Consider the following 689,935-nt stretch of genomic DNA (forward strand, 5'->3'; position numbering starts at 1 on the left):
GCCATCGCTGAGGGTCAGCAGTTCTTCGCCGGTGACCATCGACACCGGGCAGCCGTTGGTGCAGGTCAGTGGCGCGCAATCGGCGCTGGCGCCGTTGGGGTTTTTCGCTTGATCGGGGGAGTCGTCGCGAGGTTCGTGCCGCTCCATCCGGGTCGTGCCACGGGACTTGTCCCGCGCCATGGGCGCCGGATTCGGTACCGTCAACACCACTGAATCCGCCTGGCGAATATTCAGCGGGACCGCCGGCGTCGGCTTCAGCGGCACGTCGCGCGCATTGAACGTCAACGGCTTCAACGCGCTCGCGTGTTGGTTCAGGTCGGCAGTGGAGGGCAGTTCGCTCAGGCGCAAGGCCGCTGCTGCCAGCCATTGCCGCGCCCGAGGCGACTTGATCTTGCTCAGCACCTTGCTGCTCAATTTCACGGGTACGCCAACGCCACCGGCGACCCGCATCAGCAGAAAGCTGGTCAACAATTCGACCCGAACCTCGGCCACCACCTCCGCCAGGTATTGCGGCGGCAGCATCTTCAGCCAACTGGTGAACGCCGCCAGATGAATAAACAGCAACGGCTCGTCACTGAGTATCAGCAGGCCATTGGCGATGGCCTCAGTGGAGGCATTGAGCAGCGCTTGCAGTTCAACCTCGGTCAGGTACTGCAACAGTTTTTCACTGTTGGCCTGCAGGTCGGCGAGCAGGGCGAACAGCTGTTTAACGTCGTCCCAGATGGCGTTTAACGCCTTCTCGAACCCGCGCCAGTCGGCCTGTTGCAACTGGCGGTAACGATCGCCGAAACCGGCGCTGGAAAACGCCGTCCATAGCGGCTGAAAGCCGGCCCACTCGTCGCGCAGCCAGCCTTCCAGCCCGTCGAGGATCCCCTCGTAGGAGGCATAAAGCGCTTTGACATGATCGGTGGAAACATCGGGAAAGAAGGTGATGCGATAACGCTGGCCCCGGTCGCAGTCGCTGACTTCCAGAATGCCGCTCGGGCCGATGGTGTGGCGCAGCGGTGCACCAAAGCTCAGAACCCCGTCGACATCGGCGATCACCGGTTCCAGCACCACCGGGGTATTGCCGATCGGTACGAAGCGCGCCGCTTCGAACATGTGCACCAGAGTCAACGGACCGCTCGCGGGACACATGACCACCGATGTCTGAATCGGCTGGCGGGATTTGGCGGGCGCGCTGAGCTGCAGGTCGTTGCCGACCTTGAACACCTGTTCGACATCCAGCGCCGTCCCGGTCCAGAACTGCTGGGCCCAGGCCTCGTAGTGGTTCAGGCTCAGGCGGAACTCGCGGATCAGTGTTTCGAAGTCCGGGTGATCCGGGTTCAGGGCGGCAACCACCAGCAGGCCGATGCTGTTGTTCAGGGCCAGAAGCCGATCGGTTTGGAACATTCGCAGGCACTCGCGCACATGAAAGAGGTGCGCGGACTTTGCGGGGGATCACCCAGGAAAGAAGTCGGGCAAGTAGGCATTAGCTGTAGGGCATTTCGCTAAATATCAGCGTGCCATTCAACGCCTCGCGGACATTGGTCGTTGCTGAATGTCCATTGGCCTCGCTATGCTGCTGAACCCATTAATCAGATCCGAGCAGCGGCATCGACTGTGCCGCCCGGGATGTTTTTGATAACGGATCCGATGATGAATGCACCGATGAAGGCGTTTGGCCCGATCAAGGCCGTGATTTTCGACATGGACGGTTTGTTGCTGGACACCGAAGGCATCTACACCGAGGTCACGTCGCTCATTGCCGAGCGTTACGGGCGGACCTTCGATTGGAGCGTTAAACAGAACATCATCGGACGTGGCGCCAATGACCTGGCCAACTACGTGGTGCAGGCGCTGGACCTGCCGATCAGCGCCGAAGAGTTCCTGGTGATCCGCGAGCCGCTGATGCGCGAGCGCTTCCCCAAGGCGCAGGCGATGCCAGGCGCTGAGGAGCTGATTCGCCATCTCAAGGCGCACAACATTCCGATTGCCGTGGGCACCAGTTCATCGCGCCAGTCGTTCGGCCAGAAAACCACCCTGCACCGCGACTGGTTTGCCCTGTTCGATTTCATCGTCACCGCAGACGATCCGGAAGTCGGTGCTGCAAAGCCTGCGCCGGACATTTTTCTCACCGCCGCCCGGCGTCTGGGGGTCGCGCCTGAAGATTGTCTGGTGTTCGAGGATTCACCGTTTGGCGTCACCGCCGCGAAAGCGGCGGGGATGACCGCCATTGCGATTCCCGACGCGGCCATGGCCGATGAAAAATATGCTCATGCCGACGGGATTCTGCGCACGCTCAAGGCGTTCACCCCGAGTGCCTGCGGGCTGCCGGCGCTGGAATGGGCCTGATCACCCAATAAACACCCATGAAAAAACGCCGCCCTCTGAACCGAGGTGCGGCGTTTTTTTGTGCCGGGGATTCAGCGCAATCAGGCGCCGAAGCCGCCGTCGATGGTCAGGCTGGCACCGGTGATGTAACCGGCCTCAGGGCCGACCAGGTAGGCGACGAAACCGGCGATTTCGTCGGCAGTGCCGTAACGACCGACTGCCATCAGCGGGATCAGGCTTTCGGCGAAATCGCCATCGGCCGGGTTCATGTCGGTGTCGACCGGGCCGGGCTGCACGTTGTTGATGGTGATGCCGCGTGGGCCGAGGTCGCGGGCCAGGCCTTTGGTCAGGCCGACCAGCGCCGATTTGCTCATCGCGTACACACCGCCACCGCCGAAGGGCATGCGGTCGGCGTTGGTGCTGCCGATGTTGACGATGCGCGAGCCTTCGCCCATGTGTTTGGCGGCTTCCTGAGAGGCAATGAATACGCTGCGCACGTTGATCGCCAGGGTCTGGTCGAAGTCTTCCAGTTTGAAGTCTTCCAGTGGCGCAATCGCCAGTACCCCGGCGTTGTTCACCAGAATATCGAGGCGGCCAAAGGCTTCAACGGTGGCGCTGACGGCGTTGCGGATGGCTGTTTCATCGGCGCTGTCGGCCTTGATCGCCAGGGCTTTGCCGCCGTTGGCGGTGATGCTGTTTTGCAGTTCTTCGGCCTTGGCGGTGGAGCTGACGTAGGTGAAGGCGACAGCGGCGCCTTCGGCAGCCAGACGTTTGACGATGGCGGCGCCGATGCCACGGGAACCGCCTTGAATCAGTGCGACTTTACCGCTGAGGTGTTGAGTGGTCATGTTCGATCTCCAGTAAGTTGAAGGCGGGGTGCCTTGGTGTTGGAGCCGAGTATCGGCCTGACATCGACAACCGTGTAGCCCATGATTGCTATAGTCTGTGTAAACCAAAAGTTTATAGTGGCGACCATGGAAACCTTCAGCAGTATCGAATGCTTCGTGCGCAGTGCCGAGGTCGGCAGCTTTGCCGAAGCCGCCCGGCGCTTGAGCCTGACCCCCGCCGCCGTCGGCAAGAGCGTGGCGAAGCTTGAAGTGCGGCTCGGTGTACGGCTGTTCCAGCGTAGTACACGCAGCTTGACCCTGACCGAGGCCGGTCAGCTGTTCTTGAGTCAGGTCAGTGGCAGCCTGACGACGATTCAGAATGCCGTGGCCAATCTGTCCAGCGTCCAGGGGCTGCCGGCGGGCACCTTGAAAGTCAGCATGGGTACGGTGTTCGGGCGGTTGTATATCGTGCCGTTGCTGGAAGAGTTTTTACGTCGATTCCCGGCGATCAACCCTGACTGGCATTTCGATAACCGGCAGGTCGATTTGATTGGCCAGGGTTTCGATGCGGCGATTGGTGGCGGATTTGAACTGCCCCAAGGCGTCGTCGCCCGCAAATTGGCGCCCGCGCATCGAGTCTTGGTGGCGTCTGCTGACTATCTGCAAAAGCACGCGGCGATCGCCGAGCCGGATGAACTGCAACACCACGATGGCATTCTGATTCGTTCGCCGCAAACCGGTCGAGTACGCTCCTGGCAGTTGATCAGAGGTGGTGGTCAACTCTGCCGGCCACTGACTCTCAGGACGCGAATGACCATGAGCGACTCCGAAGCCGCCTGCGCGACGGCCGCGCAGGGGCTGGGGATCGCGCTGGTCAGCATGCCGTTTGCCGTGGGTTACCTTGAAGCGGGCACATTGCAACGCGTGCTGCCGGACTGGTACATCGATGACGGCAACATTTCGATCTACTACGCCGAGCACAAATTGCTGCCGGGCAAGACGCGGGCGTTTGTCGATTTTGTGATTGAACAGTTCGCGCAGCAAGGGTTGGCTCAGCGGTTCAGTGCTATCTGATTTAGGCTAGGGACCCAGGCGCGGCCATCGCGGGCAAGCCACGCTCCCACAGGTCTCGCGTCGCACACAAAATGTGCGAGAAACTCATAACCTGTGGGAGCGTGGCTTGCCCGCGATAAACGATAACGCGGTCTACCGGGCAAACCGCTCCGCCCAACCAATGATCTGTTTCGGCCGTGGCGTCGCATACGTGCGCACCTTGGACGTCGACAACCCCAGCCGCACCAGCGATTCGGCAATGGTCACCGCCGCCGTCACCCCGTCCACCACCGGCACCCCGGTGCGTCGGCGAATCTGTTCATCCAGCCCGGCCATGCCGCCGCAGCCGAGGCAAATCACCTCGGCCTTGTCCTGCGTCACCGCCAGTTCCGCCTGATGCACGATGGCTTCCAGCGCACGTTGCGGCTCGTGTTCCAGTTCCAGCACCGCCAGACCGCTGGCCCGCACCGAGGCACAGCGATCCCACAGGCCCGAGAGTTTCAGCCGATCCTCGATCAGCGGCACGGTGCGGTCCAGCGTGGTCACCACCGAATAGGCGTGGCCGAGAAACATCGCGGTGCTCGCCGCCGCGTCGGTGATGTCCACCACCGGCACGTTGAGCAGCTCCTGCAAACCTTCGCGGCCGTGCTCGCCATAGCCGGCCTGAATCACCGCGTCGAACGGTTGCTCGTAGGACATCACCCGGTCCATCACGGCGATGGCTGCCAGATAACTTTCGAAATTGCCTTCCACCGAGTCGGCGCCAAAAAACGGCGTCAGACCGACGATTTCCGTGCCGGGGGAAGCGACGGCCTGCGCCGAGCGGGCGATGGCCTGGGTGATGGATTCGGTGGTGTTGACGTTGACCACAAGAATACGCATGGGAAGTCCTTATTGCGGGCAGTTCAGCGGCCCGAAGCGCGGGCCGCGAGGAAGTTAATGGCTGACGTTGTCGACGGCGATGGATTCGCCGCTGACGTCGGCGTAGTGCGACTGACGCCGGGCGATGATCAGGTAAAGCATCGCGGCAATGCCGGCGCCCACCAGCCACGAGAATGGCGAGATGCTGTGGAAACCTGGCACCAGCGCCAGGACGATGGCGATCAGCGCTGCAGGAATGAACGCCGCCACGGCGCGGAAATTCACCCCGCGGCTGTAGTAATAAGCGCCGTTGGGATCTTCGCTGTACAACTGCGGGACGTTGATCCGGCCTCTGCGGATCAGCCAGTAGTCGACCATGATCACCCCGTACAGCGGGCCGAGCAGGGCGCCGAGGCCGGAGAGGAAATACACGATCACCAGCGGACTGTTGTAGAGGTTCCACGGCAGGATCAGCACGGCGATGGTTGCGCTGATCAGCCCGGCGCGGCGGAACGTCAGGTATTTCGGTGCCAGGTTGCTGAGCACGAACGCCGGCGCGACGAAGTTGGCCATGATGTTCACCGCCACGGTGACGATCAGGAACGCCAGACAGCCGAGGACCAGAAAGAACGTGTTGGGAATCGACGCAATGATTTCGGTCGGGCTTTCGATGATCCGCCCGTTGATCTGAAATTGCGCGCCGCACAACAGGACGGTGATGGCGGCGAACACCAGAATGTTCACCGGCAGGCCCCAGAAATTGCCGACCTTGATGGTTTTACGGCACGGCGAAGAACGGGCGAAATCGCAGAAGTTGAGAATCAGCGTGCCGTAGATCGCCAGCCACAGGGCGCCGCCGGCAAAGATGTTGCGCCACATTTCGCCCCCGGTCAGCGGTTCGCGGATCGACCAGGCAATGGTCGCGTTGGCCTGGGTGTACATCCACGCGGCGAGGGCGGCGACGGTCAGCAGAATCACCGGCCCGGCAAAGGCTTCGTAACGGCGGACCATCTCCATGCCGTAGGCGAGGATCGCCAGTTGCACGAACCAGATCGCCACGAAACACACCCAGCCCAGAGACGACAGGCCGAGGATCGAGTTGTGGTCGTAGTCGGCGAAGCCGGGGTGAATCGCTGTCAACAGCACGCGAAACACCACCGACGCCAGGTACGTCTGAATGCCGAACCAGGCGATGGCGATCACCGCCCGGATCAACGCTGGAATCTGCGCCCCGTGGATCCCGAAACTGATCCGGCTGATCACCGGAAACGGCACCCCGGTTTTTTGCCCCATGTAGCCGGACAGGTTCATGAAGAAGTACACCAGCGCCGCGCCGATCCCCAGTGACAGCAGAATCTGCCAGCCTCCCAGGCCTAACGCATACAAGCCGATGGCGAACGAGTAGTTGGCGATGTTGTGCACATCGTTGGTCCACAGGGCGAAGATGCTGTATTTGCCCCAGCGCCGACCTTCGGCCCGGGTCGGTGCCAGGTCGCTGTTGTGCAAACGGGGGCTCAGTTGTAACGGTTCGGCCAGGCCATCGGCGGGCAATGGCTGGTCGAGGGCAGAGGCGGGCAGATTCAGCGCGATGTTGTTGGAGAGACTTGTACGCATTCCGGCAGGCTCCTGATGGGCGGGCCGCGATGACTGTGCATGAGCCCGGGGCTCGACAAATCTTCGTCGCGGCCAGCAGACATCACTGGTTACGGGGCATCTGCAGCCTGTACGGGATAGGGCGCTTCAGGCTTGCGGATCGAAAGTGTTTGGTCATGTTTTGCAGTTTTGTATACAAAACATGCATGCACCAAAGCCAGATCTGTGCCAGTTACCGTTCTATGCGCAGCCATCCTCATTTCGAAAAGTTATCGAGGAGCGCTAAGTGGTTGAAAATGGTTGGTTATAAATTGACCGATTGAACAGGTATTTATTTTTTGCGGGGGATTTTTCGGAGGTGGCAAAACGGACGGGCGTTCAGGAGGGATGTAACTTTTCAGGGCGTGAAAAGAAAAAGTGCACACATAAATGGCACCGATGGTGACATTCGTGTGTACACATTCTGGAGGTTTCACAAAACACTGTAGGAGTGAGCCTGCTCGCGATAGCGGTGTATCAGTCCAGGATTTTCTTGGCTGATAAACCGCTATCGCGAGGCTCACTCCTACAGGGGGGACATCATTGGGGCTGAGATTTATGCCTTGCTGATGATATTCCCCGCATGCAACCCGCATTCTTTCTGCGTCGCTTCTTCCCACCACCAGCGGCCTTCGCGCTCGTGCTGGTTCGGCAGGACCGGGCGGGTGCACGGTTCGCAACCGATGCTGATGAAGCCGCGTTCATGCAGGCTGTTGTACGGCAGCTCGAGCATGCGGATGTAGCCCCAGATCTCTTCGCTGGTCATCTGTGCCAGCGGGTTGAACTTGTACAGGGTGCGCTCCGGGGTGGAGAACGCGGTGTCGATTTCCAGCACCGCCACGGCGCTGCGGGTGCCCGGGCTCTGGTCACGACGCTGGCCGGTGGCCCATGCTTTGACCCCGGACAGTTTGCGCCGCAGCGGTTCGATCTTGCGGATGCCGCAGCATTCGCCATGGCCGTTCTTGTAGAAGCTGAACAGGCCTTTTTCCTTCACGAACGGTTCGAGTTTCGTGTAGTCCGGCGACACCAGTTCGATATCGATCTTGTAGTGCTCGCGCACCTGATCGATGAAGCGATAGGTCTCCGGGTGCAGGCGGCCGGTGTCGAGGCTGAACACCTTGACGTTCTTGTTCAGCTTCCAGGCCATGTCCACCAGCACCACATCCTCGGCGCCACTGAAAGAGATCCACAGCTCATCACCGAACTCGGCAAACGCGAGTTTCAGGATGTCCTGAGCGGATTTATTGGCATAGGTCGTGGCGAGTTCCACGACATCGAACGTTGGGCTCATCAGGGCGGCTTCCTACAGGTCGGTGGCGCTGGGCGCTCTATATGGCGGCGATGTTAACAAAAAGCAGCGGGGTACGGGGTGCCCGCTGCGTTGCGCCGTGGCGGGGGAGTCGCTAGAGTTCGGGCTCGCTCGACTCAATAATCAATACAAACGGGAGTGTCTTGTGGAAATTGCTTGCCTGGATCTTGAAGGGGTACTGGTACCGGAAATCTGGATCGCCTTCGCCGAAAAAACCGGAATCGAATCCCTCAAGGCCACCACCCGGGACATTCCCGATTACGACGTGCTGATGCAGCAGCGCCTGCGCATCCTCGACGAGCACGGCCTGAAGCTCTCGGACATTCAGGAAGTGATCGCGACCCTCAAGCCGCTGGACGGCGCGGTGGAGTTCGTCGACTGGCTGCGCGAGCGCTTCCAGGTGGTGATTCTCTCGGACACCTTCTACGAGTTTTCCCAGCCGCTGATGCGGCAACTGGGCTTCCCTACCTTGCTGTGCCATCGGCTGATCACTGACGACAGCGAGCGGGTGACCGGCTATCAATTGCGTCAGAAAGATCCCAAGCGCCAGTCGGTCCTGTCGTTCAAGAGCCTGTATTACCGGGTGATTGCGGCGGGGGATTCGTATAACGACACCAGCATGCTGGGCGAGGCGGATGCGGGGATTCTGTTCCACGCGCCGGAGAATGTGATTCGTGAATTCCCGCAGTTTCCGGCGGTGCATACGTTTGCCGAGTTGAAGCAGGAATTCATCAAGGCTTCGAACCGCGACCTGAGCCTGTAAACCCGATCCCTGTAGGAGCTGCCGCAGGCTGCGATCTTTTGATCTTGATCTGAAAAAAACAAGATCAAAAGATCGCAGCCTTCGGCAGCTCCTACAAGGGATTGTTGTGGTCTAGAGGTTCTGCAGGGTTTCCAGTAGAACCTTCACTTTGGTGATCGACTCCTGATACTCCGCCTGCCAGTCCGAATCGGCCACAATCCCGCCACCGCCCCAGCAACACACCTGCCCATCCTTGACCAGCAGACTGCGAATTGCGATGGAGCTGTCCATCTCGCCGCGCACGTCCAGATACAACAACGACCCGCAATACAAACCGCGCCGCGTCGGCTCCAGTTCGTCGATGATTTGCATGGCACGGATCTTCGGCGCGCCGGTGATCGAACCGCCGGGGAAACTGCCGGCGATCAGGTCGAGGGCGTCGCGCTCCTGCGCCAGTTCACCGGTCACGCTGCTGACCAAGTGATGCACGTTGGGATAGCTTTCCAGGCTGAACAACTCCGGCACCCGCACCGAGCCGATGCGGCAGGTGCGGCCGAGGTCGTTGCGCAGCAGGTCGACGATCATCAGGTTCTCGGCGCGATCCTTGGGGCTGGCCAGCAGTTCGGCGGCGTTGGCGGCGTCTTCGGCGGGCGTCAGGCCACGCGGGCGGGTGCCTTTGATCGGGCGGGTTTCCACCTGGCGCTCGCTGACTCTGACGAAACGCTCCGGTGACAGACTCAACACCGCGCCGCCGTCGGGCAGGCTCTGGAAACCGGAAAACGGTGTCGGGCAGGCCTCGCGCAACGCGCAATAGGCCAGCCATGGATCGCCCTGACACGGCGCGCGGAACCGTTGGGCGAAGTTGACCTGATAGCAGTCACCGGCCTGGATGTATTGATGAATGCGTTCCAGCGCCTGGCGATAATCATCGGCCGACAGGTCGGCGGTCATTGGCGTGTTCAGCTTGAACGGCGTCAGTGTCGCTGTGGCTGGTTGGCTGAACAGGGCGATCAGCCGTTGCTGCTCGCTCTCGGCCAGTGACGGGTGAAACACCAGTTGGCTGGTGGCCGCCTGGTGATCGCTGATCAGTGCCCAGTCGTACAGGCCGAAGCGTGCGTCGGGCAGTTGCAGATCGTCGTGGGCCTGGCTCGGCAGGTGTTCCAGATGCCGGCCGAAGTCGTAACTCAGATAGCCGATCAGGCCGCCGGCGAAGGGCAGTTGATAGTCCGCAGGCAGCTGCGCTTCGCCCAGACGGGTCAGATTGTCGCGCAGGCGCTGCAGGAAAACGCTGCCGCTTTCGTCGGGCAACACCGCCAGTTGTTCCAGCGGCCAGGCACTGAGCAGGTCATAACGACCACGATCGGCACTCGGCCGGCCGCTGTCGAGCAGCACGGCGCCGGGCGCATGGCGAATGGCCGCGAAATAGTCGGCGGGGTTGGCGCGGTAGGGCAGCGGGTGTACGGAACAGGTCAACATGGGCGGGGCAGATCGGCCATTGAGGCGGGGTGGGGATTGTAGTCCTCTGCGGGAGTTGCTCCTAGAGGGGATGTCGGGGATGAGCAGATTGGGGGCAGGGTTGAGTCTTGTGGTGGCGGTAAGTCCGCTATCGCGAGCAGGCTCACTCCTACAATTTGGAATGCGTTCCCCTGTAGGAGTGAGCCTGCTCGCGATGACCGCGCCTCGGTGCTAAATCAGCCTTCGACGGCTGGAATATGCCCAAACATTTCCTGAGTAAACGCCACCCGCTCTTCAACCGACTCAGTCACGCCACGCGCCTTCAACTCTTCCAGCCGCGCTTCAACGGCATGGGTACGCAACGTCAGCCCGCAATCGTTGGCAATCTGGATATTCAGCCCCGGTCGCGCATTCAGTTCCAGAATCAGCGGGCCTTTCTCCTGATCCAGCACCATGTCCACACCGATGTAACCCAGCCCGCACAGCTCATAACAGCCAGCGGCGAGTTTCATGAAACCGTCCCAGTAGGGCAGTTGCACGCCGTCCACCGCGTTGGTGGTGTCGGGGTGTTTGTTGATGATGTTGTTCAGCCAGGTGCCGCGCAGGGTCAGGCCGGTGGCGAGGTCGACACCGACGCCAATCGCGCCCTGGTGCAGGTTGGCCTTGCCGCCGGACTGGCGGGTTGGCAGGCGCAGCATGGCCATCACCGGGTAACCCATCAGCACGATGATGCGGATGTCCGGCACGCCTTCGTAACTGATGCTCTTGAAGATCTGGTCCGGGGTCACCCGGTATTCGATCAGCGCGCGGTCGCGGTGGCCGCCCAGCGAATACAGGCCGGTGAGGATGCTCGAGATATGGTGTTCCAGCTCCTCGTGGGCGAGGATCTTGCCCGACACCGTGCGATAGCGGCCTTCGAAGCGGTCGGCGATGACGATGATGCCGTCACCGCCGGCACCCTGGGCCGGTTTGATCACGAAATCGTTGCGCCCGCCGATGATCGCGTCGAGCTTGTCGATTTCCTTCTCCGTGGAAATCACGCCATACAGCTCCGGCACATGAATGCCGGCGGCGATCGCGCGTTCCTTGGTGATGATCTTGTCATCGACGATCGGGTACAGGCTGCGCTTGTTGTACTTGAGCACGTAGTCGGCGTTACGCCGATTGATGCCCATGATGCCCCGCGCCTCCAGAGCCTTCCAGGTCTTCCAGAAACCGAACATCAGGCGTCAGCCTTCTTCAGGAAAGCCTTGAAACGCACCAGTTCGGTCAGGCGGTAGCCGCGATAGCGACCCATCGCCAGCATGAAGCCGACCAGAATCAGCAGGATCGCCGGGAAGGTGAACACGAAGTACACCAGCTCCGGCACGGTCATGATCAGGTGCGCCAGCGAGGCGGCGAACAGCGTGCCGATCGCCACTTTCATGGCATGGCTGGCACCGCGTTCTTCCCAGGTGATCGACAGGCGTTCGATGGTCATGGTCAGAATCACCATCGGGAACAGCGCCACCGACAGGCCGCGCTCCAGACCGAGCTTGTGGCTGAACAGGCTGATCGCCGCAATCAGCACCACCACGAAGGTCAGCACCACCGAGAGGCGCGGCAGCATTTGCAGCTTCAGGTGTTCCAGGTACGAGCGTAATGACAGACCCAGCGCGGTGATCACGGTAAACAGCAGGATGCCGAAGCCCAACTGCGTTTCGCGGAAGGCCAGGGCGATCAGTACCGGGGTGAACGTGCCGAGGGTCTGCAGGCCGATCAGGTTGCGCAGGATCAGGATCACCAGCACGCCGATCGGGATCATCACCATGATCATGAAGGTCTGCTGGGTCTGCAGCGGCAGGCCGTACAGCGAGTATTCAAGGAAGTTGGCGTCGGTGTTTTCGTCGGTCAGCTTGGCCAGACGAATCGCGTTCATCTCGCTGTTGTTCAGGCTGAAGGTCACGTTGGCTTTCTTCGCGCCGTCGACGGTGATCAGGTTTTCATCGCCGGTCCACCACAGCAGGCGGTCGGTCGGCAGACCTTGCTCACCGGTTTCCGGGTTGAAGTACAGCCAGTCGTTGCCGTTGAAGCTGCGCAGCCACAGTTCCGGGGTTTGCGGTTGATCGGCGACGAGACGGATGGTGTGGACTTTTTCCACCGGCACGTGGGCGATGGACAGCAGCAGTTCGACGATCTTCGCCTTGTGCGGCGTCGACGGGTCGCCGGCCAGCAGCAGTTTGACGTTGTCGTCGTTGGCGTTGTTGACGCGTTTGATCGCCTCGCCGATGAAGGTTTCGACGTCGGCCGAGTGCTGGCGGATCGGCGCGAGCAGGGCTTCGGCGGCGATTTTTTCCGGGCCTTCAATGGCGATGCTGTCGCGGAAGGTCGGGCCTTTGATCTTGGATTTTTCTGCGGTGTAGCGTTTGGTCAGCACCAGACGGTAATAAAGGGTCTGGTTGCCCTTGGCCCGGCGCGCCGACCAGGTGACCTTGCGGTTGCCGTCGACGCGGTTCACGGCAACGCCGTAGTTATTGGAGATGAAGCTTTCGTTGAGGCTGACGTAGTCGCGGCTCAGGGGCGGCACGAACATCTGGATCTTCACCGGATCCTTGGTGCTGGCGACGAACTCGACCTTGGCGTCGATATTCCACAGGTCGTCGGTGGCGTCCTCGGTCACCGGGATGCCGAGCACGAAAATCTGATAGGCCGTAACCGAAACGCCCAGGAGCACCAGAATGGTGATCAGGATTTTCAGGTGGAAGGTTAGAGAACGCATGGAAATTACTCGGCGGTATGAGCGGCGATGGTGCAGGCGGGTTTGCCGGCAGCGTATTTAAGACTGGGGTCGACCAGCGCGTCGAAGCGTTTCAGGGCTTCGGAGCCGATCAAAAGCGGATATTGGAACGCACTACGGTCGGTCAGGTTCACTTCGATGCTGCGCAGCGCCGAACCCATGCAGATGTCCAGCTCGATCACCGGCCGGGCCGTGTACTTCTTGCCTTCTTCCGGGTCGTAGTCGCCGGCGCGGCGCTTGATCTTGCTGACCCGGGCCAGCGGGCGCTCGATCGGGTGCGAGTGCGCGGCGTCGATCGCCAGATAGAAGCGCACCCACGACTCGCCATTGCGTTTGAAGCGTTTGATGTCGCGGGCACTCAGCGAGGCGGTTTTGGCGCCGGTGTCGAGTTTGGCCGCGACTTCCAGATTGATGCCATCAAGCGATGCATATTCGTTGAGGCCGTACACGGTTTTTTCCCCCGCGGCAGCCAGGCCGGGCAGGCAAAACAGAGCAAAAAATGTGGGGAAGGGCTTGAGTCTCATAAATCCTGTTGCGCAGCGTTCCGTTCTCGGTTCAGGTTCCTGGCAATGACTGCGCAATCCCCTTCGTGTGCCTATCAGCTTTTTATGACAAGCCGTACAAAAGGCCAGCAAATGCGGGCGGCATTCTAGCACGGTGGGTTTATGGCGCCAGCGCTTGGGCGGGTCTATAACCCTTGGGGATTCCTGTGGGAGCGAGCCTGCTCGCGAAAGCGTAGTGTCAGTCAGCATCTGCTTGGGATGACGCACCGCCTTCGCGAGCAGGCTCGCTCCCACAGGGATTAATCGACCAATGGAAGATTGCCTGCGGTTATTAGACGATTGTCGACAATACCCATTTACCCTTTGACTGATGCGGTCTAATTGGCTAGGTTTTGCCGCATTGGATTTAAAGGTGTCGACAATATGCTGGATCAACTCGATCCCCCGGTCATCAGCGGCGACGATTCCGAAACACTCTCGGAAAACGTCTTCCGGCGCATCCAGGCGGCCATCGTCAAAGGCGAGATCGCCCCGGGCAGCAAGATCTCCGAGCCGGAACTGGCGCGCACCTACGGCATCAGTCGCGGGCCGCTGCGCGAAGCCATTCATCGGCTCGAAGGCCAGCGTCTGCTGGTGCGCGTACCGCATGTCGGCGCGCGGGTGGTATCGCTCAGCCATGCCGAATTGCTCGAACTCTACGAAATCCGCGAATCCCTCGAAGGCATGGCCTGCCGTCTGGCGGCCGAACGCATGAGCGTCGAAGAAATCGACGAACTGCGCCGGGTGCTGGAAACCCATGAGCGCGACGCGGCGTTTCAGGCCGGCGTCGGCTATTACCAGCAGGAAGGCGATTTCGACTTTCACTACCGGATCATCCAGGGCAGCGGCAACCGCACCCTGACCCAGATGCTCTGCGGCGAGCTCTATCAACTGGTGCGCATGTACCGCATCCAGTTTTCCACCACGCCGAACCGGCCGCGCCAGGCCTTCGCCGAACACCACCGGATTCTCGACGCCATCGCCGACCGTGACGGTGAACTCGCGGAATTGTTGATGCGCCGCCACATCGGCGCCTCGAAACGCAACATCGCCCGTCATTACCAGGACGGCGCCGACAATAAGACAGCCACTGAACGAGGTGAGTCATGAGTTCCAAGCAGAACACTCCAGGCCAGCGTTTCCGCGATGCGGTCGCCAGCGAGCATCCATTGCAGGTGGTCGGCGCGATCAACGCCAACCACGCGCTGTTGGCCAAGCGTGCCGGTTTCAAGGCGATCTACCTGTCCGGTGGCGGGGTGGCCGCAGGTTCGCTCGGTGTGCCGGACCTGGGCATCACCGGCCTGGATGACGTGCTGACCGACGTGCGCCGCATCACCGACGTCTGCGACCTGCCGCTGCTGGTGGACGTGGACACCGGTTTCGGTTCGTCGGCGTTCAACGTGGCGCGCACCGTGAAGTCGATGATCAAGTTCGGCGCGGCGGCGATCCACATCGAGGACCAGGTGGGCGCCAAGCGTTGCGGCCACCGTCCGAACAAGGAAATCGTCAGCCAGCAGGAAATGGTCGACCGCATCAAAGCCGCCGTCGATGCCCGCACCGATGACAGCTTCGTGATCATGGCGCGCACCGATGCCCTGGCCGTCGAAGGTCTGGAATCGGCCCTGGATCGCGCCGCCGCGTGCATCGAGGCCGGCGCCGACATGATCTTCCCGGAAGCCATCACCGAGCTGGAGATGTACAAGCTGTTCGCCAACCGCGTGAAAGCGCCGATTCTGGCCAACATCACCGAGTTCGGCTCGACGCCGCTGTACACCACCGAGCAACTGGCCGGCGCCGACGTGTCGCTGGTGCTATACCCGCTGTCGGCGTTCCGCGCGATGAACAAGGCTGCGGAAAACGTTTACACCGCGATCCGCCGCGACGGCACGCAACAGAACGTCATCGACACCATGCAGACGCGCATGGAGCTTTACGACCGCATCGATTACCACACCTTCGAGCAGAAGCTCGATGCGTTGTTTGCCGCTAAAAAATGAAGATCAAAAGATCGCAGCCTTCGGCAGCTCCTACAGGAACGCGGTCGATGCAGGAGCTGCCGAAGGCTGCGATCTTTTGCCAACAACACCGTAATTGCAGATTCCCTAACAAATTCAAGATTGGAGACAGCAATGGCCGAAGCAAAAGTACTCAGTGGCGCCGGGCTCCGGGGCCAGGTTGCCGGGCAAACCGCACTGTCCACCGTGGGCCAGGCCGGTGCCGGGCTGACCTATCGCGGCTACGACGTGCGTGAACTGGCGGCAGACGCGCAGTTCGAAGAAGTCGCTTACCTGCTGTTGTACGGTGAGTTGCCGACCCAGGCGCAACTCGACGCCTACCAGCAAAAGCTGAGCAAGCTGCGCGATTTGCCGCAAGCGCTGAAAGAAGTGCTCGAACGCATCCCTGCCGATGCGCACCCGATGGACGTGATGCGCACCGGTTGCTCGTTCCTCGGCAACCTTGAGCCGGAGAAAGACTTCTCCGAACAGCGCGACAAGACCGACCGCCTGCTGGCCGCGTTCCCGGCGATCATGTGCTACTGGTATCGCTTCAGCCACGACGGCAAACGCATCAACTGCGTCAGCGACGAGCCGAGCATCGGCGGCCACTTCCTGCACCTGCTGCACGACAAGAAGCCGAGCGAACTGCATGTCAAAGTGATGAACGTCTCGCTGATCCTCTACGCCGAGCACGAATTCAATGCCTCGACCTTCACCGCTCGCGTTTGCGCGTCGACCCTGTCCGACCTGTATTCCTGCGTCACGGCGGCCATCGGTTCGCTGCGTGGCCCGCTGCACGGCGGTGCCAACGAAGCGGCGATGGAAATGATCGAGCGCTTCTCGTCGCCGGAAGAGGCGATCGAGGGCACCCTCGGCATGCTTGAGCGCAAGGACAAGATCATGGGCTTCGGCCACGCGATCTATAAGGACAGCGATCCGCGCAACGAGGTGATCAAGGGCTGGTCGAAAAAACTCGCTGACGAAGTCGGGGACAAGGTGTTGTTCGCGGTCTCCGAAGCCATCGACAAGACCATGTGGGAGCAGAAGAAACTGTTCCCCAACGCCGACTTCTACCATGCCTCGGCGTACCACTTCATGGGCATCCCGACCAAGCTGTTCACGCCGATCTTTGTCTGCTCGCGCCTGACCGGTTGGGCCGCGCACGTGTTCGAACAGCGCGCCAACAACCGCATCATCCGTCCGAGCGCCGAGTACATCGGCGTTGAACAGCGCAAGTTCGTGCCAATCGAACGTCGCTGAATGGTGACCTGACCCCGACCTTGAGCCACACCGAAAACCCTGTAGGAGCTGCCGAAGGCTGCGATCTTTTGATTTTGAGTTTTAGAAGCAAGATCAAAGGATCGCAGCCTTCGGCAGCTCCTACAGGGGATCGGGGTCGGTTCAGGGTTGGTGTCAGCCCCCACCCTTTGAAACTACCGTGACCCGAGTCCTGACCCGATGAACACAGCATTCCGCAAAAACCTGCCCGGCAGTTCCCTGGATTACTTCGACGTCCGTGCGGCGGTCGAGGCGATTCAGCCCGGCAGCTACGACACCCTGCCGTACACCTCCCGCGTGCTGGCGGAAAACCTCGTGCGTCGCTGCGACCCGGCCACGCTCACCGATTCGCTGAAACAACTGATCGAGCGCAAACGCGACCTCGACTTCCCGTGGTTCCCGGCGCGCGTGGTGTGCCACGATATTCTCGGCCAGACCGCACTGGTCGACCTCGCCGGCCTGCGTGATGCGATTGCCTTGCAGGGCGGCGACCCGGCGCAGGTCAACCCGGTGGTGCCGACGCAACTGATCGTCGATCACTCGCTGGCGGTGGAGGCGGGCGGTTTCGACAAGCAGGCGTTCGAGAAGAACCGTGCCATCGAAGACCGTCGCAACGAAGACCGTTTCCACTTCATCAACTGGACCAAAAAAGCCTTCAAAAACGTTGATGTGATCCCGCCGGGCAACGGCATCATGCACCAGATCAACCTGGAGAAAATGTCCCCGGTGATCCAGGTGCGTGACGGCGTGGCATTCCCCGACACCTGCGTCGGCACCGACAGCCACACCCCGCACGTCGATGCGCTGGGGGTGATCGCCATCGGCGTTGGCGGCCTCGAAGCCGAGAGCGTGATGCTCGGCCGCGCCTCGTGGATGCGCCTGCCGGAAAGCGTCGGCGTCGAACTGACCGGCAAGCTGCAACCGGGCATCACCGCCACCGACATGGTGCTGGCGCTGACCGAATACCTGCGCAAACAGAAAGTCGTCGGTGCCTGGCTGGAGTTCTTCGGTGAAGGCGCCTCGGCGCTGACCCTCGGCGACCGCGCGACCATCTCCAACATGGCCCCGGAATACGGCGCCACGGCGGCGATGTTCTACATCGACCAGCAGACCATCGACTACCTGAAACTCACCGGTCGCGAAGACCAGCAAGTGCAGCTCGTCGAGCAGTACGCCAGGCTCAACGGTCTGTGGGCCGACAGCCTGAAAGGCGCGCAATACGAGCGCGGCCTGACGTTCGACTTGTCGTCGGTGGTGCGCAACATGGCCGGCCCGAGCAACCCGCACGCTCGCGTAGCGGTGTCAGACCTGGCCGCCAAAGGCATCTCCGGACAGTGGGATGACGTGCCGGGGCAAATGCCCGACGGCGCGGTGATCATCGCGGCCATCACCAGTTGCACCAACACCAGCAACCCGCGCAACGTGATCGCCGCCGGCCTGTTGGCGCGCAATGCCAACAAACTCGGCCTGACCCGCAAACCGTGGGTGAAATCCTCGCTGGCGCCGGGCTCGAAAACCGTTGCGCTGTACCTCGATGAAGCCGGGCTCACCACTGAACTGGAACAACTCGGTTTCGGCGTCGTCGCGTTCGCCTGCACCACCTGCAACGGCATGTCCGGGGCACTCGATCCGGTGATCCAGCAAGAGATCATCGACCGCGATCTGTATGCCACCGCCGTGCTCTCCGGTAACCGCAACTTCGACGGCCGGATTCACCCGTACGCCAAGCAGGCGTTCCTCGCTTCGCCGCCGCTGGTGGTCGCGTACGCCATCGCCGGCACCATCCGTTTCGACATCGAAAAAGATGTGCTGGGTGTGGTCGACGGCAAGGAAATCCGCCTGAAAGACATCTGGCCGAGCGACGAAGAAATCGACGCCGTGGTGAAGTCGTCGGTCAAGCCGGAGCAGTTCCGTCAGGTCTACATTCCGATGTTCGCCATCCATGAAGACACCGGCCCGAAAGTCACGCCGCTGTACGACTGGCGCGAGATGAGCACCTACATCCGCCGTCCGCCGTACTGGGAAGGCGCGCTGGCCGGCGCTCGTCCGCTCAAGGGCATGCGCCCGCTGGCGGTACTGCCGGACAACATCACCACCGATCACCTGTCGCCCTCCAACGCGATCATGCTCGACAGCGCCGCCGGCGAATACCTGGCGAAAATGGGCCTGCCGGAAGAGGACTTCAACTCCTACGCGACCCACCGTGGCGACCACTTGACCGCGCAGCGTGCAACCTTCGCCAACCCGAAACTGTTCAACGAAATGGTTCAGGAAAACGGCAAGGTCAAGCAAGGCTCGCTGGCCCGCGTTGAGCCGGAAGGCAAGGTGATGCGCATGTGGGAAGCCATCGAAACCTACATGGAGCGCAAGCAGCCGCTGATCATCATCGCCGGCGCCGACTACGGTCAGGGTTCGTCCCGCGACTGGGCGGCCAAGGGCGTGCGTCTGGCGGGTGTCGAAGCGATCGTCGCCGAAGGTTTCGAGCGCATCCACCGCACCAACCTGGTGGGCATGGGCGTGTTGCCGCTGGAGTTCAAACCGGGCACCGACCGTCACACCCTGGCCATCGACGGCAGCGAGACCTACGACGTGATCGGCGCCCGCACACCGCGCGCCGACCTGACGCTGGTGATCCATCGCAAGAATGGCGAGCGCGTTGAAGTGCCGGTGACCTGCCGTCTGGATACCGCTGAAGAAGTGTCGATCTACGAGGCTGGTGGCGTGTTGCAGCGCTTTGCCCAGGACTTCCTCGAAGAGTCGGCGGTGGCCGTTTAAATCAACTGATGTGGGCATGGAGTTTCAAGCCCCATGCCTTCGGTAAGGAGCATCATGGCTCACGCACCACAAATAAAGATCCCCGCCACCTACATGCGCGGCGGCACCAGCAAAGGCGTGTTCTTCAGCCTCAAGGATCTGCCCGAAGCCGCGCAGGTTCCCGGCCCCGCCCGCGATGCCTTGCTGCTGCGGGTGATCGGCAGCCCCGACCCGTACGACAAGCAGATCGACGGCATGGGCGGCGCCACCTCGAGCACCAGCAAAACCGTGATCCTGTCGAAAAGCATCAAGGCCGATCACGACGTCGATTACCTGTTCGGTCAGGTGTCGATCGACAAGCCGTTCGTGGACTGGAGCGGCAACTGCGGCAACCTCTCGGCGGCGGTCGGCTCGTTCGCCATCAGCAACGGTCTGGTCGATGCCAGCCGCATTCCGCACAACGGTGTGGCGGTGGTGCGCGTGTGGCAAGCCAACATCGGCAAGACCATCATCGCCCACGTCCCCATCACCAACGGTGAGGTGCAGGAAACCGGTGACTTCGAACTCGACGGCGTGACCTTTCCGGCGGCCGAAGTGCAAGTCGAATTCATGGACCCGGCGGCGGAAGAAGAGGGCGGCGGTGGCTCGATGTTCCCCACCGGCAAGCTGATCGATCAGCTTGAGGTGCCGGGTGTCGGCACGTTCCAGGCGACCATGATCAATGCCGGGATCCCGACGATTTTCGTCAACGCCGAAGACATCGGCTACACCGGCACCGAGCTGCAAAGCGCGATCAACAGCGATCCGAAAGCGCTGCAGATGTTCGAAACCATCCGCGCCTACGGTGCGCTGCGCATGGGCCTGATCAGCCATCTGGATGAAGCGGCCAAGCGGCAGCACACACCGAAAGTCGCGTTCGTGGCCAAGCCTGCGGATTACGTTGCGTCCAGCGGCAAGGCGATTGCCGCCGGTGACGTCGACCTGCTGGTGCGTGCGCTGTCGATGGGCAAATTGCACCACGCGATGATGGGCACGGCAGCGGTGGCGATCGGCACGGCGGCGGCGATTTCCGGGACCTTGGTCAACCTTGCGGCGGGTGGTGTCGAGCGCAATGCCGTGCGCTTCGGTCATCCGTCCGGGACCCTGCGCGTCGGCGCCGAGGCCAGTCTGGAAAACGGTGAGTGGGTGGTGAAAAAAGCCATCATGAGCCGCAGTGCACGGGTGCTGATGGAAGGCTACGTGCGCGTGCCCGGCGACTCCTTCTGACCCAACACATAACCCCTCGTAGGAGCTGCCGAAGGCTGCGATCTTTTGATTTTGAAGATCAGGATCAAAAGATCGCAGCCTTCGGCAGCTCCTACAGGGAGTGCATTCAATAATAAAAAATTGCCAGCCTGAACCGAGGTCCCATCAACGAACCACTGCCAGAGTGAATCGAACATGAGCGCCAACGTCGACCTGAACAACCGCCCCGACTACGACCGTGTCCTGCAGGACATCGCCGATTACGTCCTCACTTTCAAAATCCAGTCTGCCGAAGCCCTCGATACCGCCCGCAACTGCCTGATGGATACGTTGGGCTGTGGCCTGCTGGCGTTGCGCTTTCCCGAATGCACCAAACACCTGGGCCCGCTCGTCGAAGGCACCGTGGTGCCGTTTGGCGCGCGGGTGCCCGGCACGTCGTATCGCCTCGACCCGGTAAAAGCCGCGTGGGACATCGGCTGCATCGTGCGCTGGCTCGATTACAACGACACCTGGCTCGCCGCCGAGTGGGGGCATCCGTCGGACAACCTTGGCGGGATTCTCGCGGTAGCCGATCACCTGTCGCAAAAGCGCCTGGCCAATGGTGAAGCGCCGCTGACGGTGCGCGATGTGCTCGAAGCGATGATCATGGCCCACGAGATTCAAGGCGTGATCGCGCTGGAAAACGCCTTCAATCGCGTCGGCCTCGATCATGTCCTGCTGGTGAAGGTGGCTTCGACTGCGGTCACCGCGAAACTGATGGGCGCCAGCCGCGAGCAACTGTTGTCGGCGTTGTCGCATGCTTTCGCCGACGGGCAGGCGCTGCGCACCTATCGCCATGCGCCGAATGCCGGGTCGCGCAAATCCTGGGCGGCGGGAGATGCGACCAGTCGTGGCGTGCGTCTGGCCGACATCGCCCTGCGCGGCGAAATGGGTATTCCCGGCGTGCTGACGGCCAGGCAATGGGGCTTCTACGATGTGTCGTTCAGCCACACCAACAACGATCTGGCGCTCAAGCCAGAGGGCAAGCGTGCCTTCAGTTTTTCGCGGCCCTACGGCAGTTATGTGATGGAAAACGTGCTGTTCAAGATCAGTTTCCCCGCCGAGTTCCACGCGCAAACCGCCTGCGAAGCGGCGGTCATCCTGCACCCGTTGGTGCGCAATCGGCTGCACGAGATTGACCGCATCGTCATCACCACCCACGAGTCGGCGATTCGCATCATTTCCAAGGTCGGGCCGCTGGCCAACGCCGCTGACCGCGACCACTGCATTCAGTACATGACCGCCGTACCGCTGGCGTTCGGTAATCTGGTGGCGGAGCAGTACGAGGATGATTTCCACGCCGCGCACCCGATCATCGATGTGCTGCGCGAGAAAATGGTCATCGTCGAAGACCCGCGTTTCACCCGCGAATACCTGGAGGCCGACAAACGCTCGATTGCCAACGCCGTGCAGGTGTTTTTCAAGGACGGTTCCAGCACCGAGAATGTGGTGGTCGAATACCCGATCGGCCATCGTCGGCGTCGTGCCGAAGGCATTCCTTTGCTCGAAGACAAGTTCAAGGCCAACCTGGCGACGCGCTTCACCGGCCAGCGCAGCCAGCAGATCTTCACCTTGTGCAAGGATCAGGCGCAGCTTGAAGCCACGCCGGTCCATCGCTTCGTCGACCTGTTGGTGATTTAGGCGCAGCGCCAGAGATGCCGAGGGCTACAGGCTGCCCTCGACATCCTCCAGGCTGAACGTTTCGGTGTGGTCGTCGTAGGAGAAAATCTCCGCGTAACGGCCCCAGGCGATCACCACTTCCAGGGTTTTCTCGACGAAGGCTTCGGTCAACGAGTCCTGCAGTTCCTGCTCGAAACGCACTCGCGGCGCACGGTGACCATTGCGCTCCAGCAGCACCTGACGGATGCGCGCCGCCAGCGGCACATGGCGAATCAGGTGCTCGGCGAACAGGGTTTTGCGTTCCTGGGTGCCGTAGTCAGCGAACAGTTTGCCGGCCTCGGTCAGGGTGATGTCGGCACCCTTGAGTTCGGCGAAACCTAGGTGCTCGATCATCTCGGCCACCGGAAACAGGTCATCGACTTCCAGCAAGCGCCGCTCGGCCACAGTGGGCAGACCGGCGTGGCCGTTGTAGGGTTCGGCGGCGATCGTTTCAATCAGGCCGGCCATCAGGTTGGTCGACACTTCCGGCAGCGGGCTGCTCATTTTCAGCTCGGGCTTGCCGGCACTGGCATCGGCGCTGCGGCGGTCGGTCATCTGCGCGTAAATGTCATCGACCATCTGCCGGAAAGTCGGATCCAGCCGATTGCGTGGGTGGGCGAACGGCACTTTGATTTCCGCCACCACCCGCCCGGGGTTGGACGACAACACCAGAATGCGGTCGCACATCAGCACCGCTTCTTCGATGTTGTGGGTGACGATCAGGATCGATTTGATCGGCAGTTGCTTGCCGCTCCACAGATCCAGCAGATCCGTGCGCAAGGTTTCAGCGGTCAGCACATCCAGCGCCGAGAACGGTTCGTCCATCAACAACAGAGTCGGGTTGACCACCAGTGCGCGGGCGAAGCCCACACGTTGGCGCATGCCCCCGGACAGCTCGCGCGGGTAGGCGTTTTCGAAGCCGTCGAGGCCGATCAGGTCGATCGCCGCCAAGGCGCGTTTGCGCGCGGCCTTGCGCTCGACCTGCAACGCTTGCAGGCCGGCCTCGACGTTTTCCAGCACCGTCAGCCACGGGAACAGCGCAAAAGTCTGGAACACCATCGCCACACCTTCGGCCGGGCCGTCGAGCGGTTTGCCGTTGTACAGGACTTCGCCCGACGAAGGTTCGATCAGCCCGGCGATGATCCGCAGCAAGGTCGACTTGCCCGAGCCGGAGCGGCCGAGCATGCCGACGATCTCGCCCTCGCGCAGGGTCAGATCGACGCCGCTGAGCACCTGCAGTTCTTCCTTGCCTTTGCCAAACACCCGGTTCACATCGCTGAGCGAATAGATTTCAGGGCTGGCGGCGGTTGGTTCGGTATAGGTATTCATCACAGCGAATCCCATCAATTGAGGCGGAGTTTGTTTTCGGCCACGGCGTACATCGGCCGCCAGACCAGGCGATTGAAGGCCACGACGAAGATCGCCATCACCACCACGCCCAAGGTGATTTTCGGAAAGTCCCCGGCGGCGGTGGTCTGGGCGATGTACGCCCCGAGGCCGTGGGCGACGACTTTGTCCTGCCCCCAGGAGACGAATTCGGAAACGATGCTGGCGTTCCACGCGCCGCCCGAAGCGGTAATGGCGCCGGTCACGTAGTAAGGGAAAATCCCCGGCAGCATGACCTTGCGCCACCACAACCAGCCGCGAATGCGGAAGTTGATCGCGGCTTCCTTGTAGTCATTGGGGAAGGCGCTGGCCCCGGCGATCACGTTGAACAGGATGTACCACTGCGTACCGAGCACGATCAGCGGGCTGAGCCAGATGTCCGGGTTCAACTGGTAGCGCAGGATGACGATGACGAACACCGGGAACAGCAGGTTCGCCGGGAATGCCGCAAGGAATTGCGCCAGTGGCTGGATCTTTTCCGCCAGCGCCGGGCGCAGGCCGATCATCACCCCCAGCGGCACCCAGATCAGCGAGGCGATGAAGATCAGCCCGGCCACCCGCAGCAGGGTGAAGCACCCCAGCAGCAATACGTGGCCAACCTCGCCGAGGGTCACTTCGGTGCCGACATACAGCACGATGTGGTACAGCGCGTAAGCGGTGAGCAGTGCGATCAGCGTGCCCCAGACCCCGTCGATCAGCTTCGACGTCGCCGGGTTGTCCGAGGCGATGGCCTGGCGCGCCGCACGCGGCAGGTTCAAGCGCATGTTGCCGAGCCGGCTGATGACGCGGCTGAACGGGCGCAGCAGGCGCTGGATCAAGCGGGTGCGCTGGATCAGGTTCAGCACCCACGACTCTGGCGCGGCGGTCTGCGAAGCCGTGTTCTCCATGCGGAACTTGTCGGCCCAGGCCACCAGCGGGCGGAACAGAAACTGGTCGTAGATCAGGATGACCACGATCATGGTCAGGATCACGTAACCCACCGCGTGCAGGTTCTGCTGCGCAATGGCCAAGGCCAGGTATGAACCGATTCCCGGCAGGGTGATGGTCTGGTCGCCGACGGTGATCGCTTCCGACGCCACCACGAAGAACCAGCCGCCGGACATGCTCATCATCATGTTCCAGATCAATCCGGGCATGGCGAACGGCACGTCGAGCTTCCAGAACTTCTGCCAGCCGGACAGTTGCAGGTTGGTCGACACCTCCACCAAGTCGCGCGGCAGCATGCGCAGCGACTGGTAGAAGCTGAAGGTCATGTTCCACGCCTGACTGGTGAAAATGGCAAAGATCGCGGCGAACTCGGCGCCCAGTACCCGGCCGGGAAACAGCAGCAGAAAGAACGTCACGGTGAACGAGATGTAACCCAGCACCGGCACCGATTGCAGGATGTCCAGCACCGGCACCAGCAGCTTTTCCGCGCGGCGGCTTTTGGCCGCCAATGTGCCGTAGAGCAGGGTGAAGATCAGTGCCGCGACCATCGCCGCGAGCATGCGCAAGGTGGTGCGCATCGCATACTCAGGCAGGTTGCCCGGGTCGAGGGAAATCACCTCGCTCTGCAAGGTGGTGATCGGCGCCCAGGTTTCCCGGGCGGTAATCGAGAAAAACAGCAGGAAGCCGACCACCAGCGGCAGGGCGATCAAATCCCAGCGATTGGGCAGCAGGCGTCTGGCCGTGGCCGGGATGTAGTGACGGAACACTTTCTTCATAAGCTGTGATTCCAGCGGTTTCCGAGTGGGGCGCGGCAGTCTGAGCGTAGCTTTTGTCTGCACGACCCACCGAGAATGAGCGGACGCTCGTTCTTCAGGTTCAAGTGGGAAGTGAATGTTGCAGGCCTGTTGAATTCGACAGGCCGGGAGGGCAGGCGCATCCGGGTGTTAACCCGGATGCGCTGCTTGCGCGGATTGTATTGTTTGAGATGTTACAAAGACGTAAAGAACGCGTCGGTTTTGGGTGAAGAAATTTTCATCCACGCAAGCTCGACCGTTCAGGCGAAACGCAGGATCACCCGACGATTGTGCTGGCTTTTCTTCTCGATTTTTTCGCAATAGACCTGGCCGATTTCCCGGGTGTTGAGCACGTGGGTGCCGCCACAGGGCTGCAGGTCGATGCCTGCCACCTCAATCACGCGCAGATCGCCCTGGATTGCCGGTGGCCGGTTGGTCTTGCTGCCGATCCGTTCCAGCGGCGCGGGGTATTGCGCGGCTGGCATGCTCAGGACGTTGACCGCGCACGCGCGCTCGATCAGCGCATTGAGGTCGCGGGTGATGCGGTCTTTGTCGAGGGTCATTTGCGGCAGATCGAAATCCAGCCGCCCCTTGTCGGCGCTGATGCTGCAACCGGTCACGGGTGCATCGATGAGCGCGCCCAGCAGGTGCAGGCAGGTGTGCATCTTCATATGCTGGTAACGCCGCTGCCAGTCGAGGCTGGCGTTGAGCAGCGTGCCGACGCCAAGGTGCGGCGGGCACTGCGCCACCTGGTGCCAGATGATCGACGGCAGCGCCGGGTCGCGCACGGTGCCGGTGACGTCGATCCGGGTACCGTCGGCCAGCGTGAAGTGCCCGCTGTCCCCCGGCTGCCCGCCGCCAGTGGGGTAGAACAGCGTGTGTTCGAGTACGACGGCCTGATCGACCACGCCGATCACTCGCGCGCTGAAATTGCGCCGGTAGGGTTCTGCGTTAAACAGGCTGAGGGTTTCCATGGTGTGTACCGACATTTGAACCTCCGATGTTCAAAGTTGAGTGTTGTGGGGGATTTCAACGCTTGAGTGGCAGCTTGGTGATCGCGAAACCGGCGAGCAGGATCGCTGAATACAGCATCAGCTCCCGTGATACCGGCGTGCCTTCGTACCAGGCGCCGATGAGCAGGGCGAATACCGGAAAAATGATGAACACGAACGACAGCAATACCGGGCTCAGGCGTTTGAGCAGGATGAAATACACGATGAAGCCGCCCACCGACGCCACCAGTCCGAGGTAGAGCAGGGCGCCCCAGGAGCGTGCGGTGATGTCCTTGAAGACCGGTGCTTCTACATTCAACCCGACAATAAATAACATCAGCCCGGCGATGCCGATCGGCAGGGTGTTGTAGGTGATCACGCTGATCGCGCTGCCGTGTTTCTTGGTCACCACGTAGCACAGCGCATGCAGGATCGCCGCACACAGAATCGCCAGCACACCGAGCCATTCGGCCTGATCCAGATGCAGGCCCTGGCTGCGAATGATCATGAACAGGCTGGCGAAACCGATGGCGATGCCGAGCAACTGTGTCGGGAGGATTTTCTCGCGCAGAAACAGCGCGGAAAAAATCAGGATGAACACCGGCATGCAACTGAACAGCAGCGCGGTCAGACCGGACGAAACATGCAGTTCGCCGTAGTTGAGCAAGTAGTACGGCAGGCTGAAATACGACAGCGTGACGAACACGAAAAACCAGTGACTCTGCCGCGGGAACAGCAGCGGCGCCTTGCGCAACACGGCGAAGCTGAGGAACAGCGGGAAGGCAATCAGAAAGCGCAGCCCCGCAGCCGTCAGCGGCGGCACGCTTTCCACGGCAATCTTGATCCCCAGCCAGGTGGTGCCCCAACTCAGACAGACGATCAGAAACAGCGTGCAGGTGAGCAAACCGGCGAGCCAGGGCTTGCTGGCGCTTAACGGGGCGCTGATGGCAGTCGACATGCTTGTACTCCGCAGCAGAGGAATTGACCTCGTCAGTGAAAAGGACTATCCCTGATTGCACCTGTTTTCAGCACGCTATTCGGGGCGACAATGACTGTCAAAGTAAGTATTGCCATGGTGTCAATCCTGCGTGACGGCCTCGCCAATGGCGTCGGCGTGAAGTACAAACGCCTGGCGGATGCGGTGGAAAAAGCGATTGCCGAAGGGGTGATCGCTGCCGGCGCGAAGTTGCCGCCGCACCGGTTATTGGCCGACAGCCTCGGCGTTACCATCGGCACCGTCAGTCGTGCCTATGGCGAATTGGAACGGGTCGGTCTGGTCGTCGCGCGTGTAGGAGACGGCACTTTCGTGCGTCAGCGCGGGATGGAACGAACGCGGGACAAGGGCTTTCGCAATGTCAGCGAAGAGCCGCGGGCTTGCTTCGACATGAGTCGGAATCAGCCGATTCCCGGGCAGGAAAGCGCTTTCATGAGTCTGACCCTACAGACCCTGGCCCACGATTCGCACAGCCTGCAGCAGTTGACCGGCTACACCGCCGAAACCGGCTTGCCCCGGCACCGACAGGCGGGCGCTTACTGGCTGAGCCATGGGGCATTTCAGGCGGATGCCGATCAGGTGTTGTGCGTCAACGGTGGTCAGCACGGGCTGCTGTGCGCATTGATGGGCTTGCTCAAGGCGGGTGACACGGTGGTCACCGAGCATCTTTCCTACCCGGGTTTGATCAGCGTCGCCCGCCAACTCGGGATCAAACTGATCGGTGTCGCAATGGATGCCGAAGGCCTGTTGCCGTCGGCACTGGAGGAGGTCTGCCGGCAGCATCGGGTGTCGGCATTGTATTGCACACCCACGATCCAGAATCCTACGGCGGCGGTGATGTCGGTACCACGGCGCGAAGCCATTGCCGACATCTGCCGGCAACACAATCTGCTGATCTTCGAGGACGAGGCGCATGCGCTGCTGGATCGCCAGCGACCGCTGCCCCTGAGCGCGTTTGCGCCGGAGCGGGCGGTGCTGATCGGCAGTTTGAGCAAAGCGGTGTCAGCCGGGCTGCGTGTCGGTTACCTGCACGCGCCGCACGCGTTACTCGGGCGTTTGAGTTCAGCCATTCGCGGGACGTGCTGGATGGCCAATCCGTTGGCAATGGAGGTGGCGTGCCGCTGGATCGAAAGCGGCATTGCCACACAACTGCTCAACGAGCAAATCAGTGAAATTGGCCGGCGCAAGGCCCTGGTCAGCGCGACGTTGCAAGACCTGGCGTACAGGACGCACGTCAACAGCCCGCATTTCTGGATCGAAGTACCCGAGCTATGGCGCGCGTCGCAGATTGCTGCGGAACTGAAGGAGAACAACTACCTGGTGTCCACCGCCGAAGCCTTTGCGGTCGGGCATGCGGCGGTGCCGCAGTTCATTCGGGCGAGTGTGTGCAACTCGGTGGGGGATGACCGGTTATTGCTGGGCGGGTTTGAAGCGTTGGCCAGGGCATTAACAGAGACCGTGTGATCGTTCATCGCGGGCACACCCGCGATGGCGCCAGATCAGCCTCCACAAATCTACTTGAACCGCCGCTCCACACCTTTCTCCACCAGAATCTTCGCCGAAATCTCTTCCACCGAAAAATGCGTGGAGTTGATGTGAGGAATGTTCTCGCGGCGGAACAGGTTTTCCACTTCGCGCACTTCGAATTCGCACTGGGCGTAGCTCGAGTAGCGGCTGTTGGGCTTGCGCTCGTTGCGGATCGCGGTGAGGCGGTCCGGGTCGATGGTCAGGCCGAACAGTTTGTGCTGATGGGCGCGCAGGGCGGTCGGCAGGGTCAGGCGCTCCATGTCGTCTTCGGTCAGCGGGTAGTTGGCCGCGCGGATGCCGAATTGCATCGCCATGTACAGACACGTCGGCGTCTTACCACAACGCGACACGCCCACTAGTATCAGGTCGGCCTTGTCGTAATAGTGGGTGCGCGCGCCGTCGTCGTTGTCGAGGGCGAAGTTCACCGCCTCGATGCGCTCCATGTAATTGGAGTTGTGCCCGATCGAATGCGACTTGCCGACGGTGTAGGAAGAATGCTCGGTCAGTTCTTGTTCGAGCGGCGCCAGGAAGGTCGAGAAAATGTCGATCATGAAACCATTGGAGGTCGCGAGAATCTCACGGATGTCCTGATTGACGATGGTGTCGAAGATGATCGGGCGCAAGCCGTCGGTTTCAGCGGCTTTGTTGATTTGTTGTACCATGGCCCGCGCTTTGTCCACGTTGTCGATATACGGCCGCGTGAGCTTGGTGAAGGTAATGTTTTCGAACTGCGCCAGAAGGCTTTGACCCAGGGTTTCGGCGGTAATGCCGGTGCCATCGGAGATAAAGAAAGCAGATCGTTTCATTTGCACCTTGGGCCTTAAGCTAATGAGCATTCTTGGATATGATAGGCGCGATTTGCCGGCCGCCATTGGCCCGCATTCTCACTTATTTTCCAGGTCCAGGCCATACAGCCGGCCAACGCTCCCCCGAGCTGCCGGTTTCTGAGCTTTTCCAACACAGTTAGTGGAGAGATCACCTTGGTAGAGTACGTAGTTTCCCTCGATAAGCTCGGCAAACACGATGTTGAGCATGTGGGGGGCAAGAACGCATCCCTGGGCGAGATGATCAGCAACCTGGCGGGTGCCGGTGTGTCGGTCCCCGGCGGCTTTGCCACCACCGCGCAGGCCTATCGCGACTTTCTCGAACTGAGCGGCCTCAACGATCAGATCCACAAGGCTCTCGACGCCCTGGACGTCGACGACGTCAATGCGCTGGCCAAGACTGGCGCGCAGATCCGTCAATGGATCATGGACGCCGAATTCCCTGAAAAACTCAATGCCGAGATCCGCACCGCGTTCGCCGCGTTGTCGGCCGGTAATCCTGACGTGGCCGTGGCCGTGCGTTCCTCGGCAACCGCCGAAGACTTGCCGGACGCATCGTTTGCCGGCCAGCAGGAAACCTTCCTGAACATCCGTGGTGTGGAAAACGTTATCCGCGCCGCCAAAGAGGTGTTCGCCTCGCTGTTCAACGACCGTGCGATTTCCTACCGCGTGCACCAGGGCTTCGACCACAAACTGGTCGCCCTGTCGGCAGGCGTGCAGCGCATGGTGCGTTCGGAAACCGGCACCGCCGGCGTGATGTTCACCCTCGATACCGAATCCGGTTTCCGTGACGTGGTGTTCATCACCGGCGCCTACGGCCTGGGCGAAACCGTCGTACAAGGCGCGGTGAACCCCGACGAATTCTACGTACACAAAGGCACCCTGGAGGCTGGTCGCCCGGCGATCCTGCGGCGCAACCTCGGCAGCAAAGCGATCAAGATGATCTACGGCGACGAGGCCAAGGCCGGTCGTTCCGTGAAGACTGTCGATGTCGACAAGGCTGAACGCGCGCGCTTCTGCCTGACCGACGCCGAAGTCAGCGAACTGGCCAAGCAGGCGATGATCATCGAGAAGCACTATGGCTGCCCGATGGACATTGAATGGGCCAAGGACGGTGACGACGGCAAGCTGTACATCGTGCAAGCGCGTCCGGAAACCGTGAAAAGCCGTACCCAGGTCAACGTCATGGAACGTTACCTGTTGAAAGAAACCGGCACTGTGCTGGTGGAAGGTCGTGCCATTGGCCAGCGCATCGGCGCCGGTAAAGTGCGGATCATCAAGGACGTCTCGGAAATGGACAAAGTCCAGGCCGGCGACGTATTGGTCTCCGACATGACCGACCCGGACTGGGAACCGGTCATGAAGCGCGCCAGCGCCATCGTCACCAACCGTGGCGGCCGTACCTGCCACGCGGCGATCATCGCCCGTGAACTGGGGATTCCGGCGGTGGTGGGTTGCGGCAACGCCACTCAGCTGCTGAAGGATGGCCAGGGTGTGACCGTGTCCTGCGCCGAAGGCGATACCGGTTACATTTTCGAAGGCGAGCTGGGCTTCGACGTCAAGAAAAACTCCGTGGACGCCATGCCGGAGCTGCCGTTCAAGATCATGATGAACGTCGGCAACCCGGACCGTGCCTTCGACTTCGCACAGCTGCCAAACGCCGGTGTGGGCCTGGCCCGTCTGGAGTTCATCATCAACCGCATGATCGGCGTGCACCCCAAGGCACTGCTGAACTACGACGGCCTGCCGCAGGAAATCAAGGACAGCGTCGACAAGCGCATCGCCGGTTACGACGATCCGGTCGGCTTCTACGTCGAAAAACTGGTTGAAGGCATCAGCACCCTCGCTGCTGCGTTCTGGCCGAAGAAGGTCATCGTGCGGCTGTCGGACTTCAAGTCCAACGAGTACGCCAACCTGATCGGCGGCAAGCTGTACGAGCCGGAAGAAGAAAACCCGATGCTGGGCTTCCGTGGCGCTTCGCGTTACATCAGCGAATCGTTCCGTGACTGCTTCGAACTCGAATGCCGCGCGCTGAAGCGCGTACGCAACGAGATGGGCCTGACCAACGTCGAAATCATGGTGCCGTTCGTCCGTACCCTCGGCGAAGCCAGCCAAGTGGTCGACCTGCTCGCCGAAAACGGCCTGGCCCGTGGCGACAACGGTCTGCGCGTGATCATGATGTGCGAGCTGCCGTCCAACGCGATTCTCGCTGAAGAGTTCCTCGAATTCTTCGACGGCTTCTCGATCGGTTCCAACGACCTGACCCAGCTGACACTGGGCCTGGACCGTGACTCCGGGATCATCGCGCACCTGTTCGACGAGCGTAATCCGGCGGTGAAGAAGCTGCTGGCGAACGCGATTGCCGCGTGCAACAAGGCCGGCAAGTACATCGGCATCTGCGGTCAGGGCCCTTCGGACCACCCGGACCTGGCCAAATGGCTGATGGAGCAGGGCATCGAAAGCGTGTCGCTGAACCCCGACTCCGTATTGGAAACCTGGTTCTTCCTCGCGGAAGGTCAGGCACCGGCCTGATAAGTATGTGAACGGCCCGCTCCCGCAGGGGAGCGGGGCCTTGAGATTGAGTAGGGCGGGCTCCTGTAGATGCCGCCCTTTTTTGTGCAAGAGCATTATGCAAAGCAGCAGCAACCTATTTCCTGTCGCCCTGATCAGCGCCGAACGACGCGGTGATCTGAGCGAAGACGTCTATCGTTTGAAACCCGGCAACAGCCCGGACTGGTCCGTGGAGATCGCCGTGACCCGCTTGGGCATGGCCGACGAGCCAGCCTCCCGTGGCGTGCCGGTGATTCTGCTGCACGGCAGTTTTTCCAATCGACGCTTCTGGTTTTCCCCCAAAGGCCTGGGTTTGGGCGCCTACCTGACGCGCCTGGGCTTCGATGTGTGGATCCCGGAAATGCGCGGCCACGGCCTGTCGCAGCGCAACGAAGACTATCGGCGCAATCGCGTGGCCGACTACGCCCGTTACGATCTGCCGGCGATTGCCGCGTTCGTGCGCGAGCAGAGCGGGCAGGTGCCGCACTGGATCGGCCATTCGCTGGGCGGCATCACCCTGGCGGCGGCGCTGGGCGGCGAATACCTCGGCGAGCCGGCGGTGGCCTCGGCGGCGTTTTTCGGCACCCAGGTCAGTCGCACGTATTGGCCGCTGAAGATCCCGCCGGTGGAGTGGAGCGGGCGCTTCATTCTCAAGCGTTTCGCGCAATTGTCCGGCTCACGCCTCAAGCGCGGTCCGGAAGACGAGCCGATCGGGCTGGCGCTGGAAAGCATGCGCTGGTACGGCCTGTTCGGGCGTTTTGGCGACAAGGACAAGGATTGGTGGGCCGGTCTCGCCGAGGTGCAGGTGCCGGTTCTGGCCGTAACGGCGGTGGGGGATCATCAGGATCCGGCGTGGGCCTGTCGCAAACTGTTCGAACAGATCGGTTCCGAGCACAAACAGTTCGTCAATCTGGGGCGCGAACAGGGCTTCAGCGACAACTTCGGGCATGTCGAGATGCTGGTGAGCAAGGCAGCGCAAGCCGAGGTCTGGCCGCTGGTGGCGCGCTGGCTGCAGGATCAGCACACACCATTGCTGGGCGAAAAGCCGGATCTGGCCGCCGCGGTCTGAGTCGAAGGCTCTGAAAAGGGCATTTCGTTCGGATCGGCTTGCGGCTAAGATATGACGCATTGTGCAATTCTGGTCATATTTGGTGGCTGTTTAGCTATTACGTTTCAGCGTTTGTTCAGGTTCGTTCAGCGACCATTGCATGAACTAAGGTAAACAGCGACCGCCGGGACTCGTTACAAAAGAGTGCGACATCCTTGATCGTCTTCCTTGTTACAGGAGTTTTTCGATGAACCATTACCTCACGCCTGACCTGTGCGACGCCTATCCGGAGCTGGTGCAGGTGCTGGAACCGATGTTCAGCAATTTCGGCGGCCGTGATTCCTTCGGCGGCGAAATCGTGACCGTCAAATGCTTCGAAGACAACTCGCTGGTCAAGGAACAGGCCGAGCTCAAGGGCAACGGCAAGGTGCTGGTGGTCGATGGCGGCGGTTCGCTGCGTCGCGCGCTGCTGGGCGACATGATCGCCGAGAAAGCCGCGAAAAACGGCTGGGAAGGGATGGTCATCTACGGTTGCATCCGTGATGTCGACGTCATTGCCCAGACCGATCTCGGCGTGCAGGCGCTGGCCAGCCATCCGATGAAGACCGAAAAGCGCGGCATCGGCGACCTCAACGTGCCAGTGACTTTCGCCGGTGTGACGTTCCACCCGGGCCACTACATTTATGCGGACAACAACGGCGTGATCGTTTCGCCAAGTCCGCTGCAGATGCCTGAATAAGTTTTCGATAAAGGGATGCGGATGTTCGAGGAAGAAAACGCGCAGTGGGGGCTGGTGCACGCCCTGGTACTGGACGGTAAAGGCGGTGCGCGTTCGATAGCCCGGACTGAGCTCGACGATCTGCAGCTGCAGGCGCATGAGAGCCTGTGGCTGCACTGGGATCGCAGTCACCCGCAAACCCAGACCTGGCTGCGCAAATCCAGCGGCCTGAATGAATTCGCCTGCGACCTGCTGCTCGAAGAAAATACCCGGCCGCGCCTGTTGCCATTGCCGGATGCCGAGCTCCTGCTGTTTCTGCGCGGGGTCAACCTCAATCCAGGTGCCGAGCCGGAAGACATGGTCTCGGTGCGGATTTTCGCCTCCGCCCAGCGCGTCATCTCGTTGCGTTTGCGTCCGCTGCGCGCCACCGATGAACTGTTGGCGCTGTTGAGTGAGGGCCAAGGCCCGAAAACTTCCTCGGAATTGATCCTCTATCTGGCGCAATTGCTCACCCACAAGGTGCAGGATCTGGTCACGTGCCTGTCGGAACTGGTCGATGAAGAGGAAGAAAAACTGGATGCCGACGAACGGTATACCCCCGAGCATGGCTCGATTTTGCACATCCGTCGCCGGGCGGCCGGACTGAAGCGTTTTCTGGCACCGCAGCGGGATATTTTCGGACAACTGACGCGGATAAAACTGCCGTGGTTTGTCGACGATGACGCCGACTACTGGAACGAATTGAACAACAGCCTGACCCGCTATCTCGAAGAGCTCGAATTGACCCGAGAGCGCATGGGGCTTGTGCTGGAGGCCGAAGACCGGCGTTTGAACGTGCGCATGAATCGCACGATGTACCGCTTCGGCATCATCACCTGCATCTTCCTGCCGATGAGTTTTCTCACCGGTCTGCTGGGTATCAACGTCGGCGGAATTCCGTTCTCGAGCAGCCCTTATGGTTTCCTGATTGCCTGCCTGACCGTGCTGGCGATGGCCTTCGGTCAGTGGTGGTTATTCCGCCGTTTGCGCTGGGTATGAAAATGCAACATGTGACCCGACCAAATCTGCCCGCGTCTTTCACAGACATCACGAGAGGTGCGTATGCACGATCCGTTTGAACAGTCTCTGCGCGACATGCTCAACGCCTCGCCGTCCAGCCGCGACGACGACGCTTGCTTGGGTCGCGTACTCAAAACCGCCAACCGCCAGGTCGGCGCCGGTGATCTGTTCAGCCTGCTGGGCCGCTGGCTGCCCGCGCTGATGATCGCCCTGAATAACGGATCGGCACACGTCTCGCCGGTTTCCCGTCTTCGTAAAACTACTGCACGCACTGCTGATAAGGCTGATTGAATATGGAACTTGATCTCTGGACTCAGAGCCTCGTCACTGCAATGACTGCGTTGTGGACCAAAGTCGCCAATTTCATCCCGAACCTGTTCGGCGCACTGGTCGTGCTGCTGTTGGGCTTCGTGGTGGCCAAGCTGCTCGATACCTTGCTCTCCAAGTTGCTCGCCAAGCTGGGCCTCGATCGCCTGATGGGCGGCACCGGGCTGACCAAGTTGATGTCGCGGGCCGGGCTGCAAGTGCCGATTTCGACTCTGATCGGCAAGATCGTCTATTGGTTCGTTCTGCTGATTTTCCTGGTTTCTGCAGCAGAGTCGCTTGGACTTGAGCGAGTTTCAGCTACGCTGGACATGCTGGCGCTGTATTTGCCGAAAGTTTTCGGTGCCGCGCTGGTGCTGCTGGTCGGTGTTTTGCTCGCACAACTGGCCAACGGCCTGGTGCGCGGGGCGGCGGAAGGCGTAGGACTGGACTACGCTTCGGGTTTGGGTCGCATTGCCCAGGGGCTGGTGATCATCATCAGCATCTCGGTCGCGATCAGCCAGCTTGAGGTCAAGACTGACCTGCTGAACCATGTGATTGTCATTGTATTGATTACCGTTGGTCTGGCGGTTGCGCTGGCAATGGGGTTGGGAAGCCGGGAAATTGCCGGTCAGATTCTTGCGGGAATCTATGTGCGTGAGTTGTATCAGGTTGGGCAACAAGTGCGTGTTGGTGAGGTCGAAGGCCAGATCGAGGAAATCGGCACGGTTAAAACCACATTGCTGACCGATGACGGTGAGCTAGTCTCACTCTCCAATCGGATCCTGCTGGAACAGCATGTGAGTAGCCGCTAACCCGGCAAACCCTGCTAATGTATGCCGCCGCGAAATGCCCTGAGAGGGTAGCGGCGGACATTGACCTGACTGTCGGCACGACTTGTTTTGAATAAAGCCCAAACGCTATCCACGCGCTATGACCCCCGTGAGCTCTCTGATGAGGAGCTGGTCGCGCGCTCGCATACCGAGCTGTTTCACGTAACGCGCGCCTATGAAGAGCTGATGCGCCGGTACCAGCGAACATTATTTAACGTTTGTGCGAGATATCTTGGGAACGATCGCGACGCAGACGATGTCTGTCAGGAAGTGATGCTGAAGGTGCTGTACGGCCTGAAGAACTTCGAGGGGAAATCGAAGTTCAAGACCTGGCTGTACAGCATCACTTACAACGAATGCATCACGCAGTATCGGAAGGAACGGCGAAAGCGTCGCTTGATGGACGCTTTGAGTCTGGACCCCCTGGAAGAAGCGTCGGAAGAAAAGGCGCCGAAACCCGAGGAAAAGGGCGGACTTGATCGCTGGCTGGTGTATGTGAACCCGATTGACCGTGAAATTCTGGTGCTACGATTTGTCGCAGAACTTGAGTTTCAGGAGATCGCAGACATCATGCACATGGGTTTGAGTGCGACAAAAATGCGGTACAAACGTGCTCTAGACAAATTACGTGAGAAATTTGCAGGCATTGCTGAAACTTAGTTCAGCGCAAATATCTCTTACGTGTAGGCAAGTTCTGATAGACTTGCCGCCGAGTTGTCCCCCGGTTTGCGGGACTGCTTCACAATCACCAGATGGGGATTTAACGGATGAAACTGAAAAACACCTTGGGCTTGGCCATTGGTTCTCTTATTGCCGCTACTTCGTTCGGCGCACTGGCACAAGGCCAAGGCGCAGTTGAAGGCGAGATCAACTACAAGAAGCAGTACAACGACAGCATTGATCATGTCGAAGACGGCTTCAACCCAGGCGCCAAAATCGGTTACTTCCTGACCGACGACGTCTCCGTCAACTTCGGCTGGGATCGTAACAACCACACCCGTTCGAACGACGGTACCGGTAGCCAAAAACTGCGCGGTGACAACTTCGGTCTGACCGCTCAATACCACTTCAACAACGCTGGCGACGCTCTGCGTCCATACGTTGAAGGTGGCGTTAAGCACGGCAACCTGACCAACGTAGCTGCTGACGGCCACACCGGTCGCGACCAGTCGACTTTCCTGACTGCTGGCGCTGGCGTTAAGTACTACTTCGCCGAAAACTTCTTCGCCCGTGCTGGCGTAGAAGCTGACTACAAACTGGACAACGGCCGTTGGGACTACGCTCCATCGGTTGGTCTGGGTGTGAACTTCGGTGGCGGCGGCAAGCCAGCTGCTGCTCCAGTTCCAGCACCAGCTGAAGTCTGCTCCGACAGCGACAACGATGGCGTTTGCGACAACGTTGACAAGTGCCCGGACACCCCAGCCAACGTAACTGTTGACGCTGATGGCTGCCCAGCAGTTGCTGAAGTTGTTCGTGTAGAGCTGGACGTGAAGTTCGACTTCGACAAGTCGGTCGTCAAGCCAAACAGCTACGCTGACATCAAGAACCTGGCTGACTTCATGAAGCAGTACCCAGCCACTCACACCACTGTTGAAGGTCACACTGACTCCGTCGGTCCTGACGCTTACAACCAGAAACTGTCTGAGCGTCGTGCAAACGCCGTTAAGCAAGTTCTGACCCAGCAGTACGGTGTTGAGTCGTCCCGCGTTCAGTCGATCGGCTACGGCGAATCCCGCCCAGTTGCTGACAACAAAACTGAAGCTGGTCGCGCTGTTAACCGTCGCGTAGAAGCGCAGGTTGAAGCTCAAGCTAAGTAATTAGCTCGCCGCTTTGAGAAAAGCCCGGCTCAGGCCGGGCTTTTCTTTGCCTGCGATTTGGTGAAACCGGGATTGTCAGGCCAATCGGTTGGCTGGCCAGTGAATCGAATCGACTTGGGTTGCAGCCGCTGCGACGGCGCCTATGACCAGAATCGCAGGGCTCTTGAGCTGGAAACCAAGGGCATCGTCTTCCATCGCTGTCAGATTGCTGCGGCATTCGCGCTGCTCCGGCAACGAGGCGTTCTCGATCATCGCCACCGGCGTATCCGCCGCCATGCCGCCCGCCAGCAGTTGCTCGCGAATCTCACCGAGCTTCGCCACCCCCATGTAAATCACCAGCGTCGTCCCGCCTTGCGCTAGCGCCCGCCAGTTCAACTGGCTGTCGTCCTGTGTGTGGGCCGTGACCAGCGTCACGCCCCGGGCCACGCCGCGCAAAGTCAGCGGAATATCACACTGGGTCGCGCCGGCCAGTCCGGCGGTGATGCCATTGACTAGCTCCACCTCGACCCCGCGCTCGCGCAACCACTGAGCTTCCTCACCCCCACGCCCGAAAATGCACGGATCGCCGCCCTTGAGCCGCACTACGCATTTGCCCTGACGGGCATAACGCAGCATCAGCCGATGGATGAACGCCTGGGGCGTCGAGCGGCAGCCGCCGCGTTTGCCGACCGCGATAATCCGCGCAGCAGGGCAGTGCTCAAGTACCGCCTCATTGACCAGATCGTCGATCAGCACCACCTCGGCCTCGCGCAAGGCACGCGCCGCTTTGAGCGTCAGCAATTCAGGATCACCGGGGCCCGCGCCCACCAGCCAGACTTTCGCGTTCATGGTGTTTTCCTCTTCAGATGACGGCGACCGGACGCACTTCGGCGGTCAGCAAACGCTTGATTTCCGGGACGCAGGAACCGCATTGCGTGCCGCACCCCAACTTGTTTTTCAAACCCTGCAGATCCAGACCTTCACGGATACCGGCGCAGACCGCGCTGTGGCTGACGTTCTTGCAGTTGCACAAGGTTTTGTCCGCCACAACCTGCGCGCTGGCATTGCCCGGCGGTGCACTCATCGGTGCCAGCAGCCAGCGCCGCAGTTGTTCGTCGGCACGACCCTCCAGCCACAGGCCTTGCAACCAGTGCTGAGCGAGGGTTTCGCCGGCCAGGCGGATCGCGGTGATTCGCCCGTTTTCGATGCGCACCCGTTTACCGATGGCGCGGCGAGGATCGTCATAAGCCAGCACCGGCCCGTCGATCAGGGCCAGGCACTGGTCGATTTCACGCAGTAATTGCGGTTCTGGTGCCACTGCGCTGGCTGCGCGTATCAGCAGCGCAGGCCGTTCACGTCCGACAAGGCTGAGACTTGCGTAGGAAAACGCCTCACAGAGCGGTCGAAGCGCCTCGAAATGCCGTTGAACATCGCCCTCGATCAGTGCGAACAGTTGCCATGGCAAATTCACCGGCTCCAGCCGCACACCGCTATGCTTGAGTTCCGGCTGTTTCGACAAAGGATCGAAGGCGGGCAGGGTCAGGCTGTTCACACCGCCCTTGAGGAAACGATCACCCCAGTGCATCGGCAGGAACGCCTGGCCCGGACGCACGCTGTCATCGCTGGCGACCGCCACAATCACCGCGCCCCGACGACTTTTCAGATTCACCAGATCCCCCGGCTGCAAGCGGTGACGGCGCAATTCGTCCGGATGCAGGCTCAACACGGCTTCGCTGACATGACCGAATAACTGCGCCGCCGTGCCGGTGCGGCTCATGCCGTGCCATTGATCACGCAGGCGGCCGGTGATCAGGGTCAGGGGAAAACGTGCGTCGCGTTGTTCCTTGGCGGCGCGATAGGGATCGGCAACGAACTGCGCGCGCCCGTTCGCTGTAGGAAAGATCCCGTCGCCATACAGTCGGGCTGTGCCTTGGCGAGCGCCAGCGGGGAAGGGCCATTGCTGTGGTCCCAGCTCATCAATCAACCCATGGCTGACCCCGGACAAATCCAGATCGCGTCCTCGGGTCAGTTGTTTGTACTCGTCAAAAAGCTGCGCCGGTTGTTCGAACGCAAACAGCCCCGGCTGCTGCGGGCGCAGACGCTTCTCCAGGCGTTGTGCGAAATCTACGGTGATCGCCCAGTCCGGTCGTGCCTCACCCGGTGCGGCAATGGCCTGGCGGACGTGGGAAATCCGCCGTTCGGAGTTGGTCACCGAACCTTCCTTCTCGCCCCAACTGGCCGCCGGCAACAGCAGATCGGCAAACGCTGCGGTTTCGGTGGTGCGAAACGCCTCCTGCAACACCACGAACGGACAAGTCTCCAGCGCGGCGCGCACGGCGTTCTGATCCGGCATCGATTGTGCGGGGTTGGTGCAGGCAATCCACAACGCCTTGATCTTGCCGCTGCGCACCTGTTCAAACAGTTCGATGGCGCTGAGACCGGTATTCTCCGGCAGCTTATCCACACCCCAATACGCCGCTACTTCGGCGCGGTGCTCCGGATTGGCGACTTCACGGTGACCTGGCAACAAGTTGGAAAGGCTGCCGGTTTCCCGTCCGCCCATGGCATTCGGCTGACCGGTCAGGGAGAAAGGTCCTGCACCCGGACGGCCGATTTGCCCGGTGGCCAAGTGCAGATTGATCAGCGCGCTGTTCTTCGCGCTACCAGCGGTGGATTGGTTCAGGCCCATGCACCACAGCGACAGAAAACTCGGCGCGGTGCCGATCCATTCGGCGCATTGCTGCAACTGCTCGACACTGATCCCGCACAGTTGCGACACCATCGCCGGCGTGTAGTCGCGCACCAGGCTTTTCAGCTCGGCGAGACCATCGGTGTGAGCCTGGATGAAGTCGCGGTCGATCCAGTCTTCCCACAACAGCAGATGCAAAATTCCATGGAACAACGCGACATCGGTGCCCGGCAGAATCGCCAGATGCAGGTCCGCCAGATCGCAGGTGTCGGTGCGCCGTGGATCAATAACGACGACTTTCATCTGCGGGCGGTGGGATTTGGCTTCTTCGAGGCGGCGAAAAAGTACCGGGTGGGCGTAGGCCATGTTACTGCCGACGATCACCACGCAATCGCTCAACTCCAGGTCTTCGTAGCTGCACGGCGGTGCGTCGGCGCCGAGGCTGCGCTTGTAGCCGACCACCGCCGAAGACATGCACAACCGCGAATTGCTGTCGATGTTATTGGTGCCGACCAGCGCCCGCGCCAGTTTGTTGAAGGCGTAGTAATCCTCGGTCAGCAACTGCCCGGAGATGTAGAACGCCACGCTGTCCGGGCCGTGTTCGGCGATGGTGTCAGTGAACACGTTGGTGGCGTGATCCAGCGCGGTGTCCCAGTCGCAACGACTGCGCGCCAAGCCTTTGCCCAGGCGCAATTCCGGGTACAACGCCCGTGCTGCCAAATCACCGGTCAGGTGCAGGGTCGAGCCTTTGCTGCACAGTTTGCCGAAGTTGGCCGGATGCGCCGGATCGCCGCTGACGCCGAGAATGCGCTCGCCGTCATGCTCGATCAGCACGCCGCAGCCGACTCCGCAATAACAGCAGGTCGAGGCGGTCGTCTGGCGGTTCATCAGACGGCGTCCCGCAGGGCCAGTTGCACGCGGCCGTTTTCGACCCGGGCCTGATGATGGTGCGCGCAGCCGATATCCGGGGCCTGGGCTTCGCCGGACTGCAGGTCGATCTGCCAGTTGTGCAACGGGCAGGCCACGCGCTTGCCGTAGATCAGGCCTTGGGACAGCGGTCCGCCCTTGTGCGGGCAGCGGTCATCGAGTGCGAAAACTTCGTCGTCGCTTGTGCGAAAGATCGCGATGTCACCTTTGGGCCCGGCGATGATCCGCGAACCGAGGGCGTTGATCTCTTCCAGGGCACAGATATCGAGCCAGTTCATGCCGGCACCTCCAGGTTTCTCACGGGGATCACGTCGAATTCTTTTTTCAGTTGCGGCTGGGCGAGGCGCTCTTTCCACGGATCCTGTTCGAACGACAGGGAGAACTGCAGGCGCTCGTTCAGGGCCTTGCGACGCTCGGGATCTTCCAGCACGGCTTTCTTGATGTGCTCCATGCCGACCCGTTGCAGATAGTGCACGGTGCGCTCGAGGTAGAACGCTTCTTCGCGGTACAGCTGCAGGAACGCGCCGTTGTATTCGCGCACTTCCTCGGCGGTCTTGAGCTTGACGAAGAACTCGGCGACTTCGGTCTTGATCCCGCCGTTGCCACCGATGTACATCTCCCAGCCGGAATCGACGCCGATGATTCCTACGTCCTTGATCCCCGCTTCCGAACAGTTGCGTGGGCATCCGGAGACCGCCAGCTTCACTTTGTGCGGCGACCACATGTTGAACAGATCGTGTTCGAGGTCGATGCCCAATTGGGTCGAATTCTGCGTGCCGAAGCGGCAGAACTCGCTGCCGACGCAGGTTTTCACGGTGCGGATCGATTTGCCGTAGGCGTGGCCGGACGGCATGTCGAGGTCCTTCCACACACCGGGCAAGTCCTGTTTTTTGATCCCCAGCAAGTCGATGCGCTGGCCGCCGGTGACCTTGACCATCGGCACCTGATATTTGTCCGCCACGTCGGCGATCCGCCGCAGTTCCGACGGGTTGGTCACGCCGCCCCACATCCGTGGCACCACCGAATAGGTGCCGTCCTTCTGGATGTTGGCGTGGGCCCGCTCGTTGATCAGGCGCGACTGCGGATCGTCCTTGGCCTCGCCGGGCCAAGTGGAAATTAGGTAGTAGTTGAGGGCCGGGCGGCAGGTAGCGCAGCCGTTGGGGGTGCGCCAGTTGAGGTAGCTCATGGTGCCGGCGATGGTCAGCAGATGCTGTTCGCGAATCGCCTGGCGGATCTGGCCATGGTTGAGGTCGCTGCAACCGCAGATGGCTTTTTCGCTTTTCGGTTTGACGTCCGCCGCACCGCCGACGGTGTTGATCAGGATCTGCTCGACCAGCCCGGCGCAGGAGCCGCAGGAGCTAGCGGCCTTAGTGTGTTTCTTCACTTCGTCGACGCTGAACAGGCCGTGTTCCTGAATCGCCTTGACGATGGTGCCCTTGCACACGCCGTTGCAGCCGCAGACTTCGGCGTTGTCGGCCATGCTCATAGCCTTGTCTTGGCCCTGATGTCCTACATCGCCAAGTGCGTTTTCTCCGAACATGAGGTGATCGCGGATCTCGCCGATGGCGTGATTCTCACGAATCTGCCGGAAATACCAACCGCCATCTGCCGTATCGCCGTACAGACAAGCGCCGACCAGCACGTCATCCTTGATCACCAGTTTTTTGTACACCCCGCCGATCGGGTCGGAGAGGGTGATGGTCTCGGTGCCTTCGCCGCCCATGAAGTCGCCAGCGGAAAACAGGTCGATGCCGGTGACTTTCAATTTGGTCGACGTCACCGAGCCCTGATAACGGGCGAAACCCAATTGGGCCAGGTGGTTGGCGCAGACCTTGGCCTGTTCGAACAACGGCGCCACCAGGCCGTAGGCGATGCCACGGTGGCTGGCGCACTCGCCGATGGCATAGATGCGCGGGTCGTAGGTTTGCAGGGTGTCGTTGACCAGAATCCCGCGATTGCACGGAATGCCGGCCTTTTCCGCGAGTTCGGTGTTGGGGCGAATGCCGGCGGCCATGACCACCAGATCGGCAGGAATGATGTCGCCATTCTTGAACTGCACCGAGCCCACGCGACCGTTGCCGGCGTCGTGCAGGGCCTGGGTCTGTTCGCACAGGCGAAAGTGCAGGCCACGGGATTCGAGGGCGGTTTGCAGGAGCTGGCCACTGGTCTTGTCCAGTTGCCGCTCCAGCAGCCACTCACCGAGGTGCACCACGGTGACGTGCATGCCGCGCAGCATCAGGCCGTTGGCCGCTTCGAGGCCGAGCAGGCCGCCGCCGATCACCACGGCGTGCTTGTGGGTTTTGGCGGTGTCGATCATCGCCTGGGTGTCGGCAATGTCCCGGTAGCCGATCACGCCCTGCAAGGTGTTGCCGGGGATCGGCAGGATGAACGGGGTCGAGCCGGTGGCGATCAGCAGGCGATCGTATTCGGCCTCGGTGCCATCCTCGGCGATCACCCGGCGTTTAACCCGGTCGATCTCCACCACTTTGCGGTTGAGCAGCAGTTTGATGTTGTTTTCCAGATACCAGTCGAGGTCGTTGAGCACAATCTCTTCGAAGGTCTGTTCGCCGGCCAGCACCGGCGACAGCAGGATGCGGTTGTAGTTGGTGTGCGGTTCGGCGCCGAAGACCGTGATGTCGTACAGCTCGTTGCTCAGCTTGAGCAGTTCTTCCAGGGTGCGAACCCCGGCCATGCCATTGCCGATCATCACCAGTTTGAGTTTTTTCATCAGGTTCTCCGGGAGCATCGGGCTTGCCTCTTGTGGGCAGTCAGGCCTTGCTCGACAAAAATGGCGCAAACAAAAAAGGCGTCCCGCCAGTTACCTAGCGAGGACGCCTTTGTCCTTGTCCCGTTCTCTCGGGAAGCCTGGCCTTCGTCGTTGAAGGTCGGGCTTTATGTCAGCTGCAAACGTTAATGCAGTGGTTGTGCCAAGTCGTGATGAGCCGCCAATTCACTGGGGTAATGCTGGAATTGGCCAGATGTTCATTGTGGTTTTTGCACTGAACGGAAGCAGCACGCTCGTTAATGGAGCGCCGCATCAGCCATGAAACAACAGAAACAGCAGCACCAGATTGCCCAGCAGTGCCAGTAACGCCAGTGTCCGCCAGACCTTCAGCGGCTCACGTTCCAGCAAGGGACGATGGCGCACACTCAGGCTGCGGCGCTCACCTTGCTCCAGAATCAGCAACCATTCCTCGGCGGTTTCATAGCGTTGCAAAGGATCGGTCGCCACACCGCGCTCCAGACACTGCGCCAGCCACTCCGGCAGATCCGGGCGATAGCGTCCGGCACTCACCGGCACCCCGAAACGCGGGCGTTGGAAGGCTTCGATCTCGCCGTAGGGAAAATGCCCGGTGAGCAAAAAATACAAGGTCACGCCCACCGCATACAGATCCTGTTGTGCGCTGGGTGCTGCACTTTGAAAGGCCTCCGGCGCGATGAAGCTCGGGGTTCCGGGCAGGGCTGACGGTGCGTCCTGCGACAGACCGGGGCAATACGCCAGACCGAAATCCAGCAGACGCAACTCGCCGTCGTCCCCTAGGTGCAGGTTTTCCGGTTTGATGTCGCGGTGCAGGATCTGCCGTCGATGCAACAGGCCGACGGCCCGCGATAGGCGTTCGGCCAGATCCTGCCACTGAGCCAGTGGCAGCGGGCCGTTTTGTTCGAACAGCTGCGCCAGGGTTGTCCCTGAATATTCACGCATCACGTAGTACAAATGCTGACGCTGGCCGGCGCTATGAACTTCGGGAAAGTGCCGCCCTGCGACGCGTTTGAGAAACCATTCCTCCGCCAGCAAGGCCTGACCAGCCTGGGCATCGTCTGCCAGTTGTGCAGGCAAAGTCTTCAACAGCCAGGCCTGGCCCTGACCATCGAGCACGCGATACAGCAACGATTGCTGGCTGCGACTTTTAACCTCTTGAACCTGCCAGCCTTCAAAGACCTGACCCGCTTTCAGCGGCGGGGGCAGCGGCCACTGCTGCAAATGAATCAGTGCATCGCCAAGGCTAGCCTCGCCGACGGCATCCACTCGCACCAACAGCGCGCTGGCGTTGTCCTGACTGCCGGCCAGATGCGCGGCGTTGACAAGCGTTTGCGCGGCACTGTGCAGGTCCGGTTGATCGCGCAGGATTCCGGCGATGGCGGTATCGCCGAGCGCCGCCCACACGCCATCGCTGAGTAGCACGAAACATTCGCCGTCACGCAATTCGCCATCGAGAAAGTCCAGCACCAGATGCTGATCCAGTCCCAGTGCGCGCTTGAGCACATGCTGCATACCGGGTCGATCCCAGACGTGATCTTCGCTGATCCGTTGCAAGGTCTCGGCATGCCAGCGATAGACCCGGCAATCACCGACGTGCGCCAGGGTAAACCGCCGGCCGCGCAGGACCAGCGCGCTGACCGTGGTGAGCAGCGGCTGGCCGCCACCGTTGGCCTGCAACCAGCGGTTTTGTGCGAGCAACAGACGATCGAGGGCCTGGGCCACGCTCCAGGTTTCCGGTGTGGCGTAGTAGTCCAGCGCCAGCGCCTGCAAGGTCGAACGCGCGGCCAGCCCGCCATCGGCGCACTGGCTGACGCCGTCGGCGATGGCGAACAGAAACCCTTTGCTGGCCGCCAGCGCCGGGGCCGGGGTCACCAGGCGCAAGGCGTCCTGATTTTCCGCGCGGGGGCCGGTGACGCTGGCTTCGGCAAAGCTCAGTTGCAGGGCCATTCGGGCCTCAGACCCGGGCAGCGGTCACGGCCGCCGAACCCCAGGTGGTTCTCCAGCGACGTTTGACCCCGTGCAGACCGAACCACGCCAACACGCCAAGGCTGGCGAACAGCCACAGCGCCAGTTGATAGCTGCCGGTGCTCTGTTTGATCGCGCCCATGCCCGCCGCCAGGGCAAACCCGCCGATGCCGCCGGCCATGCCGATCAGCCCGGTCATCACGCCGATTTCGCGACGGAAACGTTGCGGCACCAGTTGGAACACCGCGCCATTGCCCGCTCCGAGACCGAGCATGGTGCAGACGAAAAGCACCAGTGCCGCGTAGGAGCTCGGCAGGTTGAAGCCGACCGCTGCGATACAAACTGCGGCCACCGTATACATCGCCAGCAGCGTGCGAATACCACCGAAACGGTCAGCCAGCGCGCCACCCAGTGGACGCATCAGGCTGCCACCGAACACGCAGGCAGCGGTGTAATAACCGGCGGTCACCGGGCTCAGGCCGTATTGATCGTTGAAGTAGCCGGGCAGGGCGCTGGCCAGGCCGATGAAGCCGCCGAAGGTGACGCTGTAGAAAAACATGAACCACCAGCTGTCGCGATCGCCCAGGGCCTTGAAGTAGTCGGCCATGGATTTGGCTTTCGGCCGCTCCGGCGCGTTTTTCGCCAGCCAGGCGAACAGCACCAGGGTCAGGATCAGCGGGATCAGGGCGAAACCGAACACATTGCTCCAGCCAAACGCCGCCGCCAGCACCGGAGCGATCAGCGCCGCGAACACAGTCCCGGAATTGCCGGCTCCAGCGATGCCCATCGCCTTGCCCTGATGCTCCGGCGGATACCACTGCGAGGCCAGGGGCAGGGCCACGGCGAACGAGGCGCCGGCCATGCCGAGGAACAGGCCGAGCAGCAGGGCCTGTTCGTAACTGTGGATGCCGAGTTTCCAGGCACCGAACAGCGCACAGATCACGATCACCTGACCGATCAGGCCGGCGGTTTTCGGCGACAGGCGATCGGCGAGCATGCCCATCGCAAAGCGCAATACCGCGCCGGCCAGAATCGGCGTGGCCACCACGAGGCCACGCTGTTGGGTGGTCAGGTGCAGGTCGGCGGCAATCTGCACCGCCAGCGGGCCGAGCAGGTACCAGACCATGAAGCTCAGGTCGAAATACAGGAAGGCTGCGAACAGGGTCGGGGTGTGGCCGGATTTCCAGAAGCTTTTATTCATCGCGCACCTCAGCTGTAGAGAATCTCGAGAAGGAGTCAGAACCAGCACAGTGGGGCGCCGCCACGGCCGCACCACCGGCCCCGGGCAGTGGGGCCAAAACGCAAAAACGCCGCTACCCGGATCGCCGAAAGGGGCGAAGAAGGTGAGCGACGTCTTTGTCGTAGGTGGGGCAACCGCCGTTGGTTACCTGTAGGGATTGCTTAGCGAGATTTGTGCCAAGTCAAAATCAACAGCAGCGCAAGGCTTCAGCCAAGCAACTCGCTCATGGCAATGATCTGTTCCGCCACCTGAATCAGTTTCTGCTGGCGGCTCATGGCCTGGCGGCGCATCAGGGTGTAGGCCTCTTCTTCATTGCAGTCCTTCATTTTCATCAGCAGGCCCTTAGCCAATTCGATGCGTTTGCGCTCGGCCAGTTGCTGATCGCGGGCCTGAAGCTGAGCGCGCAAGGCCTGATCGCTCTCAAAGCGGGCCATGGCCACGTCGAGAATCGGCTGCAAGCGTTGTGCGTGTATGCCCTCGACGATATAGGCACTGACCCCGGACTTGATCGCCTGACGCATCACGCCGGGGTCATGTTCGTCGGTGAACATCACGATCGGCCGTGGCTGGTCGTGGCTGACCAGCACCACTTGCTCCATCACATCGCGGCTCGGTGACTCGGTATCGATCAGGATCACGTCCGGGCGCACCGTTTCGACGCGCGCCGGCAGGTCAATGGTCAGGCCCGACTCGTCGATCACCTCGAAACCGGCCTCGGTCAAAGCAGCTTTCAGGCGTCCGACTTTTTTCGCGGTGTCGTTGATCAGCAGAATGCGCAGCATGTTCGCGGTCTCCTGTCAGCGGTGGGCGAGAAGGGGTGCGCTGTCGTTCAGCGCGTGGAGCTTGAAGCTCCGGGCGTAGGCGGCCGGGTCGCTGCCGTCCCAGATTTTGCCGTCGATCAACTGGCTGCTGCGCATGTCCTTGCCCCAGGCCGCGACGCCTACAGCAGTCGCCGCGTCGCGATAGATCTCCAGTTGTTGTACCTGACGGGCGACGGCGAGGTAATCCGGGTCATCGCGCAGCAAACCCCAACGGCGGAACTGGGTCATGAACCACATGCCGTCCGACAGATACGGCAGATTCACCGCCCCATCGCCGTGAAAGCGCAAGGCGTGTGGGTCCTGCCAGCGATTGCCCAGGCCATCGTCGTAGTCGCCGAGAAAGCGCGGCTCGATGCAGGACACCGGGGCGTCGAGGTATTCCGCAGCGCTCAGCAACTGCGCGGTGCTGCGGCGGTTTTCCGGGCTTTCTTCGATGAAACGGCTGGCTTCGAGGATCGCCATCACCAGCGCCCGGGCGGTGTTGGGATTCTGCTCGACGAAGGCGCGGGTACAGCCGAGGACTTTTTCCGGGTGATCGGGCCAGATGGTCTGGCTGGTGGCCAGCGTGAAACCGAGATCCTGCTGCACGGCGCTAGCCGCCCACGGCTCGCCGACGCAGAGGCCATCAATGCGTCCGGCCTGCAAGTGCGCGACCATTTGCGGCGGCGGCACCACCACGCTGTCGACATCCTGCAACGGATGAATGCCCTGGCTCGCCAGCCAGTAATACAGCCACATGGCATGGGTGCCGGTCGGGAAGGTCTGGGCGAAAGTCAGTTTTGCGCGGGTTTGGTGCACATGGTGGTGCAGCGCTTCAGGACCGGTCACGCCCAGGCCCTGCAAACCGTGGGACAGGTTCAGGCTCTGACCGTTCTGGTTCAGGCCCATCAGCACTGCCATGTTGGTCGGCGCGACACCGCCAATCCCCAGGTGCACCGCGTAGATCAGGCCGTAGAGGCTGTGGGCGGCATCGAGTTCGCCGCTGACCAGATTGTCCCGCAGGTTGGCCCAGGAACTCTGGCGCTTGAGGTTCAGGGTCAGCCCATAAGGCTGGGCGAAGCCCTGAGTGGCCGCGACCACCAGCGAGGCGCAGTCGCTCAGGGCCATGAAGCCCAGGTTGATCACGCTCTTTTCCGGAGCATCGCTGCCGTTGACCCAGGCCAGCGGCCCGGCGGAGGTTTGAGTCATGAAAGCCACCCTTAAAAAAAACGTCGTCCCAGGCTTTGCCCGCGCAAAACCGAGAGACGACGCCATTGTCCTTGCCTGCACGCCACCATTGGCCTGCGGGCTGATGCCGAGGAAGGTGCAAGGCATATGCCATGCGCACGGATTTACCCGTGCGCCTCGCGCGGCGGGGCGTTGCCCGGCTATAATCGCCGCCTCTTTTCGCCGCCCGAGTCATCGCCGCCCATGTACACCCTGGCCCGTCAGCTGTTGTTCAAACTTTCCCCGGAAACCTCCCACGATCTGTCGCTGGATCTGATCGGCGCGGGTGGGCGTTTGGGCCTCAATGGCATGCTGTGCAAGAAACCGGCGAACGTGCCGGTGACGGTCATGGGGCTGGACTTCCCGAACCCGGTGGGGCTCGCGGCCGGTCTGGACAAGAACGGCGCGGCCATCGACGGCTTTTCGCAACTGGGTTTCGGTTTTGTCGAAATCGGCACCGTGACTCCGCGTCCGCAGCCGGGCAACCCGAAACCCCGGATCTTCCGCCTGCCGGAAGCCGAAGCGATCATTAACCGCATGGGCTTCAACAACCTCGGTGTCGATAACTTGCTGGCGCGGGTTGCGGCGGCCAAGTACAAGGGCGTGCTGGGGATCAACATCGGCAAGAATTTCGATACCCCGGTCGAGCGTGCAGTGGATGACTACCTGATCTGCCTGGACAAGGTATATGCCCACGCCAGCTATGTGACGGTCAACGTCAGCTCGCCGAACACCCCGGGCCTGCGTAGCCTGCAGTTCGGTGATTCGCTCAAGCAGTTGCTGGCGGACCTGGCGACGCGCCGCGCCGAACTGGCCCTGCGTCACGGCAAGCACGTGCCGCTGGCGATCAAGATCGCCCCGGACATGACCGACGAAGAAACCGCGCAGGTTGCTCAGGCGTTGATCGAAACCGGGATGGACGCGGTGATCGCCACCAACACCACCCTGAGCCGTGTTGGCGTCGAAGGCATGGAGCATGGTGACGAGGCGGGCGGTCTGTCCGGCGCCCCGGTACGCGACAAGAGCACCCACACCGTCAAGGTGCTGGCGGCAGAGCTGGGTGGTCGGTTGCCGATCATTGCGGCTGGCGGCATCACCGAGGGCAAGCACGCGGCCGAGAAGATCACCGCCGGTGCGAGCCTGGTGCAGATTTACTCCGGGTTCATCTACAAAGGTCCGGCGCTGATTCGTGAATCGGTCGACGCGATCGCCGCCCTTCGTAAGTAACCCAAGACCGACCCGGTCAATGTAGGAGCTGCCGCAGGCTGCGATCTTTTGATCTTGATTTTGAATTAAAAAACAGGATCAAAAGATCGCAGCCTGCGGCAGCTCCTACATGAGATGTGCGTCAGTCTGGCAGGCAATAAAAAGGGCTCCTCGAAGGAGCCCCTGGGCCGCAGCCCGCCGTCCGGGAAGGACGTGCATGGTAAGTCGCTAGAAATTCAGATTGTCGTGTTGCAATAAGTGCCCTGTGTCAGCCGACGGCGTGAAGTTCGTTGAGTCTGTGGATCCCCGCAGTGCCGGTCATACCGTCCCAGTTGTCGCCGCGTCCTTCTCGCCAGCCGTTGATCCAGGCTTGACGTACCGACGGTAGAGTAAATGGGCAAAGCTCGCGGGATTTGCCACCAACGCCATATTGATATCCGCGCAAAAATGCTCTTTCCAACGGATCACGCTTAAGTCTTCTCATAGGGTGTTTCCCTCACTTGTTGACTGTTTGTGTCGCGTTGACCTCAACCGAGGTCTGGCAGAAAAACTCTGCCGTGGTGCGGCTCGCTGCCGGCGTGGCGAGCCAAGGTGTTGACGCCGTTGCGACGTCAACCTGTGGTCAGTTCTAACCAATGAGTCACACAGAGGGAATGATCGTTTTGTCATAAGGACGTAACGAAAATAGTGCTACAGCCATAAGTAACGACGGGTTTCATGAATGTTTTTTCAGCAAACCCCGGTATGATCGGGCCCGCGCTGGATGATGGGGTTAATCCTTTAGTGAGAATGACCCACGTTTACGCTCGGTTAATAAGCGACGAAGGGTCGCTTTACGACTTTTTGTTTCATCAACTTTTTTATCTGTCCCGGCATCTAAGCTCCTTTAACCCGAGCAGCGGGGATGGAACGGCACACCTTCGTGCCACGCGGGCGCTCTTTTAGAAAAGCGCCTGATTGAAAACCGGATCGGCAATGCGTTGCCGGTTCACTAGCCAAAGGCTCTGGAAATACCATGTCCGATCGTTTCGAACTCTTCCTCACTTGCCCCAAAGGCCTTGAAGGCCTGCTCATCGAGGAAGCCGTCGGGCTTGGCCTTGAAGACGCCCGCGAGCACACCTCCGCCGTGCGTGGCATGGCGACCATGGAAACCGCTTATCGCCTGTGCCTCTGGTCGCGTCTGGCCAACCGCGTGCTGCTGGTGCTCAAGCGTTTCCCGATGAAGGACGCCGAAGACCTGTACCACGGCGTGCTGGATGTCGAGTGGCAGGACCACATGCTCAGCGACGGCACGCTGGCTGTTGAATTCAGCGGTCACGGCTCGGGCATTGACAACACCCATTTCGGCGCCTTGAAGGTCAAGGACGCCATCGTCGACAAACTGCGCACCCCGCAGGGCGACCGTCCGTCCATCGACAAGCTCAACCCGGACCTGCGCATTCACCTGCGCCTGGATCGCGGCGAAGCGATCCTGTCCCTCGATCTCTCCGGCCACAGCCTGCATCAGCGCGGTTACCGCCTGCAGCAGGGCGCTGCACCGCTGAAGGAAAACCTCGCAGCGGCGATCCTGATCCGCTCCGGCTGGCCGCGCATTGCGGCCGAAGGCGGCGCGCTGGCTGACCCGATGTGCGGTGTCGGTACGTTCCTGGTCGAAGCCGGCATGATCGCCGCCGACATGGCGCCGAACCTGCGTCGCGAGCAGTGGGGCTTCACCGCGTGGCTGGGGCACGTCCCGGCGCTGTGGAAAAAACTCCATGAAGAAGCCGTCGAGCGTGCCGCTGCCGGTCTGGCCAAGCCACCGCTGTGGATTCGCGGTTACGAAGCCGACCCGCGCCTGATTCAACCAGGCCGCAACAACGTCGAGCGTGCCGGCCTGAGCGAGTGGATCAAGATCTATCAGGGCGAAGTCGCGACCTTCGAGCCGCGCCCGGACCAGAACCAGAAAGGTCTGGTGATCTGCAACCCGCCGTACGGCGAGCGCCTGGGTGACGAAGCCAGCCTGCTTTATCTCTACCAGAACCTCGGTGAGCGTCTGCGTCAGGCCTGCCTGAACTGGGAAGCGGCGGTGTTCACCGGTGCGCCGGAGCTGGGCAAGCGCATGGGCATCCGCAGCCACAAACAGTATTCGTTCTGGAACGGCGCGCTGCCGTGCAAGCTGCTGTTGATCAAGGTTCTGCCGGATCAGTTCGTCACCGGCGAGCGGCGCACACCGGAACAGCGTCAGGCCGAGCGTGAGCAAGCGGCTTACGATCAGACCCCGAACGAGCCGCAAGAGCGCAAGTTCAACAAGAACGGCAACCCGATCAAGCCAACGCCAGCCCCGGCGCCGGTGATCGAACAGCCGCGCCTGAGCGAAGGCGGGCAGATGTTTGCCAACCGCCTGCAGAAAAACCTCAAGGCGATGAGCAAGTGGGTCAAGCGCGAAGGCATTGATTGCTACCGCGTCTACGATGCCGACATGCCGGAATACGCCATGGCCATCGACCTGTACCACGACTGGGTGCACGTGCAGGAATACGCCGCGCCGAAGTCGATCGACCCGGAAAAGGCCTCGGCGCGCATGTTCGACGCCCTCGCGGCGATCCCGCAGGCGTTGAACGTCGACAAGAGCCGCGTGGTGGTCAAACGCCGCGAGCGCCAGAGCGGCACCAAGCAGTACGAGCGTCAGGCCGCGCAGGGCAAGTTCAATGAGGTCAGTGAAGGCGGCGTCAAGCTGCTGGTGAACCTCACCGACTACCTCGACACCGGGCTGTTCCTCGACCACCGCCCGATGCGCATGCGCATTCAGAAAGAGGCCGCCGGCAAACGCTTCCTCAATCTGTTCTGCTACACCGCGACCGCCAGCGTGCACGCTGCCAAGGGCGGCGCGCGCAGCACCACCAGCGTCGACCTGTCGAAAACCTACCTCGACTGGGCGCGCCGCAACCTGTCGTTGAACGGCTTCTCCGACAAGAACCGTCTGGAGCAGGGCGATGTGATGGCGTGGCTGGAAAGCAGCCGCGACGAGTACGACCTGATCTTCATCGACCCGCCGACCTTCTCCAACTCCAAGCGCATGGAAGGCATCTTCGACGTGCAGCGTGATCAGGTGCAGTTGATCGACCTGGCGATGGCGCGTCTGGCGCCGGGGGGTGTGCTGTATTTCTCCAACAACTTCCGCAAGTTCCAGTTGGAGGAGAACCTGGCCGAGCGTTACGCGGTCGAGGAAATCAGCGCGCAGACCATCGATCCGGATTTTGCCCGCAACACCAAGATCCACCGCGCCTGGAAAATCACGGCGCGTTGACACCCTGCTGAGTTGGATCCACAGAGCCTTGATTTTTAAAGGCTCTTGGATCCGTTCAGTGCTAGCCAAATTAATGGCTAATAGCTATAACTCACTCATGGCCAATGGGGTTTTCCCGGAACACTGGCGTAGTGAGTTGCCCTTATGTCGTTGCACCCCGTGCGCCCGAAGATTCTGGGTTTTATCAGCGAAGACGTCTCGGCCTGGCTGGTCGCGCTGCTGGTATTGCTCGCCGGCTGGATTCTCACGGGGCTGCTCGCCTGGGCCACCCTCAATCAGTTTCACCATCAATTGCTGCAGCGTTTCCAACTGCTCGCCAATGAGCGCTACAGCCGCATCGAAGAGCGCTTTCAGGACCAAGAGCAACGCCTCGACGGCCTGCGCCGTTTCTTCGCCAACTCCGAATCGGTGTCCCGTGCCGAGTTCGACGGCTACACCCAACCGTTATTGCTGCGTACCCAGGCCTATTCGTTTGCGCCAAGGATCAGTGCGGCCGAGCGCCCGGCGTTCGAGCAGCGTGTACGCGATGAAGGCCTGAGCACCTTTACCATTCGAGAACTCAACGCACAGGGCGAACTGCAACTGGCGGCCGTGCGTGACGAATACGTGCCGGTGTTGTACAGCCAGACCCAAAGCCGCCTCGGTTCGCCACTGGGTTACGACTTGCTCGCGCAGCCACTGCGCCGCGACACCCTGCAGCGCGCCGAAAAACTCGGCAATCTGGCGGTGTCGCAACCGTTGCACCTGGTGAGTATCGAGCCGTCCTATGCGCGCGGTGTGCTGCTGGTGGCACCGGTGAGCCGTGGGGCCGGGCAGCGGCCGTTCGGCTACGTAATGGCGGTGATCAGCATGCGCCAGTTGCTCGCCGATGGCTTGCCGGACGTGCTCCATGATTACCTCGCGGTGCGCATTCTCGATCTGTCGACCAACGATCAGCACGAGGTGTTGTTCGAGTCGAGCAATCAGCCGGCTGCCAGTGATTTGTCGGCAACGCGCCTTGTGCGCATGGCCGATCACGACTATCAGGTCGATATCCTGCCAAGCGAAGCGTTTATGCAGGCCAACCATTCGTCAGTCGGCAGTGTGGTGATTCTCGGCGGATTATTGAGCGTATTGCTCAGCGCCTTGCTCTACGTCCTGGTCAGCCAACGCCAGCGCGCCTTGCGCATGGTCGAGCTGCGCACCCAGGAACTGCACGAGCGTGAACAGGAATTGCGCGGTACCCACGGCCAGTTGCGCGGCGTGCTGAACGCGGCGACGCAAGTGGCGATTATCGCCACTGATCTGCGCGGGGTGATCAACACCTTCAACCCCGGCGCGGAACAGATGCTCGGCTACAGCAGTGCCGATGTCGTCGGCCATATGACGCTGGAAAACCTGCACCTGCCGCGGGAGCTGGCAGCGCGATCAGCGGAATTGAGCGCGCGTTACGGCAAGGTCATTCCGACCTGCCATGCGATGCTGGTCGAGGGCGGCGAGGTTGGCGGCCATGAAGCGCGCGAATGGACGCTGGTGCGCAGCGACGGCAGTCACCTGCCGGTGAACATGCTCGCCACGCCGGTCCTGGACGAGCAAGGGTTGTGGGTCGGGCATCTGGCGATCTGCATCGACATCACCGAACGCAAGCGCGTGCACGAGGCGCTGGCGGCGCGGGATGTGCTGCTGAAAAAGCTCAGCGCCCACGTGCCCGGTGGCATCTACCAGTTCAAGATGGAATTCGACGGGCGCTTCAGCGTGATCTACGCCAGCGACGGCATTCGCGAAATCTACGAGCTGGAGCCGGACGTGTTGCTGCTTGATGCCGAGGCGATTTTTTCCCGTATCCACCCGCAGGACATCACCCGCGTGCGCAGCTCGATCCGCGCCTCGGCGGACAACCTCAGCCCCTGGCGCGAGGAATACCGCGTGCAATTGCCCGCGCGCGGCCTGCGCTGGGTCCGCGGTGAGGCGACGCCGGAAGAACTGCCAGGCGGTGGGGTGCTGTGGCACGGCTACATCTCGGACATTTCCGACCTGAAGCGGGTGGAAGAAGAGTTGCGGGCGCTGTCGGTGACCGACTCACTGACCGGCATCCACAACCGCCGCTATTTCCAGGAGCGCCTGACCACCGAAATGGCCCGGGTCGAGCGCGGTGGTGGCGAACTGTCGGTGATCATGCTCGACATCGACCACTTCAAACGGATCAACGACCAGTTCGGCCATGCCGTGGGCGACCGCGTATTGCAGGCCGTGTGCGAGCGCATCGGCCATCGTTTGCGGCGCACCGATGTGTTCTGTCGTCTGGGCGGCGAGGAATTCATGGTGCTGTGCCCGGACATCGACGGCGAGCATGCGTACATGCTGGCGGTGGAGTTGTGGCAGGGCTTGCGCAGTGCGCCGGTGGATGTGGTCGGGGTAGTGACGGCCAGTTTCGGCATCGCCAGCTGGCGGCCGGGGGAGGGCGCGGATGCGCTGTTGTTGCGGGCGGATTCGGGGGTGTATGCGGCGAAGCAGGGTGGGCGCGATCGGGTTGAGCAGATGAGTTAGGCCGTTACGCCACTCCCTTAGAAGATCAAAAGATCGCAGCCTGCGGCAGCTCCTACATGGGAATGGTGTACGCCCTGTAGGAGCTGCCGCAGGCTGCGATCTTTTGCTTTGGGCGGCTTAGAGGGCTGAAGCCGTCTGCGGCAAGCGCGGTTGCTTGTACAGGTCCAGCAGCACCTGATCCAGTACCGACGACGCGCCGAACGGCGCCTTGTCGTTGAGGATCGCCACCACCGCCCAGGTATTGCCGTTGACGTCGCGGCTGAAACCGGCGATGGCGCGCACGGTGTTCAAGGTTCCGGTCTTGACGTGGGCTTCACCGCGCATCGCGGTGGTCTTCAGGCGTTTGCGCATGGTGCCGTCGGTACCGGCAATCGGCAGCGAGCTGATGTACTCGGCGGCGTACGGGCTGTGCCAGGCGGCTTGCAGCATGTTGGCCATCTCGCGGGCGCTGACGCGTTCGGCGCGCGACAGCCCGGAGCCGTTTTCCATCACCAGGTGCGGCGCGGTGATGCCTTTCTTCGCCAGCCACTGGCGGACCACGCGTTGTGCGGCCTTGGCATCGTCACCGTCGGCTTCGTTGCGGTATTTCTGGCCCAGACTCAGGAACAGCTGCTGAGCCATGGTGTTGTTACTGTATTTGTTGATGTCGCGGATGATTTCCGCCAGATCCGGCGAATAGGCGCGGGCCAGCAGCTTGGCACTGCTCGGGGTCGCGGCGAGGCGATCCTTGCCCTGGATGCTGCCGCCCAGTTCTTTCCAGATCGCGCGCACGGCGCCGGCGGTGTAGGTCGCGTGGTCGAGCAGCGACAGGTAAGTCTGCGAGCTGCAGCCATCGCCCAGTTGGCCGGCGACGGTCACGGTCACGCTGCCGTCAGGCTGGGTCACCGGGTTGTAGCGTACGCCGCCGGTGCACTGCTTGGAGTTGAGCGCCTTGACCGTGTTTTCGATGCGCACGCTGGCGATCGGCGGTTCTACCGAGATCAGCACCCGGCCACCGTCATTGCGCGCGACGAAGCGCAGGGCCTTGAGGTTGACCAGCAGCGAGTCGGGTTTGACCAGGAACGGCTTGTTCTCGTCGTTGCCGTCGTCGTTGAATTCCGGCAGTTGCGGCTGGATGAAGAAGCTGCGGTCGAGAATCAGGTCGCCGGTGACTTGGGTCACGCCGTTGGCGCGCAGGTCGCGCATCAGCAGCCAGAGTTTTTCCATGTTCAGCTTCGGGTCACCGCCACCCTTGAGGTACAGGTTGCCGTTGAGGATACCGCCGCTCAGATCGCCGTCGGTGTAGAACTCGGTTTTCCACTGATGGTTGGGACCGAGCATTTCCAGCGAGGCATAGGTGGTGACCAGCTTCATGGTCGAGGCCGGGTTGACCGAGACGTCCGCGTTGTACACGGTCGGGTTGCCGGGGCCGTCCAGCGGGATTATCACCAGCGACAGCGCAGTGGGCTGCAGTTTGCTGGCCTTGAGGGCTTTTTCGACGTTAGGGGTGAGTGCGGTGTTGATGGTGGCTGCAGAAACCGGCAGGGCCAGGGGCAGAAGAAGGCCGGCGAGAAACAGTGGACGCAACGATTTGATCATATGGAATAAAACCCTGCAGAAGAGGGGAAAATAACGAGGGCATGGATGAAAAAGCCCTCAGTGGTCATGAAAGTGTCGGCATTATGCCCCAAGGTGTAACAGCTTGTGCCTTGCCCGAGGCGGCCATTTCGTTATTTTTTTTACAGGCGGTCGGCCTCAGCGCCCAGAGAGTCGGGCAATTGACCGCTTAAACTGGTAAAGTGCCGGCCGTTATTACTTAAGAGGATTGTTCCAATGGCGACTAACCGTTCCCAGCGTCTGCGCAAAAAACTGTGCGTGGATGAATTTCAAGAGCTGGGTTTCGAACTGAACCTGGACTTCAAAGAAGACTTGTCCGAAGAAGCCATTGACGCTTTCCTCGAAGCATTCATCAAAGAAGCCATGGAAGCCAACGGTCTGGGTTATGTTGGCGGCGACGACTTCGGTCTGGTGTGCCTGCAGAAGCGTGGCTCGGTCAACGAAGAGCAACGCGCTGCCGTTGAAGCCTGGCTGAAAAACCGTAGCGAACTGACCGGCATGACCGTCAGCCCGCTGCTGGACGTCTGGTATCCGGAAAAGCCGATCAACGCGGCTAAGTGATACTGAAAAAAACGGCGACCTTCGGGTCGCCGTTTTTTTTTGCTTTCAAGCTTTACGCCAGTTGAGGATCAGCAAGGTCAGCACCCCCGCGACAATCCCCCAGAACGCCGACCCGATGGAAAACAGCGTCAGCCCCGACGCCGTGACCATGAAGGTAATCAGCGCCGCTTCACGTTCCTTCACCTCGCTCATGGCAATGCTCAGACCGTTGATGATCGAACCGAACAACGCCAGCGCGGCAATCGACAGCACCAGTTCTTTCGGCAGCGCGGCAAACAGCGCCGCCAATGTGGCGCCGAACACCCCGGCAATCCCGTAGAAAATCCCGCACCAGACGGCAGCGGTGTAACGTTTGTTGCGATCCTCGTGAGCGTGCGGCCCGGTGCAGATCGCCGCGCTGATCGCGGCAAGGTTGATGCCGTGGGAACCGAACGGCGCCAGCAGCAGCGAGGCGATGCCGGTGGTGGTGATCAGTGGCGAGGCCGGCACGTTGTAGCCGTCGGCGCGCAGCACGGCGATGCCGGGCATGTTCTGCGAGGTCATGGCCACCACGAACAGCGGGATGCCGATGCTGATGGTCGCGGCCAGCGAGAAGTGCGGAGTGGTCCACACCGGCGTCGCCACTTCCAGGTGAAAACCGCTGAAATCCAGCAGGCCCATGAAGCCCGACAGCGCCGTGCCGATCAACAATGCCGCCAGTACGGCGTAACGTGGCGACAGGCGTTTGACCACCAGATAGGTGAAGAACATGCCCAAGACCAGCCCGGTGCGGTGCTGCGCCGCGACGAAGATTTCGCTGCCGATCTTGAACAGAATCCCCGCCAGCAACGCCGCCGCCAGCGACGCCGGGATCTTTCTCACCAGGCGTTCGAAGCTGCCGGTCAGGCCGCAGATCGTTACCAGCAGCGCGCAAGTGATGTAGGCGCCGATGGCCTCGCCATAGCTAACGCCGCCCAGGCTGGTAATCAGCAGGGCCGCGCCCGGGGTCGACCAGGCAATGGTGATCGGCGTGCGATAACGCAGCGACAGGCCGATCGAGCACACCGCCATGCCGATCGAGATCGCCCAGATCCACGAGGAAATCTGCCCGCTGCTCAGGCCCGACGCTTGCCCGGCCTGAAACATCAGCACCAGGGAGCTGGTGTAGCCGGTCATCATCGCGATGAACCCGGCAACGATGGCCGAAGGCGAAGTGTCGGCGAGAGGGCGCAGTCGGGTGTAAGTGGCGTCGTTCATGACGGCGGTGTTCCTTTTTTATAGAAGCGATGAATCCAACGAAATATTTGTGTCTGTCACATACCTGTGGCGAGGGAGCTTGCTCCCGCTGGGTTGCGAAGCGGCCCCAATGCAGGCACCTCGGTGCGCCAGACAGACCATGTCGGCTGCTTTACGACTGCTGCGCAGCCGAGCGGGAGCAAGCTCCCTCGCCACAATGTTCGGTAGGCGGCGGTTTTGGGGTTTAAGCCTAAACTCAATCGTAACGGATCGTTGCAATACAGCCGTGGTCACAAACAGCCATACAGTCGTGTTGCCACCATCCATTGTGTACAATCGCGCTGTTTTTTACGCGATACTTGCCAGCGACCTACTGTGCCGTATTACAGTCACGGTCTATTCGCCGCAGTTCTCCCGACTCGAGTGCCCATGAACGAACAGTTGCAACCCCTCAAGAAACAACCGCGAGCAGGCAAAGCCGGCCGCAGCGGAACCCAGGACGATATTGTCTACGCGCATATCTTCGAGGCCATCCTCGAACAGCGTCTGGCGCCCGGCACCAAGTTGAGCGAAGAAGCGCTGGGGGAAATCTTCGGGGTCAGCCGCACCATCATTCGCCGCGCACTCTCGCGTCTGGCCCATGAAGGCGTAGTGCTGTTGCGGCCGAACCGGGGCGCCGTGGTTGCCAGCCCGAGCGTTGAAGAAGCGCGTCAGGTGTTCATGGCCCGCCGTCTGGTGGAGCGCGCGATCACTGAGCTGGCCGTGCAGCACGCTACCGCCGAGCAGATCGCCGAACTGCGGCAGATGGTCAACGACGAGCGCGACAGCTTCTCCCGTGGCGATCGCGGTGCCGGCATCCGTCTGTCGGGCGAATTCCACCTGAAACTGGCGGAAGCGGCGAAAAACGCACCCCTGATCAGCTTCCAGCGCAGCCTGGTCTCGCAGACCTCGCTGATCATCGCCCAGTACGAAAGCGGCAACCGCTCGCATTGCTCCTACGACGAACACACCCAGTTGATCGACGCCATCGAAGCGCGCAACGGTGAGCTGGCGGTGGACCTGATGATGCATCACATGGACCACATCGACAGCAAGCTCAACCTCGACGAGGAAAGTGCGTCGGATGATCTGCATGCGGTGTTCTCGCATTTGTTGCAGACCAAGAAGCCTGGGCGTCCAAGCGCCAAGCTCTGAGCTGGCACCGAGTCGCGCCCTTCGCGAGCAGGCTCGCTCCCACATTCAACCGCATTCTGGCAGAGGAAATGAGGTCAACTGTGGGAGCGAGCCTGCTCGCGAAGGCGATCTGACAGGCAACAAAAATCCCCCGGGGCTGAACGCCACCGGGGGATTTTTTATGCCCCGGGGAAACTCAGCGCTGATGCACCAGCGCACCCGCCGCATACGTCTGTTGCACCGTGCGGTCATCCCCCAGCGTCATTAACACGAACAACGTCTCGGCAATGTTGTTGGCCTGCTTCAAGCGGTAGCTCAGCAGTGGCGTGGCGTTGTAGTCCAGCACCAGGAAGTCGGCATCGGAACCCGGCTGCAGGTTGCCGATCTTGTCTTCCAGACGCAGCGCCCGCGCGCCCCCCAGAGTCGCCAGGTACAGCGACTTGAACGGGCTCAGGCGCGCACCCTGCAACTGCATCACTTTGTAGGCTTCGTTCAGAGTCTGCAGCAGCGAGAAACTGGTGCCGCCACCGATGTCCGTGCCCAGGCCGACATTCAGTTTGTGCTTCTCGGCCATCGGCAGGTTGAACAGGCCGCTGCCGAGGAAGAAGTTCGAGGTCGGGCAGAACGAGATCGCCGAGCCGGTTTCCGCCAGACGCGCACATTCGTCATCGCACAGGTGCACGCCGTGGGCGAATACCGAGCGTTCGCCGAGCAACTGGTAGTGGTCGTAGACGTCGAGGTAGCCCTTGCGCTCCGGGAACAGCTCCTTGACCCACTCGATTTCCTTGAGGTTTTCGCTGATGTGGGTCTGCATGTACAGATCCGGGTATTCGCTCAGCAACTGGCCGGCGAGGGTCAGTTGTTCCGGGGTGCTGGTCGGCGCGAAACGTGGGGTGACCGCGTAGTGCAGGCGGCCCTTGCCGTGCCAGCGTTCGATTAGCGCCTTGCTCTCGACGTAGCTCGATTCGGCGGTGTCGGTCAGGTAGTCCGGGGCGTTGCGGTCCATCATTACCTTGCCGGCGATCATCCGCAGATCAAGTTTCTCGGCGGCCTCGAAGAACGAATTCACCGACTGCGGGTGCACGCTGCCGAACACCAGCGCGGTGGTGGTGCCGTTGCGCAGCAGTTCCTTGATGAAAATGTCCGCGACTTCATCCGCGTGGTTCTTGTCGCCGAACTGGCTTTCGCACGGGAAGGTGTAGGTGTTGAGCCAGTCCAGCAGTTGCTCGCCGTAGGCACCGACCATGCCGGTTTGCGGCAGGTGGATGTGGGTGTCGATGAAGCCCGGGGTGATCAGCGCGTCCTTGTAGTGCTCGATTTCGATGTCCGCCGGCAAGGTCGGCAGCAAGTCGCTGGCGTGGCCGAGGGCGCTGATCTTGCCGCCATCGACCACCAGCAGGCCGTCCTCGAAATATTCGTAGGAGGCTTCGATCCCGACTTCGGCGGGGTCGGCGATGCTGTGCAGGATGGCGGCGCGGTAGGCTTTGCGAGTCAGAGGCATGAGGGTTCTCTAATCAGTTTGAGGCTTTGAGTTTGGCGGCCTGACTGCGGCGGGAAACCGGCAGCAGTTTGGCAATCGGTTCGGCGCTGGCGCTGGCGCTGTGCTGGCCGAAATTGGCGTTATAAGTGGCGATGATTTCGCCGGCGATGGAGATGGCGATTTCCACAGGCAGTTTGCCTTTGACTTCGCCGATGCCCATCGGGCAGCGCATGCGTTGCACGACGCTGGGGTCGAAACCGCGATCACGCAGGCGATGTTCGAACTTGGCCCGTTTGGTTTTCGAGCCGATCAGGCCGAACCAGGTGAAGTCGTTGCGCTTGAGGATCGCGGCAGTGAGCTCCAGGTCCAGTTGATGGTTGTGGGTCATGACGATGCAGTAGCTGCCGACGGGCAGGTCGTCGATTTCATCCACAGGCTCTTCGGCGACGATTTTACGGACACCGTGGGGAATCTGTCGGGGAAATTCTTCTTCCCGCGAATCGATCCAGCGCACCCGGCACGGCAGGCTGGCGAGCAACGGCACCAGCGCGCGACCAACGTGGCCGGCGCCGAACACCGCGATCTGCGCCTGCACCTGGCCCATCGGTTCGAACAGCAACACCGTCGCGCCGCCGCAGCACTGGCCAAGGCTGGCGCCGAGGCTGAAGCGCTCCAGATGGGTGTCCTGCTTGCCGCTGGCGAGCATCTCGTGGGCGATCTGCATGGCTTTGTATTCCAGATGCCCGCCACCGATGGTGTCGAAGGTCTGTTTCGCGCTGACGACCATTTTCGAGCCGGCATTACGCGGGGTCGAGCCGAGTTCTTCGATGATCGTCACCAGAACACAGGGTTCGCCCTGGTTCTGCAGGTCGGCGAGGGCGTCGATCCAGTTGTACATATGTCACCCCTACAACATCGTTGTCTGTTCGGGCCTCATCGCTGGCAAGCCAGCTCCCACAGGATTTGCGGTGTAACGCATATCGGTTAAACACCACAAAAACCTGTGGGAGCTGGCTTGCCAGCGATTGGCCGCGCCTCGGTCGTTAGAGCGGAGCCAATTCGGTTTCAGCCTCGACCGCTTTCACAGTCTTGAGCTGACGCATCTGCTCGCAACCCCACAACACCCGTTCCGGGGTCGCCGGTGCGTCGATCTGCGGCTGGTGCCGGTAGTCGCCGAGGCTCGCCACCGCATCCTTGATCGCACACCACGCGGCAATCCCGAGCATGAACGGCGGCTCACCGACAGCCTTGGAATGGAACACCGTGTCTTCCGGGTTCTTGCGGTTTTCCACCAGCTTCACCCGCAAATCCAGCGGCATGTCCGCCACGGCCGGGATCTTGTAGCTGGCCGGGCCGTTGGTCATCAGCTTGCCCTTGTTGTTCCAGACCAGCTCTTCCATGGTCAGCCAGCCCATGCCCTGGACGAAACCGCCCTCGACCTGACCGATGTCGATCGCCGGGTTCAGCGAGGCGCCGACGTCGTGGAGGATGTCGGTGCGCAGCATCTTGTACTCGCCGGTGAGGGTGTCGACGATCACTTCACAGCACGCCGCGCCGAAGGCGAAGTAGTAGAACGGCCGACCACGGGCCTGGCTGCGGTCGTAGTAGATTTTCGGGGTCTTGTAGAATCCGGTGCTCGACAGCGAGACCTGATTGAAATACGCCAGCTGGATCAGCGCTTCGAAGGTCATGATGTGGTCACGCACGCGCACGTGGCCGTTGTGGAATTCCACGTCTTCTTCGCTGACCTTGTAGTGCCGCGCGGCGAACTCCACCAGACGCTGCTTGATGATTTCGGCGGCGTTCTGCGCGGCCTTGCCGTTGAGGTCGGCACCGCTGGACGCCGCAGTCGGCGAGGTGTTTGGCACCTTGTCGGTGTTGGTCGCAGTGATCTGCACCCGGTCCATTTCCACCTGGAATACTTCGGCCACCACCTGCGCGACCTTGGTGTTCAGGCCTTGGCCCATTTCCGTGCCACCATGGTTCAGGTGGATGCTGCCGTCGGTGTAGACGTGGATCAGCGCGCCGGCCTGGTTGAGGAAACTGGCGGTAAAGGAAATGCCGAATTTCACCGGAGTCAGCGCCAGGCCTTTTTTCAGGATCGGGCTGTTGGCGTTGTAGCGACGGATCGCTTCGCGGCGCTCGGCGTACTGGCTGCTTTCTTCCAGTTCGGCGGTCATTTCCTCGAGCATGTTGTGCTCGACGGTCTGGTAGTAGTGGGTGACGTTGCGCTCGGTCTTGCCGTAGTAGTTGGCCTTGCGCACGGCCAGTGGATCGAGATTGAGGTGACGGGCAATCGCGTCCATCACCTCTTCGATCGCGACCATCCCTTGCGGGCCGCCGAAACCCCGGTAGGCGGTGTTCGACGCGGTGTTGGTCTTGCAGCGGTGACCATTGATCGTCGCGTCGCCGAGGTAGTACGAGTTGTCCGAGTGGAACATCGCCCGGTCAACGATCGACGCCGACAGGTCCGGCGAGCAACCGCAGTTGCCGGCCAGGTCCATGTTGATCCCGTGCAGGCGTCCGGTGCTGTCGAAGCCGACGTCGTATTCGACGTAAAACGGGTGACGCTTGCCGGTCATCAGCATGTCTTCGACCCGTGGCAGGCGCATCTTGGTCGGCTGCCCGGTGAGGTGCGCGATCACCGCGCACAGGCACGCCGGGCTGGCGGCCTGGGTTTCCTTGCCGCCGAAACCACCGCCCATGCGGCGCATGTCAACGACGATCTTGTTCATCGACACGTCGAGCACTTCGGCCACCAGTTTCTGCACTTCGGTGGGGTTCTGCGTCGAGCAGTAGACGATCATGCCGCCGTCTTCGGTGGGCATCACCGAGGAGATCTGCGTCTCCAGATAAAAGTGTTCCTGGCCGCCGATGTGCAGCGTGCCTTGAATACGGTGTTCGGCGGTCGCCAGCGCGGAAACCGAGTCGCCGCGCTGATGGGTGTGGCTGTCGAGCACGAAGTGGCGTTTGCGCAGGGCTTCGACCACATCCAGCACCGGCTCCAGATCTTCGTATTCGATGATCGCGGCCATCGCCGCTTTGCGTGCGGTTTCCAGGTCCTTGGCCGCCACGGCCAGTACCGGTTGGCCGACGAACTGCACGTCGTCGATGGCCAGCAGTGGATCGCCCGGCAGCAGCGGGCCAATGTCTTTCAGGCCCGGCACGTCTTCGTGGGTGATGGCAATGCGCACGCCTTCGAAGGCGTAGCAGGGCTTGGTGTCGATGCTGATGATTTTCGCGTGGGCGCGGTCCGACAGCCGTGCGTAAACGTGCAGCTGATTGGGGAATTCCAGGCGATCATCGATGTACTGCGCTTCACCGGACACATGCTTGGCGGCGCTGTCGTGCTTGACGCTGCGGCCGACACCGGTGGTCAGGTCCTTGGCGAACAGTTCAGCCAGTTCGGCCTGGGTCTTCTCTACGGCGTGATGATTAGACATAAGCGGTCACCCGAGTCTCGATGTGCGGTGTTTGCAGTTCGATGAAGTATTTGCGCAGCAGGTTCTGCGCACTGAGCAGGCGATATTCCTTGCTGGCGCGGAAGTCCGAGAGCGGCGTGAAGTCGTCGGCCAGTGCGGCGCAGGCGCGTTCGATCACGGCGTTGTTGAACGGCTGACCGAGCAGCACGGCTTCGCAATGGGCGGCGCGTTTCGGGATCGCGGCCATGCCGCCGAAAGCCATGCGGGCGTCGGTGATCACACCGTTTTCCACACGCAGATTGAACGCGGCGCAGACGGCGGAGATGTCGTCGTCCAGGCGCTTGGAGACCTTGTAGGCGCGGAAACGCTGTTCGGCCGTGGCACGCGGAACGATGATCTTCTCGATGAACTCGCTTTCCTGACGCGCAGTGACCTTGTAATCGATGAAGTAATCTTCCAGGTTCAGCGTGCGCCGGGTTTCACCCTTGCACAACACCACCTGCGCGCCGAGGGCGATCAGCAGCGGTGGCGAGTCACCGATTGGCGAGGCGTTGCCAATGTTGCCGCCGAGGGTGCCCTGGTTGCGGATCTGCAGCGAGGCGAAGCGGTGCAGCAGCTCGCCGAAGTCCGGGTACTCGGCGGTGAGCGCTTCGTAGCAGTCGGAGAGGGCGGTGGCGGCGCCGATTTCGAGGCGGTCTTCGAAGGTTTCGATGCGCTTCATTTCGGCGACGTTGCCGACGTAGATCATCACCGGCAGGGTGCGGTGGAACTGGGTGACTTCCAGCGCCAGGTCGGTGCCGCCGGCCAGCAGCCGGGCTTGTGGGTAAGCGTCGTAGAGATCGGCCAGGTCGGCCACGGTCAGCGGCACCAGGCAGCGTTTATCGCCACTGTTGAGTTCGCCGATATCGGTCGGGGCAATGGCTTTGAGGCGGGCGATGGTCTCGGCTTCGCGGGCATCGAACTGATCCGGCTGCCTGGCGCAGCAGGATTGCTCGGCGGCGGCGAGGATCGGCCGGTAGCCGGTGCAACGGCAGAGGTTGCCGGCCAGCGCTTCGTGGGCCTTGGCCTGATCCGGTGCATCGCTGTTCTTTTGCAGGGCGAACAGCGACATGACGAAGCCGGGGGTGCAGAAGCCGCACTGCGAGCCGTGGCACTCGACCATGGCTTTCTGCACGCTGTGCAGTTCACCCTGGTGCTTGAGGTCTTCGACGCTGATCAGTTGTTTGCCGTGCAGCGACGAAACAAAGGTCAGGCACGAGTTGAGGCTGCGATAGCGAATGTGTTCGCGGCCGTCGGCATCCGTCTGCAACTCGCCGACCACCACGGTGCAGGCACCACAGTCGCCGCTGGCGCAGCCTTCTTTGGTGCCGGATTTGCCCACATGTTCGCGCAGGTAATTGAGCACGGTCAGATTCGGGTCCAGGGCGTGCTCGCTACGGAGTTCCTGGTTAAGTAAAAACTGGATCACGGAAGGCCTCGCAGACTCATTATTGTTGTTAACCGACTTCAACCGAATTTAGCAGGTCTGACTTTTCGGTCAATGGTTTTCTGACTTAAAGGTCAGGAAAAACGGTTTTGTCGATTAACGCGTGCTCTATTGAGTATTGACCCTGAGCGGATCCACTGCTTTTTTGCTTGAATCGTGCCAAAAACCGCCGTGCGGGCACTCCGCCATGACCCCGCATTTGCGCTACACTGCGCCGCTTGTGCAGATCGAAGAGTTTGAAGGACAACCATGACGTTCAAGGCGCCGGACAGCCTCGCCGAGCAAATTGCTCACCACCTCGCCGAACGCATCATTCGCGGCGAAATGAAGCCGGGAGAGCGCATTCAGGAACAGAAGGTCACGCTGGCCCTCAATGTCAGCCGCGGATCGGTCCGCGAAGCCCTGCTGATCCTCGAACGCCGCCACCTGATCGCGATCCTGCCGCGACGTGGCGCCCATGTCACCGAACTCACCGCGCACAAGGTGCAGAGCCTGTGCACGCTGATGAGCGAGCTGTACATCCTGCTCGGCAATGCGGTCGCCAATGGCTGGCAGACCCAGGCCGATATGGCGCCGTTCGTGCAGATCCAGCAGCGCCTGAGCGCCAGCTACGAGCGCCAGGACATCCGCACCTTCGTCGACGACAGCTTCGCCGTGATGCGCGCCGCGTACCCGTTCGCCAACAACCCGTACCTGCAAGAGACCGTCGAGAACCTGCAGCCGGCCATGAGCCGCGCCTACTTCCTCGCCCTCGAACAGCGCAAGGCCGAAATGAGCGAGTTCCTCGAACTGTTCGAACGCCTGCTGGCCGCTGTGCTTGCCCGTGATTTGCCGCAGATCCGCATCGTGCTGACGGCTTACGCCCAGCGCAGCTGCGATCTGGTGGTCTCCGCCCTGACGGTTGCCTGAGCGTGCGGCTAAAGTGCATCAAACTGGCGGGGTTCAAATCCTTCGTCGATCCGACCACGGTGAACTTCCCCAGTAACATGGCGGCGGTCGTCGGGCCGAACGGTTGCGGCAAGTCGAACATCATCGACGCCGTACGCTGGGTGATGGGCGAAAGTTCGGCGAAGAACCTCCGTGGCGAGTCGATGACCGACGTCATCTTCAACGGCTCGACCAGCCGCAAACCGGTGAGCCAGGCGAGCATCGAGCTGGTGTTCGACAACTCCGACGGCACCCTGGTCGGCGAATACGCGGCGTATGCCGAAATTTCCATTCGGCGCAAAGTCACCCGCGACAGCCAGAACAGCTATTTCCTCAACGGCGCCAAATGCCGCCGTCGCGACATCACCGATATCTTCCTCGGCACCGGCCTCGGCCCGCGCAGCTACTCGATCATCGAGCAGGGGATGATCTCCAAGCTGATCGAAGCCAAGCCCGAAGACCTGCGCAACTTCATCGAAGAAGCGGCGGGCATCTCCAAGTACAAGGAGCGTCGGCGCGAGACCGAAAACCGCATTCGCCGGACCCACGAAAACCTCGCGCGTCTGACCGACTTGCGTGAAGAGCTCGAACGCCAGCTCGAGCGCCTGCACCGGCAAGCCGAATCCGCGAAGAAGTATCAGGAATACAAAGCCGAAGAGCGTCAGCTCAAGGCGCAACTGTCGGCCCTGCGTTGGCAGGATCTGAACGATCAGGTCGGCCAGCGCGAGTCGATCATCGGCAACCAGGAAGTCAGTTTCGAGGCGCTGGTCGCCGAGCAGCGCAATGCCGACGCGGCCATCGAGCGCCTGCGTGACGGGCACCATGAACTGTCGGAACGCTTCAATCTGGTGCAAGGGCGCTTCTATTCGGTCGGCGGCGACATCGCCCGGGTCGAGCAGAGCATCCAGCACGGCCAGCAACGCTTGCGTCAGTTGCAGGATGACCTGAAAGAAGCCGAACGCGCGCGCCTGGAAACCGAATCGCACCTGGGCCACGACCGCACGCTGCTGCTGACCCTTGGCGAAGAGCTGGATATGCTCACCCCCGAGCAGGAAGTCACCAGCGCCGCCGCCGAAGAAGCTGCCGCTGCGCTGGAAGATTCCGAAAGCGTCATGCACGGCTGGCAGGAGCAGTGGGACGCCTTCAACCTGACCGCCGCCGAACCACGGCGTCAGGCCGAAGTGCAGCAGTCGCGCATCCAGCAACTGGAAACCAGCATGGAGCGTCTGGCCGATCGGCAAAAGCGTCTCGCCGAAGAGCGTGATTTGCTCTCCGCCGACCCGGAAGACGCCGCGATCATGGCGCTCAACGAGCAGCTCGCCGAGTCCGAAGCGACCCTTGAAGATTTGCAGACCAGCGAAGAAGCGCAGGTCGAAAAGCTCGAGCAACTGCGTCAGGAATTGCAGCAGGCGCTGACCGCGCAACAACAGGCGCAGGGCGATTTGCAGCGGCTCAACGGTCGTCTGGCGTCGCTGGAAGCCTTGCAGCAAGCCGCGCTCGATCCGGGCACCGGCACCGCTGAATGGCTGAAAGAACACAACCTCGCCGAACGTCCGCGACTGGCCGAAGGCCTGAAGGTCGAGGCGGGTTGGGAGCTGGCGGTGGAAACCGTGCTCGGCGCCGATCTGCAAGCGGTGCTGGTCGACGATTTCAGCGGCTTCGATCTGTCCGGATTCACTCAAGGTGATCTGCGCCTGCTCAGCCCCGCCGGCGATGGCGTGCGGGTGGCGGGCAGTCTGCTGGATAAAGTCGAGGCGCAGATCGATCTGTCGCCGTGGCTCGGCCAGGTCAAGCCGGTCGACAGCCTGGAGCAGGCGCTGTCCCTGCGCGGCCAGTTGAGCGCCGGGCAGAGCCTGATCAGCCGCGATGGTTACTGGGTCGGTCGGCACTTTCTGCGAGTGCGTCGCGCCAGTGAAGCCGAGAGCGGCATGCTCGCCCGGGGCCAGGAAATCGAGACGCTGCAGGCTGAACGCGAAGAGCGCGAAGCCACCGTCGAAGCCATGGAAACCCGTTTGCAGACCTTGCGTGCGCAACAGCGTCAGCAGGAAAACGGCCGTGAGCATTTGCGTCGCTTGCTGCAAGACGAAGCGCGTGCGCAAGGCGAATTGAAAGCCCAGTTGTCCGCCGGCAAAGCCAAGGCTGAACAACTGACGCTGCGCCGCACGCGTCTTGACGAAGAGCTGGTCGAACTCGGCGAACAACGCGAGCTCGAGCACGAACAGGTCGGCGAAGCGCGCATGCAATTGCAGGAAGCGCTCGACGCCATGGCGCTGGACACCGAGCAGCGCGAGTTGCTGCTGGCGCAGCGCGACAGCCTGCGCGAACGCCTCGACCGCGTGCGTCAGGAAGCCCGTCAGCACAAGGATCACGCTCATCAACTGGCCGTGCGTCTTGGCTCGTTGCGCGCGCAGCATGACTCCACGCGTCAGGCGCTGGAACGTCTGGAAATGCAGGCCGAGCGCCTCACCGAAAAACGCGAACAGTTGAGTCTTAATCTGGAGGAGGGCGAGGCGCCGCTGGAAGAGCTGCGCCTGAAACTCGAAGAGCTGCTCGACAAACGCATGACGGTCGACGAAGAACTGAAGACCGCGCAAATCGCGCTGGAAGACGCTGACCGCGAATTGCGCGAGGCGGAAAAACGCCGGACCCAGGCCGAGCAGCAATCGCAACTGATCCGTGGCCAGCTCGAACAGCAGCGCATGGAATGGCAAGCGCTGACCGTGCGGCGCAAGGCGTTGCAGGATCAACTGCTCGAAGACGGCTACGATCTCAATGGCGTGCTCGCGACCCTGACCCCCGAGGCCAGTGAACGCGCCGCCGAAGAAGAACTCGAACGCATCAATGCGCGGATTCAACGCCTGGGCGCGATCAACCTCGCGGCCATCGATGAGTACACGCAACAATCCGAGCGTAAACGTTATCTGGATGCGCAGGACGCCGATCTGGTCGAAGCCTTGGAGACCCTGGAAAACGTCATTCGCAAGATCGACAAGGAAACCCGTAACCGCTTCAAAGATACCTTTGATCAGATCAATGGCGGATTACAGGCACTTTTCCCGAAAGTTTTCGGTGGAGGCAGCGCCTATTTGGAACTGACGGGCGAAGATCTACTCGATACAGGGGTGACGATCATGGCGCGGCCGCCAGGAAAGAAGAACAGCACCATCCATTTGCTCTCTGGCGGCGAAAAAGCCCTGACCGCGCTGGCACTGGTGTTTGCGATCTTCAAATTGAATCCGGCGCCGTTCTGCATGCTCGATGAAGTTGACGCGCCACTGGATGACGCTAACGTTGGACGCTACGCACGATTGGTTAAAGAGATGTCGCAGACCGTGCAGTTCATCTATATCACCCACAACAAGATCGCCATGGAAATGGCCGATCAACTGATGGGTGTGACGATGCACGAGCCGGGTTGTTCGCGACTGGTTGCAGTGGATGTCGAGGAGGCGATGGCGATGGTGGACGCCTGAGCCTGCGTGGTGTCGGAAGGGTATTAATGGTCTGTAGGACTTTTTTACCGACTTCGACTTGCTGGCCAATCGACATATTCGCGCGAGCTAATGTGACAGACGGTGTAAAGTTGTCTTTGGTCGTGCTAGTTTAATGTCAATTTTTCGTATACGTGGGCAAAACGCCTGTCAGAACATAGAGTTGGCGCCACGTTTTAAAGCGGTTTGCACAATGTAAACCCCTTATTTTTCAGCATTTTTTATAGAGGCACGGGATTACATGGAAATCGGTCTGCGCGAGTGGCTGATCGTCATCGGCATCATTGTGATAGCCGGTATTCTTTTCGATGGCTGGCGCCGTATGCGCGGCGGCAAGGGAAAACTGAAATTCCGCCTTGACCGAAGTCTGTCCAACCTGCCGGACGAGGACACCAGCGCTGAGCTGTTGGGCCCGGCCCGTGTGCTGGACACACATAAAGAGCCGCAACTGGACGAACACGATCTGCCGTCGGTGAGCATGCCGGCCCGCGAAGCACGCGAGCCTCGCGAATCCGGCTCGAAACGTGGCAAGCGTGGGAACACTGGTCCGGCGCAGGGCGACCTGAACCTCGACCTGGATCTGGACAGCGGCCCGAGCTTCAGCAGCCGAGACGACGATTTCGTTGAAGACAGCAAGCCTTCGCCGGCTGTGGCCGACAAGGATCAGCCGCAAGCCGAAGAAGTTCTGGTGATCAGCGTGATCTGCCGCGACGCCGCCGGCTTCAAAGGCCCGGCACTGCTGCAGAACATTCTGGAAAGCGGTCTGCGTTTTGGCGAGATGGATATTTTCCACCGCCACGAAAGCATGGCCGGCAACGGTGAAGTGCTGTTCTCCATGGCCAACGCGGTCAAGCCGGGCATTTTCGATCTGGACGACATCGACCATTTCAGCACCCCGGCGGTGAGCTTCTTCCTCGGCCTGCCAGGCCCGCGTCATCCGAAGCAGGCCTTCGACGTGATGGTGGCGGCAGCGCGCAAGCTGTCCCAGGAACTGAACGGCGAGCTGAAAGACGACCAGCGCAGCGTGCTGACCGCGCAGACCATCGAGCACTACCGTCAGCGCATCGTCGAATTCGAACGCCGCGCCCTGACCCAGAAGCGCTAAAGGCCAGAGCGCAGTTGTGGCGAGGGAGCAAGTTCCCTCGCCACAATGTCCATAGCCTTGAGCTATCGTGATTTAGAAGATTGAGCAGCCTCGGCTGCTCTTTTGCTTTATGAGAGAACACCCATGACCGCCGCCAAAAACCGCATTCTAGAGCTGCGCGCTGAACTCGATCAGCACAACTACCGTTATCACGTCCTCGACGAGCCGAGCATTCCGGACGCCGAGTACGACCGGTTGTTCCACGAGCTCAAGGCACTGGAAGCGGCCAACCCGGAACTGATCACCAGCGACTCACCGACCCAGCGTGTCGGCAGCGTAGCGCTGACCGCGTTCACTCAGGTGCGTCACGAAGTGCCGATGCTCAGCCTCGGCAATGCCTTCGAAGAAACCGACATGCGCGAGTTCGACCGCCGGGTGACCGAAGGGCTGGATCTGCCGGCCGGTGATCTGTTCGGCGGCGGCGCAGCGGTGGAATACAGCTGCGAGCCGAAGCTCGATGGCCTGGCGGTCAGTCTGTTGTATCAGGACGGCGTGCTGGTGCGCGGAGCCACCCGTGGCGACGGCACCACCGGCGAAGACATCAGCGTCAACGTGCGCACCGTGCGCAACATTCCGCTGAAGCTGCACGGCACCGGATGGCCAGCGACCCTGGAAGTGCGCGGTGAAGTGTTCATGTCCAAGGCCGGTTTCGAACGCCTCAATGCCTCGCAACTGGAAGTCGGCGGCAAGACCTTCGCTAACCCGCGCAACGCCGCGGCGGGCAGCCTGCGTCAGCTGGATTCGAAGATCACCGCCAATCGCCCGCTGGAATTCTGCTGCTACGGCATCGGCCAGGTTTCTCACGATATTTCCGACACCCACATCGGCAACCTCAAGCAGTTGCAGAAGTGGGGCATGCCGATCAGCCATGAGCTGAAACTGGCCAAAGGCATTGGCGAGTGCCTGGATTACTACCGCGACATCGGCGAGCGGCGTAACTCGCTGGCCTACGAAATCGACGGCGTGGTGTTCAAGGTCAACAGCATCGCCGATCAGCGCGAGCTGGGCTTCCGCGCCCGCGAACCGCGCTGGGCCATCGCGCACAAATTCCCGGCCATGGAAGAACTCACCGAGCTGCTCGACGTGGAATTCCAGGTCGGTCGTACCGGTGCCGTCACACCAGTGGCGCGCTTGAAGCCGGTCAAAGTCGCTGGCGTCACTGTGGCCAACGCCACCCTGCACAACATGGATGAAGTCGCGCGCCTGGGCCTGATGATCGGTGACACCGTGATCATCCGCCGCGCCGGTGACGTGATTCCGCAGGTGGTGCAAGTGGTCACCGAACGTCGTCCTGACGACGCACGCCCTGTGCATATTCCAGAGAACTGCCCGGTCTGCGGCTCGCACGTCGAGCGCACGCAACTGGTCAAGCGCAGCAAGGGCAAGGAAACCATCAGCGAAGGTGCGGTGTATCGCTGCGTCGGTCGTCTGGCCTGTGGTGCGCAACTGAAGCAAGCGATCATTCACTTCGTGTCGCGCCGGGCGATGGACATCGAAGGCCTCGGCGACAAGAGTGTCGAGCAACTGGTCGATGAAGGTCTGGTCAGTTCGCCGGCGGATCTGTATGCGCTGAAGTTCGACGACATCGTCGATCTGGAAGGCTTCGCCGAAGTGTCCAGCAACAAGCTGCTGGCAGCGATTGAAGACAGCAAACAGCCGGGGCTGGCGCGGTTCATTTATGCGCTGGGCATTCCCGATGTTGGCGAGGAGACGGCCAAGGTCCTGGCGCGCTCGCTGGGTTCGCTGGAGCGCGTGCAGCAGGCGTTGCCGCAAGTGCTGACCTACCTGCCGGACATCGGCCTGGAAGTGGCGCACGAGATTCACAGCTTCTTTGAAGACGCGCACAACCAGCAGGTGATCACCGCGCTGCTGGGCCATGGTCTGCAAATTCAGGATCAGGGCGAGCTGGGTGCCGAGTTCGCCGCCAGCACCACCCTTGGTGGTCTGCTCGACAAGCTGCACATTCCCTCGGTCGGCCCGGGTGGGGCGCAGAAACTGGCGGACAAATTCGGCTCGCTGGAAGCGGTGATGAATGCCGACTGGCTGGACATGCGTCAGGCGCTGCCGGAGAAGCAGGCCAATTCAGTGCGTGAGTTCTTTGCTTCGCCAGAGCACCGGCAGATCGCTGAATCCGCCGAGAAACAACTGCGTGATTTCGGCATGCATTGGCTGAGCGAAAAGAAAGTCGTCGAAGGCCTGCCGCTGTCCGGCGAGACCTGGGTGCTGACCGGCAAGGTTGAGCTGATGAGCCGTGATGTCGCCAAGGAACATTTGGAAAGCCTTGGCGCCAAAGTCGCCGGCTCGGTCTCGGCGAAAACCCATTGTGTGGTCGCAGGCCCGGGTGCTGGCTCGAAACTCACCAAAGCCAATGAGCTGGGGGTGAAAGTGATGGACGAAGAAGCGTTTATTGCTTTCCTCAAGACCCACGGTATTTCTGCCTGAGACCTTTTTGGTCGGCAGTCTGCATTTGTGGTGAGGGAGCTTGCTCCCGCTCGGCGACGAAGTCGTCGCAAAATCGCCATCCTCGGTATTTCAGGATAAATGAGGTCGCATGGTTTTGGGGCTGCTTCGCAACCCAGCGGGAGCAAGCTCCCTCGCCACATCAGCAGTGTCACTAAGCAGCAGCACTTTGTTCGGGAACATTGTTGTCTTAAGAATGATCTAGTCTTGGCAAGCCCCAGGGAGAGATCGCCATGTACCGCTTTTTCGAGCAGCTCAGTTCTCGCATCGTCGCGCCGTTCATGGGCGAGTCTTCGCGCAACAGTAAAATCTGGCCGTGCCGCTGCGGCCAATCGTTGTTCTTTCGCAACAGCCAGTGCCTGGCCTGCAACGCTGCACTCGGCTACCAGCCGGAAGAAAGTCGCATCACGTCCTTGTCTCCCGGGTCAGAGGAGGGCACTTGGACGCTGGATGCCGATCCCGGTGCAGGACTGTTTCGCCGCTGTGCCAACCTCGACACCGCCGCCGCCTGCAACTGGCTGCTTCCCGCCAATGTCGATGATGCGTTGTGCGTCGCCTGCAGTCTCAATCGCACCATTCCTGACCTGTCGGTAGCGGAAAACCCCGAACGCTGGCGCAAGGTCGAAATCGCCAAACGGCGTCTTATCGCTCAATTGATCACCCTCGGCCTGCCGGTCATCCCGAAAACCGTGGATGAAGACACTGGGCTGGCCTTCGATTTCATCGGTGTCGACCTCGAAGGCAATGCGCCGATGACCGGCCACGCCAACGGCCTGATCACCCTCGACATCAAAGAAGCCGACGACGCCCACCGCGAGCAGGTAAGGGCGCAGATGCACGAACCCTATCGCACACTGCTCGGGCATTTCCGGCATGAGGTCGGGCATTATTACTGGGATCGCCTGATCGCCAACGGCCCGTGGCTCGAAGCCTTCCGCAACCTGTTCGGCGACGAGCGTGCCAGTTACGCCGAAGCGCTTGATCGCCATTACCAGCAGGGCGCACCGCTGGACTGGCCGCAACACTACGTCAGCGCCTACGCGACCATGCATCCATGGGAAGACTGGGCCGAAACCTGGGCGCATTACCTGCACATGATGGACGCGGTGGACACCGCACTGGGCTTTGGCATGAGTGCGCGGGAAATGGATTTCGACTACCAGCCGTTTCCCCCCAGCACCCTGTATGACCCGCAGCACCCCGGCGGCGCGGCATTCCTGTCGTTCGTCAACGCGTGGATCGAACTGGCGGGCATGCTCAACGAATTGTCACGCAGCATGGGCCAGCCGGATTTCTACCCGTTCGTGCTGCCGGCGGCGGCAATTGCCAAGCTGCACTTCATCCATCTGGTGATCCAGCAGGCGGGCGGTCGAGCGGACGAAGTCTTGAGCCTGTAGCAGCTGCCGCAGGCTGCGATCTTTATGTCCTTGAAGCCATTCATGTTTTTAATCTGAAACCAACGGTTGTAACTTCGCTTCAGATAGGTACAATGGCGCGGCTCGCCGACAGGTGAGTGTCGTTATGGTGACCCCATCGGTCCCCCCGCAACGATTACCCGTGAACCTGGTCAGATCCGGAAGGAAGCAGCCACAGCGGGAACATTGTGTGCCGGGGTGTGGCTGGTGGGGTTACCACCTTAACGAACATCGAGCGCTTCAACAGAACTGCATGGGTTTCGCCCACTGCGGTTTTTTTATGCCTGCGATTTGAGCTTTCACCCCAGCCCCTGCGGGAGCGAGCTTGCTCGCGAAGGCTGCATCCCCAATGCCTGTTCGGCCATCGTCGCGCAACAGTGGCATACTCCACCGTCTTGCTGCGCGCGTCGTTGACAAGTTCGCGCCCTGGCTACGAGGTTGTATGCACCCGGAACATCACGATTTATCCACCGCCGTTTACTTGCCCGTAACGGATGAAACCTGCGCGAGCCTGTTGCAGCCCGAGGGCGCGACAACCCTCGGCGAGCTGACGGATGCGCAACTGGCGGCAGTGCTGGTCATCCAGAATCTGGCCCAGGCCGCCGAAAAGGATCTCACCGCCACCGCGGTGGAGAAGGTCCTGGCCAGGTTGATCGCGTGGGCGGTCGATGGCCGCACAGGGCTGTTGTCCGAGGCGCAGCGACTGTTCGATCCGCGCCAGTTGTATTTCGGGCTGAATGCTCTGCGGCGGCTGAACCTGCGATTACTGTTGGCCGAAGAAGTCGCGGCGCAGGATTACCTGCTGCCCGATGGCAAATGGGATGACGAATTCAAGACGCGCCACCACGCCGTGAATAATCCGTTCAGCCAACAGATGATCAGCCCCATCCAGCGCGAGCGCTGGCTGAGCCCGGCACAAGACAAACTGGTCAGGACCTTCCGCGCCAATCTGGACGAAGACCTGCACGTGCAAGGCTACGCCGGGATCGGCAAGAGCCATCTGCTGGGAGCCCTGACCGAGTGCCTGGAACCCAGGAAAACCCTGCTGCTGGCGCGCACGCCGGAAAAACTGGCAACGCTGAGTCAGCGCATGGGCATCACCGGTGATCGCAAGCCCGGCATCACTTTCGAAGCGTTCGCGCGCGGGCTGATCCACGGCCGCAGGCCGCAGACGACAGGGACTGCCGCCCGGCTGGCGAGCAAGCAGAGCGTGGCGCAGGCGCTGAATATCCTCGGTTTTCGCGGCCATGATGCGCAACGGACCTTCAACGTCTGCCTGGAAACCCTCGAGCGCTATTGTCAGTCCCGGGATTACAGCCTGAGCGCCCAGCATCTGCCGTATTTCCAGCTGTCATTGTCCAGCCTCGAGTCCAAGGTGCTGCTGGAGTATTCCAGTCGCGTCTGGAGTTATCTCGAGGCCAACCCGGCGTGGGGCCGACAGAGCGGCTTCGAGGCCTTGTTGTTGATCAAGCGGGCGAGCCTGGCCGGCTGCGTGGTGCCGCCTCGTTACACCCATGTGCTGATCGACGAGAGCCAGGACATTCCGGCCTCGCTGCTGCAGATCATCGAGCGCGGTCGTCAGGTGCTGATCACCTTGGGCGATGAGTACCAGCACGCCAGCCGCGATCTGGTGAAAAGAAAGCGCGAGGTGCGCCAGAGCGATATCACCTATTCGGTGCGCTCGGGGCGTAACGTCGAGCGCCTGGTCAATCCGCTGATTTCCCGGCACTCGGAAAAGACCAAGGTGCCGTTCGAAGGTGCGCGTGAGGCGGACGTCGGGATCGAGTTTTATCCACAAGGCTTTGTGCCGCCCGAAGGTTGCGTGGTGCTGACCGCATCGCCGTGGGACACGATGATGTGGGCCATGCAATTGCACGACGCCAATTGCCTGTTCAGCTTTCCCGACATGAAAGCGCAGCGCGACCTCGAACATTTCATGACCACCGCCATTGAGCTGTTCAAGATCGATTATTACAGCGCCGAGCACAGCGAGAAGGGGCCGCACCGGTATTTCAGCGACTTGCCTGACTGGCAGCAGGTGCGCGCTGCCAATCAGTTCGACGAGGCGTTTCTGTGGGTCGAGGCCGAGCTGCAAAAAGGCTTCAAGGTCGCGGACCTGACCCGGCTGAACCGGATGATCGGCGCTCCCGGCAAGAGTTGCATGCTGATGCAGGCGCAGGAGGCGGGCGGCATGGAGTTCGACCGGGTGCTGCTGACGCCCGAGTTGCTGACCAACGTCAAGTTCAAGGATGCCTATGCGTTCGACGAGCGGATCTGCGCCGTGTACATCGCCATTTCCCGCGCCCGGCAGCAGCTTTATCTGCCGTACGATGTGGTGGAGTGGATCGAGTTTCACGACTACCAGAAATTCCGCGAGTCGCACGGCTACTGAATACCCGGCAACCCTCCCCTTGTAGGAGTGAGCCTGCTCGCGATAGCGTCATATCAGTCGACATCAACGTTGACTGAACCAGCCCTTCGCGAGCAGGCTCACTCCTAAAGGGTTATGGGTTGTCTTCGGCACTGCCGGTATACAACCGGATAATCTCATCAATCTCCCCCGACATTTTCATCCGCAGCATCGTGCGCAAGATCCGCTGCACCGGCACTTGCGGGGCATTCCTCACATAGCAGCCGACATGCTGCTCCTGCAACACGGTCACAGCGTGCAGTTGCTGCCCGGGCAGCAGGCGCTGGTTAAACCAGTCCAGGGTCCATTGATTGCTCACCGCGTAGCGGTAGCGCCCGGCCAGCAGTTTTTCCAGCACTTGCTCCTGATTGCGCGCGTCGTCGCGTTGCAGGTGATCGGCGTCGAACAGCGGTTGCAGGGTCGGGTAGGTGTAACCGAGCACGGTGCCGACCGATTGGCGGGGCAGGCGGGCGGGGTCGACGTGGGGCGGCTGAGCCTCGCGACTGATCAACAAATCGCGCTGGGACCACAACGGAATGCTCCAGATGTAATCCCCGGACTGATTCGGCAGCCACGATTGCGCGGCATAGCAGCGCACATCGACTTCGCCGCGCTCCATGGCGTTCTGCACCCGGGCGCGCGGCAGCACGTGAAATTCGGCCGGCACGCGGACCTGGGTCGCCAGGCTGAGCATCATGTCGTGAAGGATGCCCTGAGTCGGGCGGCCGCGCTCCAGTTGCACCATCGGCATCGCCCAGCTGTCGGCCACGACGAAGCGCAGCGGCGGCTCGGCGGCCGCTACGTTCAGGCTGATTCCCAGTAACGCTCCCACGGCCCACCGCATAAACGCTCCGGTAATTCTCGATCCCGGGCCGATAAAAGCCTCTGGTCATGCAGCTTAGCTAGATTAGACGAGCACACCGGATGCAATTTTGCCCTTGCTCCGCTAGCATTAGCCGCTTCAGCTTCCTTCGTTGCGACGGTTTTCGATGAGTTATCAGGTTCTTGCACGTAAATGGCGTCCGCGCTCGTTCCGCGAAATGGTCGGCCAGACCCATGTGCTCAAGGCTCTGATCAATGCCTTGGACAGCCAGCGGCTGCACCACGCGTACCTGTTCACCGGTACCCGCGGGGTCGGTAAGACCACCATTGCGCGGATCATTGCCAAATGCCTGAACTGTGAGACAGGTATCACTTCCAGCCCGTGTGGCGAGTGTTCGGTATGTCGCGAGATCGACGAGGGCCGCTTCGTCGACCTGATCGAGATCGACGCCGCGAGCCGGACCAAGGTCGAAGACACCCGCGAACTGCTCGACAACGTGCAGTACGCCCCGAGCCGTGGGCGCTTCAAGGTCTATCTGATCGACGAAGTGCACATGCTCTCCAGCCATTCCTTCAATGCGCTGCTGAAAACCCTCGAAGAGCCGCCGCCATACGTCAAGTTCATCCTGGCGACCACCGACCCGCAGAAACTTCCGGCAACGATTTTGTCGCGCTGCCTGCAGTTCTCCCTGAAGAACATGACGCCCGAGCGTGTGGTCGAGCACTTGACCCACGTTCTGACGGCCGAAAACGTGCCGTTCGAAGACGACGCGCTGTGGTTGCTCGGTCGCGCCGCTGACGGCTCGATGCGGGACGCCATGAGCCTGACCGACCAGGCCATCGCCTTCGGTGAAGGCAAGGTGCTGGCCGCCGACGTGCGGGCGATGCTCGGTACGCTGGATCATGGCCAGGTCTATGACGTCCTGCATTCGTTGATCGAAGGCGATGCCAAGGCGTTGCTCGAGGCCGTGCGCCACCTGGCCGAGCAAGGCCCGGACTGGAACGGTGTGCTCTCGGAAATTCTCAACGTGCTGCACCGCGTGGCCATCGCCCAGGCGTTGCCGGAAGGTGTCGACAACGGTCATGGCGACCGGGATCGCGTTTTGGCGCTGGCTCAGGCGCTGCCGGCCGAAGACGTGCAGTTCTATTACCAGATGGGCCTGATCGGTCGGCGCGATTTGCCGCTGGCGCCGGACCCCCGGGGCGGCTTCGAGATGGTCCTGCTGCGGATGCTGGCCTTCCGGCCGGCGGACACCGCGGACGCCCCGAGGCAACCGCTAAAGCCAGTGGGGATCAGCCAGGCCACAGTTGATTCCGCACACTCAGTGGCTGCCGCGCCGAAACCTGCGCCGGTAGTTGCTGCGGCGGTTGCGCCGACGCCTGCGCCTGCACCGGTTGCTGCTCCGGCCCCGGCTGCGGAGCCCGCGCCTGCCGTGGTCGCCGAGCCGGCACCGGCACCAGTGCCCCAGCCAGAACCCGAGCCGATCGTCGCCGAAGAGGTTGTCGACCTGCCGTGGAACGATCCGGTCGAACCCGAGCCCGAACCTGCGCAGCAGCCAGCCGTCGAGCCGGTGCTGGAAACCGAAGGCGAGCAGCCCGAGTTGCCGCCGATGCCGCTGCCGACCCCGGACAGCGTGGTGCCGGACGCGCCGGAATGGGCCGCTGCGCCGATTCCCGAGCCGTCGGTGGCCGACGTCGATGCCGCCACACCGGGCATGGACCTGGACGACGAGCCGCCGCTGGACGAAGACTACATCGAGCCGGACCTGGATTCGGCCTACAGCTACCTCGACGACCTGGCCAGCGAACACACCGCCGAGCCCGCCCCGGAACCCGAACCGGAGCCTGCCGCCGCGCCGGCCACCGGTCTGGCACTGCAGTGGCTGGAGCTGTTCCCGCAACTGCCGATTTCCGGCATGACCGGCAGCATCGCCGCCAACTGCACATTGATCGCGGTCGATGGCGACCATTGGCTGATGCACCTGGACCCGGCGCACAGTGCGCTGTTCAACGCCACGCAGCAGCGGCGCCTGAACGATGCGTTGAACCAGTTCCACGGTCGCACGCTGACCCTGACCATCGAGCTGATCAAGCCCGAACAGGAGACCCCGGCCCAGGCTGCGTCCCGCCGCCGGGCCAACCGTCAGCGCGAGGCGGAGGAATCGATCCACGGTGATCCGTTCATCCAGCAGATGGTCCAGCAGTTCGGTGCGGTCGTGCGACACGATACTATTGAACCTGTCGATGCCTTGGTCACCCAAGGCTAATAACTGAGGGCGTTCGGTGTTAAGCGCCGGGCGCTGTTTTGATCCAAGTACTTTTGAGGTGATTCCCATGATGAAAGGTGGCATGGCCGGCCTGATGAAGCAGGCGCAGCAGATGCAGGAAAAAATGGCCAAGATGCAGGAAGAACTGGCCAACGCCGAAGTCACCGGCAAGGCCGGTGGCGATATGGTCACCGTGGTGATGACCGGTCGTCACGACGTGAAAAGCGTCAGCATCGACCCAAGCCTGGTTGAAGGCCTGAGCGAAGACGACAAAGAAATGCTGGAAGCCGTGGTCGCTGCCGCCGTCAACGACGCCGTGCGCAAGATCGAAGCCAACAGCCAGGAAAAAATGGGCAGCATGACCGCCGGCATGAACCTGCCAGCGGGTATGAAACTGCCATTCTGATTCGCCATTGCGCGGCAGATGAGCGACACAAAATGCCAGGCATCGCGCCTGGCATTTTTGTTTCTGCCTGATCAGCTACAACCACCTGTAGGAGCTGTCGAGTGAAACGAGGCTGCGATCTTTTGATTCTGTTTTTTACAAGCAAGATCAAAAGATCGCAGCGTGCCGCAGCTCCTACATGAATTTCGTGCAGTGAGAAACATCGAACCCGGCACCGCGACCCAAGGTCTGCTTCCTATACCCCCGAATTCACCCTTCACAGGAGACGCTGACATGTCCGACCCTCTGACCCTCAACCAACGCATCGTCCTGGCCTCCCGCCCAGTGGGCGCGCCAACCCCGGAAAACTTCCGTCTGGAGCGCGAAGCGTTGCCGGACCTCGAAGACGGTCAGGTGCTGCTGAAAACCCAGTACCTGTCCCTCGACCCGTACATGCGCGGGCGCATGAGTGATGCGCCGTCCTACGCCGCGCCGGTAGAAATCGGTGAGGTGATGACCGGTGGCGCTGTCAGCCTTGTCGAAGATTCCCGTCATCCGAAATTCCACAAGGGTGATCTGGTGGTTGGCGCAACAGGCTGGCAGAGCCACAGCATCAGCGACGGCCGTAACATCATCCCGATCCCGTCCGGCCTGCCGAGCCCATCGATGGCCCTTGGCGTGTTAGGCATGCCGGGGATGACCGCGTACATGGGCCTGATGGACATCGGTCAACCGAAAGAGGGCGAAACCCTGGTGGTCGCTGCCGCGTCCGGGGCGGTCGGTTCGGTGGTCGGTCAGGTGGCGAAGATCAAAGGCTTGCGCGCCGTGGGCGTGGCCGGTGGTGCCGAGAAGTGCAAGTACGTCGTAGACGAGCTCGGCTTTGATGCTTGCATTGATCACAAGGCGCCGGACTTTGCCGAGCAACTGGCCAAGGCGTGCCCGAACGGCATCGATATCTATTACGAGAACGTCGGTGGGCATGTGTTCGAGGCCGTGCTGCCGCTGCTCAACCCCAAGGCGCGGATTCCGCTGTGCGGGCTGATCGCCGGTTACAACGCCTCTGAAGCGCCGCAAGGCCCGGATCGTCTGCCGACGTTGCAACGTACGTTGCTGACCAAGCGTGTGCGGATTCAGGGCTTCATCGTGTTCGACGACTATGGCGACCGTCAGCCGGAATTCATCAGCCACATGGTGCCGTGGGTGCGTGACGGCAAGGTGAAATTCCGCGAGGACGTGGTGGAAGGCCTGGAGCAGGCGCCCGAGGCGTTTATCGGTCTGCTGGAGGGGCGCAACTTCGGCAAACTGGTTGTGAAGGTCGCCCAGGACTGAGCATTTGACGCTGGCCAGAGGCGCGGGTATAAACCGCGTCTCGTTGTTTTGTCGGACTTTTTACCCATGAGCTTCAGCCCTTTGATTCGCCAACTGATCGATGCCCTGCGAACCTTGCCGGGCGTGGGTCAGAAAACCGCCCAGCGTATGGCGTTGCAGTTGCTCGAGCGTGACCGCAGTGGCGGCACGCGCCTGGCCCAGGCCCTGAGCCAGGCCATGGAAGGGGTCGGTCATTGCCGTCAGTGCCGCACGCTGACCGAAGATGACCTGTGCCCGCAATGCGCCGATACCCGCCGCGACGACACGCTGCTGTGCGTGGTGGAAGGGCCGATGGACGTGTATGCGGTGGAGCAGACCGGTTTCCGTGGGCGTTACTTCGTGCTCAAGGGTCATCTGTCGCCGTTGGACGGTCTGGGGCCGGAAGCCATTGGTATTCCGCAGTTGATGGCGCGAATTGAAGAGGCAGGCACCTTTACTGAAGTCATCCTCGCCACCAACCCGACGGTGGAAGGTGAGGCGACCGCGCATTACATCGCCCAGCTTCTCAGCAACAAAGGCCTGATCGCCTCGCGGATTGCCCATGGTGTGCCGCTGGGCGGTGAGCTGGAGCTGGTGGATGGCGGCACGCTGGCGCATTCGTTTGCCGGGCGTAAGCCGATTTCCCTCTGATCAAAGCCAAAGATCGCAGCCTTCGGCAACTCCTACAGGGACGCATTCCTAATGTAGGAGCTGCCGAAGGCTGCGATCTTTTGATCTTCTGCATCTTGAAAACCAAGCAAGCGCTCGGTTAACGTCGGCCAACCCTTCGATGGAGTTCGCCGATGCCTGCCTTCCAGGAATACTTCGACCCCAGCCACCAAATGGTCCGCGACAGCGTCAGACGTTTCGTCGAACGCGAAATCCTGCCGGACGTCGACGCGTGGGAAGAGGCCGAGAGCTTTCCCCGTGAGCTGTACCTGAAGGCCGGGGCGGCGGGGATTCTCGGCATCAGTTATCCCGAAGCGCTGGGTGGCAGCCACGAAGGTGATGTGTTCGCCAAGGTCGCCGCCAGTGAAGAGCTGATGCGCTGCGGCTCCGGCGGTCTGGTGGCGGGGCTGGGGTCGCTGGATATCGGCCTGCCACCGATCGTCAAATGGGCGCGGCCCGAGTTGCGCGACCGTATTGTGCCGGCCGTGCTCAGCGGCGAGAAAATCAGCGCCCTGGCGATTACCGAGCCCGGTGGCGGTTCCGACGTCGCCAACCTGCAAACCCGCGCCGTGCGTGACGGCGATGTCTATCGGGTCAGCGGCAGCAAAACCTTCATCACCAGTGGCGTACGCGCGGATTTCTACACCGTCGCGGTGCGCACCGGCGCGCCGGGTTTCGGCGGCATCAGCCTGTTGCTGATCGAGAAGGGCACCCCAGGCTTCACCGTAGGCCGCCAGTTGAAAAAAATGGGCTGGTGGGCCTCGGACACCGCTGAACTGTTCTTCGACGATTGTCGGGTGCCTGTGGGCCATCTGATCGGCGCCGAGAACATGGGCTTCGCCTGCATCATGGGCAATTTCCAGAGCGAGCGGCTGGCGCTGGCGCTGATGGCCAACATGACGTCACAACTGGCGCTGGAAGAAGCCCTGAAGTGGGCGCGTGCGCGTGAGGCGTTCGGCAAGCCGATCGGCAAATTCCAGGTGATCAAGCATCGTCTGGCCGAAATGGCCACGGCGCTGGAGGTGTCGCGGGAGTTTACCTATCGGCAGGCGGCGAAGATGGCGGCGGGGCAGAGCGTGATCAAGGAGATTTCCATGGCCAAGAATTTTGCCACGGATACGTCGGACCGGATCACTACCGAAGCGGTGCAGATTCTTGGCGGGCTGGGGTTTATGCGCGAAAGCCTGGTGGAGCGGCTGTATCGGGATAACCGCATTCTGTCGATTGGCGGCGGGACGCGGGAAGTGATGAACGAGATCATCAGCAAGCAGATGGGGCTTTAGGTTCTGCGTTGAGGCGGCCGACGCCTTCGCGAGCGGGCTCGCTCCCACAGGAGAATGCATTCCAAATGTGGGAGCGAGCCTGCTCGCGAAAGCGGTCTGACAGGCGCTACTTACTTATCAGTCAGGGCAAATCGCGTCAGACAGAAGGTCGGGATGCCCATGTCTTCCAGGCGCTGCGACCCCCCCAGCTCCGGCAGGTCAATGATCGCCGCCGCTTCATGCACACGGGCGCCCATGCGGCGGATCAGGTTGGCCGCTGCGATCAGCGTGCCACCGGTGGCAATCAGGTCATCGAACATCACCACCGAATCGCCTTCGCACAGGCTGTCGGCGTGCACTTCGAGGAAGGCTTCGCCGTACTCGGTCGCATAACCTTCGGCCAACACGTCCGCCGGCAGTTTGCCCTGCTTGCGGAACAGCACCAGCGGCTTGTTCAACTGGTAGGCCAGCACCGAACCGATCAGGAAACCGCGCGCATCCATCGCGCCGATGTGGGTGAAGTCGGCTTCCACATAGCGGTGGGCGAAGCTGTCCATCACCAGGCGCATGGCCTTGGGCGACTGGAACAGCGGGGTGATGTCGCGAAAGATCACGCCCGGTTTCGGGAAGTCGATCACGGGGCGGATCAGGGATTTGATTTCGAAGGAGTCGAAGACCATCGTCGAGGTGTCCTGGCAGGGCTGCAAACGGCGCAGTATACCCGCGGCTGAAACGCTTCGCTCAACCGCGGATCGAGATCAGCCTTCCAGCGAGCCGCCAGCCAGGGCGCAGAGCTGGATCGGGTCGAGAATGTGGATCTCCTTGCCCTCGGCGGCGATCAGTTCGTTCTGCTGGAAGCGCGTGAACACCCGGGACACGGTTTCCACCGCCAGGCCCAGGTAGTTGCCGATTTCGTTGCGCGACATGCTCAGGCGGAACTGGTTGGCCGAGAACCCGCGGGCGCGGAAACGTGCCGACAGGTTGACCAGGAACGTGGCGATGCGCTCGTCGGCGGTTTTCTTCGACAACAACAGCATCATTTGTTGGTCGTCGCGGATCTCGCGGCTCATCACGCGCATCAACTGGCGCCGCAGCTGCGGCAGTTGCAGGGCCAGTTCGTCGAGGCGTTCGAAGGGAATTTCACACACCGAGGTGGTTTCCAGCGCCTGGGCCGACACCGGGTGCTTCTCGGTGTCCATGCCGGACAGGCCGACCAGTTCGCTCGGCAGGTGGAAACCGGTGAGCTGTTCTTCGCCAGTGTCGCTCAGGCTGAAGGTTTTCAGAGCGCCGGAGCGTACTGCATAAACGGAATCGAAGGTGTCACCCTGGCGAAACAGGAACTCGCCTTTTTTCAGCGGGCGACCACGTTTAACGATTTCGTCCAGCGCATCCATGTCTTCCAGATTCAAAGAAAGTGGCAGGCAGAGAGGGGCCAGGCTGCAATCCTTGCAATGGGCCTGGTTGTGAGCGCGCAGTTTGACTGGCTCGGACATTTCTTAAATCCTTGTGGGAAAACACACATAAGCCGTAAGGGTAACCCACGGGAGGACATTCAGGCCAGTCCATGGCGACTTTGTCCCACGGGCGTAAAGCCGCAGGGCCAGTGGCCGATAAAGGGGTATCACCACGCACGCAAGGAGCCGCTTCGATGACTGCCATTGGTACGCTGAACCCCGGTAACAAAGGCGTTACGTCCTCGCCGGGTACCGCTCAAACCGCCGCAGGCGATGAACCGGGCCCCGAGGCATCGCTGCTGGCAACCCCGACCTTGGTCGAGGGTGTCAAAGTGTCGCTGTCCGGTGCCGCTATGACAAAAACCTTCAGCGCCGGGGGCGAGAACAGCGACATCGAAGACAGCGGCTTGCCCGAGAACGTCCAGCAGTTGTTGAAGATGATCCGCAAACTGCAAAAAGAGATCGCCGAGAAGAAAGCCCGGATGGCCGCCGTCATGGCCGACAAAACGCTGACCAACGAAGCCAAGGTCAACATGCTCGCCGCGCTGCGTGGTGCCATCGCGGCGTTGAACACCGGGCTGATCAGCGCCAATCTGGCCCTGTCCAAAGTCATGGATCAGTCCGGTCTTTCCGCCGAGCAAAACCTCAAGCTCGGCTCACTGCTGACAAAAAACTAGATCACCCGCGAGAAACGCTGACGGTTCTGCTGTGCCAGATACGCATCGAACACCATGCACACCGAGCGCACCAGCAGGCGTCCGGCCGGCAGCACTTCGATTCTTTCGCGATCAAGGGTGATCAGGCCATCGTTGGCCATGCCTTGCAGTTGCGGCCAAAGCGCGCCGAAATAGCCCTGAAAATCGATGTTGAACGCTTGCTCGATATCGGCGAACTCCAGGCTGAAGTTACAGATCAGTTGCTGGATCACCGCGCGGCGCAGGCGGTCGTCGGCATTGCATACCAGGCCACGGCTGGTCGCCAGTTGCGCGGCGGCGAGGGTGTTCTGGTACTGGTTGAGGTCGCTGCTGTTCTGGCAGTACAGGTCACCGATCTGGCTGATCGCAGAGACGCCCAGGCCAATCAAGTCGCAATGGCCATGGGTGGTGTAGCCCTGAAAGTTGCGTTGCAGGGTCTGCTCTTCCTGGGCGATCGCCAGCTCATCGTCGGGCAGGGCGAAGTGATCCATGCCGATGTAGCGGTAACCGGCAGCGGTCAGTTGCTCGATGGTGCGCTGGAGCATTTCCAGTTTGTGCGCAGGGCTCGGCAGCTCCTGGCTGTTGATCCGCCGCTGCGGCATGAAGCGCTCCGGCAGGTGCGCATAGTTGAACACCGAGAGCCGGTCCGGTTGCAGGCTGATGACTTCTTCAACGGTGCGCGCAAAGTTCTCCGGCGTCTGTTTGGGCAGACCGTAGATCAGGTCGATGTTGATCGAGCGAAATTGCAGGGTGCGCGCAGCATCTATCACCGCGCGGGTTTCTTCCAGGCTTTGCAGGCGATTGACCGCACGCTGGACCGCCGGGTCGAGGTCTTGCAGACCGATGCTGACCCGGTTGAAACCCAGTTCACGCAGCAGGCCCATGGTCGACCAGTCGGCCTCACGCGGGTCGATTTCGATGCCGTAGTCACCGGAGTCGTCATCCAGCAGGTTGAAGTGTTTGCGCAAATGCGCCATCAACTGCCGCAGCTCGTCATGGCTGAGAAAGGTCGGGGTGCCGCCGCCGAAGTGCAGCTGCTCGACTTTCTGCGCCGGCTCCAGATGGCAGGCAATCAGCTGGATTTCCTGCTCCAGTCGTTGCAGATAAGGCTGGGCGCGACCGCGATCCTTGGTGATGACCTTGTTGCAGGCGCAGTAATAGCAAATGTTCGCGCAGAACGGTACGTGCACGTACAGCGACAACGGGCGCAGCGCCTTGCGGCTGTCGCGCAGGGCATGGAACAGGTCGAACGTGCCGACCTGACTATTGAATTGCACGGCCGTCGGGTACGAGGTGTAGCGCGGCCCCGCCAGGTCGTAGCGGCGGATCAGATCAGTGTCCCAACGAATGGCGTCGAGCATGCGGGCATTCCCCCGGATAGGCTGGCAGTGTGGCGAGTCTATCGGGGAGCGGCGACGGGGCTCTTGATTTGCATCAACGGCGGATTGGTAGTCACTGCTTTGTGGTGAGGGAGCTTGCTCCCGCTGGACTGCGCAGCAGGCCCAATGCTTTTGATGGCAAAAGCGAGGGGCGCTCCGCACCCCAGCGGGAGCAAGCTCCCTCGCCACAGTGTTAATCAGTGGCCCATCAGCCAATGCTGATGCGGGCCGGGCAATGTCCAGATCCCGAAGAGAATCACCAGTAAACCACCGGCCATGCGCACGCTGCGTTTGCGCAAAATGGCAGTGACACGTTCCGCCGCAAGCCCCGTGGCGAGCAGCACCGGCCATGTCCCGAGGCCGAAAGCGAGCATCAACAACGCGCTGTCCAGCGCATTGCCCTGACTCGCCGACCACAGCAGCGTGCTGTAAACCAGTCCGCACGGCAGCCAGCCCCACAGCGCGCCGAGCAGCAACGCACGGGGCAGTGTCGACACTGGCAGCAAGCGGTTGGCCAGCGGCTGAATGTAGCGCCACACGCCGCGTCCCAGGCTTTCGATGCGGGTCAGCCCGCTCCACCAGCCGGCCAGATACAGGCCCATGGCGATCAGCAGCAACCCGGCGAGGATGCGCATGAACATCGCCGCCGGACTGTTCGCCACCGCCCAGCCGGCCAGGCCGATCAGCAGGCCGGCCGTGGCGTAACTGAGGATGCGTCCGAGGTTGTACGCCAGCAGCAGGCGAAAGCGCCGACTGCGCTGTTCCTTGGGGATCGCCAGGGTCAGCGCGCCCATCAGGCCGCCGCACATCCCCAGGCAGTGACCGCCGCCGAGCAGGCCGAGGATCAGCGCTGAAACCAGCAGGGGAGCCAGCTCAAGCATGGGGGGGCGCCTTGTCCTGCGGTTTGTCGGACTTGGCTTCGTCCACGGCGGCGGTGTGGTTCGGGTCCTGATCATCGAACAGGATGCTGTGGGCCGGGCCATCGAGGTCGTCGTACTGACCGCTGTCCACCGCCCAGAAGAAGATGTACACGGCGATGGCCACGATCAGCAGGGCCGCGGGGATCATCACGTAAAGAGCTGGCATCGGTACTCCAGGCCCGCGCGGTTCAAGCCGGCAACGGGCGGGTTTCTGAGCGGGGGGCGGCGACCGGCGCACTCGGCAGGCGAGTCAGGCGCAGGGCATTGAGCACCACGGTCAACGAACTGATCGACATGCCGACCGCGGCCCACACCGGGGTGATCCAGCCGAGGGCGGCGAACGGCAACATGAGGCCATTGTACAGCGCCGCCCACAGCAGGTTCTCGATGATTACCCGGCGGGTGCGCCGCGCCAGCGTGAATGCCTGCACCAACGCGTCGAGGCGGTTGGACAGCAGCACTGCATCGGCACTGGTCTTCGCCAGATCGGTGGCCGACCCCATGGCGACGCTGATATCGGCGGCGGCCAGCACCGGTACATCGTTGACGCCGTCACCGAGCATCAGCACCTTGCGTCCCTGGGCGTGCAGGTGTTGTAACACTTGCAGCTTGTCATCCGGGCGCAAGCCGCCACGGGCCTCGTCGATGCCCAGTTCAGCGGCGACGCTGGCGACCATCGGCGAGCTGTCGCCGGACAGCAGCAAGGTGCGCCAGCCCCGGGCCTTGCACGCGGCAAGCAGCGCGGGCGCATCGTCGCGCAGGCGGTCGTCGAGAGCGAACCACGCCAGCGGCCCCTGATCACTGCCGAGCAGCAGCCATTGCCCCGCTTCATTCGGCATCGTCGGCACAGGTGTGCCGCTGAGGTCGCAGACGAAGGCTGCCTGACCAATGCGCAAGCGCTGCGTATCGACCAGGCCTTCGAGGCCGAGTCCCGGCGTGCTGTGGACGTCTTCGGCGGCCAGTGGTGCACGGCCGAAGGCACGGGCAATCGGGTGTTCCGAGCGGTTTTCCAAGGCAGCGGCGAGGCTCAGGCATTGATCGCTGTTCAGCGTCGCCAGCGGGCGAATCGAACGCAGCACCAGCCGCCCTTCGGTGAGGGTGCCGGTCTTGTCGAAAATCACCGTGTCGATCTGGTTCAGGCCTTCCAGCACATGGCCGCGGGTCAGCAGCAGGCCAAGTTTGTGCAAGGTGCCGGTGGCGGCGGTCAACGCCGTTGGGGTCGCCAGCGACAGCGCGCAGGGGCAGGTCGCGACCAGCATCGCCAGAACGATCCAGAACGCCCGCGATGAATCCAGCTCCCACCACAACAGGCCGATGGCCGCCGCGGCAATCAGCGACAACAGCAAGAACCATTGCGCCGCCCGGTCGGCGATTTCCGCCAGCCGGGGTTTCTCCGCCTGGGCGCGATCAAGCAGGCGGACGATGGCCGACAGCCGCGTGTCCTGACCCAGCGCCAGCACTTCGACGGTCAATGCACCTTCGACATTCAACGTGCCAGCGGTCACGGCGTCACCGCTCATGCGCGGTTGCGGCAGGTATTCGCCGGTCAGCAGCGATTCGTCGATGCTCGACTGGCCGTCGAGGATCTTGCCATCCGCCGGCAGGATCGAACCCGGCTGCACCAGCACCCGGTCGCCGAGGCGCAACTCAGTGAGCAGAATGCGTTCGCTCTGGCCGTCGGCGTCGAGGCGCAGGCACGAGGCCGGCAGCAGATTGACCAGCTGCGCCGTCGCGGCGGCGGTGCGTTCGCGGGCGCGGCGCTCCAGATATCGCCCGGCGAGCAGGAACAGCGCAAACATGCCGACCGCGTCGAAATACAGCTCGCCGACCCCGGTGATCGAGGTCCAGATCCCGGCAATGTAAGCGCTGCCAATGGCCAGCGACACCGAGACGTCCATGGTCAGGTGGCGGGTGCGCAAGTCGCGCATCGCGCCTTTGAAGAACGGCGCGCAGCTGTAGAACACGATCGGTGTGGTCAGGAACAGCGCGACCCAGCGCAGGATCGTGTGCAGCTCGGGGCTGAGGTCGATGTTGAATTCCGGCCAGGTCGCCATGGTCGCCATCATTGCCTGGAACCACAGCAGCCCGGCGACGCCGAGTTGGCGCAGGGCCAGACGGTTTTCGCTGGCCAGTTGTTCGCTGGCGCGGTCGGCCTGATACGGGTGGGCGGCGTAACCGATGTGGCGCAGTTCGGCGAGGATCTGGCTCAGCGGCAATTGCGCATCGGCCCAACGCACGTGCAGTCGATGGTTGGACAGATTCAGGCGCGCTTCGGCGACTGCCGGCAAGGTGCGCAGGTGCTTCTCGATCAGCCAGCCGCAGGCGGCGCAACTGATGCCTTCCATCAACAGGGTGGTTTCGGCGAGTTCGCCTTCGTGCCGGACGAAGGGTTGTTGCACGTCGGCGCGGTCGTACAGCGCCAGTTCATCGGTCAGTTGCACCGGCAGCGCTTCGGGGTTGGCCGAGGCTTCGCTGCGGTGTTGGTAATAGCTTTCCAGACCACCGGCGACGATGGCTTCGGCCACAGCCTTACAGCCGGGGCAGCAGAACTCGCGGGCCTCCCCGAGCACGACGGCGGTGAAGCGGCTGCCCGACGGAACGGGCAGGGCGCAGTGGTAGCAGGGGAGTGGGGTGGTCATTTGTGATGCCGTGCAAATCTAGTGTGGCGAGGGAGCTTGCTCCCGTTCGGCTGCGAAGCAGTCGTAGGGCAGCCATTCATTCTGCCTGAATGAACCGGGAAGCTGGTTACAGGGGCGCTTTGCACCCCAACGGGAGCAAGCTCCCTCGCCACCGTGCAGATTGTTATTTATCCAGGTCTTCGGCGCCCTGCAGCGGTTCGTCACCGAGCAGCAGATCCTTGTCATGGCTGACCTGTTCCTCTTCGAACATGCGCCACACGTGGTCATCCTGGCTGCCCAGCAGTTCGACAAAACGCCGGCCTTCGACCTTGTCGCCCAATTGGCCGATGTAGCGGCCGGTTTCGGTTTCGCTGCGGGTCAGGACGATCTTGCGATCCTTCTCCGGCTGGGTCGGCGAGATCAGGTTCAACTCCAGCGTTTTCGGCTGGCTGTCGCCGCTCAGGCGCAGGTCGACTTCGCCGGTCACGTCGTCCAGATGCACGTTGGCGCGCATCTTCAGTTCCTGCGCCAGCAGTTCGCGATCCAGTGAGCGGTTGATGCCCTTGCCGGCCTCGTAGTAGTTGTCGTTGACCAGGTTGTCCGGGTTGTTCACCGCAATGGTCACCATCGACAGGGTCAGGGTCACCGAACAGGCCAGAATCCCGATGATGATCCATGGCCAAAGGTGCTTGTACCAAGGGCTTGCGGCGTTTGCGGCGGGCATGTTCAGTTCTCTCAACGGGTTTGTGGGCCGATGAATCGGCTCTTGGCTTCAACGTGGACGCTGTCGTCGTCAGCATCCTTGAGGATGAATTTCACCTCGTTGGTGCTCGACGGCAATTGTTCCGGTGCGCTCGACAACTCCACCGGCATGCTGAAGATCTCACCGGCCGGGACCTTGATCTCGCGTTTGCCCTGCAGACGCAGGTCAGGCAAACCGGCAGCTTCCAGCACATAAGTGTGGTCGCGCTGATCCTTGTTCATGATCTTCAGGCTGTAGACGTTTTCGATCCGGCCCTCGGCGTTCTCGCGATACAGCACGCGGTCCTTGCTGACGTCGAAACCAACCAGCGAGCGCATGAAGAACGCGGTGACCAGCAGGCTGATCATCGCCAGCAGCACCACGGCATAGCCGATCAGGCGCGGCCGCAGTTTATGGGTTTTCTGGCCCGACAGGTTGTGTTCGGTGGTGTAGCTGATCAGCCCGCGCGGGTAATCCATCTTGTCCATGATCGCATCGCAGGCATCGATGCACGCGGCGCAGCCGATGCACTCGATCTGCAGGCCGTCGCGGATGTCGATGCCGGTCGGGCAGACCTGGACGCACATGGTGCAATCGATGCAATCGCCCAGGCCCATGGCCTTGTAATCAACGCCTTTCTTGCGCGGGCCACGGCTTTCACCGCGACGCGGGTCGTAGGAAACGATCAGGGTGTCCTTGTCGAACATCACGCTCTGGAAGCGAGCGTACGGGCACATGTAGATGCACACCTGTTCGCGCAGCCAGCCGGCGTTGCCGTAGGTGGCGAGGGTGAAGAAACCGACCCAGAAGTACGACCAGCCATCGGCCTGACCGGTGAAGAACTCGAACACCAGTTCGCGGATTGGCGAGAAGTAGCCGACAAAGGTCATGCCGGTGACGAAACCGATCAGCAGCCACAGCGCATGCTTGGCGGCTTTGCGCAGCAACTTGTTGCCGCTCATTGGCGCCTTGTCGAGCTTGATGCGCTGGTTGCGGTCGCCTTCGGTGACCTTTTCGCACCACATGAAAATCCACGTCCACACACTTTGCGGACAGGTATAGCCGCACCACACGCGACCCGCGTAAACAGTGATGAAGAACAGACCGAACGCGGCAATGATCAGCAGGCCGGACAGCAGAATGAAGTCTTGCGGCCAGAACGTGGCGCCAAAGATGAAGAACTTGCGCTCCGGCAAGTTCCACCACACGGCCTGATGGCCGCCCCAATTGAGCCAGACCGTACCGAAATACAACAGGAACAGCGCGGCGCCGCCGAGCATCCGCAGATTACGGAACAGACCGGTGAAAGCACGGGTGTAGATTTTTTCTCGAGAGGCGTAAAGATCGACGCTGTTGTTCGCGTTTTTACTCGGTGGTGTGACGTCGTGTACCGGAATCTGGTTGCTCATCATTGCATCCCACGGCAGTGGAAAAATGCCTCGGTCGATACGTGCCGACCGCGGTCAGAAAGAGGTGGTGCAGTGGCGCAATGATACGCCTGTCGCTCTGACTCAAGGGTGCGACCTTTGGTCGCGTTGGGGAAAAAGCATTATTGGTGTAGCGAATGCAGCAAAGCCTGATGCAGATCAATTGACTTGTTGAGTATGGACAGTTTTGGCGCGGTCGCTCGTTCAATGTTCCCACGGGTTGATCAGTGCGACGCCGCTCGACTGGAAGTCACCGACATTGCGGGTGACCACCGTGAGCCCGTGTACCAAGGCCGTGGCGGCGATCAACGCATCGCTTTCATTGGCCTGGTCAGGCACATGCAGGCTGGCGCAGCGCAGGGCCACCGCGGCATCGACCGGCAGGATTCGTGTTTCGAAGGCCGGCATGACGTGACGCGTCAGCCAGCGGCGCAGCAGCTTTCCTTGCGCAGGATCCCGCCGTTCCATTCGCAGCACTCCGGTTTCCAGTTCTTTCAAGGTAATGGCCGAGATGTACAAGCGCGGCGCGATGACGCCTTTGGCCCAACTGACGACATTGGCATCGGCTTGCGGCTTGCGAAGTTCGGAGATCACATTAGTGTCGAGTAAATACATCAGGACAGATCCACGGGACGGTGAATGATGACTGCTCGCTCGGTTTCGAATTCGATGTCGGCAGTTTCCGGCATGACCAGCAAATCGACGATGCTGGCGGTTGCACCGCTCAGTTTCTGATACTCCTCAATGCTCAACAGTACGTGAGAGGCCTTGCCACGGTCGGTGATGATCACTGGACCCAGGCGCGCAGCCTTTTTGGCGCTGCTGGTGTCCTGATTGAATTCACGGCTGGAGATGGTGGTGATTGCCATCATGGTTGACCTCTCGCAATACAGATGTAGCAACGTTACTACTTCGCCTTGGGTGCGGCAATCGAGGAAGACAGGACCCAGCCGTCCGCTGGTCGGTTCATGGCTGGCACCAGGCGAGCCGACCTCGCTGAAAGCGCAGGCCGGCTCGGGTTTATTCGGAACGGTCTTCAAGCTCAGGGAAGTCTGCCGCCGCCCAGGCTATCGAGGCTGCCGGTATTTCGGTGGGGTTTTGTACTGCCTTTGGCGTCGGGTTGCAGCCGTTTGCGCGTTGCCAGGACAGCGGAGTCCGCGGGGGCTTTCGATGATGGGTTTGCGTCATCGGCTTCGGTGAGGTCGTGCTCCACCGGAAGACGGGTTTTGTCGTCATTCAACATAGCGGCTTCATCCTTGAAGTGGCTCCGATGCGGGTCATCGGGGTGTGGAAGACCCTACAGAGCCGGCTGAATCGAGTCCATCAGGCATGTGTCTCAAAGTATTAATTTCAATACCGTTGTCCATGTTATGGAAATATTATTAGTTAATTAACTGGTTTTAAATTTTCATTGTTTTCGAATAACTTGCTGGCTGTTCTGCAGCGTATTAGTTGCATGTTCATGTGTTGATAATTAACTAAATAATGGATTGTTATGAAGATCAAGGAAGTTAAAAAGCTTTTCGCTTGTCTGTGCCTGTTATCGCTGAGCTCTTTTGCCTGGGCCATTGAAGGTGTGCCGCAGCACATGGTATTTGCCTCGGACCCGCAATACCCGTGGACCGAGAAATCCGACAGTGGCGAAGATGAATCGAGCGCGGACTTCGAAAAGCGCTCGAAATGGCTGGTGGAAAGCCAATTCGCGAGCATTGCGCAGTTCCGCAACGAAATGGGCGGGCAGGCCGCCGTGCCGCTGATGATCAATGGCGACATGACCGCGTTTGGCCATGGCTGGCAGCGTTCGTTTGTCCGGACGATGCTGAAGAAACACTTTGGTGATTACTATCTCTACGGGTTGGGTAATCATGATTACCAGAACAACGTGAATGACTGTTTCAGTGAAAGCTGTGCGGCGGGCAGTATTGTCGATTACCGTGATCATCACGTTGATAAAGTCGATGAGTTCGATCTTGAAGTCACCGGCAGCTTCTTGAGCAAGCACTATCTTGGCAGTCTTGCGTATTCAAAAAATATCGGTGAAGTACATCTGGTACAGCTGAACAATGAACCCACCTATCAGGTGAAAATCTCCCACGCCTTGAATCCGACTTCATTCGATATCAGGCAGTCGCTGGACTGGCTGGAGAAAGATTTGCGACTGGCGCGGGCGCAGGGCTACGCGATCATTATCAATATGCACAAACCCTATGACTGGGCAGGCAGTTGGGATCAGGAAAAACGCTTTCGCGAAATGATTGAGACGTATCAGGTGACGGCGATTTTTGCCGGCCATTTCCACGCCGAGGGGGGCAGCAAGACGAATGTGGGGAGCGTGCCGATGTTTCTGAGCGGCGCGGCGTCCCAGCAGACCTACCTGACCGCCAGTTTTTCCAGGGACCGCAAGCAACTGGAGGTGAGTCTGGTCGAGGCTAATGAGTGGCGCAAACGTACACCGGTTGCCACGGTTCCGGTGAAGTCGATCTGGGCCAATCGCCCATAAAAAAGCCCCCGTCAGATCACTGGCGGGGGCTTTTTTCCTGCGTCAGGCGAGGGCTTTACTGGGCCTCGGCTTCCGCGGGTTTGTCACCGTGGGACAGGCTGTACACGTAAGCCGCCAGCAGGTGCACCTTGTCGTTGCCTTGCAGTTGTTCCTGCGCAGGCATCTGGCCCTGACGGCCGTAACGGATGGTCTGCTGCAGTTGCGCGAAGCTCGAACCGTAGATGAACGCCGCCGGGTGGGTCAGGTTGGGTGCGCCCATCGCCGGGGTGCCTTTGCCTTCCGGACCGTGGCAGGCCACGCAGTTGGCGGCGAACAGTTTCTGGCCGTTGGCCGGATCAGCCTTGGTGCCTTCCGGCAATTTGCGGCCATCAAGCTGGGTGACCACGAAGGCCGCCACATCGGCTACGCCTTGCTCGCCGATCACTTCGGCCCAGGCCGGCATCACCGCGTGACGACCGCCCATGATGGTGGTCTTGATGGTTTCCGGTTCGCCGCCCCAGCGCCAGTCGGCGTCGGTCAGGTTCGGGAAGCCGTAGGCGCCCTTGGCGTCGGAACCGTGGCACACCGAGCAGTTGGAGGCGAACAGGCGGCCACCCATCTTCAGTGCTTGCGGATCCTTGGCAACTTCTTCGATTGGCATCGCCGCGAACTTGGCGAAGATCGGACCGAACTTGGCGTCCGAGCGGGCCATTTCCTTTTCCCATTCGTGCACGCCGGTCCAGCCGGTCTTGCCGTTGGCGAACGCGGTCTGCTTGTCGTTATCGAGGTAGTTGTAGCCCGGCAGCAGACCTTTCCAGTTGCCCAGGCCCGGGTACAGCACCAGGTAGCCCAGGGCGAACACGATGGTGCCGACGAACAGCATGAACCACCATTTCGGCAGTGGGTTGTCGTACTCCTCGATCCCGTCGAAGGAGTGGCCGACCGTTTCGTCCGTCTGTTCGCTGCGCTGGCCCTTGCGGGTCGACAGCAGCAGCCAGGTCAGGGCGAAGATCGTACCGAGACTGAGGACTGTGACGTACAGACTCCAGAATGTAGTCATTCTTTGTTACTCCTAGAAGCTTGCTCGACGTGCTTGATGGCTTCGGGATCATCCGCAAAAGGCAGCAAGGTCGCGTCTTCGAACTCCGACTTGCGCTTGGGGCTGAACACCCACAGCGCCAGACCGATGAAGGCCACCATCACAACGACGGTGCCCAGGCCACGAATCATCCCGATATCCATTAAGAATCACCGTTTGCTTTTGATGATGGTGCCCAGGCCTTGCAGATAGGCCACCAGCGCGTCCATTTCGGTTTTGCCCTTTACGGCATCTTTGGCACCGGCGATGTCTTCGTCGGTGTAAGGGACGCCGAGCGTGCGCAACACTTCCATCTTCTTGGCCGTGTCTTTGCCGTCGAGCTTGTTTTCCACGAGGAACGGGTAAGCCGGCATTTTCGACTCAGGCACTACGTTGCGCGGGTTGTACAAGTGCGCACGGTGCCAGTCATCGGAGTAACGACCGCCAACCCGGGCCAGGTCCGGACCGGTACGTTTGGAACCCCACAGGAACGGGTGGTCCCAGACGCTTTCACCGGCCACCGAGTAGTGGCCGTAGCGTTCGGTTTCGGCGCGGAACGGGCGGATCATCTGCGAGTGGCAGCCGACACAACCGTTGGCGATGTAAACGTCGCGGCCTTCCAGTTCCAGCGCCGAGCGCGGCTTCATGCCTTCGACCGGCTTGTTGGTGACGTCCTGGAAAAACAGCGGAACGATCTGGGTCAGGCCGCCAACGCTGACGGCAATGACCATGAAGAAGGCCAGCAGGCCAATGTTCTTCTCGACAGCTTCATGCTTCATCAGTGAGCTCCAACGACAGCGATCTGGGCGGCGGCTTCGGCTTCAGCCGGGTTCGAGGCGCGCACGGTGCGCCAGACGTTGTAAGCCATCAACAGCATGCCGCTGGCGAAGAATGCACCGCCCAGGGCACGGACGATGTAGCCCGGGTGGCTGGCCTGCAGCGCTTCGACGAACGAGTAGGTGAGGGTGCCGTCATCGTTGATTGCACGCCACATCAGGCCCTGGGTGATGCCGTTGACCCACATCGAGGCGATGTACAGCACGGTACCGATGGTCGCGAGCCAGAAGTGCGCGTTGATCAGGCCGGTGCTGTGCATCTGCGCACGACCGAACAGTTTCGGGATCATGTGGTAGATCGCGCCGATCGAGATCATCGCCACCCAGCCCAATGCGCCGGCGTGTACGTGGCCGATGGTCCAGTCGGTGTAGTGCGAGAGCGAGTTGACGGTCTTGATCGCCATCATCGGACCTTCGAAGGTCGACATGCCGTAGAACGCCAGGGAGACCACGAGGAAGCGCAGGATCGGGTCGGTACGCAGCTTATGCCACGCTCCCGAGAGGGTCATCATGCCGTTGATCATGCCGCCCCAGCTCGGTGCCAGGAGGATGATCGACATCGCCATGCCCAGCGATTGCGCCCAGTCCGGCAGGGCGGTGTAGTGCAGGTGGTGCGGGCCGGCCCAGATGTACAGGGTGATCAGCGCCCAGAAGTGCACGATCGACAGGCGATAGGAGTAGATCGGACGTTCGGCCTGTTTCGGCACGAAGTAGTACATCATCCCGAGGAAGCCGGTGGTGAGGAAGAAGCCCACGGCGTTGTGGCCGTACCACCACTGGATCATCGCGTCGGTCGCACCGGCATAGGCCGAGTAGGACTTGAAGAAGCTGACCGGCAAGGATGCGTGGTTGACGATGTGCAGCATCGCGGTCACGACGATGAACGCGCCGTAGAACCAGTTACCGACGTAGATGTGCTTGGTCTTGCGCTTGGTGATGGTGCCGAAGAACACCAGCCCGTAGGAGATCCAGACAATGGCCAGCAGAATGGCGAGCGGCCATTCCAGTTCGGCGTATTCCTTGGTGGTGGTGTAACCCAGCGGCAAGGTGATGATTGCGCCGACGATGACGGCTTGCCAGCCCCAGAAGGTGAAGGCGGCGAGGCTGTCGGAGATCAGTCGCGTCTGGCAGGTTCGCTGCACGACATAGTAGGAAGTGGCAAACAGTGCACAACCACCGAAGGCGAAAATCACCAGGTTTGTGTGCAACGGGCGCAGGCGTCCAAAGCTCGTCCACGGCAGACCGAAGTTCAACTCCGGCCAGACCAGTTGCGAGGCAATGAAGACACCGAGCCCCATGCCAAGGATCCCCCAGACCACCGTCATGATGGCGAACTGGCGGACTACCTTATAGTTATAAGCAGTCGGACTGATTGCTGTGCTCATTCTAAGGTTCCACGGTTTAGGTGTTTTATTAGGATTAAAATCGGCCGCAAGTATGCAGAGAGCAGGGGGTCATTGCAACGCGCCATGACCTGGGTCAATGCTTTCCAACGCTGATTCTGCGGCCTTTCCATACGCCGCGTAAGGACAAAATTGGCCTCGGACAAAATGTCGCAGCGGACGAAAAAAGCGAGGGGTTCAGGTCAGTTGTAACTGGGTATGTTCGAACGCAGTGATCGGGTGACGGACGGTCATTGGCGCGATAGCCGGTATCCACCGGGCTTTGCGCCCTGTCAGTCAGGCGATTTGTCGAACACATCGCTCAAGGTCGACCTGGAACCGGCACGGGCCAGTCCGCATCGAGCAAGCGTAGACCCGAATCGGGGGATTCGAAAGGAGAGGGTGCGAAGGGGTGCGACAATGCGTCGCAAAGGGGCTGGATGCTGCCGCACCGAGAACGGTGCGGCAAAGGTGTAGGCAATGCTTACTGTTTATTGTCTTCAGTAATCAGTTTTTCTGTATTCAATCCGTGCGACAGGCTGTACACATAAGCGGCCAGCAATTGCACTTTATCGTTGCCCAGCAATTCGCTCTGCGCCGGCATGTGGCCTTGGCGGCCATGGCGGATGGTCTGTTCAAGCTGCGTCAGGCTGGTGCCATAGATAAATCCGGCCGGGTGCGTCAGATTCGGCGCACCCATGGCTTCAGTGCCGTGGCCGGTTGCCCCATGACAGGCTACGCACGTGGTGCTGAACGCTTGCTGTCCGGCTTGCAGGTCCGCCTTGCTGTCGGCGGGCAGCGGCAGGCCGGCCAGTTCGTGACGCACATACGCCGCGACGTTCTTCACCCCGGCTTCACCGAGCACTTCGCCCCAGGCCGGCATCGCCGCCATCCGCCCACCCATGATGGTGGTCTTGATGGTATTGGCGTCGCCGCCCCAGCGCCAGTCGCTGTCGGCCAGGTTAGGGAAACCGAACGCGCCCTTGGCGTCGGAGCCGTGGCACACCGAGCAGTTGGAGGCGAACAGTCGGCCACCCATTTTCAGTGCCTGCGGATCCTTCGCCACTTCTTCCACCGGCATGGCGGCGAACTTGGCGAAGATCGGCCCGAATTTGGCGTCAGCCTTGTTCATCTCCTTTTCCCACTCGTGGACGCCGGTCCAGCCGTCCTCGTAGCCGGGCAGGACACCTTTCCAGTTGCCCAGGCCCGGATACAGGATCAGATAGCCCACCGAGAACACCAGCGTGCCGGCGAACAACATGAACCACCATTGTGGCAACGGGTTGTCGTACTCCTCGATGCCGTCGAAGCTGTGGCCCATGGTCTGGTCGACGCTGCCCTTGGTCTCGCCCCGACGCGTGCCGATCAGCAGCCAGGTCAGGCCGATCAGGCTGCCGATGGTCAGTACGCAGATCCACGTACTCCAGAAGGTGGTCATGGCCGGGTACTCCTTGGTTCAGATGCTTGGGTAGTGTCGGGTTGCGGCTCGTCGGCAAACGGCAGCAGGCGCGCTTCGGCGAATTCCGGCGTGCGCTTGCGGTTGAACACCCACAGGGTCAGGCCGATAAAAGCTACAAATACGACCACGGTGCCTAAGCCGCGAATCAGCCCCGCGCTCATTTCGCTTATTCCAAAGAAGATCGGCATGGCTCACCTCTTGCTCTTGATCGCAGTGCCGAGCACTTGCAGGTAGGAGACGAGCGCGTCCATTTCGGTCTTGCCCTTGAGGCTGGCGACCGCGCCGCTGATGTCGTCGTCGGTGTACGGCACGCCGAGGGTGCGCATGGTCTTGAGCTTGGTTTCGGTGTGGCTGCTGTCGACCGCTTGCGTCACCAGCCACGGGTAGGCCGGCATTTTCGATTCCGGCACGACGTTGCGCGGGTTGTACAAGTGCGCGCGGTGCCAGTCATCCGAGTAACGCGCGCCGACCCGGGCCAGGTCCGGACCGGTGCGCTTGGAGCCCCACAGGAACGGGTGATCCCACACGCTTTCACCGGCCACCGAGTAGTGCCCGTAACGTTCGGTTTCGGCGCGGAACGGCCGGATCATCTGCGAGTGGCAGCCGACGCAGCCCTCGCGGATGTAGATGTCGCGGCCTTCCAGTTGCAGCGCGGTGTAGGGCTTCATGCCTTCCACCGGTTTGTTGGTGACGTCCTGGAAGAACAGCGGGACGATCTGGGTCAGGCCACCGATGCTCACGGCGAACACCATGAGCAGCATCAGCAGGCCGACGTTCTTTTCAATCGTTTCGTGTTTCATGGCGGACTCCTCAGGCCATCTGCGCGGCAGCAACGACGTCAGCAGGCTGCGAGGCCCGCACGGTGCGCCAGGTGTTGTAAGCCATCAGGAACATGCCGCTGAGGAAGATCGCCCCACCCACCAGCCGCACGACGAAGCCTGGGTGGCTGGCCACCAGGGTTTCGACGAAGGAGTAGGTCAGCGTGCCGTCCTCGTTCACCGCGCGCCACATCAGGCCTTGAGCGATGCCGTTGACCCACATCGAGGCGATGTACAGCACGGTGCCGATGGTCGCGAGCCAGAAGTGCGCGTTGATCAGGCCGACGCTGTGCATCTGCTCCTTGCCGAAGACTTTCGGGATCATGTGGTACAGCGCGCCAATGGAAATCATCGCCACCCAACCGAGTGCGCCGGCGTGAACGTGGCCGATGGTCCAGTCGGTGTAGTGGGAGAGGGCGTTGACCGTTTTGATCGCCATCATCGGACCTTCGAAGGTCGACATGCCGTAGAACGCCAGCGAGACCACGAGGAAGCGCAGGATCGGGTCGCTGCGCAACTTATGCCAGGCGCCCGAGAGGGTCATCATGCCGTTGATCATGCCGCCCCAGCTCGGTGCCAGCAGAATCAGCGACATCACCATGCCCAGCGACTGTGCCCAGTCCGGCAGCGCGGTGTAGTGCAGGTGGTGCGGACCGGCCCAGATGTACAGGGTGATCAGCGCCCAGAAGTGCACGATCGACAGGCGATACGAATACACCGGACGTTCGGCCTGTTTCGGCACGAAGTAATACATCATCCCGAGGAAACCGGCGGTGAGGAAGAAGCCTACGGCGTTGTGGCCGTACCACCATTGCACCATCGCGTCGGTCGCACCGGCGTACACCGAGTAGGACTTGGTCAGGCTCACCGGCAACTCAAGATTGTTGACGATGTGCAGGATGGCCACGGTGATGATGAACGCGCCGAAAAACCAGTTGCCCACATAAATGTGCTTGGTCTTGCGCTGCATGATCGTGCCGAAGAACACGATGGCGTAGGCGACCCAGACGATGGTGATCAGGATGTCGATCGGCCATTCCAGCTCGGCGTATTCTTTGGAGCTGGTGTAACCCAGTGGCAGGCTGATCGCTGCCAGCAGGATCACCAGTTGCCAGCCCCAGAAGCAGAACGCGGCGATTTTCGGTGCAAACAATTGCGTCTGGCAGGTGCGTTGCACCGAGTAGAACGAACTGGCGAACAGCGCACAGCCACCGAACGCGAAGATCACCGCGTTGGTGTGCAGCGGGCGCAGACGGCCGAAACTGGTCCAGGGCAAATTGAAGTTGAGTTCAGGCCAGACCAATTGGGCCGCGAGAAAAACCCCGAGGCCCATGCCGACGATGCCCCACACCACCGTCATAATGGCGAATTGGCGGACCACCTTGTAGTTGTAGGCGGTACTGATAGAAGTGTTCATGGTTCCCCATCCACGGTTCAGCCGAAGTGAGCGCCAACAGCGCATCCTTCGCCTGGAGTTATAGGCAGACTAAAAGCGAGGCAAGCATGGACAAACAGCACAAGGCCAGTATTGACGGGGATCAATGGGCGCAGTGTGTGCGGGATCGTGGGTGGCTTTGGGATGCCGCATCGGGCGAGGCTTCGGCGACGTTGATCCTGGCGCATGGGGCGGGGGCGCCGATGGATAGCGAGTGGATGAACGATATGGCTGGGCGCCTTGCTGCATTGGGCGTGAGCGTGTTGCGGTTTGAGTTTCCTTATATGGCGCAGCGGCGTATCGACGGCAGCAAACGTCCGCCGAATCCGGCGCCGAAACTGCTTGAGTGCTGGCGCGAAGTGTTCGCTGAAGTGCGACGTCATGTCGCTGGGACTTTGGCCGTCGGTGGTAAGTCCATGGGCGGGCGGATGGCCAGTCTTTTGGCGGACGAGTTGGGGGCTGATGCGCTTGTCTGTCTCGGGTATCCGTTTTATGCGGTTGGGAAACCCGAGAAGCCGCGGGTTGAGCATTTGGCTGGGTTGAAGACGCGGACTTTGATTGTGCAGGGGGAGCGGGATGCGCTTGGCAATCGTGAAGCTGTTGAGGCTTACGATCTATCGCCGAGTATTGAGGTGTTTTGGTTGGCCTCTGGGGATCATGATTTGAAGCCGCTCAAGGTTTCCGGGTTTTCGCATGAGCAGCATTTGGCTAGCGCCGCGCAGAAGGTTGCTTCGTTTTTTCGATGAAATTTGGGTGTATATCCGTTGCTGCGGTCACGGCGGCTTAGGGTTCCGCCCTGACGGCGGGTCACTTTTTCCAGACGCCGAAAAAGTAACCAAAAAGGCTTGCTCCTGCGTTCGGCCCGCTCGCTGGGGCTCGGGGTCCCTTCGCTGCGGGATCAATCCGGGGGCAGCGCCTACGGTTTGCTTCGCTGCACCTCCTCCCGCTGTGTTTGGCTGCGCCAAACGGTCGCTGCGCTCCCACCCCCGGATAAATCCCTCCACTCAGCCTTCCGACGTCGCCCGTGGATCAAGATCAAAAGCGGCAGCCGAGCTAGCGCTCATCCTGTTGAGTGGTGAAAAGCGCAAGCGGTGCGCGTTCTGCCCGATTGTGGGGGGCTGGCTTGCCAGCGATGGCGGCCTGACAGCCGACCAATTTCCAACTGAATGCACCCGATCCAATTGTGGGAGCCAGCCTGCTGGCGATGGCGGCCTGACAGCCAACCAATCCCCAACTGAATCCATCATAACTTCAAAACAACAGAGCAAACCGCGCACATAAACGTAACTCGTGTGCGCACGTTTAAAGTACACGAACCGTTGCGCCATAACGGCTATAACGCCTTGCCCCTTTACCTACGCGTACGCCAGAATCCGCCGGCTTACACGGCTATGTAGCGGGCTGTAGACCCCATCCCCCACGAGCCACCGAAAGTTACAACATCAAGGCCCCGCCCCATTTACCAGGTCGACCCTACGCTGACGATGAAACCCTGCTCGTCGAGGCCGGTGAATCGCCGATAACTGAATAAGGAAGGAAGCTCCCTCCTTATTCGCGATTAGACCCTACCGGGTGTCCGCCCGCTTTAGGAAGGTGTCAGCCTCGTCATGGTGAAAGTCCCCTTGGGGTTCAACCGATAGCCATGACTCTTGAACACTGCTTCGAAACTACCTTCGACAGTGCCAGAAATTGAGTCGTATTTCTTGATATTGAGCCATGCTGAGTCGGCGTTCACGGACTGCAGTCCATCGAATCCTTCCGGCGCGGGGATCCAGTGACTATGGGTGAATGTCAACCCATCGCTGAGCTTATGGATGCCTGGGAAATGCTCGTCGTCGATGTAGGGCAAACTCATAGCGAATGCAAAATAGTTCTTATCCTCGAAGTTTCCTGTCCGGCCGCTGATGACCCAGATCGGCTTACTGTCAAATTCACGTCGATAGAAAAGTGCGAATTGGGCTTTTATCGCTTTGTCTTCGCCGAATCTCCATTCAAAAATGTCATTGGTGGTAACGGCATGTTTGGCGAGAAAAACAGTTTGAGTGGTCATCATTAAACCTGTCTTTGCAAGTTAGAGGAGGTATTCCAACCGACAGCATTCACGGTTTCTCTAGATGACCCTTCGAGCGATCGGGCGTCAACTGTCAGATCTGACAGGTGTGCAGGCAATAAAAAACCCGAAAGCTTTCGCTGTCCGGGTTTTTTGCGGGGAATGATCGGCAAGATCAAAAGAGCAGCCTGCGGTAGCGCCACAGTGGCATGTGCAGGCTGCGATCTTTTGCTTTTAGCGGTTAAACCGCTCCACCAACGAGTACTGCGTATTCGCCGTCTTCGTCAGCTCTTCACTCAGCAACGCCGAGTTATGCGCCTGTTCCGACGTCTGATCCGCCAGTTCCGAAATATTGCTGATGTTGCGGCTGATCTCTTCAGCCACCGCACTTTGCTCTTCGGTCGCCGCAGCGATCTGGGTGGTCATGTCGGTGATGTTGGCCACCGCTTCACTGATCCCGACCAGCGCCTGATCCGCTTCCAGTACCCGCGCCACACCTTCTTCAGCCTGGCGATGCCCGGCTTCCATGGTTTGTACGGCGCTGGAGGCAGTCTGCTGCAGCTTGGCGATCAAGGCATGGATCTGCCCGGTAGATTCGCTGGTGCGTTGCGCCAGTTGGCGCACTTCGTCGGCGACCACGGCAAAGCCACGGCCCATCTCGCCGGCACGTGCAGCTTCGATGGCGGCGTTGAGGGCGAGCAGGTTGGTCTGGTCGGCGATGCCTTTGATCACGTCGACCACGCCGCCGATTTCGTCGCTGTCCTTGGCCAGTTGCGTCACGGTCAGGCCGGTTTCGCCAACCACTACCGACAGACGCTGGATGGCTTCGCGGGTTTCCCCGGCGATGTCGCGACCGCGACCGGTCAGGCGATTAGCTTCCTGTGTGGCGTCAGCGGTGCGTTGCACGTGGCTGGCGACTTCTTGGGTAGTGGCGGCCATCTGGTTGACGGCGGTGGCGACCTGTTCGGTTTCCACGCGCTGACGCTCCAGGCCGGTCGAGCTGCTGTGCGCCAGCGAGTCGGACTGTTTGGCCTGATCGGTCAGGTGCTCGGCGGTGTCCTGCAGACGGGTCAGGCAGGTTTTCAGGCGGGCTTCCTGGCTGAGGATCGACATTTCCAGACGCGCTTGCGCGCCACGGCTGTCGGTGTACATCTGCGCGATCAGCGGGTCGGAGGTGGTCTGTTCGGCCAGGCGCAGCAGGCGCTTGAGCCCGCGTTGCTGCCATTGCAGGCCCATCAGGCCCAGCGGCACCGACAGACCGGCCGCGAGGGCAAAGCCCCAGTGCGAGTTCAGCGTTGCGCCGATCACGAAGCTCAGTTGGCTGACCAGAATGAACGGCAGCCAGTCTTGCAGCACCGGCAGCCATTTGTCGCTGGAAGGGATCGCCGACTTGCCTTGGTTGATGCGTTGGTAGAGCGCTTCGGCACGGCGGATCTGTTCGGCGGTGGGTTTGATCCGCACCGACTCGTAACCGACCACCTGATTGCCTTCAAACACCGGTGTCACATAGGCGTTCACCCAGTAGTGGTCACCGGATTTGCAGCGATTCTTGACAATGCCCATCCATGGCAAGCCTTGTTTCAGTGTGCCCCACATGTGCGAAAACACCGCCGCCGGGACGTCAGGGTGACGGACCAGGTTGTGCGGCGCACGGATCAGCTCTTCACGCGAAAACCCGCTGATTTCGACGAAAGCGTCGTTGCAGTAGGTGATCACGCCCTTGGCGTCGGTTGTGGAAATCAACCGCTGCTGAGCCGGGAAAGTCCGTTCGCGTTGTGTAATGGGCTGGTTGTTACGCATGGTTTTTCAATCCGCAAGGCTTTGAAAGGTTGTCGGCGTTGTCAGGAAATTATTGAAGTTTTTTTTCAGATATAAGTACGGCGTCGCAAAACCGCTCTTGCTTCAACCGGCCAGCATCGGATAGGTGAACAGCGCAAAATGCAGCAGGTTCAGCCCAAAGTGCGTGGCGATTGCCGCCGCCAGCCCGCCATAACGGTAGGCCAGACCATAGCCGACACCTGCCAGACCCGCCAGCAGCACCCAGTGCCATCCCGCGCCCAGATGCGCCAGGGCAAAGATCAGCGACGCCAGCAGCAGGGCCAGGTTTTCACCCTGGGGCAGGTGCTTGAACACGCGAGTCAAGCCGCCCTGTATATAGCCGCGAAACAGGGCTTCCTCGACCAGCGTCACCAGCAGCAGGTTGTTCAGCAGCCACAGCCACGCCTGATCGGGCCACTTCGGCGCCCAGGCAATCATGCCGAACATCAGCGCGCCACCCAGCGCCAGAGTTGCGCTCAGTGCCAGGCCGAGGACGCTGGCGTACACCGTCAGACGCAGAGAGCGTGCCGCGACGATCCATGGGCAGGCCAGCAGCAGCCAGAAGCCGATCAGGGGTTTGTCCAGATTGAGGTACATCGCAAACGGCACGGCGTCGTCGGTGAAGCGCATCCGGGCGATGGCCCGACCGTTGTCGAACCCCGGCAACCAGTGCAGCGCCAGCGACAGGGCGAGGAAGATAAACAGAGCGTGCCCCAGTAACCGCGCCACCGGCACCTGCTGTTGGCGCACGGCGAACCCGGCCACCAACAACAATCCGAGGGAGATCAGCGCGAGCCAGCCGAGTTGGCCAACGCTCAATGCCCATCCATAACCGAGGCTGAGAAGTGCCAGATAGAGCCATGGCAACGCCTTCATCGAAAGTCCTTGTGCAGAATTTTGTGGAAGGGCTTTCTACACGGGTGAGGGCGTTGGGACAAGTAAAGGTGTGGCGGGATGTGGGGACAGCCTACAAACCTGAAGCCAACTCGATCACCTGTAGGAGTGAGCCTGCTCGCGATGAGGTCGTGTCAGTCGAACGATATATAGCTGACACACCGTGATCGCGAGCAGGCTCACTCCTACAGGGTTTTGTATTTGGCGAAGGGTCAGCGTAGGTCGAGCTTCGCCGCTGCGCGTTCGGTAATTGCCGTTCGTGTCTTCAACGATGCCGCGGCACGATCACGAGCCTCATCGACGATCGCGCTCGGTGCTGTCTGCGGGCTCCCCGACTCAAACGGCGGTGCCGGCGCATATTCCAGTTGCAGTTGAATCAACTGCGCCGCCTCGGCCCCCACCAGTTCGGCGGCCAGCACCAAGGCAAAGTCGATCCCCGCGGTAATTCCGCCACCGGTAAACAGATTACCGTCGCGCACCACCCGGTCCTTTACTGCAATCGCGCCGAGTTTCGGCAGCAGTTCGTGATAGGCCCAGTGGGTGGTGGCGCGTTTGCCTTTTAGCAGTCCCGCAGCGCCCAGCACCAAGGAGCCGGTGCACACCGACGTCACGTACTTGGCCTGCGCCGCCTGACGCTGGATGAACCCCAGTGTCTGTTCATCTTCCATCAAAGGCCCGACCCCGGCGCCGCCGGGCACGCAGATCACATCCAGATCCGGGCAGTCGTCGAAGGTGGTGGTCGGTTTCAGCAGCAGGCCGGTGCTGGCGGTGACCGGCACCAGGTCCTTCCAGATCAGGTGCACCTGCACGTCCGGCAGCGAGGCCAGCACGTCGTAAGGACCGGTCAGGTCCAGTTGCTGCACCTGTGGAAACAACAGAAAACCGATCTGCAACGTCATGGGGGATTTCTCCATTTGAGGGGTGGACGGCTTCACTCTAGGCGCGTAGGTTCTGGCGTATACGCCAATCACCCCACGAATTACGCCAAATGCCTAAAGCCATTCACGTACTCGCGTTTGCCAACATGCAGATCCTCGACGTCACCGGGCCGTTGCAGGTGTTCGCCTCGGCGAACGACCTCGCCCGCCAGCGCGGCTTGCCCGTGCCATACAAGCCGTCCGTGATTGCCCGCGAGGGCGGGGCGGTGATGTCGTCGGCCGGCCTGGCAGTGCTTGCCGAGCCTTTGCCGCAGGAGCCCAGCGATACCTTGATCATCGCCGGCGGCTGGGGCATTTACCCGGCGGCCGAGGATTTGGCGCTGGTGGACTGGGTGCGCGAACACGCAGCGGGATGCCGCCGCGTGGCTTCGGTGTGTACCGGTGCATTTCTGTTGGCCGCCAGCGGCTGGCTCGACGGCCGCCGTGTGGTCACCCACTGGACCCGTTGCGAGCAACTGGCGCAGCAGCACCCGCAGCTGCAGGTCGAAGCCAATCCGATCTTCATCAACGACGGCCCGGTCTGGACCTCGGCGGGCGTCACCGCTGGCATCGATCTGGCGCTGGCGATGGTCGAGCAAGACCTCGGCCGCGACATCGCCCTCGACGTCGCCCGGCATCTGGTGGTGTTCCTCAAACGCCCGGGCGGGCAATCACAGTTCAGCGTGACCCTGGCCCTGCAGAATCAGGGCAATCGTTTCGATGACCTGCATGCCTGGATCGCCGAACACCTCACCTGCGACCTCGGCGTCCCGACCCTGGCCGAACAGGCCGGCATGAGCGAACGCAGTTTCGTCCGCCACTACCGCGCCGACACCGGCCAGACCCCGGCGCGGGCCATCGAACTGATCCGCGTGGAAACCGCGCGGCGTCTGCTCAGCGACACCGGACTGCCGGTGAAACGCATCGCCGCCAATTGCGGATTTGGCAGTGAAGAGACGTTGCGCCGCAGTTTCCTGCGGGCGATTGGCGTGACGCCGCAGGCGTATCGGGAGCGGTTTTCGGTCAATGCTGGCGAAGCAGAGTCAGCGACGCCCTGAGGGACAGCTATCCGAACAGCGCCTTCTGCCAATGATCTTCGCCGATGATCGCAATCGGTACGCCGCTGTCTCTGAGTTCTACGGCTTTCTTGATCTTGGTGCCGTAAGAACTGTGAAGCCACTGATCATTGCCGATGCTGCCCACCACCAGGTAATGGATTTTTTTGCTGACGGAGCCACCGATAAGTCCGCCACGTTCGATGATCTGCGACTCACATTCCTTTCGTGGACCGTAGGCCATGATGCCTGTAAAGAGGAATACCCGATCGGCCAGACATAATTCCGGGGCCGGGTGGTCGAGAGGAAGGCTGGTCGATGCTGTATGAGGTTGTGCGCTGCCGACCGACAATCCCGTGAATTGATGGAGCATTTCCAGCAACTCCACGGATTCATCGGCGTCCAGTACTCCGTCGCTGAGCATATCGGCGAGTCGTTTATAAAGAATGTTTACAACCGGATCTTCCAGGTGCACTAAATGGGTTTCGATCCATGTCTTGAGAAACTCGGCTTCCTGCTGGTTGATCTTGCCGTCGGCGGCAAGTCCGGCGGCAATGCCGACCAGTGCATCGGCTGAACGACGGTCGATCCTGGCCTGATGAAAGAAAGCGCTGTTTTGACATTCCTGATGTAAATCGACCATTGCTGCTTCTCCTTAAGCCTCAGCTTCCGCCACCTGATTGAAATACTTGGTCCGATCCGGAGTAAACGTCACCCGCATCTTCGTCCGCGAACAGGTCAGTGCACGTTCTTCACCCAGATCAATATCCAGATCTTCCCCACGCAAGCCCTGCCACTGCGCCAGGTATTTCAGCGAACCGTATTTCTCGTTTTTCTTCAGGCTGCGGCTCACGCCACCTTTCCAGCCGAGCACGGGCAGTTCGCCGGCGAGGCATTTTTGGGCGAGGTCGGGGAAGCGGGCGGCGCGCTGGCGGCCGATTTCCCAGCATTTGATCAGGCCTTTGTCGGCGTCGTCCCAGAGTTGGATGCGGGTCAGGCCGGTACGCAGGGGCGTGGCGATGGGGCGGTGGACGTGCTGGGTCATTCTGGTTCCTTGAATTCGGGTTTTATTGGACAGCTCCGCTGTGCCCGTTGCGGTGGATGGTAGGGGGGGATGTAACAGCTGGCAACAAGGTATTTCTGGGTGTAAGTGCAGATTGCAGGGGAGGGATTGGTAAGGATTTGTTTAAACGAAACCGGGACTGAATGGCACAAATTGTGGCGAGGGGATTTATCCCCGATCGGCGGCGCAGCCGTCGCAAAGCCGCGCAACGCGGTACTGCTGAGGAAATGAGAAGGTAAAGGCAGGGGCTGCTTTGCAGCCCGTCGGGGATAAATCCCCTCACCACAGGGGATCTGATTCTGTTTATTTCTGTGTAGCCGTTAGCCCGGCGAAGCACAGGGATACAGCAGATTTCCTACACGCACTGACGAAATTACGGCTGCCACTCACTCTTTTCCCCACTCAAGCGCCGATCGAGGAAACTCGCCGCACTGATCAACGCCAGATGCGTCAGCGCCTGCGGGGTGTTGCCCAGGTGCCGGCCCTTGCTGTCGAACTCTTCGGCGTACAGGCCCAACGGATTGGCATAGCGCAGCAGCTGTTCAAACTCCAGGTGAGCCTTTTCCACCTGACCGGCGCGGGCCAGGCATTCGACGTACCAGAACGAACAGGCGGCGAACGCGCCTTCAGTGCCGGTCAAACCGTCGATGTTGGCGTCGTCGTTGCGGTAGCGGTAAACCATGCCGTCGCGCACCAGACTCTTTTCAATGGCCTCCAGGGTCGACAGCCAGCGCGGGTCCTTGGCGCTGACGAAACGCACCAGCGGCATCAGCAGCATCGAACCGTCGAGCGCCGTGCCGCCCTTGTACTGGACGAAATGGCCGCGATCTTCGTCCCAGAAGTTGTCCCAAATGTCGGCGTAGATCGCCTGGCGGGTCTGGTCCCACTGGACGAACGGGGCCGGCAGCGAGCGTTTCGAGGCCAGGCGAATCGCCCGGTCCAGCGCCACCCAGCACATCAGTCGCGAATGCAGGAAGTGATGCTGCTCACCGCGCATTTCCCAAATTCCGACATCGGTGGTCTGCCAGGTCTCACACACCTGATCGACCACTTCGCGCACGTGTTTCCAGCCTTCGTGGGAAATCGCGTCGCCATACTTGTTGACCAGATACACCGCGTCCATCAGCTCGCCGAAGATATCCAGCTGGATCTGGTCATAGGCGCCGTTGCCGATGCGCACCGGTTGCGCGCCGCCGTGACCGGACAAATGCGTCAGCTCGGTTTCCGGCAATTCCTGACGACCGTCGATGGCATACAGGATGTTGAGTTTGGTTGAGTGACCCTGGCAGTCGCTGACCCGCCCGCGCAGCCAGCTCATGTAGGCGTTGGCCTCGCTGACGAAACCCAGGCGCATGAACGCGTAGACGGTGAACGAGGCATCGCGGATCCAGGTGTAGCGATAATCCCAATTGCGCTCGCCGCCGGGGGTTTCCGGCAGGCCGAAGGTCGCGGCGGCAAGGATCGCGCCGTGCTTGCGCGAGGTCAGCAGCTTGAGTGCCAGCGCCGAGCGATTGACCATTTCCCGCCAGCGCCCGCGATAGTTGGACTGGCCGATCCAGTCGCGCCAGAACTTCAGCGTGCGCTCCAGGCACATTTTTGCGCCGTCATCCTTGAAGCGTGGATCGTCGGCACCACCGAGGATGAATTCGGCGGTTTCGTTGTGCTGCAGACTGAACGATGCGACGGCCGATTCGCCATCAATGTGCAGCGCCTGATCCGCCACCAGACGCAGCGACGGCTGGCCGTCGGCGCTGAAAATCACCGACTGCCCGGCCATCTGCGCCCGGGTCTCGGCGCGGGCGTAGTCATGGCGCACCGCGCAGCGCATGTGAAAGGTTGCCGCGCCGCTGACCACCCGCACCCGACGCATCAGCATCGGCAGGTCATCCTCGCTGTCGCCCACCGGCAGCAGGTCGGTGATTTCCACCACGGCATCGTCGCTGAGCCAGCGGGTCTGCAGGACGTTGGTGTCGGGCAGGTAGATCTGCTCGCGGCGGGCGTCGGGCAGGTCTGGCGCAAGCTGGAAAATCCCGGCGTCGGGGGTGTCCAGCAGCGAGCAGAAGATCGACGGACTGTCGAATTCCGGCCAGCAGAAAAAATCCACGCTGCCCTTGTCGTTGACCAGCGCCGCACTGCGCATGTCGCCGATGATGCCGTGGGCGTCGATGCTGCTTTGTCGTTCGAGGTGATGCTCAGCCATTGCCGCGAAACTCCGGATAAAGACTCATGCCGCCGTCGATGAACAGGGTGGTGCCGACGATGTAGTCGGAAGCATCGGAGGCGAGGAACACCACCGCGTTGGCCACGTCCTCGACATCGCCGATGCGCCCGTAAGGGATCAGCTCCAGCAGTTTTTCACCGGCGGCGCCTGCGGTGGCCTCGCTGTTGATCGCGGTGCGAATAGCCCCCGGGGCAATGCCATTGATGCGAATGCGCTGATGGCTGACTTCCTGAGCGAGGGTCTGCATCAACTGATCGACTCCGCCCTTGGACGCTGCGTAATTGACGTGCCCGGCCCACGGAATCCGCTGGTGCACCGAGCTCATGTGGATGATCTTGCCGGCCGCCCGTGACACACCTTCGCGTACGCCCTGGCGGTTGAAGATCCGCAGTGCGGCGCGGGCGCAGAGGAACTGGCCGGTGAGGTTGACGCCGATCACCGTGTTCCAGTCTTCGAGGGTCATGTCCACGGCCGCCGCATCCTTTTGCAGGCCGGAATTGGCCACCAGAATGTCCAGCGAACCAAAGGCCTCGAGGGTCTCGGCGAACAGCCGTTCGACCTCGTCTTCCTTCGATACGTCGGCGCCAATCGCAATGGCCTGGCCACCGTCGGCAATGATTTGTCGCGCCAGGGCTTCGGCAGGTTCGGCCTGGCGGTTGTAATTGATGACGACTGCGGCGCCGGCAGCGGCGAGGGCTTTGGCGGCGGCGTGGCCGATGCCGGAGCTGGCACCGGTGACCAGTGCCACTTGGCGGGCGAGGGATATTTGCATGCGAAGTCGTGCCTTGAGTGAGGGCCTATTCAGCTGACTGGTCGCAAGCGGAGAGAGTTCAGTAGCAAAGATCAAAAGATCGCAGCCTGCCGCAGTTCCTGCATGGGAATGTCAGCACCTGTAGGCGCTGCCGAAGGCGGCGATCTTTTGATCGTCAGGGCCTTCACATTCCACCAACAATTGCGCGCTTCCACGCTCGTCAGCCTTTATGGCAACTTGGCGGCCCCTGATGAGGCTGTACCCATGGCAAATCCTTACCGCGAATTGTTCACCGCCCCCGGTGCCCGAAACTTTGTACTGGCCGGGATGATCGCGCGCATGCCGATTTCCATGACCGGGATCGGCGTGATCACCATGCTGTCGCAACTCAAGGGCGGATATGCACTGGCGGGGGCGGTGGCGGCGACGTTTGCCCTGGCCACGGCGTTTTGTGCGCCGCAGGTCTCGCGTCTGGTGGACCGCTTCGGTCAGGGCAAGGTGCTGCCGCTGTCGGCGTTGCTTGGCGGCGGGGCGTTGCTGATGTTGCTGCTGTGCACGCGCTTGCAGGCGCCGACCTGGACGCTGTTCATCTTTGCCGCGCTGGCCGGTTGCATGCCGAGCATGTCGGCGATGGTGCGCGCGCGCTGGACCGAGATCTACCGCGGTCAGCCGCAATTGCAGACCGCCTATGCGCTGGAATCGGTGCTCGATGAAGTCTGTTTCATCGTCGGCCCGCCGCTGTCGGTGGGGCTGTGTGTGGTGGCGTTTCCCGAGGCCGGGCCGCTGGCCGCGCTGCTGGCGCTGGCGATCGGGGTCACCCTGTTTGTCGCCCAGCGCAGCACCGAGCCGGCGGTGCACCCGCAGGAATCGCAGCATCAGGGTTCGATCATTCGCTCCACCGACATTCAATGGCTGCTGGCATTGATGGTCGCCATGGGCGTCATCGTCGGTGTGGTCGATGTGGTCAGCGTCGCGTTCGCCCAGCAACAGGGGCAGCCGGCAGCGGCAAGCATCGTGCTGTCGGTGTACGCCATCGGTTCTTGCCTGGCCGGTATTGCCTTCGGCGCGATGCGTTCGAAATGGCCGTTGCCGCGCCTGTTCCTGTATGGCGGCATCGCGACGGCCGTGACCACCTTGCCGTTGCTGCTGGCGAGCAATATTTTCGGGCTGTCGCTGGCGGTGTTTGTCGCCGGTCTGTTCTTTTCGCCGACGCTGATCGTTGCCATGGCGCTGGTCGAGCGCATCGTGCCAGCGGCCAAACTCACCGAAGGCCTGACCTGGCTGGTGACCGGGCTGAGTATTGGCGTGGCGCTGGGGGCGGCGGGGTCTGGCGCGCTGGTGGATGCCTTCGGCGCGCGCAGCGGGTTCTGGCTGGCGATTGTCGCCGGGGCAGTGGTGCTCGGCTCGGCGGTGCAGAGTTTCCGTCATCTGAAATAACGGTTGCCGAGGCGCAGGGCTAATTTGCGTCAGGTTGTCTTCGTTCTTCTATACAGACAACTTTTCGAGGTAAGCCGGGTGACTCAGCTGACATTGCTGTGCCTTCCTTATTCGGGCGCCAGTGCCATGGTCTACAGCCGCTGGCGGCGCAAGCTGCCGCAGTGGCTGACGCTGCAACCGGTGGAACTGCCGGGGCGCGGCGCGCGCTTCAACGAGCCACTGCAAACCGACTTGCGCACCCTGGCCCGACAACTGGCTGCCGAGCTGCAACCATCGTTGCGCGCGCCGTATGCGATTTTCGGCCACAGCCTCGGGGCCTTGCTGGCCTGTGAGCTGGCGCATGCATTGCGCGCGCTGGGCCTGCCGGAACCGGTGGCGCTGTTCGCCTCGGGCACTGCGGCGCCGACGATGCGCAGCGACTACGATCGCGGTTTCGCCGAACCCAAGACCGACGCCGAACTGATCGAACAATTGCGCTCCCTCAACGGCACCAGCGAAGAGGTCCTGGCCAGTGCCGAGTTGATGAGCCTGACCTTGCCGATCCTGCGTGCCGACTTTCTGCTGTGCGGCACCTTCTATCCGCTTCAGCGTGCGCTGCTGAAATGCCCGATCCACGTGTTGGGCGGCACCACCGACCGCGCCACCACCGAACAACTGATCGGCTGGAGCAAGGAGACCCTTGGCAGCTTTTCCGTGGACATGCTCGCCGGCGGGCACTTTTTCATTCATGAGCATGAAGCCAAGGTGCTGAAGGTGATCAAGGATCAACTGGAAGTGCACCATCGCCGGCACAGTCTGATGGCCGTTGTGTAGCGCGATTCCTGGCTTCACCCAACCCCCTGTAGGAGTGAGCCTGCTCGCGATAGCGGTCTGTCAGTCGCTGCATCATTGACTGAAAAACCGTTATCGCGAGCAGGCTCACTCCTACAGGGGTTTGTCTTGTCTGCAAGTTGTTCTCATTCGCTAATTTTTCCGATCTGCATTCGTTTTATAGGGACGACGTGCCTTTGTGCTTCCTGCCTACTGATCCGGATGCTGAGAAATGAATGCTGAAGACTCCTTGAAACTTGCTCGCCGGTTTATCGGGTTGCCCCTGGAAAAGCGCCAGATGTTCCTCGCGGCCTTGCACAAGGAGGGCGTGGATTTCGCCCGTTTTCCGATCCCTCGGGGAGTCGAGGCCGATGACCGGCAGGCGCTGTCCTACGCGCAGCAACGCATGTGGTTTCTCTGGCAGCTCGACCCGCACAGCGGCGCCTACAACCTGCCGGGCGCGGTGCGCCTGACCGGGCCTTTGAACATGGCGGCGCTGGAGCAAGCGTTCGCCCATCTGGTCGAGCGTCACGAAACCCTGCGCACAGTGTTCCAGCGCCAGGGCGACGACAGCCTGCTGCAGGTGCCGGCGACGGCGCCGCTGCTGATCGAGTCGGTGGATTTCACTGGGTTGAGCCCGGCCGAACGTGAACTCGCGTTGGCCGATGCGGCTCAGCAGCAGTCGCTGCTGCCGTTCGATCTGGCCGTGGGGCCGTTGTTGCGGATCAAGCTGCTCAAGCTCGACCCGCAAGAGCATGTGCTGTTGCTGACCCTGCATCACATCGTGTCCGACGGTTGGTCGATGAACGTGCTGATCGACGAGTTCATCCGTTGCTACGACGCGTTCGACGCCGGCCAACCGGTGCAACTGGCGGCGCTGCCGATCCAGTACAGCGACTACGCCCTGTGGCAGCGCCGTTGGCTGGAAGCGGGGGAGCAGGCACGACAGCTCGATTACTGGCAGGCGCAATTGGGTGATGAACACCCGGTGCTGGAATTGCCCACCGACCACCCGCGTCCGGCGATGCCGAGCTATCGCGGCACCCGTTTCCCATTCGCCATCGACGGTGCGTTGGCCGAGCAGTTGCGCGGTACCGCCCAGCAGCATGGCATCACCTTGTTCATGTTGGTGCTCGGCGCGTTCAACGTGCTGCTGCATCGTTACACCGGGCAGGCCGACATCCGCGTCGGCGTGCCGATTGCCAACCGTAACCGCAGCGAAATCGAGGGGCTGATCGGCTTCTTCGTCAACACTCAGGTGCTGCGCACCCAACTGGACGGGCAGACCCGGGTCGATGACCTGCTGCGCGCGATCAAGGAAACCGCGCTTGGCGCCCAGGCCCATCAGGACCTGCCGTTCGAGCGTCTGGTCGAAGCCTTGAAACTGGAACGCAGCCTCAGCCACACGCCGCTGTTCCAGGTGATGTACAACCATCAGCCGCAAGTGGCTGACATCACCGCGGTCAGCACCGCTTCCGGGCTGGAGCTGGGCGTGATCGAGTGGCAGGGCCGCACCACCCAGTTCGATCTGACCCTGGACACCTATGAAAAGGCCGGCACCTTGCACGCCGCGCTGACCTACGCCAACGATCTGTTCGACCCGCAGACCATCGAGCGCATGGCGCAACACTGGCTCAACCTGTTGCGCGGCATGGTCCAGGACAGTCGCCAGCGCATCAGCGATCTGCCGATGCTGGAACACGCCGAGTATCAACAGATTGTCTGCGACTGGAACCGCATGCCGGCCGATATCGCTGCAGCCTCGTGCATTCATGAGTTGATCGAACAGCAGGTCGCCCGGCAGCCGCAGGCGCTGGCGGTGACCTTTGGCGAGCAGGCATTCAGCTACGCCGATATCGACGCACGGGCCAATCGTCTGGCGCACAAATTGATCGAGTGCGGCGTCGGCCCCGAAGTGCGGGTCGGGGTCGCCATGCAGCGCTCCGACCATTTGCTGGTCGCCTTGCTCGCCGTGCTCAAGGCCGGTGGCGCCTATGTGCCACTGGACCCGGACTACCCGGCCGACCGCGTCGCCTACATGCTCGAAGACAGCCGCGCGCGGGTGTTGCTGACGGAGCAGGCCATCGCGCAAACGCTCGTGGTCGGCACCGACACGCAAGTGTTGCTGCTCGACTGCATCGCTGGCGAACTGGCGACGTACCCACGCCAGGCGCCCGTGACTTCGGTGACCGCGGACAACCTGGCGTATGTGATTTACACCTCAGGCTCGACCGGCAAGCCGAAAGGTGTGGCCATCGCGCACCGCAACGTGCAAGCGCTGATCGACTGGTCGCGCAGCGTCTACAGCGGCGATGACATTCAAGGTGTATTGGCCTCGACCTCGGTGTGCTTCGACCTGTCGGTGTGGGAGCTGTTCGTCACCCTGGCCAACGGTGGCTCGCTGATCATCGCGCGTAACGCCCTTGAGTTGCCGCAACTGCCGGCGCGCAATCAGGTGCGTCTGATCAACACTGTGCCGTCGGCGATCAATGCCTTGCTGCGCGACGGGGCCATCGCTTCGAGCGTGCGCACCATCAATCTTGCGGGCGAGCCGTTGAAGCAGAGCCTGGTCGATGCGTTGTATCAGCAGACCGCCGTCGAGCAGGTCTTTGATCTGTACGGCCCATCGGAAGACACCACTTACTCCACCTGGACCCGCCGTGAGGCGGGTGGGGTGGCGAGCATCGGCCGGCCGTTGACCGGCACCGCCAGCTACCTGCTGGACGCCGATCTGCAACCGGTGCCACAAGGGGTCGCCGCTGAACTGTACCTGGCTGGCGCCGGCATCACCCGGGGCTACCTGGGACGTGCGGCGATGACCGCCGAAAAGTACGTGCCGAACCCGTTTTCCAGCACCGGCGAGCGGCTGTATCGCAGCGGTGACCTGACCCGTTATCAGGTGGATGGCGCACTGCAATACGTCGGGCGTATCGACCATCAGGTCAAGGTGCGCGGTTTCCGCATCGAGCTGGGCGAAATCGAAGCCCGGCTATTGCAGCAGGACACCGTGCGCGAGCTGGCGGTGCTGGCGCAGGAAGGCGCCAGCGGACAGCAACTGGTGGCGTACATCGTGCCCGCTGACGCCACAGTGCTGGCGGCAGACGCTGATGTGCAGGCGCGCCTGCGCGAAACGCTGAAAGCTGCGCTGCGTCAGCATCTGCCGGATTACATGGTGCCGGCGTACCTGCTGTTCCTCGAACACCTGCCGCTGACCCCCAACGGCAAGCTCGACCGCAAGGCCTTGCCGGCGGTCGATGGGCGTCAGCAGCAGCGCGAACACGTAGCGCCACGCAGCGCCATGGAAAAAGCCCTGGCCGCGATTTGGCAGGAGGTGCTGTCAATTGAAAACGTCGGCCTGGAAGACAACTTCTTCGAGCTGGGCGGCGACTCGATCGTGTCGATGCAAGTGGTCAGCCGGGCGCGCCAGGCCGGGATCGTGCTCAGCCCCAAAGAACTGTTCCAGTACCAGACCATCCGCAGTCTGGCGCAGGTCGCCCGGCAGGGTGAGCAGAGCCTGATCGACCAGGGACCGGCCGTCGGTGCGGTGCTGCTGGCGCCGGTACAGCGCTGGTTTTTCGACCAGGACATTGCTCAGCGTCAGCACTGGAACCAGTCGTTGCTGCTGGTGCCGCAGCAAGCGATGAATGCCCAGGCGCTGGACCGTGCACTCAAGCAACTGATCAACCATCACGACGGCTTGCGCCTGCGCTACACCTTGAGTGCCGATGGCTGGCAGCAAGCCTACGCGGCGCTGTCCGACGAATCGGTGTTGTGGCAGCGCAATGCCGCGTCGGCGCAAGACCTCAAGGCGTTGTGCGACGAAGCCCAGCGCAGTCTGGACCTGGCCCGGGGACCGCTAGTGCGCGCACTGCTGGTGGATCTCGCCGACGGCAGTCAGCGCTTGCTGCTGGTCGCTCATCACTTGGTGATCGACGGCGTTTCGTGGCGAGTGCTGCTGGAAGATTTGCAGCAAGCTTATGCCCAGGCCCTGAGCGGCACGGCCATCGCCTTGCCGGACAAGACCAGCGCTTACCAGCACTGGGTCGCACGCTTGCAGGGACACCTGCCGAGCTTCGCCCGCAGCCTCGATTACTGGCAGACGCAATTGCGCGATGCCGCGCAGAACGACTTGCCTTGCGAGCGGCCTCACGGTTCGCTGGAAAACCGCCACGAGCAGAAAATCGAGCTGAAATTCAGCGCCGGGCAGACGCGCAAATTGTTGCAGCAGGCCCCGGCGGCTTATCGCACTCAGGTCAACGACCTGTTGCTGACGGCGCTGGCCCGGGTGATCTGCCGCTGGAGCGGTCAGGCCGGCAGCCTGATTCAACTGGAGGGCCATGGCCGCGAAGACCTGTTCGACGACATCGATCTGACCCGCACCCTCGGCTGGTTCACCAGCCTGTTCCCGGTCAATCTGGTGCCGACGGACGCCCTCGGCGCGTCGATCAAAACCATCAAGGAGCAACTGCGCGCGGTGCCGGACAAAGGTCTGAGCTATGGTGCGCTGCGCTATCTGGGCGATGCGCAGACCGCCGCGACGCTGGCCGCTCAGGTCCAGCCGCGCATCACCTTCAACTACCTCGGGCAGTTCGATCGTCAGTTCGACGAGGCGGCGCTGTTCGTGCCTTCCAGCGAAGGCGGCGGTGTCGCTCAGGACCCGTCGGCGCCGCTTGGCAACTGGCTGACCGTCGAGGGTCAGGTGTACGGCGGCGAGCTGTCGATGACCTGGGGTTTCAGCAGCCAGATGTTCGATCGTGCGACCGTGCAGCGTCTTGCCGATGAGTATGCGAGCGAGCTGGATGCAGTGATCGAGCACTGCTGCGCCATCGACACGCCGCAGGCAACGCCGTCGGACTTCCCGCTGGCTCAAGTGAGCCAGGCGCAACTCGATGCGTTGCCGCTGCCGGCCGGGCAACTCGAAGACCTGTATCCGCTGTCGCCGATGCAGCAGGGCATGCTCTTTCACACCTTGTACGAACCCGAAGTCGGCGCCTACATCAGCCAGTTGCGCCTGGACATTCATGGCCTCGATCCACAGCGTTTTGCCCAGTCCTGGCAGGCGGCGCTGGAGCGGCATCAGATCCTGCGCAGCAGCTTCCACTGGCACGGCCTCGACGCGGCACATCAGGCGATCGTGCGCGAAGTGAGCTTGCCGCTGGAAGTCTTGCCAGCGACCGATACCGACGCCCTGGCCGCTGCCGAACGTGCTCAGGGTTTCGCTCTCGACTGCGCGCCGCTGCTGCGTTTGAAACTGGTGCGCAGCGGTGCCGCTGACTGGCACCTGATCTACACCAGCCACCATATTCTGATGGACGGCTGGAGCAACGCGCAGTTGCTTGCCGAAGTGATCGAACACTACAGCGCCGGACAGGCGCTGGCGGCGCCGGTCGGGCAATACCGCGATTACCTGGCGTGGTTGCAGGCGCAGCCGGCCAGCGCCGGCGAGCAGTTCTGGAAAGCCGCACTGGCACCGCTGCAAGCGCCGACGTTGCTGGCTGACGCCTTGCGTGCGCCGGTGGCGGGCGAGGGCAGCGCGGAGCATCGCGTGGTGCTCGACGGACAAACGACCCTGCGTCTTGGCGAGTTCGCCCGTCAGCAGAAGGTGACGCTCAACACCGTCCTGCAAGGTGCCTGGGGCCTGTTGCTGCAACGCTACACCGGCCAGGATTGCGTGGCGTTCGGCGCCACGGTGGCCGGGCGTTCGGCACCGCTGGCGGGCATCGAAGCGCAGCTGGGCCTGTTCATCAACACCTTGCCCCTGGTTTGTGCACCCAATCCGCAGCAGACCGTGAGCCGGTGGCTCGGCGACTTGCAGGGCCAGAACCTGGCGATGCGCGATTTCGAGCACGTGCCGCTGTATGACATTCAAGGCTGGGCCGGTCAGCAGGGCAGCGCGCTGTTCGACAGCCTGCTGGTGTTCGAAAATTTCCCGGTGGCCGAGGCGTTGAAGCAGGGCGCGCCGGCAGGGCTGTCGTTCAGCAATCTGCATAACCATGAACGCACCCACTATCCGTTGACCCTGGGCGTCGAAATCGGCGCGACCCTGACGCTCGACTTCAGCTACGACACCGCACGTTTCAGTGCCGGGCAAGTGGCAACGTTGTCGGCCAACCTGCAGCACTTGCTGACGCAAATGGCCGCTGGCGCCGATGCGGCTTTGGGTTCGCTGGAGTTGCTTGATGCCCAGGCCCGGGCGCCGTTGCTGGCGGTGAGCCGAACGCCGGCGGTGGTGTTGCAGGACCCGCGTCTGACCCACGAACAGATCGCCGCTCACGCGGCGGCCACCCCCGATGCACTGGCACTGGCGGTTGACGGCCAGACCCTGAGCTACGGCCAGCTCAATGCTCAGGCCAATCGTCTGGCCCATCGCCTGATCGCCCACGGTGCCGGCCCGGGTATCCGGGTTGGCCTGGCGTTGAACCGTGGCCCGCAATTGATCGTCAGCCTGCTGGCGGTGCTCAAAAGCGGCGCGGCATATGTGCCGCTGGACCCGAAATACCCGGCCGAGCGCCTGCGTTACATGATCGACGACAGCCGCCTCGACGTGCTGCTGTGCGAGTCCGGCCTGCTGCAGGATCTGCCGTTGTCGTCGGTGGTGCGCCTGGTGCTGGATGACAGCGCCGGTTTTGCCGAACACGACCCGCTGACGCAGGCCGACGCGCAGGATCTGGCCTATGTGATTTACACCTCCGGTTCCACCGGTCTACCCAAGGGCGTGGCGATTGCCCATGGCGCGCTGCGCGAGTTCTGTCAGAGCGCCGCCGAGTATTCGCGGCTGTCGGCAGCAGACCGCGTGCTGCAGTTCGCGACCTTCAGTTTCGATGGATTCGTCGAGCAGTGCTTCCCGGCGCTGTGTGTCGGCGGCGCATTGATCATGCGTGGCGATGCGCTGTGGGATGCCGGGCGCCTGGCGGCCGAAATCGTCCGTCATGGCGTCACCGTGGCCGACTTGCCGGCGGCCTACTGGTACCTGCTGGCCCGTGAATGCGCCAGCGGTGCGATCGGCACATTGGGTTCGTTGCGTCAGGTGCACGTCGGTGGCGAGGCGATGTCCGTCGAGGGCTTGCGTCTCTGGCATCAGGCGGGTCAGGGCCATGTGCGCCTGCTCAACACCTACGGACCAACCGAGGCCACGGTGGTGTCCAGCGTGCATGACTGTCGCCTGGACGATGCCAGCGACAGCTTCGGCGTGCCGATCGGCCGCGCCATTCCCGGACGCTCGCTGTATGTGCTCGACAGTGCCGGGCAGTTGCTGCCGGCCGGTGGCGTCGGTGAGCTGTGCATCGGCGCGCCGGCCTGCCTGGCGCAACGTTATTTCGACCGTCCGGCACTGACCGCCGAACGCTTCCTGCCAGACCCGTTTGCCGTTGAACCCGGCGCACGTCTGTACCGCAGCGGTGATCTGGCGCGCTACAACGCCAACGCCGAGCTGGAATACGTCGGGCGTATCGACCACCAGGTGAAGATTCGCGGTTTGCGCATCGAGATGGGTGAGATCGAAGCCTGCCTGCAAGCGCGTGCCGAGGTGCGCGAGGCGGCGGTCATTGCTCAGGACGGTACGCAACTGGTGGCTTACGTCGTGGCCAACGGCGCGGTTGGCGACGAGGCGAGTTATCGCCAAGCCCTCGACGCTGCCCTGCGTCAGTCGCTGCCGGACTACATGGTGCCGAGCCATCTGGTGCTGATGGCCGCCTTGCCGCTGAACAACAACGGCAAACTCGATCGCAGCGCCTTGCCGCGTGTTGTCGGCAGTGCCGGCCAGCGCGAGTTTGTGGCGCCGGTACCAGGGCTGGAAACGCAACTGGCGCAGATCTGGCAAGAGGTGCTGCACGTCGAGCGCGTGGGGCGCGACGACAACTTCTTCGAACTGGGCGGCCATTCGCTGCTGGTGCTGCAAGTGATCTCGCGGGTGCGTCAGCAACTGCAACTGGAGTTGCCGGTCAGCAGCCTGTTCTCGGCGGCCAGTCTGGCCGGGTTTGCCGAGCGCGCGGCCCAGGCCGGTGGTCACGCCCAACCGCTGTTGCAGGCCGCTGCCGGCGACCCGCCAGCGGTACTGTCCTACGCTCAGCAGCGGCAGTGGATTGTCTGGCAACTGGATCCGCACAGCCCGGCGTACAACATTCCGGCGGCGCTGCGCCTCAAGGGACATCTGGATCAGCCGGCACTGCGCCTGGCATTCGAGCAATTGCAGGCGCGCCACGCCACTTTGCGCACCACCTTCGAACAGGACGGGCAGCAGGCACGGCCCCGGGTGCATGCGCAGTTGCCGTTGCAACTCGATCAGCATCCGATCGACGCGGCGTCCCTCGACGCTGCCATCGCCGCGCAAATCGCCCGGCCGTTCGACCTGCGCAACGGCCCGCTGTGGCGCATGTTGCTGCTGCAACTGGGGGCCGAGGAACATGTGCTGGTGCTGACCGTGCATCACATCGCCGCTGATGGCTGGTCGATGCAGATCATGGTCGATGAGTTCAGTGCGCTGTATCAGGCGGCTGTCGAGGGGCGTGACGCCGACCTCACGCCGCTGCCGGTGAGCTACAGCGATTACGCACGCTGGCAGCGCGACTGGCTGGAAGCGGGCGAGGGCGAACGTCAGCTCGGTGAGTGGCGCCAGCGCCTGGCCGGCAGTCAGACACCGCTTGAGCTGCCGAGTGAATTGAGCCGCCCGGCGCGTCGCAGCGAGCGTGGTGCCAGCCTGCTGCTGAACGTGGACGCGCCGCTGCTGGCGGCATTGCGTGAATGCGCGCAGGCCCGGCAAGTGACCTTGTTCATGTTGCTGCTGGCGAGCCTGTACACCTTGTTGCACCGCCAGAGCGGGCAAGCGGCGATCAATGTCGGCGTGCCGAGTGCGGGCCGTTCGCGCCTGGAAACCGAAGGCCTGATCGGCTTCTTCATCAACACCCAAGTGCTGCGTGCCGAGATCGACGGCCAGCAGTCCTTCAGCAGCCTGCTGCAGCAGATCAAACAGTTGGCGTTGCACGCGCAGGCCAATCAGGACCTGCCGTTCGAGCAACTGGTCGATGCCTTGCAGCCGGAGCGCAGCCTCAATCACAGCCCATTGTTCCAGGTGTTGTTCAACCATCAGCAGCAACTGGGCGCCAGCGTCGAGCGTAGCGTCGCCGACTTGCAGGTCGAGCGTTTGCACTGGCAGCAAACCACCACGCAGTTCGATCTGGTCCTCGATACGCAGGAGCAGGGCGATACGCTGGACGCGAGCCTGACCTACGCCACCGATGTGTACGACCCGGCCTCGATGCAGCGCTTCGCCGAGCAGTGGCTGAACCTGCTGCGCGCCGTGGCGGCTGACCCGCAGCAACGGGTGGCCGAGCTGCCATTGCTGCACAGCGCTCAGCTTCAGGCGTTGATCGCTGAATGGAACCCGGTGTTCGATCTGCAACCGCCGTCGCCCACCTTGCATCAGTTGTTCGAAGCCCAGGTGGCGCTGCGTCCGCAGGCGATTGCGCTGGTCTACGAAGGCGAGCGTTTGAGCTATGCCGCGCTCAATGCCCAGGCCAACCGTCTGGCGCGCAAGTTGCGCGAGCAGGGCGTCGGCCCGGAAGTGCGGGTCGGCATCGCCACCGAGCGTGCGCTGCCGCTGGTGGTCGGTCTGCTGGCGATCCTCAAGGCCGGTGGCGCCTACGTGCCGCTCGATCCGCAATACCCGGTGGAGCGCCTGAGCTACATGATCGAAGACAGCGGCATCGCCTTGCTGCTGACTCAGCAACATCTGCTCGATGGCTTGCCGGCGCGTGAGCACGTGCAAGTCCTGAGCCTCGATACGCTGGCGCTGGACGCCTACAGCGCTGAGGATCTGCCGAGCCTGAGCAGCCCGGACAACCTCGCGTATGTGATCTACACCTCGGGTTCCACCGGCCGGCCGAAAGGTGCGTTGCTCAGCCATGCCAACGTCGGGCGCCTGTTGAGCGCGACCGCCAGTGAATTCAACTTCGGCCCGGATGATGTCTGGACCCTGTTCCATTCCTACGCGTTCGATTTCTCGGTGTGGGAACTGTTCGGTTCGCTGTGCACCGGCGGGCGCCTGGTGATCGTGCCGTACTACATCAGCCGCGAGCCGCAGGCGTTCCATCGCCTGCTGTGCGACGAAGGCGTGACAGTGTTGAACCAGACGCCGACCGCGTTCCGCCAACTGCTGCCGATTGCCTGCGCCAGCCCGCGCCACTTGGCGCTGCGCCAGGTGATTTTTGGTGGCGAAGCGCTGGAAGTGGCGAGCCTGCGACCCTGGTTCGAGCGCTTCGGCGATCAGCAGCCGACGCTGGTCAACATGTATGGCATCACCGAAACCACGGTGCACGTGACTTACCGCGCGATCCGTCTGGCGGACCTCGACGGCAAGGCGCAGAGCCCGATCGGCCTGCCGATTCGCGACCTGCGCTGGTACTTGCTCGACAGCCAGTTGCAACCGGTGCCGGTGGGGGTGGCGGGTGAGTTGTACATCGCCGGGGCCGGTCTGGCGCGCGGTTACCACGGGCGTTTCGAGCTGACCGCCGAGCGCTTCGTGCCGAGTCCGTTCGACGCGTCGCAGCGGCTCTATCGCAGCGGCGACCTGGCGCGCCAGCGTCACGACGGCAGCATCGACTACCTGGGGCGTATCGACCAACAGGTGAAGATCCGTGGCTTCCGCATCGAACTGGGAGAAATCGAGGCGGCGCTGCTGGCGCAACCCGGCGTGCGTCACGCGGTGTTGAGCGTACACGACGACGAGGGCGGGCCGCAGTTGTGTGCCTACGTGGTCGCCGAGCAAGCCCCGGCGGACCCGATTGCCTGGCGCGACCACCTGCGGGCTGCGCTCAAGGTCGATTTGCCGGACTACATGGTGCCGAGCCATTGGCTGCTGCTCGATGCCTTGCCGCTGACCAGCAACGGCAAGCTCGACCGCAAGGCCTTGCCGCTGCCCGATGCTCAGGCCCTGCAGCGCCCTTATGAAGCCCCCGAAGGCGAACTCGAACGGCAACTGGCGGCGATCTGGGCCGATGTGCTGGGCGTGGCGCAGGTCGGGCGGCGCGACAACTTCTTTGAATTGGGCGGGCACTCGCTGCTCGCCGCCCAGGCCAGCGCCCGTGTGGAGCTGGAACTGGGCATCGAGCTGGCGCTGCGTGCGCTGTTCGAATCCAGCGACCTTCAGGCTTATGCCGCCATGGCCGGGCAACTCGCCCCGACTGACAACGATGCACGTCTGGATGCACTTGAGTCGCTTCTCGACGAGATGGAGATCAACTGATGGAACACACCACCGCCTGGCGCATCGCCACCCGTTTTGCCGCATTGCCGGCAGACAAGCGCCGCGAATTTCTGCAACGCATGCAAGAGCAGGGCGTGAGCTTCGGCCAGTTGCCGATTCCGCCCGCCGCCGAGCCGCAAACGACCTTCGAGCTGTCGTACGCGCAGCAACGCCAGTGGTTTCTCTGGCAGCTCGACCCGCAAAGCGCGGCCTACAACATCCCCGCCGTGCTGCGCCTGCAAGGGCCGCTGAACATCGCCGCGCTGCAACACAGTTTCGACGTGTTGCTGGAGCGGCACCAGAGCCTGCGCAGCCGCTTCGTCGAGGATGACGGACAGGTCCTGCAAACCCTGGCGGCGTTCACCGCGTTGCCGATCGAACAACATGACCTGCGCGCGCAGCCACAGGCCGAGCGTCTGGCCTGCGCCATGCGTCAGGTGCAGGCGGACATTGCCCGGCCTTTCGATTTGCAGCATGGCCCGCTGTTGCGCGTCAGCCTGTTGCAACTGGATACCGAAGACCACGTGCTGGCGCTGACCCTGCACCACATCGTCACCGACGGCTGGTCGATGGGCGTGCTGATCGAGGAATTCTCGCGGCTGTATGCCGCCCATTGTCAGGGCCAGGATGCACCGCTTGAACCGCTGCCGATCCAGTATTCGGACTATGCCGCCTGGCAACGCCGCTGGATGGAGGCCGGAGAGCTTGAACGTCAACTGAACTGGTGGCGCGACACCCTGGGCAGCGAGCAACCGCTGCTGGAACTGCCCACCGACCGTCCGCGTCCGGCCCAGCCGAGCCAGCGCGGCGCACGTCTGGATTTCGCCCTGGAGGCCGATCTGGCCGCTGGCCTGATGGCCCTGGCAAAGCAGGCCAATGTCACGCCGTTCATGCTGCTGCTGGCCAGTTTTCAGGCGTTGCTCTATCGCTACAGCGGACAGTCGGACCTGCGCATCGGTGTGCCGATCGGCAACCGTAACCGCGCCGAAACCCGTGGCTTGATCGGCTTCTTCGTCAACACCCAGGTGATGCGCGTCGAGGTCGACGGGCGTCAAACCTTCAGCCAATTGCTCGAGCAGACCCGGACCGCGTCGCTGGATGCGCAGGATTATCAGGACTTGCCGTTCGAGCGTCTGGTGCAGGCGCTGCAGGGCGATCGCAGCATGAGCCACAGTCCGCTGTTCCAGGTGATGTTCAATCACCAGCAGGCCAAAGCCGCAGCGGTCGGCGGCTTGCTCGCGGGCCTGCGGGTCGAGGCGCTGAACGCCACGACGCCGACCACTCAGTTCGACTTGCAACTGGATACTCAGGAAGTGGGCGACCAGTTGTTCGCCAGCCTGACCTACGCCACTGACCTGTTTGACGCCGGGCGCATCGAGCACCTGGCCCGGCATTGGCGCAATCTGCTGGCCGGGGTGCTGGCGAACCCGCAATACCCGCTGGCCGAACTGCCGCTGCTGGATGCCGACGAGCGCGTGGGCATTCTCGTTGAGCTCAATGACACCGCGCAGGTCTACCCGGGCGAGGTCTGCGTACAGCGGCACTTCGAGACGCGCGCAGCACAGCAACCCGACGCCACGGCGCTGGTGTTTGAGGGCCAGCGCCTGAGCTATGCCGAACTGAACCGCCGCGCCAACCGTCTGGCTCATCACTTGCGGGCGCAAGGCGTCGGCGCGGAGGTGATCGTCGGGATCGCCTGCGAGCGTTCGTTCGAAATGGTCGTCGGCCTGCTGGCGATTCTCAAGGCCGGTGGCGCCTATGTGCCGCTGGACCCGGAATACCCGCGCGACCGTTTGAGCTACATGATCGAAGACAGCGGCATCGCGTTGCTGCTGACTCAGGAGCCGCTGCGGGCGCAACTGCCGACCCCGGATTCGCTGCGCACGCTGTGCCTGCAAGCGGATGCCGACTGGCTGAGCGAACTGCCGGACACCGACTTGCCCAATCTGGCGCTGGCGGAAAACCTGGCCTATGTGATCTACACCTCCGGCTCCACCGGCAAACCCAAGGGCGCCGGCAACCGCCATGTGGCGTTGCACAATCGTCTGGAATGGATGCAACAGGCCTACAACCTGCAACCGGGCGACCGGGTGCTGCAAAAGACTCCGTTCAGTTTCGACGTGTCGGTCTGGGAGTTTTTCTGGCCGCTGATGAAGGGCGCAACACTGGTCATCGCCGCGCCCGGCGAGCATCGCGACCCGCAGCGGCTCGCCGCGCTGATTGTCGAGCAGTCGATCACCACGCTGCACTTCGTACCGTCGATGCTCTCGGCATTCATCAGCGCCGAGGAGTCGCTGGCGTGCACCTCGCTGACGCGGATCATTTGCAGCGGCGAAGCGTTGCCGATGGAGTTGCAGCGTCAGACCCTGCGCAACCTGCCGCAAGCCAATCTGTACAACCTGTATGGCCCGACCGAAGCGGCAATCGACGTGACCCACTGGACGTGTGTGGAAGAGGGCCGCGACAGCGTGCCGATCGGTCGGCCGATCGCCAACCTGCGCACCTGCATCCTCGACAGCGAATTGCAGCCGTTGCCGCTGGGCGCGGTAGGTGAGTTGTACCTGGGCGGTATCGGTCTGGCCCGTGGGTATCACCGTCGTGGCGCGTTGACCGCCGAGCGTTTTGTAGTCGACCCGTTTGGCAGCGGCGAGCGTCTGTACCGCACTGGCGACCTGGCGCGTTATCGCGCCGACGGCGCCATCGAATACTGTGGCCGCATCGACCACCAGGTGAAGATTCGCGGTCTGCGGATCGAGCTGGGCGAAATCGAGGCGCGCCTGCAAGCACACGCCGAGGTTCAGGACGCCGTGGTGCTGGCGCTGGACGGGCCGAGCGGCAAGCAACTGGTGGCGTACGTGGTGCCGCAGGATCGGGCGCTGCCGCAGGCCGATATCGCCCGGCAGAATGCCTGGCGCGAAACCCTGAAAACCCATCTGCTCGCGAGTCTGCCGGACTATATGGTGCCGACGCAGACCGTGCTGATCGAGCAGATGCCGCTCAGCCCCAATGGCAAACTCGAACGCAAGCGCTTGCCGGCACCGACCCTGCAAATCAGCCAGCGTGCGTTCGAGGCACCTTTCACAGAACATGAACAAGCGCTGGCGCAGATCTGGCAGGACGTGCTGGGCATCGAGCAGGTCGGCCGTCAGGACAATTTCTTTGAGCTGGGCGGCGACTCGATCATTTCGATTCAGGTGGTCAGCCGGGCCCGGCGTGCCGGCCTGAGCCTGCAACCGCGTGATCTGTTCCAGCAACAGACGCTGCAGGCACTGGCCGCAGTGGTCAAGGTTCAGGCTGCACCGCTGGCGCCACAGGGGCCGGTGAGCGGTGAGCAGATACTCACGCCGATTCAGCGCTGGTTCTTCGACGAGCCGATCCCGCAACGCCAGCACTGGAATCAGGCCGTGCTGCTGGTGCCGCGCCAGACATTGGAGTTGCCGCGCCTGCAAGGCGCGGTGCAGCGTCTGCTCAAACAGCACGACGCCTTGCGCCTGCGCTTCAGTCTGGTCGACGGTCAGTGGTCGGCGCGCTATGTCGCCGCCGACAGTGCCGACGTCATCGACATGCTCTGGACTGCGCGGGTTGCCAACGACGCATCGCTGGAGTCAGTCTGCGAAGAGGCCCAGCGCAGCCTGAGTCTGCAGGATGGCCCGTTGCTGCGGATCGCCTTGATCGCGCAGGCTGACGGCTCCCAGCGTCTGTTGCTGGTGATCCACCATTTGGCGGTGGACGGTGTGTCCTGGCGGGTGCTGCTGGAAGACTTGCAGGCGGCTTATCAGAACCAGGCACTGCCGCCCAAGACCAGCGCGTTCCAGAATTGGGCGCTGAAGCTGCAAGACTATGCGCGCAGTGACGCGGCGCTGGCCGAGCTGAGCTGGTGGCAGACGCAACTCGGCGAGGCCCGCGACTCTCTGCCGGCGGCTAATGCCCAGGCCAGTCAGGCCGGGCATTTGCGCCAGGGCGTGAGCATTGCGCTGGACCGCGAGCAGACGCGCCAATTGCTGCAACAGGCGCCAGCGGCGTATCGCACCCAGGTCAATGACCTGCTGCTGACCGCGTTGGCCCGGACCCTGAGCCGCTGGAGCGGCAACGAATCGGCGCTGATTCAGCTCGAAGGCCATGGTCGCGAAGACCTGTTCGACGACATCGACCTGACCCGCACGGTGGGCTGGTTCTCCAGCCTGTTCCCGGTGCGCCTGACGCCGACGGCGGACCTTGCCGGTTCAATCAAGGCAATCAAACAGCAACTGCGAGAGATCCCCGGCAAGGGCCTGGGTTTCGGGCTGCTGCGCTACATGGGCGATGCCGCGACGCAGGCGGCGCTGAAGGCCTTGCCGAGCGCGCGGGTGACGTTCAACTACCTCGGGCAGTTCGACCAGAGCTTTGCCGAGGACGCGCTGTTCAGCCCCGCCAGCGAAGCCAGCGGTGCCGCGCAATCGGCTGACGCACCGTTGCCGAACTGGCTGTCGGTGGACGGTCAGGTGTATGGCGGTGAACTGAAACTGGACTGGACCTTCAGCCGCGAATGCTTCGAACTCGGTGAAATCGAACAACTGGCCGCGGATTATCGCCAGGAGCTGCTGGCGCTGATCGAGCACTGCCTGAGCGACGAGGCCGGTGGCGTGACCCCGGCGGATTTCCCGCTGGCGCGTTTGCGCCAGGCGCAACTTGATGATTTGCCGGTGGCGGCGTCGCAGATCGAGGACCTGTATCCGCTGTCGCCAATGCAGGCCGGTCTGTTGTTCCACAGCCTGTTCGAGTCGGCGTCGGGTGCCTACGTCAACCAGCTCAACGTCGAGGCCCGTGGCCTGGACGCCGAGCGATTGGGTCAGGCCTGGCAAGCGGTGATCGATGCGCATCCGATTCTGCGCAGCAGTTTCCACTTTCCGCAGGGCTTCGAGGCGCCGGTGCAGCTGGTGCATCGTCATCTGCAACTGCCGTTCCGTTGCCTGGACTGGCGTGGCCGTGCCGATCAGACCGAGGCGCTGGCCCAGTTGATCGACAGCGAGCGCCGGCAGCTCGACCCGGCTCAAGCGCCGTTGATGCGTTTGACGCTGGTACGACTGGACGACGAGCGTCAGCAACTGATCTACACCCACCACCACTTGTTGCTCGATGGCTGGAGCAATTCGTTGCTGCTCAGCGAGGTGTTGCAGCGTTACGCCGGACAAACGGTACAGGCGCCAAGCGGGCGTTTTGCCGACTACATTGGCTGGCTGCAGCGTCAGGATGCGCAGGCCGACGAGCGTTTCTGGCTTGCGCAACTGGCGCCGCTGGACAACCCGACCCTGTTGGCGCAGAGCCTGGCCCATGGTGATCTGCAACCGTCGGACACTCAGGCCTTTGCCGACCATCTGCAGAACTTCGACGTGGCCGCGACCCGGCGTCTGAGCGAGTTCGCCCGTCAGCAGAAAGTCACGCTCAACACCTTGCTGCAAGGCGCCTGGGCGCTGTTGCTGCAACGCTACAGCGGCCAGCGCTGCGTGGCATTTGGCGCGACCGTGGCCGGTCGGCCGGTGGACCTGCCGGGAGCCGAAAGTCAGATGGGCCTGTTCATCAACACCTTGCCGGTAATCAGTTGCCCGGACGCGGTGGAAACTGTCAGCCAGTGGCTAAGCCGTTTGCAGGCGCAGAACCTGGAGCTGCGTGAGCACGAATTCACTGCGCTGGGTGACATTCAGCGTTGGGCCGGGAGAGCCGGCGAGCCGCTGTTCGACAGCCTGCTGGTGTTCGAAAACTTCCCGGTGGCCGAGGCGCTGCAACAGGGCGCACCGGCCGGCCTGAGTTTTTCGATCCCGCAGAACCATGAGCGCACCAACTTCCCGCTGACCCTGGCGGCCACCGCGGAAAACACCCTGAGCCTGAACTGGAGTTACCAGTGCAGCCACTTCAGCGCCGCCGTGATTGCCCGCATGAGCGAGCATCTGGCGGCATTGCTCAATGCAATGGTCGGCGCCCCCGACGCTGCCTTGAGCGAACTGGATCTGCTGACGGCCAGCGAGCGCGAGCAGCAGTTGCAGACATGGAACCCGGCCTTCGTCGCGAACGAAAATCCGCTGTGCGTGCATCAACTGATCGAAGCCCAGGCCGAGATCCGGCCGCAGGCCACGGCGCTGATTTTTGCCGATGTGCAGCTGACGTTCGCTGAACTCAACAGCCGCGCCAACCGCCTGGCGCATCGCTTGCGCAACCTGGGCGTTGGCCCGGAAGTACGGGTCGGTCTGGCGATGCAGCGTTCGCCGGAAATGATCGTCGGCCTGCTGGCGATCCTCAAGGCCGGCGGCGCCTACGTGCCACTTGACCCGGCGTACCCGGCCGAGCGCCTGCAATACCTGATGCAGGACAGCGGCATCGTGCTGATGCTCACGCAGTCCTGGCTGCGCGCGAAACTGGCGCTGCCGGACACTCTGCCGGTGCTGGAGATCGACCGTGAGCCGCTGCAATTGCTGACGGACAGCAACCCGGTCAACCTGACTTGCGGGGAAAACCTTGCCTATCTGATTTACACCTCGGGTTCCACCGGGCGGCCCAAAGGCGTGAGCGTGGCCCACGGCCCGTTGGCGATGCACTGCCTGGCCATCGGCGAGTTGTACGGCATGACCCCCGAGGATCGTGAGCTGCAGTTTGCCTCGATCAGCTTCGACGGCGCCCACGAACGCTGGCTGACGCCGCTGATCTTCGGTTCGGCGGTGATGCCGCGTGACGATGAGTTGTGGAGCGTTGAGCGCACCTGCGCGGAAATCGAGCGGCACGGCATCACCATCGCCTGTTTTACGCCCACCTATCTGTTGCAGATCGCCGATTTCATGGGCGAAGCGGGGCGCAAACTGCCGATTCGTTCCTACACGCCGTGTGCCGAAGGCATGCCCAAGCACGCGTTCGATGAGGTCCAGCACGTGCTGCAACCGCCGCGCCTGATCAACGGTTATGGCCCGACCGAAACCGTGATCACCCCGCTGATCTGGCTGGCCTACCCGGACACCGGGTTCGACTCGGCCTTCATGCCGATTGGCCGACCGGTGGGCAACCGCAGTGCTTACATTCTCGACGGTGGTTTGCAGCCGCTGCCGGTGGGTGTGGCCGGCGAGTTGTACCTGGGCGGCGAGGGCGTTGCCCGCGGTTACCACCAGCGTCCGGACCTGACCGCCGAGCGCTTCGTGCCGGATCCGTTCGTACCGGGTGCGCGGTTGTATCGCAGTGGTGACCTGGCGCGGTTCCGCGCCGACGGTGTGGTGGAATACCTGGGCCGGATCGACCAGCAAGTGAAGATTCGCGGCTTCCGCATCGAACTGGGGGAAATCGAGGCCTGTCTGCTGGAGCACGAAGGCGTGCGCGAAGCATTGGTGATTGATCGCGACGGGCCGGTGAGCCGTCAGTTGGTCGGCTACATCGTGCCGCGCGATCCGCTGGCCAACGAGCAGGATTTGCACGAAGCGTTGAGCGCCCACCTGCGTAGCCGTCTGCCGGCGCACATGCTGCCGGCGCACCTGATGTGCCTGGCCGCATTGCCGCTGACGCCCAATGGCAAGCTCGATCGCAAAGGCTTGCCGGCGCCGGACCTGGCGCGCCAGAGTCAGGATCAGGTGCCCGCCGCGACACCGGCCGAAGCGCTGTTGGTGGAGATCTGGCAGGACCTGCTGGGCCTGGATGCGCTGGGCGTCACCGAGAACTTCTTCGAACTGGGCGGTGACTCGATCATCTCGCTGCAAGCGGTCAGCCGCGCCGGGCAACGCGGGCTGGTGTTCAGTCCGAAGCAGTTGTTCGAACAACAGACCATCCGTGCGCTGGCGGCGGTGGCGGTCACTCGCGAGGCGACCTTGAACGAAGCGCCGAAAGTCGCCGCCTTCGCGCTGGTGCCGCACATTGATGTGGCGGCTCGCGAAGGTTTGCAGGACCTCTATCCACTGTCGCCGATGCAGCAGGGCATGCTGTTCCACTGCCTGGACTCGCCGGAGCTGAACCCTTACGTCAACCAGTTGAGCGTGGCAGTGGAAGGTCTGCAGGTGCCGCGATTCCGCGCGGCCTGGCAAACCCTGATCGAACGCCATGAGGTGCTGCGCGCGGCATTCCGCTGGCGCGATGGTCTGGCCGATCCGCTGCAAGCGGTGTTTGCCGAGGTCGAGTTGCCGATCGAGGAACTCGACTGGCGCGACCGCCACGACACCGAGCAGGCACTCAGCGAACTGGCGGCTGCCGAGCAAGCCAAGGGCTTCGACCTGAGCTGCCCGCCGCTGATGCGTTTCGTGCTGGTGCGCCTGGACGCCGAGCGCTATCAGATGATCTGGGTCTACCATCACCTGTTGCTCGACGGCTGGAGTGCTTCACGCCTGCTCGGCGAGATGCTGCGCCTGTATCACCACGCCAGCCTGCCGGCGCTCAATGGCCGTTACGCCGATTACATCGGCTGGCTGCAACGTCAGGACAGCGCTCAGGCCGAAGGCTTCTGGCGCGAGCGCCTGGCGTTGCTGGAAGCACCGACGATTCTGGCCAAGGCCAGCGGTGCGAGCGGTTCCGGACACGGCGTGATGTACACCGATCTCGACGCCGACGCGACGCGCAAGCTGCACGGTTTTGCCAAGCGCCAACGCGTGACCCTCAACACCCTGGTGCAAGCCGCCTGGCTGCTGCTGTTGCAACGTCACAGCGGCCAGCGCAGCGTGGCATTCGGCGCCACGGTAGCAGGGCGCCCGACCGGTTTGCCGGGGGCGCAGGAAATGCTCGGTCTGTTCATCAACACGTTGCCGGTGATCCAGACGCTCGACCCGCAACAGCCAGTGGGCGAGTGGCTGCGTGAGCTGCAGGACTACAACCTGACCGTGCGCGACTATGAGCACACGCCGTTGTCGGACATCCAGCGCTGGGCCGGACTCGGTGGCCAGGGCTTGTTCGACAGCATCATCGTGTTCGAAAACCATCCGGTCGACCGGGCGTTGCGCGGTGGCGAGGAGGGCGAGTTGCGCTTTGCCGAGGTGGGCAGCGCCGGTGTCACCAACGTGCCGATGGACTTGATGGTCAGTGCCAACGAAGACGGCCTGGAAGTCGAATACCTGTATCTGCGCGATCGCTTCAGTGATGCCGAGGTCGAGCAGATCCGCGCGCAACTCGAAGGCTTGCTGCACGCGTTGCCTGAAGATGAACACTGCCTGATCGGCAATCTCGGTCTGCCCGGCGCGCGCCTGGGCCTGCCAGAACCGTCGACCGACGACACTGATCTGTTGCGCAGCTTCAATGAACACGTGCGCAACCAGCCGCAGAAAATCGCGCTGCTCTGTGAAGAGCGTGAAGTCAGTTATGCCGAGCTCGAAGCCCGGGCCAACGCTTTGGCCGGACAATTGATCAAGCGCGGTATCGGCGCAGAAAGTCTGGTGGCGGTGGCATTGCCACGCTCGGAACGCACGATCATTGCGTTTCTCGCCGTGCTCAAGGCCGGTGCCGCGTACTTGCCGCTGGACCTGGCGTATCCGCCGGAGCGTCTGGCCTACATGCTCGATGATTCGGCGGCCAGCCTGCTGCTCTGCGACAGCGATCTGGGTGAGCGCCTGACGTTTGCCGACCGCGTGCCGCGGTTGCTGCTCGATCAATTGCCGGACGATGACAGCACTGAATGCCCGTTGTCCCGACCGCTGGCAGGGCACCTTGCGTACCTGATCTACACCTCCGGTTCCACCGGTCAGCCCAAAGGCGTGGCCGTGGCTCGCGGGCCGATTGCCCGGCATTGCCGCGGCATCATCGATCTGTATGAACTGGTGCCGGACAGCCGCGAACTGCACTTCATGTCGTTCGCCTTCGACGGTGCTCAGGAGCGTTGGCTGAGCGTGTTGCTGGCCGGTGGCAGCCTGGTGATCCGCGAGGACAATCTGTGGACGCCGGAGCAGACCCTGCAAGTGCTGCAGCGTCATCACGTTACCGTTGCCTGCTTCCCGCCGGCTTATCTGCAACAGATGGCCGAAGTGGCCGAACGGTTGGGCAATCCGCCGCCGGTGCAGGTGTATTGCTTTGGCGGCGATGCGGTGCCGGAGGCCAGTTTCGAGCAGGTCAAGCGCGCCTTGCGCCCCCAGCGTCTGGTCAATGGTTATGGCCCGACCGAGACCGTGGTCACGCCGCTGTTGTGGCGTGCCGAAGTCAGTGAGCGTTGCGAGGCGGCCTACGCGCCGATCGGCCGTGGCGTGGCCGGGCGTGGCTTGTACGTGCTTGATGCTGACCTCAATCCGTTGCCGGCCGGGGTCAGTGGCGAGCTGTATCTGGGCGGTGAGTGTCTGGCGCGGGGTTACCACCAGCGTCCGGGCATGAGCGCTGAGCGCTTCATTCCCGATCCGTTCGAGGCGGGCGGGCGCATGTACCGCACCGGCGACCTGGTGCGCCAGCGTGAATGCGGCTTGATCGACTACCTCGGGCGTCTCGACCAGCAGGTGAAAATCCGCGGCTTCCGTATCGAACTCGGCGAAATCGAAGCCCGTCTGCGCGAATGCGCCGGGGTGCAGGATGCCGCCGTGGTGGTGCACGACACGCCGACCGGCAAGCAGTTGGTGGGGTATGTGGTGGCCGCTGCAGTCACGGGGCTGGATCGACGGATCAAGGCCGAGTTGCAAGCGCAATTGCCCGATTACATGGTGCCGGCACGGATCATGGTGCTGGAGCGCTTCCCGCTGTCGGCCAACGGCAAGATCGACCGGCGGGCGCTGCCCCAGCCAGAGTGGGCGCTGGGTGGCTATCGTGCGCCACGCAATGCGCTGGAACAGGCACTGGCGACGATCTGGCAGGACGTGCTCGGCGTACCGCAGATCGGTATCGACGATAACTTCTTTGAACTGGGCGGTGACTCGCTGCAGGTGCTCAAGGTCATTTCGCGGGTCCGCAGTCAGCCGCAACTGGAGTTCGAGCTGAAGCTGCGCGATCTGATGCAAAAGCCATGCATCGCTGAGCTCAGCGGCTATCAGGTGCAGGAGACGGCCACGGCGCCAGATCCACTGCTGGCGCTCAACAGTCGCCTCGCGCATGTGCCCGCGCTGTTCTGCCTGCACGCCGGGTTCGGCACGGTGTTCGATTACGAGCCGTTGGCGCGCCGTCTGGACGGTCGACGCACGGTCTATGGTCTGCAATGCCGGATGCTGCTCGATCCGCAATGGCAGGACGCGTCGCTGCCGGCGATGGCCCAGGCCTACGCCCAACGCATTCGCGCGCAGCAACCTGAAGGCCCGTATTACCTGTTGGGTTGGTCGCTGGGCGGGGCGCTGGTGCAACTGGTGTCCCGCGAGCTGGAAAGCCAGGGCGCGACCGTCGCATTCGCCGCTCTGGTCGACAGCTACGTGGCCGGCACGGCAGAGGCGGGAGACTGGCGTGAGGACCTGGCGGACTTCCTGAAGTTTGTGCTCGGTCTGTCGGTCGAAGAGGCGCAAGCGCTGATTGCCCGGAAAGCTGCTGGACTCAACGAGCAAGCCGCTGCCGCTGCGGTCATCGAGGCTGCGCTGCACGGTTCCAGTGGCGATGCTGCGCTGGGCGCCGATGAGTTCACGCGGATTTTTGCCACCGGCGCAGCGCTCAAGCAACTGGCCCTGGCCCAGCGGCAATTGCCCAAGGTTGAGGTGGTCACTCACCGCTGGTGGGTGGCTGACCGGGACGCCGAACGCGAGGTGTTCGCCGCTCAGGTCGGACGCCACGGGGTCGACCGTTTACTGACCGGCGGGCACTACGAATTGATGCGCGGTGACGAGTTGCTCGATCAGTTGCAAGCATTGCTCGAACGTCGCACCACTGTCGCTTGATCACCACCGGGCAGCCCGTGCTGCCCGGTCCATGACCTGTTTTTGGAAGGATTTAACCGATGGCTGTACTGCCAGAGCTGCAAGCATTTCTCGAACTCGCCGAGTTCGGCCGACTGACCGGTAAAAGCCGTGCGATGCACGAACAGACCCCCCAACAGGCACGCATCGATTTCGAAGCGGCTTCGGGGTTTCTCGATGTGGCGCTGGACAGTGTGACTTGCCAGGATTTCACCATCGCCGCCCGCGATGGCCACAGTCTGGCGGCGCGCCTGTACCGCGCCGGGCCAGCACCCGAAGGCCTGCAACCGGTGATGGTGTATTTCCATGGTGGCGGCTATGTGGTCGGCAGCCTCGATTCCCACGATGCGCTGTGTCGGCGCCTGGCGGCGCAGGGTGGTTTCGCACTGTTGACAGTGGACTATCGCCTGGCGCCGGAGTGGCGTTTTCCGACCCCGGTACAGGATGCCTGCGACGCCGCTAACTGGCTGGTGCGCGAAGGCGCAAGCCTGGGCCTGGACGCGGCGCGGGCGGTGCTGGCCGGTGACAGTGTCGGTGCGACACTGGCGACCGTGCTGTCGTTGATGGCGGTACGTGAACCTGCGGAACTGCGTCTGCTGCCAAAAGCGCAGGTGCTGGTGTACCCGGTAACCGACGCAACCACCCATCGCGCCTCGCATCGTGACTTCGCCGAAGGCTATCTGCTGGAGACCCCGACCCTGGACTGGTTCTACGCGCATTACGCCCGCACGCCGGAAGATCTGGCCGACTGGCGCTGCTCGCCGTTACTGGCGCAGGATGTATCCGGTGTTGCGCCGGCGCTGGTCTACCTGGCCGGGCATGATCCGCTGTATGACGAAGGTCGTGCCTACGCCGAGCGCCTGCGTGCGGCCGGCAATGACCTGACCCTGCTCGAACAACCGGGCATGACCCACGACTTCCTGCGCATGGCCGGGCTGCTCGGTGAGGTCGAGGCGATCCATGCCGAGGTGGCACAGTGGGTGCGATCACGCATCTGAGCTGATCCCGGAACCGCCATTGCCGAGTCGGCAATGGCGGTTTTTTTTGTCCGGGCAAAAGAGCTTGAGGCCGGCGGCGGGGCAAAAAAATGCCCGCCTCTTTCGAGGCGGGCATGGGTGTTTCCGGATTGAATCAGAAGTTGTATTTGGCGGTGAGTTGCAGGTTGCGTGGCTCGCCGTAGAACGTGGTGTCGAAGTTGCCCAGGCCCGTCAGGTACTTCTTGTCGAAGACGTTGTTGGCATTGACGGTGAAGCTCAGGTGCTCGTCGTACTCGTACTTGGTCATCAGGTCCACCAGCGAGTAGCCGCCTTGCTTGATGCGGGTGTAGTCGCCGGCCGGCGCGCTGTAGATCTTGCCGTAGAACGCGCTCTGCCAGCTGACACCGCCACCGACGGTGACCTTGTTCAGCACACCCGGCAGACGGTACGTGGTGAAGGTGCGGAACACGTGTTCGGGTTTGGTGGTGGACAGCGGGTAGCCGTAGATCCGTTGCTCGTCCTGGTCACGGGTGCGGGCGTAGGTGTAGCCGGCGGACAGGTTCCAGCCTTCTTGCAGCTCACCGGCCAGTTCCAGTTCGACACCGTTGGTAGTGGCGCCGTCGATGGCTTTGTAAATGCCTTCGTTGGTGACCGGGTTGGTGCCGATCGATTCGGCGAAGTTGTCCTGCTCGATGCGGAAGAACGCCAGGCTGGCGTTGAGGCGGCCATCAAGGTAGGCGGCCTTCAGACCGGTTTCGTAGGCATTGCCTTCGACCGGAGCGAGGGTCTTGCCGTCGGCATCCTTGTAGATCTGCGGCTGGTAGATGTTGGTGTAGCTGCCGTACAGCGAGTAGGTGTCGTTGAGGTCATAGACCACACCGGCGTAAGGCGTGACGACGCCGTGTTCCTTGTAGCTGGCATGGGTGTCGGACATGCCGGTGCCGGCGTTATAGGAGTAGTCCTCGTTGTACTTGAAGGTGCTCAAACGGCTGCCGAGGATCACCGACAGGTCATCGGTGGGGCGCAGGCGCGTGGCGAGGTAGATGCCGTTCTGGCTCTGGGTGCGCTCGTATTTGCCGTTCTTCGGGAAATCCTGTTTCGGCAGGTGGCTGTTCCAGTCGTAGATGCTGCCCGGTACCTGGCTGAAGGCGCTGGTGTCGAACGTGGCACCGGTCTGGCGCGAATGCGAGGCCATGAAACCGGCCACCAGTTCATGCTCGCGACCGCCCAGGGTGAACGGGCCGGAGAGGTTGATGTCCGCCGAATCCTGCACGCGGTGACCTTCCCAGCGGCCCCAGTAAAGGAACATGCCTTCGCCGGTGGCGCGATCCGGGTTGCCGCCGCTGGCCGAGGCCAGTTGGGTGTCGTGATCGGAGATTTTCTCGTTGAGGCTGACCTTGAGTTTCCAGTCGTTGGCCAGGGCCTGCTCCAGCGAGGTGAAGTAGGTCACGGAGTCGAAGTCGCGACGGCTCCAGTCGGCGCCCGGGTTGAAGCTGCGCGGGAAGTCGGTACGCCCGCCATCGGAGAAATACACCGGGTTGCCGGTCCAGGACGAACCGCGCGGGGTCACGCTCTGTTTGTCGATGCCGAAGGTCAGCAGGGTGTCTTCGCTAAGGTCGGCTTCGAGGATGCCGTAGTACACATCCTTTTTCTGCGTGTAGTGATCGATGTACGAATTCTTGTCCTGATAGGCACCGACGAAACGGCCGCGCACCGAACCGCTGTCGTTGAGCGGGCCGGAGATATCGCCTTCGGTGCGATAGTTGTCCCACGAACCGGCCGTGCCGGTGATCGACGCCTTGAATTCCTTGGTCGGCTTCTTGCGCACCAGGTTGACGGTGGCCGATGGATCGCCCGAGCCGGTCATCAGGCCGGTAGCGCCCTTGATGATTTCGACGCGGTCGTAAGTGGCCATGTCGACGTGGGTCGCGCCTTCGTCGTACACGCCGTCGTAGACGTTGTTGACGCCGTCGTACTGGAAGTTGGTGATGGCAAAGCCGCGCGTCGAGTACTCGGTGCGGTCGCTGTCATATTGCTGCACGGAAATGCCGGGCGTGTTGCGCAACACGTCGCCGATGTTCTTCTCGCCACGGTCGTCCATCTGCTGACGGGTCACCACGGTCACCGATTGCGGCGTCTCGCGAATGGTCAGCGGCAGCTTGGTCGCGGTGGTGGTGGCGCCGGTGGTGTAGGAGCCGCTGTCTTCGGTGGTCAGCCCCAAGGCCTGGCCGGAAATGGTGGTCGCGCCCAGTTGCAGGGTCGAATCCGCAGCGCCCGATACCAGGGTCACGCTGCTGCCATTGATCTGGAAGGAAATCCCGCTGTCCTTGAGCATGGCCGCCAGGGCTTCGGACGGCTCCAGCGAGCCGGACACTGCGCGGGATTTGATCCCGGCGACCTGATCCGGGCTGTAGAGAATCTGCAGGTTGGTTTGCAGACCCAGTTCGGTCAACGCGCTGGACAGCGGCTGCACCGCGATATTGACCTTGACCGGTGCCGCATTGGCCATCGAGCTCCCCAGCAAGGTGGCGGTCAGCAGGACACTTGTCAGCAGGTTTTTATGCAAAGTCGGGCGCTGTACAGCCAGCGCGAGAGGTGTGCGGCGTGGAAGAGGGTGCATTACTGCCTGAGCTCCTGAGAAGTGTTGTGCAGCGTTTTTGTTAATAGGAATTATTATTAAGACGGAGCGATGGCAAAAAACCGGAAACAAACCCGACAAATAAATATCGGCCGGGTTGTTTCTGTGCGCTGGAAGCAGGGGCGGCGTTGCGGATCAAACCGCAAAGGATCAAGCAGACGTGTCAGGCCGGCGTCAGCTCGCTGACCACACGGCCACGCTCCATGCGCACCAGTTGATCGGCGACATCGAAATAGCGGTCATCGTGGGAGATCACGATGATGGTTTTGCCCAGACGCTTGAGGTCCGGTAACAGCTCGGTATAGAAGATACGGCGGAAGGTCGGGTCCTGATCGGCGGCCCACTCGTCGAACACCAGCACTGGACGCTCCTCCAGCCAGGCATTGATCAGGGCCAGGCGCTTGCGCTGGCCGGTGGACAGGTCGGTGGTGGTGAAGTTGCCGTCCTTGACGCTGACCTTGTGCGCGATCTCCAGCCGTTGCAGGTATTTGTCGGCGTCTGCCGGGATCTGCATGTCGCCCTGGACCACGTCGTCGAACAGGTAGTAGTCGGCAAAAATCGTGGTGAACAGCTGACGGTAGTCATCGCGATTGTGCGCATCGATGGCCAGACCGTTGACGCGAATCTCACCCTGTTGCGGGGTGTACAGGCCCAGCAGCAACTTGATCAGGGTGGTTTTGCCGCAGCCGTTTTCACCGACGATAAAGGTAATGTCGCCCTGTTTGATCGTCAGGTTGACCGGCCCCAGCTGAAACGGCGCAGCCCCTTCGACGGCCGGGAACGCATAGCGCACGTCAGCCAGTTCCAGACTGTGCACGGTCTTGTCGGCCTGGCCCTGATCGCTGAGCAACAGGTGCGCTTCGGGGGTGGAGAATTGCTCGGACAGTTCAGCGATGCGGCGAAAGGCGATCTGCGCCCGGCTGACAATCGGCAGCGTGCTGATCAAATGCTCCAGCGGGCCTTTCATGTACAGCAGCACCAGCACGAAGCCGCTCATGACGGTCTTGTCGGCGCTGGGCCAGAAGGTTTGCAGGGCCAGTGCCAGGCCAATCACCACGAAGAACAGCATCGAACCAAACGTCTTGGCGATCACAAAGGTGTTGATCGAACGCACCTGGGTGTTGCAGATGAACTCGGCGGTGGCCTTGATCCCGGAGACAAACATGCGCTGACGGCGCGGGCGGTGAATGCGCAGTTCCTTGGCACCTTCGGCAATTGCGTTGTAGTGCTTTTGCAGTTCGTCTTCGGCGTCACGCGCGGCCATGAAACCTTGCACACCCTTGCTCTGGGCATAGGCCTGGATGGCGGTGCCGATCAGGATCGCCGCGACCATGATCAGGAACATCGGCCACGACAGCAATGCCAGGTAGCCCATGCAGCCCAGGGTCACGGTGACGGAAATCGCCAGCGGCGCGAAGGCGAAGGCGAAGTCGCTGATGGTGTCGACGTCGTGGGTCAGCACCGGGATCAGCCGATGGCTGCGGTAGCGCTCGATCTGTTCGATCGGCGCCGAGAGGACTTTCTCACCCAGTTGCTTGCGCAGTTTGGCGATGATGTGCTGGCCGACGTAATTGGTGCCGATGTCGGAGCAGATCGAACTGGCCAGCGCCAGCAGGCACAGGCCGGCGAACAGCGCCACCACGCCTTGGGTCAGGCCGCTTTGCGAATGCAGGGCGTTGTTGATGGTCGCCAGCAATACCGTGACGCTCAGGCCGCCGACCATGCCCAGAAAAATGGACGCGGCGACGATGAGCCGAAACGGTTTCAACAGGGCGAACAATTCGCCGATGGCGCCACGGGTAGGCTGAGTCATGGAAGACAGTTCCTTGGGTATAAAGGCAGATACCCAGTAGAACGTCCGGTGGCAGGCTTAATTTAGCCGGGTGCCGATTGGCGGCGACCCCTTTACGAACCTGTGGGCGCGGGCTTGCTGGCGAAAGCGTTGGGTCAGTCAATCTTGTCGGCGACAGACCGTTTGCATTCGCGAGCAGGCTCGCTCCCACAGGGGTATTTCGGTGCTTGTCAGAGTTCGCGTACTACGCGAAAGCCCATCCAGTCGCCACGTTCCTGCGGATACTGGCTGTTGCGGTTGCCGGATCGGGAGAACACGGGCGCCTCGCCCCAGTCGTTGCCGCGAATGCGCACGGCTTCGCAATTGGCTTCCAGCCACGCGCTGCCATCGGTCGGCGCACCGACGTAGTCAGGGTGTTCGCAGTCTTCGACCCATTCGTAAACGTTGCCGTGCATGTCGTACATGCCAAAGGCATTGGGCGGATAGCTGCCCACGGGCGAGCTGTAGCTGAAACCGTCCGCCGGGCCGTAAGTGTTGGCGTGCTTGGCGATGCTGTATTCCTTGCCCTCGTCGAACGGGAAGGGGAACGGGCCCTTGCTGCCGGCGCGCGCGGCATATTCGCGCTGGGCTTCGCTGACCATGTGGTATTTCTGCCCGGTTTTCTGCGAGAGCCAGGCGACGTAGTTTTTCACGTCGTAGTAGTTCATGCACACCGCCGGTTGCCGAGGCCCCTGCGGGTAGCGCGGCTTGCTGGCGACACACTCGCGACCGGGGCGGGTATCGCCATTGGCGATGCTCACACCGCTTTCGCGCACGTAGCTGTCCCACTCGCCGGCGGTGATCTGGAAGCGGCTCATGGCGAACGGCCTGGCGAATGTCACATCGTGCATCGGGCCTTCATCGGGTTCGCGGCCGACTTCATCGTCCGGGGTGCCCATGGTGAAGGTGCCGGCCGGCAGCACGACCATTTCCGGGCAGTCCTTGCAGTCCTTGAACACTTTGCCTGGCGCGGGCGGGGTGGCCGCCAGCGCGGCATTCGGCAGCAGGCTGCCGAGCAGGGCCGTGAAGGCCAGCACCTTGAGTGCGCCGGCGCCGGTGGCAGGGGACAACAGATCACGTTTCATGGGTCATCTCGATTAAAGGAAAGCGGGGATTCACAGGTGCTTGTCGAGCACGGCCATGAATCGCTCGATGTCGTTCTCGCTGTTGAGCAAACCCGGGGCGATACGGATCACCGGTCCGACATCGCGCTCCACCGCATCGCACACCACACGGTCGGCCATCAGTTGCGCGGCGACCTGATCGCAGTCGCGGCCCTTGATCCGGAAGAAGGTGAAGCCGGACGACAGCGCGGCGCTGCGCGGTGTCACCAGTTCAATGGAACGCTGTTCAAGCAGGCGGTTTTTCGCATGGGTGTTGAGGCTGTGGATGCGCGACTGCACCTCGTTCTTGCCCAGTTCCAGGTGCAGTTTGAACGCCTCGTCCAGCGCCCAGCGGTGCTCGAAACTGTGGTAGCCGCCCGGGGTCATGGTGGTCGAGAAGGTGGTGGCTTCCGAAAAGGTCGGGATGATCGGCGTAACGTCCTTGAGCTCGCTGGAGCGCGCGCAAATGATCCCGGTGCCACGCGGACCGAACATCCATTTGTGGGTGCCGGCAATAAAGAAATCGCAGTGCATGTCGGGGAAGTCCAGATCCTCGACGCCGAAGCCGTGCACGCCATCGACCACGTACAGGATGCGGTCCTTGTCGTCGCGCTGCCGGTTGTGTTGCTCGACCAGTTTGCCGATCTCGCCGATCGGCAGTTTCACACCGCTGCCCGACTGCACCCAGGTCATGCCCAACACGCGCGTCTCGGGACGGATGCCACGGTCGATGCCGCTCAGCACTTCGTCGACGGAGATCGTCGAACTGCTCTCGAACAGCTTGAGCTTGCGCACTTTTACCCCGTCGCGCTGCTGGCGGTAGCCGAGGGTATAGTTTGTCGAGTAGTGCTCGTGTTCGGTGGTGAGGATTTCCTGCCCCGGGCGCACGTGAATGCCGCCGTAGATCAGTGACAGACCTTCGGTGGTGCTGCCGGTCAGGGCGATTTGTTCGGGCTTGGCCTTGAGGTAGCGCCCGGCCCATTCGCGCACGATCTGTTCACGTTTTTCAGTCTCGCCCAAATCCCAGTCCATCGCCCGTCCCGGGTTGCGATCGAGCATGGCGCGATGGCGCTCGATGGCTTCGCGTACCGGCCGTGGGTGCGAGGTCACCAGGAAGTTGGCGAAGTGCAGATAGTCCGGATCCTGGTCGAACAACTGGCGCAGTCGCACCCATTTGTCGGCAGAGACCGGTTGCGGATTGGCGGCCCGCGCCGGCAGGTTCACGGCGGCGCCCAATGGCAGGCCGGCGGCCAGAATCCCGGCCTGTTTGAGGAAAGAACGGCGGTTGGTCATGGAAGTCGGTTCGCTTGTTCAAAGGGCGTCAGTGGGTGGCCACGGGTTTCGACGATTTCTGCACCTGCTCCCAGACGCGCAGGAAATTGCCGCCCCACAACTTGCCGATGTCCGCTTCGCTGTAGCCGCGGGAGATCAGTTCGGCGGTCACGTTGCGTGCCTCGCTGACGTCCTTCCAGCCGTCGATGCCGCCACCGTCGTTGAAGTCGGAGCTGATGCCGACGTGATCGATGCCGATCTTCTTCACCGCGTAATCGATGGCATCGCCCAGGTCCTTGAGGGTGGCTTTGGGCTCTTCATCGACAATCCCGTAGAGCTGACTGGCGTACTCACCAAAGCGTTGCTCGGGCCACACGGTGATGATCGGATCGCCGGGCATCAGGGCCATTTCCAGACCTTGCAGCGGTTGCAGGTCGAATTTCGCGCGCAGGGCGTTGAGCTTGTCCTGAGTGTGCTGGCTCAACGGGCGCAGGTAGGTCGGGAAGCCGACAATCTGCACCACGCCGCCGCTGTTCTTGATCAGCTGCATTTCCTGATCGCTGATGTTGCGCGGGATATCCACCAGCCCTCGTGGCGCCGAGTGCGAGGCCACGATTGGTGCGCGGCTCAATTGCGCGACTTGTTCCAGGGCCTTGGTCGACATCTGCGACACGTCGATGATCACCCCCAGGTCGTTGAGCCGGTGCACCGCTTGCTTGCCGATATCGGACAGGCCGCCGAGGGCGTCGCGGGTGTCATTGAAAAACGGCAGCGGCCGCGATGAGTCGGCCCAGTCGTTGTTGCCCACGTAACTGAAGCCGAACATGCGCATGCCGCGCGCGGCCCACTTGTCGAGGGCGTTGAGGTCGTTGCCCAGCGGATAGGCGTTGAGCATGCTCATGAAGATCGCGAATTTGCCTTCGCCATGCAGGCGCCGGAAGTCGTCCGGGGTGTAGGCGATCGCCACCTGATTGGGGAAGTCGCGCACCAGCGTGGTGATGATCTTGTAGCGGGTTTCCTGTTCGAAACGTGCTTCCTCGACGAAGCCCGCAGTGGGTCGGTGCGGGGCGTTGGCGCCGTTCCAGATTTCCGGCCAGCCGAAGATCGTCAACGCGGCACCGGAAAGCCGGCCGCGGGCGGCCTTGACCAGGTCGAACTGGCCGCTGCCGTCCTTGTCGGCTTCGTTGCCGGCGGTGCCGAAATCCAGCGGCACGGTGATGTGGCTGTCGAAGGAAAGGATTCGATCCTGCAACTCATCCGCCTGTTTCATGACTTTGGGCGGGTAGCCGGGGTTGTCCTTGAACCAGTGCTCCCAGACCGCGATGCCTGCAGCGGCGCTGATCGCCAGGGCCAGCGGCAGGCCGATGTAAAGAGCCTTTTTCGAACGTGGTTTTGTCATTGCCATCTCAGTCAGGTTCGCCGTCGAGGTGCAGGCACGAGGGCCTTTGCTATCTGGGTGGAACGACTGGGCGGCCATGGAATTTAGGTGCTCGGAAAAAGATCGCCGCTTGCGCCTGTACGCCGATCCCTTGCAGGAGCTGTCGACGGCTGCGATCTTTTCCGGCGCCCATAAATTTGCCGGCGTAATAATCGTTCTAGCTTGGATAAAGCCTGCTTCATGGCTGACACAGGTAGGGCAATGACGATTTCTCGACGATGGTTCATGGCGGGTCTGGCACTGACCGGCGCCGCCGTGCCTGCAGCGTATTTTGGGCATCGTGAATGGACGAAGCCGGACCCGACGATCACTCCCGGCGAAGCCTCGTTCGACGTCGCGGATGTGGCGGGTCAGCGCCTGGCCGATGCCCTGCGGGGGGTCTGGCAGATCCGTTTCGAGGGGCGTGACGCGGGCATTGCCGGGTTGCCGAAAGATGACCTGGAAGTCTTCCTCGACATCGCGCACAAGGGGCGCGGGGTGATCGGTTTTCTCGACACTGCCGAACGCCTGCGCTCGCCATTACAGCCGCGCTATCGAGTGCTCGCCGATCTGGCCGATGTCAGCGCCGCACAACTGAGCTGGCGGCTGGTCAGCACCACCGCGGCCGATGGTGCCCCCGACTATGAATTCAGCATGGGCCTGGACGAAGTGTGGGCCGGCTTCGGCAATGCCGGCAGCGGCAGCCTGAGCGGACGCGTATTGAATCTGCATCGGCCGTTGATGTTGCCGGCCCAGGACAACCGCTTTGTCGCGGTCAAGCGTGTGTTCCCCGAGGCGCGTGAACGCATTGGTCTCAACCCGACCCTGTTGGCGTGGCTGATTTCCCCTGAACACCGTTTGTTCCACCAGCTCTGGCACGCCTCACGTGACAAGTGGCACACCTTGTCCGAAGAAAAGCGCGGCGCGTTGCGCGGCATCGGCTGGCAGCCCGGTCCTCGGGACAAGGAGCGCGACGCTCGCGGGCCGCGCAAGGATCGCAACGGTTCGGGGATCGATTTTTTCTTCATGCACCGGCACATGCTGGGCACGGCGCGGTCGATGCAGGATCTGCCGTCCTGGCAGCATTTCCCGTTACCGCAGCCGGAGCTGATCCATGATCGGCAGGGCTTTGCCGCCTATTTCGACAACCACGACGGCACCTCGCTGCCGCCGACCTGGCTGGCCGAAGAGGATGACGAATACTCGCAGTGGGTCAGTGATATCAAAACCGCGGAGACCTACCACAGCAACTTTCTGGTCTGGGAATCGCGTTACCGTGACCCGCGCTATCTGGCGAAGCTGACCCTTGGCCAGTTCGGGTCGGAGGTTGAACTGGGGCTGCACGACTGGCTGCACATGCGCTGGGCCTCGGTGCCGCGCGATCCGTCCAACGGGCATCCGGTGCCGTTTGCCCGCGACCCGGCGGATTTTTCCGCACGCTGGTACGCGGCTGAAAACGATTTTCTCGGTGATCCGTTTTCATCCCACGTCAGCCCGGTGTTCTGGGCGTTTCATGGCTGGATCGACGATCGTCTGGAAGACTGGTTCCGCGCCCACGAGCGGTTTCATCCGGGGGAGGTCACGCGCATGCAGGTCAATGGCGTGCCGTGGTTCGCGCCGGGGCGCTGGGTCGAGGTCAATGATCCGTGGCTTGGCCCGATCACCCACGGCTGCAGCACAGTGCCGGGGCTGCAGGCTGGCAAGTCGGTGGAAATGGACCCGGAGACCATGAAACTGGCGCTGCGCATCACCTTTGGCGATGACGAGAAAAAGCTCGCGGAACTGTTCCGCAAAGTGCCGAAACGGCCGTGGTATGCGCGGCATCTGAAGGCCAAACAGACTCCGGTCTGAGACCGCGTTATCGTTCAATCGCGAGCAGGCTCGCTCCCACAAAGGTTGGTGTTTAGCGCTCGCTCGAGTGCAACACAAATCCTGTGGGAGCGAGCCTGCTCGCGAAAGCGCTGGGTCATGAAAAGATGATTCGCCTGGCACGCCCCGATCGCTGGCTGTGCACGTCCCACGCGATTACCGACTCGGCGTTTGCCAACCCCCGCCAAGCGCCTTGTACAACGCAATGCTCGCCTGCAGTCGCGACAGGCGCAGTTGTACGTTGAGGTCTTGCGCCGCATACAGAGTGCGCTGGGTTTCCAGTACGGTCAGCAGGTCTTCGGCGCCGGCCTGATAGCGGCTTTGGGCGATGTCGAAAGCGGTCTGCGCTTGATTCAGTTCTTCGCTCTGCCATTGTCGCTGCTGGTCGATGCCGCGAATGCTGTTCAGGGCTTTTTCCACATCGGCGAAACCATTGATGATCGCGCCGCGATAGTTTTCCAGCAGTTCTTGCTGACGCGCGGTGGCCTTGTCGCGCTCGGCGCTCAGGCGGCCGTTGTTGAAGATCGGTGCAACCAGGCCAGCCGTGAGGTTATAGAACGGGCTGCGCATCAGTTGGTCGAACTGATTGGCACCCGAGCCGAGTTGAGCGGTGAGGGTCAGGGCTGGCAGCATCGCCGCGCGGGCGACTTTGACGTCGGCCTCGGCCGCCGCCAGTTGCGCTTCGGCGCGGGCGATGTCCGGACGTTGGCTGAGCAATTGGCTGGGGACGCCGCTGGCAATTTCCGGCCACCGCAGGCGAGCAAAGGATTCCTGGCTGACCGCCACTTGTTGCACCGGTCGGCCGAGCAGGGCGGCCAGGCTGATCAAGGCTTCCTGGGCCTGTTGCTGCACCAGCGGCAATTGCCGTTGCTGCGCGGCCACCAGGCTTTTCTGTTGGGCCAGTGCCAGGGCGGTGGCCGAGCCCGCGTCGTGCCGGGTCTGCACCAGTTTCAGCACGCTTTCGGCGTTGTGCAGATTGAGTTCGGCAATGCGCGCCTGTTCGCGTAACGACAAGGTCTGCGCATAGGTGCTGGCGACCCCGCTGAGCAATGTCAGCTCGACGGTGGCGCGCTCGAATTCGCTGGCTTGCAAAGTGAACTGCGCGCTGTCGCGGGAGGCACGCTTGCCGCCCCAGAAGTCGACTTCGTAGCTGGCGCTCAGGTTGGTGTCGAAATAATCCACGGCTTGATTGCTGCTGTCGGCATCCAGTTGGCTGTAGCCGCTGCCGCGCAGCAGTTTCTGTCGATTGGCGTTGAACGCGGCTTTGACTTCCGGCAGTTGCGAGCCGCCGGCGATCACCGTGCCGGCCTGTGCCTGACGCACTCGGGCGACGGCGGCAGCGAGGTCGAAACTGCCCAGGCGCGCCTGCTCGATCAAACGGTCGAGTTCCGGGCTGCCGAATTGCCTCCACCACTGCGGATCAATGCGTGCGACGCTCGCCGCATGAGGCGATTGCCAGGTGGCAGGCGCTTGCACGCCACTCTCCGGACGCTGAACGGGACTGCCGCAGGCGCTGAGGATCAGGCATACGGTCAACAGGCTGAGGCGCGGTTTCATAGATCGATCATTCACTGGTAAGGGCCGTGACCGGGTCGAGCCGGGCAGCTTTGCGGGCAGGCATGAAGCCGAAGACAACACCGGTTACCAGGGCGCAAGCGAAGGCGCCGAGTACCGCCATCAGCGAGAACGCCACGGCCACTTCACTGAGGATCAGCACACCGCCGACGATCAGCGCCAGGGCGATGCCGGCAATCCCGCCGACCACCGAGAGCATCACCGCTTCGGTGAGGAACTGGCGCAGGATGTCGCGCTGGCGGGCGCCGGTGGCCATGCGGATGCCGATCTCGCGGGTCCGTTCGCGCACGGTCATGAGCATGATGTTCATCACGCCGATGCCGCCGACCAGCAACGAGATCGCGGCAATCGAACCGAGCATCAGCGACAGGGTGTTCTGGGTGCGCGCCTCGGCCTGGATCATCGCGGCGTTGTTGGTCAGTTCGAAATCCTTCTTGCCGTTGTGCAGGCGCAGCATCGTGCGTTCGATGGCTTGCTCGGTCTCCTTGACCTTGCGCGCGTCGGCGGCGGCAATCGCCACGTACTCGGGGTTGTAGGTGCCGAACAGCCGAGTGCTGGCGGCGGAGTAGGGCACGGCAATGCGGTCGTCGCTGTCGGAGTCTCCAGAGCTGGCGCCTTTTTCCGCGAGCACGCCGACCACTTGAAATGGCACGTTCTCGATCAGGATGTATTGGCCGATGGGGTTGGCGACGCCCTTGAGCAGCTTGCTCCTGACCTTGTGCCCGATCACCGCGACGGCGGCGCCGGCGGCTTCATCGGCGGCGGTGAAATAGCTGCCCTCGACCACCGGCCAGTTGAATATTTTCGGGAAGTGGGTGTCGTTGCCGCCGACATAACTGTTGTGGTCGAGGTTGCCGAAACGCACCACGGCTTCGGCACCGTTGACCGGCATGATCTGCTTGATCAGCGGCAGGGTCGCGAGCACTGCCAGATCGTCCAGGGTGACAATGCCCTGGGGTGCCCGTGGATGCGGCGAGGCGCCGCTCAGGTAAATGATGTTCGAACCGAACGCACCCATCTGCGCCATCACCTGGCGCTTGCTGCCTTCGCCGACGGCCAGCATGACCACCACCGACGCCACGCCGATGATGATCCCGAGCAGCGTCAGCGCGGTGCGGAAGCGGTTGATCCACATCACTCGCCATGCCGCGTGCAGGGCGTCGACCAACTCACCTTTCCACGCGCCGGTGGCCTCTGCACCCTCGGCCAGACGCTTGCGCAGATCCACCGCTTGCAGGGCGCCGGGGTTGGCGCTGCTCTGCGCGTGGGGATTGTCGCGGGCGCTGTCGCTGATGATCAGGCCGTCGCTGATTTCGATGATGCGTTTGGCTCGCGCCGCGACCTCGCGGTCGTGGGTGATCAGGATCACCACGTGGCCCTGGCTCGCCAGTTCGTCGAGCAGCGCCATCACCTCTTTGCCGCTGTGGCTGTCGAGGGCGCCGGTGGGTTCATCGGCGAGGATGATGTGACCGCCGTTCATCAACGCTCGGGCAATCGACACCCGTTGCTGCTGACCACCGGACAACTGATGCGGGCGATTGCCGGTGCGCGAAGCCAGGCCAAGACGCTCAAGCAGGGCCGCCGCGCGGGCATGGCGTTCGGCGGCGGGGGTGCCGGCATAGATCGCCGGCATCTCGACGTTTTCCTGGGCCGAGCCAGACGGAATCAGGTGGTAGCCCTGAAACACAAAACCGAAGGCTTCGCGGCGCAGCCAGGCCAGCTCGTCGCTGTCGAGGCCGGCGACGTTTTCCTCGGCAAAGCGGTACTCGCCGGAGGTCGGCCGGTCGAGGCAGCCGAGGATGTTCATCAGGGTCGATTTACCGGAGCCGGACGCACCGACAATCGCCACGAATTCGCCGGCGTGGATCGACAGGTCGATGCCGCGCAGCACGTGAACCTCGGGCGCGTCGCCGCCGCCGTAGGATTTGCGGATGTCCTGCAGGTCGATCAGAGGCGTTTGCATTCAGCCCCCGTTGCCGTCGGCCGGGCCGATCAACAGGTGATCGCCTTCGTTCAGACCTTCGACAATCTGCACCTTGAGCCGGTCGCTGATCCCGGTGCGCACTTCGCGCTGCTGAATGTCGCCGTTGGCCGCGACCACCTGCGCGGTCTGCAGGTTGGCCGTGGTGCTGCCCTGCAAGGCGGCGACCGGCGCAGTAAGGACATCCTTGGCCTGGTCGGCGACGAAAAACACCTGGGTGGTCATCTCCGCCATCAACGCGTTGTCGGCGTTATCGACGTCGAGCAGCACGGTGTACAGCACCACCCGCGCACTGCCGCTCTTGCTGGTGCTGGCCGGGCTGCCGCCGCCCTGGCTGGTCTGATCCAGCGGCTTGGGCGGCACCGGCAGAATCTGCCGCACGGTGCTGCTCCAGCGCCGCTGGCCGCCGCTGAGGGTGGTGAAATAAGCGCTCATGCCCGGTTTGACGTGGCCGATGTCGGCTTCGGAAACTTCGGCCCACACGGTCATCGGCGACAGTTTGGCGATGCGCAGGATCAACGGCGTCTGCTGCTGCGCGTTAAGGGTCTGGCCTTCGCGGGCGTCGAGGGCAACCACGGTGCCGGCCATCGGCGCGTAGATTCGCGTGTAGCCGAGTTCGGCCTGATCGCTGCGCAGGCTGGCTTCGGCCTGGCGGATCTGCGCCTGGAACATGTCGATGCGCGCCTGGGTGGCTTTCAGTTCGGCGCGCGCGGTCTGTACATCTTCTTCGCGGGTGGCGCCGCCGGCGGCGAGATGCTGCTGACGCTGATACTTCTGCCGCGCCAGTTCATGCTGGGCACGCTGCTCCTGCAATTGCGCCTTGAGGTTTTCGATGGAGAAGCGCCCGGCGTCGAGTTTGGCTTTTTGCGTGGACGGATCGATTTCCACCAGCAACTGGCCTTCCTTGACCACATCGCCGACTTCCACGTGGATCTTCTGGATCTGCCCCGAGGCCTGCGCACCGACATCCACGTAACGGCGCGGTTGCAGGGTACCCAGCGCGGTGACGCTGCTTTCGATGTCGCCACGGCTGACTTGCACGGTGGCGAAGCGGTCGCGGCCCGGCGGCAGGATTTGCCACGCGGCGTAGGCCACAACGGGAATCAGACAGAGGACTACGAGCAGGGCGCGTCGGGCGGGGCGGGGACGTTTCATGCAGGGTTCCGGCCAGTGGAATTCGGCCCGTCGTTCGCGGCGCGTGCAAAAGGCGCGCAGCCGCTGAACGCTGTCGCAAGGCACGACAGACACGGGGAGCTGTCCTGTAAACGACGAGCGCGGAGGGGAATTTAAGCGAAGACACAGGATGTTACAGGTATAGAACGGCACTATTTGACGGGCAACGACAAACGCCACTTTAAATCTATATGAGAATTACTATAAATTACGCACCTCAAGTTGCCACTATCTTGCTACCCGTTTTCGGGAGCCGTCGATCAGTGTGCTCAAGGATCGAATCCGCATCGAGGCGGCCGGGAGTCATGTTGGAAAACTACTATCGCGAGCTGGTGTGTTTCCTGAACGCCAAGCTGGGCAACCGTCAGGTCGCCGAAGATGTGGTGCATGACGCTTACGTGCGGGTACTGGAGCGCTCCAGCGACACGCCCATCGAGCAGCCCCGGGCCTTTCTTTATCGCACCGCGTTGAATCTGGTGATCGACGATCATCGACGCAACGCCTTGCGCCAGGTCGAGCCGCTGGAAGTGCTCGACAGCGAAGAGCGCTATTTCATCCCGTCACCCCACGGCAGCCTCGATCACGGTCAGCGTCTGGAAATGCTCCAGCGCGCACTGGCGGAACTGCCGCCGCTGTGCCGCGACAGTTTTCTGCTGCGCAAGATCGAAGGCCTGTCGCACCCGCAGATCGCCGAGCACCTGGGCATTTCCAAGGCGCTGGTGGAAAAACACATCGTCAATGCGATGAAGCATTGCCGCCTGCGCATCAAGCAATGGGATGCCCATTGAGCCGGCGTCGTTAAATTTTATTTCACTGTCCTCGTTCCTACTCAACAGACGACCTGCTGTCCTGCTCAAGGGCCGGTCAGGTCACTTAGGCTCTCCTTTCCCCTTGTTGAGGGGTTCATCCAGAGGACACTGGAAATGACTCAGGCAATTGCATCGCCCATCGTTCACGACCTGATCGGCGTCGGTTTCGGCCCTTCGAACCTGGCGCTGGCCATCGCTCTGCAAGAGCGCGGCCCGACCCACGGCGAGCTGGATGTGCTGTTCCTCGACAAGCAGGCCGACTACAGCTGGCACGGCAACACCTTGTCGACCCAGAGCGAGTTGCAGATTTCCTTCCTCAAGGATCTGGTGACCCTGCGCAACCCGACCAGCCCGTACTCGTTCGTCAACTACCTCAAGCACCACGACCGTCTGGTGGACTTCATCAACCTCGGCACCTTCTACCCGTGCCGCATGGAGTACAACGACTACCTGCGCTGGGTCGCCGGGCAGTTCACCGCGCAGAGCCGCTACGGCGAAGAAGTGCTGACCATCGAGCCGGTGCTGCACAACCATCAGGTTGAAGCACTGCGCGTGATCTCCCGCGACAGCGAAGGCCAGCAGTTTGTCCGCACCGCGCGTTCGGTGGTGGTGAGTGCCGGCGGCACGCCGCGGATTCCTGAAGCGTTCAAGGCGCTGAAGGGTGACAGCCGTGTGTTCCACCACTCGCAGTATCTGTCGCAGATGGCCAAACAGCCGTGCGTGAACAATCAACCGATGAGCATCGCGATCATCGGCGGCGGGCAGAGTGCTGCGGAAGCGTTCATTGATCTCAACGATTCGTTTCCGTCGGTGCAGGTCGACATGATCCTGCGCGGCTCGGCATTGAAGCCGGCGGACGACAGCCCGTTCGTCAACGAAGTGTTCTCGCCGGAGTTCACCGATCTGGTGTTCCAGCAAAACAGCGCCGAGCGTGAGCGTCTGGTCAACGAGTACCACAACACCAACTACTCGGTGGTGGACATCGACCTGATCGAACGCATCTACGGCATCTTCTATCGTCAGAAAGTCTCGGGCATCGCCCGTCACGCGTTCCGCACCCTGACCACCGTCGAGAGCGCCACCGCTACCGAAAACGGTATCGAACTGGCGGTGCGCAACAACGCCACCGGCGAAGTCACTGTGCGCAACTACGACGCGGTGGTGCTGGCCACCGGTTACGAGCGCCAGATGCACCGCAAACTGCTGGCGCCGCTGCAAGAGTATCTGGGCGACTTCGAGGTTGATCGCAACTACAAACTGATCACCGACGAACGCTGCAAGGCCGGCCTGTACATGCAGGGTTTTTGCCAGGCCAGCCATGGTCTGAGCGACACGCTGCTGTCGGTGTTGCCGGTGCGCGCGGACGAGATTGCCGGTTCGTTGTATGAGCATGGCAAGAACCGTGGGCATCGTTCGATGGCGGATCTGTTGTTGGCAGCTGCCAGCTGACTCATCGGTGCCTGATACACCGCCTTCGCGAGCAGGCTCGCTCCCACAAGGGATCTCCAGCGAACACAGAAGTTGTGTTGAATGAAGATCCAGTGTGGGAGCGAGCCTGCTCGCGAAGGGGCCATTTGAAACACCACAAATCCTCAATCCTGAACCCTTCCTGAATGCCCCTGACATTCTCCGACACACCTCCTTTTGCGGGTTTACTCTCCAGACATCGAGGCGTAAGCTTCGCGCGTTTTCATCAATAGCGGAGACCCACAGTGGGTACTTGTTCGAGTGACAGTTGTCGGCCGGTCTCGGTAACCGGCAGATTCTCGGCAAGATAACGCGCAGCCTTTCTCTGCCGTTGTCTCGCCGTAAAGCGAGCAGCGGCATCCCGATCATGGTCAGTTGAGACCATGTCCCGACGTCCTTCTCATCGACACTGAAAAAGTGTGGTTTCGACCTTCGGGTCGTCCTCGCAACTCTATCGACACGCCTGTCTTTCCAGACCGGCGCGCCAAGCCTTGCCGTGCCGGTTTTTCCGGTGGACGAGGCGCGGCCGTACCTGCTCGACGGTTTCCCGGCTGACCACAGGGGCAACAGCCATGAAACTTACGCTCAAGGAATTTTTCGCAGGCTTCCTGCGCACACGCCACATCGCCCGGCACTTCCGCCGTCTGGCGCTGCTGGAATCGATCAACGACACCACGGTCAGCCGTGAAGTGCCGCCCACTTTGGCCAATACCCTGGTCGATGCGGCGCATCGCGACAGCGGCGAACTGCTGTCTTCGCTGGGCACCCACACCGACGGCCTGACCGACTTTGAAGTCGATGCCCTGCGCGCGCAGTACGGCCTCAACGAAGTCGAACACGAGCAGCCGCTGCCATGGTGGACTCACCTGTGGCACTGCTACAAAAACCCGTTCAACCTGCTGCTGACCCTGTTGGCGCTGATCTCCTGGTTGACCGAAGACCTCAAGGCCGCCACCGTGATTTTCTCGATGGTGCTGCTGTCGACGCTGCTGCGCTTCTGGCAGGAAAGCAAATCCAACCAGGCCGCCGATGCGCTCAAGGCCATGGTCAGCAACACCGCCACGGTGATGCGCCGCGACGAGCCGCGCGTCGAACTGCCGATCAAGCAACTGGTCCCGGGCGACCTGATCGTGCTGTCGGCCGGCGACATGATTCCCGCCGACTGCCGGGTGCTCAGCGCCAAGGACCTGTTCGTCAGCCAGGCGGCGATGACCGGTGAATCGATGCCGGTGGAGAAATTCCCGCGTCAGGCTGACCGTGACACGCGTAATCCGCTGGAGCTGGAGAACATCCTGTTCATGGGCACCAACGTGGTGTCCGGCACGGCGGTGGCGGTGATTCTCACCACCGGCAACAGCACCTATTTCGGCGCGCTGGCGCAACGGGTCGGGGCGACTGACCGGGCCGTGACTTCGTTCCAGATGGGCGTGAACAAAGTCAGCTGGCTGCTGATCCGCTTCATGTTCGTCATGGCGCCGCTGGTGCTGTTCATCAACGGGTTCACCAAGGGTGACTGGACTGAAGCGCTGCTGTTTGCACTGTCGATCGCCGTGGGTCTGACCCCGGAAATGCTGCCGATGATCGTCACCTCGACCCTGGCCAAAGGTGCGGTGTTCCTGTCGCGCAAGAAGGTCATCGTCAAGCGCCTGGACGCGATCCAGAACTTCGGCGCGATGGACGTGCTGTGCACCGACAAGACCGGCACCCTGACGCAGGACAAGATCTTCCTCGCCCGCAATGTCGATGTCTGGGGTGACGACTCCGATGACGTGCTGGAAATGGCCTACCTCAACAGCTACTACCAGACCGGACTGAAAAACCTGCTCGACGTGGCGGTGCTGGAGCACGTGGAAATCCACCGTGAACTGAAAGTCGGCACGGCGTTTCGCAAGGTCGATGAGATCCCGTTCGACTTCAATCGCCGGCGCATGTCGGTGGTGGTCGAGGGGCGTGGCGAGCCGCATCTGCTGATCTGCAAAGGCGCGGTGGAGGAAGTGTTGGCGGTGTGCAGCCGCGTGCGTCACGGCGACGTCGATGAAGCCTTGAGCGATGAATTGCTGACCCGGATTCGTCAGGTCACCGCAGCATTCAACGCTGAAGGCTTGCGCGTGGTGGCGGTGGCGGCCCGCTCGATGCCCGAAGGTCGCGACACGTACAGCCTGGCGGATGAACAGGAGCTGACGCTGATCGGTTACGTGGCGTTCCTTGATCCACCGAAGGAAAGCACCGCGCCGGCGCTCAAGGCTCTGGCCGAGCATGGTGTGGCGGTCAAAGTGCTGACCGGTGATAACGAGCTGGTGACCGCGAAGATCTGCCGTGAAGTCGGCCTCGCCCAACAGGGCCTGTTGCTGGGTAACGACGTCGAGCGCATGAGCGATGCCGAACTGGCGGTGGCGGTGGAGAAAACCAACGTCTTCGCCAAGCTGACGCCGTCGCACAAGGAGCGCATCGTGCGCATCCTCAAAGGCAACGGGCACGTGGTCGGGTTCATGGGCGACGGCATCAACGACGCCCCGGCGCTGCGCACGGCGGACATCGGTATTTCGGTGGACAGCGCGGTGGACATCGCCAAGGAGGCGGCCGACATCATCCTGCTGGAAAAGAGCCTGATGGTGCTGGAGGAGGGCGTGCTCGAAGGGCGCCGGACCTTCGCCAACATGCTCAAGTACATCAAGATGACCGCCAGCTCCAACTTCGGCAACGTGTTCTCGGTGCTGGTGGCCAGCGCGTTCATTCCGTTCCTGCCGATGCTGCCGATGCACCTGCTGGTACAGAACCTGCTCTACGACATTTCGCAGATCGCGATTCCGTTCGACAACGTTGATGAGGAGATGCTGAAAAAGCCACAACGCTGGCAGCCCGGTGATGTCGGTCGCTTCATGCTGTTCTTCGGCCCGATCAGTTCGATCTTTGACATCCTGACGTTCGCCTTGATGTGGTATGTGTTCGATGCCAACACTCCGGATCACCAGACCCTGTTCCAGTCCGGCTGGTTCGTGGTGGGGCTGCTGACCCAGACGCTGATCGTGCACATGATCCGCACGCCGAAGATTCCGTTCCTGCAAAGCCGTGCAGCCATGCCGCTGTTGGTGATGACCGGGATCATCATGGCCGTCGGGATCTTCCTGCCGATGGGGCCGCTGGCCAACTACTTCAAGCTGGAGGCGCTGCCGTCGCTGTACTTCGTGTTCCTGCCGGTGATCCTGCTGGCGTACATGGCGCTGACCCAGGCGGTGAAAGGCTTCTACATCCGTCGGTTCGGCTGGCAGTAATGCTGCCCCTGTAGGAGCTGCCGCAGGCTGCGATCTTTTGATTTTGTTTTTAAAAGATCGCAGCCTGCGGCAGCTCCTACAGGGATAGTGTGTTTCAGCAGCAAGCCCAACAAACGGACTGTGTCTATTCAAGGAGCTTCATCATGCAAGCCATCAACAACCTCAACCTCACGTCACTGCTCGACACCCTGGTCAGCCTCAGCGCGGCGTTCATCCTCGGTGGTCTGATCGGTTTCGAACGTCAGTACCGCCAGCGTACCGCCGGCCTGCGCACCAACGTGCTGGTGGCGGTCGGCGCGGCGATTTTTGTCGACATGGCCAACCGCCTCGGCGGCGCTGAAGGCGCGGTGCGGGTGGTTGCCTACGTGGTCTCCGGCATCGGTTTTCTCGGTGCCGGCGTGATCATGCGCGAAGAGGGCAACGTGCGCGGCCTCAACACCGCCGCCACCCTGTGGACCTCAGCCGCCGTCGGCGCCTGCGCCGGTGCCGACCTGCTGGCCGAAGCGCTGCTCGGCACGCTGTTCATTCTGGCCGCCAACACCTTGCTGCGGCCGATCGTCAACAACATCAACCGCCAGCCGCTGGACGTGGTCTCGGCCGAAGTCACCAACATCGTTTACGTGATCGCCCGGCGTTCGCAGCAGAAAGCGGTGTTCGCCTTGCTCGAAGCGGAACTTGAACGCAGCAATTACCCGGCCAGCGACATCGACGTGCATGCCTTCGGCGCCGATGAAATCGAGATCGAAGCGACGCTGGCGACCACCTCGGTGGACGGCGACGAACTGGACGCGCTGGTGGCGCGGATCTCCACGTCGGCGCTGGTGGTGCAGGCGTTCTGGAGCCCGAGTACCACCGAGTAAACAGCGTCTGGTGGCGAGAAATGTCCTACAGCTTGGGGGGAAAGGGCTTACATTTTCAGCGGTGTGCATCACTCATTATTTTCTCCGGAGCAGAGATGCCCGGCGTTCTGATGACTCTGTTCGGCATAACGTTTTAAGCGGTTCAGCCAGGCATGTACCGGTGGCAATTGCCAGCGGTATGGGGGGGCTTGAGCTGTAGACGTAAACGCGGGTTTGTCGCTTCAACCGATCAACCGCGGTGCTGACTTGAATGATTCGGGAAGCCAGGCCGCTGGGCCGAATAAATAACTATCCCAAGAGATGCACACCATGAAAAAGCTTGTCGCTGTTACCGCCGCTACCGTTGCCATGAGTCTGGCTTCGTTCGCCAACGCTGCACCCGCTACCGGCAACCCGGGCACCGTGCGTTTTATCGGTGAGATCGTTTCCGGTGCTTGCGGTATCGACGCCAATTCTCTGGATCAAACCGTTTCTCTGGGTCAGGTTCCGTCGAACCGATTCAAGGCGACCGGCGATCGCTCCGACCCGGTCAAGTTCGACATCGTCCTGACCGACTGTGACACCACCACTCAGAAGAACGCCCGCTTTACCTTCAGCGGCGTACAGGACCCATCGGTACCTGCGCTGTTCGCGACCACCGGCCTGGCGCAGAACGTTGGTATCCGCTTGCAGGCCAGCGCCGGCGAAATGCTCGAGAACGGCAAGGAGCAGGTAGCGCCGGTGGTGCTGCAGGACGGCAACAACACCGTTACGTTTGCCGCCATGTACGAAGCCACCGCCGCGTCCGTCACCACCGGTGAAGCGGACAGCGTTGCCAACTTCACCGTTGCCTACAACTGATACGCCCGTATCAGCTGTTTAGAAGAAAGGGGTGAAAGCCCCTTTTTTCTTATCTCCGAGGACTGTTTAAAGGGTATTGCCCGTGTACTGCCGCACACTTTTCGTGTCTTGCGTGTTGATCTGCTGTGCGCGTTCTGCAAGCGCCGTGGAGTTCAATTCGGAGTTCCTGAATATCGACCGTAAAGACGATATCAGCCTCGGGCAGTTCACCCATGCCCAATACACCGTGCCCGGAAGTTACCTGCTGGACATCACCGTCAACCAGCGCTACTTCGGCACGCGCTCCATCGAATTCAAACCTGGCGACAGCGCGCAGGACAGTTATGCCTGCCTGCCACCCTCGCTGGTGGAGATGTTCGGTCTCAAGCCTGAAGTGTTGAAGAGCCTGCCACGCCTGGCCCAAGGGCAATGCGTGGACGTGCGCGCCATCGATAACGCGACCATCAAGTACATCAAAAGTCTGGGGCGGCTCTCGATCAGCCTGCCCCAGGCCAGTTTTGAATATGACGACCCCAATTACATTCCGCCGGCCGCCTGGCGCGACGGGCTGGACGGTGCATTGCTCGACTACCGGGTGATCGCCAACAGCCGCCAGTCCACGGCTTCCGGCGCTTCCGGCAGCGGCCGTTCGTTGCAAAGCTACGGCACCGCCGGATTGAACGTGGACGCCTGGCGGATTCGTGCCGACTATCAGGCCCGCCAGGCGTCCGGCGAGCAAAACAGCGGCATCCATGACAAGGCGTTCCAGTTGAACCGCCTCTATGCCTATCGCGCCTTGCCGGCCATTCGCTCGAAACTCTCGGTGGGTGAGGATTATCTGAATTCCGACGTGTTCGATACCTTCGCCCTGCGTGGTGCCACGTTGAGCAGCGACGACCGTATGCTGCCGCCCAGCCTGCGCGGTTATGCGCCACTGATCAGCGGGCTGGCGCGGACCAACGCGACAGTCACGGTGTCGCAGCAGGGCCGGGTGCTGTATTCGACGACGGTCACCCCCGGCGCCTTCAGCCTCCAGGATTTGAACAGCAGCGCCCAAGGCACGCTGGACGTGACTGTGCGTGAAGAAGACGGCAGCGAGCAGACGTTCACCGTGACCACGGCGGCGGTGCCGTTTCTGTCCCGTGAGGGGGAACTGCGCTACAAAGTCTCGGCCGGTCAGCCACGACTCAACGGCGCCGGTGGCAGCGAGCCGGGGTTCCTTTCCTCGGAAGTGGCCTACGGATTGCCTTGGGACTGGACGGTCTATGGCGGTGTCCTGGCCGCCTCGGACTATATGTCCGACGCCCTCGGTCTGGGCAAGGATCTGGGGGTGTTCGGCGCCTTGTCGGCAGACGTCACCACCTCCCGCGCCAAGCTGCGCTGGAGCGGCGAAACGGTGGTGGGCAACTCCTACCGAATCAACTACTCGAAGCATTTCGATGGCATTGGCACCGACCTGCGCTTTCTCGGCTATCGCTTCTCCGACAAGACCTTCACCAACTTCTCGCAGTTCGCCGGTGACGCCGATTCCTACGCCTTGAACTCCGGCAAACAGCGTTACTCGGTGACACTGGCCAAGCAGTTTTCCTGGCTCTCGACGAGTGTTTCCTACGACCACTCCACGTATTGGGACGCGGCGCCGTCCGACCGCTTCGGCCTGTCACTGGCACGCAGTTTTTCCGTGGGCAACGTCAAGAACGTCAACGTCAATCTGTCCGCCTATCAGACGCGCAATGCGCTACAGAGCGATTCGCAGATCTATGTCGGCGTGACGGTGCCACTGGGGGGCAACTCGATGCTGTCGAGCAACGTTCAACGCTCGGGGTCGGCAGCGCCGTCGGGCAACGTCGGCTATAGCCATGACGACGGCGACGGCCTGAATTATCAGGTGTACGGCGGCCTCGGCGACAGCCGTTACGTCAACGCCTATGTCGGCAAACGTGCTTCGACCTACCGGGCCAACGCCTCGGCCACCACCGACGGCAGCACCTACCGCTCGCTCACCGCTGAACTCGACAGTTCGCTGGTCGCCACCCGTTACGGCGTGTCGGCTCACGGCAACGGCTCCAATGGTGATACCCGGCTGCTGGTCTCCACCGATGGCGTACCGGACGTGGCGTTCACCGGTCAGACCCGCTCCAACCAGGCCGGTTACGCGGTGATGGATGGATTGCCGTCGTTTCAGGCCTACGAGGCGCGGATCAACATGGAGAAGTTGCCCCTGGACACCGAAGTCTCCAACCCGGTCCAGCGCCTGGCGCTCACCGAGGGCGCGATCGGCTATGTCAATTTTTCTACGGCCCGTGGCCACAACGCCTATGTGGCGCTGATGCGCAGCGACGGCAAACCGGTGCCCTTTGGCGCATCGGTACAGGACCGGGTCACGAACAAGGAAGTGGGCATTGTCGGCGAAGCCGGCGTGACCTATCTGCTGGGCGTCAAGGCGCAGGCCGAACTGGTGGCCGTGTGGGCAGACAGCCAGCGTTGCGCGCTTGCCGAGCTGCCAGAAGAGAACGTGGTGACCAACATCGCCAAACCCGTGCAGTGCCTCTGAGCGGGCGCTGAACACTACCCAATTTCCCAGTCTTGCGGAGCACCCTCATGCAGTTTTTTTTGTTTGCCAATACGCGTCATGTGTTCAGTCGTTGCGGCCTCGCGCTTGGCCTGTGTATGCCGTTGCTGGCGAGTGCGGCCGTGGTCCCGGATCGCACCCGTATCGTGTTTGAGGAAAGCGCGCCGTCGGTGAGCGTCGCGTTGAGCAACAAAAACACGCAGTTGCCCTTTGTCGTGCAGTCGTGGATCGAGAACGAAGCGGGCCAGAAGGTCACGACCCCCTTCATGGTGCTGCCGCCGTTGCAGCGCATCGAGCCCAGTGAAAGCAGCGTACTGCGTATCGTGAAGTTGCCTGAACTGGCGCTGCCCAGTGATCGGGAGTCGGTGTTCTACCTCAACGTGCGCGAAATTCCGCCGAAGACTGAAGCGGTCAATTCGATGCAGATCGCCTTGCAATCGAAAATCAAACTGTTCTACCGCCCGGCAGCGGTCAAGCGCGAGCGGGGCGACGACCTGGCGTTGGGCCTGAAGCTGAAAATCGATCCGGTCGGCAAGCAGTTGCTGGTCGACAACCCGACGCCTTTTCACATCACCGTGGTCGGGCTGCTCGCCGGTGCGGAAAAAACCAGAATGCCGATCGAGACGATCATGATCGCGCCTCGCGGCAGTGCCCGGTTTGCGCTGACCAGCACGACGTTCACCACACTGCGGGTGTCGAACATGAATGACTTCGGCGGCCAGACCGACACGCTGTTCAACTGTTCGGCGAATGTCTGCAGCGGTGTCAAACCATGAATCGCCAAGGCGGGCGCTGCCGCCAGTCCCGGCTGGCCAGGCTCTGCCTGGCGGCATTGCTGTTGGTGTTTTCCCAGGCCTCCTGGGCGATGTTCTGCAAATCGCTGGACGATGGCGCTTACCTGAGTGAATACATCGGTCCCGTGTCGGTGCCCGATACGGTGCCGGACGGCACGATCATCTGGCGCTCCAAAACCCACGTGGTCCCGGCCAAGTGCTGGAAGGTCCACGACATTCATTTTCGCGAAGACGATCCGATTTACTTCTACGGAAACCCGGCGGGGCTCAATGCGACGTCATGGGGCATCGAATTCGGCCTGGTGTACAAGGGCATGACCGCCTGGGACGGTGACTGGAGCGCCAACCCGACACAGGGGGTGAACACCGGCTATATCTCGCGAGGCTGCCCATCGGCGAGCAATGATGCCGAGATGTTGCCGTGCTCGCTGGTTAACCCCAGCGTTGCGTTTCAGGTGGTGATTCGCAAACGTGGGTTGCTGCCGTTACAGCGGCCTTCGCAAGACACCTATGACGTGTTCCAGTTCGACGGCTTGTACGGCCTCAACGGGGGGCCGGGCAACCCGTTTGGCAACTTCCGTTTCCAGCTCAGCGGTTTACAGAACATTGTCGGTACCGCGTGTACCGTCGATGTAACGGTTACGCCCGAGCCGGGTATCGTCGATTTCGGCGTGATCCAGAAAACCGTCACGGGCCTGTCGCCGCCCAATCCCACACGGCCCTTCAGCCTGGCGCTGGAGAAGAAGTGCAGCAGCGCGATCAACGTCGGTGCAACGTTCGTCACCCCGCAGCAGCAGGGCGATTACACCATTTTGCCCACCGCCGACAGTCAGTTCGGCATCCAGGTCAGAGATGCGCGCAACACCCTCGTGCCGATCAATGAGCCCTTTGCACTGGCCAGTTTTGCCGCGGACGTGAGCCATATCGATGTGCCGTTCAGCGCCTCGGTCGTGCCGTTGGGCGATCCCAAGGTCGGGCCGTTCGAAGCGATCATGGTGGTGCAGATTGTTTACTACTGACGCAACCTGGGCGCGGTAAAAAGCCAGACCGGGTGCTGTCGCTGGGAAATTTCCTACAAGCCGGCCAGACAAGTCCTTCAGGATTCAGCCGTGACGATTGCCAATATGTCTGCTCTCAGGTCGATTAAGCGATGAGTTGATGATGGCCTCCCCACGGATTCTGGTGCTGGAAAATCAAGGTTTCGCGCGCAGCGTATTGGTCACGATGCTCGAGCGTCTGGGCGTGCGCGATGTATTGCAGGCCACTGACGGCGAGCAGGCGATGGTGCAGTTGCACTTGCGTGGCGGTGTTGACATCGTTTTGTGCGACCTGACCGAACGAGGTCTGGATTGCCTTGAATTTCTGCGCTGCGCCAGCCACAGCGGCATGGTGCGCTCCGTGGTGTTGTGCAGCGAATTGCAACCGGAGTTGCATCGCGCCCTGGGTCACATGCCAACGCTTGCAGGTCTGCATCTTCTGGGAATCCTCAACCGGCCGATTCAGTTGCGATCTTTGCGCCGCTTGCTGTTGCGCTACCGACTCGCCCGGGTGGTGCCTGTGCCGACTGTGCCGAGCCAGGAGTTGCCCAGTGAAGACGAGGTGCGGCGCGGGCTTGCACTGGGCGAGTTCCGTGCCTGGTTTCAGCCCCAGATCACACTGAGCACCGGCGCGGTGGTCGGGGTCGAAGCGCTGGCACGCTGGGAGCATCCGGCGCGGGGCGTATTGTTGCCGAGTGACTTTCTGGCGGCGGTGTTGGCCTACGATCTGATCGATCAGATGTTCAAACACCTGCTGGAGCAGGGGCTGAGCTTGATGGGGATCCTGCGCCGGCAAGGCGTGAGCCTGACCCTGGCGCTCAATCTGCATGCTTCGCAACTGGCCGGGCATGAACTGATCGAGCACATCAGACGATCCTTGGAACGACATTCTTTCAAGGGTTCGGCACTGGTATTCGAATTGGCGGAAAACGGTTTGCTCGATAGCGCACCGGCCATCCATGAAAACCTGCTGCGTCTGAGGTTGTTGGGCTGCGGCCTGGCGGTGGATGATTTTGGCGTGGGCTTTTCATCGCTCAAGTTGCTGTGTCAGCTACCGTTCAATCAGATCAAGCTGGATGGCCGATTCGTCCAGCGATTGGGGCATCCCCGCAATCGCTCCATGGTCACTTGCACAAGGGTGTTGGCGCAGTCGCTGGACATGCGCCTGGTGATCGAAGGCGTCAGCAGCCTGAAGATCCGTGACCGGGTGCTCGCACTGGGGTGTGAAACCGGCCAGGGTTACTACCTGGCGCGACCCATGAGGGGGCATGATTTGCTGCAATGGCTGGCGATGCCCGACAGCGCTGGCTGAATGCGTCAGGTTTGCCTCATACCCTTTTAGAAATTTCCTACACTTCAGTCGCGCTCGTGTATTTTTGCTGCACGGATGGACTGGCTTGTTGTTCCATTCTTATTCATGGCATTGACGATGTCGGTTGCCGGCGTGTTCTCCAGAGGTTTTTATGCTCAAAGCGATAGTTGTGGACGATCATCCGTTCATTCGCTCCTCGGTCAAAATGCTGCTGAAACAAGAACACTTCGAGGTCGTGGCGGAGGCCGACAATGGCGCAGATGCTGTGCAACTGGCCCGTGAACACGCCCCGGATCTGATCATTCTGGACATCGCCATGCCCAAGCTTGACGGGCTGGAGGTGATTTCGCGGATCAGTGCGCTGGGGCTGTCCAGCAAGATCCTGGTGTTGACCTCGCAATCGGCGCTGTTCTACTCCATGCGTTGCATGAAGGCTGGCGCGGCGGGCTATATCTCCAAAACCAATGACCTGGATGAGTTGATCAAGGCCATCAAGGCCGTGATGGACGGCTACACGTTCTTCCCTAACCTGGCCACCAGTTCGGTGCGGCGCAGCGATGTCGATGCCACGGATCTGGAACTGATCCAGAGCCTGTCCGATCGCGAGTTGACGATTCTGCAGCAGTTGTCCAATGGCCTGAGCAACAAGGAAATCGGTGACGCGATGCTGTTGAGCAACAAGACCGTCAGCACTTACAAGACCCGCCTGATCGAGAAGCTCAAGGTCAAATCGGTGGTCTACCTTGCCGATTTCGCCAAACGCAACAACCTGGTCTAGATGAATACTCTTGTCAAAAAGCTCCTGGCGGGCCTGGTGTTGTGCGGCACCTGGCTGGCGGCCAGTGTCTGCACGGCAGCGCCTGAAACATTGCATGTATTGGGGCGCTCGATCGTCGACGAATACTCGGTTTCCCTCGATGAGGCCGACTGGGCCTGGCTGCGGCATCGCCCCACCTTGTTGCTCGGCGCCTCGGCACCCGACTACGCGCCGTTTGCGATTACCAGCAACGGCAACGAATACGAGGGGCTGACGGCCGACTATGCGCAACTGATCGCACAACTGCTGCACGTCAACATTGAAGTCCGCCGTTTTGATTCGCGCGCGCAGGTTCTGGCGGCGCTCAAGAGCGGCCAGATCGACATGCTCGGGACGGCGAACGGCTTTGAGGCGACTGACCCCGAGTTATCGATGTCCACGTCTTACGCCGATGATCAACCGACTCTGGTGACGCGCATAGGCGACAAACAGAACCTGCCTGTGGATCTGGCCGGCAAGCGGGTCGCGATGCTTTACCACTATCTGCCGCCCGACGCGGTGCAGACGTTCTACCCCCATGCCAGCATCCAGTTGTATCCATCGACCCTGAGCGCCATCGGCGCGGTGGCGTTCGGTCAGGCCGACGTCTATCTGGGGGACTCGATCAGCTCCAATTACCTGATCAGCAAGAATTACCTGAACAACGTTCAGCTCAGCGACTTTTCGCGCATGGAGGTGCAACCCTTCGCGTTTGCGGTGAGTCGCGGCAATGACCGCCTGTTGCGCATCCTCAATGCGGCACTGGGCAGTATTCCCACCAGCGAGCGCATGGGCATTCTGCGCCGCTGGAGTGCCGGCGGGGCGACCATGCCCGGGCGCCAGACCTTGCATTTCAGCGTCAGTGAGCAGCGCTGGCTGGATCGTCATCCGCGGATCAGCGTGGCGATCAACGAGAATTTTCTGCCGCTGACTTACTTCGACGACGACGGCAACTTTCGCGGACTCAGTGCCGACGTACTGGCGAAAATCAGCCTGCGCACCGGCCTGAAATTCGACGTACAACGGGCTGAGTCGGTCAGCCAACTGGTCGACCAGGTGAGCAGCGGCAAAGCGGACATGCTCGCGGCGTTTACCCCGAGTGCCGAGCGTGAAAGCGAGTTGCGCTTCACCCGGCCTTACCTGACCACGCCGTTCGTGTTGGTCACCACCACTGACGGGTCCGCCCCGCAGACTCTGGATCAGATGGCCGGTAAACGCCTGGCGTTGATTCGCGGCAACGTGTTGCACGAATACCTGGTGGAGCAGTATCCCCGGGTGCAACTGGTGACGGCGCAAAACGCCGCCGACGCGATGAGCATGGTGGCTTCGGGCAAGGTCGACGGTGCGATCAATTCGCTGATCAATGCCCGCTACCTGATCTCCCGTCAGTATCGCGGCCAGTTGCAGGTCAGCAGCACCGTGGGGACGCAGCCGGCGCGCATCGCCTTGGCGACCAATCGCGGCGCACTGGAGTTGTATTCGATTCTCGACAAGGCGCTGCTGAGCATTTCCCCGGAAGAAATGGATGAACTGACCAATCGCTGGCGTGCCGAGGTGGTCGTCGACAGCAGCTACTGGCTGCGGCATCGCAGCGCGATCATTCAAGGGTTTGTCATCGCCGGTGTGTTGCTGCTGGTGGCGCTGGGCTGGATTGCTTACCTGCGCATGCTGATACGCAAGCGACGCCAGGCCGAGCTGGCCCTCAACGACCAGATGGAGTTCATGCGGGTGTTGATTGATGGCACGCCGCATCCGATTTACGTGCGCGATCGCGAGGGGCGACTGGTGACCTGCAACAGCGGTTACCTGCAAGTGTTTGGTGTCGAGCGCGATGCGGTGGTGGGCAAGACCGTGACTGACGGCGTGCTGAGCAATGCCGCCGAGGCTCGGGGTTATGCCGAGGACTACCGGCAGGTCATGCAGTCGGGCGTTGCGCGAATCGAAGATCGCCAGCTCAGCCTGGCGGACGGTCGGGTGCTGACCATTTATCACTGGATGCTGCCGTACCGAGGCAGTCATGGCGAAGTCAGCGGCATGATTTCCGGCTGGATCGATGTCAGTGAGCGTCAGCAACTGTTGCAGCAATTGCGCGTTGCCAAGGACGGCGCCGACGATGCCAACCGGGCCAAGACCACGTTCCTGGCGACCATGAGCCATGAGATCCGCACGCCGATGAATGCGGTGATCGGCATGCTTGAGTTGGCGATGAAGAAAGCCGACCAAGGGGTGCTGGATCGCTTTGCCATCGAAGTGGCCTCGGGGGCGGCACGGGGCCTGCTGGACCTTATCGGGGATATCCTCGACATCGCGCGGATCGAATCCGGGCGGCTTTCATTGGCCCCGGAACGCGCCAACCTGCGCGAGCTGATCGAGTCGGTGGTACGGATATTCGAAGGGCTGGCGCGGCAGAAACACTTGCGCCTGCAACTGGATCTGGATGCGCTGGCCAACGCTGATGTGCTGATCGACCCGCTGCGTTTCAAGCAGGTGTTGTCGAACCTGTTGAGCAATGCGATCAAGTTCACCGATGCGGGGCAGGTCCGCGTGCAGGTGCGCGTCGATCAAGCGCAGGGCGAGCGAATGCTGGTGTGCCTGCGGGTGGAGGACAGCGGGCGTGGGATCTGCGCCGAAGACCAGCAGCGGCTGTTCACGCCGTTCACGCAGGCGGCCAATCAAGGGCCTTCGCCGCAAGGTGGTTCCGGGCTGGGGCTGGTGATCAGCCGCACCCTGTGCGAAATGATGGGCGGCTCCCTGACGATGTCCAGCGAGCCAGGCCAGGGCACGCAGATTGAGGTGCGCCTGAGCCTGCCGATCCTGCCGCCGCAGGCACGCGTGGCGGTGGCCGAAGTGGAGCCGGTGATGGTCAGCCAGGCGCTGAATATTCTGGTGATCGATGACTATCCGGCCAACCGTTTGTTGCTATCTCAGCAGCTGAGTTATCTGGGGCACCGAGTGACGGATGCCGAGGATGGCGCCCATGGTCTGCGGGCCTGGCGCAGTGAGTCGTTCGATGTGGTGATCACCGATTGCAACATGCCGATCATGAACGGTTACGAACTGGCGCGGGCGATCCGTGACGAAGAGGCGGCGCGTGGACTGCCGCGCAGTCTGGTGCTGGGTTTTACTGCCAACGCACTGGCTGAAGAGAAGGAGCGCTGTGCGCAGGCCGGCATGGATGATTGTCTGTTCAAACCGATCAGCCTCAAGGATCTGAACGCGCGTCTGGCGTGGGTCGAACCACAATCGCGGCCTGAACTGGAAGGCGACGATGCGAGCCTCGCCGAGAGCAGCGCTGACTTCGACCTGAGCAGCCTGGAGCAGCTGACCCGTGGCGATCCTGCATCGATCAAGAGTCTGCTGACGGACTTGGCCACCAGCAACGAAGAGGACATGGCCAAGCTCATGCGCCTGTTCACCCTGCATGATGTGTCCGGGCTGGCTGACCTTGCGCATCGGGTCAAGGGCGGTGCGCGGATCATCAAGGCGAAGTCGTTGATTCAGGCGTGCGAGACGCTGGAAGTCGCCTGCGAAGGTTCTGATTCGGGCGCATTGACCGAGGCGGTCGATGCCTTGCAGCAGGCCATGGAGCATTTGGCCGCCCAGTTGCAACCGTATCTGGCGGACTGAGCGTCGACGCTCGGATCTTTTGTGTTTTGCACGGCAAACTTGCGAATTTTCCTACATTCGCCACTGAGCCTGCCTCGTTAACGTGCTGATGTCTCAGCGAAAGGCTGATTCAGAAAACCGGCGACCTCCACGACCTTCAGCGCAACGCTGAGCGTCATCCGGGGCGCCGCACGTAACGGGCAGGCGTCATCCATCCCCGGCATTGCCGACGCCTCAGCCCTCCGTGTTTACCTCACCTTTTATCGTTTTGGAGCAGTTGATGACCCTTCAACGTATGGCTTCCCGTGTGCGACTGTCGCTCAGCGGGCTGGTTGTAGCGGCGGCCTTGAGTGCCTGTGCCAGTGCGCCGGTTCCCGAGCAGCAGATCACCCTGTCCAGGGACGCCGTCAATCGCGCGGTGTCTGCCGAAGCAACGTAATACGCACCACTGGAAATGAAAGCCGCTCAGGACAAGATGTTTCTGATGGAACGCGCCATGGGGGAGCGTGATTACGTTCAGGCGCGAACCCTGGCCGAACAGATCGAAGCCGACGCCAACCTCGCCGAACGCAAGGCGCGGGCGGTCAAGTGGCAGAAACAACTGGTCGATGCGCGCAGCGGCATTCAGGTGCTCAAGCAGGAAATGCTGCAAGACCCGGCCACCGGTTTCAACCCGCCCGCCAGCGCTCAATAAGGAACGATTAATGTCGAATTTCAAATTACTGCCCGTCGTTTCGCTGTGCGCGCTGGTGCTCGCCGGCTGCGCCACACCGCCGGAAAACCCGCAATTGCTGCAAGCCCGCGCCCAGTTCGCGGCGCTGCAACACAAGCCGGAATCGAACACCCTGGCGGCCATCGAAACCCGTGAGGCGTTCATCGCCCTGAACAAGGCCGATCAGGCCTCGCTCAAGGATCGCAAGGCGCCGGATGTCGAGCAGTTGACCTATCTGGCGAGCCAGAAAATCGCCGTCGCCGAACAGACCATCGCCATGCGTCAGGCCGAAGCCGGCCTGAAGAAGATCGATGCCGAACGCACGCAGGTGCAACTGGACGTGCGTACGCAACAGCTCAAGGCCTTGCAGGCCATGAAGGCGCAGAAGACCGAGCGCGGCGAAGTGGTGACCTTCGGTGACGTGCTGTTCGACACCGGCAAGGCTGATCTGAAGCACGGCAGCCAGCGTAACTTCGAGCAGTTGGCGCAGTACCTGACCGCCAACCCGGAACGCCAAGTGCGGATCGAAGGCTTCACCGATGACGTGGGCAGCGATGACTTCAATCAGCGTCTGTCGGAGCGGCGTGCCGATGCGGTGGCGTTCGCGCTCAAGCGCATGGGCATCAGCGCTGATCGTCTGATCACCAAGGGTTACGGCAAGCAATTTCCGATTGCCGACAACGGCAGTTCGCACGCGCGTCAGCTCAATCGACGGGTGGAGGTGATTATCTCCTACGGCTCGTCGGTGGTCGGATCACGTAACTGATGTCAGATAAGCGAGCCTGCAACGGGCTCGCTTGCTTCAGGGACCCCGGGCGGTCAAGCCCTTTGGATTTTCTTGGGAAATTTCCTACAAGCAAAGGGAATTTTCCTACTCAGAAAAGCTTCCCACCTCTCTAAATTGCTGACCTCTGCGAGTAGGAACTGTCGATCTCCGTGGTTCTGACTCTGTCCGAAAATCCCGGTGCCTGAAAGGGCACACCAGAGGTCATTGCTCATGAAAGCCTTCGCCCCTTCGTTTCAACGCACGCCCATTGCTGTCGCAATGGCTTTTCTGCTGCCCTTGCATGCCAGCGCTTATACCGCCGCGGTCAACAGCGGTGCGGTGGTCTATGACGAAAGTGTCGGCACCGGGCTGCAATCGATCGGCACCAACGGCACGGCGTATCGTACGACCGTGAGCGGCAGTGGCCAGCAAAGTGTGTTCAAGGATGGCGTGACCTACGACACCCTGGTCGAGGGTGCGACGCAGAATATCGCCAGCGGCGTCAGCCATGGCACGGTTGTCAACAACGGCGGTAAACAATTGGTCGGGACTAGCGGTGTTGCCAATGACACCGTACTCAACGCCAGTCAGCAGACGGTCACCCGCTCTACGGCCAATCGCACCGTGATCAACGCCGGTAGCGTGCAGACCCTGGATGTCATGGCCATTGCCAATGACACGCAGGTCGGCAATAACGGCGTGCAGAACCTGATCAACCTGGCCGTCGCCAACGGCAGCGTGATCGAAGCCGGCGGCGAACAGACGCTGCGCCAAGGTCTGTTGGGTGGGGCGGTGGCCAATGACACTCAGGTTCAGGGCGGCACCCAGAGTGTCTACGACACCGGCACGGCCAACCGCAGCACGGTGAGTAACGGCGGCCAGATCAATCTGTACCGCGGCGCGCAGGCCAACAGCGTGGTTGCAGAGGCCGGGGGGACGGTCAATGTCATGGACAACGGCGTGAAAACCGTGGACTCGCTGACTCTCAACGGCGGTCGTCTGGCCTTTGTGCCGAGCACTGATGGCAGTTTCAAGACCTTCACGGTCAACGCCTTGTCCGGCAGCGGCAGCATTGTGATGAACACCGATATCGCCAGTCAGCATGATGATTTGCTGGTGGTGCAGGGCGCTGGTCTGGCCAGTGGCGACCACACGTTGATCGTCGGCGATTCGGGTCGCGAACCGACCTCGGCGGACGGGCGTCTGCTGCTGGTGGACACCAATGGCGGCAGCGCGAAGTTCGGCCTCTATGGCGGGCATGTCGATGCCGGTGCGTTCCGTTACACCTTGCAGCAGCAAGGCAATGACTGGGTGTTGGCCAGTGCCGGCAGTATCCCGGTTGACCCGGTCACGCCCGTAGACCCGGAAAAACCGGTTGACCCAGTGACGCCCGTAGACCCCGGCAAACCGGTGGATCCGGTAACGCCTGTTGATCCCGGCAAACCGGTGGATCCGGTAACGCCTGTTGATCCCGGCAAACCGGTGGATCCGGTAACGCCTGTTGATCCCGGCAAACCGGTGGATCCGGTAACGCCTGTTGATCCCGGCAAGCCAGTGGACCCGGTAACGCCCGTCGACCCAGTGAAGCCGGTGGATCCGGTAACCCCGCCGCGTCCAGTGGACCCGGGGCCGGAGCATCTGTCCAAAGGCAGCAACGCCGCGATTGCCGCACACACTGCCGGCGCAGGCCTGTGGAGTGCGCAAATGAACGCACTGGTCAAACGCCTGGGCGAGTTGCGCATGGGCCAGGATGACGGCGGCATCTGGACCCGCGCCATCGGCAAGCGACTCGATGTCAGCGAGCACTCCAGCCGTGCCTACCGTCAGGACATCAGCGGCCTGGAATTGGGTGCCGACAAGGCATTCGCCCTCGACAGCGGTAAAGTCTACGTCGGCGGCATGCTCGGCACGGCCCGTTCGGACATGGACTTCGGCGAGGGCGCGTCCGGCGCAATCGACAGCCGGATGTTCGGCATTTACGCCACCTACCTGAACGACAACGGCATCTATGTCGACAGCGTGTTGAAGTACAGCCGCTTCGACAACGACATCAAGACCCCAAGCAATCTGGGGGAGTCGGTCAAAGCGTCCTACAACACCAACGGCATCGGTGCAGACATCGAGGTGGGCAAACGGATTGCGCTGAAGGACGGCTGGTTCGTCGAGCCGCAAGTCGAGATCACCGCCACCCGCGTCCAGGGCGCGAGCTACACCGCCAGCAACGGGCTGCGGGTCAAGTCCGATGACCTCGATTCGCTGCAAAGCCGCGTCGGCTCGTTGTTTGGTCGCAGCCTGGAACTGAGCAACGGCATGAAAGCCCAGCCGTACGTCAAGGCGTCCTACGTCACCGAACATGCGGGCGGCAGCAAGGTGCGGGTCAATGGCAACGCGTTCGATGCCGAGCTGCCGGGCAACCGCATCGAGCTGGGTTTTGGTGGCGTGTTGCAGGTCAGTGAGAAGAGCAAGATTTCCCTGGATGCCGAATACGCCAAAGGCAATGACATCGAGCAGCCTTTCGGTGTGACGCTGGGCTATCGCTACCTCTGGTAAGAAAAATCGCCGCACTGGGTCAGACCTGTGCGGCGATCTTGTCGGTTTTCCAGAGATTTCTGCCTGTTTTTAGGACTTGTCCTACATAGATCCTGATGGGTTCTGGTTAGCGTGTTCAACACATTTCCCACACCGTTAATTTCCATGTCCTACAAATGCAGGCGAATCGTGATCGTCGAAGCGCAGCCCGCTCAGCAGTCTCGAATTGCTCGAGTCTGTCACCAACTGGGCTATCGCAAACTCACGCCGATCGGTTCGTTTCGTGAACTGCTGGCGTTGACGCATTACGCCCGTGATCCGTTCGAGCAATACGACCTGATGATCATCAATGGCGAACTGATTGCTGCCGCGGGGATCGATCCAGTGCGGTTGTTTCAGGGCAGTCCACAGATCCGCCATGGCGTGATCCACGATGCCCGACGTGGTCAGCTCCGCGCCGAGACGATATTCGCGACTGGGCGACGGCAGCTGTTGATGCTGCGTACACCGGATCGCCAGAGCCTTGGCGCCGTGCTGGAGCAACTCGATGTTTAGGAAATTTCCCACGCAGCTTCAGACCTTTCCTCGGGAGTTAAACGCTCAGGCAGCGGACACTCACAGGCCTTTCAACCACAGCGAGCCCACCACCATGAGCAACCCGCCGCTTCGTATCCTGGTGCTTGAAGATCACCCGTTCCAGCGTTCGGTGGCGGTGAGCATGCTGCAGAGTCTGGGGCGCCACCAGGTGTTCGAAGCCAGTGACGGGGCGCGGGCGTTGGCCCTGCTCGACGAGGTCGGCACGGTCGACATCGCCCTGTGCGACCTGCAGATGGACGGCATGGATGGCCTGGAATTCCTGCAGCGGGTAGGCGCATCGGGGCAAGTGAAGGCGGTGATCATCTGCAGTTCGTTGTCGGCGGATCTGCGCCGCGCGGTGCATCAGATGGTGACGCTGCTCGGCCTAGACCTGTTGGGCGATGTCGGCAAACCGATGCATGCGCAGGTGTTGGCGGAGTTATTGGGCACGTTCGTTGACCGCCCGAGCGTTGTCGATTGTCCGCGCGGGACCGTGGCGCTGGCCAGCGAAGGTGCTGTGCGCCAGGCTTTGGCCGAGCAGCAACTGCACGCCTGGTATCAACCCAAGTTCAACCTGCACACCGGTGAAGTCTGCGGTGTCGAGGTGCTTTGTCGCTGGTTGCATCCGACCCGGGGAATGATTGCCCCGGCGCAGTTCATGCCGGTGCTGGAGCGCTGTGGCTTGCTCGACGATTTGCTGTTTTCCCAGCTGGAGCAAGCGTTGAACCTGCACCAGCGCGCCCGGGCCCAAGGCTTTGCGCTGAACATGGCGTTCAATCTGCAAACCGTGCAATTGGCTAATCCGGAACTGGCCAACAGCCTGAAAACCACGCTGGCGCGGCATGCCGTGACCGGTTCGAACCTGACCTTCGAACTGACCGAAAGCGGCTTGCTGGAAGCGCCGGCCACCAGCCTCGAGACGCTGGTGAGGTTGCGCATGATGGGCTGTCGCTTGTCCATCGATGACTTCGGTGCCGGGTTCTCTTCGTTGCAGCGCCTGTGCCAGTTGCCGTTCAACGAAATCAAGCTCGACGCCGAATTCATTCGCAGCCTTGAGCACGAGCCACGTTGCCGCGCGGCGATCAGCAGCACCCTGGCGCTGGGCGAAACCCTGGGCATGGCGGTGGTGATCGAAGGCATCGAAACCGATGCGCAGCGCCGCGAACTGCTGGCGCTGGGCTGCACCTTGGGCCAGGGCTACTGGTATGCGCGACCGATGGCCGAGGGCGACTTGTTGCACTGGCTGCAGCGACGCAGACACGCCCTGCGCTCAGATGAATAACCGGTTTTTTAAGAAACGTCCTACAGAGCGCGCCCATGGTCTTGCGTACGCTGGCCGCACTCCGCAACCACCACTTTCGGGAGATCGACAATGATCGACAAAACCTTGCGCATCCTGATTGCCGACTCGCAGCATTTTCACCGGATGAAAGTCGAGCGCCTGTTTAATGGCCTTGGGTATTACCGCGTTGCTCCGGTACAGAGCCTGCTGGAGTTGCTGACGCTGGTGGAATACGGCTGCGAGCCGTTCGATGCCGTGGTCATCAACGCCGAACTGGCGGCGGGTTCGCTGGATCTGCTCGGCTTTTTCCTGAACAACCCGCATGTGCGTCACGCCCTGATCTACAACGAGCCCTCGGCTCCGCTGCAGAAGGCGCCCGGGTTTGCGCAAGAGAACGCGCAGGTCAGTCATGCCGCACTGCCCAATGCGGCAATCATCGAGCAATTGATGGTGCTGGTTGACGTGCGCACCGAGCCCGAATGCCAGCGCTGGAGTCAGGTTCCGGCCCTGCAACGTCGCGCTTGAGCACAAATAATCATTTTCTGCAACTGTCAGACCTGACAGGTAGATTCGTCTCCAGCCCCGTGCAACAGTCTTTGGCGCAGCCCCTGTATCCGCTACCGGCGGAAACAGGGTGCGGCCGTCATGCCTTTGCATCGGGAGTGGTCATGAAGTCAGCGTTGATCGTCGATGATCATCCAGTGGTACGTGCCGCCGTCAGGCTCGTGTTGCAAGCCGAGGGCTTCAAGCAGATTCACGAGGCATCGGACGGCAACGAAGTGGTGCAGATGATTCGCCAGTACAAGCCGAAACTGCTGGTACTCGACCTGAGTTTGCCGGTCTTCGACGGTCTGGAGGTGATGAACCGGATCAAGGCCAATCATCTTGACTGCCGGATTCTGGTGTTCACCTCTTACGAACCGCTGTATTACCAGGATCGTTGCCTGCGGGCTGGCGCACGGGCTTATGTGGCCAAAACCAATAAGCTCGAACAACTGCACCACGCCATTCAGGCGGTGATGTCGGGACACACTTATTTCGCTTCGCTGCCGAGCGGTGCCGGGGCCCTGAAGCCGGTGCTCGCCAATGAAAAGCAGATGATCGATCAGCTGTCCGATCGCGAGTTGAGCATTCTCGTGCAGCTGGCGCTGGGCAAACTGAACAAGGTGATTGCCACCGACATGCACCTGAGCCACAAGACCGTCAGTACCTATAAAACCCGCCTGATGGCCAAGCTCGCCGTGAAATCAGCGGTGCACTTGCGCGATTTCGCCAAGCGTAATCACTTGATCTGAGAAAAATGACGCATGAGCCACTGGCGCTGGATCCTGGTCTTGTTGTTGAGCGCCGTGCTGCCTTGTGGGGCCAGCGAGCCACCACAGGTGCTCGACGTATTGACCCGCACCCGCCTGGAAAATGTCCAGGTGCGGCTGGATGAACAGGATCGACAGTGGCTGCGCGAACACCCGGTGTTGTACATGGGTATTTCCGGTCCCGATTACCCGCCGTTCGAGATCACGCGCAACCATCAGGACCTGGAAGGACTGACCGCCGATTACGCCGATATGCTCGCGCAAGTGCTGGGCATAAGGATCGAAGTGCGGCGCTATGCCCGTCGCGATGTGCTGATAGACGCGCTCAAGCGCGGTGACGTGGATCTGCTGGGCACCTCCAACAACTTTGAAATTGCCGAGCCCGATCTGGTCTTGTCGCGCGCGTATGCCGAGGATCAGCCGATGCTGGCCACGCGGCTCGACGACACATTACCGTCGGACATGGCGGGCAAGCGCATTGCCATGGTCGAGGATTACCTGCCGCTAACAAGCGTGCAGGCGTTCTATCCCAAAGCCACGGTGCAACGCTATGCATCGGCCATGGACGCGCTCGGCGCCGTGGCGTTCGGTGCCGACGATGTTTACCTGGGCGACTACATCAGCGCCAATTACCTGATCAACACCAATTATCGCAACGACCTGCAACTGCTTGGGCCGTCAGGCCTGGACGCCAACCCGTTCGGCTTTGCATTACTGCGCCGCGACTCGAGCATGAAGCGCATTGTCGACAAGGCGCTGTTGGCGATTCCTATGGAACGCCGACTGATGATCGAGCAACGTTGGAGCGTCGGCCCTGCGGAAGTCAGCGCGCAGGCGCACGTGCAACTGAGTGTCGGGGAACAGCGCTGGCTGGATGAGCATCCGGTGATCCGGGTGGGGGCCATCGAGGATTTCGCACCCTTGACCTTCTTCGACGCCGACGGGCGTTTCCGGGGGCTCGCGGCGCAATTGCTGAGCCTGATCGGGCAGCGCAGCGGGCTGAAATTCGAGATCGTGCGTGGTCGCTCACTGGATCGGCAGATCGAGCAGCTCAAGGCCGGGGAACTCGATCTGTTGCCTGTGGTGACGCCCAGCCGCGAGCGCGAACTCGAGCTGCGCTTTACCCGCGCCTACCTGAACAATCCGTTTGTACTGGTCAGCGCGACGACGGCGCAGAGCCCACGCAGCCTTGATGATCTGACGGGCAAGCGTCTGGCGATTTATCGCGGACATCCGTTGCGTGATTTCCTGCTTGAGCGTGTCCCGCTCATCCGGCTGGTGGACACCCAGGGACCGGCCGAGGGCATGGCGCTGATCGCGAACGGTCAGGCGGATGCGACCATCAGTTCGTTGCTGGTCGCCCGCTACCTGATCGCCCGTCAGTACCGCGAGCGTCTGCACATCACCACCACCGTGGGCGATCAACCGGCCCGTATCGCTTTCGCCACGGCACCGCAGGCCGCGGCATTGCACACGATCATGAACAAGGCGCTGCTGAGCATTGCGCCGCAGGAAATGGACGAGTTGATCGAGCGCTGGAGCCACGACGTCGTACCGGAGGACAGTTACTGGCTGCGCCATCGGCGAGAAATCCTGCAGGGCTTCGCTGCTGCTGGCGGGTTGTTGTTGCTGGCGTTGGCCTGGATCGGCTTTCAGCGCTGGCAGATTCGCCAGCGCCAGCAATGGCTGCGGCAACTGCAGGAGGCCAAGCAGGCCGCCGATGATGCCAATCGGGCGAAAACCACGTTTCTGGCGACCATGAGCCATGAGATCCGCAAGCCGATGAATGCCCTGATCGGCATGCTCGAACTGGCCCTCAAGCGCGCCGACGAAGGCGTGACCGACCGACTGGCGATTCAGGTTGCGTCCGGTGCCGGCCAGCAGTTGCTGGCGCTGATCGGCGATATTCTCGACATTGCGCGCATCGAATCGGGGCATCTGTCACTGGCACCGGAGCGCGCCAATCTGCGCGATCTGGTGCTGTCGGTGTGTCGGGTGTTTGAAGGCCTGGCGCGCCAGAAGCACCTGCTGTGGCAGATCGAACTGGACCCCCACAGCGCGATTGACGTGCTGATCGACCCGACACGCTTCAAGCAAGTGTTGTCGAATCTGCTGAGTAACGCGATCAAGTTCACCGAGGCGGGCGCAGTCAGTCTGCGCCTGCAGGTCAGCGCGGTGACGGGCGAGCGGCTGGCCGTGAACCTGTCGATCGAGGACAGCGGTATCGGCATCAGCGCCGAAGACCGGCAGCGCTTGTTCAACCCGTTCGTGCAGGCGGGCAACAATCCCCATTCGGTGCGCAGCGGTTCCGGCCTCGGTCTGGTGATCAGCCGCAGCCTGTGCGAAATGATGGGCGGGACCTTGCAACTCGACAGCGCGCCGGGCCGTGGTACGCGGGTAGACATTCGTCTCGAATTGCCGCTGCTGGCACCCCTCGCGCAGGCAGAGGCTGCATCCGAGCCAACGCTCAGCGCCGCGTGCTCATTGAGCGTACTGGTGGTCGACGATCATCCGGTCAACCGTCTGTTGCTGTGTTGGCAACTGAGTGAACTCGGACACCGCACCGTCGACACCGAGGACGGCAGGCAGGCGCTGGACCTGTGGCGCGCGCAGTCATTCGATGTGCTGATTACCGACTGCAATATGCCACGGCTCGACGGCTATGAACTGACCCGGTTGATCCGTGAAGAAGAGGCCGTGTCCGGTCGGGTGCGCTGCCTGATTCTCGGGTTCACCGCCAATGCGCAAGTCGAGGAAAAGGCCCGTTGCCTGGCTGCCGGCATGGACGACTGCCTGTTCAAGCCGATTCGTCTGCATGACCTGGGGCAGGCCTTGTGCGGCGCCATCCAGCATGAAACCGAGGGGCCCGCCGCGCCAGCCCTGACGGAAATCGACTTGAGTGCGCTGGAGCAACTGGCGGGGGCGGATTCGTCGATGATCCAGCACTTGCGCGAAGAGGTACGGCGCAGCCTGCAGCGCGACCTGCACAGGCTCGATGAGCTGGGGCGCGGTGACCGGGGAGGGTTGCGGGAGCTGGCCCACCACATCAAGGGTGGCGCACAAATGGTCGGTGCGGCGCGGGTGGTGGCGGCGTGCGTCGAACTCGAGCAGGCGTGCCAGGACGCCGAGCCAGCCGCGCTGAACATGCCGACAACGGCGCTGCGCGAGGCGATGCTCAGCCTTGCGCAGCGCCTTCAGGCCTGATCGTTCAATCCCACTGCGGGGCGATGCCTTTCGGGCTGGTCAGGCGCTGGCCGCGCTCCAGCGTGGCGATCAGCGCCATGTCGGCGTCGCTCAGGGAGAGCGCGGTCGCGCCGAGGTTGCTTTGCAGGTTGGCGCGTTGAGTCGACGACGGAATCACCGCGTAGCCCGACTGCATGGCCCAGGCCAGGGTGACTTGCGCCGGGGTGGCTTGCAGGCGTGTGGCGATCTGCTGGATCACCGGGTCCTTGAGCACTTCGCCGTAGGCGAGGGTCATGTACGAGGTGATCTGGATGCCCTGGCTGCGGGCGAACTCGACCACTTTGCGGTTTTGCAGGTACGGGTGCAGCTCAATCTGGTTGGTGGCGATGTGATCGGCGCCGACTGCGGTGATCGCTTGTTGCATCAGGTCGATGGTGAAGTTGGAGACGCCGATCTGCCGGGTCAGGCCCAGACGCTTGGCTTCCAGCAGCGCTCCCATGAACTCGCCGACCGGCACCTGGTCTTGCGGCGATGGCCAGTGGATCAGCGTCAGGTCCAGGTAATCGGTTTGCAGCTTGTGCAGGCTTTCCTTGAGGCTCTCGATCAAGCGCTCCCCGGCGAAGTTGGCGATCCAGATCTTGCTGGTGATGAACAGCGTTTCGCGGGCGATGCCGCTGGCAGCGATGGCCTGACCGACCTCGGCTTCGTTCTCGTAGATCTGCGCGGTGTCGATGGCCCGGTAACCGAGTTCAAGCGCGGTGCTCACCGAATCGATGACCACCTGACCTTGCAGGCGAAACGTACCCAGACCAAAAGCGGGAACAGACATTGATGACTCCAGGGTTGCAGTGGGAATGGGCCGGAGTATCCGCGTCTGTTTCCTGGAGAAAAACCGTCGGTGGGGCAAAGCACTGTTGAGCAGAAGTCATGAATCTTGTAGGAGCTGCGGCACGCTGCGATCTTTTGATCTTGTTTTTCAGGAGCAAAAGATCGCAGCGTGCCGCAGCTCCTACAGGGGGGGATCGCTCGCGAAGGGCGTAGCACTGTTCTACATATGGAACACTAAAGCCGGTTTTTGCCGGCTAGTCCTCTGACCGTCATGGATTTAAGCTTAATCCATTGCGTCACCCACGTTTTTGGAGGCAACCATGAAAAACATCATCGGTATCTACACCAGCCCTCGCGGCCATTGGGTCGGCGATGGGTTCCCGGTTCGCACCCTGTTTTCCTACGACAACCTGGGAAAACATATCAGCCCGTTCCTGCTGCTCGATCACGCAGGACCTGCCGAATTCAGCCCGACCACCGAGCGCCGTGGCGTCGGCCAGCATCCGCATCGTGGTTTCGAAACCGTGACCATTGTCTACGACGGCGAAGTGCAACACCGGGATTCCACTGGCAGTGGCGGCACCATCGGCCCCGGCGACGTGCAGTGGATGACGGCGGCGTCCGGCATCCTGCACGAGGAGTTCCATTCGGATGCGTTCGCCAGAACCGGCGGCAAGCTGGAAATGGTGCAGTTGTGGGTCAACCTGCCGGCCAAGGACAAAATGGCCGCGCCCGGTTACCAGACGATTCTTGATGGCGACATCCCGAATATTGCGCTGAAGGATAATGCCGGCCACCTGCGCCTGATCGCCGGTGAGTTCGATGGCCAGAAAGGGCCGTCGCGGACGTTCACCCCGATCGACGTCTGGGACCTGCGGCTGAAGGCCGGAAAATTGCTGACGCTGGACCTGCACGAAGGTCGCAACACCGCCCTGGTGCTGTTGAAAGGTTCGGTCAGGATCAACGATGGGGACACTGCGCAGCAAGGGCAGTTGGTGCTGTTCGAACGCGACGGTCGCCAGTTGTCACTTGAGGCCAGCGAGGACGCGGTGGTGTTGCTGCTCAGCGGCGAGCCGATCGACGAACCGATCGTTGGCCACGGCCCGTTCGTGATGAACACCGAGCAGGAAATTCATCAGGCATTCGCCGACTTCCAGTCCGGGCGTTTTGGCCGGATGCACGGGTAAACCCAATGGGTTTAGGGGTGTTTCCGGGAACGGATTCATCCTGCCAGATCAATTGCTCCTACACTGAGCCAATCTGTGCGATCTTCTCGCGATTGGCCCGTGTCGGAGTGGTTTGATGTTGTCTTTCTTGACCGAACATCCGTTGTTTTGCGCGTTGATCCTGATCCTCCTCGATCTGGGCCTGTGGCGGCTGATCAGCTCCCGTGGCAGCGAGTGGAAGTTGTTGGTGCGGGTGCTGATATTCGGCCTGTTCAGCGCGGTGCTGTTCAACGAAGGCCTCAACCCCATGGAGCCGGCGCCGTGGGCCGACAACGTGCCGCTGCACCTGGCCGCGACCGGGTTGCAGATCGGCTGGTGGCTGTTCGGCGCGCGAACCCTGACCGTGCTGATCGGCGCGGTGATGATGCAGCGGGTCGGGCACACCGGGCGGCTGTTGCAGGATCTGCTCGGTGCGGTGATCTTCCTGATCGCGATCATTGCGGCGCTGGCTTACGTGCTGGATCTGCCGGTCAAAGGCGTGCTGGCGACCTCCGGGGCCTTGGCGATCATCGTGGGTCTGGCGTTGCAGAGCACCCTGAGCGACGTGTTTTCCGGGATCGTGCTCAACACCACCAAGCCGTATCAGATCGATGACTGGATCTCCATCGACGGCACCGAAGGCCGGGTCATCGACATCGACTGGCGCGCCACGCGCCTGCAAACCAGTCAGGGCAGCATGGCGGTGATTCCCAACTCGCTGGCGGCCAAGGCCAAGATCATCAACTTCAGCCGGCCGAGCAACATGTTCGGCGTGGCGGTCAGCGTGCAGGTCAGCCCGCATGCTCGCCCGAATACGGTGATCGATGCGCTGGAGCGGGCGATGCAGGGCTGCCGTCCGCTGCTGGACAATCCCTCACCGAGCGTGGCGCTGAAAAGCTCCAGCAGTGCCGGCGCGGAATATGAAATCAGCGGGTTCGTCTCGTCGATGGACGAGAAGCGTTCGGTGCGCAACCAACTGTTCGATCTGGCCTATCGGCACTTGCAGGCGTCCGGGGTCAATCTGTTGTCGAGTGTCGAACCGATTGTCTCCGGCAACCTCTCGCGGCCACGGGCGCTGCTCGACAGTTCGCCGATTTTCTCCACCCTGCGCCAGGAAGAGAAAGACACCTTCAGCCAGAACATGACCCTGCAGACCTTCCGGGCCGGCGAGACGATTCTGGACGCCGGGGAGGTCAGCGATCATTTGTTCATCATCGAATCAGGTGTGGTCAGCGTGACCCTGACCCGCCATGGCAGCCCGTTCGAATCCGGGCGCATGGGGCCGGGGGAGGTGATCGGCGAGGCCGGCATCCTGTCCGACTCGTCGGTGCCGGCGACCTTCGCGGCGAAAACCTTCTGCGCGCTGTACCGCATCGAGAAGACCTACCTGAAGCCGTGCCTGGATGCCCGCCACGACATCAACGAAGCGATGAAGGCCTTGCTCGATTACCGCCTGCACAAGGCCCAGACACTGACCCAGGACGTGCCGACCGTGGTGGCGAAAACCGGCTTCCTGCAGTGGTTGCGCAATCGCGTGTGACGGGGTGGTCTACTCGTCTTCCGGGAGATTGGCTATTTGTCCGGGGCCGTGGCGGGACTACCTTAGTCACACATTCACTGGCCCCGGAAATTCAACCATGAAAGCTCGTACCGATTTCTACACCGCTTCCCCAGACGCCCTGAAAGCGATGATCGCGCTGGAAACCGCAGTCTCGAAACTGCCGCTGGAAAAGACCCTGATCGAACTGGTCAAGCTGCGCGCTTCGCAGATCAACGGCTGCGCCTTTTGCATCGATATGCACACGGCTGACGCGATCAAGGGCGGCGAAACCCCACGCCGGCTGTTCGCGGTGACCGCATGGCGTGAAGCGCCGTTCTTCACCGAGCGTGAACGTGCTGCGCTGCTGTGGACCGAATCGCTGACCCAACTGAGCCTGACCCACGCCCCGGACGAAGACTACGACATCGTCGCCGCGCAGTTCACGCCCAAGGAAATGGTCGACCTGAGCGTGGCGATCAGCACCATCAACAGCTGGAACCGCCTGGCGGTGGGCTTCCGTAAAACCCCGCAGCTCTAAGCCGCAACACATATCCCTGTAGGAGCTGCCGAAGGCTGCGATCTTTTGATCTTGTTTCTAAAAAGCAAAATCAAAAGATCGCAGCCTTCGGCAGCTCCTACAGGGACGTGACATCAATGCGCATCCGCACTCGGCGCGGCCGGTGGTTGTACCTTGCGCATCAAGGGCACCATCGCCGTGGCGATGATGAAGCACAGCATGATCATCAAGAAGGTGTCGCCGTAGGTCTGGGTCTGCGCCTCGCGGTAGGTCAGCAGCCACAGTTGACGCAGGCCGGCGGTGATGCCGACGTCACCGCTCTGGCCCAGCGTCGCCAGGTTGCCGGTGACCTGTGTCAGCCACTGATTCATCGCCTCGTTGCTGCTGTTCAGATGCTCGGCCAACCGGGTGAAGTGCAGGTTGGTGCGGTCATTGAGAACGGTCGCGCACGCCGCAATGCCGATGGCCCCGCCGAGGTTGCGCATCAGGTTGAACAGGCCCGAGGCGTGTTTCAGCCGCGCCGGTGCCAACCCGCCCAGCGTCAGTGTCACCGCTGGCGGCACTGCCAACTGCTGGGCGATCCCGCGCAAAGCTTGCGGCAAAATCAACTGACCGGCACCCCAGTCGTGGGTGATCGGACTGAATTCCCACATTGACAGCGCAAACAGCCCCAGCCCGATCATCATGATCCAGCGCAGATCCATGCGATTGGCGAGAAAGGCATACAGCGGAATCGCCATGATCTGGAACACCCCGGTGGAAAAAACCGCCAGGCCAATGTCCAGCGCGCTGTAACCGCGCACCCGCCCGAGAAACAGCGGGGTCAGGTAAATCGTCGCGAACAGGCCGATGCCGGTGACGAAGGAAAAGAAGCAGCCGAGGGCGAAGTTGCGGTCCTTGAGCGCGCGCAGATCGACGATCGGATTGGCCACGTGCAACGTGCGTCCGATAAAGGCCAGACCGGCCAGAGCGCTGATCCATGCCGTGGTCAGAATCGTTTGATCGCTGAACCAGTTCCAGCGCGGGCCTTCTTCGAGGGTGTATTCCAGGCAGCCAAGAAACAGCGCGAGAAACACCATGCTCAAATAGTCCGCGCCCTTGAGCAGCGACAGTTCCGGCTGGTCGATCTTCACCAGCATCGGCACCGCCACCGCGACGAAAATCCCCGGCAACAGGTTGATGTAGAACAGCCAGTGCCACGAGGAAATATCGGTGATCCAGCCGCCGATCACCGGCCCCAATGTCGGTGCCAGTGACGCCACGGCACCGATGGTTGCCGCGGCAATCACCCGTTGTTTGCCGGTGAAGAAAAAGAACGCCGTGGTGAACACCAGCGGGATCATCGAACCGCCGAGAAAGCCCTGCAGCGCACGAAAGGCGATCATGCTCTGAATGTTCCACGCCACCCCGCACAGCAGGCTGGCCAGGGTGAAGCCGACCGCCGAGGCGCAGAACAGCCAGCGCGTGGAGAACACCCGCGACAGCCAGCCCGACAGCGGGATCACGATGATTTCGGCGATCAGGTAACTGGTCTGCACCCACGCGGTTTCGTCGGTGCCGGCCGAGAGTCCGCCGCCGATGTCCCGCAGCGACGCCGAAACGATCTGGATGTCCAACAGCGCGATGAACATGCCGATGCACATCGTGGCGAAGGCGAACACCTTGGTCGCGGTGGCCATGTCGGCGGCGTTGAACGGTTGCGCCGGGGCGGCGAGGGCAGTGCTCATGGTGCGACGGCCACGGCGCGGGTTTCAGCGGGCGCGCGGGTGTCGACTTCGGCGGTCACCGACAACCCTGGCCGCAGATGACCGAGCACACCGTCGGCCGGGTCGAGCAGGATCCGCACCGGCACCCGCTGGACGATTTTGGTGAAGTTGCCGGTGGCGTTCTCCGGCGGCAGCACGCTGAATTGCGAACCGGTGGCGGGGGCGAGGCTGTCGAGGCGGCCGTGGAATTCCTGGCCGGAGAGCACGTCGGCACGGATGCTGACCCGTTGTCCGGGACGCATTCTGGCGAGCTGGTCTTCCTTGAAATTGGCATCGACCCACAGGCCGCTGGCCGGCACCACCGACAACTGCTGCGAACCGGCCTGGGCATAGGCGCCGACCCGCGCGCGGCGATTGCCGATCACGCCATCGACCGGTGCGCGCAGTTCGGTATAGCCGAGGTTCAACTGCGCCAGATCACGCTCGGCCCGGGCTTGTTGCAGGGCGGCGCGGGCCTGTTGTTTCTGGGTGTCGATCACCGCCAGTTGGCGCTGGGCGGCGAGCAGTTCGGCCTGGGCGCGGGCACTCAGGGCCTGGGCAGTCTTGAAGGTGGCGTCGGCACGCTGGGCGCTTTCCACTGAGACGGCATTGGTGCTCACCAGGCGTTTGTAGCGCGCGTTATCGTCTCGCGAGCGGGCCGTTTCGGCACCCGCCGCATCGATGCCGGCACGGGCCTGACCGATCACCGCTTGCTGCAATTGTTCGGTGGCGTCGAGGTTGGCCAGCAACGCTAGTTCGGCGGCGACTGCGCCTTCGGCTTTGGCGAGGTTGGCGCGGTAGTCGCGCGCGTCGAGGCGGATCAGCACATCACCGGCCTTGACTGACTGGTTGTCACTGACCAGCACTTCTTCGATGTAGCCGGCGACCTTCGGCCCGATCACCGTGACGTCGCCACCGATGTAGGCATCGTCGGTCTCCTCCAGAAAACGCCCGGTGCCCCACCAGTGAGCGGCGTACACCCCGACAGCCACCATGGCAATCAGGCCGACGCCGGGCAGCAACAGGCGTTTGCGCAGTGGGGGCCTGGCGGAAGGGACCGCAGCAGACAGGTCGGGCTCAAGGGTGGGCATGCTGGTCATGGCGTAATACCTGCGAAGCGAGAAGTTATTACGGCTGTAATATGACGTGAGTAATATTTTGTGGCAATTGAATTTTCACGCCGGTCGTCAGTTGCCTGCCGAGGCTCAGGGTTTGGAGCGGTTGCGCTTGCTGAAGGGCGCCAGTAATTCGAGCCAGGTATCCGAAAACTCAATGAATGCCCTCGGGGAAACCCTGAGACCACGGTGTTGAACGCAGCAAAATCAAATGTTTAAGAAATGTAAGCGCTGTAGGAAGCGTCTTGCATTTGTGTGGGAAGGCTCTGACTATCACTCGCATTGATGGGGTGGCATTACGCCATTTTATGATTGCAAGGATGTTGCGTGCCGTATTCGCTTCGCGCTGTTTCTCGTCGTCGTTCCACGCGTTGCCCGCTGTTGTCGGCCTTTGTGTTGAGTGTGTGTGCCTCCTCGATTCAAGCGGCTGACCCTGTTGCGCCGGGCCAGGAAGCGCTGCGCCAGCAACAACAGCAACAGCGCGATCTGCAACAACTGCAGATGGAGCAACGCAAGCGCCAACTGGAGCGCGGTGCGTTCGGCCCGGCGCCCGCCACCCCGGCAATCCCGCAAACTGTCGCCCCCGATGAACGCTGCTGGCCGCTAAGTGGCACACGCATCGGCGGCGTCACGTTGATCGACAGCGCCAAACTCAACGCCCGAATCAAACCGCTGCTGGCGCCCTGCATGGGCGTCGGCCAGATCAACCATCTGCTGGCGACCATCACCGCCGCCTATGTCGAGCAGGGCTACATCGCCAGCCGCCCGTACCTGTTGAGCGCGCCAGCGGCGGGGCAGTCGCTGGACATCATGATCGACGAGGGCTACATCGAGTCCATCGAACTGGCCGACCAGAGCCTGCCGGTGTCGTTGGGCGGTGCGTTCCCGCATATGCTCGGCCAGCCGTTGAACCTGCGCGATCTGGAGCAGGGCCTGGATCAGTTGAACCGCTTGCGTTCGATTGACCTGACCGCCGACATCGCCCCCGGCAGCCAGCCCGGCGCGTCGCGGATCATCCTGCGCTCGCGCACGGCCGGACAGTCGCGTTGGGCCTTGGGGCTGGGCATCGACAACCTCGGCAGCGCCAGCACCGGGCGTGATCGCAACAGCGTCAGCCTGAGCTTTGACAGCCCGCTGCAACTCAACGATCTGCTGAGCCTCAGCGCCAGCGACACGTTGAATCAGGGAGACCGCTACAACCGCAACGCCAGCCTGTATTACGCGATTCCCTACGGCTACTGGACCTACAGCGTGTTCGCCAGCCACGCCGAATACCGCGCGCCGTTCAAACTGCCCAGCGTGACTTTCCACAGCACCGGCATCACCGATCAACTGAGCCTGCGCGCCGACCGCGTGCTGTGGCGCGACCAGAGCCGCCAGCTCAGCGCCAACCTGCAACTGGCGCACAAGGACGTCGACAGCTATCTGGAAAACGCCCGGCTGGGCATTCAGAGCCCGACCCTGACCGTGGCCGAAGCCGGACTCAATCTGTTCTGGCTCGACCGTGCGGTGTGGAACCTCGATGTCACTTATTCGCAAGGCTTGCGCTGGCTGGGCGCCGATGACGACGCCAATCACGCGGTCAACAACCTGCCCAAGGCGCAGTTTCGCAAGTACCGCGCCGGCCTCAGCCAATGGCGCAACGGCCAGTTCGGCGCGCAAGCGTGGCAGTGGCAGAGCCAGCTCAATCTGCAATACAGCCCTGACCCGTTGCCGGCCATCGAACAGTTGCTCGGCACCGACGATTCGGCGGTGCGCGGCTATCGGGTCAGCAGCGCCTCCGGCGCCAGCGGCGCGATCTGGCGCAACACCCTGCGCCTGCCGTTGCGCACCGATTGGCCAGTGCAGATCACCCCGCGCGTGGCCCTCGACAACGGCTGGCTCAAGGCCGACCACGGTGCGCAAGGTCAACGCCTGAGTGGCGCCAGCGTCGGCTTGAACCTGGGCTGGAAGAACCTGCAAGTGGACGTCGATTACCAGCGCGCCCTCAACACCCCCAACGGTTTGCAGCACGAGCCAGAGACCTGGCTGATGCGCGTGGGGTTGCAGATATGAGCACCAACGAGACTCATCAAGCAGTGAACACACAGCCGTCGGATCTGAGCGCGACAGCCACGGCCAAGACTAAATCGCGCGCCGTGATGCCGTTCTTACATGGAGACGTTTTTATGCCAGCACATACCTTTGCATTCCATCTTTCTCCTCGGGGAAAATTGCGCTGGGCGATCGCCAGCCTGTTCTTCGCCGTGCACCTGCCCAGCGCCCTCGCCGGCGGTGTGGTGGTCGCGCCTGGCCCCGGCGGCACCGCGCAATTGCAGACCCAGGGCGGCGTGCCCATCGTCAATATCGTCGCGCCCAACGGCTCCGGCCTGTCGCACAACCAGTTCCTCGACTACAACGTCGACCGTCAGGGCCTGGTGCTGAACAACGCCTTGCAGGCCGGGCAATCGCAGCTCGCCGGGCAACTGGCGGCCAACCCGCAACTGCAGGGGCAGGCGGCCAGCGTGATCCTCAACGAGGTGATCAGCCGCAACCCGTCGGCCATCAACGGCGCCCAGGAAATCTTCGGTCGCGCCGCCGATTACGTGCTGGCCAACCCCAACGGCATTTCGGTGAACGGTGGCAGTTTCATCAACACGCCGAACGCCAATCTGGTGGTCGGTCGTCCGGAATTGAACGACGGCAAACTTCAGGCATTGAACACCCGCGACGCCAGCGGCCAGTTGCAGATTCACAGCGGCGGCCTGCGCAACGGCGAGGGCTCGGTCAACCTGATCGCCCCGCGTATCGACAGCCAAGGGCGCATCGACGCCCGCGATCAACTGAACCTCACGGTCGGGCGCAACCAGGTGGATTACGCCAGCGGTCAGGTGAAAACCGTGGATCCATCGGGTAGCACCCATGACCAACGCATCGACGCCAGCCTGTTCGGCGCGATGCAGGCCGGGCGCATCAACATCGTCAGCACCGCCGAAGGCGCGGGCGTGCGTGTGGGAGCGGTGCAAGTGGCCGGGCGTGACGGCGTGCAGATTCGTTCGGCCGGCGACCTCAGTGTCAGCGGCGAAGCGATCCCCAACAGCCTGGACGTGACTCGAGCCGGTATCCGCAGCAGCCAGGGCGATGTCGGCCTGCACAGCGGCAAGGACCTGACGCTGGCCGCTGCCGATGTCAGTGGTCGTGATGTCAGCGTCGACGCCAAGCGCAACCTGACCCTGAGCACCGTGGAAAGCCGCAAGCTCCAGGAGAAGCGCGAAAACTGGAGCAACAGCACCATCGGCATCACCTGGGAAACCTACGACCGTACCCAGACCGACAGTGAAACTCGCCAGCACGGCAGCCAGATCGTCGCCAGCCGCGGCGCCAGGCTGACCTCCGGCAAAGACACCGAACTCAAAGCGGCCAAGGTCGAAGCGGCGAAGCAACTCGATGTGCAGAGCAGCGGCGATCTGCGCCTGACCGCCGCCACTGAAAGCCACACCCAGAGCGATCAGGGCAACCACCGCAAGCACCTGTGGAAGGCCGACTGGAACAGCAGCAGCGAAGAGCAGCGCAGTGTCGGCAGCCAGCTCAAGGGCGGCAATATCGCCCTGCAAACCGCCGCATTGTTGCGCGCCGAAGGCGCCGAGCTGAACAGCACCGGCGACGTGAAACTGGCGGGCAAACAGGTGGACGTGACCACGGCCACGCGCACCAGCCGCAGCAATAACAACAGTTACTCCGGCGACCTGGTCGGCGGTGGTTTCTTCGGCAAGACCGGTGACGCCGACAAGGGCCAGACCCAGCATCAGGGCAGCAAAATCAATGCGGCCGGCAAACTGATCGTCAAGGCTGACGACGTGCGCATCAGCGGCAGCCAGGTCCGTGGCGGCACCGAGGCCAGCTTGATCAGCGACCAGGGTTCGCTGGTGATCGACGGCGTGCAGGACACTTCGCACAGCAACAACCACGACAAGGACAGCAAGTTCTTCGGCATCACCAAAGACGAGTCACGGCAGAACGCCAAGGACAGCACCACGGTGCGCAGCGAGCTGGTTTCCGACAGCAACCTCAAGCTCAAGAGTGCCAAGGACATCGACGTTGCCGGTTCCACAGTCAAAGCCGGCGGTGCGCTGACGGCGGACGCCGCGGGGGATGTGAACGTGCATGCCACGCAGAACACCCACGACAGCCGCTCGACCAGCGAAACCCGTGGTTTCGACGCCTACGCCAAAGAGCAGACGCCGGAGCAATACCGCGCCGGCGTGCATTACGAAGACAAGCAGCAGACCGTCACGAGCAACGACGTCACCCAGCAAGGCTCGAGCCTCCGCGGCGCCAGCGTGCAGGTGAAGGCCGGCGGCGATCTGACGATCAAGGGCGGTGAGGTCAAATCCACGGCGGGCGACACCACGCTGAGCGGCAAGAATGTGTCGTTGCTGGCCGAACAGGACAGCCACACAACGACCACCGACACCTCCAGCACCGGCGGCGGCTTCTACTACACCGGTGGCCTCGACCGCGCCGGCAGTGGCGTCGATTTTGCCCACAGCACCGCGCAAGACAGCAGCAGCAAAACCACCGCACAAACCACAGGCGTGCAGAGCAGCGGCGGCCTGACGATCAACGCCGACAAGCTGGTGACCGAAGGCGCACAGGTCAAGGCCGGCAATGGTCTGAACGTTGCGGCCAACGAAATCGATAACCGCGCGGCCAGCAACACCGAAAGCAGCAGCCACAGCCAGAGCAACTGGTCGGCGGACATCGGTGCCAACGTCGAGTACAAGGACATCGCCCGCCCGATTGCCGGTGCGGTCAAGGATGTGCTCAACGGCAAGGTGCCGGACAAGGAAGCCTTGAGCAATCTCGGCCAGCCAAACGTCGGCCTCGACGTGGCGATCGGTCACGGCAGCGCCGACAAGACCGAGCAGAGCAGCAACGCCGTGGTCAGCCGTTTCGACGGGGGCAGTGTCGATTTAAAAACCGCCGGCAACCTGCACGACCAGGGCACCCAGTACAACGCCAGCAACGGCAAGGTCAACATCAGCGCAGACACACTGGTAGCCGACGCCGCGAGCAACACCCACAGCAGCACCGAACACTCGGTGGACGCCAAGGTCGACGTGCGGGTCTACACCAAGACCGGCGAAGACGTGAACGTCGCCGGCAGCGGCGCGGGCGGCAACAGCTTCGCCGGCAAGGACAGCAGCACGGCGCTGGTCGGCGGCTATGCCGGTAATCAGGGCGTGAACATCAACGTCGGCGGTGATGCGCAGTTCGCCGGCAGCCGTTTCGACGGCGGGCAGGGCGCTGTGAGCATCAAGACCGGTGGCGATCTGGCGCTGAATCAGGCCAACGACCGCCAGAGCAGCAGCGACTCCAGCCTGCGCGGCAACGGCTCGCTGACGGTCGGCACCTTGCCGGGCACCGATGGCACTAACGTCGACCTCGGTGCCGGGTTCCAGCTCGACCACACCGGCAAGCAAACCACTGACACTCAGGCTCACGTCGCGAGCATCAGCGGTACCGGTCCGGTGCAGTTGAGCAGCGGCGGCAACCAGGTCCAGCAAGGCACGCAGATCGACAGCGCGGGCGCCATCGATCTGCACGCGGACGGCAAGCTCGACCTGCAAGCGGCCACCGATACGCACACCGCAACCGGCGGCAATCTCGGCGGCGGTTTGAAGGGCGGCGGCAGCAAATCCACCAGCGAGAAGAGTCGCGATCAGGGCGGTAATCTGAGCGGCAACTTCAACATCGGCGGGGTCAACGAACACTCGCAAACCCTGGTCGGTGGTCAGCTCAATAGCCAGAGCGGTGTGGCGTTGAGCGGTGACGCGGTGCACCTGCAAGGCACGCAAGTCGGCGCGCCGAGCGTCAATATCGATGCGCAGAAGGGCGGTTTCGTTCAGGAGTCGGCGCAGTCCACCGAGCGTCGCAACAACTGGAATGTCGCGCTGAATGCCGGCGGCAACCTGAGCAGCAAGACCCCGACCGCCGCCGATGAAAAGGCCAGCAGCGACCACGGTTTCAACGCCGGGGCCAAGGTCGGCGTCGATTACCTGCAAGCCACCACCCAGCAGAACAGCCAGGTCAAGGCTGACAGCGTGGTGCTCAACAGTGCCGGTGATGCACAGCTGTCGGGTGCGCGGATCGACGCCAACACGGTCAGCGGCAAGGTCGCCGGTGATCTGACCGTCGATAGCCGTCAGGACTCGAAGACGCAAGCCAAGGTCGATGTCGATCTGGGCCTGACCGCGAAGAAGAATCCACCGAGCGACAAGGAAAAACTCGCCGGCACCGACTACAAGCCGACACTGAAAGCGCAGGGCGAATACACCCACAAGGACAGCGTGGCCCAGGCCTCCGGCATCAGTGGCAGCCAGGGCGTGAACCTCGCGGTGGGCGGCGCGACACAGTTGACCGGCGCGCGGATTTCGGCGAGTGAGGGGAAAGTGGATCTGGGCGGTTCGAAGGTCGATAGCAGCGATCTGTTCAACCGTGGCTACGGGGTGAAAGCCGGGCTGGACCTGCCGCAGAAAACCGAGGAGAACGCACCGAAGGTGTCTTTCGATAACGGCAATCTGAAAGTGGGTCCGGTGACCCTGAGCGGCAACCTCGACAGCCAGGCCCTGCAGGCCGGGATTGACGAAAAAGGCTGAGCAGCACCGCAATAACAACGGTGGGAGCGAGCCTGCTCGCGAAGGGGTCAATTCAGTCAGCTAATGGGTCGACTGAATCAGCGCTTTCGCGAGCAGGCTCGCTCCCACATGTTTTATTTCGACCAGACTCTTGAGGTCAGTTCGAAGCCTTCGCCTTGCCGGCACTCATCAGTACGACCACCGCCAGCAGCGCGGACAGGATCGAGCCCAGCAACACGCCAACCTTTACCGAATCAACCAGGTGCGGTGCGCCCGGGAACGCCAGTGCGCCAATGAACAGGCTCATGGTGAAGCCGATCCCGCAGAGCAGGGCGACGCCATACAGTTGCAGCCAGCTCGCGCTTTGCGGCAGTTGCGCCAGACCACTGCGAATCGCCAGTGCACCGAGGCCGAGGATGCCGATCTGCTTGCCGAACAACAGGCCCAGCGCGACGCCCAGCGGCACCGGCTCGAGCAGGTTGCTCGGGGAAATGCCGGCCAGCGACACGCCCGCGTTGGCGAAGCCGAAAATCGGCACCACGGCGAACGCCACCCACGGATGCATTTTTTCTTCGAGGTACAGCAGCGGCGAGTTGTGCTCGTCCTCCGGGTTACCCAGCGGGATGCACAGCGCCAGAATCACCCCGGCGAGGGTCGCGTGGATCCCCGATTGCAGCATGAAGAACCACAGGAAGGCGCCGGCGATCAGGTATGGCCAAAGCTTTCTGACCCCGCAGCGATTGAGGATCACCAGCAACGCAATCACTGCCAGTGACGCCAGCAGCATGCTCACCGACAGGCCACTGGTGTAGAAAATCGCGATGATCACCACCGCACCCAGATCATCCAGAATGGCCAGGGCCGAAAGGAAGATTTTCAGCGAGACGGGGACGCGCTTACCCAGTAGCGACAGCACGCCCAGGGCGAAGGCAATATCGGTGGCGGCGGGAATTGCCCAGCCGCTAAGGGTCTGTGGATTGCTCCAGTTGATCGCGACATAGATCAGCGCCGGCACCAGCATCCCGCCCAAAGCGGCGAAGCCCGGCAGCGCGCGCTGGCCCCAAGTCGACAACTGCCCGGCGAGCATTTCGCGTTTGATTTCCAGGCCCACCAGCATGAAGAAGATCGCCATCAGGCCATCGTTCACCCAATGCTCGATCGACAAGCCGGCGATCTTGATGTGCAGCGTCGAGAAGTACGTGGCGGCCCACGGCGAGTTGGCGATCAACAGCGCGGCAAGGGCAGCGGCCATCAGGATCAGGCCACCGGCAGATTCGGCGGCGAAGAAACGAGAGAGAAACGCCATCGCAGACGGCGAGCCCTGGCGGGCAGGGGCAGCATGCAGGCGTGACGGATCGTGGCTCATAGGCACGGCAACTCCGCGCGGCGGCCCGACCTGCGCTGAATTAAACCTGCCCTGCCGCGTTGTTGCGGTGGCACCCGGGCGGCATTTTACACAATAGGCGGGGGCTTGGGGGGAACGCGGGCGCAGTTTCGGCGCGGCCTCCAAGGAATGAATGGCCGGGCTTCGGTCCGCAGGTGTCGAACCTGAAGCTCGGCGCCGGGGTGAAAAACGTCTTCGACAAGCAGTATTTCACCGGTTCCAGCGACAAAAATCCGGGGATGTATGGCGGTGCGCCGCGGACATTCTTTGTCCAGGCCAGCCTGGATTTCTGATAACCCGGGACCCTGTGGCGAGGGAGCTTGCTCCCGCTGGACTGCGCAGCAGGCCCGATTTTTGTGTGCGCTTCGCAATCCGGCGGGAGCAAGCTCCCTCGCCACAATGATGGTGTTCAGACTTTGAGTGTTTTGCCGCCAATCGCCACGGCCACCAACAGCACCGCCATCAACCCGAAAGCAAAACTCAGACTGCTGGCGTGGGCGACAAAGCCGATCACCGCCGGCCCCGCCAGAATTCCCGCATAACCCAACGTGGTGATCGCCGGCACCGCGATGCTTTCCGGCATCACCGTCTGCTTGCCCACGGCGGTGTACAGCACCGGCACGATGTTCGAACAGCCGGCGCCGACCAGCGCATAACCCAGCAACGCCGCTTCCCAGCTCGGGGCGAAGGTCGCGAGAAACAGGCCAGCCGCCGCCAACAGGCCGCCGAACAGGATGATTCGCGTGGCACCGACACTGCGCACGATCCGGTCACCCATCAGGCGTCCGGCCGTCATGGTCAGGGCAAATGCGGCGTAACCCAACCCTGCGTACGCCGTGTCGATTCCGCGCTCCTGGGCGAGGAACACCGCGCTCCAGTCCAGCGCCGCGCCTTCGGTGAGGAACACGATGAAGCACATGCCGCCGATGAACAGCACGATGCCGTGGGGAATGGCAAATGCCGGGCCGGAGCTTTCACTGCCGTAGGGCAGCATGTGCGGCACGCACTTGAACAGCGCGCCGATCAATACCGCCACCACCACCAGCATTGCCGCCAGCGGCGTCAGGCCGAGGCCGAGCAGGGCGCTGACACCGGCCGCGCCGACAATCCCGCCGAGGCTGAACAGGCCATGAAAGCCGGACATCATGTTCTTGCCGCTGGCCCGTTCGACGATCACCGCTTGCAGGTTGACGGTCGAGTCCACGGTGCCCAAACCGGCGCCGAACATGAACAGCGTGGCGATCAGCGCCGGAATCGACGACACCGTCGCCAGCAACGGCAGCGCCGCGCAAATCAGCAGGGTGCCGCCGGTGGCCACTTTGCGGCAGCCGAAGCGCGTAGCGAGAATCCCCGCCAGCGGCATCGCCAGAATCGAACCGACCCCCAGGCATAACAACAGCAGGCCAAGCGTCCCTTCATCCAGCCCGGCCCGGGCCTTGGCGTACGGCACCAGCGGCGCCCACGCGGCAATGCCGAGGCCGGCGATGAAAAATGCGATGCGCGTCGACATCTGTTGCAGGCGTCCGGGGACGAAGGTGTCTTGGGGGTTGAGGCTGGTCATATCGATCCTTGGCAAAAAACATCGCGTCCCCCGAATGACCGTGATCGCGCGTCGAGGTTCGATCGCAGGTTCCGGGGGAGTGCAGCCGACATCCTAACCCGTAGGCGTTCGCCCGCTCGCGAAAACGGTGATTCGGGCAATGAATATGGCGACGGATTTACCGCCTTCGCGAGCAGGCTCGCTCCCACAGGGATCTGCGCATGACAGCAGATTTGTGAGCGCCCGCTATTTAATGTGGGAGCGAGCCTGCTCGCGAAAACGGTGGTTCAGGCGACATTTTTTAACCTGACACTGCGCTCTCGCGAGCAGGCTCACTCCTAAAGGGGATCGCGGTTTACAGTGATGGCTTCGACAAGGTGAGTGAGGCCGGTGATGACGCAGTTCTATGACGCGCGGGGTAATATTTATGGAGTGATTTCACCTGAGGCACTTCGCGCGGCGGGGATCGATTTGCCAATCAATGCCGCGCAGTGTGCGTTGTCGAGACAGGCGTGGAGCCAGGCAGCCATTGCCCTGTGTTGCGACTGGCCTGAGGGGCAGCGTCCAGAGCAGAGCAAATCCCACCGCAGCGACGGCCTGCTGATCGGCCCTTTTCAGTCTGCGCCACCGTTCGATGTACTCATCGTCAATACCGACGGCACCCTGGCTGAACGCAGCGGCAACGGCCTGACGATCTTTTCCCAATCCTTGCTGGAGCAGGGGCTGATGCCGGCGGAGGGGGCATTGCTGCGAGTGCATCACGACAAGGGTGACGCCGTGGAAACTTCGGTGAAACCGGCTGAAGTCGAAGCGGTGAAGGGTTTCTGGCTGGACCTCGGTCAACCGGGCTTCGGGCCTTCTGCAGTGAGTGCGCAGCAGGTTGAAAAACGCGTGTTCAACGGGAAGGACGTCAACCACGTAGGGCCACTGGCTCAGCTCAACCCGGCGTGGCAACACAGTCAGTTCGTGCGCATCGGCAATCCGCATTGCGTGACGTTGCTGACCGACGTCGCCGATCTGCCGAGCAACTCACAAATGCGCGAGTCGCCATGGGCCGAGGACCTGACCCGGATTGCTTATGCGATGCCCGCCGGCGCCGGTCAACCGTGTCCGGCGGGCGTCAATCTGCAATGGGCTGCGCGTCAATCAGCGCAATGCATCGTCGCCCGGGTGTTCGAGCGCGGGGAAGGGCCGACGGCGTCTTCCGGCACCAGTGCCAGTGCGGTGGCCTGTGCGGCGTGGGCGGTGGGCTGGGTGGCGAGCGGTGAAGTGCAGGTGGTGATGCCGGGCGGCACGGCGCCGGTGTTGCTCGAAGAAGAGCGCGGCGCGTTGGTGCGGGTCAGGCTGTTCGGTACGGCGCGATTGATGGGTTGAAACGGTAATCGCTTTCGCGAGCAGGCTCGCTCCCACAGGGGGCATGCTGTGCAACGGGGGACCGCGAGCAGGCTCAGTCTTGCAGGGCAACGCCTACCAAGGTGGGAGCGAGCCTGCTCGCGAAGGGGCCAGTCGAATCAGCTCACATCTGTACTGAACTCCACCACCGGCATCTGCCGCTTCATCAGCACCTTGCCGCCGCGAATCGAATACAGCGGCAGACCCTGGCTGCGGATCACTTCGTAATCGCTGTCCGCCGACAGAATCAGCAGGTTGGCCGGGCGGCCCGGCTCCAGGCCATAGCGCTCGCCCAGGTGCATGGCCCTGGCGCTGTTGTCGGTGACCAGGTCGAGTGCATTCTGCAGGTTGCGGTAACCGAGCATGTGGCAGATGTGCAGCCCGGCCTCCAGCACGCGCAGGATGTTGCCGTTGCCCAGCGGATACCACGGATCGACGATGGAATCCTGGCCGAAGCACACGTTCATTCCGGCTTCGAGCAGCTCGTTGACCCGGGTCACGCCACGGCGTTTGGGGAAGTTGTCGAAGCGCCCCTGCAGGTGGATGCTTTCGGTCGGGCAGGAGACAAAACTGATCCCGGAATGCCCGAGCAGGCGGAACAGCTTGGCGCAGTAGGCGTTGTCGTAAGAGCCCATCGCCGTGGTGTGGCTGGCGGTGACCCGTGCGCCCATGTCGCGGCTGCGCGCTTCTTCGGCGAGCACTTCTAGGAAGCGCGAATGCGGGTCGTCGGTTTCGTCACAGTGCACGTCCACCAGGCAACCGGTGCGTTCGGCCAGGTCCATCAGAAACTTCACCGAACTCACGCCCTGATCGCGGGTGTACTCGAAATGCGGAATGCCGCCGACCACATCGGCGCCCATGCGAATCGCTTCTTCCATCAGCTCGCGACCGTTGCGGAACGACTCGATGCCTTCCTGCGGGAACGCGACGATTTGCAGGTCGATCAGGTGCCGGCTCTGTTCGCGCACTTCGAGCATCGCCTTGAGCGCAGTGAGCTGCGGGTCGGTGACGTCGACGTGGGTGCGCACGTGCTGGATGCCATGGGCGGCCAGTGCCTGAATGGTTTTTTTGGCGCGGGTCCTGGTGTCTTCTTCGGTGATGGTGACCTTGCGCTCGCCCCAGCATTCGATGCCCTCGAACAGCGTGCCGCTCATGTTCCAGCGCGGCTCGCCGGCGGTGAGGGTGGCGTCGAGGTGGATGTGCGGTTCGACGAAGGGCGGCACCACCAGATTGCCGCCGGCATCGAGGTCGCCGGGGTGGAGGGACGGGGCTTCGGTCTGGCGGCCGATGCTGCGGATCAGGCCGTCTTCCAGGTGCAGTTCGTGTAAACCTTCCTGGTTGCGCAGTCGCGCGTTGATGATGTGCATCAGGCGAATCCTTCTTATAGGTCGTGTAGTGGCACGGTGGCGCGGCGGGCGCCGAGCAGGCCGGTGACGATGACATACGTTAGCGCGGCGGCGGCAATCCCTACCAGCGGCGCGACCCACGGCGAGTGGAACGCAGCGAGCGTGCCGACCGCGTAAGCCCCCAGTCCCGGCCAGTTGAACGCTGGCAGCCGCGCGTCGGCAAGACGCGGATAGCGCCCGCGCCAGCGGAAGAAAAAGTCAGCCATGATCACCCCGCCAATCGGCGGAATCACCGTGCCCAGCAGAATCAGGTACGGCACCAGCATGTCGTACATGCCCAGCAGGGCGAGCAGGGTGCCGATCACCGCGCCCGCCAGGGTCACGGTCTTGCGCCGCCCGGTGCGCAGCAGGTTGCAGCCGGCGACGGCGAAGTTGTAGATGGTGTTGTCCTGGGTGCTCCAGATATTCAGCAACAGCATCGCCATCGCGGCCATGGCGAAGCCTTGCAGCAGCAACACTTCCACCACGTCCGGCTGCTGATAGACGATCGCACCGTAGGCGCCGATCAGCACCATCAGGCCATTGCCGACGAAGAAGCCGATCAGGCTGGCCAGCACCGCCACCCGCGCCGAACGCGAGAAGCGTGTCCAGTTGGTGGCCTGGGTCGCGCCGCTGACGAAGGTGCCGAACACCAGAGTGATGGCGGTCGACCAGTCCAGTGATCCTGTCGGCACCACGCTGAGCAACCCTTCGAGGCCGCCGACTTTCACCGTGGCGACCCACATCGACAGCATCAGCAGCAACATCATCGCCGGCACCGCGATGTACGACAGGATCTCCAGGCCGCGATAACCGACGTACGCCGTGGCGCAGAACACCAGGCCGAACAGCACCATCAAACCGAGCACGGTGCCCTCATCGAGATCGAAGTATTTGCCGAGCACCACCGCGGCGGTCGCGGTACCCCAGGCGTACCAGCCGATCTGGGTGAAACCGAGGATCAGGTCGCTGAGTTTGCTGCCGACCTCACCGAAGCAGAATCGCCCCATCAGCACCGAATTGAGCCCGCTCTTGAAGGCGATATAACCCAGCCCCGCCGCATACAGACCGAGCAGCAGATTACCGACGATGATCACCGCCATCATCTCGCCGAAACTGAAGGCCACACCGAGCTTGCCGCCGGCAAACATGGTCGCGGTGAAAAACGTGAAACCGAGCAACACCATGGCGGTCGAGGCCAGGCCTTTGCGCGCGTGCATCGGGACTTCGCTGAGGGGGTAGTCGTTGCCGGGATCGTTCTGCGTCATGAGGCGTTCCTTGCTGAAGGGGAGGACGCGGGGGCGGTTGCAGTGGTCGTGCCAAATGCCGGTTATGGGGACTATGTATAGACGAGTTGTCAGCGATGGCTCGAAAGCGGTGCATCGGAATGCATCCAAGCCCCATATGGGAGCCCAAAAAGTCGGGCATAAAAAAACAGCCGCAAAGGCTGTTCTTTATTTTCCTGACCAAACACCATTTCCTGTAGGAGCTGCCGCAGGCTGCGATCTTTTGATTTTGATCTTAAAAAGCAAGATCAAAAGATCGCAGCCTTCGGCAGCTCCTACAAGGGAATTGGTGCTGAGTTACTCACCGCGATAGATGCAGCCGCTGGTGCAGGTTTCGTGAATGCGGATCGCGCTGAGTTCCGGCAGCAGTGGCTTCATTTCATTCCAGATGAATTTGGCCAGGACTTCGCTGGTCGGGTTTTCCAGGCCGGGAATGTCGTTCAGGTAGTTGTGGTCCAGACGCTCGTACAGCGGCTTGAAGATCGCCTTGATCTCGGAGAAATCGCGGATCCAGCCGGTGTGCGGATCGAGGTCGCCGCTCAGGTGAATCGCCACTTTGAACGAGTGACCGTGCAGGCGTCCGCACTTGTGGCCGTCCGGTACGTGCGGCAGGCGGTGGGCGGATTCGAAAGTAAATTCCTTGAAGATTTCCACAGTATTTTCGGCTCTGTTCAGGTGGCGTTCGCCGCAGCGATTCGGGCAGGCGGCGAGTTTACCAGCTTGTGTTTGGCGATGCGGGAAAACACTGACTAAAGGGTCAGCAAGCGCTCGGCGAGGCGACCGTTGGTGGTCAGTTCGAGAAACTCGTCGCCCAGTCGGCGGCTCTCGTCCATCGCCGCGTGCCAGTATTTCTGCCGGCTCGGCGCATCGCCCATGAAGCGTTTGAAATCGTTACGGTCCGGCAGTTTGCCGTAGGGCAGGCGCGCCAGGTATTCCTTGGACGGCGCGAGTAACAGCACGTCCTGCAAACGCTCGACCGAGGCGCGGCGCCAAGGCAGGGTCTTGTCGAACCAGCCGGGAATCACCCGGTCGGTGAAGTGCGGATAGAGCACGATGCCGTCGCCGCTGTAGGGCAGGTCGAGGTGATAGTCGAGCAGACCGCCATCGCGGAAGGTGCCAGCACCGGCGCCCGGCAGGTCGCGCACGCCTTCCATGACCATCGGGATCGAACCGGACGCCAGCAGCGCCTGACGCAGGTTGCCGGCATTGAGGGCGACGAAACGCGACGGGAAGTCATTCAGCGCATTGAGCGGCGGGGCGAGGCGCGGGTCGTGAATGATCAGGCGTTCGAAGTGCCGCGACAGCCGCGCGCGGCCGCGCAGGTTATCGGCGATCACCGAACCCAGTGCCAGGCCGAGGCGACCGCGGTGGTCGTCGGCCAGGCGGCCGTGGCTTTTGACCACCATGATGTTCAGGCGATAGTTGGCGTTGTTGAGGATGCTGGCGTCGCGGCCGTCGAGCAGGTCATTGAGCATGCGTTGCGAGCTCTGGCTGATCTCGGCCATGGTCACGCCCTTGTTGAAGTTCTGCTCGGCGTACAACTGGCCGAGTCGGCGGATGCCTTCGGCGGCATCCGGCAGGCAGGCACTGGCGAAGCGCCAGGAGCCAACCGAGGCGCCGATCAGCGAACGCTCACGCGGCGCGCTCGGCAGCCATTCGCCGAACAACGCCAGATCCAGCCCCTGAATCCCCAGCGCTTTCGGCCCACCGGCCGCCCCGGGCAGGGTGCCGACGTCAGCGGCGTGCAGGCCTTGGGCACGAATGCGCGCCATGGCCCGAGGGCCGGCCTTGAGGGTGAGGGCGGGAAACTTGATGTGGATGGCGGTCATACCGGTCTCGATCGTTAGCAAGCGAACAATTATAAGCACATGTTACCGATCCCTGTAGGAGCTGCCGCAGGCTGCGATCTTTTAATCTTGTTTTATAAGGCCAGAAGATCGAGCCTGCGGCAGCTCCTACAGGGGAAGAGTGTTGCGCTGGAGCAATGATGGCAATTCAGTTTCAGTTAAGTTCATCCCGCTAAGGTGCCCACCGTAAAGCAATACATAAAAATACGGAGACACCATGAAAACCCTGACTGCCCTGTCCATTGCCGCGATCATCGGCCTGACCGCCAGCCTCGCCCACGCCCGCGATCTCGGCCCCGATGAAGCCCTGCGCCTGCGCGACGCTGGTACTATCGTCTCCTTCGAGAAGCTCAACGCCACGGCACTGGCCAAACACCCGGGTTCGACCATCACCGATACCGAGCTGGAAGAGCAGTACGGCAAGTACATCTACCAGATCGAAATGCGTGACCCGCAAGGGCTGGAGTGGGATCTGGAATTGGACGCCGTGACGGGGCAAGTTCTCAAGGATCATCAGGATACGTAATGAAGGTTAATGTTCGCGCCAGCCGTAGTACGGCGTTGGCGCTGGTGATGTGTTGTTCGACGGCCATGGCCCGCGACCTGGGTCCGGACGAAGCACTCGATCTGCGCAAGCAGGGCGTGATCCTGCCGCTCGAGCAAGTGCTGCAGCAGGCGATGGACCGTTATCCCGGCGCAAAACTGCTGGAAGTCGAGCTGGAAGAAAAACACGACGTTTATATTTATGAAGTCGAGTTGCTGACCGTCGAGGGTGTCGCCCGGGAGCTGCACCTGAAGGCCGATACCGGCGAACTCGTGAAAGACAAGGAAGATTGACCGATGCGTTTGCTTCTGGTGGAAGACCATGTGCCGCTGGCCGACGAACTGCTCGCCGGCCTGCAACGCCAAGGCTATGCGGTGGATTGGCTGGCGGACGGCCGCGATGCGGTCTATCAGGGCAGCAGCGAGCCCTATGACCTGATCATCCTCGACCTCGGCCTGCCCGGTGTGCCCGGGCTGGAAGTGCTGGCGCAGTGGCGCGCCGCAGGCCTGGCGACCCCGGTGCTGATCCTTACCGCCCGTGACTCCTGGGCCGAGCGCATCGAGGGCTTGAAGGCCGGTGCCGACGATTACCTGACCAAACCGTTTCACCCCGAAGAGCTGCACCTGCGCGTGCAGTCGCTGTTGCGCCGCTCCAAGGGCCAGGCCAATCAGCCGACGCTCAAGGCAGCGGGCCTGCATCTGGATGAGGGTCGCCAGTGCGTGATGCGCGACGGCAGCGAGATTCAACTGACCGCCGCCGAATTCCGCCTGCTGCGCTATTTCATGCTGCACCCGGAGCAGATCCTGTCGAAAACCCACCTCGCCGAACACCTCTACGACGGCGAGACCGAGCGTGATTCCAACGTCCTCGAAGTCCACGTCAATCACCTTCGGCGCAAGCTGGGCAAAGCCGTGATCGAAACCCGTCGCGGCCAGGGTTACCTGTTCGGCGGGCAAGCTTCGTGAGGTCGATCCAGCGCCGCTTGAGCCTGGGGTTGATCAGCGTGATGGTGATCGTCGGCCTGGTGCTGGCGCAAACCAGCCTGTGGTTGTTCGAAGTCGGGTTGCAGCGTTACCTCGAAGCCGGCCTGCGCAACGACAGCGAAAGCCTGCTGGTCGCGTTGGTGCGTGGCCCGCAAGGTTTGCAACTGGATGAGCGGCACCTGTCGCCGGCCTATCAGCGACCGTTTTCCGGGCATTACTTCCGCATCGATTTTGCCGACAGCCACTGGCGTTCGCGTTCGCTGTGGGATCAGGATTTGCCGCTGCTCGAACATCCCGGCCTGCACAGCAACCTGCAACTGGGGCCGGACGGCCAGCAGTTGCTGGTATTGCGCTCGGACTATCGACGGCTGGGGCAGTCGATCTCGATCAGCGTTGCTCAGGATTACACCCCGGTGCGCGAGAGCTTCCAGCGCATGCGTCAGATCGGCCTCGGTCTGGGGCTGGCGGGTTTGCTGCTGATTCTGCTGCTGCAACGCATCACCGTGCGCCGCGCCTTGAAGCCGCTGGAACGCGCCCGCGAGCAGATCGCGCAGTTGCAGCAAGGCCAGCGTTCACAACTGGACGATCAGGTGCCGGTGGAGCTGGAGCCGCTGGTGGCGCAGATCAACCATTTGCTCGCCCACACCGAAGACAGCCTCAAGCGCTCACGCAATGCGCTGGGCAATCTGGGCCATGCCTTGAAAACACCGCTGGCGGTGCTGTTGAGCCTGGCGTCGAGCGAAAAACTTGATGGCCATCCCGAGTTGCGCAAGATCCTCAAGGAACAACTGGAACAGGTGCAGCAGCGGCTCAATCGCGAACTGAACCGCGCGCGCCTGTCCGGTGATGCGCTGCCCGGTGCGCTGTTCGACTGTGACGCGGAACTGCCGGGCCTGCTGGCGACGCTGAACATGATCCATGGCGAGCATCTGCAGTTGAGCTACGTCGCGCCGTCGGGGCTGCAATTGCCGTGGGATCGTGAGGACCTGCTGGAGCTGCTCGGCAACCTGCTGGACAACGCCTGCAAATGGGCGGACGCCGAGGTGCGCCTGAGTGTGATCGAGCGCAGCGATGGTTTTGCCTTCAGCGTGGAGGATGACGGCCCGGGGATTCCCGCAGAGCAGCGTGCTCAGGTGTTCAGCCGGGGCACGCGGCTGGATGAACAGACTCACGGGCATGGTTTGGGGCTGGGGATTGTCCGGGATATCGTCGAAACGTGGGGTGGGTTGCTGGTGTTGGGCGAGAGCGAGTGGGGCGGGTTGAAGGTGGTGATCGAGTTGCCACGCCGCTAATCCCAGTAGGAGCTGCCGCAGGCTGCGATCTTTTGACTTTGGATTTTTAAAAAACAAGATCAAAAAAGATCGCAGCCTGCGGCAGCTCCTACAGTGAAATAGCGGGGAGCTGTCAGACCCGGAACTGATCCATCAAACTCTGCTGCTGATTCGCCAGGCTGTTCAGCGACTGGCTCACCCGCGCCGACTCATTGGCCTGCCCGGACAGCGATTCGGTCACGTCACGAATGGTCGCCACGTTGTTGTTGATCTCCTCGGCCACCGCGCTCTGTTCTTCCGCTGCACTGGCGATCTGCAGGTTCATGTCGCTGATCACCGTCACCGCATCGCCGATCTGGCGCAGTGCGGTCACCGCTTGCCCGACCTGCTCGACACTGCCCTGAGCCTGACGATGGCTGTTGCCCATCGAACCGACCACGTCCTGGGTACCGGTCTGCAATTGTTCGATCACCTGACGGGTTTCTTCCACCGACTCTTGGGTACGGCGGGCGAGGTTGCGCACTTCGTCGGCAACCACGGCAAAACCGCGACCGGCTTCACCGGCACGCGCCGCTTCAATCGCGGCATTGAGCGCCAGCAGGTTGGTCTGTTCGGCGATGGCGCGGATGGTTTCCAGCACGGTGCCGATCTTCTCGCTGTTGGCGGCCAGGCCTTCGACCTGGACCATCGCCGCGTTCATGTCGGCGGCGAGGGCGTCGATGCTCGCGGTGGTGCGGTCGATCACGGTCAGGCCCTGACGGGTGGCGCGATCGGCGTCCTTGGCCGCTTCCGCCGCTTGCGCAGCGCTACGGGCGACGTCCTGGGCGGTGGCACTCATCTCGTGGGACGCGGTGGCGACTTGATCGACCTGACGGTATTGCTGCTCCATGCCGGCGCTGGTCTGGGTGGCAATGGCCGAAGACTGGTCGGCGGTGTTGCGCGCGTCCTGCACCGAGCGTTTCACTTCGGCAATGATCGGCTGCAACTTGTCGAGAAACTTGTTGAACCAACCGGCCAACTGACCCAGTTCATCCTGCTTGTCGTAGGCCAGGCGGCGGGTCAGATCGCCTTCGCCACTGGCAATGTCTTCGAGCATGTTGGCCACGCCGAGGATCGGTCTGGTCACGCTGCGCGCCATCAGCCACACCAGCAGCAGGCCGACCAGGGCTGCGAGCACGCCGAGGCTCAGTTCGATCAGGGTGCCGGAATTATTGCTCGCATCCAGTTGTTGCTTGAGTGCTTCGGCGCGCTCCACCAAAACCTTTTCCGGCACATCAAGCAACACCGCCCACGACGGCCCGCCCGGAATCGGCTGGAACGGCGACAGCACTTTCAACTGGCCGTTGCTGTGCAGGCTGCTGACGCTGCTGCTGGTACCGAGCTGACGCAGCAGTTCGGCGCCACTGACGATGTCCACGGCATCCAGACGCTTGCTCAGTTTGCTGGCATCCGGGCTGTAACCGGCGAGCAGGCCGACCGGGCTGATGATGCTCACGGCGGTCTGGCCGTCATAGAGCTTCTTGCTCGCGCCCTGGCTGATCGCCTGCAGGCTGTTGAGGTTGATGTCCACCGACAGCGAGGCGATGACTTTGCCGTTGACCATCAGCGGGAAGACGATGCTGGTCATCAGCACGTTCTGGCCATCGATCACATAAAAGTACGGTTCGATCACACACGGTTTGAGCGTGGTGCGCGGGCAGGTGAACCAGGCGTTGGCAGCCTGACCACTGGGGCCGGTGCTGGTGTCGGCCATGTCGCTTTCCGGCAGGGCCATCGAGGTAACCTTGCCCGGGGTCGGCTGCGACCAGTACAGGGCGAAACGGCCCTTGTCGTTGCTGCCCAGTTCAGCTTGACCGGCGAACAGTTCATCCTTGCCGTCCAGCGCGTTGGCTTCGAACACCAGCGACAGGCCGAGCAGTTCCGGGTTGGCCTGCAGCGCGGACTTGACCTGACGGGTCATGTCTTCGCGCAGGTCAAAGGCGTCGAGGAAGCGCTTTTCCGCCTGTTCACGCAAAAACAGCACCTGACGCGAGAAGCCGTGGCCATATTGATAGGCGTCCATGAACTGCTGGCGAATGCCGGCAGCCTGCACTTCGCCCTGCGATTCAATCCGCGCCTGGGCCGACTCGGTCAGCATCTCCATGCTCGAAGCCTTCACCAGCTCGGAGCTGTGCTCCATGCGGTACAGCGAAAGACCCACCAGCAGGGTCACGATGCCCGCCAGGCAAAGGCCGGCGAGCAGGGTGATTTTCCATTGAATGGAAAGTTGTCTGAGCGACATGGAGACGTCCTTATTCGATAAATATCTGAGACTTTGCACTGTAACGGCCGCGTTTCGGCTTTCTTTATTGTTCAAACGCAATATGACTGATTGCCGCAGCTGAGTGACATTCAGACCCCTGTGGCGAGGGAGCTTGCTCCCGCTGGGGTGCGTAGCGCCCCCAAACCCTGCTAATGCGGTCATTCAGGCATAACGCGTCTACCGGGTTTGCGACTGCTGCGCAGCCGAGCGGGAGCAAGCTCCCTCGCCACAGGGATCTCCTGCGCATCACAGGGTTCTCCATTGCCAGTTACATTTCAGTTCAGCCGCTCGCTTTGACACCGCCGCCACTCTGCGGCACAGTGCGCGCCCTTCTAATAAGACCCTCTTTGCAAATCCGCCGGTGCTCCGTGGGCGGACTCATCCTGTCTGGCGGTGATCGTTCATCGCAGTGTTTTTGAGGTAGTGAAATGAATGCAGTGATTGCTGCGGTCGGCGTCATGCTGATCCTCAGCCTGTCCCGTGTGCACGTAGTGATCGCCCTGATCGTCGGTGCGCTGGTCGGTGGCCTGACCGGTGGGCTGGGCATCGACGCCACGCTCAAGGCGTTCAACAGCGGCCTGGGCGGCGGCGCGACCGTGGCGTTGTCCTACGCGTTGCTCGGCGCTTTCGCGGTGGCGATTGCCAAGTCCGGCCTGGCCCATGCTCTGGCCGACAAAGCGCTGGCGATGGTCGACCGGCAACATGCGACCGGCGGTGGCAGCGTCAAATGGCTGCTGATCGGCCTGCTCTGGGTGGTGGCGATTGCCTCGCAGAACATCCTGCCGATCCACATTGCGTTCATTCCGCTGCTGGTGCCGCCACTGTTATACGTGCTGACCAAGTTGCAACTTGATCGCCGGCTGATCGCCTGCGTCATGACGTTCGGCCTGATCACCCCGTACATGTTCCTGCCGGTGGGCTTCGGCAACATCTTCCTCAATGAAATCCTGCTGGCCAACGTTGCGCGCAGTGGGGTCGACATCAGTGGCATCAACGTCACTCACGCCATGGGCATTCCGGCGCTGGGCATGGTGTTCGGCCTGGCGATGGCGTTCATCAGTTACCGCAAAAAGCGTGTCTACGACCTGGCGAAGATCGAGCAGGTCGAGCAGGTGGCGGTGCAGTACAACCCGCTGAGCCTGATGATCGCCGGTGTGGCGATTGCGGCGGCGTTCATTGTGCAATTGCTGCTGGACTCGATGATTATCGGGGCGCTGGTCGGCTTTCTGATCTTCTCGGCGTCCGGCATCGTCAAGTGGCGCGAAACCGATGATCTGTTCACCGAAGGCATGAAAATGATGGCGATGATCGGCTTCATCATGATCGCCGCGTCCGGGTTCGCCGAAGTGATGAAGGCCACCGGGGAAGTGCAGACCCTGGTCGAATCGTCGGCCTCGTGGATCAATCACAGCAAGGGGATCGGCGCGCTGCTGATGTTGCTGGTGGGGCTGCTGGTGACCATGGGCATCGGTTCGTCGTTCTCCACCGTGCCGATTCTCGCGGCGATTTTCGTGCCGCTGTGCGTGCAACTGGGCTTCAGCCCGCTGGCGATCGTCTGCATCGTCGGCACCGCCGGGGCCTTGGGTGACGCCGGCTCGCCGGCCTCGGACTCGACCCTCGGCCCGACCTCCGGTCTGAACATCGACGGCCAGCACCACCATATCTGGGACACCGTGGTCCCGACCTTCCTGCACTACAACCTGCCGCTGCTGGCGTTCGGCTGGGTGGCCGCGATGGTCCTCTGATTAAAAGCTGAAGATCAAAAGATCGCAGCCTTCGGCAGCTCTTACACCAATCCCTGTAGGAGCTGCCGAAGGCTGCGATCTTTTTTGGGTTCAACTTTTGCTTTCGCGTGCCGTTAACGCCTTTAACCACGCCAATAAAACCAAAAGAGTGAGCCCCCCAATGCGCTTGAGTCTCAAGGCCAAAGTCCTGTCCCTCGCGGTCCTGCCGGTGTTGCTCTTTGCGCTGGTCATCAGCCTGACCACGCTGTTCATCCTCAAGCAACAGGCGCACACCGAGGTCGAGCAGACCCGCGAACGCCTGCTCGCCGACGCCAAGGCCACCCTGCAAAGCTACGTCGCCGTGGCCATGACCACGATCAAGCCGCTGTACGACGCGGCCGCCCCCGGTGACAACGAGGCGCGGGCGCAGGCGATCAAGCTGCTGTCGGGCATCCGCTACGGCAAGGACGGCTACTTCTTCGGCTACGACTCCGAGACCGTGCGCCTGTTCAAGGCCAACGACCCTGAAGGCGTGGGCAAAAGCTTCAAGGACAACCGCGATCCCAACGGCGTCTACGTCAACCGCGGCCTGGTGAGCGTGGCGAAGGACGGCACCCACTATCTGCAATACAGCTCGCCGCTGCCGGGCAACGCCAACGTGCTGGTACCGAAACTCGGCTACACCGAGTACCTGGCGAAGTGGGACATGGCGGTGGGGACCTCAGTCAACCTCGACGGCATTGAAGCGCAGGTTGCATTGGTCGAAGCGCAAGTGCAGGAACGCATGCAAGGCGTGATCCTCAGCATCGTCGGCGTGGCGGTGCTGGTGCTGCTGGTCATCGCCGCAGCGGGCATGCTGCTGGCCAATACCATTCTGCGTCCGCTGACTCTGATGAAAGCCAACCTCGACGACATCGCGGCGGGCGAGGGCGACCTGACCCGCCGGCTGAACATCACCAGCCAGGACGAGCTCGGTGAACTGGCCGGCTCGTTCAACCGGTTCGTCGACAAGATTCACGGTCTGGTGCGGCAGATCACCGAGATGACCACACAACTGACCGGCCTGGTGACCCAGGTTTCGGATCAGGCTCAGCGCTCGGATCAGGCGATGGAGCGTCAGCGCCACGAGACAGATCAGGTCGCCACGGCGATCAACGAGATGTCTGCAGCCGCCCAGGAAGTCGCCAAGAGCGCGCAGAACGCCGCGGTTGCCGCGCAGCAGACCGATGAAGAAGGCCAGAGCGCCAAGCGCGTGGTGGCCGGCAGCATCAAACAGATTCATGCGCTGGTGGATGACATTCGCAGCAGCGGCGTGTCCCTCGACAGCCTGCAGCAGGACGTGTCGTCGATTGTCGGCGTGCTCGGGGTGATCCGCTCGATTGCCGAACAGACCAACCTGCTGGCGCTGAACGCAGCAATTGAAGCTGCACGCGCCGGTGAGGCCGGACGCGGCTTTGCCGTGGTGGCCGATGAAGTGCGGGCGCTGGCCAGCCGTACGCAGATCAGCACCCAGGAAATCCAGGGCATGATCGATCGCTTGCAGGCGGGAACCCAGTCGGCGGTCGAGGCGATGCGCCGCTCCAGTGAGGCGGGCGATGGCACCTCGGCGCAAGCCAATCAGGCCGGCGCGTCGCTGGATGCCATGGCGGAATTGATCGCGACCATCAACTCGATGAACGCGCAGATCGCCAGTGCCGCGGAAGAGCAGACGGCGGTGGCCGAAGAGATCAACCGCAGCGTGCACCAGATCGCAGTGGCGGTGGACAGCGTGGCGGATGAGACTCAGTTGGGCGCGCAGACTTCGCGCAGTCTGGCTGAACTGGGGCAGCGGTTGGGCAAACTCGTAGGCCAGTTCCGTATCTGAAACCCAGTGCAGAACGCTGTGTAGGAGTTGCCGAAGGCTGCGATCTTTTGATCTTTTAAAAGCAAGATCAAAAGATCGCAGCCTTCGGCAGCTCCTACAGGGAGCGCGTAGGACTCAGGGTCTGTCCCAGTACGGCACTTCGCCGAAGCACTCGATGAAGAAATCAATCACCGTGCGCACTTTCACCGAAAGCCGCCGGCTCCCCGGCCACAGCACCGCAATCTGCTGCGGCTCCAGACTGTTCGACACCTGATACTCGCGCAGCACCGGCACCAGCGTGCCCTCACGCACCGCTTCACCAATCAGCCACGACGGAAACATCACCAGCCCCAGGCCTTGTTCGGCGGCCTGGGTGAGGGTGTCGGCGTGGTTGCCGGTGATCGGGCCTTTGACCGAGTAAGGCGTCCAGTCGCCCTGATCCTGACGGAAGAACCAGCGCTGCTGGCCGGTCGCACCTTTGTAGGCCAGGCACTGGTGCTGCGCGAGTTCGTCGGGATGCTGCGGAACGCCGTGGCGTTGCAGGTAGGCCGGGCTGGCCGCGACCTGAAAGCGATGCGGCGCGAGAATCCGCGCCTGCATGCTCGAATCGTGCAGCGGGCCGATGCGAAACAGCAGGTCGGCGCCTTCCTGCAACGGGTCGACGTAATGGTCGGTCTGCTGGATGTCCAGTTGCAGCTTCGGATAGCGCGCGCACAACTGACCGAGCCACGGCGTCAAATGCCGCTGGCCGAACACCACCGGCGCGTTGATCCGCACCAGCCCGGTGGGCTCGCTTTGCTGTTCCTGCAACGCCTGTTCGGCCTCCTCCAGTTGCACCAGCACCAGCCGTGCGTGGTGGCCGAGCATGCGTCCGGCCTCGGTCGGGGTGACGGCGCGGGTGTGGCGGTAGAGCAATTGCTGGTTCAGCGCCTGCTCCATCAACTGGATCTGCCGCGAAATCGAAGAGGGCGCCACACCCTCGCGGCGGGCGACTTCGGAAAAACTGCCGTGGTCGAGCACCGCCACAAACAGCCTGAGTGCCTTGAATCCCAGTTCATTGAGCCCGTGCATCAATCTTCCTGCTGTGCGAGTTACGCAAAAGTGTTGTCCGGATGCTCCCATTTATCGCACAGCGGCGCCAGCCGATAATCCGCGCCATCGTTTACTTTTACGGGTTTTGGTTATGCAGACGTTGGATGAGGTAAGTGTGACGGCGCCGGTGAGCAAGCCGGGGTTGCGCCTGTTGTTGCTGCCGCTGGTGATTCTGGCCGGCATGGGGTTGTCGGTGGAGGCGGGGTTGCTCGGGCCATTGGGGGTGCAGGTCGGGCACCTGTGGGCGACCTTGAGCATCTTCGGCGTGGGTTCGGCGATCCTGTTTTTGCTGTTGCTGTTCGCCGGCCCGCAGAAGGGCCCGGCGCTGACCGACTTGCCACGCTGGCAATTGATCGGCGGCTTCCTCGGGCCGATGTACGTGGTGGTGCTGACCCTGGCGACGCCGCATATCGGGATTGCGATGACGATGATCGCGATTCTCTCCGGGCAGGTGGGCAAGAGTGTGCTGATCGACCATTTCGGCTGGTTTGGCGCAACACGCAAGAAGGTCAATGCCGAGCGGTGGCTGGCGTTGGGGCTGATTGTGGTGGCACTGGTTTTGATTGCGCGGGGGTGAGTGATGAGTCTGGTTATTTTGTTGGCAGTGGTGGTGTTGGCCGGTGCGGTGTTGAGTGTGCAGGCGGCGATCAATGGACGTCTGGGCGAGACCGTCGGGGTGTTGCGCAGCAGTTTGCTGACGTTTTTCGTCGGGGCGGTGACGACCGGATTGTTGATTCTGTTTTTTGAGCCGGCGCATGCGGTGAGTTTGCTGGATGTACCGAAGTGGCAGCTCTGCGGTGCGCTGTTTGGCGTGGTTTACATGATGGTCATGGTCGGTGCGGTACCGGTGGTCGGGACGGCGGTGGCGACGGTGGCAGTGATTGTGGGTCAACTGGGGATGGGGATGCTGATCGACAACTTTGGCTGGTTGGGGAATCCGGCGATCGAGCTGTCGTCTTCTCGGGTGTTGGCGATGGTTTGTCTGGGGTTGGCCTTGGTCTTTATGTATCGCAGTAGTTCGCGTTCTGTTGACTGATTTTTTGGGCCGTATCCGTTGCTGCGGTAGCGACGGCGGCCCAAGAGTCGACCCTCTCTGACTGACCGCACCCAACCCCCACGTAGGAGCTGCCGAAGGCTGCGATCTTTTGCTCTGCTTTGGCTTTTGATCTTTTGCCCCTTCGGCAGCTCCTACACTGGTATTGACGGCTTATCCCAAAAGCCCGGACAACCACCAACAAAGGAGTCTGCCCCCATGCCCGATAGAAAATGCGATTGCCCCGACTGTAAATGCACGATCAAAGAAGGCGAGCACGCCTACGCCGTGCACGGCAAACACTACTGCTGCGAAGCCTGCGCGCACCATCACAAGAGCGGTGAAAAGTGCTCAAGCAAAGGCTGCCATTGCGGCCCACCCAAATAATCGCGGGCATAAAAAAGTGGAGCCTAATCAGGCTCCACTTTCAGTTTCAGGCTCTCATCATCCAGCCGTTCGGTATGCCGCACCGTGCCTTGCAACCGTCGACCCTCCACCCACACCACCACGGTTTTCGCCTGGTGCAGATCTTCCGGTAACGGCGCCGGTATGCACAGGGCGAAGCTATAAGGGTCGTCTTCGACAGCCTCAAGACCCACCTGACAGTCCACGCTCTTGGTGATACGGCCGAACAGGGTGTCGAGGCCGTAATCCAGATGCGCCTGGCTGAAGAGGTTGCTCATGTGTATCCCCCGAAAAGTCCCCGTTACCTGGTCAGCGTCTAGCTCGCGGGTCGCCATGTGACGTTTTCCACGCCGAATTTCTCCGCCATCGGTTTGCTGGTCTTTTGCACTTTTTCCCGGCCGAAGCGCGGGATACGACCCACGCCTGCGTCGCAGCTTGCCCAGTGCCACGCCTCGGCATTGTCCATTTTGTCCGAGCGGATAATGAACGATTTCGGCGTGCCGTGAAGGGTGTAATCGATGACAAACAGTTTTGCGTTGTTCATAAAGCCCGTAATCCTCCCTGTGGTATTAGAAGGATCGCGGCGCGCCGGGAAAATTCACTCGGATTGTCCGACGGTATCTATCGTTGGCGACACATCGGCGCACTGGTTACCATGGCCGCTCCACCAACCCCCTATGAATGCTCGCCATGGCCCTCGCCGCGCCCCCCGATCTGAGTGATACCGATGTGCCGGTGCAGCCGCTGGCGCGCACTTATCCGCGTGGTTTGTTCATCGAGCCGCACGAGCATGTCTGGGGTCAGTTGCTGTACGCAATGAGCGGGGTGATGTGGGTCGAGACCCCGCATGAAGCGCTGGTGGTGCCGCCGCAGCGGGCGGTGTGGTTGCCGCCCGGGGTGCCGCACGGGATTCGCGTGGTCTCGGATTTGCAGATGCGCAATATCTACCTGCGCCCGGCGCTGGCGGCGACGCTGGATGCGACGGTGCAGGTGATCGAGGTCGGCGGGTTGCTGCGGGAGTTGATCGTCGGGCTGGTGGAGCAGGGCGACAGTGGCGACCAAGCTTATTACGACGCCTTGGTCGGGCTGGCGCTGCTGGAACTCAAGCGCGCCCGGCGCTCGCAACTGAAGATCCCGCTGCCGGACGATTCCGACCGGCGCCTGATGAACCTGTGCCAGGCGGTGATGGCCGCGCCGTCGCTGGACATTCCGTTCGAGCAGCACGCGGAAAACGCCGGGGCCAGCGTGCGCACGCTGGCGCGGTTGTTCAAGGACAGCCTCGGCATGGGCTTCGCCGAGTGGCGGCGGCAGGTGCAGTTGGCGACGGCGGTGGCGGAGTTGATTCAGGGCGTACCGGTGAGTGCGATCGCCCGGGAGCTGGGGTATTCGCCGAGCAGTTTCAGTGACATGTTTCGCCGCGAACTGGGTGTGGCCCCCTCACAATTCAACACCACGCACACCCTGTAGGAGCTGCCGCAGGCTGCGATCTTTTGATCTTGTTTCTAAAAAGCAAAATCAAAAGATCGCAGCCTGCGGCAGCTCCTACAGGGGATCGCAATGCTGGGACTTGGCCGAAATTCAGAAGTCCTTGGCCGGTACCGTTTGCAGCCTTTCCCTAGACTCTGCCCATTCCTTTTAGCGGCGGAGTTTCCCCATGAACTACCTGATTTCGCTGGCCATCGGACTGGGCGTCGGCCTGCTCTATGGCGCACTGCATTTTCGTTCACCGGCGCCACCGGCCATCGCCCTGGTGGGGCTGCTCGGTATGCTCGCGGGTGAGCAGTTGTGGCCGTTTGGCCGGCAGCTGGTTGCCGGTTGGTTCTCGTGAATTTTCCCTTTTTCCTTCGGTGGATGTCCTCATGAAAGCACTGCAATTCGATCAAACCGGCGACCTGTCTTCCCTGCGTTTCGTCGACATCGCCACTCCCGTGCCCGGCGCCGACGAGGTGCTGGTCGAGATCAAGGCGGCCGGCCTCAACCCCAGCGACGTGAAGAACGTGCTCGGGCGTTTCCCCTACACCACGTTGCCGCGGATTCCCGGGCGCGATTTTGCTGGCGTGGTGGTTGAAGGCCCGCAGGCGTTGCTCGGCCAGGAAGTCTGGGGCACCGGGCGGGAGCTGGGCTTTTTTGCCGATGGCTCGCACGCGCAGTTCGTCAAGCTGCCGGCCAATGGCGTGGCGCACAAACCGTCGCACCTGAGTTTCGCCCAGGCCGCCAGCCTCGGCGTGCCGTACACCACGGCGTGGGATGCGCTGGAGCGCAGTCTTGTGAGTGCTGAAACCCGGTTGCTGGTGATCGGCGGCGGCGCAGTGGCGACGGCGGCACTGGCACTGGCCAAGGTCCGTGGGGCGCAGATACTGGCGGCGGCGCGGCGACCGGAGCAGGTCAAGGACTTGCAAGTGCAGGGCTATCCGACGATCCAACTGGATAAGCCCGAAGAACTCGGCGCCCAGGTCCACGCGGTGTACAGCGGCGGTGCCGATGTGATCTTCGACACCACCGGATTCTGGCTGCCCGCCTCGGTGGCGGCTTTGGCAGCGTTCGGCCGCATCGCGATCATCGCGGCACCGGTCGACGGCCATGTGCAGTTGCCGGCGCTGGCGCTGTACCGCAAGGGCGGTTCGGTGGTCGGGATCAATTCGCTGCTGTACGGCGTGCAGGCCTGTGCGGCAATGCTCGAGCAGTTCGGGCGGTTCTTCGATGAGGATCGGCTGCCATTGCCGCAGGGCTTGGTGGAGGTGCCGCTGGCTGAAGGCCTGGCGCGTTATGCCGAGGTGAATCAGGGCAGCGGCGACAAGATCATCCTTATCCCCTGACTCAGCCACAAACCCTGTAGGAGTGAGCCTGCTCGCGATGGCGTCAATTCAGTCGACAAATTCGGCGGCTGAATAACCGCCATCGCGAGCAGGCTCACTCCTACAATTGATTGGCGCAGGTTTCAGGACTGCGGCACGCCGTTTTCCCACGCCGACCAGTTTTTCAGAATGTCCTGCACCAGCGGATTGCCTGCGCGATAGAGGTTTTCCAGCGCCGGCACGAAGCCGCCCTGATCGGCGTACTTCAGCAGGTTGTCCACTTCGCTGCCGCCCGGCGCAGGGCGGTCGAAGTCGGAGCCGGCACGCACCACCGCCAGACGCTGCACATCCACCAGACCTTCGCGACTGGCGCGCAACAAGGCCTCGTAAGTCGAGTTGTCTTCCTGTTGCGTGGTGCAGTATTCACCCTTGTTGTCGGTCAGCAGTCTGGTCCAGACCTCGGCGCGTTCGCTCAGGCGTGTGCCGGAGAACCAGGTGTTGCCCGCCAGCGTGTCACAGCGCGTGACCACCGGTGGCTGGTTGGCCGGGGCTGACGGGTATTTCAGGCGCCACGCCGCCGATTCCTTGCTCTCGCTCAGCTCGACCTTGTGGCTCAGGGCGAAGGCCTTGGCCTGCAGTTTCGGGTTGAGTTCGAAGACTTCGGTCTTGTAGTCCAGCGGCGGTTTTTCGTTGGGGCCCTGGGTGTTGATGCCCAGGTATCCGGTCGGCCAACTCGACGGCGCGTCACGGGAATCCAGCTCCCATTGCGTGCCGAACTCGACCAGATAGTGCGCCCATGCAGCGGTGCCGATGGTCCCGTGTTTCGGGCTGATGCCGGCAATCCCGGCGATCAGGAAGTAGCTTTTGCGCAGGTCGAATTTCGGCGACAGCGCCAGTGCCAGGGTCGAGGCCGCGGCGTTGGTCTGGCCCATGCCGGTGGTCAGCAGGCACACCTGTTGCGCGTTGCAGCGGACCGTCGGGTACTCGGCAGACAGCCCCGGCACGCGGATTTCCTGCTTGAGGTCGAGGCGCTCGATCCAGTTCTGCGCCTCGGGGGCGAACATGGTGATCAGCAGCACTTTTGGCTGGATGGGTGCTTCAGCCGCCCAGGTGGTGGAAGAGAGCAGGGCCGCAGCGGCCAGGGTCAGACGCGTCATTGCTTGCATGAGAATCTCCTGAATTCAGAACTGGTAGCCGATGCCGGCGTAGTAACCCCAACCGTTGGAACGTGCGCGGAAGTTGCCGTCGCCGAAGTTCAGCTCGCTGCCGTCCTCCCAGTTGCCGCCGTTGTGGAAATAACGTCCGACCAGGGTGAAGCGCAGGTGGGTGAACGAGTACAGCAAGACGTTGGTCGCCACCGTGGCGTTGGCGGTGCGTGCCGGGTTGTCCTTGTGCAGGTCCGAGCCGAAATCGAAGTTGGTGAAGCCGATGTAGGTCAGCGAGGCGCCGTTGCTGAATTTGTCGATGGGCACGATGTACTTGAGCTGCGCGCGGTAGCCGTCCCACGAATACTCGTTGCTCGCGCCGTAGTTTTCCCACTGGTAGCGCCCGTACAGGTTGGCCGACAGGTTGACCCGCGAATGGGTGTCGATGTCGGTGCCCAAACCGCTGTACAGGGTGTTGGCGCGATTCTCCTTGCGGCTGCCGTGATCGTAGATCCAGTCGAACGCCACGTACCATTCCTTGAACGGGCCGATGGCCAGGCTGCGGCCGGCGAGGTAGTCGATGGAGATGCGCGGCTCGTGCTCCATGAACACCGGCGAGCCGTGGTCCCACACGCCTTTGTCGTGGCTGTTGCCGATGTTGAAGATCTTCGGGATGTCGACGTAGCCGTACAGCTCGAAAGGGCCCTTGCGCCCGAAGTATTCGTATTCCAGGTAGATATCGTCGGCCGGTTGCGGACCGAAACTGATGTCCTTGCTGCCGATCAGCGTTAGGTCCTGGTTGTACCAGTCCGAGAGGTAGGCGCCTTGTTTCGGCGGGCTGGCGTCGGGGCTGAGGGTTTCGCCTTGCGCCGATTCTTCGGGCAGCGCCGGTTGCGCCAAAGCGCTGTGGCTGAGAACTCCGGTAACGGCGGTCAGTAGCAGGGAAACAGCGAACGTGCGCGCAAACGGGGCGCGAAGAGGGGAAGCGGCGTGCATTCAAAGTCCTTTTTTTGCGGATCGAGGCCCGGATTCTGCGGGTCTGTACGGTTTTGTTACGAAAAAGCCGTTATAGGCAGGTCGCAAACGTTTGCACAAGGCGTACCAAGTCTGCCCCGGTGCCCTTTGCAGGCGCTGGGGCAAGCTGCGATCTTTAAGATCATGATCAAAAGATCGCAGCGTTCCGCGGCTCCTACAGGGGATGTGGCGTACTCAGAATCCCGTGTTTTCTGGCCCAAACCTGCGGTTTAGACGGGCCTAGTATTAAAGTATTAACACCATTTAATCAGTGCCCCATCGCGGGGCGTCTACTAGCTTGTCAGCCAAGACGCGGTTTTGTGATGACCGTCGCAGTCTTGATTCGCGTGTGGAATAAGCACGGCTTCGCACGGTTTCAAGGAAGAATTTGGCCACGACAAGGAGTAGCCCGTGGAAGCAAGGTTTGGTGTCGCCCTCGTTTCGCGTTTTTCCCCTCTTTCCCTTGCTGTGCACTTGAGTGTTGCCGGATTGTTGTTCGGCGGCGTCAGCGCACCTGCGCTGGCCACATGCTCGACGGCCGGTTCCACGGTGACCTGTAGCGGTGTGCCAACTCTGCCGCTATTTCTCAACAACTTTTCCAGCGCCACCAACGGTCTGACGGTCAACGTCAACTCCGGGGCGCAGATGAACGCGACGCTCGGCGGCCACGTGATGGACCTGACCGGGGTCAACATCAGCCTGAACAACTCCGGCACCATCGACCCGGCGTTGCTGGGGCTGGTCTCGGTGTTGAGCGGCGGTGCCTTCATCGGCACGGGCGCAACCAGTACGGTCAGCGTGCTCAACAATGCCAGCGGGATCATTCGCGGCACCGGCATGCTTCTCGGACTCAACCTGACCAGCATCGACGGCCTGGGCATCGCGGTGAACAACGCCGCGGCCGGCACCACCAGCATCACCAACAACGGCACCATCACCTCGACCGGCCTGTCGGTCGGCGGCATCACCCTGGCCGATACCCCGGTGGTCGGGGTTTATGGCGGTTCGCAAGTCAACATGACCAACAGCAGCACCGGCGTCATCAATGGCCGGATCGCCTTCGAGACCTCGGCGGCGGGCAACACCTTCACCAACGCCGGCGCGATCACCGGTGGCGTGTCGATGGGGGCGGCGAGCACCAACACCTTCACCGCCGTGACCGGTTCTTCGGTCCAGGTCGGTGACGGCGTACAGGTCAGCGTCGGCCTCGGCGGGCTGATCGGCATCAACCTGACCTTCGCCCCGACCGGCACTGTCGATGGTGGCGCGGGCGGCACCAACAACTTGATCCTGCAGAACCCGATCGGCGTCGGCGGCGGCACCACTGGCGTTGGTACAGCGTCGAGCGCGACCTACGTCAACTTCAACAACCTGACCATCAACAGCGGCACCTGGACTTTGCAGGGGCCACTGGTCAGCGGCGCGACCACGCTCAATGGCGGGGTCGCCCAGTTCAACAACAACGCCACATTCGGTAGCGGTGTCCTCACCTCCAACGGCGGGATCCTGCAGGCCAGCAATGCCGGCTTGAACATCAGCAACCTGATTTCCCTCGGTGCCGGCGGCGTGACCGTGCAAGGCACCAACGCCACCACCCTGAGCGGGGTGATCTCCGGCAGCGGCGGCCTGACCAAAGTCGGCTCCGGGCAACTGAGCCTCAGCGCCGCCAACACCTACCTGGGCAACACCACGCTCAACGGCGGTACCGTGCAGTTGGGCAACAACCTGGCGCTGAGCACCGGTACCCTCAACGTCACCGGCACGACCACCCTGAGTGCACCGGGCACCATCAGCCTGGCCAACGCCATCAGCCTCGGCGGCACCTTGACGGCCAGCGGCACCGGCGCCTTGACTCTCGGCGGCCTGATCACCGGCAGCAGCGGCCTGACCAAGACCGGCACCGGCAGCCTGACCCTCAGCGGCGCCAACAGCGGTTACACCGGCACCACCACCCTGAGCGCCGGCAGCCTGCTGGTGACCAACAACAACTCGCTGGGCAGCGGCGCGCTGAACACTGCTGCCGGCACCAGCCTCGACAGCACCGCCAACGTCACGCTGGCCAACAACATCGCGATGACCGGCAACCTCAACGTGCTCGGCAGCAATGCCCTGACCCTGGGCGGCGTGTTGTCCGGTACCGGCGGGATTACCAAATCCGGCGCCGCGAGCCTGACCCTGACAGGTAACAACACCAACGCCGGTAATACCGTGCTGAATGCCGGCAGCCTGTTGGTTGGCAGCAACACCGCACTGGGCACTGGCGCGTTGAGCGCGGCGGCCGGCACCACGCTGGATGCAACGACGGCGGTGACCCTGGCCAACGCTGTCGGGCTGGCGGCGGATCTGACCATTGGCGGCACGCAGGCATTGGGCTTGAGCGGCGTTATCAGTGGCGCAGGTAACCTGATCAAGAATGGCACCGCTGACCTGAGCCTCAGCGGCAACAATACGTTCGCCGGCGGCACCACGCTCAACGCCGGGACGCTGATCGTTGGCTCCAACACCGCGCTGGGCACTGGCGCATTGACCACCGCGGCGGACACCACCCTCGATGCCAGCACCGCGGTGGCGCTGACCAACGCGATCAGCCTCGGCGGCAATCTGGGCATCGCCGGCAGCGCCAACCTGACCCTCGGCGGTGTCGTCAGTGGCAGTGGCGGGCTGACCAAAAGCGGGTTCACCAACCTGGTGCTCAACGGCGCCAACACCTATACCGGCGGCACCACGCTGGCGGCCGGCACCCTGACCGTAGGCAACGCTGCGGCGCTGGGCACTGGCGCCTTGTCGGTCACCGACACGGCAACGCTGGACAGCAACACCGCCGTCAACCTGAACAACAACGTCAACCTCAACAGCAGTGCCCTGACCATCGGTGGCAGCAGCGGCCTGACCCTGTCCGGCCTGGTCAACGGTGCCGGTCAATTGATCAAGAATGGCGCGGCCAACCTGACCCTCAGCGGCGCCAACACGTTCAGTGGCGGCACCACGTTGAACGCCGGCAGCCTGACCGTCGGCGACGGCGCAGCGCTCGGCACTGGCGCACTGACCGTGGCCGGGGCGGGCACCCTCAACAGCAGCTCGGCGCTGACCCTGAACAACTCGATCATCCTCAACGCCAACCTCACCGCAGGCGGCGCCAACGCGCTGACCCTCGGCGGGGTCATCAGCGGCACTAACGGTTTGATCAAGACAGGCGCGTCGAGCCTGACCCTCAACGGCAATAACACCTACAGCGGCACCACGTCGCTGAACGCCGGTTCGCTGATCGTCGGCTCCAACACCGCACTCGGCATCGGCGCACTGAACGCCTCGAACGGCACCACCCTGGATGCCGGCACCGCCGCGACCCTGGCCAACAACGTCAACCTCGGCGGCACCCTGACTGTGGGCGGCAGCAATGCGTTGACCCTCGGCGGTGTGGTCGCCGGCATCGGTGGCCTGATCAAGAACGGCGCGGCCGACCTGACCCTCAACGGCGCCAACACCTATTTCGGCAACACCGCGCTGAATGCCGGCAAGCTGATTGTCGGCAGCAACACTGCGCTGGGTGCCGGTACGCTGAATGCGGCGGCGAATACCACGCTGGACACTAACACCGCCGTCAGTCTGAACAACGCGGTAGCCCTGGCCGGCGCGCTGAACGTCGGCGGCACGGCCGACCTGACCCTGACCGGTCTGGTCAGCGGCGCGGGCAGTCTGGTGAAAAACGGCACGGCCAATCTGATTCTCAACGCGGCCAACACCTTCATCGGCGGGACGACCCTGAACGCCGGCACCGTGACCGTCGGCAACAGTTCGGCGCTGGGCAGCGGCGCCTTGACCGTCGGCGGTGCGGCGACACTGGACAGCAATTCGCCGCTGGTCAGCCTCAACAACAACGTTGCGCTGAATGCCGCGCTGACCGTGGGCGGCACGCAGAACCTGACCCTCGACGGCGTGACCAGCGGCAGCGGCCAGTTGATCAAGAACGGTGCGGCCAATCTGACCCTTAACGGCAACAACACCTTCAGCGGCGGCACCACGCTCAACGCCGGCACCCTGACCCTGGGCAATGCCAACGGTCTGGGCAGCGGCGGGTTGATCGTCGGCGGTGCGGCGACGCTGGATACCAGCGCCTCGTTCGGCATCGGCAACGCGATCACCCTCAATGCGGGGCTGACCGTCGCCGGCAACAACGACCTGGCACTCAACGGCATCATTGACGGCGCCGGCAGCCTGACCAAAAACGGCCTGTCGGACCTGACCCTGGCCGGCAGCAACACCTTTACCGGTGCGCTGAATATTGTCTCCGGCAGCGTCACCACCTTGAACAGTGCTGCACTGGGCAACACCTCGGGCGTCAACATCAGCGCCGGTGCCGGCCTGAATCTGGGCAGCGATGCCAGCCTCGGCGCGCTGACCGGCACCGGCAGTGTGCAACTGACCGGCAGCAACACCTTGACCGTCGGCGGCGGCAACGTCACCAGCACGTTTGACGGTGATCTGAGCGGTAGCGGTGGCCTGACCAAAGTCGGCACCGGCGTGTTGAACCTCACCGGAATCAACGGTGTGACGGGCAACACCGCGGTCAATGGCGGCACCCTGAACCTCAGCGGTTCGCTGGCCAGTGCGCAGCTCAACGTCAATACCGGCGGCACCCTGACCGGTACCGGTTCGGCGCTCGGATCGGTGAACATTAACAACGGCGGGCATCTGGCGCTGTCATCGGGCAATACCCTGTCTGCGTCTTCGTTGACGCTCGGTGCCGGCAGCAACGTTGATGTGGCACTGGGTACGCCGTCGACCTCGTCGCTGATGAACGTCGGTGGCAACCTGACCCTCGACGGCAATCTCAATGTCACCGATGCCGGCGGTTTCGGCGTCGGTGTGTATCGCTTGTTCAACTACACCGGCAGCCTGACCAACCTCGGTCTGGACGTCGCCAGCGTGCCGGTCGGCTACGGCCTCGGCGATCTGCTGGTGCAGACCGGCGTGGGTAACCAGATCAACATTCAAGTGTCGGCACCCAACAGCAACATCCGTTACTGGGACGGCAGCCAGACCATCGCCAACGGCGTGGTCGATGGCGGCAGCGGGATCTGGAACGCGGTCGGCACCAACTGGACCGACGCCAATGGTCTGGTCAACCAGCCATGGGCCGGTGACTTCGCGGTGTTCCAGGGCACCGCCGGCACGGTCACGGTGAACGGCACGCAACTGTTCACCGGTCTGCAGTTCGTCACCGACGGTTACAACCTGGTCAACGGCGCGGCGGGGCAACTGACAGCTGTGAACGGCACTGGCGGGACCACAGCGGTGCGGGTTGACCCGGGTGTGACTGCCACTGTCGGGGTGAATATCGATGGCAGCGGCATCCTCAACAAACTCGACAGCGGCACCCTGGTGCTCAATGGCGCCAACACCTACAGCGGCGGCACGCAACTGGACGGCGGCAAGATCATCGTCGGCAGCAACACCGCGCTGGGCAGCGGCACGCTGACCGCCAACGCCGGCACGCAACTGGACAGCAACACCACCGTGAGCCTCGGCAATGCCGCGACACTCAACGGCAACCTGACCGTGGTCGGCAGCAATGCACTGACTCTCAATGGCGTGATCGGTGGCACTGGCGGCCTGATCAAGAACGGCGCAGCGAACCTGACCCTCGGTGGCAATAACGCCTTCCTCGGCCCGGTGGCGTTGAACGCTGGCGGGTTGATTCTGGCGTCGAACTCGGCGCTCGGTTCGGGAACGCTGAATGCAGCGGGCGGTACGACGCTGGATGCCAGCACGGCGCTGTCGCTGAACAACGCGGTCAACCTCGCGGGCAACCTGGGCATTGGCGGCACGGCGGACCTGACGCTGGCAGGCACGGTCAACGGCGCCGGCAGCCTGAGCAAAAACGGTGCGGCCAACCTGAGCCTGAGTGGCAACAATAATTTCCTGGGTGGCGTGACCCTCAACGCGGGCACCTTGACCGCCGGCAGCAACTCGGCACTCGGTCTGGGCAACCTGACCGTGGCCGGCGCTTCGGCGCTGGACAGCAGCAGCGCGGTAAGTCTGGGCAACAACCTGGTGCTCAACGCCAACCTGAGCAACACCGGCAGCAACAACCTGACCCTCGCCGGTGTGGTCAGTGGCGCGGGCGGGCTGATCAAGAACGGCGGGTCGAACCTGACCCTCAACGGCATCAATACCTACACCGGTGGCACGACCTTGAACGCCGGTACGTTGACCCTTGGCACCGGCACGGCATTGGGCAGCGGTGCGCTGACCGTGGCCGGTGCTTCGACCCTCGACAACTCCGCGCCACTGGTGCTGGCGAACAACGTCAACCTCAATGCCAACCTGAGTCTGGCCGGCAACAACAACCTGACCCTCGGCGGCGTAATCGCGGGAGCGGGCACTCTGACCAAGAACGGTCTGGCCGATGTGACACTGTCTGGCAACAACACCTTCAGCGGCACCTTCGATGTGTTGTCCGGCAGCCTGACCACCCTCAATGGCACGGCGTTGGGCAATAACGCCACGGTCAATCTCGCGGGCGGCGCGGCGCTGAACCTCGGCGCTTCGGGCAGCCTCGCCAGCCTCACCGGCAGCGGCACCGCGCTGGTCGGCACCGGCAACACCCTGAGCCTCGGCGGCAATAACGTCAGCAGCACCTTCGCCGGTGTCCTCAGCGGCGACGGCGGCCTGAGCAAACTCGGCACGGGCACGCTGACGCTCAGCGGCATCAGCGACCTGACCGGCGACACCAACGTCAACGCCGGCACGCTGCAGGTCAACGGTTCGCTGGCCAGCGCTAACGTGCTGGTCAACAACGGCGGCACCCTCGGTGGCAGCGGCACCCTGACCGGTGCGGTGACGGTGGCTGATGGCGGGCATCTGGCGGGCGTCACCGGCAGCACCTTGTCGGTGGATTCGCTGGTGTTCAACGGCAACGCCAATTTCGATGTCGGCCTCGGCGTACCGGTCTCCGGTGGCGGCAATGCGCTGGTCAATGTCGGCGGTAACCTGACCCTCGACGGCACCCTCAACGTCAGCGACATCGGTGGTTTTGGCAGCGGCGTTTATCGCCTGATCAACTACACCGGTGGCCTGACCGACAACGGCATGCTGATCGGCACCGTACCGGGCAGCGTCACCCCGGGCGATCTGACCCTGCAAACCGCGCTGGCCAACCAGATCAACCTGCTGGTCACCGCACCGGGCGTCACCGTGCAGTTCTGGGACGGTAACCAACTGATCGCCAACGGTTCGGTGGATGGCGGCAGCGGCACCTGGGGCACCGGCACCACCAACTGGACCGACGTCAACGGCACCACCAATCAGGCCTGGACCAGCAACTTTGCGGTGTTCCAGGGCGCGGCGGGTACTGTGACGGTCAACGGCGCGCAAACCATCACCGGCATGCAGTTTGTCACCGACGGCTACAGCCTGCAGAACGGCACGGCGGGCTCGCTGAACCTGGTCAACGGTTCAATGGGCAACGCTTCGGTGCGCGTCGATCCGAACGCCACTGCGACCCTTGGCGTAGCGCTCAATGGTGCCGGCACCCTCGGCAAATACGACACCGGTACGCTGGTGCTCAACGCCGCCAACGGCTACACCGGCGGCACCGCGCTCAATGGCGGCAAGATCGTTGTCGGCAACAACGCGGCGCTCGGCACCGGGGTGTTGACCGCTGCGGACGGCACGGCGCTGGACAGCAACGCGGCGGTCAGCCTCGCCAACAACGTGGTGCTCAACGGCGGCCTGACCGTCGCCGGCAGCAACGCTTTGACCCTCGATGGTGTGGTCAGCGGTGCGGGCAGCTTGATCAAGACGGGTGCATCGAGCCTGACCCTCAACGGCAGCAACACTTACAGCGGCGGCACTCAACTCGCCGGCGGTACGCTGGTGCTGGGCAACAACAGCGCCATCAGCAGCGGCGCACTGAACGTGACCGGCAACGGCAGCCTCGACAGCACCTCGGCGCTGCAATTGGCCAATGCCATCAACCTCGGTGCGCAACTGACCCTGGCCGGCAACCAGAACACCACGCTGCTCGGCGCCGTCACTGGCACCGGCAGCCTGGTAAAAAACGGTAGCGGCGACCTGCTGCTCAGTGGCGCCAACACCTACAGCGGCGGCACCACACTGAACGGCGGCACTACCACCGGTGACACCAGCAGCCTGCAAGGGGCAATCGTCAACAACGCGGCGCTGACCTTCGCGCAGAACGCCGACGGCAGCTACACCGGCAACCTCACCGGCAGCGGTACGCTGAACAAAACCGGCACCGGCCAGTTGCTGCTGACCGGCAACAACACCTTCACCGGCAACACCTCGGTGCAGGCCGGCAACCTGATCGTCAATGGCGTGCTCAACAGCGCCAACGTCAACGTCGCCAGTGGCGCGAAAGTCGGCGGCAGCGGGCAACTGGGTGGCAACGTGCAACTGGCGAGCGGCGCGACGCTGACCGGGGGTGGTACCGCCACACCGTTGTCGGTCGGTGCACTGGCACTGTCCTCGGGCACCAATCTGGACTTCAGCCTCGGCTCGGCCACCAGCTCCACCACCGTGGTCAACGTCGCCGGCAACCTGACCCTGGACGGTACGCTGAACATCAGCAACGCCGGTGGTTTTGGTACCGGGGTCTATCAACTGTTCCGCTACGGCGGCAGCCTCACCGACAACGGTCTGGTCTACGGCAGCCTGCCGGTTTCGGCGGCCAACCTGACCCTGCAAACGGCGATTGCCAATCAGGTCAACTTGCTGGTGCAGGGCACACCGGGTGAAGTGCAGTTCTGGAACGGCGGCACCACCAACCCTGATGGCAGCATCGGCGGCGGCAGTGGCGTGTGGGGCCCGGGGACCAACTGGACGGATCCGAGCGGCACTCAGGCGTTGGCTTCCAATGGTCAGTTCGCAGTGTTCGGCGGCCAGGCCGGTACCGTCACCGTGCAAGGCAATCAGAACTTCACCGGCCTGCAATTCCTTACCAGTGGCTACAGCGTGGTTCCGGGGGCTGGCGGCACGCTGACGCCGGTCAATGGTACCGACGGCAGTCTGGCACCGGTGCGGGTGAATGCCGGCGCCAGCGCCGAAGTCTCCGCACCGCTGGTGGGTACGGGAGGGATCGAGAAACTCGATTCCGGCACTCTGGTTCTTACGGGCGCCAACACCTACAGCGGTGGCACCACGGTCAGCGGCGGCACGCTGGTCGGTAACACCACCAGCCTGCAAGGCAACATCACCAACAATGCCTCACTGGTGTTCCAGCAAAACACTGATGGCCAGTTCAACGGGGTACTCAATGGCACCGGCGCGTTGTTCAAACGCGGGGTGAGTCGTCTGTTGATGGTTGGCAATCAACCGTTCAGCGGCACGGTTTCCGTCGATCAAGGTCTGCTGCAAGTCGGCAGTCGTGCGGCCCGGGCGTCGCTGGGTGCGCAGGTCACTGTCGCCAACGGCGCAGGCTTGAGCGGTAACGGCAGCGTCGGCTCGGTAGTCAACCACGGTGTGGTGGCTTCCGGTGGCACCGATGGCACTTTGAGCGTGGCCGGTAACCTGACCAACGCCAGCGACGGTGTACTGGCGCTGACGGTCAGTTCGCCAACCGCCACGCCGCTGGCAGTGGGCGGGACGGCCGCGCTGGGTGGCGGGCTGGTGGTCAACAGCCTTGCGCCGTTCACCGGCAACACCACTTACTCGCTGATCACCGCCGGTGGTGGCGTGACCGGCACCTTCAGTGCCGCCGATCTGCCGCAGTACGCGTTCCTCGACAGCTCGCTGGTCTACGCTGCCGACTCGGTCACCCTGGCGGTGAGCCGCAACGGCAACTCGTTCGCCGACGTCGCGGCCACAGGCAACCAGCGCGGCGCCGCCACGGCCCTGTCCAATAACGGCCCGGCGGGCGCGGCGCTGCAGAACCAGATCGTCAACCTCAGCGTGGCCGGTGCGCGCAATGCGTTCGACAGCCTGTCGGGTGAAATCCACGCCAGCACCGCAAGCGCGATGCTGGAGGATTCGCGCTTCATCCGCGAGGCGGTCAACGACCGCATGCGCCAGCCGTCGTGCGGCGCGTCGGATGATCCACGCCGGACGCTGGCACCGAGCGACACCCAACTGAGCAGCAACGGTTGCCACGGGGAAATGGTCGGCTGGATTCGGGCCATCGGTGCCTGGGGGGACATGGGCGGCGACAGCAACACGGCGAAAGTCGATCGCAACCTCGGCGGTTTCATGCTTGGCACCGACAAGGCACTGGACGACACCTGGCGGGCCGGGATGGCCGCCGGCTACACCCGCAGCAACCTCAACGCGCACGATCGCAACTCCGATGCCAAGGTCGACAGCTACCACCTGGCCGGCTACCTCAACTCGCAGTTCGATGCGTTGGCCGTGCGCCTTGGCGCGGCGTACAGCTGGCACAGCATCGAGACCAAACGCGATGTCAGCGTCGGCAGCTACAACGATCGGTTGAAGGCCGATTACGACGCGCGCAGCGCGCAGGTGTTCGGTGAAGTGGGTTACGCGATCAACGCCGCCGGTGTTGCCATCGAACCGTTTGCGGGTCTGGCTTACGTCAACTACGACAGCGACACCGCCAAGGAAAAAGGCGGAGTGGGGCGCCTGAAGGCCGACGCCGATCAGGACATCACCTACTCGACCCTCGGGGTGCGCATCGGCAAGTTGGTGACCCTGGCCAACGGCAGCCAGTTGACGCCACGGGCGGCCATCGGCTGGCGTCATGCCTACGGCGACACCAAACCTGATGCCGACCTGACCTTCATCGACGGCGGCGCTTCGTTCAGCACCCAGGGCGTACCGATTGCCAAGGACAGCGCACTGCTCGAAGCCGGCATCGACTTCCAGGTCACCCCGACCGGCAAGCTGGGCATCGGCTACTCGGGCCAGGTGTCGAGCGACAACAACGACAGCGCCTTCAACATCAGCTTCAGTCAAAGCTTCTGAATCATGGTCGAAGTACTTTAACCGCCCGAAAGGGCGGTTTTTTTTGCAGGGCAGAATAGAGCGGCTTCATAGGCCCGACGATGACGTGGGGGGTGACTGGTCGATAGCTTTCGCGAGCAGGCTCGCTCCCACATTTGCTCTGTGTCACCCACCGACTCTGTGTGCACTGGAGATCCAGTGTGGGAGCGAGTAGGTTCGCAAAGGGGCCCGGACATCCAGCGCAAAAATCAGTCAGCCCGCGCTCTGCTAGAATCCGCCCCATTAACTACCAGAGACTCTCCCATGAGCGAGCCCATTCGTCTGACCCAATACAGCCACGGCGCCGGTTGTGGCTGCAAGATTTCCCCGCAGGTGCTGGAGGTGATTCTGGCCGGCAGCGGTGCGCAGAACCTTGACCCGAAACTGTGGGTCGGCAATGCCTCGCGTGATGACGCGGCGGTGTACGAGATCGATGCCGAGCGCGGGGTGGTGTCGACCACTGACTTCTTTATGCCGATTGTCGACGATCCGTTCGATTTTGGCCGGATTGCCGCCACCAATGCGATCAGCGACATCTATGCGATGGGCGGCGATCCGTTGATGGCGATTGCGATCCTCGGCTGGCCGGTGAATGTGCTGGCGCCGGAAGTGGCGCGAGAAGTGATTCGCGGCGGACGGGCGGTGTGTGACGCCGCGGGCATTCCGCTGGCCGGCGGGCATTCGATCGATGCGCCGGAGCCGATCTTCGGTCTGGCGGTAACCGGTCTGGTGGAAAAGCGCCACATGAAGCGCAACGACACCGCTACCGCCGGTTGCCTGCTGTACCTGACCAAGCCGCTGGGCATCGGCATCCTTACCACCGCCGAGAAGAAGGGCAAATTGCGCCCCGGCGACATTGGCGTGGCCCGCGACTGGATGTGCACCCTGAACAAGCCCGGCAGCCGTTTCGGCAAACTCGCCGGGGTCGCCGCGATGACCGACGTTACCGGGTTCGGTCTGCTCGGGCATCTGGTGGAAATGGCCGACGGCAGCCACCTGACCGCACGCATCGGCTACAACCACGTGCCGCGTCTGGACAGCGTCGAATACTACCTCGAACAGGGCTGCGTCCCCGGCGGCACCCTGCGCAATTTCGACAGTTATTCGAGCAAGCTCGGTCGCCTGCAGGAGCTGCACAAGCGTGTGCTGTGCGACCCGCAGACCAGCGGCGGTCTGCTGATTGCCGTGACCCCCGAAGGCAACGACGAATTCCTCGCCGTGGCTGCCGAACTGGGCCTGGACCTGGCGCCGATCGGCGAGCTGGTTGAGCGACAGACCCACGCAGTCGAGGTGATTTGATGTCACGCGACTGCACCGACTACCGCGATATTTTTCTCAACGACCGGCCGCTGATGGATGCCCGCGCGCCGGTCGAGTTTCACAAAGGCGCGTTCCCCGGCGTGGTCAACCTGCCGCTGATGAACGACATCGAACGGCAGAAGATCGGCACCTGCTACAAGCAGCACGGTCAGCAGGCCGCCATCGAACTGGGCCATCAGCTGGTGTCCGGCGCGGTGAAGGCCGAGCGTATTCAGGCCTGGGCCGATTTCGCCCGGGCCCATCCCGAGGGTTATCTCTATTGTTTTCGTGGTGGCCTGCGGTCGCAGATCACTCAACAGTGGCTGCGTGACGAGGCCGGTATCGACTACCCGCGAGTCGGCGGCGGCTACAAGGCGCTGCGCAACTTTCTCATCGACACGCTTGAGCAAGCGATCGGCCAGTGTGATTTCGTGTTGTTGGGTGGCATGACCGGCACCGGCAAGACCGAGGTGCTGGTGCAGTTGCGCAACGGGCTGGATCTGGAAGGTCACGCCAACCATCGGGGCTCCAGTTTCGGCAAACGCGCCACCGGCCAACCGTCGAACATCGATTTTGAAAACCGTCTGGCCATCGACATCCTCAAGAAGCGCGATGCCGGTATCGAGCAGTTTGTGCTGGAAGACGAGAGTCGGGTGGTCGGCAGTTGTGCGCTGCCGTTGCCGCTGTATCAGGGCATGCAGCAGTACCCGATGGTCTGGCTGGAAGACTGTTTCGAGGACCGGGTCGAACGGATTCTGCGCGATTACGTGGTGGACCTGTCAGCCGAGTTCTCCACGGTGCATGGCGAGGACGGTTTTAGCTTGTTCTCCGAGCGCTTGCTGGAGAGCCTGAACAACGTGCAAAAGCGCCTAGGCGGCGAGCGGCATCGGCGGATGCTGATGCTGATGGAAGCGGCGCTGGCCGAGCAGGAGCGTAGCGGGGCGGTGGATTTGCACCGTTCCTGGATCGAAGGGTTGCTGCGTGAGTATTACGACCCGATGTACGGGTTCCAGCGCGAGAAGAAGGGCGGGCGGATCGAGTTTGCCGGCGAGCGCGCGGCGGTGTTGGAGTATTTGCGCGAGCGGGTGAATCAGAAAGGTTGAGGGTGCCATTGCTGGCCCCATCGCGAGCAGGCTCACTCCTACAGGGGAATGCGCTTCAATTGCAGGCGTGAGCCTGCTCGCGATGGCGGCCTCAAAAACACCACCAGTCTCAAGTCGGGCAAGTCACCTTGCCGTTATCCAGCCCCTGCTTGTAGCTGTGGCTCTGCAAGCTGGCCTTGCCGTTGTGCCAGGTCAGGGTCAGCACGTACAGCGAATCGAAATCGCCGGACGCCCAGTCATCGGTGATGGTCTGCTTCTCGCCGACCGCCTTGCCCGCGACCTTGTTGATCAGCTCCGGCAGGTAGCCGTGGGACCACGCGGTGTAGATCGTAGAGTTGTGGTACTTGTCTTCGGTCAGTTCACGGGCCAGGTCGCTGGTGTCGTTGGCGGAGAACTCGATGTTCACCGGCAGGCCAAGCTTGATCGCGGCGGGGCTGATGGTCATCAACGGGCGGATGTAGCTGTAGGAGTTGTCCAGCTCACCTTCCTCGACATTGCGCGTCGGGTTGGCGGCGAACACGTAATCGGCCTTGCCGAATTTTTCCGGCAGCAGGGTCGACAGCTCGATCGCGCGGTTCAAGCCCTGGCAGTTGAGCTGGCCGAGGCCGCCGGCGGGTTTTTCCGCGTGGCGCAGGAAGACCAGGGTCTGGGTGCCGTCCACCGGCTGGGCGCGAATCTGGCTCGACTCCAGCGACAAGGTCAACGCACTCACCGCCAGCAGGGAGGGCAGGGCCACACAGGCGCGATGTTTGAAGCGTTTGGCGAATCTCATGAGGTTCGTCATTGAATAAAGGCGTCTTCAGCAAATGCGGTTAAGGCTGACAAACCCTTGCACCACGGGCTCCCAGCACCGGGTGGTGTCCATGTCGTGTGTCGCGCTTCCTTTGCGAAAGGCATAGCTCAGAGTCCTCTGAGGCCAGTTTGGTTCATGCACATTACCCGCAGGATGTTACGGTTCGTGTAGGCGCTGCTGCAGGCAAAAACCCAATCAAAAGATCGCAGCCTGCGCCAGCGCCTACATTATGATCAGTGCTTTCCTTGTGACTGGATGCTTCCCATGACCGATCTGTCCGCGTTCCCGATCACCCAGAAATGGCCCGCGCAGTACCCTGACTGGATTCAGCTCTATTCCCTGCCGACCCCCAACGGCGTCAAGGTTTCGATCATGCTCGAAGAGATCGGCCTGCCGTACGAGCCGCACCGCGTGGGCTTCGACACGCAGGACCAGATGTCCCCCGAGTTCCTTTCGCTGAACCCCAACAACAAGGTCCCGGCGATCCTCGACCCCCATGGCCCCGAGGACCAACCGTTGCCGCTGTTCGAGTCCGGCGCGATCCTGATCTACCTCGCCGACAAGAGCGGGCAGTTGCTGGCGCAGGAAGGCGCGCTGCGTTACGAGACGATTCAGTGGCTGATGTTCCAGATGGGCGGCATCGGCCCGATGTTCGGCCAGCTCGGCTTCTTCAACAAATTCGCCGGCAAGGACTACGAGGACAAGCGTCCGCGTGATCGCTACGTTGAAGAGAGCCGACGCCTGCTCAACGTGCTCGACAAACGCCTGGAAGGCCGCGACTGGATCATGGGCGAGCGCTACACCATCGCCGACATCGCCACGTTCCCGTGGGTGCGCAACCTGATCGGCTTCTATGAGGCCGGGGATCTGGTCGGGATCAGCAACTTCCCGAACGTCACCCGGGTGCTCGAGCGCTTTCTGGAGCGGCCGGCGGTGGTGCGCGGGCTGACCATTCCGTCGTAATCCACACAAATCCCCTGTAGGAGCTGCCGCAGGCTGCGATCTTTTGATTTGTTTTTTGAGGGGCAAAAGATCGTAGCCTGCGGCAGCTCCTACAGCGGAACGTGTGTTGCCTGACGGATTATTGCGCACCCGGTAATGCTGTCTTGATTGATCCAGGTTTGTACCCGCCCCCAGCGAAGGCATAAGCTTCGCCCCCTACGACTTTCGTCTCATCTGCCGTTTTCAGGAAGAACCATGTCCAGCCAGTTCCCCGAAGCACGTCCCCGGCGTCTGCGCCGCAATGCGAGCCTGCGCAGTCTGTTCCAGGAAACCGAGTTCAGCCTGAATGATCTGGTGCTGCCGATTTTCGTCGAAGAAGAAATCGACGACTTCGTGCCAATCAAGAGCATGCCGGGGGTGATGCGTATTCCCGAGCGCAAGCTGGCCAGCGAAATCGAGCGCTATGCCCGTGCCGGCATCAAGTCGGTGATGACTTTCGGCGTGTCCCATCACCTGGACGCCAACGGCAGCGACACCTGGCGCGAAGACGGCCTGGTCTCGCGGATGTCGCGGATTGCCAAGGACGCGGTGCCGGACATGATCGTGATGTCTGATACCTGCTTCTGCGAATACACCGATCACGGCCATTGCGGCGTGATGCACAACCACGAAGTGGACAACGACCAGACCCTGATCAACCTCGGCAAGCAAGCCGTGGCGGCGGCGCGTGCCGGTGCTGACGTGATCGCGCCGTCGGCGGCGATGGACGGCCAGGTGCGGGCGATTCGCCGCGCGCTGGATGACGCAGGTTTTACCCAGATTCCGATCATGGCCTACTCGACTAAATTCGCCTCGGCGCTGTATGGCCCGTTCCGCGAAGCCGGCGGCAGCGCCCTGAAAGGTGATCGCAAAAGCTATCAGATGAACCCGATGAACCGCCGCGAAGCCCTGCGCGAATCGCTGCTCGACGAGCAGGAAGGCGCCGACGCGCTGATGGTCAAACCGGCCGGTGCGTACCTGGACATCATCCGCGACATTCGTGAAGCCTCGAACCTGCCGTTGTCGGCGTATCAGGTCAGCGGCGAGTACGCGATGATCAAGTTCGGCGCGCAGGCCGGTGCGATTGACGAGGACCGTGTGGTGCGTGAAAGCCTGGGCGCGATCAAGCGCGCGGGGGCGGACCTGATCTTCACCTACTTTGCGATGGATCTGGCGCTGGCCGGGATCTAAACAACACCGCATAACCCCTGTAGGAGTGAGCCTGCTCGCGATAGCGGTGTGTCAGTCACAACTTTTTTACTGACACATCGCTATCGCGAGCAGGCTCACTCCTACAGTTTTGTGCTGTGTCAGGGGCACGGGAAGAACGGCCTTATGCCGTGATCGCGAAAATACCGCTCGATCACCTTCGGATCAGCGCTGTTATCAGCAATCGCCACATAAGTATCCGGGCGCAGCAGATAGAAGCCGTTACGCCCCAGCCCCGCCGTTTCAAACGCCGGCCGCCAGTCGAACACATGCAGCGGCAGGTGGTGTTCGGTGCACCAGGCGATCATCTCGTCGCTGGTGTCGCCGTACACATGCACCTGCCAGCAGGGCTGGCGCAGCGGCTCGTAATTATCGCCCTCACCATCATGCGCCCACGGCAAGCGGTCGCCGCCGTGCACGTGGCCAGCCGTGCCCCGACTCAGCGGCATGCCGCGATAGTTGAGGGTGACTTGCGAGACGGTACGAAACAGGAACTCGCGGCTGGCCTCGAACGTGGCCATTTTCGGGATCAGGAACGGTGCCAGACGCGTGCGCAGCAGATCGGCGATACGCCCCTCGGCGGTGACGAAGCTGAACACCTTGTCGGTGGTTGATACCAGCCGCCGGGCGAAGGCGATGCGTTCGGTTTCGTAGCTGTCGAGCAGTTGCGCGGTGGCGCTGCCGTTGAGCACGGCGGCGAGTTTCCACGCCAGGTTGATCGCGTCGCCAATCCCGGTGTTCATGCCCTGGCCGCCAGCGGGGCTGTGCACGTGCGCTGCGTCCCCGAGCAGAAACGCCCGGCCGCTGCGAAAGTGCTCGGCCACGCGGTGATGCACGCGGTAGGTGGAGAACCAGTGGACCTCGTCGATGTGCACCTTCAGGTGCTCGATGGCGCGGCTGCTGACGTCGGCGAATTGCAGGGTTTCGGCGCGGTCGGCACGTTCGTCGCGCACCGTGCCGATCAGCCGCGCGCGGCCTTCGCCGGCCAGCGGGAATACCGCGAGAAAATCCGCTTCATCCAGATCCAGGTGCAGCTCGCCGTTCATGGCCGGGCCGCTGGCCTGGACATCCGCGACGTAGAAAATCTGCTGATAAGTGCCGCCCGGGAACCCGGTATCGAGGGTTTTGCGCACCACCGAGCGCGCACCGTCGCAGCCGGCGAGAAAGCACGCCTGACAGATTTCCTGCTGCCCGTCCGGCAAGCGCAGATGCGCGGTGAGGCCGTCGCCGGTTTCTTCGAAACTCTCCAGTTCAGTGTTGCGCTCAACTGTCACACCATAGTCTTCCAGGCGTTCAAGCAGCAGCCGTTCGTGTTGGTCCTGGGGGAAGATTTCGATGAACGAGTAGGGCGTCAGGCCTTCGCCGATACGCTGCAGCGGCAACTGCGCGACCGCTTTGCCCTTGACCCAGAAATTTGCCGCCGCGACCTTGTGGCCGCTGCGCACCACGGTGTCGGCCAGGTCCAGTTGCCGGTACAACTCCAGAGTCCGCGCCTGCACCGCCAGCGCCCGCGAGGTGGTGCCGGGGCCGCAAGTCTTGTCGAGGATGCGCACCCGCACGCCCAGTTTGCTCAGCCACAGGGCCAGCACCAGACCGGTCGGGCCGGCGCCGATGATCAGTACGTCGCTGCGGTGCATGGACCTGTCCTCCGTTGGCTGTGCAGCAAGTATGGATCAGCAGGGCGGGACGGCCAGTTTGTCAGCCAGACGGAAAAGGCCCCGCAGCGTTGGGGCGGCGGGGCCGTTTTGATTTCTGGCTGAGATTCACAGGGGGGGGCGACAGCGGGTTAGAAGTCGATCGTCCCCGACAACTTCGCCACCCGTGGCTCACCCTGGGTCAGGTAGCCGCCCTGCGCCGATTCCCAGTATTTCTTGTTGGCCAGGTTCTCGACGCCCAGGCGCAACGTCACGTCTTTCTCCGAGACCTTGAAGGCATAGCGCGCGCCCGCGTCGAAGCGGTTCCAGGTCGGCAGGCTGAGGTTGTTGGCCGCGTCGGCGTACTGGCCGCCGGTGCGCAGCATCCGCGCATTCAGCGCCACGCCTTGCAGACCCGGTACATCCCAGTCGGCGCCGGCGTTGAACTGGAAGCTCGGCACGCCGATGGCACGGTTGCCGTCGTTGGCGCCGTTCTGGGTGTTGCGCAGTTCGGTGTCCATCAGGGTCAGGCCGCTGATCAGGCGCAGACCGTTGACCGGCTCGCCGAACACGTTCATTTCCACGCCTTTGTTGATCTGCTCGCCTTCACGCACGTAGGTGCAGGTGGTGGCGCTGTTGATTTCGCAGTAACCGTCACTCGGCTGCTCGATGCGATAGACCCCCAGGCTCGCGCCGTAAGTGCCCATGTCGACTTTGACCCCGGCCTCGGTCTGTTTGGAGCGGGCCGGTGCATAGACTTCGTTGCCGTTGGTCACTTTGAAGCCGCCGGTGCTGGTCGGCGAGGTCGGGCCTTGGGCCAGGCCTTCGATGTGATTGGCGTAGAACGACACATGCTCCCACGGTTTGAACACGATGCCGTAGACCGGTGTGGTGATCGATTCGTCGTAGCTCGACTTGCGGCTGCCGCTGCCGTAACTGGCGTAGTTGTAGCCTTGCACCACCAGTTGCTGACGACGCAGGCCGGCGGTGATCAGCAGGCGGTCATCGAAGAAACCGAGGGTGTCGGAAAGCGCGAGGCTGCGGTTGAAGGTCTTGCCGACAATGCCCGGATCGCTGACGTCGCCGCCGGAAAAATTGCCGACTGGCGACGGGGTTTGCACCGGGTGATAGATGTTGTTGGCGTATTTTGTCAGGTCGAAATCGTAGGCGCTGCGCTGTTCGGCCCACAGCCCGCTCAGACCGAAGTTGAGTTTGTGGCTGACGGCGCCGGTGTTGAATTTGCCGTTCAGGCCGGCCATCAGGCTGGTGTTGTCTTCATCGTGCGGGATGAACGAGCCAGTGGTGAACGATGCACCGGTGTTGCCCACCAGGGTGGTCGAGTTGTAACGCCCGACTTCGCGGGTGTGCTTGGCGCCGCCGGCGACGTATGCGGTCCAGTTGTCGTTCAGGTCATATTCGGCGCGGAGCATGCCGAAGGTGTCTTCGATGTCGGTGTAGCCCCACTTCGGCGCGTAGTTGGTGTCGGCCGACGGCGCATCCGGAATGTGCGTGGCGGTGCCGAGGTTGACCGAGTTGCGGCCACCGTTGACGCGCTCTTTCTGGTAGGCGAAGTCACCGGAAAGGCGCAGTGCATCGCCCCGGTAGTCGAGGCCGATGGCGAACAGTTTCGAGCGCTGGTTTTCGTGATCGATGCCGGTGTCGCCTTCGCGCTGGGACAGGTTGATCCGCGCGCCGAAGCGATTGTCTTCGCCGAAGCGCTGGCCGATGTCGAAGTGCTGACCAACGCGGCCTTCGCTGTTGATGTCGGTGGTGTAGCGGCGCAGCGGCTCGTCGCCGGCGCGCTTGGGCTGCAGGTTGACGCCACCGCCGATCCCGGAACCGGTCGGGGTCACACCGTTGATGAAGGCGTTCGGGCCCTTGAACACTTCCACGCGCTCCAGGGCATCGCTGGAAATGATCTGCCGTGGCAACACGCCGTACAGGCCGTTATAGGAAATGTCATCGCCGTTGAGCGGCAGGCCGCGGATCATGAACACCTGCGCCTGGTTGGCGTAGCCCGAAGCCTGACGCACCGAGGCATCGTTGAGCAGGACGTCGGCAACGTTTTCCGCTTGCTGATCCTGAATCAGTTGTTCGGTGTACGACGCGGCGCTGAACGGCACATCCATCATATCCTGGTTGCCCAACACGCCGAGCTGGCCGCCACGGGCCACCTGACCGCCGGAATAGACCGGGGGCAGGGCGCTTGGCGTCGGTGCCTGGGCGTTGATGTTGACGTTGTCGAGCACCAGCTGCTTGGCATTGTCATCGGCAGCGTAAGCGCTGACGCTCAGGGAGCACAGCAGAGCGAGAAGCGTCGGGCGGAACGGGGCAGCGAGGCGAGCTGTAGCGGGCATGTGTTCGTACCTGGAGGCGCGTGGCCAGCAAGAAAAAAATAGGGCGGCGCGGGAACTCCTTGCGCAAATGCGACTCCAGGCGCAAATGATATGAGTTCGCAGTAACGCTTTGCAATCAGTTTGTCATCACTCCGCAAGCAGCCATCCACCTGCGGCAGCTCTCACGCGGATTGTGTATGGTGGTTCTGGCTTAGTGGATTGGATGAAGCAACATGCGATTAGTCATTACCCTCGCTGCGATGCTGGTGCTCGCCGGTTGCGCGGGGCAGCGCAGTCAGGAGCCGGCGCCGCGTGCGCCCGCCGAAGTGAAAGCCGAGATCGTGCGGTTGATGCCGGCAAAAGTGCCTGACCGCCAAGGCTGGGCCACCGACATCTACGCCGCGTTCGCCGCGCAGGGCATCAGCCCGACCACGCAAAACCTGTGTTCGGTGCTGGCCGTTGCCGAGCAGGAATCGACGTTTCAGGTAGACCCGACCGTGCCGGGCCTGGGCAAGATTGCCCGCGACGAAATCGACCGCCGCGCCGGCAAGGCCCACATCCCGGGGATGCTGGTCAGCGCCGCCCTGGCCGTGCGTTCGCCCAGCGGCAAAAGCTACAGTGAACGCCTGAACGCGGCGCGCAGCGAGAAAGAACTCAGCGCGATTTTCGATGACTTCATCGGCATGGTACCGATGGGCCGCACGCTGTTCGGCGGCTTCAATCCGGTGCACACCGCCGGGCCGATGCAGGTCAGCATCGAATTTGCCGAGCAGCACGCCAAGGACTACCCGTACCCGGTCAACGGCACGATCCGCCACGAAGTGTTCACCCGCCGTGGCGGCATGTACTTCGGCATCGCCCATTTGCTGGGTTATCCGGTGAGTTACCGCGAGCCGTTGTACCGTTTTGCCGACTTCAATGCCGGTTGGTACGCCAGCCGCAATGCGGCGTTTCAGAACGCGGTCAGCCGTGCTTCGGGCATCCCCTTGGCGCTGGATGGCGACTTGATTCGCTATGACTCGATCATGCCCGGCAGCACCGAACTGGCGGTGCGCACCCTCGGCAAGTCGCTGGGCATGCGCAACCCGACGATTCGCGATCAGTTGGAGAAGGGCAAGACTCTGGACTTCGAAGACACCAAACTCTACCAGCGCGTGTTTGAACTGGCCGAGCAGGCCGAAGGCAAGACCTTGCCCCGTGCAGTGTTGCCGGGGATTGTCCTGCAGAGTCCGAAAATCACCCGCAAGCTGACCACGGCGTGGTTCGCCAAACGGGTGGATGAGCGCTACAAGCGCTGCATGGCCAAAGGCGGTTAAGTCGCCAGTTGAAGGTGGCGGTTACAGCACTTTGACGGCCCGGCCAATCGCCTGAATCGGCCCGGTCGGTTTGCCGATCGGCGAGCCGCCGGCGCCTTCGAGGGTGAGCTCGAACAGCTGATTGGCTTGCAGCGGCGGCAGTTTGTCCAGCGGCACTTCCAGCGCCTGCCCCGGTTTGACCAGCCCCAGCGACACTGGCCCTTGCCAGCCGTCCGCCTTGGTCCAGAACTCCAGAGCCTTGTCCGCCGGCACTTCGACCACGCCCAGCGGGATCAACTGGATCTCGCGTGAATTGCTCGCCTGGATCACCCAGCCTGGCGCCTTGTCCTGCGGGGCGACCAGCACCACCAGATAGCTGGGTTTCGGCGTGGTCTGGGTCAGCAGAATCGAGCCAAGGATCAGCGTCGCGGCCAGTCCGGCGGCGCTCAGCCCGCGCCACAGCGGCAGCAGGTTCCACCATGAGGTGCGCGTCGGCTCAGTTGCTTTACGCGAGAGTCGCTCGACACTGCGTTCGATACGCGGCCACAAGTGCGGCGACGGTTGCTGCGTCCCGGCCAGGTCCGTCAGGTCCAGCAGCCGCCGCTCCCAGGCATCCACCGCCGCTTGCAGTTCCGGCTCGTTGGGCAAGCGCTGCTGCACCGCTTCGCGCTCCGGCGCCGACAGGGTGCCGAGCACGTATTCGCTGGCCAGTTCATCACGTTCCTGCGCCGATTCAGTGGTCATCCCATGCACTCCCGCAGCGCGTTGAGGCTGCGTTTGATCCAGGCTTTGACGGTGCCCAATGGCGTGTCGAGGCGTCTGGCGATCTGCGCGTGGCTGTAGCCGTCGACGTAGGCGTGGAGGATGCAGTGGCGGCGTTCGGGCTCAAGTTGTTCCAGGCAGCGGTGGATGCGTGCGGAATGCGCCGCCGCCTCAAACCCGTCATCGTCGGCGACCGAGTGGTGAGCGTCGTTGAGTGGCGTTTCCCGGCCATGATCACGCAGCAGGTTCAGCGCCAGATGCCGGGTCACGCTGAACATCCAGCCGCGTGCCGAGCCGCGCGTCGGATCGAATCCCGCCGCACCGGCCCAGATCTTGATGAACGCCTCATGAACGATATCCTCCGCCAGCGCCGTGTCGCGCACCAACCGCTTGGCCACACCGAGCAGGCGCGGGCTTTCCTGCACATACAAATCGCGCAGGGCCTGACGCTCGCCGCGGGCACAAGCAGCGAGACGGGCTTCGTAATCGAATTCAGATTCGGGTAAAGGCATGTCGTGCAATTTAGCTTACATTCCGCAAACATCCAGACAACACGATTCCCCTTGTAGGAGTGAGCCTGCTCGCGATGACGGTATTTCAGTGGAGCAGTTGTTGGCTGACACACCGTCATCGCGAGCAGGCTCACTCCTACAGAGGCTTTGTGTTGAGTCGGGAAATCAGTTCGCCGCCCAGAAGATGTAATCCGCCTGGTACTTCACCACTTCCTGCTTGCCCTTGTTCGCCGCGCTGCATTCGCTGCCCGGGGCCACGCCGCCCTTGAGGGCGACACGCTGGATATAACTCACGCCACTCATCGCGCCTTTACCTTCTGCGGGGTTGGCCTTGACCAGTTGATAGGGCAGGTTGCCCGGGCTCGACGGGGCGACCGCCAACTGCGTACCGGTGACTTTCGAACCGTCCTTGGCCTGCCAGGTGGCAGGTGGGCCGAAGTAGGTGCCGACCTGTTTACCACTGCGATCATTGAGCACCGCTTTCGGGCCGACAAATGTCCACTCGGTCTGCCCGGCCGCATTGGGCTTGTCGCGGCACTCATACGTGATCTCGCCGACCCCGGTGGTTTCCAGCGCTACTTTGTGGCCGTCCGGTACCTTGATGGCGTCTGGCAGAGCGCTCTGTGCGAAAGCGCCGGCGGAGGCGGCGAGCAAACCGGTGAAGCAAATCAGCTGTGTGGTGTTCATCAGTGTTTTCTCCGAAAGGGGTAGATCGCTGGCAGCCAACAGTGACTGTTACAGGGACTACCCGTGGCGGAGGTGTTTGGATGCAGTGGCTGAAAAATAAATTTCGAACACACTGATTCCCTTGTAGGAGTGAGCCTGCTCGCGATGGCGTCGTGTCAGTCGGCACTCATGTCACTGGAATACCGCTATCGCGAGCAGGCTCACTCCTACAGGGATTTGTGTCTGCCTTGAGGCCAGAGGCCTTGAGCAGTTCCTGGGTGTAGGGGTGTCTGGGCGCGGCAAAAATCTCCCGCGACGATCCCTGCTCAACCACCTTGCCGTCCTTGATCACCATCAAGTCATGGGCCAGCGCATGCACCACCGCCAGATCATGGCTGATAAACAGATACGTCAGCCCGTGCCTGATCTGCAATTGCCGCAACAGGTCCACCACTTGTTTCTGCACCGTGCGATCGAGCGCCGAGGTCGGTTCATCGAGCAGGATCAATGCCGGTTCCAGCACCAGTGCGCGGGCGATGGAGATGCGCTGGCGTTGTCCGCCGGAAAATTCGTGGGGGTAACGATGGCGGGCTCGCGGATCGAGGCCGACTTCCTCCAGCACCCGAATCACCGCCGCCTCACGTTCGTCGGCGGTGCCGATGCCATGGGTCAGCAAGCCTTCGGCAATGATCTGTTGCACCGACATCCGTGGGCTCAGACTGCCGAACGGGTCCTGAAACACCACCTGAATCTGCCGGCGCAAGGGGCGCATCAAGCGCTGGTTGAGCAAGCTCAGCTGCTTGTTGCCGAAGCGGATATCGCCCTCGGACTCCACCAGGCGCAGGATCGCCTGGCCCAGCGTGGATTTGCCCGAACCGGACTCGCCGACAATGCCCAGGGTCTTGCCGCGTTGCAGGCGGAAGCTGACCCCATCGACGGCCTTGATGTAATCCTGTGAACGGCTGAACAGTGCCTTGGGCAGGGGAAACCAGACCTTCAAATCATCCACTTCCAGCAGGTTGTGCTCGTACGGGCTCGGGACCGGCGCACCGCTGGGTTCCGCCTCGATCAGCAAGCGGCTGTAGGGATGCTGCGGCGAGCGGAACAGCGTCTCGCAATCGGCCTGTTCGACGATTTCGCCGTGACGCATCACGCACACGCGTTGGGCGATGCGCCGGACCAGATTGAGGTCGTGACTGATCAGCAGCATCGACATGCCGAGCCGCTGTTGCAGCTCGATCAGCAGCTCGAGGATTTTCTGCTGCACGGTCACGTCGAGCGCCGTGGTCGGCTCATCGGCGATCAGCAGTTCCGGCTCATTGGCCAGCGCCATCGCAATCATCACCCGTTGCCGCTGGCCGCCGGACAACTGGTGGGGATAGGCTTTCAAGCGCTGCAATGGCTGGCGAATGCCCACCAGTTCAAGCAATTCCAACGTGCGCTCACGGGCGGCGCGGCCCTTGAGGCCCTTGTGAATCTCCAGCACTTCGCTGACCTGTCGTTCCACGGTGTGCAGTGGATTGAGCGAGGTCATCGGCTCCTGGAAGATCATCGCAATCCGGTTGCCGCGCAAACCGCGCAGGTGCTGCTCGCTGGCCTGCAGCAAGTTGACGCCGCCATAGGCAATCGAACCGCTGCTGCTGACGGATTTACCCGGCAACAAACGCAAGATCGAATGCGCCGTGACCGACTTGCCCGAACCGGACTCACCGACCAGCGCCAGACATTCGCCACGACGAATGTCCAGGTTCAAACCGTGCACCACGGCCTGTTCGCCAAAGGCCACGCGCAGGTCGCGGATCTCGATCAAATTTTCTTTCATGTCAGCTCCTCGGATCGAACGCATCTCGGCAAGCCTCACCGATGAACACCAACAAAGACAGAATCAGCGCCAAGGCAAAAAACGCCGTCAGCCCCAGCCACGGCGCCTGCAGATTGCGCTTGGCCTGACCGATCAACTCGCCCAGCGAGGCCGTCCCCGCCGGCATGCCGAAGCCGAGAAAATCCAGCGCTGTGAGGGTGGCGATAGCCCCCGTCAGAATGAACGGCAGGTAGGTCAGGGTGGAGGTCATCGCGTTGGGCAGGATGTGCCGGCGCATCAGCTCACTGTCGGTCAGCCCCAAGGCCCGTGCGGCTTTGACGTATTCCAGATTGCGCCCGCGGAGGAATTCGGCGCGCACCACATCGACCAGTGCCAGCCAGGAAAACAGCGCCATGATCCCCAGCAGCCACCAGAAACTCGGCGAGACAAACCCGGACAGAATGATCAGCAGATACAGCACCGGCAAACCCGACCAGATCTCCAGCAGCCGTTGCCCGAGCAGGTCGACCCAACCGCCGTAATACCCTTGCAACGCCCCGGCAACGATGCCGACCAACGCACTGATGCCGGTGAGGATCAGCGCAAACAGAATCGAAATCCGTGTGCCGAAAATCACCCGCGCCAACACGTCACGCGCCTGATCGTCGGTGCCCAGCCAGTTGCGCGCCGAGGGCGGACTCGGCGCCGGTTCGGCGAGGTCGTAGTTGACCGTGTCGTAACTGAACGGAATCGGCGGAAACAGCATCCAGCCGCCCTGATCCTCGATCAGCCCGTGCACGTAAGCGCTGGCGTAATCCGGCTGGAATGGCAGCTCGCCGCCGAAATCGGTTTCCAGGTATTCGCTGAGGATCGGGAAATACCACGCGCCGTGATAGCGGATCACCAAGGGTTTGTCGTTGGCGATCAGTTCGCCGCCGAGGCAGATCAGGCACAAACCGAGGAACAGCCACAGCGACCAGCGTCCACGGCGATTGGCCTTGAACTGCGCGACACGGCGCTGGCCCAGAGGAGAGAGTGTGAACATCAGGCAGTCCTCGCCGAGAAGTCGATGCGCGGGTCGAGCAGGGTGTAGCAGAGGTCGCCGATCAGCTTGATCAGCAGACCGAACAGGGTGAACAGAAACAGCGCGCCGAACACCACCGGATAGTCCCGCGATACCGCCGCTTCGTAGCTCATGCGCCCGAGGCCGTCGAGGTTGAAGAGGGTTTCGATCAACAGGGAACCGGCGAAAAACACCTCGATCAGCGCCGACGGCACGCCGGCCACCACCAGCAGCATCGCATTGCGAAACACATGGCCATACAGCACGCGGCGTTCGGTCAAGCCTTTGGCTCGCGCGGTGATCACGTATTGGCGGCTGATCTCGTTGAGGAAGCTGTTTTTGGTGAGGATGGTCAGCGTGGCAAAACCGCCGATCACCAGCGCGGTCACCGGCAACACCAGGTGCCAGAGGTAGTCACCGACCTTGGCCAGCGTGCCGAGGCTGTCGAAGTCATCCGACATCAGGCCCTGCACCGGAAACCAGTTGACGTAGCTGCCGCCGGCGAACACCACGATCAGCAGCATCGCAAAGAGAAACGCCGGCATCGCATAGCCGATGATGATCGCCGTGCTGCTCCAGACATCGAAGGCGCTGCCGTGCCTGATCGCTTTGCGAATGCCCAAGGGAATTGAAATCAGGTAAGTGATCAGCGTCGCCCACAGGCCGAGCGACAACGACACCGGCAACTTCTGCAGGATCAGATCGGTGACCTTGGCGCCGCGAAAGAAACTGCTGCCCAGATCCAGCCGGGCGTAGTTTTTCAGCATCAGCCACAGGCGTTCGTGCATCGGTTTGTCAAAGCCGTAGTGGTGTTTGATGTCCTCGATCAGCGCCGGGTCGAGACCACGGCTGCTGCGCCCGGCACCGCCCGTTGCGGCAACTTCGCCACCGCCGCCCATGCTGTGCCCGCCGAAGCCTTGCAGGCGCGCAATGGCTTGTTCCACCGGGCCACCCGGGGCGGCCTGCACGATAAGAAAATTGACCACCAGAATGCACAGCAGCGTGGGGATGATCAGCAGCAGGCGCCTGCCCAGATAACGCAGCATGTCACTGGCCCCCCGCAAGCTGGGTGTGCATCTGTTGCGTGGTCAGCGGCTTGGCCGAGACCTCCCACCAGGTGTTGAGGCCTTCGTCGTACGCCGGTTGCACCGCCGGCATGCCGAAACGGTTCTGATACACCGTTGGCGTGCCTTTGGAGTAGTAGTTGGGAATCATGTAGTAACCCCATTGCAGCACCCGGTCGAGGGCGCGCGCGTAATGCACCATGGCTTGGCGGGTGTCGGCCTTGACCAGCCCGTCGATCAGTTGATCGACCGCCGGGTTGGCCAGCACCATCGAGTTCGAACTGCCGACCTGCGTGGCACTTTGCGAGGCGTACAGGCTGTACAACTCGCGGCCGGGGGAGACGATCGGATCGCCACTGCGCGGGAAACTGGTGACGATCATGTCGTAGTCCCGGGCGTTGAGCCGATTGACGTATTGCGCCGAGTCGATGCGCCGCAGATTCAGAGTGATGCCGATCTGCGCGAGGGTGCGTTTGAACGGCAGCAGCATGCGATCGAAACCGCCCTGACCGTCGAGGAAGGTGAACTCCAGCGGTTCGCCGGCGGCATTGACCAGTCGACTGTGTTGCGGCGTCCAGCCAGCGTCGGCGAGCAGCTTCAGCGCTTGCAGTTGCTTGTCGCGGATGTAGCCGCTGCCATCGGTTTTCGGCGCCTGATAGACCTCGGTGAACACCTCGTCGGGAATCTGCCCGCGCAGCGGTTCGAGGATCTGCAATTCTTCGGCGTCGGGCAGGGCGGTCGCGGCCATTTCACTCTTCGGCCAGAAGCTGTTCTGGCGCACGTAGAAACCGCGCATCATCTGCTTGTTGGTCCACTCGAAATCCCACAGCAGGCTGATCGCCTGACGCACCCGGCGATCCTGGAAAATCGGGTTTTGCAGGTTGAACACGAAGCCCTGCGCCGCCGTCGGTTTGTCCGGGGCGAGGATCGATTGCTGCAGGCGACCGTCACGCAACGCCGGGCTGTCGTAGCCGACCACGTAACCGGATGAGGAAAACTCGCGGTTGTAGTCGAACGCGCCGGCCTGCAGCAGTTGGCGGGCGACGTCGGTGTCGCCGTAGAAATTCACCGTCAGCGTGTCGAAGTTGTACATCCCGCGACTCACCGGCAGGTCCTTGCCCCACCAGTCCGGATCGCGTTCGAAACTGATGCTGCGCCCGGCATCGACCTTGCTCACGCGGTACGGGCCGCTGCCCAGTGGTGGCTCGAAACCGCCGCCGTTGGCGAAATCACGGGTCTTCCACCAGTGCTCGGGCAGTACGCGCATCGTCGCCAGGTCCAGCGCCAGGGTGCGGTTGAGGTTGTTCTTGAAGGTGAAACGCACCTGCCGTGGCCCTTCGATTTCGACGTCCTGCACGTCGGCGTATTGCTGGCGATAACTGAGGCTGCCCTTGGTCATCAGCAGGTTGAAGGTGTAGCGCACGTCTTCGGCGGTGATCGGTGTGCCGTCGGCGAAGCGTGCCTTGGGGTTCAGGGTGAAGCGCACCCACAGCCCTTCGGGATCGCGTTCGATCTGCTGCGCGACCAGAGCGTAGACGGTGTACGGCTCGTCCAGCGAACGGAACGCCAGCGGCGCATACACCCAGTCGTTGACCTGCACCACGGAAATGTCCTGATCGGCATACGGGGTGATGTAGTTGTACTGGCCGATCTCCATCGACGCGCGACTGAGCGAACCGCCCTTGGGCGCGTCGGGATCGACGAAATCGAAATGCTTGAACCCCGCCGGATACTTCGGCGCCTCGCCGTACACGGTCAGCGCATAACTGCCGCCGGCCAGCGCCGAGGTGCCGGTGCACAGCAGCGCGCTGCCGAGCAGCAGAGCGGCCATGTTGCGCATGAAATTCATGAAGTTTTTCCTCTAAGCCCGAAAACTCACTAGCAGCGCTAAAAACTGTGGCGAGGGAGCTTGCTCCCGCCGGGCTGCGAAGCCGCCCCAAAAATCAGACTGACCCTGCAGATTTTTGTGAGTGCTGCGCACTCAAGCGGGAGCAAGCTCCCTCGCCACAAAGGTTTGCATTCACCCGGTTTTACGGTGTTGGTGCCTTAGAAGTGATACGTCATGCGCGCAAACAACGTGCGCCCCAGCGGGTCGGTGTAGCGCGGGTCATAGCCGCTCTGGAAGTTGTAGGCCTGGTTGGTGAACGGCGGGTTGCGGTCGAACATGTTCTTCATCCCGGCATCGACATCCAGCACCTTGTTGAAGGTGTAGCCAGCCGACAGGTCCCACACCGAGTACGACGCCACCCGCGCGTGGGTATCGCGGTCGTAGTCGTTGTAACCGGTGGTGAAGCGGTTGGTCAGCGACGCCCGTGCGGCGCCGAAGGTCCAGCTGCCGGTGAGGTTGTGCTTCCACCGCGCGATCACGCCGTCCCCTTCGAAGTCGCCGACCTTGTCGGTAAACGGGCCTTTGATGGTGCTCTGGAAGTCGTAACTGTCGACGTAGGTGCCTTGCAGCCCCAGGCCGAACTGACCGTACGGCGTGTTCGGGAAGCGATAGTCCAGCGACACATCGACACCGTTGGTTTCGACGATGCCGAGGTTGGCGTTGCCGGTAACGATGTAGTTGAGCGTGCCGTCGGCGTTGCGCACGAAACGATCCGGGTAGGTGCCGGCCTGATCAAACACGGTGGATTCGGGGAACGGCTGGATCTGATTGGAGATGTGAATCCACCAGAAATCCAGGCCCACCGACAGGTTGCTGACCGGCTGATAGACGAAGCCCAGGGTCACGTTGCGCGCTTTCTCCGGGGCCAGATCCTGGTTGCCACCGATCTGATTGAGGAACTGCTGGCCGCAATCGCGTCCGCCGTTGCCGCCCGGTTGCACGACGCCGCCGGTACACAGCACCGGGTCGTTGTAGTAGCCCTGGGTGTAAGTGATGCTGCGCGGCGAATACAGCTCGTACAGGGACGGCGCACGGAAGCCTTCGCTGTACGCGCCGCGCACCACCAGCTCTTTGAGCGGCTGATAGCGGAACGAGTATTTCGGGTTGGTGGTGCTGCCGAAGTCGCTGTATTTGTCGTGGCGCACGGCGGCGGACAGTTCGAGGCTGTCGAGCACTGGCACGTTGATTTCGGCGTACGCGGCTTTCACGCTGCGGTCGCCCTCGACGCTACCGGCCGGGTCGATACCGAGGCTCTGGATGTCGCCGGCAAACTGCTCGAAGTCCTGATGAAATTTCTCTTTGCGGTATTCACCGCCCAGCGCCAGACCGGCAGGGCCGGCACCGAACCAGTCACCGATCTCACGGCTGATCCGACCGTCGAAACCGGCCACACGGCCGACGGCGGTGGTGTAGGCACCGTGGTACATGGCAGCGTCGATGTACTGCTGCCCGGCGGCGGATTGCGGGCCGAACGGGTTGAGCAAACCGCTGGCCAGGCCATTGATCATCGCCTGATCGCTGACATAACCGCTTGTGACGCTGGAGACGATTTTGTTCTGGTTGTACGAGGCGCCGACGTTGTAATCCCAGCCGCCGACCAGACCGTCGAAGCTCAGCAAAAAGCGCTGGCTGGTGTTCTGGTCTTTCGATTCACGCGGGCCGGCGGCGGTTTCGCGCCAGTTGACGTCGACCGGTTGCGTCGGGTCGAGGGCGAAGCCGGTCGGGCCGGGCGTGATGCCGTTGCCGGGGTAGTAGGGCGACGAGGAATCCAGGCTCAGGCCGGTCAATGGCGCCGGGCCGACAGCGGTGGCGTTGTTGTTGCGTGACCAGAAGTATTCGAGGTTGACGTTGTGGTCATCCGCCAGCTTGCCGGTGGTCTTGCCGAAGAACGAAGTCTTTTCGGTTTGCGGAATCAGGTCGATGTATTCGCGGGTGCTGAAACGGCACAAGCCGTCGCGCGCCACCAGGTTGGGGCCGTTGCAATTGCTGTTGGCCAACGGGTTGGTGGCGTTGCCGTTCTGGCTGTAGTTGCCGGGGAATGCGGTGCCGGAGGTCTGGTCCAGACCTCGGCCGGGCACATAGTCGCGGGCGAACGAGCGGTCGTTGGCGTCGAGGTTCTGCTGCTTGTTGTAGTTGAACACGCCGAGCACGTTGAAGCGGTCCTGTTCCAGGTCGCCGTAGCCCCAACTGGCGCTCATGTCCTTGGTAGCGCCACCGCCGCTGTGGGTCGGGGTTTCGCCGCCGAACGTGAGCTGGCCGTCGGTCAGGGATTTCTTGGTGATGAAGTTGATCACGCCGCCGATGGCGTCGGTGCCGTACAGGGCCGAGGCGCCGTCACGCAGGACTTCCACGCGCTCGATGGCGGCAAACGGGATCATGTTCAGATCCACCGCGCCGCCGGCCGAGTTGGTGCCGGACAGGGCGTTGTTGGCCAGTCGTCGACCGTTGAGCAGCACCAGTGTCTTGTTCGCGCCGATGCCGCGCATGTCGGCAAACGAAGCGCCACCGGTGGCGGCGCCGACCGAGCCGGCGCTGTTGTTGATCGACTGGCTGCCGGTGATCCGCTGCACCAGTTCGGCGGTGGTGGTCACGCCCTGTTTGCGCAGTTCATCGGCCTTGAGAATGGTGATCGGCACCGCCGTCTCGGCATCGACCCGGCGAATCGCCGAACCGGTCACTTCCACCCGTTGCAGTTGCGTGGTCGGCGCGACCACCGCGGTCGCTGCCGGCACGGCCGCGTTGTCATCCTCGGCGGCGTGCACGGACCCGGCGCCCATCCCCATGGCCACCAGGTACAACGGAACAAAACGGTGACGAGAAATCGTGGCCACCAAAGGTTTGAGCGTAAAGCGTGGAGTGTTCATCAGCATGGTTGTTTCCGACTTGTCAGACGTTATCGAAATGGCCTTGTGAGCCCTCATTGCGCAGGTCACGGGGGTGCCGCGCCGCGAAAAACCACTTTCTTCAAGCAAGCCGATCCCCTCCGAAGACGCACTGCGTTTTTTCGGTCGGCTGATTGCGACGGGATGCTTCAGCGGTGTCGGGCGCGTTTCTCAGTGCGCGCCCGACACCGCACTCAGTGGGTGGTCATCACCGAGATCTTGCTGATGCCCGAGCGTTCGATGGACGCCATGGCCTTGGCCACCTGGCCGTAGTTGACGTTGGCGTCGGCCTGCAGTTGCACGCGCACCTCGCTGTCCTTGGCCTTGACCTCCTTGAGGCTGGCTTCCAGCGATTCCGGCGCCAGTTCGGTTTTCGCCAGATAGAACTTGCCGTCCTGATCGACGCTGACCACCACCGGGTCTTTCTTCTCGGCGGGGGCGGCGGCGTCGGTTTTCGGCAGGTTGACCTTGATCGCGTTGGTCATCAGCGGCGCGGTGACGATGAACACCACCAGCAGCACCAACATCACGTCCACCAGCGGCGTGACGTTCATTTCGCTGAGCACTTCATCGCTGTCTTGAGTGGAGAACGACATCAGCTGGCCTCCCGCACGGCGGCCGTGGTTTTGCTGGCGATGGCCTGACGGCTGATGGAAAACGCGCTGCGCGAGGCGAGGGCGTCGAAGTCGTGGGCGAAGTCATCCATGTCCGCCGAGGCCAGTTTCAAACGGCGCAGGAAGAAGTTGTAAATCAGCACCGCCGGCACCGCGACGGCGATGCCCACGCCGGTGGCGATCAGTGCGTGACCGATCGGGCCGGCGACCGCTTCAAGGCTGGCCGAACCGGTTTCGCCGATGCTTTGCAGAGCTTCCATGATCCCCCACACGGTGCCGAACAGACCAATGAACGGCGCGGTGCTGCCGATACTGGCGAGGATCGCCTGGCCGTTTTCCAGGGAGCGGCGTTCTTTCTGGATCTGCTGGCGCAGGTTGCGTTCCAGGCGATCCGAACGGTTGATGGTGTGCGCCAGTTGCTGTGTGGTCTTTGGGGTTTCCTCCACCAGCAAGGCTTCGAAACCGCTGCTGGCGATACGGGCCAGCGAGCCCGGGTACTGGCTGGCATGTTCGGCGGCGGTGAGCAGGTCCGGCGCGCCCCAGAAGGCTTTGCTGAACTGTTTGTTCTGGGCTTTCTGGCGCAGGTATTGCGCCGACTTGACCAGCAGGATCGCCCAGCTGACCACGGAAAACAGCACCAGGCCCCAGAGCACACCGGGGACAATCATCGAAGACAGTGAAGGGTTCATGGCTACACCTCGCTTGCATTAAGTCGGTTGTGAGTTCGTTGGGTTGTGCCGTTATTGCGGCAATTTGAAATCGATGGTCTGGGTGGCGAAGCCGTCAATCGGCGTGTCACCGCGTTTGGCCGGAATGAACTTCCAGTTCTTCACGGCCGCGACGGCTGCGTCATCCAGTTGCGGCTTGCCGCTGGACTTGGTCACGGTCACCGAACCGGCGCGACCGTTGGCCAACACCTGAATCCGCAGGACCACGCTGCCTTCCCAATTGCGTCGAAGGGCCAGCGACGGGTATTCCGGCGGTGGGTTGCCAAGGCTGGCGAGGCCGGAAATCGCTGCCGATTCCTTGACCGGACCGGGCGCGGCCGCCGGGGCCGATGGCGCGCTCGGTGTGGCCGGTGCAGCGGGAGCGGCCGGTGGTGCCGGGGCGGGCGGGGCTTTCGGCGGCTCGACCTTTTTCACCGGTTTCGGCTTCTCGACCGGTTTCGGTTTTTCGATCGGCTTGGGTTTCTCCACCGGTTTCGGCGGTGGCTTGACCGCGTCTTCGTCTTCCACCGGCTGTTCCGGTTCGGGCGGTGGTGGCGGTGGGGGCGGCGGCTCCGGCGTGGGCGGTGCCGGCGGCGTCGGGCTGCTCAGCTCGACGGTCATTTCCGGAATCTGCGGCGGGGTCGGCAGGGGTTCGGGCCGGGTCTGCTGGAGAAACCACCAGGCGCCGCCGTGTATCAGCGCCGACACCGCCACCAGTAACAGCATTTGCTGTTTGTTCAACCCGCCGGGTTGTGAGGTATTGGCTATGAAAGCCGGCCTGCCCGGCGGCGGGGTTGACGCTTCCCGCAACGGCCCCGGCAGGGGTCTGTGCTTTACCGCATCGTTCATTAAAGCTCCCTCGGGTTGATGAAGGGCAATAAGGTGCCGTCCGAACATTTGGGTGATGTTCGAGTGGGTGGGTGCAACTTTCTTTTGGGTGTACGCAAGCCGATAGTTGAACTATCTATTGAACTGGCTTGGGCAAACTTACTGGCTTAACGCCATCGACTTCGTGTGTTCATTACCCATTCCCTGGTTGTTCTTGTGCTTTATGTAGGAGCTGCCGCAGGCTGCGATCTTTTGATCTTAAAAGCAAAAAACATCCGATTGCGGCCCGAGCCTTCGGCAGCCCCTGCATATGTTGTATTCGCAGTTCAATTTGCAACCGCTGTGCCAAATATTGCTGAAATGTAGAGCGGTTATTTCACGGCTGTTACCCATGTCGCATTTATATAAGTTTTATTGGCCGGCCGAGTTTTCTTTAGTGCAGGACTGTCCACAGCCTCGAACGCCGGGGCTTTTTTACAGGCGAGTCAGGCTTGGCGCTGTATCGGGCGGATTAGCCAGATAGAGCGGCTGAACTCGGATCTGCCGGGGCACTTGATGGTGCATGGCGGACTGATTTGGTGCGGGTCAATGAATTAGCGGGTCACAGTCTGTATTCCTTGTTCTTGTTCAATTGAAATCAATGTTTTAACGGTTGGTTAGTTGTAGTCAGTAGAGCGCTTTTGGTGCAATTACAAATAGCCTGAAGTTATTGTTCGACAATCTCGCTATCGATCACCAATGTGTTGGTTGCGCAATAACTTCATGGGTTGTATTTAAAAAATAAATAGTGCGCCGTCGCAGGCGCAGTCAATGCGCCAAACGCAGTGCGTGACTGTCGAGTTCAGGTAATAAGATAAATGTATTGAAGGACGGGACTGTTCCGGCGAACTGGGCTTTGCGCCGATGGATACCCACGGGATGTGATGCGGCAGAACGATTGAAGATTCACGCAGTGACCTCCTTGTTGCCAGCTCGGATACGCGAACTTTTGGTTCGGTATCGCACCTTACAAGAACGCGGATAGCGTTCGATGATTGCTCTTGGTGCGTGATGGGCACCGCCAGCGCTGTTTTGCGAGGTTTGAATTCGCAAGTCGCGATTGCATGGGAAAAACGTGCCAAAGCGGATACAACCGCTATAAATAGGGCTACACCAGACCTGTCGAAATCGAGGAGGGGGCATGTATCAACTTTACGGACATCGCAATTCGGGTGCTGCAGCCATCGAAGCGGCGCTGGAGTTGTGCCAGATCGCCTATCGCTTCATCGATATCGAAGCCTCGAACGAGGCCGCCGAAGCGCTGGCGCGGCTCAATCCGCTGAAGCAGGTGCCAACCCTGCAATTGCCCGATGGCAGCGCGATCACCGAGAGCGTGGCGATTCTGATTCACCTGGGCCTGAGCTTTCCCGAGTCTGGCCTGTTGCCGGCCAAGGCCGGTGATCGCGATCAGGCTATTCGCGGCATGGTCTACATCGCCAGCAATTGCTACGCGGCCATCGGCGTCATCGATTACCCCGAGCGCTGGCTGGTGATGCCTGACGAAGCCTCGCGGCAGAACCTGATTGGTGGCGCCCGCGAGCGCTTGCACTGGAGTTGGGAAGTGTTTGCCGACCAGTTTTCCGCCGAGCTGTACCTGGACGACGAGACGCCCGGAGCACTGGACGTGCTGGCGGCGGTGGTGACGCGCTGGGCGGGGAGCCGCGAGCATCTGCGTCAGACGCGCCCGGGCTTCTATGCGTGGTTGCAGCGGATTGACCGGCACCCGGTGCTGGCGCCGGTGTTTGCCCGGCATTGGCCTTCCTGAACACACCGCAAAACCCATTGTAGGAGTGAGCCTTGTGGTGAGGGGATTTATCCCCGACGGACTGCGTAGCGGTCCCAGCTTTTTTTGGGGGTGCTACGCGCCCCATCGGGGATGAATCCCCTCACCACAGGGCTTACTCCTGAAAGAGGGAAGGATTCATTCCCCGCGAATGTACTGCTCCAGCTGCTTGATCAGCTCCGCCTGTTCGGCAATCGCCTCTTTCACCAGGTCGCCGATCGACAGCAGGCCGATCAGCTTGCCGTTCTCCACCACCGGCAAGTGGCGCAGGCGTTTGTCGGACATGATGCCCAGGCAGGTGTCGACGGTCTGGTGGGTGTCCACGGTGATGACATCCTTGACCATGATGTCGCGCACCGGCGTGCCGACCGAAGAGCGCCCGTGCAGTACCAGTTTGCGCGCGTAATCCCGCTCACTGATGATGCCGACCACTTTGTCGTCTTCGACCACCAGCAAGGCGCCGACGTTTTTCTCGGCCATCTTCATCAGTGCTTCGAGCACCATGTGATCAGGCTTGATCTGGTGCACTTCCTGATTTTTCTGATCTTTGAGCTTGAGCAGTTGGGCGACGGTCTTCATGGCGGTTACTCAGGTGTTGTCGTTGTTCCAAGCATCGTAGACGCTGGCGCGCAGGGCAAGGTGGCAAAGCGGCAGATAGCACGCAAAAAACGTCATTTGCCGGTTTTTTCTGGTTCACGCTCCAACCTGTTGTAAGGAAATTTTTGTGGTGAGGGGATTTATCCCCGATGGCCTACGCAGTAGGCCCAGTATCAGACCGCTGGGGTTGCCTGATACACCGTGTCGGGTGGTTTTGGGCCTGCTGCGCAGGCCATCGGGGATAAATCCCCTCGCCACAGTGGATGGAGTTATCTCGGAGGATGCCGCGTAGAATGCCCCTCTGTTTCAATTCCTGAGGTTGCAGTGGTGGATTTACAGCAGGGCTTCGTCCTGACCCGGCATTGGCGCGATACCCCGGCCGGCACCGAAGTCGAGTTCTGGCTGGCGACCGATGCCGGGCCGCGTCGTGTGTGCCTGGCGCCGCAGACGTCGGTGGCGTTTATCCCCGCCGCCCAGCGCGAGGCGGCCGAGCGCCTGCTGCACGACGAAAAGAACGTCGAACTGCGCCCGCTGGCCCTGCAGGATTTCGAGCATCGCCCGGTGCTCGGGCTGTATTGCCAGCAACACGGCCAGTTGATGCGCCTGGAAACCGCACTCAACCGCGCCGGTGTCGACGTTTACGAAGCCGACGTGCGCCCGCCGGAGCGCTACCTCATGGAGCGGTTCATCACCGCGCCGGTGCTGTTCGGCGGCAGCCCCGATGCCGACGGCGTCTTGCGCAACGCCCAGCTCAAACCGGATCCCCAATACCGTCCCAAGCTGCGCCTGGTCTCGCTCGACATCGAAACCACCGAAACTGGCGAGCTGTATTCGATTGCGCTGGAAGGCTGCGGCCAGCGTCAGGTGTACATGCTCGGCGCGCCCAACGGTGACGCGAGCCTCGTCGACTTTGATCTGGAATATTGCGATTCGCGCACCCTTATCCTGAAGAAACTCAACGACTGGTTCGCCCTGCATGACCCCGATGCGATCATCGGCTGGAACGTCGTCCAGTTCGACCTGCGCATCCTCCACGAACACGCGCGGCGCCTCGGGGTGCCGCTGAAAATCGGCCGTGGCGGCGAGGAAATGCAGTGGCGCGAACATGGCAGCCGCACCCATTACTTTGCCTCGGCGGCGGGGCGGCTGATCATCGACGGCATCGAGTCGCTGCGCTCGGCGACCTGGAGTTTCCCTTCGTTCAGCCTGGAAAACGTCGCCCAGACCCTGCTCGGCGAGGGCAAGTCGATCGACAACCCGTACCAGCGCATGGACGAAATCAACCGCATGTTCGCCGAGGACAAACCGGCGCTGGCCAAGTACAACCTCAAGGACTGCGAACTGGTCACGCGGATTTTCGCCAAGACCGAGCTGCTGACGTTTTTGCTTGAACGCGCCAGCGTCACCGGGCTGCCGGCGGATCGCAGCGGTGGCTCGGTGGCGGCGTTCACTCACCTTTACATGCCGTTGATGCACCGCCAGGGTTTTGTGGCGCCGAATCTGGGCACCAACCCGCCGCAGGCCAGCCCGGGCGGCTTCGTCATGGATTCGCAGCCGGGGCTGTACGAGTCGGTGCTGGTGCTCGACTACAAAAGCCTGTATCCGTCGATCATCCGCACCTTTCTGATCGACCCGGTGGGGCTGATCGAAGGCCTGCAGCACCCGGACGATGCCGATTCGGTGCCGGGCTTTCGCGGTGCGCGTTTCTCGCGCACCCGGCATTGCCTGCCGTCAATTGTCGCGCGGGTCGCCGAAGGCCGCGAGACCGCCAAGCGCGAGCACAACGCGCCACTGTCGCAGGCCCTGAAAATCATCATGAACGCCTTCTATGGCGTGCTCGGTTCCAGCGGTTGCCGGTTTTTCGATACGCGCCTGGCCTCGTCGATCACCTTGCGCGGCCACGAGATCATGCTGCGTACGCGCCAGCTCATCGAAGAACAGGGCCATGCGGTGATCTACGGCGACACCGACTCGACCTTCGTCTGGCTGCGCCGACCTCACGGGCAGGAGGAAGCGGCGCAGATCGGTCAGGCGCTGGTCAGGCACGTCAACGACTGGTGGCGCGAGCATGTACGCGACGAGTACGGCCTGCAAAGCGCCCTCGAATTGCAGTATGAAACCCACTACAAACGCTTTTTGATGCCGACCATTCGCGGTGCGGAAGAGGGCAGCAAAAAGCGCTACGCCGGTCTGGTGACGCGCGCCGACGGCAGCGAAGAAATGGTCTACAAGGGCCTGGAAACCGTGCGCACCGACTGGTCGCTGCTGGCCCGGCAGTTCCAGCAGGAGCTCTACGAGCGGATCTTCCAGCGCAAGCCGTATCAGGACTACGTGCGCGACTATGTGCGCAAGACCCTGGCCGGCGAATTCGATGAGCGCCTGGTCTATCGCAAGCGCCTGCGCCGCACCCTCGATGACTACGAACGCAACGTGCCGCCGCATGTTCGCGCCGCGCGGCTGGCCGACGATTACAACGCGCAGCACGGTCGCCCGCGGCAGTACCAGAACGGTGGCTGGATCAGTTACGTGATCACCCTGGCCGGGCCGGAACCGCTGGAAGTGCGCCGCGCCGCCATCGATTACGACCACTACATCAGCCGCCAGCTGCAACCGGTGGCCGACGCGATCCTGCCGTTCGTCGACGACGATTTCTCAACCCTGATCGGGGGGCAACTGGGCCTGTTTTGAGTCCAGCAGTTGCAGGGTCCATTCGTCGAGGATGCCGTGGAAGTAACGCTCCAGTGCCTGATTGAACAGACTGTCCTCGGCGCCAAACTGGGCAAACAGGGTCATCGAGGAGTGGAATTTCAGGTCATCGGGGTGGCCGAAAATCTCGGCAATCGAGCGTTGACGGATGTTCAGCACCAACTGCGTGCAGCTGCGCAGTCGCGCGCCGAGCAGGTCGTGAGCCAGATAGGCCCGCGCCTCCTCGGCAGACTGAATGGCGAAGCGCCGCGACATCTCGCTGCCACCCAGCCCGGCGAACTGCGGGAACACAAACCACATCCAGTGGCTGCGCTTGCGCCCCTCGTCGAGCTCACGCTGGACCCGTTCGAACACCGGGTCCTGGGCCTGGACGAAACGCTGCAGATTGAACGGGTCGTACTGATCAGTGCTTCTCATGACGAAGCCCTCGCCAGCGGTCAGCGACTCAGACCATCGCCAGTCGCTGCTTGCGTTGTGGCGCTTTGAATACCTGGTCCAGCGCCGCCAGATCCCCGGCATCCAGTTGCAGTTGCGCCGCGTGTGCATTGAGTTGCACGTGTTCGGGCCGCACAGCTTTGGGAATCGCAATGACACCATCCTGACGCAGAATCCACGCCAGCGAAACCTGCGCCGGGGTCACGTCGTGACGAGCGGCAATCTGCTTCAGCACAGGTTCAGCCAGCATCGCGCCGCCCTGACCGATCGGGCAGTACGCCATCAACGGCAGGCGCTGCTGTTGGCACCATGGCAGCAGATCGAATTCGACGCCGCGCTCCTCGAGGTTGTACAGCACCTGATTGGTGGCGCAGGCCGGTTTGGCCAGTTCTTCCAAGTCATCGACATCGAAGTTCGACACGCCCCAGCGGCCGATCTTGCCGTCCTCGCGCAGACGTTCAAAGGCTTCGACGGTTTCCTCCAGCGGGTACTGGCCGCGCCAGTGCAGCAGATAGAGGTCGATGTAATCGGTGCCGAGCCGACGCAGGCTGCGCTCGCAGGCTTGCGGGATGCCTTGGCGGCTGGCGTTGTGCGGATAGACCTTGCTCACCAGAAACACCTGGTCGCGCAGGCCGGCAATGGCTTCGCCGACGACTGTTTCGGCACCGCCCTCGGCGTACATTTCTGCCGTGTCGATCAGCGTCATGCCCAATTCGATACCTTGGCGCAACGCGGCCACTTCACGCGGGTGCGCCGAGCGATCTTCGCCCATGCGCCAGGTGCCTTGGCCAATCACTGGAACCTGCACGCCTGCCAGTTCGAGGGTACGCATTCAAACCTCCTGTGCTGATGGTCGATACCTTAGTGGGCAGCAGGATAGCGCAGGGGTTCCAATGGATGGGGATGAACCTGTGGCGAGGGAGCTTGCTCCCGCTGGGGCGCGAAGCGGCCCTCGCTTTTCATTCAGTTGGAAAGCAGGGGCCTGCTGCGCAGTCCAGCGGGAGCAAGCTCCCTCGCCACAGGAGATGAGTGAGGTCAGTTATTTTGTGGTGAATTTCAAGACGACGCTTTGTGTATAAGCCTGTCCCGGATCGAGCCGCGTACTCGGGAAGTTCGGCTGATTCGGCGAGTCCGGATAGTGCTGCGTCTCCAAGGTAAACGCGCCCCAATGCGGGTAGAGCTTGCCACCCTTGCCCTTGACCGTGCCGTCGAGGAAGTTGCTGGTGTAGAACTGCACGCCCGGCTCGCTGGTGAACAACTGCAGGTGCCGCCCGGACTGCGGATCGCTGACCTCGGCGGCGACTTTGCTCACATCACCCTTTGTATCCAGCACCCAGTTGAAATCGAAGCCGCCCTGTTTCGGTTCGGCGAATTTCAGCTGCGGGTGATCAGCCTTGATGTGCGTGCCGATGGCGGTGGGCTTGGTGAATTCCATCGGCGTGCCGGCCACGGCGGCCAGTTCGCCGGTCGGGATCAGTTTGCCGGTGACCGGCGTGTAATGGCTGGCGTGCAGGGTGGCAACCTGCTTGAGGATGTCGCCATTGCCGGCGCCGGCGAGGTTGAAGTAGCTGTGGTTGGTCAGGTTCAGCACCGTCGGTTTATCGGTGCTGGCCTGGTAGTCGATGCGCAGTTCGTTGTTGTCGGTCAGGCGATAGGTGACTTGCGTGGTGAGGTTGCCGGGGAAGCCCATTTCGCCATCCGCCGACAGGTAGGTCAGGGTCACGCCGACCGAGTCCTTGTCGTTGACCGGCTCGGCTTTCCAGACTTTTTTGTCAAAACCCAGGGTGCCGCCGTGCAAGGCATTGGACTTGTCGTTCTGTGGCACCTGATAGCGTTTGCCGTCGAGTTCGAACGCGCCGTCGGCCAGGCGATTGCCGAAGCGGCCGATGGTTGCGCCGAAATAGGCGGTGCCTTTCTGGTAGCCCTGGACATCGTCGAAACCCAGCACCACATCGGCGGACTTGCCGTGTTTGTCCGGCACCAGCAGCGATTGCAGGGTCGCGCCGTAGGTGATGACAGTCGCCTGCATGCCGTGGCTGTTGCGCAGGATGTATTGCTCGACGGGCGTGCCGTCATTGGTTTTGCCAAAGGCTTTATGTTCGGCGGTCAGGCCCGCCGCGTGGGCGGAAAGGGTGGCGATCATCAGGGACAGTCCGAGGCCGGAAAGCAGGTGACGTGATTGAAGCATGGTTGACCTTCCTTTTTGTTGTTGTTTTGAAAACACCACGACTCCCTGTAGGAGCTGCCGCAGGCTGCGATCTTTTGATCTTGATTCTAAAAACGAAGATCAAAAGATCGCAGCCTGCGGCAGCTCCTACAGGTTAACTAGTCAATCTATTTGCGTCGTGAAAGAAGATTTATAGCTTGTTCACCGTTTACTTCAACAATAAAGACTGACTAATTTGCTTGGCGTTCCTTCGCCAGATATCAGCCGGGAACACCCGCCACTGCACTTTTTCGCAATTGCCGGCTCTATCCATGGCCAGGATGCGGCGACGCCCGCCGCGCAGGAATGTGCCCGTTCGAGAATTCATGCCGAGAGTTTGTGACCTGATCGCTGCTGTTGTTCGCCGCCCGTGCCTGTTGCTGGCGTGTCTGTCGTCGTTGATGTTCAGTGGTTGCAGCCACCAGAGCGGCAACGGTTTCATTGCGCAGATGCGTGATGGGCAGCCGCAGGAATTCTTGCAGACCAGTGTCGATCGCATGGCCACGCTGGCGATGCGCGACAACCTCAACAGTCTTTACCGCTTGATGGGCAAACTGTATTTGCGCAACCCCGAAGAGCTGCGCAAATCGGGTTTCCTCGACATCAATACCGCCGTGAAACAGGTGCGTCTGGCGGTCGAGCAGCAGCAACCGTTGCCGGTGCTCGGCGGGCGCAAGGATCTGGCGGCGCTCAGCTATGCGATGAGTCCCGAGTTTCTCGGTGACCGGGTCGGCGCGTTCATCTATGCCATCGGCAGCATGCTGGTCACCGCCCACGGCAATCGCGTCGAGTTCTACATGACCGATGCGATCAACCCGACCTTCGTCCACAACGCCGCGCGCAACATCGAGAAAGCCACGTGGATTCTGGCCCAACGGCAGAACAAGGAAGGCCAGCCGCTGCTGTTCTCCAATGAAATCTCGGAGGAGGGCAGCAACCTCAGTTTCGCCACCGAGTTCGGCAAGATCGTCGCGCGGCTCGACTTGCTGGCGCAGATGCTCGACGAGCGCTATCGGCGCATTGGTCTGAATTACGCGCAGAGTCTGCTTTTCCTGAATTTCCTGCCGGTGCAGTAAGTGCGGAGATCCAATGTGGGAGCGAGCCTGCTCGCGAAAGCGATCTGCCAGGCGCTGAATCTCTGATAGATCCACCGTATTCGCGAGCAGGCTCGCTCCCACATTGATCAAATTGTGAGTGGGATTTTTGTATACAATCCATCGCTACGATTGATCCAAAGGGAGCTGCACCTGTCATGACCGACTCCGCAAGCACAAATTTCACCCGCATCGACCGCGCCGCCCGCAGTGAAAAACTGCCGTATGCCGCGTTGCTGGCGTTCGCCATGACCGGTTTCATTGCCATCCTCACCGAAACCCTGCCAGCCGGATTGCTGCCGCAGATCGGCGCCGGGCTCGGGGTCAGCGAAGTGCTCGCCGGGCAACTGGTGACGCTGTATGCGCTGGGCTCGATTGTCGCGGCGATTCCGTTGACCGTCGCCACCCGGGGCTGGCCACGGCGGCGGGTGCTGCTGATGACGGTCGGCGGCTTCCTGGTGTTCAACACCATTACCACGTTCTCCAGCCATTACGGCCTGACCCTGGCCTCGCGCTTCCTCGCCGGGATGGCGGCGGGCCTGTCGTGGGGGATCATGGCCGGTTACGCCCGCGGCATCGTGCCGGTGCATCAGCAGGGGCGGGCGCTGGCGATTGCCATGCTCGGCACGCCAGTGGCGCTGTCGCTGGGCACGCCGGCGGGAACCTGGCTGGGCAACCTGATCGGTTGGCGTGCGTCGTTCGGGATCATGTCGGCGCTGGCCCTGGTGCTGGCGGCGTGGATCGTCATCGCGGTGCCGGACCGTCCGGGCCAGGCCAGCGCCGAACGCCTGCCGCTGCTGCAATCGCTGCGCCTGCCGGGCGTGCGGCCGGTGCTGCTCGTGGTGCTGACCTGGATGCTCGGACACAACATTCTCTACACCTACATTGCACCGTTCCTGATGCAGGTCGGGCTGGCTGAGCGGGTTGATCGGGTGCTGCTGGTGTTCGGCCTGTGTTCACTGGTCGGGATCTGGATCATCGGCCTGCTGGTGGATCGCTGGCTGCGCTGGCTGACCCTGATCAGCCTCGCGGTGTTTGCCGTGACTGCGTTGGTGCTGGCGCTGATGTCGCCTTCGCCGTGGCTGATCTACGCCTGCATGGCGGTGTGGGGCCTGTCGTTCGGTGGCTCGGCGACGTTGCTGCTGACAGCGGCGGCGGACTCGGCGGGGGAGCATGTGGACGTAGTGCAGGCGATGCTCACCACCTCCTGGAACGTGGCGATTGCCGGCGGCGGCTTGTTTGGCGGTTTGCTGCTGGCCCGGGCGGGGGCGATGTCGTTTCCGTGGGCGCTGCTGATCTTGTCGCTGATCGCGCTGGCGACGGTGTGGATCAACGGTCATCACAGTTTCAAGCCGGGCCGGCGTGTGCACGGATCTGCCTGACAGCGCACAACCCCTGTGGGAGCGAGCCTGCTCGCGAAAGGGCCATATCAGGCCCATCATTGTTGACTGAGAGGCCGCTCTTCGCGAGCAGGCTCGCTCCCACAAAAAGCACACCCTATGTCGCACAAAGGCATAACGATAGACCGCATCGATATATGTGGTTATATGAAAAATCGCTATGCTGCGGGCCAGATTTTTCCTGTCGTTTTTCTGGACGTCTTAATGGAATTGGCAAATTTCGGCCTGGTCATCGCCGGGCTGGTGGTGGGTTTTATTGTCGGCATGACCGGTGTCGGCGGCGGTTCGTTGATGACGCCGATCCTGCTGTGGTTCGGCATCAACCCGGCCACCGCAGTGGGCACCGACCTGTTGTACGCGGCCATCACCAAATCCAGCGGCGTGCTCGTTCATAAAAAGAACAACAACATCGATTGGGCCATCACGGGCTGGCTGACCCTCGGCAGCGTGCCGGCAGTCGCCATGACCCTGTGGTTCCTCAGCACCCTGCACACTGCGCCCGAGGCGATGAACGCGATCATCAAGCAAGCGCTGGGCTTTGTGTTGTTCGCCACCGCGTTGGCAATTCTGTTCAAGAAGCGCCTGCTCGAGCTCGCCCACAAACGCGCGGGTGGCAATTACAACCCGAGCGGCGCGCGCCTGAACGTGATGACGGTGATCACCGGCCTGATCCTCGGCACCATGGTCGCCCTGACTTCGATCGGCGCCGGCGCCCTCGGTACGGTCGCGTTGTTCATCCTCTATCCGCTGCTGCCGACCCGGCGCCTGGTCGGCACCGAAATCGCCCACGCCGTGCCACTGACCCTGGTCGCCGGCCTCGGCCACGCGAGCATGGGCAACATGGATTGGGGCGTGCTGGGCTTCCTGTTGATGGGTTCGCTGCCGGGCATCTGGCTCGGCAGCCACCTGACCGGGCGCATTTCCGATGAATTGCTGCGTCCGTGCCTGGCGACCATGCTGCTGTTGATCGGCTACAAACTGGCGTTTTGATGTAGGAGCTGCCGGAGGCTGCGATCTTTTGATCTTCGTTTTTATGATCAAGATCGAAAGATCGTCCGAACGCGGCCCGAGCCTTCGGCAACTCCTATAGGGAGTTATGAATGTTGAATTTCATGACTGTCACCGGCAGGTCTTCGTACACCAGATCCTCGACCACCTGCCAACCCAACCGCGCATATAGCGCTTGCGCCGCATCGGTGTACAGATACAACGTCTGTACGCCTAACGCCCTGGCCTCTTCGACAATCCGGTTGACCAGTTGCGAAGCAACCCCGCGTCCACGTTCCTCGGCCTTCACATAAACCCCGGCCAGCCAGGGCGTCAGCTCGGGACGGATCTTCATGTCGCTGTCGATCAGCAGCGCGCCACCGAGCAATCTGCCGTCTTCGATGGCCACCACCACACTGGGAATTGCACCTTTGCCGCAGGCTTTGCGCATGCGTTCGGTGCGGGCCTCAAGGGTATCGCCGGGGCGGAACTCGCCCCACTCCTTGAAATTGAGCTCGGCCAGTTCCTCAATCAGATGCGGGTGATCGCACAGGTAGTCGATGTGCATGCGGGTGAACTCCATTTCGTTGGCAGAGCAGCCACCCTAATGCGCTCATGAAAGGTAATCAAATCGACGTCATGATTGCGCGCATGCGGTTGCGCAATGTCGTGGCTGTCCTAAGCTTCTGACAAGGCGAAACATATTTGCCGGGCATGCCCGGAACAATCGCCACGATGCGCAATCATTAGAGCGTGGATATCAAAAGGAGATGCGCATGCTCATCAGGTCACTGACCCTGACACTCTTGCTGGCGATTGCCGGCCCCTTGTTCGCCGCTGACAACGACTCGCCCATAGCCGGGGATATGGGGCGGGCCCGACCGCTGATCGTGATCGCACAAAGCACCGTCGACCCGGTGTGGGTGGGGCTGAAAAAGTCGCTGGAGGATCCAGCCAACAAAAAAGGTGTGACCGATCGCAACATCAAGGTCTACACCATCCTCAATATGGCCGGACAGCTTGATGGCAAGGACCTCGGCCAGCAGGACACCATGGCCTTGCTGCGTTCGCTGAAACTCGGTGCCGGCGCCTACCCGAAAGTGTTCCTGCTTGGCAAGGATGGCGAGACCAAACTCTCGGCTTCGGGCGATGACGCGAAGTCCGTGGACCTGAAGAAAATCTTCGATACCGTTGATGCACTGCCGGCGAGCGAGAAAGACATCAGCGCTCCGACAGTGGCCGAAACCGCCGCCGCTGCCGCCGAACCGGCAGCCAAGAAAGGCGAGAAGGGCGCCAAAACAACCAAACCCGCCAAACCGAGCAAACCACCGGAAATGCCGGATGATTGATGGCATGGCCTGAATCAAAAAAATGGGCGACCTCTGCAGGTCGCCCATTTTTATTGCCTGCATGAAACCTTGTGCTGAAGGAGCAAGCGCCCTCACCACAGGTTCAATATCAGTCAGTCAGAACACTGAATATTTCGTGGGCAATCTTCACCCGCTCCGCATTCGGATAGTTCTTGTTCGCCAGGATCACGATGCCCAGCTCCTTCGAGGGCACAAACGCCACATACGCGCCGAAGCCACCGGTCGCGCCGGTTTTGTTGTAAAGCACATTGGCCGGTTCAGGCTGGGGTGGGGTCAGCCATGTGGCCTTGTGCGCTTGCATGGCCATCGGCGTCGAGTTGCCGTTCTGCAATTTATCGAGGCTGATCGGGTAGGCGTAACGCTCCCAGCCCAGACCTTGGGTCATGTCGCCAACGGTGTAGTAACCGGTGTGGGTCGCGGCGATGGCTTTTTGCAGCGGTGCTTCCAGGCTGGCCGGTTTCAGGTTGGCCTCGACATAGCGCAGCAGATCCGCCGCACTGGTTTTGATGCCGTAGGCTTCGGAATCCAGTGCGCCCGGACTGACCCGAACCGGTTGGTCTTTCTTGTCATAGCCCTGGGCGTAAAGCTGGGCTTCGGAAGCGGGCACCTTGATGAAGGTGTGCTTGAGGCCCAGTTTCGGCAGCAGGGTATCGCTCATGGCCTGATCAAACGGCTGGCCCAGGCTTTTCGCCGTCAGATAGCCGAACAGCCCAAGGCTCGGGTTGGAATACAGGCGATGGCTGCCCGCCGGGTAATCCGGTTTCCACTGCCGGTAATAACCGAGCATCTTGTCAGCCGAATCCGCTTCGGCCGGGAATTGCAGTGGCAGGCCGCCGGCGCTGTAAGTGCCCAGTTGCAGCACGCTGATGTTATCGAAAGCGCTGCCTTTGAGTTCCGGCCAAAGCTGGCTGGCCTTGGTCGACAGGTCCAGTTTGCCCGTGGCCTTGGCGTAACCGGCGAGTGTCGCGGTGAAGGTTTTGCTCACCGAGCCGATTTCGAACAGGGTGTTTTCGCTGACTTTCTGCCCGGTATCCTTGGCGGCAACGCCGTAGTTAAAGTAATGCGGCTGGCCGTTAAGGGTGATAGCCACGGCGAGTCCGGGAATGTTCTGCTGTTGCATCACCGGGGTGACGGCTTTTTTCACCAGGGCTTGCAGTTGCTCGTCGCTGGGCGTGGCGGCCATGCACGCGGCGGCGCCGAAGAACAGGCCGAAAGCACTGCAGGAAATGACTTTGGTCGGATTGATGAATGACATAGATGAACCACTCTCCATGAGTGTTGAGGGTGCTATCCCGCTAGACTGCGGGCAATTGTAATGGTGGGCAGCTGATCAGCGCCGACAATTTAGGCAGTCTGGCACTCGTCGACAAACGATGAAAACTCGGATGAGCCATTAGAAAAATTTGGGACTGGGCATGATTCGACCTCAATTGCCGCTCAATGCACTGCGCGCGTTCGAAGCCTCGGCGCGGCATCTGAGCTTTACCCGCGCTGCCGTGGAGCTGTGCGTGACCCAGGCGGCGGTGAGCCATCAGGTCAAAAGCCTCGAGGCGCAACTCAATGTCACCCTGTTCAAGCGCCTGCCTCGCGGGCTGATGCTGACCAGTGAAGGAGAAACCCTGTTGCCGGTGTTGACCACGTCGTTCGATCACATTGCGCAGATGCTTGAACGGCTGGCCGGTGGGCAGTACCGCGAAACGTTGACCGTCGGTGCCGTGGGGACGTTCGCGGTCGGCTGGTTGTTGCCTCGGCTGGCGGACTTCCAGGCGAAACATCCGCTCATAGATTTGCGGCTGTCGACCCACAACAATCGTGTCGATGTTGCGGCCGAAGGCCTGGATTACGCGATCCGTTTCGGCGCGGGTGCGTGGCATGGCATCGAGGCAACGCGCCTGCTCGATGCGCCACTGTCAGTGTTGTGCGTACCGGAAATTGCCCGCCAATTGCATACGCCGGGAGACTTGCTGCAGCAGCGCCTGCTGCGTTCCTATCGCACCGATGAATGGCCGGAATGGTTTCACGCCGCAGGCCTGGCGACCCACGCGGCACCGCCGCAGAGCATTGTGTTCGATTCGTCGCTGGCGATGATGGAGGCCGCACTGCAGGGCAGTGGGGTAGCGTTGGCACCGCCGTTGATGTTCGCCCGGCAACTGGCGGCGGATGTGATTCGCCAGCCGTTTGCGATTGAAATCACCACCGGCAGTTATTGGCTGACGCGCTTGCAGTCGCGGCCGGAGACGGCGGCGATGACGGCGTTCAAATACTGGCTGCTACAGATCTCTGGTTAATACAGAGCCCCCTGTAGGCGTGAGCCTGCTCGCGATAGCGGTGTGTCTTTCAAAATCAATGTTGAATGACACACCGCTATCGCGAGCAGGCTCACTCCTACAGGGGCGGTGGTGGATTCAAAACGAGTGTCAGCGCACCAGACACGGCCGCTTGTTATCGAACGTCCAGCCCGGAATCAAAAACTGCATCGCCACGCTGTCATCCCGCGCACCGAGGCCCATGCCTTTGTACAGTTCGTGGGCCTTGGCCACTTGATCCATGTCCAGTTCCACGCCCAGCCCCGGCTTGTTCGGCACTTGCACGCAGCCGTCGACAATTTGCAGCGGTGCCTTGGTCAGGCGCTGGCCGTCCTGCCAGATCCAGTGGGTGTCGATGGCGGTGATGTCGCCTGGCGCCGCCGCCGCGACATGGGTGAACATCGCCAGGGAGATATCGAAGTGGTTGTTGGAGTGCGAACCCCAGGTCAGCCCCCACTCATGGCACAGCTGCGCGACACGCACCGAACCCTGCATGGTCCAGAAGTGCGGGTCGGCCAACGGGATGTCCACCGACTGCAACTGGATGGCGTGGCCCATCTCTCGCCAGTCGGTGGCGATCATGTTGGTGGCCGTCTTCAGTCCGGTGGCGCGGCGGAATTCGGCCATGACCTCGCGTCCCGAGTAACCGTTTTCCGCACCGCACGGGTCTTCGGCGTAAGCCAGCACGTGATGCTGGTCGCGGCACAGGCGGATCGCTTCTTTGAGTGACCAGGCGCCGTTCGGATCGAGGGTGATGCGCGCATCCGGGAAGCGTTCGGCGAGGGCGGTGACGGCTTCGATTTCCGCATCGCCGCTGAGCACGCCGCCCTTGAGTTTGAAGTCCTTGAAGCCGTATTTCGCCTGGGCCGCTTCGGCCAGGCGCACCACCGCTTCGGCGGTCATGGCCTTCTCGTGACGCACGCGGAACCAATCATTGTCGGCGTCCGGTTCGCTGCGGTAGGCGAGGCTGGTTTCGCGCGGGTCACCGACGTAGAACAGATAGCCGAGCATCTTCACTTGATCGCGCTGCTGACCTTCACCGAGCAGCGCCGCGACCGGGACGTCAAGGTGTTGCCCGAGCAGATCGAGCAGCGCGGCTTCGAGCCCGGTCACCGCGTGAATGGTGATCCGCAGGTCGAACGTCTGCAGGCCACGGCCGCCGGCATCACGTTCGGCGAAGGTCTGGCGCACCTGGTTGAGGATTTTCTGATAGTTGCCGATCGGGCTGCCGAGCACCAGGCTGCGGGCGTCTTCCAGGGTCTGGCGGATGCGCTCGCCACCCGGCACTTCACCGACGCCGGTGTGACCGGCGTTGTCTTTGAGGATGACGATATTGCGGGTGAAAAACGGCCCGTGGGCGCCGCTCAGATTGAGCAGCATGCCGTCGTGGCCGGCCACCGGAATCACCTGCATGTCGGTGATGATCGGGGCTTTTGCAGTGTCGTGTGCGGTCATGTTCTTATCCTTGTCAGCATTCAGCAAAACGTCAGTCAGGCGTGTTTCGGCGCGGCTGCGGCCACGGCGAGGTCAGCAGCGGGTTTCGGCGTGGTGCGTGCGGCGAAGACGATGATTGCGGCGATGATCGAGGTCGCGGCCAAACCGTAGAGGCCGCCCTGAATCGAGCCGGTGTGTTCTTCGAGCAGGCCGAAGGTGGTCGGCGCGACGAAGCCGCCGAGGTTGCCCACCGAATTGATCAGCGCAATCACCGCCGCCGCGATCCGTGCATCCAGATAGGCCTGAGGAATCGGCCAGAACAACGACGACGCGGATTTGAAGCCCAGCGCGGCAAAACAGATCGCGACGAAAGCGAAGATCGGTCCGCCGGTGGTGGACATGAACATTCCTGCCGCCGCGATCAACAGTGCGGTCGCCACCCAGGCCTGCTGGTGCTTCCACTTGGCCGAGCAGGAGGCGAAGGCATACATGCCGACGATCGACAGCAACCATGGGATCGAATTGAACAACCCGACCTGCAGATCACTCATCTCGCCCATTTTCTTGATGATGCTCGGCAGCCAGAAGGTCGCGGCGTAGATGGTCAGCTGGATGAAAAAGTAGATCAGGCAAAACAGAATGATCTGGCGGTCCTTGAGCAGTTTGCCCATCGACGGCCGGATCGGCGTCGCTGCTTCGCGGGCCTTCTGTTCATCGTCGATGGCCGTAACCAGCGCGTCCTGCTCGGCGCGGCTCAGCCATTTCGCGTCGTGGGGTTTGGCGTCGAGCCAGAACCAGACGAATACACAGAGCCCGACCGAGAACATCCCTTCGATGAAATACATCCATTGCCAGCCGTGCATGCCCAGGCCGTTGATCTGCAGGAGCAGGCCGGACAGCGGGCCGGAGATCAGCGAGGCCACCGCCGAACCACTGAGGAAGATCGCAATCGCCTTGCCGCGTTCGACGCCGGGCAGCCAGCGGGTGAAGTAATAAATCACCCCGGGAAAGAACCCGGCCTCGGCCACACCGAGCAAAAAACGCAAAATGTAGAAGTGGGTCTCGGTCTGGATGAACGCCATGCCGGCGGCGACCAGGCCCCAGGTAAGCATGATGCGGGTCAGCCAGATACGCGCGCCGACTTTCTGCAGGAGCATGTTGGAAGGCACTTCGAACAGCGCGTAACCGATAAAGAACAGCCCGGCGCCCAAACCGTAGGCGGCGGCGCCGATGCCCAGGTCATGTTCCATGTGAGTGCGGACGAAACCGATGTTCACCCGATCAATGTAATTGACGATGAACATGATCACGAAGAGCGGCAGGACGTGGCGTTTCACTTTCGAGATGGCGGACGCGAGTGTCGAGTCGGCGCCCTCGTTCATCCCGGAGACGGAGGTTTTCACTTGGTTTTCTCCCACTGATTATTTTTATGCGGGGTAGGGCTGGGTGTTGCGTTGTTGATAGACATCATACAACTCAAATTTTTTGTCCTACAAGTGGGATGGAGCGATTAAATTCATCTTGGAAGCAGATTCTTTATGCCTTTTTATCGATGTGTGCCGTGTTTTCGGCGCTTTTCGGACTGGGCTCACTGTGCCGCATGGCTTTTAGTGTGAGGCTTGTGATGGGGGGCACCATCCGCCGCAGGCATGATTTTTTGATTTCATTGAGTGTTGTCATACAAGTCGACGGCTGTTTCAGCGCTAAAATCAAACTCGTCAGCCACCACGCAGTGCTACGATCCGCAAGTCCCGACGAACGGAACCGACCATGCAAGAAGACCTCGACGCCCCCGCCCGCAAACGTGCGCACAACCTTGCGCATGATCTGGTGGAGAAGCTCACCCAGAGCATCCTGCTCGGCCAGCTCTCGCCCGGCGACAAGCTGCCGTCGGAGAACGCCATCGTTCAGGAACATGGCGTCAGCCGCACAGTGGTGCGCGAAGCCATTTCCAAATTGCAGGCTTCGGGACTGGTGGAAACGCGGCACGGCATCGGCACCTTCGTCATCGCGCGCGCTGCCGAGCAGGGCCTGCGCCTGAATGTCGATACCGCACTCGGCGTGCGTAGCATCCTTGAATTGCGCATGGGCCTGGAGACGCAGGCCGCCGCGTTAGCCGCGCAACGGCGCAGCGAACAGCAATTGCTGTACATGCGCCAGGCGCTGGATGACTATCAGCGTCTGCTGGACAGCAACGACAGCTGCGTCGAGGCCGACCGACGTTTTCATCTGTTGATCGCCGAGGCCACCGGCAACGTCTGCTTCAGCGAAATCATGCAGCACTTGGGCAGCGCAATGATTCCGCGTCAGCGGCTCAATGCCGTCGAGCGGGGGGCAGCGGACTTGAGCAAGCTGGGGCAGTTGGCCCATCTGGAGCATGAAGCGATCTTGAACGCGATCAAGCGTCAGGATCCGGATGCGGCGCGCGCGGCGATGTGGCTGCACCTGACCAACAGCCGCGACCGCTTCGGGGCAAAAGGCTGATCGCCATTGGTCCGTTCGATAGCACGTCGTACACAGGCACGCTTCCAATTTGTACGGCCCGGGTTTTCCGGACCTCCCGTGTGAGGTGTGTCATGGCGAATGATTTGCTGTTTCAGGGTGGTGTGCTGCCCACCGATCCGACCCGTCCGGTGCCCGGTACGGATGAACCGACACTGGCCGATCACGATGCACCGCCGGGCATGAGCCCGGGGCGTGATCCGTTGAGTGATGCCGATCGGCCGGAAGACTGGAAAGACCCGGCGGCGGACGATGATATGCCGCCGGCGGATGAGCCGACGCCGTTGTCGGATGATCGCAGATAGTGAAAACCCGGCCTTGGTGCCTAATGCCGTTCACTTGAGCCCGACACTGTGACTGTGGCGAGGGAGCTTGCTCCCGCTGGGCTGCGTAGCACTCTCGAAAATCCGTTGATTGCGAGTTTTGGGGTCGCTTCGCAACCGGGCGCGAGCAAGCTCGCTCGCCACAGTTTATCCACGTTCGTCAGATCGATTGAGCGGCGACATCCCGCATCAACAGTCCAAAGCGCAAATCCACCGCATCCGGAATCGGCAGGTACACCGTGTGCCCATCCCCCGGTGCGACTTCGATCGCTTCACCCTTGACGTTCTGCAACTGGTGCAGATCGAAGTGGAAATTGCCCTTGGGCGTCATCAGTTCGAGATGGTCGCCCAGTGCAAAGCGGTTTTTCACCTTGACCTCGGCCAGCCGGTCGCGGCGTTCGCCGGTCAGCTCGCCGACGAACTGTTGGCGCTCCGACACCGAGCTGCCGTTCTGATAGTTCTGGTATTCGTCATGCACATGCCGACGCAGGAAGCCCTCGGTGTAGCCGCGCTGCGCCAGTGATTCGAGATCGGTCATCAGGCTGCGATCGAAGGCGCGGCCGGCCACCGCATCGTCGATGGCCCGGCGATAGACCTGCGTGGTGCGCGCGCAATAGAAGTGCGACTTGGTGCGGCCTTCGATCTTCAGCGAATGCACGCCCATGCGGCTCAGGCGTTCGACGTGTTGCACCGCGCGCAGGTCCTTGGCGTTCATGATGTAGGTGCCGTGCTCGTCTTCGAACGCGGGCATCAACTCATCGGGGCGATTGGCTTCCTGCAGCAGGAACACCTGATCGGTCGGCGCGCCGATGCCCAGGGTCGGCTCCGGCTGGAAGCTCTGCACGATCTCGCCGAGTTGATTTTCGGTCGCCTCCTGCGCCGAGTATTTCCAGCGGCAGGCATTGGTGCAGGTGCCCTGGTTGGCGTCGCGCTTGTTCATGTAGCCCGACAGCAGGCAGCGCCCGGAGTAGGCCATGCACAACGCGCCATGGACGAACACTTCCAGCTCCATGCCCGGCACCTGCTCGCGGATTTCGCCGATCTCCTCCAGCGACAGTTCCCGCGAGAGGATGATCCGGCTCAGCCCCTGTTGTTGCCAGAACTCGACGCTTGCCCAGTTCACCGTGTTGGCTTGCACCGAGAGATGGATCGGCATCTGCGGAAAATGCCGGCGCACCAGCATGATCAGGCCCGGGTCGGACATGATCAGCGCATCCGGCGCCATCTCGATCACGGGTGTCAGGTCCTTGAGGAAGGTCTTGAGCTTGGCGTTGTGTGGGGCGATGTTGACCACCACGTAAAAGCGTTTGCCCTGAGCCTGGGCTTCGCGAATGCCGAGTGCGAGGTTGGCGTGGTCGAACTCGTTGTTGCGCACCCGCAGGCTGTAGCGCGGCTGCCCGGCATAGACTGCATCGGCGCCGTAGGCGAAGGCATAGCGCATGTTCTTCAGGGTGCCGGCGGGGGCAAGCAGTTCCGGGGCGGCGAGGGGCAGTTCAGGGATCATGGCGGCATCGATCGCAAAAGCGCGGCAGGGTAGGGCAGTTGCAAGCGCGGTTTATTGATCTGGATCTACGTTTGAGTGGGTGGAGTTTATCTGTGCAGCTGATCTGTGCAGAACCGGCACAGATCATGTGCCGGTTTCACTGTGTTCGGTGTGGCAGTGGCTGCTTAACCTTGGCTGATCCACTCAACCGCAGCAGGAACTCCCCATGCAAAACTTCACCCGTCGTTTGCTGACCGCTTGTGCATTTTCCGGTGTATTGGCCAGCGCCGCAGCGATTGCCGATAACCATCCGACCATTCGAGCGATGTCCGGCGCGATGCCGGTCGATCATCTGCCGGCCGGCAAGTCGGCGCTGATCGTGATCGATTTTCAGAATGAATATTTCAGCGGACGGATGCCGATCCCGGACGGCGCCGCTGCCCTGGCGAAAACCCGTGAGCTGATCACCTTTGCCGACAGCCACAAGATCCCGGTGTATCACGTGCAGCACGTTGCACCGGCCGGTTCGGCGGTGTTTGCCATTGATGGCGAGACAGTCAAATTCCATAAGGACATGCAGCCACGGGCCAAGGATGTGGTGCTGCAAAAGAACACAGTCAGCGTGTTTGCCAGCACTGATCTTGACCAGCAGCTGAAAAAGGCCGGCATCCAGACGCTGATCATTTCCGGGCTGATGACCCACGCCTGTGTCGCCGGCGCGGCGCGTGATGCGGCGCCTTTGGGCTACAACGTGATCGTCGCCGCCGACGCCTCGGCGACCCGCGCCATCACCCGGGTCAACGGTGTGTCCATCGACAAGGACTCCCTGCATCAGGCCGCATTGGCGGAAGTCGAAGACACCTTCGGCGATGTCCTCGGCACTGAACAGATTGTGCAGTTGCCGGTGCGCTGACGGCGTTCGCCGTTCGGCAACTATGCTCCATGAACAAAGATGGCACTCGCGCGCGCCGCGGCGGACTAAGGTTCGGGGCGTGCGAGACGCCTGACTGACATGGATCGGACATGAACGAGAAAACCCTGCAATTCAAATCCCTCACCGTGTTGCTGCTGTTGGTGACGGTCGCCTTCATCTGGATTCTGCTGCCGTTCTACGGCGCGGTGTTCTGGGCGGTGATCCTCGGCATCCTGTTTGCGCCGATGCAACGCCGTTTGCAGCAGAAATTCGGCTGGCGACGCAACCTGACAGCGCTTTGCACCTTGGGCATTTGTCTGGTCATCGCGATTTTGCCGGTGATCATCCTCAGCGTGTTGTTGGTCCAGGAAGGCGCGACGGTGTACAACAACATCGAAAGCGGCCAATTGGATATCGGCGCCTATCTGGCGCAGTTCAAGCACAGTCTGCCCCCGTACTTTCAGCATTTGCTCGACCGCTTCGGCATGGGCGAACTCAACGGTTTGCGCGAAAAAATCGTCAAGGCGTCGATGCAGGGCAGCCAGGTGCTGGCCACTCAGGCCTTCAGTTTCGGCCAGGGCACGTTCGAGTTCGTGGTCAGCTTCGGCATCATGCTGTACCTGCTGTTTTTCTTTCTGCGCGACGGCGCTGAACTGGTGCGCAAGGTCCGCGCCGCGGTGCCACTGGAAGAGACTCACAAGCGCCGTTTGCAGCTGAAGTTCAACCGGGTGGTGCGCGCAACGGTGAAGGGCAACCTGGTGGTGGCGGTCACTCAGGGCGCATTGGGCGGGGCGATTTTCTGGTTTCTCGACATCCCCAGCGCGTTGCTGTGGGCGGTGTTGATGGGCTTTCTGTCGCTGTTGCCAGCGGTGGGCGCGGGGATCGTCTGGGCTCCGGTGGCGGTGTACTTCCTGCTCAGCGGGATGATCTGGCAGGGCGTGGTGCTGGCGCTGTTCGGGGTGTTTGTGATCGGCCTGGTCGACAACGTGCTGCGCCCGATTCTGGTGGGCAAGGACACGCGCATGCCGGATTACATGATCCTGATCTCGACCCTCGGCGGTCTCGCGGTGTTCGGCCTCAACGGTTTCGTCATCGGGCCGCTGATCGCGGCGCTGTTCATGTCGAGTTGGGCGCTGTTCATCGAGACCAAGCCGAAGGTCCAGTTGCCTTAAGCGTGGAACGGGGCGCTGACGAGTTTCTGCGACAGCGCCTGCGCCGCCGGCAAGGATGTGAGCGGGCCGCTGATCGGCTCGCCGTCGCGCACCAGATACCAGCAGGCGAGCAATCCCGTCGCTCTGAGGGATGCGGGAACCGCGCTGCCGACCACCGACATGATTTGAACCTGAGCCATGACATGTACCTCCATCAATCTATGGAGCTACCTTAGGGATTCGCTGCGCTCAGGGACAATCAACGCTTTTGATAGTGGTCATTGATAACAGTGAGGGCTGTTTCAGTCGACAACCTGATCGAGCATGTGCACCACTTCGCGCTCGTTGAGCAGGCCCTTGTGCACCAGATTCTCGGCCAATAGCGAAAGAAACTTGGCGCAGCGGTGGCCTTCCAGGTGCTTGAGTTCGGTCAGTGCGCTGTACACCTTGCTGGAGGTGCACAAGCCGACGATGCGGTGCGGATTCTGTGTAGGCATGAGTCGTCCTTGTTGTTATCAACCTGTTGTTTATGGACGGATTCAGATTGCGGTTCCGTCATGACAAATAGATGACCGTTCTGTGTTTGGGCCCAACGGTCATGTCCATCATGCCGACTTTAACGGTTCGAACTGTCCCGACAGCGACCTTCAGCCGATTTTTTCAGACGTTGCCCGACCGACGGTCATAAAAAAGCCCCGCTATAAAAGCGGGGCTTTTTCTTGCTGTTACCAGCGACCACCGTAGTAGTGCGGGTGGCCGTAGTAGCCGCGTGGTGGACCGTAGTAGACCGGGCCAGGCACATAAACCGGTTGTTGCACGTAGACCGGCGCAGGCTGGTAGTAGACCGGTGGTGGCGGTTGTTGCACGTAAACCGGTGCCGGTTGAGCGTAAACAGGCTGTTGAACGTAGACCGGCCGGTCCTGATTGATCAATGCCGAGCCGATGATGGCCGAGCCGACGATCGCACCAAACACTGCCGGACCCTGCCAGCCACCGCCGTGGGCTTCTGCCTGACCTGTGATAGCAAATGCACCAATCAACAAGGCCACGATGGGGAGTTTACGAATCATGATAATTCCTCGGTTCTTCGACCCGGCGTCCGGGCCTGCACCAGGCCCAAAGTTGTCGCGGGGATACTTCTATGACAGCGAAATTCTGAAAATCAGCACAGCCGCTGGGTAAATTTTGTGTAAGGTCTGTACCGGCTTCTTTACCAGTGGGTCAAAGGGGCACGCAGCCCGTTGCAGACAAGTGCTTATGATCGTTCAGAACCCGATGGAATGGCTAACTCCGTCCATCCGAAAGTCCGTTTGAAGGAGAAGTTTCATGCAGATGAATCCCAACAAAGACACCCAGCTGTGCATGTCCCTGTCCGGGCGCCCCGGGAATTTCGGTCTGCGGTTTCACAACCATTTGTATGAGCAGTTGGGCCTGAACTTCTATTACAAGGCGTTCAGCAGTCAGGACTTGCCGGGGGCGGTGGGCGGGATTCGTGCGCTGGGGATTCGCGGTTGCGGCGTGTCGATGCCGTTCAAGGAAACGTGCATTGCGCTGGTCGATGAGCTGGATGCGTCGGCGGCGGCGATTCAGTCGATCAACACCATCGTCAACACTGACGGCCACCTCAAGGCCTACAACACCGACTACATCGCCATCGCGCAGTTGCTGCAAACCCACGCGGTGCCGCAAGAAACGACGTTCGCCCTGCGCGGCAGTGGCGGCATGGCCAAAGCGGTGGCCAGCGCCCTGCGCGATGGTGGCTATCAGAACGGTTTGATTGTGGCCCGTAACGAGCGCGCGGGCAGGGCACTGGCGGATTCGCTGGGCTATCGCTGGCAGGCCGAACTGGGCGAAGAACGCCCGCAGATGCTGATCAATGTCACGCCGGTGGGCATGGACGGCGGGCCGGAGGCGGGACAACTGGCGTTCGCGCCAGAGGTAATCCAGGCTGCCGATACCGTGTTCGATGTGGTGGCGATCCCGTCGGAAACGCCGCTGATCGTGCGCGGGCGTGCCGAGGGTAAAAAGGTCATCACCGGGCTGGAAGTGATTGCGATCCAGGCGCTGGAGCAGTTCGTGTTGTACACGGGCGTGCGCCCGACTGAAGAGCAATTCGCGGCGGCGGTGGCGTTTGCCCGTAGCTGATCATTGTGTTGTGTAGGGGCCTTACCGGCCCCATCGCTGGCAAGCCAGCTCCCACAGGTTTCGGGTTGAAACACAAATATCTGAACAACCCCAGATTCTGTGGGAGCTGGCTTGCCAGCGATGAATTCCACTCGGTTTACCTGCTGCCTATACTGCGGCATCAGCAAGCAAAGACTTGCCCCTCATAAAAACCTGATCGAGGCCCCCCCATGCATCCGCGCATCCTCAACCTGCACCAGGTCGAACTCGAACCCCTGCCCGAAGCCCTTGCTCCCGAAGGCGAAACCGCAGGCCGCTATCAACAGCGCATGGCGCGCATCGGCCAGCAATTGGGCGCGCAGAAGCTCGGCTATCGGCTGTACGCACTGCCGCCGGGCATGCGCGGTAGTCCGTTTCACAGTCATCGGGTCAATGAAGAGATGTTCTATGTGGTGGCCGGCGAGGGCGAGGTGCGGCTGGGGGCCGAGCGCTTCGCGATCCGTGCGGGCGATGTGATTGCCTGCCCACCCGGCGGCCCCGAAACGGCGCATCAGATCATCAACACCAGCGATGCGGAGCTGCGTTATCTGGCGGTCAGCACCCAGCAGCAGCCGGACATCTGTGAATACCCGGACTCCAACAAATACGCAGTGATGGACAACTTCAAGGTCGACGCCGCGGGCAACGCGTCAGGATTCGTCGCCGTGGCGCGGCAGGCCGATGGGGTGGATTACTGGGATGGCGAATAGATCCCATGCAGGCTCACTCCTACAGGGTAATGCTGTTCACTTAAGCCCGACACTGTGACTGTGACTGTGGCGAGGGAGCTTGCTCCCGCTGGGCTGCGTAGCAGTCCCTCTTTTGGGGCCGCTTCGCGACGCAGCGGGACGGTGCGGCGATCCGACAAGCTCCCTCGCCACGGGTTTCAATTGAACGCAAAATTCTTAAGTGAGCAGCATTACACTCCTACAGGGGGGTGAGGTGATCATTCGAGGCGCGCCAGGCGCTCTTCCAGCGCGGCAATCCGTGCTTCCAGCTCTTCGATACGCTCAACCGAAACACCGCCGCTCGCCCGCTCGCCGGGATTGTGCCGCGCCGCCAGAATCGCCTCGATGTCCGCCGGGTCACCCAGCGCATGGGTGTAGCGGTCTTCGCGTTGCCCGGCCTGACGCGGGATCAGCACCGCCAACCCGCGCGCGATCAGGCGCTCAAGCTGATGCACCACTTGCTCGGCATCTTCGAAGTCATGCATGCGCCCGCTGCGGGTCAGCAGCTCGTTGACGGTCTGCGGCCCGCGCAGAAACATCAATCCGGTAAGAATCACCTGGGCCGGCACCAGTTCAAGCGCCTTGTCGACCTTGTGCTCCCAGCGATCGGCGCGACTGCCCATGACCAGCTTGGCGTAACCGTGGCTTTCCAGCGCCCGCAGGCTCTGGCCGACCTGGCCCTGGGTCAGGTTCATCACTGGCTCGCGGCTGGTTTTCTGATTGCAGGCCAGCACCAGCGCATTGAGGGTCAGCGGGTAGGTTTCCGGGCTGGTGGCCTGTTTTTCGATCAGCGAACCCAGAATACGGATTTCCGTGGCGTTGAGCCGGGGTTCGTCGGTAGTGGTTTCAAGTTCGGTGGTCATCGCGCGTTCCCTCTGCAGTCGAAGGCGCCTAGCCTAATCCTTGGCTAATAAAAGGCAAGCCGTGTGGTCATCAAGCATGGCTATAATCGCCTCCACGATCCACCCCGCCACCACACGAGACTGCCATGACCATTTCCCTGTACGCCGCATCCGTCCCGGTTTTTCAACAAATGCTCAACGCCCTGAGCGATGTCCTGAAAAAGGCTGAAGCCCACGCCACCGAGAAAAACATCGACCCGAACGCCTTCCTGCAGGCGCGCCTGTACCCGGACATGTTCCCGCTGGTGCGTCAGGTGCAGATCGCCGTTGACTTCGCCAAGGGCGTTTCCTCGCGTCTGGCCGAAGTCGAAATCCCGAAATATGACGACACCGAAACCACCTTCGCCGAGCTGCAGGCGCTGATCGCCAAGGTCCTGGCCTACATCGGCGAGATCAAGCCGGAGCAGATCAACGGCAAGGAAGGCATCGAGATCGTTACCCGTCCGGGCACTCCGAAAGAGAAGCGCTTCAGCGGCCAGGCTTACCTGCTGAGCTACGGTCTGCCGCAGTTCTTCTTCCACGTCACCACCACCTACGCGCTGCTGCGCCACAACGGTGTTGAAGTGGGTAAACGCGATTACATGGGCGCGTACTAAAACACCCGGCAACAAAAAAGCCCGCCAAGGTTTGTGCCTTGGCGGGCTTTTTATCGCTTTTTTTGTAGGAGTGAGCCTGCTCGCGAAAGCGGTGTGTCATTCAAAGGTGAGTTTGCAGATCAGGCGCCATCGCGAGCAGGCTCACTCCTACAGGGGTTATGCGGTGCGTTGGGCCTTTGCTTCTTCACCTAGGCAAGCCGCCGCCGTAAACAACACGTCAGTGGACGAATTCAGCGCGGTTTCCGCCGAGTCCTGCAACACGCCGATGATGAAGCCGACTGCCACCACTTGCATGGCAATCTCGCTCGGGATGCCGAACAGGCTGCACGCCAGCGGGATCAGCAGCAGCGAACCGCCGGCCACGCCCGAAGCGCCACAGGCGCAGATCGCCGCGACGACGCTGAGCAGGATGGCCGTCGGAATGTCCACGGCAATGCCCAGCGTGTGCACAGCGGCCAGGGTCAATACGGTGATGGTGATCGCCGCGCCGGCCATGTTGATGGTCGCGCCCAGCGGGATCGATACCGAGTAGGTGTCTTCATGCAGACCCAGGCGTTTGCTCAGTTCCAGATTGACCGGAATGTTCGCCGCCGAGCTGCGGGTAAAGAACGCGGTGATACCGCTTTCGCGCAGGCACTTGAGGGTCAGCGGGTACGGGTTGCGGCGCAGTTTCCAGAACACGATCAGCGGGTTCATCACCAGCGCCACGAACAGCATGCAGCCCAGCAGTACGGCCAGCAGGTGCGCATAACCGATCAGCGCGCCGAAGCCCGAGGTGGCGAGGGTCGAGGCCACCAGACCGAAAATGCCCAGCGGGGCGAAGCGAATCACCACCCGCACAATCACGGTCACGCCGTTGGACAGGTCGCCCAGTACCTCGCGCGTGGTGTCGCCGGCGTGGCGAATGGCAACGCCCATGCCGATTGCCCAGGCCAGAATGCCGATGAAGTTGGCGTTCATCAGTGCGCTGACCGGGTTGTCGACCACGCTCAGCAGCAGGCTTTGCAGCACCTCGGCAATCCCGCCCGGCGCGGTGACGGCCACGTTGTCGGTGGACAACACCAGATGGGACGGAAACGCCATGCTGGCGATAACTGCCACCACTGCCGCGGCAAAGGTGCCGAGCAGGTACAGGAACAGGATCGGCCGGATGTGGGTTTCCTGGCCGTGCTTGTGGTTGGCAATCGAGGCCATCACCAGCACGAACACCAGGATCGGTGCCACGGCTTTCAGTGCCGAGACGAACACTTTACCGATGAACGCCGAGCCTTTCGCCGCTTCCGGCGCGAACAGCGCCAGGGCGATACCGGCGATCAGGCCGATCAGGATCTGCGTGACCAGGCTGAGGTTTTTCAGGCGTTGCAATAGAGAAGGGGATGAAGCGGTCATAACGGCATCTCTGGTTTTTTATAGGGTGCAAGGTTGCGTGAAACCGGTGGTATATCGGGGGCAGGTCACCGGTACGAACCGAAGGGGCTGACGCGCAATCAACGCTGTTAAACAGTGCGCTGAACAGGCTGTACGTTTTTCAGGGCGCGGACTTTATCACAGCGCGGGCTTTATCCTTCAGGCGTGTGACGATCTGCCACCCGATTGATCGGCAAGTCGGCAGGTTTATGCAAGTCAGTGCCGAAACACTCTGTTAAGATTCGCCATCCTCATTTTAATAGTTGCCAGCGGGCCTTTCGGTCATCGCTGGTGTCGTCGTTTTGCTGGAGTTGCTCATGCTGTTGCCCATTCTTCTGTTGTCCGCCGCCGGATTCACGGTGCTGACCACGGAGTTCATCATCGTCGGCCTGCTGCCGGCGATTGCCCGCGACCTGGCGGTGACCATCCCTCAAGCCGGTCTGCTGGTCACTCTATTCGCTTTCACGGTGGCGATGTTCGGCCCATTCTTGACCGCGTATTTCGCCCGCTTCGAGCGGCGCAAGCTGTTCATCACCATCCTGATCATGTTCGGCCTGGCCAACACCGTAGCGGCGCTGGCGCCGAACATCTGGGTGATGGCCATCGCCCGGCTGATCCCGGCGCTCGGCCTGCCGGTGTTCTGGGCGCTGGCCAGTGAGACCGCGGTAGACATCGTCGGCCCGGATTACGCCGGTCGCGCAATCGCCAAGATCGGCTTCGGCATCGTCTGCGCCACTGTGTTCGGCATTCCGGTGGGCACATTGATTTCCGATGCCTTCGGCTGGCGCAGCGCGTTCGCGATTCTGGCGGTGATTGCCTTTGCCAAGGCCTTGCTGCTGTTCGTCTATCTGCCGAAAACCAGCCTGCACCAGCATCAGGTCAGCTTCGCCTCGCAGTTCAAGATCCTGCGCAGCCCGCTGATGCTTGGCCATGTGCTGCTGTCGATTCTGGTGTTTAGCGGCATGTTCACCGCCTACACCTATCTGGCCGACATCCTCGAGCGGCTGGCCGGATTCAACGGCACCGTGGTCGGCTGGTGCCTGATGGCCTTCGGCGCGGTCGGGCTGATCGGCAACTCGCTGGGTGGCCGTGCGGTGGATCGTCACCCACTGGGCGCGTCGGTGTTGTTCTGTGCGTTCATGATTGCCGGCATGGTCTCGCTGGTCCCGAACATCCATTCGCCGCTGGGCCTGGCGGTGGCCATGGGGATCTGGGGCGTGACCCAGGCGGCGTTGTTCCTGGTCAGCCATGTGCGCCTGATGAAGGCCGCGCCAGAAGCGCCAGCCTTTGCCGCGTCGTTGAATATTGCCGGGGCCAATCTCGGGATCGGCCTGGGCGCAATGGTCGGTGGTCGCGTCATCGACAGTGCGGGCCTTGGCTTCCTGGGGTTTGCCGCCGCCGGGTTCATTTTGCTGTCGGTGTTCCTCGCCATGGTGCTGATGACGCTCAAGCCGCGTGAAACCTGCGCCCAGGCGTCATAACGCAGTAAACAGCTCACGCCTTGCACCTTCGGTAATCGCAACGATGCCGGGGTGCTTGACCTTGCGCTCCACGGAAATGGCGTAGAACGACTCGGTCACGGCGTCGGTCTGGCCAATCACCTCGACGCCGTATTGGCGTTTGACTTCATCGGCGATCACGCTCGGGCCGATAAAGATTCCGCTGCCCGATTGGCCGAAGGCCTGCATCAGGGCGCTGTCATCGAACTCCCCAACGATTTGCGGCTGGATCTGCTGCTCGGCGAACCAGCGCTGCAAACGGCTGCGAACCACGGTTTCCGCACCGGGAATCAACAACGGTGCGCCATTGAGGCTGCGCGGGAAGTCCTGCCCGTATTGCGCCGCCAACTGCGCGGTGGCGAAGAAACTGATCCCGCATTCGCCCAGTTTCTGGCTGTAGCCCTTGATGTCGAGGTGCGACGGCATCGGGCTGTCGGAAATCACCAGGTCCAGGCGCTGGATCGCCAGGTCTGCCAGCAGGCGTTCGAGTTTGTCCTCGCGGCAGGTGATGCGCAGCGGCTCGTTGAGCTCCATGGTCGGCGCAATCAGGCGATAGACGATCGACTTGGGCACCACGTCCGCCACGCCGACCCGGAACAGGATCTGCTGTTCATTGGGCTGGGCGCGCAGCATCAACTCCAGTTCACCGCCCAACTGAAACATCTGCTCGGCATAGGGCAGGGCCTGGCGCCCGGCTTCGGTCAGTTCAAGTTGGCGGCCGACCCGCTGAAACAACTCTATGCCGTAGGTTTGTTCGAGCAGCGAAATCTGCCCGCTGATGGTTTGCGGCGTGAGGTTCAGCTGTTCGCAGGCGCGCACGATGCTGCCTGTCTTGGCGACCACCCAAAAGTAATGCAGTTGGCGGTAATTCAGCACTCTACGGTTCCCCCTGTAGGAGCTGCCGCAGGCTGCGATCTTTTGATTTTTTAGAGCGAGGTCAAAAGATCGCAGCCTTCGGAAGCTCCTACACTTATTGTCATAGTTCGTTAACTCCGAAGTATAGTCGCTAAAAATACGAATTTTCCTGAAGTGTTTGTCTCCCTAGAATGCCCAGCCATCGACGTGTGGTCTGTGACCCGGTCTGTTCATTCGAAGGGAGCCTCATGAAATACACAATTCCAGCACTGATGTTTACGTCTTTACTGCTTATGGCCGGTTGCGATCAGGCCGAGAAAAGCGCCCAGCAGTTGATGGGCAAGGCCGCCGAAAGCGCCAAGCAGGCGATTGATGACACGCACAAAGCCGCGGAACAAGCTCTAAGCGACGCCACTGGCGGCCTGATCGAGAAAAAAGAAGCACCGGAAAAAGACGCGGAAAAATCCGAATCTTCCTCCAAGACCATCTAAACCGTCTTACAACGAGTCAGGACTGACCCATGGAATATCTGTTAGAACTCGCCGCCAGCCCCGCCGCCTGGGTTGCTTTGGCCACACTGGTGGTGATGGAGATCGTGCTCGGCATCGATAACCTGATCTTTATTTCGATCCTGACCAACAAGCTGCCCGCGCAGCATCGGCAGAAGGCCCGGCGGATCGGTATCGGCATGGCGCTGATCCTGCGTCTGGCCCTGTTGAGCACCATCGCCTTCATCGTGCAGTTGACCGCCCCTGTGCTCGAAATCATGGGTCAGGCGTTCTCCTGGAAGGACATGATCCTGATCGCCGGTGGCCTGTTCCTGGTGTGGAAAGCCACGACCGAGATCCATCACAGCATGGACCCGGCGCCGGAAGACCCGAAAAGCGCGGCATCGACCGTGACCCTGGGCTTTGCTGCCGCGATCGGTCAGATCCTGATGCTGGACATGGTGTTCTCCATCGACAGCATCATTACCGCGGTGGGCATGACTGAGCACTTGCCGATCATGGTGATCGCAGTGGTGGTATCGGTGATGGTGATGCTGTTCGCGGCCGAGCCGCTGGCCAAGTTCATCAACGACAACCCGACGGTGGTGATGCTGGCCCTGGGCTTCCTGATCATGATCGGCATGACGCTGATCGCCGAAGGCTTCGGCGCCCACGTACCGAAAGGTTATGTGTACGCAGCCATGGCCTTCTCGGCAGCGATTGAAGTGCTGAACATGATGTCGCGCCGGGCGAAGCAGAAGAAACTGGCTCAGCAGGTGTAATCGCCAACAAAAAAAGGCCGGCTGGACTCTTGAAGTCCAGCCGGCCTTTTTGCTTTATTCCTTTTGTTTTATGTAGGAGCTGCCGAAGGCTGCGATCTTTTGACTTCAAAGATCACAACATCGCAGCCTTCGGCAGCTCAGATTTTTATATCAACTGACCTGTCAGTGCGCAGGCGCATGGCGCACACGAATTTTTTCCGGCTTATGAATCGGGGCCGATTCGACCGGATGATGGTGACGCCGGGCAATGCGCAGCACCCCCCACAGCATGGCGGTGGCGACGGCCAGCCAGCCGGCGATCAACATTACGATGGTCATGGTCAGGCTCATTAATGCCTCCTCTTTGCCCTGCATCGGGCACTCACTTTTTCAATTCGCTCTGTTTCAGTGACAGTCTAGTCAACGTGGTGTTTCAGACTATTGACCAAAGGTCGGTGATGACCAATCAGTTCGCTCTATGCAATCGATCGGTCTGCGGTTTAAGGCTATACCGCAGGCGTGCGTCGCCCTATGATCGCAAGCGTTGCCGGAACACGATGACCGGTGTCTGATCAGAGAGTGACGATGGTGCAGGTATTGACGCGATTGCGAGGGGCGTTGCTGGTGGCCGGATGCGCGGCGGTATTGGCGGGGTGTGCGGGCAGTGTGGCACCGCAGGTCAAGCGCCTGCCGGAGCGGGTCGAACTCAGCGGCACGTTCTATCGAGGTGAAGCCAACCAGAGTGGCCCGCAAGTGCTCGCCAGTCTGTTGTCGCAGCAGGGCGTCATGATCACGCCGGGGCTGCTGGAAAAGCTGTTGCACCTGCCGGGTGCACAGGATCAGTTGCAGCAGAACCTGCAGAACCTTGCGCGCGAGTACGGCATGGTGGTCTATCCGCTGGACAGCAACCTTGCAGCCTTGCTGACCCAGGTGGCGGCCGGTTATCCGGTGATGGTGCGCTTCAGCGAAGGCTCGGCGTTCTGGGCGGAACCGCGTTACGCCATTCTCTCCGGTTACGACCGGCGCAAGCAGAAAGTGCTGTTGCGCGCCGGCATGAACCACCGTGAACTGATGAGCTTCAGCTCTTTTGAATCGGCATTCGAAAAATCCGGCGGCTGGGCCGTGCTGATCCAGAAGCCGTCGCAGATTCCCGCTGAGGTCGATCGTCAGCGCTGGCTGAAGGCTGCGGACGAGTTGGCGCAGGCCGGGCAGGAGCGTGAGGCGGCACAAGCGAAAAAGGCCTTGGCCGCGCAATAAGCGCCGTTCGTCATCTGCCGGGCACCCCCACGCCCGGCAGGCCTCCTACTGATAGAGCCCGAATGTGCGGGTGAATCAGGAGGCGAGCATGGCAGATTCCCCATCCCCGAAAGGCCCACACTCAAGCGAGCATTCGTCCGGTCATGATCTGGGCTTCGATCCGGATTCACCAGACCTCGATGATCCGCAGGTTGACCCGGTCGGCCCGGCCAAGGCGCCGAAAGACGTTGAACCCGGCGAAGACAGCAAAAGCCCGGCCAAGCCTTATGACCCCTTAGCCGATCTGAAACCCTGAAGTGAGGTGCGTATGAGTACCGATTCCAGCTTCGACGATAAACATCCGGACAGTGTGCCGACCACGCCTGAAGAGGAAGTGGACCCTGTGCTGGACCCGGACAGCCCGCTACGTGATCCATTGGCTCGGCCCAACGTGCTGACCCCTGAGGCTCATCGCGATCCGAGCGCCGGTGATGGCATTCCCGATGACGATAAAATGCCGTTACCCAATGATTGAATAACGGCTATTTAACGGCTGGCTCATTACCACTGTGGCGAGGGAGCTTGCTCCCGCTGGACTGCGCAGCAGGCCTTTCTGGTTAAAAAAGAAGATCTGCTACGCGCCCTCGCCACCGCTGGCTATTTCGAGTTACTTCGAAGCTTCGACTACGCCGCTCTGGCGACTTTTGAGGTTTTTCTCGGCCTTGTATTGCTGGGCGACTGCCGGGACGCTGGCGCTGCGGCCGGTTTCCACCCAACTGCGGATACGGCTGGCATCGGCGAAATGGGTGAACTTGCCGAACGCGTCGAGAATCACCAGCGCAACCGGACGGTTGCCCATCCTGGTGACCAATACCAGGCAATGCCCGGCCGGATTGGTAAAGCCGGTTTTGGTGATCTTGATGTCCCAGTCGGCCTTGTTCACCAAGTGATCGGTATTGCGGAAACCCAGGGTGTAATTGGGCTTACGGAACGATACGGTTTTTTCCTTGGTGGTGGTCAGCTCGCTGAGGATCGGATGCTTGCTCGCAGCCACCAACAGTTTGCTCAGGTCGCGAGCGGTGGAGACGTTGCGTTCCGACAAACCAGTGGGTTCAACATAGTGGGTGTTGGTCATGCCCAAGGCCTTCGCCTTGGCATTCATCGCCGCGATAAACGCCGCATAACCACCCGGATAATGGTGGGCGAGGCTGGCGGCAGCACGGTTTTCCGAAGACATCAGGGCGATCAGCAGCATCTCGCGGCGCGGCAGTTCACTCTTCAATTTGACTCGGGAGAACACGCCTTTCATTTCTGGCGTGTGGCTGATGTCGACGTCGATCCATTCGTCCATGTTCTGGTGCGCTTCAACCACGACCAGTCCGGTCATCAGCTTGCTCACCGAAGCGATCGGCACGATCACGTCCGGGTTGCTCGAATAAATGACTTTATTGGTCTGCAAATCCATAAGCAGGGCGCTGCCGGAGGCGATCTTCAGTTGCGAGGCGTCTCGAGGCGCGGCGGTGGTTTCAGCGGCGTTGACGGTTGGCGTGACGAATGTGCCTGTAACAGCAAAAACCAGGCTCAGGATCGAAAGACGAATTTTCACGCGGGCGAACTCATAAAAGTTGGATATTCCGTTAGTTTGTAACGGGTTATTTCTTCAAAGCGTCGCATTCTAGGAGTATGGCTGAAGATCTGTCGATGGTTGTTTGACTGACCTGAAAATCTCGTGAAAAGGCCTGTAAAAAGAGGGGTTTCCGGCGAACGGTTAGTGTTTTTTCTCAGAAATGAAAAACCCCGCACAAGGCGGGGTTCTTTTACCGGCGAAAAACGCCTCAGGCGTGCAGGGTTTCTGCCGCGTAGAGGGTGTTTTCCAGCAGGCAGGCACGGGTCATCGGACCGACGCCGCCCGGCACTGGCGTGATCCAGCCGGCGCGGGGCCGGGCGGTCTCGTACACCACGTCACCCACCAGTTTGCCGTCGTCCTGGCGGTTGATGCCGACGTCGATCACGATCGCGCCTTCCTTGATCCACTCGCCCTTGACCAGGCCCGGCTTGCCGGCGGCTACCACCACCAGGTCAGCGCGGCCGACGTGGCCTGCCAGATCCTTGGTGAAGCGGTGCGTCACGGTCACGGTGCAACCGGCCAGCAACAATTCCATTGCCATCGGGCGACCGACGATGTTGGACGCGCCAACCACCACTGCATCCAGACCATAAAGATCCACGCCGGTACTTTCCAGCAAGGTCATGATGCCTTTCGGGGTGCACGGACGCAGCAACGGGATGCGCTGGGCCAGACGGCCGACGTTGTAAGGATGGAAGCCGTCGACGTCTTTGTCCGGGCGGATGCGTTCCAGCAATTTGGAAGCGTCCAGGTGCTCGGGCAGCGGCAATTGCAGCAGCACGCCGTCAATGGCCGGGTCGTCGTTGAGTCGATCGATCAGATCGGTCAGCGCTTCTTGAGTGGTTTCGGAAGGCAGGTCGTAGGCTTGAGAGAGGAAGCCGACCTCTTCACAGTCTTTACGCTTGTGCGAGACATAAACCTGAGAGGCAGGATCGCTGCCGACCAGGATCACCGCGAGGCCGGGAGTGCGCAGGCCTTGCTGGCGACGCTCGGCAACTCGTTGGGCGATCTGCTGGCGCAGGCTGGCGGCGATCGATTTGCCGTCGATTAGTTGTGCAGTCATTGCGCGTGATTAACCATCGAGAGGGGAAAAAAAGAGAACGCATTCTCGCATGTCAGGCGGTGAGGGCAAAGGCGCTTGGTCAGCAAATTCCCCTAACTCCTTTAATTAAATGAATTTTTTTCAAAAAGGATTTGACGACCTTGGGAGCGCTCTATACTATTCGTCGCACTTGTCGGGCACAGCCTAGCACTGGTTAAGAAGGTCGAGCGGAATTAACGTTCTGCGAAGGCTGGAAAGCATTTAGTTTGTAGTCCTCCAAGAGTACAGATTAATAAGGCGCCCGTAGCTCAGCTGGATAGAGCATCCGCCTTCTAAGCGGATGGTCGCAGGTTCGAGTCCTGCCGGGTGCGCCATTAGGCAGCTTTGGCACAAGTAACGCGATATGGTGGGCGTAGCTCAGTTGGTAGAGCACGGGATTGTGACTCCCGTTGTCGTGGGTTCGATCCCCATCGTCCACCCCATATTTCGAAAGGCGCCAGATGTAACAGTCTGGCGCCTTTGCTTTAAAAAGCTTCATCTGCGGATGTGGTGGAATTGGTAGACACACTGGATTTAGGTTCCAGCGCCGCGAGGCGTAAGAGTTCGAGTCTCTTCATCCGCACCAATTAAAGCTTCATTCTTGCCGCAGGCCTGATGAAGTTCAGCAAAGAAGTTGAATGGCTTTTTTGTGACGCAATATGGTGGGCGTAGCTCAGTTGGTAGAGCACGGGATTGTGACTCCCGTTGTCGTGGGTTCGATCCCCATCGTCCACCCCATATTTCGAAAGGCGCCAGATTTAACAGTCTGGCGCCTTTTTTGTTTTACGGCTTGTGGTCGGGTTGCGCAGGGTTTCGGGTTGCAAGGGCAGGGCGTTTCGTCCTGTTTCCGGGCTTGAGGCTGGCGTGCCGACCGCCGGCCATATTCGCGGGATCGGCCGTCAGGGAGATGGCTCGCAGTCTCTTCTATATATAGAAGCGGTTGAAGCAGAGCCCTGGCGTGATGGTCTTTATTCGTCTTCGGGGTGGAGTGCATTGATGCATTCACACCTATAAATGGCCTGCTGTTTTTTTACCCGTTTTCAGTAGGGTGACTTCTTGAGTTTGACCCACTAGAATGCATGCCCTTGATTCTGGGGTCGGAAACGGCCGGCTAACGTCTGTGCAACGAGGAATATCCATGCAAGTTTCTGTTGAAAATACTACTGCTCTTGAGCGCCGCATGAGCGTCACCGTGCCGGCTGAGCGCATTGAGAGCCAGGTCAACAAGCGTCTGCAGCAGACTGCCCAAAAGGCCAAGATTGCTGGCTTCCGTCCAGGCAAAGTGCCAATGAGCGAAATCAAGCGCCGTTTCGGTGCTGACGCTCGTCAGGAAGCTGTTGGTGATGTCATCCAGTCCTCCTTCTACGAAGCTGTGGTTGAGCAGAAGCTGAACCCTGCCGGTTCGCCTTCGATCGAGCCGAAGTCGCTGGAAGCTGGCAAGGACCTGGAATACGTAGCCGTATTCGAAGTGTTCCCTGAGTTCACCGTTGCCGGTTTCGACGGCATCACTGTCGAGCGCCTGAGCGCTGACGTGGCTGACGCTGATCTGGACAAGATGCTGGACATCCTGCGCAAGCAGAACACCCGTTTCGAAGTGGCCGATCGCGCTGCTCAGAACGAAGACCAGCTGAACATCGATTTCGTTGGCAAGGTTGATGGCGAAGCATTCGCTGGCGGCTCCGCCAAAGGCACTCAGCTGGTTCTGGGTTCCGGTCGCATGATCCCGGGCTTCGAAGAAGGCCTGGTTGGCGCCAAAGCAGGCGAAGAGCGCGTTCTGAACCTGACCTTCCCTGAGGACTATCAGAACCTGGACCTGGCTGGCAAAACCGCCGAGTTCACCGTGACTGTGAACACCGTTTCCGAGCCAAAACTGCCAGAGCTGAACGAAGAGTTCTTCGCTCAATTCGGCATCAAGGAAACCGGTCTGGAAGGTTTCCGCACCGAAGTTCGCAAGAACATGGAGCGTGAGCTGCGTCAGGCCATCAAGTCCAAGGTCAAGAATCAGGTGATGGACGGTCTGCTGGCCACCAACCCGATCGAAGTGCCTAAGGCTCTGCTGTCCAACGAAGTTGACCGTCTGCGCGTGCAGGCTGTTCAGCAGTTCGGTGGCAACATCAAGCCTGACCAGCTGCCGGCCGAGCTGTTCGAAGAGCAAGCCAAGCGCCGTGTAGTGCTGGGTCTGATCGTGGCTGAAGTGGTCAAGCAATTCGACCTGAAGCCTGATGAAGCTCGCGTTCGTGAAATGATCCAGGAAATGGCTTCGGCTTACCAAGAGCCTGAGCAGGTTGTGTCCTGGTACTACAAGAACGAGCAGCAACTGAACGAAGTTCGTTCGGTTGTGCTGGAAGAACAAGTTGTGGATACTGTTCTGCAGAAAGCTAGCGTGACCGACAAATCGGTCTCTTACGAAGAAGCGGTCAAGCCGGTAGAAGCTCCACAAGCCGACTGATTGTTTTTGCGTTAAGAAGTACACACATAAGCCAGCCTTCGAGCTGGCTTATGCGTATTCAAGACATAACTATTTGGGAGTGACTGCAGAGCATGTTCCGTAATTCGTATATTCAGCAGAACTCTGATATCCAGGCCGCAGGCGGTCTGGTCCCGATGGTTGTCGAGCAATCTGCTCGTGGCGAGCGCGCCTATGACATCTACTCGCGCCTTCTGAAGGAGCGCGTAATCTTTCTGGTGGGTCCTGTAGAGGACTACATGGCCAACCTGATCTGTGCGCAATTGCTGTTCCTTGAAGCGGAAAACCCGGACAAGGACATCCATCTTTATATCAACTCCCCGGGCGGTTCGGTGACAGCGGGCATGTCGATCTACGACACCATGCAGTTCATCAAGCCAAACGTATCGACAACCTGCATTGGCCAGGCGTGCAGCATGGGCGCATTCCTGCTGACGGCCGGTGCACCTGGCAAGCGTTTCTGCCTGCCAAACTCGCGCGTGATGATTCACCAGCCACTGGGCGGTTTCCAGGGCCAGGCGTCGGATATCGAAATCCATGCCAAGGAAATCCTCTTCATTCGCGAGCGCCTGAACACGCTGATGGCCAAGCACAGCGGTCGTACGCTTGAAGAAATCGAGCGTGACACCAATCGTGACAACTTCATGAGTGCAGAAGCTGCGAAGGAATACGGCCTGATCGACGAAGTCATCAACCAGCGTCCTGCGTAAAATAAGCAGCTCAAAATAAGGCAGGTCGGCAAGTCCGACCACCAGCGGGCTTGAAAAAGCCCGCAATAGCCTTCATCTTGTGTTGCAAGCCTATCGGATTTGGATCGAACGAATGACTGACACCCGCAACGGCGAGGACAACGGCAAGCTGCTCTATTGCTCCTTCTGTGGCAAAAGCCAGCATGAAGTGCGCAAATTGATTGCCGGCCCCTCGGTCTTTATCTGCGACGAGTGCGTCGACCTGTGCAATGACATCATCCGCGAGGAGGTGCAGGAAGCCCAGGCCGAAAGCAGCGCGCATAAATTGCCTTCGCCTAAAGAAATCAGCGGCATCCTTGACCAGTATGTAATTGGTCAGGAGCGTGCGAAAAAGGTTTTGGCCGTAGCGGTGTACAACCACTACAAGCGCCTGAACCAGCGTGACAAAAAGGCTGACGACGTCGAACTCGGCAAGAGCAACATCCTGCTGATCGGCCCGACCGGCTCTGGCAAGACCCTGCTGGCTGAAACACTGGCCCGCCTGCTGAACGTTCCGTTCACCATCGCCGACGCAACCACCCTCACCGAGGCCGGTTACGTAGGTGAAGATGTCGAGAATATCATTCAGAAACTGCTGCAAAAGTGTGATTACGACGTGGAAAAGGCCCAGATGGGCATTGTCTACATCGATGAAATCGACAAGATTTCCCGCAAGTCCGACAACCCGTCGATCACCCGCGATGTTTCCGGTGAAGGCGTGCAGCAGGCCTTGCTCAAGTTGATCGAAGGCACGGTCGCTTCCGTTCCGCCGCAAGGTGGCCGCAAGCATCCGCAGCAGGAATTCCTGCAGGTCGACACCCGTAACATCCTGTTCATCTGCGGTGGTGCGTTCTCCGGTCTGGAAAAGGTTATTCAAAACCGTTCCACCAAGGGCGGCATCGGTTTCAACGCGGAAGTTCGTAGCAAGGAAGAAGGCAAGAAAGTCGGTGAATCCCTGCGTGAAGTCGAGCCTGACGATCTGGTCAAGTTCGGTCTGATCCCGGAATTCGTCGGTCGTCTGCCGGTCCTCGCCACGCTGGACGAGCTGGATGAGGCTGCGCTGATGCAAATCCTCACCGAGCCGAAAAATGCTCTGACCAAGCAGTATGCCAAGCTGTTCGAGATGGAAGGCGTGGATCTGGAGTTCCGGACCGACGCACTGAAATCGGTCGCCAAGCGTGCCCTGGAACGTAAAACCGGTGCCCGTGGCCTGCGTTCGATTCTCGAAGGTGTGCTGCTCGACACGATGTACGAAATCCCCTCGCAGTCCGAGGTGAGCAAAGTCGTCATCGATGAAAGCGTGATTGAAGGCAAGTCCAAGCCACTGTATATCTACGAAAACAGTGAGCCGACGGCCAAGGCAGCGCCGGACGCGTAAGCGTCCACACTGCCGGAACAAAGAAGGGGCCTTCGGGCCTCTTTTTTTTTATGTCGTTTTTTACATCCGCTTTGCGCTTGTTTTTTTTCAAGGCAGCCCCCATCTTGGTTTCAAGATTAATTCCATCTGATTACGGCCATATGGCCGCCGTAGAGGCGAAATCATGAAGACAACCATCGAATTGCCTCTCCTGCCATTGCGTGATGTCGTGGTTTATCCGCACATGGTTATCCCGCTGTTCGTGGGGCGCGAGAAATCCATCGAAGCCCTCGAGGCTGCGATGACGGGCGACAAGCAGATCCTGCTGCTGGCCCAGAGAAACCCGGCTGACGATGATCCCGGTGAAGACGCTCTCTATCGCGTAGGTACTATTGCGACTGTCCTGCAGTTGCTGAAGCTGCCGGACGGCACCGTCAAGGTCTTGGTCGAGGGCGAGCAGCGTGGTGCTGTAGAGCGCTTCAGCGAAGTCGACGGGCATTGCCGCGCCGAGGTCTCGCTGATCGACGAAGTCGAAGCCGCCGAGCGCGAGTCGGAAGTTTTCGTGCGCAGCCTGCTGTCGCAGTTCGAACAATATGTGCAGTTGGGCAAGAAAGTCCCGGCTGAAGTCCTGTCGTCGCTCAACAGCATTGATGAGCCTGGCCGCCTGGTCGACACCATGGCTGCGCACATGGCGCTGAAAATCGAACAGAAGCAGGAAATCCTCGAAATCATTGATCTGTCGGCCCGGGTCGAGCACGTGCTCGCCTTGCTGGATGCCGAGATCGATCTGCTGCAAGTTGAAAAACGCATTCGCGGCCGCGTCAAAAAGCAAATGGAGCGCAGCCAGCGCGAGTACTACCTGAATGAGCAGATGAAGGCCATTCAGAAAGAGCTGGGCGACGGTGATGAAGGTCACAACGAAATCGAAGAGCTGAAAAAGCGCATCGATGCCGCCGGCCTGCCGAAAGATGCTCTGGCCAAGGCCACTGCCGAACTGAACAAGCTCAAGCAAATGTCGCCGATGTCCGCTGAGGCCACCGTGGTGCGCTCCTACATCGACTGGCTGGTGCAGGTGCCGTGGAAGGCACAGAGCAAGGTACGCCTCGATCTGGCGCGTGCTGAAGACATTCTCGACGCTGATCACTACGGCCTTGAAGAGGTCAAGGAGCGCATCCTTGAATACCTCGCCGTGCAAAAGCGCGTGAAGAAGATCCGTGGCCCGGTGTTGTGCCTGGTCGGTCCTCCGGGTGTAGGTAAAACCTCGCTGGCGGAATCGATCGCCCATGCCACCAACCGTAAATTCGTGCGTATGGCCTTGGGTGGCGTGCGTGACGAGGCGGAAATCCGTGGTCACCGCCGGACCTACATCGGTTCGATGCCGGGAAGATTGATTCAAAAGATGACAAAAGTGGGCGTGCGCAACCCGCTGTTCCTGCTCGATGAAATCGACAAGATGGGCAGCGACATGCGTGGCGACCCGGCGTCGGCGTTGCTGGAAGTGCTCGATCCGGAGCAGAACCACAACTTCAACGATCACTATCTGGAAGTCGATTACGACCTGTCCGATGTGATGTTCCTGTGCACCTCGAACTCGATGAACATCCCGCCGGCGCTGCTGGACCGGATGGAAGTCATTCGCCTGCCGGGCTACACCGAAGACGAAAAGATCAACATCGCCGTCAAGTACCTGTCGCCAAAGCAGATCGCCGCCAATGGTCTGAAGAAGGGCGAGCTGGAATTCGACGAAGAAGCGATTCGCGACATTATCCGTTACTACACCCGTGAAGCCGGTGTGCGTGGTCTCGAACGGCAGATCGCCAAGGTCTGCCGCAAGGCCGTGAAAGAGCATGCGCTGGAGAAACGCTTCTCGGTAAAAGTGACAGCTGACCTGCTGGAGCATTTCCTCGGTGTGCGTAAATTCCGCTACGGTCTGGCAGAGCAACAGGACCAGATCGGTCAGGTGACTGGCTTGGCCTGGACGCAAGTGGGCGGCGAATTGCTGACCATCGAAGCGGCTGTGGTACCGGGTAAAGGTCAACTGATCAAGACCGGTTCGCTGGGCGATGTAATGGTCGAATCGATCACTGCTGCGCTGACCGTTGTGCGCAGCCGTGCGAAGAGCCTGGGGATTCCGCTGGACTTCCACGAGAAGCGCGACACGCACATTCACATGCCGGAAGGGGCAACGCCGAAAGACGGTCCGAGCGCTGGTGTAGGCATGTGCACCGCACTGGTTTCGGCATTGACCGGAATTCCGGTGCGCGCCGATGTTGCCATGACCGGTGAGATCACACTGCGGGGTCAGGTGCTGGCAATTGGTGGTCTGAAGGAAAAACTGCTGGCGGCTCATCGCGGCGGAATCAAGATTGTGATTATTCCGGAAGAGAACGTGCGTGATTTGAAGGAGATTCCTGACAATATCAAGCAGGATCTGCAGATTAAACCGGTTAAATGGATTGACGAGGTCCTGCAAATTGCGCTGCAATACGCGCCGGAGCCCTTGCCGGATGTGGCTCCGGAGATAGTTTCCAAGGACGAAAAACGTGAGTCTGATTCAAAGGAAAGAATTAGCACGCATTAATACGTTTTTGCCTGGGGGGCTTCCTTGACAGCTTTTTAGAGCCCTTGTTATAAAGCGGCTCTTAAGTGTCTGTAGGCCATTCAGCACTCGTTTTTGCTTTCACCAAAAAACTTAGAATCATCTCAAAATAGATATAAGGGGACTTAGAGTGAACAAGTCGGAACTGATTGATGCTATCGCTGCATCCGCTGATATCCCGAAAGCTGCTGCTGGCCGTGCGCTGGACGCTGTAATCGAATCCGTCACTGGCGCTCTCAAGGCTGGCGACTCCGTTGTTCTGGTTGGTTTCGGCACTTTCTCCGTGACTGATCGTCCAGCTCGCGTTGGTCGTAACCCACAGACCGGCAAGACGCTGCAAATCGCTGCTGCTAAAAAGCCAGGTTTCAAAGCCGGTAAAGCACTGAAAGAAGCTGTCAACTAAGTTAGTTTGTTTCAGGTTTTTACCCATCCGGGTCGGGGTCATGCCTGACTTGGCAGCGGAGCGGTAGAGCAGGTCGCTGAAGCAGTGGCCTGTAACGCCGGGATCGAGGGTTCGAGCCCTGTCCGCTCCGCCAGTTACGAGAAGGCGCATCCTCGGATGCGCCTTTCTTCTATCCGGATTCTACCCACGCTCCACGGTTGCCAAATTTTTGAAGTTCAACCGTTTCTGGGGGACGCATGCTGCAGAATATCAGGGACAATTCACAAGGCTGGATTGCCAAGACCATTATCGGGGTCATCGTTGCACTGATGGCTCTGACCGGTTTCGATGCCATTTTCAAGGCCACGACGCACACCAACGATGCGGCCAAGGTCAATGGTGAAGAAATCAGCCAGAACGAGCTGAGCCAGGCCGTTGACATGCAACGCCGTCAGCTGATGCAACAGCTGGGCAAGGACTTCGATGCTTCTTTGCTTGACGAAAAAATGCTCCGCGAATCGGCCCTCAAGGGTCTGATCGATCGCAAGCTGCTGCTGCAAGGCGCAGAACAATCGAAATTCGCATTCTCCGAAGGTGCACTGGACCAGGTGATCCTGCAGACCCCTGAATTCCAGGTGGACGGCAAGTTCAGCTCCGAGCGCTTCGACCAGGTGATTCGTCAACTGGGCTACACCCGTATGCAATTCCGCCAGATGCTGGCTCAGGAAATGCTGATCGGTCAGTTGCGTGCTGGCGTTGCTGGCAGCGGTTTCGTCACCGACGCCGAAGTCTTGGCTTTCGCCCGTCTGGAAAAACAGACCCGCGATTTCGCCTCGCTGAACGTCAAGGCCGATCCGGCGGCGGTCAAGCTGACCGACGATGAGGTCAAGGCCTACTACGACGAGCACGCCAAGGAGTTCATGACGCCTGAGCAGGTGATTGTCGATTACGTCGAGCTGAAGAAGTCGTCGTTCTTCGATCAGGTTGCCGTCAAGGACGAAGACCTGCAGGCGGCGTATCAGAAAGAGATCGCCAACCTGTCGGAACAGCGTCGCGCGGCGCACATCCTGATCGAAGTCAACGACAAGACCACCGACGCTCAGGCCAAGGCGAAGATCGAAGAAGTCCAGGCGCGCCTGGCCAAGGGCGAAAAATTCGAAGCGCTGGCCAAGGAGTTCTCGCAGGATCCGGGTTCGGCCAACAATGGCGGTGACCTCGGTTTCGCCGGTCCTGGCGTCTACGATCCAGCCTTCGAGAAAGCCCTGTACTCGCTGAACAAGGACCAGGTGTCCGAGCCGGTGCGTACCGATTTCGGTTACCACCTGATCAAGCTACTGGGTGTCGAGGCGCCGGAAGTCCCGACCCTGGCCAGCCTGAAAGACAAGCTGACCCGCGAGCTGAAGACTCAACAGGTCGAGCAGCGCTTCGTCGAGGCGACCAAGCAGCTGGAAGACTCGGCGTTTGAAGCGTCTGACCTGGCTCAGCCGGCAGCGGATCTGAAACTGACCGTGCACACCTCCAAGCCGTTCGGCCGTGAAGGTGGCGAAGGCATCGCAGCCAACCGTGCTGTGGTGACCGCCGCGTTCAGCCAGGAAGTGCTGGAAGAGAACGCGAACAGCACCGGCATCGAGCTGGACCCGGAAACCGTGGTCGTGCTGCGCGCCAAGGAACACCTGAAGCCTGAGCAGCTGCCGCTGGAAGCCGTGAACACGGCGATCCGTGCGCAGTTGACCAAAGAGCACGCCAGTGCTGCGGCCAAGACCAAGGCTGATCAGTTGATCGCCAGCCTGCGTGATGGCAAGACACCGCTGGACAAGGCGGTTGATGGTCAAAGCTGGAAGGTTGTCGCTGCGGCGACTCGCGCTCAGGAAGGGGTTGACCCGACTGTGCTGCAGGCGCTGTTCCGCATGCCGAAACCGGCGGCCAAGGGCAAGCCGACGTTCAGCAGCGTGACGTTGCAGGACGGTAGTCTGATGATTGTGCGTCTGGACGGTGTGAACGAGGCCGTTGCGCCGACTGATGAAGAGAAAGCGCAGTACCGTCGTTTCCTTGCTTCTCGTGAAGGGCAGCAGGACTTCGCGGCGTTCCGCAAGCAGTTGGAGAGTCAGGCGGACATCAAGCGGTATTGATGGTTGACTGATTGGTAACAGAGAAAAAGCCCCGATCTTATGGTCGGGGCTTTTTTTTGCATCTGGCTTTTTGGGCGTGGCGGGCCTTGCAGATCAAGCGCTGCAGCCGAGCTAACGCTCCTCCTGTTGAGTGGTGAGAGGGTTGTTGATTTCTGTGGGCGCTGGTTTGCCAGCGATGGCGCCAGGGCGCCTGCAGCGGGGTCTGGCGGCGCATCTGCAGCATGTCGGTCAATTCTGGGTGTTATGGCCTTCGCGTCGCCATGCAACCGCTAATTTGCGGGTATTTATCGATCATTTATCGACGCGGCTTTTTCCAGACGCCCATCATCGGTAAAGTTGTAACTGTTTTAAGACACTAATCCGTACGCCGCGGCGCCGCGATCTGTTGCACAATACGCCCCGGACCGTTTTCCCTCAGGATGTTTAATGTTGATTTCAACTCCCATGCGTGTCGTTGGGTTGGCGCTGTTGTTGACCGCTGTTCCCGGCTGTTCGAAAGACAAGCCGATCTATGAGCATGAGAATTTCGACGATTCCGGTACGTATTCTCGCAATTACCCGGTGGCCGATGTCGCCAGTTGCGAGGCGGCACGTCGTGCGCTGCTCAGCCAGGGCTACATCATCACCAGCAGTGACCCGAAATTGGTCAGTGGCCACAAGAGCTTCCAGCAGACCGGTGAAACTCACCTGGAAATCAGCTTCAACGTAGTGTGTGCCGAAGACGGCAGTGCCAAGCACCATGCCACGGTGTTCGCCAACGCCTTGCAGGACCGCTATGCGCTGAAGAAGACCAACAACTCCGCCAGCCTCGGCGTTGGCGTGTTGGGTTCGGTGTCGATGCCGATTGGCTCGTCGGACGATTCGATGGTCAAGGTCGCCAGTGAGACCGTGACTTCGCAGAAGTTCTACGAGCGTTTCTTCACCCTGGTGGAGCTGTTCCTGCCGGCGGATGCGAAGAAAGCCGCGCACATCGAAGAAAAGCCCAAGACCGATCTGGGTGTGCCGGAGCCGAAGCCTGCCGCTGTAGCGCCGACAACTCCCGCCACACCTGCACCGGCCGTAGAGACAGCGCCTGCGCCGCCGCCGGCCGGGATTGTCGAGCCAGCCCAGACCACCACTCCGGCAGCGACGCCAGTGACACCTGCGCCGGCTCCGGTTGCACCGACGCCAGCAGGCTCCGAGCCGGTGGTGCCGCCGGCCGAGTCCGCGCCGATCACTCCGGCACCGAGCGCAGAGCCTGCGCCGGCCACCGAAACGATCACGCCGCCGGCCAACCCAACCAATATCCCGCCACCGTCCGAGCCGATTCCGGCGATGCAGTAATCCGGACAGGGAACCCAGTGGGAGCCAGATGGCTCCCACCGTTGTTTCTGCACCAAGTGAAATCTCGTTACATTCCCCCGACAAAACTCCCGCGATAAATTCCTGACCACCTGCTACGTTTTATTCATGAAGGCGGGGTTTCACTTTTCCTTCATACGGGCACGATATGCTCGAGGCGCTGGTCATTTGACCGGGCTATTTTTCATACGGGCAGCAGGGGGATGACACGATGGACGACTATCAAGAAGAACTGCTCGAATACCAGGCGTATGAACTGGATCAGCCAGAGCCGGCCGAAGACGCCACCGAGTTGTAAGGGCTCAGGCGGTTTTGCGGTGACTGCGGCGAAATTCGCCGGGCGTCTGGCCGCTCCAGCGTTTGAAGGCGCGCTGAAACGCCTCGGCTGAGGCAAAGCCCAGCAGATAGGCAATTTCGCCGAACGCCAGTTCGGTGTCGCGGATGTACGTCATTGCCAGGTCGCGGCGGGTGTCATTGAGGATCGCGCGAAATTGCGTGCCTTCCTCGGCCAGTTTGCGGCGCAAGGTCCAGGTCGGCAGCTTCAGGCGCGCCGCCACTTCTTCCAGGTCGGGTTCCCGGCCACCATTGAGCAACGGCCCCAACAGCTGAGTGATGCGTTCACGCAGGCTGCGGGTGCGGGTCAATTGCTCCAGTTCCCGTTCACACAATGCGAGCAAGTGCTTCCAGGTGCTTGGGCAGTGTTCCGGGTTGCGCAGGGCGAGGCTGTTCAGGCTCAGGCGCAGTTGATTGCGTTCGGCGCCGAACTGGATCGGGGCGTCGCCGAGCACGCTGTAGGCATCGCGGTAGTCCGGTTCGTCGAACTCGATCTCGATGCGCTCGGCCCGCAGAGGCTCGCGGCCGACGCTGGACAACTGATGCAGCCAGCCGGCGATGATCGAATCCACCACAAAGCGGTTATAGGCGTTGTACGGGCTGATCGAGTAGAAGCGTAGCCAGGCGCCGTGCGCGTCTTCGTGAAAGCTCGACTGCCCGCGATAGTTGGAGCCGTACAGCGGTTCGAAACGGATCAGGCAACGGGCTGCTTCGCGCACGGTCGGCGCCTGTGCGGCGGTGACCCCGGCCAGTCCGGCCTGGCTCAGGCGGCTGAGCTGACCCATGCGCAGGCCCAGTGCCGGATCGCCGGTCAACTGGATCGCGCTGTGCCCCAGGCGCATGTAGCGCGGGATCGACAGCCGCGCACCGGCCTCGGCCAGTCGCGCCGCGTCCAGACCATATTGTTCGAGCAACGGTTGCGGATCGGCGCCACGGCTGCGCACCGCATCGGCGAGGCTGTGAACGAAGCCGACCGACAGATCCCCCAGGCGCATCGGCAGCGGCTTCATCGCTTACAACCAAATGTTCAGCAGACGCGCGCCACGGGCTTCGCCATCGGCGAATTGCTGACCGTTGCTGCTGAGGAAACTTTGCCCCGAACTCGGCTTGTCCCAGAACTGCCCGCGCAGGAACACACTCATGCCGGCAAGCGCGCGACTGCTCGGCGGCTGCGCGGTCAGGGTCAGGCGATGCCAGGCCTGGCCTTCACTGATTTCCCCGGGCTTGAGGCTGATCGACCCTGGCGTATTCGAGCCCTTGTAGCCGCCCCACGGCTGGTTCCACGCACCGTGACCGACCACAAACGCCGGCACCGCCACCAATTGCGCGCCGAGCTCGTCGAGTTGGCGATAGTTGTCCGGGTACCAGCTGTCGCTGCCGATCAGCACACCGAGACGCCCGGCCGGGGTGTCGACCACGGTGATTGCGTGCTCGTCTTCGCTTTCGATCACGTCACGTTGTTCGAAGATCGGGTGCATCTGCCGTTGTGGCTGACCCAGCGGCACGCCATCACGGCCAAACACCACGCTGCTGTTAAACAGCGCGCCGCTGCCGGGTTTGAGTTGGCCGTCGCGAACGCTCGGTTCGGGCAGCACGATCGAGCCGGCCACCAGCGTCACATGGAATTCCTTGGCCAGCCCGCCGAACAGCGCCTGGTAGTCCTTGGCCATGGCCTTGGACTTCATGCGCAGGTGCGCGTCGTCGAGACGATTCTCGCCCTTGGCAGTGAGCCAGGCGCGGGCGAACAGCAGCGGGTTGCTCGCCGCCAGCCAGTTCATCGCTTCGGCGAGGGTCGGGGCCTGATACAGCTCGTCTTTCTCGCCACTGATCATCAGCCAGGTGCCGACATGTTCGGGCAGGACCACCACGGTTTTTTCGTTCAGCAGCCCCTGATCCTGCGCCTGCTGCAGATAGGCCGCGAGTTTGCGGTGCAGGCGTTGCGGGCTCTGGTAGTCGGTGGGGAACAGTTCCGGCTGAATCCCCAGCAGGTTGCCACGGTCGCCCGGCGTACCCTGATCGACCGCCAGTTTGATGCGCAGGTCCGACAGGTAATGCCCCGCCGGCCGGTCCGCCGCCCACATGGCGTAGGTGGTGAGGGCGGCAACGATGGCCATGGAAAAAAACAGGTACAGAAGTTTGCGCATGAAAACCAACAACAGCCGGTACAGGGTGTGGCGACTAGGGTAGGGCGCATGCCTGCGCTTGCCAAGGGGCGCTGCGCATTTTGATCATTAACTTGTCAGTTTCGGTCATTGAGTGACAGCAGTGCGACTCTTAGTCTGTCGAACATGACTGACGGGGGACGCAGAGCTCCCGCAATTTCCGTGATTGCTCGTTGTGGAGTTACCGATGACCGCCGCTCACTACCCGCACCTGCTGGCCCCGCTGGACCTGGGATTCACCACGCTGCGCAACCGCACCCTGATGGGTTCGATGCACACGGGCCTTGAAGAAAAACCGGGCGGTTTCGAACGCATGGCGGCGTACTTCGCCGAGCGTGCCCGTGGCGGTGTGGGCCTGATGGTCACCGGCGGTATCGGCCCGAACGACGAGGGCGGGGTGTACTCCGGCGCAGCCAAGCTGACCACCGAGGAAGAAGCGCTCAAGCACCGCATCGTCACCCGCGCGGTGCACGAGGCGGGCGGCAAGATCTGCATGCAGATCCTCCACGCCGGACGTTATGCCTACAGCCCGAAACAGGTCGCGCCGAGTGCGATCCAGGCGCCGATCAACCCGTTCAAGCCCAAAGAGCTGGACGAGGAAGGCATCGAGAAGCAGATCAGCGACTTCGTCACCTGCTCGGTGCTGGCGCAGACTGCCGAGTATGACGGCGTCGAGATCATGGGCTCGGAAGGTTATTTCATTAACCAGTTCCTCGCCGCGCACACCAACCACCGTACCGACCGCTGGGGCGGCAGCTACGAAAACCGCATGCGCCTGCCGGTCGAGATCGTGCGCCGTGTGCGAGAAGCGGTCGGCCCGAATTTCATCATCATCTTCCGTCTGTCGATGCTCGATCTGGTCGAGGGTGGCAGCACCTGGGATGAGATCGTGACCCTGGCCAAAGCCATCGAGCAGGCCGGTGCGACCATCATCAACACCGGTATCGGCTGGCACGAAGCGCGGATCCCGACCATCGCCACCAAAGTGCCGCGCGCCGCTTTCAGCAAGGTCACCGCCAAACTGCGCGGTTCGGTGAGCATTCCGCTGATCACCACCAACCGTATCAACACCCCGGAAATCGCCGAGCAGATCCTCGCCGAGGGCGACGCCGACATGGTCTCGATGGCCAGGCCGTTCCTCGCCGACCCGGACTTCGTCAACAAGGCCGCTGAAGGCCGTGCCGATGAAATCAACACCTGCATCGGCTGCAACCAGGCGTGCCTCGATCACACCTTCGGCGGCAAGCTCACCAGTTGCCTGGTCAACCCGCGTGCCTGCCACGAAACCGAGCTCAACTACCTGCCGGTGCAGCAGATCAAGAAGATCGCCGTGGTCGGTGCCGGGCCTGCCGGTCTGGCCGCCGCGACCGTGGCGGCCGAGCGCGGCCATCAGGTGACTCTGTTCGATTCGGCCAGTGAGATTGGCGGCCAGTTCAATATCGCCAAGCGCGTGCCGGGCAAGGAAGAGTTTTTCGAAACCCTGCGTTACTTCAAGCGCAAGCTGCAGACCACGAATGTCGAGGTGTGCCTGAGCACCCGCGTCGACGTGGCGAAACTGGTAGACGGCGGCTACGACGAAATCATCCTCGCCACCGGCATCGCGCCGCGTGTGCCGGCGATTCCGGGCGTGGAGAACGCCAAGGTGCTGAGCTACCTGGACGTGATCCTCGAGCGCAAGCCGGTGGGCAAACGGGTTGCCGTGATTGGCGCGGGCGGTATCGGTTTCGACGTCTCGGAATTCCTTGTGCACCAAGGCGTGGCCACCAGCCTGGATCGCACCGCGTTCTGGAAAGAGTGGGGCATCGACACCCATCTGGAAGCCCGTGGTGGCGTGGCCGGGATCAAAGCCGCGCCGCACGCGCCGGCGCGGGAAGTGTTCCTGCTGCAGCGCAAGAAAACCAAGGTCGGCGATGGCCTGGGCAAGACCACCGGCTGGATTCACCGCACGGGCCTGAAGAACAAACAGGTGCAGATGCTCAACAGCGTTGAATACCTGAAGATCGACGACGAAGGCCTGCACATTCGCATCGGCGAAACCGGCGAGCCGCAAGTGCTGGCGGTGGACAACATCGTGATCTGCGCCGGCCAGGATCCACTGCGTGAGCTGCAGGAAGGCCTGGTGGCAGCGGGGCAGAACGTGCACCTGATCGGTGGCGCGGATGTGGCAGCGGAGCTGGATGCCAAACGCGCGATCAATCAGGGATCGCGTCTGGCAGCTGAACTGTAAGCCCCCCTGTAGGAGCTGCCGCAGGCTGCGATCTTTTGATTTTGCTTTTAAGACCAAGATCAAAAGCTCGCAGCCTGCGGCAGCTCCTACAGGATGTTTTGCTGCTGTTAGAATGGGTTTTTTCTGATGCTGTTGCGCCCATGCTTCTTCCCCCCGCCCACTGGCTACCCCAAGCCCCCCTCGAACCGCTGCAACTCGACTGGCTCACCCGCGCCGGAATCGACGTCGCGATCCTGCGTCTGGATCGGATCGACCCGCTGATCAGCGGCAACAAATGGTTCAAACTCGTCGAACACCTCAAGGCCGCCGATCGTGCCGGCGCGCGTGGCATCATCAGCCTCGGTGGCGCGCATTCCAATCATCTGCATGCCCTGGCCGCTGCCGGCAAGCGTCTGGGTTTCGAAACGGTCGGCCTGTTGCGCGGGCATCCGCAGCAGACGCCCACGGTGGCGGATTTGCAGGCGTTCGGCATGCAACTGCACTGGCTTGGTTACGGCGGCTATCGGGCGCGGCATGAACCCGGCTTTTGGGAGCCGTGGCTGGCGCAGTTCCCGAATCTGCATGCGGTGCCCGAGGGCGGCGGTGGAATGGCCGGTGCACTGGGCTGCAAAACGCTCAAGGAACACGTGAGCGCACAACTGAGCAAGCTGGGCTGGTGCGATTACCACGGCTGGTGGCTGGCCTGCGGCACCGGGACGACGCTGGCGGGGCTGGTGCTCGCCGAGGCCGGTGAGCACCCGGTGTACGGCGCGCTGGCGGTGCCCGAGGACCACGGCGTGGCGCCGCAGGTGCAGGCGATTGTTCGGGAGGCGGGTCTGGCGGCGGCGGACTACAGCTTGATCGACGCGAGTCGGGGTGGTTTTGCCAAGGTTGATCCGGTGTTGCTTGAGTTCATCGAGAACACCGAGAGCAGCAGCGGCGTTGCATTGGAGCCGCTGTATACCGGCAAGGCGTTATTGGCGCTGCAGCAGCAAATCGAGGCGGGCAGGTTCGATCAAGGCTCGCGGCTGATCTTTGTTCATACCGGCGGTTTGCAGGGGCGCCGCGGATTCAGTGCCTACTGTTGAACTTATGTGGCGAGGGAGCTTGCTCCCGCTCGGCGGCGCAGCCGTCGTAAGTCCAGCGACAGCGCTCTGCCTGACTGTCCGCATATTCAGAATTCAGGTCTGCTGCGCAGCCCGGCGGGAGCAAGCTCCCTCGCCACAGGGGTATTTCACCGGGGCAATGTTCAGCCGCGCTTGGGCATCATCCGCAACAACGTGTTATCGCCCACCACATAATGGTGATACAGCCCCGCCAGCGCATGCAGGCCGATCAGCCAGTAACCGATGTTGCCGATCAGCACATGCCAGTGTTCCACCTGCTTGGCCAGCGCCTTGTCCTCGTGGACCAGCAGCGGCAGATCGAAGCCGTAGAACATCACCTGATGCCCCTCGGCGCTGGTGATCAGCCAGCCGAGAATCGGCATGCTGATCATGAACAGGTACAACAGCCAGTGCATCACCCGCGCCAGCACGGTTTGCCATTGCGGTGATGCCGGGAAGATTTTCGGTGCCGGGCCGATACTGCGCGCCACCAGGCGAAACCACACCAGCACGAACACGGTCAGGCCGAGCATGTAGTGCACTTCGCGGATCAGCGAGCGGCCGCCACTGCCTTTGGGAAAGATCCCGCGCAACTCCATGCTGGCGTACACCAGCACCAACAGGACCAGCATCAGCCAGTGCAACAGGACGGACACGGTGCTGTAGCGTGATTCGGAACTTGTCCACGGCATACGGTGTTTCCTCACAGATCAGGGTCGCCACGTGCCGTTGTTGTGCGACGGCATGCTTTAACTGTAATCCGCTTTGGCGGATTTGCCTGATGCCGCGCGGTGTTTCACTGCGCTGACTCAGAGCAATGCCCATAAAAAACGCCAGTGTCGCGACGACCCTGGCGTTTTTTGTTGTGCATGTAAAAGGCGCGATCAGCTTGATTGCGGCATCTCGCCGTTGGCCAGGCGCTTGTTGATGTCGGCAATCACTTCCGGCAGGTCGCTGATGGTGTCGATCATGTAGTGCGGGCGCGAACCGGCGAACAGCGCGTGGATGCGCTCGCGTTCGCTGGCCAGTTCGTCGCTGCCCAGCGCACGGTAACCGGCGTAATCCAGGCCCAGCGCGTTGCCCGAGCAGATCAGCGCCACGGTCCACATCCCGGCGCGACGGCCTTCGAGGATGCCCGGCACGGTGTCGTCGATCTTCACGCAGGCCGCGACGTCGTCGATGCCCAGCGCAATCACGTTGGCCAAGGCCTGAGCCGGCCATGGGCGACCGTTCGGCACTTCGTCGGTGGCGACCACGTGGTCGGCGACGTAGCCGTTGCTGGCGGCGAGGGCCACAACCCTGTCCATCACCTGTTTCGGGTAGCCGGAGCAGGAACCGATCTTGATCCCTTGCTGGCGCAGGTTGGCGATGGTGTCCAGCGCGCCGGGAATCAGCGCCGAGTGTTCGGCGATCTTCTCGATCTGCAGCGGCATGAAGCGGTTGTAGATCGCGGTGACGTCATCGTCGGTCGGGGTGCGGCCGAACGCTTTGCGATAGCGCTCGGCAACCTGCGGCTGATCGCACAGGGTGCGGATGTGGTCCCACTTGCCCATGCCCATCGGGCCACGGGCCTCTTCGATGGAGACCTGAACGTCGAACTCGGCGAAGGCCTCGACGAAGATCTGCGTCGGGGCGAACGAGCCGAAGTCGACCACGGTGCCGGCCCAGTCGAGGATGGCGGCTTGCAGCTGGGTTGGGTTGGTGTAGTTCATGGCAAAAATTCCTGAGTTGAAATGCAATTCAATGTAGGAGTGAGCCTGCTCGCGATAGCGGATGGTCATTAAACATCTTGGTCGACTGACACGACCTCATCGCGAGCAGGCTCACTCCTACAGGGGGATTTGTGGTGTGGCTTAGATATCGAGCACTTCCATCTCGCGCAGCACTTCGCCCACGGCCGCGACAGCCTGGCGCATGTCGTCCGGGCTGACGTGGCCGATGCAGCCGACGCGGAAGGTTTCGACCTGGGTCAGTTTGCCGGGGTAGAGGATGTAGCCCTTGGCCTTGACCCGTTCGTAGAAGTCTTTGAACTGATAGCGCGGTTCTTGCGGCGCATGGAAGGTGGCGATGATCGGCGCCTGGATTGCCGCCGGCAGGAAGCTGCGCAGCCCGAGCTTGCCCATCTCCTCCATCAGCGCCTGACAGTTGGCGGCGTAACGTGCGTGGCGGGCCGGCAGGCCACCTTCTTCGTTGTACTGCAGCAGCGCTTCGTGCAGCGCCGCGACCACGTGGGTCGGCGGGGTGAAACGCCACTGGCCGGTCTTCTGCATATAAGCGTGTTGGTCATACAGGTCCATCGCCAGCGAATGCGAATGGCCGGCGGCTGCGGCCAGTGATTCTTTGCGGGCAAACACGAAGCCCATCCCCGGTACGCCTTCCAGGCATTTGCCGGAGGCGGCGATCAGCGCGTCGAACGGCACCTTTTGCGCATCCACCGGCAATGCGCCGAACGAGCTCATGGCATCGATGATCAGGCGCTTGCCGTGTTGCGCCACGACATCGGCGATTTCCGCCAGCGGGTTGAGGATGCCGGTGCTGGTTTCGCAGTGGATCAGCGCGACGTGGGTAATGTCGGCATCGGCGCGCAACAGACGATCGACGTCGGCGGCGGTGGTCGGTTCGTCCTCGGCGGTTTCGAAGGTGCTGAACGCGCGCCCCAAGACTTCGCAGATCTTCGCCAGACGCTTGCCGTAGGCACCGTTGATCAGCACCAGGATTTTGCCGTCACGCGGCACCAACGTGCCGATGGCGGCTTCGACGGCGAAGGTGCCGCTGCCCTGCAACGGCACGCAATGGTGGCTGGCGGCACCGTTGATGATCGCCAGCAATTGTTCGCAGAGGCTGGCGGTCAGTTGATTGAAGCGGTCATCCCATGACCCCCAGTCGATCATCATCGCCTGGCGGGTGCGGGCCGAAGTGGTCAACGGGCCGGGAGTGAGCAGGATGGGTTCGGCGATACTCATTCGTGTGTCCTCGGGAAGCGCTGTGGGATGAAGCTACGGGGCATACGTTGCAATTCGGCGGTGCATCAATCAAATTGTTTGTTGTTATGCCAGCCATCAGTGAGGGTTATTCATGAATCTGTTCCAGCTGCGCGCCTTCGACGCCGTGGCCCGGGAAGGCAGCTTCACCCGTGCCGCCGCGCGGTTGTTCATCAGCCAGCCAGCGGTCACCGGGCACATCAAGGCGCTGGAGGAGCACTACCAGATCACCTTGCTGCGGCGCACCGCGCGACGGGTGGAACTGACCGAGGAGGGCACCAAACTGGCGGCGATCACCCGGGCGATGTTCGGTCTCGCGGAAGAGGCGCAGACCCTGCTCGAAGCCAACCGCCAATTGCTCACCGGGCGTCTCGAAGTGGCGGCGGACGGCCCGCACATGGTCATGCCGATGCTCGCCAGCCTGCGCGCGCGGTATCCGGGAATCACGGTCAATCTGCGCTTGGGCAATGCCCAGGAAACCCTCGCCGCGCTATTGTCCGAGCACGCCGATGTGGCGGTGCTGACCGAAGTCGAACCGCGCAAGGGCCTGCATCTGCAAGCGTTGAGCGAGTCGCGGATCTGCGCGCTGGTGCCCGCCGGGCATGGGTGGGCGCAGCGTGCCGGCGAGGTGCAGCTCAAGGAGCTGGATCAGGTGATCATGGTCTTGCGCGAGCCGACCTCGATTACCCGCCGCACCTTCGATCAGGCGTGCGCGCAGGCGGCGGTGAATCCGCGGGTGCTGCTGGAACTGGACAGCCGCGAGGCCGTAACCGAGGCGGTCGCCGCTGAACTGGGGGTGGGCGTGGTGTCATCGGTGGAAGTCAGCCATGACCCGCGGGTGGTGGCGATTCCGATTGTCGGGGAGGGGCTGGTGAACCGGCACATGATCGGTTGCATGGAGCGGCGGCGGGAGTTGCGCTTGATTCAGGCGTTCTTTGGTCTGGCGCCGGCCTGATACACCGTGGTGCGTCCTTCGCGAGCAGGCTCGCTCCCACATTGGTCTTGCGGCGCATACAAATCCCCTGTGGGAGCGAGCCTGCTCGCGAAGGGGCCAGAACTGTTCACACCAGGCTCTCGCGAACCATGTCGAGGAAGGTCGCCACCACCCGCCGCGAACTCTGCTCGCGCAAGCACACCAGGGTCTCGGTCAAACGCCGGGTGCAATCGGTGATCGGCAGCGCACACACCCGCGAGTCCGCACCAAATTCCGCCGCCGACACCACGCCGACACCAATCCCCACCACCACCGCCTCACGCGCGGCTTCACGGCCTTCGACCTGAATCGCAGGGCGAATGCGAAATCCGGCGCGCGCCATTTCTTCTTCCAGGGTCTGCCGGGTCACCGAGCCGTGTTCGCGCAACACCAGTGGCGTGTCATCCAGATCCGCCAGACAGATCGACTCACGTTCGGACCAGGGATGATTGCGCGACACGAACGCCACCATCGGGTCGTTGCGCAGCGGCACGCACAGCAAACGCTCATCACTGACATCACGCCCCAGCAGCGCCAGATCGGCCTGATAGTTGAACAGGCGAAACAGCGATTCGTCGGTATTGCCGGTTTCGATCTTCACGCTGATCCCCGGGTAGCGCTCGCAGAACCGGGCGATCTGCGGCAGCACGTGGACCGGGGCATCGACCGCGAGAATCAGACTGCCGGTCTGCAACGCCTGGGATTCCTGCAACAATTCCTGGGCTTCAGCCTCAATCACAAACAGGCGCTGGGTGATTGCCAGCAGGCGCTCGCCAAGATCGGTCAGGCGCACGGAACGTTTATTGCGATGAAAGAGTAAAACGCCGAAGCGCTCTTCGAGTTTGCGCACCTGGTCGGAAATCGCCGGTTGCGTGAGAAAAAGCCGTTCGGCGGCTTTGGTGAAGCTTCCATGAACGGCCACGGCGTGGAAGGCTTTGAGCTGGGCGTGAGACACCGACATGTAGCCTCCAGAAACAAGCTGAGCTTATGTGTGAAATACGATAAATCGATTTTATTTATTAAACAGTAATTGCTTTGATCCGCTCACGCCATCGCTTACTGCCGCTCGGGCAGCAACGCTGGCGATGAGCCTGTGCGTGCATCAACAGGACTCATCTGACCGCCAGAGCCATAGGGATGGGGTGCTGGCGCAGTGCTCAAACAATAAAAAACACAGGCGTTTACTTAACGATTCTGCCGGCACACTCACACCCTGAGGTCAGAACCACAATGAACAAGCACATCGGCACCCTTGCGCGTTGGCGCATGCAGATCTTCGCTATCACCTGGCTCGCGTACGCCGCTTTCTACTTCACCCGCAAAGCCTTTTCGGTGGCCAAACTGGGCATCGCCGAAGACCCGACCTTCATGCTCGACAAGATGGCCATGGCCAACCTCGACGCGATCTATCTGGCGGCCTACGCCATCGGCCAATTCACCTGGGGCATGCTCGCCGACCGCTTTGGCCCGCGGGTCGTGGTGCTGGGCGGCTTGCTGATTTCCGCCGGTGCCGCGCTGGTGATGGGCAGCTTCGCCACGCTGCCGATCTTCGCCACTTGCATGCTGATTCAGGGGCTGGCGCAGTCCACCGGTTGGTCGGGGTTGTGCAAGAATCTCGGCAGTTTCTTCCCGGCGCAGCAGCGTGGCCGGGTGCTCGGATTGTGGAGCTCCTGCTATGCGTTCGGCGGTCTGGTCGCCTCGCCGTTCGCCGGCTGGTGGGCGTATACGCTGATGGGCACCTGGCACGCGGCGTTTATTTCCAGCGCGGCGGTCGTTGCGGTGGTCGCGGTGCTGTTCTTTATCTTTCAGCGCAACAAGCCGGAGGACGTCGGTTTGCCGGCGGTAGAGCCGGAGCCGGAACTGAGCGCTGAAGAAACCGCAGCCAACAGCAAACTCAGCGTCTGGGAGCCATTGAAGGAAATCCTGCGCAACCGCACGGTGCTGGTACTGGGCCTGGCGTACTTCATGTTGAAACCGGCGCGTTACGCGATTCTGCTGTGGGGCCCGGTGATCGTCTTCGAACAGATGCCGAGTGTCGGCAAGGTCGGTGCGGCGATCATTCCCACCTCGTTCGAACTGGCCGGGCTGCTGGGGCCGATCATGATCGGCATGGCCTCGGACAAACTGTTCGGCGCCCGGCGCATGCCGGCCTGCGTGCTCAGCCTGCTGGCGCTGACCGTGACCCTGGCGCTGTTCATGGGCGCACTGCACACCGGCAGCGTGATGCTGGTGGTGGCGTTGCTGTTTGTCATGGGACTGACGCTGTACGGACCGGATTCGATGATCAGCGGCGCCGCCGCCATCGATTTCGGCAAGGCCAAGGCCGGTGCCACGGCGGCCGGTTTCGTCAACGGTTGCGGCTCGGTCGGCGCGGTGCTCGGTGGGTTGCTGCCGGGTTACTTCGATTCGGTGACCGTGTTTATCGTCTTCGCCGGCTGCGCGTTGTTCTCGGCACTGGTGTTGATTCCACACTGGAACAGCCGTCCGGTGGGGGTCATGGAGCCGCGCGCGTCCATTCCCAATTGCCCACTGACCATCAAACCTCTGCGTAACTGAAAACCCTTGCCTCGCGGCCTGCTGCGGTGCTCGCGGCAGGCTGTGTCGTGGCCATTTGACTGGAGAATCCCATGCGACCGTTTTGGCTCGAGCAAGCCTTGCAGGCCGATCCATCCCCGACATGCCCACCGCTGCAGGGCGAAGTGCGCACCGACGTGTGCATCGTCGGCGGCGGCTACACCGGGCTGTGGACGGCGATCATGCTTAAGCAGCAGAACCCGGAACTCGATGTGCTGTTGATCGAAGCCGACATCTGCGGCGCCGGCGCCAGTGGGCGTAATGGTGGCTGTGCGCTGTCGTGGTCGGCCAAGTATTTCACCCTCGAGCGCCTGTTCGGCGTCGAGGAGGCGGTGCGTCTGGTCAAGGAATCCGAACGCAGCATTCATGCGATCGGCGAGTTCTGCGAACAGTACGGTGTCGATGCCGATTACCGCCTCGACGGCACGCTGTACACCGCCACCAACCGGGCGCAGGTCGGTTCGACCGACGCGGTGATCGCGGCGCTGGAGCGCAACGGCATCAACTCCTTCACCCAGCGTCCGCTGGCCGATGTGCAGCGCATGGCCGGATCGAGCAAGCATCTGGAAGGCTGGTTCTCCCCGGCAGCAGCCAGTGTGCAACCGGGCAAACTGGTGCGCGGGCTGCGCCGGGTGGCGTTGCAGCTGGGCGTGAAGATCCACGAAAACACGGCGATGACCGGGCTGGAAGAAGGCCGCCCGGCGCGTATCCACACGGCCACCGGCAGCGTGATCGCCGACCGTGTGGTGCTGGCGATGAACGCGTGGATGGCCCGGGCGTTTCCGCAGTTCGAACGCAGCGTGGCAATTGTTTCCAGCGACATGCTGATCACCGAACCGCGCCCGGATCTGCTGCAGGACATCGGTTTGACCAGTGGCGTCACCGTGCTCGACTCGCGGATTTTCGTGCACTACTACCACAACACCCCGGACGGCCGGATCATGCTCGGCAAGGGCGGCAACACCTTCGCCTATGGCGGGCGGATGCTGCCAGTGTTCGATCAGCCTTCGCCGTACGCCGGGTTGCTCAAACGCAGCCTCAGCGACTTCTTCCCGGCCTTTGCCGAGGTAAAAGTCGACGCGACGTGGAACGGGCCGTCGGATCGCTCGGTCACCGGTTTACCGTTTTTCGGGCAGATGAGCGCCAGCGGCAATGTGTTTTACGGCTTCGGTTATTCCGGCAGCGGCGTCGGCCCGTGTCACATGGGCGGGCAGATTCTCGCGTCGCTGGTGCAAGGCCTCGACAACCCGTGGACCCGCTCGCCACTGGTCAACGGGCCGCTGGGTTATTTTCCGCCGGAGCCGATCCGTTACCTCGGCTCGCTGATGGTGCGCAACGCCATCCGCCGCAAGGAGCGCGCCGAGGATCACGGTCGCCGGCCGCGGCATCTGGACGTGCGGCTGGCGAAGTTCGCCGCAGCGGCGGGCAAGGCCGACAAGGGCTGAGCGCTACGGATCGGCGCTGTTGAGCAGCCAGTCGAGCAGCAGGCTGCTGTCGCTCGTCGGCGCCGGTTCACTCGGCGCGGGAGGGCGCGAGTTGGTGAGGCACAGGATCGGTCGATCCGGATCACTGTCGAGAAAACTCACCCATACCTCACTGCCGGCGCGGGGCAGTTCATGGGCGGCGAGGCGGCCACTGGCGCCGGTCAGTGCAATCGGTAGCCACAGGCAAACCGCCTCCACGTCCGGCGCCGGCCACAGGCTGACCGCGATGCGCCCCCGTTCATCCAGTTGCGCCGGCTGACCGGGCGCGCCCAGCACCCGCGCCAGATGATAGCCCGCGATGTTCGGACGTGGTTGCACCAGGGGCGGGCGAAACTCGGTGGACCAGGGCAGGGCGCTGAAGTCATTGCGATAGCGATGCACATCGCTCGCCGGATCGAGGATCGACGGGTGCTGGCCTTGATGCTGCAGCTCGGTGATCAGCCATTGTTCGTTGAACGCATTGATCGGGTGCCCGCTGATCTGTAGCAGCTGTCCGCTGCGCAGTGCGCTGCAATCGCTGCGTCCGTGGATCGAGCGCGACTGGCAGCGCTGGCGCTGCAAATGGCGCCGGCTGCGTTGTTCGGCGTGGCGCTGCTCGCCCGACAGCTGCAAGGGATTGAGCGTGGGCAGGGGGTGATTGGCCGCGTCATCGGCGATGACCTGCTGGCCGCGATTGCGAATGCCTGGCGCGGTCACCAGCGGTGTCGCGTCATGCCGCTGAAACAGGCTGCTGAGGCGCGGTGAAGGGCTGTCGTCCGCTACGGCGAAGGGCACCGGCAGCGGTTCCTGCGGCAGGCTCAGGTTGTCATCGGCAAACACCACGACATGCCCGTGCGGCCGGTGTTCGAAGTGATAGTGGATGCCTTCTTCCTCGCACAGGCGTTGCAGCACGTCCAGGTCGCTTTCCTCGTACTGGATGCAAAACGGCCGCGGCGGGTAGTGGCCGACGCTCATCTCGATCCGGTAAGCGTCTGCCGCCAACCCGTGTTCGCCGAGCAATTGCGCGAGGATGGCCGGGACGCTCGCCTGCACGAAGACCCGGCGCCGCGGCGCCTGCGCCAGGTTCAGCAGCTGCGGGACCAGGCTCAGCCGATAGCCGATCCGGTGGCTGGCGCGGTGCTCGCAACTGACGCTGTGGATCAGCCCGTGAATCCCGTGATCGGCACCCAGACGCAAATACGCCGGTTGGCGCAGCAGGCTGCTCGGGGGGAGTGCGGGGGCCAGGCCGATCACATCAACCTCGAAACGAAAAGGCTGATTGAGGGCTTCCTTGCCACTGAAACGCAGCACCGGCAGGCACAGTGGGCCGTCGGTCAGGGTCAGGGTGAACGGGGTTTCCTGGTCGTTGAGCATGCGTAAGGGCTCTGTGGGGCAATACGGGCGGCAGAGGGTACGAAAACGCGAGCACGAATGGTCATGGCCAGTGGGATTTTCAGAATCGCCCTACAAGGTCTGGTGAAGATGTCGATTCAACAATGCATTTTTTTGGTCGATTGCCGACTTTAGGCCGTATAAACTTGGCGCCACGCGTCGGCCAATAGATGTCTCGGCGCCACAGATCAAGAGAGTGAGTAATGGGCGCACAGTGGAAGGTTAAACACAAAGAAGCGGCAGCCAACGCCAAGGGCAAGATCTTCGGCAAACTGGTGAAAGAAATCACCATCGCTGCCCGCAACGGTGCCGATACCGCCACCAACGCACACCTGCGTCTGGTGGTCGAGCAGGCCAAGAAAGCCTCGATGCCCAAGGAAACCCTGGACCGCGCCATCAAGAAAGGCGCCGGCCTGCTGGGCGAAACCGTGCAGTACCACCGTGTGACGTACGAAGGTTTTGCGCCGCATCAGGTTCCGTTGATCGTCGAGTGCGTTACCGACAACATCAACCGCACCGTTGCAGAAATCCGCGTGGCTTTCCGCAAGGGGCAACTCGGCGCTTCCGGTTCGGTGGCCTGGGACTTCAACCATGTCGGCATGATCGAAGCGTCGCCGGACAGCCCGGACGCCGATCCGGAAATGGCCGCGATCGAGGCCGGTGCCCAGGACTTCGAGCCGGGTGAAGAGGGCGCGACCCTGTTCCTGACCGATCCGACCGACCTCGACGCGGTGCAGAAAGCCCTGCCTGAGCAAGGCTTCACCGTGCTGTCGGCCAAACTCGGCTACCAGCCGAAAAACCCGGTCAGCGGTTTGAGTGCCGAGCAGATGGCTGAAGTCGAAGCCTTCCTCGAAGGCCTCGACAACCACGATGACGTGCAGGACATGTTTGTCGGTCTGGCGGGCTGATCTGTTGCAAAGATAACTGTGGCGAGGGAGCTTGCTCCCGCTCGGCTGCGCAGCAGTCGTTGTTTTTGGGACGGCTTTGCCGTCCAGCGGGAGCAAGCTCCCTCGCCACAGCATTTGCGTCAGTTACAGCTTTTCCAGCACCTCGATCACTTCGCCAAACCCCGGTCGCGCCAGCAAATCCGGCTGACAGCAACGCTGTTCCAGCGCTTGCAGACGCTCGCGCCGCTCATCGCTCAACCCCGAGTCGATGCGCGCCAGCAATTCCCCAAGCAGAATCCCGAACGCCCGCACTTCGATGCGTTGCAGCGCCCGTGTTTCCGGGTTGTCGGTGGTGGCATGGAACGACGCCGCGCCGAAATCCCCCAGCAGGCAATCGCCCTGATCGTTCAACAAAATGTTGTGGCCATAGAGGTCACCGTGGGTGATGCCCTGTTGATGCAGGTGTTCGGCCGCTGAAGCGATGCCTCGGGCAATGTTCAACGCCACCTCGGCACTGAACCGGCAATCCTCGCTGTAAACATCCCGCGAGCAACTGGCCAGGCTCGGCAATGCCGCGAGGTTGCGGAAGCTCGGGTCGATCAGTTGCATCACCAGGCCCTGTTGCCCGTCAGGATGACCGTGAATGCGGCCTTCTACGCGAATCAGGTTGGGGTGCAGGCCGGCAGTGATGCAGGCGTTCATCTCGTGCAGCGGCGAACCGTCGCTGGTCATCTCGCCTTTGTACAGTTTTACCGCGACCGGCGTGGGCGAGTGGTCGGCGCGTTGCCACAGCGCCCGGGATATCACCCCGGAAGCGCCTTCGCCCAGGCGCTCTTGCAGACGCAGCGCCGACCAGTCGATCAACGGCGTGGCCTCCAGCGCGGCGGCGTCGGCTTCGGTTTCCAGCGGGTTGCCGGCATACGCCAGCCAGGTCAGGCTCGGCAGGGTCAGCAGCCACTGCGGCAGTTCGCGCAGGCGGTTGGCGGCGATGCGGATCAGTTCCAGGCGGTGACACTGGCTCATCGACGCCGGCAGCGCTTGCAGGCGATTGCCGGCCAACAGCAGTTTTTGCAGGTACGGGCGCTTGCCCAGTTCGTTCGGCAGGCTTTCGAGGCAGTTGTCGGTCAGGATCAACCAGCGCAACAACGGCGGCAGTGCAGCGCCCGGCACGTTGCTGATGCGGTTGGCCTTGAAACCGATCATGGTCAGCGCCGCGCATTGACCGACGCACGCCGGCACCTCGGTGAAGCGGTTGTCCGAGCAGAACAGAATGCGCATTTTGGTCAGCCGATGCAGATCGTCCGGCAGGCTGCTCAAGGCGTTGCCGCTGAGGTTGAGCACCTCCAGCGTATCGGCCAGCTCGAAAATTTCCCGGGGGAACTCGGTCAGGCCGCAAGACAGGTCAAGTCGGGTAATGCCCGACAACTCGCCGGCGCGCAATTGAGCAAGGGTGTGCATGGAGTGGGTCACTGTCCAGGAAGAGAAGCGCCAGGCGCTCGGAATGGGCGACATGATAACGGCAAAGCCGGGGTTTGGCCTGACCTGAACCTGAAGAACGCCCTGATCCCGGTGGGAGCGAGTCTGCTCGCGAGGCGGAGTGTCAGTTGAGGAAATACTCGCTGACAGGACGCTTTCGCGAGCAGGCTCGCTCCCACAAAGGATCTGTGCAGGTCAGTGCACTTCCTGCAATTGTCCCAAACGGCTGCGGGTGCGGGCCAGGTCGATGGCGTTGCCGCCGAGGGCCTCGCGCAGCGGCAAGCGGCTGAGCAGGGTCAGGTGTTTGTCCTGGTCGTAGAGCACGTCGATCAGGTTGATGAAGCGTTGTTGCGCGGCCATCGAACACTCGTCCAGTTCCGGCAGATCGTCGATGATCCACTGGTCGAAGCGCCGGCACAGCTCCAGATAATCCATCACCGCTGTCGGTTGCTCACACACATCGTTGAACGTGAAAGCGACCCGACGCCCCTCACACAGGCGCGCCTGGACGTGTCGGCTGCCCACGGGCAAGGCTATGGCGGGCACCCCCTCGGGTGGCAGGTTCAGGCTCTGGCGCTGAGTCGGTGTGGCCGGCCAGACATAGTGGCCCTGGGTGAACAGCTGATGCGCGTGGTTGCTCGGGTGACTGCGGTAATCGTGCGGGCCGCCGACTTCCATCACTTGCATCCGCGCATTGATCAGGTCGATCACCGGCTTGAAACGGGCGTGATAGAGCGGATTGGGCAGCAGGCCTTCCGGCGGATAATTGGAGGTCACCAGCAGCAGGATGCCGCGCTGGAACAAGGCCTTGAACAGGCGGGTGATGAGCATCGCATCGCCGATGTCATGCACATGAAACTCGTCGAAACACAGGACCCGGCAATCGTCCAACAGCTCGTCGAGGGTCACGGCGAGGGCGTCGTCGTGTTGACGATGGTTGAACATGCCCTGATGCAGCCGGGCAAAGAATTCATGGAAATGCACGCGCTGTTTTTGCGCGGTCGGCAGCGCCTGGAAAAAACCGTCCAGCAACCAGCTCTTGCCGCGTCCGACCGCGCCATGCAAGTACAGGCTCGGCGGTGTTTGCGGGTTGGCGCCGAACAACAGGCTGGCCTGCTGCGCCATGCAGTCGATGACCCGCTGTTGGCTGTGGCTGAGGGTGTACCCCTGACCCAGGGCCTTGTGCCGGAAGTAATCGCGAATCGACTGGGCATTGGCGTCATGCCCGGCATTGGCTGGCCGGCCCTTGGCGAACCAGCGGCGCAACGCCGACCAGCGCAGGGTCAGTGGCGATCGTTTGGGCGCTCGAGAGGGCACTGTGCAGTCACTCCGTATTCATCAAACCGGCGCCCGGGAGCGCGGCGCCGTAGTGTAACCAGAGGTCGCGGCAACCTGCCATCGCGGCTCGTCGACAGTGGGCGATCACGGAACAAAACCGTGCGGGCCGTCCAGTTATTTTCAGCGATGTCTTTCGCTTTGTTGCCAATCTTTCGAAACATATCCCGGCAATTCAATGGATCCAATCGACTGGCAGATTCGTCGACCGTTGCTAACCTGAAACACAATAACGTCATCCAAGTGTTCGCTCACAAGGAATGGGCCAGTGATTGCACGTGTGGTGGTGTGCCTGCTCGGGTTACTGGCCAGCGCGGTGTTCGCGGCGGATCTTCAGGTTGAAGTCCGCGTTGACGTGCAGCGCGGTTGCCAACTGGTCGGCCAGCAGCGTGAGGCCGGCATCGAACAACTGGGCGTGCTGGATTTCGGCAGCACCGCGCGTCTCGACGATCCGGCCGGGCCACTGGGCGCGGCGTTGACCAATCAACGCTTGCCGCGCCTGGAATGCAACCCCGACACGCCGTATCAATTGCGTGTCGACGGCGGCCTGCACGGTGGCGTCGGTGAGGTTCGCTACCTGGCGGGAGCGGCTGGCAGTAAACCGATTCCGTATCGCCTGTATCAGGATGCGGCGCGGCGGGTGCCATTGGTAGTGGACGTGCCGGTCAGTGGCCGGGTGCCGGACACCGGCACCGTGGAACTGCCGCTGTACGCGCGGATCGAGCGTCTGGCGCAGGTGCCGCAGGTCAGTCGGTATTCGGATCTGCTGAAGGTCACCGTGACCTGGTGAGTGCAGAGTTTCAGGCAATCCGCTGGAGGCGGGTTGCGCAGGGAAGGGGCGTTCAATGATGAACGCAAGGTTCGCAGGCATCCTGAAGGAGTAGGGACGGGCGCAATGACAGGCAAGCACTGGATGGTCATCGCCACAGGTACGCTGCTGTTGCTCGCTGACGACGCACGGGCGGTGGTCAGTGGGCAGATACAGGCGCGGCTGATCCTGATGGCCGGCTGCGAAGTCACCAACAGTGCCACCCCAGCGATCCCGGTGAGCAACCTGGGTACGCTCGATTTCGGTCAGCAGGGGCCGACCTGGAACGCGCCGATCAAGGCCGCACTCGACGGCGACAGCAGCGGCAAACTGAATGTCGCCTGCAATCCTTCGGTCACCGGGTTTACCGTCACCATTGACGGTGGCACCCACGGTGACGGCACCACCCGCCGCCTGAGCAACGGGCGCCAGACCCTGCCTTATCAGCTGTTCCTGGATGCCTCCGGGAGCCAGCGCTACAGCATCGGCCAACAACACAATTTCGCTGTCACCAGCGGTGCGCAGATACCCATTCCGGTATTTGGCTCGGTGGTGGCGAATACCCGCGCGGTACCGGCAGGTGTCTATACCGACACGCTGACGGTGACGCTCGACTGGTAACCCCGTAGAGGACGGACACCATGCGCAAGTTTGCATCAAGGATAGGTTTGTCGTTGCTCGGCCTGACGCTGGTTTCCAGTGCCCACGCCGCCACCACTGTCACCGGCCAGATCACCGCCAGCCTGACCCTGATCAGCAGCTGTCAGGTCAACGGCGCCGGCGGTTCCACCGGGCTGAACTTCGGTGCGCTGAACTTCGGCACCGCCAACAGCCTGTTTACCACCGCCAGCGGCCAGGTGCTGGGCGGCGGTGGCGGGGCGCTGTCGATTCTCTGCTCCAGCGGTACGACACCGGTGGTCAAGGTGCGCGCGGGTGCCCACGACGGGCAATCGCCAGGCGGCGCGCGCGCGTTGTACGACGGTGTCGCCAACTACGTGCCGTACGATTTCTACACCGATGCCGGCCATTCGCAGCTGCTGCCGATTGACGGCACGATCAACCTGGCGACCAGCACCGGCGTGGCGCAGACGGTGAACATCTACGGTCAGGCTGTGGGCAAGGCCGGGCTGCCGGCGGGGACGTACACCGACACCGTCGCTGTCGAACTGACGTTCTGATGCCATGCGCCGCCAAGGCTGCGCCGCGCTGCTCCTGCTCTGTGCGGGCAGTGTGCCGCTGCCGCTGGGGGCGGCGGCCAGCCAGAGCTTTCAGGTCAGCGCCACCATCACCCCGGGGTGCCTGGTGGTGGGCGGAGTGTCGAATTACGGCGGGCTGAATTTCGGTTCCAGTTCGGCGCTGGCCACCGGCACGGTGCAAGTGGCGTTGACCGGCGGTGTGCAGTTGCAATGCACACCGGGGGTGGCACTGAACATGACGGTCGATGGCGGCCAGTACAACAGCAGCGGCCGCCATATGCAGATCAACAGCGGCAGCGCGCGTGTGGCTTATGCGCTGTTCCGCGATGCGGCTTACAGCCAGAGCCTGGGCATCGGCCAGAGCGTGGCGGTGGCCTATAGCGATGCGAACAACATCAGCCTGCCGATTTACGGCCGGGTGCAATTGCCGGGCAATCAGCCTGGGGGGACGTACAGCGACGTGTTGCAGGTGCAGCTGTCGTGGTAAGGCGACGTTTGAATGGCCGACAAGGAGCAGGTTCATGGGGGCAGTTACGTCACGGCATTCGTGGTTGCAGTACGCAATGCTGGCACTGGTCATGCTCGGGGCCGGCCCTGCGCAGGCCGCCAGTTCGGTGCTGATCTGGCCGATCGATCCGGTGCTGGAGGCCGATCAACAAGCCAGTGCGTTGTGGCTGGAAAATCGCGGCACGGAAACCGCCAATCTGCAGATCCGGGTGTTCGGCTGGAGCCAGAGCGGCTTTGCAGAGCAATACCAAAACCAGCGCGACGTGATCGGCAGCCCGCCGGTGGCGAAGATCGAGCCGGGTCAGAAGCAACTGGTGCGCCTGACCCGAACCAAGGATGTGCCGCCGGGGCAGGAACTGGCTTACCGGATCATCATCGACGAAATCCCTGCCGCCCAGCCGCCGGCTGCCGAGGGCGGCAAAACCGCCGCAGCGATTCGCTTCCAGATGCGTTATTCGGTGCCGCTGTTTGCCTACGGCGCGGGGCTGTGGAGCAAGGAAGACAGCTCGCGTGCGCGTGATCCCAAAGGTATCGGTGTGCCGCAATTGAGCTGGCGCACGGTGGCGGTGGACGGTCGGCCGTATGTCGAAGTGCGCAACCAGGGCGCGGTGCATGCGCGGCTGACTGACGTGATGATCAAACAGGGCGGGCAGAGCAAACCACTGGCCGAGGGCCTGCTGGGTTACGTGCTGCCGGGCGCGGTGATGCGCTGGCCGGCACCGGGACCTTTGGCGAGCGAGTCGGCGCTGCAGGTGCGGGTCAATGGCGGGGCGCAGGTGCAGAGTATTGCGCCGGTACGGTGAACCAAGACCCTGTGTTGAGTGGAGGACTGTGGCGAGGGAGCTTGCTCCCGCTGGGGTGCGAAGCAGCCCCAAGCCCTGTCAGGCAGTCCGCATAAACAGTTCTAACGACGGTTGCACCGCCGAGCGGGAGCAAGCGCCCTCGCCACAATGATTGCATCGTGTCGTCAATAAACCAGAGAAAGATAACTGGCTCAGGCAAGAGTGGCATCAGGAGGATCAGGTCCATTGACGGACGTAAAGCGTGTATGAGCCCAGGATGGGCTCGTCGTATTCAGCGTCCGTTGTGGCTCATGACCGGCGCGTGGTGCCTGATGTTCGTGCAACCATCCGGGGCCGGAGAACTGCCGCCGCCGCCCAGCGGCATGGAGGCTGTGAGTGATGCACAGTTGTTTCTGGAACTGGTGGTCAATCAGATGAACACCGGGCGGGTGGTGGCGGTGCAGCAGCGCGACGGGCATCTGTTCCTGCCGGCCAGCGTCTTGACTGAAACCGGGATGACGCTGCCGGGCAGTACCGGTGCGGAAGTCGACCTCGACGGCCTGCCGGGGCTGCACAGCGAGTACGACAGCGTCGGCCAGCGCCTGCTGCTGGAGGTGCCGCCGCAGTGGCTGCCGGACCAGTTCATCGGCAACCGCGAGAACTATCCGCGCACCCCGGCGCTGAGCAGTTTTGGCGCACTGTTCAACTACGACCTGTACCTCAACGACACCGACGACGCCGGCACTTATCTGGCGGCCTGGAACGAAGTGCGGCTGTTCGACAGCTGGGGCACGCTGTCCAACACCGGGCAGTACCGGCGCACCCTGTCAGGCGATTCGCTCAGTACGCTCGACAACGGCTACCTGCGTTACGACACCACCTGGCGTTACTCCGACGACGAACGCATGCTCACCTATGAGGGTGGCGACGTGATCAGCGGCGCGTTGCCCTGGAGCAACTCGGTGCGTCTGGGCGGCGTGCAGCTCTCGCGGGATTTCGCCGTGCGCCCGGACCTGGTGACCTATCCGTTGCCGCAATTTGCCGGTGAAGCGGCAGTGCCATCGTCGGTGGATCTGTTCATCAACGGCTACAAGTCCAGCAGCGCCGACCTGCAACCGGGGCCATACACCTTGACCAACATTCCGTTCATCAACGGGGCAGGGGAGGCAGTGGTGGTGACCACCGATGCGCTGGGGCGGCAGGTGTCGACCACGGTGCCGTTCTATGTCACCAGCAGTCTGCTGCAAAAAGGCCTGAGCGATTTTTCCGTGGCGGCCGGTACGTTGCGCCGCGATTACGGTTTGAAGGATTTCAGCTACGGCACCGGGGTCACCTCCGGCAGCCTGCGTTACGGCGTCAGTGACAGCTTCACCCTGGAAAGCCACGCCGAAGCGGCGGACTCGCTGACCCTCGGCGGGATTGGCGGCAACCTGCGCCTGGGCAACTTCGGCGTGCTCAACAGCGCCATCAGTCAGAGCCGCTTCGAGGGTGACGGTGGCGACCAGTTGAGCCTCGGTTATCAGTACAGCAGTCAGCGCTACAGCTTTTCCTATCAACGCCTGCAACGCCGCGACCAGTACGCCGACCTGAGCGTGGTCGACACCCCCTACGTCAGCCTCAGCCGCCGCAGCGAGCAGGCGACCCTGAGCGTCAACCTCGACCGCTGGGGCAGCCTCGGTGTCGGCTATTTCGACGTGCGCGCCGCCGACGATTCGCGCACGCGGCTGCTCAACCTGAGCTGGAGCAAACCGCTGTGGCGCAACAGCAGTTTTTATCTGTCGGCCAACCGCGAGATCGGCGACAGCAACTGGGCGGTGCAGGCGCAACTGGTGATCCCGTTCGATCTGCGCGGCAGCCTGGCGCTCAGCAGTGAACGCAGCAAGAGCGGGCAGAGTCAGCAGCGGGTCAATTACAGCCGCTCGGTGCCGACCGAGGGCGGCGTCGGTTTCAATCTGGGTTACGCCAAGGGGGATGGTCCTGACTATCGTCAGGCCGACGTGACCTGGCGCCTGCAATCGGTGCAATTGCAGGCCGGGGTCTACGGCACGTCCGACGCCGAAACGCGCTGGGCCGATGCCAGTGGCTCGCTGGTGTGGATGGATCGCCAGGTGTTCGCCGCCAACCGTATCGACGATGCGTTTGTGGTGGTCAGCACCGATGGGTTCGCCGACATTCCGGTGCGCTACGAAAACCAGCAGGTGGGTCAGACCGACAAGAACGGCCACCTGCTGGTGCCGTGGAGCAGCGCTTACTATCGCGGCAAATACGAAATCGATCCGTTGAATCTGCCGGCCAACGTGCGCAGCCCCAACGTCGAGCAGCGCATTGCCGTGCGCCGGGGCAGTGGTTATTTGTTGGAGTTTCCCCTGACCCGGGTGATCGCCGCGAGCATTGTGCTGGTGGACGCACAACAGCGTGAGTTGCCGCTGGGCGCCGGTGTGCTGCACGAGCAGAGTGGCGCGCGCACGGTGGTCGGTTGGGATGGCCTGGTCTATCTGGAAAACCTGCAGGCGCAGAATTCGTTAGAGGTGTCTCTGGCAGACGGCAAGACCTGCAAGGCGCAGTTCAGTGTAGATATGCAGCAAAGCCAGGTGCCGTTGATCGGCCCGTTGGTGTGTCAGTGATCGCGGCCCGGATCTGCCTGTGCCTGGCGTTGCTGTTGCCGGCGGCGGCGCAGGCCTTGTGCTCGGTGGTCAGCACCACGCCGGCGGCGTTCGGCTCGCTCAGTTCGATTGCCGTGCGCACCACGACCCAGCCCAGTTCCACGCTGAATGCCGGGTTGAGCTGCACCGGCTCGCTATTGTCCCTGCTGACCAGCAACGATCACTTCTACGCCACCATCTCCTCGACGCAGAGCGGGCTGCTCGGACCGACCGGCGACGTCATCGGCTACACGATCTACGCCAATAACAGCACCAGCTACCCGGTCACCCGTGGTACCGCCTTCGACTTCGCCCGCAACGGCATCATCGACGCCTTGGGATTGCTCAACGGCACCACGCCGAAAACCGTGCCGCTGTACTTGGGCACGACCATTGGCAGTAACGTCGCCGCCGGGGTCTATACGGAAACCCTGAGTATTTTCTGGAACTGGAATTACTGCTCCGGGCTCGGTGTCGGCAGCATCTGCCTGGGGCGCGATATCAACAGCGGTACCGCGACGCTGACGGTGAACCTGACCGTGTCCAACGATTGCACGATTACTGCGCCGAACATCGCCTTCGGCAGCGCGCCGGTGATCAGCGCGTTTACCCCGGTGACCGGGCAGACGATCAATCTGGCCTGCACCAAGGGCAGCGCCTACACCGTTGGCCTGAGCGACGGACAGAACCCGGTGAGTGTCGGCGGCCGGCGGCGGATGATTTCCGGGAGCAATTACCTGGCCTACGACATTTTCAAAAGCGCCGGCACCACCCGGTGGGGCAGCGTGGGCAGTGCGCGCCGGTCCAGCACGGATGCCGAGGTCAATCCGGGGAATGGGCTGGGCACCGGGAGCCAGATCTTCAATTACAACGCGAAGATCTACACCGACCAGACCACGCCGCCGGCGGGGACGTATCTGGATAATGTGGTGCTCGACGTGGGGTTCTGAATTTACACGGGCCTTGTAGGAGTGAGCCTGCTCGCGATAGCGGTGTATCAGTCCGATCTGATGTAACTGACCGAAAGCTATCGCGAGCAGGCTCACTTCTGCAGGGGAATGGTGGGGTTTCAGAATGGCATTGATTGCTTCAGTTGCTGCGCCGCCGGCGAGTCAGTCGGGCTGACCATCGCATAGTTGTACCCGCCACCGGACCAGTAATCGGCCTGCAAATCACCATCGCTGCGACTGCCCCGTGGCAGGAAGGTGTTCTTCGGCCCCGGTGGGCGCACGTAGAAACTGACCTTGTGGCCGCTGCGATCCTCGTACATCACCATCGCTGCCGGGCCTTCGTCGGTGCTCAGCAGGCGACCGCTGACCGGTTCGAACCCGGCGGACCTCAGGTCCGGTAAACGACTGGCCTGAGTGAAGTAACGGTCGAGCCAGCGCTGCATGTCTCCGTCAGTGTCGACCTTGTAGTCCGCCGGCAAAATCCCTTGCTGGGCAATCAGCCGATAGGCCTGCAAGGCATCGGTCATCGGTAGCACGGAGGCACGCGCCAGCGTCATTTCTCGTGCCTGCCAGCCACTGAATCCGCCGATGCCGACGGCGATCAGCAACACCGCCGCGCTGGCCAGGTGCCGCCGCGACTGACGCTTGAGGCGCTGGCGAATCAGTGCCGGATCGAGCGCCGGATTGGCCGGTTGCTGCAAGGCACCGCCCAGCGCCGCCCGCAATTGCTGGGCGCCCTGTTGCCAGGCGCGCACCTGCGCGGCGGCTTCCGGGTGGTTGGCCAGCCAGGCGTCGAGGACGCGCCGGTCGGCCGCGCTGAGTTGGTGATCGACGTACGCGTGCAGGTCGCGCTCGCTGGGGGGCATGCTGATCATTTGAGTATCCGCAAAGAAGGGCTGCTGATTTCGCCGTCACTCAGTTGGCGCAACGCCTGGCGCGCGCGGGACAGACGTGACATCACGGTGCCGGTGGGCACGTTGAGGATGTCGGCGACTTCCTGATAGCTCAGGCCTTCCACCGAGACCATCAGCAACAGAGCGCGCTGCTCGGTGGGCAGACGATCGAAGGCTTGCAGGGTCGATTGGGCGATCACCGTGCGCTCGGTCGACGGCTCGGCGTCATCGCGACCGGTGAAGAATTCGAGCATTCGCGCATACCGCCGGGAGCGCCGATGGGCGTCGAGAAACTGCCGATAGAGAATCGAAAACAGCCACGCGCGCACGTCGCCCTCGGCGCGTTTACTGCCCCAGGCGGACAGAGCCCGCTCGAGGCTGGCCTGCACCAGATCGTCGGCGCTGCTGCTGTTGCGGGTCAGCGACAGGGCAAAGCGGCGCAATCTGGGAATGATTTCTTTCAACTGTTCGTCGAATTCGCTCATGAATTTCTGCTAGTCACTACGCTGTGGACTAGGGAGACGTCTGCCGTTCGAGGTTATTCCACGTTCGGAAAAATAAATACCGGGTCATGGAATAAATCCTGTTGGGGTGCGTCTTGCTGATTCTTCCTACTTGTGGCCGATGGCCCTGGAGTTTTTCATGGTTGATCGCACTTCACCGCCGGGCAGGCCGCCGCGTCCGCCCTTGAGCGCCGCGAGCACAGTGCTGCGCCTGACGGCCATTGCCGTGGTAGTTGGCGCAGTGGCCGGGGCGTTTGCCTACGTGCACGGTAATCTTGACCCACAACGTCTGACGCCCAAGGCGCTGGTCGATGTGCTGGAGAAAAACAACGGCGTGCACCCCGGGTTTCGTCGCAATCACGCCAAGGGCGTGTGCGTGATCGGGCATTTCGAGAGCAGCGGCGAGGCGCGGGCGTTTTCTTCCGCGCAGGTGTTCAACGAGGCGCAGACCCCGGTGATCGGGCGTTTCGCATTGCCGGCCGGCAACCCCTACGCGCCGGACAGCAGCGTGCCGATCCGCAGTCTGGCGCTGCGGTTCACTCAGGCCAACGGTCAGCAATGGCGCACCGGGATGAACAGCATGCCGGTGTTCCCGGTCGGCACCCCGGAGGCGTTCTACCAATTGCAGCAGGCGCAGTCGCCGGACCCGGCCACGGGCAAACCGGACCCTTCGAAAGTCCCGGCGTTCTTCGCCGCGCACCCGGAAGCCGTGCCGTTCCTGACCTGGGTGAAGACCGCCAAACCGTCGGCCAGCTACGCCACCGAAACCTACAACAGCGTGAATGCGTTCTATCTGGTCAACGCCAGTGGCCAGAAGCAGGCAGTGCGCTGGAGTGTGACGCCACTGGCGCGCGATGCCGCCGGTGCCACGGCGCCGGAGGGCGCGGATTTTCTGGAGAAGGACCTGGTGCAGCGGCTGGCCCAAGGCCCATTGCGCTGGCAATTGAACATCACCCTGGCCAATCCCGGCGATCCGGTGAACGACGCCAGCAAAAGCTGGCCCGAGGGGCGCAAGGTGATCAATGCAGGCACGCTGGTGCTGGAGAAGACTCAGCCGCAGCTCAGCGGCGAATGCCGTGACATCAATTACGATCCGCTGGTGCTGCCCGCCGGCATCGAAGGCTCCGACGATCCATTGCTCGCCGCACGTTCTGCCGGTTACGCCGATTCCTACCTGCGGCGCACCAGTGAAGTCAGCCAATTGCCCGCCGCCCGACAGGAGGCTCGCCCATGAGCACGCAACCGACTCATTTCGCGCTGTTGGCGCGGCTGCTGCACTGGCTGATGGCACTGATGATCATCGCCATGTTGTTCATTGGCGCCGGCATGGTCACTTCGGTTTCGCAACGGCATGAATGGCTGATTCATCTGCACAAACCGCTGGGTATCGCGATTCTGTTGCTGGTGGTGGTGCGCCTGTTGGTGCGGTTTTCTACCCGACAGCCGCCGCTGCCAGCCGATCTGCCGGGCTGGCAGGTGATGGCAGCCAAGGCGTCGCATGTGTTGTTGTACGCCTTGATGCTGGTACTGCCGCTGCTCGGTTGGGCGATGATCAGTGCGTCGGGCGAGCCGGTGATGCTCAGCACTACGTTGCAATTACCGTCGATTTTGCCGGCCGATGCGCAGCTGTTTGCCGTGCTGCGCAAGGCGCATGGTTATCTGGCGTATCTGTTGTTCCTGACGGTGCTGTTGCACCTCGCGGCGGCGTTGTTCCACGGTTGGGTACGTCGCGATGAGGTGCTCGACAGCATGCTGCGCGGTCGGGATCGCGGCTAGCCTGCCTGGGTGGCGCATCGCTGGATGCGCCACTTTCCAAGGCCACCCGTCGCCTTGCGGGGCAGGGATCAGCGCAGGGTATCAACCATGTCGGCGATGGTGGTCAGCACGTCTTTGCCCAACTGTTTGGAGCGCTTGCCTGACCAGCCTGTTTCTTTGTCGGGATGGTCGTCGTGGTCCTTGAACGGCATTTCCAGGGTCAGTGACAGGCAGTCGTATTTCTGACCGACTGCGTTGCAGGCCAGGGTCATGTTGGCCTGACCGGGTTCGTCACGGGTGTAGCCGTATTTGGTCTGGAAGTCTTTGGTGGTGTGCTTGAGGTGCGTGCGGAAATGCTCTTCGAGCTTCTCGATGCGCGGCGTGTACCCCGGGTTGCCTTCGCAACCGGCGGTGAATACGTGGGGGATTTCCTCGTCACCGTGTACGTCGAGGAACAGATCGACGCCGTACTTTTCCATCTGCTGCTGCACGAAAAGTACTTCAGGGCTGACGTCCTGACTGGCGCTCTGCCAGGCGCGGTTCAAGTCCTGGCCCATGGCGTTGGTGCGCAGGTGACCGTGGAAGGCGCCGTCCGGGTTCATGTTCGGCACCAGATACAGGTCGGCGCTGGCGAGCAGTTTGTTCAGCACCGGGTCTTCGTGGCGTTCCAGGCGCTCGATCACGCCTTCCATGTACCATTCGGCCATGTGTTCGCCGGGGTGCTGCTGAGCGATGATCCAGACTTTGCGCTGGCCTTCGGCGCCGCTGCCCTTGCGCAGCAGTTGAATGTCTCGGCCCTCGACGCTCTTGCCGGTGGCCAGCAGTTCGGTGCCGGCCTTGGTCAGCGCCTGCTCGATCAGCCAGTCATGACGACCGCGGCTGTAAGGTTCGAAGTAGGCGAACCAGGCATGGGTCTGCTCGGCTTCGAGGCAAAAGCGCAGGCTGTCGCCTTCGAAACTGGTAGGAATGCGGAACCAGTTGACGTGGTCGTAGGAGGCAACTGCCTGATAGCCGGTCCAGGCTTTGTTATAGGAGGACTGGCTGGCGTTGACTAGGCGAAACCAGTGTTCCTGATGAACATGCAGGCCGCTGGCCTTGAAGTGGAACCACTGGAAATGGGCGCTGCGGGTGTCCGGGCGAATGGCCAGAACCGGGTTGAGCGGATTGGAGATGTCGATGACTTGAATGTTGCCGCTGTCGAAGTTGGCGCTGATGTCGAACGAAGATTTGGCCACGGTCATAATCGCTTCCTGAATATGATTTTTATGGCGGCTACTTTACACGCAAGACAGCGCTGAAACCGAGGGAAATTGCGGCTTGCGCTGGGGGGCGTCTTCCATGACGCGCAAGCAGCTTAGAGACTGTGCAATTGATTCTCAAGTGCTAATTGCCATAAGTTTGCCCCAATGCGGCCGGGCTTCGCTTGCCAAGCGATATTCTTTTGATATTATCCGCGCCATCGAATTTGCAGCACCCAAAGACTTCATTAGCCTGAAGACATAAGCCCGAAAAACGGGCAAAAAAAGACCCGGCAAAAATGCCGGGTCAAAAACCGTGATTAGCCTGATGAGGAGATAGTCCAGAAGACCGACCTAAGGTCTCTGGTCCATCGACTGATCTCGCGACCAGCTGCTTGCAATAATAATCATTATCATTTGCAAGTCAAATGTTTTTATCTGCGCGATGGGGAAAATCTTTCCTGTCCGTCTGTTGCCCGTGCGCGTCAGAGCTGTTCGCCATCGATTGAATGGTCGACCATCGCCCGCGCCATATCCACCATATGCACCACCGAAAAGGCCAGGTCGCGGCTCGCGCCTTGCAGGTTTTCGGCTGCCTTGAACGCGGTCGCCGCTGCACAGCGCAGCAGATCGGACGCGTGCACCAGGGCTTCTTCGCCACTGAGATGGCGTTTAACTTCGAAAAAACGCTCTTCGACTTCGGCTTCTGACACAGCTGGTTTCAAGTAATAGTCCAGTGCCCGCTGCGCTGCCGCGTTGCCTTGCGGGGAGGTGAACGTGGTGTCCATGTGCAGATCGGGCAAGTCTTTGCTGCTGATATTCATGGTGAAGGGTCACTCCTTGTTCGATTGAAAGTCCGTGCTTTCAGGATAGTACGATGCGTAGTTGTGACCAGAATTTAAATACTACAATATGTGTTTTGCCGGCCGAAGGCGTCGACGTAAGGTGCCCCACATGGATAAATGGATTGAGTTGGTCAAGGCCAAGATGAGTGAACTCAAAGTCACTCAAACAGAGCTCGGAGAGCGCGTCGGCATGTCCCAGGGCGGCATCGGCCATTGGCTGAACAAACGTCGCGAGCCGGGCATTACCCAAATGAACCGCGTGCTGCAGGCACTGGGCATGGACTTCCTGGAAGTGGTGCTGGTGATCCGCGAACCGCAGGAGTCCGCGGATAACGAGATGCCACTGGCGCAGAAGTACAACCCGTACTTCCGTTACCCGGTCAGTGACTGGCGCACGTCATGCGAAACGCGCGAGAGCGCAACCACAACGTATGCCCCGACGAAGGACAAGCAGCGCTTCGAACTGACGGATTATCACGCCCGTGGTGCGGCGTTCTGGCTGACGGTGGCGGGGGATTCGATGACCGCGCCCACCGGTCAAAGCATTGCCGAAGGCATGCTGATCCTGGTGGATCCGGAAGTGGAAGCGGTGCCGGGCAAACTGGTGATCGCCCAGTGGCAGGACAGCGAAGAGGCGATCTTTCGCAAACTGGACGAAGAGGGCGGCCAGCGTTACCTGGTACCGCTCAATCCGACCTGGCCGAAAGCCCTGTTCACCGACGAATGTCGAATCATCGGCGTGGTGGTTCAGGCAACGGCGCGTTTCTAGTCGGATCGATCCTCGCCAGGCGTAGGATCGATCCCTTCACTTACACGGCTTCCAGTTCAATCAAGGCGCTGCCTTCACCGACCATTTCGCCTTCCTGGCAATACAGCGCCTTGATCACGCCCGCGTGGGGTGCGCGGATGCTGTGCTCCATCTTCATCGCCTCCAGCACCACCAGTTGCGCGCCGGCCTCGACCGATTGCCCGGCCTCCACCAACACCCGCACGATGCTGCCGTTCATCGGTGCCGTCAGACCGCCCTGGTGACTGTGGCTGGCGTCAACGGCGCCGATCGGGTCGTAGGGCTCGATGCGGCGCAGCTCGCCATCCCATTGCAAATACAGTGAATCGCCCTGGCGAATGGCGCGCAGGCTTCGGCGCACACCGTCGTGCTCGACCACCAGGGCTTCGCCCGACAGTCTGGCATTGTCGGCCGTGCTCAGGGTCAGCGCGCGATCCTGGCCTTCGCAGCTCAAGTGCAAGGTGATTTCCGCCGGCAGACCTGCGCGCAAACCACTGTTCGATGCCCACGGCGAGCTCAAGTCATCGGCGCGCACCACGCCCGGCAAACTTTGCGCGAAGGCCTGCGCGGCGGCCTGCCAGAACCCGTCGCTCAATTCACCCGGCGCCGGCAACAGTTGTTCCTGATAACGCGGAATAAATCCGGTATCCAGCTCCGCAGCGGCAAAGGCCGGATGCGCGATGATCCGCCGCAGGAAGTTGATGTTGGTCTTCAAGCCACCTATCGCGAACTCGTCGAGCATGCTCAACAGGCGCAGGCGCGCCTGCTCGCGATCTTCGCCCCAAGCGATCAGCTTGCCGAGCATCGGGTCGTAGAACGGCGAGATCTCGTCGCCTTCTTCAACCCCGCTGTCGACCCGACGTCCGGGTCCTTCAGCCGATTCGCGATACAAATCCAGACGCCCGGTGGCGGGCAGGAAATCATTCGCCGGGTCTTCGGCATATAGCCGCACTTCAATTGCGTGCCCTTTGAGCGGCACCTGATCCTGGGTGATCGGCAGCGCTTCACCGCGCGCCACACGAATCTGCCACGCCACCAGATCGAGGCCGGTGATTGCCTCGGTCACCGGGTGCTCGACCTGCAGGCGCGTGTTCATTTCCATGAAGAAGAACTCGCCGCGCGCATCCAGCAGGAACTCCACGGTGCCCGCGCCGACATAACCGATCGCCTGCGCCGAACGCACCGCCGCTTCGCCCATGGCGCGGCGCAGTTCCGGCGTCAGGCCCGGCGCCGGCGCTTCTTCGACGACTTTCTGGTGGCGGCGCTGGATCGAGCAATCACGTTCGTTGAGGTACAGGCAGTTGCCGTGTTGGTCGGCGAATACCTGGATTTCCACATGGCGTGGTTTGAGCAAGTATTTCTCCACCAGCATCCGCGAATCGCCGAACGACGACTGCGCTTCACGCTGGGCCGAGGCCAGGGCTTCAGCCAGCTGGCTGACGTCCTCGACCACTTTCATGCCTTTGCCACCGCCACCGGCCGTGGCCTTGAGCAGCACCGGATAGCCGATGCGCTCGCACGCGTCACGGAAGGTTTCCAGATCCTGCGCCTCGCCGTGATAGCCCGGCACCAGCGGCACGCCGGCGGTTTCCATCAAGGCCTTGGCCGCTGACTTGCTGCCCATGGCGTCGATGGCCGAAGCGGGTGGGCCGAGGAAAATCAGCCCGGCCTGTTCAATGGCGCGGGCGAAGCCGGCGTTCTCCGAGAGAAAGCCATAACCCGGGTGAATCGCCTGCGCGCCGCTGGCCTTGGCTGCGGCGATCAGTTTGTCGATTTGCAGATAGCTGTCGGCGGCTTTGCTGCCACCCAGGTCGACGCGGATATCCGCTTCACGGCTGTGCCGCGCTTCGCGGTCGGTGGCGCTGTGCACGGCGACGGTGGTCAGGCCCAAGGCCTTGGCGGTACGCATGACCCGGCAAGCGATTTCGCCACGGTTGGCCAACAGCAGGGTGGTGAGAACAGGTGCGCTCATCAACGCGGCTCCTTGGTGGTGGTTGCGGCTTGCCAGTTCGGCGCACGCTTCTGCAGAAAGGCCCGCAGACCTTCCTGGCCTTCAGGGCTGACGCGGATGCGCGCGATGGCGTTTTCGGTGTAGCGGCGCAGGGCCGGGGTCAGTGCGCCGTTACCGACTTCGCGCAGCAGATCTTTGCTGGCGCGCATCGCGGCCGGGCTGTTGAGCAGCAGGTTGTCGATCCATTGCTCAACGGCTTGATCAAGCTCGGCGACCGGATAGCTCTCGGACAACAAGCCGATTTCCCGCGCCCGCTGCCCGCCGAAGCGTTCGGCGGTCAACGCGTAGCGACGTGCCGCACGCTCGCCGATGGCCTGCACCACGAACGGACTGATCACTGCCGGCGCCAGGCCGATGCGCACTTCCGACAGACAGAACTGCGCGTCATCGGCGCCAATCGCCATGTCACAGCAACTGATCAGCCCCAGCGCGCCACCGAACGCCGCACCTTGCACCACGGCCAGGGTCGGGATTTTCAGCTTGGCGAGGTTGTACATCAGCTCCGCCAGTTCGCGGGCGTCATCGAGGTTGGTGTGGTAATCGAGCTCAGCCGATTGCTGCATCCACGCCAGATCGGCGCCGGCGCTGAAGTGTCTGCCACGCCCGCGCACCAACAGGAACCGCAGGCTGGCGTCGCTGGCGACCTTGTCCAGCGCCAGAATCAGCTCGCGGATCATCTCGGCGTTGAACGCGTTGTTCTTTTCGGCGCGGTTGAGCCACAGGGTGGCGAAACCCCGTGGGTCGTTCTGCAGTTCGAGGGTGTTGAAATCGCTCATGAGATTCTCCCGATCACATCCGGAACACGCCGAAGCGGCTCGGTTCGATAGGCGCGTTCAACGACGCGGACAAGGCCAGGGCCAGCACATCACGGGTCTGCGCCGGGTCGATGACGCCGTCGTCCCACAGCCGTGCGCTGGAATAGTAGGGATGACCCTGCTCTTCGTACTGGTCGAGGATCGGTTGCTTGATCTCGGCTTCCTGCTCGGCGCTGAAAACCTGGCCGCTGCGCTCAGCCTGTTCACGCTTGACCTGCACCAGCACACCGGCGGCCTGTTCGGCGCCCATCACGCCGATGCGCGCGTTCGGCCACATCCACAGGAAGCGCGGATCGTAGGCCCGCCCGCACATGCCGTAGTTACCGGCGCCGAAGCTGCCGCCGATGATCACAGTGAATTTCGGCACCTTGGCGCAGGCCACCGCCGTCACCAGCTTCGCGCCGTGCTTGGCGATACCGCCGGCCTCGTATTTCTGGCCGACCATGAAGCCAGTGATGTTCTGCAAGAACAGCAGCGGAATACCGCGCTGGCAGGCCAGTTCGATGAAGTGCGCGCCTTTTTGCGCGGCTTCGGCGAAGAGGATGCCGTTGTTGGCGAGGATCGCGATCGGGTAGCCATGCAGGTGAGCAAAGCCGCACACCAGCGTGGTGCCGAACAGTGCCTTGAATTCATCGAACACCGAGCCGTCGACCAGCCGCGCAATCACTTCGCGCGCATCGAACGGCTGCTTGGCGTCGGCCGAAACCACACCGTACAACTCATCGCTGGCGTACAGCGGCGCAATCGGCGTGCGCTGTTGCACTTCGCCGAGCTTGCGCCAGTTGAGGTTGGCGATGCTGCGGCGGGCGAGGGCGAGGGCGTGTTCGTCGCTCTCGGCGTAATGGTCGGCCACCCCGGAAATCTTGCAGTGCACATCGGCACCACCGAGGTCTTCAGCGCTGACCACTTCACCGGTCGCAGCCTTCACCAGCGGTGGGCCGGCGAGGAAAATCGTCGCCTGATTGCGCACCATGATCGCTTCGTCGGCCATTGCCGGCACATACGCACCGCCCGCGGTGCAGGAGCCCATGACCACGGCAATCTGCGGAATGCCCATCGCGCTCATGTTGGCCTGGTTGAAGAAGATCCGGCCGAAGTGCTCGCGATCCGGAAACACCTCGTCCTGACGCGGCAGGTTGGCGCCGCCCGAGTCCACCAGGTAGATGCACGGCAGGCGGTTCTGCTGGGCGATGGTCTGCGCGCGCAGGTGTTTTTTCACGGTCAGCGGGTAGTACGAGCCACCCTTCACCGTCGCGTCGTTGGCGACAATCATGCACTCGACGCCTTCGACCCGGCCGATCCCGGCAATCACGCCCGCCGCCGGTACGTCTTCGCCATACACCGCGTGCGCGGCGAGCTGGCTGATTTCCAGAAACGGTGAGCCGGGATCGAGCAAACGATTGATCCGCTCGCGGGGCAGCAGTTTGCCTCGCGACGTGTGCCGTTCCTGGGCTTTTTCGCCGCCACCGCGCGCCACTTGGGCGAGCAGGGTGTGCAGGGCGTCGACCTGCTCGAGCATCGCTGCGCTGTTGGCGGCGAACTCCGCTGAACGGGGATTGAGCTGAGTGTGCAGAATAGCCATGTGCAGCTCCGTTTAGCGGGTTTCGTTGAACAGTTCACGGCCGATCAGCATGCGGCGGATCTCACTGGTGCCGGCGCCGATTTCGTACAGCTTGGCGTCACGCAGCAGGCGCCCGGCCGGGAATTCGTTGATGTAACCGTTGCCGCCGAGAATCTGGATCGCGTCGAGGGCCATTTGCGTGGCGCGTTCGGCGGTGTAGAGGATCACCCCGGCGGCGTCTTTACGGGTGGTTTCGCCGCGTTCGCAAGCCTGGGCCACCGCATACAGGTAGGCGCGGCTGGCGTTGAGCTGGGTGTACATGTCGGCGACTTTGCCCTGGATCAGCTGGAATTCGCCGATGCTCTGGCCAAACTGCTTGCGGTCGTGGATGTACGGCACGATCAGGTCCATGCACGACTGCATGATCCCGGTCGGGCCGCCGGACAGCACCACGCGTTCGTAATCGAGGCCGCTCATCAGCACTTTCACGCCGCCATTGAGCACGCCGAGGATGTTTTCTTCCGGCACTTCGACGTCATCGAAAAACAGCTCGCAGGTGTTGGAGCCACGCATGCCGAGCTTGTCGAACTTGTTGCTGCGGCTGAAGCCTTTCCAGTCGCGCTCGACGATGAACGCGGTGATGCCGTGCGGACCTTTTTCCAGATCGGTCTTGGCGTAGATCACGTAGGTGTTGGCGTCAGGGCCGTTGGTGATCCAGGTCTTGCTGCCGTTGAGCACGAAACGATCGCCGCGCTTGTCGGCACGCAGTTTCATCGAGACCACGTCGGAACCGGCGTTCGGCTCGCTCATGGCGAGGGCGCCGACGTGTTCGCCGCTGATCAGCTTCGGCAGGTATTTGGATTTCTGTTCGTGGTTGCCGTTGCGGTTGATCTGGTTGACGCAGAGGTTGGAGTGCGCGCCGTAGGACAGCGCCACCGAGGCCGACCCGCGGCTGATTTCTTCCATCGCCACCACGTGCGCCAGATAACCCAGGCCCGCACCGCCGTACTCCTCCGGCACGGTGATACCGAGCAGGCCCATGTCGCCGAATTTGCGCCACATGTCCGCCGGGAACAGGTTGTCGTGGTCGATCTGCGCGGCACGTGGGGCGATCTGATCGGCGACGAAGGACTGAACATGATCGCGCAGCATGTCGATGGTTTCACCGAGGGCGAAGTTCAGGGATGGGTAGCTCATGGGTCACCTTTTGGCTTTTTTGTAGGGTGGGGAGGGCGGTCGAACGGCTCTCACCTTTACGTTAACGTAAGCTTGCGCTGGATGGCTGTCAATCACCCTTTACGTTAACGTCAACTTGAGCGAGAGTAGGGGCAGTTCAAGATTGAAAGCGGACAGACTTTTGTGGAAGTGATCCTCTGTGGTGAGGGGATTTATCCCCGATGGTTGGCGAAGCCGACCCAAAACCTGTGAATGCGGTTCAACAGGAAAAACTGAGGGTGCGCTTCGCACACCATCGGGGATAAATCCCCTCGCCACAAAGGCCACCCGCAAAAAAGTGAGCTCCGGTAAACCCACTAATAAAGACAATAGGGGTCGTCATGGATCAACCCAGTGCAAATCCGCAACGCAGCTACACCCGTGGTTCTCAGGACCAGGCCTTGCTGGCGCTGACCATCGGGCAGCAGTTCGACCAGACGGTGGCGCGACACCCGGACGGCGAGGCGCTGGTGGTGCGTCATCAGCAGTTGCGCTATTCCTGGCGGCAACTGGCCGACGCGGTGGATCTGCACGCCAAAGCCTTGCTGGCGTTGGGTTTGCAGGCGGGGGACCGGCTCGGCATTTGGGCGCCGAACTGTGCGCAGTGGTGCATCACGCAAATCGCCACGGCGAAGATCGGCGTGATCCTGGTCAACATTAACCCGGCCTACCGCAGCTCCGAACTGGAATACGTGCTCAAGCAGTCCGGCTGTCAGTGGCTGGTGTGCGCCGGGGCGTTCAAGTCCTCGAACTACCACAGCATGCTGCAGGGGCTGCTGCCGGAACTGGCGCAGCAATCCATCGGCCAGTTGCGTAGTGAGCGCCTGCCGGACTTGCGCGGGGTGATCAGCCTCGACGCACAGCCACCGTCAGGCTTCCTGCCGTGGTCGCAACTGGCGGACCTCGCCGCCGAAGTCTCAGCGACACAGTTGCGCGAACGCAGTGACAGCCTGCACTTCGACCAACCGGTGAACATCCAGTACACCTCCGGCACCACCGGTTTCCCCAAGGGCGCGACCCTCAGTCACTACAACATCCTCAACAACGGTTACATGGTCGGCGCAAGCATCGGCCTGACCCCGAGCGACCGTCTGGTGATCCCGGTGCCGCTGTATCACTGCTTCGGCATGGTCATGGGCAACCTCGGCTGCATCACCCACGCCAGCACCATGATCTACCCCAATGACGCGTTCGACCCGCTGCTGACCCTGCAAACCGTCGCCGAAGAACAGGCCACGGGCCTCTATGGCGTACCGACCATGTTCATCGCCATGCTCGATCAACCCCTGCGCGCCGAATTCGATCTGTCGAGCCTGCGCACCGGAATCATGGCCGGTGCCACCTGCCCGATCGAGGTGATGCGCCGGGTTATTAGCGAGATGCACATGAGTGAAGTGCAGATTGCCTACGGCATGACCGAGACCAGTCCGGTGTCGCTGCAGACCGGGCCAAACGACGACCTGGAACTGCGCGTGACCACCGTCGGCCGCACCCAGCCGCAACTGGAAAGCAAGATCATCGACGCGGCCGGCAACCTGGTGCCGCGCGGCACCATCGGCGAGTTGTGCACCCGCGGTTACAGCGTGATGCTCGGTTACTGGAACAACCCGCAGGCCACCGCCGAGGCCATCGATGAGGCTGGCTGGATGCACACCGGTGACCTGGCGAGCATGAACGATGAGGGTTACGTGAACATCGCCGGGCGCAACAAGGACATGATCATCCGGGGGGGCGAGAACATTTACCCGCGTGAGCTGGAAGAGTTCTTCTTCACTCATCCGGCGGTGGCCGACGTGCAAGTGATCGGCATTCCCTGTTCGCGTTACGGCGAGGAGATCGTCGCCTGGATCAAATTCCACCCCGGCCACAAGGCCACCGAACAAGAGCTGCAAGCGTGGTGCAAGGAACGCATCGCGCACTTCAAGACGCCGCGTTACTTCAAGTTCGTCGAAGAGTTTCCGATGACGGTGACGGGCAAGATTCAGAAATTCCGGATGCGTGAGATCAGCATCGAGGAGCTGAAGGCGCTACATTGAAGATCAAAAGATCGCAGCCTTCGGCAGCTCCTACAGGGAATCGGTGTAGGAGCTGCCGAAGGCTGCGATCTTTTAAAAACACAAATCACAGAAAGCACAAAGGGGAGCCGAAGCTCCCCTTTAATCTTGTCGTCGCGTGCTCTTTCTTATTATTGAGGGGCGGTCTGTTGTTGTTTTTGGCAACCGTGGCCCTTTACCGCTGTTTTTGGCGACCCCCATCCGGGGTCAAGAGCAAACGTATTTTTTTGAGCGCTGATCTGCTTTCTCGCTAAACGATCCAACCGATTCGGGAGCTACCTGAAGGTAGTTTTATTGTTCTCTGCCCGGTTGCGGGTCACTCCTGAGAGCACCCTGAAAAGCACACCTTCTCCAAAAAAATCTGTTAGCTGCGTCTCTGCCGTGTTGTTTTTGTTATGTCAGAGTCGGTACGTCTTATTTTTATTGGTTTGCTGCTTTTTATTCTTGTTATGCCATAGAGATAGCAGAAGCCATGCCAACTTTTTAAAACCTTTGTAAATCAATGGTTTGGGTTTTTTGAAGGATTTTTCCTTCAGGGCAAACCAGACAATTTGTTTCCGTGTTACTCGTCTATGCCCACGTTTCGGACACAGCGGTAACACCTTCGCCCTCACTGGGCGTTACGGGTCTTGGCCACACGCGAACCGCTCGGCCGACCAAGCACCGCGCTGATCTGCTGACCCGCGGCAATCAAGGCGTCCAGGTCGATACCGGTCTCGATGCCCAAGCCGTTGAGCAGGTACACGACGTCTTCGGTGGCGACGTTACCGCTCGCGCCTTTGGCGTACGGGCAGCCGCCGAGGCCTGCGATAGAGCTGTCGAACACCGCGATGCCTTCCAGCAGACTGGCATAGATGTTGGCCATCGCCTGGCCGTAGGTGTCGTGGAAGTGCCCGGCGAGTTTGTCCCGCGGCACTTGTGCCGACACCACCTCGAACAGCCGCCGCGTCGCGCCAGCGGTGCCGGTGCCGATGGTGTCGCCCAGGGACACCTCGTAGCAGCCCATCGCGTACAGCTCGCGGGCGACCAGCGCCACTTGCTCCGGGGCGACCGTGCCTTCATACGGGCAGCCGAGCACGCAGGACACGTAACCGCGCACGGTAACGCCATGTTGCTTCGCGGCTTCCATCATCGGTGCGAAACGCGCCAGGCTTTCGCTGATCGAACAGTTGATGTTGCGCTGCGAGAACGCTTCGGACGCGGCGGCGAACACCGCGACTTCCTTCACGCCGGCCGCCACCGCATCTTCAAAACCGCGCAGGTTTGGCGCCAGTGCACCGTAGGTCACGCCGGGCTTGCGCTGGATTTGCGCGAACACCTCGGCCGAACCGGCCATCTGCGGCACCCATTTGGGTGAAACGAAACTGCCGACTTCGATGTAACCCAAACCAGCGGCGCTCAGGGCGTCGACCAGTTGCACCTTGTCAGCCACGCTGATCGGCTGGGCTTCGTTCTGCAGGCCATCGCGCGGGCCGACTTCGATCAGGCGTACTTGGGAGGGGAGGGACATGGCGGTTGACCTGTTGTAGGTATCTGAAATCTGCGGATATCCCCCTGTGGGAGCGAGCCTGCTCGCGAATGCGCCGGGTCAATCACCATAGATGTCGAATGACAAATTGCATTCGCGAGCAGGCTCGCTCCCACAGGGAATGGGGTTGTTACTGAACCGCCTGCTGACCCTTGAGCGTCTGTTCCAACGCCTGCACGCAGCGCTCTTCAGCGGTATCGAGTTCCAGTTTCATCTGTTCGATGTCGAGCAACTGCTGCTCGAGCTGTTCGCGGCGCTCGCTGATTTTCGCCAGCATGCTGTTGAGCTGTTTGGTGTTACCGCTGGACGGGTCGTAGAGTTCGATCAATTCGCGGCATTCGGCCAGCGAGAAACCGATGCGTTTGCCGCGCAGGATCAGCTTCAGGCTGACCTTGTCGCGCGGTGAGTAGATGCGTTCCTGGCCACGGCGTTCGGGGCTGAGCAGGCCTTGCTCTTCATAAAAGCGGATCGCCCGGGTGGTGATGTCCAGCTCGCGCGCGAGGTCGGAAATGCTGTAGGTCTGGCTGCTCATGAAAGCGCTCGAAAAAAGGTCTTGGCGCTAAGCTAATGGCAGGTTGACGTTTACGTCAAGCAAGAAAAAGATCGCAGCCTTCGGCAGCGCCTGCAGGAAAATGCATTCCAATTGTAGGCGCCGCCGAAGGCTGCGATCTTTTGATCTTTCCTCAAACCACCTGCTTATCGAGTTTCTTCTCCTGCGCCGCCACCTGCTGGCACAACTCGATGATCTGCTCGCGCATCCAGCGGTTGGCCGGGTCCTGGTCGGTGCTTTCGTGCCAGTACAGGTGAGTCTCCAGCGGCGGCACGTCGTTGACCGGCAGGTTGAACGCATGCAAATCGTTACGCCGGGCAAAACGCTCGGGCACCGTCATCACCATGTCGGTCTGCTGCATAACCTGGGACGCCATCAGGTAATGCTGCGAGCGCAGGGCGATCTTGCGCTGGATACCCATTTTGCCCAGGGACAGATCCACGTAACCCAGACCGCTGCGGCGGCTGGAGATGTGGATGTGGGTCAGCGCCAGGTAATCGTCGAGGCTGAGTTTTTCCTTGCCCGCCAGCGGATGGCCCTTGCGCATCGCGCAGACGTAACGGTCTTCCATCAGCTTGACGTGACGCACCTGCGGATCGGTGTTGAGCGGCGCATCGACGGCGAAATCCAGGCGTCCGGCGGCCAGTTCCTTGGTGGTCTCGCGGCGTTTGGACAGGAAGCTTTCGATGATCACCGTCGGCGCCAGACGCCGCAAACGCTGGAACAGCGGCGGCAGAATCACCGCTTCCGTGAGGTCGGTCATGCTGATGCGATAGGTCTTGACCGCCTGGGCCGGGTTGAAGATCCGGCTTTCCTGCACCGACACCCGCAGCAGCGACAGCGCGTTGCGCACCGGGCCGATGATGTTCTGCGCCATCGGCGTCGGCACCATGCCCTGGGCGGTGCGCACGAACAGCGGATCGTTGAAGGTCTCACGCAACCGCGCCAGCGCGTTGGACACTGCCGGCTGGGTGATGCCGACAATCTGCCCGGCGCGGGTCAGGTTGGCTTCGGTATAGATCGCGTCGAAGACAATGAAAAGGTTGAGGTCGACCTTGCTCAGATTCATAACGCGGCTTCTCTTGTTCTAAGGGCTGACGATCAGCGGATCATATATCGGTGATGAATGTTTATACACGCCGAGAATAGGCTAGGTAAATTATCAGCGCTGTTCTAGCATCGATTGCATGATCTGAACAACCTCTGCCGAAAGAAGGTAATTGCTCATGGATTTCGCTTATTCGCCCAAGGTGCAAGAACTGCGTGAGCGCGTGACCGCGTTCATGGACACTTACGTTTACCCGGCCGAAGCCGTGTTCGAACGCCAGGTTGCCGAGGGCGATCGCTGGCAGCCGACCGCGATCATGGAAGAGCTCAAGGCCAAGGCCAAGGTCGAAGGTCTGTGGAATCTGTTCCTGCCGGAATCGGAGCTCGGTGCCGGGCTGACCAATCTCGAATACGCGCCGCTGGCGGAAATCATGGGCCGCTCGTTGCTCGGGCCAGAGCCGTTCAACTGCTCGGCACCGGACACCGGCAACATGGAAGTGCTGGTGCGCTACGCCAGCGAAGAACAGAAACAGCGCTGGCTCGAACCGTTGCTGCGTGGCGAGATCCGCTCGGCGTTCGCCATGACCGAACCGGACGTGGCCTCGTCCGACGCCACCAACATGGCCGCCCGCGCCGTGCGTGACGGCGACGAGTGGGTGATCAACGGCAAGAAATGGTGGACGTCCGGCGCGTGCGATCCGCGCTGCAAGATCCTCATCTTCATGGGCCTGAGCAACCCCGACGCACCGCGCCACGCGCAGCACTCGATGATCCTCGTGCCGGTCGACACCCCAGGGGTGAAAATCGTCCGTCCATTGCCAGTGTTCGGTTACGACGACGCCCCGCACGGTCACGCTGAAGTGTTGTTCGAGAATGTGCGGGTGCCATACGAAAACGTCCTGCTGGGCGAGGGCCGCGGTTTCGAGATCGCCCAAGGTCGCTTGGGTCCGGGGCGGATTCACCACTGCATGCGTTCGATCGGCATGGCCGAGCGGGCACTGGAATTGATGTGCAAACGTTCGGTGAGTCGCACCGCATTTGGCAAACCGCTGGCGCGTCTGGGCGGTAACGTCGACAAGATTGCCGACTCGCGCATGGAAATCGACATGGCGCGTCTGCTGACCCTGAAAGCGGCGTACATGATGGACACCGTGGACAACAAAGTGGCGAAGAGCGAGATCGCGCAGATCAAGGTCGTCGCACCGAATGTCGCCCTGCGGGTGATCGACCGGGCGATCCAGATGCACGGCGGGGCCGGGGTCTCGAACGACTTCCCGCTGGCCTACATGTACGCCATGCAACGCACCCTGCGCCTGGCCGACGGTCCGGACGAAGTGCACCGCGCGGCGATCGGCAAGTTCGAGATCGGCAAGTATGTGCCGAAAGAGATGCTGCGTAGCGAGCGCTGATTTCACACAGATTTACTTTGAACGCTGACTGTGGCGAGGGAGCTTGCTCCCGCTCGGCTGCGCAGCAGTCGTAAATCCTGACAACCCGGTATTGCTGTTGATCCCGGGTTGTGTAGTTTAGGGCCGCTCCGCAGCCCAGCGGGAGCAAGCTCCCTCGCCACAACAGCAGTTCAGTCTGGAAGTTTCAGTAAACCCACACCTCAACCCGTCGATTTTTGATCCTGCCTTCATCCCCGCTGTTGGTCGCCACCGGCATCAGCGCACCAAACCCGCGCACCTCGCGCAACACTACGCCGTTCTTCACCAGCTCGCGCCGCACCGCCATGGCCCGTAACTTGGACAGCAGGTCGGCCCGTGCCGGATCATCTTTCTCGTCGCCAAAGCCCACCAGCGTCACCGCGCGCTCGGTCTTGCCGTGGCGCTTTATATAGTCGAACACCCGCGCCAGATCCTGTCGTGCCTTGTTATCCAGGCTGGCGCTGCCTTCTTCGAAGCGGAAGTTCACCGTCAGACGCTGGGCGTGACGGCTGAGGGATTGATAACCCTCGGGCATCAGCGCATTCGGCGTGACGGTCATCGCATGCACGGTCTGGCTGATGAAACCGTTGGCCGCGACAATCTTCTGGCCTTGTGGACTTTGCGCAAACGCCACCAGCGCTGATGCCCAAGGATTCTGGCTGGTGGGCGGTAGATAAAAGAACAGCCGTCGGGACAGCGGATAATCTTCCGTCGCGATCAGGCTGTTGAGCGGCAACATCGATTGCGACGCGCCGTCAGCGATGGCCACGGCTTTGGCCTGGCGCACATAGGGCAGGCCGATGAAACCGATGCCTTGCCGATCGCTGCTCACGGCGTCGGACAATTGCTCACTGGATTCAAACCGTTTCGCGGTTGGGCTCAGACTTTTCCCACGACGAGACAGCACCAGCTCCTTGAACGTGTCGTAGGTGCCGGACTGATCATCCCGCGCATATAAATGAATCGCACCGCCGCGACCGCCGAGGTCCTCCCAGGTTTTCACCTCACCGGCGAAGATCCGCGCCAGTTGTTCGGTGTCCAGTCGCTGCAGCGGATTGTCGGGGTGCAGGATGATCGCCAGGCCATCGATGGCAATGACTTGCTCGGCCTCAGGACTCTTCATGTCGCCGAGCGCTTGCAGACTGAGCAACTCGCCGTCCTTGATCGGGCGGGAGGCGGCGGCGAGGTCGGCACTGGCGTTTTTCAGTGCGCTGAAACCGGTGCTGGAGCCGTGGGCGGCGACTTCCACCACGACCCGTTTGCCTTGTGCGGTCTGGCTGACGATGTGTTGTTCGTTGGCGCTGTCGGGGTTTTCGCGGTGGATCTTCAGCAGGCCCTGTTCCTGCAGGAAGCCTTCGACCAGTGCCGGGCCGAGATCGGCACCGATGGTGTTGGAGCCCTGAATGCGCAATGCCGGGCCGTTTTCAGGGATGGGCAGGGCAGCGGCAGACACCGACAGCCATGCACTCAACGCAAAGACGAACAGAACACGCAGGGTCATGCCGGCACCGAATCAAGCCAAGGGGATTGCCGGGGAGATTAAGTCAGGCGCATGACCAAAACATGACAGATCAAAAGATCGCAGCCTGCGGCAGCTCCTACAGGGAAACGCGTTCCAATGTAGGAGCTGCCGCAGGCTGCGATCTTTTGATCTTGACGGATATCAGGCCAGTTCCAGCCAGATCGGCGCATGATCCGACGGTTTTTCCATGCCGCGCAGTTCATAGTCCACGCCCGCGTCCTTCACCCGAGGCAACAAGCCATGGGAGGCGAGGATCACGTCGATGCGCAGGCCACGCTTCGGTTCGTCTTCAAACCCACGGCTGCGGTAGTCGAACCAGCTGAACCGGTCGGTCACGTCCGGGTTCAGGTGGCGGAAGCTGTCGGTCAGGCCCCAGTTCTTCAGGCGGGCCATCCACTCGCGTTCTTCCGGCAGGAAGCTGCATTTGCCGGTTTTCAGCCAGCGTTTCATGTTGTCCGGGCCGATGCCGATGTCGCTGTCTTCCGGGGAGATGTTCACATCGCCCATCACCACCAGCGGTTGTTCGTTGTGGAACTGGCTTTCCAGCAAAGTCTGCAGGTCGCTGTAAAAGCGTTGCTTGGCCGGGAACTTGGTCGGGTGGTCGCGGCTTTCGCCCTGCGGGAAATAGCCGTTCATGATGGTCACCGGCACGCCATTGGCGTCGGCGAAGGTGCCCCAGATGAAGCGGCGCTGGGCGTCTTCTTCATCGGTGGCGAAGCCTTTGTGAATGGCGATCGGCTCATTGCGCGAAAGCAGGGCGACGCCGTAATGGCCTTTCTGGCCGTGAAAATAAACGTGATAGCCCAGCGCACGGACTTCTTCCAGCGGGAACTGGTCGTCGTGAACCTTGGTTTCCTGCAAGCCGATCACGTCCGGCTGATGCTTTTCAATCAGCGCTGCCAGCTGATGCGGACGGGCGCGCAGTCCGTTGATGTTGAAGGAAACGATCTTCATGGGTGGCAGTCCTGGCAAAAGGGCGATGCTAGCTGACATGTGGGATGGGGGCCAGTGTGGGGTGGGAGAAATCATTTTCATCTGTGGGATGTGGGTTGCCCGAGCTGACGCCATCGCGAGCAGGCTCACTCCTACAATTTGGAATGCGTTCCCCTGTAGGAGTGAGCCTGCTCGCGATTGACGGCCGCCCGGTCGATGAAGAGCCTGGCTTGGTCTATACCTGTGGGGAACTGCGCCACCCGTAAAAAGTTCGTACCAAAAGAGCGCGGCCCTTTGCCCGCGCCTCGGGGAGAATCACCGTCATGCCTGAAACCCAGACTGCCATCGCCGACATCCACATGCTCGACCGCGGTTACTCGCGCGAAGCCCGATCGCTGCTGTATCAGGCCTATCGCCACGAGCCGACCTTCGGTTACCTGTTCGAGGCCGAGCGGCCCGGCTATGAGCAGCGCGTGCGGGCGACAGTGCGCGAACTGGTCAAGCAGCACTTCCTGCAGGATCAGCCGGCCATCGGCCTGTTGGTCAACGACCGGCTGATCGGCATCGCCCTGATCGCGCCGCCGCAGCGTCGTTTTGGGATCACCGAAAGCTGGGCATGGCGCCTGCGCATGGTGCTCAGCACCGGTTTCCGTTGCACCCGGCGTTATCTGGAATACCACGATGCGGTGGCCGCCTGCGTGCCCAGCGATTCGGTGCACATGCTGCCGCTGCTGGGGATTCATCCGCAGTTTCAGGGCAAACACTTCGGCGAGCAGTTGCTGACGGCGGTGCACAACTGGTGCGCGGTGGACGAAACCTCGCAAGGCGTGGTGCTCGACACCGGCAACCCGCGTTACCTGGAATTCTATAAACGCCAGGGCTACGAAGAGATCGGCGAAGTCGCCGTCGGACCGGTGCGCGAGCACGTGTTTTTCCACGCCAATCCGCAGGTGTTACAAACTGCAACGGCTTAGCCATAGAACTTTTTGGGAAATTTCCTGTTCTATCACGCTCCCAAGCCCGTGATAGCATCCGCGCCTATGAAGTTTCCAGGAAGATTTACCAGTGGCGTGCTCATGCTGTTAACCAGCTGCGCGGCGCTGGCGCAAAGTGAATTGGACGTGCGGATCAAACCGTCCAACGACGAACTCAAGGCTAATATAGAAGGCTATATCGGCAGCCTCGGCGATCGTGACGAACAAGCTTTGTTACGCTTCAGTCGCGGCGCCGAAGAGCAGGCGCGCAAAGCCGCGCAGGCCTTGGGCTACTACCAGCCGCAGATCGACAGTGATGTGAAGGGCGGCGAAAAACCACGCCTGGTGCTGAACATCGATCCCGGAGAACCCATTCGTCTGCGCAACGTCACCATCCGCGTCGACGGGCCTGCTGCCTCCCTCAAATCCTTTCGTGTGCCGAGCAGTGACACGCTCAAGTCCGGCGCCGTGCTCAACCATGGGCGTTATGAAGACGCCAAACGCCTGATCCAGAACCAGGCCTCACGCTTCGGCTTTTTCAGCGGTCGGTTCACCAGCCAGAAACTCCTGGTCGACCCGCGCGCCGGGGTGGCCGATGTTGAATTGATCTACGAAAGCGGCCCGCGTTATGCGCTGGGCAAAGTCAGTTTCGAGGGCGATACGCCGTTCGACGAAGACCTGCTGCAACGCATGGTGCCGTTCAAGGCCGGCGACCCGTATGACTCCGAGCTGATCGCCGAACTCAACCGCGACCTGCAATCGAGCGGCTACTTCGAAGGCGTGCGCGTCGATGCCGCGCCGACGGCGGCGAAGAACGACGTGATTCCGGTGGAGGTCAAACTCGACACGCGCAAGCCGCGCACCATGGGGCTGGGCCTCGGTTATTCCACCGACGTCGGCCCACGGATCAAGGCCAACTGGACTCGCCACTGGGTCAACCCGCAGGGCGACAGCTACGGCTGGGAAGCCGAGCTGTCGGCGCCTCGGCAGAACGTCGGGCTGTTCTATGACATCCCGCTCGACCCGCCGCTGACCGACAAACTGCGCTGGGCCGGTGGTTATCAATACGAAGACATCGACGGCTCCGACACCCTGAGCAAGCTGCTGACGTTCGGCCCTGAATGGCACAGCAAGTTGCCCAGCGGCTGGCAACGGGTGATCTCGCTGAAATGGCAGCGTGAGGAATACCAGCTCGGCGACGACTCCGGCCTCAGCACCTTGTTGATGCCCGGCATCAGCTATTCGTACCTGAAAAGCGACAACCGCATCGACCCGCACAACGGCTATCGCCTGACCTTTGAAAGCAAGGTGGCGAAGGAAGGTCTCGGCTCGGACAACAACCTTTTATACGGCACGGCGCTGATCAAAGGCCTGACCACCGTATTCGACAACCACCGCTTCCTCGGTCGGGTGCAGGTCGGCGGCAGCGCCACCAACGGTTACAACTCGGTGCCGCCGTCGCTGCGCTTCTTCGCCGGTGGCGATCAGAGCGTGCGCGGTTACGACTACCAGAGCCTGTCGCCGGAAAACGACAAGGGCGACCGCATCGGCGGGCGCTACATGGTGGCCGGCAGCGTCGAGTATCAATATTCGATTGCCGAGAAATGGCGGATCGCGACGTTTGTCGACCAAGGCAACTCCTTCAACAAACTTGAACTGCCGAACCTCAAGACCGGGGTCGGTATCGGTGTGCGCTGGGTCTCGCCGGTGGGGCCGATCCGCCTCGACCTGGCCCACGCGCTGGACGACGATGGCGGCATCCGGCTGCACTTTTCCATGGGGCCTGAGCTGTGAAGCGTGGTTTGAAAATGGCTGCACTGGCGTTGTTGGCGCTGGTGCTGTTGCTGGTATTGAGCATCAGCGCGGTCCTCGGAACGCAGGCGGGCAGCCGTTGGGCGCTGGGCCTGGTGCCGGGCTTGAGCGTGGAGAATTTCCAGGGTCGCCTCGGCGGGCAGTGGAGCGCCGATCATCTGCTGTGGCAGCAGGACAGCAGCCGGGTCGAGCTGAGCCAGCCGATCTTCGCCTGGTCGCCGCTGTGTTTGACCCGCATGACCTTGTGCATCGAACAGCTCAAGGCTGATCAGGTCGTCCTGCAATTCCCGCCGAGTGAAGAAACCACTGAAAGCGGCCCGATCAAACTGCCGGACCTGCAACTGCCGGTGGCGATCGAGCTGGGCGATGTGCAAGTCGGCAGTCTGCTGTTCAACGGCAGCGAGCAGCTCAAGGGCCTGCAACTGGCGGCGCACTGGACCGCCCAGGGCATGCAGATCGACAGCGTGAAACTGCAGCGCGACGATCTCAGCCTGAACCTCTCCGGCCTGCTGCAACCGACCGGCAACTGGCCGCTGAACATTGCCGGCGACCTGACCCTGCCGTCGGTGGGCACCAGCCCCTGGACGCTGGCGTTGAAGGTGGACGGCGATCTGCTGAAAACCCTCAACCTGCACGCCGACAGCCATGGCTACCTCGACGGCCAGTTGAGCGGCGAGCTGCAGCCATTGGCGGAAAACCTGCCGGCCAAGGTGCGCATCACCTCGGACGCGTTCAAGCCGAGTGCCGATCTGCCGGACACCCTGCAATTCAATCAACTGGTATTGACCGCCGCCGGCGACCTGAAAAATGGTTATCTGTTAGACGGCAACGCCACGCTGCCCGCCGATAAGGGCCCGGTGGCGCTGCTGCTCAAAGGCAAGGTTGACGCCCGTGGCGCGCAGATCGCCGGCCTCGACCTGACGGCCAACGACAAGCAAAGCCTCAAACTCACCGGCAGCGTCGACTGGAGCAAAGGCCTCACCGCGCAAGCCAACATCAACTGGCAGGATTTCCCGTGGCACCGGCTCTATAACGAAATCGACGAGCCACAAGTCGCCTTGCGCACCTTCACCGGCGAAGTCTCCTACACCGACGGTCAATACCTCGGTAACTTCGCCGCCGACCTCGATGGTCCGGCGGGGGCGTTCAGCCTGAGCAGCCCGTTCAGCGGCAGCCTGAAACAAATCGCCTTGCCGCAACTGAAAATGCAAGCCGGGCAGGGCAAGGCTGAAGGCCATGTGAACGTACAGTTCGCCGACGGCATCGCCTGGGACACCGCGCTGGAGCTGTCGGCGCTGAACCCGGCGTACTGGGTCGCGGAGTTGCCGGGCACTTTGGCCGGGCCGCTGAAAAGTAAAGGCGAGATGAAGAACGAGCGCCTGAGTCTGACTGCCGACCTCGACCTCAAAGGCAAGCTGCGCGGGCAACCGGCGGTGCTGCAAGCCAAGGCTGACGGCGCCGGGGAACAGTGGAACCTCAACGCCCTGCAAATCCGCCTCGGCGACAACAGCATCAGCGGCAAGGGCAGCCTGCAACAGAAACTCAGCGGCCAGATCGACATCAAGCTGGCGCGTCTGGCCCAGCTCTGGCCGCAGCTGCGCGGGCAGATCAATGGTCAGGTCAACGTCGCCGGTACGTTGAAGGCGCCGCAAGGCAAACTCGGCCTGCAAGGTTCGCAACTGGCGTTCCAGGATAATCGCCTGCAAAGCCTCAACCTCGATGCCAGCCTCGACAGTGCGCAACGAGCGAAGATCGATCTGAAGGGCAGCGGGATTCAGGCCGGCGATACCTCTCTGGGCGTGTTGACCGCCAGCGCTCAGGGCGACATCAAGAGCCAGAAACTCAACCTCGATCTGCTCGGGCCGAAGCTGAAATTGGCCCTCGGTCTGGATGGCAATCTGGACAAGGGCAATTGGCGCGGACGTCTGGCCAGCGGCGACATTCAGGCCGGCGGTCAGGACTGGAAACTGCAGAGCCCGGCCAAACTCGAACGCCTGGCCGACGGCAAGATCAACTTCGGCGCGCATTGCTGGATGTCCGGCAACGCCAGCCTGTGCGGTGAAGACCAGCGGCTGCTGCCTGAGCCGAAACTGCGCTACCACCTCAAGCAATTCCCGATTGAAAGCCTTGCGCAATGGTTGCCGAAGGATTTCGCCTGGCAGGGCAAGCTCAACGCCGACCTGCAACTGGACTTGCCGGCCAGCGGCCCCAACGGCGTGGTCAGCATCGACGCCAGCGGCGGCACCTTGCGCATGAAGGAAAAGGATCAGTGGCTGGATTTCCCGTACCAGACCCTGAAACTCACCAGCAAACTCACACCGAAGCGCATCGACACCGACCTCAACTTCGTCGGCGGCAAACTCGGCGAACTGATGGTGCAGGCGCAGCTCAATCCGCTGCCGAAAAACAAACCGTTGAACGGCTCGTTCCGCCTCAGCGGCCTGGACCTGTCGGTGGCGCGGCCGTTTGTGCCGATGGTCGAAAAACTCACCGGGCGCCTGAACGGCAGTGGCACGATTTCCGGCGGGCTGCTGGCGCCGCTGATCAATGGCACGGTCAAACTCAGTGACGGGGAAGTGTCCGGCGCCGAGCTGCCGATGGAGCTCAAGGACCTGCAACTGCAAGCGGTGATTGCCGGGGAATCGGTACGGCTGGACGGCGGCTGGAAAAGCGGCCAGACCGGCCAGGGCAGCCTCAACGGCAATGTCGCCTGGGGGCAGGCGCTGATAGTTGATTTGGCGCTCAAGGGCACGCAACTGCCAGTCACTGTCGAGCCATACGCCAAACTCGAAGTGGCGCCGGACCTGAAGATTTCCATGGCCGGCGATGAACTGAAGATTGCCGGCAAGGTGCAGGTGCCGCGAGGCGAAATCACCGTGCGCGAACTGCCGCCATCGACGGTAAAAGTCTCCGACGACACGATCATCGTCGGCGCGCAGACCGAAGAGGGTAAACCGCCGATGGCCATGAAAATGGACATCGACGTGGTGGTCGGTGAAGACAAACTGAGTTTCGCCGGCTTCGGCCTGACCGCCAACCTGCAAGGCCACGTGCACATCGGCGACAACCTCGACACCCGCGGTGAGCTGTGGCTCAACGACGGCCGATACCGCGCCTATGGCCAGCGCCTGAACGTGCGCCGGGCACGCCTGTTGTTTGCCGGCCCCATCGATCAGCCGTACCTGGACATCGAAGCGATTCGCCAGACGGATGACGTGATCGCCGGTATTCGCCTGAGCGGCAGCGCCGAGCAGCCGACCACGCAGATCTTCTCCGAGCCGGCCATGAGTCAGGAGCAGGCGTTGTCCTATCTGGTGCTGGGGCGTCCGCTGAGCACCAACGGCGAAGACAACAACATGCTCGCGCAAGCGGCATTGGGGCTGGGCCTGATGGGCAGTTCCGGAGTGACCAGCGGTCTGGCCAAGGACCTGGGGATTCAGGACTTCCAGCTCGACACCCAGGGCAGCGGCAACACCACCAGCGTGGTCGCCAGCGGCAACATTTCCGAGAAGCTCAGCTTGCGTTATGGCGTCGGCGTGTTTGAACCGGCCAACACCATCGCGCTGCGTTACAAGCTGAGCAAGAAGGTGTATGTCGAAGCGGCCAGTGGCGTGGCGAGTTCGCTGGATATCTTCTACAAGCGCGATTTCTAGGTCGCGCCATCAATAGCCGGACCGCACCGCCGCGATCCGGCTTTTCCTGAATGAATTAGACTCATCGCAGTTCAAGCGCTGCGCGGTTGGCGGCTGCCCGAAGAGAACAGGGGCGCATATGGTCCGCTTGAGTATGGTCTTGCTCGGTCACGACTTTGTCCGCAAGCGCTGGTCTGCGCTGGCGCTGACCGGCATTGTCTGGGGGGCGGCCGGGGTCGCCATCTTCATCGATGCGCTGGACGGCGTGCTGTATTTTCCGCTGCATGTCTTCGGCTATCTGTTAGTGCTCGAAGCCCTGATCATTCTGCTGGTGCCGGCACCGCAAACCGGGACGGCGGCGGCGCTGCGCAAGGTGCGGGGGCTGGCGTTCCTGGTGCTCGGGCTGCTGATCGTCGACCGGCAACATGCCGCCAGCCTGATTCTGGCGGTGCTGTTTGGTGTGGCGTTTCTGCTCGACGGCGGCTTTCGGCTGGCGGCGGCGGTGGTGGTGCGCTTTGTCGGTTGGCAGGTGTCGCTGCTGACCGGGCTTTTCGAAATCGGCTTCGGCCTGTTCATCCTTGAACCGTACCCGACGCTGTACAAGGGCACGGTGCCGTTCTGCATTGGCATGAGCATTTTCCTCTCCGGTTGTGCCTTGTTGCAGCAGGCCGTGCGCTTCAAAAAACAGCCATCGCCCGCAAACCCTTCCCCGGTCAGTGGGCCGGCAGCTGACACCGCGCTGGTGATCCATGTCTGGACACCCAGCGGCACCGTTGATGACACCCTGGTGCGCAACCGCCTGCTCAACCGCTATATCGCGGCGGTCGACATCAACGGCGTGATCTCCGCCGGCCATGCGGCGCTGGAATGCGGCCCGGACATTTACATCAGCCATTACCCGCTGGACGACATTGACCGGTCGGCCGGGGATTTCGTGCGCTTGCTGCGGGCGACGCCGAACAACGATGTCCCAGGGCGGTTTCTGCCGGATTATGCCGGTGAGGTCGCGGACTGGTGTCCGTCTTCGGTCCAGGTCAGTTTTGCCCACTACGACGCCCGGCGGTTGCAGGCGTTCTGGGCGGAGTATCGGCAGAACAACACCTACAACCTCACCAGCCGCAATTGTTCGAGTGCTGTCGCCCATAGCCTCGAAGCAGCGCTTGAAGGGGCGATGAATTACGGGCATTCGAGCATGCGCGATTTCGCCCGAGTGATCTTCAGCCCCGAGTTCTGGGTCGCGGCGCAGGTGCGCAAGCGTGCCGAGGCGATGGCCTGGACACCCGGTCTGGTGCTCGACTACGCGCGGGCGTTGCATGCGGCCATCGAGCCAGCGCCGCCGGGCTGGCACAGCATCTATGCGGTGATCAAACGCGCCTGTGGCTATGCGCTGACTGCGTTGCGCGGGCGTGAGGTGCATCCTGTTCAGCCGCCATCTGCGCATCCTTCCGACGAATCCTGACCGACGTTACACCGAGTCGCTGCCTTCGCGAGCAGGCTCGCTCCCACAGGTTTTGGGTCCTTGCCAATATTGTTCGGCTGACGCATGACCCTGTGGGAGCGAGCCTGCTCGCGAAAGCGTCAGTGCGGGCAACATAAAAACCCAGTCCACTGGTCAACTAATTACAAAGCAACCTAACTATTACGTTGACATTCGCTGCCTAGGCAGTAACATCTCGACATACATTCACTGCCTAGGCAGTTATTAGGTGAGTACATGAAGCATTTCACCCCGGACGAATTCAAACACTGCCATCTCGGCCTGTTGCTGGGCCGTGCCGCGCTGCTCAAGGACCGGATCATCGACACCCACATGGAACCCCACGGCATTACCGCCGCGCAGTTCAAGGTGTTGATCATCATGGCCCAGTTCGGCGTCGACACCCCGGCCGAGCTGTGCCGGCACTTGTCGCTGGACAGCGGTTCGATGACGCGCATGCTCGATCGTCTGGAGCAGAAAGGTTTCCTGGCTCGCCAACGCAGCGAAGGCGATCGCCGCCAGGTCCAGCTCAAGCTCACCGAGCAGGGCCAGCAACTGGCCGATCGCCTGCCGCACATCGGCGCCGATGCAATGAATGAACTGGCGGGCGCCGTCACTACGGACGAGTTGAAGACCCTGGAATACATCCTCAAGAAAATCCTGCTGGCAGCCGGTGACCCGATCACTATCCAGCGGTTAGGTGAACACAATGAGCGGTAAAACCTTGCGCAGCAGCCTGACCCTGGTGCTGTCGGCGATGATCCTCGCCGGCTGCGCCAACTACAGTGGCCTCAATACTCAAGGCCAAAGCCTTGATGCGAAAAGCCTCAACGCCCGTCAGTCCCTCAGCGGCGTGACCCTGTCGCCGGCCGCGTGGCCGAAAAGCGACTGGTGGACCAGCCTTGGCGATCCGCAGCTCGACGGCCTGATTCGCGAAGCCCTGCACGACAGCCCGGACATGCAGATCGCCGAAGCCCGCGCCCATCAAGCCAGCGCCGCCGCGTACGCCGCCGATGCCGAACGTTATCCGACCCTCGACGCCAGCGCCGGCATCAGCCGTTCGCGCCTGGCCAAGGATCAGGACCCGCGGGGGCAGGGCGATGCCTACGCCACCGTGCGTAACGTCAGCGCCGGTTTCAATTACAACTTCGACCTGTGGGGCGGCCAGCGTGATGCCTGGGAAGCCGCACTCGGTCAGGCCCGCGCCGCCGAAGTCGACCGCCAGGCTGCACAGTTGACCCTCGCCGCCGACGTGGCCCGGGCCTACAGCGATCTGGGGCAGGCGCACATCGTTTACGACCTGGCCAACGAAGACCTCAAGCGCACCAAGCAGATGCTTGATCTGAGCCAGCGCCGCTTGAGTGCCGGGATCGACAGTCAATACCAGTTCCAGCAGACCCAAAGCCTTGAGGCCAGCTCCGAAGCCAGTCTGATCGATGCGGAAAAACGCTTGAACAGCGCCAGGATCGCCCTGGCCGTGCTGCTCGGCAAAGGCCCGGATCGCGGCAACGAAATCGCCCGGCCGAAAGTCCTGCAAGCCAGCGCCGTGGCGGTGCCGTCGGTATTGCCGGCGGAACTGCTCGGTCGGCGTCCGGATCTGGTCGCTGCGCGCTGGCGCGTGGAAGCGGCGAGCAAGGACATCGACTCGGCGAAAACCCGCTTCTATCCCAACCTGAACCTTACGGCGTCCGCCGGTGCCGAATCCTTGTTGGGTGACGCGATGTTCGGGTCGGCCAGCCGTTTCTTCAGCATCGCCCCGACCATCTCGGTGCCGATCTTCGATGGCGGGCGCCTGCGCGCCAACCTCGATGCGCGCGACGCCGATTACGACCTGGCCGTGGCGCAATACAACAAAAACCTGGTGAAGGCACTGGGCGATGTCAGCGACACGATCAACCAGCTGCGCGATATCGGCCGGCAGATCGGCGCACAGCAACACGCCACCGACATTGCTCAGGATTCTTACAACACCGTCGTCCAGCGTTACGGTTCCGGCATCGGCAACTACCTGGACGTGCTCAGCATCGAGCAGCAATTGCTGCAGGCCCAGCGTCAGCTGGCCAACCTCAATGCCGAGCAGATCGACCTGTCGATTCAACTGATGCAAGCGCTGGGCGGCGGCTTCCAGGGTGAAACCCTGACCGCAGCCAACGCCACCCCAGCCACGCCGCACAACTAATTCAGGTATTTGTCATGGCCACTGCCGAAAACACTCAAACCCAAGCCAACACCCCGGACACCGGCAATCCGCGCAAGCGCAAAGTGATGCTGCTGGTGCTGGTCGTCGTGGTCCTGCTCGCCGGTGCCGGCGTCTGGGCGTATCACGAATTCATCGGGCGCTTCAACGAGAGCACCGACGACGCCTACGTCAACGGCAACGTGGTGGAAATCACCCCGTTGGTCACCGGCACCGTGGTCAGCATTGGCGCTGACGATGGTGATCTGGTTCACGAAGGTCAGGTGCTGATCAACTTCGACCCGAACGATGCCGAAGTCGGCCTGCAAAGCGCCCAGGCGAAACTGGCGCGCACCGTGCGTCAAGTGCGCGGCCTGTACAGCAACGTTGACGGCATGAAAGCCCAGGTCAATGCGCAACAGGCGGAAGTGCAGAAAGCCCAAGACAACTACAACCGCCGGAAAAACCTCGCCGCTGGCGGGGCGATTTCCCAGGAAGAACTGTCCCACGCTCGCGACGACCTGACCTCGGCGCAAAACGCCCTGGCCAACGCCAAACAGCAACTGAAAACCACCAGTGCACTGGTCGATGACACCGTGGTCTCGTCGCACCCGGACGTGATGCAGGCCGCCGCTGAATTGCGCCAGGCCTACCTGACCAATGCGCGCAGCACGCTGATCGCGCCGGTCACCGGTTACGTCGCCAAGCGCACCGTGCAACTCGGTCAGCGAGTACAGCCGGGTACCGCGCTGATGGCGGTGATCCCGCTGGATCAGTTGTGGATCGACGCCAACTTCAAGGAAACCCAGCTGCGTGACATGCGCATCGGCCAACCGGTGGACATCGAGGCCGACATCTACGGCAGCAGCGTGAAGTACAGCGGCACCGTCGACAGCCTCGGCGCCGGTACCGGCAGCGCGTTTGCCTTGCTGCCTGCGCAGAACGCCACCGGTAACTGGATCAAGATCGTGCAGCGTGTGCCGGTGCGGATTCACGTCAACGCCGAAGAATTGGCCAAGCACCCGCTGCGGGTCGGTCTGTCGACCAACGTCGAGGTCAATCTGCACGACCAGAGCGGTCCGGTCCTGGCCCAGCAACCGCCGCAAAAGGCTTCGTTCAGCACCAACGTCTATGACCAGCAACTGGCCGAAGCCGACGCGATGATTGCGCAGCTGATCCACGACAACAGCGCTGCGGTGAGCAAGACCGCGCAACGCTGATCCGCACCCTGTGGTAGCGAGCCCCTGTGGCGAGGGGATTTATCCCCGATGGGGCGCGAAGCGGCCCCTCTTTTGATTCAGAAAAGCCGGGCCTGCTGCGCAGTCCATCGGGGATAAATCCCCTCGCCACAGACGCAGCGTCAACTTGGCTTCATAGGATTCACAATGAGCAATAATGCCTCTTTCACGCCGCCCAGCCTGTTGCTCAGCACCATCGGCCTGTCGCTGGCGACTTTCATGCAAGTGCTCGACACCACCATCGCCAACGTGGCGCTGCCGACGATTTCCGGCAACCTGGGGGTGAGTTCGGAGCAGGGCACCTGGGTGATCACCTCGTTTGCCGTGAGCAACGCGATTGCGCTGCCGCTGACCGGTTGGCTCAGTCGCCGTTTCGGTGAGGTGAAGCTGTTTCTCTGGGCGACCATTCTGTTCGTGCTGGCCTCGTTTCTCTGCGGTATCTCCACCTCGATGCCCGAATTGATCGGCTTCCGCGTGCTGCAAGGCTTGGTTGCCGGGCCGCTGTACCCGATGACGCAAACCCTGTTGATCGCGGTTTATCCCCCCGCGAGGCGCGGCATGGCCCTGGCGTTACTGGCGATGGTCACGGTGGTGGCGCCGATTGCCGGGCCGATTCTCGGTGGCTGGATTACTGACAGCTACAGCTGGCCGTGGATCTTCTTCATCAACGTGCCGATCGGCATCTTTGCGGTGATGGTGGTGCGCTCGCAACTGGCCAAGCGGCCGGTGGAAACCAGTCGCCAACCGATGGATTACGTCGGTCTGATCTCGCTGATCATCGGCGTCGGCGCGTTGCAGGTGATCCTCGACAAGGGCAACGACCTCGATTGGTTCGAATCGAACTTCATCATCATCGGCGCGGCGATTTCGGTGATCGCGCTGGCGGTGTTCGTGATCTGGGAAATGACCGATCAGCACCCGGTGGTCAACTTGCGGCTGTTTGCCTACCGCAACTTCCGTATCGGCACGCTGGTGCTGGTGCTGGGTTACGCCGGGTTCTTCGGTATCAACCTGATCCTGCCGCAATGGCTGCAAACCCAGATGGGCTACACCGCGACCTGGGCCGGTCTGGCCGTGGCGCCGATTGGCATCCTGCCGGTGCTGCTGTCGCCGTTTGTCGGCAAGTACGCGAACAAGTTCGACCTGCGGCTGCTGGCCGGGCTGGCGTTCCTGGCGATTGGCCTGAGCTGCTTCATGCGCGCCGGGTTCACCAACGAAGTGGACTTCCAGCACATCGCTCTGGTGCAGCTGTTCATGGGTATCGGTGTGGCACTGTTCTTCATGCCGACTTTGAGCATTCTGATGTCGGACTTGCCGCCAAGCCAGATTGCCGATGGCGCAGGTCTGGCGACCTTCCTGCGGACCCTGGGCGGCAGCTTCGCCGCGTCGCTGACCACCTGGATCTGGATTCGCCGCGCCAACCAGCATCATGCGTACATGAGCGAAAGCATCAGCACCTATGAACCGGCGACCCGCGAGACCTTGAATCATTTAGGCGGCGCGAGCCAATCGGCTTACGCACAGATGGATCAGATCCTGAGCAGCCAGGCGTATATGCTCTCCACCGTGGATTACTTCACGCTGCTTGGGTGGGGGTTCATGGGGTTGATTCTGATTGTGTGGCTGGCGAAACCGCCGTTTGCGGCCAAGGCCGGCCCGGCTGCCAGCGGTCACTGAGTAAAACGCGGTCAAACTGTAGGAGTGAGCCTGCTCGCGATATCGGTATCACATTCAACATCTTCGTTGACTGATACACCGCTATCGCGAGCAGGCTCACTCCTACAGTGGTTTGTGTTTGGCTTTAGATTGCGGGGGCGGGCAGCGCTGGCGGCGGGGCGAAGTCGAACGGTGCCAACGCAAACCCGTTCTCATCCACCTGCAACGCCCACCCTTGACGATCCCAATCCCCCAGCACAATCCGCTTAGCCGCCTGCTCGCCGAGCTGCAGCTTGTGGATCGCCGGACGATGGGTGTGGCCGTGAATCAGGGTTTTCACCCCGTATTCCTGCATGATTCGCGGAATCTCCTCAGGCGTGACATCGACAATGTCATTGGCTTTCATCCGCACCTGGGCGCGGCTCTCGCTGCGCAACTTGCGCGCCAGTTTGTGCCGGGTGCTTAAAGGCAGGTTCCGCAAGATAAACAGGGTGATCGGGTTACGCAGGTAGCGACGCAGCTTCATATAGCCGACGTCGCGGGTGCACAGGCTGTCGCCGTGCATCAACAGCACCGGCTCGCCGTAAAACTGCACGACACTCGGATCTTTCAACAGCGTACAGCCGGCTTCCTTGCAGAAGGCCTTGCCGAGCAGGAAGTCGCGATTGCCATGCATCAGAAAAATCGCCGTGCCGCTGTCGCTCAAATCGCGCAGGGCCTGGCAGATGGAATGCTGGAAGGGCGTCATGGCATCGTCGCCAATCCACGCCTCGAAGAAGTCGCCAAGGATGTACAACGCACTCGCCGAGCGGGCGCGTCCGGCGAGCAAATCCAGAAACGCCCGGGTAATGTCCGGGCGCTCCTCTTCCAGATGCAAGTCTGAAATCAGCAATATCACGCTTCGATGATCTCGGCTTTCTCGATGATCACGTCGTCTTTTGGCACGTCCTGGTGACCGGCCTTGGAGGTGGTGGCAACACCTTCGATCTTGTCGACAACGTCGGTACCGGCAACGACTTTACCGAACACTGCGTAGCCCCAGCCCTGAGCGGTCTTGGCGGTGTGGTTGAGGAAGCTGTTGTTGGTGGCGTTGATGAAGAACTGCGCCGAGGCCGAATGCGGGTCCATGGTGCGGGCCATGGCCAGGGTGTACTTCTCGTTTTTCAGGCCGTTGTCGGCTTCGTTCTGGATGCTTGGGCGCTTGTCTTTCTTTTCCTGCATGCCCGGCTCGAAACCGCCGCCCTGAATCATGAAACCCTTGATCACGCGGTGGAATACCACGTTCTCGTAGTGACCGCTTTTAACGTATTCGAGGAAGTTGGCAACGGTGACCGGCGCTTTTTCAGCATCCAGTTCGATGACGATGTCGCCATGGTTGGTGGTCAGTTTGACTTGAGTCATGATCGGTGCTCTTTTTCAATGAAGCGTTTTATAAGGAATTCGTGGTTTTCGGACACTGCGTCCCGAAACCGGTTCAGCCTGCTTCGGCCAAGGTGCGCAGTTTAGCGTGACAGGCGCGAATTTCGAGGCTGTTTTTCACATCCCGGCGATTAAATGCACTCCTTTATAGGCCGTGCTCTGTCAGCCCCTTGACAGCATCGGCTATGATAGCGGCTTTGTTTTGTCTGGCCCCCTTTGCGGCCGCGCACATGTAAGTCAAGGATCCTATGAGCAAGCCCACTGTCGACCCTACCTCGAATGCCAAGTCCGGCCCTGCCGTGCCGGTCAATTTCCTGCGGCCGATCATCCAGGCAGACCTGGACTCGGGCAAGCACACCCAGATCGTCACCCGTTTCCCGCCTGAGCCCAACGGCTACCTGCACATCGGCCACGCCAAGTCGATCTGCGTGAACTTCGGCCTGGCCCAAGAGTTCGGCGGCGTCACGCACCTGCGTTTCGACGACACCAACCCGGCCAAGGAAGACCAGGAATACATCGACGCGATCAAAAGCGACGTCAAATGGCTGGGCTTCGAGTGGTCCGGCGAAGTGCGCTACGCCTCGCAGTATTTCGACCAGTTGCACGACTGGGCGGTGGAGCTGATCAAGGCCGGCAAGGCCTACGTCGACGACCTGACCCCTGAACAGGCCAAGGAATACCGCGGCAGCCTGACCGAGCCGGGCAAGAACAGCCCGTTCCGCGACCGTTCGGTGGAAGAGAACCTCGACTGGTTTGCCCGCATGCGTGCCGGCGAGTTCCCGGACGGCGCCCGTGTGCTGCGCGCGAAGATCGACATGGCTTCGCCGAACATGAACCTGCGCGACCCGATCATGTACCGCATCCGCCACGCCCATCACCACCAGACCGGTGACAAGTGGTGCATCTACCCGAACTACGACTTCACCCACGGTCAGTCGGACGCCATCGAAGGCATCACCCACTCGATCTGCACCCTGGAGTTCGAAAGCCATCGTCCGCTGTACGAATGGTTCCTGGAGAACCTGCCGGTGCCGGCCAACCCGCGCCAGTACGAGTTCAGCCGCCTGAACCTGAACTACACCATCACCAGCAAGCGCAAGCTCAAGCAACTGGTCGATGAAAAGCACGTCAATGGCTGGGACGATCCGCGCATGTCGACGCTGTCGGGCTTCCGCCGCCGTGGCTACACGCCGGCGTCGATCCGCAACTTCTGCGACATGATCGGCACCAACCGTTCCGACGGCGTGGTCGACTTCGGCATGCTCGAGTTCAGCATCCGTCAGGACCTCGACGCGAACGCCCCGCGCGCCATGTGCGTGCTGCGTCCGTTGAAAGTCGTGATCACCAACTACCCGCAAGACCAGGTCGAGAACCTCGAACTGCCGCGCCATCCGCAGAAAGAAGAACTCGGCGTGCGCAAGCTGCCGTTCGCCCGTGAAATCTACATCGACCGCGATGACTTCATGGAAGAACCGCCAAAGGGCTACAAGCGCCTGGAGCCGAACGGCGAAGTGCGTCTGCGCGGCAGCTACGTGATCCGTGCCGACGAAGCGATCAAGGACGCCGATGGCAACATCGTCGAGCTGCGTTGCTCGTACGACCCGGACACCCTGGGCAAGAACCCTGAAGGCCGCAAGGTCAAAGGCGTGATCCACTGGGTGCCGGCCGCCGCCAGCATCGAGTGCGAAGTGCGTCTGTACGATCGCCTGTTCCGCTCTCCGAACCCGGAGAAGGCCGAAGACAGCGCCAGTTTCCTCGACAACATCAACCCTGACTCACTGCAAGTGCTGACCGGTTGTCGTGCAGAACCCTCGCTGGGCAATGCACAGCCGGAAGACCGTTTCCAGTTCGAGCGCGAAGGTTACTTCGTCGCGGATATCAAGGACTCGAAACCAGGTCAGCCGGTATTCAACCGTACCGTGACCCTGCGTGATTCGTGGGGCCAGTGATTTAGCGTCAAGGAAATTAACGTGCTGACGATCTACAACACGCTCACCAAGAGCAAAGAAGTCTTCAAGCCGCTGGATGGCAACAAGGTGCGCATGTACGTGTGCGGCATGACCGTGTACGACTACTGCCACCTCGGCCACGGCCGCAGCATGGTCGCGTTCGACCTGGTGACCCGCTGGTTGCGGTTCAGCGGCTACGACCTGACCTACGTGCGCAACATCACCGACATCGACGACAAGATCATCAACCGGGCCAACGAGAACGGTGAGTCGTTCGAAGCGCTGACCGAGCGCATGATCGCCGCGATGCACGAAGACGAAGCGCGCCTGAACATCAAGAAGCCGGACATGGAGCCGCGTGCCACGGATCACATTCCGGGCATGCACGCGATGATCCAGACCCTGATCGACAAGGGTTATGCCTATGCCCCGGGCAATGGCGACGTGTACTACCGCGTCGGCAAGTTCATGGGCTACGGCAAGTTGTCGCGCAAGAAGATCGAAGACCTGCGCATCGGTGCGCGGATCGAGGTCGACGAAGCGAAGGAAGATCCGCTGGACTTCGTGCTGTGGAAAGGCGTCAAGCCGGGCGAGCCGAGCTGGGAATCGCCGTGGGGCGCCGGGCGTCCGGGCTGGCACATCGAGTGCTCGGTGATGTCCACCTGCTGCCTCGGCGAGACCTTCGATATTCATGGCGGCGGCAGCGATCTCGAGTTCCCGCACCACGAAAACGAAATCGCCCAGAGCGAAGCGGCCACCGGCAAGACCTACGCCAACGCGTGGATGCATTGCGGCATGATCCGTATCAATGGCGAGAAGATGTCCAAGTCCTTGAACAACTTCTTCACCATTCGCGACGTGCTCGACAAGTACCACCCGGAAGTCGTGCGTTACCTGCTGGTGTCGAGCCACTACCGCAGCGCGATCAACTACTCGGAAGACAACCTCAAGGACGCCAAGGGCGCCCTCGAGCGTTTCTATCACGCGTTGAAAGGCCTGCCGAGCGTTGCGCCGGCTGGCGGCGAAGCCTTCGTCGAGCGTTTCACCACGGTGATGAACGACGACTTCGGCACGCCGGAAGCCTGCGCCGTGCTGTTCGAGATGGTCCGTGAGATCAACCGTCTGCGCGAGAGCGATCTCGACGCGGCGGCAGGTCTGGCGGCACGTCTGAAAGAACTGGCAAGCGTGCTGGGTGTGTTGCAGCTCGAAGCCGATGACTTCCTGCAGGCCGGCGCCGAAGGGCGTGTCGATGCCGCTGAGGTTGATGCGCTGATCGCTGCGCGTCTGGCAGCACGGGCCGGCAAGGACTGGGCCGAATCCGACCGCATCCGCGACCAGCTCACCGCCATGGGCGTGGTGCTGGAAGACGGCAAGGGCGGCACGACCTGGCGTCTGGCTGACTGATTGCTTGATCCGCTTAAAACAAAACCCGCCTTGTGCGGGTTTTGTTTTGTCTGGCGGTTGTCAGCTCAAGGCCCCGGTGCTGACGGCCACGATCAGGAAAATCCCCAGCACTGCGCGGTAGATGACGAACGGCCAGGTGGAGAACTTCTCCAGAAAACGCATCAGGCCCCAGATCGCGAAGAACGCCGAGAGGCTGGCGATCACCAGACCAAAAATCAGGTGGCCCCAAACCGCTGCCGGAAGGTCTGCATGGAACAACACCCACAACTCTTTCAGGCCGGCGAGGGCAATCGCCGGCAGTCCGAGCAGGAACGAAAACCGCGCCGCTTCTTCACGCTTGAAATTGAGAAACAACGCCGCCGTGAGCGTTGAGCCGGAGCGCGACACCCCGGGAATCAGCGCGCCAATTTGCGCAATGCCAACGATCAGCGCATCACGCAGACGCATTTCGTCCACGGTGCGCCGATGGCGACAGGTGAGTTCGGCAGCGGCCAGCAACACCGCCATGACCACGCAGGAAATCCCGATCACCATCAGGCCGCGCAGGGGCGAGTTGCAGGCATTGAGCGTCGAGGACAGCGCTATGCCGGCAATGCCGATCGGTAGGGTCGCCAGCAAGATGGCCACCGCGAGGATGAACCAGCGGTTGTTGAAATCCCGCTGGCGCACCGCATCGACACTGCCGCCGACCACTTGTCTGACGTCACGCCAGAAATAACTGACCACTGCCGCCAGTGCGGCCAACTGCATGGCGGCGGAAAACGCCGAGCCGGGATCCGGCCAGCCGAGCAGGGCCGGGACGATGCGCATGTGGGCGGTGGAGGAAACAGGCAGCAACTCGGTGATGCCCTGAATGATGCCGAGGATACCGATATGCAAGTAATCCAGAGAGGCAAAGCCGATATCAAGGCCGGTGGAACAGATGTTGGTCAAAGCACTTATCCTGTGAAAAGCAGGAGGAGGGAGGTGTCTGAATCAAAGGCAGGGCGAAAAGCTGAAACATTTCGTCACAGTCTGGTCGCTGCGGTCAATGGGGGCGGTTTGATAGTTGTGTGGTGTCTGGGCAAATGCCATCGCGGGCAGGCTCACTCCTACAGTGATCTGTCCCTGGCGCAAATCCCTTGTAGGAGTGAGCCTGCTCGCGATTGACTGCGCAGCCGTCAGCTTTGCGCCTGACGCAACCGCTTATAGAGGGTATTGCGGCTCACCCCCAACCGCCGCGCCAGGTGCGAAATATTCCCCCCGGCTGCCAGCAACTCGCGGTTCAGCGCTTCGGCGTCATTCAGATCAACCCCCAACGGTGGCGCGCTCTCAACCGGTTCCATCTCCAGATCGACAAAAAAATCGTCCGGCAAATGCTCCGGCCGTACCGGTTGCTCTTCGGCCATCGCCAGCGCCACCTGCATCACGCTGCTGACCTGACGCAGATTGCCCGGCCACGGATGCCGCTCGAACAGCTCCAGCACCTCTCGGCTCAACCCGGCCCATTGCGTCGGCTCGCGATGCTGTTCCCACAGGCGCTTGAACAACGCCTCCTTATCACTGCGCTCCCGGAGCGGCGGCAGCTCCAGCGTCAACCCTCCGATGCGGTAATACAAATCCTCGCGAAAGCGCCCCAATTGCACCTGCTCCCTGAGCGAGCGGTTCGTCGCCGAGATGATCCGCAGGTCCACCGGGAATAGCTCGCTGCTGCCCACCGGTTGCACGCAGCGCTCCTGCAACACCCGCAACAGCCGCGCCTGGGTTGGCAGCGGCATGTCGCCGATTTCGTCGAGGAACAGCGTGCCTTTGTCGGCCTTGCGGATCAGGCCGATGCTGCCTTTCTGGTTGGCGCCGGTGAACGCACCTTTTTCGTAGCCGAACAGTTCCGACTCCACCAGTTCGGCGGGGATCGCCGCGCAGTTGACGGCGATGAATGCCTGTTTGCTGCGCGAGCTGGCTTGATGCAAAGCTTTGACGAAGACTTCCTTGCCGACCCCGGTTTCGCCGTGGATCAGCAGCGGGATGTCTTTTTCCAGCAAACGTTCGGCCTGGCGCACGGCTTTTTCCACGCGGCTGTCGCCGAAGTGCAGGGTGTTGAGACTGATCCCCGCTGAAACGGCGGGTTTAGGCTCAGCAGTAAACACCCGCGCCTGAATCGGCGCCTGTTTCGGTCGCTTCAACAAGCATTGGAAGCGGTTGCGTCCCGAGGTCTGCAGGGCGAACGGCAAGCCGTCGGGCTGGTTCAGCAGCTCCAGCAGCGACACATTGAACAGGCTTTCGACGCTGACCCGCGACAGGCGCACGCCGAGCAGATTGTCCGCCCGCCGGTTGGCTGACAGCACCTGACCGCTCTCATCGAAAATCAATAATCCCGCCCACTGGCTGTCGAGGTTGTTCAACCCGGTGTTGAACGTGAGTTGAAAGTGCTGGCCGTGGAACAGGTTGAGGATCAGCCGGTTCTCCACGCTCTGGCTCATCATCTTGACCATGCCCAGGGTGTGCGAGGGCGGCAGGTAGCTGTCGCTGGACACATCGAGCACGGCGATGACCTTGCGCTCGGCGTCGAAAATCGGTGCGGCGGAACCGGTCATGAAGCGGTTGGCCTTGAGGAAGTGTTCATCGTGCTCGATGTGCACCGCTTGTTCGCAGGCCAGTGCGGTGCCGATCGCATTGGTGCCGCTCGAGCGCTCCCTCCAGCTCGCCCCGGCCCGAAACCCCCGGGCCAGGTTGGGCTCGATAAAGCGCTGGGTGCCCCAGGACGTCAGCACTTGGCCCTGATGGTCGGCGAGCATGATCAGGCAATTGGAATTGCTCAGGATGTTCTCGTAGTACGGCAGCACTTCCTGGTGGGTGGTTTGCACCAGCGAGTGATGACTGTCGAGCAACTGCGCGATGCCGGCGGCAGGCAGTTGATCGAAGGCCGGGGTGCTTTGGTGGTCGAGACCGAAGGCGCGGCAACGCTGCCAGGAGGTCTGGATGATTGCATCGTGGGACAGCGGCGGGGCAGGTGCGGCCATGGCAGTGGGCCTCTGATGCAGCATTCTTATTATTTTTATGCGATCCCCTGTAGGAGCTGCCGAAGGCTGCGATCTTTTGACTTTGACTTTAAAAAACAAGATCAAAAGATCGCAGCCTTCGGCAGCTCCTACTGGGAGCGTGAGCAATCCGTAGAGTGTTGTTCACTATTGTTCATTGTCAATCGCCCAACTGTTCAAATGTGTTCAGCAATGAACGCCCAATCCCCGCGTTTTCGGCACTTTCCGCCACAAATCAACCACTTGCCATTTCTGGCACGAATGTCGCTCTGCTGCACAGGTCGCTTGACTCCAATAATAAAAAGGCCGAGCCATGTCACTCACCCTGGAGCACGTCAGCCGCACCGTCGAGGGCCAGACCTGGATCGACGATGCCTGCCTGAAATTCGAACCCGGATCCTTCAACGTCCTGCTCGGCCGCACGTTGTCCGGCAAGACCAGCCTCATGCGTCTGATGGCCGGCCTGGACAAGCCCGACAGCGGCCGCATCCTGATGAACGGCGTCGACGTGACCCAGCGTCCGGTGCGCCTGCGCAACGTGTCGATGGTTTATCAGCAGTTCATCAATTACCCGACCATGACCGTGTTCGAGAACATCGCCTCGCCGTTGCGCCAGGCCGGTGTGTCGAAAGAGATCATCCACAGCAAGGTGCAGGAAACCGCACGGATGCTGCGCATCGAGAAGTTTCTGCAGCGTTATCCGCTGGAGCTTTCCGGCGGCCAGCAGCAGCGCACGGCGATGGCCCGCGCGCTGGTCAAGGATGCCGAGCTGATCCTGTTCGACGAGCCACTGGTCAACCTCGACTACAAGTTGCGCGAAGAACTGCGCCAGGAAATGCGCGAACTGTTCAAGTTGCGCCACACCATCGCGATCTACGCCACCACTGAACCTAACGAAGCGTTGGCGCTGGGCGGCACCACCACCATTCTTCACGAAGGCCGGGTGATTCAGAGCGGCCCGTCGACTTCGGTCTATCACCAGCCGCAAACGGTGCTGGCCGCCGAGCTGTTCTCCGAGCCGCCGATCAACCTGATGCCCGGGCGCATTGCCGGCAACGAAGTCAGCTTCGCCAATTTCGTGCACTTTCCATTGAACGTCGACCTGCGCCCGGTGGGTGAGGGCGAGTTCCGTTTTGGCGTGCGCCCCAGTCATATCTCGCTGGTGCCGAGCAACGATGACGATCTGGAGCTGGCGGTCACCGTCGAAGTGGCGGAGATCAGCGGTTCGGAAACCTTTCTGCACGTGCGCAACGAGCATTTCCTGCTGGTGCTGCACCTGCCGGGGGTTCACGAGTACGACGTCGATGCGCCGATCCGCATCTACATCCCGACTCATAAACTGTTCGTGTTCGATGCGCAGGGCCGTCTGGTGCAAGCACCGGGCCGGCGTGTCGCGAGGGTTGCCTGATGGCCGAAATCCGTTTGCAGCACCTCGCCCACAGCTATAGCAAGCATCCGAGCGGGCCTGAGGATTACGCGATCCGCGAGATGGATCACATCTGGGAACAGGGCGGCGCCTATGCGCTGCTCGGGCCTTCGGGCTGCGGCAAATCCACGTTGCTCAACATCATTTCCGGCCTGCTCAGCCCCTCGCAAGGGCACGTGTTGTTCGACGGCAAAGCGGTCAATGACCTGACGCCGGAGAAGCGCAACATCGCCCAGGTGTTCCAGTTCCCGGTGGTCTACGACACCATGACCGTGTTCGACAACCTCGCTTTCCCCCTGAGAAATCAGGGCATGGCCGAAGCGAAAGTGCACAGCAAGGTGCAGGAAATCGCCGAGGTCCTCGACCTGCAAAACCTGCTGAGCAAGAAGGCGCGCAACCTGACCGCCGACGAAAAACAGAAAGTCTCCATGGGCCGTGGCCTGGTGCGCGACGACGTTTCGGCGATCCTGTTCGACGAGCCGCTGACGGTGATCGACCCGCACCTGAAGTGGAAGCTGCGGCGCAAGCTCAAGCAGATTCACGAGCAGTTCAACATCACCATGGTCTACGTCACCCACGACCAACTGGAAGCCTCGACCTTCGCTGACAAGATCGCCGTGATGTACGGCGGCCAGATCGTGCAGTTCGGCACGCCCCGGGAATTGTTCGAGCGGCCGAGCCACACCTTTGTCGGCTACTTCATCGGCAGCCCCGGGATGAACCTGATCGAGGTGCGGCCGCAGCCGGGCGGGGTCGGTTTCGCCTCGACGCACCTGCCACTGTCCGACGCCCTGCAGCGGCATATCGAACACGGCCAGTGGAAAAATCTGAAGGTCGGCATCCGCCCGGAATTCATTCATGTGTGGGACGAGCCGTTTGACGAGGCGATGCAGGCCAAGGTCGTACACGTCGAAGACCTCGGCACCTACAAGATCCTCACCCTTGACCTCGATGGCGCGCCGCTGAAGGTGCGCCTGACGGAAGACAAACCGGTACCGCAGGGCACCGCGTACATCAGTTTTCCGGCGCAGTGGCTGATGGTTTATGCCGACGAATTCCTGCTGGAAGACACCGACTCTACCGAGGTGCAGCCATGAACAAGGTGCAGAACAACAAGGCCTGGTGGTTGGTATTGCCGGTGTTCCTGCTGGTGGCGTTCAGTGCGGTGATTCCGATGATGACCGTGGTCAACTATTCGGTGCAGGACATCTTCGACCAGTCCAGCCGCTACTTCGTCGGCGCTGACTGGTACAAGCAAGTGCTGCTCGATCCACGTCTGCACGACTCGTTGCTGCGGCAGTTCATCTACTCGGCGTGCGTGCTGCTGATCGAAATCCCGCTGGGCATTGCGGTCGCCCTGACCATGCCGACCAAGGGCCGCTGGTCGTCGGTGGTGCTGATCATCCTGGCGATTCCGCTGCTGATTCCGTGGAACGTGGTCGGCACCATCTGGCAGATTTTCGGTCGTGCCGACATCGGCTTGCTGGGTTCGAGCCTCAATGCCATGGGCATCAGCTACAACTATGCGGCCAACACCATGGACGCCTGGGTCACGGTGCTGGTGATGGACGTCTGGCACTGGACTTCGCTGGTGGCGTTGCTGTGTTTCTCCGGGCTGCGCGCGATTCCCGACGTGTATTACCAGGCGGCGCGCATCGACCGCGCCTCGGCCTGGGCGGTATTCCGCCACATTCAGTTGCCGAAGCTGAAAAGCGTGCTGCTGATCGCGGTGATGCTGCGCTTCATGGACAGTTTCATGATCTACACCGAGCCGTTCGTGCTCACCGGCGGCGGGCCGGGCAATGCCACGACCTTTTTGAGTCAGACGTTGACGCAGATGGCTGTAGGGCAATTCGACCTCGGTCCGGCAGCGGCGTTTTCGCTGGTGTACTTCCTGATCATCCTGTTGGTGTCCTGGCTGTTCTACACCGCCATGACGCACTCCGACGCCAACCGCTGAGGCCCGGCCATGAGCAAAAGAAAGCTTATTCCGTTGCTGATCTACATCCTGTTCCTGCTGGTGCCGATCTACTGGCTGCTGAACATGTCGTTCAAGAGCAACACCGAAATCCTCGGCGGCCTGACGCTGTTTCCGCAGGATTTTACTTGGCACAACTACAAGGTGATCTTCACCGATCCGAGCTGGTACACCGGTTATCTCAACTCGCTGTATTACGTGAGCCTGAACACGGTGATCTCGCTGAGTGTGGCGCTGCCGGCAGCCTATGCGTTTTCCCGCTATCGCTTTCTTGGCGACAAGCACCTGTTCTTCTGGCTGCTGACCAACCGCATGGCGCCACCGGCGGTGTTTTTGCTGCCGTTCTTTCAGCTGTATTCGTCGATCGGGCTGTTCGACACGCACATCGCCGTGGCACTGGCGCACTGTCTGTTCAACGTGCCGCTGGCGGTGTGGATTCTGGAAGGCTTCATGTCCGGCGTGCCGAAGGAAATCGACGAAACTGCCTACATCGACGGCTACAGCTTCCCCAAGTTCTTCGTGAAGATTTTCATCCCGCTGATCGGCTCCGGGATCGGCGTCACGGCGTTTTTCTGCTTCATGTTTTCCTGGGTCGAATTGTTGCTGGCGCGCACGCTGACCTCGGTCAACGCCAAGCCGATCGCGGCGGTGATGACGCGCACGGTGTCGGCCTCGGGCATCGACTGGGGCGTGCTGGCGGCGGCGGGGGTGTTGACCATCCTGCCGGGCATGCTGGTGATCTGGTTTGTTCGCAACCATGTGGCCAAGGGCTTTGCCCTCGGTCGGGTCTGAGGAACGCATGATGGAATGGATGAGCTGGACCACCCCCACGGCGGGGTTCTTTATCGCCATCGGCCTGTTGCTGGTGGGCATGACCACCTGGGAATTGCGCTCGCCGAGCATCCTGCGGCGAGGGTTTCTGCCGATTGCCACCACCCGTGGCGATCGCTTGTTCATCGGTCTTCTCGGCAGCGCCTACCTGCATCTGCTGGTAATCGGCGTCACCGACTGGAGCATCTGGGTGGCGTCCGCGCTGTCTCTGGTGTGGCTGTTGGTTGTGATGCGCTGGGGCTAGTCGAGTCGCTCGGCAATTGTGCTCCGTAACTCAAACTGGAGGTCTCTATGTTCGACAAAAACAATAAGCTGCGACATAGCATTTCATTGGCAGCCATGCTGGCACTCAGCGGTTTGAGCGCATCTGCCTGGGCCGATGCCTACGAAGACGCTGCGAAAAAATGGATCGGCAGCGAATTCAAACCGTCGACCCTGACGGCGGATCAGCAGCTTGAAGAATTGAAGTGGTTCATCAAGGCCGCCGAGCCGTTTCGCGGCATGGAAATCAAAGTGGTTTCCGAGACCCTGACCACCCACGAATACGAGTCCAAGGTGCTGGCCAAGGCCTTCACCGAAATCACCGGGATCAAGCTCACCCACGACCTGTTGCAAGAAGGCGACGTGGTGGAAAAAATGCAGACCGTGATGCAGTCGGACAAAAACATCTATGACGGCTGGGTCAACGATTCGGACCTGATCGGTACACACTTTCGCTACGGCAAGACCGAATCGATCACCGATCTGATGGCCAACGAGGGCAAGAACTTCACCTCGCCGACCCTCGACATCAAGGACTTCATCGGCATCTCGTTCACCACCGCGCCGGACGGCAAGGTTTATCAGCTGCCCGACCAGCAGTTCGCCAACCTGTACTGGTTCCGTGCCGACTGGTTCGAGCGCGCCGACCTGAAAGCCAAGTTCAAGGAAAAGTACGGCTACGAACTCGGCGTGCCGGTGAACTGGTCGGCCTATGAAGACATCGCCAAATTCTTCAGCGAAGACGTCAAGGAAATCGACGGCAAGCGCGTCTACGGACACATGGACTACGGCAAGAAAGACCCGTCGCTGGGCTGGCGTTTCACCGATGCCTGGTTCTCCATGGCCGGTGGCGGCGACAAGGGCCTGCCCAACGGCTTGCCGGTGGACGAGTGGGGGATTCGCGTCGAGGACTGCCATCCGGTCGGCTCCAGCGTGACCCGCGGTGGTGACACCAACGGCCCGGCGGCAGTGTTTGCCACGCAGAAATACGTCGACTGGCTCAAGGCCTACGCGCCACCGGAAGCGGCGGGCATGACCTTCTCCGAGTCCGGCCCGGTGCCGTCGCAGGGCAACATCGCCCAGCAGATCTTCTGGTACACCGCGTTCACCGCCGACATGACCAAACCGGGCCTGCCGGTGGTCAACGCCGACGGCACGCCGAAATGGCGCATGGCGCCGTCGCCGCGCGGGCCGTATTGGGAAGAGGGCATGAAGCTCGGGTATCAGGACGTGGGGTCGTGGACGTTCATGAAATCCACGCCTGAGAAACAGAAACTGGCGGCGTGGCTTTACGCGCAGTTTGTGACCTCGAAAACCGTGTCGCTGAAGAAAACCATCGTCGGCCTGACGCCAATCCGCGAGTCGGACATCAACTCGCAGGCGATGACCGATCTGGCGCCGAAACTCGGTGGCCTGGTCGAGTTCTACCGCAGCCCGGCCCGCGTGCAATGGACCCCGACCGGGACCAACGTGCCGGACTATCCGCGTCTGGCGCAACTGTGGTGGAGCCATATCGCCGAAGCGGCCAGCGGCGAGAAGACTCCGCAGCAGGCGCTGGATGGCCTGGCCAAGGATCAGGACGCGATCATGACGCGTCTGGAACGCTCCAAGGCCCAGGCGGTGTGCGCACCGAAAATGAACCCGGAACGCGACGCGCAATACTGGTTCGACCAACCGGGTGCACCGAAACCGAAACTGGCCAACGAGAAACCGAAGGGCGAGACCGTGAGCTACAACGAACTGCTGAAATCGTGGGCGGATGCGCGTAAGTAAAAGCTGAAATGTGAGAGGCGAACGGCACCGTAAGGTGCCGTTTTCTTTTGTGCCTGACACACCGCAATCGCGAGCAGGCTCACTCCTACAGGTTTCAGCGGTGTTCACAAAACTCAAAAACCCCCCAATCCCTGTAGGAGCTGCCGCAGGCTGCGATCTTTTGATCCTGATCTTCAAAGGCCAAGGCAAAAGATCGCAGCCTGCGGCAGCTCCTACAGGACATCGCTCAATGCCAGTTTCATGCTTGAATTGCCTGCAAGCGATGGGGCCATGGGTGTCATCGCAGGAAAACCAAGGCGGAATACGGTCATGACGCCGGGCAAGCTTTTAACCTCCGCCACCCCCTGATGCAGGCTCATGATCGAGCGCACGATCGCCAATCCCAACCCTGTGCTGCCCTGCGAGCGCGAACGGGCGCTGTCGACGCGGTAGAAGCGGTCGAACAGGTGCGGCAGGTGTTGCGCCTCGATGCCGGCGCCAGGATTGCTCACCAGCAGTGACGCCTGTGTCGCGCCTTGTTCGATCAGCAAGGTGATGGTTTTACCGTTCGGGCAATGGCGCAGCGCGTTGGATAGCAGATTGGAAATCGCCCGCTGAATCATCAGTCGATCGCCCAACACCGATGCGCTACCAACAACGTTCAAGTGAATCTGCTTGTCCTGTGCCGACAACGAAAACATCTCCGCGACCTTCGCCGCTTCAACCTCCAGTGCCACCGACTCAAACGGCGCCAGCGCCGACGGATGACTGACCTGCGCGAGAAACAGCATGTCCGAGACAATCCGCGCCACGCGCTCCAGTTCCTCGGTGCAGGACACCAGCACGTCTTTGTATTCCTCGGTGGTGCGCTCGCGGGACAAGGTCACCTGCGCCTTGCCCATCAGGTTGTTGATCGGCGTGCGCAGTTCGTGCGCCAGGTCATCGGAGAACTGCGACAACTGCTGCACCCCGGCATCCAGCCGATGCAGCATGAAGTTGATGCCCTGGGCCAGTTCACTCAACTCCTGCGGCATGTTCACCACCGACAGCCGATGGTCCAGGTCCTGGGTCGAGACCATCGCCGCGACTTTGCGAAACTCGCGCATCGGCGCCAGTCCGCGCTGCACCGCGCCCCATGCCGTGAGGCCGATGAACACCAGCAGCAGCGGCAAGGCAATCAGCGTCGAGCGCAGATAAGCACTGAGCAGCGCCTGGTCATGCGCGTTGTCCATCGACAGCAGCACCGGCACGCTGTTGCCATCCTTGAGCCGAATCAGCTTCGACGCCGTGAGGAATTTCGCCCCTTCGGCATCGCTGCTGTCGCTGTAGGTCAACTCATCGGTGGCGGCGCGCACCGCCCGCATTTCCGCACGCGGATCCTTCAACCCGGAACCGGATTTGAGCAACGGAGAACGTTGATTCGCGCGGTCATAAATCGTCAGCGTCAGGTTGTCGTGGCCCATGACCTGATCGAGCAGAATGTGCGGCTTGCCACTGACTTCATTGGCATCGACGTACAGCGACAGGCTGTGCTCGACCTGCGCCATCTTCTTTCGCAGGCTGTCGCGCGACAGCGCATTGAGCTCATGGGTCAGGGCGAAATACGCGAGGATCGCCAGAAACACCACCAGCAAGGCGCCGAGCGTACTTACCGTCAGACCGAGGCGCAGCGACAAACTGGCCGGCTTCATTCCCGCGCCTCCAGCACGTAGCCGACACCGCGCAGGGTGTGGATCAGTTTGTGCTCGAACGGGTCGTCGATTTTTGCCCGTAGCCGACGGATCGAAACTTCGACCACGTTGGTGTCGCAGTCGAAATTCATGTCCCACACCAGCGAGATGATCTGCGTGCGGGTCAGCACCTCGCCGGACTGGCGCATCAGCAAGTGCAGCAGGGCGAATTCCTTGGTGGTCAGGTCGATACGCTGCGCGCCACGAAACGCTCGATGGCGGCCCGGGTCGAGTTCCAGATCGGCCACTTTCAGCACCTGCGGCAGCGGAATGTTTTCGCTGCGGCGCATCAGCGTGCGGACCCGCGCCAGCAGTTCGGGAAACTCGAAGGGCTTGACCAGATAATCGTCAGCGCCCAGATCCAGACCGCGAATCTTGTCCGCCAGGCGCCCGCGCGCGGTGAGCATCATCACCCGCGTTGAGTGGGTGCGGCGCAGTTGTTCCAGCACGCCCCAGCCGTCGAGTTCCGGCAGGTTCACGTCGAGAATGATCAGGTCATACACCTGCTGTTGCGCCAAGTGCAAACCGTCGGCGCCATTCACGGCGTGGTCAACGATATAACCACTTTCGGTCAAACCCTGATGCAAGTATTCGGCAGCTTTAAGCTCGTCCTCGACGACAAGGATTCGCATGATCTTTCACTCACTTTTATTTAATGGAGATTTAATTAAGGTGGTCGGGAACAGTTGTTGTTTTTGTAAGGGCTTCCGGACGGTTCAATAACTCGATGGAAGGCACGGTAAAGGCTGAAGTGGCTACAGGGTCAACCGCTGAAGCCTTTAAAACGGCCGTCTGCGACAGCCTGTCGCAGCAGGGGAACGACGATTTCCCTGTATCGCATTCAAGCAAGTGCTGTTCGGCAGATAACTAACACGTATTTGTTTCCATCTATTGCAACAAAGCCGTTTGCACTTCGCATCCTAGAGCAAAACAACTTTCGCCAACCGTGGATAACGGATTTGTAATGTTCCAGTCACCTTGTCGATAAGTTCAAAACCCTACCGTGGCGCAATCAATGATTCTTGATAAAAGGAAGTCCTCCATTGCCCGGTTTAATACAACTGACGGCGCGATCACGCCTGAACAAAACCGCCAGCGGCCTCTTGTTGTTGGCGTGCAGCAGCCCTGCCAGTGCCTCGACCCTGACCCTGGATCAGGCGCTGCAAAGCGCCTTCGCCGGCAACCCGGATCTCGCCGCCGCGCAGTGGGAAATCGGCATTGCCGAGGGTGATCGCCAGCAGGCCGGGCTGATCCCCAACCCCGAAGTCTCATGGGAGGCTGAAGACACCCGGCGCAACTCGCGCACCACCACGCTGATGCTCAGCCAGCCGATTGAACTGGGCGGCAAACGCGGCGCACGGATTGATGTTGCCAGCCGCGCGCAGGACGCCGCCGGCATCGAACTGGAGCGCAAGCGCAATGCCTTGCGCGCCGATGTGATTCAGGCATTCAACAGCGCGCAAACTGCGCAGCAACGTCTGCAGCTGTCGCGCCAGTCGCTGCAACTGGCCGAGCAAGGTTTGCGTGTGGCCCAAGGGCGCATCGAGGCCGGTAAATCGTCGCCGGTCGAAGGTACGCGGGCGCAAGTGCAGCTTTCTGAAGTGCGCCTGGAAGTGAGCCGCGCCGAGCGCGATCAGGCCAACGCGTATCAGCAGCTGGCGCAGGTCATGGGCGCACCGTTGCCGACCTCGACCAACGTGCAGGCTGCCACGCAAAACCTCGCCAGCGCGCCACCGCCCAGTCGGTTGCTCGAGCGCCTGAACGAGACTGCTGAACTTCGTCTGGCCACGCTGCAGATCGACCAGCGCGAAGCGTCGCTGGGCCTGGAAAAGTCCCAGCGCATTCCCGACCTGACCGTGAGCATCGGCAGCCAGTACAGCGAGACCGAGCGCGAGCGGGTCAACGTGGTCGGGCTGTCGATGCCGATTCCGCTGTTCAACCGCAATCAGGGCAACGTCCTCGCGGCTGCACGCAGAACCGATCAGGCGCGGGACCTGCGCAATGCCACCGAACTGCGTTTGCGCAGCGAAGTCCAGACCAGCCTCGAGCAATGGCAGACCGCCAACGGCGAAGTCAAAGCCTTCAACCAGACCATCCTGCCCGCCTCGCAAAGTGCGGTGGACAGCGCCACCCGCGGTTTCGAAATGGGCAAGTTCGGCTTCCTCGATGTGCTCGACGCCCAGCGCACCCTGATCGCCGCGCGCAGCCAATACATCCAGGCCGTCAGCGAGGCGACCGACGCCCGCGTGCGCCTCGAACGGATCTTCGGCGACCTCAGCGTCAGCCCTTGAATTTCACCTTTCAGACAACTGCGCGATGGCTTGGCGCAGAGGAGTTTCCATGGATAAAAAACTGATGGTGGTCGCGGTGGCGACCTTGGCGCTGGGCATTGGCATCGGCTCGATGTGGCAGGCCCACTCAAATATCGACGCCCACGCGGATGAGGCGTCCGAGCATGCGGATCACGCCGAAGAGGGCGCTGCGGCTGAAGGCGAACATGCTGAAGAAGGGCACATTGAACTGAGCGCCGAGCAGATCGCGGCGGCAGGCATTCAATTGGCCGAGGCGCGAGCGCAGAGCATCAGTCTCGGCCTGTCGTTCCCCGGCGAAGTGCGCTTCGACGAAGACCGTACCGCGCACGTGGTGCCGCGCGTGCCGGGGGTGGTCGAGTCGGTGGCGGTCAACCTCGGGCAACCGGTGAAAAAGGGACAGTTGCTGGCGGTGATCGCCAGTCAGCAGATCTCCGATCAGCGCAGCGAACAGGCGGCCGCGCAACGTCGCCTAGCGTTGGCGCGCACCACCTACGAGCGCGAGAAAAAACTGTGGCAGGACAAGATCTCCGCCGAGCAGGATTTCCTCCAGGCGAAGCAGGCGCTGGAAGAGGCGGAAATCGCCATGAACAACGCCCGGCAGAAAATCAGTGTGCTCAGCGGCAGCGTGGTCGCCACCGGTGGCAATCGCTACGAACTGCGTGCGCCGTTCGATGGTGTGGTGGTGGAAAAACACCTGACACCGGGGGAGGTGGTCGATGAAACCACGGCCGCGTTCACCCTTTCGGACTTGTCCCGGGTGTGGGTCACGTTCGGCGTCTCGCCCAAGGATCTGACCAGGGTGCAGGTGGGTAAACCGGTGACCGTCAGCGCGCCGGAATTGAACGCGCAAGTCACCGGCAGCGTGGCTTACGTCGGCAGTCTGCTCGGCGAACAAACCCGCACCGCGACCGTGCGCGTCACCTTGGAAAACCCGCAGGGCTCGTGGCGCCCCGGGCTGTTCGTCAGCGCACGGGTGGCGACCGACAGCCGCGAAGCGCAAGTCGCCGTGCCGGAAACCGCGATCCAGACCGTCGAGGACAAACCCACGGTGTTCGTGCGCACCGATGACGGCTTCAAGGCGCAGGCCGTCGAGCTGGGCAGCCGCGCAGCCGGCCACGTGGAAGTCACCCAAGGGCTGGAAGCGGGCGTGCAAGTCGCCAGCGCCGGCAGCTTTGTCCTCAAGTCGGAGCTGGGCAAAGCCTCAGCCGAGCACAGCCATTAATCCTGGAAGGTCCTCATGTTCGAACGCCTGATCCAGTTTGCCATCGAGCAGCGCATCATCGTCCTGCTCGCCGTTCTGCTCATGGCCGGTCTTGGTATAGCCAGTTATCAAAAACTGCCGATCGACGCCGTGCCCGACATCACCAACGTCCAGGTGCAGATCAACACCGGTGCCGCCGGGTTCTCGCCGCTGGAAACCGAGCAGCGCATCACCTTCCCGATTGAAACCGCGATGGCTGGTCTGCCGGCGCTGGAGCAGACCCGTTCGCTGTCGCGCTCCGGGCTGTCGCAAGTTACGGTGATCTTCAAGGACGGCACCGACCTGTTCTTCGCCCGGCAATTGGTCAACGAACGTTTGCAGATCGCCAAGGAGCAATTGCCCGAAGGCGCGGAAGCGGTGATGGGGCCGATTTCCACCGGTCTCGGTGAGATCTTTTTATGGACGGTGGAAGCGCAGGAGGGCGCGCTGAAGGATGACGGCACGCCTTACACACCGACCGATCTGAGGGTGATTCAGGACTGGATCATCAAGCCGCAATTGCGCAACGTCCCGGGCGTCGCCGAGATCAACACCATCGGCGGGTTTGCCAAGGAATATCAGATTGCGCCGGACCCAAAACGCCTCGCTGCGTACAAACTCACGCTCACCGATCTGATCACGGCGCTGGAGCGCAACAACGCCAACGTCGGCGCCGGTTACATCGAGCGCAGCGGCGAGCAGTTGCTGATCCGTGCGCCGGGGCAAGTGGCGAGCACCGAGGATATCGCCAACATCGTCATGGCCAATGTCGACGGCACGCCGATCCGGGTGAAGAACGTTGCCACCGTGGAAATCGGCCGCGAACTGCGCAGTGGCGCGGCCACTGAAAACGGCCGTGAAGTGGTGCTCGGCACGGTGTTCATGTTGATCGGCGAGAACAGCCGCACCGTGTCGCAAGCGGTCGCCAGCAAGCTCGAACAGATCAATAAATCGCTGCCGCAAGGCGTGATCGCCGTGCCGGTGTACGACCGCACGCACCTGGTCGACAAGGCCATCGCCACGGTGAAAAAGAATCTCGTCGAAGGCGCGATTCTGGTCATCGCGATTCTGTTCCTGTTCCTCGGCAACATCCGCGCCGCGCTGATTACCGCAATGGTGATTCCGCTGTCGATGCTGTTCACCTTTACTGGCATGTTCAGCAACAAGGTCAGCGCCAACCTGATGAGCCTCGGCGCGCTGGACTTCGGCATCATCGTCGACGGCGCGGTGGTGATCGTCGAAAACACCCTGCGCCGGTTGGCCCATGCGCAGCAGCATCACGGGCGTTTGCTGACCCGCGCCGAACGTTTCAGAGAAGTGTTCGCAGCGGCCAAAGAGGCGCGGCGACCGCTGATTTTTGGCCAGTTGATCATCATGGTGGTGTACCTGCCGATCTTCGCCCTGAGCGGCGTCGAAGGGAAAATGTTCCACCCGATGGCGTTCACTGTAGTGATTGCGTTGCTCGGTGCCATGTTGCTTTCGGTGACTTTTGTTCCAGCGGCGATTGCGCTGTTCGTGACTGGCAAGGTCAAGGAAGAAGAGGGCGCGGTGATGCGCGGCGCACGTCGCGTTTATGCACCGGCGCTGGCCTGGGTGATGTCGCATCGCGCTGTCGCCGTTGGTGCGGCATTGGCCGTGATTGTGCTCAGCGGCGTGCTCACCAGCCGCATGGGCAGCGAGTTTGTGCCGAGCCTCAGTGAAGGGGATTTTGCCCTGCAAGCGCTGCGCGTGCCGGGCACCAGCCTGACGCAGTCGGTGGACATGCAGCAGCGCCTGGAGACGTTGATTCTGGCGAAAGTGCCGGAAGTGGAACGCGTCTTTGCCCGCACCGGTACCGCCGAAATCGCCTCCGATCCGATGCCGCCGAACATCTCCGACAGCTACGTGATGCTCAAGCCCAAGGATCAGTGGCCAGACCCAGGCAAGTCTCGGGAAACCCTGATGGCCGAACTGCAAACCGCCGCCGCGACGCTGCCGGGCAGCAACTATGAACTGTCACAGCCGATCCAGCTGCGCTTCAACGAACTGATCTCCGGTGTGCGCAGCGATGTTGCGGTGAAGGTGTTCGGTGACGACATGGACGTGCTCAACGCTACGGCAGCGAAGATCGCGGCGGCGCTGCAGAAGGTCAACGGCGCGTCCGAGGTTAAGGTCGAACAAACCACCGGGTTGCCGGTGCTGACCATCAACATTGATCGCGATAAAGCGGCACGTTACGGGCTCAACGTCGGTGATGTGCAGGACACCATTGCGGTGGCGGTGGGCGGACGGCAGGCCGGAACGCTGTATGAGGGTGACCGGCGCTTTGACATGGTGGTGCGCTTGTCCGACGCCATGCGCAAGGACATCGAAGGCTTGTCGGCGCTGCTGATTCCGGTGCCGGCGCTGAGCGGCGCGGCGAATCAGATTGGTTTTATCGCGCTGAAGGACGTCGCCAGCCTCGATCTGGTGCTCGGGCCGAACCAGGTCAGCCGCGAGAATGGCAAACGTCTGGTGATCGTCAGCGCCAACGTGCGTGGGCGTGACATTGGTTCGTTTGTCAGCGAGGCCGGTGAGGTGATCGAGCGTGATGTGCAAGTCCCGGCCGGTTATTGGACCAGTTGGGGCGGCCAGTTTGAACAACTGCAATCGGCGGCCAAGCGTCTGCAGATTGTGGTGCCGGTGGCGTTGCTGTTGGTGTTCGGGTTGTTGTTCATGATGTTCAACAACCTGAAGGATGGCTTGCTGGTGTTTACCGGGATTCCGTTTGCCTTGACCGGCGGGGTGATGGCGCTGTGGCTGCGGGACATTCCGTTGTCGATTTCGGCGGGTGTCGGGTTTATCGCGTTGTCCGGGGTGGCGGTGTTGAACGGCTTGGTGATGATTGCGTTTATTCGTAATTTGCGCGAGGAGGGGCGTTCTTTATCCGATGCGATCAACGAAGGTGCGCTGACGCGTTTGCGGCCGGTGTTGATGACCGCGCTGGTGGCGTCGTTAGGCTTTATCCCGATGGCGCTGGCGACCGGCACGGGTGCAGAAGTGCAGCGCCCGCTGGCGACGGTGGTGATCGGCGGAATCTTGTCCTCGACCATTCTCACGCTGCTGATATTGCCGGCGCTTTACCAACTCGCCCATCGCCGGGATGAGGACTGCGTCCCTACCTGACTGTGAACACAACCCCTGTGGCGAGGGAGCTTGCTCCCGCTGGACTGCGCAGCAGGCCGCGCTTTTTCAAATGAAAAGCGAGGGCCGCTGCGCGCCCCAGCGGGAGCAAGCTCCCTCGCCACAGTTACTTTTCAGGCCTGCAGATTTTCCAGCGTGTTCACATTACGAATCTGTAATTCCCCCGCCACCGTCACGATAGGTTCACCTTGTTACCTTGATCCCGTCAGCTACTTAAACGAGGAATCAACGATGAAATTCGCCCCACTGAGCACCTTCGCAGCCGCCCTGATGCTGTCGTCCCTGGCCATGGCCGAAGGCGGCGGTGACCGCACCTTCGACCGGATGATGAGCGCCAACGACCGCGCCGTAGAGCTGTTCGTCGCCAAAGAACAGGCCCGCGACCCGGTGGTCGTCAATGAAAAGAAAGACGACAAGACCAAAGACCTGTAAGCCCGGCGCACTGGAACAAGCCCGTTGTCGTGTGCCGATGCCGGGCTTTTTAAGGAGGAGTAAACATGCAGTTGATCAAATGGATGACCTTCGCCGGTGTCATGGCGATGTCGGTGAATGCATTGGCCGAAGGCGGCGGTGACCGAACTTTCGAGCGCGCCTTCAGCGCCAATGCCAAAGCCATGGAGCAATACGCGGCGGCGCGTGGCAAAGCGGCGCCGGTGGTCAAGGAATTCGAGTACGGCATGAAGCTCGATGTGGTGAAGATCGTCAGCGTGGTGAAGCCGCAGCCAGGTTGCTCGGTGGTCCCGACTGCCATGACTTACGAGGATTCCAAAGGGCAGCTCAATACGCTCAAGTACAGCGTGGCGGGCGTGTGCCGTAACAGCGGTGGCTAGCCCGCCTGAATCGTCGCCCCCCTGTAGGAGCTGCCGAAGGCTGCGATCTTTTGATCTTGATCTTTAAAGTCAAAGCCAAAAGATCGCAGCCTTCGGCAGCTCCTACAGGGGCGTTTTTGCAAAATCACGATCTGTATTTAGATTCGGAATGTTTAAAGGTTGTGTGGGAAAAGCGGAACCTTCCCACAATGTTTTCAGGTTGTCCGTCGGACGTCCGCTCTCTAGCCTGTGTGGGTCGCTGCCAAATCAGCGATCGGGATTGGAACCCCGGGACCCAGAAAGCGCAAAAGTGGCTTTCATGACGTATGCTTGCGCACCTTCGTGGTGTGCACTCTGTTATGGCGGCTGTGCGCGGGAGACTTCAAGTCTGCCGGGTTTTCTGGTCCCCGGGTTCCAACCTGCGTACAGCTGCCACCCTTCGCGTGGAACCGAATGGGCCAGCTCCACCGCAAGACTGGAGATACACCATGAAAAAGCCAACCCCCAATCCCCCCGAAGCAACTGCGTTAACAGACGCTGACCCCGCATCCCCCTACATTTCAGTCGACACTCACAAACTCCACGAAGCCGCCGAGCGCGCCCTCGACTACTACCTCAACCCCGCACCGCCCATCATGGCCACGCCCTACACCGCCAACGCGCTGTTCCTGGTCAACCCCGACGCCGACACCGAATCCCTGCTGGCCAATGCCTGCGAGTCGCTGGCCTCGGCCACGGTGATGCTCGGCGACTTCGCCGCGTTGCTGGAGGGTACGCATCGCAAGACCCTGCTGGGGATTGCGCAGGTCGTCATGCTTGGTGAGCTGGCGGTGAACAAGGCGCTGGATAACGTCGAACCCACTGCATAAAAAATAGCTTCTGTAGGAGCTGCCGAAGGCTGCGATCTCTTGATCTTTAAAATCAAAGCCAAAAGATCGCAGCCTTCGGCAGCTCCTACAGGATTGTGTTTGAAGACGAAAAAAAGGCGCCCCGAAGGACGCCAAAAAATTCACCTCTGACCAAAGGAGCAAGGAGCTTCTAAAGGTGAATGGTATTGCTCGGGAAACTCAGAGAATCGCCAGCGGGTATTCGACGATCATCCGCACTTCATCCAGATCGGACTCAAAAGCCGTGGCGCGGGTGGTGGCCTGGCGCAAGCGCAGCGACAGGTCTTTCATCGAACCGCTTTGCACCACGTACTTGACTTCGATATCCCGCTCCCAGCGCTTTTGGTCGGTCAGCGGATTGCCCTCGGCATCGCGGCGCATGTACACGGCGTTGGCGTTGGAGTAATCGGCGTCGGTGCCGCGTGCGTAACGGGTCATGAATGACAGACCGGGCACGCCGTAAGTGCTCATGTCGAGGTCGTAGCGCACCATCCACGAACGTTCTTTCGGCGAGTTGAAGTCGCTGTACTGGATCGAGTTGTCGAGGAAGATCGAGTCGGACTGGCGCAGGTAGTCGAAGTCGTCGTTACCGTTGTTGCGCTGGTGGGAGAGGGCGACGGAGTGCGCGCCGAGTTTCACTCCGACGCGGCCGCTCCAGATGTTGTTGTCGAACTGGCCGAGCAGTTGTTTGCCTTCGTCGACCGCCTTGTAATAGTTCAGGCCGCCGAACAGCGACAGGTCGTCGGAGACGGGATAAGTCCACGCGGTACCGGCGTAATACTGATTCCACGCATCCTTGAGGCGACTGGAGTACAGGCTGAAACTGAGATTTTTGTTAAGCGCATAATCGCCGCCGCCGTAAGCGATCCATGGCGAATTGACTGGACCTGCATAAAAGGTCGCGAAGTTCTCGCGCATGTCGCTGGACACCGGCTGGCTCATCGCATGCAGACGCCCGCCCTGCACCGACAGACCCTCGATGCTGGTGTTGGTCGCCGTCACCCCGCGAAAGCTTTCCGGCAGCAGGCGCGAGTCACCGGCCGCCACCACCGGGTTGGCCGGGAACACATCCCCGACCCTGACCACGGTATCGAACGCCCGCACTTTGGCGGCGCCGCCAAACTTGGTGTATTCGTCCCGCGCCTGGCCGTCACTGTTGACCGGCAACACATCGAACGAACTGCGCCCGCCATTGCGCCCGTCACCGGTGTCGAGTTTCAAACCGATCATGGCAAACGCATCGACCCCGAACCCGACGGTGCCTTGGGTGAAACCGGATTCGAACTTGCTGATGACCGCATGCGCCCAGGCTTCGGAATAGCCGTTGCCGGTGGGGCTGGACTGGCCGTTGCGGTGATCACGATTGAAGTAGAAGTTACGGTTGAGCACCGTCAGGCTGCTGCCTTCGACAAAACCCTCGGGCTTGTCTTCTGCAAACACCATGGACGGCCCTGAGCCGACCACCACCGCAAAAGCGGCCATCGATATTTTTGTAGGGTTAACCATCAAACACTCCTTGGGTTCGGCAGAACGGGAACGTGCGTCGGCGTAAGTTTTATTGTTCGACGGGCAAAGGCCCGCCGGCATTGGTCGCCGGGTGACATCGTTGCAAGCTGCGGATAACGCCAAGGTGATGGGGGAATTACAATTTCGTCATGTGGATGGAGCGAAGGCCTTGAATATCAGGTCAGGGCTGCGAGTTGTTCGATAGTCTGCGGAAAACGCTCGACCAGACGGATCAGGGTCGTGGCCTGAGCATTGGGCGTTGCTCGTCCTTGCTCCCAGTTTTCCAGAGTTCGAGTGTTGGTGCGCAGGTACATGGCGAACACAGACCGCGATAGGTTGAGCTGTTGGCGGATGGCTACCACTTCCTCGGCAGTGATGGGTACCAGTTTCGGTAACTGAACCCTGTGTGTGCGCAACGTAATTTTGCCCTCGCGCTCTTCTGCCAGAGCTTCGAGGCCATCCATCAATTCGGAAAAAATGTCACGTTTCATAGTGGGATCTCGTGTTGATTTCTATATCCAGAGTTTGTTTGAAAAGTTTTCTCTGAGCAGGCGAGAGGTCGGTTTGCTCGTCTTTGCTATACACAGTGAACAGCCAGAATTGGTTGAAACCGGACCACCAGTAGTAAATCACCCGTAATCCGCTGCGCTTGCCCTTGCCTCGTCGTTGATCGCAGAAGCGAATCTTGCGCAGCCCACCTGTACCCTCGATCAGATCGCCCGCTTCGGGGTTTTTAAGCAACTCCAGTTGAAAGCTCCGAAATAGATCGTCGTCCAGATAATCGTTTCGGTATTTCTGAAACATACGTAACTCTACAAAAAGAGCATCCATGTTCTGTACGCTACCTACGTATAGTGTTGTCTCGATAATCGAATCGGTCAAGGCCTCTAGGCCGTCCTTTTCGTCCCTTTTTTAACGGTAGACAACGGTCGTAAAAAGACCTGTAGGACGAATCGACCAGCGTGGTAAGAACGTTCAATTGAGTAGCGAAGAAACTTCGCAATTGACGTGCCGGAACAATCCACAGCACTATCCGATCATGACTGCCCACCACCGAATGAACATGATGTGCTCCTCTATGACCGCTTCAGGCGGGCCATAAGGTCATACGTGTTTGTCATTTGCCGTGTACCCAAAGCCCCGCCAGAAATGGACGGGGCTTTTTCATTGCCCGTCCGTACATGGCTCATGGAGAGAGAAATGTTCGACATCAGAAGAGCCACCGCGAATGACGCCCAAACCGCATTCGACATACGACGCTTGGCGATCAGGCATCAATGCATCGGTGCTTACACCGAGCAGCAAATGCACGACTGGACCAAGGGCTCGGCTGAGGACGGTTACGACACGCTCATGGCAAAGCACTTCTATCTGGTCTGCACTGAGGGTGAACCTGTGGCAACTGGAATGCTTGATCTGGAGCAGCGTGAAATCGGCGCAATCTTCATCCGCCCGGATTTCATGCAGCGTGGGCTGGGCAAGCGTGTTCTGTTCTTTCTCGAAGATCTGGCGCGGGAGCTGGGGCTGGCAGAGGTGTGTCTGGACGCGACATTGAACGCTGTCGATTTTTACCGGCGCTGCGGTTACATCGGGGAGGGGAGTGCGGTTTATCTGTCGCCTTCAGGTTTGCAACTGGCCTGCGTGCCAATGGTGAAGAAACTGTGATGCCATTGTGGCGAGGGAGCTTGCTCCCGCTGGACTGCGTAGCAGTCCCCGCTTCTCAGCTGAACAGCGGGGCCGCTTCGCGTCCCAGCGGGAGCAAGCTCCCTCGCCACAGGTTATTTGTTGCTGCATAGAATCCGTAAAACAAAAACGGCACCCGAAGGTGCCGTTTCCGTTTCCAGCCAGTCGAGCAATCAGCCCGCCAGACCCGCCTGCTGAACCAGGGTCAGCAATGGCTGCGGGTACACACCCAGGAAGAACGCGACCAGAGCGATGGCCAGCAGCATCACGCCGCCTGCCTTCTGTTCCCAGTGCAGCTGGGCGTCGTGGCGACGCAGGTTTGGCTCGATCAGGTACAGGGTGACCATCACGCGCAGGTAGTAGAACACGCCGATGGCGCTGCCCAGTACCAGGGAGCCGACTAGCCACCATTGGTGCGACTCGACACCGGTAGCGATGATGTAGAACTTGCCGATGAAGCCCGCGGTCAGCGGGATACCGGCCAGGGACAGCATCATCACGGTGAGTACGGCGGTCAGGTACGGACGGCGCCAGAACAGGCCGCGGTACTCGTACAGGGCGTCGGCGTCGCGGCCGTTGTACGGCGAGGACATCAGGGTGATCACGCCGAACGCGCCGAGGCTGGTGATCACGTAGGTGACCAGGTAGACGCCGATGGCTTCCACCGCCAGACCCTTGCTCGCCACCAGGGCGATCAGCAGGTAGCCGAAGTGCGCGATGGACGAGTAACCGAGCAGACGCTTGAGGTTGCTCTGGGTCAGGGCCAGCAGGTTACCGAACAGGATCGAGGCGACGGCGATCACGCTCAGCACGTCGCTCAGTACGCCGCTGCTGGCAGCAGGGGAGATCTGGAACAGACGCACCATCACCGCAAACACCGCCACCTTCGAAGCCGTGGCGAGGAACGCGGCCACCGGTGCCGGAGCACCTTCGTATACGTCCGGCGTCCACAGGTGGAACGGTACCAGCGACAGCTTGAACGCCAGACCGATCAGCATCATGCCCAAGCCCAACTGCGCCAGCGAGCTAGGCAGGCCAGTCGCAGCCAGGGCCTGACCGATACCGACGAAACTCAGCGAACCCGAGTCGGCGTACAGCAGCGCCATACCGAACAGCAGGAACGCGGAACCGGCGGCCGACAGCACCATGTACTTGATGCCGGCTTCCAGCGAACGCTTGTTGAAGAAGGCGTAAGCCACCAGACCGTAGACCGGCACCGACAGCAGTTCCAGACCGATGAACAAACCGGCCAGGTGCTGCGCGCTGACCAGAACCAGGCCACCGGCGGCGGCCATCAGGATCAGCAGGTACAGTTCTTCACGGTTGCCCGGGTAACCCGAACCGCCATCGCCGAGGTAGGCGTGGGCGAGGGTGACACAGGCGAGGGTGGCGACCAGGATCAGCGCCATGTACAGGCAGGCGAAGGTGTCGATCTGCAGCAATGGGGTCACGGCCAGAGGCGCGACTTTCAGGGCTGGCAGGATCGACAGCAAGGCCAGGTTCAGACCGGCGACCGAGATCAGGAAGGTCTGCGAGTGGTTGCGGCGCCAGGCGATTGCCAGCATCACCACGATAATGGTGAGGCTGGTGATCAACAGTGGCGCAAGCGCAATAAAGTGTTGAATCGTGAATTCCATAGCGCTCTTACCGGGCCGAAGCGAGTTGAGTGAAGGCGGTGCCGAGCCACTGCTGCACGCCATGCATCGTGGCGGCGGAAGTGTCGAGGAACGGTTGCGGGTAGACGCCGAGGTAAATCAGCAGCACCGCAAGGCCCAGCACCATGATCAGTTCGCGACCGTCCATGCCGTGCAGGATCGAATCCGATTTGGACGGACCGAAGTAAGCACGGTGGATCATGATCAGCGAGTAGACCGAACCGAACACCAGACCGGAGGTGGCAATCGCGGTGATCCATGGCGCACTGGCGAAGGTGCCGATCAGGATCAGGAACTCGCCGACAAAGTTACCGGTGCCCGGCAGACCCAGAGAGGCGGCTGCGAAGAACAGGCTGATCGCCGGCAGGTAAGCGATACGCGACCACAGACCGCCCATCTCACGCATGTCACGAGTGTGCAGACGCTCGTACAACTGACCGCTGAGGATAAACAGTGCAGCGGCCGACAGACCGTGCGCCAGCATCTGGATCACTGCACCTTGCAGTGCCAGTTGGCTGCCGGAGTAGATACCGATCAGTACGAAGCCCATGTGGGAAACGGACGAGAAGGCGATCAGACGCTTGATGTCGGTTTGCGCGAAAGCGAGGAACGCACCGTAGAAGATCCCGATCAGACCGAGGGTCATGGCGATCGGCGCGAACTCGGCCGACGCATTCGGGAACAGCGGCAGGGCGAAACGCAGCAGGCCGTAGGCAGCGGTTTTCAGCAGGATACCGGCGAGGTCGACGGAACCGGCAGTCGGTGCCTGGGCGTGAGCGTCAGGCAACCAGGAGTGGAACGGTACGACGGGCAGCTTGACCGCGAAGGCGATGAAGAAGCCGAGCATCAGAATGTACTCGGTGGTCATCGACATCTTGGTTTTCAACAGGTCGGCGTAGTTGAAGGTAATCACGCCGGTGTTGTTGAAGTTGACCAGTACCAGACCGAGGATCGCCACCAGCATGATCAGGCCGGAAGCCTGAGTGAAGATGAAGAACTTGGTCGCGGCGTAGATCCGGGTTTTCTTGCCGTCCGAAGAACTGTGACCCCAGAGCGCGATGAGGAAGTACATCGGCACCAGCATCATTTCCCAGAAGAAGAAGAACATGAACAGGTCGAGGGCGAGGAACACGCCGACGACGCCGCCCAGGATCCACATCAGGTTCAGGTGGAAGAAGCCAACGTGACGTTGAATCTCTTTCCACGAGCACAGTACCGAGAGGATACCCAGCAGGCCGGTCAGCAGGATCATCAACAGCGACAGGCCGTCGAGGGCCAGGTGCACGTTGATGCCGAAGCGCTGGATCCAGACGTGCTTGAACTCAAGCGCCCAGGTCGGATCGGCGCCAGGCGCCGGAGCAAATGAATAGTCACCGTGGGCCCACAGCCAGAGGCCGAGGGCGAGTTCCAGGGTCATGGTCAACAGCGCAATCCAGCGGGGGAGGGTAGCGCCGAAGCGCTCACCCATCCAGCACAGCAGGCCGCCGATGAAGGGGATCAGGATTAGCCAAGGCAGAATCATGACGGGCTCGTTTCCTTTCGCAAATTCGCAAGGTTCATATCAGACCGCTACCAGCACGATGGCGCCGATTACCAGCACGGCACCAGCAGCCATCGAGGCGGCATACCAACGCAGTTGACCGGTCTCGGTACGGCTCAGGGCGGTGTGACCCCCCTTGGCCATACGCGGGATCAGACCGATGGTCTGGTCGAGCGGGTCTCTGCGCAGTACATGGCTGATCGCAAGGTACGGCTTGACGAACAGTTTGTCGTAGATCCAGTCGAAGCCCCAGGCAGCGAACCACCAGGCCGAAAGGAAACGGCCGATGCCGCTGTTGGCGATTGCCGTCACGAAGCGACGCTTGCCAAGGAACAGCAGGGCCGCCAGCAGGATACCGGCCAGGGCGATGGCGCCCGAAGCGATTTCCAGACTGTGCTTGGCTTCGCCACCGGCATGCCCGACGCTTTCCGGCAGGACGCCGTGCAGCGGTGGAACGATCATCGCGCCGATGAAGGTCGACAGCACGATCAGCACCGACAGTGGCAGCCAGTGAGCGATGCCGTGACCGGCGTGGGCTTCGGTCTTGGCTTCACCGTGGAACGTGATGAAGATCAGGCGGAAGGTGTACAGCGAAGTCATGAACGCGCCGACCAGACCTGCGTAGAGCAGACCATGGTTGCCGCTGGCGAACGCTTCCCAAAGGATTTCGTCCTTGGAGTAGAAGCCTGCGGTCACCAGTGGCAGAGCGGCCAGGGCGGCACCACCGACGATGAAGCTGGCGTAGGCCAGTGGCAGTTTTTTCCACAGACCGCCCATCTTGAAGATGTTCTGCTCGTGGTGGCAGGCAACGATCACCGCACCGGAAGCAAGGAACAGCAGAGCCTTGAAGAAGGCGTGGGTCATCAGGTGGAAAATCGCGCCATCCCAGGCACCAACGCCCAGCGCCAGGAACATGTAGCCGATCTGGCTCATGGTCGAGTAGGCGAGGATACGTTTGATGTCGGTTTGTACCAGCGCGGCGAAACCGGCCAGTACCAGAGTCACACCACCGACGATGCCGACCAGGTGCAGGATTTCCGGCGCCAGGGTGAACAGACCGTGGGTACGGGCGATCAGGTAGACGCCAGCGGTCACCATGGTTGCAGCGTGGATCAGTGCCGACACCGGGGTCGGACCGGCCATCGCGTCCGCGAGCCAGGTTTGCAGTGGCAGTTGCGCCGATTTACCGACCGCACCACCCAGCAGCATCAGGGTCGCCAGGGTGATCCAGAAGTCGCCGACCTGGAATTTCTGCGGTGCCAGCACCAGCAGTTCCTGGATGTTCAACGTGCCCACTTGCTGGAACAGGATGAACAGGCCGATGGCCATGAACACGTCGCCGATCCGGGTCACGATGAAGGCCTTGAGTGCGGCGTTACCGTTGTTGCGGTTGCTGTAGTAGAAACCGATCAACAGGTACGAGCACAGGCCTACACCTTCCCAGCCGAAGTACAGGAACAACAGGTTATCGCCCAGGACCAGGAACAGCATGCTGGCGATAAACAGGTTGGTGTACGAGAAGAAGCGCGAGTAGCCCGCTTCACCGCGCATGTACCAGGAGGCGAACAGGTGGATCAGGAAACCCACACCCACCACCACGCCAAGCATGGTGATCGACAGGCCGTCGACGTAGAGGGCGAAGTCAGGCTTGAAGCCTTCGACCGCCATCCACTTCCACAGCACCAGGGTGTAGTGACCGCCTTCGGGAGGTGCGACGTTGAATTGCCAGATGACGTAGGCGGCGACAATCGCCGACAAGCCAATGGAGCCCACGCCGATCAGCGCCGAGAGGTTTTCCGACCAGCGTCCACGGGAGAACGACAGCAGCAGGAAACCGATCAGAGGGAATACAAAAGTCAGAAAGATTAGGTTCATCCGCGCATCTCACTGGCAGCGTCGATATCGAGCGTGTGGAAGCGGCGATACAGTTGCAGCAGGATCGCCAGGCCAATACTGGCCTCGGCGGCTGCCAGGCTGATCACCAGGATGAACATGATCTGTCCATCCGGTTGCGCCCAGCGGGCGCCCGCAACGATGAAGGCCAGTGCAGAGGCGTTCATCATCACTTCCAGACTCATCAACACGAACAAAATGTTGCGGCGGACCATCAGGCCGACCAGACCAAGGCAGAACAGGATGCCGGCAACGGCCAATCCATGTTCGAGAGGGATAGCAGGCATGTCTTACTCCTTCGCCTCGTTACGGCCCAAATGGAACGCCGTGACGGCTGCGGCGAGCAGCAGCATCGAGGCGAGTTCGACCACCAGCAGATACGGGCCGAACAGGCTGACGCCTACGGCTTTTGCATCGACGGTGGTGTGGCCGATGGCCTGACCGCTCTGGTGAGCGAACAGCACATACAGCAGTTCGGCCAGCAGCAGGGCGGCGAGAATCACCGGCCCCGCCCAGATACCGGGCTTGAGCCAGGTGCGTTCTTGCTGAACCGAGGCGGGACCCAGGTTCAGCATCATCACCACGAACACGAACAGCACCATGATGGCGCCGGCGTAGGCGATCACTTCCAGCACGCCGGCGAACGGCGCGCCGAGTGCGAAGAAGGTCATGGCCACGGCGATCAACGAGATGATCAGGTAGAGCAGGGCATGCACAGGGTTGGTGTTGGTGACCACACGTAGCGTGGACACAACCGCGATACCCGATGCGAAATAGAAAGCGAATTCCATCGTTCTTCCTTAAGGCAGCAAGCTCTTCACGTTGATCGGTTCGGCTTCGTTCTGCGCAGCGCCTTTCGGCTTGCCAGCGATTGCCATACCTGCAACACGATAGAAGTTGTAATCAGGGTTTTTGCCGGGGCCGGAGATCAGCAGATCTTCTTTCTCGTACACCAGGTCCTGACGTTTGAACTCGGCCATCTCGAAATCCGGAGTCAGCTGGATTGCGGTGGTCGGACAGGCTTCCTCGCAGAGACCGCAGAAAATGCAGCGCGAGAAGTTGATACGGAAGAAGTCCGGGTACCAGCGACCGTCTTCGGTTTCAGCTTTCTGCAGCGAGATGCAACCCACCGGGCAAGCCACGGCGCACAGGTTGCAGGCTACGCAACGCTCTTCGCCATCGGGGTCACGGGTGAGGACGATGCGGCCACGGTAGCGTGGTGGCAGGTAGACCGCTTCTTCCGGGTATTGCAGGGTGTCGCGCTTGCGAAAGCCATGACCGAAAATCATGACCAGGCTGCGCAACTGGGTACCGGTACCCTTAACGATGTCGCCAATATATTTGAACATGGGTCAAATCCTCACTGAACCGCAACCGCAGGTGTGTTCCACAACACAACCGCAGCGGTTATCAGCAAATTGATCAGGGTCAGTGGCAGGCAGAATTTCCAGCTGAAATCCATCACCTGGTCATAACGCGGACGCGGAATGGAAGCGCGCAGCAGGATGAACAGCATGATGAAGAACGCGGTCTTCAGTGCGAACCAGACGAAGGACAGTTGCGGCAGGATGCCGAACGGACCATGCCAGCCACCGAAGAACAGGGTGACCAGCAGCGCCGAGATCAGGATGATGCCGATGTATTCACCGACGAAGAACATGCCCCATTTCATACCGGCGTATTCAATGTGGTAACCGTCTGCCAGTTCCTGTTCCGCTTCCGGCTGGTCGAACGGGTGACGGTGAGTCACGGCGACGCCAGCGATGAAGAAGGTACAGAAGCCGAAGAACTGCGGAATGATGAACCACAGGTTCTGCGCCTGGTACTCGACGATGTCGCGCATGTTGAACGAGCCGACCTGCACCACGATGCCCATCAGGGACAGGCCCATGAACACTTCGTAGGACACGGTCTGCGCCGAGGCACGCAAGCTGCCGAGCAGGGCGAACTTGTTGTTACTCGACCAGCCGGCGAACAGTACCGCGTAGACCGACAGACCGGCCATGGCGAAGAAGAACAGCAGGCCGATGTTCAGATCCGCCACACCCCAGGTCGGAGTGATCGGGATAATCGCAAACGCGATCAGCAGGGCGGACATGGCGACCACCGGTGCCAGGGTGAAGATCACCTTGTCGGCAAACGGCGGGGTCCAGTCTTCCTTGAAGAACATCTTCAGCATGTCGGCGGCGATCTGGAACATGCCGAACGGGCCAACGCGGTTCGGACCGTAACGGTCTTGCCACCAGCCCAGCAGGCGACGTTCGACAAAGCTGAGCAACGCGCCTGCGACCACAACGGCCAGCAGAATCACGATGGCTTTGATGACCGTCAGGATCACATCGATCACTTCAGGGGTGAACCAGGTCATTGCGCTGCCTCCTGCAGACCGTCGACGGACAGGCCGGCGAATGCCGGTGGAATGCCGGCGATGCCCGCAGGCAAGGCCACCAGACCAGCGCCCAGTTCTTCATTGATGCGCAGCGGCAGACGCAGGGTCTGACCGGCCACGTTCAGGCTCAGCAGGGCACCGTCGTTGACGCCCAGACGATCCGCTTCGGATTTGGCCAGGGCAACGTACGGAGCCGGGATGCGTTCTTGTACCGGCGCGGCTTTCGACGAGTTCTCGTCGCTGCCGAACAGGTGGTAGAACGGCACGGCCTGCCAGGTGCCCGGCGCCGGGTTGAAGGCGCGCGGTGCGGCAGCGAACCAGTTCAACGAATCACCGGTGCTTTCGATCAGGCGAGTGCCCGGGTCGCCAGCGCGCAGGTGACCACCGACTTCATCCTGGAACTTGTTCCACGCTTGCGGCGAGTTCCAGCCCGGCGACCAGGCGAATGGCACCTGCTGACGCGGTTCGGCCGAGCCCGAGTAACCTTCCATGGAGAAGGCGAACGCGGTGTCTTTGTCTTGCGGGGTGCGCGGTTCGTGAACGCTGATGTCGGCGCGCATCGCGGTGCGACCGGAATAACGCAGCGGCTCACGCGCCAGTTTCAGACCCTTGATACGGAACGCGGCAGACGGAGCGGCATCAACGATGCGCGCCAGTTGCTCGGTGCTCGAAGCCACGGCAGCGGTGACGTGGTCGAGTTGCGTCCAGTCGATCGGCTGGTTCAGCAGGGTCGAGCGCAGGGCGTGCAGCCAGCGCCAGCCTTCGTGAACCAGGATGCTTGCATCCATGTATTGCGGATCGAAAACCTGGAAGAAGCGCTGGGCGCGACCCTCCTGGCTGACCAGCGTACCGTCGCCTTCAGCGAAGCTCGCCGCTGGCAGAACCAGGTGCGCGCGGTCGGTGGTGGCGGTCTTCTGGTGGTCGGCAACGATCACCACTTTCGCAGCGTTCAGGGCCGCATCGACCTTGGCTTTCGAGGTGCGGGTGTACAGATCGTTTTCCAGCACGACGATGGCGTCGGCCTTGCCTTCGATCACGGCTTGCAGCGCCGCGTCGACCGATTCGCCACCGAGCATGGCCAGACCGAGGCTGTTGGCTTCCGGCACGATCAGGCTGATCGAACCGTTCTTCTCGCGCAGCTTCAGGGCCTTGGCGATGTTTGCCGCCGCCTCGATCAGCGCTTTGGAGCCCAGCGAAGTACCGGCGATGATCAGCGGACGCTTGGCCGCGAGCAGGGCGTCGGCGATGCGCTTGGCCAGTTCCAGTGCTTCAGCATCCAGGCCTTCAACGGCCGGTGCGCTGGCATCCAGTGCGTGGGCCACGGCGAAGCCGATGCGCGCCAGATCGTCCGGAGCGGCGTGAACGCACTCTTCGGCGATGTCGTCGAGCTTGGTTTCCGCCAGGCTGGCGATGAACAGCGGGTTCAGTTCGTGCTGACCGATGTTCTTCACGGCGGCGTCGAGCCAAGGCTGAACGCGCATGGCTTCGGCCATGTCTTCAGCTTTGCCCTTGACCGACTGACGCAGGGACAGCGCCATACGCGCGGCAGTCTGGGTCAGGTCTTCACCGAGGACGAAGATGGCGTCGTGGTCTTCGATGTCGCGCATGTTCGGCACGGGCAGCGGGCTGTCTTTCAGCACTTGCAGGACCAGACGGATGCGCTCCAGCTCGGAGGCTTCGATACCGGAGTAGAAGTGCTCGGCGCCGACCAGTTCGCGCAACGCGTAGTTGCTTTCGAGGCTGGCACGCGGCGAACCGATACCGACGATGTTGCGACCGCGCAGCAGATCGGCCGCCTTGTCCAGTGCCTGATCCAGGCCCAGCTTGGTGCCGTCGGCCAGCATCGGCTGACGTGGACGGTCGGTGCGGTTGACGTAGCCATAACCGAAACGGCCACGGTCGCACAGGAAGTACTGGTTCACCGAACCGTTGAAACGGTTTTCGATGCGACGCAGTTCGCCGTAACGCTCGCCCGGGGAGATGTTGCAACCGCTGGAGCAGCCATGGCAGATGCTCGGCGAGAACTGCATGTCCCACTTGCGGTTGTAGCGCTCGGAGTGAGTCTTGTCGGTGAACACACCGGTCGGGCAGACCTCGGTGAGGTTGCCGGAGAACTCGCTTTCGAGGGTGCCGTCTTCAACGCGACCGAAGTACACGTTGTCGTGGGCGCCGAATACACCGAGGTCGGTGCCGCCGGCGTAGTCCTTGTAGAAACGCACGCAGCGGTAGCAGGCGATGCAGCGGTTCATTTCGTGGGAAATGAACGGGCCCAGTTGCTGGTTCTGGTGGGTGCGTTTGGTGAAGCGATAACGGCGCTCGTTGTGGCCGGTCATCACGGTCATGTCTTGCAGGTGGCAGTGACCGCCTTCTTCGCACACAGGGCAGTCGTGCGGGTGGTTGGTCATCAGCCATTCGACAACACTGGCGCGGAATGCCTTGGATTCTTCATCGTCGATGGAGATCCAGGTGTTGTCGGTAGCAGGGGTCATGCAGGACATGACGATGCGACCACGGGTGTCGTTCTCGTCGGTGTACTGCTTGACCGCGCACTGGCGGCAGGCCCCGACGCTACCAAGCGCGGGGTGCCAGCAGAAATAAGGGATGTCGAGGCCCAGCGACAGACATGCCTGTAACAGGTTGTCTGCCCCGTCGACTTCGAGCGCTTTGCCGTCTACGTGGATAGTGGCCATGGTTCAAAGGTCTTCGTTGGCCCGGTGTCAGCGGGCGTGGCTAATGGAATCTTGTTATCCGTCCGAATCCAGTCAGCCCCGAAAGGCGTCATCGGACGAAAGGCGAAGGGCACGGACCCTTCGCCTTTTTAAGCGTTTACGCGCCGACTACGATCGGCCTTGCCAGAGGCGGGACGGCGGCGCTTGCGGGCGCGATACCGGCTTCGAACTCTGGACGGAAGTATTTGATGGCACTGCCCAACGGCTCCACGGCACCCGGTGCGTGAGCACAGAAGGTCTTGCCTGGGCCGAGGAAGCCGACCAGACCCAGCAGGGTCTCGATGTCGCCTGGCTGACCGCGGCCTTCTTCGATGGCCATCAAGAGCTTGACGCTCCATGGCAGGCCATCCCGGCACGGGGTGCAGAAGCCGCAGGATTCGCGGGCGAAGAACTGCTCCATGTTGCGCAGCAGCGACACCATGTTGACGCTGTCGTCCACCGCCATGGCCAGGCCGGTACCCATCCGGGTGCCCACTTTGGCGATGCCGCCGGCGTACATTTGGGCGTCGAGGTGTTCTGGCAAGAGGAAACCGGTACCGGCACCGCCTGGCTGCCAGGCCTTGAGCTTGTAACCGTCGCGCATGCCGCCGGCGTAGTCTTCGAACAGCTCGCGAGCGGTGACGCCGAATGGCAGTTCCCACAGGCCCGGGTTCTTGACCTTGCCGGAGAAGCCCATGAGCTTGGTGCCCATGTCTTCGCTGCCTTCGCGGGCCAACGATTTGTACCAGTCAACGCCGTCGGCAATGATCGCCGGCACGTTGCACAGGGTTTCAACGTTGTTCACGCAAGTCGGCTTGCCCCACACGCCCACGGCGGCAGGGAAGGGTGGCTTGGAGCGCGGGTTGGCGCGGCGGCCTTCGAGGGAGTTGATCAGTGCGGTTTCTTCACCGCAGATGTAACGCCCGGCGCCGGTGTGGACGAACAGCTCGAAATCGAAGCCGCTGCCCAGAATGTTTTTACCCAAAAGGCCTGCTGCCTTGGCTTCTTCCACGGCACGGTTGAGGTGCTTGGCGGCGGTGGTGTACTCGCCACGCAGGAAGATGTAGCCACGGTAGGTTTTCAGTGCGCGGGCACTGATCAGCATGCCTTCGATCAGCAGATGGGGCAGTTGCTCCATCAGCATGCGGTCTTTCCAGGTGTTCGGCTCCATCTCGTCCGCGTTGCACAGCAGGTAGCGGATGTTGATGGATTCGTCTTTGGGCATCAGGCCCCACTTCACGCCAGTGGGGAAGCCGGCACCGCCGCGACCTTTCAGGCCGGCGTCCTTCACGGTCTGGACGATGTCGTCCTGAGCCATGTCGGCGAAGGCTTTGCGTGCAGCAGCGTAACCGTTCTTGGCCTGGTATTCGTCGAGCCACACGGCTTCGCCGTCGTCACGCAGACGCCAGGTCAGCGGGTGAGTCTCGGCCGAACGCTTGATGCGGTTGGCCGGGCCGAAAGATGTCAGGGTCATACGTAGCCCTCGAGCAGTTTGGCTACGCCAGCAGGCTGCACGTCGCCAAAGGTGTCGTCGTCGATCATCAGCGCCGGTGCCTTGTCGCAGTTGCCGAGGCAGCAGACAGGCAGCAGGGTGAAACGACCGTCGGCGGTGGTCTGACCCAGGCCGATGCCCAGATTGTTCTGGATTTCGCTGACCACCGACTCGTGGCCGCCGATGTAGCAGACCATGCTGTCGCAGACGCGAATGATGTGGCGGCCTACCGGCTGACGGAAGATCTGGCTGTAGAACGTCGCCACGCCTTCAACGTCGCTGGCCGGGATGCCGAGGATCTCGCCGATCGCGTACAAGGCGCCATCCGGCACCCAGCCGCGTTCTTTCTGAACGATCTTCAGGGCTTCGATCGACGCCGCGCGCGGGTCTTCGTAGTGATGCAGCTCGTGCTCGATGGCCGAGCGCTCGGTTTCACTCAAGGTGAAACGGTCTGTCTGGATAAGCGTGCTGTTCATGCTTAGCGGTCCACGTCGGCCATAACGAAGTCGATACTACCCAGGTACGCAATCAAGTCCGCGACCATGCTGCCTTTGATCACCGAAGGGATCTGCTGCAGGTGCGGGAAGCTCGGAGTACGGATCCGGGTACGGTAGCTCATGGTGCCGCCGTCGCTCGTCAGGTAATAACTGTTGATGCCCTTGGTCGCTTCGATCATCTGGAAGGATTCGTTGGCCGGCATGACCGGGCCCCACGAAACTTGCAGGAAGTGCGTGATCAGGGTTTCGATGTGCTGCAGCGTGCGCTCTTTCGGCGGCGGCGTGGTCAGCGGGTGATCCGCCTTGTACGGGCCTTCCGGCATGTTGCGCAGGCACTGGTCGATGATCTTGATGCTCTGGCGCATCTCTTCGACGCGAACCATGCAGCGGTCGTAGGCATCACCGTTGGCGGCCAGTGGCACTTCGAACTCGAAGTTCTCGTAGCCGGAGTAGGGGCGCGCTTTACGCAGGTCGAAGTCGCAACCGGTCGAACGCAGGCCTGCACCGGTGACGCCCCATTCCAGGGCCTCTTTGGTGTTGTACTGGGCAACGCCGATGGTACGACCCTTGAGGATGCTGTTTTGCAGGGCCGCCTTGGTGTATTCGTCGAGGCGTTTTGGCAGCCATTCGACGAAGTCTTTCACCAGTTTGTCCCAGCCGCGCGGCAGGTCGTGGGCGACGCCACCGATGCGGTACCAGGCCGGGTGCAGACGGAAACCGGTAATGGCTTCGATCACCGTGTACGCCTTCTGGCGGTCGGTGAAGGTGAAGAACACCGGGGTCATGGCGCCGACGTCCTGGATGTAGGTCCCGAGGAACAGCAGGTGGCTGGTGATCCGGAAGAACTCGGCCATCATGATACGGATGACGTCGACCTTCTCGGGCACCTTGATGCCGGCCAGCTTCTCGACCGAGAGCACGTACGGCAGGTTGTTCATCACGCCGCCGAGGTAATCGATACGGTCGGTGTACGGAATGAAGCTGTGCCAGGACTGACGCTCGGCCATCTTCTCGGCACCACGGTGGTGGTAACCGATGTCCGGCACGCAGTCGACGATCTCTTCACCGTCCAGTTGCAGAATGATGCGGAACGCACCGTGAGCCGAAGGGTGGTTCGGGCCCAGGTTGAGGAACATGTAGTCCTCGTTGGCCCCGGAACGCTTCATGCCCCAGTCTTCAGGACGGAAGCGCGCGGCTTCTTCCTCAAGCTGCTGCTTGGCGAGGTTGAGGCTGAACGGGTCGAATTCGGTGGCGCGCGCCGGGAAGTCCTTGCGCAGCGGGTGACCTTCCCAGGTCGGCGGCATCATGATGCGCGACAGGTGCGGGTGGCCTTTGAAGTCGATGCCGTACATGTCCCAGACTTCGCGCTCGTACCAGTTGGCGTTCGGCCAGATGCTGGTGACGGTCGGCAAGCTCAGGTCGCTTTCGGACAAGGCGACTTTGATCATCACGTCACTATTACGCTCAAGCGACATGAGGTGATAGAACACGGTGAAGTCGGCGCCCGATGGCAGCCCTTGACGCTTGGTGCGCAGACGCTCGTCCACGCCGTGCAGGTCATAGAGCATGACGTATGGCTTGGGCAGGTTGCGCAGGAAGGTCAGGACTTCGACGAGTCTGGCGCGCGCCACCCACAGCACCGGCATGCCGGTGCGGGTCGACTGAGCGGTGAACGCTTCGGCGCCAAAACGGTTGTTCAATTCGACGACCACATCTTGGTCGTCTGCCTTATAAGGCGGGATGTACAGAGCGCTGCCTGTAGTCATGGTTATTTTTTCGCTTTCGGTCAACGTAAAGAATGAAGCCAGCTTCTCGTTTCTTTGTAAGAACAGATCTGGATCAGACTTCGTCAGGGCTGCGCAGGTTGGTGACTGCGATTCGCTGTTCGCGGCGCTGTTCCTTTTGCGAAGGCATGTCGGCGCGATAGACGCCTTGATCACCAACGACCCAGGACAGTGGGCGACGCTCCTGGCCAATCGATTCCTGCAACAGCATCAAGCCTTGCAGAAATGCTTCTGGACGGGGCGGGCAGCCAGGTACGTAGACGTCCACCGGCAGGAACTTGTCCACCCCTTGAACCACGGAGTAGATGTCGTACATGCCACCGGAGTTGGCGCACGAACCCATGGAGATAACCCACTTCGGCTCGAGCATCTGCTCGTAGAGACGCTGGATGATCGGCGCCATCTTGATGAAGCAGGTACCGGCGATAACCATGAAGTCGGCCTGACGCGGTGATGCCCGGATAACTTCGGCGCCAAAGCGCGCGATGTCGTGGGGCGCCGTGAAGGCGGTGGTCATTTCCACGTAGCAGCACGAAAGGCCGAAGTTGTACGGCCACAGGGAGTTTTTACGCCCCCAGTTGACCGCGCCACTCAGCACGTCTTCGAGCTTGCCCATGAAAATGTTTTTGTGAACTTGATCTTCTAACGGATCGGAAACGGTTTCCCGTTCGCCAATCGGATACTGCTCGTTAGGAGCATCGGGGTCGATTCTGGTGAGATTGTATTGCATTGCCAAAGCCTCATTGTTTCAGCTTCGCCTGCCGCTTGCGACGAGCTTCCGGAGCCCAGTCAAGGGCGCCCACTCGGAACAGGTAGACAAGACCTGCCAACAGAATTGCTATGAAAACGAGAGCTTCGACGAATCCGGTCCAGCCGCTTTCGCGGACGGACACAGACCATGCAAAGAGAAAGAGGGCTTCGATATCGAAGATCACGAACAGCATCGCGACCAGATAGAATTTGGCTGAGAGCCGCAAGCGGGCGCCACCGGTAGGTAGCATGCCCGACTCGAACGGTTCGTTTTTGCTGCGGCCCCAAGCTTTTGACCCGAGGAGGCTGGAGACGCCGAGCATGAAGGCACACAGGCCGACTACACCCAGAAGGAAAATGGCAAAGCCCCAGTTGTGGGCCATGAGTCCTGTCGCTTCGGGCATGCTGGTAATCCTTAACAGAGAGCAAAGGTCTCTGAGCTTGATAAAGAAATAAGGCAGTGACGATATGTCGCAGCAATCAATCGCGCTGATTTTATGGCTAAACACCCTGCAAGTAAAATTCCTATAGCGAAATTATTTATTGGAATAAGGACATAGCGCGCCTCCAATGCCCTGCAGCCCATGCGTAGCGGGCATTAGCCGGGTTTCTGCGAATTATGTTTTGTAGGAAATGTAACGAACATAGTTGCTGCTAAATGATAATTGATATCGTTTGGAGTGGTTTTGTAACTGTTTAGCGGTGCAGTAATCAGAAAGTTGTCTTATATGCCTGTTACTGCAAGTAGCGGTGGCGCCCGTTTTACCTGATTTTTGTGACGCGGGTACCGCGCTGGATCAATGTTTTGTCCCGTAGCCCCCATCGACCGTGTAGGAGCTGCCGAAGGCTGCGATCTTTTGATCTTCAAACCGAAAATCGAAAGATCGCAGCCTTCGGCAGCTCCTGCAGAGGGAATCTGCAGGCAAAAAAAACGCCCCGAACCAGTCGGGGCGTCAGTCTTGCGGCTTTGCGGTTAGCTTTCTATACGATCCGCAAAGGCCGTTTGCTCAGGCGAAGCAGATCAGTGGAACTGTTCTTCTTCGGTCGAACCGGTCAGCGCGGTCACCGAAGACGAGCCACCCTGAATCACGGTGGTCATGTCGTCGAAGTAGCCGGTGCCCACTTCCTGCTGGTGAGCCACGAAGGTGTAACCCTTGGCGGCGTCAGCGAATTCCTGCTCCTGCAGCTTCACGTAGGCAGTCATGTCGTTGCGGGCGTAGTCGTGCGCCAGGTTGAACATGCTGTGCCACATGTTGTGAATGCCGGCCAGGGTGATGAACTGGTGCTTGTAGCCCATGGCGGACAGTTCGCGCTGGAACTTGGCGATGGTCGCGTCGTCCAGGTTTTTCTTCCAGTTGAAGGAAGGCGAGCAGTTGTAGGACAGCAGTTGGTCCGGGTATTCCTTCTTGATCGCTTCAGCGAAGCGACGGGCTTCTTCCAGATCCGGCTTGGCGGTTTCGCACCAGATCAGGTCGGCGTATGGCGCGTAAGCCAGGCCACGGGCGATCGCTTGATCCAGACCAGCGCGCACCTTGTAGAAACCTTCCTGAGTACGTTCGCCAGTCACGAACGGCTGGTCGTAAGGGTCGCAGTCGGAGGTCAGCAGGTCAGCCGCGTTGGCGTCGGTGCGGGCCAGAATGATGGTCGGCGTGCCGGCAACGTCTGCAGCCAAACGAGCAGCGGTCAGCTTCTGTACGGCTTCCTGAGTAGGAACCAGTACTTTACCGCCCATGTGACCGCACTTCTTCACGGAAGCCAGTTGGTCTTCGAAGTGAACGCCGGCGGCGCCTGCTTCGATCATGCTCTTCATCAGCTCGTAGGCGTTCAGAACGCCGCCGAAACCGGCTTCAGCGTCAGCCACGATTGGCGCGAAGTAGTCGATGTAGCCTTCGTCGCCCGGGTTCTTGCCGGCTTTCCACTGGATCTGATCAGCACGACGGAACGAGTTGTTGATGCGCTTGACCACGGTTGGCACGGAGTCCACCGGGTACAGCGACTGGTCCGGGTACATGGATTCTGCGGAGTTGTTGTCCGCAGCCACTTGCCAGCCCGACAGGTAGATTGCCTGGATACCGGCCTTGACCTGCTGAACAGCCTGGCCGCCAGTCAGGGCGCCCATGCAGTTGACGAAATCTTTCTCTGGGCGGAAGGACGGCTTGGCACCCTGGGTTACCAGGTTCCACAGCTTCTCGGCGCCCATTTTCGCAAAGGTGTGCTCAGGTTGAACCGAGCCACGCAGACGGACGACGTCAGCAGCGGAATAAGTGCGAGTCACGCCTTTCCAGCGCGGGTTTTCAGCCCAGTCTTTTTCAAGGGCTGCAATTTGCTGTTCGCGTGTCAGTGCCATGGAGATAAACCTCGTCGCGTCTTTATGAAAAGTTGTTCTGCGGTGGAAAATTCCTGCGCTCGCTGACCAGAAGCTTAGGTGGTCAAGTCGGATTCGGCGGGGTAGGCGACGGGATGAACGATGGGCTCGAGGGGAAGTGAGCAGGTAGTGGCGTACTGCGGGGCGCATTCGGGCGTCGTGGGCCTTTATACGAACTACAGCGTGAAGCCGGGTTACCTAATTACGCTTCCGTCCCTCGGGACAACTTCGTTCCAGTCGGCAACCTCGTCAAACACACCTTGTGGGCGGTACAGACACGAAGCGGTTCGCGGGGTAGGTGCGAACATCGCTTCGAAGGCCCTTGCCAGGGCCTCTGATTAGCGGGAGCGAGGCCATCATGCCTTCGCTTTTTTAACCCGTCAAACGTTTTGTAGTGCTTTTTTTCAGGCACTACATCTTTCGTCTAATACGACTAATCAGTCAGTTTTCGGTGCTTTAGTCCAAGGCGTCGACTTTCACCCGCAATGTCATGTCATCCCGGCCTTGAGTCGAGTAGCTGCGGCTCTGGCTCTGTTTGTCGGCCTGGGTTTCACGGTTTATGCCGGCGAGGGTGATCCATTCGCCGAGGCGTCCGATGACCGTTGTGTCGGTACTTTGCACGTTCACTACATCGGGACGTTCCTGGCTCATGCGGTCACGGTTGGTACTGATCGCCAGGTGAACGATGTCGCCGGTGACGCTGGCGGTGACATAGAAACCCTGGGTGACGTTGCGGTATTGGGTCTGGCTGCTGTAATCGCCGTAGGAATTGCTCTGGCTGCTGGTAATCGGCACGCTCTGGCCGACCTGAATCAGCGCCGGTGCGCCTTCACTGGCTTGAATCTGCTGAATGCCGCCGTCACGGCTGGCGGTGCTGTAGTTGATGATTCGGGTCTGTTGGTCGCCGGTGTTCTGCTGGTTGTTTTCGTTGGTGTCGACGGTAATCAGCAGGCGCTTGGGGGCGGTGTCGAGCTGGGTCACCAGTGCCTTGAGTTCCTGGATCTTGTCCGGCTCGGCCTTGATGATCAGTTGGTTGCCATAGGCGCTGACCTGACCGTCCTTGCCGAGAAAGTCTTGCGCCATGGGCAGCATGTCGGCGCTGGTGCGGTACTTGAGGGGCACGATTTCTGTGGCTGCCATCACCGAGAGGCTGCAACCGAGCAGCAGGGTGGTGAGCAGGGTGCGTAGGGACATGTCCGTTATCTCCGCTTTCGAAAGGCTTGATATTGCCAGTTTGTCGGCCCGGGGTGGTGCAAGTTGAATCGTAGACAGCAAAACGCCCCGGCATCCGAAAATGGCAGGGCGTTTTGAGGGGGGGGGCACATACCGCTTTTTGTGGCGAGGGAGCTTGCTCCCGCTGGGCTGCGTAGCAGACCCCAGATTTTCAGGGCCGCTTCGCGCCCCAGCGGGAGCAAGCTCCCTCGCCACAGAGTTTCGCAGGGACGGAATCTCTGCCGGTCAGGCCGAATGCCGAACCATATCGACATGCGGAATCCCGGCTTCGAGGAATTCCTCGCTGACCAGGCTGAAGCCCAAGCGCTCATAGAACGCCGTGGCCTGCACCTGCGCGCTGAGCATCTGCTGCTTCAGGCCGCGGGCTTCGGCTTCGGCGATGACTGCTTGCATCAGCGCATCGCCAACCTTCATCCCGCGCCAGTCCTTCAGCACCGAAACCCGGCCAATGTGCCCGTCGGGCAAGAGGCGGGCGGTGCCGATCGGAAAGTCGCCTTCGAACGCCAGAAAATGCACGGCGGTCGCGTCGTCGGCGTCCCATTCAAGCTCGGGTGGCACCGATTGTTCGGCGATGAACACCGTTTCACGAATGCGCCGGATCTCGGCGATGTCCTTTTGCCAGTCTGCGACACGTACGCGAATCTTATTCATCGGCGAATCCCAGGCTGCCCTGTTTGACCAGCTCGCACAGCAGGCTGCGACCGTCTTCGTCGTTCAGCCACTCGCCGAGGTTGTCGACGTGCAGCGCATCGGCGGCGCAGATCAGCTTCAGCAGCTCGCGCAGTTTGCCCGGCAAGTAACGGCTATGGCCGCTGGCGAACAGCAGCAGGTCGTCATCGACTTCCGACCACGCCAGGCGGGCGCTCGGGTTGCGGATCAGTACGGCACCATCCTGCAGGGCCACGAGGAAGTCGTCTTCTTCAACGTCTTCCGGGCCGACCACCAGTTCCGGGTAGCGCGGCTCGGTCATGTACTGGCCGAACCAGGTCAGCAGCAGGCGCTCGTCGCTCATGTGTTCGGCGAGCAGGCTTTTCAGGCGGCCGAGTGCGTCGTGCTGGATCTGATGTGGATCATCGCTGACCGGCTTCGCATCGGCGTCGGTGTAGCGTTCTTCGTCAGTCAGGAACTGGCTGAGGAAGTCGGTGAAGTGGGTCAGCACTTCCGAGGCGCTTGGCGCACGGAAACCAACCGAGTAGGTCATGCAGTTGTCCACGGCGACACCGCAGTGAGCCAGGCGCGGCGGCAGGTAGAGCATGTCGCCCGGTTCCAGCACCCACTCTTCGGTCTCGTGGAATTCGGCGAGGATGCGCAGATCCGCGTGTTGCAGCAGCGGGCTCTCGGAGTCGCACATCTGGCCGATTTTCCAGTTGCGCTTGCCATGACCTTGCAGCAGGAACACGTCGTAGTTGTCGAAGTGCGGGCCGACGCTGCCACCCGGGGCGGCGAAGCTGATCATCACGTCATCGACGCGCCAGCTCGGCAGGAAGCGGAAGTTTTCCAGCAGCTCGCTGACTTCCGGTACGAATTGATCGACGGCCTGAACGAGCAAGGTCCACTCTTTTTCCGGCAGCTTGCTGAATTCGTCTTCGGCGAACGGGCCGCGACGCAGTTCCCACGGACGTTCGCCGTGCTCGATCACCAGGCGCGACTCGACCTCTTCTTCCAGAGCCAGGCCCGCCAGTTCGTCGGCGTCGATCGGGCTTTCGAAGTCAGGAATGGCCTGACGGATCAGCAGCGGTTTTTTCTGCCAGTAATCGCGCATGAATTCGCGCGCCGTGAGACCGCCCAGAAGTTGAAGAGGAGTATCAGGATTCATGTGTAACCTATTGAAAAAAAGCATTTTTCAGACGGGAATAAAAACGCCCGGCGCGGCCGGGCGTCTCAAACGGGTCAAGCGGTGAATCAGATGCGTTTGGCTTGCGCTACAGCGTTACCGATGTAGTTGGCTGGGGTCAGCTGTTTCAACTCGGCTTTCGCTTCGGCTGGCATGTCCAGGCCGTCGATGAAAGTCTGCAGCGCTTCCGGGCTGATGCCCTTGCCACGGGTCAGTTCTTTGAGTTTTTCGTACGGGTTTTCGATGTTGTAGCGGCGCATCACGGTCTGGATCGGCTCGGCCAATACTTCCCAGCATGCGTCCAGGTCAGCGGCAATCTTCTGCTCGTTGAGCTCCAGCTTGCTGATGCCTTTGAGGCTGGCTTCGTAGGCGATCACGCTGTGCGCGAAGCCGACGCCGAGGTTACGCAGTACGGTGGAGTCGGTCAGGTCGCGCTGCCAGCGGGAGATCGGCAGTTTGCTCGCCAAGTGCTGGAACAGTGCGTTGGCGATGCCCAGGTTGCCTTCGGAGTTTTCGAAGTCGATCGGGTTGACCTTGTGCGGCATGGTCGACGAACCGATTTCGCCGGCGATGGTGCGCTGCTTGAAGTAACCCAGGGAAATGTAGCCCCAGATGTCACGGTCGAAGTCGATCAGGATGGTGTTGAAGCGTGCGATCGCGTCGAACAGCTCGGCAATGTAGTCGTGCGGCTCGATCTGCGTGGTGTACGGGTTGAAGCCCAGGCCCAGCTCGTCTTCGATGAAGGCGCGGGCGTTGGCTTCCCAGTCGATCTGCGGGTAGGCCGACAGGTGTGCGTTGTAGTTGCCCACGGCGCCGTTGATCTTGCCCAGCAATGGCACGGCAGCGACCTGAGCGATCTGGCGCTCGAGACGGTAAACCACGTTCGCCAGTTCTTTGCCCAGGGTGGTCGGCGAGGCCGGCTGACCGTGGGTACGCGACAGCATCGGCACGTCGGCGAAACGGATTGCCAGTTCGCGGATGGCGTTGGCGGTCTGACGCATCAGCGGCAGCATCACGTCGTCACGGCCTTCGCGCAGCATCAGGGCGTGGGACAGGTTGTTGATGTCTTCGCTGGTGCAGGCAAAGTGGATGAATTCGCTGACCTTGGCCAGCTCCGGCAGCTTGGCCGCCTGCTCCTTGAGCAGGTATTCGATCGCCTTGACGTCGTGGTTGGTGGTGCGCTCGATCTCTTTGACGCGCTCGGCGTGCTCCAGCGAGAAGTTTTCAGCCAGTTCATTGAGAACGGCGTTGGCCTCGGCGGAGAAGGCTGGCACTTCCGGGATACCGGCGTGGGCGGCCAGGCGCTGGAGCCAGCGCACTTCAACCAGGACGCGGGCACGGATCAGGCCGTACTCGCTGAAAATCGGGCGCAGGGCCTGGGTTTTGCCGGCGTAGCGGCCGTCAACAGGGGAAACCGCAGTGAGCGAAGAGAGCTGCATGGGGTGTTCTCGGACAGTCGGGCAACGAAATGGGGCGCGTATCATACATGAAAAAATCCGCCGGTCCGTTGCCAACTGACCGGCGTATTACGCGCTACAGACTACAAAACTTTTATTGCGCGACGATTTACTCGCTGCGCATCAACGGATACAGCTCTTTGAGCAGCTTGCGCCGGCTGATCACCAACTGCCAGCGGTGGCCGCCGAGCTGTCGCCACAGACGGGCCGAGCGGATGCCGGCCAGCAGCAGGGCGCGGATCTTCGAGGCGTTGCTCGGTTGCTGCAGGTTGCGCATGTCGCCATGCACCTGAATGCGTTGGCGCAGGGTGCTCAGGGTGTCCTGATACAGCGCGCCGCACGCGGCGATCACATTCTCGTGGGCCGGGCCGAAGTGTTCGACCTGCGACTGGATCTGCGGCAGGCGCTTGCCAATGGTGTCGAGCATGTCGTCACGCTTGGCCAGTTGGCGTTCAAGGCCGAGCATCGACAGCGCATAACGCAATGGCTCGCGCTGCAAGGTGCTCGGGTCGCGCTCCAGCGCGCCGATCAATGCGCGATAGCCTTCGCGCAGGTTGATGTCGTCGCCGCCATATACGTCCAGTGTGTCCTTCGGGTCGCGTACCAGCAGGCTGCCGAGCATGCAGCTCAGGCCGGCTTCGTGGGTCTGGCCGGTCTTGGCGATCCGGTCGACCAGCACGGCAGCGAGAAACACGCCGCCCAGCGCCGTCAGTTGCTCCTGAGTCGGGCTCATGCCTGGCCGCTCCACGGCTCGGCGACTTCGATCACGCCGCCGCCGAGGCAGATTTCACCGTCGTAGAACACCACGGACTGGCCCGGCGTGACTGCGCGTTGCGGTTCATCGAACACCGCGCGGTAGCCGCTGGCGGTTTTTTCCAGGGTGCAGGCCTGGTCGCTCTGGCGATAACGCACTTTGGCGGTCAGGCGCAGCGGCTGGCTCAGGTCGATCGGGTTGACCCAGTAGATTTCCGAAGCGAGCAGGGCGCCGGAGAACAGCCATGGATGGTTGTTGCCCTGGCCGACGATCAGTTCGTTGGTGTCCAGATCCTTGCGCAGCACGTACCACGGCTCGTCGCTGGCATCTTTCAGACCGCCGATGCCCAGGCCCTGACGCTGACCGATGGTGTGGTACATCAAACCGTGGTGACGGCCGATGACTTCGCCTTCGGTGGTCTTGATCTCGCCCGGTTGCGCTGGCAGGTATTGCTTGAGGAAATCACTGAAGCGGCGCTCGCCGATGAAGCAGATCCCGGTGGAATCCTTCTTCTTGGCGGTCGCCAGCTCGTATTTCTCGGCAATCGCGCGCACTTCCGGCTTTTCCAGTTCGCCGACCGGGAACAGGGTCTTGGCGATCTGTTCGCCGCCAACGGCGTGCAGGAAGTAGCTCTGGTCCTTGTTCGGATCGAGGCCCTTGAGCAGTTCGGTGCGGCCGTCGATGTCGCGGCGGCGCACGTAGTGGCCGGTGGCGATCAGGTCGGCACCAAGCGTCATGGCGTAGTCGAGGAACGCCTTGAACTTGATCTCGCGGTTACACAGGATGTCCGGGTTCGGCGTGCGACCGGCCTTGTATTCGGCGAGGAAGTGCTCGAACACGTTGTCCCAGTACTCGGCGGCGAAGTTGGCGGTGTGCAGCTTGATGCCAATCTTGTCGCACACGGCCTGGGCGTCCGCCAGGTCGTCCATGGCGGTGCAGTATTCCGTTCCGTCGTCTTCTTCCCAGTTCTTCATGAACAGGCCTTCCACTTCAAAGCCCTGCTCGATCAGCAGGAGAGCGGAAACGGAAGAGTCCACGCCGCCGGACATGCCGACAATGACGCGCTTCTTGGATGTGTCAGAAGGGGCTGGATCACGCATAGGGATTCAATGAGTGTCTTGAAAAAGGACGCGATTCTATCAGGCTCACGGCCTCAAGGCTAAAGAGAAGGGCGGATCAGTTCGAGACTGAAGTGATGGCCGGCCAGATAATCGTCGATGCAGCGGATGATCAGCTCACTGCGCCAGTTGTCGCGCTGGGCGATTAATTCGCTGCGGGTCAACCACTTGGCGCCGACGATGCCATCGTCCAGTTGATAGTCCGGGTGGTGTTTCACCGCTTTGGCGCTGAAGCACACGCGCTGGTAAGTCACGCCGTTGCTCGGCGCGGTGTACAGATAAATGCCGATCACCCCGGTGGGTTCGACGTCCCAGCCGGTTTCTTCGAGGGTTTCGCGCACGGCAGCTTCGATCAGGGTTTCGTCCGGGTCGAGATGGCCGGCGGGCTGGTTGAGCACGTTACGCCCGGCCTTGTGCTCTTCGACCATCAGGAAACGGCCGTTGTCTTCGACGATGGTGGCGACAGTGATGTGGGGGAGCCATTCCATAAAACTTCCTCAATTCTGGGATTGAAATGCAATCCCCTGTAGGAGTGAGCCTGCTCGCGAAAGCGGTGGGTCAGTCAATGAAGATGCTGAATGATAAACCGCATTCGCGAGCAGGCTCGCTCCCACAGGGTGTGTGTGAGCGCTGAAAACACAAACCCCGGCGCAGGGCCGGGGTTTGTGATGTTCCCTTTACAACCTTAAACCAGCGCAGCAATCGCCGCGTTGAAGGTGGCGCTTGGGCGCATGGCCTTGCTGATCAGCTCGGCATCGGCGTGGTAGTAACCACCGATGTACACTGGCTTGCCCTGAACGGCGTTGAGCTCGGCAACGATGGTTGCCTCGTTCTCGGTCAGGGTTTTGGCCAGGGTCGCGAACTGCGCTTGCAGTGCAGTGTCTTCGGTCTGGGAGGCCAGGGCTTGAGCCCAGTACAGCGCCAGGTAGAAGTGGCTGCCGCGGTTGTCGATGTTGCCGACTTTGCGCGATGGCGACTTGTTGTTGTCGAGGAACTGGCCGGTGGCCTGATCCAGGGTTTTCGACAGAACCAGTGCTTTCGGGTTGTTGTAGTTCACACCCAGATGCTCGAGGGACGCTGCCAGCGCGAGGAATTCGCCCAGCGAGTCCCAGCGCAGGAAGTTCTCTTCAACCAGTTGCTGCACGTGCTTCGGAGCCGAACCGCCGGCGCCGGTTTCGAACAGACCACCGCCGTTCATCAGCGGCACGATCGACAGCATCTTGGCGCTGGTGCCCAGTTCCATGATCGGGAACAGGTCGGTCAGGTAGTCGCGCAGTACGTTGCCGGTCACCGAAATGGTGTCCTTGCCTTCGCGGGTGCGCTGCAGGGTGTACTTCATCGCGTCGACCGGCGCCATGATCTGGATGTCCAGACCGCTGGTGTCGTGATCCTTGAGGTAAGCCTGAACCTTCTCGATCACTACGCCGTCGTGGGCGCGCATCGGGTCCAGCCAGAAAATGGCCGGAGTGCTGCTGGCGCGAGCGCGGTTGACGGCCAGTTTGACCCAATCCTGGATCGGCGCGTCTTTGGTCTGGCACATGCGGAAGATGTCGCCGGCTTCAACAGTCTGTTCCATCAGCAGGTTGCCCTTGCTGTCGGTGACGCGAACCACGCCGTCAGCCTTGATCTGGAAGGTCTTGTCGTGCGAGCCGTACTCTTCGGCTTTCTTTGCCATCAGGCCAACGTTTGGCACGCTGCCCATGGTGGTCGGATCGAACGCGCCATTGGCTTTGCAATCTTCGATCACGGCCTGGTAGATGGTTGCGTAGCAACGATCCGGGATCACGGCCTTGGTGTCGTGCAGCTGGCCGTCGGTGCCCCACATCTTGCCGGAGTCACGGATCATTGCCGGCATCGAGGCGTCGACGATGACGTCGCTCGGCACGTGCAGGTTGGTGATGCCCTTGTCGGAGTTGACCATCGCCAGCGATGGACGCGCGGCGTAGACCGCTGCGATGTCCGCTTCGATCTGAGCTTGCTGCTCGGCCGGCAGGGCCTTGATGCGTGCGTACAGATCGCCGATGCCGTTGTTCAGGTTGAAGCCGATCTGGGCCAGCACGTCAGCGTGCTTGGTCAGCGCGTCTTTATAGAACTCGGCAACGATCTGGCCGAACATGATCGGGTCGGAGACCTTCATCATTGTCGCTTTCAGGTGCACCGACAACAGCACGCCTTGGGCCTTGGCGCTGTCGATTTCAGCAGCGATGAACGCACGCAGGGCGTTTTTGCTCATCACGGCGCAGTCGAGGATCTCGCCGGCCTGAACGCTGGTTTTTTCTTTCAGGACGGTCGCAGTGCCGTCTTTGGCGATCAGCTCGATTTTCACAGCGTCAGCGGCGTCGATCAGGGCAGCTTTTTCGCTGCCGTAGAAATCGCCGGTGCTCATGTGAGCCACGTGGGACTTGGAGTCTTTGGCCCAGGCGCCCATTTTGTGCGGGTGCTTGCGAGCGTAGTTTTTTACCGACAGCGGAGCGCGGCGGTCGGAGTTGCCTTCACGCAGAACCGGGTTCACGGCGCTGCCCTTGACCTTGTCGTAACGCGCCTTGGCTTCTTTTTCGGCGTCGTTGGTCACGGTTTCCGGGTAGTCCGGCAGGTTGTAACCCTGGGCTTGCAGCTCTTTGATCGCCGCTTGCAGTTGAGGCACCGAAGCACTGATGTTCGGCAGTTTGATGATGTTGGCTTCAGGCGTAACGGCCAGGTCGCCCAGTTCGGCGAGGTGGTCGGCTACGGCTTTGTCGCCCAGTTGCTCGGGGAAGCTGGCCAGGATGCGTGCTGCAAGAGAGATATCGCGGGTTTCCACGGCGATATCGGCCGAGGCGGTGTAAGCCTCGATGATCGGCAGCAGGGAATAGGTGGCGAGGGCTGGAGCTTCGTCGGTGAAGGTATAGATGATCTTCGAGCGGGTGGGCATATTCGGATTAACTCTCTCTTCTTTGCTAAAGCGTGCGCAGAAACTCGAGGGGCGCCGGGTAAGCGCGTTCGTTCAAAGTCATCCATGAACCGAATGTCGAGATTCTTCGCGGTGATGTTGGGTGCATCAGTAGAGCGTCAAGCAGTCGGACTGCGGTAACAACCCGACCAATCAGGCGGAAAGTCTCGTGCTAGAGAGGCCAGCCGTCGTGACCCTTTGGTCAGCGGGCGGCATTATACATAGGTAGCTGGCAATCTGCCGATGGTTCATATGCAACGATTCTCGTCCATTGGTCTAAAGGTCGCAGGGCGGGGTGGGGCGTAGAGTCGTCGGGAATGCTTGAGTTTGGCGCTTTTCCCTTTGCTTTCAGGCTTGTACGAAACCAGATGTGCCCGCGCCGTGAACAGAGGGTTTGCGTGTTGATTTAACTGGGTTACGCTCGAACCAAGCCAGATGTTCAATCCAAACAATGGAGTTCAGCATGGGTTACAAGAAGATTCAGGTTCCAGCCGTCGGCGACAAAATCACCGTCAATGCAGACCATTCTCTCAATGTTCCTGATAACCCGATCATCCCCTTCATCGAAGGTGACGGCATTGGCGTCGACGTCAGCCCAGTGATGATCAAAGTGGTTGATGCTGCCGTGGCCAAGGCCTACGGGGGCAAGCGCAAGATTTCCTGGATGGAGGTTTATGCTGGCGAAAAGGCTACCCAGGTCTATGACCAGGACACCTGGCTGCCCCAGGAAACCCTGGATGCCGTCAAAGATTACGTGGTTTCCATCAAGGGCCCGCTGACCACTCCGGTCGGTGGTGGCATCCGCTCCCTCAACGTAGCCCTGCGCCAGCAACTCGATCTGTATGTATGCTTGCGCCCGGTGGTGTGGTTCGAGGGTGTACCGAGCCCGGTGAAAAAGCCCGGCGACGTCGACATGGTGATCTTCCGCGAGAACTCCGAAGACATTTATGCCGGTATCGAATGGAAGGCCGGTTCCCCTGAGGCCACCAAGGTCATCAAGTTTCTGAAAGAAGAAATGGGCGTCACCAAGATCCGTTTCGACCAGGATTGCGGTATCGGCATCAAGCCTGTTTCCAAGGAAGGCACCAAGCGTCTGGTACGCAAGGCCCTGCAATACGTGGTGGACAACGATCGCAAGTCGCTGACCATCGTGCACAAGGGCAACATCATGAAGTTCACTGAAGGTGCCTTCAAGGACTGGGGTTACGAGGTGGCGAAGGAAGAATTCGGCGCCGAACTGCTCGATGGCGGTCCGTGGATGAAGTTCAAGAACCCGAAAACCGGCCGTGAAGTCATCGTCAAGGATGCCATCGCCGACGCCATGCTCCAGCAGATCCTGCTGCGCCCGGCCGAATACGATGTCATCGCCACACTGAACCTCAACGGCGACTACCTCTCCGACGCCCTGGCGGCTGAAGTGGGCGGTATCGGTATTGCGCCGGGTGCCAACCTGTCCGACACCGTGGCCATGTTCGAGGCGACCCACGGCACCGCGCCGAAGTACGCCGGCAAGGATCAGGTCAACCCGGGTTCGGTGATTCTGTCGGCCGAGATGATGTTGCGTCATCTGGGCTGGACCGAAGCGGCTGACCTCATCATCAAGGGCACTAACGGCGCCATCAAGGCCAAGACCGTGACCTATGACTTCGAGCGTCTGATGGACGGTGCCACGCTGGTGTCGTCTTCGGGCTTCGGTGAGGCGATCATCAAGCACATGTAAGCTGTGCAGGTACAAAAAAAACCGCCTTCGGGCGGTTTTTTCATGACCAGGTGACGGTTGAGTCAGCCCGGCACTTTTTCTGTATGAGGGGCATGCGTAGCCGCTTCGCTTGCCACGGCTGCCGCCGTGATCTTTACCGCATGCAGTCCCTTGGGGCCCTGGACGATGTCGAAGTTCACGATCTGTCCGGCCTTGAGGGTCTTATACCCGTCCATTTCAATGGCGGAATAGTGGGCAAAGAAATCAATGTCTTTGCCATCCTCGTCACGTCCTTCGCGGGCATCGGTATTGATGAAGCCGAATCCCTTGGCATTGTTGAACCACTTGACCTTGCCGACAGCCATGCTCAAATCCCTCTGCAACAGACTCCATCGCTGGAGTATCATCCAAGACATCCGCAATCTAATCCGTTAAAAGGATTGACTCCGCGGATCTTTTTTACCCACTGTGGGCTCTATTGGTTGTAACACCGTTTTCCCGATAGTCAAGGTGACCGGGCAGTCGGAGTTGAAAAGGTGCACAGCCGCCCCCACCACTGTATTTGCACAACTGACGAACCTTTCTTTCCATGCATGCAATCAGCCAGATTCGACTAACATTCAATCAGGATCGCCCGCTTCTCCAAAAGGATCATCCAGAGGAGCACGACGACGATTCGGCAGGCGTTGCTGTTCAGGAAGCAAAGCCTGCGTTACAGGCGCCGCCGATGTACAAGGTGGTTTTGTTCAATGATGACTACACACCGATGGATTTCGTCGTCGAAGTGCTCGAGGTGTTTTTTAACCTGAATCGCGAGCTGGCGACCAAGGTCATGCTGGCCGTTCACACAGAAGGACGGGCAGTATGTGGAGTGTTTACCCGCGACATCGCCGAGACAAAGGCCATGCAGGTCAACCAGTACGCCAGGGAAAGCCAGCATCCGCTACTCTGTGAAATCGAGAAGGACGGTTAATCGCCGACCACTTGGGTATGAGGTGAAGCTATGTTAAACCGCGAGCTCGAAGTCACCCTCAATCTTGCCTTCAAGGAGGCTCGTTCGAAGCGTCATGAATTCATGACCGTCGAACACCTGCTGCTGGCCCTATTGGACAATGAGGCTGCCGCCACCGTATTGCGTGCCTGCGGCGCAAACCTCGACAAACTCAAGCACGACCTGCAGGAGTTCATTGACTCCACCACGCCATTGATCCCCGTCCACGACGAGGATCGCGAAACCCAGCCAACTCTGGGCTTCCAGCGTGTACTGCAACGTGCTGTTTTTCACGTACAGAGCTCGGGCAAACGCGAAGTGACTGGCGCCAACGTGCTGGTTGCAATCTTCAGTGAGCAAGAGAGTCAGGCCGTGTTCCTGCTGAAACAGCAGAGCGTTGCGCGCATTGATGTCGTCAACTACATCGCTCATGGCATTTCCAAAGTGCCGGGGCATGGCGATCACTCTGAAGGTGAACAAGATATGCAGGACGACGAGGGCGGTGAGTCTTCTTCTTCAGGCAATCCTCTGGATGCTTATGCCAGCAACCTGAACGAACTCGCGCGCCAGGGTCGTATCGATCCGCTGGTCGGCCGCGAAATGGAAGTCGAGCGGGTCGCGCAGATTCTCGCGCGCCGGCGCAAGAACAATCCGTTGCTGGTGGGCGAGGCGGGCGTGGGTAAAACCGCGATTGCCGAAGGCCTGGCCAAGCGTATTGTCGACAACCAGGTGCCGGATCTGCTGGCCAACAGCGTTGTTTATTCGCTTGATCTCGGTGCTCTGCTCGCGGGTACCAAGTATCGCGGTGATTTCGAGAAGCGCTTCAAGGCGCTGCTCAATGAACTGAAAAAACGTCCGCAGGCGATCCTGTTCATCGACGAAATCCACACCATCATCGGTGCGGGTGCTGCGTCCGGTGGCGTAATGGATGCCTCGAACCTGCTCAAGCCGCTGCTCTCGTCTGGTGACATTCGTTGCATCGGTTCGACAACGTTCCAGGAATTCCGCGGCATCTTCGAGAAGGACCGTGCTCTGGCGCGGCGCTTCCAGAAGGTCGATGTCGTCGAGCCGTCGGTCGAAGACACCATCGGTATCCTGCGCGGCCTGAAAGGGCGTTTCGAGCAGCATCACAACATCGAGTACACCGATGAGTCGTTGCGTGCTGCCGCTGAGCTGGCGTCGCGCTACATCAATGACCGGCACATGCCGGACAAGGCCATCGACGTAATCGACGAGGCGGGCGCCTACCAGCGTCTGCAACCGGCCGACAAGCGTGTGAAGCGCATTGACGTGCCGCAGGTTGAAGACATCGTGGCGAAGATCGCGCGGATTCCGCCGAAACACGTCACCAGCTCCGACAAGGAACTGCTGCGCAACCTGGAGCGTGACCTGAAGCTGACGGTGTTTGGTCAGGATGCCGCGATCGATTCGCTGTCGACCGCGATCAAACTGTCCCGTGCTGGCCTCAAGTCGCCCGACAAGCCGGTTGGTTCGTTCCTGTTCGCCGGGCCTACCGGTGTCGGTAAAACCGAGGCTGCACGGCAACTGGCGAAGGCGTTGGGGATCGAACTGGTTCGCTTCGACATGTCCGAGTACATGGAACGTCACACCGTATCGCGTCTGATCGGTGCGCCTCCAGGCTATGTCGGGTTCGATCAGGGCGGTCTGTTGACCGAGGCGATCACCAAGCAGCCGCACTGCGTATTGCTGCTCGATGAAATCGAGAAGGCGCATCCGGAAGTCTTCAACCTGCTGCTGCAGGTGATGGACCACGGTACGCTCACCGACAACAACGGGCGCAAGGCGGACTTCCGCAATGTGATCATCATCATGACCACCAACGCCGGTGCCGAGACTGCAGCGCGTGCTTCGATCGGTTTCACCCATCAGGACCACTCGTCCGATGCGATGGAAGTGATCAAGAAGAGCTTTACGCCTGAATTCCGTAACCGTCTGGACACCATTATCCAGTTTGGTCGCCTCAGTCATGAGGTCATCAAAAGTGTGGTGGACAAGTTCCTTACCGAACTGCAGGCGCAGCTGGAAGACAAGCGTGTGTTGCTGGAGGTTACCGACGCGGCGCGCAGCTGGCTGGCGGCCGGTGGTTACGATTCGGCGATGGGCGCACGTCCGATGGCGCGTCTGATCCAGGACAAGATCAAGCGTCCGCTGGCGGAGGAGATTCTGTTTGGCGAGCTGGCCGAGCATGGCGGTGTGGTGCACATCGACATCAAGGATGGTGAGTTGACGTTTGACTTCGAGACCACGGCTGAGATGGCCTGACGGCTTGATGTTGATTGGGAAGGCGCCTTCGGGCGCCTTTTTTATTTTTTGGGGGTTTTGGGGTTTTTGGGTTTTGGGTGAATATCCGTTGCTGCGGTGATGGCTTATTACGGTTTCGCCCTTACGGCGACTCACTTTTTTTCAAACGCCAAAAAAAGTAAGCAAAAAACGCTTGCTCCTACGTGCGGCCCGCTCGCTGGGGCTCGGGGTTCCTTCGCTCCGGGATCGATCCGGGCGCAGCGCCTACGGTTTGCTTCGCTGCACCTCCTCTCGCTGTGTTTGGCTTCGCCAAACGGTCGCTGCGCTCCCACCCCCGGATCAATCCCTCCACTCAGCCTTCCGACGTCGCCTTACAGATCAAAAGCTGCAGCCGAGCTAACGCTCATCCTGTTGAGTGGTGAAAAGCGGACGCTGTTTGCTGTTGGTTTTCGTGGGCGCTGGCTTGCCAGCGATGGCGGCCTGCGAGCCGACCATCTCTGACTAATCGCGCCCAATCCAGCTGTGGGGGCGAGCTTGCTGGCGAAGACGGCTTGCCAGCCACCGAATTTTCACTGAACACACCCAGTCCCCATGTAGGAGCTGCCGAAGGCTGCGATCTTTTGATCTGCTTTGGCTTTTGATCTGTTGCTCAACCGTAGCGAGGGAGCACTGAGTCTCAGCGAAGTGCCGTGCGTCAGGGGCAAAGCCTTTTGGTGTTTTTTTGCTGGGCCGGCACTCCGGCGTTTGAAAAAGGGACCCGCAGCAGCGGATATACACACAAAACCATTAAAGTGCAGACACAAAAACGCCCGGCATAAACCGGGCGTTCTGTATTGACTTGATTAGCGAGCGCGGTAAGTGATGCGCCCTTTGCTCAAGTCATAGGGCGTCAGCTCGACGCGCACTTTGTCACCGGTAAGAATACGAATGTAGTTCTTGCGCATCTTGCCGGAAATATGCGCGGTTACGACGTGCCCATTTTCCAACTCCACACGAAACATGGTGTTGGGCAGGGTGTCGACGACAGTGCCTTCCATTTCGAAGCTGTCTTCTTTCGACATGCAGTAAAGCCCTCGGTATCCAATGAATGGCCCGGTGCAACTGCGCCAGGCAAAAGCGGCGTGCATTGTGCCCGAAAAAGGGGGTTCAAGCCAAGGGGTTTAGGGCTTGCGATTAGTTAAGGATTACCCAGCGCTGATTAATCAGCAATTCGATGGGGCGATATTGGGTCTTGTAGTTCATCTTTTTGCAGTTCTTGATCCAATAACCGAGATAGACCGCCTCCAGCCCCAGTCGCTGGCTTTCGCTGATTTGCCACAGGATTGCGAAACGACCCAGGCTGCGGCGCTCCTCGTCAGGTTCGTAAAAGGTGTAGACCGCCGACAGGCCGTTGGGCAGCAGATCGGTCACCGCGACGGCGAGTAACCGTCCGTCGAGACGAAACTCATAGAAGCGCGAGAAGGGCAGGTCGCGCACCAGAAAGGTCGAGAATTGATCGCGGCTTGGCGGGTACATGTCGCCGTCGGCATGCCGCTGCTCGATGTAACGCTGATACAGCTCGAAATATTCTTCGCTGAAATGCGGTTTTACCGGACGCACCTGCAGATCGGCATTGCGTTTGAAAATGCGTTTCTGCTGGCGGTTGGGGTTGAACTGCGCCACCGGGATGCGCGCAGGCACGCACGCATTGCAATTCTGGCAATGGGGGCGATACAGATGATCGCCGCTGCGACGAAAGCCCATTTCCGACAGGTCTGCGTAGACATGCACATCCATGGGCTGACTCGGGTCGAGAAACAGCGTCGTCGCCTGTTCCTCGGGCAGATAACTGCAGGAATGGGGTTGAGTGGCATAGAACTTCAAGCGCGCCAACTCGGTCATGATCAACCCTCGGGATAAGCTGGTGAATTAAGTGTAAGCCACGCGCGCAAAAGTCGCTCAGCAAACCCAGGTGGCACGACTGGGTTGATCCAGGTGGCGGGCCAGATAATCAGCGAATTCGCGGCGGGGGATCGCGCGGGCGCCCAGGCTGTGCAGATGATCGGTCGGCATCTGGCAGTCAATCAGGACGAATCCGGCGTCTTTCAGATGCTGTACCAGCGTGGCAAAACCATATTTGGAGGCGTTGTCGGCACGGCTGAACATCGATTCACCGAAAAACAGCTGCCCCATCGCCAGGCCGTACAGGCCGCCCACGAGTTGGCCCTGGTCCCAGACCTCGACCGAGTGGGCGAAGCCGCGGCGGTGCAGTTCCAGGTAGGCGTCCTGCATGGCTTCGGTGATCCAGGTGCCGTCGGCGTAATCCCGGGGCGCGGCGCAGGCGCGAATGACCGCGTCGAAATCCTGATCGAAGGTCACCTGATAGCGTTCCTTGCGCAGCAGTTTGCCGAGGCTGCGCGAGACATGCAGTTCGTCGGGAAACAGCACGGTGCGCGGGTCCGGCGACCACCAGAGGATCGGCTGGCCTTCGGAAAACCACGGAAAACAGCCGTGACGGTAGGCCTGCACCAGGCGATCGGCAGACAGGTCGCCACCGGCAGCCAGCAATCCATTGGGATCGCGCATGGCCTTTTCCAGAGGCGGGAAGGTCAGGGAATTGCGTTGTAACCAAGTCAGCATGGCGTCCAGGCTTGCAGAAGGGGAGGGCGGTGCGGGCGTGAGGCCCGCGATAAAGTGTGCCGTTAAATGACAGGAATGTCGTCCAGATACTTCTCCGCGTCCAGTGCTGCCATGCAGCCGGCCCCGGCCGAGGTCACGGCCTGGCGGTAAACGTGGTCCGCCACATCGCCGGCCGCGAAGACGCCGGGGATCTCGGTGGCGGTGGCGTCGCCGTCACTGCCGCCCTTGACCCGCAAGTAGCCGTCACGCATCGGCAACTGGCCCTGGAACAGATCGGTATTGGGTTTGTGGCCAATGGCGATGAACACGCCGGCCAGTGCCAGTTCGCTGGTTTGCCCGGTGTGGCTGTCGCGCAGACGTGCGCCGGTGACGCCGCTGGCGTCGCCCAGCACTTCGTCGAGATTCTGGTTCCAGTGCAGGCGGACATTGCCATTGGCGGCTTTTTCGAACAGTTTGTCCTGGAGGATTTTCTCCGAGCGCAGTTTGTCGCGGCGGTGAATCAGGTGCACTTCCCTGGCGATGTTCGACAGGTACAGTGCTTCCTCGACCGCGGTGTTGCCGCCGCCCACCACCGCGACCACCTGATTGCGGTAGAAAAAGCCATCACAGGTCGCGCAGGCTGAAACGCCTTTGCCGGCGAAGGCTTCCTCCGAAGGCAGGCCCAGGTACTGCGCCGAGGCGCCGGTGGCGATGATCAGTGCGTCGCAGGTGTAAGTGCCGCTGTCACCGATGAGCTCGAACGGGCGCTGCTGCAACTTGGCGGTGTGGATGTGGTCGTAAACGATCTCGGTGGCAAAGCGTTCGGCGTGTTTCTGCATGCGTTCCATCAGCACCGGGCCAGTGAGGCCTTCGACGTCGCCGGGCCAGTTGTCGACTTCGACGGTCGTGGTCAGTTGGCCGCCGGCCTGCAGGCCGGTAATGACCACCGGTTTGAGGTTGGCGCGGGCGGCGTATACGGCAGCGCTGTAACCGGCAGGGCCGGAGCCGAGAATGATCAGGCGTGAATGCTTCGCTGCGTTCATCAAATACACCTCATAAGCCTTTGTCACAAAAGACAATGCATGCTCAAATTGAACCGCAGGATTTGTGGTATTGGTTATGCTCAGCTATGGGGTTTGAAGCATGGCATCAGCCGCACAAACCCGTACAATGCCGGGCTGTTACAGAATATTTGCCGAGCGCTGTGTTTATAGCTGTGTTTATAAAAGCTGCGGCACAGTGTTAAAAGTAGTCTCAGTTGCGCCGGTTCACTTTTTTACCTGCCTGGATTGGGCAGTTTTTTATCGTCATTCAATAGATGGACGCGCCCCGGGCGCAGGAAAAGAAGCGTTTTGAAGAAATCCACCGCAGCACCAAAAACAGTCGTTCCGCTCTGGCGCCAGCAATTGCACTACCGGCTCAAGGAAGGTGCATTGATCGCCATCGGTGCCTTGTGCCTGTTCCTGATGATGGCCTTGCTGACCTACGGCAAGGACGATCCGGGCTGGAGCCACAACAGCAAGATCGACGACGTGCAGAACTTCGGCGGCCCGGCCGGTTCTTACAGCGCCGACATCCTGTTCATGGTGCTGGGTTACTTCGCGTACATCTTCCCGCTGCTGCTGGCGATCAAGGCGTATCAGATTTTCCGCCAACGCCACGAACCCTGGCAGTGGAGCGGCTGGCTGTTCTCCTGGCGCCTGATCGGTCTGGTGTTCCTGGTGCTGTCCGGTGCTGCGCTGGCGCATATCCATTTCCACGCTGCCACCGGTCTGCCGGCCGGCGCGGGCGGGGCACTGGGCGAAAGCCTTGGCGATCTGGCGCGTAACGCCTTGAATATCCAGGGCAGCACGCTGCTGTTCATCGCGCTGTTCCTGTTCGGCCTGACGGTGTTCACTGACCTGTCCTGGTTCAAGGTGATGGATGTCACCGGCAAGATCACCCTCGACCTGTTCGAGCTGTTTCAGGGTGCACTCAATCGCTGGTGGTCGGCCCGCACCGAGCGCAAGCAACTGGTCGCACAACTGCGTGAAGTCGATGACCGCGTCCATGACGTGGTCGCGCCGACCGTCACCGACAAGCGCGAGCAGGCCAAGGTCAAGGAACGTCTGATCGAACGCGAGCAGGCCCTGAGCAAGCACATGTCCGATCGCGAGAAGCAGGTGCCACCGGTCATCGCCCCGGCGCCGGTCAAGGCGCCCGAGCCAAGCAAGCGCGTGCAGAAAGAGAAACAGGTGCCGTTGTTCGTCGACAGCGCCGTGGAAGGCACCTTGCCGCCGATCTCGATCCTCGATCCTGCGGAAAAGAAACAACTCAATTATTCGCCTGAATCCCTGGCAGCAGTCGGCCACCTGCTGGAAATCAAGCTCAAGGAATTCGGCGTCGAGGTCACTGTGGACTCGATCCACCCGGGCCCGGTGATTACCCGTTATGAAATCCAGCCGGCTGCCGGCGTCAAGGTCAGCCGCATCGCCAACCTGGCAAAAGACCTCGCACGTTCGCTGGCGGTGACCAGTGTGCGCGTGGTCGAGGTGATTCCGGGCAAGACCACGGTCGGTATCGAAATTCCCAACGAAGACCGGCAGATCGTGCGTTTCTCCGAAGTCCTGTCTACCCCCGAGTACGACAACTTCAAGTCGCCGGTCACCCTGGCCCTGGGCCACGACATCGGCGGCAAGCCGGTCATCACTGACCTGGCGAAGATGCCGCACCTGCTGGTGGCCGGTACCACCGGTTCCGGTAAGTCGGTGGGTGTGAACGCGATGATCCTGTCGATCCTGTTCAAGTCCGGGCCCGAAGACGCCAAGCTGATCATGATCGACCCGAAAATGTTGGAATTGTCGATCTACGAAGGCATTCCGCACCTGCTGTGCCCGGTGGTGACCGACATGAAGGACGCCGCCAACGCGCTGCGCTGGAGCGTCGCTGAGATGGAGCGCCGCTACAAACTGATGGCGAAGATGGGCGTGCGTAACCTGTCCGGCTTCAACGCCAAGGTCAAGGAAGCCCAGGACGCCGGGGAGCCGTTGAGCGATCCGCTGTACAAGCGCGAAAGCATTCACGACGAAGCGCCGCTGCTGCAGAAGCTGCCGACCATCGTTGTGGTTGTGGACGAATTCGCCGACATGATGATGATCGTCGGCAAGAAAGTCGAAGAGCTCATCGCTCGTATCGCGCAGAAGGCACGTGCTGCCGGCATCCACTTGATCCTCGCGACCCAGCGGCCGTCGGTGGACGTGATCACCGGTCTGATCAAGGCCAACATTCCGACCCGCATGGCGTTCCAGGTGTCGAGCAAGATCGACTCGCGGACCATCATCGACCAGGGCGGCGCCGAGCAACTGCTCGGTCACGGTGACATGCTCTACATGCCGCCGGGCACCAGCCTGCCGATCCGCGTTCACGGCGCGTTCGTTTCCGACGATGAGGTCCACCGTGTGGTGGAAGCGTGGAAACTGCGTGGCGCACCGGAATACAACGACGACATCCTCAACGGTGTCGAAGAGGCGGGCAGCGGCTTTGAAGGCAGCAGCGGTGGCGGCGACGGCGATGATCCGGAGACCGACGCGCTGTATGACGAAGCCGTGCAGTTTGTGCTGGAAAGCCGCCGGGCGTCGATTTCTGCGGTACAGCGCAAGCTGAAGATCGGTTACAACCGTGCTGCGCGGATGATTGAGGCCATGGAAATGGCCGGCGTCGTCACCTCAATGAACACCAACGGTTCGCGTGAAGTCCTGGCCCCGGGCCCGGTTCGCGACTGATTTCAAAAGCAAGAGGCGGGACAATGATGTGCCGCCGCTCTCCCCACGAGTATTCAAGAGGACTCCCATGCGTCTTATCCGCATGCTGTTGCCAGTACTGGCACTGACCACGTTCACGGCCCACGCCGACGACAAGGACGTGGCACGTCTGACCCAATTGCTGGAAACATCGAAAACCCTGACCGCGAACTTTTCCCAGCTGACCCTGGACGGCAGTGGCACGCAGTTGCAGGAAACTCGCGGTGATATGGTCCTGCAGCGTCCAGGCCTGTTCTACTGGCATACCGAAGCGCCAAACGAGCAGACCATGGTCTCCGACGGCAAGAAAGTCACCCTGTGGGACCCGGATCTGGAGCAGGCAACCATCAAGAAACTCGACGAGCGTCTGACCCAGACCCCGGCGCTGCTGCTGTCCGGTGATGTGTCGAAGATCAGCCAGAGCTTCGAGATCAGTGCGAAAGAGGCGGGTGGTGTGATCGACTTCACCCTCAAGCCGAAGACCAAGGACACCCTGTTCGACAGCCTGCGCCTGTCGTTCCGCAACGGTCTGGTCAATGACATGCAACTGATCGACAGTGTCGGCCAGCGCACCAACATCCTGTTCACCGGGGTCAAGGCCAACGAAGCCGTGCCGGCGTCGAAGTTCAAGTTCGACATCCCGAAGGGTGCTGACGTTATCCAGGAATAAATCCCGGATCCCGGGTTGGGCTCTTGTGGCTTGGAGCTTTTGTGGCGGGGGAGCTTGCTCCCGCTGGGGCGCGGAGCGGCCCCGCTCTTGAATCAAAAGCGGGGACTGCTCCGCAGTCCAGCGGGAGCAAGCTCCCTCGCCACAGGTATTCCAACAGGTTTCAGAAAATCAGAGGTTTCAACGCTACGTGATGGATCTGTTTCGCAGTGCACCGATTGCCCAGCCACTGGCCGCGCGTTTGCGTGCGACCAATCTGGATGAGTACGTCGGTCAGGAGCACGTGCTCGCTCGCGGCAAGCCTCTGCGTGAGGCGCTGGAGCAGGGTGCCCTGCATTCGATGATCTTCTGGGGCCCGCCGGGTGTGGGCAAGACCACCCTGGCGCGGTTGCTCGCGGAAGTCTCGGATGCGCACTTCGAAACGGTCTCGGCGGTCCTCGCCGGGGTCAAGGAGATCCGTCAGGCGGTTGAAATCGCCAAGCAGCAGGCCGGCCAGTACGGCAAGCGCACGATTCTCTTTGTCGATGAAGTGCACCGCTTCAACAAATCCCAGCAGGATGCGTTCCTGCCGTATGTGGAAGATGGCACGCTGATTTTTATCGGCGCCACCACCGAAAACCCCTCGTTCGAACTCAACAACGCCCTGTTGTCGCGGGCCCGCGTGTATGTGCTGAAAAGCCTCGACGAAGCGGCGCTGCGCAAACTGGTGCACCGTGCACTCACTGAAGAGCGCGGGCTGGGCAAGCGCAACCTGACGTTGAACGACGAAGGCTTCCAGATGCTGCTGTCCGCCGCCGACGGCGATGGTCGACGGCTGCTCAACCTGCTGGAAAATGCCTCGGACCTCGCCGAAGACAACAGCGAGATCGGCACCGAGCTGCTGCAAAGCCTGCTCGGCGACACCCGTCGGCGCTTCGACAAGGGCGGCGAAGCGTTCTACGACCAGATATCGGCGCTGCACAAATCGGTACGCGGTTCCAACCCCGATGGTGCGCTGTACTGGTTCGCGCGGATGATCGACGGCGGTTGCGATCCGCTGTACCTGGCCCGGCGCGTGGTGCGCATGGCCAGCGAAGACATCGGCAACGCCGACCCGCGTGCGCTGAGCCTGTGTCTGGCAGCGTGGGAAGTGCAGGAGCGGCTCGGCAGTCCGGAAGGCGAGTTGGCGGTGGCCCAGGCCATCACCTATCTGGCCTGCGCGCCGAAAAGCAACGCGGTGTACATGGGCTTCAAGACCGCCCTGCGCGCTGCCGCCGAAAACGGCTCGCTGGAAGTGCCGCTGCACCTGCGCAACGCCCCGACCAAGCTGATGAAACAATTGGGTTACGGCGACGAATACCGTTATGCCCACGACGAGCCGGATGCCTATGCCGCTGGCGAAGATTATTTCCCGGAAGAGCTTGAGCCGATCCCGTTCTATCAACCGGTGCCCCGTGGCCTGGAATTGAAGATTGGCGAGAAGCTCAATCACCTTGCGCAACTCGACCGTTTAAGCCCAAGACAGCGGAGAAAATAGTGCTTCCATTGATCATTGCAGTCTCCGCCGGCGGTATCGCCGGCACCCTGTTGCGCTTCGCCACGGCCAATTGGGTCACGGCCAATTGGCCGCGGCACTTCTATACCGCGACGCTGGCCGTTAATATCGTGGGCTGTCTGCTGATTGGCGTGTTGTACGGCCTGTTTTTGATACGCCCGGAGGTGCCGATCGAGGTGCGCGCCGGGTTGATCGTCGGCTTCCTCGGGGGGCTGACGACTTTTTCATCCTTTTCACTGGATACGGTGCGCCTGCTGGAAAGCGGGCAAGTGCCGCTGGCCCTGGGCTATGCGGCACTCAGCGTATTCGGCGGGCTGCTCGCGACGTGGGCCGGCCTGTCTTTGACCAAACTTTGATAACGAGAAACCGACATGCTCGATTCCAAACTGTTACGTAGCAACCTTCAGGACGTAGCGGACCGCCTGGCTTCCCGTGGCTTTGCCCTGGATACCGCGCGCATCGAAGCGCTGGAAGAACAGCGCAAGACCGTCCAGACCCGCACCGAAGCACTGCAGGCTGAGCGTAACGCGCGTTCCAAGTCCATCGGTCAGGCCAAGCAGCGCGGCGAAGACATTGCGCCGCTGATGGCGGACGTCGAGCGCATGGCGGGCGAGCTGAGTGCCGGTAAAGTCGAGCTGGACGCGATCCAGACCGAACTGGACTCGATCCTGCTGGGTATCCCGAACCTGCCGCATGAATCGGTGCCGGTTGGCGAAGACGAAGACGGCAACGTCGAAGTGCGCCGCTGGGGCACGCCGACCGCGTTCGACTTCGAGGTCAAGGACCACGTCGCCCTGGGCGAGAAGTTCGGCTGGCTGGATTTCGAAACCGCCGCCAAGCTGTCCGGCGCACGTTTCGCCCTGCTGCGTGGCCCGATTGCCCGTCTGCACCGCGCTCTGGCGCAGTTCATGATCAACCTGCACGTCAACGAGCACGGCTACGAAGAGGCCTACACGCCTTATCTGGTTCAGGCCCCGGCGCTGCAAGGCACCGGTCAACTGCCAAAGTTCGAGGAAGACCTGTTCAAGATCGCTCGCGAAGGCGAAGCCGATCTGTACCTGATCCCGACCGCCGAAGTGTCGCTGACCAACATCGTGGCCGGTGAAATCGTCGATTCGAAACTGCTGCCGATCAAGTTCGTCGCCCACACCCCGTGCTTCCGCAGCGAAGCCGGCGCATCGGGCCGTGACACTCGCGGCATGATCCGTCAGCACCAGTTCGACAAGGTTGAAATGGTCCAGATCGTCGAGCCTTCGACGTCGATGGAAGCGCTGGAAAGCCTGACCGCCAACGCCGAGAAAGTCCTGCAACTGCTGGGCCTGCCTTACCGCACTCTGGCGCTGTGCACCGGCGACATGGGCTTCAGCGCCGTGAAGACCTACGACCTTGAAGTGTGGATTCCGAGCCAGGACAAATACCGCGAGATCTCGTCGTGCTCCAACTGCGGCGACTTCCAGGCCCGCCGCATGCAGGCGCGTTTCCGCAACCCGGAAACCGGCAAGCCTGAACTGGTGCACACCCTCAACGGTTCGGGTCTGGCCGTCGGCCGTACCCTGGTGGCCGTGCTGGAAAACTACCAGCAGGCCGACGGCTCGATCCGCGTTCCGGACGTGCTGAAGCCTTACATGGGTGGCCTTGAGGTCATCGGCTAAATGAAATATCTGCCGCTGTTTCACAACCTGCGCGGCAGTCGTGTGTTGGTCGTCGGTGGGGGGGAAATTGCCTTGCGCAAATCCCGCCTGCTGGCCGATGCCGGTGCGCTGCTGCGGGTGGTCGCACCTGAAATCGAAAGCCAATTGCGTGAACTGGTCACCGCCAGCGGTGGCGAGTGCCTGCTACGCGGTTACGTGGAAGCGGACCTGGACGGTTGCGGGCTGATCATTGCCGCCACCGACGATGAAGCGCTGAATGCGCAAGTTTCCAGCGATGCTCATCGGCGTTGCGTACCGGTCAACGTGGTGGACGCGCCGCAATTGTGCAGCGTGATCTTCCCGGCGATTGTCGACCGTTCGCCACTGATCATCGCGGTGTCCAGCGGCGGCGATGCGCCGGTGCTGGCGCGGCTGATTCGCGCCAAGATCGAAACCTGGATTCCTTCGACCTACGGCCAACTGGCCGGACTGGCTGCGCGTTTCCGCAATCAGGTGAAAAACCTGTTTCCGGACGTGCAGCAACGTCGCGGGTTCTGGGAAGACGTGTTTCAAGGCCCGATTGCCGATCGGCAACTGGCCGGGCAGGGTGCCGAGGCCGAACGTCTGCTGCAAGCCAAGATCGATGGCGAAGCGGACATCACCACCGGTGAGGTGTACCTGGTGGGCGCCGGGCCGGGCGATCCGGATCTGCTGACCTTCCGCGCCTTGCGCCTGATGCAACAAGCCGACGTGGTGCTGTATGACCGCTTGGTCGCTCCGGCGATTATTGAGCTGTGCCGTCGCGACGCCGAACGGATCTACGTCGGCAAGCGTCGCGCCGATCACGCGGTGCCGCAGGATCAGATCAACCAGCAACTGGTGGATCTGGCCAAGGCCGGCAAGCGTGTGGTGCGGTTGAAGGGCGGTGATCCGTTTATCTTCGGTCGCGGCGGTGAAGAGATCGAAGAGCTGGCGGCCCATGGCATTCCATTTCAGGTGGTGCCGGGGATCACGGCGGCCAGCGGTTGCGCGGCGTACGCCGGGATTCCGTTGACCCATCGCGATTACGCGCAGTCAGTGCGGTTTGTCACCGGGCACCTGAAGGACGGTTCCACCGATCTGCCATGGGCCGACCTCGTCGCTCCGGCGCAGACGCTGGTGTTCTACATGGGCCTGGTCGGTCTGCCGAGCATTTGCGAACAGTTGATCAAGCATGGACGTGCAGCCGATACCCCGGCGGCGTTGATCCAGCAGGGCACCACGGTCAATCAGCGGGTTTTTACTGGCACGCTGGCCGACCTGCCACGCCTGGTGGCGGAGCATGAAGTGCATGCGCCGACATTGGTGATCGTCGGTGAAGTGGTGCAACTGCGCGAGAAACTGGCGTGGTTCGAGGGCGCTCAGGCGCAAGTGTGAGTCAAAGCAAAAAGATCGCAGCCTGCGGCAGCTCCTACATGAGAATGCGTTCCCTGTAGGAGCTGCCGAAGGCTGCGATCTTTTGCTGTTGACTGTTATCCCCGCTGCCAAACCCCTTTTCCGCTCAGCCGCGCCCGATCATGCGCCACAGTAAAATCCTGCGCCGGTCCCTTCGGCACAACCCCTGTCGGATTGATGGTCTTGTGACTGCCGTAGTAGTGGTTTTTGATGTGCTGAAAATCCACCGTCTCGGCGATCCCCGGCCACTGATACAGCTCGCGCAGCCAGTTCGACAGATTCGGGTAATCGGCAATCCGCCGCAGGTTGCACTTGAAGTGGCCGTGGTACACCGCATCAAAACGAATCATCGTGGTGAACAAACGGATGTCTGCTTCCGTCAGGTGCTCACCCGACAAGTAGCGATTGGCGCCCAGCACCTGCTCCAGGTGATCGAGTTCGGCAAACACCTCATCGAACGCCTCTTCGTAAGCCTGCTGCGACGTCGCAAAGCCGGCGCGATACACGCCATTGTTCACCGCCGGATAGATCCGCTCGTTCAGCGCGTCGATCTCACCGCGTAGCGGTGCCGGGTAGAAGTCCAGCTCGTTGCCGGTCAGGCCATCGAAGGCGCTGTTGAACATGCGGATGATCTCCGCCGATTCATTGCTGACGATGCGCTTGAGCTTCTTGTCCCACAGCACCGGTACCGTGACGCGACCGGTGTAGTCCGGGGTGTCGGCGGTGTAGCGCTGGTGCATGAAGTCGAAGTGATCGAGCTTGTCGCCGGTCGAGCCGAGGGCCGTGTCGAAGGTCCAGCCGTTTTCCAGCATCAGCCAACTGACCACGGATACGTCGATCAGGCTTTCCAGGCCTTTGAGCTTGCGCAGGATCAGCGTGCGATGTGCCCACGGGCAAGCAAGCGACACATAGAGGTGATAGCGCCCGGCTTCGGCGGCAAAACCGCCTTCACCGCTCGGCCCGGGCCGGCCGTCAGCAGTGACCCAGTGGCGGCGCTGCGCCTGTTCGCGCTGGAACGCGCCGTCCTTGCTGCTTTCGTACCACTTGTCCTGCCAGTGGCCATCGACGAGTAAACCCATGATCCAGACTCCTGATTCCAATAAGCGTTGGAGCCGAGTCTATTCCGATGAGTTCGAACAAAAAGCGCAAAGATCGGGCGTCGATGATCGGTTAAATCGATTTGTTCCGCGCGGCCCAGTATTGCTCGGCGGTGGCGAACGCTTGTTCACGACTTTGACCGAGACCGCGCAGGGCCAGGGCCATGGTCGAGATCAAGGCCATGTGCGGATAGCTGTCGACCACCTCGCCGCGCCACACAGCCTTGAGATGTTCAACGTCCAGCGTGGCCGGTTTGACGTGGCGCTGGCTCGACAGCTGCGGCCACTCCTCGTCCCAACTCTCGCCGCCGGCGGTGCCGTACAGGTGACTGTCGGCATCCGGGTTGATCTCGATTTCGCCGCCATCGCCCTTGACCACGATCGCCGTATCACCGAGCAGGCCGCTGGCGTCGCGGTGCACCGCTTGATAACCCGGGTGGAAAATACTTTGCAGGCCACACCGTGCGCGCAGCGGGTTGAGAATCCGCGCCAGCGAATGGATCGGCGAGCGCAGGCCCATGGTGTTGCGCAGGTCGATCATCTTCTGCAATTGCGGCGCCCAGTCCATCAGCGGCATGAACGCCAGGCCACCGTTGTCCAGCGCACTGCCGACCTGCTGCCAGGTGCGGCACAGCGGAATGCTCAGCTCGCCGAGCAGTTGTTCGGTGTACAAGCGCCCGGCGGTGTGCGCGCCGCCGCCATGCATGAAAATCCGTACGCCGTTTTGCGCCAGGCACTTGGCTGCCAGCAGGTACCACGGCAGATGACGTTTCTTGCCGGCGTAGGTCGGCCAGTCCAGATCGACGTTGAGTGCCGGCGCCTGCAAGCGCTCGCGCAAGGCTTCGGTGAAACCGGCCATTTCCTCGGCGCTTTCCTCCTTGTGCCGCAACAGCATCAGGAACGCGCCGAGCTGGGTGTCTTCGACCTTGTCGTCGAGCACCATGCCCATCGCCTCCCGGGCCTCCTCGCGGGTCAGGTCGCGGGCGCCGCGCTTGCCCTTGCCGAGGATTCGCACGAATTGCGCGAACGGGTGTTCGGCGGGCGTTTCGAGGGTCAGCGCTGGAAAGTCGGTCATAAGCAATTCGTCGGTTTGGGCAGGCCCGCCAGTTTCGCGGCGAGTTTGGCAGGGGTGCCTTTGAACAGTCGGTTCAGGTGCTGGCTGTTGCCTTTCTCCGGGCCGAGTTTCAGTGCGGTGTACTTGACCAGCGGCCGGGTGGCCGGCGACAGCTGGAATTCGGCGTAGAAGCTGCGCAGCAGTTCGAGGACTGCCCAGTGTTCGGGCGTCAGTTCGATGCCTTCAGCAGCGGCGAGGGCGCTGGCGACGTCATGAGACCAGTCGTCGAGGTCGACCAGAAAGCCATCCTTGTCCAGTTCGATGGCGCGGGCGCCGACAGTCATCGCGTTCATAGCCAGCTGTTGACCTTGTCATGGTGGATCGACAGTTCGACAAAGGCCGGGTAATCGATGGCTTCGGCCCAGTCCAGCAGTTGCACGGCGCGCGCCTGCGCATCTTCGGCCAGGACGAACAGTTTCAGCTGACGGCTTTGCAGCGTGGTGAACGGAGCGGTGCCGGGTTGCAGGGCATACACCGCGTCACCGGATAGCAGCAAGGCGTCGGCAGCGCCGAGCACGCGCAGGCAACTGGTCAGGCGCTCGTCGCCGAACGGGGAATGAGACAACACATGCAAAGTCGACATCAGAGGGTGATCACCTGGTCGTAACGGTCAATAAGGGCGGTGATTTGTTCGGCGGCGAGCGGTTGCGCCTCGTCCAGCGACCGATTGCTCAGGCCCCGAGTGCTGGCGCTGTCGGCGCAATAAAACAGCTCTTCGACGCCGAACATCGGCAGCGCCTGCAGGTTGGCGCTCAAGTCTTTCTGCTGCAGGGCCTTGGCGTTTTGCCCGTCGGCGAGTTGCAGCACGCCATCATCGAGAAACAGCAGGCCGATCGGTAGATCGAAGGCGCCACCGGCCAGCACGATGTCCAGTGCTTCGCGGGCACCGGGGCCGGACCAAGGCGATTGGCGGCTTATGATCAACAGGGATTTGGCCATGTCACGCGCCTCCGAAACAGATCAGTCGATCGGCGTCCTGCACCGCATCGTGCAACTGGCCGAGGCCGGACAGTTCCCACGGCGCGCTGACCGACACCGCGTCACGCTGATAGCGCTTGGCTTCTTCGGCGTTCAGTGCACCACGGCGCAAGGCCGCGGCGATGCACACCACACCGTCCAGTTGCTGCTCGGTGATGAACGCACGCCATTGTTTGGGCAGGTCCAGTTCGTCCTGCGGAGTGACCACCGCGTCGGAGGCGTTGTAGACGCCATCCTGATAGAAAAACAGCCGGACAATCTCATGCCCCCCGGCCAGTGCCGCCTGCGCAAACAGCAGGGCACGGCGCGAGGAGGGCGCATGGGCGGCGGAAAACAGCGCAATGGCGAACTTCATGACGGACTCGATCAGCAAAACTGCGGCCATGATAAAGCTTTATCGGTGTAGCGGCGAAACCCAAGTTGCCTGAGTGCATGCCCCTGTAGGCGCTGTCGAGTGAAACGAGGCTGCGATCTTTTGATTCTGATCGTTGAAATCAACATCAAAAGATCGCAGCGTGCCGCAGCTCCTACGGTATGAAAGGCGTTTTCAACGAGGCATATAGCCCAGTTGCCAGCGCCGCGGAATGGTCAGCGACAGCACGCCCAACACCGCCGCCAGCAAGCCGCTGACGAACAAGGCCTTCAGCCCCAGATGATGTTCCAGCACTGCCCCCAGAATCGCGCCGATGAACATGCCGGTCCACGGTACCAGTTGCACCCGCCAGCCGTTCCGGCGTTCGCCGAGCATCCAGCGCCCCAGTCCACGACCGAACCGCGACAGCGCCCCGGTCACGTAAGTCAGGCCCACCGGCAGACCGTTCACTTCCTCGACCGCCGCGTTAAGCATGCCCATCGCGATGATCGCCGCCAGCAGCGCCGGCAGTTGCGTGTCCGAGGGCCAGGCGGCCGCCGCGCAGAGCAGGGTGGCGATGCACAGCAATAGCGGCAGGGTGCGCCGCCCGCCCAGGCGCCCGATCACAATCCCCAAGGCATTACCGATCACGAATGTGACGACGAGGATGACCAGGCGCAACGTCAGCCCGAGATCGCCGTCACTGATGGCCACCGCCAGGCGCGTGGTGTTGCCGCTCATGAACGAGACGAAGTCGCCACTGGCCATGAAGCCGATGGCGTCGGTCATGCCCGCGAGCACCGACAGGCTGGCCACTAATGCCAGACCGATGCGCCCGCGCCATTTCTGCCGATGCAGATGACCGGAAGTGGCGCGGTGAGTCGAGGTGGAAGGCAGCATCGGCGGCGATATCCTTGAGTGGCGGTTACGGTTCCAGCCCGTACAGGTCGCAATAATCCGCCCAGCTCAGGTGGGCCATTTCCGCCACCTCGCGATGCACCTCCATGCGCTGGGCCTGATAGTCCTCGGGCGTTGCCGCCGTGAGCAGCAAGGTCAACTCCCAGGCAAACAGGCCCTGGTTCTCCGCCTCGGCCTCGAAGGCTTCGTGCAGGCGTTCTTCGCGATACTGCGCTGCGGTTTCACCCTTGGCCTGGGCCAGCAGCGGATTGAGATGATCGAGGGTTTCGCGCAGTTCGGGACGCGCGTCGAGAAACAGTTTCAGGGCCTGTTCGTGTCGCTGGTCGGTGGGCGCCATGTGCGTTCCTTTGTGAGGCTGATGTCCGTAGGGTGCCGCAGCAGACCGTGCCTGTCGCGCTATAAATGCAGTAAAGCAGAACGATTTTGCCTGCCGCGATGATACAGTCCGCTTTTTTCTGAATGAGCGAATGCAATGCGAATTCTGATGGTAGCGCTAGCCGCAACCGTGCTGGCTGGCTGCGCGGGTTCGGTGATGGACGATTCTCGCACCAAAGCCCCGTACAAAGTCCTGACCTCGGACAAACCCGAGAAAGTCGTGGCCCAGTGCGTGCAATTCGCCTGGCAGGACGAGGCGGTGTTTGGCGTGGACGCCGGGGCGTATCTGCAACCGGGCAAGAAGGGCGGCTCGACGGTGTATACGCGTTCGGCGGAATCGTTTGTCGACGTGACCAGCGATGCCTCGGGCACGGTGCTCAATTACTACGTGCAGAAGGATGATTTTGTCGCCAAGCGGCGGTTGGCGGGGTTGGCGACCTGCCTCTGATCATGCGTTGACGCGGCTGCCGCCATCGCGAGCAGGCTCACTCCTATACAAATCCAGTGGAGGAGTGAGCCTGCTCGCGATAGGGCCAGTGCGTTCAACCGATCAAACGCTTCTGGAAATAATGGCGGCGATGCCCCGGCGGGTAATCCATAATCTCGCCAAACTGGCTGAATCCCAGCTTCTTGTAAAACTCCGGCGCCTGAAAATCGAAGGTGTCCAGCCAGATACCCAGGCAGTTCTTCTCTCTGGCCAGATTTTCCGCCATGGCCATCAGTTCCGAGCCGATGCGTTGTCCGCGACCCTGTTCCGGTACGCAGAGCAACTCGATGTACATCCAGGTAAAAATCACCCGGCCGTACAGACCGCCGAGAATCGCGTCCTGCTCATCGCGCACCAGCAGGGCGAACGGTTCCGAAATGCTGCCACCGGTCTTTGCATCGTTATACGCAATCAAAGGCTCGAGAATGGCCTTGCGTTGTTCTTCCGTAGGGTTCTTCGACAGCTCGATTCGCAACGTCATGCGTAACTTCCTTGTGAGGTGAGCCCGCAGCCTATCCTGCTTGGGGGGCGTCTTCCAAGTCCCCGCACATCCCTCTGGAACCGCCGCTGTCGTGCTGGGGTCTAGCGTTTACAGCGTCATTTCGAACGCGGTTGATGAGGACCCCCCATGAATATTTTCGAAGCCCTTCGCGAAAGCCACGACCGCCAGCGCAGTTACGCCAAGGCCCTGGTCGAAACCAGCGGCGACACCCCGGAGCGGGTTGAAGCCTACAAGCAGCTCAAGGCCGAACTGCAGGCCCACGAAACCGCTGAAGAGCGCCACTTCTACATCCCGTTGATGGAGTTCGACAACGGCGTCGACCTGAGTCGCCACGCGATCTCGGAACACCACGAGATGGACGAGATGATGGAAGAACTGGACGAGACCGAGATGTCCAGCCCGGCGTGGCTGGCAACGGCGAAGAAACTCTCGGACAAAGTCCATCACCACCTCAAGGAAGAAGAGCAGAAGTTCTTCCAGATGGCTGGCAAGTTGCTCGACGACAAACAAAAGGAGCAACTGGCCGGCCAGTACGAAAAGGAATATCAGGCACAGTTGCCATAAGCGATGAATGCCGGTGTTTGCAGCGTCCGTGTGTAGGCCTTTAGCCATGCGTCGGGTCGGTTTTGTCGCAATATACTGTATATGCATCCAGTGTTTTCGGCCTTTTCTCTCAACGAGAGCGGATGCCTGCGACAAAACCGCCGATGGACAAAAAAACCACCTCCGTTAGCTTGAAGGCCTCTCCTCGTACAGGAGAGTACTTAAATCAACGGAGTGAAAAACATGAATCAACCACAAGCTCAAACCTCACTGCGACACGGTCGCGTCACCTCTCCAGCCAGCCGCGGTGCGGTAGCCATCGAGCAAGGATTGCTCGGTGCCTGGCAGGTCAACGAAATGGAAGGGGGCAAGAATTTCCCGGCGCTGACGGCAGGGCCTTTTCCTGCTCCCTATGGCAGCGACAGTGACAGCGTCACGCCGCCCGGCGATGGTTTCATTCTCAGCGGTGGCAAGACCGATGCCCGAGACTGTGTGAACTTCACCGACGAGGAAATGAGCAAAAAGCTCAACCGTCCTTTCAACTGGCCCTTGCTCAGCGTCACCCCGGGCCAGACGCTGGAAGTGAAGTGGGAATACACCGCGCCGCACACCACCCGCGGCTACCGCTGGATGATCACCAAGGATGGCTGGGATCCGAAGCAGCGTATTTCCCGCGCACAGCTCGAGGCGCAGCCTTTCGCCGAAGACTTCTACACTCAAGTGCCGTATTACAGCTATCCGGGGGAATTGAAGGCCAAGGTCAATCATTCGGTGAAATTGCCGGCCAATAAAAAGGGCCGTCACGTCATCGTGCTGATGTGGATCGTGGCCAACACCGGCAACGCGTTCTATCAGGCGTTCGACGTCGATTTCAAATAACGGCACAACGCCAAACCCACAAGTTCTGAAGGATTAGAACATGGCAAATATCGACTTCACACTCGTGCAAAACCAGGCAGCCGATGCGGCTTCGCTGATGCCCAGCATCGCCGGCAAGAAGATCCTCATGGGTTTCTGGCACAACTGGCCGGCCGGCCCCAGTGACGGCTACCGTCAGGGCCGGTTCGCGGAAATCGCTCTGGAGGCGGTGCCCAAGGAATACAACGTGGTCGCGGTGGCGTTCATGAAGGGCAGCGGTATTCCCACCTTCAAGCCGTTCAACGTGTCCGATGCCGAGTTCCGCCGCCAGGTTGGCGTGCTCAACAGCCAGGGGCGGGCGGTGTTGCTGTCCCTGGGCGGTGCCGATGCGCACATCGAGTTGCGTGCCGGGCAGGAACAACCGCTGGCCAATGAGATCATCCGTCTGGTGGAAACCTACGGGTTTGATGGGCTGGACATCGATCTTGAACAGAGCGCGATTGATTTCGCTGCCAACAAGACCGTGCTGCCGGCCGCACTGAAACTGGTCAAGGATCACTACGCCGGCCAAGGCAAGCACTTCATCATCAGCATGGCCCCGGAGTTTCCGTACCTGACCAGCACCGGCAAATACGTTGGTTACCTGCAGGCGCTGGAAGGCTATTACGACTTCATCGCCCCGCAGTTCTATAACCAGGGTGGCGACGGGGTCTGGGTGCCGGAGGCCAATAACGGCAACGGCGCCTGGATCGCGCAGAACAACGACGCGCTGAAAGAGGACTTCCTCTACTACCTGACCGAAAGTCTAGTGACCGGTACTCGGGGCTTCACCAAGATCCCGGCGGACAAATTCGTCATCGGCCTGCCGACCAACGTTGACGCCGCCGCCACCGGTTACGTGATTGACAGCACGGCAGTGGGCAATGCGCTCAAGCGCCTGGCGATCAAAGGGCTGGCGATCAAGGGCCTGATGACCTGGTCGGTGAACTGGGACAACGGTGTCAGCAAAGACCGCGTGCCGTACAACTGGGAGTTCAGTCGACGGTATGGACCGCTGATTCACGGCGTACGAACAGCGGCGCAGGAGACGGATGAGGCGTTGTCGCGCCTCGCCCGTTAAACGCAAATGAAGAAGCCCGGTAGCGCTGCCGGGCTTTTTTTGTGGGCGCGTTTATTCGAACATGGGTACTTTCCGATGAAAAAAAGGAACAGGCGTCATGACCAAGACCGCCGAGCGGGTCAACATTGTCGACACTCAGGTGTTGTCCCACGACTGGTACCTGTTGCAGAAAATCACCTTTGACTACCTGCGCAACAATGGCGACTGGCAGCGGCAAACGCGCGAGGTCTACGACCGTGGCAATGGCGCGGCGATCCTGTTGTTCAACCGCGAGAAGCGCACGGTGGTGCTGACTCGCCAATTCCGTTTGCCGGTGTTCGTCAACGGCCACGACGGCTTATTGATCGAAGTGGCGGCGGGACTGCTCGAGGGTGCTGCACCGGAGCAGCGCATCCGCGACGAGGCCGAAGAAGAAACCGGTTACCGCGTGCACGACGTGAAGAAAGTGTTCGAGGCCTACATGAGCCCCGGCTCGGTGACCGAGAAACTGCACTTCTTCATTGCCGAGTACGACGCCAAGTCAAAGGTCAGTGAGGGCGGAGGCCTGGAGGAGGAAACCGAGGAACTGGAAGTGCTGGAGTGGGGCTTCGATGACGCCTTGGCGGCGTTCGAGCGCGGCGAGATCTGCGACGCCAAGACCATCATGCTGTTGCAGTATGCGGCGATGAATAACCTGTTTGCCCGATAAAGCAAAGATCGCAGCCTGCGGCAGCTCCTACATTGAAATACGTTTCACCTGTAGGAGCTGCCGCAGGCTGCGATCTTTTGATCTGCTAAAACAACTCCCCAGTCCTGCCCACCGCCGACCAGTTACCACCCTCCAGCACCAGCAACCGCTCTTTTGCCTCAAGCCCACCCGCAAACCCGGTCAACTTCCCCGAAGCGCCAATCACCCGATGACACGGCGCCACAATCGAAATCGGATTGCGCCCATTCGCCGCCCCCACTGCACGCACGGCCGCTGGGTTGCCAATCTGTTCGGCGATCTGGCGGTAGGTGCGGGTTTCGCCAAACGGGATGGTCAGCAGTGCCGCCCAGACCTTTTTCTGGAAGTCGGTGCCGACGAAATCCAGTTCCAGATCGAAGCGATCGCGATGGCCGGCGAAATATTCCTGCAGCTGTCGAGCGGCGTTCTGCAGCAGTGGATTGTCCGGCGCTTGCGTCATCGGCCCGAGGCGCACCCGGCCCGGTTTGTCGTTTTCCCAGAGGATGGCCGCCAGTCGTGCGCCGTTCGCAACCAGCTTCAATTCGCCTACGGGTGAGGGCAGGGTGATGAACGTGTAGGGCATGGGGCAGAGCTCCGGATCGGCACGGCGAGAGCGCCCAGCATACTGCCTGATCCGGGAGGCGCAAATCGCAATAGCGACCATACTGCTTGTTGCTTTTGAAGCGTTCCCCTCTGTTTGCACAGACCCTGAAAACAAAAAAAAGAGATCGACTCATGAAGTACGAACCTTTGGCCAAAACGCTGATTGCGACGTCACTGGCACTGAGCTGCCTCATGGCCCATGCCGCGTCGGTGGCACCGGTGGCCGCCGAAAACGGCATGGTGGTCACCGCCCAACATCTGGCTTCCCACGTCGGCGTGGATGTGTTGAAAAGCGGCGGTAACGCCGTGGATGCCGCGGTGGCCGTGGGCTATGCGCTGGCGGTGGTGTATCCCGCGGCCGGGAACCTGGGGGGTGGCGGTTTCATGACCATTCAACTGGCGGACGGGCGCAAGACCTTTCTCGACTTCCGCGAAAAAGCCCCCTTGGCGGCAACAGCCAATATGTACCTGGACAAGGATGGCAATGTCGTCCCGGACCTGAGCACCCGTGGCCACCTCGCCGTGGCAGTACCGGGCACCGTGTCGGGCATGGAGCTGGCGCTGAGCAAGTACGGCACCAAGCCGCGCAAGGAGATGATCGCGCCGGCGATCAAACTGGCTGAAGACGGTTTCGAACTGGAGCAGGGCGACGTCGATCTGCTGGACTACGCCACCGATGTGTTCAAGAAGGACATGCGTGATTCCGGGTCGATCTTCCTGCACAACGGCGAACCGCTGCAGGTCGGGCAGAAACTGGTGCAGAAGGATCTGGCGAAAACCCTGCGCACCATCTCGGACAAGGGCGCCGACGGCTTCTATAAAGGCTGGGTCGCTGACGCCATCGTCACCTCCAGTCAGGCCAACAAGGGCATCATCACCCAGGCCGACCTCGACAAATACAAGACCCGCGAACTGGCCCCGGTGGAGTGCGACTACCGTGGCTACCACGTGGTCTCGGCGCCACCGCCAAGCTCCGGCGGGGTGGTGATCTGCGAGATCATGAACATCCTCGAAGGTTATCCGATGAAGGATCTGGGCTTCCATTCGGCTCAGGGCATGCACTACCAGATCGAAGCGATGCGCCACGCCTACGTGGACCGCAACAGCTATCTGGGCGACCCGGACTTCGTCAAGAACCCGATCGAGCACCTGCTGGACAAGAACTACGCGACCACGCTGCGCAACGCGATCCAGCCACAGAAGGCCGGCATCTCCGCTGAGCTGAAACCCGGCGTTGCGCCACATGAAGGCAACAACACCACGCACTACTCGATCGTCGACAAGTGGGGCAACGCGGTGTCGGTGACCTACACCCTCAACGACTGGTTCGGTGCCGGCGTGATGGCGAGCAAGACCGGGGTGATCCTCAACGACGAGATGGACGACTTCACCTCCAAGGTTGGCGTGCCGAACATGTACGGTCTGGTACAGGGTGAGGCCAACGCCATCGCCCCGGGCAAAACCCCGCTGTCGTCGATGAGCCCGACCATTGTCACCAAGGATGGCAAAGTGGTGATGGTGGTGGGCACGCCGGGTGGCAGCCGGATCATCACCGCGACCTTGCTGACCATGCTCAACGTCATCGACTACGGCATGGGCCTGCAGGAAGCGGTCGACGCGCCACGCTTCCACCAGCAATGGATGCCGGAGGAAACCAACCTCGAAGACTTCGCCGTCAGCCCTGATACGAAGAAAATTCTCGAGAGCTGGGGCCACAAGTTTGCCGGGCCGCAGGACGCCAACCACATCGCGGCGATCCTGGTCGGCGCGCCGTCGCTGGGTGGTAAGCCGGTGGGCAAGAACCGCTTCTACGGCGCCAACGATCCTCGGCGCAACACCGGGTTGTCATTGGGGTATTGAGCAGCGTAAAAGGGGGGCGGGTGCAGGTCCGCCCCTGTCTCAAGGATCGATCAAGGAAGGCTCATCATGTCTAGCGCATTGCTGATCATCGACGTCCAGCAGGTTCTCTGCTCCGGCCAGTACCAGTGCTTCGACATCCAACGCGTCATCGCCACCATCAACCAGCTCAGCACGCGCGCGCGAAAGGCTGGCGTGCCGGTGGTGCTGATTCAGCATGAAGAAACGGGCAGCCCGCTGGCCCACGGTACCGAAGGCTGGCAACTGGCCGAAGGCCTGCTGACTGAAGCAAAAGATCTGCGTGTACGCAAAACCACCCCGGATTCGTTCTACCAGACCGACCTGGGCAAACTGCTGCCCAGCGAAGACTTCGAGCGCCTGGTCATCTGCGGCCTGCAAACCGACTACTGCGTCAACGCCACCGTGCGCAAGGCGCATGAACTGGGCTACGACGTGGTGCTGGCCGCGGACGCCCATTCCACCCTCGACAACGGCAACATGAGCGCCGAAGACATCATCGCCGAACACAACAAGGACCTGGCACACTTGACGGGGGCCACCGGCCGCATCGACATCAAACCCGCAGCCGAGATCGTCTTCTAAAGCCAGCGAATACCCCTGTGGGAGCGAGCCTGCTCGCGAAAGCGGTGTGTCTGTGACGCATGTGTCGGGTCACACGACGCCTTCGCGAGCAGGCTCGCTCCCACAATGATTGAGGGTGTTCACAGATTCCGATGTCCAGCATAAGTCTCCTGTGGGAGCGGGCATGCCCGGGAAGGCGGCAGCACTGGCCACACTTCACTGGCATAATCCCGCGCCCCGAAGAATGGAATCTGTCGATGTTGTCTTTCAAACTCCGCCACGCCTTGCTGCTGACATCCCTGGCATTTTCCATTACCGCGCATGCCGCCAGTTTCGATTGCACCGGCGCCACCAGCCCGGCTGAAAAAACCATTTGTTCTGATCCCTACATCTCCAACCTTGATGAAAAACTGAGCTCGCTGTGGCGTGTCACGTTGCCGAAAGTTGCGGATTCGAAAGCCTTGAAGGCCGATCAGCGAGGCTGGCTAAAGCAACGCAATCAATGTGCTGCGGATGTGGCCTGTTTGCGCCGGGAATACCTGATGCGCCTCAAGGCACTGGAGTTCATGGCCAAACCCTTCAATTGGGATGCGACCTGGCAACTCATTCCATGGGGCGTATCATCGTCGGTCGAGGTTAAAACCAAGCGTATCGATGCCACTCATATCGCCTTTGATATTTCAGGCGTGGCTGGCGCCAACTCCGGCGATATGGATGGCGTCGCCAACATTGTGGGCAGCGAAGCACACTATGCCCAAGATAACTGTTCGTTGAAGTTCAGCGCATTCAACGGTCTGTTGGACATTGCCCAGGATGGTGCAGACCCTACCTGCGGCGGTGGAATGGGGGTTTACTACGGCGGTCGTTACGTGGCATCGGAACAGCCACTGGCGATTGATTACGACTTGCTTAGTCTGGGGGTGGCGCGGACTGAGCAGGAAAACGAGCTATTACACGCTCTGCTCAAAGGCGACTATCAGACGTTGTTGCAAAACAGTGGATCGATGGTGACGGCCGATGCTTCCCGCGATGTGCCGGATGCTCAGGTCGATGAGTTCTGGTTGCGTGGGCTGGCCAACACCAATGCAGGCATTCTGATGCGCGCGCCGGACGCTCGGGTATGGCTGGTTTTATTGGTGTTCGATGAGCAGCGTAATTTGCGTGCCCGCTACTACACCAACGCACCGCAATGGAAAAAACGTGTGCCCGAAGCATTGCTTGCCTGGCACAAGCGAATGGAGAACGGTGAGACGTTGCCGCTGGATTTCATGCCCTGATTCTCTGCGGCGATGTATTTGGCGAAATGTCGACGGGGCTGACCAACAGCCTCGCTGCATTCAAGTCGCAAACAACCAGCCACGCACACTCGCGACCGGTTCCGACACCACCCCCTCCAGCACCATCCGCGTAATTGTCTCTGCCGCGGTCTGATAATCCTCATCCTGCGGCACCGGGCGTCCGGTGATGCAGCCCATTTGCCAGCCGATGTTGGTGTAGGTGCGGGTCGCCGACCAGATGAACAGCATCAGGTGCTCCGGGTCTACCGGGGCCAGCAAGCCGCGCTCGATCCAGCTGCGCAGGCAGTCGACGTTGCGCCGGGCTTCGGCGTGCAGCAGGTCGCGGCATTCGTCTGGCAACTGGCGGCCGCCGAGCAGCAGTTCGCCGCTGAACACCTTGGCAATCGCCGGATGTTCGCGGGCGATGCGGATCCGTGCGGCGACGTAGGCGCGCAGGCCGATCAGCGGATCGTCGCTTTCGCGCAGCGCTGCCGAAGCTTCCAGCAGCGGTTCGACGAACCCCAGCAGGACTTTCGAGTACAGGTTTTCCTTGGTCTGGAAGTAGTAATACAGGTTGGCCTTGGGGACGCCGGCGCGGGCGGCGATATCGCGCGTCTGGGTGGCGTCGAAGCCACGGGCGGCAAACTCTTCGCTGGCAGCGGCGAGAATCAATTGCTCGTTGCGCACGCGGATGGCGCTCATGGGAACACGATGTGAATGGAGGGCATGGGGCGGGTTCTGGCGAATTCGGTTTCGCAATATACAAAACTATATGGCGATGAAGCCAGCTAACTCGTCGGACAGCGCTATGCTGGATCGATCATTTGTATGACGGGGAGGGGATATGACTGTTCAGGTACTGCGCGCCGCCACCGCTGAGTTGGAGGCCGTGGCAAGATTGTTCGACGCGTATCGCGGTTTTTATCAGCAGCCGTCGAATCTGGCGCAATCGCGTGCGTTCATCGCCGAGCGCATGGCAAGGGACGAATCGGCGATTTTCCTCGCGCAGGATGAAAACGGCGACGCTCTGGGTTTTGTGCAGTTGTACCCGACGTTTTCCTCGATCGATGCCCACCGCACCTGGCTGCTTAGCGATTTGTTCACCGCGCCCGCGGCCCGTGGTCGCGGCGTCGGGCGGTTGCTGATGAACTGCGCGCGGGACTTTGCGCTGCAGACCGGCGCCAAAGGCCTGGTGCTGGAAACCGCCACTGACAACGTCACGGCGCAGGCTTTGTACGAGTCGTTGGGTTATGTGCGTGATACGGGTTACTTCACCTACAACCTCGACTTGCGGCAGGGCTGACTGACTTTTATGTAAATTTTCCGATTCAGCCTTTCCTCGAACGACAGCTCTCTCTAGAATCCGCCCGGCCTCCGCAATGGAGGCTCTTTGATATCATTTGGCTGGGTTCACATAGGGAAGACAACATGCAATTCGGGAAAATCCTGGCGCTGGGCCTGGTGCTTGCGCTCGGTGGTTGTGCCAGTTTCACCAAAGACGAAGTGGCGCCGGTCAAACTGCCATCGATGGCCAGCTACGCCAACAAACCCAATGTTTATGTGGACTTCGATTTCTACCAGGGCGAGCCAAAAAGCGCTTCGGCCGTAGAAGTGCCGCAGGCCCGTGACCAGCTCAAGCCTGAGCTGCAAAAGATTCTGACCGATTCGGGCCTGTTCGGCCGTGTCACCCTGGACGAGTTCCAGAAGCAACCGGGCGACTACAGCCTGCGTCTGAAAATGTACAACCATCCGCCGAATGCCGGTTCGATGGTGCTGGGCTTCATCAGTGGTTTCAGCCTGGGTGTGATCCCTGCGTACGGCACTGATCAGTACACCATGAGCCTCGAAGCCGTGGACGGAACGGGTCAAGCCCTGACCACTGCGAGCAACCATGATGCGGTCGGCACCTGGATCGGTATCTGGTTCATTCCGCTGATGGGCAACACCCCGAAGGCGGCCGTCAACGACACGTTCGCCCGTCAGGTCAATGCGCTGCTCAAGCAAATGATCGACAACAACAACCTGAAATACTCGGCGCTTGACACCCGTACTCCACGGGCGTGATGCCAAAAAAAGAGCCGCAATTACGGCTCTTTTTTTGCCCTTATTTCAGGGCCTGGATGAACTGAGGATCGCTGTACAGTTCCTTCAGCAAATCGCGCAGCATCGGGTTGTAGGCGTTGACCGCATTCGGAATCGCAATGAAACCGAAGAAGCTGCTGCTCCACTGGCTGCTGACATTCTTGGTCGCGTCGTAGACCACGTTCTGGCCATTGAGCAGCGTGAAGCGTGCAGCAAGCTGGCCATCGCCGGTGCCCATGCCGGCCGACAGGTTGTTCTTCACCACCAGCACTTTCAGCTGACGCTGGGCTTGCGGATCAAGCAGGCCGGCCTTGCGCAGCTCTTCGGTGATCGCGTCCTGAATGTGCGCCGGGATGCTGCCGGATGGCGAGCGCACCGGGTTGGCCCGTACCACCAGCGAACCTTCGCCGGACTCGGCGCTCACTTGCGGATTGCTGATCGCATGCAGGGGGGGCGTCTGCTTGAGCTTCTGGACGTTTTCGTAGCTCGGCTCATAGCGGGTCATGGTCATGCCACACCCTTGCAGCAGCACGGCCAGCATCGGGATCAACAACAAAGACTTTTTCACGGCGTTTCCTTGCGTGAGGAGAAAGGGGCGCGAATTATGGGCAGTGTGCCAGCATTGGGCAACCGTCTTCGCCCATGCAGTGATCAGCCTGCCCCGAGTCGGTCTGGCCTCAGCAGTTTCTCGATCTGTGCCAGCTCCCAAGTACTCAGCAGATTGACCGGATCAGTGCCATAGCGGGCATTGAAATGCCATTCGTGACCCTCCGCGCAGCGGCAGTGTTCACAGTGATGCAACCGCCCATCTTCAATATCCAGCGCCAGGCGCCAGCCTTCGATATCCACCGCAACCAGGCCGGCGTCAGTGGGTGTCTGGCTTCGGTTGAACGCCCGTACACCCAAAGCAGCCTCGCGCAGGCGCTGGCAAACGTCACGGGCACTCAGCAATGCAGTCATGGTCGTACTCGATGGAAGCAGAAGCGCGTCAGCATAAATCGCGCGTCGACGGGTGTCAGCGATCACTGGCCCGCTTGCGAACTATTCCGTAACATCCGCACCCCTCATTTTCGCGAACATCCGCGGCCACACTCGTCGGCCGCCAGTCAGGTAAGCCATGAAACCACAACGTCTGCGTGCCGATGTCCTGGCCGGACTCACCACCTCGTTTGCCCTGTTGCCCGAATGCATTGCGTTTGCGCTGGTGGCCCACCTCAATCCACTGATGGGCCTGTACGGCGCCTTCATCATTTGTACGTTGACCGCGTTGTTCGGCGGGCGGCCGGGGATGGTCTCCGGCGCGGCAGGTTCGATGGCGGTAGTCATCGTCGCGCTGGTGGTGCAGCACGGCGTGCAGTACCTGTTGGCGACGGTGTTGCTGGGCGGCCTGATCATGATGGCGTTCGGCTTGCTGCGATTGGGCAAACTGGTGCGCATGGTGCCGCACCCGGTGATGCTCGGCTTCGTCAACGGCCTGGCGATCATCATTGCGCTGGCGCAACTGGAGCATTTCAAGAGTGGCGAACACTGGCTCAGCGGCACGCCGCTGTACCTGATGGCCGGGCTGGTGCTGCTGACCATGGCCATCGTCTACCTCCTGCCGCGCCTGACCCGCGCGGTGCCGCCGGCGCTGGTGGCGATCCTCGGCGTAGGGCTGTTGGTCTACCTGTTCGGCCTGCCGACTCGCACCCTTGGCGACATGGCGCACATCGCCGGCGGTCTGCCAAGCTTCGCGCTGCCGGACCTCCCGTGGAACCTGGAGACCCTGCGCATCATCGCGCCGTACGCGATTCTGATGGCGCTGGTCGGCCTGCTGGAAACCCTGCTGACGCTGAACCTCACCGACGAAATCACCGAAACCCGTGGTTACCCGGATCGCGAGTGCGTGGCCTTGGGCGCGGCGAACATGGTCTCCGGCGCGTTCGGTGGCATGGGCGGGTGCGCGATGATCGGCCAGACCGTGATCAACCTCAGCTCTGGCGGACGCGGGCGCTTGTCCGGGGTGGTGGCGGGGGGGCTGATTCTGTTGTTCATCCTGTTCCTGTCGCCGCTGATCGAGCGCATTCCGCTGGCGGCGCTGGTGGGCGTGATGTTCGTGGTCTCGCAGCAGACCTTCGCCTGGGCCTCGTTGCGGGTGTTGAACAAAGTGCCGCTCAACGATGTACTGGTGATCATCGCGGTCACCACCATCACCGTGTTCACCGACCTGGCCACCGCCGTACTGTGCGGGATCATCATCGCCGCGCTGAACTTCGCCTGGCAGCAGGCCCGCGAGTTGTACGCCGATGAGCATCTGGAGGCCGATGGCAGCAAGCTCTACCGCCTGCACGGCACACTGTTTTTCGCCTCGACCACGCCGTTCCTCAACCAGTTCGACCCGGCCAATGACCCGGCGAAAGTGACGCTGGATTGCCGGCATCTGAGCTTTGTCGATTACTCGGCGATTGCCGCGCTGAAGACATTGCGTGAGCGTTACGCAAAGGCAGGGAAGGTGTTGCAGGTGTTTCATCTGTCCGAGCGCTGCAAGAAGCTGCTGAAACGCGCCGGCGTCGAACATCACTGACCAATAGTGGGAGCGAGCCTGCTCGCGAAGGCGGAGGGTCATCCAACACACCAGTTGACTGACCCAGCGCTTTCGCGAGCAAGCCCGCTTTCACAGTTTTTCGCGTTCAATCAATGGCCGGGAAGTCGATGTCGGTCAAGGCCGCGTTGTTCAGGTAATTGGTCAGCGACTGCACGGCGACCAAGGCAATCACTTCGATGATCTTACTGTCGTCAATACCGGCAGCACGAGCGGCGGCGATCTGCTCATCGCTCAGGTGCCCGCGGCTTTGCGTCAACTGCTGGGCGAGGGCGGCATAGGCATTCAGTTCGCCCTGACGCGCCGCGCCGATGTCCTGCGCCGAGAGTCCGGCCTTGCTGGCAAACAGGCTGTGCGCCGCCAGGCAATAATCGCAGCCGTTGACCTGGGACGTGGCGAGATACACCGCTTCTTTTTCCTTGGCGCTCAGCGAGGTCTTGCCGAGGATCGCCGAGGCTTGCACGTAGGCTTCCAGGGCCACCGGGGCTTTGGCCAAGGTGGTGAAGACATTGGGCAGGAAGCCGATTTTTTTCTTCACGCCTTCCAGAATCGGGCGGCTGGCGTCGGTGGCGTTTTCAAGGCTGATGGCAGGGACGCGGCTCATGGTGACTCTCCAGAAGTCCGGTGCGAAGTGCGCCGGGGATGGAGGTCATGTTATTGAGCACGGCTGGTGCTTTGGCAGCAGATCGTCGAGGATATGCGGCAGATCGTCCAGATATGCTCCGGGAGTCGTTCATGGATCGCCTTTCCACGCTGCTCAGCCATTTCGGCGTGAACGCCGGTACCTTCCACAGCGGCAGTTTCTGCGGCCTCGGTCTGCACGAGGACGAACCGGTGGGGCATGTGCACCTGTTGCAGGCCGGTGAATTGCTGCTCAAACTCGGCAATGAACGCGAGATCCGCATCGTCGAGCCCTCGCTGATTTTCTTCCCCAGACCCTTCACGCACCGGATGTCCGCCGACGAGGCCATGGGCGCGCAACTGGTCTGCGCCACGCTGACGTTTGACGGCGGTTCGGGCAATGCACTGGCGGCAGCACTGCCGGATTACCTGGTGCTCAAACTCACTGAAGTGCCGGAGATGGGCAACACCCTGGAGTGGCTGTTCAGAGAGGCTTTTGACGGTCATTGCGGGCGCATGGCGGTGATGGATCGGCTGTTCGAGTTGCTGGTGATCCTGCTGTTGCGGCACTTGATCAGCAGCCGTGTTCAGCAACCGGGGATGATGGCCGGGCTGGCCGATCCGCGCTTGTCCCGCGCCTTGACCCTGATGCATGAGCAGCCGGCCAAAGCCTGGCGCGTGGCGGATCTGGCGACTGCCGCCAATCAGTCTCGCGCCGGATTCGCCGAGCAGTTTCGTCGCGTTGTCGGGCAGTCGCCGGCCGATTATCTGGTGAGCTGGCGCATCAGCCTGGCGCAGAAGCGTCTGCGCGAAGGCCGGCCGATTGCACTGATCGCGCAAGAGGTCGGTTATGAAAGCCCTTCGGCCCTGGCCCGGGCCTTCCGTCGCAAGACCGGACTCAGCCCGCGGGAATGGAAGGTCGATAGCTGAGGTTTATCGGGCGAAGTGCTTCGCCCCGGCCACACACAAAATCACACCCAGGGTCACCGCCAGCATGCCGAGACTGACGTGTTCGTGCAGCAGCGTCGCCGCCAGCGCCAGGCCGAAAAACGGTTGCAGCAACTGCAGCTGTCCGACGGCGGCAATCCCGCCCTGGGCCAGCCCGCGATACCAGAACACAAACCCGATCAGCATGCTGAACAGCGCCACGTAAGCCAGGCACAACCACGCCGACAGGCTGATGCGGCTGAACGAGGCGGGTGCCAGCCACAGAGTTGCGACGGCCATCACTGGCAGCGATAACACCAGCGCCCAACAGATCACCTGCCAGCCGCCGAGGGTTCGCGACAGCTTCGCGCCTTCGGCATAACCCAGGCCACAGGCCAGAATCGCCGCGAGCATCAGCAAATCGCCGGTGGGCGAGGCGGTCAGTCCCTGAGACAGGGCGTAGCCAACCACCAGCGCACTGCCCAGAACCGAGAACATCCAGAACACCGGCCGCGGTCTTTCGCCGCCGCGCAAGACTCCGAAAATCGCCGTCGCCAGTGGCAGTAATCCTACAAACACAATCGAATGTGCCGACGTCACGTGTTGCAGTGCCAGTGCCGTCAGCAACGGAAAGCCCAACACCACGCCCAGCGCGACGATCAGCAGCGACAGCCACTGATTGCGTGCCGGACGCCGTTCGCGAAACAGCCATAACAGGCCCACCGCGCACACCCCGGCGATGGCTGCGCGCAACACCGTGAGAAACACCGGATCGAACTCCAGCACCGCCAGACGCGTGGCCGGTAGCGATCCGCTGAAGATCACCACGCCGATAAAACCGTTGATCCAGCCGCTGGTTTTTTCCAGCCCCGGGTTAACCAGGTTCGAAGTCCGTTCCATACAAGGTCACGCTCAAAAGGTGGGGTTGCTTTCAGGCAATCCTGGGGCTGAGAATCAGGACAATCAAATAATTGTCATGGATACATCCGGCATGCCGCGCTCGCGCTACAAGACCCTCGTTGATGCCTATGCCGCGGACATTCGCGCGGGACGTCTGGCACCCGGAACACGCCTGCCCACTCACCGGGAACTGGCGGCCAAGGAAGGATTGGCACTGGTGACGGCGTCGCGGGTTTACGCCGAACTCGAAGCCATGGGCCTGGTCAGCGGCGAGACCGGACGCGGCACCTTCGTGCGTGAAACCTCGTTGTCGCCGGGGCAGGGCATCGATCAGAAGGACGTGGCGGTCGGCATGATCGACCTCAATTTCAACTATCCATCGTTGCCCGGTCAGGCCGATCTGTTGCGCAGTGCATTGCGCCAACTGGCGCTGTCGGGGGATCTGGAAGCCTTGCTGCGTTATCAACCCCACGCCGGGCGCCAGCATGAGCGCGCCTCGATTGCACGGCACTTGCACGATCGCGGTGTGCAGGTGGATGGCGGGCAGATACTGATCGTCAACGGCGCCCAGCAGGGGCTGGCGGTGAGTTTGATGGCCTTGCTCAAGCCCGGGGATGTGATTGCGGCGGATGCGCTGACCTATTCCGGGTTCAAGGTATTGGCCGAGGCATTGCACCTGGAAGTGGTGGCGATCCCGCTCGGTGAGCACGGGCCGGATCTGGCGGCGCTGGAAAAGCTCTGCCGCAGCCGTTCGGTGCGTGCCGTGTACAGCATGCCGACGCTGCACAATCCGTTGGGTTGGGTGACGCCGCTAGAACAGCGTGAGCAACTGGTCGCGCTCGCCCGGCGGCATGATCTGATAATCATCGAAGACGCGGCCTACGCCTTTCTGGTGGAAAACCCACCGCGTACGTTGGTCGATCTGGCGCCGGAGCGCACGGTGTACGTATCGGGACTGTCGAAGAACATCGCCACCGGCCTGCGCGTCGGTTTCATTGCGGCGCCGCTGACCAAGGTGCCGGCGTTGGAGCGGATCATCCGCGCCACCACCTGGAACACCCCCGGCGTGATGACCGCGCTGGCTTGCGGCTGGCTCGACGACGGCACCGTCAGCCTGCTGGAGCAGCAAAAACGCCACGACGCCAAGGCCCGACAACTGTTGGCCGCCGAGATGCTGCAAGGGCTGACTTGCATCGGTCATCCATCCTCCTACTTCCTGTGGCTGCCGCTGCCCGAAGACGTGCGCGCCGATCAGATGGTGGTGGAGTTGATGCACGAGCAGATTTCCGTCACCACGGCTGAGCCGTTCGCAGTGTCGGCGCATGTGCCGCATGCAATTCGGCTGGCGTTGGGTTCGGTGCCGATGGATGTCCTGCGCCAGGCATTGATCACCGTCAGAAAGGTCATCGCTGCTTACCTGTAAAAAACACCTGCTGCGAAATACACCCGTGGCGAGGGAGCTTGCTCCCGCTGGTCTGCATGGCAGGCCCCTATTGGGGGCGCTACGCAACCCAGCGGCAGCCAGCGCCCTCGCCACAAAGTGTTAGCCTTGCCTCAACTGCATCACACCGTTTTGGATCGCCCGATGAAAAACACCGTTTCACTGCTTCTTGCTTTGACCGCCACCGCCGTACTGTTCAGCTCAACCGCCCGCGCCGCAGGCGATCCCGCAGCCGGCGAAAAGATCTTCCCGCGCCTGTGCGGCGGCTGCCATCAGGTGGGGCCGGACGCGCGCCCGGGTTTCGGCCCGCAACTCAACGGCATCATCGGCCGGGCGGCCGGGACCTCGGCCAACTACGTGTATTCCGATGCGATGAAAAACTCCGGCGTGACCTGGGATCGCGCGACGCTGACCGCGTATCTGAAAGACCCGAAAGGCGTGGTGCCGGGTACGCGAATGATTTTCTGGGGGCTGAGTGACGAGGAGAAGATCGATAATTTGCTGGCGTATCTGCAGCAGTACTCCAACTAGCCGATTTGCTTTGTCTGTCCGGATAACCCCTGCATCGCCATCTCGCCTGCCGGATTTGAAGCGGCACGCGCAAGGCGTCGCGGGACTCAAGAAATACGGGTAGAGGGCGTGCCACCGTTCAGTTGTTACCCGGCAAACGGCGTCGGCCGGTTTACCGGATTGAGCGAATGCCGCGCCGTCTGGTCTACCTTCAAACCAACCCAAGTCTGGAGTCGACCATGAAAACGCTATTCCTGGCTGCACCGCTGGTGCTCGTTGCCAATCTCGCCCACGCGGGCATCCCGCTGGTCAACGCCACCTGCCCGGGCAAGATCGAAGTGCATGCCGATGAAGGCGGACCGATCTACATCAATGGCAAGGAGGGCAAGTTGAAGAAATTCAATGACAACTACTTCGAAGCCAGGGGCGCGGGAGTGACGATTTCGCTGAGCATCAATCCCGATGGCTCCCCGGCGGTTTCCTACACCGGGAAGAACAGGGCCAACGGAGTCTGCGAGTTGAAAAAGGGCTGATCACGCCACCTGATTACGACCTGCCGCTTTCGCCTGATACAACTGCTGGTCAGCACGTTTGATCAACATCGTGTGGCTGTTGTCCGCCGGGTCGGCCAGAGCGACGCCAATGCTCACCGTGATTTGCCCGATGTTGGGGAAGTGCGCTTGGGCCACCGCGGCACGGATTTTTTCCGCGACCACCTCTGGTGTATCAGGCTGGGCGACTTCCGGCAGCAGCACGGCGAACTCTTCGCCGCCGTAACGGGCGACGAAATCGGTGGCACGGACGCTGACCTGAATGATTTGCGCCAGTTGCTGCAGCACGTCGTCGCCAATGGCATGGCCGTAGGTGTCGTTGATGCGCTTGAAGTGATCGGCGTCGATCAGCAACAGGGCAAAGGGTCGCCCGGTGCGGCGGAACAGCAAGCTGTATTCACTGAGTTTTTCATCGAACCGGCGGCGGTTGTAAACGCCGGTCAGGGCATCGTGGGTCGCCAGATTCAAAAGCTCGGCGTTGGCCTGCATGAGCGCAGCGGTGCGCTGGGCAACGGTGGCTTCGAGTGAGGCGTTGGCTTCCTGCAACTCACGTTCCTTGGCCAGCAGCGACTGGGTCATGGCGTCGATCGACTGGCCGAGCTGGGCGATTTCCAGCACCGGGTGCTGCAGCGGGAAGTGCGCGCCCGGTTGGTTGTTCTGTACCTGTTGGGCCGAGTACGCCAGTTGTTCGATCGGCCGGCTCAGGTATTGCGCCAGATAGTACGCCACCAGACCGAACGCCACTGCGGCGAGCACCCCCAACAACAGCAGCTTGTAGAGCAGCAGGCGCGCCGGTTCCAGAGCGGTGTCCAGCGGTTGGCGCACGGCGATCGACCACGACAGCGCGGTACTCGACGGCGTCGGCACGGTGACCATGCTGGTCAGGTAACCGTTACCGACCGACCAGCCCGGTGCTTTCGAATCATTCACCGCCAGTTGCTGGCCCATCAGCGCTTCCGGGTACAGCACCTTACCGTCGTGATCGATGATCAGCGCTTCGATATCTGGCGATGCATTTTTATGCGAGAACGCTGCCGACTCGACAATGCGCGTCACCCAGCTCCAGTGCGCGTGCGCCCCCAGTACGCCAATCACCTGGCCGTCGGCGTTGCGGATAGGGGCGGCGAAGTCGATGAAACGCAGCGGTTCGCCGTCAGGCGTTCCCGGCAAAAGCTTGGCCAACAACACCGCTTCGTGCGGATCTCCGGTGTACTCACCCCGCAGGCCAGCCTGGAACCATGGCCGCGGCTTCACCGATTGCCCAACCAGCAAATTATTGACCGCTTGATGCACATTGCCTTCGGCATCGGTCACGCCCATCCACGCATACTCGGCACGGGCCTGGGTGCGCAGTTGCATCGATTTGAGAATCGCCGGGTTGTCCAGGTCGCCACGTTCCAGATGCGGCGCGCGGCTCAGCAGGTAAACCTCCAACTGGCGCTCGCGTAACTGCTCACCGAGCAATGTCGCGGCCGAACGCGCGGTATTGAGCAGCGCGTTGCCGCTGGCCAGTTTCATCTGTTCGGTGGCGATGTGACCGACATAGAAGCCGACGCTCACCAGTGTCAGCAGGGACAAACCGGCAAACCAGAGAGTCAGGTGGCTTCGCAGACTGGCTTTGAGCATGGGCGGGCAATTTCTGTTTTGGAGTTGTGGTCGCATGGTATGCGCAATGAGCGTCGGGCTGCCAGTCAGTTGCTTCGGTCGCTCGTTGTCGGACCTTTCATCCGAGGTGGCTACCGCACCGGCATTTCTGACGGCCTGTGTTGAAATGAACCACGACTGCAAAAAAAATCGAGATGAAAAAAAGCCCGGCTGATCAGGCCGGGCTTGTGTTGTTTCGGTAGAACCTTGGGTTCAGGCGTTGCGACTTTCGATCAGGCGATCCGAACCACCTTCAGCAACGCGACGTTCCAGCAGACGATCCGAGCCACCTTCGGCAACGCGACGTTCCAGCAGGCGATCCGATCCACCTTCAGCAACGCGACGTTCCAGCAGACGATCCGAGCCACCTTCGGCAACGCGACGTTCCAGCAGACGATCCGAGCCACCTTCAGCAACACGTCGTTCCAGCAAACGATCCGAGCCACCTTCAGCAACGCGACGTTCCAGCAGACGATCCGAGCCGCCTTCGGCAACGCGACGTTCTTGCAAACGATCCGAGCCACCCTCGGCAACGCGACGTTCCAGCAGGCGGTCCGAACCACCTTCGGCAACACGACGCTCCAGCAAACGATCCGAACCGCCTTCAGCCAGACGGCTTTCAATCAACTTGTCCGAGCCGCCTTCAGCGACCAGGGTGTGAGTGGGGGTTGCTGCAAAAGCGTTAACTGCGAGAACCGAGAAAGCGATGCCGAGGATGGTTTGGCGTTTCATGATCGTGTGCTCCGGGGTGCAGTGGGTTTGTCTGGAGCCGATGTTACGCCGCGGATTTTTTATGAGAACTTCATTGGCGTGATGGTGACTATCGACGCCAGCAATGTGTGCCAGAACCCCCGGTTCAGAGGCCCGCCGCTCGAATGCACAGCTCGCCGGTGGCACGGGTAAGGGCCAGATCGTGCAGGGCGTCATGGGGCAGCCCCTGACGCGCCTTGGCCAGCCAGGCCGAACATGCGGGGTCGCGACGATAGGGCAGGAAGTCGGCGTACTGCTGCAGCAGGCGGCTTTGCAGCTCGTCCAGTTGCGGGCGAATCTGTTTCGCCAGGTCCGGTCGCGGCGTATCCGGTGCGCGACCTGCCGCCTGCCATTGCGCCAGCAGTCCGTACTGCACCAGTTTATTGGCTTCCATTTGCGCGGCGATCAGCTGCGCCACATCCTCGGGATCAAGCTTGCGTTCACTGGCCAGCGTCCGGGCATTGGCGATGACCTGGGCTTCGCGCGGGCTGTCCTGAATCGGCTTGCCGCTGTCCCATTTGGTCAGGGCCACGAGGTCACCGATGTTCAGGCGTTCGTTCAGGGTGGTCAGCAAGGGGCGCAGCGATTCGGCGGGCGCAGGGGCTTCGGCGGCGTACGCCAGGTGGCTGAAAACAACCAGCAGCGAACAGGTCAGGGCATTTCGCAAAGGGATCATGGGTTGGCGTGTTCCATGGATAAGAGTGCCGCCATTTAAGCCGTGAGCGCACACGATGTCGACCGCCTTTAACCCGCCCATCTAGCGTAATATCCCTCGCATCTCCCACCCCGAGACGGATCCTCAATGCAAACCCCCAGCGCCACCAAACCCCTCTGGCAAACCTATCTGCTGTTCCTCGCGCCGATGGTGCTGTCCAACTTCCTGCAATCGATGTCGGGCACGGTCAACAGCATCTACATCGGGCAGATGCTCGGCACGCAGGCGCTGGCGGCGGTGTCGGGGATGTTTCCGATCATCTTTTTCTTTATTGCGCTGGTGATCGGGCTGGGGGCGGGCGCGGGGGTGTTGATCGGGCAGGCGTGGGGCGCGCGCGAGGCGCACATGGTTAAGGCAATTGCCGGGGCGACCTTGTTGCTGGGTGTGGTGATCGGTTTACTGGCGGCGGTGCTCGGCAGCGTGTTTGCGCGACAGGCGTTGCAGGGGTTGGGGACGCCGGCGGATGTGCTGGACGACGCGGTGGCGTATGCGCACGTGATGATGTGGATCCTGCCGTCAATGCTGGTGTTTGTGCTGTTCACGCAGTTACTGCGCGGGGTGAGTGACACGCTGTCGCCGTTGCTGGCATTGATGGTGTCGACGTGCGTCGGGCTGGCGCTGACGCCAGCGTTGATTCGCGGCTGGTTCGGCTTGCCGCAGCTGGGGATTCAGAGCGCGGCGTTCGCCGGGCTGGCCGGCAACCTGTCGGCGATGGCGTGGCTGGCCTGGCGGCTGATTCGCAAGCATCATCCGCTGGCACCGGACCGCGAGTTCTTCGCCGCACTGCGCCTGGACACGGCGATTCTCGGCAAGGTGCTGCGCATCGGCCTGCCGACCGGGGTGCAGATGATTGTGTTGTCGCTGTCGGAGCTGGTGATTCTGGCGCTGGTCAACCAGCACGGCTCGCAGGCCACGGCGGCCTACGGTGCCGTCACGCAAATCGTCAACTACGTGCAGTTTCCGGCGCTGTCGATTGCGATCACCGCGTCGATCCTCGGCGCCCAGGCCATCGGTGCCGGGCAACTGCAGCGCATGGCGCCGATCCTGCGCACCGGGCTGTTGATCAACGTCTGTCTCACTGGCGGTTTGATTGTGCTCGGGTACCTGTTGTCGCACTGGCTGTTGGGTTTGTTCCTGACCGAAGATTCGACCCGGGCAATGGCCGAACACTTGCTGCACATCATGCTCTGGAGCCTGCTGGTGTTCGGCTTCCAGGCAATCATTGGCGGCATCATGCGCGCCAGCGGCACGGTGCTGGTGCCGGTGGTGATCGCGATTGTCTGCGTGGTCGGCGTGCAGTTGCCGGCGGCTTACTGGCTGGACGGGCAATACGGCTTGCAGGGCGTGTGGATGGCGTTTCCGGTGGCGTATCTGGGCATGCTGGTGTTGCAGACCCTGTATTACAAACTGGTCTGGCAGCACCAGAAGATCGAGCGGCTGGTCTGAGGGAGCGCGGCGCGAGCCGCCACGGTTGAGAAAGGGCTGCCCGGTGGGGCGGCCCTTTTTTGTTCCGCTGGCATTGTCGTGCGAAGCGTCGTAGGTTACCCGCCATAACGATAAGGACGCTTGAGGGGATCGATGGGAGCTTTTCGTCTGTTGCTGGCGGTTCTGGTCGCCGTTTCTCATATGGGCAAGACGGTTGCAGGGCTCAACCCGGGGGTGGTGGCTGTCATCTCGTTTCTGATCATCAGCGGGTTTGTCATGACCTCGCTCATCGAGCGCAATTACTACGCGCTCGGGAAAATTGGCTCGTTCTACGTGGACCGGGCGTTGCGGCTGTTTCCGCAGTTCCTGTTTTACTTCGTCGTCTCTTGTGCAGTGATCCATTTCCTGCTGCCCGGCACGCCCCAGGCGGCGGAGCTGACGCTCAAAACCATCGCCAGCAGCGTGCTCATGCTGCCGCTTGGCTTCTATATGTTCGGAGTGGCGGGGACCGAAATCCTGCCTCCGGCCTGGTCGCTGGGGCTTGAGATGTGTTTCTACCTGTTGATCCCGTTCCTGCTGATCTTCAAGGCGCGGGGCGCGGCATTTGTACTGTCGGTCGGCATTTTCATGCTGGCGTGTCTGGGCTATCTCAATACCGATATCTACGGTTATCGGTTGTTGCCCGGTGTGTTGTTTATTTTCCTGTGCGGCAGCTATCTGTATCGGCCTCAGGCCAAAGGCCTGACCATTGCCGTCGGCACGGCGGTGCTGGCAGGGTTGCTGTTTGTGGCGATCATGACGGGTGTGATCGAACGTCGTCCGTTCAACGCGGAGGTGACCCTCGGTATCGCGTTGGGCATTCCGGCCGTGTACCTGCTGACCCGATTCAAGTATCACCGGATTGACGAGTTCCTCGGCAACATCAGCTACGGGGTGTTCCTCAATCACTTTGTGGTGATGTACTTCTTGCGGGGCTTCTGGCCGGTGCCTTACGACGCGCACATCGTCGTGGCGGTGCTGGCGCTGGCCTTTGCGCTGAGCGGGGTTTCCTACTATTGCGTCGAGCGACCGGCACTGGCATTGCGTCATCGCCTGCGTCACGGACAGCGGCAGCGCGTTCAAGCGCAAAGCGTCGAGACGACGGCATGAACCACGCCGGCAGACCGATGACATGGCGCATTCGCGGGATGTTTGCTTAAGTCAGTCAAGGTCTTGAAGGCTTGCCCTGTCCGGAGAATCCCATGCGTGCCCGATTCACCGCTGTGGCACTGTTTGCCTGCCTGGGTGTCATGAGTGTCGCGCAGGCTGCTGAATACACCCGCGTCAATACCGCGGCCAGCCAGATCAGCTTTACGTACAACCAGATGGGCTCGCGCGTGTACGGCACTTTCGGCAGGTTCGAGGCGACGCTGGACTTCGACACCCTTAACCCCGCCAATGCCCGCACCACGTTGCGCATCGATCTCAACAGCATCGATGCCGGCAGCGAAGACGCCAACACCGAACTGGTGAAGCCGGCGTGGTTCGACACTCAAAGATTTCCCGTTGCCGTATTCGAGTCGACCGGTTTGAGCCAGATCGAGCCAAACCGCTATCTGCTCACCGGCCGGCTCACCGTCAAAGGCATGACCCGGGACGTTCAGGTGCCGGTGCAACTGAAACCGGACAACGCCATCGGCATTTTCGACGGTGAGTTGGTGCTCAAGCGCGATGATTTTGCGCTCGGGGCAGGGGAGTGGGCCGACTCCGTGGTGTCCAACGAAATCGACATCAAGTTCAAAGTGGTGGCGCCACAGCAGTGACGCCACCGTTGGCAATCAATACGCGCGCCAGTGTCCCGGTGCCCAGCGCCACTCACGGCCATCCCAGCGGTAGTGTCCGGCGACCCAGTGGTAGCCGGGTGCAGGCATGACCGGTACGACTTCAACCGGCGGCGGTGGCCGATGCGGCCGGACCGGTTCGACAATGCAGCCTGACAGGGTGATCGCGACCAGAGAGGCGGCGAGCAGGGTTTTCAAGGTTCGCGACATGGTGGTGTTCCCGATAGATGAAGTGTGCAGGCGGATCGGACTCAACGCGCCCAGTGACCTTCGACCCAGTACCAGTTAGGCCCGCGCGCCTGCCAGTGGCCTGGTCGCCAGTGCGCGCCGTGCCTAACCGGTTGCCAGTGGCCGGGCATCCATACATAGCCGCGTCCTTCCCAGCGCCAGTGACCCTGATCCCAGACATAACCGGGACGTGGCCCAGGCATCACTTCCATGCGCATCGGCGGGGGTGCCTGCTGAATGTAAACCGGGGGCTGGGCGAACACCGGTGTACTGGCCAGCGCGGCCAGGGTCAAGGGCACCAGCAACAAGGCTTGCCGGCATTTGAACAGAGAACGCAAAACGTTCATGAGAACTCCTCAAGGCCTGCGTAGAAACGTGAACGCAGCTGAAGAATTGGACGCTAAATCGGCGAAAGATCCGATCCCTGGCAGATGAAATTTTCTTCAGGACTGCTTCCGGCTTTCCTGCAGGAGCAGGCCTCGGGACACGGTATGATGTCGCGGTTTTCCGCCGGAGTTCACCCGCCATGCCACGCATCACCCACTACAAATCCCCATGCCCCGAAAGCGTCAACAGCCAGATTCTGCAACTGGTGGTCGATTACCTGACCGACATCAGCGCGGTCGGTCTCGGCCCGAGCAACCTGCTGTACAACGTCTATCAGTACGCGGTCGGCTATGAGGTGCACCTGTATCTGGAAGCGTTGAACGGCGAGAAGGGCACCGAGGTGGAGTTGCTGGTGGCGACTGCCGAGGACGACCCGGAGCGGGTCACCGGTTTCCTTTTGTACCTGCCGGTGCAGGGCGACTGGGAAGCGTGCAGCGTCGCCTACATGGCGGTGCGCGAAGGCTATCGGCGTCAGGGCGTGGCGCGGGCGATGATTGGCGAGATGGTCAGCCGTTATCCGCACGCCGAGTTGACCTGCAGCGTCGGCAAGGTGCCGTACTTCGAGGCGCTTGGCTTCGAGGTGATTGGCGCTCGCGAAACTCAAGTGCTGATGAGCACCCGGCATTACCGCAGCAACGGCTTGCGCGGTTTCATCGACACCACGCCGATCTACCGTTCGCTGGAAGTGCAGCAGATCCACACCTACCTGCTGCAGAAAAACGGTAAGCGCGCGATGCTCGATGCCGAGAAACAGCGCGATCGGCATCTGGATCAGGCCACTCGCCACGTTGAAGAATTCGTCCGCCAGCGCCTGACGCTGCATTGAGCCCGGCGCAGAAAACAGACAAAAAAAGAGCCTCAAGGCTCTTTGATGGGGAGAAGTAGAGCCCTCGAGGCTCAAGCTGCGCATGAAACAGGGAACAGGTTTGATTTGAGATTCAGAACACCCGTCCCTACGCAGACGCTCAGGAGAGAAACGACTGCGTACCTTCATCATGGGAATGCGCAGGGGCCGACTCAAGTACCGCGTGTCGAAATCCTGATACCGCGCCGCACGGGGGGGAGAAGTAGTCGTTGCGCACTGCTCTGGTCAGTTGCCCCCCCTGTAGGAGCTGCGGCACGCTGCGATCTTTTGATCTTGCTTTGAAAAATCAAAAGATCGCAGCGTGCCGCAGCTCCTACAGGTTTTTGTGGTGTCAGCGCGCGCCGGGCCAGCCGGCCTTGGCGAGGGCGGCGAGCAGTGTTTCTTTATCCAGTCCCGGCACCGAGTGCCCGTTGCCGGCGGTGCTGTCGCTGGCGAGCAGGGCGTTGATGATCGCTTCTTCCACGGCTTCGGTGGCGGCGAGGAACAACTCGCTTATATGGTCGTTGTTGACCATGCGCAAGCCGTCGCAGGTGGACGCGCCTTTGCCTTCATACGCCGCCGGCGGTACGTGCTCGTTGCCGGTGGCGAAGGCGATGAAGATGTCGCCGCTGTGGTCTTCGTTGCCGCCGCCGCTGCGTGCCAGACCGAGGCTGGCCCGTTGTGCCAGACGAACGCACTGGTGCGGCAGCAGCGGTGCATCGGTGGCCAGGCAGACCACGATCGAGCCCATGCCCGGGTGCGGCAGGGCCGCGCGCAGGAACGGCGAATCCACCTGTTCCATGTAACGCCCCACCGGATAACCGTCGACCCGCAACTCGCTGCGAATGCCGTGGTTGGCCTGGACAATCGCGCCCACCGTCCAGCCGCCCTGCGCGCTGTTCAACCGGCGTGATGCGGTGCCAATCCCGCCCTTGAATTCATGGCAGATCATGCCGCTGCCACCGCCCACCGCGCCTTCTTCGACGGCGCCGTCATGCGCGTCATGCAGCGCCTCGGCGACGTGCTCCGGCTTGACGTGAAAACCGTTGATGTCGTTGAGCAGGCCGTCGAAGGTCTCCAGCACCACCGGCATGTTCCAGTAGAGACGCCCATCGTCCGGCTGCTGCTGGCGATCCAGGGCGATCAACGCATCGCGCACTACGCCGAGGCTGTGGGTGTTGGTGAAGGCGATGGGGCTGGTCAGCAGCCCGGCCTCGCGAATCCACTCAAGGCCGGTGGCATCGCCATTGCCATTGAGCACATGCACCCCGGCGAAACACGGTTGTTGGTTGGTCGAGCCGCGACGTGGTTCGATCACGGTGACGCCGGTGCAGATGTCGCGTCCGGCCGGGCTGCGCCCACGCACATTACTGTGGCCGACACGCACGCCGGGGACGTCGGTGATGGCGTTGAGCGGGCCGGGTTGCAACTGGCCGATGCGGATGTTGAGGTCACGGGCACGGGGCTTCATGTTTTGTCTCTCTGTAAAAATCTGAAGGACACACGGACCTTGTAGGCGTGAGCCTGCTCGCGATTGCGGTGAGCCAGTCAACAAACATGTTGAATTCAAAGACGCCATCGCGAGCAGGCTCACTCCTACAGGGGAGATGTTTTGGGTTTACTGGCCGTTCTTGACCTTGCTCCACACCCGCGTGCGCACCCGTTCGGTGGCTTTGGGCAGCGGTTCAAGGGTGTACAAGGTGGCCATCGCCGCTGCGGACGGATACACCGCCGGGTTATCGCGAGTGGCCTCGGCGACCAGTGGCGTCGCCGCACGATTGCCGTTTGGATACGACAGGTGATCACTGACCGGCGCGATCACTTCCGGGCGCAGCAGGTAGTCGATGAATGCCAGGCCTTGGGCGCGGTTCGGCGCGTCCTTGAGCAGCACCAGCGTGTCGAACCACACCGGCGCGCCTTCCTTGGGCAGGCTGTAGGCGATCTTCACGCCGTTGTTGGCTTGCTCGGCGTTGGTCTTGGCCTCAAGCATCGCGCCGGACCAGCCTACCGCCACGCAGATGTTGCCGTTGGACAGGTCACTGATGAATTTCGACGAGTTGAAGTAGGCAATGTGCGGGCGCAGCTTGAGCAGCAGCGCTTCGGCTTTCTGGTAGTCCTCGGGGTTGGTGCTGTTGGGCGGCAGTCCGAGGTAGTGCAGGGCCACCGGGAGCATTTCCGACGGCGAATCAAGCATCGCCACCCCGCACTGACCGAGCTTGGAGAGGTTCTCTTCCTTGAACACCAGGTCCCACGAATCCACCGGCGCCTTGTCGCCCAGCGCGGCACGCACCTTGTCGACGTTGTAGCCGATGCCGTTGGTGCCCCACAGGTAAGGCACGGCGTATTGATTGCCGGGGTCGTTGTTGGCCAGTTTGCTCAGCAGATCGCTGTCCAGGTTCTTCCAGCCCGGCAGTTGATCGCGCGGCAGCGGAGCGAGGGCGCCGGCCTTGATCAGCGTCGGCAGGCTGAAGTTGCTCGCCACCACCACGTCGTAACCGCTGCGGCTGGTCATCAGTTTGCCTTCGAGCACTTCGGCGCTGTCGAAGGTGTCGTAAACCGGTTGAATACCACTGTCGCGCTTGAAGTCAGCCAGGGTGTTGGGGCCGATGTAGTCGTACCAGTTGTAGACATGCACGCTCGGTGCGTCGGCGGCATTGGCGGCGCAGGCAACGCCGATGCAGGCGAGCAGACCCAAGTTGATATAGCCACGGTGACAACGCATGATGCGGCACTCCTGGCCTGCGGCAGGCCGGTGATGATCGGGAGTGCTCAGCCTATCGGGCCGGTCACCCCCGACCCATTCCCATCATGGGTTACTCAAAAGGGGTAGTGCGTGGACGCGTTGTTGCAGGAGTTGCCGGTGCATCAGAGTCTGGCGCGGGTGTTTGCCACGGTCGGGCAGGACGGATTCTGGCGGGCGCTGGTGGACACGTTGCGGCTGCTGGTGCCGCTGGACAACGCGCTGGTGGCACTGATGCAGGCGGGACAGGCGCCGCGACTGCTGATCGATTTCGACAGCAAGGGCCGCGCCGACGAGCAGGAAGAACTGGCCAGCTACTGCGCCGGGATGTACCTGCTCGACCCGTTCTGGCAAACCGCCTCGACCGGTATTACCGACGGCCTGCACAGCCTGGCTTCGGTGGCGCCGGACCAGTTTCTGCACAGCGAGTATTACCAGAGCTACTTTCGCTCGGTGGTGGGCGAGGACGAGTTGCAGTTCATGATCAACGTCGAGGGCGGCGTGCTCGGCCTGTCACTGGGGCGCTCGACGGCGTTCGATCTGGCGGAGCAGGGCCGCTTGCTGTGTGTGCGCGACTGGGTACTGGCCGCGATGCGCCGCCATGTGCAGTTGTTGCCGCCGCAAGGGCCGGGCGCCGAACCGGTAGTGGGGGATCTGGCGACGCTGCTCGACCGCCTCGATGCGCGCCTGACCACCCGTGAAGTCGACACTGCGCGGCTGATCCTGCAGGGCTTCTCCAGCAAAGCCATCGCCCAGCAGATGGGCATTTCGCCGGAGACGGTGAAGGTGCATCGGCGCAATCTCTATCACAAGCTCAATGTGAACGGGCATGGCGAGTTGTTTGCGCTGGTGTTGCGTCCGCCGACTGCCTGACCCACCACAAATCCCCCTGTGGGAGTGAGCCCGCTCGCGATAACGATGTGTCAGTTGATGAAAATGTTGACTGATCCACTGCTATCGCGAGCAGGCTCACTCCTACAGGGGGATTTGCGCTGCGTCAGTCTAAGCGTTTGAAGACCAAGGCTTTAAGGCCGCTCTGCGGATCAATATCCGGAAACTCCGGCGGATTCTCCAGCCGCTGTTCGAAGCGCAGACTCGGCGCTTCCCGGGTCACGCCATCAATCAGAAAGTCCGCGCCAAACGACGGATCATTCATGCACGCCAGCACCGTGCCTTGCGCCGTCAGCAGTTCCGGCAAGCGGCGCAGCACCCGCTGGTAATCCTTGGTCAGCAGAAAACTGCCTTTCTGAAACGAGGGCGGGTCGATGATCACCAGGTCGTACGGGCCGCTGTTGATCACCTTGCCCCAGGACTTGAACAGGTCGTGGCCGAGAAAACTCACCTTGCTCAGGTCATGCCCGTTCAATCGGTGATTGTCGCGGCCCCGGCTCAGGGCCGCGCGGGACATGTCGAGGTTGACCACATGGCTGGCGCCACCTTCGATCGCCGCCACGGAAAAACCGCAGGTGTAGGCGAACAGGTTCAGTACCCGTTTGCCCGCGGCCTGCTCGCGTACCCAGTTGCGCCCGTAACGCATGTCGAGAAACAGCCCGGCGTTCTGCTTGCGGCCCAGATCGACGCGGTACTGCAAGCCGCCCTCGACGATGCTCATCTCGTCGATCTCATCCCCCAGCAGCCATTCGGCGGTGCTCTGCGGCAAATACCGATGTTGCAGCAACAAAGTGTGCGCGCCGGACTGTTGCCACTCGGCCGAGGTGCTGATGTCGAGCAACAAATGCTTGAGCGCTTCGAGCTGTTCCGGCGCCGGTTCCTTGAACAGCGCGACCAGCACCACGCCTTGCAGCCAGTCCACCGTCAGTTGCTCCAACCCCGGCCAGCAACGTCCGCGGCCATGAAACAGGCGACGGGTTTCGCTCGGTGCCGCAGCGAGTGCTGGCAGCAGATGGGCGCGGAGGGTGGCGAGGGCTTCAGGGTTCATCAGTCACGGTCGGCAAGCAAAAGGGCCGGCATTTTAACCACAAAAACCGCCTGGCGAATGCCCGTCAGCCAAGGCCAATGACGACTGTTAAGAAAAGACCTGTATCAAAAATGAATTTATGCAGGGCGCGCTGCTCATACCAGATAAGCAGCGGATTTGAGCCGCTAAGTCGTTAATGTAATTCAGGGAGTGCCAGTTCATGAGTCCAACACCGACGCCGAGCGCGCACCTTCCTGGCGGGTTGATTCTGGTGGTTGAGGACGATCCGTTGATTCTGGAGTTTCTCTGCGAAATTCTTCAGGAGGAAGGTTTTAAGGTCGAGCCGCGCACCAGCGCGGATGACGCCAAGCTGTATCTGGAAGAGCATGCGCCGGAAGTGGCCTTGCTTCTCACCGACATCACCATGCCCGGCGAAATCAACGGCGCCGGGTTGGCCAATCTGGTCGGCGAGCGCTGGCCGGACAAGCCGGTCATGGTCATGTCCGGTTATGAAACCCCGGAGTCGTCGGGGGTCAAACACCCGGTGGCGTTCATCAAGAAGCCGTGGGCCATTGGTCAGTTGATTGACTGCGTGGAAAGCGCGTTCAAGTCCAAGGCCTCGCGCCTGCACTGAGTCAACGGGTCGAATCGCCGGGCAAAAATGCTACATTGCCCGGCCAATTCGCCCAGTCTTGTCAAAGGATGCGACCTTTTGTCTGCTCACGATAACGTCTTCGACCGCGCGTTCGGCGCGTTCCTGTTCGACATGGACGGCACCGTCCTCAATTCCATCGCCGCCGCCGAGCGGGTCTGGGCCGCGTGGGCCGAACGCCATGGCGTGGATGTCGAAACGTTCCTGCCGACCATTCACGGCGCCCGCGCCATCGACACCATCCGGCGCCTGAATCTGCCGGGGGTGGACGCCGAGGCGCAAGCGGCGTTCATCGCGCAGGCGGAAATCGATGACGTGGACGGGATCGTGCCCATTCCGGGGGCGGTGGCCTTTCTCGACAGCCTGCCTGCCGAGCGTTGGGCGATGGTGACGTCGGCGCCACGGGATCTGGCGTTGCGGCGCATGGCAGCGGCGGGAATTGCCGAGCCTGCGCTGCTGATCACGGCCGAAGATGTGACGGCCGGCAAACCTGATCCGGCGGGCTATCGTCTCGCGGCGAAACGCTTGGGGCTTGATCCCCGCGACTGCCTGATTTTCGAAGACGCCACCGTCGGTATCCAGGCCGCTGAAGCGGCGGGCGCCGCGCTGATGATCATCACCACAACGCACCCGCATCCCCTCGAAACCCGCCACGCGACCCTCGACAGTTATGAGTCGCTGAGCGTCACCGTCGACAGCCAAGGCCAACTGCGCCTGAAAAAAACCTGACACAACACAATCTCGGTAGGAGCTGCCGAAGGCTGCGATCTTTTGATCTTGCTTTTGAAAATCAAGATCAAAAGATCGCAGCCTTCGGCAGCTCCTACACGGTCAATAGATGCCCGGCAACAACCGCCAGCTGCGCGCGCAATAAGCCTCATATTCAGCGCCAAATTGCCCGCGCAGCAGCGCCTCTTCCGAGTGGATACGGGCGATCAGCGGAATCAGCGTCAGCGCCGCCAGAATCAGCCCGACGCTGGATCGAAACGCCAGCGCCCAGCCCATGGCGTTGACCACCAGCCCCAGATAGCTCGGATTGCGCAGCCGTGTGTAAATGCCGTCAGTGACCAGTCGATGCCCCGGCTGAATCGCCACCAACCCGCTGAACCGCCGGCCCAAGATAAACACCGGCCACAGCCGCAGCGCGCCACCGAGGATAAACAGCAGCGCGCCGAGCCAGCGCACGCTCTCACCGCCGAAGGTCCAGAACCCGATCCGGTCGCAATAGGCCGGCAGAAAACCGCTGACCAGACCGATAACGCCGAACGCCGGAATCACCCAGCGATTGGCGCGGTCCTCGCGCTCGCCAGAGCTCATGTTCACGTCGGTAAACAGTGACGCCACCACCATCAGCACGGTGGCCAGCGCAATCACCACCAGCGCCCCATGGGCAAAGAACAGCGCCGGCCCGCCAATACCCCACACTGCAAGCCCCAGGTAGGCGAGGCTGGCGAGCACCGCCACTACGATCATTTGCGCGGACATTTTCATGGTGATCTCTTAAAAGGCGGCCGACCCTTTCAGTGTAGGACGCCGCTGAACCTGTGGGCGCGGGCTTGCTCGCGAAGGCGTCGGGTCTATCGGTCGTCGGTCGGCAACGTCCTCACCCGGCCAATATCGCGTCTACGCTGATCCATTCCTGCCCATTCTGCGTGCATTGCCAATCGAAGAGGAGAACCCATGAAAATCGACTTGAGTGGAAAACTGGCCATCGTCAGCGGCAGTACCGGTGGGATCGGGCTGGGCATCAGTCAGTCGCTGGCCGAAGCCGGCGCCACCGTGGTGGTGATCGGCCGTGAAACCGCCAAGGTCGAGCAAGCGCTGGCAAGCATTCGCCAACACGTGCCGGGTGCGCAGTTGCGGGGGCTGACCGCCGATCTCGGCACCGCCGAAGGCGCTGAAAAACTGTTCGCCGCTGAACCACGGGCAGACATTCTGGTGAACAACCTCGGGATCTTCGACGCGGTGGATTTCTTCGACACCCCCGACAGCGAGTGGACGCGGTTCTACGAGGTCAACGTGATTTCCGGAGTGCGGTTATCACGGCATTACGTGCCGGCGATGGTCGAGCAAGGCTGGGGGCGGGTGATTTTTCTGTCTTCGGAATCCGGTATCGCGACGCCGGCCGACATGCTCAATTACGGTGTGACCAAAAGCGCCAACCTCGCGGTGTCCCATGGCCTGGCCAAACGTCTGGCTGGCACCGGTGTGACGGTCAATGCGATCCTGCCGGGGCCGACCTTCACCGGTGGCGTGGAACACATGCTCAAGGATGCCGCGGCCGAGTCCGGTCGCAACCTGCGCGATGAAGCCGACGCCTTTGTGCGCAGGGCTCGTCCGACGTCAATCATCCAGCGTGTGGCCGACGTCGCCGAGGTGGCGCATCTGGTCACGTACATCGCGTCGCCGTTTTCTTCGGCCACCACCGGCGCGGCCTTGCGCGTGGATGGCGGCGTCGTCGACAGTATGGCGATCTGAACCCCAAAGACTCTGGAGACCCGTTTATTTATGGCAACAGCATCAGCAACCATCGACATCCCGGCCTCGGCCGATCAGGTCTGGCAATTGATCGGCGGCTTCAATACGCTGCCGGACTGGCTGTCATTCATTACCAAAAGTGAACTGAGCGAAGGCGGGCGCGTGCGCACCCTGCAAACCGCCGATGGCGCGGTGGTGATCGAACGGCTGCAAACGTTCGACAACGCCGGCCAGACCTACAGCTATTCGATCGAACAGGCGCCGTTTCCGGCCACGGATTACCTGGCGACGATCAAGGTCGAAGCCCACGGGCAGGGCGCCCGGGTGACGTGGTCGGGTCGCTTCAACGCCCAGGGCGTTAGCGATGAGGACGTGGTGGCGTTGTTCAGTGGCATCTATCAGGGTGGGCTTGAGGCGTTGCGGGCCAATTACCCGGCCTGAGTGAGCACCCCCATCATCCCTGTGGGAGCGAGCCTGCTCGCGAAGCGTTTGAACAATCAGCATCATCGCTGGCTGGCACACCGCATTCGCGAGCAGGCTCGCTCCCACAGGGGGAGAGGTGCAATTCTCAGGACTGCGAAATCAGACTCTGCCGACAATCCAGCACCAGTTTCGCGCCCCCCAGTTCGCTGCTACCCACCTCAAGATTGAAGCCATGCAGGCTGACAATCGCCGCGACAATCGACAGCCCCAGGCCAAAGCCGCTCTGCGGTTGCCCGCCCTCGGCCCGATAGAAACGCTGGAACACGGCCTCACGCTCGGCCTCGGGAATGCCCGGCCCGGAATCGTGGACTTCGATCCGCGTATGCCCGCCATCATTCACACCGCGCAGGATCACCGTGCCGCCTGCCGGGGTGAACTTGATCGAGTTGCTCAGTAGATTCGCCAGCGCTTCGAACAGCAGCGCCCGGTCACCATTCAAGCGGGGCAGGGTTTCCGGCATGTTCAGCACGAACAGCAGTTCGCCTTCCTCGGCCAGCGGCAGGTAAAACTCGTGCAGTTCTTCGAGCAATTGCACCGGATCAAGCTCGACAAACCCTGAGCGGCGCTGACGGTCTTCTAGCTCGGAAATCCGCAGCAACCCGCGAAACCGCGCCATCAGCGTATCCGCCTCGGCCAGCACCAGGTCCAGTTGCGCTGCTTCCTGCGAGCCTTCGCCGGCCTGCTGCTGCATGCGATACAACTGCGCGCGCAACCGTGTCAGCGGCGTACGCAAGTCATGGGCAATGTTGTCGCACACGCCTTTAACCTCATGCATCAGGCGTTCGATGCGATCGAGCATGGCGTTGACGATCGCGGCGAGCATGTCCAGCTCATCGCGGCGGTTGGACAGCGGCAAGCGGTGGGTGAGGTCGCCAGCGACAATCGCCTGCGCGCTGTCCTGAATCGCGCGGATCCGGCGCATCGGGCGGCGGCGCAGCAAATGCCAGCCGGCAATCCCCGGCAGAATCGTCAGCGATACCCCCCAGAACAACGCATGCAGAATGATCCGCGTCACCGCGAACAGCGAACCGTTGTCGCGCAGCAACACCAGCCACCGACCGTCGCGGGTCTGGGTCGCCACCGCGTCGCAACTGTCGGCGGGCAGGGTCGGGTCGTCGGAGTCGGCGCAGTCATCGAGCGTGTGGATCTTGCCGTCCAGCGGCAGGCCTTCGGGCAGTTGCTGCAGGGCGCCACCGAGGTACACGCCCTGGGCGTCGAACAGGCCGTAGGCGTCGATGCCTCGGATATCGAAAGTCATGCTGGCGGCGAGCGCTTCTTCCAGTTGCTCGCCGCGAAAGTGCGAAAACAGATGCTGACGTTGCATCAGCGAATGTTTGGCGAGGTTGTCGAGGTAGCTGGAGACCTCGAAATACATGACCCCCATGAGGATCGCGCTCCACGCCACGAACAGCGAACTGTACAGCGCCAGCAAACGACTGCTGGAGGAACGCCAGCCGTCAGACGGGTTCGGCAATGACATAACCCGAGCCCCGTACCGTGCGAATCAGCGGGACATTGCCCGCCGCGTCGATCTTCTTGCGCAGACGACCGATGTGTACGTCGATCAGGTTGGTGCCGGGGTCGAAGTGATAACCCCAGACTTCTTCGAAAATCATCATCCGCGACAGGATCTGGCCGCTGTTGCGCATCAGGAATTCCAGGAGCTTGTATTCGGTCGGCAGCAGCGTCAGCACTTGTTCGGCGCGGCGTGCTTCGTGGCTGATCAAATCCAGTTCGAGGTCGGCGACCTGCAACGTGGTGGCCTGGGTGGCGACGCTGTTCTGCCGGCGCAGCAGCACCTCCACGCGCGCGGCCATCTCGTCGGTGGCGAAGGGTTTGGTCAGGTAATCATCACCGCCGGCACGCAAACCGCGCACGCGCTCATCGACATCCGACAGGGCGCTGATCATCAGAATCGGCGTGGCCACGCCCATGGTGCGCAGAGTCGTGACGATGGCCAGGCCATCGAGCTCCGGCAGCATGCGGTCGAGGGTGATCAGGTCGTAGTTGCCGCTGACGGCGCGGTCCAGGCCTTCGCGGCCATTGTCGACCCAATCCACTTCCAGGCCGTGGCTGCTGAGTTCGGCGACGATTTCACGGGCAGTCACGGCGTCGTCTTCGATGGTCAAAATACGAGTCATAGAGCAAGCCTTGATCGGTTCAAACGGAATGGCAGCATTTTGCCAAGTATTTTCCGCCGCGCTTTAAATTAACTTTCATGTATAGCCTGTCACAAACGCAAATCCGGACGTCTGCGCGATTTGGCAGCAATGCAGAAAACCCGCCGAATTGCGTGGTTTGTTGCAAATTGCATGGTCTTAGGAAGTTCATTCTTTTTAAGCTATTGAAAAATAATGATTTATTTAAAGTTGGCGAATGGCACGGTCGCTGCAATTCCTTCGGTGACGAGTTGTAACACCATTTTTCATGCCTGGAGCACTACAACAATGAATAGATCCTCAGATGGGTTTTATCCTGCCTTCGAAGGAGAGTCGAGCAATGTGTCAGGCGTGTCCTGGGGCGCGATTTTCGCGGGCGCGGCGGCGGCGGCAGCACTGTCGATGATTTTGGTGCTGCTGGGCTTCGGGCTTGGTTTCTCTGCGGTCTCGCCGTGGGCCGGGGAGGGTATCAGCGCCAAGGGCCTGGGGATTTCCACGATTGTCTGGCTGGCGGCGACGCAAATCATCGCTTCCGGCCTGGGTGGCTACATCGCCGGTCGCCTGCGGGTGAAATGGGCCAACATGCACGGTGATGAAGTGTATTTCCGTGATACTGCCCATGGTTTCCTCGCCTGGTGTGTGGCGACGCTGGTGACCGCGATCCTCGTGGTCGGCTCGGTCAGCAGCGTGATCAGTGGTGGTGTGCAGGCCGGTGCCAGTGTCGCCGGTGGTGCTGCCAGCGCCATGACGCAGGCCGCCGGTAGTGCAGCCGCCAACACCGACAGCAACCAGTACGGTTATTTCATCGACAGCCTGTTCCGCGATGACCGTCCAGCGTCCGTCAGTGATGACGCCGCCCACGGTGCCGTAGCGCGGATCTTCGCCCAGAGCCTGGCCAGCGGCCAACTCAGCCCTGAAGACCGTACCTACCTCGCTCAACTGGTCGCCCAGCGTACCAATCTGAGTCAGGCCGATGCCGAACGTCGTGTCGACGAAGTCTACGCCCGCACTCAGAAAGCCATCGCCGATGCCAAGGTAAAAGCCCAGCAGGCGGCTGATACCGCTGCGAAAGTCGCTGCATGGACTTCGCTGTGGATGTTCATCGCGCTGTTGGCCGGTGCGTTCTTCGCCAGCCTCGCCGCTACGTTTGGCGGTCGTCGCCGGGATGCGGTCGAGTACGTTGAAGTCGAAACCTACGCCACTACCACCACGCTGCCTCCAGTTCGTTAAGCAAGGAGATTCACCATGCGCTCTCTACTTCTGTTTTTCCTCGGTGTGCCGATCCCGATCATCATCCTGATCGCCCTGTTCGTACACTGATCCGAATGCTCTATTGAGGCCTATGCCTCGGCCGCTTCCACTTCACGGTGGAAGCGGCTTTTTGCTTTCTGCCATTCAATAAATGAAAAACCGGTATCGGCGCGGCCTGGCATGACCGTCAGCCTTCTCCAACTGAGATCGTTGAACAATCCGACCGCTTTCACTGGCCTGGATCAATATTTCGTCGGGCAACTTCGCCTAACGTAAATGATCCAGGCCTTTGCTGAGGTATGAACTACAGTGCTTCACGCGCATCTTGTTGCGCTGACGAAGTACCCGCGAGCCCGCCCCGAACCAACAATTAAACGGGCCGCACGGTGTAGAGCAGCAAGGAGCTGACGTAACACTTACCTCTGAACCTTTTCACGGATGAACATCGTAATGCACTGCCTAGAAAGAACCTTCGATATCCAGCCCCTGACCCAGGCGGATATGACCGTCCACATCAACGGCCAGCCGGTCACCGCTGCCATCGGCGAAACCGTGCTCAGCGTTATCCAGTCCCTCGGCGTACGCCAGGTCGCGCGCAATGATCATGACCAGATCAGCGGTGCCTACTGCGGCATGGGCGTGTGCCAGTGCTGCCTGGTGAAAATCGACGGCCGCCACAAGCGCCGCGCCTGTCAGACCGTAGTGCGCGATGGCATGCAGATTGAAACCCGGGTCAACCGCATCGCCGGGCAGGAGGTGGTATGAGCCAGCAACCGGTGATTGTCGGCGGCGGGCCGGCGGGGATGGCGGCGGCCATCGAACTGGCGCGCCATGGTGTGCGCTGCACCTTGCTCGAAGAGGCTTCACGCCTCGGCGGCGTGGTCTATCGCGGGCCGCTGCGTGACGGCGTGCAACTGGATTACCTGGGGCCGCGCTATTGCGAAGCCCTGAGCGCACTGCACGGTGATTTTCAGGAGCAATCGGGGCTGATCGATGTGCGCCTCAACCACCGCGTGGTCGGCGCCGAAGGCACCCGCGCGCTGGTGGTGCTGGACGGCGACGAGCAACTGCACGAAATCCATTATCCGCAATTGCTGTTGGCCGCCGGTTGCCATGAGCGCAGCGTGCCGTTCCCCGGCTGGACACTGCCGGGGGTGATGATGCTCGGCGGCCTGCAACTGCAAATCAAAAGTGGCGTGGTCAAGCCGCAGGGGCCGGTGATCATCGCCGGCACCGGGCCGTTGCTGCCGTTGGTGGCGACTCAGTTGCACGCTTCCGGGGTCAAGGTCGCGGGCGTGTATGAAGCCTGTGCGTTCGGCAAGATCGCCCGGGAAAGCCTGGCACTGCTGAACAAGCCGCAGCTGTTCCTCGACGGCCTGAGCATGCTCGCTTACCTGAAACTGCACGGTATCGCGATGAACTACGGCTGGGGCGTGGTTGAAGCCCACGGCGACGGCGAGCTGAAAAGCGTCACCGTGGCCCCGTACTCCGCCACCTGGGAGCCGGACCTGACCCGCATCGAACGCTTCGAAGCGCAGACCCTGGCCGTCGGCTACGGCTTTATTCCACGGACCCAACTCAGCCAGCAAATGGGCCTGGATCACGGCTTCAGTGACGACGGTTACCTGCGCGCCAATTCGAACACCTGGCAGCAAAGCAACGAGCCGCACGTGCACCTGGCCGGCGACATGGGCGGGATTCGCGGCGGTGAAGCGGCGATGCTCGCCGGCAAGATCGCCGCGACCTCGATCCTGCTGCAACGCGGGATTATCGAGGAGGATCTGGCGCGGGTGCGTCGCGACCGCTTCCTGAGCAAACTGAAAACCATCGTGCGCTTCCGTGCCGCGGTGGACCGCTACACCGAGCGCGGGGTCGGCCAGACCGCTTTGCCGGCGGCTGACACAGTGATCTGCCGCTGCGAACACGCGACCCGCGCCGACATTGATCGGGCGCTGGAGCAGGGCGTGCAAGACATCGCTAGCCTGAAGATGCGCACCCGGGTGAGCATGGGCGATTGTCAGGGGCGGATGTGCGTCGGCTATTGCAGCGATCGTCTGCGCCAGGCCACCGGACGCAAGGACGTCGGCTGGTTGCGCCCGCGCTTCCCGATCGATCCGATTCCTTTTTCCGCGTTCCAGTCCGTCGGCACGGAGGCCACTTCCCATGAGTAAGTTCTATGACGTGATCATTGCCGGCGGCGGCGTGATCGGCGCGTCCTGCGCCTATCAATTGTCCAAGCGCCAAGGTCTGAAGGTCGCGCTGATCGATGCCAAGCGCCCGGGCAACGCCACCCGCGCTTCGGCCGGCGGCTTGTGGGCCATCGGCGAGTCGGTGGGGCTGGGCTGCGGGGTGATTTTCTTCCGCATGATGTCGGCCAACCGCAAGCGCGCAACCCAGGGCGCGGCGGTGGCGGTGGACGCCAGCACGCCGCACATCCTGCCGGAGTCGTTTTTCGATTTCGCCTTGCAGTCCAACGCGCTGTACCCGGCATTGCACCGTGAGCTGAAAAACAACCACGGCATGGATTTCAAGTTCGAAAAGACCGGGCTGAAGTTCGTCATTTATGACGACGAAGACCGGCTCTACGCCGAGCACATCGTCAGCTGCATTCCGCACCTGGCCGACCAGGTGCGCTGGCTCGATCAGGCGGCGCTGCGCGCAGCCGAGCCGAGCGTCAGCCACGAGGCCCGGGGTGCCCTGGAGTTTCTCTGCGATCACCAGGTCAGCCCGTTCCGCCTCGCCGATGCCTACATGGAAGGCGCGCGGCAAAATGGCGTGGACATCTTCGTCAACACCAACGTCACCGGGGTGTTGCACCACGGCAGCCGCGTCACCGGCGTGCAGACGGCCGAGCAGGGCGTGTTCCACTGCAAGACCCTGATCAACGCCGCCGGTGCCTGGGCGGCAGACTTGAGCGAGTGGGCCACCGGTGTGCGCATTCCGGTGAAACCGGTCAAGGGCCAGATCCTGCTGACCGAACGCATGCCGAAAATCCTCAACGGCTGCCTGACCACCAGCGACTGCTACGTGGCGCAAAAGGACAACGGCGAGATCCTGATCGGCAGCACCACCGAAGACAAAGGCTTCGACGTCACCACCACCTACCCGGAAATCGCCGGGCTGGTGCAGGGCGCGGTGCGCTGTCTGCCGGAACTCAAGGACGTCAACCTCAAACGCACCTGGGCCGGTCTGCGTCCGGGCTCGCCGGATGAGCTGCCGATTCTCGGGCCAATGCGTGGTGTAGAGGGTTACCTGAATGCCTGCGGCCACTTCCGCACCGGCATCCTGACCTCGGCGATTACCGGGGTGCTGCTGGACAAACTGGTCAACCAGGAAGCGCTGCCGCTGGACATCACACCGTTCCTGGCGGACCGGTTTGAGACTGTACCGGTCAAGCAAGAGCGTGAATTAGAGCTGGCCTGATCCCAGTGATATTGATGTTGAATGTGCAGGCCTCTTCGCTGGCAAGCCAGCTCCCACAGGGTTTTCGGTCGTTCACAAAACCTGTGGGAGCGGGCTTGCCCGCGAAAGCGTCAGTGCTGTAGGCCTGAAGCTTGGATCTGCGCAAGGAGATCAGGCCTTGCGCGCTTCCTCTTCCAGTTGATCCGATTCAAACAACCGCGCCAATTCCGCCCGGGCTTCCTGGGCGGTCTGCAGGACTTTCGCCGCGTCATCGTAGACCGCGTGCTGCGCTTCCAGCACCTGTTCGTCGTGGTGCTTGAAACGCTTGATGCGCGCATCGGCCTGGGCCTGGGTCAAGCCCAGACCCACCAGGGTGCGGCGGCTCATTTCCAGGCTCGAGTAATAGGTCTCACGAATCGGCTCGGCGCCGACATCAATCAAGCGGTGCACGTGCTGCCGGTTACGGGCCCGGGCGATGATCTTCATGTGCGGATACAGTTTGCGCACGATCTCGGCGGTCTTGATGTTGGTCTCCGGATCGTCGGTGGCGATGACGAAGTATTCCGCCTCGCCGACCTTGGCCGCATGGAGGATCTCGGGGCGCATCGGGTCGCCGTAAAACACCGGCACGCCGCCGAAGCTGCGCGACAGTTCAATGGTTTCCACCGATGTGTCGAGCGCCACGAACTTGATGTTCTGCGCCCGCAGAATCCGCGCCACGATCTGGCCCATCCGGCCCATGCCGGCGATCACCACACGCGGTGCCTCGGTGTCGATTTCGCGGAATTTCTCCGGCACTTCCACAGGCTGCACTTTCGGGCTGACCAGCCGCGCGCAGATCAACAGCAGCAACGGTGTGAGCGCCATCGACAGGGTGATGGTCAGCACCAGCAGGTCATACAGGCGCGGTTCGAACAGGCCCTGATCCCGACCGATCTTGAACACCACAAAGGCAAACTCACCACCGGCCGCGAGGACGATGCCCAGACGGATCGCACTGACCTTGCTTAGTCCGCCGGCCAGACGCCCGACCACAAACAGCAGCGGTAACTTCAGGCCGATCAACAGCAGGGTCAGGCCGAGCACGGTGATCGGTGCACTGAGCAGCAGGCTGAGGTTCGCGCCCATGCCGACGCTGATAAAAAACAGCCCGAGCAGCAGGCCTTTGAACGGCTCGATCTGCGCTTCCAGTTCATGGCGATATTCTGAATCCGCCAGCAGCAGGCCGGCGAGGAAGGCCCCGAGCGCCATCGACACGCCGACCAGATCCATCAACCACGCCGTGCCGATCACCACCAGCAGCGCGGTGGCGGTGGACACTTCCGGCAGACCGGTTTTCGCCACCACGCGGAACACCGGACGCAACAGATAACGCCCGCCGACTACCACCACGGCGATCCCGCCGAGCACCTGCAAACCATGATTCAGGCTTCCGGTGCTGCTGGTGTCGTGGCCACCGCCGGCGAGCATCGGTACCAGCGCAATCAACGGGATCGCCGCGATGTCCTGAAACAGCAGAATCGCAAACGCCAGCCGCCCGTGAGGGCTGGTCAGTTCCTTGCGCTCGGCCAGGCTTTGCAGGCCGAATGCCGTCGAGGACAACGCCAGACCCAGGCCGAGCACGATCGCACTGTTGAGCGGCTGACCGAACGCATACAACGCCAGCACACCGATCACCGCAGCGGTCAGCAGCACCTGCGCCAGGCCGACGCCGAACACCGATCTGCGCATCACCCACAAGCGGCGTGGCGACAGTTCCAGGCCAATGATGAACAGCAGCAACACCACACCGAGTTCCGAGATGTGCGCAACGCTTTGCGGATTGCCGATCAGGCCGAGCACCGACGGGCCGATGATCACCCCCGCCAGCAGATAACCGAGCACCGCGCCCAATTGCAGACGTTTGGCCAATGGCACGGTGAGCACGGCCGCGAAGAGAAACACGACAGCGGCTTGTAACAGGTTGCCTTCATGGGGCATCGGGAAACTCCTGACAGCGGTACGGCGGGGGTGACAAGGATAAAGGCTGAATCGATTCAAGATCCACCGAAGATCCCCTGTAGGAGCTGCCGCAGGCTGCGATTTTTTGATCTTGATTCCGCAGATCAAAAGATCGCAGCCTGCGGCAGCTCCTACAGGGTTCAGTGTAAGTCTGTAATAATTTGCATCAGTTGGTTACATTGATAGTCTTCGCGAATCAATCTTTTCGAGTCCGCCATGGCCATCAACTTCGACCTCAACGACCTGCAAGCTTTTCGCGCCGTGGTCGAGCAGGGCAGTTTCCGCAAGGCCGCCGACACCGTGCGCCTGTCGCAACCGGCCCTGAGCCGACGAATCGAAAAACTCGAGGACGCACTCGGCGTGAAGCTGTTCGAACGCACCACGCGCAAGGTCAGCCTGACCCAGGCCGGACGCGGATTCATGCCCAGCGTCGAGCGCTTGCTCGATGACCTGGACGTGGCGCTGCTGGGCATCAGCGAAGTCGCCTCGACCCGAATGGGCCACGTCACCGTTGCCTGTGTGCCGTCGGCGGCGTACTACTTCATGCCGCGGGTGGTGGCGCGCTATCACCAGCAGTTTCCGCGAATCAAAGTCAAAGTCCTCGATTCCAGCGCCCACGATGTGCTCAGCGCGGTGGTCAATGGCGAGGCGGATTTCGGTTTGAGCTTCATGGGCACGCAGGATGCCAAAGTCGACTTTGAGCCGCTTGTGCAGGAGTGCTACGTCGTCGCGTGCCGGCGCGATCATCCGCTGGCCGGCCGCAGCAGTGTGAGCTGGGACGAGTTCTACCGGCAGGACTACATCTCGCTGGACAAGACCTCGGGCAACCGTTTCCTCCTCGATCAGGCCTTGAGCAGTGTGGTGCCGCAGCGCCCGAGCATCTGCGAGACGCGGCATGTAACGACGATGATTGGTCTGGTGGAAGCGGGGTTGGGCGTGGCGGCCGTGCCGCTGATGGCGATGCCGGGGCCGGATCATCCGATCCTGACGCGGGTGCCGCTGACTGATCCGCAAGTGATGCGCAGTGTCGGCATCATCAAGCGCCGGGGTCGCACGTTGACCCCGGCGGCATTGGAACTGGAGCGGCTGGTGGTGGAAATGAAAGTCCAGCCGCCAGCGATCAGCGCTTGACCGAATCCAGCCCGGTGGCTTGCACGTCAGCCTGGGCGGCGGGGGCGGCGAGGTAGTCGAGCAAGGCCTTGGCCTCTTTTGGATGCTGCGCGCCGACCGGAATGCCGGCGGCGAAGCGCGTCACCGACTGCACCGACTCCGGAATCTTGCCGACAAACGTCACCCCCGGCACGGGTAGCAATTCGCTGACCTGCTGGAAGCCCAGTTGATAATCGCCAGTGGCAACCACCGAGCCGACCGGGATTTTCGGGATCATCTTCGCTTTCGGTTTCAGTTGATCTTCGACGTTGAGTTTCTTGAACAACTCCTTCTCGATGTACACGCCGCTGGCGCTGTCGGAGTAGGCCACCGATTGTGCGTCGAGCAGGGTTTTCTTCAGGCTTTCGACGCTGCTGATGTCCGGTTTCGGCGCGCCTTCACGCACCACCAGGCCGATCCGCGAGTCTGCCAACTCGACCCGCGAAGCCGGGTCGACTTTGCCTTGCTTGATCAGATCGTCGAGGGCGTAGCCGACCATGATCACCACGTCGGCGTGTTCACCGCGGGCGAGGCGGTTGGGGATCGCCTCCGGGGCTTTGCCCATCGACGGGCCGAGTTGGGTGTCGAGGGTGTTGCCGGTGGCCGCCGCGAATTTCGGGCCGAGGATTTTGTACGCGGCGGTAAAGCCGCCCGACGTCATCACGTTCAGCTGTTCAGCATGTGCCAGGGCGCTGAACGCGAAGAGGGCGACGGCGCTGAGGTTGATCAGTTTTTTCAAGGTGATTGCTCCTTATGCGGCAACCGGTTGCAGACGGCCGCCTGCGCGGCGATAGAGGTACAACGTGGCGCACAACGCACACAGTGCGCCGACGCTCATCCAGTAACCGGGCGCGGCCTTGTCGCCGGTGTACTGGATCAGGAAGGTCGACATCGCCGGGGTGAAACCGCCGAAAATCGCAGTCGCCAGGCTGTAGGCGAGGGAGAAACCGGCCACCCGCACTTCCACTGGCATGATCTCGGTCAGCGCCGGGATCATCGCGCCGTTGTACATGCCATAAATGAACGACAGCCACAGCAGCGACAGCAGCATGTGACTGAAGCTCGGCGCCTGCACCAGGTAAGACAGCGCCGGATAGGTGGTGGCCAGGGCCAGCAGCGACATGGCGATCAGCACCGGGCGCCGGCCGATGCGGTCGGACAACATGCCGCCAATCGGCAACCAGAAGAAGTTCGACACCCCCACCAGCAAGGTCACCAGCAGTGCATCGGAAGTGCTCAGGTGCAGCACGGTTTTGCCGAACGTCGGCGCATACACGGTGATCAGGTAGAACGCGGTGGTGGTCAGCGCGACCATCAGCATGCCGCCGAGCACCACGCCCCAGTTCTGGCCGAGGGTGCGGAACACTTCGCGCATGCTCGGGCGGTGTTTGCGTGCGGCAAATTCTTCGGTTTCCGCCAGATTACGGCGCAGCAGAAAAATGAACGGCACGATCAGGCAGCCGACGAAAAACGGAATCCGCCAGCCCCAGTCAGCCACCACGCTCGGCGCCATCCACGCGTTCAGGGCGTAGCCCAAAGCGGCGGCGACGATGATTGCCACTTGCTGACTGGCCGACTGCCAGGCAGTGAAGAAGCCTTTGCGGCCCGGAGTGGCGATTTCCGACAAATACACCGAAACCCCGCCCAATTCCGCACCGGCAGAGAAGCCCTGCAACAGCCGCCCGACCAACACCAGCGCCGGGGCGAACAGCCCGATGGTTTCGTATCCGGGCACCAGCACAATCAGAATCGTACCGCTGGCCATGATCGACAGCGTGACAATCAACCCCTTGCGGCGGCCCACGTCATCGATGTACGCACCGAGCACAATGGCGCCCAACGGACGCATCAGGAAACCTGCGCCGAACACGGCAAACGTCATCATCAGGGAAGCGAACTCACTGCTCGCCGGGAAGAACACTGCCGCGATCTGCGTGGCGTAGAAGCCAAACAGAAAGAAGTCGAACTGTTCAAGGAAGTTGCCCGAGGTAACCCGGAAGATAGCGCCGGCCCGCGAGCCGCCGTGTGGGATTGAGGCTGTCATAGAAAAGAACTCCACCGCTTTTATGACGTGCGCGACGTGGAAGCGGCGCACGGTTGTTATTGCGGTGGATGGTGGCGCAGGTGTAACCGGATGTTAATTGCATTATTGGCATGCATTGATGTGCAAAGCGGATCAATCCTGAAAACACCTCTAACTTGTGGGAGCTGGCTTGCCAGCAATGACGATCTGTCTGCCAACTACAATCCCCCAGCCAGCCCAGGCAAAAAAACAAGGAATGATTCCAGTCCTCCGCAGTCGGAGTTCAGGTATCACACATCTGAAGGAGGTTCACCGATGAACAGCAAAACCCTAATCGCCAGCCTGGCCCTCGTTGCCGGCATTGCCGGGATCAGCCCACTTGTTCAAGCGGCGCAAACCTCGAACGAACCTGCCGTCCAGTCGCCGACCAGCGACCGTGAACTGAAGGTCAACGACCGGGCTCCAGACGTTTATCAGCGCAGCGACAAAGCGTTGAAAAACTGGAAACAGAAAGGCTTGAAAGCACCGGTCGAACAGGCGCAGTGGGTACAGATCAACGACAAGTACGTGATGGTCATGATCACCAACGGCACCATTGTCGAGATGCAGCCTGTCGAGCGTTAAGCACTGGACTCAACGGCCCTGCGCGTGCACCCGTGCAGGGCTTTCGCCTCCCAACCGATACTGATTATTCCCACTGCGCTTCGCCTCATACATCGCCAGATCGGCAATGTGCAGCAGCCGATCCATGGTGGGCGCATGGTCCGGAAACACCGCGACCCCAAGGCTGGTGCCGATGTGGCGTTGGTCGTTGCCGATGCTGATCGGTGGCGACAGTTCGATGAAAATCTTCTGACAGATGCTGCGCGCTTCGTCCTGCAGGTTGAGGTTCGGTGCCAGGCCTTGCAGGATCACCACGAATTCGTCGCCGCCGATGCGCGCGACGGTGTCGGTGGCGCGCAGGATGCGTTTGAGGCGGGTGGCGGTGGTCATCAGCACGCGGTCGCCGGCGGCGTGGCCGTAGTGATCGTTGATGGCTTTGAACCCGTTGAGATCGACAAACACCAGCGCCACCCGGGTGTGGTTGTGACGCGCCTGTTCGAGGGCTTCGGACAAACGCTCTTCGAGCACCAGACGATTGGGCAGGCCAGTCAGCGGGTCGAAGTGGGCAAGGTGCTGAAGGTAACTGGCCGAGGCTTTTTCTTCGGTGATGTCGCGCACCACGCCCATCATCTTGATCACCGCATCATGGTCGTTGCGCACCACATTGCCGGTCTCGCGCAGCCAGCGAATCGTGCCGTCGGGCCAGACTACGCGGTATTCCTCGTCATGGTTTTCACCGGTTTCCAGGCAACGCTGTTCGCCGTCGCGCACGCGTATGCGGTCGTCCGGGTGCACGCAGGAACAGAACAGCGCATAGGACGGGGTGATCTCGCCGATCTTGAACCCGAACATGCCGTAGATCGCGTCTGACCAGTACAGCCGATCGGTGTCGACTTCCCAGTCCCAGGTGCCGATCCGCGCAAAGTACTGGCTGCGCTTGAAGCGCTCGGCGTCACCGTCCTGATGAATGTTCTGCGGTTCGGCAGCGCGGGTCAGCAGCTCGCGATACTCGGCCAACTGCCGGCGCAAGCCACGTTCACGCCAGATCAAGACGAGGATGCATCCCAGCAGGAAGAAGCCAATGGCCAGGCTGATCCAGAGGTGAGTCATTCAGGAACTGCCAGCATGACGTATCGGTCCGTGAAGTAGTGGCGGATGGCTATATTACCGGTTCAGTCACCGGGTCGGATACTGCGCCAGGCTTCGTGAAAAAGTTGCGAACCACCGACAATTCTGGGAAAACGGCGGCCGGCTGAACAATAGAGTGAATGTCATGAATGATGAATTGCAGGTAATCGATCTTCAGGTGGGCGAGGGCAAGGCTGCCGTCAAAGGCGCGCTGATCACCACCCAGTACACCGGCTGGCTGGAAGACGGCAGCGAGTTCGACTCCTCCCACAGCCGTGGCAAACCTTTCCAGTGCGTGATCGGCACCGGCCGTGTGATCAAGGGCTGGGATCAGGGGCTGATGGGCATGCAAGTGGGCGGCAAGCGAAAACTGCTGGTGCCGGCGCATCTGGGGTATGGCGAGCGGACGATGGGCAAGATTCCGCCGAATTCGAATCTGGTGTTTGAGATCGAGTTGCTGGAGGTTTTGACGCGGGACGATTGAGGCGGGTAAACGCCGATCAATCAATGTCCATGCAACCTGTGGCGAGGGGATTTATCCCCGATGGACTGCGCAGCAGGCCTGTTTGGGGCAGCGCGCCGCGATCCATCAAGCCCTCGCCATTTTTACTCAGGCAACCATCGCAATCTCGGTCAAGGTGTCAGCCACTGTCCTTTCAAGTGACGGAAATCGCCGTTTCACCCGGTGCAGCGCGGGCAGCACAGCCTCCATCTCAAGCTCGTCGAGTTTCCCGAGAGCGGCCACTGCCGAGGCCACAATTGTTTCTCGCTCGCTTTCAAACAACACCAGGCATGCATTCTGAGCCCAGCGGCGATCCCGTTCGTTGAGGCCCATGGCGACTAATGCGGCGACGACCTGGGCATCTGGTTTATTGGCCATGTGAAATTCTCCTTTGCGTCGTTTTCCTTGTGGCGAGGGAGCTTGCTCCCGCTGGGTTGCGAAGCGACCCCAAGCTCCATTGATCCGGTTCGGATCCGGATTTTCGACTGCTGTGCGGTCGAGCGGGAGCAAGCTCCCTCGCCACAGAGACGCTTTTTCAATTGCTGATCGGGGGCTCGAGGTTGTCGAGGGCGCGGTTGACGGCGAGTTCGCCGAGCATGACTACTTGCTGGATGCCGAGCACGGTGTTGCGGTAGGGCGTGTCGAGCAGGCTGGCGAAGTCGCTGAGCATGATGCTGGCCGAGGCCATGGATTCGCAGGCGTGGGCCAGCAGTTCTTCGTTGTCCATGTTCGGGGCGACGACAAACATGTGGCTGGGTTTGCGCTCGGGCGGGGCTTGCGGTTTCAGGTAGTGATCGAGTGCGCGTTCGGCGGCTTCGTGGAGTTTTCTGGAATTGGGGTCGGAGTAGGGGGATGTTGAATCTGGATCGGACGGGGTGTCCGTATCCGGTGGATTTGGTGTGACTTTGAACATTTGCGAGACCTTTATATAAAGGCTGCCCACCATCGCGACTAAACGAAGAGAGAGGCAGCTATGCGCAGGTTAGTCGACCGGTGGTCTCACAATTTCCGGCGCGCCCGAAGGCGCCCTGCGCACAGCTACCATTGAGTTCAGGCGTACGAGCGGCCTGAATGTATGGATGCTTTACGAAATGTGAGACAACCGAGCGACTAAACCCGATCACTGACCATTCAGTGACGCGAACCAAGTTACCGATGCCCCCCAAACCGCACAAGCCGGCGGATTCTGGCGTAGTTGTAGGCAAAGGCGCAAGGCGATGTAGCCTCTTGGATGATGCCGAAATGATGCTGCATTTTTCAGGCTGCCATCGCCAGCAGGCTCACTCCTACAGGAGATTGAAGTCGCTTTCAGATTCCCGTTCATCCCTTCGATGCCCATCGATCTTGCGAATAAGGGCGCAATCAACGACCATGCGCGCCATATAGGGGTAGGGGGTATAGGTATGTCGCACATTCATGAACATAAAGACGAGCTGCTCAACCGCGTCCGACGCATTGCCGGGCAGGTGCAGGCGGTGGAAAAGGCGCTGGAGGGCGATGCCGATTGCGCCAAGACCTTGCACCTGGTGGCGGCGATTCGCGGGGCGGTCAATGGTTTGATGGAGCAGTTCATCGAGGCCCACACCCGTGAGCACGTGGCGCATCCCGATCTGACTGACGAACAGCGCGCCCAGGGCGCCGAAGATTTGCTGCAAGCCATCCGCCGTTATTCCAAATAGAGCACGCGCATCATGAGCCTGACCCCCAACGCTGAGCGTTTCAGCCACGATCACCAGTTCCTCGGCGCCTCCCACGACGAAAACGCCCGCCGCACCTTGTGGGTGGTGGCGTTGACGTTCGTGATGATGATCGGCGAGATCGCCGCCGGTTACCTCACCGGTTCCATGGCGCTGCTGGCCGACGGTTTTCACATGGCCACCCATGCCGGCGCGTTGGGCATTGCCGCAGCGGCTTATGGGTTTGCCCGGCGCAACGCCAACAACCGCCGCTACAGTTTCGGCACCGGCAAGGTCGGTGATCTGGCCGGTTTTGCGTCGGCCATGGTGCTGGGCCTGGTGTCGCTGGGCATTGCCGGCGAATCGATTTTTCGTTTGTTCGAACCCACCACCGTGGCGTTTGGCGAAGCGACGGTAATCGCGATCGTGGGGCTGGGGGTGAACATCCTCAGCGCCTTCCTGCTGATGGGCCATCATGATCACGGCCATCAGCATGATCACGGTCATGATCATCATCACCACCACGACAACAACCTGCGCTCGGCCTACGTCCACGTGCTGGCCGATGCACTGACCTCGGTGCTGGCAATTGCCGCGCTGCTGGCCGGCCGCTATCTGGGTTGGGTGTGGCTGGACCCGGCGATGGGTATTGTCGGCTCCATTGTCATCGCAAAATGGGCCTACAACCTGATGCGCGACAGCGCCGCGGTGTTGCTCGACACCACCGACGAACCGGTGGCGGCAGAGATCCGCGAGCTGCTGGAAACCTCGGACGACGTGCGCATCAGCGATCTGCACGTCTGGCAGGTCGGCCCGCAGGCGCGGGCGGCGATTGTCAGTGTGGTCGCGGCTGCGGGCGTGACGGCGGAGGCGATTCGCGAGCGGCTGGCGCCGGTGCATGAGCTGTCGCACCTGACCATCGAGCTGCGCAGCGCTTAAGGCTGCACCGCGCTGAACAGTGGAATCCGCCCATTGAGCGATGGGCGGTAATGCCACGTCAGTTGTTGCAGATTCATACCCTGATCAAGGATTTCTCTGACAGTCGCCGCGGCAATGCTCACCGCCAGCGCTTGCCCCGGGCATTGATGCCGTCCGCTGCCAAAACTGAAACTGCGCCGGTTCGGCCGATCCAGCAGAAATCGCTCAGGCACTTCATTCAATAACGGGTCGCGGTTGGCCGAGGCCAGCAGCACCAGAATCACCTCGCCGGCCTCGAGCCGCACGCCATCGATCTCACAAGACTGCGCGACAAATCGTCGGGCGTTCTGCACCGATGGATCAAAGCGCTGGACCTCGGCCAGCAGCGCGTCCATCGAGGCGTTGCGCAATTCAGGCTGACGCCGCAGCGCGATCAACGCGTTACCGATCAGCCCGGCAGTTGCTTCAAACGTCTGCGAACAGAGGCCGATCAGGTTGGCGATCAGGGTCTCCTCATCGCCATCAAATCGCTGCCCGATAGCCTTGAGCAAATCGCTCGGCGGTTCTGTCAGCAACTCGATGAAATAACCGCGTAACTGCTCCGCCGCCACATGGGCCGCCGCCAGTTGCAGGTCATTGCTCAGCGGCGACAGGCAGGCGACAAAGTCAGCGGTCAGTTCACTGATCGCCCGACCCTGCGCCGGGGTGAAGCCGAGCAGCGTGGCGACCACGCCCACCGGGCCGCGAAACATCGCCTTATATAAGCCGTCGGCGTCCGCTGTCATCAATCGCGCGGCCACCAACGCGCGGACTTGGTCGTCATCTATCAACTGCAGTGACGGCTCGATCGCCGCACGCGGGCAGCGCTGACGTTCGCCATCGTTCATCCGCATCAACTGCCCGAACACGTTGCCGGCCATCCCCGAGGCGATCGCCTTGGGCACCGGCTCCTGCAGCGGCCGCACCCGGCACTCGGGATGCGCCAACACCGCACACACCGCGCGAGCGCTGCTGGCGACCCACAGTTTCAATTCATGGTCAAAGGTCAGTCCGCCCTCGGCCCGCAGTTTTGCGTAGTAAGGGTAGGGGTCGGCATGAGTGGCAGCGATGATCGGGTCCATGGTTCACAGCCTTGTCGTCGGGAAAGTGAAGCGAGTATCTTCAGTTCGCAGCGACGACGATTCGTCGGGGAGCGAAATATGCACGCAGAACATCAAGACATCGGCGTCTCGCAAGTGGCCGCCGCCATCGCCGAACCGGCGCGCACCAAAATCCTCTGCTCGCTGATGGACGGGCATGCCCGCACCAGCACTGAATTGGCGACCATTGCCGAAGTCAGCGCATCGACCGCCAGTGCGCACCTGAGCAAACTCAAGGACCTGGCCCTGGTGCGCCTGCATGTACAGGGCCGCCATCGTTATTACAGCCTCGCCGATCAGCGCGTGGCGCAGGCGCTGGAAGCGTTGATGGTGATCGGCCAGAACGCCGCGCCGACCTTCAAGTCGCACACCCCGGATCGCCTGCAATTCGCCCGCACCTGTTACGACCACATGGCCGGGACGCTCGCGGTGTTGTTGCACGACCGTCTGCGTGAGGCGGGATGGCTGGTGGAAACCGACGAACAGGTTTATCGCTTGAGCGACAGTGGTGAGGCGTTGTTCGAGGGTTTGGGCATCGAGGTGCAGGACTTGAATACCTTGCGCCGCAAGTTCGCCTGCCCGTGCCTGGACTGGAGCATGCGCCGGCCGCATCTGGGCGGCTCGCTGGGGGCGGCGTTGTTGCAGACGGCGTTGAAGCGCAAGTGGGTGACGCAGGATCTTGATAGTCGGGCGTTGGGATTGACGGCGCTGGGACGCAGAGAGATCGGGGTGCGATTCGGGGTTGAATTGCCTTTAGACGCGGAGAGCAAAAGATCGCAGCCTGCGGCAGCTCCTGCAGGGAATATGCACATCTGATAAATGTCGGCTGTAGCGGATTAATGTAGGCGCTGCCGAAGGCTGCGATCTTTTCATCCGGTTTTGCACCTTGTGCCAATCCAATAGACTCGATACTGTACGCATAACCAGTATCGAGTCTTCGCCATGCAAATCATCGACAAGCTCAGCATTCTCGCCGACGCCGCCAAGTACGACGCCTCCTGCGCCAGCAGCGGCGCGCCCAAGCGCAGCTCCGAGGGCAAGAGCGGGCTGGGCTCGACCGATGGCATGGGCATTTGCCACAGCTACACGCCGGACGGGCGCTGTGTGTCGCTGCTGAAAATCCTGCTGACCAATTTCTGTCTTTACGATTGCCAATACTGCGTCAACCGCCGCTCCAGCGATGTGCCGCGCGCGCGGTTCACCCCCGAGGAAGTGGTCACACTGACCCTGGATTTCTACCGGCGCAACTGCGTCAGCGGGCTGTTTCTCAGCTCGGGGATCATTCGCTCGGCGGACTACACCATGGAGCAACTGGTGCGGGTGGCGAAGCTGCTGCGCGAAGAGCACGAGTTTCGCGGCTATATCCACCTCAAGACCATTCCCGAAGCGGATCCGGCGCTGATCGAGGAGGCCGGGCGCTACGCCGATCGCCTCAGCGTCAACATCGAGCTGCCCACCGACGCCAGCCTGCAAACCCTGGCGCCGGAAAAACAGATCGGTTCGATCAAACAGGCGATGAACACCATCTACACCGGCGTGCAAACGGTGCTCAACGAACCGCGTTCGGCGAAGTTCGCCCCGGCCGGGCAGAGTACGCAAATGATCGTCGGCGCCGATGACACCGACGACAGCACTATCCTGCACAGCGCTCAGTCGCTGTATGGCAACTACCGCTTGCGGCGCGTTTACTACTCGGCCTTCAGCCCGATCCCTGACAGCCCGAAAAGCGTACCGTTGGCCGCGCCGCCGCTGATGCGAGAACACCGTTTGTATCAGGCCGATTTTCTCTTGCGCAGCTATGGCTACAGCGCCGACGAGTTGCTCAAGGGGCCGGGTAACCTGGCGCTGGACATCGACCCGAAGCTGGCCTGGGCGCTGCAGAATCGCGAAGTGTTTCCGCTGGATCTGAATCGCGCCGAACCGGCGCTGATCGCGCGCATCCCGGGCATCGGCCTGCGCACCACCGAACGTCTGGTGCAATTGCGCCAGCAACGGCGCATCCGCTATGAAGACGTGGCGCGCATGCGCTGCGTTCTGGCCAAGGCCAAGCCGTTCATCATCACCAGCGACTACCACCCGCAACAGGCCGAAGTCACCAGTCACATGCTCTATCAGCAACTGCGCGACCGGCCGCAGCCGCAGCAGATGGGGTTGTGGGGATGATCAATCTCGATTGCGATGACCTGTTCGACACCTGGCGGCAACAGGCGCGCTGGTTGCTCAGCCATGAGATCGATCCGAGTCTGGTGAGCTGGGCGTCGGAAGGCGTGAGTGATCTGTTTGCCAGTGACGTGCAGGTGCCTGAAGGCCAAGGGCCGTTTCAGGCGCGCATCCCGCGTGCACTGCTCGACACCCTCGAGCAAGCCGCGCGATACCGTGGCGACCAGCGCTGGAGCCTGTTGTACGAAGTGCTGTGGCGCGTGAGTCACGGTGACCGCACGGCGATGATGGCCGGCGATAAACTGGGCAGCGAGCTGCAGCGGCGGATCAAGCAGGTGCAGCGCGAAGCTCACCATTTGCATGCGTTCGTGCGCTTCATCAAACGCCCGCAGGATCAGCCAGGCCCGCAATACGTGGCGTGGCATGAACCGGCTCACGACATCCTGCACAGTGCCAGCGAGCATTTCGTCGGGCGCATGGGCCGGCATCGCTGGTTGATCGCCACGCCGCGCGATGGCGTGTATTACGACGGCGAACAACTGCTCCATCAGCGCCAATGCCCGGTGGAATGGCAGCAGTTGGCGCAAAACGTCGACGATCCCCATGGCGATCTGTGGCTGACCTATTACAGCCACATCTTCAACCCGGCGCGGTTGAACGAGAAGGTCATGCAGGGGCATCTGCCGGCGCGGTTCTGGAAGAACCTGCCAGAAGGCGAGCTGATTCCCGGATTGATCACCCAGGCGCGGATGGGCAAACAACAGAATGGGCAGGCCAGCGGGATTGCCGGGCGGGCCGGCAAGCGGATTGCCTTGAAGCAGGATGAGCCTGAGCAGGTTGTTCAGCGGGTTGCCGAAGCCATCAACAGACCAAAACCGGCAAAGGTTACACCGGAGACTTTCGCCGCCAGCCAGGAACCTTTCGGGCTCGACAACCAGCCTTTGGCCGCATTGGCGAGCAGGGCGTAGCTGCCGTGCACCAGAATCACCAGCGCTGCGTAAGAGGCCACCAGTTTGAAGAACTGCGGGTAAAAAGCCTGTTCAGTGTCAATGAACTGCGGGAACACAGCCAAAAAGAAGAAGATCGCTTTCGGATTGAGAAACTGCAGGGACGCGGCTTCGAGAAAGCGGTAGCCCGGACGAGAAGGGCGAATCTGCTGCAGGGCACGGAAACGATCTGAATGCCAACTCTTGTAGCCCAAGTACAACAGATAGGCGGCCCCGGCGTATTTCAGCACGGTAAACGCCTCGGCCGAGGCACTGAGGATCAAGCCGACGCTGGTGGCGCTGAGGGCCGCCACCACGAAAGCCCCCGAGGCGATTCCCAGTATGCCGGGCACTGCGCCGGTCCAGCCCAGGCGCACGGCGTTGGACAGGGTCAGCACCACGCCCGGGCCGGGGCTCAAAATAGTCAGGGTGGCGAACAGTACAAAGAGTCCGTAGCTGTGCATGATGTTGCTCCGTCGAATCGCGTGTCTGCAGGCGGGCAGATTGGCGTGACGACAAGGCGCTGACAAACGCTTTAAATGCAGTGCATATGTGACTAAATTAGACCCATGAAAAATTTACTTCCCCCGCTCAACGCCGTTCGCGCCTTTGCTGTGGCTGCTCGTCATCAAAGTTTTAGCCTGGCGGCCGAAGAGCTGCATGTCAGCCATAGTGCGGTCAGCCGCCACGTCAAACTGCTTGAAGAGCACTTGGGCGTTTTACTGTTTGAACGGCGTGTTCGGCAGTCGCTGCTGACGCCGGCGGGTGAGCAGTTCTATCAGCAAGTCAGTAGCGGTCTGGCACAGATAGCCGACGCCGCTGCCGAGGTGAAGCGGCAGGCAGCGCGGCCGACGATCAGGATCAATGTCCGGCCGTCCTTCGCCCTGTTATGGCTGACGCCTCGTTTGACAGACTTTTCGACGCAGCATCCGCACATCGACACCCAGGTCGTCACACAGACTCAGTCGCCGGACCCGGTCCGCGACGATTTCGACATTGTCATCCGGCGGGGCCGTGACGATTGGGCGCCGTCGCTCGAGGCGCAAGCGTTGTTCGAGGATGAGTTGGTCATGGTCGCGGCGCCGGCATTGATTGAGCGACTGCCGCTGACCAATCTCGCCGGTCTCAATGCGCACACCTTGCTGACTGTCAGGGCGCGGCGGGAAGACTGGCACCACTGGGCCATGCATTTCGGCCAGAGCCAGAGCAGCAGCCAGGTGATCCGCCAGTTTGATTACATGCACCGGGTGCTGGAAGCGGCCGTGGCGGGCGAGGGCATCGCACTGTGTCCAACCACTTTGCTCGGCACGCATTTGTCGAGTGGTCGCCTGATCTGCCCGTTGCCGGAGCTGCGCATGCCGCTGCCACGCTATTACTACGGTATTGCCCCGCTAGCGTCGGCGCATACCAAGGTGTTCATTGAGTGGCTACAACAACAGCGCCCATGAAAAAGCCCCCCATCGATCACTCGATGGGGGCTTTTGTGCATCAGCAGCCGTCAGATCAAACCTTGACGATCCAGCCTGCTGGCGCTTCGATGTCGCCGGTCTGCACGCCCGTCAGCTCTTTGTAGAGCTTCTGGGTGACCGGGCCGACTTCGGTTTCGCTGTGGAACACGTGCAGGTGGTCGTTGTAGCTGATGCCGCCGATCGGGGTGATCACGGCAGCGGTGCCGCAGGCGCCGGCTTCCTTGAAGTCCGACAGCTTGTCGATCAGCACGTCGCCTTCAACCACTTCCAGGCCCAGACGGGTCTTGGCCAGTTCGATCAGCGACAGGCGGGTGATGCCTGGCAGAACCGACGGCGAGTTCGGCGTGATGAACTTGTTGTCGTGAGTGATCCCGAAGAAGTTGGCCGAACCGACTTCCTCGATCTTCTTGTGGGTCAGCGGATCCAGGTAGATGGCGTCAGCGAAGTGTGCCTTCTTGGCCTGGGAGCCCGGCATCAGGCTGGCGGCGTAGTTGCCACCGACCTTGGCCGCACCGGTGCCTTGTGGGGCGGCGCGGTCGAAGCTGGAGATCTGGAAGTTGTGCGGGGTCAGGCCGCCCTTGAAATAGGCGCCGACCGGGATCGCGAACACCGAGAAGATGAACTCCGGTGCGGTACGCACGCCGATGTTGTCACCCACGCCGATCACGAACGGACGCAGGTACAGCGCGCCACCGGTGCCGTAAGGCGGGATGAAGCGCTCGTTGGCGCGAACCACGTCTTTGCATGCTTCGATGAACTGCTCGGTGGACACGTGTGGCATCAGCAGGCGGGCGCAGCTGCGTTGCATGCGCGCGGCGTTCTGGTCCGGACGGAACAGGTTGATCGAGCCGTCCTTGCAACGATAGGCCTTCAGGCCTTCGAAGCACTGCTGGCCATAGTGAAGGGCAGTCGAGCCTTCGCTGATGTGCAGCACGTTGTCTTCGGTCAGGGTGCCTTTGTCCCACTCGCCATCGCGAAAGTACGACAGATAGCGTTTGTCGGTCTTGATGTAATCAAAACCCAGCTTGTCCCAATTGATGCTCTCGTTACCCATGACACCCTCTATCACTGAACAACCGTCGAAACGGTTCAAGGCTTCTGACGTTTTTTGGATGGGCACAACAATACTTCATTCTTGAGCGGTTTCGCAGCCCGGACGATGGAGGGATGGCAAAAATAGTAGCTTGCTTACTAAACCCCCTTCATTCCTGCCTGTTTCACCTCTTTTGTGGCGAGGGAGCTTGCTCCCGCTCCAGTGCGCAGCACTGGTAAAACCGGACACCGCGGTGCTTCAGGTGCTCAGGGCGCCGCTTCGCAGCCCAGCGGGAGCAAGCTCCCTCGCCACAGGGGTTCAGCGTTTACAGGTGCAGCGCATGCCCCAAAGCACGCAACGCCGCTTCCTGCACCGCTTCACCCAAGGTCGGGTGCGCATGGATGGTGCCGCCGATGTCTTCCAGCCGCGCGCCCATTTCCAGGCTTTGCGCGAACGCGGTCGACAATTCCGAGACCCCGACACCTACCGCCTGCCAGCCGACAATCACATGATTGTCACGACGCGCGACCACCCGCACGAAGCCGCTTTTCGATTCCAGGGTCATCGCCCGGCCGTTGGCCGCAAACGGGAAGCTCGAGACGATGCAGTCCAGCCCGGCAGCCTTGGCCTCGTCCGGGGTCTGGCCGACCACCACCAGCTCCGGGTCGGTGAAGCACACGGCAGCGATGGCGGTCGGGTTGAATTCGCGGGATTTGCCGCTGATCAACTCGGCAACCATTTCGCCTTGGGCCATGGCACGGTGCGCGAGCATCGGTTCGCCGCTCAGGTCGCCGATGGCGTAGACGTTGCGCATGCTGGTCTGGCAGCGGCTGTCGATCTTGATCGCCGAGCCGTTCATGTCCAGGTTCAGCGCTTCGAGGTTCCAACCCTGGGTGTTCGGTTTGCGCCCGACCGCCACCAGCACCTGATCGGTTTCCAGGTTCAGGGTCTCGCCGTTCGGATCACGCACCTGCAAGGTGCCGTCGAAGCCCAGCACGCTGTGCTTGAGATAGAGCTTCACGCCCAATTGCTTCAGCGCGTCGTGCACCGGTTGCGTCAGTTCAGCGTCGTAGGCCGGCAGGATACGATCCTGCGCCTCGACCACGCTGACCTCGGCGCCGAGCTTGCGGTAAGCAATGCCCAGCTCCAGACCGATGTAACCACCGCCCACCACCACCAGACGCTTGGGCACGGACTTCGGCGCCAGTGCTTCGGTGGAGGAGATGATCGGCCCGCCAATCGGCAGGATCGGCAGGTTGACGCTGGTCGAACCGGTGGCGAGCACCAGGTGTTCGCACTGGATCCGCGTATCACCGACCTCGACGGTTTTGCCGTCGATGACCTTGGCCCAGCCATTGATCACCTGAACCTTGTGCTTTTTCAGCAGCGCCGCGACGCCTGTAGTCAGGCGATCGACGATGCCGTCCTTCCACTCGACGCTTTTAGTAATGTCGAGGGTTGGCGCCGAAACGCTGATGCCCAGCGCCGAATGCTGGCTGTGATGCTGAGTCTGGTGAAACTGCTCAGCCACATGAATCAGCGCTTTCGACGGGATGCAACCGATGTTCAGGCAAGTGCCACCCAGCGATTGGCCTTCGACCAGAATCGTCGAAATGCCCAGTTGTCCGGCGCGAATCGCCGTGACGTAACCACCGGGGCCGCCGCCAATGATCAGCAGCGTGGTGTTCAAAGTCTGCATGGCATCACTCCACAAACAGGGTCGCGGGTTGTTCGAGCAGGCCACGGATGGCCTGGATGAAGAGCGCCGCGTCCATGCCGTCGACCACGCGGTGATCGAAGGAACTGGAGAGGTTCATCATCTTGCGGATCACCACTTGGCCTTTGACGACCATTGGCCGTTCGACGATTTTGTTCACGCCGACAATCGCCACTTCCGGCAGGTTCAGCACCGGGGTGCTGACGATGCCGCCCAGCGCACCGAGGCTGGTCAGGGTGATGGTCGAGCCGGACAGTTCATCGCGACTGGCCTTGCCATTGCGCGCGGCGTTAGCCAAACGCGAGATTTCCGCGGCGCTGTCCCACAGGCTGCGCGCTTCGGCGTGACGCACCACCGGCACCATCAGACCAACGTCGCTTTGCGTGGCGACGCCCACATGCACCGCGCCGAGGCGGGTGATGACCTGGGCTTCGTCGTCGTAACGGGCGTTCATCTGCGGGAAGTCGCGCAGGGCCACGACCAGTGCGCGGACCAGGAACGGCAGCAGGGTCAACTTGCCCCGGCTGGCACCGTGTTTTTCGTTCAAATGCGCGCGCAGTTCTTCGATGGCAGTGACGTCGATTTCCTCGACGTAGCTGAAGTGCGCAGCACGCTGGGTGGCGTCCTGCATGCGCTGAGCAATCTTGCGGCGCATGCCGATAACCTGAATCTGTTCTTCGTCGTTGCGCTGGGCGTAAGCAGCGGCCACCGGCGTCGAGGCGTTCGACTGACCTTGCGCCAGATAGGCTTCGAGGTCTTCGTGCAATACACGACCGGCCGGGCCGGAACCGCGCACCAGACGCAACTGAATGCCCAGATCCAGTGCATGTTTGCGCACGGCCGGGGAGGCCAGTGGGCGTTCATCGGCCTCGCGAGCAACCATCGGGCCCTGGCAAACCGGTGCCGGACGCGGTGCAGCAGCGGCGGCCGGTTTGCTCTCGACGACCGCTTCAGCTTTCGGCGCAGCCGGTGCTTCTTTAACCGGCGCTGGCGCGGCGGACTCTTTCAAGTTGCCGGCCCCTTCGACCTCGATGCTGATCAGCACACTGCCGACCGCCATCACTTCACCCGGCTGACCGCCGAGCGCAATCACCTTGCCGTGCACTGGCGACGGAATATCGACCATTGCCTTATCGGTCATCACGTCCGCCAGCACTTGGTCTTCAACCACCAAATCGCCGACCTTGACGTGCCATTGCGACAGTTCGACTTCTGCGATGCCTTCGCCGATGTCCGGCATCTTGATAACGTGCGTGCCCATTCAGACCTCCATGACCCGTTTCAGCGCCGCGCCCACTCGGGACGGCCCAGGGAAATACGCCCACTCTTGCGCGTGCGGGTAGGGGGTGTCCCAACCGGTGACGCGTTCGATCGGCGCTTCCAGGTGATGGAAGCAATGCTCTTGCACCAGCGACACCAGTTCGGCGCCGAAACCGCAGGTGCGGGTGGCTTCGTGCACCACCACGCAACGGCCGGTTTTCTTCACCGACTTGACGATGGTTTCCAGGTCCAGCGGCCACAGGCTGCGCAGGTCGATGACTTCGGCATCTACCCCGGATTCTTCGGCAGCGACTTGCGAGACGTAAACGGTAGTGCCGTAGGTCAGCACGGTCACGTCCTTGCCCGGACGGGTGATCGCGGCAACGTCCAGCGGCACGGTGTAGTAACCGTCCGGCACCTGGGCTTGCGGGTGTTTCGACCACGGCGTTACCGGGCGGTCGTGGTGGCCGTCGAACGGGCCGTTGTACAGGCGTTTCGGCTCGAGAAAGATCACCGGGTCATCGTTTTCGATGGAGGCGATCAGCAGGCCCTTGGCGTCGTACGGGTTGGAAGGCATCACGGTGCGCAGGCCACAGACCTGAGTGAACATCGCCTCGATGCTCTGGCTGTGGGTCTGACCGCCGTAGATCCCGCCGCCGCACGGCATGCGCAGGGTCATCGGCGCGGTGAATTCGCCGGCCGAGCGATAGCGCAGGCGCGCCGCTTCGGAAATGATCTGGTCGGAAGCCGGATAGACGTAGTCGGCGAACTGAATCTCGGCGACTGGACGCAGGCCGTAGGCACCCATGCCCACGGCCACGCCGACGATGCCGCTCTCGGAAATCGGCGCGTCGAATACCCGCGAGGTGCCGTACTTGGTCTGCAGGCCTTCGGTGCAACGGAACACGCCGCCGAAGTAGCCGACGTCCTGACCGAACACCACCACATTGTCGTCACGCTCAAGCATCACATCCATGGCCGAGCGCAGGGCCTGGATCATGGTCATGGTGGTCGTGGTCATCGCGGTTTCCAACTGAATATTGTTGTTGTGATCGTTCATGTCAGATCCCCAACTGCTGACGCTGGCGCTTCAAGTGCTCCGGCATCTCTTTGTAGACGTCTTCGAACATGGTCGCGGCGCTTGGAATCTGGCCGCCGGCGAGGGTGCCGTATTGTTCGGCCTGTTTCTGCGCGGCAATCACTTCGGCTTCGAGCTCGGCGCTGACGGCGCTGTGCTCTTCTTCCGACCAGTGGCCGACCTTGATCAGGTGCTGCTTCAGGCGGGCAATCGGGTCGCCCAGCGGGAAGTGGCTCCAGTCATCGGCAGGACGGTATTTGGATGGATCGTCGGAAGTCGAGTGCGGGCCGGCGCGGTAGGTGACCCATTCGATCATGGTCGGGCCGAGGTTGCGCCGAGCGCGTTCGGCAGCCCACGCAGAAGCGGCGTAGACCGCGTAGAAGTCGTTGCCATCGACCCGCAGCGACGCGATGCCGCAACCGACGCCGCGTCCGGCGAAAGTGGTGGCTTCACCCCCGGCGATGGCCTGGAAGGTCGAGATCGCCCACTGGTTGTTGACCACGTTGAGAATCACCGGCGCGCGGTAAACGTGAGCGAAGGTGAGGGCGGTGTGGAAGTCCGATTCGGCGGTGGCGCCGTCACCGATCCATGCCGAGGCGATTTTGGTGTCGCCCTTGATCGCCGAGGCCATGCCCCAGCCGACGGCCTGGATGAACTGGGTGGCGAGGTTGCCGGAAATGGTGAAGAAACCGGCTTCCTTGACCGAGTACATGATCGGCAACTGACGGCCCTTGAGCGGATCGCGCTCGTTGGACAGCAGTTGGCAGATCAGGTCGACCAGCGGCACTTCGCGGGCCATCAGGATGCTTTGCTGGCGGTAGGTCGGGAAGCACATGTCGTCGATGTTCAAGGCCAGGGCCTGGGCGCTGCCGATGGCTTCTTCGCCAAGGCTTTGCATGTAGAACGACATTTTTTTCTGACGCTGGGCGACCACCATGCGGTTGTCGTAGATCCGCGTCTTGAGCATGGCACGCATGCCCTTGCGCAGGATCTCTACCGGCACGTTTTCAGCCCATGGGCCGAGGGCGTTGCCCTGATCGTCGAGCACACGGATCAGGCCACGCGCCAGGTCGGCGGTATCAGCAGGTTCGACATCGATGGAAGGTTTGCGCACCGTGCCGGCATCGGTCAGATGCAGGTAGGAGAAATCGGTTTTGCAGCCTGGGCGGCCCGAGGGTTCAGGGACGTGCAGACGCAGCGGTTCATACGCTTGGGTCATGGCTTCTACGCTCGATCTTGTGAATTTCTTGTAGTGAGCTGGCAATCATTCTTGGGTGAAAGAAATCTTGTCCTACAACAATCATAGGCCCGGCCAAGAAGAATATTTCTCTCTGTTTCGTTGCGCTGGAGACGATTTGCAGATAGAAATTCTGCATAAACATAAAAAACAGGTGGTTTTGTCTCATGCGCAAACTGGACCGTACCGACATCGGCATTCTCAACAGCCTTCAGGAGAATGCGCGCATCACCAATGCAGACCTCGCACGCTCGGTGAACCTGTCGCCAACACCGTGCTTCAACCGGGTAAAGGCGATGGAGGAATTAGGCCTGATTCGCGAGCAGGTGACCCTGCTGGATGCCGATCTGCTGGGCCTGCATGTGAACGTGTTCATTCATGTCAGCCTGGAGAAACAGGTCGAGGAGGCGTTGCAGCATTTCGAAGAGGCGATCTCCGATCGCCCCGAGGTGATGGAGTGCTACCTGATGGCCGGCGACCCGGACTATCTGATCCGGGTGCTGGTGCCGACGATTCAGTCGCTGGAGCGCTTCATGATGGACTTTCTGACCAAGGTGCCGGGGGTGGCGAATATCCGGTCGAGTTTTGCCTTGAAGCAGGTGCGCTACAAGACGGCGCTGCCGTTGCCGGCGAATGGGTTGACGCTGGGGTCTTGAGGATCAAAAGATCGCAGCCTGCGGTAGCTCCTACAGGGAGAACGCGAGTCCCATCAATTGGAATGCGTTCCCGTGCAGGAGCTGCCGCAGGCTGCGATCTTTGCTTTTAGAGCTTATTAATTGGCACCTTCAGATAAACCACACCGTTGTCCTCAGGCGCCGGAAAATTCCCCGCCCGCACATTCACCTGAATCGCCGGCAGCAACAGCGTCGGCATGCCCAGCCCGGCGTCACGCTTTGTGCGCATCTCGACAAACGCCGCCTCATCGATCCCGTCATGTACATGAATATTGCTTTTGCGCTGCTCACCGACGGTGCTCTGGCACTGCGACTCGCGCCCCTGCGGCGGGTAATCGTGGCACACGTAGAGCTTCACGCTGGCCGGGAAGGCCAGCAGTTTCTTGATCGAGTTGAACAGTTGATGCGCGTTGCCGCCAGGGAAGTCGCAGCGGGCGGTGCCGACGTCGGGCATGAACAGGGTGTCGCCGACCAGGATCTGTTCGCCGTCGATCAGATAGGCCATGTCCGCCGGGGTGTGGCCGGGTACGTGCAGGGCGGTGGCCTTGAGGTTGCCGATCATGAACGACTCGTTCGGCGCGAACAAGTGATCGAACTGCGAGCCGTCGACGCAGAATTCCGGCTCCAGGTTGAACAGCGCCTTGAACACGTTCTGCACTTTGCTGATCGACTGGCCAATTGCGATTTTGCCGCCCAGTTCCCGGCGCAGGTACGGCGCGGCGGACAGGTGGTCGGCGTGGGCGTGGGTTTCCAGCAGCCATTGCACCTGCAAGCGGTGTTCACGCACGAAGGCGATGATTTTGTCGGCTTGCACCGTGCAGGTGCGACCGGCGGCGCCGTCGTAATCAAGAACCGGATCGACGATTGCACATTGCCCGCCATCGGCTTCATAGACCACGTAGCTGTAGGTCGAGGAGGCGGGGTCGAGGAAAGCTTCAATCTGCGCGGGCATGGACACGAACCTGAACGAGGGAAATGGGTTGCAACACTTTATCTAAAAACATAATGTTCGCAGCTTAAGTGACGTTGAAGGCATCGTGCAAATGCAATCCAGTCTGACCGAATGTGAAGTCGCCCAATTGCGGGCTTCCGCCTCCAAGGCCTGTGCGCTGCTCAAGGCGCTGGCCAACGAGGATCGTCTGTTGATCCTGTGCCAGTTGACTCAGGGCGAACGCAACGTCGGCGAGCTGGAAAAAATGACCGGCGTGCGCCAGCCGACGCTGTCCCAGCAACTGGGCATCCTGCGCGATGAAGGCCTGGTGGCGACCCGTCGCGAGGGCAAATACATCTTTTACGGCCTGGCCAGTCCTGAAGTGATTCAGGTGATGAAGACCCTGTCCGGACTGTATTGCGGGGCGGTGCTCAAAAGCTGGGGTCATCCATAAATGCCAGCCAATACATCAATTACCCTGTGGGAGCTGGCTTGCCAGCGATGAGGGCGTGTCAGCCAACATTGATGGCGACTGAAACTCCGCCATCGCTGGCAAGCCAGCTCCCACAGGGTTTTGTGTAGAGGCTGAGAAAACCTTGCGTGCAGCAATAAGGAACAAGCAATGAACGATCAACACTGGGGCCCATCCATCAGTGCAGATATCGTGGTCATCGGCGGCGGCACCGCCGGCATCGGCTTCGTCGCCAGTCTGCTCAAGCGTGATCCCGCGCTCAACATCACCGTGATCGAGCCCAGCGCCCAACACTACTACCAGCCAGCGTGGACGCTGGTCGGCGGTGGCGCCTATGACGTCAAGGACACCGTCCGACCGATGAGCAAGGTGATGCCGCGTCAGGCCACTTGGATTCAGGCGGCGGTGACCGCCATCGATCCCGACCAGCGCCAGTTGACCCTCAACGATCAACGCACGGTCTCCTACCAGAACCTGATCGTCTGCCCCGGCCTGCGTCTGGCCTGGGAAAAGATCGAAGGCCTGCAGGAAAGCCTCGGCCAGCACGGCGTGACCTCCAACTACAGCTATCAGCATGCGCAATACACTTGGGACCAGGTGCAGAAACTGCGTGGCGGCAAGGCGCTGTTCACCCAGCCGGCGATGCCGATCAAATGCGCCGGCGCGCCGCAGAAGGCGTTGTACCTGTCGTGCGATCACTGGCGCAAAACCGGCGTATTGAACAAGGTCGAGGTTGAATTCAATCTCGCCGGCGCGGCGTTGTTTGGCGTCGCGACCTTCGTCCCGCCGCTGATGAAATACATCGAAAAGTACAACGCGCAACTGGCCTTCAACAGCAATCTGGTCAAGGTCGACGGCCCGGCGAAAACTGCGTGGTTCGAGGTCAAGGACGCCGACGGCAACGTCACCCGTGTGGCGAAAACCTTCGATCTGTTGCACGTAGTGCCGCCGCAAGTCTCGCCGGACTTCGTCGCCCACAGCCCGCTGGCCGACGCCGCCGGCTGGTGCGAGGTCAACCCGCACAGCCTGCAGCATCCGCGTTACCCGCAGGTGTTCGGCCTCGGTGATATCTGCGGCACCAGCAACGCGAAAACCGCTGCCGCCGTGCGCAAGCAGGTTGTTGTAGTCGCCGAAAACCTGCTGGCCCTGCGCAAGCAACAGCCATTGCCACTGAAGTACGACGGTTACGGTTCGTGCCCGCTGACGGTGGAGAAGGGCAAGGTGATCCTTGCCGAGTTCGGCTACGGCGGGAAGTTGCTGCCGACCTTTGCCCTCGACGCGACCGTGCCGCGCCGTTCGGCGTGGTTCCTCAAGGCGACGCTGCTGCCGTGGTTCTACTGGAACGGCATGCTCAAGGGCCGCGAATGGCTGACCGGTTTGTCCAAAGTCGACTGAGAACTCCCTATGTTGCTGGCAAGTCTGTTTGGCGTGGTGATGGGGTTGATTCTCGGGTTGACCGGCGCGGGCGGCGGGATTCTCGCGGTGCCGGCGCTGGTGCTTGGCCTCGGTTGGAGCATGACGCAAGCCGCGCCCGTGGCGTTGTTCGCCGTGGGCAGTGCGGCGGCGGTGGGGGCGATCGACGGTTTGCGCCATGGCCTGGTGCGCTATCGCGCGGCGCTGCTGATTGCCGCGCTCGGCGCGGTGTTTTCGCCGCTGGGCATCTACTTCGCGCATCAGTTGCCGGAGAAAATCCTGATGATCCTCTTCAGTCTGCTGATGGTCATGGTGGCCTGGCGCATGCTGCGCCGTGAGCGTCAGCAGGCGGGGCCGAGCGATCACGGTCATGCCAGTTGGGGGCAGAAAAACTGCATGCTCAATGAACAGACCGGGCGTTTTGACTGGACCGCCAAATGCACCGCGACCCTCGCGGCATTGGGGGCGGTGACGGGCGTGGTCTCGGGTTTGCTCGGCGTCGGCGGTGGCTTCCTGATCGTGCCGGCGTTCAAGCAACTGACCGATGTGCAGATGCGCGGGATCGTGGCGACGTCGCTGATGGTGATCAGTCTGATTTCGGCGATTGGCGTAATCGGATCGTTTCACGCAGGCGTGCGGATTGACGCTCAGGGCGTGGCGTTCATCGTCGCCAGTGTGGTCGGCATGATCATCGGGCGCAGGCTTTGCGCCCGGGTGCCGGCGCGGGCGTTGCAGGTGGGGTTTGCCAGCGTGTGTATTGTGGTGGCGGGCTACATGTTGCTGCGCGCCTGAAAAGATCGCAGCCTGCGGCAGCGCCTACAGGGAAAACGCATTTCCAATGCAGGCGCTGCCGCAGGCTGCGATCTTTTGATTTTTTGCGCGTCAATCAATCAAAGGATTTTTCTCGGTAAGTACGATCTGCGCGATCTGATCCTTGCGCATGAAACTCACCTTTGGATGCCCCTGCGCGTACCGGATGAAGCGCTCCATCGCCTCGACCATCGCCGGGGTGCCGCCGATGCGGTCGTGCAGACTCACCGACATCATCCGCCGCTTGCTCGCACCTTCGGCGTACAAACGATCAAACTCCAGCACCAGTTGCTGATAGAACTGCTCGGCGGAAAAGTGCCGGCCCTCGACCAGCACGATGTCGTTATTGCGCAGGGTGTACGGCACCACGGCGAATTTGCGCCCGCGGACCAGGGTCACGAACGGTTCGTCGCGGCTTACGTCATCGATGTGATAGGTGAAGTTCAGGTCCTGCAGGACCTTCAGCGTGTTCGGGCTGCGCCGCAGCCAGTTGGCGTTGTAGCCGACCGAGCGCTGACCGGTGAGTTTTTCCACCGCGTTCACGCCGTCGCCGATGAACTGTTTTTCCTGCTCATAGCTCATGTTGTAGGAGTCGGCCCAGCGCATGCCGTGGGCCGCCAGTTCGTGGCCGCGCTCGGCAATGGCTTTCGCCAGTTCCGGGTGTTTGAGCGCCGCTTCGCCGACCACGTGGGAGGTGACCTTGATGCCGGTGCGATCCCACAGATCGAGCATGCGCCAAAGTCCTTCTTTGTAGCCATAATCAAACCAGGTCTGCGCCGGCAGATCCGGGTAGCCCTTGGGTAACGGACTACCGGAAAACGGACTTTCCGCACCTTCGGGCTGGCCGCCGGTTTCGAATTGCATCGACACCGAGATCACCAGTTGCGAGCCATCCGGCCACGGGCGCTCCTGGGCGAAGGCAAGGGCGGGCAGCAACAATGCGGCGGCCAGCAGGTTTTTCAAAAGGCGTGGGGAGCGTTGCCGATGGGGCGTGGTCATAACGGGCACCTTGCAGGTTGAGAAGGGCTGCAAGGGTGGCAGTTGCCCGGCGCGGGAAAAATCCGCTGCGGGCGAGAGGACCTTTAAACAAATTTTACGAATCGGGCTTCACACAATTCCGGTGTAGGAGTGAGCCTGCTCGCGATAGCGATTTAACAATCCACAATCATAGTGACTGATATACCGCTATCGCGAGCAGGCTCACTCCTACAAGTAAGATGGGTTTGCAGGACGATTTGCGGCAAACTTCAGCAACTTTCAGCACAAGGCCTCTGAATGGATCGATACGCCCCGCGCGACTGGCAGCCTCACGAGAAGCCCAGTCTGCCCGGTTCCCCTTCAACGCCGCTGCACTCCAACCCCAAGCGCCTGGCCTATGCGCTGGTCGGGCTGTTGGTGGCAGTCACCGGTGGTTTGGGCAACTCGCTGGTGGTCGCCAACCTGCCTTACCTGCAAGGCGCGTTGGGCGCGACCACGGCGGAGATGGCCTGGCTGCCGGCTGCGTACGTGATGACCAACGTGTCGATGAACCTGCTGTTGGTGAAGTTTCGCCAGCAGTTCGGTTTGCGCGCGTTCACCGAGGTGTTTCTGGTGCTTTACGCGCTGGTGACTTTCGGCCACCTGTTCGTCAACGACCTCAGCTCGGCCATCGCGGTGCGGGCGGCGCACGGCATGGTCGGTGCGGCGCTGAGTTCGCTGGGCCTGTATTACATGGTCCAGGCTTTTCCGGCCAAGTGGCGACTGAAGGCGCTGGTGCTGGGACTGGGCGCCTCACAACTGGCCTTGCCGCTGGCGCGCTTGTTCTCCGAGGATTTGTTGCAGATTGCCGAATGGCGCGGCTTGTACCTGTTCGAGTTGGGCATGGCCTTGCTGTCGCTGGGCTGCGTGCTGCTGCTCAAGTTGCCGCCCGGTGACCGCTTCAAAACCTTCGAACCGCTGGATTTCCTCACCTTCGCCATCCTCGCCAGCGGCGTGGCATTGCTCTGCGCGGTGCTGTCGCTGGGCCGCATCGACTGGTGGCTGGAGGCGAACTGGATCGGCTACGCGCTGGCCGCCTCGATTGCCTTGATCCTCGCCGGCCTGGCGATCGAGCACAATCGCAGCAACCCGATGCTGATGACCCGCTGGCTCGGCAGCGGCACGATGATCCGCCTGGCGCTGGCGGTGACCCTGATTCGCATGGTCACTTCGGAGCAATCCACCGGCGCCGTCGGTTTCATGCAGAACCTGAACATGGGCTACGAGCAGTTGCACAGCCTCTACGTGGTGATGATGATCGGCAGCATTGCCGGGTTGGCGACCAGCGCGCTGACCATCGACCCCAAACACCTGCTGATGCCGCTGATCATCTCGCTGGCGCTGATGGCCACGGGTTCGGTGATGGACAGCTTCTCCAATAACCTGACCCGCCCGGCGAACCTGTATTTCAGCCAGTTCCTGCTGGCCTTCGGCAGCACGTTTTTCCTCGGCCCGACCATGGTCTTCGGCACTCGCAATGTGCTGACCAATCCGCGCAATCTGGTGAGTTTTTCGGTGTTGTTCGGGATCTGCAACAACCTCGGCGGCCTGCTCGGCGCGGCGTTGTTGGGCACGTTCCAGATCGTGCGCGAGAAATTCCATTCCAGCCACCTGGTCGAGCACCTGACGCTGTCCGACCCGCTGGTGGCCGCCCGCGTGCAGAGCGGCGGCTCGGCCTACGGCTCCTTGCTGGCCGACCCGAGCCTGCGCAACCTGGCCGGGATTCGCAGTCTGTCCAACGCGGCGACCCGCGAAGCCAACGTACTGGCCTATAACGATGTGTTCATGCTGATCGCCGTGATTGCGGTGCTGACCATGATCTGGCTTTCCATTCGTGCGCTGTGGCTGATGAGCACCACCAAAGCCGTCGACCCAGCGCCTTCCGTACCTCCAAGCGGTGCCCCTCCTTCATGACCGAACCGACCACCACAACCACCAATGCCATCGCCGCCACCCCGGAAGGCGTGGCGCCGCCGTCGTCGCCCAATACCGAGCCACGCTCGTTGCGGGTGCGGATCATCTCGTCGCTGGGCTTTGCCGCGATTGCCATCGTCGGCGTGCTGGTCGTGCTGTACGCCTGGCAACTGCCGCCGTTCAGCAGCGCGGTCGAGACCACCGAAAACGCCTTGGTGCGCGGGCAGGTCACGATCATCGGGCCGCAGCTCAGCGGTTACGTATTCGAGGTGCCGGTGCAGGACTTCCAGTACGTAAAGACCGGCGATTTGCTGGTGCGCCTGGACGACCGGATTTATCAGCAGCACCTCGACCAGGCGCTGGCGCAACTGGCGGTGCAGAAGGCTGCGCTGGCCAACGTGGTACAGCAACGCAACAGCGCCGAAGCGACGATCAAATTGCGTCAGGCGGTGGTGGCCGACAGCGAGGCGCAGTTGCGCAAGAGCGAGGCGGATCTGCGGCGTAACAAGGAGCTGGTGAGTGACGGCTCGGTGTCCAAGCGCGAAATGGACGTGGCCCTGGCGGCCAATGCGCAAGGCATCGCCGCCGTGGCGCAGGCCAAGGCCAATCTGGAAATCGCCCGTCAGGACCTGCAAACGGTGATCGTCAATCGCGGTTCGCTGGAAGCGGCAGTCGCCAGTGCCGAAGCGGCGGTGCAACTGGCGCGGATCGACTTGTCGAACACCCGCATCGTCGCCCCGCGTGACGGTCAGCTCGGGCAGATTGGCGTGCGTCTCGGCGCTTACGTCAACTCCGGGGCGCAGCTGATGGCGTTGGTGCCGAACCAGAAATGGGTAATCGCCAACATGAAGGAAACCCAGATGAACAACGTGCGCGTCGGGCAACCGGTGCGTTTCACCGTCGATGCGCTGAACCACCGCAAATTCACCGGTCACGTGCAGCACATCTCGCCAGGCACCGGCTCGGAATTCGCCCTGCTGCAGGCGGACAATGCCACCGGCAACTTCGTCAAGATCGCCCAGCGGGTGCCGGTGCGAATCACCATCGATGAGGGGCAGCAGGAAGAGGAGCGGTTGCGCCCGGGGATGTCGGTGGTGGTCAGCATCGACACCGCAGCGGGCGATACACAACCGCACTGATGCAGTGCATAACCCTGTGGGAGCGAGCCTGCTCGCGAAAGCGTTGTGTCAGTCACTGAGGTGTTCCCTGACCCATCGCTATCGCGAGCAGGCTCACTCCTACAGGGATCGGTGCTTTCAGGCAGCAATCATCGGCGGCAGGGTACCGAGCAGCGAAACGGCAGCAACAGCACCCATCCCCAACAACCACTCCAGCACCACACTGCGCTTGAGCGCGCCCATCCGCTGTTGGCAATCCTCCATCCGCAAGCGGTTGAACAACGCCAACGCGAGCATGCCCACCACCAGCGCAGCCTTGATCAGCAGAATCAGGGCGAACCCGCTGAACAGCGGCGTCGGCCACCATTGGCCGGTCAGCACGCGCACGTTGGTCAGCCCGGTGATCAGCAGCCCGCCAACGATCGCGTAACCGACACCGCTGAAGCGTTGCAGGATCCGGCTCATCGGTTCACTCGGCTGGCGCAGGATCAATACCAGCAGCAACAAGCCGCCGAGCCACGCGGCGACGCAGGTCAGGTGGATGATCTGGTTGAGGATCAGCAATTGCCCGCTGAGGCCATCGAGCATCGCACCGTGACCGACCGGCGCCAGCGTCGCCAAGAGCAGCGAGCTCAAGCCCAGGCGCAGCGGTGCGCTTGAACGCCAGGTTGTGAACAGCAACGCCAGCAGCAGTGCGTTGATCAGCAGATGCCAGCGCCAGACCTGGCCGAAAAACGTATTGCCCAGCACCACGCCAATAGTCGTCGGGTCAAACGCGGCCGCCGCCGAGCCGGCCATGCTCGCGGTGATCAACAGTGCCCAGGTGACACCGCTGAGCAGCGCAATCGCCGTCAGCCAGCGCGCAAGTTGCGCCAGTTGCCGATCCAGCGCCGGCACTGGCGTCTTGAGCAGCAGCGGCCGGAACAGCCCGGTTCCGAACAGCATCAACACCACGCTGAAGTGCACAAAGCGGCACAGCACCAGCGCTTCACTCATGAATTACTGGCCCACCTTGAACTGATAAGCGCCTTCGCTCTTGTGCGTGTCGACCGACACCGCGTGCCATTCGACTTTGTATTCACCGGCGCTGAGGGGGGCGGCGGGGGTGACAATCAGGGTTTTCTTGTCGCCTTCGGTGGTCAGCGGTTTGATCGCGACCGGGGCGCCCTCGTGGGTCAGGGTGACTTTGGTGAAACTGGCTTCGACGCCTTCGGAGAAGGTCAGGCGCAGGTCGGCCGGTGCCGCGACGGTGCTGTCGGCGGCCGGGGTCTGGCTTTTCAGGTGGGCGTGGGCGAAAGCGGAAGATGCGGCGAACAGCGAAGCGAGCAGGGCAGTGGTGGTCAGGACATTCTTGAACAGCATCGCGGATACCTCAGAGGCAGGACAAAGAACCGCCAGTTTAGCCATCCGCCGACCTTCGTACGAAGTTTTGTTTGCAGCGGTCGCCCCGAGGCCAGAGCGGATGCTAGTCTTCAACCACGTCGTTGTCAGGGAGCCCTCATGGGCAATCACAAGATCGAGATTCGTCGCAGTAACGTCGAGAAAATCCTGCTGGCGGCGGAAAAAGTCTTCGCCGAAAAAGGCTTCGGCGGCACCGCCATGGCCGACATCGCCGCCGAAGTGCAATTGCCGCGCTCCAACCTGCATTACTACTTTTCCACCAAGAGCGAACTGTACAGCGCCGTGCTGTTCGACTTGCTGGAAGTGTGGAAACAGGACGCGCTGTGCTTCGAAATGTTCGATGACCCGCGGGTGGTGCTCAGCAGCTACATCCGCGCCAAGATGAACCACTCGCGCAGCCGGCCGTACGGTTCGAAAGTCTGGGCCAACGAGATCATCCACGGCGCGCCGACCCTGGGCGAGGCGCTGGATGTCAGCCTGTACGACTGGGCCAAAATGAAGGAAGCGAAGATCCGCCAGTGGGTAGAAGACCAGCGGATTCTGCCGGTGGAACCGTCGAGCCTGCTGTACATGATCTGGGCCTCGACCCAGCATTACGCTGACTTCGATCATCAGGTGAACATTCTGAACGAGCACCAGCCGCTGTCGGACATGCAGTTCGAACGGGCGGTGCAGACGGTGACGAGTGTGATTTTGCGCGGGATCGGGTTGGAGCCCTGAGTCTTGCGGTGAGCAGACTGGCCTCTTCGCGAGCAGGCTCGCTCCCACAGGGGAATGCATTCCAACTGTGGGAGCGAGCCTGCTCGCGAAAGCGTCAGTTCAGACGCTACCTGTCTTAAGGTGAGACATGGTACGGATTCCTCGGATCATGGTTCCAGTCCAGAAACGGCTTGCCCGTTTCCATCGGCACCATCTCGATACAGTCCTGCACCGGGCAAGTGATCTGGCACAGATTGCAGCCCACACATTCATCATCGATCACTTCATATTTATGCGTGCCGTCCGCCTGCTTGAGGCTGCTGATCGCCTGGTGTGAGGTGTCTTCGCAAGCAATGTGGCAGCGCCCGCAACCAATGCACGCCTCCTGATCGATTTTCGCGATGACCTGATAGTTGATATCCAGGTATTTCCAGTCGGTGGTATTGCCCACCGCGCGCCCGGAAAACTCGGCGATGTTGGCGTAGCCCTGACTGTCCATCCAGCGCGACAGCCCATCCTTCATTTCCTCGACAATCCGGAACCCGTGCAGCATCGCCGCCGTGCACACCTGCACCGCGCCGCTGCCCAGCGCGATGAATTCCGCCGCGTCTCGCCAGCTGCCGATGCCGCCAATGCCGCAGATCGGCAGGCCCTGGGTCTGCGGATCGCGGGCGATCTCGGCGACCATGTTCAGCGCAATCGGCTTGACCGCCGAACCGCAATAACCGCCGTGGGTGCTTTTGCTGCCGACGGTAGGCAGGGCGACCATGTGTTCCAGGTCGACGCTGGTGATCGAGTTGATGGTGTTGATCAGCGACACCGCGTCGGCGCCCCCGCGATGCGCAGCGCGGGCGGCGACGCGAATGTCGGTGATGTTCGGCGTCAGCTTGACGATCACCGGCAGTGAGCAATAGGTCTTGCACCAGCGGGTCACCTGCTCGACGTACTCCGGCACCTGACCGACCGCCGCGCCCATGCCACGCTCGGGCATGCCGTGCGGGCAACCGAAATTCAGCTCGATGCCGTCAGCCCCGGTAGCTTCCACCAGCGGCAGGATGTGTTTCCACGATTCCTCCACGCACGGCACCATCAGGGAGACGATCAGTGCGCGGTCCGGCCAGTCTTTCTTCACCTGGGTGATTTCGCGCAGGTTGATCTCCAGCGAGCGGTCGGTGATCAGTTCGATGTTGTTGATGCCCAGCACTTCGCGGTTGTTGCCGTAGTGCGCCGAGTAGCGCGACGAGACGTTGACCGCTGCCGGGTCTTCGCCGAGGGTTTTCCAGACCACGCCGCCCCAGCCGGCCTCGAAGGCGCGCACCACGTTGTAGGCCTTGTCGGTCGGCGGCGCGGAGGCCAGCCAGAACGGGTTGGGGGCTTTGATACCGGCGAAGACAATCGAGAGATCGGCCATTTACGCAGCCTCCACGTTGAGCATCAGTTGCGCGTTGATCGCCTCGGCGGCGCGTTTGCCATGCTGTACGGCTTGCACGGTGAGGTCCTGATCGAGGCTGGTGCAGTCGCCGCCGGCATACACGCCGGGAATGCTGGTGCGCAGGTTGTCATCGACCTGAATCCGTTCGCCCTGACGCTTGAGTTCGCGGGCCAGCGGGTCGGTGAGGGCGCTGCTGTCGAAGGCCTGGCCGATGGCTTTGAAGATTGCGTCGGCGGCCAGCTCAAAGGTTTCGCCAGTGGTTTGCAGGCGACCGTCGACCAGTTGCGTGCGGGCGAAACGCATGCCGCGCACTTGGCCTTGCGCGTCGAGCAGCACTTCATCCGGCTGCGCCCAGGTCAGCAGACGCACCTGATTGGCCTTGGCAATGTCTTGCTCGTGACCGGTGGCGCCCATGTCCGCTGCGCCTCGGCGATACACCAGATTGACATCGCGGGCGCCGAGGCGGGCCATTTGCACCGCCATGTCGATCGCGGTGTTGCCGGCGCCGAGGACGATGCAGCGTTCGGCCAGCGGCAGTTGCGTCAAGTCATCGGCCTGGCGCAGTTCACGAATATAGTCGGTGGCGGCGAGCAAACCGGGAGCATCTTCGTGCGGCAGGCCGAGCTGTTTGCTGGCGTTGAGGCCGAGACCGAGAAACACCGCGTCGAACTGCTGATGCAGCTCGCTGAGGCTCAGGTTCTCACCGAGTTTCTGCCCGTGACGGATTTCGATGCCGCCGATCTGCAGGAGGAAATCCAGCTCTTTCTGCGCGTAGTCATCGACCAGTTTGTACTTGGCGATCCCGTATTCGTTGAGGCCGCCAGCCTTCTCCCTTGCTTCGAAAATCACCACGTCATGCCCGTGCATCGCGCTGCGGTGGGCGCAGGACAACCCAGCCGGCCCGGCGCCGACCACCGCGATGCGCTTGCCGGTGCTGGCGGCACGCTGGAACGGGTGTTCGGTGAAGTGCGCGTTGTCCACGGCGTAGCGTTGCAGCAGGCCGATCAGCACCGGTGCGCATTCCTGCGCGTTGTTGCGCACGCAGGCTTGCTGGCAGAGGATTTCGGTCGGACAGACCCGCGCACAACTGCCGCCGAGGATGTTCGCCGAGAGGATTTTCTGCGCCGCACCGGGCACGTTGTCCTGGTGGATGTTGCGGATGAACGACGGAATGTCGATCTCGCTCGGGCACGCATTGACACACGGCGCGTCGTAGCAATACAGGCAGCGCGAGGCTTCCAGATGCGCCTGCCGGGCGTTGAGCGGCGGCGCCAGATCAGTGAAATGGCCGGCGAGGGCGGCCGCGCTTTCGTGCGGGTGCGGGAGATGGTTCAGGGTCTCGATCACGGTTTTGTGCCTCACGGTTATTGAGGTTCTCTGCCTCTGATGGGCAGTGGTTTTTGTCATACCCTGTGGCGAGGGAGCTTGCTCCCGCTGGGTGGCGAAGCCGCCCCAAAACCAGACAATGCGCTGATCCTGATACTCAGGAGTAAATGGTTTTGGGCCTGCTGCGCAGTCCAGCGGGAGCAAGCTCCCTCGCCACAGGGGATCGGATCAGCGTTTAACCGCTGTGGGCTTGTGCAACTCAGCCCGCTTGCTCAGCAAATCAAACACCGCCGGATACGCCGGCCGTTCGATGTACCGCCCGGCGCCGCGCTCGGCGCGCAGGTCGCCGTCGGCCCATACCACCTTGCCCTGGCTGACGGTATGGCTCGGCACGCCGCGGACGGTCTTGCCTTCGAAGATGTTGAAGTCCACCTGCTGATGGTGGGTCTTGGCGGAGATCGTGCGGGAACCTTGCGGATCCCACAGCACCAGGTCGGCATCGGCGCCGACGCGGATCGCGCCTTTGCGCGGGTAGAGGTTGAAGATTTTCGCGGTGTTGGTGGAGGTGAGTGCGACGAAGTCCTGCATCGACAAACGTCCGCTGTTGACCCCTTCATCCCACAGCACTGCCATGCGGTCTTCAATGCCGGCGGTGCCGTTGGGGATCTTGCTGAAGTCGTCGCGCCCGGCGGCTTTCTGCTCGGCGCAGAAGCAGCAATGGTCGGTGGCGGTGGTGTGCAGATTGCCGCTTTGCAGGCCATGCCACAGCGCTTCCTGATGCCCGCGCGGGCGGAACGGCGGACTCATCACGTAACCGGCAGCGGTCTGCCAGTCCGGGTGTTGGTAGACGCTGTCGTCGAGCAGCAGATGCCCGGCCAGCACTTCGCCGTACACCGGCTGGCCCTTGCTGCGGGCGTAGGTGATTTCGTCGAGGGCTTCCTTGGTTGACACGTGCACCAGGTACAACGGCGTGCCGATGGTTTCGGCAATACGAATCGCCCGGCTCGCCGCTTCGCCTTCCACCTGCGACGGCCGCGACAGCGGATGCGCTTCCGGCCCGGTAATGCCCTGGGCCATCAGCTTGCGTTGCAGGTGATAGACCAGCTCGCCGTTTTCCGCGTGCACGGTCGGCACCGCGCCGAGTTCCAGGCAACGCTCGAAGCTCGCCACCAGCGTGTCGTCGGCGGCCATGATCGCGTTCTTGTAGGCCATGAAATGCTTGAAGCTGTTGATCCCGTGATGGCTGACCAGCTCGGCCATTTCCTCACGCACCTGCTCGCTCCACCAGGTGATCGCAACATGAAAGCCATAGTCCGACGCCGACTTCTCGGCCCAGCCACGCCACTGGTGAAACGCCTCCATCAGCGATTGCTGCGGATTGGGAATCACGAAGTCGATGATCGACGTGGTGCCACCGGCCAGACCGGCCGCCGTACCGCTGTAGAAGTCTTCACTGGCCACGGTGCCCATGAAGGGCAGTTGCATGTGGGTGTGTGGATCGATGCCGCCAGGCATCAAGTATTGACCGCTGCCGTCGAGCACTTCGGCGCCGGCGGGAATATCCAGGTTTTCACCGATGGCTTTGATCACGCCGTCAGCGCAATAGACGTCGGCGCGATAACTTTCATCATGGGTAACAACGGTGGCGCCACGGATCAACAGAGACATTCCGAGTTCCTCGCAGGCATGACCGACTTATGCCGGTTCTAAATGTTTTATTGATGTACAGCGATGATCGGCGTATTCCTGTCAGCGCTGTCAGGAATAGAAGCTAGTCGCAGTTCTGCAATTGATCAAGATTATTTTTTATAAGCTTATTGCTGTTTTAAGTTTTTGATAAATAACGATAAAAATAACAAATCACCAAAATGGTGAGGCTGTTCACTATTTTGACGCACTTGACAGGATGGAAATATGAGCAAGATTTCCTATGTGAAATCAGCTGCTTGAAGTTGAGCTGCGGTTGATCGCCCCGGATGAAAAAAAGTCCAGTGCACCAGATTGAGTCCTGACAGTTCGAACAACTTGGCAAACGTTTAGCCTGAGCGTGCAGACAGGTTTTCGCGGACTCACCCGATAAATAATTAAAACCGAGCAATATCAGAAAGTTGTAATGCCTCAGCAACACGGCCCGATGCGCAAGCGGGGCACCCGGCACGTTTATTGATGCCGCCGCTGACACCATGGCCGGTACACGAAAGTTGTCAGTTCCTCCGGCCATCGTCCGGCTCGCACCCTGTGTGCAGCCGCCTGATGAGCAAAAAATAATCAGAAGAACAGTGGAGCGGCCATGCAACAGAACAGATCGCAAGTGACCGAGCGCGACGGCTTGTTCGAACTCGAAGCCGGTAGCGACGTCCTCGACAGTCCCCGTTACAACCACGACATGGCACCGACCAAGGTGCGCGAACGAACCTGGAACAAATGGCACATCACCGCGCTGTGGGTCGGCATGTCGGTGTGCGTGCCGACCTACACCTTGGGCGGTGTGCTCACCGCGTATTTCGGCCTCAGCGTTGGCGAAGCGCTGATGGCGATTCTGCTGGCCAACGTCATCGTGCTGATCCCGCTCACGCTCAACGCCTTTCCCGGCACCAAGTACGGCATTCCATTCCCGGTGCTGTTGCGTTCGTCGTTCGGCGTGCTCGGCTCCAACGTGCCGTGCCTGATTCGCGCGCTGGTGGCGTGTGGCTGGTTCGGTATCCAGACGATGTTCGGCGGCCTGGCGATTCACCTTTTTCTCGGTTCGGTGTTCGACGGCTGGAAGTCTCTCGGTGGAACCGGCGAGGTGATCGGTTTCATGATTTTCTGGTCGCTGAACCTGTGGGTGGTAATCCGCGGCGCCGAGTCGATCAAGTGGCTGGAAACCCTGTCTGCACCCTTGCTGGTGGCGGTCGGCATCGGCCTGCTGGTGTGGGCGATGCCCAATGTGTCGATGACCGAACTGTTGGCGATTGCGCCCAAGCGCCCGGAAGGCGCCAGTGTGGTCAGTTACTTCGCCGCCGGGCTGACGGCGATGGTCGGCTTCTGGGCCACGCTGTCGTTGAACATTCCTGACTTCAGCCGTTACGCCAAGAGCCAGAAGGACCAGATCCTCGGGCAGATTTTCGGCCTGCCGCTGACCATGTTCCTGTTCGCCTCGCTGGGTGTGGTGATGACAGCCGCGTCGGTGAAACTGGTCGGTGTCACCGTGTCCGACCCGGTCAGTCTGATCGGCCATATCCAGAGCCCGGTGTGGGTCGCGGTGGCCATGGCGCTGATCATCATCGCCACGCTGTCGACCAATACCGCGGCGAACATCGTTTCGCCGACCAACGACTTCCAGAACATCGCGCCCAAGGTGATCAACCGTACCAAAGCGGTGTTGCTCACCGGGTTGGTCGGGCTGGCGCTGATGGCCCACGAACTGCTGAAAAAGCTTGGGCTGATCGTTTCCGATGTCAGCCTGGAAACCGTGTATTCCAACTGGCTGCTGGGCTATTCGAGCCTGCTCGGGCCGATCGCCGGGATCATGGTGGTGGACTATTTCCTGATCAAGAAACAGCAACTGGACCTGGCCGGGCTGTACCGCGATGACGTCTATCCGGCGTGGAACTGGGCCGGGTTTGTCGCGTTCGGTGTGCCAGTGGTGCTGACCCTGCTGTCGCTCGGCAGCGATGCATTCAGCTGGTTCTACAGCTACGGCTGGTTCACCGGCTCGGCGCTGGGCGGGGTGATTTATTACGGGTTGTGCGTGATGCGGGCGCAGCCTTCGGTCGTGAAATCAGCGGTGTAGTTGAGGGCGCCATCGCGAGCAGGCTCACTCCTACATTTTGCAATGCGTTCCCCTGTAGGAGTGAGCCTGCTCGCGAAGGCGATCTGTCCGGCACCACAGCAATATCCATAAGAAAAGCAGCCTGAGGAGATCAACATGAACGCAGCCGTAGACGTTCTGCAATCCACCCATCAGCACATCAACCGCGACCGCCTCTGGGCCTCGCTCATGAAACTGGCCAAGCTCGGCGCCACGGTCAAGGGCGGGGTCTGTCGCCTGGCCCTGACCGACCTCGATCGCCAAGCCCGCGACCTGTTCGTGCAATGGTGCAAGGACGCCGGGTGCAGCGTCACGGTGGATGCCGTCGGCAACATCTTCGCCCGTCGTCCGGGGCGCAATCCCGACCTGCCGCCGGTGATGACCGGCAGCCACATCGACACCCAACCCACCGGCGGCAAGTTCGACGGCTGCTTTGGCGTGCTCGCCGGCGTCGAAGTCCTGCGCACCCTCAATGACCTCGGTGTGGAAACCGAAGCGCCGCTGGAAGTGGTGGTCTGGACCAACGAAGAAGGCTCGCGCTTCGCCCCGTGCATGATGGGCTCCGGGGTGTTTGCGGAGAAATTCACCCTCGAAGAAACCCTCGCCAAGGTCGATGCCGAGGGCGTCACCGTCGGCGAAGCGCTGAACGCCATCGGCTATGCCGGGCCGCGCAAAGTCAGCGGGCACAAGGTCGGGGCGTACTTTGAAGCGCACATCGAGCAAGGCCCGATCCTCGAAGACGAACGGAAAACCATCGGTGTGGTGCTCGGCGCGCTGGGGCAGAAGTGGTTCGACCTGAAACTGCGCGGCGTCGAAGCGCACGCCGGTCCGACGCCGATGCACCTGCGCAAGGACGCCCTGGTCGGCGCCTCGGTGATCGTCGGCGCGGTCAACCGCGCCGCCCTCGGCCACCAACCCCACGCCTGCGGCACCGTCGGTTGCCTGCAGGCCTACCCCGGGTCGCGCAACGTCATCCCCGGTGAGGTGCGGATGACCCTCGACTTCCGCCATCTGCAACCGGCGCGCCTGGATTCGATGATCGCCGAAGTGAAGCACGTCATCGACGCCACCTGCGAAGAACACGGCCTGACCTATGAACTGACCCCGACCGCCGACTTCCCGCCGCTGTACTTCGAAAAAGGCTGCGTCGAAGCCGTGCGCGGCGCGGCGCAAGGTCTGGGCCTGTCGCACATGGACATCGTCAGCGGCGCCGGCCACGACGCGATCTTCCTCGCCGAACTCGGCCCGGCCGGGATGATCTTCGTGCCGTGCGAGGGCGGCATCAGCCACAACGAAATCGAGAACGCCGCGCCGGATGATCTGGCGGCCGGGTGTGCGGTGTTGTTGCGGGCGATGCTCGCGGCTTCGGCGATGGTGGCAGCGGGGCAGCGCGCGGCCTGAAGATCAAAAGATCGCAGCCTGCGGCAGCTCCTACAAGTTGAACAGCTGCCGCAGGCTGCGATCTTTTTCATGTCACCCCAATGTCATGGAAATGTGCGACGTTTGCGCCCCATGAAAATCATCACCTCCGGCGCGTCCTATCTGGACATCGACGCCTACGCCTGCTGCATCGCCTACGCCGAATTGCTGCGCAAGGAACTGCTGAAGCTGGGGCTGAACCTCAACCCGGCCTGATGCGCTGATCAACCTGGACGGTCATTCTTGCCCGCAGTGCCCTGGCGTCGGTCAGGGCCGTTCGGGTTGCCGACATCCAGCAACCGTCGTTCGACCAAAACATTCTCCAGTGCCTGACGCTCGACCGGCGCCATTTGGTGTTCGCGCTTTTTCAACTCCAGCAGAATCGGGCTGGACCAGGTGCGATAAGTCTGTTCGATGTTGCGACGTGACGTCATCAGTCTCTCCTTGATCAAGAGCCCGGTGTTGCAGGCAGGGGCTCAATCCGATGAGCGATTAACCTTAGTCGAGAATCCCATATCGCGCGAATGCGCACGCCCGATGTAGGAGCTGCCGAAGGCTGCGATCTCTTGATCTTGATCTTGAAAAACAGGATCAAAAGATCGCAGCCTTCGGCAGCTCCTACACAGGGATTGCGGTAGGTGGGGGTCAGTCCTCGACCTTCATCATCGCCTGCACACCTTCCCACGCCTCGGCGCGCATGCGTTCGATATCCAGCCCCGGAATCACGCCGTTATCGACCACGATCCGGCCGCCCACCAAGCTGTATTTCACCGTGATCGGTTCACCCGCGACGACCGGAGCAACCGCACTGTCGTGGAAGCCGAAGAAGCGTGGATGGTCGAGGCTGTAGATCACCAGGTCTGCCGCCTGACCGATTTCCAGCGTACCGACGGCGCCGAGTCCCAACACCTGCGCACCACCCGCCGTGCCCCAGTGGATCACGTCTTCGGCGGTGGTCGCCGAGGCGCCTTGTTCGGCGCGGTGGATCAGCCACGCGGTGTTGGCTTCACCGACCATGCTTCCGGATTCGTTGGAGGCGACGCCGTCGACGCCGAGGGAGATCGGCACGCCGGCTTCGTACATTTGCGGCACGGGCGCGACGCCGCTGCCGAGGCGGGCGTTGCTCACCGGGCAGTGGGAGACGCCGGTGCCGGTCTGGGCAAGCATGCGGATCTCGCCGGGTTGCAGGTGCACGGCGTGGGCGAACCACACGTCCGGGCCGAGCCATTCGTGTTCGGCGACGAATTCCACCGGCAGGCAGTTGTATTTCTCGCGGCAGAAATTCACGTAGTTCTGCGTTTCCGACAGGTGCGTGTGCAGGCGCAAACCGAGGCCGCGTGCGCTGTGCGCCAGTTCGCGCAGCAGGGTCGGCGGCAGTGAGAAGGTCGGCGTGGTGGGCGCCACCACGACCCGGCGCAGGGCATCGGGGGTGTCCTGGTGGTACAGCGATTTCAGGCGTTCGATGTCGCCGACCATTTGCTCCAGGGATTCCGGTTGCAACGCGGTTTTCGAGAAGCCCGGATGCGCGCTGGCGGACTCCAGTGCACCGCCGCGACAGAGCACGAAACGCAGGCCGAATTCATCGGCAAGATCGAACAGCAGATCCCCGGTCTCGGTGCTGCCGTGCGCGTGGTAAAGGTAATGGTGATCGGCGCAGGTCGTCACCCCGGACAACAGCAATTCGACCATGCCCAGGCGGGCGGCGATCCTTGCCAGCTGCGGGGTGAAGCGGTTCAGGCGCGGGTAGGGCACGCTCGCCAGCCAGCCCTGCAGGTCCTGATTCAAACCTTCGGGCACGGCTTTGAGCAGGTTCTGGAACAGGTGGTGGTGGGTGTTGATCCAGCCCGGATAGACCACGCTGTTGCGTGCATCGAGCACCCGCTCACCGGGTTGCGGCTCAAGGTGGGCGGCCATTTCGGCGATGCGTCCGTTGACCACGCGAATGTCCACCGCCCCGGCCCGGGCACGCGGGCCGCGCAGGCCGGTCATCACCGCGACCGGGTTTTTGATCAGGATGTTTTGAAGTTGAGTCATGGGCAGGCTCCAGTCAGAGAATGTGCGAGGCGGATTTTCCGGGTGTGGTGTCTGGCATGCTGACGCCGTTGAGCGCCGCGTTGAGCAGCACCGACACCAGGCAGGCGATGACCACGCTGCTGTGCAGGAACGGCTGTGACCACTCGGGCATTTGTTTGAACAGGGAAGGCGCGAGCACCGGCACCAGCGCCGCGGCGATGGTGAAACCGACGATCAGCACGTTAAAGCGATTGCGCTCGTAGTCGACCTTGGCCAGTGTCTGGATGCCCGCCGCCGCGACCACGCCGAACATGGCGATACCGGCACCGCCCAGCGCGGCAGTCGGCATCGAGGCGATGATCGCGCCGGCCTTGGGCACCAGGGCAATCGAGCACATCAGCAGGCCGCTGACCGCCACCACCCAGCGGCTGCGCACCCCGGTGAGGATCACCAGGCCGACGTTTTCCATGAAGGCAATGAACGGGAACGCGGCGAACATCCCGGCAATGGTGCTGGCCAGGCCATTGGCGCGCAGGCCGTTGATCACCTGTTTGTCTTCCACCGGTTTGTCGACGATGTCGCCGATGGCCACGAACAGGCCCATCGACTCGACCATCTGCACGATCATCACCACCACCATGGTCGCGATGGGGATCAGGCTGAAGGTCGGCAATCCGAAGTAGAACGGGTAGGGCACGGTCAGCCACGGCGCATCTTCGACGCTGTGAAAATTGCCCATGCCCAGACCGTAGGCCAGACCGGCGCCGACCAGCATGCCCACCAGCACCGCCATGTTGCGCAGCAGCGGGCTGCCATAGCGGTTGACCAGCAAAATGGTCAGCAACACCACCACCGCCACGCCGAGAAACGCCGGGGCGCCGAAGTTGCTCGCGTTGCGCCCGCCACCGACCCACTCATAGGCAATCGGGAACAGCTGCAAGCCGATCACGGTGACGATGCAGCCGGTCACCACCGGCGGGAAGAAGCGCCGCAATCGGCCCACGAACGGCGCCATCAGCATGGTGAAGATACCGGCGCCGATCACCGCCCCGCAGACCCCGGCAAACCCCACCTGGGGGTCGCTGCCAATGGCGATCACCGGGCCGACGCTGCTGAACGCCACGCCCTGCAGAATCGGCAGGCGCACGCCGAACTTCCAGAAACCGACGGTTTGCAAAAGGGTGGCGATGCCGGAGCAGAACAGCGTGGTGCTGATCAACACCACGGTGTCGGCGTGGGACATCTTCAAGGCACTGGCGACAATCAACGGCACGGCGATGGCGCCGATGTACGAGACGGCCATGTGTTGCAGGCCGAGGGTGAGCATCTGTCGCACCGGCAGGACGCGGTCGACGGGGTGCACGGTGGATGCGGTTTTTGATGGGGATGTGGCTGACGACATGGGGAAACACCTCTGGCTGTTTTTATGCGGTAGAGAGGGGTATTCGTCTGATGCCGCTCAGTTGGCCTGATACAGCGATGAGTAACCTGTGGCGAGGGAGCTTGCTCCCGCTGGACTGCGCAGCAGGCCTGTGCTTTTAAAAGAAGGGCCGCTTCGCGACCCAGCGGGAGCAAGCTCCCTCGCCACAATGTTTTTGTCGCTGCCAACTGATCGGCATCAGTCATTCGTGCTGCGAAGCCGCCATCCACCGGCTCCGATGCCTTGTTTCAGCCTGCCAGGCAGGCGGCAAAGCCCTGGTTCAGCGCCGCGCGATCCAGGTCGCGGCCGATGAACACGATCTTGCTCGAACGGGGCTCCGTGCCCCAGGCGGTCGACGCGCGGAACTCCACCAGGCTGTGCACGCCTTGCAGGACGTAGCGCTGGTCTTCGTTGGCGACGGCGAGCACGCCTTTCATGCGGTACAGGTTGTCGGCCTGGGAGCTGCGCAGCTCGCTGATCCAGCGGTGGAACGCCATCAGGTCGACCGCGCCGTCCACGGCGATGCCCACCGATGACACGCTGGGGTCGTGCTGGTGATCCGGCTCTTCGGCGTGATGCTCGTGTTCGTGGTGATCGTGCTCGTGCTGCTGCGCGCCGATTTCCATGAGTTTCTGTGTGCACTCGAAGGCGCCGATGCCGAGGATTTTCGTCAGGTCGATCTGCGCATGGGTCGAGGTCACCAGATCCGCCGTGGCGTTCAAGCCACGGATCTTGCCGCGCAGGCTTTCCACCTCGTCGCTGCTGACCAGATCGACCTTGTTGATGACGATGCGGTCGGCGCAGACGATCTGATCCACGGCCTGATTGTCGACGCCATCGAGTTGCAGATCCTCCAGGTGCTGGGCGATGTGCTTGGCGTCGACCATGGTCACGATCGCATCGAGTTCGACTTCCTCGGCGATCGGGTCATTGATGAAAAAGCTCTGTGCCACCGGGTACGGGTCGGCCAGGCCACTGGTCTCGATCAGGATGTGATCGAGGCGCACCGGGCGCGCTACCAGTTCGCGGACGATGCGCACCAGGTCCTCGCGAACCTCGGCGGTGCAGCACACGCAGCCGTTGACCATCTCGTAGATTTCTTCGGTTTCCGAGCTGAGCACCAGATCGCCGTCAATGCCGACTTCACCGAATTCGTTCTCGATCACGGCGATCTTGCGCCCGTGATTTTCCTTGAGGATGTAGTTGAGCAAGGTGGTTTTGCCGGCACCGAGGAAGCCGGTGAGGATGGTCACGGGGATTTTGGTGTTGGGGGTTGGGGCGTTGAAGAGAGTATTCATTTGGGGTTCCTTGATGATGTATTGACCGTGCAAATGAAGCTTTTTGTAGGAGTGAGCCTGCTCGCGATAACGGTGTGTCAGCCGACATTTACGTTACTGACACACCGCCATCGCGAGCAGGCTCACTCCTACAAGGGGATATGGGTTCTTGCCAGCGTGTTGCAGTGCCGGCATCCAGGCCAAACAGGTCGAGCACCCGGCCGAGGCTGTGATCGACCATCTGCGCAAGGCTCTCGGGCCGCGCGTAAAACGCCGGCACCGGCGGGGCGATGACCCCGCCCATCTCGGTGACGGCGGTCATGTTGCGCAGGTGGGCGAGGGTCAGCGGCGTTTCGCGGGCCATCAGCACCAGGGTGCGACGCTCCTTGAGGGTGACGTCGGCGGCGCGGCCGATCAGCCCCGATGAGGTGCCGGTGGCGATTTCCGCCAACGTGCGCATCGAGCACGGCGCGACCACCATGCCCAGGCAACGAAACGAACCGCTGGCGATCCCGGCCGCGACGTCATCGGCGCGGTGGTAGTGGCTGGCGAGCGCAGTGACGTCGGCCAGCTTGTAGTCGGTCTCGTGGGCCATGGTCAGCAGCGCGGCACGGCTGATGATCAGGTGGCTTTCGATGTCCAGTTCGGCAAGTAATTGCAGCAGTCGCACGCCGTAAACGAAGCCCGACGCGCCGCTGATGCCGACCACCATCCGCTGCCGGCTCACGCTGGCAGCCCTTTAAGTAACGCCCGCGCACGTTCGAGCACGTCGTGATCAAGCTGCGCCTTGATTCCGTCGAAGCCTGAACCCCGGGTGGCATCCAGACCCATGCGCGAGGTGGTGCCGTTGACCGAGGACGACGGGTCCAGCGGACTGCCGGGCAAACCGTCGATCATGAACAGGTCCAGATGCGGCTGGAAATGTGTGGCCAGTGCCCACAACACCTGGCTGTCGTCAGTGATGTCGATGTCGCTGTCCACCGCAATCACGGTCTTCAGGTACGGATCCCAGCCGAGCAGGGCGAGCATGATCTGCCGCGCCTCGCCGTCGCGGCTCTGATCCAGGGCCACGTAGCAGTGAAAGTGGGTGCCGGAATTCGGGTAATGCACGGCGGTGACCGCAGGGAAACGCGCCTTGAGCTTCTCGCTCATTTCCGCCTCACGGGGCAGGCGGGCGAGGGTCAGGTGTTCGGCGTAGCGCCCGCCCATGACGTCGACCAGCCAGGCGTCCTTGCGCCGCAGCAGGGTGTCGACGCGCAGCACGTTGTTGGTCGAGCGGTCAGAGGAATAACCGCTGAACTCACCGAACGGACCTTCCTCGGCATAGGCCGCCGGGTCGATGGCGCCTTCCAGCACAAACTCGGCGTAGGCCGGCACGCCGATGCCGTAGCGCGGGGTCTTCACCAGTTCCAGCGGTGCGCCAAACAAACCGCCGGCCACTGCGCGTTCATCCGCGCCATAGGGCAGGCGTGCAGCGGCGGCGAGCATGAACAGCGGGTGCGCGCCGACCACCATCGCCACGCGCAATTCTTCGCCGCGTTCACGGGCAGTTTGCAGCATCCGCCACAGATGACCGCGTGAGTGCAGGCTGGTGGCGAGGGCTTGGCGGGCGTGGCGCATCGAGCGGTGGTAGCTCATGTTGGCGATGCCGGTCAGCGGGTCCTCGGCGATGATGATCGCGTTGGTGATGTACGGGCCACGGTCGCTGTCGAAATGCTTGAGCATCGGCAGCAGCGCCAGATCCAGCGCTTCGCCTTCGAACACTTCATCAAGGATCGGGCCGCTTTCCACATAGCGCGGGGCGATGGGCTGGTTGGCGCGGCGCTGGAAGGTTTCGTGCAGTTGCGCCGCAGTGACGCCGAACAACCTGGCAATGCGGGTGCGGGAGGCGAACAGGTTGCTCGCCACCGGCACGCCAAGGGTGCCGACGCGTTCGCAGATCAGCAACGGATCGCGACCTTGCGCGGCGAGGGCATCGACCAGGGCGGTGACGTCCTGATCGGCAGAAATCGGCTGGGTGATGGTCAGCACATCGTCCGGGTACTCACGGCGATAGGCATCGATGAACACGTGAAAGTCCTGAGAATCGCCGAGCGTCGAACGGGTCATGGTTTCACCTCGTAAAAAGCAGGCACGCAGGGGTGAGAAGGCGTTCGATCGAGCAGCCGTTGGCCTGCCGGTCGAGGGAACGCCGGGTCATCTTCGTGCCTGTAAAGTCGCTGTGTTGCCCACATGAAACACTGGAGATCCCCTGTGGCGAGGGAGCTTGCTCCCGCTGGACTGCGCAGCAGGCCCAAGCTCTTTGGGAAAAAGCGGGGCGGCTTCGCCACCCAGCGGGAGCAAGCTCCCTCGCCACAGTGGTGCAGCATTTCTTCAGGTCAGAGGTACGTGGTGGTCAGGCGAATATCCGCCTCAACCAGATCCTTCGGCGGTGGCGTCGGTTCGATCCCGCACAACCGGGCGATGTTGTTGCCCAGGTAGTCTTCGAGATGATCCTCATCGATGCCCAAACCTTGCGGCGCCGGCGAGCACAACACCTCCAGCTCTCGCAGCCACATGCCCGGTTCGTTCGGCGGTGAGTCGGTGCCGAACACGATCTTGTTGCGCGGCAGTTCCTTGGCGAACTCGACGATTCGCGACTGGAAGCACCAGCCGGATTCGCAGTACACATTCGGCGTGTCCATCGCCATCCAGAACGCCTCGAACGAATAGTTGCCGCCGGTCTGGATGCCGAAGTGGCCGATGATGAAGTTGACCATCGGGAACTCGCGGATGATCGGGTAGAACATCGTCGGAATCGTGTACGGACCGTCACCGGTGTGGATCAGCACGACGATGTTGTACTTGGCGCAGACCTTCATCGCCGGGCGCAACCAGTCGAGTGCGCGGTCCGGGCGATAGCCGTGCATGTTGGCGTGCAGCTTGAGCATCTTGAAGCCGTATTCCTTGATGTGGAATTCCAGCTCCGCCGCACCGTTTTCCGGTCCCCAGCGCGGGTTGAAGTTGAAGTTGCCGATGAAGCGGTCCGGGTACTTCACGCACAGTTCGGCGACGTAGGACATGTAGTCACGCACGCCCTCGCGGCCACGGCGGTTGCCGTCGCGATAACCGGTGTTGCCCGGTGGCGGCTGAATGAAACCCATGTCGATGCGGCGCGGTTTGCCGTTGATCATGTACGGGCCGTCCATCAGTTTGAGCATGCGCTCGCCAGTGAACGGTTCGCCGGTGTGGCGCCAGGCCTCGTCGACCAGGTTGGTGGGGTGCAGATGGGTGTCGATGATCATCGGTTCAGCTCCTGGCCAGTTGCGTGGTGACGGGGCGCTTGAGTTGCGCCTCTGCTTCGGAAACGGAACGCGGCGGCGGGGTTGGCTCGAGGCCGATCATCCGCGCGGTGTTGTTGCCCAGGTAGTCCTCGAGGGTGTCCTCGTCGAGGTTCAGGCCCTGCGGCGGCTCGTGGCAGAGCACTTCGAGCAGGCGCAGCCACATGCCCGGTTCGTTCGGCGGGGTGTCGGTGCCGAAGAGGATCTTGTGCGTCGGCAGGACCTTGGCGAATTCGACGATCCGCGATTGCAGGCACCAGCCGGATTCGCAGTAGACGTTGGGCAACTCCATCGCCCATTGCATCGGTTCGAACACGTAGACGCCGCCGGTCTGCACGCCGAAGTGGGCCATGATGAAATCGACGTTGGGGAATTCCTTGATCATCGGCACCCATTCCGACGGGATGCTGTAAGGTCCGTCGCCGGTGTGCAGCTTGACCGGGATGCCCAGCTCGGCGCATTTCTCGAAGCACGGGCGCACCCAGTCGAGTGCGCGGTCAGGCCGGTAGGCGTGCATGTTGGCCTGCATCTGCACCATCTTGAACCCGTGTTCCTTGACGTAGCGCTCGATCGCTTCAACGCCGTTCTCCACGCCGCAGCGCGGGTTGTAGACGAAGCAGCCGATGAAACGATCCGGGTAGGTCTGGACCATTTTCAGGGTGTAGGCCATGTAGGCGTCGATGGATTCGCGGCCCGAGAGCTCGCCGTCGGTCCAGGTGTAAATAGTGTTGCCCTGCGGCGGCTGGATGAAGGCTTTGTCGATGCGGCGAGGTTTGCCGTTGACCATGTACGGGCCATCCATCATCTCCAGCAGACGCTCGCCGGTGAACGGGTCACCGTCATGCCTCCAGGCGAGGTCCACCAGATCGGTGGGATAGCAGCTGATATCGATGATCATTGAAGTCGATCTCCTGATAGCGGGGAAGGGAGCCTTGCGGCTCTCGGCATCCACGTCCCGGGCAATCGGCCATTTCTATGCGCAGGACTCGCGCATTCCCTCGCCTGTTCGCATCCGGCCCGGGTGGGTGGTTGCTGAGGGCGAGTATTGGAAAGGGGGGAGGGGTTCGTACAATATTAATTGGGCGCGGTGGTGATACTTGGGCGATATGGTTTTGGTTTTGGCTTTTGTGGAGACTGCACCGGCGCTATCGCGAGCAGGCTCACTCCTACAGGTGAACGCATTCCAACTGTAGGAGTGAGCCTGCTCGCGATAGCGTCAAGTTTGTGTACGCAAGGCCAATTCTTTAATCACCTCAACCACCGGCGCCACGCGCTCGGCCTGCCCATGCGGCCACACCGCATACAGGTTGTAATGCGCAGCAATCTGCGCCTCGTTCAGCGCCACCAGCCGCCCGCTGCGCAACGCATCGGCGGCCAGCAATCCGCGCACCAGTCCCGCGCCAACCCCGGCCTCAGCGGCGGCAATCAGGTTCGCCGCATTGTCGAAAATCACCCGTGCCGGCGGCTCGACGGGCGGCATTCCGGCGGCATCCAGCCACGGAATCCACGAGCGTCGCGTATAGCCCAACAGCGGCAGTTCGAGGATTTGCGCCGGGCTCAACGGCACCTCTAAACCATAGCGCTCAAGCAACGCCGGCGAAGCCACCGCCAACACCCGGTCGCCACAGATCTGCGTCATCTCGCAGTCATCCCAATCGCCATAGCCATAACGCAACGCCAGGTCGACCCGCTCGAAGGTGCTGCGATCACTGCGCGGCATCGACCGCAGCGTCACCTCGTAATCCGGCAGGCCATCGAGCAGTTCTGGCAGGCGCGGATTGAGCCAGCTCTGCGCCAGTTCGCTGTCGACGTCCAGGGTCAGGCGCTGGGCCACGCTGCGGTTTTTCACCGAGGACAGCGCCCGGTCGATCTGCGCCAGTCCATCCGACAGCACGCTGGCAAACAACTGCCCGGCGTCGGTGAGGTTGCTGCCGCCGCCTTCACGCACGAACAGCGGCTGGCCGATGAAGTCTTCCAGTGCGCGAATCTGCTGGCTGATGGCGCTGTGGGTCAGGTCGAGCTTGCGCGCGGCGCTGGAGAAACTCCCGCTGCGCGCAGCGTGGATAAACGCGCTCATGGACTGCACCGACGGGTATCGCTTGTACATGTTGTTAGTCCTGCTTACAGCGGTTGGCAGAAATCGTCGCTGGCCGCGGGTTGCCCGGGCTTCCAATAATCGGTCACCAGGCCCGCACAAAGACGGGCCGCTCTTTTGGAGCCAGACAATGATTGCATTCACGGTGAACGGCGAACGACGCGAGCTGGATGAAGCGTCCCCCTCCATGCCCTTGTTATGGGTCCTGCGTGATCAACTGAAACTTACCGGCACCAAATTCGGCTGCGGCATGGGCCTGTGCGGTGCCTGCACCGTGCATCTGGACGGTGTCGCGGTGCGTTCCTGCCAGTTGCCGCTGGCCGCCGTCGCGGGCCACAGCATCACCACCATCGAAGGCTTGTCGCCGACGCAAAGCCATCCGTTGCAACTGGCCTGGGTCGCCGAAGATGTGCCGCAATGCGGCTACTGTCAATCCGGGCAGATCATGTCTGCCGCCGCGCTGCTCAACACGGGGGCAGCGGTGACCGACGATTCGATCCGCAATGCGATGACCGGCAATATCTGCCGCTGCGGCACTTACGGGCGGATCAACAAAGCGATCAAGCGCGCGGCGAATGCGCCGAAGGAGGCCTGATGAGCCTGCTCGACGACACCTTGATCGAACCGTCACGCCGGGTGTTTCTCAAGCAAGCGGCGACGGTGGCTTCGGGGCTGGCGATTGCCCTGTACCTGCCATCCGGCATCGCCGCCAGCGACCCAAAAGCCCCGGCCCCGGCCAGCGAATTCGAACCCAACGCCTGGGTGCGGATCTTCCCCGACGGCACGGTGAAACTGGTGGTGCACAAGCACGACTCCGGCACCGGCACGCACACCGCGCTGGCCGCGTGCGTGGCCGAGGAGCTGGATGTGAACCCGATGACCGTGCAGGTCATCACCCCGGAAAACCCGTTCTTCGACACCTACATTCACCCGATCTGGAAAGTCTTCTCCACCGGCGGCAGCACCAGCGTGTCGCTGGAATACGACCGCCTGCGCATGGCCGGGGCCACGGCTCGGGCGCTGCTGATCACGGCGGCGGCGAAGCAATGGAAAGTCAGTCCCGACAGTTGCAGCACCGAGGAAGGCCGGGTGGTTCACCCGTCCAGCAAACGCAGCCTCGGCTACGGCGAACTGGTCGGCGTGGCGGCGCGTCTGCCGGCACCGGCCCACGTCACGCTGAAAGATCCGGCGCAGTTCAAATACATCGGCAAGCTGCGGCACAAGCGTGACGCGGCGGCCAAGGTTTGCGGAGGTTTCAAGTACAGCATCGACGTGCAATTACCGGGGATGCTGGTGGCGGTGATTCAGCGGGCGCCGGTGGTCGGTGCCAAGGTGATCAACGTGGACTCGACGGCAGCGTTGCAGGTGCCGGGCGTGCGCAAGGTGCTTGCGATTCCGGGGCGGCCGGATGTGCTCGGCGGCAATCTGGAAGGGGTTGCGGTGCTGGCGGACACGTTCTGGGCCGCGCAGCAGGGGCGCAAAGTGTTGGAGATAAAGTGGAGTGATTCGCCGCTGGCCGGATTCGACAGCGCCGAATTGGGCAAGGCTCAGGCTGCAGCGATAGCCGACCCGGCGGCGCAAACCGTCAAGGCCATGAGCAATGGCGATGTGGCCGGGCAGTGGGCGAGCGCGGCGAAGCTGATCGAAGCCGATTACACCATGCCGTACAAGGTGCAGAACCCGCTGGAACCGATCTGCATCACTGCGCAGGTCAAGGACCAGGCGATCACCTATTGGGGCGGCGTGCAGGTGCCGTCCTCGGCGCTGGAAGCGGCGCAAACCGTGTGCGGCATCGACAAGGACAAGGTCACCATCAACGAACTGGTGTCCGGCGGCAGCTTCGGCGCGCGGGAGGCCAAATACTGGTTGTTCGAAGTGGCGTATCTGGCGCAGCAAACCGGGGTGCCGGTGAAGCTGCTCAACAGCCGCGAAGACGAAATGCACGCACTGTTCAATCACCCGGCGACGTTGCACCGGGTCAAAGGTGCGCTCGACGCTCAGGGCAAACTCAACGCGCTGCAGTTGCATGCGGTGTCGCCGGCGTCGCCGGAGCAGTGGGAGCCGGGTTACTTCGAACGCCCGGATCGCATGGATTACAGCACCACCGAAGCGATCACCGCGTGGGACTTCGCTTATCGTCCGCCGCATCTGGAGCTGAACTGGGTCAAGCATGAAAGCCACGTGCCCAGCGGCTGGTATCGCTCGGTGAGTTTCATCCCCAACGTGTTCGCCGTGGAAAGCTTCATGGATGAACTGGCCCACGCGGCGGGCGCCGATCCGCTGGCGTTCAGGCTCGCCAACATGCAGGACCGGCCACGGCATGTGGCGGTGCTGAAACAGGCGGCTGAGCGCGCCGGATGGGGCCAGCCGTTGCCCCCGGGCACCGCGCTGGGGATTGCGACCAATCAGGGTTACACCAGTTTTATCGCGGTGGTGGCGCAGGTCGCGACGGTTGATGGCAAGCCGAAGGTCGAGAAGCTGACGTGCGTGGTCGATTGCGGCTTGGCCGTGTCGCCAGGCGGGGTCGAAGAGCAGATCTACGGCGGCTTGATGTGGGGCCTGGGCCACGCCTTGTTCGATCGGCTCGATATCCAACAGGGCAGGGTGGTGCAGAGCAACTTCCACGACTACCGCGTGACCCGCATGTCGGACATGCCGGCCACCGACATCGTGGTGCTGGACGGCGAACCGGGCAAACCCGGCGGAGTCGGCGAGTTGGGCAGCCCCTCGGTGGCACCGGCGATTGCCAACGCCTTGTTCGCGCTGACCGGCATTCGCCAGCGCTCGACACCGCTGAGCCTGGGGTAAGCCGCCATGGACCTGCGTCTGCTGCGCTATTTCATGGCCCTGGCCGATGAGTTGCACTTCGGTCGCGCCGCCGAACGGCTGCATATTTGCCAGCCGCCGTTGAGCCAGCAGATTCGTCTGCTGGAGGAAGAACTCGGCACGCCGCTGTTCGAGCGCAGTCACCATCGGGTCGAGCTGACAGCGGCGGGGCAGATGCTCAAGGAGCAGGCGCCGCTGGTGTTCGAACAGCTCGAGCGGGCACTGGACCTGACGCGTCAGACCGGGCGCGGGCAGCTCGGCGAGCTGGAAATCGGCATGATCAGTTCGGTGATGGTCGGCGTTCTGCCCAAGGCGCTGCACCTGTTTCGCGAGCGCTATCCGCAGGTGAACTGGCGCCTGCACGAAATGACCCCGGCGGCGCAGGTCAAGGCGCTCAAGGAGAAGCGCATCGACGCCTGCGTGTTTCGTGTCGGCTATGACGACCCGTTGTTGCGCAATGAGCTGCTGATCTACGAGCCGATTCACGTGGTGATGCCGGCGGACCATCCGCTGGCCAGTCGCGCAGTGCTGGCGCCGGCGGATCTGGCCCGGGAGCCGTTTGTCGCGCTGGAACTGAAGCAGTCGCGGTTCGCCCATTTTCTCTATCAGTGCTGCGTCCAGGCCGGGTTCACCCCGCAGATCCGCCAGCAGGTGATCGAGGTGCAGACCTTGCTCAGCCTGGTGCGGGCCGGATTCGGTGTGGCGCTGTTGCCCGCGTCCATCGAACAACTGGCGCCGGCGGGGCTGGTGTTCCGCAAGCTGACCCCGGCGTTGCCTGAGGTGCCGCTGTATGCGACTTACCGCGCGGATGATGCGTCGCCGGTGCTCAAGTTGTTTCTCGACACCTTGCGTGAGTTGGTGGAGACCTCAGGCCAACGCTGATCTCCTTGTGGGAGCGAGCCTGCTCGCGAAAGCGCTATTTGCATTCAAAAAATGTGTTGGCTGACACGACGCCTTCGCGAGCAGGCTCGCTCCTACAGGGGATTTGTGGTGTTGTCACAGTGCTTGGCACGATCGCGAACGCCTGCGGTCGTAATCTTCACACGCGCATTCCCTGTGGAGATCCAATGAGCCAGGAAGTCCTGACCACTGAAACCAATCGTCGCCAGTTGCAGCAGATCATCGCCGGGCTGTCGGATGGCGTGATTTTGCTGGAGCTCGACCGCAGCCTGCTGTGGGCCAATGAAGCTGCGCTGAGAATGCATGGCGTCAACCGGATCGGTGAACTCGGCAACGATGCCGATGAATACGCTCAGCGTTTCAGCTTGCGCTATCGCAACAACCACACGGTGCCGCCGGAAAACTACCCGATCAGCCGCGTCGCGCGCTGCGAAACCTTCAGCGACGTGCTGATTGAAGTGTCCCCGGTCAGTGACCCGGAACGCGTCTGGGTGCACAGCGTGCGCAGCATGGTGTTGACCGACCGCGAAGGTCAGCCCGAGTCGCTGGTGCTGATCATGAGTGACGTCACCGACTGGGCCAATGCCGAGCAGCGCTTCGAGAAAACCTTCAACGCCAACCCGGCGCCGGCCGTGATCTGCCGGCTCAGCGACTTGCGCTATATCAAGGTCAACCCGGGCTTTCTCGAGATGACCGGCTACAGCCGTGATCAGGTGATCGGCGCTTCAACCTACGAGCTGGACGTGCTGGAGCAGGCCGAGCGGCGGGACCTGGCGATCGAGCGTCTGCGCGACGGCGCGACCATTCCGCAGATGCAGGCCGAACTGCGCCTGCCCGATGGCAGCAGCAAGCAGGTGATCGTTGCCGGGCAGACCCTGCAGCTCAACGATGAGGACTGCATGCTGTTTTCGTTCGTCGACATTGAGCCGCGGCACAAGGCCGAAGTGGCGCTGCGCCAGAGCGAAGAGCGCTTCGCCAAGGCGTTCCGCCTGACCCCGGTGCCGATCCTGATCTGCAGTGCGGACGAGCAGCGGGTGATCGACGTCAACCAGGCATTCCTCGAGACCCTGGCCTACGACAGCGACGATGTCCTGGATAAAACCGTGGTGCAACTGGCGTTCATCGACGACAGCGCGGCGCGCACACGCTTGCTCACGGCGCTGGAAAAAACCGGGCGCATTGATCGGGTGGACGTGCGGGTGCGCAAAAAGGATGCCGAGGTGCTGGAATGCGCGGTGTCGGCGGACACGGTGAATATCCATGACAAATCCTGCTATTTGCTGGTGCTGATGGACATCACCGAACGCAAGCGCACCGAGCTGGAACTGGTGGCGGCGATCGAGGAAGTGATGAAGGACGCCTCGTGGTTCAGCCGCACGCTGATCGAAAAGCTGGCCAATGTGAAGAAGGTCAATTCGCCGCAACTGCCAAGCGTATCGTTCACTGATCTGACGGCGCGCGAGCGTGATGTGCTGGGCTTGATCTGTGAAGGGCTGGCGGACAAGGAGATTGCCGCGCGTCTGAAACTGGCGCCGAATACAGTGCGCAATCATGTGGCGACGGTGTATTCCAAGCTTGATGTACACAGCCGCAGTGAGGCGATTGTCTGGGCCCGGGAGCGCGGACTGTTCTCCGGTGAATGGCGACCCAAGGGTCAGCGGTAGGTGCAAATGCACTAGTCGGCAAGGTGCAAATTGAGGTTCTGAGGTGGAGGGGCAGTTCTTAGTCTGTTGGGGTGCGATACGAGCCGATGGCTTGGGATCGTGTCCCTTCGAAACAGCTAAAGGAACGGCTTCAAATGATGAATCTTGCGCAGTTGCGTGTGCGCCTTGAGCAGAGCTTTGCGCCGTTGGCCTGTGAATGTCTGGTGGATGGCGATCAGTCGCTGACGGTGAAGCTATATCACCCGATGTCGGGGCAGGTGGATCTGGTGATCAGTGGTTTGAAGCTCAGTGCGTTGCGTACGGCTGAGGCGGTCGAGGCGTTGATTGAAGAGTTGCGGTATGAGTTGGAGAGTATTTCTTTGCGCTCTTCGCGGGATCCTGATTTGGCTTAGGGCTTTTGGTCTTGGCGGCCTTTGGGCCGACCAGGTTCTTGTGGGGTGGGGTGAATATCCGTTGCTTCGGGTGCTGCGGCTGGCGGTTTCGCCCTTACGGCGAGTCCCTTTGGCAGACGCCCCAAAGGAACCAAAGGTCTTGGCCCCGGCGTTCGGCCCTCGCTTAGGCTCGGGTTCCTTCGTTGCGGGGTTCATCCGGGGGCATCGTCTACGGTTTGCTTCGCTGCACCTCCTCTCGATGTGTTCGACTTCGTCGAACGGTCGCTGCGCTCCCACCCCCGGATAAACCCCTCCACTCAGCCTGCCGAAGGGGCCGGTACGGCAAGATCAAGAGCTGCAGCCGAGCTAACGCTCATCCTGTTGAGTGGTGAGAAGCGGATGCGGTCTGCTGTTGATTTCTGTGGGAGCTGGCTTGCCAGCGATGGCGGCCTCCCATCCCCGCAAAATCGACAGCCCATTCCCCCATCTCCCTCCATTTCACTGGCGCTTGCAGGGTGGTCGGCTATAAAGAATGAGTGGTCAGGTCTTCTGTTGCGCGCGGTTGTTGTGTGCGGCGACGGAAGTGGCTCTTCCATTTATCGCGGGTCGTCCTATGAATCATCTTGGGAAACGCGTGTATCTCCCGTTGTCGCTGGCTTTTTCTGTCGTGCTGCTCAGCGGTTGCGCCAGTCCTCCGCCACCGCCTCCTGCTGCGCCTCCACCACCGCCGGTGCGTACCTGTCAGACTCTGGAAGACACCCAGGTGGCGGGCGATATGTATGTGGACGGACAGGTCACTCGGCATATCACCACCACTCGCTGTGTGACGCAGTAGCGGGGCGGTGGTGCACTTCGGCTGGCAGTTGTCCAAAGTGCTCGATGCCTGATCCAGAATCAGCTGGCCTTGTGGCTAAGGGATTTATCCCCTCGCCACAGGTCAGTCTCGGGTCAGTGAAAGGCGATCAGGACAGGAACCCACCGTCCACATTCAGCGAAACCCCGGTGGTGTAGCTCGACGCGTCGCTCGCCAGATACAACACGGCGCCGGCCATTTCACTCGGATCGGCCACGCGCTTGAGCGGGATCTGGGTCAGCGCCTGCTTGAGGATCGCGTCGTTTTTCACCAGCGCCGAAGCGAACTTGGTGTCGGTCAGACCCGGCAGCAGAGCGTTGCAGCGGATGCCGAATTGCGCGCATTCCTTGGCGAAGACCTTGGTCATGTTGATCACGGCAGCTTTGGTCACCGAATAGATGCCTTGGAACACGCCCGGTGAAATGCCGTTGATCGACGCCACGTTGATGATGCTGCCCCCGCCGTTTTCGCGCATCAGCTTGCCGGCTTCCACCGACATGAAGAAGTAGCCGCGGATGTTCACGTCGACGGTCTTCTGGAACGCGCCGAGGTCGGTGTCCAGCACGTTGCAGAACTGTGGGTTGGTCGCGGCGTTGTTGACCAGGATATCGAGCCGGCCGAACTGTTCCTTGATCCCGGCGAACACCTGGCTGATCTGTTCCATTTCACCGATGTGGCAGGCCACGGCGGTGGCTTTGCCGCCGGCGGCGATGATGGCGTCGGCTACGTGCTGGCAGCCTTCGAGCTTGCGGCTCGAAACGATGACGTGGGCGCCTTGCTGGGCCAGCAGTTTGGCGATGGCTTCACCGATGCCACGGCTGGCGCCGGAGACGAAGGCGATTTTGCCGTCGAGGTCGAACAACTGAGTCTTGGACATAGGGGTTCCTTGGTATGGGCCGTCAGAGGCTCGATTTCGCAATGACCTGCAGGCTCATGTGCTCCAGCAGTTTGTTCATGTGAATGAACTGCGCGAAGCGTTTGTCCTGGGTCTGGCCGTGGTAGAAGCGGTAGTAGATCTGCTGCACGATGCCGGCCAGGCGGAATAGGCCGTAGGTGTAGTAGAAGTCGAAGTTGTCGATCTGGATGCCCGAGCGTTCGGCGTAGTAGTCGACGAACTCGCGGCGGGTCAGCATGCCCGGGGCGTGGCTTGGCTGGCGGCGCATCAGTTGCACCGGTGCCGGGTCGCCGGCTTCGATCCAGTAGGCGAGGGTGTTGCCCAGGTCCATCAGTGGATCACCGAGGGTGGTCAGTTCCCAGTCGAGCACACCGATGATCTGCATCGGGTTGTCCGGGTCGAGGATCACGTTATCGAAGCGGTAGTCGTTGTGCACGATGCTTGAGGTCGGGTGATCGGCCGGCATCTTGTCGTTGAGCCAGGCTTTGACCTTTTCCCAGTGCGGCGCATCCGGGGTCAGGGCTTTTTCGTAGCGTTCGCTCCAGCCCTTGATCTGGCGGGCGACGTAGCCTTCCGGTTTGCCCAGATCGCTGAGGCCGCAGGCGTTGTAGTCGACCCGGTGCAGCTCGACGAAACGGTCGATGAAGCTCTTGCACAGCGCTTCGGTTTTCGCCGCATCGAGGCCCAGTTCCGGCGGCAGGTCGGAGCGCAGAATGATGCCCTTGACCCGTTCCATCACGTAGAAATCGGCGCCGATCACCGATTCGTCGGTGCAGTGCACGTAGGCCTTGGGGCAGTACGGGAAACCGTCGCGCAGCTGATTGAGGATGCGGAATTCGCGGCCCATGTCGTGGGCGGATTTGGCCTTGTGGCCGAACGGCGGCCGGCGCAGCACGAACTCCTGCTGCGGGTACTCCAGAAGGTAAGTCAGGTTCGACGCACCGCCGGGAAACTGGCTGATCTGCGGGGTGCCGGTCAGGCCCGGAATGTGCGCCTTGAGGTACGGATCGATCAGGCTGGCATCGAGTTCTTCGCCATCGCGGATCCGGGTGGACTGGTCAGTAAGCGCCATGCTTATCCCTTCTGCTTATTTTGGAGGCCAGACATCATTGGCTAATCTAATGGCGCGCTCGGGCGGTCACAAGCGCGGGTCGGTCTTATAGGTTAGCGTGTTGCAGGATAATCAGCGTTTCGAATAGGCACGGCAGCAGGGCACTGCCGGCTCTTTTCAATGCACGCGCTGGTTGTTGAGCCTTGGGGGCAGGGCGATCGGCGTCAGTACCGGTTGCCCGGAGAAAAACGCCACGAGGTTTTTCCCGACCAGTTCCACCGTGCCTTGGGTAGCTTCCGGTGACAGGCCGGCGACGTGGGGCGTGAGAACCACGTTGCTCAAGGTTTTCAGCGCATCCGGTACTTGCGGTTCGTGGTCGAAAACATCCAGCGCAGCCCCGGCAATCCTTCGTTGCTCAAGGGCGGTGATCAGGTCGGCGGTGGCGATGACACTGGCCCGGGCGATATTGACGATGAAACCTTTCGGGCCAAGTGCATCAAGCACTGCGCGGGTCACCAGGTGTTGGGTGCCGATCCCGCCCGGCGTGGCGACGATCAGAAAGTCCGAGGCCCGCGCCAGTTCGGTCGGGGTCGAGCAGAATGCGTAAGGCACGTCACTGCGCACCTGACGGCTGTGATAGCTGATGTCCATGTCGAAACCAAGGTTGGCGCGCTTGGCAATCGCCAGGCCCACCGCCCCCAGTCCGAGAATGCCCAGGCGTTTGTTGGCCAGCGACGGGCGCATGATTTTCGGCCATTCACCCCGGCGCACCGCCGCGTCGCAGCGCGGAATATCACGCACCAGTGCCAGCAGCATGGCCATCGCATGGTCGGCCACCGACGAGGCGTTGACCCCGGCGCCGTTGGTCACGGTGATCCCGCGATCGCTGGCGGCCTGCAGGTCGACGTGCTCGTAACCGGCGCCGATCACGGTGATGATTTTCAGGATCGGCAGCCCGGCGATCTCGTCAGCGGTGAGGCCCAGCGGGCCACGGGTCAGCACCGCGTCGATCCGGGCGCCGTGGGTGGCGATGGCTTGTGCGCGTTCGGCAGGGGTCGGCGCGAGGATCAGATGAAAACCCTGCTGCTCGAGAATCGGCAGATAGTCATTGATGGTTTCAACCAGTACCAGAACGGTTGCAGGCATCGCGCGGCTCCTGAGGGCTCGGGATATCGGATCGCTGGGAGCTTAGACTACTTTCAAAAGCTGACGGTGGAACTTGGGATAAAGCGTCAGCCCGTGGTTGACGAAGTTTGTCACTTTATCCGCAGTGCCTTTACGGTAAGGATTCTTGCGGGGTGAACCTACGCTCCACACGCCAAACATGATGATTTCAGTGTCTTCCGAAAATTTTGCCAGCCAAACGGCTTCGGTACTTCCCACACTGATGTCAAAGGTATTAACGATGTCTTCAGCGTCGGCCCGATTGTACTCGGAATGCAAGTTCAGATAGTGGTTCACCTGTTTGCTTCCATCCTTCGGAGCCTTGAGTTGCTTGACTGTGCCAGCTATCGCGAACGGATGGCATTGATTGCCGCGCCGGTGAGCCATTTTCCAGGCGTCTTCATAGCGATCAGGCTCAAAGTAAAATTCCGACCAGCGGATTTTTTTGTCGCCGAAACGCAGTATCAAGTTGTTCTTCAAAACGTCATCCGCCTCGCACCGCTCACGGAGCTTGAGGATGTCAGAAGTAGTACGCAGATAACTGTCGAGTTTGTTGCCGGAAGCCTGATACACCGAGGGGCGGCGAGTCGCCGAGTCACCTGTGGATGAAGGCGTGTGTTCGCTGCCAGCCAAAGATTTGCCGCCCAGACTGTTGTGGAGCAGCAGTAAACGTAATTCGAACTGACCTTGATCGATGGCACCGATGAAGTCTGGGTCTGACTGGTCGGCAATAATGGTTTTCAGTTGCCCCAGAGCATCGTACTTGCAGCCTGGCTTGTGTTCCGACTCAGCACCTGCGGTCAAGCCGATGTAAGCAGCCCTGTCCGAGGGCTCTTTGCCCGGGTTGTTACGCAAGCCCCTTGGCACGAAACGCACCGGCACTTTGCAGCCGCCGCCATCACATAGCAGCGCGGGGACAGTTTGGTGGTTGTCGTGTTTTTGTTGCAGGCTTTCCAAAGTGTACGGCTGATTGTAGGTATCCACCGCGCTGACCATTTTAATGCCCTTGCCCATGTAACCCCTACCGTGTGTTATTGGATCCAAGTGTGTGGTCATACTACCCAAAAATTCGGGCCGGAGGCTGCGGCCGGACATGTAAAACAACATGTCGGTGCTGGCCGCATTGGAGAGCTTCGTCAGAACGTCACGTCGGCACTGTTGATCAAGCGGGCGAAGGCTGCACCGAGGGTTGCGTTGTGGTGTTCAATGATTGCCTGCGCAGGCAGCGCGTGAGTGTCCATGCAAGTGTGGGCATCGGCCACCAGTAAGGGTTTGAAACCCAGATCGGCAGCGGCGCGGCAGGTGCTGTCGATGCAGAACTGAGTCTTCATGCCGACGAGGTAGAGTTCATCGACCTTTTTGATTTTGAGCTGCTGCGCAAGATCAGTGTTGTGAAAGGCATCAGGTCTGGATTTGTCGAACAGAAGATCAACATCAGCGTTCAGTTCAAGCGCCGGCAACAATTGCCAGAATCGACTGCCCGCAGCAGTCGGCGAGCCTTCGGGGCCGGTGTGGCGTACGGCGAAGATGGGCACGTCTTGTTGGCGCGCTTTTGCAATCAACTGCTGGATGTTGGCGAGAACGCGTTCGCCGTCGTGGGGTTTTTCCGGACCGTGGAACAGACCGACTTGCATATCGATGATCAACAGTGCTGCAGACATGTGTTTCTCCTTGAGTGACAAAAGCAGCCGCACGGACGGGAGAAACAACAAGGCCCCGTCCATTGCTGGCGGGGCCCCGGGTTTGCTGCGCTGGATTTACCTCACGCACAAACCGCACGACCCGCCGGTGGCGGTCGTGGTGGTGCGGGTAAGGTGCAGCGCGCGGAAGTTCATGGGGTCGATCATGCTGGCGGCGTCCACGGGCTGTCAACTGGCGTATTGAGCTATGCCGTTGCCGAACGACCAATTCTCCTTTTTGACTTCCACCAGATTGATGAACACGTCTTCCAGGCGAATGCCCAGTTGGGTGTTCAGGCTGTGCGCGATGGTCTGGTACAGGGCTTTTTTCTGCTCCTGCGTTCGACCTTCGTTGAGGGTGATCTGGATGATCACCAACTGCTCGCTGCGCTGGATGCCCAGGTATTGCGGGTCGAAGATGAAATGCTCGCCGTCGTGCTCGTTGAGGATCTGGAAGTTGTCGTGCTCCGGCACGTTGATGGTGTTGCGCATGGCCGCGTAGATCTGCTCGCCGATGCGTTTGGCGAAGCCGGGATCGGCGTGTTTTCTGATGTCGACGCGGACGAGTGGCATTGGGCGGCTCCGTGGGGGCAGGGGACTCCACTCACGCTAGAACATGTCGGGCAAATTGAAAGTTTGGGTGATGAGCTTGCTGCTGTTTTTGTATGAGGCTACCTACGATTTTTGCGGATTTTGCCTACGAATTTGGCAGCTGCGTCTGCTATCGCAATGGTGATGAACGCGAAATCATGTGGGCACAAAGCAGCTCGGGCAGGGACTGCCAACAGCCAAGGAAGGCAAATGCTTCAAAACAATCGAGAACACCTGGAACTCGAAAGGTTAATGAGTGAAATACGGAAACTTGCAGCCGAGAGGAAAAAGCTTATGGCGGAAGAAAAGAAGTTGAGGTGGGAGACGTATTTTTACCCGCTCGCGGTAGTCACAGGCGGGGTGACCGCAACAGCAGCCGTAGTAGGACTTTCACTTAAGTTTTGAGTGCTTGCGTTAGTACCCTTCAGACTCTGTCTCTAAAAAAGGAATCACCATGAACACATTTGACCGTCAGGCCATGATTGAACGAGCAGATCGAGAATACGATGAGGACGTTGAAAAAATGCGCATCAGACACAAGGGCGATATGTACCCAATCTGGGGAATGCTGGCGTTCGGTCTGTTTTGCATGTCACTCGGATTTCTCCTGGCTCGATCGATCTGATCAGTCTTGCCGCTCGCTTTGGCATTGAAACGTGCCGAAAAACGACATCACGCATGCCTGTAGCCGACAGCTATTTTCCAGAAAACGACAACCCGCTGATCTGCTCCGCACAACCATTCCTCAGCTAAGTCTTTGCTTCTGCTCATTTATCGCGGAGAATCGCGCCCCTGTTTCGGCCGGAGCATGTCTGTCGGTTTTTTCCGACGCGTCCTGACCGAGTGGCAAGTGACCGGAATGCGGAGATCCGACCGGATGAATGATCAGGCCAATAGCGTCGACGAACGCTATGAAGCGGCAGCACCAGCTGAACTGTCGAGCTGGAATCGCCATGACACCACGTGGATGTTGGGACTGTTCGGGACGGCCATTGGCGCCGGTACCCTGTTTTTGCCAATCAACGCCGGTCTGGGTGGCTTCTGGCCGCTGGTGATCCTCGCGCTGCTGGCCTTCCCGATGACGTTCTTCGCTCACCGCGGCCTGACCCGCTTCGTGCTCTCCGGGCGTGAAGGCGCCGACATCACCGATGTGGTCGAGCAGCATTTCGGCATCAAGGCCGGTGCGCTGATCACCCTGCTGTACTTCTTCGCCATCTTCCCGATCTTGCTGATCTACAGCGTCGGCCTGACCAACACGGTCGCCAGCTTCCTCGAACACCAATTGCACATCACGCCGCCACCGCGCGCGCTGCTGTCGTTCGTGCTGATCCTCGGTCTGCTGGCCGTGGTGCGTTGCGGCGAGCAGGCGATCGTCAAGGCGATGAGCCTGATGGTGTACCCGTTCATCGTCGCGCTGCTGTTTCTTGCGGTGTACCTGATTCCGCACTGGAACGGCGGCATCCTGACGACCGCCTCGCAAGTGCCGGCGCCATCGGCGCTGCTGCATACGTTGTGGCTGGCGATCCCGGTGATGGTGTTCTCGTTCAACCACTCGCCGATCATCTCGGCGTTCGCGGTGGACCAGAAGCGTCGTTACGGCGTCAATGCTGACCAGCGCAGCTCGCAGATTCTCTGCCGTGCCCACCTGTTGATGGTGGTGATGGTGCTGTTCTTCGTCTTCAGTTGCGTGCTGACCCTGTCGCCGGAACAACTGGCCGAAGCCAAGGCGCAGAACCTGTCGATCCTGTCGTACCTGGCCAACCACTTCAGTAACCCGACCATCGCGTTTGCGGCGCCGTTGATTGCCTTCGTGGCGATCTCCAAGTCGTTCCTCGGCCACTACATCGGTGCCAGCGAAGGCCTCAAGGGCCTGATCGTCAAGAGCGGCAAGCGTCCGGGCGCCAAGGCCCTGGATCGCATCGTGGCGGCGTTCATGCTGGTGGTGTGCTGGATCGTTGCGACCCTCAACCCAAGCATCCTGGGCATGATCGAGACCATTGGTGGTCCGGTCATCGCCGCGATTCTGTTCCTGATGCCGATGTACGCGATCCGCAAGGTGCCGGCGATGGCGCGCTATCGTGGTCAGGCGTCGAACGTGTTTGTCACCGCCGTAGGTCTGGTGGCGATTTCGGCGTTGATTTATTCGCTGACGGCGTAAGCCCAAGCGCCAGATACTCAGCTACAGTGGCCGCTGTGCGTGATGCGCACAGCGGCTTTTTTTCGTCTGGAGACAGTGGATTGTCGAGCGCGCCCCAACCTGTGGAACAACCCAGTCGCTGGCAGGACATCCTTGCCGGCCTGTCGATTGCCGGCCTGTTGTTGCCTGAAGCGGTCGCCTATTCGACCATCGCCGCGCTGGCGCCCCAGGCCGGGGTGATTGCGCTGTTTGCCGGGTTGCTCTGTTACGGGCTGTTTGGCACCAGCCGTTTTGCCATTGTTTCCGCCACGTCGTCCTCGGCGGCGGTGCTGGCGGCGGCCACGGCGACCATGGCCAATGGCGACCCGCAATTGCGCGCAACGCTGGCGGTCGGGCTGGTACTGGTCAGCGGCGGGCTGTTCTTGCTGGCGGGGATCTTTCGTTTCGGCAGCGTCACCGCGTTTATCGCCAAACCGGTATTGCGCGGTTTCGCCTTCGGGCTGGCGGCCACCATCATTCTCAAGCAGGTGGCCAGTGTGGTCGGCGTGCAACTGAGCGACGCCAATCTGGTGCGTTTCGCCCCGCAATTGCTCGAACAACTGCCGCACTGGAACTGGCCGGCCGCCGCGGTTGCAGCGGTCGCGCTGGTGCTGTTGGGTGTGTTTTCACGTTTCCCACGGGTGCCCGGCGGTTTGCTGGTCGTCGTCATTGGCATCGTGGCCGGGCAATGGCTGAACCTGCCGGCGCACGGTGTGAAGCTGATTGGCTTGATCGACCTCAGCCTGGAGGTGCCGAACCTGCCGGTGCTGCCGTTCGCTGACTGGTTGCGGCTGGGGGAGGTGGGGTTTGCGCTGGTGATGATTCTGTATGCCGAGTCGTATGGTTCGATCAGTGCGTACGCGCTCAAGCACGGCGACCGCGTGACCTCCAACCGCGATCTGCTGGCGCTCGGTGCCTCCAATCTGTTGTCCGGGCTGTTTCATGGCATGCCGGCGGGCGCGGGGTATTCGGCGACGTCGGCGAACGAGGCCGCCGGGGGGACTTCCCGTTGGGCCGGCGGTGTCGCTGCGCTGGTGGTGCTGGTGATCGTGCTGACGGTGTTGCCGTGGATTGCCCTGACACCGGAGCCGATTCTGGCGGCCATCGTCATGCATGCGCTGGGTCGTGGCTTGAGTCTGCAGCCGCTGGGGCGCTATTTCATCTGGCGCCGGGATCGGGTGCTGGTGTTGTGCGCGGTGGGTGCGGTGCTGGTGCTGGGCATTCTCGACGGGTTGCTGGTGTCGGTGGCCATCAGCGTGTTGCTGATGCTCAAGCAGATGTCGGCAGCGGATATTCAGGTACTCGGGCGGATCGACGGTGGGCACGATTTTGTCGACCTGCAGCGTCATCCGACGGCGACAACTGAACCCGGAGTGCTGATTGTGCGGCCCAGCGAAGCATTGTTCTTTGCCAATGTGGAGCAGATTCTCGGAGCGGCGCTGCACTTGATTCGGCATTCGGATGCGCCAGTGCACACGGTGATCCTCAGTCTGGAGGAAACCCCGGACCTGGACGGCACCAGCATCGAGGCGATGCAGGAGTTCTTTCTGCGGGTGCATCAGGAGGGCAAGCGGCTGATTCTGGCGCGGCTCAAGCATGAGGCGCTGGCGGTGCTGGAGGCGTTGCCTGAAGTAACGAGCAACCGTGTGATTCTCAGTGGACTCAGCGTTGACGGGGCGGTCCAGCAAGCCCTCAAACTCAACACTTAACCCCCTGTAGGAGTGAGCCTGCTCGCGATAGCGGTGTGTCAGTCAATACAAATGTATCTGACACACCGCTATCGCGAGCAGGCTCACTCCTACAGGGGACGGTATTCCAGGGCATAAAAAAACGCCGCTCATCTCACGATGGGCGGCGTTTTTCATTGCGTTGCAGCGTTAGGCTTGAACGACCGGGATGTTGGCGTTCGCAGCCGCTTCACGGAACTCGGCAATCTGGTCGAAGGACAGGTAGCGGTAGATATCGGCCGCCATGCTGTCGATCTTGCCAGCGTATTCCATGTACTCCTCGACGGTCGGCAGGCGACCCAGGATCGAAGCCACGGACGCCAGCTCGGCCGAAGCCAGGTAGACGTTCGCGCCGTCGCCCAGACGGTTCGGGAAGTTACGAGTGGAGGTCGAGACCACGGTGCTGTTCGGCTCAACGCGTGCCTGGTTACCCATGCACAGCGAGCAGCCTGGCATTTCCATGCGTGCGCCGGCCTTGCCGTAAATGCCGTAGTAGCCTTCTTCGGTCAGTTGGTGAGCGTCCATCTTGGTCGGCGGCGACAGCCACAGACGGGTTGGCAGCTGACCCTTGACCTGATCCAGCAGTTTACCGGCAGCGCGGAAGTGACCGATGTTGGTCATGCACGAACCGATGAACACTTCGTCGATCTTCTCGCCAGCAACGCTGGACAGCAGACGGGCGTCGTCCGGGTCGTTCGGCGCGCACAGTACAGGCTCGCTGATGTCGGCCAGATCGATTTCGATGACTTCGGCGTATTCGGCGTCGGCATCGGCTTCCATCAGCTGAGGGTTGGCGATCCAGGCTTCCATCGCTTGAGCACGACGTTCCAGGGTACGCGCATCGCCGTAGCCTTCGCCGATCATCCAGCGCAGCAGGGTGATGTTGGACTGCAGGTACTCGGTGATCGACTCTTTCGACAGCTTGATGGTGCAACCGGCAGCCGAACGTTCGGCCGAGGCGTCGGACAGTTCGAACGCCTGTTCCAGAGTCAGACCTTCCAAGCCTTCGATTTCCAGGATGCGGCCGGAGAAGGCGTTTTTCTTGCCTTTCTTCTCGACGGTCAGCAGACCGTTCTGGATGGCGAAGTAAGGGATGGCATGAACCAGGTCACGCAGGGTGATGCCAGGTTTCATTTTGCCTTTGAAGCGCACCAGGATCGATTCCGGCATGTCCAGCGGCATGACGCCAGTAGCTGCGGCGAACGCGACCAGACCGGAACCGGCCGGGAACGAGATGCCCATCGGGAAACGGGTGTGCGAGTCACCACCGGTACCCACGGTGTCCGGCAGCAGCATGCGGTTCAGCCACGAGTGGATGATGCCGTCGCCCGGACGCAGGGAAACGCCGCCGCGGGTCATGATGAAGTCAGGCAGGGTGTGGTGGGTGGTCACGTCGATCGGCTTCGGATACGCCGCGGTGTGGCAGAAGGACTGCATCACCAGGTCAGCGGAGAAGCCCAGGCACGCCAGGTCTTTCAGTTCGTCACGGGTCATTGGACCGGTGGTGTCCTGAGAACCTACGGTGGTCATCTTCGGTTCGCAGTAGGTGCCAGGACGCACGCCTTGGCCTTCTGCCAGACCGCAAGCCTTGCCGACCATTTTCTGCGCCAGGGTGAAGCCCTTGGTGCTTTCAGCCGGTGCTTCAGGCTTCTTGAACAGGTCGAACGCAGGCAGACCCAGTTCGGCGCGAGCCTTCTCGGTCAGGCCACGGCCGATGATCAACGGAATACGACCGCCGGCACGGACTTCGTCCAGCAGCACTGGGGTCTTCATTTCGAAGGTGGTGATGACTTCGTCGGTACCGTGCTTGCAGACTTTGCCAGCGTGCGGGTACAGGTCGATCACGTCGCCCATGTTCATGTTCGACACGTCGAACTCGATTGGCAGTGCGCCGGCATCTTCCATGGTGTTGTAGAAGATCGGAGCGATTTTGCTGCCGAAGCAGAAACCGCCAGCGCGCTTGTTCGGCACGTAAGGGATGTCGTCGCCGAAGAACCACAGGACCGAGTTGGTCGCCGATTTACGCGAGGAACCGGTACCGACCACGTCACCGACGTAGGCGATCGGGAAGCCTTGGCCGCGCATGTCTTCAATCTGCTTCATCGGGCCGGTCTTGCCTTGCTCGTCCGGAACGATGCCGTCACGGGCCATTTTCAGCATGGCCAGGGCGTGCAGCGGGATGTCAGGACGCGACCAGGCGTCTGGTGCAGGCGACAGGTCGTCGGTGTTGGTTTCGCCGGTGACCTTGAATACGCGCAGGCTGATCTTGTCGGCCAGGACAGGGCGCTTCTTGAACCACTCGCCGTCAGCCCAGGATTGCAGCACGGCCTTGGCGTGAACGTTGCCGTTCTTGGCTTTTTCAGCCACGTCGTGGAAGGCATCGAACATCAGCAGGGTGTGCTTGAGTTCTTCGGCAGCCACTGGCGCCAGCTCGGCGTTGTCCAGCAGTTCGACCAGGGTCACGATGTTGTAGCCGCCCTGCATGGTGCCGAGCAGTTCTACAGCGCGCTTCTTGTCCAGCAGAGGGGAGGTCACTTCGCCTTTGGCCAGGGCCGACAGGAAACCGGCTTTGACGTAAGCGGCTTCGTCCACTCCTGGTGGTACGCGATTGGTGATCAGGTCAACGAGGAAAGCTTCTTCGCCAGCCGGAGGATTCTTCAGCAGCTCGACCAGGCCTGCAGTTTGTTCGGCGTTAAGCGGCTGGGGAACGATACCCAGGGCTGCACGCTCTTCGATATGTTTGCGGTAGGCTTCAAGCACAGTTATTACCCTCATCAGTGGTCCCAAATGGGTGTCCGGGACGCTCATCCCGAAATTGCCGTACTCATGCACCTCACGACGTTGTGGGTCGTCTGGCCAGAATTACCGGCAATTCCTTACAGAAGCTGCTTTCAAAGTTTTACGCCTGCAGAACGGGGAGCTGATGAGGGTTGGCGTTGGGCTTTTCCCCGCTGGAAAAACCCTTCGCCAACACCGCTCTGAAGGAACGACTGTGCTCGTGACGCTTTGAAAACAGCTTCTAACGGACATTGGCGCCTTAAAAGGCTGGCTGATTCTACGGCAAAAAAAATTTAAAGGTAAGTCGGACTCTATTGGACTTTGGTGGCGTTGCGCGGCTGTGGCTCAAACCGCGATCCAGCGCTTGCCCCTGACGTTTGAGGGGTGATCAATGCCTGACAAAGGGCTAACATGCGGGCCTGTTCCGCGTTTCAGTGTTTTGCCAATTTATGCCCAATCAGACCATCAAGACCCCCTGCGTCGGCCTCTGCTCCACTGTTTACGGAGATCTGGTGTGCCGTGGCTGCAAGCGTTTCCACCACGAAGTGATCCACTGGAACGGTTACGGCGAGGAAGAAAAGCGTGCGGTGTGGTTGCGTCTTGAACAATTGCTGTCACAAGTGATGGCGAGCAAGGTCGAGATCTTCGATCCGGCGCGTCTGCGCGAGCAACTGGAACAGCGCAAGATCCGCTTTGTGCCGCATCAGTCGGAATATTGCTGGGCTTATCAGTTAATCGCTCGCGGTGCGCGGGTGATCATTAATCTGGAAGCCTACGGGATGGTGCTGTTGCCGGAGTTCCGCGACTGGAACCTGCCGGAACTGCGCGATGCCATTGATCGGGAATTCTTCCTGCTGTCGGAAGCGCATTACCAGCGCTATATCGCGCCGGGCTTCCTCAAAGACGCCTTCGGCGCCTAGCAGCTTCGCGAGCAGGCTCGCTCCCACATTTGAAATACATCTGCCTGCAGGATTGCATTTCCCTGTGGGAGCTAGCCTGCTCGCGAAGGGGCCATCAAATACAACGCAATCTTCAGTGCTTCACCGCCAACTCCACCAGATGATCCTCAACCTCCTGCGGCTTGAGCACCAGCACATCGCTTTCCAGCGCATCCAGCACAACTTCGGCGGTATTGCCGATCAACGCGCCTGACAAGCCGCTGCGCGCCACGGTGCCGATCACGGTCACCGCCGCCTTCAGCTTGTGCGCCATGAACGGAATCAGCACATCCGCCGGGCCTTCCTCGATGTGCAGGCGTTCGTCATCCACATCGAATTCGGCCTGAAACGCTTTGCACTGCTCGCGATACCTCGCCTCGATGGTGGATGTGAGCTGGAACACCGGATCCGCCGAGGACAGCATCGGCGACGGATGCGCACTGATCACATGCAGATGCCCCTTGGCCAGGCTGGCGATGTCGTAGCCGTGATCGATGATCGTCGTGTGCAAGTGCCGGTGCTCGCCATCGGCATTGCCCACATCGACCGCCGCCAGAATCACTCGGTCCTTCCACGGGGTAGAGGTTTTCACCAGCAGCACCGGGGTCGGGCAGTGACGCAGCAGTTTCCAGTCGGCCGGGGTCAGCAGGGCTTTTTTCAGCGCGCTGTCGGGGAAGTGCTGCTTGATCACCAGCCCGCAACCTTCGGCCTGCTGCACGTCGGTGATGGTTTCGTGCAGGCTCTCGTTCCAGGCCTGCTCGGTGGTCACGCTGTAGCCATCCGCCAACAGCGCAGCTTTGAGTACGCCGAGCATGCCGGCGTGGTCGTGCTTGCGGTCACACACCAACAGGTGCAGATGAGCCTGGGTCACGCCAGCGATCAACTTGGCGCGCTTGAGCGCCAGGCTTTCCGAATGTTCCGGTTCGATGACCACCAGAATGCTGCGAATGGCTTGCATGAGCGGAGTCTCCAGCAAAGAAAAGGCACGGCGTTGCACAACTATAGTTGCTGCTCATGCGCCTGCGACTTGATGCATATCAACGCCTGCGACTGGTGGTCTGCGGGCAGGCCGGTATAATCGGCGCCCTTCGCGCCAATACCTTTACCGTGAGCCCCATGATCCTGCCCGAAATCCACGAATTCCTTGGCTGCCGCACGCCCGACGCCTGGGTCCAGGCCGCACTGGCCAATCAGGAAACCCTGCTGATCGACCACAAGAACTGCGAGTTCAAGGCCGCCAGCACCGCGCTGAGCCTGATTGCCAAGTACCATTCCCACGTCGACCTGATCAACATGATGTCGCGTCTGGCCCGGGAAGAGCTGGTGCACCACGAACAAGTCATGCGCATCATGAAACGCCGCAAGATCGAACTGCGCCAGCTGCACGCCGGGCGCTACGCCTCGGGCCTGCGCAAAGTGGTGCGCAGCCACGAACCGGTGAAACTGGTCGATACGCTGGTGGTCGGCGCGTTCATCGAAGCGCGCAGTTGCGAGCGTTTCGAAGCGCTGGTGCCGCATCTGGACGAAGAACTCGGCAAGTTCTATTTCGGCCTGCTGAAAAGCGAGGCGCGGCATTTCCAGGGTTATCTGAAACTGGCTTACCAGTACGGCGACGCGAAGGATATCGCCCAGGTGATCGACAAGGTGCGTGCTGCCGAGCAGGACCTGATCGAGTCGCCGGACGAGGAGTTCCGCTTCCACAGTGGCGTGCCGGCTGCCGCATAACCTGAGGCAGCGCCTGCATGGAAAACTGTTAAAAACTCTTAAGAGTATGAAACATCTACAAAAACCGGCCCCCGCGGCCGGTTTTTGCTGCCCGCAACAACGCCTCGCCAGCGATTGCCGCCATAATGAGGACCACTTCACACATGGGTTGGCAGACGGTCGTTATGGATAACCTGGGTTTTGGCAAAGTCCTGCTGGTTGAAGACGATGAGCGTCTGGCCACGCTGATTGCGCACTTTCTCGAACAGCATGGCTATGAGGTGCGCGCGGTGCATCGCGGTGATCTGGCGGTGGCCGCGTTTCTCGAGTTCCAGCCCAAAGTGGTGGTGCTCGACCTGATGCTGCCGGGGCAGAGCGGCCTGCACGTGTGCCGGGAAATCCGCAGCGTGTCGGACACACCGATCGTTATCCTCACCGCCAAGGAAGACGACCTTGACCACATTCTCGGCCTGGAGTCCGGCGCCGATGACTACGTGATCAAACCGATCAAGCCGCCGGTGCTGCTGGCGCGGCTGCGTGCCTTGCAGCGTCGGCAGATGCCGGAGTCCGGCGTGGTCAGTGCGCTGGAGTTCGGCCGGTTGAGCATCGATCGCAGCTGCCGCGAAGTGCGCCTGGCCGGCGAAATCATCGAAATGACCACCATGGAATTCGAGCTGCTGTGGCTGCTGGCCAGCGCCGCTGGCAAGACCTTGTCGCGCGATGACATTCTCAACCGCATGCGCGGCATCGCCTTCGACGGGCTCAATCGCAGCGTCGACGTGTACATCAGCAAGTTGCGCAACAAACTCAAGGACAACCCCCGCGAACCGGTCTGCATCAAGACCGTGTGGGGCAAGGGTTATCTGTTCAATCCGTTCGCGTGGGAGCTGTAGATGCTGCGGTTATTCTTCGGGCTGTTTTTGGTGATGACGGTGGGCCTGGTATTGGCCCTGCAAACCGTCGAGCACACCTTCAACGCGTTGCTCGACAATCAGATGCAAGCCTACAACCGCGAGGCGGTGCGAGGGCAGGCGTGGTCACTGGTCGAGCACATGCGCGATCAGCAGGGGGCGGCGCGCGAGCAGCAACTGGAAGCGCTGCGCCCGCACTACGGCTTGTCGCTGAAGCTGATCGAGGCCGACCAGCTGGCGCTCAGTGCCGAGGAAAAGCAAGAGCTGGCGCAGAACCTGCTGGTGATCCGCGACAACTACACCCAGTTCATCAGCAACATCGACGGTGGCTCGCAGTTGCTCAGCATCAAGCTGCCACCGGAACCGAGCCTGATGCCGTTTTACATCGCGGTGGCTTACGCGATGCTCGCGGTGCTGATCGGCATCGTGCTGTTCTTCTGGGTGCGCCCGCACTGGCGCGATCTGGAAAAACTGCGTCTGGCCGCCGAGCGTTTTGGTGACAACGACCTGTCGGTGCGCATTCAACTGTCCAAGCGTTCGAACATTCGTGATCTGGCTGAACACTTCAACCTGATGGCGGCGCGCATCGAGAGCCTGATCGCCAATCAGCGCGAGCTGACCAACGCGGTGTCCCACGAGTTGCGCACGCCGATTGCGCGGCTGTCGTTTGAACTTGATCAGCTCAAACAATTGCCGGACGCCAGTCAGAACCGCGAATTGATCGCCGACATGTACGCCGACCTTGGCGAGCTGGAAGAAATGGTCTCAGAACTGCTGACCTACGCCAGCCTCGAACGCGGCGCAACGGTGATCAAGCGCGAAAACATTCAGGCCGCCAACTGGCTCGACAGCGTGGTCGGCAGTGTGGCGTTGGAGGCGGAAGCGGCGGGGGTGCAGTTGCTGATCGGTGATTGCCGGCTCGACACCGTGCGCATCGAGCCGCGTTTCATGGCGCGGGCGGTGATCAATCTGCTGCGCAATGCCATTCGTTATGCCGAACAACGGGTCGAAGTGACCCTGGTGCGCAGCGGCGATTATTACGAGGTGCGGGTCAACGATGACGGCCCCGGTGTGCCGGTGGAAGGTCGGGAGAAAATCTTCGAGCCGTTCTCGCGGCTGGATGCCAGCCGGGATCGTCGCACCGGTGGGTTTGGCCTCGGGTTGGCGCTGGTGCGGCGGGTGTCGCAGTCCCATGGCGGGCAGGTCGAGGTCGGGGAGTCGGTTTGGGGTGGGGCGTCGTTTCGCATGACCTGGGCGCATCTGGACTAATCCGCGTTGCCAGTCCCGGCCCTATCGCTGGCAAGCCAGCTCCCACACGTTCCCGGGCGTACACAAAATCTGTGGGAGCTGGCTTGCCAACGATGAACGATAACGCGGTGCCACTGGACTGCTGCTCAAGGCCCGGTCAGCATGTCCTAAAAAAAGGCACCCCAACCCATGCGAAGACTCCCCTCACTGGCCGCCCTGCGAACCTTCGAATGCGCCGCCCGCCATGCGCATTTCGGCCGGGCCGCCGCCGAGCTGTGTGTCACCGACAGCGCGGTCAGCCACCAGATCCGGCAGCTTGAAGAACAACTCGGTGTCGCGCTGTTCATCCGCGAAGGCCGGCAGATCCGTCCGACCATCGCCGCCGGACGCCTGATGCAGAGCCTGCAGCAGGCCTTCGAACTGATCGGCGAAGCCTGTGATGAGTTGCGCGATCCGTCGTCGCTGGCGGTGTTGCGCCTGGCGGTCACCGCAGAACTGGCGCAAAAGTGGCTGATGAACCGCCTCACCGATTTCTATGCGCGCTATCCGCACATCACCCTGCATCTCTACGAACAACCGATCGACGCCAGCGCACCGGGTGAAGACATTGACCTGGCGATCACCTATGGCACTGGCCCGGTGGACAGCAGTGCCTACTTCGTGCGGCCGTTGCCAGCGCTGCAATTCTTCCCGGTGTGCAGCCCCGGGCTGTTCAACCAGGGCAACCTGAAGACGCCCAAAGACCTGGCGCGTCATTGCCTGCTGCACGACGATCAGGACGGCAAGACCTGGACCGCGTGGCTGACCGGCCACGCCGGTGACCTGCGCCCGCAGCGCCAGTTGTATTTCGCCCATGCCGGGTTGGCGCTGGAAGCGGCGGCGCAAGGGCAGGGCGTGGCCATGGGGGACAACCTGACGGCGCAAGAGGATTTGCTCAGCGGGCGGCTGGTGCGGCCATTCACCTCGAGCATGACCGCGCTCGGCCAGTACGCGCTGGTCTGTGAACGGCTGCGCCTGGAGCGGCCGGCGGTGGCGCAGATGCTCGAATGGTTCAACGATCAACTGGCCGATTGATGAATTGAATTCAACGGTTCCGAAATAATCATCGTTGGCGGGCCGACCGTCCGCGACCGTAGCCTGTGGTCATTCCCAACCCCAAGACGAGGTTTGACCATGGCACGTTTGCTCGACTCCACCCCCAAACACGACGGCTTCCGTCTGCCCGGCGAATTCGAACGCAAGTCCGGCTGCTGGCTCGGCTGGCCGGAGCGCACCGACGTCTGGCGCAACGGTGCCAAGCCGGCGCAGAAAGTCTGGGTGCAGATCGTCACCGCCATCTCGCACAGCGAACCGGTCACCGTCTGCGCCTCCGCCGCGCAGTTCGCCACGGCGCGCCGGCAGTTGCCGCCGCAAGTACGTGTGGTGGAAATGACCTGCAACGACACCTGGTTCCGCGACAGTGGCCCGTGCTTTGTGGTGAACGATGAAAGCGGCGAAGTGCGCGGCGTCGACTTCGAGTTCAATGCCTACGGCGGCCTCGACGGTGGCCTCTATTACCCGTGGGACAAGGACGACCAGATCGCCAGCAAGATCCTCGAAATCGAACGCTTCGACCGCTACCGCGCGCCGCTGATTGCCGAACTCGGCGGCATCCAGAGCGACGGTCAGGGCAGCATCCTCACCACCGAACAATGCCTGCTCAACCGCAATCGCAACCAGCACCTGGGCAAGGACGAAGTCACCCGGCGCCTGACTGATTATCTGGGCGCCGAACAGGTGATCTGGCTGCCCCGGGGCTGCAAGTTCGACGAAACCGACGGCCATGTCGACGACCTCGCGTGCTTCGTGCGCCCCGGCGAAGTGGTGCTGCAGTGGACCGACAACCGCGATGACCCGCAATGGGAAATCTATCAGGAGGCCTACGACATCCTGCGCAGCACCCGCGACAGCCGTGGTCGCGAGTTGATCGTGCACAAGCTGCCGCAGCCGGAGGTGCTGGAGTGGACCGCCGAAGAAGCCGAAGGCCTCGATCAGCAGGACAGCACTCATACCCGTCAGGCCGGGACCAAAATCTGCGCGTCGTACATCAACTACTACGCTGGCAACAGCTCGATCGTGGTGCCGCTGTTTGGTGATCGCAACGACCAGGTGGCCCTGGCGACCCTCGCCGAACTGTTCCCGCAGCACAAGATCGTCGGCATCGAAAACTCCCGGGAAATCCTCCTTGGTGGCGGCAACGTCGCGTGCATCACCATGCCGCAATACGCCGGAAAGGGGGTGTAATGATGGGCCTGCACAAACTGACTCAAGCGTTATTGCTGGTGCTTGCACCCCTGTGTGTGCAGGCCGCCGACACCGCCAGGCCGGTGGTCAATCTGTATATCTGGGGCGAGTACCTGGCCCCGGACACGCTGAAGAATTTCGAAGCGAAAACCGGTATTCACGTGGTCGCCGATCACTTCGATTCGCTGGAAACCGTGGAGACCAAACTGCTCACCGGTCGCAGCGGCTATGACTTGGTGCTGACCGCCGGCCAGCATCTGTCGCGAGCGATTGAAAGCGGCGCGATCCAGCCGCTGGACAAGGCCCAAGTGCCGCACTTCGCCGGGGTCGGCGAGGAGTTTCGCCAGCACATGGCGGTGTTCGATCCGGGCAACCGTTACGCCGGGATCTACGCCTGGGGCACCACCGGCGTGGGTTATCAGGAGCAGGCGATCAAACAGCGTCTGGCGAATCCGCCGACGGACAGCTGGGCGATGCTGTTCGACCCGGCAGTGGTATCGAAATTTGCCGATTGCGGGGTGAGCCTGCTCAACGACCCGAACGAAGTGTTCGCGGCGGTCATGAAATACATGGGCCTGGACATCAACCGGCAGAACCTCGACGACCTGAAACTCGCCGAGCAGCAACTGGCGAAGATCCGCCCGTACATTCGCTACTTCGACAACGACCTGAACATCAGCGATCTGGCCAATGGCAACACCTGCGTGGCGATGTCGTGGAACGGTAACGTGGCGATTGCGGCGGGGCAGGCGCAGGCGGCGAACAAGCCGTTCAAGCTCAGTTACCGCATCCCGAAAGAAGGTACGCTGATCTGGTTTGATGCGATGGTCATTCCCAAGGATGCACCGCATCCGCAGGCCGGGCTGGCCTTGATGGATTACCTGATGACCCCCGAGGTGATCGCGCCGATCACCGACACCATCCATTACGCCAATGCGATCACGGCGGCAGACGGGTTGGTGGATGCGTCGATCCGCAATGATCCGGGGACGTACCCGTCCGAGGCGGTGCGGGCTTCGCTGTACAGCAAGAATGACAATGGCAAGGCGTTCAACCGGGCGTTGATTCGGGCGTTCAGCAAGTTGAAGTCAGGCCTGTGATTTGAGAACACCTTCCCCCGTAGGAGCTGCCGCAGGCTGCGATCTTTTGAAAGCAAGATCAAAAGATCGCAGCCTGCGGCAGCTCCTACAGGGGGATCAGCGGTTTGGGTACGCGCCACAGATACCACGCCGCCACCGTTCGATACGGGCTCCACGCCAAGCCGATCTCGATCATCTGCTTGCGCGTCGGCTGCTGCGCCAGCCCCTTCAATCGCCGATAGCCCTCGCGTACGCCAAAGTCGTCCGCCGGCAAGATATCCATGCGCTCCAGGCTGTAAATCAGCAGCATCTCCACGGTCCAGCGGCCCACCCCGCGCAGGCTGACCAGGCGCTCGATCAACGCCTCGTCGTCCATTGCCAGCGCCGTGGGGTAATCCGGCACCACGCCGTCCAGCGTCGCCTGGGCGATGCCCTGAATCGTCGCAATCTTGCCCGCCGAAAACCCGCAGCCGCGCAGTTGCTCGAAGCTGCTCGCCAGAATCTGCTCCGGCCGGGGGAAGGTCTGCCCGGGAAACAACGCCACCAGACGCCCGATAATCGCGTCCCCGGCCTTGGCATGCAGTTGCTGATAGGCGATCGCCCGCACCAGCGATTCGTACGGATCACGCGCCGGGTGCGGTTGATGCAGGCAAGGGCCGACGGCGCTGATATGGCGCTGCCAGTCGTCGTCGAGTGCGGACAGATGCGCGCTTGCCGCTTGATAGCACTCAGTCATGTTCTTTCAGCAAGCATCGCAACCCTTTGGTTGGAGAACATCGTCAAAACACCAGTTGCCGGGTGATCTGCACTGCAGCGCTTTCCAGCCGCAGCAGAAACGCCTTGCGCGGCTGTCCGCCACCATAACCGGTCAGCGAGCCATCCGCACCGATCACCCGATGGCACGGCACCACGATCGACAGCCGATTGTGCCCGTTGGCCAGGCCCACGGCGCGACTGGCGCCGGGTTTGCCCAGGCGTGCCGCGAGGGCGCCGTAAGTGGTGGTGTGGCCGTAGGGGATCTGCCGCAGTTCGGCCCATACCTGGCAGTCGAACGCGCTGCCGGGCAGGTGCAAGGCGACGCCGAATGTGCTGAGCTTGCCGGCGAAATACGCCGCCAGTTCAGTTTCGATCTGTTGCAGATGCGCGTTGTGCCCGGGGGCGATCACATAGCCATGACGGGCCTGTAATGCCTCGACCTCGCGGGTCAGCGCCGGCCGATCAAGAAACTCCAGCAACACCAGCCCACGACGTTCGGCCATGGCGATCATCGGCCCCAACGGCGTGGTCAGGCGAGTGAACAGCAGCGGTTCGGTGTTGGCCGCGCGGCCCGGAGTGATGTGAAACGACTTCTGGAACGCATCGCGAAAACCGCTGAGTGATTCGTAGCCGGAATCGAACGCAGCATGGTCGATCGAAGTGCCTTGGCGGATCCCGCCCAGCGCGATGCCGAGCCGGCGGGTGCGCAGCCAGGCGTGGAAGGTCATGCCGAAATGCTGTTTGAACCAGCGCCGCAGCTTCAGCGGTTCGATGCCCTCGGCCAGCAACTGGGCGTCGCTCCAGCGCATTTCAGGATCGGCGTCGACGGCGCTGAGCAGACGCTGCACCCAGTCGGGGGCGATGGCCGCGGCGTCCAGCGGTTTGCAGCGCAGACAGGCGCGATAACCGGCCGACAGGCACTCATCGGCATGGGCGAAGAATTCGACGTTTTCCGGTTTTGGCTTGCGCGCCGTGCAGCTGGGACGGCAGAAGATCCCGGTGGTTTTCACAGCCGTGAAGAACACCCCCTCGTAGGCGGTGTCGCGTTCGAGCATGGCGCGAACCATTTCGGCGTGGGGCGGCAGGGGGGCGGTTTGTATGTTCATGGCCAGAGCGTAAATCCAGATTCCCGATGGCTCCACCGAAAAATCGACAGTGAATTTCCAAATGCCCTGAACTACCGTGTAGGAGCTGCCGCAGGCTGCGATCTTTTGATCTTGTTTCTTAAAATCAAAGGCAAAAGATCGCAGCCTGCGGCAGCTCCTACAGTTGAGGGATTGAGTTCATGCCACCGTTCATCATTCAGCACATCGATCACATCGTGCTGCGCGTCGCTGATTTGCAACGCAGTATCGATTTCTACGAGCGGGTCTTCGGCGCCGCAGTGGTCAAGCACAACGAGAAACTGGGGCTGGTGCACCTGCGCGCCGGCAGCTCAATGATCGATCTTGTCGACCTGCAGGGTGAGCTGGGCAAGAAGGGCGGCGGGGCGGCCGGAACCGAGCGGCGCAACGTCGATCACTTTTGCCTGCGCATCGAGCCGTTCGATGAAGCTGCGCTGGTCAACCATCTGCACTCCTGCGGCCTGAGCGTTGAAAAAGCCGCCAGACGCTTCGGCGCCGAGGGCTACGGCCTGTCGCTGTACTGCTTCGACCCGGACGGCAATCAGGTCGAACTCAAAGGCCCTTCCGAGGCTTAAGCGCGTTTCGCCATCAACAGCACCGAAGCCGCCGCCGACAGCAACCCCGCGCAGCAACGGTTGAAGATCCGCTTGCCGCGTGGCTCGGCGAACCAGCGGCGCATGTGCAGGCCCATCCACGCATAGGCGCCGATGGCGATCCATTCCAGCAGCAGGAACAGCGCGCCGAGCACGGCGAATTGCGCCGGTACCGGGCGGCTCGGATCGACGAATTGCGGCAGAAACGCGGTGAACAGCAGGATCGCTTTCGGATTGCCCGCCGCCACCAGAAACTCCTGGCGGGCCAGGGCGAAGAAACCGACGGCCGCCCCCGTCACCTGATGCTCGGCCTCGGGGTTGGCCCGCCATAGTTGCCACGCCAGGTACAGCAAGTACCCGGCGCCGATGATCTTGATGGCGTGAAACAGCCATTCAGACGTCTGCAACACCGCCGAAAGACCGGCCCCGGCCAGTGCGATCATTCCCGCGAACGCCAGAATCCGCCCGACACCGGCGGCGCAGGCACGGCGATAGCCGTAGCGGGTGGCATTGCTCACCGACAGCAGGTTGTTCGGGCCGGGCGCCATGTTCAGGGCGAAACAGGCCGGGAGAAACAGCGAAAGCGTGGCGAGGTCCATGGCGGCGCTCCAGAAACGTGAAGAATCTTTTTTATCACAGCCTTCGGGGCACGCGACCCGTACAGTCACTCGGTGCTGTCACGGTACAGCGTCGTCGTGCGTTGACGACCGCGTCGAACTTTTCCGATTCGCCGGAACTCTGAAAAGTCAGAAGGCGATGGTTTCGTCAGAAAAAACTGTGTACCAAGTCAGAAAAAGGCGATTGCCGTGTAATATTCGTCAGACGCTGCAAACACCCTGCCGGCCCCGAAGCGGCCCCACCAAGAGCGATCTACATGCAAGCAAAGGCCCGTGAAGTCTATGTGCCACCGGTGCTGCAAGATCTGCGTGCCGGCACTGCCGAACTGCACATCGCACTGGAAAAACGCCTTCCTTTTTTCACCGATCAGCTCGATACCGACGCCTTCCAACGGTTGATGCAGGCCTATTACGGGTTTTACCGACCACTGGAAACCGCGTTGCTCGAGAGCGCGCGCATCCCCACCGATTTCGATCTCACTCCGCGCCTCAAGACTCCTATCCTGCAACGCGACTTGTGCAAGCTGGGCGAGTCGGTTCGGACGCTGGAGCAGTTGCCGATCTGTCAGCATTTGCCCGTCATCGATTCCAGCGCCGCGTGCCTGGGTGTGTTGTACGTGCTCGAAGGCGCGACGCTGGGCGGGCAGATCCTGCGCCGGGAGATCGCCACGCGCCTGGGCCTGAACGCAGACAACGGTGCGGCATTCCTCGATGTCTACGGTGCCGCCACCGGCCGTCGCTGGCGCGATTTCATTGAATACCTGGGCGCTCGCCCGATGGACGTTGACGAGCGCGCGGCCGTTGTCGCCGCCGCCCAAACCACATTCAGCTGTTTCGAGCGCTGGCTCGAAAGCCGGGAGGTACTGGCATGACCCCGCAAGACCAAGAAGCCTTTGAAGAACTGCTGGCCAACTGTGCCGACGAACCGATTCGCTTTCCCGGGGCGATTCAGCCTCATGGCCTGTTGCTGACACTGAGCGAGCCTGCGCTGGAGATCATCCAGGTCAGCGCCAACGTCGAGACGCTGCTGGCCCGTCCGGCACTGGAACTGATCGGCCAGCCGCTGCACAGTCTGCTCGGCGAGGCGCACGCCGGTGCGGTGCGCGAGGCCTTGCAGCAACCGTCATTCTCCGACTCGGGGCCGCTGCATTTGCGTCTCAACGGTGCCGCGTTCGAAGGCCTGCTGCACCGGCATCAGGGCGTGTTGATTCTGGAACTGGAAATCCACGTCGAGAACTTTCAGCCGCGTAACGTCGCCGGTAACCAGACCCATCTGGGGCGGATGCTCCAGCGCCTGCAAGCGGCCACCACGCTGCAGGCGCTGTACGACATCAGCGTCAAGGAAATTCAGGCCATGACCGGTTACGACCGGGTGCTGATCTACCGCTTCGAAGAGGAGGGCCACGGTCAGGTCATCGCCGAGGCGACTGCTCCGTCGATGGAAGTGTTCAACGGCCTGTTCTTCCCGGCTTCGGACATCCCCGAGCAGGCCCGCGAGCTGTACCGTACCAACTGGCTGCGGATCATCCCCGACGCCGATTACCAGCCAGTGCCGCTGGTGCCCAAGCTGCGCCCGGATACGCAAACACCGCTGGACCTGAGTTTTGCCACGCTGCGCAGCGTCTCGCCGATTCACTGCCAGTACATGAAAAACATGGGCGTGCTGTCGTCGATGAGCATTTCGCTGCTCAAGGGTGACAAGTTGTGGGGCCTGATCAGTTGCGGCAATCGCCAGCCGCTGCACGTGCCGCATGAACTGCGCACGGCCTGTCAAACCATCGGACAAGTACTGTCGCTGCAAATCAGTGCGATGGAGGCGCTGGAAATCAGCCGCCAGCGTGAAGAAAAAGTCGAGGCGCTGGCACTGCTGAATCAGGCGATGATCGACTCGCCACAAAACGTTTTCGATGGGCTGGCGCAACATCCACAAGTGCTGATGGCGCTGGCCGGCGCCGGCGGCATCGCGATCATCGAAGACAAGCAATTGCACCGTTACGGCAATTGCCCGGAACCGGACGATATTCGCGCCCTTCACAGGTGGCTGCAGGAGGGCGGTGAGCCGGTGTTCGCCAGCCATAACCTGGCGACGGTCTACCCGCCCGCCGCGCAGTTTCAGTCAGTGGCCAGCGGTGTGCTCGCCATGAGCCTGCCCAAACCGGTGGACAACGGTGTGCTGTGGTTCCGCCCCGAGGTCAAGGAAAACATCAATTGGAGTGGCGATCCGAACAAGCCGCTGGCCATGGAAAACTCCGACGCCGGCCTGCGCTTGCGCCCGCGCACTTCGTTTGAAATCTGGAAAGTCGAGATGGCCGGGATCTCCACCAAGTGGAGCCACGGCGATCTGTTCGCCGCCAATGATCTGCGTCGTTCCGCGCTGGAAAACGATCTGGCCCGCCAGGTACGCCGTGAGCAGGAAGCGGTGCGCGCCCGCGATGAGCTGGTGGCAGTGGTCTCCCACGACCTGCGCAACCCGATGACCGTGATTTCGATGCTCTGCGGCATGATGCAGAAGGCCTTCAGCTCCGACGGGCCACATACCTCGCGGCGTATTTCTACGGCCATCGACACCATGCAGCAGGCCGCCGGCCGTATGAACACCTTGCTGGAAGATTTGCTCGATACCTCGAAAATCGATGCCGGGCGCTACAGCATTTCCCCGCAGACGCTGGACGTCGGGCAAATGTTCGAGGAAACCCAGTCGCTGCTCGGACCGCTGGCGCTGGACAAGGACATCAGCATCTCGTTCGAAGCCGATCCCGACCTGAAGATCCATGCCGACCCGGAGCGCCTGTTCCAGGTGTTGTCGAACCTGATCGGCAACGCCATCAAGTTCACCCCGCGCAAAGGTTCGGTGGGCGTGTTGGCGAAGTCTGACGGCAAAGACATCGTGTTCACCGTGCGTGACACCGGCGAAGGCATTCCCAAGGAAAACCTGGCGCGTGTGTTTGATCGTTACTGGACGGTGAAGGAGGGGAATCCGACCGGAACCGGACTCGGTTTGTACATCACTCAGGGCATCGTCGAGGCCCACGGCGGGCGGATCGAGGCCAGCAGTGAGTTGGGTGAGGGCACGGAATTTCGGTTTACGGTGCCGGCGATGGTGGTCGGGGAGTGAGAGAACCCGTGCCCTGTCCCCCAGGGCACGGAGCCAACGGCTGCTTTAATCCAGACCGTGAAGTGCGCTGAACGCCTCTTTTGACAGCGGATCGAAGCGGTTGCGCCTCAGCTCGCTGATCGCATACAGGGCGCGGCCTGTGCGGCCGTTGCCGTCACCGAAGCCATGAAAGCCTACGACCGTGCCCAGTAGCTGTTTGCTGAAATGCTCATGCGCCACGTCCAGTTTTTTCAGATGCTCTTGCATCACCGCGAACCCGCTGATGCTGCTCGCATATTTTTTGTCACTGGTCCCCACGCGCACGACGTCTGCCGTCGCCGGCGCAATGCTGACGTGCAACTCTCTGATCAGCGCAGGATCAGTCAATACCTTATTGCTGGCCGCGTATTCGCGCAGGATCGCCACGATGCTGTCGAGGTCATTGCCTGGGGAGTTGGACGCGTGGACGATCCATGCCCCGGCTCGTTGAGCATTGTCGGTGAAGCCCTGCTGGTTATAGCGCAGCTCCGGTAGCACGCCATCATAGGGCGCACTCCCCAGGTCGATCCTGAGCAGATTCTCCTGATGATGCTTCATGTAGGTGACGTTGCGGGCTTCAAGCGCGGCCACGGCGTCCAGCAGTTGCGGGTAGTCCGCATTGACGGCGTAGCGTGCGGTGGCGAAGTCGATGTGGTTCTTGCTCATGATCGTTTTGAACAAATCATCCAGCGCTTCGCTGCCAATCAATTTCTGCAATTGCTGAGCATTCGGTAGTGCGCGTGATGTGTCGAGAATTGCATGACTGAATAGATGTTCCAGTTCGATGCTGGAGGTGCCTTTGGGTATGGAGGTGGTTTCGCCCAATCGTGCAATCACGTGTTCAAACGTTTCCAGGGTGTCATCCTTGAACAACGCCCGGGCATGGGCCACCGTTGGCAGCGTCATGCGTATCTCTGCGGCAGCGCCGGTTTTGCTCAACGCCTTCGCCAAGTCATACGAACCACTGCTGCTGTGGGTCAGTCGACGCAACTGGCCGGCCCCCAGTTGAGTGACCGACAGACCGTAATGACCGAGTTTGAAAGCGCCTTTGCCAAGCAGTTTCGCACCGCCCTGAAGCAGTTGCGGGACACCGTCCAGCGGGTTGAACAGCGACAGCACAAAACGCCCGCCAACCTTGCTCAGATCGAGCAGTCTGGCGCTGCTGTTCAGTGCTTTGGCGAACGTACCGGCAGCGCCGACAAAGGCAAACAGCAGCAGGGTCGCGTCCATCACGCAGCCGAACAGCGCGCTGCTGCGGCGGTCTTGTCTGCCGGATGCCAGGCCTTCGACGCACTCCTTGAACGGAATGATGATGTTCAGAATCGTCTCGAATGCCTGCTCCCATCGCTCGTTGCTGGCTTCAATCGCGGTCTTGTCGTAACCCATGGCGTAGAACGCGTTGTAGGGCAGCGGTGGATTGTGTTTGACCACCTGTTCGGCGATCGCCTGGAAGCGCGGGCTTGCAAAACTCTGCATCGGGCTGCGTTGGTAACGGATGACGTCCGCCTTTTCGAACTGGGCAAAGCGCTCCAGCACGAAATCATGCGGTTGCGGATTTGCGCGGCTGTCCAGCGCCTTGCCGTTGAAATAGGCCGGGTCCATGGACGCCTCGTGCAGGACGATGTCCGATCTGAATTGCGTAGCGTCCTCCTGCCACAGGGACCGTTCGTTGAACTGAGGGATCAGGGCCTGGTTCTCCCGGCACACGCCCAGCAGCGGGAACAGTTCGTAGGCACGGATGTCGTCATTGATCTTGCTGAGCATGACCACACCGTAGGGCGCGATGACGTCGGCCTCGCTGCGAATCAGCCCCTCGGACCTGATCGGACGAACCCGGATCACCCGGTACAGCGCCAGATGCCCTTGCTCGATGGCGACACGATCGGCCACCTGGCTTTGCATCAACGCGAGGCGCGTTAACGTGGCAACGCCTGTCTGGTGGAGCAGGTATTGGCGGTCGATTTCTCGGGCGTACAGCGTATTGGCGGGTTCCAGGTGTTGCAGCCTTTCGGTCCAGTCATTGTTGTAGGCACTCAATCTGCGCGCCAGGTACACATCCAGCAGGGACTCGGCCTGGCCGCTCACGTCTCGAGTGCTGGCCTCGGGGTCCAACCCGGCGCCCTCTATCGCAGTCCTCGCCAGCGCTCGGCGACTGACCGGAGGCGTCGCGATGTTCTTCAAGGCTTCGCTCATTTGCCCCTGGAAAGTGTTGTAGCGAGTCAGTGCCTGCTCAACAAGCATCTGCGTAGGCAGATCTTCGGTGGCGTCCGGCTCGAGCCCGTTGATCGCGTGCCAGACCAGAATGCAGCGGGTCATGATCACGTCATGCAGCGCTCGCTGGGCGGGGCTGACCGGAGCGGTGGCGCCCAGTGTCTTCAAGCTTTCATAAGTCATACGGCGCGACAGCCCCGGCGCAACGCTTTCGGCGAGCAGGACCGATTTGCGCAGCATCACCCAGCCACACGACCCCAGTTGCAGGTTCGGCGGTGTGACGACCAGAAACTCGGGGGCCAAGCCGGCGAAAATCAGTTGCAACGCCAGGGGGGCGCTGGTGGGCTGCACACCGTACGAGTTGACGACGATATCGGTGAATTCTTCGATGATCTCGTTGCGAGTGGCCTGCACATAGCGGGGCGCGTACACGTGAAACGAATGGTAGAACTGACGTTTGCTCGCGTCGGCCAGACCGAAGTCGAGCAGGATCGCGGCAACCAGCAAGGCGCTGCGCTGATGGTGCGTCAGGTTGGTTTGCGCGGCTGACGCTTGCAGGTTCATGGCGTGCACACACGCCAGGGCAAAAGCCTCGGCCTGTGGTGTATCGACCAGCAGCGCCCAACTCGCCTCAGGGTCTTCCTGCAGAAAGGCTCTGGAAAGGCTATGACGTTCAATCAGGACATCGGCCAGATAATCGAGCAGGGTTTGCGGTGTGGAGCCATTGTTGCCGACAGATTGCGCAATGCACTGGCGTACAACGGCATAGTGATCGCTACTGATTGCCAGTTCCGGCTCGCCGTCGGCGTTCGAGACGCCCCAGTAGTTGCCATGGCTGGAAGGATCCGGAAGTTGAAGTTTCAGGAAGTTGACCAGATCGGCAATGCCTTGAATGTTCTCAGGGATCTCCAGTTGATGAAACGACAACCAGTTGTTTAATGGAATGTAATGGCTTGAGGAAACAACTCCGCCGGTAAGTCTTGTGACGGTTGATAGTTGTTTTAAGGTGTCCCTTGAATCGGGAATGGCGTGGGTGACGGTATCGGTAACGTCCGCGAACTCAAAGCGCGGCACCGCATCGTCCGTGATCTCTATTTGCAGCAGTTTTCCGTCTTGGGTGAGCAGAAAGAAATCCTCCTCGCCCAGCCCGAATGGACCGGCAAGCTGCATGAATTCGGGGCGCCTGACCAGTTGGCGAAACACGGTTCTGCAGGAACGGTGGGCTTGCTCGAACTCGCTGTCTTCAATCAGGCTGACCAGAATTTGACTGATATCCGCGCGCTCGTCTGCACGCTCGGTGATAGTCGACGCTGGCGAGTCTGACAATTCGTAGAGCGAAGACAATGTATCGGCAATGGCCAGGCGCTCCCGGGTCCATGCGGATAAGGGCAAAGGTTTGAACAGGTTAATTGAATTATTCATGTGGGCAAGAATCATCCGTGACAAGTTATGGGTTGAACTAAGTTGAGGGTGTTCGTTATGGCGGCGCGACTATATCAAGTGAAAAAGAGTGCTCGGTTTATGCATGGTTTCAAACTGTGTTTAAGTTCGCCGAGTGTGCTGAATAAGTGCGAGCTATCGATGTTGGCTATTTGTTAGTTGATGTGAGTGTTGTACGGGCGGCGTGCTCGCCAGCGACGAGTGGAGTTCATTCGGGGGTAGTTTTCTTCAATACTCGGTGAACAGGCTGGCGTTAACGTGCGTCATGTTCCTTTTCATTTGAAGCAGGTGTGCGATGAGTCTGATTGTTTCCATGGCGGCGTTTGCATTGGTGGCCTCGATAACGCCGGGGCCAGTGAATATCGTTGCGTTGAGTTCCGGCGCGCAGTACGGCTTTCGCGCCAGCCAGCGGCATGTGGCGGGGGCGACGCTGGGCTTTGTGTTGCTCTTGGTGCTGATGGGCCTGGGCCTGCATGAAGTGCTGACGCTGTGGCCGTTCATGACCCGGGTGGTGCAACTGGCCGGCGTGGCGTTCCTGTTGTTCATGGCCTGGAAACTGGCCGCCGATGACGGTCAGTTGCGCGCAGAAGATTCAGGACGCGCACCGTCGATGCTGTACGGCGCGGTGATGCAATGGCTCAACCCGAAGGCCTGGCTGGCCTGCGTGGCGGGGATGGGCGCGTTTGTCGCCGATGGCGAGGCGCGGCTGGTCTGGCAGTTCGCGGCGGTGTATCTGGTGATCTGTTATCTGTCGGTGGGCTGCTGGGTGTATGCCGGGACGTTTTTGCGCGGCTATCTGGCTAATCCGGCGGGGATGCGCCTGTTCAACCGGGTCATGGCTTTGTTGCTGGCGGGGAGTGCGGGGTATCTGTTGTTGCCTTGATGGTCGGGTATTTCGCCAATCTGTTCTGCAACAGGGCGACCCATTCGGCGGCGAAACGATGGCAATCGCCGGGCCAGCGTGCCGTGAGCAACTGGCCGTCACGCACGACAAAACCGCCGTGCGGCGACTGCGCGCTGTCACGTTTGGCGATCAGAGGGCCGCGCACAAAGTCGGACTTTTGCGACAGCGCGGCGCGGACTTCCGCCTCCACGGTTTGCGCATACGTGCGGAAGTAACGCCCCAGCCACGGCGCGGTCATCAACCATGCCGGCAACTCCATGGTCGCCGCCAGCAGCGCTGTCACCCTGCGCCCGAACAACACCGAACGGCCGGTGTCGGGGTCGAGGGTACGCGCCAGTAACAGCACGCCATGACACACCGCGGCCACCGGTTTTTCAGCTTTGAAAAACTGCAGCGCGATGTCTCGGGCCTGCGCCGATTCCAGCAGGCTGCGCATGCCTTTGGCATGACCACCGGGAATCAGCAAGCCGTCGAACTGATTCGGGTCGACATCGGCATACGCCAGCGGCTGGCGAAACGCCGCGCTTTCAATCATCTGCGCGTAACTGCGCAGATCGGCCTTGCGCGTCATCAGCATCGAATTCAAGGGCCCGAAGCCAATGCTCACCAACCGGGCGTCGGCATAGGCAGCCAGGCCTTGCGGCGTGGCAAACCGTGTCTCGATGCCGGCGTCACGCAACGCCTGCCACGGCACGCTGCTTTCGGTCGGGTCGTAATCGGCGGACGGCAAAAGAATCAGGATCATCCAGGGCAAACTCCCGGGCCGCAGAGGGCGGTTGATCTGCAGCGTAGTCGGTTTACCTGTCAGCCGCGATATTGGCCGGGTGTCGCCGCCAAGTGCTGTTTGAACACCCGCTGAAAATGCGCCTGATCGGCAAACCCGGCTTCCAGCGCCACGTCGGCGATCAACTGCCCGCTGCGCAAACGCTCGCGGGCGAACTGGATGCGTTGGTTGATCACGAAGGCATGCGGGGTCATGCCGTAATGCTGTTTGAACGCGCGGATCAGGTACGACGGCGATAACTGCGCCGCCGAGCAGATGTCGTCCAGGCTCAGCAGATCGGTGCAGTGCTCGCGGATGAAATCGGCGGCGCGCTCGAGTTTGCAGTTCGGCTCGCGCAGCGCATGTGCGGCCGGGTTCAGGCGCCCTTGCAACTCGCTGAAAAATTCCACCGTCATGCTCTGTTTGCGCAGCACATCCTGCTGCTCATCGACCAGGGTGGCGTACAGCGCCTGCAGGTCGCGGAACAGCCTGGGGTCATTCAGGTGGGTGCTGGAAAAACGCCGAAACTCAAGCTCGGCGCTGAACCCCAACTGATGCTGCAAATCCGTCAGCCACGGCGTTTCCACGTACAGCATCAGGTACGACCAGGGCTGGTCATCGATCGGATTGCAGGCATGCACATCGCCCGGATTCATCAGCACCACGGTGCCGGCCGCGACCTCGAGCTGAGCGTGTTCATGCACATAAATGCTGCGCCCGGCGGTGATCGCGCCAATCGAGAAGTGCGCATGAGAATGCCGGGCGTAGCAGACCTCACGGCCATCGGCGATGGCCCGCGCCTCGATGAAGGGCAGGGCGTCGTCACGCCAGAAGCGTGGGGCTTTTTCAGGGTGTTTGGCGGCAGCGTGTTTCATCGTTGTTGTTCCCGGCAGGCCAGATCCGGAGTGTATTAGCTCTGGCCGGCAAAGGCCCGCTCCAGTTCGGCGATGTCGAGTTTTTTCATCTTCAACAGGGCCAGCATCGCCCGTTGCGACTTGCTGGTGTCGGCGTCCTGCATCATGTGCATCAACGCCACCGGCACGATCTGCCACGACACCCCGAATTTGTCCTTGAGCCAGCCGCATTGCTGGGCCTCCACCGGGCCGCCGGCGGACAGGTTGCCCCAGAAGTGGTCGACTTCTTCCTGATTCTGGCAGTTGACCTGAAACTAGATCGCCTCGCTGAACTTGAACATCGGCCCGCCATTGAGGCCGGTGAAGCTGTGGCCATCGAGCTCGAAACTGACGGTCATCACCGCGCCTTCCGGCTTGCCGTGAAATTCCTGGCCGACCTTGCTGTAGTGGGTCAGGCCGGTGATTTTCGAGTGATCGAAGATTGAGCAGTAAAACGTCGCCGCCGCTTCGGCCTGATCATCGAACCACAGGCACGGCGTAATTTTCTGGAAGCGTTGCATGGCAGTCATCCTCGGCAGGTTAGACGGGCTGGATTAACAGCGTAGTCAGTCCCTGGTCGAGTGGCGGTGCCGTAGATCGACAAGTGCGACCGCCCCCCTGCATGTGTGTCGCCTGACCGAGAGCCATCTCGAGCAGGCTCACTCCTGCAAGGGGCGCCGCTCGGCGATCATCAGCAACGACTGCGGCACCGCGCTTTGCGGATGCTGCGGTTCCTGCAGGCCAGTCAGCCTGAACCCCGCCATGTCCAGGGCATTCAGCCAACTCGACAGCGTGCGGAAATACCACGGCATCGGCTGCCACTGGCCCTTGAACCCGGCGAAGGATTCTTCGCGCCAGCCGTCCTGATAATCGCCTGCGGCTACCGCCCATGGATGCAGGGTCTGGATGACCAACGCACCGCCGGGAATCAACAACGCATTCATCGCCGCGAGCAGCGCAATGATGTCCTGATGCAGCAGCGAGAAATTGGCGCAGATCAGCTCGTAATCGCGGCCGATATCGACGCTGGCCTCGACCAGCGCTTCGTAACTGGCAACGTGCACGTTGGCCGAACCGGCGGCGCGTGCCGCCTCCACCAGCGTCGCATCGCCATCGACGCCCACCGCCTCGATGCCGCGATCCGCCAGCGCCCGCAACAACCAGCCTTCACCGCAACCGAGGTCGAGCACGCGTTGCGGCTGACGCCCCATGATCGCCAGCAGGATCGCCTGATCGGTGACCTGCTGACGGCTTTCGATGGCGCCGCTGCGGATCACCTCGATCCAGGCATCCGCATTGGTGTGCCAGCTGTGCAGGAGGGTGGATTCGGGGGAGGGCATGTCGGCGTCCGAAACGAGAGGTGGATGAATGCAGTATGGACTGCGCCAGACGAGGTTGAAATCAACGTCGGTTCGCTGGATGAGCCGAACCAGTGCCAACCCGCTTATGAACTCTGGGTTGTCTGTCGCGAGGCTTGCCAGCGATGAGTCCGTCACATCCACAATGGATGTTGCCTGACCCAACGCCATCGCTGGCAAGCCAGCTCTCACAATGAACGGTGGTGTCCGCACCGCTCTCAGCACGCAACCTGCTACAGGCGCTTCAACCGCGAATAAAGGCCAACAGGTCCGCATTGATCGTATCGGCCTCGGTGGTCGGCATTCCGTGCGGGAACCCCGGATACGACTTCAGCGTGCCATTTGGCAGCAGTTTCGCCGACAAAGGCCCCGAGTTCGCGTACGGCACAATCTGATCATCCTCGCCATGCATCACCAGCACCGGCACGGTGACCTGCTTCAAATCTTCAGTGAAATCGGTCTGTGAGAAGGCGACGATCCCATCGTAATGCGCCTTGGCTCCGCCGATCATGCCCTGGCGCCACCAATTGCCGATGATCCCTTCCGAAGGCTTGGCCCCGGGCCGGTTGTAGCCATAGAACGGACCGCTGGGAATATCGCGATAGAACTGCGCCCGATTCGCCGCCAACTGCGCCTGAAAGTCATCGAACACCGATTTTGGCAGACCACCGGGATTGCTCTCGGTCTTGACCATCAGCGGCGGCACCGCGCTGATCAGCACGCCTTTGGCCACGTTGTCCTGGCCGTGGCGGGCGATGTAATGGATGACCTCGCCGCCGCCGGTGGAGTGGCCGACATGCACCACGTTCTTCACCCCCAGGTGTTTGACCACCGCCAGCGCATCGTCGGCGTAGTGGTCCATGTCGTGACCGTCCCAGACCTGGCTCGAGCGCCCGTGGCCCCGGCGATCATGGGCGATCACCCGAAAGCCTTGGCCGAGGAAGAACAGCATCTGCGCATCCCAATCATCCGAGCTGAGTGGCCAGCCGTGGTGGAAGTGGATCACCGGGGCGTCTTTCGGGCCCCAGTCCTTGTAGAAAATCTCGACGCCGTCGTTGGTGGTGACATATCCCATGTTCGCGACTCCTGACCAATGTGAGGGGTGACCGCGCTCGTCGGTGGTGATGACTCGGGGAGCGCCGTTAGCAACCGTAGGATTAAAGTCGACATTTTTGCGACAGGGCATGACCGATGGTCGCCACGTCTGGCTTGCGGCGCAAATTAGGCTTTGCTGAAAGGGATAAGCGCGAGGCGCGCACAGGCTTTGCCGGCCGTAGCGACGCCCCTTCAGAACACCGTGAGGCTGAGGAAATTCCCCGATGCTGACCTTGAATATCAATGGCAAGGATCAGGAGCTCGATGTGCCGGCCGACATGCCGCTGCTCTGGGTCCTGCGTGATGTGGCGCACCTGACCGGTACCAAATTCGGCTGTGGCATGGCCCAGTGCGGGGCCTGCACCGTGCACGTTGACGGCGCGCCACTGCGGGCGTGCATCACGCCCGCCACCGCTGTAGCCAACGGCCAGAAAATCCTCACCATCGAAGGCCTGTCCACGGACGGCTCGCACCCGGTGCAACAGGCCTGGGCCGAACTCGATGTGGTGCAGTGCGGGTACTGCCAGTCCGGGCAGATCATGTCGGCCGCCGCACTGCTGGCGAAAATCCCCAAACCCACCGACAGCGATATCGATCAGGCGCTCTCCGGCAATATCTGCCGCTGCGGCACCTATCCAAGAATTCGCGCAGCGGTCAAACGTGCGTCCGAGATCGGTTGAACCGGGTGGGGAGAGAGACGATGAACAGTCCTGTATCGCGTCGCGGGTTTCTCAAGGGCAGTGCCGTGTTGGGCGGCGGCCTGGTGGTGGCGTTTGTCGTGCCCGGTGCCCATCGGTTTGCCCGGGCGGCGGAGAATGAAGGCAAGGTCTTTGCGCCCAATGCGTTCTTGCGCATTGCTGCGGACAATAGCGTGACGGTGCTGCTCGGGCATTCGGAAATGGGCCAGGGCATCTGGACCGGCCTGACCATGCTGATTGCCGAGGAGCTGGATGCCGACTGGTCGACAATCCGCGTCGAACACTCGCCGGCCTCGGCGGCCGATTACGGCATGCCGGCGTTTGGCGGGATGCAGATTACCGGCGGCTCGACGTCGACCTGGATGGAGTTCGACCGTTATCGGCTCGCGGGGGCCACGGCGCGGCAGATGCTGGTGGAAGCGGCGGCCAAGCGCTTCAACGTCGCCGCGTCGACGATTCGCACCGAGTCGGGCGTGGTGATCGCCGGCGATAAACGCGCGACGTACGGCGAACTGGCCGACGCTGCCGGGCAATTGCCGGTGCCGGATCCGAAGTCGATCACCTTCAAGGAGGCCAAGGACTGGAAAGTCATCGGCAAGCCGACCAAGCGTCTGGACACCCCGGAGAAAATCACCGGCCGCGCCAGGTTCGGCATGGATGTGCAGTTCGAAGGTTTGATGACCGCGATGGTCGCGCGGGCGCCGGTGTTCGGCGCCACGGTCAAATCCTTCGAAGGCGCCGGGGCGCTGGCGGTGCCCGGCGTGCACAAGGTGGTGCAGGTGCCGACCGGGGTCGCGGTGATCGCCGAGCATTATTGGGCGGCCAAGCTGGGCCGCGATGCCTTGAAAGTCGATTGGGACATGGGCCCCAACGCGGACCTGAGCAGCCAGGGCCTGCTCGACAGCTTTCGCAAACTGGCGGCGACCCCGGGCACGTCGGCCGCTCAGGCCGGGGACGCCAAGGGCAACTTCGAAAAAGCGGCGAAGAAAATCGACGTCGAGTACAGCGTGCCGTATCTGGCCCATGCGCCGATGGAGCCGCTCAACTGCACGGTGAAGATCAGCGCCGAGAAGTGTGAAATCTGGACCGGCACGCAGTTCCAGACCCTCGACCAGATGATCGCCGGCAAGATCACCGGGCTCAAACCCGAGCAGGTGGAAATTCATACCGAGTTTCTCGGTGGCGGCTTCGGGCGTCGGGCCAATCCGACTTCAGACTTTGTCGCCGAAGCAGTGCAAGTGGCGAAAGCCGCCGGGGCGCCGGTGAAAACAGTGTGGTCGCGTGAGGATGACATCCGTGGCGGCTATTACCGTTCGATGTTCCTGCATCAGGCGCGCATCGGCCTGGACGGGCAGGGCCTGCCGCTGAGTTGGCAGCATGTTCTGGTCGGCCAGTCGATCATGACCGGCACGCTGCTGGAAGCGACCATGGTCAAGAACGGCATCGACCCGACCTCGGTCGAAGGCGTGGCCGACAGCCCGTATCTCAAGGGCCTGGCTCATCAGCAGGTGGAACTGCATTCACCGCAGACCGGGATCAATGTGCTGTGGCTGCGTTCGGTGGGGCATAGCCACACCGCGTTTGTCATGGAGTCGCTGATCGATGAAATGGCTGTGGCGGCGGGCAAGGACCCGGTGGAGTATCGACGGACGCTGCTCAAGGAGCATCCACGCCACCTCGGCGTGCTGAATCTGGCGGTGGAGAAGGCCAACTGGAGCGCGCCACTGCCGGACGGGCACGCCTTGGGTGTGGCGGTGCATGAGTCGTTTGGCAGTTATGTGGCGCAGGTGGCCGAGGTGTCGCAGGACAATCTGGCGATCCGCGTACACCGCGTAGTGTGCGCGGTGGACTGCGGGATTGCGGTGAACCCGCAGAGCATCGCGGCGCAGATGGAATCGTGCATTACCTTCGGCCTGGGCATGGCGCTGCACAGCAAGCTGACGGTGAAAAACGGCATGGTCGCGCAGTCCAACTATCACGATTATCAGGTGCTGCGGCTCAACGAGATGCCGCTGGTCGAAGTGCACATCGTGCCCAGCAGCGACAAACCCGGAGGCATCGGCGAGGCCGGTGTGCCGCCCACCGCGCCGGCGGTGGCCAATGCGCTGTATGCGCTGACCGGGCAGCGCTTGCGTGAACTGCCACTGCAATTGTCGGGGGTGTGAGATGAAACGACATCTGCTGTTGGGCACGGTGATTTTGCTGGGACTGGGCGGTTACGCTTCGGAGCTGTTCGCCGATGATCAAGCGGCGCTCAAGGCGTTCGGCACGGTGCAGAAGGTGTTCCAGAGTCCACGCTGCCAGAACTGCCACATTCCCGGTGATTCGCCGCTGCAGTTTGACGCCGGAATCCCGCACGCCATGAACGTGGTGCGCGGCATGGACGGCAAGGGCGCCGCCGGTCTGCCCTGCGCCACTTGCCATGCCGAGAGCAATCCGCCGGCCAGTTACGGCCCCCACGCCCCTCCGGGGGCGCCGCACTGGAGCCTGCCGCCTGCCGCGCACAAGATGGCCTGGATCGGCCTGCCGCCCGACAAATTGTGCGCAATGATCAAGGATCGCTCGAGCAACGGCGACCGGGATTTCGCCGCGCTGATCAAGCACGTCAGCGATGACAAACTGGTGCTGTGGGGCTGGAACCCCGGGGCAGGGCGCGCGCCGGTGCCGGTGCCGCATGACATTTTTGTCGCGCAGTTCAAGCTATGGGCCGATGCCGGCGGGCCGTGTCCGGTCGCGGGCGGATGAGTGTGTGAGTCGCTGGCAAATCAGGCTACTCTAGCGGTCATTGACCTCGATGGAGTGCGTGATGCAGGCCCCGATCAAACCCGCCAATGAAGTGACCCGGATTCAAGCGCTGCACGGTTTGAATCTCCTTGATTCGGCGCCTGAAGAGCGTTTCGACCGGCTCACGCGGCTGGCCAAGCGCCTGTTCAATGTGCCGATCGCCCTGGTCACGCTGGTGGATACCGATCGCCAGTGGTTCAAGTCGTGTGTGGGGCTGGGTGTCAGTGAAACGCCACGGAATGTGTCGTTCTGTGGGCATGCGATTCTTCAGAATGAGCTGCTGATGATCCCGGATGCCAGGCAGGATGAACGCTTCCATGACAACCCACTGGTAACCGGCGAGCCGAACATTCGCTTCTATGCGGGTTACCCGCTGACCGTGCCCAACGGCAACAAGATGGGCACGCTGTGCCTGATCGACACCAAACCGCGCGAACTCGATGACGAAGAGCGCGGCTTGTTGCGCGACCTTGCCGGCATGGCCGAGCAGGAGCTGATGGCGGTGCAGATGGCGAGCATGGACGAGCTGACGCTGCTGTCCAATCGCCGGGGTTTCAAGACCCTCGCCCAGCATGCGCTGGACGCCTGCAAGCATCGGGGCAAACCGGCGACGCTGCTGTTTTTCGACCTCAATGACTTCAAACAGATCAACGATCGCTACGGCCATGCCGAGGGCGACAGCGCGCTGAAGACTTTCGCCGATGTGCTGCGGATCGCCTTTCGCGAAAGCGATGTGATCGGACGGCTGGGCGGCGATGAATTCGTGGGGCTGTTGACCGGCTCCAGTCAGGTCGAAACCACGGCGATCATGGCCCGGCTCAAGGAGATCCTCGACGAGCGCAACGCGACGTTGCAGCGCGGCTATGAGATCCGTTTCAGCGTCGGCCAGATTGCCTACGACCCGCAGCGCCATGACAGCGTGGACCGACTGCTGGCGGATGCCGATGAGGCGATGTATGCGCACAAGCAGGCGTTGAAGCGCTGTTGATGCGTCCCTCATCGTGGGGCCACGCCGGCAGCCGTTTTTCGGTGCCAAGTGAATCACCCGTTGATGGCCAAAGAAATTGAAGTCGACCCAATGCTCGCTGGAGCATCCGCTGGACGTCAGGGTGATTGAACTGGGTGCGCTGACGTTTTACCGCGAGATGGTGTTGCTGCAGCGCTACAGCCAGCGCCATCAGCCGATTCAAAAGCTGTTTGCCCAATGTCTGGAATAACCCCCCGATTCATTTGCAGCGCACGCACGCTCGCGAAAACGGGAAGCAGCATGTCCGGGCACAAGCAAACGCAGAAGGGGGATCGAAGCGCCTGATTGCAAATGGATCAAGAGACACAAATCCTCAATCCTGCAGTGAGTCAACTGTCAGGTCTTACAGTTGTGCAGTGCTTAGAGAGCGCTGACGATCAGCAGGCAGACACCTCCGCGGGCAGGTTTGGAGAAGTTGACGAGCCTGGATGGAGATCATCAGATCTTATTGAGGATTTTAATATGGCTCAGCCAGGCACCAAGAGTTCGCCGCGCAATCCCGGCGAAGTTGATCCATCGTTCGGAGCGAATGGCCTGATCGAGATTCCGGAAGGTGATCAGGTTCGAGCGATCATGGAAGATAACGATGCATTGATTTATGCCGTATGGCGCGGTCGCGAGACATGGTTGTATCGCGTATTCAAAGATGGAGCGGCAGATCATTCCTTTGGGGAACAGGGCCTGGTGAAATGGTCTTTCGAGACAGGCGAGAACGCCAGCCCTGAACAATTGATCCGCCAGCCTGATGGCAAGTTTCTTTTGATCGGACGCAGTATCAGCAATGACGACCCGTTTCTCTGGCGTGCAGCTGTTTCAAGGTTTCACCCCAATGGCAGTCCTGACCTGATTTTTGGTACCCGAATTCTTCCATATCCCTTTGATCCGGATAAGGTACACATGGTCGTGCATTTGCCTGTCGCCACACTGCAGGCCGACGGCAAACTATTACTGGCGACTGGCTACAGAGTATTGGACACACAAGGATATAGCTTGAGGGAGGCGGGAAGACTCCATCGATTTGAAGCAGATGGAGCCCCCGACATGACCTTTGGCATACAGGGCCAGATCGAGGTCCGTATCAATGGTCAGGACACCTCCATCGAGGGCATTGGTGTTTTGACGGATGGATCGATCATTGTCAGCGCAACGATTGATCGCGCCGATGAGGGTTTCTCGAATACGAAAATGGCGTTGGCATGTTTGAAGTCCAACGGCGCATTGTCCCAGGGTTTTGCCGTCTCCGGATATTGGGAGGCAGAAAGACCTACGCGCGCGCCGCGAATTTCCATCAAGAATGATCAAATAATGGTGATGGGCATCGACCTTGGTGAAGAAGGCAGTCACCTGTGGTTCAGCCAATTGGACGCAAATGGAAAGGCTGATCCTGACTTCAACAACGCTTTGCCGCTGCTCGTCCAGCTACCATTTGCCACCAGTTTTCCAATGGTCGTATTGCAGTCCGAAACAAGAGTCGTTGGTCTGGTGACCGGATTTGACGGTGCAGAATGGGCTTGTCTGGTGGGTGTCCAGGACGATGGATCACTCGACCTTGAATATGGGGTTCAGGGCATCGCGACACTTGGCGCGGGATACTTGCGCTCGGGGGCGCTTCAGCAAACTGCCCAACGGGTTATCGTGGCTGCAGATATGGGAGAATTTCCAGGGAAAAAAGTGCCGACTGTCATTGGAGTCCTGAACTAAGGGGCGTTCGCACTCCGATGGAAGTTGTGCTCAGGTCTGGGGGATTGACAGTAGCAGGCATAAAAAACCCGCCGGATCGGCGGGTTTTTTTATCGGCAGACCGAAGATTACTCTTCGATGTTGCCCATGGCGGTGGTGTTGAAGCCGCCGTCCACGTACATGATTTCACCGCTGATGCCCGACGCCAGGTCGGAGCACAGGAAGGCGCCGGCGTTGCCGACTTCTTCGATGGTGACGTTGCGGCGCAGTGGGGTCTGCGCTTCGTTGGCGGCCAGCATCTTGCGGAAGTTCTTGATGCCCGAGGCTGCCAGGGTACGGATCGGGCCAGCCGATACGCAGTTGACGCGGGTGCCGTCCGGGCCCAGGGAGCCGGCCAGGTAACGTACGCCGGCTTCCAGCGAAGCCTTGGCCATGCCCATCACGTTGTAGTTCGGCATGGTGCGCTCGGCGCCCAGGTACGACAGGGTCAGCAGGCTGCCGTTGCGGCCTTTCATCATTTCGCGGCCAGCCTTGGCCAGGGCCACGAAGCTGTAGGCGCTGATGTCGTGAGCGATGCGGAAACCTTCACGGGTGGTGGCTTCGGTGAAGTCGCCGTCCAGTTGGTCGCCCGGGGCGAAGCCGACGGAGTGCACGATGCAGTCCAGGCCGTCCCACTTCTTGCTCAACTCTTCGAAGACCTTGGCGATTTCTTCATCGCTGGCCACGTCGCACGGGAAGCACAGCTCAGGGCTCGAGCCCCAGCCCTGTGCGAACTCTTCAACGCGACCCTTGAGTTTGTCGTTCTGATAAGTGAAGGCAAGCTCAGCGCCCTCGCGATGCATGGCGGCAGCGATGCCGGATGCGATGGACAGCTTGCTGGCGACACCGACGATCAGTACGCGCTTACCGGCGAGAAAACCCATGTGTTGCTCCTCTTTCAGGTTATTGCGCAGTGGCTGGTGCCAAAAAAGCGGCTTCCAGCAACTGCTGTGTATACGGATGTTGGGGGGCGGCAAAGATACTTTGCGCGTCTCCCTGTTCGACCACTTGGCCATGCTTGACCACCATCAGCTGGTGGCTCAGCGCTTTGACGACAGCCAGGTCATGGCTGATGAACAAATACGTCAGGTTGTACTTGGCTTGCAGTGAACGCAACAGCTCCACCACTTGCCGCTGCACCGTCCGGTCGAGCGCCGACGTCGGCTCGTCCAGCAGGATCAGCGCCGGTTTCAGCACCAAAGCCCGGGCAATGGCGATACGTTGCCGCTGCCCACCGGAAAATTCGTGGGGGTAGCGGTGCCGGGTTTCCGGATCCAGACCTACCTCCTTCAATGCCGCAATAATCGCCGCTTCCTGCTCGGCGGCGGTGCCCATCTTGTGAATCCGCAGGCCTTCGCCAACTATGTCGCTGACGCACATCCGCGGGCTCAGGCTGCCAAACGGGTCCTGAAACACCACCTGCATCTCCCGACGCAACGGGCGAACCTCGTTCTGCGTCAGGCAATCTAGCTGCTTGCCTTCAAAGCGGATCGCGCCTTTGCTGCCGATCAGCCGCAAAATCGCCAGACCCAGGGTGGATTTGCCGGAACCGCTTTCCCCCACGATCCCCAAGGTCTGACCCTGAGGCAGGCTGAAATTGATGCCGTCCACTGCCTTGACGTAATCCACCGTGCGCTTGAGCAGGCCTTTCTTGATCGGGAACCAGACTTTCAGGTTCTCGACTTCGAGCAGCGGCGCGCCGATTTTATTGGTCGCCGGGCCTCCGCTGGGCTCCGCGCCGAGCAATTCCCGAGTGTACGGATGCTGCGGCGAACGGAACAGCTCTTCGCACGATGCCTGTTCGACGATGCAACCGCGCTGCATGACACATACGCGATGCGCAATTCTTCGCACCAGGTTCAAATCGTGACTGATCAGTAGCAGCGACATGCCCAATCTGGCCTGTAATTCCTTGAGCAGATCGAGGATTTTCAGCTGAACGGTCACGTCCAGTGCAGTGGTCGGTTCGTCGGCAATCAACAGTTCCGGCTCGTTGGCCAGGGCCATGGCGATCATCACCCGCTGACGCTGGCCGCCGGACAATTCGTGGGGCAGGGCCTTGAGGCGCTTGTGCGGCTCGGGGATGCCGACCATCTCCAGCAGCTCCAGGGTGCGCTTGGTCGCGACTTTGCCGGTCAGGCCCTTGTGGATGCCGAGGACTTCGTTGATCTGCTTCTCGATTGAGTGCAGCGGGTTCAGCGAGGTCATCGGCTCCTGAAAGATCATCGCGATGCGGTTGCCGCGAATGTGGCGGATGGTTTTTTCGCTCAGCCCCAGCAGGTTCTGCCCGGCGTAGTTGATGCTGCCGGCCGGGTGCCGGGCCAGCGGGTAGGGCAGCAGACGCAGGATCGAGTGCGCGGTCACCGATTTGCCCGAGCCGGACTCACCGACCAGCGCCAGGGTTTCGCCGCGCTTGATGTCGAAGCTCACGCCCTCGACTACCCGGTGTCGCCGCTCGTTGAGGCCGAACTCGACGGCCAGGTCGCGCACTTCGATCAGATTGTCCTGATTCATTTCACTTCCTCGGGTCGAAGGCATCGCGAGCGGACTCGCCGATAAACACCAGCAAACTCAACATCAGCGCCAGCACGGCAAACGCGCTCATGCCCAGCCACGGCGCCTGCAGGTTGGATTTGCCCTGGGCCACCAGCTCACCCAGCGACGGGCTGCCGGCCGGCAAGCCGAAGCCGAGGAAGTCCAGTGCGGTGAGGGTGCCGATGGCGCCGGTGAGGATGAACGGCATGAAGGTCATGGTCGAGACCATGGCGTTGGGCAGGATGTGGCGGAACATGATCGCACCGTTCTGCATGCCCAAGGCCCGTGCGGCGCGCACGTATTCGAGGTTGCGCCCGCGCAGGAACTCGGCGCGCACTACATCGACAAGACTCATCCACGAAAACAGCAGCATGATCCCCAGCAGCCACCAGAAATTCGGCTGGACGAAGCTGGCGAGAATGATCAGCAGATAAAGCACCGGCAGCCCCGACCAGATCTCCAGAAAACGCTGGCCGGCCAGATCGACCCAGCCGCCATAGAAACCCTGCAAGGCCCCGGCGATCACGCCGATGATCGAACTCAACACGGTCAGCGTCAAGGCGAACAGCACCGAAATGCGGAAGCCGTAAATCACCCGCGCCAACACATCGCGACCCTGGTCGTCGGTGCCGAGCAGGTTGTCCGCCGAGGGCGGTGCCGGGGCCGGGACTTTCAGGTCGTAGTTGATGCTCTGGTAGCTGTAGGGAATCGGCGCCCACAACACCCACGCGTCCTTGGCCTTGAGCAGTTCGCGGATGTACGGGCTCTTGTAGTTGGCTTCCAGCGGGAATTCGCCGCCGAAGGTGGTTTCCGGGTAGCGCTTGATCGCCGGGAAGTACCAATGGTTGTCGTAATGCACCACCAGCGGTTTGTCGTTGGCGATCAGTTCGGCACCGAGGCTCAGGCCGAACAGGATCAGGAACAGCCACAGCGACCACCAGCCGCGCTTGTTGGCCTTGAACAGTTCGAACCGGCGGCGGTTGAGAGGGGACAGGTTCATCTCAATGCTCCCGGCTGGCGAAGTCGATGCGCGGATCGACCAGGGTGTAGGTGAGGTCGCCGATCAGTTTCACCACCAGCCCCAGCAGGGTGAAGATGAACAGGGTGCCGAACACCACCGGGTAATCGCGGTTGATCGCCGCTTCGAAACTCATCAGGCCCAGACCGTCGAGGGAAAAGATCACTTCCACCAGCAACGAGCCGGTGAAGAAGATGCCGATGAACGCCGACGGGAAACCGGCAATCACCAGCAGCATAGCGTTGCGGAACACGTGGCCGTACAGCACGCGATGGCGCGTCAGGCCCTTGGCCTTGGCGGTGACCACGTACTGCTTGTTGATCTCGTCGAGGAAGCTGTTTTTGGTCAGCAGGGTCATGGTCGCGAAGTTGCCGATGACCAGCGCGGTCACTGGCAGCGCCAGGTGCCAGAAGTAGTCGAGGATCTTGCCGCCGAAGCTCAACTCATCGAAGTTGTTCGAGGTCAGGCCGCGTAGCGGGAACCAGTCCAGGTAACTGCCGCCGGCAAACACCACGATCAGCAGGATCGCAAACAGGAACGCCGGAATCGCATAGCCGACGATGATCGCCGAACTGGTCCATACGTCGAAGTGGCTGCCGTGCCGCGTGGCCTTGGCGATCCCCAGCGGGATCGACACCAGGTACATGATCAGCGTGCTCCACAGCCCCAGCGAGATCGACACCGGCATCTTTTCCTTGATCAGGTCGATGACCTTGGCATCGCGGAAGAAACTGTCGCCGAAATCCAGCTTCGCGTAGTTCTTGACCATGATCCACAAGCGTTCCGGGGCCGACTTGTCGAACCCGTACATGTGCTCGATTTCCTTGATCAGTGCCGGGTCCAGGCCCTGTGCGCCACGATAGGCGGAACCGGCCACCGAGACCTCGGCACCGCCACCGGCGATGCGGCTGGTGGCGCCCTCGAAGCCTTCGAGCTTGGCGATCATCTGTTCCACCGGGCCGCCGGGTGCGGCCTGGATGATCATGAAGTTGATCAGCAGGATGCCGAACAGGGTCGGGATGATCAGCAGCAGTCGCCGAAAAATATACGCCAGCATCTGATTACTCCGTGCCCACAGGGTCGGCTTGCAGTTTGGTTTCGACTTCTTTGGCGGGCTTCGCGTCAGGCTTGACCCACCAGGTGTTGATGCCGATGTCGTACTTGGGTGAGACCTTCGGGTGACCGATGTGATTCCAATAAGCCACGCGCCAGGTCTTGATGTGCCAGTTGGGGATCACGTAGTAACCCCACTGCAATACGCGGTCGAGCGCGCGGGCGTGGGCCACCAGGCTGTCGCGCGAGTCGGCGTTGATCAGGTTTTCCACCAGTTGATCGACGATCGGGTCCTTCAGGCCCATGGTGTTGCGGCTGCTCGGTTTGTCGGCGGCGGCGCTCATCCAGAATTCGCGCTGCTCGTTACCCGGCGAGTTGGATTGCGGGAAGCTGCCGACCATCATGTCGAAGTCCCGCGAACGCACGCGGTTGATGTACTGCGAAACGTCGACGCGGCGGATCACCAGATCGATGCCGAGGTCAGCCAGATTGCGTTTGAACGGCAGCAGCACGCGTTCGAATTCGGTCTGCGCGAGGAGGAATTCGATGACCACCGGTTTGCCGGTGGCGTCGACCATTTTGTCGTCGACGATCTTCCAGCCGGCCTCTTGCAGCAGTTGATAGGCCTCGCGCTGCTGGGCGCGGATCATGCCGCTGGCGTCGGTCTTGGGGTTCTCGAAGGCTTCGCTGAACACCTGCGCCGGGAGCTTGCTGCGAAACGGTTCGAGGATTGCCCGTTGTTCGGCATCCGGCAGGCCCGTCGCGGCCATTTCCGAGTTCTCGAAATAGCTGCGGGTGCGGAAGTAGGCACTGTTGAACAGCTGTTTATTGGTCCATTCGAAATCAAACAGCAGGCCGAGCGCCTGACGCACCCGCACATCCTGAAACACCGGGCGACGCAGGTTGTAGACAAAGCCCTGCATGCCGGTCGGGTTGCTGTTGGCGATCTGTTCCTTGATCAAGCGACCTTCGGTGACGGCCGGGATGTTATAGGCGTTGGCCCAGTTCTTCGCGGTCATTTCCAGCCAGTAATCGAACTGGCCGGCCTTCAGCGCTTCGACGGCGACGGTGTTGTCGCGGTAGTAATCGGTGGTCATCACGTCGAAGTTGTAGAACCCGCGATTGACTGGCAGGTCTTTGCCCCAGTAGTCCTTGACCCGTTCATAACGCACCGAGCGCCCGGCCTTCACTTCGGCGACCTTGTAGGGGCCGCTGCCCAGCGGGATTTCCAGGTTGCCTTTGGTGAAATCGCGATTGGCCCACCAGTGTTTCGGCAACACCGGCAACTGGCCGAGGATCAGCGGCAACTCGCGATTGTTGTTGTGCTTGAACTTGAACAGCACCTTGAGCGGGTCTTCGGCGATCGCCTCGCCAACGTCGCTGTAGTAACCGCGAAACAGCGGCGAGCCGTCCTTGGTCAAGGTCTGGAAGCTGAACACCACGTCCTCGGCGCGCACCGGGTGGCCGTCATGAAAACGCGCTTCCGGGCGCAGGTAGAAACGCACCCAACTGTTGTCCGGGGCCTTTTCGATTTTCGCGGCGATCAGGCCGTATTCAGTGAACGGCTCGTCGAGGCTGTGCTTGGTCAGGGTGTCGTAGATCTGCCCGACGTCATCGGCCGGCACGCCCTTGCTGATGAACGGATTGAGGCTGTCGAAGCCGCCGAATCCGGCCTGGCGGAAGATCCCGCCCTTGGGCGCGTCGGGGTTCACGTAGTCGAACTGTTTGAAATCGGCCGGGTATTTCGGTGGCTCGTTGTACAGCGTCACGGCGTGTTGCGGGGCGGCACAGGCCAGCCCGGCGAACAGCAGACCGCTGGCCTGCACGAGCAGGGCGCGGATGGGCGTCATTTATTGTTCTCCGAAGATTTCAGCCACCACGCGCTCAGGCCCAGGGTGTAGGGCGGCGTGGTAACGAAAGCCAACCGGTTGCGGTAGGCCAGTCGGTGATAATTGAGGTACCAGTTGGGAATGCTGTAGTGCTGCCAGAGCAGCACGCGGTCCAGCGCCTTGCCGGCGGCGACCTGTTCATCACGGGTCTGCGCGGCGAGCAATTGTTCGAGCAGGTGGTCGACCACCGGATTGGCAATCCCGGCGTAGTTCTTGCTGCCCTTGACCCCGACCTGACTGGAATGGAAGTACTGCCATTGCTCCAGGCCCGGGCTGAGGGTCTGGTTGAGCGTCATCAGGATCATGTCGAAATCGAACTGATCCAGACGTTGTTTGTACTGGGCGCGATCCACCGTGCGCAGGCGCGCATCGATGCCGATGCTGTTGAGGTTCTCGATGTACGGCTGCAGGATCCGCTCAAGGTTCGGATTGACCAGCAGCAGTTCGAAGCTCAGCGGCTGACCTGCGGCGTTTTGCAGGCGCTGGCCGTTGAGCTTCCAGCCAGCCTCGGCGAGCAGGGCCAGGGCCTTGCGCATGGTTTCGCGGGGGATGCCGCGGCCGTCGGTTTGCGGCAACGTAAACGGCTCGGTGAACAACTTGGCTGGCAATTGCTCCTTGTACGGCTTGAGCATCAGCCATTCATGCCCGACCGGCAGGCCGCTGGCGCTGAATTCACTGTTGGGGTAATAGCTGGTGGTGCGTTTGTAGGCGTCGCTGAACAACGCGCGGTTGGTCCACTCGAAGTCGAACATCAGGCCCAGCGCTTCGCGGACCTTGACGTCGCTGAAGGTCGCGCGCCGGGTGTTCATGAACAGGCCCTGACTCTGGGTCGGAATCTGGTGCGGGATCTGCGCCTTGATCACCTCGCCACGGCGCACCGCCGGGAAGTTGTAGCCGTTGGCCCAGTTTTTCGCCTGATGCTCGATGTAAATGTCGAATTCGCCGGCCTTGAAGGCTTCGAAGGCCACGTCGCTGTCGCGATAGAACTCGACTTCCATGCGATCGAAGTTGTACTTGCCGCGATTGACCGGCAGGTCCTTGCCCCAATAGTCCTTGACCCGCTCGAAGATCAGCTGCCGCCCCGGCGTCACCGAGGTGATGCGGTACGGGCCGCTGCCCAGCGGCGGTTCGAAGGTGGTGGCCTTGAAGTCGCGACCTTTCCAATAATGTTGCGGCAGCACCGGCAGTTCACCGAGGCGCAGGATCAGCAGCGGGTTGCCCGAACGCTTCATCACGAAGCGAATGCGCTGCGGATTGAGGATGTCGACCCGCGAGACTTCCTGCAGGGCGGTGCGGTACAGCGGATGACCGTCCTTGAGCAGCAACCGATAGGAGAACGCCACGTCATAGGCGGTGATCGGCGTGCCATCGTGGAAACGCGCTTCCGGGCGCAGGTTGAAGACGACCCAGCTGCGATCTTCGCTGTATTCCACCGATTGCGCGATCAAGCCGTAGCTCGACGCGGGTTCGTCACCGGACGGCGAATACTGGCCGGTGCCGACCATCAGCGGTTCGTTCAGCTCATTGATGCCGTATTGCAGGAAATTCGCTGTGGTGACCGGGCTGGTGCCCTTGAAGGTGTACGGGTTGACCGTATCGAAGGTGCCGAACGCCATCACCCGCAACGTACCGCCCTTGGGCGCTTGCGGGTTGACCCAGTCGAAGTGGGTAAATCTGGCCGGGTACTTGAGCGTGCCGAACTGCGCATAACCGTGACTTTCGGTAATCGTCGCGCTTGCGGTTGAGCTCAAGGCCAGGCTGATCAGGAGCAGGAGGAGGGGACGCTTCAAGTCAGATCCGATCCAGGCGGCTTGGGCTTTGTGGGCCGTACAGTAACAGCTTGTCTGGACAGGAAAAAGATAGCGGGTTAATGCGCTGTTAATCGTCGTGCAATGCTCGCCCGATTTGCGTTGTGGTGAGGGGATTCATCCCCGATGGACTGCGCAGCAGTCCCTATGGTTTTTGGAGAGGCAGGGGCCGCTTCGCGCCCCATCGGGGATAAATCCCCTCGCCACAAGGCAATCATTGGCCCCAAGAGTTTCGGCCATAAAAAAGCCCCTGAAATTTCAGGGGCTCTTATGTCAGTGCGGCTGATAAACCGTGAGCATCTGCCCAGGCTTGAGGGCCTTGCCGGCACCCGGGTTCCAGCGCTTGAGATGCTGCATCTCGACGTTGAACCGCTTGGCCACCACGTACAGCGTGTCGCCACGCTTGACCTTGTACTGGGTCTGCTGCTGGCTGTCGGCCTTGCCTTGGGTCTTGCTGTTGGCGGCAATCACCGTGTTGACCCGGCCACTGCTGCGCGCAGGACTGCGCTTGGTGTTGTCTTGCATCACCAGGGTCTGGCCGACCTTGAGGTTCTTGCCGGTCAGCTTGTTCCAGCGTTGCAGATCCTTGACTTCAACCTTGTTAGCCTTGGCGATGGAGCCGAGGTTGTCGCCGCGTTTGACCCGGTAGGCGCGCTTGAGCTTTGCCACTTCGCTCGGGTCGGCGCCGTCGAACACCGGTTTCAGCGAACGCGGGCTGATCAGCTCTTCAGGTCGCATGGTCTGCAGGCTGGCGGTCAGCAGTTGTGCCTTGGACGTCGGCACCAGCAAATGCTGGGGGCCATCGATGGTGGTGCGTTGCTTGAAGGCTGGGTTGAGCTGGAACAGTTCGTCTTCGTCGATGTTGGCCACCGCTGCGACCTTGGACAGGTCCATGCGCTGGTTGATTTCGACGACCTGGAAATACGGTTCGTTGGCGATCGGGTTGAGGTTCACCCCGTAGGCTTCCGGGGCCAGCACCACTTGCGACAGGGCCAACAGCTTCGGCACGTAAGCCTGGGTTTCTGCTGGCAACGACGACAGGTTCCAGTAGTCCGTCGGCAGTCCGAGCTTCTCGTTCCGCTCGATGGCGCGGCTGACAGTGCCTTCACCGGCGTTGTAGGCCGCCAGGGCCAGCAGCCAGTCACCGTTGAACATGTCGTGCAGACGGGTCAGGTAATCCATCGCCGCGGTGGTCGAGGCGGTGATATCGCGACGGCCATCATAAAAGCGGGTCTGACGCAGGTTGTAGTAGCGGCCGGTGGACGGGATGAACTGCCACAGGCCCGACGCGTCGGCCCGGGAGTAGGCCATCGGGTTATAGGCGCTCTCGATCACTGGCAGCAGGGCCAGCTCCAGCGGCATGTTGCGCTCTTCGAGACGCTCGACGATGTAATGAATGTAGAGACTGCCGCGTTCACCGGCGTTCTCGAGAAACGAGGGATTACTGGCGAACCACAGGCGCTGCTGCTCGATGCGCGGGTTCACGCCCAGGCCGTCCTGCAGCTGGAAACCGCCGCGCATGCGCTCCCAAATGTCCTGAGGCACCTGCGGGCTCGGCTTTTCGCTGAGCCAGATCGGCTTCTGCTTGGCTCGCGCAGCAATGTTCGGCGTATGGCTCGCTTCAGACTGCGGAGCATGGCTGGAGCAGCCCGCCAACGTGGCGGACACAGCCACCGCGATGGCTTGGGCCAGGCGGGTCAAAGTGTCTGAATTGACGGACTTACGTATGGATGACGACATTGGCTGGAAGTAAGTTCCGGGCAAAAATGTCGGGCGATTCTAGAAAGCGCACCCCCTGCGGTCAACCATTCAGAATTTTTGTACCAAGTGGTGAGTCACTTAGAACGTATCTTTCCAGGCCCGCAGAGCCGCAAAAACCTCACTCGGCGCCCGGTTTTGAGCGCCTGCCCGTTCGTCCACTTTTTGTGTAACCAATGTTTCAGTGGTGCGCAAAAACGGATTGGTGAGCTTTTCCAGGGCCAGGGTCGAGGGCAGGGTCATGACGCCTTTCTCGCGTTTTTCGCTGACCTCTTTCAGACGGGCGGCGATGTCCGGGTTGCTCGGCTCGACGGCGGCGGCAAACTTCAGGTTGCTCAGGGTGTATTCATGGGTGCAATACACCAGCGTATCCTCGGGCAGGGCGGCGAGGCGGCTGAGCGAGTGGTGCATCTGCTCCGGGGTGCCTTCGAACAGGCGTCCGCAGCCGGCGGCGAACAGGGTGTCACCACAAAACAGCAGGCCGTGGTGGTAATAGGCAATGTGGCCCAGGGTGTGACCCGGCACCGCATAGACAGCGAAATCCCAGCCGAGGACGCTGACCGTGTCGTTGTCCTCGAGCGCCACGTCGCGCCCCGGAATGTTTTCGCTGGCCGGGCCGTAGACTTTGGCGCCGGTCGCCGCTTTCAGGCGCTCGACGCCGCCGACGTGGTCATGATGGTGGTGGGTGATCAGAATGTCGCTCAGCACCCAGCCCGGATGGGCGGCGAGCCAGGCCTGCACCGGCGCGGCATCGCCCGGGTCGACCACGGCGCAACGCTGGGTGCGATGATCCTGTAACAACCAGATGTAGTTGTCGGTGAATGCGGGCAGGGCACTGATCTGTATCATCGGAGGAATTCGCCAAGCGGAAAACATTGGCGCATCTTAGAGCTTCTAGCGGCGTTGGAGAATGACATGACCGATAAAGCGTTCGCTCAGGCCGATCCCGACTGGCTGGCGTTGATCGGCGCGGCCCGTGAATGGCTGGCCGGCCCGCTCGGGCAATTTCTGCTGGATGAAGAACGGCGCATGCTCGAAGACGAGTTGGGGCGCTTCTTCGGTGGCTATCTGGTGCATTACGGGCCGTCGGCCCAGACCCCACCATCGGCACCGCAGGTGCAGCGCAATGTGCGCCTGGGTGCGCCGTTGCCTGGGGTGGAGATCGTCTGCGAAGAGCAGGCCTGGCCGTTGAGCGAGCACGCCGCCGACGTGGTGGTGTTGCAGCATGGCCTGGATTTCTGCCTGTCGCCCCACGGTTTGCTGCGTGAGGCGGCAAGCAGCGTGCGCCCCGGCGGGCACCTTGTGATCATCGGCATCAACCCCTGGAGCACCTGGGGCCTGCGCCATGTCTTCGCTCATGACGCCTTGCGTCAGGCGCGCTGCATCTCGCCATCGCGGGTGGCCGACTGGCTCAACCTGCTGGGCTTCGCGCTGGAGAAACGCCGCTTCGGGTGCTATCGTCCGCCGCTCGCGTCGCCCAAGTGGCAGGCCCGACTGGCCGGCTGGGAACGCAAGGCCGGTGACTGGCAACTGTCGGGCGGTGGCTTCTATTTATTGGTCGCGCGCAAGATCGTGGTCGGTCTGCGTCCGGTGCGTCAGGAACGTCGCGAGCCGATGGGCAAGCTGATTCCGCTGCCGATGGCCAAGGTCAACCGCCGTCGTATCGAACCGTAAACCTTCTTTTTATAGTGGCCGGACCTGCTCCGGCCCGGGTCATCGTCGATCCGCGATCGACGAGGCCAGGCATTTTTCTGGATAGAGTGGCATGAGCGAAAGCGTCGATAGCGTAGAACTGTTCACCGACGGCGCCTGCAAGGGCAACCCCGGCCCGGGCGGCTGGGGCGCCTTGCTGGTGTGCAAGGGCGTCGAAAAGGAACTGTGGGGCGGCGAAGCCAACACCACCAACAACCGCATGGAACTGCTTGGCGCCATCCGTGGCCTCGAAGCCCTGAAACGCCCGTGCGAAGTGCTGCTGGTGACCGACTCGCAATACGTGATGAAGGGCATCAACGAGTGGATGGCCAACTGGAAAAAACGCGGCTGGAAAACCGCGGCCAAAGAGCCGGTCAAGAACGCTGACCTGTGGAAAGAGCTGGACGAGCAGGTCAACCGGCACAAGGTCACCTGGAAGTGGGTGCGCGGGCACATTGGTCATCACGGCAACGAGCGGGCTGACCAGTTGGCCAACCGTGGGGTGGATGAAGTGCGCGGTTACAAGCAGAGCTGATTCCCTCCATTGCACCGAGTCGTGGCCTTCGCGAGCAGGCTCGCTCCTGCAATCTGGAATGTATTCCCCTGTAGGAGCTGCCGAAGGCTGCGATCTTTTGACTTTATTTTTCGAAAGCAAGATCAAAAGATCGCAGCCTTCGGCAGCTCCTGCAGGGTTGGTGGCGAGCGTGTTAACATCGCCGCTTTTGCACGATTGACCCCGTTGAGAATTGAACACTGATGGCCACCAGATCCGTTGTACTCCTCTCGATTGTCAACGCCTCTGTAAAAAATATTTTTTTGCCCCCAAACCCCCGCTTCCTCTGACCCCCCCCGAGGCCCAGCGTCTCCTGAAAAACCTCTGAATTCGTAAAAAGTGTAAAAACACCCTCCATTTTCCCCCTCCTGTTTACACTTTTCCAAACCACCGTTCGGCACCCCGGCAGGCCCGGCGAATGGCGGTTCCACGACCAGCCATACCGCGCTTCAACGCGACGGTGAGGTTCAACCAAAACATCGCTCTGGTTTCGCCCGGCTGAATACAGCCAGTTCGGTACCGCCAATCTCCAAGTGCTTACCGAGCCCACTGGTGAGCAAGAGCTACGGTAGAAGAGGGGCTCCATCCGTATGGGTGGAACCATGGGGTGATGGGGCGCAACCTTCTGTTTCAAGTGTCACTGAGATCGATTTTTTGCTTGAGTTTCAGGCGTCATTCGATCCAAAGAGCGTGCTTTTCAAGGCAATAACGTCAGGGGAGCTTGCTAGCTGAATGGAGGTCAATGAACTGGCGCGGTTTCTGAGATTTTCGATCTCTTCCAAGAGATCGAGAATGTCGCCAATAGACTTGAAACGATCCACTTCATGAATTGGATGTAGGGGGCATACCTCTCAGTCTACCTACCCTCCAGACCCGCCCTCCCATCCTCCACCCCCCCCCCCCCCCCCCCCCCCACCCCCCCCCAACCCAACTCCCATGCTCATTTCTCCGGGTTGCCACATCAGCCCCAAGCCGACATCATGGATCCAAATCTAGAGCTTGGGCCTACCCAGTACCACGCCCATTCAAGGAAGCCCTCGGCTTCAGCCCCCAGTCCCAGGACACGTTAAGGAAGCCCGTTGAACGTATTCAGCATCAAGACCAAGCCAAAGTCAGCAGTAACCCTCACTCAAAAGAACTACAACCAGAAAACTCGAAGATCTTCGCCCTATGTAGTTAATGACGGCAACAAAATTCACTCTTACGCACTGTGCCCGGCCTGCCAAAATCCTGTAACCCTGGTTAACAGGAATGTCCCCACTACTGACTCTCAAGTTTTGTATGCAAAGCACACTGGGAGGTCTGTGCCAGACGTAGCAGATCATGACCAAGCGGCATACGAAGATTGCCCTCTGCACAACCCTGAGAGGTTTGATAGCAAGACTCCCAGGAAAAATGCTGCTCGGAATGATGAAATTCTGAACGCTTTGCGCAATCACGTGCATCTAGTCGTGAATGTTCTCGAAAGATCAACGGGCATGAAGTTTACGGATGCATTGGTCGCTGGGTTGCTTGAGGACTTTAAGTCCAATCAGGGTCATAAATACAGGTCGATTACGCTATATAACTTGCCATTCGGTTTTGCCTACATGACTGAGGGGCGAGATGCCTGGGGTTGCAAGGTTAATGAGAGTATTGCATCTGATATCAATAAAAAATCTACCGGATTTGAAGTTGATAAGTTTATGTTTGTGAAGCGGAAGGAGGGTGCAAAGAAAAAAATAATTAATTTGTACTTCGACAATCATCGAGTTGGTAACGAAGACTGTGGGAGTGATCTAGTTGATCTTGTGGTGGTAGAAATTGATACGGCAACTGAAATCTCCACGGTTCTGCACCAGAACACGTTGAGTTTCAACTCTGGGCTCTTTTTCAATACCTATCATAGGTACGAGCGCCTACGCCTGTTGGCTCAGAAGCATCTGTAAGACCGAGCCGATGGGTCTCTTGAGGACTTCATCAATTTCGTCAGTGCTGATGGGAATATCTTGCAGCTCTTCCTCCACTGACTCGGCGAATACCTCTGGCACCACGTGACCAATAGCGTGGTAAGCGAGTTGATTGACGAGATCTAGAAAGGCCTCTGGTTCCTTAAAGGAGGAGAGGGATCTGGAGAGGCTCATCGATGCTGAGCTGAGGCGTCTCAGCTGGTCGATTTCCACTAGGGCGGTCAGGATGAGGTTGTCACGGTAGCCCAAGAACGGGTTGTTCTGAAGAAATTTCATGAATGGCTCGTTTGTTATTTTTATGATTGGCCTACATCAGTTCGGGCTGCTTCATTCCTCAACCCACGTTTCCATCCTGCAGCGGGAGCGAGGCTAAGCGCAATGGCTTTAATGCATGCGAGCTGAGCACAGGCCTTTAGTGTTGTTGCTCGTGACGAGTTGGTGCCAAATACATATTCGGCGATCATGGCCACCTTTTGAAGAAACTGGCTTCACGTCGCAGCGTTGGGACAAGGACATATGAGGAACTACGTGACTTCGAGCACTGATGGGGAACAAGTCTGCTACAAATGTGTTCAGGATGCCTACTTAGGCGGCCAAATCCGGCGTACCGGGACATCCACCGCCTGCACCCTCTGCAACGCCACTCGAAAATGTATCTCCTTGGCCAGCGTCGTGTCCCGCGTTGAGAGCATCCTTGATGGCTATGTCATGGAGGGCGAATACTATCGCCGTTGGAGTGATTGGGGCGACAGTCAGGAGGGGGACAGTCTTGATACTTGGGTCAGCGCGATCTTCGGCTGCGACAACGTCGAGCTGATCGTGGAGGCTGTATGTGATCGACTGGACAGCTACAGTTTGGACACGAACTATTCCAAACGGCCTTACAGACTGGACGACATTGGCATCCAGTGGTTTGAGTTTCAGAACGGGATGAAGCACGGAAAGCGGTTCTTCAACGACAGCGCCAAGACTTTCCTGAATTGGATCTTCAAGGATCTGGACAAGTACTCAGCGTTCTCTGATGAGCAGGCTGTGGTGCGTTTGCTCACGCCGGAGCATTCCCCATCTATCTACCGTGCTCGCACCTGTATGACGCCAGCCGATGTTGGCGCGATTTCGGCCAATCCGGCGGGCAATCTGGCTGCTCCCCCGAAAGAGAGGGCAGGGGATGGAAGGATGAACCCAGCAGGCGTTCCGGCGTTCTATGGTGCATTTGAACGCGAAACATGCATCGCTGAATTGCGTCCTCCTGTTGGTGGTACCGTTGTTAGTGGTGAGTTCAGGTTGAACAGGGTGGTGAGGGTGTTGGACTTCGGACGGTTCGAGAAGGCAGATCTTGGCCCGGTGCCTAGCTTTTTCGACCCGAAGCATCGCGCCAAGACCGGGCGCCGGGAGTTCCTGAAGTTCCTACACAACGAGATCACGGTACCGGTGCTGCCAGGTGCTGAACGTGACTATCTGACAACACAGGTTATCGCCGAATACCTCGCAACCCATTGCACGCCTCGGATCGACGGGGTGATTTTCAAGTCGGTGCAACAGAGTGCCGGCAGTAACATTGTGCTGTTCTCGCACGTAGCTTGCGCCGCTACAGTCTCCTGGGGCCAATTGAAGGATGACTACGACATTGAGATGTCTAAGGGGCCTAGCATCGACTATGTCAGCGACAGCCTCGTCTACCACGCTGTCCGCGAGGTCAAGTACAAGATCGATGATGAGCCACTGCCGGAGGGCAAGCAGACGTTGATTCTAAAGCCTGATTTCTAGGCGACAGGTATCACTAGAGAACTGATTAAGAAATTGGAGTTGTGGCGGGTTAAGCTGCGCCGTGCCAAGCGATACCTATCAGCGACGTCTTGAAGGGAGGGGGCATTTGGGGAAGTTCAAGGAAGGGTTAACGACGAGAGTCGCTCATACCAGGATCGCGCGTGGGTACTGCCTCATTTGTGGGAGCTTGGGTCGGCTTAGCTCTGATCACATCCCTCCAAAATGTTGTGTGAGCGTTACTAGAATCGAACAGCGCCACATTACGGAATCTTTAGACCTGCGCGATCGAAGTATCAAAGGTGTGGAGTCTACCAACGGAAGCAAATTCAAGACGATCTGCCAGGAATGCAACAACATGCTGGGTCGTACAGATGGCGTCGTTGGCGAAGCCTACAGGTTGCTGACTAGGCAAGTGGTTACCTACTTTTCAGAAGCGCAGCTCCTTCCGATTGCTACTGTTCCGATGAACCTCGTAAGCTTTGCAAGATCGATGATCGGGCATCTGTTGGCAGCAACCACAGTTCGAGAGTGCGATCAGCCCCCTATCTCCATGCCATACTTTGATCCACTGAAACGCTTTGTCTTGGGCGATGATCATGCTCTGGATGAGACGCATGACATCTATTACTGGTTTTACCCGAACAATGTTCACATAAGCGCCAAGCTTGTGGCCTTCTACAACGAGGGGCATCAGGCGAATGTGAGCCTACTCAGTTTTTTCCCCTTGGCGTTTATGGTTACAAAGAAGAACGAAGGTACCTATCCTGCCCATGCGCGCAAACTGATATTTGGAGATGACCGGATTACGCTGGATCTCTCTACTGGCAATGTTCACAACTGCACATTTCCTTTTGTTTCTCTATCGGGTAACCAGATGTTTGCGCTCAGGGATTGCCAGGCCATCATTAGCTATCCTGTTGGTCAGTAGGCTGGGGGATGACATGTCAAGCTGTGGGTGCTAGGAATCATGCTGAATGAAATTAGAAATGGAAGTGAGCCTTGTGTCGGTGGGTTGAACGGGGGTAGGGGCTAAACCGAGTTTTTATAAAGCCGAGGAACTGCATGAAGATTAAAGCTTTTCTAGTAGGTGCAGTTTATGGGTGATGGTTTCACGGGCTTTTTAATTGATTCATGCAGTGAGCAACGTGGTTGGTTTAGTTATATAAGTTTGGTGAGCCCTGATTGTGGGGAATAAAGGTTTCATAGGCTTCATGTTGATTTTTTGCAGTAGAGATGTATGCATAGTCTTACGAGGTCGCCTCTGGCGGGCGAGTCAGCTGTAGTGTATTATTTAGGTATGGTCTTCGCCTCGTTAACATAGCTCGGGCGGGTTGTCCAAAGCGGAAAAATAGGGGGTGAGGAATATGAAGATAGCAGAAATTTCCATACAAAATTTTAAAGGAATATCCAGTCGGTCGTTCAAGCTGAACGACAGATTTACTGTTTTTATCGGAAATAACGCCACAGGGAAAACCACGGTGTTAGATGCCTTGGCTGTCGCTTTGGGGAGTTTTTTTCTTGGTGTTGGCGTTCCTGCCCGAAGCATCAATTGGGATGAGGTCAGGATGGTGGTTATTGACGGGCAGCAGAAGCCGCAAATACCTGTTGAAATCAAAGCCACAGGAGTTGTAAACGGTAAGGAGATCAAGCCCTGGGGGCGAAGTATTCTGACCACAAAGACAACTACAAAAGATGCAAAGTCTATCAAAGACATTGCTCAGAATCTTTTGAAATTGAGTAGAACACCCCGTGAAGAGCGCGAGGGTGGTGCGGAGGCTATATTCCCTGTTATCGCATACCACGGCACAGGTCGACTGTGGGCTCAGCATGAGGCTCAAAAATACCAGAAGCAGATAGAAGGCGTTCAGCGCGCTTATATCAATGCACTTTCGGCAAAGTCCTCAAGTAAGGATTTTACCGCCTGGATCAAAACTCAGGAGGATAGTGTTCAGAAGTTTAATCGTCCGTTGGAACGTGCTCACTTGGAGGCTTTCAAGGCGGCCATCGAGGGGCCGGTGATTGACGGTCGCTGGACTAATGTCAAATACGACAATAAACAAGAGGTTTTGACTGGGTTTTTTGTGGATAACTCAGGTCGCTCACTTGAGCTAAACTATAATCAGCTGAGCGATGGTTTTAGAAATATAATTGGGATGATTGCGGATATTGCGTTCCGTTGTATTCAGCTGAATCCACATCTAGGGCGGGACGTAGTGAATCTGACGCCAGGGGTGGTGTTGATTGATGAATTAGATCAGCATCTTCATCCTAATTGGCAAAAGCGTGTCGTCAATGATCTAAAGCAAGCTTTTCCAAAGATTCAGTTTGTCGCTACCACTCACTCTCCATTTATCGTCCAGAGCCTCGAAGCTGATGAACTTGTTAATCTCGATGAGTTGGAGCTCAGTGAGTCCCCAAATCTACTGCCAATCAATAAAGTTGCTACGCAAATTATGGGTGTGGATGGAATCAGAAGCGATGACTTCGAGGAGCGCGTGAAGGATGCGACTCAGCAGTTGTCCGAGATAGAGGCTGAAAATGGAAAGCTGAGCCTTGATGATTATGAAAAAATCAGTAAAGCGCTCGATCAAATTGCTCTATCTGAAACGAATGATCCAGCGTACAGAGCATTTTTGGAGCTGAAGGAAAAGGATAAGGAAAATCAATGAGACCTATTAATAAGGGGGGTTGGCCAACGCGAAAAAACAATAGCGCAATAAAGCTGGTTTTCACGGATTGGTCTAAAGCTCGCGTGCATCTAGTAGAGCGAACTGGTCAATATTGCCATCTTTGTGAAATCCAATTGCCTATGGGTTTGGCGGTTGAGCACATAAAGCCAAAAGAAATTTATAAATCTTTAAGCAATAATTGGTCGAATTTTTTACTTATATGTACTTCTTGTAACTCTCGGAAAAAAGTTTCCGATCCAGTGAGGCCTTACCGTTTTAGGTATTATTGGCCTCATTTAAATAATACTCTGATGGCGTTCTGCACCTCCTTGACTGGGCCTGATGCCTTGCTTGTTAAGCCCCATTCTGGTCTCAGTGCTGCTCAACTTACGAGAGCCGAAGCTACTATTGAACTTTATAAGCTGGATCAAAGATTGTTAGCTTCTGGCGAGGGTGATGCTAGGTATACTCGAAAGGCCGAAATCGGAAGTAAAGCAGTACGGCGTTACCTTGAGTATAAAAGCGCAATATGCACACTCGACAGCATATTAGACAATGTATTGTCGGATGGGTTTTTCAGTCTGTGGTTAGAGGTTTTTAAAAATGAAAAGGTCGTGATCGATGCGATCTTGGATCTTCCCGGGTTTTTTATTGATCGCCCAAATTGGTTCAACGCTACCAATGATCCTGTGGGGCGTAATCCTACGAGGCCAGACGTTATTTAATAGGTTGTTCAAGCGGCGAAGCGGGGGTGTGTTTTAATAGTCGTGCCGAGCAAAAGTTTTAAGGGAGTTGTCTACCGTTCTCTGCGTTCTGCCAGTTTGTCGGTTTTGGGTGGTACGCAAACGATTCAAAGAAGACACGCGTCAGCTCTGGTCGAGAAAAATTTTTTGGTCTCGTCTCTTCGGCTGGTTGACCGCTGCATACCTTGCCATTTAACGTTCCGATCTTGCTTAAGGGAAGGACGTGCCTAATCGCCTGCCCAGTATTCAAAGGTGATTTAGACATGGTAGTCAAGCTGCCCCTTGCGGGAGTCAGAGTCCACATTTCCGGCTCGAACCCCGATCAACGGGAAGACATCTCTCAGTTTGTCCAGGCCCTCTCTGCGCGAATTTTTAGCGAAGGGGGCGCAGTGATTCATGGCAGTCATCTTTCACTCATTGAACCTCTTGAGAATGCCGCACGGGGGTTTATTGCTGCGGGAGGGGATGTCGGTGCGCTGACCTTGGTGCGGGCAAAGCACTATTCTTCAACGGAGCAACAGTTCACTGAGATTGAAAGTCAACGGCAGTATGCATCCGTTCAGATCGTTCCCGCTGACGTGGGCGATATCGCAAGCCGCAACGGTTTAACTCCCATGCGGGATTGGATGGCCGATCGCTCGGATGCGATTGTCTGCGTTGGCGGCGCCTGGTGGGACACCAATAAGGCTAAGGCGGGTGTGCCTACCGAGCTGGAAACCATGCTTGAGCTCGGAAAGCCGGGATTTGTTGTCGCTGGTTTTGGAGGTGCCATATCCGGGTACCTCAATGAAAACCGCGCGTTGGTTTCAAGACTGCAGAATGGCCTGACTGAAGAAGCAAACAACGTCATTGCGCATGAAACGCGTATTGACCATATCGTAGATGCGATAGTGAAGCAGCTCAAAATCCTGCCTCTGGTGCGTAGAGGGGTCTCCAAGGGACGAAATTTTCGAATTCTCGCACTAGATGGGGGCGGGCTCAGAGGGACGTTTACGGCGGCAGTCTTGGCAAAATGGGACGATATGCTTGGCGCTGGAGGCGGCAACAGTTTGATCTCCCATTTCGACCTTGTGGCAGGAACCTCTACAGGGGCGATATTGGCCATCGGGCTTGCACTCGGCGTAAAACCCGCTGAAATCTTGGCGTTTTACAAGGACAAAGGCCCGCAAATTTTTCCGAAGGATCGGACACTGAGGCACTGGTTGAGGTCAAAGCATGAGTCGTCTACATTGCGCGAATTGCTACATGCGGTTTATGGCGAAAAAAAGCTATCCCAAGATTCGTGCTGTCGATTGGTGATTCCCACTGTAAGGGCTAAGCAAGGTCAGGCGGAAGCCATCGTTACGTCTCACAGTCCAGACCGTACCGCGTTTCGTGACATTTTAGCCGTTGATGCTGCTTTGGCTTCTTCAGCTGCTCCCACTTATTTTGATGAGTCCGTTTGGGACGGCCCCATCGCACCGGAAACATTCTTGGATGGTGGTGTCTGGGCGAACAATCCCATCCTTCCTGCACTGGCTGAAGCCGTCCGCTACCTAAAGATTCCCCTTGATCGGATCGACGTTCTTAGCGTTGGCACTCTCAGTAGCGAAAGTGATTTCACCGAATCACTTGGGAAAGGCAAGGCAGGCTGGGCGCTTAACAGTGCTGATCTCTTTTTTGCGGCACAAGAACATGGCGCTCTTACACTTGCAGAAAGCTTTTTAGGCCCTACGCGTCATCTGCGAGTAAATCAGCAGACGCCATTTGAAATTAAGCTCGATGACGCCGAAGCAATTGAGGATATGGCCGGTCGAGGGAATGAAGCTGGCAAAGATCATTTTGCAGAAGTGCGCTCCAGGTTTTTTGATGGCCATCATGCGGAAAAATGGGCTCGCTATTGAAGGATCGAAGTATCCGGTCGCGGTAGATTTTCGGGTTTAAGTTGATATTATCTTTGATAAATGGTTGAAGGGAAGCGTTTATGTATATTGATTTGAAAATTGAGGATGTTGCGAGTCTTAATGTTCGGTGGGGTCGTGAAGATATCCGTGAATATAAGGACAGAAATACCAAGCCTTTAGTTGATCTGAAAAAATATCTACTTGGCAAGGATAATTTACTCGATGCGAGCGAGATTCAAAAAAACTTGTTTCCGGAGTTTGAGGTCGATGTCTTCATTTCCCATTCGCACAGCGATGAATCTGAGGCAATAAAAATCGCCCTTAGTCTCGAGGCTATGGGGTTGCGAGCTTTTGTGGACTCCTGTGCGTGGGGCTATGCAGATGAGCTTCTTCGAGAAATTGATAATAAATTTTGCATTCCAGAAGGATGGTCAAATTATAACTACGACCTGAGAAATAGAACTACGACTAACGTGCACCTGATTTTGAATTCTGCACTTCAGCAAATGATTCACAAATCCGAGTTGTTTATTTTTCTCGGCACGGAAAACTCTATCAGAATGAATGATTATGTCGCTGATAGTGAGTACCTTTCCTCACCGTGGATTTTTTCTGAGCTGATGTTTGCTAAAAGTGTAGAGAGAACTCCGCGTAAGCGAATATTTAGTGCCAACGAGAATTATAAGTTTAGGACGACTGCAAGTGATCAGAAGGAAGTAGGATTTAGATACCTTCTACCCGAATCAAGCTATTCTATAGGGTTCCAAAAATTCTCGAATTGGCTTTCTGTGGATGTGGCAAGTAATGATAGAGGTTTCCTAAGTCTGGCGGGCCTTGAGCATCTTGATCGGCTATATAGAATCGTCGGTGTTCCCGGCAGACTACTCGACCAGTCGCCGCGCCTTGTAACGGAAAGGTAAATACGGGTGAAGACTTATCACGTTCAATCTTGTGCGAGATGATCATGTCTCCTATTTATCAGCTTCTGTCCTTGGCGCATCCAAAGCAGCACAGCTTTCTGAATTGGAAGAAGCGGTTGGGAGTGTCGTGAGTATTTTTGGTCTGAAGCTGAGGCACGAGATTGGCTGGGAGCTTTGTCACCATAGGCCTTCAACCCACTTGCAGTCTGACCGTCACCGTCGCCGCTGTTTCCGGCCAGTAGCGCATGGTGTCAGTCGCCTCTGCAATCTCCTCTGTCTACGTATCGGCGGTGGGAAAGGTGCAATCCAGAAAGCGAGACCAGCTTTTGAGTTGCAAGGGTCTGGAAGCTCCGGAATATCTCGCCTCCACGATCAATCGCCGCCTAAACAAAATCTCCCGAGAGCGTCCACACCGTGCTCTGATGCTCTTCAAAGTTGCCGCCGATCTCTAGTGACGCCTTACTGAGTTGGGCCTTTAGGCCAGCATTGATTCCAAAGTCTTCGGTGTATGTCAGCGTTAACGAGAACTGCTTGAGATTGTGCTTTGTCCGGTTATTAGCAATCGTCTGCCACATTGGTTCGAAGGGATACCAGACAAGGTCATCCGGGATGGCCGGCGAAGCATGCCCTTCCAAGATCGAGGTAAAGAGCAGTCGTGAGTTGTCATTTCGTGAATGACCAGCCTCCATGGTTGCTGACTCGCCTGTAGCTACAAAAGCACCTGCCAGATTGGCAGCGAACTCTCGTCCGAATCCTTTGACATGTTCTGCCTGGATACTCGATGCACCTAGCGCAGCCAGTAAGCGAATGACTTCAGCGAATTTATGCTCGAAGGTGAATCTATGAAACGTCGCCAAGGGGAAGTACATGGTCGATTTAGCGGGATGCTTGGCATAAACCAGTCGCTCTCGCGGGTGGCCTGGAGGGAATTCGAGATCGCGAGCTCTTTGTGCGCTGAAGACCGAGACATTATCGATTTCTGCGATCGTATTGAGGGCTTTCTCCAACGTTTTGTAGGTCAGTATGGAGGGCCAGTTCAAGGGATTTTTTTCACTAAACATCTTCTCCCTGACGGTGCGTAAATGTCCCGAAATCTGAATCGCCCAGAGTTTCGTAGACGGTTCACCTGCCGGCGATTGGAACGACCCCCTCTGCCCGGAAGTCTACCTGTTACTGCTTATGGGTAAGGTACAAAGCAATGCATAAAACCATCATCGTCGATCAACTGGCCACCACCGACCTAAGATCAATCAACGAGATATGGCTAGGCGAGACTCATACCCAGCTGTGCCTATGGCGTGGCGAACAAGTCTTTACACACGAGATGATGAGCGAGGGCACCCACGATCAGAATGTCCGACGCTTGTGCTTGCAATTGGTCAACCCTGAAGATCAAAACGCAGTTGCCAGCGTTGAGTTGATTGTGCGCGAACAGCTAAAAAGGATGGGGAAGGAGGGGGAGTTTTATCCGGCTGAGGAGGCGAATACTCATCTATAAGAAAAGAAGTTTCGGCCATTCACAAGGAATCAATCCAAGACCTACTGTTGCTTGGAAACAGATATTAATATCGGCTGGCCGGGTATAAGGCCTCAGGCGCCACTCCTTGTAAGTGCGCCCTGTGATTTATGGTGTAACCTCTAGGTATTACTCACATCGAGAATTTCCATGTCTAAACTCGCAGAATTCCGCCAGCTCGAAAAACACCTAGCCGAACAGCTCCAAGCACTCGAAGCCCTCAAGGGCGACGCAGGCCTTAAGAAAGAAATCGAATTCGAAACAAAATTGCGCGATTTGCTCGCAAAATACGGTTACAGCCTCAAGGACGTGATCAATCTGCTAGATCCACAAGCAGGTCGTTGCGCTCCAGCGGTTGAGTCCAAAGCAGGTAGCCGCAAGCCTCGTCAGTTGAAGGTTTATAAAAATCCTCACACAGGCGAAGTCGTAGAAACGAAGGGTGGCAATCACAAAACGCTGAAAGAGTGGAAAACAGAGCACGGCGCCGCGACTGTTGAGTCTTGGCTGACCAAGTGATTTTGGTTGAGTACAAAAGGGCCCGAGAGAGCCCTTTTTTATGGCGCAAATCACGGATGAGCGTGATACCACAACTTTTTCAAGGTAGTGAAACCGATGACTTCGGTGTGTACCAGACCCGTCTATCGAGCGTCTTTCTTAGACTACCTCCTCATGCTTAGTGCAACCCCACAGGTAGTTGCTCATGGCACATGAACCACAGCCGTCGAATCATTGATATTTGATGATGTTTTGCAGGATGAGTGGGCCGCCCAAACCCAGCAACTTTCCACCTTCATCAATCTCACCCAAGGATATCGGGGCAAAGCCCAACTGATGCACCAGTTGGGTAACGGTCGTGTTGGCTTCCTGATTTCGGCTCCAAACAAACATCACTTGCCGCCCTCCATCGTTCGCAGGATCCTTGGCTAACAGTGCCGCAGGGAGCTGATTGAAGGTTTTCACCACCCTCGCGCCGACAAAAGCGGTTGCGACGACGTCAGTGGAAGCGCGGTCGCCAAGTTCCTGAGGCGGCACGCCATAAGTGTTCATGGCATCGATGACGATCCTGTTTTTCCAGTTCGCGAATCGCTGGCCAATCTCTCGATGAGCGCCGAAAGGAATGGCGAGAATGACGATGTCTGCTTCGAGGGCCTGTTCAAGAGGCTTCGCCGTTACGGTGTTGCCCAATTCATTGATGAGCGGCGCGAGGCTTATTGGATCTCGGGTGTTAGCGATTGCAACGGGAATGCCATTACGGGCGAATTGGCGGGCGAGGGCGGTGCCGACCTTGCCGGAACCGATGATGGAGTAAGTCATGCTCTAGTCCTCTGTTGCGGAAAAGGGAAGCGCGCGTGGTGATCAGCCGGTGATGGCAGCGATATCTTCGAGAGCTTTAGCGATGGCGGCATCTTTGACCTGCGCATTGATAGCCAAGCCCTCAGCACGAATAACCTTCGTATCGCTGATACCCAGGAACCCCAGCAACCCGATCAGGTAGGTCTCTTGATGTTCTAAGGGCGCCGCAGGACTACCAGAGGAATACACGCCACCGCGAGAAGACGCGATGTAGGCCTGTTTGTTTTTCAACAGGCCTGCGGGGCCTTTGTCGGTGTATTGGAAGGTTTTGCCGACCAATGAGATTCGGTCAATCCACGCTTTAAGCGGAGTAGGGATCGTGAGGTTGTACATGGGCGTGCCGATGACAACGACGTCCGATTCGAGCAGTTCTTGCAGATACGCAGTGCCTTTGTAGAGATCTTCCGTGAGCATTGCATCGTCACTTCCCGCACCCTGCCAAGCGGCCAGATGCTTGCCGGAAAGGTGCAGGGCCGGGTCGAGCGCGAGATCTCGGTAGATCACATTGCTGTCAGGATGCAGGGCCTTCAACCGTCCAACAATGTTCGAGGACAACTGGCGACTCACTGAAGCGGCGCCGAGAATGCTGGAGTCGAGATGGAGAATTTGCATGGTTAAGTCACCTTTATCGTGTGGATTGAACGTCACGAGAACGATGAACTTTGAGGCTGCATCTGAATAGACGGTATATTGAGATGTAAAGTATCTGCCAATGAGATGGATGGAGAATGAAATGCTCGATGGCGTATCGCTCGATCAACTGCGAACCTTTATCGCTGCGGTGGATGAAGGCAGTTTCTCGGCAGCAGCTAGAAAGCTAAACCGGGTTCAATCAGCCGTCAGTGGTTGGGTCGGAAGCCTGGAGGATCAGATTGGGGTCGTACTGTTCGACCGCTCTGGACGATTCCCCAAACTGACGCCTCAAGGCGCGCTATTACTCACGGATGCACGCAACATCGTCTCTGGAGTGGACACTTTGAAGGCACGGGCCAAACTCATGGCATCGGGCCTTGAGCCAGAGTTGTCGGTGGTGGTGGACGTATTTTTCCCCACCTCGGCAATTACCGCAGTGGTCAAAGAGTTCGCCGAACGTTTCCCGCTGACTCGATTGAAAATGTTTGTAGAAGGGCTAGGGGCAGGTTATCAACCGATATTGGATGGCCGTTGTAGCCTGGGTGTCCTGGCCACGCTGCCAATCAACTTTCCCTCCTTATCCAGCGAGCGAATTGGTGAGTTTTCACTGGTGATGGTGGCCGCCGCTAATCATCCGCTGTCCAGCCTGACGGGAAAATTATCCAAACGTGAATTGGCAAAGCACATCCAGCTGGTGCTGACAGACCGTTCGGAAATGCTGGGAGGGCAGGATTATGGCGTGATGTCGCCATTGACGTGGCGCTTGGCCGATCTATCGACCAAGTACGCGTTCCTGAAAGATGGCGTTGGCTGGGGCAGCATGCCGTTGCATATGATTGAACAAGACCTAGCGGCAGGCACATTAGTGATGCTGGATGTCGAGAGCATCCCCAGAGAAGGGGTAAAGATCGATTTTTCTGCAGTTCACTCGACCAATACATTGCCCGGGCCGGCAGGGCGCTGGCTGATTGATCGCATCAAGATCAGCCCGCTCAATTAGTATTGGCTGCCAACCTCGTTCGCAATCACCGACACTGGGTAGATCGCCGTGAATGCGCCGGCATCGACGCTCAGCGCTCTGCAATCAACGCCATACACCTGCGCGAGATTTTCTTGGGTTAATGTGGTTCTCGTTGGGCCGCAGCAATGCACGACGCCCTGATCAAGCATGAGCGTGTCGTCGTCGTATCGACTGGCCAGATTCATGTCATGGAAGATCGCCAGCGTGCCGATGTTATGCTTGCGTGTGTACTCGCTGACGGCATCAAGAATCTGTAATTGATTGGCCAGATCCAACGCCGAGGTGGGTTCATCCAGCAGCAGCAATTGCGGAGAGCGAATGAGTGCTAAGGCTAGGGAAATCATCTGGCGTTCGCCACCGGAAAGTTGACCAGGCTGTTTCTCGGCGAAACGTTGCAATCCCAGTAGCTCAAGCAGTTCGGTTGCCTTGTATCGCGCCTCTGCGCTGGTTTTCCAGCTGCCTGCACTGCCTTGCTGAGCGAGCAGCAAGAGCTCATAGGTCGACAGTCTTACGTCGAGATGTGCGAGATCCTGCGCGACGTAGCCAATCATCCTCGCGCGGGTGGCAGGAGACATCCCCAGTAACGCCGTACCGTTGATGCTGGCAAAACCGAAAGCAGGCACCAGTCCGCACAATCCTTTCATGAAGGTCGACTTCCCTGCGCCGTTTGCACCCAGCAACGCCATTGTGTGGCCGGCGGCAACGTGCACGTTCAGTCCCTTGAGAATGGGCTTGCCGCGCAAAGTTACCCGGTAGTCGGAGGTAGAGAAACTCATCGGGACGTCAGCCTCCGGTCGCGCAGGATAAGAATGATGAAGAACGGCAGACCGATCAGTGAGGTGACCATGCCGATGGGTAACACGGCACCAGGGACGATCAATTTGCTTGCCAGAGAGGCCAGGGTCACGAAGATGATCCCGCAGGCAATGGTCACGCCGATGGTGAAGCGCTGATCCTCGCCCACCAGCAGTCTGGCCACATGCGGTGCGACAAGGCCCACAAAGCCGATCACACCCACCACCGATGTGACAGCGCCCGCCAGCAGAGCCGCCAGTACCAACATTTGAAAGTGCGCAATTTCTTGCGCACTTGCTCCTAAGATTTCGCTCGATAAACCGCTACAACCCAAGTAGATCGTAGTCTCCAGCCAAGTGCGCAACTTCTTGCACACCACTGCGCAACTTCTTGCGCACTTTTCGATTTTTTTCTGTGGATTTATCTCAGCATCCGCAAGAGAAACCCTCCCAGGCCGCGGTTTATAAGGCTCGACAAAAGTTGGCATGCTAATTGATGGCAAATGGCCGCTTCTTAGGTGATGTCACCTATGTTGCACCCACTGATCCAGCAAGGAGAGCACCTCATGGCAACACCAGCGTATATGTCGGTTACCGGCGAAAAACAAGGCCTGATCACTGCCGGCGCCTTCACCGCCGACTCCGTTGGCAACACCTACCAGGAAGGCCACGAAGACCAGGTTATGGTTCAGGCTTTCACCCACGACGTGATCATCCCGCGTGACCCACAGTCCGGCCAACCGACCGGTCAGCGCGTTCACAAGCCAGTGGTGATCACCAAGGTCTACGACAAGGCGTCGCCTTTACTGCAAGCCGCTCTGACCTCCGGCGAGCGCATGAGCGAAATCGTTATCCAGTGGTACCGCACTTCGGCGCAAGGTACCCAAGAGCACTACTACACCACCAAACTGGAAGACGCGATCATCGTCGCCATCAACAACAAAATGCACAACTGCCAGGATCCAGGCAACGCGCACTTCACCCACCTGGAAGAAGTGCAGTTCACCTACCGCAAAATCACCTGGACTCACGAAGTCTCCGGTACTTCGGGTTCCGATGACTGGCGTGCTCCAGTCGTTTAATCGCGACTGACTGTTTTACCGTCTCGACCGGTTTTGCCGGTCGAGGCACCTTCATTACTTTAAGAATTTTTGCCACCTGATCCTTAGCGATCTGGCGGTATCGCAGCACATCATGAGGGACAAGGGAATGTTCTCACCGGCCAACCAGGCTCATTTCAATCTGACCATCGATGGCGCGGACAGCGATTTCCAGGTGCTGTCGTTCACCGGTCGGGAAGCCCTCAACACTCCCTTCGAATTCGAGCTGGAACTGGTCAGCGAAAAGGCCTCGATCAACCTCGAAAGCCTGTTGCACAAACTGGCGTTTCTTCAGCTCTCACCGAGCGGCACCGGGATTCACGGGCTGGTCTACAGTATCGCCCAGGGCGAGGCGGGCAAGCGTCTGACCCGCTACAAGATCTCGCTGCGACCACAGCTTGCGTATCTGGCGCACCGTTTCAACCAGCGCATTTTTCAGCAGATGACGGTGCAGCAGATCATCAGTCAGGTGCTGGAAGAGCACGGCATTCTGGCCAGCGATTACCACTTCCAGCTGAGCGCGATCTATCCCGAACGCATCTACTGCACGCAGTACGATGAAAGTGACCTGCATTTCGTGCAGCGCCTTTGCGAGGAGGAGGGGATTCACTACCACTTTCAGCACACCGCCAGCGGCCACAAACTGACCTTCGGCGATGACCAGACGGTGTTCCCGAAACTCGCGCCCGTGGCCTATCAGCAGGACTCCGGGCTGGTCGCCGATCAACCGGTGGTCAAGCGTTTCGGTCTGCGCCTGGCGACCCGTACCAGCCGCACCACTCGTCGTGACTACGACTTCGTCAAACCGAAGATCGAACTCGAAAGCGATGCCAAGAGCAGCGCCCAGCCAGATCTGGAGGATTACGATTACCCGGGGCGTTTCGTCGATCGCGAGCGCGGCAAGCACTTGGCCAATCGCGCACTGGAACGCCATCGCAGCGACTATCGTCTGGCCGAAGGCAACAGCGATCAGCCGATTCTGGTCAGCGGGCATTTCCTCGCCCTGACCGAGCACTCCAACCCGACGTGGAACGATCTGTGGCTGCTGACCGAAATCTTCCACGAAGGCAAGCAGCCGCAAGTGCTGGAAGAGTCGGTGACCAGCGACACCACCGACAACAAGGACGATTTCCACCAGGGCTACCGCAACCGCTTCAACGCGATCCCGTGGGACGTGCCGTACCGGCCGCCGCTCGATCACCCGAAACCGAAAGTCCTCGGCACTCAGAGCGCGGTGGTCTGCGGCCCTGAGGGTGAAGAGATCTACTGCGACCAGTACGGTCGGGTGAAGGTGCAGTTCTTCTGGGATCGTGAAGGCGAGCACGACGACAAGACCAGTTGCTGGATGCGCGTGGCCTCAAACTGGGCAGCGGAAACCTTTGGCGCGATCAACATTCCGCGGGTCGGCATGGAGGTGTTGATCACCTTCCTGGAAGGCGATCCCGATCAGCCGCTGATTACCGGTTGCCTGTACCACGGCGCGAATCTGCCGCCGTACAAGCTGCCGGATTTCAAGACCCTGGCCACGGTCAAGAGCAAGGAATACAAGGGCAGCCGCGCCAACGAACTGCGCATCGACGACACCACCAGCGAGATCAGTATTGCGCTGCGCAGTGATCACGGCGCCAGTGCGATCAACCTCGGCTACCTGACCCATCCGCGCCCGAGCGGCGGGCAGCCGCGTGGCGAAGGTTTCGAGTTGCGCACCGACCGCCATGGCGCGGTGCGTGCCGGCGCCGGTCTGTTGATCACCACCGAGCCGCGCCCGAACGAATCGAAGCACCACAAAGACCTGCCGGAAACCGCCGAGCGCCTCGCCACTGCGAGCGATCAGCAGGACGGTTTCGCCACTCAGGCCAAAGAGCTTCAGGCCCAAGAGGCCGGCGATCAGGACGATGTGGCCAAGGCGTTGCACGCTCAACATCAAGGTGTGCTTGGTAGCGGCCCGGCGAACCTCACCGCCAACGAATTTCCCGAGTTCACCGAACCGCATCTGGTGCTCGCCAGTCCCGCTGGCATCGCCCTGACCACGCCGCGTTCCAGCCACATCGCCACCGGCGAACACCTGGCGTTGAGCAGTACCGGGCACACCAGTTTTTCCATAGGCAAACGCTTGCTGGCTAGTGCCAGCCGTGGCATGCGCCTGTTCGTGCAGAGCATGGGTTGGCGTCTGGTCGCGGCGTCCGGCGACATCGACGTAAAAGCGCTCAAGGACAGCATCAACTTGCTGGCAAAGCTCAACATCACTGCCAACGCCGACCGCATCACCATAACCGCGAAAACCGAACTGGTGATCCAGGGCGGCGGCAGCGCCACGACCTACAACGCCGGCGGCATCACTCACGCCACCAGTGGGCCGTACACGGCGCATGCGGCGAACTTCGCTTACACCGGCGCCAAGAGTCTGGCCGGCGTATTCCCGGAGCCACCGAAACCGGGCAAGGGCAATCTGGAGCTGTTCAACCAGTACGCCGGGCGTCAGGGCATCAAGGAAGGCGACTACGAAGTCATCGACGCCCTTGGTAAAAGCATCAAGGGCAAGCTCGACGCGAAGGGCTTTGCCAGTGTTTCCGGTGCAGCACCGGGGCCGGCCCGTGTCCTCTTTGGCAAGGATCCGGCGGACACGTGGAGCGAAGGCAGCTACATCGGCAAGCCGGAATGGCCGTTGAGTCCGCCGGGTGCCGAAGACGTGCCGAGTCAAGTGCAGGCGATGGTTGCGCAGGTATTGCCGAGCAAGAATTGGGATGTTTTGGAGAAGGGTAAGGACATGGTGCAAACAGGGATGAGTACGATGCAGACCGCGCAAGGCACTATGCAAACGGCGCAGCAGGTGAAAGGCGTGATGCAGGGTGGGGCGGCCGGGTTGCCGAAAATGGCAAACGCGGCGATGCCAAGTGCGTCGGGGATCCTCGGGGCGGCGAGCAAGGCGGGCAAGTTGCCGAGTCTGCCTACGCCGAGCCTGTCGAAACGTTCCCTGAAAACACCGGGATTATCGGTGGGTGAGGTGTTGTCATGACGACTGATGCAGGTGGGGCGAAAAAGCGCGAGCCACAGGTTGCCGTTGTTCCGTTGAACACGTTGGATGTGCAGGACGTGGGACGCGGAGCGGCCAGATTTGACGCTTGGCTTCAATCGATCAGCGGTAATGTGGTGACACTCGATCGTATAAAGAGTGTCGCAGGTGCCTTACCTGTCGTGGGCAACATCATGGCGCTGGTGGACGCACTGGGCGATATCGTTACCCTGACCAAAAGCAAGCAGCGAGAGTTGCTCGATTGGGTAAGCCTGGGCATCAATCTGATCGGTGTATTGCCGGCGCCCCCGACCATGGCTGCGGCGCGCATGAGTATGCGACCGACTCTGTTCCTGGTGCGTCAAGAGCTGCGCAACAGCGCTAAGATGCTGCTCGGTGACTCTATGATTGAGGTGCTGGTTGGGCACTTGAATGCGACCATCGTCGGCACCATCGACGACTTCGTCAAACAGGCGCAAGGCAAGCTGTCCGGCATCCTTGCCGATGCCGGAAAACTGGGCGAAAGCGCAGTCAATGAAATCGCCAAGGGCCTTGAGGCCGTGGTCAACGGCAAGCTGGATGCAAAAGGCGATGCTCGCGCAGCCAGCCAGAAAATTACTGCGGCGGGCAATCAGTTACTCAGCGATCCGAAAGCTGCCATCAGCAACATTTTTGGTGCCGCCTCCAGTGCTTACAAAGCAATTGGCAAAGGGGTCGCCAATAGTGCGGCGAAGAATCTTCTTCCAGATGAAGCAAAAAAGCTGGTTCTGACCCATACAGGAACATTGAGGGCGATGGGGCCGGAGATCAAAACCCAATTGAGCAAGTTGGGTGATCCCGGCACGCGTCACTCAATCGGCTGGTTGCTGCAGATGCTCAGTGGCGCTGTTGTAGCGTGGCGTAAGCGTCGCGGTCATGGTCAGAGCGCAAGCGTTAAACCGAACGCTACCAGCAAGGCTCAACACAAGGCTGGTGAGGGCCGTCTGGAAGCCACCAGTCGTCAGGCGCCGGCGAAAGGCGTGGCCAATCCGGACAAGAACGTCGCCTGTACCGGTACCTGCCACAGCATCAGCTTTTCGTTGGGATCGGAGCTGCTTCGTCACACCGACTTCAGCCTTCCAGGCGCATTCCCGATCGAGTGGTCACGCATCTACAACTCACGTCTGGACGCATATGACGATGGCGTGTTAGGCGCGCGTTGGGTGACCGAGTTCAGCACTCGCTTCGACTGTCGGGGCGATAACTTGATGTTTTTCGGCTCCGATGGCAGAAGCCAGGAGTACCCACAGCCCAAAGTTGGACTGTTTCATTACGATGCCGTGGAAAACGTCACCCTGATAAGGGTGAGTGAAGACCGGTTACTGCGGTGTCAAGGCTTTGAGCGCAAGGAAACCTACGTCCGTCGTGGTCAGCAATACCTGTTGGCCGATGTTGTGCTGCGCAATGGTGCCGGCATCATGCTGCACTATGAACATCGCCACGGTAGTGAATCGATACTGTCAGATCTGATCACTTATCAGGACGATGTCACTCAGGTGCTTTCGCACTTGGGGACAATGATTGATGACCATGGCCGCCTGACCGGGGTATGGGAAATTCACGAAGGTGTGCCTCAGCGTCAACTCTGCGGTTACCAATACGACGCCTCTGGCGACCTGATTCTGGCCCAGGATCAGAATGGCGCTGCATGGTCATACCAGTATCAGCATCATTTGATTACGCGTTACACCGACCGGACGGCCAGGGGCATGAACCTCGAATGGCAAGGTCAGGGTTCGGATGCCAAAGCGATTCGTGAGTGGGCGGACGATGGCAGTTTCGATACGCGTCTGGAATGGGACGAAAACATTCGTTTGACCTACGTGACGGACGCCTACGGTAATGAAACCTGGCACTACTACGACATTCTTGGCTACACGTATCGCATTCGTTATTCGGATGAACGTTCTGAATGGTTCTTCCGCGATAATGCCAAGAATCTGATTCGTCATGTCCACACGGATGGCAGCACCGACCGCTACAGCTACGACGAGCGCGGGAACCTGCTTGAACATATCCGGCCGGATGGCAGCGTAGAGCATTACGCCTTCAACGATCATGATCAACTGATCAAGATCAGCGATGCAGAGGGCGGTCAGTGGCAGCGTGAGTATGACGATCACGGCAATCTGGTCGAGGCGATAGATCCTTTAGGCAACAAGACCGAGTATGCCTATAACAAGGCCGGCCTTCCCACTGCCATCAAGGATGCCAACGGCAATGAGAAGGTTATCGAGTACAACGATGCTGGCCAGTTGGCTAAATATACCGACTGCTCCGGCAAGACCAGCGCGTGGGGATACGACGCTCGTGGTCAACTGATCTGTTTCACCGATGCGGCAGGGCAAAGCACAGAATACGAGTACAAGAACGGTCAGTTGGTGTTGATCATACACCCGGACAAAACTGAAGAGCGCTTTGAACGCGATGCCGAGGGGCGGTTGCTGGCACACGTGGATGCCTTGGGGCAGTGCACGACCTGGAGCTACACGGCGGCGGGATTGGTCAGCGAACGTGTGGATGCCGCCGAGCAGACCTTGCGTTACAACTGGGATCGGTTGGGACGGCTGGTCGCGTTGGAAAACCAGAACGAACGGCGGGCCCACTTTCACTATGACCCACTGGGCCGGTTGTTGGAGGAAACCGGTTTCGATGGTCGGATCACGCATTATCAATACGATCCTGAAACCGGTCGCCTGGCCAGCAAGCTTAATGGCCAACGCGTCATCAAATTCAGCTTCGACTCGATGGGGCGGCTGACGGATCGCCATGCCAGCCTGGGTGGTGAGTCTCAAAGCGAAGCCTATGCCTACGATGGCAATGGTCGTCTGGTCATGGCCAGCAACGCTAACAGTCGTCTGAATTGGTTCCATGACCCGGCAGGCAACCTGATCCGAGAGCATCAGCATTATCTGGATCTCGACAAGCCTTTGGCGGCTGTCTGGCACCATGAATATGATGCTCTCAATCAGCGCATCGCGACCATTCGGCCAGATGGGCACAAGGTCAGTTGGTTGACCTATGGGAGCGGCCATCTTCTGGGGTTGCGCCTGGATGAGCATGACCTGATCGGGTACGAGCGTGACGATCTACATCGTGAAGTGGCACGTCATCAAGGCAACAGATTACTGCAGACACAGAAGTGGGATCCGGCAGGTCGGCTCCAAGAGCAGTTGCTTGGACGCAGCGATGACAAAACGACGCTGCTCAAACGCGAGTACAAGTACGATGCGGTTGGGCAACTGACCGACCTGAATGACACCCGTCGCGGGCCACTGGCTTACCGCTACGACCCGGTCGGTCATCTCATCAGCGCCGTCAGCCGCTTGGGTACGGAAACATTTGCTTTCGATCCGGCCAGCAATCTGCTGGATGATGCGGTCACGCAAATCCGTCGACCGTTGGATCAAGACAAGCCGCGTAGCAAGTTGCTGGATAACCTTTTGCGTGAGTACGCCGGAACCCATTACGAATACGACGACCGGGGCAATCTTATCCAGCGCTGGCAGAACGGCACTTACAGCCGGATGCGCTGGGATCTGTTCGACCGTCTGGTGAACTTCGACGACGCGCGTTTGAGCGTCGACTTCGCATACGATGCCCTGGGTCGGCGCTTGTACAAGGACTCGAACGCTCATTATAAGGAGCGTTCGGAAGCAGGCTCTCAATGGAACCGTAACGAGCGCACGCGTCTACAACAAGAGCTTGGCTGCGGGTTCACGCTGTTTGGCTGGGACGGAGACAATCTGGCGTGGGAAAGCAGCCCGGCACAAGCGGACGGAAGTTCGGGGCGCACGGTTCATTACATCTTTGAGCCCGGTACCTTCATACCGGTAGCCCAAGCTCTTTCACACAATCCGATTCAATTGCCGAGCCTGCCAGACTATGGCGGTGAATACAGTCTCGACGATGATCCCCTTTGGAATTTCAAGCCGACACTGCAACTATTCGATGCCTTGGCCTGGTATCAGTGCGATCATCTTGGCACGCCACAAGAGCTGACCGACCAGAATGGCGAGATTGTATGGAGTGCGCATTACAAGGCTTGGGGTGAGGCTCGCGAAAAGCGTTCTGCGTGGGCGCAGCAGCAGGGATTGACCAACCCGATCCGGTTTCAGGGGCAATATCACGACCTGGAAACAGGACTGCACTACAACCGCCATCGCTATTATGATCCTGGAGTTGGTCGATTCATCAGCAAAGATCCGGTGGGGTATGCGGGTGGCTTGAACACCTATGCGTATGCACCGAACCCGACAGGCTGGGTCGACCCGTTGGGCTTGACGAACACCAACGACGGCAAAGGGAAATCCGTCCCCCTGAGCAACTTGGGGGTGCCTGACAATACCCAGTTCGACCCCAAGCCTGGTATCACCAAACCCTATGCCCGTGACTCGGCCTGTGGGCCCACGACCGCTCAGACCGCTTCCGTACAGGGTGTCCCGTGCGTTGTATGTGGAACGGTTGCGCCTAAAATGGTGGCGGATCACAAAGATGCGTTGGTGGTGGAGTACTATCGGACAGGCAGTAACGACAAGACGCAGCAGACCTCGCTGGGGGCTGTGCAATCGCATTGCCCCGTCTGCTCCAGAAAGCAGGGTGGCCATGCTTCATTCTTCTCAAAATGTATGAAAACCAAGCTGGGAATCTGATCAATGCAAAAGGCTGAGCCCGTTTATCCCGACGATTTACAGAAGAAGGTCTGTGAGCAGTACGGACTGCCTGTGCTCCCTCCAGAAGAGATGGTGGCCGTGGCCATTGGATCGCTTGGTAAGTCACCGATCTACGGCACCAGGGTTCAATTGCCGGAAGGCGGGAACGTCAGCTGGTTCATTCACTGCGGCGACTACTCGGCAACTGATGACTTTTATCAAGCTGTTCACATTCAGCACTTGAGCGAAATGCTGCCGCAGGTTGTGAACTATCTCTGCCTGCCCACGGGCGCGAAGTTCATCATCGATACCGAAGGGTATGAAGACGTCTGGATGGCTGAGTAAAAAGTGAGGGCTGCTCGCGGGTCAACAGATCGAAGCGGGCAGCTAACCCTCGGGTCAAAGGAGTGACAACATGAAAGACGCAATTCGCTTGGGCGACTCCACCACACACGGTGGCAAGGTACTCGAAGCATTCTCCCGAACCGACCTTAACGGTAAGCCGATTGCCGGGGTCGGTCACAAGGTGAGTTGCCCGTTGTGCAAGGGGACTTTTCCGATTGCAGAGGGCAGTAGCACCTACACCGTCGATGGCGTGCCCATCGCGCTCGATGGCATGAAAACGGCCTGTGGTGCTGCGCTGATTGCCAGCGGCCCGAAAGGGGCGGTTGTCAGCTGAATCCATATTTTGTGAATTGCCCCTTGGACTGCAGGTGTGTTCGCATTTTCTAGCTCTACTTCTGGGCAACTGGTGGGATATCCAGTCCCATGACGGAACAACCCGCTGTGCGCCATTGATTTCTAATTCCGAAACGATATTGGAAACCTATGCATAGTCTCCTTCTTGGAAACGGTATAAATCGCGTAGCACTGCAGCGAGGCTGGAACGAAATACTACGAGAGCTGGCGACAACTTTTGGTGGCATAGACTTGGTGCCACATATCGAATCCAAACCCCTGTCCATGTTTGTCGAGGAACTGTGTGCTCGCTCCTCAATGCAGTTCGCCGACTCAACCTTACTCTGTAGGAATGCCCGCCATTGGTACGGAGCCTCTGAGTGAAAAACGCATGTGGGGACTGACGCCGATTGACCAGTTGATATGCCGTATCGACTTTCGCAAGGCACGATACGAGGGTGAATTCACACCTCCAAGTAATCGCCTGACGATTCAGTACCCAAGCTGGTTGGGTGGCATGAATTGGGGTTCGATCTCCGTCGCGGAAAACCTCGGCTACATGATCGTGAACGACACCCGTGTTGCCATCTGGAATCGTATGATTCCCCGCAAAGCCTATGACGAAGCGGGTGTCAAAAGGGGTGGTCATGAGGGTAATGCACCACAGGCAGGCACGCCTTGGGGTATCGAGATGGGACGATTCCTGTCCCCGTTGGGGATTCCCTGCCAAGAGCCACCGTACGGAACCATCAGCGCTATCGACCTGGCAACACGCAAGGTCGCATGGTCGATGCCGCTTGGAACGACGGAGGACACTGGCCCACTGGGTATAGCAACCCACCTGCCTATGCCTATTGGCATGACGACGCGGGGAGGGCCGATAACCACATCAACTGGCTTGGTATTTATCGCAGCGTCGCAGGACTTCTACATACGGGCGTCTGACGTGCGTACAGGCGACGAACTGTGGAAAGGACGCCTCCCTGTGGGAGCTGAAGCAACGCCGATGACCTACATTTCGCCAAAAACCGGCAGGCAATTCATGGTCATCAGCGCGGGCGGAAACTCCGCGACGACGAAGAAGGGAGACTACGTAGTGGCGTACGCGCTACCTCAGTGACGGGCTGAACTTGGGTGACGGGTACTGGAGGCTTACGGTACCGGATCACCCATCCAGGTATGCGTCTTTTCAATCCGGGCTGTACCTCAGCCCAGCGGCTCGGAGCCCACAGTTCTGAGTGATGGTATGGGGCGCGCAGTACAAGGTGTGGGGGCAAGCAATTGAACAACCGCTCATCCTTGGCCCAGCCACAAGGGTTGAATAACCCAATCCGCTTCCAAGGCCAGTATCAAGATCATGAGACTGGGCTGCATTACAACCGCCATCGGTACTACGATCCTAGTGTCGCTCGTTTCGTGTCTCGCGATCCAATCGGATACGCCGGCGGTATCAACCTCTATCAGTATGCTATCAGCCCGACCCAGTGGGTCGATCCGAATGGATTATGCAGTAGCACGCTCAATCGGGAGTTGGGTGGCAAAGCCCATGACAAAATGCAGGCACATCATCTCATAAGTCGTGCCCACAGTACCCCTATACACGGCTGCCATAGGTACTATGGAGGAGCCAGCAGCGACTCAGGCCAGCCCCAACCAATAGTGGTCAATCCATCGCCATTACTGCCGGCGACAAGACTTTATGGCCCCGATGCGGCCTGCCTGCGAATCGATGAGCGTGTTAACGCTCGTACAACATTTGCAATCAAAGAACGCGCAACCGATTCAGTTGATTTCTCCACTAGGTATCGAAAAGGTAATCTCAGTCGGTAGACTGAGGCCCATAGATATGCACGAGAGCGCCGAGTGCCACGGTGCTTGTCAAAATGGCCATGAATAGGGGCGGTTGAGCCGATTGTGGCCCTTCTACCAAGGCGTAAACCAGAACGCCTATCACCACTGTCAACGCAACTGCAATTTTGCCCATGTCCGATTTCCTGAAGGGAGCGACTTATTGAGGTTGTATCGCCACTACGTGTCAGAGCGTAATTGAGCCATATGACGGTTTTACGTTTTTTAATATGGTCAAGCAATTTTGGTCGGGGTACCTCGGCCGTGTCTTGAGCGACATAACTTCTCCTTTTTTTAAAATTGGGTACCTAGCCTGAGCATCAGTGCATGGGATCTTGAGTCGTCACCCAACCCAAAAGAGCCTTGATAGCTCACGCCTGTCGTCAACCCTCCGGGCAGGGCAACGTCAGCCCCCAGCGCGACGGTCATCAAGTTTTCGCTTTGCCCGTGAGTGGACACGCCATAGGTGGAGTCACTAATGTCTGCGTACCCCATGCGTGCCGTGCTGTCACCGCTGAAGGTGTGGCTGTATTCGAGGCGGCCACGCAGGGTCAGCTCGGTCGGTTTCAGCGAAAAGCTATATTGTCCGCGCAGGCCACCCGTTCCGGACAATACGTTCATGCGTTGTGCCGCGTATGCCAGGTCGAACGCGCCGCTGCCGGATTCCTGAAATCCATCGAGCTTTGTCGATGACACGTCGACACGGCCATAGGGGGCAACACGCCAGGTGTCTTCCCTGAATTCATAACCCGAGCTGAGCGAGCCGAAGAACTGGTCGCCGTCACGCGAGCCCTTGGCATATCCGCCGTTATCGGTCACATAGCGGCGGCTGTCGAACGACAGGTTGCTGTACCCTAGCAAACCGTCGATAAACACTCGGCCCGGGTGGAAGCTGCCGTAGAGGGCGCCGCTGAAGGAATCACCTTTGCTGTGGCTGCCTTCGGAACCGATATCGCTGGAGTCCCGGCCATACCCGAAACCGATGCCGGCGGTGAAGGCATCGAAGAAGCGATAGTCGACGCCTGCACTCATGCCGACCATGGTGCTGTCGAGCTTCACATCATCACGGCGGGTATCGCTGACGTTGACGTAGCCACCGCTCCAAAACGACAGGTTCTCATCTCCCAGCAATCCGTTATTTGAGCCGGGCGCTGCGGACAATTGCGGTGAAGCCGAACGGTCGCTGCCACTGAGTGACGACAGCGCCTGGTACATCTCCGAGGCGCTGGTATTACCGGTGCGTGACTGGCGCGATTGCGGCAAGCCGAGTTGCAAGTTGAAGCTGCTGCCGCGACGGTTCTCTGTGTCGTGCAGTTGTTCGAGGCGGTCGTTGAAGTTGTCGATTTGCGCGCGGGCAAAACGTGCGGCACTTTGCGCCTGGGCGCCGAGCATGCCGATCACTTCCTGGTCTTTGCTCGGGTCGGAGCGTCCGGCCACTTGCAGCGTCAGGGTAATGGGTTGCGATGTACCCCAACGGTTGCTCAGGGTGTAGCGGATGATCGCTGCGCCTGAAGCTTGTGCGGCAGCCACAAATGTCAGATTTGTCCCGCTGAGCGTCGTCTGTCCCATGGCTTTGGAAGGCGTGTCCAACAATGCCGCGCTGGTGAAGGGCCCGCTGCTGATGCCATCGGCCAAGTTCACGGTGACCGCCTGCCCGGCGTACAAGGATGCACTGCGGTCGGCGCCGCTTGGCAACGTGGCGCCGATGCTCAGGTTATAGGCGACATTGAGCGTCACGCCGAAGGCGTCCGTAATTTGCACTGCGATTGTCGCCGAGCCTGCCTCCGAAGGTGTACCGGAAATCGTCCCGGAGGAGGCGTCAATGTTCAGGCCCGACGGCAGGCCGTTGGCGCTGAAGCGATAGGGGCTGCTGCCACCGCTCACGCTCAATGCTTGTGAATAGCGTGCACCGACTGTTGCCGCTGGCAACGAACCGGCGGCAGGGGAAACGATCAGGGCAGGGGCTGAAATCGTCAGATTGACCGTCGCTGCCGGCGAGGTGCCTGAGGCATTACTGGCGGTGTAGGTGAAACTGTCCGTCCCGGAGAACCCGGCGACTGGCGTGTAGGTAATCGTCAGACCTCTGGCCACCGCACTGCCGTGCAATGGCGCCGTGACAACCGCTACCGTCGTGGCTGTTTCGCCCGCCAGTGACAGCGCAACGTTGCCGCTGCTGTTGGCGGCGATGGTGGCAGAAATCGGGTTGGCCACAGGCACTGGCCCACCCGCAATGTTCAGCGTGTAATTGGCGTTGCCGACGGCACCATGCCGATCCGTCACGCTGACAGAGAGGTTGTAGCTGCCAGGACTGGCGGGCGTACCACTCAGAACGCCGCTGGCTGCATCGAGGGTCAGCCCGGCGGGAACTCCGGAGCTTGTATAGCTATAAGGCGCCGAGCCCCCAGTTGAGCTGAATGCTTGACTGTAGGCCGTTCCAGCCTGACCGGCAGGCAACGCACCGGCAGCCGGGGTCAACACCAGTGTCGGCGCTGTCACCGTGAGCGTGGCCGTCGCGGGGGAGGAGGTGCCTGACAGATTGCTGGCGGTGTAGGTGAAGCTGTCTGGGCCTGAGTAACCTGTCACGGGGGTGTAGGTGATCGTGGTACCACTGGCAACCGCAGAACCGTGGAGCGGGGCAGAAGCGACAGCAACCGAACTGGCAACACCGCCGGACAGCGCGAGGTTCACTGGCGTACTGGCATTGGCGGCAACCGTTGCAGAAACAGCACCAGTGACGGGCAGTGCGCCGGCGACGATGCTGACCGAATAGCCGGTGCTACCCGTTGCGCCATGGCTGTCGGTGGCCGTAATCGTGAAGTTGAAACTGCCGACACTGGTGGGTGTACCGCTCAACATGCCGGTGGCCGCATCAAGATTCAAACCGGTCGGGACTGCCCCTGAACTTGCGTAGCTGTAAGGCGCCGTTCCGCCCGCAGTGCTGAGCGATTGGCTGTAGGCCGTGCCGATCTGGCCAGCCGGCAAGTAGCCTGGGGTCAACGCCAGTGTTGGCGGTGTTACGGTGATGGACACGGTGGCTGCCGAAGAGCTGCCCGCCGTATTGCTCGCCGTATAAGTGAAGCTGTCCGTTCCTGAATAACCTGCAGCCGGCGTATAGGTGATGGACGTGCCGCTAGCGGTGGCAACCCCATGTGAAGGGCCGGATGCAACGGCGACTGACGTTGCAGTACCGCCTGAGAGGGCCAATGTGATCGGATTTCCGGAACTGTTGGCAGCCACGGTCGCGGAAACATTGCTCGCATCCGGCGCAGTGAGGGCCCGAGTGACCGTGATGGTGTACAGGTGCGTGGTGCTGCCGTCCTGGGCAGTACCCAATACGCTGATCGTGTTCGACCCCGTGTTCAGGCTGATCGCTGGCGATGTAGCGCCGGAGCCCACGCTCATTCCGTTGACCGTGATCGTGGCGTTACTGTCGGAGGCCGTCGGCGTGAAGGTGATTGACGATACGTTGCTCGCGACTGCGACATTATAGGTACTGGTGCCCGATGAAAATGATGGCGACAAAGTACCGGCTGAAGGAATCAGGTTAGACAGGGTGGCATCACTGGAAACCGCCGCACCACAGTTGATAGTCACCGTGCTCAGGTAGGTGCCGACCTTGGTGCTGATGAACAGCCCGTTGGTCAGATCTGCAGCCGAAGCACTGCCCGCATGGCTACCTGCACTGCCGGTGTTGCTGCGGTAGTCGAAGTAGGGCGAGAAGGTGGTCGGGTTGCGCAGGATCACGTTATCGGCGGACGACGGATTGCTGTTGCCGACGTTGCCGCCGTTGTCACTGAACGTGACCGAGACACTCTCGCCGGCGGAGAAGGAACCAGCAGGAAAGGAGCGGGAAAAGGTACCCGAACCGCTCAAACCGTTAAGCGTCGTGCAACTGGCAGACAGAGCGTAGGCCGTTGAAGAGTCGAACAGCAAGCTGCAGATGGCGAATGCCATAAACACAAAAAACCTGGAAACACTGGATGAAACATACCGACCTTTCAGTGACGTCGTTTCGCAGACAAGCTTTTGTGTTGAGAACATGCAGAGAAACCTGATTCAGAGGCGGAGTGCGGTTTAGCCGAGCGCGCGCAATGCTGCCCATTCTGGCGACTCGTACGATATCGACTGTGCAGAATAAGTCTTTAAGGTGTAGCTAGAGGTGACTTGCGTGAACGTCGCTTGGCGTTGGGTGGGCCTTGAGCGAGATAGTGGCAATATGGCATTGCCTGCGCGGAATCGCAATCTTCTAGAAGGCGTCTATAGCCGGTGTTGATGGGTATGGAAAAGCCGAAAGCATGACGGGGGCGACGGGGGCATTTGTGGAAATCCTATCAACAGGCGAACCCATGATTGAGTCTTTCGAGCTCTGCCTTCACGAGTTCGTAGCCCGTTTCATCCTGAGCGACCTGCAGCCGTGAGCCTTTTGCGACCCCGGTTCGCGGCTGACTGAGCCAGAGATCGGCTTTCGCTTTGTTGCCAAACACCGACTCGGCTTGGCGATGAATCAGTTCAACGGCCATTGAGTCTTGACCGTGGAATTGCTTTGAGTCCATGAAAGGCCCCTCGATCAAATCATTCGCTCCAGACTTTGAAAAAAACAGCCTTCAGAGCAAGGGGCTTCGTCATTTTTTAAAGGCGTTGAGAGGGTGATGCGCGTCCGGTCAGCGCATTATAATGCGCCAACCTCCCTCTTTTTCTGGGTTCTAGCGCATTATAATGCGCTGATGTATAACCAAACTCCCCCAAGCGTTCGCTATGGGCCTGAAGACACCCGCCACCCGAAATCTGAAAATCTCCTGAATCAGCGAGAGCCTGTGCCATTGGTTACCTCGGCTTTCGCTTGGTTGCCAAATGCGTATTGGCCTTGGTCTGGACTCATCTCAATCTGATTCACTTTAATGGCTCCAGGGATATGTGCCGCTGTGCGCTCGTTTCAATTGGATGTCGGGTCTGATGCAGGGGCCTTTGCGCAATATTCGCGAAACGCCTTGATGCCGCGCGTGACGATCAACATTGGCTTAATCATGTAGCGATAGCTGACGAATAAATTGAGTGCGATCCAGCCCAATTGGTAGGACGAGCCGTGGAAGCCCCGATGGTTGGCGCTGTTCTCCCAGAAACCATAGGCAACGAAGATCGTAAAGATGGCGACCATCAGAGGCAGGATGCTGAGCCTTCCCAGGGAGACAGCAATGAACGGAACATTGACGACCGTGCGGACGGGCTCGTTGTCGAGCTGGATGGCCCAAATTCTGTTGACCTTATCTTTGCCGTATTGGGAGGTCACTCGAACTCGATCACCCGCCTTTACATGCGCATCAAGCGTATCCGGGATTTCGAGCGTTTCGAGTTTCTTGCCGTTAATTTTCCAGTAGTGGTAGCTGACCATGTCCCCGCCGAAGCCACGCGATTTTTCGTCGAGTCGCCCGTCTGTGATCTGCATTTCCTTCATTTTGATCCCTGTCCTTACGTTTGGAGTGATGGCAAAAGGATATTTCTGCCGAATACTAAGGAATACTTAGTATCTGCTCAAGCCGAATCTAAGAATCTCTGAGCCTTTCGGCGATGAGAAATGACGACGTTCAGCAAGCGGTTGAGGGAGGCGCGCAAGGCAAGAGGGATATCCCAGGAGCGCTTGGGAATAGATGCCGGGATTGAGCCAGCGTCGGCGTCGGCAAGGATGAATCAGTACGAGAAGGGGGTTCATCAACCAGGTGAAAACGTCGTGAAGCAGATTGCTGCTGCGCTGAATTTGCCGGTGCCGTATTTCTACTGCGAAGACGTTGAGACTGCGCATCTGCTGCAGTGCTTTCATCTCTTGAAGGCTGAGGATCGCAAGGATGTGGTTGATCTGGTGGAGAAGCTTTCGTTTCAAAGCTGATGTTTGCGACCAGAAACACCCAAGCCCGCTGACGAAGCTTGTAAGGATTTGTCGTCGGCTAAGGAGCGCTCTGAAGGAGTTGAGCGAGAACCAGAGCTCTCAGCAATTGCGGCCTTGCTGCGAGTTCGAGGATGTGAGGTCAATCTCAGCGCCTCGCTGAGATTGACCCCGAGGTCGTTTCTTCGCTCTTTACGCACGCCTGACTTTCCCAGTTTTCCCAATAAGCAGTGACGGAGCTTGGGAAGGAGTCAGCGATTTAGATGCTTCTAAGGGCATGTCTTTACGTAAAAATAATTAGAGACTCGTATTCGGGGGGGGATTGGAGATGGTGTTCAGACTCACATTCCACTGCGTTTTTCCGGACAGGTCTATGATCAGCAAGCGCAGCTAAACTACAATTATTTTAGAGATTATGATCAAAGTATTGGTCGGTACATTGAGAGTGATCTTATTGGGCTGAGAGGTGGTATCAATACATATGTTTATGCTGCAGCAAATCCGCTTCGCTATATAGATACGTATGGGTTAAACTCGACTGGCAGCACTCTTGTTTACGGCCCTGGGAGAGGGGGGGTAGGCGTTGGGGGCGCAGTGCTGGGCGTTGGTGCGGTAGAGATAATTCTTCAGCAGCTATCTCCGCCGATGTTAGCAAAGCCTATTCAGGGCTCGAAACCCAAAGGCTGCCCTCCTGGAACTATTCCGATTGATAAATATCCAGGACTTGATAAAGATGACCTTCACGGAGTGAAGGGTGGAGTATTTGCGGGCCCTCAGGACTGGACAGGTGTTGCACCTAATGGCGATGTTATAACTGGCGATTCGGATGGTAATACAGTAAATAATGGCCCAATTACAGACTATCTACCTTAGGAGGCTGCGATGAATCCTTACTCCTTCACTGTTTCGCTTCGGCTCTCTGGAGCTAGGTTTAATCCAGATTCGGCGAGTACTCAGCTTGGGATGGTTCCAAAGTGGAAGCATGTCTCAGGCGAAAAAAGAATAGCACCTAGTGGGCGAGAACTATCAGGTTTCTATGAGACTAATGCTTGTTCTTACTTGCTATGTCAAAAGCGTGTTGGCAGCCTAAGTGAGTTTATTTCTGAGCAAGTTAGTATGCTTGAAGAAAAATCAGTAAGTTTTCGACAGCTAGCTGAGTCAGGAGGGAAAGCTGAGTTTTTTGTTGGTTTGTATGTCTCGGGGAATTCGGGGGAGGTTATAAGGTATAATCTCTTAGAGCGATTAGGTGCGTTGGGTATTGATCTGAGCTTGGATATTTATGGTTAAGAGTCTAGGCTAGAATATTTTATTCTTAATGAGGTTTCTTGGTTTTAATCATGGTCTTCTCTATTCCGGATAAGGCTAACGTCGTTAGTATATCAATGAAACTGATCCAGAGCCGTGATGGGTCATCCAGGACGGTCATTCCTGCGAGCCATGTTGACTACCTTCGCTTGCTGGGGTTCGAGATTCCGGCCATTCTTGATGTGTTTATTGTAGCCTTCAATCACTGATTGAAGATTGGACAAAAGTTTGTCGCGTTGCCCACGCTGGTGAGGCAAACAATCGCGTTGCGTTCGGCCTGCCATTTTCTGTAATCCCACTCCGATCGGCTTGTTCTATGATTGGCTCCTGATCATTGACTGGAGCACCGTTATTGGATCGTGCAAAGACAACGTCACTCGCGGAGCGTGAGGGGCTGCAATCGGTAATTGATAACGCGCAAAAGCATGCCGAAGCCGGCTATCCAGACTTTACGGAGAGCGATCCTGCTGCGTTCGATGCGGACTTTGTTATCAATAAAGAGCGAGAGGGGATGAGTGTCGCTCAGGCGCTTGAGGCACTCGTCGCATTCAAGCGCAGCCGCAGATCTTGAGTCTTAATTGCTGCTCACTTTAGGCTTGGGTGTTTTGGCCCTGCCAGACACTTAATAGCTTCATCAGTCGTCCATCTTTATAACAATTCTGGCCCTAGTCCCAGAGTTCACATGACTCATAGGCGTGTGAGCGATTGTTCAGGGCACCTTGGTGCGTTAGAGTCCGCCACCGTCCAACCGCCGAGCGTCTGTATACAGGCGTATGGCAGTCCGAGGCTTGCCGCGTGATCGTCACGCTGAAACCCCTGGCATTGCCTGCGCGTCTTTGTACCGAGCCCTGAGTCACAAGCTAGAGCGTCTCGCTACTCATGATCCGGATCGCGATAAAAAAACTGGTAAATGCGGATCCAAAAAATTGCCAAATCTACATGTTGTGCTTTAATTTTATGGAAGGCACATCATGTGGTGTTTTTTTTCATGAATAGATCAAGTATTCAACAAGACGTCGCTCTGCTGCACCGGGAAATTTGGAAGCAGAAGGAAATGCTGTGGCCCGATCGACAGCTAATGCCCCTACAAATGCTGGAGCCCGATGCTGCAGCGTACCTGCTTGATGTTGAATACTTGATGCTTCCAAACTTGGGATCCTCCAGATTCATGCGCTCTGGCCAAGGCCCTGGTATCGCAGGGCTTATTGATCGTCAAGCCAACAAGATTGCCATCTCGATGGCCTACCCTGAGCAAGTTCAGCGTTTCACCGGTGCTCACGAAGTGGGGCACTTCATGCTTCACGAGGGTCAAGTCATGCACCGTGACCGTCCACTGGACGGCTCTGCCAATGCGGGTCATAGATCAGATATTGAACGCGAAGCGGATTATTTCGCGGCATGTTTTCTCATGCCGCCGAACCTTCTGACGGCACATTTTGAAACGCAGTTTGGATGCAAAGGCGCCTTTAAGTTTACCGAAACGACGTCCTTCCACCTGAACCACAACGATCCTGACTCGTTGCAATATGCTTCGCAGGGCTCACTGGATCGCGAGTTTGCCTTGGCTCGCTGTGAAAACTTTGGTGGCCGAAGAATGAATTCCCTGGCTAAACAATTTCGGGTCTCCGACAGCGCGATGGCGCTTCGGATCAAAGAGCTGGGACTGGTGGTGTGGCCATGACATCCAACCTGGAGACCGACATGAATATTCCCGAACAACACACCATTCAATGCCCTCAATGCGGTGGTGGTATTGAATTCGAGCAGCCGCAGGTTTTGAGCGATGGTGATTGGGTCACCTGCGTGACTTGCACGCAGTCTTTTCCATTGGACGACATCCATCAGGTGGGGATCGACCAAGCGATGGAGGTCGTGATTCCTGAAATCAAAGCTGAGGTTGAAAAAATGCTGGAAGGTTTGTTCAAGGGCAAGTTCAAATGACCTTGTATGAGACTCTGACGCTACTGGTGTCTCTCCTTGCTCTCGCGGTGTCGACCGTGTCTTTGGTTCGCGGTCGTAAATTGGGTCAGGTGCAGGAAGATCTGGCCAATATCACCTCAGAGCTTGCCTTACGGCAAATTGATTCGCTCGAAATCGCCAAGCAGGAGAAAGCGGTTCCGCTGCTGGGTGTGCATATTACGAGCCTGGCTAAAACAAGCTATTTCATCATCGCGAACACGGGGCAGGGGAGTGCTTTTGATGTTGATCTGGAGCTGATCGATTGTCCCGATAATCCGTTGGTCACGGCGGGTGATCTCTTGCCATGTCCCGAGCTCAAGCCTCGCAGTACGGTGAAGTTGTTGGCTGTTTTTCACAATCGAAGTCCGCTTCGATACCAGGTCAAACTGAGATGGACGACGGAGAGCCGGAGAGGGGAATCCGAGGTTTTTTGGGTTTCTCAGGCATAGCGTTGAACACTCGGGTCAAGGCATTCAGACGGCGCGAGTACCGAAGGGCGCAGTAGCATGTTGACGCATCGACTGATGGTGCCACGCTACCTCTTGATTGTCCGACTATCCCCATAGGTGATCAAGTTTTTGGGTTCCAGATTAACAAGCCATGTCACAACCGGCCCATCAGGCCGGCAGGACAATGGTTGAGGTGAGGGCTGGTCAGGGAACAGTTTTCCGAAGTCCATCAATCACCTCAGTACCTTCGCTACTTTTCGGGTTTATGAGTAGGGAGTGTCGGGTGCTTTGGTTTGTTCTCGGGATTAACGTGTCGCCTTCTGTCATCCTTTCCGTCGTCACGCTTTGGTTTCGGGCCTGGCTTGATGTGAGTTGACATACTTTTCTCGCTATCCGAATGGCTAATTTCAATGGGACAGCTAGCAACCGACAACCGGTGCATCTCTTTCCGCACCGAGGTTTCTAGGCATGCCATGAACAAGCTAGAACCAATTGCCGGATCTGCAAGAAGAACGTGGCCAGATACGCAAAAATCACTGATTCACTCTGCTTCAGTTTCGTCGTTCAAGAACAAACTGTCGCTGGTGTCGACCTCTTTAAGCTGGAAGTAACGCTTGCCAGCCTTGAGGGCAGGAAATACTCGGCACTCTGCATAGGGCAGGCCGTAATCGGTGTGCGGGCCTTGGATGTTGAAAATCACCTGGCCCTCTGAAGAGCCAACGTAGCGCTCCTGTCTAAGGCCAAGCAAGGCGCCTGCCGTTTCTCCATTCGCCTCGGCAAGGCCGATGACCATTTGGCGAAGCGTCTCGATCTCAGCATCGATAACGGCAGTCGTGAATTTTCGTTCTCGACGATTTCCGAATCCAGAACCTGACGCGCTCGCAGATCCAATTCGATTTAGCTTGATGTAGGCGAGGGTGACGAGTTCCACGGCAATGTCCCTGAACTATGGAGAGAAGTGGTTTTTCCGATGCGGTGATGGCTCCACTCTGCCAGAAATCCCCTAACAGAATGCTGGAGTACCTTGGAGCATAGAGCTCATGGTAACGTCATGACAACGGATGCAATTGGGGTGGGCAATGGCCAAAATCTTCTTTTCGTACAGTCATGACGACGAAGCGCTTCGAGATCAGCTAGAGAAACATTTGGCTTCCTTGAAACATGAGGGGGCGGTGGAATCGTGGCATGACCGTCGCATCCTTCCTGGGGAAAACCTTGATGCTTCAATTGACTCGCAGATCGACTCAGCCGAGGTGATCTTGCTCTTGGTGAGTGCGAGTTTTTTGAGCTCGCATTACTGTTACTCAATTGAGATGCAGCGCGCATTGGAGCGACATGCGAAAGGTGAGTGCAAGGTCGTGCCGGTGATTTTGCGAGCTTGTGACTGGAGCCATAGTCCTCTCGGTAAGCTGATGGCGGTGCCTCGTGATGGTAAGCCGATCACAAGCTGGACGAATCCTGATGAAGCCTTTACCGATGTGGTGCGCCAGATCAGGTTGCTCGTTCAGGAGGTGTCCCGCAGCGCCGAAAATTCGACTAGCCAGGGACTGTTCCAGGGAACGCCTTCTACCTCTGTTTCTGGGTCTATAGCACCGTCGGACGTCATTCGATCGAGCAATCTCAGGCTGCGTAAAAGTTTTACCGACTTTGACAAAGACCAGTTTGCTCACGCCAGCTTCGAATACATGCGCCGTTTTTTCGAGAACTCGTTAATTGAGCTTGAAGCGCGCAACGCTTGGCATCCAAGGCGCCTTGCGACGAGTCAGTGATGTGCGATTTACAGCGTCGATTTACCGAGAAGGAAAGGTGGCTTCGGAGTGTGCTATCTCTATCGGTGAAAGCTTCGATAGAAACAGCATTACCTATTCCGGCCAGATCTCCAGCAACGGATACAACGAGGCGCTGTCGGTCGAGGTTGACGATCAGGCCATCTATTTCAAGACGCTTATGGGAGGGCACTATTCAGGCCGCGCGAATAAGCTGAGCGAAGAGGGGGCGGCTGAATTCTTTTGGGGGCGGCTCTTGGAGCGGCTGCAACGATAGAAGGTGGTGCAGTAGGAATGTTTTGTTCACCCGGCTAGCCCCTTTCTTGGAAGGCGCCAATTTTTCCACCTCTGTGGCATCGGCTCTGGATTTCCTTCACCCAAGACGACGGTAGCCCGTCCATACTCGAACGGGCATTGCCGTCAGACCAGAGAAGCTACAACGCAAATGCTCGCCTGTTAGCCTTCGGCGCTCCGTCTTCGAAGAACTCAACCGATGCAACCTGATTGACTCGATCGACCATGATGAACGCCCCCAAAAGGTATCCACAGACGTGCTCGGGATGAGTGACACCGTCATACGACCAGACATCGTCAAAGCTTTTTTTGGTGAGAGCCATCAGCCGCAGCCTATCCGAGTGTATCTGTTCAGCCGTTTTATCGGGCTTGGCCATTTCAATGGCGATCAGATTATCTCGTCCTTTCTCCCCACGACTGTGCACGATAAGATCGCAGGTGACGTTGATCACCTCCGTATTATCCAATAGGACAGTCTTGATCTTCCCGCCTTGCTTTCTGTTGTACTCAGGATCTGCGCAATAACCTTCAAGACTGTATGAGGGAAGCAAATTTTCGAACTGCATTGCGAGTCGACCGCAGAGATTTCTTTCGGCAGTGTTGTCCCTGATGCTAGCTGCGTCCTTGACCAGGAAGCGGGTAAATGCATCTTCAAAAAGCTGGTACACGGTGCTCCGCGAAATTTCCATTCTAAAAACTCCAGTCCATTGCCAGGAAGGTGGCTCTTACGATACGCCACTAAACGCGAATGCTGGGCGTGGCCTTCTAACAACTCATTAGGTACATTTGGAAAAAGGCACGTGCATACACCTGCCTTTTTTGGGGAGGGCAGTCACTTAGCGATTGCCAAGACTCAAGCTGCGCAAGACGACCTCAGACTCGTGCATTGATCCAATCCCAGACGTTCTTATCAAGCCAACCCTGACGCTCTCCATTGTTCACTTTGGTGATGAAGATGCGATCGTTGTTGTCGAGCTTAAGCTTAAGATCATCATTGACTTGAGCGGGAGTGGCATTACTCTCGACCCATCGCACAGTCTCCAGTCCCGAGTCCTTGATATTCGGGTAGCGCTCCAAATGCGCGATGAATGCTCGACGAACTTGATCGTAATTGCCGCGTTCCTTGTTGAGATTCCATGTGACCATGTAGACAGACATCGATACCTCCTTGTTGAGCCGAAAATGGCTACTGTGAGATTAGATGACCGCGTAGCGGGTGGTAGAATTTTGTCCGCCGTGATCCCTCCAGAAGCTCGACCACAGATCCAGTCTAATACCGCGTTAAGTAGCGCAAAAAAATACTGATATTGGTTCTCACTGCCCTATGCGCCTGGTCATGCGAGTATTAGGTTTAGCCAGGAAGCCAAGTCATGGCCGCCACCAATTCTCTCAAACCAAAGGAGCGTCCGAAATGGACTTCATCACGACTGGAATCATCGCAAGCTCGGTTTATGACGTTTTCAAGCATGGGCTGAAACTGAGTGCCGGAATGCTGAAAGAGCGTCTAAGCCAGTGGATCAAAGAGGACGTTGTAGCCGAGGCAGTGGCTGAAGAGCTTGCCAAATTGGGGATCGATGACGGGATGAGCGAGATAGCAATTACTCGCCGTCTTGAGCAATCGCCTGCAATTTCTGGTTTGATTCGCGATATCAACGCGAAGGTGGCGGTAGTCGCACATTCCACGATCACCAATGTGACGCAGACCCACAGTGGTAGCGGTGACAATGTCGCCGGCAACAAAATCGCCAAGTGATTCGAACTGAGGTAGCACGCTTGACTAGCATTGAGCAGAACCACAGTGGAAGCGGCGATAACGTCAGGGACAAGATCTACATAGAGATCAAGTCGCTGGCCCCCTCTGATCTACTCATTCCCATGGAAATGGTGTTCGAGAGCCTGCGCAAAAAAGACCCGGCCACTGCAAAAATTCAGATGACGATGCTGAAGGCGCTGGCCCAGAAAGACCATGAAGCAGCAGCGTTGGTTGAAGTCATTTCCATCTATGGTGAACTGGTCGAGGTCGAAGAGCAGGGCGCCGCTTGGGGAACGGTTTCGAAAATCGCAGCGTCAGCCAAAAACGCTATCGTCAAAGACTTCTGTTTAGCTGCTCTTCTGCGCCTGGCCCGTCGTACCGAGCGGGAATCGGCGGCAAAAGAGCATTACCTCGCGGAACCTGCTCCAGGGCCGTACTCCAAAGAAGCGTTCTTGCGCTCCTACGCCGATACAACTCAACTTGAGGCGGCAAGCCAGCAATTCATTCTATCGGAAGGGGAGCTTACGGGGATCGTTGAAGGGGCTCTTCGACTGGATCTGGACGATTTGGCAAATCGTATGGCGAAGCGTCTGAGCGATGAGTATAAGTCCTACAACGCCGATGTACTTCAAGCGATGGCGAGCGCTTCCACCCTGAATGGACATCTGTTCTCACAACATCTGTGGTTGAATTCGCCGGAGGTGAAACAGCGTTTGGATGACCTCACCGCACGAGTCGTTGAACTCATGGAGCGGTCGGACGGTACCGACGTTCGCCTCTATAACATGGCATGCCCCATTTTTGAGACCTATCAAGGCTTGGCTCCGCCAACACTGTTTGAAATACTCAAAAAGAATCTCGAAGTATTCGACCCTATCCATCCCGAAACCGCCGCCCGATTCAAAGCCATCGCCGGAGACCGCACGCACCTTCCCCAATGGCAGCAAGACCTTTGGGATGCCAAAGAAAGCCCGCAGAAACGAGCCGCATGGTGTCGGCAGTTTCTAGCAGCAGGTACTCAAAAACTTGTAGAGGTGATTCCTTTCATCCATCTCGCGACCCCGGCTGAGATTGGCGTGTGGCTATCTAAGGAAGCACCGATTGGCGAAACGTCAGAAATGGAAGTTGCATTCCTGAGACTTCTCGCTCGCGCATTCCGTAGTGCTGAAGAGGAGGGTGACCTGCTGCAACGAAGTGCGTTGGCTGATCAGGTTGAGCGCTTCCTAAACGACTGGGGCGACAAGATCCCAAGTATCGCACCTGAACGAATATTCGAGCTCGCTGAAAAACTGTTCGATGCCAAGCTGCCTCACAAGTCGCTTGGCATTACTTCACGATTGATACCCGCCCACGCTTTGTGGCCTTCGCCCTTTGTAGTCATGCACCTGAAGTGTCTGCTGGAGACGCAGCAATACAAGACCTTTGACGACGTCGTATCCCGGGTTGCAGGGGCGGATACGTCTCTCATGATCATGAGCTTTTGCTCGCTGAGAGATGAGCAGTTGGGTGACATCGCATCGGCAATGAAGATCAGCGACCAGATGGTTGCGCTTGCGCCCAAGGTGCCATACGGCTGGTATCGAGGCTGCTATTTACGCAACCGCTATCGAGATGAATCTGAACAGAAAGAGTTTCACGTACAGATACCTGACTCACTGCTGCAAAATCATTCGCGTGAGGTGGCGGCGATACTCTATTTCCTCACCAAAACAGGGAATTTCAAGCGAGCAGAAGCCCGATGGGTGGAATGGTTTATCGATGATCCCAGGGGGCTCGCGGTCGAGCTTGTGAATTTCCATTTTGGATTGATCACCGGTGGCTGGAGTCAATTTGAGGATTCGCCTGAGCTGGAGGTATGTAAGGCCGCTTTTCAGTTTGAGCAAGACGGCAGCACGATGATCAGGCTGATCGTCGATGAGCACCATCCTTCCAATGAGTGCACGTTGAAAGCCTCCAGCCAATTGGCGGAGCTACTTCAGAGATTGCCCATCGGCGAAAGCGCCAACTTGGGCATGACTAGTTATAAAGTTCAGCAACGCCTACCGCCCTATGTGGCTTGCTTGCGAATCGCACTCCAGCTTCGGCATATCCACAACGACGGCAGCGACTGCTTCGCGATGATGAAGATGCCGTCGGATACTGCTGAGATGGTGCCTTTTCTGGAAGAGAAATTGGGGTTTGGAGGCGACAAACAACTGACGACCAAGGTCGACGATGTTCCTCTTTTCATGCGCGGGCATGCCCTGTATCCAGACAATGCTTTCAAAGGAGCATTGAATTGCTGGACTGACGTTTCCATTCCTAAGTCGTGGCTCTTCGCTGAAGGAGAAGCCGAACCCCAAGCGGTTGTGCTTGATGCCTACAGTATCGGTTATCTAGCCGTCACTGATCTGGCACAGCATTTATTGAACGTCGGCGTCTCCTTCGTTTTGCCGGCTACTACCAAGGAGGCCCTCAGCGAATGGCTTGAAGAAATCACTGCAGAAAATTTCATGGCGCTGGGCGTGACCGAAGGAGGTAGGTTGTTTCGCACCACCGCAGCAGATATCCGAGCCCGTGATGGGCATATCCTGCAGGCCCTACGTGCAATTCTGGACAACGCAACTGTTGCCCATCCCGTCCTGCACGACACCGAGCTTGAGATCTATTCGATCAAGGAAGGCATCGACTCTACGGCGTACGACGCGATGCAACTTTCGCTCGCAAACGACATTCCGTGGCTTTGCATGGATGGAACGTTTGCCTCGCTTCATCATTCGACGGGATACAAAACTGCGAATGCAAATGCACTCGTTGCGCGTGCGATGGCCAGCTCACCGTCGGACTTTGAGCACAAACGCCACGGGCTCTTGCTCTATGCTTCAGGCGCGCTTCCATTGCCGCTCACCTTCGGTGACATCCATCGTTTGGCCGCGAACCCGAATGCACTGGCCGGGTTTATTTTGTTCAAGATCATCCAGAACCACGGGCATCAGATTTTTCTGAAAAACGATCAGTCGCTGTTCCTGTTGGACATGATCTTGACTCACCTCACGAGCCGGTTTTATTCGGGGAACAGTCACAAAGCAGTGCGGCCAGCCTATACGCCCTGGACAAATTACACCTCACACGTTTTTAACCATGGGATGAAGCTTTTTTTGGCAGCCTTTGACGTGGGCACCATCGAGTATCGGCTGGCCGCAGCGATGATGTACATGGGATCATCGATCAGCTTCAACACACCACTCAAGAATTTCGTCATTGGTCATTTCATGGACTTTGCTAGAGGGCATTTCATGGATGTCGAGGCGATTAAGGAACACCTTAAGTCGCTGAGCGAGGTGATGGATTCGAGTTCCGTTGAAGCTGGTCAGCAATAGCGGCGAAAAGTCCTGGCGTGTTCGCATGTAGTCGGCTCCGTGACCCATCTCTGCCTTTTCTGCTGCTATTCCAAATTGGCGGGAGCTCAGGTTGAGTATTTGAGGTAACCCCGGCGTCGCACGGTGGCTATTACACCAGCGTCGCCAGGGTCGGAGCACTGCGTGTTGTTCTATTCAGATCGTTCAGGCACGAGCGAAGGAGGGGTGGTAGCGGTATCGCTTGGCCATATAGCTTTCGAAAGCACACCGTCACCAGGCTCCTCTGTTCCCCCCATTGGTTCGGTTATAGGGAAAGGATGGGACTCTGGATGCGGTTCACCAGTAGCCAGCGCTTCTCTTATCCGCAATGCAGCCTCTAATCTGGCATGTAGTTCTCTGGCCCGTTCGAGGCGAAAAGCAAAAAAACCAAGTAGGAAAAAGCATACGCAGCTGCCGACTTTCAGAATCTGAGCTGTTTTGATTTGGCTATTGATGGACTCTGCGATGAATTCGTCATTAAGTCCCAATACAAGATTACAGATAGCATCCTTGTCCCACATGTCGATCGCGATTTTAGGATCGTCGGTATAACGACATTCAGCTTGCTGGAGATGCCAAGTCTTACCGCGCAGCATGTGTGGGAGATCGAATGTCGGGCTGTGGGCTTCATTGTTTCCGGCCCAAAACCAGGTGCCGGTGAAATTAATCCGTAGGAGGGCAAAGTCGTCCCTATCCACGAATTGGCCGATTGCGAGCAATAAAATTCCCATCACCACGTAGGCACCCCGGACTAGGCATAACCGCCACAAACCTGGAATGCCAAAGCTCAACTGGTTGGCGTTGAAGTACCCGCCAGCCCGTCGTAATTCTGCGAATTCCAACTTGTGCTCTCGCATCCAATCATGCAACTTCACTTTAGCTTTAACCGAGCGAAGGTGAAATCCTGTCTTCAGATTGAATTTGTTCAGATCGAGATAATCGTCGGCGACCTTTTGGTCGTCCGCATTCGCGTACTTACCTTCAAGACCCAGCCACTTCAACAGCTGGTGAACGATGAAGAAAAGCGATCGTGTGCGCCACCAGACGGCGCCAACGACGAAAATGCCGCATGCGATGGGCCAGAGTTTGTAGAGAACGTCCAACACATGCATCACGGCTGTGAAAGTTTGTTCGGTCAAGATTTGAGGGCTCCGGTCAGTCGGTAGGGCGGTTCATGTAGGTACACAGTAGAAACTTGGGCGTTTGCGTCTGCAACCGAATAGCCGTGTAAAAATGAGGAGGATGAATAAGCGAGGGCCTAGCTGTTGGTCGATTGTTCGTCATAAAAACCTGATGGTTCGTTCGAACCAAAACCTACATGCAGGCAACCTTTTACCCACTGTCAGCCCCGAACAAATTCTACGGATTATCCGGAATTTCCAGGCCGTATTTTGGCGTGCGCCGGAGCGCGCTGCGGCGGACGATGTAGCGGTGCAATTTTGCGCATCCTGGAGGATTTTTTTGTGCAAACCTTACGTAAGCTATTTCGGTATACCCAAACGCGGCTGACCAAACGCATTGTGGCCTGGACGTTGTTTCCCTACGTTATCTTTCAAGCCGTTCAGTCCTCGAAGGCGCTCATGTGCGCTACCGTCCATGTGATTCAGGATTTGGGTTTCTGGGAATCGCTGCCCTACACGCTGGCATGCGCATGCGCTACAGCGGTCGCCATCACCTAACAGGCTAAGGTTGTAGCTCGTAATTTGCGCAAAACCTACAAGCTGTTCTAGCCCTCGAATAGGACTCTGTCAGCACGCGCAGGCAGAGGTCTATTTTAAAACTCAAATCGCCTGGGCGCTGGCTGCGAGTACTGACCAAAATCAATGCCTTTGGCGTCCTGCGTGCTCATCCCCACCGGCTTACGCTCAGTGACGTCTCGGTTCTAGATCAGTCGGGTTGATGGAAGCTTCACATTATGAAGCTTCCGATTTGGAACATGGTCAGGTGATTTGAGATCAGCTTTACCGGCCGGCCGCCTTGGCCGCTGCCTCGACCCATTTGCCCAGATTAGTGCGCCCATCTTCCTTATTCCACAGATAGTGAAGAGCGCCTTCGACCCGTAATGCGCAGCAGGCAGTAGTTTCCTGATTAAGATCAGCGATCTTACTGATGTCTACTGTTAGGATCCCGTTTCCGCGAGCGAGGCTTTGGGCAATTTCGTACTTAACCCACTTGCTTTTATCGGTGTTTGCGCCGACAAGCACTACCGTAACGGAAGTACCTTCCAGTTGCCCGTCAATCCACGCTTTGATCCCTGCATCACCCTTGCGCTCTACGGCTTCAAAATCAGCTTTATCGATGTAACCGTAGAATTGTTCACGCCCAATGACGTTGCTATTGCGAACGTTCATCACGCGCTGCACATCGTCATACTTGAAACTGAAGAAAACCTTTCTGGCCATAAATGAATTCCCTAAATGAGAGGTAGGAGGTTGAGGATGACTTCATGAGCGCGAGCTAGATCGGTAGCCTCATCGCCCAATTCACGCAACAGTGCCGTGATCTTATTTCCGTGGGGGTGCTTGGACTCATCGAAGGTCTTCATGACTTCCTCCCAGAGCAGCCTGGACATCGATCCCGTGATTCCAACCGGGATCACGAAAATGCCATTTTCCATCGCAATATCGAACTCTTCGCGCATACCACCGGACAGGACGGTCTCTTCTCCTTTTAGCTTGTTGCCAAAGACGAAAATAGCTACGCCAGCATGAGCAAGCATGTTTTGGCGATACTCAGTCCATATTTGATCGAGGGGCTTCTGTCCCACTTGGCTTTGCGGAAAAGGCCTGAGAATGAGCTGGTCGTTGTCCAAGCGACCTCCATTCATGATGGTTTGCTCCAGAACACCGGTGATAACCGCACTTCCTATCCCGAGACCAAAGCCCGAGATCACCCGGTACTGATCCTTGCTAATGGCTTTGCTGAGCTTGTAGACAAACTGCTCCGCTTCGCTCTCTGACCAAGGGCCGTAATCATGCGCCGCGCCGGAAATAAACAGAGTCTTCTTCTTGTGCTTGTGCTCAATCGCTTTGAGGATCTGTGTTATCTCAGCGAACTCCTCCACATAGGTAACCTTTATGCCAACCCGCAGCAGTTCACCTTTGAAAAGCACCTCTTTACGCTGCCGGTACTCAAAGTCGGCCTGCGACTCTCCATCATGCTGGCGAGCCCGGCGCAAGATGCAGTGGTGTTGACGTTGATCCTGGGCGTACTGAATTCTTACGCGACTGAGAATGTAGTCCAAGTTTGGGTCGGTGAAGCTGAAGCCCAAGAACAAGAAGGTTTTGGAGATCAAATCGCCGCTGAGCGCGGTTATGAAGGGTTGCATCTTTACGTGGTAACGTTCGTAATCATCCCGAATCAACACCGCTTCCGAAGCGTGTTCAACGTCACCGTGCATCTTGTAGACCACTGCGTCCCGTTTGGGCTTGGTCGTGGCCAATTGCTTCGTGGTGTGTTTGGTGTCAGCGTTTTTTTCGTTGCTCTCAAGCGCAGTTTCTATCAGTCGATCGTAGTTAGTCGTCCAGTACGTCTGAATGGGGAGCCGGGCGAGTATTTTGTGGTTTTCTGTAGGTGCAATCTTGCTGGAAAATTCGGATACCAGAAGCTGATTTAGTTTAGCCCGGTTAGCGCCGTGTACGTTGGCATGGTACTGAGCAAGGGTCACCAGATCCCACTCTTTTTCGACATCGAGCTCCAAGTCATCGGCGATTGGTTTGAGCAGCTTTTTCCAATCTACGTAGCCGGCAGCCATCGAAAAACCAGCGCCAGCAAATATTGCCAAGTTACCCTCGGCTAATTCTTTGGACAGTTCATCGATGAGACGCAGTTGGTCGCGCGCCATGTATGGGTTTTCTGTAGTCATGTTGTGTGCTTTTGGTGGGGTAGAAGGGCTAGAGGCTGCGTACCCAGGTGCCTTGATTCTTTGTGTCGAACAACGCTAGGCCGCCTGAGTTGGCGGTGTCGATGCGGGAGTAGAGGCGCAGATATTCGTTACCATAGAAAGAACCATTTGCATCAGTGGTGGGCACCACAGCTATGCGATTTAAGGGCTTTTCGCCATCTGCATATCCAATCTCCCAAGGACACCAACGTGATGCAGTGGAGTTTTCAGTGGCGAGGAAAAGAAACCAATCGGCGCCGATGATTGCTCTCTTGATCCGCTTAGCGGTTTCCACGTCCGGCTGATCAGGCATCTGCTGGTCTTGCCAGTCGATATAGATGTCCCAGCCTTGCGCTACAAGCATTTGCTGCAGCCCAAGTGCTAATCGTTCGTCCTTGTGGCTATGGCTGAGGAAGGCGGAGGGTTGCCCGTAGCGTTTGGCGCTGAAGCTGCGCTGTGTGCGGCCATATGCAGCATTAGTTAGGTCAGATTGGCGAATCGTCATTTCTTGGTGCGTCCATGTCTAGTTGAATCAAAATGCCATCTTTGAATAACCAACTCAAGTAGATCGGCGAACAAAAACGAGTGTTTAAACGTTTTTTTCGCCGTCATAAAACGGATATCACATAGCGGCAGGCCTGTTTTGTCACGCGTGTAGCTCGCGATATCATATTTAATGATAAGTCTTCTTAGACTAAAGTATTGGATTGGTTCCTTTTTCACCTATGGATGCTCTCAAACGCCTTTGGGCGCATGAAGGGCAGAGCTCAAAAAATGAGGTGAGTCAGGAGGGGCTGATAGAGATCTCGATCTGTCGCACTCTCTCGTTATCAGCTAGCGATGTTAGTCGTGCTAAAAATATAGGCGCCTTCACGAAATTGTCATAAAGCTACAGATCACTGCTGGGAGCAGGTCTTTGGAAATAGTTGAGGTGATGGCTATTTGGCCTTAGCATTGCTTACTCTAGGAGGGTCTTTGCCGGTGACTTTTGGTCAAAGGGCTTAAAGCTTTGTTGGAGCGGAATTAACTTAAATCGTCGAGTAGTTAAGAGCTAATATGGCTAATGATATCTGGAGTCTGGTACTCAATGTTGTAGCATCATTCATTTATGCAGGGATCATGTCTCTGTGGGGGATGAGAGGGAGGCGCTCTGTTCCGCAACCTATCTTAAATCGGAATGCAACTACAATTGAGCCAATTGAATTAGTTGAGCCTGATGGCTCGGCGGGAATTGATCGACGACTGAAAAATCGCGAAAAGGCTGATAAAACAGCGTACAGGTTTGTTTTCTATCTGGTGACATTTGGGATGCTCTATCTTTCGATTTCCACTCCTCCAGTATTTAAGGCGCTATTTTCGAGTGGAGAGGTTTATTTAAGCAGCGCTCGCTTTATTGGAGAATATCTACCTGCGATTCCTGTTGGTAAAACTAATCTCCAGCTTGCTTTTTTTCTGATTTCAGCGCTGCTCTATATTCCTTTGCTTCTTGTTTCTGCGTTTTTAGCTGAACTGATCTCGCCGCTGGTCGACTCCTTAAAAGAGGTTACGGATCGCATTTTTGTAGCCATAACAATGCTGGTGTCAGTTGTGCTTTGTATTCCAGTGGCAGCAGCTTCAGTCTGGTTGTTTTTCGATACAACCTATACGAACGCTCTTTTGAGCGTTTTGTTTTTCGCCGCGCTGCCATTCATTTTTCAACAGGCGCAATCAGGGCGTCGCTAAACGCGCCTGTTTTGGGACATTAGTCATCAGACCGAATGGGTGAGGTCTCAATTTCACTGCAAGCTAAATTCGACAGTGCCAGCTAAAGGATGGGCTGGCACTCGTTCGAGTTGAAAGACTACACGCCTCCTCCTGACTAACCTTTTCTATCCGGCTTAGGAATCGGGTTCATCAGCTTGTCCCGAGTCAATCCATTCAACGCAGCGTTGTGAATGAAGATCTGAGCAGTTTCGGCCATGAGTTGGAGCTCTTTTTTCAACCGATTATTCTCCTCCTGCAGTCTGAGAATCTGCTCAGCTGCAGCGGTGAGGCTTTTCGGCAACGGCATACTTGCCATGCGATCCCGGTCTGAAGTGATCTCCGCTTTTCTAACTTTGTAAGCGTTAACAACCAATGCTTTTCCGGCCAGCGCTTGGCGGGTTGGAACAAAGCCCAAGGCCGATTGAGAGGCTTCGCATATAGCCTCCCAAGTCAGCTTTTTCTTCGACGGCCACTCTCTGATAATGGCCGTTATAGCTTTAAGCTCCTTCGCGGTGAACGCGCTAGGCATCGTTGTTTTCTTCCATCAATTCTTTCAGGCAGCTTAACAAATCGTCGCTGTAGACGTCACTGAGCCCACTGGACTCAAGCAGTTCAGGGTGTTTGGTCGTCAGTATGCGCTTGGCGTGTGTGAAGTCATGACCCACCATTTGCACCGGGCTACCATCCGGAATCGCTGGATTTTTGTGCATCGCCACAATCTCATCCAGGCGCACTAGGTACAGTTGATGGCGATCGACCCAGCGTGTCGCCGCACGATTGCCTGCCTCGATTTCCTTGAGTGCTGCCTCCAGGTTTTCCGCAACATGCGCGCGCTCGCGCTCCACGGCCTTCAGGGAGTTCTTGTGCCCTTTGCAATGCAGCAGCTCTGAGCAGTTCAGACAGTCTGCAGCCTTCTCACAGGCTGATACCGTCCATGGATGAGTACAGATGCCATACCGGGTCGTTATGTGGGGACCCTTGCCGAGGATGCTGTATTCCTCCTCCGTGATAGGGGTGTGTGTGGTATCCGTCACCGGTATCAAACGATCACCAATTTCCCTTGCAGTCCGCTTCGGGTCTTTATGCATGTACGTGCGTGATTGCTGAACAGATGCGCGACCGCTCCATGCAGTAATTCGTTCGATGGCAACACCCGCCTCTTCAGCGGCGGTGTTTAAGAAGTGCCGAAGTTGATGGGATTTCAGGGTGATGTTTTCGTAACCATGTCGGTGCAAGAAGGAAGGGTAGGTCTTGCCATTGAGCTTGCTCACGTTGTTCTGAGACAGACGTTTGTTGTAGTAATCACCATTGATGGGGGCCAGGAAAATCGGGCTCGTCGCAAAGCCATCCGCCAATTGGAATTCGCGGAAGCAAAGGAGTGATTCCGACATTTTGGGCGGCGTGATGGAACAGAGCCTCGGGTCTACCTGGTAAGGGAAGAACGGGTTGTTCTTTTTGTGATACTCAACCACGGATGCCCATAGTGTCCTAAGCGTCCATCCTGCCAACCTACGATGGCCCTCCATCCATTTCATCAGGTTTTCTGCTGACTTGAGGGTAGGGCGGCCCAGTGCCGCGACGGCTTGGTCGCGTGTCAAAACCTGATCCGGGGGAACGTCCGGACAGGTTTCGTGCGGATAGAAGTCCTTCGCGCCAGATTCGTAATAGCGCGCGAGCTTTCGACCTTCTTCAGTGATTTTCTCCAAGCGTCGGAAAGCCTCTTCGCAGTGGCTTGCCATCACCTGCGGAATCTCTTTCGTGACAATTTTGTTTATCTTTGGAGAGTAGTGCCGCAGGAATTTCTGAGGTTGGCCGAGAGTGTCGAAGTCCTCTTCTAGCGATACGGGCTTCAGCCAGCTCTGTTCATTGATGCGAAAAGGTGCCGAAAGGAAGATGGCCGTAATACTAGTGATGTAGGTTGCCTCATCATTCAGATCACCTGTGTGGCCGTTTGCAAAGATTTCGGCGAGCGCCAACAGAGTTTCGTCAAGGGGAAGCTTCGTTTCTCGGTCGTAGGTAGCGCCAGGTTCTCGTAGGCCTCGGAAAGGGTGCTGCCAGTGGCGAATGCCACTAGAGGTGATGTTGTGCTTGGTGACTTCATCAACCAAGTTTTTTAGCGCCGCGCCCATACCTAAAAGATCGACATAGGTCTCCTTGATGATGGCAGAGGCGCGATCAAGGTGCTGCTCCGAAAGCCGAGTAATGTCTGCATAGCCGTCTACTTCAATGAGCGCTTTTTCAACGACCATTATTATAGAGAAGTCTTTTGCGGGCACCTTTGTGGCGCTTCCTCGTCGCGTTTCCACGATGTAGGCCTTGGCGAACTCAATAAACTCAGGTGCTAGTTGTTGGCTTGCCGAGGGCGTGACGCTCTTATGCAACCCCGCGTTCTGCAAGTTCAAAAAGCGAAGCCTGCCACGAGGTAGTACCCATACGTTGTCGCTCCAGTTAAAGCTTGAGAGACTGGCATATGTTGGGTTTACATGCCTCGCATTGAAAATGTAGTTGGCAAGGTTTTGAGCGTTCGCGATAGCGGCTTTTGATTTGAAAGGCGTTGGCATTAACATTTTATTTTTCTTCCAATTCGGCTTTGCGTTTCTCGCACAATGCAATAACCGTTTTGACGGCCCTGATATCCTTGTCAAGCTGAAGAGGTGCCAACATGCGGCGCGACTTGCTCGGCAAGTGGATGTTGTTTTCTTCTTCTTGGCGATCAATGAGCCGAATCAATACCTCTTCGTGCGGCCCGTACACCCAGGGCTGAAATTTGTTGCAGCGGTAGCAGGGGATCGGCACCGAAGCGGAGCAAAATCCTGATTCGCCGCAAGTGCCCACACCCTTGCGTCCATCCAGCTCAATTCGGCTGGTCGGATCATCGCCTCGGATAGCGTGGGACTCTTCATCCCTGATTACGCCGCTAAATGCTTGTGCCAGAGGAGCAAGCAGTGTCCCAACGTCGTTGTTGAGGGTTCGCGCGCGTTCAGCTGGATCGTCATAGTAAGAATCGAGAGAAATTGGGGACTCGTGACCCAACCAATACTGAAGAACCTTCCTCGGCACTCCCAACCTTGCCAATTGACGGGCGCGCGTGTGCCGCATCCGATACCCAAATTCGTGAAGCAATTCTCCTGTCCTCTCGGAGAATACAGGGCTACCATCTTTCCTCTGGAGGATTTGGGAGATTGAAGACGCGCTTTTATGCCAGATTAACGAGTAGTAGTATTCGTCGCCTGCTGCATATTTATCTGCCAACTTTTTTCTTTTTCTAAGCGCCGGCTTATCAATTGTAAGAAAAAAAGGTAGCTGGCCTCGCTCGATCTCGCTTAAAGTTTTTCCAAAGAAATTCTCAAAGGCTTCGATGGAGTTTTTAATTTGAAGTTGACAGATGCTCCAGAGGTCATCACCCATTGGGTGAACTTCAGATTTTCCGTCGCGAAACTCTCCGGAGTGTTCATCTTTTACGCTAGGAAAGGATACGCGCTTTCCAGATACACCAAAGGTAGACCCCTCAGACTCAAAATCCATATTTTTCAGGTATGAGAGTTGTTTTGGGCGTCTGCCGTATTGAGCATTCAATAGCGTGGCTACGCTATTTTGCAAGCTAATCCGCCCCGTGCCATAGTCGTGCCACATCGTACTGACTAAGTCATCATACTCTTGTTCCGAGTACCAGCCTGTATCGATATTTCCCGCGATGGCTCTACTGTTCGGCTTATGGTAGGGGCGTTGAAGTCTATGAACAGTGTCAATCACCTCGTCACTAACACCGGGGATGCCTAGTGAATGCCAAGTGATTAACATGTTTCCGATTTCATTGGCCGTTTTATCGTTTTCACCATCAATAAGTTTCGAATAGGATTCTGGTGTGAAAGTTGATGTCGGGTTGATTCGCAAAACTTTTACTAGGCAGCGAATTTCGTTACGCATTGTGCTGGCGGACAGCTTTCCGGTGCGGCCAACTGTTATTACCATTGATTTAAAACCCTCAACGGTTTTTTCGTCCATGGTGAGAATCGATGTGATCTTCATCCCATAGTGGCCGACCAGGTTTAGATGGTCACCGTTGAACTCTGCTATATAGCCTCTTTTGTTTTTAACGCTGCTTTTATCAAATTTTTCAAGTGTGGCCAGTATCTGTGTCGGTACTTCAAGCTTTTCACGGGCGCTCATTTGTTCTTCCTGCTTTTACTGTCTTTTGCTGTATCTTCCGCAATTGCCAAACCTGTTTTAAATGCGGACTCGCGCACGTAACGACGATCATAGATTTTGGCGGACTCTGATCCTGGCACCCACCCCATGAGATACTCCCTGTCAGAACGTTCTTTCGCCTCACTCACGCCCTCTGCCTCACACTTAAGAGAGAAGCGATAGTTCCAGTCATGACGAAGCAAGTGGGGGTGAAGATGCCTCAGGCGCGCGTCTTTTTTGATCATCTCCGTAAGAGCAGCCCTGAAAGTATTCAGAGTAATCTCTCGTCCTTGGCCCTGTCCCTTTTTATGCTTTACGAAAATGAAAGCGGTCTTCTCAAACCCCACATTTGGAATGTCGGCACGCCAAGTCCCCAAGTACTCAAGGATCATCTTTTCAAGTTGGGGAGAGATTGCGATGTCTCGGCCTAATGTCTTTGCGACAGGCTGCATTTGACGGCGGTCGTAACGATCATCATGGTTGCGCTCAACAACAAGGTAGGCATGATCACCACCCCGGGCGGGAAGGAAATGCTCTAACTTCAGGCTTAAAAGCTCTCCAGCCCTCATGCCCGAGTCGTAAAGAATGTAGAGGGCCAGCGCGTTGCGAAAGGCAATGCCCTTATCAAATTCGGTCGCGTCGTCATCGTATGGATTGGAGAACATCTCCAATAGTGCTTCGCGGGTGACCTCATCCAGCTTTTTGTCGATCTGCTTTTGTTTTGCGGCTGCTGGGGAACCAGACTTGACCTTACGTTCCAGCAGGCTCTTCTCAAGCTTTTCGATGAGCGCATAGTTTTCCGGTGCGTTCGAGTCTTGGGTGAGGCGCCCAAAGAGCCAGGACAGATAGAGGGCAAGCACGTTCAGCGAGTTGTTGATGCGTCTGCCCGTCACCTGAGAGCCATCATCCTCGCGGCTGCTAACCGAGATGTGCTGGGTCAGAGACTCCACTTCTGGCAGGGACAGAAGCTTCTTGGTGGCGAACCGTAGCTCAAGGTCTATGCCTTGCTCATCAGCCCAGGTGTACAGGCTTTTCAGGACGTACAGGTTCGCCCTTTGAGTGTTCGCGGTCAGACTGGCCGTCCGAAGGCTCGTGTAGGCTGTTGGATAGAACAGCGGAAAACCGTCACCATCGGTATCATAAAGGAGGGAGAATCGCCTGCCGTTCCTGGCAATGTGATCCTTCACCTTCAGTGTCTGTTTACGTTTTTGATCGGACTTTGTATTTTTCATTTTTGGTTTTTACATTTTTTAGCCGGATTTTGGAAGCAGATTTCCCTCAAGGGCTGCTACCATAGGGCTTCAAGGTCGAGGTTATTTACTCTTTATGGTTAACAGGTTAGTAGTACTCGATACCGAAACCACCGGCATGCCGGTGACCGATGGTCACCGGATCATTGAAATCGGCTGTGTCGAACTGATCGGTCGGCGCCTGACGGGCCGGCACTTTCACGTCTACCTGCAACCGGATCGCGAAAGTGACGAAGGCGCGATCGGCGTCCACGGCATCACCAACGAATTCCTCGTCGGCAAGCCGCGTTTCGCCGAGGTGGCCGACGAGTTTTTCGAGTTCATCAACGGCGCGCAGCTGATCATCCATAACGCGGCGTTCGACGTTGGCTTCATCAACAACGAATTTGCCCTGATGGGTCAGCACGATCGCGCTGACATCACCCGACACTGCACCATCCTCGACACCCTGATGATGGCCCGGGAACGTCACCCGGGGCAGCGCAACAGCCTCGACGCCTTGTGCAAACGTTATGGCGTCGACAACTCCGGCCGTGAACTGCACGGCGCCTTGCTCGACTCGGAGATTCTCGCCGACGTCTACCTGACCATGACCGGTGGCCAGACCAGCCTGTCGCTGGCCGGCAACGCCTCCGACGGCAATGGCACGGGCGAGGGCGCGGACAACTCCGCCACCGAGATCCGCCGCCTGCCGGCTGACCGCCAGCCTGCGCGGATCATTCGGGCGACGGAAGAGGAACTGGCGGCGCATATGGCGCGGCTGGAAATCATCGCCAAATCCGCCGGTGGCCCGGCGTTGTGGACGCAGATTGCCGAAGCTGACGCTCAGGCCTGATCCCCTCTGTGGCGAGGGAGCTTGCTCCCGCTTGGCTGCGAAGCAGTCATAAAACCTGAATGCACATTGCTGCTGAACGAATACCGGGGCCGCTTCGCGCCCCAGCGGGAGCAAGCTCCCTCGCCACAAAAGCCGAGTCAGGCGCATGAAGCCAACTGGCCACCCTCGCCACTTTCGCTGCAACCCTCTACCCTGAGTGCATTGGCAGACATTGATCCGCCGCCTCAGGACACTGAGCCTCATGTACAAAGATTTGAAGTTTCCGGTGTTGATCGTCCACCGCGACATCAAGGCCGACACGGTCGCCGGTGACCGTATCCGTGGCATCGCCCGGGAGTTGGAGCAGGAAGGTTTCAATATCGTTTCGGCCATCGACTACACCGAAGGGCGGTTGGTGGCGTCGACCCATCATGGTCTGGCGTGCATGCTGATCGCGGCCGAAGACGCCAGCACTAACTCGCACTTGCTGCAGAACATGGCCGAACTGATCGGCCTGGCCCGGGTGCGGGCGCCGGATCTGCCGATCTTCGCCCTGGGCGAACAGGTCACGCTGGAAAACGCCCCGGCCGATGCCATGGCCGAACTCAATCAACTGCGCGGCATTCTCTATCTGTTCGAAGACACCGTGCCGTTTCTCGCGCGGCAAGTGGCGCGGGCCGCCCGCAAGTATCTGGATGGTCTGCTGCCGCCGTTCTTCAAGGCGCTGGTACAACACACTGCCGACTCCAATTATTCCTGGCACACCCCGGGTCATGGCGGTGGTGTGGCGTATCACAAGAGTCCGGTGGGCCAGGCCTTTCACCAGTTCTTTGGTGAAAACACCCTGCGTTCGGATTTGTCGGTGTCGGTGCCGGAGCTCGGCTCGCTGCTTGATCACACCGGGCCGCTTGCCGAAGCGGAAGAACGCGCCGCGCGCAACTTCGGCGCCGATCACACGTTTTTCGTGATCAATGGCACCTCGACCGCCAACAAGATCGTCTGGCATTCGATGGTTGGTCGTGATGACTTGGTGTTGGTGGATCGCAACTGCCACAAGTCAGTGCTGCACGCGATCATCATGACCGGGGCGATCCCGTTGTATTTGTGCCCGGAGCGCAATGAACTGGGGATCATCGGCCCGATTCCGTTGAGCGAATTCAGCCGCGAATCGATTCAGGCCAAGATCGACGCCAGCCCGTTGACCAAGGACCGCGCGCCGAAAGTCAAACTGGCGGTGGTCACCAACTCGACCTACGACGGCTTGTGCTACAACGCCGAGCTGATCAAGCAAAGCCTGGGCAATAGTGTCGAAGTGCTGCATTTCGATGAGGCGTGGTACGCCTACGCGGCGTTTCACGAGTTCTTCGCCGGGCGCTACGGCATGGCCACCTCGCGCACGGCCGACAGCCCGCTGGTGTTCACCACCCACTCCACGCACAAACTGCTCGCCGCGTTCAGCCAGGCTTCGATGATTCATGTGCAGGACGGCGGCGCGCGGCAACTGGACCGTGACCGTTTCAACGAAGCGTTCATGATGCACATCTCGACCTCGCCGCAATACAGCATCATCGCCTCGCTGGACGTGGCCTCGGCCATGATGGAAGGCCCGGCCGGGCGTTCGCTGTTGCAGGAAACCTTCGACGAAGCCTTGAGTTTCCGCCGCGCGCTGGCCAATCTGCGCCAGCACATCGCCGCCGATGACTGGTGGTTCTCGATCTGGCAGCCACCCGGTGTCGAAGGCATCGACCGGGTGCAGACCGAAGACTGGCTGCTGCAACCGGACGCCGACTGGCACGGTTTCGGCGAGGTCAGCGACGACTATGTGCTGCTCGATCCGATCAAGGTGACATTGGTGATGCCCGGCCTGAATGCCGGTGGCGCGCTGAGCGAGAAGGGCATCCCGGCGGCGGTGGTCAGCAAATTCCTCTGGGAGCGCGGATTGGTGGTGGAGAAAACCGGGCTGTATTCGTTCCTGGTGCTGTTCTCGATGGGCATTACCAAGGGCAAGTGGAGCACGCTGCTCACCGAGTTGCTGGAGTTCAAACGCAGTTACGACGCCAACGTCAGTCTGGCAACTTGCCTGCCCTGCGTCGCGCAACAAGACACCGCCCGTTATCGCGGCATGGGCCTGCGTGACTTGTGCGATCAGCTGCATGCCTGTTACCGCAGCAACGCCACCGCCAAACACCTCAAGCGCATGTACACGGTGCTGCCGGAGATCGCCATGAAGCCGGCCCACGCCTACGATCATCTGGTGCGCGGCGAGGTCGAGGCGGTGCCGATCGATGAGCTGGAGGGGCGAATTGCGGCGGTGATGCTGGTGCCGTATCCACCGGGCATTCCGCTGATCATGCCCGGCGAGCGCTTTACCGAGTCGACGCGCTCGATCATCGACTACCTGAAATTTGCCCGCACGTTCGATAGCAGTTTCCCCGGTTTTGTCGCTGATGTGCATGGACTGCAACATGAAGATGAAGGCAATGGACGACAGTACACTGTCGATTGCGTGAAGGAATGAGGACTTTTCCGAGTATGCAACCGGTCATGAATCCGAAATACCCAGGGCTGTCGGTGCGCGTCGCCGACGATGGTTTTGCGGCCTACATATGGGGCAGCGATTTCAGTTTCGAGGTGGCTGCCTATGGCGCGGCGGTGGTCGGCCAGCCGGTGGCGCAGTGGGCGGTGACGCCGATTGTGCCGTACCGCAAATGCTATGGCATCGATCCCGAGGAATTCAGCAGCTACCGCGATGCTGCCGACAGCGCGATTTTCATGGCGTATCTGGACGACGAGCCGGTGGGGCATCTGGTGATCAGCACCAACTGGAACGGCTTCGCGCACATCGATGAGCTGGCGGTGCATGCCCCGGCACGACGGCACGGGGTGGCAAAAGCGTTGCTGGATGTGGCGCAGTTCTGGAGCCGCAAGAAAAAGCTGCCGGGGATCATGCTCGAAACCCAGAACAACAACCTCGGCGCCTGTCGCTTGTATGAGCGTTGCGGCTACGAGATTGGCGGCATCGACCATCTGCGTTATCGCGGCATTGATCCGAACACCGCGGAAGTTGCGCTGTTCTGGTATCGACTGTTCGATAACCCGCTGGAACACCCGCTCAACTCGCCAGCATCGCCTCGGCTTGTTCCGTGACGATCGTCAGCAGCGTCTGAATCGCTGCCGGCGTGGCGCTGTGTCGGTAGGTCAATGCATACAGACTGATCGGCACCGCCGGCGACAACGGGCAGACATCCAGTCCGCCGGCCCGTGCGCCGAGGGCGGTGAACGGGTCGACGATGGCCAGGCCTTCACCAGCCTCGACCATGCTGCGCATCATCTGGTGGGTTTGCACCCGGGTCTGGATGCTTGGCGCCGGGCGCAGGGCGTGTAGCTTGTTTTCCAGCGCCGGGCTCAACGGATCCTGACCTTCGAGGCCGACCATCGCCTGGCCGGCCAGGTCCTGCAGGGAAATGTATTTCTGCTTCGGTTGCAGCCAGCCGTGGGGCGCGAGCAGTTGCAGCTTGCCTTGGGCCAGCGGCTGGGCATGGATGTCGGGGTGTTCGGGGTCGTGCAGGCTCAGGCCCAGATCGCTCTCGCGCAGCAGCAGGCTGCGTACGATGTCAGAGGTGGCGGCACTGAGCAGGCGGCAAGGTGCGTCCGGCAAACGCCGACGTAGCAGGGCGATACTGTGTGGCAACAGGTGTTGCGCCAGCGGCGGGGTGCCGATGAGGCGCAGGGGCGGGGCGAGATATTGTTTAAGGCTGCTGGCCAGGCGTTGCACCGGCTCCAGCGCGGCATAGACGTGAGCGATCTCGACTTGCAGCGCCCGTGCTTCAGGCGTCGATTGCAGGCGGCCGCGAACGCTGGCGAACAACATGAACCCCAACTGACTCTCGGCTTCGCGCAATCGCTCTTCGACATCGGCCACCGGCAACTGCAGCCATTCGGCGGCGGTACCCAGGTGACCGGTCTGCAAGAGCGCCTGAATCACTTCGATATGACGTAAACGCATGCGTGAAGTCCATGTTCAGCAGGTGGGGTCAGTGGCTGAATCCTACCCCAAGTCTGCGCATATGACTTCTGCTCATAACGCGCGGTTATTGAGCGACGGTTGGCTCGGGTTCACGGATCAGGGTGATGTCCGACTGAACCAGCAGAAACTCATTGTCACTGAGTTTCTTGACGCGATCGCCAATCGCCAGTTTGTAGGTGGTGACAGGCTCCATGCCGGTGAGACCGTCTGCCGACGGGGTGGATTCCTGGAACTCATGCACGGAATAAACGCGGCCTTCCGCATCTCTTGCATGGAACTGACCGACGAGTACTGCTGCCATCTGCTTAGAACCTCTGGAGATAAAACGCTTGATTTGCGGCTTGGTAGACCGTCATCAAGCCCTGTAAGTTTTCCTACAGGAAAAAAAATAATCAGCGCGGGGGAATTTCCCTTGCTCGCTGGTGAAACCGTCATCGAATCATCTATAACTACAGGTTCTTCCCACGGACAGTCGAGAGTCTTCCATGAGCAATGTCTACAACGTCGCTGTAGTCGTCGGCAGCCTGCGCAAAGCATCGATCAACCGCAAAGTCGCACTGGCGCTGGCCGAGCTGGCACCGGCGAACCTGAAACTGAAGATTGTCGAAATTGGCGATCTGCCACTTTATAACGAAGACATCGACGGCGATTCACCGCCGGCAGCCTACAGCACTTTCCGCCAGGAAGTCGGCTCTTCCGACGCGGTGCTGTTCGTCACCCCGGAATATAACCGCTCGGTACCGGCGCCATTGAAGAATGCGATTGACGTGGGATCCCGGCCTTATGGCAAAAGCGTCTGGGGCGGCAAGCCGGGGGCGGTGATCAGTGTGTCGCCGGGGGCCATCGGCGGTTTCGGCGCCAACCAGCATCTGCGCCAGTCGTTCGTGTTTCTTGATGTGCCGTGCATGCAGCAGCCGGAAGCGTATCTGGGCGGCGCGGGCAATGCGTTTGACGAGGCGGGCAAGTTGAGCGAGTCGGTGAAACCTTTTCTGCAGAATTTCATCAATGCCTACGGACAATTCGTAGAGCAACACAAAAAATAAGCCATACCTGGAACACAATGTAGGAGTGAGCCTGCTCGCGATAGCGGTGTGTCAGTCCATTGATTGGTAACTGATAGTCCGCTATCGCGAGCAGGCTCACTCCTACAGTTTTTGGTGTTGGCTTCACTTCTCCATTTCAATCTAAGGCTGTCGCGAATGCTCGCTGCGTCACTCATCTTCCTGCTGACCATTACCCTTGTCATCTGGCAACCCAAAGGCCTCGGGGTCGGCTGGAGCGCGACGCTTGGCGCCGTGCTGGCGCTGATCTTCGGTGTGGTGCACCTGAGCGATATTCCGCTGGTGTGGCAGATCATCTGGAACGCCACCGGCACTTTCGTCGCGTTGATCATCATCAGCCTGTTGCTCGACGAAGCCGGTTTCTTCGCCTGGGCCGCGCTGCACGTGGCGCGCTGGGGGCGGGGCAGTGGGCGCAAGCTGTTTGCCTTCATGGTCCTGCTCGGCGCGCTGGTGTCGGCGCTGTTCGCCAATGACGGCGCGGCGCTGATCCTTACCCCGATCGTGATTTCGATGCTGTTGGCGCTGCGCTTTTCGCCGGCGGCAACCCTCGCATTCGTCATGGGCGCGGGCTTCATTGCCGACACCGCGAGCCTGCCGCTGGTGGTGTCGAACCTGGTCAACATCGTTTCGGCGGACTTCTTCCACATCGGCTTCAACCGCTATGCGGCAGTGATGGTGCCGGTCAACTTTGTCAGCGTGGCCGCAACGCTCGGCGTGCTGCTGTGGTTCTTCCGCCGCGACATTCCCAAGGCCTACGACCCCGAACAGCTCGACCCGCCGCACACGGCGATCCACGACAAAGCCACGTTCTACGCCGGTTGGGCGGTGCTGGTGATCCTGTTGATCGGCTGCTTCTTCCTTGAACAACTGGGCATCCCGATCAGCGCGATCTCGGCGGTCTGCGCCGCGCTGCTGCTGGGGATCGCCGCCCGTGGCCACAAGATTTCCACGCGCAAGGTGCTGAAAGAGGCGCCGTGGCAGATCGTGATCTTCTCCCTTGGCATGTATCTGGTGGTCTACGGCCTGCGCAATGCCGGGCTGACCAGCTACCTGGCCGGCTGGCTGGATGTGTTCGCCGGTTATGGCGTGTGGGGCGCAGCCATGGGCACCGGGGTGCTGACCGCGTTGTTGTCGTCGATCATGAACAATCTGCCGACGGTGCTGATCGGGCTGCTGTCGATCGACGCCAGTCAGGCCAGCGGTGTGGTCAAGGAAGCGATGATCTACGCCAACGTGATCGGCAGCGACCTGGGGCCGAAGATCACCCCGATCGGCAGCCTGGCGACCTTGCTCTGGCTGCATGTGCTGGCGCGCAAGGATATCCGGATTGGCTGGGGGTATTACTTCAAGGTCGGGATTGTGCTGACGGTGCCGGTGTTGTTGATTACCTTGGCGGCTTTGGCTCTGCGGTTATCCCTTTAGACCGAGTCGGCCCATTCGCGAGCAGGCTCGCTCCCACAGGGGGAGTGTGTCGCCTCTCTCTGCATTTGAAATGCAGTCCAAATGTGGGAGCGAGCCCGCTCGCGAAGAGGCCGGGTCAGGCATTGAAATTTTCAGGCCTGCCCCGGCACATTCGGCCAAAGATCCGCCACCAGAAACAACCGCTCTGCCTCTTCCCATTCCCCCTGCGCATTCTCGATCAGGCGCACCATCAGTTGCGCCGGGGCCAGCGGTTCCAGGGCGTCCAGCCACAGTTGCAGGTGTTCCGGGGTCCAGGTCTGGTCGCCCGGGTAGTGCGCCGGCGCCAGCCACGCATGGCGGGGCAGGGGTTGCCAGCGTCCGGGCGGGCGTTGGGCGACGAATGCCGGCCAGTCTTTCTGATGCAGCCAACTGCCGCGCAAGTGTTGCGGATGCGCGCCGCTCGGTGATGCAGACGTGCCGGGCCACGGATACAGCAGATAACCGCCCAGCCACAACTGCGCACTGAACACTTCAATATCCAGCTTCGCCAGCGCCGCACGGCTTTCCGGGCGCGCCGAGATCGGCAATTGATGTTCGGCCAGATGCGCCAGTTTGCGGTCCAGTCGATCATGACAGCCCGGCCCCAGCCATTGCGCCGGGTCATGGCCGTCGCCGTGCTGCGGGCCGAGGTAGAGCTTGATCGCCAGTTCCAGATGATGCACGCCGTCGCGGTCGCGCAGCAGCATGTCCAGCTCGCCGAGGGTGTGACCTTCGCGGCGGATCGGCAGGTTGGCGGCAATCAGTTCGATGCCCGGGGCATGCTCTACGGCAAACTGCCACAACCGCTCGTAATACAGGCCCAGCCGCCGGGTGCGCGCCTGGGACAACCAATGCAGCAAACCATAACTGTCGCGATCCAGTTGCCGCAGCCACTGCTCCAGGCGCTGCGGATCGCTGACCCAGTCGCTGCCGGCCAGCGGATGGCGCTGCGGCCACGGCGTTGTTGCGAGCATCGGCGGGGCGAGAATCACCCACGCCAGATCCCGCACTTCCGGATGGCGTAATTGGTGTGGCAACTGGAGCAGGTCGGGAAACAGGATCATCTTGCGAGCATAGCCTGAAACACGAGCGCGCCCTTGAGGCTGAAAGGATTTTGTCTATGGCGGGCTTTCGCCCATAATCGTGCTTTTCGCGTTTTCGATTGTCCGCAGAGGTCCCATGGAGCAATTTCGTAATATCGGCATCATCGGTCGCCTGGGCAGTTCCCAGGTGCTGGATACCGTTCGCCGACTGAAACGCTTTCTGCTCGATCGTCACCTGCACGTGATTCTCGAAGACACCATCGCTGAAGTCCTGCCGGGCCACGGCCTGCAGACCTCGTCGCGCAAGATGCTCGGCGAAGTCTGCGACATGGTCATCGTCGTCGGCGGTGACGGCAGCCTGCTTGGCGCCGCCCGGGCGCTGGCCAAACACAATATTCCGGTGCTGGGGATCAACCGTGGCAGCCTCGGCTTTCTGACCGATATTCGCCCCGATGAGCTGGAAGTCGAAGTGGCCAAGGTGCTCGACGGCCATTATCTGGTGGAAAACCGCTTCCTGCTGCAAGCCGAAGTTCGCCGGCATGCCGAGGCCATCGGCCAGGGTGATGCGCTGAACGATGTGGTGCTGCACCCGGGCAAATCGACGCGGATGATCGAGTTCGAACTGTACATCGACGGCCAGTTCGTCTGCAGCCAGAAGGCCGACGGCCTGATCGTCGCCACCCCGACCGGCTCCACGGCTTACGCGCTGTCCGCCGGCGGGCCGATCATGCATCCCAAGCTCGATGCCATTGTGATTGTGCCGATGTACCCCCATATGTTGTCGAGCCGGCCAATTGTGGTCGATGGCAACAGTGAGCTGAAAATCGTCGTGTCGAAAAACATGCAGATCTATCCGCAGGTCTCCTGCGACGGACAGAACCACTTCACCTGCGCGCCGGGCGACACCATCACCGTCAGCAAGAAAGCCCAGAAGCTGCGGCTGATTCATCCGCTCGACCACAACTATTACGAAGTCTGCCGGACCAAACTCGGCTGGGGCAGCAAGTTGGGTGGTGGAGGCGACTGATGCTCGATCCCGCGCGCAGTTATGACTTGATTGGTGACGTGCACGGATGCGCCCTGACCCTCGAACACTTGCTTGACCGACTCGGTTATCACAAGCAGGGCGGGGTCTGGCGGCATCCTTCGCGCATGGCCGTGTTCGTCGGCGACATCATTGACCGTGGCCCGCGGATCCGCGAGGCGCTGCATATAGTCCACGACATGGTCGAGGCCGGGCAGGCGCTGTGCATCATGGGCAACCACGAATTCAACGCACTGGGCTGGAGCACGCCGGCGCTTCCGGGCAGCGGCAAGCAGTTCGTCCGCGAGCACACGCCGCGCCATGCACGCCTGCTGCACGAAACCCTGACCCAGTTCGAAGACCACCCCGGCGACTGGCATGACTTCCTCAACTGGTTCTACGAGCTGCCGCTGGTGGTCGATGCCGGGCGATTCCGCGTGGTCCACGCCTGTTGGGATGCCAGCCTGATCGAGCCGTTGCGCGGGCTGTTTCCCGATGCGCGCATCGATGAACACTTTCTCCAGGCCTCGGCCGTGCCCGGCAGTTTCGCCAGCACCGTGTTCGACCGCCTGCTGCGCGGCACCGACATGCGCCTGCCGGATGGCCTGACCATGACCAGCGGCGACGGTCTGGTGCGTTCGTTCTTCCGCACCAAATTCTGGGAAGACGACCCGAAAACCTACGGCGACATCGTCTTCCAGCCGGACGCACTGCCGGAGCCGGTGGCGCAGAAGCCGCTGACCTCCAGTGAAAAAAACAACCTGCTGCGCTATGGGGCCGACGAGCCGTTGCTGTTCGTCGGCCACTATTGGCGCAGCGGCAAACCGGCCCCGATCCGCCCGAACCTCGCGTGTCTCGACTACAGCGCGGTGCTCTACGGCAAACTGGTGGCCTACCGTCTGGATCAGGAAACCCGCCTCGATCCGCATAAATTTGTCTGGGTCGATGTCGAGCGGCCGGAGGTGCTGCAATGAGTGCGGTAGCGGTATTGCGTCTGCCACTGGCGGTGGACCTGAGCGGTTTCGTCAAGCTGCTGCAACGGATGCAGGTGCCGCATCGGGTCAGCGAAGAGGCGGGCGAACAGGTGCTGTGGGCGCCGGCGGAAATCAGCGAGGACGTGCGTTCACTGTATGAGCGTTTCCCGACCGGCGATCCCGATCAGCAACTGGACATCCCGGTCGCCCCGACCTTCAAGCGTCCGAGCTTCGCCGAACAACTCAAACACGCCAAGGCCACCGGGTTGATCCTGCTGCTGAGCCTGCTGGTCGGTGGCCTGACCTATCTGGGCGATAACCTTGAGACGGTGCGCTGGCTGACCTTCCTCGACTTCCGCGTGCTCGGCGAGTACATCCAGTTCACGCCGCTGGCCGACAGTCTGGCGGCGGGGCAGTGGTGGCGGCTGTTTACGCCGATGCTGCTGCACTTCGGCATCCTCCACCTGGCCATGAACGGCATGTGGTACTGGGAGCTGGGACGGCGCATCGAGTCGCGCCAGGGCAGCATCAATCTGCTCGGCCTGACGCTGTTGTTCGGCCTGGTGTCGAACTACGCGCAGTTTGCCTGGAGCGGCCCGAGCCTGTTCGGCGGCCTTTCCGGCGTGCTCTACGGGTTGCTCGGCCATTGCTGGATCTTCCAGTTGCTGGCACCGAACCCGGCGTATCGCCTGCCGCGCGGCGTGCTGGTGATGATGCTGGTGTGGCTGGTGATTTGCATGTCCGGGCTGGTCTCGATGATCGGTTTCGGCCAGATCGCCAACGCTGCCCATGTCAGCGGGTTACTCATCGGTTGTTTCACCGGTTTGTTGGGCGGTTTGTATAACCGCCGTAAACTGGCCGCCTGAATTTTTCTGTAGATAAAGAGCACGGAGACCCAGATGTCCTCTTTTAACGACATGATCAAGAACATCACCCCGGACATCTACGAGAGCCTGAAACTGGCCGTGGAAATCGGCAAGTGGTCCGACGGTGGCAAACTCACCGCCGAACAGCGTGAGCTGTCGCTGCAGGCGATGATCGCCTGGGAAATCCAGAACCTGCCTGAAGACCAGCGCACCGGTTACATGGGCCCGCAAGAATGTGCGTCGAAATCGATCGAAGTGCCGAACATCCTGTTCAAGTCGGACGCTATCCATTGATCGAGATTGGCCGCGGTGCAATCAGCAAAATGTCGGCGCGTCTGGACGGGCCGAACGTGCAATACGCGTTTCGTCTGGATGACGTCGAGGTGCCGGTCAATCCCATGATCGGCAGCACGGTGCGTCTGGAATACCTGGGGGCAATTCATTGCACCCATTGCGGGCGCAAGACCAAAACCAGTTTCAGCCAGGGTTACTGCTACCCGTGCATGACCAAACTGGCGCAGTGCGACATCTGCATCATGAGCCCGGAACGCTGCCACTTCGAGGCCGGCACCTGCCGTGATCCAGCGTGGGGCGAGCAGTTCTGCATGACCGATCATGTGGTCTATCTGGCCAACTCGTCGGGGATCAAGGTCGGGATCACCCGCGCCACGCAACTGCCAACCCGCTGGCTGGATCAGGGCGCGAGTCAGGCACTGCCGATCATGCGCGTCGCCACGCGTCAGCAGTCGGGCTTCGTCGAAGACCTGTTCCGCAGTCAGGTGGCAGACAAGACCAACTGGCGCGCACTGCTCAAGGGCGATGCGGCAGCGGTGGATCTGGCTCAGGTCCGCGATCAGCTGTTTGAAAGCTGCGCCGAAGGCTTGCAGGGTCTGCAACAGCGATTCGGCCTACAGGCGATTCAGACGATTGCCGATGTCGAACCGCTCGAAATCCGCTATCCGGTCGAGCAATACCCGGCCAAAATCGTCAGCTTCAACCTGGACAAGAACCCGATTGCCGAAGGCACGCTGCTGGGGATCAAGGGCCAGTACCTGATCTTCGACACCGGCGTGATCAACATTCGTAAGTACACGGCCTATCAGCTCGCCGTGCATCAATAAGGATTCCAGCATGCGCACCGAACAACCGAAGATGATTTACCTGAAGGACTATCAGGCGCCCGAGTACCTGATCGACGAGACGCACCTGACCTTCGAGTTGTTCGAGGACCACAGCCTGGTCCATGCGCAACTGGTGATGCGCCGCAACCCTGAGCGCGGCGCGGGCCTGCCCCCGCTGGTGCTCGATGGCCAGCAACTGGAGCTGCTGTCGGTGACCCTGGCCGATCAGGAACTCGGCGCCGACGACTATCAACTCACGGAAAACACCCTGACCCTGCAACCGGCCAGCGCTTCCTTCACGGTCGACACCAGCGTCAGAATCCACCCGGAAACCAACACCGCGCTGGAAGGCCTGTACAAGTCCGGCACGATGTTCTGCACCCAGTGCGAAGCCGAAGGCTTCCGCAAGATCACCTATTACCTCGACCGCCCGGACGTGATGAGCAAGTTCACCACCACGGTGGTCGCCGAGCAGCACAGCTATCCGGTGCTGCTGTCCAACGGCAATCCGATTGCCTCCGGCCCGGGCGAAGACGGCCGGCACTGGGCGACCTGGGAAGACCCGTTCATGAAGCCGGCGTACCTGTTTGCGCTGGTGGCCGGTGATCTGTGGTGCGTTGAAGACACCTTCACCACTATGACCCAGCGCAACGTCGCGCTGCGCATCTACGTCGAGCCGGAAAACATCGACAAGTGCCAGCACGCGATGAACAGCCTGAAGAAGTCGATGCGCTGGGACGAAGAGGTTTACGGTCGCGAGTACGATCTGGACATCTTCATGATCGTCGCGGTGAATGACTTCAACATGGGCGCGATGGAGAACAAGGGCCTCAACATCTTCAACTCCAGCGCCGTGCTGGCCCGCGCCGAAACCGCCACCGATGCCGCGCACCAGCGGGTCGAGGCGATCGTCGCCCACGAATACTTCCACAACTGGTCGGGCAACCGCGTGACCTGCCGCGACTGGTTCCAGCTGTCGCTCAAGGAAGGCTTCACGGTATTCCGCGACGCCGGTTTCTCCTCGGACATGAACTCGGCCACGGTCAAGCGCATTCAGGACGTGGCGTACCTGCGTACCCACCAGTTCGCCGAAGATGCCGGCCCGATGGCCCACGCGGTGCGTCCGGACAGCTTCATCGAGATCTCCAACTTCTACACCCTGACCGTGTACGAAAAGGGCTCGGAAGTGGTCGGCATGATCCACACCCTGCTCGGCGCTGAAGGCTTCCGCAAAGGTAGTGACCTGTACTTCGAACGCCACGACGGCCAGGCCGTGACCTGTGACGATTTCGTCAAGGCCATGGAAGACGCCAACGGTGTCGACCTGACTCAGTTCAAGCGCTGGTACAGCCAGGCCGGCACACCGCGTCTGGCGGTGAGCGAGTCCTACGACGCGGCGGCGAACACCTACAGCCTGACCTTCCGTCAGAGCTGCCCGGAAACCCCGGACAAGGTAGAAAAACTGCCGTTCGTGATCCCGGTCGAACTCGGTCTGCTCGACAGCAAAGGCAACGAGATTGCCCTGCGTCTGTCCGGTGAAGCGTCGGCGCAAGGCACCAGCCGCGTGATCTCGGTGACCGAAGCCGAGCAGACCTTCACCTTCGTCGACATCGCCGAACACCCGCTGCCCTCGTTGCTGCGTGGCTTCTCGGCGCCGGTGAAGCTGAGCTTCCCGTACAACCGCGACCAGTTGATGTTCCTGATGCAGCACGACAGCGATGGTTTCAACCGCTGGGATGCCGGTCAGCAACTGTCGGTGCAGGTCCTGCAAGAGCTGATCGCCCAGCATCAGAAGGGCGAGAGCCTGGCGCTCGATCCGCGTCTGATCTCGGCGCTGAAAACCGTGCTGTCCGACGAGTCGCTGGATCAGGCCATGGTTGCCGAAATGCTCTCGCTGCCAAGCGAAGCCTACCTGACCGAAATCAGTGAAGTGGCGGATGTCGAAGCGATCCACAACGCTCGCGAATTTGCCCGCAAGCAACTGGCGGACAACCTGTTCGAAGCGCTGTGGCTGCGTTATCAGGCCAACCGCGACCTGTCCAGGCATACGCCGTATGTGGCCGAGGCCGAGCATTTCGCCCGGCGTGCGCTGCAGAACATTGCGCTGTCGTACCTGATGCTCAGCGGCAAGCCGGAGGTGTTGGCCGCGAGCCTTGAGCAGTTCGAAACCAGCGACAACATGACCGAGCGCCTGACTGCGCTGGCCGTACTGGTCAACTCGCCGTTCGAAGAGCAGAAAGCCCTGGCGCTGGCGAGCTTCGCCGAGCACTTCAAGGACAACCCGCTGGTCATGGATCAGTGGTTCAGCGTGCAGGCCGGCAGCACGTTGCCCGGTGGTCTGGAGCGCGTGAAAGCCTTGATGCAGCACAAGGCGTTCAACATCAAGAACCCGAACAAGGTCCGCGCACTGGTCGGCGCGTTTGCCGGGCAGAACCTGATCAACTTTCACGCCGCCGACGGTTCGGGCTATCGCTTCCTCGCGGATCTGGTGATCGAACTGAACGGTTTCAATCCGCAGATCGCTTCGCGCCAACTGGCGCCGCTGACCCGCTGGCGCAAATACGACAGCGCCCGTCAGGCGTTGATGAAAGGCGAGCTGGAGCGGATCCTGGCGTCGGGGCAGTTGTCGAGTGACGTGTACGAAGTCGTGAGCAAGAGCCTGGCGTAAAACTCGCCTGATCAATCTCTCAGGCAAACACCAAACCCCGTAGGAGCTGCGGCACGCTGCGATCTTTTGATTCTGATCTTGAAAAATCAAAGTCAAAAGATCGCAGCGTGCCGCAGCTCCTACAGGTTATTGCGTTATTTCAGGTCAAACCGATCCAGGTCCATCACCTTGGCCCACGCCGCCACGAAGTCCTTCACGAACTGATCGTTCGCATCAGCACTCGCATACACCTCGGCCAGCGCCCGCAGAATCGCGTTGGAACCAAACACCAGATCGACCCGCGTCGCCGTCCATTTCACGCTGCCGGTTTTACGCTCGCGTCCTTCGAACTCGTCCGCTGCCGGTGACGTCGGTTTCCACTCCACCCCCATGTCCAGCAGGTGGGTGAAGAAGTCATTGGTCAGCGTTTCAGGGCGAGTGGTGAACACGCCATGCCGGCTTTGTCCGACGTTGGCCCCGAGTACCCGCAGACCACCGACCAGCACGGTCATTTCCGGCGCGGAGAGGGTCAGCAGTTGCGCCTTGTCGATCAGCAGCGCTTCGGCCGACACGGTGTATTTGCCTTTGCTGTAGTTGCGGAACCCATCGGCAATCGGCTCGAGGAAACCAAACGACTCGACGTCGGTTTGTTCCTGAGTCGCATCCGTGCGCCCTGGGTTGAACGGCACAGACACCGAGTGCCCGGCGTTTTTCGCCGCTTGCTCGACCCCGGCATTACCCGCCAGTACGATCAGGTCGGCCAGCGAAACTTTCTTCCCGGATGAACCGCTATTGAACTCGTTCTGAATGCCTTCGAGGGTTTTCAGCACCTTGTCCAGTTGCTCCGGCTGGTTGGCCTGCCAGAACTTCTGCGGTGCCAGACGCAGGCGTCCGCCGTTGGCGCCGCCACGCTTGTCGGAACCGCGGAACGTCGATGCTGCAGCCCACGCGGTGGACACCAGTTGTGACACCGAGAGGCCGGACGCCAGCACTTTGCTTTTCAGCGCTGCGGCATCGTTGTTGTCGATCAGCGGGTGAGTGGCGTCAGGAATCGGGTCTTGCCACAACAGTTCCTCGTTGGGCAGTTCCGGGCCGAGGTAGCGCGACAGCGGGCCCATGTCCCGATGGATCAGCTTGTACCAGGCGCGGGCGAAGGCGTCCGCCAGTTGATCCGGGTTAGCCAGGAAGCGTCGCGCGATCGGTTCGTAGATCGGGTCGAAGCGCAGCGCCAGGTCGGAAGTAAGCATGGTCGGCGAGAGTTTCTTGCTCGGATCATGTGCATGCGGCACGGTGCCAGCCCCGGCGCCGTTTTTCGGTTTCCACTGGTGCGCACCGGCCGGGCTCTTGAACAGTTCCCACTCGAAGCCGAACAGGTTTTCCAGGTAATTGTTGCTCCACTGGGTCGGGGTGGTGGTCCAGGTCACTTCGAGGCCGCTGGTGATGGTGTCGGCGCCCTTGCCGGTGCCGAATGCATTACGCCAGCCGAGGCCTTGTTCCTCCAGCCCGGCCGCTTCCGGCTCAGGCCCGACATTGTCGGCAGGGCCGGCGCCGTGGGTCTTGCCGAAGGCGTGACCACCCGCGATCAGGGCCACGGTTTCTTCGTCGTTCATGGCCATGCGGCCGAAGGTTTCGCGGATGTCGCGGCCCGATGCGACCGGATCGGGATTGCCTTCAGGGCCTTCCGGGTTCACATAAATCAGGCCCATCTGCACGGCGGCCAACGGGTTTTCCAGATTGCGTTCGCCCTGATCGGTGCGACTTTCCTCTTTGCCATGCAGATCCGGTTCGGCCACCAGCGTGCCGTCACCGGGTTCCTGCATGGCCGATTTGTCTTTGCCGTAACGGCTGTCGCCGCCCAGCCATTCGTGCTCCGAACCCCAATACACGTCTTCATCCGGCTCCCACACATCGGGGCGGCCGCCGGAGAAACCGAAGGTCTTGAAGCCCATCGATTCCAGTGCGACGTTGCCGGTGAGGACGATCAGGTCGGCCCAGGAAATGTTTCGTCCGTATTTCTGTTTGATCGGCCACAGCAGGCGCCGCGCCTTGTCGAGGCTGACGTTGTCCGGCCAGCTGTTGAGCGGGGCGAAACGCTGTTGCCCGGACCCGGCGCCCCCACGGCCATCGGCGGTGCGATAGGTGCCGGCGCTGTGCCAGGCCATGCGGACAAACAGTGGACCGTAGTGGCCGAAGTCGGCCGGCCACCAGTCCTGGGAGTCGGTCATCAGTGCGCGCAGGTCTTGTTTCAGCGCCTGGAAGTCCAGGCTTTTGAAGGCTTTGGCGTAGTCGAAGTCCTTGCCCAGCGGATCGGACTTGGGCGAGTGCTGGCTGAGGATCTTCAGGTTCAGTTGATTCGGCCACCAGTCACGGTTCGTCGTACCACCACCGGCGGCGTGGTTGAACGGGCATTTCGATTCGTTTGCCATGTTCGGGTCCTTATCAGGTCTTCTACGGCCGGCTCGTGCCGACTTCGGACTAGTAAGGCTAGACCCGAGTCGGGCAGTCAGCTAATAGGCCGACTATTGGGGCGTGATAGGCGCAGTCTTTCGAGAGATTGGTAACGCGCGTCGATTCCATAGCTGCTTGATACTTTGCCGAAAACTGGTTTGGTATCGCCGTCAATAATTTTAAATATTGAAATTTTTATTTCGAATTCAACTAACGACCTGTCAGATATGACAGTAGCGCAAGACGTAATGGCGCTTTAGCTTTTTAGGAGGAAGCAACGGCCTAAAGGTTTTCGAGAGCCAATCACCACTATCAATCTATTTTGGAATGCATCCAGATGAACAAATCAATCAATACAAAAGAGCAACTCGATGCGCTGTTGCAGGAGGTTGGTCAAGGCTCTAATGGTGATTTCTATGCATCTATTGGTGGAAGAAGTTTTGTGTCGGCGACGAAGGAGAATGCGATTTTTTATATAGCAAGAAATGATTTTATGATTATTGGAGTTGATGACAACAAAAAAAGCCATGTTGCTTTCTGCGTTCCAAAGAGCCTGGTTGGGGACGGCCCTCATGATGTGGCGTGGTACAAAGGTGACTTGACTTGGACCGCTGAAGACAATGGCAATTATCAACTTATTAAATCAGGGCGGGCAACGCTGACATTCTTGAAAAAGGAACATGAACGAATCGGCGCTACCGGTAAGATCTATTTTGTTTTGCCTGATGGAAGGGAAATAGAGGGGGATTTCAACATCAAACTTGTTTAGCAAATGTAAAGGGACGGATCCGTCCAATCCGCCCCTTCCCTGATTTCAACTCGATTGCGCAGTGTCATCATCCGGCAGCGCATCCAGCGGATCTTCCTGCCCCGGCAACTCAGTGATCACACTGAAATCCGTGACCTCGACCGCGCCCAACCCATAACCCAGCAAGTGAAACGAGAAAGCCTTGCGCTGTTGCGGGTTGTCGAAGCTGAAATCCATCTCCAGCGGTTGATCCGCCGTGGCGACCATCTCCGTCGGCAGGCCCAGTTGCACGTCCTGTTCGAACTCCTTGGCCTTGAGCTGAATGTACGCCGCCTGCTGCGGATCCACCGAACGTACGGTCAGGCGCACGCGGGTGTGCGAGCCCTTGGGCATTTCCAGGTATTGCGCGCCGATCAGGTTGTCGGCCCAGTCATCCTTGATCTGCGCCTGCAGCGGGATGACGTTGTTGCTGCCGAACTGGTAACGCTGATTGAGTGGCGTGCGCAGTAGCGAAAGGTCCAGTGCCATGGCGCGCGCCGCAATCTGTCGCGCTTGCTGGCTGCTTTCGTTGCCCTTGAAAGTGGCGCTGTCGGCGATGAAACCGGCGCTTTGGTAGTAGCGGCAACGGCGCGGCATGTCGCACTCGGAGAAAATCCCCTGGCCGTTGTGGTAGCGCAGTTTGCCGTTGGTGTAGGACATGATTTCGCGTCCGGTGTCGTAGTCGCGAAACAGCGAACGGCCGCTCAACGCCGACGGCACCGGCAAGTCGAAATAGTCGAGGATCGACGCGCTCAGATCGACATGACCGTACACCCCGGCATTCAGTTGCGGCAGTTGCTCGTGCTCCGGCGCCAGGGTCAGGTTGAAGCCCCAGGACGACGCCAGGCGCACGCCATCGATGCCGTGGGATTCGTCGGAGGTGATCACCACCAGTGTGTCTTTCAGCACGCCCTGGCGTTCGAGACCACTGAGGAACTGCTCCAGTGCATCGTCGAGATAACCGACGGCGGCCTGCTTCGGTGTGTCGTAGCGCTCCAGGTATTCTTCCGGCGCGGAGTAGGGCTGGTGCGTGCCGACGGTCAGCAGGGTGAGCATCCACGGTTGCTTCTGCTGCTTCAGCTGGCCGACGTAATCCAGCGCACCTTCGAAGAACGCCTTGTCATCCTTGCCCCACGGGAACTCCAGGTAGTTGGCGTTGCTGAACCATTCCAGACCATGGGTCGCATCGAAACCGATGTGCGGCATGATCTTGTCTTTGGCCATGAAGCGCAGACCCGCGCCTTGCAGGTAGTGGGTGCTGAAGCCGTGCTGGCGCAGTTGCGCCGGCAGGCACGCCTGATTGCGTTCGTGCTGAGTGAGCATTTCCACGCCCTTGGGCGTGCCGTTGTTGAGTTTGTCGTAATCGCCACAGAGCATGGCGTACAGGCCGCGAATGGTTTGATGAGTGTGCAGCACGTAATCCGGGGTGTTCATGCCGCGCTCGGCCCAGCGGCTGAGGTTGGGCATCAGGTCTTCCTGATAATGGCTGCCGATGGCCTCGCGGTTGGCGCGGATGTAGGCGCCGGGAATGCCTTCCAGCGCGATGATCAGCACGTTGCGCGCCTGACCCGGTGCGGCCAGCAGTTTGTGCCCGTTGAGGTCCAGATCGGTCAGCCCGGCCATCTGCGGTGCGGGTTCTTCGACGTCACCGTCCAGCCATTCCTCGGTCTGCAACTGCAGATCGGCGACTTGCGAGGCGAGCAACTGATGCGGCAGGTTGTACAGGCGCCACGGATCTTCCTCGCTCGGCCACTGGTTTTGCACGCCCCAGTGCGCGACGAACAGCAGCGCCGGCGCGGCCCACACCGCACGGGGCAGGGCAGGCGCGGTTTGGCCGCGATTGGCGAAACGGGTCAGCAGCCACAGGCTCAGCGCCGATAGCAAGGCGATCCCCAGCGCAGGATGGGCGAGGCCGCCACCAGTGGAGTTTTCCACGAACTGCGGGTCAATCAGGTAATGCAGGTCGGCAGGGTTCGGCAGTCGGCCGACGGCGCTGACCAATTCCGCCGTCGCCACCGCCAGCAGCCCCCAGAACAGCAGCAACGGCAACGCCAGCCACCACGCACGGCGATGCAGCAACACCACCAACAGGCTGCCGATCGCCAGGTCCGACAAATAACCTAGCGGCGACGACCAGCCCAATGCCGCGCGCAGGCACACCGGCACGATCAGCACCAGCAGAATCAGGGAAAACAGGCGGGCATGCGGCTGCCGCAGCCAACGAAAAAGAACGCTCACAAAAAAGACCTTCCAGCCATCAAACCGTCATAAAAGTGTGCGCGATGATACCAAGGGTGGGCTGTCTGATCGCCCTTTTAAACGCGTGGCTGCTCCGCTTCGCGCAGGCGCGGTACAAGGCTTGAAGCCGTGACTGGCGTTCATGTCAGCCCGATAGCGGCGAATAGCAGGCGAGGTTTTCAGGGCGGATTTATTGTTTCAGACTGTTTAAGGTGCGCCGTCGAGGGACCACACTGGCCGCGTTTCTGGACAGCCTAATGGCCACTCAGTAGCATTCGAGCCCAACGGACTTTCCCTTTGCACGTCGTCCGACGTGGAATGCTCAAGGAATCGACATGCGCGACACCCCTAAAGGCGAACAACGAACGGTCGTGACCTTGGTCAACGGCGAGATTCACCACGAAACCCAGATCAGTTTCAGCTCGGTGTCGGTGGTCAATGGCGAAGTTCGGGTGCACACCGCGCAAGGCAATCAAGTAGGCATCCAGGTGCCCGGAGCGGATGTCTCCCTGCGATTTGATCTGGACGCGATGCAGCAGATTCCACTGGCCCAACAGTCGCCGGTTGAAGCGGTGCCAGTCGATGACAGCCTGAAGTTTTTCACGTGGAAAAGTGTGCTGATCACCCTTGGCCTGTGGACGGTGGTCAGTTTAGTTGCAGGTTTGCTTGGGTTCTTCGCAGCGGTCGGCTATCTCGGCTATCGCTGGAGCCAAGTGCTTAAACGCAAGCAGCAGCTGGCTGAGCCTAAAGCGCAGAAACCCGCGGTTGTTTCCCGCACCGGGATGTCCAGGGAAACCGTGCGCAACGCATTGGCACGAAAGCGCTCGTGAGCGATGCGATAAAAAAACGGGGCGGTCTGATAATTCAGGCCGCCCCGTTTTTTGTTACTGCAAAGTCAGATCAATGCATCTTGCTGTGATCGTGGCCTTGCATAGTGGTCAGCGCACGCACTTGGGCTTTCACTTCAACCGTTTCTTTCTCGCCCTTGGCGTTTTCCACAGTCAGGGTCAGCGGCACGTTTTCGCCTTCCTTGAGCTGGCCGGTCAGGCCCATCAGCATCACGTGGTAGCCGTTTGGATCGAACTTGACCGCTTTGCCGGCCGGCAGGTCGACCGATTTCACCGGGCCCATGCTCATCACGTCGTTCTTCATCGACATTTCGTGGATCTGCACATCTTTGGCCACTGGCGAGGCAACGCTCAGCAGTTTGCTGTCGCTGTCGGCGGTGACAGTCATGAACGCGCCGCTGGCCATTTGGGTCGGCACGGTCGCACGCACCCAGGCGTCGTCGACCTTGGTCTGGGCCGAGACTTGAAAAGCCAGGCCCAGCAGCGACAGACCGAAAACGGCGCGTTTGATGTTGTTCAGAACGGGGTGCATCAGCAGACCTCCATAACGGTGAGCAAATCTTCCGTGCACTCTTGTGCCGAAAGCGATACAGACAGACCCACGCGCAGCTGGCCGCGCGAGTCGTAGACGTAACTGGTGGACGTGTGGGAGATGGTGTAGGTGTCGCCCGCCGGCACCTTCTCGTAGAACACGTCGAATTCCTTGGCGGTGGCCTGGGTTTCTTCCAGCGTGCCGTACAGCGCGACGAAGCTTGGGTCGAAGGCTTTGACGTAGGCGTCGAGGATCTGCGGCGTGTCGCGTTCCGGGTCCAGGGTGATGAAAATCACCTGCAGACGGTCGCCGTCCTTGCCCATCAGCTTCTTGATCTGCGCCGCGCGGGCGAGGGTGGTCGGGCACACGGCCGGGCATTGAGTGAAGCCGAAGAAAATCATCGGCATCATGCCGCGAAAGCTCGACAGCGTCATGGTTTCGCCGTCGGTGTTCTTCAGCTTGAAGGTGCGTCCGAGGATCTTGTCACTCAGATCCTTGCCGTACTTGTACGACAGTTGGCCACGAGTGTCGCAGCCGGCGAGCAGGCCCAGGCCCAGTACGCCCATTCCCGCAAGCACCTTGCGGCGAGTCAACAAAGCCGTCATCTAATACCGCCTTTTGCAGCCCGTCAGTCGGCAGGACCGGCGGGGGGTTAACCGTAAAAGCGGCGCATGATAGCAAACTGAGCCGGCGCATCGGTTTCCGATCGCCGGACAGCGTCGGATCGGGCGACAAAAGGTGTAAGAAAAAGTGACGGGTGTTTACTGAATGATCGCCTCATCAGCCCGCCAGCCACCGCCCAGCGCGGTGTACAGGTTGACCTCGGCGACCAGCTGCGCCAGTCGATCGGTGATCAAACCCTGCTGCGAACTGAACAGTGAACGTTGTGCATCGAGAAACACCAGGCTGCTGTCGACGCCGTTCTGATAACGGCGCTGCGCCAGGTTGTAGTAATCCTGTGTGGCCTGCACCAGATCACGCTGCGCCTGCAATTGCTGCTGATAGGTGCTGCGCGCCGCCAGTCCGTCGGCGACTTCCTGAAACGCGGTTTGAATCGATTTCTCGTATTCGGCGACGGCCACGTCCTTCTGCAACTTCGAGTAATCCAGACTCGCGCGCAGGCTGCCGGCATTGAAGATCGGCAGGTTGATCTGCGGCTGGAAGGTCCAGGCACCGGAGCCGGCGCCGAACAGTCCGGACAAATCGCGGCTGGAGGTGCCGGCGTTGGCGGTCAGGCTCACGCTGGGGAAAAACGCTGCCCGCGCCGCACCGATATTGGCGTTGGCCGCCTTGAGTTTGTATTCGGCCTGCAGAATGTCCGGGCGTCGTTGCAGCAGGTCCGACGGCAACCCGGCCGGCAGTTGCTGCACCAGATCGCTGGACAGCGGCTGCGCCGGCAACGTCGCGGGCACCTGCGCGCCGACCAGCAGCGTCAGGCTGTTGAGGTCCTGCGCCACCTGACGCTGATAGCGCGCCAGATTAGCCCGGGAACTGTCGACGCTGGTCCTCGCTTGCGCCTGCTCCAGCGCTGAAGACTTGCCGGCGTCGCGGTTGCGCGTGGTCAGGCGCAGGCTCTGTTCATCGGCGGCCAGGGTCTGCCGGGTCAGTTCGAGCAGCTCCTGATCGGCGCGCCAGGTCAGGTAGGCATTGGCGACGTTGGCCACCAGACTCAACTCGGCGCTGCGCCGTGCCTGTTCGGTCGCCAGCCAGGTTTGCAGCGCCTGCTCGCTGAGGCTGCGCACCCGGCCGAAGAAATCCAGTTCATAGGCACTGACGCCGAGATTCACCGCGTAGGTCGTATTGATCAGCGCTTTGCTGCGGGTCACGCTGGGTGGCATGCGCTGGCGCGATTCGCTGGCGTTGGCCGACACCGCCGGCAGCAGGTCGGCGCGCTGGATCCGGTACTGCGCCTGAAACGCCTCGACGTTCAGCGCCGCCACCCGCAGGTCGCGATTGTTCACCAGTGCGCTTTCGATCAACTGTTGCAGCGCCGGGTCGTTGAACAGCGTGCGCCAGTCTTCAGTGCGTGGTGCAGGCTGTGTCTGAGACGGGTAAACGGCACCTTGCGGATACTGCGCCGCGCTCGGTGAAGCAGGGCGCTGGTACTCGGGAATCAACGAACAACCGGCCAGCAGGATGGCCAAGGACAACAGGGACATGCGCAACATCGAACGCTCTCGTGCAAAAAAAGGCGTGCCGCTGTTGGCACGGTCGGGCCAGGGCACTGAATCCCTCAGCCCAATTGAAAATCCTGATCGATGAGGCTGGGCTCAGGCCCCGGCCATCCACCGCGCCAGACCATGCCGTCCGCTGACCCCGAGCTTGGCGGTCGCGCGCTTGAGGTAGGTCTCGACCGAGCTGCTCTTGACCCGCAGCTTCTCCGCCAATTGCGGCACGGTGCCGCCGGTCAGCAGGCCGAGGCAGACTTCTTTCTCCCGGGCCGACAGGACGATGCCGCCCAGCGCCAGACGCTCATCGAACACCTGCTGCAACGGCGCCTGTTCCAGATCGGCCAGCGGCAGGCGCGGCTGTCTGGTGATGATCTGCCGACTCAGGTGCGCGTGGCGTTCGATCAATGGCAGCAGGGTGTCGGACAGGCTTTTGAGAAACGACAGCTCGGGCAGGGAAAACACCCGTTGCGTGTGCGGTCGATAGAACGAGATGACACAACGGCGGTTGGAGGTGCGCGATACCAAATTGCACTGGTGCACGCTGTGCTGCGGATGTCGGGGCTGGAGCGAGGCTTTGAGTTGAATCAGCAGTGAATCATTCATCTCGATCATCTTCTGCAACAACGGATGATCGTCCGGGGTCTTCAACGGATCCGGTGGGGGAAAGGTCTGTGGCAGGCCGGCGCTGCCCAGCGCCTTGATCTCGACCACGCTGGCCTGACGCTCGTCCAGCGTCCATTCGCTGAGATCGACGCGGTTGACCGGCACCAGTGTGTCGACCAACTGAAACAGGTTGCTGGCGAAATGATCGTCGCCGGTGCTGGCAATCAGTTCCCCCAGTTGCCAGTAGAAATGCGGGTTTTCCATGTTGCGAATGCTGCCGGTCAGATTCATATCCTTGTCATCCCTGGTTCCGAGTCATCACCGAGTCGTCCGCTGTTTATGCAAAAGCCGCCCACGCCGTCGTTTCTCCTTGAAGCTGATCTGGGGCGGGATTTAAGCCTATGGTTTTGTCCTACGTCTGTAGGGGAAACCGGGGACACAAAGTGCCATCATTTCTGAAAGTTGGCGCCGGGCTTCTGGCGGTGTTTGGTACAGATGCCGCGCTTGGCGTGACTGTTCGGTCACTGCAAAGGCCTGAAAACCGGGGAAGTTACGTTTTTATGCGCTCGCTGCGCTGGTCGATGGCAGCGCTGGCGTGTGGCATTTTTCCTACAAGTTTTTCAGCGTTTCCTGTCCGAACTTTTACAAACTTCCGACCCGATCAAGTGCAACAGGGGCTGACAGGCCCGGGCGCGGGCCGGGTTGTCCGGGTTTCACGTGTCATGTCGGCGTCGGGGCCGATGCTTGAATAGGCGCAAAATTACATGAGAAGGACCTTATGCCGCCTATTTCTGCCTCTGCGGTGGACACCCCGTCCGCATCGCCCCCGATGTACCCCCTGACCGCTGCGCAACTGGACATCTGGCTGGATCAGCTGAGTCGCGGTGATTCGCCGTTGTACAACATCGGTGGGTATCTGGAACTGACCGGGCCGCTCGACCCGGAACGCATGCAGGCGGCGCTCGAAGGCCTGGTGGCCCGGCATGACGCGATGCGCACGATCCTGCTGCCGGGTGCGGGTGCCGATGGCTTGCCGTTACAGCGTTTTGCTCACGCATTGCCGGCACCCATGCCGATTCACGATGTGTCGGCACACGCTGATCCGGAGGCGGTTGCGCGGGCCTTGATTCAGCAGCGCATCGACCAGCCCTTTGTGCTCGATGGCGGGCCGTTGTTCCGTTTTCTGCTGATCCGCCTCGACGAACAGCGGCATTGGTTGTCGATTCTGGCCCATCACTTGATCGTCGATGGCTGGGGTTTTGGCGAGATGCTCAAGTCGCTGGACGAAATCTATAACACCCTGGCGCACGGCCAACCGGCACCGGCCTCGGCGCCGTCTTACATCGATTTCATCGAAGACAATATGCGCTATTACGCGTCGCCGCGTTATGCGCAGGACCGCGCATATTGGCTGGACAAGTACCGGCAGTTGCCCGAACCGCTGTTGCTGCCGCGGCATCATGCCGGCACGGCCACGCAGACCCAGGCGTTTGCGCAACCCTTGCCGGCGCTGCTGCACGAGCGCATGAAACAGGTAGCCCGCGAGTGTGGCGCCTCGGCGTTCCACGTGCTGCTGGCGGCGCTGCACGTGTATTTCAGCCGCACCGCGCAGCGTGACGAATGGGTGGTGGGCCTGCCGATCCTCAATCGCTCCGGTGCGCGATTCAAATCCACCCTTGGGCTGTTCGCGCAGATCAGTCCGGTTCGCATGGGGTTTGGCCGTGAACAGACATTCGGTGAGCTGATCAGGGCTATCCGCGATGAACTGAAAAAGGATTTCAGGCATCAGCGCTTCCCGTTGAGCGAGATGAACCGCGCCCTCGGCCTGCTGCGTGAGGACCGTTCGCAGCTGTTCGAGCTGACGGTGTCCTACGAGCAGGGCACGCACGATTACCGTTACGGTGAGGCGTTGGGACGGATCAACAAGGCTTCCAACCTGGAAGAGGCCACGCCGCTGGCGGTGCACCTGCTGAGCAACCTGACGCACGACGACGCGCGCCTGTACCTGATCTACCGCGAGGCGTATTTCAGCGCCGATGAAATCCAGGCCCTGGCCGAGCGCTGGCTGTTGATTCTCGAACAAGGGCTGGAGGCCATGAACCTGCCCGTGGCGGCGTTCAGCCTGAGCACGCCTGCGGAAATCGCGCGGCTGCACCAATGGAATGCGACGCGGGTGGACTACCCGAGCGTGACCACGCTCCAGCAACGTATCGAGGCGCAGGCCGCGCAACACCCGCACGCGCAGGCGGCGGTGCAGCAAGGGCAATGCCTGACGTATGCCGAGCTCAATCAGCGTGCCAACGCGCTCGCCCATCATCTGCTTGATCTCGGTGTGCGCCCGGACGAGCGGGTGGCGATCGTCGCCCGGCGTGGGCTCGACACACTGGTCGGGCTGCTGGCGATTCTCAAGGCCGGCGCCGCGTATGTGCCGCTCGACCCGGCGCATCCAGTCGAGCGCCTGAACTACCTGCTGGAGGACAGCGCGCCGCTGGCGGTGCTGACCCAGAGCGCATTGCGCGGGCATCTGCCGGCGCTGCAGGTGCCGGTGATCGAACTGGATCAGCCGACCTGGCCGGTCAGCCACATCGACACGCCCAGGGTACCCGGGCTGACCCCGGCAAACCTCGCCTACGTGATTTACACCTCCGGCTCCACCGGCCTGCCGAAAGGGGTGATGGTCGAGCACCGGACCCTGTGCAACCTGGTGGATTGGCACGCCGACGCCTTCGATCTGCATGCCGGCAGCCATACCTCGAGCCTCGCCGGGTTCGGTTTTGACGCGATGGCCTGGGAAGTCTGGCCGGCGCTGTGCGTGGGCGCGACCCTGCACCTGGCGCCCGCCAGCGATGGCAGCGAAGACATCGATGCGCTGCTCGCCTGGTGGCGTGCGCAACCGCTGGATGTCAGCTTTTTGCCAACCCCGATCGCCGAATATGCCTTCAGCCGACAGCTCGATCACCCGACCTTGCGCACCCTGCTGATCGGTGGCGATCGCCTGCGCCAGTTCCCGCGTCAGCAATCGTTCGCGGTGATCAACAACTACGGCCCGACCGAAGCCACGGTGGTGGCGACCTCCGGGCGTATCGACGCCGGGCAGGCGCTGCACATCGGCAAACCCGTGAGCAACACCGCCGTGTATCTGCTCGACGAGCAACAGCAACCGCTGCCGCCGGGTGTACCCGGCGAGTTGTACGTCGGCGGGGCCGGGGTGGCCCGCGGCTATCTGAACCGCGCCGACCTGAGCGCCGAACGCTTCCTGCGCGACCCGTTCAGCAGTGAACCCGGGGCGCGCATGTATCGCACCGGCGACCTCGCACGCTGGCGCGCCGACGGCCACCTGGAATATCTCGGTCGCAACGACGACCAGGTGAAAATCCGTGGCGTGCGCATCGAACCGGGGGAAATCGAAAGCGCACTCGCCAGCCACGCGGCGGTGCGCGAAGCCGTGGTGCTGGTGCGCGACGGGCAGTTGTTGGCCTGGTTCACCGAGCACACGCCGCTGGATATCAACCAGTTGCACGCGTACCTGAAAACCCGCCTGACCAGCGCCATGCTGCCGAGCGCCTACGTGCGTCTGCCGGCGCTGCCGCTGACCGCCAATGGCAAAGTGGACCGCAGGGCATTGCCGGTTCCCGGGCCGGACGATTTGATCCGCCGCGAATACGAAGCACCGCAAGGTGAGGTCGAAGTCGCGCTGGCGCAGATCTGGGCAGAGGTGCTGCAAGTCGAGCGGGTCGGGCGTCACGACCACTTTTTCGAACTGGGCGGGCATTCGTTGCTGGCGGTGATTCTGATCGAACGCATGCGTCAGCTCGATTTGAGCAGCGACGTGCGCGTGCTGTTCAGTCAACCGACCCTGGCGGCACTGGCCGCTTCGGTCGGCAGCGGCCGCGAAGTCGAGGTGCCGGCCAATCGCATCGCCGCCGATTGCACGCACATCACCCCGGCGATGCTGCCGCTGCTGCAACTGCAGCAGGCAGAGATCGAGCGGATCCTTGCCAGCGTCCCGGGCGGCGCGGCCAACGTGCAGGACATTTATCCGCTGGCACCGTTGCAGGAGGGCATTCTCTACCACCACATCACCGCCGCGCAGGGCGACCCGTACCTGCTGCAATCGCAGCTGGCGTTCGACAGTCTTGAGCGCGTCGAGGCCTTCGCCACAGCACTGCGCGCGGTCATGGCGCGCCACGACATTCTTCGCACGGCGGTGCTCTGGGAAGGCCTGAACACGCCGGTGCAGGTGGTGTGGCGCGACGCGCTGCTGCCGCTGCAGGAAGTCGAACTGGATCCGGCCGCCGGCCCGATCCTCGAGCAGTTGCACGCGCGCTTCAACGCCAGGGCTTATCGCCTCGACGTCAGTCAGGCACCGCTGATGCGTCTGGTGTATGCCCGTGACCCGGCGCAGGGCAGGGTGGTGGGGATTCTGCTGTTCCATCACCTGGCGATGGACCACATCGCCCTCGAAGTGATGCGCGGCGAGTTGCAGGCCAGCCTGTCGGGGCAGGTTGTGGAACTGGCGGCGCCAGTGCCGTATCGCAACTACGTGGCGCAGGCGCGGCTGGGCGTCAGCGAGCAGGAACACGAGGTTTTTTTCCGCGAACAACTGGCGGACATCGACGAGCCGACCCTGCCGTTCGGCCTGCAAGAAGTGCAGGGCGACGGGCGCGGCATCGACGAGGCGCAGCAGACGCTGCCGACCGACGTCTATCAGCGTTTGCGCCATCAGGCGCGCCAGGCCGGGGTCAGCGTCGCGAGCCTGATTCATCTGGCGTGGGCACGGGTGCTGGCGGCGACGTCCGGCCAGCAACGCGTGGTGTTCGGCACCGTGCTGATGGGGCGCATGCAAGGCGGCGAGGGCGCCGACCGGGCGTTGGGGGTGTTCATCAATACCTTGCCGCTGCGCATCGATGTCGACGCCGGAGTGCTGGACGCCGTGCGCGCCACCCACGCGCGGTTGACCGCGTTGCTCGGGCACGAACACGCTTCATTGGCGCTGGCCCAGCGTTGCAGCGGGGTGGCGTCGCCGTCACCGCTGTTCAGCGCGTTGCTCAACTACCGGCACAGTGATGAATCGGAGTTGCTGGAACCGTCCCGGCAGTCCTGGCAAGGCATCGAAACCCTGGCCAACGAGGAACGCACCAATTACCCGCTGACCATGAGCGTGGATGATTACGGCAACGGCTTGCGTGTTACCGGCCGGGCCGTGGCGCAGATCGGCGCACAGCGGATCTGTGGTTACATGCAAGCAGCGTTGAGCAGCCTGGTGCAGGCCTTGGAGCAGACGCCGCAACAGCCGTTGAACCGCCTGCCGATCCTGCAGGCCGACGAGTTGCAACGCTTGCTGATCACCTACAACGCCACCGAGGTCGATTGCCCGCTGGAGCAGCCGCTGCACGACTTGTTCGAAGCGCAGGCGCGGCGCAAACCGGACGCCGTCGCGCTACAGGCCGGTGAGCGCAGCCTGACTTATCGCGAACTCAACGAGCGCGCCAATCGCCTGGCCCATCACCTGCGCGAACTCGGTGTGCAGCCCGATGCGCGGGTGGCGATCTGTGTCGAGCGCGGGCTGGATCTGGTGATCGGTTTGCTCGGCATCCTCAAGGCGGGCGGTGCTTATGTGCCGCTGGACCCGGACTATCCGCTGGAGCGCTTGAACTACATGCTGCAGGACAGCGCGCCGGTCGCGCTGTTGGTGCATGGCGCCACGCGGCAATTGCTTGGCGAACCGGGTGTGGCGCTGATCGATCTGGACCGCAACAGCTGTGAGCACCAACCCGCGAGCGATCTGCAGGTGCCGGGCCTCAGTGCCTCGAACCTCGCTTACATGATCTACACCTCGGGTTCTACCGGGCTGCCCAAAGGCGTGATGATCGAACACCGCAGCGCCTGCAACATGGTGCACTGGGGTTCGGAGATTTCCCCACCCACCGAGCACGGTGCGCTCCTGCAAAAAGCCCCGTTCAGCTTCGACAGTTCGGTGTGGGAGATCTTCTGGCCGCTGTGCTCCGGGATGCGTCTGGTGCTGGCGCGGCCGGATGGCAACCGTGATTCGGCGTACGTGGTGCAAACCATTCGCGAGCAGCAGGTGACGGTGGTCAAGTTCGTGCCGGCGCTGCTGCAGCAGTTCATCGAGCAGGACGGTGTCGAGCAGTGCACCAGCCTGACTGACGTGCTCAACGGTGGCGGCGAACTCAGCGCCGCGCTGGCGCGCCAAGTGCGTGCGCGGCTGCCGTGGGTGCGTTTGCACAACGTCTACGGCCCGACCGAAACCACGGTCGACAGCACCGGCTGGACGCTGGAACCGCACATGAGCGTGCCGGACAACGTGGTGCCAATCGGCAAGGCGCTGAGCAACACCCGTTTGTACGTGCTCGATGCTTACGATCAACCAGTGCCACAAGGTGTCAGCGGTCAACTGCACATCGGCGGCGTAGGCGTGGCGCGGGGTTATTACGGCTTGCCCGAGATGCAGGCCGAGCGCTTCATCGACAGCCCGTTTGTAGCGGGGGATCGGCTGTACCGCACCGGTGACCTGGTGCGCTACAACAATGCCGGCGAACTGGAATTCCTTGGCCGCAACGACTTCCAGATCAAGCTGCGTGGCTTGCGTCTGGAACCGGGGGAAATCGAGGCGCGGCTGGTCGAGCATCCGGCGATCCGCGAAGCGGTGGTGATGGTTCGTGATGAGCGTCTGGTGGCCTGGTACACCGTGCGCTCCGGCGTCGACGCGCCCAGTCTGGAGACCTTGCGCGCGCATGTGCTGGAGCGACTGCCGGAGTACATGGTGCCCGGCGCGTTTGTGCAGCTCGAGGCGCTACCGCTGACGCCAAACGACAAGATCGACCGCAAGGCCCTGCCGGAACCGGGGGCGGACGCGGTGATCAACCGGCCTTATGTGGCGCCGCAAGGTGAAATCGAAACCACGCTGGCGCGGATCTGGGGTGAAGTGCTGGGCGTCGAGCAGGTCGGGCGCCACGACAACTTCTTCGAACTCGGCGGGCATTCGTTGCTGGCCGTAAACCTGGTGGCGCGCATGCGTCAGAGCGGTTTGCACACCGACGCCCGGGCACTGTTCAGCCAGCCGACGCTGGCGGCGCTGGCGCTCAGCACCACGCCAGAAGCGCAGCAAGTGGTCATCCCGCAAACCACCATCCCGAGCCTCAGTCGCAAGCGCCGGCTCTGAACGCAGACCTGTGGCGAGGGAGCTTGCTCCCGCCGGGACGCACAGCGTCCCCCGGTTCCCTGATGCAACACATCGGGGCCTGCTGCGCAGTCCAGCGGGAGCAAGCTCCCTCACCACAGGTATTCGGGTGCTCACCCGCAAGGAGGCCGGCTTGTCCCCGCTTCCCATGTCAGCCCCACAGGCCTCGATGTTTTAGTTTTTCGAAGCTGCGCGCAGCTCGCACGGACTCGCGGCTGCGCGCTCCTTTTTCTCGTATTTACAGCAGGTTATCCCATGCATTTCAGCGAACTGATGGCTGTTCTTTCCACCCATGCGATCCGCCTTCAACAGGAAGATGAAGACCTGGTCATTCTGGGCAGCGACGACGCGCTGGACGATGCGTTGTGGGATAGCCTCAGCGAACACAAGGCGCAATTGCTGGAGCTGGTCGCGGGCTACGGTGGCGATTGGCTGAGCCCGGCGTTTCGCATCACTCCGGACATGCTGCCGCTGGTGAAGCTCGATCAGCCGACCATCGATCGTCTGGTCGCCCACGTGCCGGGCGGCGCTGCCAACCTGCAGGACATTTACCCATTGGCGCCGCTGCAGGAAGGCATGCTCTACCTGCACTTGTCGGCACCCGCCGGCGACCCATACGTGTCGCAGGCGCGGTTCGCCTTCGACAGTCGCGAACGGCTGGACGCGTTCGCCGAGGCGCTGCAATGGATGATCGAACGCCACGACATCTTGCGTACGTCGTTCGTCTGGGAGCGCCTGGATGAACCGCTGCAAGTGGTGCAGCGGCAGGCTCGGCTGCATTGCACAGAAATCACCCTCGACCCGGGGGCGGATGCACTGACTCAACTGCTGGAGCGCCACGATCCTCGGTTCTTCCGCCTCGACATCCAGCAGGCGCCGCTGCTGCGTCTGGTTCACGCCGCAGACCCGGCCAACGGACGCGTGGTCGCGCTGTTGCTGTTCCATCATCTGATCATGGACCACGTTGCCCTCGACGTGGTGCGCCGCGAAACCCGTGCGCATCTGCTCGGCCAGACCGCGCAGGTCGGGCCGGCGGTGCCGTACCGCGATCACCTGGCCAAGGCCCGTCTGCGTGTGGACGAGCAGGTTCACGAACAGTTCTTCCGCGAGATGCTCGCCGACATCGATGAGCCGACCTTGCCCTGCGGTTTGCAGGATGTGCAGGGCGACGGCAAGAACATCGAAGAAACGTTGCTGATGCTCGACACCGACTTCAGTCGGCAACTGCGCGGCCAGGCGCGTCAGCTTGGGGTCAGTGTCGCGAGCCTGATGCATGTGGCACTGGCGCGGGTGCTCGGTCAGTTGTCGGGTCGCACGGCGGTGGTGTTCGGCACCGTGCTGCTGGGACGGATGGAGGCGGGTGAGGGCGGCGAACAGGCGCTGGGGATGTTCATCAACACCCTGCCGCTGCGGGTGGATGTTGGCCTGGACGGGGTACGAGCCGGGGTGCTGGCAACCCATCGACGCCTGACTGCGTTGCTCGGCCATGAACAGACCTCACTGGCACTGGCGCAGCGTTGCAGCGCGGTGGCGGTGCCGACGCCGTTGTTCAGCGCGATCCTCAACTATCGCCACAGCAGCCGAGAAGAGATCGCCGAGGTCAGCGAACTGGCGCCCGGTGTGCAGGTGCTGGGCGCCCGCGAGCGCACCAACTACCCGCTGACGATCAACATCGACGACCTCGGCGAGGACTTGCGCATCACCGCACTGGCGGATGCAGCGCTGGGCGCCGAACGCGTCGCCGGTTACCTGCACAGCGCGTTGCACAGCCTGCTGCAGGCCCTGCAATCGACACCGGAGGCGCCGCTGCAACGGCTGAACATCCTGCCCGCCGCCGAGCGTGAATACTTGCTGCACGGGGTCAATTCGCCGATGCCGCAGTTCCCTGAAACGCCGTTGATCCATCAGCAGTTCGAAGCCCACGCGCTGGCGCGTCCGGATGCAATCGCACTGATTTTCGACGAGCAGACGCTGAGCTACGGTGAACTCAACCGCCGCGCCAATCAACTGGCCCATCACCTGTTGGCGCGGGGGATTCGACCGGATCAGCGCGTGGCGATCTGCGTCGAGCGCGGCCTGCAGATGATCATCGGCCTGCTTGGCGTGCTCAAGGCCGGCGCCGGTTACGTGCCGATCGACCCGGCCTATCCACTGGAACGCATCGCCTACACCTTGCAGGACAGTGCTCCGGTGGCGGTGTTGACCCAGGCCAATACCCTCGACCGAGTGGGCGCGCTCAACGTGCCGAACATCGACCTCGACAGCCTGCAGTTGCAAAACGAATCGAGCAGCAATCCGGACATTGCGCAACTGAGACCCAACCATCTCGCCTACGTGATCTACACCTCGGGTTCCACCGGGCTACCCAAAGGCGTGATGGTCGAACACCGCAACGTGGTGCGGCTGTTCTCGGCGACCCATGACGGGTTCAACTTCAACCCGCAGGACGTGTGGGCGCTGTTCCATTCCTTCGCTTTCGACTTCTCGGTATGGGAAATCTGGGGCGCGCTGGCTTTTGGCGGCCAGTTGCTGCTGGTGCCGCAAGCGGTCAGCCGCTCGCCGGACGACTGCTACGCCTTGCTCTGCCGCAGCGGCGTGACCGTGCTCAACCAGACCCCGAGTGCCTTCCGCCAGTTGATCGCCGCGCAGGGCCGCAGCCCGTTGCAGCATTCGCTGCGCGAAGTGATTTTCGGCGGTGAAGCGCTGGAGCCGGGCCTGCTCAAACCCTGGTACGCCCGGGTCGGTAACGCCGGCACGCGGCTGGTGAACATGTATGGCATCACCGAAACCACGGTGCACGTGACCTATCGCCCACTGGCAGCGGCGGATGCGCAGCTGGTAGGGCGCAGCCCGATTGGCGTGAGCATTCCCGACCTGCAACTGTACGTACTCGACGCGCAGCGCGAACCCGTGCCGGTCGGGGTCATTGGCGAGTTGTACGTGGGCGGCGCCGGGGTTGCCCGGGGCTACCTCAACCGTGAAGCGCTGACCGCCGAACGCTTTATCGCCGACCCGTTCAGTGGCCGCGCCGAAGCGCGTTTGTACAAGACCGGCGACCTCGCACGCCGAACCGCAGACGGCAGCCTCGAATACCTGGGGCGCAACGACGATCAAGTGAAGATCCGTGGTTTCCGCATCGAACTCGGTGAAATCGAAGCCCGCCTCGCCGCCTGCGCCGGCGTGCGCGAAGCGGTGGTCATCGCCCGTGAAGACAGTCCCGGCGATCAGCGGTTGGTGGCGTACTGGCTGGCCGCGCAGGGGGGCGAGCCAAGTGCTGCGCAATTGCGCGACGAGTTGCTGCTGTCGTTGGCCGAATACATGGTGCCGAGCGCCTTTGTGCGCCTCGATGCACTGCCGCTGACCACCAACGGCAAGCTCGACCGCAAGGCCTTGCCGCAACCCGACAGCGATGCTTTCGCCCGACGCGGTTTCGAAGCCCCGGTCGGGGAGGTGGAAACGCTGATCGCCGGTATCTGGCAGACCTTGCTCGGGGTCGAGCAGGTCGGCCGACATGACAACTTCTTTGAACTGGGCGGCCATTCGCTGTTGGCGGTGAAGCTGATCGAACGCATGCGCCAGCACGATCTGCACTGCGATGTGCGCGTGCTGTTCGGCCAGCCGAGCGTGGCAGCGCTGGCGGCGACCCTGAGCAGCGCCCAGACCTTCGTGGTGCCGGACAACCTGATCGCCGCCGACTGCACGCGGATCACCCCGGATCTGTTGCCGCTGGCCGCGCTGGATCAAGCCGCCATCGACCGGGTCGTGGCGACGGTTCCCGGCGGCGTCGCCAATGTGCAGGACATCTACGCGCTGGCGCCGTTGCAGGCGGGGATTCTCTATCACCATCTGGCGACCAGTGCCGGCGATCCGTACGTGTTGCAGGCGCAATTCGCCTTCGCCGGTCTGCCACAGATCAAGGCCTTCGTCCGCGCGCTGAATGCGGTGATTGAACGCCATGACATTCTGCGCACCAGCGTGGTCTGGGAAGGTCTGGAAGATCCGGTGCAAGTGGTCTGGCGCGAAGCCCCGCTGGCGCTGGAACGCGTCGATGCCGACCTGCTGCAGGGCGACGTGCTGGAGCAGATGCAGGCGCGTTTCGATCCTCGTCATTACCGCCTCGACCTGCGCCGTGCGCCGCTGATGCGTCTGGCCTACACCGAAGACTGCGAACACCAGCGCTGGGTCGGCATTCTGTTGCTGCACCACATCGTCCTCGACCACACCGCACTTGAGGTGTTGCTGGCGGAAATGAACGACTGCCTGCAACCGAGCGGCCGCGACCTGCCGGCGCCGGTGCAGTACCGCAACTACGTGGCGCAGGCGCAACAGGCCGCCGATGCCCAGGCGCACGAAGCGTTCTTCCGCGACATGCTCGGCGACATCGACGAGCCGACCGTGGCGTTCGGTGTGCAGGACGTGAATGGCGACGGCAGCACCATCGTCGACAGCGTGCAGGATCTGGACGCCAGTGTTGCCGAGCGGCTGCGCGAACAGGCGCGCCGGCTCGGCATCAGTGCCGCGAGTCTGGTGCATCAGGCTTGGGGCCAGGTGCTGGCGCAGGTTTCGGGGCGTGACGAGGTGGTGTTCGGCACCGTGCTGCTCGGGCGCATGCAGGGCGGCGAGGGCGCCGATCGCGCACTGGGCATGTTCATCAACACCTTACCGCTGCGGGTCAGCGTTGGCGCGACCGCGGTGCAGCAGGGCGTGCGCGCCACCCATGAACGTCTGGCGCAGCTACTCGCCCATGAGCAGGCTTCATTGGCCCTGGCTCAGCGCTGCAGCGGTGTGGCCGCTTCGCTGCCGCTGTTCAGCACCTTGCTCAACTACCGCCACAGCGCAGCGGAATCGGCAGGCGTAGCGTGGGACGGGATCGAGATTCTCAGCTCCCGCGAGCGCAGCAACTATCCGCTGGTGGTCAGCGTCGACGACCTCGGCGCAGGCTTCCGTCTCAGCGTGCAAGCGTTGCCGCAGGTCGATGGGGCGCGGGTTTGTGATTACCTGCAAACCGCGCTGCACAACCTGCTGACCGCACTCGAGCACAATCCGGCCACGCCGCTGCGGCAGATCTCGGTGATGTCGCCGAGCGAACGCCAGCGGGTTCTGGTCGGTTTTAACATCACCGGTCGTGATTATCCGCACCCGCAGACCGTGCAGCGTTTGGTCGAAGCCCAAGCCGCTGCGCACCCCGAGGCCGTTGCGGCGGTGCAAGGTACGCAGCAGTTGAGCTATGGCGAACTCAATCAGCAGGCCAATCGCCTGGCGCATTACCTGATCGGCCTTGGCGTGCAGCCCGATGATCGCGTCGCCCTGTGTGCCCGGCGCAGTGCGGAGATGCTGGTCGGGTTGCTGGCGATCCTCAAGGCCGGCGCCGGTTATGTGCCGGTCGATCCAGCGTATCCGCCGGAGCGCATCGCTTACCTGCTGCAGGACTGCGCCCCGGTGGCGGTCCTGGCCCAGGCCTCGACCCGTGACCTGCTCGGTGGGGTGTCGGTCATCGATCTGGACAGCGACCTCTGGCAGCGTCAGCCCGACGCCAATCCCCAAGTGCCGACATTGACGCCGAACCATCTAGCTTATGTGATCTACACCTCCGGCTCCACCGGCCAGCCGAAAGGCGTGATGGTTGAACACGCCACTCTGGAAAACCTTGTGCACTGGCACGTTGAGGCTTTTGATTTGCACGCGGGCAGCCACACCGCAAGTGTCGCCGGCTTCGGTTTCGACGCCATGGCCTGGGAAGTGTGGCCAGCGTTGTGCGTCGGCGCGACCTTGCACTTGCCGCCGCAGTCGATCCGTAACGAGCACCTGGACGATCTGCTCGACTGGTGGTGCGCGCAGCCGTTGCAGGTGAGCTTCCTGCCGACACCGGTGGCCGAATACGCCTTCAGCCGTCAGTTGCAGCACCCGACCTTGCGCACGCTGTTGATCGGCGGCGACCGTCTGCGCCAGTTCACTCGCCAGCAAACCTTCGAGGTGATCAACAACTACGGCCCGACCGAGGCCACCGTGGTCGCCACGTCGGGGCCGGTCGAGCTGGATCAGCCGCTGCATATCGGCCGCCCGATCGCCAACGCCAAAGTCTACTTGCTGGACGCTGAGCAGCGTCCGGTGCCCGTGGGCGTGGCGGGCGAGTTGTATGTCGGCGGCGCGGGCGTGGCGCGTGGCTATCTGAATCGCCCCGAGCTGACCGCTGCACAGTTCCTCTTCGACCCGTTCAGCGACGCGCCGCAGGCACGCATGTACCGCACCGGCGATCAGGCGCGTTGGCTGGCCGACGGCAATATCGAGTACCTGGGACGCAACGATGACCAGGTCAAATTGCGTGGCGTACGTATTGAACTCGGTGAAATCGAAGCCGCGCTCGGCAGCCACGCTGCGCTGCAGGAAGCCGTGGTGCTGGTGCGCGATGGGCGGCTGATTGCGTGGTTCACCGAGCGCACCGCGGTCGATATCGAGCAATTGCGCAATCACCTGCAAGCGCGCTTGCCCGAAGCGCTGTTGCCGGCCGCCTTCGTGCGTCTGGATGCGCTGCCGCTGACCGCCAACGGCAAGATCGACCGCAAGGCCTTGCCCGAGCCGGAGCACGGGGCGTGGCTCAGCCGCGAATATGAGGCGCCACAAGGGGCGGTGGAAACCGCGCTGGCGCAGATCTGGATCGACGTGCTGAACGTCGAGCGGGTCGGGCGTCAGGATAATTTCTTCGAGCTGGGCGGGCATTCGCTGTTGGCGGTGAGCCTGATCGAGCGCATGCGCCAGATCGATCTCGCCGCCGACGTGCGTGTGTTGTTCAACCAGCCGACCCTGGCCGCCCTGGCGGCCGCCGTGGGCAGCGGTCGCGAAATCCAAGTGCCGGCCAACCGCATCCCGGCGGGCTGCACGCGTATCACCCCTGACATGCTGAGCCTGACCGAGCTGGATCATGCCAGCATCGAACGCATCGTCGCCACCGTGCCCGGTGGCGCGGCCAACGTGCAGGACATTTACCCGCTGGCGCCGTTGCAGCAAGGCATTCTGTATCACCACCTCAGCGCCGAGCAGGGCGATCCGTACCTGCTGCAATCGCGACTGGCGTTCGACAGCGTCGAGCGTCTGCGCACGTTCGGCAACGCCTTGCAGCAGGTCATTGCCCGCCACGACATCCTGCGCACCAGCGTGGTCTGGGAAGGGCTGCCGAGCCCGCACCAGGTGGTGTGGCGCGAGGCGCCGCTGGTGGTGCAGAACGTGGCGCTGGATCCGGCGCAGGGCGATGTCCTTGAACAGTTGCACGCCCGCTTCGATGCCCGTTACCACCGCCTCGACCTGAGTCAGGCGCCGCTGATGCGCATCGTCTACGCCGAAGACCCGGCGCAGCAGCGCGTGGTGGCGATCATCCTGTTCCAGCATTTGATCCTCGACCACACCGCGATGGAGGTGGTGGGCCAGGAAATGCGCGCGTTCATGTTCGATCAGGCCGACAGCCTGAGCACGCCGTCGCCGTACCGCAATTACGTGGCGCAGGCGCGGCTGGGTGCCAATGAGCAGGAGCACGAAGCGTTCTTCCGCGACATGCTCGGCGATATCGATGAGCCGACCCTGCCGTTCGGTCTGCACGACGTGCAAGGCGATGGCGGCGACATCGAAGAGGCGCAGCGAGCCGTCGATCCCGAGCTGACCCGGCGTCTGCGCGAGCAGGCCCGGCAATTGGGCGTCAGCCCGGCGAGTTTGATGCACCTGGCCTGGGCGCAGGTGGTGGGGGTGCTGGCCAACCGTCGCGACGTGGTGTTCGGCACGGTGCTGATGGGCCGCCTGCAGGGCGGCGAGGGCGCCGACCGCACGCTGGGGGTGTTCATCAATACCTTGCCGCTGCGCGTGGATGTCAGCGAAGGCGTGCGGTCGGCGGTCAAGACCACCCATGCACGGCTGACGGCGCTGCTGGCCCATGAACATGCGCCACTGGCGCTGGCCCAACGCTGCAGCGCGGTATCCGGGGCGCCGCTGTTCAGCGCCTTGCTCAACTATCGGCACAGTCCAGCCGAAGCGCAGCCGCAGGACGGTCAGGGCATCTGGGAAGGCGTGCAGTTATTGGGCGGCGAAGAGCGCAGCAACTACCCGCTGACCCTCAGCGTCGATGACTTGGGCGAAGGGTTTGCCCTGGCGGTGCTGGCGCTGGCGCAGATCGGCGCGCAGCGCATCTGCGGCTACATGCACACCGCGCTGGAGCATCTGCTGAACGCGCTGGAACAGGCGCCGCAATGTCCGCTCAACCGCTTGCCGATTCTTCCAGTCGAGGAATACCAGCGCTTGCTGGTCGGCTTCAACCCGACGACGGCGGCGTACCCGCGCGGGGCAACGATTCAAGCGCTGGTGCAAGGGCAGGCCGAGCAACAACCGCAGGCGCTGGCGGTGGTGCAAGGGGCGCAGCAGCTGACGTATGCGCAACTCAATCAGCAGGCCAATCGTCTGGCCCATCACTTGCTTGGCCTCGGCGTGCAACCGGACGACCGCATCGCTGTGTGCCTGCAACGCAGCCCGCAAATGCTCGTGGCGCTGCTGGCGATCCTCAAGGCCGGCGCCGGTTACGTGCCGGTCGATCCGGCGTACCCGGCTGAACGCATCGCCTACCTGCTGCAGGACAGCGACCCGGTGGCGGTGCTGGCGCAGGCTTCGACCCGCGAGCTGCTGGGGCGGGTGCCGGTGATCGATCTGGACCAGAACCTCTGGCAGCACCTGCCGGAGACTGATCCACAACTGCCGACGCTGACCCCGGCGCATCTGGCCTACGTGATCTACACCTCGGGTTCGACCGGCCAGCCGAAAGGCGTGATGGTCGAACACGCAACCCTGGAAAACCTCGTGCACTGGCACTGCGAGGCGTTCGACCTGCGGGCCGGCAGCCACACCGCGAGTGTCGCTGGCTTCGGTTTCGACGCAATGGCCTGGGAAGTCTGGCCGGCGCTGTGCGTTGGCGCGACCCTGCACCTGCCGCCGCAATCGATTGGCAACGAACACCTGGATGACTTGCTCGACTGGTGGCGCGCGCAACCTTTGCAGGTGAGCTTCCTGCCGACGCCGATCGCCGAATACGCCTTCAGCCGTGAGATGCAGCACCCGACGCTGCGCACGCTGCTGATCGGCGGTGATCGCCTGCGCCAGTTCCACCGCGAACAACGCTTTGCGGTGATCAACAACTATGGCCCGACCGAGGCCACGGTGGTCGCGACCTCCGGCCAGATACATGCCGGCCAGTTGTTGCACATCGGCCGGCCGATCAGCAACGCCCGGGTCTACCTGCTCGATGAACAGCAACGTCCGGTGCCTGTTGGTGTGGCGGGCGAGTTGTATGTCGGTGGCGCTGGCGTGGCCCGGGGTTATTTGAACCGCCCTGAACTCAGCGCCGAACGCTTTCTCGAAGACCCGTTCAGCGACGAACCGCAGGCGCGCATGTACCGCACCGGCGACCTCGCGCGCTGGCAGGCCGATGGCAACATCGAGTACCTGGGGCGCAACGACGATCAGGTCAAACTGCGCGGCGTGCGCGTGGAACTCGGGGAAATCGACGCCGCGCTGCTGAGTCATCCGGCGGTGCAGGACGCGGTGGTGCTGGTGCGTGACGCGCGCCTGATCGCCTGGTTCACCGCCCGTACGGCGGTCGACATCGAACAGCTGCGCCTGCACCTGCAGGCACGCTTGCCGCAGGCACTGGTGCCCGCTGCTTACGTGCGTTTGCCCGCGCTGCCACTGACCGCCAACGGCAAGCTTGACCGCAAGGCCTTGCCCGAACCGGATCAGGACGCTTGGCTCAGCCGCGAATACGCGGCGCCGCAAGGCGCGGTGGAAACCGCACTGGCGCAGGTCTGGGCCGAAGTGCTGCAGGTCGAGCAGGTCGGGCGGCACGACAACTTCTTCGAGCTGGGCGGCCATTCGCTGCTGGCGGTGACCCTGATCGAACGCATGCGTCAGCTCGGCCTGAGCACCGACGTGCGCGTGCTGTTCAGCCAGCCAACCCTCGCCGCACTGGCCGCGGCGGTGGGCAGCGGTCGCGAAGTCGAGGTGCCGGCCAACCTGATTCCGCCGGGGTGCACGCACATCACTCCAGACATGCTGACGCTGTTGCAGCTGGATCAGCAGAGCATCGAACGGGTGGTGGCTACGGTGCCGGGCGGCGCGGCCAACGTGCAGGACATTTATCCGCTGGCGCCGCTGCAGGAAGGCATTCTTTATCACCACTTGAGCGCCGCGCAGGGCGATCCGTACCTGCTGCAATCGCGTCTGGCCTTTGACAGCCTCGAACGCTTGCAGGCCTTCGCCGCCGCGCTGCGTCAGGTCATGGTCCGCCACGACATCCTGCGCAGCGGGGTGGTGTGGGAGGGCTTGGCGACGCCGGTGCAGGTGGTGTGGCGCGAGGCCGAACTGCCGGTGCAGGAAGTCGCATTCGACCCGGCGGCCGGTGACGTTCTGGCGCAGTTGTACCAGCGTTTCGATGCGCGGCATTACCGCATCGAGCTCAGTCAGGCGCCGTTGATTCGTCTGGTCTATGCGCAAGATCCGGCCAACGAGCGGGTGGTCGCGATGCTGCTGTTCCATCACATCGCCATGGACCACACGGCGCTGGCCGTGGTGCAGGCGGAAATGCAGGCGATTCTTTTCGGCCACGGTGAAGCGCCGCAGCCGGCGGTGCCGTACCGCAACTACGTGGCGCAGACGCGCCTGGGTGTCAGCGAGCAGGAGCATGAGGCGTTCTTCCGTACGATGCTCGGTGACATCGACGAGCCGACGCTGCCGTTTGGTCTGCTCGACGTTCATGGCGACGGCAGTGATATCGAAGAAGTGCGCCAAAGCGTGCCCGAGGCCTTGGCCCTGCGTTTGCGCGGCCAGGCCCGACAGTTGGGGGTGAGCGTTGCGAGCCTGTTCCACCTGGCGTGGGCGCAGGTATTGGCCGCGACATCCGGGCAGGAGCGCGTGGTGTTCGGCACCGTGTTGCTGGGCCGGATGCAGGGCGGCAGCGGTGCCGATCGCGGCCTGGGAATGTTCATCAACACCTTGCCGTTGCGCGTGGACCTGGGCGACACCCCGGTGCGTGCCGCCGTGCGTGCGACCCATGCCCAACTGACTGCGCTGCTCGGCCACGAACACGCGTCATTGGCGCTGGCTCAGCGCTGCAGCGGTGTGGCGGCGCCGGCGCCGCTGTTCAGCGCGATGCTCAATTACCGCCACAGCGTCAGCGAGGAGCAGCAGCAGGCCACGCGCCTGAGCTGGCAAGGTATCGAAAACCTCTCCAGCGAAGAGCGTACCAACTATCCGCTGAGCCTCAACGTCGACGATCTCGGCCAAGGCTTTTACCTGACGGCGATGATCCCTTCACGCCTCGGTGCGGCACGGGTGTGTGGCTACCTGCAACAGGCGTTGTCGGGGCTGGTCGAGGCACTTGAGCAGGCACCGCAGCAGGCGTTGAACCGTGTGCCGGTGTTGCCGGATGCCGAGCGCCGGCATTTGCTGTTCGGCCTCAATGCCACCGCCGTCGATTACGATCTTCAGCAGACGATTCATGGGCTGTTCGAGGCGCAGGTGCAGCGCTCGCCGCAGGCACCGGCAGTGCTGGCCGGTGAGCTGTCACTGACCTATGCCGAGCTCAATGCCCGGGCCAATCAGTTGGCGCATCACTTGCGCGGATTGGGTGTGCAGCCGGATTCGCGGGTCGGGATCTGCGTCGAGCGTGGTCTGGACATGGTGGTCGGGCTGCTGGCGATCCTCAAGGCTGGCGGCGGTTATGTGCCGCTGGACCCGGCGTATCCGCTGGAGCGTCTGGCCTACATGCTGCAAGACAGCGCACCGCTGGCGGTGCTGGTGCAGGACTCGACTCGCGCCTTGCTCGGTGAAGTGGCGTTGCCGTTGATCGATCTGGATCAGCCGCACTGGCAGTCGCTGCCGACCGATAATCTTGCGGTCGCTGAACTGACCCCGCAGCACACCGCCTACGTGATCTACACCTCCGGCTCGACCGGGCAACCGAAGGGCGTGATCAACGAACACAGCGGGGTGGTCAACCGCCTGCTGTGGATGCAGGACGCTTATCACCTGACGGCAGCCGACACGGTGCTGCAGAAAACCCCGTTCAGCTTCGACGTCTCGGTGTGGGAATTCTTCTGGCCATTGATGACCGGCGCCCGATTGGTCATGGCCCGGCCCGAGGGGCACAAGGATCCGCTGTATCTCAGCGAAATCATCGAGCGCGAGCACATCACCACGCTGCACTTTGTGCCGTCGATGCTCGATGTGTTCCTCGCCCACGCCGACACTGCACGCTGCGGCAGCCTGCGTCAGGTGATGTGCAGCGGCGAGGCCTTGCCGGGCAGCGTGGTGCGGCGCTTCAAACAGCAATTGCCGGGCAGCGCACTGCACAACCTCTACGGCCCGACCGAAGCGGCGGTGGACGTCAC

At 60.9% G+C, this 689,935-nt stretch carries 560 protein-coding genes, 4 tRNA genes, 1 other RNA gene and 10 pseudogenes; 293 read left to right on the plus strand and 282 right to left on the minus strand.

The features are described from left to right. Positions 1 to 1,392 (minus strand): annotated as a pseudogene (locus tag HBN98_RS13185) (type IV secretion protein Rhs); the annotation flags it as partial. A 246-nt stretch (positions 1,393 to 1,638) separates the two neighbouring features. On the opposite strand from HBN98_RS13185, the gene HBN98_RS13190 reads away from it, so the two are divergent. After that, the gene (locus HBN98_RS13190; RefSeq protein WP_064586737.1) at positions 1,639 to 2,334 is read left to right on the plus strand and encodes an HAD-IA family hydrolase; all 696 of its coding nucleotides are present in this window, start codon (positions 1,639 to 1,641) and stop codon (positions 2,332 to 2,334) included. 80 nt (positions 2,335 to 2,414) lie between these two features. Here HBN98_RS13190 and HBN98_RS13195 read toward each other — a convergent pair whose 3' ends face one another. Beyond that, positions 2,415 to 3,161: a 3-oxoacyl-ACP reductase family protein gene (locus HBN98_RS13195; protein WP_083366508.1), complete on the minus strand. Its 747-nt coding sequence runs from the start codon at positions 3,159 to 3,161 to the stop codon at positions 2,415 to 2,417. A gap of 126 nt (positions 3,162 to 3,287) precedes the next feature. Between HBN98_RS13195 and HBN98_RS13200 the strand changes: the two genes are divergently transcribed. Beyond that, on the plus strand, positions 3,288 to 4,214 hold the full coding sequence (locus tag HBN98_RS13200) for a LysR family transcriptional regulator (protein WP_083366507.1): 927 nt from the start codon (positions 3,288 to 3,290) through the stop codon (positions 4,212 to 4,214). A 132-nt stretch (positions 4,215 to 4,346) separates the two neighbouring features. Here the strand turns inward: HBN98_RS13200 and HBN98_RS13205 are convergent, their stop codons facing one another. The 3 genes from HBN98_RS13205 to HBN98_RS13215 all read right to left on the minus strand — a co-directional run bounded on the left by HBN98_RS13205 (position 4,347) and on the right by HBN98_RS13215 (position 7,977). Then, positions 4,347 to 5,075 (minus strand): aspartate/glutamate racemase family protein, encoded by a 729-nt coding sequence (locus tag HBN98_RS13205; protein ID WP_064586740.1) that lies wholly within the window; start codon positions 5,073 to 5,075, stop codon positions 4,347 to 4,349. 54 nt (positions 5,076 to 5,129) lie between these two features. Then, on the minus strand, positions 5,130 to 6,668 hold the full coding sequence (locus tag HBN98_RS13210) for an NCS1 family nucleobase:cation symporter-1 (RefSeq protein ID WP_083366506.1): 1,539 nt from the start codon (positions 6,666 to 6,668) through the stop codon (positions 5,130 to 5,132). 574 nt (positions 6,669 to 7,242) lie between these two features. Then, positions 7,243 to 7,977 (minus strand): phosphoadenylyl-sulfate reductase, encoded by a 735-nt coding sequence (locus tag HBN98_RS13215; protein WP_083366505.1) that lies wholly within the window; start codon positions 7,975 to 7,977, stop codon positions 7,243 to 7,245. 163 nt (positions 7,978 to 8,140) lie between these two features. On the opposite strand from HBN98_RS13215, the gene thrH reads away from it, so the two are divergent. Beyond that, complete coding sequence (gene thrH / locus HBN98_RS13220; protein WP_083366504.1) at positions 8,141 to 8,758, plus strand: bifunctional phosphoserine phosphatase/homoserine phosphotransferase ThrH; 618 nt, start codon at positions 8,141 to 8,143, stop codon at positions 8,756 to 8,758. Positions 8,759 to 8,869: 111 nt separating this feature from the next. On the opposite strand, the gene pabB is transcribed toward thrH, so the two are convergent. The 4 genes from pabB to rloA form a co-directional block, all read right to left on the minus strand. After that, positions 8,870 to 10,213, minus strand: coding sequence for an aminodeoxychorismate synthase component I (gene pabB / locus HBN98_RS13225; protein WP_083366503.1), 1,344 nt, complete (start codon positions 10,211 to 10,213; stop codon positions 8,870 to 8,872). A 215-nt stretch (positions 10,214 to 10,428) separates the two neighbouring features. Further along, positions 10,429 to 11,415: an alpha-L-glutamate ligase-like protein gene (locus tag HBN98_RS13230; RefSeq protein ID WP_064586744.1), complete on the minus strand. Its 987-nt coding sequence runs from the start codon at positions 11,413 to 11,415 to the stop codon at positions 10,429 to 10,431. Further along, positions 11,415 to 12,950: an osmotic stress tolerance membrane protein RloB gene (gene rloB / locus HBN98_RS13235; RefSeq protein ID WP_064586745.1), complete on the minus strand. Its 1,536-nt coding sequence runs from the start codon at positions 12,948 to 12,950 to the stop codon at positions 11,415 to 11,417. Before rloB ends, HBN98_RS13230 begins: the two co-directional genes overlap by 1 nt. A gap of 5 nt (positions 12,951 to 12,955) precedes the next feature. Then, the gene (rloA, locus tag HBN98_RS13240) at positions 12,956 to 13,492 is read right to left on the minus strand and encodes a retropepsin-like aspartic peptidase RloA (protein ID WP_007916436.1); all 537 of its coding nucleotides are present in this window, start codon (positions 13,490 to 13,492) and stop codon (positions 12,956 to 12,958) included. Positions 13,493 to 13,897: 405 nt separating this feature from the next. Between rloA and HBN98_RS13245 the strand changes: the two genes are divergently transcribed. The 6 genes from HBN98_RS13245 (at position 13,898) to prpD (ending at position 22,464) form a co-directional block, all read left to right on the plus strand. After that, complete coding sequence (locus HBN98_RS13245; RefSeq protein ID WP_169432611.1) at positions 13,898 to 14,620, plus strand: GntR family transcriptional regulator; 723 nt, start codon at positions 13,898 to 13,900, stop codon at positions 14,618 to 14,620. Next, complete coding sequence (gene prpB, locus HBN98_RS13250; RefSeq protein WP_083366502.1) at positions 14,617 to 15,507, plus strand: methylisocitrate lyase; 891 nt, start codon at positions 14,617 to 14,619, stop codon at positions 15,505 to 15,507. The genes HBN98_RS13245 and prpB overlap by 4 nt, the downstream gene beginning before the upstream one ends. 132 nt (positions 15,508 to 15,639) lie before the next feature. Then, positions 15,640 to 16,767: a bifunctional 2-methylcitrate synthase/citrate synthase gene (gene prpC / locus HBN98_RS13255; protein WP_083366501.1), complete on the plus strand. Its 1,128-nt coding sequence runs from the start codon at positions 15,640 to 15,642 to the stop codon at positions 16,765 to 16,767. A gap of 198 nt (positions 16,768 to 16,965) precedes the next feature. Continuing rightward, positions 16,966 to 19,560 carry a Fe/S-dependent 2-methylisocitrate dehydratase AcnD gene (gene acnD / locus HBN98_RS13260; protein ID WP_064586748.1) on the plus strand — a complete coding sequence of 865 codons (2,595 nt, stop codon included), beginning with the start codon at positions 16,966 to 16,968 and terminating at the stop codon, positions 19,558 to 19,560. 54 nt (positions 19,561 to 19,614) lie between these two features. Beyond that, entirely contained in the window at positions 19,615 to 20,805 is a 1,191-nt protein-coding gene (prpF, locus tag HBN98_RS13265; protein WP_083366500.1) for a 2-methylaconitate cis-trans isomerase PrpF, read from the plus strand. A gap of 174 nt (positions 20,806 to 20,979) precedes the next feature. Beyond that, positions 20,980 to 22,464, plus strand: a complete 1,485-nt coding sequence (gene prpD, locus HBN98_RS13270) for a 2-methylcitrate dehydratase (RefSeq protein WP_083366499.1) — start codon at positions 20,980 to 20,982, stop codon at positions 22,462 to 22,464. A 24-nt stretch (positions 22,465 to 22,488) separates the two neighbouring features. Here the strand turns inward: prpD and HBN98_RS13275 are convergent, their stop codons facing one another. From HBN98_RS13275 to HBN98_RS13290, 4 genes are all read right to left on the minus strand, one after another. Beyond that, on the minus strand, positions 22,489 to 23,811 hold the full coding sequence (locus HBN98_RS13275) for an ABC transporter ATP-binding protein (protein ID WP_083366498.1): 1,323 nt from the start codon (positions 23,809 to 23,811) through the stop codon (positions 22,489 to 22,491). 14 nt (positions 23,812 to 23,825) lie between these two features. Then, on the minus strand, positions 23,826 to 25,571 hold the full coding sequence (locus HBN98_RS13280) for an ABC transporter permease (RefSeq protein WP_083366497.1): 1,746 nt from the start codon (positions 25,569 to 25,571) through the stop codon (positions 23,826 to 23,828). A gap of 278 nt (positions 25,572 to 25,849) precedes the next feature. Next, positions 25,850 to 26,578: an alanyl-tRNA editing protein gene (locus tag HBN98_RS13285; protein ID WP_083366496.1), complete on the minus strand. Its 729-nt coding sequence runs from the start codon at positions 26,576 to 26,578 to the stop codon at positions 25,850 to 25,852. 40 nt (positions 26,579 to 26,618) lie between these two features. After that, positions 26,619 to 27,539: a DMT family transporter gene (locus tag HBN98_RS13290; RefSeq protein WP_083366495.1), complete on the minus strand. Its 921-nt coding sequence runs from the start codon at positions 27,537 to 27,539 to the stop codon at positions 26,619 to 26,621. A gap of 90 nt (positions 27,540 to 27,629) precedes the next feature. On the opposite strand from HBN98_RS13290, the gene HBN98_RS13295 reads away from it, so the two are divergent. Further along, positions 27,630 to 29,039: an aminotransferase-like domain-containing protein gene (locus tag HBN98_RS13295; protein ID WP_083366494.1), complete on the plus strand. Its 1,410-nt coding sequence runs from the start codon at positions 27,630 to 27,632 to the stop codon at positions 29,037 to 29,039. Between the two features lie 50 nt (positions 29,040 to 29,089). On the opposite strand, the gene ppsR is transcribed toward HBN98_RS13295, so the two are convergent. After that, positions 29,090 to 29,908 (minus strand): posphoenolpyruvate synthetase regulatory kinase/phosphorylase PpsR, encoded by an 819-nt coding sequence (gene ppsR / locus HBN98_RS13300; protein ID WP_064586756.1) that lies wholly within the window; start codon positions 29,906 to 29,908, stop codon positions 29,090 to 29,092. Between the two features lie 174 nt (positions 29,909 to 30,082). Here ppsR and ppsA point away from each other — a divergent pair, with 174 nt between their 5' ends. From ppsA to HBN98_RS13340, 8 genes are all read left to right on the plus strand, one after another. Next, complete coding sequence (gene ppsA, locus HBN98_RS13305) at positions 30,083 to 32,458, plus strand: phosphoenolpyruvate synthase (RefSeq protein ID WP_083366493.1); 2,376 nt, start codon at positions 30,083 to 30,085, stop codon at positions 32,456 to 32,458. A gap of 97 nt (positions 32,459 to 32,555) precedes the next feature. Next, positions 32,556 to 33,545: an alpha/beta fold hydrolase gene (locus tag HBN98_RS13310; protein WP_064586758.1), complete on the plus strand. Its 990-nt coding sequence runs from the start codon at positions 32,556 to 32,558 to the stop codon at positions 33,543 to 33,545. A gap of 226 nt (positions 33,546 to 33,771) precedes the next feature. After that, complete coding sequence (gene rraA, locus HBN98_RS13315; protein ID WP_083366492.1) at positions 33,772 to 34,263, plus strand: ribonuclease E activity regulator RraA; 492 nt, start codon at positions 33,772 to 33,774, stop codon at positions 34,261 to 34,263. 21 nt (positions 34,264 to 34,284) lie between these two features. Next, positions 34,285 to 35,280 (plus strand): zinc transporter ZntB, encoded by a 996-nt coding sequence (locus HBN98_RS13320; RefSeq protein ID WP_083366491.1) that lies wholly within the window; start codon positions 34,285 to 34,287, stop codon positions 35,278 to 35,280. Positions 35,281 to 35,343: 63 nt separating this feature from the next. Further along, on the plus strand, positions 35,344 to 35,592 hold the full coding sequence (locus HBN98_RS13325) for a hypothetical protein (RefSeq protein WP_003223293.1): 249 nt from the start codon (positions 35,344 to 35,346) through the stop codon (positions 35,590 to 35,592). A gap of 2 nt (positions 35,593 to 35,594) precedes the next feature. Next, positions 35,595 to 36,419, plus strand: a complete 825-nt coding sequence (locus tag HBN98_RS13330) for a mechanosensitive ion channel family protein (RefSeq protein WP_003223294.1) — start codon at positions 35,595 to 35,597, stop codon at positions 36,417 to 36,419. 87 nt (positions 36,420 to 36,506) lie between these two features. After that, positions 36,507 to 37,097: an RNA polymerase sigma factor SigX gene (sigX, locus tag HBN98_RS13335; protein WP_011333251.1), complete on the plus strand. Its 591-nt coding sequence runs from the start codon at positions 36,507 to 36,509 to the stop codon at positions 37,095 to 37,097. Positions 37,098 to 37,204: 107 nt separating this feature from the next. Then, positions 37,205 to 38,254, plus strand: a complete 1,050-nt coding sequence (locus tag HBN98_RS13340; protein ID WP_064586761.1) for an OmpA family protein — start codon at positions 37,205 to 37,207, stop codon at positions 38,252 to 38,254. Positions 38,255 to 38,329: 75 nt separating this feature from the next. Here HBN98_RS13340 and cobA read toward each other — a convergent pair whose 3' ends face one another. From cobA to HBN98_RS13380, 8 genes are all read right to left on the minus strand, one after another. Further along, the gene (gene cobA, locus HBN98_RS13345) at positions 38,330 to 39,082 is read right to left on the minus strand and encodes a uroporphyrinogen-III C-methyltransferase (protein WP_064586762.1); all 753 of its coding nucleotides are present in this window, start codon (positions 39,080 to 39,082) and stop codon (positions 38,330 to 38,332) included. Between the two features lie 13 nt (positions 39,083 to 39,095). Then, the gene (locus tag HBN98_RS13350) at positions 39,096 to 41,810 is read right to left on the minus strand and encodes a nitrate reductase (protein WP_083366490.1); all 2,715 of its coding nucleotides are present in this window, start codon (positions 41,808 to 41,810) and stop codon (positions 39,096 to 39,098) included. Next, the gene (gene nirD, locus HBN98_RS13355) at positions 41,810 to 42,127 is read right to left on the minus strand and encodes a nitrite reductase small subunit NirD (RefSeq protein WP_083366489.1); all 318 of its coding nucleotides are present in this window, start codon (positions 42,125 to 42,127) and stop codon (positions 41,810 to 41,812) included. The genes HBN98_RS13350 and nirD overlap by 1 nt, the downstream gene beginning before the upstream one ends. Further along, positions 42,124 to 44,577: a nitrite reductase large subunit NirB gene (nirB, locus tag HBN98_RS13360; protein ID WP_064589971.1), complete on the minus strand. Its 2,454-nt coding sequence runs from the start codon at positions 44,575 to 44,577 to the stop codon at positions 42,124 to 42,126. The genes nirD and nirB overlap by 4 nt, the downstream gene beginning before the upstream one ends. A 309-nt stretch (positions 44,578 to 44,886) precedes the next feature. After that, a complete protein-coding gene (locus HBN98_RS13365; RefSeq protein ID WP_083366488.1) occupies positions 44,887 to 46,557 on the minus strand; it encodes a bifunctional protein-serine/threonine kinase/phosphatase in 1,671 nt (556 codons plus the stop codon). Positions 46,558 to 46,564: 7 nt separating this feature from the next. Continuing rightward, positions 46,565 to 47,776: a nitrate/nitrite transporter gene (locus tag HBN98_RS13370; protein WP_083366487.1), complete on the minus strand. Its 1,212-nt coding sequence runs from the start codon at positions 47,774 to 47,776 to the stop codon at positions 46,565 to 46,567. Positions 47,777 to 48,021: 245 nt separating this feature from the next. Continuing rightward, the gene (locus HBN98_RS13375) at positions 48,022 to 48,597 is read right to left on the minus strand and encodes an ANTAR domain-containing response regulator (protein WP_083366486.1); all 576 of its coding nucleotides are present in this window, start codon (positions 48,595 to 48,597) and stop codon (positions 48,022 to 48,024) included. Positions 48,598 to 48,612: 15 nt separating this feature from the next. After that, complete coding sequence (locus tag HBN98_RS13380) at positions 48,613 to 49,824, minus strand: CmpA/NrtA family ABC transporter substrate-binding protein (RefSeq protein WP_064586766.1); 1,212 nt, start codon at positions 49,822 to 49,824, stop codon at positions 48,613 to 48,615. Positions 49,825 to 50,046: 222 nt separating this feature from the next. Between HBN98_RS13380 and HBN98_RS13385 the strand changes: the two genes are divergently transcribed. Then, entirely contained in the window at positions 50,047 to 51,069 is a 1,023-nt protein-coding gene (locus HBN98_RS13385) for a quinone-dependent dihydroorotate dehydrogenase (RefSeq protein ID WP_083366485.1), read from the plus strand. Positions 51,070 to 51,316: 247 nt separating this feature from the next. Here the strand turns inward: HBN98_RS13385 and rmf are convergent, their stop codons facing one another. Further along, positions 51,317 to 51,532 carry a ribosome modulation factor gene (gene rmf / locus HBN98_RS13390; RefSeq protein ID WP_003223300.1) on the minus strand — a complete coding sequence of 72 codons (216 nt, stop codon included), beginning with the start codon at positions 51,530 to 51,532 and terminating at the stop codon, positions 51,317 to 51,319. Between the two features lie 531 nt (positions 51,533 to 52,063). Between rmf and rlmKL the strand changes: the two genes are divergently transcribed. Together rlmKL and HBN98_RS13400 are read left to right on the plus strand one after the other, a co-directional pair. Next, positions 52,064 to 54,334 carry a bifunctional 23S rRNA (guanine(2069)-N(7))-methyltransferase RlmK/23S rRNA (guanine(2445)-N(2))-methyltransferase RlmL gene (gene rlmKL / locus HBN98_RS13395; protein WP_083366484.1) on the plus strand — a complete coding sequence of 757 codons (2,271 nt, stop codon included), beginning with the start codon at positions 52,064 to 52,066 and terminating at the stop codon, positions 54,332 to 54,334. A gap of 144 nt (positions 54,335 to 54,478) precedes the next feature. Then, positions 54,479 to 56,860 (plus strand): sensor domain-containing diguanylate cyclase, encoded by a 2,382-nt coding sequence (locus HBN98_RS13400; RefSeq protein ID WP_083366483.1) that lies wholly within the window; start codon positions 54,479 to 54,481, stop codon positions 56,858 to 56,860. 117 nt (positions 56,861 to 56,977) lie between these two features. On the opposite strand, the gene dacB is transcribed toward HBN98_RS13400, so the two are convergent. Further along, entirely contained in the window at positions 56,978 to 58,438 is a 1,461-nt protein-coding gene (dacB, locus tag HBN98_RS13405; protein ID WP_083366482.1) for a D-alanyl-D-alanine carboxypeptidase/D-alanyl-D-alanine endopeptidase, read from the minus strand. Between the two features lie 234 nt (positions 58,439 to 58,672). Here dacB and HBN98_RS13410 point away from each other — a divergent pair, with 234 nt between their 5' ends. After that, positions 58,673 to 59,017, plus strand: coding sequence for a YggL family protein (locus HBN98_RS13410; RefSeq protein WP_003223308.1), 345 nt, complete (start codon positions 58,673 to 58,675; stop codon positions 59,015 to 59,017). 45 nt (positions 59,018 to 59,062) lie between these two features. Here the strand turns inward: HBN98_RS13410 and HBN98_RS13415 are convergent, their stop codons facing one another. Next, positions 59,063 to 60,253 carry a benzoate/H(+) symporter BenE family transporter gene (locus HBN98_RS13415; RefSeq protein ID WP_083366481.1) on the minus strand — a complete coding sequence of 397 codons (1,191 nt, stop codon included), beginning with the start codon at positions 60,251 to 60,253 and terminating at the stop codon, positions 59,063 to 59,065. A 408-nt stretch (positions 60,254 to 60,661) separates the two neighbouring features. Here HBN98_RS13415 and HBN98_RS13420 point away from each other — a divergent pair, with 408 nt between their 5' ends. Further along, positions 60,662 to 61,426, plus strand: coding sequence for a GntR family transcriptional regulator (locus HBN98_RS13420; protein WP_083366480.1), 765 nt, complete (start codon positions 60,662 to 60,664; stop codon positions 61,424 to 61,426). A 175-nt stretch (positions 61,427 to 61,601) separates the two neighbouring features. Here the strand turns inward: HBN98_RS13420 and guaD are convergent, their stop codons facing one another. The 4 genes from guaD to xdhA form a co-directional block, all read right to left on the minus strand. Then, complete coding sequence (gene guaD, locus HBN98_RS13425) at positions 61,602 to 62,906, minus strand: guanine deaminase (protein WP_083366479.1); 1,305 nt, start codon at positions 62,904 to 62,906, stop codon at positions 61,602 to 61,604. 13 nt (positions 62,907 to 62,919) lie between these two features. Further along, positions 62,920 to 63,783, minus strand: a complete 864-nt coding sequence (gene xdhC / locus HBN98_RS13430; RefSeq protein WP_083366478.1) for a xanthine dehydrogenase accessory protein XdhC — start codon at positions 63,781 to 63,783, stop codon at positions 62,920 to 62,922. A 145-nt stretch (positions 63,784 to 63,928) separates the two neighbouring features. Further along, the gene (xdhB, locus tag HBN98_RS13435; RefSeq protein ID WP_083366477.1) at positions 63,929 to 66,328 is read right to left on the minus strand and encodes a xanthine dehydrogenase molybdopterin binding subunit; all 2,400 of its coding nucleotides are present in this window, start codon (positions 66,326 to 66,328) and stop codon (positions 63,929 to 63,931) included. After that, on the minus strand, positions 66,321 to 67,775 hold the full coding sequence (gene xdhA, locus HBN98_RS13440; protein ID WP_083366476.1) for a xanthine dehydrogenase small subunit: 1,455 nt from the start codon (positions 67,773 to 67,775) through the stop codon (positions 66,321 to 66,323). Before xdhA ends, xdhB begins: the two co-directional genes overlap by 8 nt. Positions 67,776 to 68,042: 267 nt before the next feature. Between xdhA and HBN98_RS13445 the strand changes: the two genes are divergently transcribed. The 7 genes from HBN98_RS13445 to HBN98_RS13475 all read left to right on the plus strand — a co-directional run bounded on the left by HBN98_RS13445 (position 68,043) and on the right by HBN98_RS13475 (position 79,622). After that, on the plus strand, positions 68,043 to 68,702 hold the full coding sequence (locus HBN98_RS13445) for a GntR family transcriptional regulator (RefSeq protein WP_083366475.1): 660 nt from the start codon (positions 68,043 to 68,045) through the stop codon (positions 68,700 to 68,702). Between the two features lie 2 nt (positions 68,703 to 68,704). Then, positions 68,705 to 72,193, plus strand: a complete 3,489-nt coding sequence (gene smc, locus HBN98_RS13450; protein WP_083366474.1) for a chromosome segregation protein SMC — start codon at positions 68,705 to 68,707, stop codon at positions 72,191 to 72,193. Between the two features lie 259 nt (positions 72,194 to 72,452). Further along, entirely contained in the window at positions 72,453 to 73,316 is an 864-nt protein-coding gene (gene zipA, locus HBN98_RS13455) for a cell division protein ZipA (RefSeq protein ID WP_064586778.1), read from the plus strand. A 123-nt stretch (positions 73,317 to 73,439) separates the two neighbouring features. Continuing rightward, positions 73,440 to 75,797 (plus strand): NAD-dependent DNA ligase LigA, encoded by a 2,358-nt coding sequence (gene ligA, locus HBN98_RS13460; RefSeq protein WP_083366473.1) that lies wholly within the window; start codon positions 73,440 to 73,442, stop codon positions 75,795 to 75,797. A gap of 251 nt (positions 75,798 to 76,048) precedes the next feature. Next, positions 76,049 to 77,212 carry a zinc-binding metallopeptidase family protein gene (locus HBN98_RS13465; protein WP_083366472.1) on the plus strand — a complete coding sequence of 388 codons (1,164 nt, stop codon included), beginning with the start codon at positions 76,049 to 76,051 and terminating at the stop codon, positions 77,210 to 77,212. Between the two features lie 134 nt (positions 77,213 to 77,346). Next, positions 77,347 to 77,443: signal recognition particle sRNA small type (gene ffs, locus HBN98_RS13470), an RNA gene on the plus strand. A gap of 229 nt (positions 77,444 to 77,672) precedes the next feature. Further along, on the plus strand, positions 77,673 to 79,622 hold the full coding sequence (locus HBN98_RS13475; protein ID WP_083366471.1) for a hypothetical protein: 1,950 nt from the start codon (positions 77,673 to 77,675) through the stop codon (positions 79,620 to 79,622). Between the two features lie 112 nt (positions 79,623 to 79,734). Here the strand turns inward: HBN98_RS13475 and HBN98_RS13480 are convergent, their stop codons facing one another. Then, complete coding sequence (locus tag HBN98_RS13480) at positions 79,735 to 80,484, minus strand: substrate-binding periplasmic protein (RefSeq protein ID WP_083366470.1); 750 nt, start codon at positions 80,482 to 80,484, stop codon at positions 79,735 to 79,737. Positions 80,485 to 80,629: 145 nt separating this feature from the next. On the opposite strand from HBN98_RS13480, the gene dnaX reads away from it, so the two are divergent. The 5 genes from dnaX (at position 80,630) to HBN98_RS13505 (ending at position 86,413) form a co-directional block, all read left to right on the plus strand. Continuing rightward, on the plus strand, positions 80,630 to 82,729 hold the full coding sequence (gene dnaX / locus HBN98_RS13485) for a DNA polymerase III subunit gamma/tau (protein WP_083366469.1): 2,100 nt from the start codon (positions 80,630 to 80,632) through the stop codon (positions 82,727 to 82,729). 67 nt (positions 82,730 to 82,796) lie between these two features. Continuing rightward, on the plus strand, positions 82,797 to 83,135 hold the full coding sequence (locus HBN98_RS13490) for a YbaB/EbfC family nucleoid-associated protein (RefSeq protein WP_003223337.1): 339 nt from the start codon (positions 82,797 to 82,799) through the stop codon (positions 83,133 to 83,135). Between the two features lie 273 nt (positions 83,136 to 83,408). Continuing rightward, entirely contained in the window at positions 83,409 to 84,443 is a 1,035-nt protein-coding gene (locus HBN98_RS13495) for an NADP-dependent oxidoreductase (RefSeq protein WP_083366468.1), read from the plus strand. Positions 84,444 to 84,509: 66 nt separating this feature from the next. Continuing rightward, a complete protein-coding gene (gene recR / locus HBN98_RS13500; RefSeq protein ID WP_003223341.1) occupies positions 84,510 to 85,112 on the plus strand; it encodes a recombination mediator RecR in 603 nt (200 codons plus the stop codon). A gap of 152 nt (positions 85,113 to 85,264) precedes the next feature. Next, a complete protein-coding gene (locus tag HBN98_RS13505) occupies positions 85,265 to 86,413 on the plus strand; it encodes an acyl-CoA dehydrogenase family protein (protein ID WP_083366467.1) in 1,149 nt (382 codons plus the stop codon). A gap of 110 nt (positions 86,414 to 86,523) precedes the next feature. Here HBN98_RS13505 and HBN98_RS13510 read toward each other — a convergent pair whose 3' ends face one another. Both HBN98_RS13510 and fnr read right to left on the minus strand, forming a co-directional pair. Beyond that, a complete protein-coding gene (locus HBN98_RS13510) occupies positions 86,524 to 87,072 on the minus strand; it encodes an adenine phosphoribosyltransferase (RefSeq protein WP_083366466.1) in 549 nt (182 codons plus the stop codon). A gap of 78 nt (positions 87,073 to 87,150) precedes the next feature. After that, positions 87,151 to 87,885 carry a fumarate/nitrate reduction transcriptional regulator Fnr gene (fnr, locus tag HBN98_RS13515; RefSeq protein WP_025110355.1) on the minus strand — a complete coding sequence of 245 codons (735 nt, stop codon included), beginning with the start codon at positions 87,883 to 87,885 and terminating at the stop codon, positions 87,151 to 87,153. Positions 87,886 to 88,040: 155 nt separating this feature from the next. On the opposite strand from fnr, the gene HBN98_RS13520 reads away from it, so the two are divergent. Next, positions 88,041 to 88,523 carry a hypothetical protein gene (locus tag HBN98_RS13520; RefSeq protein WP_083366465.1) on the plus strand — a complete coding sequence of 161 codons (483 nt, stop codon included), beginning with the start codon at positions 88,041 to 88,043 and terminating at the stop codon, positions 88,521 to 88,523. Here HBN98_RS13520 and hemN read toward each other — a convergent pair. From hemN to HBN98_RS13565, 9 genes are all read right to left on the minus strand, one after another. After that, positions 88,520 to 89,902 carry an oxygen-independent coproporphyrinogen III oxidase gene (hemN, locus tag HBN98_RS13525; RefSeq protein WP_064586789.1) on the minus strand — a complete coding sequence of 461 codons (1,383 nt, stop codon included), beginning with the start codon at positions 89,900 to 89,902 and terminating at the stop codon, positions 88,520 to 88,522. The genes HBN98_RS13520 and hemN overlap by 4 nt on opposite strands. A 215-nt stretch (positions 89,903 to 90,117) precedes the next feature. Beyond that, positions 90,118 to 90,801 carry a sulfite exporter TauE/SafE family protein gene (locus tag HBN98_RS13530; protein ID WP_083366464.1) on the minus strand — a complete coding sequence of 228 codons (684 nt, stop codon included), beginning with the start codon at positions 90,799 to 90,801 and terminating at the stop codon, positions 90,118 to 90,120. Then, positions 90,794 to 91,006, minus strand: a complete 213-nt coding sequence (gene ccoS / locus HBN98_RS13535; RefSeq protein WP_025110359.1) for a cbb3-type cytochrome oxidase assembly protein CcoS — start codon at positions 91,004 to 91,006, stop codon at positions 90,794 to 90,796. The genes HBN98_RS13530 and ccoS overlap by 8 nt, the downstream gene beginning before the upstream one ends. Positions 91,007 to 91,028: 22 nt before the next feature. Next, entirely contained in the window at positions 91,029 to 93,479 is a 2,451-nt protein-coding gene (locus HBN98_RS13540) for a heavy metal translocating P-type ATPase (RefSeq protein ID WP_083366463.1), read from the minus strand. 163 nt (positions 93,480 to 93,642) lie between these two features. Beyond that, entirely contained in the window at positions 93,643 to 94,182 is a 540-nt protein-coding gene (locus HBN98_RS13545; RefSeq protein ID WP_064586793.1) for a FixH family protein, read from the minus strand. Between the two features lie 11 nt (positions 94,183 to 94,193). Continuing rightward, positions 94,194 to 95,609, minus strand: coding sequence for a cytochrome c oxidase accessory protein CcoG (ccoG, locus tag HBN98_RS13550; RefSeq protein ID WP_064586794.1), 1,416 nt, complete (start codon positions 95,607 to 95,609; stop codon positions 94,194 to 94,196). A 222-nt stretch (positions 95,610 to 95,831) separates the two neighbouring features. After that, entirely contained in the window at positions 95,832 to 96,242 is a 411-nt protein-coding gene (locus HBN98_RS13555; protein WP_083366462.1) for a type II toxin-antitoxin system VapC family toxin, read from the minus strand. After that, positions 96,242 to 96,496, minus strand: a complete 255-nt coding sequence (locus tag HBN98_RS13560) for a type II toxin-antitoxin system Phd/YefM family antitoxin (RefSeq protein WP_064589972.1) — start codon at positions 96,494 to 96,496, stop codon at positions 96,242 to 96,244. The genes HBN98_RS13555 and HBN98_RS13560 overlap by 1 nt, the downstream gene beginning before the upstream one ends. A 173-nt stretch (positions 96,497 to 96,669) precedes the next feature. Beyond that, positions 96,670 to 96,870 (minus strand): hypothetical protein, encoded by a 201-nt coding sequence (locus HBN98_RS13565; RefSeq protein WP_064586796.1) that lies wholly within the window; start codon positions 96,868 to 96,870, stop codon positions 96,670 to 96,672. A gap of 252 nt (positions 96,871 to 97,122) precedes the next feature. Between HBN98_RS13565 and HBN98_RS13570 the strand changes: the two genes are divergently transcribed. Then, positions 97,123 to 98,127, plus strand: coding sequence for a metallophosphoesterase family protein (locus tag HBN98_RS13570; protein ID WP_083366461.1), 1,005 nt, complete (start codon positions 97,123 to 97,125; stop codon positions 98,125 to 98,127). Positions 98,128 to 98,182: 55 nt separating this feature from the next. Here the strand turns inward: HBN98_RS13570 and ccoP (HBN98_RS13575) are convergent, their stop codons facing one another. From ccoP (HBN98_RS13575) to ccoN (HBN98_RS13610), 8 genes are all read right to left on the minus strand, one after another. Continuing rightward, the gene (gene ccoP / locus HBN98_RS13575) at positions 98,183 to 99,166 is read right to left on the minus strand and encodes a cytochrome-c oxidase, cbb3-type subunit III (RefSeq protein WP_064586798.1); all 984 of its coding nucleotides are present in this window, start codon (positions 99,164 to 99,166) and stop codon (positions 98,183 to 98,185) included. Further along, on the minus strand, positions 99,163 to 99,348 hold the full coding sequence (locus HBN98_RS13580) for a CcoQ/FixQ family Cbb3-type cytochrome c oxidase assembly chaperone (protein ID WP_003175465.1): 186 nt from the start codon (positions 99,346 to 99,348) through the stop codon (positions 99,163 to 99,165). Before HBN98_RS13580 ends, ccoP (HBN98_RS13575) begins: the two co-directional genes overlap by 4 nt. 6 nt (positions 99,349 to 99,354) lie before the next feature. Next, the gene (gene ccoO / locus HBN98_RS13585) at positions 99,355 to 99,963 is read right to left on the minus strand and encodes a cytochrome-c oxidase, cbb3-type subunit II (protein WP_064116879.1); all 609 of its coding nucleotides are present in this window, start codon (positions 99,961 to 99,963) and stop codon (positions 99,355 to 99,357) included. Next, on the minus strand, positions 99,963 to 101,405 hold the full coding sequence (gene ccoN / locus HBN98_RS13590; RefSeq protein ID WP_083366460.1) for a cytochrome-c oxidase, cbb3-type subunit I: 1,443 nt from the start codon (positions 101,403 to 101,405) through the stop codon (positions 99,963 to 99,965). The genes ccoO (HBN98_RS13585) and ccoN (HBN98_RS13590) overlap by 1 nt, the downstream gene beginning before the upstream one ends. Positions 101,406 to 101,886: 481 nt before the next feature. Then, on the minus strand, positions 101,887 to 102,840 hold the full coding sequence (gene ccoP / locus HBN98_RS13595; RefSeq protein ID WP_064586800.1) for a cytochrome-c oxidase, cbb3-type subunit III: 954 nt from the start codon (positions 102,838 to 102,840) through the stop codon (positions 101,887 to 101,889). Then, entirely contained in the window at positions 102,837 to 103,049 is a 213-nt protein-coding gene (locus HBN98_RS13600; protein WP_083366459.1) for a cbb3-type cytochrome oxidase subunit 3, read from the minus strand. Before HBN98_RS13600 ends, ccoP (HBN98_RS13595) begins: the two co-directional genes overlap by 4 nt. A 3-nt stretch (positions 103,050 to 103,052) precedes the next feature. Next, positions 103,053 to 103,661, minus strand: a complete 609-nt coding sequence (gene ccoO, locus HBN98_RS13605; RefSeq protein ID WP_003223389.1) for a cytochrome-c oxidase, cbb3-type subunit II — start codon at positions 103,659 to 103,661, stop codon at positions 103,053 to 103,055. Positions 103,662 to 103,671: 10 nt separating this feature from the next. Continuing rightward, positions 103,672 to 105,096, minus strand: coding sequence for a cytochrome-c oxidase, cbb3-type subunit I (gene ccoN / locus HBN98_RS13610; RefSeq protein WP_083366458.1), 1,425 nt, complete (start codon positions 105,094 to 105,096; stop codon positions 103,672 to 103,674). 86 nt (positions 105,097 to 105,182) lie between these two features. Between ccoN (HBN98_RS13610) and HBN98_RS13615 the strand changes: the two genes are divergently transcribed. Further along, the gene (locus HBN98_RS13615; RefSeq protein ID WP_083366457.1) at positions 105,183 to 105,860 is read left to right on the plus strand and encodes an alpha/beta family hydrolase; all 678 of its coding nucleotides are present in this window, start codon (positions 105,183 to 105,185) and stop codon (positions 105,858 to 105,860) included. 839 nt (positions 105,861 to 106,699) lie between these two features. On the opposite strand, the gene HBN98_RS13620 is transcribed toward HBN98_RS13615, so the two are convergent. The 4 genes from HBN98_RS13620 to inhA all read right to left on the minus strand — a co-directional run bounded on the left by HBN98_RS13620 (position 106,700) and on the right by inhA (position 110,775). Continuing rightward, positions 106,700 to 107,167: a hypothetical protein gene (locus HBN98_RS13620; protein WP_229755002.1), complete on the minus strand. Its 468-nt coding sequence runs from the start codon at positions 107,165 to 107,167 to the stop codon at positions 106,700 to 106,702. Between the two features lie 231 nt (positions 107,168 to 107,398). Next, positions 107,399 to 108,964 carry a methyl-accepting chemotaxis protein gene (locus HBN98_RS13625; RefSeq protein ID WP_064586804.1) on the minus strand — a complete coding sequence of 522 codons (1,566 nt, stop codon included), beginning with the start codon at positions 108,962 to 108,964 and terminating at the stop codon, positions 107,399 to 107,401. A gap of 102 nt (positions 108,965 to 109,066) precedes the next feature. After that, positions 109,067 to 109,858, minus strand: a complete 792-nt coding sequence (locus HBN98_RS13630) for a CPBP family intramembrane glutamic endopeptidase (RefSeq protein ID WP_083366456.1) — start codon at positions 109,856 to 109,858, stop codon at positions 109,067 to 109,069. A gap of 230 nt (positions 109,859 to 110,088) precedes the next feature. Next, positions 110,089 to 110,775 (minus strand): isonitrile hydratase, encoded by a 687-nt coding sequence (gene inhA, locus HBN98_RS13635; RefSeq protein WP_083366455.1) that lies wholly within the window; start codon positions 110,773 to 110,775, stop codon positions 110,089 to 110,091. 89 nt (positions 110,776 to 110,864) lie between these two features. Here inhA and HBN98_RS13640 point away from each other — a divergent pair, with 89 nt between their 5' ends. Beyond that, a complete protein-coding gene (locus HBN98_RS13640; RefSeq protein WP_083366454.1) occupies positions 110,865 to 111,851 on the plus strand; it encodes a GlxA family transcriptional regulator in 987 nt (328 codons plus the stop codon). A gap of 7 nt (positions 111,852 to 111,858) precedes the next feature. Here the strand turns inward: HBN98_RS13640 and HBN98_RS13645 are convergent, their stop codons facing one another. The 4 genes from HBN98_RS13645 to HBN98_RS13660 form a co-directional block, all read right to left on the minus strand. Continuing rightward, positions 111,859 to 112,491, minus strand: a complete 633-nt coding sequence (locus HBN98_RS13645) for a BRCT domain-containing protein (protein ID WP_083366453.1) — start codon at positions 112,489 to 112,491, stop codon at positions 111,859 to 111,861. Positions 112,492 to 112,503: 12 nt separating this feature from the next. Continuing rightward, entirely contained in the window at positions 112,504 to 112,893 is a 390-nt protein-coding gene (locus tag HBN98_RS13650) for a hypothetical protein (RefSeq protein ID WP_064586808.1), read from the minus strand. Positions 112,894 to 113,284: 391 nt separating this feature from the next. Further along, on the minus strand, positions 113,285 to 115,111 hold the full coding sequence (locus HBN98_RS13655) for a glycoside hydrolase family 15 protein (RefSeq protein WP_083366452.1): 1,827 nt from the start codon (positions 115,109 to 115,111) through the stop codon (positions 113,285 to 113,287). Then, complete coding sequence (locus tag HBN98_RS13660; RefSeq protein WP_064586810.1) at positions 115,104 to 115,904, minus strand: glucose 1-dehydrogenase; 801 nt, start codon at positions 115,902 to 115,904, stop codon at positions 115,104 to 115,106. The genes HBN98_RS13655 and HBN98_RS13660 overlap by 8 nt, the downstream gene beginning before the upstream one ends. 243 nt (positions 115,905 to 116,147) lie before the next feature. On the opposite strand from HBN98_RS13660, the gene HBN98_RS13665 reads away from it, so the two are divergent. From HBN98_RS13665 to HBN98_RS13685, 5 genes are all read left to right on the plus strand, one after another. After that, on the plus strand, positions 116,148 to 117,320 hold the full coding sequence (locus HBN98_RS13665) for an MFS transporter (protein ID WP_083366451.1): 1,173 nt from the start codon (positions 116,148 to 116,150) through the stop codon (positions 117,318 to 117,320). Between the two features lie 78 nt (positions 117,321 to 117,398). After that, a complete protein-coding gene (locus tag HBN98_RS13670) occupies positions 117,399 to 118,133 on the plus strand; it encodes a thioesterase II family protein (protein WP_083366450.1) in 735 nt (244 codons plus the stop codon). Positions 118,134 to 118,362: 229 nt separating this feature from the next. After that, a complete protein-coding gene (locus HBN98_RS13675) occupies positions 118,363 to 129,369 on the plus strand; it encodes a non-ribosomal peptide synthetase (protein WP_083366449.1) in 11,007 nt (3,668 codons plus the stop codon). Continuing rightward, positions 129,369 to 141,131 (plus strand): non-ribosomal peptide synthetase, encoded by an 11,763-nt coding sequence (locus HBN98_RS13680; RefSeq protein WP_083366448.1) that lies wholly within the window; start codon positions 129,369 to 129,371, stop codon positions 141,129 to 141,131. The genes HBN98_RS13675 and HBN98_RS13680 overlap by 1 nt, the downstream gene beginning before the upstream one ends. 59 nt (positions 141,132 to 141,190) lie before the next feature. After that, on the plus strand, positions 141,191 to 142,147 hold the full coding sequence (locus HBN98_RS13685) for an alpha/beta hydrolase (protein ID WP_083366447.1): 957 nt from the start codon (positions 141,191 to 141,193) through the stop codon (positions 142,145 to 142,147). 133 nt (positions 142,148 to 142,280) lie between these two features. Here HBN98_RS13685 and HBN98_RS13690 read toward each other — a convergent pair whose 3' ends face one another. From HBN98_RS13690 to pvdM, 5 genes are all read right to left on the minus strand, one after another. Further along, positions 142,281 to 144,746, minus strand: coding sequence for a TonB-dependent siderophore receptor (locus HBN98_RS13690; protein WP_083366446.1), 2,466 nt, complete (start codon positions 144,744 to 144,746; stop codon positions 142,281 to 142,283). Between the two features lie 181 nt (positions 144,747 to 144,927). Beyond that, positions 144,928 to 146,577: a cyclic peptide export ABC transporter gene (locus HBN98_RS13695; RefSeq protein ID WP_083366445.1), complete on the minus strand. Its 1,650-nt coding sequence runs from the start codon at positions 146,575 to 146,577 to the stop codon at positions 144,928 to 144,930. Between the two features lie 209 nt (positions 146,578 to 146,786). Beyond that, positions 146,787 to 147,680: a dihydropyoverdine dehydrogenase gene (gene pvdO / locus HBN98_RS13700; protein ID WP_083366444.1), complete on the minus strand. Its 894-nt coding sequence runs from the start codon at positions 147,678 to 147,680 to the stop codon at positions 146,787 to 146,789. A gap of 30 nt (positions 147,681 to 147,710) precedes the next feature. After that, entirely contained in the window at positions 147,711 to 148,991 is a 1,281-nt protein-coding gene (gene pvdN, locus HBN98_RS13705; RefSeq protein ID WP_083366443.1) for a pyoverdine-tailoring periplasmic protein PvdN, read from the minus strand. A 28-nt stretch (positions 148,992 to 149,019) separates the two neighbouring features. Then, positions 149,020 to 150,369 (minus strand): pyoverdine-tailoring dipeptidase-like protein PvdM, encoded by a 1,350-nt coding sequence (pvdM, locus tag HBN98_RS13710; protein WP_083366442.1) that lies wholly within the window; start codon positions 150,367 to 150,369, stop codon positions 149,020 to 149,022. Between the two features lie 240 nt (positions 150,370 to 150,609). On the opposite strand from pvdM, the gene pvdP reads away from it, so the two are divergent. Then, the gene (gene pvdP, locus HBN98_RS13715; RefSeq protein WP_083366441.1) at positions 150,610 to 152,238 is read left to right on the plus strand and encodes a pyoverdine maturation tyrosinase PvdP; all 1,629 of its coding nucleotides are present in this window, start codon (positions 150,610 to 150,612) and stop codon (positions 152,236 to 152,238) included. 174 nt (positions 152,239 to 152,412) lie between these two features. Here pvdP and HBN98_RS13720 read toward each other — a convergent pair whose 3' ends face one another. From HBN98_RS13720 to HBN98_RS13730, 3 genes are read right to left on the minus strand one after another with little or no spacing between them, the layout of a single operon-like run. Then, positions 152,413 to 153,813 (minus strand): efflux transporter outer membrane subunit, encoded by a 1,401-nt coding sequence (locus HBN98_RS13720; protein WP_083366440.1) that lies wholly within the window; start codon positions 153,811 to 153,813, stop codon positions 152,413 to 152,415. Between the two features lie 7 nt (positions 153,814 to 153,820). After that, positions 153,821 to 155,794 (minus strand): MacB family efflux pump subunit, encoded by a 1,974-nt coding sequence (locus HBN98_RS13725; protein ID WP_083366439.1) that lies wholly within the window; start codon positions 155,792 to 155,794, stop codon positions 153,821 to 153,823. Continuing rightward, the gene (locus HBN98_RS13730; protein ID WP_064586824.1) at positions 155,795 to 156,967 is read right to left on the minus strand and encodes an efflux RND transporter periplasmic adaptor subunit; all 1,173 of its coding nucleotides are present in this window, start codon (positions 156,965 to 156,967) and stop codon (positions 155,795 to 155,797) included. A 323-nt stretch (positions 156,968 to 157,290) separates the two neighbouring features. On the opposite strand from HBN98_RS13730, the gene HBN98_RS13735 reads away from it, so the two are divergent. The 20 genes from HBN98_RS13735 to HBN98_RS13825 all read left to right on the plus strand — a co-directional run bounded on the left by HBN98_RS13735 (position 157,291) and on the right by HBN98_RS13825 (position 184,711). Continuing rightward, on the plus strand, positions 157,291 to 157,773 hold the full coding sequence (locus HBN98_RS13735; protein ID WP_064586825.1) for a sigma-70 family RNA polymerase sigma factor: 483 nt from the start codon (positions 157,291 to 157,293) through the stop codon (positions 157,771 to 157,773). A gap of 135 nt (positions 157,774 to 157,908) precedes the next feature. After that, complete coding sequence (locus tag HBN98_RS13740; RefSeq protein ID WP_083366438.1) at positions 157,909 to 159,243, plus strand: lysine N(6)-hydroxylase/L-ornithine N(5)-oxygenase family protein; 1,335 nt, start codon at positions 157,909 to 157,911, stop codon at positions 159,241 to 159,243. Positions 159,244 to 159,833: 590 nt separating this feature from the next. Then, positions 159,834 to 162,533 (plus strand): magnesium-translocating P-type ATPase, encoded by a 2,700-nt coding sequence (mgtA, locus tag HBN98_RS13745; RefSeq protein WP_083366437.1) that lies wholly within the window; start codon positions 159,834 to 159,836, stop codon positions 162,531 to 162,533. Positions 162,534 to 162,676: 143 nt separating this feature from the next. Continuing rightward, positions 162,677 to 163,393 (plus strand): MgtC/SapB family protein, encoded by a 717-nt coding sequence (locus HBN98_RS13750; RefSeq protein WP_083366436.1) that lies wholly within the window; start codon positions 162,677 to 162,679, stop codon positions 163,391 to 163,393. 309 nt (positions 163,394 to 163,702) lie between these two features. After that, positions 163,703 to 164,233: a fimbrial protein gene (locus HBN98_RS13755; protein ID WP_083366435.1), complete on the plus strand. Its 531-nt coding sequence runs from the start codon at positions 163,703 to 163,705 to the stop codon at positions 164,231 to 164,233. Positions 164,234 to 164,378: 145 nt separating this feature from the next. Continuing rightward, positions 164,379 to 166,766: a fimbria/pilus outer membrane usher protein gene (locus tag HBN98_RS13760; protein WP_229755001.1), complete on the plus strand. Its 2,388-nt coding sequence runs from the start codon at positions 164,379 to 164,381 to the stop codon at positions 166,764 to 166,766. A gap of 47 nt (positions 166,767 to 166,813) precedes the next feature. After that, the gene (locus HBN98_RS13765) at positions 166,814 to 167,560 is read left to right on the plus strand and encodes a fimbrial biogenesis chaperone (RefSeq protein WP_083366434.1); all 747 of its coding nucleotides are present in this window, start codon (positions 166,814 to 166,816) and stop codon (positions 167,558 to 167,560) included. Beyond that, on the plus strand, positions 167,557 to 168,597 hold the full coding sequence (locus HBN98_RS13770; RefSeq protein ID WP_083366433.1) for a fimbrial protein: 1,041 nt from the start codon (positions 167,557 to 167,559) through the stop codon (positions 168,595 to 168,597). Before HBN98_RS13765 ends, HBN98_RS13770 begins: the two co-directional genes overlap by 4 nt. A gap of 139 nt (positions 168,598 to 168,736) precedes the next feature. Next, positions 168,737 to 169,927, plus strand: a complete 1,191-nt coding sequence (locus HBN98_RS13775; protein ID WP_083366432.1) for an EAL domain-containing response regulator — start codon at positions 168,737 to 168,739, stop codon at positions 169,925 to 169,927. Between the two features lie 151 nt (positions 169,928 to 170,078). Then, positions 170,079 to 170,705 (plus strand): response regulator transcription factor, encoded by a 627-nt coding sequence (locus tag HBN98_RS13780; RefSeq protein ID WP_083366431.1) that lies wholly within the window; start codon positions 170,079 to 170,081, stop codon positions 170,703 to 170,705. After that, positions 170,706 to 174,350 carry a transporter substrate-binding domain-containing protein gene (locus tag HBN98_RS13785; protein WP_083366430.1) on the plus strand — a complete coding sequence of 1,215 codons (3,645 nt, stop codon included), beginning with the start codon at positions 170,706 to 170,708 and terminating at the stop codon, positions 174,348 to 174,350. A 259-nt stretch (positions 174,351 to 174,609) separates the two neighbouring features. Then, positions 174,610 to 174,768 (plus strand): hypothetical protein, encoded by a 159-nt coding sequence (locus HBN98_RS27910; protein WP_229755000.1) that lies wholly within the window; start codon positions 174,610 to 174,612, stop codon positions 174,766 to 174,768. Positions 174,769 to 174,777: 9 nt separating this feature from the next. Continuing rightward, positions 174,778 to 175,023: a DUF4398 domain-containing protein gene (locus HBN98_RS27915; RefSeq protein WP_308425077.1), complete on the plus strand. Its 246-nt coding sequence runs from the start codon at positions 174,778 to 174,780 to the stop codon at positions 175,021 to 175,023. 10 nt (positions 175,024 to 175,033) lie between these two features. Next, entirely contained in the window at positions 175,034 to 175,807 is a 774-nt protein-coding gene (locus HBN98_RS13795; protein ID WP_064586836.1) for an OmpA family protein, read from the plus strand. Positions 175,808 to 176,038: 231 nt separating this feature from the next. After that, entirely contained in the window at positions 176,039 to 178,357 is a 2,319-nt protein-coding gene (locus HBN98_RS13800; RefSeq protein ID WP_083366429.1) for an autotransporter outer membrane beta-barrel domain-containing protein, read from the plus strand. Between the two features lie 144 nt (positions 178,358 to 178,501). Continuing rightward, complete coding sequence (locus HBN98_RS13805) at positions 178,502 to 178,891, plus strand: hypothetical protein (protein ID WP_186352798.1); 390 nt, start codon at positions 178,502 to 178,504, stop codon at positions 178,889 to 178,891. A gap of 94 nt (positions 178,892 to 178,985) precedes the next feature. Beyond that, on the plus strand, positions 178,986 to 180,194 hold the full coding sequence (locus HBN98_RS13810; RefSeq protein ID WP_083366427.1) for an EAL domain-containing response regulator: 1,209 nt from the start codon (positions 178,986 to 178,988) through the stop codon (positions 180,192 to 180,194). A gap of 90 nt (positions 180,195 to 180,284) precedes the next feature. Next, positions 180,285 to 180,719, plus strand: a complete 435-nt coding sequence (locus tag HBN98_RS13815) for a chemotaxis protein CheY (RefSeq protein ID WP_083366426.1) — start codon at positions 180,285 to 180,287, stop codon at positions 180,717 to 180,719. Between the two features lie 143 nt (positions 180,720 to 180,862). After that, on the plus strand, positions 180,863 to 181,489 hold the full coding sequence (locus tag HBN98_RS13820) for a response regulator transcription factor (RefSeq protein ID WP_083366425.1): 627 nt from the start codon (positions 180,863 to 180,865) through the stop codon (positions 181,487 to 181,489). A 12-nt stretch (positions 181,490 to 181,501) separates the two neighbouring features. Then, positions 181,502 to 184,711: an ATP-binding protein gene (locus tag HBN98_RS13825; RefSeq protein WP_083366424.1), complete on the plus strand. Its 3,210-nt coding sequence runs from the start codon at positions 181,502 to 181,504 to the stop codon at positions 184,709 to 184,711. Between the two features lie 4 nt (positions 184,712 to 184,715). Here the strand turns inward: HBN98_RS13825 and dkgB are convergent, their stop codons facing one another. Further along, on the minus strand, positions 184,716 to 185,519 hold the full coding sequence (dkgB, locus tag HBN98_RS13830) for a 2,5-didehydrogluconate reductase DkgB (protein WP_083366423.1): 804 nt from the start codon (positions 185,517 to 185,519) through the stop codon (positions 184,716 to 184,718). Positions 185,520 to 185,838: 319 nt separating this feature from the next. Between dkgB and HBN98_RS13835 the strand changes: the two genes are divergently transcribed. The 3 genes from HBN98_RS13835 (at position 185,839) to HBN98_RS13845 (ending at position 188,801) form a co-directional block, all read left to right on the plus strand. After that, positions 185,839 to 186,705, plus strand: coding sequence for a pirin family protein (locus HBN98_RS13835; protein ID WP_064586844.1), 867 nt, complete (start codon positions 185,839 to 185,841; stop codon positions 186,703 to 186,705). Positions 186,706 to 186,820: 115 nt separating this feature from the next. Further along, entirely contained in the window at positions 186,821 to 188,263 is a 1,443-nt protein-coding gene (locus HBN98_RS13840; protein ID WP_083366422.1) for a mechanosensitive ion channel domain-containing protein, read from the plus strand. Between the two features lie 97 nt (positions 188,264 to 188,360). Beyond that, entirely contained in the window at positions 188,361 to 188,801 is a 441-nt protein-coding gene (locus HBN98_RS13845; RefSeq protein ID WP_027614017.1) for a carboxymuconolactone decarboxylase family protein, read from the plus strand. 113 nt (positions 188,802 to 188,914) lie between these two features. On the opposite strand, the gene HBN98_RS13850 is transcribed toward HBN98_RS13845, so the two are convergent. Both HBN98_RS13850 and HBN98_RS13855 read right to left on the minus strand, forming a co-directional pair. Beyond that, positions 188,915 to 190,507 carry a DHA2 family efflux MFS transporter permease subunit gene (locus HBN98_RS13850; RefSeq protein ID WP_083366421.1) on the minus strand — a complete coding sequence of 531 codons (1,593 nt, stop codon included), beginning with the start codon at positions 190,505 to 190,507 and terminating at the stop codon, positions 188,915 to 188,917. Next, complete coding sequence (locus HBN98_RS13855; protein ID WP_083366420.1) at positions 190,504 to 191,625, minus strand: HlyD family secretion protein; 1,122 nt, start codon at positions 191,623 to 191,625, stop codon at positions 190,504 to 190,506. Before HBN98_RS13855 ends, HBN98_RS13850 begins: the two co-directional genes overlap by 4 nt. 342 nt (positions 191,626 to 191,967) lie before the next feature. Between HBN98_RS13855 and HBN98_RS13860 the strand changes: the two genes are divergently transcribed. Further along, positions 191,968 to 193,695: a ShlB/FhaC/HecB family hemolysin secretion/activation protein gene (locus HBN98_RS13860; RefSeq protein ID WP_064586848.1), complete on the plus strand. Its 1,728-nt coding sequence runs from the start codon at positions 191,968 to 191,970 to the stop codon at positions 193,693 to 193,695. A gap of 113 nt (positions 193,696 to 193,808) precedes the next feature. Then, positions 193,809 to 198,278, plus strand: a complete 4,470-nt coding sequence (locus HBN98_RS13865) for a hemagglutinin repeat-containing protein (protein WP_083366419.1) — start codon at positions 193,809 to 193,811, stop codon at positions 198,276 to 198,278. Between the two features lie 136 nt (positions 198,279 to 198,414). Here the strand turns inward: HBN98_RS13865 and nhaA are convergent, their stop codons facing one another. Further along, the gene (gene nhaA, locus HBN98_RS13870) at positions 198,415 to 199,623 is read right to left on the minus strand and encodes a Na+/H+ antiporter NhaA (protein ID WP_083366418.1); all 1,209 of its coding nucleotides are present in this window, start codon (positions 199,621 to 199,623) and stop codon (positions 198,415 to 198,417) included. Positions 199,624 to 199,784: 161 nt separating this feature from the next. Between nhaA and HBN98_RS13875 the strand changes: the two are divergent. Continuing rightward, a pseudogene (locus HBN98_RS13875) lies at positions 199,785 to 199,934 on the plus strand (hypothetical protein); the annotation flags it as partial. Positions 199,935 to 200,050: 116 nt separating this feature from the next. Here HBN98_RS13875 and HBN98_RS13880 read toward each other — a convergent pair. Then, complete coding sequence (locus HBN98_RS13880) at positions 200,051 to 201,202, minus strand: MFS transporter (RefSeq protein ID WP_064586851.1); 1,152 nt, start codon at positions 201,200 to 201,202, stop codon at positions 200,051 to 200,053. A 372-nt stretch (positions 201,203 to 201,574) separates the two neighbouring features. On the opposite strand from HBN98_RS13880, the gene HBN98_RS13885 reads away from it, so the two are divergent. Beyond that, positions 201,575 to 202,555: a diaminopimelate epimerase gene (locus HBN98_RS13885; RefSeq protein WP_083366416.1), complete on the plus strand. Its 981-nt coding sequence runs from the start codon at positions 201,575 to 201,577 to the stop codon at positions 202,553 to 202,555. Between the two features lie 137 nt (positions 202,556 to 202,692). Here the strand turns inward: HBN98_RS13885 and codA are convergent, their stop codons facing one another. From codA to HBN98_RS13905, 4 genes are all read right to left on the minus strand, one after another. Beyond that, on the minus strand, positions 202,693 to 203,940 hold the full coding sequence (codA, locus tag HBN98_RS13890; protein ID WP_083366415.1) for a cytosine deaminase: 1,248 nt from the start codon (positions 203,938 to 203,940) through the stop codon (positions 202,693 to 202,695). A 14-nt stretch (positions 203,941 to 203,954) separates the two neighbouring features. Next, on the minus strand, positions 203,955 to 205,226 hold the full coding sequence (codB, locus tag HBN98_RS13895; protein WP_083366414.1) for a cytosine permease: 1,272 nt from the start codon (positions 205,224 to 205,226) through the stop codon (positions 203,955 to 203,957). Positions 205,227 to 205,541: 315 nt separating this feature from the next. Then, a complete protein-coding gene (gene queD, locus HBN98_RS13900) occupies positions 205,542 to 205,898 on the minus strand; it encodes a 6-carboxytetrahydropterin synthase QueD (RefSeq protein ID WP_003223505.1) in 357 nt (118 codons plus the stop codon). Positions 205,899 to 205,993: 95 nt separating this feature from the next. Continuing rightward, entirely contained in the window at positions 205,994 to 207,073 is a 1,080-nt protein-coding gene (locus HBN98_RS13905) for a patatin-like phospholipase family protein (protein WP_083366413.1), read from the minus strand. A 235-nt stretch (positions 207,074 to 207,308) separates the two neighbouring features. Here HBN98_RS13905 and HBN98_RS13910 point away from each other — a divergent pair, with 235 nt between their 5' ends. The 4 genes from HBN98_RS13910 to HBN98_RS13925 are packed head-to-tail and all read left to right on the plus strand — an operon-like array spanning position 207,309 to position 209,910. Then, on the plus strand, positions 207,309 to 207,617 hold the full coding sequence (locus tag HBN98_RS13910; protein ID WP_083366412.1) for a PepSY domain-containing protein: 309 nt from the start codon (positions 207,309 to 207,311) through the stop codon (positions 207,615 to 207,617). After that, positions 207,617 to 207,928: a PepSY domain-containing protein gene (locus HBN98_RS13915; RefSeq protein ID WP_083366411.1), complete on the plus strand. Its 312-nt coding sequence runs from the start codon at positions 207,617 to 207,619 to the stop codon at positions 207,926 to 207,928. The genes HBN98_RS13910 and HBN98_RS13915 overlap by 1 nt, the downstream gene beginning before the upstream one ends. A 3-nt stretch (positions 207,929 to 207,931) precedes the next feature. Further along, positions 207,932 to 208,600: a response regulator transcription factor gene (locus HBN98_RS13920; RefSeq protein ID WP_083366410.1), complete on the plus strand. Its 669-nt coding sequence runs from the start codon at positions 207,932 to 207,934 to the stop codon at positions 208,598 to 208,600. Beyond that, positions 208,597 to 209,910, plus strand: coding sequence for a sensor histidine kinase (locus HBN98_RS13925; RefSeq protein WP_083366409.1), 1,314 nt, complete (start codon positions 208,597 to 208,599; stop codon positions 209,908 to 209,910). Before HBN98_RS13920 ends, HBN98_RS13925 begins: the two co-directional genes overlap by 4 nt. A 112-nt stretch (positions 209,911 to 210,022) precedes the next feature. On the opposite strand, the gene HBN98_RS28260 is transcribed toward HBN98_RS13925, so the two are convergent. Further along, on the minus strand, positions 210,023 to 210,778 hold the full coding sequence (locus tag HBN98_RS28260; RefSeq protein ID WP_401275013.1) for a methyl-accepting chemotaxis protein: 756 nt from the start codon (positions 210,776 to 210,778) through the stop codon (positions 210,023 to 210,025). Between the two features lie 102 nt (positions 210,779 to 210,880). Next, positions 210,881 to 212,353, minus strand: a pseudogene (locus HBN98_RS28265) (cache domain-containing protein); the annotation flags it as partial. A gap of 266 nt (positions 212,354 to 212,619) precedes the next feature. On the opposite strand from HBN98_RS28265, the gene HBN98_RS13935 reads away from it, so the two are divergent. From HBN98_RS13935 to HBN98_RS28275, 3 genes and pseudogenes are all read left to right on the plus strand, one after another. Continuing rightward, positions 212,620 to 213,936 (plus strand): Na+/H+ antiporter family protein, encoded by a 1,317-nt coding sequence (locus tag HBN98_RS13935; RefSeq protein ID WP_064586861.1) that lies wholly within the window; start codon positions 212,620 to 212,622, stop codon positions 213,934 to 213,936. 160 nt (positions 213,937 to 214,096) lie between these two features. Then, a pseudogene (locus HBN98_RS28270) lies at positions 214,097 to 214,921 on the plus strand (cache domain-containing protein); the annotation flags it as partial. Positions 214,922 to 215,023: 102 nt separating this feature from the next. Continuing rightward, positions 215,024 to 215,779 carry a methyl-accepting chemotaxis protein gene (locus HBN98_RS28275; protein ID WP_371260415.1) on the plus strand — a complete coding sequence of 252 codons (756 nt, stop codon included), beginning with the start codon at positions 215,024 to 215,026 and terminating at the stop codon, positions 215,777 to 215,779. A gap of 114 nt (positions 215,780 to 215,893) precedes the next feature. Here the strand turns inward: HBN98_RS28275 and HBN98_RS13945 are convergent, their stop codons facing one another. Further along, positions 215,894 to 216,829: a LysR family transcriptional regulator gene (locus HBN98_RS13945; RefSeq protein WP_083366406.1), complete on the minus strand. Its 936-nt coding sequence runs from the start codon at positions 216,827 to 216,829 to the stop codon at positions 215,894 to 215,896. 112 nt (positions 216,830 to 216,941) lie between these two features. On the opposite strand from HBN98_RS13945, the gene HBN98_RS13950 reads away from it, so the two are divergent. The 3 genes from HBN98_RS13950 (at position 216,942) to HBN98_RS13960 (ending at position 218,270) form a co-directional block, all read left to right on the plus strand. Next, positions 216,942 to 217,427, plus strand: coding sequence for a DMT family transporter (locus tag HBN98_RS13950; protein ID WP_083366405.1), 486 nt, complete (start codon positions 216,942 to 216,944; stop codon positions 217,425 to 217,427). Between the two features lie 3 nt (positions 217,428 to 217,430). Further along, positions 217,431 to 217,886 (plus strand): DMT family transporter, encoded by a 456-nt coding sequence (locus HBN98_RS13955; RefSeq protein ID WP_064586865.1) that lies wholly within the window; start codon positions 217,431 to 217,433, stop codon positions 217,884 to 217,886. A 216-nt stretch (positions 217,887 to 218,102) separates the two neighbouring features. Continuing rightward, positions 218,103 to 218,270, plus strand: coding sequence for a metallothionein (locus HBN98_RS13960; protein WP_082920300.1), 168 nt, complete (start codon positions 218,103 to 218,105; stop codon positions 218,268 to 218,270). A gap of 23 nt (positions 218,271 to 218,293) precedes the next feature. On the opposite strand, the gene HBN98_RS13965 is transcribed toward HBN98_RS13960, so the two are convergent. Continuing rightward, positions 218,294 to 218,566 carry a hypothetical protein gene (locus tag HBN98_RS13965; RefSeq protein WP_083366404.1) on the minus strand — a complete coding sequence of 91 codons (273 nt, stop codon included), beginning with the start codon at positions 218,564 to 218,566 and terminating at the stop codon, positions 218,294 to 218,296. A gap of 38 nt (positions 218,567 to 218,604) precedes the next feature. Then, positions 218,605 to 218,832, minus strand: coding sequence for a DUF6555 family protein (locus tag HBN98_RS13970; protein WP_003223528.1), 228 nt, complete (start codon positions 218,830 to 218,832; stop codon positions 218,605 to 218,607). A gap of 137 nt (positions 218,833 to 218,969) precedes the next feature. On the opposite strand from HBN98_RS13970, the gene HBN98_RS13975 reads away from it, so the two are divergent. From HBN98_RS13975 to HBN98_RS13985, 3 genes are all read left to right on the plus strand, one after another. Next, on the plus strand, positions 218,970 to 219,755 hold the full coding sequence (locus HBN98_RS13975) for an AraC family transcriptional regulator (protein WP_083366403.1): 786 nt from the start codon (positions 218,970 to 218,972) through the stop codon (positions 219,753 to 219,755). Between the two features lie 187 nt (positions 219,756 to 219,942). Further along, complete coding sequence (locus tag HBN98_RS13980; RefSeq protein WP_083366402.1) at positions 219,943 to 220,116, plus strand: DUF1427 family protein; 174 nt, start codon at positions 219,943 to 219,945, stop codon at positions 220,114 to 220,116. A gap of 31 nt (positions 220,117 to 220,147) precedes the next feature. After that, positions 220,148 to 221,104, plus strand: coding sequence for a quinone oxidoreductase family protein (locus tag HBN98_RS13985; RefSeq protein WP_083366401.1), 957 nt, complete (start codon positions 220,148 to 220,150; stop codon positions 221,102 to 221,104). A gap of 122 nt (positions 221,105 to 221,226) precedes the next feature. Here the strand turns inward: HBN98_RS13985 and HBN98_RS13990 are convergent, their stop codons facing one another. Further along, positions 221,227 to 222,249: a purine-nucleoside phosphorylase gene (locus tag HBN98_RS13990; protein ID WP_083366400.1), complete on the minus strand. Its 1,023-nt coding sequence runs from the start codon at positions 222,247 to 222,249 to the stop codon at positions 221,227 to 221,229. 15 nt (positions 222,250 to 222,264) lie between these two features. After that, positions 222,265 to 223,224, minus strand: coding sequence for a nucleoside-specific channel-forming protein Tsx (locus tag HBN98_RS13995; RefSeq protein WP_083366399.1), 960 nt, complete (start codon positions 223,222 to 223,224; stop codon positions 222,265 to 222,267). A gap of 429 nt (positions 223,225 to 223,653) precedes the next feature. On the opposite strand from HBN98_RS13995, the gene HBN98_RS14000 reads away from it, so the two are divergent. From HBN98_RS14000 to mnmH, 3 genes are all read left to right on the plus strand, one after another. After that, complete coding sequence (locus HBN98_RS14000; RefSeq protein ID WP_083366398.1) at positions 223,654 to 234,180, plus strand: autotransporter-associated beta strand repeat-containing protein; 10,527 nt, start codon at positions 223,654 to 223,656, stop codon at positions 234,178 to 234,180. Between the two features lie 282 nt (positions 234,181 to 234,462). Next, complete coding sequence (gene selD / locus HBN98_RS14005; RefSeq protein ID WP_083366397.1) at positions 234,463 to 235,497, plus strand: selenide, water dikinase SelD; 1,035 nt, start codon at positions 234,463 to 234,465, stop codon at positions 235,495 to 235,497. Then, on the plus strand, positions 235,497 to 236,600 hold the full coding sequence (mnmH, locus tag HBN98_RS14010) for a tRNA 2-selenouridine(34) synthase MnmH (RefSeq protein WP_083366396.1): 1,104 nt from the start codon (positions 235,497 to 235,499) through the stop codon (positions 236,598 to 236,600). The genes selD and mnmH overlap by 1 nt, the downstream gene beginning before the upstream one ends. A gap of 109 nt (positions 236,601 to 236,709) precedes the next feature. On the opposite strand, the gene HBN98_RS14015 is transcribed toward mnmH, so the two are convergent. Then, the gene (locus tag HBN98_RS14015; protein ID WP_064586873.1) at positions 236,710 to 237,384 is read right to left on the minus strand and encodes a hypothetical protein; all 675 of its coding nucleotides are present in this window, start codon (positions 237,382 to 237,384) and stop codon (positions 236,710 to 236,712) included. Between the two features lie 273 nt (positions 237,385 to 237,657). On the opposite strand from HBN98_RS14015, the gene HBN98_RS14020 reads away from it, so the two are divergent. Both HBN98_RS14020 and hemB read left to right on the plus strand, forming a co-directional pair. Continuing rightward, positions 237,658 to 238,356 (plus strand): glutathione S-transferase family protein, encoded by a 699-nt coding sequence (locus HBN98_RS14020; RefSeq protein ID WP_083366395.1) that lies wholly within the window; start codon positions 237,658 to 237,660, stop codon positions 238,354 to 238,356. Between the two features lie 234 nt (positions 238,357 to 238,590). After that, a complete protein-coding gene (gene hemB / locus HBN98_RS14025) occupies positions 238,591 to 239,565 on the plus strand; it encodes a porphobilinogen synthase (protein ID WP_064586875.1) in 975 nt (324 codons plus the stop codon). Positions 239,566 to 239,684: 119 nt separating this feature from the next. On the opposite strand, the gene HBN98_RS14030 is transcribed toward hemB, so the two are convergent. Continuing rightward, on the minus strand, positions 239,685 to 241,220 hold the full coding sequence (locus HBN98_RS14030) for an FAD-dependent oxidoreductase (RefSeq protein WP_083366394.1): 1,536 nt from the start codon (positions 241,218 to 241,220) through the stop codon (positions 239,685 to 239,687). Positions 241,221 to 241,369: 149 nt separating this feature from the next. Next, on the minus strand, positions 241,370 to 243,574 hold the full coding sequence (locus tag HBN98_RS14035) for a TonB-dependent receptor (protein ID WP_083366393.1): 2,205 nt from the start codon (positions 243,572 to 243,574) through the stop codon (positions 241,370 to 241,372). Positions 243,575 to 243,786: 212 nt separating this feature from the next. On the opposite strand from HBN98_RS14035, the gene HBN98_RS14040 reads away from it, so the two are divergent. Continuing rightward, positions 243,787 to 244,869, plus strand: coding sequence for a DUF1615 domain-containing protein (locus HBN98_RS14040; protein WP_083366392.1), 1,083 nt, complete (start codon positions 243,787 to 243,789; stop codon positions 244,867 to 244,869). Positions 244,870 to 244,890: 21 nt separating this feature from the next. On the opposite strand, the gene HBN98_RS14045 is transcribed toward HBN98_RS14040, so the two are convergent. The 11 genes from HBN98_RS14045 to HBN98_RS14095 form a co-directional block, all read right to left on the minus strand. Then, entirely contained in the window at positions 244,891 to 245,592 is a 702-nt protein-coding gene (locus tag HBN98_RS14045) for an anti-sigma factor (protein WP_083366391.1), read from the minus strand. Continuing rightward, positions 245,589 to 246,122 carry a sigma-70 family RNA polymerase sigma factor gene (locus HBN98_RS14050; RefSeq protein WP_083366390.1) on the minus strand — a complete coding sequence of 178 codons (534 nt, stop codon included), beginning with the start codon at positions 246,120 to 246,122 and terminating at the stop codon, positions 245,589 to 245,591. The genes HBN98_RS14045 and HBN98_RS14050 overlap by 4 nt, the downstream gene beginning before the upstream one ends. A gap of 165 nt (positions 246,123 to 246,287) precedes the next feature. Next, complete coding sequence (locus HBN98_RS14055; protein ID WP_064586881.1) at positions 246,288 to 246,809, minus strand: DUF3455 domain-containing protein; 522 nt, start codon at positions 246,807 to 246,809, stop codon at positions 246,288 to 246,290. A 166-nt stretch (positions 246,810 to 246,975) separates the two neighbouring features. Beyond that, positions 246,976 to 248,610 (minus strand): ABC transporter ATP-binding protein, encoded by a 1,635-nt coding sequence (locus HBN98_RS14060; protein ID WP_083366389.1) that lies wholly within the window; start codon positions 248,608 to 248,610, stop codon positions 246,976 to 246,978. A gap of 1 nt (position 248,611) precedes the next feature. Continuing rightward, a complete protein-coding gene (locus HBN98_RS14065; RefSeq protein WP_083366388.1) occupies positions 248,612 to 249,634 on the minus strand; it encodes an ABC transporter permease in 1,023 nt (340 codons plus the stop codon). Next, a complete protein-coding gene (locus HBN98_RS14070; RefSeq protein ID WP_064586884.1) occupies positions 249,634 to 250,698 on the minus strand; it encodes a microcin C ABC transporter permease YejB in 1,065 nt (354 codons plus the stop codon). Before HBN98_RS14070 ends, HBN98_RS14065 begins: the two co-directional genes overlap by 1 nt. A 1-nt stretch (position 250,699) precedes the next feature. Beyond that, on the minus strand, positions 250,700 to 252,565 hold the full coding sequence (locus HBN98_RS14075) for an extracellular solute-binding protein (RefSeq protein ID WP_083366387.1): 1,866 nt from the start codon (positions 252,563 to 252,565) through the stop codon (positions 250,700 to 250,702). 197 nt (positions 252,566 to 252,762) lie between these two features. Beyond that, positions 252,763 to 255,474: a TonB-dependent receptor gene (locus HBN98_RS14080; protein WP_083366386.1), complete on the minus strand. Its 2,712-nt coding sequence runs from the start codon at positions 255,472 to 255,474 to the stop codon at positions 252,763 to 252,765. Between the two features lie 206 nt (positions 255,475 to 255,680). Next, positions 255,681 to 256,082 carry an ExbD/TolR family protein gene (locus HBN98_RS14085; RefSeq protein ID WP_083366385.1) on the minus strand — a complete coding sequence of 134 codons (402 nt, stop codon included), beginning with the start codon at positions 256,080 to 256,082 and terminating at the stop codon, positions 255,681 to 255,683. After that, positions 256,082 to 256,789, minus strand: coding sequence for a MotA/TolQ/ExbB proton channel family protein (locus tag HBN98_RS14090; protein WP_064586888.1), 708 nt, complete (start codon positions 256,787 to 256,789; stop codon positions 256,082 to 256,084). Before HBN98_RS14090 ends, HBN98_RS14085 begins: the two co-directional genes overlap by 1 nt. Positions 256,790 to 256,840: 51 nt before the next feature. Beyond that, complete coding sequence (locus tag HBN98_RS14095; protein WP_064586889.1) at positions 256,841 to 257,656, minus strand: energy transducer TonB; 816 nt, start codon at positions 257,654 to 257,656, stop codon at positions 256,841 to 256,843. Positions 257,657 to 258,815: 1,159 nt separating this feature from the next. Between HBN98_RS14095 and HBN98_RS14100 the strand changes: the two genes are divergently transcribed. After that, entirely contained in the window at positions 258,816 to 259,439 is a 624-nt protein-coding gene (locus HBN98_RS14100) for a glutathione S-transferase N-terminal domain-containing protein (RefSeq protein WP_083366384.1), read from the plus strand. 156 nt (positions 259,440 to 259,595) lie between these two features. On the opposite strand, the gene HBN98_RS14105 is transcribed toward HBN98_RS14100, so the two are convergent. After that, entirely contained in the window at positions 259,596 to 260,036 is a 441-nt protein-coding gene (locus tag HBN98_RS14105) for a CBS domain-containing protein (RefSeq protein WP_064586891.1), read from the minus strand. Positions 260,037 to 260,381: 345 nt separating this feature from the next. On the opposite strand from HBN98_RS14105, the gene HBN98_RS14110 reads away from it, so the two are divergent. Beyond that, entirely contained in the window at positions 260,382 to 262,742 is a 2,361-nt protein-coding gene (locus HBN98_RS14110) for a DNA polymerase II (protein WP_162276284.1), read from the plus strand. Here HBN98_RS14110 and HBN98_RS14115 read toward each other — a convergent pair. From HBN98_RS14115 to HBN98_RS14125, 3 genes are all read right to left on the minus strand, one after another. Next, positions 262,707 to 263,177: a DUF1810 domain-containing protein gene (locus tag HBN98_RS14115; RefSeq protein WP_083366382.1), complete on the minus strand. Its 471-nt coding sequence runs from the start codon at positions 263,175 to 263,177 to the stop codon at positions 262,707 to 262,709. The genes HBN98_RS14110 and HBN98_RS14115 overlap by 36 nt on opposite strands. Positions 263,178 to 263,205: 28 nt before the next feature. Further along, positions 263,206 to 264,027 carry an aldo/keto reductase gene (locus HBN98_RS14120; RefSeq protein ID WP_083366381.1) on the minus strand — a complete coding sequence of 274 codons (822 nt, stop codon included), beginning with the start codon at positions 264,025 to 264,027 and terminating at the stop codon, positions 263,206 to 263,208. Between the two features lie 207 nt (positions 264,028 to 264,234). Next, complete coding sequence (locus HBN98_RS14125) at positions 264,235 to 265,383, minus strand: aldose epimerase family protein (RefSeq protein ID WP_083366380.1); 1,149 nt, start codon at positions 265,381 to 265,383, stop codon at positions 264,235 to 264,237. A gap of 344 nt (positions 265,384 to 265,727) precedes the next feature. Between HBN98_RS14125 and HBN98_RS14130 the strand changes: the two genes are divergently transcribed. The 3 genes from HBN98_RS14130 to HBN98_RS14140 all read left to right on the plus strand — a co-directional run bounded on the left by HBN98_RS14130 (position 265,728) and on the right by HBN98_RS14140 (position 268,885). Further along, the gene (locus HBN98_RS14130; RefSeq protein ID WP_083366379.1) at positions 265,728 to 266,477 is read left to right on the plus strand and encodes a hypothetical protein; all 750 of its coding nucleotides are present in this window, start codon (positions 265,728 to 265,730) and stop codon (positions 266,475 to 266,477) included. 176 nt (positions 266,478 to 266,653) lie between these two features. Next, the gene (locus tag HBN98_RS14135; RefSeq protein ID WP_083366378.1) at positions 266,654 to 267,877 is read left to right on the plus strand and encodes an MFS transporter; all 1,224 of its coding nucleotides are present in this window, start codon (positions 266,654 to 266,656) and stop codon (positions 267,875 to 267,877) included. 222 nt (positions 267,878 to 268,099) lie between these two features. Continuing rightward, positions 268,100 to 268,885, plus strand: a complete 786-nt coding sequence (locus tag HBN98_RS14140; protein WP_083366377.1) for a sulfite exporter TauE/SafE family protein — start codon at positions 268,100 to 268,102, stop codon at positions 268,883 to 268,885. Between the two features lie 94 nt (positions 268,886 to 268,979). Here HBN98_RS14140 and HBN98_RS14145 read toward each other — a convergent pair whose 3' ends face one another. Further along, the gene (locus HBN98_RS14145) at positions 268,980 to 269,450 is read right to left on the minus strand and encodes a GNAT family N-acetyltransferase (RefSeq protein WP_083369354.1); all 471 of its coding nucleotides are present in this window, start codon (positions 269,448 to 269,450) and stop codon (positions 268,980 to 268,982) included. Between the two features lie 208 nt (positions 269,451 to 269,658). Here HBN98_RS14145 and HBN98_RS14150 point away from each other — a divergent pair, with 208 nt between their 5' ends. After that, a complete protein-coding gene (locus HBN98_RS14150; RefSeq protein ID WP_064586899.1) occupies positions 269,659 to 270,231 on the plus strand; it encodes a DUF4174 domain-containing protein in 573 nt (190 codons plus the stop codon). A gap of 109 nt (positions 270,232 to 270,340) precedes the next feature. Here HBN98_RS14150 and ampC read toward each other — a convergent pair whose 3' ends face one another. Further along, a complete protein-coding gene (ampC, locus tag HBN98_RS14155; protein ID WP_083366376.1) occupies positions 270,341 to 271,507 on the minus strand; it encodes a class C beta-lactamase in 1,167 nt (388 codons plus the stop codon). 160 nt (positions 271,508 to 271,667) lie between these two features. Here ampC and HBN98_RS14160 point away from each other — a divergent pair, with 160 nt between their 5' ends. Further along, a complete protein-coding gene (locus HBN98_RS14160) occupies positions 271,668 to 272,540 on the plus strand; it encodes a LysR family transcriptional regulator (RefSeq protein ID WP_064586905.1) in 873 nt (290 codons plus the stop codon). 129 nt (positions 272,541 to 272,669) lie between these two features. Here HBN98_RS14160 and gudD read toward each other — a convergent pair whose 3' ends face one another. Then, positions 272,670 to 274,013 (minus strand): glucarate dehydratase, encoded by a 1,344-nt coding sequence (gudD, locus tag HBN98_RS14165; RefSeq protein ID WP_064586906.1) that lies wholly within the window; start codon positions 274,011 to 274,013, stop codon positions 272,670 to 272,672. A 35-nt stretch (positions 274,014 to 274,048) separates the two neighbouring features. Beyond that, the gene (locus tag HBN98_RS14170) at positions 274,049 to 275,395 is read right to left on the minus strand and encodes an MFS transporter (protein ID WP_083366375.1); all 1,347 of its coding nucleotides are present in this window, start codon (positions 275,393 to 275,395) and stop codon (positions 274,049 to 274,051) included. A 367-nt stretch (positions 275,396 to 275,762) separates the two neighbouring features. On the opposite strand from HBN98_RS14170, the gene HBN98_RS14175 reads away from it, so the two are divergent. After that, complete coding sequence (locus HBN98_RS14175) at positions 275,763 to 276,476, plus strand: FadR/GntR family transcriptional regulator (RefSeq protein ID WP_083366374.1); 714 nt, start codon at positions 275,763 to 275,765, stop codon at positions 276,474 to 276,476. Between the two features lie 92 nt (positions 276,477 to 276,568). Continuing rightward, positions 276,569 to 276,799, plus strand: a complete 231-nt coding sequence (locus tag HBN98_RS14180) for a hypothetical protein (RefSeq protein ID WP_064586909.1) — start codon at positions 276,569 to 276,571, stop codon at positions 276,797 to 276,799. 178 nt (positions 276,800 to 276,977) lie between these two features. On the opposite strand, the gene trhP is transcribed toward HBN98_RS14180, so the two are convergent. After that, complete coding sequence (trhP, locus tag HBN98_RS14185) at positions 276,978 to 278,321, minus strand: prephenate-dependent tRNA uridine(34) hydroxylase TrhP (RefSeq protein ID WP_083366373.1); 1,344 nt, start codon at positions 278,319 to 278,321, stop codon at positions 276,978 to 276,980. A 205-nt stretch (positions 278,322 to 278,526) separates the two neighbouring features. Between trhP and HBN98_RS14190 the strand changes: the two genes are divergently transcribed. Next, entirely contained in the window at positions 278,527 to 279,213 is a 687-nt protein-coding gene (locus HBN98_RS14190) for a cysteine hydrolase family protein (RefSeq protein WP_083366372.1), read from the plus strand. A gap of 110 nt (positions 279,214 to 279,323) precedes the next feature. Further along, positions 279,324 to 280,385 (plus strand): AI-2E family transporter, encoded by a 1,062-nt coding sequence (locus tag HBN98_RS14195; RefSeq protein WP_083366371.1) that lies wholly within the window; start codon positions 279,324 to 279,326, stop codon positions 280,383 to 280,385. Here the strand turns inward: HBN98_RS14195 and HBN98_RS14200 are convergent. The 3 genes from HBN98_RS14200 to HBN98_RS14210 all read right to left on the minus strand — a co-directional run bounded on the left by HBN98_RS14200 (position 280,382) and on the right by HBN98_RS14210 (position 281,434). Further along, on the minus strand, positions 280,382 to 280,564 hold the full coding sequence (locus tag HBN98_RS14200; RefSeq protein WP_064586913.1) for a hypothetical protein: 183 nt from the start codon (positions 280,562 to 280,564) through the stop codon (positions 280,382 to 280,384). The genes HBN98_RS14195 and HBN98_RS14200 overlap by 4 nt on opposite strands. A 102-nt stretch (positions 280,565 to 280,666) precedes the next feature. Further along, positions 280,667 to 280,861 carry a hypothetical protein gene (locus HBN98_RS14205; protein WP_025108897.1) on the minus strand — a complete coding sequence of 65 codons (195 nt, stop codon included), beginning with the start codon at positions 280,859 to 280,861 and terminating at the stop codon, positions 280,667 to 280,669. Between the two features lie 228 nt (positions 280,862 to 281,089). Beyond that, entirely contained in the window at positions 281,090 to 281,434 is a 345-nt protein-coding gene (locus tag HBN98_RS14210; RefSeq protein WP_025108898.1) for a hypothetical protein, read from the minus strand. A 256-nt stretch (positions 281,435 to 281,690) separates the two neighbouring features. Between HBN98_RS14210 and HBN98_RS14215 the strand changes: the two genes are divergently transcribed. Beyond that, on the plus strand, positions 281,691 to 282,509 hold the full coding sequence (locus tag HBN98_RS14215) for a shikimate 5-dehydrogenase (protein ID WP_083366370.1): 819 nt from the start codon (positions 281,691 to 281,693) through the stop codon (positions 282,507 to 282,509). A 209-nt stretch (positions 282,510 to 282,718) separates the two neighbouring features. Beyond that, the gene (locus HBN98_RS14220) at positions 282,719 to 283,237 is read left to right on the plus strand and encodes a cupin domain-containing protein (RefSeq protein WP_083366369.1); all 519 of its coding nucleotides are present in this window, start codon (positions 282,719 to 282,721) and stop codon (positions 283,235 to 283,237) included. Positions 283,238 to 283,473: 236 nt separating this feature from the next. Here the strand turns inward: HBN98_RS14220 and HBN98_RS14225 are convergent, their stop codons facing one another. Next, a complete protein-coding gene (locus HBN98_RS14225; RefSeq protein WP_083366368.1) occupies positions 283,474 to 284,118 on the minus strand; it encodes a YceH family protein in 645 nt (214 codons plus the stop codon). Positions 284,119 to 284,243: 125 nt separating this feature from the next. Between HBN98_RS14225 and HBN98_RS14230 the strand changes: the two genes are divergently transcribed. Further along, a complete protein-coding gene (locus HBN98_RS14230; RefSeq protein WP_007965386.1) occupies positions 284,244 to 284,753 on the plus strand; it encodes a DUF1993 domain-containing protein in 510 nt (169 codons plus the stop codon). Positions 284,754 to 284,909: 156 nt separating this feature from the next. Here the strand turns inward: HBN98_RS14230 and sstT are convergent, their stop codons facing one another. Beyond that, positions 284,910 to 286,142, minus strand: coding sequence for a serine/threonine transporter SstT (sstT, locus tag HBN98_RS14235; protein WP_083366367.1), 1,233 nt, complete (start codon positions 286,140 to 286,142; stop codon positions 284,910 to 284,912). A 335-nt stretch (positions 286,143 to 286,477) separates the two neighbouring features. Between sstT and HBN98_RS14240 the strand changes: the two genes are divergently transcribed. Beyond that, entirely contained in the window at positions 286,478 to 287,641 is a 1,164-nt protein-coding gene (locus HBN98_RS14240; protein WP_083366366.1) for an MFS transporter, read from the plus strand. On the opposite strand, the gene nhaR is transcribed toward HBN98_RS14240, so the two are convergent. Then, positions 287,636 to 288,535: a transcriptional activator NhaR gene (nhaR, locus tag HBN98_RS14245; protein WP_064586920.1), complete on the minus strand. Its 900-nt coding sequence runs from the start codon at positions 288,533 to 288,535 to the stop codon at positions 287,636 to 287,638. The two genes, HBN98_RS14240 and nhaR, sit on opposite strands and share 6 nt — an antisense overlap. A 227-nt stretch (positions 288,536 to 288,762) precedes the next feature. Here nhaR and HBN98_RS14250 point away from each other — a divergent pair, with 227 nt between their 5' ends. Both HBN98_RS14250 and HBN98_RS14255 read left to right on the plus strand, forming a co-directional pair. Beyond that, positions 288,763 to 289,005: a hypothetical protein gene (locus HBN98_RS14250; RefSeq protein ID WP_025108906.1), complete on the plus strand. Its 243-nt coding sequence runs from the start codon at positions 288,763 to 288,765 to the stop codon at positions 289,003 to 289,005. Between the two features lie 29 nt (positions 289,006 to 289,034). Next, positions 289,035 to 289,784 (plus strand): TerC family protein, encoded by a 750-nt coding sequence (locus HBN98_RS14255; protein WP_083366365.1) that lies wholly within the window; start codon positions 289,035 to 289,037, stop codon positions 289,782 to 289,784. Positions 289,785 to 289,946: 162 nt separating this feature from the next. Here HBN98_RS14255 and HBN98_RS14260 read toward each other — a convergent pair whose 3' ends face one another. Beyond that, complete coding sequence (locus HBN98_RS14260) at positions 289,947 to 290,114, minus strand: hypothetical protein (protein WP_170289016.1); 168 nt, start codon at positions 290,112 to 290,114, stop codon at positions 289,947 to 289,949. A gap of 234 nt (positions 290,115 to 290,348) precedes the next feature. Here HBN98_RS14260 and HBN98_RS14265 point away from each other — a divergent pair, with 234 nt between their 5' ends. The 3 genes from HBN98_RS14265 to HBN98_RS14275 all read left to right on the plus strand — a co-directional run bounded on the left by HBN98_RS14265 (position 290,349) and on the right by HBN98_RS14275 (position 291,534). After that, positions 290,349 to 291,020 (plus strand): hypothetical protein, encoded by a 672-nt coding sequence (locus tag HBN98_RS14265; protein ID WP_083366364.1) that lies wholly within the window; start codon positions 290,349 to 290,351, stop codon positions 291,018 to 291,020. Positions 291,021 to 291,108: 88 nt separating this feature from the next. After that, positions 291,109 to 291,315 (plus strand): DUF6021 family protein, encoded by a 207-nt coding sequence (locus HBN98_RS14270; RefSeq protein WP_083366363.1) that lies wholly within the window; start codon positions 291,109 to 291,111, stop codon positions 291,313 to 291,315. A gap of 12 nt (positions 291,316 to 291,327) precedes the next feature. After that, positions 291,328 to 291,534 (plus strand): hypothetical protein, encoded by a 207-nt coding sequence (locus tag HBN98_RS14275; RefSeq protein ID WP_083366362.1) that lies wholly within the window; start codon positions 291,328 to 291,330, stop codon positions 291,532 to 291,534. Between the two features lie 132 nt (positions 291,535 to 291,666). On the opposite strand, the gene pbpG is transcribed toward HBN98_RS14275, so the two are convergent. Together pbpG and folD are read right to left on the minus strand one after the other, a co-directional pair. Then, entirely contained in the window at positions 291,667 to 292,605 is a 939-nt protein-coding gene (gene pbpG, locus HBN98_RS14280) for a D-alanyl-D-alanine endopeptidase (protein ID WP_083366361.1), read from the minus strand. Positions 292,606 to 292,834: 229 nt separating this feature from the next. Beyond that, positions 292,835 to 293,689: a bifunctional methylenetetrahydrofolate dehydrogenase/methenyltetrahydrofolate cyclohydrolase FolD gene (folD, locus tag HBN98_RS14285; RefSeq protein ID WP_083366360.1), complete on the minus strand. Its 855-nt coding sequence runs from the start codon at positions 293,687 to 293,689 to the stop codon at positions 292,835 to 292,837. A 276-nt stretch (positions 293,690 to 293,965) separates the two neighbouring features. Here folD and HBN98_RS14290 point away from each other — a divergent pair. From HBN98_RS14290 to HBN98_RS14340, 12 genes and pseudogenes are all read left to right on the plus strand, one after another. Beyond that, positions 293,966 to 294,042: transfer RNA gene (locus HBN98_RS14290), tRNA-Arg, on the plus strand. Positions 294,043 to 294,074: 32 nt separating this feature from the next. Beyond that, a tRNA-His gene (locus tag HBN98_RS14295) sits at positions 294,075 to 294,150 on the plus strand. A 58-nt stretch (positions 294,151 to 294,208) separates the two neighbouring features. Beyond that, positions 294,209 to 294,293: transfer RNA gene (locus tag HBN98_RS14300), tRNA-Leu, on the plus strand. A gap of 76 nt (positions 294,294 to 294,369) precedes the next feature. Further along, positions 294,370 to 294,445: transfer RNA gene (locus HBN98_RS14305), tRNA-His, on the plus strand. Positions 294,446 to 294,845: 400 nt separating this feature from the next. Beyond that, complete coding sequence (tig, locus tag HBN98_RS14310; protein WP_064586926.1) at positions 294,846 to 296,156, plus strand: trigger factor; 1,311 nt, start codon at positions 294,846 to 294,848, stop codon at positions 296,154 to 296,156. A 92-nt stretch (positions 296,157 to 296,248) separates the two neighbouring features. Continuing rightward, positions 296,249 to 296,884 carry an ATP-dependent Clp endopeptidase proteolytic subunit ClpP gene (gene clpP, locus HBN98_RS14315; protein WP_007951559.1) on the plus strand — a complete coding sequence of 212 codons (636 nt, stop codon included), beginning with the start codon at positions 296,249 to 296,251 and terminating at the stop codon, positions 296,882 to 296,884. Between the two features lie 112 nt (positions 296,885 to 296,996). Next, positions 296,997 to 298,280 (plus strand): ATP-dependent Clp protease ATP-binding subunit ClpX, encoded by a 1,284-nt coding sequence (gene clpX / locus HBN98_RS14320; RefSeq protein WP_003223632.1) that lies wholly within the window; start codon positions 296,997 to 296,999, stop codon positions 298,278 to 298,280. Positions 298,281 to 298,443: 163 nt separating this feature from the next. After that, on the plus strand, positions 298,444 to 300,840 hold the full coding sequence (lon, locus tag HBN98_RS14325) for an endopeptidase La (RefSeq protein WP_083366359.1): 2,397 nt from the start codon (positions 298,444 to 298,446) through the stop codon (positions 300,838 to 300,840). A 148-nt stretch (positions 300,841 to 300,988) separates the two neighbouring features. Continuing rightward, on the plus strand, positions 300,989 to 301,261 hold the full coding sequence (locus HBN98_RS14330; RefSeq protein ID WP_008077714.1) for an HU family DNA-binding protein: 273 nt from the start codon (positions 300,989 to 300,991) through the stop codon (positions 301,259 to 301,261). 236 nt (positions 301,262 to 301,497) lie between these two features. Further along, a complete protein-coding gene (locus HBN98_RS14335; RefSeq protein WP_083366358.1) occupies positions 301,498 to 303,369 on the plus strand; it encodes a SurA N-terminal domain-containing protein in 1,872 nt (623 codons plus the stop codon). A gap of 172 nt (positions 303,370 to 303,541) precedes the next feature. Continuing rightward, positions 303,542 to 303,703, plus strand: a pseudogene (locus tag HBN98_RS27920) (LysR family transcriptional regulator); the annotation flags it as partial. A 92-nt stretch (positions 303,704 to 303,795) separates the two neighbouring features. Beyond that, positions 303,796 to 304,692, plus strand: a complete 897-nt coding sequence (locus tag HBN98_RS14340) for a DUF2242 domain-containing protein (protein WP_083366357.1) — start codon at positions 303,796 to 303,798, stop codon at positions 304,690 to 304,692. A gap of 320 nt (positions 304,693 to 305,012) precedes the next feature. Here the strand turns inward: HBN98_RS14340 and HBN98_RS14345 are convergent, their stop codons facing one another. Further along, positions 305,013 to 306,053, minus strand: a complete 1,041-nt coding sequence (locus HBN98_RS14345; protein ID WP_083366356.1) for an AraC family transcriptional regulator — start codon at positions 306,051 to 306,053, stop codon at positions 305,013 to 305,015. A gap of 3 nt (positions 306,054 to 306,056) precedes the next feature. Continuing rightward, entirely contained in the window at positions 306,057 to 307,187 is a 1,131-nt protein-coding gene (locus tag HBN98_RS14350) for a nitrilase-related carbon-nitrogen hydrolase (RefSeq protein WP_083366355.1), read from the minus strand. Between the two features lie 205 nt (positions 307,188 to 307,392). On the opposite strand from HBN98_RS14350, the gene HBN98_RS14355 reads away from it, so the two are divergent. Further along, positions 307,393 to 309,432 (plus strand): NADPH-dependent 2,4-dienoyl-CoA reductase, encoded by a 2,040-nt coding sequence (locus HBN98_RS14355; RefSeq protein ID WP_083366354.1) that lies wholly within the window; start codon positions 307,393 to 307,395, stop codon positions 309,430 to 309,432. A gap of 140 nt (positions 309,433 to 309,572) precedes the next feature. Beyond that, positions 309,573 to 310,499 carry a 1-aminocyclopropane-1-carboxylate deaminase/D-cysteine desulfhydrase gene (locus tag HBN98_RS14360; protein ID WP_083366353.1) on the plus strand — a complete coding sequence of 309 codons (927 nt, stop codon included), beginning with the start codon at positions 309,573 to 309,575 and terminating at the stop codon, positions 310,497 to 310,499. Between the two features lie 161 nt (positions 310,500 to 310,660). Here the strand turns inward: HBN98_RS14360 and HBN98_RS14365 are convergent, their stop codons facing one another. From HBN98_RS14365 to HBN98_RS14375, 3 genes are all read right to left on the minus strand, one after another. After that, on the minus strand, positions 310,661 to 311,209 hold the full coding sequence (locus HBN98_RS14365) for a cytochrome b (RefSeq protein WP_064586935.1): 549 nt from the start codon (positions 311,207 to 311,209) through the stop codon (positions 310,661 to 310,663). Between the two features lie 192 nt (positions 311,210 to 311,401). Continuing rightward, entirely contained in the window at positions 311,402 to 312,229 is an 828-nt protein-coding gene (gene phnX, locus HBN98_RS14370; RefSeq protein WP_083369353.1) for a phosphonoacetaldehyde hydrolase, read from the minus strand. Positions 312,230 to 312,370: 141 nt separating this feature from the next. Further along, a complete protein-coding gene (locus tag HBN98_RS14375; protein ID WP_083366352.1) occupies positions 312,371 to 313,480 on the minus strand; it encodes a 2-aminoethylphosphonate--pyruvate transaminase in 1,110 nt (369 codons plus the stop codon). A 112-nt stretch (positions 313,481 to 313,592) separates the two neighbouring features. On the opposite strand from HBN98_RS14375, the gene HBN98_RS14380 reads away from it, so the two are divergent. Further along, positions 313,593 to 314,453, plus strand: coding sequence for a LysR substrate-binding domain-containing protein (locus tag HBN98_RS14380; protein WP_083366351.1), 861 nt, complete (start codon positions 313,593 to 313,595; stop codon positions 314,451 to 314,453). A 106-nt stretch (positions 314,454 to 314,559) separates the two neighbouring features. On the opposite strand, the gene HBN98_RS14385 is transcribed toward HBN98_RS14380, so the two are convergent. Beyond that, a complete protein-coding gene (locus HBN98_RS14385; protein ID WP_064586939.1) occupies positions 314,560 to 315,432 on the minus strand; it encodes a LysR family transcriptional regulator in 873 nt (290 codons plus the stop codon). Between the two features lie 269 nt (positions 315,433 to 315,701). Between HBN98_RS14385 and HBN98_RS14390 the strand changes: the two genes are divergently transcribed. Together HBN98_RS14390 and HBN98_RS14395 are read left to right on the plus strand one after the other, a co-directional pair. Continuing rightward, complete coding sequence (locus HBN98_RS14390; RefSeq protein ID WP_083366350.1) at positions 315,702 to 317,027, plus strand: MFS transporter; 1,326 nt, start codon at positions 315,702 to 315,704, stop codon at positions 317,025 to 317,027. 71 nt (positions 317,028 to 317,098) lie between these two features. Further along, positions 317,099 to 318,490, plus strand: coding sequence for an FAD-dependent oxidoreductase (locus tag HBN98_RS14395; protein ID WP_083366349.1), 1,392 nt, complete (start codon positions 317,099 to 317,101; stop codon positions 318,488 to 318,490). Positions 318,491 to 318,493: 3 nt separating this feature from the next. Here HBN98_RS14395 and HBN98_RS14400 read toward each other — a convergent pair whose 3' ends face one another. Then, a complete protein-coding gene (locus HBN98_RS14400; RefSeq protein WP_064586942.1) occupies positions 318,494 to 319,882 on the minus strand; it encodes a type VI secretion system Vgr family protein in 1,389 nt (462 codons plus the stop codon). 221 nt (positions 319,883 to 320,103) lie between these two features. Here HBN98_RS14400 and HBN98_RS14405 point away from each other — a divergent pair, with 221 nt between their 5' ends. Further along, positions 320,104 to 320,808 carry a YebC/PmpR family DNA-binding transcriptional regulator gene (locus tag HBN98_RS14405; protein WP_083366348.1) on the plus strand — a complete coding sequence of 235 codons (705 nt, stop codon included), beginning with the start codon at positions 320,104 to 320,106 and terminating at the stop codon, positions 320,806 to 320,808. Between the two features lie 123 nt (positions 320,809 to 320,931). Here HBN98_RS14405 and HBN98_RS14410 read toward each other — a convergent pair whose 3' ends face one another. Continuing rightward, positions 320,932 to 322,245 (minus strand): leucine-rich repeat-containing protein kinase family protein, encoded by a 1,314-nt coding sequence (locus tag HBN98_RS14410; protein WP_083366347.1) that lies wholly within the window; start codon positions 322,243 to 322,245, stop codon positions 320,932 to 320,934. A 213-nt stretch (positions 322,246 to 322,458) separates the two neighbouring features. After that, a complete protein-coding gene (zapE, locus tag HBN98_RS14415; protein ID WP_083366346.1) occupies positions 322,459 to 323,580 on the minus strand; it encodes a cell division protein ZapE in 1,122 nt (373 codons plus the stop codon). Positions 323,581 to 323,866: 286 nt separating this feature from the next. Between zapE and HBN98_RS14420 the strand changes: the two genes are divergently transcribed. The 7 genes from HBN98_RS14420 to HBN98_RS14450 all read left to right on the plus strand — a co-directional run bounded on the left by HBN98_RS14420 (position 323,867) and on the right by HBN98_RS14450 (position 330,483). Beyond that, entirely contained in the window at positions 323,867 to 324,388 is a 522-nt protein-coding gene (locus HBN98_RS14420) for a Csu type fimbrial protein (RefSeq protein WP_083366345.1), read from the plus strand. A gap of 105 nt (positions 324,389 to 324,493) precedes the next feature. Further along, entirely contained in the window at positions 324,494 to 325,027 is a 534-nt protein-coding gene (locus HBN98_RS14425; RefSeq protein WP_064586947.1) for a Csu type fimbrial protein, read from the plus strand. 20 nt (positions 325,028 to 325,047) lie between these two features. Beyond that, entirely contained in the window at positions 325,048 to 325,584 is a 537-nt protein-coding gene (locus tag HBN98_RS14430; protein WP_027614606.1) for a Csu type fimbrial protein, read from the plus strand. 4 nt (positions 325,585 to 325,588) lie between these two features. Continuing rightward, complete coding sequence (locus HBN98_RS14435; protein ID WP_083366344.1) at positions 325,589 to 326,089, plus strand: Csu type fimbrial protein; 501 nt, start codon at positions 325,589 to 325,591, stop codon at positions 326,087 to 326,089. Positions 326,090 to 326,123: 34 nt separating this feature from the next. Then, positions 326,124 to 326,912 carry a fimbrial biogenesis chaperone gene (locus HBN98_RS14440; protein ID WP_083366343.1) on the plus strand — a complete coding sequence of 263 codons (789 nt, stop codon included), beginning with the start codon at positions 326,124 to 326,126 and terminating at the stop codon, positions 326,910 to 326,912. 245 nt (positions 326,913 to 327,157) lie between these two features. Next, a complete protein-coding gene (locus HBN98_RS14445) occupies positions 327,158 to 329,515 on the plus strand; it encodes a fimbria/pilus outer membrane usher protein (RefSeq protein WP_083366342.1) in 2,358 nt (785 codons plus the stop codon). After that, positions 329,512 to 330,483 (plus strand): Csu type fimbrial protein, encoded by a 972-nt coding sequence (locus tag HBN98_RS14450; protein ID WP_083366341.1) that lies wholly within the window; start codon positions 329,512 to 329,514, stop codon positions 330,481 to 330,483. The genes HBN98_RS14445 and HBN98_RS14450 overlap by 4 nt, the downstream gene beginning before the upstream one ends. 119 nt (positions 330,484 to 330,602) lie before the next feature. Here the strand turns inward: HBN98_RS14450 and HBN98_RS14455 are convergent, their stop codons facing one another. After that, the gene (locus tag HBN98_RS14455; protein ID WP_083366340.1) at positions 330,603 to 331,358 is read right to left on the minus strand and encodes an anti-sigma factor family protein; all 756 of its coding nucleotides are present in this window, start codon (positions 331,356 to 331,358) and stop codon (positions 330,603 to 330,605) included. Beyond that, complete coding sequence (locus HBN98_RS14460; protein WP_083366339.1) at positions 331,355 to 331,861, minus strand: sigma-70 family RNA polymerase sigma factor; 507 nt, start codon at positions 331,859 to 331,861, stop codon at positions 331,355 to 331,357. The genes HBN98_RS14455 and HBN98_RS14460 overlap by 4 nt, the downstream gene beginning before the upstream one ends. Before the next feature lie 157 nt (positions 331,862 to 332,018). Between HBN98_RS14460 and HBN98_RS14465 the strand changes: the two genes are divergently transcribed. Together HBN98_RS14465 and HBN98_RS14470 are read left to right on the plus strand one after the other, a co-directional pair. Beyond that, a complete protein-coding gene (locus HBN98_RS14465; protein WP_083366338.1) occupies positions 332,019 to 333,113 on the plus strand; it encodes a catalase family peroxidase in 1,095 nt (364 codons plus the stop codon). After that, positions 333,110 to 333,655 (plus strand): cytochrome b, encoded by a 546-nt coding sequence (locus tag HBN98_RS14470; RefSeq protein WP_064586955.1) that lies wholly within the window; start codon positions 333,110 to 333,112, stop codon positions 333,653 to 333,655. The genes HBN98_RS14465 and HBN98_RS14470 overlap by 4 nt, the downstream gene beginning before the upstream one ends. A gap of 68 nt (positions 333,656 to 333,723) precedes the next feature. Here HBN98_RS14470 and HBN98_RS14475 read toward each other — a convergent pair whose 3' ends face one another. Continuing rightward, the gene (locus tag HBN98_RS14475; protein ID WP_083366337.1) at positions 333,724 to 334,875 is read right to left on the minus strand and encodes a M14 family metallopeptidase; all 1,152 of its coding nucleotides are present in this window, start codon (positions 334,873 to 334,875) and stop codon (positions 333,724 to 333,726) included. Between the two features lie 482 nt (positions 334,876 to 335,357). Continuing rightward, positions 335,358 to 335,696: a DUF6124 family protein gene (locus HBN98_RS14480; RefSeq protein WP_083366336.1), complete on the minus strand. Its 339-nt coding sequence runs from the start codon at positions 335,694 to 335,696 to the stop codon at positions 335,358 to 335,360. 130 nt (positions 335,697 to 335,826) lie between these two features. On the opposite strand from HBN98_RS14480, the gene HBN98_RS14485 reads away from it, so the two are divergent. Next, positions 335,827 to 336,486, plus strand: a complete 660-nt coding sequence (locus HBN98_RS14485) for a LexA family protein (protein WP_064586958.1) — start codon at positions 335,827 to 335,829, stop codon at positions 336,484 to 336,486. 40 nt (positions 336,487 to 336,526) lie between these two features. On the opposite strand, the gene HBN98_RS14490 is transcribed toward HBN98_RS14485, so the two are convergent. From HBN98_RS14490 to HBN98_RS14505, 4 genes are read right to left on the minus strand one after another with little or no spacing between them, the layout of a single operon-like run. After that, a complete protein-coding gene (locus HBN98_RS14490) occupies positions 336,527 to 338,476 on the minus strand; it encodes an acetyl-CoA carboxylase biotin carboxylase subunit (protein ID WP_083366335.1) in 1,950 nt (649 codons plus the stop codon). Beyond that, positions 338,476 to 339,291, minus strand: coding sequence for a gamma-carboxygeranoyl-CoA hydratase (locus HBN98_RS14495; protein ID WP_083366334.1), 816 nt, complete (start codon positions 339,289 to 339,291; stop codon positions 338,476 to 338,478). Before HBN98_RS14495 ends, HBN98_RS14490 begins: the two co-directional genes overlap by 1 nt. 13 nt (positions 339,292 to 339,304) lie before the next feature. Then, positions 339,305 to 340,912: a carboxyl transferase domain-containing protein gene (locus HBN98_RS14500; protein WP_083366333.1), complete on the minus strand. Its 1,608-nt coding sequence runs from the start codon at positions 340,910 to 340,912 to the stop codon at positions 339,305 to 339,307. A 12-nt stretch (positions 340,913 to 340,924) separates the two neighbouring features. Continuing rightward, positions 340,925 to 342,088: an isovaleryl-CoA dehydrogenase gene (locus HBN98_RS14505; protein ID WP_064586962.1), complete on the minus strand. Its 1,164-nt coding sequence runs from the start codon at positions 342,086 to 342,088 to the stop codon at positions 340,925 to 340,927. A gap of 359 nt (positions 342,089 to 342,447) precedes the next feature. Here HBN98_RS14505 and HBN98_RS14510 point away from each other — a divergent pair, with 359 nt between their 5' ends. Then, on the plus strand, positions 342,448 to 344,142 hold the full coding sequence (locus HBN98_RS14510) for an AMP-binding protein (protein ID WP_083366332.1): 1,695 nt from the start codon (positions 342,448 to 342,450) through the stop codon (positions 344,140 to 344,142). A gap of 628 nt (positions 344,143 to 344,770) precedes the next feature. On the opposite strand, the gene HBN98_RS14515 is transcribed toward HBN98_RS14510, so the two are convergent. The 3 genes from HBN98_RS14515 to HBN98_RS14525 form a co-directional block, all read right to left on the minus strand. Continuing rightward, positions 344,771 to 345,670: a hydroxymethylglutaryl-CoA lyase gene (locus tag HBN98_RS14515; protein WP_083366331.1), complete on the minus strand. Its 900-nt coding sequence runs from the start codon at positions 345,668 to 345,670 to the stop codon at positions 344,771 to 344,773. A 148-nt stretch (positions 345,671 to 345,818) separates the two neighbouring features. Then, on the minus strand, positions 345,819 to 346,220 hold the full coding sequence (locus HBN98_RS14520) for a MerR family transcriptional regulator (protein ID WP_064586965.1): 402 nt from the start codon (positions 346,218 to 346,220) through the stop codon (positions 345,819 to 345,821). A gap of 151 nt (positions 346,221 to 346,371) precedes the next feature. After that, a complete protein-coding gene (locus tag HBN98_RS14525) occupies positions 346,372 to 347,307 on the minus strand; it encodes a LysR family transcriptional regulator (RefSeq protein WP_064586966.1) in 936 nt (311 codons plus the stop codon). Positions 347,308 to 347,464: 157 nt separating this feature from the next. Here HBN98_RS14525 and HBN98_RS14530 point away from each other — a divergent pair, with 157 nt between their 5' ends. Beyond that, entirely contained in the window at positions 347,465 to 348,694 is a 1,230-nt protein-coding gene (locus HBN98_RS14530; protein ID WP_083366330.1) for an acyl-CoA dehydrogenase, read from the plus strand. Positions 348,695 to 348,878: 184 nt separating this feature from the next. On the opposite strand, the gene HBN98_RS14535 is transcribed toward HBN98_RS14530, so the two are convergent. Then, on the minus strand, positions 348,879 to 350,213 hold the full coding sequence (locus HBN98_RS14535) for a substrate-binding domain-containing protein (RefSeq protein WP_083366329.1): 1,335 nt from the start codon (positions 350,211 to 350,213) through the stop codon (positions 348,879 to 348,881). A gap of 162 nt (positions 350,214 to 350,375) precedes the next feature. Then, positions 350,376 to 351,188, minus strand: a complete 813-nt coding sequence (xthA, locus tag HBN98_RS14540) for an exodeoxyribonuclease III (RefSeq protein WP_064586969.1) — start codon at positions 351,186 to 351,188, stop codon at positions 350,376 to 350,378. A 302-nt stretch (positions 351,189 to 351,490) separates the two neighbouring features. Between xthA and HBN98_RS14545 the strand changes: the two genes are divergently transcribed. The 8 genes from HBN98_RS14545 (at position 351,491) to HBN98_RS14580 (ending at position 364,153) form a co-directional block, all read left to right on the plus strand. Continuing rightward, complete coding sequence (locus HBN98_RS14545) at positions 351,491 to 352,141, plus strand: GNAT family N-acetyltransferase (RefSeq protein ID WP_083366328.1); 651 nt, start codon at positions 351,491 to 351,493, stop codon at positions 352,139 to 352,141. A 66-nt stretch (positions 352,142 to 352,207) separates the two neighbouring features. After that, a complete protein-coding gene (locus tag HBN98_RS14550) occupies positions 352,208 to 353,935 on the plus strand; it encodes an autotransporter assembly complex protein TamA (RefSeq protein ID WP_064586971.1) in 1,728 nt (575 codons plus the stop codon). Beyond that, complete coding sequence (locus HBN98_RS14555) at positions 353,932 to 357,606, plus strand: translocation/assembly module TamB domain-containing protein (RefSeq protein WP_083366327.1); 3,675 nt, start codon at positions 353,932 to 353,934, stop codon at positions 357,604 to 357,606. The genes HBN98_RS14550 and HBN98_RS14555 overlap by 4 nt, the downstream gene beginning before the upstream one ends. A 118-nt stretch (positions 357,607 to 357,724) precedes the next feature. After that, positions 357,725 to 359,044, plus strand: a complete 1,320-nt coding sequence (locus HBN98_RS14560; protein WP_083366326.1) for an HdeD family acid-resistance protein — start codon at positions 357,725 to 357,727, stop codon at positions 359,042 to 359,044. 255 nt (positions 359,045 to 359,299) lie between these two features. After that, positions 359,300 to 359,782 carry a MarR family winged helix-turn-helix transcriptional regulator gene (locus tag HBN98_RS14565; protein WP_064586973.1) on the plus strand — a complete coding sequence of 161 codons (483 nt, stop codon included), beginning with the start codon at positions 359,300 to 359,302 and terminating at the stop codon, positions 359,780 to 359,782. Beyond that, positions 359,772 to 361,241, plus strand: coding sequence for an efflux transporter outer membrane subunit (locus HBN98_RS14570; RefSeq protein WP_083366325.1), 1,470 nt, complete (start codon positions 359,772 to 359,774; stop codon positions 361,239 to 361,241). The genes HBN98_RS14565 and HBN98_RS14570 overlap by 11 nt, the downstream gene beginning before the upstream one ends. 14 nt (positions 361,242 to 361,255) lie before the next feature. Further along, the gene (locus tag HBN98_RS14575) at positions 361,256 to 362,458 is read left to right on the plus strand and encodes an HlyD/EmrA/EmrK family protein (RefSeq protein WP_083366324.1); all 1,203 of its coding nucleotides are present in this window, start codon (positions 361,256 to 361,258) and stop codon (positions 362,456 to 362,458) included. A gap of 165 nt (positions 362,459 to 362,623) precedes the next feature. After that, entirely contained in the window at positions 362,624 to 364,153 is a 1,530-nt protein-coding gene (locus HBN98_RS14580) for a DHA2 family efflux MFS transporter permease subunit (RefSeq protein ID WP_083366323.1), read from the plus strand. 124 nt (positions 364,154 to 364,277) lie between these two features. Here HBN98_RS14580 and lpxH read toward each other — a convergent pair whose 3' ends face one another. Together lpxH and HBN98_RS14590 are read right to left on the minus strand one after the other, a co-directional pair. Further along, positions 364,278 to 365,030, minus strand: a complete 753-nt coding sequence (lpxH, locus tag HBN98_RS14585; RefSeq protein WP_083366322.1) for a UDP-2,3-diacylglucosamine diphosphatase — start codon at positions 365,028 to 365,030, stop codon at positions 364,278 to 364,280. Beyond that, positions 365,027 to 365,533: a peptidylprolyl isomerase gene (locus tag HBN98_RS14590; RefSeq protein WP_064586978.1), complete on the minus strand. Its 507-nt coding sequence runs from the start codon at positions 365,531 to 365,533 to the stop codon at positions 365,027 to 365,029. Before HBN98_RS14590 ends, lpxH begins: the two co-directional genes overlap by 4 nt. 266 nt (positions 365,534 to 365,799) lie before the next feature. On the opposite strand from HBN98_RS14590, the gene HBN98_RS14595 reads away from it, so the two are divergent. Continuing rightward, complete coding sequence (locus HBN98_RS14595; RefSeq protein ID WP_083366321.1) at positions 365,800 to 367,500, plus strand: glutamine--tRNA ligase/YqeY domain fusion protein; 1,701 nt, start codon at positions 365,800 to 365,802, stop codon at positions 367,498 to 367,500. Positions 367,501 to 367,521: 21 nt separating this feature from the next. Then, complete coding sequence (gene cysS / locus HBN98_RS14600) at positions 367,522 to 368,904, plus strand: cysteine--tRNA ligase (protein ID WP_064586980.1); 1,383 nt, start codon at positions 367,522 to 367,524, stop codon at positions 368,902 to 368,904. Between the two features lie 60 nt (positions 368,905 to 368,964). Here cysS and uppP read toward each other — a convergent pair whose 3' ends face one another. Together uppP and HBN98_RS14610 are read right to left on the minus strand one after the other, a co-directional pair. Further along, positions 368,965 to 369,837: an undecaprenyl-diphosphatase UppP gene (gene uppP / locus HBN98_RS14605; protein ID WP_083366320.1), complete on the minus strand. Its 873-nt coding sequence runs from the start codon at positions 369,835 to 369,837 to the stop codon at positions 368,965 to 368,967. A gap of 227 nt (positions 369,838 to 370,064) precedes the next feature. Then, the gene (locus HBN98_RS14610) at positions 370,065 to 371,903 is read right to left on the minus strand and encodes a sigma-54-dependent Fis family transcriptional regulator (RefSeq protein ID WP_083366319.1); all 1,839 of its coding nucleotides are present in this window, start codon (positions 371,901 to 371,903) and stop codon (positions 370,065 to 370,067) included. Between the two features lie 331 nt (positions 371,904 to 372,234). Between HBN98_RS14610 and HBN98_RS14615 the strand changes: the two genes are divergently transcribed. From HBN98_RS14615 to HBN98_RS14640, 6 genes are read left to right on the plus strand one after another with little or no spacing between them, the layout of a single operon-like run. Beyond that, positions 372,235 to 373,329, plus strand: coding sequence for an ABC transporter ATP-binding protein (locus HBN98_RS14615; protein ID WP_064586983.1), 1,095 nt, complete (start codon positions 372,235 to 372,237; stop codon positions 373,327 to 373,329). After that, positions 373,329 to 374,444 carry an ABC transporter ATP-binding protein gene (locus tag HBN98_RS14620; protein ID WP_083366318.1) on the plus strand — a complete coding sequence of 372 codons (1,116 nt, stop codon included), beginning with the start codon at positions 373,329 to 373,331 and terminating at the stop codon, positions 374,442 to 374,444. Before HBN98_RS14615 ends, HBN98_RS14620 begins: the two co-directional genes overlap by 1 nt. Beyond that, positions 374,441 to 375,307, plus strand: coding sequence for a carbohydrate ABC transporter permease (locus HBN98_RS14625; RefSeq protein WP_007912484.1), 867 nt, complete (start codon positions 374,441 to 374,443; stop codon positions 375,305 to 375,307). The genes HBN98_RS14620 and HBN98_RS14625 overlap by 4 nt, the downstream gene beginning before the upstream one ends. A gap of 9 nt (positions 375,308 to 375,316) precedes the next feature. After that, complete coding sequence (locus HBN98_RS14630) at positions 375,317 to 376,117, plus strand: carbohydrate ABC transporter permease (protein ID WP_083366317.1); 801 nt, start codon at positions 375,317 to 375,319, stop codon at positions 376,115 to 376,117. A gap of 10 nt (positions 376,118 to 376,127) precedes the next feature. Continuing rightward, complete coding sequence (locus HBN98_RS14635; protein ID WP_027614647.1) at positions 376,128 to 376,400, plus strand: DUF2160 domain-containing protein; 273 nt, start codon at positions 376,128 to 376,130, stop codon at positions 376,398 to 376,400. A gap of 47 nt (positions 376,401 to 376,447) precedes the next feature. Continuing rightward, complete coding sequence (locus HBN98_RS14640; RefSeq protein ID WP_064586985.1) at positions 376,448 to 378,190, plus strand: ABC transporter substrate-binding protein; 1,743 nt, start codon at positions 376,448 to 376,450, stop codon at positions 378,188 to 378,190. 212 nt (positions 378,191 to 378,402) lie between these two features. Here HBN98_RS14640 and HBN98_RS14645 read toward each other — a convergent pair whose 3' ends face one another. Together HBN98_RS14645 and HBN98_RS14650 are read right to left on the minus strand one after the other, a co-directional pair. Beyond that, positions 378,403 to 379,860 carry a heavy metal sensor histidine kinase gene (locus HBN98_RS14645; protein ID WP_083366316.1) on the minus strand — a complete coding sequence of 486 codons (1,458 nt, stop codon included), beginning with the start codon at positions 379,858 to 379,860 and terminating at the stop codon, positions 378,403 to 378,405. Next, entirely contained in the window at positions 379,857 to 380,531 is a 675-nt protein-coding gene (locus HBN98_RS14650; RefSeq protein ID WP_083366315.1) for a heavy metal response regulator transcription factor, read from the minus strand. Before HBN98_RS14650 ends, HBN98_RS14645 begins: the two co-directional genes overlap by 4 nt. Before the next feature lie 411 nt (positions 380,532 to 380,942). On the opposite strand from HBN98_RS14650, the gene HBN98_RS14655 reads away from it, so the two are divergent. From HBN98_RS14655 to HBN98_RS14680, 6 genes are all read left to right on the plus strand, one after another. Next, positions 380,943 to 382,190, plus strand: coding sequence for a TolC family protein (locus HBN98_RS14655; protein ID WP_083366314.1), 1,248 nt, complete (start codon positions 380,943 to 380,945; stop codon positions 382,188 to 382,190). Positions 382,191 to 382,239: 49 nt separating this feature from the next. After that, on the plus strand, positions 382,240 to 383,433 hold the full coding sequence (locus tag HBN98_RS14660) for an efflux RND transporter periplasmic adaptor subunit (RefSeq protein ID WP_083366313.1): 1,194 nt from the start codon (positions 382,240 to 382,242) through the stop codon (positions 383,431 to 383,433). A 15-nt stretch (positions 383,434 to 383,448) separates the two neighbouring features. Further along, positions 383,449 to 386,595: a CusA/CzcA family heavy metal efflux RND transporter gene (locus HBN98_RS14665; RefSeq protein ID WP_083366312.1), complete on the plus strand. Its 3,147-nt coding sequence runs from the start codon at positions 383,449 to 383,451 to the stop codon at positions 386,593 to 386,595. Positions 386,596 to 386,844: 249 nt separating this feature from the next. Beyond that, positions 386,845 to 387,045 carry a co-regulatory protein PtrA N-terminal domain-containing protein gene (locus tag HBN98_RS14670; RefSeq protein WP_064586991.1) on the plus strand — a complete coding sequence of 67 codons (201 nt, stop codon included), beginning with the start codon at positions 386,845 to 386,847 and terminating at the stop codon, positions 387,043 to 387,045. A 65-nt stretch (positions 387,046 to 387,110) separates the two neighbouring features. Continuing rightward, the gene (locus HBN98_RS14675) at positions 387,111 to 387,443 is read left to right on the plus strand and encodes a DUF2790 domain-containing protein (protein WP_064586992.1); all 333 of its coding nucleotides are present in this window, start codon (positions 387,111 to 387,113) and stop codon (positions 387,441 to 387,443) included. A gap of 467 nt (positions 387,444 to 387,910) precedes the next feature. Then, positions 387,911 to 388,291 (plus strand): DUF6124 family protein, encoded by a 381-nt coding sequence (locus HBN98_RS14680; RefSeq protein ID WP_083366311.1) that lies wholly within the window; start codon positions 387,911 to 387,913, stop codon positions 388,289 to 388,291. A gap of 198 nt (positions 388,292 to 388,489) precedes the next feature. On the opposite strand, the gene HBN98_RS14685 is transcribed toward HBN98_RS14680, so the two are convergent. From HBN98_RS14685 to HBN98_RS14695, 3 genes are all read right to left on the minus strand, one after another. After that, a complete protein-coding gene (locus HBN98_RS14685) occupies positions 388,490 to 389,815 on the minus strand; it encodes an OprD family porin (RefSeq protein WP_083366310.1) in 1,326 nt (441 codons plus the stop codon). Positions 389,816 to 389,991: 176 nt separating this feature from the next. Beyond that, entirely contained in the window at positions 389,992 to 390,306 is a 315-nt protein-coding gene (locus HBN98_RS14690; protein ID WP_083366309.1) for a helix-turn-helix domain-containing protein, read from the minus strand. Further along, complete coding sequence (locus HBN98_RS14695; protein WP_083369352.1) at positions 390,296 to 390,646, minus strand: toxin; 351 nt, start codon at positions 390,644 to 390,646, stop codon at positions 390,296 to 390,298. The genes HBN98_RS14690 and HBN98_RS14695 overlap by 11 nt, the downstream gene beginning before the upstream one ends. Before the next feature lie 369 nt (positions 390,647 to 391,015). Here HBN98_RS14695 and HBN98_RS14700 point away from each other — a divergent pair, with 369 nt between their 5' ends. Beyond that, on the plus strand, positions 391,016 to 391,480 hold the full coding sequence (locus HBN98_RS14700; RefSeq protein WP_083366308.1) for a GNAT family N-acetyltransferase: 465 nt from the start codon (positions 391,016 to 391,018) through the stop codon (positions 391,478 to 391,480). Between the two features lie 191 nt (positions 391,481 to 391,671). On the opposite strand, the gene nuoN is transcribed toward HBN98_RS14700, so the two are convergent. The 22 genes from nuoN to HBN98_RS14810 all read right to left on the minus strand — a co-directional run bounded on the left by nuoN (position 391,672) and on the right by HBN98_RS14810 (position 417,878). Next, on the minus strand, positions 391,672 to 393,135 hold the full coding sequence (gene nuoN / locus HBN98_RS14705; protein ID WP_064586996.1) for an NADH-quinone oxidoreductase subunit NuoN: 1,464 nt from the start codon (positions 393,133 to 393,135) through the stop codon (positions 391,672 to 391,674). A 7-nt stretch (positions 393,136 to 393,142) separates the two neighbouring features. Next, positions 393,143 to 394,675: an NADH-quinone oxidoreductase subunit M gene (gene nuoM / locus HBN98_RS14710; RefSeq protein WP_003223785.1), complete on the minus strand. Its 1,533-nt coding sequence runs from the start codon at positions 394,673 to 394,675 to the stop codon at positions 393,143 to 393,145. A gap of 39 nt (positions 394,676 to 394,714) precedes the next feature. Further along, positions 394,715 to 396,568, minus strand: a complete 1,854-nt coding sequence (gene nuoL, locus HBN98_RS14715) for an NADH-quinone oxidoreductase subunit L (protein ID WP_083366307.1) — start codon at positions 396,566 to 396,568, stop codon at positions 394,715 to 394,717. Then, positions 396,565 to 396,873 (minus strand): NADH-quinone oxidoreductase subunit NuoK, encoded by a 309-nt coding sequence (gene nuoK, locus HBN98_RS14720; protein ID WP_003180046.1) that lies wholly within the window; start codon positions 396,871 to 396,873, stop codon positions 396,565 to 396,567. Before nuoK ends, nuoL begins: the two co-directional genes overlap by 4 nt. 3 nt (positions 396,874 to 396,876) lie before the next feature. After that, positions 396,877 to 397,377 (minus strand): NADH-quinone oxidoreductase subunit J, encoded by a 501-nt coding sequence (gene nuoJ, locus HBN98_RS14725; RefSeq protein ID WP_003223793.1) that lies wholly within the window; start codon positions 397,375 to 397,377, stop codon positions 396,877 to 396,879. 9 nt (positions 397,378 to 397,386) lie between these two features. Next, positions 397,387 to 397,935, minus strand: a complete 549-nt coding sequence (gene nuoI, locus HBN98_RS14730; protein ID WP_047227738.1) for an NADH-quinone oxidoreductase subunit NuoI — start codon at positions 397,933 to 397,935, stop codon at positions 397,387 to 397,389. Between the two features lie 11 nt (positions 397,936 to 397,946). Further along, entirely contained in the window at positions 397,947 to 398,954 is a 1,008-nt protein-coding gene (gene nuoH, locus HBN98_RS14735) for an NADH-quinone oxidoreductase subunit NuoH (RefSeq protein WP_003223797.1), read from the minus strand. After that, entirely contained in the window at positions 398,951 to 401,665 is a 2,715-nt protein-coding gene (gene nuoG / locus HBN98_RS14740) for an NADH-quinone oxidoreductase subunit NuoG (RefSeq protein ID WP_083366306.1), read from the minus strand. The genes nuoH and nuoG overlap by 4 nt, the downstream gene beginning before the upstream one ends. A 136-nt stretch (positions 401,666 to 401,801) precedes the next feature. Next, positions 401,802 to 403,157: an NADH-quinone oxidoreductase subunit NuoF gene (nuoF, locus tag HBN98_RS14745; protein ID WP_064586999.1), complete on the minus strand. Its 1,356-nt coding sequence runs from the start codon at positions 403,155 to 403,157 to the stop codon at positions 401,802 to 401,804. Further along, positions 403,154 to 403,651: an NADH-quinone oxidoreductase subunit NuoE gene (gene nuoE, locus HBN98_RS14750; RefSeq protein WP_003223804.1), complete on the minus strand. Its 498-nt coding sequence runs from the start codon at positions 403,649 to 403,651 to the stop codon at positions 403,154 to 403,156. Before nuoE ends, nuoF begins: the two co-directional genes overlap by 4 nt. Before the next feature lie 2 nt (positions 403,652 to 403,653). Further along, on the minus strand, positions 403,654 to 405,438 hold the full coding sequence (gene nuoC, locus HBN98_RS14755) for an NADH-quinone oxidoreductase subunit C/D (RefSeq protein WP_007964852.1): 1,785 nt from the start codon (positions 405,436 to 405,438) through the stop codon (positions 403,654 to 403,656). A gap of 73 nt (positions 405,439 to 405,511) precedes the next feature. After that, positions 405,512 to 406,186, minus strand: coding sequence for a NuoB/complex I 20 kDa subunit family protein (locus HBN98_RS14760; RefSeq protein WP_003223809.1), 675 nt, complete (start codon positions 406,184 to 406,186; stop codon positions 405,512 to 405,514). Between the two features lie 10 nt (positions 406,187 to 406,196). After that, positions 406,197 to 406,610, minus strand: a complete 414-nt coding sequence (locus HBN98_RS14765; protein WP_003223812.1) for an NADH-quinone oxidoreductase subunit A — start codon at positions 406,608 to 406,610, stop codon at positions 406,197 to 406,199. 617 nt (positions 406,611 to 407,227) lie between these two features. Continuing rightward, complete coding sequence (gene aceA, locus HBN98_RS14770) at positions 407,228 to 408,553, minus strand: isocitrate lyase (protein WP_003223815.1); 1,326 nt, start codon at positions 408,551 to 408,553, stop codon at positions 407,228 to 407,230. 474 nt (positions 408,554 to 409,027) lie between these two features. Further along, entirely contained in the window at positions 409,028 to 409,765 is a 738-nt protein-coding gene (locus HBN98_RS14775; protein ID WP_083366305.1) for a secretin N-terminal domain-containing protein, read from the minus strand. A 264-nt stretch (positions 409,766 to 410,029) separates the two neighbouring features. After that, positions 410,030 to 410,455, minus strand: a complete 426-nt coding sequence (locus HBN98_RS14780; RefSeq protein WP_025108996.1) for a GNAT family N-acetyltransferase — start codon at positions 410,453 to 410,455, stop codon at positions 410,030 to 410,032. After that, a complete protein-coding gene (locus HBN98_RS14785) occupies positions 410,448 to 411,620 on the minus strand; it encodes a ribosomal protein uL16 3-hydroxylase (RefSeq protein ID WP_083366304.1) in 1,173 nt (390 codons plus the stop codon). Before HBN98_RS14785 ends, HBN98_RS14780 begins: the two co-directional genes overlap by 8 nt. A gap of 86 nt (positions 411,621 to 411,706) precedes the next feature. Then, positions 411,707 to 413,077, minus strand: a complete 1,371-nt coding sequence (purB, locus tag HBN98_RS14790; RefSeq protein WP_003223822.1) for an adenylosuccinate lyase — start codon at positions 413,075 to 413,077, stop codon at positions 411,707 to 411,709. A gap of 127 nt (positions 413,078 to 413,204) precedes the next feature. Continuing rightward, positions 413,205 to 413,828, minus strand: coding sequence for a high frequency lysogenization protein HflD (gene hflD, locus HBN98_RS14795; protein WP_064587002.1), 624 nt, complete (start codon positions 413,826 to 413,828; stop codon positions 413,205 to 413,207). Continuing rightward, positions 413,825 to 414,949, minus strand: a complete 1,125-nt coding sequence (mnmA, locus tag HBN98_RS14800; RefSeq protein ID WP_083366303.1) for a tRNA 2-thiouridine(34) synthase MnmA — start codon at positions 414,947 to 414,949, stop codon at positions 413,825 to 413,827. Before mnmA ends, hflD begins: the two co-directional genes overlap by 4 nt. Positions 414,950 to 415,008: 59 nt before the next feature. Beyond that, positions 415,009 to 415,455 (minus strand): NUDIX hydrolase, encoded by a 447-nt coding sequence (locus HBN98_RS14805; RefSeq protein WP_064587004.1) that lies wholly within the window; start codon positions 415,453 to 415,455, stop codon positions 415,009 to 415,011. Between the two features lie 197 nt (positions 415,456 to 415,652). Further along, positions 415,653 to 417,878 (minus strand): NADP-dependent isocitrate dehydrogenase, encoded by a 2,226-nt coding sequence (locus HBN98_RS14810; RefSeq protein ID WP_083366302.1) that lies wholly within the window; start codon positions 417,876 to 417,878, stop codon positions 415,653 to 415,655. 481 nt (positions 417,879 to 418,359) lie between these two features. Between HBN98_RS14810 and icd the strand changes: the two genes are divergently transcribed. Beyond that, positions 418,360 to 419,616 (plus strand): NADP-dependent isocitrate dehydrogenase, encoded by a 1,257-nt coding sequence (gene icd, locus HBN98_RS14815; protein WP_047601677.1) that lies wholly within the window; start codon positions 418,360 to 418,362, stop codon positions 419,614 to 419,616. A gap of 62 nt (positions 419,617 to 419,678) precedes the next feature. Here the strand turns inward: icd and HBN98_RS14820 are convergent, their stop codons facing one another. After that, entirely contained in the window at positions 419,679 to 419,960 is a 282-nt protein-coding gene (locus HBN98_RS14820) for a cold shock domain-containing protein (protein WP_064589976.1), read from the minus strand. Positions 419,961 to 420,184: 224 nt separating this feature from the next. Here HBN98_RS14820 and clpS point away from each other — a divergent pair, with 224 nt between their 5' ends. Further along, complete coding sequence (gene clpS, locus HBN98_RS14825) at positions 420,185 to 420,568, plus strand: ATP-dependent Clp protease adapter ClpS (protein WP_027614670.1); 384 nt, start codon at positions 420,185 to 420,187, stop codon at positions 420,566 to 420,568. Between the two features lie 30 nt (positions 420,569 to 420,598). After that, complete coding sequence (gene clpA, locus HBN98_RS14830) at positions 420,599 to 422,869, plus strand: ATP-dependent Clp protease ATP-binding subunit ClpA (protein ID WP_064587006.1); 2,271 nt, start codon at positions 420,599 to 420,601, stop codon at positions 422,867 to 422,869. An 821-nt stretch (positions 422,870 to 423,690) separates the two neighbouring features. Here the strand turns inward: clpA and infA are convergent. The 4 genes from infA to trxB form a co-directional block, all read right to left on the minus strand. Further along, positions 423,691 to 423,909, minus strand: a complete 219-nt coding sequence (gene infA / locus HBN98_RS14835) for a translation initiation factor IF-1 (protein WP_002553999.1) — start codon at positions 423,907 to 423,909, stop codon at positions 423,691 to 423,693. Between the two features lie 112 nt (positions 423,910 to 424,021). Then, positions 424,022 to 424,729, minus strand: a complete 708-nt coding sequence (locus HBN98_RS14840; RefSeq protein WP_083366301.1) for an arginyltransferase — start codon at positions 424,727 to 424,729, stop codon at positions 424,022 to 424,024. 57 nt (positions 424,730 to 424,786) lie between these two features. After that, complete coding sequence (gene aat / locus HBN98_RS14845) at positions 424,787 to 425,467, minus strand: leucyl/phenylalanyl-tRNA--protein transferase (protein WP_083366300.1); 681 nt, start codon at positions 425,465 to 425,467, stop codon at positions 424,787 to 424,789. Positions 425,468 to 425,529: 62 nt separating this feature from the next. Next, a complete protein-coding gene (trxB, locus tag HBN98_RS14850; RefSeq protein WP_083366299.1) occupies positions 425,530 to 426,489 on the minus strand; it encodes a thioredoxin-disulfide reductase in 960 nt (319 codons plus the stop codon). Between the two features lie 309 nt (positions 426,490 to 426,798). Between trxB and HBN98_RS14855 the strand changes: the two genes are divergently transcribed. The 6 genes from HBN98_RS14855 (at position 426,799) to cysG (ending at position 434,473) form a co-directional block, all read left to right on the plus strand. Then, positions 426,799 to 429,207, plus strand: coding sequence for a DNA translocase FtsK (locus HBN98_RS14855; RefSeq protein WP_083366298.1), 2,409 nt, complete (start codon positions 426,799 to 426,801; stop codon positions 429,205 to 429,207). Between the two features lie 67 nt (positions 429,208 to 429,274). After that, complete coding sequence (lolA, locus tag HBN98_RS14860; protein WP_083366297.1) at positions 429,275 to 429,895, plus strand: outer membrane lipoprotein periplasmic chaperone LolA; 621 nt, start codon at positions 429,275 to 429,277, stop codon at positions 429,893 to 429,895. A gap of 190 nt (positions 429,896 to 430,085) precedes the next feature. Continuing rightward, positions 430,086 to 431,408 carry a replication-associated recombination protein A gene (locus HBN98_RS14865; RefSeq protein ID WP_064587012.1) on the plus strand — a complete coding sequence of 441 codons (1,323 nt, stop codon included), beginning with the start codon at positions 430,086 to 430,088 and terminating at the stop codon, positions 431,406 to 431,408. Continuing rightward, positions 431,408 to 431,782, plus strand: coding sequence for a fluoride efflux transporter CrcB (gene crcB, locus HBN98_RS14870; RefSeq protein WP_083366296.1), 375 nt, complete (start codon positions 431,408 to 431,410; stop codon positions 431,780 to 431,782). Before HBN98_RS14865 ends, crcB begins: the two co-directional genes overlap by 1 nt. Positions 431,783 to 431,797: 15 nt before the next feature. Beyond that, a complete protein-coding gene (gene serS / locus HBN98_RS14875; RefSeq protein WP_083366295.1) occupies positions 431,798 to 433,078 on the plus strand; it encodes a serine--tRNA ligase in 1,281 nt (426 codons plus the stop codon). Next, positions 433,079 to 434,473: a siroheme synthase CysG gene (gene cysG / locus HBN98_RS14880; protein ID WP_064587015.1), complete on the plus strand. Its 1,395-nt coding sequence runs from the start codon at positions 433,079 to 433,081 to the stop codon at positions 434,471 to 434,473. 95 nt (positions 434,474 to 434,568) lie between these two features. Here the strand turns inward: cysG and HBN98_RS14885 are convergent, their stop codons facing one another. The 8 genes from HBN98_RS14885 to HBN98_RS14920 form a co-directional block, all read right to left on the minus strand. Further along, a complete protein-coding gene (locus HBN98_RS14885) occupies positions 434,569 to 435,570 on the minus strand; it encodes a glutathione S-transferase family protein (RefSeq protein WP_083366294.1) in 1,002 nt (333 codons plus the stop codon). Positions 435,571 to 435,661: 91 nt separating this feature from the next. After that, positions 435,662 to 436,663 carry a glycosyl transferase family protein gene (locus tag HBN98_RS14890; protein WP_083366293.1) on the minus strand — a complete coding sequence of 334 codons (1,002 nt, stop codon included), beginning with the start codon at positions 436,661 to 436,663 and terminating at the stop codon, positions 435,662 to 435,664. After that, positions 436,660 to 436,995 (minus strand): TusE/DsrC/DsvC family sulfur relay protein, encoded by a 336-nt coding sequence (locus tag HBN98_RS14895; RefSeq protein WP_083366292.1) that lies wholly within the window; start codon positions 436,993 to 436,995, stop codon positions 436,660 to 436,662. Before HBN98_RS14895 ends, HBN98_RS14890 begins: the two co-directional genes overlap by 4 nt. Further along, positions 436,992 to 437,285 (minus strand): sulfurtransferase complex subunit TusB, encoded by a 294-nt coding sequence (tusB, locus tag HBN98_RS14900; protein WP_083366291.1) that lies wholly within the window; start codon positions 437,283 to 437,285, stop codon positions 436,992 to 436,994. Before tusB ends, HBN98_RS14895 begins: the two co-directional genes overlap by 4 nt. Continuing rightward, positions 437,285 to 437,641: a sulfurtransferase complex subunit TusC gene (gene tusC, locus HBN98_RS14905; RefSeq protein ID WP_083366290.1), complete on the minus strand. Its 357-nt coding sequence runs from the start codon at positions 437,639 to 437,641 to the stop codon at positions 437,285 to 437,287. The genes tusB and tusC overlap by 1 nt, the downstream gene beginning before the upstream one ends. Before the next feature lies 1 nt (position 437,642). Then, positions 437,643 to 438,035 (minus strand): sulfurtransferase complex subunit TusD, encoded by a 393-nt coding sequence (tusD, locus tag HBN98_RS14910; RefSeq protein ID WP_083369351.1) that lies wholly within the window; start codon positions 438,033 to 438,035, stop codon positions 437,643 to 437,645. Positions 438,036 to 438,227: 192 nt separating this feature from the next. Beyond that, positions 438,228 to 438,932, minus strand: coding sequence for a YoaK family protein (locus HBN98_RS14915; RefSeq protein WP_083366289.1), 705 nt, complete (start codon positions 438,930 to 438,932; stop codon positions 438,228 to 438,230). A gap of 25 nt (positions 438,933 to 438,957) precedes the next feature. Next, positions 438,958 to 439,287 (minus strand): DUF6388 family protein, encoded by a 330-nt coding sequence (locus HBN98_RS14920; RefSeq protein WP_083366288.1) that lies wholly within the window; start codon positions 439,285 to 439,287, stop codon positions 438,958 to 438,960. A gap of 135 nt (positions 439,288 to 439,422) precedes the next feature. On the opposite strand from HBN98_RS14920, the gene HBN98_RS14925 reads away from it, so the two are divergent. Further along, positions 439,423 to 439,773, plus strand: a complete 351-nt coding sequence (locus HBN98_RS14925; RefSeq protein ID WP_041074236.1) for a hypothetical protein — start codon at positions 439,423 to 439,425, stop codon at positions 439,771 to 439,773. A gap of 94 nt (positions 439,774 to 439,867) precedes the next feature. Here the strand turns inward: HBN98_RS14925 and HBN98_RS14930 are convergent, their stop codons facing one another. After that, a complete protein-coding gene (locus HBN98_RS14930; RefSeq protein WP_083366287.1) occupies positions 439,868 to 440,293 on the minus strand; it encodes a GNAT family N-acetyltransferase in 426 nt (141 codons plus the stop codon). 147 nt (positions 440,294 to 440,440) lie between these two features. On the opposite strand from HBN98_RS14930, the gene HBN98_RS14935 reads away from it, so the two are divergent. From HBN98_RS14935 to HBN98_RS14950, 4 genes and pseudogenes are all read left to right on the plus strand, one after another. Then, entirely contained in the window at positions 440,441 to 440,878 is a 438-nt protein-coding gene (locus HBN98_RS14935) for a hemerythrin domain-containing protein (RefSeq protein ID WP_027614687.1), read from the plus strand. A gap of 222 nt (positions 440,879 to 441,100) precedes the next feature. Next, positions 441,101 to 441,736, plus strand: coding sequence for a lytic polysaccharide monooxygenase auxiliary activity family 9 protein (locus HBN98_RS14940; RefSeq protein ID WP_083366286.1), 636 nt, complete (start codon positions 441,101 to 441,103; stop codon positions 441,734 to 441,736). Between the two features lie 40 nt (positions 441,737 to 441,776). Then, positions 441,777 to 442,778, plus strand: a pseudogene (locus HBN98_RS14945) (chitinase); the annotation flags it as partial. A gap of 154 nt (positions 442,779 to 442,932) precedes the next feature. Further along, positions 442,933 to 443,523 carry an NUDIX domain-containing protein gene (locus HBN98_RS14950; RefSeq protein WP_083366284.1) on the plus strand — a complete coding sequence of 197 codons (591 nt, stop codon included), beginning with the start codon at positions 442,933 to 442,935 and terminating at the stop codon, positions 443,521 to 443,523. Between the two features lie 85 nt (positions 443,524 to 443,608). On the opposite strand, the gene HBN98_RS14955 is transcribed toward HBN98_RS14950, so the two are convergent. Then, entirely contained in the window at positions 443,609 to 444,124 is a 516-nt protein-coding gene (locus HBN98_RS14955) for a methylated-DNA--[protein]-cysteine S-methyltransferase (RefSeq protein ID WP_083366283.1), read from the minus strand. A gap of 152 nt (positions 444,125 to 444,276) precedes the next feature. On the opposite strand from HBN98_RS14955, the gene ggt reads away from it, so the two are divergent. The 3 genes from ggt to HBN98_RS14970 all read left to right on the plus strand — a co-directional run bounded on the left by ggt (position 444,277) and on the right by HBN98_RS14970 (position 447,860). Next, the gene (gene ggt, locus HBN98_RS14960) at positions 444,277 to 446,004 is read left to right on the plus strand and encodes a gamma-glutamyltransferase (RefSeq protein WP_083366282.1); all 1,728 of its coding nucleotides are present in this window, start codon (positions 444,277 to 444,279) and stop codon (positions 446,002 to 446,004) included. 66 nt (positions 446,005 to 446,070) lie between these two features. Beyond that, positions 446,071 to 446,604 carry a cysteine hydrolase family protein gene (locus HBN98_RS14965; RefSeq protein ID WP_083366281.1) on the plus strand — a complete coding sequence of 178 codons (534 nt, stop codon included), beginning with the start codon at positions 446,071 to 446,073 and terminating at the stop codon, positions 446,602 to 446,604. A gap of 236 nt (positions 446,605 to 446,840) precedes the next feature. Next, complete coding sequence (locus HBN98_RS14970; protein ID WP_083366280.1) at positions 446,841 to 447,860, plus strand: lysozyme inhibitor LprI family protein; 1,020 nt, start codon at positions 446,841 to 446,843, stop codon at positions 447,858 to 447,860. A gap of 60 nt (positions 447,861 to 447,920) precedes the next feature. On the opposite strand, the gene HBN98_RS14975 is transcribed toward HBN98_RS14970, so the two are convergent. Further along, positions 447,921 to 448,562: a TetR/AcrR family transcriptional regulator gene (locus tag HBN98_RS14975; RefSeq protein ID WP_083366279.1), complete on the minus strand. Its 642-nt coding sequence runs from the start codon at positions 448,560 to 448,562 to the stop codon at positions 447,921 to 447,923. A gap of 142 nt (positions 448,563 to 448,704) precedes the next feature. On the opposite strand from HBN98_RS14975, the gene HBN98_RS14980 reads away from it, so the two are divergent. Continuing rightward, entirely contained in the window at positions 448,705 to 449,163 is a 459-nt protein-coding gene (locus HBN98_RS14980; RefSeq protein WP_083366278.1) for a GNAT family N-acetyltransferase, read from the plus strand. Positions 449,164 to 449,288: 125 nt separating this feature from the next. Then, complete coding sequence (locus HBN98_RS14985; protein ID WP_083366277.1) at positions 449,289 to 449,924, plus strand: hypothetical protein; 636 nt, start codon at positions 449,289 to 449,291, stop codon at positions 449,922 to 449,924. Between the two features lie 40 nt (positions 449,925 to 449,964). On the opposite strand, the gene HBN98_RS14990 is transcribed toward HBN98_RS14985, so the two are convergent. Continuing rightward, positions 449,965 to 450,510 (minus strand): hypothetical protein, encoded by a 546-nt coding sequence (locus HBN98_RS14990; RefSeq protein WP_064587034.1) that lies wholly within the window; start codon positions 450,508 to 450,510, stop codon positions 449,965 to 449,967. 83 nt (positions 450,511 to 450,593) lie between these two features. Further along, positions 450,594 to 450,902 carry a DUF7693 family protein gene (locus HBN98_RS14995; protein ID WP_083366276.1) on the minus strand — a complete coding sequence of 103 codons (309 nt, stop codon included), beginning with the start codon at positions 450,900 to 450,902 and terminating at the stop codon, positions 450,594 to 450,596. A 157-nt stretch (positions 450,903 to 451,059) separates the two neighbouring features. On the opposite strand from HBN98_RS14995, the gene HBN98_RS15000 reads away from it, so the two are divergent. After that, on the plus strand, positions 451,060 to 452,505 hold the full coding sequence (locus HBN98_RS15000) for a SulP family inorganic anion transporter (RefSeq protein ID WP_083366275.1): 1,446 nt from the start codon (positions 451,060 to 451,062) through the stop codon (positions 452,503 to 452,505). A 106-nt stretch (positions 452,506 to 452,611) separates the two neighbouring features. On the opposite strand, the gene HBN98_RS15005 is transcribed toward HBN98_RS15000, so the two are convergent. After that, a complete protein-coding gene (locus tag HBN98_RS15005; protein WP_083366274.1) occupies positions 452,612 to 453,127 on the minus strand; it encodes a carboxymuconolactone decarboxylase family protein in 516 nt (171 codons plus the stop codon). Positions 453,128 to 453,258: 131 nt separating this feature from the next. Between HBN98_RS15005 and HBN98_RS15010 the strand changes: the two genes are divergently transcribed. Next, on the plus strand, positions 453,259 to 454,074 hold the full coding sequence (locus HBN98_RS15010; protein WP_083366273.1) for an AraC family transcriptional regulator: 816 nt from the start codon (positions 453,259 to 453,261) through the stop codon (positions 454,072 to 454,074). Between the two features lie 3 nt (positions 454,075 to 454,077). On the opposite strand, the gene HBN98_RS15015 is transcribed toward HBN98_RS15010, so the two are convergent. Beyond that, positions 454,078 to 454,971: a DMT family transporter gene (locus HBN98_RS15015; protein ID WP_083366272.1), complete on the minus strand. Its 894-nt coding sequence runs from the start codon at positions 454,969 to 454,971 to the stop codon at positions 454,078 to 454,080. A gap of 91 nt (positions 454,972 to 455,062) precedes the next feature. On the opposite strand from HBN98_RS15015, the gene HBN98_RS15020 reads away from it, so the two are divergent. The 3 genes from HBN98_RS15020 to HBN98_RS15030 all read left to right on the plus strand — a co-directional run bounded on the left by HBN98_RS15020 (position 455,063) and on the right by HBN98_RS15030 (position 457,455). Beyond that, positions 455,063 to 456,394, plus strand: a complete 1,332-nt coding sequence (locus HBN98_RS15020) for an aminotransferase-like domain-containing protein (protein ID WP_083366271.1) — start codon at positions 455,063 to 455,065, stop codon at positions 456,392 to 456,394. A gap of 162 nt (positions 456,395 to 456,556) precedes the next feature. After that, the gene (locus tag HBN98_RS15025) at positions 456,557 to 456,943 is read left to right on the plus strand and encodes a c-type cytochrome (RefSeq protein ID WP_083366270.1); all 387 of its coding nucleotides are present in this window, start codon (positions 456,557 to 456,559) and stop codon (positions 456,941 to 456,943) included. Between the two features lie 218 nt (positions 456,944 to 457,161). Continuing rightward, positions 457,162 to 457,455 (plus strand): hypothetical protein, encoded by a 294-nt coding sequence (locus HBN98_RS15030; protein WP_064589978.1) that lies wholly within the window; start codon positions 457,162 to 457,164, stop codon positions 457,453 to 457,455. Here the strand turns inward: HBN98_RS15030 and HBN98_RS15035 are convergent, their stop codons facing one another. The 3 genes from HBN98_RS15035 to HBN98_RS15045 all read right to left on the minus strand — a co-directional run bounded on the left by HBN98_RS15035 (position 457,456) and on the right by HBN98_RS15045 (position 460,543). Then, positions 457,456 to 459,099 carry a sensor domain-containing diguanylate cyclase gene (locus HBN98_RS15035; protein WP_083366269.1) on the minus strand — a complete coding sequence of 548 codons (1,644 nt, stop codon included), beginning with the start codon at positions 459,097 to 459,099 and terminating at the stop codon, positions 457,456 to 457,458. A gap of 231 nt (positions 459,100 to 459,330) precedes the next feature. Beyond that, positions 459,331 to 459,849: a phage infection protein gene (locus HBN98_RS15040; RefSeq protein WP_083366268.1), complete on the minus strand. Its 519-nt coding sequence runs from the start codon at positions 459,847 to 459,849 to the stop codon at positions 459,331 to 459,333. 124 nt (positions 459,850 to 459,973) lie between these two features. Continuing rightward, positions 459,974 to 460,543, minus strand: coding sequence for a chorismate mutase (locus tag HBN98_RS15045; protein WP_082920302.1), 570 nt, complete (start codon positions 460,541 to 460,543; stop codon positions 459,974 to 459,976). 126 nt (positions 460,544 to 460,669) lie between these two features. Between HBN98_RS15045 and HBN98_RS15050 the strand changes: the two genes are divergently transcribed. The 3 genes from HBN98_RS15050 to HBN98_RS15060 all read left to right on the plus strand — a co-directional run bounded on the left by HBN98_RS15050 (position 460,670) and on the right by HBN98_RS15060 (position 463,809). Next, a complete protein-coding gene (locus HBN98_RS15050; protein ID WP_083366267.1) occupies positions 460,670 to 462,028 on the plus strand; it encodes an MATE family efflux transporter in 1,359 nt (452 codons plus the stop codon). A gap of 132 nt (positions 462,029 to 462,160) precedes the next feature. After that, positions 462,161 to 463,156 carry an acyltransferase family protein gene (locus HBN98_RS15055; protein ID WP_083366266.1) on the plus strand — a complete coding sequence of 332 codons (996 nt, stop codon included), beginning with the start codon at positions 462,161 to 462,163 and terminating at the stop codon, positions 463,154 to 463,156. 92 nt (positions 463,157 to 463,248) lie between these two features. Then, positions 463,249 to 463,809, plus strand: a complete 561-nt coding sequence (locus tag HBN98_RS15060) for a YceI family protein (protein WP_083366265.1) — start codon at positions 463,249 to 463,251, stop codon at positions 463,807 to 463,809. A 15-nt stretch (positions 463,810 to 463,824) separates the two neighbouring features. On the opposite strand, the gene HBN98_RS15065 is transcribed toward HBN98_RS15060, so the two are convergent. After that, positions 463,825 to 464,037: a YXWGXW repeat-containing protein gene (locus tag HBN98_RS15065; protein WP_047601629.1), complete on the minus strand. Its 213-nt coding sequence runs from the start codon at positions 464,035 to 464,037 to the stop codon at positions 463,825 to 463,827. A 41-nt stretch (positions 464,038 to 464,078) separates the two neighbouring features. Next, positions 464,079 to 464,402 (minus strand): YXWGXW repeat-containing protein, encoded by a 324-nt coding sequence (locus HBN98_RS15070; protein WP_083366264.1) that lies wholly within the window; start codon positions 464,400 to 464,402, stop codon positions 464,079 to 464,081. Positions 464,403 to 464,581: 179 nt separating this feature from the next. On the opposite strand from HBN98_RS15070, the gene HBN98_RS15075 reads away from it, so the two are divergent. Then, complete coding sequence (locus HBN98_RS15075) at positions 464,582 to 465,268, plus strand: GNAT family N-acetyltransferase (RefSeq protein WP_064587048.1); 687 nt, start codon at positions 464,582 to 464,584, stop codon at positions 465,266 to 465,268. Positions 465,269 to 465,638: 370 nt separating this feature from the next. Here the strand turns inward: HBN98_RS15075 and HBN98_RS15080 are convergent, their stop codons facing one another. Together HBN98_RS15080 and HBN98_RS15085 are read right to left on the minus strand one after the other, a co-directional pair. Continuing rightward, positions 465,639 to 466,757 (minus strand): DmpA family aminopeptidase, encoded by a 1,119-nt coding sequence (locus tag HBN98_RS15080; protein WP_064587049.1) that lies wholly within the window; start codon positions 466,755 to 466,757, stop codon positions 465,639 to 465,641. A gap of 147 nt (positions 466,758 to 466,904) precedes the next feature. Continuing rightward, a complete protein-coding gene (locus HBN98_RS15085; RefSeq protein ID WP_083366263.1) occupies positions 466,905 to 468,008 on the minus strand; it encodes a polyamine ABC transporter substrate-binding protein in 1,104 nt (367 codons plus the stop codon). Between the two features lie 111 nt (positions 468,009 to 468,119). Here HBN98_RS15085 and HBN98_RS15090 point away from each other — a divergent pair, with 111 nt between their 5' ends. Then, positions 468,120 to 468,899: a helix-turn-helix transcriptional regulator gene (locus HBN98_RS15090; RefSeq protein WP_083366262.1), complete on the plus strand. Its 780-nt coding sequence runs from the start codon at positions 468,120 to 468,122 to the stop codon at positions 468,897 to 468,899. A gap of 124 nt (positions 468,900 to 469,023) precedes the next feature. Here the strand turns inward: HBN98_RS15090 and HBN98_RS15095 are convergent, their stop codons facing one another. After that, entirely contained in the window at positions 469,024 to 469,965 is a 942-nt protein-coding gene (locus HBN98_RS15095) for a class I SAM-dependent methyltransferase (protein WP_083366261.1), read from the minus strand. Positions 469,966 to 470,164: 199 nt separating this feature from the next. Here HBN98_RS15095 and HBN98_RS15100 point away from each other — a divergent pair, with 199 nt between their 5' ends. Both HBN98_RS15100 and HBN98_RS15105 read left to right on the plus strand, forming a co-directional pair. Next, entirely contained in the window at positions 470,165 to 470,578 is a 414-nt protein-coding gene (locus HBN98_RS15100) for a response regulator (protein WP_083366260.1), read from the plus strand. Between the two features lie 78 nt (positions 470,579 to 470,656). Then, positions 470,657 to 471,325: an HAD-IA family hydrolase gene (locus tag HBN98_RS15105; RefSeq protein ID WP_083366259.1), complete on the plus strand. Its 669-nt coding sequence runs from the start codon at positions 470,657 to 470,659 to the stop codon at positions 471,323 to 471,325. 102 nt (positions 471,326 to 471,427) lie between these two features. Here HBN98_RS15105 and HBN98_RS15110 read toward each other — a convergent pair whose 3' ends face one another. Next, positions 471,428 to 472,087: a methyltransferase family protein gene (locus HBN98_RS15110; protein ID WP_083366258.1), complete on the minus strand. Its 660-nt coding sequence runs from the start codon at positions 472,085 to 472,087 to the stop codon at positions 471,428 to 471,430. Between the two features lie 189 nt (positions 472,088 to 472,276). On the opposite strand from HBN98_RS15110, the gene HBN98_RS15115 reads away from it, so the two are divergent. Beyond that, entirely contained in the window at positions 472,277 to 473,074 is a 798-nt protein-coding gene (locus HBN98_RS15115; RefSeq protein ID WP_083366257.1) for an SDR family NAD(P)-dependent oxidoreductase, read from the plus strand. Between the two features lie 30 nt (positions 473,075 to 473,104). Then, positions 473,105 to 473,515, plus strand: a complete 411-nt coding sequence (locus tag HBN98_RS15120) for an SRPBCC family protein (RefSeq protein ID WP_083366256.1) — start codon at positions 473,105 to 473,107, stop codon at positions 473,513 to 473,515. 127 nt (positions 473,516 to 473,642) lie between these two features. Here the strand turns inward: HBN98_RS15120 and HBN98_RS15125 are convergent, their stop codons facing one another. After that, positions 473,643 to 475,037, minus strand: coding sequence for a sensor histidine kinase (locus tag HBN98_RS15125; RefSeq protein WP_083366255.1), 1,395 nt, complete (start codon positions 475,035 to 475,037; stop codon positions 473,643 to 473,645). Then, a complete protein-coding gene (locus HBN98_RS15130; protein ID WP_003223938.1) occupies positions 475,015 to 475,698 on the minus strand; it encodes a response regulator transcription factor in 684 nt (227 codons plus the stop codon). Before HBN98_RS15130 ends, HBN98_RS15125 begins: the two co-directional genes overlap by 23 nt. Before the next feature lie 306 nt (positions 475,699 to 476,004). Between HBN98_RS15130 and HBN98_RS15135 the strand changes: the two genes are divergently transcribed. After that, positions 476,005 to 476,946: a hypothetical protein gene (locus tag HBN98_RS15135; RefSeq protein ID WP_083366254.1), complete on the plus strand. Its 942-nt coding sequence runs from the start codon at positions 476,005 to 476,007 to the stop codon at positions 476,944 to 476,946. 110 nt (positions 476,947 to 477,056) lie between these two features. Here HBN98_RS15135 and HBN98_RS27925 read toward each other — a convergent pair whose 3' ends face one another. Further along, complete coding sequence (locus HBN98_RS27925; protein ID WP_262381614.1) at positions 477,057 to 477,185, minus strand: hypothetical protein; 129 nt, start codon at positions 477,183 to 477,185, stop codon at positions 477,057 to 477,059. A gap of 232 nt (positions 477,186 to 477,417) precedes the next feature. Between HBN98_RS27925 and hcnA the strand changes: the two genes are divergently transcribed. Genes hcnA through hcnC form a run of 3 tightly spaced genes read left to right on the plus strand, consistent with a single transcriptional unit; the run spans position 477,418 to position 480,390 of the window. Continuing rightward, the gene (gene hcnA / locus HBN98_RS15140) at positions 477,418 to 477,732 is read left to right on the plus strand and encodes a cyanide-forming glycine dehydrogenase subunit HcnA (protein ID WP_083369350.1); all 315 of its coding nucleotides are present in this window, start codon (positions 477,418 to 477,420) and stop codon (positions 477,730 to 477,732) included. After that, positions 477,729 to 479,138: a cyanide-forming glycine dehydrogenase subunit HcnB gene (gene hcnB, locus HBN98_RS15145; protein WP_083366253.1), complete on the plus strand. Its 1,410-nt coding sequence runs from the start codon at positions 477,729 to 477,731 to the stop codon at positions 479,136 to 479,138. The genes hcnA and hcnB overlap by 4 nt, the downstream gene beginning before the upstream one ends. Next, the gene (hcnC, locus tag HBN98_RS15150) at positions 479,131 to 480,390 is read left to right on the plus strand and encodes a cyanide-forming glycine dehydrogenase subunit HcnC (RefSeq protein ID WP_083366252.1); all 1,260 of its coding nucleotides are present in this window, start codon (positions 479,131 to 479,133) and stop codon (positions 480,388 to 480,390) included. The genes hcnB and hcnC overlap by 8 nt, the downstream gene beginning before the upstream one ends. 150 nt (positions 480,391 to 480,540) lie before the next feature. On the opposite strand, the gene HBN98_RS15155 is transcribed toward hcnC, so the two are convergent. Then, positions 480,541 to 482,349, minus strand: coding sequence for a monovalent cation:proton antiporter-2 (CPA2) family protein (locus tag HBN98_RS15155; RefSeq protein ID WP_083366251.1), 1,809 nt, complete (start codon positions 482,347 to 482,349; stop codon positions 480,541 to 480,543). 237 nt (positions 482,350 to 482,586) lie between these two features. On the opposite strand from HBN98_RS15155, the gene HBN98_RS15160 reads away from it, so the two are divergent. After that, positions 482,587 to 483,501, plus strand: coding sequence for a LysR family transcriptional regulator (locus tag HBN98_RS15160; RefSeq protein ID WP_064587063.1), 915 nt, complete (start codon positions 482,587 to 482,589; stop codon positions 483,499 to 483,501). Here the strand turns inward: HBN98_RS15160 and HBN98_RS15165 are convergent. Then, positions 483,491 to 484,258: a substrate-binding domain-containing protein gene (locus HBN98_RS15165; RefSeq protein WP_083366250.1), complete on the minus strand. Its 768-nt coding sequence runs from the start codon at positions 484,256 to 484,258 to the stop codon at positions 483,491 to 483,493. The genes HBN98_RS15160 and HBN98_RS15165 overlap by 11 nt on opposite strands. Before the next feature lie 12 nt (positions 484,259 to 484,270). Next, positions 484,271 to 485,563 carry an MFS transporter gene (gene tcuC, locus HBN98_RS15170; protein WP_064587065.1) on the minus strand — a complete coding sequence of 431 codons (1,293 nt, stop codon included), beginning with the start codon at positions 485,561 to 485,563 and terminating at the stop codon, positions 484,271 to 484,273. 294 nt (positions 485,564 to 485,857) lie between these two features. On the opposite strand from tcuC, the gene HBN98_RS15175 reads away from it, so the two are divergent. Further along, the gene (locus HBN98_RS15175; RefSeq protein ID WP_064587066.1) at positions 485,858 to 486,166 is read left to right on the plus strand and encodes an RcnB family protein; all 309 of its coding nucleotides are present in this window, start codon (positions 485,858 to 485,860) and stop codon (positions 486,164 to 486,166) included. Positions 486,167 to 486,175: 9 nt separating this feature from the next. Here the strand turns inward: HBN98_RS15175 and HBN98_RS15180 are convergent, their stop codons facing one another. Next, complete coding sequence (locus tag HBN98_RS15180) at positions 486,176 to 487,255, minus strand: sensor domain-containing diguanylate cyclase (RefSeq protein ID WP_083366249.1); 1,080 nt, start codon at positions 487,253 to 487,255, stop codon at positions 486,176 to 486,178. Between the two features lie 163 nt (positions 487,256 to 487,418). Here HBN98_RS15180 and HBN98_RS15185 point away from each other — a divergent pair, with 163 nt between their 5' ends. After that, positions 487,419 to 487,757 carry an FKBP-type peptidyl-prolyl cis-trans isomerase gene (locus tag HBN98_RS15185; RefSeq protein ID WP_083366248.1) on the plus strand — a complete coding sequence of 113 codons (339 nt, stop codon included), beginning with the start codon at positions 487,419 to 487,421 and terminating at the stop codon, positions 487,755 to 487,757. A 126-nt stretch (positions 487,758 to 487,883) separates the two neighbouring features. Here the strand turns inward: HBN98_RS15185 and HBN98_RS15190 are convergent, their stop codons facing one another. Both HBN98_RS15190 and HBN98_RS15195 read right to left on the minus strand, forming a co-directional pair. Next, positions 487,884 to 488,153, minus strand: coding sequence for a hypothetical protein (locus tag HBN98_RS15190; protein WP_083366247.1), 270 nt, complete (start codon positions 488,151 to 488,153; stop codon positions 487,884 to 487,886). Between the two features lie 157 nt (positions 488,154 to 488,310). Then, positions 488,311 to 488,688, minus strand: coding sequence for a DUF6124 family protein (locus HBN98_RS15195; protein ID WP_083366246.1), 378 nt, complete (start codon positions 488,686 to 488,688; stop codon positions 488,311 to 488,313). A 490-nt stretch (positions 488,689 to 489,178) separates the two neighbouring features. Here HBN98_RS15195 and HBN98_RS15200 point away from each other — a divergent pair, with 490 nt between their 5' ends. Further along, positions 489,179 to 489,454 (plus strand): metal/formaldehyde-sensitive transcriptional repressor, encoded by a 276-nt coding sequence (locus HBN98_RS15200; RefSeq protein ID WP_003223990.1) that lies wholly within the window; start codon positions 489,179 to 489,181, stop codon positions 489,452 to 489,454. 12 nt (positions 489,455 to 489,466) lie between these two features. After that, a complete protein-coding gene (gene dmeF, locus HBN98_RS15205) occupies positions 489,467 to 490,390 on the plus strand; it encodes a CDF family Co(II)/Ni(II) efflux transporter DmeF (protein ID WP_083366245.1) in 924 nt (307 codons plus the stop codon). On the opposite strand, the gene HBN98_RS15210 is transcribed toward dmeF, so the two are convergent. After that, complete coding sequence (locus HBN98_RS15210) at positions 490,387 to 491,490, minus strand: cytochrome P450 (RefSeq protein WP_083366244.1); 1,104 nt, start codon at positions 491,488 to 491,490, stop codon at positions 490,387 to 490,389. The two genes, dmeF and HBN98_RS15210, sit on opposite strands and share 4 nt — an antisense overlap. A gap of 78 nt (positions 491,491 to 491,568) precedes the next feature. Here HBN98_RS15210 and HBN98_RS15215 point away from each other — a divergent pair, with 78 nt between their 5' ends. From HBN98_RS15215 to HBN98_RS15225, 3 genes and pseudogenes are all read left to right on the plus strand, one after another. After that, positions 491,569 to 492,324: an ArsR/SmtB family transcription factor gene (locus HBN98_RS15215; RefSeq protein ID WP_083366243.1), complete on the plus strand. Its 756-nt coding sequence runs from the start codon at positions 491,569 to 491,571 to the stop codon at positions 492,322 to 492,324. A gap of 126 nt (positions 492,325 to 492,450) precedes the next feature. Then, positions 492,451 to 493,671: a putative DNA modification/repair radical SAM protein gene (locus tag HBN98_RS15220; RefSeq protein WP_083366242.1), complete on the plus strand. Its 1,221-nt coding sequence runs from the start codon at positions 492,451 to 492,453 to the stop codon at positions 493,669 to 493,671. Next, positions 493,668 to 494,480 (plus strand): annotated as a pseudogene (locus HBN98_RS15225) (TIGR03915 family putative DNA repair protein); the annotation flags it as partial. The gene HBN98_RS15220 and the pseudogene HBN98_RS15225, both read left to right, overlap by 4 nt. A gap of 29 nt (positions 494,481 to 494,509) precedes the next feature. Here the strand turns inward: HBN98_RS15225 and HBN98_RS15230 are convergent. After that, complete coding sequence (locus HBN98_RS15230; RefSeq protein ID WP_083366241.1) at positions 494,510 to 495,118, minus strand: LysE family translocator; 609 nt, start codon at positions 495,116 to 495,118, stop codon at positions 494,510 to 494,512. 105 nt (positions 495,119 to 495,223) lie between these two features. On the opposite strand from HBN98_RS15230, the gene HBN98_RS15235 reads away from it, so the two are divergent. Continuing rightward, the gene (locus HBN98_RS15235) at positions 495,224 to 496,102 is read left to right on the plus strand and encodes a LysR substrate-binding domain-containing protein (protein WP_083366240.1); all 879 of its coding nucleotides are present in this window, start codon (positions 495,224 to 495,226) and stop codon (positions 496,100 to 496,102) included. Between the two features lie 55 nt (positions 496,103 to 496,157). Here the strand turns inward: HBN98_RS15235 and HBN98_RS15240 are convergent, their stop codons facing one another. The 5 genes from HBN98_RS15240 to HBN98_RS15260 all read right to left on the minus strand — a co-directional run bounded on the left by HBN98_RS15240 (position 496,158) and on the right by HBN98_RS15260 (position 502,430). Next, positions 496,158 to 497,177 (minus strand): branched-chain amino acid aminotransferase, encoded by a 1,020-nt coding sequence (locus HBN98_RS15240; RefSeq protein ID WP_064587076.1) that lies wholly within the window; start codon positions 497,175 to 497,177, stop codon positions 496,158 to 496,160. 304 nt (positions 497,178 to 497,481) lie between these two features. Next, on the minus strand, positions 497,482 to 498,855 hold the full coding sequence (gene lpdA, locus HBN98_RS15245; RefSeq protein WP_083366239.1) for a dihydrolipoyl dehydrogenase: 1,374 nt from the start codon (positions 498,853 to 498,855) through the stop codon (positions 497,482 to 497,484). A 4-nt stretch (positions 498,856 to 498,859) separates the two neighbouring features. Continuing rightward, entirely contained in the window at positions 498,860 to 500,134 is a 1,275-nt protein-coding gene (locus HBN98_RS15250; RefSeq protein WP_083366238.1) for a dihydrolipoamide acetyltransferase family protein, read from the minus strand. Beyond that, on the minus strand, positions 500,135 to 501,193 hold the full coding sequence (locus HBN98_RS15255) for an alpha-ketoacid dehydrogenase subunit beta (RefSeq protein ID WP_003224000.1): 1,059 nt from the start codon (positions 501,191 to 501,193) through the stop codon (positions 500,135 to 500,137). 1 nt (position 501,194) lies between these two features. Next, on the minus strand, positions 501,195 to 502,430 hold the full coding sequence (locus HBN98_RS15260) for a 3-methyl-2-oxobutanoate dehydrogenase (2-methylpropanoyl-transferring) subunit alpha (protein ID WP_083366237.1): 1,236 nt from the start codon (positions 502,428 to 502,430) through the stop codon (positions 501,195 to 501,197). Positions 502,431 to 502,615: 185 nt separating this feature from the next. Between HBN98_RS15260 and bkdR the strand changes: the two genes are divergently transcribed. Further along, positions 502,616 to 503,104 (plus strand): Bkd operon transcriptional regulator BkdR, encoded by a 489-nt coding sequence (bkdR, locus tag HBN98_RS15265; protein WP_016985245.1) that lies wholly within the window; start codon positions 502,616 to 502,618, stop codon positions 503,102 to 503,104. A 106-nt stretch (positions 503,105 to 503,210) separates the two neighbouring features. On the opposite strand, the gene HBN98_RS15270 is transcribed toward bkdR, so the two are convergent. Next, on the minus strand, positions 503,211 to 504,074 hold the full coding sequence (locus HBN98_RS15270) for an MBL fold metallo-hydrolase (protein WP_083366236.1): 864 nt from the start codon (positions 504,072 to 504,074) through the stop codon (positions 503,211 to 503,213). A gap of 91 nt (positions 504,075 to 504,165) precedes the next feature. On the opposite strand from HBN98_RS15270, the gene HBN98_RS15275 reads away from it, so the two are divergent. The 3 genes from HBN98_RS15275 (at position 504,166) to HBN98_RS15285 (ending at position 506,730) form a co-directional block, all read left to right on the plus strand. Next, the gene (locus HBN98_RS15275) at positions 504,166 to 504,507 is read left to right on the plus strand and encodes an ArsR/SmtB family transcription factor (RefSeq protein WP_003224002.1); all 342 of its coding nucleotides are present in this window, start codon (positions 504,166 to 504,168) and stop codon (positions 504,505 to 504,507) included. Between the two features lie 168 nt (positions 504,508 to 504,675). Further along, positions 504,676 to 505,920 (plus strand): NAD(P)/FAD-dependent oxidoreductase, encoded by a 1,245-nt coding sequence (locus tag HBN98_RS15280; RefSeq protein WP_083366235.1) that lies wholly within the window; start codon positions 504,676 to 504,678, stop codon positions 505,918 to 505,920. Between the two features lie 9 nt (positions 505,921 to 505,929). Then, positions 505,930 to 506,730 (plus strand): sulfite exporter TauE/SafE family protein, encoded by an 801-nt coding sequence (locus tag HBN98_RS15285; RefSeq protein WP_083366234.1) that lies wholly within the window; start codon positions 505,930 to 505,932, stop codon positions 506,728 to 506,730. Positions 506,731 to 506,820: 90 nt separating this feature from the next. On the opposite strand, the gene HBN98_RS15290 is transcribed toward HBN98_RS15285, so the two are convergent. After that, positions 506,821 to 507,747, minus strand: coding sequence for a polysaccharide deacetylase family protein (locus HBN98_RS15290; RefSeq protein WP_083366233.1), 927 nt, complete (start codon positions 507,745 to 507,747; stop codon positions 506,821 to 506,823). Positions 507,748 to 508,023: 276 nt separating this feature from the next. On the opposite strand from HBN98_RS15290, the gene HBN98_RS15295 reads away from it, so the two are divergent. Both HBN98_RS15295 and HBN98_RS15300 read left to right on the plus strand, forming a co-directional pair. Continuing rightward, positions 508,024 to 509,679 (plus strand): MFS transporter, encoded by a 1,656-nt coding sequence (locus HBN98_RS15295; RefSeq protein ID WP_083366232.1) that lies wholly within the window; start codon positions 508,024 to 508,026, stop codon positions 509,677 to 509,679. Then, a complete protein-coding gene (locus HBN98_RS15300; RefSeq protein ID WP_064587087.1) occupies positions 509,676 to 510,818 on the plus strand; it encodes an HlyD family secretion protein in 1,143 nt (380 codons plus the stop codon). Before HBN98_RS15295 ends, HBN98_RS15300 begins: the two co-directional genes overlap by 4 nt. Positions 510,819 to 510,935: 117 nt before the next feature. Here the strand turns inward: HBN98_RS15300 and copD are convergent, their stop codons facing one another. Continuing rightward, a complete protein-coding gene (gene copD / locus HBN98_RS15305) occupies positions 510,936 to 511,793 on the minus strand; it encodes a copper homeostasis membrane protein CopD (protein ID WP_083366231.1) in 858 nt (285 codons plus the stop codon). Between the two features lie 3 nt (positions 511,794 to 511,796). Continuing rightward, positions 511,797 to 512,159 (minus strand): copper homeostasis periplasmic binding protein CopC, encoded by a 363-nt coding sequence (gene copC / locus HBN98_RS15310; protein ID WP_083366230.1) that lies wholly within the window; start codon positions 512,157 to 512,159, stop codon positions 511,797 to 511,799. A gap of 138 nt (positions 512,160 to 512,297) precedes the next feature. Here copC and HBN98_RS15315 point away from each other — a divergent pair, with 138 nt between their 5' ends. Then, entirely contained in the window at positions 512,298 to 512,918 is a 621-nt protein-coding gene (locus HBN98_RS15315; RefSeq protein ID WP_064587091.1) for a TetR/AcrR family transcriptional regulator, read from the plus strand. Positions 512,919 to 513,033: 115 nt separating this feature from the next. Here HBN98_RS15315 and preA read toward each other — a convergent pair whose 3' ends face one another. The 3 genes from preA to hydA all read right to left on the minus strand — a co-directional run bounded on the left by preA (position 513,034) and on the right by hydA (position 517,323). Next, positions 513,034 to 514,308, minus strand: a complete 1,275-nt coding sequence (gene preA, locus HBN98_RS15320) for an NAD-dependent dihydropyrimidine dehydrogenase subunit PreA (RefSeq protein ID WP_083366229.1) — start codon at positions 514,306 to 514,308, stop codon at positions 513,034 to 513,036. Continuing rightward, positions 514,309 to 515,676, minus strand: coding sequence for an NAD(P)-dependent oxidoreductase (locus HBN98_RS15325; protein ID WP_083366228.1), 1,368 nt, complete (start codon positions 515,674 to 515,676; stop codon positions 514,309 to 514,311). Between the two features lie 207 nt (positions 515,677 to 515,883). Beyond that, positions 515,884 to 517,323 carry a dihydropyrimidinase gene (hydA, locus tag HBN98_RS15330; RefSeq protein ID WP_083366227.1) on the minus strand — a complete coding sequence of 480 codons (1,440 nt, stop codon included), beginning with the start codon at positions 517,321 to 517,323 and terminating at the stop codon, positions 515,884 to 515,886. 622 nt (positions 517,324 to 517,945) lie between these two features. Here hydA and HBN98_RS15335 point away from each other — a divergent pair. The 3 genes from HBN98_RS15335 (at position 517,946) to HBN98_RS27930 (ending at position 521,083) form a co-directional block, all read left to right on the plus strand. Continuing rightward, positions 517,946 to 519,430 (plus strand): NCS1 family nucleobase:cation symporter-1, encoded by a 1,485-nt coding sequence (locus HBN98_RS15335; protein WP_064587097.1) that lies wholly within the window; start codon positions 517,946 to 517,948, stop codon positions 519,428 to 519,430. Between the two features lie 135 nt (positions 519,431 to 519,565). Beyond that, positions 519,566 to 520,849, plus strand: coding sequence for a Zn-dependent hydrolase (locus HBN98_RS15340; protein WP_083366226.1), 1,284 nt, complete (start codon positions 519,566 to 519,568; stop codon positions 520,847 to 520,849). A 111-nt stretch (positions 520,850 to 520,960) separates the two neighbouring features. After that, positions 520,961 to 521,083 carry a hypothetical protein gene (locus tag HBN98_RS27930; RefSeq protein WP_262381620.1) on the plus strand — a complete coding sequence of 41 codons (123 nt, stop codon included), beginning with the start codon at positions 520,961 to 520,963 and terminating at the stop codon, positions 521,081 to 521,083. A gap of 8 nt (positions 521,084 to 521,091) precedes the next feature. Here the strand turns inward: HBN98_RS27930 and HBN98_RS15345 are convergent, their stop codons facing one another. The 9 genes from HBN98_RS15345 to HBN98_RS15385 all read right to left on the minus strand — a co-directional run bounded on the left by HBN98_RS15345 (position 521,092) and on the right by HBN98_RS15385 (position 531,004). Then, a complete protein-coding gene (locus tag HBN98_RS15345) occupies positions 521,092 to 521,301 on the minus strand; it encodes a hypothetical protein (RefSeq protein WP_003224027.1) in 210 nt (69 codons plus the stop codon). A gap of 211 nt (positions 521,302 to 521,512) precedes the next feature. Beyond that, the gene (locus tag HBN98_RS15350; protein ID WP_083366225.1) at positions 521,513 to 522,901 is read right to left on the minus strand and encodes an amidohydrolase family protein; all 1,389 of its coding nucleotides are present in this window, start codon (positions 522,899 to 522,901) and stop codon (positions 521,513 to 521,515) included. 13 nt (positions 522,902 to 522,914) lie between these two features. Further along, complete coding sequence (locus tag HBN98_RS15355; RefSeq protein ID WP_064587103.1) at positions 522,915 to 524,282, minus strand: nucleobase:cation symporter-2 family protein; 1,368 nt, start codon at positions 524,280 to 524,282, stop codon at positions 522,915 to 522,917. Positions 524,283 to 524,548: 266 nt separating this feature from the next. Beyond that, complete coding sequence (locus tag HBN98_RS15360) at positions 524,549 to 525,598, minus strand: CobW family GTP-binding protein (RefSeq protein WP_083366224.1); 1,050 nt, start codon at positions 525,596 to 525,598, stop codon at positions 524,549 to 524,551. Between the two features lie 88 nt (positions 525,599 to 525,686). Then, positions 525,687 to 526,289 (minus strand): UbiX family flavin prenyltransferase, encoded by a 603-nt coding sequence (locus HBN98_RS15365; RefSeq protein ID WP_169844059.1) that lies wholly within the window; start codon positions 526,287 to 526,289, stop codon positions 525,687 to 525,689. 11 nt (positions 526,290 to 526,300) lie between these two features. Continuing rightward, a complete protein-coding gene (locus HBN98_RS15370) occupies positions 526,301 to 527,686 on the minus strand; it encodes a UbiD family decarboxylase (RefSeq protein ID WP_083366222.1) in 1,386 nt (461 codons plus the stop codon). 269 nt (positions 527,687 to 527,955) lie between these two features. After that, positions 527,956 to 528,861, minus strand: coding sequence for an amidohydrolase family protein (locus tag HBN98_RS15375; RefSeq protein WP_003224037.1), 906 nt, complete (start codon positions 528,859 to 528,861; stop codon positions 527,956 to 527,958). A gap of 4 nt (positions 528,862 to 528,865) precedes the next feature. After that, the gene (locus tag HBN98_RS15380; RefSeq protein ID WP_064587109.1) at positions 528,866 to 529,795 is read right to left on the minus strand and encodes an amidohydrolase family protein; all 930 of its coding nucleotides are present in this window, start codon (positions 529,793 to 529,795) and stop codon (positions 528,866 to 528,868) included. Between the two features lie 318 nt (positions 529,796 to 530,113). Next, positions 530,114 to 531,004: a LysR substrate-binding domain-containing protein gene (locus tag HBN98_RS15385; protein ID WP_083366221.1), complete on the minus strand. Its 891-nt coding sequence runs from the start codon at positions 531,002 to 531,004 to the stop codon at positions 530,114 to 530,116. 118 nt (positions 531,005 to 531,122) lie between these two features. Here HBN98_RS15385 and HBN98_RS15390 point away from each other — a divergent pair, with 118 nt between their 5' ends. From HBN98_RS15390 to HBN98_RS15410, 5 genes are all read left to right on the plus strand, one after another. Next, positions 531,123 to 531,587: a (2Fe-2S)-binding protein gene (locus tag HBN98_RS15390; RefSeq protein WP_064587113.1), complete on the plus strand. Its 465-nt coding sequence runs from the start codon at positions 531,123 to 531,125 to the stop codon at positions 531,585 to 531,587. Next, positions 531,587 to 533,800, plus strand: a complete 2,214-nt coding sequence (locus HBN98_RS15395) for a xanthine dehydrogenase family protein molybdopterin-binding subunit (RefSeq protein WP_083366220.1) — start codon at positions 531,587 to 531,589, stop codon at positions 533,798 to 533,800. The genes HBN98_RS15390 and HBN98_RS15395 overlap by 1 nt, the downstream gene beginning before the upstream one ends. A gap of 6 nt (positions 533,801 to 533,806) precedes the next feature. Then, positions 533,807 to 534,700 (plus strand): LysR substrate-binding domain-containing protein, encoded by an 894-nt coding sequence (locus HBN98_RS15400; protein ID WP_083366219.1) that lies wholly within the window; start codon positions 533,807 to 533,809, stop codon positions 534,698 to 534,700. A 185-nt stretch (positions 534,701 to 534,885) separates the two neighbouring features. Next, positions 534,886 to 536,382, plus strand: coding sequence for a helix-turn-helix transcriptional regulator (locus HBN98_RS15405; RefSeq protein WP_083366218.1), 1,497 nt, complete (start codon positions 534,886 to 534,888; stop codon positions 536,380 to 536,382). A 134-nt stretch (positions 536,383 to 536,516) separates the two neighbouring features. Further along, entirely contained in the window at positions 536,517 to 536,774 is a 258-nt protein-coding gene (locus HBN98_RS15410; RefSeq protein WP_064587121.1) for a DUF1652 domain-containing protein, read from the plus strand. Between the two features lie 941 nt (positions 536,775 to 537,715). Here HBN98_RS15410 and HBN98_RS15415 read toward each other — a convergent pair. The 6 genes from HBN98_RS15415 to HBN98_RS15440 form a co-directional block, all read right to left on the minus strand. Next, a complete protein-coding gene (locus tag HBN98_RS15415; RefSeq protein ID WP_007965755.1) occupies positions 537,716 to 538,483 on the minus strand; it encodes an SDR family oxidoreductase in 768 nt (255 codons plus the stop codon). A 22-nt stretch (positions 538,484 to 538,505) separates the two neighbouring features. Next, on the minus strand, positions 538,506 to 539,573 hold the full coding sequence (locus tag HBN98_RS15420; RefSeq protein ID WP_083366217.1) for a phosphotransferase family protein: 1,068 nt from the start codon (positions 539,571 to 539,573) through the stop codon (positions 538,506 to 538,508). A gap of 156 nt (positions 539,574 to 539,729) precedes the next feature. After that, entirely contained in the window at positions 539,730 to 540,698 is a 969-nt protein-coding gene (locus HBN98_RS15425) for a 2-hydroxyacid dehydrogenase (protein ID WP_083366216.1), read from the minus strand. A gap of 42 nt (positions 540,699 to 540,740) precedes the next feature. Continuing rightward, on the minus strand, positions 540,741 to 541,730 hold the full coding sequence (locus HBN98_RS15430; RefSeq protein ID WP_083366215.1) for a hypothetical protein: 990 nt from the start codon (positions 541,728 to 541,730) through the stop codon (positions 540,741 to 540,743). A gap of 122 nt (positions 541,731 to 541,852) precedes the next feature. Continuing rightward, positions 541,853 to 542,377 carry a cysteine hydrolase family protein gene (locus HBN98_RS15435; RefSeq protein ID WP_083366214.1) on the minus strand — a complete coding sequence of 175 codons (525 nt, stop codon included), beginning with the start codon at positions 542,375 to 542,377 and terminating at the stop codon, positions 541,853 to 541,855. Between the two features lie 207 nt (positions 542,378 to 542,584). Continuing rightward, complete coding sequence (locus HBN98_RS15440) at positions 542,585 to 542,968, minus strand: tautomerase family protein (protein ID WP_083366213.1); 384 nt, start codon at positions 542,966 to 542,968, stop codon at positions 542,585 to 542,587. Positions 542,969 to 543,196: 228 nt separating this feature from the next. On the opposite strand from HBN98_RS15440, the gene HBN98_RS15445 reads away from it, so the two are divergent. The 4 genes from HBN98_RS15445 (at position 543,197) to HBN98_RS15460 (ending at position 546,871) form a co-directional block, all read left to right on the plus strand. Next, positions 543,197 to 543,391, plus strand: coding sequence for a hypothetical protein (locus HBN98_RS15445; RefSeq protein WP_064587131.1), 195 nt, complete (start codon positions 543,197 to 543,199; stop codon positions 543,389 to 543,391). Between the two features lie 49 nt (positions 543,392 to 543,440). Then, a complete protein-coding gene (locus tag HBN98_RS15450) occupies positions 543,441 to 543,611 on the plus strand; it encodes a hypothetical protein (protein WP_169844057.1) in 171 nt (56 codons plus the stop codon). Positions 543,612 to 543,863: 252 nt separating this feature from the next. Then, entirely contained in the window at positions 543,864 to 545,144 is a 1,281-nt protein-coding gene (locus HBN98_RS15455) for an HAAAP family serine/threonine permease (protein WP_041067380.1), read from the plus strand. An 80-nt stretch (positions 545,145 to 545,224) separates the two neighbouring features. Beyond that, positions 545,225 to 546,871, plus strand: a complete 1,647-nt coding sequence (locus tag HBN98_RS15460; RefSeq protein WP_083366212.1) for a SulP family inorganic anion transporter — start codon at positions 545,225 to 545,227, stop codon at positions 546,869 to 546,871. A 168-nt stretch (positions 546,872 to 547,039) separates the two neighbouring features. Here the strand turns inward: HBN98_RS15460 and acnB are convergent, their stop codons facing one another. Next, entirely contained in the window at positions 547,040 to 549,649 is a 2,610-nt protein-coding gene (acnB, locus tag HBN98_RS15465) for a bifunctional aconitate hydratase 2/2-methylisocitrate dehydratase (RefSeq protein WP_064587136.1), read from the minus strand. Positions 549,650 to 550,116: 467 nt separating this feature from the next. On the opposite strand from acnB, the gene HBN98_RS15470 reads away from it, so the two are divergent. Beyond that, positions 550,117 to 550,587, plus strand: a complete 471-nt coding sequence (locus HBN98_RS15470; protein WP_064587138.1) for a DUF1289 domain-containing protein — start codon at positions 550,117 to 550,119, stop codon at positions 550,585 to 550,587. A gap of 112 nt (positions 550,588 to 550,699) precedes the next feature. On the opposite strand, the gene HBN98_RS15475 is transcribed toward HBN98_RS15470, so the two are convergent. Continuing rightward, the gene (locus HBN98_RS15475) at positions 550,700 to 551,563 is read right to left on the minus strand and encodes a universal stress protein (protein WP_083366211.1); all 864 of its coding nucleotides are present in this window, start codon (positions 551,561 to 551,563) and stop codon (positions 550,700 to 550,702) included. Between the two features lie 158 nt (positions 551,564 to 551,721). On the opposite strand from HBN98_RS15475, the gene HBN98_RS15480 reads away from it, so the two are divergent. The 6 genes from HBN98_RS15480 (at position 551,722) to HBN98_RS15505 (ending at position 557,851) form a co-directional block, all read left to right on the plus strand. After that, the gene (locus tag HBN98_RS15480) at positions 551,722 to 552,330 is read left to right on the plus strand and encodes a MiaE family protein (RefSeq protein WP_083366210.1); all 609 of its coding nucleotides are present in this window, start codon (positions 551,722 to 551,724) and stop codon (positions 552,328 to 552,330) included. Positions 552,331 to 552,494: 164 nt separating this feature from the next. Then, positions 552,495 to 553,202 (plus strand): response regulator, encoded by a 708-nt coding sequence (locus tag HBN98_RS15485; RefSeq protein ID WP_064587142.1) that lies wholly within the window; start codon positions 552,495 to 552,497, stop codon positions 553,200 to 553,202. Beyond that, positions 553,203 to 554,489 (plus strand): ATP-binding protein, encoded by a 1,287-nt coding sequence (locus HBN98_RS15490; protein ID WP_083366209.1) that lies wholly within the window; start codon positions 553,203 to 553,205, stop codon positions 554,487 to 554,489. A 168-nt stretch (positions 554,490 to 554,657) separates the two neighbouring features. Further along, the gene (locus HBN98_RS15495; protein ID WP_083366208.1) at positions 554,658 to 555,542 is read left to right on the plus strand and encodes a LysR substrate-binding domain-containing protein; all 885 of its coding nucleotides are present in this window, start codon (positions 554,658 to 554,660) and stop codon (positions 555,540 to 555,542) included. A gap of 99 nt (positions 555,543 to 555,641) precedes the next feature. After that, positions 555,642 to 556,751: an agmatine deiminase gene (gene aguA / locus HBN98_RS15500; RefSeq protein WP_083366207.1), complete on the plus strand. Its 1,110-nt coding sequence runs from the start codon at positions 555,642 to 555,644 to the stop codon at positions 556,749 to 556,751. A 2-nt stretch (positions 556,752 to 556,753) separates the two neighbouring features. After that, entirely contained in the window at positions 556,754 to 557,851 is a 1,098-nt protein-coding gene (locus HBN98_RS15505; protein ID WP_064589982.1) for an extracellular solute-binding protein, read from the plus strand. 85 nt (positions 557,852 to 557,936) lie between these two features. Here the strand turns inward: HBN98_RS15505 and HBN98_RS15510 are convergent, their stop codons facing one another. Further along, entirely contained in the window at positions 557,937 to 558,566 is a 630-nt protein-coding gene (locus tag HBN98_RS15510; RefSeq protein ID WP_083366206.1) for a DNA-3-methyladenine glycosylase family protein, read from the minus strand. A gap of 43 nt (positions 558,567 to 558,609) precedes the next feature. Further along, the gene (locus HBN98_RS15515; RefSeq protein WP_083366205.1) at positions 558,610 to 559,692 is read right to left on the minus strand and encodes a bifunctional transcriptional activator/DNA repair enzyme AdaA; all 1,083 of its coding nucleotides are present in this window, start codon (positions 559,690 to 559,692) and stop codon (positions 558,610 to 558,612) included. A 179-nt stretch (positions 559,693 to 559,871) separates the two neighbouring features. Here HBN98_RS15515 and HBN98_RS15520 point away from each other — a divergent pair, with 179 nt between their 5' ends. Next, positions 559,872 to 560,285 (plus strand): VOC family protein, encoded by a 414-nt coding sequence (locus HBN98_RS15520; RefSeq protein WP_083366204.1) that lies wholly within the window; start codon positions 559,872 to 559,874, stop codon positions 560,283 to 560,285. Here HBN98_RS15520 and HBN98_RS15525 read toward each other — a convergent pair. Further along, the gene (locus HBN98_RS15525) at positions 560,282 to 560,902 is read right to left on the minus strand and encodes a LysE family translocator (RefSeq protein ID WP_083366203.1); all 621 of its coding nucleotides are present in this window, start codon (positions 560,900 to 560,902) and stop codon (positions 560,282 to 560,284) included. The two genes, HBN98_RS15520 and HBN98_RS15525, sit on opposite strands and share 4 nt — an antisense overlap. A gap of 275 nt (positions 560,903 to 561,177) precedes the next feature. On the opposite strand from HBN98_RS15525, the gene HBN98_RS15530 reads away from it, so the two are divergent. Further along, the gene (locus HBN98_RS15530; RefSeq protein ID WP_083366202.1) at positions 561,178 to 561,792 is read left to right on the plus strand and encodes a biliverdin-producing heme oxygenase; all 615 of its coding nucleotides are present in this window, start codon (positions 561,178 to 561,180) and stop codon (positions 561,790 to 561,792) included. Continuing rightward, the gene (locus HBN98_RS15535) at positions 561,789 to 564,035 is read left to right on the plus strand and encodes an ATP-binding protein (protein ID WP_083366201.1); all 2,247 of its coding nucleotides are present in this window, start codon (positions 561,789 to 561,791) and stop codon (positions 564,033 to 564,035) included. The genes HBN98_RS15530 and HBN98_RS15535 overlap by 4 nt, the downstream gene beginning before the upstream one ends. 45 nt (positions 564,036 to 564,080) lie before the next feature. Here HBN98_RS15535 and HBN98_RS15540 read toward each other — a convergent pair whose 3' ends face one another. After that, positions 564,081 to 567,191: a hypothetical protein gene (locus tag HBN98_RS15540; RefSeq protein WP_083366200.1), complete on the minus strand. Its 3,111-nt coding sequence runs from the start codon at positions 567,189 to 567,191 to the stop codon at positions 564,081 to 564,083. Between the two features lie 102 nt (positions 567,192 to 567,293). On the opposite strand from HBN98_RS15540, the gene HBN98_RS15545 reads away from it, so the two are divergent. Together HBN98_RS15545 and HBN98_RS15550 are read left to right on the plus strand one after the other, a co-directional pair. Then, positions 567,294 to 567,587, plus strand: coding sequence for a hypothetical protein (locus tag HBN98_RS15545; protein WP_083366199.1), 294 nt, complete (start codon positions 567,294 to 567,296; stop codon positions 567,585 to 567,587). A gap of 412 nt (positions 567,588 to 567,999) precedes the next feature. After that, positions 568,000 to 568,587 (plus strand): LysE family translocator, encoded by a 588-nt coding sequence (locus HBN98_RS15550; RefSeq protein ID WP_083366198.1) that lies wholly within the window; start codon positions 568,000 to 568,002, stop codon positions 568,585 to 568,587. Here the strand turns inward: HBN98_RS15550 and HBN98_RS15555 are convergent. From HBN98_RS15555 to HBN98_RS15570, 4 genes and pseudogenes are all read right to left on the minus strand, one after another. After that, positions 568,538 to 569,353 carry a type 1 glutamine amidotransferase domain-containing protein gene (locus HBN98_RS15555; RefSeq protein WP_083366197.1) on the minus strand — a complete coding sequence of 272 codons (816 nt, stop codon included), beginning with the start codon at positions 569,351 to 569,353 and terminating at the stop codon, positions 568,538 to 568,540. The genes HBN98_RS15550 and HBN98_RS15555 overlap by 50 nt on opposite strands. A 59-nt stretch (positions 569,354 to 569,412) precedes the next feature. Continuing rightward, entirely contained in the window at positions 569,413 to 570,246 is an 834-nt protein-coding gene (locus HBN98_RS15560) for a helix-turn-helix transcriptional regulator (RefSeq protein WP_083366196.1), read from the minus strand. A gap of 35 nt (positions 570,247 to 570,281) precedes the next feature. Further along, positions 570,282 to 570,785 (minus strand): annotated as a pseudogene (locus tag HBN98_RS15565) (VOC family protein). Positions 570,786 to 570,923: 138 nt separating this feature from the next. After that, positions 570,924 to 571,604, minus strand: a complete 681-nt coding sequence (locus HBN98_RS15570; RefSeq protein WP_083366195.1) for a class I SAM-dependent methyltransferase — start codon at positions 571,602 to 571,604, stop codon at positions 570,924 to 570,926. 24 nt (positions 571,605 to 571,628) lie between these two features. On the opposite strand from HBN98_RS15570, the gene HBN98_RS27935 reads away from it, so the two are divergent. Further along, complete coding sequence (locus tag HBN98_RS27935; RefSeq protein WP_262381615.1) at positions 571,629 to 571,751, plus strand: hypothetical protein; 123 nt, start codon at positions 571,629 to 571,631, stop codon at positions 571,749 to 571,751. A gap of 115 nt (positions 571,752 to 571,866) precedes the next feature. Here HBN98_RS27935 and HBN98_RS15575 read toward each other — a convergent pair whose 3' ends face one another. After that, positions 571,867 to 572,697: an alpha/beta fold hydrolase gene (locus HBN98_RS15575; RefSeq protein ID WP_083366194.1), complete on the minus strand. Its 831-nt coding sequence runs from the start codon at positions 572,695 to 572,697 to the stop codon at positions 571,867 to 571,869. A gap of 244 nt (positions 572,698 to 572,941) precedes the next feature. On the opposite strand from HBN98_RS15575, the gene HBN98_RS15580 reads away from it, so the two are divergent. From HBN98_RS15580 to HBN98_RS15595, 4 genes are all read left to right on the plus strand, one after another. Then, a complete protein-coding gene (locus HBN98_RS15580; protein ID WP_083366193.1) occupies positions 572,942 to 573,397 on the plus strand; it encodes a (2Fe-2S)-binding protein in 456 nt (151 codons plus the stop codon). 20 nt (positions 573,398 to 573,417) lie between these two features. Then, positions 573,418 to 575,580, plus strand: a complete 2,163-nt coding sequence (locus HBN98_RS15585) for a xanthine dehydrogenase family protein molybdopterin-binding subunit (RefSeq protein ID WP_083366192.1) — start codon at positions 573,418 to 573,420, stop codon at positions 575,578 to 575,580. Position 575,581: 1 nt separating this feature from the next. Continuing rightward, on the plus strand, positions 575,582 to 576,160 hold the full coding sequence (locus HBN98_RS15590; RefSeq protein WP_083366191.1) for a hypothetical protein: 579 nt from the start codon (positions 575,582 to 575,584) through the stop codon (positions 576,158 to 576,160). 61 nt (positions 576,161 to 576,221) lie between these two features. Next, the gene (locus tag HBN98_RS15595) at positions 576,222 to 577,187 is read left to right on the plus strand and encodes a sensor domain-containing diguanylate cyclase (RefSeq protein WP_083366190.1); all 966 of its coding nucleotides are present in this window, start codon (positions 576,222 to 576,224) and stop codon (positions 577,185 to 577,187) included. Positions 577,188 to 577,220: 33 nt separating this feature from the next. Here HBN98_RS15595 and HBN98_RS15600 read toward each other — a convergent pair. Next, positions 577,221 to 577,295, minus strand: a pseudogene (locus tag HBN98_RS15600) (VOC family protein); the annotation flags it as partial. Here HBN98_RS15600 and HBN98_RS15605 point away from each other — a divergent pair. Both HBN98_RS15605 and HBN98_RS15610 read left to right on the plus strand, forming a co-directional pair. Next, positions 577,285 to 577,416, plus strand: a pseudogene (locus tag HBN98_RS15605) (LysR family transcriptional regulator); the annotation flags it as partial. The pseudogenes HBN98_RS15600 and HBN98_RS15605 sit on opposite strands and share 11 nt — an antisense overlap. Before the next feature lie 101 nt (positions 577,417 to 577,517). After that, a complete protein-coding gene (locus HBN98_RS15610) occupies positions 577,518 to 578,927 on the plus strand; it encodes a delta-60 repeat domain-containing protein (RefSeq protein ID WP_151101548.1) in 1,410 nt (469 codons plus the stop codon). A 107-nt stretch (positions 578,928 to 579,034) separates the two neighbouring features. Here HBN98_RS15610 and fabI read toward each other — a convergent pair whose 3' ends face one another. The 8 genes from fabI to gloB form a co-directional block, all read right to left on the minus strand. Further along, positions 579,035 to 579,829 (minus strand): enoyl-ACP reductase FabI, encoded by a 795-nt coding sequence (fabI, locus tag HBN98_RS15615; protein ID WP_003202751.1) that lies wholly within the window; start codon positions 579,827 to 579,829, stop codon positions 579,035 to 579,037. Positions 579,830 to 579,848: 19 nt separating this feature from the next. Then, on the minus strand, positions 579,849 to 581,459 hold the full coding sequence (locus HBN98_RS15620) for an ABC transporter ATP-binding protein (RefSeq protein ID WP_083366188.1): 1,611 nt from the start codon (positions 581,457 to 581,459) through the stop codon (positions 579,849 to 579,851). A 1-nt stretch (position 581,460) separates the two neighbouring features. After that, entirely contained in the window at positions 581,461 to 582,480 is a 1,020-nt protein-coding gene (locus HBN98_RS15625) for an ABC transporter permease (protein ID WP_007965317.1), read from the minus strand. Position 582,481: 1 nt separating this feature from the next. After that, positions 582,482 to 583,555: a microcin C ABC transporter permease YejB gene (locus HBN98_RS15630; RefSeq protein WP_083366187.1), complete on the minus strand. Its 1,074-nt coding sequence runs from the start codon at positions 583,553 to 583,555 to the stop codon at positions 582,482 to 582,484. A 4-nt stretch (positions 583,556 to 583,559) separates the two neighbouring features. Next, positions 583,560 to 585,401, minus strand: a complete 1,842-nt coding sequence (locus HBN98_RS15635) for an extracellular solute-binding protein (protein ID WP_083366186.1) — start codon at positions 585,399 to 585,401, stop codon at positions 583,560 to 583,562. Further along, positions 585,398 to 587,230 carry an extracellular solute-binding protein gene (locus tag HBN98_RS15640; protein WP_064587193.1) on the minus strand — a complete coding sequence of 611 codons (1,833 nt, stop codon included), beginning with the start codon at positions 587,228 to 587,230 and terminating at the stop codon, positions 585,398 to 585,400. The genes HBN98_RS15635 and HBN98_RS15640 overlap by 4 nt, the downstream gene beginning before the upstream one ends. 291 nt (positions 587,231 to 587,521) lie before the next feature. After that, positions 587,522 to 588,988 carry a LysM peptidoglycan-binding domain-containing protein gene (locus HBN98_RS15645; RefSeq protein ID WP_083366185.1) on the minus strand — a complete coding sequence of 489 codons (1,467 nt, stop codon included), beginning with the start codon at positions 588,986 to 588,988 and terminating at the stop codon, positions 587,522 to 587,524. Between the two features lie 99 nt (positions 588,989 to 589,087). Continuing rightward, on the minus strand, positions 589,088 to 589,855 hold the full coding sequence (gloB, locus tag HBN98_RS15650; protein ID WP_083366184.1) for a hydroxyacylglutathione hydrolase: 768 nt from the start codon (positions 589,853 to 589,855) through the stop codon (positions 589,088 to 589,090). Positions 589,856 to 589,921: 66 nt separating this feature from the next. Between gloB and HBN98_RS15655 the strand changes: the two genes are divergently transcribed. The 3 genes from HBN98_RS15655 to HBN98_RS27940 all read left to right on the plus strand — a co-directional run bounded on the left by HBN98_RS15655 (position 589,922) and on the right by HBN98_RS27940 (position 593,179). Continuing rightward, positions 589,922 to 590,680: a methyltransferase domain-containing protein gene (locus HBN98_RS15655; RefSeq protein ID WP_083366183.1), complete on the plus strand. Its 759-nt coding sequence runs from the start codon at positions 589,922 to 589,924 to the stop codon at positions 590,678 to 590,680. Between the two features lie 91 nt (positions 590,681 to 590,771). After that, positions 590,772 to 591,233, plus strand: a complete 462-nt coding sequence (gene rnhA / locus HBN98_RS15660) for a ribonuclease HI (RefSeq protein WP_003224162.1) — start codon at positions 590,772 to 590,774, stop codon at positions 591,231 to 591,233. A 1,097-nt stretch (positions 591,234 to 592,330) separates the two neighbouring features. Continuing rightward, positions 592,331 to 593,179, plus strand: a complete 849-nt coding sequence (locus tag HBN98_RS27940; protein ID WP_229755033.1) for a hypothetical protein — start codon at positions 592,331 to 592,333, stop codon at positions 593,177 to 593,179. Here the strand turns inward: HBN98_RS27940 and HBN98_RS15670 are convergent. After that, a complete protein-coding gene (locus HBN98_RS15670) occupies positions 593,150 to 593,476 on the minus strand; it encodes a hypothetical protein (protein WP_083366180.1) in 327 nt (108 codons plus the stop codon). The genes HBN98_RS27940 and HBN98_RS15670 overlap by 30 nt on opposite strands. 240 nt (positions 593,477 to 593,716) lie before the next feature. Here HBN98_RS15670 and HBN98_RS15675 point away from each other — a divergent pair, with 240 nt between their 5' ends. From HBN98_RS15675 to HBN98_RS15700, 6 genes are all read left to right on the plus strand, one after another. Next, positions 593,717 to 594,967 carry an RES family NAD+ phosphorylase gene (locus tag HBN98_RS15675; protein ID WP_083366179.1) on the plus strand — a complete coding sequence of 417 codons (1,251 nt, stop codon included), beginning with the start codon at positions 593,717 to 593,719 and terminating at the stop codon, positions 594,965 to 594,967. Positions 594,968 to 595,322: 355 nt separating this feature from the next. After that, positions 595,323 to 595,895 (plus strand): hypothetical protein, encoded by a 573-nt coding sequence (locus tag HBN98_RS15680; protein WP_197678424.1) that lies wholly within the window; start codon positions 595,323 to 595,325, stop codon positions 595,893 to 595,895. Between the two features lie 436 nt (positions 595,896 to 596,331). Then, positions 596,332 to 597,636 carry an AAA family ATPase gene (locus HBN98_RS15685; RefSeq protein ID WP_083366177.1) on the plus strand — a complete coding sequence of 435 codons (1,305 nt, stop codon included), beginning with the start codon at positions 596,332 to 596,334 and terminating at the stop codon, positions 597,634 to 597,636. Next, positions 597,633 to 598,361 carry an HNH endonuclease gene (locus tag HBN98_RS15690; protein WP_083366176.1) on the plus strand — a complete coding sequence of 243 codons (729 nt, stop codon included), beginning with the start codon at positions 597,633 to 597,635 and terminating at the stop codon, positions 598,359 to 598,361. The genes HBN98_RS15685 and HBN98_RS15690 overlap by 4 nt, the downstream gene beginning before the upstream one ends. Before the next feature lie 281 nt (positions 598,362 to 598,642). Continuing rightward, complete coding sequence (locus HBN98_RS15695; RefSeq protein WP_083366175.1) at positions 598,643 to 600,262, plus strand: CBASS cGAMP-activated phospholipase; 1,620 nt, start codon at positions 598,643 to 598,645, stop codon at positions 600,260 to 600,262. 80 nt (positions 600,263 to 600,342) lie between these two features. After that, the gene (locus tag HBN98_RS15700) at positions 600,343 to 601,182 is read left to right on the plus strand and encodes a toll/interleukin-1 receptor domain-containing protein (protein WP_083366174.1); all 840 of its coding nucleotides are present in this window, start codon (positions 600,343 to 600,345) and stop codon (positions 601,180 to 601,182) included. 383 nt (positions 601,183 to 601,565) lie between these two features. On the opposite strand, the gene HBN98_RS15705 is transcribed toward HBN98_RS15700, so the two are convergent. Further along, the gene (locus HBN98_RS15705; protein WP_083366173.1) at positions 601,566 to 602,243 is read right to left on the minus strand and encodes a hypothetical protein; all 678 of its coding nucleotides are present in this window, start codon (positions 602,241 to 602,243) and stop codon (positions 601,566 to 601,568) included. 137 nt (positions 602,244 to 602,380) lie between these two features. On the opposite strand from HBN98_RS15705, the gene HBN98_RS15710 reads away from it, so the two are divergent. Then, entirely contained in the window at positions 602,381 to 602,680 is a 300-nt protein-coding gene (locus HBN98_RS15710; RefSeq protein ID WP_083366172.1) for a hypothetical protein, read from the plus strand. A 168-nt stretch (positions 602,681 to 602,848) separates the two neighbouring features. Continuing rightward, the gene (locus HBN98_RS15715) at positions 602,849 to 603,214 is read left to right on the plus strand and encodes a histone-like nucleoid-structuring protein, MvaT/MvaU family (protein ID WP_083366171.1); all 366 of its coding nucleotides are present in this window, start codon (positions 602,849 to 602,851) and stop codon (positions 603,212 to 603,214) included. 210 nt (positions 603,215 to 603,424) lie between these two features. On the opposite strand, the gene HBN98_RS15720 is transcribed toward HBN98_RS15715, so the two are convergent. Both HBN98_RS15720 and HBN98_RS15725 read right to left on the minus strand, forming a co-directional pair. Continuing rightward, positions 603,425 to 604,012, minus strand: coding sequence for an NADPH-dependent F420 reductase (locus tag HBN98_RS15720; protein WP_083366170.1), 588 nt, complete (start codon positions 604,010 to 604,012; stop codon positions 603,425 to 603,427). Between the two features lie 42 nt (positions 604,013 to 604,054). Continuing rightward, positions 604,055 to 604,663, minus strand: coding sequence for an FMN-dependent NADH-azoreductase (locus HBN98_RS15725; protein WP_083366169.1), 609 nt, complete (start codon positions 604,661 to 604,663; stop codon positions 604,055 to 604,057). A 121-nt stretch (positions 604,664 to 604,784) separates the two neighbouring features. On the opposite strand from HBN98_RS15725, the gene HBN98_RS15730 reads away from it, so the two are divergent. Continuing rightward, positions 604,785 to 605,684, plus strand: coding sequence for a LysR family transcriptional regulator (locus HBN98_RS15730; protein ID WP_083366168.1), 900 nt, complete (start codon positions 604,785 to 604,787; stop codon positions 605,682 to 605,684). On the opposite strand, the gene HBN98_RS15735 is transcribed toward HBN98_RS15730, so the two are convergent. Next, positions 605,681 to 606,481, minus strand: coding sequence for an ABC transporter ATP-binding protein (locus tag HBN98_RS15735; protein WP_083366167.1), 801 nt, complete (start codon positions 606,479 to 606,481; stop codon positions 605,681 to 605,683). The two genes, HBN98_RS15730 and HBN98_RS15735, sit on opposite strands and share 4 nt — an antisense overlap. Next, positions 606,478 to 606,987: an iron chelate uptake ABC transporter family permease subunit gene (locus tag HBN98_RS27945; RefSeq protein ID WP_083366166.1), complete on the minus strand. Its 510-nt coding sequence runs from the start codon at positions 606,985 to 606,987 to the stop codon at positions 606,478 to 606,480. Before HBN98_RS27945 ends, HBN98_RS15735 begins: the two co-directional genes overlap by 4 nt. 78 nt (positions 606,988 to 607,065) lie before the next feature. Between HBN98_RS27945 and HBN98_RS15745 the strand changes: the two genes are divergently transcribed. The 7 genes from HBN98_RS15745 (at position 607,066) to HBN98_RS15775 (ending at position 617,811) form a co-directional block, all read left to right on the plus strand. Beyond that, positions 607,066 to 607,581: an Hcp family type VI secretion system effector gene (locus HBN98_RS15745; protein WP_007949952.1), complete on the plus strand. Its 516-nt coding sequence runs from the start codon at positions 607,066 to 607,068 to the stop codon at positions 607,579 to 607,581. Between the two features lie 127 nt (positions 607,582 to 607,708). Continuing rightward, positions 607,709 to 610,615, plus strand: a complete 2,907-nt coding sequence (locus tag HBN98_RS15750) for a type VI secretion system Vgr family protein (RefSeq protein WP_083366165.1) — start codon at positions 607,709 to 607,711, stop codon at positions 610,613 to 610,615. Beyond that, the gene (locus tag HBN98_RS15755) at positions 610,612 to 615,303 is read left to right on the plus strand and encodes an RHS repeat-associated core domain-containing protein (protein WP_083366164.1); all 4,692 of its coding nucleotides are present in this window, start codon (positions 610,612 to 610,614) and stop codon (positions 615,301 to 615,303) included. The genes HBN98_RS15750 and HBN98_RS15755 overlap by 4 nt, the downstream gene beginning before the upstream one ends. 3 nt (positions 615,304 to 615,306) lie before the next feature. Continuing rightward, complete coding sequence (locus HBN98_RS15760) at positions 615,307 to 615,648, plus strand: immunity protein Imm33 domain-containing protein (protein WP_083366163.1); 342 nt, start codon at positions 615,307 to 615,309, stop codon at positions 615,646 to 615,648. Between the two features lie 70 nt (positions 615,649 to 615,718). Beyond that, positions 615,719 to 615,982, plus strand: a complete 264-nt coding sequence (locus HBN98_RS15765) for a PAAR domain-containing protein (RefSeq protein WP_083366162.1) — start codon at positions 615,719 to 615,721, stop codon at positions 615,980 to 615,982. A gap of 351 nt (positions 615,983 to 616,333) precedes the next feature. Beyond that, positions 616,334 to 617,101 (plus strand): PQQ-binding-like beta-propeller repeat protein, encoded by a 768-nt coding sequence (locus HBN98_RS15770; RefSeq protein WP_444544338.1) that lies wholly within the window; start codon positions 616,334 to 616,336, stop codon positions 617,099 to 617,101. Positions 617,102 to 617,298: 197 nt separating this feature from the next. After that, positions 617,299 to 617,811, plus strand: a complete 513-nt coding sequence (locus HBN98_RS15775; RefSeq protein ID WP_229755034.1) for an RHS repeat-associated core domain-containing protein — start codon at positions 617,299 to 617,301, stop codon at positions 617,809 to 617,811. Positions 617,812 to 618,123: 312 nt separating this feature from the next. Here HBN98_RS15775 and HBN98_RS15780 read toward each other — a convergent pair whose 3' ends face one another. From HBN98_RS15780 to HBN98_RS15790, 3 genes are all read right to left on the minus strand, one after another. Next, positions 618,124 to 621,783: an autotransporter domain-containing protein gene (locus HBN98_RS15780; protein ID WP_162276283.1), complete on the minus strand. Its 3,660-nt coding sequence runs from the start codon at positions 621,781 to 621,783 to the stop codon at positions 618,124 to 618,126. Positions 621,784 to 622,160: 377 nt separating this feature from the next. Further along, positions 622,161 to 622,349 (minus strand): antitoxin Xre/MbcA/ParS toxin-binding domain-containing protein, encoded by a 189-nt coding sequence (locus HBN98_RS15785; protein ID WP_229755035.1) that lies wholly within the window; start codon positions 622,347 to 622,349, stop codon positions 622,161 to 622,163. Positions 622,350 to 622,762: 413 nt separating this feature from the next. Further along, complete coding sequence (locus HBN98_RS15790) at positions 622,763 to 623,281, minus strand: hypothetical protein (protein ID WP_083366157.1); 519 nt, start codon at positions 623,279 to 623,281, stop codon at positions 622,763 to 622,765. A 120-nt stretch (positions 623,282 to 623,401) separates the two neighbouring features. On the opposite strand from HBN98_RS15790, the gene HBN98_RS15795 reads away from it, so the two are divergent. From HBN98_RS15795 to HBN98_RS15825, 7 genes are all read left to right on the plus strand, one after another. Continuing rightward, positions 623,402 to 623,710, plus strand: a complete 309-nt coding sequence (locus HBN98_RS15795) for a helix-turn-helix domain-containing protein (protein WP_083366156.1) — start codon at positions 623,402 to 623,404, stop codon at positions 623,708 to 623,710. Positions 623,711 to 624,058: 348 nt separating this feature from the next. Next, a complete protein-coding gene (locus HBN98_RS15800; RefSeq protein ID WP_186352822.1) occupies positions 624,059 to 624,580 on the plus strand; it encodes an RHS repeat-associated core domain-containing protein in 522 nt (173 codons plus the stop codon). Between the two features lie 9 nt (positions 624,581 to 624,589). After that, positions 624,590 to 624,994, plus strand: coding sequence for a DUF4279 domain-containing protein (locus HBN98_RS15805; RefSeq protein ID WP_083366154.1), 405 nt, complete (start codon positions 624,590 to 624,592; stop codon positions 624,992 to 624,994). Positions 624,995 to 625,364: 370 nt separating this feature from the next. Then, complete coding sequence (locus HBN98_RS15810) at positions 625,365 to 625,583, plus strand: hypothetical protein (RefSeq protein ID WP_083366152.1); 219 nt, start codon at positions 625,365 to 625,367, stop codon at positions 625,581 to 625,583. Between the two features lie 417 nt (positions 625,584 to 626,000). Continuing rightward, positions 626,001 to 626,693 (plus strand): ImmA/IrrE family metallo-endopeptidase, encoded by a 693-nt coding sequence (locus tag HBN98_RS15815; protein WP_083369349.1) that lies wholly within the window; start codon positions 626,001 to 626,003, stop codon positions 626,691 to 626,693. Between the two features lie 20 nt (positions 626,694 to 626,713). Continuing rightward, positions 626,714 to 626,953: a hypothetical protein gene (locus HBN98_RS15820; protein WP_083369348.1), complete on the plus strand. Its 240-nt coding sequence runs from the start codon at positions 626,714 to 626,716 to the stop codon at positions 626,951 to 626,953. Next, complete coding sequence (locus HBN98_RS15825) at positions 626,950 to 627,420, plus strand: hypothetical protein (RefSeq protein ID WP_083366151.1); 471 nt, start codon at positions 626,950 to 626,952, stop codon at positions 627,418 to 627,420. Before HBN98_RS15820 ends, HBN98_RS15825 begins: the two co-directional genes overlap by 4 nt. 541 nt (positions 627,421 to 627,961) lie before the next feature. Here HBN98_RS15825 and HBN98_RS15830 read toward each other — a convergent pair. Further along, on the minus strand, positions 627,962 to 628,351 hold the full coding sequence (locus HBN98_RS15830; protein ID WP_083366149.1) for a hypothetical protein: 390 nt from the start codon (positions 628,349 to 628,351) through the stop codon (positions 627,962 to 627,964). A gap of 148 nt (positions 628,352 to 628,499) precedes the next feature. Between HBN98_RS15830 and HBN98_RS15835 the strand changes: the two genes are divergently transcribed. After that, positions 628,500 to 629,189, plus strand: a complete 690-nt coding sequence (locus tag HBN98_RS15835; protein WP_229755036.1) for a toll/interleukin-1 receptor domain-containing protein — start codon at positions 628,500 to 628,502, stop codon at positions 629,187 to 629,189. A gap of 431 nt (positions 629,190 to 629,620) precedes the next feature. On the opposite strand, the gene HBN98_RS15840 is transcribed toward HBN98_RS15835, so the two are convergent. Continuing rightward, complete coding sequence (locus tag HBN98_RS15840; protein WP_197678423.1) at positions 629,621 to 630,169, minus strand: hypothetical protein; 549 nt, start codon at positions 630,167 to 630,169, stop codon at positions 629,621 to 629,623. Between the two features lie 184 nt (positions 630,170 to 630,353). Continuing rightward, the gene (locus tag HBN98_RS15845) at positions 630,354 to 630,638 is read right to left on the minus strand and encodes a hypothetical protein (RefSeq protein WP_083366148.1); all 285 of its coding nucleotides are present in this window, start codon (positions 630,636 to 630,638) and stop codon (positions 630,354 to 630,356) included. A gap of 253 nt (positions 630,639 to 630,891) precedes the next feature. Between HBN98_RS15845 and gapS6a the strand changes: the two genes are divergently transcribed. After that, positions 630,892 to 631,233, plus strand: a complete 342-nt coding sequence (gene gapS6a / locus HBN98_RS15850; protein ID WP_083366147.1) for a GapS6a family protein — start codon at positions 630,892 to 630,894, stop codon at positions 631,231 to 631,233. A 20-nt stretch (positions 631,234 to 631,253) separates the two neighbouring features. Continuing rightward, positions 631,254 to 634,592 carry a GapS6b family protein gene (gapS6b, locus tag HBN98_RS15855; RefSeq protein ID WP_083366146.1) on the plus strand — a complete coding sequence of 1,113 codons (3,339 nt, stop codon included), beginning with the start codon at positions 631,254 to 631,256 and terminating at the stop codon, positions 634,590 to 634,592. 170 nt (positions 634,593 to 634,762) lie between these two features. Here the strand turns inward: gapS6b and HBN98_RS15860 are convergent, their stop codons facing one another. The 4 genes from HBN98_RS15860 to HBN98_RS15875 form a co-directional block, all read right to left on the minus strand. Continuing rightward, positions 634,763 to 635,749 carry a DUF6216 family protein gene (locus tag HBN98_RS15860; protein WP_083366145.1) on the minus strand — a complete coding sequence of 329 codons (987 nt, stop codon included), beginning with the start codon at positions 635,747 to 635,749 and terminating at the stop codon, positions 634,763 to 634,765. Between the two features lie 822 nt (positions 635,750 to 636,571). Further along, the gene (locus tag HBN98_RS15865) at positions 636,572 to 637,012 is read right to left on the minus strand and encodes a TIR domain-containing protein (protein WP_083366143.1); all 441 of its coding nucleotides are present in this window, start codon (positions 637,010 to 637,012) and stop codon (positions 636,572 to 636,574) included. 11 nt (positions 637,013 to 637,023) lie between these two features. Continuing rightward, positions 637,024 to 638,475: an SIR2 family protein gene (locus HBN98_RS15870; protein ID WP_197678422.1), complete on the minus strand. Its 1,452-nt coding sequence runs from the start codon at positions 638,473 to 638,475 to the stop codon at positions 637,024 to 637,026. A 28-nt stretch (positions 638,476 to 638,503) separates the two neighbouring features. Further along, a complete protein-coding gene (locus HBN98_RS15875; protein WP_083366141.1) occupies positions 638,504 to 638,998 on the minus strand; it encodes a toll/interleukin-1 receptor domain-containing protein in 495 nt (164 codons plus the stop codon). Positions 638,999 to 639,549: 551 nt separating this feature from the next. Here HBN98_RS15875 and HBN98_RS15880 point away from each other — a divergent pair. Next, positions 639,550 to 640,215 (plus strand): hypothetical protein, encoded by a 666-nt coding sequence (locus HBN98_RS15880; protein ID WP_083366140.1) that lies wholly within the window; start codon positions 639,550 to 639,552, stop codon positions 640,213 to 640,215. Positions 640,216 to 640,351: 136 nt separating this feature from the next. Here HBN98_RS15880 and HBN98_RS15885 read toward each other — a convergent pair whose 3' ends face one another. From HBN98_RS15885 to HBN98_RS15900, 4 genes are read right to left on the minus strand one after another with little or no spacing between them, the layout of a single operon-like run. Further along, a complete protein-coding gene (locus tag HBN98_RS15885) occupies positions 640,352 to 640,765 on the minus strand; it encodes a hypothetical protein (RefSeq protein ID WP_083366139.1) in 414 nt (137 codons plus the stop codon). Then, entirely contained in the window at positions 640,758 to 642,803 is a 2,046-nt protein-coding gene (locus HBN98_RS15890) for a hypothetical protein (RefSeq protein ID WP_083366138.1), read from the minus strand. Before HBN98_RS15890 ends, HBN98_RS15885 begins: the two co-directional genes overlap by 8 nt. 1 nt (position 642,804) lies before the next feature. After that, positions 642,805 to 644,406 (minus strand): site-specific integrase, encoded by a 1,602-nt coding sequence (locus tag HBN98_RS15895; RefSeq protein ID WP_083366137.1) that lies wholly within the window; start codon positions 644,404 to 644,406, stop codon positions 642,805 to 642,807. After that, positions 644,403 to 645,656 (minus strand): site-specific integrase, encoded by a 1,254-nt coding sequence (locus tag HBN98_RS15900; protein ID WP_083366136.1) that lies wholly within the window; start codon positions 645,654 to 645,656, stop codon positions 644,403 to 644,405. The genes HBN98_RS15895 and HBN98_RS15900 overlap by 4 nt, the downstream gene beginning before the upstream one ends. A 94-nt stretch (positions 645,657 to 645,750) precedes the next feature. On the opposite strand from HBN98_RS15900, the gene dnaQ reads away from it, so the two are divergent. The 3 genes from dnaQ to HBN98_RS15915 all read left to right on the plus strand — a co-directional run bounded on the left by dnaQ (position 645,751) and on the right by HBN98_RS15915 (position 649,635). Further along, positions 645,751 to 646,509, plus strand: coding sequence for a DNA polymerase III subunit epsilon (dnaQ, locus tag HBN98_RS15905; RefSeq protein WP_083366135.1), 759 nt, complete (start codon positions 645,751 to 645,753; stop codon positions 646,507 to 646,509). Between the two features lie 241 nt (positions 646,510 to 646,750). Continuing rightward, entirely contained in the window at positions 646,751 to 649,006 is a 2,256-nt protein-coding gene (locus HBN98_RS15910) for an Orn/Lys/Arg family decarboxylase (protein WP_083366134.1), read from the plus strand. A 14-nt stretch (positions 649,007 to 649,020) separates the two neighbouring features. Continuing rightward, complete coding sequence (locus tag HBN98_RS15915; RefSeq protein WP_083366133.1) at positions 649,021 to 649,635, plus strand: GNAT family N-acetyltransferase; 615 nt, start codon at positions 649,021 to 649,023, stop codon at positions 649,633 to 649,635. Here the strand turns inward: HBN98_RS15915 and HBN98_RS15920 are convergent. Beyond that, complete coding sequence (locus tag HBN98_RS15920; RefSeq protein WP_083366132.1) at positions 649,601 to 650,494, minus strand: LysR family transcriptional regulator; 894 nt, start codon at positions 650,492 to 650,494, stop codon at positions 649,601 to 649,603. The genes HBN98_RS15915 and HBN98_RS15920 overlap by 35 nt on opposite strands. An 85-nt stretch (positions 650,495 to 650,579) precedes the next feature. Further along, positions 650,580 to 650,816, minus strand: a complete 237-nt coding sequence (locus tag HBN98_RS15925) for a hypothetical protein (RefSeq protein WP_064587205.1) — start codon at positions 650,814 to 650,816, stop codon at positions 650,580 to 650,582. Between the two features lie 184 nt (positions 650,817 to 651,000). On the opposite strand from HBN98_RS15925, the gene HBN98_RS15930 reads away from it, so the two are divergent. Both HBN98_RS15930 and HBN98_RS15935 read left to right on the plus strand, forming a co-directional pair. Next, the gene (locus tag HBN98_RS15930) at positions 651,001 to 651,558 is read left to right on the plus strand and encodes an NADPH-dependent FMN reductase (RefSeq protein ID WP_064587207.1); all 558 of its coding nucleotides are present in this window, start codon (positions 651,001 to 651,003) and stop codon (positions 651,556 to 651,558) included. Positions 651,559 to 651,714: 156 nt separating this feature from the next. After that, entirely contained in the window at positions 651,715 to 652,998 is a 1,284-nt protein-coding gene (locus HBN98_RS15935) for an arsenic transporter (protein ID WP_064587209.1), read from the plus strand. Between the two features lie 131 nt (positions 652,999 to 653,129). Here HBN98_RS15935 and HBN98_RS15940 read toward each other — a convergent pair whose 3' ends face one another. Further along, positions 653,130 to 654,080: a DUF1853 family protein gene (locus tag HBN98_RS15940; RefSeq protein WP_083366131.1), complete on the minus strand. Its 951-nt coding sequence runs from the start codon at positions 654,078 to 654,080 to the stop codon at positions 653,130 to 653,132. Between the two features lie 115 nt (positions 654,081 to 654,195). Between HBN98_RS15940 and HBN98_RS15945 the strand changes: the two genes are divergently transcribed. The 6 genes from HBN98_RS15945 to pepN are packed head-to-tail and all read left to right on the plus strand — an operon-like array spanning position 654,196 to position 660,712. Beyond that, positions 654,196 to 655,086, plus strand: a complete 891-nt coding sequence (locus tag HBN98_RS15945) for an NAD(+) kinase (protein WP_003224174.1) — start codon at positions 654,196 to 654,198, stop codon at positions 655,084 to 655,086. After that, positions 655,083 to 656,057: a metallophosphoesterase gene (locus HBN98_RS15950; RefSeq protein ID WP_373293020.1), complete on the plus strand. Its 975-nt coding sequence runs from the start codon at positions 655,083 to 655,085 to the stop codon at positions 656,055 to 656,057. The genes HBN98_RS15945 and HBN98_RS15950 overlap by 4 nt, the downstream gene beginning before the upstream one ends. Beyond that, positions 656,054 to 656,923: a rhomboid family intramembrane serine protease gene (locus tag HBN98_RS15955; protein ID WP_083366129.1), complete on the plus strand. Its 870-nt coding sequence runs from the start codon at positions 656,054 to 656,056 to the stop codon at positions 656,921 to 656,923. Before HBN98_RS15950 ends, HBN98_RS15955 begins: the two co-directional genes overlap by 4 nt. Positions 656,924 to 656,956: 33 nt before the next feature. Then, complete coding sequence (locus HBN98_RS15960) at positions 656,957 to 657,217, plus strand: YeaC family protein (protein WP_003224178.1); 261 nt, start codon at positions 656,957 to 656,959, stop codon at positions 657,215 to 657,217. Further along, positions 657,214 to 658,044: a DUF2797 domain-containing protein gene (locus tag HBN98_RS15965; protein ID WP_064587217.1), complete on the plus strand. Its 831-nt coding sequence runs from the start codon at positions 657,214 to 657,216 to the stop codon at positions 658,042 to 658,044. The genes HBN98_RS15960 and HBN98_RS15965 overlap by 4 nt, the downstream gene beginning before the upstream one ends. Positions 658,045 to 658,054: 10 nt before the next feature. Further along, positions 658,055 to 660,712, plus strand: coding sequence for an aminopeptidase N (pepN, locus tag HBN98_RS15970; protein ID WP_083366128.1), 2,658 nt, complete (start codon positions 658,055 to 658,057; stop codon positions 660,710 to 660,712). Positions 660,713 to 660,846: 134 nt separating this feature from the next. On the opposite strand, the gene katG is transcribed toward pepN, so the two are convergent. Next, positions 660,847 to 663,117 carry a catalase/peroxidase HPI gene (gene katG, locus HBN98_RS15975; protein ID WP_083366127.1) on the minus strand — a complete coding sequence of 757 codons (2,271 nt, stop codon included), beginning with the start codon at positions 663,115 to 663,117 and terminating at the stop codon, positions 660,847 to 660,849. Positions 663,118 to 663,476: 359 nt separating this feature from the next. On the opposite strand from katG, the gene HBN98_RS15980 reads away from it, so the two are divergent. Further along, positions 663,477 to 663,908, plus strand: coding sequence for a hypothetical protein (locus HBN98_RS15980; protein WP_064587223.1), 432 nt, complete (start codon positions 663,477 to 663,479; stop codon positions 663,906 to 663,908). 45 nt (positions 663,909 to 663,953) lie between these two features. On the opposite strand, the gene HBN98_RS15985 is transcribed toward HBN98_RS15980, so the two are convergent. Next, positions 663,954 to 666,164: an LTA synthase family protein gene (locus HBN98_RS15985; protein WP_083369346.1), complete on the minus strand. Its 2,211-nt coding sequence runs from the start codon at positions 666,162 to 666,164 to the stop codon at positions 663,954 to 663,956. Positions 666,165 to 666,499: 335 nt separating this feature from the next. Here HBN98_RS15985 and HBN98_RS15990 point away from each other — a divergent pair, with 335 nt between their 5' ends. Continuing rightward, positions 666,500 to 666,994, plus strand: coding sequence for a hypothetical protein (locus HBN98_RS15990; protein ID WP_064587228.1), 495 nt, complete (start codon positions 666,500 to 666,502; stop codon positions 666,992 to 666,994). A 70-nt stretch (positions 666,995 to 667,064) separates the two neighbouring features. Here the strand turns inward: HBN98_RS15990 and HBN98_RS15995 are convergent, their stop codons facing one another. The 4 genes from HBN98_RS15995 to HBN98_RS16010 all read right to left on the minus strand — a co-directional run bounded on the left by HBN98_RS15995 (position 667,065) and on the right by HBN98_RS16010 (position 670,609). Then, positions 667,065 to 667,544: a copper chaperone PCu(A)C gene (locus HBN98_RS15995; protein WP_083369345.1), complete on the minus strand. Its 480-nt coding sequence runs from the start codon at positions 667,542 to 667,544 to the stop codon at positions 667,065 to 667,067. Then, positions 667,544 to 668,149, minus strand: coding sequence for an SCO family protein (locus HBN98_RS16000; RefSeq protein WP_064587232.1), 606 nt, complete (start codon positions 668,147 to 668,149; stop codon positions 667,544 to 667,546). Before HBN98_RS16000 ends, HBN98_RS15995 begins: the two co-directional genes overlap by 1 nt. Before the next feature lie 156 nt (positions 668,150 to 668,305). Next, entirely contained in the window at positions 668,306 to 669,712 is a 1,407-nt protein-coding gene (locus HBN98_RS16005) for an efflux transporter outer membrane subunit (RefSeq protein WP_083369344.1), read from the minus strand. A gap of 102 nt (positions 669,713 to 669,814) precedes the next feature. Further along, positions 669,815 to 670,609: a helix-turn-helix transcriptional regulator gene (locus HBN98_RS16010; protein ID WP_064587236.1), complete on the minus strand. Its 795-nt coding sequence runs from the start codon at positions 670,607 to 670,609 to the stop codon at positions 669,815 to 669,817. A 487-nt stretch (positions 670,610 to 671,096) separates the two neighbouring features. Here HBN98_RS16010 and HBN98_RS16015 point away from each other — a divergent pair, with 487 nt between their 5' ends. Together HBN98_RS16015 and HBN98_RS16020 are read left to right on the plus strand one after the other, a co-directional pair. Continuing rightward, complete coding sequence (locus tag HBN98_RS16015) at positions 671,097 to 677,501, plus strand: non-ribosomal peptide synthetase (protein WP_083369343.1); 6,405 nt, start codon at positions 671,097 to 671,099, stop codon at positions 677,499 to 677,501. A 273-nt stretch (positions 677,502 to 677,774) separates the two neighbouring features. Continuing rightward, a partial coding sequence (locus HBN98_RS16020) for a non-ribosomal peptide synthetase (RefSeq protein ID WP_169844058.1) occupies positions 677,775 to 689,935 on the plus strand: 12,161 nt, incomplete at its 3' end.

It is taken from the genome of Pseudomonas koreensis (assembly GCF_012986595.1).
Classification (GTDB): Bacteria; Pseudomonadota; Gammaproteobacteria; order Pseudomonadales; family Pseudomonadaceae; genus Aquipseudomonas; species Aquipseudomonas koreensis.

Bases quoted from the DNA above. Each gene is read 5' to 3' on its own strand.
- HBN98_RS13190 (WP_064586737.1), top strand. From the start codon at position 1,639: ATGAATGCACCGATGAAGGCGTTTGGCCCGATCAAGGCCGTGATTTTC.
- HBN98_RS13195 (WP_083366508.1), bottom strand. From the start codon at position 3,161: ATGACCACTCAACACCTCAGCGGTAAAGTCGCACTGATTCAAGGCGGT.
- HBN98_RS13200 (WP_083366507.1), top strand. From the start codon at position 3,288: ATGGAAACCTTCAGCAGTATCGAATGCTTCGTGCGCAGTGCCGAGGTC.
- HBN98_RS13205 (WP_064586740.1), bottom strand. From the start codon at position 5,075: ATGCGTATTCTTGTGGTCAACGTCAACACCACCGAATCCATCACCCAG.
- HBN98_RS13210 (WP_083366506.1), bottom strand. From the start codon at position 6,668: ATGCGTACAAGTCTCTCCAACAACATCGCGCTGAATCTGCCCGCCTCT.
- HBN98_RS13215 (WP_083366505.1), bottom strand. From the start codon at position 7,977: ATGAGCCCAACGTTCGATGTCGTGGAACTCGCCACGACCTATGCCAAT.
- pabB (WP_083366503.1), bottom strand. From the start codon at position 10,213: ATGTTGACCTGTTCCGTACACCCGCTGCCCTACCGCGCCAACCCCGCC.
- HBN98_RS13230 (WP_064586744.1), bottom strand. From the start codon at position 11,415: ATGTTCGGTTTCTGGAAGACCTGGAAGGCTCTGGAGGCGCGGGGCATC.
- rloB (WP_064586745.1), bottom strand. From the start codon at position 12,950: ATGCGTTCTCTAACCTTCCACCTGAAAATCCTGATCACCATTCTGGTG.
- rloA (WP_007916436.1), bottom strand. From the start codon at position 13,492: ATGAGACTCAAGCCCTTCCCCACATTTTTTGCTCTGTTTTGCCTGCCC.
- prpB (WP_083366502.1), top strand. From the start codon at position 14,617: ATGAGTTCCAAGCAGAACACTCCAGGCCAGCGTTTCCGCGATGCGGTC.
- prpC (WP_083366501.1), top strand. From the start codon at position 15,640: ATGGCCGAAGCAAAAGTACTCAGTGGCGCCGGGCTCCGGGGCCAGGTT.
- acnD (WP_064586748.1), top strand. From the start codon at position 16,966: ATGAACACAGCATTCCGCAAAAACCTGCCCGGCAGTTCCCTGGATTAC.
- prpF (WP_083366500.1), top strand. From the start codon at position 19,615: ATGGCTCACGCACCACAAATAAAGATCCCCGCCACCTACATGCGCGGC.
- prpD (WP_083366499.1), top strand. From the start codon at position 20,980: ATGAGCGCCAACGTCGACCTGAACAACCGCCCCGACTACGACCGTGTC.
- HBN98_RS13275 (WP_083366498.1), bottom strand. From the start codon at position 23,811: ATGAATACCTATACCGAACCAACCGCCGCCAGCCCTGAAATCTATTCG.
- HBN98_RS13280 (WP_083366497.1), bottom strand. From the start codon at position 25,571: ATGAAGAAAGTGTTCCGTCACTACATCCCGGCCACGGCCAGACGCCTG.
- HBN98_RS13285 (WP_083366496.1), bottom strand. From the start codon at position 26,578: ATGTCGGTACACACCATGGAAACCCTCAGCCTGTTTAACGCAGAACCC.
- HBN98_RS13290 (WP_083366495.1), bottom strand. From the start codon at position 27,539: ATGTCGACTGCCATCAGCGCCCCGTTAAGCGCCAGCAAGCCCTGGCTC.
- HBN98_RS13295 (WP_083366494.1), top strand. From the start codon at position 27,630: ATGACTGTCAAAGTAAGTATTGCCATGGTGTCAATCCTGCGTGACGGC.
- ppsR (WP_064586756.1), bottom strand. From the start codon at position 29,908: ATGAAACGATCTGCTTTCTTTATCTCCGATGGCACCGGCATTACCGCC.
- HBN98_RS13310 (WP_064586758.1), top strand. From the start codon at position 32,556: ATGCAAAGCAGCAGCAACCTATTTCCTGTCGCCCTGATCAGCGCCGAA.
- rraA (WP_083366492.1), top strand. From the start codon at position 33,772: ATGAACCATTACCTCACGCCTGACCTGTGCGACGCCTATCCGGAGCTG.
- HBN98_RS13320 (WP_083366491.1), top strand. From the start codon at position 34,285: ATGTTCGAGGAAGAAAACGCGCAGTGGGGGCTGGTGCACGCCCTGGTA.
- HBN98_RS13325 (WP_003223293.1), top strand. From the start codon at position 35,344: ATGCACGATCCGTTTGAACAGTCTCTGCGCGACATGCTCAACGCCTCG.
- HBN98_RS13330 (WP_003223294.1), top strand. From the start codon at position 35,595: ATGGAACTTGATCTCTGGACTCAGAGCCTCGTCACTGCAATGACTGCG.
- HBN98_RS13340 (WP_064586761.1), top strand. From the start codon at position 37,205: ATGAAACTGAAAAACACCTTGGGCTTGGCCATTGGTTCTCTTATTGCC.
- cobA (WP_064586762.1), bottom strand. From the start codon at position 39,082: ATGAACGCGAAAGTCTGGCTGGTGGGCGCGGGCCCCGGTGATCCTGAA.
- HBN98_RS13350 (WP_083366490.1), bottom strand. From the start codon at position 41,810: ATGAACCGCCAGACGACCGCCTCGACCTGCTGTTATTGCGGAGTCGGC.
- nirD (WP_083366489.1), bottom strand. From the start codon at position 42,127: ATGAACTGGCTCGATATCTGTGCCCTGGAAGAGATCAACGCCCTCGGT.
- nirB (WP_064589971.1), bottom strand. From the start codon at position 44,577: ATGAAAAAACTCAAACTGGTGATGATCGGCAATGGCATGGCCGGGGTT.
- HBN98_RS13365 (WP_083366488.1), bottom strand. From the start codon at position 46,557: ATGGCCCTGCAACTGAGCTTTGCCGAAGCCAGCGTCACCGGCCCCCGC.
- HBN98_RS13370 (WP_083366487.1), bottom strand. From the start codon at position 47,776: ATGAATAAAAGCTTCTGGAAATCCGGCCACACCCCGACCCTGTTCGCA.
- HBN98_RS13375 (WP_083366486.1), bottom strand. From the start codon at position 48,597: ATGCTGCGCATTCTGCTGATCAACGACACCGCGAAAAAAGTCGGACGC.
- HBN98_RS13380 (WP_064586766.1), bottom strand. From the start codon at position 49,824: ATGACTCAAACCTCCGCCGGGCCGCTGGCCTGGGTCAACGGCAGCGAT.
- HBN98_RS13385 (WP_083366485.1), top strand. From the start codon at position 50,047: ATGTACACCCTGGCCCGTCAGCTGTTGTTCAAACTTTCCCCGGAAACC.
- rmf (WP_003223300.1), bottom strand. From the start codon at position 51,532: ATGAGAAGACTTAAGCGTGATCCGTTGGAAAGAGCATTTTTGCGCGGA.
- rlmKL (WP_083366484.1), top strand. From the start codon at position 52,064: ATGTCCGATCGTTTCGAACTCTTCCTCACTTGCCCCAAAGGCCTTGAA.
- HBN98_RS13400 (WP_083366483.1), top strand. From the start codon at position 54,479: ATGTCGTTGCACCCCGTGCGCCCGAAGATTCTGGGTTTTATCAGCGAA.
- dacB (WP_083366482.1), bottom strand. From the start codon at position 58,438: ATGATCAAATCGTTGCGTCCACTGTTTCTCGCCGGCCTTCTTCTGCCC.
- HBN98_RS13410 (WP_003223308.1), top strand. From the start codon at position 58,673: ATGGCGACTAACCGTTCCCAGCGTCTGCGCAAAAAACTGTGCGTGGAT.
- HBN98_RS13415 (WP_083366481.1), bottom strand. From the start codon at position 60,253: ATGAACGACGCCACTTACACCCGACTGCGCCCTCTCGCCGACACTTCG.
- HBN98_RS13420 (WP_083366480.1), top strand. From the start codon at position 60,662: ATGAACGAACAGTTGCAACCCCTCAAGAAACAACCGCGAGCAGGCAAA.
- guaD (WP_083366479.1), bottom strand. From the start codon at position 62,906: ATGCCTCTGACTCGCAAAGCCTACCGCGCCGCCATCCTGCACAGCATC.
- xdhC (WP_083366478.1), bottom strand. From the start codon at position 63,783: ATGTACAACTGGATCGACGCCCTCGCCGACCTGCAGAACCAGGGCGAA.
- xdhB (WP_083366477.1), bottom strand. From the start codon at position 66,328: ATGTCTAATCATCACGCCGTAGAGAAGACCCAGGCCGAACTGGCTGAA.
- HBN98_RS13445 (WP_083366475.1), top strand. From the start codon at position 68,043: ATGACGTTCAAGGCGCCGGACAGCCTCGCCGAGCAAATTGCTCACCAC.
- zipA (WP_064586778.1), top strand. From the start codon at position 72,453: ATGGAAATCGGTCTGCGCGAGTGGCTGATCGTCATCGGCATCATTGTG.
- ligA (WP_083366473.1), top strand. From the start codon at position 73,440: ATGACCGCCGCCAAAAACCGCATTCTAGAGCTGCGCGCTGAACTCGAT.
- HBN98_RS13465 (WP_083366472.1), top strand. From the start codon at position 76,049: ATGTACCGCTTTTTCGAGCAGCTCAGTTCTCGCATCGTCGCGCCGTTC.
- HBN98_RS13475 (WP_083366471.1), top strand. From the start codon at position 77,673: ATGCACCCGGAACATCACGATTTATCCACCGCCGTTTACTTGCCCGTA.
- HBN98_RS13480 (WP_083366470.1), bottom strand. From the start codon at position 80,484: ATGCGGTGGGCCGTGGGAGCGTTACTGGGAATCAGCCTGAACGTAGCG.
- dnaX (WP_083366469.1), top strand. From the start codon at position 80,630: ATGAGTTATCAGGTTCTTGCACGTAAATGGCGTCCGCGCTCGTTCCGC.
- HBN98_RS13490 (WP_003223337.1), top strand. From the start codon at position 82,797: ATGATGAAAGGTGGCATGGCCGGCCTGATGAAGCAGGCGCAGCAGATG.
- HBN98_RS13495 (WP_083366468.1), top strand. From the start codon at position 83,409: ATGTCCGACCCTCTGACCCTCAACCAACGCATCGTCCTGGCCTCCCGC.
- recR (WP_003223341.1), top strand. From the start codon at position 84,510: ATGAGCTTCAGCCCTTTGATTCGCCAACTGATCGATGCCCTGCGAACC.
- HBN98_RS13505 (WP_083366467.1), top strand. From the start codon at position 85,265: ATGCCTGCCTTCCAGGAATACTTCGACCCCAGCCACCAAATGGTCCGC.
- HBN98_RS13510 (WP_083366466.1), bottom strand. From the start codon at position 87,072: ATGGTCTTCGACTCCTTCGAAATCAAATCCCTGATCCGCCCCGTGATC.
- fnr (WP_025110355.1), bottom strand. From the start codon at position 87,885: ATGTCCGAGCCAGTCAAACTGCGCGCTCACAACCAGGCCCATTGCAAG.
- HBN98_RS13520 (WP_083366465.1), top strand. From the start codon at position 88,041: ATGACTGCCATTGGTACGCTGAACCCCGGTAACAAAGGCGTTACGTCC.
- hemN (WP_064586789.1), bottom strand. From the start codon at position 89,902: ATGCTCGACGCCATTCGTTGGGACACTGATCTGATCCGCCGCTACGAC.
- HBN98_RS13530 (WP_083366464.1), bottom strand. From the start codon at position 90,801: ATGCTTGAGCTGGCTCCCCTGCTGGTTTCAGCGCTGATCCTCGGCCTG.
- ccoS (WP_025110359.1), bottom strand. From the start codon at position 91,006: ATGCCAGCTCTTTACGTGATGATCCCCGCGGCCCTGCTGATCGTGGCC.
- HBN98_RS13540 (WP_083366463.1), bottom strand. From the start codon at position 93,479: ATGACCACCCCACTCCCCTGCTACCACTGCGCCCTGCCCGTTCCGTCG.
- HBN98_RS13545 (WP_064586793.1), bottom strand. From the start codon at position 94,182: ATGCCCGCCGCAAACGCCGCAAGCCCTTGGTACAAGCACCTTTGGCCA.
- ccoG (WP_064586794.1), bottom strand. From the start codon at position 95,609: ATGAGCAACCAGATTCCGGTACACGACGTCACACCACCGAGTAAAAAC.
- HBN98_RS13555 (WP_083366462.1), bottom strand. From the start codon at position 96,242: ATGTATTTACTCGACACTAATGTGATCTCCGAACTTCGCAAGCCGCAA.
- HBN98_RS13560 (WP_064589972.1), bottom strand. From the start codon at position 96,496: ATGGCAATCACCACCATCTCCAGCCGTGAATTCAATCAGGACACCAGC.
- HBN98_RS13565 (WP_064586796.1), bottom strand. From the start codon at position 96,870: ATGTTGAATGACGACAAAACCCGTCTTCCGGTGGAGCACGACCTCACC.
- HBN98_RS13570 (WP_083366461.1), top strand. From the start codon at position 97,123: ATGAAGATCAAGGAAGTTAAAAAGCTTTTCGCTTGTCTGTGCCTGTTA.
- ccoP (WP_064586798.1), bottom strand. From the start codon at position 99,166: ATGACTACATTCTGGAGTCTGTACGTCACAGTCCTCAGTCTCGGTACG.
- HBN98_RS13580 (WP_003175465.1), bottom strand. From the start codon at position 99,348: ATGGATATCGGGATGATTCGTGGCCTGGGCACCGTCGTTGTGATGGTG.
- ccoO (WP_064116879.1), bottom strand. From the start codon at position 99,963: ATGAAGCATGAAGCTGTCGAGAAGAACATTGGCCTGCTGGCCTTCTTC.
- ccoN (WP_083366460.1), bottom strand. From the start codon at position 101,405: ATGAGCACAGCAATCAGTCCGACTGCTTATAACTATAAGGTAGTCCGC.
- ccoP (WP_064586800.1), bottom strand. From the start codon at position 102,840: ATGACCACCTTCTGGAGTACGTGGATCTGCGTACTGACCATCGGCAGC.
- HBN98_RS13600 (WP_083366459.1), bottom strand. From the start codon at position 103,049: ATGCCGATCTTCTTTGGAATAAGCGAAATGAGCGCGGGGCTGATTCGC.
- ccoO (WP_003223389.1), bottom strand. From the start codon at position 103,661: ATGAAACACGAAACGATTGAAAAGAACGTCGGCCTGCTGATGCTGCTC.
- ccoN (WP_083366458.1), bottom strand. From the start codon at position 105,096: ATGAACACTTCTATCAGTACCGCCTACAACTACAAGGTGGTCCGCCAA.
- HBN98_RS13615 (WP_083366457.1), top strand. From the start codon at position 105,183: ATGGACAAACAGCACAAGGCCAGTATTGACGGGGATCAATGGGCGCAG.
- HBN98_RS13620 (WP_229755002.1), bottom strand. From the start codon at position 107,167: ATGATGACCACTCAAACTGTTTTTCTCGCCAAACATGCCGTTACCACC.
- HBN98_RS13625 (WP_064586804.1), bottom strand. From the start codon at position 108,964: ATGCGTAACAACCAGCCCATTACACAACGCGAACGGACTTTCCCGGCT.
- HBN98_RS13630 (WP_083366456.1), bottom strand. From the start codon at position 109,858: ATGAAGGCGTTGCCATGGCTCTATCTGGCACTTCTCAGCCTCGGTTAT.
- inhA (WP_083366455.1), bottom strand. From the start codon at position 110,775: ATGACGTTGCAGATCGGTTTTCTGTTGTTTCCACAGGTGCAGCAACTG.
- HBN98_RS13640 (WP_083366454.1), top strand. From the start codon at position 110,865: ATGCCTAAAGCCATTCACGTACTCGCGTTTGCCAACATGCAGATCCTC.
- HBN98_RS13645 (WP_083366453.1), bottom strand. From the start codon at position 112,491: ATGGTCGATTTACATCAGGAATGTCAAAACAGCGCTTTCTTTCATCAG.
- HBN98_RS13650 (WP_064586808.1), bottom strand. From the start codon at position 112,893: ATGACCCAGCACGTCCACCGCCCCATCGCCACGCCCCTGCGTACCGGC.
- HBN98_RS13655 (WP_083366452.1), bottom strand. From the start codon at position 115,111: ATGGCTGAGCATCACCTCGAACGACAAAGCAGCATCGACGCCCACGGC.
- HBN98_RS13660 (WP_064586810.1), bottom strand. From the start codon at position 115,904: ATGCAAATATCCCTCGCCCGCCAAGTGGCACTGGTCACCGGTGCCAGC.
- HBN98_RS13665 (WP_083366451.1), top strand. From the start codon at position 116,148: ATGGCAAATCCTTACCGCGAATTGTTCACCGCCCCCGGTGCCCGAAAC.
- HBN98_RS13675 (WP_083366449.1), top strand. From the start codon at position 118,363: ATGAATGCTGAAGACTCCTTGAAACTTGCTCGCCGGTTTATCGGGTTG.
- HBN98_RS13680 (WP_083366448.1), top strand. From the start codon at position 129,369: ATGGAACACACCACCGCCTGGCGCATCGCCACCCGTTTTGCCGCATTG.
- HBN98_RS13685 (WP_083366447.1), top strand. From the start codon at position 141,191: ATGGCTGTACTGCCAGAGCTGCAAGCATTTCTCGAACTCGCCGAGTTC.
- HBN98_RS13690 (WP_083366446.1), bottom strand. From the start codon at position 144,746: ATGCACCCTCTTCCACGCCGCACACCTCTCGCGCTGGCTGTACAGCGC.
- HBN98_RS13695 (WP_083366445.1), bottom strand. From the start codon at position 146,577: ATGACTCAGCCTACCCGTGGCGCCATCGGCGAATTGTTCGCCCTGTTG.
- pvdO (WP_083366444.1), bottom strand. From the start codon at position 147,680: ATGAAACGTGATCTGTTGTCCCCTGCCACCGGCGCCGGCGCACTCAAG.
- pvdN (WP_083366443.1), bottom strand. From the start codon at position 148,991: ATGACCAACCGCCGTTCTTTCCTCAAACAGGCCGGGATTCTGGCCGCC.
- pvdM (WP_083366442.1), bottom strand. From the start codon at position 150,369: ATGACAAAACCACGTTCGAAAAAGGCTCTTTACATCGGCCTGCCGCTG.
- pvdP (WP_083366441.1), top strand. From the start codon at position 150,610: ATGACGATTTCTCGACGATGGTTCATGGCGGGTCTGGCACTGACCGGC.
- HBN98_RS13720 (WP_083366440.1), bottom strand. From the start codon at position 153,813: ATGAAACCGCGCCTCAGCCTGTTGACCGTATGCCTGATCCTCAGCGCC.
- HBN98_RS13725 (WP_083366439.1), bottom strand. From the start codon at position 155,794: ATGCAAACGCCTCTGATCGACCTGCAGGACATCCGCAAATCCTACGGC.
- HBN98_RS13730 (WP_064586824.1), bottom strand. From the start codon at position 156,967: ATGAAACGTCCCCGCCCCGCCCGACGCGCCCTGCTCGTAGTCCTCTGT.
- HBN98_RS13735 (WP_064586825.1), top strand. From the start codon at position 157,291: ATGTTGGAAAACTACTATCGCGAGCTGGTGTGTTTCCTGAACGCCAAG.
- HBN98_RS13740 (WP_083366438.1), top strand. From the start codon at position 157,909: ATGACTCAGGCAATTGCATCGCCCATCGTTCACGACCTGATCGGCGTC.
- mgtA (WP_083366437.1), top strand. From the start codon at position 159,834: ATGAAACTTACGCTCAAGGAATTTTTCGCAGGCTTCCTGCGCACACGC.
- HBN98_RS13750 (WP_083366436.1), top strand. From the start codon at position 162,677: ATGCAAGCCATCAACAACCTCAACCTCACGTCACTGCTCGACACCCTG.
- HBN98_RS13755 (WP_083366435.1), top strand. From the start codon at position 163,703: ATGAAAAAGCTTGTCGCTGTTACCGCCGCTACCGTTGCCATGAGTCTG.
- HBN98_RS13765 (WP_083366434.1), top strand. From the start codon at position 166,814: ATGCAGTTTTTTTTGTTTGCCAATACGCGTCATGTGTTCAGTCGTTGC.
- HBN98_RS13770 (WP_083366433.1), top strand. From the start codon at position 167,557: ATGAATCGCCAAGGCGGGCGCTGCCGCCAGTCCCGGCTGGCCAGGCTC.
- HBN98_RS13775 (WP_083366432.1), top strand. From the start codon at position 168,737: ATGATGGCCTCCCCACGGATTCTGGTGCTGGAAAATCAAGGTTTCGCG.
- HBN98_RS13780 (WP_083366431.1), top strand. From the start codon at position 170,079: ATGCTCAAAGCGATAGTTGTGGACGATCATCCGTTCATTCGCTCCTCG.
- HBN98_RS13785 (WP_083366430.1), top strand. From the start codon at position 170,706: ATGAATACTCTTGTCAAAAAGCTCCTGGCGGGCCTGGTGTTGTGCGGC.
- HBN98_RS27910 (WP_229755000.1), top strand. From the start codon at position 174,610: ATGACCCTTCAACGTATGGCTTCCCGTGTGCGACTGTCGCTCAGCGGG.
- HBN98_RS13795 (WP_064586836.1), top strand. From the start codon at position 175,034: ATGTCGAATTTCAAATTACTGCCCGTCGTTTCGCTGTGCGCGCTGGTG.
- HBN98_RS13800 (WP_083366429.1), top strand. From the start codon at position 176,039: ATGAAAGCCTTCGCCCCTTCGTTTCAACGCACGCCCATTGCTGTCGCA.
- HBN98_RS13805 (WP_186352798.1), top strand. From the start codon at position 178,502: ATGTCCTACAAATGCAGGCGAATCGTGATCGTCGAAGCGCAGCCCGCT.
- HBN98_RS13810 (WP_083366427.1), top strand. From the start codon at position 178,986: ATGAGCAACCCGCCGCTTCGTATCCTGGTGCTTGAAGATCACCCGTTC.
- HBN98_RS13815 (WP_083366426.1), top strand. From the start codon at position 180,285: ATGATCGACAAAACCTTGCGCATCCTGATTGCCGACTCGCAGCATTTT.
- HBN98_RS13820 (WP_083366425.1), top strand. From the start codon at position 180,863: ATGAAGTCAGCGTTGATCGTCGATGATCATCCAGTGGTACGTGCCGCC.
- HBN98_RS13825 (WP_083366424.1), top strand. From the start codon at position 181,502: ATGAGCCACTGGCGCTGGATCCTGGTCTTGTTGTTGAGCGCCGTGCTG.
- dkgB (WP_083366423.1), bottom strand. From the start codon at position 185,519: ATGTCTGTTCCCGCTTTTGGTCTGGGTACGTTTCGCCTGCAAGGTCAG.
- HBN98_RS13835 (WP_064586844.1), top strand. From the start codon at position 185,839: ATGAAAAACATCATCGGTATCTACACCAGCCCTCGCGGCCATTGGGTC.
- HBN98_RS13840 (WP_083366422.1), top strand. From the start codon at position 186,821: ATGTTGTCTTTCTTGACCGAACATCCGTTGTTTTGCGCGTTGATCCTG.
- HBN98_RS13845 (WP_027614017.1), top strand. From the start codon at position 188,361: ATGAAAGCTCGTACCGATTTCTACACCGCTTCCCCAGACGCCCTGAAA.
- HBN98_RS13850 (WP_083366421.1), bottom strand. From the start codon at position 190,507: ATGAGCACTGCCCTCGCCGCCCCGGCGCAACCGTTCAACGCCGCCGAC.
- HBN98_RS13855 (WP_083366420.1), bottom strand. From the start codon at position 191,625: ATGACCAGCATGCCCACCCTTGAGCCCGACCTGTCTGCTGCGGTCCCT.
- HBN98_RS13865 (WP_083366419.1), top strand. From the start codon at position 193,809: ATGCCAGCACATACCTTTGCATTCCATCTTTCTCCTCGGGGAAAATTG.
- nhaA (WP_083366418.1), bottom strand. From the start codon at position 199,623: ATGAGCCACGATCCGTCACGCCTGCATGCTGCCCCTGCCCGCCAGGGC.
- HBN98_RS13880 (WP_064586851.1), bottom strand. From the start codon at position 201,202: ATGACCAGCCTCAACCCCCAAGACACCTTCGTCCCCGGACGCCTGCAA.
- HBN98_RS13885 (WP_083366416.1), top strand. From the start codon at position 201,575: ATGACGCAGTTCTATGACGCGCGGGGTAATATTTATGGAGTGATTTCA.
- codA (WP_083366415.1), bottom strand. From the start codon at position 203,940: ATGCACATCATCAACGCGCGACTGCGCAACCAGGAAGGTTTACACGAA.
- codB (WP_083366414.1), bottom strand. From the start codon at position 205,226: ATGACGCAGAACGATCCCGGCAACGACTACCCCCTCAGCGAAGTCCCG.
- HBN98_RS13905 (WP_083366413.1), bottom strand. From the start codon at position 207,073: ATGACCGCCATCCACATCAAGTTTCCCGCCCTCACCCTCAAGGCCGGC.
- HBN98_RS13910 (WP_083366412.1), top strand. From the start codon at position 207,309: ATGAAAACCCTGACTGCCCTGTCCATTGCCGCGATCATCGGCCTGACC.
- HBN98_RS13915 (WP_083366411.1), top strand. From the start codon at position 207,617: ATGAAGGTTAATGTTCGCGCCAGCCGTAGTACGGCGTTGGCGCTGGTG.
- HBN98_RS13920 (WP_083366410.1), top strand. From the start codon at position 207,932: ATGCGTTTGCTTCTGGTGGAAGACCATGTGCCGCTGGCCGACGAACTG.
- HBN98_RS28260 (WP_401275013.1), bottom strand. From the start codon at position 210,778: ATGGAGCAGCAATACCGTCAGGTCGATCAAGTCGCCACCGCGTCCCAC.
- HBN98_RS13935 (WP_064586861.1), top strand. From the start codon at position 212,620: ATGAATGCAGTGATTGCTGCGGTCGGCGTCATGCTGATCCTCAGCCTG.
- HBN98_RS28275 (WP_371260415.1), top strand. From the start codon at position 215,024: ATGGAGCGTCAGCGCCACGAGACAGATCAGGTCGCCACGGCGATCAAC.
- HBN98_RS13945 (WP_083366406.1), bottom strand. From the start codon at position 216,829: ATGCACGGGCTCAATGAACTGGGATTCAAGGCACTCAGGCTGTTTGTG.
- HBN98_RS13950 (WP_083366405.1), top strand. From the start codon at position 216,942: ATGCAGACGTTGGATGAGGTAAGTGTGACGGCGCCGGTGAGCAAGCCG.
- HBN98_RS13955 (WP_064586865.1), top strand. From the start codon at position 217,431: ATGAGTCTGGTTATTTTGTTGGCAGTGGTGGTGTTGGCCGGTGCGGTG.
- HBN98_RS13960 (WP_082920300.1), top strand. From the start codon at position 218,103: ATGCCCGATAGAAAATGCGATTGCCCCGACTGTAAATGCACGATCAAA.
- HBN98_RS13965 (WP_083366404.1), bottom strand. From the start codon at position 218,566: ATGAGCAACCTCTTCAGCCAGGCGCATCTGGATTACGGCCTCGACACC.
- HBN98_RS13970 (WP_003223528.1), bottom strand. From the start codon at position 218,832: ATGAACAACGCAAAACTGTTTGTCATCGATTACACCCTTCACGGCACG.
- HBN98_RS13975 (WP_083366403.1), top strand. From the start codon at position 218,970: ATGCTCGCCATGGCCCTCGCCGCGCCCCCCGATCTGAGTGATACCGAT.
- HBN98_RS13980 (WP_083366402.1), top strand. From the start codon at position 219,943: ATGAACTACCTGATTTCGCTGGCCATCGGACTGGGCGTCGGCCTGCTC.
- HBN98_RS13985 (WP_083366401.1), top strand. From the start codon at position 220,148: ATGAAAGCACTGCAATTCGATCAAACCGGCGACCTGTCTTCCCTGCGT.
- HBN98_RS13990 (WP_083366400.1), bottom strand. From the start codon at position 222,249: ATGCAAGCAATGACGCGTCTGACCCTGGCCGCTGCGGCCCTGCTCTCT.
- HBN98_RS13995 (WP_083366399.1), bottom strand. From the start codon at position 223,224: ATGCACGCCGCTTCCCCTCTTCGCGCCCCGTTTGCGCGCACGTTCGCT.
- selD (WP_083366397.1), top strand. From the start codon at position 234,463: ATGAGCGAGCCCATTCGTCTGACCCAATACAGCCACGGCGCCGGTTGT.
- mnmH (WP_083366396.1), top strand. From the start codon at position 235,497: ATGTCACGCGACTGCACCGACTACCGCGATATTTTTCTCAACGACCGG.
- HBN98_RS14015 (WP_064586873.1), bottom strand. From the start codon at position 237,384: ATGACGAACCTCATGAGATTCGCCAAACGCTTCAAACATCGCGCCTGT.
- HBN98_RS14020 (WP_083366395.1), top strand. From the start codon at position 237,658: ATGACCGATCTGTCCGCGTTCCCGATCACCCAGAAATGGCCCGCGCAG.
- hemB (WP_064586875.1), top strand. From the start codon at position 238,591: ATGTCCAGCCAGTTCCCCGAAGCACGTCCCCGGCGTCTGCGCCGCAAT.
- HBN98_RS14030 (WP_083366394.1), bottom strand. From the start codon at position 241,220: ATGCACCGCAGCGACGTACTGATCATCGGCGCCGGCCCGACCGGTCTG.
- HBN98_RS14035 (WP_083366393.1), bottom strand. From the start codon at position 243,574: ATGCCCGCTACAGCTCGCCTCGCTGCCCCGTTCCGCCCGACGCTTCTC.
- HBN98_RS14040 (WP_083366392.1), top strand. From the start codon at position 243,787: ATGCGATTAGTCATTACCCTCGCTGCGATGCTGGTGCTCGCCGGTTGC.
- HBN98_RS14045 (WP_083366391.1), bottom strand. From the start codon at position 245,592: ATGACCACTGAATCGGCGCAGGAACGTGATGAACTGGCCAGCGAATAC.
- HBN98_RS14050 (WP_083366390.1), bottom strand. From the start codon at position 246,122: ATGCCTTTACCCGAATCTGAATTCGATTACGAAGCCCGTCTCGCTGCT.
- HBN98_RS14055 (WP_064586881.1), bottom strand. From the start codon at position 246,809: ATGAACACCACACAGCTGATTTGCTTCACCGGTTTGCTCGCCGCCTCC.
- HBN98_RS14060 (WP_083366389.1), bottom strand. From the start codon at position 248,610: ATGAAAGAAAATTTGATCGAGATCCGCGACCTGCGCGTGGCCTTTGGC.
- HBN98_RS14065 (WP_083366388.1), bottom strand. From the start codon at position 249,634: ATGTTCACACTCTCTCCTCTGGGCCAGCGCCGTGTCGCGCAGTTCAAG.
- HBN98_RS14070 (WP_064586884.1), bottom strand. From the start codon at position 250,698: ATGCTGCGTTATCTGGGCAGGCGCCTGCTGCTGATCATCCCCACGCTG.
- HBN98_RS14075 (WP_083366387.1), bottom strand. From the start codon at position 252,565: ATGAATTTCATGCGCAACATGGCCGCTCTGCTGCTCGGCAGCGCGCTG.
- HBN98_RS14080 (WP_083366386.1), bottom strand. From the start codon at position 255,474: ATGCTGATGAACACTCCACGCTTTACGCTCAAACCTTTGGTGGCCACG.
- HBN98_RS14085 (WP_083366385.1), bottom strand. From the start codon at position 256,082: ATGTCGTTCTCCACTCAAGACAGCGATGAAGTGCTCAGCGAAATGAAC.
- HBN98_RS14090 (WP_064586888.1), bottom strand. From the start codon at position 256,789: ATGAACCCTTCACTGTCTTCGATGATTGTCCCCGGTGTGCTCTGGGGC.
- HBN98_RS14095 (WP_064586889.1), bottom strand. From the start codon at position 257,656: ATGAACGATGCGGTAAAGCACAGACCCCTGCCGGGGCCGTTGCGGGAA.
- HBN98_RS14100 (WP_083366384.1), top strand. From the start codon at position 258,816: ATGTATCAACTTTACGGACATCGCAATTCGGGTGCTGCAGCCATCGAA.
- HBN98_RS14105 (WP_064586891.1), bottom strand. From the start codon at position 260,036: ATGAAGACCGTCGCCCAACTGCTCAAGCTCAAAGATCAGAAAAATCAG.
- HBN98_RS14115 (WP_083366382.1), bottom strand. From the start codon at position 263,177: ATGAGAAGCACTGATCAGTACGACCCGTTCAATCTGCAGCGTTTCGTC.
- HBN98_RS14120 (WP_083366381.1), bottom strand. From the start codon at position 264,027: ATGCGTACCCTCGAACTGGCAGGCGTGCAGGTTCCAGTGATTGGCCAA.
- HBN98_RS14125 (WP_083366380.1), bottom strand. From the start codon at position 265,383: ATGCTTCAATCACGTCACCTGCTTTCCGGCCTCGGACTGTCCCTGATG.
- HBN98_RS14130 (WP_083366379.1), top strand. From the start codon at position 265,728: ATGCCGAGAGTTTGTGACCTGATCGCTGCTGTTGTTCGCCGCCCGTGC.
- HBN98_RS14135 (WP_083366378.1), top strand. From the start codon at position 266,654: ATGACCGACTCCGCAAGCACAAATTTCACCCGCATCGACCGCGCCGCC.
- HBN98_RS14140 (WP_083366377.1), top strand. From the start codon at position 268,100: ATGGAATTGGCAAATTTCGGCCTGGTCATCGCCGGGCTGGTGGTGGGT.
- HBN98_RS14145 (WP_083369354.1), bottom strand. From the start codon at position 269,450: ATGCACATCGACTACCTGTGCGATCACCCGCATCTGATTGAGGAACTG.
- HBN98_RS14150 (WP_064586899.1), top strand. From the start codon at position 269,659: ATGCTCATCAGGTCACTGACCCTGACACTCTTGCTGGCGATTGCCGGC.
- ampC (WP_083366376.1), bottom strand. From the start codon at position 271,507: ATGTCATTCATCAATCCGACCAAAGTCATTTCCTGCAGTGCTTTCGGC.
- HBN98_RS14160 (WP_064586905.1), top strand. From the start codon at position 271,668: ATGATTCGACCTCAATTGCCGCTCAATGCACTGCGCGCGTTCGAAGCC.
- gudD (WP_064586906.1), bottom strand. From the start codon at position 274,013: ATGACCGCACACGACACTGCAAAAGCCCCGATCATCACCGACATGCAG.
- HBN98_RS14175 (WP_083366374.1), top strand. From the start codon at position 275,763: ATGCAAGAAGACCTCGACGCCCCCGCCCGCAAACGTGCGCACAACCTT.
- HBN98_RS14180 (WP_064586909.1), top strand. From the start codon at position 276,569: ATGGCGAATGATTTGCTGTTTCAGGGTGGTGTGCTGCCCACCGATCCG.
- trhP (WP_083366373.1), bottom strand. From the start codon at position 278,321: ATGATCCCTGAACTGCCCCTCGCCGCCCCGGAACTGCTTGCCCCCGCC.
- HBN98_RS14190 (WP_083366372.1), top strand. From the start codon at position 278,527: ATGCAAAACTTCACCCGTCGTTTGCTGACCGCTTGTGCATTTTCCGGT.
- HBN98_RS14195 (WP_083366371.1), top strand. From the start codon at position 279,324: ATGAACGAGAAAACCCTGCAATTCAAATCCCTCACCGTGTTGCTGCTG.
- HBN98_RS14200 (WP_064586913.1), bottom strand. From the start codon at position 280,564: ATGGCTCAGGTTCAAATCATGTCGGTGGTCGGCAGCGCGGTTCCCGCA.
- HBN98_RS14205 (WP_025108897.1), bottom strand. From the start codon at position 280,861: ATGCCTACACAGAATCCGCACCGCATCGTCGGCTTGTGCACCTCCAGC.
- HBN98_RS14210 (WP_025108898.1), bottom strand. From the start codon at position 281,434: ATGATTCGTAAACTCCCCATCGTGGCCTTGTTGATTGGTGCATTTGCT.
- HBN98_RS14215 (WP_083366370.1), top strand. From the start codon at position 281,691: ATGCAGATGAATCCCAACAAAGACACCCAGCTGTGCATGTCCCTGTCC.
- HBN98_RS14220 (WP_083366369.1), top strand. From the start codon at position 282,719: ATGCATCCGCGCATCCTCAACCTGCACCAGGTCGAACTCGAACCCCTG.
- HBN98_RS14225 (WP_083366368.1), bottom strand. From the start codon at position 284,118: ATGACCACCGAACTTGAAACCACTACCGACGAACCCCGGCTCAACGCC.
- HBN98_RS14230 (WP_007965386.1), top strand. From the start codon at position 284,244: ATGACCATTTCCCTGTACGCCGCATCCGTCCCGGTTTTTCAACAAATG.
- sstT (WP_083366367.1), bottom strand. From the start codon at position 286,142: ATGACCGCTTCATCCCCTTCTCTATTGCAACGCCTGAAAAACCTCAGC.
- HBN98_RS14240 (WP_083366366.1), top strand. From the start codon at position 286,478: ATGCTGTTGCCCATTCTTCTGTTGTCCGCCGCCGGATTCACGGTGCTG.
- HBN98_RS14250 (WP_025108906.1), top strand. From the start codon at position 288,763: ATGAAATACACAATTCCAGCACTGATGTTTACGTCTTTACTGCTTATG.
- HBN98_RS14255 (WP_083366365.1), top strand. From the start codon at position 289,035: ATGGAATATCTGTTAGAACTCGCCGCCAGCCCCGCCGCCTGGGTTGCT.
- HBN98_RS14260 (WP_170289016.1), bottom strand. From the start codon at position 290,114: ATGAGCCTGACCATGACCATCGTAATGTTGATCGCCGGCTGGCTGGCC.
- HBN98_RS14265 (WP_083366364.1), top strand. From the start codon at position 290,349: ATGGTGCAGGTATTGACGCGATTGCGAGGGGCGTTGCTGGTGGCCGGA.
- HBN98_RS14270 (WP_083366363.1), top strand. From the start codon at position 291,109: ATGGCAGATTCCCCATCCCCGAAAGGCCCACACTCAAGCGAGCATTCG.
- HBN98_RS14275 (WP_083366362.1), top strand. From the start codon at position 291,328: ATGAGTACCGATTCCAGCTTCGACGATAAACATCCGGACAGTGTGCCG.
- folD (WP_083366360.1), bottom strand. From the start codon at position 293,689: ATGACTGCACAACTAATCGACGGCAAATCGATCGCCGCCAGCCTGCGC.
- tig (WP_064586926.1), top strand. From the start codon at position 294,846: ATGCAAGTTTCTGTTGAAAATACTACTGCTCTTGAGCGCCGCATGAGC.
- clpP (WP_007951559.1), top strand. From the start codon at position 296,249: ATGTTCCGTAATTCGTATATTCAGCAGAACTCTGATATCCAGGCCGCA.
- clpX (WP_003223632.1), top strand. From the start codon at position 296,997: ATGACTGACACCCGCAACGGCGAGGACAACGGCAAGCTGCTCTATTGC.
- lon (WP_083366359.1), top strand. From the start codon at position 298,444: ATGAAGACAACCATCGAATTGCCTCTCCTGCCATTGCGTGATGTCGTG.
- HBN98_RS14335 (WP_083366358.1), top strand. From the start codon at position 301,498: ATGCTGCAGAATATCAGGGACAATTCACAAGGCTGGATTGCCAAGACC.
- HBN98_RS14340 (WP_083366357.1), top strand. From the start codon at position 303,796: ATGTTGATTTCAACTCCCATGCGTGTCGTTGGGTTGGCGCTGTTGTTG.
- HBN98_RS14345 (WP_083366356.1), bottom strand. From the start codon at position 306,053: ATGAAGCCGCTGCCGATGCGCCTGGGGGATCTGTCGGTCGGCTTCGTT.
- HBN98_RS14350 (WP_083366355.1), bottom strand. From the start codon at position 307,187: ATGCGCAAACTTCTGTACCTGTTTTTTTCCATGGCCATCGTTGCCGCC.
- HBN98_RS14355 (WP_083366354.1), top strand. From the start codon at position 307,393: ATGACCGCCGCTCACTACCCGCACCTGCTGGCCCCGCTGGACCTGGGA.
- HBN98_RS14360 (WP_083366353.1), top strand. From the start codon at position 309,573: ATGCTTCTTCCCCCCGCCCACTGGCTACCCCAAGCCCCCCTCGAACCG.
- HBN98_RS14365 (WP_064586935.1), bottom strand. From the start codon at position 311,209: ATGCCGTGGACAAGTTCCGAATCACGCTACAGCACCGTGTCCGTCCTG.
- phnX (WP_083369353.1), bottom strand. From the start codon at position 312,229: ATGAACTACACCAACCCAACCCAGCTGCAAGCCGCCATCCTCGACTGG.
- HBN98_RS14375 (WP_083366352.1), bottom strand. From the start codon at position 313,480: ATGAGTATCGCCGAACCCATCCTGCTCACTCCCGGCCCGTTGACCACT.
- HBN98_RS14380 (WP_083366351.1), top strand. From the start codon at position 313,593: ATGAATCTGTTCCAGCTGCGCGCCTTCGACGCCGTGGCCCGGGAAGGC.
- HBN98_RS14385 (WP_064586939.1), bottom strand. From the start codon at position 315,432: ATGTCGGTGTCTCACGCCCAGCTCAAAGCCTTCCACGCCGTGGCCGTT.
- HBN98_RS14390 (WP_083366350.1), top strand. From the start codon at position 315,702: ATGAACAAGCACATCGGCACCCTTGCGCGTTGGCGCATGCAGATCTTC.
- HBN98_RS14395 (WP_083366349.1), top strand. From the start codon at position 317,099: ATGCGACCGTTTTGGCTCGAGCAAGCCTTGCAGGCCGATCCATCCCCG.
- HBN98_RS14400 (WP_064586942.1), bottom strand. From the start codon at position 319,882: ATGCTCAACGACCAGGAAACCCCGTTCACCCTGACCCTGACCGACGGC.
- HBN98_RS14405 (WP_083366348.1), top strand. From the start codon at position 320,104: ATGGGCGCACAGTGGAAGGTTAAACACAAAGAAGCGGCAGCCAACGCC.
- HBN98_RS14410 (WP_083366347.1), bottom strand. From the start codon at position 322,245: ATGCACACCCTTGCTCAATTGCGCGCCGGCGAGTTGTCGGGCATTACC.
- HBN98_RS14425 (WP_064586947.1), top strand. From the start codon at position 324,494: ATGACAGGCAAGCACTGGATGGTCATCGCCACAGGTACGCTGCTGTTG.
- HBN98_RS14430 (WP_027614606.1), top strand. From the start codon at position 325,048: ATGCGCAAGTTTGCATCAAGGATAGGTTTGTCGTTGCTCGGCCTGACG.
- HBN98_RS14435 (WP_083366344.1), top strand. From the start codon at position 325,589: ATGCGCCGCCAAGGCTGCGCCGCGCTGCTCCTGCTCTGTGCGGGCAGT.
- HBN98_RS14440 (WP_083366343.1), top strand. From the start codon at position 326,124: ATGGGGGCAGTTACGTCACGGCATTCGTGGTTGCAGTACGCAATGCTG.
- HBN98_RS14445 (WP_083366342.1), top strand. From the start codon at position 327,158: ATGAGCCCAGGATGGGCTCGTCGTATTCAGCGTCCGTTGTGGCTCATG.
- HBN98_RS14455 (WP_083366340.1), bottom strand. From the start codon at position 331,358: ATGATCAGCATGCCCCCCAGCGAGCGCGACCTGCACGCGTACGTCGAT.
- HBN98_RS14460 (WP_083366339.1), bottom strand. From the start codon at position 331,861: ATGAGCGAATTCGACGAACAGTTGAAAGAAATCATTCCCAGATTGCGC.
- HBN98_RS14465 (WP_083366338.1), top strand. From the start codon at position 332,019: ATGGTTGATCGCACTTCACCGCCGGGCAGGCCGCCGCGTCCGCCCTTG.
- HBN98_RS14470 (WP_064586955.1), top strand. From the start codon at position 333,110: ATGAGCACGCAACCGACTCATTTCGCGCTGTTGGCGCGGCTGCTGCAC.
- HBN98_RS14475 (WP_083366337.1), bottom strand. From the start codon at position 334,875: ATGACCGTGGCCAAATCTTCGTTCGACATCAGCGCCAACTTCGACAGC.
- HBN98_RS14480 (WP_083366336.1), bottom strand. From the start codon at position 335,696: ATGAATATCAGCAGCAAAGACTTGCCCGATCTGCACATGGACACCACG.
- HBN98_RS14485 (WP_064586958.1), top strand. From the start codon at position 335,827: ATGGATAAATGGATTGAGTTGGTCAAGGCCAAGATGAGTGAACTCAAA.
- HBN98_RS14490 (WP_083366335.1), bottom strand. From the start codon at position 338,476: ATGAGCGCACCTGTTCTCACCACCCTGCTGTTGGCCAACCGTGGCGAA.
- HBN98_RS14495 (WP_083366334.1), bottom strand. From the start codon at position 339,291: ATGAGCGATTTCAACACCCTCGAACTGCAGAACGACCCACGGGGTTTC.
- HBN98_RS14500 (WP_083366333.1), bottom strand. From the start codon at position 340,912: ATGGCTATTCTGCACACTCAGCTCAATCCCCGTTCAGCGGAGTTCGCC.
- HBN98_RS14505 (WP_064586962.1), bottom strand. From the start codon at position 342,088: ATGAGCTACCCATCCCTGAACTTCGCCCTCGGTGAAACCATCGACATG.
- HBN98_RS14510 (WP_083366332.1), top strand. From the start codon at position 342,448: ATGGATCAACCCAGTGCAAATCCGCAACGCAGCTACACCCGTGGTTCT.
- HBN98_RS14515 (WP_083366331.1), bottom strand. From the start codon at position 345,670: ATGTCCCTCCCCTCCCAAGTACGCCTGATCGAAGTCGGCCCGCGCGAT.
- HBN98_RS14520 (WP_064586965.1), bottom strand. From the start codon at position 346,220: ATGAGCAGCCAGACCTACAGCATTTCCGACCTCGCGCGCGAGCTGGAC.
- HBN98_RS14525 (WP_064586966.1), bottom strand. From the start codon at position 347,307: ATGAATCTGAGCAAGGTCGACCTCAACCTTTTCATTGTCTTCGACGCG.
- HBN98_RS14530 (WP_083366330.1), top strand. From the start codon at position 347,465: ATGGATTTCGCTTATTCGCCCAAGGTGCAAGAACTGCGTGAGCGCGTG.
- HBN98_RS14535 (WP_083366329.1), bottom strand. From the start codon at position 350,213: ATGACCCTGCGTGTTCTGTTCGTCTTTGCGTTGAGTGCATGGCTGTCG.
- xthA (WP_064586969.1), bottom strand. From the start codon at position 351,188: ATGAAGATCGTTTCCTTCAACATCAACGGACTGCGCGCCCGTCCGCAT.
- HBN98_RS14545 (WP_083366328.1), top strand. From the start codon at position 351,491: ATGCCTGAAACCCAGACTGCCATCGCCGACATCCACATGCTCGACCGC.
- HBN98_RS14550 (WP_064586971.1), top strand. From the start codon at position 352,208: ATGAAGTTTCCAGGAAGATTTACCAGTGGCGTGCTCATGCTGTTAACC.
- HBN98_RS14560 (WP_083366326.1), top strand. From the start codon at position 357,725: ATGGTCCGCTTGAGTATGGTCTTGCTCGGTCACGACTTTGTCCGCAAG.
- HBN98_RS14565 (WP_064586973.1), top strand. From the start codon at position 359,300: ATGAAGCATTTCACCCCGGACGAATTCAAACACTGCCATCTCGGCCTG.
- HBN98_RS14570 (WP_083366325.1), top strand. From the start codon at position 359,772: ATGAGCGGTAAAACCTTGCGCAGCAGCCTGACCCTGGTGCTGTCGGCG.
- HBN98_RS14575 (WP_083366324.1), top strand. From the start codon at position 361,256: ATGGCCACTGCCGAAAACACTCAAACCCAAGCCAACACCCCGGACACC.
- HBN98_RS14580 (WP_083366323.1), top strand. From the start codon at position 362,624: ATGAGCAATAATGCCTCTTTCACGCCGCCCAGCCTGTTGCTCAGCACC.
- HBN98_RS14590 (WP_064586978.1), bottom strand. From the start codon at position 365,533: ATGACTCAAGTCAAACTGACCACCAACCATGGCGACATCGTCATCGAA.
- HBN98_RS14595 (WP_083366321.1), top strand. From the start codon at position 365,800: ATGAGCAAGCCCACTGTCGACCCTACCTCGAATGCCAAGTCCGGCCCT.
- HBN98_RS14610 (WP_083366319.1), bottom strand. From the start codon at position 371,903: ATGGCCGCACCTGCCCCGCCGCTGTCCCACGATGCAATCATCCAGACC.
- HBN98_RS14615 (WP_064586983.1), top strand. From the start codon at position 372,235: ATGTCACTCACCCTGGAGCACGTCAGCCGCACCGTCGAGGGCCAGACC.
- HBN98_RS14620 (WP_083366318.1), top strand. From the start codon at position 373,329: ATGGCCGAAATCCGTTTGCAGCACCTCGCCCACAGCTATAGCAAGCAT.
- HBN98_RS14625 (WP_007912484.1), top strand. From the start codon at position 374,441: ATGAACAAGGTGCAGAACAACAAGGCCTGGTGGTTGGTATTGCCGGTG.
- HBN98_RS14630 (WP_083366317.1), top strand. From the start codon at position 375,317: ATGAGCAAAAGAAAGCTTATTCCGTTGCTGATCTACATCCTGTTCCTG.
- HBN98_RS14635 (WP_027614647.1), top strand. From the start codon at position 376,128: ATGGAATGGATGAGCTGGACCACCCCCACGGCGGGGTTCTTTATCGCC.
- HBN98_RS14640 (WP_064586985.1), top strand. From the start codon at position 376,448: ATGTTCGACAAAAACAATAAGCTGCGACATAGCATTTCATTGGCAGCC.
- HBN98_RS14645 (WP_083366316.1), bottom strand. From the start codon at position 379,860: ATGAAGCCGGCCAGTTTGTCGCTGCGCCTCGGTCTGACGGTAAGTACG.
- HBN98_RS14650 (WP_083366315.1), bottom strand. From the start codon at position 380,531: ATGCGAATCCTTGTCGTCGAGGACGAGCTTAAAGCTGCCGAATACTTG.
- HBN98_RS14660 (WP_083366313.1), top strand. From the start codon at position 382,240: ATGGATAAAAAACTGATGGTGGTCGCGGTGGCGACCTTGGCGCTGGGC.
- HBN98_RS14665 (WP_083366312.1), top strand. From the start codon at position 383,449: ATGTTCGAACGCCTGATCCAGTTTGCCATCGAGCAGCGCATCATCGTC.
- HBN98_RS14670 (WP_064586991.1), top strand. From the start codon at position 386,845: ATGAAATTCGCCCCACTGAGCACCTTCGCAGCCGCCCTGATGCTGTCG.
- HBN98_RS14675 (WP_064586992.1), top strand. From the start codon at position 387,111: ATGCAGTTGATCAAATGGATGACCTTCGCCGGTGTCATGGCGATGTCG.
- HBN98_RS14680 (WP_083366311.1), top strand. From the start codon at position 387,911: ATGAAAAAGCCAACCCCCAATCCCCCCGAAGCAACTGCGTTAACAGAC.
- HBN98_RS14685 (WP_083366310.1), bottom strand. From the start codon at position 389,815: ATGGTTAACCCTACAAAAATATCGATGGCCGCTTTTGCGGTGGTGGTC.
- HBN98_RS14690 (WP_083366309.1), bottom strand. From the start codon at position 390,306: ATGAAACGTGACATTTTTTCCGAATTGATGGATGGCCTCGAAGCTCTG.
- HBN98_RS14695 (WP_083369352.1), bottom strand. From the start codon at position 390,646: ATGGATGCTCTTTTTGTAGAGTTACGTATGTTTCAGAAATACCGAAAC.
- HBN98_RS14700 (WP_083366308.1), top strand. From the start codon at position 391,016: ATGTTCGACATCAGAAGAGCCACCGCGAATGACGCCCAAACCGCATTC.
- nuoN (WP_064586996.1), bottom strand. From the start codon at position 393,135: ATGGAATTCACGATTCAACACTTTATTGCGCTTGCGCCACTGTTGATC.
- nuoM (WP_003223785.1), bottom strand. From the start codon at position 394,675: ATGATTCTGCCTTGGCTAATCCTGATCCCCTTCATCGGCGGCCTGCTG.
- nuoL (WP_083366307.1), bottom strand. From the start codon at position 396,568: ATGAACCTAATCTTTCTGACTTTTGTATTCCCTCTGATCGGTTTCCTG.
- nuoK (WP_003180046.1), bottom strand. From the start codon at position 396,873: ATGCCTGCTATCCCTCTCGAACATGGATTGGCCGTTGCCGGCATCCTG.
- nuoJ (WP_003223793.1), bottom strand. From the start codon at position 397,377: ATGGAATTCGCTTTCTATTTCGCATCGGGTATCGCGGTTGTGTCCACG.
- nuoI (WP_047227738.1), bottom strand. From the start codon at position 397,935: ATGTTCAAATATATTGGCGACATCGTTAAGGGTACCGGTACCCAGTTG.
- nuoH (WP_003223797.1), bottom strand. From the start codon at position 398,954: ATGACCTGGTTCACCCCTGAAGTGATCGATGTGATCCTGACGGTCATC.
- nuoG (WP_083366306.1), bottom strand. From the start codon at position 401,665: ATGGCCACTATCCACGTAGACGGCAAAGCGCTCGAAGTCGACGGGGCA.
- nuoF (WP_064586999.1), bottom strand. From the start codon at position 403,157: ATGACCCTGACATCTTTCGGCCCGGCCAACCGCATCAAGCGTTCGGCC.
- nuoE (WP_003223804.1), bottom strand. From the start codon at position 403,651: ATGAACAGCACGCTTATCCAGACAGACCGTTTCACCTTGAGTGAAACC.
- nuoC (WP_007964852.1), bottom strand. From the start codon at position 405,438: ATGACTACAGGCAGCGCTCTGTACATCCCGCCTTATAAGGCAGACGAC.
- HBN98_RS14760 (WP_003223809.1), bottom strand. From the start codon at position 406,186: ATGCAATACAATCTCACCAGAATCGACCCCGATGCTCCTAACGAGCAG.
- HBN98_RS14765 (WP_003223812.1), bottom strand. From the start codon at position 406,610: ATGCCCGAAGCGACAGGACTCATGGCCCACAACTGGGGCTTTGCCATT.
- aceA (WP_003223815.1), bottom strand. From the start codon at position 408,553: ATGGCACTGACACGCGAACAGCAAATTGCAGCCCTTGAAAAAGACTGG.
- HBN98_RS14775 (WP_083366305.1), bottom strand. From the start codon at position 409,765: ATGTCCCTACGCACCCTGCTCACCACCCTGCTGCTCGGTTGCAGCCTC.
- HBN98_RS14780 (WP_025108996.1), bottom strand. From the start codon at position 410,455: ATGAATAAGATTCGCGTACGTGTCGCAGACTGGCAAAAGGACATCGCC.
- HBN98_RS14785 (WP_083366304.1), bottom strand. From the start codon at position 411,620: ATGAATCCTGATACTCCTCTTCAACTTCTGGGCGGTCTCACGGCGCGC.
- purB (WP_003223822.1), bottom strand. From the start codon at position 413,077: ATGCAGCTCTCTTCGCTCACTGCGGTTTCCCCTGTTGACGGCCGCTAC.
- hflD (WP_064587002.1), bottom strand. From the start codon at position 413,828: ATGAGCCCGACTCAGGAGCAACTGACGGCGCTGGGCGGCGTGTTTCTC.
- mnmA (WP_083366303.1), bottom strand. From the start codon at position 414,949: ATGCGTGATCCAGCCCCTTCTGACACATCCAAGAAGCGCGTCATTGTC.
- HBN98_RS14805 (WP_064587004.1), bottom strand. From the start codon at position 415,455: ATGGAATGGCTCCCCCACATCACTGTCGCCACCATCGTCGAAGACAAC.
- HBN98_RS14810 (WP_083366302.1), bottom strand. From the start codon at position 417,878: ATGCCCACCCGCTCGAAGATCATCTATACCTTCACCGACGAAGCTCCA.
- icd (WP_047601677.1), top strand. From the start codon at position 418,360: ATGGGTTACAAGAAGATTCAGGTTCCAGCCGTCGGCGACAAAATCACC.
- HBN98_RS14820 (WP_064589976.1), bottom strand. From the start codon at position 419,960: ATGGCTGTCGGCAAGGTCAAGTGGTTCAACAATGCCAAGGGATTCGGC.
- clpS (WP_027614670.1), top strand. From the start codon at position 420,185: ATGCATGCAATCAGCCAGATTCGACTAACATTCAATCAGGATCGCCCG.
- clpA (WP_064587006.1), top strand. From the start codon at position 420,599: ATGTTAAACCGCGAGCTCGAAGTCACCCTCAATCTTGCCTTCAAGGAG.
- infA (WP_002553999.1), bottom strand. From the start codon at position 423,909: ATGTCGAAAGAAGACAGCTTCGAAATGGAAGGCACTGTCGTCGACACC.
- HBN98_RS14840 (WP_083366301.1), bottom strand. From the start codon at position 424,729: ATGACCGAGTTGGCGCGCTTGAAGTTCTATGCCACTCAACCCCATTCC.
- aat (WP_083366300.1), bottom strand. From the start codon at position 425,467: ATGCTGACTTGGTTACAACGCAATTCCCTGACCTTCCCGCCTCTGGAA.
- trxB (WP_083366299.1), bottom strand. From the start codon at position 426,489: ATGAACGCAGCGAAGCATTCACGCCTGATCATTCTCGGCTCCGGCCCT.
- lolA (WP_083366297.1), top strand. From the start codon at position 429,275: ATGCGTCTTATCCGCATGCTGTTGCCAGTACTGGCACTGACCACGTTC.
- HBN98_RS14865 (WP_064587012.1), top strand. From the start codon at position 430,086: ATGGATCTGTTTCGCAGTGCACCGATTGCCCAGCCACTGGCCGCGCGT.
- serS (WP_083366295.1), top strand. From the start codon at position 431,798: ATGCTCGATTCCAAACTGTTACGTAGCAACCTTCAGGACGTAGCGGAC.
- cysG (WP_064587015.1), top strand. From the start codon at position 433,079: ATGAAATATCTGCCGCTGTTTCACAACCTGCGCGGCAGTCGTGTGTTG.
- HBN98_RS14885 (WP_083366294.1), bottom strand. From the start codon at position 435,570: ATGGGTTTACTCGTCGATGGCCACTGGCAGGACAAGTGGTACGAAAGC.
- HBN98_RS14890 (WP_083366293.1), bottom strand. From the start codon at position 436,663: ATGACCGACTTTCCAGCGCTGACCCTCGAAACGCCCGCCGAACACCCG.
- HBN98_RS14895 (WP_083366292.1), bottom strand. From the start codon at position 436,995: ATGAACGCGATGACTGTCGGCGCCCGCGCCATCGAACTGGACAAGGAT.
- tusB (WP_083366291.1), bottom strand. From the start codon at position 437,285: ATGTCGACTTTGCATGTGTTGTCTCATTCCCCGTTCGGCGACGAGCGC.
- tusC (WP_083366290.1), bottom strand. From the start codon at position 437,641: ATGGCCAAATCCCTGTTGATCATAAGCCGCCAATCGCCTTGGTCCGGC.
- tusD (WP_083369351.1), bottom strand. From the start codon at position 438,035: ATGAAGTTCGCCATTGCGCTGTTTTCCGCCGCCCATGCGCCCTCCTCG.
- HBN98_RS14915 (WP_083366289.1), bottom strand. From the start codon at position 438,932: ATGCTGCCTTCCACCTCGACTCACCGCGCCACTTCCGGTCATCTGCAT.
- HBN98_RS14920 (WP_083366288.1), bottom strand. From the start codon at position 439,287: ATGGCGCCCACCGACCAGCGACACGAACAGGCCCTGAAACTGTTTCTC.
- HBN98_RS14925 (WP_041074236.1), top strand. From the start codon at position 439,423: ATGCGAATTCTGATGGTAGCGCTAGCCGCAACCGTGCTGGCTGGCTGC.
- HBN98_RS14930 (WP_083366287.1), bottom strand. From the start codon at position 440,293: ATGACGTTGCGAATCGAGCTGTCGAAGAACCCTACGGAAGAACAACGC.
- HBN98_RS14935 (WP_027614687.1), top strand. From the start codon at position 440,441: ATGAATATTTTCGAAGCCCTTCGCGAAAGCCACGACCGCCAGCGCAGT.
- HBN98_RS14940 (WP_083366286.1), top strand. From the start codon at position 441,101: ATGAATCAACCACAAGCTCAAACCTCACTGCGACACGGTCGCGTCACC.
- HBN98_RS14950 (WP_083366284.1), top strand. From the start codon at position 442,933: ATGACCAAGACCGCCGAGCGGGTCAACATTGTCGACACTCAGGTGTTG.
- HBN98_RS14955 (WP_083366283.1), bottom strand. From the start codon at position 444,124: ATGCCCTACACGTTCATCACCCTGCCCTCACCCGTAGGCGAATTGAAG.
- ggt (WP_083366282.1), top strand. From the start codon at position 444,277: ATGAAGTACGAACCTTTGGCCAAAACGCTGATTGCGACGTCACTGGCA.
- HBN98_RS14965 (WP_083366281.1), top strand. From the start codon at position 446,071: ATGTCTAGCGCATTGCTGATCATCGACGTCCAGCAGGTTCTCTGCTCC.
- HBN98_RS14970 (WP_083366280.1), top strand. From the start codon at position 446,841: ATGTTGTCTTTCAAACTCCGCCACGCCTTGCTGCTGACATCCCTGGCA.
- HBN98_RS14975 (WP_083366279.1), bottom strand. From the start codon at position 448,562: ATGAGCGCCATCCGCGTGCGCAACGAGCAATTGATTCTCGCCGCTGCC.
- HBN98_RS14980 (WP_083366278.1), top strand. From the start codon at position 448,705: ATGACTGTTCAGGTACTGCGCGCCGCCACCGCTGAGTTGGAGGCCGTG.
- HBN98_RS14985 (WP_083366277.1), top strand. From the start codon at position 449,289: ATGCAATTCGGGAAAATCCTGGCGCTGGGCCTGGTGCTTGCGCTCGGT.
- HBN98_RS14995 (WP_083366276.1), bottom strand. From the start codon at position 450,902: ATGACTGCATTGCTGAGTGCCCGTGACGTTTGCCAGCGCCTGCGCGAG.
- HBN98_RS15000 (WP_083366275.1), top strand. From the start codon at position 451,060: ATGAAACCACAACGTCTGCGTGCCGATGTCCTGGCCGGACTCACCACC.
- HBN98_RS15005 (WP_083366274.1), bottom strand. From the start codon at position 453,127: ATGAGCCGCGTCCCTGCCATCAGCCTTGAAAACGCCACCGACGCCAGC.
- HBN98_RS15010 (WP_083366273.1), top strand. From the start codon at position 453,259: ATGGATCGCCTTTCCACGCTGCTCAGCCATTTCGGCGTGAACGCCGGT.
- HBN98_RS15015 (WP_083366272.1), bottom strand. From the start codon at position 454,971: ATGGAACGGACTTCGAACCTGGTTAACCCGGGGCTGGAAAAAACCAGC.
- HBN98_RS15020 (WP_083366271.1), top strand. From the start codon at position 455,063: ATGCCGCGCTCGCGCTACAAGACCCTCGTTGATGCCTATGCCGCGGAC.
- HBN98_RS15025 (WP_083366270.1), top strand. From the start codon at position 456,557: ATGAAAAACACCGTTTCACTGCTTCTTGCTTTGACCGCCACCGCCGTA.
- HBN98_RS15030 (WP_064589978.1), top strand. From the start codon at position 457,162: ATGAAAACGCTATTCCTGGCTGCACCGCTGGTGCTCGTTGCCAATCTC.
- HBN98_RS15035 (WP_083366269.1), bottom strand. From the start codon at position 459,099: ATGCTCAAAGCCAGTCTGCGAAGCCACCTGACTCTCTGGTTTGCCGGT.
- HBN98_RS15040 (WP_083366268.1), bottom strand. From the start codon at position 459,849: ATGAAACGCCAAACCATCCTCGGCATCGCTTTCTCGGTTCTCGCAGTT.
- HBN98_RS15045 (WP_082920302.1), bottom strand. From the start codon at position 460,543: ATGATCCCTTTGCGAAATGCCCTGACCTGTTCGCTGCTGGTTGTTTTC.
- HBN98_RS15050 (WP_083366267.1), top strand. From the start codon at position 460,670: ATGCAAACCCCCAGCGCCACCAAACCCCTCTGGCAAACCTATCTGCTG.
- HBN98_RS15055 (WP_083366266.1), top strand. From the start codon at position 462,161: ATGGGAGCTTTTCGTCTGTTGCTGGCGGTTCTGGTCGCCGTTTCTCAT.
- HBN98_RS15060 (WP_083366265.1), top strand. From the start codon at position 463,249: ATGCGTGCCCGATTCACCGCTGTGGCACTGTTTGCCTGCCTGGGTGTC.
- HBN98_RS15065 (WP_047601629.1), bottom strand. From the start codon at position 464,037: ATGTCGCGAACCTTGAAAACCCTGCTCGCCGCCTCTCTGGTCGCGATC.
- HBN98_RS15070 (WP_083366264.1), bottom strand. From the start codon at position 464,402: ATGAACGTTTTGCGTTCTCTGTTCAAATGCCGGCAAGCCTTGTTGCTG.
- HBN98_RS15075 (WP_064587048.1), top strand. From the start codon at position 464,582: ATGCCACGCATCACCCACTACAAATCCCCATGCCCCGAAAGCGTCAAC.
- HBN98_RS15080 (WP_064587049.1), bottom strand. From the start codon at position 466,757: ATGAAGCCCCGTGCCCGTGACCTCAACATCCGCATCGGCCAGTTGCAA.
- HBN98_RS15085 (WP_083366263.1), bottom strand. From the start codon at position 468,008: ATGCGTTGTCACCGTGGCTATATCAACTTGGGTCTGCTCGCCTGCATC.
- HBN98_RS15095 (WP_083366261.1), bottom strand. From the start codon at position 469,965: ATGAACCCTGAAGCCCTCGCCACCCTCCGCGCCCATCTGCTGCCAGCA.
- HBN98_RS15100 (WP_083366260.1), top strand. From the start codon at position 470,165: ATGAGTCCAACACCGACGCCGAGCGCGCACCTTCCTGGCGGGTTGATT.
- HBN98_RS15110 (WP_083366258.1), bottom strand. From the start codon at position 472,087: ATGAAAATGTCCGCGCAAATGATCGTAGTGGCGGTGCTCGCCAGCCTC.
- HBN98_RS15115 (WP_083366257.1), top strand. From the start codon at position 472,277: ATGAAAATCGACTTGAGTGGAAAACTGGCCATCGTCAGCGGCAGTACC.
- HBN98_RS15120 (WP_083366256.1), top strand. From the start codon at position 473,105: ATGGCAACAGCATCAGCAACCATCGACATCCCGGCCTCGGCCGATCAG.
- HBN98_RS15125 (WP_083366255.1), bottom strand. From the start codon at position 475,037: ATGTCATTGCCGAACCCGTCTGACGGCTGGCGTTCCTCCAGCAGTCGT.
- HBN98_RS15130 (WP_003223938.1), bottom strand. From the start codon at position 475,698: ATGACTCGTATTTTGACCATCGAAGACGACGCCGTGACTGCCCGTGAA.
- HBN98_RS15135 (WP_083366254.1), top strand. From the start codon at position 476,005: ATGAATAGATCCTCAGATGGGTTTTATCCTGCCTTCGAAGGAGAGTCG.
- hcnA (WP_083369350.1), top strand. From the start codon at position 477,418: ATGCACTGCCTAGAAAGAACCTTCGATATCCAGCCCCTGACCCAGGCG.
- hcnB (WP_083366253.1), top strand. From the start codon at position 477,729: ATGAGCCAGCAACCGGTGATTGTCGGCGGCGGGCCGGCGGGGATGGCG.
- hcnC (WP_083366252.1), top strand. From the start codon at position 479,131: ATGAGTAAGTTCTATGACGTGATCATTGCCGGCGGCGGCGTGATCGGC.
- HBN98_RS15155 (WP_083366251.1), bottom strand. From the start codon at position 482,349: ATGCCCCATGAAGGCAACCTGTTACAAGCCGCTGTCGTGTTTCTCTTC.
- HBN98_RS15160 (WP_064587063.1), top strand. From the start codon at position 482,587: ATGGCCATCAACTTCGACCTCAACGACCTGCAAGCTTTTCGCGCCGTG.
- tcuC (WP_064587065.1), bottom strand. From the start codon at position 485,563: ATGACAGCCTCAATCCCACACGGCGGCTCGCGGGCCGGCGCTATCTTC.
- HBN98_RS15175 (WP_064587066.1), top strand. From the start codon at position 485,858: ATGAACAGCAAAACCCTAATCGCCAGCCTGGCCCTCGTTGCCGGCATT.
- HBN98_RS15180 (WP_083366249.1), bottom strand. From the start codon at position 487,255: ATGACTCACCTCTGGATCAGCCTGGCCATTGGCTTCTTCCTGCTGGGA.
- HBN98_RS15185 (WP_083366248.1), top strand. From the start codon at position 487,419: ATGAATGATGAATTGCAGGTAATCGATCTTCAGGTGGGCGAGGGCAAG.
- HBN98_RS15190 (WP_083366247.1), bottom strand. From the start codon at position 488,153: ATGGCCAATAAACCAGATGCCCAGGTCGTCGCCGCATTAGTCGCCATG.
- HBN98_RS15195 (WP_083366246.1), bottom strand. From the start codon at position 488,688: ATGTTCAAAGTCACACCAAATCCACCGGATACGGACACCCCGTCCGAT.
- HBN98_RS15200 (WP_003223990.1), top strand. From the start codon at position 489,179: ATGTCGCACATTCATGAACATAAAGACGAGCTGCTCAACCGCGTCCGA.
- dmeF (WP_083366245.1), top strand. From the start codon at position 489,467: ATGAGCCTGACCCCCAACGCTGAGCGTTTCAGCCACGATCACCAGTTC.
- HBN98_RS15210 (WP_083366244.1), bottom strand. From the start codon at position 491,490: ATGGACCCGATCATCGCTGCCACTCATGCCGACCCCTACCCTTACTAC.
- HBN98_RS15215 (WP_083366243.1), top strand. From the start codon at position 491,569: ATGCACGCAGAACATCAAGACATCGGCGTCTCGCAAGTGGCCGCCGCC.
- HBN98_RS15220 (WP_083366242.1), top strand. From the start codon at position 492,451: ATGCAAATCATCGACAAGCTCAGCATTCTCGCCGACGCCGCCAAGTAC.
- HBN98_RS15230 (WP_083366241.1), bottom strand. From the start codon at position 495,118: ATGCACAGCTACGGACTCTTTGTACTGTTCGCCACCCTGACTATTTTG.
- HBN98_RS15235 (WP_083366240.1), top strand. From the start codon at position 495,224: ATGAAAAATTTACTTCCCCCGCTCAACGCCGTTCGCGCCTTTGCTGTG.
- HBN98_RS15240 (WP_064587076.1), bottom strand. From the start codon at position 497,177: ATGGGTAACGAGAGCATCAATTGGGACAAGCTGGGTTTTGATTACATC.
- lpdA (WP_083366239.1), bottom strand. From the start codon at position 498,855: ATGCAGACTTTGAACACCACGCTGCTGATCATTGGCGGCGGCCCCGGT.
- HBN98_RS15250 (WP_083366238.1), bottom strand. From the start codon at position 500,134: ATGGGCACGCACGTTATCAAGATGCCGGACATCGGCGAAGGCATCGCA.
- HBN98_RS15255 (WP_003224000.1), bottom strand. From the start codon at position 501,193: ATGAACGATCACAACAACAATATTCAGTTGGAAACCGCGATGACCACG.
- HBN98_RS15260 (WP_083366237.1), bottom strand. From the start codon at position 502,430: ATGACCCAAGCGTATGAACCGCTGCGTCTGCACGTCCCTGAACCCTCG.
- bkdR (WP_016985245.1), top strand. From the start codon at position 502,616: ATGCGCAAACTGGACCGTACCGACATCGGCATTCTCAACAGCCTTCAG.
- HBN98_RS15270 (WP_083366236.1), bottom strand. From the start codon at position 504,074: ATGCCCGCGCAGATTGAAGCTTTCCTCGACCCCGCCTCCTCGACCTAC.
- HBN98_RS15275 (WP_003224002.1), top strand. From the start codon at position 504,166: ATGCAATCCAGTCTGACCGAATGTGAAGTCGCCCAATTGCGGGCTTCC.
- HBN98_RS15280 (WP_083366235.1), top strand. From the start codon at position 504,676: ATGAACGATCAACACTGGGGCCCATCCATCAGTGCAGATATCGTGGTC.
- HBN98_RS15285 (WP_083366234.1), top strand. From the start codon at position 505,930: ATGTTGCTGGCAAGTCTGTTTGGCGTGGTGATGGGGTTGATTCTCGGG.
- HBN98_RS15290 (WP_083366233.1), bottom strand. From the start codon at position 507,747: ATGACCACGCCCCATCGGCAACGCTCCCCACGCCTTTTGAAAAACCTG.
- HBN98_RS15295 (WP_083366232.1), top strand. From the start codon at position 508,024: ATGGATCGATACGCCCCGCGCGACTGGCAGCCTCACGAGAAGCCCAGT.
- HBN98_RS15300 (WP_064587087.1), top strand. From the start codon at position 509,676: ATGACCGAACCGACCACCACAACCACCAATGCCATCGCCGCCACCCCG.
- copD (WP_083366231.1), bottom strand. From the start codon at position 511,793: ATGAGTGAAGCGCTGGTGCTGTGCCGCTTTGTGCACTTCAGCGTGGTG.
- copC (WP_083366230.1), bottom strand. From the start codon at position 512,159: ATGCTGTTCAAGAATGTCCTGACCACCACTGCCCTGCTCGCTTCGCTG.
- HBN98_RS15315 (WP_064587091.1), top strand. From the start codon at position 512,298: ATGGGCAATCACAAGATCGAGATTCGTCGCAGTAACGTCGAGAAAATC.
- preA (WP_083366229.1), bottom strand. From the start codon at position 514,308: ATGGCCGATCTCTCGATTGTCTTCGCCGGTATCAAAGCCCCCAACCCG.
- hydA (WP_083366227.1), bottom strand. From the start codon at position 517,323: ATGTCTCTGTTGATCCGTGGCGCCACCGTTGTTACCCATGATGAAAGT.
- HBN98_RS15335 (WP_064587097.1), top strand. From the start codon at position 517,946: ATGCAACAGAACAGATCGCAAGTGACCGAGCGCGACGGCTTGTTCGAA.
- HBN98_RS15340 (WP_083366226.1), top strand. From the start codon at position 519,566: ATGAACGCAGCCGTAGACGTTCTGCAATCCACCCATCAGCACATCAAC.
- HBN98_RS27930 (WP_262381620.1), top strand. From the start codon at position 520,961: ATGAAAATCATCACCTCCGGCGCGTCCTATCTGGACATCGACGCCTAC.
- HBN98_RS15345 (WP_003224027.1), bottom strand. From the start codon at position 521,301: ATGACGTCACGTCGCAACATCGAACAGACTTATCGCACCTGGTCCAGC.
- HBN98_RS15350 (WP_083366225.1), bottom strand. From the start codon at position 522,901: ATGACTCAACTTCAAAACATCCTGATCAAAAACCCGGTCGCGGTGATG.
- HBN98_RS15355 (WP_064587103.1), bottom strand. From the start codon at position 524,282: ATGTCGTCAGCCACATCCCCATCAAAAACCGCATCCACCGTGCACCCC.
- HBN98_RS15360 (WP_083366224.1), bottom strand. From the start codon at position 525,598: ATGAATACTCTCTTCAACGCCCCAACCCCCAACACCAAAATCCCCGTG.
- HBN98_RS15365 (WP_169844059.1), bottom strand. From the start codon at position 526,289: ATGGTGGTCGGCATCAGCGGCGCGTCGGGCTTCGTTTACGGCGTGCGA.
- HBN98_RS15370 (WP_083366222.1), bottom strand. From the start codon at position 527,686: ATGACCCGTTCGACGCTCGGCGATTCTCAGGACTTTCACGTGTTCATC.
- HBN98_RS15375 (WP_003224037.1), bottom strand. From the start codon at position 528,861: ATGATCATCGACACCCATCTGCACCCCACCAACCTGGTCGACGAGGCC.
- HBN98_RS15380 (WP_064587109.1), bottom strand. From the start codon at position 529,795: ATGATCATCGATATCAGCTGCTATCCCACCGATCTGGTGGACCTCGCC.
- HBN98_RS15385 (WP_083366221.1), bottom strand. From the start codon at position 531,004: ATGTACAAGCGATACCCGTCGGTGCAGTCCATGAGCGCGTTTATCCAC.
- HBN98_RS15390 (WP_064587113.1), top strand. From the start codon at position 531,123: ATGATTGCATTCACGGTGAACGGCGAACGACGCGAGCTGGATGAAGCG.
- HBN98_RS15395 (WP_083366220.1), top strand. From the start codon at position 531,587: ATGAGCCTGCTCGACGACACCTTGATCGAACCGTCACGCCGGGTGTTT.
- HBN98_RS15400 (WP_083366219.1), top strand. From the start codon at position 533,807: ATGGACCTGCGTCTGCTGCGCTATTTCATGGCCCTGGCCGATGAGTTG.
- HBN98_RS15405 (WP_083366218.1), top strand. From the start codon at position 534,886: ATGAGCCAGGAAGTCCTGACCACTGAAACCAATCGTCGCCAGTTGCAG.
- HBN98_RS15410 (WP_064587121.1), top strand. From the start codon at position 536,517: ATGATGAATCTTGCGCAGTTGCGTGTGCGCCTTGAGCAGAGCTTTGCG.
- HBN98_RS15415 (WP_007965755.1), bottom strand. From the start codon at position 538,483: ATGTCCAAGACTCAGTTGTTCGACCTCGACGGCAAAATCGCCTTCGTC.
- HBN98_RS15420 (WP_083366217.1), bottom strand. From the start codon at position 539,573: ATGGCGCTTACTGACCAGTCCACCCGGATCCGCGATGGCGAAGAACTC.
- HBN98_RS15425 (WP_083366216.1), bottom strand. From the start codon at position 540,698: ATGCCTGCAACCGTTCTGGTACTGGTTGAAACCATCAATGACTATCTG.
- HBN98_RS15430 (WP_083366215.1), bottom strand. From the start codon at position 541,730: ATGGGCAAGGGCATTAAAATGGTCAGCGCGGTGGATACCTACAATCAG.
- HBN98_RS15435 (WP_083366214.1), bottom strand. From the start codon at position 542,377: ATGTCTGCAGCACTGTTGATCATCGATATGCAAGTCGGTCTGTTCCAC.
- HBN98_RS15440 (WP_083366213.1), bottom strand. From the start codon at position 542,968: ATGCCACTCGTCCGCGTCGACATCAGAAAACACGCCGATCCCGGCTTC.
- HBN98_RS15445 (WP_064587131.1), top strand. From the start codon at position 543,197: ATGCTTCAAAACAATCGAGAACACCTGGAACTCGAAAGGTTAATGAGT.
- HBN98_RS15450 (WP_169844057.1), top strand. From the start codon at position 543,441: ATGAACACATTTGACCGTCAGGCCATGATTGAACGAGCAGATCGAGAA.
- HBN98_RS15455 (WP_041067380.1), top strand. From the start codon at position 543,864: ATGAATGATCAGGCCAATAGCGTCGACGAACGCTATGAAGCGGCAGCA.
- HBN98_RS15470 (WP_064587138.1), top strand. From the start codon at position 550,117: ATGCCCAATCAGACCATCAAGACCCCCTGCGTCGGCCTCTGCTCCACT.
- HBN98_RS15475 (WP_083366211.1), bottom strand. From the start codon at position 551,563: ATGCAAGCCATTCGCAGCATTCTGGTGGTCATCGAACCGGAACATTCG.
- HBN98_RS15480 (WP_083366210.1), top strand. From the start codon at position 551,722: ATGATCCTGCCCGAAATCCACGAATTCCTTGGCTGCCGCACGCCCGAC.
- HBN98_RS15485 (WP_064587142.1), top strand. From the start codon at position 552,495: ATGGATAACCTGGGTTTTGGCAAAGTCCTGCTGGTTGAAGACGATGAG.
- HBN98_RS15490 (WP_083366209.1), top strand. From the start codon at position 553,203: ATGCTGCGGTTATTCTTCGGGCTGTTTTTGGTGATGACGGTGGGCCTG.
- HBN98_RS15495 (WP_083366208.1), top strand. From the start codon at position 554,658: ATGCGAAGACTCCCCTCACTGGCCGCCCTGCGAACCTTCGAATGCGCC.
- aguA (WP_083366207.1), top strand. From the start codon at position 555,642: ATGGCACGTTTGCTCGACTCCACCCCCAAACACGACGGCTTCCGTCTG.
- HBN98_RS15505 (WP_064589982.1), top strand. From the start codon at position 556,754: ATGGGCCTGCACAAACTGACTCAAGCGTTATTGCTGGTGCTTGCACCC.
- HBN98_RS15510 (WP_083366206.1), bottom strand. From the start codon at position 558,566: ATGACTGAGTGCTATCAAGCGGCAAGCGCGCATCTGTCCGCACTCGAC.
- HBN98_RS15515 (WP_083366205.1), bottom strand. From the start codon at position 559,692: ATGAACATACAAACCGCCCCCCTGCCGCCCCACGCCGAAATGGTTCGC.
- HBN98_RS15520 (WP_083366204.1), top strand. From the start codon at position 559,872: ATGCCACCGTTCATCATTCAGCACATCGATCACATCGTGCTGCGCGTC.
- HBN98_RS15525 (WP_083366203.1), bottom strand. From the start codon at position 560,902: ATGGACCTCGCCACGCTTTCGCTGTTTCTCCCGGCCTGTTTCGCCCTG.
- HBN98_RS15530 (WP_083366202.1), top strand. From the start codon at position 561,178: ATGCAAGCAAAGGCCCGTGAAGTCTATGTGCCACCGGTGCTGCAAGAT.
- HBN98_RS15535 (WP_083366201.1), top strand. From the start codon at position 561,789: ATGACCCCGCAAGACCAAGAAGCCTTTGAAGAACTGCTGGCCAACTGT.
- HBN98_RS15550 (WP_083366198.1), top strand. From the start codon at position 568,000: ATGAGTCTGATTGTTTCCATGGCGGCGTTTGCATTGGTGGCCTCGATA.
- HBN98_RS15555 (WP_083366197.1), bottom strand. From the start codon at position 569,353: ATGATCCTGATTCTTTTGCCGTCCGCCGATTACGACCCGACCGAAAGC.
- HBN98_RS15560 (WP_083366196.1), bottom strand. From the start codon at position 570,246: ATGAAACACGCTGCCGCCAAACACCCTGAAAAAGCCCCACGCTTCTGG.
- HBN98_RS15570 (WP_083366195.1), bottom strand. From the start codon at position 571,604: ATGCCCTCCCCCGAATCCACCCTCCTGCACAGCTGGCACACCAATGCG.
- HBN98_RS27935 (WP_262381615.1), top strand. From the start codon at position 571,629: ATGAATGCAGTATGGACTGCGCCAGACGAGGTTGAAATCAACGTCGGT.
- HBN98_RS15575 (WP_083366194.1), bottom strand. From the start codon at position 572,697: ATGGGATATGTCACCACCAACGACGGCGTCGAGATTTTCTACAAGGAC.
- HBN98_RS15580 (WP_083366193.1), top strand. From the start codon at position 572,942: ATGCTGACCTTGAATATCAATGGCAAGGATCAGGAGCTCGATGTGCCG.
- HBN98_RS15585 (WP_083366192.1), top strand. From the start codon at position 573,418: ATGAACAGTCCTGTATCGCGTCGCGGGTTTCTCAAGGGCAGTGCCGTG.
- HBN98_RS15590 (WP_083366191.1), top strand. From the start codon at position 575,582: ATGAAACGACATCTGCTGTTGGGCACGGTGATTTTGCTGGGACTGGGC.
- HBN98_RS15595 (WP_083366190.1), top strand. From the start codon at position 576,222: ATGCAGGCCCCGATCAAACCCGCCAATGAAGTGACCCGGATTCAAGCG.
- HBN98_RS15610 (WP_151101548.1), top strand. From the start codon at position 577,518: ATGGATCAAGAGACACAAATCCTCAATCCTGCAGTGAGTCAACTGTCA.
- fabI (WP_003202751.1), bottom strand. From the start codon at position 579,829: ATGGGTTTTCTCGCCGGTAAGCGCGTACTGATCGTCGGTGTCGCCAGC.
- HBN98_RS15620 (WP_083366188.1), bottom strand. From the start codon at position 581,459: ATGAATCAGGACAATCTGATCGAAGTGCGCGACCTGGCCGTCGAGTTC.
- HBN98_RS15625 (WP_007965317.1), bottom strand. From the start codon at position 582,480: ATGAACCTGTCCCCTCTCAACCGCCGCCGGTTCGAACTGTTCAAGGCC.
- HBN98_RS15630 (WP_083366187.1), bottom strand. From the start codon at position 583,555: ATGCTGGCGTATATTTTTCGGCGACTGCTGCTGATCATCCCGACCCTG.
- HBN98_RS15635 (WP_083366186.1), bottom strand. From the start codon at position 585,401: ATGACGCCCATCCGCGCCCTGCTCGTGCAGGCCAGCGGTCTGCTGTTC.
- HBN98_RS15645 (WP_083366185.1), bottom strand. From the start codon at position 588,988: ATGTCGTCATCCATACGTAAGTCCGTCAATTCAGACACTTTGACCCGC.
- gloB (WP_083366184.1), bottom strand. From the start codon at position 589,855: ATGATACAGATCAGTGCCCTGCCCGCATTCACCGACAACTACATCTGG.
- HBN98_RS15655 (WP_083366183.1), top strand. From the start codon at position 589,922: ATGACCGATAAAGCGTTCGCTCAGGCCGATCCCGACTGGCTGGCGTTG.
- rnhA (WP_003224162.1), top strand. From the start codon at position 590,772: ATGAGCGAAAGCGTCGATAGCGTAGAACTGTTCACCGACGGCGCCTGC.
- HBN98_RS15670 (WP_083366180.1), bottom strand. From the start codon at position 593,476: ATGAAATTTCTTCAGAACAACCCGTTCTTGGGCTACCGTGACAACCTC.
- HBN98_RS15675 (WP_083366179.1), top strand. From the start codon at position 593,717: ATGAGGAACTACGTGACTTCGAGCACTGATGGGGAACAAGTCTGCTAC.
- HBN98_RS15680 (WP_197678424.1), top strand. From the start codon at position 595,323: ATGCTGGGTCGTACAGATGGCGTCGTTGGCGAAGCCTACAGGTTGCTG.
- HBN98_RS15685 (WP_083366177.1), top strand. From the start codon at position 596,332: ATGAAGATAGCAGAAATTTCCATACAAAATTTTAAAGGAATATCCAGT.
- HBN98_RS15690 (WP_083366176.1), top strand. From the start codon at position 597,633: ATGAGACCTATTAATAAGGGGGGTTGGCCAACGCGAAAAAACAATAGC.
- HBN98_RS15695 (WP_083366175.1), top strand. From the start codon at position 598,643: ATGGTAGTCAAGCTGCCCCTTGCGGGAGTCAGAGTCCACATTTCCGGC.
- HBN98_RS15700 (WP_083366174.1), top strand. From the start codon at position 600,343: ATGTATATTGATTTGAAAATTGAGGATGTTGCGAGTCTTAATGTTCGG.
- HBN98_RS15705 (WP_083366173.1), bottom strand. From the start codon at position 602,243: ATGTTTAGTGAAAAAAATCCCTTGAACTGGCCCTCCATACTGACCTAC.
- HBN98_RS15710 (WP_083366172.1), top strand. From the start codon at position 602,381: ATGCATAAAACCATCATCGTCGATCAACTGGCCACCACCGACCTAAGA.
- HBN98_RS15715 (WP_083366171.1), top strand. From the start codon at position 602,849: ATGTCTAAACTCGCAGAATTCCGCCAGCTCGAAAAACACCTAGCCGAA.
- HBN98_RS15720 (WP_083366170.1), bottom strand. From the start codon at position 604,012: ATGACTTACTCCATCATCGGTTCCGGCAAGGTCGGCACCGCCCTCGCC.
- HBN98_RS15725 (WP_083366169.1), bottom strand. From the start codon at position 604,663: ATGCAAATTCTCCATCTCGACTCCAGCATTCTCGGCGCCGCTTCAGTG.
- HBN98_RS15730 (WP_083366168.1), top strand. From the start codon at position 604,785: ATGCTCGATGGCGTATCGCTCGATCAACTGCGAACCTTTATCGCTGCG.
- HBN98_RS15735 (WP_083366167.1), bottom strand. From the start codon at position 606,481: ATGAGTTTCTCTACCTCCGACTACCGGGTAACTTTGCGCGGCAAGCCC.
- HBN98_RS27945 (WP_083366166.1), bottom strand. From the start codon at position 606,987: ATGCCAACTTTTGTCGAGCCTTATAAACCGCGGCCTGGGAGGGTTTCT.
- HBN98_RS15745 (WP_007949952.1), top strand. From the start codon at position 607,066: ATGGCAACACCAGCGTATATGTCGGTTACCGGCGAAAAACAAGGCCTG.
- HBN98_RS15750 (WP_083366165.1), top strand. From the start codon at position 607,709: ATGTTCTCACCGGCCAACCAGGCTCATTTCAATCTGACCATCGATGGC.
- HBN98_RS15755 (WP_083366164.1), top strand. From the start codon at position 610,612: ATGACGACTGATGCAGGTGGGGCGAAAAAGCGCGAGCCACAGGTTGCC.
- HBN98_RS15760 (WP_083366163.1), top strand. From the start codon at position 615,307: ATGCAAAAGGCTGAGCCCGTTTATCCCGACGATTTACAGAAGAAGGTC.
- HBN98_RS15765 (WP_083366162.1), top strand. From the start codon at position 615,719: ATGAAAGACGCAATTCGCTTGGGCGACTCCACCACACACGGTGGCAAG.
- HBN98_RS15770 (WP_444544338.1), top strand. From the start codon at position 616,334: ATGCCCGCCATTGGTACGGAGCCTCTGAGTGAAAAACGCATGTGGGGA.
- HBN98_RS15780 (WP_162276283.1), bottom strand. From the start codon at position 621,783: ATGGCATTCGCCATCTGCAGCTTGCTGTTCGACTCTTCAACGGCCTAC.
- HBN98_RS15785 (WP_229755035.1), bottom strand. From the start codon at position 622,349: ATGGCCGTTGAACTGATTCATCGCCAAGCCGAGTCGGTGTTTGGCAAC.
- HBN98_RS15790 (WP_083366157.1), bottom strand. From the start codon at position 623,281: ATGAAGGAAATGCAGATCACAGACGGGCGACTCGACGAAAAATCGCGT.
- HBN98_RS15795 (WP_083366156.1), top strand. From the start codon at position 623,402: ATGACGACGTTCAGCAAGCGGTTGAGGGAGGCGCGCAAGGCAAGAGGG.
- HBN98_RS15805 (WP_083366154.1), top strand. From the start codon at position 624,590: ATGAATCCTTACTCCTTCACTGTTTCGCTTCGGCTCTCTGGAGCTAGG.
- HBN98_RS15815 (WP_083369349.1), top strand. From the start codon at position 626,001: ATGAATAGATCAAGTATTCAACAAGACGTCGCTCTGCTGCACCGGGAA.
- HBN98_RS15820 (WP_083369348.1), top strand. From the start codon at position 626,714: ATGAATATTCCCGAACAACACACCATTCAATGCCCTCAATGCGGTGGT.
- HBN98_RS15825 (WP_083366151.1), top strand. From the start codon at position 626,950: ATGACCTTGTATGAGACTCTGACGCTACTGGTGTCTCTCCTTGCTCTC.
- HBN98_RS15835 (WP_229755036.1), top strand. From the start codon at position 628,500: ATGGCCAAAATCTTCTTTTCGTACAGTCATGACGACGAAGCGCTTCGA.
- HBN98_RS15840 (WP_197678423.1), bottom strand. From the start codon at position 630,169: ATGGAAATTTCGCGGAGCACCGTGTACCAGCTTTTTGAAGATGCATTT.
- HBN98_RS15845 (WP_083366148.1), bottom strand. From the start codon at position 630,638: ATGTCTGTCTACATGGTCACATGGAATCTCAACAAGGAACGCGGCAAT.
- gapS6a (WP_083366147.1), top strand. From the start codon at position 630,892: ATGGACTTCATCACGACTGGAATCATCGCAAGCTCGGTTTATGACGTT.
- HBN98_RS15865 (WP_083366143.1), bottom strand. From the start codon at position 637,012: ATGGCCAGAAAGGTTTTCTTCAGTTTCAAGTATGACGATGTGCAGCGC.
- HBN98_RS15870 (WP_197678422.1), bottom strand. From the start codon at position 638,475: ATGACTACAGAAAACCCATACATGGCGCGCGACCAACTGCGTCTCATC.
- HBN98_RS15875 (WP_083366141.1), bottom strand. From the start codon at position 638,998: ATGACGATTCGCCAATCTGACCTAACTAATGCTGCATATGGCCGCACA.
- HBN98_RS15880 (WP_083366140.1), top strand. From the start codon at position 639,550: ATGGCTAATGATATCTGGAGTCTGGTACTCAATGTTGTAGCATCATTC.
- HBN98_RS15885 (WP_083366139.1), bottom strand. From the start codon at position 640,765: ATGCCTAGCGCGTTCACCGCGAAGGAGCTTAAAGCTATAACGGCCATT.
- HBN98_RS15890 (WP_083366138.1), bottom strand. From the start codon at position 642,803: ATGTTAATGCCAACGCCTTTCAAATCAAAAGCCGCTATCGCGAACGCT.
- HBN98_RS15895 (WP_083366137.1), bottom strand. From the start codon at position 644,406: ATGAGCGCCCGTGAAAAGCTTGAAGTACCGACACAGATACTGGCCACA.
- HBN98_RS15900 (WP_083366136.1), bottom strand. From the start codon at position 645,656: ATGAAAAATACAAAGTCCGATCAAAAACGTAAACAGACACTGAAGGTG.
- dnaQ (WP_083366135.1), top strand. From the start codon at position 645,751: ATGGTTAACAGGTTAGTAGTACTCGATACCGAAACCACCGGCATGCCG.
- HBN98_RS15910 (WP_083366134.1), top strand. From the start codon at position 646,751: ATGTACAAAGATTTGAAGTTTCCGGTGTTGATCGTCCACCGCGACATC.
- HBN98_RS15915 (WP_083366133.1), top strand. From the start codon at position 649,021: ATGCAACCGGTCATGAATCCGAAATACCCAGGGCTGTCGGTGCGCGTC.
- HBN98_RS15920 (WP_083366132.1), bottom strand. From the start codon at position 650,494: ATGCGTTTACGTCATATCGAAGTGATTCAGGCGCTCTTGCAGACCGGT.
- HBN98_RS15925 (WP_064587205.1), bottom strand. From the start codon at position 650,816: ATGGCAGCAGTACTCGTCGGTCAGTTCCATGCAAGAGATGCGGAAGGC.
- HBN98_RS15930 (WP_064587207.1), top strand. From the start codon at position 651,001: ATGAGCAATGTCTACAACGTCGCTGTAGTCGTCGGCAGCCTGCGCAAA.
- HBN98_RS15935 (WP_064587209.1), top strand. From the start codon at position 651,715: ATGCTCGCTGCGTCACTCATCTTCCTGCTGACCATTACCCTTGTCATC.
- HBN98_RS15940 (WP_083366131.1), bottom strand. From the start codon at position 654,080: ATGATCCTGTTTCCCGACCTGCTCCAGTTGCCACACCAATTACGCCAT.
- HBN98_RS15945 (WP_003224174.1), top strand. From the start codon at position 654,196: ATGGAGCAATTTCGTAATATCGGCATCATCGGTCGCCTGGGCAGTTCC.
- HBN98_RS15955 (WP_083366129.1), top strand. From the start codon at position 656,054: ATGAGTGCGGTAGCGGTATTGCGTCTGCCACTGGCGGTGGACCTGAGC.
- HBN98_RS15960 (WP_003224178.1), top strand. From the start codon at position 656,957: ATGTCCTCTTTTAACGACATGATCAAGAACATCACCCCGGACATCTAC.
- pepN (WP_083366128.1), top strand. From the start codon at position 658,055: ATGCGCACCGAACAACCGAAGATGATTTACCTGAAGGACTATCAGGCG.
- katG (WP_083366127.1), bottom strand. From the start codon at position 663,117: ATGGCAAACGAATCGAAATGCCCGTTCAACCACGCCGCCGGTGGTGGT.
- HBN98_RS15980 (WP_064587223.1), top strand. From the start codon at position 663,477: ATGAACAAATCAATCAATACAAAAGAGCAACTCGATGCGCTGTTGCAG.
- HBN98_RS15990 (WP_064587228.1), top strand. From the start codon at position 666,500: ATGCGCGACACCCCTAAAGGCGAACAACGAACGGTCGTGACCTTGGTC.
- HBN98_RS15995 (WP_083369345.1), bottom strand. From the start codon at position 667,544: ATGCACCCCGTTCTGAACAACATCAAACGCGCCGTTTTCGGTCTGTCG.
- HBN98_RS16000 (WP_064587232.1), bottom strand. From the start codon at position 668,149: ATGACGGCTTTGTTGACTCGCCGCAAGGTGCTTGCGGGAATGGGCGTA.
- HBN98_RS16005 (WP_083369344.1), bottom strand. From the start codon at position 669,712: ATGTTGCGCATGTCCCTGTTGTCCTTGGCCATCCTGCTGGCCGGTTGT.
- HBN98_RS16010 (WP_064587236.1), bottom strand. From the start codon at position 670,609: ATGAATCTGACCGGCAGCATTCGCAACATGGAAAACCCGCATTTCTAC.
- HBN98_RS16015 (WP_083369343.1), top strand. From the start codon at position 671,097: ATGCCGCCTATTTCTGCCTCTGCGGTGGACACCCCGTCCGCATCGCCC.